The sequence below is a fragment of the Mesorhizobium sp. URHB0026 genome (assembly GCF_054059755.1).
Map to the genome: position 1 here is coordinate 5,055,369 of NZ_JBSSCN010000001.1, position 753,961 is coordinate 5,809,329.

The following is a 753,961-nucleotide window of genomic DNA, read 5'->3' on the forward strand; positions in this document are numbered from 1 at the left end:
CTCGCGACTCTGGTGGAAATCGAGCGCTTTCAGGAACGGAATGGCCTTGGGGCCGAACCCTTTGAACGCTTCGCCCGTCACGACTTGCCTACCCGCTGCAGCCAGGTGTCCTCGTCGATGACCTCGACGCCGAGTTCGCTGGCAAGCTTGAGCTTGGAGCCCGCACCCGGTCCCGCGACCAGCAGATCGGTCTTGGCCGAAACCGAGCCGGCCACCTTGGCGCCGAGACGTTCGGCCATCGCCTTGGCTTCGGAACGGGTCATCTTTTCCAGCGAACCGGTGAAGACGATCGTCTTGCCGGCGACCTCGCTGTCGTCCGAAACGGTGACGATATAGGGCTTCGGCTTGACCTGCTCCAGCAACTTCTCGAGCACCTCGTCATTGCGCTCATTGCCGAAGAAATCGCGCAGCGCATCGATCACCGTATCGCCAATGCCATTGATCGATGGGAAGACGGCATGCGGATCCTCCGCCGCGGCCGTCTCCTTGCCGACTCGGATCAGCTCCTCGATGGTCGAGAATGTTCGCGCAAGCATGGCTGCCGTCGTCTCGCCTATATGGCGGATGCCGAGCGCGAAGATGAAGCGGTCGAGCTCCGGCTCGCGGCGCGAATCGATGGCCCCGAACAATTTGTCGAGGCCTTCGTAATTGCGGTCCTCGACGCTGCGCACATTCTTGCGGGTCTTGCCGGATGCGGCCTCGCGCTGCCTAGCCTGCTCCTCGCGCCGCTCGGCCAGCGCCTTGGTCACGGCCGGGCGGCGCTCCCTGAGCGTGAAGATGTCGGCGGCTGTCTTGATCAAACCCGCATTGAAAAACAGGTCGATGTTCTCCGCGCCCAGGCCTTCGATATCCAGGGCCCCGCGCGACACGAAGTGGCGCAGCCCCTCCACGGCCTGCGCCGGGCAGATCAGTTCGCCGGTGCAGCGGCGGCGCGAATCCTCCTTGCCGGTCTTCTCGTTGATCTCGCGCGTCGCCGGCGAACCGCAGATCGGGCAAGAGTGCGGGAATTCGTACGGCACGGCATCGGGCGGACGCTTGTCGATAACGACGCTGACGATCTGCGGGATGACATCGCCTGCCCGCTGGATCACCACCGTGTCGCCGATGCGCACGTCGATGCCGTCGCGGATCGGTTGCCCTGTACTGTCCAGGCCCTTGATATAATCTTCATTGTGCAGCGTGACGTTCTCCACCACCACGCCGCCGACCGTCACCGGGGCGAGCCGCGCGACCGGCGCCAGCGTGCCCGTCCGGCCGACCTGGATGTCGATCCTGTGCACGGTCGTCATCGCCTGTTCGGCCGGGAATTTGTGGGCAATGGCCCAGCGTGGTTCACCGGTGACGAAACCCCAGCGGCGCTGCAGCTCCAACTGGTCGACCTTGTAGACGACGCCGTCTATGTCATAGCCGAGCGACGAGCGCTGCTCCTCGATCAGGTGATAATGCGCGACCAATTCCTCGACCGATTTCGCCCGCACCAGCAGCGGACTGATCTTGAAGCCCCAATCGGCGAATTTCTGCACTGATTCGTACTGCGTTGGTGCCGGATCCGCTGTCGTGTAACCCCAGGCATAGGCAAAGAATTTGAGGTTGCGGCTGGCGGTTACGGATGGATCCTTCTGGCGCAGCGACCCGGCCGCCGTGTTGCGCGGATTGACGTAATCCTGGCCGCCGACAGCCGCCGAGCGCGCCTTGAGCGCCTCGAATTCGGCATAGGTCATATAGACCTCGCCACGGATCTCGATGGTCTCGGGCCAGCCTGAGCCCTTCAGCTTAGCGGGAATGTCGGCGATGGTCCTGAGGTTGGCGGTGATGTCCTCGCCGACAGCGCCGTCGCCGCGCGTCGCGCCTTGCACGAACACGCCCTTTTCATAACGCAGCGAAGCCGACAGCCCGTCGATCTTCGGCTCGGCGGTGAAGGCAATGTCGAGGTCTTTGTCGCGGTCGAAGAAGCGCCGGCCGCGCTCGATGAAATCGGTGACGTCGGCGTCGGTATAGGCCTTGGCGAGGCTGAGCATCGGCACGGCATGGCGCACCTTGGTGAAGCCTTCCGCCGGGGCGGCACCCACCCTGAGCGAGGGCGAATCCTCGCGCACCAGCCCGGGAAAGCGCTCCTCGATAGCAAGATTGCGCCGCCGCAGCGCGTCATACTCCGCGTCCGTGATCGTGGGCGCGTCCTCGGCATGGTAGCGCCGGTCATGACCGGCGATCTCCTCGGCAAGGCGCTGGAGTTCCGCTTCAGCCTCGCTTTCGCTGAGCGAATCGACAGGTTTTTCAGCCATGCTTTTTGTCCCTGAACGGTGGCGCGTCACAATAGAGCATGATCTTGAAAGGTGGGAGCCGGTTTTCGGAAAAGATCATTCCTGAACAGCAGGATAGAGCCATATCCTGACTCGCCCCATGACACCTGATCGTCTCATGACACCTGATCGTCTCATGACGCCTGATCGTCTCATGACGCCGGATCGTCTCACGCCGCGTTTGTATTCTCGCGCAACAACCGCTCGGCGGCGGCGCGCGCCTCGTCGGTGATCGTGGCGCCGGCCAGCATGCGGGCGATCTCCTCCTGCCGCGCAGTCCTGTCCATCTCGGCAATTCCGGTCGCGACACGGTCGGTGCTGCCCGATTTGGAGATCAGGAAATGTGTTGCCGCGCGCGCCGCCACTTGCGGCGCATGGGTGACGGAAAGCACCTGGACGCGCTTCGACAGCCGCGCCAGCCGCTGGCCGATGGCGTCGGCCACGGCGCCGCCCACCCCGGTGTCGATTTCGTCGAAAACCAGTGTCGGCGCCGAACCACGGTCGGCCAGCGCAACCTTTAACGCCAGGAGAAAGCGCGAAAGCTCGCCGCCGGAGGCAACCTTCATCATCGGCCCGGGCCGCGTGCCAGGATTGGTGCGCACCCAGAACTCGATCTGGTCGATGCCCTCTTCCATGCGCGCCTCGGCCTCGCTCTTCATCTCGACGATGAAGGCCGCGCGTTCGAGCTTCAGCGCCGGCAGTTCGGCCATGACCGCCTTGGTCAGACCGACCGCCGCGGCATGGCGAAGCGAGGATAGCTGTGCGGCGGCGATATCATAGGCTTCGCGCGCGGCGGCTGCCTGCTTTTGCAAGCCGTGCAGGCGTTCTTCGCCGGCATCGAGATCGGCGAGATCGGCAACCATCGTGTCGCGCAGCTGCGCCAGGTCGTCGACGGCGACGCTGTGCTTGCGTGACGCCGCCCGCAGTGAAAACAGTCGTTCCTCGGCTTTCTCCAGCCGCTGTGGATCATACTCCGTGGCACGAAGCGCGGCCTCGACGCCCGACTGCGCCGCGTCGAGCGACAGCATGGCTTCGTCCAGCGACTTCACCACGTCCTCGAGCAGGCCGGGCGCTTCCGACGCCTTGCGCTGCAGCCGTCTCAGCAGGCTGGCCAGTTGCGGCAAGGGCGAGGACGGGCCGGATAGCACATCCTGGGCGTCGTGAATTTCGGAAGCGATCTTCTCGGCGCGCATCATGTGGGCACGCAGCTCGGCAAGTTCGGTTTCCTCGCCCGGCTGCGGATCGAGCTTGGTCAGTTCGGCAACCGCGGCGCGCAGATAGTCCGCCTCGCGCGCGGCGGCTTCCACCTTGGCGCGATGGCGCGTCAGCTCCTGCTGGGCGGCGCGCCAGTGCCGCCATGCCTCGCCGGTCGAGCGGACGGCGCCGAGATGGCCGCCGAAAGCATCGAGCACATCGCGATGCGCCCCGGGATCGACCAAGGCGCGTTCGTCATGCTGGCCGTGGATCTCGACCAGCGCGCGGCCCACATCGCGCATCAACGTCACGCTGGACGGCTGGTCGTTGACGAACACACGGGTCCGGCCGTCCGCCGTTTGCACGCGCCGCAGGATGACGTCGCCATCGTCCTCGATCGCGTTTTCGGCAAGCAGCGCGCGCACCGGATGGTTGCGCGGAACATCGAACACGGCAATGACCTGGCCCTGGGACGCGCCGTGACGCACCAGCGAGGCATCGCCACGCGCGCCGAGCGCCAGCGACAGGGCATCGAGCAGGATGGACTTGCCGGCGCCGGTTTCGCCGGTCAGCACGGAAAGACCCGGCTGGAAGTCGATGTCCAGCTTTTCGATCAGGACGATATCGCGGATCGACAGTCTGGAAAGCATGAGAAACCGGACCTATTGCATGCCGCCCAAAAGTGGACCCGCTCCGGGATAACGACAGGCACGAAAACAAAAAGATAAAGGCGGCACCCGACAGTTGGAGTCGCAGCGCCGCACTATCTTTTTGTTTGAGCTTCGGATCAATCCGAAAAAGCGCGCTGTGCGCGCTTCGCTCGGAGGCTCTGCGGTCAGGCGCCGGTGATCAGCTTCCCGGCCTTGGATATCCACGACCCGGCATTTTCGCGCGGCGCCAGCCCGTTGCTCTGCAGCAGCTTGTAGGAATCCTTGTACCACGAACTGTCGGGATAGTTGGTACCGAGCACCGCGGCCGCCGTCTGGGCCTCCGAGGTCAAGCCCAACGCGTAATAGCTTTCGGTGAGGCGCGCGAGCGCTTCCTCTACGTGGCGGGTGTTGGAATAGCTTTCGACCACGGTGCGGAAGCGTTTGACGGCGGCGATGTACTCGCGGCGCTCCAGATAATAGCGGCCGATCTGCATTTCCTTGCCGGCGAGCTGGTCGTTGGCGAAGCGGATCTTTTCCTTGGCATCGTCGACATATTCCGACGTCGGCCAGCGTGTCACCAGGTCCTGCATCGTCTGCAGGGTCTGGCGTGCTTCCTTCTGGTCCTGCGTCACATCCTTGATCTGGCGATAGTAGCTGAGACCAATGATGTACTGGGCATAGGCCGCGTCATCCGTTGACGGATAGAGAGCCAAGTACCGCTTCGCCGACTGGATCGCGTCGTCGTAGCTGCCCTTTCGATAGTCGGCGAACGCGCCCATCACCATCGATTTGCGGGCCCATTCCGAATAGGGGTGCTGGCGGTCGACCGCGTCGAATTTCTTGCTTGCCTCGTCCAGGCGGCCGGCATTCAGATTGGCCAGGCCCTGATTGTAGAGAACGTCGGCCGGTTCGGTCTGATCGACATAGGTCGACAGATCGATGTCTTTTTCCGACGACATGCAAGCCGCCAGAAAGAGCGATGGAACAACCACCGAAAGCGCCAGGAAGACAGACCGCTGCGGCGCTTTCGATTGACCGAATCGCTTGAAGAACATGATTGGATTGCGCCCTTTCGGCGTTATTTTAATGCTCGTTGCATGCAGTTGTCCCAAAACTGGTCCCCACTTTTGAGCGACATGCACTAATCAACGGCAGCAGCCATAAACCATAACCGCCTTGCCCGGCAACGCTATGTCCAGCCAATCGCGCATTTTTGTGGCGGCGGACCGCGGCTTGAAAATCTACGCAATTTCGCCGGTGGATGATGCATTCATGCAACACCCACATCCATAAAATCCAAAAAAATTAAGAAAATCAGATCATCCAGGGCGCATAGAGAGGCGCATTGACGGCGTTCATCTCGGCGGCCCGGCCACGCTCGCGGCGTGTCGTCTCGACGATCTCGAAGGCGGTGCGGTCCGACAGCAGGCGCCGCAGCGCCGCGGCGTTCAGCCGATGGCCGCCGCGATAGGAGCGGAAACATCCGATGAATCGCGCGCCGGCCAGCGCCAGGTCGCCCATCGCGTCGAGCGTCTTGTGGCGCACGAATTCGTTGGGATAGCGCAGGCCGCCCATGTTGATGACGCGGTTGTCGTCACCGATCACCAGGGAATTTTCCAGCGAGGATCCCAGAGCATAGCCGGCGGCCCACAGCCGCTCGACGTCCTTCATGAAGCCGAAGGTGCGGGCCCGCGCGATGTCGCGGCGGAAAATATCGGCATTGATATCGGATGCGAAGAACTGACGGCCGATCGCCGGGCTTTCGAAATCGATTTCGACCTCGAAACGGGTACCGTCATAGGGCCTGAACTCGGCCCAGGAGGCGCCGTTCTCGATGCGGACCGGCTTGACCACCCTGATATAGCGCCGCTTGACGGCCAGCGTCTCGATGCCGGCCTGGTCGATGGCTTCGACGAACGCCATGGCGCTGCCGTCGAGGATTGGGACCTCGTGGCCGTCGATCTCGATGATGACGTTGTCTATGCCGAGTCCTAACAGGGCGGCCATGATGTGCTCGACCGTGGCGATATGCTCGCCCGAAGGATCGCCAAGCATGGTGCAAAGGTCGGTGGCGCCGATCTCGGAAAAGAGGGCGCGGAACTCACGGCCCCGCCCTTCTCCTTTCAGGAGCTGGAACGCGATGCCGGTATCGGCATCCGCGGGCAGGAAACTGATGGAAACTTCTTTGCCGCTGTGGACGCCGGTGCCTGTAAGCGACGCGCGCGTCTTCACTGTCGTCTGATGGTCGTGCAAGACAATCCCCATGAGCCCGTAACGCCTAGGTCCGCTTCTCCAGCCCGAGGGCGCGGCTCTTGTTAAATCGGCAAGCAGGGCGACTTCCCCGAAATCCTGGCAAACCGACTATGGTAGGCAGCGAAGATAATGTCCCGGCAGGGAGACTCCAAATCACGGTTTCTTACTCTTTGTAACCGCGAACTGGAACACGTACGACGTCATAACCCATTGATTATACGCTATTTCTAAACGTTAACAGGCACGCAATTGCTTGCTTGCCTGTTAACGATTGTTACAGTCCGTTAACCGCTCAGTTGGCCTGGCGGCGCAGGAACGCTGGAATCTCGAGCTGGTCGTCGTCCTGAGTCGCCCTGGTCTGCGGCGTCAGGCGGCCCTGATCGTCCAGCTGGCCGCGCCGCGGCGCGTAAAGCTGGGCGTCCTGGCTGGCGAGGCGGCGCACTTCCGGTGCGGCTTGGCGCAGCTTGGGCTCGCGCGGCTGCGCCGGCTGCAGCCGTGCAGGCTCCTCCTCGCGGCGGGTCAGGCCATTGGTCAGGCGCTTCAGGAGGCCCATCGGGCCGCTGTTTTCGTGGTCGGCCGGACGGCTCTTGGCGTCGACCTCGGCCTTGACGACCGGCGGAAAGTCCTCGACGCGCGGCATGCGCTGCGGTGCCATCGCCACCGGCTGCTGGACCTCACGCAGCATTTCGCGCGGCTGCGGAGCCGGCTGCATCATCTGTTGGACGACCGGCTGCACCATCGGCTGCGGCTGTGCGGGCGGTGCCTGGAAGATCTTGCTCTGCGGGCGGAAATCGTCCGCATGGGCGACCGGAGCCGGACGAGCCTGAGCCATGGCCGCGGCATTGGCTTCGGCCAACTGGATGGCTTCGGCAACCGGATCGGCGGCGCGTGGCTCATACACCGTCTGCTGGACCGGCGCCGGGCGGCTTTCCACCGGGGCGACGGCCGGCCGGGCAGCCTGCTTCGGCGGCGCGGTACGGATCGAGATCGGCGCGGCGGCTATTTCGGCCGCCGACTTGTCGATGCCGGTGGCGACCACCGAGACCCGGATGACGCCTTCGAGCTCCTCGTCGAAAGTGGCGCCCAGGATGATGTTGGCGTCCTGGTCGACTTCCTCGCGGATGCGGGTCGCCGCTTCGTCGACTTCGAACAGGGTCAGGTCGCGGCCGCCGGTGATCGAGATCAGCAGGCCCTTGGCGCCCTTCATCGAGGTCTCATCGAGCAGCGGGTTGGCGATCGCGGCTTCCGCCGCCGCCATCGCGCGGCCCTCGCCCGAAGCCTCGCCGGTGCCCATCATCGCCTTGCCCATTTCGCGCATCACCGAACGCACGTCGGCGAAGTCGAGGTTGATCAGGCCTTCCTTGACCATCAGGTCGGTGATGCAGGCCACACCGGAGTAGAGCACCTGGTCGGCCATCGCGAAGGCGTCGGCGAAGGTGGTCTTGTCATTGGCCAGCCGGAACAGGTTCTGGTTGGGGATGACGATCAAGGTGTCGACGCATTTCTGCAGCTCCTCGATGCCGAAATCGGCCGTCTTCATGCGGCGCTGGCCTTCGAAGTGGAACGGCTTGGTGACGACGCCGACGGTGAGAATGCCCTTCTCGCGCGCTGCACGGGCAACAACCGGAGCAGCACCCGTGCCGGTGCCGCCGCCCATGCCGGCGGTGACGAAGCACATATGGGTGTTGGTGAGATGGTCGAGGATCTCGTCGATGCACTCTTCCGCCGCCGCGCGGCCGACTTCCGGCTGCGATCCGGCACCGAGCCCCTCGGTGACATGCGCGCCAAGCTGGATCAGCCGAGAGGCCTTCGACATGGTCAGCGCCTGCGCGTCGGTGTTGGCCACGACGAACTCGACACCGCGCAGTCCGGCGGTGATCATGTTGTTCACGGCATTGCCGCCGCCGCCGCCCACACCGAACACGGTGATGCGCGGCTTAAGCTCGGTGATGTCCGGCTTCTGCAGATTGATGGTCATTGTCTCCGTCCTTTGCCTTTCACGCCGCTTCGCCGCCGCGGCCGCCTATGGGGCTGTCCCCGTCAATTAGAAACTGTCTCTCAACCACTGACTCATGCGATGCAGTTTTCCACCCGTTCCGGTCATTCTGAGACCGGAAATGCCTTTCGCCGGATGGCTCTCGAAGCTCGCCATCTGCGGATAGATCAGAAGCCCGACCGCGGCCGAGAAAGCAGGGCCTTTCGCCGCTTCGGGCAGGCCCGCCACGCCGAGCGGGCGACCGATGCGTACATTGCGCCCCAGGATGCGGCGCGCCGCTTCCGGCAGGCCGGCCAGCTGGCTGGCGCCGCCGGTGAGCACGACGCGCTTGCCGACCGCATTGCCATAACCGGACTTGTTCAACCGGTCGCGCAGGAGTTCGAGCGTCTCGTCGATCCGGGCGCGCACGATGCGCGTCATCACCGAACGCGGGATCTGCAGCGGCACGTCACCATCGTCGCCGATCGGCTGGATCGAGACCAGGTCGCGGTCGTCGGCGCTGCCTGGCAAGGCCGAGCCGTGCATCACCTTCAGCCGCTCGGCGGCATCGAGCGAGGTCGAAAGTCCCTTGGCCATGTCGAGCGTGACATGGTTGCCGCCGATTGCGATGGCGTCGCCATGGACGAACTTGCCTTCCGAAAACACCGAGATCGTCGTCGTGCCGCCGCCCATGTCGATGCAGGCGGCTCCGAGTTCCAGCTCGTCGTCGACCAGTGCCGCCAGCCCGCTGGCATAGGGCGTCGCCACCATGCGCTCGACCGACAAATGCGAGCGGTTGATGGAGAGCTCCAGATTGCGCATCGGCGCCGCATCGCCCGTCAGCACATGCATGTCGACGCCAAGCGTGTCGCCCACCATGCCACGCGGATCGCGTACGCCACGCTCGGCATCGAGCGAGAAGCCGACGGGCAGCGAATGGACCACCTCGCGCTCGGCCTTGAGCGCCTGCTTGGCACCGGCGCCGAGCACACGCTTGATGTCGGCTTCGTCGGCCTCGTGGCCGCCAAGATTGATGGTCGCCGAGAAGCTTTCGCTCTTCAGCCGGCCGGCGGTCATGTTGACGATCAGCGAATCGACCGTCAGCCCGGCCATCCGTTCGGCGGCGTCGACGGAGAGGCGAATGGCATGCTCGGCACGGTCGAGATCGACGATGACGCCGGACTTCACGCCTTGCGATTTCTGGTGGCCGATGCCGATGACCTGGATGCGGTGCGAGCGGCCGCGCAGGAGCTTGCCGTCATCGTTCGGCTTGAGCTTGGCCACCATGCAGCAGACCTTGTTCGAGCCGACGTCCAGCACCGTCAGGGTGCCCGACCGGCGCGACGAGGCATCGCCAGAACCGCCAAGCCAGCTCATATCTTCGTCTCCGGCTTGTGCTTGAGGGTTTTCGGCTTCTCGTTGAGCGCGGCTTCGCGCTGCGTCGCCGCCTGCGGCGTCAGCTCCACGACCAGCCGGTCTGTCAGGCGCATGTCGACGGCGGCGATGTCGCGCGACAACAGCCCCTTGTCATGGTCCATCTTGACGAGTTCGGCGAGCGCCTGATACTCGTCATCCTCGGGCAACTTGATCGTGATGCCGTTATCCAGCTTCAGGTCCCAGCGCCGTTCGCCAACGCGGACATAGCCTTTGATGCGGGCGGCGAGGTCGGGATAGTGTTCGATCCTGGCCAGGAAATCAGGCGCCTTGGCGGGCGCACCGGTGCCGATCAACAGCGGCAGGAGCACCTGCCTGCCGCCTGAGAACGGCACGATGACGGCGCCATCCTTCTCGATGACGGAGAGGTCGTTGCCCTGCTGCCAGAGCGCGAAAGCCGCACGCTCCTCGACCCGCACCTCCAGCGTGTGCGGATAGACCTTGCGCACCGCGGCAACCTGGATCCACGGCAGGGTCGCGATACGCTCCCGCGCGGCCTCGGCATCGAAGCCGATAAGCGACGTCCAGCCATCGAGTTCCAGCCTATCGAGAATGTCGATCTCCGAAGTCTGGCGGTTGCCGACCACCTTGACCTGGTCGACCGCGAAGCCGGTGCGGGCGGTGATGCTTTGAATGATGCCGTCGGCATGACCGCCGAGGTAGGCGCCATAGGCGCCACTCGAGGCCAGCAGCACCGATGACATGATCGCGGCGGAGAAGCGCGGCGCCTGGAATTCACCATCGCCCAGGCGCGTCAGGATGCGTACCGGGCGGCGAAGCACGCGAGGCAGAACGAAATGGTCCAACGACAATGGCAGGCCGAACAGCGACGGCCCGGCCGCGCCCCTCACCTTACCCTGTCCCCATTTCAACGCAGACACGAAGCGTCCTCCACCATCCAACTCAACAATTCACCAAACGAATGCCCGGCATGGGCGGCAATCTCAGGCACCAGAGACGTCGGCGTCATGCCCGGCTGAGTGTTGACCTCGAGCCATACAACCTCGCCATTTTCGGAGTGACGATCGTCATAACGGAAGTCCGACCGGGAAACGCCCCGACAGCCGACAGCTTGGTGAGCCTTGAGCGCCAGTGTCTGTATTTTTTGGTAAATATTCGGTGAAACTTTTGCGGGGCATTCGTGTTTTGATCCGCCCGCGACATATTTTGAATCATAGTCGTAGAAGGAATGGCCCGTCGGGATGATCTCGCAGACGCCAAGCGCCACATCGCCCATGACGGCGCAGGTCAGCTCGCGCCCATGGATGTAGCGCTCGACCATGACGGTATCGCCATATTTCCAGTCGGACGACCCGATCACCTGCGGCGGGTGCGATTGCCCCTCCGACACGATGACGACGCCAAAGCTCGACCCCTCGCTGACCGGCTTGACCACATAGGGCGGCTTCATCGGATGCTTGTTCTGGATGGAGAACCGGTTGGCGACCTTCGATTCGGCAACGGGGACGCCGACCGACTTGACGATCTTCTTCGCCTGTTCCTTGTTCATGGCAAGCGCCGAGGCCAGCACGCCGGAATGGCTGTAGGGAATGCCGAGATATTCGAGGATGCCCTGGATGGTACCGTCCTCGCCAAAAGGCCCGTGCAACGCATTGAAGGCGACGTCAGGCTTGAGCTCGGCAAGCACCGAGCCGACATCGCGCCCGACATCGACGCGGGTGACCTGGTAACCCTCCTGCTCCAGCGCATCGGCACAGGCCTTTCCGGAAGAAAGGGACACGGGCCGCTCGGACGAGAAACCTCCCAGCAATACGGCCACATGCTTGCTTTTCATTCCCCGTCATCCCCTCTCACCGCGGACCAAAAACCCGAGATTTTTTCCGCAACATTGAGTCCGAGTCTCCCGGCAGGTTGCCCCCCCCAGACGGAAAACGCTGAAAACGCGTCGAACGACTCAAATCAGGAAACGCTTTAGGGCAGAGAATCAGAGAGTTGATTCACTGGCAAGCACTTATGATTCCGAGAGATTCACTTTCTGAGAAAATGGATCCGAAAGCCGTGTCGCTGAGTCTTTGCAGCAACTATTTCACGGCATTTCGATCCGGTTGAAGTTCACGCATCACGTGAACTTCAAGAGGCGCTAGAGAAGCTGGCCGAGGAACTCCTGGACTGCGTATCCGGAACGGAAATTGCCGATGCGCTTGATCTCCCACTGCAACCGGATGCCGGAATGCTCGAGCACCCGCGCACGCACCGTCTCGCCGAGGTATTCGAGGTCGTAGCCGGTCGCGGTTCCGGTGTTGATCATGAAGTTGCAATGCATCGGCGACATCTGCGCACCTCCGATCATCAGCCCGCGGCAACCCGCCTTGTCGATCTCCTTCCAGGCCGAAGTGCCTTCCGGATTCTTGAAGGTCGAGCCGCCCGTCTTCTCGCGGATCGGCTGCACGGTCTCGCGATGGTTCTGCACCGCTTCCATCGCCGCCTTGATCACCGCCCTGTCCTCGGCAAAGCCTTCGAAAACGGCCGAAGTGAAGATCAGCCCGGCGGGCGCCGCCGAATGACGGTAGGCATAGCCCATCTCAGCATTGCTCAGCGTTTGGGCGTTGCCCGCGCGGTCGAGCGCCCGGACCTCGACGACGCGCTCGCGCGTCTCGACCCCGTTGGCGCCGGCATTCATCCTGAGCGCGCCGCCGATAGCGCCTGGAATGCCGTGATAGAAATGAAAGCCGCCAATGCCGGCCTCGAGCGCCACCGCCGCCATGCGCTTGTCTGGCGTGGCGGCACCTGCTTTGATCCTGATCGGGGAAACGATCTCGGCCTCGCCAAAGCCCTTGGCCGAAAGCCTGATGACGAAACCCAAAATGCCGCCGTCGCGGACCAGAAGGTTCGAGCCTACACCAACGATGGTCAAGGGTATCTCTTCTGGAACGGCTCTGAGGAAGGCCGACAGATCCTCCTCGTCCGCCGGCTGGAACAGCGCCTCGGCAAGGCCGCCAGCCCGGAACCAGGTGATCTTGTCCATCTCGGCATTCGGCGTGATGCGGCCGCGCAGGCCGGCCAGGCGGTCGCCAAGTCTGTCGATCAGGGCCTGGCCGTTCATCATGGGGCGGCAAGCTCCTTCGGCAGCGCATAGGCCCACTGAGTGATATTGCCGGCGCCGAGAAAGACGACGAAGTCGCCGGGCTTGGCGATGTCGCGGATGACGGGCGCGATGTCGGCCGGCCCCTCGATGTAGCGGGCGTCGCGATGGCCGCCGGCGCGGATACGTGACACCAGCGCGTCCGATGTCACGCCGTCCATCGGCTCTTCGCCGGCGGCGTAGACCGGGGCGACCATCACCGTGTCGGCATCGTTGAAGCAGGCGGAGAACTCGTTGAACAGATCATGCAACCGGGTGAAGCGGTGCGGTTGGGCAATGGCGATGACACGCCCGTTGGTGGCGCTGCGCGCCGCCTTCAGCACCGCCGAGATTTCGACCGGGTGGTGGCCGTAATCGTCGAACACGTCGACACCGTTCCAAGAACCGGTGTGGGTGAAGCGGCGCTTGACGCCGGCGAAGGACGACAGGCCCTTCTTGATCGCCTCGGCCGACAGGCCGAGTTCGTGCGCGACCGCGATCGCGGCGGTCGCGTTGGAGACATTGTGGCGGCCGGGCATCGGCAAGCGCAGGCCCGATATCGCCGTCTGGCCGCGCCCCTTGCGGTCGCGGATGATCACGTCGAACTCCGAGGTCGCCCCCGCCATGCGATGGTTGGTGAAGCGCACATCGGCCTGCGCGTTCTCGCCATAGGTGATGACGCGCCGGTCCTCGATGCGCCCGACCAGCGCCTGCACTTCCGGATGATCGGTGCACATCACTCCGAAGCCATAGAAAGGCACGTTCTCGACGAACTGGCGGAACGCTTCGCGCACATTGTCGAAATTGCCATAATGATCGAGATGCTCGGGATCGATGTTGGTGACGACGGCGATGTCGGCCGGCAGCTTGAGGAAGGTGCCGTCGCTCTCGTCGGCTTCGACCACCATCCACTCGCCATCGCCCATGCGGGCGTTGGTGCCGTAGGCATTGATGATGCCGCCATTGATGACGGTCGGGTCGAGCCCGCCGGCCTCGAGCAGCGTCGCCACCATCGAGGTCGTCGTCGTCTTGCCGTGCGTGCCGCCGATCGCCACCGCCTGGCGGAAACGCATCAGTTCGGCCAGCATCTCCGCGCGGCGCACGATCGCCAACAGCTTTTCACGCGCCGCCTTCAGCTCCGGATTCGACTTCTTGATCGCCGTCGAGACGACGATGACCTCGGCTTCACCGAGATTCTCCGCCTTGTGGCCGACGAAGCATTCGATGCCCTTGTCGCGCAGCCGCTGTACATTGGCGCTTTCGGCCTGGTCGGACCCTTGCACCTTGTAGCCGAGATTGTGCAGTACCTCGGCGATGCCGCTCATGCCGATGCCGCCAATGCCGATGAAATGCACGAGGCCGATGGTCTGCGGCATCTTCATGGGTGCGTCCCCTTCCTGAAATCCGATACTGTTTTGCGGGACGCAATAGCCTCTGTGAGGTCGGCGAGCAACCGCGCCGCGTCGGGCCTGCCCACCGACTTGGCCGCGGCAGCCATCGTCGCCAGCCGCTCCGGTTGGTCTATCAGGGCGCCGAGCAGTGCCGCGATGCGCTCGGGCGAAAGCGAGGATTGCACATGCACTTCGCCACCGCCAGCGGCCGCAAGCGCGGCTGCATTGGCCGCCTGGTCGTGGTCGAGCGCGAAGGGGTAGGGCACCAGCAACGCCGGCCGGCCGATGACGGCGATTTCCGACACGGTCGAGGCGCCGGAACGCGAGATTACAAGATGCGCGGCCGCTATGCGCGCCGCCATGTCGGTGAAGAACGGCGAGACCTCGACGGCGACACCGAGCGCGGCATAGGCCGCCTTCACCCGAGCCACGTCGTCCGCGCGAGCTTGTTGGGTCATGACAAGGCGCTTGCGCTGTGCATCGGAAAGCAGCGCGATTGCCCCCGGCATGGCATCGGAAAAGAATTGTGCGCCCTGGCTGCCGCCGAACACCAGCAGGCGGAAGGGCTCATCCCCGGTTGAAGCAGCGTAAGGCGTCCTGGCCGCTTCGAGCACAGCCGGGCGGACCGGATTGCCGGTCGTCACCGTCTTGGCGCCGGCCGCGCTTTCATCCTGCGGCAGGAAGCCGCCGGCGATCGCGTCGACACGGCCGGCCAGCGCGCGGTTGGCGCGCCCCATCACCGCGTTCTGCTCGTGGATCAGCGTCGGCACCTTGCGCCGCGTCGCCGCGTAGAGCGGCGGCAAGGTCGGATAGCCGCCAAAGCCGACCACGGCCTCCGGCTTGATCCTGCCGATGACGGCGGAGGCCTGACGCACGCCGCTCCAGATTTTCCAGAAGGCGCCGAGCAGGGCAAAGGGATTTTTCGAGCCTAACGTCGCCGACTGGATCGGATGGACGGCGGCCGCCGGAAAATGGGCGGCAAACCGTTCGGCCCGGGTGTCGGTCGCCAGATGCACCGCCCAGCCGCGCTCGAGGAGTTCATGCGCCAGGGCTTCGGCTGGAAACAGATGTCCGCCGGTTCCGCCCGCGGCGAGAAGGATAACGCCTCTGGCCATGTCACTCCGCCGGCATCGCGCGCTGCGGCAGGGTAAAGCCCATCTGCTTGCGCTTTTCCGGCCGCTTGCGCGTCAGCGCCAGCACCATCCCCATTGAGATGGCGATGGCGATCTGCGAGGAGCCGCCATAGGAGATGAAGGGCAGCGTCATGCCCTTTGCCGGCACCAGTTGCAGGTTGACGCACATGTTGATCACGGCCTGCAGGCCGAACACCGTGACCAGACCGCCGACCGCATAACGGGTGAAGTCGTCATGCTCCTTGAGCGCCGTGTTGAGACCGCGCAGCACGATGAAGGCGAAGATCGACATGATGAAGAAGCACATGATCAGCCCGAACTCCTCGCCCGCGACCGAGAAGACGAAGTCGGCATGGCTGTCGGGGATGACACGCTTGACCGTGCCCTCGCCCGGCCCGACACCGAACCAGCCGCCATTGATCAGCGCATCGCGGCCCATGTCGACCTGGAACGTGTCGCCCTCGCCGGTGAGAAACTTGTCGATGCGCAGCGCGACGTGCGGAAACACCGTGTAGGCGGCGAAGACACCGCCGACGCCGGCGGCGCCCAGCACGATGATCCAAAGCCATGGCAGCCCCGCCATGAAGAACATGATGCCCCAGGTGCCGGTGGTCAGCATGGTCTGTCCGAGGTCCGGCTGCGCCACCAGCAGCGACACGACCAGCACTAGGAGCAGCATGGCGAACAGATTGCCCGGAATGTCGGGCTGGCGCTTGTGTTCGGCGAACAGCCACGCGCACATGATGACGAAGGCCGGCTTCAGGAACTCGGACGGCTGGATGGACAGGCCGGCGAGCGACACCCAGCGGCGCGCGCCCTTCACCTCGACGCCAACATAGAGCACCGCCACCATGAGCACCAGCATCAGACACAGCATGATCAGCGACATGCGCCGGATCTGCCTGGAATCGAGGAAGGAGACCGCCAGCATCACGCCGAGCGCAGGCACGGTGAAGATGATCTGCCGGGTGGCGAAATGGAAACTGTCGAGGCCGATGCGTTCGGCCACAGCGGGACTTGCCGCGAAGGACAACACGATGCCGAGCCCCATCAGCGACAGAAACGCCGCCAGGAACCAGCGATCTATGGTCCACCACCAGGTTGCGACCGGACTTTTGTCGAGACGGCTCTGCATTATCGTGCCCCTCCGATGGGTTTGACGCCATCCATAGCGCTCGCAGCTTGCCTGAAGGCTTCGCCACGGACCTCGAAATTCTTGAACTGGTCGAAACTGGCGCAGGCCGGCGACAACAGCACCACCGCCTCGCCACTGTCGTCCTTGGCCGCGTCATGCGCGGCATGCTCGACCGCCGCCGCCAGCGTGCCCGAGATCTCGTAGGGCACGGCCTCGCCGAGCGTCGCCGAAAAGGCGGGCGCCGCCTCGCCGATCAGATAGGCCTTGGCGATGCGCGGGAAGAAACCGCGTAGCGGCTCGATGCCGCCTTCCTTGGGCAGGCCGCCGGCGATCCAATAAATGCGATTGAAGCTGGACAGCGCGGGTGCCGCGGCATCGGCATTGGTCGCCTTGGAATCGTTGACGAACAGCACATGGTCCTTGCGGCCAACCTGCTCCATGCGGTGCGCCAGACCCGGGAAGCTTTCCAACCCAGACTGGATCTCGCCAAGGTTGAGCCCGACCTTGAGGCAAGCCGCGACGGCGGCCAGCGCATTTTGCGCATTGTGCTGACCACGCAGCGAGCCAATGCCTTCGAGGAAGGCTACCCGGCTGTAGCGGCCGTGCACGGCTTCCATCAGATTGGTGCCGTCGGCGAAATAGCCGTCGGTCAGCGGCAGGCGCTTGGAAATGCGGACGACCTGCCGCCCTGCCCGCTCCAGCCGATCGGCGATCTGCGCGCACCAGGAATCGTCGATGCCGATGATCGCCGTCTCGCTGCCCGCCACCAGCCGCTCCTTGATGGAAGCGTAGTGCTGCATGGTGCCGTGGCGGTCGAGATGGTCGGGCGTCAGATTGAGCAGGATGCCCGCCGTCGGATCGATCGAGGGCGCAAGGTCGATCTGGTAGGACGAGCATTCGACTACATACTGCCGGCCGGGCTTCGGCGGATCGAGCGTCATCACGGCACGACCGATATTGCCACCCATCTGCGTGTCGCGCCCGGAGGCTTGAAGGATATGCGCCGTCAGCGCCGTCGTCGTCGACTTGCCGTTGGTGCCGGTGATGGCGATGAAGGGAGCATCCGGCGCACGCTGCATCCGTTCCCTGCAGAACAGCTCGATATCGCCGATGATCTCAACGCCGGCCCCGCGCGCCAATTCCACGCTCCAGTGCGGCTTGGGATGGGTCAGCGGCACGCCGGGCGACAGCACGAAGGCGGAAAAACCGGCCCAGTCGGCGCCACGCAGGTCGCCGGTGGCGATGCCGGTCGCGGCTGCCTTGGCGACGCTGCCGGGATTGTCGTCCCAGGCCAGCACCTCGGCTCCGCCCTCGATCAGCGCGCGCGCCGTGGCGATCCCCGAGCCGCCGAGCCCGAAGAGCGATACACGCTTGCCTGCGAAGGATGCTGCGGGGATCAAGTAGCGGCCTATCTGAGCTTGAGAGTGGAAAGGCCGACCAGCGCCAGGATGACGGCGATGATCCAGAAGCGGATCACCACCTGGCTTTCGGTCCAGCCGAGCTTTTCGAAATGATGGTGGATCGGCGCCATCAGGAACACGCGCTTGCCGGTCATCTTGAAGTAGCCGACCTGGATGATGACCGAGAGAATCTCGACCACGAACAGGCCGCCGACGATGACGAGCACGATCTCGTGCTTGGTGGCGACGGCGACCGTGCCGATCAGGCCGCCCATGGCCAGCGATCCGGTGTCACCCATGAAGATCGCCGCGGGCGGCGCGTTGAACCAGAGGAAGCCGAGGCCGGCGCCGATGACCGCGCCAAGCACGACCGCCAGTTCACCTGTGCCGGGCACGAAATGGATCTGCAGATATTCGGCGAAAACCGCGTTGCCCGAGAGATAGGCGATAACGCCGAAGGACGCCGCCGCGATCATGATCGGCACGATCGCCAGGCCGTCGAGGCCATCTGTCAGGTTCACCGCATTGCCGGCGCCGACGATGACGAAGCAGGAGAACGGAACGAAGAACCAGCCTAGGTTGATGATGAATTCCTTGGCGAAGGGGAATGTCAGCGACGACGAGAACGGCGCCTGGCCATTGTGCATGATCGCCCAGGCGGCGATGCCGGCGATAGCGAATTCCAACGCAAGCCGCGCCTTGCCGGAGAAGCCGAGATGCGACTGCTTCGTCACTTTCAGATAGTCGTCATAAAAGCCGATCGAGCCGAAGCCGAGCGTCACCAAAAGCACCACCCAGACATAGATGCTGGACAGGTTCGCCCACAAAAGCGACGAGCCGATGATGCCGGACAGGATCATCAGTCCACCCATGGTCGGCGTGCCTGCCTTCTTGAAATGGGTCTGCGGCCCGTCGGCCCGGATCGGTTGGCCCTTGCCTTGCCTGAGCCGCAGCGAATTGATGATGGTCGGCCCGAAGATGAAGACGATCAGCGCGGAGGTGATCAGCGCCCCGCCGGTGCGGAACGTGATGTAGCGGAAGACATTGAAGACAGAGACCTTGTCCGCGAAATCGACCAGCAGTGTGAACATGCGCTTTCGTCCCCCGACTAGGTCTGGTTGCTTGTTGTCGTTTCAGCCGGGAATTTGCCCAGCAGCGCATCGACCAGTTTTGCAAAACCGATGCCCTTCGACGATTTGATCATCACCACGTCGCCCGGCTTCAGCGCGGCGAGCAGCACCGGCTTCAACTCCTCGACGCCTGCGCGGTATTCCGTCCTGATATCGTCCGGCAGCGCTTCCGCCAGCGACCGCATTTCCGGGCCACCGAGAAAGACCGTCCGGGTGCCCGTGCCGACGATGAGATCGGCAAGAGCGGCATGCAGCTTGGCCGAGTGATCGCCGAGTTCGAGCATGTCGCCAAGCACGGCGATGCGCCTGCCCTCGCCCGTCACGGGAGTCGCGTTGAGCAGCGCCATCGCGGCCGCCATCGAGGCCGGATTGGCGTTGTAGCTCTCGTCGATCAGCGTGATCGAGCCACCTGCCTGGCCCGAAATCGGGCTCCCGGGATGCCTTAGCACGTGGCGCTTGCCGCGCCCGCGCTCGGCCGAAAGATCGGCCAGCGCCAATGCAACCTTGTCGAGATCGGCGCCAACCAGATGCGCGGCGCCGAGCACCGCCAGCACGTTCTGCACCATGTGCCGGCCGGGCGCGCCGATACGGGCGATCATATCGTGGCCGCTGATCCTGGCGGCGATGTCGGAATGGTCGGCATGCAACTCACACTTGACCAGCTTGAAGGTCGAGCGCGCATTCTCGCCGAAGCCATGGATATGCTCGACGCCGGCAGCCCGTGCCATCTTGTCCAGCAGCTTGAAACGCGCATCGTCGCGGTTGAGGACGGCAGCACCATCGGGCTCAAGGCCCTCGAAAATCTCGGCCTTGGCCTGGGCGATCTCGTCCAGGTTGCGGAAGAAGCCAAGATGCGCGGCCGCGATCATGGTGACGATGGCGACATGCGGCCGCACCATCTTCACCAGCGGCCGGATCTCGTTGGGGTGGTTCATGCCGATCTCGAACACGGCATAATCGCAATCGGCGGGCATGCGCGCCAAGGTCAGCGGGACACCCCAATGATTGTTGAAGGACTGCGCCGAGGCATGCACCTTGCCGACGGCCGAAAGCACGTGGCGCAGCGCCTCCTTGGTCGTGGTCTTGCCCGCCGAGCCGGTCACCGCGACGATCTTGGCTTGCGAGCGGGCGCGTGCCGCGACACCTAGCTTTTCCAGCGCGACCAGGACGTCGTCGACGACAATGATTGGCGCGGTCAACCGACCAAGTGAGGGCAGCTTGCCTTCTGCCACCACCAGCACGCCGGCGCCGGCCTTGATTGCCGCGGTGACGAAGTCATGGCCGTCCATCGCCTCGCCCTTGATGGCAAAGAAAGCGTCGCCCGGCTGCAGGCTGCGGCTATCGATCGAAATGCCCGATATACCTTCGGGCATGGGGCCGAGCGGCCGCCCGTCCGTGGCGGCAACCAGCGCTTCCGACGTCCACAGCAAGCTCATGCGGCATGCTCCCGGAGCGCGGTGCGCACTTCCTCGTGGTCGGAGAAATGCAGGGTTTCCGAGCCGATCGTCTGGCCTTCCTCATGGCCCTTGCCGGCCACGATCAGTGTGTCGCCGGCATGCAGCATGGCGACAGCCTCGTGGATAGCCTTGCGCCGGTCGCCGATCTCCATGGCGCCGGGCGCGGCCTCAAGAATGGCGGCGCGGATGGTTTCGGGCACTTCCGAGCGCGGATTGTCGTCGGTGACGATGACGACATCGGCAAGCCGTGTCGCGATCTCGCCCATGATAGGTCGTTTGCCACGATCGCGGTCGCCGCCGCAGCCGAAGACCACCATGACACGGCCGGTGGTGAACGGACGCACCGAGGCCAGCACGTTTTCGAGCGCGTCGGGCTTGTGCGCGTAATCGACATAGACCGGCGCGCCGCTCGCCGTGGTGCCGACGAGATCGAGCCGGCCCGGCGCGCCTTTCAATTTCTGCAATGCCGCCAAGGCTTTGGTGACAGGCATTCCAGTGGAAATGGCAAGCCCCGCCGAAACCAGCGCATTCGCAATCTGGAAATCGCCAGCGAGCGGCAGGTCGATCTCGTGGATCACACCGTCGGCCTCGACCTCGGCACGCTGGCGATGACGCTCATGCTCGACCCGCTTCAGCCTGAGGAAATCGCCATGGCGGCCGACCGTCAGCACGTCGAGCCTGGCGGCCCGCGCTGCCCTTATCGTCGGTTCGGACCACGGATCGTCGGCGAAGACGATGGCGGGGGCGCGCTTCGGCAGCAGCGTATCGAACAGGCGCAATTTGGCGCGATGATAATCCTCGATCGTCGGATGGTAATCCATGTGGTCGCGGCCGAGATTGGTGAAGCCCCCGGCCGAGAGCTTCACCCCATCGAGGCGGCGCTGGTCGAGACCGTGGCTGGAGGCCTCCATCGAGGCGTGGGTAACGCCGGCATCGGCCAATTCCCTGAGCAACCGGTGCAGGGCGACCGGATCGGGTGTCGTCAGCGAACCATATTCGTTGCGGCCGGGCGCGACCACGCCAGTGGTCCCGATCGAGGCGGCGGCGTATCCCGCCTGTTCCCAAATCTGCCTGGTGAAGGCGGCGACCGAGGTTTTGCCGCTGGTGCCTGTAACCGCGACCATGGTTTGCGGCTGTTTGCCGAAGTAGCGGGCGGCACTCAACGCCAGCGCTAGGCGCGGATCCTCGACCGCCAGCACCGGAACCGGCAAATCGGCAAGGGCGCTGCCTTTACCCACGACGATAATGGCGGCGCCACGCCGGGCCGCGTCGGCGGCGTAGCTCGCGCCATCGGCCTTGGTTCCGGCAAGCGCGAAAAAGACGACGCCCGGTTTTACCTGGCGGGAATCGGACGAGATGCCGGTAACCTCCAGATCGGCGGAAGCTGTTCCTTCGACTGGCAGGATACCGGCTAGATCTTTGAGCTTCATCGAGTCCCGTTCACCGCAACAAAATAGCGCGCAGTTGCCGGCGCGCCCTAAGAATCACTGATAGGAAACCAGCGTTGCACCATTTTCATGGCTGAAATCTGGCTTCACGCCAAGCATGGCCGCTGAACGCCTGATGATATTGCCGGCCATAACCCCGGCATTGTTGGCGGCGACGTCGGTCATCCCAGGCTTTTCCGGATGCGGGGCGTCGGCGATCGTGAACACCAGATATTGCGGATCGTCCATCGGAAAGGCGGCGACAAAGGTGTTGAAATTCAACTCCTTCGAGTAACGGCCGTTGATGACCTTCTCGGCCGTGCCGGTCTTGCCGCCGACGCGGTAGCCGGGAACGCGGGCGTTTCTGGCCGAACCCTTCTCGGCGTTGAGCGAATAGAGGTAGCGCATGCCCTCGACAGTCTTTTCGGTAACCACTTTCTTGGCCGCCGCCATCGCGTCCTCTTGGCTGCGGACCAGGAATGTCGGCTGCATAAGGAAGCCGCCATTGACCAGCGCCGCGCAGCCGACAGCCGCTTGCAGCGGCGTCGTCGACACGCCATGGCCAAAGGCGATGGTGAACGAATTGACCTGTTTCCAGACTTTCGGTTCGGTCGGGCGGGCGACTTCAGGCAGTTCGGTCTGCATCTTCTCCAGGATGCCGAGGCGATGCAGGAATTCGCGGTGCGCCTCGATGCCGACCAGCTCTGCTTCCCTGGCCGATCCGATGTTGGACGAATAGAGGAACACCTCCGGCAACGACAGCACACGGTTCTTGCCGTGGAAATCGTGGATGGCCTGGTGGCCGACGCGGATTGGATGCGAAGCGTCGAAGCGGCTCGACATCGTCGCCTTGCCGGAATCGAGCGCCATGGCCGAGGTGAAGCTCTTGAACGTCGAGCCCATTTCATAGAGCCCCGCCGACATCCGGTTGAGCCGGTCCTTGTCCTGCGCATTGTAGGGGTTGTTCGGATCGAAATCCGGCACCGAGGCCATGGCCACCACTTCGCCGGTCTTGACGTTGAGCACGACAGCGCCCGCGCCCATGGCGCGATAGCGTTCCAGGCCGGCGGCGATCTCGTCGCGCACCACATGCTGGATGCGCAGGTCGATCGAAAGCTTCACCGGCCTGAGATCCTTCGCCACCGCCAGGCCCGACGCCTGCAGGTCGCTCAGGCCCTGCTCATCGATATATTTCTCCATGCCGGAGATGCCCTGGTTGTCGATGTTGGTCAGGCCGACAACGTAGGACGAGGTTTCGCCGCTTGGATAGAAACGGCGCTTTTCGGTGCGGAAGCCAAAACCGGGAATGCCGAGCTGCATGATGTCGGCCTGCTGCTTAGGCGTCAGCTGCCGCTGCAGCCAGACGAAGCCGGCGCCGCTCTTCAGCTTGTGATAGGTCTGCTCGTAGTCGATTTCGGGCAGCACCGTCGACAGCTTCTCGATCGCCTCGTCGGCATCGACGATGCGGCGCGGCTCGGCGAACAGCGACGCCGTCTTGATGTCGGTGGCCAGCACTTCGCCGTTGCGGTCGACAATGTCAGGCCGCGAGGCGGTCACCCGGCTCTGCGGGCCGCCCGACAGGTCGGGTGTCTGGAAACCGAGATAGACCAGCCGCCCCGATATGGTCGAGAAGATGCCGAAGAACACCGCCATCGTCATCACGATGCGCGCCTTGCCCTTGCCGCCAGTCGCCTTGCGGGCGCCTTCGACCACGATCGATCTTTCCTCGCCCGTCCTGGCGCGGCTTACCGACGCGAAGCGCTTCAGCAGTTTGCCGATCATTGGGCAATATCTCCGGTCACGACGGGATCCTTGTCGCCTGAAGGCGCCTTGTCGGAATTGTCGGCCATGGCGCCCTGGCGCCCGTTCAGGATGTCCTGGATATCGAGGGCCTTGGCCGGCAGGTCGCCCAGGCCCACGATCTGGCGGGCACTGACCGGCTCCAGCGCGAGCTGCGCTTTATAGAGTTCGGCCAGCTTCTGCAGGCGCGACGGCTGGGTGAGCAGGCTCCAGTCGGCTTTGAGCAGGTCGATCGTGTCCTCCTCGTAACGTATCTCAGCGTGGATCTTCTGCACGGCCGCCAACTGGTCCTCGGCCTCGCGCTTGGCCTTGTAGGTCAGGGCGGCCGCCGAAACCATGACGGCGATCAGGACTATGTCGCTGGTACGAAACACGTGCTTACCTCTCCCCCGGCCGGTCGATGCCGGGAAGCTTTGGAAGGCCGAAAATCGAAAAATCGTCGCCCCGCGCCGGAGCCTCGGTGCGGATCGCGGCACGCAGCCTGGCCGAGCGGGCGCGTGGGTTGGCCGCAACCTCGGCGTCGCCTGCGGTCACCCCGCCACCAGCCTTGCGGAATGTCGCGGTGCGCGCCTGCGCCTCCGGCATGTGGCGCGAGCCGGTCATGGTGTCGGCGCGGTCGGCGATGAAGCGCTTGACGATACGGTCTTCCAGTGAATGGAACGTCACCACGGCGAGTCGTCCACCAGGCTTCAGCACGCGTTCGGCCGCGAACAGCGCCCTGGTCAGTTCGCCGAGCTCGTCATTGACGAAGATGCGTAGCGCCTGGAAGACGCGGGTCGCCGGATGAATCTTGTCCTTCGGCGCGCGTCCGATATGGGTTTCGATCGCATCGGCGAGTTCCAGCGTGCGCTCGAATGGCCGTTTTTCCCGGCGCGCCTCGATCATGCGGGCGATGCGGCCGGCGTGACGCTCTTCGCCGAGGAAGCCGAAGATGCGGGCAAGGTCGCCCGGCTTGAAACTGTTGACGACATCGGCAGCACTCAGGCCCGCCTGCGCCATGCGCATGTCGAGCGGTCCGTCGCTGCGGAAGGAAAAGCCACGCTCGGCCTGGTCGAGTTGCATGGAGGAAACGCCGATGTCGAGCACGACGCCATCGGCGCTTTCGACCTTGTCGTCGAGCGTCGAGAATGGCGCCTGCACCAGCTTCAGCCGGCCGCCGGATTGCGCCTCGAGGTCGCGCCCGGCCGCGATCGCATCTGGATCGCGGTCTATGGCAATCACGGACGCGCCCGTCGCCAGGATGGCCTTGGTGTAGCCGCCGGCGCCGAACGTGCCGTCGATGACGATGTCGCCCTCCGCCGGCGCCAGCGCTTCCAGCACTTCGCCAAGCAGGACCGGAATGTGGCGGACCGATCCGCCAACGGCGTTGACATCATCGCCGTGGTCCACCGTCATTCCGGTCGCTCCCCAGCCTTGGCCTCGTGAGCCTTCGTCCCCTGCCGAAGCTGCAAAAGCCTGGCACGCGCCTGCGCCCCATAGGTCGCTAGCCGTCCCGGCTCCCAGATCTGAAAGAAATTGCCGCGCCCGACAAAGGCCACCTCTGCGGAGATGCCGGTATGTTCGCGAATGAAATCGGTCATGGTGATGCGGCCGTCCTGGTCGAGTTTCAGGAACGCTCCGTCGCCATGGCAGAAGAACGACATGTCGTCCGCGGTCCGCAGGAACGGGTCTTCCTGCGCGATGCGTTGCTCGTAGCGGTCGAGCAGATCGAGCCCGCCGACATCCATCGCAGGCAGGTCCAGGCAACGCAACGCGTAGAGTTCCGAATAGCCGCGCTTCTGCACCACGGCACGGAAATGCGCCGGCACGGACACCCGCCCCTTCGCATCGATCCTGCTCACCGTGTTCGACAGAAACCGGTCCATCACACGTTGCGGCCGCCTGCGCGGCCGCACCCCTCTTCATCGTGTCGTACGCGCCACCGCAGCGCTGCGTCTGCCCCGCACCAACCCCGTCCACACGGGCGAAAATCCGCAAACGCGCAGCCGCCGCGGCTGCCCGATTGGCGTACGCTTTACCCTGACGCGGAACGAAGGCTTTGATGTCGAAATGGGATACCATGGGGCACTATGGGCGTCAACGGGAATAGGGCTTCGCAACCATGCGCATCACACCGATGAGAAAGGCTGTGACGGCACGATTCGTCTTTATGGTCTATTAAGCCTAACGAACCGTTTAGAGCCTCGCTGGTCCAACTGGAGATGCCTTGCCGCGAGCCGCGGCCGGGCATAGCGTCTCCCCCATCTCACCGATCGCCAAGGGATTTGAAACTCGATGTCTGAAACTGCCAAATCGCGCGCCGCGGCCCTTCCCCATTTGCGTCGCAGCGGGTTTGCCATGGGCGATTCCATTCCCCTGCCACTGACCATGGCCGCCATCTTTCATGCACCGGGCGATGCCACCGGCTTCAATCAGTACGGCCGTTTCAGCAACCCGACATGGGATGCCGTCGAACACATGTTGTCCCATTTGGAAGACGCGCCCTGCGTCGGTTTTCCCTCGGGAATGGCAGCGATCTCGGCGGCATTCTTTGCCGTGCTCAAGGCCGGCGACCATGTCCTGCTGCCTTCGGACGGCTATCACACCACCAGGGCGCTGGCTGATCGCTTCCTGAAACCGCTCGGCGTCTCCTACGATGTGCGGCCGACATCGACTTTCCTCGACGGCGGTTTTGCGGGCTACCGCCTGGCCTTCGTCGAAACGCCGGCCAATCCGGGGCTGGACATCTGCGATATCGCCGCTGTCGCCGATGCCGTCCACAAGGCCGGCGCGCTGCTGGTGGTCGACAACACGACGATGACGCCCTTCGGCCAGCGTCCTCTCGATCACGGTGCCGATATCGTTGTCGCCGCCGACACCAAGGCACCCAATGGCCATTCCGACGTGCTGTTCGGACATGTTGCCAGCCGCAATGCGGATATCATCGCAGCCGTGACCGGCTGGCGCGAGGTCTCGGGCAGCATCCCCGGGCCGTTCGAAGCCTGGCTGGTGCATCGCGGCCTGGAAACATTGGATGTGCGCTTCGACCGCATGTGTTCGTCGGCGGAAGTGATCGCGCGGCGCCTGCAAGGCCATCGGGCGATCAACGGCTTGCGCTATCCCGGCCTGGAAGGCGATCCCTCGCACAATCTTGCCCGCGCCCAGATGGAGCGCTTCGGCTTCCTCATCTCCTTCGAACTTGCTTCGGAGCAGAAAGCCGAGGACTTCATCAACAATTGCGACCTGATGCAGGCCGCAACCTCCTTCGGCGGCGTCCACAGCTCGGCCGAACGGCGCTTGAAGCGAGGTGACGCGGTTCCGGCTGGGTTCGTTCGCCTGTCGGTCGGTTGTGAGCCGGTGGAAGAACTCTGGAAAGCGATCGAGGCCTCGCTGGACAGAATCAGCGACTGAACGGGCTGATCACGGCCCGAGGTCGTCGGCCTCGATGTTGCGATGGCCGTGCAGCACGCGAAGTATTCGATCACATCACCGCCGACCCGGTACAAGGTGAGATATTCGCCGACAATCAGATGGCGTATTCCCGGCGCTATGGCGCAACCTTCCGGTACCAAAGGGTTAATCCCAGGTGTCGTGGAGAGAAACTGCCAGCTGGCCTGTAAGCCGGGTTTTGTATGGCCCTCGCCCCTTGCGACGCGAGAACGTGGCGGCCATTCATCTTGGGCGCATGTTGCCATGCGCCTCACGCAACCTACCCGGACGGTGGGCCGGAAACAGCCCTCGAGGGTTTCCCCTCGCACCGCCCCTATTCGGTCTTGCTCCCGGTGGGGTTTACCGTGCCGCTCCTGTTGCCAGTCGCGCGGTGGGCTCTTACCCCACCCTTTCACCCTTACCCCGACAAAGTCGTGGCGGTTTGCTTTCTGTGGCACTTTCCCTGGGGTCGCCCCCGCCGGCCATTAACCGGCACCGTGTTTCCATGGAGCCCGGACTTTCCTCACCCGCGGCCTTTCGGCGTTTGCGGGTGCGGCCGCCCGGCCAGCTGGCAGGGCGTATAAAGGGGTTAACACCGCAAAACGCAACCGAAAAAGCCAGCCGTGGTCGGTTCTTATCAAGCCGGTGCCCCGACAGCCGCCAACTGAACCTTGACCTTACTGCAATAGGCCGCCGAAACCGGGTTCATGCGGGTGGCGCCATGGCCGGCATTGTATTTCAGGATGGTGCCGCAGGTCGTGCCGCCGCCGAGGTCGCGCGCCATGGCGAGATACTTCATGCCGTATTTGATGTTGGTGTCGGGATCGAACAGGCCCTTGGCCGACCCGCTGTAACCCATCATGCGCGCGGTTGCCGGCTTGATCTGCATCAGTCCGATCTCGCCGGCGCCGCCGACCATGTTCGGCCGGTAGTTGCTCTCGATCTTGATCACGGCCTGGGCCAGCGACGCCGGAACCCCGTAGGTCGCCGCGTATCGGCCGACAATCGCGGAATACTGGCCGCCGCTCGTCACCGCCTCGGTCGCCGCAGCGACGTTGCCGAGACCGATCGATGCCGTCGTCGTCATGTCCACGGTTTTGCGGCCGCGCTTTGCCTGCCTCTGGACGGAGGATTTCCCTGCTTTGGTCCAACTAGCCTTGGTCCCACTTGCCTTGGCCCAGCTTGCCTTTTCCACTTTCGCGGAAGCCTGCTTCGTCGTCGCCTTCGCACTCTTGCTGCTTTTGGCCGAAATGGCCTTGCCTTTGGCGGATGCCGCGACGAGACCCTGGTCGGCCCGTGGACTTAACGGCGCGGCGTCTGCCGCACTGAAGGCAAAACTCATTACCCCGGCAGCAAGAGCTGCCGTTAAACCAGTCAATTTCTGCATGTGATCCTGTTCTGTTGGGGCCACGCGAAGATGTTCGCGTGGCATCGCTTGATCAATATCGGAACACCCGGGGGATGGATGTCCGACAAACTGTACGAAACGCCCTTTGAAGCCCGATTTGGCGTCAATGAAGGCGAGGCAAGTCACTTTCAGTGACAGTTTGTAACTTTATGACTGGGAAGGATTACTTGGACCGGCTCTTGACCTGAGGTCAATTCCTCACGGAAGCAAGCAGTTTCTGCAGCGTGCGCATCGTCGAGCCGTCGGCGATTCCATCGATCCGGCGCGGTCGAAAATGCCGTTGAAAGGCCTCGACGACAATTCGTGTCCGGTCGTCGAAAACGCCCGATATCTCGACGCCATAGCCATAAAGCGACAGCATCGACTGCAGCGTCTCCACATCGGCACCGCGGTCACCGGGCTTCAGCGCGGCTCCGCGCCTGACGGGAGCGGCCGGCACCAGATGGCCGACGCCAGCCTCGAACAGTGCCGCCCAGGGGAACTTCTCGCCGGGATCGATCTTGCGCCCCGGCGCCACGTCGGAGTGCGCCAGCACCCGCTCGGCGGCGATCGCGTGCCGCGCGGCAATCCCCTTGCACAGCTCGATGACCACCGCGATCTGACGTTTCGGAAAGCCGGGATAGCCGAGTGAATGGCCGGGATTGACGATTTCGATGCCGACCGAGCAGGAATTGATGTCGGTGCGTCCGAACCAGGAACTCTGGCCGGCGTGCCACGCGCGATCGCTTTCCCGGACCATCTGCACGATGTGACCATTCTCGTGGACGAGATAATGCGACGAGACTTCACTCGCCGGGTCGCACAGCCAGGCTTCGGCCCCAGCGCCGGTTGCCATGCCCGTGTAGTGCAGCACAATCATGTCGGGCTTCTGCGCATCGCGCCTTGGCCCGAAATTCGGCGATACCCTGACCTCGGCGCTCGGCTCGTCGGGCAGGAAGCCACTCATGCGTGCCGCAGTCCCCGCTCGATCATCTCGTAGGCGGCGTTGATCGCCGCGACCCTGGTCGTCGCGATCTTGATGAATTCCTGCGGCAGCCCGCGCGCGATCAGCCTATCCGGGTGGTTGTCCGACACCAGCTTGCGATAGCGTTTCCTGACCTCCTCTAACGGCTTCCCCCGCTCGATGCCGAGGACGACATAGGGGTCGCCGGCACCAAGATTGACGTGCCGCGCCATGATCGATTCGTAGTGCGTCTCGTCGATACGGAAGATCTCGGCGATACGGTGCAGGAAGATGCCTTCGCGCTCATGCACCAGCCCATCGGCCTTGGCGATGTGGAACAGGCCGTCGAGTATGTCTTCCAGCATCACGCAATTGGAGTGCCCGGAGCCGCAGAGCTGCGCCATGCGCTCGGCATAGGTTTCGAAACCGGCGACGTCCCGCTGGGCCAGATCGAACAGCCGCGCGACGTTGCGCGTCTCCTTCGGCGGCACTTCGAAGATTTCCTGGAAGGCGCGCACCTCATCCTGGGTGACGATGCCATCTGCCTTGGCCATCTTGGCCGACAGCGCGATCATCGCCACAGAGAAGGCAATGCGGCGGCGCAGGTCTGCATCGCCGGAGAAAACCGTGCGCACAGCTTCGACCACGTCGGCGACGCCTGATGTGGTTGACGACGAAACCCGCGTGATGAAGTCGCCGAGGCGATCCCAAATCGACATGGCCAGCTTCATAGAGCCAACCGGTCCCCGCTATCAAGCCATTAACGGCCTCTCTTTTTCGGGCCCCTGACCAGAGACGATCGACGGTCCCGAGCGCGGTCTCCACGAGAAAAGGCCGGCATGAAGCCGGCCTTCCTCCCAAGACACTTACTGCTTACAAACTACTGCGCGGGCGCAGGAGCGGGCGTTGCCGGAGCCGGCTCGGCAGGCTTGGTCGAATTATCGGCCGGGGCCGCAGGCTTCATCGGCTGCTCGGCAACCGGCGGATTGGTGCTCTGCGTTGTGGTGTTGTCAGTGCCTTTGCCGCTGTCGCTGCAGGCCGCGACGCCCAGCAGGGCAAGGGCGGACACCGAAGCAAGAATGAGCTTTTTCATTACGTCTCTCCTTCAACACACGTTCACGTTGCGGTGAACGGTCGAAGGAGAAATGCTCTGGACGGCCACGGGTTTCATAACGTTGCGTTTCCGCCTGTAACATCAATGGCATGCAGGCGACATTGCTGCCGGCGCTTCGGCGCTTTAACAACGACTCCGGAAACGAAATACCGGAGACAGCCGCATGACCGCGAAATGGGATTTCTGGATCGATCGCGGCGGCACCTTCACCGATATTATCGGTCGCGACCCGCAAGGCGGGCTGCATCCGCGCAAGTTGTTATCGGAGAATCCTGAAGCCTATGCCGATGCGGCCATTCAGGGCATCCGCGACCTGCTCGACCTTGAAGCGGCCGCCGCGATCCCGTCCCGCCTGATCGGCGACATCAAGATGGGCACGACGGTGGCCACCAACGCCCTCCTGGAGCGCAAGGGCGACCGCGTGTTGTTGCTCATCACCAAGGGGTTTCGCGACGCGCTAGGGATTGCGTACCAGGCGCGACCGGACATTTTCGCCAAGGAGATCATCCTTCCCGAACAGCTTTATGAGCGCGTCATCGAGGTCGACGAGCGCGTGCTCGCCGACGGCTGCGTCGAACGGCTGCTCGACATATCAGCCTGCCGGCCGGCCATGGAACAAGCGAAAGCCGATGGCATCGACGCGGTGGCGATCGTCTTCATGCATGCCTGGAAATACCCCGATCACGAGAAGGCGGTGGCCAAGGTCTGCCGCAAGCTTGGTTTCGGCCAGGTCTCGGTCAGCCACGAGGTCTCGCCGTTGATCAAGCTGGTCGGCCGCGGCGACACCGCGGTGGTCGACGCCTATCTGTCACCAATCCTCTCCCGCTATGTGCAAAGGGTGGCGGGAGAGCTGGGTGCGGCGAGAGAAAACAACGGATTCCCCCGCCTGATGTTCATGATGTCTTCTGGCGGGCTCACCGCCGCCGACATGTTCCAGGGCAAGGACGCACTGCTGTCGGGCCCGGCCGGCGGCGTGGTCGGCATGGTCGAGACGGCGAAGCTCGCCGGTTTCGACAAGGTCATCGGCTTCGACATGGGCGGCACGTCCACCGACGTCGCCCACTATGACGGCGGGTATGAACGGGCCTTCGACACCGAAGTGGCTGGTGTGCGCGTCCGCGCGCCGATGATGCGCATCCACACGGTCGCCGCCGGCGGCGGCTCGATCCTGCACTACGAGGCCGGCCGTTTCCGCGTCGGACCGGACTCCGCGGGCGCCAATCCCGGCCCCGCCGCCTACCGGCGAGGCGGCCCGCTGGCGGTGACCGATGCCAATGTGATGCTCGGCAAGCTGCAGCCTGATTTCTTCCCGTCGATCTTCGGTTCCCGCCAGGACGCACCGCTCGACGCGGAAACCGTGCGTGCGAAATTCGCGGCACTTGCCACCGAGATCGGCGATGGCCGGCCGCCCGAATCGGTCGCCGAGGGCTTCGTCACCATCGCGGTCGAGAACATGGCCAATGCGATCAAGAAGATTTCCGTGCAGCGCGGCTACGACATCACCGAATATCTCCTGAACTGCTTCGGCGGCGCCGGCGGACAGCATGCGTGCCTGGTCGCGGACGCGCTTGGCATGGAGGCCGTGCTGATCCATCCCTTCTCCGGCCTGCTTTCGGCCTATGGCATCGGGCTGGCCTCGGTGTTCGCCTCGCGCCAGCAGGCGCTGCTCAAGCCGCTCGCCGAAGAGTCCATAACGGAGATTGGCGACCTCATCGCCACCTTGAAAAAGGCCGTTATCGCGGAGCTGGCGGCGCAAGGCATCGCCGAGGCCACGGTTGCCACCAGGCCGGTGCTGCACATTCGCTATGACGGCACCGACACGACCCTCCCGGTGAATTTTGAGAACGATTCGATTTTCCAGGCAAAGCGCGATTTCGAAATCGCCCACAAAGCGCAATTCGGTTTCGTCTATGACGCCAAACCGATGATGGTCGAGACCGTCGGCGTCGAGGGCACCGAAACCGGCCAGACCAGCGCCGAGGCCCATGCGCCTGCCGGACCGGCAACGATCCATCCAGCCGCTTCCGAAACCCGGCGTATCTACACGGAGGGCCAGTGGCATGAAGCTGGCGTCTACCGTCGCGAGACCCTGGGACCGTCCAATCTGGTCGCCGGCCCCGCTTTGATCATCGAGCCGAACCAGACCATCGTCGTCGAGCCGGGCTGGCGGGCCGAAATCACCGACCTCAATCACGTCGTCATACGCCGCACGAAAAAGAAAACGCGCGCCGCTGCCCTGGGCACGCAAGCCGATCCGGTGATGCTCGAAGTCTTCAACAATCTCTTCATGTCGATCGCCGAGCAGATGGGCGTGACGCTGCAGAACACCGCCTATTCCGTCAACATCAAGGAAAGGCTGGATTTTTCCTGCGCCGTCTTCGACCACACCGGGGCGCTGGTCGCCAACGCGCCGCACATGCCGGTGCATCTCGGCTCCATGGATCGTTCGGTCGAAACCATCATCCGGCTGAACTCCAGCGACATCCATCCCGGGGACGTCTTTGCCTTGAATGCCCCCTATAATGGCGGCACGCATCTACCCGACATCACCGTGGTGACACCGGTGTTCGACGACATCAGGAAAAACATCCTCTTCTGGGCGGCCTCGCGCGGCCACCATGCCGACATTGGCGGCACCGCCCCGGGCTCGATGACGCCGCTCGCCACCACGGTCGACGAGGAAGGCGTTCTGTTCGACAACTTCCGTATCGTCGACCGTAGAAAATTCCGCGAGACGGAGTTGCATACGCTGCTCACCGATCATCGCTACCCCGCCCGCAACCCGCACCAGAACATCGCCGACCTCAAGGCACAGATTGCCGCCAACGAGAAGGGCGTCGCCGAACTGCGCAAGATGGTCTCCCATTTCGGACTCGACGTCGTCGAGGCCTATATGGGCCATGTCCAGGACAATGCCGCCGAGAGCGTGCGCCGCGTGCTGGAGCGGCTGCCGGACACGTCGGAATATGAATATCCGACCGATACCGGCCAGGTCATCAAGGTGAAGATCACGGTCGACCGGCAAAAGCGCGAGGCGACCGTCGACTTCACCGGCACGTCGCCTGTCATGAAGAACAATTTCAACGCGCCCGAACCGGTCGCTCGGGCCGCCGTGCTCTACGCCTTCCGCGTCATGGTCGAGGACATGATCCCGATGAACGCCGGCTGCCTCAGGCCGATCAACATCGTCATTCCCGACGGCTGTATGCTGAAGCCGGCCTACCCTGCCGCCGTCGTCGCCGGCAATGTCGAGACCTCGCAGCACGTAACCAATGCGCTGTTCGGCGCCATGGGGGCGATGGCCAATGCGCAAGGCACGATGAACAACCTGACTTTCGGCAACAAGAAATACCAATATTACGAGACCATCTGTTCGGGCTCGCCGGCCGGCCATATGAACTCCGGCCGCGGCTTTGGCGGCACCTCCGGCGTGCACACCCATATGACCAATTCGCGCCTAACCGATCCGGAGGTGCTTGAACTGCGCTTCCCCGTGGTGCTGGAGGATTTTCACATTCGCCAGGGATCCGGCGGCAAGGGCAAATGGAACGCCGGCGACGGCACCAGACGCACCATCCGCTTCCTGGAGAAAATGGAATGCGCCATCCTCTCCTCGCACCGCAACCGGCCGCCGCAAGGGCTGGATGGGGGCGGCGACGGCGAGGTCGGCTCGACCAAGGTCCGCCGCAACGACGGCACGGTCGACGTGCTGAAAGCCTGCGACCAGACCGTGCTCGACGCTGGCGAGGCCGTCATCGTGACGACGCCGACGCCGGGCGGGTTTGGCAAGCTGTAAGGGCGACGTCAACTTGTAACGCGTAAGATCAGATGGCATTGGCGGGGTCGGGCCACGAAAAGGTGGGGACCGCCGGGAAACTGTGCGAGAAGCCCGGAAAACAAGAGGTTGACCGTATCGGCTGAGCTAGATAGCCAGAAAGCCAGAAGACGGCGGCGCAACTTCAGTTGGCACCAAAAAACCGGGCGGCGGCGCGACTCGCGCAAGATCGTTTGGGGGCGTTTGGCTTTCAGCACGACCCCCGATGGATCTGGCACCATCATCGAGCGTCTACGAATTGATAGGACTGGAGCGCTCATCATCGCGGCAACGCTCAAGTCATATTTGATGCCAACTCGCATCTGAACCAGCGATCTTACACGGTCTCGACCGTTCCTAGCGCATCTGCCGCTGGGCAGGTGATCTATGTTTCTAACGGCGCAGGGAACAAGCGCTTGCCATTAGCGATGGCACTAATTGACGCTGGCCTGACGGCGCTTCTGTTTCATAGAGAAGAATGGCTATGCCTAGTAAGGACGATTTTTTATATTGAGGAATTTCTCTGTCGAATCCGTCGAAAGGACGATGACCTACAGGGTGGCATGTCATCATTGGCGTCGAAGGCTTCCACCCAGTCGATCGCCCATACCCACCGATGGCAATCATGTCGTCGACACAAGCTGTCAAGCAGGGCTGGGACATTCCCGATATCCTCGCCGAGATCAACGCAGAAGTCATGCATGAACTTGAAAGCGAATGGGCCAGGTCGACAGCGCTTCAAATAAGCTGGACGGCGTCCAGGCAGAATTGCGAGATGCTCGCGATTACATCGATGCGTTAAATGCGCACCAGCAGATGCGCTGAAGCCGAGCACCGATTGACTGGTTCGACCGGGCGTGTGATCTCGATACCCATGCATTCAGCCAGAAAGCCATCGCGGATTGAGTGGATCGACTATGCTCGATTCTTCGCTGCCCTTATCGTCATGGGATATCACTATGGGGTCAACGGCATCCGAAACGGTAAACTGACCGGCCTTGAACCTTTCGATCGAGCCGCAGCAGTGCTTCAATACGGTTATCTCGGTGTGCCGCTATTTTTTATGATCAGCGGCTTCGTGATCATGTCATCTGCCAGCTCGGGTTCACCCCTCAAATTCGCGATCTCGCGCGTCTTCAGGCTCTGGCCGGCGTTCATCGTCAGCCTAACAGCGACATCAATCGTGCTCGCCATCTGGCCATCGCCTTTGATGCCCATATCTGTCGGGCAGTATCTGGTGAACCTTACGATGATCCCCACGACCTTCGGAGTACCCGTTGTTGACGGTGTTTACTGGACCTTGAAAACGGAGCTGATGTTCTATGCCGCAGTGCTTGTCGTCCTGTCGCTTCGGCTCATCGACTATGCCCAAGTGCTTGTTGAGGTCTGGATAATTTGGTTGCTAGTTTCGTTTGCGATGGGAAGCGGCCACGGGTTCCTGCAAAGCTATGATGCCTTCTTCGCCGCCGGGTGCACGTTTTTTTTCGTCTACCGAGACGGCCTCTCACCCAGGGCGGCGGTTGCAGCAGTGGCTTGTGTCGTTGTTGGGGTTCAGGTTGCCGAACTTCCGACTACTGATTTCATAAATGGGACCTATGGTCCGACCCTTTCGCACCAAGTCGTCATTGGCATTGTGGTAGCGTTTTTTGTGACATTCCTGGCAATGTGCGCATCCACGATCGGACTGAAAACACTGCCGTACGCGAGGCAGATCGGGGCATTGACCTATCCGATGTACTTGCTGCATGCCCACATCGGTTACACCCTCATGTCGAAGTTTGGGTCAGGCGGTCACCCCGTCGTTACGCTGATCACCATGGCAGCGGTCGTCTTGGTTACCAGCTGGCTCATTGCGCGCTTCGTCGAGCGCCCTGCTCAGCAATTCAGGCCGCTCGTCGAAAGGCTCCTTCTAAGACCACGAATTGCTACGGCGATGCCTGCCGCGCAAGCTCTAGATGAGGAACAGGTGCTCGGGTTAGTTCCCGAGAAGCGGGCCTAGATTGGCGTCCCGACCCGCCCGACAGCAGAAAGGGTTAACCGCCGCACCTGGCCCTTTCGGGCGCCGGACGGTGACTGATTCTCAAAAGCCTTCAAATGACCCTTCAACAGCCCTTAGAAAGCATCCTGCCAACCCGACCGGTGGCCAGCTATGTCCGCGCAAGCCGCCTGGCGGAGCGCCTAGGGCGCGTATCGCGGCGGTGCCGCACGAGATCTACGCCGAAGCCTTCGTCGGCATGGGCGGCGTGTTCTTTCGCCGCCGATCGCGGCCACGATTTTAAAGAGCGCTCGTCCGACAGCCTGGTGGGGGCGTTCCGACTGGCGAACCTTACAGGGAATCGGGCAGGACCGTGGCGATCGCCTGGTGTGAGCGCTTTCGGAAAGAACTCGCCTACCGGTTCGTAAAGGCTGGCCGATCTATGAGCGTGCGGGCGGAGGCGGCCGCATACTCTTCTACATGATACATGTCTCGGATCATCGAGAGGCCCCGGCGCCCATGGGACGAGCATACCGAAACATCGTTCAACCGCTAGAGTCAGAGAAGCAGTTGCGATGGAATTTGGAGCTGAAACTGGTGCCAAGTGAAGTTGCGCGGAGGTGCCAAATGATTTTGCGCGCTACACAACTGTAAGGGCGACGTCAACAGGCTGTCACCGGCCTGTCATGACCCTGGGTTACCCGCTTGCGGCAAAGCAAATGGGGAATCACTTTGCCATGACGGACGTCTCCTCGGATCTGGTTTTTCGCCGTGGCAAGGAAGTTGGAAAAGCGGTCTACCAGAACCGCGCGCTTTCGAAAGCCGGCATCTCGGAGCGGCTGTTCGCCTTCCTGTTTTCCGGCCTCGTTTATCCACAGATCTGGGAAGACCCTGACGTCGACATGGACGCAATGCAGCTTGGCCAAGGTCATCGCGTCGTCACCATCGCTTCCGGCGGCTGCAACATCCTGGCCTACCTTACCCGCTCGCCGGCACGGATCGACGCCGTCGACCTCAACGCCGCCCACATCGCGCTGAACCGGATGAAGCTGGAGGCGGTCCGCCATCTGCCTTCGCAGGGCGACCTCTTTCGTTTCTTCGGCGCCGCCGACACAAGCCACAATTCCGAGGCCTACGACCGCTTCATCGCGCCGCATCTCGATCCGGTCAGCCGCCACTATTGGGAACATCGCAACTGGCGCGGCCACCGGCGCATTGGCGTTTTCGACCGCAATTTCTACCAGACCGGCCTGCTTGGCCTGTTCATCGCCATGGGCCATCGCACGGCGAAGTTCTTCGGCGTCAACCCGGCCCGAATGATGGAAGCCAGAAATATCGGCGAACAGCGCCGCTTCTTCAACGAGGAACTGGCGCCAGTCTTCGAGAGGAAGCTGCTGAAATGGGCAACGTCGCGCAAGGCTTCGCTGTTCGGCCTCGGCATTCCGCCGGCGCAGTATGATTCGCTGATCACCTCCGGCGACGGCACCATGGCCAGCGTGCTGAAGGCCCGGCTGGAAAAGCTTGCCTGCGACTTCCCCTTGGAAAACAACTATTTCGCCTGGCAGGCCTTTGCTCGCCGCTACCCGGAACCAGGCGAGGCCGCCCTGCCCGCCTATCTGGAAAAGCACAACTACGACACCATCCGCGGCAATATCGACCGCGTCGCCATCCATCACGCCAACCTGATCGAATTCCTCGCTGGCAAGGATGCCGGCGCCGTCGACCGCTTCATCCTGCTCGACGCGCAGGACTGGATGACCGATGACCAGCTCAATGCACTGTGGTCGGAGATCACCCGCACCGCTTCGGCCGGCGCCCGTGTCATCTTCCGCACCGCCGCCGAGCCCAGCCTGCTGCCGGGCCGTGTCTCGACCTCTTTGCTCGACCAGTGGACCTATGAGAGTGATGCCTCGCGCGAATTCTCGGCCCGCGACCGCTCCGCCATCTATGGCGGCTTCCACCTCTATGTGAAGTGCGCGGCATGAGCACGACCGAGCTGCCGGCCAGCCCCGAATTCCAGGCCAACCATGCCGAACTGATGGACGGCGTCTATCGCTGGCAGCGCCACATCTACGACCTGACCCGCAAATACTATCTGCTTGGCCGCGACCGATTGATCGAGGGGCTGGACGTGCCACCCGGCGGCACCGTGCTGGAGCTCGGCTGCGGCACCGGCCGCAATATCATCCTCGCCGCCCGCGCCTATCCAGAAGGTCGCTTCTTCGGCCTCGATATTTCGGCCGAAATGCTGGAGACGGCAGGCGCCGCGGTTGCCCGCGATGGCCTGTCCGATCGCGTAGCGCTGGCAAGAGGTGATGCCACGGATTTCAACGCCAAAGCGCTGTTTGGCCAAGGCAGCTTCGACCGCATCTTCGTATCCTATTCGCTGTCGATGATCCCGGGCTGGGAGAAGACCGTATCGGCAGCACTTGCCGCGCTGGCCCCCATGGGCTCGCTGCACCTCGTCGATTTCGGCCAGCAGGAAGGTCTGCCAGGCTGGTTCCGCACCTTGCTGCGCGGCTGGCTGAAAAAATTCCACGTCGCGCCGCGCTCAACCCTGCGCGAAGTTCTTGAATCAGAATCGCGGCGAACCGGCGCAACCTTCCGTTTTCGTACGCTTTATCGCGGCTATGCCTGGCTGGCCGTGATCAAACCTGGCCTTTGACGGCCAGACACTCAGGAAAGCTGCTCAGCGGTTTTCCCGCCGCAATTTTACCGGTCAGGGCCAATCGACGCAACGGATGAAAGCCGGTATATTAGCGGTCTCTATTTTCTCTCAAGGAGGAGAGCATGAGTGCGCGGGGAATGCTTTCATTGGTTGCTTGCACGGTCTTCTTGAGCTCGTCCGCAATGAGCAATGCAAGCCTGGATATGCCAATCAGGTTTAGCGTTCCGCACCCTGGCAATACTGAAAGACAAAGCCAGCCGGCGAACCGATACCTTCAGACCGCGCAGCAGGATGTCTGCTGCCCGGGTGGTTATCCCTGGTATCGCAATTCAACAAATACCTGTTACGGGAACTACGAAGACTGCCACGATACCGATGGCGGAGGCTGGTCTTGCAGGCAGGTCAACGCCTGCTAGGGTCATAAGCGATTGGGCTAATGCAGCGCCTTCACCAGCGCACCCACCATCGTCTGCGGACGGTAGCCGAACTTGGCCGGCGTTAGCCCGAGCCGCACCACCACCAATTGCTCAGACGGAATAACGGCGACGGTCTGTCCGTCATGGCCCTCCATCCAATAAGTGTCCTTCGGCAGCCCGGCCGCGACGCCGGCGCCGGGATTTTCCTCGTCGCCCGGCGCTTCGATCCATAACTGGCCCTTGCCGTAGACTTTCGAGGAGGATGCCGGCTCGCGCATCCAGTCGACGAAGCCCACCGGCAGGATTTGGTTGCCGTTCCATATACCGCCCTGCAGCAGGAACTGGCCGAAGCGGGCCCAGTCATGCGCCGTGGCGTAGAGATAGGACGAGCCGACGAAAGTGCCCTGCTCGTCGGTCTCGAGCACCGCGCTATGCATGCCGAGTGGATCGAACAGCGCCATGCGCGGCCACATCAATGCCTTGGCCCTGTCGCCGATCGCGTCCTGCCAGAGGCGCGACAGCATCACCGCCGTGCCACTTGAATAGGAAAACGTCTTGCCGACCTCGCCGGTGAGGGGTTTGGTTGCGGCAAAGCCCGCCATGTCCGGTTCGAGATAGAGCATGCGCGTCACATCGGCGACGTCACCATAGTCTTCGTTGAACTCCAGCCCGCTCGACATCGCCATCATGTCGGCAAGGCTGATCGCGGCGCGGCCGTCGGCCTTCCATGGCGTGAACAGGCCCTTGTTGTCGACCGCCATCTTGCCGTCCTTGACCAGCGTGCCGACGATGGCGGCGTTGACGGTCTTGGTCATCGACCAGCCGAGCAGCGGCGTCTTTTCGGAGAAGCCGTCGCCATAGCGCTCAGCGACGACCCGTCCGTTCTTGACCACCACGACCGCGCGCACGCCGGTGCCGGTCATCGCGGCGTCCCCGACAATCTTCGAGACCTCGGGATTCTGCGAGGCATCGACCCGCTCGCCCTCGGGCCACAGCGCGTCCTGACTGGTCGGCGATGGCGGGGCATGGATTGCCGTGCGCCGCGCCTTGCCGACATCGCCGTCGGGAACCGAGGCGCAGCCCAGCCCGTCGCGGGCAACCGCCTCGCTCTTGCCGAGGAAGCCGAGCAGGCCGGCCGAAACCGTCCCCCGGTTCTTGTCGACCGAGACCCGCATCAAGCGCAGCAGCGGGTGGCCCGGCGCCTGCACATCGAGGGCCAGCACCTTGTTGGCGTCGCGGCCGGCGATGAAGACGTTGGAGCAGACGATCTTGGCCGAATAGCCCGAGCCGACGCGGATCAGTTCCGGCGGCGCGATATAGAGCCAGGCAAACAGCGCGGCGATTGCAAGCACGATCAAGCCAAGAAGCCATTTGACGACCTTGACGACGAACCGCATCCATTGCCTCCCAGGCATTCGCCTGACGTTTATGTCATCGAATTGCCGCCATTGCTTCCGCAAAATCTCGCCTCTTGTCGAGCGCCATAAACCAGATATCAACCATGATCGGCGATCACAGGGATGCATGTCGTCCAAAAGTGCGCAGCGGTTTTGGGACACGACATGCATGAAGAACGATATGCCAGGCGATGCGTGGGGCGATCGACTGGAGGGGGCCAGACCAACTTCGGCCATCAGTGCACAGACCCATCAGCGACCGGCTGATTCCGGCTTGGAAGTTGCGATGCGCCGTCTTGCGGCCCTTTTCATGCTGACGCTGCTCGGCGCCTGCTCGACCGTGGACGATCTCTCGCCGCTGTCGCCGTCCGCGTCGAGAAGTCCGACGGTGGCCGTACGCGCGCCGCGCTTTGCCGATTCAAAGCCGCATGAGTGGGACAGCGGTGCGCCATGGAACTATGCCGTCCATGGTACCGACGTTTCCAAATACCAGACCTCGGTCGATTGGCCGACGGCCAAGGCCAGCGGCATCTCCTTCGCCTTCATCAAGGCAACGGAAGGCGGCGACCGTTTCGATGAGTATTTCAGCGAGCACTGGGCGCGCACGAAAGCCAACGGGATTCCACGCGCGGCCTATCATTTCTTCTATTTCTGCACTCCGGCGGCCGTCCAGGCGCGCTGGTTCATCCAGAATGTCCCCGTCGACCACTCCGCCATGCCTCCGGTCCTCGACATGGAATGGAACCCGAACTCGCCGACCTGCCGGCTGCGCCCCGACGCCGCCACGGTGCGCGCGGAGATGACGACCTTCCTCGAAATCGTCGAGCGGCATTACGGCAAGAAGCCGATCATCTACACCTCGGTCGACTTCTTCGACGACAATGAACTGTCGACCTTCCGCGGCTATCCCTACTGGCTGCGTTCCGTCGCCGGGCACCCGCGCGAGAAATATGGCAGCCACCCCTTCACCTTCTGGCAGTACACCGGAACCGGCATCGTTCCCGGCATGACCGGCAAGTCCGACATCAACGTCTTCAACGGCTCGGAATCCGCCTGGAACAAGTGGCTGCGGCAGAACGCGCATTGACGCAGTGGCAACGGCAGCGAAGCCGCGGGAATCGTGGTTGCCGCAGATCACCCGTTGACACAGTGACAACGGCAGCGAAGCCGCGGGAATCGTGGTTGCGGCAGATCACCCGTTGACACCGTGACAACGGCAGCGAAGCCGCACGAATGGTGGTTGCGGCAGATCACCCGTTGACACCGTGACGACGGCAGCGAAGCCGCACGAATGGTGGTTGCGGCAGATCACCCGTTGACACCGTGACAACGGCAGCGAAGCCGCACGAATGGTGGTTGCGGCAGATCACCCGTTGACACCGTGACAACGGCAGCGAAGCCGCACGAATGGTGGTTGCGGCAGATCACCCGTTGACACCGTGACAACGGCAGCGAAGCCGCACGAATGGTGGTTGCGGCAGATCACCCGTTGACACCGTGACAACGGCAGCGAAGCCACACGAATGGTGGTTGCGGCAGATCACCCGTTGACACCGTGACAACGGCAGCGAAGCCACACGAATGGTGGTTGCGGCAGATCACCCGTTGACACCGGGCCTGCCGCCTGCTTTCGACACAGCCAGCGCTAAAGAGTGCAACCGCTGGTAATTCAGGGCGTTGCGCTTTCAGCCAGGCATGACAATGCCCTCTCGTTTCGAAAGGAAGCTGATGCGACTGCGTTCCCAAGCCCTCGCGGCGCTGTTCTTGTGCGCCACGGCCTTGCCGGCGATGGCGCAGGAATGCGGCGGCGATTTCGAAAGCTGGAAGCAGGGTGTGGCGACGGAAGCCAAGGCTGCCGGTGTCGGCGCGGTCGGTCTTGATGCGCTGGAGGACGCCCGGATCGACGAGAGGGCTCTGGCGCGCGACCGTGCGCAGGGCGTCTTCACGCAAACATTCGTCCAGTTTTCCAACCGCATGATCTCGGCTTACCGGCTGAAGCAAGGTGCGGCGAACATGAAGAAATACGCCGACATCTTCGCCCGCGCCGACCAGCAGTTCGGCGTCCAGGCCCCGGTTATCACCGCCTTCTGGGCGCTTGAAACGGATTTCGGCGCCGTGCAGGGCGATTTCCACACGCTGAGCGCATTGGTGACGATGTCGCATGACTGCCGCCGCCCGCAGCTTTTCCGCCAGCAATTGGTGCCGCTCCTGGAACTGATCGATCGCGGCGTGCTGCCGGCCGACGTCACCGGCGCCTGGGCCGGCGAGATCGGCCAGACGCAGATCCTGCCATCCGACTATCTTGCGCGCGGCATCGATGGCGACGGCGACGGCAAGATCGATCTGCGCGGCTCCGTGCCCGACGTGATCATGACCACGGGCAACAAGGTGCTGTCGCGCGGCTGGAAACGGGACGAACCCTGGATCCAGGAAGTGCGCGTGCCCGAAGAGATGCCGTGGGACCAGACCGGGCGCACCAACAAGCTGCCGCTGACGCAGTGGGCGCAATGGGGCGTCACCAACCCCGACGGCTCGCCGCTGGCCGACAAGGGGCTGAAAGCCGGCCTGGCGCTGCCCATGGGCCGCAAGGGCCCGGCCTTCCTCACCTACGAGAATTTCGACGTCTATCTCGAATGGAACCAGTCCTTCACCTACGCGCTGACCGCGGCCAATCTCGCCGCGCGCCTGGCGGGCGCGCCGCCGCTCGATCCGCGCAATCCCGAGCCCGGCCTCAACAATGAGCAAATGAAAGAACTGCAGACCAAGCTCGAGGCCAGGGGCTACGACGTCGGCACGGTCGACGGCATCTTGGGCACCAACACCCGTGAAGCGATCCGCAAGGAACAGATGCGGCTTGGCCTGCCGGTGGATGGTTGGCCGACGCCGGAGCTGTTGGGAAAATTGTGAGCGAACAGTGAAGGCCGCGAGAGCCTCGTACTGCTACTCGCCACTCCGCCTCTCCCGCACAAAATCAATGAACGCCCTCAGGGCTGGCGGCACATGCCGCACGCTCGGATGGTATAGATAGAAGCCGGGGAAGCTGGGTGACCAAGCTTCCAGAAACCGGACCAGCCGGCCGTTTTCGATCCAGGGCTGAACCTGATAGTCGATCATGTAGGCGATACCGGCACCGCCCAGCACCGCGTTCAGCAGCAAGTCGGTGTCGTTAACGGTCAGCTTGCCTTCGACCGCGATTTCCAGCGCCCGTTTGCCCCGCGCGAACTCCCATCGGTAGATGTTGCCGCCGCCTGGCCATTGGAAATTGATGCAGCGATGCTGGTGCAGATCGCCGGGATGACGCGGCGTGTGGCGTCCCGCGAGATACGCGGGAGCGGCCACCGCGGCCATTTGCAGATCCCCGCTCAGCTTCACCGCCACCATGTCTTTTTCCAGCCGCTCGCCGAGCCGAATTCCGGCGTCAAAACGCCCTTCGACAATGTCCGTCAGCATGTCGTCGATGATCACTGTCAGGCCGATATCGGGATAGGCGCGCTGGAAATCGCCCAGGATCGGCGCGATGAACCGCATGGCGGCCACGCGCGGCACGTTGACGCGCAGCGAACCGGCCGGCTGGTCGCGCGCAGCATGAATATCGGCGACCGCGCCTTCCAGTTCCCTGAAAACAGGACCAAGCCGCGTGAACAGCGTGTCGCCAGCCGCGGTCGGCGATACGCTGCGTGTCGTGCGATTGAGCAGGCGGACACCGAGACGTGCCTCCAGCTGCCGGATTGTCTGGCTGAGAGCCGGCGGCGAAATCCTGAGCTTGGCGGAAGCCCGGATGAAGCTGCCCTCCTCCACGATCGTCGCGAAAGCCTTGAGTTCAGAAAATTCGGACCCGCGCATTGTGTATCCCAGGATTAACAGGCAAGTCAGATAATAGCCCATTATATGATCAATAGCTTCGGCCTATTTTCGACCAAGCCGCGTCGCGCGGTCAACGAACGGCCGAAAGGAATTGATCATGTCTCATTCGCTTCAGGGCAAAACCGCGATCGTCACCGGCAGCTCGCGCGGCATCGGCCGCGCCATTGCCGAAGGGCTCGCGGCCGACGGCGCCGCGGTCGTCGTCAACTATGTCGGCAATGCCAAGGCCGCTGACGACGTTGTGGCGGCCATCGTGAGCAAGGGTGGCAAGGCGATCGCCATCCGGGCGGACATTTCAAATGTTTCCGACATCCGCCGTTTGTTCGACGAAGCAGAAAGCCAGTTTGGCGACCTCAACATCGTCGTCGCCAATGTCGGCGTCGCTGTGATCAAACCGCTGGTCGAGGCCAGCGAAGCCGATTTCGACCTTGTCTTCGGCACCAACGCCAGAGGCACTTTCTTTACGCTTCAGGAGGCCGCTCGCCGCGTGCGTGACGGCGGCCGCATCATCGCGGTCTCCACTGGCGGAACGAAGATGTTTTTCACGCAGACCGCGCTCTATCTCGGCAGCAAGGGCGCGGTGGAACAATTCGTGCGCGTTCTGTCGCGCGAGCTCGGGCCACGCGGCGTCACCGTCAACGCGCTGTCGCCAGGCTTCACCGACACCGACCTTCTGCCGGAGCGCGACCGCGCCGTGGCGGCCGGCATGTCGCCCTTCGGCAGGATCGGTGCGCCGCGCGATGTCGCCGACGTTGCCGTTTTCCTGGCCAGCGACGAGGCCCGTTGGCTGACCGGCGAGAACATCCAGGCCGGCGGTGGCGTTGCCTAATCCGCCATCGTCTCCAGGCTGGCGAATCCCACCGGCGCGTCGCCCTCATCGAAAGGCGTCGTCACCTCGACGAAGGTGTCGGGATAGAAGCCGTTGAAGCGGGTTCTCAGCGACAGTGAATAAGCGCCTATATGGCCGATTTCGATCCAGTCGCCGGTGTCGACGGTTTCCGGCAGCCAGAACGGCCGCGACAGGATGTCGACGGAATCGCAGGTCGCCCCGCACACCTTGAACGGTACGATCTTGTTCTCGTCGCCGTTGCGCGTGCGGATTGCCGGATCGGGGATAAACCGCGCCGGCAGCGTGATCTTGCCGGTCCACGAATCCGACAGAGACGCCCAGATACCGTCATTGATGTAGAGCCGCTTGCCCTTGCGCAACAGCACGCGCACGATCAGCGACAGGCAGCGCGCCACGATCACCCGGCCCGGCTCGGCCACCAGCGGCATCTGGTCGAACTGATATTCCTTCAAGTCGCCGGAGAGCCGCGACATGATCTGGCCGAGCGACGGCATCTCGATCTGCTTGCGGTTGGGATCATGTCCGTATTCGGCCGGAAAGCCGCCGCCGACATCGAGCCCGGCAATGTCGAAGGTCAGCCGGTTGCGCACCCAGTCGGCCGAGGCAAGCGCCCGCTCATAGGTGTCGGGATCCTCGATCTGGCTGCCGACATGGAAACACAGGCCGACCTTATAGCCGGTGCGGTTCAGTCGCTCGGCGAGTTCGACCGCATAGGCAGGCCCAGCGCCGAATTTTTTGGACAGCTCGTAGGCGGCATGGCCCTTTGTCTGCACACGCACGAAGACGCTGACCGCGCCCGGGTCGATATCGAGCGCCCGCACCACACGGGTCAGCTTGGTGATCTCGTCCTCATGGTCGAGCGAGATGACGCGAATGCCGTATTTCTCCAAAGCCAGCTTGATGTCCGACTGCGCCTTGACCGGATGCATGTAGAGCATCTCCGCATCGGGCGAAACGGCGCGCACGGCGGCGAACTCGCCTGGTGAAGCGACGTCGAAGGCGGTGACGCCGGCCTCGACCAGCGTCTTCAGCACGATCTGCTCGCCATTGGTCTTGACCGCGTAGGCGGTCTTGCCGGGGAACATGCCCATGAACTGCTTCGCATCCGCCTTCAAGACCTGCGGGCGGAAGCAGTAGACCGGGTCATCCGGACGAAGCGCCAGTGCCGCCTCGCTTGCGTTCTCGAATCGCTGCATGGACGAATCCTCGACTTCAGCTCGCACAATTAATCCACGCTAGCGGCTAGCGCATGACCCCGAAAGTTAATTTCGACTTGCGGAAGGATCATGCGCCAGGAATGAACCTCGCAGCGTCCTTTGCGCGTCTCTGGAGACGCGCGGCGCTGCAAGGAAACAATTCTGCGTCTCGTGCTCCTGACTGCACGGCACCTGGCCTTTGCCGAAAGGCTTGGCAGCCGGTCGGGTTTCGGGTGGCCCTTGCCGCCGGACCCGATATGGCTTCTGCCTGACAGCTTGCATTCGGGCCGTCTGGGGGAGGATTCATATGGCAGGGAGCGCTGCATCTGCATCACGCGGACCGATGACGATCAGGGACTGGGGGCAGTTGCTGCTGCTCGGCGCCATCTGGGGCGGCTCGTTCTTCTTCGCCCGCATCGCGGTGGCGGAGCTTCAACCGCTGGTGCTGGTGCTGTTTCGCGTCGCCATCGCAGCGGTCGCGCTGCAGCTCTATCTCGGCTTGCGCGGACCGTCCTTTCGTCTCGCTCTGCCGCATGCCGGGCTGTTCTTCCTGCTGGCCTTCACCAACAATGTCGTCCCCTTCTCGTTGATCTTTGCCGGTCAAACCCAATTGGGCGCCGGTGTCGCTTCCGTCCTCAACGCCACGACGCCTTTCTGGACGCTGATTTTGGCCAACGCGCTGACATCAGATGAAAAGCTGTCCTGGAACAAGCTCGCCGGCGTCGGGCTCGGTGTCGCCGGCACGGCCGTGATGATCGGTCCCGGCCTGCTGGCGGGGCTCGGCGGCCCTGTCTGGGCCAAATTCGCGCTGATCGGCGCCTCGCTGTCCTATGGTATCGCGCTGATGGTCGCGCGCCGTTTCAAGGGCGTGCCCTCGTCGGTCGTCGCCACCGGGCAATTGACGGCTTCGACCATCATCATGATCCCGATCGTGCTCTTCGCCCATGGCCCGGCCGGCCTGTTCTCCGCCTCGCCGCCGGTGTGGGCGGCAGTGCTGGCGCTGGCGCTTCTGTCGACGGCCTTCGCTTACATCCTCTACTTCAACCTCGTCGCCTCGGCCGGGGCCACCAACGCCTCGCTGGTCACGGTGATCGTGCCGGCCAGTGCCATGCTGCTCGGCTTTCTTTTCCTGGGCGAGCGGCTGGAATTGTTCGAGATCGGCGGTGTGGTGCTGATCGGACTTGGTCTTCTGACAATCGACGGGCGAGTGTTCGGACGGCGTTAAAATTCGGCATGTGCAATCGCGAAAGTCGAACACGACTTTCGCGGGGGTAGCGCTGCCATGACACAGCATCGACACGCCACCGCCATAATTTATTCACAGGCATGAAGCGGGTTTTTGCCAAGGAGTTTCAACGGCTAACGGCGAAACCGAAGTTGCAAAATCCACAATCACGTCGCAATGCAGCACATTTTCCGCTTGCCTGTGGCACAAATGAACCTAGACTCCAGGACATAGCTCTTTAAGAGGAGGCTATGTCATGGGACTTACGAGGCCAATCAACGCATTGATGATTTGTGCTGCGTTTGCTTTCATCGGCGCCCTCATTATGGGCGTCCTTCCCTGAACCCGCCAAGACGGGGAAGACCAGCACCAAATAGTCCAACCGATTCGAAAGGCCGGGTTTTTACCCGGCCTTTTGCTTACCTGACTGGCCCTCAGGCAGCAGCGGAGCCCGCCACCTCATGCGAGCGGATGCCGATCATATGACAGACGGCGAACACCAGATCGGCCCGGTTCATTGTGTAGAAGTGGAAATCGCCCACGCCGCGCTCGACCAGGTCCAGAACCTGCTCGGCGGCCACGGCGGATGCCACAAGGGCGTGCGTTTGAGGATCGTTCTGCAGGCCGTCGAAACGCTCGGCCAGCCATGCCGGCACCAGCGCGCCGCAGCGGGCCGAGAAATTGGCGACCTGGGTAAAATTATGCACCGGCAAGATGCCGGGAACGATCGGGATGTAGATGCCAGCGCGGCGCGCGCGCTCGACGTAACGCTCGTAGAGATCGTTGTCGAAAAAGAACTGGGTGATTGCCCGCGTCGCACCATTGTCGACCTTGCGCTTCAGCATGTCGATATCGGTGGCGAAGTCAGGGCTTTCCGGATGCTTTTCCGGATAGGCCGAAACCGAAATGTCGAAATCGCCGGCGTCCTTCAGCGCCCCGACCAGCTCGGCGCCGTTGGCGTAGCCGTCCGGATGCGGCCGGTAGGCAGCGCCGACGCCTTCCGCCGGATCGCCGCGCAAGGCGACGAAGCGCTTCACGCCCATGTCGGTGAATTCCTGGATGACGGCGTCGACCTGATGGCGAGCCGCATCGACGCAAGTCATGTGCGCGGCCGGCGTCAGGCTGGTTTCCTTCAGGATGCGGCCGATGGTGCGCGCCGTGCGCTCACGCGTCGAACCGCCGGCGCCATAGGTCACCGAGACGAATTTCGGGTGCAGCGGCTCGAGCCTTGTGACCGTATCCCACAGTCTTGCCTCCATCTCGTCGTTCTTCGGCGGGAAGAACTCGAACGAAACCCTGACCTTGTCGCCGATATCGGGCCGGCGGGAAAAACGAAACTGGTTCATCAGGCGATTTCCCCTATCGAGCTCACTCTGGTCTGCTGGCTGGCATTGGCGGGATCGGCGATCAGCAGGCGCCGGTCGCGGCCAAGCCAGAGCTTGACGGTGAGCCTGGCCTCGTTGCCGCCGCGCGGTTCGAACTCCTGGGCATCCTCGAGATCGAGGCCGGCTTCGGAGAACCACTCTCCGATCTGCCGGTCGGAAAAGCCCAGCCGCATATGCGCATGCTCATCGCGCAGGAATTCCAGTGTGTGCGGCGCGAAATCGACGATGACGAGACGGCCGGCCGGGCGAAGCAGCCGCGCCGCCTCATGGATGGCGCGGGCCGGATCGTCGAGATAGTGCAGCACCTGGTGGATGGTGACAAGATCGAAGGCATCGCGCTCGACCGGCGGCGAGAAGATATCGCCCTGCCGCACCTGCGCATTCGAAACGCCGGCCTTGTCGAGATTGGCCCGCGCCACGGTCAGCATCTCTCGCGACATGTCGATGCCGATCCCCCGCCTGTAGAGCGGCGAGAAGATTTCGAGCAGCCGCCCGGTGCCGGTGCCAAGATCGAGCATGGATTGGAACGGCCGCTTGCCGACCAGCTTCAGCATCGCGGCCTCTACGGCACGGTCGGGCACATGCAGCGAGCGGATATGATCCCAACTTGCGGCGTTCTGCGAAAAATACGCGGTGGCGCGGTCCTGGCGCTTGCGCTTGACGGATGTCAGTCGCTCCAGATCGCGCTCGACCTGCGGGTCGGCGCCGCGAATGCCGGCAACCAGCCTCATCACGAAGTCTCGCGCCGAGTCGGCGTCCGACAGGCGGAAGAACGCCCACGATCCTTCCTGGTAGCGGCCGATCAGCCCCGCCTCGAGCAGCAGCTTCAGGTGGCGCGAGACACGCGGCTGCGACTGGCCGAGAATTTCGGTAAGGTCGGAAACGGTGAGGTCGCCACGCGACAACAGTGCCAATATGCGCAGGCGGCTGGATTCGGCCGCCGCTTTCAATGTATCCACCATGGTGTCGAGCGAGACATGCATCAGCGTATTCTCTTCGAAAAAGATATAAACATATGTTTATGTCGAATTTGGCGACCTTGCAAGCGCTATGTCGCTTCCGGACCAGAAAATGCCGCATGCGTGATTTCCCGGTCCGGGTCAGCCCGGAACGTCTAGCGGTTTGAGACAATGGCATGCACCAGCACAGAGACAGGCAATGACCGGACCGCGTGAGATGTTCGAGGTACGCGAAGGCGAGCAGAGACTGGACCACGATCCGGCCTTGATGCCGCCGGACGCCGGCATCGTCTTCATCGGCCGTATTGCCTCGCCGTGGACCACCCGGGATAGTTGCCCGAAGAACATGCGCGCGGCGCGCGAGGCGGGACAGCCCGCGGTGCTGACCATCGATGCGCCCTATCGTGCGGGCCTGCGCGGGCTGGAGCGCGCCAGCCACGTCGTGATCCTGTCCTGGCTGCATCATGCGCTGCGGAATCTGATCGTGCAAAAACCCCGCCATGCTACTGAATCGAAAGGCGTATTCGGCCTGCGCTCCCCTGCCCGGCCGAACCCGGTCGGCCTGCACGTGACCAAACTCGTCGGATTGGACATTGGCATCGGGCGCATCGACCTCGACGCCATCGACGTGCTCGACGGCACGCCGGTCATCGACATCAAGCCGTATTTCGCCTCGACCGATGCCATTGCCGAGGCAACCGTTGAAGGGCGTGACGGGCGATGACGGCACCAACCGGCCGTCGCCGCGCTATCGCCAAGGCTTTGACAGCACTTCTGCCGCTGGCCCCTTATGCCGACATGGAGAAGATCCGCACCGATGCCGGCTCGGTCCACATGAAAACCTTGCCGCCGACGATCGCCGTCTGGCTGGCGACGATCGCCCACATCCGCCACATGCACACCGATTACGAAAAGCTGCTGGCCGAGGGCTATGACCGCGACTCCGCCCGGTTCTTCGTCATCGAGCAAACCAACATCATGCTCACGCGCTGGCGCGCCACGCGCCTGCTCGACGCCGATGACGAGGAGGAATGAGGCCACTGCCGGGCAGATGGCGCTCTGCTGCCGGATCTTCACCTCGAGGACGACTGAAGTCGGAGCACTGGCCCTATGCGCTCCGCCCGTTGCCGATAGCTTATGACTTCATGGCGAGGAGCTGCCGATGAGCCAAGCCGCACACGATACACCGCCGCTGCCTGCAGTGAGCGATCGCCATATTGACCCACATTCCTATCCCGAAGGCATTGCCTTCCTCGACGGCCAATATTTGCCGATGTCGCAAGCCAAGGTCTCGGTGCTGGATTGGGGATTCCTGCACTCGGATGCCACCTACGATACGGTGCATGTCTGGAACGGCCGATTCTTCCGCCTCGATCTGCATGTCGACCGTTTCTTCCTCGGCTTGCAAAAGCTGCGCATGACTATCCCGTTCGATCGCGATGGCGTGGCCGAGGTCCTGCACAATTGCGTCGCGCTGTCGGGTCATCGCGCCGCCTATGTCGAGATGCTGTGCACGCGCGGCGCCTCGCCGACCTTCAGCCGCGACCCGCGCGAGGCGATCAATCGCTTCATGGCGTTCGCCGTGCCGTTCGGCTCGGTCGCCAATGCCGAGCAGTTGCGGCGCGGCCTGCGTGTCGCCATCAGCGACAAGGTGCGCATTCCGCCGGCTTCGATCGACCCGGCGATCAAGAACTACCACTGGCTCGACTTAGTGGGCGGCCTATATGATGCCTACGACCGTGGCGCCGAGACGGCCCTCATTCTCGATTTCAACGGCAACGTCGCCGAAGGCCCGGGCTTCAACGTCTTCTGCGTCAAGGACGACAGACTGTCGACGCCAGCCATCGGCGTGCTGCCGGGCATCACCCGCCGCACGGTCTTTGATCTCTGCGCCGAGGCAGGTCTCGCCGCATCGACCGCCGACGTCAGCGTCTCCGCGCTGCGTGGGGCCGACGAAGTCTTCATCACCTCGACCGCCGGCGGCATCATGCCGGTGACGGAGGTTGACGGCGCTGACATCGCCGACGGAAAGGTCGGGCCGATCACCAGCCGGCTGATGGCGCTCTATTGGCAAAAGCATGACGACCCGGCCTGGTCGTCTCAGGTGAACTACCCCTGATCAACACGATTTCTTGTTCCACGGGGAAGAGTCTTGTTCAAAAAGATTCCCCCTCGCCTCTGGAAAATCACGGGACAGGCCGTATATGCCCGAAAGCGGAGAAGCCTCCGCTTCCATCCAGAAATTGCGCCCGCAGGGGCAAGTATTCCACATCATGACATCTAAGGTTTGGTTCATCACCGGATCGTCGAAAGGCTTTGGCCGCGTCTGGGCCGAGGCCGCACTGGCGCGTGGCGACCGCGTTGCGGCGACCGCACGTGACACAGCCACGCTCGCCGATCTCGTCAATAGATATGGCGACAACATCGCCGCCATAAAGCTCGACGTAACCGACAAGAAAGCCGTCGATGCCGCTGTCGCCGAGGCGCACAAGCGCTTTGGCCGGCTCGACGTCGTCATCAACAATGCCGGCTACGGCCATTTCGGCGCCATAGAGGAAGTCAGCGAGCAGGAAGCGCGCGACCAGATCGAGACCAATGTGTTCGGCGCGCTGTGGGTCACCCAGGCCGCCCTGCCGATCATGCGGGCGCAGCGCTCCGGCCACATCATCCAGATCTCGTCGATCGGCGGCGTCAATGCCTTTGCCTCGCTCGGGCTCTACCACGCCTCGAAATGGGCGCTGGAAGCCTTCAGCCAGTCGCTCAGCATCGAGGTCGCGGAATTTGGCATTCATGTCACGCTGGTCGAGCCGGGCGGTTTCTCCACCGACTGGTCGGGAGCATCGGCCAAGGTCTCCAAGCCGATCGAGGCCTATGCGCCCGCCCGCGCCAAGATGGCCGAGCGCCGCGCCAACTCGGTTGCTGGCGATCCCGAGGCGACCGGGCCGGCGATGCTGGCCATCGTCGATGCGGCAGAGCCGCCGCTGAGGGTGTTCTTCGGCGATGGCGGCCTGCCGATGATACGCCAGGAATACGCCAACCGCCTCGCCACCTGGGACAAGTGGGACCACGTCTCCGTCATGGCGCAAGGCGTCCACAAGAACCGCAAGGGCTGACGCCCAAAATAATAGCTACGCCGCCTACTGGGCGGAGTAGCTATGCCTTGTAAATCCATTGCTCCGGCACCCGCACCGAAATCTCTTCGCCGACCCTGACCACGCCGGGTTTTTCAACCCATGCGACAAGGCCACGCAGCCGCTTCGCCGTCTGCGGGAAGAGCAGCGCGGCTGCATCGCGATCCGATGCATGGACATGGGTGGCGATGGATTGCCCGGCGACCCGGCACGGCTTGTTCTGCGCGTCGATTTTGATCGTCACGCCCCCTTCGAAGAACATCAGTGAGCCGGCCGGCAGCATCGACAGATGCGGCACGCTCCCGATCAGCATATTGGCTCCGATCCATTCCGGCTTGATCTCCTTCAGACCCATGCGCTCGGCGAGGATCGAAAGCTCGTCCGTGGCGACCAGCGACAATTGCCGCTCGTTGCGCATCTCCGTGCCGCGCGGATACCAAGGCTCGCGCCCGCCGGAACGCCGCGTCATTCCGGCATGGAAGTCATGCGCGATTCCGTCGAAGCCAAGATGCAAATCCTCGACGGCTTTCGTCTCGAAATGATCGGAGGGAGCGGCATAGAGCGCCACTGCCTTTGCCGTCAGCTTACGGCCCGGGACGATATCGATCGTGGGCTCGGCAGTTGGAAAAAGCTCTAGGTTTGTTTCCTGCATGCTGCTGGTCTAGAGACCTCGGACAATGCGGTCCAGTCGAAAGCGCTGATGATCCGATCACTGCGTTTGATGCCGATCACGACGTTATTACCGGAAATGCCATCCCCTTGCAGCGGGCGCGTCCCATTGCCGCCGCGCCACCGATATATATTCGGCGCCAACTCGGGAGGAGGTTCGGCATGGAGGTTGGACAAGCCATCGCAGCGCTCTGGCTGTTCTGGGTGGTATCCTGGATCGTCGCTGCATTCTGGCTGATCCCGTCCAAAAGCGCGCCACCATCGTGGCGGAGGCCCGCTATCGCGTCTTCTGGCTGGCCGGCACCGTCCTGCTGTTCGTTCCAGCGCACGGCTATCAAGGCAGGCTGAGATTGTGGACGCCGACCCTTGCCGAAGCCTGGGTCTGCGTTGCCGTGATTGCGGTCGGCATCGGCTTCGCGTGGTGGGCGCGCATCCATCTCGGGCGGTTGTGGTCCGCCACGGTCACAGCCAAGGCAGGTCATCGCGTGGTCGATACCGGCCCTTATCGCCTGGTGCGGCATCCGATCTATACCGGGCTGTTGCTGGCTGTACTTGCCACCATGGCGGCAAAGGGCACGGTCTGGGGGATTGCAGGTACGGCCCTGCTCATCATCGGCGTCGTCATAAAGGCGAGGCTGGAGGAGCGTTTCCTGCGCGACGAACTCGGACCCGCCTATGACGATTACGCCAAGCGGGTGCCGATGCTGGTTCCCTTCACGCCGGCCTAGCGCGGCATCACTTCAGAGCATTCTCAGCAGCGCGCCACCGATCGAGTATCCCGCGCCGAAGGCGCAGATCAGGCCGTGGTCGCCCGGTTTCATGTCGGCATGGTTCTCCGATAGTGCGATGATGGCTCCCGCGCCCGCCGTGTTGCCGAGCCGCTCCAGCACCATCGGCGCGCGGTCATGGCCGACATCGTGGCCGAACGCCAGTTTCAGGATCATCGCATTCATGCGCGCATTGGCCTGGTGCAGCCAGAAGCGCCGCACCGCCTGCGGCGTCAGCCCGTGTTCGGCGAGGAATTCGACGATGAATTTGTGCCCGGCCACGGTGACTTCCTTGAACACCTTGTTGCCGACCTGCTTGATGAGGTTGCCCTCCAGGTCGATCATGTAGGGATCGTCCTGGGCGGTGCGGGTGTGATAGCCGAGATTGGTGCGGATGTTGTTCGACATCTGCGTCCAGATGCGTGTGTCCAGCACCTCGAAGCGGCCCGGCCGCTTCTCGCCCTGGGCCAGCCCCTCCACCACCATCGACACCGAAGCGTCCCCGAAGATGAAATGCGTCTGCCGGTCGCGGAAATTGAGATGGCCCGTGATGATTTCCGGCGTGGTCACCAGGATGCGCTTGTGCGCGCCCGAGCGCACCAGATTGACCGCCATGTGCAGCGCAGCCGCAGCCGACGAACAGCCAAGCCCCATGTCGAAGCCCGCGCCCCTCGTGCCCAGCGCCTCCTGCATTTCGATGGCGATCGCCGGATACGGCCTCTGTTGATGCGAGGACGAGCAGATCACCAGATCGATGTCCGACGCATCGGCGCCTGCGTGGTCGATCGCCTTCCTGGCCGACGCGATGGCGAATTCCGCCTGCAGCGAGAGCGCGTCGTCTGGACGCGCCGGAATGCGCGGCGCCATGCGGGTCGGGTCGAGAATGCCTTCACGCTCGACCACGTGGCGGGACTTCACACCTGAAGCATGAACGATGAAGTCGGCATCCGATTTCTGCAGCAGCGTCTCGCCGGTATCCTGGCGCCGCGCGTTCTCGGTGTCGACCCAGGCATTGAAGCTGGCGACCAGTTCCTCATTCGTGATTACAGGCTTGGGAATTTCAGCGCCGATGCCGCTGATGATGACGCGATGCATGTTTCAGTCCGTCCCCATCCGCGGGCGTTGCGGTTTGATGTGGGCGCCGAGACGTCTCGGCGCAACACTTTTCTCACTCGGCCGGTTTACGCCGGCTTAAACCAAGGTTTTCGCCAGCCTATCCCGCCTGCTTGGCGATAATGAAAATGCGGGGGAAACGCAGCAGCACCTTGCCATCGGCGGCCTTCGGATAGGCCTTGGCGATCTTGGCCGTGTAGCTGTCGAGGAACAGCTTGCGTTCGTCCGCGTCCAGTTGATCGAGGAAGGGCTTCAGCCCTGTCGACTTCACCCACTCGACGATCGCCTCGGCATCGGCCAGCGGATGGTTGTAGATGGTGTGCCAGATGTCGAGCCGGGCGGAGAGCGGCGACAGCAGGTCGTAGTAGAACGACACCGGCGGTAGCGGCGCACGGGCCGCATCCCTGATCTTTGCCGCGAAAGGCGCTTCGGCGGCGGTCTCCCGCATCAGGCGATGCGAATCCTCGGCCATATTGTCGGGCATCTGGACGGCCAGCGCGCCGCCGGGCGCGAGAAAACCCATCAGACGCTGGAACACCGCCGGATGCTCCGGCAGCCACTGGAAGACCGCGTTGGCGAAGATCACGTTGACCGGCTCGTCCGGCTGCCATGTCGAGGCATCGGCGAGGTCGAAGCTGACATTGGGTAGGCGCGCCCTCGCCTTCTCGATCATGTCGGGAGACGTGTCGAAGCCGCTCACTTGCGCATCCGGCCAGCGCTCGACCAGAAGTTCGGTCGAATTGCCCGGCCCGCAGCCGATATCGACAACCCGACGCGGACAGTCGACCGGAACCTGTGCCACCAAGTCGCGCGCGGGCCGCGTGCGCTCGTCCTCGAATTTCAGATACTGGGCGGCGGACCAATCAGCCATCCGAGCTCCTCGTCTCTTGAGAATTCGCCGCCCGGGTGCCCTCTTACCGCGTCAGCCTCTTGTAGGTCATGCGGTGCGGGTTGACGGCTTCGGGCCCGAGCCGGCGGATCTTGTCCTGCTCGTAATCCTCGAAATTGCCCTCGAACCATTCGACGTGGCTATCGCCTTCGAAGGCGAGGATGTGCGTCGCCAGACGGTCGAGGAACATGCGATCGTGCGAGATGATGACCGCGCAGCCGCCGAAATTTTCCAGCGCGTCTTCGAGTGCCGCCAGCGTTTCCGTATCGAGATCGTTGGTAGGTTCGTCGAGCAGCAGAACATTGCCGCCGGTCTTCAGCATCTTGGCCAGGTGCACGCGGTTGCGCTGACCGCCGGAGAGGTTGCCGACCTTCTGCTGCTGGTCGCCGCCGCGGAAATTGAAGGACGCACAATAAGCGCGGGTGTTGGCCTCGAACTTGCCGAGCTTGACCACTTCGGCGCCGCCCGAGATTTCTTCCCACACGGTCTTTGACGGATCGAGCGCGTCGCGGCTTTGGTCGACATAGCCGAGCTTGACCGTCTCGCCGACGCGGACAGAACCGGCATCGGGCTTCTCCTGGCCGGTGATCATGCGGAACAATGTCGTCTTGCCCGCGCCATTCGGGCCGATGACACCGACAATGCCACCCGGCGGCAGCTTGAATTCGAGGCCTTCGATCAACAGCGTGTCGCCGAAGCCTTTCGACAGGCCCTCGACGTCGATGACCACGTTGCCGAGCCGCTCGCCATGCGGAATGACGATCTGCGTATCCGTCGGCCGCCGCTTGTCGGCCGCATCGAGCAGATCCTGGAACGCCTGGATACGCGCCTTGGACTTGGTCTGGCGAGCCTTCGGGCTCGACTGGATCCACTCGCGCTCGCGGCCGATGGCGCGCTGGCGGGCGTCGTCCTCGCGGCCTTCCTGCTTGAGGCGCTTGGCCTTGGCTTCGAGGTACTTGGTGTAATTCCCCTCATAAGGAATGCCGCGTCCGCGATCGAGTTCGAGAATCCAGCCGGTGACATTGTCGAGGAAGTAGCGGTCGTGGGTGATGATCATCACGGCGCCCGGATAGGCGCGCAGATGCTTTTCCAGCCACGCCGTCGTCTCGGCATCGAGATGGTTGGTCGGTTCGTCGAGCAGCAGAAGATCAGGCTGGCGCAGCAGCAGCTGGCAGAGCGCGACACGGCGGCGCTCGCCACCCGATAGCTTGGTGACGTTGGCATCCTTTGGCGGGCAGCCCAGCGCTTCCATTGCCATCTCGACCTGCTGTTCGAGATCCCACAGGTTCAGCCGGTCCATTTCGTCCTGGAGCTTGGCCGACTCGTCGGCCGTCTCGTCGGAATAGTTCATCATCAATTCGTTGTAACGCTCGATGATGGCGGTCTTGGCCGCGACACCTTCCATGATGTTTTCGAACACGGTCTTGTCCGGGTCGAGCGCCGGCTCCTGCGCCAGGTAGCCGACAGTAGCGCCTTCGGCGAGCCACGCCTCACCGCTCCAGTCCTTGTCGATGCCGGCCATGATTTTGAGGATCGTCGACTTGCCGGCGCCGTTTGGGCCCAGGATGCCGATCTTGGCGTCGGGGTAGAAGGACAGATGAACGTTCTCGAGCACCTTCTTGGTGCCATAGGCCTTGTTGAGGCCGGCCATGTGATAGATGAACTGGCGTGCCACGCGCGCTTTCCCTGAAAAAATGACTGGATTTGTCGAATTGAATGGAGGTTGGCCGCTATGTAGGCGATGCGGCGCCGAACGGCAATCGCTTTTGCCATATCAAGCCAACCACACGGACAAGTGTGCACCGACAGCCAGGTTTTCAATCCGTCGATGGCGCGCGGAAATCTCCGGTTAACCCTTCCACGTCAAAACAGGATCGGAGTGGAATCGCTGGCTGGCCGCGATTTCGAACAGAGAGCGGATCGACGGCATTGCTGAACAGTTTCCTGCTCCTTGCCGAAGCGATCGTCTACTTCAGCGTCATGGTGACACTTTTCCGCTTCCGCAAGCGCATCGGCCTGGGCGTTTTCATCTGCGCACTCGGCGTCATGCATTTCCTGGAAACCTATCTCGCCAGCGTCTTCTACGTCGCGCTGCCGTTCGGCATGGTCTCGCCGGGCTCGGCGGTGCTGTTTTCCGGCAAGTTGGTGATGCTCCTTCTGCTCTACATGAAGGAGGATGCCGCCACCGTGCGCCAGCCGATCTATGGCCTGCTGCTCGGCAATGCGGTGATGATCGGTCTGGTTCTGCTCCTGCGCCTGCACGCCATCGCTCCGCTACCCGATGGCCGGCTCCCGGACATCGGCTTCATCGACGAGATGGGCTGGCTGATGGTTTGGGGCACGACGCTGCTGTTCGTCGACGCCATCCTGATCATCCTGCTCTATGAGAAACTTGGCCGCGTCCTGCGCAAGGCGCGGTTCGCACGCATCCTGATTTGCGTCGCCTGTGTGCTGACGTTCGATCAGGCGGGGTTCTTCACCGCGCTCCATTTTGTTGCCGGCGCGCCGATCGCGGTCTTCTTCGGCGGCTGGTTCGCCAAGATGGCGGCGGCACTGACCTTCAGCGCCATGCTGGTCGCCTATCTCAAATGGTTCGAGGTCCGGGATGTGCAGATGCCGCGTGGGCTGACCGACATCTTCGAGACCTTGACCTATCGCGAACGCTACGAGGCGCTGGTCGAACATGTCGGCCGCGATGGCCTGACCGGCCTGCTGCACAGGGGACGCTTCGATGCAGATGGCGAGGCAGCCGTCCAGTCCAGCCTGCGCACGGCGAGGCCGCTCAGCCTGCTCATCGTCGACGTCGACCACTTCAAGTCGATCAACGATCGTTTCGGCCATGCCGAAGGCGACAAGGTGCTGAAGGCGGTCGCAACCGTACTTTGCGAGGCGGCAGGCGCTGAGGACCAGGTTTTCCGGATCGGCGGCGAGGAATTCGCGATCCTGAGTTCGCGTCCGCATTCCGTCGCCAGGCTCTTCGGCGAAAGCGTCCGCACCGCGCTCAAGGCATCGGTCGCCACCAGCCGATTCGAATTGACCGTCAGCGCCGGTGTTTCCACGGTCAGCGAGACGACGCAGTGCCTGGCCGACCTGTTCGCGCTCGCCGACCAGCGCCTTTACAAGGCGAAATCGACCGGACGCGACCGCGTCGTCGGCGAACCCGGCGGGCATGAGGCGGACGCCGATATCGCCTGGACCAGGTCCGCCCAGATCTAGCCAAGTCAATCCAGGTCTAACCTTGTCGCTACGATTTCCTGTGCCGCGCAATGCCTGTCATGGTCGAGACGGCCATCAGCACGATCGCCAGCCATTTAAGCGCCGTGATGATCGGCCCGGCCTGGATGTCGTAGGCGATGAAAAGCAGGATGCCCGGCACCAGCAGGCCGCACATGATCAGCATGATGCGGTTGATCTGCCAGGAGACTTTCGATGCCAGCACATCGTCTCCGGCCGCCGGAACCAGCGTCTCACGCATCCTCTTGCCACCGACGAGCATGGCCGACAGACGCATCGAGATCGGCAGGCCGAGGCCGATGATGAGGAAGGCGCAGGCGGCCAGGAGTAGCGAGAACTTCAGCGCGCTGGTCTCCGCCGGCACCGGAAACAGCACCGTGGCCAGCGGCAGGAAGACGCCGAAAATGCCGAGCGCGGCGATTGCGATGAAGATCACCGCGTTGATGATCGTAAAGAGATGATAGGTGCCGGCGCCGATCGGTGCGGACAGTGCGCGCATGCGCGCCCACTCGGGCTGGCTATAGGAAAACCCCGGCCATTCCATGCGAGCATCGTTGATCGAAACCATGCCCTTGGCCCAGAAAGCCAGCCGCGCCAGCGCGCTGCTCGTTATGCCACTCATTGCACCCCCCGCTGAATGAACCGCCCTGCGAACCTAGCTGCCTAAATACGTGCCCGTGCGTTACTGGAACCCGATCGCGTCGACCGTGCCGGTCGGGCAACCGGCCTTGTTCGTCGGCACTGAGGCCAGCAGCAGATCCTTGAGCGAACTATTCGGACCGATCGGGCCGGCAAGGCCAAGCGTCAGTTCGCCGATCAGCCGCCGGCCGCTCGACGGATCGATAAGGCAGGACACACGCACCCGGTCCCCTGCTCCCGCGCCGAAGGCCTGGTCGAAGGCGCTGCGGATCTGGTCCGCGGTCAGCTTGCCGCTGATATTTTTGGCGAAAAGGTCGCGGACAGGCGAGCTGTTGACCTCACGCATCAGATGAAGGGCGTCGGAAAAATACTCCTGCTGGCTTTTGCCGTAGCAGGTGCCGTGCTTGATCCATTCATGCCGTTCCAGCTTCGAGGCGGTGCCCGGCATCACCTTGTCGAGCTCGGCGCGGGTCTCGGCATCGAGGTTGACTGGTGGCAGGTCCTGCCAGTGAGCCGGATTGTCATTGGCCTTGTCGCTGGCCGAAGCCTGGCAATAGAAATTGCCGTTCGGCTGCGGCCACAGACCGTGCAGCGTGAAATTGGTGGCATCGAATTCACCAGGGTTTTGCGCCTTGCATTCGGTCTTGTTCGACTTGGTCTCGCAGAAGGCCGGCTGCCAGCTCAGCGCGAAGACATATTCGGGTTTTCCCGAGGCCGCCGGCTTGCCTTGCCCGCCGGATGCCGCCGGCGCGGTTACCGCACTGCTGCCCGAGAGATGGCCGCAGCTGACCTTCACCCAACGGCGCTCGGGATCGGCGACCGGCACCAGGATGAGGTAGTGGGTCGGAGCATCCTTGTTGCCGGCCAGCAATTGATAGGTCTTGCCCGCATCGGTCGAGACATTGCCGGGATTCTTGCCGTTCTTGATCGCCTGCGTCGCGGGACAGGCAGCGTCGGCCACGAAGGTGCCGCTCATCTTGACGTCGGCATGCGCCGCGCCTGCCAGCGAGCCCGCCAGCAAGGCCAATCCGAAAACAACAGCAATGCGCATGGAGAATCCCCTGCTGGAAAGTGGGCGACAGACTGAAGCTGTCTCCATGTCAGAATTGCGATATTTTGCGGGCCCGTGGCAAGAAAGATCGTCGCGGAAAAGCCGGCAGGCCCGATTGACGCAAATCTGGCGCCGGCGCACACGTTGGACATTGCAAGGGCGGAACCAGGGGGAGGCCAGCCGGCATGCCATTCAGCCAGCAGCGCGTGGTCCGCTCGCCGACCGGGGCCGATCTCAATCTGTTGATCCGGCAGGCCGACAGCTCTCCGCGTGCGGTGGTCCAGATCAATCATGGCCTGGCCGAACATGCCGCGCGCTACGACCGCTTCGCCGGTTTCCTGGCCACCCGGGGCTTCCATGTCTATGTCCATGACCACCGTGGCCATGGGGCGACCAGGGCGCCCGACGCGCCGCTCGGCAGATTCGCCGACAAGGACGGACCGGCCAAGGTGATCGCCGATGTCGATGCCGTGCACGATCTTATCGCCCGCGAGCAGCCTGACCTGCCGGTGATCCTTTTCGGCCACTCGATGGGCGCGTCCGTGGCGCTGAACTACTTGTTACGGCACTCGAATCGGATCCATGCCGCCGCCATCTGGAACGGCAATTTCTCGCAAGGCCCGCTCGGCCAGGTGGCGCTCGGCATCCTGGCCTGGGAGCGAATGCGGCTGGGCTCCGATGTCCCGTCGCGCCTGCTGCCGAAACTCACCTTCCAAGCCTGGGGCAAGGCGGTCCCCGACCATCGCACCTTGTTCGACTGGCTTTCGCGCGACGAGGCGGAGGTCGCGAAGTACATTGCCGATCCGCTCTGCGGCTGGAATCCCTCCATATCGATGTGGCGCGATGTGGTCGCCATGGCGCTGAACGGCGGCAAGGATGCAGGCTTTGCCGGCATCCGGCGCGGCCTTCCCGTCGCCATCATTGGCGGCGAGAAAGACCCTGCCTCGGACTACGGCAAGGGCATCACCCATCTCGCGAACCGCATGCGCGGGATGGGCTTTTCGAATCTGGTTTCGAAGGTCTACGCCGGCACCCGCCACGAGAGCCTGAACGAGGTGAACCGGGATACCGTCATGGACGATTTCGCCAACTGGGCGGACGCTGTCCTGAAAGCCTGAAGGTTTGGCCCATAGCAAGAACCGTGACAGCCGCTGCCGGGCTTGATAGAGGCTCTGCTTTCGCAGCGATCGGGATGATTGCAGCAACCACGGTGATTTATGGCCGAACCCCCGCTGAAAGGCGTCCGCGTCGTCGAACTCGCCCGCATTCTTGCCGGACCCTGGGCCGGGCAGTTGCTTGCCGATCTCGGCGCCGATGTCATCAAGGTCGAGAGCCCCGACGGCGGCGACGACACCCGCAAATGGGGTCCGCCCTTCGTCATGAGCCATGACGGCGAGAACCTGTCGGCCGCCTATTACCATTCCTGCAATCGCGGCAAGCGCTCCATCGCCATCGACTTCTCGACGCCGGAAGGCGCCGAGACGGTGCGCCGGCTGGTCGCGACGGCGGATGTGCTGATCGAGAACTTCAAACTCGGCGGCCTGAAGAAATACGGGCTCGACCATGGCAGTCTGAAGGAAATCAACCCTCGCCTCGTCTACTGCTCGATCACCGGTTTCGGTCAGGATGGGCCTTATGCGCCTCGCGCGGGCTACGATTTCATCATCCAGGCCATGGCCGGCATGATGTCGATCACCGGCGAGCCCGGACGCGAGCCGCAGAAAGCCGGCGTCGCCATCTCGGATATCTTCACCGGCCTCTATTCGGTCATCGCCATCCAGGCAGCACTTCGCCATGCCGAACAGACCGGCGAAGGCCAGCACATCGACATGGCGCTGTTCGACACGCAGATCTCGGCGCTCGGCAACCAGAACCTCAATTATCTCGTCTCCGGCAAGTCGCCGGTGCAGATGGGCAATGCCCATATGAACATCGCCCCTTACGAAGTGCTCCCAGTCAGGGACGGCCACATCATCCTGGCCGTCGGCAATGACGGCCAGTTCGCCAAATTCTGCGCCGCGGTCGGGCTGGGCGATTTGCCGGCCAATCCCGATTTCACCACCAATCCGGCCCGCGTCGCCAATCGCGTGGAACTTCGCGCACGCATCATCGAGGCGCTGAAGATTTTTGATCGCGATCCGCTGCTGGCGAAGCTCGAAGCCGCCAGCGTGCCGGCGAGCCCGATCAAGACGATCGGCCAGATGTTCGACGACCCGCAGACCATTGCCCGTGGCATGCGGCTCGACCTCGACGACGGCCATGGCAACCGCCTGCCGTCGGTGCGCGCCCCGATGGTGATGTCGGGGACGCCGCTTACTTATGAACGCCCCTCGCCGCGCCTTGGCGAGCACACTGACGAAATCCTTGCCGAACTGGAGAAGTCTGGGAAATGAAGACCGGTGGACAATTGATCGTCGACGCCCTCGAAGCCAATGGCACCGACCGAATGTTCTGCGTGCCGGGCGAATCCTACCTTGCGGTGCTTGACGCGCTGCATGATTCCTCGATCCGCACCATCGTCTGCCGCCAGGAAGGCGGCGCCGCCATGATGGCCGACTGCCAGGGGCGGCTGACCGGCAAGCCCGGCATCTGCTTCGTCACCCGCGGACCCGGCGCCACCAACGCTTCGGCCGGCATCCACATCGCCATGCAGGATTCGGTTCCCCTCATCCTGTTCATCGGCCAGGTCGCCAGCCACGCCAAGGAGCGCGAGGCGTTCCAGGAAGTGGACTACGTCAGGTTCTTCGGCGACATCGCCAAATGGGTGGTCGAGATCGACGACGCCTCGCGCATCCCCGAATTCGTCACGCGCGCCTTTGCCGTGGCGACGTCGGGCCGCCCCGGCCCGGTCGTCATATCGCTGCCCGAGGATATGCTGACCAGCGTCGTCGACGCGCCGGAAGCACTTCCGCACACGCCGGTAGAAACCTATCCCGGCGAAGCCGAACTCGACGCACTGGAAATGCTGCTTGCCGGCGCGAAGCGTCCCTTCGTCATCCTTGGCGGCACGCGCTGGAACGCGGACGCGGTCGCGCGGATGCATAAGATTGCCGAGGCCTGGTCGCTTCCTGTCGGCTGTTCCTTCCGCCGCCAGATGCTGTTCGACCATCTTCATTCAAACTATGCCGGCGATGTCGGCATCGGCATCAATCCGAAGCTGGCAACGGCTATCAAGCAGGCGGACGTCGTTCTCTTGATCGGCGGGCGCATGGGCGAGATGCCCTCTTCCGACTACACGCTGCTGAAGAGCCCCTATCCCGACCAGGCCCTGGTGCACGTCCATGCCGATGCCGGCGAACTCGGCCGGGTCTACCGTCCGACCCTGGCCATCAATGCGTCGCCAGCGGCTTTCGTCGAGGCTTTCACCAAGCGCATGCCGGCCGGAACGCCATCATGGGCGGCCGAGACGCCCAGGCACCATGCGTCATATCTCGAATGGTCGACGCCGCCACAGACCGGCCCCGGCGCGGTGCGGATGGGTCCAATCATGGATTATCTGGAAAAGGTGCTGCCCGACGACGCAATCCTGACCAATGGCGCCGGAAATTACGCAACCTGGGTACACCGCTTCCATCGCTTCCGCCGCTTCGCCACGCAAGGAGCGCCGACGTCGGGCTCGATGGGCTACGGTACGCCGGCGGCGGTGGCCGCCAAAGCGCTGTATCCGGAGCGCACAGTGGTCGCCTTCGCCGGCGACGGCTGCTTCCTGATGAACGGCCAGGAATTCGCCACCGCTGTGCAGTACGACCTGCCGATCGTCGTCATCGTCGTCAACAACGGTATTTACGGCACCATCCGCATGCACCAGGAACGCGACTATCCCGGCCGCGTCGTCGGCACCGATCTGAAGAACCCTGATTTTGCAGCACTTGCCCGCGCCTATGGCGGCCATGGCGAGACGGTGGAGAAGACAGCTGATTTCGCGCCTGCCTTCGAGCGCGCGCGAACCAGCGGCAAGCCGGCGATCGTCGAGATCAGGCTCGATCCCGAGGCGATCACCCCGACCCGGACGATGACGCAGATACGCGACAAGGCTTAAGGACCGGCAGGACAGAGGGGGGCGCTGTCCCGCAGGCCGTCAGATGTTAGCCGCGCTTCGGGCTCTACATCGCCTTTTCGATCTGGCCGCGAATCTCGCCGTCCTTATTGGCCGCCGTGTGCACATTGACGTAATACTTGCCGGCCTCCAGGTCCGCGGCCTGCGCATCCGTCAGCGTCGCCGACCCCTTGATCGGGCTCTTGAGCTTGCCTTTGAACGGGATCACCGGAGGCGCGTTCTCGCCCGCCGCCGCCGGGCCGTGAATATGCGCCGCTGTCGCCGGGCCGCTGAGGCCGGAATACTTCACGTTCCAGCTGAGCTTCTTCTTGGTGGTGTCGAAGGTGAGAGTGGCCGTCCCCTTGCCCTTGGTGGTAACGGCTGGGCTCTGCTGGCCGCCATCGAGGGTCGCCTTGTATTTTACCATCTCGGCCATGGCTGGTGATGCGAACAGGAAAGCGGTGGAAATGGCGAGCGCCGATAGCGCCGGCAGGAAGGAGTAAGCGCGCATGAAGAACCTCCAATTGGATAGAGCGTGCGTCGCGGCTCCCCGACGCGCGCATGCTTCAATGCAACGGCTGGACGGCGCAATGTATCCCCGCACACGGTTTTGTGATTGGAGCGCATGAAAAAGGGGCGGTCGCCCGCCCCTTTTTGATCGTCAGACCCGGTCTCACGCGCTGTTGATCGCGCCTGCGAGGACTACTTGACCGCCTTGTCGGTGATGGCGGTGGTATAGGCGCCTTTCGGCTCCTTGGTGATGATCTTCTGGTCGAGCAGCGCCTTGGCGGTTCGTTCGTAGGTCGCCGGGTCGAGCTTGCCGTCGGCATTGTCGATCAGCTTGGCGACTTCGCTCATCATCCGCTTTTGGTGGTTCTCGTCCTGGCCGCCGCCGTCCATCACGATGCTTGCGGCTTCGTCATTGTTGTCGATCGCGTATTTCCAGCCCTTCATCGAGGCGCGCACGAAACGCACCATCTTGTCCTCGAAGGCCGGATCCTTGAGCTTGTCTTCCGAGGCATAGAGGCCGTCCTCGAGCAGGTCGTTGCCCATGGCCGAGTAGTTGAAAACGGTCAGCTGTTCGGGTTTGTAGCCGGCGTCGATCAGCTGCCAGTACTCATTGTAGGTCATCACCGAGATGCAATCTGCCTGCTTCTGGATCAGCGGCTGCACGTCAAAGCTCTGCTTCAGCACGGTGACGCCATCGGGACCGCCCTCCGTCTTGAGGCCAAGCTTGTTCATCCACGCGTAGAATGGATATTCGTTGCCGAAGAACCAGACGCCGAGTGTATGACCCTTGAAGTCGGCTTCGGTCTTGATCGGGCCATCCTTTGGGCAGACCAGCTCCATGCCGGCCTTCTTGAACGGCTGGGCGATGTTGACCAGCGGCACGCCCTTTTCGCGCGCGGCGAGCGCGCCGCCCATCCAGTCGACGATGACGTCGGCACCGCCGCCGGCGATCACCTGCTCGGGGGCGATGTCGGGACCGCCCGGCTTGATGTCGACGTCTAGGCCTTCGGCTTCATAGAAACCCTTGGCCTTGGCGACATAGTAGCCGGCAAACTGCGCCTGCGTGACCCATTTCAGCTGCAAGGTCACCTTATCGGCGGCCATTGCCTGGAACGCGGCCAGCGACATCGCGCCGGCCAGAACTGGAATAATAAGTCTTTTCATTTTTTTACCCTCTGGAGTTAGTGCCCTGAACCCACCGCCCCTATCCACCACGGACAGAGGGATGCCAAAACGTGACGGCCCTTTCGACAAGGGCGACCACGCCATAAAAGACCGAACCTGCAAGTGCTGCAACTGCGATTTCGGCCCAGACCATGTCGATGTTCATCCGCCCGACCTCGGTAGAAATGCGGAATCCCATGCCGACGACCGGCGTGCCGAAGAACTCGGCGACGATGGCGCCGATCAGCGCCAGCGTCGAATTGATCTTCAGCGCGTTGAAGATGAAGGGGGCGGCGGCCGGCAGCCTGAGCTTGACGAGCGTCGGCCAGTAGCCCGACGCATAGGTGCGCATCAGGTCGCGCTCCATATGGCCGGACGCAGCGAGCCCGGCGACCGTATTCACCAGCATCGGGAAGAAGGTCATGATGATCACCACCGCCGCCTTGGACTGCCAGTCGAAGCCGAACCACATGACCATGATCGGCGCCACGCCGATGATCGGCAGCGCCGAGACCATATTGCCGATCGGCAGAAGTCCACGCCGCAGAAACGGTACACGGTCGGCGAGAACAGCGGTGATGAAGCCAGCGCCGCTGCCCACCACATAGCCGAAGAGCACCGCCTTGAAGATGGTTTGCCGGACATCGGCGCCGAGCACCGGCAGCGAACTGACGATGCGCGCGCCGATGGCGCTCGGCGGCGGCAGCAGGATGAAAGGAATGCCGGCGCCGCGTGTGACGGCTTCCCAGATGATCAGGATCCAGGCGCCGAAGATAGCCGGGATGACCAGACGCAGTGCGGTCCGGACCCATCCTGCCTTCGGCCGCAATCCCGAAAGCACCGCCACACAACGCCAGCCAAGCAGCCAGGCAGCCGTGAGCAGAAGGAAATACGGCGTCAGCGCCGTCCCTTCGAAACCCGCAATGCCCGATATCAGCAGCCAGGCGACCAGATGGGCGCCCATGAAGAGCACCACGGCCTCCGCCAGGGGCGCAATCCTGACCATGGAGATCAGCGCCGCCAGCACGGCCACGCCAACCATCAAGCCCTTCATTCCGAGATAGGGGTAGCCGATACTGGCCGTCGGATCGGCAAGCGCTGCCGCTTCCGGCTTCGACATGGCGCCGAGCGCAATCGCGATCAGGCACAGCACGATTGCCAGTACGGCCTGCCAGGAAGGTTTCAGCCAATTCATGCTGGCCTCCCGCCCATGGCGCGGTCGACGATGCGGCCGGCGATGCCGACCACCATCACCAGCAGTGCCGCCACGATGGAGCCGGCGACCAGCGCCGACCAGATGTCGATGGACTGGCTGTAATAGGCGCCGGCCAACAGCTTGGCGCCTATGCCGGCGACCGCACCCGTCGGCAGTTCGCCAACGATAGCGCCGACGAGGCTTGCCGCTACAGCCACTTTCATCGAGGTGAACAGGAACGGCACCGAGGCAGGCACACGCACTTTCCAGAAGGTCTGCGCGTTGCTGGCGTTGTAGGTGTGCATCAGGTCGAGATGCATGATCTCGGGCGAGCGCAGGCCCTTCACCATGCCGACCGTCACCGGGAAGAAAGACAGATAGGTCGAAATCATCGCCTTCGGGATCAGTCCGGTAATGCCGATCGCCGCCAGAACGACGATGATCATCGGCGCCACCGCCAGGATGGGAATCGTCTGCGAGGCGATAATCCACGGCATCAGGCTGCGGTCGAGCGTCGCCACATGGACGATGCCGACGGCGATGACGATGCCGAGCGCGGTGCCGAAGGCGAAGCCGAGCAGCGTCGAGGACAGCGTCACCCAGGCGTTGTAGACGAGACTGCGGTTCGAGTTGATGGGCCGCAGAAAAGTGTTCTCGAAGAAATTCACCGCCACCTGATGCGGCGCCGGCAGCGTCGGCTTGGGCTGCGACAGCGTCTTGCCTATGAGTTCGCCGAACGTGGAGGTTTCGTTGGCACGCCGGTCGAGATCGCGCTGGAACGGCGCGTTGAGGATAACGGCGAAGATGTACCAGAGCACGACCACGCCCAGAAGGATGGAGGTTACGGGGATGATCTTGGAGCGGAAGCTATCCATGGGCGAAGTCTCGCGGAGCACACGCCTTCGTCACATGCGCCTTCGTGATCCTAGGGCGGAGCAAGGAGCGAAGCGACGCGGCGCGGACCCTCGGCTCCATGCCGTTACATTTCTGCTCCGCAGCGGTGCGGAATACGGCTCCTTGCACTCCACTCTGTTGGGCGGGTATTCTCAGCTGCTTACGCCTCTCGGCCAATGTCGCGGCATGGATCCTAGGGTCTGCGCAGGCTGCTACGCGCCTGCTCCGCCCTAGGATGACGAAGGCGCGGTACGCCGCTCGCTTGTCACCCGCCTCAATCATCATAGCTATGCCCTGCCCTCAACCCATCCCGAACCCGCGCGGCGATCGCCAGAAACTCCGGCGTCTCGCGGATGTCGAGCGGCCGCTCTCTCGGCAGCGTCGATTCGATGATATCGCTGACCCGGCCCGGGCGCGGCGACATGACGACGATGCGCGTCGACAGGTAGACGGCTTCCGGAATGGAGTGGGTAACGAAGCAGATGGTCTTGTTCGTCCGTCCCCACAGTTGCAGCAATTGCTCGTTGAGGTGGTCGCGCACGATCTCGTCCAGCGCGCCGAACGGCTCGTCCATCAGCAACAGGTCGGCATCGAAGGCCAGCGCACGCGCGATCGAGGCGCGCTGCTGCATGCCGCCGGAAAGCTGCCAAGGGTATTTCTTCTCGAAGCCGCTGAGGTTCACGAGGTCGAGCGTGCGCTTGATCCGCTCCGCCTGCTCGGTCTTGGACAGGCCCATGATTTCCAGCGGCAGCCCGACATTGCGCTCGATGGTGCGCCAGGGAAACAGGGCGGCGGCCTGGAAGACATAGCCGTAGGCACGTCGCTCGCGAGCCTGTTCCGGCGTCATGCCATTGACCGAGATCGTCCCGGAAGTGGGCTTTTCCAGATCGGCGATGACGCGCAGCAAAGTAGTCTTGCCGCAACCTGAAGGCCCGATGAAGGAGACGAACTCACCCTTGCCAATGGTCAGGTCGACATTGGACAGCGCCTGTACCGGCCCGTCATTGGTCTGGAAGGTGAGGTCCAGTTTGCTTGCCGAAAAGACGGCTGGCGAAGGTCCCGTCATCGGTTGCTGCCTGCCTTCCGCCGCACGAAAGCGATTGCTTTTATCGTGATGTTGTTTTCCACTCGACCCGTCCCATTGGCCCCAGTCCTGCTGAGTTTGTCCCACTCGATCGACGCCCGGAGTTTCCCCGATGTCGCCTAAACCCACTTGTCATCTTATCCGCCCTGAAAGCACTTATGAAGGTAAGCAGGGCCTGACCTATTTCGCCGGCATCGCCACCGAATCGGTCGGCTCCTCCGGCATCTGCATGCACGTGCTCACGATGCCGCCCGGTGCCCGCGCCAAGGCGCATCTGCACGAGAACCATGAAACGGCGATCTACGTGCTCTCCGGCGAGGTCCATACCTGGTATGGCGACCGGCTGGAGCATCACATCGTCGTCAAGGCCGGCGACCTCTTCTACATTCCCGCAGGCGTGCCGCATTTGCCGGCCAATCTGAGCAATGCCCCGTCCTCGGCCGTCATCGCCCGCACCGATCCCAACGAACAGGAAAGCGTCGTCCTGCTGCCGGAGTTGGACGCGCTCGTCGCCTAAGGCTGACGGAAAGCCTTCCGCCCTCATCGGCACCGGGCAACTTCGCCCATGACGCTGCCGTCCTCGTCGGCGATCACCAATTTCTTGGCATTCTTGGCGCTGTGCTTGATCGTGAAGGTGGCGGGCGACTTTCCCTCCTCGCCTTCCGCTTCGCACTCTGCCTTGACCGTCAGCGAACCATCGGCCTCACCGTGTTTGCCCGTGAAAGTGCAGGCACTGGTCGCGGTAATAAAATCGGTGTCGGTCAGCAGCAGCATGTCTTCGGCATAGACCTGCTGGCCGTTCTTGTTGATGCAGCCGGACTTGTTGCCATAGGGCTTGGACAGGTCGATGCCGGCCGCCACGGCGGAGCCGGCTGCCAGAACAACAACGGCGGTGAGATAGAGCCCCGCGCACCTCACCGTCACACCCCCGTCGCCGGAATGCCTGACCGCTCCACCTTGCGCGGCGCGGTGATTTCCTTCCAGGTCGACAGCGCCCGGTTGACGGCCGCGTTCGGTTCGCGGCCGACGAACTCACCATGGCCAGGCTTCGCCTTGACCTCTGCCTCCTCGACCGACAACTCGCCGCGCGAGAACACGAAGCGCGGCAGGCCGGTCACTTCGACCCCTTCGAAGACGTTGTAGTCGATGACGGACTGCTGCTTCTTGGCGGAAATCTTCTTCTTGCGTTGGGGGTCCCAGACGATGATGTCGGCATCCGCGCCTTCGACGATCGCGCCCTTCTTCGGATACATGTTGAGGATCTTGGCGATGTTGGTCGAGGTCACGGCGACAAACTCGTTCATCGTCAGCCGGCCGGTATTGACGCCCCTGGTCCACAGCACCGGCAACCGGTCCTCGAGGCCACCCGTGCCGTTGGGGATCTTGGTGAAATTGCCGACGCCGAAGCGCTTCTGGTCGGTGGTGAAGGCGCAATGGTCGGTCGCCACCACCTGCAGCGAACCGGCCTGCAGGCCGGCCCACAACGAATCTTGATGCAGCTTGTTGCGGAACGGCGGGCTCATCACGCGGCGCGCCGCATGGTCCCAGTCCTTGTCGAAATACTCGCTCTCGTCCAGCGTCAGGTGTTGGATCAGCGGCTCGCCGAACACCCGCATGCCTTTTTGGCGTGCCCGGCGGATCGCCTCGTGGCTCTGTTCGCAGGAGACATGCACGACATAGAGCGGCACGCCCGCCATGTCGGCGATCATGATGGCGCGGTTGGTCGCCTCGCCTTCCACTTCCGGCGGACGCGAATAGGCATGTCCTTCGGGACCGTTATTGCCGGCGGCAAGCAGCTTCTGCGACAGGGCCGCGACCACGTCGCCATTCTCGGCATGCACCAGCGGCAGCGCGCCGAGGTCGGCGCAGCGCTGGAACGACGCGTACATCTCGTCGTCGTCGACCATCAGCGCGCCCTTGTAGGCCATGAAGTGCTTGAACGAGGTGATGCCCTTGTCGACCACGGTGGCCATCTCGTCGAACACCTGCTTGCCCCACCAGGTGATCGCCATGTGGAACGAATAATCGCAGGACGCCCTCGAGGTCTTGTTGTCCCACATCCGCAATGCTTCGAGCAGCGATTGCTGCGGCGCCGGCAGGCAGAAATCGACCACCATGGTGGTGCCGCCGGCTAAGGCCGCACGAGTGCCGGATTCGAAATCATCGGCCGAATAGGTGCCCATGAACGGCATTTCGAGATGGGTATGCGGGTCGATGCCGCCCGGCATGACAAAGCAGCCGGTGGCGTCATACTCATGGTCGCCATGCAGGTCCGAGCCGATGGCGACGATCTTGCCGTGCTGCATCAGCACGTCCGCCTTCCAGGTTCGGTCGGCGGTGACGACGGTGCCGTTCTTGATGACTTTGGTCATTTTGCTGTTCCCTTGTTCTTCTCTTCCCGCTTCTTGGTGAGCGGCGTTTGAACGTAAATCTCTAAGTTCACTCCACGATGACGGCCGTTTCCACCACGGCATGAAACAGAACGTCGGCGCCGGCCGCGGCCCATTCCTTGGTGATTTCCTCGGCCTCATTGTGGCTCAACCCATCCACGCATGGGCACATCACCATGGCGGTCGGCGCGACGCGGTTGATCCAGCAGGCGTCGTGCCCGGCACCCGAGACGATGTTGCGGTGCGTGTAGCCGAGCCGCTCGGCCGCATCGCGGATTGCCTTGACACAGCCCTTGTCGAAGGTGACCGGATCGAAAGCGCCTACCTGCTCGATCTTGTACTGGATGTCGAGCGCATCGCAGATCGTGTCGATGCCTTCGCGGATGCGGCCATCCATGGCGTCGAGCACTTCCTTTTCCGGCGAGCGTATGTCGATGGTAAAAACGGTGCGGCCGGCGATGATGTTGCGCGAGTTCGGGTAGACTTCCATGTGGCCGACCGCGCCGACAGCGTCGGGCTGGTAGTCCATGGCGATCTCGTGGACCAATTCGATCACTCGGGCCATGCCGAGCCCGGCATTGCGGCGCTTGGGCATCGGCGTCGAGCCGGTATGCGCCTCCTTGCCGGTCAGCGTCACCTGCAGCCATTTCAGGCCCTGGCCGTGGGTGACGACACCGATGTCGATCTCTTCGTCCTCGAGGATCGGGCCCTGCTCGATATGCAGTTCGAAGAAGGCGTGGATCTTGCGATCACCGACCTTCTCGGTGCCCTTCCAGCCGATGCGCTCCAGTTCCTCGCCGAATTTCTTGCCGTTCTTGTCCGTGTGCTCGTAGACATCGGCCTGGTCTAACACGCCGGCGAACACACCGGATGCCATCATCGCCGGCGCGAAGCGCGCGCCCTCCTCGTTGGTCCAGTTGGTGACGACGATCGGATGTTTCGTCTTGATGTCGAGGTCGTTGAGCGAGCGCACGATCTCCAGGCCGCCGAGAACCCCGAGAACGCCGTCATATTTGCCGCCGGTCGGCTGCGTATCGAGATGGCTGCCGACATAGACCGGAGGCAGGCTGGGGTCGGTGCCTTCGCGGCGGGCAAACATGGTGCCCATCTCGTCGACGCCCGTTTCGAGCCCCGCGGCATCGCACCAGCGCTTGAACAGATGCCGGCCCTCGCCGTCCTCGTCGGTCACGGTCTGGCGATTGTTGCCGCCGGCAATGCCGGGGCCGATCTTCGCCATCTCCATCAGCGAATCCCACAAACGGTCTGAATTGATTCGCAGATTCTCGCCGGGTGCGGCCATCTTGAGTTCCCATCTACACCAGGAGTCTTGTCGCCCCTTGAGTGAATTGCAGCCTGACCGTATGGTCAGCTTTTAAACTACACAACCTGACCAACCGGTCAACTAGAATCTTGGGGAAGACATGGCTGAACCCACCCGCCCCATGCGGCGACAGGACATCCGCCGGGAGAATGAAAAAACCATTCTCGTCGCCGCCGAAAAGGTTTTCGCGGAGGCAGGGTTTGGCGGCGCCACGATGCAGTTGATCGCCGATCTGGCGGGTCTGCCAAAGGCAAATCTCCACTATTATTTCGCCACCAAGGAAGAACTCTACCGATCCGTAGTCCAGAACATTTTTGAAATCTGGCTACAGGCGGCCAATTGCTTCGACGCGGCGCGCGGCCCGATCGACGGCATCAGTGCCTATATCGACGCCAAGATGGAAATATCGCGCCGCCATCCGGACGGCTCCAAGGTCTGGGCTTCCGAAGTGATGCACGGTGCGCCTGTGCTTCAGGACTATATGGAATCAACGCTGCGCGAATGGACCGACGGCCGCGTCGAAATCATCAGGCGCTGGATCGAGGAAGGCAAGATGGACCCGGTGGATCCACGCCACCTGCTCTACATGCTTTGGGCCGCGACACAGCATTATGCCGATTTCGGACACCAGATCGAAACACTCAACGGCGGCAAGCCTCTGTCCGACCGGCAATGGCGGGAAGCCAAGGACAATATCAAGCGGGTGATCCTGACCGGGATCGGCGCGCGGCCCGCCTGACTCCGACCGTTTGCGGCAAAAATCAGGCCGGCGCGGTGCCGCGCCGACCAGCCGCTTCGCGGCCACTCTCCTGTGTGGGAGCGTGGCCGCATCAGGCCTCAGTCGATCGACCGCAGCACCTCACGCACATGGTCGATCAGTTCGTTGATCTGGCCCTTGGTGATGATCAGCGGCGGCGACAGTGCGATGATGTCACCGGTGGTGCGGATCAGCGCGCCGCGCTCGAACGCCTTGACGAAGGCCGAGAAGGCCCGCTTTGTCGGACTGCCGGCGATCGGCGCCAGCTCGATCGCACCGATCAGGCCGATGTTCCTGATGTCGATGACATGCGGCTCGCCCTTCAGCGAATGCAGTGCCTCTTCCCAGTAAGGCGCCAGTTCCTCGCCGCGCGTCAGCAGGCCCTCTTCCTTGTAGGTGTCGAGCGTGCCGAGTGCAGCCGCACAGGCGATCGGGTTGCCCGAATAGGTGTAGCCGTGGAAGAATTCGATCATGTGCTCGGGGCCGGTCATGAAGGCGTCGTGGATTTCCTTCTTCACGAACACCGCGCCCATCGGGATGACGCCGTTGGAGACGCCCTTGGCGGTGGTCATGATGTCGGGCGTGACGCCGAAATAGTCGGCCGCGAACGGCGCACCGAGACGGCCGAAACCGGTGATGACCTCGTCGAAGATCAGCAGGATGCCGTGCTTGGTGCAGATTTCGCGCAGCTTCTCGAGATAGCCCTTCGGCGGCAGGATGACGCCCGTGGAACCCGCGACCGGCTCGACGATGACGGCGGCGATGGTCGAGGCGTCATGCAGGGCGACGATACGCTCCAGCTCGTTGGCGAGTTCCGCGCCATATTCCGGCACGCCTTTGGAGAAGGCGTTCTTCTCCGGCAGATGCGTGTGCGGCATGTGGTCGACGCCGCCCAGCAGCGTGCCGAACATCTTGCGGTTGGTGACGATGCCGCCGACCGAGATGCCGCCGAAATTGACGCCGTGATAACCGCGCTCGCGGCCGATGAGGCGGGTGCGCGAGCCTTCCCCCTTCACGCGATGATAGGCGATCGCCATCTTCAGCGCCGTTTCGACCGATTCCGAACCGGAATTGGTGAAGAAGACATGGTCCATGCCCTTGGGCGCAAGGTCGACCAGGCGGTTCGCCAGTTCGAACACGATCGGATGGCCCATCTGGAAGGCGGGTGCATAGTCTAGTTCGGCGGCCTGGTGCTGGATCGCCTCGGTGATCTTCGGGCGGCAATGGCCGGCGTTGACACACCACAGGCCGGCGGTGCCGTCCAATACCTTGCGGCCATCGCTGGTCGTGTAATGCATGTCCTTGGCGGACACGAACATGCGCGGCGCCTGCTTGAACTGCCGGTTTGCCGTGAACGGCATCCAGAATGCGCTGAGATCGTTCGGCGTGACTTTCAGCCGGTTGGACATGACCAAGACTTCCCCTTGTAACCTGTTTCGCTGCGTCCAACGCTTGGTCTTTGCCGCGCTTTCATGCTACGCAAATTTTGACCGATTGGACAAACGTTAGCACCGCCATGTCGGCGGTCAATGGATTACTAGCGGAAATGCGGCTCCTGAAGTGCGTTCCACAGCCTAGGGAAAAACTGGTCCAGAGAATTGGTCCAGATGACCTTGAATGCGAGATTTGGCAAGGCGAGGGCCCGCAACGGTGACCACGAGCACGCAAGCCCCTCGCCGCACCCGCATCCAGCAGGAAAAACGCGAACTGATCCTTGAGGCCGCGCTCGAAGTGTTTTCCACCAGCGGCTTCCGCGGTTCGACCATCGACCAGATAGCCGAAGCCGCCGGCATGTCGAAGCCGAACCTGCTCTACTATTTCCGCCGCAAGGAAGACATCCACGAGACATTGATGGAACGGCTGCTCGAAACCTGGCTGGCGCCGCTGCGGGAACTCGACGACATCGGCGATCCGATGACCGAACTCAGGAGCTATATCAGGCGCAAGCTGGAAATGGCGCGCGACTTTCCGCGCGAGAGCCGCCTCTTCGCCAACGAGATCCTGCAAGGCGCGCCGCGTATCATGCCGCTGCTGGCGGGCGAGTTGAAGACGCTGGTCGACGAGAAAGCCGCCGTCATCAAGGGCTGGATGCGCGCCGGCAAGATCGCCCGGACAGATCCCTGGCACCTGATCTTCTCGATCTGGGCGACGACGCAGCATTACGCCGATTTCGATGTCCAGGTCCGCGCCGTGCTGGGGCCGAACCGTGGCGGCGACGGCCGCTTCGAGGACGCTGCCCGCTTCCTCGAGCAATTGTTCCTCGATGGGCTGAAGCCGAAGGCTTGATCATACGACGGCTCACGCGCTGCGCCGTTCGGCCGGCATCGCCTCGAGCAATTGTTGAAGTTTGGCGATCGAGTTCTGCTCGGCGAGCGGTGTGTAGACGATCAGCCGCATGTCCGAGCCGTCGTCGATTGACAGGCTCATATGCTCGAAGGCCAGCAAGCCCACCGTGGGATGCCGGACATGCTTCACGCCGGTCAGCCTGCGCGCCACGTCGCGCCGGGGCCACCAGTCACGGAACTCGGGACTTGAACTCATCATCAGCGCGATCAGCCGTTCGAAATCCGGATCGCCGACATATTTGGCGCTTTCGGCACGAAACGAAGCAAGCACCACGCGGGCGAGTTCTTCCCAGTCGACCAGCAGGCGGCGATGGTGCGGGTTGGTGAACACCATGTGGACGATGTTTCTGCTATCGCCCTCGAGCAGGCCGTAGTCGCCGAACACCGCCACGGCCGCGTCGTTCCAGGCAAGAACGTCCCAACGACGGCCAACGACATAGGCGGGCTGCAGCACCAGGCTTTGCAGCATGTGCAACAGCGTAGCGTCGACCTTTTCAGGCGCCGCCACACGACGCTCCGGCTGCTGGCGGCCGGCCAGGATGAACAGATGCCGCTTCTCGACGGCGTCGAGGCGCAAAGCCTCGCAGAGCGCCGCCAGCACTTCCACCGAGGGCCGCACGTCCCTGCCCTGCTCGAGCCAGGTGTACCAGGTGGTGCCGACACCGGCGATCATCGCCACTTCCTCGCGTCGCAGACCCGGTGTGCGCCGTCTCGGCCCCGTCGCGATGCCCGTAGCCGATGGCGCCAGTCTTTCCCGGCGCGACCGCAGGAAGGCGCCGAGTTCGCGCCGGCGGCTCTCCTCGGCTGATCGGGTGAAGGCAACGGGAGCGTTCATGCCGGTCATTATAGCAGTATTGATACCAGGATAAAGTTTGAACTGTTTGACATGGGCGAAGCGCTCCATCTTGCGTTCAGAGCAACAACAGGAGGCTCTGAACATGAAAGTGAAAGACAAGACCGTCCTCATCACAGGCTCGACCGATGGCGTCGGCCGCGTGGTAGCGCAAAGGCTGGGTGCCGCCGGCGCACGGGTGCTGGTGCATGGCCGCGATGCCACACGCGGAGACGCCGTCATCGCCGAGATCGAAGCCGCCGGCGGCAAGGCAGAATTCTGTGCCGCCGACCTTGCCTCGCTGGCCGAAGTCCGCCGGCTCGCCGCGACCGTTCGCGCACGCACCGATCGGCTCGACATCCTCATCAACAATGTCGGCGTCGGCACCGCCGGGGACGAACGACAGACAAGCGCCGATGGCTACGAGTTGCGCTTTGCCGTCAATTATCTCGCCGGCTTCCTGCTGACCTCGGAGCTTCTGCCGCTGCTGAAGGCGAGCGCGCCGGCGCGCATCGTCAATGTCGCCTCGGCCGGCCAGCAGGCGATCGATTTCGGCGATGTCATGCTGACCCGCGGCTACAGCGGCGTGCGCGCCTATTGCCAGAGCAAGCTGGCCCAGATCCTGTTCACCGTCGATCTGGCCGGGCAGTTGAAAGGCAGCGGCGTCACCGTCAACGCGCTGCATCCGGCGAGTTACATGAACACCACCATGGTCCGCCAGGCGGGCGTCACGCCATGGAGTTCGGTCGAAACCGGCGCCGAAGCTATCTTGAACCTCGCCACCTCGCCCGCGCTGGAAGGGCGCAGCGGCCTCTATTTCGACGGCCTGCAGGAATCCCGCGCCGACGCCCAGGCCCATGACGTCAAGGCAAGACAACAATTGCGAAGCCTGAGCCTAGACCTCGTCGGGATGGCTCCGCCAGAATCGAAGGAAGAACAGCCATGACCAACAGAACCGAACACACAGTCATCATCGGCGGCTCATCCGGGATCGGCCTGGCGACGGCGCGCAAACTGCTCGGCCCGGGCATGAAGGTCACGATCACCGGGCGCAACCAGGACAAGCTCGTCGGCGCCTGGAAAAGTCTTGGCGGCGCCGCCGGCAAGGCTGCCTTCGACGCTTCGAAGCCGGATGAGGCGCGCCAGTTCTTCGAGCGCCTCGGTCCGTTCGACCACCTCGTTCTGGCGGCGAGCGGCGGCAAGGGCCTTGGCCCGTTCGAGACCCTCGACCTTGCCGACATCGGCGGCGGCGTCGAGGAGAAGGTACGGCCGCAACTCTCCTGCCTGCAGGCGGCCTTGCCGACGCTGAACAAATCGGGGTCGGTCACCTTCATCTCGGCGGTGTCGGCGCAGGTCGCCATGCCGGGCGTCGCGGGCATCGGCGCCATCAACGGCATGCTCTTGACCGTCGCGCCGATCCTGGCCGTCGAACTGAAGCCGCTGCGCGTCAACGTCGTGGCGCCGGGTGTCATCGACACGCCATGGTGGGACTTTCTGCCCGCAGAGCAGCGGCAGGCGGTCTTTGCAGAATATGCGGGGAAAACGCCGGTCGGCCGCATCGGCCGCGCCGAGGACGTCGCCTCGGCGATAGCCTTCCTCGTCTCCAACGGCTTCATGACCGGCCAGGTGTTGACCTGCGACGGCGGCCTGCGGTTCGCGGCGTAAACGTTGGAGAGTTAAAGCGTCTGCGCAATCAGCGTCAAAAACCCTCCGCTCAGCGCGACATCCTTTGAAACAGCAGGGGCGCCGCCTTTCCCCGCGGCGCCCCAAAGATGTCCGGACTGTCAGGCCGCCTTGGAGGCCGGCATTGGATGGATGGCGTGAAACGGAATGCAAAGCCGGTTCCAGGTGTTGATCATGCCGACCGCGACGGAGAGCTTGACCAACTCCTCTTGCGAGAAATGCTCCAGCGTGCGGGCGTAGAGTTCGTCCGACACGCCGTTGCTGGCGATCAGGGTCACCGCTTCGGTCCAGGCGAAGGCGGCGCGTTCGCGCTCGGAGAACAGCGGCGATTCCTTCCAGGCGGCGACGAGATAGAGCCGCTGCTCGGTCTCACCGTCGCGCCTGGCTTCGCGGCTGTGCATCTCCACGCAGAAGGAACAGCCATTGATCTGCGAGGCCCTGAGCTTGACCAGGTGCAGCAGGCTCACCTCCAGTCCACATTCGTCGACCGCCTTGTTGAGCGCCGACACAGCCTTCATGATCTCGGGCGCCTTGGCAAAAAACTGCAGCCTCTGTTTCATCGTCTTTCCTTTCGCATCCTTGGGAGGTAACTTAGGCTTGGTTGGTTGAACTGGGTTTTTGCCGCCGTTGATGGCGCTCGACAAAGGCGCAGCTCGCGGCAAACGATCTGGGGTCGCCTTCCGCGGCGTAGTCCGCCACGATGTCGGACAACTTCACCTCGGCGAGGGCTGCCCGATAGGCGCGCTCCGCCTTCAGCATCGCCGCATTGATGCCGCAAGGTTTGACATAGGCAGAGGCATCGATCTTGACCGGACCGTTACGGCGGATCTCGCCGCAGCGAAAAGCCGGCTCGCGCCCTTCGATGGCGAGCACGATGTCGAGCAGCGTAATGCGTTCGGCAGCCCGTGCCAGCCGGTAGCCGCCGGCGGGACCCGGCACTGATTCCAGAATGCCGGACGCTGTCAGCATATTGAGGTGTTTCAGGAGATAGCTCGGCGACAGGCCAAAGGATTCCGCCAGCGCCGCGCCCGGCATCGTACTGTTGCCGTCGACGCTCGCCAGTGTCGCCGCGCAGTGGATGGCCGCCTCAACGCCCTCGCCCAGCTTCATAGTGCCAGTCTCCAATTCACCGATAAGACATATCCTGGATAAAAATTATCTGCAATAGCAAAATGGAAAAAGCGACGTCCGGAGACGCCGCTTTTGAAGGTTGCCCCTACTCCGCCGCCACCTTGGCCATCGGATTGTTCGGGTGCGTGGTCCAGTTTGCATAGACCGGCGACACCGGTCTGCCGGTGCGCTGGTCCAACGCGCCGGCCGCTAGCGGCTCCATGGTGATGCAATTGTCAACCGGGCAGACATTGACGCAGAGATTGCAGCCGACACATTCAGCTTCGATCACCTCGAAATGCCTGACCCCGTTGACCACGTTGGTGATCGCCTGGTGCGAGGTGTCCTCGCAGGCGATGTGGCAGCGGCCGCATTTGATGCAGGCGTCCTGATCGATATGCGCCTTGGCGACATAGTTGAGGTTGAGATACTGCCAGTCGGTGACGTTGGGCGTGGCGCGGCCGATGATGTCGTCGAGCGACCGGTGGCCCTTCTCGTCCATCCAGTTTTCGAGGCCGGCGATCATCTCCTGCACGATCTTGAAGCCGTAGGTCATCGCCGCCGTGCAGACCTGCACATTGCCAGCGCCCAGCGCCATGAATTCGGCGGCGTCCCGCCACGTGGTGATGCCCCCGATGCCTGAGATCGGCAGGCCGCGGGTTTCGGGATCGCGGGCGATCTCGGCCACCATGTTCATGGCGATCGGCTTCACCGCCGGGCCGCAATAGCCGCCATGCGAACCCTTGCCATCGATGGTCGGCATCGGCGCGAAACTGTCGAGGTCGACGCCGGTGATCGAATTGATGGTGTTGATCAGCGACACAGCGTCGGTGCCGCCGGCATGCGCTGCCCGCGCCGGCTTGCGGATATCGGCGATGTTGGGCGTCAGCTTGGTGATGACGGGCATGCGCGTATATTGCTTGCACCAGCGCACCACCATTTCGATATATTCCGGCACCTGGCCGACGGCCGCACCCATGCCGCGTTCCGACATGCCGTGCGGGCAACCGAAATTGAGCTCGATGCCGTCGGCGCCGGTCTCCTCGACCAGCGGCAGGATCGATTTCCAGCTTTCCTCGACGCATGGCACCATGATCGACGCGATGAGCGCGCGGTCGGGCCAGTCCATCTTGACCTGCTTCATCTCGCGAAGATTGGTCTGCAAATCGCGGTCGGTGATCAATTCGATGTTGTTGAGGCCGAGCAGGCGCCGGTCGGCACCCCAGATCGCGCCGTAGCGCGGGCCGTTGACGTTGACCACCGGCGGCCCCTCTTCGCCAAGCGTCTTCCAGACGACGCCGCCCCAACCCGCCTTGAAAGCGCGGATGACATTGTAGGCCTTGTCGGTCGGCGGCGCCGACGCCAGCCAGAACGGATTGGGCGATTTGATGCCGACGAAATTGTTTCTGATGTCAGCCATGACAGGTCCCTTTCAACGGAGACGAAGGAGCATTTCCACGGGTGCAAGACTGCCGCCCTCAAGCGCGGCGGTGAGATTGGCGATCTTGGTGCGGGCATCCTCGCCCATGACGAGGCCGACGCTTGGCGGCGGCTTTTTTCCCTCGGCCTGCGCGGCGGCCATGCGGGCACGCATGGTGGCGAAGAACTCGATGGCGAAAGCGCCGCGCGGGCGCTCGGCGGTTACCGAAAAGCCCCAGGCGGTCGCGGCCGCTCGATAATCAGCAGGCGTGGCGACTAACGACATGGTCGCGTCGGATGCCCATGGCAGCGGATAGGTCAGTGCCCCATCCTTGAGCCGCATCACGTCATAGACGGCAAAGACGCCGCCGGGCTTCAGCACGCGAGCGGCCTCGCTCATCAGCTTGGCCTTGTCAGGCAGGTTCATGCCGACATGCAGGATCATTGCCGCATCGAAGCTGGCCTTGGCGAACGGCATGTCCAGCGCGCTGCCTTGCACGAAGCGCGTCTTGCCGGCCATTCCCACCCGCTTCGACAGGCTGGTCGCGATATCGACATAGCTTTGCGTCAGGTCGATGCCGGTGACATCGGCGCCGGCATTGGTCGCGGCAAAACGGGCCGGACCGCCGATGCCTGAACCGATGTCGAGAAGCCGGGCTCCAGGCTTCAGCCCCATCTGGTCGATGAGTTCCCGGGTGGCGGCGATGCCGCCAATGTGGAATTCGTCGACCGCTGCGAGATCGTCGGCGCTCAGATGGGCAATTTCCACGCCGGTGTCGGCAAGCGCGGCAAGAATCCGCTCCTCCAGGCCTGAAATCTCATAGTGACGGGCAATGCCCGGTTCCACCGTGCCCATGATCCTTATCCCTGGGTCAGGTTCCTGTGGATGCTTTCCGCCGCGTCGCGCCCTTGCGCCACGGCCGAAACGGTCAGGTCGTCGCCACCGAATATGCAGTCGCCACCGGCCCAGACCTTGGCCAGCGACGTGCGCCCTTGCGCGTCGACCTTGATGCGGCCGGCTTCAAGATCGATCGACGCCCCGCTGCCGTTGAGTGCAACCGGCACGAAACTCTGGCCGATGGCCTTGAACACCTGGTCGGCAACCAGCGTCAGCGTCTCGCCGGTGCCGGCAAGCCGCTCGCCGTCGAGCGCCGTGTATTCGAGTTCGATGGCACTGACCTTGCCGCTTTCGGTAATCACCCGCTTCGGCTGCAGCCAGTGACGGATGGTGACGCCATTGGCGGCGGCCAGGTCCTGCTCGAATTCGGAGGCGTTCATATGCTCCTGGCCGCGCCGGTAGCAGATCGTCACCTCCTCGGCGCCAAGCAGCTTCGACTGCACGGCGGCGTCGATCGCCGTCATGCCGCCGCCGATGACGACGACGCGGCGGCCGACCGGCAAGCCGGAGAGGTCGCTGGCCTGGCGCAATTCGGCGATGAATTCGACCGCATTGGTGACGCCGGCGGCATCCTCGCCATCGGCGCGCAGCGCGTTGACGCCGCCAAGCCCCATGCCGAGGAAGACGGCGTCGTAATTGCGGATCAGGTCGGAGAGCTGGTAGTCGCGGCCGAGCGTCTTGCCGTTCTGGATGTCGATGCCGCCGATCGCGGTGACATAGTCGACCTCGGCCTGGGCGAAGTTGTCGACGCTCTTGTAGGCGGCAATGCCATATTCGTTGAGGCCGCCCGCCTTCGGGCGCGCCTCCAGGATGGTCACGTCATGGCCATGGCGGGCGAGCCGGTGCGCGGCGGCAAGACCGGCCGGGCCGGCGCCGACGACGGCTACGGTCTTTCCTGTCGGCTCGGCACGCGGATAAAACTGCCTGCTCTCGCTCATCGCGACATCGGTGGCGTAGCGCTGAAGACGACCGATCTGGACCGGCTTGCCTTCCGCAACCTCGCGCACGCAAACCTCCTCGCACAGCGTCTCGGTGGGACAGACGCGGGCGCACATGCCGCCCAAAATATTCTGGTCGAAGATGGTCTTGGCCGACCCGATCGGGTTGCCGGTCGAGATCTGGCGGATGAACAGCGGAATGTCGATCGAGGTCGGGCATGCGTTCATGCACGGCGCGTCGTAGCAGAAATAGCAGCGGTCGGATTCGACCAGCGCCTCGTGGTGATCGAGCGGGGGATGCAGGTCGGAAAAATTGTCCGCGTATTGGTCGGGCAGAAGCCGGCCGCCGACAATACCCTCTTTGAACTGGCCTTCTGGCATTCTCAGTTCCCCATGTTTTCGTTTTGGGGAAGGCTAGCACGTTTTGTTTTTTTATCAATTGGTCAATTTTTGGGGTAAGCCGTTGAAAAGACTGCAAGAAAATATGACAATTGTATTCATGTTATGATGACGGTGACGCTGGGATGGGGCCGCCACCCCTGCCATTGCCGTGGATCGACCTGATCTCGTCGGCGACCAATTGCTGCAACGTCCAAAGATTGCGGTCGCGGATGCCGAATTCCTCGAGGTGGCTCACAGTGTTGTAAAGATATTCCGCCCCGGAGCCGACATGGCCGCAGGCGCGCGCCAGCACCCGTGCCACTGTCTCCAGCGGCTGCCCGAGCGAAGTGCCCCTGCCCGTCACCCCGACCCAGAAACCCAGCGCCCGCAGATGCCCTTGCGCCGTACGCACCGGGACCCACCTGACCGAAGCGACGCTCTCGTGATCGTCGATCTCGCGCCGCAACAGCCTTTCGATCCGAGCAGCCTTCTCCCCTTCCGGCAAACGATAGATCACACCATCGCACCGCCCACCGCGTTCCAGCGCCATCATCAGTCCAGGCTGCGCGACGCTGCCGCGCCAGCGAACCATGTCGATGCAGAACGAGCGGTGCCAGCCATGGGCGGTGGCCCGCTTGCGTTCGACGGACTCGAAAGCCGGCTTCCAGATCAGCGAGCCATAGGCGAACACCCATAGCGGCCCCGCATCTGCTTCATCGGCGAGCCGCTCGGAGAGGACCCGGAAATCCTCGTCGCTCAGTTGCGTCCAGCTGCCGCTGGGCCCGGGATCGGCCTCCTCGCGATGGCACAGTGCGACAAGCTCGGCTGTGAGTGACATCTGCCGCATGGAACGACGACCCCTCCTCGGGGCCAAGCAACGCGAAAATCGCAAGACACGCACGATCGCCAAGAGGGTGCGCCTTGCCGTTCCCGATTTCCAGCCCAGATGTCGGATTTCCGTCGTCAAGATCGTCCTGGGATGGATCGAACGACGATCGGTGCACAACGGTGAGGAGACCGACCATGCCACAATCCCCGATGCCCTTCTTCTGGTACGAACTGATGACATCAGACCTCGACGCCGCCGAGGCTTTTTACCCCGCCGTGGTGGGCTGGAAGGCCGAGCCCTTCGACAAGGCCCCAGGCATGCCGCGCTATGTCGTCATGAATGTCGGCGAGCGTGGCGTCGCCGGCCTGATGACGATGCCGCAGGATGCCGCCAAGATGGGCATGCCGCCGGCCTGGCTGGGCTACATCCACGCCAGGGATGTCGACGCGGCAACAGCGTCGCTGGAAAAGGCAGGTGGCGCCGTTCACCGCCAGCCCGACGACATTCCAGGCGTCGGCCGCTTTGCCGTCGTGGCCGATCCGCAAGGCGCGACCTTCATGTTCCTGCAGCCGAATGGTCCGGACCAGCCCGTCGTGCCAGCCAATACGCCTGGCCATATCGGCTGGCATGAGCTTTATACGAGCGACTGGAAGGCCGCGTTTGATTTCTATTCCGACCAGTTCGGCTGGGCCAGTGCCGGCGAATTCGACATAGGGCCGATGGGCATCTACCAAACCTTTACCGCCGGCCCCGAATGCGGCGGAGGCATCATGAACAAGCCCGAGCAGATTCCGGTGCCGGTGTGGCAGTTCTATTTTAACGTCACCGGCATCGACGCGGCCGCAAAACGCGTCACCGACAATGGCGGCAAGATCCTGATGGGACCGATGGAGGTCCCCGGAGGCAGCTGGGTCGTGCAATGCCAGGATCCACAAGGCGCGCACATCGCTTTGATGGCGCCGGTGCGATAAGCGCCCGCGTCGACCGCTGATATCATGCTTGCTGGCGTCGGCTCATTCCGGTGCCAGCACCGCGACCTTGAGGGTCTCTTTCTTGGCACCGCTGAACTGGACGGTGGCTTGGCCGGCCGCGAGCTTGAAGCGCACGCTTTTGCGGATGCCGGGGCAGGTCTTGACGCCGCTATAGCCGGACGATTTCACGGGTTTGCCGTCCTGGATGACATCGACCCAGGCCTCTCCCGACAGGCTGATCTGGATGGTCCCTTCCGGCGGCACCGCCACATTGGCGACAGCGCCGAACGTGCCCTGCGCGGGCGCGCGTTCGGGCGGCACCGGAAAGCCGGCCTTCTCGGCCGGTACCAGCGCCAGATCCGCGGCCTGCCCCACTGCCAGTGTCGCTCCGGACGGCGTTGAGGGCGCCGTTGCAAACAGCGCCTGTTCGCGCGTCACAGGCCATTTGAAGGCCTCGCAGCCGGCGTCCTCGGCCATGGCTAAGCTGGTACTCACAAGGATCGCGAACAGGCTGATGGCGGCTTTTTTCATGGCAAGAGGACCCACATGTCAAGAGCGTTCAAATCGGCGACTACAACCAATACAACCATACAGAAAAGAATGCAACCTAAACGAGAGCATAATGAAAGGTCAGGCCGGGGAACAGTTCCAATCACTAATTGTTGATGGCCGGCCCTGGGAAGTGAATGGTCCACCGCCGGGCAATAACCTATGGCCGATCCGAGAAGCTAAACGGAGTTTTGGATGAAGCTTTTCGATGGCCTTGCCAGATATCAGCCGCAGGCGCTCGGCGTTCTGCGCATCATGACCGCGCTGCAGTTCATCGAGCACGGCACGCAGAAACTGTTCAATTTCCCTTCCAGCGACCACGCAGCCACCGCGTTGAGCGGATTGCCGTTAGCAGCCGGCATCCTCGAATTCGCCGGCGGCATTCTGCTGGCGCTGGGCCTTTTCACGCGCCCGGTCGCATTCCTTCTGGCCGGCGAAATGGCGATCGCCTATTTCATGGCGCACATGCCGCGTGACTTTTTTCCGGTTAACAACAGCGGCGATTCGGCGATCTCGTTCTGCTTCATCTTCCTCTATCTGGTCTTTGCCGGCGCCGGCGCCTTCGCGCTCGACAACCGCCGGAGCGCGTGATCCCCGTGCGGGGGTGGTTCACCCCCGCATCCGTTCGAAATTCGCATCGAACAGCGGCGCCGCCTGCATGCGCGCCGCATGCCGCTTGCCGAGCAACTCGATTTCGAAGCCGTCGCTCTCGTCCGCGATCTCCTTCGGCACATAGCCGACAGCGACCGACTTCTTCGAATGATGGGCATAGCCGCCCGACGTCACCCAGCCGCGCACCGCGCCACCGAACCAGATCGGTTCGTCGCCAATGACATCGGCATCGTCGGCATCGACGATGAAGGCGCGCAGCCGCAACTTGCCGCCCTGTTTGCGCTCGGCCAGAGCCGCCGCCTTGCCGATGAAATCCGCGTCCTTGCCGTAGGCGACGAAACGATCGAGGCCGGCTTCCAGCGGCCCGTAGATCGGCCGGTATTCGCGCCCCCATGAACCGTAGTTCTTCTCCAGCCGCAGCGCGTTGAGCGCGCGCGAGCCGAACAGGCCGATACCGAATTCCACCCCCGCCGCCATCAGCGCCTGATACGCGGCACGTTGATATTCCGGCGCCACCCAGATCTCGTAGCCGAGATCGCCGGTGTAGCTGACGCGGCCGACCAGGCACGGCGCCATGCCGACATCCATCTTGCCGACTGCCATGAAGGGAAATGCCTCGTTAGATGTGCCGGAGCGCGTGGCTTTTGCCAGCACGTCCCTGGCCTTGGGGCCGGCAATCGACAGGCCGGTAAGCTTTTGTCCCAGCGCTTCGATATGAACCGAGCCATCATCAGGCAGATGCTGCTCGAACCAGCGCATGTGATATTGCTCGGCAATGCCGGAGCCGGCCAGGAACCAGCCCCCTTCTTCCCGATCTTGGGGGCTGAGATTGGCCAACGTGAAGTCGCCGATCAGCCTGCCGTCTTCCTTCAGCATGGGGGCGAGCGTCATGCGACCGGGTTTCGGCAGCTTGCAGGCGAGCATCCGGTCGAGCCAGGCCGCTGCCCCCTCGCCCGTCACCTTGTATTTGGCGAAGCTCGATATCTCCGATAAGCCGACGCCTGCGCGAACCGTGGCGACTTCGGCGGCGACATGGCTGAAGTCGCTCGAGCGCCGCCATGAGAACTCGTCCTTGACGCCTTCCGGCGCATACCAGAGCGGCACTTCCAGCCCGTAGGCGACGCCCCACTGCGCCCCCTTGGCCGACAACAGGTCATAGACGGGCGTAGTCTTCAGCGGCCGCCCGGCCGGCAATTCCTCGTTCGGGAAGCGGATCGAAAAACGCCGGGAATAGTTTTCGCGCACCTTGGCGTTGGTGTAGGCCATACCAGCCCAGTCGCCGTAACGCGCCACGTCCATCGCCCAGATGTCGACGCCGGGATCGCCCTCGATCATCCAGTTGGATAGCGCCAGACCAACGCCACCGCCCTGGCTGAAGCCGGCCATGACGCCACAGGCGACCCAGAAGCCCGGCAGGCCGCGCACCGGCCCGACCAGCGGGTTGCCGTCGGGCGCGAAAGTGAAAGGCCCGTTGATGATCTGCTTGATGCCGGTGTTCTGGAAGGCCGGGAAATGCCGGAAGCCGACCTCGAGCGACGGCGCGATGCGGTCGATATCCGGCGCCAGCAATTCATGGCCGAAATTCCACGGCGTCTGGTATTCTGACCATGGTTTGTTGGCCTTCTCATAAGTGCCCATCAGCATGCCGCCGCGCTCCTGGCGCAGATAGAGCTCGCCGTCGAAATCGACCGCATGGATGATTTCGGTGCCGGTTTTCTGGTTCCAGGCGGCAACCTCCGGCATGTCCTCGGTGATCAGGTACATGTGCTCCATCGCCAGCACCGGCAGTTCGAGCCCGACCATGCGGCCGACCTCGCGCGCCCACAGGCCGCCGGCATTGACGACATGCTCGGCCACCACCTCGCCCTTGTTGGTGATGACGCGCCACAGCCCGTCGGGACGGCGCACGATATCCTCGACCTTGGTGAAGCGCTCCACCTCGGCGCCGAGTTTTCGCGCCGCCTTGGCATAGGCGTGGGTGACACCGGAGGGATCAAGGTGTCCGTCCTCCTTGTTGCGGACGGCGCCGACGAACTGCTTGGGATCGAGCAGCGGCATCAGTTCGGCCGCCTCCTTCGGCGAGATTTCCTCCAGCTCGATGCCGAGATAACGGCCCTTGGCGACGACGCCGCGCAGCCAGTCGAGCCGCGCCTCGGTGGCCGCCAGAAGCACGCCGCCGGTCAGGTGGACGCCGGTCGCTTGTCCCGACAGCTCCTCGATCTCCTTGTAGAGGTTGATGGTGTATTTCTGCAGCTTGGCGACGTTGGGATCGCCATTGATCGTGTGCATGCCGCCGGCCGCGTGCCAGGTCGAGCCTGAAGTCAGCTCGTCGCGCTCCAGCAGCACGACGTCGGTCCAGCCATGACGGGCGAGATGGAACAGCACCGAACATCCGACGACGCCACCGCCGATGACCACGACCTTTGCATGCGATTTCATCGATTTTTCCCTGATATCAGTGAGTTGGGGAGATAAAGTGATTCGAAAGGGCAGCGCCCGGCTCCCCTGCCGCGCGCCAACACCGCGAAATTCACGGCTCGCCCTGCCCGATCGCTTCCTTGCGCTTGGCCACGTAGGCCTCGAGCGCTTCGCGCACGGCGATGTCCATCACCGGCTCGACATAATCGTCCAGCGCCTTCTTCCACAGCCGCGTCGCGCGCGCGGTCGCGTCGAGGCCGCCGGCCTCCTGCCAGGCTTCGTAATTTTGCCAGTTGGAGAGCATCGGCTGATAGAAGGCGGTGGCGTAGCGCTCCAGCGTGTGCGGCTCGCCGAAGAAATGGCCGCCGGTCGGCACAGCCCCCAGCGCCTCCACGGCAAGCTCCGCCTCATCGACCACGATCGGGCGCAGAAACTCCATCATGTGCTGGATCATCTCAACGTCGATGATGAATTTCTCGAACGACGCCGTCAGCCCGCCCTCCTGCCAGCCGGCGGCGTGGTAGACGAGATTGCCATGGCCAAGCACCGCGCCCCACAACGCCATCAGCGTCTCATAGGCGCCTTGCGCGTCGGCGGCATTGGAAGCCGAGCCGGGCGTCGTCCGGTATGGCAGGCCATAACGGCGCGCCAATTGTCCCGAAGCAATGTTGGCCTTGGTGTTTTCAGGCGTGCCGAAGGCCGGCGCGCCCGACTTCATGTCGACATTGGAGGTGAAGGCGCCGTACATCACAGGCGCGCCTGGCCGCACCAGTTGCGTCAGCACCACGCCGAACAGCGCCTCGGCATTCTGCTGCGCCAGCGCCCCGGCCAGCGTCACCGGGCTCATCGCTCCCATCAACGTGAACGGTGTCACCGCAACCGACTGGCCGTACTCGGCCATGGTCATCAGCCCCTCGGCCATCATCTCGTCGAGGCGACGCGGCGAGTTGACCGAGATGATGGTGGCAATGCCGGGATCAGCAGCCATCTGGGCCAGCGTCATCCCACGCGCGATCGCCATCATCTCGATGCCGTCCAGCGCCCTGCCGCGGCCGATCGCCGAGACATGAAAACTCTTGTCGGTCAGCGTCAGATTGGTGAAGTATGTATCGAGATGGCGTGAGTTGGCCGGCAGTTCGACCGGCGCGCAGACCTGGTTGCCAAGCATGTGGACGCAGTTGAAATGCTGCGCCAGCCTGGTCAGATCCGCATAGTCGCGCAGATTGCCGGCACGGCGGCCCCGCTCCATGTCATGCACATTGGGAGGACCGGCAACCAGCGTGAAATTAATGGTGTTGCCGCCGAGATGGATTGTGTTGGCCGCATTGCGTGGGGTCAGCGTATAGCCGGACCGCGTCGTCTTCAGCGCCTCGTCGATCATGCCGCGATCGACGCGCACATTCGCCGAGGCGTGATCAACCTTCGCGCCGGCCTTCTCGAACAGCGACAGCGCACGCGGACTCATCACCTCGATGCCGAAATTCTCCAATATGTGCATCGACGCCTGATGGATCGCCTCGATCTGGTCTGGTGACAACAACGCCATCGGCGGATAGGGATTGATCACCCGCCTGGGCGGCAGTTGCGTGATGGGCGCTGGCCCCCGGTTGCTGGTGCGCTCGGCGCCGCGCTTTCGTCTAGGTTCGCTCATGCGGGCATCAAAGCTTCGGCAGGGCGGTCAAGCTGTCGGAAATACGCCATTTGTCGACGCGATTTTAGCCAAGGCGCCATATATGCGATGTCCCTTTAGAAAAGGCGACAAATAGCGTCGGAATACCTATATGGCATTTTCTTGCCCGCTCGTGCCGACAAGGCGTTAACGGCGACAGCAAGATTCCCTTTATGATTTCGGCCTATTGCTCATCCAATGCGTAGGTCGAGTTTTAGTAAAATTGTAGCGGTTGGCGTGCTGCTGGCACTTTCGGCCTGCGCGACGGCACCCAGTCACATCAACAATGTCTGCGCCGTCTTCGATCAGAACGATGGCTGGTTCGACAATTGGCAGTCGGCTGCAGAGCGCGCCTCACGGAAATACGGTGTGCCGGTGCCGGTGCTGATGGCGACCGTGCGCAAGGAATCCGGTTTCAAGAGCAACGCCCGCCCGCCACGCACCAAACTCCTCGGCTTCATTCCGTGGAAACATGTCTCCTCGGCCACCGGCTTCTCGCAGGCGCTGGACGGCACCTGGTCGCAATATCAGCGCGAAACCGGCAACTGGGCGGCGCGGCGCACGAGATTCGCCGACGCCGTCGACTTCGTCGGCTGGTACCATTCCAAGACATCGGACAGCTACGGCGTCGCCCGCAACGACACCTACAACCTCTACCTCGCCTATTATCTCGGCTGGACCGCCTATGGCCGCGGCAATCGCGGCGATGCCGGCGTCCAGGGCTACGCACGGGCCACCGACAAGATGGCCCGCGACTATGACGTGCAGCTAAGGCAGTGCAACAACTGATCCGCCGGACAGGTCAGCGAAATCACTCGGCATCTTTGTTGCTATGTCAGAGCCGGGCCTGAGTCCGGATTTCACTCGCTCGGTATGAGGTGGAGAACCGACTTTCCTCCCTTTACCGCCGCCGTCGACAATTTTCGATCAAAGGTCGCCAACTTGCCGTCACGCGCACTGGCTAGCGCCAGTAGGTAACTATCCGTGACTTGCGCCGAGGTCAGGATCTTGCCGGTATCGATATCGGCAGAACCGACCAGACTGATGTCGTCCGGCCAGAATTGATGTCCTGGAAGTGCGTGCATTTTACCAACAATCCGCGCAACGACCGCGGGCGAGCCGGGAGAATTGGGGTATTTGGAATTGCCCACGATCCTCATGACACCATTCTCGGTGATAGGGCTTGTAGCCCATGAGGAGCGTCCGACGGATTCGAACCATCGATGGGCATCGTCATGCGCGACATGGCTGGGATCGATCAGCGCGATCAAGACATTCACGTCGAGCAGGAAGGTCACGGCAGTTCGTCGCGGAGCCTGTTGACCGTCTCGAGATCAACCATCGTGCTGCCAGGCTGGGACGACAGCAAGGGAATGCCATTGCGCTCATCGCCCGCCTGAGGCCGATGCAGCGAGCGGCGAACAAGATCGGAAATCACCTCCCCAACGCTGCGATCCTGCTGCCGCGCCATGGCTTTGGCGGCAAGGAGGACATCATCGTCGATGGCAAGTGTCGTTCTCACAACTTATCTCCTTGCGCGCATCAAGCATCACGCATCACATAGGACATCAAGGAGAAATACTCAAGGCGATGGGGGGAACACGGTCCGCCCCCCAACGCATCTAAGATATCCCGGCCGCTTCGAGAGGCAATGCGCCGCCCTGACGACCCGGCTTTAATGCCTATCAAATCGGCTTCTTGCCATGTGGCCGCTTCGGCGGTTCGCCGGCAAAGCCCGGACCTTCGCCATGCGGCGCGTCGTCAGGCACGCCTTCATGGGCAGCATGTTCCCTGTCGAACTTGATCACCGGCTCCATGGTCTTGAGCACGTCGTCGGAGAGCCAGCACAGGCTCATATGGCCATCGCCGAGGTTCTTGACCGGCGGCACCTTGGTCTCGCACAGATTGTCAGGCACCAGCTTCTTGTAGCCGCAGCGTGTCTGGAACGGACAGCCGGACGGCGGGTTCATCGCCGAGGGGATGTCACCTTCCAGCACGATGTGCTTCTTGACCACGCTGGTATCGGCAATCGGGATCGCCGAGAGCAACGCCTCGGTATAGGGATGATAGGGTGGCGCGAAGATCTGGTCGGTCGTGCCTTGCTCGACGATATAGCCGAGATACATGACGACGACGCGGTCGGCTATGTAGCGCACGACGGAGAGATCGTGGCTGATGAACAGCATCGTCGTCTTGTTCTTGCGCTGGATATCCATCAGCAGTTCCGTCACCGCCGCCTGCACCGAGACGTCGAGCGCCGAAACCGGCTCGTCGGCCACCACCACCTTGGCGTCGCCGGCGAAGGCTCGCGCCACGCCGATACGCTGCTTCTGGCCGCCGGAAAGCTGACGCGGCTTGCGGGTTTCGAACGCCCGCGGCAGTTTCACCAGGTCGAGCAGTTCCAGCATGCGCTTGCGCCGGTCGGCGACGGTCCTGCCGACGTTGAATTTTTCCAGCGTCCGGATGATCTGCGACCCGACCGAATGGCTGGGGTTGAGTGTGTCGAACGGGTTCTGGAACACCATCTGGATCGACGACACGGTGTCGACGCTGCGCTTCTCGATGCCGGTCGACTGGATTTCCTTGTTGCCGAGCGTGACGCTGCCGGAGCTGGCGGTTTCCAGTCCGAGCAGCACCTTGGCCAGCGTCGACTTCCCGCAGCCGGATTCGCCGACGATGGCGACTGTCTCGGATTCGCGTGCCATGAACGAGATCGTCTCGTTGGCCTTGACGACGCGGCCTTCGCTCGAGCCGAACACCTCGCTGCCGCCGACCTTGTAGTATTTCCGCAGGTCCTCGATCTTGAGTACTGGCGCGCCCGGCACGACGCGCTCATTCACCTTCTTGGCGCCCGGCGGCAATGCCTCCCAATCGATCTCGTTGAAGCGCACGCAGCGCGAGAAATGACCCTCGTGTCCGGCGACTTCTATCATCGGGATTTCGGCGGCGTTGCAGACGCCCTCGACGAAATGGTGGCAGCGCGGGCCGAAATTGCAGCCTTTTGGCCGTTCATGCGGCAGTGGCAATTGCCCCGGGATCGAGATCAGCGGCCGCGAGTTCTTGTCCGCGCCAGGCAGCGGGATCGAACGGAACAGCCCCTGCGTATAGGGGTGGCGCATCCGGTCGAAGACGTCCTTGATCTTGCCGGTCTCGACCGCCTCGCCCGAATACATCACAGTGATGCGGTCGCAGGTTTCCAGGATGAGGCCGAGGTTGTGCGAGACGAAGATCATCGAGGTGCCGAACTTCTCGCCCAACCCCTTGACCAGATCGACAATGCCCGCTTCCACGGTCACATCGAGCGCCGTCGTCGGCTCGTCGAGCAGAAGCAGCGCCGGCTTCGACAGCAGCGCCATCGCGATAACGATGCGCTGCTGCTGGCCGCCGGAAAGCTGGTGCGGATAAGAGCGCATCATGCGCTCGGGATCGGGAAGCTTGACCGAGCGCACCATTTCGAGCGCCCTGGAGTAGGCCTCTTTCGTCGACACCTTGTCGTGGATCAACGGCACTTCCATCAGCTGCTGGCCGATCTTCATCGCCGGATTGAGGCTGGCCATCGGCTCCTGGTAGATCATTGCGATCTTGTTGCCGCGGATGCCGCGCAGCTCCTCGTCGGAGAGCTCGCCCATGTCCTTGCCCTGGAACTTGATCTTGCCGCCGACGATCTTTCCGATATTGGAGAGGTCGCGCATGATGCCGAGCGACACGGTCGACTTGCCGCAACCGGATTCGCCGACGATGCCCATTGCCTCGCCCGGCATCACCGTGCAGGAAAAGTCCATGACGGCCGGTATCTCGCCCTTGCGGGTGAAGAAGGAGATCGAAAGGTTTTCGATCTCGATGATCGGCTGTGCCGGATTTCGAACTGCCTCGTTCATGGGTCGCTCCAATCCTAATTCTTGGCCAAGTGGGATCTGGGACCCCGCCATCAATCCTTCATCGATTGCTCACGCAGTGAGTCGGCGAGCAGGTTGAGACCCAGAACGAACGACATCAACGCGATCGTCGGCGGCAGCGCCGGGTGAATGAAGGAACGCAGCAATCGGCTGGCATCCTTGATCGCCGTACCCCAGTCCGGGCTCTCGGGCGCAAGGCCCAGGCCGAAGTAACCCAGCGTGCCAAGCAATATGGTTGTGTAGCCGATGCGCAGGCAGGCATCGACGATCAGCGGCCCGCGCGCATTGGGCAGGATCTCCCACAGCATGATGTACCAAGGCGATTCACCGCGCGTCTGCGCCGCCGCCACATAGTCGCGCGTCTTGATGTCCATCACCAGGCCACGCACGATGCGGAACACGCCCGGGCTGGAGGCGAACACCACCGCCACGAAGATGTTGAGCTGGTTGGGATCGATGTGGACGATGTGCAGCGGGTCCCTGTCGAAGACAAGGCCGAGGTAGATCCAGCCGCCTATGATCAGTGTCAGGCCAAGCAGGATATAGATCCGGTCGGGCCGGTTCTTGTAGCGCGTCCAGAACAGCACGCTGAAGAAAATGATCGGAAACAGGAAGAAGACGCCGGCCAGCGCATAGGGGATCGGCGTGTCCATGATGCCGGGCGTTACCAGCAGGTAGAACAAGAGGATCACCGGGAAGGCCAGTACGAGGTTCGCCAGGAACGACAGGATGGAATCGATCTTGCCGCCGTAGTAGCCGGCCGGCAGGCCAAGCGTGATGCCGACCATCAGCGCGAAACCGGTCGCGGCGGGTGCGATGATCAGCACGATCTGGCTGCCATAGACCATGCGCGAGAACACATCGCGCGCCAGCTTGTCGCCGCCGAACAGATAGGCGAGCCCCGATTGCGGTTCGATGGCGCCCGGCAGCGTGTCCTTCATCATCGGGATCTGGCCGAGCGGATCGAAAGGCGAGATGGTCGAGGCGAAGATCGCCGTGAACAGCCAGAACAGGCAGATAAAGACGCCCGCTACGCCGACGCCGCTATCGAACAACTGGCCGTAGAGCGCCAGCTTCTTCTTGTAGAGAAAGCTCGCACCCATGACGATGGCGAGGGCGACCCAGACCGGCCAGAAGCGCCAGAGCACTTCGAGGATGATGGTGGAGGCGCCGATATATTGAGCTTGCATGCGCCTTCTCCCTACTGAACGCGGATGCGCGGATTGAGGAATGCGTAGCCGACGTCGGAAATGAGCTGGGTGATCAGCACGATGAACACCGAGACCAGCGAACAGCCGAGCAGAAGATCGATGTCGTTGTTGCCGGCGGCCTCGACCAGCGTGTAGCCGAAGCCCTGGTAGCGGAACATCACCTCGACGATGACGACGCCGGTGAGCAGCCAAGGGAACTGCAGCATGATGACCGTGAAGGGTGCGATCAAGGCGTTGCGCAGCGCGTGCTTGACCACGACGCTTTTAAAGGAAAGCCCCTTCAGGCGTGCCGTGCGGATATATTGCTGCGTCATCACCTCGACCATGGAGGCGCGTGTCATGCGTGCGATATAGCCGATGCCGTAGATCGCCAGCGTGATCACCGGCAGGGTGAAATTGTAGAATGTGATGCCCTGGCTCGCGGAAGCGGCCGACCCGTTCAGCCAGCCGAGCCAGGAGGCGAAGACGACGGTGAAGATGACGCCCGACACATATTCAGGTGTCGCCGTCGAGGCGATCGAGGCGATCGACAGAACGCGATCGGTGCGCGACCCCTCCCGCATGCCGGCAAGGATGCCAACCAGCAGCGACACCGGCACCATTACGCCCAGCACGCAGAGCATCAGAATGCCGGTAGCGCCCAGCGCAGGGAATAGCTTGGCCGCGACCGTGGTCTTGAACTTGGTCGAACAGCCGAAATCACCCTCGATCACGCCGGAGAATGTCGGCACGGCCGGGTCATTGCAGAAGGAGAAGCGCTGCGTGGTCTTTCCGGTCGCCGAATCCGTGATCGGCTGCTTGGGCACGACGCCGAGCCACTGGCCATAGCGAACGAAGAAATTCTGGCGATAACCGTGATTGACCAGCCAGCTTTCAAGCTGCTCGGCCGATGTGTGCATTTCGGTCTGGCTAATCGCCAGCTTCTTCAGATTGGGTTCGAGATTGACGAGGAAGAAGACGACCAGCGTCAGGCACAGCATCGTGAGCAGTATCGTGCCGATGCGTCTGATGATGAATGAGAACATTGTGCCCCCCTGCCGGCCGGGTTGGGGTCAGATATGGTCAACCCTGTGACGAAAACCTTGTGACGTCACGCCGCCGCTGCATCCAATGCAACGGCGACGATCCTGAGAATATGAGGGACACGCGCCCCTCATATTCATCAAGCAGCGGTCACGCCTTGTCGAGCCAGACCTTGCCGAAATCGTGCTCGTAGGTGGGGTGCATCGAGTGGTTCTTCACCTCGGGCTTGATGTTGATGTAGAGCTTGCGCCAGTAAGGCTGGATGATGATGCCGGAATCCTGCAGCATCTGCTCGATATCCTTCATCACCACCTTGCGCTTCTCCGCATCAGCGACGCCGAGCGCCTCGTTGACTTTCTTGTCGAAGTCCGGATTGGCATAGGCCGTCTCGTTCCAGGCTTCGCCCGAGCGGTAGGCGATGGCGATGACCTGGATGCCAAGCGGACGCATGTTCCAGTTGGTCTCCGAGAATGGATACTTCGTCCAGTCGTTCCAGAAGGTCGAGCTCGGCAGCACGGTGCGCTTCACCTTGATGCCGGCTTCGCGCAACTGGGCCGCGATCGCGTCCGTGGTGTTCTTGTGGTAGTCCTCGTCGTTGCTGATCAGCTCGTGTTCGAAATCGATCACGCCGGCTTCCGTCAGCATCTGCTTGGCCTTGGCGACGTCGCGCTTGATCTTCGGCAGTTCGACATATTCCGGATGGATCGGCGCGACATGGTGGTTTTCGGCCGGCGTGCCGGCATTGCCGTAGCCGAGTTGCAGGACCACCGAATTGTCGACGGCCAGGCACATCGCCTGACGCACCTTCTGGTCGCCGTAAGGCTTGGCGTTTACGTTGAAGCGCGACACCACGGTAGCCGCGGTCACCACTTCCGAAGGCGGCGCGCCGACGTCCGCGATGATCTTTACGTAGTCGGCGGTCGTTTCGTGGTTGGTCTGCACTTCGCCCGATTCGAAGGCCGAAACGGTCGCGGCCGGATCGGTGCCGTAGTCGATGAACTCGACGCCGTCGAGGAAGGCTTCGCCCTGCCACCACTTGCCGGTCGTGCGGCGCTTGTAGACCACCTTCTGGCCGACATCATAGGAGACGAGCTCGAACGGACCAGTGCCGATCGGGCAGTTCTTGAAGTTGGCGCCCTTCTCGTCGAAGCTCTTGTGGACGACGAGGCCGGGATAGTCGCACAGGTTCGGGATGATGGCGATGTCGGGCTTCGACAGCTTCAGTTTCACGGTCATGTCGTCGACCTTGACGATCGACCCTTCGCGCAACTTCTTGGTCTTTTCGTCGACGAGGCTGCCGAGACGTCCCGGCATCGAGTTGCCTTCGGCTGATTTGTCGGCCCAGCGGGTGAAATTGTAGATCACGTCATCGGCCGTGAACTTGTCGCCATTGTTCCATTCGACGCCAGGCCGCACATGCAGCGTGTACTCGGTGGCGTCGTCGTTGATGTCCCAGCTTGCCAGCAGATATGGAGCGAATGTGTACTCCTTGGTGTATTTCACCAGCGGTTCGAGCGCCTGGCGCTGGGCGTTGGAAATCTCGGACCAGTCGGCGGTACGCGGATCCTTGGGATCCTTGACCGACATCGCCACTTTCAGCACGCCGCCCTTCTTGCCCTGGACGTCCTCGGCCTTGGCCGGGGTCGGAGCGGCAAGGCCGAGCAGGCCGTAGGCCATGGCGGTCGAGGCACCGAAGACGCTGGCGAGCGCGAGGAATTCGCGGCGATCGACTTTGCCCGACTTGGCTTCTTCGGCCATCGCCAGGATGTGATCCGGAACGCTGTCGCCGTTGCTCTTATAGATTGTCATGACTAACTCCCATTGTTGGCTTTCCGCCGATTAACATTCCGCATCCGGGCCATGATGTCAAAGACGGCATGGATTGGGAACATGTTAGCGAATGTGCAACTTTGGAAGGGGGGCAGTTCGCGTGATAGCGACAGTCTTGGCGCAAAATTGCTAGTGCGCCCAGATTTCGCCAAAATCTCTTCGAGCAATTAAATTGAGACATTCGCACTGGTTACGACAGCGCCAGCTGCGGCCAGGATGAAGGCCAGGGCCTCAATATTCCTTCTCGTAGAAGATGCCGCCCTTGGCTTCACCGGCGTCCGTCGCCTCGCCGCGCAATTTGACGCCGCGCCCGACATTGAGGTCGATGGTCGCCTTGCCGGAACCCGGCTTGTCCCCCTTCTGGATGGTCACATAGGTGCGGTCGTTCAGGTACTTGCCGGCCGAGACCGCCGTGCCGCCCTTGTCGTCGGTGGTCACGTCGAGGTCGTCGACGCCGATGGCGCTGCGCAGGTTTTCCAGAAGAGACGTCGAACCGCCGACGCCGGCCAATTGTCCGGCGGCCTCGGCCAGCTGCGCGATCTGCAGCGGCGACAGGTTCGACATCGACCGCCCGAAGATGAGTTGCGCCAGCACCTCGTCCTCCGGCAGCGCCGGCACCGAACTGAAGTTGAATTTGGGATTGGTCGCCTCGCCCGACACGACGATGGTGACGGTCGCGCCGGTTGTCGTCGTTGTCGCCGTCAGGTTGAGATAAGGCACCAACGAACCTGAGAACCCGACCGTGCCTTCGGTGAAGGTCAGCCGCTTGCCAAGGATCGACAGCCGGCCGCGCTGCAAGGTGAAGGTGCCGACGGCTTGCGGCGACGAGGCCGGGCCGGTCAGCTTGAGCGAGCCGCCGAGTTCGGCGTCGACACCCCTGCCCTGGATGAAGATCTGGTTCGGCGCGTTGACCGTGACGTCGAGCGCAAGACCGCTGCCACCGCTCTTGCCGCTGGTCGTGGCCGGGCGCAGCGCCTTGTCCTGCGCCCTGACCGGTCCCGGCGCATTCTTGTGCTTGACGTCGAGCGCCGAGAGCGAGCCCGGCAACTTGTCCGGGACCGTGATGACGGTCTTGGCCAGGTTGACGGTGCCGGCAATCACCGGTGCCGAAGTCAGCGGTCCCTTGATCGTCAGGTCGCCGCCAAGGTTGGCGGTCACCACGCGACCGTCCGTATAACGACCGTCCGTGAGCTTGATCGACAGGTCGGCCGGGAACCCTTGCGCCGGATTGATACCGACCGTGCCACTGGCCGACAGGCTGCCGCGCGTCGACAGTGTACCGGTCAGCCGGTTGATCCTGGCGACGCCGTTGCCGATCGAGACATCGAGGGCGATGTCGTTGACCGCGAGGCCCGAATTGGCATCGACCAAGCGTGCGCCGGACGCCCTCACCGTACCGCCGATGACGGGCGATTTCGCCGGGCCGCGCACCTGCACATTGACATTGGCGTTGCCGCTCAGCGACAGGCCCTGCGCGGCAAGCTTCTCGCTGAGGAGACCGAACGGCACCGCACCGTTGAAGTCGAGCGACAGCGCCGGCGTCCCTGATGTCGTCACCGTGCCGCCGCCCTTGAGGCCAAGGCCGGCCCCGTCGCTGATATTAGCGTTGAAGGCCAGCTTGTTGCCGGCAAAGGTGCCGGTCGAGGAAACGCTCACCGCACCTACCCCCGCGCCACGGGTCTGCGATGTCTGCACGCCCGCCGCGTCTATGTTGAAGGCAACAGCGGGGTTCGCCGGTGCGCCCGTCACCTTCACCGTGCCGGAGATGGAGCCCGCGGCATCGAGCCCGGGCGAAAAACTGTTGGCGAGCGACATCGGCACGCGCGCCAGCACCGCATTGATGTCGAGCGCCTGCCCGACCTTGCCGGTTAGCGTCGCGGTGCCGCCGCCAACGTTGAGCACCAGCCTGTCCAGCGTCGTCGTGCCATTGGCGATGCTGACGGTCGAGGCCTGGCCGATGGCCGCCTTGATGCCCTGGACGGTTGCCTGCCCCGAAGCGAGCTCGATCGTGGTGGTGCCGCCGGCCATCTTCACGCGGCCGGCTGCCCTGGCCGGAATGCCCTTGACCGTGGCGCCGCCGGAGAAGCCGGTCCAGTCGCCATCGCGCCTGAGGTCCACGTCGATGCCGCTGATCACGGTGCCGCCCGATATAACCGTGTCGGCGCGGATCTTGCCGGAGACGACTGGCGCCGCAAGATAGTTTGCGATCAACGCATCGATGGAAACTGCCTTTGCCTGGAGATCGCCACGCGTGATCGAGGTGGTAGCCGCCTTGATGGCGACCTGGGGTGCCGCGCCATTCCTGGAGAAGGCGATCGTGCCGCGAACGTCGCCTTCCGCCTTTTCCAGCGCCAGCGCGGCAAGTGGCCCGATGTCGGGGAGGTCGAGCGAAATTGTGCCTTCAGGCACGAACTTGTCGTCCAGCTCCAGATCGCCTGAGACGCGGTTCTTGCCCAGCGACAGCAGCAGTCCGTTGATGGCGCTCTTGCCGTTCGTCGTTGCCAGCACGGCACTCCCCTGCAGCGCCTGCCCGGCGACATTGCCGGTGAGTTGGACATTGGCCGCCGGATTGGCGGCATCGGCCTTGCCGGTAGCCGTGAGCTTTAACCCGGTGATCTCGCGCGATGCCACCGACAGCCCGTCGCTGTTGACGGTAAGCGACAGGTCGGGCGCCATGGCCGGCCCTTGCGCGCTCAGCGCGAAGGCGATGGCGCCCTTGGCATCCCTAGACAATGGCGAGATGTCGCTCAGCGTCCCCCTGATGTCGGCGGTCACCTTATTGTCGGCAAGGCTTGCCTGTCCGTCGGCGCTCAGCGCGCCGGAAGCCAGCTTCAATCCACCGATATGGAGATTGCCGTTGGGTTCGCGCTTCAGCGTGGCGCTTATCTGGGCGCGGTCGCCAAGCATGCCGCGTGCCGCCGTCGGCAAGGCCGACGATGGCGCATCCGCCTTCAGGTTGAGATCGATGGCACCGTCACGCAGCGATACCTGGCCGGCCACCTGGCTGCTCAGCGTATCGCTTTTCAGCGAGCCGCTGTCGATGGCCACGGTGTCGGCGCTCAGCCGGGCGCTGAGCGCGGCCGTGACCTTGCCGGCGATGAGCGGCGCAATCGTTGGATTGTCGAGCCCAACCTTGTCCACCGATACCGTTCCGGAAACCGGCCCGGCGCGATTCCGGAGATCGAATGCGTCCGAGTGCAGTGCCAGGGTCAGTCCGTCCACCTTCGCCGGGCTGGTGACGACCGAGGGCAGGATCACGGAAAGGTCCACTCGGGCATGCGTGCTTTCGCCCGCGATTTTGGCCGATACTGATCGGACCTCCATCTTGACGGGGCTCTCGGCGCTGCCGACCGTCAGCGGCAGGCTGGGGCCCGACGAGGTCAGATCGATCGCAAAATCGCTCGCGCCATTCGGATTGATGGTGCCTGTCGCCTGCCCGGAAACCTTGTCGCCGGACAGGGTTGCATGGTCGAGGGCGACGCCGCCGGCGATTGTGTAGCTGCCGGCCGCATCGACGGCGAGCGGTCCGAGCCCTGCCTGGCGGGTCTGGCTAGTCTCGGCACCGGCCAGTTTCGCGTTGAAACGGATGTCGGGAGTTGCCGGCGCTCCGCTCACTTCAGCGATACCGTCAAGCGTTCCCGTGGCATCCAGGCCAGGCGAAAACGCATTGGCAAGGGCCGCGGGCAAGGCGGATACCTGCGCCGCCAGATCGAGCGTCTCGCCAGCGCTGCCCCACAGCGCCACCCTGCCGCCGCCAATATCGAGCGCAAGCTTCTCGATCTTGGCCGTACCGTCGGCGATGGTCAGAGCCGACGGTTCGGCGATCGCCGCCTTGATGCCGCGAACGGTGGCCTCACCCGAGGCGATCTCGACGCTGGTGGTGCCCGCGGCGATCTTCACCCGGCCGGCAGCGGTCGCGGGAATGCCCGCTATGGTCGCGCCACCAGTGAAATCGGTCCAGTCGCCGTCGCGCTTGAGGTCGACGCCGATGCCGCTGATTTCCGTGCTTCCCGAAGTGACCGCATCGGCCTTGATGGTGCCCGAGATCGCCGGCGCTTGGAGATAATTGGCGACCAGCGCATTGATGGCGATCGCTTTGGCGGTAACCTCGCCACGCGCGACCGACGTGCTCCTGGCATCGATGGCAATGGACGGTGCATCGCCGTCCTTGCTGAACAAGATGGTGCCGTTGATGTCGCCGGTCACCGCCTGGCCGGCGAGCGCGGCCAACTGGTCGATGGCAGGTGCGGCGAGCGTCAGCCTGCCCAAGGGCATGAACTTTTCGTCGAGCGCCAGGTCGCCCGAGACCTTGTTGTCGCCCAGCGACACCAGGAATCCATTGATCGAACGCTTGCCCTCGCTGGTCACCAGGGCCGCCTTGATGTCGAGCGGCTGGTCGTTGACGGCGCCGGTCAGCGAGACGTTGGCGGAAGGGTTCGTTATGTCGGCCTTGCCGCTCGCGGTCAGCTTGATGGCCTTTACCGTACGGCCCGAAGCGGTCAGGCTGTCGCTGTTGGCGCTAACGTTGAAATCCGGCGCGGTCATCGCGCCGCTTGCCGACAGCGCGAAATCGACCCCGCCGGCAACCGGCACGCCGACCGTCGGCGACAACACCGAAACGTCGCCCAATTTGCCCTTGATGTCGGCCTGGATGTCAGTGCCTTGCATGCTGGCCGTACCGCTGGCGCTGAGCGATCCTGAAGTGAGTTCGATGGAGTTCGCGGCGAAAGATCCCTGCGGATCGCGCGATGCCGTGGCCGAGAACTTCACCCGGCCGCCGAGTACCGAGGCTATCTGCTGGGGAAACGCGGTGGCCACGGCATCGGCATTCATTTTGAGCTGCATCGACATGTCGGCGAGCGCCACCGTCGCCGTCAGCGAGGCATTGACCGCATCGGAGCGCAGCGTACCCTGATCGATGGCAATGGCGTCCTTGCTGATTGAACCGGCCAGATCGACATTGACCTTGCCGGTGATCAGCGGCGCCAACGTCGCGACGTCGGTTTTCAGGCCGCCCGCCTCCAGCTTGACGGCAACCGGGCCGGCGCGGTTCTGAATATCGAACCCGTCGGAATGGATTTGCGCTGCCAGATCGTCCAGCCGCGTGCCGCCGGCGACGATCGAAACGAAGGAGGCGCCGATGTCGACGATCGGCGCCTTTCCGTCGCCGAAGGCGCGCGCGGTGGCGTTCTTGATCGCGAGCGTGATCGGCTGCGCCTTGCTGCCGACACTGATCACCACGGGCGGGCCCTTGGCGGCGAGTTCGACCGACAGGTCGCTGGCGCCGGCAGGATCGGCAATGCCGGACGCGGTGCCGTGCACCGCATCGCTCTCGATGCTGGCCCGGTCGATGCTGATGCCGCCCACCGACGTGGCGGTGCCCGCGACATCGAAACTGGTCTTGCCGGCAAACAGCGGCTTCAGGTTTTCCGGCAGGAAACGCGCAAAATCGCCGTCGCCCTTTGCTTCGAGATGATTGCCCTTGTCGGTGAGCTGGTGACGGCCGGTGAGTTGGGTGACGATCCGATGGTCGACGAGGAAGGTGCCGACACCGCTCCAGTTGGCAAGCGGCCCGCTGCCCGAAACCACGATATCGACCGGTGGCGCATCCGGCAGCTTGAGCAGGTTGGCAATGATGCCGCCGGCCGGCTCCGACGCCTTGAGGTCGAGGTCCAGCTTGTTATCGGCGGGTGCGAAGTGGATCTTGGCGTCGACATTGCCCTGTTTGCCGTCGTGACGGGTGACGTTGAGCACCGTCTGGACCGCCAGTGGCGCGGCATCGGCCTTGAGCATTCCCTTGGCCGCCAGCTCGGCGATGCCGCTGCCGGCCAGTTGCTGGCCAAGCGCGATTTCCGGAAGCTCGATCTGCTTGATGTCGATGGAGACCGGCAGCGTCGTCGTGCCGCTCCGTGCGGGCGGCTGCGTACCGGCCACCGGCAGGCGTGCGAGTTCGACGCGATCGGCGGCGATGCGATCGGCGCTGAAGCTTTTGGACAAAAGGGCGGTCGGCGACCAGTCGACGGCCACCTTGCGCGCCACCAGCCAGGCGCCCTCACGGTCCTCGAGCACGACATGGTCGACGCTGAGATTACCCGACCAGATGCCGTCGATGCCGCTGACGGTGACCTTGCGGTCGTCGCTCGAAGCCAGCCGCGAAATGATGCCGGCGAGGTTGTCGCGCCCGCGCTCGGTCTTGGTCAGCACAACCAGCGCGCCGATCGCACCCGCGACCACGATCAGCAGCGTGTAAAGGACAATGCGAAGGATGCGCCAGACCGTCTTCATCGTCAGAACGCCTGTCCGATGCCGGCATAGATGCCGAAATGCGGATCACCTGGATCGCGGTTGAGCGGCACGGCCGCGTCGATACGCAGCGGCCCGAACGGCGTGACGTAGCGCAGGCCGACACCGGCGCCGACCTTGACGTCGGAGAAGTTGGGAACCGGCTTGGTCGACACAGTGCCGGCATCGACGAACGGCACGATACCGATCGTGTCGGTGACGGCGATGCGCATCTCGACTGAAGTCTCGAAGAAGGACAGGCCGCCGATCGGCTGGCCCGTGAAGTCCTTCGGGCCGATGCCCTGATAGGCATAGCCGCGCACCGAACCGCCGCCGCCGGAATAAAAACGTCGGTCGGCCGGGACGTTCTGCAGCCCGGTACCGACGATCGAGCCTACGGCGACACGTTCGGCCAGCACGAATTTCGAGGCCGTGTCCAGCGACTGATAGGCCGACTCTTCGCCCTTCAACTTGAGGAAGGCCGCACCGCTCAAAATATCGTAGCTCGGCTCGGCATAGGCCAGCAAACGGAAGCCGGTGGTCGGATTGAGCCGGTTGTCTCTGTTGTCATAGACATACTGCAGCGGAATGCTGGCGATCAGGTATTTGTGCTTGCCGAAGGCGTCGTGAATGCGCGAATAATCGAGCGCGACCTCGGCTGACACGGTCTGCTTCTTGTCGAGTTCATAGGACAGGCCGGTGCTGCCCTTGACCGAGAAATGGTCGTAGGCGTCGGGATGTTCCAGCACCGTCTTGACGCTGGCGAAGAACTTCGACGCCGGCCCGATGACGCCGGGTTTCTCGAACATGATGCCGGCATTGTAGTTCAGTTCGGAGAGATTGTTGCTGCCGATGCCGCTGATGGCACCGTCGATGCGCAACTTTTCGGCACGGCCAAACAGGTTGCGATGGCCCCAGTAGCCCTCCAGGCCAAGCCCCTCGGTATTCGAGAATGTGCCGCCCAGCCCAAAATAACGCGGCTTGCGCTCGCTGACCTGGACGCCGATCGGGATGTTGCCGTCCGCGTCGAGCTTGTCGGCTTCCCGGAAGGTGACACTGTTGAATACCTCGAGCGCCAGCAGCCTGTCGCGCGCGTCACTGATCTCCTGCGGCGAGTATTGCTTGCCGCGCTTCAACCCGGTCATGTATTCGGTGAAGTCGCGGTCGACCTTCTCGGTGCCTTCCACCGTGGTCGCGCCATAGCCGGCTACCGGGCCGGCCGCGACCGTCAGCGTCACGTCGAGCGTCGATGTGGCATGGTCGGCGACGATCTGCCGGTCGGTCACCCTGGCCAGCGGCCTGCCCTGCTCCTTCAGCGTCCGCACGATCAGCGCCTCGGCCTTGAGCACCGCGCCCGATCCGGCGTCGCCGCCTGATATCAGCCCATAATCGGCGCTCATCAGCCCCGCCGCGTCGCCTTCCAGCCTGATGTTGCCGAGCGTGAATTTGGGGCCGGCTGAGATGGTGATCACTACCGGGATGGGCTGCGGCCCCTTGAATTCGGCGTCCGGCGGCAATTCGTCGAGCGGCTTGCCGTCGATGGTGACGGTGACAACGCCTTCATAACGGGCATCGGCATAAAGGGCTGCGACCAGCTGTTCACGGTCGCTGCGTGCCTTGGCCATCAGCCCGAGCGAGCCCGAAACCGGTCGGTCCTCGTCGCTTTTCAGCGCCGAGGCGTTTTCGAGCTTCTTGACGAGGTCCTTGTCGGCATCGGGCGCGGAGATGGTCACCGCATAGCGCAGGGGATCGACAATGTCGGCGTCCTCGTCGCTGGACGATCCCCACAGCTTGATGCCGAAAAGCTCGAACGCGGCCGCGGACCCCGATTCGCAAAGCAGCGCCATCGAGCACATCATGGCCAAAGCCAGGGCGCGCGGAAGCACGCGCCCTGGCGCGATCCCTCCTGACATCTGCTCTTCATGCGCCGGCATTAAGACAACCTAGTTCGTAAAACTAAAATTGGAATGAAGTTCTGAAGCGCTCGTAAAGGGGCCACAATCCAATTGTCTGAAATAGGACGGGCTTGGAATTCACACCTTCTGCGTTTCCGCAAGAAAGCGTGATCCCCTTTGCCATGGAGGTTACTGTTCGCATACCGGTCCTTGGCCGGAAAATAAACCGTTGGCAGGCGGCACCTGCCGCGTTCGCGCGTTGACAAGCCCGACTGAAGCTTGATCATGCCCGGACGTCTGCAATTGTCTGGAGGGTGTAATGGCAATGCGCGCGGCTCGTGGTCTGTCGATTCTCGTCCTTTTTTTTCTTGCCTGGGGTAGCGTCGCGCAAGCGGCCGAGGCCCGGCGAATCGCGACGACGGACAATTCCGATTATTTCGGCTTCGATCTCCGGTCCGACCAGAACGTCACGCTCGACCAGTGCAAGACGACATGCCTCGGCGATCCGGCCTGCCGCGCCTTCACCTACAACACCAAGGCAAAATGGTGCTTTCTCAAATCCGACTATAACCAGTTGAAATCCTTCACCGGCGCGATCGCCGGCAAGGTCGTCAACATAGACGGCGATCCCGACATCGGCGCGCCGCCGGAACTCGCCTTCTTCCCCAACTGGATGGCCGACCAGGCCCAGCAATACCGCAACAAGCTGCTCGGCCCGGCCTTCGACAAGCCGACAGAGGGCATGGCGGCACTGACCAATGCCGCCGAACAGGCCGTGTTGACCGGCGACCATCGCTCCGCCATGCAGAAATACGAGGCCGCGGTCTCGGTCATGCCTGACGATGGCCAGCTCTGGCTCAAGCTGGCGCGCGAAACGCTGGCCGTGCAGCCTGCCGCCAACACCTCCGAAGCCTCGACTTTGCCGGCAAACGGCACGTCGGCCGCGTTCAACGCCTATAAGCTGCTGCGCACCACCAAGACTCGCGCCGAAGTGCTGGCGCTGCTCGGCGACGGTCTCGACAAGCGCGATCTCTACCGGCCGGCGCTGCAGGCCTATGAGGCCAGCCTTGCGCTGGAAAGCTCGCCCGCGGTCCAGGCCGACTATGCCGATCTGAAAGCCCGCAAAGGATTCCGCGTTGTTGATCACAGCATCGATGCCGACACCAGCGCGCCGCGCATCTGCGCGCAATTCTCCGAGGATCTAGTCAAGACCGGCGTCGACTACGCGCAGTTCGTCACCGTCGACAACGCGCCGCCAAAAGGCGTCGAGGCCAAGGACAAGCAGATCTGCGTCGAAGGCCTGGAGCATGGCCAGCACTACGACGTCACCTTCCGCGCCGGCCTGCCGGCCGCGATCGGCGAAGTGACCGCCGCCCCCGTGGTGCTGTCGATCTATGTGCAGGACCGCGCGCCGTCCGCCCGCTTCACCGGCGACAGCTTCGTGCTGCCCGCCGGCGCGCGCCGCGGCATCCCGGTCGTCACCGTCAACATGAACGCCGCCGAAATGAAGCTCTACCGCATCGGCGACCGTTCGCTGGCGCAGCTTCTGTCGGGCTATCAGTTCCTGCACCAGCTCGACGGCTATGACATCTCCAACATCTCCGAGCAGATGGGCGCGCCGGTCTGGCAGGGCCAGCTCGACATCGGCAACGACCTCAACAAGGAAGTCACCACCTCCTTCCCGGTCGACGAAGCGCTGCCGCAGCGCAAGCCCGGCGTCTATGTGCTGACCGCGCAGCCCGTCAACGACAAGAGCGACGATTACGGTTCGCTGGCCACGCAGTGGTTCGTCGTCTCCGACATCGGCTTGTCGACCTATACCGGCCAGGACGGGCTCAATGTCTTTGCCCGTTCGCTAGGCAGCGCCAAGCCGATTGCCGGCGCCGAATTGACGCTCGTTGCCAGGAACAACGAGGTTCTCGGCACCGCGACGTCGGATGCCGACGGCCATGCCGTCTTCAACCCTGGCCTGACGCGCGGTGACGGCGGGATGGTGCCGGCCGTGCTGATGGCCAAGCAGGGCGACAATGATTTCGTCTTCCTCGACATGGCCAAGGCCGGCTTCGACCTGTCCGACCGCGGCGTCACCGGACGCGCGGCACCAGGCGCGCTCGACGTCTATGCCTGGACCGAGCGCGGCATCTACCGCGCCGGCGAGGACGTCCATGTCGCCGCCCTTGCCCGCGATGGTGCGGCCAAGGCGGTCGAGAACCTGCCGCTGACCTTCATCTTCTCGCGCCCCGATGGCGTCGAGGACCGCCGCATCGTCAGTGACGGCGCATCGGCCGGCGGCCATGCCGTCGACCTGCCCCTCGAACCCAACGCCATGCGCGGCACCTGGTCGGTGTCGATCCATACCGACCCCAAGCAGCCGGCGGTTGCCAGCCAGATGTTCCTGGTCGAGGACTTCGTGCCGGATCGCATCGAATTCGACATGAAGGCCGACAAGCAGGAGATTGCGCGGGGCGAAACCGCCAACATCAACATTGACGGCCGCTTCCTCTATGGCGCGCCGGCGGCGGGCCTTGCGCTGGAAGGCGAGCTGACGCTGTCGACCTCTCGTGACTGGGACCGCTTCCCCGACTTTTCCTTCGGCCTCGCCGACGAGCAGTCGTCGGAGCCGACGGTCACGCCGCTCACCGACCTGCCGGTGGTAGGCGATGACGGCAAGGCGACCTTCCCTGTTACCGTCGACCAGTTGCCCTCGACCACCAAGTTGGTCGACGGCAAGGTGACGGTGCGCATGCGCGAAACCGGCGGCCGCGCCATCGAGCGCTCGCTCAACATCGGCATCCGCCCGCAAGGCCACATGATCGGCATCCGTCCGGATTTCGCCGATGGTGAGGTGCCGCAGGGCGGCACCGCCAAGTTCAGCCTGATCGCCGTCGATCCCGACGGCAAGCGCGAGGCGCTGAAAGCCGCGCAGTGGACACTGGTCAAGGTCGAACGGAACTACCAGTGGTATCGCTCCAACAATTCCTGGAACTACGAGCCGGTCTCCTTCACCAAGTCGATTGCCAATGGCCAGGTCGACCTCGGCGCCGACGGCGACGCAACCGTCTCCGTACCGGTCGATTGGGGCCAGTACCGGCTCGAGGTCGAGACATCCGATCCCGAGGGGCCGGCGACCAGCTATGAGTTCGACGCCGGCTGGTATGTCGCCTCGACGACCACCGAAACGCCCGACGGCCTGGAGATCGCCCTCGACAAGGACAATTACGCCGCGGGCGAAGTGGCCAAGCTGAAAATCTCGCCGCATTTTGCCGGCGAACTTCTCGTCAACATCGGTTCCGACAAGCTGTTGAAGACCATCACGGCGACCGTGCCGGCCGGCGGCAGCACCGTCGACATTCCGGTCGGCGACGATTGGGGCGCCGGCGCCTATGTCACGGCCACCCTGTTCCGGCCGGGCGATACGCAGGAAACGCGCATGCCGGCCCGCGCCATCGGCGTGAAATGGCTGACGGTCGATCCGGGCGCCAAGAAGCTCGCCATCACCCTGACGCCGCCCGACAAGACCGTGCCGCGCCAGCAACTGTCGGTCCCGGTTTCCGTGGCCGGCGTGCAGCCGGGCACGAACGCCTATGTCACGGTTGCCGCCGTCGACGTCGGCATCCTCAACCTGACCAACTACAAGGCGCCAGACCCGGAGAACTGGTTCTTCGGCCAGCGCATGCTGGGCATGGAGATCCGTGACATCTACGGCCGCCTGATCGATGGCTCGCTGGGCACCACCGGCAAGCTCCGGACCGGCGGCGACGGCGCCAATATGCAGGCGCAGGGCAGCCCGCCCACCGAAAAGCTGGTCGCCTTCTTCTCCGGCATCGTCCAGCTCGACGCCGACGGCAAGGCGCGGATCGACTTCGATATCCCGCAGTTCAACGGCACCGTGCGGGTCATGGCCGTCGCCTGGACCAAGGAAGCGGTCGGCCATGCCCAGGCGGACGTGATCGTGCGCGATCCCATAGTGATTACCGCCGGCCTGCCGCGCTTTCTGGCGCCTGGCGACAACGCCGTCATGCGCCTCGACGTGGCCGACACCGACGGCCCGGCCGGCGACTATGCGCTGTCGATCGATACGACGGGCGACCTGTCGACCGGCGACAAGCCCCTGCCCCAGAAGCTGACGCTCGCACACGGCAAGCGCCAGACGCTTACCGTGCCGCTGATCGCCAGGACGGCGGGCAATGCCTCGCTCACCATCAAGCTGGCGCACGCCGACGGCACCAAGGTCGAGCAGACGCTCTATGTGCCGGTGCGCCCGGCGCAATTGCCGGTCACCACGCGCCTTGTGGTCGACCTCAAGGGCAATGGCGGCGCGCTGCGCGTCGACAAGGAACTCTTGGCGGCCAGCCTGCTCGACGGCGCTTCGGTCAGTGTCGGCGTTTCGCAGGCGGCGGCCTTCGACGTGCCCTCGCTGCTGATGACGCTCGATCGCTACCCCTATGGCTGCGCCGAGCAGACCACCAGCCGCGCCATGCCGCTTCTCTACGTCAACGAGATGGCATCCGGCGTCGGCATGGAAAGTGATCCGGACCTGCACGGCCGCATTCAGGATGCGATCTACAAAGTCCTGAGCTACCAATCCTCGAGCGGCAGCTTCGGCCTGTGGGGTCCGGGCTCCGGCGACCCGTGGCTCGACGCCTATGTCAGCGAATTCCTGACCAGGGCGCGGGAGCAGAAATACGACGTGCCGGCTCTCGCGATGAACCAGGCGCTCAAAAACCTGCAGAACTCGCTCGGCTACGACCAGAGCGTACAGGACCGCGGCAGCGAGATCGCCTACGCGCTCTATGTGCTCGCCCGCAACAAGAAGGCCTCGATCGGCGATCTGCGCTATTACGCAGACACGCAGCTCGAAGCTTTCTCGAGCCCGATGGCCGTTGCCCAGCTGGCGGCCAGCCTGGCGCTCTATGGCGACGCGCAGCGTTCGGAGGCGACGTTCAAGACCGCGCTGCAGCTCGCCAAATCGAGCACGGACTACGATTGGTACCGCTCCGACTACGGTTCGGCGTTGCGTGACGGCGCGGCCATGCTGTCGCTGGCGGCGGAATCAAAGCCCGTATCGACCATCGTGCCCGAGCTGATCAAACTGGTGACCAGGGAACGCGCCGAAGCGCACTGGACCAGCACCCAGGATGATTCCTGGATGCTGCTGGCGGCGCGCGCGCTGAAGGAAGGCAACGACTCCATCGCGCTGACCGTCAATGGCGCGCCGCATTCGGGTGGTTATTCCAACCAAGTCAACGGCTCTGAACTGGTCGACAGCCCGCTGGAAGTCGCCAACACCGGCAAGACCCCGCTGCAGGCCGTCGTCACCACCGTGGCGTCGCCGATCCAGCCCTTGCCGGCCGGCGGTGACGGCTTCACCATCAGCCGCACCTACTACAAGCTAGACGGCACCGAAGCCAATGTGACCGAGGCTACCCAGAACGAACGCTATGTCGTCGTGCTCAAGGTCACCGAGCAGAACAGCTGGCCGTCGCGCCTGCTGGTCACCGACCTGTTGCCGGCCGGTTTCGAGATCGACAATCCAGGCCTCGTCTCCAGCGCCCAGTTGACGAACTTCTCCTGGCTGGCACAGACCGACGCCGCGCATCTGGAATTCCGCGACGACCGGTTCGTCGCGGCATTCAACCCGGCCGATGGCGACCATGACCACAATCTGACGCTTGCCTATGTCGTGCGCGCCGTGACGCCGGGTACCTACGCCCATCCGGCGGCAACGGTTGAGGACATGTACCGTCCGCAATATTCAGCCCGCACCGCCACCGGCATGATGGAGATCAAGGCACCGTAAGGCGATGCTGGCGAATATGAACAGGACGACGGCGCTGCCCCTCATCCGCCTGCCGGCACCTTCTCCCCGTATAGTGACGGGGAGAAGGGAGCTATCTCGAACTTCGCCGCTTTTTCTGCAACGCTGGCGATTGGCGAAACCATCAGCAACAGCCTCTTTCTCCCCGTTTCTCTACGGGGAGAAATGTCCGGCAGGACAATGAGCGGCGGCGCCATGTTCTCCAGAAAATTCCTGCGCCGCGCCGCCATAACCGCGGCTTCTTGCGGCGGCTTTCTCGCCCTCTCCACCGCCACCCTCTGGCAACTCGACCGTGCCTTCCCGCCCCCGCTTCCTGAAAGGCTCACGGTCTCCACCGAAGTCCAGGATCGCGACGGCCAGCTGTTGCGCGCCTTCGCCACGCCGGACGGCTACTGGCGGCTGGAAACCCGGCTCGACCAGGTCGACAAGCAGTTCGTCGACATGCTGGTCACCTATGAGGACAAGCGCTTCTGGGACCATGAGGGGGTCGACGTGCTGGCACTGGCGCGCGCCGCCGGCCAGTTCGCAACCAGCGGCCACATCGTCTCCGGTGGCTCGACCCTGTCGATGCAGCTTGCCCGCCTGATCGAGCCGCGCGAGAGCCGCAGCCTCGGATCCAAGATCAAGCAGATGCTGCGCGCCGTCCAGATCGAACGGCGGTTGTCGAAGCGCGAGATCCTCGAACGCTATCTCACACTGGCGCCATATGGCGGGAATTTGGAGGGCGTACGTGCCGCTTCGCTGGCCTATTTCGGCAAGGAGCCAAAGCGGCTCACCGTTTCCGAAGCCGCGCTTCTGGTGGCCCTCCCCCAATTGCCGGAAAAGCGCCGCCCTGACCGCAACCTCCAGATCGCCCACGCAGCTCGCGACCGTGTGCTCACCCGCATGGTCTCTTCAGGCCTGATCGGCGAACGCGAGGCGGCACGCGCGGCGCTTGAGGATGTGTTGAGCCTGCGCCGGCGCTTGCCGGCGCTCGCCGCGCATGCCTCTTACGCGATGCTGCCCAAGGCCGTCCCCGGCCAGCCGCTCAAACTGACGATCCGCAAAAGCGTCCAGCAAGGACTGGAACAGGTGGCCCGCGACGCCGCCACCAGGCTCGGGCCGCGTCTGTCGGTCGCCATGGTGCTGGCCGATGCCCGCACCGGCGACATTCTGGGCGAAGTCGGCTCGGCCAATTTCTTCGATTCCAGTCGTTCCGGCTGGATCGACATGACCAAGGTCGTGCGCTCGCCCGGCTCGACACTGAAGCCGTTCATCTATGGCCTCGCCTTCGAACAGGGACTGGTGGCGCAGGAGACGCTCATCGAGGACAGCCCGGTCGATTTCAGCGGCTACAGGCCGAAAAATTTCGACATGGGCTATCAGGGCGATGTCTCGATCCGCCAGGCGCTGCAATTGTCGCTCAACGTGCCGGCGATTCGGCTGCTCGACGCGGTCGGTCCGGCGCGGCTGACGGCGCGGTTCCGCCAGGCGGGCGTCAACCCGATCCTGCCGGTCAATGAGGCGCCGGGGCTGGCGATCGGCCTTGGTGGTGTCGGCGTCACGCTGCGAGACCTCGTCCAACTCTATACGGGGCTCGCCAATGGCGGCAAGACGCACTCGCTGCGCGACGGCACCGAGCCGGCCAATGCCGTGAGTTCGACCACCACCATCCTCAACGACCAGGCCAATTGGCAGATCATCGACATCCTCTCCGGAGTAAAACCGCCCGAAGGCGCCTTGCAGCGTGGCATTGCCTACAAGACCGGAACCTCCTACGGCTATCGCGATGCCTGGTCGGTGGGCTTCGATGGCCGCTATGTGCTGGGCGTCTGGGTCGGCCGGCCCGATGCCGGCGCAGTGCCGGGCCTCTCCGGCTATGTCTCGGCCGCTCCCATCCTGTTCGAAGGTTTTGTCCGCTCCGGCCTCGCCACCGTGCCGCTGCCGGGCAAACCGCCCGGTGCCTTCGCACCCAAGCGCGAGGACTTGCCTGTGACGCTTGCCCGCTTCGGCGCTGGCGCGGATGGCTTGGTGCAGGCGACGCCGACCGAACCGGCGCCGACCATCATCTTCCCGCCTGACGGCGCCCGCGTCGATCTCGCCACCAACTCGGCCGACGCGTCGCCGCTGGTGCTGAAATTGCAAGGCGGCCGCGCCCCGTTCCGCTGGCTGGCCAACGGCAAGCCCCTCATCGGCCTCGACCGCCGCCGCACCGCGACCTGGCTGCCCGACGGCGCGGGTTATTCCACGCTCACCGTGATAGATGCGGCCGGACGAGCGGCGAGTGTGAAAGTGTTCGTCCAGTGAAAGCGATCCTTGAATAGTATGCGCCAACCGATTCAGCGCATTGGCTTTTGTGCGCTGATGATTGCCGGCTTCGCCCTGCCGGCGCGTGCCGATCTCCTCCCCGCGGGTTTCGTTCGCCTCGCCGATGTCGCGCCATCTATCCGCCAGGACAACCGCTACGCCGCAACCGACAACTTTCTGCACCGCAAGGTGAATGGCTATGACGCGCCGGTCTGCATTTGACGCTGGTCGTCTTCGACTGCTACCGCCCTGCCCGCGCCGTGGCCGATATGGGCCACTGGACGGCCGCCGGTGGACCGCCGGACCCGCAATGGTATCCGACGGTCAAGCGTGGCGATCTCATCGCCAAGGGCTATGTCGGTGAACGGTCCAGCCATTCGCGCGGCTCGACCGTCGATGTTGCCATCGGGCCTGTCGACAGTACCCCCGTGCCGAAACCGGCCTGCGGCGCGATCAATGCCGACACCGTCGATTTCGGCACCGGCTTCGATTGTTTCGACCCGATGAGCGAGACCGCGCATCGCCCGCTCGGCGCCGAAGCGGCGGCAAACGAAAGCTGCTCGTCGATGCCATGCGTGCTGGCGGGTTCAAGAACCACACGCGCGAATGGTGGCACTTTGCGCTGCCCCGCGGGCCATTTCAAAAGCAGCGTTTCGATTTCCCGGTGACCGCCGAGTAACCTGCCCAACCAGCCTTGCCCGGCAACCGCGCATCCCTAGATAGGCCGGATGGCGGGCCGACTCCGGCGCGGAGCGACCCCGAGCAAAATAGTTCTCACAACAACGACATATCGCCGAAGATTTTCTTCACGAGGGCAAAAAAGGCAACATTCAATGCATCTTATTTCTACCAATTCGCTAGATTTGGCGCGGGTTCAAAGGAGGCAGAAATGACCAAACCTCATTTCCGGAAATTGCTCGGCGCACTGATGGCCGCATCTGTCCAGTTCGGCACGCTCGGTTTCGCGTTCGCCGATACCACCATTCTCAACGTGTCCTATGATCCGACGCGCGAGCTCTACAAGGCCTATGACGAGGCCTTTGCCGCGCATTGGAAAACGGAGACCGGCGAGACGGTGACCATCCAGCAGTCGCATGGCGGATCGGGTGCCCAGGCCCGCGCGGTGATCGACGGCCTCGACGCCGATGTGGTGACGCTGGCGCTCGAAGGCGACATCAACGCCATCGTCTCCAAGTCAAAGAAGATCAATCCCGACTGGCGCACCAAATTCGAAAACAATTCAGCGCCCTATACCTCGACGATCATCTTCCTTGTCCGCAAGGGCAATCCCAAGGGCATTCACGACTGGAACGACCTCGTCAAGGACGGCGTCCAGGTGATCACGCCTAACCCCAAAACCTCGGGCGGCGCACGCTGGAACTATCTCGCGGCCTGGGCCTATGCCAATGCCAACGATGGCGGCGATGAAGCCAAGACGAAGGAATTCGTCGGCAAGCTCTACGCCAATGCTCCGGTGCTCGACACCGGCGCGCGCGGCTCGACGGTGACCTTCGCGCAAAAAGGCCTGGGTGACGTGCTGATCGCCTGGGAGAACGACGCCTATCTGGCGCTCGACGAGTTTGGCGCCGACAATTTCGACATCGTTTATCCGCCGACCTCCATCCTGGCCGAGCCACCGGTGGCCGTGGTCGACGCCAATGTCGACGCCAGGGGCACGCGCAAGGTGGCCCAGGCCTATCTGAGCTATCTCTATTCCAAGGAAGGCCAGACCATCATCGCCAAGAACCATTATAGGCCGTCCAAGCCCGAATTGGTTCCCCCCGAGGATCTCGCCAAGCTGCCGCCAGTCAAGCTGATCACCATCGACGATCCGCTTTTCGGCGGCTGGAAGAAAGCGCAGCCTTATCATTTCGGCGACGGTGGTATATTCGACCAGATCTACAAGCCGGCCCAGTGAGCTAAACCTAGATCAGGACGACATGACCACAGCACCCGCGCAGGCGGGGTGGCGGTTCAGACAGCCGAGCGTCATTCCGGGTTTCGGATTGACGCTCGGCTTCTCGCTTGCCTACCTCACCCTCATCATCCTCATCCCGCTATCCGGGCTGATCTGGCGTTCGGCCGCTCTCGGCTGGGTCGATTTCTGGGCCATCGCCACCGACCGCCGCACGATCAACGCCCTTCGAATCAGCTTCGGTACGGCGTTCATCGCGGCTGTCGTCAATGTCGTCTTCGGCACGCTCGTCGCCTGGGTGCTGGTGCGCTACCGTTTTCCCGGCCGCCGCATCGTCGACGCCATGGTCGACCTGCCCTTCGCCCTGCCGACGGCTGTGGCCGGCATCGCGCTGACCACGCTCTACGCGCCGAATGGCTGGATCGGCAAATTGCTGATGCCGCTCGGCATCAAGGTCGCCTACACGCCGCTGGGCATCGTCATTGCGCTGATCTTCATCGGCCTGCCCTTCGTCGTGCGCACCGTGCAGCCGATCATGGAAGAAATCGACAAGGAAGTGGAGGAAGCCGCAGCCACGCTTGGCGCCAGCCGCTTCCAGATCATCACCCGCGTGCTCTTTCCCGGCCTGGCGCCGGCCATCATCACCGGCTTCTCGCTGGCCTTCGCGCGCGGAGTCGGAGAATACGGCTCGGTCATCTTCATTGCCGGCAACCTGCCCTACAAATCCGAGATCGCGCCGCTTTTGATCGTCATCCGGCTCGAGGAATACAATTACCCGGCGGCGACCGCGATCGCGGCGATCATGCTGGCGCTGTCGTTCCTCATGCTGTTGATCGTCAATCTGGTGCAGACATGGAGCCGCAAGCGCTATGGCTGATCCCGAGATCAAATCCTACGAACCGTTTCATGAAAGCCGCTCGGCGGCGGTGACCGAGAGCCGGCCGGCGCAGTCCGTGCTGATGGCCATCGTCTTCGTCTTTCTCGCCGTATTCCTGTTGCTGCCGCTGATCATTGTTTTCAAGGAAGCTTTCGCCAAAGGCGTTGGCACTTACTTGCAATCGCTAAGCGATGCCGACACGCGTTCGGCGATCCGCCTGACCTTGCTGGTGGCCGCGATCTCGGTCCCGCTCAACATCGTCTTCGGCATCTCGGCCGCATGGGCGATCGCCAAGTTCGAGTTCAAGGGCAAGGCCTTCCTGACCACGCTGATCGACCTGCCCTTCTCGGTCTCGCCGGTCATTTCGGGTCTGGTCTACGTGCTTCTGTTCGGTGCTCAGGGGTTGCTCGGCGAGTGGCTGAAGGCACATGGCATCCAGATCCTGTTCGCAGTACCGGGCATTGTGCTGGCCACCGTCTTCGTCACCTTCCCCTTCGTCGCGCGCGAGTTGATCCCGCTGATGCAGGAACAGGGTAATGGCGACGAGGAGGCCGCCCTTTCGCTTGGCGCCAATGGCTGGCAGGCCTTCTGGTACGTGACCTTGCCCAACGTCAAATGGGGCCTGCTCTACGGCGTGCTCCTGTGCAACGCGCGCGCCATGGGGGAGTTCGGCGCGGTTTCGGTGGTGTCGGGTCACATACGCGGCCTGACCAACACCATGCCGCTGCATGTCGAAATCCTCTACAACGAGTACAACGCCGTCGGCGCCTTCGCCGTCGCTTCCTTGCTTGCCGGGCTGGCGCTCGTCACACTGGTCTTGAAAACACTGCTCGAGATGCGCTACGGCGCCGAACTCGCCGCGACGCGCGGACATTAGAAGGTTCATTGCATGGAAGTTCGCGTTGCCAATGTGCGCAAGGAGTTCGAGCGGTTTCCGGCGCTCCACGATGTCTCGCTCGACATCAAATCGGGCGAACTGATCGCGCTGCTCGGACCGTCCGGCTCCGGCAAGACGACGCTGCTCAGGCTGATCGCCGGGCTGGAGCGCCCGACGCGTGGAAAAATCTTTTTTGGTGACGACGACGCTTCGCAGAAATCGATCCAGGAGCGCAATGTCGGCTTCGTCTTCCAGCACTACGCCCTGTTCCGCCACATGACGGTGGCCGACAATATCGGCTTCGGCCTCAAGGTGCGGCACGGGCCGACGCGGCCGCCGGCCGCCGAAATACGCCGCCGCGCCTCCGAGCTTCTCGATCTCGTCCAGCTTTCAGGGCTGGAGAAGCGCTATCCCGCGCAGCTTTCGGGCGGCCAGCGCCAGCGCGTGGCGCTCGCCCGCGCCATGGCGATCGAACCCAAGGTGCTGCTGCTCGACGAGCCGTTCGGCGCGCTCGATGCGCAGGTGCGCCGGGAACTGCGCCGCTGGCTGCGCGAAATCCATGACCGCACCGGCCACACCACCGTCTTTGTGACCCACGACCAGGAAGAGGCTTTGGAGCTTGCCGACCGCGTCGTGGTGATGAGCCAGGGCCGCATCGAGCAGGTCGGCACAGCCGATGATATCTACGACACGCCGAACTCGCCTTTCGTCTACGGCTTCATCGGTGAATCCAGCTCCCTTCCCGTCAAGGTCGAGAATGGCGAGATCTGGCTGGCCGACCGTCCGATCGGATTGTCGGCGCCGCATGCGCCCGAGGGCGACGCGATGCTCTACTTCCGGCCGCATGACGTCGAACTGCTGGACGGTTGCAGCGGCTGCATCGCCGGCACCGTGGCCGCCAGCCGCCGCGTCGCCGGCACAAGGCGCGTCGAGCTTGAAATTGGCGGCGAACGCCAGCGGGTCGAGATCGAACTGCCGGTCGATCATCCGGCGGCGCAGAAGAGCCGCGTGGCGTTCCGGCCGGGGCGCTGGAAGCTGTTCCCGGCTGCATAAAAACACGACCAATATGAATTTTGTCGCCACCCGGACCGACGGCGGTCGCCTACCGTTTCACCAGGCCTTTCAAGGACAATACCAGGATCATCGGATGAAGGGACTGGCAAGGACAGGGTTCACAGGATGACCCTATTTGAAAGAAAAAACTACGATCCGCATGCTCGGGAAACGGTTTTCTAGCAACAAGTGCCAAGCCCTGAATCTATGCCTCGCCGCCCGTCTTGGCCCCGGCTATGGTCCGGCAATAGAGCGTTGCATCCGGAGCCCTTCATGAAGCGATTTTTCCTCGGCGTTGCCGTCGCAGCCGGCCTCATCCTCGCATCCTCCCAAGCCTGGTCGGCCGACAAGCTGCTTAACGCCTCCTATGACGTCGGCCGGGAACTCTTCGCGCAGGTCAACAAGGCCTTTATCGCGAAGCATCCGGCCGTCAGCATCGACCAGTCCCATGCCGGCACTTCGGCGCAGGCGCGTGCCATCGCCGAGGGCCTTGGCGCCGATGTCGTCACCTTCAACCAGGTCACCGACGTCGACTTCGTGGTGAAGAAGGGGCTGGTCTCGGCCGACTGGCAGAAGGATTTTCCAGACAACGCCTCGCCCTTCTATTCGCTGCCTTCGTTTCTCGTCCGCGCGGGTAATCCCAAGCACATCAAGGACTGGAACGACCTCGTGCGCGACGACGTGCAGGTGATTTTCCCCAATCCGAAGACATCGGGCAATGCGCGCTACACCTATTTGGCGGCCACCGCCTACGCCAAGGAAGCCTTCAACGGCGACGACGCCAAGGTGAAGGAGTTCATCACCAAGCTGTTCAACAACGTGCCGATCTTCGACACTGGCGGGCGCGCCGCGACCACCACCTTCGTGCAGCGCGAGATCGGCGACGTGCTGATCACTTTCGAATCCGAGACGCGCGGCATCCGCAAGGAATATGGCGACGACAAATTCGAGCAGGTCACCCCTTCGGTCAGCCTTCTGGCGGAATTCCCGGTGGCGATCGTCGACAAGGTCGCCGACGAACACGGCACGCGCGACCTAGCCAAGAGCTATCTCGACTTCCTCTACACCCCCGAGGGCCAGGGCATCGCCGCCGAGAATGGGCTGCGCGCACGCGACGCAGCTGTCGCGGCCAAATACAAGGCCGATTTTCCGGATGTGCGCCTGCTGACGGTGGAAGACGTCTTCGGCGGTTGGGACAAGGTCCAAAAAGAGCATTTCGCCGCCGGCGGCCTGCTCGACCAAGCTTATGGGAGCCGGTAAGTCTCCACGCCCAACAATAAGATCAACGAAAGCCGGCCCGGGGCCGGCTTTCCTCGTTTAGGCGATAAGGCAAATCCGGGGCGCATCGTGCAAAAACTTACAAACAATCAACGCGTTTGTGTCAAACATGCCTTTCCAATGGCTTGTTTTCGCGAAACGGCAGCGTGTGAAAGCAATGCCGTCATCATTTGCACACAAACAGCCGCCAGATGCGGGGTGGTTGGGGCTTAAACGGGTTATCAGGGCATGCTGACGAAAAAAGGCAAATACGGCCTCAAGGCTCTCGTGCATCTTTCCAATCTTCCGGTCGGCCAATTGGCCTTCGTCAACGACATCGCCGTCGCCAACAACATCCCGAAGAAATTCCTCGATGCCATACTGGGCGAATTGCGCAACGCCGGCTTCGTCCAGAGCCGCAAGGGCAAGGAAGGCGGCTATCGCCTCGCCCGTCCCGCTTCCGAGATCAAGATCGGCCATGTCGTGCGCGTGCTCGACGGTCCGCTGGCGCCGATACCTTGCGCCAGCCGCACGCAGTACCAGCGCTGCGAGGATTGCGACGAAGCGACCTGCCAGGTCCGGCACATGATGCTGGAAGTGCGCCAGGCGATCGCCGAGGTGCTGGACAACCGCAGCCTCGCCGCCATGCGCGATGCCGACAACGACGATTTTCCGGTCGAGTTGACATCCCAGATCTAGAGCCGGGCGAATGAGGCTGTCGAGGTTCACGAAATCCCGAAAAGTCCCCCGTAAGCCATCGGCAGCCAGCTTTCGCACCGAGATCATCGCCGACGTCTTTGTCCCCGAATATGCCGAGGACGTGCGCTTCTTCAGCCGCAAGCAGCTTAACGCCGGCAAGCTCCGCCGCTTCTCCACCACGGATCTTCGCGAAAGCCTGGCCGCCCTCTTCTACCTCGCGGTCGCGGCGGTGCTGCCGGTGCGCTGGTGGTCGCCGATTTGCGATTGGGCGTCGAGGTTTCGCCTGAAGCGCCATATGCGCAAGGATTTCCCCGGATATGCCGCTGCAACCCGCGCGGTGCTCGGCAGCGACATCGATGCGCGCAAGCTGTTCGAGGCATTGCTCGCGGCGCGCCATCGCCGCCGCATGCAACTTGCCGCGCATCTGGTCGCCCGTCGCTGGAGGCCGGCGATCCGGCTGCAAGGGCTCGAGGACTTGCAGGCCGCTTTGCAACGCGGCCATGGCGCGATCCTCTGGTGCGATCAGTTCACCGCCCAGACAATGATTGGCAAGCGCGCCATGCACGATGCCGGCATCGAAGCGCATCAGGTCAGCGTCAACACGCATGGCGTATCCGAGACGGCATTCGGCCAGCGCTTTCTCAATCCGCCAATGGTCCATGTCGAGAACCGGTTCCTGAAAAGCCGGATCGTCTTCGACCGTGAAGACGCCTATCAGGTCACCATCCGCATTCAGAAGATGCTGAGGCAGAACGGCGTCGTGATGATGACCAACACCACCCACGCCGGCTCGACCTTCGCCGAAACCTCGCTTGGCGAAAGCGGCTGGACGCACCTTGCCTCGGCACCGGCGAATTTCGCCGCCCGCGGCAAGACCGCCCTGTTTGCGATGTCGACCTTCGAGGTCGTTCCCTTCCGGGAATATCGCGCCGTCTTGAGCCCCGAACTGGTGCCGGCGGCGCCGGCACTCCAGGCAGCGGACACAATCAGGGACGGAGCCAAGAACATGGCCCTGCAGGCATGCTACATGCTGCTCAAACGCGACCGCCTGCTGCAGGCGCTGAAAGAGTATCCCGAGCAGATGATGTCCTGGTCGCGCCACGAGCGGTTGACGGAAGCCCAGGGCGGCATCGGCATCAGCGCTGAAGAAGGCTCATGACCGGCGTACCAAGCGCATTGCCTGGCCAACGAGTTCGTCGACCGGCCGCGTCGCGTCAAGCGTCAATGCCCGCTCATCTTGCCCCGGCGGCTCGAGGATGGCGAACTGGCTGTCGACCAGGCTTGCCGGCATGAAATGGCCCTTGCGGTTGCCAACGCGCCGCCGCGCGGTGGCGGGATCGATCTCCAGATAGAGGAAGACGATATCAGGGCAAAAACCGCGCAGGCGCTCGCGATAACCGCGCTTCAGCGCCGAGCAGGCGGCGACCACACCATGCCCCTTGGCGATCGTGGCCCGGATCTGCTCGCCGATCGCATCGAGCCAGCCTTCGCGCAGTTGATCGGTGAGCGGCTCGCCGCGTGCCATACGGGCGACGTTTTCGGGCGGATGCAGCCTGTCGCCCTCGATGAAGACGGCATCCAGCGCGGTGGCCAGCGCGATGCCGACGGCTGACTTGCCGCAGCCGGCGACCCCCATCACCACGATGGCCGGAGGCGCCAAACCTGAAGCGCCTGTCGACGCCTGCGCTGCGTTTTCGTCCACCGTCAGCGGCTCGCCGGCGCTCGGCCATAAAGAAGGAGCATGGTGACGATGACGACGCCATAGATGATCTGCCGTCCCGCCTCCGGCATCTGCATGACCGACAGGATGGATTGCAGCAGCGTGATCAGGATGACGCCGGCAACGGTGCCGAGATAGGAGCCGCGCCCGCCCAGGATCGAGGTGCCGCCCAGCACCACGGCCGCGATCGACGGCAGCAGATAGGCATCGCCCATCGACTGCGCCGCCTTGGAGGCATAGCCGGCCAGCAGCACGCCGCCGAAGGCGGAGAGCCCTCCGGAGACGGCGAAGGCGATCATCACCACGCGTCTCGTGTCGATGCCCGAGAGATAGGCGGCGCGCTCGCGGTTGCCGATACCATAGACCGCGCGGCCGAAGCCGGTGCGCGTCAGCACGAACACCATCGCAATCCCTATAAGCGCCCAGATGATGACGGCGTTGGGAACGCCCGGAATGGTGAAGCCGGTGGCCAGGTAGCGCATGGCGCCGGTCGCCGAGTCCTGTGGCGAGAAGCCGCCGGTGTAGACCACCATCAGCCCTTGCGCGACGGCATTGGTGGCGAGCGTGATGATCATCGAGGGAATGCGCAAATAGGCCACGCCGATGCCGTTGACGACGCCGATCAGCACGCCGCAGAAGATGCCGAAAGGGATCGCCAGCACCACCCCGGCCGGACCGTAGGCGGCCGCCGCGCAGGCCATCATCGCGCCCGCCGCCACCGACCACGGCACCGACAGGTCGATCTGGCCGAGCAGGATGACCAGCATCATGCCGGTGGCGATGACGCCGAGGAACGAGGCCACCTTGAGCTGCTGCAGGAGATATTCAGGCGACAGGAAGCTGCGTGAATAGAGACTGCCGACCAACAGCAGCACCACGATGCAGGCAAAGGCGGTCAGCACCGCCGGATCGGCGCGGCGGATGAATTTCGGCATGCGGCCGGCAATGCCACCCAAGGTCGTCTCGCTCACAGGAACCACTCCAGCCGGTTGCGGACCCGAAACAGGGCGAAGGCGCCGAGGCTGACGGCGACCAGCAGGATAACGCCCTGGAACAACGGCTGCCAGAGCGGATCGAAGTCGAACACGAACAACAGGTCGCCGATGGTGCGGAAGGCAAGGGCGCCGAAGATGGCGCCGATGGCGCTGCCCTTGCCACCAAACAGCGACACACCGCCCAGCACGACAGCCGCGATCGAGAACAACGTGTATGCATTGCCGCTGGCATAGGCGGCCTCCCCGGTATAGGTGAAAAATGTCAGGAACAGCCCGCCGATCGCGGCCAGCAACCCCGCCAGCGTGTAAGCGCAGAACTTGCCGCGCCTTATCGGCACGCCCGACATGTAGGCCGCTGTTTCCGACGAGCCGGCCGCGTAGGCGGCACGGCCGAGTACCGAGCGGCTGAACGGCACCCAGATCAACAGCACGACCGCCAGCAGCACGATCAGGCTTGCGGGCACCAGATCGAACAAACGTCCTGTCATAGCATCGGCCAGATCCTCGTTGACCGAGCCGCCCGGAAAGGGCCGCAGCAAAAGGCCGATGCCGTAGTAGACCGCGCCGGTAGCGATGGTCGCGACGATCGGCTGCAGCCTTCCATAAATGACGATGGCGCCGTTGACGGCGCCGCACAGAAGGCCCGCCACAAGCACGGCGATGACGCCGAGCGTGGTCTGCATCGGCGTGCCCACCACCAGCCAGGAGGCCAGGCAGTTGGTGAGCAGGAAGATCATGCCCACGGACAGGTCGATGCCGGAGGTGATGACGACCAGCGTCTGCGCCATGGCGACGAAGGCAAGCAGCACGCCCTTGTTCGCCGCCGTCTGCACGACATTGGCGGTAAAGCCTGCCGGATGGTTCGAGGTATAGATGACGAACATAACGATGAAGATGCCGAGCGCCAGCAACGTTCCGCGCTGCTCGGCCAGCCAGTAGCGCCAATCTTTCACACGCTTGCTCCCAGGCCCACCGGGCTCTCCTCGCCATGGATGTTGAGCGCGCTCGCTATCAGCGCCCGCTCGGTGATCTCGCCGCCGACCAGCTCTCGCTTGACGGCGCCGTCATAGAGCACCAGGACCCGGTCGCAGCAGCCGATCAGCTCGTCATAGTCGGTCGAATAGAACAGGATCGCCGCGCCCGCATCCGCCAGCTTGCGCATCAGCTGATAGATCTCCTGCTTGGTGCCGACGTCGATGCCGCGCGTCGGGTCGTTGAGCAGGATGATGCGCGGCTGGCGCATCAGCCATTTGGCGATCACCACCTTCTGCTGGTTGCCGCCCGACAGCGCGCCGACCGGAATGTCGAGGCCCGCGGTCTTGATCGCCAGCAGGCCGACCATGTCGTCGATCAGCCGCTGTTCGGCGGCACGGTCGATGATGCTGCCTTTCGACAGCCGGTCGAGCGCGGCGAAGGACAGGTTCTCGCGCACCGTCATCGGCAGCATCAGTCCTTCGGTCTTGCGGTCCTCCGGGATGAGGGCCATGCCGATGCCATCCTCGCGGGCCGCTGCCGGGCTGGTGATCGTCACCGGCCTGCCGTCGATCAGCACCTCGCCGGAGAGGCCGCGGAGCACACCGAAGAACGCGAGCAGCAATTCGCGCTGGCCCTGGCCGTCCAGCCCGCCGAGGCCGACCACCTCGCCTGCCCTGACTGTCAGCGAGATATCGTGCAGCCGGTCGGCCCAGGACAGCTTGCGCGCCTCGAGCCGGGGGGCGGCACCGGCGGGTGCCGCTGCTGGCTTGGGCGGAAAAATATGGCTGTATTCACGGCCGATCATCAGCTCGACCACCTCGTTGTCGCTCTTCGAGCCGGCCTCGTAGCTGGCGACATTGCGGCCATTGCGGAACACGGTGCAATGGTCGGCCAGTTCGGCGATCTCATTCATGCGGTGCGAGATGTAGAGCAGCGCCAGCCCTTCCGAGCGCAGTCGTTTCAAGACGCCGAAGATCTTCGCGACATCCGCCGCCGTCAGCGCCGAAGTCGCTTCGTCGAGGATGAGGATGCGCGGTTTCCTGGCCAGCGCCTTGGCGATCTCCACCATCTGGCGCCGTGACAGGGGCAGATCCTTGACCAGTGCCAGCGGATGGATGTCGGCGGCGCCCGCGCGCGCCAGCGCGTCCTCGGCGATGCGCCGCTGCGCCTTGCGGTCGATCATGCCGAAGCGTTTGGGCGGATCGGAGATGACGATGTTGTCCGCGACGCTGAGTTCGGGGATCAGCGACAGTTCCTGGAAGATGCAGACGATCCCGGCCTTGTTCGCCGCACCCGGTGACGCGAAGGTCACCTCGCGTCCGTCCAGCGTCATGTGGCCCTCGTCGGGCGCCACGACACCGGCCATGACCTTGATCAGGGTCGATTTGCCAGCCCCGTTTTCACCGAGAATGGCGTGGATGCTGCCGGCCCCGACCGTCAGTTCGGCCTTTTCCAGCGCCCGCACGCCGCCATAGCGCTTGGAAATGCCTTCCATGCGAAAGAGTGGAGCCGCACCGTCCATCAACCCTCCCGAGGCGATTGTGGGATTGCAGTCTGGCGCCGCCTGATCAGCCGCGGCGCCAGACGATAGCCAGCGACTACTGGTTTTCCTTGGTCTGCCCCATGATTTCCTGGGCGCTGAAATTGATGCCGCAGGTCGGGAAGGAATTGCCGACGAAGAAATTGTCGGACTGGTCGGGGAAGAAATCCTGGCCTGCCTTGAAGTTCGGATCCTCGACAATGGCCAGCGGCAGCTTCACCGATTGCGGCACGACATTGCCTTCGAGGGCCGCGATTGCCGTCTTGATTGCCACGGCCACCTGGGCGGGGCCGGTGCCGGCGGAAGAGCACTTCAAGCCGTCGCCGGCATGCGCGGCGCAGAACTTGCGAAAGCCGTTCTCCGTCTCGCCGCCGAACGGAACGAATGGATGCTTGGCATCCATCATCGCCTGCACGATGCCGGTGTCGCCGCCTTGCCCGGTGATACCGTCGAAGGGTCCGTTGGTGGCAATCGCGTCCGCCGTAGCTTTCTGGGCGACGCCATCGTCCCATTTGCCGACCACCTCGGTGACTTCCCATTTCTTGCCCGAGCCGTCGAGAACCTCGTGGATGCCGGCATGGCGGTCCGTATCGACGGAGGTGCCGGCGACGCCGCGCACTTCGAGCACCTTTCCGCCGTTCGGAACATGTGAGACCAACCACTTGCCCCACAATGCGCCAAGGCCCTTCTGGTCCACATTGACGTTGATGGCATCCTTGGTGTCGAGGATGTTGTCGAAGGCGACCAGCACGACCCCCGCTTCCCTGGCGCGCTTGATGACCGGCCCGAAGGCGGTCGGATTCTGCGCGTTGACGACAATGGCGTCAAAGCCGGAATCAATGAAATTGTTGATCGCGGAGATCTGCGCCGGGACGTCCTCGCCGGTCGACACAACCTTGAATTCCTTCAGTTTCTTGGCGACATCCGGCTGTGCCGCGTACGCCTTGGCGGTCTGCACCATCTGGATACGCCAAGTGTTGGCGATATAGCCGTTGGCGAGCGCAACGCGATATGGGCCGGCCTTTTTGGGGAACTTGAAGAATTGCGTATCGGCTGCCCATGGGGCGAAGCAGTCCGGCTCGGCTGCTGGTCCCTTGACGACTTCTGGGCCTGCGGCCATCGCCGCTGAGCTCAACATGACGAATGCAGTGGCGGCAACGATGCCACCCACGAGTGACTTGATCATCGATATTCCTCCCAGTTGCAGTTCTGACTTTCTTTGTTTAGCTGCGGTACAATGACGTGTTGACCCAAGCACCTCCCGCCGTAGTCCCACGCACGTCACGTGGCCAGCGCCAACCTGCTCCTCCTTTTCGCTTCCTTAAGCGGGAGCAAAAGTATCATATTATCAATAATAAACAAGGAAATTCTGTCGCTTATGTATAATAAACAACGCGCTGACGCCACGCGGTTTCGAATGGTAGCGCTACCAAGAATGCCTGTAAAGGCTGATTCAGCAGGTTCTAAAATGTTTCAGCGCGCCGTGCTCTCGCGGCGCTTCAGCTCGAAGCCAAGGTCGACGACGCGCTGCCGCGGCCTGTCACCTGATATCGCCGCAAGCGCCATGGCCACCGCACGCCTGCCGATTTCGTAGCGATGCGTGCGGATGCTGGTGATCGAAGGAAACGCCACTTGCATCATGTCGAGATCGTTGAAGCCGACAATGCCAATGGTCTTGGGCACGTCGATGGAAGCGCGATGGCATTCGAACAGCACGCCGAGCGCGATGTCGTCATTGTTGCAGAACACGCCGTCGAGCGTTGGCATCTTGGCAAGGGCATCGCGGAACAGTTCTCGACCAAGCGGCACGCTGGACAGCACCGGCGTTGTGGTGATCAGGCGCGGGTCCGAGAGGCCGGCGTTCTCCATCGCCACCCGGTAACCAGCCAGGCGCCGCTGCGAGCGGGGGTCCATGCGTGCACCGATGAAGCCGATCCGGCGATACCCCGCCTCGATCAGGTGCTCGGTCGCCGTCCGACCGCCATCGAGATGCGAGAAACCGACCATCATGTCCACCGGATCAGGCCCGGTCTCCATCACCTGCACCACCGGGCAACCGGCATTCTCCAGGAGTTTTCGCGAAGCGGTCGTCTGGTCGATGCCGGCAACGATGAGCGCGGCCGGGCGTTGCGAACCGAACAACTGCAGCAGCCGCTCTTCCTCCAGTCCGGAATAGTGCGTATTGCCGAGCTGGATGCGGAACGGGCTGTCCGACAGGCTGTCATAAATGCCGCGCACCACCTCGGCGAAGACGTTATTGGTCAGCGAAGGCACCAGCACACCGAACACTTCGGCGCGCGCCGAGGCCAGTGCGCGCGCATTGGGGTCCGGCACATAGCCGAGTTCGTCGACGGCGGCCTGGATCTGGCGGCGCAGCTCCTCGGAAACGCGCGCCGGGTCGCGCAGCGCGCGTGAAACGGTGATGGCGCCGACGCCGGCCTTGCGTGCCACATCCGACAGGGTTGGGCGGCCACCGCCCCGGCGCGAACGCGGCTTGATCACGATCTTGGCCCATGCGCATGGCCATCGAAGCGCGCCCGCAATGCGATCTTTCCAGCTGTCGCCATCTCACCGGCCTGTTGCCGCACCCTCCGCCTTGGAGTCGCGCAGTGACTGCCCGTTGTCAAGCCGGGCCACCGAATGGCCGTGCTTGGCTTTCCTCAGGCGGCTACGGCAGCCCTGTCCCTTGCCTTCCACATGAACAGTCCGATCGCGAGTATGTTCAAGAGGTTCCAGGCAATCCCGTTCAGGAACGCGGCGGCATAGGAGCCGGTCAGGTCGTAGATCCAGCCCGACATCCAGCCGCCGATCGCCATGCCGAAAATCGTCGCCATCATGACGATGCCGATGCGCTGACCGGCTTCCTTGGCGGGCAGGTATTCGCGCACGATGATCGCATAGCAAGGGACGATGCCGCCTTGCGACAGGCCGAAGACCAGCGACACGGCATAGAGCGAGGCGAGCCCGTCGAACGGGATGTAGAACAGCAGTGACAGGCATTGCAGCACGGAGCCGATAAGCAAGGTTTTGACACCGCCGATGCGGTCGGCGACAAAGCCCGAAGCGAGCCGGCTGACGACGCCCGCGGCCATCATGATCGACAGCATGTCGGCGCCATGCGCCATGCCGTAGCCAAGATCCATGCAATAGGCGACGATATGCACTTGCGGCATCGACATCGCCACGCAGCAGCCCAGTCCCGCGACGACCAGCAGCATCTGCATCGCGGCTGGAGACATTGGCATAGGCTGCACAGACCGGCTTCCGGCCGAGCCGGCGGCTGCCGCTTCCGGAGCGCCGCGGCGCAGCAAAAGCACCAGCGGCACCATGGTGACCAGGCAGAAGACCCCGATGGCGGCATAGGTGAAGCGCCAGCCTTCCGCTTTGATCAGCGTCGGCATGAAGGTCGGCCAGATCGCTCCGGCGAGGTAATTGCCGGCCGCGGCCGCGGTGACGGCGACGCCGCGCCGGCGATTGAACCAATGCGATATATCGGCGATCAGCGGCCCGAAGATCACCGATGTACCGAGACCGATCAGCACGCCCTGGGCAAGGGTGAATTGCAGGATCGAGGTCGACAGAGCCGCGAGCAGAAGGCCGGCGGAGAGCGCGATCGAGGAAAACAGCGCCGGAATCCAGTAACCCATGCGGTCGATGGCGCGGCCGACCATCACATTGCCGGCGGCGAAGCCCACCATGGTCGCGGTGTAAGGCATGGATGCCGCGGCGCGTTCGACGCCGAACTCGGCCTGTACCGCCGGCAGCACCACGACAACGGCCCACATGCCGACCGCGCCGATCGTCGCCAGCAGCATCGAGATAGCAAGGCGCATCCAGGCGTAGGAACTGTCGATACCGGGGCTCGGCCGGCTCAAGTCGGCTCGTGACAAAGGCGTTTCCTGTCGGCGGCCTCAACCGCTGCTGTTTTGGCCACTATCGACGCATTCTCGGCGCACAGCAGCACCACAGAGGGCAAATCCGTGGTTCCAGGGAGGTACGAGTGCGGGAACCGACGCCAGCATCTGGAGTTTCCGATCAGCAACCCCGCAAAGGAGTCCAGCCATGACCGCCACCAAGCAGAAATGGTCGGCCGAGGTGACCGAGCACAGCGATGCCATGGATCTCGAGGACCACGTGTTCGAATCCGACGATGCCAAGAAGATCGCCGCCTCGCTCAAGCGTTCGGCCGAACACAGCCACCGCCGCAAGGCCGAGCCCTTCCAGTCCGCGATGTCGATGCTGAATTTTTACATCAACAGGGCCGGAAAAAACCTGCCCGCGGCACGCAAGAAGATCCTCGAGGACGCCAAGGACGAATTGCGCGCGGCATTCGGGCGGCCAAAAGAGGATTAGGCCCTCGCCGCCAATGGCTCCTGTTCCTCACCATCGAAAACGAGGTGAGGAACCCGTTTCTTACCGCTACCCAGACGGTCGGCGCCCTATTGTCTGATCTCGGGTTCGACAAGCTTGGCCAGGTTGCGCAGCGACTCTTGCCAGCCGAGATAGCAGGCTTCGGCGGGAATGGCGTCTGGAATGCCGGCTTGTGTGATGTTCACTTCGGTGCCTACGGACACTTTCTTCAACGTCACGGTCACCTGGATCTCGCCGGGCAGGTTGGGATCGTCGAACCTGTCGGTGTAGCGCAGGAGTTCGCCCGCGACGAGCTCGACATACTCACCGCCAAACGAATGGCTGTCGCCAGTGGTGAAGTTGCGGAACGACATCTTGAAGGTACCGCCGACCTTGCCTTCGAAGTGATGAACCGTGCAGGTGAAGCCGTTCGGCGGAAGCCATTTGGCAAGAGCGTCGGCCTCGAGGAACGCGCGGTAGACCTTCTCCGGGCTGGTGGTCAGAACGCGATGCAAACGTGCGGTGCTGGGCATGTCGATACTCCTTCGTGGTCTCTGTTCGATGCCCCAAGGACGGACACAACACAGCCGGTCCGACATAGGCTTTAGAATTTTTTGCGGTGCTCCCCGAATTGCTTCGAGCTCGAAGGCGCAAACACCCCCGCCGAACGGCCGTGTCGCGGAAATCTATCGCGAACGGATGACGTTGTCGGTATTGGCCAGCAGCTTGCGCACGGCATTGCGCGCCGCGTCCGGCCGCTGGAGGCGGATATTTTTTTCGATTGCCTCGTGCATCTTCTGGGCGAGCTGCAAATCGTCGAGTTCACGGGTCGTGTAGGCAAACAGGTGGTCGAAGGCGGATTCGATCAGCACGCCGAGCGGCACCAGCAGATCATTGCCCGAGGCACGCAGGATGGCGAGGTGAAAGCGGGTGTCGGCGCGGGTCCGCTCCTGCAAGCTTTTCGCCTCGCCCATCTCACGGCAGGCCTGGCTGATCTCGGCCATCTGCTCGTCGGTCCGCCGCATGGCGGCGAAGGCGGTCGCTTCCGGCTCGATGATGTGGCGGAATTCCTGCACCGTCTTCAGGAACACCTCGCGGTCGGGCGACGTCGCGTACCAGGCGAGCACGTCGCGGTCGAGCAGGTTCCAGCGCTCCTTCGGCTCGACCCAGCTGCCGATCTTGGGGCGCGATGCGAGCAGGCTCTTGGCCATCAGCATCTTGATCGCCTCGCGCACCGCCGAGCGGCTGACGCTGAAGGTCTCCGACCATTTGGCCTCATTGGGCAGGATGGTGCCGGGCGGATAGTCGCCGCGCACGATCCTGAGGCCAATCTCGCCGGCCAGTGATGTGTGCACGCTGGAGCCCGGAATACGTGCCGCGTCGGCTCGCCGAACACCGGCCGGACGATCGGCGGCTACAGCCTTTTTCGGCGATTTTTCCTTGTTCGGCTTCGCGTCCCGCATGGGTTCCAGAAAGGCCGGTTTAGGGGAGCTGTCAAGCGCGGTGCGGGCGTGGGGCCCCGAAGCCGGCCCTCTATGCACAACCCAGCCGTGATTCGAGCTCGCTCAGGCGGTCTTGACGTATTTGCGCCAGCTGTGCTCCGGGCGGAAGCCGAGCATGTCGCGCGCCTTGCGGTTCGACAGCAGCGTCTCATACTCACCGAGTTCGCCGTTGACCGGCACGTCGGGATAGAACCGCTTCAGGAGTTCGGCGGTCGGCAGATCGGACGAGGTGTCGTCATTGGCGGCATTGAACACCTGGTAGCCCAGCCCATCCTTCTCGACGGCGCGCAGCGTGATCTGGCCAAGGTCGCGCGCGTCGATGTAACTCCAGGCGATGCGCTTGCGAAAACCAGGATCGGCGAACCATTTCGGAAACAGCGAATACTCATGCGGCTCGATGACGTTGCCGATGCGCAAGGCATAGATATCCGTGCCGTTGCGCTGCGCGAAAGCGCGCGCGGTCTTCTCGTTGACGATCTTTGAGAGCGCATAGCTATCCATCGCGTCGACGTCATAGTCCTCGTCGAGCGGGAAATGCGTGGGGTCGCGCGGCTCGTTGGCGAATACCAGGCCGTAGGTCGTCTCGCTGGAAGCGATGATCACCTTGCGAATACCGAGCTTCACCGCCGCCTCGATGACGTTGTAGGTGCCCATTGCATTGATGCGGAACACCTCGTTGTCCGGCGTGATCATGATGCGTGGGATGGCAGCGAAATGCACCACGGCGTCCACTGGCTGCGGGCGTAGCGAGGGGTCGAATTCGTGCAGCCCCATATAGCTCGACAGCGCGTTGAACACCTGGCCGCTGTCGGTGATGTCGGTGATCAGCGTGCGCACCTTGGGATTGTCGAGCGGCTTGGTGTCGATGTTGAGCACCTGGCAACCCTGCTCCAACAGATATTGCACGACGTGGCGTCCAGCCTTGCCGCTGCCGCCGGTGAACATGATCCGCTTCGTCATTTCTGGTCTCCACGAAAGTCCTGGGATTTACGTGTATTGTCAGACAATATTGCTTTCTGCAACCGTCTATGGCTAAAACAGCGGCGACATTATCGATAATCACGGAACAGGACAGACAGCATGAGCACGAGCGCTACCGGTGAGAAGATCGGCTTTGTCGGCCTTGGCCTGATGGGGCACGGCATCGCCAAGAACATTGTCGACAAGGGATATTCCCTGACCTTCCTCGGCCGCAAGAACCGCAAACCGGCGGAGGATCTTCTCGGCCGAGGGGCTCGCGAGGCATCGACTTCCCGCGATGTGGCGGCGGCATCCGATATCGTCTTCATCTGCGTCACCGGCTCGCGCGAGGTGGAGGCTATCATTCGCGGTCCCGATGGCCTCAAGGAGGGCTTGAAGAAGGGGGCGGTCGTCGTCGACTGCTCGACATCGGATCCGGTCTCGACCGTGGCACTTGCCGCGGAACTCAAGGCGCTCGGCGTCGACTATGTCGACGCGCCGCTCAGCCGCACGCCGAAGGAAGCCTGGGAAGGCACGCTCGACGCCATGGTTGGCGCGCCCGACGCCGTCTTTGCCAGGGTCAAGCCGGTGATCGACACCTGGGCCGGCCGCATCGTGCATATCGGCGATACCGGAGACGGCCACCGCATGAAGCTGCTCAACAATTTCATCTCGCTTGGCTACGCCGCACTCTATTCCGAGGCCTTGGCACTGGCGGAGAAGGTCGGCATCTCGCCGCCGCGTTTCGACAGCGTCATTCGCAACGGCCGCATGGATTGCGGCTTCTACCAGACCTTCATGCGCTGGACGCTGGAAGGCGACCGCGACGCCCACAAATTCACCATAGCCAATGCCTTCAAGGATTTGACCTATCTGGAATCGATGGCGGGCGCGGCGGGCATCGCCAATCCGCTCGGCAACGCCACCAAGAATTCCTTCGCCGGCGCTCACGCAACCGGCCCGGCCGAGCAGTTCGTGCCGATGCTGGCCACGCACATCGCCAAGGTCAATGGCATCGACCTGATGCCGACGAAGGATGGAAAGAAGCAGACGATCTGAGACCCGGACGGCGGCTGGCCTCAGCGCCGGCCCCTTCCGATCCCCTCATCCGTGTCGGCAAGCAGCTTGTGCACGGCGTTGCGCGCCGCGGCTGGCCGCTGCAGGCGGATGCTTTTCTCGATCGCCTCGTGCAGTTTCTGTGCCCGCCGCTGATCGCCGACCTGGCGCGTGGTGAAGACGAAGAGATGGTCGAGCGCCGATTCGATCAACACGCCGAGCGGCACCAGAAGGTCGTTGCCCGACGCCCGCAGGATGGCGAGGTGGAAGCGCGTGTCGGCACGGATGCGCTCGGGCAGGTTGGCCGCCTCGCCCATCTCGCGGCAGGCCAGGCTGATCTCGGCCATCTGCTCGTCGCTGCGCCGCATGGCGGCAAAGGCGGATGCTTCCGGTTCGATGATGTGGCGGAACTCCTGCACGGTGCGAAGGAACGCTTCGCGATCCGGCGCGGTCGCGTACCAGGCCAGCACGTCGCGGTCGAGCAGGTTCCAGCGCTCCTTCGGCTCGACCCAACTGCCGATCTTTGGCCGCGAAGCCAAAAGGCTCTTGGCCATCAGCATCTTGATCGCCTCGCGCACCGCCGAACGGCTGACATTGAAGGTTTCGGCCCATTTGGCCTCATTGGGCAGGATGCTGCCAGGCGGATAGTCGCCGCGCACGATCCTGAGGCCAATCTCGCTGGCGAGCGAGGCATGGACGCTGGACCCCGGGAAAGTGCGCCGCATCCGCCCTACGCATGGCTGCTGGGTCATGGCTGGCTTGCGCCTTGGCCCGGCCGGCTTTTTTCTTTGCCTTCTCGTCCGGCATTCACGTTCCAATAGGTCGGCCGCCAGTCACCCGGATTGATCCGAACCCGCGTGGCGCACCGATCCCGTTGCCGAAAATCCAAACCACTGACGCGTCAAAGCCGGAGCCCGATGCCCCAACCAAGGCGTCCTGTTGAAGAGTGGAGGAAACGGGACGCTCGTTGGCGAGCGCCCCGAAATCGCGGCCTACTTCTGGATGCAGGTGTCGACGGTGTCCTTGGTGCATTCGTCGAGACCGGTAAAGACCGGATCGTCAACCTTCTTGCCTTCGACCAGGTCGATCATCACCGATGGTGCCTTGTAGCCCATTTCGAAGGGCCGCTGGCCGACCAGCGCGGTGACAAGGCCGTCCCTGGCGATCGCCACCTCGTCGCCGATCGTGTCGGCGGCGCCGATGACGAAGTCGTTCTTGGCCAGCCGGTCCTTGAGCGGGCCGATCAGGTCGCGGTAGGGCTGCGGCGCGCCGAACAGCGGCCACCCGCCCATGATGCCGAACGCGTCGAGCTTGGGGTTGGCGGCGAGGATGTCGGTCATCGCCTGAACGCCCTTGGCTCCGTCGTCATTGGTGAACACCGGGCAGCCGGCGACTTCCGTCCAGCCGCCTTCGCCGGCAAGTGCCGTGAGGCCTTCCTTGCCGGTCAGCGCGTCGCGCATGCCTTGCGCGCGGCGCAGGATGTTGTCGGCCGCCGGATTGCCCTCGATGGTGCAGATCGTGCCACCATTCGGCTTGGCCTTCTTGATGTACTCGCCGATCTTCTTGCCCATCAGGTAGTTGTCGGTGCCAAGATAGGTCTTGCGCAGTGCCGCGTCTCCCTTGGCGAGGTCGGCGTCGACGGTCATGATCGGGATCGACGGATTGGCGCTCTTGATCGTCTGTGCGATCAGCGGCGCGTTGGACGGCGAGATCGCCATCGCAACCGTGTCGGCCTTGCTAAGCATATCCTGCACGATCTGCGCCTCGCCGGCCTCGTCGGAAGTCGATGCCGGGCCGGTGTAGAAGCATTCATATTCCGAGCTGGCGTTTTCCTTGTTCCATTTCTCGCAGCCCTGGTGGATGGCTTCGAAGAATGGATTGTCGAGACCTTTCACCACGATGACGAGCTGCTTCTTGGCCAAAGCCGGCCCGGCGCCCAACGCCATGGCGGCGACGGCGGCGAGCAATACTGTTTTCCTCATGTCAGTCCTCCCTTTGCAACCAGACGGACACGGCGTGCCCGCCACACAAACCAGCCAGGATGCGAGATGACTGAGACGCGTGCGCCCATTCAATCCGGCCAGGCCGATAAGCATTTTCAGATGCGACCCTCCCAGCGACGACGCTGCACGATCGCCAAAACCTTCTTGCCGTTGGCGCCGCCGATGGCGTCGTCAAAGCCGGCATGTCTTCCTCCGACGCTCAACTAATAACGGCTTGCCGCCAACGTCAATGCTATTTGTCCTACAAAACGGATTTTTCAAAATCTGCACGGCACTATTCGTCTGACAATTGCCTGTTCGACAATTGACGCCCGCGATACCATTCGCGTAAATGACCGCATCGCTGCCCCCGGGAGGAGCTGGGGAAAGCCAATGGAAGCTGTCGCCTGTCCGCGTGAGGATGGGTCAGGCATGGGAGGCAAAGACTGGTGGCGGTTCTCGAACTCACCAACATCTCGAAGCATTTCGGCGCCATCCAGGCGGTCAACGACGTGTCGCTGTCGATCGAGCCCGGAGAGGTCGTCGGCCTGATGGGCGACAACGGCGCCGGCAAGTCGACGCTGGTCAAGATGATCGCCGGCAATTTCCGCCCGAGCCATGGCACCATGCGCATGGACGACAAGGAACTCATCCTGCACAAGCCGGTCGAGGCGCGCCAGCACGGCATCGAGATCGTCCACCAGGACCTGGCGCTCTGCAACAATCTGACGGCGGCGGCCAATGTCTATCTCGGCCGTGAACTGCGTCGTGGCGTCGGCCCGTTCCGTATCCTCGACTATGCGGCGATGTACAAGCGCGCCGGCCATATCTTCGCCGAGCTGAAATCCGAGACGCGCCCGCGCGATCTCGTCAAGCAGATGTCGGGCGGACAGCGCCAGGCCGTGGCGATCGCCCGCACCATGCTGTCGCAGGCCAAGATCGTGCTGATGGACGAGCCGACGGCGGCGATCTCGGTGCGGCAGGTCGCCGAAGTGCTCAACCTCATCCGCAACTTGCGTAAACAGGGCATCGCCGTGGTGCTGATCAGCCACCGCATGCCCGACGTCTTCGACGTCGCGGACCGCGTCATCGTGATGCGGCGCGGCAGGAAGGTCGCCGACAAGGCGATCGCGTCGAGCTCGCCCGAGGAAGTCACCGGGTTGATCACCGGCGCCATCGAGCAGGCGGCGTGAGAGCGATAAAACCGGTTTTCATTGCGCTGGCGCGTTTCGCTGCCGGCAGGAAAGGTCGATAATGGCAGTCACCCTTGACCAGACGATCGCGCAGAAGCAGCACACTCTCCTGTCGCGCCTGTTCTCCAGCCAGACTTTCTGGGTGGTGGTCGCCGTCGTCCTGGCCTGCATCTTCTTGTCCTTCGCCACCGATGCCTTCGCCACCTCGAAGAACCTCTACAACATCACGCGCAACATCACCTTCGTCGCCATCGTGGCGCTCGGCATGACCTTCGTCATCATCACCGGTGGCATCGACCTGTCGGTAGGCTCGGTGCTGTGCCTGTGCTCGATGGTGCTGGCCGTCACCATGCATGCAGGCTATTCGATCGAGATCGGCATTCTGGCCTCGATCGCCACCGCGCTCGTCATCGGCGCGTTCAACGGCATTTTTATCGCCTATCTGGGCTTTCCGCCCTTCGTGGTGACGCTCGGCATGCTGTCGATCGCCCGCAGCCTCGCCATGGTCGCCTCCAACAACACCGTCGTCTTCCAGTTCGGCCCGGACCACGACAAGCTTCTGGCGCTCGGCGGCGGCGCCTGGGCGTTCGGCATCGCCAATCCGGTACTCTACACGATCCTTTTGGCCCTGATCACCGGCTTCGTCCTGCGCTGGACGAAGTTCGGCCGCCACATCTTTGCCATTGGCGGCAACGAGCACGCCGCGACGCTGACCGGCGTGCCGGTTCGCCAGATCAAGGTCGCCGTCTACATGATCTCGGCGCTGTCGGCCGGCATTGCGGGCATCATCGAAACCGGCTGGCTCGGCGCTGTCACCACCAATCTCGGCAACGGCATGGAACTGCAAGTGATCGCCGCCACCGTCATCGGTGGCGCCAATTTGGCCGGCGGCGTCGGCACCGCCTTTGGCGCCATCGTCGGTGCTGCCCTCATCGAGGTGATCCGCAACAGCCTTGGCTTGCTCGGCATCAATGCCTTCTGGCAAGGGACTTTCATCGGCGGCGCCATCCTGCTCGCGGTTTTGTTCGACCGCATCCGCAATTTCAGGCGCAGCGATTGAGGGCTCTTCGCCGTCGAAGCGCTAGTCGTTCTGATCCTATCGCTCAGTCTGAAAATCGGCCGAAGCCGACGGCCTTTGATGCCGGCCAACAGCCGATGCCTTGACGGATGCCGAAAACCGGCCGCACAATCCCCCTGCAGGCGAAGGGAGGCCAGTCGCTTGCGGGAGGATATGCCATGACGGAAGCGATCAGGCTCTACTGGGGCCGGTTCGGACATGTTTCTGTCCTGAATGTCGCGAGCGACTTCGTCACCCATGCCCATGTCGAGGCTCATCTGATCATCTGGCTCGAAGGCACCGCCGGCGAGATGACCATCGGCCGCGAGACGGTCAGCCTCGGCCCCTGCACCGCCGCCGGCATCAATTCCTTCCAGCCCCACAGCCATGTCCTGTCGCAAAACGGGACGCCCGGTCTGTTTCTCGCCTTCTACATCGATCCCGACTGGGCCCGCCGCCGGCGCGACCTGCCATCCAACGCGCCGCTGTTTTCGCGGGCGGCGATCGCGCTCGAGCCTTGGCTGCACCAGGCGGCCGCCAGCCTGCTCGACCATCTCACCGACAATGAGAGCGTCGACGATGTCGCCAATTACGAGATCGAGCGCTTCGTCGACTCGGTGCTCGATGCCGCCGATGCCTCGGCGCCGCAGGACGCGCGCGGCCGCATAAACACGGTGCAGGATTTCCGCGTCCGCAAGGCGATTCAGCTGATGAAGGCCAATATCTGCGAACGCATCTCCTTCGACGACGTTGCCCGCGCCGTTGGCCTTTCGCGGCCGCATTTCTTCGCCTTGTTCAAGGAACAGACCAACCTGACGCCCAATGTCTACTGGAACACGCTGCGCATGGAGGAAGCGGTGCGGCAGTTGCAGTGGTCGCGGGAGCCGCTGATCTCGGTCGCCTGCAATCTCGGCTTCACCACGCAAGGCAATTTCTCGCGCTTCTTCCGCGACCATGTCGGCGTGCCGCCGACGCTCTACCGCGAGGCCGCGCGGGCAACGGCCTGAGCAACAGCTATCTGTTTTTTCAGACTGGTTGATAGACGCTCAAGACGCATTGATAAGCGCTGCCCGCTGTAGCGCCCTACCCTTGCCGCAACGAAATTCGCAAGGGAACATCTTATGCCCAAAGTCACCATCTCCAGCGTCATCGACGCACCGGTCGAACAGGTTTGGGCGCGCATACGCGATTTCAACGGGTTGCCGGATTGGCATCCACGCATGGTCGAAAGCCATATCGAGGACGGCAAGGATGCCAGCACGATCGGCTGCGTGCGCAACTTCCAGCTGGCCAGCGGCGCGCGGCTGCGCGAAAAACTGGTCCACTTTTCCGATGACGATTTCCTCGTCAGCTATTCTATCCTGGAGACGCCGCAGCCGCTCACCAACCACAAGGCGACGCTGCAATTGCGGCGCATCACCGACGGTGACCGCACCTATGCCGAATGGACCGCCAGCTTCGACGCAGCACCCGAAGAAGCCGACAAGCTGGCCGAGGGCATGGGCGCCAATGTCTTCCAGGGCGGCTTCAACGCCTTGAAGAGCCATTTTGCCGGCCAGGGTTGAGGAGCGGGCCATGGCGCTGGCATTGCAGAGTTTTGCAACGGTGAAGGACGCCAGCGCGGCGCTGGAAGTCTCCGGCACGCGCTATCTCGGCGGCGGCACGCTCGTCGTACGCGCCGCCAATGAAGGCGATGTTTCGGTCTCCGGCCTTGTCAAGTCGACCGACCCGGCCCTGTCGGCAATCACGGTCTCCGGTGGCACGGTGCGCATCGGCGCTTCCGTGACCATGGCGGCGATCGGCCGCCATCCCGAGTTCGACCAGCTTGCCAAGGCCGCGCGTGCCGTTGGCGGTCCGGCGATCCGCAACATGGCGACCATCGGCGGCAATCTGTTCGCGCCGGCGCCCTATGGCGATTTCACCGTGGCCCTCCTGGCGCTCGACGCAACGGTCGCTACGAATGACGGCGAAAGACCCATCGAGACCTTCCTGGCCGCACGGGACGACAGCCGCGCCATCGTCACGTCGGTCGGTTTCACGCTTCCGAAGCCCGACAGCTTCCGCTTCCTCAAAGTGTCGCGGGTCAAGCCCAAGGGGGTCTCGGTGCTGAGCATCGCCGTCGTTCTGGAACAGGCTGGAGACGGAACCGTGTCCTCGGCACGGGTCGCGCTGGGCTGCATGGCCGATCGGCCGATGCGTGCCAAGGCAGCGGAAAAAGCGCTGCTCGGCAGGACGCTCGACCCGGACGGCATCGCACCGGCGCTGGCCGCCGCGGCTGAAGGCATCTCGCCCATCACCGACCCGATCGCCAGCGCCTGGTATCGCGCCGAGGTTCTGCCGGTGCATCTCGGCCGGCTGCTGCTCGGCTAATCACAATCGGGGGCGCGCGCTTGCCCCGCGGGGCAGGTGCGCAAGGAGGAAGAATGGCAAAGGTCCCGGTTCAATTCACGCTCAATGGCTCCGAAAAAGCCGAATTCATAGAAAGCGGCACGACGCTGCTCAATGCCTTGCGCGACAAGATCGGCGACACCTCGCCAAAGGGCGGCTGCCACCAAGGCACCTGCGGCGCCTGCTCCGTCATCATCGACGGCGAGTTGAAGCTCTCCTGCCTGACGCTGGCCGAGACCTGCAACGGTGCAATGATCACGACCACGTCGGGCCTCGCCGAAGGCGGCGTGCTGCACCCGCTGCAGCGCGCCTTCCTCGACACATTCGCCACCCAATGCGGTTTTTGCACGCCGGGCATGATCATGGCCGCCAAGGTTCTGCTCGACAACACGCCCAATCCCAGCCGCGAGGATGTCGTCGAGGCGCTGTCCGGGAACGTCTGCCGCTGCACCGGCTACGAGCCAATCATCCAGGCGGTGCTCACCGCCGCCCGCGCCAATTCGCAGAACGCGGCCTGAGGGACCAAGGAAATGGAATTGCGCAAGAGCTACTTCGCCGATGTCCGCAAGGACGATCTGCATGAGATCGGGCCAGGCCCGGCCGCGCTCGGATTCGCCAGGCCACGTCACCGGCAAGACCGCCTATTTCGCCGACCGCAACTTTCCCGGCATGCTGCATTTGAAGATGGTGCGCAGCCCTCATCACCATGCCCGCATCCGCTCGATCGACACGTCGGAGGCCGAAAAACATCCGGGCGTGGTGAAGGTGCTGACGGCCAGGGACGTGCCGCACAATGTCTACACGATCCTGATCCTGATCCAGGTCGGACCGGAGGACGAGACGGTCCTGGCCGACGGCAAGGTGCGCTGGAAGGGCGAGGCCGTGGTGGCGGTGCTGGCCGAAACCGAGCGTGCCGCCCAGGAGGCCGCCGCCAAGGTCAAGGTCGATTATGAAGTGCTGCCCGCCGTGTTCGACATGGAGGAAGCGCTGAAGCCCGGCGCGCCCATCGTCAACGAGTATCACGGCCAGAACTATTACCTCTATGACAGCGGCGCGTGCCGCAAGGTGCGCTTCGGCGATGTCGAGGCGGGCTTTGCCGAAGCCGATCACGTGCTGGAGCAAAGCTATCAGTCCTCGCCCATCGAGCACGCGCCGACCGAGACCACCGGTTGCGTGGTGGCGCCTGAGGGCAATGACCGCTTCACCTGCTACACCAACACGCAGGCCATGTTCTTCACCCTCGACAACACCTCGATCATCCTGCAGATGCCGGGCAGTAAGCTGCATTTTGTCGGCGGCACGGTCGGCGGCGGTTTCGGCGGCAAGGTCGATGTCATCGTCGAACCGATCGCCATCCTCGGCGCGAAACTAACCGGGCGACCAGTCTGTTTTATCTACAGCCGCGAGGAGGAGATGCAGATCTCCTCGCCCCGCGCGGCCGAAAAAGTCGTCATCAAGGACGGCGTCATGAAGGACGGCCGCATCGTCGCACGGAAGGTCACCGGCTACACGGATGCCGGTGCCTACTCCCGCCACTCGCCCTATGGCGCGCAGAAGGGCGCTGGGCACTATCCCGGTCCCTACACCATCCCCAATGTCTTGATCGACACCTACTGCGTCTACACCAATCGCACGCCGTCGTCGGCCATGCGCGGCTTCGGCGTCACCATCGGCGATTTCGCGCTGGAGGTGCAGATGGACAAGCTGGCGCGGCTGATCGGCATGGATCCACTCGAATTCCGCTTCATCAACGCCTATCGCGACGGCGACATGAAGGCGCATCGCCAGCCGACCGAGGGCGCGGCACTCATCGAATGCATGCAGGAAGCCTCGCGCGCCGCCAACTGGCCGGTGGCGGAGAAATACATGGCGATGTCCTCCTACAAGAACGGAGCTTGAGATGGCGATCAGGCGTGGACGCGGCGTCGCCGCGATCAACTATCCCACCGGCATGAACCTTGGCGGCGACCCGACCCAGGCGCTGGTGCATTCGACACCGACCGGCAATTTCATGGTCACGCTTTCCAGCGTCGATCTCGGCCAGGGGATGAAGCAGATCATGGCTCAGATCTGCGCCGAGACGATCGGCGTGCCGACCGACCGCGTCGTCGTCGACACCGCCGACACCGACACCGGCCCGCACTGCATGGGCACCTTCGCCTCGCGCGGCACACACCGCGCCGGAAACGCGGTCATCCAGGCCGCCAGGGAAGCCCGTCAGGTGATGCTTGAAGTGGCGGCCGAGGAACTGGAAGTGAATGCCTCTGACCTCGAAACCGACGGCCAGGGCAACATACTGGTCAAGGGCGCGCCGCAAAAGTCGATCTCGATCTTCGACGTCGCCCTGTCGGCGCATTTCAAGCGCGGCCGCTCGATCTCTGGCCGCGGCATGTTTTTGATCCCGCGCTCCTATCCGGAGAAGGAGACCGGCGCGATGAAGCCGTCGACCTGTTATGCGCATGCCTGCACGGTGGCCGAGGTGGAAGTCGACGACGAGACCGGCGAGGTCACGGTGCTGACGGTGAAGAACGTCTTCGAGATCGGCCGCGCGTTGAACCCCAAAATGGTCGAGCAGCAGCTGGTCGGCGGCTCCTGGATGGGCATCAGCCACGCGCTCTATGAGACGACCGAGCCCTACTACCCCAACCGCGACCATGGCGGCACCGACTTCAACCAGTATCTGATGCCCGGCCCCGGCGACCTCGCCGAAACCGAGATTATTGTGCTGGAGCGCCCTTCCGCCGACGGGCCGTATGGCGCCAAGGGGCCAGGTGAAATGTGCGCCAACCCGCAAATACCGGCGGTCGCCAACGCCGTCTTCGATGCCGTCGGTGTGCGCATCGACACGCTGCCGATCACGCCCGAACGCATTTTGCGCGCGCTCAAGGCGCAAGCGGCGAACTGAGGACCGACATGCCCGAGGTAAACGCCGAAACGGTCGCGACCTCGCCGGAGGCGGTGGCCGAGCGCCTCGCCGCCTCGCGCTATCTGGCCGACGACAGCCTCGCCACCGCCATATTCCTGGCGATCCGGCTCGGCAAGCCGCTGCTGCTCGAAGGCGCGCCGGGCGTCGGCAAGACGGAAGCCGCCAAGGCGATCGCAGAGCTGCTCGGCCGCGATCTGGTGCGCCTGCAATGTTACGAAGGCATCGACGCCGCGCACGCGCTTTATGAGTGGAACTACCAGCGCCAGTTGCTCGCCATCCGCCATGCGGGCGAGCAGGAGATCGACATCTATAACGACCGTTTCCTGATTGCCCGGCCGCTGCTGCAAGTGCTGAAGGCGCCACAGCAGCGCGTGCTGCTGGTCGACGAGATCGACCGTTCCGACCATGAGTTCGAGGCGCTGCTCCTGGAATTCCTGTCCGATTTCCAGATCAGCATTCCCGAGCGCGGCACCATCCGCGCCGCCGCACAGCCGATCGTCATCCTGACCTCGAACCGCACTCGGGAGCTTGCCGAGGCGCTGCGCCGCCGCTGCGTCTATCACTGGATCGGCTACCCCGACGCCGAACGCGAAGCCGCCATCATCATGCTGCGTGCTGGCGATGTCGCGGAGGCTACCGCGCGCGCGGTGGCGGCCGCCGTGCAGACCATCCGCGCGCGTCCGCTCGCCAAGCCACCCGGCATCGCCGAAGCTGTCGAATGGGCCAATGCCGCGACGATCCTGGAAAAGGGCGGCAGCCCGTGGCCGGAAGCCTTCCGCCGCGCCATCGGCGTGTTGATCAAGGACGAGGAAGACCTCTCCTACATCGCGCCCGAGCTAGGCCGCATCGTCGAGGAGGCGCTGGCGTGAGCCGGGAGCTCGACAATCCCTTCGCTCCGTTCACGGGGAGAAGGTGCCCCGAAGGGGCGGATGAGGGGCGGCGCCATGAGGGGAAGAAGGTGGCGCCGCCCCTCACCTGCCTGCCGGCATCCTCTCCCCGTAAACGGGGCGAGGTGAGCGTACCTCCCGCCGCCGCGCCCTTGCTCGGCTTCGGCCGACTGCTGCGCCACTACGGCTTTATAATCGCCCCGGAGCAAATCTCCGGCTTCATGCAGGCGGTGACCTTGCTTGGCCCCCGCTCGATGGCCGATATCCGCGAGGCAGCGCTCGCCACCCTGGCGCCGCCACCTGACCGCCGCGACGAATTCGAGGCGCATTTCCAAAGCTATTTTTACGGCAACACATCAGCCGTGGCGGAAGGCGACAGCGACGAGGAAACCCGCGTCAAGGATGATGGGGGCGCCGACGACGAGCGGATCGAAGCCGAGCAGCGACAGGAAGGCGGCGAGCTATCCTCGACGATCGACCAGTTGAGCACCCGCGACTTCCAACGCGACGACGACAGGCTGACCGTCTTTCGTCGTCAGCTGTCGAGCGCCTTGCCCGCGCGCCGCTCCTTCCGCACGGTGCGCACCCATTCGCGCGGCAAGCTCGACCTGCGCCGATCGCTCCGGGAAATCGTCAGCGCCGATGGCGATGTCCCCTCGCCCTTGTTGCGCCGCCGTCAGGCTGTGCCGCGCAAACTGCTGATCCTGATCGACGTGTCCGGCTCGATGAAGCTCCACACGTCGGATTATTTGAAGCTCGCGCATGCCGCCGTGCAAGGCGCTGACCGGGCAGAAATCTTCACCTTCGGGACGCGTCTGACCCGCATCACGTCAGCGCTACGCATCCGCGACCGCGAGCAGGCGCTGGCGCGCGCGGCCGCCCAGGTTGACGACTGGGACGGCGGCACCCGCATGGGGCCAACACTGCTTGCCTTCCTCTCCGTGCCGCGTTTTTCCGCCTTCGCACGTGGTGCGGCAGTGATCATCCTGTCCGACGCGCTGGAGCGCGGCGACCATGCCGAACTGGAGACGGCGATGCGCCGGCTGAGCGCACGCGCTTTCCGGCTGTCGCTGGCGACACCTTTGGCCGGCGACCCGCGCTTCCAGCCGGCAACGGCGGCCCTTCGCGCCATTTTGCCTGACCTCGACGATCTCATCGACGGCTCGTCTGTGAACAGCCTCACCGATTTCATCCTGTCGCTCGCCCGCCCTGCCCCGCGGGCGGCGACAATCTGGAAAAGGGTACCGTGATGCAGAAAACCATCGACGCGCATTTCCACATCTGGCGCCAGCAGGACCAGCCCTGGCTGGTCGGGCCGATGGTGCCGCGCATCTTCGGCCCCTACGAGCCGATACGCCGCGACTACCCGATCGAGGAGTTTCTCGCCGACCAGCAGGGTTCCGGCGTCGAGAAAGCGGTCTACGTTCAGACCAACTGGGCGAAGGAGGATTTCGAGAAGGAAGTCGCCTTCCTGCAGAAAACGGCAGATGAAACCGGCTGGCCGCACGCCATCGTCGGCTACACCGACATGACGGTGGACGATATCAGACCCCAGATCGACCGCTTGAAAAAATATCCGCTGCTGCGCGGCGTCCGCATGCAGTTGCATTGGCACGAGACCCCGGCCTTCCGCTTCGCCACTGGCCCCGATCAGGTGATCGACCCCAGGGTACGGGCCAATGTGGCGCGGCTGAAGGATTATGGCCTGTCCTTCGACCTGCAGCTCTTTCCCGCCCAGATGACGGACGGGCTGACCCTGGTCGGCGAGAACCCCGAAACCAATTTCATCCTCACCCATGCCGGCATGCTGACCGGCATGGATCAGGAAACCACCGAAGCCTGGAAGGCCGGGCTGCGCACGCTGTCAGCGGCGCCGAACGGATACGCCAAGCTGTCTGGCCTTGGCACTTTCGTCCACCGCAACGACCCCGCGCTGATCGCCTACATCGTCGACAGCGCGATCGAGATATTGGGCGCGGATCACCTGATGTTCGGTTCCAACTTCCCCATCGAGAAGTTGTGGACGAGCCACGCCGAACTGATAAAGGCCCACCGCGCGGCTGTAGCGAAGCACGGTCCGGCGGCCGAGGCTGATATCTTCTGGAACACGGCGGAGCGAATCTACCGGCCGGCTTGACCGCAGGGAGTTCGCCGCGCCGTTGGCGCGGCGATGCCCTGGCAAGTCCTTACTGCGTCGGCAGCATGCCTTCGACGTCGCTTGCGGCGTCGCTGAGCGCTTCCTTGGGCGTGGCCGACTGGTCGACGATGCGCGACAGATTGTCGACGATCGACTGCGTCACCTTGACCCCATTGGTGCCCGGGAAGGCATACCACGGAACCATCAGCGGCATCTGGCTGAGCCCGGCCTGGAACAGCGGGTTCTTCTTGTAGAAGTCGCCGAGATAGTCGGAAGACTTTGCCGCGAGTTCATTGTTGGGAACATAGCCGGTGCCGGGCACGACGACCGATGCGCCATAAGGGCCGGCGGCGAATTTCCAGGCAGCGTCCTGCTTGGCGGCATCCTTGGTCAGGATGACCACGGCATTGCCGCCGGTTGGCAGATGGCCGTTGGCCGGATCGATCAGCGGGATCTTGGCCGTCCGCAGCGTGAACTTGTCGCCGACGTTCTTGATGGTGTTGACCAGCGCGCCGGTGGTCTGGAACTCGAAGCCAACCTTGCCGGCCGCGAAAGCCTGCTCGCCGGCCGGCTTGGTGAAGACCGGCATGCCGCCCTCCTTCACCATCCGCTGCAGGATCTCGACTGCCTTCCCGCCTTCCGGCCCGTTGAAAGCGACCTTGCTTTCGTCCTCGTCCAGCATCTTGCCGCCGGCGCCGAACAGCAGCGCCGAAAACATCCAGTCGTCACCCTGCCAGCGGAAGTCGATGCCGTCGACGCCATTGCCGAGCGCCTTGATCTTGCCGCCGAGCGCGATAACCTCGTCCCAGGTCTTGGGCGGATTGTCCGGATCACCGCCGGCGGCCTTCACCAGGTCGGCGTTGTAATACATGATCGGATTCGAGGTGGCGAAGGCGAGGCCGACCTGCTTGCCGTTGACCTGCGCCAGCTTCAGGATCGTGTCGGAGAAGCCGAGCTCAGCCATGTTGCCTTCCTTCTTGACCAGCGGGCCAAGATCGACGGCAACGTCGCGTTCGTTGAGCATGCGCAGACGGTTCAGCCCGATGAAGGTGATGTCGGGCATTTCGTCGGTGCCGGCCTGGCGAAGGATGGTCTGGATGCCTTCCTCATAGGTGGCGGACGGGCTGGCGAACTGGATCTTGATGTCGGGATTTTCTTCCATGAACTTCTTCGAGATCGTGTCCATCACGTTCTTGAAGAAGCCCGGCATCGGATAATGAACCGTCAGCGTCGTGTCGGCATAGGCCGGAAGGGCTGTCGTCAGCGAGATCGCCGCCGCTGCAAGAATCCTGGGAAGTTGCTTCATGTGCTCGTGCTCCTGGTTCGACCCGGTCAGCCTTTGAGACCGGTCATGGTGATGCCTTCGACGAAGCGCTTCTGTGCGAACAGGACGGCAACGACGAGTGGAAGGGTGATGATCAACGTTGCGGCCATCAGCGCGCCGTAGTCGTCGCCCGCCTCGGCGGCGCGGAAATACATCAGGCCGAGCGGCGGCGTGGCGTAGGCCTGCTTGCTGACGACGATCAGCGGCCAGTAAAGATCGTCCAGTGGGCGACCACCGAGAAGATCGCGAAGGCAGTAACCGCCGGCCAGGCGTTGGGGACGATGACGCGCGCGACGATCCCGAGCTCGGACATGCCGTCGAGCCTTGCTGCGTGGATGAGGTCGTCGGGCATGGCGCGGAAGAACTGCAGGAACATGAAGATCGCGAACACCGAGATGGTGAACGGCGCAACCAGCGAGGTGTAGCTGTTGATGAGCGACATCCGGTCGAAGGCGACATAGAGCGGCAGCGCCGTGGCATGGATCGGTACCAGCAGGCCGAGCATCACCAGCACCATCATCAGCCGCGCGGCACGGAACTTCAGCTTGGCCATGGCGTAGGCGCAGGGAATCGCGACCAGCACCTGGAAGAAGAAGATCAGGCCGCACACGACGACGCCGTTCCACAGCAGTGTTGCCATCGGCACCTTGCTCAGCGCCTTGGCGAAATTCTCGGCGAAATAGAAATGCTGGGGGATGAGCGACAGCGACGAGGTGAAGATGTCGCTCTGCGTCTTGCCCGCGGTCGAGATCATGAAAACGTAGGGCGCGAGGATCATCAGCGCGCCGAGCGAAAGCAGCGCGAAACGGATGATGCGGCCGGCGGGCAGGCTGGTCATGTGTAATGCACCCGCCGGTCGAGTACGCGGTATTGGAGAAGCATCAGCACGACCAGGATCGCAAGGAAGACCACGGTCATTGCCGAGGCATAGCCGACGCGCAGGTAGACGAAGCCTTCCTGGTAGATGGTGAACAGCAGCACTTCGGAGGCCTTGTTGGGCCCGCCATCGGTGAGCATCTTCACGGTTTCGAAGACCTTCACCGCATTGGTGATGCTGATGGTGACGACGAACAGCGTCGTCGGCCCGAGCATCGGCCAGGTGACCAGGAAAAACCGGTCGAGCGCCGATTTCGCGCCATCGACGTGAGCAGCGGCGTAGAGCTCGCGCGGGATCGCCGTCAGACCCGCCAGGAACAGCACCATGTTGAAGCCGACCGACTGCCAGACGCCGACGATCGACAGGCTGTAGAGCACGGTATTCGAGGCGCCGAGCCAGTTTGGGCCAGGAATGCCGACCAGCGCAAGCAGCGCGTTGAGTGGCCCGATGGTCGGGTGGAAGAGATATTGCCAGACTGTCGCCATGGCGACGATCAGCGACGCGACCGGCAGGAAATAGACGGTGCGGAAGAAACCGCGCGCACGAGGTTCGCCTTCGATCAGCAAGGCGACGCCAAGGCCAAGCACGATCGAGACCGGTGCGACGATCGCCGTATAGACCGACGTGTTCCACAATGATTTGCGGAAGGTGCGGTCGGTCAGGAGATGTGCGTAGTTCTCTAAGCCGACCAGGCGAAATTTACCATAGCCGAGCTCGAAATCGGTGAAGCCGAGAAAGATGACGGCGACCACCGGCAGCAGCACGAACAGCAGCAACAGCACGATCGCCGGGGCAGCCAGCAGCCAGGCGGTGCGGTCCTCGCTGCGCCTGTGGAGGGCCGCGGCGCTCGCGACATTGCCCGCCAGCGCGACGCTAGACATAGGCCGGCTCCTGGCGTGCGGGCGCGGCGCTCGCCATGCGCAGCCGCTTTCCCTCCGGCCCGAAGACCATGGCCTGCTCGGGTGGAAGGAGGATACCCACCGGCATTCCCGCGATCAGGTCCCTCGCCTCGTGCGGCGCCAGCTTGGCGATGACGGTGTCGCCGGTCGCGTCGAGCCGGCAACGGGCAACGACTTCCGAGCCGAGGAATTCCAGACGCTCGATCCGCCCGGCAAAGCCGCTCCGCCCGCTGGGAGACAGTTTGACGCATTCGGGCCGGATGCCGAGGCTCACCGGACCGTTCGCCACTTTCTCCAGCAGCGCCAGCCGGATGCCCAGGAAATCGACGCGGCCGCTTTCGGCGAGCGCCGGGAGGATGTTTATCCTCGGCTGGCCGACGAAACGGGCGACCTCGATATGGGCCGGATCGTTGTAGATCGCCTCGGGGGCCGCAAGCTGCAGCAGGCTGCCGCCGATCATCACGGCCACGCGGTCGGCCATCGAAAGCGCCTCGGCCTGGTCATGCGTCACATAGAGCGTCGGCACGCCGGCGCGGCGGTGCAGTTCGACGATCTCGCCACGGGCGTGCACCCGCAGATTGGCGTCGAGGTTGGAAAGCGGCTCGTCCATAAGGAAGATCGAGGGGCGTCGCACCATGGCGCGCGCCAGGGCGACACGCTGCCGCTGGCCGCCCGACATCTGACCAAGCTTGCGGTCGAGCAGATGATCGATCTTGAGTACCGTCGCCATCTCGCGGACATCGCGCGAAATGCCAGCGCGGATTTCTTTCTGGCAGTGCGGAGCCGACCAGCGGCAGCCGCTGCGTCCGGCTCAGCCGCTTCATGGCAAGCGGAACCGCAATGTTCTGGCCGGCCGTCAGATGCGGGTAGAGCGCGTAGGACTGGAACACCATGGCGATGTTGCGATCGGCTGCGGCGACCGCCGACATGTCCTTGCCAGCAACGAAGATCTCGCCGCTGTCGGCATGATCAAGCCCGGCAAGAATGCGCAGCAAGGTGCTCTTGCCGCAGCCCGAGGGGCCGACCAGGGCGATGAACTCGCCCGCTTCGACATCGAGGCTGACGCCGTTCAGAACGGCATTGCCGCCAAAGGATTTGTTCAAGCCGCGAAGCGAGAGCGCGCTCATGACGCGACCTTCCCGCGGACCTTGTGCGCCTCGTGCGGGTAGACTTCCTCGACCACGTCATCGAGGACATGGACGGTCATGCGGGGGATCGCGACGATCTCGCTGGTGACTGTATCGTCGAATTCATGCACGACCGCGCCGAGCAGCCGCTCGCCCGGCATGTCGCGCTCCATGTCGCCGACGACGAAGGCGGCTGACGGACCCCAGACCAGCGCGGTGTTTTCGTATTTGCCTTGCCACGCCCGGTGCAGGTGACCGCTGGCGAAAAGCGCCACATCATGGGCACCGATCAGATCGTAGAGACGCTGCCGCTGTGCCGGTCGGACGCTCCAGTAGCCGGTGTCACCTTCGCCGGGCTTGTCGATGAACAGCGGCTTGTGGGCGAAGACCGCGACGCGCCGGCCGCCACGGCTTTCCAGCGCCGCACGCAGCCATTCGAACTGGGCCTTTTCCTCGGCATCATCAAAACCCATCAGCAGGCTGTCGAGGCCGATAAATCGCCAGTTTCCGGCGTTCTCCATCCAATAATCGGGGCCAACCAGCCGGCGCCAGCGCTCGAGGCGTTCCGCGTTAACCGGCTGCAAGGAGCCGGGCAGATGACCGACATCGTGATTGCCGGGCACCAGCAGCATCGGGACCGAGATTTCCCGCATCAGCTCCATGCAGAAGCCGATGTCGGCATCCTTGTCGGCGCCGTCTACGCTGAGGTCACCGGTGTGAATGACAAGGTCGGCGCCGCTCTGTTCGATCCAGGCGGCGAGCGGCTGCCAATTGCCGTTGAAGTGCGGCTTTGTCGGGCTGAAATGGGTATCGGTGATCTGGACGATTTTCATGCCGGCTCCACTGCGAGAGCCGGCTGCCGGAAACCCACCGGCGCGACTTCGCGTGGGTCTCCTTAGTGCCGTTACATGTCACTTCCTTAACAGGTTGGGGACAAATGTTCCCTCCCCTGCCGATAGGCTGGCTGACGGCTAGCTTTTCACCTCGAATTGCGGATCGACCGGGATCTGCATGGCCGTGACCAGATGATTGGTCTGCCCGGCGAGCCCGATGATCGACACGAGTTCGCCATGCTGCGCGTCTGTCATGCCCTTGGCCCGCGCCGCCGCCGTGTGCGAATGGACGCAGTAGGAACAGCCATTGGCGGTCGACACCGCGATGTAGATCATCTCCTTGGTGAGCGGATCGATGGCGCTGTCGGCGACCATCACCACCTTCAACTGTTCCCAGATCCGCTTCAGCGCCGGCGGATCATTGGCCAGCCCGCGCCAGAAATTATTGACGAAATCCGATTTGCGCGTGGCCCTGATGTCGTCGAACACGGCCTTCGCCTTCGGGATTTTTTCCACCTCGGCATCGCTGAGGAGTTTTGTGGTGGCCATGGCGTTTTTCCTTCATTGGATCGTCGGGTGAATTGAATCAGGCGTTGAGCAAAGGGAAATAATCGGTTTGTCCGATTCATTTTTTTGGCGCGAGAAAACCGAGGAGTTGGCCGAAGCACCTCTCCTTCGTCATCCTAGGGCGAAGCAGGAGCGAAGCTCCGTCGCGGAGACCCTGGGATCCATTCCGTGACCTTGGCCATAGAGTGCAGCGCAGCAGAATTCTGCGCCGTGGCGGCGCTTCCGAGTCCCTGCATGGATCCTCGGGTCCGCCCCGCGTCGCTGCGCTCCTTGCTCCGCCCGTGGATGACGAAGGACTGAGGCTTTCGCCAATTGCCAACGCATGTGCGCCGAGCACCAGCCAACCCCCTAATGCACCGCCGCGTACATGATCTTCTCCTCCGTGGCCTCCGCCGGAGAAAACTCCTCGACGATGCGGCCTTGCCGGCAGACCAGTATCCGATCCGACAGGTTCGTGATCTCCGGCAAATAGGACGAGATCACCACCACGGCCAATCCCTCGTCGGCCAGCCTGTTGATGATCTGGTGGATCTCCGCGATGGCGCCGACATCGACGCCGCGCGTCGGTTCGTCGAAAATGACGATGCGTGGCTGCTGCACCAGCCCCTTGCCGATCACCACCTTCTGTTGGTTGCCACCTGAGAGTTCGACCACGCGAGCATTGTCGTTGATCGCCTTGATGTTGAGCGTCTTCGTCCACTCGGCCGATAGCGCGTACATCTCCTGCTGGTTGATCACCCAGGCCTTTTCACGGCCGGCCGCCAGCAGGCCACCAAACAGGTTCTCGGCGATGCTCATCGTCTCGAAGATGCCTTCGCTCTTGCGGTCCTCGGTGACATAGACGATGCCGTCCGCCACCGCCTCGCTCGGCACGAGATAGCGCACCGGCCTGTCGTCGAGTTCGATTGTACCGCCGCGCAAAAAATCGCGCTTGTAGATGCCCGACACGATCTTGAAGGTCTCGGTGCGGCCGGAGCCGATCAGGCCGAACACGCCGGTGATCTGGCCCTCGAAGATCGAAAAGGAGTTGTTGCGCACGACATTGCTCATCGAGATGTCCTGCACCGACAGCACCTTCTTGCCCGCCTTGCGCAGTTTGGCTTCGTCGCGCTGGCGGTAGATCTGGCCCGACAGCGTACGCCCGACCATGGCGGCGACAATTCTGTCGCGATCGAAGGCAGCCGTGTGGTCGGTGATGACCAGTTCGCCATCGCGCAGGATGGTGATGCGGTCGGCAATCATCAATGCCTCTTCCAGCGCGTGGCTGATAAAGACGATCGAGACACCCCTCGCCTTCAGCCGCCGGATCAGCGCGAAGAAGTGGCGCTTTTCTTCCGGCGTCAGCGTCGCCGTCGGTTCGTCGAAGATGATGATCTCGGCATTGTGGTGCACGGCGCGCGCGATCTCGACCATCTGCCGCTTGGCCGCGCCCAGCGTCGCCACCATGGCGTTCGGATCGACGGGAAAATTCAGCGACTGCAGGAACTGCTGTGCTGAAATATACGTGCCGCGCAGCCGGTTGAGGAATTTTTCAGTACCGAGATAAAGGTTCTGCGCCACCGTCATCGACGGCACCAGGCTGGTCTCCTGGAACACCATGGCAATGCCGGCCTCGAGTGCGGCATGCGGCGAGGCGTAGGCGATCTCCCGGCCCTTGTGGGACATCTTGCCGGATGTGGCATCGACTACACCGGCGATGATCTTGGTCAGTGTCGATTTACCCGCGCCGTTCTCGCCGAGCAGCGCGTGGATTTCGCCTTTGCGCAGTTCGAAGCTGACGTTCTTGACTGCCGGAACGCCGCGATAATTCTTGGTGACGTTTTCGAGACGAATAATCGGTTCCATCAGAAACCTCCCGAGGCGAGGTCGACGGCCAGCACGCAATCGCCACCCCTGGAAGCAATGAACAGCTGGCCATCCTTTTCCACCACGCTGCAAATGCCGTGGCGTGTGCCGTTGGCGCGGCTGTGCAGGCTGAATTGCGGCTGCATGTTTTGATCGAGCTTGACCACCAGCCCGTAGGAACGGGTCGGCGACCACGGCTTGTGGATCCCCATGGTTCTGATGCCGCCACATTGCAGCGGTTCGAGGAAGCTGCGGCTGGAGGCCAGCGCCGGCGCGATCCAGTAAGCCGGCGGCACCTGATCGATCATGTCCTGCCGGTAATGCGTCTCCTGCAGCACGAATTCGATCAATCGGTTGCGCGGCGCGAACAGGCTCAACCATGCCCCGCCATCACCGGAAGGCGACAGCCGAGCGGGATAGCCGGGCAGATGCGTCATCACGGTCGAGCGATTGCCGGTCGCGCCATCGAAGCGCACGAGCTGATGGCGCCAGCTCTCGCTGACCTGCACATCCCTGCCGACGGGGTGGAGCCCGTAGGGAAAGGCGATCCCGCCGGCCACCTTGCGGAACTCGCCACCCGCCGCATCCCGTTTCCAAAGCGAACCGGACGCGCCCTTCTTCATCAGATCGGCGGCCCATTGCGACGGCGTATGCTCGGCCGACCCGTTGGCCAGCCACAGCGCACCGTCCTCGGCGTAGGCAAGAGCGGTGATGCAGCTGACACCGGCCGGCAGCGAAACATTCCTGCCGCCCACCAGCAGCTTGCCGCTTTCCAATCCGACCGTCAGTTCGCCCAATGGCGAGAGCGCCAGCGCGGTAATTGGGGACGCAAAGTTCTCGACCACCTTGGGTGCGGTTCCGGCGGCAAGCGAATAGATGGCGTTGCCGCTGGAGGCCAGCAGCCCGCCATCGGCAACCAGCAGATTGTCCGCTTCGGTCAATCCGACAAAAGCCGGCGCATCGTCGAGCAGCGTGTTGGGACGGAAGGCGCCGTCGAGCGGCGGGATGGTCACCGCTTTGCCGCGAAACATATCCAGGATTGGGTCGAGGATCATGGCTGCGCTCCCCAATACGAGGCGGGGCTGGTCCAGTTCGGGTCGGCGCCGGAAACCTTGTAGCGGCCGATCCGATTGTTGAGGATGCCGCCGACGAACAGATATCCCTTGTGCTCGCGCATCGAGGTGACCATCGGGTGCGCACCGCCCGTCAAATCGCCCATCGCCTCGACGATGCCGCCCTTCTCGTCGAATTTCACCACGCCGCCGGTGTTGATGTTGGGGAACAGCCATTCGTCCTGCGGCAGCCGGCGCGTCATGCGCTTGCGCATGTCGGGGTGGCGCAGCGACAGGTCGAAGCTCGGCGTGCGCATGCCCAGCCACGCCATCCAGTAATTGCCGTCCGACGCCCGGTTGATGTTGTCGGGATAGCCCGGCATGTCGCGAATGACGCATTCGGCGGTGCCCGCCTTCGGCCCTTCGAGCCAATAGCGATGCACCCGGCAGGCCCAGCTTTCGGCGAAGAACAGCGACTTGCCGTCATGCGCCATGCAGACACCATTGGTGTAGCGGTAGCCGTCGAGCAGCGTCTTTGTCGACCCATCCCTGGGATCGTAGACCAGCAGACGGCCGGTGGCGCGGTTCTCGATCGAGTCCAGCGCCCAGTCATGCGCGTCATAGCGCTTGGTCGAGTCCGTAAAATAGATGCGGCCGTCCGGCGCGATATCGCAATCATTGGGATCGCGCAGCCGCGCGTCGTCGACGATAGAGGTCCAGGAGCGCGACGTCTCCGCCGACAGCCTTTTGACCGCGCGATCCGGAGAGACGGAATAGAGTCCCATCGCGCCGACGCAGCTGATCAGATTGCCCCCTTTGTCAAAGGCCAGGCCCAGCGGAAAGCCGCCAATATGGGCAAACACCTCCGACCTGACATAATCCGGCGCGAAGAAGCGGACGATCTCGCCATGGCGCGTGCCGCAATAGAGATTGTCGTCGCGGTCGAGGATGACGTCTTCCGGCCCTTCCAGTTCGCCGAGCCCGATATGGTCGGCCGCCGACAGCCGGTTGTCGAGCGCGTAAGGCGTGCCCGAACCCGGCACCGCGGACTGGGTTTCGCCCATCCTGAGATAGACCGGCGCGACATAGACCTCGTTCAGCACCTTGTGGCGGTTCTTGAGCCAGCGAATGTCGATGGTCACCGCCACCGCTAGCATGATGCCAAGCACCATCTGGTTGGTACCGGTGCCATAGCCCAGCCGGATCAGCCCGTTGGTCATGGTCAGCACGATGATGGCGCCCATTAGACCCTTGATCACCGAGCCGCGCCCGCCGCCGAGGCTGACGCCGCCGACCACCGCCGCCGTCAGCGCCATGATCTCGAGATTGAGGCCGGTGCCCGGCCCTGCCCCGCTCAGCCGGCAGGCGATGAGAAACCCGCCGATCGAGGCGCAGAAGCCGGAAAAGACATAGGTCATGAACACGGTACGGCGCACCCGGATGCCGGCATTGTGCGCCGAGCGCCGGGAGCCGCCGACCGCCAGCACGTGCCAGCCGGGCCGCGAGCGCGTCAACGCGATATGGGTCACGATGGCGAGGATGATCGCCAGCCACACCGAGACGGACAGGCCCCAGAAAGTGCTGTCGCCGATGAAGTCGAGCACATCGGACGTAGCGGTCGAAAGCTGCACATCGGCGGCATAGGTGGTGACCAAGATGTCGAACAGCGCCCGCCCGAAGATGAAGGTCACCAGCGTGGTGAGGAACGCACGCAGCCTGAGATAGCCGACGAGGTAGCCGTTGATCGCGCCGAACACGAGGCCGGTGGCGAGCGAGGCGGCCAGCGCCAGCCAGATTGACTGTTCGAGGATGAAGAAGACATAGACGGCGGAAAAGCAGGACAGCGCGAAGATCGAACCGACGGAGAGATCGATGCCGCCGCCCAGCATCACCACCGTCATGCCGGTGACGACCATCGAAAACTCGCCGAGCTGGCGCGTCGATTCCTGCAGGGAAGAGAGCTTGAAGAAGCCCGGAATGATCGAGCCGAAGGTCGCCAATGTCACCACCAGCGCCAGGAAGGGAATGGCGTTGTCGGTCCAACGCTTGGTCAGTATCTCGCCGACGAGATGGTCGGGCACGAGATTGTAGCGCCAGGACTGGAGGCGTTCGCGAAAGCTCATCAGGTCACTGCTGCCAGGTCTGGGGCCACAAGAGAAAGAGGTGGTCGGACAATCCGGCCACCTCGTCGATATCGGTTGCGGACGATCAGCTTACTTCGCCGCCGCTTCGGCCTGCAGCGCCTTCAGGTCCCAGCAGCTGTCGGGCTTGAGGTCGGCCTTGGTCGTCGCCTTCTCCAGCGTGTAAATGTAGGTGTGGGAGGTGCCGGCCGGCTGGCCGCTCTGCAGCAAGAATTTGATGATGGCGTTCATGTCGCCCGACTGGCGGGCAAGATCGGTCATCACCACGGCGCCATAGGTGCCATCGTTCAGCTTGTCGCAATCGGCCGCCTTTTCGCCGCCGCCGGTGGTGACCAAAAACACCTTGCCGTCGAGCTTGGCGTCGCGGATCGCAGCCGACGCGCCGGTGGCATCGCCATCCCAGAAATCAATGATCGAGCAGACGTCCGGGTTCTGCTGCAGCATGGTCGTGGTCACGTTGCGCGAAGTCGTCGCATCCCAGTTGGAATCGGGCTTGGCCACGACCTTGTAGTCGGGATGTTTATCCAGCACCTTCATGATGCCGGCATATTGGTAAAGGCTGGAGGAGTTGGCCTGGTCGCCCTGCACCAGCCCGATCTTCTTGGACGAGTTCTCGCCGCAGCCCTTGATCGCGGCTTCCGCCTCGAGCTGGCCGAGCCGGTCCCAGTCGCTGCCGACGAAAGCATCGGCGGGAAAATTCGCCGGATTGTCGACCAGGATCACATAGGTGCCGGCGGCCTGCGCCTTCTTCATAAGCTTGGAATAGGAGTTGAGGTCCGGCGCATGGATGATCAGCACATCAGGTCTGGTGTCGGACGAGATCGCGTCCGTGATCGCCTGCGCGCCGGCATCGACGACCCAGTTGGGATCGCGCGTTTCGAACGTGCCGCCCCAGGCTTCGACTTCCTTCTTCAGATAATGCGACCAGCCCTGCGCCAGGTCGAAGCCCATCGCCAGCGGCACCAGCATGACGCGCTTGCCTTTCAGCGCTTGTGCATAGGCAGCGGGGCCTGGATCGTCGGCGGCGAAGGTCGGCGCCACGAAGGCGGTGACGGCCAGCGCCGTGGCCGCCGCCATGAGTGTTCTGATCAGTTTCATGTCTCATCCTCTGGTTCGGTTTTCATTGCCGGCCGATCGTCGCGATCGCCCCGGGTACCCCTGAGCAAAATGGGCTAGCCCATCTGCTCTAAATGTCACCTTGTTGCGCGGTCTGTTCGTCGCGCGCGTTGATGATGCCGTCGACGATGATGGCGCCGAGCAGGATCGCCGCCTTGATCAGGTTCTGGTAGAGCAGCGGAATATCGATGATGGTCATGGCGTTGAGCAGGATGCCGATCAGCGCGGCGCCGACCAGCACGTTGCGCACCCCGCCCCGCCCGCCCGACAGCCCGATGCCGCCGATCACCGCCACCAGCACAATGTCGTAAAGCAGCGTCGAATTGACGACACGCGTGTTGATCGAATGCAGGCTGGCTGCGGTCAAAAGGCCGGCGATCAGGGCGACGAATGCCGAGAGCACGTAACGCAGGACCAGCATCGGCCGCACCGGAATGCCGATATTGCGCGCCGCGACCGGATTGTCGCCAGCGAAATAGATGTAGCGGCCCCATTTGGTGTAGCGCAGGAACAGGAAGAACAGGAACGCGAGCCCCGCAAAGACGAACACCTCGATCGGGACGTCGAGAAAGCGTAGACCGCCGAGCAGTTCCACCCAATGGCCCTGCGGCACTGGCACCGCGTCCTGCGTGATCAATTGCGAACGGACATAGCCGAAGACGAAGGAGCCGGTCGCCAACGTGACGAAGATCGCCGGCACATCGGCATAGGCGACGAGAAAGCCGTTGAGCAGGCCGATGGCGAACACGCCGGCCAGCACATAGGCGAAGGCGAGCCCGTCCGGCGTTCCGCTGTTGAGCAGTTGCAGGTACCAAGCGACCGACATGGCCATGATCGCAACCGCCGACAGGTCGATGCCGCGGCCGATGATGACGACAGCCATGCCCAGCGCCAGTATACCCAGCACCGAGACCGAGCGGATAATGGCAACCAGATTGTTCGCATCGATAAAACCTGGCAGACCGATTGCGGCCGCGACGAACAGCACCACTGCTATGGCAAAGACAATGCCTTCCTGATTCAGGCTTCCGAAGTTCAGCCAGCCGGCCATGTTCATTTCTGCTTTCACCCCGGTGGCAGCGCTGCCACCCCTGGAGAGAAAGCTAATCGGCTCAATGCCGCCTCGTCAAATGAATCCGCGTTCAAAACGTGGGCTGGCGATGAGATTCGCAAAGTGGACGCATTGGTGGCCGAATCTGGCGCAATCCCCGGAAACTCCTGCACTTTTGGCAATTGCTTGCACCGTCTCGGCGCTTGGCGAAAGCACAACACCTAGGCGAAAGGCGAAGACGGAATTTAACCCTGCGATCTGGCGGAAAATTCGATTTCAATTTCCGGCCGTGTGGCCGGAAACCTCGGCGCCGGCGGTCCTCGGCAACACCAGGAAGCGGAACGACGCCACCAGCCCGATGATGCCGATCAGCAGGAAGGCTGCTCGAAAATCGGCGAGGTCGAGCACCGACCCGTTCCTGGCGATCTGCGACAGGTTGAGGATCGCCGCCGCCACCGCGACGCCGAACAGCATCGCCACTTGCTGCAGCATCGAGGACAAGGTCGCCGCGGAGCTACGCTGCGCCGCGGCGATATCGGCGAAGGCCAGCGTGTTGAGAGCGGTGAACTGCATCGAGCGCGACAGGCCGGCGATCAGCATCAGCGCCACCACCAGCGACTGCGGGGTCTGCGGCGAGATCGCCGCGCAGGCCATGATCGACACCGAGGCGACGATGCCGTTGACGACCATCACCGAGCGGAAGCCAAAGCGACGCAGCGTCGGCGTGGTCACCGTCTTCATGCCGAGATTGCCGAGGAAATAGGCCAGGATCATCATGCCGGCATCGACGGGCGAGAGGCCGAAGCCGACCTGGAACAGCAGCGGCAATAGGAACGGCGTGGCGTTGATCGCCACGCGGAAGATCGTGCCAGCGGCAAGCGTCGAGATGGCGAAGGTCTGCACCTCGAACGAGGAGAGGTCGAGTAGCGGATGCGGCGCGCGGCGCAGATGGCGCACCGCTAGCCAGCCGACGACGATCCCCGCCGCGATCAGCAGCACCGTCGGCAAGGCCCCATCCTCCGGATGCGCGATGCGCTCGAGTCCATAGAGCAGGCAGGCGAGCCCCAGCGACGTCAGGAAGAAACCCGGCCAGTCGAGCGGCTTGGGATCGGCTTCACGGTCGCCCGGAATGAAGCGGGCGACCAACACCAGCCCGATCGCGCCGAGCGGGATGTTGATGAAGAAATTCCAGTGCCAGGACAGATAGGTGGTGATGAAACCGCCAAGCACCGGGCCGACCACGGGCGCAAAGAGCGCCGGCCAGGTGATCAGCGCCGTGGCGTTGAGCAATTCGGATTTCGACGCGTTGCGGAGGACCAGGATGCGGCCGACCGGCGTCATCAAGGCGCTGCCCAGGCCCTGCACGGCCCGGGCAATGACGAATTCGGTCAGATTCCCAGAGAAGCCGCAGGCGAGCGACGCCAGTGTGAACAGCGCGATGGCCGCGAGGAAAATGTTACGCGCGCCGAACCGGTCGGCGAGCCAGCCCGACAGCGGGACGAACACGGCCATGGTCAGCATGTAGACCGTGATGCCGATGCTCATCGCCACCGCCGGCACACCGAAGGAAGCGCCCATCTGCGGCAGCGACGTCGAGATGATCGTCGAATCCAGCAGTTGCATGAAGAAGGCGATGGCGACGATCAGCGCCACGCGCCGCGAATTCGTCGCTGTCTCGGGTAAGGTTTCACTTTCGGGAATGGCCGTCATGTCGGGTCGGTTTCAACAACATTTAGCCAACCGCGTCCAGCGATGGACCAACAAACTTTCGTGTCGCATCGCCGCCTGTTATGGAATGAATGGGGCTCGGTCTTAAACGACAGGAACCGTGGACGCATGAAGCCTATCTATATCGACTACCTCAACGCCCTCGACATCGAAGCGCTTGCCATGGCCGATGGCGAGATCATCGGCGCCGTCGAGGCCGGGCTCGTTGCGCAAGGCAAGGGCCAGACGGTGATCGAGCCGCGTGTCCACCTCGAACCTGACCCGTCCTTCCACGGCCACTTCAATGTCTTGCGCGGCTACGTCGCGCCGCTCGATACGGCGGGCGTGAAAATCGTCGGCGACTATGTCGACAACTATCTTCACGGCCTGCCCTCGGAATTCGGCATCCTCAATTTGTTCGATCCACGCACCGGCACGCCGCGCGCCATTCTCGACGCCACGGTCATCACCGACATGCGCACCGGCGCCGTCACCGCCATCGGCGCCAAGCACCTGGCGCGCACGAACTCGAAGGTGCTCGCCCATATCGGCGCGCGCGGCACGGCGTACTGGAATGTGCGCCTGCTCGACCATCTCTTCGATTTCGACGAGATCCGCGTCCATTCGCGCCGCCCCGAAAGCCGCGGCGGCTTTGCCGCAAAACTCTCCGCCGACCTCGGCAAGCCCGTCACCGCGGTCGCCGACTGGGAGAGCTGCGTCAAGGGCGCCGACATCATCGTCGAAGCCTCGCGCCTGCCCGAGCCGCAGCCGCTGCTGAAGACAGAATGGATCAAGCCGGGCGCGCTTGTCGTTCCCTATGGCACGATGAGCGCGGTGGAGCTGTCGCTGACCGACATCATGCAGAAGATGGTCGTCGACGACTGGGGTCAGTGCAAGGGTGGCAAGTTCGGCTCGCTGCGTGCGCATGTCGAGGCCGGGCGGCTGAGCGAAAAGACGCTGCATGCCGAACTCGGCCAGATCGCCGCCGGCCTCAGGCCGGGACGGCAGAGTGACGACGAAACCATCCTCTTCTGGCATCGCGGCCTGTCGCTGTCCGACATTGCCCTCGGCAAGGCGATGCTTGCCAAGGCGCAGGCGCAAGGCATCGGCCAAAGGCTGCGCTTCGCATGAGCGCGCTCGTCCTCACCGGGGCCGGCATCAGTGTCGCCGATGTCGCCGCTGTTGCCCGCGAGGCGCGCAAGGTGGAGATCGGAGCCAATGTCATCGGCAGGCTGGAGAAGGCGCGAAAGGTGCTCGACCAGGCGGCGGCCTCCGGCCAGCAGATCTACGGCCTGAACACCGGGCTCGGCGCCAATCTTCGCACATCGGTCGAGGGTGACGCCAGCGCCTTCCAGCGCCAGTTGCTCGAGGGCCGCAGCGGCGCGGTCGGCGAAGCGCTGCCCATCGAGGCCGTGCGCGCCACCATGCTTGCCCGTCTGACAATGTTGTCGGCCGGTGGCTCCGGCCTGTCGCCCGCCGTGTTCGTTGCCTTGGTCGAAGTCCTCAACGCGGGCGTCCATCCAGTGATGCCGTCGCTCGGCTCGATCGGCGCTGGCGACCTGGTGCTGATGACCGCGATCGCCCGCCTGCTGATCGGCGAAGGTGAAGCTGATTATCAGGGAAGGCGCATGCCAGCTGTCAAGGCACTGATGATGGCCCGCCTCGGCCCCATCGGCCTGGCGCCCAAGGATGGGCTGTCGCTGATCAACGCTTCCGCCGTCTCCGCCGGCGGCGGCGCGCTTGCGGTCACGGACGCGCTGTCGGCTCTTGCCCAGCAGCAGCAGGCTGGCGCGCTGACCATGGAAGGTTTCGGCGCCAACCGCACCATCCTCGATCCCCGCCTGCACATGGCGCGGCCCGCCGCCGGCCAGCAGGAAGCCGCCAAGGCGCTGCACGATCTTCTCGCCCGCGACGAAGCGCCGGCCCCCACCACCATACAGGACCCGCTCTCGATCCGCTGCATGCCCTCGATCCATGGCGCGCTGATCGAGGCGATCGGCCAGGCAAGACGCGCCGTCGAGACCGAACTCAATGCCGCCGCCGACAACCCGCTGGTTCTGAGCGACGACGAGCTGGTGCTGTCGACGGGCAACTTTCACACCGCTTCGCTGGCGCTCGCCTTCGAGGCGCTAAGCCTGGCAATCGCTCAATGTGCCGCCGCCAGTGCCGCCCGCTTTATCCAGCTCACCGGTTCGGGTCGGAACGGCCTGCCGAAATACCTGTCGCCGGTCGGTGGCGCCTCGGCCGGTTTCGTGCCGTTGCAGAAGACGGTGACATCGATCCTGGCTGCCATCCACCACAAGGCCAATCCGGTGATGCTTGACTTCCTGCCGGTTTCGGAAGGCGTGGAGGATCACGCCACGCAGACGCCGCTGGTGGTTTCGAAATGCGCCGACATGATCACGCTGTGGCGGCGGCTGATCGCCTTCGAGTTAATGGCGGCGGCGCAAGCCGTCGACCTGCGTGAGGGATTGGCGCTGGCGCCACGCACATCAGCCGTCCACACGGCGACACGCGCGCTCGTCCCCGCGCTCAAGCATGACCGGCCGCTCGGCGTCGATGCGGAAGCACTCCACGCAGCGCTCGCCGGCGGCAAATGGCAAACGGTCCTAGCCCCGGCCGACCTTGTCGAGGAACAGGCGTAGCTCGTCCGGGTCCATGTGCACGATGTGCCGGTCCTCGGGATAGGCGCCGCTGTTGACGTCGGCGACATATTCGGAAAATGCCGCCACCCGCTCCGCCTGCAGCCGATCGTATTCGGCGGCGAAATTGCGGTAGATCTTCGAGTGGCGCGGCATGTGGCCACGGTTCTGGCCAAGAATGTCGTCGGCGAACAGATATTGCGCGTCGCAGCCGGTGCCCGCGCCCATCGACAGCATGATCAGCGAGGTGCGCTCCGAGATAGCCTTCGCCACCTCGACTGGTACAACTTCTATTTCGGCGCCGATCGCGCCGGCAGCCTCCAGTTGCTTGACGGCTTCGAACACCTGCATCGCCGTATCGGCGGACTTGCCGACCGCCTTGAAGCCGCCGGTCCAGGTCGCGCGGGAAGGAATGAGGCCGACATGGCCGATGACGGGAATCGCATCGTCGGCCATTCGCTTGATGGTGGCGTAGCCCGCGCTGCAATAGACCGCGTCGGCGCCGGCCTTGTAGAGCCGGAAGGCCCAGCGCACGAAATCATCCGCGGTGCCGATCTCGAAGAAATTGTCGCCCGGCATGGTGAACAGGCTGGGCGCGGCATCGCGGTACCGCGGGTTCAGCACCAGTTCGGGCGGCACCGAGACGATGTCGACCCCTGCCCGTTCGGCGGCTTCCGCCTCGTCCAGGGTGAGCACGCGCAGCATGGTCAGCTGACGCTTGCCCTTCATGGCGCGCAAATCGGCGACGGTCGGTCTCTTTCGGCTCATTAAAGCGTCCCTCTACTGCTTGCCGTCGCGATGCCGGATCGGTTGATCATGCAGCGCTTCAGATCTGGATCATCACCTTTCCAGCTTCGATCTTCACCGGATAGGTCGCGAGATTGACGCAGACCGGCGCACCCTTGGCCTGGCCGGTCTTGTAGTTGAAGCGGCCATTGTGCTTGGGACACTCGATGATGTCGTCCATGACAAGCCCGTCGGCCAGATGCGCCTTCTCATGCGTGCAAAAGCCATCGGTGGCGAAGAACTCGTCATCCGGCGAGCGATAGATCGCGAAGGTCCGCCCACCATGGTCGAAGCGGATGACATCCTCTTCCTCGACCTCGTCCACCGCGCACGCTTCAACCCAATCGGCCATCTCTATCTCCTGCGGACATTCGCGATCTCTACTCGGCCGCCGCCGACATATCGACCTCATGGAACTCACCGCGATAGGGCCTGGCCGTGGGCGGCAGTTCGCGCTTGAGGTAATGATCCTCGTATTTCAGCTGCCTGAGCAGGACCGGCCAGACCTCGCGGTAGGCATGCCACATCGACGGATTGGGCTTCGGCAGATCGTGCTTGATCAGTTCATGCAGCCTGGGCAACGCGTGATAGGGCACCATCGGGAACATGTGGTGCTCCACATGGTAATTCATGTTCCAGTAGATGAACCGGCTGATCGGGTTCATGTAGACGGTGCGCGTGTTCAGCCGATGGTCGACGACATTGTCGGCGAGCCCTACGTGCTGCAGCAGGCCGGTCGTGACCATGTGCCAGGTGCCGTAGAGGCGCGGCAGGCCGATCAGCACCAGCGGTATCCATGACCTCAGCGCGATCGCGAGGGCGATCGTCGCGACATAGATCGCGACATGCCAGCGGGCCGCGACCACGGCCTTATGCTGTTCCATCTCGGGGATATAGCTCTTCTCTTCGTCGGATAGTGTGCCGAATGCCTGCCGCACCAGCGTCGGCAGCGAATAGCGAAAGTCGAGAATGCCGGTAAAGGCGAGCGCCGCCTTCAACAGGTCCGGCGGACGCATGACGGCGATCTCGGCGTCGCGGCCGACAATGATGGTGTCGGTGTGGTGGCGGGCATGGCTCCAACGCCATTGCACGGGATTGCGCATCAGCATGAACGAAGCGATGTGGTAGACGACATCATTCATCCAGCGCGTGCGAAAAGCCGTGCCATGGCCGCATTCATGCCAGCGCGAGTCGCTCGACGAGCCGTAGAGCACGCCATAGACGAACAGGAACGGCACCACCCACCACGAACCCCAGAACCAGACGATACCCGCGGCCGAGCCCAGGATCGCGACAATCCAGATGACGGTGTCGCGGATCGCTGGCCCGTCGGAACGCTGCATCAGTTCCTTCATCGCCTTGCGCGGCACGTCGGTGTGGTACCATTCGGCCGAGGCAAGCCCGGTCTCGATCGCCGTTCTGGTGCTTTCGCCGACCAGGCTGTAGTCGCGCTTTTTCGCCATCGTCGTCAAATTGGCCTCCAACCTTCGCGCAGCGCTGGCAATCCGGTCCGCCGGCCGGCGGGCTTGCTTTGAATAGATGTCGCGCTCATGTCCTGCCGGCCAGTCTTGGAAAATTTTGAGAAGGCTGAGGATAATCCTGCTCGGGCTGTCGGGCGATAGCCGCGATCCTGGCTTCGGCGCCAGCGATTTGCTCCTTGCCGTCGAGGACGCGGAACACCGCTTCATAGGCCCGGCTTTCGCCATGCTCCAGCCAGATCATCTCACCGCGCTCGCGGGCAGCGAGATCGCCGAGCACATGGTGGGTCGATGGCTCTATGCCAAGCGCATACTGCCCGGCCTGGAAATTCTGCCATTGATAGGCGCAAGGCAGTTGGTCCTTGCGCGTCACCACTTCGAAGCCGAGGCCGAGCCGGTCGTTGACCACCGCCACCGGCACCTCGCCCTTCCCGTCGGCGCCCATTTCGTGCTGCCAGACCTGCTCGCTGAATTGCATTTGCGGTTCCGGCACGGTGCGATAGCCGACCTTCTGCGTCTCATAGCGCTCGCCCGCATGGCCGGCCCACACCACGTCCCGGATCGGCGCCAGATAGCGCGAGCCCTGATCGAGCAAGGGATGGCTGATATTAATGTGGTAGAAATACATATGCGGCGTGCGGTTGAAGCCGTGGTTGACGACATGGTCCGAAAGCCGGATCTCGTTACCGCCGACATCGGCTTCGATGCGGCGAGTGAGATGCAGATCCTCGCCAAACACCGCCGATTGCTGGACAACGCCTTCGGCCCACAGCACGCAGCGGTCGCCTTCCCAGCGCTCGCCATAGCCGGTCAGCCGCGCCGGGATGGTACCGACACGACCATGCAGCGAATGAAGCACCGTCTTCTTGCCCGGATAGTTGTAGCTCTCGGCCGGCACTTCTTCCCGCCCCAGAATATGGTCGAGCCCGCAGGTGACCAGCAGACCCGAGAAGGACCGCGCCCAGGCGAGCCCCCCTTCCCCCTCATAATCGTGCAGGCCAGGATGGCGAAAGCCGCTCGGCGAATGCCAGCCGATCGCCTGGCCCTTGAAGTCGCAATCGGCAATGTCGAGCGCCCGGTCGACCAGCGCGGTGAAGCGCAGGCCCGAGCCGGTCCGGAACTCCAGCATGCGGATGCCACGCTCGACGCCGTCGCCAAGCGTCATCAGCCGCACGCCGGCGAATTGCGACAGCTGGCCTGACCGCTCGGCCACTTGCCGACGCGACAGCGTCTTGCCGTAAAGCTCTACCATGCGACGCCCTTCACTTTGCCCTCGCCTCCTTGAGCAAGGCCGACATGTCGGCGCCGGTGATGATGCTTTCCACGGTCAGGAGGTCGGTGTCGGCGACCGTCTGTTCGGCGACGATCTCACCGCGCCGCATGACGACGATGCGGTCGGCGACCTGGAACACGTGGTGGATGTTGTGGGTGATGAGCAGCACCGAATGACCGGCGTCGCGCACCTCCTTGACGAAGCGCAGCACACCGTGGGTTTCCTCGACGCCGAGATTGTTGGTCGGCTCGTCGAGGATGATCACCTTGGCGGCGAACTGCATGGCGCGTGAAATGGCGATCGACTGGCGTTCGCCGCCCGACAGCGTCGAGACCAGCGCATCGGCGTCGAGCTTCTTCGAGATGCCGACACGCTTGAGCAGTTCGGAAGCGGCTTTGCGCAGTTTGGCAAGGTCGAGCGGCGCGAACACGCCGAGCCAGCCGAAATTGACCGGCTCGCGGCCGAGGAAAAGATTGCGCGCGATGCTGAGATCGGGCGCCAGTGAGGTATCCTGATGGATGGTCTCGATGCCGAGGTCCATCGCATCCCGGGTCGAGCGGATCGAAACCTTTTCGCCGCGTACAAAGATGTCGCCACGATCGACCGGGAAAACACCCGAGATCGCCTTGATCAGCGTCGATTTTCCGGCGCCATTGTCGCCCAGCAGCGCCACCACCTCGCCTTCCCGCAGTGTCAGCGAGGCGTTCTTCAGCGCGCGCACGCTGCCGAAGGACTTTTGCAGGTTTTGCAGCCGAAGTACTTCTTGCATCATTGTCAGCCTCTTGCGGCGTTCTTCTGCAGCAAAGCGTGCAGGATGAGCATGGCGAGGATGATGAGGCCGACAAAGATGTTGTAGGCGAGCCCCGGCACGCCGATCAGTACGATGCCGTTGCGGATGGCGCGCAGCATCAGCGCGCCGACGATGGTGCCGAGGATGGTGCCGCGTCCGCCGGTCAGCGCCGTGCCGCCAACCACCACCATGGCGATCACTTCCAGCTCGTAGCCGGTGCCGGCCACCGGTGAGGCGGCCGAGATGCGGAAGGCACTGATCATGCCAGCAAGGCCAGCCAGCACCGAAGTCGCGATGAACAGCCAGATCTTGACCGTATCGGCCGGCACGCCGCGCGCCACCGCCGCGTTGCGATTGGAGCCGATGGCACTGATCCAGTTGCCGAGCTTGGCGTAACGCAGGATGTAGATGGCAAACAGCGAGAGGCCGATGAACCACCACAGCGAGGTGTAGAAGCGGAACGAGCCGATGTTGAAGCTGCCGGCGAGCAGCGTCACGAAGAAGCCCGGCTGGTCCCAGGATTTCAGCGGAAAGCCTTGCGTGATGTAGAGCGCTGCCCCGCGCACGACGAGCAACATCGACAGCGTCACCAAGAAGGAGGAGATGCCGATCTTGGTGACGATCAGCCCGTTGATCGCGCCGATCACGATGCACAGCAGCAGCCCGGCCAGAAGCGCGACACCTATATCCACCCCGCCATTTTGCACCAGCAGCATCACCACCACTGGCGCCAGCCCAAACACCGCGCCGACGGAAAGATCGAATTCGCCTGCCGTCAAAAGCAGCGTCATGCCGAGCGCGATGATGCCGAGCTCGGGCAGGAAGGCCATCATGTTGGAGATGTTGAGCGGCGACAGGAAATTGGCGTCGGCGACGGCGAATACCGCGAGCAAAATGAGGAGGATGACGAAGGAGGAGAATTGCGGCGAGCGCAGCAGGCGCGATCTGCCTTTCACCCCCGGCGCTTCGTCTTCTGCGGCAATTGTCATGACTGCTTGAACCATGCTTGAAAAGACGCCCGCCGCTTTTCCGGCGGGCGCTGTTTTTCTCATTTCTTGTCGTAGAGCTTCAGGATCGGGTCGACGCTGGAGGCGTCGTAGAGACCGAAAGTGTGGATGTCGTAGCCGATCGGCTCGCCCGACGCGGCAAGCCCGAGCAGCGCCACCGGCATGAAGCCTTGCGCGGAGGGATATTGCCAGGCGGCGGCATTGACGAAGCCGTCCTTGACAGCTTGCGCCGTCTCCTTGGAATTGCCCCAGCCGACGACCGGGACCTTGCCCGCCGGCACGCCGGCGCCGTCGAAGACGCGCTTGACGCTGGCGGCCACGGAATCGCCGAGCGCGATGATCGCCGGCGGATTGTTGGCGACCATGTAGTCGGTCATCTTGGCGATGATGCCCGCCGGATCGGTGCCGCAATCGACCACGTCATATTTGATCCCCAACGGATCGAAAACGCTGGCGATGCCCTCGGTCTCGAGCTGCTGGTAACTGGCGCCAGGAACCTCGACCGGCAGGAAAACCTTGTCGCCCTGCTTCACAATCTTGTGGTCGACCAGATATTTGGCCCAGATGACACCCGCTTCTTTCAGGTCCGCGCCGACATAGGCCTGCCGCCCTGTCGCCGGATCGTCGGTGTTGAAGAACACGATCGGGATGCCAGCCGCCTTGGCTGCTTTCACCTCCTCCGTCCACAGGCCCGGCTGTGCCGACGTGGTGGCGATACCGTCGGGCTTTGCGGCAAGCGCCGAGTTGAAGGCCTCCTTCTGCGCCGCCATGTCGCCGCCGCTGAAGGAAATCTTGCACGTTACCTTGAGCTGGTCGCAGGCCTTGGTCGCGCCGGCGTTCCAGTCGATCCAGAACGCATCCGACGGACCGCCATGCGACAAAAGATAGAAGGTCTTCTGGCCGTCCTGCGCCTGCGCCGCCGTGCCAAGGGCGACGCCGGCGAGCACTGTCGCGGCGGCCGCCAATTTCGATACGAATTTCAACATTTCTTTCCTCCCTTGTTTGAAGCCGCGCTGCCGTGCACCGGTGGCGCGGCTAGCCGTCACAGGCCGTTGGCGCGGAATTTCCCGTCGAGGAATGTCTTGGCGCGCGGCACGTCGTCTTCCGACAGATGCTCGATGATCACCGGGATATTCGGATGCTTTTCGGCCAGCCGCTGGAGATAGAGGTCGTAGTTCAGCGAACCGAGGCCCGGCGCCGGCAGTTCGATTTCGCCAACCCCGCGGAACGTATGGCTTTCCATCGCGTCGGCATCGCCGATGTCGGCGTGCTTCTCCGACTTGTCCTCGCCCGAGCGCTTGACGTCCTTGGCATGCGCTATCCTGATCTTATCGGTCAGCGTGTCGAACACCTGGTTCAGGATCTGATCCATCCGGTCGATGTTGTGCGTCTCGAAATAATTGGTCGGGTCCATCAGCAGGCCCAGGCCTGGATGGTCGACCTGCGCGAACATCCTCACCGTTTCCTCGACCGAGCCGACGACGTTGTTGACATAGGTTTCGAGCAGAAAGACCGCGCCATGGTCGTAGGCCGTCTGGGCAAGATCGGCGATGACCTTGCGGCATTCCTCAAAACCTTCCTCGGTCTTGTTCTTGGGGTGATGCACCCAGTCGGATTCGGTGTTGTAAGTGCCGGTCTCCGAGATCACGTAAGGGCTGCCGAAATCGCGCGCGTTGCGGATGATCTCCTTGAGATAACCGACGCGCTTGTCGCGCTCGGCCTTGTCGGGATGGATGATGTTGGTGTAGCCCGACACGCAGCAGACCGGCAGGTTGTGGTCGCGGAAGACGTCGCGCACCTTCCTGGCCTTGTCCTTGGTGATCTGGCCGGCCGAGAGATCAACGTCCCTGAAATGCAGGTCCAGCTGCACCGTGTTGAAACCAAGGCCGCGGATCTTCTTCGCCGTCTCTTCGAGGCCGTATGGGAAATAGCCCGTGAAAATACCTGCCTGCATCATGATCTTGAATTCCTCCCTGTAAGCGATTCAATTGTCCGCGATTTTCAGTTAGTTGCGTTTGTGGAGATTTCAGAAAGCTTGACCGTGCGGCCCGATGCCATCGAACGGTAGCCCGCTTCGACCAGCGCCATGGTCTTGACGTTATCGGCGACGGTGAGCGCCGGCGGCGTACCGGTCTTCACGGCATGCTGCAGCTGCTCCATGACGCCGATGAAGGCATGCGGGAACCACATCGTCTCCCAGCTTGGAGTTACCCACTCGCCGCCGGTCGTTTCGGCCGAAGCATAAGTCAGCGTCGAAGCAGCACCGGTCGGCCAGCCGATCGTGCCCTTGGCGACGCCCTTGGTGCCGTCGACGCGCCAGTTGATGTGCTGATCGTCCTTGTAGCCGTCCTGGCGCGGACCGGACCACACATCCTCCAGCGAAACGGCAAGCACACCCGTGGGGAAACGCAGGGTCGAGACAGTGATGCCGTCGGAATGGTCGAATGTCGTGCGCGGATCCTTGCGCGTCAGCGTCGTGATCTCATCGGGATCGCCAAACAGGAAGCGCAGCACGTCAAGGTGATGCACGCTCATATTGGCGAGCGTCAGCCGGTCGTAGCCCTGAAGGAAGGTCTGCCAGTGCGGAATGGCGTGCATGTCGATCTGCGCGAAGACGATGTCGCCGAGCGCGCCGCTGTCGATGATCTGCTTCAACACGCGCATCGACTGGTCGTAGCGCATGTTCTGGTTGACCGAGAGGATCTTGCCGGCCTTCGCCGCTTCGTCGCGCAACTTGACGGCTTCCTCGACCGACAGCGCCAAGGGCTTTTGCGCCAGGATCCCCTTGATGTGGTTCTGCTTCAGCGCATGGCGGATCAGCGCCGGCTGCTGGTCCGGCGGAAACGCGAGGTCGATGATCTCGACATTTGCATCCTCGATCAGCTGTTCCGGGGTGTCGTGGACAGTCGGGATGCCCCAACGGTCGGCGACCTTTTGCGCATTCGCCTTGGTCCGCGAGGCGATCGCCACGACTGGAAAGCCGACCTCCTTGTAGGCGGCCAGATGGCACTCGGCCATGATCATGCCGGCGCCGACGCAGCCGATCCGATATTCCTTCGTGCGGACCTTCACATCCGACTCGAAGCCCTTGCCTGTCATGCCTTCCTCCCGAAATCCTGTCCTTGCGGCCGCATTCATCTTGCCAACGCGCCTCCGCCCTGTCCGAAATAATGCACGCGCGTCGGCTCGCAGGATATCGCCACCATCGCGTCGGGCCTGATGTCAGGCTGGCCGCGCAGCAAAGCCTTCAGCCGCGCTTGCCCGGCGGCGAGCGTCACCACGGTATAGCCGCCAAGCGGCTCGACCTCGAACACCCGCACCGGGCGGGGGCTCGTCTTCTCGGTGTCGCTCCAGGGTCTGACCTTGATGTCCTCCGGCCTCAGCCCGATCTCGACAGCATCGGCCGGAGCCGTCCGATCGGCGATGCTGATCGCGCCTTCGGCGGCTTCGATGCCGCTCTCGCCTTGAACGGATTTGAGGATGTTCATGACAGGCGAACCCAGCAGCCGCGCCACGTAGGTGCTGGCCGGGCGATCATAGATCTCGGCCGGCGCGCCGATCTGCCGGATCTTTCCGCTTTCCAGGATGGCGATGCGATCGGCGATGGACATCGCCTCTTCCTGGTCGTGCGTGACATAGATCAGCGTCTTGCCGAGCTCGCGCTGGATGCGCTTCAGCTCGACCCGCGTTTCCTCGCGCAACCGCGCATCGAGTGCCGAGATCGGATCGTCCATCAGATAGGCATTGGGGTCGCGCACCAGCGCACGCGCGATCGCCACGCGCTGCCGCTCGCCGCCTGAAAGCTGTGCCGGTGGCTTGTGCAGTATATGGCCGATATGCAGCTTGGCCGCGACATCGGCGACCCGCTTTTTGATCTGGAGCTCGGCGACCCCGCGTTCGACCAGGGGGAAGCGCACATTGTCGAGCGCGCTCATATGCGGGAACAGTGCCAGGTTCTGGAACACCATGGCGACGTTGCGCTCGGCCGGCGACACCGTATTGACCGGCTTGCCGCCGATGAGGATTTCGCCGGCATCCGGCGCCTCCAGCCCGAGCACCAGGCGCAGGATCGTCGACTTGCCCGACAGCGGCGGCCCGAAGAAGCAGAAGAACTCGTTGTCGTTGACGGCGAAGGAGGCGTCGTCGACGGCAAGCGTCGTGCCGTAGCGTTTCGTGACATTGCGGAAGACGATGTCGGCCATGGCTCAACCCTCCCTCATCGCAAGGCCGCTAACGGCGTCGAAGACCCGCACTGACGACGCTGCGGGTGCGACGACCGCGGTTTGCCCTATCGACAGTCCGACATCATTGTCGAACACCGCTTTCACGGCGCCGTCGCCCTTGCCGAGGTGAACGATGGTGCGCGCGCCGATGCGCTCGACGAAAGTGACCGGCACGGCCAGCCCGCGTCCATTCTCCGCCAGGGCCACCTGTTCCGGCCGAAAGCCGTAGAGCACCTCGCCGCGAGTACCGCGCACGCTGGCGGCCAGCTCATCCGGCAATGGCGGCGTAATGCCAAGCGCCCCGAGATCGACGACCAGACCCCGGTCACTCTCCGCAGGTCGGCCCTTGAGCAGGTTCATGCCCGGCGCGCCGATAAAGCGGGCAACGAAGACATTGGCCGGATTGTTGTATACCTCGAGCGGCGTGCCCACTTGCTGCAGCACGCCGTGATCCATGACGGCGATACGGTCGGACATGGTCATGGCTTCGAGCTGGTCGTGCGTGACGTAGACCATGGTCTGCTTGAATTGGCGCTGCAGCTGTTTCAGCTCGGTGCGCATCACCGCGCGGAAGGCCGCGTCGACATTGGATAGCGGCTCGTCGAGGAGGAAGATCGCCGGCTCCATGATTGCCGAGCGGCCGATCGCCACGCGCTGCAGGATGTTGACCGACAGCCGGTCGGCCTTGCGGTCGAGCAGCGGCGTCAGTTGCAGCAGCTCGGCGATCGTGCCGACGCGACGATCGATCTCGGCCGTGGCGGCGCCACGCATCCTTGGCCCGTAGGCTAGGTTCTGGCGCACCGTCATATGGGTGAAGATCGCGTAGTTCTGGAACACGAAGCCAACGCCACGCCGGCCCATCGGCACACCGGCCATGTCGCGCTCGCCAAACAGGATCTTGCCGCTGGTCGGCTCTTCCATTCCGGCAATCATGTTCATCGTCGTCGACTTGCCGCAGCCTGAAGGCCCGAGCAAAGCCATGAACTCGCCATCGGCGATATCGAGGTCCATGGTCTTCAGCGCCGTGAAGTCGCCGAATGTCTTGGTGAGGTGCTTGAGCTGGATCGTGCTCATTCCGCCACCTGCCTTGCCCGTGCCATACGCTTCATGGCGAACACGGCGACGATGGAGAGCACGACCAGAATGGCCAGCGCGATAGCCGCCACATAGCCCCAGATCAGATCCTGCGTGGTGACCTTGTAGATATAGACGGAGATCGTCTCGGTGGCGACGCCGGGGCCGCCGCCGGTCATGATGTACAGCGTGTCGAAGATCTTGAAGTTTTCGATCACCCTTATCGCCAGCGCGATGATGATGATCGTCTTCATCTTCGGCAGCACGATGGTGGTAAAGCGCTGCCAGGGATTGGCGCCGAGCAGCGTTGCCGCCTTGATCTGATCCTCCGGCACACCGACCAGGCCGGCGAGCAGGATCAGGAACATCAACGGCGTCCATTGCCAGATGTCGGCGATCATCACCGCGATCAGCGCCAGCGTCGGGTCCGAAAGCCAGGCAATGGTGACTTGCGTGCCCGTGATTGCCGACAGAATGTCGTTCACCGGGCCGCCCGACTGGAACAGCATGAAGAACATGTAGCCGGCCACCGCCGGCACCACCATCATAGGCATCAGCAGGACCGAATAGAAGATGCGCTTGCCGGGAAAGTCGTCGGCGAACAGCGTCGCCAGCGCCAAGCCTAACAAGAATTCGGCCGGCACGCAGACGACCATGACGATAACCGTGCGCTTCAGCGCACTCCAGAAGCGCGCGTCGGCGGCAAGGTCGGTGTAGTTGGCGAAACTGTTCCACATCTCCCAGGCATTCCACCAGCCGAGGCCCGAGAGTGGCGACCAGTCGGTGACGCTTATGTAGAGCTGCATCAAGAGCGGAAAGGCCGAGATGAACAGCACCAGGATTTGCGCCGGCAAGGTCAGGCGAAAGCCAAGCCGCGTGCCTTCGTCGCGCAGCGCCGGCTTTGCGCGGGCCGCGTCCATCTCACCCTCCGAAGTCGTCGCAACCACAGCGCTCATTGCTTGAGCGCCCCAAAGGTGAGCCCGCGCACCAGATGGCGCTGGATGGCGATGCCCATGATGACCGGCGGCACGGCGGCAATGAGCCCGAGCGCTGCCTTGGCGCCATAGAGCTGCCCGGTCATCGAGGACGACAGCGAGGCCATGTAGACGGGGATCGTCACCCATTCGCGTGTCGTGAGCAGCAGCGCGATCAGATAGTCCGACCAGTTGAGGATGAAGACGAAGAGGGCAGCACTTGCCAGCGGCGCGCGCATCATAGGCAAGGTGATGCGGGTGAAGACGCGCAGCCGCGAGCAACCCTCGACCAAGGCGGCTTCCTCGATCTCGCGCGGCATGTCGTCGAAGAAGGTCTTCATCAGCCAGAAGGCAAACGGCAGCGTGACGATGCCGTAGATCAGCGCCAGCCCCCACCAGCTGTCGGTGAAGTTGAGGAAGGCCCACATGATCATCACAGGGATCATGACCGCCATCGGCGGAAACAGCCTGAGCTGGATCAGCGCCAGCGGCAGGTTCTGGCCGGAGCCGAAGCGCGACAGGCCATAGGCGGCGGCTGTGCCGGCCGACATGGCGATCGCGGTGCCGAACACCGCCGACAGAAGCGACGACAGGATCGGCTTCAGCGCGGTGCGGTCGAGCGCCACGATCAGGCTGTTGGTGGATTCGCCGAACACGAAGCGGAAGTTGCTGAGCGTCGGGTTCTTCGGCCACCATGTCAGGTCCGCACCCGTCGCCGACCATTCGGCGATCGGCTTGAAGGCCATCGACACCATCCACAGGATCGGCACCAGCGTAATAGCCATCGCCGCGAGGATCGCGGCGTAGCGGAATATCTCGAAGGGGACGGAACGCTTCATCTGGCTGCTTTTGCTGGTGGCGTCGGTTACGGAGGGGAAGAGCAGATGATCCTCCCCTCCGGCTTTGATCCAGGGAGATGGATCAGCTGATCGGATCAAGAACCGTCGGCCATGCCTCCTTGTTGGTCCTGATGGCTTCGAGAAATTTGTCCTCGCCAATGCGCCGGGCGATCTTCTTCCACTCGGCTTCCGTGTCGGCCATCGCCTGCTCCGATGTCTTGGCCTTGGTCAGCGAGGCCATCAGGTTTTCGTCCAGCGCGTTGTGGAAGGCGGTGGCGCCGGGATAGTTGATGGTCGGCACCGTGCGGGCGACCGTCTCGCGCACCACGTCCATGTGGTAGGCGTGATAGGTCTGGCGCACCAGCGGATCGGAAAAATCCGAAAGCCGGAACGGATCGAGATAGCCGCCGGGGTTGGCGCTCATCCAGGCGTAGATACGAGCCGAGCCTAGCCACTGCAGCAGGAGATAGGCGACCTCCTGGTTTTTCGACTGCGACGAGACCATGCCGGTCAGTGAGAACCACAACACCGAGCGGCTGATCAGTTTGCCGTCGATCTCGCGGCCGGGCGGCAGCATCGTGCCGATCTTGCCGGTGACCTTGGAATCCTTGTTGCCGGCATTGTCGAGGAATTTCGGCAGGTTGGAGAACGCACAGGTCATCGCCGCGCCGCCCTTGGCGAAATTGCCGTACTGCTCCGGCCAGCCCCACGAGATCGCGTCCGGCGAATGATGGACCAGCGATCCGACATATTCGTTTGTGGCGGCAATGCCGTGCTCGGAATTGATCAGCGGCTTGCCGTCGTCGCCGAACAGGAACTGGTTGGGCGAGGCCATCGATACATAGCGCTGATACCAGTTGGTGTAGCCCCAGCCCTGGTTGCGCAGGTCGGTGGAGCCGAACAGGCCCTTGTCCGGACGCTGGAAGAAGGCGGCGATATCGCCGTGTTGCTTCCAGGTTTTCGGGGGCGCCAAATCGTAGCCGTATTTGTCCTTGAACGCCTTCTTCTCGGCTTCGTCACCGAACAGGTCGGTACGGTAGACCCAGGTCTGGAAGTCGCCGTCCAACGACACGCCATAGTTAGAGCCGCGATATTTGTTGAGCAGCGATACGCCCTTGGCGCCGTCGACATAGCCCGTCTTGGGATCGTCCCATTCGGGTTTGTACTGGGCGACGAAGTCGTCGAGCTTGGCGATACCGCCGGTCTCGGCGAGATCGCCAAGGCGATTCCACTCGGTCGAATAGATGTCGTAGGCCCCACCCTTGGTGGAGATGTCCTGCATGGTTTTGGTGAATTCCTGGCCGTTCGGCAGACCGACGATCTCGATCGGGATCCCTGTTTCCTTTTCCCACAGCTCCTTGATCGACGGCGCGCCGGCCGGAAAAGGCTGGGTGAGCTGGCCGATCGAGCCGTCCGATAGGCCAAGCACGATCTTGGCCGGCGCCTTGCCGGCGCCCTTCAAAGCCTTGGCGCCCTCGACCGCGCGGCCCTCCGGTGTGTCGGGACCGTATTGATAACGTTCGGCTCCATCGAAGCCCGTCGGGCCGCCGATCATGCCAGGCGCGAGCGCATCGGCCGCGAAGGCGCGGCCGGGACGAATGAATTGCGGAGCGATACCTGCAGCGGCCACGAACACCGCCGCCTTTCCTCCGGACGCCAGCAACCGGCGTCGCGAGATGCGGATCAGATCAGACATTGGAATTCCTCCCTCAGGCTCAATGTTTCCTCCACGAGCCCCATGAGGGATATTGACGGCAGGATAGGAACGCTGTCAACATCATTAATAATCAAAACACATCACAACAACGCATAGAGGCGAGGAAATGCGTCGTGCCAAGGTTCATAGACCGCTTCACATGCGCCGATTTGACGGGAAATGTGATCTCCCTTTCCGACACGATCGCGCCGGACAAGTTGATTTAGCCTCGCGGCTTGCGCATCGGCCAAGGCCGGATACATCATTTCCCATCAGAATCGCGGATAGCGGGGCGTTGGCGCCAGCAGGTCGCCAGCCGGCACTGCGTCATCCCTGATGCATTGAGGAGATGAGACGGTGCGTTCCACCCTGACCGACATAGCCCGGGAAGCCGGCGTCTCCGCGGCTACAGTCGACCGCGTGCTCAACAATCGCCCCGGCGTGCGGGCGCGCACGCGCGAGATCGTGCTCGACATGGCGCAGCGGCTCGGCTACATCGCCGAAGGTCCGAACGGTGCGCGGCCCAGGCCCGTGCCCGGCGAGGTCATCCGGCTCGACTTCGCGCTGCCGGCCGGCACCAATTCCTTTATCAAGATGTTGCACCGCCACATCGAGGCACAAGCCCTGGCGCGCCCCGATCTCGACGTCCATATCGCCACCATAGAGGGCTTCAATCCCGACCGGCTCGCCCGCCTGCTGCAGGATTTGCGCGGCCAGACGCAAGGCGTTGGTGTCATCGCGCTCGACCATCCGACGGTGCGCGAGGCGATCCGCTCGCTATCGGCCAACGACGTCAAGGTGGTGACCATCGCCTCCGACATCCTGCATGTGCCAAGGGTTGCCTATATCGGCATCGACAACCGCGCCGCTGGGCGGCTGGCCGGGTATCTGCTCAACCGTTTCATGGGCTCAGGCAGCCCCGGCAAGGTGGCGCTGTTTGCAGGCTCGCTGTCCTATCGCGGCCACGAGGAACGCGAGATGGGCTTCCGGCACATATTGACCGAGGAATCGCCCAATCTGGAGATCGTCGAGATGCGCGAAATGCTCGACGACCGCGAAAAGGCCTATTCGGAGGCGTCAGCCCTTCTGGAACGCCACCCCGACCTTGCCGCGATCTACAATGTCGGCGCCGGTAACACCGGCATCGCGCGCGCGCTGAAGGAACGCGGCCGTGCGCAATCCATGGTTTTCCTCGGCCACGAGGCGACGGACGGCACCAAGGAACTGCTGCTCGACGGCACGCTCGACGCCGTCATCGACCAGAACCCGCGCGTCGAAGCCCGCGAGGCGCTCAACATCCTGACCCACGCCGTCCGGGGCCTCCCCTATGAATTGCACCAGCCGAGGCTGCAGGTGATCTTCAAGGAGAACATCCCGGAGATTTGAGGCGCGCGCAGCACTTGGCTCGGCACGCACAAAAACAAGGATTTAGGCGTGTCCGTTGAATCATCTGGTAATGACACGCCTGATCGGCCGGTAGGTTGGCGCGTCCTCGAGGCGCGCTCACCTATCAGCGCGTGCTCATTTCTTAACCTTGCGGACAATCGCCCCGACGGCACCACCAACATCGATCGCAATCCGCTCGCCGGAAGCAATGCGCCCAATCTCGCAGACCACCAGGGGCATGCTGATCCCGTAGAGGAACTCGGCGACGATGGCGCCAACGGCAAGGATCGGGTCCGGCCGTTCCAGAAGAATGGCGGTGGGCGCGGTGCCCCTGCGGATTGCCTCGGCCAAGACAGAGGAAGAAGACGAGGACCCTCGCCCGCTCGGCATGATGAGTATCTTGCCGGCGACATTCTTACCGAGGCCAGGATGTGAGTGATCGATGATATCTCCCGTCTCGGAATCGATGCCGCCCCAGAAACTGAGCGATTGCGAAAACACCAGCGCCTCTCCCTCGGCGGCACCGGCCAATTGGAATGTGCCGGATCGAGCGATGATTTCTGTCTCCACCGCTTCGCTCATGCTGCGCCCCGCACGACATGCCCGACCGCCGCTGAACGGATGCAATCGCGCATCTCGGCGAAGGCCACCGTCACGCCAATATTGCCCGGAGCATAGTGCGCCCATTTGCCGGAATTGGTCATCACCACGCCGTCGAGCCGCTCCAGAATGGTAGTGACATAGGTACAGGTGTCGGCGACGGGGATCAGGCCGAACGCCTGCGTGCCATCAAGCGCGCCCTCCTCCTGCAATCGCGTCAGCGTCGCGCGACCCGTATTGACATAGATCGGGATGCCCCTGCCCGGCGCGACCGCGCGCAGCAACGGCAGCAGGCGCATCCATTCCGCATGCGAGAAATGCGGAGTGCCCAGCGACACCGCCGCCAGCGGCGTCCCGTCAGGCACGCGCGACAGCCTGGCCAGCGCTTGATCGACATCGGCACGGCTGATGCGGATCGTCTCTTCCGGCGCTTGACCACGGAACGCCTCGTCGAGCGTTCCCGCCTCCGGCGTGATGCCAACCGCGTGGAACAGCGCCACCGCGCCCGTCGTCGCTGCTGCCGCGCCAAGCGCCTTCAGCTGGTCCTCGTCGCGTGGCTGCGGCAGGCCCGATATGACCGGAACGAGATCGCCGCTCGCTTGCCCGATGATCAGCCCGACGCCGACGAACAGGCTGTCGCTCGGCTCCCCGTCGGCAACATCCAGCTCGAACAGGATGCGGCCGCGCCGGTTCTCGCTGAGATGCAGGCCCCAGGCCGGTGCGCGCCCGGTCATGGCACAGCACAGATCGATGAAATCGCCGTAGCGGTTGGTGCGCGCACCGATCACCGAATTGGCGAAAACGATGGCATTGGATTCGCCCCAGGCGATCTGCTGGCCGAATTCAGGCCGAAACCGCGTCTGATAGGGTGCACAGGTGAAGGTCGCCTGGCAGCCAAGCTCCAGATGCGCCTTCATCAACCGCCGCGCCGGCATTTCTTCAGCCGCGGGCATCTTGACCATGCCGGGATGGATGAGGTCGAACGAGCCGACATTGAGCGTCGTCGGCACCCGGACACGTCCGCTTCCCTCGACCAGCCGTTCGACGAAATCGAGCCCTGCCTTGCCGTGATAGAGGCAGCCGTCGATATGGGCGCCGGTGACATCAAGCAGGCCACCGGCGCCAATCGCGTTGGAAAAGGCTAGCAGTATCTTCATAGCGGCGGCAGCGGACGGCCCCTCCTCGCCGTCGAGCATGGATCGGTCGCGGGCCGTCAGGTCAAAGGTCATCAAGATGCTCCGGGCTTACCTTGCGCCCGGCTATGCGTTCCTCATTGTCAGCGGTCTGGCAAGAGCCGAAACGAGGATCAGCCCGCCGCCGCAATCAGCACTGTGCTCTCCGGCGACCAGCGCAGCTCGACATCCTGACCTTCCACCAGCCTGTCGGCGCCAGTATTCTGGACGATGACCTTCAGCGTCTGACCGGCGCGCTCGACAAAATACGTGCTGTTGTTGCCGGCGAAGATGCGCTTGGAAACCTGACCCTTGAGCGTGTTCGCATCGCCGTCCGCGGCTCCGGCATCGGTGGCAATCCGGATGCGTTCCGGCCGCACGGCGCAGCTCGCCTTGGCGCCGGCGGCAAGCCTGTCGCCGACGCCGGCGGCAATCGCCGTGCCGTCCGGCAGGCGGATGCCGCTGCCGGTGGCATCGCCGCGAAAGATGTTAGCGTCGCCAAGAAAGGTGGCGGCGAATTCGCTCTTCGGCCGGTCGTAGATCTCTTCCGGCGGGCCTTCCTGCACCAGCCTGCCATCACGCAATATGCCGATGCGGTCGCTCATCGTCAGCGCTTCTTCCTGGTCGTGGGTGACGAAGATGGTGGTGATGCCGATCTCGCGCTGGATGCGCTTCAATTCGATCTGCATGTCGACGCGCAGTGCCTTGTCGAGCGCGCCGAGCGGCTCGTCCAGCAAAAGCACGCGCGGCTTGGTGACGATTGCGCGGGCGAGCGCGACGCGCTGGCGCTGGCCGCCGGAGAGCTGGTGCGGACGGCGAGCGCCGAGCTTACCAAGTTGCACGAGGTCCAGCGCGCGCTGCACTTCCGTGGCGATCACCACCTTCGCCTCGCCGCGCACCGACAGGCCGAAGGCGACATTGTCGGCAACGCTCATATTTGGAAACAGCGCGTAGTTCTGGAACACCATACCGATGCGCCGTTTTTCGACCGGCACCCGCTCGACGCTCTCGCCGCCGATGGCGATGCTGCCCGAATCGGGAAAGTCGAAGCCGGCGATCTGCCTCAGCAGCGTGGTCTTGCCGCTGCCCGATGGACCGAGCAGCGCGTAAAAACCGCCATCGGCGAAATCGATGGACACGTCGTCCAGCGCCTTGTGGGCGCGCCGAAGCTGCGCGAGACGTTCGATACCTTGACGCCGGCCATTATTTCTCTCCGCCGAATTTGAAGAAACGCGCCGTGAGCAGCATCAGCGCCATCGACACGACAATGATGATCGTCGAGACCGCGTTGATTTCGGGCGTAAAGCCCTTGCGGATCGCGGCGTAGATTTCGACCGGCAGCGTCGTCTGGCCCGGCGTCGCCAGGAAATAAGACACGACAAACTGATCGAACGAGACGGCGAAAGCGAAGAGCCCGCCGGCAATGACACCCGGCATGATCCAGGGCAGCGTGACGCGCATCGTTACTTGCCACTGGTTGGCGCCGAGCGAGCGCGCCGCCTCTTCCAGCTCCGGCGCGAAGGTCTGCAGCCGCGCCGAGACAACGACGATGACGTAGGGCAGCGCCAGCGCGACATGACCTAGCAGGATGGCGAACAGGCCGCGCCCGATGCCGACGCCGAAGAAGAAGATCAGCATCGCCGTACCGGTGATGAGCCACGGAATGGCGATCGGCGGGAACAGCAGCGCCTGCAGCAGTTTCTTGCCGCGGAATTCATAACGGTAAAGCGCCAGTGAAGCCGCCGAGCCGAGCACCAAGCTGATGATGGTGGTGATGACGGCGATCTCGAGACTGTTCCAGGTGGCCGCGATCAATTGGTCGTTCTGCCACAGCGACGCGTACCACTCGGTCGTCCACTCGAACGGCAGCTGGTAGAAGGGCGAGACGTTGAACGACATCAGCGCCATGATGATGATCGGCAGATAGAGGAAGGCGAGCAGCAACCCGATGTAAATCCGGCCGAGCCATTCGAGAATGCGCGTCGTCATCATCACGCGGCCCTCCGCAGCACCGGTGCCGCCAGCGCCAGGATGACCAGCACGACGGCCAGCAGGATGAAAGACAGTGCCGCGCCTAGCGGCCAGTTGAAGACAGCGACGAACTGGTCCTCGATGACAGTGCCATAAAACGTGCCGGTGCGCCCGCCGAGAATGCGTGGCTCCATGAACGAACCGACCACCGGCACGAAGATGAGCGCCGCGCCCGCCACCAAACCCGGCAGCGACAGCGGGATGATGACCCGCTTCAATACCTGCAGCCGCGAGGCGCCGAGCGAGCGCCCGGCTTCGATCAGCGAGTCGTCGATGGCCTGCAGCGTGAGGTAGCAGGTCAGCACCATATAGGGCACGTAGGAGTGCACCAGCCCGATGATGACAGCCGGATAGGAGTACATCAGATCGATGTTGATCTTGAACGGCAGCACGGCGTTGAGGGCCGTGTCGAGAATGCCGCCCTCGCGCAGCACCATCGCCCAGGAGAAGATGCGCACCAGCCCGTTCGACCAGAACGGCAGGATAACCAGCAGGAAGATCGCCTCGCGGCTGCGGCCCTTCAGCACCTTGGCCAACACGTAGGCGGCAGGATAGCCGATGACGACGCACCACAACGTCACTTCGAGGCCGAGGCGGAGCGAAGCCAGCAGCAGCGTCAGATAGAGGCTCTGGGAGAAGAAGGCGGCGTAATTGCCCAGCGTGAACGCCCACGGCTTTGCCGTCAGCGGCAGGTCGGTCATGAAGGAGAAAAAGACCATGGCCGAGAGCGGCAGGAAGATCGCCACCGTCAGCCAGAGATAGGCCGGCGCCAAAAGCGGCAAAGCCGATCTCAGCCCGCCGCGCGCCGCGACCGCGCCCTGTGCCGCCATGCTACCCCACCTCCCCAGGATTGAGGACCAGCCGGCGCGAACCGCCGGCTGGTCTTGACGCGTGTCTCTACTTCACATCGACCTTGAGCTGTTGCCAAAGTGCCAGATAGGCTTCGCGCTGCGCGTCGGTGATCGGCGCCTGGAACTGGATACGCTTGGCCACCGCGGGATCGCCCATGACCTTGCGGTTGAAGGCATCCTCGGGAAGCGCTTCCACCGCCTTGATGTTGGCTGAGACCGGCGCGCCGACCTTGGTGACCCACTCGACATAGAATTTCGGATCGATCATGTAGTTGATGAAGGCCTCGGCACCGGCAACATTCTTCGAGCCGGCCGGAATGGAGAAGGCGTCGAGCCAGGCGACGGCGCCCTCCTGCGGAATGACCAGCGAAACCGGCAGCTTGAAATGCGTCTTGGCGCGGTCGGCCGAGCCGCTCCAATAGGTGCCTATGTCGATCTGGTTGGAGGCGACCATCTGGTTCCAGTCGTTCTCCGAGCTCCAGAAGGTCTTGATCTGCGGCATTAGCGAGGTGAGCTTCGTCTTGACCGCATCCATATCCTTGATGTCGTTGATGTTCTGGCCGGTGGCGATGGCGCCGAATTGCACCGCCTCGACGGCGTCGTCGCGGATGACGACACGGCCCTTGTGCGCGGGGTCCCACATTTCGGCGATCGATGTCGGCGGCTTGTCGAAGGATTTTTCGTTGATGGCGAGCGCCGTCAAGCCCCACACCCACGGCACGCCATAGACCTTGCCGTCATGGTCGAGCATCGGCGATCCCGCCTTGTCCTTGCTGATGTCGGCATAGTTCGGCAGCTTGGAGGTATCGATTGGCTGGATCAGCTTCTCGGCCATTGCCTGATCGTTGAAGGCGGCATTGATCATGACGACGTCATAGAGGCCGGGATTGGTCCGGATCTTGGTCAGCATTTCCTGTTCGGAATTGAAGAAGTCGTTGACGACCTTGTTGCCGGTCGCCTTCTCGAAAGCGGCAATGGCCCACGGCTCGTCAGCGCCATAGCCTTTCCAGTTGAGCACATGCACCTCGTCGGCCTTGGCGGCAAAAGCGAGTGCGGAGGTGAAGACGGCGGTCGCCGTCAAGAGAGCAGTCAAGTCAGGCATGCGCATGGTTCGTTCCTCTCTGTGTTTGCCCGCTTCCCGGGCTTGTCAGGCTGTCTGATGGGCCTTCTGTGTCTGGCCTGGCACGCCGGTAGAAACGGCCTGGCTCAGGAAAGTCTGGATTTCCGCGTCGGTCGGTGCCGATGAGCCGCCGTGGCGAGTCACCGAAATGGCGGCCGCCGCGTTGGCATAGGCCGCCGCCTCGAAGGGAGGCACGCCACGCGCCAACGCGCTGACGAAGGCGCCGATGTGCGTGTCCCCAGCGCCATTGGTATCGATCGCGGCAACCTTGAAACCGGCGATGGTTTGCGCCGAACCGTCGGCCAGCCCGACATGGCAGCCCTTGGCGGCGGAGCGGATGACGACACCGGCAGCCTGCGGGCAATGCTCGGCAAGAAGTCGCGCCGCGAGCGCCTCGACATCGCCCTGGCCGGCAATCTCGGCCGCCTCTGTCGTGTTGCAGCTCAGCCAAGTCGTGCGGGCAAGCACACGGTCGAGAATGGCACGTGGAATGTCCGCTACGACCGGCGTCGGATCGAAGACGAAGGGAATGTCCGCCGGCAGCGCCTCGATCCAACCGGTCAGCGCATCGTGGCTGCCAGGATAACTGAGCGTGTAGCCTGACGTGAACACCCAGTCATGCGGCCCGATCACCACCGGCGCCATCAGGTTGAGGCTGAGAACGCTCTCCGCTCCTGGCCACGAGACGAAGGTGCGTTCGGCGTCGCTCGATATCATGGCGACGCAATTGCCGCTGTCCATCAGAGGCGAAGGCAGCGTCAGCGTCTGGATGCCCTCGGCGGCGAAGGCGGCGCGCAGGAAGTCGCCATTCGGACCGCTGCCGAGCTGGCCGCCAAACACCACCTTCATACCAGTACGGGTCGCGGCAACCATCATGTTGAAGCCGCCGCCAGCGACCTGCGCATAGTCCGACGCCGTCTTCTCGGTGCCGGGCGCTGGCAGGACATCGATGCGGTAGACATAGTCGACCACCGCGCTGCCGACATGGACGAGACGCGCGCTCATGCCGCATCCTTGCCGGAACCGGCCTTGCCGACGCGACCGCCCGACATTCGCGCCGCGACAAGATCGGCGGCCAGCGCCTGTACTTGCGCCATGTCGATGCCCGTGAGGCTCGTGACACGATGCTGCGGCAGGCGCGAAAAGCCGGCACAGGCGCCAGCCATGCCGGCGGCGATGGCGCCGATCGTGTCGGTGTCGCCGCCAAGATTGGCGCTTATGACAGCCGCTTGCCATGGGTCGCCGCCGGCGACTTCCAGCACGGCAAACGCGGCTGGAACCGATTCCTGACTGGCGACGCCGGTGCCGACCAGATCGGTAATCAGCCGGATCGCGTCCCTCTTCGCCTTGCCGCGTACCAGCGCCTGCGCCCAGACGATGCGCGCGGCGATGTCTCCGCCGGTGACCCAATTTCCAAGTGTTGCCCCTCGCTGCGCCGCCGCGACCGCGCTGTCGGACGCCGCGTACCAATCACCACCGGCAACGCCACGGCTGACGGCGGCTGCGACCGCCGCGGCGGAGGCGATCGCGATCGACGTGTTGTGCGTTGCCTTGCAGGTCTCGGCCACCTTGGAGACGAACGCGTCCAGCGGCTCCGGCGGCATCATGATGCCGACGGGCGCGATACGCATGGCGGCGCCGTTGGTGTCGCCGCTACGCCCTGCCTCTTCCGCCGGCACGCCGTTGTTGATGGCGTCGATCGCGCGCTTGGTCGACGGCCCCAGGAGGTCGTAGCTGCCACGCGCCTTGACCTCACGCTCCCAGTCGAGCAGCGCGTTCACCCAGCGCGCATGGTCGAAGCGCTCGCCCGATTCCACGAGAATGCGGCCAAGCAGCAATGCCTGTTCGGTATCGTCGGTGACGGTGCCGGCCAGCAGCCCCTTCGATACCGGATGACCGGCGAAGGGGGCGATGAAATCCTCGACACGGCCGTAGAGTTCGGCGATGCGGGCCGGTGACAGAAGCTGCGTCGGCATGCCGAGCGCGTCGCCCAGCGCTCCGCCGACAAGCGCGCCCATGGCGCGATCCATCTCAAACTCGTAGTCCGGCATCGCTCAGAACCTCATATGCAGCGCGAAATGCGCGGGATTGAGGAGACTGGTGACATATTCGATCGGCCGCTCGTCGGCCGCGCGCGTCAGCCGACGCCCGCGCAGGAAGGGCGTGCCTTGCGGGCAGCCGAGGATGGCAGCGTCATCTGCGTTCAGCATCTCGATGTCGACCCACTCCTCGCCATGGTCTGGTATCAGCCCCGCCCCGCGTAGCGTCTGGTGCAGCGAACCCTCGCGCAGGCCGCGCAGTGGCACGTCCTCCAGTTCGGGTGACAGCGGCAGGCGGCTGCGTTCGACCGAGATCGCATGACCGTCGCTGGCATTGGTGCGCACCCGGTCGACGGCGATGAAGAACGGGCTTTCAACATCCAGCAAGATCGCCAGTTCGGCATCCTCTATGACCTCCAGCCGCAACGTCCGGGTCTCTGCATTGGCACCCGCATTGGCCAGCGCCCGCGACCAGCCGACGGCATCATCGACCGGCATGCCATCAAAGGTGACGAAAGAGCCGATGCCAACCTTAGTGGTGATCAGGCCGCGGCTGGAGAGTTCCTCGAGACCTTTGCGGATGGTGTTGCGGCTGACGGAGAAGCGCTGGACGAGCTCGTTTTCGCTTTGCAGCCTGTCACCGAAACCAAGAACGCCGGAACGAATCTCACGCTCCAGAACGGTCGCGATCTGCTCGGGCTTTGCCGTGCCGGGAGACAATTGAACCGCGCGCCGCTTCATATGCGTACCTGTTCAGTGAACCTGTATAATCCTGTTCAATATATTCGTGCGTGAGCTCTGTCAACGACCAATGGTGACGGGTGCTTCGCTGCAAGCCGCCGGCACCGGCGGAGCACTTCGAGGCAATCTCTTTGCAGAAGAACGAAAGCCCGCTCCGGGAACCGGGGCGGGCCTTGGAGGAGGATGAAGGGGTGGGACCCTCTCCTCTTGTTTCCACGGGGGGTGTGGACCGTGAAACTATACGGCCGTCCTGCGGGGCGCATGATCACAAGCCGGCCTGCTTCCCTCACATTCCAGTGCACGCCGCCGCGGGTTCGCTCACGGGACCGCGACGCCGGCGACACAAGAGGAGCCGGCTAGATGCGTCCCAGGACGACAAGGATGATGACGATGATCAACACAAGTCCGAGACCGCCACCGCCATAATAACCGGTTCCGTAGAACGGGCCACCGCCGAGACCGCTGAAGCCGCCGAGCAGCGCGAGGATTAGAATAATGATAAGTATCGTTCCGAGACCCATGGCCTTCCCTGCTCCTGAAATGCGCGCTTTCGCGCTGGTTCAACATCGCGCCATTTCGGATGTTGCAAGGTATGAACGTTTTAGAGGGGCTGGCGTTCCGCTGGACTATCGCGGCTCCGGAACTCACAGCCCGCAACGCAGAAAGCCCGCCTGGACGACGGGCTTCCCCACCGGCCGGAGGCCAGGAGAGTGCGGCCAGGCCTACGGCTGGGTCCGCAACCTCCCTCAGCCTCAGCGGCGTGCGATCAGCAGGCAGAGTTGCCGCAAGTCGCGGTCATAGGTCCCTTCGCTGCTGAGGACATCGTCGCAGCGCTTCTTCATGCGCGTCACCTGCGAGCTTGACATCTGGGCCACGATACCCGGGACGTTGGGGTGATTGGGATTGGATGGGTTGCTCGGGTTCGACGGATTGCTGGGATTGGTTCCGTTGCCAATGCCCACCCCGACACCAATGCCGCCGGCGCCGCCAACACTGCCGGCAAGCCCCGCATTGATGCCACCGGTTCCGCCAACATTGGCACCGAGCCCGGCGTTGATGCCGCCCGAACCACCGATATTGGCGCCGGCTCCTGCGTTGACGCCATTGCTGCCGCCGACCGACGCGCCGAGCCTAGCTGCTGGACGGCCGATGATTTGCTGCCAGGCTGCTTGCTACCTGACAGCCAAAATACAGCACCTCACCTGCGGAGCAGTTCCGGACCACTGGACGCTAAGGATCCTTGTTGGCTAACCCTGGATCAAACAGGACTGGCCACTCTCGCGTGACAGTCTGGCCTTCAGAATATCCCGTAAAACAGTCTATAGCGCACGCGCTCCATATAAGAGCGGTACTCCGGCTCCGCGGCAAGCAAGGCCTCCTCGCGCAGAATGCGGTACACCTGCAGATAGGTGACAACCGCATAGACGGCGAGATTGTAGAAGGAAAAGGCCGACAGCAGGTAGAGGATATGGCCGGTAAGGTAACCGGCATAGATCGGATGCCGCACCAGGCGATAGGCACCGCCGGTCATCACGCCGCGATTGGCGGGCAGGATGGCAAAGGAACGACCCAGCGACAGCTTTCCCCAGATGACGAACCAAAGCGCCATGAATTGAAGCGGCGCGGCGACATAGATGGGGATGATGGGGATGCCTCGTTCCATGGTGATGAAGGCGACACCAAAACTGGCGGTCACCGAAGCGACTACCGCAAGCGGGCTCCAGTCACGCGTCACCGGCCGCCGCGACAGCAGCAGCCAGGTGAAGCTGAGCGTCTCGGAAACCGCCACCAAAGCGATATTGAGCCGGGTGGGGTCCTGCACGAAGTGGTACACGCCCCGGTACACAAACAGCCCCGCGCATGCGAGCGCACAAATGCGAAAGAAGCCTTCCCGCAAGTCGGCCAGGATCTCGCGCTTGCGCGCTTCGGACATCATCCCGCCCTGGTTGGCGCGCTGAAGCGTTTCGCTTTTTGGTGTAAGCAAGGCAAGAACCCCAATGATCCCTCGGGGGGACCTTTGCACGCAACCATTGCTGGGTGGTTAACCGACAAGATCTATCGGCATCAGAACGGCAACTGCGCCGCCGAAAGGCATGCGAGACGCAAAGCACGGCCGTGCGGATTGTCTCCGCTTCGAGGATCGCCAGGAAGGGGTTCCGCCCGAGTCGATCCTCTCCTTAGGGATTGGCCAGCTACCCCAGAAATGTGTTGCTGAAATACCCAGTGAAATCCGAGATCTGGGGCAGAACCTTACCGTCGGCGTCGCGCAGAATGCCGGCGGCGAAGAGGTAGTTGCCGATCGCTTCCATCTTGGCAGTGTCCAACGTCCCGATGGCACCGCTTTGCCCGCGCAGATAATAGCCCTCGATCAGTGCCTTCAACGAGGCGTGGATCAAGGCCGGATTGGTCAGGGCATCCTTGTTGGCGGCTATCAGCAGCGTGGCGGCCTCCCCTGGATGATCGACGGCGAATTGGTAGCCGCGCCGCGTTGCCTTGATGAAGGACGACGCCAGTTCGGGGTTCGCCTGGAGATACGCTTCGCTCGAAGAGATAAGCGTCGTGTGCTCGTCGGGGACGCCATGGTCGGCATAGACGAAACTGCGCTGCTTGACGCCCCTGAGTTCGGCTTCGACGCCCTCCCAGGTCGACACTTCGAGCGTGAAGTCGACCGAACCGTTGGCCAGCGCCTCGTAGGCGGAAGTGCCCAGCGTCACCGTCTCAAAATCGCCCTTGCCGCCGTCGTGACGGATGATGGTCGAGATCAGCGCCGTCTCCCAGGCGCTGCCGAAACCGCCATAGGTCAGGCCATCTAGATCTTTCGGGCTTTTGATCTCGCTGCGCACGGCATTGAACACCAGCCGGCCTGTCTCGGACTGCACGACGGCATAGACGCCCTTTAAATCGGCCCCTGCGGTCTTCTGGGTGAACAGGCTGATGGTGCCGTTGATCCCGAAATCGGCGACATGGTTGGCGACAAGCGCGCCGGCACCGGTATTGCTGTAGGGCAGGATGTCGACCTCGAGGCCGGCTTCCCGATAAAATCCCTTATCGCGGGCGACGAACAGGCCGATGTGGTTGGTGTTGACCGTCCAGTCGAGGGCGACTGTGACCGTCCGCGTTGCCGCGAAGGAGCGGCTCGATCCGGTGATCAGCGGTACGCTGCCGGCAAGGGTGAGCAGCAGGGCTTGCCTGCGCGTCAAGTCAGTCATGGTCATGTCCTTTGGATGGCTGGGGGTTGAGCAAAATGTCGAGAATCTCGACCTCGAGTGCCTCGGCCTGCCGCGTGGCCGCGCTGGCGGGATCGCGCGGGCGCGGCAGCGGCACCTTGATCTCGCGCACGACCCGGGCAGGCCGCGCGGACAGCACATAGATGCGGTCGGACAGGAACAGGGCTTCGCGCACGTCATGGGTGATCAGCAACGCCGTCCAGTGGTGGTGCCGCCACATCTGTTCGAGCCAGCGCTGCATGGCCGCGCGGGTCAGGGCGTCGAGCGCGCCGAACGGCTCGTCGAGCAGCAACATATCGCGTTCCTGCACTACGGTGCGTAAAAGCGCCGTGCGCTGGCGCATGCCGCCCGAGAGCTGCGCTGGAAAGTGCCACTCGAAGCCGGCAAGCCCGAACTCCGCAAACAGCGGAGCCACACGCGTCCGTGCCGCCTTGCGGCTGACGCCTTGCACCTCGAGCCCGAGCGTGGTGTTGTCGAGAATGCGCCGCCACGGCATCAGCGCGTCGCGCTGCGGCATGAAGGCAAAATGCCTGCCATGATCGTCGAGCGGCACGCCGTTGAAGAACATCTCACCCTCGCCATGCTCGGCGCCGGTCAGAAGCTGAAACAGCGTCGACTTGCCGGCTCCCGAAGGTCCAAGGATCGAGACGAATTCGCCGGCATCGACACGAAGCGAAATGTCGGCGAGCACATCGAGCCCGCCAAACACCTTGCGAACATGCCGCAGTTCGAGCCGGCTCATGCTTCTGGACCTTTTCCAGCGCCTTGCCTGCCAACGGCTCCTTCCCAGGGCACGGCAAGACGCTGCAGCAGCATCGTCAGCCCGAACAGGATAAGGGTGAGCGCTGCGCTGACGCAGACGGCGGCTAGCACCAGGTCGGGACGGAAATTGTTCTTGGCGTTGAGCATGTAGATGCCCAGCCCTTTGGCCGCGCCCGCATATTCGGCGAAGATGGCGCCGACGACGGCATAGGTAATGGAGATCCTGAGGCCAGCGAAGAAATAAGGCAGCGCCGAAGGCAATCGTGCCAGCATGAAAACACGCCAACGCCCTGCTCCCATGGCACGCAGCATCTGACCGATCTCCACCTCGGTAGCCTCGTAGCCTTGTACCAGCGCGACCAGCATCGGGAAGAAGGTGACCAGCGCCACCAGCACGATCTTGGGCGTCAGCCCGAAGCCGAACCACAGCACCACCAATGGCGCGATGGCGACCAGCGGCAAGGTCTGGCTGACTATGAAGATGGGAAACAGCGCGCGCCGCAAAGGCTGGAAGAAGTCGACCAGCATCGACAGCGCGAAGGCGGCGCTGAGCGAACAGGCAAAACCGATCAGCGTGGCGCGGACCGTGGGAACGGCGTTGTCGACCAATGCTTCACGATTGAGCATCGCCTGTTCGAAGACGCGCGAGGGCGCCGGCAGAACCGTCGGCTTGATGCCGGAAATGTTTGCGTACAGTTCCCAGGCCACTAGCACCAAACTGATCGATATCACGGCCGGCGCTGTTTTGGCGAAGAAGCCCGCGACGTTACGCGGGTTGAATGACGATGAGACCACGAGCGTTCAGACGGCAGTGGGACTGTTGGCCGAGACCGTGACATCGAGGGTTACATGGCCGGCGCCGGGCCCGAAGCGGCAGAAGGCTTCATCGAGGGCCGAGAAGATCGCGCCGGCATCGCCGCGCAGCTTGGTGCAGAAATTCTTGGAGCGATCGTAGACGCCGGACTGCTTCAGGAAATCTATGCAGCCATAGATTTCGTCCATGTGGTCGTCAGTACCCATCACATAGAGCGAGAACTGCGCCGCCGCCGGCTGGCCAGTGGCCGGCGCGCCGCGCACCGCGGTGATGGCGGCTTGCTTGCGCGGGCCGAGTGGCCCGGCAGGTCCGCCGAACGTGTCGGAGCGGCAGATCGGATCGTCCGGCTCGCCTGGGCAGCCACGCGAAATGGTGGCCGACAGCACGCAATGCCTGCCGCTGCCAGACGCGGCCACGAAAAGGTCGCGCAGCGCAGGGAATAACACCTCGGGGGGCCCGACCAGCAAGGTCGAGATGTCGTCGGTCTCGATCCTGAGCTTGTCGCGGTACGGATCGAGCGCGCCGAGCGCGCCCAGAATGACGCCGACGAAATCGTCGGCCATTGGATATAGGGAAACCTGTGCGCCTGAAAACATCGCCCGCCTCGCTCCGCTGGTATTACCCAGATCAGCTTGTAGGGTCTGTGGGCTTGCCGCCCCCGTCTCAGCCCCGACCGTACGGAGCACCCCTGTGGATAGGCGCGTTAGAGCATCATTCGGCCGGTTGGGGAAGCTGTTTCTTGGCAAGCCGCGCCAAAGCATTGCTCGAGCGTCAGGGCAATTGGACATCGCCGGCGCGGAAATTTGTCTGGAACCTTCGCCATTTCGAGGGGTTGTCCCACCAGTCGCTGGACGCGATTCCAGGATCAATTTTCCGTTCGGGATTGTGTCAGAACAAGAGATAGAGCGGTTCATGATTTCCGCGAAACCGTGCACCGCTCCCGGCGACGAGTTCACAGAAATGGAGACAAATCATGTTCATGAAAATCCTCGCGGCTTCGGCCTTCACCATTGCCCTTGCAACATCCGCCATGGCGCAAAGCAATAGCGCAGCCGGCGCGGATGGGTCCGGCGGCAGCGGCGAGTCCGTCACTGTGGACCCAAGCACCCCGGCTTCGCCCAGTACGATCGATCCGGGCTCGACCAACAGCACGACCACCACGCCGGGCGACATGAATTCCAATGCGGACAAGAATTGCCCCACCAACCCGCAGGGTGCACAGACGGACGCCAACGGCAACGCCACCGCGCCGACCGTGAACGACAACAACTGCGGAAAGTAGTTTGCCATCGCGATAATGGGAACCGCGGAAGCAGTTTCCGCGGTTCCCATTATTGGGATTCAGTGTCCGCGACTACCCGCTGCCGGCTCTGGTGCCGCTTCACTACCCACCCGGCCAAAGACCCTTAATTCAGCGTACGGTTTGCCGGCCCGCGGGCGTGCGAACGAGGCATATATTTCCATCAGCCGTTTGAGCAGGCGCCCGTAGGTGAGGTGCCGAACCCGGCCATTGGCAAGATCGAACTCCACCGTCCCCCATCGCCTTACCGGACCCTTTCCGGTTGGCGGACCCAGTCGCCTGACCTGGAAGGCCAGCCTGATCTGGCGGTCGGCGACATCCAGATAGATACCGGGTTTAGCGCCCAATACGTGCCACATCCGGGCAACGTGCCCGATCGACATGTCAGACGAAATCGCCATGTGGGCCCGCCCAAGTCGAGCCCAGACGAAATCACCGGTTGGCTGCCGCATCCCCGACACCGAATTCTTGCAATAGGCTGGCGCCACCTCACGCACCAACCGGCGCATCGCGCTCGCCACGCTGTCCTCCAAATCCCGCCGCGATGCCCAGTCTGCTTCCGTGAACGGCACTTGTCCGAGGATGTCGCCGTCGTCGAAATTGGCCGACATCTTATGCAGTGTCACGCCGCCATGGACGGCATGCTGGCCATCCGCGACAAGACGATGGAGAGGATGCGGCCCCCGATAGTTGGGCAGCAGTGCCGGATGAAAATTAAGCCCGCCCTTGGGAAAGAGGTCGAGCAACTGCTGTGGGATCAAGGCCGGGAAAGCGAAGCAGATCAGCACATCCGCGGCGATGTCAGGCAGTTGCCGGCCAAGCTCGTTCCAGTCGTAAGGCCGGCGGAATTCGATCAGCTTTACCGGCGTGTTGCCGAGATAGCGTCTGAGCAAAAGCCGGCGCCTCAGCCTGCGCCGAAAATTGCCAATGCTGAAGCCTCTGGACGGGCTTTGAAAACCAGGCACGATGATCGCACCAACACGGTTTCCCGCCTCGATCCATCCGGAAAGCAGCGGCCCGGTATAAGCAGAAACATCCAGGATGAAAATTGCATTGAGTTGCCCGGCGAGTGCCGCAGGTTCGGAAGAAATCATCTTCTCAAGCCCAGCGGGGCAAGACATAGCGTCCCCGCGCCAGCAATTCGATCACCGTTACAACTCGGCCAGCCAGGCCCGAAAGCCAGCCAGGCCGGTCAGGCTGCCTTGGAAGAAAGCGGTCCCGCCGCAACACTTGAGAGTCTTTCCCGCTTCACCAACACCGGCTTTTCGTAAATCTTCCTCATGCTAATCCCCAATGATCAATCAACCTACACAGTTGGCCAGCAACGCAGCCAACTGTCAACCGCCGGACGGCGGCCAACAGCCTCTTTATGCGTATGATCCCTGGCAATCGACGAGCGTTTACACCCCACCTGCGGCCAAAACGGCTGGTGAACCTTATGAAACCGCCTTTTCACGAACCGGCAGCTTCCAGCCTGGTCTGACGAAATGGCACGTGTAGCCGTTGGGGTATTTCTCAAGATAGTCCTGGTGCTCGGGTTCGGCCTCCCAGAACGCTCCGGCCGGCGCGAGTTCGGTGACGACCCTGCCGGGCCACAGGCCGGAGGCGTCGACATCGGCGATAGTGTCCTCCGCCACACGCTTCTGCTCCTCATCGGTGTAGTAGATTGCGGAGCGATAGCTCATGCCGACATCGTTGCCCTGGCGATTGCGCGTCGTCGGATCATGGATCTGGAAGAAGAATTCCAGAAGCTGACGAAAGCTGATTTTCGCCGGGTCGAAGGTGATCTCGATGGCTTCGGCATGCGTGCCATGATTGCGATAGGTAGCGTTCGGCACGTCGCCGCCGCTGTAGCCGACCCGCGTGGCAAGGACTCCCGGGAAGCGCCGGATCAAATCCTGCATGCCCCAGAAGCAACCGCCGGCAAGCACTGCACGTTCGCTCGAAGTCGCCATGTCACGTCTCCTTGAAAGGCAATTCCGGAAGTGTAGCGGCTCTCCGTCGGGAATTGCGCGGCAACAAACTTGGATAGCGCCATAAATGGGCACTGTTGCCTGGTTCGTCCAGTCAGACGAGCGGTCGTCCGGTTGTATTATAGGGAATAGGATCGCACGAAGCCGTTCGCCCTAGCTGCGCGGATGCCGGGTCCGGCTGCTGGCGGCAGCCGGCAGATGTCGCGTGCCTGGCGGAACCACGGCAAAACTGATCGCCACCGGCGGTGCCTCGCGCGACCAGTTGAAAAGAACGGTCTTGACCGGGATATTGTCCACCCATGCCAGCAGCCTTGACGGCACGTGACGACCCGACCAGACCATCAGCATGCCGTGATCGCGCAACCGCTGCCTCGTGATCCAGGGTGCGAACCGCATATCGAGATCGGTGAAGATCGACGGCTTGTCATAGGCGTTGAGGCCAGCCAGCATGGCAAGATTGGTGTCGCCACCGACGATGTCGAGCCGGCCCGGCGCCGCCGCGTGCCAGATTGCCTCGGCCTCCTCCGAGATCGGCCGCGCCGGCCAGCAGACTGCGTCCATGCGCCCGCGCACATTGCAGTCCGTCCATCGGATCGCCCCATAGGCGCCCGACATGGCCACGATGCAGATGAAGGCGCAGATCGCCAGCCTTCTCATCTCGGCGGCACCGAGCCGGTGGCCGAGAAAGGCGAGCGCGACGACGCCGACAAGATTGTACATCGGTGCGCCCCAGGCTTCGCCGGTGCCGGTGAACAACGAGACGACCATGATCAGCACCGCCGGTCCAAGCCCCATCCAGCAGAGATAGACGAGCGTGTGGCGCTCGACCGGCACTTGCGGGGCTGGTGAGCGCCGCAACAGCCCTGATAGGGCCAACACCAGGAGAAAGCCGGAAAGGCCGGCCACCTGGACGCCGATATAATAGAGCCGCGCCCGGTGCTCGCTCACCCATGCATCGCGGCCGGCGAAATAGGTCAAAGGCAGGAAATCGATGCGGTAGAGCGCGATGGCAAGCGGCGCGACGACGGCGAGAAACACAGCCAGGCCAAGCCATGACCAGGGTGTCGCCAGCCGGCTGCGCGCGCGTGGGTCGCACAGCAGCCAGAGGCCGCCGAAGGCAAGCAGCAAGCAGGTGGAGAACTTGGCGTAGAGCCCGATGCCGGATACCAGTCCAAGCGCCAGCCACCATCCCGCCCCGCCGCCACGGCCGGCGCGCCACAAAAGCCAGCAGATCGCCGCCCAGAACGGCATCTGCGCATAATCGTGATTGAATTGCGGCGTCGGCCAGCCGAAGAAATAGATCGACGGCATCAAAAGCACGGCGGCCAGCGCTTTGTCGCGCCCGAGCGTGTCGCGAGCCAGCAGGTAGACCAGGATGAAAGTGGCCGAGATCGTCAGCTGGGCCACCAAATATTGCGGCCAGCGGAACGATCCGGTCAGGAGATGGCTGGTCTCGAGCAGCCAGCCGGGGAGTTGCGGATGCTTGTAGGTCAAAAGCACCCATTCGCGGCCCCACATGAAGCCTTCCACGACATCGCCGGGCGGTGCGGGATCGATGAGTGTTGGCACCATGGTCCAGCACAGGATCTGCACCAGGCACAAAAGTGACAGCAAACCCCAAGGGTGCCGAAGCAGGGCGGACCAAACCAAGGACGAGTCCAGGCCCACGGCAGGCAGTGCTGCCGGCACCCAACGATCCATGGAGTCGTCAATTCCCGCCATGCCGCGCTTAAATCACATCGCCCGGTTTGCCGAATAGCCCCAAGGTCAAAGCTTACAAAAAAGTATACTTGCGTGCCATTGCAACACCAAGATTGAGCGGGAATCTCGGAGTTCTATTGCCCTCCCCCGGGCAGAACGGGCCGCACACCCGATCCCACTTCAGCATTCCCGGACATTCGATGCGTCACCAGCATGCCGTCATCCACCACCGCGCGCTCGACTTCTGGCTGGCGCGCGCGGCGGTCCTTGTCATCATCTGCCTGCAGCTTCTGGTCATCAACGATCTTTCGTTCGGCCCTCGCTGGCTGGCGCCGGCGCTGGAGGCCGCCCTGCTCGTGCCCCTGTCCGTGGCCACCGCCTGGACGCAGGTCGCCAGCCAGAAAGCGGTCGAGGAAGAGCACTGGTATCTCGTCGGCCGTTTTCGCGTCATGATCCGCAGGACGGCCCTGGTAATGACCGGCGTAGTCAGCGTCATGAACTGCGGTTCGCTGGTGCTGCTGGTGCGCGTATTGCTGGCGGGACATGCCGGCAGCAGCGGCCAGACACTGCTGGTCGATGCGCTCAATATCTGGCTCACCAACATCATCGTCTTCGCCTTGTGGTTCTGGAGCACCGACCGCGGCGGGCCGCCGACCTGCGGACTGGTCAAACGCGCCCATGCCGATTTCCTGTTTCCGCAAATGACCCTGGACGATCGCGAGATCCGCGACTGGCTGCCTGGCTTCGTTGATTATTTCTTCCTCGCCTTTACCAATGCGACGGCGTTTTCACCAACCGACACCTTGCCGCTTTCCCAGCGCGCCAAGCTTTTGATGATGGCGGAGGCGATGATTTCGCTGCTCACGATCGCGCTGGTCGCGGCCCGCGCCGTCAACATCCTGGCCTGATCCACGGTTTTGCGACCTTGCGCCGAAGAGGAGCAGGGCCCCGTTTCCGTGAAACGATGAGCGGCCTGAAAACGCAAAAAAGCCCGCCCCGGCGTGAGCCAAGGCGGGCTTTTGGTTCGATCGAGCCCTCAGGTGCCGGTCCCAAAGCAAGGCAAGGCCGGCCGTCAGTCCTCCGGGGCTGGCCCGAACTTCCCCACGATCACCTCGAACAGAATATCCGAGATCCACATGGCGCAGACGCCGATGAGGAAGGCAGCCGCCAGCGTCGTCGTGTCGTCACCGGCCAGCGGCAGCCCGGTGGCGCGGGCATACTGGACCACGGGCAGCGTCAAATAGGCGGCGGCAAGCGCGCCGCAGATTGGCGACGCGACCATTTCTCGCAGCTGTAGCGATGACGCGACAAAGCCCGCAGGACGCCGCCGGCGAGACCGGCGGCGACGACCGGCCCCTTGATGCCGAGCAGGCCGAAGAGATCGTGCATCATTTGACCGTCCTCGCGACCATCATCATGGTTTCCATCGGCACAGTCTTTCGCCCTTGCGGTTGTGCGCCAGCAACGCCTTGACCTCGCCATCCGACAGCGCATCGACTGCGGCCGCCGACAGGCGCAGCGGGCTCGACACCACGCAAAATCCGCCCTTGGCAGTGGCGCAGCCTGATATCACGGCCACGACCGAGGCGAGCATCAATCCCTTGCCCATGATTTGAGCTCCTTTCGGGCGGCCGCGGACGGCAGCGCACCGATATCGTTCTGGACCTGGTCGGCAATCGCGCGCGCCTCGGCCTCGGTGGCAGCCTGTCGCGCGCGCTCCGCGCGTTCGCCGGCCAGCCGCTGGCGAACACCCCAGCCGAATGCCGCAAGGATAGCGGCGCCAACCCCCAGAATGGTCGGATTGGTGAGCAGGAAAGACATTAGCGCGCTCATCGGTTTGGCTCATCCTTGACAAGATAGCCGACGGCAAAGATCGCTATCGGCAGAAGCGATGCCCATGTCTCGGCGTCGTACCAGGATGGCCAGAAGTTGCGTACGATGACGCCCGCAACGGAGGCGGCTGCGGCGGCGATCGTGGCGGCCGTCAGCTTGTTGGTTGGACGGGTGGTCGGCTGGGTAACTGTGGCCATTGTCAGAACATCCCTTCAAGGGCGACGGCGAAATGGTGCCAGGCGGCGAGGATGACGAGCACGCAGGCGGCGATGATACCGCCAGTCTTCGCGGCCATCGGCATTCCGGAATTGTCAGGCGCTGGCGACGCCGGCTCGGCCGCCAGCACGGTGCCGACGGGCGTTTCGGCCTTTGGCGAAGCTGCTTGCGGCGACGGTTTTGCAGGCCGCGCGGATACAGCCGCCGGCGCCGACATCAGCAATGCCTGCGCCCGCACCAACTTGACCCGATCCGACCAGCCGCGCCCGAATGTCGCCCATGTCGGCAAGCGTTGCAGGAACGCCAGGCGCGCATCGCAGAGCCCGTCGATCACGACGCCGGCCGGTTTTGCCCTGGCCGCTGCGAGCGTGGCCGGCCCGATGCGCCCGTCCTGGGCAGCTCCCACCACCGCTTGCAGATACTTCGCTGCCCTGCCCGGTCCGCTGTTCACCGCGAAATCGAACGCGGCGCAGTCGACGCCATCTGGCAACTCGGCACCCAGCACGGCATCCCAATAGAACCGGCGAAAAACCGTTGCCACCTGGTCATCCCCGATCTTGCGCAGATCGGCCTTGCTGGCGTCGGCCTTCACGTAGCGGCGGAAGTTCGCCAGCGTGACACCCTTCATCGTGGCGCCGCCCGGATCGGCCGGATTGTCCGACCAGCCACCTTCGGATCTCAGAACAAGCGCAAGCGCCCGCGCGAAATTGCGGTCCATGGGTGTTTCTCCTTCGCGTTGTGATGGTTTTGGTCGACGCAGGAAGTCGGCCATGCCGTCTCCCGGGATGCCAATCCCTACGACAAGCGGACCAGCCCTCGGTAACTGTGCGTTGTCTGGCATGCCGCCTTGCACGCAGGCCGACACGTGATAGAAAAATGCAACTCCAGGACGAACGGGTTTCGGATGAGAAACTATATTGGCGCCGCGCAACGCCTGGTCTTCAACAGTCTGGCGGCCGCCATCGATCGTCGGCACAATATCGATCCGTTGGGTGCGGCACCGCGTGCGCCGAAGGCGGACTACCTGCAGTTGTTCGAAGCGGCGCGACAGGTGCGGTTTCCGGAGATCGACAGGCTGGAGGCGGAAACCGGATGCGCCATTGACCGCGACTGGCTCGACGAACTGGCCCTGCACACCCAGATCACCATCAAGACGAGCGCGCTCGCCTATCCGCACGGGCGCGTGCTTTACAGCTTGCTTCGCCGCCGATTGGCGGACAAACCCGAGCCGTTCACGACCGTCGTCGAGACCGGCACGGCGCGAGGTTTTTCAACGATCTGCATGGCCAAGGCGATGGCCGACGCCGGAGCCGCCGGCCATGTGATCACGGTCGACGTTCTCCCCCATCAACGCCGCATCTACTGGAACTGCATTGACGATCACGAAGGCAGGAAGACACGTGCCGAGCTGCTTCAGCCCTGGCAGGGGCTTGCCGACCGGATCGTCTTCCTGCAAGGCGATTCGTTGTTTCAGCTACCGAAGGTCGGCGTGAACCGCATCACTTCGCCTTCATCGACGCGCAGCACACAAAGAAGAACGTCCTGCTCGGATACCAGGCGGTTGCCGCCCTTCAGCAGCCCGGTGACATGATCGTCTTCGACGACGTCACGCCAGGCCAATTTGAGGGTGTGGTCGAAGCGGTCGAGCAGATCAAACGGCAAGGGTTGTACGAAATTCGCCGACTCGTGGCGTCGGACTCAAGAGCCTATGCCTGGGGGGGCAGACGCTAATGAGCCAGCTATACTCGTCATCGCCCGGAATACAGCACACACATGGTGGACGAGCCGAGTTGTTTATAAGGCTCGCAATCGGAACAATGTTCGCGCTTGCTGTTTGGACGGTGGACTGGGTGGCAATTCGAGGCGTGCCTTTCCCAGATCTGCAAAACTACATCATGAATTTCGACAATGGCGCCTACTACGTGTCTGCAGACGCGGCCTCTGTCGTCGAGTGGTATGCCCAGGAATATTTGTGGCGAAAAAGCATCTACGCGCTCAAGGAAAGCTTCGAGCTGCGCAGCATTTTTCCGCGTTGGCACTCGTTGCACTTCTGATTTTTAGCACATACGTAGCGGTCAAGGCTTCCGCTCCTGCCTATCTTCTTTTGTTAGTTCACCCCCAGCTGGTCGACCTAGCTTTTTCACAAGTGCGATCCGCCACGGCAATGGCTGCGATGTATCTTGCACTTCTATTGCCATGGCGCCTTCTCAAGTATGGTTTCGTTGCGGTGGCCACGTTCATTCATTCGGCCGTACTGGTCTTTGTTGGAGCGTTTGCGGTCGGTCAATTGATCACCCGTTTCAATGTGGCTCGACGGCATCATATCCTGATCTCGGCCGGTTACATCGGCGCCGTTGTCGTCGCTGCAACCCTCCTCAAAAGTTACTTACTCGGCTCTATCGGTGACAGGCGCGCGACGATCGAGGTTAACACAAGCGGATTCCTACTGACGATTATGGTCACGGCTTATGCTGTGCCGTTTATTTTCTTCAATCAGATGTTCAGTCTGCGGCCTTCATAGTCCTACTTGCATCGTCGCTCTGCTTTGCGATGTATCTCTACAATCAGAACGGCATTCGGTTCGTCGCCCTTTCCCTACCTGCCTTGGCGGTGGCAATCTCCGGTATCCCCGATGTTCAATGGCGGCGACTCACACTCACGGCAGCCGTGGCCTCCCAGGTGATTTTCTTCGGTTACTGGGCCAAAGGCATTTTTCGATGAAATCGATCCGTTGGATGGCCGAGAAAATATCTTGCAGAGATCGACAGTTGGCGGGTCGCTTTCGTAAAGGTCTTCGGTTCAATCTGGAGCAACGTCTTCTTCCAAGCGTTCTTCTGGCTGATGGTGGTCGGCAACATCGTAGCGATGTGCTTTGGCGACACTCTATTACAATGATCAACCGCCGAACTGCCACTTACGAACGACAATCGTCATCACGCCGCTACCGGGATCCTTGGTAACTCCTGTGTCGTTGGCGATGATGATGTCCACGCTATCGGCCATGACGACGCGAGCATCTCGGATCGTACAGCCCAGGAGATCGGCCGTGAAGCCCAACCAACACCTGTAACTATGTCACCACGCGCCGCCCCTGGTACTGCGACCTGAATCGTTAACGTCGTGCCGGTTGGGATGCTGGGCGTTGGGTTGACAAATATCTGCCCAACGGTGCGCAACTCACTTTCAGTGATGCCGCTGAAGGCGGTCAGGATCGCGCCGCCACTGACGTTCATGGCGTTCCCAACGAGCCAGTTCTTCCCACCATCGGTGACGTTTGTGAAGCGGACGCCATTGGTGAATGTCACTCCTGTCGTGGCGTCGAAAACATTGTTGACTAAACGGCAGCCGACGAGCTTTGCATTCTGGACAAGAATTCCGTCATCGACCGTGCAGCCCGAGCTTGGCGCGAGGAAGCCGCCAAACACGTTGTTCTCGACCATTAAACCGCCAAAAAGCCTATTGCCCGATGGCGCGCCGATCCGAATGAACGACGAAATCCCCATGCCAGGAGAAAATCGAAACTGGTTGCCGCTTACCGAGCCACTGACCGGGTCGTTGGCCTGATCATTGGTGATCTGAATACCCTGGTTCTTCTGGGTCGCCAAGTACGGCGACTGCGACATGTCAAACATGTTGTCATCCACCGCGAAGCCGGTGCTACGATGGACAATAATGCCGTTGTGGGACACGTCCGCGACCATGTAGACTTGGAGCCAGCATTTCCGGATTTTCACGCCGGCTCCATCACGAACATAAATCTGGCAATTGCCGCCCGCGCCCTTGGTCTTCATACCCTCAATGACTGTTCCATTGCCGAAGTACGAGACTATATTGCCCGTAGGGATCGCCGCTGGGACTGTCAGGTCCGTTCCATCTCCACAGCAATCCTGAACGTCACCATTGATGATGCGCAACGAGGCAGAGCGATAATCGAGAATGCCAAACCGATCGATTTGCGATAACAGTGGATTGTCGATCAAGCAGTTTTGAGTGTTGCCCATATAGATACCGCCGCCGCAGCGTAGGATCTCGACATCGCGGAAGACGCAGCCTAAACCGCCTTTGTTGTTAACGCCGCATGCTGGTATCGATCCGAGGCTGTCCAGTGGCCCGCCCTCTGGGCCAGTGCCGCGAAAGCCGTCGATGACAACTCGCTCCATGATCACCGATTGCGGAAGCGCAGAGCCAGCGCCGACGCCATCAGTGTCCCAAAGCGCAAATGCGTGGCCGTTGCCGGCGGCGCCGGTCAGTTGATTGCCAACCGCCTTGAAATCATGAAAGCCAAGCCGCAGGGTATGGCCGACAAGCCGGAAGAGCGGCGTTCCATTGACCATCGCGCTGGTAACGGTCGATATGTTGCGGCCGAAGCCTTCAATATTGAACTGCCCGAACATGATGTCGATCGTCTGGTTGACTGTGATGGCAGTAGGCGGCAGCCGAATGTTGCCGCAGTTCTTTCCGTCGACGATGTGGACAGCAGCAATGATCGCCGCCGTATCAGCGTTGGCGTTTCCCAGCCCAGCGCCGAGCATACAAAGATCGAGGATGCTCTCCCTCAGCACCCAATATCCGCCGCCCACCGCATCCACGGTTCCATCCGGCATGAAGCGATCGGTGGAGCGGAAATATGCCAGCGCCGGGTATCCGCCGGCGGTGATTGCCGCCAGCGACATGCGGGCGTAGTTGGCGCCGCCGACAAGGGTTGCCGGCGTGTTGAAGACCGGAGCGTAGAACTGCGTGCGGATGGCTTTGACGCCAGCGGCGATGGTGGCGCCGGCAGCTGCGGCCACCGACACGTAGATCGGCACGTTGACGCCCGACACCATGGCGGCGTCGGCGGCATATTGCTGGGCGAGATCGCGGGCGCGCTCCGCCTCGGCGATGACGCCGGCCAGCTCGTCCCTCACCGCCGCCGTCGCGTCGCCGACAAGATCGTCGGAGCTGAAGAAGGCAAGCGTGATGTCGTCGCGCCCGACGGCAGGCGCCAGCGTCTGGAAGGCATAGACGAAACCGGCCGACACCGCGCCTTCCTGTACATGCACCGTCGTGCCCTTCTGCATGGTGCGGCTGGTGCGGGCGTCGGCTGCGCGATACCAGAAACCTTGCGAGGCGGTGTAGATGCCGTTCAGCCTGGCGTCGTCCTGGTCCTTGACCAGAACGCGGTCGCCGACCGCCGTCTGGACCCCATCCATGGCCTTGAGCCCCTCGATCCACGCGACGCCGTCGACGATGACAGTTTCGAGGTTCGCAGTGGTCGCCAGGCGCACGGGTTCGCGTTGGTGACATAGACGACATCGGCCTCCGTATCCCAGGCGAGCTCGACGGCGGCCGAAGGATGGTCCCAGCCGAAGTCGAGCGCCCCGAGGCGCGGCCAGTAGCGCGGCAGGCGAAACGGCTCGCAGGCAATCAGCGCCTCGGCCACCGGGAAGATGCGGCCCGAGCCCAGCACCGGAATGCCGCGGGCGCGGGCATCGCGCTCATGTTCGGGATAGGCGGCGACGATCGCCGCGCGTTCCCCGGGCGAATAGTGCGGCGCATCGTCGATGGTCATGAGGGTGACGTGACGGCTCATTGCGCTGTCCTTGAATCATCTTGCGAGGCGCCGATCGTATGGTGTTGTTCGCACTTGGTTCTGGCGGCCGTCGCCGGCGGCCACTTCCCCCATGGCGAGTAACCCCGCGCGGGGATCGGGTCAGCCCCTCAGGACTTGTACCCTTCGTTCAGGCAGTCGTTCCGCCAGGCCCAGTCGAAGTCGGCCCGCGACATGGACTGGCCCATGCCCGGCTCGACAAACGGACCGGCGGTGTTGTCGATATAGACGATGAAGCGCGCCTCCTTGGTGAAGGCGCCAACCTTGGCGGTGATGACGCCGCAGGTCTGGCCGGTCGAACTGTCGCCGGTAAGCTGGACATGCGAGAAGGTGGCCGAAGCATCGCTTATCAGGCCACGCATCTTGCCTTCGGCGCCGGCGATCGCGTCGGCGCGCCAATCGCCGCTGCCGCTGCAGGCTGAAAGCAGTGCAGGCAGGAAGAACAATTTTATGAGGTGGCGCATGTCGGCTCCCGAACGTCGCGCCACAAGCTACTCGACCTTCAGTTGCCGCCAAGCGGTGTTGCAAATCATGGTTTCGGAGCGGTTTCACCCATCCGCTCCACTTCCCCCGCCGACAGGAACAACATTACCACGTCGCTCATTCCCAGCAGCGGCTTGAAGGTGACGATGGTGATGCCGCCGGTGGCGTTGGTGCGCGTCAGGCCTTCGGAATAGATGTCGAGCGGCGGCTCCTCGTCGAACCAGACGCCATGCAGCGTCTCGCCCTGCCATTTCTCTCGACCCTTTTCGTAGCTCTTGAACGACAGCACGCTCTCGCCGGCCTGCACATCGCCGCCGCCGCCATGGCGCACCACGACGCTGTCGAGCGCACCGGGCGCGCCGCGCCCCATGATGGTGTCCAAAATGGCGTCTGCCGGTATCATGCCGGTGCCCCATGCCGCCTGCTGCTGCGGCGGGCCGATCAGCACGCGCTGCGGGTTGTCGCGCGTGCCCTCGCCGGTGACGCCGGCGGCCCACAGCCGTACCGGCGTGTCGAACACCTTGCCTTGCCACCACGCGGGGTAGCGGCCGGTGAGGTGCATCGCCCACTCGGCGCCGCCTGCTTTTGTCTTGCCGAGCTGGTTGCCGGCCATGAACAGCCGCTCCCGATAGGCGGCTCCAGCCGCGTGAAATTCGGCCTGGCGCTGATAGGGCATGTAAGCCGCCAGCAGATTTGAGCGACGCCGGCGGTCAAGCTCCGCCAGCAGCGTCAGATAGTCGGTTCGGGCCGAGATCAGACGGCTCCTCGAGGAACGGTTTGACGACGTTTTCAAGGGCGCGGATGCGGCTGCGGATCTCGTCATCGCTCAGGGCGTCCAGTTGGTTGACGGCGACATCGAAATCCTTGGGCAGCACCGACAGCACGATCTTCAGATACTGATCCGGCTTGTCGGCGCGCACCTCGGCGAGGACACCGGCGCCATGCGCCCGAAAATCGGCTCGTACGGCGGCGAGGAAATCATCGCCCAGTGTTTTCTTGGTCCGCTTCGGCCGGGGCGTCTTCGCGGCTACCGGACTGGCAGCAGGCTTGCGCCTTGCCGCCCTGGCCTTGCGGCGCGCCGGCCCGGGATTGGTTTCCTCAGCCATCGGCCTCCCCCAAGGTATCGCCCGCCGCCGCCTTCGGCGCCGCCGCTCTGGTTCGCCGGACCGCCTTTTTCGACCGAACGGGCTTCTTCCCGGCCCGTTTGGCACGCTTCGGCCTTCCGACGGGTTTTGCCGCACCGGCCCGCGCCTTGAGCTTCGCCATGGCGAGGCCGACAGCGCGGCAGTCGATACCGGCCTGCGGAAAGCAGAAGCCACCGCCCGCCTCCCGTACCATGCCGATCAGCACGCCGGCGGGAACCTCCTCGACCTGGCCGAGGCGCGCCACCGGGCCGGCGCCCTCGAATTCACCGATGGCGCTGACGATCTCGCGGCCGTCATCGCCGGTGATGATGCTGGCATAGCGGGGCATGGGATTTCTCGCATCTCGCGGAAGCAGCGCTCTACGGCGCCACCGCACCCGTAGGCAACCCGACCAGGGGTCAGAAACACAAAACCCGCCTCGGCGGCGGGTCGGTGGCGCAAATCAGCACCATGGATGGATTTATAGCATCGCTGCCCTCACCGGTCAATGCCAAATAGGAAAAAATTCACATCTTCAGGGAAGGCATGATCCCGACCGCTGACATTTATCCGGCTATCCATGAACCGGCTCCTGTGAAATCATCAGCGACAGCTCATGGAATGATTCCCGTCGCACGGCCTTGTAGGAGAGGACGATGGACAGACCGGCCATGGCATCCGTCTTCAGGATGCGGCACGCCCCGGCCACGGTCTCCGGTGTGCGCAGCACCGGCCAAGGCCAGGCGGATCCAGCCATCCGGGTGCACTCGCTTGGCGAAGCGATCCGCTTCGTCGCCAACGCTTACCCCAACTACGACATCGGCACTGTCGCCATAGACTGCGGCGACCCTTCGATCCCGCGCCTCGGCAGCCTGGAAGTCAGGGCGCTTTGGCGCGAGTATGGCGAGCGCTTGACGCAGGAGTAGCGCCTTACCGCTGACGATCGGCGCGCTGGTTCCTGCACGCCGGCCGGATCGGAAACGCTACTGATGCGTTCCACTGCGATCAACGGAGGGAGAAATTCATGAACGTCGCCAACCTGCAACTCGAGGGCCTGCTGATGGCCGTCGCCTCGATCAACCACGTCCTGGTCAAAAAGGGAGTACTGACGTCGGAGGAGATCGATATCGCGCTCCGCAAGGCCGAGGCGTCGGAAACCGGCGAGGAGCGATCCGACGGCATGTCGGCGTCGAACCGCGACGCCGTCAATTTTCCGATCCGGCTGCTGGAACTCGCCAATCAGTGCCAGCCGGAGGCCGACATGCCGTCTTTCTCGAAGCTGGCCCGCATGGTCGGCCAGATGAAGGAGCCCTACAACGATCAGATGTGAGGCTTCCGCCCCAAGGACGAGCTCTCTATGCCCTGTCCCGGGCGGGCCTCTTCGCCTGTCCCGGGCGGGCCTCTTCGCCTGTCCCGGGCGGGCCTCTTCGCCTGCCCCGGGCGGGCTTCCTACGCCCTGCCCCGGGCGGGCTTCTTACGCCCTGCCCGGCCATCCCAGGCTCAGCGCCAGAATTCTTCCCGGTCCATGGACCGCCGCGAACAGCAGTCCGGCCAGGAACGAAAAATGGTCGACGAAGAAGCCGAACTCGGCCTGGTTGCCGGCCCAGTGGCCGGGTCCGTGGAAGGCAAAGGCCAGGAACAGCACATAGGCCGCGGCAACCAGGGCGGCTTGGGTAAAGAAGGCGCCGCTGAGGAAACACAGCACCAGGGCCACCTCCAGGATTGCCGCGCACCATGCCAGGAAGAGCGGGAACGGAAAGCCCGCGGCCGCGATATAGCCCGCCGTGGCCTCCATGCCCATGAACTTGAAGGTGACCGCCATCAGGAAGACGGCGGCGAAGATCAGGCGGGCGACGAGAAGGGCCGCGGTCTGCCACGGCGATTGTGCGATTTGAGTCGACATGGTTGTTCTCCAGCTTCATCAGCCCCAAGGACGCACCGGCACGCGTCATTCCTACACGTCAGACGAGATTTTTCGCCGCTGCCGCTTCTCCGGCTGATGGGGAAGCACACGGCGCGCCCGACCGGCTGAGGTTTAGAATTCTTAATCGTCCTGAAACTTGTCTGTAACCTTGATCGTGATATTATTAGCCGGGGCTAATGCACGGCTGTGTCTGGTGCAGATAGGGGTGGGCAGGTTTTGGGCGCAAGCATCAGGCTGGGGACGAAGTCCTATCTGGTCCGGACACCGGTTCTGGGGTGTGAGGGCTGCGGCGGCACCGGCCAGGTTTTCCAATGCCCGCGCTGGACGAGTTCCAACGGCCTTTGCTGCCCCGCCGGCACGCATCGCCGCGGCTGTCCCGGCGCTAGCGCGCGCTGCGCCCAATGCAGCGACACCGACAGCGCCGACCCGACGTCTTCATTGGCCTAGGCTGCACTGGCATTGCCCGGCGATGGAACCAGCATCGCCGATCCGTGTTATGTGTGACCGCGACATATAGGCGTCCGCGCGACCATGCGGCTTACAGAAAGTGAGACCCGACATGCCCGACGACAAATCCAAGACCAAACAGGACCGCAAGCTGGTCTCGAGCGAGGAAACTTACGAGGTCGCGGCCTTCGCGCGCAAATACGGCATTCCGCAGAGCGAGGCCCAGACCATCATCAAGCGCTACGGACCTTCCCGCAAGAAGCTCGACAACCACATGGCCGCGCGCGGATAAAAAAGTAGCGGCCGCAAGGCGGCAACCAATTCGCCGGCATGGCGTTGAAGAATGCTGCGGGCCGCGTCAACCGGGCTCGGCGGTACGGTGAACAGGATGTCTTTTTCCCGGTTTCTCATCCTGGCCAACGAAATGGCAGACGAGCATCTGTCCCGCCCGGCCCGCGGCATGCCAAACTGACGGAGCCTGCCAGGGCTGGAGCAGCCGTATGGCAGGCAAAGCCAGGCCGGCGAAACGAAGGGCGCAACCATGTCCGATACAACACGCAGGACCGGCAGTTGCCTTTGCGGCGGCGTGCATTTCGTCGTGACCGGCCAGCCGTCGCGGGTTGGCCTTTGCCATTGCAAGGATTGCCGCAAGGCGGGTGGTTCGGCCTATTCGGCCTTTGCCATCTGGCCGCGCGATGCGTTCGAGACATCGGGCGAGGTCGCCAGCTACGGCACACGCAGCTTTTGCCCGACCTGCGGCAGCCGCGTCGCCTGGGTCGACGACAACGAGGCCGAGGTTATGCTCGGCAGCCTCGACGTCGCACCGACGGATTTGGCACCGCAATATGAATTGTGGACCGGCCGGCGCGAAACCTGGCTGCATGCCTTGCCCGACGCCGAGCAGTTCGAGCATGACCGGCCGCAAGCACAGGATGTCGACCTGGCGGCGCCCAGGGCCTTGTCGGACGCCGTCGCGCGCGACTGAGCATGGTTAAAAATTGATCCTCCGGGCCTGGAACCCTCCCCTGTCGTCGACGTTATCCGGCGCTTCCTCGGTGCATGTCGGCCGATGTGCGTGATTCATGGAGACGACCGTTGAACGACAAGATGTTTCCCCGACCGATCCGCCTGAAATTCGCCCCCGAGCGGGAGCGCGTGGTGCGCAGCGCCTGGGAGGGGCTGGAATGCCTTGGTGACTGGCCGGCCGGCCAAGGCCGCCGATACCGCGCGGCGCTGCGCAGCTGCCGCGATGCGCTGGACGGCTGGACGCCGGCGGAAAAGGCCATGCGGGCGATGATCGACGCCGCGCGCGAGGCGCGCATCCTCCAATGAGGACCCAGTAGCGGGAGAAACCAATGGCCGGTTTGATGCTGTCGACACCGCTGCGGGTCAGGCCCCATGGCTCGGCCACGATCCGCGAGGTGGCCACGCTTCAGGACGCCAGTGAAATCCTGATCGACTGGCCACAAGCCAGGCGCGGCTCCTTCTATCAGACCGCGCGCGAAAAAATCGAGTCGGCGCTGGCTAACAATGAGGGCGCGGCACAGGCGCAGGAAGCCTTCACCGCGCTCTGCGATCATGCCGGCCTTCTGGTCAGGTAAGTAAAGGCACCGTAGGAACGAAAAAGCAGGCGAACTCGCCTGCTTTTTTGTTGCGGAACCGCTTTCGGTCATTCTACTGGCAGATCGCCGTCCACGATCGGGTGGGAAGCCTCGAAGCCGAAGCTCTTCGGCGCCATCAGCATCAGGACGATGACAATGGCAATAGAGGCAAGCAACGCGGCGGTACTGGCAACATCTCTCACGGATCCATCCTTTCCAGGTCCGGTTTTGTCACAGAAACGTTTCCTGGTCTGCAAAGTTCCTACGCCGCCATGACAATGCTGCCGAATGATCTCTACTGTTTCGGCGGCTGGGGCGGCACTTCGCCCGGCTTGATGATCGGCGTCTTGCCTTCGTCGGGCGCCGGCGCGGCCATGCCCTGGTCGCCAGTGGGCGGCGGTTTCAGCACGCCCCCGCAATCGCTGAGCTTCTCGCTCAGATCGCCGTTGCCGGGCTGTTGCTTGCCGCCCTGATCCGTTTGTGCCCGGCATTTGTCGGCCTGCTGGTTCGGCGACTGCTGAGCCGTCTGTGCCGCTGCCGGCAGTGCCAGGGCCAGCATCGCGGCGCATGACGCAATGGCGAGGGATTTCATCTCGGCCTCCTTCGTTGAAGCCGCCCCACGGCGGCATTCCCTTCACCGGGGACAACGCCCGCCGGCGCAAAAGGTTGGCCCAATGGATTGGGAACAAGGCTTATTCGCTGGACCGGTCCGTTGCGCCCGGAGTGGCTTTCCTGTCGCCCTCCCGCGCAGGGCAGGCCTTGGGCTCGAGCCGGTGAAGAAGCCCCGCGACGATCAGCACGATCAGCGTGGCGAACCCGGCCACCTGCCACAGGCCAAGACCGCAGGCGACGCCGATCGCGCCCGCCAGCCACATCCCGGCGCCGGTCGTCAGCCCGTGGACCTCGCCGCGCGAAAACAGGATCGAGCCGGCGGCGAGAAAGGCAACGCCTGCCGTAACCGCTTCCACGACGCGGATCGGATCGACCTTGACCGACCCTTGCGCAAACATCGGTGCGTGAATGATCTCGATCGTCAGAATGCCGAAAGTGGCCGCGGCCACACAGACGAGGATGTGCGTGCGAAGCCCGGCGGGGCGATTGCGCCATTCGCGCTCGAAGCCGATGATCGCCCCGTAAAGCGTCGCCAGCAACAGCCGCGCCGCGATGACCGGAAACGAGGTGTAAGTGGGATGGCCGAATTCCTCGACGAGCTGTTCCATGATGTCCCTGTGGCGATGAGACTTTCCAACGTGGGCGGCGGACCGTGGTTCCCCCGGGATCGCCGTGGTCGGCGCAAAGGCCGGCGCTTGCGAAGGCCCCGCAACCAATCCCGTTCTCCAGCCGTTGCCTGTGCCGGAGGCCAGCCATGTTGGAGCATTTCCAATCTATCGACGTCGATATCGAGGGCGCCGGCATCTTCGTGCGCCGCGCCGGAGCCGGACCGGCGGTGCTTTTGCTGCACGGCTTTCCGCAAACCCATCTGATGTGGCGCGATATTGCGCCCCTGCTTGCCGACCGTTTCACCGTCATCTGCGCCGACCTGCGTGGCTATGGGCGCAGCGCTTGCCCGGCCTCGAGCGCCGATCATGCTCCCTATGCCAAGCGGGCCATGGCATCGGAGATGGTGGCGATGATGGCCAAGCTCGGTTTTACCAGCTTCATGGTCGCCGGCCATGATCGCGGCGGGCGTGTAGCCTACCGCATGGCGCTCGACCATCCCGACCGTATTGAAAAACTCGCCGTGCTCGACATCGTCCCCACGGCCGACGCCTGGGACCGGGCCGACGCCCGGCTGGCCCTCGGCTTCTGGCCGTGGTCCTTGCTGGCACAGCCCGAACCCTTGCCGGAAAACATCCTGGCGGGCGCCGCCGACGCCATCGTCGACAATGCGTTGGGTGGCTGGGGATCGTCGCCCGATGTCTTTCCAGCCGGCATCCGCGAGGCCTATGTCGAAGCTTTGCGCGACCCCGCCCACATCCACGCGATCTGCGAGGAATACCGGGCCGCGGCAACGCTCGACCGAGACCACGACCGGGCGGACAAAGCCGCCGGCCGGCGCATCGCCTGCCCGGTGCTGGCCTTGTGGAGCGGGCAAGGCGCGCTCGCCGAATGGTATGCCGGCGAAGGTGGGCCGTTGGCGCTCTGGCGGAACTGGGCTGACGACGTGCGAGGCCGAGCGATGTCGGGCGGACATTTCTTCCCGGAGGAGGCGCCCGCGCAAACGGCAGGTGCGCTGATCGATTTCTTCGGCGGGCTCAAGTCGGGTACCGGTTAGCCACCTCCACCGGGCACCTCGGATCAACCGGCTGGTTCCTTCGCTATATCCTCGCCCTCGGGCTCGCCGGGCCGGAAAGGATCGGGCATTCGCGGACATTCCTCGAACCGATGGTCGCGGCCGCCGCAGAAGGAACAGCACATCGCCTCACGGCCCTCGTTTCCGGGCCGCCATTGCGGTATTTCGTAAGGTTTCCTGCCGTCCATGCCCAGCAATGCGCGACGCACGATTTAGTTGCGCGGCGCGCCACCGCGCGCCCGGCAAAGCCCGTCGCGGAACCAACGGACACGATAGGCGGTTATGTGCGACAATGCATGCGGCCCATTCCCGGCGAATCCGGACCAGCCGCGTTCGCAATTCTGTCAAACCGAAGAGAAACCATCATGTCCGCTCGCGTTCCGACCCTGTTGACGGCTATGGGCGTCGTGCTCGCAGCGACCGGTCTGGCCGACGCCCGGCCCGACAGCCGCTCCATGGTATGCGCTCAGATCCGGGCCATGATCCAGAACCACCGCGCCGTGGTGCTGACCACCGGCCCCAACACCTACGATCGCTATGTCAGGCAGTTCGGCAACGAGTGCGACTGGCCTGAAGTGCCGATGTCAGCCTATGTCCCGTCCCGCGACGGGGACTGTCCGGTCTATCGCTGCGAAGAGCCGGTCAACAATTTCCCGAATTGACCGCAAGCTGACTGCGCGCCATAACGGACCGGCTTTCCCGCTTCGTCTAATGGTAGGACAGCGCCCTTTGAAGGCGTGAATCGTGGTTCGAGCCCATGAGCGGGAACCAGGCAATTGCAAAGCCAACGATGTAAACGGAACCAGCTCGGGTAGCGCCCGATCCTCTCCGATCAATCATGCCGTGATCCGGGACAGGTAGAGAACCGCCCGATGATCCTGCCGGGCAGGAGGAAGGTGGCTTCCGCCTTGAACCTCGGTCGCGATTGACGGCCAGGTGACGTTACGTTAACTTTAATTCAGGTTAAGCTAAAATAGGGGAATTTAATGAAGTTGACATTCATTTGCCTGGCGCTTGTCCTCGCCGGTTCAAATGTCGCTGCGGCGCACCAAAAGAAGGCGACCGTCACCACCGCGAACGCGTGTGCTGGTCTGTCGATCAAGGCGGCGGTGGCAGCAAAATTGGACTGCACAGCAACCGGAACAGCTACATCGACCCCGACCGACGCAGCGAATGCCAAGCCGCGCCTTGGGTACCAAAACCCTTGGACCATGTCCTCGTTTGGCCTTTGATGTTCCCGAAATTTTGGCTGCCCAGAAGCGCCGAGACCGAAGCCGCCGGGCCTTCTGTCAGGCGTGAGCGCTGTCAGATCTCGTCCCTGGCCTGTTCCCGCAGGTCCTGAGCTTCTCGACAATCAGACCATCTGATTGGGGTCGCTTCCTGCGTCAGCATGAAACCTTGCGGCCTGTCGGACGTTCAATGACGTCCAACAGGAGAGTTTCATGGATCCGGCAACCGCGGCGGTGATGATCATGCTGTCGTGCAACGCATCGCTCTGTCGGCCCATGGAGTCGCGCCCGGTCGTCTATTCATCGATGGCGGAGTGCCAAGCGGCGCTTGAAATCAGATTGGCACCGTGGCCGAGCGGCGAAATGGTCGGCCGGTGCAAGCAGATTGACCGCATGGCGACCGGCTCGATTGCCCCGGAAGGCTATGCCTCCGTTCAAGTCACGCGTGGAATCGGCGGCAATGCGGTCACCACCAACTATTTCGTTCCGAGAGCCGACGACTGAATCAGAGGCTGCACACCGGGGCTACCGGGCGCTTGAAGACTTCGCCCGGGACATCGGTAGATGTTGAACCGAACCTCCTGAAACCATTTCATGGACCCCGCGTTGACGACCGGGGCACCGCCAGACACTGGAGAGAGTCCATGACCGTCAATTGCCGCATATCCATCGACAACAGGCCTGACGCCACCAATGTTACTTTCCAGGCGGTGCCGCGCATTGGCGAGAGCGTGTCCCTGTCGGTCGACGGAAACCCACAGGATCTGCGGGTCTCGCGCGTCGTGCACGTTCCCAACGGTGGACTGGAAGGCGCCGCGATCATCGTCGAAGTCACGACCAACATCCTCTAGGGATTGGTTCGCGCGGAGATGCCCGGAAAGCCCCATGCTACAGTGATCGGCGGCGATGAAACCTCATGCCGCTCAACGCGTTCCACGGGCTAAAACATCGTCTAGGCCAATGCAAACTGCATGGTTCTCCAGGCCTGTCGTCGTTTCGGTAGGCGTTGCCGGAGCCATCCGCAACCTCTCCAACACACAACAGGCGATCGGACTCCTGGCGACACATTGGCGCGATGCCGAGAGCCGGAAACAGCGGTCCGCACTGCGCGCCTGCCGCAGGGCAACGAGCGGCGACTTGCCCCCCGAAACCGCCAGGGAGGCCTATTTGGAAGCCACGCGCGAGGCGCATATCGCAGCCCGACAGGGAACGGGGGACAGCGTCCGGACCGGCCGATCGCCCTAGATGCCGAAACCCGGCGAAACGCTATCGGCCTCGCTGCCGGCCTGCGCCACGATGATTGATGCCAGGGGCGCGCTCAAGTGCCATTTGAGATGGCCGGGCGACCGTTCCAGAATGGCGGAGCCATCCAGCGACTGCGGCGCCACACGCTGCAGCACGACAGTGCCGAACCCCTTGCGCGTGGTCTGATCGCGCCGGTCGCCGGGACGCGGTTCGCAGTTTTCCTCCCAGGTCAGCTGGAATTCCCGTTCGCCCGCGGAGCCGGGAGCATGGGCTCCGGAGCCGATGGTCCAGGTAATCTCGACCCTGCCGCCTTCGCTGCCCAGCGCGCCATACTTGGAGGAGTTGGTGCCCAGTTCGTGAAAGGCCATACCGAGGTTCTGCACCGCGTTCGACTGCAGCGTCAGGACCGGGCCGGAGAGCAGTATCTGCTCCTCGAGGCCGAAGGGCTTGAGATGTTCCTGGATAAGGTCGAACAGGCTCGCCCCCGCCCACTCCGATGTGACGAGCAGATCGTGCGACCGCGACAGTGCCATGATGCGGGCGCGGATCAATTCCTCGAACTCGCCTGGACCGTTCGAGCGCTTGCTGGTCTCCCTGACCATCGACAGGATGACCGCGAACTGGTTCTTGACCCGATGGTTGACCTCCCGCATCAGCAGCCTGATCCGGCGCTCGCTCTCCTTGGCGGCGGAAATATCGCGGGCGATTTTCGAGGCGCCGATGATGTCGCCATTGCCGTTCTTGATCGGCGAAATCGTCAGTGAGACCGAAATCAGCGCTCCGTCCTTGCGCTTGCGCGTTGTCTCATAGCTCGCGACGCGGTCGCCGCTGCGAATCTTGCTGATGATCTCGGTCTCCTCGTTCTTGAGGTGATCGGGAATGAGCATGAGGACGGATTGGCCGACCGCCTCCTGGGCGGTATAGCCGAACATCCGTTCCGCCGCATGGTTCCAGCTTTGGATGACGCTGTTCAGGTCCTTGCTGATGATGGCATCGAAGGAGGAATCGACAATTGCCGCGAGCCGGGCGTCGGCGGTCGCCCCCTGTCTGTCGCTGCCGTCGATATCGTTCATCGCCACCCGCAATTGCATCTTTCCCGATCAAATAAGGCGCAAACGGATCAAGGCAATCGCCGGCGCGAGAATGGAAGACTTACCGCGAAATTTTCACTCCGCCTGTTCCGGCGGGGTCTTGCCGTCGCCATGGGGCAGGATCACGCCGAACTCCTGCGACTTGGCGCCGACCTCGGCCGTCAGGAAGCCATCGGAGGCAAGGCCACGGCGCAGCAATTCGCGTACCGCCGCCGAGCGGCTGGGCATGCGTTTGTCGAAACGCCAGTTTTCCAGCGCGGCCAGCTCATCCTGGGTCAACATGATCTGGAGTCGTTCCGGGCGTTCCAGGTCAGCCATGCGCGCCTCCTAGCGCCAAAGATCAGGCGAGTTAGTAACCGCCTCATTCTACTTACAGTTAGGAATTTCCGCATCCTGCGTCAAGCGCGGTCAGTGGGTGAATGCAGCGCCGTACCAATGATGATCATCGAACGAAGGTTGCGCGTTCGTGTCATTATGCTAACCGACTGATTTAATTTGTATTTTTTTCGTTTTTCACTTGCCATGAGCCGACATGAGGCGCATCGTGCCAACTTGAGGAAACCAACTCGCTTCGGGAGGTTTCGATGCGATACGACTATTCCACACGGCTGCGTGAAGATGTCTATGCGAGCGTCCGCGCAGCGTTGAAGACCGCGGGCATCATCAACGTGTCGTTGGTGGCGGAAAGGATCAGGGTCAGGAACCTGGCCGAGAACGTCGCCCTCGAGGACATTGAACATCTGGTCCTGCAGGCTGCCCAACTGGTTGGCGCTGCGATCGAATTCGACGCCTTGGGCAACGGATTGGCCCCGCCTGGAACCGGACTCGTCGAGAACCGTGATGAGAGCTCGATGATCCCTCTCGGTCTGCATCGATCAGGCTCGATGCAATAGCCAAAGCGCCAGGGTGCGACGGCTCCATGCGCCATGGAACCAGTCCGGCCTACGGAGATTACCGCATCGTCCAGCAGAGGAGGATGTCGTGAAGGCCCTGCGCAGTCTGCTTGCCGAACTGTCGTCCAGCTGGCTCCAGCGCCGCAAGGCGCAAAAGCCATTCGCTGGAAATCCAGTCAAACCCGTGCCCCGCGTTGCCCACCAGGCCGCGAGGATCCGGCCGGCGCACAAGCCAAGGCCGCCCTCCTCCCGCGATGTCGCTTCCAATATGTGAACGCCCGAAATTGACCGGATCAACCGGGACCTAGGTCGCGGCCGCCGGGGCCTTTCGGGAGGTGGCCCGCTGTCGCCGCATCCGGCGTTTGGCGACGAGCTTGAGGGCGATTGGCGGCTCGTTCGACAGCGCGCCCACCACCGCGTCCACCATGCCATGCGCCACAAAATCCGCGTTGATGTCACGGGCGAGCTTCGCGGCCGCTTCCTTGTCCTCATTGGCGGCCTGCGACCAGAACACGATTCCCACCCGCAAAGCCGCTTTCGCCCGCTTCAGCCGGCGAACCAGAAACCGGGCGTGCTTGATGGAATCCCGGTTCAGGAAGCCGACCACCACGGTATCGATGGTTTCGAGTTCGAGACGGCGGATGTTCGCGGGTTCCATATCGGCAAAGCCGGCCTTCGAGACCGTCGTGCCTTGGACTTCCAGCACCTGTGCCAGCATCGCGGCGGCGGCATCGTCCAGTTCACCGCGCCCGCCTGTGCAAAGCACCGACAAATCCGTGCCGTCGGGCAGTTCGGTCTCGTCTTCGCCGGAAGGATCCTTGTCATCCGTCTCCTCTTCGGCCGCCGGCGGGACATCCTCTTCCTCCGCTTCCTCATGCGCGCTGTCGTCGAGGTTTGCCACCATCACCAGGGCGCTCTCGGCCACCTGACGCCTTTGCTGGTCGCCCATGACACCGCGCGCACGGTCCTGCTCGCCCAGCAGGAGGGCGGGAATGGCGACCTTGTCGTAGAACTCGACCAGATATTTCTCATCCAGCATCTCCTCGGCGTGGTCCGTGGCTTCGTCAGGGTCACCGGCCAGCAGACGCTGGTAGAGGCGCGCATGGGGTTCCAGCACGGGCTCGTTGCCAAACAGGACATCGAGGAACTCAAATTGTGGCACATGCCTGCCCAGCACCACCAGGCAAACGGTGAGCGGTGTTGACAAAACCAGCCCGAGCGGGCCCCAGAGCCACGTCCAGAAGATGGCCGCAACGATGATCGCCAGGGATGACAGCCCGGTTCGGGAGCCATAAAGCCAAGGTTCCACGACATTGCCGGTGATCAGTTCCATCCCCACGAACAGGGCGGCTGTCCACAGCACGAGCGACCAGCCCGGCGCCACGGCCAGCGCCAGGAACAGCGGCAGCAGCATGCCGATCGCAGGGCCGATATAGGGAACGAAGCGCAGGCCGAGTGCCAGCAGCCCCCACAGCAAGGCATTCGGGATGCCCAGGATCCACAGGCCGACCGCAATTGGTACGGCGTACACGATGTTGACGACCAATTGCATCAGCAGGTACCGGCCGACACGCTTGCCGGCATCCTGAAGCGCCTCGGTGGTACGGTGAAGGTCGCCATACCCGACAAGGCGGATGAAGCGATCGCGCAAATCCTCCCGCTCCAGCAGCATGAAGATGACGACGACGATGATCAACCCGGCCGATCCGAGCGGGCTGATCAGCGGCCCGACTATGTTCTGCAGAACCTCCAAGGGCCTTTCGCGCGAGACGATCTCGACCGGCACCGGGTCACGCGGCGGCTTTTCCGGGGTGGCGGCCGGCGGCGGCGTCTCTTGCCTGTCGATCTCCTGGCCGACACGTTCGATCACCTTGCTCAACCTGGCAATGATCCCTCCCCCAACGCCAGTCTCCTTGAGCGAGCGGACCTTGGTCAGGATGTTGGTCTGGTAGACCGGGATGTTTTGCGCCAGTTCGCTGACCTGCGTGGCGACAATGAAGCTGAACAGGGCAAGGGCGGCGAAGGCCCCCAATACGCTAACGATGACGGCGGCAATCCGGGGAATACCGGCCCGTTTGAGCGCGGACACAAGGGGGGCGAGCGCGAAAGTCAGCAACAGCGCGATCGCTATCGGCAGGAAGACCTCACGGCCGAAATACAGCGCCGCCACCGTGGTGACGATGGTGGCTATATTGGGCAACGATGTTCGTGGGTGCGGGGCGGCGGGCGAAAGAATATCCTCCAAGCCACGCGCCGGCGACGCCATCCCATTTCGACGATTGGCCGCCATTCCATGCCTCCCCCTGCCAGTCCCAGGATCGGGCATATAGAGCCGGGGAGCAACATTAGCCAGAGGTGAAGGATACGCTGTCCAAAGGACGGGTTATCCGGTGCGGCGACCGCTGACTCGGATCAGCGCGCGCCGTGCCGCGCCAGCGCATGCTCGATCAAGATATCGATGACCTCGCTATAGCCGATGCCGATCGCGGCCAGCGCCTTGGCGTACATCGAGATGTCGGTGAAACCGGGCAGCGTGTTGACCTCGTTGACAACGAGGGAGCCGTCGGCGCGCAGGAAGAAGTCTACGCGCGCCAGCGCCTCGCAGCCGAGCGCCTTGCAGGCTTGCCCAGCCATTTCCCTCGCCCGGTTGATCACCACTGCCGGCACATCGGCGGGCACTTTGACCACCGCGCCGTCGGCGTCGAGATATTTGGCCTCATAGGTGTAGAAGCCGTGCTTGCCGGCCGGGATGATCTCGCCGGGCAGCGTCACCGTGAGCGAGCCGTCGGCCCGTTGCAGCACCGAGCACTCGATCTCGCGGCCTTCGACGAACTCCTCGATCAACGCCTTGCCGTCATAGCGGAAAGCCGTCTCGACGGCCTGATCGAAACCATCCCTGTCGTTCACCTTGCTCACTCCGAACGACGAACCCTGGCGCGCCGGCTTGGCGAAGAATGGCAGCCCCAGCGCCCCGGCGATCTCCTGAAAGGAACCGACGTCGTTACGGTGGACGGTGACCGAGCGGGCGACGGCAAGCCCGGCCCCGTGCATGAGCCGCTTGGCGACATCCTTGTCCATGGCGGCGGCCGAGGCCAGGATGCCGCAGCCGACATAGGCGACGTCGGCAACCTCCGCATAGCCCTGCACCGAGCCGTCCTCCCCGAAAGGACCGTGCAGCACGGGGAAGACGACATCGACCGGCGCTAGGTCAGCCCGCGTTCCCTTATGCGACGTTGAGACCAGCCGGCCCTTGCCTCCGGGCACCAAGGCCACCTCCACACCATCCTCCGACACCGGAGCTCCCGCCCCCTCTCCCACCGCCTCGGACGTCGGCTGCAGCAGCCATCTGCCCTCCCTGGAAATGGCGATCGGCACCACCTCGTAGCGCGTCCGGTCGATGGCCTTCAGCACGTTGGCGGCCGAAAGCCGCGACACGTCATGCTCGGCCGAGCGCCCGCCATAGAGGAGCGCAACCCTGATCTTTCCGGTCATCGAAATCCCTCGACTGTCGAAATCAAATAGCGACGGCAATGCCGCGATTGGCAAAGAAGCGATCGAAAGCGGCTGGCGCCAACACCGCGTTGGCCTGTGTGGCACTGGTATGGCCGGATGGGTTGTGAAAGCGGAACCCTTCATCCGAGGCGGCGGTGACCAGAACCAAATGTCCGCCCTTCGAAGGCGGCTTGCGCTCGGGCCAGCGGATCGAACTGCTGACCGAAGCGATGAAGAACCGCGACCGGCCGAGGATCGACGGAATGTCAGCCGTCGCGACATTGGTCATTACCTCGGCATCGAGGCCAAATTCCGCCTTCACGAAGGTGACGAAGGGCGCATAGATCAACCCCTTGATCGAGCCTTCATCGACGACATAGCCGCCATATGGAGTGCATCGCCTGGCCAGTTCAATCGTCGGCACGATCTCGCCGCGCGCCGCCAGGATCATCTTGAGACACGCCATGCCGCAGACATTGGCGGCCCAGATCGCGTATTCGTCGAGCGTGGCAGCGCCTGATCCCTGCCACAGCGGATCCCGCCGCAACGCGGCTTCGGCGCCGTCGGCGAGCACCGCCAGCGTCATGTCAGGCGTCTCCCATTGACTGAAAAACGGCACGGTTTCAGGCAATGGACTCATGCGGACTCCTCGGGAGTCAATCTCGTATACAAGTTACGAGATTGAAGGAAAGCCGCTCGGACCTGTCGAGGCGCGCGGCGTCTACTCGACCTTCGTCCAGCCAAAAACCAGCCAGATGCGACGTTCTTTTTCAACGAGCAACCGGCCTTTCCCGCGCACGCGTCTTCCCTGAAGCCGCACCGTATGGGACCAATTTGCCTCTTGTCCAGAGACGGCGCCATCCATGCCTCGCAGGACAATTGCAGTGCCGCCCAGGTCAAGAATCCGATCGGATTCGCGGGTCTGGCGTCCGAGTCTCCAGAATAGCCCGGAATGCGGCACCGGAATCACCTCGCCTCGACGCGGTCGATCGATTGCTCCTAGAACGTGATCTTCACCGACGCGGCGCTGCGGTTGGCCGGGCCGTGATGGACGGCCTCGATGTTGTTGCCATCCGGGTCGAGCAGGAAGGCGGCATAGTAGCCGGGATGATAGGACCGCTCGCCAGGCGCGCCATTGTCCGTGCCGCCGGCTTCGAGCCCGGCCTTGTAGAAGGCATCGACCATGGCGTGATCCCTGGCCTGGAAGGCCAGATGATGGCGGCCGGTCAGCTTTCCCAGCGCGGCTCGGCTGTCGGCGCTGGAAATGAACAATTCGTCGGCCCAGAAATAATCCTCGCCGGTGCCGCCGATCGGGACACCAAGGACTTGGAAAACCGCCTCGTAGAATCGCCGGCTGGCGGGGAGATCCCGCACGACGAGTTGGAGGTGGTCGATGAGCCGGCCGCGATGCAATTCCCGGGTTTCCATGAAAGCTCCTCCTCGCAAGACCTCGAATTTAGGCGAGGTCGGCAGGGCGTCAACGCGGGGCGTGAGCCTCTGCTGACAACCAGCGACAATTTTTCGGGCCCGATGGAACTTTTGGGCCGATGGCAAGTTTGCAGGCGCGGCGGGAGAATTTCGGTTGGATTGTTTTCAGAAGCTTGAAGCGCTGGTCGACGGCGCCAATGCCGAAGCCATCGAGGAAGCGAACGCATTGCTGCGCCGGTTCAGCGACAGGCCCGAACAGACGACGCGGGCCATCGACGAGTTCATGCTTGACTTCAAGACATTGGTCTTCGTCGTCGAAGCCGGCGAAGAGGGTTTCCAAAAGCCGGTCCGCAAGCTCGCCCGTGCCAGACTTGCGAAGCTCAAGCAGCTGGTGAGCGTGCCGGCTTAGGCGATGCCCGCTCTTGCTATTACTCAATATCTGGGGAAAGCGCTGCGCGCTTTCCCGGGAAACCATTTCAAGCTTTCCCTGGAATGCCCTAACCCTTGAGCAGCGCCGCCAGCCGCGGAATGCCCTCGCTCACCGCGCGGCGGGTGGCCAGCGTGAACGATAGCCGCAGCGTGTTGCGCCCGGTGCCGTCGGCGTAAAAGGCGTTGCCGGGCACGAAGGCGACCCGCGCCTCCTTCACCGACCGTGCCAGGAGTTCCGTGGCGTCGGTGCCTTCCGGCAGCGTCACCCAGACGAACATGCCGCCTTCCGGACGGCTCCAAGTCACCCCCTCCGGCATGTTGGCTTCAAGCGCGCCGAGCAGGCCGTCGCGGCGCTCGCGATAGGCGTCGATGAGTTTTTCCACCTGGTCGTCGAACACGGCTTCGGCGACGCGGTGCATCACCATCTGGTTGACCGACGGGCTGTGCAGGTCGGACGCCTGCTTCATCAGCACCAGTTTGTCCACCACGTGACGCGGCGCGCAGACCCAGCCGACACGCATGCCCGGCGACAGGATTTTCGAGAACGAGCCGCAATAGAGCGTGCGCGCCTTGTCGATGCCGCCGGACCTGATGCAGTCGAGCGCCAGGATCGGCGGCACACCCTCGCCGTCATAGCGCAGCGCCCGGTAGGCGGCATCCTCGATGACGGCGATGTCGAGCTCGCTGGCAAGGTCGAGCACGGCCTCGCGCTGCTTTCGGTCTAGCGTGTTGCCGGTCGGATTGGCGAAATCGGGCACCAGATAGGCGAATTTCACCTTGCCGCCATTAGCGGCGGCAGCAGTGTGGTAGGCATCGGGCGTCATGTTGCCGCCCTCGGGCCGCAGCCGGTCATATCGGGGCTCGTAGGCGTTGAAGGCCTGCAGTGCGCCGAGATAGGTCGGCCACGTCACTAGCGCGGTATCGCTTGGCGAGAGGAACAGCTTGCCGAGGTAATCCAGCGCCTGCTGCGAGCCGGAGGTGATGAAGATGTTGGCCTCGTCGCAGGCCACGCCGAGCTTGCCCATTTGCCCGGCGAGCCAGCGCCGCAGCGGCAGATAGCCTTCCGAAACCTGGTATTGCAGTGCTGCCGCGGCTTCCGGCCCGCCGAGCACGTCGGCATAGGCATCGCGGATGGCGTCTGCCGGAAACAGCGACGGATCGGGAATGCCGCCGGCGAAGGAGATGATGTCGGGCTGGTCGAGCAGCTTCAACAGCTCGCGGATTTCGGAGGCCTTCATGCGCGATGAGCGCGAGGCCAGGAGGTTCAAAAGGGTCACGGCACGCCTCCCCGGACGTTTTTACAATAGGTCAACCTAACTGACCTATATCCGCTTTGCCAGGCGATTTGAATAGGGCCTGAAGGGCTTCCGCTATACTCCAGTCACCGACAGGCCGGACGGGCAACGGCGCGGTTTCCGCTAAAGGCCCTTCTTGTAACCGATATGGCTGGCACTGAAGCCGAGCCCTTCATAGAAGCGGTGCGCATCTGCTCGCCCCTTGTCGGTGGTGAGCTGCACAAGGCCGCAGCCCCGCGCCCGGCACTCTTCGATCGCCCATTCGAACATCTTCTTGCCGACGCCGTCGGAGCGCCTGCCGCTGACGACGCGAACCGCCTCGATCTGTCCACGCCAGCCGCCCTTGCGCGAAATGCCGGCAAGGAAGCTGATCTGCAAGGTGCCGATTACCTCCGCGCCATCCACGGCCACGGCAAGCAGCTGATTGGGATCGGCATCGATGGCGTCGAAGGCATCGAAATAGCCCCGCGCCAACGGCAGCGAGGCATCTTCGCGGGCCGCACCCAGCGGATCGTCCGCGAGCATGGCGACGATGGCTGGCAGATCAGAGGCTTGCGCCTTGCGGAATTGGATGTCGGGCATGAGGCGTGAAATACGGCTGGCCGCCGCCGGCGGCAAGCCGCTAATGGAACGGATCAGTGGGCGGCGCAACCTTTCGAGGTTCAATCCCCGTCCCCTGCCGGCTTGGCCTTGCCGCACTGCGCCAGCACTTTGCCGATGGCCGCGCTCGAGCCCTTCAGCGGAAAACTGTTCGCGCCATATTTAGCCCCGCTGACCGACACGTCGCCTTTGCCGCGCAGCAGGTCCAGCAACGGATCGGCTTTCGCCAGGTCGACCACGAAATAATTGTACATGGCCTCCAGCTGCAGCGTCTTGGTCACCGTCTTGCCGTCGGCCTTGAAGTCGAACGCGCCGCTGATGCCCGGTTCCAGCTGCTGGCCCGCATTGCCGAGGTCGTAGCTCAGCACCGGATTGTCGAAACAGGTCAGCGTCAGATGCGCATCGCCTTTCGGCCCGCCGCAGACGGAAGCCGTCAGCACGCTGCCGCCCTCGTCTTCTTCCATCTTGGCGCTCCAGCCGCAGGACGCGGCAAAAGCCGGTTGCGCACCGAGCAATGCCGCCAAGGCACCGGCAACGAGACATCTTCTCATGACTTTCCCCCTCCGACCATTTGCAGCACCCGCCGGCAGCATATAGGAAAAGCCGTTGAATGGCATTGCACGTGCCGCGCGCCTTGGAGAGACCGGTGTTGAGGGCCTTTGGTCGCCTGTGTTTTCTGACAGCCGCCCTGGTGGCCTTGCCGCTCGCCGCGCATGCCGAATGGAAGCCGGTCGAGAAGGTGGAGACCTACGCCATTTCAGGCCAATCCGGACCGGAGCTCTACCGGTCGATCGGCGAGAACGGGCCTAATGTCGGTGTTGCCCGCGCCATCGCCCACACCAACTTCAAGCTGACCTGGACCAGGGATTATCAGCCGCGCGCCGGAGCCTGCGTGCTGGTATCGGCCAAGCCCAAGCTCATCATCACCTACACCTTGCCCAGCCCCTCCTCGCCGCTGCCGTCCGCCATCCAGAAGAACTGGGAGGTTTTCCTCGCCGGCGTCAGCGCCCACGAAAAGGTGCATGGCGCGACCATTGTCGACATGGCGCGCAGGATCGAGGCGGCGACAGTCGGCCTCACCGTTCCCGACGATCCCAAATGCAGCAAGATCCGGGTCGAGATGACCAAACGCCTGTCCGCCCTTTCGCAGGCGCAGCGGCAGGCAAGCCGCGATTTCGACCGCGTCGAACTCGGCCAGGGCGGCAATCTGCAAAAACTCATTCTTGCCCTGGTCAATGGCGGCTGAGCCACCGCGCCTCGCGGCGCGGTGGCATATCCGCGGTTCGCTCCGGTCTACCGGCTAAGATCCAGCGCCGCGCTCAGATCCCCCATCGGCGGCTCGCCATTGGCGGCCAGCGCCTTGTCGCGGGCGACGATGCCCGTCAGCACCGGCAGATCGTAGCGCGCGGTGATGAAGCGCAGGATCGACGTCGTGTCGTATTGCGTGTGGTCGACCGTCCCCATCCTGGCGTAGGGCGAGATGACGAAGGCCGGGATGCGGTTGCCCGGCCCCCAGCGGTCGGCCTTCGGCGGCGCGACGTGATCCCAGAAGCCGCCATTCTCGTCATAGGTGATGACGACCAGCATGTGGCTCCATTGCGGGCTCTTCTCCAGATGCGCGACGAGGTCGGCCAGATGCTGGTCGCCCGATGTCACGTCGGCATAGCCTGAGTGCTCGTTGAGGTTGCCCTGCGGCTTGTAGAAGGCGACCTGCGGCAGCTTGCCGTCGTCGATCTCCTTGATGAATTCGGCGCCATTCAGGCCGCCATCCCTGAGATGCTCGGTGCGCGCGGCGGTGCTGGGCGCGTAGGCGGCGAAATAGTTGAACGGCTGGTGGTGGAACTGGAAGTTCGGCACCGGCGTGGCGTTCTTACCGTCGAGGGTCGCCTGCCAGGCGCCGGCGTACCAGGCCCAATCGATGCCCTTCAGCGACAGGAGATCGCCGATGGTGATGTCGTGCTGCGGCGGCAGCGTGGTGGGCGCGGCCGGATCGGCCAGCGCCTTGTCGCCGCCCTCCGCCGGCTTGTTGGCGCTCGGCTGATAGGGCGGCTGCATGGTGTTGACGGCGTAAAAATCGGGCGTGATGGCGCCGTCATTGGCGAATTTCGGCACGCCGCCCAGCGCCGACGGCGGCGAATTGTCGGCCACCTTCAAGGTCGTGCCGTCGGCCTCGACCACGGCGATCTGGCCCTTGATCGGACTGGTGTCGGCATGCGGATAGACCGGCGTACAGGCGCAGGCGAGTTGGAAATGGTTGAGGAAGGAACCGCCGAAGGCGCCCTGGAAGAAATTGTCCGCCAGCACGTACTTCTTGGCTATCCGCCACATCGGCAGGATCGAGCCGTCATAATGGCCCATGACCAGGCCGCCGGAATCGGCCCAGGCGACGAATTTGTCGTTCTTGCCGCCGTCGATCTGCATCTGCTCCTGATAGAAACGGTGCCACAAATCGTGGGTGATGACATTGGTTCCTTCGTTGAAGCCCTTGGGATCGTCGATGGCGAAGGCGGCGTTGGCGAGATGCGCGGTCTGCGCCTCCGTCACCACGGGCGTGACGCCTTTTCCGGTCAGCCCACCCCAGGCCGGCGGCAGTTCGGTGAGCGGCTTGCCATCGCGGTCGAGCTGGCGCGCCTGGTCGGCCGAGACATTGGCCAGCCCATTGGCGCCGGGGAAGCCGCCATAAAGATTATCGAAGCTGCGGTTCTCTGCATAGATGACGACGACGGTGTCGATCTTGTCGAAGCCGGGAGGGGCGGCATCGGCGGCCGCAAGGGGAAACCAGGCCGAACCGGCCAGACAGAAGGAAGTTAGGAACTTGAGCCTCGTCATGGAAAGACCTCGTGGCTTGACTGTGGCTAATGGGGCTATGGGGCTATGGCGCGGCAACCATAGGCAGCTAACGTGGCTGCCTTGTCACCTTTGTGACATCGGCCGCCTCGGCGAACACGGTTTCGTGAGCACTGGGACCGGTCATCAATCCGTTGCACTGCGTTCTTATTTCCGGGCCAAAGCGGACCGTGGCCCATGATGATGAGACGATGGAAAAGCCTGATTATCGCGAGCGCCGCGATCTCGGCATTTGGCTTTGCCGCGCCCGCGAATACGGCGGGGCCGGACGGCGTCCATCCCGGTCCGCTGTCGCGTGGGCAAGCCTTCGCACGCGCCGAGGCGCTGACTGCCTTGGGGCGAAAAATGTTCTTCGACCCGGCGCTCTCGGCTTCGGGAAAACAGGCCTGTTCCTCCTGCCACGATCCGCGCCACGCCTTCGGTCCGGCCTCCGCATCTCCCGTCGAGAGGGGCGGCCCGAACCTCGACCTGCCTGGCGTGCGCGCGGTGCCGTCGCTGCGCTACCTCGAGGCGGCGCCCGCCTTCACCGAGCATTTCCACGATTCCCGAGGACGAGGGCGACGAGAGCGTCGACAATGGCCCGACCGGCGGCCTGACCTGGGACGGTCGCGTCGACCATGGCGAGGACCAGGCGAAAATCCCCCTGCTCTCGCCCTTCGAGATGGGCAACAAGGATGCCCTGGCGGTCACTGCTGTCTTGCGCAAGTCAGCCTATGCCGACGAGTTCAAGGCGACCTTCGGCAACGATGTCTTCGACCGCCCGGGCGATGCCTTCGACGCCGCCGCCGAGGCGCTTGGCACGTTCGAGCAGAGCGCGGTCGACTTCTACCCCTATTCCAGCCGCTACGACGCCTTCCTCGCCGGCAAGGCAACGCTGTCGGCGCAGGAACTGCATGGCCGCGAACTGTTCGAGGACGAGGCGAAAGGCAATTGCGCCTCCTGTCACCTCAGCGAACCGGCCAGTGACGGCGAGCCGCCGCAATTCACCGATTTCGGCCTCATCGCCATCGCAGTGCCGCGCAACCCGGCGATCCCAGCCAACGCCGACCCGGCCTATGTCGATCTCGGCCTGTGCGGGCCGCTGCGGACCGACTTCAAGGGCCGGACGGAGTATTGCGGCCTGTTCAAGACACCGACCCTGCGCAACGTCGCGCTGCGCAAGAGTTTCTTCCACAACGGATAGTTCCACACGCTCCGCGACGTGGTCGCCTTCTACGCCAGCCGCGACACCGACCCTGGCCGCTGGTACCCCAGCAATGCCGACGGCACGATCAGGCAATATGACGATCTGCCAAGGGCTTACTGGCCGAACTTGAATCAGGATCCACCCTTCAACGGCAAGAAGCCCGGCGACAAACCGGCGCTCAACGACGCCGAGATCGACGACATCGTCGCGTTTCTCGCCACGCTCAACGACGCCGACCACCAGGCAGTGCCGGCGAACTGAACCCTGACGCGCCCTGCCCAGTCCCGGGCCTTCCCACCCGCGAAGAACGGGGGCTCCATCCCTGCAGGATTTAATACGTGGCAACGCCCTGAAGCCGTAACGAATGACATGTCCCATTAGCGCTTCCTAAACCGCTCTGTCGTATCCCTTGCCAATCGATGGCGGAACGCTGATGAACGCATTCAGGCGAGCAGTCGGATTTATCATGATCCTTGTGACCGGCGCGGCGATGCTGGCAGCGCTGCACATCGACGCCCAGCGGAACTTCGCGCTGGCAAGACAACGGTATGTCGAAAACTCCCAGGCCGCGGCCCGGGCAACGGCCAAGACCGTCGAAGACGCCCTGCGGGCCGTCTACGAAAATGTGCGGACTCTGAGCTACCTGCCAAGCGTGAGAAACCTCGATCGGCATGGCACGAACCTTGGCGACGAGGGTCGCGCGACAATCCAGCAGATCTACAACAACCTCGCCAACAACGTCTCCATTTCCGAGGTCTACTTTCTGCCGCTGGATTTCGACCCGGACGGCTTCGATGCCCTGACCGGAAAGCTCGAGGAACCGATCCTCCAGTTCGACCAGCTGATCGTGAATGCAAAGGCGAGGTCCGATGCCGCTGGCGGCGCAAAGCGGGTAAAACTGGACGCCAGTGCGCTGACCCGCCCGCCGGAAGAAGTCGAGACCTATGAATACCACGAACTGGCAAAGCAGCTTGCCTGGCTGAAGGCGAACTATCCAAATTCGAGCGCCATTGACGGGCTGGATGTGCCGATCATCGGCACGAAGGAGCTCATCACTTGCGATAACACCGATTTCATCCATACCGGCAATGACGCCGATCGCTCCGGCTTTATCCTGTCGGTCCCGGTCTACGCCGGGGACGGCAGCCTGCGCGGCTCCGTCTCGGCGATCATGCTCACCTCGGCGCTGCGCAAACTGTTGCCGAGCAGCGACTATGTCATCGTCAATTCAGGCTACGGTTTCGAATCCGACCAGCACAAGATGGCGACGGCCCTGGCCGCGGATTCCCGAGCCTTCACAGCGGCGGACCCCAATCTGATCTACTCCGAAGTCCTCCCGCTCTCACTCAACGATCCTAGAAGCGCCTGGCGCCTCTGGGCCGGTTTTCCCAACAGCAGGTTCGACAGCGATACGGACACCCGGTCCGTGCGGCAATTCGAGTTGGCCGGTTATGCCGCGGTCGCGGTGGGCACCCTGCTGGCGCTGGCCTGCTGGTATGCGATCGGGCGGGCCATGACGATGCAGGTCAATGCCGCCGAGACTTTGGAGCGACGGGTCGAGGAGCGCACCGCTCAGATCCAGCACCTCGCCACGCACGACATTCTCACCGGCCTGCCCAACCGGGGCCTGCTGGCCGACACGATGGACGAGGCGCTTAGAAGCCTCAGGGAGGATGAGAAGCTGGCCGTCCACTGCATCGACCTCGACCGGTTCAAGCCGGTCAACGACACGTTGGGACATCCGGTCGGCGACGAGCTTCTCGGGGCAGTGGCGAAGCGCCTGAAACAGCAGGCCGGCGAAACCGCCATGGTAGCAAGAGTGGGCGGCGACGAGTTCGTCATCCTCCAGCTCCTGCTCGACGGCAACGACGAGGCCGGCGTGCTGGCAAGCCGTGTCATTCATGCCTTGTCCGACGAATTCTCGATCCAGGGCCACAAGGTCAACATCGGCAGCAGTATTGGCATCGCCGTCTTCCCCGACGACGGGCAAAGCTCGGAAGCGCTGATCCGCAATGCCGACCTTGCCTTGTACAAAGCCAAAATGGAGGGTCGTGGCACCGCCCGGTCGTTCGAGCCGGGAATGGATGCAAAACTGCAGGAGCGGCGCCAGCTGGAATCCGAACTTGCCCTCGGCGTGACCAACGACGAATTCGTCCTGTACTATCAACCGCTGCACGACGCAAAGACCTCGACACTCACCGGCTTCGAAGCATTGGTGCGATGGAACCATCCACGCCTCGGCCTGCTGCCGCCATCGGAGTTCATCCAGATGGCCGAGGAGACCGGCGCCATCGACGCGCTTGGCGAGTGGATCATGCAGCGTGCCTGCAGCGATGCCGCGAAATGGCCGCTGCCCGTCAAGATCGCGGTTAATCTCTCGCCGGCCCAGTTCAAGCAACCGGGTTTGTCGCTCCAGATTGCCTCGGCGCTCGCGGCTTCGGGCCTGCTGCCGTCACGACTCGAGCTGGAGATCACCGAGTCGGTGCTGCTGGCGAACAATGAAAACACCGTCAGAACGCTACACAGCCTGCGCGACCTTGGCATCAGCATCGCCATGGACGATTTCGGCACCGGCTATTCCTCGCTGAGCTATCTCAGGTCGTTCCCGTTCAACCGCATCAAGATCGACCGCAGCTTCGTCAGCCTGATGTGCGAGAGCAGCGAAAGCCGGGCGATCGTCAAGGCCGTCGCCGACCTTGGCACCACGCTCGGCATGACGACGACCGCCGAAGGCGTCGAGACCGAGGCCCAGTATCGCCTGGTCAGGGAGAATGGCTGCACGGACGTCCAGGGCTGGTTCTTTGGCCGCCCGATGCCGGTTTCCGAACTCCATGCGCTTTTCGAACAGCCGGAAGTCTTGACCGCGTAGCGCTGCGGCCCGCCTCAAATCGCCCGGATAATCCCGCCATCGACGCGTATATTCTGGCCGGTGATGTAGCCGGCCCCTTCCGACGCCAAAAACGCAATCGTCGCGGCGATCTCTTCCGACGTCCCATACCGCTGCATCGGCACGGAGTCGCGGCGCTCTTCGGTCGCCGGCAGGCTGTCGATCCAGCCGGGCAGCACATTATTCATGCGCACATTGTCGGCCGCGTAGGTGTTGGCGAAAATCTTGGTGTAGGCGGCAAGGCCGGCGCGGAACACGGCCGATGTCGGGAACATCGCGTTCGGTTCTGCCACCCAGGCCGTCGAGATGTTGATGATGGCGCCGGCCTTCTGCTTGACCATCTGCGGGGCCACGATGCGCACCGGCCGGATGACGTTCATCAGGTAGACGTCCATGCCGGTGTGCCACTGCTCGTCGGTGATCTCCAGGATCGGCGCGCGCGGCCCGTGGCCGCCGCTGTTGACCAGCACGTCGATGCGGCCATAGCGCTCCAGAGTCAGGTCCGCGAGCCGCCGCAGATCCTCGTTAGATTGGTTGGAGCCGGTGACGCCGATGCCGCCCAGCTCCTTGGCCAGCGCCTCGCCCTTGCCGGACGAGGATAGGATCGCGACCTTGAAGCCATCCGCCGCCAGCCGCTTGGCCGCCGCCGCCCCCATGCCGCTGCCGCCGGCCACGATGACAGCTGTCTTTTCTACACTCATCGGATTTCCTCTTCAGATTGGCGGGAGCTACGGTTTCAGCGGTCCTATAGCCGGTTTCGCCGCGCAGTTCGAACGAGAAAGCCTGAATTGGGCTGCAGAAAACTTGCGCGTTGAGCTGCGCCCTATCCTTCCACCGTCTCCAACTCACTCAGCAGCGTGCCTTCCATGTCCGGTTCGTCGCCGGAACAGACGCACAGCATCTCGGCGTCGCCCTCGCCCACCGACAGATAGGCGTGGCCCATGGTGGAATCGATGTAGACGCTCTCGCCCGCTTTCAGCCGCACCGGCGCGTACTGGTCGGTGTGCAGTTCGATCTCGCCCTTGAGCACGATCAGGAATTCCTCGCCGGCATGCTTGGTCAGCGGGCCGAACTCTTGCGGCGTGCGGGCGCGCGCATAGGCGTGGATCGGCACCATGCGCTTGCGCACCAAGTCGGTGGCGAGATACCGGTAGTCGTAGTTTCGGGTCAGCTGGCGCAGCGTGTTGGACTGCGAGGTCACCGAGCGGCGGGTGCGCGTCGCCGGCTGCTTGCGGTCGCCGCTGAGCAGTTCCGTCACATGGATGCCGAGCCCCTCGCAGATCTGCAAGAGCTTGTCGTAGCTCAGCGACATCTGGTCGTTCTCGACCTTGGACAGCGTCGACACCGCCACGCCAGTGAGCGCGCTGACCTCCTGCAACGTCCAGCCATGCGTCTTTCTCAAAGAGCGCAGACAGTCACCGAGGTTCGGTTGCTCCGACATCGCCAGCTCCAAGGCGCGGGATCGCGCCGCTCCGCCCTAGGTAGTCGAACTCCCCCCTGCCATCAACAACATCAACAATTTTCTTATACGCTAAATATTGACTGGATACGAAATTATTTTTACGACTGATGAATGCAGTCGAGCTCCCTCAGAAAGATCATCGTCATCGGCGGAGGCATTGCCGGCCTCTCGCTTGCCGCTGAGGTGGCGGCCTGGGCCGAAGTCACCGTCATCGAGCGCGAACCGCATCTCGGCTACCACGCCAGCGGACGCTCCGCCGCTCTGTTCACCGAGACTTACGGCAACCGCCTCGTGCGCGGGCTGACGCTGGCCAGCCGGCAGGCGATCGTCGAGGGCGGTTTCGTCGCCCACCGGCGTGGCGCGCTGCATGTCGGATGGACCGGTGACGATGCCGCCATCGACAAGCTGGCTCGTGATTTGCAGGCGCTGGTGCCATCGGTGCGCCGCCTCTCGGCGGCCGAGCTCCACGCGCTGGTTCCGGTCGTTGCCCGGCAAGCCACCTGCGGCGGCGTCTATGAGCCGGACGCGGTGGATGTCGACACGGACAAGATGCTGGCGACCTGCGCGTCCAAGCTCAAAGCCAGCGGCGGTACCATCCGCACCGGCGAGGAGGTCCGCGCCATCTCACGCGACGGCAGCGCTTTTCGGGTTGAAACAAGCGCCGGCGTCTACTCGGCTGACATCGTCGTCAACGCCGCCGGCGCCTGGGTGGATGTTGTCGCCGGCATGGCGGGGCTCGCGGGCCTCGGCTTCCAGCCGAAACGGCGCACCGCCTTCCTGTTCGATCCGCCCGTCGGGTTGGACATCGCGGGCTGGCCGCTGGTGGTCGACCTGCACGAGCAGTTCTACTTCAAGCCCGATGCCGGCAGATTGATCGGTTCGCTCGCCGACGAGACAGACTCCGAGCCCTGCGATGCGTATCCCGAGGATATCGACGTCGCCATCGCCGTCGACCGCATCGAACAGGCAACGTCGATGCGCATCGGCCGCCCGTCGACGCCATGGGCGGGCCTGCGCACCTTCGCGCCCGACCGCACGCCGGTCACCGGCTTCGACCCGCGCCTGTCCGGTTTCTTCTGGCTCGGCGGCCAGGGTGGCTACGGTTTTCAGGTGTCGCTGACGCTGGCCAGGCTGAGCGCGGCGCTGATGCGGGGCGAGCCGCTGCCCGAAGATGTAATCGCGCTCGGCATCACCGCTGGGGCGCTGGCGCCCGATCGCTTCCTTACCTCGGCGGCGACGCCATGAAGTTCCTTCCCTCAACCCCGAATGCGTCATCAGGAGCGTTTGCGATGAAATCTATGCGCGCGGTGCTTGTCACGTCCCTTCTTGCCACGTCCCTTCTGGCCTCATCCGTCCTTCTCGGCGGGCAGGCCTACGCCAAGACGCTGGTCTATTGCTCGGAAGCCAATCCCGAGACCTTCAACCCGGCGATCGGCATCGCCGATTCCACCATGGACGCCGCCGCAAAGACGATCTTCAACCGGCTGGTCGAGTTCAAGCCGGGCACGACCGAGGTCGGACCGGCGCTGGCCGAAAGCTGGGACGTCTCGTCGGATGGCAAGACCTACACTTTCCATCTCAGGCACGACGTGAAGTTTCAGTCGAACGAGCATTTTTCGCCCACGCGCAACTTCGATGCCGACGACGTGCTCTACACCTTCAACCGCCAGCGCGACGCCAACAATCCCTATCACAAGCTTGGCGGCGGCTCTTACGAGTACTTCAACGCGTTGGGCATGGGCACGCTGATCGGGAAAATAGACAAGGTCGACGATTACACCGTGCGCTTCACCCTGACGGCTCCCAACGTCACCTTCCTGGCCGGGCTGGCACTCGACTATCTCTCCATCCTGTCGCTGGAACAGACCGAAAAGATGGTCGCGGCCGGCACGCCGGAATTGATCGATAGCATGCCGGTCGGCACCGGCCCGTTCGTGCTTGAGGCCTATGTGCCCGACAGCCAGGTCCGCTACGCCGCCAACAAGGATTACTGGCGCGGCGCGCCGAAGATCGACACGCTGGTCTTCGCCGTCACGCCCGAGCCGACGACCCGTGTCGAGCGCATCAAGGCCAATGAATGCCAGGTCGCCGCCCCGCCGCCGCCAAGTGCTGTCGCCGACCTGCGCAGCGATCCCGACATCACGGTCCTCGACCTCAAGGGCCAGAACATCGGCATCCTCGGCTTCAATGTCGAGCATCCGCCACTGGGCGACGTGCGCGTGCGCACGGCACTGGCCAAGGCCATCGACCGCAAGGCGATCGTCGATGCGGTCTACGCCGGCGCCGGCACGGTGGCCGGCAGCGTCGTGCCGCCGGCGCAGCTTGGCGCCGTCACCGATGCCGGCATCGACTACGATCCCGATGGCGCCAAGAAACTGCTCAAGGAATCGGGCCACGAAAGCGGCTTCAAGATCAGCCTGTGGGCGATGCCGGTGTCGCGCCCCTACAACCCCAACGCCAAGCGCATGGCCGAGATGATCCAGGCCGACTGGGCGAAGGTCGGCGTGCACACGGAGATCGTCAGCTTCGAATGGGGCGAATACCTCAAGCGCACCGCTGCGGGCGAACAGGACGCCTTCCTGCTCGGCGGCAGCAGCGACAATGGCGATCCCGACAACATGCTGAGCTATCTGCTCTCCTGCGACGGCGTGAAGGGCGGCTCCAACCGCTCGCGCTGGTGCGACAAGGGTTTCGAGAAGCTGCTCGATGAGGGCCGCGTTGCCGCCGACCCGAAAGAGCGCGCCGCGATCTATGGAAAGGCGCAGGCCATCCTGAAGGCCGAGGTGCCGGTGGCGCCGATCGCCCATTCGATGGTGGCGATCCCGATCCGCAAGAGCGTCCTAAACTACGTGCTCGACCCCTTCGGCCGGCAGAATTTCGCCGCCGTCGACATGGCGGAGTGAGGCTTGTCACGCCGGGTGCCCCCTCATCAAAGGCAAAACGCCAGCCGATTTGCGAAGATCCCGCGATCCAAAAAAAAGCGAGACCACCGTGCCAAAAGACCTGAACGCTCTCCTCGATGCCTACCTCGGCGATGGCGCGGTGGGTGCGTCGCTCGCCTATGCCAGGGGTGACACCACACCGACCGCCCTCACCGCGGGACTCGCCGATCGCGCGCAGGGCACGCCCGTCACGTCGGACCATCTGTTCAAGATCGGCAGCTGCACCAAGACCTTCGTCGCAGCGGCCCTCGTCAAGCTCGCCGAGACCGGCGAGCTCGACCTCGGCGCGCCGATCGCCTCCTGGTTCCCGGACCTGCCTGGCGCCAAAACCATTTCGGTACGCCAGCTGATCAACCATCGCAGCGGCCTGCCGGAATTCGAATATTACATCCCGATGGACCCGAGCCGGCAATGGACGCCGCAACAGCTGGTCGACATCGCGTTCGCCTCCGACAAGCAGAAGGCGCCGGGCGGACCTGCCGTTTACAACAACACCGGCTATGTGCTGGCCGGCCTTCTGATCGAGGCGGTCGCGAAAGACTCTCTGGGCGGTTATGTCAGGACCGCGATACTGCAGCCGCTCGGCCTGAAAAATACCTGGTCGCCGGCGACCGAAACCTTTCCGGAAAAATCGATGGTGCGCGGCTATTACCATCGGCCACCGCCGGCGCCGAACGCGCCCACCGATATAGCCTCGGGCGGCGAGATGTGGCGCATGGACGGCGTGCTGCCCTACTGCAATGAACTGCAGGATTCGTCCGACTCCTTCCCGTTCGCCGCCGCCTATGGCTGCGGCGACATGGTGTCGACCCCGTCAGACATGGTCGGCTTCATGCGTGGCCTGTTCTCCGGCAAGCTGCTGTCGCCCTCCTTCTTCGCCGAGATGTTCGAACACCGCGTACCGGCGAGTTTTCCAGGCACACGCATGCGGGAGACGGGCGCGGGCATGTTCCGGAGCGCCTATGCCGGCCGCGCCTTCTACGGCCACCAGGGCAGCATTCCGGGCTACGTCGCCGTCATGCTGCACGACCCCGAGACGGACCTCACCATCGCCATGACCAGTAATGTCGGCTCCGGCAATCGCCTCTCCTTCCAGGCCAGTGGCCTGCACGGGGTCGTCGATCAGGCGATCCGTATCATTCTCGACTGACCACGTTCAGCCGCCCCGGCGCGACGACGGATCGGGCAGGCCCGGCAGCATCTGGCTCAGCACCCGGTCGCGAAGGAAGAAATGGTGGAAGATGGCGGCGGCCGCGTGCAGGCCGGCGAGCCACATCATGACGTCGCCGAGCGTGCCGTGAATCTCCGCCAGCGGCGCGCCCCAGCTGCCCGAAAATGGACCGATCGCTCCCAATCCATAGACAGTAACCGGGTGGCCGCCGAACAAGGCGCCGACCATGGCTGTCGCCGGAACCGCGAACAGCAGCGCATAGAGCGCCCAATGCGTTGCCTTCGAGGCGACCCCCATCCAGGACGGCATGGCCGGGGCATCGGGAACACGATCGAACCGGCGCCAGATCAGGCGAACGACCAGCAAGCAGAAAACGGTGAAGCCGAGCGACTCGTGCAGCAGCAGCGTCGACGCCCTGGCCGCCGAATAGACCCGCTCCGGCGGACCGCCCGCCGAGACCAGGAAGGCAATGAGCACCAGCAGTGCCGTCAGCCAATGAAATGCCTGGGCGAGGCGCCCATAGCGGGTTGTCGTGCCGGACAGCGACATGCGAGAGCTCCGAAACGGTTGGACATCTCCCCTCGCTCGTGAATGTGGCCTTATTTCAGCTGTTCCTCAATCGCCTTGCTGCGCGAATGGCATCGCCGAGTTCGCTGGCGGCGCAGCCCGACAAGGTCCGACAAGGTTCAGCTTAACTCGTGGAGCGGAAGATTGTGGCGGCGCCAGCCACCATCTCGGCATTGTCCCTAGCCACCGTTCCATCGGCGAGCGTCTTGCCGTCCTCCAGCCCGACTCGTGTCGACCAGCGCTTTTGCCGCGCAAGATGCACGAACGGCCAGACCGTGCCGTCGACGCCGTGCAGCAGGATCTGCCGCCGCACGCCTGCGCGGTCGAGCACGGCGGCGATGTCATGCGCCTCGTCGAGGGCTCCAGGCAGGTCCGGTATGTCGATCTCGATCAGGATGCGCAGTACGCGGCCGTGATCGGCGAGCGCCACGAAGCGCTCGGCATCTTCCGTCGTGGCCAGCCCCGCCTCGATGCCGACGCCCTGCTTGCGCAACAGCTCCATCACGGCGGGCGCGTCGGCTTCCGAAAGATTGACCGAGGCATAATCGGGCAGTTCCCGCCAGGCGGCGATCGCCGCGCGGGTGCGCGCCACATCGTTCTCGATCCAGTCGCCGGTCGAGACGCCGATCAATGTGCCCGGGCAGGCTTGGCGCACGGCAAGGACCGTCGCATCCACCGCCGCCAGGCTTTCGCGCCCGTCGGCGCCGCGCGGATGGATGTGCAGTTCGGCGGCACCCGCGGCGACGCAGGAAGCGGCATCGCCGGCCATAGCCTGTGCCGTCAGCGGCAGCGTGGGATGGAAATCGCGCGGACGCGCGCCGTTGATGCAGGCTTGAACGATCATCGATTTCACCTCGGACTAAAGAGCGCACTCCAGCTCTGTGCCTTTTACGCAATTCCGGACGGAAACCGGTTACACACTTTCCTGGGATTGCTTGTCTTATGACTCTAGCCGCGCCGCCAAACCGTGCAAAGCCATGGCGCCCTGACACGGCGGCGCCGCCGCCAGGGCGCCTCTCACGGCATTCGCCGGCATTTGAATAAAAGGCGCCTGGGGATATTTACGCCACTTTGCGCCAGGCCGGCCAATATCCATCAGGGCGGGATCATGGAGGGACCATTGACCAGCGATTTTTCAGCCGCCCGTCTCCATCTCGAACGCGCCTACCACTATCTGCGCGGCAATGACGAGACGAGCTGCGCCACATGCGAGGCCCTCGACCTGTTGATCGAGATGGTGGCGGAAGCACAACACAGGAAGCCGGAACCCGGAGTGCTGGAATTTCCGCGAGCGTCGGCGCGCCGACTCGGCTGAACAGCACGCGTGGAATTGGTTCAGCCTGCGCATCAAGTCTGCGTCTTCACGCTTGGCGCTCCAGGCCGTTTTTGGAGCGACGTGCATCTGATCCGTCAGGACGCCCTGCGTCTCGATGCGGCGCCGGCCATTCGAGCCGCTTGCGCCACGACCCGCTCCAGCGGTTCGGGCCGGTGCAGCAGAAAACCCTGACCGAACTCGACGCCCATATCGCCCAGCATGGCCACCGTGTCCTGCCGCTCGATCTTTTCGCCCACCACGGTGCAACCGAGGCTGCGGGCAATGCTGGTGATGGCCAGCACGATCTCGCGATCGAAGCGGCTTTCGGTGACGTGTTCGATGAAGGAGCCATCGATCTTGATCGCGTCGACCGGAAAGCGCCTGAGATATTCGAACGAACTCATGCCGGCGCCGAAATCGTCGAGGCTGACCCGGCAGCTCCGCTCGCGCGCCTTGCGCACGAACGCCTCGGCCGCATCGAAATTGGTGACGGCGGCGGTTTCGGTGATCTCGAAGCCGATACCGAAATGCGGCGTCCCGGTTTCCTCGATGACCCGGTCGACAAAATCCCATAGTCCCGGGTCGCTCAGCGTCTGCGCCGACAGGTTGAAGCCGAGCGTGATCGCGCCGGACTTCATCGCCGCGCCGTGCCGAGACAGCGCGGTGCGGATGATCCAGCGGTCGAGCCGCGCGGCAACGCCGAAGCGCTCCGCCGCCGGAATGAACTCGCCAGGCGGGATCAGCCGGCCACCCTGTCCGGCAAGCCGCGCCAGCACCTCGACATGGCGGCTCTCTTCCCAGGGCCTGCCCAGCAGGTGGATCTGCTGGCCGAACAATTTCAGCCTGCCGTCATCCATGGCGTCGACCGTGTCGGCTGCGAGCCGAGCCGCGTTGAGGCCGACCGAACCGGAGACGGCATCGGTCGAAAACAGCGCGAAGCGATCGCGCCCGGCGGCCTTGGCCGCGTAGCAGGCATCGTCGGCGCAGGCCAGCGCGTCGGCAACCGTGGTGGCACGGTCGCGGACGATGGTGATGCCGATGCTGGCCGCCAGCCGGCGCGACGTCGCGGCAAGGCCAAGATCGGCGTCGCGCACGGCCGCCAGGATGGCGGCGGCCAGACCTTCTGCTTGAACGGCGTCGCAATCGGGCACCATCAGGGCAAACTCGTCGCCGCCGAGCCGCGCCGCATGCGCCGATGGCGGCAGGCAGCGGCCGATACCCGCCGCGACGCTCTTCAGCGCCAGATCGCCCGCGGCATGGCCGGCGAAATCGTTGAGGGCCTTGAAGTAGTCGAGGTCGACATAGAACACCGCCAGCGGCACGGCAGTGGTGATGTGGTGGGCGAGCAGCCGGTCGAAGGCGGCGCGGTTCCAAAGGCCGGTCAGTGCGTCGTGTCGGGCGGCGAAGGCAAGCTCCTGTTCGCGCAACTTGTCCTCGGTGATGTCGCGCACGGTGCCCAGGACCTGGCCCGCGGCACCGGCGGCGGCGATGAAGCGCAGCAGCGAATCGACATGGCGGATCTGGCCGTCGCGCTTGATAATGCGGTACTGCGCGGCGATGACGCCGTCGCTTTCCAACGGCACCCTGTGGGCGCGTTCGGCGGCGTCCTTGTCGTCGGGATGCAGGTAGCTGTGCCAGAGATCGGCCGTCACCTCGTCGGTCACTGCGACGAGGCCGAATATCTCTCTTGTGCGCGCGTCCCAATAGCTCTTGTTGGTAGCGATGTCGTAGTGCCAGATACCGGTGCCGCTGGCGGCGAGCGCCAGGCGAAAGCGGATATTGACCTGTTCGAGCGCGGCTTCGGCCGCCTTCTGCTTGGAGATGTCGGTCTGCACGCCCATCAGCCTGAGCGGCTTCCCGTCGGCGTCGCTCTCGACGATGCCGCCTCGGTCGAGCACCCAAACCCAATGGCCCTGCTTGTGCTTGAGCCTGAGTTCGGTCTCGATGGCGTCGGTCAGCCCGGCAATGTGGCGGTCGCCACTGGCCTGCGCCCGTTCCCGATCGTCGGGATGGGTAAGCTGCAGCCACAGGTCACTGGTATTGGCGAGTTCGCCCTCCTCGTAACCCAGCATTCGCGCCCAGGTCGCCGAATAGAAGCAGTCGCCGGTGCTGAGATCCCAGTCCCAGACGCCAAGATGGGCCCGCTCCAGGGCCTTGGCCCAAAACGCTCCGCTGCGACTTTTCTTACCCTGACCCGCCATCGTCCGTTCCGCCACCCCCGCCCCTGGGCAATCTGCGGCAAAACCAGAGAAGAAACCGTTACCGGGCCGCGGAAGGGCGGAATGTCCACCCTCCCGGCGACGATCTTGGCATCAGCCTTTTGATTGGCGGGCAAGAACCGGAGTTTGGCGCGCCTCGATTGATCATAGGAATGGCCGTGTTCACCAGCCAGTCCGGTGATCGCGAAGCAAGACAAAAAGGACCTCCCAATGACCAAGCAGGAAGACAACAAGGCCGTCGTAATCAGATGGTTCACCGACTTCTGGGGTGAAACCTGCGACCTCTCCGCCGTCGATGCCGTCGCCGCCCCCGATATGCTGCTCAAATACTCGCTGCACGAGCCGCGCCGCGGCGCGCCGACATCAAGGCATTCATGACCGATTTTCGTGCAGCCTTCCCGGATCTCAACTTCTGGGCCACCGCCGATCTCATCGCCGAGGGCGACTACGTCGTCGGCCAGTGGGAAGGGGGCGGCACGCATACCGGCCCGGCCTTCGGCGATTTTCTCATCGGTTCGCTGCCCGCCGCGACGGGCCGCACGATGCGCTTCACCGGCACCACGGTGCTCAAGGTGATCGACGGCAGGATCGTCGAGGAAATCGGCCTCGACGACGGCGTCGCCGCCCTCACCCAGCTCGGGCTGATCAAGACCGCCTGAGAAACTTCACCCAGAATCGAGACTTCGGCCAGGCGGCATTGGCGCCGCCTGGCTATGCCGCTTACTGGCTCGGCGCCATCGCGTGTTCGCACGACACTTTCGGGTTCATGTCGGCGAACGTGCCGGTCGGGTTGCCTTTCCAGGCCCAGACATGCAGTTCGTAGAACTCACCCAGGCCATAGCGATTGGGCGCGCTGTTGAAGTTGAACAGCTGTCCCTCGAGCGACGCCGGCCCCTTCGAGGTGATGTATTCGACCGCCACCAGCTTCAGCGTGCCGTCGGCCATCGGCTCGTACATCACCGCTTCGGGACGGGCGATGTCGATCTTGTCGTCCTTCAGGTACCCGCCATTGACATAGTGGATGCCCATGGCGCCGCCGGTGATACCGCTGGCGCAGGGAATGGGCGCATAGCCTTCCGCCGTCGCGGCGTTGAAGTCGAGAAACCGGCTGTTGGCGGCCCGCACCTTTTCGGCCAGCGGATTGGCACCGGACGCGGTTTCGGCCGCCTCCTGATGCGCCTGGGCAAAGGTGGTGCAGACGGCCAGAATGGCCCCTGCCACGAAAAGCCCGTTGCGAAAATCGCGTATCATGTTTGTTCCATTCTTCTTGAAAAAGCACAGCGGGCCGGCCGCCGAAAATACGGAGGCCCGGCAGGCAAGCGCTGTGACTGTTGTTGCCTGGTGACCCGGGATACGGTGCAAGGAATGCCGGGAGAGATCATCCCTTCGGCAGATACGGGATCGTTCCTGCCAGATCGGTGTCGTCGATCAGCTGGAAACGGCTGTCGCTGCCGCCCTGGCGGGCCGAAACGAAAGGCGCGTAGGCCGGATCGTCGGTGAAGGCGCGCGCCGCCGCTTCCGACGGGAACGCCATCAGGGCGATCAGCGTGGTGTCGAGCGGCTTGCCTTCGAGCGTCTTCACATTGCCGCTGCGCGACAGATATTTGCCGCCATGCTTGTGGACGAGGTCGTGCACCGAGGCGGCATAGGCCGGCACCCATTTCGGGTCCTTCATCTTGATATCGGCGATAACGTAAGCAGTCATTGTCGTCTCCTGGTTGCGGCGCACAGGGATATCCCGTGCAACCGTCCAATGGGTTCGCATGGCGGGGCCCGAGCCGACCAGTCCGCGATCTGTACTGGGCCGGTACAGTTTCTGTACTCGCCGCTTCAATCACGAAGGACTAATGTTCTCCCAAGGTTCGAGGGAGAGGCACGGTCATGACCCAGCACGGATACAAACAGTTCTGCCCGCTATCGATGGCCGCCGAGGTGCTGTGCACCCGCTGGACGATGGTGCTGATGCGAGAGCTTGTGGCCGGTTCGACCCGTTTCAATGACTTGCGCCGCGGCGTGCCCAAAATGTCGCCGACCCTTCTGTCGCAACGGCTTAAGGAGCTTGAGCTGGCAGGAATCGTCGAGCGCAAGGAGGTCCTGGGAGAAAAAGGAATCTTCGACTATCGGCTGACGGAAGCCGGCCGCGATTTGCGCCCGGTGGTCGAGGCGATGGGCTTCTGGGGCCAGAAATGGGTCGAATCCAGGCTGTCGCTCAAAAACCTCGATCCGTCGCTGCTGATGTGGGACATGCGGCGCAATTTGAACCCCTCGCCGCTGCCCGAGGGACGCACGGTGATACAATTTCTGTATCAAGAACTCCCCGCCTCCAAACGCTCCTGGTGGCTGATCGTCGAAAAGCACGGCGAAGTCGACCTGTGCTGGTACGATCCGGGCTTCGACGTCGACCTCTATGTCTCGACCGACCTGCACACGATGACGGCGATCTGGATGGGAGTGCTCACCGTCGAGAAGGCCGGTGCGAAGGTCACCCTGACCGGCGACCAGGCCATCGGCAGGAAAATGCAGGCCTGGCTGGGGCTGAGCCCGTTCGCGGTGGAACCCAAACGCGCGGCGTAGGCACGCGCGGGCCCTGTCAGGAAACGGGTGGCGAGGCCGGCTTTTGGCGGCTTCAATGCCGGCCATGTTCATCGCCCTGGCCAAACATCTGCAACCCGCGCCGCTGCCGGTCGCCCACGATCCGCGCTGGGCCCGCATCGTCGCGCGCGACAAGTCGGCCGATGGCGCGTTCTGGTATTCGGTGGCGACAACCGGCGTCTATTGCCGGCCCTCCTGTCCGTCGCGGCGCGCCAACCCCGCCAATGTCCAGTTGCACGACACTTTGCAGGCGGCGAAGGCGACAGGCTTTCGCCCATGCCGGCGCTGCAATCCGGACGGCCCTTCGCTCGAGGCCGCCAACGCCGCCATGGTCGCCGATGCCTGCCGCAGGATCGAAGAGAGCGAGGACGAACCGCTACTTGCCGAACTGGCTGCCGCCGCCGGCCGCAGCCCCGGCTATTTCCACCGCGTCTTCAAGGCGATCACCGGGCTGACACCGAAGGACTATGCCGCGGCACGGCGGGCCGCCCGCGTCCGCCAGGGTCTCGAGGACGGCGCCAGCGTGACGGCGGCAATCTATGACGCCGGCTTCAATTCGAGCGGGCGTTTCTATGAAAAGTCCACCGGCATGCTCGGCATGACGCCGACGCGCTACCGTTCCGGCGGCACCAACGAGGACATCCGCTTCGCCGTCGGCGAATCCTCGCTCGGTGCCATCCTGGTCGCGTCGAGCCGAAAAGGCGTCGCTTCGATTCTGCTCGGCGACGATCCCGACGCGCTGGTGCGCGACCTACAGGACCGCTTCCCCAAGGCCCGGCTGATCGGTGGCGACCGCGACTACGAGGCGCTGGTCTCCCGCGTCGTCGGTTTAGTCGAGGCGCCGGCGCTCGGTCTCGACCTGCCGCTCGACGTGCGCGGCACCGCGTTCCAGCAGCGCGTCTGGCAGGCCTTGCGGGACATCCCGGCTGGCCGCACGGTTTCCTATGCCGAGATCGCCGGCCGTGTCGGTGCTCCCAAGGCGACCCGCGCCGTCGCCGCCGCCTGTGCCGCCAATGCCCACGCGGTCGTCATCCCTTGCCATCGTGTGATCCGGAAGGATGGCGCCCTGTCGGGCTATGCCTGGGGCGCCGAGCGCAAACGCGCGCTGCTCGACCGCGAGGCCGGCGAGGCTGCTGACAATGCCCACCGGTCCTCGCGGGCCTGACCGCAATGCGCGCGATGGCCAGGTCTTCCACCGCCGGTGCGAACGGTCAGGTCGCCAACGGCGCTGCCGTCAGCCTGGAGGACGCGAAGGCGCTGGTGTTGGCTGCCATTGGCGAGCTTGTCGAGGATGGCAAGGCCGAGTGGCGCCGCATGGCGACCGGCGAGTTCGAGCTGCGGCTGATATCAGGCGAAGTTTTTTTGCTGGGCGAGATCGGCGTCACCCGTGTCGCATGAGGGTGGTCAAAAACCGCACTCGACGGCACCTGCTTTCGCCGTTCAGCCCCCAGGGATTTGAATTTGAAAGCAAGCACCGGAGTGAGGAACATCAGGCACATGGCTAGGGTTCAGGCACACAGAAGGAGTGAAGGCAATGAACCACATGCAACCCGATCTCAAGGCGACAGCCGCCAGCGTCGTCCTCGACACCATCACCTATGCCATCGGCCAGTCGGCGCTTGGGAACATCCTGGCGGCGCGCGGCCCCATCGGCGTCTGCGCCATCCTCATCGGCTCCGACGCCGGCACGTTGCGGCAGGACCTCGCCAACCGCTTCCCCGGCAGGGTGCTGCTCGAAGACGCGGCCTGCCTGCGCGATGATCTCGCGGCGATAGCGCGCTTCATCGAAACGCCCGGCGCGGGTCTCGACCTGCCGCTCGACATGCGTCACGGCACGCCCTTCCAGCAGCGCGTGTGGGAGGCGCTGCGCGCCATCCGGTGCGGTGCCACGGTCACCTACACCGCCCTTGCCCGGCGCCTCGGCATGCCGGAGGGCGCCCGCGCCGTGGCGACTGCCTGTGCCGCCAATGCCATCGCGCTCGGCATTCCCTGCCACCGCGTGTTGCGCGCCGACGGTTCGCTGTCCGGCTACCGCTGGGGCATAGAACGCAAGCGCGTATTGCTGGAAAGGGAGGCCGCGATATGAACGCCGACGCCAAGGTCGCGCCATCGCTGATCGAAGCCGCCGAGACACGCATCGCCGCCTATGATTGGCCGGCGCTCGCCACCGAGCTCGACGGCTTCGGCTGCGCGGTGATGGAAAAGCTGCTCTCCGCCGATGAGTGCCGGCAACTCGCCGGCCTCTATCCACAGGAGCAGCATTTCCGCAGCCACATCCTTATGGCCAGGCATGGTTTCGGCAAGGGCGAATACCGCTATTTCCGCTATCCCTTGCCCGATCTGGTCGGCGGCCTGCGCGGCGCGCTGTACCCCAGGCTGGCCGAGGTCGCCAACCGGTGGAACGAGCGCATGGGCGTCGCCACGCGCTACCCCGCCACGCATGCCGCGTTTCTCGACCAATGCCATGCCGCCGGCCAGGTCAGGCCGACGCCGCTTTTGCTGCAATATGTGCCCGGCGACTTCAACTGCCTGCACCAGGACCTCTATGGCGACCTCGCCTTCCCGCTGCAGGTGGCGATCCTGCTTTCCGAGCCGGGCGAGGATTTCACCGGCGGCGAATTCGCTTTGACCGAACAGCGGCCGCGCATGCAGAGCCGGGTCGAAGTGGTGCCCTTGCGCCAGGGCGATGCGGTGGCCTTCGCGGTCCACAACCGGCCGGTGCAGGGCACGAAAGGCAATTACCGCGTCAACCTGCGCCACGGCGTCAGCCGCCTGCGCTCAGGCATGCGCCACACGATCGGCATCATTTTTCACGATGCGAAATGAGCGCCGGCTCGAGCCTCCCAATAGGGCGGATCGCCAAAGGCATCGCGCAGCCATGCGGTCAGCGCGCGCAGTTTGGCGGAACCGCGCCTGTCCTCGGGACAGGCTATATAGATGGCGGCTCCTTCAGGCTCGGCGCCGACATCGATGACCGTCAATCGCCTGTCGGCGATCTCGGTCCGGATGAAATAGGCGGGGAGCAGTGTCAGGCCGAGGCCGGCAAGGGCTGCGTCGCGCATCAAAATCCCATTGTTGACGCGCAGCGCGGTTTGCGGGCGGATCGTCACCAGCCGCCGCGAAATCTTGAACCGCCAGTCGGCTGCACCCCGGATGGAAAAGATGATGCCCTTGTGGCGTTTCAGCTCGTCGGTGGTCGCCGGCCGTCCGAATCGCTCGACATAGTCCGGTGAGGCGACCAAGAAGCGACGGCTGGAAGCCAGCTTCCTGACGATGACGGCTCCGTCATCGACGATCGGCCCGTGACGCACGATGGCATCGTAGCCATCGGCCACTATGCTGACGAAACGATCGTCGAGATCGAGCGTCAGCTCAACCCCCGGGTACCTGGCGAGGAAGCCATACAGCGCCGGGCCGAGATGGAGAATGCCGAAACTTGTCGGCGCCGATATCCTGAGCGGTCCGGCGAGTTCGCCGCGCTGTTCGGCGATTTCGGCTTTGGCCTCGACCACCTCCTGCATGATGCGCTTGGCGCGCTCGTAAAAGCCTCGCCCCGCTTCGGTGATCGAGAGTTTGCGGGTGGTGCGGTCCAGCAGCTTTGTGCCGAGGCCGCGTTCAAGCTCCGACAGCCGTTCGCTGATGACGGATTTGGACAGGTTCATGCGCCTGGCCGCCTCGGTGATCGAACCGGATTCCGCGACGGCGACGAAGGCGGCGGCGGATTCGAGCTTCAGCATTGTTCGGCTTTCCCGAATTCACAATCAGGCGACCGACGCCTAACGAAATCAAGGACATGGTGTCATAGTTCACAAAACCGCGATACCGCGGTGATAGAGCAATTCCAGGAAAAGTGCGTAGCGGTTTTCCGTCCGGAAATTGCGCAGAACAAAGATTCCAAAACAAAATCTCCAGGAGTGATTTCATGTTTCGTCCTTTGGTCATCGTGCTCGGGTTGTTGGCAATGAGTGTCCCGGCTTCGGCCCGCGTGGTCGCTTTTCCTGCCAGTTTCAAGACGCAGACGATCAAGACCAACGGCACCAGCCTGCACGTCCGCGTCGGCGGAAAAGGTCCGGCGGTTGTACTCCTGCATGGCTTCGGCGATACCGGCGACATGTGGGCTCCGGCCGCGATAGCCCTGATGAAGGATCACACGGTGATCGTGCCGGACCTGCGCGGCATGGGCCTTTCGGCGCACCCGGACAGCGGCTACACCAAGAAGAACCAGGCGGTCGACATCGCCGGCGTGATGGACGCGCTGAGGGTCGACAAGGCCGATCTGGTGACACACGACATCGGCAACATGGTCGGCTATGCGCTAGCCGCGCAGTATGCGAAGCGCATCACCAAATGGGTTGTCATTGACGCGCCGCTGCCGGGCATCGGCGATTGGGACAAGATCAAGCAAAGCCCGCTTCTGTGGCACTTCAACTTCCGCGGCCCCGATATGGAGCGGCTGGTCGCAGGCCGCGAGCGCATCTACCTCGACCGCTTCTACAATGAACTGTCGGCCGATCCGAAGAAGATCGACGAGGCGACGCGCGTCCACTACGCAAAACTCTATGCGCGGCCGCATGCCATGCATGACGCCTTCGAGCAGTTCAAGGCATTCGACGAGGACGCCATCGACAACCAGGCGATGCTTTCCAACGACGGCAAACTGCCCATGCCGGTGCTGGCGGCCGGCGCGGAGAAATCGGCAGGCACGACACAGGCCGACGTCCTGCGGTTCGTTGCGTCGGACGTGACGGGCGCCATCGTGCCAGCGTCCGGCCATTGGATCATGGAGGAAAACCCGGATGCCACCGTCAGGCTGATTACAGATTTCCTCGCCAAGTAACAGCACGGCTTCAGCGACCACTGCGCCCAGCAAGGGTGCGGCCCTTCGCGACGATGGGAGACGTTCTATTCCGCTAACGCATTTTCCTGGCTCGCTCTGGGAACCGCGTTCTCCTGACGGCGACAGCACCGGCGTCAGCCGCCGATGTTCCAAAAGAAAACGGTCGTCCTGGTGCATGGCGCCTTCGCCGACGGCTCGAGCTGGAGCAAGGTCATTCCCTTGCTGGAGGCCAAGGGGCTCAATGTGGTGGCGGTGCAAAATCCGCTGAGCTCGCTTGCCGCCGATGTCGGCGCAACCAAGCGCGTCATCGATGCCCAGCAGGGGCCGGTCATTCTGGTCGGCCATTCCTGGGGCGGTGTCGTCATCAGTCAGGCGGGCGTGGACGACAAGGTCAAGGCGGTGGTCTACGTCGCCGCCTTCGCGCCGCCAAAGGGCCTGTCGGTGAACGATCTTGGCGAGGGCCAGCCGGCACCTGATCGCCGCCACGCAAGGTCCGCCCTTTGCCGGCATTTTTGACGAGAAGCTCACTGCCGCCGCCTACGAGACCAAGCCGAGCTTCTACATCGTCACCAGTCATCATGGCATGATACCGCCGGCTGCCGAAGCGGCGATGGCCAAGGCGATCGGCGCTGAGGTGACCGAGCTTGCGACCAGCCACGTCGCCATGCTCGCTAAGCCCCGCGAAGTCGCTGGGTGAAGTAGGCAGAGAAACGATACCGGCGAGGAGACAGGATAAATCCATTACCCCTCCGCGTTTGCCATCTCCAGCATCCATGGACACGCGTAGTAATCGGCAATGCTGTCGATCACCCCGCCCGTGGCGCCGATCCGGACCAGATACGCCTGCCGCCAGACCTCGCCATATTGCCTGTCGACGACCAGCACCATCTCCCCTTCGAACGTGCCTGGCCGCATGCGCCAGGGCAGTTCGCTGCGCTGATATTCGACGAAGTAGGGCGAAGCCGAGAGCAACCCGCTGTAGCAATCCGACACTTGCAGGCGTGCATCGGCGCTGGTCAGTGCGCGCACGCCGTCCCAGTCCCTGGCGTTGAAGAGCGCGACATAGCGATCAAGCAGCCGCTCCAGTTCGGGATCGTGTGGCGGTGCCGCTGCCGGTTGCGCGGGTAGAGCGGCGAGTTTGGCGCGGCCGCGGCTGAGCGCCGACTTGACGCCGCCCGATGTCGAGCCGACCAGCTCGGCGATCTCCTCCAGCGAGTGGTCGAAGACATCCTTGAGCAGCACGCAGGCACGCTCCTTCGGTGGCAGATGCACCACCAACCGCTCGATGGCGCGGCCGGCGCCCGGACCGGCCGGCTCGACCGGCTGCACCATGTCGTCGCCGCCGTAGAAGGCTTCGGCCGCGTGCCGCGTGCGGCGATTGCGGATGAAATCGATGCACCTGTTATGCGCGATGCGGAAAAGCCACGGCCGGAGCGCCCGCGCATCGTCGAGCAGCTCGATCTTGCGATAGGCCTCGAACAGCGCCTCCTGCATGATGTCCTCGCCATCCAGCGCCGAGCCGGTCATGCGCGCGCAATAGCCATGCAGCCTGGCGCGTAGATGCGAAACCGTCTCCAGGAACGCGGCGTAGCGCAGGTCGAACACGCGGTCGGACCCGGGCCAGGCCCGCATACCTTGCGCCGTGTCGGGGGATTTGCGGATCTGCTGGTTCATCGCGGCACATAGGTCAGCGTCACCACGCCATTGGCAAAACGGTGCGTGTCGACCAGTTCGAGATCGATCGGCCCGACGTCGTCGAAGGCGCGCTTGCCGTGCCCGACACATGTCGGCACGATCGACAGATGATACTCATCCACCAACCCAGCGGAAAGCAAGGTGCGGTCGAGTTGCGACACGCCATATTTCAGGATGTCGCCGCCCGGCTGGCGTTTCAGCGCCGCGAGCGCCTCGGCGACGTCGCCCGTGATCAGCTCGGCATTCCACGACACCGTCTTCAGCGTCGTCGAGGCAACCAGCTTCTTCAGGCCGTTGATGCGGTCCATGTACGGACCCTTGACCTCAGGCCAGCGCGCGAAGAACATCTCGTAGGTGGCGCGGCCAAGCAGGAAGAACTCGACGTTCGAAAGCGCCTGCAAGGCGTGCTCCACATTGTCTCCGACGAAGAATGGCGAGGCCCACGTCATCGGCGCCTCGATGACGCCATCCAGGGAGACGAAACTCGATACGATCAGCCGCCGCATGCTCACGCAGCCTTTTCGCTGGTCTTCTCACCGGCGGCCGGCAGCCCCAGTCTCGGCCGTACCCACGCGGCGAAGCGGGCAATGGCGTCGTCGGCCTCCGGCGCCCGCCCTGCCATCATCTGGAAAGAGTGGAGCATGCCGTCAAAGACGTCGAGCCGCGTCTCGACCCCCGCCTGCCTCGCCCGCTCGGCGAACATCCGGCTTTCGTCGGCCAGCGTCTCGTCGGCGCCGGCCTGCAGGAAGACGGGCGGAAAGCCTGAGAGGTCGGCGTAGAGCGGGCTGACTTCGGGATCGCGCCGATCGGCATCGCCGATGAAATTGGCCGCTAGCCAGTCGACGGCTTCCCTGGCGAAGGCCGGATCTCTGTCGCGGTTGGTGTCGTAGCTGGCGCCCGTCAACGCCATGTCGAACCAGCCGGAGATGATCAGCGTGGCGACGGGCAGTGGCCGCCTTTGCGCGCGCAGCCGCTGCAGGACGCCATAGGTCAGCACCGCGCCGCAGGAGTCGCCGGCGATCACGATCCGCTTGGGGTCGAAGCCTTGGTCGACGAGCCAGTCCCAGGCCGATGTCGCGGCTTCGAGCTGGGCCGGATGCTTGGCTTGGTGCGCCAGCGGATAATCGTAGAGCAGCGCCCGGCAGCCGATAGCCTTGGCGAGATTGCCGACCAGCTTGCGGTGGGTGTAGATCGAGCCGCCGATGAAGCCGCCACCATGCGCATAAAACAGCACCCGCTGCTCGTCGGCGCCCTTCGGCACGACCCACATCGCCGGCACGCCGCCGGCATCGACCTCGATGTAATCGACGCCGCCCGGCTCGCCGGTCAGCGCCGTCCAGTGCATATCGTCGTGGTCGATGATGGCCCGCGGGCTGGTCAACTTGCCTGCATTCGCCGCGAGCGCGGCGTAGTGGTTCCTGTTTGCCTGACTTTGCATGCTCGCCATGACTGTTTCTCCGTTGCTGCCGATCGCGGTCCGGCGCGACCTTCAGGCAAGAGACGGACGGGCAGGTAAAAAGGATACGTGCCGACCTGCTTTTTTTCGGCGGCCTACGCCCCGCCCCGCAACATCGCCGCGTGGCGTTGGGCGAATTCGACGAACGGCGTTGCGCGCACGCCGAACATCTCGTGAGTGGCAAGATGCACCCGCGATTTCGGCCGCCGCAGCCGCTCGGCCAACTGCTCGTCCAGTGCATCGGCGAAGTCGGCGGGAACGCCGGCGGCCAGCAGGTTGCGTCGGCGGTCCTGCGGGCTGATGTCGACATAGCGGACCGGCTTGCCTATCGCCTGCGAAATCCGCGCCGCGATATCGCTCATCGTCAGCGCCTCGGGTCCGGTCATGTCGAGGCTCTCGCCTTCATGGCCGCCATCGCGCAGCAGACGGGCGGCGACCTTGGCGATATCCTCGACATCGACCGGCGACAGTTCGGTGCCGCCAAGCGCCAGATAGAAAGCGCCTTCGGCGGCGATGGTCGGCGCGTCGCGCAGATAGACCTGCATGAACTGGCTGGGGCGCAGATGCGTCCACGCCATGCCGGCTCCTTCGAGATAGCGCTCGACCTCTTCATGCATGCGTGTGAAGCGGAACTTCGTCGCGTCATAGCCGATGTTGGATTCGGCACCGGAAAACTTCACCACATGCGCGACGCCGGCCTGCTTGCAGGCGTCGATAAAACGGCACTGCGTCTCGACCATGTCTTGCGCGGCGGTCGAAATCATCAGCACGCGATCGACACCATCGAGGGCCGCGCCAAGCGCCTCCGCCCGCCGCATATCGCCCTCGGCCAGCTCGACGCCGGCAAGTCCGCCGAGCCCTGCCGCGGATGCCCGGTCAAGATCGCGAACCAGCGCCCTCACTTGATGCCTCTGCCGCGCGAACTCGCGCACGATTGCCATGCCGTTCAGGCCGGTGGCGCCTGTCACCAGGATCATCTGTCTCTCCATTCAGAATTGATGCGGCCGCCCTTCCGGCGACCCACCTAGAAGACGAAGAGAAGCGGGCAAAGGATTCCGGCCAAATGTCTTTTACCGGCGTGCGGCCCGCACGCCCGCGATCAACCTGCCGGCGCGTAGCGGCTGACCACCATGCCGCAGGCATAAGCCTTCGAACCAAGCAGAAGCAGGTTTTGGAACCCGCCTTGGTCGAAAATGCGGCGGCCGGCGCCCAGCACGGCCGGATTGACGAACAGCTGGAACTCGTCGATCAATCCGGCCGCGATCAGCGCCGACGCAAAGCCAGCCCCGCCGAAGACGGCCATGTCGCCGCCCTCACCCGCCTTCAATGCGTTGACCTCGCGCGGCAGGTCGCCGCTCACCACCGTCGTGCGCTCCCATCGCGAGGTCTCGAGCCTGTCGCTCGGCACCACCTTGCGCGCGTCGACGATGCGCTGGGCGAAGGCATAAAACGAATCGGCCGGATATTTGCTCGCCGCATGGCCCCAATGGGCGAGATAACCTTCCTCAGCCATCTTGCGGCTGAGCAGCACGGTGTCGATGCCGGCAAACACGGCGTTGAAATCACGCTTCAGCTCCTCGTCCCACCCGATGTCGTCGCCCCATCCCCAGAGTTGCCAGGGATGGTCGGCATCGCCGCCGACGAAACCGTCGACCGACATCTGCATCTGAAGGATCAGCTTTTTCATGGGGTTCTCCTCGTTTCCGGATTCCAGTCAGGAAGGATCACGCCGCGTTTTGCGAACGGGCAAAGGCTTGTGCCCAGCTTTCGAAAGTGGTCGGCGTGGCGTTGCGGATTGACGGTGCCTCAAGCGCCCAGCGTTCACCCTTGTTGAAACTCGCCGCCGTTTCGCCGAGCGCATCGGCAAAGCTCGGTGACAGGCCGCTGGCGATCATCCCGGCGCGCGCCTCAGTGAATGGGGCCGCCTTGTAAGCGACCTGCCTCCCCATCGCGCTGCCAAGGATCGCGGTGGCCTGCTCCAAGGCATAGTAGCCGCCGCCATGCAATTCGATGATCCGCTCGCTTGGAAAACGCGTGGCGTCCAGCAGGGCGGCGGCGCGCTGGCCGACATCGCTGGCAGCAATCAAAGGCATCGGCGGATCGCCCCGGAACGGCGTCATGAAGATGCCGGAAGCGGCCTGCTGGACAAAGCCCATGCCCTTGGCGAAGTTCTCCATGAAGAATGAGGCGCGCAAAAACACCAGTTCGTGGAGGCCGAGCGCCGCCAGCCGTTCTCCATCAAGGCGGCGCCGAGCGAAGTTCCCATCCTGAGATGGGCGTTGAGGCCGCTGAGCAGCACGACGCGGCGCACGCCTGACTTCGCGATCGCCGCCGCCAGCCGCGCACCGACTTCATCCTCGAAGCGATGAAGATCCGGCGCCGTGATGTCGAACGGAATCATTACATAGGCGCTGTCGGCACCGGAAAAGGCGGTGGCGAGCGCGTCGCTATCGTCAAGCGCCACACCCAGGCTGCGCGCCACGCCGCGCACAATATGCCCCCGCCCGGTCAGGACCTGGGCGACCGCCTTGCCAACCTCGTTGGTAGCCCCGACGACCACGACGGTTCTTGGTGTGCTGATTTTCCCGATGGCCTGGCTCATGACGTCCTCCTGCTGGCCAAGTTGCGATCTAACGATTTACTTTTGGAAGCATTTGACTGATGGAAAGAATGATGTCAATAGTAAAGTGATTTAACAATGGAACCATAGAGATGTCAACGCGTGAAAGATCCGGCTGCCCCATCAACCTGTCGCTGGAACTGCTCGGCGATCGCTGGACGTTGCTCATCATCCGCGACCTGGTCTTCGCCGGCAAAAAGCATTTTCGCGAGTTCCTGCAATCCGATGAAGGCATCTCCTCGCGCACATTGGCCGAGCGGCTGCAGACGCTGCAAGACGAAGGCATCCTCACCCGCAGCGACGACCCCAGCCACGGGCTGAAGGCGATCTATCGGCTGACCGAAGCCGGCATCGATCTCCTGCCGGTGCTGGCGACGCTTGGCGCCTGGGGCAGCAAGCACCGCAAGTCCGACGACAAGCTCGCCCGTATCGCAGACGAACTGTCGGCCGGCGGCGGGCCGGCGCTGGAACGGATGAAGGCGGCACTGCGGGCGGAGCATGTTGTCTAGGAAGTGCGCTGCCTCCCTCTTCCTGTGGAGAAGCAGGAGCTTTGCGCGCCTCGGTTACTCCTAAAGAGCACCGATGCGCCAAAGATCAATTGACAATGATCTCTATTTGTTCACTATATGTTCCTATCTATCAGCAATCGCGGATGAGCGGAACAGGATGGAAACGACGGCCACCATCCTGCATGCCGATCTCGACGCCTTCTATGCCTCGGTCGAGCAACTGCTCGATCCGACGCTGCGCGGCAAGCCGATCGCGGTCGGCGGCGGCGTGGTGCTCGCCGCCTCTTACGAAGCGCGCGCCTTTGGCGTCCGCGGCGGCATGCCGGGGCGCAAGGCGCGCGAGCTTTGCCCGCAATTGATCTTCGTCGGCGGAAATTTCAGCCACTACCAGCGGCTGGGCGACGCGGCGATCAAGGTGCTCGACGATTTCACGCCGGTGGTCGAACGCATCTCCATCGACGAGGCCTTCGCCGATGTCGCCGGCTGCACGCATCTGTTCGGCTCCCCGCGGGAAATCGCGACCACGATCCGCGGCCGTGTGCGGGCCGAACTCGGCCTGCCGATCTCGATCGGCGTGGCGCGCACCAAGCATCTGGCCAAGATCGCCTCGCAAGTCGCCAAGCCCGACGGGCTGGTGGTGGTCGAGCCCGGCACCGAGCTTGCCTTCCTGCATGATTTGCCGGTCTCGCTGATGTGGGGCGTCGGCCCGGCCACCAGGGCGCGCTTGGCCGAGATCGGCGTCGAGACCATCGGCGAGTTGGCCCGGACCCACAGCGGCGCCCTGGCCCGGCTGCTTGGCCCCGCCGCCGGCGAAAAGCTCGCGGCCCTGTCATGGAACCGCGATCCGCGCAAACTGGAGACGAAGCGCCGGGCGCACTCGGCCGGCGCGCAATCGGCCCTCGGGCAAAAGCCGGCCGTGGCCCGGGTGATCGTGCCGACACTGCTGCATCTGGCCGACCGCGTCGCCAGCCGGTTGCGCGCCAAGAACCGCCCCGGCCGCACGGTAACGGTGCGCGTGCGCTTTGCCGATCTCAGCGCCGTCACGCGCTCGATCACGCTGGAACAGCCGATCTCGGCGACCGCCATGCTGGCCGAGATCGCTGGGGATTTGGTGCGCGGCGTGCTCGCCGAGCATCCCCGGGAGAAAACGATCTCTCTGCTGGCGATCTCGGTCTCGCACCTGGAGGAGAGCGCTGAACTGCAGCTCGACCTGCCACTCGGCCTCGCCGACGAGAAGCGCCGCCCGGGCAGCCAAAAAGGCCTCGCGCGCTTCGGCGCCGACCGCGCCATCGACAAGATCCGCCAGCGTTTCGGCAACAGGCGGTCGGCTACGGTACGGTGGCCCTGGAAGCGGCCCGCTCGGTGCCCGACGCATTCAGGGAACTGGCGGAAAAGGAGCTTTGACCGGAAAAAGGGACTGTCCCCGGCGGCGCGTCAACCGACACGATGCCGCGCTTCGCCGCTGTCAGGCCGACGCTGCACCGACCCCATAGAGTTGCCCGCCTCCCGGCACGGCGCCTGTTTCGGTCCCGCCGCGCTCTGTAAACACAAGGCCGGAGCCCGGCACGAGGTCGCGGATTGTGCGCGACGTAATGATCTCGCCTGGCAAGGCTTGGCCGAGCATCAGCACTGCTTGGTCGATGGCGGTGCCGGTTAAATCACCGTTTTCCCTTTCGCACTCGCCAATATGCACCGCGGCACGGACGGCGAGGCCAGAAGGCTTCAAACTGTCGCGGATCGCCATGGCGCATTGGATCGCCCGCGTCGGACGCTGGAAGGCAGCGAGCAGGCCATTCGCGTCGCGCCGGATCTCCCTGCCCTGCGCCAGTTGCACTTGATCGCAGATCGCGTCCACATATCTCCGCCTCAAATCCCGGCCATCGGCGGAGGCAGATGGCGAGGTGATGTCCACGCAGAGAATGGTGACCAGCACACGCTCGCCGGGTGCCGCCGGCAAGGTGCCGCTGACGAAGGACTGGATCTCATCGATCAGGCGATCCGAGCCCTCACCCCAGATGACATGGTCGTTGCCCGCGAGCTCGATGTAGCTCGCGCCCGGGATGTGTTTCGCCAGGTAGCGTCCCTCCTCGGCCTTGACCCAGCGATCGCCCGTTCTCTGAACGATCAGCGTTGGAACGTGGATGGCTCCCAGTATCTCCCGAACGTCGATCTCGACGCTCCAGCACCACAGCGAGATCGCATCGGCGGGCGAAGCTGAATTGCGCAGGAAGGCCGCGAACCATTCGCGCTCGAATGCATCGTTCATCAGGCTGGGCGCGGCATTGCTGAGGTCGGCCGGCTCTCCCCATTCGCGCTCGATGGATATGAGTTCTCTTTCCACCTGCGCCTTGGTTTTCGCCCAGGGGTAGTCCGGCGCCCATACGCCTCTGGCATAGGTCCCGTTCAAGACGAGGGCCGCCGTGCGTTCGGGATAGGTCGCGGCAAACAGCATGCACATGCTGCCGCCCTCGGAGCTGCCGAACAGGACGGTACGGTTCGAACCGACCGCGTCCAGGACCGCGCGCACGTCTTCCATACGCTCTTCGAGCGTCGGTAGGCCGACATTGCGATCCGACAGTCCGGTGCCGCGCTTGTCCATGCGGATCAGCCGGCAAAAGGAGCCGAGACGGTGCAGGACATGCGCCAGCCTGGGCGATGCCCAGGCAAGGTCCAGATTGGAAACCCAGCCTGGCACATAGATGAGGTCCACTGGGCCGTTGCCCGTTACCTGATACGCGATGTTGCTGCCGGCCGATTTGACATAGTGGGTCGGCGGCGACGTAGGCCGTGCGCCGGGCGCAACCGGCCCGGCGGGTGCTGGAGCAGCCGACGCCGTGCGGCGGGCGCGAAGCTGTTCATAGAGCTGCCTCGTTTCCGGTTCCGGCTGAACACGTAGCTGGCGCTGCAAGGCATCGCGGCAGAGCTCATATTGTTTCAGCGCCAAATTGACGCGACCTTGGGCTGCACAGGCCCGCATCAAGGCACGGTGGATATCTTCACGCAGCGGCTCCCAGGCTAGCAAGCGTGTCGCCGCCAGCACGCAGGACGCCAGATTGTTCTGCGCGAAGTAATGCGCGACGAGCTTTTCCAGCACCAAGACGGCCGTGGCCCGCAGCCGTGCGCGTTCGACCCGCAGCCAGTCCTCGAAGGGTTCTTCCTTCAGGCTGAAGCCATCGAGGAGATCGCCTCGATAGAGGCTGATGGCCCGCTCAAGCTGCTCGGGTGCCGCCTCGGCGGCCAGCACCTCGAACCGGGCGACGTCGAAATCGAGATCATCCAGCTCCAGCATGATGCTGTCGCCATCGATCAGGAAGCGCCCGCCATTGGCCGAGGGCATAGCCTTCCTCACGACAGAAAGGGCCTGCCGAAGGTTCATACGTGCCTGCGGCTCGCCGGTGTCGCCCCACAGCAGGGCGGCAAGCTTTTCGCGCGAGAGGGAATGCCCCGAATGGATCGCAAGATAGGCGACCATGGCGCGCGCCTTGCGGGTGAAGGACGGGGCCACGGCACCGCCAGCGAAATCGAACCCACCCAACAGTGAGAGGCGCGCCATCGGATCCACCACAGCTTCAGCGGCAATCCTTTACCGGTGCCGATACCAATTCAACCGGCATTCTGCGTCTCGCGACGCTTTTCACGATTTCGTCACGCTGACACCAACGCGATTCCGACGGCTGTGACGCACGGTGCTGCTGACAACTGTCATGGAGAATACGATGCTGCTCCCGCACCCAACAGACTGGCCGCCGCTGTTCTACGGCGATCCCTGGCTGACGTCGCGGTCTCGGGACCGGGTCACGCCGCAGCGCTACGACCTGGCGCTGGCAGGGTACCTGGAAAAACAGGCGGCCAACCGGGAGGCGGATCGCCGGCCAGGCCTCGTCCGCCTTATCGACAAGATCCGTCAGCGTTTCGGCAAACAGGCGGTCGGCTACGGTACGGTGGCCCTGGAAGCGGCCCGCTCGGTGCCCGACGCATTCAGGGAACTGGCGGAAAAGGAGCTTTGAGTGAGTAGTCCCCCCGTCACTCACGCTTTCCGGATCGACGTCCCGAACCAGGTGGCGCGGTGGTCGTCACCGGCACCCGGCTTTCAATAGGTCTTCTTCACGCACGCCCCTCGGGTGGCGGGTCAGTTTGCAGATCGTCGACATCGCTGCAATGATCCAGGCGAAGGAGCGGAGAGGCCGATGTTCGGGGCCTTCTAAGGAGAGTTGCCGGGTGACTGTCCTCGACAAGGCAAAGCAATGGGCGAGAGCCATCAAGCGCGATGTCATGGCCCTGTGGCTGGCCGCCCGCGATCCTCGCGTTCCCTGGTACGCCAAAGTTGCCGCCTGCATGGTCGCCGCCTACGCGCTCAGTCCTATCGATCTGATACCCGATTTCATTCCCGTACTCGGGTATTTGGACGATCTGATCATCGTACCGCTTGGCATCCTGCTTGCGGTGAAGTTGATCCCCGCCGATCTGATGGCGGAGTTTCGCGCGGAAGCCATTCGCCGATCGAGGCCGACCAGCCGCGGCGGTCTCGCATTCATCGTCGGAATTTGGGTTCTGATGGCCGCCGCGCTCATCTGGTTATTCTGGCCAGATCGTTTCGCCTAGATTTCGGCCTCGGCGTTTCTCGTCACTCGACCGCCCGTCAGACCACAATCGGTGGCCCGCCGACAGACCCATCCCCTGTCAAAGCCTAGCGGTGCCGAAAATCCGGTCCCAGAATATCGAGGTCACGCCGAAATTGGCGTTGTCGTCGATATGGTGGTGCACCGCGTGGCGGCGCTTGAGCGTGTAGAGATAGCTCGGATGGGCCGGATGCCAGTGGTGGATCATGTGGTGGACGCTGATGTACCAGAGATAGCCCAGCATCAAACCGCAACTCACCGCGCTGGCGGTCGCGAAGTCGGAGACCACCCAGACGGGCAGGAACGCCACCAGCGCATGCACGCCCAGACTTAGCCAGGTGGGGGTGCCCACCGGACTGCGCTCCTCGACGTGGTGACGGTCGTGCAAGTCCCGGATCCAGGGGACGTGGTGCAGCACGAAGCGGTGCAGCACATATTCGATCAGCGTCCACAGGCCAAGGCAGATCATCATCGTGCCGACCCAGTCCGGAGCGCCTTCTTCTCCGGCCTCGATCAGTCCGGCCACCCCCAATATGGCGATCACCAGGGGATAGACCACGAAGTCGCTGTAGTAGCCGATCAGACCCAGCTGCATTCGGACGCCTCACCTGATTTTCGACGCCGCCCCAAAAACGATGCTATCAGTTTGCCGGACTCGCGCATGAGGTGCAATGCGGATGCATCTGACATAGCGTCGCAATTTCCAGGTGCAAGATCGGCAGCCATGATCGCTCGGAATCGGCCGGTTTCGCACCGGTGCCGCAAACGGACATGCAAACATGGCAAAACGCAGCGCGGGTCTGCTGATCTATCGCCGGAGCAATGACGATATCAGCGTCCTTCTGGTTCATCCCGGCGGCCCGTTCTGGGCAAAGAAGGACGATGGCGCCTGGTCGATCCCGAAGGGCCTCGTCGAGGAGGATGAGGACGAATTGGCGGCGGCACGACGCGAGACCGAGGAAGAGCTCGGCATCGCCATCGAAGGCTCCTTCGTCCGCCTCGGCGACTACAAGCAGCCGGGCGGTAAGATCGTCATGGCCTGGTCCGTCGAGGCCGACATCGATGTGGCCGCCATCAAGAGCAACACCTTCACCATGGAATGGCCGCCGCGGTCCGGATCGATGAAGGAATTCCCGGAGGTCGACAGAGCCGGCTGGTTCACCTTGGCCGAAGCCGGAGTGAAGATTCTGCAGGGTCAGCGCCCGATGCTGTCGGATTTGGCGGAACGGTTGGGTATCGCATGATCGCCAACGGCAAAAGCTGCCGATCTCCCTCTCGCAGGGAGATCTGCAGCTCATCCCGCAAACCTTGCCGCCGTCCACGCCCCGCCAGCCGCGTTCGACTCCACCGCCGCGGCAACAAACTTCACCCCGCGCGCGCCGTCGGTCACGTCGGGCACCTGCGCAGCGCGGGCCGGATCGACCGCGCCACCCGAACGGTGGGCGCGGATGATGTCGGCGGCGTCGCGGTAGAAATTGGCGAAGGCCTCGATATAGCCTTCGGGATGCGCCGCCGGCATGCGCGACACGCGGCGGGATTCAGCGGTCGAGCCGTGGCCGCCGCGCACCAGCGTGCGGGTTTCCTCGCCATAGACGGAAAAGCGTAGTTCTTCCGGCCGCCCGCCTGACCATTCGAGCCCCGCTCTGTCGCCATAAATGCGCACGGAGAGATCGTTGTAGTGGCCGGGAGAGGTCTGGCTGGCCAGGATCGTGCCTCGTGCGCCCTCGGTCCAGCGCACCAGTACATGGGCGTTGTCGTCGAGCCGGCGCCCCGGCACGGCGGTGAACAGGTCGGCCGACACCGCCTCCGCCTCGCGGCCGGAAATGAAGCCTGCAAGGTTGAATGCATGCACGCCGATATCGGCCAGCACCGCCGACTGCCCCGCCCTCGCCGGATCGGTGCGCCATTCGGCCTGCTTCTGGCCCTCGGCGTCGATCGGCTTGGTCAGCCAGTCCTGGATGTAGGCGCCGTGCACCGACACGATCCGCCCAAGCTCGCCCGCTATCACCATCTCGCGCGCCTGGCGCACCATCGCGTAGCCGGTGTTGTTGAGCGTGACGACGAAGCGGCGGTTTTTCGCCTTCGCGAGTGCAACCAGTGCCTCGGCGTCGGCCAGCGTCGTCGACAGCGGCTTGTCGCAGATCACGTCGATGCCGGCCTCGAGGAAGGCGGTGGCGATCGGCGCGTGCAGATGATTGGGCGTGACGATGACGACCGCCTCGATACCGTCAGGCCGGGCGGCCTCCGCTTTGGCCATGGCGCGGTAATCGGCATAGCTGCGCTCCGGCGCGATGCCGATCTCGGCGGCCGAGGCGGCGGCATTGTCGGGATCGGACGAGAGCGCGCCGGCGACCAGCGCGATCTGGTCGTCGAGGCGCATGGCCAGCCGGTGCACGGCGCCGATGAAGGCATTACGGCCGCCGCCGACCATGCCGACGCGCAGACGCTGGCGCGCCGATCCATCCGATGTTGCGTAGACCATGTTTTCTCCTCGGAGCTGATCACTAGCAGGGTCGTCATCCTGGGGCGTAGCAAGGAGCGAAGCGACGCGGCGCAGACCCCAGGATCCATGCCGGGGACTCCGGTGCGTTGCCACGGTGAAGAATTCTGCTCCGTTGCACTCTACAACCAAAGTCGCGGCATGGATCCCAGGGTCTCCGGACGCCGCTGCGCGGCTGCTTCGCCCTGGGATGACGAAATCGCCGAGCCCTCGCCACTATCCCCATCGAACACCATTTCCAATTTCCATATTGTAAAACGATCGTATCGCGCTAGCCTGAATTCATGAGCGGGGCGAGAAAACCATCCGGACGATCCAGTGCCGACGAGGCGGCGACGCGCAAACGCGGCCGTTCGCTCGCGGCACTCGGCTATATACAGCCGCGAACCTATGAGGAGCTGCGCGCGGTGCTGTCGTCAGGCACCGTGCATTTTCCCAAGCGCCTGCGCCAGGTGGCGATCTTCCTGTGGCAGCACCCGAGCGAGGTGGCGCTCGGCACGATCGCCCAGGTGGCGGCACAGGCCGGCGTGCAGCCCTCGACCCTGGTTCGCTTCGCCCAGATCTTCGGCTATTCCGGCTTTTCCGACTTCCAGGGCCTGTTCAAGGACCACATCAAGGGATCTTGGCCGGAAGGCCGCGGCGAGCAGCGCGCCGAGGCAGAGCCCAATGCCGCCACGCATTTCCTGCGCGGCATGGTCGGCGCCTCGCAGGCCTCGCTCGGCCGCATCGAAAGCGGCTTCGATATCCAGAGCTTCGAGAAGATGGTGGCGACGCTGGCCAAGGCGGACCTGATCTACGTCATCGGCTCCAAGCGCGCCTTCCCCGTCACCACCTATCTGTCGCTCACGCTTTCGCAGCAAGGCGTGCGCAATGTGCTGGTAGACAATGTCGGCTCGACCGCGCTCGACCAGATCGGCTGCATCGGCCGGCAGGATGCGGTGCTGGCGGTGTCCTTCAGCCCCTACAATTCGATCACGCCGGACTTGGTGGCCGTGGCGCATGAGCGCAAGGCGCGCATCGTCACCATTACCGATAGCACCTTCTCGCCGCTGATCCGGCTGTCGGACAGCTGGCTGGAAGTGGTGGAATCCGACTTCGCGGGCTTCCGCTCGCTGGCGGCGTCGCTGGCGGTGGGCATGGCGCTGGTCCAAGGCGTCGCGGCGCGCCGCGGCACATGAGGCGCCGCTGGTACAATTGACTATCGGGAATTAGCATTCCATATTTCAAAAATAGAAACTTTGTTCCGGGAGGAGGAATGGAGATCAGGCTCGAAGGCAAGGTGGCGCTGGTCACCGGGTCGACGCAAGGTATCGGCCGTGCCATCGCCGAGACGCTGGCGCGCTCAGGCGCTGCCGGCCTGCTGATCACCGGGCGCGACCGCACGCGCGGCGAGGCCGTGGCTGCGGAACTGTCGGCCCTGGGTACGCCGACGCTCTTCGTCGCCGCCGACCTCGGAGACCCGGAAACGCCCGCCCTTTTGGCGCAGGCTTGCATCGACCACTTCGGCCGCATCGACGGCCTGGTCAACGCCGCCGGTCTGACCGACCGTGCCTCCTTCCTAGACGCGACCCTCGATGACTGGTCGGCGCTGTTCGCCGTCAACGCCCGTGCGCCGTTCTTCCTGATGCAGGCCGCGATCGCCGACATGAAGAAGCGTGGCCAGGGCGGCGCGATCGTCAACATCCTGTCGATCAACGCCCATTGCGGCTCGCCGGAACTCGCCGTCTATTCGGCCACCAAGGGCGCGCTGGCAACGCTGACCAAGAACGCCGCGAACGCCCACCGCTTCGACCGCATCCGCGTCAACGGCATCAATGTCGGCTGGACCGACACGCCGGCCGAACGCATCATGCAGGCGCGGACGCTGGGCAATGGCCCGGGATGGCTCGACGCCGCCAATGCCGCGCAGCCCTTCGGTCGGCTGCTCAAGCCGGACGATATCGCCAATCTCGCCGTGTTCCTGCTTTCCGACGCGGCCGGGCCGATGACCGGCGCGGTGATCGACCAGGAACAGTCGGCGGTCGGGGCGAACCGGTGAACGCTATCGAAAGGCTCGGGCCCGGACTGCTGGAGCGGCTCCCCGCAGCCGTGCAAAAGCCGTCATACGACCGCGCGGCGCTCTCACCAGGCATGGCGCATCTGGGCGTGGGCGCCTTCCATCGCTGTCACCAGGCCGAATACACCGACGACCTGCTTTCGCGCCGGTTCGACCGCTGGGGCATCGTCGGCATCAACATTCGCCCGCCCGCCCTGGCCGAGACGCTTGGCCGGCAAGACGGCCTCTACACAAGGCTGATCCGCGAGAACGATCATGTCGAGGCACGCGTCATCGGCAGCATTGTGAAGGTGGTCGACAGCCAGGACAGCGCCGGACCGGCGATCGAGGTGCTCGTCTCCGCCGACATCGAGCTGGTGACGATGACGGTGACCGAAAAAGGCTACTGCCACGTCCCCTCGACTGGCACGCTCGACTTCGATCATCCCGACATCGTCCATGACCTGGCCAACCCGGAAGCGCCGCGCAGCGTGCCCGGCATCCTCACGCGGGCGCTGGAGCAACGTAGGGCCACGCATGCCCGGAAGCTGACGCTGCTCTCCTGCGACAATATTCCGACCAACGGCAGCATCCTGGAAAATGTCGTGCGGAGCTTTGCCGAACGGCGCGGCAATGGCCTGGCCGACTGGATCGCGGCCAATGCCGCCTTCCCCTCGGCCATGGTCGATCGCATTGCGCCGGCGGTGACCCGGCAAGACCTCGACAGCGTCGAACAGCGCTATGGCTATCGTGATGGCGCGGTCGCCGTCGGCGAACCCTTCCGGCAATGGGTGATCGAGAAAAAATTCGCCGGCCGCATGCCAGGCTGGGACCTGGCCGGCGCTACCTTCGTCGATGACGTCACCCCGTTCGAGCACCTCAAGATGCGAGTGCTGAACGGCGCCCAGACGACACTCGCCACGCTCGGCGTACTGGCCGGCCTCGAACACACGTCGGATGCCATCGCCGACCCGCTGCTTTCGCTCTTCGTCAGGCGCATGCTGGTCGAGCAAACCCTGCCGACACTGATGCCGGTGGCTGGAATGAACCCATCGGCTTATGTCGAGCAGAGCCTTGGCCGGTTGAAGAACACCGCGATCCGCCATCGCAACCACCAGATCGCCACCGACGGCTCGCAAAAAATCGTGCAGCGCCTGCTCAACCCGATCCGCGACCGCCTGAATCTGGGGGCCGGCATCGGCCTGCTGTCGGTGCCGGTCGCCGGCTGGATGGCTTATCTGATCCTGGCCTCGGCAGGCTTCGGCAAGCGCTGGCCAGTGTCGGATCCCTATGCCGGCATGGTCGCCGCGATTGCGGACGAAACCGGCCACGATGCGCGGGGGCTGGCTTCCGCCATCCTGGCCATCGACACGATATTCGACCCGGGCCTTGCCGCGAACGAGAGGTTCCGGCAGGCCGTCACATTGGCGCTTGGCGAACTGCTTTCGGGCGATCCGATGGCGGCAGTCCGTCATAGTCTCGAACAAGACGAGGTCGCGAGGTTGAAGCGATCCAAACAATCGGCATTATAGGTATCGATCGCGGGTTCGCGGTCAGGGAGGCATGATGAAACTTGGACTGCTCACCGCACCGTTCGCGGACACGCCGCTTGGCGAGGTCGCCGGCTGGGCAAGCTCTGTCGGCTTCGAGGCACTGGAAATCGCCTGCTGGCCGAAAACCTCCGGCGCGACCCGCCGCTATGCCGGCACCAGCCATATCGATGCTGATGGCACTTCGGCCTCGCGGGCGAAAGAAATCGTTGCCTCGCTGGCGGAAAAGAACATCACGGTTTCCGGCCTCGGTTATTACCCCAACCCGCTGCACCCGGATGCCGCCCATCGCGAGGCGGTCATCGGCCACCTGAAGAAGGTCATCGTCCTGGCCGCCAACATGGGCATTCCCGTGGTCAACACCTTCTGCGGCGGCGATGCCTCCAAGACAGTCGACGTCAACTGGCAGGACGCGCTGAAAGTCTGGCCGGAAATCGTCGCCCACGCACGCGACCACGGGGTAAAACTCGCCTTCGAAAACTGCCCGATGATCTTCAGCCATGACGAATGGCCGGGCGGGCACAACATCGCCTATTCGCCGCAGATCTGGCGCCGCATCCTGGAAGCCTGGGGCGGCGAGGTCGGCATGAATTTCGACCCCTCGCATCTGGTCTGGCAGATGATCGACCAGGCCCGCTTCATCCGGGAATTCGGCCCCTATATGCTGCATGTCCACGCCAAGGACCTGATGATTGATCATGATGGTTTGTACGAGCGCGGAACCCTTTCGGCGGGGATAGGCTGGCAGGTGCCTCGCATGCCGGGGCTGGGGGATGTCGACTGGAGCGGCTTCTTCTCGGGTCTTTACCGCGCTGGTTATGACGGATCGGTCATCATCGAACACGAGGACAGGCGCTTTGAAGGCAGCGACGAGCAAGTGAAGCGGGGCTTTCTGCTCGCCCGCGACGTGCTGCGCCCCTTCGTCAAGTGACGGCAAAGCGGGCCACTTGACTCTGATTGTGAGTGGCGCGGCTTAACGGGTTGAAACTGAACTGAAAAACAATGTGGAGGAAGACTGAAATGAAGAAATATCTGACCATGGTCCCGCTGCTTGCCAGCGCGGCGCTGCTGGCCTCGGTGGGCGCGTCGTCCGCTGCCGGCAAATACACGATCGGCATTTCCAACACCGTGCAGGGCAATGGCTGGCGCGAGGAAATGGTTTGCGCCATGAAGGCGCAGGCGCTCGCCTCCGGCGAAGTGACCAAGCTCAACATCGCCCACCGCAACACCGATGCCGCCGGCCAGTTGGAAGACATCCGCAACCTGATCAGCGCCAAGGTCGACGCCATCGTCGTCAACCCCGCCGACCCGGCCGGCATCAAGGCCGGCCTGGAAGAAGCCACCAAGGCCGGCATCGTCGTCGTCGCCGTCGACCAGGCGGTCACCGAGCCGTCGGCCTACATCATTTCCAACAACCAGGAGCAGTATGCGTATCTCGGTGCCAAATGGCTGTTCCAGCAGATGGGCGGCAAGGGCGAGGTGTTTTATATGCGCGGCGCGGCGGGCGCTTCGGCCGATAGCGATCGCGACAAAGGCTTCAAGAAGGCACTGGCCGAATTCCCCGACGTGAAGGTGGCGCAGGAGGTCTTCACCGGCTGGCAGCAGGATCAGGCCAAGCAGCAGATGCTGTCGTTCCTGGCCACCGGCACGCCGTTCAACGGCGTGTGGACGTCGGGCATCGATAACGTCATCGTCGACGCGCTGGTCGAATCGCAGGCGCCGCTGGTGCCCGTGGTCGGCGCCGACAATGCCGGCTTCGTCGGCCAGCTGAGCTCGGTCAAGGGCCTCTTGGGTGCCGCCGTCACCAACCCCGGCTCGATCGGCGGTGCCGGCGTGACGCTGGCGCTGCAGATCCTCGACGGCAAGAAGCCGGCGCAGCAGACCGTGCTGGTCGACCCGCAGCTGTGGGAGAATGCCACCGAGGAAGGCAAGGCCAAGCTGAAAGCCGCCGCCGACCCGTCGCTGAGCCCCGAATGGCCGGTCTCGATCATGATCCCGGAGTGGACGACCTACACCAAGGAGCAGATCGTCGCCTGCAAGGGCCCGGGCGAGTAAGGCTGGCTTCGCCAGCGGACCCTCCGTTGGCGCCGTCCCTCACCTGCCTGCACGGCGCCGCAACAGCTTCTCTCTCCCCGTCATACGGGGAGAGATGTCCAGCAAGACAGTGAGGGGCGGCGCCGACGTTCGCCAGGATTTCACCACAGAAACCGAGAACCATCCGATTTGACCACCGCCCCCCTCCTCGACGCGTCAGGCGTCGCCAAGAACTACGGCGCGGTCGCGGCTCTCCGCGACGCGTCGCTCTCGGTGCTGCCGGGCGAGGTGCATGCGCTGATGGGTGCCAATGGGGCCGGCAAGTCGACGCTGGTGAAGATTCTGACCGGCGCGATATCAGCCAATGCCGGACGCATCCTGATCCGTGGCGAGGCGCGCGACATACGCTCGCCGGCCGCCGCGCGCCGGGCCGGGCTGCTTCCCGTCTATCAGGAGCCGTCGCTGATCCCCGATCTCGACGTGCTGTCCAATCTGCGGCTGACCGGCACGCCGGTCGAGCCGTTCCGCGCCTGGGTGCGCGAGCTCGGCATACCGGACCTCGACCTGCGCGACACCGCGCGCGACATCCCGCTCGCCATCCTGCGCGTGCTCGACCTGGCGCGGGCGCTGGCCGTCGAGCCCGACGTGCTGCTGCTCGACGAGATGACGGCGGCACTGCCCGCCAACCTCGCCGAAAAAGTGCTGGAAGTGATACGTCGCCAGGGCGACGCCGGCCGCGCCGTGATCTTCATCTCCCACCGCTTCGTCGAAATCTCGGCCCTTTGCGACCGCGCCACGGTGCTGCGCGACGGCGCGACCGTCGGCGTCGTCGACATCGTGCCGGGCGTTGAGGAAAAGATCGTCGAGCTGATGCTCGGCACTCGCATCGTCAAGACCCATGTCGCCGCCCGGAGCGCCAGCGAAAAGGCCCGCGCCCCTGCCCGCCCGCGCATCGCCGTGAGAAACCTGCGCGTCGGGACCAAGCTCAGCGATGTCTCCTTCGATCTCCGCGATGGCGAGGTGGCCGGCGTCGTGGCGCTGGAAGGCCAGGGCCAGGACGAACTGTTCGCCGCCCTTGCCGGCTCGATCAAACCATCGGGCGGCACGATCGAGGTCGACGGCAGCCCGGTGAAATTCGCCCACCCGATCGACGCCATCCGATCGGGGATCGCCTATGTGCCGGGCGACCGTTCGGAGGCGCTCGCCATGCAGCGCTCGGTGCGCGAGAATATTGCGCTCCCCTTCAGCGCCGCCTTGCGCAACTGGGGGCCTATTCGTATGCGCAAGGAGCGCGCCACCGTGGCGAGCGCCATCCAGCGCCTGCAGATCGACACCCGCGCGCAAGGCGAGGTGCAGCGCCTGTCCGGCGGCAACCAGCAAAAGGTCACCATCGCCCGCTGGATCGCGGCCGACGCGCGCACAATCTTGTGTTTCGACCCGACGCGCGGCATCGATGTCGGCACCAAGCAGGAGATCTATGGTCTGCTGCGCGAGCTCGCCGGCAACGGCAAGTCGGTTCTGTTCTACACCTCCGAACTGGAAGAAGTGCAGCGTGTCTGCGACCGCGTCATCGTCATCTTCGGCGGCCGCCTGGTCGATATTTTCCCCGTCGAGGAGGCCGACGAGCCGACGCTGATGCGCGCCGCCTACGGCCTGCCGCGCGGCGTCAAGGCGGATATCGGTATTTTGGCCGCACCCACGGCGAATGCTTCCGAGGCGCCGGAGGCAACGCCATGAGCCATTTCCTGCGCCGGCAGGGCTGGGTAACAGGCCTGTTCGCCCTTCTCGTCATCCTGTTCATCGCCACCAAAATCATCCAGCCGGCCTATGGCAGTGGCGATTTCGGCTCGCTGGCGCGGGCCGTGCTGCCCTACGCCTTTGCCGTCGCCGCGCAGACGGTCGTCGTCATCGCCGGCGGCATCGACCTCTCGGTCGCCGCCATGATGGCGTTGACCAGCGTCACCGCCGCCTCGATGATGGCGGGCGCGAGCGAGGAATACGCGCTGTTCGTGGTGCCTTTCGTGCTCGCCATGGGGTTCGTGCTCGGCGCGCTCAACGGCCTGCTCATCGTCGTCACCCGCGTGCCGGACATCGTCGTCACGCTGGCCATGCTGTTCGTGCTGCAAGGTGCGGCCCTTCTGGTGCTCGGCGCCCCGGGCGGCGCGGCGGCCGAATGGCTGAAGGCGCTGATCTCGGGCACCGCGCCGATTCCAGGCCTGCCCGACGCCGTCGACGCGTGGCTGCCCAAGGCGCTGCTGGTGCTGATCGTCTGCCTCTGCATCGTCTGGATACCGCTTCGGCGGTCGCGCCTCGGCCTTTCCATCTACGCCATCGGCTCCAGCGAACTGGCGGCGTTCCGCAGCGGCGTGCCTGTCGCCCGCACCAGGGTCATCGCCTACGCGCTGTCAGGCCTGTTCGCGGCCATGGGCGGGTTGGCGCTGACCATGAGCACAGGCATCGGCGCGCCGATCCCCGGCCCCTACCTGCTGGCCAGCGTCGCCGCGGTCGTGCTGGGCGGCGTGGCGCTCGGCGGCGGCAAGGGCGGCCTGCTCGGCCCCATCGTCGCCGTCTTCGTGCTGCGGCTGGTGCGCACGGATCTCACCTTGCTCGCCATCGACCCCAACGTCACCGCCATCATCGAAGGCCTGATCATGGTCGCCGTGGTGATGTTCGGCGCCTTCATCACGATGCGAGGTCGCCAATCATGAAACTCCCCCGCAGCGCTCTACGGCGCCGTAGAGCACCATCCTTCCAGAACACCTCCTCGCGAGCAGGAGCCACCCCATGAGCACCACCGCGATCACGCCCGCGCCGGTCCCCTTCGGCCGCCGCGTAAAACGCTTCATGGCCGATCGGCCTCTCATCCCGCTGATCATCCTGCTGGTCATCCTGGTGATGATCCTGCAGATCCTGCGCCCCGGCATCGTCAACGAGCGCTGGATCGCCAACACCATCAAATTCGCCATTCCGCTGGCGATCCTCGCCGGCTGCCAGACCATGACCATGTTGACCGGCGGCATCGACCTTTCGGTCGGCACGGTGGCGACGATGAGCGCCTTCATCATGGCAACCCAGATCGTCAGCCAGGACCCGGCGGTGGCCTTCCTCCTGGCGATGATGCCGGCGGTGCTGATCGGCCTCGTCAACGGCATCGGCGTCGGCGTCTTCCGTGTCCATCCGCTGATCATGACGCTGGGCACCAGCCTGATCGGCACCGGCTGCCTGCAGGTCTACCAGCGCACGGTGATCGCGTCGGGCGCAAAAATTCCCGATTTCCTCGCCTGGCTCGGCACCGGTGTGACCCCCATGCTCGGCTTTGCCTTGCCCAACGCCTTGCTGCTCTTCTTGCCGCTGGCGGCCCTCATCGTCTTCACGCTCGCCCGCACCGGCTTCGGCCGCCTGCTCTACGCCGTCGGCGACAATGAGCGCGCGACGCGCCTGTCGGGCGTGCGATACTGGCAGGTCATGACGGCGCTTTACGTCACCTCCAGCGTGCTCGCCGGCATCACCGGCTTGCTCTATATCGGCCTGATCAAGGCGCCATCGCTGTCGCTCGCCGAACCGCTGGTGCTGCCCTCGGTCGCCGCCGCCGTCATCGGCGGCACCTCTATCTTCGGCGGCCGCGGCGGCTATACCGGCACCGTCATCGGCGCGCTGATCTTGACGGTGCTGACGACGCTGCTGACGATTTTGCAAATGCCGGAGGGAGCGAGAAGGATCCTGTTCGGGTTGATCGTCCTGTTCGTGACGGCGGCATATCTGCGCATTGTCGAGGACAAGTAGGCGCGGCCGACTATTGGCGCGGGGCAGCCACAGGCTCCGCCGACAAGGGAGATGAAATCATGGAAAAGATCATCCTGGACTGTGATCCTGGGCACGACGACGCCATTGCCATCCTGCTTGCGGCGGGAAACCCGATTATCGACCTTCTCGGCATCACGACGGTTTCGGGAAACCACAATGTCGAGAACACCACGCGCAATGCTCTGGCCGTCTGCACTGCCTATGGAATCAAGGTGCCGGTGGCGAAGGGCTCACCCGGCCCGCTCATCGGCGACCAGGTGCTGGCCGTCGAAATCCATGGCGATACCGGGCTCGACGGCCCCGTCCTGCCGCCTGCCTCGTTCGAACTCGATAAGCGGCATGCCGTCGACTTCATCATCGACACCGTCATGGCACACGAGCCGAAAACCATCACGCTGGTGCCGGTCGGTCCCTACACCAACATCGCGCTCGCCATTCGCAAGGAACCACGCATCATCGGGCGGGTGAAGGGCGTCGTCGCGATGGGTGGAGCGTACACGCGCGGCAACATCACGCCAGCGGCGGAGTTCAACGTCTATGGCGACCCGGAGGCGGCGGACGTCGTGTTCCGCGCTGATTGGAACGTCACCATGGTCGGCCTCGACCTCACGCACCAGGCGCTGGCCACTCCGGACCTGCAAAACAGGGTACGCGCCGTTGGCGGCCCGATAGCCAAGTTCGTCCTCGATATCTGGGAATTTATAGCGACCACGCATGGCGGCCTCCTGCAGATCGAGTATCCTGCCGTCCACGACGCCTGCTGCGTCGCGGCCATGATCGACCCGACCGTCTTCACCACCGAGAAGGCCGATATCCGCGTCGAAATCGCCGGGCGGTGGACCAAGGGGATGACGGTCTGCAATTTCGAGCAGATGGGCGGGATGCACCATTTTGGCGGCACCGCGAGCGAGCAGGTCGATTTCCGCCATACTGTGGCGATGAGACTAGACCATCCAAAATTCTGCGACCTGATCGTCGATGCGCTTGAGCGACTGACCCGCGGCAAGGCATGACGCCGCCCGTTTATCCGCACGACCGGCGGGTGTTGGGCAAGGGTCCTGTTGAAGATCGCACGGCCGTGTGAACGGTTTCGACGGTGTTCACAGGCATTAAAGTGGCTCCGTTTAGAAAGCCCGCCGCGCCATTCGCGGCACGGCGGGCCGCCCCCGTTGACCAGGGGCCACCTACCAGCATCACTCGATGATCTGCACGACCCTGCGTGTATCGGGGTCCACCAGGACCGCATGGTCCCCGACAACGGTGTATTTGTATCTGACGTCGGGAACGTCGATTGTATGGAGCTCGACAGTGTCAGGGAGAGCGGAGCCGACGTTGAGTTCGACGCCGAGCAGGCTGACTGATGCGAGTTTTTGCTTGTGGATGTATTCGCGGACAACCGTCTGCTGCTCAGGCTTCAGAATCACGACGTCTCCCGCGAAGGAAGCACCAATTCCAGCCGCAAGCGCGAGGGCCGCGACAGCGCCGACAAGAGATCTTTTCATGACAAGTCCTTTTGTGAACTGAGAAACATTCTCAGAGGCCAGAACAATTCTGGCCTCTGCCGCAGCCAATCAGCCGCCATTGGCAGGTGCGGCGGGCTTCGCGGGCGCTGAAGTGGCCGGAGCTTCCACCTTTGGCGCCTCAACCTTCACGTTGATGTCCTTCCCGCCGCCGCCACCGATGTTGATGACGCCGGTAAATATCAGCAAGACAACGATGGCGATTATCGCAAGAACAATAGCGACCGCAGTGCCGCCGCCACCTCCAGAATTAACAACAGTTGGACCGTCAGCCATGACTTTCTCCTCTCCTATTCTTTGAGTTGTCACCGGTCAGCAACGGCTCCCGCTGCATTGCGTTCCCGGGCAAGGCTTAGGTCTTATAGGCGGCAAGACCGAGGTCTTACGCGGCAACCCAAATCTTGCCGATACGTTAGGTCTCGCGCGGGAGCACGCGGCCAATCATCCATCATCGCCGAATCCAGCTCGACCGCCGGATATTCTGAGAGCGAGGCAAGCAGTGACATCAGCCCACAGACCGAGCCTCCGCGACGACAATCGCCCTGCAAATGACAATGATGTTCAGGCACCGGAAATCCCCTCGGCCCTGCCCGTCTGTTTGAGTGAGGACGCCAACATTGTCGATCTTGTTAGGCGAACCGAGCGCTTGGCCATCGCGGTTGTCGTGGGAATGGCGATCTGCCTGACGCTTATCCCGGCGATCTATGTTGCCCTGACCTACGGAATGTAGACGGTATGGCAGTCGTCTGTCCGCCTGCGAGGCAGGCGCGATCTCTTCACCACCGGCTCTCTCCAGGTTTTGCTCCCAACATCGCGCCTGGCATGCCGGATCCCGCGCGCATCAATCCCGAGAAGCTCAGACAAAAAAGAACCCGCCCTGGCGTCAACCGAAGACGGGCTCTCTCCGTTTTCCAGTCCGTTGATAAAGCACTCGACGGCTACCAACCTCCAATGCCCGAGAGCGTTCCACCGGAATGATGGACCATGCTGGGATCCGCCGGTGGATCGTTGCGAGGCAGGGCTTGCGTCGGCAAGCTTTGCTCTCTTTGGCTTTCGGCGCACTCAATCTTTCTTCCACGCCGCCAACAGCGGGCCCTTGCTTCCATAGACGGGGTCCTTGCGCGGACGGCCGACCTTGGGGATCGTCACCACCGCCTTGACGTGGTCGGCGGTGGTCGTGCATTCGTCATAGGTGCCGGACGGCGGATAGGCGCCAACGACGAGAAAGTCGTCGGAGGCGGAGATGCGCTGGTGCCCGGTGCCGGCCGGAAGGACCGCGACATCGCCGGCCTTCAGCGCCAGCGTTCGGCCCTTCTTGCCGCCAAACCGGACTTTCGCCGTGCCACGGGCCACGCCGAGCACTTCGTGGATGCGCGAATGGTAGTGGACATAGTCGTAGATGCCGTTGCGCCAGCTGTTCCCCCAGCCATTGGCCGAGAAAAGCTCCTCTATCACGGCCGCGGGATCGAAGTCTTCCGGCAATCTAACCGCGCCGCGATAGACGACCAGCGGCCACGACGGGTGATTGGGCACCAGGCCATCGTCGCCAAACCTGAACTCGTTCGCTTTTCGCGGCCTGACAAGGTCGGCCGCCTGTCGACTGTCCGGTCTTGCGGCACCGGTCACCTGTTCGGCCACTTTCTTGATGCTTTGCAGGATGCTCATGACGTCGCCTCGCTTGGGGAGCCCAGGGCTGATTCAACCCGATGGCCATCGCTTGGTTCCCGCGGGCTCGGCGCCCGTCGCGGCCGCGAGGCGGATCACCAAAGATCAGACGGACCTGCCGCCTCCCCCCGCCTGCAGCGCATTGTCCATCGCAGAGGCCGGCGAAACCATGTCCGGCAGCAATATGTCGTTGCGGCGTGCGAAGGTGACCAGCGTCGCGCGCACCGTCTCCGGGTCGATCTCACCGGCGATGCCCGCCTTGCAGGCGTTGAGGGCGACGGAATGAGCGCTGTTGCGGCTGGCGGCCGGCCATTCCTGCAACACCACGTAGGCTTCCATCACGCTTTCGATCTTCCTCGGAAAGCCCATTCCGACCAGAATGGTCACCGGTTCTTCAAACTGCCAGCGATTCATGGCTTGTGCCTCCTCTCGATTGTGCGAGCCAAACACCGGAAGGGCGAGGCCCGCCGCGTAAGGGTTAATGGGACTGGATGTCGGCGCTCAGCCGCCGGCCGATGCCTCGGACGCCTCCGACACCTGTTGCGCGGCCAAGAACATCAGCGTCGCGGCAACGGTCCGCCGCTTCCAGCCGGCGGCTTCGGCTCTGTCGAGCAGTTCCGCCAGCAGCGGCTTCAGCGCCGCGCGGCATTCGCTTTCATAGGCCAGGAACTCCTTTGCCTGAAGTGTCGGCGCGGGCACGGCCCCAAGGTCAGCAAGTGCATCCATATCTCTCTCCCTTCAACCGATGCCCGCCCCCTGTCCGGGAGCGGGCGGACTGGTCGGACCTCAGAAGTCCATGCCGGCGCCGGCGGGCATTGCCGGGCTGGCGGCTTCCTTCTTCGGCTTCTCGGCCACCATTGCCTCGGTGGTCACCAGCAGGCCGGCGACCGATGCCGCATCCTGCAGCGCGGTGCGCACCACCTTGGCCGGGTCGATCACGCCCTGGCCATAGAGATCGCCGAACTCGTTGGTCTGAGCGTTCCAGCCCCAGCCGAATTCGCTGGTCTCGCGCAGCTTGCCGACGATGATCGAGCCTTCCGCGCCGGCATTTTCCGCGATCTGGCGGACCGGCGTCTCGATGGCGCGGCGCACGATCTCGACACCGGTCTTCTGGTCGGCATTGGCCGTCTGGACCGCATCGAGCGCCTTGGCGGCGCGAAGCAGCGCGACGCCGCCGCCGGGCAGCACGCCTTCCTCGACGGCCGCGCGGGTGGCGTGCAAGGCATCGTCGACGCGGTCCTTGCGTTCCTTGACCTCGACCTCGGTCGAGCCGCCGACGCGGATCACCGCGACACCGCCGGCGAGCTTGGCCAGCCGCTCCTGCAGTTTCTCGCGGTCATAGTCGGAGGTGGTCTCCTCGATCTGGGCCTTGATCTGCGCGACACGGCCCTGGATTTCCTCCTTGCGCCCGACGCCGTCGACAATTGTGGTGTTTTCCTTTTCGATCACCACCTTCTTGGCGCGGCCCAGCATCTCCAGCGTCACGTTCTCGAGCTTGATGCCGAGATCCTCGGAGATCGCGGTGCCGCCGGTGAGGATGGCGATGTCTTCCAGCATGGCCTTGCGGCGGTCGCCGAAGCCCGGCGCCTTGACGGCCGCGACCTTGAGGCCGCCGCGCAGCTTGTTGACGACCAGCGTCGCCAGCGCCTCGCCCTCGACATCCTCGGCGATGATCAGCAGCGGCTTGCCCGACTGGACCACCGCTTCCAGCACCGGAAGCAGTGCCTGCAGGTTGGCTAGCTTCTTTTCATGGAGACGCGCATCTTGTCCTGGTTGGTGACGAAATAGGGCGAGAGGTAGCCGCGATCGAACTGCATGCCTTCGACGACTTCCAACTCGGTCTCGGCGGTCTTGGCTTCCTCCACCGTGATGACGCCTTCATTGCCGACCTTCTCCATCGCTTCGGCGAGGAAGCGGCCGATCTCGGCGTCGCCATTGGCGGAGATGGTGCCGACCTGCGCGATCTCGTCGTTGCGGGTCACCTTGCGGGCGTTGGCCTTCAGCTCGGCGACGACAGCGTCCACCGCCTTGTCGATGCCGCGCTTCAGGTCCATCGGGTTCATGCCCGAGGCAACGGCCTTGGCACCCTCCTTGACGATCGCCTGGGCCAGGACGGTCGCGGTGGTGGTGCCGTCGCCGGCAAGGTCATTGGTCTTGGAAGCGACTTCGCGCACCATCTGCGCGCCCATGTTCTCGAACTTGTCCTCGAGCTCGATTTCCTTGGCCACGGTGACGCCATCCTTGGTGATGCGCGGCGCGCCGAACGACTTTTCGATGACGACATTGCGCCCCTTGGGGCCGAGCGTCACCTTCACCGCATTTGCCAGGATATCGACGCCGCGCAGCATCTTCTCGCGCGCTTCGGTATGGAATTTTACCTCTTTTGCAGCCATTGGATCACTCCTCTATCTCTAGGCAGCATTCGTTGACTGGTGGTTTTTCGAAGAAGCCGTCAGGCGGCCTTCTTCACTTGCGCTGTCTGCTCGATCACGCCCATCACGTCGCTTTCCTTCATGATGAGCAGATCCTCGCCCTTGAGCTTGATCTCCGTGCCGGACCATTTGCCGAAAAGGATACGGTCACCCACCCTGACATCCAGTTCGGCCAGTTTGCCGCTGTCGTCGCGCGCGCCTGGACCGACGGCGATGACTTCGCCTTCCTGCGGTTTTTCCTTGGCGGTATCGGGAATGATGATGCCGCCGGAGGTCTTTTCCTCGGCCTCGATGCGGCGGACCAGGATACGGTCATGCAATGGACGGAACGCCATGTCGTTCTCCTCTTGGGACAAACAGGTTTTCAGCTTCCTCCACACCGGACCGGCAATTCGGGCCGCTGCGGAATGCGGCGACCCTTTGGCAGGCATCGCGCGCGCATATCGAGCTAGTTTTCCCTTTTTTCGGTTTCAAGAGGCCGGCCAGAAAATTTTAGCACTCACGCTGGTGGAGTTCCAACCTGCTGTTATTGCGGTCTTATTCGCTCTGCGTTGAGAGCTGACGGTTGAATTCCCGCCTCGATCCGGCAAAAATATCCGCGGCCAGTACCATCGCGGGCGCCGGAACCGCTCACCCTCTGAAGGAGTTGTTTGCCGACGGCGCACATCGATGGGCCGAAAGATTTTTTCGCCATTACGGCCACCGCTGCCGCCGAAAGGAGACATGAATGATCGCAAACGTCAGCAAGGAGTTCCGCCTCCAGATGGAGGGCTATGGCCTGACCACCGCACAAATTCATTACCATCTGCCTGACCATCGGAGCCTGCTGCAGCTTTATGTCTGGCAGGACTACGACCTGGCGCCGGAATTCCCCGAACTCAAGGGATTTCTCTCCTATTGGGAGCGCGAATTGGAAGGGCCGCTTCACTCCGTTCACATCGCGCATCACCGGCTCATCACCCCATCGGAATGGCGGGCGGTCGACGGTGTCATCACGGTCCAGTAAGGGCGGCGGCGTCGTGCGGTGCTGACCTCATCAGAAGCCGACCAGCGACCTCATCGGCATCGCCTTCGCACCGCCGCCTGCAAGCAAGCTTCAGATACGATGATCGACCAGCGCCACGCCGAGCCCGGCAAGGATCGAGCCGCGGGTTCCCTGCACCGGCAACCCGGCGCCGCTTGCCGGGGACCGCGCAAGCGCCAGCGAGGCGATGCCGACCGCCGCTAGGTCCGCCATCGAGAACCAGCGGATCAGCGTTCGCCGATGAGGTCGCACTGCAGCCACGGCCGCGTTGGATGCCCTCACAATGCCAGGCTTCCCTGCTCCGCCCCCTCGGCATTGGGATCGCCGGGCGCCGTTGCCCAGGCGAGTTCGACCAGCGTCACGGTGCGCTTTCCCGTGCCGTCGAGCTGGCAGACGATGAGGCCCTGCTCCTCGATATAGGTGAGCAGCCGCCGGGCGCGGCGCATGGAGTGCGAGCCGTAGGCACGGGCGATCGCGCCATCGCTCGGGCATGGCCAGCCCTCCTTCGCCGCGCGCGCGATCATCATGAACACGCCTTGCATGTCCTCCGGCAGCAGCGAAGCGCGCACCGAGACGTCGCGCCACACATCGTCCTCGCTGGTTTCGGCCCCCAGCCCGGCACGGGCGCGCGTCAACATGCGGCGGAAGGCGGGCAGATCAGGCACGACCGAGGCGAGGCCCTCGATGCGGCAGCGCACGACAAACTCCTGGTAGAGCACCCCGATCACGCGGAAGCCCGCGTCAGGTTGTGCAAGAATGGCGCGCAGCACGCGGTCCACCCGCTCGCGCCGCTCCGCCAGGTCCTCGGCGCTGACTTGCGGCTCCGCAGGTTCGGGGCGGATTTCCAGCGCAGCCGACTTCGCCGCCATCAACTGGTCGAGCAGGTCCGGCGACGCCACCCGGCCGCGGCGCGCGCATCGTGTCGGGCGGCGGGGCGGCCAGGATGATGGCGCGGGCATCCTCGAGCGCCGCCTCGGGCAGCGGCATCAGCCTGGGCGTGCCGTTGCGCGGGCTGGTGTCGGTGGGGCCGATGCGCAGGCCGAGCGGCCGGCGCGACAGTGCCGGCCCCAATGCCATGAATTGGCCACGCTCCAGATCGCGGAACGCCTCCGCCTGCCGCCGCTCCATGCCCAGGAGATCGGCCGCGCGCGCCATGTCGATATCGAGGAAGGTGCGGCCCATCAGGAAATTGGAGGCTTCCGCCGCCACGTTCTTGGCGAGCTTGGCCAACCGCTGCGTGGCGATGATGCCGGCAAGCCCGCGCTTGCGGCCCCGGCACATCAGGTTGGTCATGGCGCCGAGCGAAAGCTTGCGCGCCTCGTCCGACACCTCGCCGGCCACCGCCGGCGCGAAAAGCTGAGCTTCGTCGACCACCACCAGCATCGGGTACCAGTGGTCGCGCGCGACCTCGAACAGCCCGCCGAGAAAAGCGGCGGCGCGCCGCATCTGGTTCTCGGCATCGAGGCCTTCGAGGTTGAGCACGGTCGAGACACGGTGGATGCGCGCCCGCTCGCCGGCCGCCTGCAGGCCGCGCTCGGTATGCTCCTCGGCATCGATCACCAGATGGCCGTAGCGTTCGCCCAGAGACACGAAGTCGCCTTCCGGATCAATGATGGTCTGCTGCACCCACGGCGCGCTCTGTTCCAGGAGACGCCGCAAGAGGTGCGACTTGCCGGAGCCCGAATTGCCCTGCACCAGGAGGCGGGTCGCCAGCAACTCCTCGAGATCGAGTTTCGCCGGCGCACCCGCTGTCGTGTGTCCCATCTCGATCGCAACGGTCATGCCAGACTCATCAGCTCCTTCGCAGACGGGCTTAGCAATCCGATCGCGGCCCGTCGAGCGTGGCATGGCCGGCGATTCGCGTTGCGCACAGCCGAGACAATGACGACCTGGCCGCGATGGACGGCCGCAATCCGGCGGGCCGCCTGCCGTTACAGCCCCGACCTGTGGATAGTAACCACCTGTTCACCATGGGCCGGCGTTCCGCTTGCGGCGGCCGGCCATCCGCTTAGCCTGGTCTTTGCATCGCCCCCAAAGTGATGCACCCCAACGCCCCAAATGGCGGCCGGCGTTTTCAAGTTTCTCTCCAAACGTATACGCCGGTCGCCACCCGTTTCGACTACAGCCTCGGCGCCGCCTCATGCGGCTCGACCCGTCCTGGGACTGGCGGCAATCGCGGCGCGTCCAGACCCTCGAAGGGATCACGCCAGGCGTCGATCGCTTCAAGCCGCCGATACCAGCGATCGACCAGTCGATAGTCGCCGAGCGACAGGCCCGCGACATCGTTGAAAGGCAGGAAGGTCGCCATGCGGAAGTCGGCATAAGAGACTTCGTCCCCCACCAGCCATTGCCGGCCCGCAAGCGCGGTCTCCAGGATCGCCGCCGTCGTGTGGAACAGTTTCAGCCCCTCCTTGACCACTTGGTGATCGATCGGCCCGATGTGATAGCGCTGCTTGGTGCCGCGCTCGAAATGCACCATGTCGCAGGCCCGCATGAAATTCTCCTTGCCCCAACTCAGCCAGCGGATCATCTCGGGCTCATCGTCGTTCGTGCGCCAGAAATCGGAACCCATGTCTCGCGACAACCGGCAGGCTATGGCGTCGGCCTCCCACAAGCTTCCGCCGGGCCAGACCAGTATGGGCAGGGAAAGGTTGGGATTGAGGGGCCGGAATCGCTCCGCTTGCCCCGGAGCGAACGGCGACGCGAATTCGAAGGTCAGCCTCGCCCCGAGATGACGCGCCACCGCCACCCCCAGGCGCGGATTGGGGTTGCGGCTGAAGTACAGTTTTGTTTCCACGTCAGCCGGCATCGGCTCGACTCCGTCACTCATGAATGCCTCTCCTTGTCCCGGCGACCGTCGCCAGATCAAGGACGCCAGATCAAGGACGGGCGCGGCTGGTGCAATCCGACAAATCATCCACTCCCCGCGCGCCAGGCGGAACGAGCAGCCCATCGAAACAGGATGGGTTGCGCAAAAGTTTGGGTTGACCGTCTCCGACGACGAGGCGACACTTCATCCCACAGCAAGGCAGGAGGAAATTAGGATGGACGAGCCCGACCGCTGGCGCCACATGTCGAGCGCGCCAAAAGACGGCAGCCGGATCCTCGTTACGGTGCGCCCGTCCGAGCAGGGGCCGGCGGAAGTCGACCTCGCCTACTGGTCACGCGCCGATCAGTTCGGCGACGAGGGCTGGCGCGCCTCCGATTCCTCGCCCGGCCGCGTCGTCGAATATGCCGAGCCGGAGCTGAAATGCTGGATGCCGATGCCCTCGGCCAATCTCAGCCGGGGCGCCTCGATGCCGGCGCCGTGGGAAGGCGACGACGCGCAACAGCTGGACGGCTCGGGGATTTAGCGCGCCGACCGCTTCGTCCTCTCAGAACAGAAACGCCGCCGTCACCGGATTCGGACCGTTACGGCCGTCAGCCGAATCCATGCCGGCGATCGTCTCCAGGTCCTGCGCGTCCAGTTCGAAATCGAAGACATCGAAATTGGCCGCGATGCGGTCCTGGCGCACCGACTTCGGGATGACGATCAGCCCTTGCTGGAGATGCCAGCGGATCATTGTCTGCGCGGTGGACTTGCCGTGTTTGCGGGCAATGCTTGATATGGTCGGGTCGCTCAGCAACCGGCCGCTGCCCAGCGGACTCCAGCTTTCCGTATGGATGTCGTGCCGGGCGTGAAATTCCCTGAGATCGCGCTGCTGGAAGCGCGGGTGCAGCTCGATCTGGTTGACGACGGGCGTCACGCCCGTCTCGCCGATGATGCGCTCCAGATGATCCCTATTGAAATTCGAAACGCCGATCGACTTGACGCGGCCGGCCTGCTTCAGCTCGACGAGCGTCTTCCAGGCCTCGACATATTTGTCCTGGCTGGGCACCGGCCAATGGATCAGGAACAGGTCGAGTTGCTCGACGCCGAGCTTCTTCATCGTGTCGTCGAAGGCCCGAAGCGCCGCATCGCGCTGGTGGGCGCCGTTGCGCAGCTTCGAGGTGATGAACAGCTCTGCCGCCGGCACGCCGGCGGCGCGGATCGCCTCACCGACCCCTTCCTCGTTCCGGTAACCCTCGGCGGTGTCGATCAGACGGTAACCGGCCTGGATCGCCCAGCCCACCACCCGCGCCGTGATGTCGTGATCGACCTGCCAGACGCCAAGGCCAAGCTGGGGAATGGCGGTGCCGTCGTTCAACGTAATCTGTTCGGGCATGGGAGAATCCTTTGTGGGGGATGGTCCAGCCTATCTAGGTTTGGCGTCCCACAACGGCCAGTCGATTTGGGAAAATTCGCGGACCCTCATTTCGGCCGGCGCACCGCCCTCACCACGCCGGCGTTTCCGCTGCCGCAGAACAGTCGGTCGGCGCCATCGGATTCGAGCCCCGAGACGCCCATGCCGGCAGGCATGTCGAGCTTCTCCAGAACCTTGCCCGTCCGAGGATCAACGCGCCGAAGATCGCTTTCGTCGCCCTCCCAGGTGGCGTGCCACAATTCGCCGTCGACCCAGGTCACCCCAGTGACGAACCGGTTGGATTCGATGGTGCGCAGGATCGCGCCGGTCTCCGGGTCGATCTGGTGGATCTTGCGCTCCCGGTGCTGGCCGACCCATAGCGTGCCTTCGGCCCAGGTCAGCCCGGAATCGCCGCCATTGCCGGGGGCTGGAATGGTGGAAAGCACCTCGCCCGTGTCGGGATCGATCTTCTGGATGCGGTCCTTGGCAAGCTGGAAGAAATGCCGGCCGTCATAGGCGGTGCCGGCATGTGCCGCGACATCGATCGAGCGCAAGGCCTGCCCGCTCTCGGGATCGAAAGCGTTCAGCCTGTCGCCTGAGGCGAACCAGACATTCTTGCCGTCAAAGCTTACCCCGGCCACCGTATTGGCACCGGGAAAGGGCCCGTATTCCCTCAAGATTTCGGCCGCCGAATGTTTCATGTGCTTGTCCCTCGATGCTGGTCGTCGTCACTTTCTAGCCATTGGGAAGCGGCGCGGGGAGTAACAAGGTGGTCGTGAAACCCGCCACCGGCGGCGTCATCCAGCGGCGCGCCCGGCCATGGCCGAAGGACTGTACCTTGCCGGCCTCGGCAAGCGGCTCAAGCGCCCGCTGCACACTGCGCTGGCCGGTTCCAAGTGCCAGCGCCAGGGCCGAGCTCGACCAGGCCTCGCCGTCGGCCAGCAAGGCAAGCACGGCCGCGTGCCGTTCCTCGATCGGCCGCGCCAGCACCATCACCGCATGGGCCTGGCGCGGCGCCAGCGTGAAGCCATGCCTGGTGGCGCTGATGCCGGCCAACGCGCGAAGCTCGGCACGCAGCCGCCCGATCTCGACGCGCAGGCGCGCGCGATGCGATTCATCGGCATGCTTGCCGCCGAAGGCCCGTGCCACGAGTTCCCCTCGCGACACGTCGCCGGGCCAGGCTTCGGCGAGCGTCCGCGCCAAGGCGAACAGCACAGGCCGGCTCGCCAGCGAAATCGTGGTCCGCCCGACCCGCACGGCGTAGCGGAAGGCATCGACGACCAGCGCCGGCGACCCCTGCAATGCCTCCACCTCTTCGAGCAGCAGCGGCTGCTCCCTGCCCTGCGCGATCAGCCGCGCTGCGGGTGTCTCCAAGGCCAGCCACGCGCTGTCGACCTCCGCGATGAGGCCGGGAATGCCCGCCTTGCGAGCGGCATGGCGCGCCCACTCCAGCGCCGCGCGCGCCGGCCTGGTCCGCAGGCGCCGCATCGCGATGCCGGCGACGGCGAGTTCGTGGGCGGCCCTTGCCGCCGGCGGCAGCGGCGCCGGGTCGAGCCCGGCCAGCACATGCTCGGCCTCGTCGAGGCGGCCGATCAAGAGCAGGCGCCGCACCTTGAGATGGCCGGCATGCGCCGCGTTCAACCGGTCGCCATGCTTTTCCAGCGCCGTGCGGGCCGCGTCGAGCGCCTTGGCCGGCCAGCCCAAATCACGCGAAACCAGCGCGATCTCGGCCTCGGCGACGACGCATCTGGCGCGCGCCACCGCCTCCTTCGGACTGAAGGCACGCGCGGCCCGCCGCAACAAGAGCTTGGCGCGATCGAAGTCGCCGAGCTGCGCCATGGCAATGCCGCGCAGCGCCAGCGCCGGCGCATCCTCGCGCAGGGCGACGCGGTCGAGCGCGCCGAGCGGATCGCCGGCCGCAAGCGCCAGCGCTGCCGCGGTGATCAGCGAGTCCATTCAAATCCCGTCACACTTGTAACTCCCACCTCGGCGTCGCGCGGCCCTAACTTACGTCAGTACCGTCAACCAGCAAGACGTGCCGGCAATGACGGCAGCAAGGGAGAATCAGAAAATGCCTGCCTCCACCGACCTCGACCTCGACGCGGCCAATGATACGGCCAAGCACGCCGCACGCCACCCCTGCTGCGCCGGGCCGGATCTCTCGGATTTCGCCGCGCCTGCGGCTCCCCGACATGCCCAGGCAACACCACACCGCAAAGACGCCACGACTGGCAAAGGAGAAGACCAATGACCATGAAGACTCCCCCGATCGTTTCACAGCAGGATTGGAACGCCGCGCACGAAAAGATGCTGGTGAAGGAGAAGGCGACGATGCGCGCCAGGGACGCACTGTCGGCCGAACGCCGGCGCATGCCGTGGACGGAAGTGGATAAGGCCTATGTCTTTGAGGGCCCCGACGGCAAGGTGAGCCTTCTGGACCTGTTCGAAGGCCGCCGCCAGCTCATCGTCTACCGCGCCTTCTTCGAGCCCGGCGTCTATGGCTGGCCCGATCACGCCTGCCGCGGCTGCTCGCTCGGCGCCGACCAGGTCGGCCACCTCGCCCATCTCAACGCCCGCGACACCACGCTCGCCTACGCCTCTCGCGCCCCGCAGGAAGACATTGCGCGGCTGAAGCAGCGGATGGGATGGGAGATGCCCTGGTACACCATCACCGACAGCTTCGACAAAGACTTCGGCGTTGACGAATGGCACGGCCACAACGTGTTCATCCATGACGGGAACCGTATCTTCCGCACCTATTTCATCAACAACCGCGGCGACGAGGCGTTGGGCACCGTCTGGAGCTATCTCGACGTCACGCCGCTCGGCCGCCAGGAGGTGTGGGAAGACTCGCCCGAAGGTTATCCGCAGACGCCACTCTACAGCTGGTGGAACTGGCACGACAATTACGATGCCGGGGCCGACAAGAAATGGGCCGAAGTGTCAGCTGCCGGCGAGGCCGCGTTCCGCGACAAGGGCAACCAGTAAGCTGGCGCAAACCTGTCCAGCCTGGGTTCCTCTCCCGCCTCCGGCAGGGCCGAGGACCCCAGGCCCTGACGGGCGGCAACCAAGAAGGGAATAAGATCATGAGCGATATCCATTCCGGCATCGGCATGGTGACCCCCGAAAATGTCGCCCCCCGTGGCATCGCCGACTGGCTATGCCTCGCCGCGGCGCCGACCTTTGCGGCGATGGCGCTGCTTTCCCGTCTTCAGGGCGGCGACGGGACCATGCTGTGCATGGGCGACTCGCCGCTGACCGGCTCGATCCTGACCGGCATGCCGGCCATGTATCTGCTGATGAGCGCTTTCCACCTGGCGCCCTGGCTAAGGGTGATCTCCCGCCGCTAGGCGGCACCAGTGTAGTCCAGGATATCATCTCGTTGGTTTGCGCACCCGCATGCTGGCGGGCTTCGCGCTTCGCCGCCGCATGGCTGCCGGCGGCGGTCTCCAGTTCGGCCACGCCGGGGATGTCTTATCCCACCGTCTCGTAGCGGGCGCGGCTCAGGCTGACCAGGCAGGCGATGGCCGCGCAGATGCCGGCCAGGACCAGCGCGAGGCTGGGTGCGCCTGTCACCGGTAGGGTCGCGAAAATGATCGACATCGAAATGGCGCCAAACGTTTGTCCCAGCAGCCGTGCCGTGCCCTGCATGGCTCCCGCCGCACCGCTGCGCGCCTTGGGTGCGGAGAGAAGCAGGATGCGGTTGTTCGGCGTCTGGAAGAGACCAAAACCCGTGCCCGCGACGACGGTTCCGACCAGGAAGGCAATCGCCCTTGGACCGGGCGGTGTCAGGCCCGCGATCAAAAGGCCGATCGCCAGCAACCCGCCGCCGGCGGCGCACAGCCACGCCGTCTTGAAACGATCGGCCAGCCGCCCCGAAATCGGCGCTATGATGATTGTCGCGATGGGCCATGGCATCATGTAGAGACCCGCCTGGACCGGGCTCATATGCAAGGTGTGCTGCAGGTAGAATGGCAGCGCGACGTAGCTGAGCATCTGCCCGGTGAAGCACGAGATCGAAGCGATGACGGCCACCCGGAAGGCTGGATCGGCCAGGAGGTCGGTCGGCACGATCGGTGCGGCACTCTTGCGTTCGAGAGACAACAAGATGACGAGGCACAGGACGGAACAGCCGATCAGGATCGACCCGCTGACCGGCGCACCGGCGATGCGATCGGCCCCCGTGAAGAACAGGATGAACATCAGCGTGTTGGCCAGCAATGCCGCAACGTTGAGGTGACGCTTCACGCCATCCAGATGCGCAAGCAAGCCGCCGGACAACAGGACGATGATGCCGATCGGGATGTTGACGGCGAACAGCCACGGCCAGCTGGATACGGAGAGGATCGCGCCGGCGACGCCAGGGCCGGCGGCCGCGGAAATCGCAATCGTCATCGCGTTGAAGCCGATGACGGTTCCAAGCAGCCGCTGGGGCACCGAAACGCGCAGGTTCATCGGCCCGGTCGCCATGATGGCGCCCGCCCCCAGCCCCTGGATGGACCGGGCAGCCACAAGAACAGGCAGGCTGCCGGCGAAGGCACAGCACGCCGAAGCCACCGTGAACAGCGCGACACCCAGAAGAAAGACACGCCGGGGGCCGTGGATCTCGCCCAGCGCGCCGCAAGGCAAAAGGGCCACAAGCACCGCAAGCTGGTAACTCGACACCACCCATACGGTGCTGCTGGCACTGGCATTGAGCGACGCCGCGATGGATGGCAGCGCGACATTGGCGATAGCGCCGTCCAGCACAACGAGGACCAGCGTCATCAGCAGGACGCCAATGGCCAGGTAGCGGCGTGGCGACGGCAGGCCGTCATGGGCGGGATTGATCGTTGCGGCTATGGACATCGGAGGCTCCGCTTCGTTGGTTGTCGCCGCATCGATACCGCTCACCCGATAATTGCACCAGACGCAACGGAGTAAACTGACCGTTGCGTCAAACGCCTCACCCCGCTAAGCTCTCTCATGCTCAATCTCGACCTGAACCTTCTGGTGGCGCTTGACGCCTTGCTTCGGGAGCGCAGCGTCTCGGGCGCCGCCAAGAAGCTTGGCCTCAGCACGTCCGCGATGAGCCGCACACTGTCGAGGTTGCGGCTGGCGCTAGGTGATCCCATCCTGGTTTCGGCGGGACGCGCCATGGTGGCGACGCCTCATGGCGAAGCGATCGCCGAACAGGTGCACACGCTGACGTCGGCGGTCCGGTCCGTCCTCAGCCCCTCGCCGGAGATCGATATCAGCCAGGTGCGGCGCGATTTTACCATCCGGGCCAATGAAGCCTTCGTGCTGCTCTACGCCGCGCGTCTCCATGCCCTTGTCACCAGTGCCGCGCCCGGCATAAGGCTGCGCTTCGCGCCCCGGCCGGACAAGCGCATCGAACTGCTGAGAGAAGCCACGATCGACCTCGATATTGGCGTGCTTTCGGGTGATAGCGCCGAATTGCGCGGTCAGGCGTTGTTCAATGACCGTTTTGTCGGCGTCGCAAGAGCGGGGCATCCGCTTCTGGAGACCGAAATAACGGCTGAACGTTACGCCGCGTGCCGGCACGTGGTCTCATCCCGGCGAGGCCATTTCATTGAACCGGTCGATGAAGCGCTCGCCGAACTCGGCCTTTCGCGAAAGGTCGATCTGGTGGTGCCTAGCTATCCGGCGGTTGTCGCAGTCGCGGCCGCATCCGATCTTGTCGGACTGGTGCCGCGTTCGTACCATCTGGGTGCGACAGGCCGTACCCAGATGTTTGATCCGCCGGTGGCAATCCCAGGCTTCACCATCACCCAGGCATGGCACCCCCGCATGGATGCCGATCCCGTGCATCGCTGGCTGCGATCGTTGATCTTCAAGGAGTTTCCAGACGCGGTTCGTCGATTCGAGCAGCCGGCGACGGCAGGGAGTCTGGCGGCGGATCGACGGCGGACCGACTGATCTTATCGTTTGTCATCACTCGCCTCATGCCGGAGGGCAAGCGGCGTTCGCCCTCTCATCCAGCCTTCGTCGCCCCGAACCGCAACCCGTCCATCAGGAGCTTGACCAGGCGGCGCGAACGGTCGCGCCACTCGGGCGTATCTGGTGCCGAGTAGATGCCGCCGAGTGCATGCAGCACGTCGGAGGCATCGACATCGCCGCGGATGGTGCCGTCGGCCACCGCCGCCTCGACCAGTTGCCGCAGCGCTTGCGACACCCGTCCCGACGTATCCGAAAACAGCGTCGAATTGGTGGTGAACAGGATGCGCAGGCTGGTCGCAAGGCCGCGCTTGGTAGCGATGTAGTCGACGAAGCGGCGCATCCATTCTTCCAGCGCCACATCGGAGGGATGTCTTGCCGCGAGCTCGCCGGCCGCCGCGCACAACCCCTCGGCTTCGCGGCGGTAGACCACCTCGACCAGATGCTCGCGTGTCGGAAAATGCCGGTAGAGCGTGCCGATGCCGACACCGGCGCGCCGCGCGATCTCCTCCAGCGAGGCGTCGATGCCGCGCTCGGCAAAGACCGCAGCCGCCACCTCGACCAGCCGGTCGCGATTGCGCCGTGCATCCGCACGCAGCGACTTGGCGGCGGCGGGTTTTTGGTCAGCAGTTGTGACGGGCTCAAAAGCCAATTTTTTTCTCCACCAAGGATATGGGGGCTTGAACCACGCCTGGCTAGCCCCCAAGTAGATAAACGGAGGCGCCTCCGCTTTAGTGGAGCACGTTTATCATATAATCAGGGGAACCGGTATGTCACGCCTTTCGAAGCCGCAACCCGCCACTTTTCCAACCCGCGGGAGATTGGCCGCAGCCTGACCTTGCCCTGCCCCGCCCCCTACCCCAATTCTTCCCCTCAGCGTCAAGCAACTGGAGCCAGACGCCCATGACCAGCCTTCCCATCTCGCTTACCGTCAACGGACATCGACACGAACTGGAGGTCGACCCACGCGTAACCTTGCTTGACTTGCTGCGCGAGCGGCTTGAACTCACCGGCACAAAGAAGGGCTGCGACCGCGGCCAGTGTGGCGCCTGCACGGTATTGGTCGACGGCAAGCGCATAAACTCCTGCCTGGCGTTGGCGGTCAGCCATGACGGCGCCGAGGTGCTGACCATCGAAGGCATCGCTCACGGTGAAGAACTGCACCCTGTGCAGGCCGCCTTCATCGCCCATGACGGCTTCCAATGCGGTTTCTGCACGCCCGGCCAGATCATGAGCACGCTCGGCTTGATCGCCGAAGGACAGGCTGGCGACGATCCCGAGCGCATCCGCGAGGGGCTGAGCGGCAACATCTGCCGCTGCGCGGCCTATGGCGGCATCGTCGAGGCGGTCCTGGAAGCCCAGAAAAACATGGCCGACACCGCCACGACCGAGGCACGCAGGAGGACCGCGGCATGAGAGACTTCGATTTCATCAGGCCCGCCACCGTCTCCGACGCCATAGCGGCGGCGGCCGAACCGGGTTCGGCTTATCTCGCCGGCGGCACCAATCTGCTCGATCTGATGAAGGGCGGCATCGCCAGCCCCGAACGGATCGTCGACATCACCCGCCTGCCGGAACTCAATCGCATCGAAATGCTGGATGATGGCGGCCTGCGCATCGGCGCGCTGGTCCGCAATGCCGATCTCGCACATGATCCGGCCTTCGCCAAGGCCTATCCGGCGGTGGCCGAAGCGCTGCTTTCGGGCGCCTCGGCGCAGCTTCGCAATGCCGCCACCGTCGGCGGCAATCTGCTGCAGCGTACGCGGTGCAGTTACTTCTACGACACCGCCAGCGCCTGCAACAGGCGCGAACCCGGTTCCGGCTGCTCGGCACTTGGCGGCGAGAACCGCCTGCATGCGGTGCTTGGCTGGAGCGATGCCTGCATCGCCACCCATCCCTCCGATTTCTGCGTGCCGCTGGTGGCGTTGGACGCCGTCGTCGAGATCGAGGGCAAGGGAGGCCGGCGCCACGTCACCTTGGAGGAATTCCACCGGCTTCCGGGCGACACGCCGCAGCGCGAAACCGTGCTGCAGCCGGGCGACCTGGTCGTTGCGGTGCGCCTGCCGGCGGAAGCAGCGTCCTTCGCCGCCCACGCCCGCTACCTGAAACTGCGCGAACGCACCTCCTATGCCTTCGCTGTCGTTTCGGCTGCCGCTGCCCTGACGGTCGCCGACGGCAAGATCCGCGCCGCGAGGCTGGCGCTCGGCGGTGTCGCGGCCAAGCCATGGCGGGCGCGCTCGGCGGAAGCGGTGCTGCTCGGCGCCGATGCCGACGAAGCGAGCTTCGTTCGGGCCGCGGATGCGGCTCTGGCCGACGCCAGCCCCTCCGGCGACAATGCGTTCAAGATCGAGCTTGCCCGCCGCATTGTCGTCAGGGCGCTGATGTCCGCGCAGGCAGGCACGCCCGCTCTGATGCCCGCTTTGCCTGCTTCCCCTTTTTCCTCCCTTCCCGGAGTGCGTCATGACGCTTGAACTCGGCCTCAACCAACAGCCTGCCCATACGCGCCAAGGCTCCAGCATCGGCCAGCCGCTGACCCGTCGCGACGGATTTTTAAAAGTCACCGGGACCGCGCGCTTTGCCGCCGACAACAATCCGCCCGGCATGCTCTATGCCGTGCTTGCCGTCTCCAGCATCGCGCGCGGCCGGGTTGTCTCGCTGGATGTCGAGGCGGCCAAGGCGCATGCGGGCGTGGTCGAGGTGATGACGCCTCTGAACCGGCCGGCGCTCGCCGTCGATCCGGATGCCAAGGACCATCCCTTCATGTTTCGGCTCGACCTGCTGCAGAATGATGGGGTTCGCTACCCCAACCAGAGCATTGCCGTGGTGATAGCGCAGACGCTGGAAGCGGCGACCGAAGGCGCGGCGCTGTTGTCGCCGCGCTATGAGGAGTTGCCGGCGCGCGTTGGTCTGGACGGCGCCAAAAGCTTCGTGCCGCGCGGCGTTGGCGTCGGCAACCCGGCGGTGCAGGAGAAGGGCGATGTCGAGGCCGGCCTCAAATCGGCAAGGACGCGGATCGAGGCGACCTACGAGACGCCGGCCCAGTACCACAACGCCATGGAGCCCCACGCGATCGTCGCTGCCTGGGATGGCGACCGGCTGTCGATCGACACGCCGAGCCAAGGCCTGGCCATGGCGCAGGGCCGCATCGCCGGCCTGTTCGGCATTGCGCCGCAAAACGTCCATATCCGCAGCCCCTTCCTGGGCGGCGGCTTCGGCTCCAAGGGCATGATTTCCGGACCGCAAGTGCTCGGCATCCTGGCGGCGCGTCTCGTCGGCCGCCCGGTCAAGCTGGTGCTCCGGCGCGAGCAGATGTACGGCCCGGTCGGTCACCGCGCCCCGACCCGCCAGACATTGCGCATGGGCATGGATGGCGAAGGGCTGCTGACCGCGATCTCCCATCACGCCAGGACCACGTCGAGCACGTTCGACGATTTCTTCGAACCGGCGGCGGACGCCTCGCATACGCTCTATGCCAGTCCGGCCATCGCCACCTCGCACGACGCCGTGCGGCTCGATACCGGCACGCCGCTGTTCATGCGGGCCCCGGGCGAGGCCACCGGATCGATCGCGCTTGAGAGCGCCATCGACGAGGCGGCCCATGCCTGCGGCATGGACCCGCTGGAATTCCGGCTCAGGAACTATGCCGAGGTCGAACCGATGACCGGCAAGCCGTTCTCCTCCAAGGCGCTGCGCGAATGTTACGAACAGGCCGCCGAGGCGTTCGGCTGGGCGAGCCGCCCGCTGCAGCCACGGCGGATGCGCGACGCCGACGGTTTCCTCACCGGCTGGGGCATGGGCACGGCGACGTTCCCGGCACTCATGTTCCAGGCCGAGGCACGCGCGGTGCTGAGGGCCGACGGCAGCGGCTTGATGGAGACCGGCGCTCAGGACATGGGCCAAGGCGCCTGGACGGCTTTTGCCCAGATTGCAGCAGACGGACTGGGGCTCGACATCGACCAGGTCGATTTCAGGGCCGGCAGTTCCGACCTGCCCAATGCGGGTATCGCCGGCGGTTCGGGTCACACGGCGACGGCCGGCATGGCCATCCACAATGCGGGTGCGGCCGTCATCGCCAACCTTGCCGATCTCGCCACCGGCGACGAAGCCTCGCCGCTGTTCGGCGCCGGCAATGAAGGCGTTGTTGCACGCGGCGGACGCCTTTACCGGCGCGACGACGAAAGCCGCAACGAAAGCTATGCCGAGATCCTCGTCCGCGCGGGCCTGACCGAAATCGAGGGCCGGGGCAAAGGCGCTCCGGATCCGGCCTCCCAGGAGACTTACGCCATGCACGCGCATGGAGCCGTCTTCGCCGAGGTGAAGGTCGACCCGGATCTCGGCCAGATCCGCGTCACCCGGCTGGTCGGCGCATTCGCCGCCGGACGCGTCATCAATCCGCGGCTGGTGCGCAGCCAGTACTATGGCGGGATGATCTGGGGCGTTTCCTTCGCGCTGCACGAGGAAGCCGTCACCGACCGGCGTTTCGGCCGCATCCAGAATGCCAACCTGGCGGACTATCATGTCCCGGTGAATGCCGACGTGCCCTCGGTCGAGGCGCTGCTGGTTCACGAGGACGACCCTTATGTGAACGCCCTCGGCATCAAGGGCGTTGGCGAAATCGGCATAACCGGGACTGCCGGCGCCGTCGCCAATGCGGTCTGGCACGCGACCGGCGTGCGCGCACGGCGCTTTCCGATCCGAATCGAGGACCTGCTGGGGTGACGAGCGGTCCGCCCGAAACGACAGGCCCGCGCCAGGGCAGGCAAGCGGTCGGTCGGACCGCCCTGCCCCAGTCGAGTTCATTCCACAGCGTCAAGCAACTGGAGCCAGACGCCCATGACGAGCAAGACCACAATTCCCGTCCATCTCGATATCAACGGCCAGCATCACACGCTGGAACTCGAGCCGCGTGTCACGCTGCTCGACGCCTTGCGTGACAGGCTCGGCCTGACCGGCACCAAGAAGGGCTGCGACCACGGCCAGTGCGGCGCCTGCACCGTCCATGTCGACGGCGAGCGCGTGCTGGCCTGCCTGACGCTGGCCGCGCAAGCCGAGGGCCGCGCCATCGCCACCATAGAGGGGCTTGCACGGGAGGGCGAACTGCATCCCGTGCAGGCTGCCTTCCTCGAGCAGGACGCCTTCCAGTGCGGCTATTGCACGCCAGGCCAGATCATGTCGGCGGTGGCCTGCATCCGCGAGGGCCACGCCGGGTCGGACGAGGAAATCCGCGAATACATGGCCGGCAATCTCTGCCGCTGCGGCGCCTATCCGCACATTGTCGCCGCCGTGCGCCAGGCAGCGCTGGAGGCCGCGTCATGAGGGATTTTTCCTATTTTCGCGCCACCTCGGCTGACGCCGCCCGCCAGGCGGCCGCGCTCCCCGGCGCCATGCTTCTGGCAGGCGGCACCACGCTGATCGACCTCGCCAAATGCGGCGTCGCCGAGCCTGACACGCTGGTCGATATCACCCATCTCAAGGGGTTCGACCAGATCGAGGTCGACGAGCGCGGCGTCGTCATCGGCGCGCTCGCCAGGATGGGCCATGTCGCCGACCACGCGGACATCAAGAGCCGCTTCCCCGCCATCTCCGAAGCGCTCTGGCAGGCAGCCTCGGCGCAGATCCGCAACATGGCGACGATCGGCGGCAATCTGATGCAGCGCACGCGCTGCCCCTATTTCCGCGATCCCGCGAACTTTGCCGCCTGCAACAAGCGCGAACCAGGCAGCGGCTGTTCGGCGATCGGCGGCGTCACCAGGGGCCATGCCGTGCTTGGCACCAGCGAGGCTTGCATCGCCATGTATCCCGGAGACCTCGCCACCGCGCTCGGCGCCTTCGACGCAACGGTCCATCTCGGCGAACGGCGCGTGCCGGTGGAGGCCTTTTTCCTGCTGCCAGGCACGACGCCCGACAGGGAACACGCGATCGAGCCGGGCGAGATGATCACCGCCATCGAAATCCCTTCTTCCGCCGTCGCCCGCCTTTCGACCTATCTGAAGATCCGCGACCGGCAGTCATATGAGTTCGCCGCGGCCAGTGCCGCCGTCGGGCTCGAACTGGAGGCCGACGGGCGCACCATCCGCGACCTGCGCGTGGCGCTCGGTGGCGTCGCCACCAAACCCTGGCGGGCGCGAGCCGTGGAAGCCGCGCTGAAAGGCAAGGTGCTGGCGCCGGAAGCCGTTCGCACGGCCAGCCTGCTCGCCGTCGAAGGCGCGGTCGACCATGGCGCCAACCGTTACAAGGTCGAACTCGCGCCGCGCGTCGTCGCACGCGCCATCCTCAAATTGGGAGAAGCGGCATGACCGTTCACATCGCAAGCACTGTTTACGTCGGAAGACATGGCGACGCGTCCGACGGCGCGCAGGTGGAGGCCGTCGGCGGCCGGCTGTCGCGCGTCGACGGCCCGGCCAAGATCACGGGTGCGGCGAGATACGCGGTCGAGCAGCAGCTCGAAGGGCTCGCCTATGCCGTGCTGGTCGAAAGCACCATCGCATCCGGCAAGGTGCGCGCCATCGAGACGGCGGAGGCCGAGAATGCGCCGGGCGTCCTCAAGGTGTTGACACCAGACACCATCATCAGCCTGAAAACCGCCTCGGACTGGTTCGGCACGCCGCCGCCGGACAATCCCTATTGCCCGCTGGCGCGCGACGTCACCTTCTCGGGCCAGCACGTCGCCGCCGTGGTCGCCGAGACCTTCGAGCAGGCCGTGGCCGCCGCGGCGATGGTCAAGGTCAGCTATGATGAGACGCCGGCCATCGTCGACCTCAGCGACGGCAAGGCCGGCGACGGCATCCCGGTCGATGCCATGACCAAGGAATGGGGCGACGCGGCCGCCGCCTTCGCCTCCGCTCCGGTGCGCGTCTGCGCCGCCTACAACACACCGCGCGAATACCAGGCGCCGATGGAACCGCATGGCCTGATCGCCCGCTGGGAGGGCGACCATCTCACCGTATGGGAGCCGAGCCAATGGCTGGACGGCATGGCGCGCACCTATGCCGAATGGTTCGGCGTGCCGTTCGAGAATGTGCGGCTGGTGTCGCCCTATATCGGTGGCGGCTTCGGCTCCAAGGCGCTGGCGCTGAGCCATGGCGCGATTGCCGCAAGTGCCGCGAAAATGCTCGGCCGGCCGGTGCGGCTGGTAATGACGCGGCCGCAGACCTTCACCGGCTATGGCGGCCGCGCCGCGACGCGGCAGACGGTGACGATCGGCGCCGACCACGACGGAAAAATCCAGTCGATCGTGCATCGCGGCGTCAACGAAACCTCCATCGACGGCATGTGGGTCGAGCCGCTGGGCTCGGTCACCTCGATCATGTACGCGACGCCAAACTTCTCCTCGAAACAGAACGTCGTGCGAGTGAATTCGGTGGTGCCGGGCGCTATGCGCGCCCCGGGCGAAAACCCGTCGGCCTTCGGCATCGAAAGCGCCATCGACGAGCTCGCCTACGAGGTCGGCATCGATCCGCTGGAAATCCGGCTGCGCAACTACGCCGAACAGGATCCGCACGCGAAAAAAGCCTGGTCGACCCGGCAGTTGCGCGAGGCTTTCGCGGCGGGTGCCGAACGCTTCGGCTGGGCCAGGCGCACGCCTGAGCCACGCTCGATGCGCGACGGCAACCATCTGGTCGGCTGGGGCGTGGCCGCCGGGACTTATCCGGTGCGGCGCGCCTATGGCGAGGCCATCGTGCGCATCTTGGCCGACGGTTCGGTCGAGGTCGAAAGCTCCTCGATCGACATGGGCCAGGGCACCTACACGATCCTGGCGCAGACCGCCGCCGAAACGGTCGGCGTTGCGGCCGACGACGTGGTGGTGAAGCTTGGCGATTCGCACTTCCCCCGCGCCGGCGTCGCCGGCGGCTCGCGGCTGGCCGGCGTGATGACGGGCGCCGTCCACAAGGCCGCGACCTCGGCGCTCGACCAACTGGTCGGCCTGGCGATCAGCGATCCGCGCTCGCCCTTCAACGCGCTGCAGGCCAACACTTTGGTCGTCGCCAAAGGCCGCATCGCCACGCCGCGCGGCGACGGCCCCGACGTCTCGATCGCCGAATTGCTGAAAAGCGTCGGCCGCGACCGCATCGAAGCGACGGGCGACACCATGCCGGCCAATTCGACAGCGGATGATCGCTATAGGAACTACACCACCATCGCCATGGCGCTGCCGCACACCGAGGGCGACTATTCCCGCCACTCCTGGTGCGCCCATTTCGTCGAGGTGCGCGTCGACGAGGATTTCGGCACGGTGCGTGTGTCGCGGGTCGTGTCGGCGCTGGATTCAGGCCGCCTCTACAATCCGAAGCTGGCCGAGAGCCAGTGGAAGGGCGGCATCATCATGGGCATCGGCCAGGCGTTGCTCGAAGAAGGCATCGTCGACCGCCGCCACGGCCGCATCGTCAACAACAACCTCGCCGACTATCTCGTCCCGACCAACGCCGACGTCCCCGACATCGAGGTGATCTCGGTGGGGATTCCCGACCCGCACTCCTCGGTGCTCGGCGGCAAGGGCGTCGGCGAACTGGCGATCGTCGGCATGGCGCCGGCCATCGCCAACGCGGTGTTCCATGCGACGGGAAAGCGGATACGCGACCTGCCGATCACGCTGGAGAAGCTAATTTAACGGTGAGGCTGCCAATCTCCCCTTCGAGGGGGAGATTGCACGTGGCGACGGTTTCGCGAATTTCAGCGTTGAAGAAATGGCGCCTGCGCCGATCACCACTCCAGCCCGAACACCAGCTTGCCGAAATGCAGGCCGCCGGCGGCCATGTGAGCGTAGGCTTCAGTGGCTTCATGAGGTGAAAACACCTTGTCGACCACTGGCTCGATCCGGGCTGCGCCGACGGCGCGCGCGGCGTCGAGAAGATCGGACACGGATCCGGTGTTGTTGCCGACCACCTTCAGCGCCTTGATGATGATCGGCAGCAGATTGATCGTGGCTTCGGCACCGGTGACGAAGCCGATGGTGAACAGCGTGCCGCCGGGCGCGGTGGCGTTGACGGCGCGGGCGAAGGTGGCGCTGCCCGCGGTCTCGACGACAAGGTCGGCGCCGAGGCCGCCGGTCAGCTCCAGCACCTTGCCGTCCCAGTCGGGCGTCGCGCGGTAGTTGATGAGATGATCGGCGCCAAGCGCCTTCGCTCGCTCCAGCTTTTCGTCCGACGACGAGGTGATGATGACGGTCGCGCCGAGGGCTTTGGCAAGCTGCAGGGTGAAGATCGAGACGCCGCCGGTGCCAAGCAGCACGACAACCGAGCCCGGCCCGACATCGGCGGCGCGGATGGCGTTCCAGGCGGTGGTGCCGCAGATGGGCAGAGTCGACGCCGCCTCGAAGGAAAGATGCGCCGGCACCGGCACAAGCGAATTGGCCGGCAACGCGACATATTCGGCCAGTGACCCCGGCAGCGAAATGCCGCGCATCTGCCTCATCTCGTAAGGCCGCGGCGGCCCACCGATCCAGCGCGGCTTGGCATGCGCGACGACGCGATCGCCGATAGCGAATTTCGCAACGTCCTCGCCCAGCGCCACGATCTCGCCGGCGCCGTCGGCGACAGGGATGAGCGGAAAGCTCGGTCCAGGATAATTGCCGTTTGCCACCGCCACATCGACGAAATTGAGGCTCGCCGCCCGCTGGCGGATCAGCACCTCTCCGCGCTGCGGTTCGGGGGTTGCAACGGTGGCGGCGCGGAAGGCGTCCAGCCTGGGCTGGCTGAGTTCGATGGCTTTCATGATTTCACTCCGTTGGGACGATTGATGGATTGAGTGAACCTATTTGTTGCGCTATCTCTGGATAATCCTTGCTTTGAGCAATTGAGAACTGTGAATTATGCAGCAATCTCACGAACCCGCTGCCCTTGCCGAGATGGCTGCCTTCGCGGCCATCGCCGAGGCGCGGTCCTTCACCAAAGCGGCGGCGCGGGTCGGGCGCGACGCGACCATCCTGTCGCGGCGCCTGCAATCGCTGGAGACGCGGCTCGGGGTGAGACTGCTCTCGCGCACGACGCGCAGCGTCTCGCTGACCGAAGCGGGCGCCGAATTCCTGGTGCGCGTGCGCGCCATCCTTGCATCCGTCGACGAGGCCGAGGCCGTCGCGTCCGCGCATGCCGGAGGCCGCCCCCGCGGCGTTCTCAGGTTGGCGCTGCCCGGCACGTTCGGGCGCATGTGGATCGGGCCGCTGCTGCCTCAATTCCTCGCCGAATTTCCCGATGTCCGCATCGAGGCCGAATTCTCCAACCGCTTCACCGATCTGGTCGCCGAGAATTTCGACGTCGCCGTGCGGCTGGGCAGCCTGGAGGATTCGCGCCTGGTGGCACGCAAGGTGGCGACGCGACGCAGGCTGCTCTGCGCGGCTCCCTCCTATCTCGCCCGCAGCGGCACGCCGGAGACGCCGCGGGCGCTGCTCGACCATTCCTGCCTGGGCTTCTCGGGCTTCCAGACCTTTCCGGCTTGGGAGATGACCGACCGCGAGGGCCGGCGCGCGCGCGTCGAGGTTTCCGGGCCGTTGGTCAGCGACGATGCCGAGGTGCTGGTCGAGGCCGCTGTGCAGGGGCTCGGCCTGATGGTGAGCACCGACTGGCTGGTCGGGCGCGAGCTTGCCGACGGACGGCTGGTGCCTGTGCTGGAGGAGTGGACCTTGGCGGATGAAGGCGCCGTCTATGTCGTCACGCCCTCGGCCAAGGGAAAAGCCGCCAAGACCCGCGCCTTCACCGACTGGATCGGCAAGCGCTTCGCGCCGGAACCGCCCTGGCGGTAAAGCCGCTGACCCGCTGGCGGTGGAGACGGCGCGCTCCGCCTTCAGCGCCAATGAGTCGCTAGGGCATGCCGATGTCCGACACGAGTTGACGAGGCCGGCTCGACGGTAGTGGAAGCCGGCATCGACATGAAAGTGTCGCCCAATGCCACGCTCGGCCTGTCCTATTCCGGGCAGTTGGGCGGTGGCGCGTCGACAACGGCGCCAAGGCAAACCTCAGCGTCAAGTTCTGACGACAACAGGCAGCCGGCTCGCGCCAAATTGACGTCGCCGGGCGGTCCTGGCGTCCACCCCTACTCCGGCGACGGCACCGGCGGCTTCGAGGTTAGCGCGGTGCCGGCGGCGGCCACGATCACGGCGGCGATGCCGGCCAGTTGCGGCGTGGTAAGGCTTTCCCGCAGGAACAGGAACCCGGCCAGCGCGCCAAGCCCCGGCTCGAGGCAGGTCAGCGTGCCATAGATGCGCGCCGGCATGCGGGTCAGCGCCACCATCTCCAGGAAGAACGGCAGCGCACTGGAGAACAGGCCGACGAGCAGCGCGCTGACCAGGATCGACGGCGCGAGCAGGCCGCTTCCCGCCTCGGCGATGCCAAAGGGCAGCACCAGCACGGCGGCGATCGCCATGCCATAGGCGGTGGTGCGGGTGCCGAGTTCCGCGCCCGCCTTCTGCGCCAGAACGATGTAGAGCGCCCAGAACCCGCCGGCCGCCAGCGCCAGCGTCACGCCGATCGGATCGAGCGGCTTTAGCGAGTGGATGAAGGGCGACAACAGCACGATGCCGGCGACGGCAAGCGCGATCCAGGCGAAGTCGCTGGCCCGCCGAGAGGTCAGTGTCGCCACCAGCAGCGGACCGGAAAACTCCAGCGCCACCGCGACGCCGAGCGGGATCCTGGCAAGTGCCGCGTAGAACAGAAGGTTGAGCGCACACAGCGTCACCCCATAGGCGACGAGCCACGGCATGGTGGCGCGCGAGGGCCATGCCTGCCAGGGCCGCAGCACCGCGATCAGCATCAGCGCGCCGATGACCAGCCTGAGCGTCGTCGTGCCTTGCGCGCCGATCACCGGAAACAGCGTCTTGGCGAAGGTGGCGCCGATCTGGATCGACACCATGGCCCCCATCAGCGCGGCGACCGGCAGGGGTGCGGCTTCGCGGCTGGCAACCGGCATTGATGTCACTTGTGCTTCATCCTCCATGCGCAGAGGCGAAAACCTGCCCGGCGGCACTGCAATAGGATGAACCAGCCTGCCTGTCGTGAGACAGGGCGGATACCTCGATGGGGGCACGGCCAGAGACGGCCGCCGTCCTCGGTTCAGGGATTTCCACCGCAACGGCGGTACCGGGCGGGACAACCACTACACACTTTTTCTGGGATTGCTCTAGGCCGCGGCGGCGGAGCGCTTGAACACGATCGTGACCCGGGTGCCTTCGTCGGCGCTGGAAGTCACGTCGAACTCAGCTTTGGCGTTCTCTGTCAGCGATTGTGCGATGAGCGCGCCGAGCTTGCCTTGTTTGGGCCAGCTCTCGCCTTCCGGCAACCCAATCCCGTCATCGGCGACGACGACCCGGCAGCCATCCCCGTTCACGACGCTATGCAGCGTGATCGTCCCGCTGTCGCGCCCGCGAAATGCATGCTTGAGCGCGTTGGTCAGCAGTTCGTTGACCACCAGGCCGGTGGGCATGGCAACGTTGATCGAGACCGGGTAGGTGTCCACCTTCATGTCGAGGCGGATGCCCTCGACAGCATGCGAACTCATCACGGCGGACGCGATCTGGCTCAGATAGACGCCGAGATCGACCTCCTCCTTGTGCTCCTCGCCCGATAGCGTTTGGTAAAGGATGGCCAAGGCGTCGACGCGGCCGGCCAGTCTTTCGAAGCGTTTCCGGTCCGGCTCGGTCGCATTGCGCGTTTCGAGGCGGATCAGGGCGGTGATCATCTGCAGATTGTTCTTCACCCGGTGCTGCAATTCCCGCAACAGCGTGTCTTTCTCGCGGACGCGCTCCTCGATCGAGCCCGCATCTTCGGTCTCGCCATGGACCGAGACGTCGACCAATGCCACCAGCCGGAAGCAGGCCTTGCCGTTGTCGTCCTCGATGACGTTGGAATAGACGTCTACGATTGCATGCTTGTCCTCGGCTCGCTCGAGCCGGAACGTGCCGACGAAATCGGTCCCGTCGACCACCGCATCGGACAGCGCGCGGTCCTTCTGCTGGTGCAGGCCAATGCCCGAAAGTGCCGCCCAATGCCTCTGAGCGAGGCTCGCCGCCTTCAGGCCCGACAGTTTCTCGAACTCCGGATTGGCGTAGACGACACGTTCCTGCCCGCTGAGGTCCGAAACGGCGATGGCAATCGGCACCTGGTCGAGGAACTTCTTGAACTGTTCGCTTTCCAGCGCGCTAGCAAGGTCCGGCGTCTCCAGCAACTGCTCGACCGTTTCCGCCTTATCTGAATTCGATGTCATCTGTTGCATCCAGGAATTCTCTGGACGCACCAATATCAGCGAAGCGATGCGCGAGCTATCGCCAAAAATGCCACGTTCACCGGCATTAGGAGCAGGCCCGCGCCAGCCTGGTCCCGCGCAACGGCGACGCCATGGTGAAATCCAGGCCATCACCAAGACGCTCGGCCGAGGTCAAGGCCACGGCGCACGCGCTGAACCAGCTCTCGTCCAGGCTGAAGACCGCCACGGAAAGCCGCATACGGCTGGTGGCCGCCGCCGGCCATGACCTGCGCACGCCGATCACGCGCATGCGGCTGCGCGCCGAATTCCTCGACGAGGAGATCATCGAGCGCTACGCGGCACCGTGAGGCTGAAGAACCGCCAGGGCGGCGGGCTGGCGCGGACGGTGGTGTTCGCGGCGGTGTGATTGGGTCAGGCCCGTCCACATCGCGAAAGGCAGCCCAATGCTGGGACTGCCAAGCAACGAGGCCCGCGAAGCGCGCTACGACGTGGCGCGCAGATTCCTGCGGATGGGACGCCTGCCCGTTGCACGGGCCTTCTCGGCCACCACGGCGGCGATCTCCACCACCTCGCCCTCGCGCGATTTGCCGTTGGTGGCCTTGTGGAGCCGCTCGTAGGGCAGCAATTCCTTGATCCGGGCATTGAGCGACGCGATTTCGGCCCTCAAATCCTCGCATTCCTGCCGCTGGACATCCCTTTGTATGTCCTCCGATGCCTGTTGCAGCGCAAGTTGCGAAAGATTGGCGTTCGCTTTCGAAAGGCTCAGCTTGTCCGCTTCGTTCTCGTCGGTGAGCGCGGACAATCTTTCATCGGCGATTTTCTTTTCGGCCACTGCATCGTCCAGCTCGGTCTTGAGCCTGGCGATTTCGGCGGCGGCCGCACTGTTCTCGTTCGAGGCCCGCTCCAGCCGCGATTCCAGGTCTTGTATCCCGGACCGCAATCCGCGCATTTCCGTCTGGCCGCGCGCCCGTTCGGCTTCCCAGTCGCCTTGCATCAGGCTGGTCGTTTCGGTCTTTTCCGCCAGCTTGGCCTGTGTGGCCTCGAGCGCCTTCTGCAGCCGGATCTCCTCTTTCTCGCTCTTGCCGAGCGCCGCCATCAGTTCGGCAAGGCGCGCCGCTTCGCTGGCGTGGATAGCCGAAAGCTCGTCCAGCCTGTGGCGCGCCTGGCTCTCCCGCTTCAGCACCTTGTCGAGTTCGACCGACAGGCTGACATGTTTTTCCCGCAGCATCTTGCTCTCGCGCAAGCGCCTGTTGGCCTCGACCGTCCTTGCCGTCAGCCGGTTGGCGATGTCGCCGAATTCCGCGTCGCGTTTGACGCTGGCATTGCCCATCTCGGCGAGCTCGAGCCTTGCCGCCGCCAGCGTTGCGCGAAGCGCATCCCGGTCCTGGACCAGGTCTGTCTCGCGCTGCTGCAGCACTTCGCACGTGCTGTCACGCTCGCGCAGCTTCGCCGCCGTGTCGTGCAGCTTTTCCGACAGCGCTCTTTGCTCGGCGATCAGGCCGGCGTTTGCGAGTTCCAGCTCATTGGCGCGAAGAATGTCGGTGTGGAGGATGTTGAGGAATTCGCGCGTCAGATGGTGCGAGGTCGAGATTTCCGACAATTTGCCGTTGATCTCATCCAGATAATCCCTGGCGTCGTGGAACATTCCTTCGAAGGCGTTCAACGCCGCGAGCCGGGTCTGGGCATGGGGCGTCAGTCGTGGCGTGGTTTCGGCGGTGTCGGCGTTGCCCGCATCGTCGGGATTGTCCGCGCCCTCCGCTTGCGCCGCATCGGCTTGGGGTGGCGAGACGGGTGACGGGTCAGCGGGGCCATCGTCGCCCTGTGGCGGTGCCTCGAATTCGCTGTCAAGGCTGGCATCCAGCGCGTCCGCCAGATCGTCCTGCAACTCCTGGAGTGCATCGTCTACGTCTTCAGCACGCTTGATCAGGCTCTTGAAGTTCATACGGAACTCCCTCTTACGCAATCAAAACCAGATATTTAACAAACTGCTAATTTGTATCCTTACATCCGCTGGTTCCGCTGGGGAAGCCCCCCTAGGGAAATGTAAATTTCAGACATTTGGGGATTGCACCGCCGCGACAGCCAGTGCCGAGTACCGGGCTGGCGCAGACCGTAGCGTTCGCGGCGGTGTCAACGCTTCTCGTGCATATTCCGTGTACAGCCTGATATGCTGCCAGCAAACGCTTGCAAGTCGAACGGGAGGGGGTGGAGATGTCGATCAAGGTGATCGGAACCGGCTTTGGCCGAACTGGCACGGATTCGATGCGCGAGGCGTTGGCCATTCTCGGCTACGGCCCCTGTCATCACATGCATGAAGTGATCGGCAACGAGGAGCAGAAACGGATGTGGCGTGCGCTGGCCCAAGGTGCCGCGCCTGATTGGAACCAGCTGCTGTCGGGCTATGTCTCCTGTCTGGACTGGCCTTCGGCGTACTACTGGCGCGAACTGATCGAATTCTATCCAACTGCCAGGGTGATCCTGACCTACCGCTCGGCCGAAAGCTGGTGGGAGAGTTTTGAAAAAACGATCGCGAGGGGACTTGAGCAAAGCGTCGACCAAGAATCGCTGGGCCTTGCCCTGATCGCCAGGCAGGTGTTCGGCGGCCGGCCGGGCGATCGAGCGCATGCCATTGCCTGCTACGAGGCCAATGTCCGTGCGGTGTACGCCGAAGTGCCACCGGAGCGGCTGCTGGTCCACGCTCTTGGCGATGGCTGGGAACCGCTGTGCACCCATCTGAGCGTTGCGATACCGGATCAAGACTATCCCAATCGCAACAGCGCCGCGGGCTTCAGGTCGAGATTTTCGCTGAACTGATCTGGACCAAAACCGGCGGTGTCGGCCCGGCAATCCGGACACCTCGCCCCACATGGAGTGGGGCGAGGAAAAGGCGCACGGTTCTACCCCGCCATGGCCAGCGGCACGGCGCTCTTGTTGGGGATCTGGATGTCGATTTCCAGCGTCGACATGGTCTCGCCGCGATCCATTGAGACCTGGAGATAGTCCTGGTCGATCTGCACATGCTTGGCGATCACAGCCATGATCTCCTCGCGCAGAATGGAGACGAGGTCGGGCTGGCCACGGCTGCGGCGCTCATAGGCGAGCAGCACCTGCAGCCGCTCGCGCGCCACCGGCGCGCTGGTGCGCCGCTTGAAGAGGTCGAGGATGCTCATGCGGCCCTCCTTCCGAGCAGACGGTCGAGGAAACCCTTGCGTTCGAAGGGCACCACCACCGGCAAATCTTCGCCTTCGAGCCGCCGTGCCGCTTCGAGATAGGCGCGTGCCGCGTTGTTGAGCGGTTCCGAGAGCGTCACCGGCGAACCGAGATTGGAGGCGCGCAGCACATCCTGGCTTTCCGGGATGATGCCGAGCAGCGGCACCGACAGGATTTCCAGCACGTCGTCGATCGAGAGCATTTCTCCCCGCGCGGCGCGCGCCGCGTCATAGCGCGTGACCAGCACATGCTTGGCGATCTGCTCACCCTGTTCTGCGCGCATGGTACGGGCGTCGAGCAGGCCGATGATGCGGTCGGAATCGCGCACCGACGACACTTCCGGATTGGTGACGATGACGGCCTCGTCGGCAAAGCGCATGGCGAGCTGCGCGCCGCGCTCGATGCCGGCCGGGCTGTCACAGAAGACATAGTCGAAAACCGAACGCAGCTTGTCGATCACCTCGCCGACGCCGTCCTCGGTCAGCGCGTCCTTGTCGCGCGTCTGCGACGCCGGCAGCAGGAACAGCGTGTCGACGCGCTTGTCGCGGATCAGCGCCTGCGACAGCTTGGCCTGACCCTGGATGACGTTGACGAGGTCGAAAACGACGCGCCGCTCGGCGCCCATGATCAGGTCGAGATTGCGCAGGCCGACGTCGAAATCGACCAGCGCCACCTTCTTGCCGGTCTTGGCGACCGCGGCACCCAGCGCGGCCGTCGAGGTGGTCTTGCCGACGCCCCCCTTGCCCGATGTGACGACCACTACCTTGCCCATGGAAAAAGCCTCCGTTGCCTGTTGTCGTTCGTTGTGCCGTGCGCCGCACGGCTGTTGTCAGAGCCTGCCATCATGCCATCCCAAACCGGTCCGAGGCTTGCGCGCGGCGATGCCTCGGCGCTTGTCCAGGCCGGAACCGTGAAGCCGGGCGTCAGCACCGCGCCGGCCTAGTTCAGCGGCACGACGGCGAGCATGTCGCCTTCGAGGAAGGCCTGCACGGCCTTGCCGCGCGAGACGCCTTCCATCTCTTCGGCGGTGGTGTACCAGCCGTCGACCGAAATCAGCTCCGCCTCGTTCTTGCGGCAGAAGATGCGTGCCGAGCGATTGCCCTGCGAGCCAGCGATGGCGCGGCCGCGTAAAGTGCCATACACATGGATAGAGCCCGCCGCGATGATTTCGGAGCCGGACGCGACCGAGCCCAAAACGATGACATCGCCATGCGGATGAAAGATCGACTGGCCCGAGCGGATCGGCGACTTGACCATCAGCGTGCCGGCCTGGACCGTTTCGATGGCGCCGGCTTCCGCCTTGGCCGCCTTGCCCTTGCCGGCCTCGGCCCTGCCTTCGTCGACCTTGCCCTCGCCTGCCTTGACTTCCCCGGCTTTGACTTCGCCTGCCTTGACTTCGCCGGCTTTGACTTCGCCGGCCTTGCCGGCATCCCTGCCGCGATCCGAAAACACGGTTTCCAGCTTGCCGGCTTCATCGGCCGCCTCCGCCTTGCCCTTGCGGCCGGGCTGAGACAGCAGGCCATCCGTAGTGGCCTCCTTGGCGGCGCTAAGCAGCGGCGGCAGGTCAAGCCCGAGGGAGGCCCCTTCAAGCTCGATCGCGTAGACCCGGATGCCCCGCGCACCAAGCGAAGCAACCAGCAGCGCGATGTCGGCGACGTCGGGCTTCAGTACGTTCAAATCGAGCACCACCGGCCGCCCCGCAAAATACCCTGGCGAATTGCCGATCCAGTGATCCAGCCCCTCCAGCCAGGCGGAAATCGGCGCCTCCGGCGTGAGCGTAAAGGCCACGAACGAACGGGCGCGAAAACGAATGGATTTTGTTTCGACGGGGGCGGCAAAGGTCACGGCCAGCGAATCCTTACTGAGAGGTAAACGCTAGGGGGTTAATGGTTAACGAATGGTTAACGGCAAAGGGCAACTCGGCAGCTAGCGCGAGAAATCCGGAGGTCTGCTAAGCGCCCCGCGGAGACCGGCGACAGGTGCGGGCTCCTCCCGAAGCAGGCGCATCAGCGGCGGCGCGAAGCTGATCGAATGGCTGCTACCAGGTGGGCATCTTCGAAGGGCTTGCTGATCAATGCCACGTCGTCAGGGCGGTCCGAGATTTTCTCGGCATCGGCGTAGCCCGTGACGATGAGTGCCGGCCAATCCGCGCGCAAGCTTCGGGCGAAGCGGATGACGTCGATGCCGGAGATGAGCGGCATGGCGAAGTCGGTTACGATTACGTCGAAACGGTCCGGCTCCTTTTCGATGGCGGCAAGGGCCTGGGCGCCGCCCGAAAACGCCGTCACGTCGAAGCCCGATTGCCGCAGCGACATCGCCGTCAACTCCCGCAGGGACTGACTGTCGTCGACGAGCAGAACAGTCGGCAACTCATCCTCGGCCGCCGTCGGGAGGTCCGTGCCGGCATTGTTGGCGGCACTGGCTTCGAAAACAAGCTCATCTTTAGCGGTGACGTCTTGCGCCTCGCGTGAACGGGGCAACCAGAGCTCCATGGTTGTGCCGTGGCCAAGCTCGCTGTCAATCCTGAGCGTGCCACCCGACTGCTTGGCGAAACCATAGACAGTGCTGAGGCCCAGACCCGTGCCCTTCCCGATCGGCTTTGTCGTGAAGAACGGCTCGATCACCTTGCTGATGACATCCGCGGCGATACCTGTCCCGGTGTCCTCGACCGCAAGCCTGACATAGTCGCCCGCGGCAAGCCCCTGGCCGGTGGGGCCGACGCTGCGATTGTGGGCCTTGACGCGGATTGTCCCGCCGGAAGGCATCGCGTCCCGGGCGTTGAAGACCAGGTTCATCAACGCAAGCTCAAGCTGCGCCGGGTCCGCATGCACCGGCCATATATCTTCACCGACATGCCAGTCGAAGCGCACCAAGCCGCCCAGGATCGGCGCCACCAGGCCGGTCATCGTGTCTCCCAGGGTCGACATACGCACGGCAACCGGCTTCAGATCCTGGCGCCTTGAAAAGGCGAGCATCCGCTGGATGAGGTCCTTGCCCTGGGAAGCGGAGCGGCGCGTCATGTCGAGAACCTGGGCCGCCTTGCCGTCGAGGCTCACTTGCCTTTCGAGCAGGCTCAGCCCGGAGAGGATCGCCGCAAGCAGATTGTTGAAGTCGTGGGCAAGTCCGCCGGTCAGCTTGCCGACCGCGTCGAGCCGTTGCGATTGCAGCAATTGGCTTTCCAGATGGCGCTGCTCGGTGATGTCCTGCATGGTGCCCAGCAGCTCGAGCCCGGCGCCATCCCTGGCAACCACTCCCTGGTCGAGGAATATCCGGTATTCCTCATTGGCGCGTCGCCAGCGGAACTCGCACGCATAAGAGCCGGTCTCGTGGGCGGCCGAAAGCGATCTTGTCACTTCCTCCCGATCAGCCGGATGGACCCGGCTGATGCCGAAATCTGGATCCGCCATGAACCGGTCCGAAGAAAATCCCGTCAACCGCTCGACCCCCTTGGAAACATAGGTTGCGGCGAATGGCGCCTCGGCCGTGCGGGCGTGAAAACAAATCGGCAGCGAAGCGAGGATCGTCTCCTGCCGGGCCTCGGAATGCCGCAGCGCCCGCTCGGCGTCGAGCTTGTCGGACGTCGCCTTCAGCGCTCGCTCAAGCAGCAGCTGCTCCCTGGCCGCGTTCCGTTCGATTTCCCTCGTCTTTTCATAGAGATCGACGAAGACCATGACCTTGGACCGTAGCATCGACGGGTCGAATGGCTTGAACAGATAATCCACCGCGCCGGCGTCATAGCCGCGCAACATATGTGCTTCTTCCTTGTTGATGGCGGTCAGGAAGATGATCGGTGTGGCGTTCGAACGTTCGCGCCTCCGGATCAGCGAAGCGGTTTCGTAGCCGTCGAGACCGGGCATCAGCACATCCAGCAGAATGACGGCGAAGTCGTCCTTGAGCAGAAAGCGCAGCGCCTCGTCGCCCGACTGAGCGCAAATCACCTGCCCGACCCCGTCAAGTGCCTCCTCTATGGCAAGGAGATTTCGCGCGTCGTCGTCGACAGCGAGGACGCGAACCGGCCCTAGCTTTTCGAACGGTTCGCTGCTTTCTGCTTCCATCGCGGCCATAGGCTAGATCCGCCGGGGCGCGATCAGATTGCGGTCGTCGCCGTCTGCCCGCGATGTCCCCGCCCGCGAGCGCGAGCGACCGACCCAAACACGCAGCAGGGCGAGGAGCAGGTCGAGGTCGACGGGCTTGGCGATGTAGTCGGACGCGCCGGCGTCCAGACATTTCTGGCGATCTCCTTTCATCGCCTTGGCCGTGACGGAAATCAGCGGAATGTGCGCGATTTCCGGCTGGGAGCGTATCCGGCGCATGGTCTCGTACCCGTCCATCTCGGGCATCATGATATCGATCAGGGCGACATCGACGTTCGGCGCCTCTTCAAGCATGGCTATGCCATCCCGTCCCCGCTCGGCATGCCGCACCTCGATACCGTAGGTCTCCAGCACGCTGGTCAGCGAATAGATGTTGCGAATGTCATCATCGACGATCAGAACCTTGGCTCCGGCCAGATCGGCGTTGTCGAGTTGTTCGGAAGCAAGGATTTCCTTGTCGGGCCGGTCGCCTGGAAGGGCCGCGGACATCAACAAGCCAAGCTGGGAAAAATTGTCGGCACGCGGAACATCGCTGAGCGGCGGATGCAAGGCGATCTGCTGTTGAAAGGCGTCCGGATGGGGCGTGAAGAAGAGCAGGCGCGGGACAAAATCGCCGAACTGCGACATGATCTCATCGAGCATCTGGGCGTTGTCCTTGGCCGAACGGCCAAAACCGAACGCGACGGCGTCATATCCGGCAATACCATCCCCGTCGGCATTAGCCGCGACGCGGCCTATGGCGGTGACCGACGTGACGCCGTCGCGAATGGCTTCCACCAGCGCCAGACGACGCTCGGGATCCGGATCCGCGACCAGCACATTGCGTTGTGTCCTGAGTGTCCTCGACTGAATGTCCTCGAAGACACGCGAGAGTTCGCCGGCGGACACCGGCTTGCTGGAAACGCTTGCGGCGCCTCGGCGTGTGAGAAGCTCGATGTCTTCAGCGCCGGAGATAACGTGGATGGGTATGTTCCTGGTCTTCGGATCGTGCCGCAAAAGGTCGAAAAGGACCCAGCCGTCAATGTCCGAAAGGCCCAGATCCAACGTGATCGCATCGGGCATGAGCTTGCGTGTAAGCGCCAGCGTTCCCGAGCCGGCGGTGGAGAGCACCCCTTTCAATCCGGCCGATCGCGCGAGACCAAGCAGCAGCCCGCCGAAAGTGGGGTCGTCCTCCACGATCAGCACCACCCTGTCCGACGGGTCGATCGCATCACGGTCATCGGCGAGTTCCGGCGTTCCTGTCGTGCTGCTGGCCGCAACGGAAACGGCAGCCGGCGAAAGCTCGATCTGCGGTGCAAGACTGCTGCTGCGCGGGCCATCGAAGGGAATGACAAGCGTGAAGGTCGATCCCGTCCCTGGCTGGCTTTCGACGCGCAACTCGCCGCCGAGCAGGCGGGCGATTTCCCGGCTGATCGAGAGGCCGAGGCCAGTGCCGCCATATTTGCGGCTGGTCGTGCCGTCGGCTTGTTGGAACGCCTCGAAGATCAGCTTTTGCTTGTCCTCCGGAATGCCGATGCCTGTGTCGGTGACGGCGATTGCCAGCGCCTGGGGCAGTGTTGCCGCGCCGTTTCCGCGGCCGGTCCGCTCGGCATGGATGCTGAGCGTCACGTCGCCTTGGGACGTAAACTTGAAGGCGTTGGACAAAAGGTTGAGGACGATCTGCTGCAGCCGTTTTTCGTCCGTACGGATCGTCTCGGGCAGGATTTGATCGATCTCGATCGTAAACCCAAGCCCCTTATCGGCCGCAAGCTGGCGGAAGGTTCGCTCCATATGCTGGCGCAGATGTGCGAGCGGCATGTCGTTGAGCTCGATCGAAACCGTGCCGGATTCGATTTTCGAAAGATCCAGTATGTCGTTGATGAGGCTGAGCAGATCCGTGCCCGCCGAGTTGATCGTGCGAGCGAACTCGATCTGCTTGTCGTTCAGGTTGCCCTGCTGGTTGGTCGCGAGCAAGTTGGACAGGATCAGCAGCGAGTTCAGCGGCGTCCTCAGCTCGTGGCTCATATTGGCCAGGAATTCGGACTTGTACTTGGACGTCAGCGCCAGCTGTTCCGCCTTCTCCTCGAGCGCCCGTCTGGCCATTTCGATCTCGAGATTCTTGTTCTCGACCTGTTTTTTCTCGTTCTCGAGAAGCTGGGCTTTCTCCTGCAATTCCTCGTTGGTGGCGTGAAGTTCTTCCTGTTTTTTGGTGAGCTCGGTCTGGCGCGACTGCAGTTCGGACGTCAGAAGCTGTGACTGCTTGAGAAGCCCTTCCGTGCGCATGGTCGCGGCGATCGTGTTGAGCACGATGCCGACCGATTCCATCAATTGCTCGAGGAACAGGCGATGCGTGTCGCTGAAGCGGCTGAACGAAGCGAGTTCGATGACCGCCTTGACCTCTTCCTCGAACAATGCAGGCAGAACGATAGCGCTGGCCGGCGGTGCTTCGCCGAGGCCCGAGCTGATGCGCAGGAAGCTCGACGGAACCTCGTCGAGCATGATCGCCCGTTTGTCGGCCGCGCTTTGACCGATCAGGCCTTCCCGGAAGTCCACACGCTGGCGAATCTTGGCTTTGCCCTCGGCGGCGTAGGACGCGGCCAGTTCCAGATAGGATTCTTCCTCGTCGCGATTGGTCACGTAGAAAACGCCGTACTGTGCGTTCACCAGCGGCGCCAGCTCCGAGATGATCATGCGCGACACCGTGGCCAGATCGCGCTCGCCCTGCAGCATGCGCGAGAACCGAGCGAGGTTGGTTTTCAGCCAATCCTGCTCGGCATTCTTGAGCGTTTGATCCTTCAGGTTGCGGATCATCTCGTTGATGTTGTCCTTGAGCGCCGCGACCTCCCCGGAAGCCTGGACGCTGATGGAACGGGTAAGATCGCCCTTGGTGACCGCGGTCGACACCTCTGCGATGGCCCGCACCTGTGTGGTCAGGTTCGCCGCCAGCTGATTGACGTTGTCGGTCAGGTCGCGCCACAGGCCGGCGGCGCCAGGCACCCTCGCCTGGCCGCCGAGCTTGCCCTCGATGCCGACCTCGCGGGCGACGTTGGTCACCTGATCGGCGAAGGTCGCCAGCGTTTCTATCATGCCGTTGATGGTGTCAGCCAGGGACGCGATCTCGCCCTTGGCATCGACGGCGAGTTTGCGCTTGAGATTGCCCTGCGCCACTGCGGTGACGACATCGGCGATGCCGCGCACCTGGTTGGTCAGGTTGGTCGCCATGAGGTTGACGTTGTCGGTCAGGTCCTTCCATGTGCCCGCCACGCCCTCGACCTGTGCCTGGCCGCCGAGCTTGCCCTCGGTGCCGACCTCGCGCGCCACACGCGTCACCTCGCCGGCAAAGGAGTTGAGCTGGTCGACCATGGTGTTGATGGTGGACTTCAGCTCCAGGATCTCGCCCTTGACGTCGACGGTGATCTTCTTCGACAGGTCGCCGCGCGCCACCGCGGTCGTCACATCGGCGATGTTGCGCACCTGGCCGGTCAGATTCTCGGCCATCGAATTGACGTTGTCGGTCAGGTCCTTCCATGTGCCGGCGACGCCGCGCACCTGTGCCTGGCCGCCAAGCTTCCCCTCGGTGCCGACTTCGCGCGCGACACGCGTCACTTCCGAGGCGAAAGAGTTGAGCTGATCCACCATCGTGTTGATGGTGTCCTTGAGTTCGAGAATTTCGCCGCGAACGTCGACCGTGATCTTTTTCGACAGGTCGCCCAGCGCAACGGCGGTCGTCACTTCCGCGATGTTGCGGACCTGGCCCGTCAGATTCGCGGCCATGGCGTTGACGTTATCCGTCAGGTCCTTCCACGTGCCGGCGACACCGCGGACCTGTGCCTGGCCGCCAAGCTTGCCGTCCGACCCCACTTCGCGGGCCACGCGCGTCACCTCGGATGCGAAGGAGTTCAGCTGGTCCACCATCGTGTTGATGACGTCCTTGATCTGCAGAATCTCTCCCAGCGCATCGACGGTGATTTTTTGGGTGAGATCGCCGGTCGCGATCGCGGTCGCGACCTTGGAGACATCGCGCAACTGCACGGTCAGGTTGCCGGCCATGGCGTTGACGTTATCGGTCAGGTCCTTCCAGGTGCCGCCGACCCCCTCGACATGGGCCTGGCCGCCGAGTTTTCCCTCCGAGCCCACTTCGCGGGCAACGCGGGTGACTTCGGAGGCGAATGAGTTGAGCTGGTCCACCATCGTGTTGACGGTGTTCTTGAGCTCGAGGATTTCGCCCTTCACGTCGACCGTGATCTTCTTTGAGAGATCACCCCGCGCAACAGCCGTCGTCACATCGGCGATGTTGCGTACCTGGCCAGTGAGATTGGCGGCCATCAGATTGACGTTGTCGGTCAGGTCTTTCCAGGTGCCTCCGACGCCACGGACTTCCGCCTGGCCGCCGAGCTTTCCCTCGGTGCCGACCTCGCGCGCGACGCGCGTCACTTCCGAGGCGAAGGAATTTAGCTGATCCACCATCGTGTTGATGGTATTCTTGAGCTCCAGGATCTCGCCCTTCACGTCGACCGTGATCTTCTTCGACAGATCGCCAAGAGCCACGGCGGTGGTCACTTCGGCGATGTTGCGCACTTGGCCGGTCAGGTTGGCCGCCATTGAATTGACGTTGTCGGTCAAATCCTTCCAGGTTCCGGCGACACCCCGCACCTGCGCCTGGCCGCCAAGCTTTCCCTCCGTGCCGACCTCGCGCGCGACGCGCGTCACCTCGCCGGCAAAGGAGTTGAGCTGGTCGACCATCGTATTGATGGTGGACTTCAGCTCCAAAATCTCTCCCTTCACGTCGACGGTGATCTTCTTCGACAGGTCGCCGAGCGCCACCGCGGTCGTCACATCGGCGATATTGCGGACCTGGCCGGTCAAGTTGGCGGCCATCAGGTTCACGCTGTCCGTCAAATCCTTCCAGGTGCCACCCACGCCCTCGACGCGGGCTTGGCCGCCGAGCTTTCCCTCGGTGCCGACTTCGCGCGCGACGCGCGTCACCTCGCCGGCAAACGAGTTGAGCTGGTCGACCATGGTGTTGATGGTCGACTTCAGCTCCAGGATTTCGCCCTTCACGTCGACGGTGATTTTCTTCGACAAATCGCCCGAAGCGACGGCGGTGGTCACCTCCGCGATGTTGCGCACCTGGCTCGTCAGGTTGGTCGCCATCGCGTTCACATTGTCGGTCAAGTCCTTCCAGGTGCCCGCCACCCCCTTGACCCGGGCCTGGCCGCCGAGCTTGCCCTCGGTGCCGACCTCGCGCGCCACGCGCGTCACCTCCGAAGTGAACGAGGCGAGTTGCTCGACCATCGTGTTGACGATCTTGCCGATCCGCAGGAATTCGCCGCGCAGCGGCCTGCCGTCGATCTCCACCATCATGGTCTGGGACAGATCGCCCTTGGCGACGGCGCCAATGACCCGGGCCACTTCGGCGGTCGGTTGCACCATGTCCTCGATCAGGTCGTTGACCGATCTGACACTTGATTCCCAGCTACCTTTGGCGTTCCTGACATGGCCGCGCTCGCTGATGCGCCCGTCTTTGCCGACCACCCGGCTGAGCCGCGCGAATTCCCGCGTCACCTGGTCATTGAGTTCGACGATTTGGTTGAACGTGTCTGCAATCTCGCCACTCAGCCCATCATAGACGTTTTCGATACGGACGGAGAAATCGCCGTTTCGAAAGGCTTTGAGAGCGCTGAGAATTTGTCGAGAGTCCAGTTGTTCTTTTGGTAACCGAGATACGCCCAAAAACCCCTCCACGCGGACCCCACGGCCGGATCAGGCCGAAGCTCCTAACGCGTGGCCGCATATTTTGTTCCATATGATTTGCCAGCGCTGCTGAAAGGCCTCGCAGCGCTTTGCTGGCCCCCGGGAGGACGAAGGAGGCGGGTTGGCCTACAGCGGTCTCGGCCTCTGTCTACCGCTATGCACGGCGATCGCCTCAATGCCGCTTGAAATACTGCACTTGCCTTTCGTGCTTCTCCGCCGCTTCGCGGCTGTCGAACGTCCCCAGATTCCGCCGCTTGCCCGTCTTCTCGTCCTTCTTCCTTGAATAAAGCCGGTATTTCCCGTCTTTCAGCTTCCTGCTCATCAGTCGCTCCCCAGGAAAGGAGGAAGGGCCCGGCGATCGCCGGGCCCTACCTATTGTCAGTCGCGGTGTTCGGGCATGGCTTTCAGCTGGTCCTTGGTCCAACTGGTCACGGCATGGACGTCGCCGTCCTCGTCACGCATGAAATCGAGTTCGTTGGCGGCGACGGCGACAGGCTTGGCGCCGATGCCGAGGAAACCGCCGACGTCGATGACGACCTGGCTGCTGCCATGCATATGGTCGACGGAGCCGATCTTCTCGTCGTTGGGACCGTAGATGGTCGCGCCTTCAAGCGTGTCCGGGGTCAGTTCGGCGCGGCTAAGCCTTACGTGGTTGGCGTGGTCCATGAGTGCATCTCCTTTGGGGTGGGGACAGGGTGAACCTCCGAGGCGGCCAAGGGTTCCGACATTGTCGGAGATGACCAGGGATAGCGCTCCAAGAGAGCGCCGGCTTCGCGACAGTCATGGCTTTGCGCTGGGTGGCTCGATGAATCATCTTGTCATCGAGTTGCGCCAACCCGTTGTTTCGAAAGGCTCGCGCGTTCAGCGCCCGCGCTTTGGCTTGAGGCTGCGTGCGGCTTGCTCGATCGCGGCGCGGTCGGTACCGAGGCGGTCGATCAGCTCCTGCGCCTCCTCGCCCGTTATGCCCGCGCGGATCGCCAGTTCCTCCACCGTCAGAACGTCGGAACTGGCGATCTCGCCGGTTTGCGGCAGCGCGTCATCCGCCGTCAGCGGCAGGGCGGCTTCCCTGTCGATCTCCATCTCGGCCCGGCGCCAGTGCCGCTCATGGTCGCCATGCGCCCCGCCTTCGCGTTGCCAAATCTCGTAGGCGCGGTTCCTGATCTTGTCGTCGCGGTCGTCGCTCATGTCATTCCTCCACTCATGTGAGGCATGAACGCGGCGCCGATGCTAACGATCCAAAAAATTTGCGTGATCGTCGCGATGACCAGATGCACCCTTCAGCCACGCCTGCCCGGCACCGGCGGCTATTCGCACTGGCGCCTGGGTCCGCCGGAATATGGCTGGTAGCTGTTGTCGTCGGGCCGGTAGGAGCGGTAGCGGCTGAAGCAGGAATCGACATGGTCGGCGGAAAGCGCCGTCGTGGCGACTGCCGGGGCGACACCGCCCTCGACATAGCTGATGGCTGCCGATGGCTGCGCGCCCTGGTCGGCGCCGGCATCGAGATAGGGTGAGACGCAGGGGCGCTGCTGCCCGCTGTAGGACATGTAGCTGTTGTCGTCGGGATGGTAAGAGCGGTAACGGCTGGCGCACCACCGGACATGGGACGCCGGCAGCGCGTCGGCTCCAGCCGCCGGCGCGATCGATCCGGTCGCGGTGGGATCGGGTGCCTGCGCCTTGACGGCGACCTCGGGCGGAGCGGGCTGGTCGGCCGGCAAGCGTTGCAGATTTTGCGCCGCCTTGTTCACCGGCCGCGCGTCCCTGGTCCACAGTTCCGCCACGCTGAGGGTCGGCCTTGCCTCATGCGCGGGCTTGGCGGCGAGCAGCCAGGCGGCAAAGCCAAGCCCGCTGCCGAAGACCGCAAGGGTCAAGACAAAGCCGCCGACCAGTGCCAATATCGCTTTCACGTCGCCCTCCTTGAGTCCCTGCTTATAGAATGCGGAGCATCAAGGCTGGTTCCAGCAAAGTGCGTGTGGCGGGCGTATGAACGGGTCGCGGCCTCAGCTTCTCCTCAAACCGGCAGCCTCACCTCTGGGGTTCTCGACCGCCAGCAGCAATGCCACCGTTTCCCTATCGCGCTGGCGCTGCCGCAGGGTGCGGGCCAGCAGCCAATCCAGCGAGAGCCGGCCGGCGCCGGCGACGGCCAGCACGAACATGCCGCCGGCGATCGCCAGATCCTTTTCGAAATTCAGCAGCTCGCTCTGGCTGGCGAAGTTGGTGTGGAACAGTGTAGCCGTTGCCAGGCAGAAGAGGCCGAGGCCGATCGCCCCCAGCCTCGTCAGCACGCCCGTTGCCACCGAGAGCCCTGCCCCCAGTTGCAGCGCGATGGTGGCGACGAACAGCGGTAGCCCGACGCCTTGCGCGGCCATCGCCTTGGCGGCGCCGTCGAAATGAGTGGCCAGCGTCACCCCCTCATGCAGGAAGATGAAGGACATGAGCAGGCGGCCGGCAAGCAGGGTCAGATCCCTGACATAGAGTCTGGTGGCGAGGGCGTGCAGCTTCGCGGCGCGTTCGTTCAGGGTCATGGTCAGCCTCCGATATTTTGACACCGTGGAGGCGCCACGCGGGAACGGCGCCTGCCGAATGTGCTGACTAAAAGGGCCGGAGCCGGCTCGAGGGAGAGGCGCCGGCTCCGGCAGTGGGCGCCAGCCACGAGCGCCCGAACTTTGCGATCCATCGGGGTTGGCGCAAGGCGCCTCATCCGTCGCTTCGCGTCCAGCTTCTCCCCGAGGGGATTGCCCGAATTGCCATTCGCAATCCGGGGGGAGAACTTACTTCGTCACCTTGGTGTCGATGGCTTTCCGCAGGTCCGAAAGCTCGTCGCAGCCGGCGGGGCAGAGTTTCTGCAGGGAGGCCAATTGCTCATCGGCCTTGGCCATGTCGCCGCTCTCGACATAGAGCTCGCCCAGATATTCGCGGGCGGCCTTGTGGTCGGGTTTCAGCTCCAGGGCCTTGTTGTAGTAGGTCAGCGCGGTGGTGAAGTCGCCGGTCTTGCGCAGCGTGAAGCCGAGCAGATTGTAGACGTCGGCCTGCTGGTTGTCCTGTGCGAGGTCGCGCAGATCCGCCAGCGCGCCCTTGTAATCCTTGGCGTCGATCTTGGCCTTGACGGCGGTGAGGTCGGGCGCGTCGGCACCCTCGATATCATCGACCGCATAGGCCGGGATGATGGTTGCGACGGGAACCACGGTCAGCACGGCAATGGCGCCGAGCAGGCCAAACAGGGCGTGCTTGCCCAGATAGCATTGTTTCATTGTCTGTCTCGCTAGGATTGAGTTACCCGTTCAAATTTGAACGGGAGAGAAGCCGTAGGCATTGCCGTCCTTGACGAAGACGCCGGTGCCCGGGAACGGGAAGTGCGAACCGGAAATGCGGATGTTGTCCGCGATCACCCGGTCGATAATCTGGTGGCGCGTGGCGATCGCCGTCGGCCCGTCCTGGTCATAGGCACCCTGCCATTCCGGATGCGGCGCGAGAAGCGCCGGCACATACATGGTGTCGGCCGAGATCATCAGTTGTTCCTTGCCGGAATTGGCGAGGTACACCGAATGTCCCGGCGTGTGGCCGGGGGCTGCGATGATCTGGATGCCGGGCGCGACCTCGGCGCCGTCCTCGACCAGCTTCCAGTTCTTCCATTTCGGGAAGTTTTCGGCGATGCGCTTGCCCGCCGGCTTGCGGCCCTCGGGCAGCTTGGCCAGCCTGCTGGGGTCGGTCCACCACTTGTATTCGGTGGCGTTGACGATCAGCTCGGCATTGGGGAACACCGGCGTGTTGGTGCCCTTCTCCATCAGGCCCCAGACATGGTCGGGGTGGAAATGCGAGATCATGATGGTGTCGACCGCCTTGTAGTCGATGCCGGCGGCGGCCATGTTGGCCGGCAGATGCGTGGCATTGGCCTGCCACTGGCCGACGCCCGAGCCGGCATCCATCATGATCAGCTTGCCGCCCATCTTGAGCACGGCGACGGTGAGCGGAATGGGCATGAAGTCGGTCGTCAACCCCGCCTTGGCGAGCGCTGCCTTGGTATCATCGACCGAAACATCCTTGATGAAGGCCGGGTCGTGCGGCTTCTTCCAGATGCCGTCATAGATGGCGGTCACCTCGATATCGCCGACCGTGTATTTGTAGAAGCCGACGGTGGGTTCCACCGGCGTCTGCGCGAAAGCGGGCCGGGTGAATTCCAGCTTGCCGGCAAGGCCGAAGGCGGCAGCGGCGGCGCCGGATTGAAGCACTGTGCGGCGTGACATGCTGAACATGGTGATCTCCTCTGTTGAGTGGTGACTATGGCGCGAAAGGTCGAAGGGAATGACGGAGCGCCAAGCCCCTGGCCCTCCGTCGCTGGTCGCGGGATCGGATCGGCGCCGTCGGGATCCGGTGCCGAGTCGTGAACTCAGTTGCCCCAGATGCCCTGGCCGGGTTCCTTCGCATCGGATTTGGTCGCCGGCCGGCTCGGCCCGGTCGTCACCTTGGTATCGACGCCATGACGACGTGCCGTGTAGGGGATCGAGGCGGTGGCATTGGTGTCGACAGCGGCGCCAGGCTGGTTGACGTTATCGGCGCCGAAATGGTCGCTGCCGGCAAAGGCAGAAGTCGAGGCAAGCAACATCGCAGCCACGCTGAGAGCGAGCTTGGTCATTTCGGTAAATCCTTGTTTCGTTTTCTTAGGGTCGCGGACCGCAAGATTGCTCCGCTTGCAGAGAAGACCCGCAAGGGCCGCGCTTTATTCCCGGGCGGTATGAGATTTTTCTGGAAGGGCTGAAATTGAGGGAAGCGGTCCTACGGAAGACTGCCCAGACACAATTCAGAAACAAGATTCAACAGTTCGGAAAAACTGGCGAAAAGATCGGCTGGCATAAGCATCCCTCAACGGCCGGAAATCTGGCCGCCGCACCAGCACGGACACAGGCGCACGGACACAGGCGCACGGAATTGGGTACGGCAATGCAAAGAGGTTCGAACGGATCGACGGGTGCCCTGCCCTGCATGTCGCTCGCCGCCGGTAGCGCCCAGGCAACGCGCGCGCTTGCGCGATGCGCCGATGCTCCCGAAACTGTGAAGACGGAGCGGTCGATTCCGTGATAACCGCCCGGCCAAAGAGGGTACGGCCGGCGATCGCCGGCCTGAATTCCCGAATCTTCCGTTCTGGAAGCTTCGGTCATTCCCCCTCCATGAACAACGATGAAATTGCAGCGACGGCACAGTCGGCAATGCCCGCCGGCGCGGCGGCGTGACCGAGATGTGCCTGTAACGGCTTGCCAGGACGAGAAAGTTTGGAAATGGACCACGGTATCGATATCGCCGAACTGGACAGGGAAGCGGCAAGAGCGGGCACAGGGCCCGAGACCAGCCCCGACAGCATCGATGCACTTGCGGCAGTTGCAGCCGGAGCGCACGGCCAAGTTCTGGCGGGCGCCGATTTTGCCCGAGCGGGTCAGCCGGACGAGCGGCTCGACAAGGTCTTCGAGCAACTCGCCGAAACATTCGCCACGCTGCCGGCGGTGATCTCCGAGGGCCGCACCTGGACCTATAGGGAACTGGACAAGCGCGCCAACCAGTTCGCTCGCCTGCTGGTCAAGCGCGGCGTGCGGCCTGGTCACCGTGTCGGGCTCATCCTCGACCGGTCCGCCGAAACCTATGTGGCCCTGCTCGCCGTGGTGAAGGCAGGCGCCGCCTTCGTGCCGCTGGCCACCGCCTTTCCGCAAGAGCGCATCGCGCTCATCATCGAAGACGCCAGCGTCAGCCTGGTCGTCACCATCGCCACCTACGCGTCGCGGGCTGACCAGCTGCCGGTTCCGCACCTGTTGATCGACAGCGCCGCCGCCGAAATATCAGCCCAGTCCGACGCGCCGCTGAAGCCGCACAAGGCGCCGGCCCCCGCTGAGGTCGAAGACATCTGCTATATCCTCTATACATCGGGCACCACCGGCAGGCCCAAGGGCGTCGCCATCCGCCATCAAAGCTTCGTCAACTTCATCCGCGTCGCCGCCGCATCCTATGGCTACCGGCCGGGCGATCGCGTCTACCAGGGCATGACCATCGCGTTCGACTTTTCCTCCGAGGAGATATGGGTGCCGTTCGTCGCCGGCGCGACGGTCGTGCCGGCACCAGGCCAGATGCCGCTCGTGGGCGAAGAGCTCGCCGATTTCCTGCGCCATCACGACATCACCTGCATGGCCTGCAGCCCGACGCTTCTGTCGTCCATGACATCGGACGTGCCCAGCCTTCGCACGCTGCTGGTCGGCGGCGAGGCCTGCCCGCACAATCTGGTGGTGCGCTGGTCGAAGCCCGGGCGGCAGATCCTCAACACCTATGGCCCCACCGAGGCGACCGTCACGGCAACCATGGGTGCACTGACGCCGAACCGGCCGGTGACGATCGGCGCGCCGCTGCCCACCTATTCGATCGTCATTCTCGACCCTTCGCTGCCTCAGCTTGCCGAACCTGGCGAACTGGGCGAGATCGGCATTGCCGGCATCGGGCTGGCGGTCGGCTATCTCAACAGGCCGGACCTGACCGAACAGAAGTTCATCACCGATTTCCTCGGCCTGCCGAACAACCCGTCGAAGCGCATCTACCGCACCGGCGACCTTGGCCGGATCAGCGACGCCGGCGAGATCGAGTATGCCGGGCGCATCGATACCCAGGTGAAGATCCGCGGCTATCGCATTGAACTCGGCGAGATCGAGGCCGTGCTGCTCGACCAGCCCGAGATCGCGCAGGCCGCCGTCACCACCTGGGAGATCGAGCCCGGCCGCGTCGAACTCGTTGCCTATTACGCGCCCAAGGCCGGCCAGCCGCCGCTCTCGCGCGCCGACATCGCCCAGACGATGAAGCGGCGGCTGCCGGATTACATGGTGCCCTCCTATCTTGAGGAACTGCCGGCGATCCCGATGACGGTCTCCAACAAGGTCGACCTTCGCCAGTTGCCCAAACCGACCAGCGTCCGGCTCTCGGCCGACCGCGCCATGGTGCCGCCCGGCAACGACGACGAGCGTTTCCTGGCCGACGCGCTATGCGCCGTGCTGAAATTCGACCACGTGTCCGTCGAGGACAATTTCTTCGACGATCTCGGCGCCAACTCGCTGCTCATGGCGCATTTTTGCGCGCGCGTGCGCACGCGAAAGGAATGGGCGACGACGTCGATGCGCGACATCTATCTCTACCCAACGGTGGCGCGCCTGGCCAAGCACCTGAGCGTGGCGGAAGAGATGACGACGGCCACCAACGAGCCCGTTCTCACCCGCCAAGCGTCCAATTTCGTCTACTGGACCTGCGGCGCGGCGCAGTTGCTGTTTTACGCAGCCTACAGCTACGTGGCCTTGTGGGCGATCAATGACGGCCTCAACTGGGTCTATGACACGCTCGACGACCCGCTGCAGCTTTATTTCAGGTGCGTGGTGCTCTCGGCCGGTGTGTTCTTCGGCATGTCGGGCTTTGCCGTTGCCGCCAAATGGGTGCTGGTGGGCCGCTGGAAAGCGGAAGCGTTCCAGATCTGGGGCCTGCGCTATTATCGCTTCTGGGTGGTCAAAACCTTGATCCGTACGGCACCCGTCGTGCTGTTCCGCGGAAGCCCGCTCTACAGCCTCTATTTGCAGCTTCTGGGAACCAGGATCGGCAAGAACGTGGTCATCGAATCCCGCGCCGTTCCGGTGTGCACGGACCTGATTTCAATCGGCGACCGAACGATCCTGCGCAAGGAATCGCTGATCCTGGGCTATCGCGCCCAGGCCGGCTATATCCATACCGGGCCGCTGACCATCGGCCGCGATGCCTTCGTCGGCGTCGGCTGCACGCTCGACATCGACACCGCGATAGGCGATGGCGGCCAGCTCGGTCATTCCTCCTCGCTGCAGCGCGGGCAAAGCATCCCCGACGGCGAACACTGGCATGGATCGCCCGCGGTGCCGACCACGGCGGACTATTGCAAGGTGCGCAATGTCAATCCTCCCCGCATCCGGCGCTTCCTCTACGAGGCCGTGCAGCTGATAGGACTGTTTGCCATCGTCACCCCGTTGCCGCTTTTGTTCCACAGCTATTGGGAGAATGTCGGCGACGACTATCAGGAGACGATCGGCATTGTGGCGATCGGCACCACGGTCACGCTGTTCGGCTACATCGTCGCGGCTTTTTTCGCCGCCACGGTAGTGCCGCGCCTGTTCAGCCTGATCCTGAAACCCGGCCGTACCTACACGCTTTATGGCTTCCGCTACTGGCTGCAAACGGTTGCCGAGTTCTCGAGCAACTCGCGCGTGCTCGGCCTGCTGTTCGGTGACAGCTCGGCTATCGTCCATTACATGAGCGCCATCGGCTGGAACCTCAACAAGGTGGTGCAGACAGGCTCCAATTTCGGCTCCAACCAGCAACACGAAAACCCGCTGCTATGCGAGATCGGCACCCAGACCATGGTGTCAGACGGGCTTTTCATGATCAACATGCACAAGTCCGCTTCCGCGTTCCGGCTCGAGCCGACCCGGATCGGCGAACGCAACTATCTCGGCAACAACATCTACTATCCGCCGGATGGACGCACGGGCGACAACGTCCTGCTCGGCACCAAGGTGATGGTCCCCATCGACGGGCCATTGCGCGAGAATGTCGGCCTTCTGGGCTCGCCGCCCTTTGAAATCCCACGCATGGTGAACCGCGACAAGGAACTCATCGCCGGCATCGACGAGCAAGACCGGCGCCAGCGCATCCCGCTCAAGAACCGTCACAATCTGGTGACGATCCTCCTGTTCGTGGCGACGCAATGGGTCATGCTGTTCGCCACGCTGGCGATCTGGGACCGCGCACTGAACTACTACACCGAATGGGCTGAGATCGCCCTCTTCGTGGCGGTGCTTTTGACCTCGGCGATCACCATTCCGTTCTACATCTTCGTTGAGCGGGCAAGCCTCGGTTTTCGCAAGCTGAAGCCGCGGATAACGACGATCTACGACGTCACCTTCTGGCGTCACGAGCGCCACTGGAAGCTCGCGGATTCGCCTGTTGTGCGCCTGTTCGCCGGCACGCCGTTCCGGCCGATGATCCTGCGCATGCTCGGGGTCCAGGTGGGTAAGCGCGTCTATGACGGCGGCGCCAACCTGACCGAGCGTTCCCTCGTGGTGATCGGCGACGACGTCACGCTCAATGAAGGCTGCGTCATCCAGGCCCACTCGCTGGAAGAAGGTGCGTTCAAGTCCGACTTCATCCGTATCGGCGATGGCTGCACGCTCGGACCGTCCGCCTTTGTCCATTACGGCGTGGTGATGGGCAAGGGATCGATGGTCGATGCCGATTCCTTCGTGATGAAGGGCGAGGAGTTGGAGCCCAACTCGATCTGGCGCGGCAACCCGGCCAAGCTGCACCGGTTCGTCGAGCCGGTCATGGAAGACGGCTCCAGGGCGTCGTCCTGACCCTCGATCCCGATCGTCGGAGGCCACGTGGCAGAGCGATCCGGAAGCACCGTGGACATCCGGATCGGCCCGGTCACCCCAGCCAATCGCGCTTTGGTTACCGCATTGCGGCTGGCGCCGGAGCAGATGGACTTCGTCGCCAGCAACGCAGCCTCCCTGCGTGAGGCCAAATCCGATCGCGGCGCGCGGCCACGCGCGGTCATGGCAGGCGAACAGATCGTGGGGTTCGTGATGTACGAGGCGCCGCGGGACGATGACGAGGCGCGCATCTACCGCTTGATGATCGACCGCGCCTGGCAGGGCCGGGGCTACGGCAAGGCCGCATTGCGTGAAGTGCTGAAGGAAATCGGTGGGCTCGGCCACATCAGGCACGTGTCGATCTGCTACGAACCGGAGAATGAAGCGGCACGGCGGCTCTATCGCAGCGCCGGTTTCGTCGAACAGGGGCTCGACGAGGACGGCGAAATGATCGCGGATCTCATTCTGCCCACCGGCCACCGATGACGCCGCCCGCCGAGCCGTCCGAGGAAATCGCCCTGGCGCGCGCCATGGCCGCCATGGCTCCGGCCGGGGTCCGTACCGGTTGCCGGATCATCCGCGAAGGCGACGAGACCCATCTGTTGCCGGCGGAAGCACGCTCCATCCCCGCTCGCCAGCTGTCCATGCGGCGGGCCAGCGGCGGGGCGCGATTGATCGCGCACCGGCTGCTGACGGATGCCGGCTTCGACGGTTTCGCCCTCTTGCGCGGGCCGTCCGGTGCACCCGCCTGGCCGGAGGGGATAACGGGCTCGCTCGCGCATGACGACGACATGGCCGTGGCGGCGGTCGCGGCTGTTGCCGGCATCGGCTCGCTCGGCATCGACGTCGAGCCGGCGCTGGCCCTGCCCGATGAGATTTTCTCGCTCGTGGCAATTCCCGAGGACCGGATCGACGCCGCCGACCGGCAGCTCGCCGGCCGCATCCTTTTCGCCGCCAAGGAAGCGGTCTACAAGGCCGCCTATCCGCTGGATCGCGAGGTGCTGGGCTATGAGGATATCGGCGTGGACCTCAAGGCCGGCCGCGCGACGACAACGACAGGCCGCAGCGTCAGCCTGGTCTATTGTACTGCCCCGCGTGTCGTGGTGTTGGCGTTTGTCGAGGGTGATAGGGTTTAGCGAGGGCGGACGCGGTTATCCCGCTGCGCAGCGATCTCCGGCGTTGGCGCTGCCCCTCACTGTCCTGCCGGACATCTCTCCCCGTATAGTGACGGGGAGAGAGGACCAGCTGCAACGCCGTTGGTCTTCCCGCAACGCACGAGATTGGCGAAATCGGCGGCGGCAGCGCCCCTCTCCCGTCACTATACGGGGAGAGGATGCCGGCAGGCAGGTGAGGGGCAGCGCAAACACTGGCCACTATGAATAGTCGCTATGACGCATGGCGTTATTTATCCAGTGGAAAGCATCATGGCGTCACGAACCGGCATTCGGTTTGCACGAAGACCCTTCGCCGACAATCTCGGTGTACTCTTTCACCTGCCCATCCAGCCCACGTATGCGCCAGCTCTGCCCGTCCTGTTCCTCGACATGGCAAGGTCCGAGCGGCACCTTGCCGCCCCCGTCGGGCAGGTCGAGCACATAGACAGGGTTGCAGATCCCCGACAGGCGCGCGCGCAGCGCTTCCACCAACGCCTGGCCCTGTGCGATCGTGGTGCGCCTGTGCGCCATGCCGCGTGCGAGATCGCCATGATGGAGGTAGTAGGGTTTTATCCCCAGCCGGTACATCAGCTCGCGGCAGAGCTCTTCCAGCGCGTCGACCGTATCGTTGACGCCCTTCAGCAGAACGCTCTGGTTGAGCATCACGAAGCCGGCCTGTCGCAAGGCGCGGCAGGCCACTTCAGTGGCGTCGGTGATCTCGCGCGCGTGGTTGAAATGGGTGACCACCGTCACCATCAGCCGGCCCTGCAGCGCCGCGACCAGCCCTGGCGTGATGCGCGACGGCAGCGCCACCGGCACGCGCGTGTGGAGGCGCAGCAACCTCACATGGGCGATGTCCTCGATGCGCGCCCGGATGTCGGCCACTGCCTTGTCGGGCAGCGACAGCGGATCGCCGCCGGTCAGGATCACTTCGCGGATTTCGGGATGGCCCGATATATAGGCCAGCGCCGGCTCCAGCGCCTCGCGCGTATAGCCACGGCCGATCGACGTCAGCGATTCCTTGCGGAAGCAGAACCGGCAATAGACCGCGCACTGATAGGTCGGGAACAACAGCACCCTATCCGCATGGCGATGCGTCAGGCGCGGCACCGGGCTGAATTCGTGATCGGCGATCGGGTCGCCAAGCTCGCCCTCCGCCTCGTCCAATTCCTCAGGCGACGGGATCACCTGCGCCCGGATCGGGTCGGCGGGATCGTTCCAGTCGATCAAGTCGAGATAGGCCTTTGGCGCGCGCACCTTGTGAAGCGCCGCGGCGGCTTGCGCGGCTTCGCGCTCGGCCGGCGAGAGCGGCAGGGAAGCGAGGTCGCGCACATGGCGCACGCCGGCGCGGACATCGTCTTGCCAGGAGATGTCGGCGGCGCGGGTCGCAGCTTTGAGGTCGGTCATCGGTGTCTCGGCTGTTTTGGGCGGACCTATCGACCGGATGGACAGCGCGGTCAACCGCAGTCGCAACGCCAACCATGTCCCCCGCCTTCACAACCTAGGCCCACCCGCGCCAGCCAGCGCCACAAAAGCGCTTTCGATCGTCTCGAACCTCAGCTCCGGATAAAGCGTCCCGGCTTCCGGGGTGGCCGTCTCAAGCGCGGTTTCGCCGCGGATCCAGAATGCGCGCAGCAATCCAAGGCCGGGAACCGCCGCGATCAGCGCCTCCAGCTCCTCGGCGCTCATCTGCTTGACACGCGGCGAGCGGCCGCTCACTTGCCGCCACAGCTCGATCATCGCGCTCTGCGTAATCTTGTTCTGCGCTATCCGTATCTCGCTGCGAACAGCATTGGGATCCTCCAGCGCGCGCATGGTGACCGCGGCGATATCCTTCTCGCTGACGAAGGTCGCCGGCACGTTGCCCTCGCCATAGAGCGTCACCTCGTCGGGCGGCAGCGGCGACGATCCGAAGCGCGTCAGGTCGCCCAGCGTCGCCACCCAGGTCGAGAAGAAGCCGTTGGTGTAGATCACCGTATAGGGCAGGTCTGCCTCCCGGACCGCGTCGAAGACGGCCCGCTTGATGTCGAGCGGTTCGATCGAGCCGGGCGCGGCGGCGGCAAAGTCGAGGCCGAAGCCGGCGGAGGGCACATAGCGGGAGACGCCGGCATCCCTGATCGCGCGCACCAGCGTCATCTCGCTGGCCGAGCCGACATGCACCGAACTGATGACGCGGTCGACCTTGCCGACGGCGCGCAGAAGACTGTCATAGTCGTCGAGATCGCCGACATGCACGGTGGCGCCGAGCTCCTTCAGCGGGCGCATCCGCGCTTCATTGGCCGAAGTTGCCTGCCGGGCCAGGACATGGAGGCTGTCGCCATTGCGCGCGCTGGCCTTGGCCATCTCGCTGCCGAGCAGTCCGGTGGCGCCGATAATCAGGGTGCTGGTCATATCGCCCTCCCATTGGCCAGAATTTCGTTAGCAAGGATGGAACCATCCCAGTCGCGTTCAAGGCCGATGTCATGCAAACGGCGATCGGGAAGCCGGGAGATCCGGCGCAATGTGCGGCGGCGCTCGAACGCTGCCGCGCTTCGCATGGCAAGGCCGCTCATCGCGGCGCCGATGGGTCGAAGGGTCAAGGTCATGTTCGTCTCCTGTGTTTCACTGGGCGCAAGCCCGCCGATGTCGCCCGGGTGGGGCGAGCATGACGATTGCTCACACTTGTCTGGTCAATTCAGCGCATCGATGAACCGGAAGGCCGGTGTGGATGCTTGGTACGCCTGAATATTGGGGCGTTGAGGGCTGGACGACAAACGACTCTTTGTGCAGGATTTGTGAGCAACACTCACAGGTCGATCCGATGCCGCGCAGACTGCCGCCCCTCACCGCTTTGCCCGCCTTCGACGCGGCCGCCAGGCATTTGAGTTTCTCCAAGGCCGCCGGAGAGCTCAACCTCACCCATGGCGCGGTCAGCCGCGCCATCCGCAACATCGAGGACAGGCTGGGCGTCCAGCTCTTCGATCGCGGCACACGCTCCGTGCGCCTGACCGCTGTCGGCGCGGCCTATGCGGCGGAAGTCGGCAAGGCGCTCGACCAAATCGCCGCCGCCACCATCGCCGCCACGCCCGACCGCTCGACGCGCATCCTCAATGTCAGCACGTCCGACGGTTTCGCCGGCCGCTGGCTGGTGCCGAGGCTGCATCGTTTCCATCGCGCCAATCCCGACATCGACGTGCGGCTGGCGACTTCGGGCGTGCTGGCCGATTTCGTCAGCGACGGCATCGACATATCCATCCGCTACGGCCGCGGCGGCTATAGCGGGGTGACCGCGGAATTCCTCGCCGACGAGGAGGTCTTCCCCGTCTGCAGCCCGGAATTGCTGCAAGGCGAGCATCCGCTGCGGCAGCCGGACGACTTGAGGCACCACAAACTGATCCACGACGCCTTTCGGATCGACTGGGCGACATGGCTTGAGCAGGCCGGTGTCGAAGGCATCGACCCCACACGCGGCGTACGCTTCGATTCCGCCACCTTCGCCGTGGAGGCCGCCGTGCACGGCGAAGGCGTGCTGCTCGGCCGCAGCGCGCTGGTCTCGGCCGACCTCGCGGCAGGCCGGCTGGTCCGGCCCTTCGATCTCGCGCTTAAATCGGCGGCCAGCTACTACGTCGTCTATCCTGAAGGCGCGCTGCGCCAGAAAAAGATCAGGGCGTTCCGCGACTGGCTGTTCGCGGAAGTGGCCGCCGACTGGATTGATGCGAACAAGAGCGGCTGATCCGACGAACGCCCACCTGAATTCCCTCTCTTGCCGGCCAGATATCGCCGTTCGCTCCGGAGTTGCGCATCCAGTCAGTCCGACGGGCCGTCAGGCAGCTTGGGCATGACGATCCGTATGGGACGGCTGCCGATCGGCGCTCCGGTCCCGCGATCGATGCTGACTGGGTCGATCTCGGTTCCTGTCTCGGCGTCGAAGAACCGGGTGAAATTGCCACCGCCCCGGTGCTTGCTGCCCCAAGCGGCGAGCGAGAACAGCACCGGAAGCAAATCCCGACCGGCCTCGGTCAACAGATATTCATCCCGTGGCGGCCGCTCCGAATATCGCCGTTTCTCCAGCAGCCCTTCCTGCGTCAAGGTCGCCAACCGGCTCGTCAGCATCGTCGGAGCGATGCCGAGATTCTTGCGAAATTCGTCGAAACGGCTGAGCCCCGCATGGGCATCGCGCATGATCAACATGCTCCACGCGTCGCCCACCGTGGCGAGGCTGCGGGCGATCAAACAGGGCTGGCTGGAAAGATCCTTCACATCGATACCATTTTGATAGTGACTTACTACTAATTTGATAGTATCTTATCTCGCGAGGCCGTTCCATCGAAAAATGATGGTGACGGCCGCACACGGCGCCGCTGGAGTCCCAAATGAAGTTCTATCTGCAAGTACATCCCGCCCCGTGCCGACTTTCGTGCATCCATGACCGGCGACGAGCGGGAATGGATGAGGCAGCATGGCGCCTTCTTGGACGAGTTGCTCGACCGCGGACTGATCGTCGCCCATGGTCCGGTGATGGATCCAAGTGGCGGCTATGGCTTGTCGCTATTCCGGATCGGCGACGACCAGGACATCAAGGCGATAACCTCCCAAGACCCCATCGTGAGAAATGGCGCCGGCCATTACGAACATCACCCCATGCTTCATTTGAGCGTACACGGCTGACAAGTCCGACAGCACAAAGCGTCATGATCATGCATCTCGAAGGATATTGAAATGAGCAACAAAAATCGCGGCGTCGCCGTCGTCACCGGTGCAGCGGGCGGTATCGGCCTTGCGACAGCCAAAGCCCTTCTGTCGGCCGGCTACCGCGTCTTCGGCACGAGCCGGAAAGCCGCAACCGGGTCACCGCCGGGGATCACGATGCTGAGCTGCGACGTGACCGACGCGGACTCCGTCGCAAGCATGGTGTCGGAGGTCATAAGCCAGGCCGGGCGCATCGACCTGCTTGTCAACAATGCCGGCAATGCCCTGATCGCGGGTGCGGAAGAATCGTCCATCGAACAGGCAAAGACCCTTTTCGACGTCAACGTCTTCGGTCTCATCCGCGTCACAAACGAGGTGCTGCCGATCATGCGACGTCAGGGCGGCGGCCGGATCATCAACATCAGCTCGGTTGTCGGCTTTGTCCCCAGCCCGTTCAGCGCGCTCTACACATCCACGAAACATGCCGTCGAGGGCTACTCCGAGTCGCTGGACCATGAGGTCCGCCCCTTCGGCATTCGCGTCCTGCTGGTCGAACCGGCCTTCACCCGTACGGCTCTCGATCACAATGCGACGAAGCCGGACAGGATGATGAGTGTCTATGACCAGGCGCGGGCAACGGCGACGGCGGTCTGGAACGGCGCGATCGAAAACGGCGATGCTCCCGAGGTCGTCGGACAGGCGGTCCTCACCGCGGCCACCGCGACATCGCCGAAGTTGCGCTATCCCGCCAGCAAGCAGGCGCGGCGCCTGTACCTGCTGCGACGGTTCGTTCCCGCGCATGCTTTCGACAAAAGCCTCCGAAAACAGATGAACCTGCCGTCGTGACAAAGGCGCGTAGCCGCTGTTCGGCGGGCCAGTTTTGAGACGCCAGACATCCGCTGCCGCGGCCGGACGATTTGAGGCACCACAACCCGATCCACGACGGTTCCGAGAGGGGGGTCGGCGGAGTGGCGCCAAACCGCCTTGGGCATCCCTGCCCGCGTTTCAGGTGGCGCTCGACACTTTCGCGATCGCCGCCAGCACCAGCAAAGCCAGACAGCCAACAAGCGCCATCAGGCCCAGCGACCAGGAAATGCCGATATGGGCCATGGCGAATGCCAGGGCGAACGGCGCGACCGCCGAGACGATCAGGCGGGCGGACATGGCGCGTCCCTGCAGCCGGCCGTAGCCTTCGCTGCCGAACAGCGTCAGCGGCAGTGCCCCGGTGACGATGCTGAACAGCCCGTTGCCCATTCCGAAGATGACTGCGAACGCCATTGCGCCGGCGACCGAAGGCGCGGTGCCAAGCAGAATGACCACGCCCGCCGTCATCAGCACGGCTGAGATGATGGCGAGCCGCAGCGGCGGCAGGTTGATCCCGAAGACCATATTGACGAAACGGCTGAGCACCTGTGACGGCCCGAACAGCGTCCCAACGATGGCGGCGGCGGTACCCAGACCGAGCCCGGACAGCAGCGGCACCATGTGGACCAGCACGGCGGCGCTGACCAGGTTCTGGAGCGAGAAAGCGACAACCATCAAGGCAAAGCCGAGCGGCCGCGCCGGGGCCGGCAGCGATCCCGCGACGTGCCGGGGCGGCTCGATCGCCGCGCGCCTGCTCCTGGCCAGCCCCTGCGATAGCCAGGCGTGCAGCGGCAGGCAGACCAGCAGGTTCAGCCCGGCGAAGACGAGGTAGACTTCTCGCCAAGGCAAATGCGCATGCATGGCCGATGTGATCGGCCAGAAGACGGTCGATGCGAAACCGGCGATGAGGGTGAGATAGCTTATGCTGAGCTGCGCGGCACGCGGCCGGATCTGGACCAGCAGCGCGAAGGCCGCGCCGTATTGGACAAGGTTCGATGCGGCCTGCAGCGCAACCAGCGCGGCGACGAAGGCTGGACCGTTGGGCGCATAGGCACAGGCGGCAAGCGAAGCGGCAGCAAGTGCCGAGCCGGCGGTCATGATCCGTCCCCCGCCAAAACGGTCGATCCAGCCGCCGAGCCAGGGTGCGGTCAGCCCGCCGGCCAGCAGCGCGGCCGACAGCGCGCCGAACATCCATTCGGTCGGCCAGCCCATATCCTTCGCCATGTCGCCGGCAAGGATGCTGAAACTGTAATAAAGCGTGCCGTAGCCGATAATCTGGGTGACTCCGAGCGCGGCGACAGCCGCTATCGGCGCACGCTCCGCGGTTTCGGCTTTTGCAAGGCTTCCGTCATTGCCCACCGCGGTCATGGCTCACCACCTCGCCGTCTTCCTTGGTGAACTGGCTCACCGGGTGGTCGAGCAGATCCAGCACAAGCTCGGACGGACGGCACAGCCGTGTCCCTCTCGGCGTTTCGACGATCGGCCGGTTGATCAGGATCGGATGTTCGAGCATGGCATCGAGCAGTTGGCCGTCCGACCATTTTGGGTCGGCCAGGCCCAGTTCGGCATAGGGGGTGCCCTTTTCACGCAGCAAGGCGCGCACGGGAATTTCCAGCGTCGCTATCAATTGCTCCAGCCGCGCACGTGGCGGCGGATGTTTCAGATATTCGACGATGGTCGGCTCCTCGCCGCTCGCCCTGATCATGGCAAGCGTGTTGCGCGAGGTCCCGCAGTCCGGATTATGGTAGATGGTGGTCGTCATGGCCTGGCCTCGACGGTGAGCGGTTGAACGTGCGGCTGCAGCAGCCATGTCGTCAGCGCCAGGGCAATGCCCGCGCCGGCCAGTTCGGCGGCGATGAAGCCCGGCAGGCTTGCCGGACTGATTCCGGAAAAACTGTCCGTCAGTGACCGTGCGGCAGCGACCGCCGGGTTGGCGAACGATGTCGATGCGGTAAACCAGTAGGCGGCAGTGATATAGAGGCCGACCAGCCAGGGGATGGCCGAGCGCTCGAAGCGCAGGCCGGCGAGAATGACCGCCAGCAACCCGAAGGTCGCGATCCCTTCCGAAAGCCAGAGCGCGGGTCCCGTTCGGTCATGCGTCGACAAGGCCAGCGGCGCAAGCCCGAACATCAGGTGCGCGCCGACCGTGCCGGCGACGCCGCCGGAGAATTGGGCGAGCGCGTACCAGGCGCAGTCGCTCGCCGGCAGCCGGCGCGACAGCGCCATGGCCATCGAAACGGCCGGATTGAAATGGGCGCCCGAGACCGGCCCCAGTATCGTGATGAGAACCACGAGGATCGCGCCCGTCGGCAAGGTGTTGCAAAGCAGCGCCAGCGCACGATCGGGCGTCAGCGACCGCGCCATGATGCCGGAGCCGACCACCGTGGCCACCAGCAGGCTCGTGCCGAGAGCTTCCGCCGCGAGCCGGCGCGGCAAATCAAAGCCGGCCATGTCCCGGATGGAGGACGCGCCAGGCACAGGGTGGTCGCAAGTCATCGGGCAGGCTCCCGCGTGTCGGCCGCACAGCAGCCCGGCAACACCGCCGGCGCGCAGATTTCCGGCCGGCCTGAGCAACAATTCTCCATCAGGAAGCGGATAAGACCACTCAGCATGTCGTACTCGGCGCTGTAGACCATGGAGCGGGAAGCGCGGCGCACGCTCACCAGCCCCGCGCGTTCAAGCTCCTTGAGGTGGAAGCTGACATTGGACGCCGAAACCTCGACCTTTTCGGCTATCGCACCGGCGGCGATGCCGTCGGGACCGGCAATCACCAGATGCCGCAACACGCGCAGCCGCGTTTCCTGCGACAGCGCCGCGAAGGCCGACAGGGCTTGACGTTCATTCATATTTCAACAATCCTATAAATATTGAAGCAAGGATTATCGCACATGCTCGCCTCTGACAATCGGGAATTTGGCCCCGTGATCACAGCCGACCCGCGGGACATCACCATGGCCGCCTTGCTGGGCTTTCTGACGGATCACAAGGACAGGCCGCTGGTGTTTTTCTACGAGGGCAGGCCGGTGCTGCCGGGCTACCATGTCACCGAGGTCAAGGCCGGCCGCTTCGACGCGCTCGACTGCGGCGGGAATCCGGAATCCTGGTGGGAGATCTTCGTGCAGCTATGGGACGTCAACGAGGACCGCACCCATATGCCGGCTGGAAAATTCGCGGCGATCATACGGAAAGTGACCGAGCATGTCGGTCTCGACCAAGCGGCCAAGCTGACCTTCGAGGTCAGCGACGGCGTGCGCCCGATGCAACTCTACCGGGCCGCCCTGCCCCGGCTGACCGACGGCGCCGTGCATGTCGAGCTTGCGCCACGGCCAGCGAGTTGCAAGCCGCGCGACCGCTGGCTCGAGGAGGAAAAGAGGGCCAAGGCCTGCTGCGGGCCCTCCGCCGGGCCACGGCCATGCTGCGGCTAGCGAAGGGTCCTTTTGAGTATGCGAGCACCGGAGGCGCAGGCGCGAGCCGTTTCCAGGTCGGCCGAATACCGCCGATCTTAGTCCTTGGCGCGAAAAGCGTCCGGCACCACGAACACCTCGTCGGCGCGGCCATAGCCGCCATCGGCGACTTCCTCCACCAGCACCATCGTGTAGGGCCGCACGCCCTCGCCGAAAAAATCGACGAACATGGCTGTCGTGCGATGGATGAGGTCTTCCTTCTGCGCCTTGGAGAGCGCCGCCCGCGGCATCTTGATGTTGGCGAATGGCATGATCTTTTCCTTGTCTTCTCAATTGTTTGGGGTGGGTTTCAAAATGGGACGGGAGACAGGCCGCCACAGCAGCAGCGGCCAGCCTCCTTCAGATCACGCCGCCATTGGCGCGGATGATTTGCCCGTTGACCCAGGCACTGTCCGGCCCGGCTAGGAACGAGACCACGCCGGCAATGTCGTCGGGCTGGCCGAGCCTGCCGAGCGGGATCATTTTGGCCGTGGCCTCGATCTGCGCCGCGCTCTTGCCATCGGTGAACAGCGCCGTCTCGACTGGTCCGGGCGCCACCGCGTTGACGGTGATGCCGCGCGCGCCAAGCTCCTTGGCCAGGATGTGCGTCATCGCCTCGACCGCCGCCTTGGTGGCGGCATAGACGCCGTAACCCGGCTGATAGAGGCCGACCACGCTGCTCGAAAAATTGACGATGCGGCCACCATCGCGAAGGCGTTTTGCGCCTTCGCGCATGCCACGGAACACGCCGCCGAGATTGATCGCGACCTGGGTGTCGAAGAAGGCGTCATCGGCCTGCGCGATCGGCGAAAGCTTCATGATGCCGGCATTGTTGACCAGGATGTCGATGCCGCCGAACGCCTTCTCGCCCGCATCGAAAAGCTTGGCGATGCCGGCCGGATCCGCGATATCGGCCCGCACGGCGATCGCCTTGCCGCCATCGGCTTCGATGGCGCGCACCAGCGCCTCGGCCTCGGCCTGTCCCCGAGCATAATTGACAACGACGGCGATACCGTCACGGGCGAGGCGCCGCGCGATCGCCGCACCGATGCCTTTGGAGGCGCCGGTCACGATCGCCGCTTTGGTTTGGTCCGTGCTCGTTTGGCCTGAAGTCATGGAAGTCTCTCCTTCTTGTTGGTGAGGTTGATATAGGTGGAGCCAGCTTCCGGGATAATCAGCCCTGTCTTGACATCACTATTCGGAAACTGCGAACAAAGAGCATGGATCGTCTGGACACGATGCGGCTCTTCGTTCGCGTGCTGGAACGGCGTAGCTTCACCGCTGCCGCCGCCGATCTCGGCCTGCCGCGCTCGACCGCAACGGAAGCGATCCGGCGGCTGGAAGAACATCTCGGCGCAAGGCTGCTGGAGCGCACCACACGCCAGGTAAACGCCACGCAGGACGGCGAGGCCTATTACCGGCGCTGCCTGTCCATCCTGGCCGAGATCGAGGATGCAGAGGCCGCCTTCCACAATGCGGAACCCTTCGGCCTGCTGCGCATCGACGCCAGCACGCTGCTCACCCGCACCTTCCTGTTGCCGCGCCTGCCGCAATTCCTCGCCCGCTTTCCGCGCGTCGACCTGCAGATCGGCCAGAGCGACCGGCTGGTCGACCTCGTGCGCGAGGGTGTCGACTGCGTCATCCGCGTCGGCGAACCGCCCGACAGCGGCATGATCATGCGCCGCCTTGGCATGATCCGCGAGATGACCTGCGCCAGCCCCGCCTATCTCTCTCGCCACGGCACGCCCGCCTCCCCCGATGCGCTCGACGGCCACCAGGCTGTCGGCTTCGTCTCGTCGCGAACCGGCGAGGTGCTGCCCTTCGAATTCACCGTTGGCGGCAAGACCCACGAGGTCCGGCTGCCCGGCCGCGTCGCCGCCAACAATTCCGACACCGCCGCCGACCTCGCCCGGCTTGGCCTCGGCCTCATCCAGGCACCGCGCTACCGCTTCGAGAAGGATTTGGCGGAGGGAACACTGGTCGAGGTGCTGGCCGAGTATCCGCCCTCGCCGACACCGCTGTCGGCGCTCTATCCGCAAAACCGGCAGCTTTCGCCGCGCCTGCGCGTCTTTCTCGACTGGGCGGCACGCATCTTCGCCGAGGCGAACTTGTAAGAGCAATTCCAGTGTGTAGCGGTTTTCTGTCCGGTATTGCGTCAACACAAAGGAACAGGCACTCGCCGTTGCCCATCGGCGCCATCTGATGTCAATGTCGCCGCGACAGCGCGCCATGGGGAGATGGCGCGCCGCCAGGGAGGATTTTCATGACCAAGACGCAAGCCGGCTTGCCGCGCTATGACGATGCCGTTGCAAGCTTTCGTATCGAGGACGAGATTGCCAGACTGCAGGGCGACCCCGCGACCGGCATCAACGCATATGTCGAATGCTGCGGCCGGCATACCGGACGAAACCGCCTGGCGCTGCGCGCCATCTCGGCCGACGGCGAACTCACCGAATTCAGCTTCGAGGATCTCGCCGACATGTCGGGCCGGGTCGGCACTCTGCTGAAGGAGTTGGGCGTCGGCCCGGGCGATGTCGTGGCCGGAATGCTGCCGCGCATCCCCGAACTGCTGGCGCTTATCCTCGGCGCCTGGCGCATCGGCGCGGTCTACCAGCCGCTGTTCACCGCCTTCGGCCCGAAGGCGATCGAACACCGGCTCGGCTACAGCGGCGCAAAGCTGGTGGCGACCAATGCGGCCAATCGCGGCAAGCTCGACGAGGTCGCGAACCCTCCGCGAATAGCCACTATCCTCGGGGCGGGCGACGCCCTGCCTCCGGGCGACATCGATTTCCGCGTCGCCCTTGCCGCCGCTTCACCCAACTGCGCCCCGGTGATGTGCAAGGGCGAAGACCTGTTCATGATGATGTCGACCTCGGGCACCACCGGCCTGCCCAAGGGCGTGCCGGTACCGCTCAACGCGCTGCTCGCCTTCGGCGCCTATATGCGCGACGCGATCAGCCTGCGCCCAAACGACATCTTCTGGAACATCGCCGATCCCGGCTGGGCCTATGGCCTCTACTACGCCATCACGGGACCCCTGCTGCTCGGCATCGCCACGACCTTCAACGAGGGCGCCTTCACCGCCAAAAACACCTATGATGTCATCGAGCGGCTCGGCGTCACCAGTCTCGCCGGCTCCCCCACGGCCTTCCGCCTGCTGCTCGCCGAAGGTCCCGACGCCGCCGCGCGTGCAAAAGGCCGGCTGCGCGTGGTGAGCAGCGCCGGCGAGCCGCTCAACCCGGAAGTGATCCGCTGGTTTGACGCCCACCTCGCCGCGCCGATCCACGACCATTATGGCCAGACCGAGAACGGCATGATGGTCAACAATCACCATGGCCTGGCGCACCCCGTCCGCGCCGGCTCGGCTGGCTTTGCCATGCCGGGCTACCGCATGGTGGTGTTGGACGAGGCCGGCAACGAGCTCGGCCCCAACCAGCCCGGCATCCTTGCCGTCGACATCGCCAACTCGCCGCTGCGCTGGTTCGACGGCTACCACCAGGCCGAAACGCCGGCCATATCGGGCGGCTACTACCGAACGGGCGACACGGTGGAATACGAGCCGGACGGCTCGGTCTCCTTCATCGGCCGCGCCGACGACGTCATAACCTCGTCCGGCTACCGCATCGGCCCCTTCGACGTCGAAAGCGCGCTGATCGAACATCCCGCCGTCAACGAGGCGGCGGTGGTCGGCGTGCCCGACCCCCAGCGCACCGAGATCGTCAAGGCCTTCGTCATCCTGGCGCCCGCCTACGAAGGCAGCACGGAACTCGCCGAAGAACTGGCGCGACATGTCCGCAAACGCCTCTCGGCCCATGCCTATCCGCGCGAGATCGACTTCGTCGGGGAATTGCCGAAGACCCCGAGCGGCAAGATCCAACGGTTTTTGTTGCGCATGGCTGAGGTGGAGAAGAGGAAGGGTTGAAGGGCGGCGGGAAGATTGGAGTCGGTCCTGCGCCAATTGCTGAGACTTGCAGAGGAGGGGGTGGAAAAGCGACCTTTAAGAAAGGCATGACCTGCGCTGACGCGCATAAATTTCCGCGGCAATCAATTTTTGAATTTGCCACGGGTTGCGATCGCGAATGCCATGTTATTCCAACTTGCTGATGGTGTTGGACGCATGCTGCGCAGCTGATCCCCAATGGCCTGCCGCTCGGGAGAGTACGCTGGCAACTTTGGAGAGAGGTCTCTTGCCAGGGTGCGCGCCACCACCGCGCAAAGCTGTAAAAAGCGAAAACCTGCAGACGCCCGTCTGCCGTTCAACTGCGATCGTCGATACGGATCATCCCTATTGATGAAGGTGATAGAGCTTGCTGACGATCTTCCACTCTCCGGAGATCTTGAGCAGGGAAAGATAATCGGTGAACTTCATGCTCCCGAACTCGTTCTCGATCTTGACGATGCCTGCGTCGTTGGTGACGTCGATTAAGCTGATCGTCCAGCTTGGGCCGTGATTCGGCGGCAGGCCCGCACCCAGTACCTCGCCTACATAGGCATCCACGGATAGCCATTCGACCGCGTTTTGATAATTGCCGATCACGGATGCAGAGGGATGGAAGATAGATCGCAGCCCTTCCTCGTCAGCAACTGACATGGCTAGGATATAGCGTTCAACGGCAGCGCTTATCAGCCCTTCATCGGTCTGTGACATCAAGGCAGCTCCAATCCTTACCCAACGGCATACTGCAATTGAAAGCCATAAGCCACCTCATGGCGTCGCTTCACGTCCCCATCGCCTCGCACCTGTCGAAGTTATAACTGCCGCCAGGCGTAAGCGGGCGTGGTTCAAATGAGGAGTTTGGATTGGCTGAGCATTGATGAGTTTCAATGAGAGATGCGTCCCGAAAATCAAGTGTGAACCTGGCTTCGTTTGCGCCATCATCGATGCCCCGCATGGCAGACTTTGGAGGCGGAAGCTGCCGAACTTCTTTTGGTGCAAAAGTTGCCATGTCCGCGCGCTCCCTGTGGCTCCATATTGCTTAGTGGCTGGCTGGACAGGCGCATTAAAGGCAAAGTTGGGTTCGGGCGATAGGCGCCACCGGTAAGGGCACGTCATGACGGAGCATCGAATCTATTCCACAAGCTTTGCTAGCGTCTATCCGCACTATGTCGCCAAGGCGCAAAGGAAAGGACGCACCAGAGCCGAGGTCGATGAGATCATCCGCTGGCTGACGGGCTACACCGAGAAGGAACTCGACGCCGAACTGGAGAAGAAAACCAGCTTCGAGGATTTCTTCGGTCAGGCCCCTCGACTGAATCCTTTGCGGAATTTGATTACAGGGGTGGTCTGCGGCGTCCGCGTGGAAGATATTGAGGATCCACTGATGAAGGAAATTCGCTACCTCGACAAGCTGATCGACGAGCTTGCGAAGGGGAAAGCGATGGAGAAGATACTCCGAAAATGAGGCGAGAGGCTCGAGCGCGGGATATCATCGACCGAGCGCATGGGCGCAAGCGCTAATCACGTCTCCTCACACCGCGATCTGCAGCGTCCCGTGGCGCCTCACCTCAGCCTCTATCTCCCGCACCAGCGTCTCCAGCGCGGGATTGCGGACGTTGCGGGCGCGGCGAATGACGTAGGCGAGGTCCGGAGGCTTGGGGAACGACTTGTCGACGATCTCCATGCCGGGCCGCAGGTGGCGCTGGCTGAGCAGCGCGACGCCGAGGCCGGAGGTCACGCCGGCGATAATGCCGGCGGCGCTCGAACATTCGAACACGATCTCGAACACCGTTCCCTCGTCCTGGCCGAGATCGAGGCCCCAACGGCGATAGAAACAGTTCTCGTCGAAGGACAGGAACGGCACCGGGTCGCCTTTCGCCAGGGTCAGTTCGGGCGACTTCACCCAATGCAGGGTCTCGCGGAACAGCAGGACATCGGTGGGGCGGACGTCGTGCTGGAACACCTGGATGATGGCGGCGTCGAGCGCGCCCTCGCCCAACAGCTTCTGCAGGGCAAGGCTCATGCGCACTTGCGTGCGGACGCTCACCTCGGGGTACAGCCGGCGAAACCGGCCAAGGATGCGCGAAAGGTCCGTGCAGGTCGTGTCCTCGGTCATCCCCAATGCGATCTTGCCTTGCAGCGTGCTTTTCGACAGGCTCAGGATCGCCTCGTCGTGGATGCCCAGGATACGCCTGGCATAGCCCAGCAGATCCTGCCCTGAACTGGTGAACATCGGCGCATTCGCCTTGCGGCTGAGGATTTCGCAGTCGAGGCTCGCTTCAAGCCGCCTGATCTTGTGGCTGACGGCCGATTGCGACAGGCCCAGCATCTCGGCCGCCCGGGTAACGCCGCCATGTTTCTCGATCGCCACCAACGCGCGCAAGGCATCGACATCCAGGCGGCGGCTCATCACTCCAGCCATGACAATCCTCGTTTGAAACGCAAGCTGTGCTCCAAGGTCTCGGCGGAGAACGGGCTTTGCGGTCAATCAGATATGCCGCATCTCGCTCCAATTTCATGGTTACATCGAAATTTGTCATGTGCAAAGGCGCTTGCGCGTCGCCATAAATCCCGCATCCGAGATCGGCCCTGATCCGCTGGCAAACCCGCTTCGACGAAGAGACCGCATGACGCTCCCGAAACCTCGGTCCCGTCGCCTGGCCTGGCTGCTTCTGGCGGCAGCGCTGGTCGTAAGCTGGAGTTCGGGCTTTGTCGGCATCCGTTACGCCAGCGAGAGCGCCGACGTCATGCTGGTGCTGTTCTGGCGAACCTTGATGTCAGGGCTGGTCCTTCTGCCCTTCGCGCTCTTGGTCGGGCCGCGCATCGGCGTCCGGGCGCTGATCCAGCAGATGGCGTTCGGCGTGGCGATGATGTTCCTCTATCTCGGCGGCTTCGCGCTTGCCATCGGCCAGCGCGTTCCGACCGGCCTTGTCGCGCTGATTTCGGACCTCGTTCCCCTCGCCATCGCGGCACTGTCGCAGCCCGTTCTCGGCCACCGGCTGACATCGAGGCAATGGACCGGAACGGCGCTCGGCGTGTTTGGCGTGCTGATCGTCTCGCTGAACAGCCTCAGTCTCGGCACCGCGCCGGCCTGGGCGTACATGGTGACGATCGCTTCCATGATGGTCTTCGCGCTGGCGACCGTGCTGCAGAAGCGGATGGGGACGATCAACATGCCCATCCACCAGAGCCTGTGCATCCAATGCCTGACGGCGGCGCTGCTTTTTGCCGCTTGCGCCGAATGGAAGAGCGGGCTGATGCCGCCCCTTGATGGCCGGTTCGAGTTCGGCATCGCCTGGCTGGTGCTGTTTTCGACCTTCTTCTGCTACGGCGTCTATTATGCGAGCCTGCGCCTCCATAGCGCCGCGCAGGTCAGCAGCGTGATCTATCTCAGCCCGCCGGTGACGATGCTCTGGGCCTGGCTGCTCTTCGGCGAGCCGCTTTCGGCGGCGATGGTGCTCGGCTTCGCGGTGACGCTGTTCGGCGTCTGGCTGACATCCTCGCGCGGCACCGCATCGAAGGGCGAGGCAGGTCTGCGCCCGCCGGGCAGCCGGCCGATTGCTCGCCGATCCACGCAACGTCAGGCAATTATCCACCTCAAGGGAGTGAACCATGAAGCTGACTGATTTCAAGGCCTTGACCTTCGACTGCTACGGCACGCTGATCGATTGGGAATCCGGCATGATCGACGCCCTGAAGCCGCTGACCGGGCGGGTTGGCAGCGGCCTTAGCCGCGACGAGATCCTGCAGGCGCATGCCAGGCACGAGTCCAGCCAGCAGAACTGGACGCCGCAAAAACGCTACAGCGACCTTCTGGCTGTCGTCTACAAGCGGCTCGCCGAGGAATGGGGCGTCGTGACCACGCCGGAGGAATGCATCGCCTATGGCCAAAGCGTCAAGGACTGGCCGGCCTTTGCCGATACCGCCGCCGCCCTGCAATACCTCAAGCAGCACTACAAGCTCGTCATCCTCTCCAACGTCGACAATACGAGCTTCTCCTTCAGCAACAGGAAACTCGGCGTCGATTTCGATGCGATCTACACGGCGGAGGACATCGGGTCCTACAAGCCGTCGCCTCGGAATTTCGACTATATGCTGGAAAAACTGGCGACGCTCGGGATTGGCGACAGGCAAGTCCTTCACACTGCCGAAAGCCTGTTCCATGATCATGCCGTGACCAACCGCCTGGGCCTTAAATCGTGCTGGATCCACCGCCGGCACGCCGATCAGGGTTTCGGCGCCACGATGCATCCCGGCGAGATGCCGAAGGTGGACTTCCGCTTCGACAGCATGGCCGACCTCGCCAAGGCGCATCGAGAGGAATTGCACGGCTGATGGAAGACCATCCCTCGAGCCGAAATCAGAACTCGCCTGAGCGCCATCAACTCTTTTTACGGGTGGTGCCGCGCTTTTCGGCGGAAGTGCCGGAACCCCACAAGGCGCGGCCGAGCAAGCCCCTGCGTTTGCGCGGGGCGAGGTCGATATCGCTGACCAGCTTGGCGCCGCCCTTGCGCCGCTCGAGCGTGATCTTGCGGCTGTGGAAGGCCTCCAGCTCGGCGCGGTGCGCCACGCTCAAGATGGTCACATTAGGCAATTCGTGGATGATGGTCTCCATCATCCTGTCCTGGCTCTTCTCGTCGAGTGCCGCCGTCGCCTCGTCCAGCACGATGATATCGGGCGCGTGCAGGAGCAGCCGTGCAAAGGCCAGCCGCTGCTTCTCGCCGCCCGACAGGGTCTGGTCCCACGGCGCGTCTTCGTCAATCCGGTCGCCGAGATGACCGAGCCCCACCTTGTCGAGGGCAGCCCTGATCTGCGGGATCGCCCAATCCTCGGCGGCGCCTGGATAGGCAGCGGCCCGGCGCAGCGTGCCCGAGGGGATGTAGGGGCGCTGCGGCAGCATGAACATGCGCTTGCCCGGGTGGAAATCGACGCTGCCGCCGCCCCACGGCCACAGGCCCGCTATCGCCCGCACCAGCGTACTCTTGCCCGAACCGGATTCGCCGGCCACCAGCAGCCGCTCGCCCGGCTGGATCACCACTTCGGTTTCCTTGACCACGGCGGTGCCGTCATCGAGCGACACCGACAGATTGTTGAGGCTGAGCATCGTGTCGTCCTTGGTCTCGCCGCGATTGATGCGTCCGAGCGCGTCGCTCTCTTCCGCGCGCTCGAGCCCGTCCAGCGACATCATCAGCGAGGCGATGCGCCGTGCCGAGGCGTTCCAGTCGGCCAGGCGCGGGTAGTTGTCGACCAGCCATCCGAACGCGCCCTGCACGATGGCAAAGGCGGATGCCGCCTGCATGACCTGCCCAAGCGACATCGAGCCGTCGAGGAATTTTGGCGCGCATAAAAGCACCGGCACCACGGGCGCGAACAGGCTTGATCCCTGCGATACCAGCGCCGTGCGCATGTGCTGGCCCGCAAGCATCGCCCACTTCCCCAGCACGCCGGCGAAGGTCCTGTCGATGCCGCTGCGCTCCTCCTCCTCACCGCCGAGCAAGGCGATGCTCTCGCCGTTTTCGCGCACGCGCGTCAGCGTGTAGCGAAATTCCGCTTCCGCCTGGTTCTTCTGCTCGGAGAGTTCGACGAAATGCCGGCCGATGACCACCATCGAGGTGGAGGTGATGCCGGCATAGATGACCGCGGTGATGACGAGGAAGCCTGGAATGGTGACCGTCGAACCGGCGATCGGCAGTGTGAGCGCGCCACCGATGGTCCACAAGACGACGATGAAGGTCGAGGCCGCCAGGAAGGCGTTGAGAACGCCGGAGACGAAATCGACAGGTGATTCGGTAGCGATCCGCAAATCGTCGGCGATGCGGGCTTCCGGGTTCTGGTGATCGCCGCTGACGAGATTGAGCTGGTAGTAGCGGCCGTTGGTGAGCCAGCGGCCGATGACGGATGTGGTGAGCCAGGAGCGCCAGCGGCGCTGGATCGTCATGCGCAGATAGACCTGCGCAACGACGAGGCTGGCGCTTCCAAGCACCAGCGGCACGAACACGGCGCTCAGGAAATAGACGGACGGCGCATTGCGCTGTTCGATGGCGTCGAAGATCGAGCGGTTCCAGACATTGATGCCGTACTGGAAGCCGACATTGACGCAGATCAGGATCAGGAGCGCGATCGTGCACGGCCAGGCTAGCTTGTCGCCGCGCCGGCTCCAATAGCCGCGCGCGCTGATCCAGAAGCGCTTCAGCAGGTATTTCTTGCGCGCCTGTTCGGCCTGTTCGGGGCTCAGCTGCGGATCGGGTTCCACCGCCGCAGGCGGCGGCGCCGCCTCGCCGACGACCTCGGATGCGGCCTCGACATCGGGTACCTTCTCCCGGCGGGGCTTCCTGGCACCGTTTGGCTTGGCGCCGCCGGCCGGCCTCTGTTTGGGTTTGATGTCTGCCACAACGGCCATAACGGCCTGGGTATCGGAAGGTTTCATGCCTGGGTATCGGAAGGTTTTATTATCAGGGCTTGCGACCGTGCCAGGGCTGTCCTTGTGCCCCGATATCCGCGACGCCTCGCCATGACTTGACCGCCGCACAATCGCCACCAAGCCACGCGAAGAGCTTGTAAAACGGAGGTTTTCACGATGCGTCTGGTCTGGACTTTGGTGTTCGCGCTGGCGAGCGGTGCGGTGCATGCGGCTTCGCCGGAGGACGACTACATCGCCGCGCGCGACAAGGCGATCGCGGCCATCGCCGCGATGGAAAGCGCGAACGCTCCCGTGGAAACGCTCGATGCGGCCAATGAGAAGGCCCGCGCCGATCTCGAACAGCGCCTTTCGACGCTTCTTGGACCTTTCACGGTCAAGGGTTTTCCGGCGGCCGGCAGGATCAATATCGAAAGCCTCAGTTCCTCCGATGTCGGCTTCGGCATGCTGGACGGGCTGCGTCACGGCACCGAGGATGGTCCCAGCATCGTGGCGTCGACACGCGGGCTGGTCGAGCGCTGGCTGCAATCGCGCGCGGCCGAGACGGACGCCGATCTCAAATTGCCCACCAGCTTCGACGCGGCGCTGAAGCTCGATGCGTTCTACACCCAGGCCATCGGCAGCGACGCCGCTTTCACCGGCACGCTCGACTTCACGCTGAAGACGCCCGATGGCACCGACATGGCGATCGCCCGCCTCGGCGGCTGGGCACAGGATGTGGGACCCAACTACGACCAGGAAATCGTCGTCACGCTGGTCAAGGGCAACAGTGTCATGGTCGCCGAGGCGCCCGCGACACCGCCCGTCCCAAGGATCGCGACCTGCGACGCGGTCTGGACCGCAGCCGACGCCGCCGCGCAGAAACTGGTCAAGCAGGCAACCGACGACAGCGACGAAAGTACATCCGATGCCGCCGACGCCGCCTGGGCAAAAGGCGACAGCGACTTCCGCGCCTGCATGGGGGCACAATTGGCTAAAGACGCCGCCTACCCGGCGCTGCTTGCCCAGGCGCAAGCGCTGGCGGATAAGATGGCGGGGAAGTAAGAAATCAAGATGGAACGTCGGCGCCGCCCCCTGCCGCCCCTCTCCCCGTATAGTGACGGGGAGAGGGGCGCGCTTCGCCACTTTCGCCAATCGCCAATGTTGCCTAGAAAGGCGTCGGCCATGCGGCCAGCCCCTTCTCCCCGTTACTATACGTCGAGAAGTGCCCGGCAGGGCGATGAGGGGCGGCGCCGAGGTCCGTGATTGGCCCCCCTCTTGTCGCCTTCGCACCCGCCACCATATCGTCATCACGCTGGCCTTGCTGAACACAGTTGCCAGCGCCATTAAAAATTGTTGAAAGGATAATCCCCGCACGCACCCCGGCGCGGCGGGCGGATGAACAGCGTGGGAACTTGAGATGACGACGGATACGAAAGCAACGGAAACCAAGGCATTCGAGGCGGATGTTTCGCGGCTGCTGCACATGATGGTGCATTCGGTCTATTCCGATAGGGACGTCTTCCTGCGCGAACTGATTTCCAACGCCGCCGACGCCTGTGAGAAGCTGCGCTTCGAGGCCGTCAGCCGCCCCGAATTGCTGGGCGATGACCCCAAGCCCCGCATCTTGATTTCAGCCGATGCCGACGGCAAGCTGATCACCGTCGAGGACAACGGCATCGGCATGAGCCGCGACGACATGACGGAGGCGCTGGGCACGATCGCGCGCTCGGGCACGCGCGCTTTCATCGAGCGCGTCGGCGCTGGCAATTCGAGCGAGGACACGCAGCTCATCGGCCAGTTCGGCGTCGGCTTCTACTCCGCCTTCATGGTCGCGACCCACGTCGACGTCATCAGCCGCCTGGCGGGAAGCGAAGAAGCCTGGCGCTGGTCGTCCGACGGCAAGGGTTCCTACGAGATCGCGCCCGCCCCGCTCGAAGCAGCACCCAAACGCGGCACCCGCGTCGTGCTGCATCTGATGGACGACGCCGCGTCCTACACCGGATCCTATCGGCTTGAGCAACTGGCCAAGTCGCGGTCGGGCCATGTGCCGGTGCCAATCACGCTCATCGAGAAGCCCGGTGCCGAGGCGCGCGACATTGCCGATGGCACGGCTCTTTGGGTTAGGCCGAAAAGCGAGATCAAGCCCGAGGAATACACCGATTTTTACCGCGGCGTCTCCGGTCAGTATGACGAGCCGGCCGCCACCATCCATTTCCGAGCCGAAGGCCGGCAGGAATATAGCGTGCTGGCCTTCGTGCCCGGCTCGCGTCCGTTCGATCTGTTCGACCAGGACCGCAAGGGCCGCATGAAGCTCTATGTGCGCCGCGTCTTCATCACCGACGATGCCGATTTGTTGCCGCGCTACCTGCGCTTCATGCGCGGGCTGGTCGATTCCGCCGACCTGCCGCTCAACGTCTCGCGCGAGATGATCCAGGAAAGCCCGCTGCTTGCCGCGATCCGCAAGGGCCTGACCAACCGCGTACTTGGCGATCTCGCCAAGCTGGCGGAGAACGAGACCGAGTCCTATGCGAAAATCTGGGAAAACTTCGGCGTCGTCCTCAAGGAAGGGCTCTACGAGGACCATGAGCGGCGCGATCAGCTCTTGAAGCTCGCCCGCTTCCGCTCAACCGCCTCCGGCGAAGGCTGGCGCGGCCTTGCCGACTACGTCTCGGCGATGAAGGAAGGCCAGAAGGCGATCTTCTTCATGGCCGGCGACGACCGTGCACGGCTCGAAGCCTCGCCGCAGCTCGAAGGTTTCAAGGCACGCGGCATCGAGGTCTTGCTGCTCACCGACCCCGTCGACAGTTTCTGGACGTCGATGGCGCCCGAATTCGACGGCAAGCCGTTCAAGTCGGTGACGCAGGGCGTGGCCGAACTTTCCGAGATCCCGCTGCTCGACGAGGCGAACAAGCCGGATGCGGCGGCGACGCCCGAGGTCGATGGCTTCCTGGCCTTCGTCAAGGCGGCGCTTGGCGATGCCGTGTCGGATGTGAAGCCTTCCGACCGCCTGACCGAAAGCGCGGTCTGCCTGGTGGCGCCCGAACACGGTCCCGACCGCCAGTTCGAGCGGCTGCTCAACGCCGCCGGCCGCCTCGACAAGACGGCCAAACCGATCCTCGAGATCAACCCCCGCCACGAGCGCGTCCTGGCGCTCGCCAGTCTCGGCGACGATGAACAGGCCTTCAAGGATGATGCCGCCCATCTCCTCTATGATGAAGCGCGCGTCCTCGACGGGGACAAGCCGGCCGACGCCAGGGCGTTTTCCGAGCGCCTGGCCCGGCTGATCGCGCGCGGTATTTCGAAAGGCTGAGTCTACGCCGGCCAGCCGTCCTCGACGTGTGGTCGAGCGGGGTTGCGTGGCGATCCCGTCCGCCGACAAATTCGGCATCTCTCGCAGCCGGCGAGGCGCTGAACTCCGCTGGCTCAATCGCCGACTGTGGACATCGCGCCTCCGATCCCTCAATCTTGGCCCGGGAACAAAACAGACGCTTCAAAGAAGGCGTGGACGTCCGGGTGCTCATGAAACGACGATGGACATTGTATGATCCACGGCTGGCCTGGATGCTCGTCGCGCCGGTGCTCTTGCTGCTGATCTTTTTCCTGGTGCTGCCGATCGCGGTGATGGCCGGTTATACCTTCTTCACCTTTGTCACCGCCGGCGTGGAAACGAGCGCGTTGACGACCGCGAACTGGCACGAATTCTTCACCGACAGCTACTATCACGGCTTCCTTCTGAAGACCTTGAGGGTCGGAGCCATGACGGCGCTTCTGTGCGGCGTCCTCGGCTACTTCCCCGCCTATTTCATCTGGGCGACGACCTTCAAGCACAAATGGCTGCTGCTGCTTTTGCTGATCGTGCCGTTCTGGATCAGCTTCACCATCCGCACCTTCTCATGGATCAATATCCTGGGCGAACAAGGCGTCATCAACGTCGCGCTGCTCAAGATGGGCATCATCCATGAGCCGCTGCAGATGCTCTACAATGAAGGCGCGGTCATCCTCGGCATGCTGCACTTCCTGCTGCCCTACATGATCCTCAACGTCTATGTCAGCCTGGAGAGCATTGATCGCACGCTGATTTCGGCGGCCCGCTCGATGGGCTGCACAAGCGCGCAGGCGTTCCGCGAGGTCACGCTGCCGCTGTCGCTGCCCGGCCTGGCGGCGGGCCTGCTGCTCTGTTTCGTGCTGGCCGCCGGCAGCTATGTCACGCCGCAGCTTCTCGGTTCGGGTCGTGACGCGCTGTTTGGCAACCTGATCTACGACACCATCATGGGCGAGCTGAACTGGCCTATGGGCGCCACGCTTTCGATCGTGCTGTTCATCGTGCTCGGCTTCTTCGCCGCCGTCTACACACGCTACATGGGCATGTCGCAGATCGTCAAAGGGCTTGGTGGATGACGGGGTTTGGAGGATGAGAGGAACACGGCGCAGGCAGGAAGGCAGATGGGCCTGGCGGCTGACCGGCTTCGTCACGGTCTGCGTCTACATCTTCATGTTCGCGCCAATCGTGGCGACAGTGGTCCTGTCGTTCAACGCCTCGATGTTCGGCGGCTTCCCGATGACCGGCTTCAGCCTGCAATGGTACGGCAAGCTGATGGCCAACGAGGCGGTGCTGGCTGCCTTTCGAACATCCTTGTGGATCGCATTGGTCACCGCGATCGTCACCACCGCCATCGGCGTCACCACGGCGTTTGCCCTGGTCCGCTTCGAATTTCGCGGCAAGCAGGCGCTGAGCACGCTGGTGATCCTGCCGGCATTGGTGCCTGAAACCATCCTCGGCGTCGGCCTGCTGGTGCTGATCAAGGCCGTCGACCAGCCTAGGACCATGCTGCTCCTGGTGCTCGGCCACATCCTGCTTGCCGTGCCCTATGTGGTGCTGATCGCCCAGGCGCGCATGATCGGGATCCGGCGCGTCTACGAGGAGGCGGCATTGTCGCTGGGCGCCTCGCGCTTCTCGTCCTTCCGCGAGATCACGCTGCCGCTGCTCATCCCGGCCGTGGTCGGCGGTGCCCTGCTCGCCTTCACCATCTCGTTCGACAACACCTCGGCCAGCCTGTTCTGGCGGCCGGCCGGCGTCGAGACCATGCCGACCCAGATCCTTTCCATGCTCAAGATTTCGATCAGTCCGGAGATCAACGCGCTCGGCACCGTGATGATCCTGGTGACCGTCGGCATCCCGCTGATCGGCGGCCTGGTCCTGCAAAGCCTGACAAAACTGAGAAGACGTGGCGAACCAAAGGAGGAACTACAATGAAACTCACCACCACCAAGCGGCTGGAACGGCTGCACGATCGATACGCCAATGGCGACCTGAGCCGCCGCGCGTTCCTGACGCTGACCGCCGCCGCGGCAGCATCGGCGGGCCTTTCCATGCCCTGGATGGGCCGGGCGCTCGCCGCGGTGCAGGAGGTTCGCTTCGACGGTTGGGGCGGCACGGTGCAGGACGCGATCGACAAGTTCGCCTTCCAGCCCTACACGACCAAGACCAAGATCAAGGTGGTCCAGGGCACGTTCGGCGACGAGGACGAGATCATCACCAAGATCAAGACCGCCAAGCCCGGCGACTATCAGGTCATCCATTCCTCCGGCGTCAACTACTACATCAAATATGTGAACGCCGGCCTGACCTCGGAAATCAACGAGGCCAACATTCCCAACATGGCGAACGTGCTGCAGCCGATGATCGAGCCGTTCCGCAAGCTGACGCCGAAGCTATCGGCCGTGCCCTACGATTACGGCACGACGGGCATCGCCTACAACACCAAGGTGATCTCGCCGGAGGAAGCCAAGGAAAAGGGCGCCGGGCTCCTGCTCGACAAGAAATATGCCGGCAAGGTCGGCGGCTATTCCGACATGACGACGCGCGTCTGGTACGCGGCGCTCGCCACCGGGCAGGACCCCAACAACCTGAAGGACATGGACGCCATCTGGGCCAAGGTGCGCGAAACGCGTGACCTCGCCAAGAAGTTCTGGAGTTCCGGCGCGGAGCTGATGGACCTGCTTTCCAAGGGTGAGATCGTGGTGACCGATGCCTGGTCGGGCCGCGTCGCGGCGCTGCAGGACCAGGGCCATCCGATCGGCTATCTCGACCCGGCTGGCTCCTATGCCTGGATGGAGGACATGCTGATCCTCAAGGGCTCGCCCATGGCCGAGTGCGAGGAACTCATCAACTTCATGCTCGACCCGGCGACCTCGATCGCGGTGGCCGAGGGCCAGAGCTATCCGCCGTCGCTCGATCCGAACAAGGTCAAGCTGACCGAGAAAATCGAGAAGCTGCCGGCGTTCGACAAGACGGGCACGATGAAGTCGCTGACCTTTGCCGATCCAACCTACTGGGCGACCAACGAGGACGCCTGGACCAAGCAGTGGAACAGGATCTCGAAGGGTGCCTGACAGCCAGGACACGACACTCCATCCCCGGCCTGTCCAGGCCGGGGCAGCCGGCGCGAGCGCCTCCGCCGGGGCGAACAGCCCGGCGGTCGAGTTCCGCGACATCGACATCGCCTACGGCAAGTTCGTCGCGGTGCGCGATTTCTCGCTTTCGATCCGCAAGGGCAGCTTCGTCACCCTGCTCGGGCCCTCGGGTTGCGGCAAGACCACGATCCTGCGCTCCATCGCCGGCCTGGTCGACATTTCGGGCGGCCAGATCATGATCGATGGGCGGCGCGTCGACGACGTGCCGATCTACAAGCGCAACATCGGCCTGGTCTTTCAAAGCTACGCGCTGTTCCCGCACAAGAACGTGTTCGACAACGTCGCCTTCGGCCTGAAGTACCGCAACGTGCCGAAGCCCGAGATCGTGCGCAAGGTCGGCAAGGCGCTCGATATGGTGCGGCTGCCGGGCAGCGAGAAGAAGCTGCCGTCGCAACTGTCCGGCGGGCAGCAGCAGCGCATCGCGCTTGCCCGCGCCATCGTCTTCGAGCCGCAGGTGCTGCTGCTGGATGAGCCGTTGTCGGCGCTGGACGCCAACATGCGCGAGGAGATGCGCGTCGAGATCAAGAAGATCCAGAAGGAAACCGGCATCACCGCCATCTTCGTCACGCACGACCAGGAAGAAGCCCTTTCCATGTCGGATCGCATCGTGGTGATGAACGCGGGCGCGGTGGAGCAGATCGGCACTCCGGAGGAGGTCTATGAGACGCCGGCGACAGCCTTCGTCGCCGACTTCCTCGGCAAGGCCAACATGCTTGCAGGAGCCGTGAGCAGGTCCGGCCAAGGAACTGCAATGGTGGTGCTTGGCACCGGCCAGACGGTCAGCGTGGCCTGTCCAAGGCCGCTTGCCGACGGCAGCAAGGTCACCGTCGTGGCGCGGCCGCAGAAATTTTCGGTCGGTGCTGGAACGAGCGCCAACCGGCTGTCCGGCCGCGTGATCTCGGCCTCCTATCTGGGCGGCAGCGCAATCTACGAGATTGACATCGGCGGCAAGACCCTCCGCGCCAATACACCGATCAGTGGCCGTGTGCTTGGCGAAGGCGAGACGATCGAACTGGGTTTCGCCCCGGACGACTGCGTCCTGCTGGACGCGGCCGGCAAGCGGATTTCCTGAAGGTCGCGGCCGCCTGGTGCGGTTCAGCCACCATTTGACGCGCCCGTGCCGTCTCGCGCGCCAGCCCAGATCCCAGCCGCCTGAAGGCGTGGGGTCTGCGGATCCCCATCGGGGGCTCTAGAGCAGAATCTGATCACTCAGGCTCGTATCCTGCGGCGCAGAGGTAGTTTGAGCACTCCTCGGCGGTGAAGCGTGGCAAGGCGTCGCGGATTGCGTCCCAAAGCTCGGGGATGTTGCGTTTGGCGGCTTTCCTGAGGATCGACTTCAGCTTGGAGAAGGCATTCTCGATTGACCGAGAAAATCGAGAAGCTGCCGGCGTTCGACAAGACGGGCACGATGAAGTCGCTGACCTTTGCCGATCCAACCTACTGGGCGACCAACGAGGACGCCTGGACCAAGCAGTGGAACAGGATCTCGAAGGGTGCCTGACAGCCAGGACACGACACTCCATCCCCGGCCTGTCCAGGCCGGGGCAGCCGGCGCGAGCGCCTCCGCCGGGGCGAACAGCCCGGCGGTCGAGTTCCGCGACATCGACATCGCCTACGGCAAGTTCGTCGCGGTGCGCGATTTCTCGCTTTCGATCCGCAAGGGCAGCTTCGTCACCCTGCTCGGGCCCTCGGGTTGCGGCAAGACCACGATCCTGCGCTCCATCGCCGGCCTGGTCGACATTTCGGGCGGCCAGATCATGATCGATGGGCGGCGCGTCGACGACGTGCCGATCTACAAGCGCAACATCGGCCTGGTCTTTCAAAGCTACGCGCTGTTCCCGCACAAGAACGTGTTCGACAACGTCGCCTTCGGCCTGAAGTACCGCAACGTGCCGAAGCCCGAGATCGTGCGCAAGGTCGGCAAGGCGCTCGATATGGTGCGGCTGCCGGGCAGCGAGAAGAAGCTGCCGTCGCAACTGTCCGGCGGGCAGCAGCAGCGCATCGCGCTTGCCCGCGCCATCGTCTTCGAGCCGCAGGTGCTGCTGCTGGATGAGCCGTTGTCGGCGCTGGACGCCAACATGCGCGAGGAGATGCGCGTCGAGATCAAGAAGATCCAGAAGGAAACCGGCATCACCGCCATCTTCGTCACGCACGACCAGGAAGAAGCCCTTTCCATGTCGGATCGCATCGTGGTGATGAACGCGGGCGCGGTGGAGCAGATCGGCACTCCGGAGGAGGTCTATGAGACGCCGGCGACAGCCTTCGTCGCCGACTTCCTCGGCAAGGCCAACATGCTTGCAGGAGCCGTGAGCAGGTCCGGCCAAGGAACTGCAATGGTGGTGCTTGGCACCGGCCAGACGGTCAGCGTGGCCTGTCCAAGGCCGCTTGCCGACGGCAGCAAGGTCACCGTCGTGGCGCGGCCGCAGAAATTTTCGGTCGGTGCTGGAACGAGCGCCAACCGGCTGTCCGGCCGCGTGATCTCGGCCTCCTATCTGGGCGGCAGCGCAATCTACGAGATTGACATCGGCGGCAAGACCCTCCGCGCCAATACACCGATCAGTGGCCGTGTGCTTGGCGAAGGCGAGACGATCGAACTGGGTTTCGCCCCGGACGACTGCGTCCTGCTGGACGCGGCCGGCAAGCGGATTTCCTGAAGGTCGCGGCCGCCTGGTGCGGTTCAGCCACCATTTGACGCGCCCGTGCCGTCTCGCGCGCCAGCCCAGATCCCAGCCGCCTGAAGGCGTGGGGTCTGCGGATCCCCATCGGGGGCTCTAGAGCAGAATCTGATCACTCAGGCTCGTATCCTGCGGCGCAGAGGTAGTTTGAGCACTCCTCGGCGGTGAAGCGTGGCAAGGCGTCGCGGATTGCGTCCCAAAGCTCGGGGATGTTGCGTTTGGCGGCTTTCCTGAGGATCGACTTCAGCTTGGAGAAGGCATTCTCGATTGACCGAGAAAATCGAGAAGCTGCCGGCGTTCGACAAGACGGGCACGATGAAGTCGCTGACCTTTGCCGATCCAACCTACTGGGCGACCAACGAGGACGCCTGGACCAAGCAGTGGAACAGGATCTCGAAGGGTGCCTGACAGCCAGGACACGACACTCCATCCCCGGCCTGTCCAGGCCGGGGCAGCCGGCGCGAGCGCCTCCGCCGGGGCGAACAGCCCGGCGGTCGAGTTCCGCGACATCGACATCGCCTACGGCAAGTTCGTCGCGGTGCGCGATTTCTCGCTTTCGATCCGCAAGGGCAGCTTCGTCACCCTGCTCGGGCCCTCGGGTTGCGGCAAGACCACGATCCTGCGCTCCATCGCCGGCCTGGTCGACATTTCGGGCGGCCAGATCATGATCGATGGGCGGCGCGTCGACGACGTGCCGATCTACAAGCGCAACATCGGCCTGGTCTTTCAAAGCTACGCGCTGTTCCCGCACAAGAACGTGTTCGACAACGTCGCCTTCGGCCTGAAGTACCGCAACGTGCCGAAGCCCGAGATCGTGCGCAAGGTCGGCAAGGCGCTCGATATGGTGCGGCTGCCGGGCAGCGAGAAGAAGCTGCCGTCGCAACTGTCCGGCGGGCAGCAGCAGCGCATCGCGCTTGCCCGCGCCATCGTCTTCGAGCCGCAGGTGCTGCTGCTGGATGAGCCGTTGTCGGCGCTGGACGCCAACATGCGCGAGGAGATGCGCGTCGAGATCAAGAAGATCCAGAAGGAAACCGGCATCACCGCCATCTTCGTCACGCACGACCAGGAAGAAGCCCTTTCCATGTCGGATCGCATCGTGGTGATGAACGCGGGCGCGGTGGAGCAGATCGGCACTCCGGAGGAGGTCTATGAGACGCCGGCGACAGCCTTCGTCGCCGACTTCCTCGGCAAGGCCAACATGCTTGCAGGAGCCGTGAGCAGGTCCGGCCAAGGAACTGCAATGGTGGTGCTTGGCACCGGCCAGACGGTCAGCGTGGCCTGTCCAAGGCCGCTTGCCGACGGCAGCAAGGTCACCGTCGTGGCGCGGCCGCAGAAATTTTCGGTCGGTGCTGGAACGAGCGCCAACCGGCTGTCCGGCCGCGTGATCTCGGCCTCCTATCTGGGCGGCAGCGCAATCTACGAGATTGACATCGGCGGCAAGACCCTCCGCGCCAATACACCGATCAGTGGCCGTGTGCTTGGCGAAGGCGAGACGATCGAACTGGGTTTCGCCCCGGACGACTGCGTCCTGCTGGACGCGGCCGGCAAGCGGATTTCCTGAAGGTCGCGGCCGCCTGGTGCGGTTCAGCCACCATTTGACGCGCCCGTGCCGTCTCGCGCGCCAGCCCAGATCCCAGCCGCCTGAAGGCGTGGGGTCTGCGGATCCCCATCGGGGGCTCTAGAGCAGAATCTGATCACTCAGGCTCGTATCCTGCGGCGCAGAGGTAGTTTGAGCACTCCTCGGCGGTGAAGCGTGGCAAGGCGTCGCGGATTGCGTCCCAAAGCTCGGGGATGTTGCGTTTGGCGGCTTTCCTGAGGATCGACTTCAGCTTGGAGAAGGCATTCTCGATTGATGGTGTGGATGGCTCCTGCTCCCGGCGTCGCATTGCGCCATAGTTGGGATGTTGTCGTCCCGAGCAAAGGAGCCATCCATGTCAGAACTTGCCACAGTTGGCATCGACCTCGCAAAGAGTGTCTTCCAGATCCATGGTGTCGATGGGAACGGTCGGGTTCTCGTACGCCGTCAGCTTCGCCGCAGCCAGTTGCTGGTGTTTTTCCAGAAGCGTCCACGATGCCTGATCGGCATGGAGGCTTGCGCAGGTTCTCACGATTGGGGGCGCAGGCTTCTGGAGATGGGGCACGACGTCCGGCTGATGCCGCCCTCCTATGTGAAGCCTTACGTGAAGCGCGGGAAGACGGATGCTGCGGATGCGGCCGCCATCTGTGAAGCCGTGACACGCCCCTCCATGCGGTTTGTCGCCATCAAGAGCGAAGCCTGCTCGTCGGTTCTGGTTCTTCACCGCACGCGAGACTTTCTGGTTCGCCAGCGCACGCAGATCGGCAACGCGATCCGGGCCCACATGACGGAGTTCGGCGTCATCGCGGCGAAGGGCGCGCAGAACGTCAATCGACTGAAGGATCAACTGGATCAACTGCCGGAAGTAGCTCGAATGCCTGTGAGTTTGCTCTTCGATCAGTTGGCCGAGACGGACAAGCGGATCGAGCGGCTGACCGACGAGCTCGAAGAGACCTACGCGCAAAGCGAGACAAGCCAGCGTCTAGCCACAATCCCAGGTGTGGGGATGCTGTCGGCGACGATCATCGCGGCGACGACGCCGGATGTCGACAATTTCGGCAGCGCAAGGGACTATGCCGCCTGGCTCGGCCTCACTCCCAAGCCGCACTCCACCGGAGGCAAGCAGAGGGTGGGCCGGATCTCGAAGATGGGCAATCGTTATATCCGACGCTTGCTGTATCTGGGCGCCATGGCGCAGATCATGCTCAGATGCAGACTCAAGCGCGAGCCGAGCTCGGACTGGCTATCGGGCATGCTGATGCGAAAGAAGACGAAGATCGTCGCCGTCGCTTTGGCGCATCGCATGGCACGAACAATATTCGCCGTCCTGAGGGACGGATCGCGTTACGAGCCGCAGTCAGCCTGACAGGCTCTCGGAATGGTCAGGGCAAAGTGAGGTGATGGCGAACAAACGGAGACGAAGAACCAGGACACCCCGATTAATCCGAAGCGCCTCGAGCGCGCTCGATTGAGTGGGACCTGTTCTCCAAGCGGATATTCATCAGGGCGCGCAGCGATCCCGTTGCACATTCAGACGCCGTATACATGGCCGCAACCGACCTGTTCACCAAACCCGATCCGATACCCTTGACCCGCAGGAGCCATCCATACACGGGTTAAAGTCGGGGCTGTAAGGCGGTAGGAAGAGCATTCGCGCGCCGGCCGCTTCGATCGCTTGGCGGGCGGCGGCGACTTTGTGAGCGGGCAGGTTGTCGAGGATGACGATGTCACCAACTCGAAGCGTAGGCGCCAATACATGCTCGGCATAAGCGGCGAACCATTCACCCGTCATCGGTCCGTCGAGGACCATCGGCGCAGTCATGCCCGTCAGGCGCAATGCGCCTGTAAAAGTAGTCTTTTTCCAGTGCCCGTGCGGGATCGGAGATCGGCACCGCATGCCCCGCTTTGCCCGTCCACGCAGGCGAGCCATCTTCGTCGATGCGCCGGTCTCGTCGATAAAGACCAACCGTTCGGGATCGAGATCAGGCTGGGCCTTGAACCAGGCGCGTCGCCGCGCGAGCACGTCGGGCCGATCCTGCTCGCTGGCGTGCGCTGTTTTTTTTGAAGGTCATCGAGTGACGGTCGAGAAAGCGCCAGATCGTGCTCGGCGCGAACACGACCGCATGCTCCGCCCTCAGAAATTCAGCCAACTCGACCAGTGTGATGTCGTCCTGACCTTCGATCACCGCTAGGATCGTATCCCGGTAGGCTTCGATCCGCTGGGAGCGCTTGTCTCCGCCTTGGGGCTTTGCCCGCGTCGCGCCGCTCTCTCGCCATTCGCGGACCCAGCGGACCGCGCTTGCCGCGGCAACACCGAAACGATCCGCCGCAGCCCGCCGCGACAGGCCACTCTCAACCGCTGCGATCACTCGCGAACGCAAATCCTCCGATATGGCTCTAACCATGCCTGCTGGCCTCCATACCCAGCCGACATGATGAATCAGATATTCTCCCCGATGGGAATCCCTCGCGATTCCATCAGGTCAGATTATGCTCTAGATGCTTGTTGTGCGCAATTCCGGCAGCGCCCGGTCTGGCTTCAACTCGCACCGGTCAGTGATCGACTTTGCGGATGTTGCGCCCGGCCGTGGGTGCAAGGCTCTCGGCGCCGGGCACTGAAGCCGGCGCGCCTTGAAGAACCCAGTCCGCCGCGACCTGCCCGATCACCGGCGCCAGCTGGATGCCATAGCCGCCGGCGCCGGCGGCGGTGACCAATGCCGGTTCCGACGCATCGATCGGTCCGACAAGCGGTCGATGATCGGCCGTGACAGGATAAAGGCCGGCCCAGCCACGGCCAAGCCGCGCGCCCGGCAGATCGGGCACCCGTTCCAGCAGCAGTTCGGCCAGCTGGACCTTCGATTGCTCCTCGCACTGATCGTTGTAATTGTCCGGATCCTCGGGAGCGACGGACGTCACCTTGTGGATCTCGGCAATCAACTCGCCTGGCTTGTCGTGGCGGAAGTTAAGGCCGCTGCCCTCGCCGTCCACGAGGTCCATGACCATCGGCATCGTATAGTCGAGCGGCCTGTCCAGATAGATGACGACCGCCTCATGTCGCTCAGGCCATATGTGCAGGCGCTGGCCGAAGAGTTCGGCGACCCCCGGCGCCCAGGCGCCGCCTGCGTTGACCACGGCATCGCATTCGAGCGGATCGCCATTGGTCTCCAGCCTGTAGCCGCCCGGCCGCCTTCCCACCCCAAGCACCTTGCGGTACTGGCGGATGTCGCCGCCCTTTTCACGCACGATCCGCGCCACGAAATTGCACATGTCATATGGATCGAGAAAGCCGTTGTCGGGTCCGAACAAACCCCCTTCCAGCCCGTCGGGACTGAGATGGGGAACAAGGTCCCTGAGTTCATTCGCATGGATCAGGCGCGACTTCAGGCCGGCCCCGCCCTGAATCTCGACTGATTTCGCGAACAGCTCCATCTGCGCGGGCGTGCGCGCGAGCCGAAGATAGCCGATGTGGTTGAATTGAAGCCCCTGCCCCTCCCATTGGCGAAACCGGCGGAACGAATGAACGCGAAGCATGATCTCGAACGGATCGGTAAATTGCGACCCGACAACCCCGACCGACCTGCCGCTCGAGCCCGAAGCGATCGACTGCGCTTCCAGCACCGTCACGCGCGCGCCCTGTTCGAGGAGGTTGAGCGCCGTGCATAGGCCGAGCGTGCCCGCACCGATCACCGCGACATGAGGGGAAGCTGTCATATAGGGTCACCTGCTTTCAGGCATGATCCGAGAAGTGGGAACCGGTTTTCTCGGACTAACGGTTTCCGTTTGTCCAGAGATCATGCTTCGACAAAGGGATAGGGAGGTGAATCGACGGCACGTCATCCTGATCCTCGATGCGCGGCGATCTCGCCCAGGGTCTCGTCGATTGCATGCAGAATGCTGCGCGCGTCCGCTAGTGTCATTGGCGTCGAGAGCGCGAACAGGCCGTAGCTGGCGGACAGGACCCCGCGGCCGAGCAAGCCCTTGTGGAACGTATCGAACCTCCTGTGCTCGGCCTGCCCCGGATAGACGGATCTATAGTCCGTAACCGGATGCGAGGTGAAATGAACCTTGAACAGCGAACCGAGGCCCACGCATTGGCCGGCAAGGCCATGCCTGTCGAACGAGGCGGAGATCCCTTCGCGCAGGAATGCGCCCAGCGTATCGAGATGGGCAAAGCTCTCCTTCGTCAGCGCCCGCATCGAGGCGAGCCCGGCCCGCATGGTCACCGGATTGGCGGTGAACGTGCCGCCATGGGGAAGGGCGGGCTTGCCCCTGGTCGGATCGAACACCGCCATTACATCGGCGCGCCCGCCAACCGCGCCCACAGGGAAGCCGCCGCCGATGATCTTTCCGAGCGCGGTCAGGTCGGGCTGGATGCCCCACAACCCCTGCGCGCCCGACCAGCCGAGGCGAAACGAGATGACTTCGTCGAAGATGACCAGGGTCCCGGCCGCGCGGGCGATCTCGACCATTGCGCGCAGATAGTCCTGGCGTGCAGGGATCAGGCCGGCACGATTGGGCATCGGATCGATCAGCACGCCTGCTATGCTGTCGCTCTGAGCGGCGAAGACGGCGAGTAGCGCCTCGATATCGTTGAAGGGCACGGCAATCACATCGTCCAGCACCCCGCGCGGCGTTCCCTTTGCGTAAGGCGTCGATCTTGGCATGTCGCCCCAATTGGCCGGGGAACTGTCCAGGCTCACCTCGGCGAAATCATAAGACCCGTGGTAGGCGCCTTCGATCTTGACGATCTTCGGCCGCCCGGTGAAGGCGCGCGCGGCCTTGATGGCCATCATCACCGCCTCCGTGCCGGAGTTGGTGAAGCGGATCCGGTCGACCGAGGGCAGCCGGTGGACGAGAAGCTCGGCAAGCTCGATCTCGCTGAGCGTCGGGGCGCCGAAGGCCGTGCCGAACGGCAGTTGCTCGACCACGGCGGCAGCGACATCGGGATGCGTGTAGCCATGGATCATCGCGGTGAAATTGTTGATGCAGTCATAGTAGACGTTGCCGTCGACATCCCAGACCCTGCACCCCTCGCCTCGCGCGGCATAAATCGGAAACGGATCGAGAAAGACAGTGGTGCGCGTATTGCCGCCCGGCATCACTTTCTTGGCGCGCTCGAAGAGGCTCTTTGATCCAGGCATGGCGTCGGGATAATGCGGCATGGCTCTCGCTGGCGAATTTGACCGTCAAGGCAGCGGCGGCACCACCGCTCGTCGCAATGCTATGGCCAGCTTCCGCACCGACGCAATCGGCCAGGCGGGGTATGCGACACGACCAAGGCCGTCGCCTACCATTATCCTCCCGCCGCCACTGCCCGGTTCGGATGCCTGAGGTGGGTTGGCGTGATGCCGGTCTGCTGGCGGAACACACGGCTGAAATGGCCGGCATTGGTGAAGCCGCAGCGGTAGGCGATATCGCCGATCTGCAAGTCGCTGCCTTCCAGCAGCGACTTCGCATGATGCACCCTGAGCGCCAGATATGCCGCCATCGGGCCGATGCCCAGTTCCAACCCGAAGAGCCGTTCGAGCTGGCGCCGCGAGCAGTTCAGGCGGCTTGCGATCTCGGCCACCGACAGCGTCTCCTGCAGGTTGCTCTCCATCAACAGCAAGGCCCGCTTCACCGCCCGGCTCGACGCCGCCGGAAACAGGTCGCCGACGGGCTGCACGTCGCGGCTGCTCCTGATCCGGTCGAGCACCAGGATCTTGGCGGCCTTCTCCGCCGCCTTCTGGCCGATGAACTGGGACACGAAATGGCCCGCGAGGTCGGCGGCACCCGTGCCGCCCGCGCATGTCGCGCGGCCCCGTTCGACGGTAAAAAGGCTGTCGGCATGGGCGTTGACCTCCGGGAACCGGCTGCGGAAATCCTTGATGTGGAACCAGCTGACGGCGGCGCTGTAGCCATCGAGCAATCCATAGCGCGCCAGCACGAAGCTTCCCGTGCAGAGCGCCGTCAGCGGCACGCCCTTGCCGGCGGCACGCAAAAGGAACGCCTCCTTCTCGGAACTCAGGCTGCGGTTTGTGTCGAGCAGGCCGCCGACCACGACCACGTTGTCGAAATCCTCGGGGTTGCCGATCCCCCCGGTCGGCAGCAATTCGACGCCGCAACTTGCCCGGATCGGCAGGCCGCGTTCGCCGACGATCTCCCAGTCGAACTCTATCCTGCGGCTGCGGTCGCCCTCATCGCCCGCCAGCCGCAGCGTGTCGATGAACAGCGACAGCGGCGACAGCGTGAAGTCGCGAACGAGGAGAAACGCAAAACGCCTGGCCATTATTGTTCAAAACCGTACTCGTGCACTCTGTTGCGCATCAGTCGCCACCCCCTTATACAGCCCGTGTCGGAAAAGGCAGAGTTGGTTTGGTAAGCCCAACTCCTTTCGCCAGCGAATTCCTTTCGCCGGGAAAGTTCTGGTCTTTGGCTTCGTGCACGAGATCCCCGCGACGAACATCGGACGCTGCTCAAGCGCCCAATCGTTCGTCCGTGTGGGTCTCAACGCGAGGAACGCTCCGGTCGAACATCGACCAAGGAGTAGTTCATGCACAACCCCAATTCATATGATGTCGTGATTGCCGGTGCCGGCCCCGTCGGCCTGTTTCTCGCCTGTGAGCTGCGCTTGGCGGGCCTCGCCGTGCTGGTGCTGGAGCAGGCCGAGCATCCCAGCTCGCCTCTCAAGCGGCTGCCCTTCGGCATGCGCGGTCTTTCAGCGCCTACCATCGAAGCTTTTCACCGTCGCGGCCTGCTCGGCGACATCGCCGCGCCGCAACAGGCGGGCAGCGGCGTTGCGGATGCCGCGCACTGGATGCAGCAGGCGCGCCGGCCCGGCGGCCATTTCGCCGGCATCCAGTTCTACCTCGACACCGTCGATAGCTCGAAATGGCCTTATCGGCTGCCGGACGCGGCCGGCACCCACATGGCGTCCGACATGGAGGCCATCGAAACCCTTCTGGCCGCGCGGGCTAGCGCGATCGGCGCCGAGATCAGGCGCGGCCTCCGCGTCGAGGACGTCAAGCAGTCGGATGACCACGTGACCATCCGCGCCGGCGGCGAGACGTTTCGCGCGCGCTGGCTCGTCGCCTGCGATGGCGGCCGCAGCGCGGTTCGCAAGGCCGGCGGCTTCGAATTCGCCGGCACCGATCCCGAATTCACCGGCTATTCCGTCGAGGTCGAGTTGGCCGATCCCGACAAACTTCAAGTGGGCCGCCGCTACACGGCGACGGGCATGTATACTTACGCGCGGCCGGGCACGATCGCGATGGTCGAGTTCGACGGCGGCGCTTTCCATCGCACCCGGCCGGTCACACCAGAGCACGTGCAGGCGGTGTTGCGCCGCGTTTCAGGCACGGATGTCACCCTGACGGAACTCCGGCTTGCCACCACCTGGACGGACCGCGCCCACCAGGCGACGGCCTACCGCAGGGGCCGCGTGCTGCTCGCCGGTGATGCCGCGCACATCCATTCCCCGCTCGGCGGCCAGGGGCTCAACCTTGGACTTGGCGACGCGATGAACCTTGGCTGGAAGCTTGCCGCGACCATCCGCGGCGACGCGCCGGCGGGCCTGCTCGACAGCTATTTCGACGAGCGGCACCCCGTCGGCGCGCAGGTTCTCGACTGGTCGCGCGCCCAGGTCGCGTTGATGCGGCCGAGCCGCGGTTCGCGCGCACTCGAAGCCATCATTCGCGACCTCATCGGCACGCGCGACGGCGCGACATACTTCGCCGGGCGCGTCTGGGGCGTGTCCCTGCGCTACGAACTCGGCAGCGCCCATCCCCTGGTCGGCCGTAGCGCGCCCGACTTCGAACTGGCCGACGGGACAAGGCTCGGCGAGCTTCTGAGGTCCGGGCGCGGCTTCCTTCTGGACTTCGACGGCCATGCCCCGCTTCAGGCGCTTGCCAGCCGCTGGAAGAACCGGATTAGCTATGTCGTCGGCAATGCCGGGGAGCGGCTGGGCTTGACTGCCCTGCTCGTGCGCCCCGATGGCTTCGTCGCCTGGGCCACCGACGTTGATCCAGACCTCGAGGGAGTTGCCAAGGCCGCGGCGCGGTGGTTTGGCGAACCCGAATGAAGCGTGTCCATCGGGCAGCGAATCAAAGTGCCCCGCCTATGAAACCGAACACCCGCCAGGTCCCCTGCTAGGGGGAACTGATCGAGCCTGATTTCGGTTGTCTGTTGTGCGAACGATCGTTGCACGGCAGGCACCTGACGAGCGAAGATGAGACATGAAACCTGCAGCCAAGCAGCGCGGTTCCCTGCGGAAGTTCCTAGGTGGCATCGCAGCGGCGATCGCGACCACCCCTGATCGGACGGCCGAGCAAGGCGCGAGCGCCGCGTCAATGGTTGCCGAATGGCCGCTGCCGCCATCGGCGACGCTTGGCTCCTCCTTGCGCCTGAAAGGGATCGAACGCGAAGTACGAGCCAGGCTGCCCTGGACAGCGAGGAAATTTGCCAAGGCCGAGACCGGCCGCATCGTCTTGCGCATGCCGCAAGCCGACGCGGATGCGTTCCGGGCCGCCTCGGCGACCATCTCCAGGACGCTGGAAGGGATCGAAGCGCTGGCCGTGCTTCCGCGAGAAGCGGAGGACATTCTTACCATCTCGCCGCGCGAGCGGCACAAGTGGCTCAGGGATGGTCGCCTGAAAAGCATCGGCACGCGCACCGTGAAGATGCGCGGGCGATCCAAGGCCGTGACCTTCCATGTCTTCGATCCACGCCACATCGAGGACGCTCTTGATCGTGACTTGGCGACCGCCTGGCGGGAAGAGGACGCGCGGGAAACATCCGAAAACAGGCGGCGCGGAGCCGGCAAGGCCGCACTGACGCGAGCAGGCAAGCGGACGGGCAACGCCCGCAGGACCAGGAATTCGAGAAAAGACGATTCGCCAACGCTCGAGGGCTGGGACACGTTCGAGGCGGAGGGATTGCTGCGGTAAAAAGCAACAACTCCAGCAAAACGTGTAAAGATTTTCCGGCGAGGGATCGCGCTCGCGCCGCATTCCCGTCTATGGATACCTCGCCTTACCGGGGCCAGCAGCGCCGAGATCGCCCTGCAATTCCTTGGGCAGGGGAAGGCTCGAACATTGCAGATGGACGTCGCGGGCGAGCAGCTTTCGCTGCTTCTGCTCGTGCTCCTTGGTGGCCGCTATGATCCCCAAGCCATACGGGCCAAGTGCGACGAATTCCCAACCCGGATGCGTTTTTTCGCGGACCGCGTAGTCCGAGGCCGCCGCTCGAGCTTGCTGGCATTGCGGCGTTGCCCATTTCTGGTCCTGCTGCGAAAGCGAGGCTCCGTAGTCGACCGGAGAGGTCGCGCATCCGGTCATCGTCGCCGCCAATGCGGACATTGCAAGCCCCACGGCAATTTTCATCCAGAATCCCCTTGCCAACCACCGTGGAGACTACACGGACGCCGTCATCTCACAAGACGACCGTTGCGACCAGAGCCGGCCTCGTTTCGGGGCGGCCCGCCCATCGCCAGCATTTGGACCGCGGCTTGGAACCAATGATGGGCGAGACTGTTCAGTTGTAACTTGATACGACGCCGACATTCTTGCCGGCGGGCAAGGCGGCCATCTTCAGGAGTTCCCATCATGACCATTTCGTCCGGATTTCGTTCAATCGCCATTGCCGCGATCGCCGCTGCGGGCGTCAGCCTGGCCAGCGCCGCGCATGCCGACAGCGGTAAAATCCGCTTCTCCGTCTACAAGGCGGCCTTCTTTGTCGGCGGCTCAGGTGGCGAGGGCACGCTGACTTTCCATGGTCGCAAATACCCGATCTCGATCGGCGGCGTCTCGGGCGGCCTCGCCTTCGGGGTCTCCAAGACCTATTTCCAGGGCACCGTGCGCCACATCAAGCGCGTCCGGGACGTGACTGGCGTATACGGCGCCGCCGGCGGCGGCGGCACGCTCGGCAAAGGCGCCCAGGTGATCGTGATGACCAACGACAAGGGCGCCCAGCTTGAACTCACGGGCCGACAGGTGGGCCTGCAGGTCAACGCCGATCTGAGCGGGCTCGCCATCTCGCTGAGATAAGCCTCGTGGCATGAAGCGCGTCGCCATGACCGTGCGACGCGCTCCGGCACACATGTTGAACTGGAAATCAGCTCCTCAGCCCGGGTGCTTCCTGTCCAGTGCGCTCGACATATTCCGTATAGCCGCCACCATAGGTGTGGATGCCTTCCGGCGTCAGTTCGAGCACGCGGTTCGACAGCGCGGCCAGGAAATGCCGGTCGTGCGAGACGAACAGCATCGTGCCCTCATACTGCGACAACGCCTCGATCAGCATCTGCTTGGTTGTGATGTCCAGATGGTTGGTCGGTTCGTCCAGCACCAGAAGGTTGGGCGGATCGAACAGCATCAGCGCCATCACCAGCCTTGCCTTCTCGCCGCCTGACAGCACCCGGCATTTCTTCTCGATCTCGTCGCCGGAAAAGCCGAAACAGCCGGCAAGTGCCCGAAGCGGCGCCTGGCCGGCCTGCGGAAAATTATCCTCCAGCGTCTGGAACACGGTGCGCTCGCCTTCGAGCAACTCCATGGCGTGCTGGGCGAAATAGCCCATTTTCACACTCGGTCCCCGCGCCACCGTGCCGGTATCGGGATCGGAAGCGCCGGCCACCAGCTTCAGCAGCGTCGATTTCCCCGCGCCATTGACGCCCATGATGCACCAGCGCTCGCGGCGGCGGACCTGGAAGTCGAGCCCTTCGTAGATGGTGCGGCTTCCGTAGGCCTTGTGCACGTTCTTCAAGGTGACGACGTCCTCGCCGCAGCGCGGCGCCGGCTGGAACTCGAAATTCACCACCTGGCGGCGCTTTGGCGGCTCGACGCGGTCGATTTTGTCTAGCTTCTTCACCCGGCTCTGCACCTGCGCGGCATGCGAGGCACGCGCCTTGAAGCGCTCGATGAAGGCGATCTCCTTGGCCAGCATCGCCTGCTGACGCTCGAACTGCGCCTGCTGCTGCTTGTCGGCGATCGCCCGCTGCTGCTGGTAGAATTCGTAATTGCCGGAATAGGCGGTGAGCGATCCCGCATCGATCTCGACGATCTTGTTGACGATGCGGTTCATGAACTCGCGGTCGTGCGAGGTCATCAGCAGCGCGCCGTCATAGCCTTTCAGGAACTGCTCAAGCCAGATCAGGCTCTCAAGGTCGAGATGGTTCGACGGTTCGTCGAGCAGCATGGCGTCTGGCCGCATCAGCAGGATGCGGGCCAGCGCCACGCGCATCTTCCAGCCGCCCGAGAGCTTGCCGACATCGCCGTCCATCATCTCCTGGCTGAAGCCCAGACCATCAAGCACTTCGCGCGCGCGGCCGTCCAGCGCATAGCCGTCGAGTTCCTCGAAGCGATGCTGCGCCTCGCCATACTTTTCGATGATCTCATCCATCCGGTCGGCCTGGTCGGGGTCGGCCATCGCAGCCTCGAGTTGCGCCATTTCGGCCGCCACGTCGCTCACCGGCCCAGCACCGTTCATCACTTCCGCGACCGCGCTGTGGCCCGCCATGTCGCCGACATCCTGGCTGAAATAGCCGATGGTGACGCCACGATCGACCTGCACCTGGCCCTCGTCAGGCTGCTCCTGGCCCGTGATCATGCGAAACAAGGTCGTCTTGCCGGCGCCGTTCGGCCCGACGAGGCCGATCTTCTCGCCCTTCTGCAGCGTGGCCGACGCCTCGATGAAGACAAGCTGACGGCCGTTCTGCTTGCCGATGTTTTCAAGTCTGATCATGGTGGTCCGGGGGAGGCTCGAAGGAGATTGGAGGATTTGCCCGCGCCCTTACGCGAATGAAGATGCCAGGGGAAGAGGCAGAAGCGCCGCGGATGCCTTGGCGGAGCACGAGGCGCCGATCTCCTCGGCCGGGGGGATCGGCTGTTTGCATGGCTGCTCCTGCCTGCCGGCGCACGTAAAAATCGACGGCCGTCGAAATCCGCGATTGTCGAACGACTTCGGTTTGGCGGCCTTTACAGGCTGACCATCGACATCAACAGGACAGGACCATGGCAATGGCCAAGATGCTCGTGATCTACAAAACCCCGGCCGATCCGGCCGCGTTCGACCGGCACTATTTCGACGTTCATATACCGCTTGCCAAGAAGCTTCCCGGGCTGCGGCGCTACGATGTCAGCAGGCGACCCATCGTCAAGCTGTCGGCGGGCGAGATGCCTTATCTGGTGGGAACATTGTATTTCGACAGCCTCGACGACATCCGCACCGCCTTCGCCTCGGTAGTCGGCGTCGCCTGCGCCGCCGACCGGCGGATACTGGCTCCGGGCGACGACGATCTGACGATGCTGTTGTTCGACGCCGACGAGGTGTGATCCCGACCGCCAGAAACACTCCAGAAACAAGATTCAACATCCGGGAAAAACTGAGGAAAACATCGTCGGGCATAACATGCTCGTGGCAACCGGACAGCGGTCGCCACCAATGCAAGGGATGCTGCCCGCGATGCAACGACATTCGACCGGATGGATGAGTGCGCTCGCAGGCATTTCGCTGGCCATGCTCGCGGTCGCACAGTCGGGTGCGGAGGCGGCGGTCACCCGAAGCGAATATTGCAGCCGGCTCGGTCTTCAACTCGACGGCGCCATCCGGACCAAGGCCGAACCCGGTGCCAGTGCGAGCCAGATCGCGCAGGCAACGGCACTGCAGGACAAGGCGAACCGGTTCTGTGCCGAGAGCAAGCAGGCGCAAGGCATCCGGACCTACGCCAACGCCCTGAAGCTCCTCGGTGTGACACCGGTCGACCTCAACCAGTGACGAGCAATCATCCCCCTTGAAGACCTGTCACGAAAAAGGGCGGCTTTTTCCTGCGGGCAATTGCGCGAGCGGTCCGCCCCTCGCCCGCTCTCGTGCCGATAGCTTACTTCTCGCCCGGATGCTGGAAGCCCCCCTGCTTCCATCGGCCGCTTTCCATGGTCTGCAGCCGGGCCACGTGCTGGCGCGCTGCGTATGGAAGAGATGATGCACGGTTAGCCGGCGAGATTGATGGAAAAAACAACCAGTTGGCAGAACTTCCCGATTCAGATGCTGAACGCCGTTAGGCAATGCCAAGCGCCGCCGGAATTCCAATCCTCATCTTCGCCTCCTCTTCAACGACCGCCATCACCATGGCAGTCCCGCCGTCACCACGGCAATCTCTTGCCATCGCGAAAAAAGCCACCGGTCGGGCCGTCGTCCGGCAAGGTCGCGGCCCAGACGATGCCGGCCGCTCCTTGCGCGACCGGGCGTCCGCCCGGTCCGCCCATGTCGGTGGCGACCCAGCCAGGGCAGACGGCATTGACCAGTACGCCGGAGCCGCGCAGCTCCGCCGCCAGCACGCGCGTCAATGCGTTGAGCGTCGCCTTCGAGGTCGAATAGGCCGGCGCCCCCGGCCCCATCGAGGCCAGCGAACCGCCTTCGGACGACACATTGACCAGTCGGCCGTGGCCGCCCGCCCCGAGCAGCGGCGCGAAGGCGGCGGCCGCCCGCCAGGCGCCGAAGACGTTGGTCTCGAACGCCTCGCGGATGACGGTCCAGTCGGGCCGCGAGGCGCGCGAGCCGGTGTCGTAATGGACGGCGGCATTGTTGATCAGCACGTCGAGCCGGCCGAACCGCCGCTGGACCCCTTCGGCTGCCGTCCGAGCCGCGTCAGGCGCGGCGACATCGAGCGCGATGACCTCGACATGGCCATCGAGCGCCTTGGCCGCCGCCTCGCCTTTGGCGACATCGCGCACGCCGAGCAGTACGGTAAAGCCGAGCTTGGCTAATTGACGGCCGGTTTCCTGACCGATGCCGCGATTGGCGCCTGTGACGAGGGCGACTTTGCCGGAATGGATGCTCATCTGTCATGCCTTTGTGGATGTCGACCATCGAAGCGAAGATGGCACGGACGGAATTGATTTATTAGGCGGCGGAGACCACAGTCATTGTGCGATCGGTTGCATGAGTTGCGTGGGCAGGAATCGGGTGTCGGCAGGCGCCGCGCCATGCGATCGGTGATCCATCACGACGACCGGTCATGCTCACGCTTCACGATTATCCGCCATCGCGGAACGGCTGGAAAGTCCGGGTCCTGCTCGGATTGCTTGAGATTCCCCACGACAGCCACCCCGTCTCGATTTTCGAGGGCGAGAGCCATACGGACGCCTTCCAGGCGGGCTCAACCCGGCAGGCGCTGTTCCCGTACTTCAACTCCAAGACGGCAGCGCAATTGCCGAATCCAATGCGATCCTCACCTACCTCGCCGAAGGCACGCCCTTCCTGCCGCCGGACCGCTATCGGCGTGCCAAGGTCATGCAATGGCTGTTCTTCGAACAACACAATGTCGAGCCCATCATCGGCTCGCTGCGCTTCTGGACCTCGACCGGACGGCTTGAGCGCAACCAGGCCATGGTTGCCGGAAAACGCGAAGCCGGAGCCCGCACGCTCGCCACCCTGGACCGCAGCCTTGGCGAGACGCCGTTGATCGCCGGCAGCGACTTCACCATCGCCGACGTCGCCGTCTATGCCTACAGCCACCGCGCCGGCGATTGCGGCTTTTCGCTGCCTGACTATCCGGCGTTCGCCGCATGGACGGACCGCGTGCGCGATGCCATCGGACCCGGCTACCCCGTCCATCCCTACGGTATCGATCCGCATTCCGGAGCCTGAGCGCATGCGCCGACAGGCCCGGGCTACAGCGGATCATGGCTCCCCGCCAGAATCCGTCTCTGTTTACACCGCGGTGGAATAGGGATACTTTTTATCCTTAATAGGTCGGTCGGTACCGACCCCGGAACCCGTGGATGATCCTGAAAAGCCAAGTCGAATGGGCACTGCACTGCTGCGCCATTCTCGCCGGTCTGCCCGAGGGACGGTATCTCTCGACAAAAGCGCTTGCCGAGTTCCACGGCCTTCCCAAGGAATATCTCTCCAAGGCACTGCAAAGCCTGTCGCAGGCGGGACTGGTGCACACCACGCTGGGGCCGTCGGGTGGATACCGGTTGGCGCGGACGCCGGCAGAGCTGACCTTCCTCGACATCGTGGAGGCGGTTGAGGGCAAGGCGCGGACGTTTGTTTGCAACAATATCCGCGAGAACAATCCGTGTCGTCCCCAAGGCTATTGCGAAAGCAACCCTTGCCCGGTGGCGCGCATCATGTGGGAGGCCGATGAGGCCTGGCGCGCAAAATTGCGCGCCGTCAGGCTTTCCGACCTCACCGAAGCGTTGGCGCTCGACATCCCCGCAGAGCTTTGGAAAAACAGCTTCGAATGGGTGCTAGAGCGCGCCGGATGAACGTGGCCGCATGACCGTCGCGGGCGGCTGGTCTCCCGTCGCCGGCAATAGGACGGCGTAGCTCTGAGGCGACATCGCAAGGCGCAGACCATTCGTCTCGCAATGGCGGTGGATGAGGTCGATCACCTCATTCCTCGCCAGCAACCGGTCCCCTGGACCGGCCATGCAAAAGAGCAGGTCCATGCCGATCGCCACCGCGTCGATCTCCTTGAGCGCGACGAGCGGTGGCGGCTCCTTGACGATCCGTTTGCAGCTCTGGAGGACCGCGAACATCGCCTCTTGGATGACGTGCGGCGCGTGCGTGGCCGCGATCCGAATGGTCAGGGTCATCTGCTGCGTCGCGTCGGGACGGCTGAGATTGGTCAGGCTGAGCTTCGCCAAGACGCTGTTGGGAAGGACGACGATATTATGCGCACCGGTAAGCAGATGCGTGGAGCGCCAGGTTGTTTCAACGACACGTCCTTCCGTGCCGTCGCTCAGCATGATCCAGTCGCCGAGCGTGTAGGGTCGGCCCAGCGTCAGCGCGATGCCGGAGAAGACGTCACCAAGCGTGTTCTGCAGCGCAAGTCCGACCATGATCGCGACCACGCCTGACGTTGCCGCCAGCGTTCCGATGGGAGCACCGAAGACGAAGCCCGTTATCGACAGCGCCACGCCGAGATAGATCGCGGCGACCACCAGGTCCTGGAGCAGGCGCGCTTCTCGCGGCCTGTGCTCCAGAACGACGTAGAGGCGCACGAAGCCGACGAGCGTCCAGGCAAGATGCGTCCACCAGAGGATCCGCGCGGACTTCGCCAGATACGCGCCCGTTCCCTGGAGGTCCGCCTGGTCGACCCAATGCGGCAGGATGCCGCCGAAGCCGAGCACGGCCGTCATGACGGCGAAGAACAGGATCTGGACGATCAGGCGTGCCATGGGACGCCCACGGCCCTGGAAATACCAGACGACGATGCCGGCAAGCCCGAGAAGGTTGATCAAGACCAGAGCCAGGAAATGATGATCGCCGAACATGGGCTCACCGACAGTATTGGCTGGCGGCAGGGCCGGACGCGAGGAAGGGCGACCGGCCTTGCGCCCCTATTTCTTGGCCGGATAGGTTAATTCCTTCTGGGCGCTATCGACCACGAACACCGCCAGCAGCTTCGCGGGCTTCGTCTCGCTGCCGTTTTCGCTCACGCTGTGGCGATCACCCGGCATCTCCGAAAAGCTCTCACCGGCTTTGTAGACCTTGACCGGGTCGTCGTTGACCTGGCTGCGGATGGAGCCTTCCAGAACGGTGGCATAGATGAAGGCGGAGCTTGGATGCGTATGCGCCTCCGAGTAGCCGCCGGGGCCATATTCGACGAGGATGCCCTTGATGCTTTTGCCCGGGGCATTCGGCAGTTCATGCTCATAGACGAGGGTGACCTTGGCGGCCTTCTCGCCGGCGTGATGGGCCTCCTTGGCTCCAACCTGGCCGGCCAGTGCCGCTGTCAGGGCGAGCGCGATGGCGATTGACTTGATCATTCGAAAACTCCTTTGTGTGTTGAGCTACGGCGCATCCCCTGGCGGTCATTTCCGCGCCGCGGTGGCGAACCATTGTTCGAAGGTGATGCGGCCAAGGCGCGGATTGTTGTCGGAGACGAGCGAAGTGTCGTTCAGCCTCGCGCCGAAGTAGAGCGCCTCCGGATCAGCCACGACCTCGCGGGGATCGCCGACAGCCTTGAGGTAGCGGGCGACGAGTTCGCTCATCCGCGCACGCTCCGGACCGGAAATCTCGATCATGCCGTTGATCGGCGCGCCGAGCGCGATCTCGGCCATCACATCGGCGACGTCGTCCGATGCGATGGGCTGCACATAGGCCGGGGACAGGTGCACGGCCTCGCCGACCGTGCCGGACTTGGCGATGCTGGCCAGGAATTCCATGAACTGCGTCGAATGAACGATGGTGTAGGGGATGCCGGAGGCCTTGATAAGCTCTTCCTGGACGAGCTTGGCACGAAAATAGCCGCAGTCCTGCAGGCGTTCGGTTCCGACAACCGAGAGTGCGATGTGGTGCCTGACCCCGGCAATTTTGCCCGCGGCGAGCAGGTTGCGGCCTGAAGTGGTGAAGAAATCCATGGCGGGCTGGTCCTCGAACGAAGGTGAATTGGCGAGGTCGATGACGACCTCGGCGCCAGCGAGCGCCGCCTCCAGGCCTTCGCCCGTGATGGTGTTGACGCCGGTATTCGGGGCGGCGGCAACCACCTCACAGCCCTGCTTGCGCAGCCGTTCGACCGTCTTGGAGCCGATAAGCCCGGTGCCCCCGATGATGACGATTTTCATGATAGTCTCCGTTCGCGGTCGCGCCGCGTCGTTGATGGTTTCGTTGAGGGAGAGGTCAGTTCAGGCCGGCCTTGTCGAGGCCGTAGAGCTTGTCCGCGGAGCCGGGCACGGCCTTGAAGGCGACGCTGACACGGTTCCAGGCGTTGATGGCCATGATCGAGAAGGTGAGGTCGGAGATTTCCTTCTCCGAAAGCTGCCCGCGCACGCGTTCATAGAGCTCGTCCGGGATACCGCCTTCGGGGAGTTTGGTGACGGCTTCGGTCCAGGCAAGGGCGGCACGTTCGCGGGGAATGAAAAGGATCGATTCGCGCCAGACGGGGAGATGGTACAGCCGCAACTCGCTCTCACCGTGGATCTTTGCTTCCTTGACGTGCATGTCGAGGCAGAAGGCGCAGCCATTGATCTGGGATGCCCTGACGTGGACCAGATCGCGGAGCTTCTCTTCGATCGCGCCATGTGTCTCGGCCATGCTGAAATCGAGGAGCTTCTTGAAGAGTTCAGGCGATTGCTGGGCGGCGTTCAGGCGCTGCGTCATGGCTTTTCCTTTATGGATATCTAACGTCATTAAGGACATTTAATATCCATAATGACTGGACAGTAAAGCGCCACCCGCTTAGGATGCGGACATAAGGCTTATGTCGAAAAGTATGAGGGCGAGGATGGACGTCGTATCAGCGTTGCGAACGTTCCTGCGGGTGGCGCAGACAAAATCCTTCTCAGCGGCCGCCATCGACCTCAATCTGACGCAGCCGGCTGTATCCCGCCAGGTCTCCGCGCTGGAATCGCATCTCAAGACGCGCCTCCTGCACCGCACGACGAGCGCGCTCGCTTTGACGGCGGAGGGTGAACGGATGCTGCCGATGGCGCTGCGCGTCATCGAAGCGGTCGAAGCGCTCGGCGAGGCCACCGGCGCCGAAGCGGCAGCCATATCCGGAAAGGTGAGGCTCAGCCTGCCGACGCCCCTCGGCGTCTTCCTCAGCGACCGTATGGGAGAGCTGTTGGAGCGCCATCCGGCACTTCAGGTCGAGTTGCTCCTTCGGGATGAACCGTCGGACGTGGTCGCGAATGCGATCGATCTCGAGGTACGCCTCGGGCCGGTCTGTGACAGCAGCCTGATCTGCCGCCGGATCGGCTGGACAACTGCCTTTCTCGTGGCCTCCCCAGCCTATCTCGAGGGACGCAGCACACCGCGGACGCCGCAAGACATCAAGGATCACTCCTGCATTTGCTACAGCCGTGGCGGCGACGGCCGGTCATGGTCGTTCTCCAGTGGAGCAGAGGAAGTCGTTCTGCGGATTGAGCCCCGCCTCGTCGCCAACAATTCGATGGCCGTCCATCGCGCGACCCTGGCGGGAGCCGGGCTTGCGGTGCTTTCCCACATCCTCGCCGGATCGGACATCGAAGCGGGGAGTCTGGTCAAGCTGATGCCGGATTTTCCGCCGACGCGCCTGCCGATCAATGTCGTCTACCCGTCCCGCCGGAATATCCCGCTGCGTGTGACAACGGTCCTCGACTTTCTTGTCCAGGCCGTCCGCGGCGATGTCTTGATGGCTTCGTCGGCGCCCGCGCGTACAATTCCCGAACCCTTGACCCACATTCCCGCGTCTTAAGGCTCCTATTTCTTTCCCTGCGGATAGATCGTCTCGCCGCGCTTCAGCATCGCCACGAAGGTTTCGATCTTCTTCTTGCGCCCGGCTTCGGTCTTCATGTTGTGGGTGCGGAAGGCGAGCGAGAAGCGGTTCTGCGCGCTGAGCTTTTCCAGCATCGCCTTGGCAGCCGGCTCGGCATCGATCGCCGCTTGCAGATCATCGGGGATTTTCATTTCCTTGCCGCTGCCATAGGCACGTGCCCAGCGCCCGTCGGCCTTGGCCGCCTCGACCTGTTTCAACCCGTGCTCGGTCATGCGGCCCTCCTCGATGAGCCGCGCGACATTGTCGATGTTGATCTTGCTCCAGATGCTTTTTTTGCCGCGCGGCGTGTAGCGCTGCAGGAAACTGTTCTCGTCCAGTCCCTTGCGCACGGCGTCGATCCAGCCGAAGCACAGCGCGACGTCGATGGCTTCCTTCGGTGTGATCGACTTCAGTCCCGACCCCACCTTGTGGACCTTGATCCACACTTCGGTTTCCGTGGCGTGGTGCTGGCCGAGCCAGGCGTAGAAGCTCGCCGCATCGGGGAATTCCCGGACCTTGTCGGGGTCGACCTTGACCGGCGCCATCAGCCGGCATGTCCGTTCAGGATTGTCGTCATCGGTATTACCTTCATCATCGTGCGATTGCCGCCATCATGGCATGACCCATTGTCAGTTTTCGTCAGCAATGGAGCACGCGGTCAGGAAGCACCGGAACGTGCCATCCAGCACCGCGTTGCGGCAAGAGCGCACCGTTCGATGGAGGTTTCCTGATGGCAATCGAAACCATTTTCGCCCATGTCAGTTGCTCCGACCTCGAGGCCAGCATCGGCTGGTACGGAAAACTCTTCGGCAAGCCGCCGCTGCGCCGGCCGATGCCGAGGCTGGCCGAATGGCAATTCACCGACAGTGCCGAAGTGCAGCTGTTCGAGGACAAGGAGAAAGCCGGCACCTCGACACTGACGCTCGGCGTGCTGCCGCTGGCGCCCGAGAGACAGCGGCTTGCCGATGCCGGTCTCGAACCCGGCCCGATCGAGGAGGCCGACCATTTCTGGATCATGCGCATGCGCGATCCCGACGGGAACCTGGTGGTGTTCGCGAGCGCGGAACGCGAATAGGAGCGCCGAACTGCCCGCGCAGGACGGCATTTCCCTCCTGCGCCCCAGGACGGGGAGATAGGCCGCCTAGGCCGGCGGCGGGACTGCCGGCGTCAGCCCATGGCGGCGCATGATCTCCATCATCCCGGCTTTGTCGGGCGGACCGCCGGCGGCGGCGTGGAACATGGCGAAAATCTCGCGAAAATAGTCCGGGCCGATCGCCGCCGGGGTGACAACGCACAACACCTTCGCCCCTTGGCTGCCATTGTTGTCGAACCGGTGGACGGCACCGCGCGGAATACACAGCGCGTCTCCCGGTCCGACCTCGATCGGCTTGCCGTCGACGGTCCAGGTCAGCACCCCGTCAACACCATAGATCGTCTCCTCGTAGTGATCATGGCTGTGCGCCGGCGCCAGCAGGCGCAGTCCGCTGGCTACCTTCAACTCGAAGGCGGCGACGCTGCCATTCGAACCGTCGCCCGTCACCAGGAAGCGAATCGCTAGCCCCTTGTCACCATCGCCAATCGTTTCGTCGGCTGGATTGACCTGAAGCTGCATGGCTGACATTGCGCAAATCCTCCCGGTAAATTACATTTACTAGCTATCAGTAAACTCAATTTACCGGATCGTCAATGGCCACCTCCAACGAAGTTCTGCGGACCAAGACCGAGGACCTTTTGATCGGCGCCCTGCTGCGCGTGCCAGCCCAGGCCATCCAGCGCCGGCTGATCAGGGAGCTCAACGCCGCCGGCTTCGACGAACTGCGTCTGCCGCATATGGCCGTGCTGCAGTTTCCCGGCCCGGACGGCGCGCGGCCCGGAACGATCGCCGAGCGTGCCGGCATGAGCAAGCAGGCCATCAACCAGTTGCTCACCAGTCTGGAAGGGTACGGTTATCTCGTCCGCTCCGACGGCGAAGGCGGCGCGCGCGTAGTGCGGTCCACCGAGCGCGGCCACGCCGCTTTCTGGAAAATGGTCGACATATTGCGCGACATCGAGGAGGACTGGCGCACCGAACTTGGGCCGAAGCGCTTCGCCGAACTTAAGGTGCTCTTGTTCGCGGTCTGGGATAGCCCGCTCGCCCGTTGAGCAAGCTCCGGCTATCGAGGCAATCGGGTTTCCAAACCGCACCGCGCCGGGACCAATCGGCATCTCCGATAGCACCATCGGTTTCTTCCGTTTCCCCTCACCGCATCGAGCTGTCAATTCCCTGCCCTTGTCCAACCAAACGAAGGCAGAGCGGAAATGAGCATTTCGAACCAGAAAATCCTGATCGTCGGCGGCGGGTCCGGCATGGGCCTCGCGCTTGCAAGGCGCTGCCTCGCAGCCGGGGCCGAAGTTATCATCGCCGGGCGCGGCGAGGACAGGCTGCGGCAAGCGCGTGAGGCGCTGGGTAATCCCCCAGGGCTGGGGCTGGCCACTGTCGACATCACCCGGGAAGACCAGGTCGGGGCGTTGTTCGCCGGGATCGGCGGCCTCGACCATATCGTCAGCACCGCCGCCGACATCGAAGGCGCCTACCGGCTGCTGCCGGAGCTCGATCTCGAGGCGGCGCAACGCGTGGTCGACAGCAAGCTCTTCGGCCCGCTGCTGCTTGCCAAGCATGGTGCGCCACGGCTGGCAGTGGCTGGCTCGATGACCTTCGTCTCCGGCATCGCCGCCTACCGGCCGGCCGCGCGCGGCTCGGTCGTCGCCGCCGTCAATGCCGCGCTCGAAGGGCTGGTGCGGGCGTTGGCGATAGAACTCGCGCCGCTCCGCGTCAACGCGGTGTCGCCCGGCTGGGTCGATACCGAGATTTGGGCGCAGGTTGCCGGCAAGAGGAAGGCAGAGACGCTTGCGGCCATGGCCGAGCGGCTGCCCGTCGGCAGGATCGGCCAGCCCGAGGACATCGCCGACGCGATTGCCTTCCTCATCGGCAATGGCTTTACCACCGGCACGACGCTCCACGTCGAGGGCGGACATCGTCTCGTCTAAAACAGACGGCTCTGCGAAATGCTTTCAAAGCAAGACCTTGGAGCGGCTTGAGGATTCAGCGTCTGAACTGGCTTTCGAGGATGCCGGCGCCTGCATGTCGCGCGCGGCGGTGAGCAGTCGGCGCAATGCCGGCGGCTGGACGCGCCGGCGCCGCCAGATCATCATCAGCGGCGCCGCCTGTTTCGGGCCGGGCCAAGGCAGTTCGATCAGCTCACGACGCTTGAGCGCGTCGCTGACGGCCAGACGTGGAACGAGCCCCAGCCCCGCGCCGGCCGCCACCAGCCGGGCAATGGCACCGATGCTGCCGACTTCCGCGGCAAGTTCAGGCGCACCAGTGCCCGCCTCGGCAAAGGCGGTGTCGAACATGTGCCGGTAGATGCACCCAGGCTCCGTCGTCACAAAGCGCAGCGCCGCAAGGGCGGCCAGGTCGCACGGAGCCAGCTTCTGCCCCGGCGCGGTGACCAGCACCAACGGTTCGGCCAAAATCGTGCGCCTGGCGAAGCGCTGATCAGCGCCGCCGTCGGATATGTCGCGGCGCTCGAAACAGAAGGCGACATCGATGTCGCCCTCCTCCAGCAGGCGCAGCAGCGTGCCGCTATCAGTGACTTTAATCCGCACGGCGATATCAGGATAACTGGCCTGGAACCCCGGCAGCCAGGGCGCCAGCCGGGCCGAGGCGATCGTCTCAAGGGCGCCGATGGTCAGCGCTCCGCTGGTCCGTCCCGCCACCGCGAGCACCGCCGCCCGCGCTTCGGCATCGAGCCGCAGCAGTTCCTCGGCGATGGGCTTCAACGCCAGTCCCGCCGGGGTCAGTTCCAGGCCCGACTTCGCGCGCGTGAACAAGACAGCGCCAAGCTCGGCCTCCAGCGTCTGGATCTGGTCGCTCACACTCGACTGGGCGAGATGAACCGTCTCGGCGGCGCGCGTGACGGTGCGGCAGCGCGCCACCGCGAGGAAGGTCTTGAGCAGTCTTGGATGCATCACCTGGCCGAAATCGCCCGGCCTACTGCAGTTGTGGCTTTTTCAGGAAACTGCCGCGGTCGGCGGATTTCACGCGCAGCCACGTTTCGCGGCCGTCGCGCACCACCCGCATCGGGATCTCGGCACCGGCCGAACCGCTTTCCCACAGCTTGCGATAGAAGTCGGCGAGCCCGTCGACCGCGCCGTCGCGAACCTCGGAGATGACATCGCCTTCGCGCAGGCCGGCCTTGGCGGCCGGGCCGCCCTCGGTCACGCTCATCACCACCACCTTGCCGTCGCTTTCGGCCGACAGCGCCCCGAGCCACGGGCGCGGCGGCTTGGCCACCTGGCCACGCGTCAGCAAATCGTCGAGGATCGGCGGCAACAGGTCGATCGGCACCACCATGTTGATATCGGCCACCTCGCCGGCGCGGCTCATCTGCAGGCGCAGCGAACCGATGCCGAGCAGTGCGCCCTCGGCGCTGAACAAGGGCGCGCCGCCCCAGGACGGATGCGCCGGCGCGATGAAAATCGCCTCGTCGAGCAGATACTCCCAATAGCCGGCGAATTCCTGCTTGGTGACGATCTTGGCCTCGACTGCCCGGCCGATACCGTCGGCAAGCACCACCGCGTCGCCGATCCTGGCCTTGCCGGCATCGCCCAGCGCCACGGCCGGCAGGCCGGTCGGCGCCAGCGCCTGGACGAGGCCAAAGCCCGATTCCTGGTCGTAGGCCAGCGCATGCGCGGGAATGACACGGCCGTCATGCGAGGTCAGCCAGACCTCTTCCGCCTCGGTGATGAGATAGCCGATGGTCAGCACCAGCCCGTCATCGCGGATGACGACGCCGCTGCCCTCCCTGAGCGTGCCGAGGGCCCCGGCCGTGAAGGCATCCTCCGGAACGGTCGCCCGCACGGCAACCACGGAGCGCGGATTGGGATTGATGGTCATGATTTTGTCCTGCGATGCGAATGCCTGGCGGCTTGCTGTATAGGTATGCCACGCGGGAGAAGGCGCAAGGGGTGTGAACGGTGGCCATGGACCACGAAGCCAATCACTTGGCCTTTCGAGGTTCGAACGCCCGGCAGGACAATGCGGCGGCCCAAGATTAACATAGTTCAACACAAGTTGAACTTCCCCCTCCACGGCCCTACCTATAAGCGCCTATCCATCCTTCCCACGACAAGAGGCCGTGCAATGACCGAATATACCCCGCCGAAAGTATGGACCTGGAACAAGGCCAATGGCGGCAGCTTTGCCAACATCAACCGGCCGATCGCCGGTTCGACGCATGACAAGGACCTGCCTGTCGGCAAGCACCCGCTGCAGCTTTATTCGCTGGCGACGCCGAACGGCGTCAAGGTGACGGTGATGCTGGAGGAGCTTCTGGCGCTTGGCCACAAGGGCGCCGAATACGACGCCTGGCTGATCCGGATCAACGATGGCGACCAGTTCGGCAGCGGCTTTGTCGAGGTCAATCCCAATTCCAAGATCCCCGCCCTGATGGATCGCAGCGGCAAGACCCCGCTGCGCGTCTTCGAATCCGGCTCGATCCTGGTCTATCTTGCCGAAAAATTCGGTGAATTCCTGCCCACCGAACAGCCGGCCCGGGCGGAAGTGCTGTCCTGGCTGTTCTGGCAGATGGGTTCTGCGCCCTATCTCGGCGGCGGGTTTGGCCATTTCTACGCCTATGCGCCGGAGAAGTTCGAATACGCCATCGACCGCTTCTCGATGGAGGTGAAGCGGCAGATGGACGTACTCGACCGCCGGCTAGCCGAGGTCGAGTATCTCGGTGGCAAGGATTATTCGGTCGCCGACATGGCGGTCTGGCCCTGGTATGGCGGGCTGGCGCTCGGCCGGATGTACAATGATTCCGCCGAATTCCTGTCGGTTCAGGATTACAAGCACGTTCAGCGCTGGGCAAAGGCGATCGACGAACGGCCCGCTGTCCAGCGTGGCCGCATGGTCAACCGCGCCTTTGGCGAGCCGTCCATGCAGTTGCACGAACGCCATGACGCAAGCGACTTCGACACCAGGACGCAGGACAAGCTGGCCGCCGAGTAAATTCTCTAGAACTGGCGGGCGGCAAAATAAAAGCCCATCACCGGATCAAATCGGTGATGGGCTTTTTGCTTGATGCACGAGACGGATCAGTGAAGAACTTCCACGATCTGACGGGTGTCCGGGTCGACCAGCACTGTCTGATCGTTGATCACCGCAACGCGATACTTGACATTGGGGACTTCGCGCAGTTCGACCTTGTCCGGCACTGACGAGCCGAGCTTGAGCTCGACGCCCAGAAGGTTCACCGACGCCAGCGGCTCCTTCTTGACGTATTCGCGAACCACCGTCTCCTGTTCCGGCTGGACCACGATCGTGTCCGCCAGGGCCGCTCCGACTCCGCCCAGCAGGACGACGGCAGCCGCGACGCTCGTAAGATAATGTTTCATAATAACCTCCATGATTGGATATGTTCGCTCCGCCTCAGGGAAAACTCTCACGTAACTGGGAGGTTCCGTCCCTGCTTGTGAAATAAATGTGGCGCGCATCCAGAAACATGCCACATTTCGTTTTGCGTACTGGTAAGGATAAGCACTGGTATGCTTTGCTTTTCGGAAGAAACTTCTTCTAATTTGCGGGAATAGCAAAGCATCGCGCTTTGCAGCGCAAGCAATGTCGCGTCTTTCTCGGATTACCCGCTCCTTAGCAACAACTAACGTATAGCGAGGAGTGTCGTTCCAAATGCTCTCCCGGCATCCAAAAAAGGCCCGCCCTGCCGGGAGCAGAACGGGCCTTCAACGGACCGGTGGAGGTGGCGCCTCGCCGATCGCGACAGGAAAAACGCACGCATCGCAGCTTCGTTCCACCATGCGCCGTCGCGATTTGGCGGAAGGTCCGCAACGCTCGATAGGCTGGCAGGAGCGGGAGCTCTTCGTTAGAATCGGACGCCGTCCCGATGGAGCGGCGGCACCGGGTTGACTGCATCCGGGCTCATCGCGGCGTCTTGGGCGCGCCTGTGGATCAGCCCCAGGACGAGCACGAAGTAGCCGACCTGCAGGACGATCAGGACCACCGCTGTCCAGGCAAGTGCCACCCAGAACGAACCGGTAGCAATATAGGTCCACACCGCGACAAGGATCGTGGTCGCCGACATCCCGACGAGAAATTGCCCAAAATACATCGACCTTCAAGATCGCCGGACCGGTTCCGGTCTCGGCGACTCCTGCCCCTCTTCACACCCGCGTGCAGGCTTTCATTATTTTAGCGACTACGCAAGTATGGCGCCCGCCTGGGCATCCATGTAGAAGTTTGTTGCGCGGCGGCCCCAGCAGGAGCAGTTTGATGCTCACGGACCGCGATATTCGGGAAAAGACGTCCGGGGGGATTGGAAATGACGCTCAAGCTTATCGGCGCCGGTTTCGGCCGCACCGGCACGTGGTCGACCTTTGCAGCGCTGAACAGGCTCGGCCTGCCCTGCTATCACATGCAGGAAGTGATTATAAACAAGGCCAATAAGGGCCATCTTGATTTCTGGCGCGCGGTGGCCAACAGCCCGCCCGGCACCCAGCACGACTGGAACCGCGTGTTCGCAAACTATACGGCCACCGTCGACAATCCAGGCTGCTGCGTCTGGAAGGAATTGATGGCTGCCTACCCCGAGGCCAAGGTGCTGTTGACGCTACACCCACGCGGCGCCGAGGCCTGGTATGAAAGCACCATCGATACGATCTACTTCACCGAGAACTTGTGGCAGTTCAAGATCCTGGAATGGCTCACACCGTTCGGCCGCAAGTTCGGCGACATGTCGCGCAAGCTCATCTGGGGCCGCACATTGGCCGGCGTCATGGGTGACCGCGACAAGGCGGTTGCCCGCTACGTGAGCTATGTCGACGAAGTGAAAGCAGCCGTGCCGCCGGAAAAGCTGCTGGTGTTCAACGTCAGTGAAGGCTGGGGGCCGCTCTGCCATTTCCTCGACGTCGCCCAGCCAAACGAAACCTTCCCCAACCTGAACGACCGCGAAACGATCAAGAAGATCATCCGCGACATCATCAAAGGCTCCTACATCATGCTGGGGCTGACGATGGCCGCCATCGCGGCGGTGATGGCGGCATTGTGGTGGTGGCTGGGGTAACGGCAAGCCCAGGGAGCTCGATCCCTTGCCTGCATGGAGCGGTCAAGTTTTTCGCTCCGAACAGACGACCTCAAAAGCTACCCGCTTTCATGCGGGCAAGCTGGCTGGCAGCGGCTTTCGCCGGACTTTTGCGCTTGTCTTCCCCTGCCGGGCGGCCACCAGCCCATGCCTGTCCGAGCAGGCTACCGTTCTTGAACCTCGCGGCGACGCCGTGTGACCATATCTCAATTGGATAAAATAGCGGAACGTCCAATGGACATAGCCTGAACCGAACGGGGCCTCTCGGACCTTCGGGCGCACGAAGCAAGACCTTGGTCCTACAAGGAAAACCGATCAGTTCGATCCGCAGGCGCGCAGCCTATCGAGTCAGATAGCAACGCAACGCCCCCGGTCAATCCCTGGACCAGCACTTTGCCATACTGCGTCACCGCCTCGCCAAGCCGTCTGGCGGTTGGTCGAACATGCCGGCTAGAATGCCGGGTCTTGCAGCCCCTGCCTATTCCGCTTTCGCGTAAGTTTCCCACGTATGGGCGATGTGCGATGGTGTTGTTGCGGCGGTACGAGCCGCCCTGGTTGGCGCGGGCGCCGAGCACACCCCAACAATGCGCCCCCCCGTCCGCGTCGACCATGGCAAGCGCCCGGTTACTTGACTAGCGTCCATGCCCCAGCCCAGCCTCTCCAGGCATTCACCCCGGCGCCCCTGCGAACAGCACGACGCCGTCACCACCGGCCGCCGGCCAATCCCTGATGGTGCGGTCGGAGCCGCCGGTCAGCACCGTGCCGTCGGCGGCGAAGGCGACGGCGTAGATCGGTCCGCTCTGGCTGTCGAACATTGCGATCTGATTGCCGCTCGCCATGTCCCACAGCCTTGCGGTGCCGTCGAGCGATCCCGACAGCAGGCGTTTGCCGTCGGCCGACAGCACCAGAGCATAGACCGTGCCCTCGTGGCCCTCGAAGCGCTTCACCTCGCGGCCGCTGTCGACGTCCCAGACCTTGATCGTCAGGTCGCCGCTGCCGGTGATCAGATGATGCCCGTCAGCGGTGAACACGGCGCCATAGGTGCCTTGCTCATGGCCGTGCCAGCTGCGCAACTGCTTGCCGCTTTCGACGTCCCAGAGCTTCAGCGTCCCGTCAATGCTGCCTGAAAGGGCCTGCTTGCCATCGGGCGAGACCGCGACCGCGCTGATCGACCAGTCGTGGCCGGTCAGCACATGCAGCACGGCCCCCTTGACGAGGTCCCAGATGATGACGTTGCCGGTGTCGTGCCCGCTGACGGCGCGTCTGCCGTCCGGACTGATCGCCAGCTTGTTGACGCCACCGTTCTGGCCGGATTGGAAGACGTGCAGCACCGCGCCGTCGGAGAGTTTTCGCTGCACGATCTCACCGTCGTCACCGGCCGTCAGCGCACTGATGCCGTCGGGCATGTAGAGCGCGGTGCGCGCCATGTCCTTGTGAACGCCGAGATTGCGCATCAGGTGCTTGCCGCTGATGTCCCAGAGCTTGATCGTATGGTCGGTGCTGGCGCTCATGATGGAACGCCCATCCGGCGCCACCGCCAACCAGACGACCGCATCGCGATGGCCGTCGGGCTGCGTTGGTGCCGCCGGCGGCGACGGTGGCAACGGCGCCACCGTCGGCGGCGGAATGACCGCGACCTCCGGTGGGATCGGGGCGGCTGGCGTCGGCGGAACAGCAGGCGCGGCCACCGGCGGAGCTGGTTGCACCGGCAAGGCCGGCGGGTTTGCAGCGGCTGGCGGCGTGGCCGCCTGCTCGGGCGGCGGGGCCGGCGGCAAAGGCGGTGTCGGAGCAACTGGCGACGGCTCCGGCGGTTCCGGCTTTGGCGCGGATTCCATGGGCGGCGCGCTGGCGATTTGCTCGCCACCCTCATGCGGCCGCCACGAGCCGAACCCGTCGCCAAGCAACGCCAGCAAGACAACCACTGGCAGCACCAGGAAAGTCCGGCGCAGGCGTGGGCGGCCCGCCGGCTCCAATTCGGCGTCCCTGCCGAACAGCGGCACCCCGGCCGCGTGCTCGGGCCGGCCGGGCAATTGGCCCGCCAGGAACAGCAACGCGCCGATCAAACAGGTAAGTGCCGCCGCCGAATATGCCGCCGGCCGCGGCGTGACGGCATCGAGCCCGGCAAGGCCACGCCCGGCTAGGATTTCGATCAGCGGAAAGACCTGGGCCAGACAGGCAGCCGCGAGCACGGCCAGGACAAGCGCCAGCACCCTGTCAGCCAACCTGTTCATCGCGCATCCCCTCGCCGGGCCTTCGGGTCAGACTATCAGCGTCATGAGCGTATCGCAAAATGCCGCCAGCCTCGCGTGAGACGGAACGCGGACAGCCGCGGTATAAGAAGATGTGCGACCACCCTGCTCAAGAAAATCCAGCTTAAGGTCGATTGCGCCGCCTCCATCGTGGCCACGATCTCCGGTTCGACCAGACGACGCCGATAAAGGCTAGTGTCCAATTTATCACGGTCGATGCCGATATGAATTGAGCCGTCCCCGGCGAAATATTGACAGTGGGCGGCATTATGACACACTCCGCCCGGGATATAGTGGAGAGCTTGCGTCATGAAGAAGATCTATAGGCGGCCCGTTTTGATCAGGAAGGGCAATCTGAAATTGATCACTGCCGCGACCAACGGCACTTCGGTGACCTCATTGCCGACGTAATCAGCCCGCCAGCATCAGGTCGTCCAAGACCATTTGCCAATGGTGTTTCGTCGAAAGGCGGACACGGGTGATCTCCCTGAGCATCGGGGCGTAGTGGAGCGGCGTGAGCGCCGACAGCACCATTTCATCGCTGGCGACCAACCGGTCGCCCGACCAGCTTTCGATCAGCGCCGTTTCGCCTTCCGCCTTCAGCCAGGCAGCGCTGAGCAGCACCGAGTGGAAGGCAAATGGCATCTCGCGGCTGAACTCGGCCGGATATCCGCTGCTGGTGTATGCCACGTGGTCGCCTGAAACATTGCCGTTGACATAGCCCTCGCTGTGCTTGGTGTGGTCATTCGCCATGGCGTTCAGGTTGCGCCAGTCAAGCCCCGCATGGCCGCATGGGATCTTGCGGAAGCCGCGCCCGGTGACGTCGTCGAAGCCGATCGTGCGCGCCGCCGCCTCATCCGCCGGCGCCCGGGGCGAAAGCAACCCGAGATCGGTGGGGTAAGGGGACAGCACCAGCCGGCGGTCGAGCCCGCCGCCGGTGATCACCACAGTGTCGGCGTCGTCGGCAAGCTCGAACCGGAAGGCGCAAGCCGGCGCCAGCGTCAGGCTCTCCATCACCTGCCCCTGAGCCATCACCGACAGGGTCGCGGTGCCACCTGCCGCCAGCCTGCCAGCCAGGCTGCGCACCGGCGCCAGCCCGACCGGCCGCGGCAGGTCCGGCGACACCAGCCCCGTGGGCGAGCCGGGCGCCAGGCGGAACTCCGTGGACTGCGTGTCGTTGGCGCTTGGCGAGCGCCAGCCCGGCGGCACCGAGACCGAGAACCGGTAGGCAGCCGGCACGCGGATCGCAGCTGTCAGCGCCGATGTCGACATGGCGAAATTGGCATAACCGCCATTGTTCGTCCTTGAGGACGCGACAAAGCCACCCTGCCCGTCGAACAGCCGCACCATGATGCCGGCCATCGGCCGGTCGGCCACGCCGTAGCTCCCGTCGCGGTCGACGTCGAAATAGACGAAGGACGAGTAGTTGACGGTGCCGGTGCTGCGGCTCCAGTCTGTGCGCACGGCGTAGTCCTTGGCCGGGTCGGCCCGGCGCAGCGCGCGGCGGCGCAGGCGCGCCTTGCGCAACAGCCGAATGGCGGCAACCGCGGCGGCAATGATCGCAAGCACCGCCACAAGCAGGCCGACAAGAGCGAGGTCACTCATGGCAGACCGGCTTCGGTGATAGCCGTTCGCCATTGTCACAAATGCAATGCATCAACCATCCCTTGCCGATCCTGTCCAGCTTAGCGCGAGAGACAACCCCCGGAAAAGGGTGCGTGCGCGGCTGACGGACGTGAAATCCCTCACCCCAATTCCACCCAGACCGGGGCATGGTCGCTAGCGCCATCTTGACCGCGCATGTCACGATCGATGCCGGCTCCTTTCAGCCGGCGGGTGAGCGTCTTCGACAGCAGGATGTGGTCGAGCCGCAGGCCCGCGTCGCGTGGCCAGCGGTTCCGGCGGTAATCCCAAAAGGTGTAGAGCGTCTCCTTCGGGTATTTCTTGCGCAGCGCATCGGTCCAGCCTTGTTCGAGCAGCGCGGCGAAGGCGGCGCGGCTTTCCGGCTGCACCAGCGCGTTGTCGTCATAGGAGCGTGTGGCGTAGATGTCGCGCGGCTCGGGCACGATATTGTAGTCGCCGGCCAGAACCACCGGCAGGCCGGTGTCGATGAGCTGTTGGGCATGCGCCTCCAGCCGCGCGTGCCAGGCGAGCTTGTAGGTGAATTTCGGTCCCGGCCGCGGGTTGCCGTTCGGTGCATAAAGGCAGGCGATGACGATGCCGTTCACCGCGGCCTCGATGTAGCGGCTCTGCCGGTCGGCATCGTCGCCGGGCAACACATCGCGGGTCAGCACCGGCTCGGAACCGCGCGCGAGTATGGCGACGCCGTTCCAGGTCGGCTCGCCTTTCCACACCGCGCCATAGCCGGCATCGGCAAGCGCGGTGCGCGGAAACTGCGTGTCGCGCGCCTTCAGTTCCTGCAGGCAGACAACATCGGGTTTCGCGGCGCCGAGCCACGCCAGCAGGTTGTCCAGCCGGCTGTTGACGTTGTTGATGTTGAAGCTGGCGATCTTCATTGGGGATTAGGGGGTGATCCTGCCCATCCAAGCCTTCACCGTCTCCGCTAGTATCGTCAGATGATCCGCAGTCGAGAAGCCCGAAATGCTCTTGCGCGGCTTCAAATCATGATTGCCGTCCTCCAGCCAGATCACCTCGATGGCGTCGGAAAGGTTGTAGGCCGCGACCTCGTCCTTCGTGCCGAACTCGTCGCGCGTGCCTTGGAAAATCAGCGTCGGCGTCTTCAGCCCCTTGAGATGTTTTGTCCGCAATTGCTCGGGCTTACCAGGCGGATGGAAGGGATAGCCGAGGCAGACCAGTCCTAGGATCTCGCCCTTGGAAAACATCTCGTCGGCGATCATTGAGGCGACCCGCCCGCCCATCGACTTGCCGCCGATGATGAGCTTGCCCGCTACACCCTTCGCCCGGAGGTCGGCGATCGCCTTGATGTATTCCGGGTTCACTGTCTCGGCGCGCGGCGGCGGCTTGCGCTGACCGTAGCGGCGCGCCGCCATATAGTGGAACTCGAAGCGCGCGACCTGGAAGCCCGCGGCGGCGAGCGCCTTCGCGGTGGCTGTCATGGAGGGAGAGTCCATTGAAGCGCCGGCGCCATGGGCCAGCAGGATGGTGACGGGAGCGGTGTCGTGGCCATCGAAGAGGAAGCTGGTCATGTTGTGACACCCCGCGCGACGGCGAAACTGCCAACCTCACCCCACGGGGGTGGAGATGGGCTGTTATCGCGGCCTCCGCCAACCATCGTCACCCCGCCGCCTTCGCCAGCTGGATGTCCACGAACTGCACACCCCTGGCCGCCACCCCTGCCCATTCCGACTCCGCGTCGAGCTCCAGGTACCGCATCCACAGCCGCCGCGCCTCGAGCAGATTGCCCGCGTCAAACTCCAGCCGCGCCAGATTGAACACCGGATCGGCATAAGTCTTGTCGAGCGCGATCGCCTTCTGCAAATGCCTTCGCGCCGAAGCGTCGCGGCCCTGCTCGCTCATCAGCCCGGCGAGGTTGAACCAGGCTTCGACGAAGGCCGGATCGAGCTTTATCGCCCTGGCATAATCGTGCGCGGCTTCCGCCACGCGACCAGACCCGCGCAAACAGTTGGCGCGGTTGAAGGCGGCGATGGCGTCGGTGGGATCGATGGCGAGGCAGCGCTGGTAGAGTGCGGTGGCCCCGTCATGGTCGCCGCCCTCCTCCGCGGCCTCCGCCTCGGCGAACAAATCTTCCAGCGTCTCGTCGCCTTGTGCCGCGGCACCGAGATCGAACAGCAGCTGCCCGTCGAGCTCGCTCTGGCCGCCTTCGAGGTAGATCGCGTCGGGGCGGCCGTGCTGCGAGCCGACATTGAGCGACTTGGCGGTGAGCGAGGCCACCGGGCCGGAGCGGTGGACGGAGCGCGCGATCGCGCCCCATGTCGCGCCCCCGGCGATCAGCCCGGCATATTTGCGCGCCAGGATCAGGTCGCGGAAGGAGTAGGGCTCGCCATCATGCTCGAAGGCATCGAACAGGCTGAGCCGGTCGAGATCGGGGCCGGACAGCCTTGACTGATCGATCAGCGATTGGCGCGACAGTGAAGACGCCTCGGGCGCCTTCATCAGCCCGAGCAGCCGCAGGAAACCGTTCTCGCTCATCAGAATGCGCCCGGCCGCGCGCTCGGTGCCGAGGCGGCGTTCGATCTCGCTATCGTTATTTTTGGTAAGTCCGGCCTTGGTCAGCCCCGCCTTGACCAACAACGCGCGTCCGAACACGACATGCGTGGTGCGCCGGGTGACGCCGCGCCTGAGCTGGCCGTGCTGGCGCTCCACCTCGCGGGCGGCGAGCCTGAGTGGAAACGCCGCCAGAGCGCCGATCGTGCCGAAGACAGCGCCCGGAACGGCCGGTGCCGTCATTTCTTGCTCTTGCCGACCGCCTTGAGCAGGTTGGCCTTGAGCGGATTTTCAGGCGCGCCACCCGCAGCCGCCTTCTTCGTGGCCGGCTTGTCGGCTTCGTCGGCCTTGCTCTTCGACTTGGCCGGCGGCTTCGACTGAGACAAGCTGGCCTTCAGCGCATCCATCAGGTTGATGACGTTGCCGCGCTCCGGTGCCGCCGCGATGATCGGCTTATGGCCCTTCAGCTTCTCGCGGATCATCGTCATCAGCGCCACCTCGTAGCGGTCCTCGTAATTCTTAGGATCGAAGGTGGTTTCCTTCTGCTTGATCAGCGCTTCGGCAAGCTGCAGCATTTCCGGATCAGGCTTGCCGGCCGGAATGTTGCCGAAATATTCAGCAGTGCCGCGCACTTCGTTCGGGTTCCTCAACGTGCACACGAACATCCCGTTCTCGCGCGCGCCGATCGTCACCACGCGCTCGCGGCTGGACAGCACCAGCCGGGCGATGGCGAGCTTGCCGGATTTGCGCATCGCTTCGCGCAGCACGGCGAAAGTCTCTTCCGCCATCGCCCCGTCCGGCGCCATGTAATAGGGCGCGTCCTGGTAGATGACGTCGACCTCGTCCTCATCGACGAAGGCCTCGATGTTCATTGTGTGGTTGGATTCGATGCGCACCGCGTCGAGGTCGGCATCGTCGATGATGATGTACTGCTTGTCCTCGTACTCATAGCCCTTGACCAGATCCGCCCGCTCGACGAGCCCGAGTTCAGGGTCGACCGGCTTCATGTTGATGCGGTTGTGGGTCTTCTTGTGCAGCTGGTTGAACGAGATGCGCTCGCTGGCGCTGGTGGCGGGGTATAGCCGCACCGGACAGCTGACGAGACTGAGTTTGAGGTAACCCTTCCAACTTGCCCTGGGCGCCATGATGAACTCCTACGCGGCCATGCACTGACTGTTACTTCGCAGCGCTTCGTCCGAAGGACGAACAAGGCTGCGCGAATCCTACACCGACCCCGCACAATACCGGCAAATCCCTGACGAAGTCTTCCCGCCGGCTTTGGAGGCCACGGGAGGAGAATAATTCAAATTGTCGGAAGCGTCGATGGAGTTTGAGCCGACACGCCGGCGACCGCAGCGAACGCTCTTATGCTTCGTCATCCCAAAGCGAAGCAAGGAGCGAAGGGACGCGCACGGACCCTAGGATGACGAGTTTGAGGAGCCCTGGTCGTCGAAGGGCGCCTCGAAGCCCGTTTACCTCTACGAGACCACAGGCAAATCCCTGGCAAACCCGTCAATCTCGGCCCACGGATCGCCCGACGTCTCCAGCAACCCCGGCAGCGACGAATAATTCAAATCCTGCGGTGCATCGATCGCCTCCAGATCGGCCCAGCTCACCGGTGTCGAAGCCGGCAGGTTGGTGCGGGCGCGCAAGGAATAGGGCGCCGCCGAGGTGTGGCCGCGCGCGTTGCGGTGATAGTCGATGAAGATGCGCCGCTTGCGGTTTTCCTTGCCCATCGTGGTGGTGAAGGTGTCCGGCGCGGTGGCCGCTAGATGCGTTGACATGGCGCTGGTTGCCTGATGCAGCTTTTTCCAGTTCTGCTTTTGCGTCACCGGCACGGTGATGTGGATCCCGCTGCCGCCGGAGGTCTTGGCGAACGGCACCAGACCAAGCTCTTCCAGCTCGCCCTTGATGTGGATGGCGGCCTCCACCACCTCGCGCCAGGAAATCCCCTCGCCCGGGTCGAGGTCGAGGACGATCTGGTCGGGCTTGTCGAGGCTCGAGCGATGCGTGCCCCAAGTGTGGAACTCGACGACGCCGAACTGCGCCAGCGCCAGATAGCCCTTCGCGCCCTCGACCGAGAGATAGGACTTGGTCTCGCCCTCTGAATTGGTCCCCTGGAATGTCACCACCGAAGGCGGCATGCCTGTGAACGCGTGACGCTGGAAGAAGCAGTCCTTGGGCAGGCCGGTCGGACAGCGCACCAGCGACACCGGGCGGCCAAGGATGTGCGGCAGCATGAAATCGCCGACCAGCGCGTAATAAACGGCGATGTCTAGCTTGGTCGGGCCGGTCTTGCCGAACAGCCTCCGCGTCGGGTTTGTCACCCAGATGGTGGCGAGATCGGCTTCGGCGATCAGGCGCTTGCGGGTCGAGGAGACCGGCGTCGACAGGCCGACATCCCTGAGGCCCCGGAACACACCGTGGCGCAACGAATTGTCCGCGGTTCGGTTGGCAAAATGGATGCGCGCCGAAAACAGCGGCTTGACCCAGTGCATCTCGCGCATGATTTCGCGCGGCACGCCTTCCGGCGGCGTCGCGCCTGATGTGAGCGGCTCAAGCCGGGCCAGCAGGTCGGCCGCGGTCCCGGCATCGAAGCCGGTACCGACCTTGCCGCGATAGTGCAGTTCGCCGTCCACCCACTCGGCCATGCCGAGCGCGGCCAGCCCCTCGGCCGCGTCCGAAGTGGTGTAGCCGGCGATGACGAAATCGTCCTTCTCGAGCGCCTTGGTCTTGGTCCAGTTCTTGGTGCGGCCGCTCTGATAAATCGAGGTGGCGCGCTTGGAGACCACGCCCTCCAGGCCGAGTTCCGTCACCTGGTCGTAAAGCGCTTGCCCCGAACCTTCGACATGGTCGGAGAACTGGATCGCGGAGTTGGCGCCAAGCCCGCCAAGCAGTTCGGCCAACAGTGCCTTGCGCCGGATGAGCGGCACCTTCATCAGGTCCCAGCCGTCGAGATGCAACAGGTCGAAGGCGTAAAAATGCAGCTTGCTGCCGGCGCCCGCTGCCAGCGCGTCCTGCAACAGCGCAAAGCGGGAAATGCCCTTGGCGTCGAGCACGACGATCTCGCCGTCGACGGTCGCCTCGCGGCACGGCAGCTTGGCGAACGCATGTGGCAAGTCGCCATAGCGTCTCGTCCAGTCGATGCCACCGCGCGTGATCAGCCGCACCTCCCCATCGGAAACATGCGCCATCGTGCGGTAGCCGTCGAATTTGATCTCATGCAGCCAGAGCTCGTTCGTATTCTCGGCAAGGCTTTCGCCGCCCGGCGGCTTCGGCACCTGGCTCGCCAGTTGCGGCTCGATGCGGCTCAGCGCCGGCGCCTTGGCCGCACCCGGCAGGTCGCCCGGCTTCAGCGAACCGGGCTTTGGCGCGGACTTCGCGGCCGGGCTAGGCGGCGCCACCAGCTCCTCGATGCGCAGGCCGGATTTCACGCTTTCCGGTCGCGCTTCGAGGATATTCAGCCCCGTGTCGGCGGCGAGGTCGCGCTCCTTGAACAGCAGCCAGTTCTTCTTGTCCTCGTCTTCGCCGGGCTTTGGCTTCAGCCGGGTCAACATCCAGCCGCCATTGAGCTTTTCGCCGGCCAGCCGGAACTTGAAGGCGCCGGTGCGCAGGCTTTTGTCGACATCGTCCATCGGCGCCCAGCTGCCGCTGTCCCAGACGATCATCGGTCCGCCGCCATATTCGCCTTCGGGAATGACGCCCTCGAAATCGATGTATTCGAGCGGATGGTCCTCGGTCTCCACCGCCAGCCTTTTGTCGGCTGGGTTGAGCGAGGGCCCCCGCGGCACCGCCCAGCTTTTCAAGACATCGCCGACCTGCAGGCGCAGATCATAGTGGTCCGCGGTGGCGTGATGCTTATGGATGACGAAGCGGTTGCCGCCCCCGGTCATCAGCCCGCCGGCAGGCTCCGGCGTCTTCGAGAATTCGCGTTTGGCGCGATAGGATGTGAGCTTGGCGGGCGGCATGTCAAAAGCCGAGTCTGGCGGAAACCAACAACCGCCTCGTTCCTTCGCGCCGTAGGGCGCTACGTTGGCACCGCTCGCGATTTTTCACGTGGTCTCAGTCGTCGGTCGCCGGCGTCAGCTCCAGCTCGGCCGGCGACAAACCCTGCTGCAACTGGCTCAGCCGGAACTCATCCACCCAGTAGGCCTCGCCGTCGACCAGCACGCGCGCACTGTAGGTGCCGCCTGAGAAACGCTGAGCGGTGACGTAGACCTTGTGGCGGTCAAGTGCCTTGCGCACCGCGGCGCGCTTGGAGTTCTGGCCGTTCACGGCAGTCGACATGCGCTTCACCCTCGGTCGCCTGACACGGAACTCGGCCGCTCTTGGCGGCCCGGCGACTGGCCCCAAGGATGGCGGAGACGCGCGCGCCTGTCAATTTCGCGGGCGGCATCCTTCAGTTCTTCAACCGCCGCAAACGGTGCATCACGCCCTGCACGGCCTTGTAAAGCCGCGGCTTGGAGCGCACGAACAGCTCGGTCTTGCTGCGCAGCCTGATATAGGCGGCCGAGCCCCTGCCCTTCAGCGACATCGCCTCGCACAGTTCGGCCAGCACCGAGTTCGAGGCGCCGATCTGCTGTTTGTATCCCTGTCCGCCGACCGAGAGGTCGAAATAGCCGAGCCCTTGCGCCCGTCCCCACACCATCAGCTTGCCGATCATCGTCAGGCCCGGCGCGACGTTGGGCACCGCCTCCTGGTCGATCCCTAGCAGCAGGGCGTGCAAGGTGCCCTTCATGACGAGCACATACATGACAGCGAGATAGGCCTGGCCGACTCGCAGCCCGAACAGCCGCACCGAGCCGTCGGAAAGCCCCTGCAAGGCGGCGTTGCGGTAGAACTCCACGATAGGCGCCTGCGTCAGCAGGTCGAAGCGCCCGAGTTCGCGAAAGCGGTTAAGCCTGAGATCCAGCAGCCTGCCGAACTGCTCATCGATCATCTCAGGCGTCTCGGCTTCGACCAATGCGAGGCCGCCGAGCTGTTCGAAGCGGCGGCAGTGCTTGTTGAAATTCTTGGTGAAGGACGATTTGCAGATACGTTTGACCAGCGTCTCCGGCTCGCCGTCCATGACCAGGCCGGAGGCGATCTGGATGGAGTCGCGCGCCGCCGAAAGCAGCGCCAGCGGATTGGGCACGCCGTGGATTTCTCGCGGAATCCCCGCAATATGGATGCGGTCGGCCGGCGGCAGCACGGCGCGGACCGCGGCCCAGGCGGCGTCGGCGCTTTGCCTGGTCCAAGGCCTGGCATCGGCCAGCAGCGGCGCCGAATAATCGCACACGCCGTGGCTCAGCCATTCGATCACGGAGTGGCCGAGCGCCCGGCGCCGCGTCAGCGGCAGCAGCATGACATGCGCGCCCGTGGCGGCATCATTGACCTCGACGACGAGCAGCTCGGCGCCTTTGGGCATCAGCCGCCCGGCAATGCCTTCCACCCAGGCAAGGCCCTGGTGGCCGGTGCACAAACCGGTCTCCTCAAGACGCTGCCAGAGCTGCCTTACGGTGTCGAAGCTGGTGTGCAGCCGCGCCGTATAGCGCGCGGTGGCGCCCATGCCTGCTCTAGCCGGAGAAATTGGTTGAACCGGTGCATCCGCCGTCGCGACCAACCGCACTGCCTGGCTTGCCACATGCCTCTCCCATTCGTTCTGGGGCGCATGGGCATCATCCACGCAGGCGCCGAAAACCCCGCATCGTTCCCTTGACCGCGTTGAGCAGCCTTGGGCTGGAGCGTACGAAAGCCTCGGCCCGCCTGCGGAACTCGATGGCCGTGGAGGCCACACTGCCCCGCATCGTGTACCCATGGCAGAGTTCGACCAATACCGAACCCTTGGCGCCCATATGTTCCTTGTAGCTCTGGTTGCCGACCGACAGGTCGAAATATCCAAAGCCTCGTTCGCGCGCCCAGCCGATCAACCTGCCCATGATTGCAAGCCCCGGCGAGACATTGGGCACGACGCCCTGGTCCATTGCTATCAGCAGAGCATGAACAGTCCCTTGATGCACGAGCAGATATTGAACCGCGATCAGAGCCTCGCCGACGAGCAGCCCGAAAAGCCGCACCGAACCGTCCAACAGGCCCTGAATAGCCGCGTTCCGGTAGAACTCGACGATGTTCTCCTGGGTCAGCAGATCGAAGCGACCAAGCTCGCGGAAGCGGTCGAGCCGCATCCGCACCAGTTCGCCGAAGATACGGTCAACCTCGGCCGGCGCCCCGGCCTCGACCAGTTCCACGCCGCCAACCCGTTCGAGGCGGCGCCAGTCCTTGCCGAATTCCTTGACGAAGGATGGCCTGCAGAGACGCTTGAGCACTGTTTCAGGGTCGCCATCGATGGCGAGGCCGAAAGTGGTCTGGATGGAATCGCGTGTGGCCGACAGCAAGGCCAGCGGATTGGCGACGCCCTGGATCTGTCGCGGAATCCCCACGATGTGGACGCGGTCCGCCGGCGGCAGCGCTGAGCGCACCGCCGCCCACGCAGCCTGCGCGGATTGTCGCGTCCACGGGCTGGCATCGGCCAGCAGCGGTGCCGAATAGTCGCAGACACCGCAGCTCAACCATTCGACCACCCAATGATGGAAAGCCCTGCGCCGCATCAGCGGCACCAGCATCCTGGGTTCGCCAGTCGTGGCGTCGCCCACCTCGACGATGAGGAGTTCGGCGCTTTCCGGCAGCAGCCGCGTGGCGATCCCTTCCGCCCAGGCGTAATTCTGGTGGCCGGTGCACACACCGCTTTCCTGAAAGCGCAGCCAGAGTGGCCTGACCGCCTTGAGGCTGGTGTGCAGTTTTGCCGTATAGGCGTCGTTCGCCGCGATGGAGGTGGGATGCGAGACCTGCCCGCCAGGCAAGTCGGTCATCGCGGCAATTTGCACTGCGTGGCCTGTCACATCCTTCTCCTATCGCTTTACCGCGGCGAACGAAACCGCCCGCCGCCAGGAGCCCAGGCGGCTGTCGCGCTGCTGGTCCGGGTGTTCGATGTTCCACATGCGGTGATGCACGAAATACCATGATGCCACGAGCACGAAGATCTCGGACACCGCCGAACCCAGCAGCGCCCATGGCGGGGAGGCGATCGACAGCACGATGGCGATCAACGCCAGCCCGACGATGGCGCCGCCCAGGGTGATGAACGCGACGATGCGGAAGTCACCCATTATCTCGAGCACGATGCGGGGCATGATGTAGAGCATGATCGGGACGAAATTCGCGATCACGAAAAGCCCGATGAATCCCACCGACGCGTCCTGGAGAGCCTGGGACTTTATCATCGGCAGTACGACCAGGATGGCGCATCCATAGACGACCGCGCCAAGCCCCATGACAACGGCCCACAGCTTTGCCTGCGCCCAGACCCGGCGCGTCTCGTTGTTGCGCATCAGCTTGGCGAGTTCGGGCTGCGTCATGTTCACGAAGGCAAGACTGCTGATCCGCAGCGGCGCGAACAACACCAGCACCGCCGCCAGCGGCGCATAGGCGGCCGGCCCGGCAATGCCCGCGACCAGCAGCGCCAGGCATTGTCCCTGGATGTTGGTGGTGGTGGCGCTGAATGCCGACCAGCAGAGCTGGGACCACAGCCTTGCATAGCGCCGCCGCGTCGGCATGCGGAAGCTGATGCGCATCGTGCGGCGCGCCAGCCTGACCAGGACGAAGATGCCAAACACATTGGCCGCCGCAAGCGCATAGAACACGGTCTGCAGCGCATCCTTGGCCAGCCAGATCGCCAGGCCGGCCATGACCGTGCCGGCGATGGTGAAGGCGGCATCGCTGAGGGAGACGATCACCTGCTGGCGGCGCGCGAAGAAGGCCGTGCGCATGTGGCTGCGCAGCGACCATGCGCCAACGAAACAGCCCGCGGCAATTCCGCTGGGGTCGCCCAAGAGACGCATCACGATCGCCGTGCCGACGGCCATCAGCAAGGCAACGACCAGCGCCGCCGTCCCGAAGGCGACGTCATAGGCATCGACGCCGGCGCTATTGGTGCTCTTGCCCATCCATATCGAGGCCGGAACGGCGGTGAGCGACCTGATGTAGGACAGGCCGACGCCGCCCATCACCATGCCGATGGCAAAGAGGCCGTAGCCTTGCGCCGAAAGCATGTGCAGCAGCGCGATGTTGAGGGCGAAGTGGAAGCCGCTCTGCATCGCCTCGCCGCCGATCATCAGCACGAGACGCCGCACCAGATGGCCAGGGAGTTTCACGGCCGTGTCTCCGCCTGGCGGGCGGTTGCCGTCCGCCCCGGCCTGGCGACGGCTGTCTTCAGCTTGTCCCCGGCTATCGCCGCGATCGCCGCCGCCGCGACCGGCTCGCTGAAGACCGCCTCGTAGCGCGCCCGCCCGGCGGCGACAAAGGAGCGCCAGGCCTGGGGCCGCAGGATGATTTCCTCCAATTTGGCTGCAAGGGCGGCGGCATCGCCGGGCGGAACATGCCAACCGGTCTCACCGTCGCTGACCACCTCGACCAACCCGCCGATCGCCGACACCAGCGGCGGCCGGCCATAGGCCATCGCCTCGATGGCGACGCGGCCGAGGGATTCGGGACGCCGCGAGGGAACCGTGACGATATCGGCCCAGCGATAATGCTCGGAGGGATCGGGGATGAAGGGCAGCACGCTGACGCGTCCGCCGAGCCCCATGCTGCTGACCAGTTCGGCGAGCGCGCGTTCGCGCTCGGTACTTTCGAAGGCGCCGCCGACCAGCCGCACCTCGATCCTCGACTTCAGTTCCGCCGGTAACGAGGCGATCGCCTCCAAAAGCACTTCCTGGCCCTTGATCCTGTTGATGCGGCCAAGCAGCAGCACCTTGAGCGGCCGCTTGCCATCATAGGTCGTCGCTTCGGCCGCGGCCGGGCCCGCAACGCCGTTATAGACCACATAGGAGCGCGCGGACCTAGGCTCCCCGAACGCGGCGCGGGTGGCGCGCGAGTTGAAGATGAGATCGGCATGGCTCCAGTGCATCAGGCCGACAAGGATCCTGCGCATGGTGCCTTCGGGAATTTCGTGGATGTGCAGCACGGCCTTGTGCGGTAGCAGGCGCGCGGCCAGCGCATAATCGGCCACGATCGAGGTGTTGACATAGGTGAGATCGCAATCCCGAAGCCGCCGCCAGGCCCTCAGCACCGCGACCGGCAGCCGCGCCATCTCGACGGTGGCAAGGCGCGCAATCGCCTGTCGCCTCAGCACCCAGAGCGGCTCGAAGACGATCCGGGTCGCATGCGGTTCGAGGATCCGCACGATCGGTCCGCTGCGCGGCAGGACGACCTCAATGTCGGCTGACGGAAACGCGGCGCGCAACGCAGCGACGCTCTCCGCGAAGCTGCGATCGGAACCATAGAGTTCATAGCCCTGATGGACGCATGCAATCCGCATATTCCCATGCATCTTTCTGCCAGGGGTAGTTTGACGATCCCGCCGCCTGACGGAACAGGCGACTGGAGACTTCAAGCCCAACACCCCTTTGGACTTCACTTGTTGCCGTCATGGTGACGAGCGGATGGAGAACCCGGATCACCATACCAAATGCCGCACGTCCTCCGCCGATGTGGCGCACAGAAGTCCATGAGCAAGGATCATGCCGGCCCTGATTTCTCCGTCCGCGGGTCGCACGGTCGCGGCATTGCCTTGTTTCGATACACATACGCTGGGATAGTTGACCGATAGTGAAACAACTCCGGCCGCTGGAAGAAATATTTTACACCCCAGTGCCATGATAGCTGGAACTGAGTCTGGCACGGATATCGCTGGGCTGGGTTTTCAGAGGGGACGGCCCGCGCATTGCGGAATCGAGCGGATTTGAAAGCGCCAGCAGCCATGAGACCTGAAATGCCCACCATCCTGATTCTCGGGACGCGCGGCATTCCAGCGGCCCATGGTGGCTTTGAAACCTTCGCCGAGAAGCTCGCGCTGTTTCTGGCCGGGCGCGGCTGGAAGGTCGGCGTCTATTGCCAGGAGGAGGTCGAGCGGGTCGACCAAAGGGTACGTGTCGACACCTGGAACGGCATCGATCTCATCCATATCCAGGTCGCCTCGAAAGGCCCTCGCGCGACGCTGGAATTCGACTGGCAATGCGTGCTCGACGCCGCACGGCGGCCAGGCATCTGCCTGGTGCTCGGCTATAATGGCGCGATCTTCCTGACCTGGCTGAGGCTGATGCGGCGCAAGATCATCACCAACATGGACGGCATCGAGTGGCGCCGGCCCAAATGGGGTGTGGCTGCGCGCGCGTGGTTCTGGCTAAACGAATGGATAGGCGCCTGGGCCTCGCACCGCCTGGTCGCCGACCATCCGGTGATCGCGGATCACCTGGCGACCCGCCGGCCGCGCAGCGCCATCGCCACCATCACCTACGGCGCCGACCCGGTTACATCGGCACCGGAGACGTCGGTGCGCGCGCTCGGCCTGGAGCCTGGCGAGTACCTGATCTCGATCGCGCGTATCGAGCCCGACAACAACATCCTGCCGATGGTCGAGGCCTTCTGCAGCCGGAAGCGCGACATGAAGCTGGTGGTGCTGGGCACGCTTTCCCCCGATATCCCTTACCATGTCGCCGTCCGCAAGGCGGCGAACGCCTCGGTGGTGCTGCCCGGCGCGATCTACGACCAGGCGACAGTGAAGGCGCTGCGTTTCCACGCGCGCGCCTATCTGCATGGCCACACCGTCGGCGGCACCAACCCGTCGCTGGTCGAGGCGCTGGCCGCCGGCAACATGGTCATCGCCCATGACAACCCCTACAACAGATGGACCGCCGGCGCGGCCGCCATCTTCTTCACCGACCGGCAGAGTTGCGCCGAGCGGATGCGGCAGGCGATGGAAGATGACGCGCTGGTCAGGACCTGCGGCGCGGCCGCGAGGGCCCGCGCCAACGAAGCTTTCCGCTGGGACGATGTCCTGCTTGCCTATGAAACCGAAGCCTACCGCCTTCTGGGGGTGAGCGCCGCCGCTGCCCAGCCAGTCGACCGTCCCTCGCCCGGAGCCGTATGACGGGCTGGTCGCGACGGCGGCTGCTGAGGACCGCGCTGTCGACGGCGCTGGTGCCCGCAACGGCGGCACTCTCGGCCGCATCGCCCGCGCCGGCCGCCACCGGCGAATGGCGTTTTCGCCGCGGCGTCAACGCCTGGCCCTGGTTCGCGCTCACACGCGAGTTTCCCGCGCCGCGCACCGACTATGACTGGCCGCCCTTCCAATCGCAGCGGCCGGTGCCGACACCGGACGACCTTCGCCGGCTGCGCCGGACCGGGCTCGACTTCGTCCGCCTGCCGGTCGATCCCGGCCCGTTCATGGCCGCCGATGCCGCCACGCGCACAAAATTGCTGGCGATGCTGGACGATGCCGTCGCGGCAGTCATCGATGCGGATCTCGGCATCATCGTCAACGTGCAGGCCAACGGCGCCACCCATTACTGGAATCCCGACCGCATGGTTTCCAGCACCGCCGCGCCCGAATTCAAAGCCTATCGCGCGCTGGTGGGCACGCTTGCCGGCAGGCTGCAGCGGTTCCCGTCGGGCATGGTGGCGCTGGAACCGGTCAATGAGCCGCCGCAATCCTGCTCCTCAAACGTCTGGTCTCTGGTCCAGGCGGCGCTTTTGACGGCAGCCAGGGCATCGTCGTCGACCTTGCCGCTTGTCGTCACCGGCGGCTGCGGCTCGATGGTGAGCGGGCTTGCCGCGCTCGATCCGGAACCGCTGGCGGCCTTCGAGCCGATCCTGTTCACCTTTCATTTCTACGAACCCTATCTGTTCAGCCATCAGGGCGCACCCTGGATGCGCGAGCCCGTCTACCGCGCGCTCAACAACGTGCCATGGCCGGCCTCCGCCGGCTCGCTCGAGCGGACGCTGGCCTCGGTCAGGGCCCGCATGGCCGGGGACACCGAAACCTCGGAAGCCGACAAGCAGGCCGCCTATGCCGAAACCGAACGCGTGCTGACGGTCTATTTCGACGCCAGGCCCGATCGCTGGTTCGTCGACAAATATATCGGCCAGGCGCGCGGCTGGGCCGACAGCCATGGCATCGCGCCGACGCGCGTCATCATGGGCGAATTCGGCGCGCTCCGCACCGACGCCCGCTACGTCGCCGCCCCCAACCCGGACCGCGCCCGCTACATCGCCGATGTAAGGCAGAGCGCCGAGGCATCCGGCTTCCCGTGGGCCTTCTGGGACCTGTTCGACGGCATGGGCATGATGGACGACAAAACCCGCTCGCTCGACCCGGCGATGGTGGATGCATTGGGGTTGAGTATGCCGGAATAAGCGCCTTCCAGATGCGGCCGAGTTCCTTGTCCCCCGTCCGCCAGGACAGGGGGAGCGCGCCGTAGAGCGCTACCTCGGCACCCCTTGCGCGCCCGGACGCCCCGCCACCTTCACCGGCCTGTAAAGCGCCAGCGCTATCACCACGAACTTGGTCATCAACGTCGTCTTTGACGCCAGGCTTTCGGAGGTGTTGAGCAGGATCAGCCAGCCCAGCATAGTCAGCCAGATGCCGGGATGGCAGCGGCGCGCCACTTCGTGCATGAACAGCACGAAGCCGAAAAACAACAGCAGGGTGAAGAAGGCGCCCTGATACAGGAGCAGGCGGATGATCGGGTTCTCGATGCCCTGTTCGAGGCCGTTGATGCGGCGCAGGCTTTCGATGAGATCGATGTCGGGCCCCACGATCAAGTCGCGCGGTTCGAAATGCTTGAACAACTCGAACATTTCGACGCGGGCATTGGCGCTGCCGCTGTCCGACACGAAGCGCTCCAGCAGCGCGTCGAAGAAGCCGTAGGAGAACAGCATGACGACCAAGACGGGCAACAGCGAGGCGAGCATGACGGCAAGGGCGGCACCCGGCAGGCTGATGCGTCCTCGCCGCAGATAAGCCACGCCGCTGAAAAGCAGATAGATGCCGCCGAGCGCGATCGTCGTCACCATCGCCGAGCGCCCGCCAAATACGACCAGCGCCGCGCATTGCAGGCCGATCAGCCCGAGCCGCAGCGGCATGGACAGGGATTTCGAACCGGAGAGCAGCGCCAGCACATAGATCGAGGTGATCGTGGCATTGGACAGAGGATGGCCCTGGAGCGCCGTCGAGCGCAGGTCGTTCATGAACACCTCGCCGTCGAGCCGGTAGGGAAAGACCAGCGTCTTGGTGGCGAACTCGAACAGCGCCAGCAGCGCGTTCACCGTCATCACCGCGTGCACCACGGTTTGCATGCGGGCGAACGTCTTTTCGTCGGCCTCGGCCAGCATCATAACCAGCAGCGCCGCCGCCACGAACGTGTCGATCATGCCGGCCATGCCGGGGCGTTGCCTGATGATCACGACGACCAGCAGCATGATCGACATGACGGCCAGCAGCGCGCTGGCCGGCCGCCTGTCGGCGATGGTCAGCGTATAGCCGACCGGGTTGCCGAACGTGCAGGCGCGCCAGGCGAACATCAGCACGAGCAGATAGGTGGAAGGATGGATCTTGGTCGCCGGATTGCCGGTCAGACCGTCGTAATTGTAGCCCACCAGCCACAGCATGCCACCCGAAATGCTGAACAGCAGCGCCACCACCGCGACCAGGCCGTAGCCGGTCACCCAGTCAACGGAATTGCCGGTGCGGGGCGCGGTCGGGGCTTGACCCTGGCCGGCCCAGCCCGCCGCCGGGGTGGCGGACCGGGCGGCACCCCGGATGGCAGCCATGTCAGGCCGCCTCGTCGACCAGCAAGGCGCCGGTCGGCAACCGCCCCATGACGGAAATGGCTTGCGAGGCCGCCGTGACATCGCGCATCGGCGTCGCGTTCAGCGTGGCGACGAGCACGATCTCGTCGACCATGGCGACCAGCGGTGAGGCGTTGAGATTGTCGGCCAGCGCGCCGCCGTCGACGACGACGAGTTCGAAATTGCGGCTCGCCTGGGCCAGCATATGCTGTGTGAAATAGACGCCCTGCGCCTCGGAAAAGGCAGCCTTCGGCCGACCCTTCCCCAGAAGCGCGACGTTGCTGCCGGGCGTGTATTGGCTGAGCGCTTCGAACGCGTATTCGCCGCGCAGCACGTCGAGGAGACCTGGCTGCGGCTCTTTCTGGCTGCCGCCGGCATTGTTGGTGTCGATGAACAGGACACGGCTGCCCCTGGCAGCCGCCGCATTGGCCAGCAGGCGCGCCACCCGGCCCCGCTGCGCGGAGTCTTCTGGCGCCGACGTCACCAGGATGGACGGTACCAGCGGCCAGTTCGGCGGACGCCGGCTGGACGAGAACAGGCGTCTCAACGCCAGGCCGGCAACCGCGTCCATCTTCTGTCCGGCCGGCGCGGCGGCGCCGCCGAAAGGCCACCAGCGACGGCGCGCTGATTTTGCCGGCAGCACGCCCACCACGGGCGCGTCGATGGCGGATTGCATCTGCGCGCTGGAAAGCACCGTCGGCGACGAATATTCCGCGATCAGCGCCATGCCGGTGCCGAGCCCCAGCCCGCCGAAGAACGCGCCGAATACCAACAGCAACAGCGGCGGCCAGCTCTTCTTCAGGGCCGGCATGGCGTCGGAGATGATGCGCGCATTGGTGCTGTCGACATTGACCTGCTCGCGCGTTTCCTGCGCCCGTTGCAGATAGGTGGCATAGACGGAGCGCACCGCCTCGAGATCGCGTTGCAGTTCGCGCAGCTTGACCGAGGCCTGGTCGGTGTCGAGCGACTTGCTCTTCATGCCCGCGACCTTCGCTTCCAGCGCCTGCTGGTTAGCCAGCGCCCGCTCGTAGTCGGTTTCGGCGGCGGCGCCGATACGACCGAGTTCCCGCGCGATGAGCGCGCGCGTATCGCGCAATTGCTGCTGGGCCGCCATCATCGAAGGATGGCGCGGCCCGAGCTCCGTGCCGAGCTGCGAAACCTGGTCGACAAGTGTCGCCTCCTGCGCCCGCAGGCTCGAAATCACCGCCGAGCGCATCGCTTCCGAGGTCGCGTCGGGCGCGCCGCCGGACCGGCGCAACTGGTCGACCTGCGCCTTCAGCGTCGCGGTGCGGCTCTGTGCGGCGGCGAGCTGCGTGTTGATCTCGGTCAGTTCCTGGTCGCTGACCAGATTGCCGGCGGCCATCACCATGTTGTTGGCCGACTTGTAGGCCTCGACCGCATTCTCGGCCCGCTGGACGCGCTTGCGCTGTTCGTCCAGCCGCGCCGTGATCGAGTCGGAAGCATCCGTGGCCATCTTCGCGCGCGCGCTCGCCTGATCGGCCAGGTAGGCCTGCGCGATGGCATTGGCGAGCTTCGCCGCCTTGTCGGCGCTCTTGGCGGTGACGATCACGTCGAGGACCAGCACCTTGTCGGCCCGCTTGACCGCAAGCCGCCGGCGCAACGCATCGAGCGTCTTTCCCGTCTTGTCGGTTTCGGCCGACCCCGAGCCCAGCACGCCGCCGAGCAAGCGGCTCAACAATCCGTCCTGCCCGTTGAATTCCGGGTCGTCGGTCAGGTTGGTCGCCGCGATTGCCCTGAGCAGCACGCCGCTCGACTGGACGACGGCAACCTGGCTTTCCACCATGGTGATGCCGCCATCGGGTGGAACGCGGCTCGGATTGACGTCGTTGGTGACCACCTGCAGGTCCTGCGGATCGACGATGATCTCCGCCGCCGAGCTGTAAAGCGCCGGGGTGAACAGTCCATAGAGCAGCGCCGCGAGGGTCAGCAGCGCGGCGGTGGCGAGGATCAGGAAACGGCGGCGCACCAGAATGCGCTTCAGGTCACCCAGCTCGACGGTCGAGGACGGATAGGACGCGGCCGGCGGTGGCTCCGGCGCATGTTGCATCACCTCGGGAGCGTGTTGTTGCGGCAACGAGAGCAGGGATGATTGCAAAGGTCGCTCCGACAACACTCCATGTGCCCCAAAAGCTAATTGCGGCTTCAGCCTAGCTATTACTCCAACTGTTAAAACACTGTTAATTATGTTGGGAGCTCTTTTGGTTTTTGGCACGGAGTTTGCGTAGCAGAGGCATGGGCCATGTTGACAGGGCGCAAGCGAGCGGGAAACGAATGCCAGTCCGACCGTCGCCCCACCAGATCGGGCCTAAGAACCGAACACCGGCCAATACCGAACATCAGAATTCTTGGGGTGCGACATGCGGGTGAGCCTGCGCCTGGACAGCGACTGCCTCCGTGCTTTTCACCTGCTGCTGCTGCAGCGCCTTGCCGCGCTCGCCGAGATCGCGGTCAGCGTCGACGCACGCCCAGCCGGGAGCTGCATTCCGGGCAGCGTCGCGGCACTGTTCCAGCTTGAAACGGTCATCCATGGCTTGCCCGCGGACGGACTGGCCAAGCGCCTGCCCTTGTCGGCGTTGGCACCCTACCGCACGCACCCCGCCGCCGCGCCCGACCTCGTGGTCGACCTCTGCGGCGATGTGCCAATAGAGGGAACACGCGTATGGCATGTGACCTATGACGGCGCCGGCGGCGAAGCGGCCCTGCTGGCGTCGATCCTCGATGGCCGGACCCCGCGGGCCCGCATAGAGGAGAACGGAGGCGTCGTCGCCGAAGGACGCCTGGGCACCGAATATGGCGGCATCGCGCTCGCCTCGTTCCAGGACATGCTGGCGCGCACGGCAAGCCTGATCCTGGCGGCGGTGACAGGCGCGGCGCGGGGCGCCCTACCCGTCCTGCCCGAGCCGGTGGACGGCAGGGGGCCGCCTTCGCTGCCCTCGGCCGGCAAGCTCGGCGTCAGGGCGGGCAAGGTATTGGCGCGGCGCATCGTCCAGAAGATCTACCATCTCTGCTACAACGCCCCGCACTGGAAGGTCGGCTGGCGCGAAACCGGCGGGCGGGATCTGTTCGACCTGCGCGCGCATCCGGCCTCGGGCTGGCATGAGCTGCCCGACGACGGCAGCCGCTTCTACGCCGATCCGTTCCCTATCCTTCATCAAGGACAGGTAACCCTGTTCGTCGAGGACTATATCCACCGCCTGGGCCGAGCCATCATTTCCGCCGTGCCGTTTGGTCCGTCGGGGCCGATCGGCCGTCCGGAGCCGGTGCTCGATCTGCCCTACCACCTCTCCTACCCCTTCGTCTTCGAGCGTGACGACGAGGTCTGGATGGTGCCCGAAAGCTGCGCCAACCGGACGGTGGATCTCTACCGCGCCACCGCCTTCCCGGGCGGATGGGTCAAGGAAGCGACGCTGCTGTCCGACATCGTCGCCAGCGACGCCACCTTGGTCGAGCATGGCGGCTCGTGGTGGCTGTTCGCCACCGTTCGGGACGGTGAAGGCAGCGCCCGGCACGGCGGCGGCGCCTTCTCCGACGCGCTGCATCTGTGGTCGGCGCCGGACTTTCGCGGCCCCTGGACGCCGCATCCAAGGAACCCGGTGCTGATCGACATCGCCTCGGCGCGGCCGGCCGGACGCATGGTCGAACGCGACGGCCAGCTGCTGCGTCCGGTACAGGACTGCCGCGGGAGCTACGGCGGCGCCCTTGGCATCGCACGCGTCACTCACCTTGATTTGAACGGCATGGAGCAGCATGTCGAGACGATCTTAACCCCGGGCGCGCTATGGAGTGGGCGTAAGCTGCACACGCTCAACGAGGCGGGCGGCCTGGAGTTCATCGACGGCTCGGCGATCGCGCCGCGCTGGAAAAGAGGTGGCCGTGGTTAACCTAAACGTTTGTTACTACCGGCCACCCGCGCTGGTTGCCTGAGGTTGATTATGGTCCGGAAGATATTTTCCACCACGGATTGTGGAGACAGAAGATGACCAGCATGAAGGGCAGCGAGATGACAACCGTCGACGCTGTCCCGGCCGAAGTCGACGTGGCGATCGTTGGCGCTGGAATGGCCGGCACCACGCTGGCAACCGTGTTGGCAAAAGCCGGCCGCAAGGTGGCACTGATCGATCCGCACCGCGTTCATCACGAAGAGTTCCGGGCCGAGAAAATCGGTAGCGATCAGATACGGCTGTTCGAGAAGCTCGGCCTCGACGAAACGATCATGCGGCTCGTCACGCCGTTTGACGACATTCATGTTTTCCGCCTTGGCCAATTGTTCGCGCGTGAGCGCAGGCCCGAATACGCATTTTCCTATGCCGCGTTGATTAACGGGCTGCGCGATGCCCTTCCTCCGCAAGTGCCGATAACTGTCGGCAAGGTCGCCGAGGTCTCGACCGGGCCGGACCGGCAGCGCCTTGTGCTGAACGACGGCAGGGTCATCACGGCTCGCCTGCTGGTGGTCGCCACCGGTCACAGCGAAGCGGTGCGGCGCGCCATCGGCGTCGAGCGGGTCGAGCAATCGAAAGCTCATTCGCTGTCGATGGGTTTCGACCTCGCCATTCCGCCGCGCGAATGCGTCTACCAGGCCGTCACCTGCTACGGCAGGCGGGCCAGCGACCGCGTCGCCTACATCACCGTCTTTCCCCTCGGCGACAAGATGCGGGCCAACATGTTCGTCTATCGCACCGTGGCCGAACAATGGACGAGGGATTTTCGGGCCGATCCGCGGAAGATGCTTTGCGAATTGATGCCTGAAATATCGGCCCAATGCGGCAACTTCGCTGTCTCAAGTCCCGTCGAGGTCCGGCAGATCAACCTTACCACGACGCAAGGCCATCGCCGCGACGGGGTCGTCTTCATCGGTGACGCGTTCTGGACGACATGCCCGACGCCGGGCGTCGGCATAGGGCGGGTTATGATCGACGTCGATCAGCTCCATTCCGTGCACATTCCACGCTGGCTGGAGACGCCAGGCATGGCGGCGGACAAGATCGCCGCCTTCTATGACGATCCGGTCAAGCGGGCCTCCGATGAGGCCGGCATGCGTGTGAGCATCTACGCCAGGCGGATCACCACCGAAACCGGGCTGGAATGGCGCGCGCGGCGCCTGCGCAACAACACGGCACGCAGGCTGATGATCATCGGCCGCAAGGTGCGCCATTTGGGAATGCGGCGGCAGCCGGGCATGGCGTGAGGGGTTTCCCACCCCTTATCGTCATAAAGGCACTTCCGTGGTTCTGCCCTCGAGGCAGCACCTCTACCCGCCTACCGGAGAAGGAAACCGCCGGAGCGCTTCATCGGGAAACGGCGCTCAAAAAGCAGATCGAGTGCCGTTCGGTGGGAACAAGCGGCTTGCCGACAGGTTATTCCCGCAGGAGATCCTGTCATGGTCAAGAATATCGACCGCGCGTTGCAGGATGCTATTCTGGCAATGCGCATTCTTCGCAAATCCATCATTGATCATGGGCATATGGAAGCCATGGCCGAATTTGACGGCTTGATGAGCGTGACCATATCAGAGGCCGAGCGCCAACTCACCAGTTGGCAGACCGGTCATCGCGCCGAGCTATCGGACCACGCAGAACCCTGACGCGATCTCAAGGATCGCACATGAGGGAACCTTGCCGAACGGCATTGGTTTCATGGAATGCTATACGCCGCCGGAGGACAAAGTGGCCCGATTGGTCGACAAGCATAAGCTTGAGAGAGCCGATCGCGAGTCGCGGCTCATCCTTGACGCCGAACGGCAGGCCCGCGACGCGAAGACGGCGCGGCTTCGCAAGCAGCGGCTGTCCGCCGAGCCAAGCGGCGAGCGACAGAAGCCCGCCGCGCCGAAGCGACGTGGATGACGGCCTGCTGTTCCGCAAAAGCAAAAGGCGCGATCGGTCGATCGCGCCTTTGTTTCAGCAGGCGAATGCACTTTCCCATTCAGAGCTTGGCCGGTAACCCTGAAGGTCCAGCGAGAGCAGTGACGGCCGAAAGCCGTTCGCGCTTGTGCCAGGTTGGCTTCTCGTATTTCTTCACCAGCTATCTCCCCTTGGTGGATACCGCAGAGAAGACCGGCTTCGGCGCCAATGTCAATCGTACCAGGACGACCAATGGTGTTCGAAACGCCTGCGCCGGGTGAATCGGTCTACCGTGCTTTCAAATCCGCCGGTACGGGATAGATTTAGGATCGAGAAAGCGCCACAAGCCGCCTGGGAGGACCTTGCCAATGTCAGACACCGCCTTGCCGCTGGTGATCAGCGCGCCCGAGCCGCGTACGCTCGAACTGATCTTCACGCCGCCGAAGCTGGCGCGCCTCAAAGCACATTATCGCATCGTCGAGACGACGCCCGACGGCGTGGCGCGGCTGCCGCCCGAGCTGCTGGCCGAGGCCCGCTACATCGTCGGCCAGCCGCCGATCTCGCCGCGGACGCTTGAGGCGATGAAAACGCTGCGCTGCGTCTTCAATGTCGAGAGCAACCTCCTCGACAACATGCCCTACGAAACACTGTTCGCACGGGGCATCCATGTCGTCACGACGGGCCTGGTCTTCGCCGAGCCGGTAGCCGAGCTCGGCCTGGCCATGGCGCTCAACCTTGCCCGTGGCATCGTCGATGCCGACCTTGCTTTCCGCAAAGGCGAGGAATTGTGGGGCGGCGACGGCAACCAGGCGGCGCGGCTGCTTTCGGGAGCCGATGTCGGCATCATCGGCTTCGGCGATCTCGGCCGCGCCCTCAACCGCCTGCTGTCGGGCTTCCGCACCCACACGAAGGTGTTCGACCCCTGGCTGCCGCCGTCGATCCTGAGGGAAAACGGCGTCGAGCCGGCCTCGCTAGACGAGGTGCTGTCTTCAAGCGACTTCGTCTTCGTCGTCGCTTCGGTAACCTCCGAGAACCAGGGGTTTCTCGGCGCCGACGCTTTTGGCAGGATGCGCAAGGGAGCCGCCTTCATCCTGCTCAGCCGTGCCGGCGTGGTCGATTTCCCCGCCTTGATGGCGGCGGTAAGAAGCGGTCACATCCTTGCCGCCAGCGACGTCTTTCCCGAGGAGCCGCTGGCGGGCGACCATCCCGTGCGCGCGCTGCCCGGCTTCCTGCGCTCCGCCCACCGAGCCGGCGCCCTCGACATCGCCTTCAAACGCATGGGCGACATGGTGCTGGAGGACATGGACCTGATCGATCGCGGCCTGCCGCCACTGCGCTCCAAACGCGCCGAGCGCGAGACGGTGTCGAGGATGCGCTCGAAGCCGTCGGACAGGAATTAAGCAACCGCGCCGGTGTGAGCATTGCTCAACCCCATCGGCAAGGTTTTGTACCAAACCGTACGTTGAATCCCCTTTGAGATGCACCTTCGGAGGAGTAAAAAACAACCTCTGGGAGGTAGCGATGGTTGGAAGCCATATAGACATGGCGCGGGCAGCTATCGAAGCCAGCCTCCTGCTACGACATCGTTCCATTGCTGGAAACGTCGCCTTTCGCCACGAAATCGACCATTCCAGGCACGTGATCGCGCAATCGCGCGAGCTTCTGAAACGGCTTCGCCAACGCCAGCGCGATGATAACGGTCCGGCCTGGGAAGATACAGACCCGGTTCCCATCTCAGCGTTCGATGCCGATATTCTGCGCGCTGTGTTTCGAGATCTGGTCTCGGAAGCGAACGTGCCCGAGTGTCAATGGCGCGACTTGGCCAAAAGCCTGGTTCACGAGTTTACCGGCTGCGAGCTGGTCGAGACCGGCTTGATAGAATGGCTCATTCACAAATAGTGATCCGCCAAGGCCCGTGAGCCCGTCCCCCAAGGGATGCCCGCGCTTCCTGATGGAACGATCGTGCCGCCGGCTGGTTTTGCGAATGGTCGGGCGGTGGGAAGCCCGGCGTACTCAGAAGGCCCGTCACGAGTCGCGTCGGTGGCGGGCCTTTCCATGTCCAGCAGCGATATTGGCCGAAGGTCCCATTCGCGCATGGGCAATGTTGTGGCCATATCAGCCATAGCTTGATTAATGGTCCGGACGTCTTTGGGGGACGGCATCGTGCCAATTCGCAGGAATCTTGCCGCCAATCCGAGACGGCTGGTCAGCGGCCACGCGTCGGTGAGCGCCGTTTGCCGCGGACTGGGCATGAACCGCTCGCAGTTCGAGCGTTACCTGCGAGGCAAGAGCGTGCCCAACCGGGCCACGGCGCGACTGATCCGCGACTACTTCCGGATCGACGAGGATGAACTATACCGGGCGCCGGACGCCGCACCGGAACGCGCCCTTCTGTCGCCGATGCACGAAACGCTTTACGGCAACATGGTGCGCGGTCCCTGCCCCGCCATCGCCGGCGGCACCTACTTCACCTACTTTGCGGTCCCCGACCGCCCAGACCTGTTGATGCGGTCGGTCACCTTCGTGCGGCGCCAGGCCGAGCTGGTGACGTTCCGGCGCGTGACCCGGTGGGCGGAGGGCAATCGCCAGGGCGGGGCACGCGCGCCCGGCTGGCACTATGGCGTCGCGATCTCGCGCCTGAACTGGATTTATTCGCCGCCATCAACCGCCGCCAGACCGGCGAGCCATCGATCGTGGCCGTGCAATGGGCGCCCTTCTCCGAACCGGTCCTGGTCGGCCAGGCCTTCGTGCTGACCGGAGCGGGGCCGGCCTGCCTGCCGGTCATCATGCGCCAGCAAGTCGGCAGGATCAGCCTGCGGCAGGCGATGCGGATGTGCGGCGTCGTCAGCCTCGACGATACGCGCCTCGACCAGCTTGTGGCCAGCCTAGCGCGCGAACGCTAGAGTGGTCGAGGCCAATGACGATTTGGCCGGGCCAGCAAGAGGATCGCGATGCTCAACACGGTCGACTATGGTGGCAAGGAAGCCGATATTGTCCATGCGCTGGAGGAAGACATCATCTTTGGCCGGCTGGCGCCCGGCACGCGCCTGGTCGAGGACGTGCTGCTGGCCCGCTTCCCGGTCTCGCGCCACACCATCCGCCAGGCCCTCTATCAACTGGAAAGGCTTGGCGTCGCCACGCGCGAGCGCAACAAGGGTGCCACGGTGCGCCGGCTCGCCCCCGAGGAAGTCCGCCAGATCTACGAGGTGCGCGAGATGCTGCAGCGCCAGGCCGCGCTGATGATCCGGCTGCCGGCGAGCGAGGCGCTGATCGCCGAGTTGGCTGAGATCCACCGCGTCTACAGCGCCCATGTCGACGCCGGCTACCTCAGAGGCATCCATGAGGCCAACGACCGCTTCCACCTCACCATGTTCTCGGCCTGCGGCAACGCCTATCTGGTGTCCTCGATCGAGCACTACATGCGCCTCAGCCTGCCGGTACGGGCGAATTCGCTGGCCGACCGGGACAAGCTCGAAATCTCGCGCCAGCATCATCTGATGATGATCGAGGCGCTGAAGCGCAGCGACAATTGGGTGCTGGCGCAGCTCTGCGTCGATCACCTGCAGCCAAGCAAGGCGTTTTATCTCAGGGAGGTCGAGGTGGGCCCGGTGGGCCGCGACGCCGGCTGAGACGCGCAACCCGCCGCTCCCCTGAAGCGGCGAAGAGATTCGGGCTCGGCCCGGCGATACTATCTGACCTTCACGACCACCTTGCCCTTGGCGCGCCCCGTCTCGACATAAGCCAGCGCCTCGTTGGTTTTCTCGAACGGGAAAACCTGATCCACGACGGGGCGTATGACACCGGATTGGATGAGCGATGCGATCCTGCTCAGTTGCTCGCCCTGCGCCCACATGAACAGGAACGAATATTCGACACCGGCGCGTCTGGCCTTGCGGCGTATGCCGCGGCTCAGCAGGCGCAGCACCAGCTTCAGGACGATGTTGAGACCTTTGTCCCTGGCAAATTCGGGATCCGGCGGACCGGAGATGGAGATGAGTTTACCGCCCGGCTTCAGCACATGCAGGGATTTTTCCAGCGTCTTGGCGTCCTGGCTGTTCAGGACGAGGTCGTAGCCGTGCAGGATCTTTTCGAAATCGTCCTTCTTGTAGTCGATGACGATATCGGCGCCGAGGCCTCTCAACAGATCGGCGCTCGCGGCGCCGGCCGTCGTTGCGACGGTGGCGCCGAGATGCTTTGCCAATTGGATGGCGGCGGTCCCGACGCCGCCGGAACCGGCCTGGATGAACACCTTCTGGCCCTTCGTCAGCCCTGCCCTTTCGACAAGCACCTGCCAGGCGGTAAGAACGACCAGCGGAATGGAAGCGGCCTCCTCCATGCTGAGATTGTCCGGCTTCAACGCCACGTCGGCTTCGTCCACGGCGATGAACTCGGCGAATGTCCCGATGCGGCCGTCGCGCGGCCGCGAAAAGACCTCGTCACCAGCCTTGAATTTGCGGACCTTGGATCCGACCCGCATGACGACCCCTGCCACGTCATGGCCCAGGATGAAGGGCGGGCGATAGGGCAATATCAGCTTGAACTCCCCGTCCCGTAGCTTGGAATCAAAAAGGTTCACTCCGGAGGCGTGGACCTCGATCAGGACATCGTTGTCCCCCACATCAGGCTGCGGCATCTCGGCGAGCCGCAACGCTCCCTTCTTTTGATATTTGTCGACGACGAAGGCTTTCATCATGTTCGCTTTCTGAAAATCGTTTGTTTAGGCAGGCAAGCGGAACTGCTTGCGCAACGTCTTGTCGAACATCCCGGCGGGCGCGAAGCGACGCAGCAGGTTGACCAGCCGCGCCGTCTTGCCGGCGGTGTAGCGCCGGCGCTGATGTTTGTTGGTCGCCGCCTTGAGAACCACATTTGCCACCACTTCCGGCGGGTCTGCCTTGGGCATCACGTCGCGAAGCAATGCGTCGACCCCGGCTCGCGCCTGATCATATTCCTTCATGACCGAATCGGGCTCGAACCCATTCTGGTCGAAAACGGTGCGCACGAATGCCGGCGCGATGACCGAGACGCGAATATTGAAGGCACGGATCTCATGATCGAGCGATTCCGAATAACCTTCGAGCGCGTGCTTGACCGCGGAGTAATGCGCCGAATATGGCGCGGGTACCACTCCCAGGATCGAGCCGATATTTATGATGCGTCCTACGCCCTGCCGCCGCATCGACGGCAACACCGCATTGGTCACGCGCATGACGCCGAACAGGTTGACGTCGAACAGCGCCTGCACCTGGGAAACCGAGGATTCTTCGGCTCCTCCAAGCATGCCGACGCCGGCATTGTTGACCAGCGGATCGATGCGGCCGGTCTGCGCGTGGATGGTTGAAACGAGTGCATCGATGGCCATATCGTCGGTCACATCGCAAACCAGCATGGTCACTCCTTTCGGGCTGTCGCCGAGCTTGCGGCGGCTTGTGCCGAACACGGTAAATCCCGCTCGCGCCAACACTTCCGCGCTGGCGCGGCCGATACCCGAGGAGACTCCCGTGACGAGCGCCGTCTTTCCCGAATTCCTGTTCATTTGGGGCTCCAAAATCATGAGGGCTAGCTTTTTCGCTCCATTAGAATTATGATCGTACTATCATATTACATCCATAATGCAATAGAAGAAAGGAACCGCGGCCATGCGCTATGAAAAAGGCCGGAAGGACGCCTCGCGCGGCCGGATCATTGAGGTGGCCGCCAACCGTTTTCGCGGTGACGGTATCGCTGCGTCGGGGCTGGCAACCATCATGAAAGACGCCGGCTTGACCAACGGGGCCTTCTACCCGCACTTTCAATCCAAGGCGGCGCTTGTCCGTGAAACCGTGGCAGCGGCCCTGGAGGATCAGTCGGACCAGATCCGCGAAGCTTTGGCTGCCGGCGGCCTGGATGTGGCCATCGACGCCTATCTGTCGACGGCACACCGGGACAATCCGGGACAGGGCTGCGCGTCTGCCGCATTGTTGCCGGAGATCGCACGCGAGCCTTCCGAAACACGCCAACTCTATACCGAGCGCTTGCTGACCCTGGTGCGCCAGGTAGCGGCGGAACTGCCGCCGCGGACCCGGAACCCGGAAAGCGTTGCGCTGGGCATCTTTGCGACCCTTATCGGCACTCTTCAGATGGCCCGCGCCGTGGACGGATCGGACCTCTCGGGACGCATCCTGGCGGCAGGGGCAAGCGCGGCACGCACGCTGATCCAGGGGGATAACGAGGCTTCCTCGCTCGGGCACTGAAACTTTCCGCAAGCGGGCCTCGTTGCTGCGCAATCGCCTCCCGAGGCGATGACAAGACCCTCCAATCAATGCCTCGCTGGCTGCGCCCGCGAGGCCTTTTTTGTGCGGCGACGAGACCCGTCCTGCGGGAACCGGCACCATCCGCGAACCGCGAAGTTGTCCAGAGGGCCAGGCGCCTGGCCGTCCAGCGGTACCGGCGATGCGCCGCGACGGAGAAGGCTGCCAAAAACCAAGCAACCGCCTGTACGCCGTGGCTACCGCTCAATATCGCAAAGGTTTCAAGGTTCTCAGGAACATATTTGGGCGAAGTTTGGAATTTTGGTCTGATAAACCGGAACTTTCGGGCAAACCGTTTCGTTTAAATCTTGATCGTTGCTTCGACGGTCACAAAGCAACAGGGAAGGACCCAGTCATGAACATCAAGATGATTTGCCTTGGCGCCATGGCGCTTTCGATGGCCACCGGTTCGGCTCTCGCGGGATCCAACACGGGAACATCCGCTCTCGACGATCCTGCCAAGATGAAGCCGTTCTACACGGACTCCGGCATGAAGACGATGGTCGGCAATGATGACTTCGTGAAAGCCTGGAAGGCCCTCACGCCTGAAGACCAGACCGCCATGAAGACCGCTTGCGCCGACGAGTCCAAGAACGCCAACCCAACCAACACGCATCCGGAATTCTGCAGTAGCGTGAAATTGAACGGCGGCAGTTGATAAGGCGTTGGCGCCGTAGGCATGGAACAGCCCCGTTCGCGGGGCTGTTTTCGTGACTGCCGTGCTTTGCCTTGCCGTCACCGCCGCTTTGGCCCCGACACAACTGCTCATTCTGCCTCGACTCCAAGCGCCTGCCGCCAGTCCTTATCGTCGACCGACACATTTCCCGCAGCTTCATGAAGAGGAAAAAACAGCGTCCTTGCTCTGGCCATGTTGCACTGCGGAATATATGCTGCATTGCAATATCGGCTACCCGGCGGACGATGACGGCTGGGCGCAAACGAAGGAGGTGTCGTGGCGGCATCGTTTCGGCCTGACATACAGGGCTTGCGCGCGCTGGCGGTTGGCGGCGTCGTCGCCTACCATTTTGGCGTCACGGCACTGCCCGGCGGCTTTGCCGGGGTCGACATCTTCTTTGTCATCTCCGGCTGGCTGATCACCACGCATCTGATGCAGGAGATCACCGAGACCGGCCGGCTCGACCTCTGGCGCTTCTATGCCAGGCGAGCACGGCGCCTTCTGCCGGCCGCCATCTTCGTCATCCTGGCCACGCTCGCCGTCGGCACCTTCATCATGGCGCCGCGGGAACAGGCGCTCTATTCGCGCGGCGCCATGTATGCCGCGGCCTACACCATCAATCTGTGGCTGCTGCGCTGGTCGTTCGACTATTTCGCCGCCGATTCCTTGAGCAATCCCTTCATCCACTTCTGGTCGCTGTCGGTGGAGGAGCAGTTCTATCTCGTCTGGCCGGCACTGCTTGTCTTCGCCGCCTGGCTGCATCGGGGCCGGCGCATGACGGTGGTCGTGATCGGCGCCGTCGGCCTCGCCTCCTTCGCCGCTTGTCTGTGGTTCACCAGCCTCTCGCCGGCCTGGGCCTTCTACTTCTCGCCGCTGCGGGCCTGGGAATTCGCCGCCGGCGGCCTGGCGACCTTTGCCACGCCAATCTTGTGGCGGCATCAGTTCTGGCTGCGGGCGGCACAGGGGTGGCTGGGCCTGGCGCTGATCGCCGTCGCCTATCTCTGTTTGAGCGAAAACCTGCCTTTCCCCGGCTGGTACGCGCTGATGCCGGTTGCCGGCTCCGTGCTGGTGCTGTTGAGCGGCGCCGGCGAGCAGGGCGATGCCCCGGCCAAGACTCGCTGGCAGGCCTTGGCGCCCGCCGCCATGCTCTCGCTGGCGCCCTTGCAGTGGGTCGGCACGCTCTCCTATTCGCTCTATCTCTGGCATTGGCCCGTCATCGTCTATGCCGCCATGCTGCACCCCGACCTCGGCGTGGCGCAGCGTATCGGCTGCGCCGTGCTGGCGCTGGCGCTGTCGGCGGCCACCTACCGGCTGATCGAAAACCCCGCGCGGCGCGGCGACTGGCTGGCGGCGACAGCCAGGGCCTTTCGCTTCGACGCCAGCCCGGCCGCAAGACCGCTTCGGCTATTACCGGGGCTTGCCCTCGCCCCGGCCCTCGTGCTGACCGCCGCCGGCGTGGCTGCGGCCTACGCCAACGCGCATCTGGCCACCCGCAACATCGACCCGACCCAGCGCGGCATCGAAGAGGCCGCCGAACAGCCGTCCATCGCGCGCGCCGTCGACAAGGACTGCCTGCTCGATTTTCACACTGTGGAGCCGAAACCTTGCACCTTCGGGCCGGCCGACGCCGCCCACACCATCGTGCTGTTCGGCGATTCGCATGCCGACCACTGGTCGACGCCGCTGGTCGAGGCGGCAAAACGCAACGACACCAAAGTGGTCACCTACCTCAAATCCTCGTGCCGCGCTTCGCGGCTGTCGACCTTCAATGCCGTGCTCAAACGCGACTACACCGAATGCGACGCCTGGCGCGAACAGGCGATTTCAGAGATTATCCGCGGAAAGCCGCGCCTGGTGGTGATCTCGGAATTCTCGATCGGCAATCTGACGCGCGACATGTCCGCCGCCAGCCGCGACGCCGAGATAGCTCGCTGGCAGGCCGGCCTGCGCTCTACCTTGGAGGCCTTCAGCCAGGCCGGCGTCGAGACCGCCGTGATCCGCGACACGCCGATCGGCGACAGCTTCGCGGACGCCTGCGTCGCCCGCGCGCTGTGGTGGCGCGAGGCGCCGTCGCTGTGCGACACACCGAGGGCCGAGGCCGCCAATGACGACGTGGCCGCCGCCGAGCGCGCGGTGGTGAAAAGCATCCCAGACACGCTCTATATCGACCTCACCGACCGCTTCTGCGGCCCGACCGAATGCCACGTCTTCATCGACGGCAAACTCGCCTTCCGCGACAGGCATCATCTGGCGACGGCCTTTGCCGAGACACTGGCAGGACCGCTGGAAAAGGCGCTGTTTAGAGGGAGTTAGACTTTCCTTGCCCTTGTGGGAGAAGGAAGAAACGCTCGCTTACCCTGCCCCCGCCAGTGCCGCCATATACCGCTCCAACGTCACCTTCCCACGCTCCGGCCTGGTCGGCGGATCATAGGTGTCATCAACCGTCACCTCCGTCATGCGCGCGTAGGATTGTGCCGCTTTCGGCGAAAACCCCATGCTCTCGAACGTCTCAGCCCAATGTTCGCGAGGCACCGAGACCACGCGCACCTCCTTGCCGAGCGCCCCGCCAAAAGCGGCGGCGACATCCCTGGCCGTGTAGCGCGACGGCCCTTCGACGTGATGCAGGCCGTTCTTTTCCGGCGGCTCCGTAAGCAAGCGAGCCGCCGCTTCGCCGAGGTCGCGTGGCGCCACCATCGGCAGTTCGAAATCCGCCGGGAAGAGCGTGTTGACGATGCCCTCACGCCTGGCGGTCTCCAGGGAGGCATCCCAATTGCTCATGTAATAGGCCGCGCGGATGATGCTGGCCGGAATGGCCTGGCTATGCAGTTTTTCTTCCAGCCCATGCAGTGCGGTGAGGTCGCCGGCCCGTTCGCCCGCATGCGCGCCATAGGCCGATTCCGCCACGACCTTCTCCAGTCCCGAACTGTCCAGCGCCGCAATGATGGCGTCCACAGTCCTGCGCTCCTCGGCATCCGTGTCGGTCGAAGGATCGGCCGGCGGATTGAGCAGGAACGCCCGTGTGCCACGCCTGAACACCCCGCGCAGCGCCTCGACATCGAGCACATCAGCCACCGCCACCTCCGCGCCCTGCGCGGCCAGAGGCGCCGCCTTGGCCTTGTCGCGCGTCACCACCGTGACCGGCTCGCCTTGCCGCAGGAGCGCTACCGTCGCTGCCGAGCCGACATGCCCGGTGCCGCCAAGAATGATGTGCATGGTCCAATCTCCCTTGCTGGTTGCATCCAGGGGAAATGGACGGCGGCGACCAAGGTTCAAAACGCCCCTCGCCATGCTGACAGGTATGGCCAGGGCGGCATCGCCCGGCAGGTCCTTTGGCGCCACGGCAACCAGCTCGAACGATCGATTCATCGATTTATGGGAACAGGGCCGTGGCTGCAGCGTTTATTAGACACACCTTAAGAAGGAGGTTGTCATGAAAAAGCTCTTGATTGCATCCGTGATCGCGATCGCTTCGGCGGTGGCGGTGATCGCTCCGGCAAGTGCCGCCAGTATTACGCTCGGCATCGGGAACGGCTATGATGACGACTACTACGTTCCCAGACATCGCGACTATTACCGTCACTACTCCGACGATGGCGCCTATTACGGTGGCTACTCCGACGATGGCGCCTATTACCGCCGTCACCACTATCGTTATGGCGTCTACGACGACGGCTACCGGCCGCGCTACTACGGCATGTACCATCGCCGCTGCCACACCCAGTTGGTGAAGCATTGGCGTCACCACCACCGTGTCATCGAGACAGTGCGCGTCTGCGGCTATTGACCTTGGGATATATCCCGGCCGGCGTAAGCCGGCCGGTGGCTTGCTAACGGACGGATAAAAGAGCGTGCTTCAAGATCAGTGCACGCCGCGAACCGCTTTCCGTGGTGAGCCTAGAACGCCGGATGTGGCATCAATCGCCGCGCAACAACGCCTCCGCGTAGCGGCCATTGGTGATGAAAGGCCCGGCGCCTGAAATTCGAGATAGTCGGCCGCGTAGGCATAATGGTGTCAGACCGTTCAGGATCCGGTACGACATGGTCACACGCGCTTAGGCAATATAGGCTCGGCCGCCATTGCGTTGCGGCTCACGTAAAGAGCACCCAATCGCCGACAACGTTTCGGGCCGCTTGCCAGGCTCAACGTCGAAACGGCTTTCACGATTCCCAGGCACTGCTTGGTATTGGGCTTAGCGAGCTTTCAAGCTTCGGGCGAGATGACTCCCTCCATCAATGCTTGCGCCTCTGGCCCTTCACTTTCGCGGCAAAACGCAACACCATCTTCCCGAATCATGAGACGATGAAAAGTGGACACCCTCTCTACCACCGAACGAAGCGAACGGATGGCGCGTATCCATGGCAGGGATACGAAGCCGGAGATGGTCGTGCGCCGGCTGCTCCACGGGATGGGCTATCGTTACCGGCTCCACCGTGGCGACCTGCCTGGAAAGCCGGACATTGTTTTTGGAAAACGCAAAAAAGCGATTTTCATTCATGGCTGCTTTTGGCATCGTCACGACGATCCGGCGTGCACGCTCGCCCGTCTTCCAAAGTCCCGGTTGGACTTCTGGGGACCAAAATTGTCGGCAAACGCGAAGCGCGACGCGCTCAAACAGGATGCACTGAAGCGGCTCGGCTGGAACGTACTGGTTGTCTGGGAATGCGAATTGCGGCAGGGTGAACAATTAGAGAACAAGCTGCGCCAATTCGTGGGGGAATAGCATGAAGTCGATCGAGCTGTTCGCAGGCGCCGGCGGGCTTGGCATGGGTGTGAGCCGTGCCGGCTTCACGCCGGAAGCCGTAATTGAGTGGGACCGATGGTGCTGCGATACCATTCGAGAAAACCGGACTGATGGCCTCGGCCTGGTCGGCGACTGGCCGGAGCCCATCGAGGGCGATGTCCGCAGGGTCGATTTTCGGGCGCACGAGGGCAAGATCGATCTGGTGACAGGCGGCCCGCCCTGCCAGCCATTCTCGCTGGGCGGCAAGCATCGCGCCCATCTGGATTCGCGTGATATGTGGCCGGAAGCAGTCCGCGCGGTCCGCGAAACCAAGCCACGCGCCTTCATCTTCGAGAATGTAAAAGGGCTGACCCGCGAAACCTTCGCGACGTATTTTTCGCACATCGTACTGCAAATGACGTACCCCGAGTTGGTCGCCGAATCCGACGAGGGTTGGGAAAGCCACCTGCGGCGGCTCGAGAAGCATCATACTGGCCGTCGCGGACCAAGAGGCCTCGAATATCGGGTCGTTCCACGTTCGTTGAACGCGGCGAATTACGGGATTCCGCAGCGTCGGGAGCGCGTGATTTTCGTGGGCTTTCGAGCCGACCTCGACATCAAATGGGCTTTTCCATTGGAAACGCACTCTCTGGAGGCCTTGCTGTGGGATCAGGAAAACGGGGACTACTGGGACCGACATAAAGTCCGCAATGCTGATCGCAAGGTTGGGGACAGGCATTCCGAGCGCGCGGCGCGGCTCGACGTAAAACCAAAAACCGCACCATGGCGGACAACGCGAGATGCGATTGGCGATCTGCCCGATCCCGAGCACGAGTCGCGAAAAGCCGCGAACCATAACAATCACCGGTTCCAACCTGGGGCGCGATCCTACCCCGGACATACTGGGAGCCCGCTCGACGAACCGGCCAAGACCTTGAAAGCAGGTGTCCATGGCGTTCCGGGCGGCGAGAACATGCTGCTGCGGCCGGATGGTAGCGTGCGATACTTTACCGTGCGCGAAAGCGCTCGCTTGCAGACATTCCCGGATAATTTCCGCTTCCACGGCGCATGGTCCGAAACCATGCGTCAGCTCGGCAATGCCGTCCCGGTGGAACTGGCGAACATCATCGCGCGCAGCGTGAAACGCCATCTTACGTTGGGGGGATCGGACTTCCTGAAATGAAGGCTTATGTGTTGGGGGCAGCGTGACTGAAGATGTTTATAATCCGCTGGATAAACTGAACCTTGCCCGTAGCATCGAATTTGAACTGCTAACGCGCGAGCCTGGACCGCTGTCTTCGGTCGATCATATTCCTGGTGCGGGTGTGTACGTCATCTATTATTCCGGCAGCTTGCCCATTTATGCCCCGATTGCCGAAGGCAATAAAGGCGGCACCTTTAGCCGGCCGATCTATGTAGGCAAGGCTATTCCCAAAGGCGGAAGAAAAGGTGGCCTTCGGAAAGACCCCTCGCCAACTGGCAACGCACTCGCAAGTCGTCTCCGTCAGCATGCAGCGTCGATCGACGAAGCGATCAATCTCAACCTCGCCGATTTTTCCCTCCGTCATCTTGTGGTGGACGACATTTGGATTCCTTTAGGCGAAAACATGCTCATTGAGACGTTTCAGCCGACCTGGAATCGTGCAATCGATGGTTTCGGGAACAAGGACCCGGGCCGTAGACGAGCCAACCAATACAAGTCTCCTTGGGATGTGCTTCATCCCGGGCGACGCTTCGCCGACAAATTAGGTGATGGCGGAATGACAACAGAATTCCTGGAGCAACGCGTAGCGGACTACCTAGCGGGCCGCCCACTGGCTAGATTGCCAAAGGTGATCGCCGACCAGCAGGACGAAGAAACGAAAGAAACCGAGGAGAGCGCGGACGAAGCGTAGATCAGTGCTATCGACCCGCTCGGCGGAAGACAGAGACGACGGGCTGTACCGTAGCTCTTCCCCGGTGATTTGCCGTTTAGAATGGAGCTGCCCTAGCGCCCCATCATCATCCCATAATGCACGGCCAGCAGATCGAGCCCTACCTTCAACAGCTTCGTCACCACGTCGCGCCCTTCGCCATCCTGTTCGGCCACGGTCTTCACCGGCTGTTCCAGGCACACGACATTCCGCACGATTGCCGCCACGTCCCAATGCCCGAGCGCCCGTGTCGCGGCGGCGTGCGCGCGGCCGGCGTTGAGCACGCTGTCGGCGATGCCGCCGCCGAGGCGCCCGCCGTCGACGCGCTCCGTCCAGCGCATCGGCTTGATATCGGCCTGCTGGCTGCACCGGAAGTGCTCGCGGTAGCGCATGCCGGCCTCGCGCTGCTGGCGGGTCAGCGAGGTGATGCCCAGCAGCGGGTCGACATTGCGCACCCGCACGATGCCGCCGGTGGAAGTGTGGCCGTCATTCGACACCTCGTAGACGCGCCGTGCCTCGGCCGTTCCCGGTGTCAGCCGCTTGCGGCCGAAGGCATCGTCCTTCAGCGCGAAATCATGGCCGACCTCGCGGCGGATGCGCACCTGCTCGGCCTCGCCTCTCGGCAGTTTCGGCGCTTGCGGCCTGGCGGCCTTGGTTTTCTTGGGCATGGGTGGCTCCTTGGTTGTGTTCGAGTGGTGGCCTTGCAGAACCTGGGTTCCTCGCCTGGCAAAGCGTGGGAGAGGTGGCCGCGAAGCGGACCGAGCGGGGCAGCGCCGACAGTCGAAAGTTGCCTCTTCAGGGGTGCGCATTGCGATGCTCATTCTCAGTCGGCTCTGGCGTGGCCTCCTCTCCGTCCCGGCTTCGCCGGGCCACCTCTCCCCCGCTTCGCGGAGGCGAGGAAACCAGGCCGGCGCCCCTCCGCGCCAGCAACTCCCGCATCACCCGCCGCTCGCGCACTTCTATGCAGAGCTGCGCGCTCGAAGGGCAGAACTGCGCGTTGCCGCTCCTCACCTCGCCGCGCACGAAGCGCTGGATGGCGGCCTGCAGGTCGCCCAGCTCGGCATCCCTGATCGCGCCGAGGTAGCCGCGCAGTTGCATCTCGACGTCAGTCAGGGCGGATTGCGGGAAGCAGGAGAACATTGCCGCCAGCGCCTTCGTTGCCTGCTGCAGTTCGGCCGTGGTCATATCCGCGGATCTCCTCGATGATGGCGTTGGCGGCGTCTCCGTGGGTTTTCGGCCTGGTCCAGCCCGGCGGCTTTTTGAGCCGGCCCTGGCCCTGCGATCCCGAAGCCGCCTCGCGGCCCCCAATCGAAATCCCCGGTCTTTCGCGCCCCTCGCGCGCTGAAAAAGCGGAAGCTTTTTCCATCTGGTTTCTGGACTCTGGAGAATGCCGCGTCAAAACATCGGCATTTGCTTGGACACGCGCCTTTGTTTTCAAGGCGGTGGCGGCTCCGCCGCGCGCGCCGGCGGCCGCTCTCGCCTCGCACTTGAGCCGCGCCTTGCACAGCTCCTTCGTCAGTCTCTTGTGTCCGATCTCGTCGCCCTCGCGCTCGAAGAAGGCGAGCAGCTCGGCGCTGATCGCCCGCCATCGCTTCAACGGCAGGCGGGCCACGCGCGCCAGCCTGGCGTCGTCCTCGGGCAGGCTTCCCCCGGCGTTCCACATCGCCATCAGCAGCAGCATGTAGGCGCCGATCTGCTCGGTCGAGAGTTGCAGCGTGTCGCCGACGAAATCGGAGACGTAGAGCTGCATGAAGGGCCGTTCGCTCATGCCGCGCACCACCTCGTTCTTACAGCCGCGCTAATGGAACCCGCCGCCGGTCCGGACGTTGTGACGCGTCCATGCCCAAGGGAGGATTGCCCATGACGGCTTTCATGCCGGTGACCCTGCGTTTCTGCGACAACAAGACCATGCTGGTCGGCTCGGTGGCCGAGGCGGCGACGGCGCTTCGTCACCAATGGCCCGACAAAACCGCGCCGGGCTACCTCGAGGCGGCACGGCTCGTCCGGCTCGCGGTCGAGGGTACTTGCTGTCCGCGCCCCGCCTTCGAGGCCTTCCGCGAGGCGGCCAGGCAACAAGGCATATTGGTGGCCAAGCCAAGAAGCCGCGCGCATGAGTGGCTCGACGCGGCGGCGAGCCCCTGAGACGGCCGCGATGCAACCGGCGGCAGGCCTTGTGCGTTTATGAGCGTCGGCTTGAAAGCCGGGCTTGGACCGAAGGTGAATGCCGTGGGTACGATGAAGACCGGAGTGCCGCTCAAAGTCTCCCTGGACGGCCATGTCGAGGAGATCGAGACTGTCAGCGAGGCCGCCGATTTCCTGCAGCGCTGGCCGATCGAGCGGCGGGGCCACGTCTATCGCAGCGCCCTCAACGCCTGCAGCGCCGCCATCGCGGCGCAGATCTCGCAATCCGATGCGATGAAAGTGTTCACCGGCTTTGCCCGCGTTGCCGGCATTCTGGTTGCGGGCGGCGGCCCGGCGACGATGCTGGAGCAACGGGCGGCGCAGCAGCCTAAACAAGGGCGCCAGATGCCGAAATAGCGGTGCGGCGCGATGGGCGTTCACAGTGATTCTCCCGAATTGGCGGCGATCGAAACTGGTGACGGCGGCGTTAGAAGCGCCTTTCTCTCCATTCAACGGGGAGAAGGGACCGAGCTTCACCCGGCTTCGCAAACAGGCCGGTGGAAGCGTGCCTGATGGTAGCTGCAGTAGCTTTTCATCGCCGTGGTGCGCATGCCGCAGCACAGCATGTCCTGGCCGGGCCGTCCCGCGGGCGCAACATTTTTGGCATCTTCCTCCAGCGCCAGGTCGAGCGGCGCGCGGCAGCGGGTGAACAGGCAGTCGATGAAGCGCATGGCCACGCCATGCGGCTGCCGGCCGATAGGACCGCGCGGCGACGCCGGCACCTTGAAGCGGTAGGTTGCCCATCAGCAGTGAGCACGCCAGCCTCGCGCTGGAAAAGCCGTGGCCGCACGGCCGGTGTGCTCCCCGGCTGCGGGATGGCGCCGGCACGGCTCGTTGGGGGTTCCGCCTTGGCGGCTCGGCTCGCCGCCTTGGCGGCCCATCGCCGTGCCGGCTGCCGACAAGCCCCTGCCATTGGCGAAGCCGATCGCGCCCAGCATGGCGTTGCGATGCACGACGCCGATAATGGCGTTGCGCGATACTGGGCTGCCGCGCTGTGCGCTGAACGCCGCCGCGATCCTGGAGGCCGAAAGCCCATCCCCGGGCCAGGCGGCAATCGCCTGCAATTCGCTGTCACTGTAGCTTGCCATGTCCGTCTCCATTGCGCGGCCAGCGGCCGCCGTGGACGGCGCCGTCAGGCAAGCGTCTGGTTTGCCCCGCGGCCCCATGGGCGCTGTCGGGCTGGTCTGGCCTGTCGGCCGCTGGGATTGCTTCGGAACCGGCCGCTCAGCCCCGCCGGCCGACCGACGCGGCGGCGAAGCGCGCAAGCCGCGCCCGCCACGTCGCTATCGGGGGGCCGAACCCGCCCTGCCGGTCATCGGCTCGTACAGCATTTACGGTGCCGTCCTGCGTGCGACAGGCAACACCCTCGGCCTGGTCGAATGGGGGGCCGGAGCCGCGGGGAGCGGCTCCGGCCGTTCCGGCCGCCGGGAACGGGCGGACCGGACGCAAGGCCGATGCACCAGGGCAATCGGCTTCGCGCTTCGCCCCGGCCGGGGAGGAGGCGGCCGGGGCGGAAGGGAAAGGGCAGTCGGGCATGCCGGCCTGGAGGCGCTGTCGACTCTGAGAGGGTTGAGCTTTTGCATGAGTTGATATAAGCATAACTCAAAAATCGATGCAAGCCATTCTTTCATGGACGAAAGCAGGACTTGCCGGTCACATGAGGCCATGGTGAAAACGCAACTGTCGATCAGGGTCGGGGCCGCGATCCGCCAGGCACGCAAGCAGCGTGGCCTGGTCATGCGCCACATCGCAGAACACAACGAGACCGATGTGGCCGCCGTAGGCAACTGGGAAACCGGGCGCAACCTGCCTAAGACCGAGAACTTGCTGAAGACCGCCGCCTTCCTGCGCGTCGACCCCGTGGCGCTGGGCCAAGGACAGGTCGTCTTCCTCGACGATGTCGGCCCGGTGGCGGACGCCGAGATCGTCACCGACGCCGGCCCGCTGTCGGCCGGAGCGATGGACATTCCGGTGCTGGGCGCCGCCGTCGGCGGCGACGACGGCGACTTCACCTTGAACGGCGAGCCGGGAGGATACGTGCAGCGTCCGCCAGGGGTCCGCAACCTGCCGAGAGTATTTGCGCTCCATGTCCTCTCGGATTCCATGGTGCCGCGCTACGAACCCGGCGACATGATCTATTGCGGCGGCCGCGACGCGGTGCCGGGCGACCATGTGGTGATCGAGACCTTTCCGGACGAGAACGAGAAGAACGGCAAGGCCTTCATCAAGAAGCTGGTCCGGCGCACCGCGGGCGAGCTGGTGGTCGAGCAGTACAATCCGCCCAAGACGCTGACCTTCAACCGCTACGCCATCAAGCACGTCTGGCGGGTGATTCCGCTGAAGGAACTGCTGGGATACTAGACCGGGCCTGCGTGCCGTGGGCTATCGCCGGCGAGCCACGATAGCATTCAGCCTCAAGGACAACACCGTGACGATCTTGCAAGTCTTTCGCGGAGGGCGAGACGTTGCCCTCTCCGACGAAGACAACGTCTGCTGACGACTTCGCCAGCCGCCGCCCCTCAAGCTCGCCTCGACCCCTCCAGCGGCACGTCGCGGCCGCTCAGCATGCGGGCTTCCGAGCGCACGCGCTGGCGCTCGTCGATGAAAGCGGCCTGGATCGAGATCGCCGTGCCAGGCAGCCCGTCGGCCCGGCAGGCCGAGCAGACGATGCGGCCCGACAGCGCGGCCAGCGGCGTGCTCCCGTTCACCCCGAAGCGCTTCAACTGATCGGGCCGCCACCACCTGTTGCGGCCGCAATCGGCGCACTCGACCGACAGCGAGGCAACCTGCGCGATCACTGCTTCCCTGCCTGGCAACGCCATCACTTTTCCGTCCTTTTGTTCCTGATTTGTTCATATCTTCCCGTGTTTCGAAGCAGGAGTCGAGTCGCGGTTTCCAAACTCTTCCAAAAGTCTCCCTTCTATGTCTGTCAGAGTTATGCTTACATATCACTTGCAAACATGAGTCGGCGCCGGATCACCTCGCGCCAGATCCGGGAGCAAGGATGGATGCCGCCAATTTCGCCCGCGCCTGCGGTTACACCGGCGACAGCCCCGCCTTGCTCTTAGCCTTCGAGGCGATCCGACGCATCGGCATCGCGCAGGCCCGCCTGGATCATTTCAGGCGCAAGGCCGTCATCGACGAGTTGAAGCAGGCGGAGCCGCTGTTCCTGGCCATGATCGGCCCGGCGCTGTCGGCGCACGAAGCCGTCGAGGATGCAGCCCGTTTCATCGCCGGCTGGCGCAACATGCCGCGCTGGCGCCAGGAACGACGGCTGGCCGATCTCGCCAGGGCGAAGCAGCAGCGGCTCGTGGCGCGCTTCTTCCGCCGTTTCGGCCATCGTCTTTGGGCACTTGAGGCAGCCTGAGGCCAGAGCACGGCTGGACCGAGCCATTCGCGGGTTCCAATCCCCGATTTTGGTTTCTAGATTGCGCCTGGGGTGGCTGTTCGTTCGACGCGCCTAATTTGGAATGTTCAAGACTGCCCGCTCAAGAGTCCAGACCTGGATAACGGCCGGGGCGGGAACCATTGCCGCCTTGTCCGTCGCTGGCCTGATCGGGGCATTCGGCGCCCTGCCCGCCCATGGTCCACCACAATTGCCGCCCAGACGGCAGCGCCGGCCGAACCGCTCGACGCGGCTGATGACGCGCAGATTGCTGCTCAGGCCGGAACCGGCCCGGCCGAGCGAGGCGCGCGAATATTGGCGCACGATATCGCGTTTCTTGCAAGAAATGGGACAGCTTTCCTGGCACATGGCCGGGTGAGATGCCCCCTCTGTCCAGCCCGACAGAGGCGGGTGAGCGCAGAACCCCTCGCTCCTATCGCCTCACCCGCGACTTCAGCCAGCGGTCGAACGCCACCGCCAGGATCAGGATCAGCCCAATGACGATGCTTTGCGTGTAGGACGAGACGTTGTTGAACTGCAGGCCGTTCTGCAGCACGCCGATCAGGGCCGCGCCCACCACCGTGCCGCCGACCGAGCCGATGCCGCCGAACAGCGAGGTGCCGCCGATGACGACGGCGGAGATCACCGTCAATTCGTAGCCGATGCCGGCGACCGCTTCGGAAGAATTCAGCCTGGCCGACAGCACGAAGGCGGCGAGCCCGGCGAAGAAGCCGACGATGACATAGACCGAGACCAGTATGCGGTCGACGCGCAGGCCCGACAGCCGCGCGGCCTCGGCATTGCCGCCGACGGCATAGACGGCGCGGCCATAGCGGGTGTAGCGCAGCACGATGTGGCACAGGATGGCGGCGATGGCGAAGATGATCGCCGGCACCGGCACCGGACCGATCAGCCCCGTGCCGAACCAGCGCATCGAGGCGTCGAAACCGGAGATCGGGCCGCCATTGGAAATGGTCAGCGTCAGCCCGCGGAACACCGTCAGCCCACCCAGCGTGACGACGAAGGGCGGCACTTTCAGCCTTGTGATGGCGAACCCCTGCACGCCGCCGGCGAGCGCACCGACCACGACAGCGGCGAGCAACGCCGCGAACCAGCCAAAACCCTGCGTGCCTGACGTCGACAGCGACAGCGTGTTGGCGGTGCCGCCCTTGGCGACCACGGCCGCGACCATGCCACAGAAGGCGAGCAGTGAGCCGACCGAAAGGTCGATGCCGGCGGTGAGGATGACGAAGGTCATGCCGAGCGCGATTAGCCCGGTGATCGAGATCTGCCTGGTGATGTTGAACAGGTTGATCGGATCGATGAAGCTCGGCTTCAGCACGGTGAAGACGACGACCAGCGCCGCCAGGAAGAGCAGCGGCCCAAAGCTCATCAAAAGCCGCGCGATCGTCACGCCGCCGCGCTGGCTCTGTTCCTCGGCGATGCTCATCGTGCCTGCCCCTCCGCATCCTGTGCCGGCATATCCTGCCTGTCGAGCGCCATCAGTTCCATCAATCTTTCCTCGTTTGCCTCGACGCCCGGCATTTCACCGGTGATGCGTCCCTTGCGCATGGTGACTATGCGGTCCGACACCGCCAGCACCTCGGGCAGTTCGGACGAGATCATCATCACCGCGATGCCGCGCGCCGCGAGTTGCACCAGGATCTGATGCACCTCTGCCTTGGCGCCGACATCGACGCCGCGCGTCGGCTCGTCGACGATCAGCACTTTCGGGTCGCGCGCCAGCCAGCGCGCCAGGATAACCTTCTGCTGGTTGCCGCCCGACAGCCCCTCGATCGCCTGCTCGGCCGAAGCCATGCGGATCGACAGCATCTTCCTGAACCCCGACAGCGCGTCGCGCTCGCGCCGCTCGGCCATGAAGCCGAAGCCATTGCTGAAACGCCCAAGCGAGGCGACGGAAAAATTCGGCAGGATACCAAGTGCTGCAAAGATCGCCTGGTGCTTGCGGTCTTCCGGCACCAACCCAATGCCGAGCGCGATGGCGTCGGCCGGCGATGCGGGCGCGATCTGTTTGCCGTCGAGCGTGATCGTTCCCGCCGCGATGCGGTCGGCGCCGAAAACGGCGCGCGCCAGCTCCGTGCGGCCGGAGCCGACGAGACCGGCGACGCCGAGGATCTCGCCCGCCTTGAGGTCGATATCGACACCGTCGAGCACGATGGCGTGCGGCGCTTCGGGATCGCGCACGGTGCGCAAGCCCCGAACCGACAGCACCACATCGCCGGCCGCCGCGCGTTGCGCCGGACGGGCGTAAAGTTCGGAAGCGGCGCGGCCGACCATCTTTTCAATGATAGCGGGCAATTTGATCGGTCCCCCCTGACGCTCGAGATGCCCCGCCAGCCTGCCGTCGCGCAGCACCGTCATGCGGTCGCAGATGGCGGATGCCTCTTCCAGCCGGTGGGTGACGAACATGATCGCGACATGATCCTTGCGCAGCCGGTCCATGATTGACAGCAGCCTCCGCACCTCGGTCTCGGTCAGCGCCGAGGTCGGCTCGTCCATGATGATCAGCCGGCTTTTCAAGGACAACGCACGGGCGATCTCGACCAGCTGCTGCTCGGCCACCGACAGCGCCGAAACCGGCGTCATAGGGTCGATGGTAAGGCCGACGCGGGCAATGATGGCGCGGGAATCCTGTTCCATCTTGCGCCAGCTCACCAGCCCAAGCCGGCCGATCGGCGCGCGGCCGATAAAGATGTTCTCCGCCACCGTCAGCGTCGGGATCAGGCTGAGCTCCTGGTAGATGGTGACGATGCCCAGCCGCTTGGCCTCCTGCGGGCTCGCCGGCTGGTAGTCGGCGCCGTCGAAGGTGATGCGGCCGCCGGAAGGCGGCATGACGCCCGACAGGATTTTCAGAAGCGTCGATTTTCCCGCGCCGTTTTCGCCAAGCAGGCCAAGGATTTCGCCGGCGCGGACATCGAGCGAGACATCGCTCAGCGCGGTCACCCCGGCAAAATGCTTGGTCAGGCCTTCGACGGAAAGCAGGGCGGGTGCGGCTTCAGCTGGCGGCAAGCAGTCCTCCTCGATGCTGTTCGGATGCTGTGCGCCAAGCCGCGCTTGAACACCCCCTCTGTCCTGCCGGACAGTTGGCGGGACAGAGGGGGATGCTGTCCCGCCGGCGTCATTCAATCAGCCTACTTCGTCTCGTTCAATCTCTCCGCCTTGTCGAGATTGTCCTTACCGATGACGATCGGCGTCAGCAGCACCAGCTTCTCCTTCGGCTCGGTCTTGTCCTTGGCGTAGGCGACCGCGATCTGCACGGCGGTGCGCGACTGCTTGCCGGGGAACTGTTCGACCGTGCCGGCGAGCTTGCCGTCGCGCACCGCGACCAGCGCTTCCGGCAATGCATCGAAGCCGTAGATCTTGACGTCGCTGAAATTGCGCGCGGCACACGCTTCGAGCGCGCCCAGCGCCATGTCGTCATTGGCGCAGATGATGGCGTCCGGCTTGCCGTTGGCGGCAAGGCCGGCTTCCGTCACCGTCAGCGCCTCGGCGCGGGCGAAGTTGGCTGTCTGCTCGTAGACGATCTGGTACTTGTCCTTCAGCGGATCGAGCACATTGTGCACGCCCTTGTTGCGGTCGATCGCGGGACCCGCCCCCGGCTGGCCCTGCAGGTGGAACAGCTTGGCGCCATTGGGGAATGCGGCCACCATGGCCTGGGCTTCCGCCTCGCCGCCCTTGACATTGTCGGCGCCGACATGGGCCAGAATGCCCTGGACACCGTCGACGCGGCGGTCGATCGTCACCACGGGAACGCCGGCCTTGACCGCTTCCTCGATGGCTGGCGCCAGCGCGTTGACGTCGAGCGGCGAGATGACGATGGCGTTGACCTTCTGCACCAGCGCCGCCTCGATGTCGGCGGTCTGCTTGGTGGCCGAGTTCTGGCCGTCGCTCTCGGTCAGGTTGACGCCTTGCGCCTGCGCTTCGGCCTTGATCTCGTTCAGCATGTGCACGAAGAACGGAAAGCCGAGACTTGGCACCGAGCCGAGAATGGTGAGTTTGTCCTCGGCGAAAGCCGAGCGTGCGGCCAGCATCATGGCGCCCGCGGCCACGGACGTCATCAGGAATTCGCGTCTGTTCATGGGTTCCTCCTCCACAGAAGCGCACGGCCCCTAAAAACCGGGACCGGTTTCAGGAAGGATCATGCGCCGGTTAAAGTGTTGGAGCATCCTCCTTGCGCCAAGAACGCATGCCGCTCCAGCTGACAGCCGCCTAAATTCCTCCGATCGGCGTCAACAAGAGGATGCTAACCCAGGGTCAACCATTTGTGCAACATCGATATAACAGCCAGGACAGCAACTTGTCGGAATCCTCTGAATTTGGACTCTTCGGTCCGAAGGCCTTCTACGTCAGGAACGCCAAGGAGCGGCTCCAGAGCTGCGCGGCCGCCGTTGCATTGTAGTCGGGCAATGCCGGATCGGAAAAATAATGTCCCGTGTTTGGATAGCGGAAAACCTGCACATCCGCTTTTGCTGCCTCCGCGCTTTCCTGCCAGGCGCTGACGTCGGGCTCGGGGAACAGTGGATCGGTGTCCGCGACATGCAGTCGGACGGGCAAGCCGGGTCGTGTGTTGGCAGGCACGGTCGCCAAACCATGCAACAGCGGAACACCCGCTGCCAGCGGCCGCGACGCCCAGAATTCCGCCACCACGCCGGCGCCTATCGAGATCCCCGCCGGCACCGCATCGCCCGGCATCGGGGCCAGAGCCTCTCGCGCCTTCAGGCAGATGGCACCCCAGCCGATCCGCGCCTTGATCGCGAACCCTTCATCGAGATCATCCGTCGCTGCACCCTGATAAAGGTCTGGCAGTGCGACCGCATGGCCGCGGGCCCGAAGGCGTTCCGCAAGATGACGCTCGATCGGGCGAAGGCCAAGAACCGAGTGAAACAGGATGATGTCCGCCATGCACCAGCCCCTAGGTCGCAGAGATAGTCATTTTACCCGCCGGGACTTGCAGCCTCAAGGCACACCGCATCGGCTTCCATTTTCCGGGTGCGGCACTACCTTCGGGGCGGCCAAGCCGACGAAATGGAGACACCATATGAAGCCGCGCATCATCTGCCATATGCTTGCCTCGCTCGACGGCAGCCTTCATCCCAGCCGCTATACCGAAAGCCCCGACGGCAGCCGGGCCGAGTGGTCGGGCCTCTATGAGCAGATCCACAACGACCTCCAAGGCGACGCCTGGATCGTCGGCCGCGTCACCATGGCCGAGATGAGCAAGGCCGCCGCGCATCCGCCCGCGTATGGCGGCAAGGTCGAGCGGCCGCATTATTTCGCGCAGCGCAATGCGGGCAGCTTTGCCGTGGCGCTCGATGCCTCGGGCAAGCTGCACTTTGCAAAACCCGACATCGGCGGGGACCATGTCGTGGTGCTGCTCGGACATGATGTAGCCGACAGCCATCTGGCGAGCTCGCCGCCGACGGCGTGTCATATATCGTGTCGCAAACGCCCGGCGTCGATCTCGCCGCCATGCTGGACGTGCTTGCCCGTGAGCTCGGCATCCGCCGCCTGCTGCTCGAGGGCGGCGCCGGCATCAACGGCTCCTTCCTGGCGGCGGGGCTGGTCGATGAACTCAGCCTTCTCATTGCCCCCGCGCTCGATGCGCGGGAGGCAAACCAGGGCTTTGTCGAGTTTGGGAAAAGCGGCCTTGCCGACAAGGTGCGGTTGTCGCTCACGGATTGCAAAGCCCTCGCGCATGGGCTCGTCCATTTGCGCTACGCCGTCACCCCAGGCTAAGGCCGCCTCTTACGCGCCTCAATACCGCATCGCGTCCAGATCGGCGATCAGCGTCGGGCCGGTCGGACGCCAGCCGAGCCGTACCTGGGTCAGCGCGCTGGAGGCGGGCAGGTCCATGGGGGCGAACATCGCCATCCAGCCGAAATGCTCCGCCGCCTTCTCCGGCGCGATCGAAACGACCGGCAGGTTCAGGCCACGGCCAAGCGCCTCGGCGATCGCGCGCAGCTCTACCCCTTCTTCGCCGACGGCGTGATAGCGCGCGCCGGGCTGCCGCTTCTCCACCGCGAGCCGGTAAAGGCGCGCGGCGTCCGAGACATGGCCGGCCGAATAGCGGTTGCGGCCGTCGCCGACATAGGCCGAGACGCCCTTCTGGCGCGCGATCTCGATGAGCGGCGAAATGAGGCCTTGCTTGAGCGTGTTGTGGACCTGCGGCAGGCGCAGCACCGACAGGTTGATGCCGGCCTCCAGCAACGCATTCCCGGCGAGTTCCGAGGCGATGCGCGGATTAGGGTGATCGGGGTTGAAGACATCCTCGACGGCCAATTGGCCATGTCCGGGACTGCCCATGCCGACGCCCGAGGTGATCACCAGCGGCCGGTCGGAGCCGGCGAGTGCCTGACCGAGCGCGGCGATGACACGGCTGTCCTTTTCGCAATTCTCGGCGAACCGCGAAAAATCATGGTCGAACGCGGTGTGGATCACGGCTTCCGCCTCGGCCGCGCCGTCGCGCAGGCCTTGGGGATCCTCGAGGGTTCCCCGATACACCTCGGCACCGGCGGCAGCCAACGCCTCGGCACCCGCGTCGGAGCGGGTGACGCCGACGACCTGATTTCCGGCCTGAAGAAGTTCGGAAACGATGGCCGAACCGATGAAACCGGTCGCGCCGGTTAAAAAGATACGCATGCAAAATCTCCTGCACAGTTGCCTGCGTACTATCGCTGCTCTATTATTCCATTAAAGTAGTGATCTTATCATGGTATAATGGCTAACAGGATGCCCAACACCTCCGCCGGTTCGCTCGCGGCATTCCTGAAAGACAGACGCACCCGGCTCGACCCCTCATCGTTCGGCTTTTCCGGGCGCAGGCGCACGCCCGGACTGCGCCGGGAAGAGGTCGCGCAGCGCGCCAACATCAGCCCGACCTGGTACACATGGCTGGAACAGGGACGCGGCGGCGCGCCTTCGGCCGACGTGCTGAACCGGATGCCAAGGGTCTGCTGCTGACCGAGGCAGAGCGCGAACATCTTTTCATGCTGGGGCTCGGGCGCCCGCCCGAAGTCCGCTACATCGGCGCGGACGGCGTCAGCCCCAGGCTGCAACGCCTTATCGACACGCTGGAGGCAAGCCCGGCCCTAATCAAGACGGCGACCTGGGATGTCGTCGCATGGAACCGCGCCGCGCAAGTCGTGATGACCGATTACAGCACCTTGCCCGCTGGCCAGCGCAACATCCTGCGGTTTATGTTCCTGAGCCCCACCATCCGCGCCAAGCAGCACGATTGGGAGAACCTCGCGCGTTTCGTGGTCGGCGCGTTCCGGGCTGATGCGGCGCGCGCCGGCGCGGTGTCCGAGGTCGCCCAACTGGTGGAGGAGCTCTGCAGCGCCAGCTCGGAATTCGACGCGCTGTGGCGGGAAAACGACGTGCTCAGCCATGGCGACGGGACAAAGCGCCTGAAGCATCCCGAACTCGGCGACATCGAGCTGGAATATTCGGCCTTCGCGGTGGATGGCCGGCCGGATCTGAGCCTGACCGTCTACAATCCGGTGGATAGCAAGGTCGCCGACCGCATTCGCGGGCTTGCCCGGCGGCACAAGGAGCGAGGGGCGGACCCGTCGCGTTGACGCAGGACCCCATTCAAGGGGCGTTCGCGAACCCGTTCAGCTTGCGCAAGGTCGGCATCACGCAAATTCTTATTGTCAACGCAACGCGTCTGCATGGTTGGCCCGCCGCCAGCCGGCAGCGGGCCAAGCGCCGCTACTGGATGATCTTGATGATCTTGCGGGTGCTTGGATCCACGATCACGGTCCGGTTGTCGACGACGGTGTAACGATACTTGACGTTGGGGACTTCGTGAAGCTCGACGGTATCGGGCAAGGCCGTGCCGACGTTAAGTTCCACGCCGGGAACCTTGACCGAAGCCAGCGGCTGCTTATGCACATACTCCTTGATCACCGTTTCCTGCTCGGGCTGGATGATGACGTCCTCGGCGGCGGCTGCGCCGACACCTGCGAGCAACAGAACCGCGGCTACGGCGGCAAGATCTTTTTTCATGAGTACCTCCATTTGAAACCTGCACAGCACAACATTGTCGCCGCGCTGCGGGATCGAACTTCAGGCATGGTTGAATGTTCCAGGCTTGGGCTTCGGTCCGGCCAGCACCGGACTTAGGTCCCATAAAAAAACGCAATGGTCCTGCCGGCGCCACTGCCGGGAACGGCCGTCTTTCGCGCTCGTTGTTTCGCTGCAAGTTCATCGCGGATATCCGACCGATGTCGGGTGGCACTGCGGGGGTGTTTTTGAATTGGCGCAGCTACGTCCCTTCCTGCGCCAATAGGGTTCGCTCACTGCTTCGGGCGGTGGGCGAACCCTAAATCCCGGCGCTCAGCCGACAAGTGAGGAGGTTTAATGTTCAGCGACAAGGAAACCCGCCTTATGGAGGCGGCGCTGGTGATGGCGGTCCCGTTGTCGGCCTTGATCGCCGTCCTGCTCGTCAGCCTTACTTTGAACTGGTAGCAGCCTTGCTGCCTTCACCGCTAATCGTGAGGTCGAGTTGAGGCTATGGGACAACAGATCCGTCCACACAATCCCAATCTGACCATGCTGGCTGGCCGCCAAAGGGAGGAGAATCGCGCCTTTGTGGCCGTGGAGCAAGGCGGACGGCACCGGCGCGCTTTCCGCCACCCCGCGGATCGGGCCTTGCCGTCGCTGCGCAACCAGCGCTCACCGCTGCCCGTGGAAATCGCGGTCCGTTTGTGACGCTTTCGAGAAAGGAGCCCGGCCTGCTTTGGCGGAGGGCTCGGCACGTTGCGAGCAGGCCGGGCTATGCCCCGGCTGCCACACTTGGCGGAGGCTCGGCCGGTGCAAAGGCAGGTTGTGCGTTTATCGCTCGACCCGCAACTCGGACTGAAGTCCTGCGAACCATGCGCATTGGTCCCAAACGTTGAACATAGTTTGCTGGCGCTCGTTGCCGGGAGGGACGCGTGAATTGGAGAAGAGCAATGCAGCTTGGTGAGATCATCGCCAACACCTTGGCCATCCTCTTGCTGGTCTGTTTTCTCGCCAGCACATTCTTCCTTTTCGGAAAGCCATTGTGGCCAGAGCAGCATGCCCGCATGATCATCATCGTGCCGGTAGACGCCATGGCGACAGCCTCGACGAGCCGCGGTGGCTCACCCGTGTTGCCAGGCACCTTCCAGACCGGCCTTGCCCATCCAAGGCCGTCCTGATGGGCATCGGCGATGGGGAGCCGACCCTAGCCAGTGCTATCGAGCGCTGCTCGCGGCAAGTTTAGTCGAGCTTCTGGATGCGCCCTTTGTCGAGACGGAAAACGCCATCGTTGCCGCCTTGTTGCTCGAAGTCGGTCTGCAGTTCATCCCAGATACCAAGATATCTGCCGCACTCGGCGCAACTGATCCGCGTCGATGGTGTCGCATCGGCCGGGATTTGCAGGCGGATGGTGCCGCAAAAGGGGCACTCCAATCGGTGATCGAGATATTCGCCAGGGCGCGTCTGTAATAGCCTGCGCACAGCTTCCTCCTGGATTTGGGTGGAAGCAGGATGATCGCTCCCAAGCGCCCGCTATGTTCGCATCGCTGACGGCCGTGGACAAGCTACGCCAGCCATTGGCGGGGTCAATAAACAAAGACATGACTGCCACTTACCGGCCCAATCCTGGAAGCGTGGGCGGCTGCGGCATCTCCAGGCCCTGACTTCGGCAGCAGATGCAGCTTCGCGAACGACCCGGAACCAAACCACCCGGCAGCGGTTTCCCAATGGAAGGGACCGCAAACCACGGAAGCGGCAGCAATGGAACTTTTGACCTTGGAACTTGCCAGGGCGAGGCAGCGACTTCACCGAGCGGAACTCGCCCTTGAACGCGCAAACGCGATGCTGGACGAAGACTGTGGCGTCGGTATCAATCTGCGGCTTTGTGACAGGATAAGATCCGCGCAACAACGCGTCGGCGAAGCGAAGGCTCGTCTTGTGAAGCTCGATCGCGCCAGCACGGATTCAGTTCACTCCGGCTGAAGCTTACGCTTCACCGCCCGGACCCTCGTTCAGGCGATAACCAGCTCAGCTGATCCAAATCCAGCGGCAGCCCGGCCCTGGCCTTGCAAGCCTCATAATCTTGCGCCGGGAACCGGTCGAGCGTTGGTCGCTGAGATGCGGGCGCCAGCCATGCACCCGGTCCCGCCCGGCGGCCTTGGCGCCGTAAAGCGCATCGTCGGCCCGTCTCAGAAGATCGGCAATCTCCATCGTGGCGCCGTCCGCGTCTAGGGTGCTGACCCCAATGCTGACGGTGACGATGCTCTTTTCGCTGCCGGCATGCGCCATGGCAAGGTCGCGCACCTTGCTCCTGAGGGTCTCGGCAATGACAAAGGCGCCCCGGGCATCGGTCTCGGGCAGGACGAGCGCGAATTCCTCGCCGCCGTAGCGGGCCGCGGCGTCGGCCGGACGGCGAGCAGTCGCCTGGATGCAGCGGCTCACGGCGCGCAGGCATTCATCGCCCGCCGGATGGCCGTAATGGTCATTGAACCGCTTAAACCAGTCGACATCGATGATCACCAGGCTGAGCGGAGCCGCATTGCGCCTGGCGCGCGAGAATTCGCGCGCCAGCGCTTCGTCGAAGGCGCGGCGCGTCCACAGTTCGGTCAGCCCGTCGCGATGTGCCAGAAGGTTCAGCTTCTCGTTGAGCGCCAGCAGTTCGGTCTCGACCTGCTTGGCCTCGGTGATGTCGGAGAATACGCTTAGGCTGCCGCCGTCGCCTGTCGGACGGGTGCGCACGTCGAGCCAGCGGCCGTCGGCAAGCCGGACCTGGCGCTGGCTTACAAGCTTCTGCGAGGCCATGATGCCGGCGATCCAGCCCTCGACCTCGTCCGGCGGTGTGATCGCCTCACCTCGCTGCGCCGAGGCGCGCAGGATGTCACGGTAGTCGGCGCCTGGCACCCTCATGTCCGCCGTCTTCGGAAACATGGCGCGGTACTGGGCGTTGCACAGCACCAGCCTGCCGTCGCGGGTCGAACATCACCAGACCGTCGGCCATGTGCGTCAAGGCGTCTCCGAGCCGGACCCGGCTTTCCGCCAGCTCGGCCTCGAGCTGCTTGCGCGCCGTGATGTCGCGATTGTGCGTGATCAGGCCGACGACGGCCCCGCTCCTGTCGCGAAAGGGCGCCTTCAAGGTCGCCAGCCAGCCTTCGGTTCCATCCTCGTGATGAAGGCGCTGTTCGATGGTGGACGAGACGCCCGAGGCCAGCACGGCAAGCTCGTCCTCGCGGAAACCTTTCGCCGTTTCGCGCGGATAGAAGTCGAAATCCGTCTTGCCGATCAGAGCCTTGGCGTCGGCCGCCTGCATCAGTTCGGCCGTTGCCGGATTGGCCGCGATGAACCGCCCGTCGAGGTCCTTGACGTTCAGGCAATCCGGCAGTGTCTCCACCACGGCCTTGTAGATGCGCCGGGACTGCAGCGCCTCGAGGCGTCGCCGCTCCTGGTAAAGCGTGAGCCCCGACAGCACCACCGAGACGAAGATGAGCAGGGAGGAAGGCAGCGCCACATCAGGCAGGACCATCTGCAGGACATCTCGTGGCAGGACGCTGAGGCCGAGCAGCGATGCGGCAGCGGCGGCCGCGCCAAGGATCATGATGTCGACCATGGTGGGCCGCCGGCCCTTCAGGGCAAGGTTCCCGGCGACACCGACCAGCATGGCGGCCGCGATCCCCACCGCACCGGCGAAGGCGCCGATGCCGCCCTCGAAAGTCCGGAACGCACCAGCCATGACCCCGGCGACGATGCCGGCGACGGGACCGCCGAAGAAGCCGGCAACGGCAATCATCGTTGCCCTGAGATCGGCGAGCACGCCGGGCTGCAACTGCATGGGTGTGAGCATCAGGACGATGGCGCCGGCGCCCATCAGCAAGCCGAAAGCGGCGGCCTTCGCGGCGCGCGGCCAACGGTCCAGCCACACATGCGTGTGGATCCAGACCGAAACGAACAACGCCACGACCGCGAGATTGGCCAGCAATTCGGACCAGGGCGAACCCATTGCGCGCCTTCCCTTTACCGGGCTTTCGCCGTACCGCCACTCCGATAGGCCCTCAATGACAACAAAGTGTTACATCAAGGATTTGCGCTTGGTCCAAAGGAGCCGGGGCGACGGGCCGATCGGCGCAACACGCAGCACGATTTCCGTCCGGGATCAGTCCCACCGCATCCCGCCGACAAAATCGATGAAGGCGCGCAGCGGTGCCGGCGTCAGGCGGCGGCCGGGATAATAGAGGAACGGGCCTGAAAACTCCTGCCACCAGGGCTCCAGCACCGGCTCCAGCCTGCCGTCGTCGAAGTACGGGCGCAGCCAGTCCTCGAACAGCGAGACGATGCCGCCGCCGGCGACCGCCACATCGAGCGCAAGCGCCATGGCGGTGCCGGTGCTGACAAGCAGCGGGCCCGTCGGCTCGACGCTCACCACCTCACCGTCGCGTTCGAACTCCCAGGGCGGCATGAAGCCGCTGGCGAAGCGGCCGCGCAGGCAAGCGTGGTGGAGCAGGTCGCGCGGATGGTCGGGCCGGCCGCGGCGGTCGAGATAGGCCGGTGCGGCGGCGGTGGCGAAGCGCTGCCGGCGCGGCCCGATCGGCACGGCGATCATGTCCTGCTCCAACCGCTCGTCATAGCGGATGCCGGCGTCGCAACCGCTCGCCAATATGTCGACGAAACTGTCCTCGGCGGTCACTTCCAGGCGAATGTCGGGATAGGCCGCGAGGAAGGGCGGCAAGAGGCGCGGCAGCACCAGCTTCGCCGCCACCACCGGCACGTTGAGCCGTAGCGTGCCCGCCGGGCGGCCGCGAAACCCGTTGACCACATCGAGCGCCGCCTCGACTTCGCCGAGTGCCGGGCCAAGTCGGTCGAGCAGCCGCGCGCCGGCTTCGGTGGGTGCGACGCTGCGCGTGGTGCGGTTGAGGAGCCGCACGCCGAGCCCGCTCTCCAGCCGCCGCACCGTCTCGGAAAGGCTGGAGGCGCTGACGCCGCCGACCCGGGCGGCCTCGCGAAAGCCGCCGGCCCGCGCCACCGCCATGAAAGCCTGCAGGTCACCCAGATCCGTCGCCATTGTTCGCCTTTCCGCACAGCCTGTGCCGATTGCGCCATATTATCGCGCGGGCGAGGACTGTCTATATCGTGCCGATCCAAAGGAGATCGAGACCCATGACCGACATAAGCAAGGCCGGAACTTTCAAGCTCGGCGACCGCACCGTGAAGCGCCTCGGTTATGGCGCCATGCAACTGGCCGGACCCGGCGTCTTCGGCCCGCCGAAGGACCGCGACGCGGCGATTGCCGTGCTGCGCGAGGCCACTGCCAGCGGCGTCGACCATATCGACACATCGGATTTCTACGGTCCGCACGTCACCAACCAGATCATCCGCGAGGCGCTGCACCCCTATCCCGCCAACCTCACCATCGTCACCAAGATCAGTGCGCGGCGCGGCGCGGATGCCTCGTGGATCCCGGCAATGTCACCGCGGGAGCTGACGCAGGCCGTGCACGACAACCTGCGCAATCTCGGGCTGGACGTAATCGAGGTCGTGAACCTGCGCTCCATGCATGGCATCCACGGGCCCGCCGAAGGCTCGATCGAGCCGCAGCTCGACACGCTCGCCGAACTGCAACGCCGGGGACTTGTGCGCCATATCGGCCTGAGCAACGTCACCCGCAAACAGATCGCGCAGGGACGCGGCATGGTCGACATCGTCTGCGTGCAGAACCAATACAACATCGCGCATCGCCAGGACGACGCGCTGATCGACGAGCTTGCCGCCGACGGCATCGCCTATGTGCCGTTCTTCCCGCTCGGCGGCTTCACGCCGCTGCAGTCGAGCACGCTTGCCGACGTCGCGCAAAAGCTCGGCGCGACACCCATGCAGGTGGCGCTCGCCTGGCTGTTGCAGCGCGCGCCCAACATCCTGCTCATCCCCGGCACCTCCTCGGTCGGGCATCTCAGGGAGAACCTCGCGGCGGCCGAGCTTAAGCTGCCGGCGGATGCCGTCCAGGTCTTGAACGGCATAGCAGGCGAGAAGGCAGCGGCCTGAGACTTTCACCCAACGTTTGCCGGGATGAACCTCTTCCCTGCGAGCGCGCCAGCTCTCGCAGTTTCCGGAAGATTGTTGACGAGGGAAGCCAAGGGCTCTATAGAACCAATTAGTTCCAGAACTGATTGGTTCCATAATGGCTGTTGAATTTTCCCTTGACCACACATTCGCCGCGCTCGCCGATCCGACGCGGCGCGCGATCCTTGCCCGGCTGCTCGATGGCGAAGCCTCGGTCGCCGAACTCGCGCAACCCTTCGAGCTCACCGTGCGGGCCGTCTCCAAACATGTCGGCGTGCTGGAGCAGGCTGGTCTTATAACCCGCAGCCGGGCGGCGCAGAAACATCTGAGCCGCATTGAGCCCAAGCCGCTGCGCGACATCGACCGCTGGCTCGACGATTATCGAAAACTTTGGGAAGGCCGCTTCGACCGCATGGAGGATCTGCTGCGGCGCGACGCGGACAAGGCGCCATGAGCGACCGCGCCCAAGATGCCACCGGGCGCGGCTTTGCCATCGAACGGGTGTTCGAGGCTCCGGTGGCACGCGTCTTTCAACTGTGGACCGAGCCCAGGCTCGTGGCGCAGTGGTGGGGCATCAGGGACTGCACCATTCCTCACTGCGTGCTCGACGTGCGCGTCGGTGGCCGCTGGCGCATCGATATGCTGACTGCCAGCGGCGCGCTCTACCGCAACCAGGGCAGCTATCTCGAAGTCGTCGAGAACGTCAGGTTGAGCTACCGCGACGAACCGGATCCGGAAATCCGAGAATGGGCCGGCAATCCGCCGGGCCAGAGCCGCCATACCGTGACCTTTACGCCCGATGGCATGCGGACCCATGTCCATTTCGAGGTGACGCTGGCGAGCGCCGCCGACCGCGAGCGCCTGCTGGCGCTGGGCATGCGCGGCGGCTGGGCACGGAGCTTCGACCGGCTGGGGCAGTTGATAGACCGGGAAGCCAACCATGCAGGATGAGAACGCGAAACCGTCCACGCAAGCCGTACTGTCACGGGATGGAACGCTGATCACCTGCGAGCGTCAGGGCCACGGTCACCCGCTCGTCCTCGTCGACGGCGCGCTATGCTCGCGCACGATGGGACCGAGCGGTCCGCTGGCCAAGGCCCTCGCGGACAACTTCACCGTGTTCCGCTACGACCGCCGTGGCCGTGGCGACAGCGGCAACACCGCGCCCTACGCGATCGAGCGCGAGGTCGACGACATCGAGGCCGTACTGCGGGCGGCCGGCGGCGAGGCCTATGTCTGGGGCATGTCGTCGGGCGCGATGCTGGCGCTGATGGCGGCTACCCGCCTCCCCGGCGTCAAGAAACTCGCCCTCTACGAAGCGCCGCTGATCGTCGACGACAGCCGCGCGACCACGCAGGCCGACTGGGCGATGATCGGAACAGCCCTCGCCGAAGGCCGGCGCGGCGACGCTATAACCGCCTTCCTCAAATCGGTGGGCATGCCTCGCCTGCTAATCGTCTTCATGAAGCTCACGCCGATCTGGCGACGGCTCAAGGCCGTGGCGCACACGCTGCCGCATGACGGCGCCATCGTCGCTGGCGATCAGCTTGGCAAGCCCCTGGACCCCGTCCGCTGGGCGTCGCTCCGCGTGCCGGTGCTGGTAACCGACGGGGGCAAGAGCCCGGCATGGCTGCGGCATGGCAACAGGGCTCTGGCCAAAGCACTGCCCAATGCCCGCCACCAAACGCTGCCCGGCCAGAACCACATATTGAAGCCCGCCGCACACGCCCCAGTGCTGACAGCGTTCTTCAACGCGCAAGATTAGGCGCGGCAGGTAGATCCCAACTAGCAAAGGGAATCCGGGCATGCAGGGCTCATATGGGCGGCCGGTTGAGGACATCCCAGCGCCGCCGTGAATGGATCGCCGCTTGCGATGCCGGTGCGGCCCATGGCATCTGTCCGATACCACGGATCGACCCCAAGCAGCATGGCTCCACGAACACCATCACGCGGCAGGCCGCCCGCTAAAATACCGCCCGCCGGGCCTTCAGGCGTCAGCCTGAACCGCGCCCTGTCCAAACTCGGCTTGTGCTCGCGCACGCAGGGCGAGGCGCTGATCGCGCAGGGCCGCGTGCGCGTCGGCGGCAAGGTGGTGCGCGATGCCGCGCTGCGCGTCGACATGAACCGAGACAGGATCGTCGTCGATGGCGTCGAGGTGGTTGCCGAGCGCAAGGTCTATGTCATGCTCAACAAGCCGCGCGGGCTGGTCACCACCCGCGACGACCCGCTCGAGCGCGACACCGTCTATGCCTGTCTCGAAGGGCTCGACCTGCCCTTCGTTTCGCCGGTCGGCCGGCTGGACAAGGCCAGCGAAGGCCTGCTTCTGATGACAAACGACACCCGCTTCGCCAACCGGCTGATGGACCCGGCCTCGCACCTGCCCAAGACCTATCACGTGCAGGTCGCCGCGGTGCCGGATGAAACGATGCTGGACATGTTCCGCGCGGGCGCGGCCGTCGACGGCGAGACCCTGGCCGTCAAGTCGATCGAACTGCTGCGCAGCGGCGGTCGCACCGCCTGGCTGGAGATCGTGCTCGACGAGGGAAAGAACCGCCACATCCGCCGCCTGCTCGCCGCTCACGGCGTCGAGGTCAAGCGCCTGATCCGCGTCGCCATCGGCCGCCTGCCCCTCGGCGACCTCGCCAAGGGCATGGCGCGGCATCTCACGCCGGAGGAACTGGCGCTGCTGGCGGGCTGAGCGAAGCCGGCAGCGTTTTCTTGCGTCTGGCTTTCGCGGACACATGTCTCGAAAAAAAGTTTCGTCACCACCGATGATTTTCCCCTACCTCGGCTGTCCTGATCCTTAGGCGCCGGAATGGTCCGCCGCCGGAAGAGCGAGGTGATCCATGGGATCGTTGCAGGGTCAAAATGTCGTCGTGGTCGGGGGCAGCCGGGGTGTCGGCCGCTCGATCGTGGAAGCCGCGCTCCGCGAGGGCGCGACCGTGCTTGCCGCCGCCCGCGGCGCGGCCGCCTTGAAGGAGCTCTCCTGGGAGGCCTCCGGCGTCAGGACGCTTGCCGTCGACGCCAAGCAGGAGGCAGCGCCCGATACGGTCTTCGCGGCTCTCGAACCGGATGTGCTGGTGATCTGCGCCGGCGCCTTCGCCCCGTCGGCGCCCCTCCAGGATCAGAGCTGGGATCAGTTCTCGGCCAATTGGGAAATGGACGTCAAGGCATCCTTCCTGTTCTGCCAGGCGGCGCTGCGTGGCCGCATGAAGTCCGGCGGCCGCGTGGTGCTGATCTCCAGCGGCGCGGCCTTCAGCGGCGGCCCGCCGAACTCCGGTGGCTATTCCGGCGCCAAGCGCATGCAGATGGTGCTTGCCGCCCACGGCCAGAAGGAAGCGGACCGGCTTGGCCTCGGCCTGCGCTTCATGGCGCTGGCGCCCATGCGCATCATGGCCGGCACCGGCGTCGGCCAGCGCGGCATCGAAGGCGTTTCGACCTATCTCGGCATCAGCCCGGCCGATTTCCTGGCCAGCATGACCGACATGCAGACACCCGCCGATGTCGCCAATGCCGTGGTCGCGCTCGCCGGCGGCAAGTTGCAGGGCACCGCCTTCACGGTGAGCGGCAGCGGGCTTGCGGCGGCGGCGTGAGGGGCGCAGCATATCAGGGCAATCGCGCTTGGCAGGCTCGACATGACAGATGCTTCCGGCCCACTTGAGCCGCTGGGTCCGGAAGGCGGGCCGATCCTCGATCGGCGGGCTTTCGAGCGCCTCACGATGGCCCACCGCCGCGAACTCAAGCTCCACTGCTATCGCATGATGGGATCGCTGCACGAGGCCGACGACCTCGTCCAGGAGACATTCCTGAAGGCATGGCGCGGCCGCTCGCGCTTCGACGGGCGCGGCTCGCCGCGCGGCTGGCTCTATGCCATCGCCACCAACAGCTGTCTCAATGCGATCAAGGCGAGGTCGTCGGCGCATCGCATTCTCCGAGAGCCCGCACGGCCGCCGAGCGAGGGGCGCGCCGCCGCCGGCGCCGCAGCTGAACTCGCCTGGCTGGAGCCCTACCCCGACGCCGAGCTGCCGGACCTCGCCGATGACCAGCCCGGCCCAGACGCCCGCTACGAGACCCGCGAGGCGGTGCGGCTCGCCTTCGTCGCCGCCATCCAGCTTCTGCCGCCCCGCCAGCGCGCCACGCTTCTGCTGTGCGACGTGCTGGGCTGGTCCGCGGCGGAGGCCGCGCAATTGCTGGGCGGCTCCATCGCGTCGATCAACAGTGCCCTCCAGCGGGCGCGCGCGACGCTCGGCTCGTGCTATCCGCAAGGCCGGCCCTTGCGGCGGTCGGAACCCAGCCAGCGAGAGAGCCTGTTGCTGGAACGTTATGTCAGCGCCTGGCAGGCGACCGATCTCGACGGCTTCGTCGAGCTGCTGCGCAAGGATGCCACCTACCATATGCCGCCATGGCACGACTGGTACCAGGGGCGCCAGGCGATCCACGGCTTCTTCAGGACCGTGTGGGGCAATTTCGCCAGCTATCGCGCTGTGCCGACACGAGCCAACGGCCAGCCCGCGGTCGCGATCTATGCGCGGCGCCATCAGGATGCTGAATGGCGCGCGCAGTCGCTGCATGTCATCGAGCCGGCCGGCGGCGCGATCGCCACTCTGACCGTCTATGTCGGCCGGCTCGGGCCCGATCTGTTCGCCGCCTTCGGCCTGCCGCCGGTCTGGTCCGAATCGAACGCATCACCGTCGCAACCCGTCTCCTGACAGAAAGCTGGCAGGAGCCCTGGTCTATTGATCGGCTGGGAGCCCGCTTGCGGCTTCAGCGATCAAGGAGCCAATGCCATGAATTTCGTCTCAGTCCGCATCATCACATCAGATGTCCAGCGCCTCGTGCGCTTCTATGGTGAAATCACCGGAATGCCGGTGACGGTATACACGGAAGACTTCGCCGAACTGGAGACGCCGGCCTGCACGCTGGCGATCGGCAGCACGCGCACTTTGATGCTGTTCGGCGGCGACATCGCCCGCCCCGCCGACAACCACACGGCCATCCTCGAATTCCGCGTCGGCGATGTCGATGCCGAATTTGCCCGGCTATCGAACCTCATCAAGAGCACGACCGTGCAGCAGCCGACCACCATGCCCTGGGGAAACCGCTCGCTGCTGTTTCGCGACCCCGATGGCAATCTGGTGAATTTCTTCCAGCCCATCACCGCCGAGGCGATCCGGAAGTTTGACAAATAAAACAGCCCAGTATTCGGAATTAGCCCAGGCCTCCCCGGGTTCGGCATAACAGGGCGAAGCGCGTCGCGGAGACCCGAGGATGACGAAGCGATTGACGTCGGCGCTAAGCCTGCCACCCCTATTTCAGGTTCCACCTGCGCACGACCGGCTCGCCGAAATCATGCTCGTAGCCGAGCACGCTGATGCTGGCCGTGTCGAGCACGAACAGGGCCCCGTCTTCCGGCTGCAGGCCGAGCCAGCGGGCGGCGAGCACGCGCAGGAAGTGCGCACTGGAAAAGATCAGTATGTCGGCATTGGCCTTGCGCAGGCGCTCGATGATCCTGTCGGCGCGGGTGCCGACATCGGCCGCCACCTCGCCTTGCGGAGAGCCGTCGCGAAAGACGTTCCAGCCTGGCCGCTCGGCCAGGATCTGTTTGGTCGTCAGCCCCTCATAGGCGCCGTAGTCCCACTCCTGCAGATCGTCCATCTTGACGCTTGTCGCGCCAAAGCCGGCAAGCACGCTGGTATCGTAGGCGCGCTGCGAGGGGCTCGACCAGACGGCTGAGAACGATAGGCCTTTCAACCGCTCCGCAACACCCCGCGCGGCCGCCTCGCCGGCCGGCGTTAGCGGCATGTCGGTTCGCCCGGTATGCTGCCCCGAAAGGCTCCATGCCGTCTCGCCATGCCGGACCAGATGGATCTGCGGAAACGCGTTGCTCATGGGATGCCTTTCGATGTCGGCGGCACCTTAGAGGACGATGCGGGAAAGGGGAATCCGGGTAATGACGAAACCTCGCCTGGCCCTGATTCCCCCCGCAATGGCACAATGATTGAGCTTGCGGCATAACTATCTCTCTGTTGGATAGTCATCAGGCACGACAGGCAACACCATCATGTACAAACATCTGCTCATCGCCACCGACGGTTCTGACCTGGCCGACAAGGGTGTCGCCCAGGGCCTCACACTGGCCAAGGGCATCGGCGCCGCCGTCACCTTCATTATCGTCTCGGAACAATTCCCGATCTTCGCGTGGGGCGACGCCATGGCCGGCTACGCCACCGGCGACGAGCTGGTCATCTATCAGGAGGAGGAAGCGCCGCTATGGCAAGGAAGTGCTCGACAAATGCAAGGCATCCGCCGACGCCGCCGGCGTGTCCGCCACGCTGGTCCATGTCGAGGACAAAAGGGCCGGCCGAAGCGATCCTGGAACTGTCGCGGGCGCAAGGCCGCGACCTGATCGTCATGGCCTCGCACGGCCGCCGTGGCCTCGGCAGGCTGCTTCTGGGCAGCCAGACGGCGGAAGTGCTGTCCTACACCGAGATCCCGGTGCTGGTGGTGCGGTAGCGGCCGCAACCCGATATCTTCAAGCTGGCGCCATCGGTCAGCGCGGCTTCGCCGGTGCGGCTTCATTCGCCAGGGCATATTCAACCCGTGGCGGATGCCCGAAGAGCTGTTTGTAGGCGCGGCTGAAGGCGGCTTCGGACTCGTAGCCGATGCGCAAGCCGATCTCACCCACGCGTGCGTCTCGCCTAGCCAGCAGATCGCGGGCCAGGCCCAGCCGCCATTCATTCTGGTAGCGCAGCGGCGAGCGCCCGACGAGAGCGGCGAAGCGCTCGCAGAAGCTGGAACGGGACATGCCGGCCTTGTCGGCCAGTTCATTGATGCTCCACCGCTGCAACGGCCTTTCGTGAATGGCTTGCAGGGAACGGGCGATGCGTGCATCCGAAAGGCCGCCGAGCCAGCCCGTGGCGCGTCCTTCATGGACCCAACTACGCAAGGTGCGGATGACCATGAGGTCGATGATGCGGGAAATCATCAAAGCCGCGCCGGGCTGGGCGTCGCTGGTTTCGACCATCAGGAAAGGCAGCATTCCATCGACCCACCCTGCCCCCTGGGCACGCTCGATATGGATGCATCGCGGCAAGGCGAAGATCATTCCCCGCAGGCTGTCCGGATCGAACCAGAAGCGGCACGCGACGACCGCCACCCGAGGATGCGACGCCACCAGCCGCAACGCGCCGGGACCGCGAGGCAGGAGCACGAGGTCGCCGGCCTCTATGACGACAGGGGCCTGATCCCCACTCTCCATGCGCAGCGCGCCGACGGTCACCACGACGATATGGGCTTGGCCCTCGTCGAGATCGAGTTGCTCCGCCTGTGCCAGCGTGCGTGAAAAAACCTCGTCGCCGGTAAGCCTGATCTGCGCCAGCACATGCGAGAGAAGGTCCCCGGAGACACCGGCACGCGGCCCCCCATCCGGAAGAATGGTCAAATTTTCAGGCGATTCCATCATGGATGCGACCGGCCGGCTCCCCTACATTCCTTACGACGATAGCGCGTTTCGTGCTGATTATGCGCCGTTTTTTCCTTGGATCAAAACCATTCCCGCAGCCAAGGCAGCGAGAACGGGCTGTTCCAATCATCCAACCGGCGGACGTGATACCAAATCGATCAAGCGGGTAAAGCGCCGTCCAACCAACGAGACAGGGAATTCCAATGAGCACTCAAACCAGCCAGGCGCCTGGCGCCGCATCGCAGTGGCTGAAGTCCTATTATTTCCTCCGGGCCGGCTTTTCAGTCGCCTGGGTAGCGGCCGCCTTCACCCTTGGCAAAAGCGCGCCGCCGGTCTCGGCGCTCCTCCTGGTCGCCTATCCCTTGTGGGACGCTATCGCCAATATTCTGGACGCGCTGCGCAGCGGCGGCTTGAAAGCCAATCCCAGCCAGGCGCTCAACGCGGCGGTCAGCACGATCACGGCCATTGCCGTCGTCATCGCACTTGAACAGGGCCCGCACGCGGTTCTGGGGGTGTTCGGCGCGTGGGCGGTTCTCTCCGGCCTGTTCCAGCTTGCGACCGGCGTGCGCCGTTGGCGGGCAGGCGCGCAATGGGCGATGGTGCTGAGCGGTGCGCAGTCAGCGCTTGCCGGTGGCTTCTTCATCAAACAGGCCATCGGCACCGCGACGCCTGGCATCACCGACATCGCGCCCTATGCCGCGTTCGGTGCCTTCTATTTCCTCGTTTCGGCCGTATGGCTGGCCGTCACGCAGACACGCAAGCCTACGACTTGATCCTGCCGTGCGGCGGGCCTGGCCTCGGTGTTTACAGCGCATCGTCCAGCGCGAGATAGAGCCCGAGCGCCAGCAGCCCGGCGAAGAACACCGTGCGAAAGGTCTCGACGCTCATCCGCTGGCGCAGCGCCTGGCCGATGAACATGCCGGCCAGCGCCGGCGCCAGGGCAAGGATCGATCCCGTCAGATGCGCCGTCGGCGAGATAAGCGCGCCGGCCCTGAACAGCCCCAGGCCAAGAGCCAAGGTCGATACAGTGAAGGACAGGCCGAGCGCCTGGACGAGATCCTCTTTGTGCAGCCGCAGCGATTGCAGGTAAGTCACCGCCGGAATGACGAACACGCCGGTGGCGCCCGTGACCAGTCCGGTCGCCACGCCTACCAGCGGCGATATCCAGGCCTCATGGCGCGCCGGCGTGGTGAAGCCGGCCTTCGCCAGGCCGAGAAGGGCATAGAGCACCAGTGCAGCGCCAAGCGCGGCAACCATCGTGTGCGCGCCGGTCAGCAGGCCCGCGCCGGCGACGGTGCCGATGACGACGCCGGCCATCATCGTCCAAAGGCGCCTGAAGAGCCCGCCGAAGGACGGACCGGTGAACAATTGCCAGAGATTGGTGACCAGCGACGGGATCAACAGCAGGGCGGCTGCCTGCGCCGGCGGCATGGTCACCGCCAGCAGGCCCATCGCCACGGTGGGCAGCCCCATGCCGACCACGCCCTTGACGAGACCGGCAGCGAGGAAGACGGCGCCGATGAAGGCGATGGCCCCGATGCTTAGCATGGATGGAAGCTCGGCATGGATGGACCTTGGGGCACGCCGGTTCCCTCAGTCATGCAGCAGCATGTCCGTCGCCTCGGCATCCGGATTGGCTTGTGCCGGCCCGGCGTCGCGGCTGACGGAAGCCGCCGCCACGGCGCATCCCCGCGGGCCAGGCCGCGCCTGCGCCACGGCAAGCGAGGCCACCGCGAGCGCCAGCACGAGCGCCGCGCCTTCAAGAAGGCCGAGCCTCTGCGGACCTGATGTTTCTTCACGCATCGGAGATCTCCATCGCAATTGATTTGACCGACTTGTCGGTTGCCCACAATGTGGAAGTTGTGCTGCCAGCCTTCGGCCTGAACGAAGGCTGATCAGGCATCGACACGATTTTCAGGAGCGGAAAATGCGCTTCGACCTCACCGACCTCCGGCTGTTCCTGCTGGTCGCCGAACGCGGCAGCATCACGCATGGGGCCGAACTCGCCGGCCTGGCGCTGGCCTCGGCCAGCGCGCGCATCAAGGGCATGGAGGAAAGCCTCGGCGCGCCCCTCCTGGAGCGGCGCCGGCGCGGCGTGGTGCCGACGGCGGCCGGACAGGCGCTGCTTCACCATGCGCGCGCGGTGCAGAACCAGATCGAGGCCATGGCCGGCGACCTCGGCGCCTATGCCACGGGCCTGCGCGCCCGCGTGCGGCTGATGGCCAATACGGCGGCGACCAGCGAGCTGCTGCGCGGCACACTTCCGGCCTTCCTGGCCGCGCATCCCGGCATCGACATCGACCTCGACGAACGCCCCAGCCATGAGATCGCCGAGGCGGTGGCGAACGGTGCGGCCGATCTCGGCATCGCCGCCACATGGGCCGGCCTTTCGCATCTCGAGCAGAAGCCGTTCTTCGTCGACCGGCTCGTGGTGATCGCCGCGCGGACCCAGCCCGGCCTCGAAGGAAATACCGTCAGCCTCGCCGACATTCTGGGCGAAGCCTTTGTCGGCTTGAGCGCCGGCCACCCCCTGCAGGAGCATATATCCCGCCAGGCCGCCAGGCTCGGCGGCCACCTGCACTTCCGCATCCGCGTGCCCGGCCTCGACAATGTCTGCCGGCTGGTCTCGCAAGGGGCCGGCATCGCCATCGTACCAGAAAGTGCCGCGCGCCGTTCCGCCCGCGCGCTGCGCGGCCTGCGGCTCGGCGACGACTGGGCCACGCGCCAGCTCAATTTGTGCGCCCGAAACTTCGAGGCGCTGACGCCGCAGGCGAAATTGCTGGCGGCGGCGCTGGTGTGAACCTGTCGATCAGGTAAAGGCTTGGGACTGGTCGCCGCAGCGGCCTTCGCTCACACGACTTCCAGCACCTTGCCCGTGTCGTGCAGGCGCACGAAATCGACGCGGCCGCCGTCCCAGTGGTAACTGTAGTGGCGGCCTTGAACAGGGACACCGATGACGTCGGGCCAGAAGATGCCGATGCACTCCCCATCGGGCATGCGCACGCTGTTCCACACCAACCCGTCGCTGCCGGCGGCCCTGAGCGCCCGCCCTTCCGCCTGCGACGCCGTGTAGTCGTCGGGATCGCGCACGCCAGGCACGGCGTTGACGTCGTCGAGGTCGCGATCGACGCTGCCGATCAGCACGCGGAAATCGGCCGTCCAGCCGGGCGCCTCGTTGGTGGCGCGCATGAATTTCTGGTGATGGTGGATGGTTTCGGCCAGCGCCACGTCCTCGCTGTCGCCGGCATAGTAGATGCCGTAGCTGCCGTCCGAAAAACGGCCGGGCCGAAGTAGGGAACAATGCACGAAAGGCGCCATGACGAAACTGGCGCCGGGACCGGAAACCCGCCTTGCGGCCGGCACCTTGCCGAGATCGCCAAGCTCCAGCCGGATGCGGGGGTTGGTCTTCTCCTCGACGGCGGCGAGCGCGTCCCAGTCGCGCGGATCGGCGATGTCTTCGAAGAGATCGATCGGCGGATGGATGGAGCGGATGATGCGATAGGTCTGGGGCCAGTGGACGCGGCGCCGGACCGCGAGCCCACTCACCATGCACCACGCTCCGCGTCGAGCCATTCGCGCATCGCCGCCAGATCGGAAAGGTCGCCGCGCAGCATCAGGTCGAGCGCCGACTGCCCGCCGAAGGTGGCATTGGGCTTGCGGATCCAGGCATAGCCGCGCGCCGGCTCGGTGAAGAGGTAGCGAAGCCCCTTGTGGATGCCCATCAGATGCGCCATGCGGGTGCGCAGGTCGCGGTCGATCCGGCCGATGCCGCCCTCCTTCCACCGCGCCCAGGTGCGCGCCGAAATGCCGCCGAGCAGGACGCAGGCCTCGAAGTCGGTGAGATTCCAGGCCTTGAACAGATTGACCGTGGTACGCGCCAAGGCGCCTGCCTCTTCATCCGAAATGGCTGAGCCGACCGTGGCCGGTGTGGCGGTGATGGCTTGAAGCTGCATGTCTAGACCTCGCTAATGGCAGATATATAGCACGTATATGCCAATTGGCAAGGCGAGGCGCCGTTGCTGGTGAAGACCGCACTGATGGCGGATTAGTGGTCCGAACAATATAAGTACAGTCGAATCTCCCCGGTGGTTGGATTTCCAACTAAGGTCGGGCGTGCCCCTAGACGGTCCTTGGCCCGGTTCCGCGACCCGTGACAAACCGCAAGATCGGTCGAGCGCGTCATGTCCGCGTACGCTTTAGCTGGTGCTGCCACGGAGGACGGAAGATGAAGGCGGCGCTTCAAAACTACCATGCCCGGATGCAGAGAGTGTTGGATCATATCGACCAGCATTTGAACGGCAATCTGGACCTGGACGCTTTGAGCGGCATCGCGGCATTCTCCAAATACCATTTCCACCGGCAGTTCACGGCAACCTTCGGGCTGTCCGTGCATCGTTATGTCCAGCTTGCCCGCATGAAGCGCGCTTCATACCGGCTGGCCTTCAGGGATGCCGAAAGCGTCACGGATATAGCAATGGATGCCGGTTACGATGCACCGGACGCCTTCGCCCGCGCCTTTCGGCAACGGTTCGGGCAGTCTCCTTCATCGTTCCGGAAGTCGCCCGACTGGGCACCGTGGCTTGCGGCCTTCGGGCCTATGGACAATGCGAGGAGCAAGCTCATGCACATTACCTATGACCACGACGACGTGACGATCCGCGATGTGCCCCCGACGCCGGTAGCGATCATGGAACATCGAGGCGACCGGGCCACACTCGGCGACACCATCCAGCGGTTCATCGCCTGGCGCAAGGCCGCCGGCCTGTCACCGGAGACGAGCCCGACCTTCAACGTTTTCCGTTCCGAGAGGATTCCCGCCAACCCAGCCGATTACAGCATGGACCTGTGTGTCGGGACTGACCTGTCGATCGACGCCGATGACGAGCAGATGAAGGCTGGTGTGATCCCCGGCGGACGTTGCGCCGTTTTGCGCGTCGTCCACAATACCAACAATCTGGAGCCGGCCGCGCTCTACCTTTATCGCGACTGGCTTCCCGCCAGCGGCCAGGAAGCGCGTGACTTCCCGATCTATTGCCAACGGCACTTTTCGATGTTCCCGAGCGTGCCGGTGCCTGATGTGGTCTGCGAGTTGTTTCTGCCGCTGAAATAGCGCTGTATGGCGGGGACCCGCCCCTTCTGACCGGGCCGGCGTTGCGCTGGCCCGAAGTCCTGCACTACTCCGCCGCCTCATAGCCCGCGATGCCCTTGATCTCGAGGAAGTCCTCGAGCCCGTATTCGGCGTATTCGCGGCCGTTGCCCGACTGCTTGTAGCCGCCGAAGGGCAGGCCGGCGTCCCATTGGGGATAGTTGATGTAGACATTGCCTGAGCGCATGCGCGCCGCGACCTCGCGCGCTTTCTGCAGGTCCTTGGCCTGGATATAGGAGGCAAGGCCGTAGACGGTGTCGTTGGCCTGCTCGACAGCCTGCTCGACCGTGTCGTAGGGCAGGATCGCCAGCACGGGCCCGAAAACCTCCTCGCGCGCGATGCGCATGTCGTGGGTGACGTCGGCGAACACGGTCGGCCTGACATAGTAGCCGCGATTGAGTTCGGCCGGGCGGCCAGGGCCGCCGGCGACCAGCGTGGCACCCTCGTCGATGCCGCTCTGGATCAGGTCCTGGATCTTGTCGTACTGGACCTGGCTGACGACGGGGCCGAGCTTGGTGTTGGCGCTGTCGGCCGGACCGACCGTGAATTTTTCCGCCGCCGTCCTGGCATATCCCGCGGCCTCGTCGTGGCGGTCGCGCGGCACGAACATGCGCGTCGGCGCGTTGCAGGACTGGCCGCTGTTGCTGAAGCAGCCGGCGACGCCCTTGCTGACGGCGGTGGCGAGGTCGACATCCGGGAACAGGATGTTTGCCGACTTGCCGCCAAGCTCCTGATGCACGCGCTTGACGGTGTCGGCGGCCGCCTTGGCCACCAATATGCCTGCCCGGGTCGAACCGGTGAACGACATCATGTCGATGTCGGGATGGCTGGACAGCGCCTGGCCGACGCCAGGGCCATCGCCGTTGACCAGGTTGAACACGCCCTTCGGCACGCCGGCCTCGTCGATGATCTCGGCGAAGATGATGGCGTCGAGCGGCGCGATCTCCGACGGCTTCAGGACCATGGTGCAGCCGGCGGCGAGTGCCGGACCGACCTTGCAGGTGATCTGGTTCAGCGGCCAGTTCCACGGCGTGATCAGGCCGACGACGCCGATCGGCTCCTTGACCACGAGATGGTTGCCCTTGACATGGCGAAACTGGAAATTCTTCAGCGTCTCGGCCATCTTGGCCAGATGCGCCAAGCCTATGCCGACCTGGCTGTCGAGCGCCATCTGGCGCGGCGCGCCCATCTCGCGCGACACGGCGATCGCCAGGTCCTTGCTGCGCTTCTTGTAGACCTCGATGACGCGGTTGAGTATGTCGAGGCGCTCCTCGACCGCGGTGAAGCCATATGTGTTGAAGGCCCGCTTGGCGGCGGCCACCGCCTTGTCGACATCGGCCCTGGAGCCGAGCGAAATCCGCGCGAAAGCGTCCTCGTTCGATGGATCGATGACGTCGAGCGTGCTGGGCACGACAGGGTCGACCCACGCGCCATCGATGTAGAACTGCAGATCGTGTGACATGGTCTCTCCTTGGGGTGCCGCATGGCCGGTCAGGCCGTGATATCTGGCTAGAAATAACGATGCACAAACGGCGCTGTCAAACGCAACCCCCGAGGTGGTTGAGCCAGCGCGCCAGTGGTTGAGGCAGCGCGCCACTCGTTGAGCAAAAGGACTGGACCAGCGATGAGCGGACTATAGCAGCGTATGCCCGGCTTCGCCCAGCAAGCCTCTTGCCGCGGGTTCGTCTGACGCTTTCACCAGCAGGTGGTCGCCATCGAAGGTCGATACCAGGAAGATGCCCAGCCCGTTTTCCGACAGCGGCCTGATGACGGACAGCACGATGCCGGTTTCGTCGAACGCAAACGGCCCCTGCAATTTGAAGGCGACCCAATCGCGGTCATGCTTGACGGCATCCGGCACGCGGTCCTGAAGGCAGGTGATCGAGAGTTCGTCGTCGGTCCTGGTGATGCTAACGAAACCTGGTCCGTCCGCCCAGCCGGGGATGCCGTCAGCGGCTTGGAGCCGCGAAATCGCATAGAGCCCGGACAGTTGCTTCAGCGTTATCCTGGCAGCCATCGTCGCGCTCCGATCGTCATGCCAACCTCTTGCTCATATAGACCGTCACGCCATTCATGAACGGCTCTTCCCGGTCGATTGTATAGCCGTGCCGCTTGTAGAGCGACACGTTGGCTTCGAAGGCGCCATTGGTCAACAGGCGAAGCTCCGGGCGGCCTGCCTCGCGCGCTTTGGTTTCCGCACGCTCCAGCAGCAGCTGGCCGATGCCCCTGCCCTGCGCCTCCGGCGCGACGCAGACATTCTCGATCCACAGGTGATCGTCGGCCAGCGTGGTCTCGATCATGCCGACAATGCGGCCGTCCTCGACAGCGAGTTCGAATGGATGCTCGGCGACGGCCTTGTCGTAATCGGCACGCATCGGCAGCGGCTCGCGCCCGATCACCGGCACCCATTTGGCATAGGCGGCACGCACGATGTTGCGGATAGTGGCGGCATCGGCGGTTTCGGCCGGCCGAAACCGGATGGTGGACTTGATGGCCATGACAGTGCTCCAGGCATGGAAAAACCCCGCCGGCTGTTGTCGCGGGCGGGGCTGAAAACGAACGAACCGGATTTATCTTGCCGGCCTTTGTCGTCGCGCAATCAGCGTGCCGCTTCGTGCTGGGCGGGAGCGGCGTCGCTTGGTGACGAGGGGCGCGGGAACGAACATGGCGGCAAGCTGGAGCAGCAACGGTCCCGCGTCAAGACACCGAAGGCATCGGTCGCCGGGCTGCCGGACCTGATTCAGCGACCCTCAGCGATCGATCCTCGCCGCCTGTTGCGGGGAGTATCGTTCTCCCTGAACGGCAATCGCCGAGACCGCGTTCTCGATATTGCGAAGATCCTCAGCGGTCAGTGCAACAGCAAGAGATCCGATGTTTTCCTCAAGGCGGTTTAGCTTGGTCGTGCCTGGGATCGGAACGATCCAGGGCTTCCGCGCCAGCAGCCAGGCAAGAGCGACCTGTGCAGATGTCGCGTTCTTGTCGGCCGCGATCGCGACGATGGCGTCGACCAGTGCCTGGTTTGCCTGGCGGGCTTCCTCCGTGAACCGCGGAACGCTGTTACGGAAATCGTTGGCATCGAACGTCGTCCTGGCGTTGATCGCGCCGGTAAGGAAACCTTTGCCCAGCGGGCTGAAAGGCACGAAGCCGATTCCCAGTTCCTCGAGGACCGGCAGGATCGCCTCCTCCGGTTCACGCCACCAGAGCGAATATTCGCTTTGAAGCGCGGCGACCGGCTGCACCGCATGAGCGCGGCGGATGGTGCGCGCGCCCGCTTCGGAGAGGCCGAAATGCTTCACCTTGCCTTGGCTGATCAAGTCCTTCACCACGCCAGCCACCTCTTCGATCGGCACGACCGGATCGACCCGATGCTGGTAGAGAAGATCGATGTAGTCCGTCCTCAGCCGTTTGAGAGAGGCCTCGACGACGTCGCGAATATGCTGCGGCCGGCTGTCCATGCCCTGGTGCCCGGCCGCACCGGCGATGTCGATGCCGAATTTGGTGGAGATCACCACCTGGTCGCGGATTGGCCGCAACGCCTCGCCGACGACCTCTTCGTTCCTGAACGGTCCGTAGACCTCCGCCGTGTCGAAGAAGGTGACACCGCGCTCGAATGCCGCCCGGATCAGACGGACTGCATCCGGTGTCGCCATCGGCTGCCCATATGACTGGCTCATGCCCATGCAGCCCAGCCCGATGGCCGAGACTTCGAGGCCGCTGTTTCCAAGTGTGCGCTTTTGCATCGTCAGTGTCCCTTCTTCTCGGCGTCGGCCTGTTCGAAGACCTTGCGGGCGATGCCGATCGCAGTGCTTGCCGGCGGCCATCCAGCATGGAACGCAAGATGCGTGATGGCCTCGATGAGCTCATCCGGGGTGACGCCATTCTCGAGCGCCCGCTTCATGTGGAACGGCATCTCGTTGATCCGGTGTCCCGAGACCAGGCTGGCGACGGTGACGAGGCCGCGGTCGCGCGGCGAGAGGCCGAAGCGTTTCCAGACGTCGCCGAAAAGCACCTCGTCGGTATAGGTGCCGAGTGCTGGAGCGATGTCGGAGAAAGGGCTTTTGGGAAGCGCTGGGGCATGGGTAATCAGGGTCTCCTTCTTTGTCATCGGTGAGGACGGGGCCTGGTCGGTCAAATCCCGTATTGTTCGTCGGTGACATGCTCCATCCAGTCGACGACCTTGCCGTCGAGCGCTTCGGCAATGGCGATATGGCTCATCGCCGTTGTCGGCGACGCCCCATGCCAATGCTTTTCTCCGGGCGCGAACCAGATGATGTCGCCGGGACGGATCTGTTGGATCGGCCCGCCTTCGCATTGCACCAGACCGGCGCCAGACAGAACGATAAGCGTCTGGCCGAGCGGGTGCGTGTGCCAGGCCGTGCGCGAGCCGGGCTCGAAGGTCACGGTGGCCCCGCCGACGCGGGCCGGGTCGCTGCCCTTGAAGGGTGCATCGATGCGTACCGCACCGGTGAAATATTCGGCGGGCCCCTTCGCCGAGTGCTGCGAGCCGCTTCGTGTGATCTCCACGTTTCCGTCCTTTCGTGATGCCGCGACATGGCCGCCAGGCCAGGAGCGCCGGCGTGTTCGGCCGATGGCGATCTATTTAGGGGCTGCGATAGTCAGGAGTAGCTGCTATATCCGGCATGTACTTATGAGATAAATTCATCAATGCCACGCGACAATCTGAATGAGTTGACCGCCTTCCTCGCCGTCGCGCGCGAGAAAAGCTTCACCAGGGCGGCGGCCAAGCTTGGCGTATCCCAATCGGCGCTCAGCCATGCCTTGCGGAGCTTGGAAGAGCGGCTGGGCGTGCGGCTATTGACCCGCACGACGCGCAGTGTCTCGCCGACCGAAGCCGGCGAACGCCTGGCCCGCACCGTCGGACCGAGGCTTGATGAGATCGAGAGTGAGCTCGCCGCCTTGAGCGCATTGCGAGAAAAGCCCGCCGGGACCATCCGCATCAACGCCGGCGAACATTCGGCCGACACGGTCCTGTGGCCGGCCGTCGCCCGGCTGTTGCCGCAATATCCCGACATCCGGGTCGAGATCGTCGTCGACTACGGCCTGACCGACATCGTGGCCGGGCGTTACGACGCCGGCGTACGGCTGGGCGAACAGGTGGCGCGCGACATGATCGCGGTGCGGATCGGTCCCGACATGCGCATGGCGGTGGTCGGCTCGCCGGCCTACTTCGCCAGACGGCCGAAGCCGCGCACGCCGCAGGACCTGACCGATCACAATTGCATCAATCTGCGCCTGCCGACCCATGGCGGGCTCTACGCCTGGGAATTCGAGAAGGCCGGACGCGAACTGAAGGTGCGCGTCGACGGCCAGTTGATCTTCAACACGGCGGGGCTGCGCATGAATGCCGTGTTGGCCGGCGTCGGCCTCGCCTATCTTCCGGAGGACCAAGTGACGGCGCATCTCGCCGATGGCCGATTGTTGCGGCTAATGGCCGACTGGTGCCCGCCGTTTCCCGGCTACCACCTCTACTATCCCAGCCGCCGCCAGGCGACGCCCGCCTTTACGCTTCTGCTCGATGCGCTGCGCTATCGCGGCTAGCCCACAGGTCCAGCGGAACCGTTTCAACCCGACGACGTTCACGGTGGTTAAATGGAACCTTGCGCATGACGGACCTGTCGAACAGCTCGACGCTCGATCTATCCCATCAAATCCTCGATAATCTGCCCGTCGCCATCTACACGACCGATAGCGATGGCAGGATCACCTATTTCAACCGGGCCGCGGCTGATTTTGCCGGGCGCGAGCCCGAGCTCGGAAAAGACCAGTGGTGCGTGACGCACAAGCTGTTCACGACCGACGGGCAGGTGTTGCCGCACGACCAATGCCCGATGGCCGTTGCGTTGCGGGAGAACCGGCCGATCAGAAACCAGTCGGCCATCTCGCAGCGTCCCGACGGCACGCGCGTGCCCTTCCTTCCCTATCCCACCCCGCTCCATGACGATCAGGGCAAGCTGGTCGGCGCCGTCAACATGCTGTTCGACCTCACCGACCGGCATCTTGCCGACGAGGCCAGGCATCATCTGTCGGCCATCGTGGAATCCTCCTTCGATGCAATCGTCAGCAAGGATTTGAACGGCGTCATCAAGAGCTGGAACTCAGGCGCCCAACGCCTGTTCGGCTACACCACCGACGAAGCGGTCGGCAGATCCGTGACGATGCTGATACCCGATGACCATCTGGACGAGGAGCCGCGCATACTGGAGCGCATCCGCAAAGGCGAGCGGGTCGAGACCTACGAGACCATCCGCCGTCGCAAGGACGGCAGCCTCGTGCCCGTATCCCTGACGATCTCGCCCGTACGCAATGCTGTCGGCCAGATCATCGGCGCCTCCAAGATCGCCCGCGACATCTCGACAGCCAAGGAGAGCGAATATCGCATCCGCATGCTGATGCGCGAGGTCAACCATCGGGTCAAGAACCAGTATTCCGTCATCATCTCTATGATCCGCGAGACCAGCAAGAGGTCCTCGACACCGGCGGAGTTCGAACGCCAGGTGCGCGAGCGCATCATGGCGCTGTCGCTCTCGCACGACCTGCTGGTGTCCGGCGACTGGCGAGGCGCGACGATTTTCGAGCTGCTCCTTGCACAAGCCAAACCGTTCGGCAACGAGGAACGGATTTCCATGGCTGGCCCTTCCCTCACGCTGAGCCCCAATGCCGTTCAGTATCTCGGCATCGCGTTTCATGAACTGGCGACCAATTCCGCCAAATATGGCGTACTTTCGGCCGCCGAGGGAACGATATCGGTGCAATGGAAGGTGAGCAAGGCAGGCGACCTGAAACGGTTCCAGCTGATCTGGAAAGAGCGCGATGGTCCTCAGGTGCAGAACATCGGCCATGGCGGTTTCGGCACCGTTGTGCTCCAGCGCGTCGCTCCAGCAGCGGTAAGCGGCACCGGCGTTCTCGAATATGACAGCCACGGCGTCACCTGGATCCTTGAAGCACCCTTGTCGCAGCTCGAAGCCTCGGTCGACAGCGAGCACGTCGACCCACGAGCGATCGACGAGGTGATCGGCGGACCGGAATTCGAAGTCCTTCCCTGATGCCGCCGCACTCGCATTCCGGCATCGCCGCTCTATGTCTTCCCCGAACAAGCATTTCTCGCCGTCCGGAACAGTCGTGGAAGACATGCGGTTGGCCAAAGCACGGAGAGCCTGCGATGACCGATGAAGATCTTGCCAAGAACTATCGTGGCTACATCGCCTGCCTCAACGCCCAGGACTGGCGGAGCCTGGACCGCTTCGTACACCAGGAGGTGCACTATAATGGCGACCGGGTCGGCCTGGCGGGTTACCGAGACATGCTGGAGGGGGATTTTCGCGAAATTCCCGATCTCTATTTCGACATCCAGCTGCTGATCGCCGATGCGCCGTTCATAGCCAGCCGCCTTCAATTCAACTGCACGCCGAAGGAAACTTTCCTCGGCCTGCCCGTCAACGGCAGGAAAGTGTCCTTCAGTGAGAACGTCTTCTACGAGTTTCTCGACGACAGGATCAGGCACGTCTGGTCGGTGATCGACAAGGCGGCGATCGAAGCGCAGCTGTAGGCCGGCCCTTTTGTCAGTTTTTCGAAGCGTGCCTAAGACCGTTCGTAAAAATCGATCGTTCTAACGAAAATAATTCGTTGGAAAGATTAGTCTTGGAATGACATTTCTCCGTGGTGCTCGCACGGAGAATTGCATTGTCTTCCCAGACCTACATCGCGAACGGAATTCCGAAAGGCCCGATTTCCGCGGATCTGGCCGAGCGCCGCAAGCGCCTCGATTCCCTGGGGAACGGCGTCATTCCCGGCATCGTGCTGGTGGCGATAATCACGGCCGTTGCCTTCTCGGCCCGCAATGTGTCCGGTTTCGCCTTGTTCAGCCCGATGATCCTGGCCGTCGTCGCCGGCATGATCTATTCCAACGTGCTCGGCACACCGGTGCACGCCAAGGCCGGCATAGGCTTTTCGCAAAAGCGCCTGCTGCGCTTCGCCATCGTGCTGCTCGGTTTCCAGCTGACGCTTGGCCAGGTGGTCTCGATCGGCGCCGGCGGCGTCGGCATCGTCGCGCTGACCCTCGGCGCCACCTTCGTCTTCACCATCACGCTCGGCAGGCTGATCGGCGTCGACGCCAAGCTGACGCAGTTGATCGCCGCCGGCACCTCGATCTGCGGTGCCTCGGCGATCGTCGCCACCAACATCGTCACCAATGCGCGCGACGAGGACGTCACCTATGCCGTCGCCTCGATCACCTTGTTCGGCACCGTCGCCATGCTCGGCTTCCCGGTGCTGGCGCCACTGCTCGGCCTCGACCAGCACGCCTTCGGACTGTGGGCCGGCGCCTCCATCCATGAGGTGGCGCAGGTCATCGGCGCCGGTTTCCAGAACGGCCCCCAGTCAGGCGAGATCGCCACCGTCGCCAAGCTGACCCGTGTCGCCATGCTGGCGCCGATGGTCGTCGCGCTCGGCCTGATGGCTCGCCGCGGGAGCAGCGACCAGGCAGCTGCACGCCCGCCCATGCCATGGTTCGTCGCCGCCTTTGTCGCCGTCGTGGCGTTGAACAGCCTGGTTACGATACCAGCCGAAGTGAAGCAGGCGGTGGTGCTGGCCACCACCATCATGCTCACCATGGGGCTGGCCGCCATGGGACTGCAGGCAGACATTTCGCAACTGCGCTTGCGCGGCCTGCGCCCGCTGGCGCTCGCCTTCTGCGCCTTCCTGTTCATCGGCGGCTTCAGCCTGATGCTGGTGAAGGTCTCGGGCTAACTAGTCCTGGAACGAGCTCGCCGCGACATAGATCGCCGCCAGCGCCTCGATGCCGGCCTGGTCGGCACTGTCGAAGCGGCCGGGCAGCGGGCTGTCGAGATCGAGCACGCCGAAAACGCCCTCCTCGTCCTCGAGCAGCACGACCAGCTCGGAGCGCGAGGCGGCGTCGCAGGCGATGTGGCCGGGGAAATCATGCACGTCCTTGATCAGCATCGAGGTGCCGAGCTCGACCGCCGTGCCACATACGCCCTGGCCGACGGCGATGCGCACGCAGGCCGGCTTGCCCTGGAAGGGGCCCAGCACCAACTCCTCGTCCGATGCCAGGAAATAGAAGCCGGCCCAGTTGAGGTCGGGCACCATCTGGAAGATAAGCGCCGCGGTGTTGGCGGCGTTGGCGATCGAATCGCGCTCGCCCTCGAGCAGCGCCTTCAATTGCTTGACAAGGCCGCGGTAGAACGCGGCCTTGTCTGAGATATCAATGGCCTGGGCCGCGAACATGACTTGTCTCCAAATTGGGAATCGCGGTTCCGTCGATGAGTTAGCTCCGCACCAACGGCCCACCGAAACAGTCTGCCGTGAATCCCAACCACAGCGAAAGCCACAAGATCAGGATAGCCGCCGGATGCTTGCACGCAAGGCAGCGCTCCATTGCGCCAACCTCGCGAGACCTGGCTGCCCTTCCAGCTGCCGCCCTAGTAACCGCCCATGCCGCCACCACCACCCGCCGGCGCCGCATCCTTCGGCGGGATGTCGGTGATCATCGCTTCGGCGGTGATCAGCAAGGCCGCGATCGAGCCGGCATCCTGCAATGCGGTGCGCACCACCTTCGCCGGGTCGACGATGCCGGCCTTGATCATGTCGACATAGGTCTCGTTCTGAGCGTCGAAGCCCTGATTGTGGTCCTTGCTGTCGGCGAGCTTGCCGACGACCACTGAGCCCTCCACGCCGGAATTCTCGGCGATCTGGCGGATCGGCGCCTCAAGCGCGCGAAGCACGATGGAGATGCCGGCGGTGACATCCGCATTGGCGCCGTTCAGGCCCGATAGCGCCGACCGGGCACGAAGCAGGGCCACTCCGCCGCCTGGCACGATGCCTTCCTCGACCGCAGCGCGCGTCGCGTTCAGCGCGTCGTCGATGCGGTCCTTCTTTTCCTTCACTTCCGACTCAGTGACGCCGCCGACGCGGATGACGGCAACGCCGCCCGACAGCTTGGCCAGCCGCTCCTGCAGCTTTTCCTTGTCGTAGTCCGAGGTGGTCTCCTCGATCTGGCCCTTGATCTGGGCGACGCGCGCCTGGATCGTCGCCTTGGTGCCGGCGCCGTCGATGATCGTGGTGGTGTCCTTCTCGATCAGCACGCGCTTGGCGCGGCCGAGCATCTCGATGGTGACGTTTTCGAGCTTGATGCCGAGATCCTCGGAAATCATCTGGCCCGATGTGAGCACCGCGATGTCTTCCAGCATCGCCTTGCGGCGATCGCCGAAGCCCGGCGCCTTGACGGCCGCGACCTTGAGGCCGCCGCGCAGCTTGTTCACGACCAGCGTGGCCAGCGCCTCGCCTTCGACGTCCTCTGAAATGATCAGCAGCGGCCTGCCGCCCTGCACCACCGCTTCGAGGATCGGCAGCATCGCCTGGAGATTGCCGAGTTTTTTCTCGTGGATGAGGATATAGGGGTCCTCGAGCTCGGCGCGCATCTTGTCTGCATTGGTGACGAAGTAGGGCGAGAGATAGCCGCGGTCGAACTGCATGCCTTCGACGACGTCGAGTTCGGTCTCGGCGGTCTTGGCTTCCTCAACCGTGATGACGCCGTCATTGCCGACCTTGTTCATTGCCTTGGCGATCATTTCGCCGACGCTGGCGTCGCCATTCGCGGCGATGGTGCCGACCTGCGCGATCTCGGCCGACGACTTGACCTTCTTGGCCTTCGCCTTGATTTCCCCGACGACGGCGGCAACGGCCTGGTCGATGCCGCGCTTCAGGTCCATCGGGTTCATGCCGGCGGCGACCAGCTTGGCGCCTTCGCGCAGGATCGAAGCGGCCAGCACCGTGGCTGTCGTGGTGCCGTCACCGGCAAGGTCGTTGGTCTTCGAGGCCACTTCGCGCACCATCTGCGCGCCCATGTTCTCGAACTTGTCGGCAAGCTCGATTTCCTTGGCGACGGTGACGCCATCCTTGGTGATGCGAGGAGCGCCGTAAGCCTTGTCGATGATGACGTTGCGGCCCTTGGGACCCAGCGTCACCTTCACCGCATTGGTGAGGATTTCGACGCCGCGCAGCATGCGGTCACGCGCATCGGTGGAGAATTTGATTTCCTTGGCAGACATGATTTTTTAATCCAATCGAGTTTGAGGGGGGCCAGCCGCCGCGCCGAACGCGCGGCGCTCCAGTCAGGCGGCCTTCTTGGCTTCGACAGCCCTTTCGATGACGCCCATAATGTCGGCTTCCTTCATGATCAGCAGGTCTTCGCCGTCGATCTTGACCTCGGTGCCCGACCATTTGCCGAATAAGATCAAATCGCCGGCCTTGACGTCGAGCGGAACGAGCGCGCCCGTTTTCGTCGCGTGCCCCTGGGCCGACGGCAATGACTTCGCCTTCCGCAGGCTTTTCCTTGGCATTGTCGGGAATGATGATGCCGCCCTTGGATTTGGTGTCGCCTTCGGCGCGCCGGACGACGACGCGGTCGTGGAGTGGACGGAACTTCATGGGAACTTCTTTCTGCGGCCGGCATAGGCGGCCGCGCCCTCTCTATAGGCGGTTTGGCACTCGATAGATAGGAGTGCCAAAATTTATCGGGGGACGGAATTAAATGTTGGAAGTATTAGTTTCGCACCCGGTTTCCTGATATCCGAAGTCAGCCAAATATTTTCAAAAATTGAATTTTTCCGGTCAAGCGCCTATTTATCGGACAAGTTCGCTTTCACGATTTCATGCGCAAGGGAGATTTCTTCAATGGCCGACGGCAATCAGACGATCATGCAAAAAGCTGAAGCCCGCTTTGTCGACAAGCAGAAGAAAACCGCGGAACGCAACAAGGCAACCGCCGAATACATGTCCGAGGCGAGGGCCAGGGAGATCAAGACGGCAAGGCTAAGGGAATTGCGGTTGGCCAAGGAAGAAGCCGATCGCGTGACGGAAGCACTGAACCCGACGCCGAAAAAGAAGCGGGTGGTCAAGAAGGCTGCGGCAACGGGGGTCAAGACATGAGCCTGACATTCCCCAACCGCAGCCGCAGCTATGACGTGGCCGGCAAACGCATTCGTTTCGTCGGCCATGACGGCATGCTCCAGATTTCCTTCTCCGTGGCCGCCGACGCAATGGCCAGGATGCAGCCGGACACCGCCGCCGACGAGGCCGGCTATCTTGCCGCCTTCGACCGGTCGAGTTCCACTATCCACGACGTCGCCGCCAAGGCCTACGGCCGCACCCGCAAGAGCCTGTATGTGCTGACATCGGATGATTTCGGCTGAGACGCAGCCGCAACTCCAGATAAAGCGCGAAGCGATCTTCAGGCCATGAATGCGTCAAGGCGATGAGACGGGGCAGGACTTACACTCAGCCCTCTCCCGGCGCTTGACGTCGCGGACACTCATCTGATCGACCACATATTGGCATTTTGCGGGCTCGTGCCGACCATCACCCTTTGCCTGACCACTGCAGGCTGACCGGTCAAGACATTGATGATAGCCCAGCCTTGGGGCAAGTCCCTGCGCGGTGCATGATTGGCCATGCGGTGTGGCTCAGCCTCGCACCACGAAGAAGACCATGCCCAGGACCGCTACCGTCCAGGCGACAACCGAAAGCTTCAGCGCCATGCCGCCATGCGCGGTCAGCATCTCCCGCAGGCGTGCCGCGCTACGTGCCGACACGGCCGGTGCGGCCACCAGGGCGGCGGGTGCCTTGGCGCCAAGTTTTCCAAAGACGGGCAGCGGCGACGGTTCACGCACGAAGTTGACCTCGAATGTCGGGAGTTGGCTCGGCGAACTTGCCCAGCCCCTCCATAGCACCCTTTCGCGAACTCGCTGCATGCCAAATCGGCGCCCGTTGCGGTTCGGCCCGGGAGATACCGGAGTTTCAACTGGCGCACGGCCACTTGTGAACCGGCTCCGATTGGCCGCGGCTCGCTCACAAATCCGATCTCGCCAGCAGTAGTAACTTTTCTCTTGAACCGGCCATTGATGTGGCCTAGCCTCGACTTGAGAAAAGGTTTTTCCAGACATTCCCGATCGGGTTCGGCCGTTGGCCGGCTCTATTCCGGGCGGTAAGAGAAAACCTTTTCCCAACCAAGGATTTTTGCCGCGATGGCGTCGGACGATCAGCCAGTTTCGGTCTTTCCCAAACCCGTCACTTTGCGTGACGTGGCCGCACAGGCCGGCGTCAGCGTTGCCACCGCATCCAAGGCGCTCAACGATCAAGGGCGCATGACCGCCGAGACCCGCGAACGCATTCGAGAGACGGCGCGCAGCCTGGGCTTCCGGCCCAACAGCCTGGCGCAGAGCCTGCTGAGGCGCCGCTCCTTTACTGTCGGCCTGCTCACCAACGACACCTATGGCCGTTTCTCGCTGCCGCTGATGTCGGGCATTTCGGATGCGCTGGTCGATGCCGGTGTCTCGGTATTCCTGTGCAATGTCGAGGAGGATCCCCGCCTCGGCCAGCTCCATGTCGAGGCCATGCTCGACAAGCGCGTCGACGGCATCATCGCCACCGGCAAGCGCATCGACCGTCATCTGCCGATCGATCTCGCCAATTTGCGCATCCCGGTCATCTACGCCTTCACCCAGCCCGATCCCGACGCCGTCGCCTTCGTTTCCGACGATGCCGGCGGGGCGCGGCTGGCCGTCGAGCATTTCTGCCGGCTCGGCCGCAAGCGCATCGCGCATGTCACCGGCCCGGCCAGCTTTGCCGTGGTGCATGAACGGGCGCAGGCCTATCGCGCCGCGCTGATCGAAAACGGCCTGCCGATGAGCGAGCCGTTGCTTGGCGCTTGGTCGGAAGCCTGGGGGCATGAGGCGGTGACGATCCTTTTCGATGACGGGGGAGAAAAGCCGGACGCCGTCTTCTGCGGCAACGACCAGATCGCGCGCGGCATCATCGATGCTCTGCGCGAGCGTGGCTTGAGCGTTCCCGGCGATGTCGGCGTCATCGGCTTCGACAATTGGGAGATCGTGGCCGAGGCGACCCGGCCGCCGCTGACCTCGGTCGACATGAACCTGACAGCACTCGGCCGCGAGGCCGGGCTGACCCTGCTTTCCCTGGTCGGCGGCAAGTCCGCCGCGCCGGGCATCAGAAAACTGCCGTGCCGGCTGGTGGTGCGGCAGTCCTGCGGCCGCCTGCCCGATGGCTGAAAAGACGGCTGAGAAACGAAGCGCCGCAATCGGCGGCAAGCCGCGCATCGCGGCCAAATGAGGAGGAGGAGAACATGAGGACTTTGATTGCCAAACTGACCCTGACCAGACTGACGCTGACCAGACTGACGCTGACCAGACTGGCCCTGACCAAATTGACGTTGACGGCTGCCGTTCTGGGTTGCGGCCTGCAATTTGCCGCCGCCGAAACCGCCAACATCTGGGTACGCGCCGACGGCTCGAACTTCATGCCGAGGATCGTCGACGCCTTCAACAAGGCGAACAAGGACCAGGTCAAGCTCGACATCATCCCCAATGCCGAGATCATCCCGAAATATGGCGCGGCCGCAGCCGGCGGCACGGCGCCCGACGCGCTGTCGCTCGACCTGATCTACACGCCCTCCTTCGCCGCCGCCGGCCAGTTGGAGGACATCACCGACTGGGCAAAGTCGCTCCCCTATTTCGCCAGCCTGTCGCCCGCTCATGTGAAGACCGGCACCTACAAGGACCGCATTTACGGCCTGCCCTTCTCGGCCGACGCCTCGGTGCTGATCTGGAACAAGAAGCTGTTCAAGCAGGCAGGCCTCGACCCTGAAAAAGGCCCGGCCAACTGGGCCGAGATCGAAGCCGACGCCGAGAAGGTCAACGCGCTTGGCGGCAACATCAAGGGCTTCTACTTCTCCGGCAATTGCGGCGGCTGCAACATCTTCACATTCACGCCGCTGATCTGGGCCTCGGGCGGCGATATCCTGTCGGAGGACGGCTCAAAGGCGACGCTGGACAGCCCGCAACTGCGCGGCGCCATCGATCTCTACCGCTCGATGGTCAAGAAGGATTTGGTTCCGGCGGGCGCGCAGACCGACACCGGCGCCAATTTCTTCGCCGCCTTCGCCGCCGGCAATATCGGCATCTCGCCCTCCGGCGCCTTCGCCATCGGCGCGCTCAATACGCAATATCCTGATGTCGATTACGGCGTCACCTTCCTGCCAGGCAAGGATGGCAACTGGTCGTCCTTTGCCGGCGGCGACAATTTCGTTGTCACCAAGGGCACCAAGAAGCTCGCCGTGGTGAAGGAGTTCCTGGACTTCGCCTATTCGCTCGAGGGCCAGACGATTCTCGCCAAATACGGCAGCCTGCCGGTGCGCGGCGACATCGCCAAGGACGCGCTGAAGGAGCTCGACCCGCGCTACCAGATTGCCGCCGAGGCGATGGCCAAGGGCAAGACGCCGTATTCGGTGGTGTTCAACGACCTGATCAACTCCGCCAACGGCCCGTGGACGCAGATGATCAACGAGGTGTTCTTCGGCGACGACGTCGATGGCGCGATAGCAAACGCCCAAGAGACCATGCAGTCGATCATCGATCAGGCGCCGCGGAAGTAGGCTGGCCGCCTGCCGGCCGCCCGCCTGTCTCCCTGGGCGGGCGGCCGGAAATTCGCATCACTAACGTCAGGGCCATCGCTTTGAGACAAGACCTCCTCATCCGGCCGCTACGCGGCCACCTTCTCCCCGCTGTTGAGAAGAGGCTGCCGCTATGGCTAGCTATCTCCTCTCCCCTCGGGGAGAGGTCGGATTGCCCCGAATTGCCCTTTGCAATTCGGTTGGCAATTCCAGTGAGGGGGTACTTGGCCAATGCCCTAACAGCATCGGGCGGCCAGCCATGACCACCATTACCGCAACCACTGCCCGCGTCCGCAAACGCGTCGGCGCCGGGCGCCGGCAATGGATTGGCCTGCTCTATGTCGCGCCGGCCGTGGCGCTGGTCATGCTGTTCTTCGTCATCCCGCTCGGCATGACGGCCTGGATGTCGCTGCACAACTGGCCGCTAATGGGCGAGCACTCCTTCATCGGCCTAGGCAATTACTGGGCAATCCTGCGCGACACCAGGTTCTGGAACGCGCTGAGATTCACCGGGTACTACACGCTGATCGTAACCATCGCGATCTTCGCCGTCGCCTTTCCGCTGGCGATCTTCATCGAGCGGCCGCGCCCGTTCACCAACCTCTACCGCACCATGTTCTTCATGCCGGCGGTGGTCGGCTTTGCCTCGGCGAGCCTTTTGTGGTCGTGGCTGCTCAACGTCGATTCCGGCCTGTTCAGCCCCGCCGCCTACGATCTCGGCCTGATCGACAAGAAGTACAACCTGCTCGCCACCTTCCAACCGGCCTTCTGGTCGATCATCGCCATGGTGGTGTGGAAGGTCGCCGCCTTCACCATGATCATCCTGATGACCGGCCTGCAGTCGATTCCGCAGGACCTGCAAGAGGCCGCCGTCATCGATGGCGCCGGGCCGTTCGCGCGGTTCCGGGCGATCACCTTGCCGCTGATGCGCCGCACCCTGGCGCTGGCGCTGATCCTGTCGGTCGCGGGCTCCATCCTTGCCTTCGACCAATTCTACATCATCCTGCGCGGCGGCCCGCGCAACCAGACGCTGACGGCGGTGTACTGGATCTTCAACCAGTCCTTCGTGTCGTTCAAGCTCGGCTATGGCGCGGCACTCTCGATGGTGCTGCTGGTCATCCTGGTGGCGCTCAGCCTCGTCCAGCTCTGGCTGCTGCGCAAACCCGAGGGGCTCGACTGATGGCGCAGGCGATATCGGGCACAGGCAAGCTTGTCGCGCGCTTGGGCAGGCATTCCACCGGCATCGTCGCCTCGGTGCTGTTCGTGGCGCCGATCGTGTGGACGGTGCTGTCGGCCTTCAAGCCGGCGCAGGAGGCGCGCCTGCCGCCGCTGCCGCCCTGGCCGACGACGGGCTTCTCGCTGGAGAACTATCAAACGCTGAACAGTTTCGGCGACGGCCTGTGGGCCTCGGCGCAGAACAGCATCTACGTCTCGGTGATGACGGTCATACTGTCGGTCATCGTCAGCGTACTCGCCGGCTACGGTTTTTCGCGGTTTCGGTTCCCGTTCAAGGACTTGTTCTTCGTCCTCATCCTGTCGACGATCATGATCCCGTTCCAGTCGATCCTGACGCCGATTTTCCTGGTGCTGACCAAGCTTGGCCTGCACAACACGCTGACCGGCCTGGTCGGCGTCTATGTGACGCTGCAGCTGCCGTTCTCGATCTTCATGATGCGCAACGCCTTCGACGCGGTGCCGCGCGAGATCGAGGAGGCCGCGCGCATGGACGGGGCCGGCAACGCCACAATGCTCGTCAAGGTGATGTTGCCGCTGGTCTGGCCTGGTGTCGTCACCATCGCGCTGTTTGCCTTCCTCGGCGCCTGGAACGAATTCCTCGCCGCCCTGGTGCTGATGACCGACCAGTCCAAGTTCACGCTGCCGGTGATGATGACCGCACTTCAGTCCGGCCGCTTCGGCGCCATCGACTGGGGCGCGGTGCAGGCGGGCGTCACCGTGATGATGGTGCCGTGTCTGATCCTGTTCCTGGCTTTGCAGCGCTTCTACATCCGCGGCCTGATGGCCGGGGCCGTCAAGTAATCGACCGAATGGAGTAAGTTCATGACTGCATCGCCATCCGCCAGGCCTGCCAAAGCGTTCCAGCCCAAACTCGCCTTCCGCCCGCTGCCGGTGCCGCAGGTCGACGTGCGCGGCTTCTGGGGCGACCGCGCCGAGGCGGTTGCCACACGCACCGCCGACATCCTTTACGAACGCTGCGTGGCGGCGCGCATGCTGGAGCAGATCGATCCGGACCGGCCCTCGCCGGGCGTCGTCATTCCGTTCCACTCGCCCTCGCCCGACGAGGCGGCCTCCGCCGGCTTCACCGGCTCGACGGTGACCACGCAGATGTTTTGGGATTCCGACCTCGGCAAGACGATCGAGACCGCGGCCTATTCGCTCTACCGGCGCAAGAATCCCGAACTGGAGAAGAAGATCGACGCCGTCATCGACATGTATGGCAGGCTGCAGCAGGAGGACGGCTATCTCTCCAGCTGGTACCAGCGCATCCAGCCGGGCAAGCGCTGGACCAATCTGCGCGACTGCCACGAGCTTTATTGCGCCGGCCACCTCATTGAGGGCGCGGTCGCCTACTACCAGGCGACGGGTAAGCGCAAGCTGCTCGACATCATGTGCCGCTACGCCGATCACATCGCTTCGGTGCTGGGGCCCGAGCCCGGCAAGAAAAAGGGCTATTGCGGCCATGAGGAGATCGAGCTGGCGTTGGTCAAGCTGGCGCGAGTGACGGGCGAACAAAAGTACATGGAACTGGCCAAATACTTCATCGACCAGCGCGGCCAGCAGCCGCACTATTTCGACGAGGAGGCACGCGCCCGTGGCGCCGACCCGAGGGCCTATCATTTCAAGACCTACGAATACAGCCAGTCGCACGTCCCGGTGCGCGAGCAGGACAAGGTCGTCGGCCACGCGGTGCGGGCCATGTATCTTTATTCAGGGATGGCCGACATCGCGACCGAATATGGCGACGACACGCTGCGGGTGGCGCTCGACCGGCTGTGGGACGACCTCACCACCAAAAACCTCTACATCACCGGCGGGCTCGGGCCGTCGGCACACAATGAGGGCTTCACCAGCGACTACGACCTGCCCAACGAAACCGCCTATGCCGAGACCTGTGCATCTGTCGGGCTGGTGTTCTGGGCGAGCCGCATGCTCGGCATGGGTCCGAACGCCCGCTACGCCGACATGATGGAGCGCGCGCTCTACAACGGCTCGATCTCGGGCCTGTCGCTCGACGGTTCGCTGTTCTTCTACGAGAACCCGCTGGAAAGCCGGGGCAAGCACAACCGCTGGAAATGGCACCGCTGCCCTTGCTGCCCGCCGAATATCGGCCGCATGGTCGCCTCCATCGGCAGTTATTTCTACAGCCTGGCGGACGACGCGCTGGCGGTTCATCTCTATGGCGATTCCACCGCCCGCTTCGACATAGCGGGCACACCGGTGACGCTGGTGCAGGCGAGCCGCTATCCCTGGGACGGCGCCGTCGAGATCAGGGTCGAGCCGCAGGCGCCGGTAGAGTTCACGCTGCACCTGCGTGTGCCGGCTTGGAGCTCCAAGGCCAAGCTCGAGATCAATGGCGAGACGGTCGACCTCCAGGATTTGACCAGTGACGGCTACGCCGCGATCCGGCGCCAATGGAACAAGGGCGACCGTGTCAGGCTCGATCTCGAAATGCCGATCGAACGGCTCTATGCCAATCCCGCGGTCCGGCAGGATGCCGGCCGCGTCGCGCTGTCGCGCGGACCGCTGATCTACTGCGTCGAGGCGACCGACAATGACAATCGCCTGCATCGCCTGACCCTGCCGCGCACGGCCGGCATCGAGGCGCATGACGAACCGGACTTGCTGGGCGGCGTGGTGACGCTTTCAGCCACGGCGCAAGCCGATGCCGGGGATGGCTGGCAGGACGGCCTTTATCGCTCCGAGCCACCGGCCAAGGTCGAGACCCGCCTGACCGCCATCCCCTATTTCGCCTGGGACAACCGCGAGCCCGGCGAGATGCTGGTCTGGCTGCGCGACGGTTGATGCCTGCGGCAACGCCGTGGGGCGGCCGGTTATGTCCGGCTTTACTGGGCGGCGGCGGTCAGCGGCTTTTTCGGCGCCGCTTTCGCGGCGCTGCCGTCGATATGCGCCCAGGCCGGCCGCTCGAACAAGAACATGCCGAAGCCGACGCGCTGGACAATGAAGTAAAGCACGACGGGGCTGACGATCGAAACCAGCAGCACCGCCAGGCTGAGCATGCCCGTGTCGGTCAGCAGGCCGCTTGCCAGCGCCGCGCCGCGAAAAAGCGACATCGGGATGGTGAAGGCGACATAGACGACCAGCGAATGTTCACCCAGCCAGCGCAGCCATTCCATGGCGGGAAATTTCGACAGGACACCGCCAAGCACGCAAAGCGCCACGGCACCGGCGACGGCCAGGACGAGATGCAGCGGCGGCCATGCCGCCAGCCCCATCTGCATGCCGACCGGCTGCATGGCATAGCCCGGCGAATAGACCAGCAGGCCATTGACGACAGCCCAAAGGACGAGCCCGGCGACAGCCACCGCCGGGCGGGGTTGCGTCCATTCGACGAGCCGAAATACCAGCGGCGCCATGACGAAGCCGACGTAGAAATAGACGAAATAGGCCGCGAATTGTTCGACCGCGTAGCTGTCGGGATGCGGCGCCCACATCTGCAGGCCGGCCGCGATCGGGATGACGATCCAGGCGGGCACGGCAAACTGCCGCAGCAGTTTCGCCACGAGGCCGAACACCGCCAGCATGTAGATGAACCACAGGACGCCATAGGGCTGGACGACGGCCATTGCGAGGTCGTGCAGCATGCCGGCGGGATCCCGGCTGAAGATGCCGATCTTCAGCCCGATCGAGATGATCGCCCACAGCACGTAGAAATAGAGGTAGTGAACGACGCGCCGGTCGATATAGCGCCGCCACGGCCGGTCGATCACCTGCGACAAGAACAGCCCCGAGATCAGGAAGAATTCCGGCATCCGGAACGGCGTCGCGAAGCCGATGGCATAGTGGAGAAAGCCGACGCCACCCGTATACTCGCCGGTGTTGTAGGCCGAGTACATCATGACCACGAGGATGATCGAGAGGCCTTTGGCCGTGTCCACCCACGGCATGCGCATCGGGCTGCTGTTCATGGCGGCGAATCCAAACCGGCCGGCCCGGCTGGCCAGCCATCGTCCCGCGATCTAGCACCATCAAGCTTCCCAGATCGTAAACGGGGCTGTTTTTGCGGTGAGGCTGGCAGCGTCCGCGGGCCGCCGCGTTGAAGTCGTTGCAATCATCTGCCGTCAGCGCCGCCCCTCACCTGCCTGCCGGCTTCCTCTCCCCGTAAACGGGGCGAGGGACGCCGTTGTCGCCGATTTCGCCAATCGCCGGCGTTGCGGAAACAGCATCGGCCTCGCGGTAGCCCTCTCGCCCCGTTCACGGGCAGAGATGTCCGGCAGGACAGTGAGGGGCAGCGCCGACCGTGACCTCTATGCGCAATGAACGATTACTTTCGGGACTTGGATTTGTTCAAAGCCACCGCCGCGCGTACCAGCGCCTTGAAGGCCTCCTCGTCGACCTCCTCGCCTTTCTGGAAATCGATGGCGCGCCGTGTGTTGCCTTCGAGGCTGGAATTGAACAGGCGCGAGGGATCGGGCAGCGCGGCGCCCTTGGCGAAGGTCAGCTTGACGACGGCCTTGTAGGTCTCGCCGGTGCAGATCATGCCGGCATCCTCCCACACCGGCACGCCGCGCCATTTCCACGTCTCGACCACGTCGGGATCGGCTTGATGAATCAGCGCGCGCAGCCGGGCAAGCATCTCGCCTCGCCAGTCGCCCAATTCCTTGATCCTGCCGTCGATCAGCTCGGAGGGAGATTTGCTGTCCTCGGTGGTCGTCATTGTGGTTCTCCTTCGAACTGAAAAATAGAGCGCTTACATGCGTTCGCCAGGCAAGTGGCTGGCCTGCTTCACCCAGGCGCTGAACCGCGCCTCGTCGAACGCGTCGTCCTCATGAATGTTGAGGTAGCGCGTGTCCTGGCTCCTGGATTGGCCTGGCGGCACCGGATCGAGCGACATGCCGCGAAAGAAGGCCACCTTGATGTATCTGGTGAAGCAATGGAAGCTGAGGAACCAGCCTTTCCCCTCGACGCCGTAGAAAGGCGAGTTCCATTTCACCGTTTTGTTCACGCCGGGTACGGCGCGCTCGATGAGCGCGTCGAGCCGCCCGCCCATCTCGCGCTTCCTGCCTGGCATCGCCGCGATATAGGCCTGCACCGGGGCGTCGCCATAACCCTTGGCGATCCGCGGATTGCCGCCGGAAAGCAGCTTCGGCTCAGCCTTGGCCGGGGTCGACTTGGCCATGCGCTTTCCTCCTATCCATTGGCCCGCTGCACGCTGCGTCCCCTGGAAACATAGGGCAGCACGAACATATAGAGGCCGCTGAACAGCATAAGGAAGAGCGGCGGCAGTGGCGAATAAACCACCCAGGCCGGCGGCTGTCCAAACGCCATGGTGACGAAATTGGCGACGACGGTCGCTGTGAAGATGATCGACAGCCAGCGATGCGCTTGCCTGATCCATTTGCTCCAGTTCAATGTTACCTCCCTTGAAAAATGCATGAAACCAGCTGGGCGCTACCAGCGCGCCAGCTGCGTGATCTGGATGAGATTGCCGCAGCCATCGTTGAGCTTGGCGATGGTCGAGCCGGTCACGTCGGTAGGCGCCATGGCAAAGGCACCGCCATTCGCCTTGATGCGCTCATGGTCGCCCTTGATGTCGTCGGTGAAGAGCATCAGCGCCGGCTGGCCCTGCTTGAAGATCGCCTGCTGGTAGGCCTTGGCCGCCGGGTTGTCATTCAGTGCCAGCTGCAATTCGGTCCCTTCGGGCTCTTCGGCCGAGACGACCGTCAGCCAACGGAACGGCCCATTGCTGAAATCGGCTTTTTTGGTGAAGCCCAGCACGCCGGTGTAGAAGGCAAGCGCCTTTTCCTGATCGTCGACATAGATGCTGGTCAGTTTGATCTTCATCGCTTTTTCTCCATGGTTTTGCCGGCGGAGAACCCGCCCTTTGCTATTTCTGCATGGCTTTCAGTTCGAGGCCTCAGTCCGTCCGCGCCAGAAGCTCTTCCAGCTTTTCCAGGAATTGCGGCCAACCCACCTTGGCGCCGCCATAGGCGCGCTTCTGGTCGGGCCGGAAACCGGCCTGCTCCATGCGCAGATGGGTTCCCGTTGGCGTTGGGGTGAGCGTGAAAGTCACCACGCTCCTGAGATCGAACGCTGGATCCTGATGAGCGAGGTTCCAGCTGTAGGACAACCTCTTGTGCGGCTCGACGGCAAGCACCTCGCAGTCCAGCACGCCGCCCCAGTCGGCGCTGATGTTGAAGCGATGGCCGACGGCGGGTTTGAAATCGTTCTTCATCAGCCACTCCTCGATCAGATGCGGTTGCGTCAACGCGCGCCAGAGTTTTTCGGGAGGATGGAAGATTTCCCGCTCGACGACGACAGTGCGGGTCTCCTGGGCACTATCGTTCACTGGTCCATCCTTCTGAGCAAATCCTCGAGGTCGTCGAACCGGCTTTCCCAGAACCCGGCCATGTGGCGTGTCCAGTCCATCAGCGGCGCCAGCGCGGCAAGCTGGGCGCTGTAATGCGTCTGGCGGCCTTCATGGCGGTCGCGCACCAGCCCGGCCTGCTTCAGCACGCCGAGATGCTTCGACACCGCCGGTTGCGAGACACCGGACTGACTGGTCAGCGCCCCCACCGTCTGCTCTCCCTGGCGGCACAGCCGCTCGAAGATCGCTCGCCGTGTCGGGTCCGCGAGCGTCCTGAAGAGCATGTCATGAGCGTCTGGCATCGCTAATCGATAACCCGTTGGCTATTGGTTAACGTATAACCACAGGGATATATGTTCGTCAAGTGGAAGATTTGGAGCGTCCTGATACGGTGGTGGCTAGATGGGGACGTGGCTACGCCCGATCTCCCGCGCCACCAGTTCCTGCAATTGCCACAGATTGCGATCGCGGATGCCGCAGGCGTCGAGATGGCGGATGGTCTCGAACAGATACTGCGCGCCCGAGCCCCAATGGCCGACGGCGGTCGCCAGCGTCGCGGCGACCGAGAGCTTATCCAGTTTGCCGGCATAGCGCGGGTTGGCGGGATCGACGACGAAGCCGAGCGCCAGGCACGGCCCGCTTTCGGTGCTGACCCGCAGCCAGCGGGGCACGTTGACGGCGGGCAGGATGGTCATTTCGCGGCGCAGCAGCGCTTCCAGATTGGCGGCTACCGGTTCGGCGATCTCGAACACCATGCCCTGGCACTGACCGCCACGGTCGAGCGCCATCATCAGGCCGGGCTGATCGAGCGTGCCGCGAAAGCGCTGCACCGTGAAGCAGAACGACCGGTGCCAGCCCCGCGCCACCGCCCGTTCACCGCCCCTCACCTCGCCCGCTGGCTTCCACAACAGCGAGCCATAGGCGAACAGCTTCAGCGCCCCGGGCGGCGCCGAGGCCAGGATCTCGTCGCGAAACCGCGCATAGTCGTCATCGGTCATCGGGATCATGCCCGGCACCGGCCCGGCATCCTCCACTGCGCGCAAGGTGCTCGCCACCAGCGCCTCGGTCAGCGCCATCGGCGCCTTTTGTGGCGCTGATTTGCGCGGTGCGGCGGAAATCGGCTTGCTCATTGTCGTGCCTTGGCCATGGCAGCCATGTTGCCGAAGGCGCGGGGATTCTCAAGAGCCAGAGCCGTTCGAGACCTGGAATCCGCATCTGAGCCATCCCGCGCGGCAGCTCTTACGCCTATGACACCAGCGGCATCGGCACCTTGAGCCCGTCGATCAGCGCGTCGCGGAACACCGCGATGGGGTCTACGCTGGCGCGAAGCGGCCGTAAGCAAGCGCTTCGGAACGACATTGCCTCATAAGCGTTGTCGGCCGGGAGGAAGTCATGAACGATGCGCCGGCAACGCCCGTCGGCAGGCCGCTTTCGCCAGGCGAGCTGGTCACCGTGATGTCCCATTTCCATCGCGCCGAGATCGCCCGCATGGCGGGCTGGCGCGACCGCCTCGACCGCACCAGCAATTGGGCGATCACCGTTGTCGCGGCGATGCTGTCGGTGTCGCTGTCGACGGCCAGCGCCCATCACGGCGTGCTGCTGTTCGCCATGCTGCTGGTGCTGCTCTTGTTGTGGATCGAGGCGCGTCGCTACCGCTTCTTCGATGTCTACCGCGCCCGCGTGCGCCAGTTCGAGCGCCATTATTTCGCGCAGATCTTCTCGCCGCAGCCCGACTTTGCCTCCGACTGGCTGCTGATCCTCGGTGAGAGCCTGCGCACGCCAAAATTCCTGGTCTCGCAGCGCGTGGCGCTGGCGCGCCGTTTGCGCCGCAACTACCTGCACATGATGCTGATCCTGCTGCTCGCCTGGATCCTTAAACTGTCGACCCCGAGCCTGATCGACCAAGGCGTGCCGGTCGGCTTTGTCGGCACGATGCGCGAGGCTATCGGCGCCGCGGCGCTCGGCCCCATTTCGGGCGTTGTCATCGTCACCGCGGTTGCCCTCCTCTATGCCGGACTGCTGGCAGCCGCCTTCCTGACAGCGGGCGACGACGGCGAACTCTCCTTCGGCGACGTTCACGTCTGAGCTCGATATTCTGAACTCGATGCCGAGCCAACACCTCGTGACGGATGGCTGCAACGCAAACCCCAGCCGCGCGTTGTGATGGTCAGTCCGCGGCGGCGTCTTGAAGGGACCCATGATCCACCCACTGGCAACAAGGTCGCACGGCCCCGCGGCCGCCCTTTCGATGGCCGCCGCCCTTTCGCTGGCAATTGTCGCCCTTGCACCGGCAAGCCAGGCGCTGGCCGCGCAGCCTGCCGGCCACGCCTCGGGCATGGGCGGCTCGGCGGAAGGGCTGTTCGTCGCCGAGATCGTGCTCCTGCTTCTGGTCGGCCGTGGCCTTGGCGAGATCTTCCAGCGCTTCGGGCAGCCGGCGATCATGGGCCAGCTGATCGGCGGCATCCTGCTCGGGCCGTCGCTGTTCGGCTGGCTCTGGCCAAGCGCCCAGCATCTGATCTTTTCCACCGATCCGGCGCAGAAAGGCATGATCGATGCCGTCTCGCAGCTTGGCATTCTGCTGCTCCTGCTGCTCACCGGCATGGAGACGGATTTGCGCCTCGTGCGGCGGGTGGGCGCGGCCTGTTTTTCGATCTCGATCACCGGCGTCGTCCTGCCTTTTGCCTGCGGTTTCGCGCTGGCGCGGGTCTTGCCGGATTCGCTTCTGCCCGAGCCGAGCGAGCGCATCGTCGCCGGGCTGTTCCTCGGCACGGCGCTGTCGATCTCCTCGGTGAAAATCGTCGCCATGGTGGTGCGCGAAATGAATTTCATGCGCCGCAATCTCGGCCAGGTCATCGTCTCCTCGGCAATCATCGAGGACACGATCGGCTGGCTGATCATCGCCATCACTTTCGGCATCGCCACCAATGGCAGCCTGCAGGTGCTGCCGCTCATCACCACGGTGGCCGAAGTGGCGCTGTTCATGGTGTTCTCCTTCACCATCGGCCGCCGTCTGGTCTTCACCCTGATCCGCTGGAGCAACGACTCCTTCCGCAGCGAATACGCCGTCATATCGGTCATTCTCATCATCATGGGCGTGATGGCGCTGATCACCAATCTGATCGGCGTCCACACCGTGCTCGGCGCCTTCGTCGCCGGCATATTGGTCGGGGAATCGCCGATCCTGTCAGATCACATCGAGGGCCAGTTGCGCGGCGTCATCACGGCGCTGTTCATGCCGGTGTTCTTCGGCATGGCCGGCCTGTCCGCGGACCTTACCGTGCTTACCGACCCGACGCTGGCTCTGCTGACGTTGGCGTTGGTGCTGATCGCCAGCATCGGCAAGTTCTCGGGCGCCTTTCTCGGCGGCCGGCTGGTCGGCATGTCTCTGAAGGAGTCTACCGCCGTCGGCAGCGCCATGAACGCGCGCGGCTCGACCGAGGTTATTGTCGCTTCGATCGGCCTGTCGATGAACATCCTCTCCCACAATCTGTTCACCATGATCGTCACCATGGCCGTCATCACCACGCTGGCCATGCCGCCTATGCTGCGCTGGGCGCTCGGCCGACTGCCGGTCGGCGACACCGAAAAGCAGCGCGTCGACCGCGAACTGCTCGACGAGCGCGGCTTCGTCTCCAAGCTGGAGCGGTTGCTGCTGCTCGTCGACGACAGCCCGGTCGGCAAATTCACCGCCTATCTCGCCGGTCTCGTCGGCGGCGGCAGCGGCATGCCGACCACGCTGCTCCACCTCAAGGATGGCAAACTGCCCGGCCCTGCCCGCGACAAAGGTCCCGAGCGGGCCTCCAAGCAGGTCAAGAGGGGGGCGGCCAGAAGCGCCAGGGCTGTCAGGAAGGCCGAGGATACACCCGTCGACAAGGTCCACCTCACGGCTCGCACCGAGCTTGAAGCCACCACCGAGACGATCGCGGCGGAAGCCCGCAAGGGCTACGGCCTGCTGCTGGTCGGGCTGGACAACGCGCTGGCCGAAGGCACCTTCAGCGGCACGCTGAACGCCATCACTAGCGGCTTCGACGGCCCGCTCTGCCTGGTGCTGAATGGCGCCAACGCTGATGGCAAGATGCCGATGCTGCGCGCCGGCGCGACCATTCTTGTTCCCGTCAACGGCACAGAGGTGGCTCGGCGCGCGGCCGATTTCGCGCTCGCCTTGGCGCGGCCGCACCGGGCGCGCGTAAAAGTCCTTTATGTCTCGCAGGCCCGCAAGGGCAGCCGGCCAAGCTCGGTATCGCACCGCCGCGAGGAGGCCGTGCTCAAGGATGTCGCCGATCTCGCCGACCGCTATGGCGTCGCCGTCGAAACCGCGATCAGGACGCGCGCCACGCCAGACAAGGCGATCGCCAGGGAGGCAGCCAAGGGCGCCGCCATGGTGGTGATGGGCGTCACGCAACGGCCGGGCGACGAGCTGTTCTTCGGCGACACGGCGAGCGCGGTGCTGGCCGCCGCCGCCTGCCCGGTCGTGCTTCTGGCCAGCGACCGCGTCCGGCGAACCGAAGCCGCCGCCGAGGAGGCGGCAGCCGAGACTGGGGCTTGATGCCTGTCGGCCTTACGGGAATACGCAACTCCCCAGGGGAAAGCGCTGCGCACTTTTCCTGGAATTGCGCCTACAGGCCGAGGAACTGCCGCCCGATCATGTAGCCCAGCGCCGCCGCGACGAGCGGAAACAGCGCCGGCGCGACCTTGCCGAAGAAGGAGACGCTTGTGTCCTTGGGCGGCACATAGCGTCCATTGCCAAGATTCTTGGTCATTGCGTACCCCACGCCATCAGCTAATTAGCAGATGCTTATTGACGCATGGCCGCATTAACGGGTTGCAAAGAAATTCGATCGAAAGCCGGCCATTTGAGTGGATGACTGGCGAATGCGGCTTGGCTTGGTCTGGATCTCGGAAGCGAGTTTGCCCGCGGCATCGCGCAGCCGCCGGGGCATCGGTCGTCGCGGCTGAGCGTTAAGTCCGGCAGACCGCCATGACGAAGAACTCGCGGTAGCAGAAATCGGGATCGTCGAGCAAGCGATCCGGCCGCTGCTTCAGCTCCCGCCAATAGGCCCGGTCGGCGTCAGGCAGGGCATAACCCGGCGCGACGCTGGCGAAACAGGCCAGCAGGTCGCGAACATAGTCGCGCGTGAAGCGAGGCGCCCAGCGCACGACCAGCCATCCCTTGCGGCTGACGACCTCCAGGCCCGCCTGCCGCAGGCGCGCCGGAAGGGTCGAACCGCAATCGGTGCCGAGCACGCCCCGGTAGCGAAACCCCTGCCGCAACAGGATAGAAGCGCACCCAACGGCACCACGCAATGCCCCGCGGGAACCGACGCCGGTCTATGGCGGCAGGGACGGATCGGTGTTGGGTTCCAGCGCCTCTTCCGCCTCATGGTCGTCTGGAAGCACGTCGCCATGCACCGCCAGCGGCCGGCCGATCCAGATGGGATCGACCAGATGGTCGCGCTTGGGATTGCTCGTGTTCGGGTGGATGAGGATGCTCAGGCCGCCATGGTTCAGCATCAGCCATGGAACCAGCGCGCCGAAGATCCCGGTCGCGAAGGAGATCTGGTACATGGCCTTGTCGTGCGGCCCGATCTGTCTGTCGTGCCAATTGCCCAGGCGCACGCGGAATCGTTCCGCGATGCGCAGCCGCAGCCATTCGGCCCGCTGCCGCTCGGTCTGCCCGTCGAAATAGACATGCGCGTGATAGCTGGCGATCTCGGCAAGTGGCCTTGGACTGTCTTGGCTCATCTCGATGCCCTCCTCGCGGCATGTCCCACCATTCAGCCCAAGAACGCGGTTTTAGGCAAGGTCACCGACTGCCCGCTCGAGCCGCCGGGAAGATCGGCACCGGCCGGACGCGGTTCTCGCCGACCAGGCATGCGGTGACGCCGCTGGCGCCGCGAGGCTTTCGGCCCCGCGCACTTCGTGTAGTCTGTTCGTCCCCTTGGAAAATGACAAGATGAACACCGCCGAAACCCTGCCCTATCTGTCTTCCCGGCTGCTCGACCGCCTGTCGATCTCGACAGTCGACATGGTCGGCGAGATCGAACGCCAGATATCAGGCCAGCGGCGCGGCGAGGTCTGGTGCGCGCCGAAGGCGGTCGTGCTGCCGGGCGACGACCGCTACATCATGGCGACGCTGGGCGTCGCCTCCACGCCGCCCGTGCTGGCGACGAAGTCCCTGGTCGTCAACCCCCGCAACGCCGCGCGCGGATTGCCCACGCTCAATTCGCTGATCACGCTGCTCGACGCCGAGACAGGCCTGCCGCTTGCCCTGGTCGACGGCAATTGGGTGACGGAGAAACGCACGGCCGCCTTGAGCGCCGTCGCCGCCAAGCGCATGGCGCGCGGCGATGCGTCTTCGGTCGCCTTCATCGGCTGCGGGGTGCAAGCGCGTGGACATTTAGAGACATTCGCCGACCTCTTCCCCTTGCGCGAAATCCGCGCCTTCGGCCGCGGCGCCGCCAACCGCGACGCGCTGTGCCAAATGGCGCAATCGCGGGGACTGGAAGCAATCCCATGCGACACGGCAAGGGCCGCCATCGAAGGCGCCGACATGGTGGTGACGACGGTAACCCTGGTCCCCAAACCCGCTCCCTTCCTCAACGCCAACTGGCTGAAGCCAGGCAGCTTCGCCGCTATGACCGACCAGGCCCTGCCCTGGCTGCCCCAGACAATGCCCCGCTTCGACCGCATCATCGTCGACGATTTGGAGCAGGAGAGAAATATGGCCACGCCAATGGTCGACCCCACGCTGGTTGCCGGAGATTTGACGGGGCTGGTTTGTGGGGACTTTGCGGGGCGGGAGGGCGCGGGCGAGACGACGGCGTTTGTGTTCCGGGGGCTGGCAGTGGGGGATTTGGCGGTGGCTGCGCTGGCGTATGGCCGCGCCCAAATGGCTGGGGCGGTTGGGGCGTAGGCGGTGCAGGAGAGCGTCCCGTGTGGCTGGATGGGGCGAGCAGTAAGTCCGCTTTTGGTGAGGGGAAAAACGAAAGCGGACCCTTTAACCTCAAACATCGGATCTCGTTGGGGGCCCCCGGGCATCGTTCTGCGGCATCCATTTTGGCTATGAGCTGCCCCCACCCGGGCAATTGCCACGAAACCGACGGATTGCATTGCCCCCTGCCCCAAGGGGCCAAGCATGCTCGCAATCAAAGTAGTACTAGAGTACGTTCTCAAGCCAAGCTTTTGCCCTTGGAGGTGGGACACCAGCGTATGGAGCGACGGCTCACTGCAATCCTTGCTGCCGACGTGGTCGGATATAGCACGCTCATGGGCGAGGATGAGGTCGGTACGCTTGAACGGCTGAAAAGCTGCCGCCGCGAGTTGATCGACCCTTCGATCAAGGAATTCCGCGGTCGCATGGTCAAACTCATGGGCGACGGGGCACTGGTCGAATTCGCGAGTGTCGTCGATGCAGTCCAGTGCGCCGCAGCGATTCAGCGCCGGATGGCTGCCCGAGACCAGGGCCCCTCCGGCCCACGGCACATCAGGTTTCGTATCGGGGTCAATCTCGGCGACGTCATCGTCGAGGAAAATGACCTATACGGCGATGGCGTAAACATCGCCGCTCGCCTTGAGGCGATGGCCGAGCCAGGCGGAGTCTGCATCTCCGGAACAGCGTTCGATCATGCCGTCCACAAGGTGGACGTCGGCTTTGCCAGTCTTGGCGAGCAGCGCCTCAAGAACATCGCCGATCCGATTCGCGCGTATCGGCTGCTGCTCGATCCCGCTGCCGCGGGCAAGGTCGTGGCCGCGCCACACTGGCCGCGCTCGCGCATCCTGATCCTGGCGAGCGTCGCGGCCCTGGTAGTTGCCGTGCTTGCCGGCATGTTCGCCTGGCAGAAGTTGTCGTTGCCGTCGCGGCCATCGGTCGCCGTGCTGCCGTTTGCGAACCTAGACGGCGATCAAGGCCAGGACTATTTCGTTAACGGCATAACCGAAGACTTGATCACGGATCTCACCAAGCTTTCCGGTCTGGACGTCATCGCACGCAACTCGGTTTTCGCCTACAAGGACAAGCCTGCGGCGGTGGCAGACGTCGCGCGCGACCTTGGGGTCCGCTTTGTCGTCACAGGGAGCGTCCGCCGCACCGGCGATCAGATCCGGCTCAATGCCCAGCTTATCGATGCGGCAACGGGCGATAATCTATGGGCCAACCGGTTCGACCGTGGCATGGCCGGCGTGTTTGCCATCCAGGACGAGATGAGCGGGGAGATCGCCAAGGCCCTTGGCATCCGGGCTTCGGCTGCGGAGAGCGAACGAATGGCGCGTCCGCCGACCGAAAACCTTGAAGCATACGACTTCTATCTTCGTGCAGAGCAGACAGCACGGACCGGTCGGCGCAACGGACTGCCGGAGGCGCTCACGCTCTACGACAAGGCGGAGCAACTCGACCCAGCCTTTGCCGAAGCCTTCGCGGCTGATGCAAGCATGACAGTCTATATCTGGCGCGAATCGTTCAACGACATCATGCAGAGCGCACCGGCCCGCAAGCGTGCCTATGAGAAGGCAAGCCGTGCGCTGCAACTCGACCCAGATCTTTCGTCGCCTTACGCGATTCTTGGTATCATGCAGGTCGTGGATCGCCGCTACGAGGAAGCCATCGCTTCGGTTGAGCGAGCCGTAGCACTTGGCCCCGGCGATGCCGAGACGCAAATAGCCCTGGGATACGTGCAGCTGTTCGCTGGCAATCATGCCGAGGCTGCGGAAGCGGTCGAGACAGCTCTCAGGCTCGATCCCAACCTTTCAACCCATCAACCGACAAATTGCCGGTCTGGTCTTTCTCATTCAAGGAAGCAACGACAAGGCGATCGAGGCGCTCGAACGCACCCGCAACGATGCGCCATCAGTCGGAGATTTCACGATCACGCTTGGTGCCGCCTACGCTCGCGCCGGCCGCCTTCAGGATGCCAGGGCGGCGGTCTCCGAGGGAATGGGTGCCATGTCGACACCGGGGTTCGATTCATTGTCCGCATACCGGCTCAACGGTGCCCAGTACCGTAGTCCGCAGGATTTGGCTCTCATCATCGACGCGTTACAGCAGGCGGGCTTGCCCGAATGGCCGTTTGCCTTTACCGGCGACGAGCAGAATCGATTGAAGGGCAAAGAGATCGCCTCGTTGGTGCTGGGCCATACGCTGCAAGGCAAGCTTGAGCCCGGTCTCCAACCAGCCTTCCTGCAGATAGGCAGCGACGGCAAGGCAGCCTTCCGCTCTACGACGCGGCTAGTCACCGAGACTGTTCGTCTGGATGGCGACCTGTTGTGCGAGCTAAGCGAGAATATGTTCGGGCGCCCCGACTGCGGACCTGTCTACAAACGCCGCGACGATGCCGTCAACGGCTATTCCTTTGTCAATTCAAGCAAGGTGTTTCACTTCACTGTAGTCCAGTAGGCGGACTTGGTATCAGTGATACTTATCGAGCTTCAGGTTGGCGACGACCTTCGGCCAGTTAGCGTCGGCTTTCGGTATTTCTTCATCCGCGCGCGCAGCGAAACTGTCCGCATTGCCGACGTCGTAGACCAGGTAGAGCTTACCGTCGATAATCTTGAACGCTTCCGGATCGACATTAATCGTGACCCCTCCCCCTACGACTTCGCCAGCACAGTAGCCGCCATATTGAGGAGCGTACTTGACCGGCTCGCTCATGAACATTTCCTGGTGTTTCTTGCTGGCGAAATGCCAAGGTGTTCCCAGCCATTCATAAGTGAATTCTTCGGAGCCCTTTACGGCCTTGCCATCAGTGAAGTAAGCAACCGTATCGTAGCCCATGATCGCCACCCCGCCGAAATAGCCAGTGTTTACCGATCCGTCAGCCCAGGCCGATCCCGCGCCGGCGACCGCAGCTGCCGCGACCAGGGCAGCCGCCCCCAAATTCCGAACCAGCCGCGACTTGATCATCGTGCTCATCTGCATCCTCCGTTAATCGTGGATCTCCGCGCACTTCGCCGCACTAGCCTCGCCAAGGATCTTGGCCTGGCAGGTAGCACCATGGCGCTTGAACAGTCGTAATATATCGGTGTTGCCCTTCCAGAATGCGCGCGTTGTCGGCATGTAGCCATGCCCCTCGGGATGGTTCACATCGGCACCTTTCCCAATAAGGAATTCGGCCAATTCCAGGTGGTTTTCCTCGCCAGCCACCAACAACGGCGTTGCGCCCGCCTTATTGACGGCATCGTCGAGCACCGCGCCTTTTTCCAGCAGCAGCTTGGCGATCGGCAGGCTGCCCGAGAAGGCCGCCGCATGAAGGGGGGTAAAGCCGCCCGAGTTACGCGCCATCACGTCGGCGCCCTTGCCCAGCAGGAATTCGGCGATTTCGGGCTGGTTGTCGAGCGCGGCAGCGATGAGGAGGGTTGCCTGGTCGCGCGCCCGGCTGTCGACCTCGGCACCGTTTGCCAGGGCTTGCTCCACGGCGCCCTGGTCGCCTGCGGCGACAGACTCGAACAATTGCTCACCTGCGGCTGCTGTTGTAGCCGCCAATACCAGCATACCCAGTGCCAGCAGTCCGCGCATAACGCCGTGGTAGCATATTAGCTTGGAGTCATACAAGCGCCTTTGGGCTCACCAGGAGGGTGCCGACGTGCGATCCAGCCGGGCATAGCGAACGCGGCCCAAGTGGAAGAGGCGCAGGGCTTTGGCTTCGACTAGGGCCACAGTTTTGGTTTGGCTTGAAAATCCGACTACCGGTCGTGGGCGGCCCCATGCAAACTTGTCTAGTTCCGCGATTGGACGGCCGGCAACCGCAAACGTAGCCGTTCACTGGGATTCCGCTTTCCGGATGCGACTATGGTCTGCTCAACGACTGACATTGGGCGCGAAGGTGACATCTATACCTCGCATCCTCTCCCTCACCCACCAGCCAGTCTCGGCAGCAAAAAAATCTCCGCCCCCGGCGGCAGCTTCTTCGCCCACGTGTCCCTGTAAATCACCCCGTCGATCGCCACCGCGATCCCCTTCTCGATCAGCGGCTCCAGGGCGGGATACTGTTCCGCCAGTTTGCGGAACAGCTCCCTGATATCCCTAGCCTCGACCTCGACCTTGGTCTTGCCTCCCGCGAGCTGGCTGAGCGCGCCCCAAAGCGTGACTTCGACCATCGCGCGCCGGAGCCCTACCCTTCCCGTTCCGCCTCGATCGCCGCCAGGATGCGTGGCGGCGACATCGGGATGTGGGTCATGCGCACGCCGGCCGCGTTCGACACCGCGTTGGCGATCGCCGCCAGCGGCGGCACGATCGAGGTTTCGCCGACGCCGCGCACGCCATAGGGGTGGTTGGGGTTGGGGATTTCCAGGATCTGCGTGTCGATCATCGGCAGGTCGGAGCACACCGGGATGCGGTAGTCGAGGAAGCCGGCGTTCTGCAGCCGGCCGTCCTTGCCGTAAATATACTCCTCGTTGAGCGCCCAGCCGATGCCTTGCGCGGCCCCGCCCTGGTACTGGCCCTCGACATAGGTCGGGTGCACCGCCTTGCCGGCATCCTGCACCACCGTGTAGCGGATCACCTTGGTCGAACCCGTCTCGGGGTCGACCTCGACATCGCATATATGGGTGGCGAAGGAGACGCCGGCGCCGTCGGCGACGAGCTCGCTATGGCCGGCGATCGGCCCACCCGTGGTGCCCGATTTGGCGGCGATCTCCTTCAGCGACAGCTTGCCGAGATTGCCGTGCTTCTCGCCCTTGGCGACCGCGTGGCCCTGCTCCCAGATCACGTCGTCGACCGAGATGTCCCACATCTGCGCGGCGCGCTCGCGCAGAATCTTGATCGCGTTGCGGGCGGCCGAGATCGTCGCCATCGAGGACGAGAAGGTGCCGCGGCTGCCGTCGGTCATGTCGTTGTAACCGAGGGAAGAGGTGTCGGCGACCACCGCCTTGAGCTGGGAATAGTCGATGCCGAGCTCCTCCGCCGCGACCAGCGACAGCGACGCGCGGGAACCGCCGACGTCGACCGTACCCACGGCCAGCGACACCGAGCCGTCCATGCCGATGTTCAAGTCCACGCAGGTCTGGCCGCCGAAATTGAACCAGAAGCCGCAGGCCATGCCCCTGCCCTGGTTCTCCTTCAGCGGCGCCTTCATGTGCGCATGGCTCTTCACCGCTTCCAGCGTCGGGCCGATGCCGATCGGGCCGTAGACCGGGCCGTAGGAGGAGCGCGTACCTTCCTGCGCGGCGTTTCTGATGCGGAACTCTACCGGATCCATGCCGAGCTCCTTGGCGAGCTCATCGACGGCACTTTCCACCGCGAAGGCCGCCATCGGCGCCGAGGGGGCGCGATAGGCGGCGGTCTTCGGCCGGTTGACCAGCACTTCGTAGCCCACCGTCTTGACGTTATCGAGACGATAGCAGGCGAACGCCGTCATGGCGCCGATCTCGGCCCAGGAGCCGGCATAGGGGCCGGCGCTGTAGCGCAGCGTCGCTTCGGCCGCCGTGATGGTGCCGTCCTTGCGCGCGCCGATCTTGACGTCGATCGAGGTGGCGCTCGTCGGGCCCGAGGCGCGGAACACCTCGTCGCGGGTCATCACCAGCTTTACCGGGCGTCCGGCCTTGCGCGACAGAGCGAGCGCCACCGGCTCGGCCCAGACATGGGTCTTGCCACCGAAACCGCCGCCGATCTCGGACGAGGTGACGCGCAGCTTCGAGGCTTCCATGCCGAGCAACTGCGCGCAGTGCTGGCGGTAGACGAAATGGCCCTGCGTGCAGACCCAGAGATCGGCGGTGCCGTCGGAGCTGACATTGGCCACGCAGGCGTGCGGCTCGATATAGCCCTGGTGCGTCTGCTCGGTCTTGAACGAGCGCTCGACGATGAAATCGGCTGCCCCAAAACCCTGATGGACGTCGCCATGGCCGAATTGCGAGCGCTTGGTGACGTTGGACGGCTTGACCGGCTTTTCCTCAAGCCCTTCGGTGAAGATCGTGTCGTTGATCAGCGGCGCGTGGTGCGCCATCGCCTCGTCGACGTCGGTGACATGCGGCAGCACCTCGTAGTCGACCTCGATCAGCTTCAGCGCCTGCCTTGCCGTGCGGGCATCGATCGCCGCCACCGCGGCCACCGCATGGCCGTCATAGAGCGCCTTGGTGCGAGCCATGCAATTGTCGAGGATGTCGTACATGGCGGCATCGCCGTCGGTGAGGTCGGGCAGGTCGGCGGCGGTGATCACCGCCTTGACGCCCGCAAGCGCTTCCGCCTTCGAAGTGTCGATCTTGCGGATCTTGGCATGCGCGTGCGGGCTGCGCAGCACGCGGCCGACCAGCTGGCCGGCCATGTTGAAGTCGGCGCCGTAGCGGGCGCGGCCGGTCACCTTGTCGACACCGTCGGGACGGATCGGGCGCGTGCCGACGGATGCGAATTTACGCCCCGAAAAACGCGGATCGAAATTCATCTCAGGCTCCCTTCATAACGATGGCCGCGTCCTGGACGGCGCGCACGATCTTGTCGTAGCCGGTGCAGCGGCAGAGATTGCCGGCCAGCCCGAAGCGGATTTCCTCCTCGGTCGGGTCGGGGTTCTTGGCCAAGAGATCCTTGGCCGCGATCAAGAAGCCGGGCGTGCAGATGCCGCATTGCAGCGCCGCATGTTCCAGGAACTTCTGTTGCAGCGGGTGCAGCCGGTCGCCATGCGCCATGCCCTCGACGGTCTCGATGCGGCGGCCCTCGGCTTCAGCGCCCAGCACCAGGCACGAACAGACCAGTCGGTCGTCGACGATGACGCTGCAGGCGCCGCAGTCGCCCGTGCCGCACCCTTCCTTGGCGCCGGTCAGCCCGAGCCGGTCACGCAGCACGTCGAGCAGCGTCTCGTCGGGCTGGCAGAGATATTCGACATTGTCGCCGTTGATCGTGGTTGAAACCGCTACGCCAGCCATCATTTGCCTCCTGCACGTGCATAGGCGGTCATTGCGGCCCGCCTGGCCAGCACGCCCGCAACCTTGCGCCTGAATTCGATTGTGCCTCTCTTGTCGTCGATCGGGCGGCAGGCCCCGGCGCAGACCTTGGCCAGCCGCTCCAGCGCTGCCTCGTCGAGCTTGCGGCCGATCAGGGCCTCGGCCCCTTCTTCCACCAGCAACACGGTCGGCGCCGCGGCGCCGATCGCCACCCGGGCCGCCGTCACGACGCCTGCCTCGTCCAGCGTCAGGTTGACGCCGGCGCTGACCACGGCGATGTCCATCTCGGTGCGCGGAATGAACCTGAGATACGCATCGGCCGAACGCGGCGCGGGCTTGCCGAGCAGGATCGCCTCGATGATCTCGCCCTTGGCGAGCGAGGTCCGGCCCGGCGCGGTCGGCACCGTCTCGACGGCAATGGTGCGCTTGCCCGACGGGCCGACGACCACGGCCTTGGCGCCTGCCGCCACCAGCGCCGGAACGCTGTCGGCCGCCGGCGAGGCGTTGCACAGATTTCCGACAATGGTGCAGCGTCCCTGCACCTGCTTCGAACCGATCAGCTTGGCAGCTTCGACCACGCCGGGCCAAGCCTTCTTCAAGCCGGCGTTCTCGCCCAGCACGGCGCAAGGCACGGCGGCGCCGATGCTGAAGCCGTCGGCGGTTTCCCTGATGTCGCGCAAGCCGGCGATCGACTTGATGTCGATGATCAGTTCGGGTTCGACAAAGCCGCCCTTCATCCTCACCAGGAGGTCACTGCCACCGGCAAGGATGGCGGCGGGGCCGGCCGATCCGGCCAATTGGCCGACGGCGTCTTCGATTGAAAGCGGACGTATGTAGCGCATCGTCTCCCCTTGGTATCGCGATTTCAGCGACCGTTATAAACAATCGTCTCATAATGACCATCCGTTTCCCGAGCCGAGGCGATTGGGCCAGGTGCGGCAAAATGCGGTCCACTTGACCTGGAACATGGCCGGGAGGCGTCAGTCAGTGGGGCTTGACCGAGCGATGCCGTGCGTCGATCCTTGCCGGCCAAGGGAGGAGTTTCGATGCGACGTCTGTTGGCTGTGCTTTGCGCCGTGATGCTGGCCGCTCCCGCCGGCGCCGCGACGCTCTATTACGGCGCCCGGGTTGGAATGGAGCTTGCCATCGTCAAAAAGTCGGGCATCGGCTCCACCCACGCCAGCATCCTGGCCAGACACGACAGGCGGAAGGCCCGCCTCTACTGCCGCGAATATGGCCATGATTTCACCGAGGAGTGCATTGATGAGGAAATGAAGGCGCCGCTGCATTTCGAAATCACCGCCAACTGCAAGACCGGCGAGTTCACCACCTTCTACGGCGCCGCCATGCTGTTCCAGGGCCGCAACAAGGGCACCGATGTGGCGACCGACTACCGGATCACCGCCGTCGACGAGAAGGTGGTGCTGGATGGCTCGGGCGCCTCGGGCTACGACTATACGCTGGATCAGTTCAAGGCGCTCTGCCCCAACCGCGTGAAATAGACCGGGCGCGAAGCCTGGCCCGCCGAAGCCCCGGACCTTGGACCGTGGCCGGCACGGCCGTTTATCGCTAGCACAGGACCGCAGTGGAGGCGAAAGACCATGACCCTGACCAATCGCGACATTGTCGAACTGACCGAGTGGCGGCGCAAGCTGCACCGGCAGCCGGAAATCTCGAACGAAGAGGAGAAGACGGCGAAAGAGGTCACCGGCCCGGACAAGGTGCTGACAGGCCTCGGTGGGCACGGCGTCGCGGCCATCTACGAGAGCGGCAAAAACGGACCAACCGTCCTGTTTCGGTCCGAACTCGATGCGCTGCCGATCAAGGAACTGTCCGGCGTGCCGCATGCTTCGCAAGTTCCTGATAAGTCGCATATGTGCGGCCATGACGGACACACCGCTATCCTGGCCGCCCTTGGCCGCCAGTTCGGGCGCGAACGGCCCGCCAGCGGCCGCGTCGTACTTATGTTCCAGCCGGCCGAGGAAACCGGCAATGGCGCCGCCGGCGTCGTCGCCGATCCGCGCTTTGGCGAGATCGCGCCGGATTTCGCCTTCTCGCTGCACAATCTGCCCGGCGTGCCGTTCGGCGAAGTCAGGCTCAAGTCCGGCGTGGTCAATTGCGCCTCCCGCGGCATGCGCATCGTGCTGGAAGGCAAGACCGCGCATTCCTCCATGCCCGAGACCGGAACCTCGCCCATGCTGGCTATCTCCGAGTTGATGCCTGCACTGCCCGCGCTCGGCCGCGCGACTTTCGCCGATGATGATTTCTCCATGGTCACCGTCACCCATGCGCGGATGGGCGAAGCCGTGTTCGGCATCGCGCCCGCCCACGCCGAGGTCTGGGCGACGCTGCGCACCCGCCGCGACGAGCGCATGGCGGACCTCTGCGCCGCCGCCGAAACCCTGGTCGAGGAGATCGCCGGCCGCCACGGCCTCTCCGCCAGCTGGGATTATCACGAAATCTTCGTCGCCAGCGTCAACGCGCCGGATGCGGTGGAGCACCTGCGGCGCGCCCTCGATGAAGAGAGCGTCGCGCATGGCGAGGAAGCCTTGCCGATGCGCGCCTCGGAGGATTTCGGCGTGTTCGGCCACAGCGCCAAGTCGGCGATGTTCTTCCTGGGCGCGGGCGAGCGGCACCCTGCCCTGCACAATCCCGATTATGACTTTCCCGACGACCTGATCCCGATCGGCTCGAAGATCTTCATGAGGACGGCGCGCAACCTCCTCGGCTGATCTCAGCGGCACCGGCCAGCTCTGCCGCGAAGCGCCGTCCCCAATCAACTGGCCAACTGGACTCCTCGAACTGGATATTTCCAACGGGCCGGATTGTGTGGCATCTGTCAGGGCAACGCGAGGAGTTCGAAAATGTACACGCCGCCCGCCTTCCGCGATGACGACAAGGACAGCCTCTTGGCGACGATCCGCGCCGCCCGGCTGGCCAATCTCGTCACCGCCACGGCGGACGGACCGCTCGCCACCCCCCTGCCGCTTTTTCTCGACGAGACCGAGGGCGAGCACGGTGTCATCCACGGCCACCTGGCCAGGGCCAACCCGCAGTGGCGCGTTCCCGCGATCGGCGACGGGCTGGCCATCTTCATGGGCCCCGACGCCTATGTGACGCCGGCCTGGTACGCCACCAAGCAGGAAACCGGCAAGGTCGTGCCGACCTGGAACTACGCCGCTGTCCACGCCTACGGTCCGGTCGAGTTCTTCGAGGATGCGGACAGGCTGCTGGAGGTCGTCACCCGGCTGACCAACCTGCACGAAGGCGCCCGCGCCGCGCCCTGGGCCGTGTCGGACGCGCCAGCGGACTTCATCCAGTCGCAGCTTCGCGGCATTGTCGGCCTGCGCATGCCGGTCGTCAGGCTCGAAGGCAAGCGCAAGATGAGCCAGAACCGCAACGCTTCCGACCGCGCCGGCGTGGCCTCCGGGCTGGCCGCGAGCGAGCGTCCGTCCGACCGCGAGGTCTCCGCCCTCATCCCGTGAGGGCACGACGCCTCACCTTGCCAGCACCAGGTCCGCGTCGTCGAGAACGTAGCGGACATAACGGTAGTCGCGAATGAAGCTGATCCGGCCGTCGCGCCATTCCAGCCACATGAAATGGCTGGGTTTCGCGTCGGCCGGGTCTTCGAACACCACGATCACCTCGCGGCCCTCGACCCATGCCGGCCTGAGCCACAAGCCGTCGCTCTTGGCGTAGATCGTGAAGAACATGCCGACGTCGGCGGCCCCCGCGCGCGGCTTGTGCGTGGACTGATGGAGCCTCACATCGTCGGCCAGCAGCGCGCGCAAGCCGTCCCAGTCGCGTCGGTTGAACAGATTGACGTAGCGCACGATGGCCGCCGAAGCGACGCGCGCATCGGGGAGCGGATTGGCCTCGGCGTTGATCCGCCGAAGCCGGGCGCGGCCGCGCGCCAGATGCGCCTTCACCGCATCGACCGTGATGCCGAGCAGGGCGGCGATGTCGGCCAGCGGCTCGTCAAGCACATCCCTAAGGATGACCACGCCGCGTTGCGTCACCGGAAGCCCGGCGAAGCGCGACACGGCGGTTTGCACGGCTTGCCTGCGCATCAGCACCTCCACCGGGTCGGCTTCGTCGGCTATCTCGAGCGCCGTCTCGATGGGCTCGGCAACGCGGATCGCGCGGCTGCGCAGCAGGTCAAGCGCGCGGTTGTGGGCGATCCGGAACAGCCAGGGCCTGAGCTGAGGCACCTCACACAACTCCTCCAGGGCAACGACGGCGCGCGCGAACGTGTCCTGCACGACATCCTCGCCGTCGATGACCGAGCCCATCAGGCGCGAACAGTAGCGGTGCAGCTCCGGCCGCAAGGCGGTGGCAAGGGCAAGCAGCCCTTCCTGCCGGTCGCGCTCCACCGCTGGCTTTCCGTCGCTCAAGGACCCGCGCCCTCCATGATCGTCACCCCCGCGTCGCCGCTGAGGCCAAAGACGACGCCCTCGGCATATTGCGGCTCTTCCAGCAGCGAGACCACCCTGTCGCCGAACGCCCGGGGCGGCATCGGCGCGCCGAAGCGGGTGACGAATTGTTGCGGCGTGATGCCCATCGAGCCGGCATAAGCGCCAGCGGCCGCATCGCCGATCCCGGTGTCGAGGATCATCTGCCGCGGCACGATCGCCTGGAACCGGATGCCGAGGCCTTTCTCCTGCGCCACGCCATTGGCGTATTTGGCCATGAACCAGAGCATCCGCTTGGCGCCGCCATAACCGCCCGACATCTGCGACCCGGTGACGGCCGCACCGCTCGACCCGACCAGCACCCGGCTGCCCGGCCCGAGCGGCAGGTTCAGCGCCGCCTGCAGCCAGTAGAGCCCGGCCTTGACGTCGGTTTCCCAGGCGATGGAGAAATCCTCCCACTTCAACTGGTCCAGCCGCCCCATCCGGGGCGTGGCGCCGGCGTTGAGCACCAGTATGTCAGGGCGGACCTCGCCAAGAATGCGATAGGCGGCGTCCTCGTCCGTGACATCGGCGGCGATGGTGGCGACCCCAAGCCGGGCACCGACCGCCTGCAGCGCCTCGGCGCCACGTGCGACCACGGTCACGCTGGCACCTTGCTCGACCAGCGTTTCGACCAATCCGAGGCCAAGCCCACGGCTGCCGCCCGTGACCACGATTTTCTTATGCCTGAGGCTCATTTGACCCTGCTCCAGTGTTTCACTGTAGCTAAGACGTTTGAGGGTTGGGAAAGAGCCAGCGGTTTGCGAGATTTGATGATGTCGTCAGCCAGAAACCAGGTCGACAGTCCGCGCCGCTTCTCGCTATGGATCTTGACGAAAATTCGTGCGCCGGTTTGGACATTGGGGCGCGACATGTGCTCCATGGGCAGGTGACGAAGCGGCGGGGAAGAAGTGAAGCGCGTTTTTCGACTGTTTGCCACGGCGGTCATGGCATCCGCACTGAGCGGCTGCACCAGCGTTTCCTACTACGCGCAATCGCTGGAGGGTCATGTCCGGATCATGGCCGCGCGCCAAGACGTCGGAAAACTGATCCAGGCCCCTTCGACATCCAAGGCATTGCGCGCCAAGTTGACATCGGCAAGCGCCATAAGGCGGTTCGCCACGGATGAGCTGGCACTGCCCGAAAACAACAGCTACCGCAGCTATGTCGACATCCACCGGGACGCCGTGACCTGGGCCGTTTTTGCCGCCCCGCAATTCTCGCTCACGCCCAAGACATGGTGCTTTCCGGTTTTCGGCTGCGTTCCGTACCGGGGTTACTTCGATCGGAAATCCGCGGCCGAAAGCGCCGTCGAACTTCATCGACAGGGGCTCGACGTCTATGTCACCGGCATCACCGCCTATTCCACGCTGGGCTGGTCCAGTGACCCGCTGCTCAGCACCATGCTGCGTCAGGACGACACCTATCTCGCAAGCCTTGTCTTTCATGAACTGGCGCATCAGCGCCTCTATGTGAACGGCGATTCCGCATTCAATGAGGCTTTCGCGGTCGCTGTCGAAACCACCGGCACGAGAAAATGGCTCCGCGCCGCCGGCGACCGCGCCGGATTGCGCCGCTACGAGACCGATCGCAAGCGCAGCGCCGATTTTCTCGCATTGGTGTCGAGAACCCGCGACGAGCTGCGGCAGGTCTATGAAAGCTCCCGCACCCCCGATGAGATGGCAGCGGCCAAGGCAGCCACGCTCGACAGGTTGCGGACGCGCTACCGGCAAATGCGCGACATAAGCTGGGCCGGATACCGGGGATACGACGCCTGGTTCAATGCGCCGATCAACAACGCAAAGCTCGCCGCGACGTCTGTTTACGGCGAACAGGTTCCGGCGTTTATTCGCTTGTTCGATTTATGCTCCGGCGATTATCCAAGGTTCTACGCATCAGTTCGACGGATCGCCGATCTGCACGAACCGGCCCGTGGCGAAGCGCTCAGGGCCGCGACCACCTGCGATTGACTTGAACGGCACGGGTTGCTGCGATGTCGGATTAGGCCCGCGAGCTGACGGCCAGCTTCTAAGGTGAAGTCACCGGGCAAGCCAACGATCCGGCGTCCGCGTCGAGCACGAAACGCCCGCAACGCTCGCCGTCGGACCCATCGATGAAGCTCTCGACATGTGTGAAGCCGAGCTTCGCCAGGATCCGCAACGACGCGACATTGCGCACCGCCGCTTCGGCCGTCACCTGATCGAGCGCCAGGGCCTCGAAGGGCGTAGCGAACCACTTCGCGTGCCGCTTCGGACCCCAGCCCCTGCCCCCAATGCGTACGCCCCAGCACAAATCCTAACGCGGCTGTCTTGGCCTCGTTCGCGCCGAAGGACAGGGTTATCGTCCCGATCGCGTCCGACACGCCTGCCTGGTCTATCGACCATTTGATCGCCCGGCCGTCGACCAACCGCTGACGCGCAAGGGCGAGCCATCGCGCGCCCGCGCTCAAGTCGTCGGCAACGGGATCGCCGGCAAGGAAGGCGGATTCGACATCGCTCGCCCGCGCGAACCAGGCCGGAATATCCCGCTCGCCCGGCGCCCGAAGCACGAGCCTTGGTGTGGTGAGCCTGGGAACTGTTTTCATCGAAGGCATTTTCGCCCTGGGGCAGCGCCAATGCAACGGCGCTGAGCCGCGGCGGCTGACCGCCAGGACAGAATTCGACCCCAGGGTACGCCCAACCGTCTTCAGCCTCAGCGCCGGGCGCTTCGATCGGCACTTCAATCACTCCGGGCCACCGGCTGCCGCCGATCTGCGAGTGGCGTGAGATTTGGTGATGCCGCCAGCCCACCACAGGGCGGACCATGGCAACGCGTCGGCGATTCGCGATGAACGGACGGCTCTCCGTTGGCAAGGGATTCTTTGAGCGTTGCCGTTGCTGGTTGGTGCGGCCATGTATCCGACCTGTAGGTGCGGCCTATCATGTGCCGCTGGCCATAATGCCATTCGCGCGTCTCAGGTCCCGATCGTAAGCTCGCACTCGAGGTGCACGGCCCCAGTGGGTTTTCCTGATCCGGCGGTATCAACCGGCTTTGTGCATTAGCTCCTGTCCGCCCTTTCCAACCTCGTCAGCGATCGCTCGCCTTATCTTGTTCTATGCGATGACCGGCTCCCTGTAGCGCTCGCCGTTCGTCATCAGTGCCCAGACCATCCGGGCGGTCTTGTTGGCCAACGCAACCGCCGCAACCTTGGCTGTTCGCCGCGCCATCAACTGCACGAGCCATGGCCTCCTGGTACCGTTGCGCTCGGCATAGCGGATGACCGCCATCGCACCCACCACGAGCAACTGCCGCAAGTAGCGATTGCCGGCCTTGGAGATACTGCCGAGCCTCTCCTTCCCCCCGCTCGAGTGCTGCTTCGGCACGAGTCCGATCCATGCCGATAGACAGCGCCCCGACTTGAACGCATGCGCATCGGCGACCGTAGCCACGAATGCACTTGCCAGCAGCGGGCCGACGCCTGGGATTTCCATCAACCTGCGACCAAGCTCGGTCTCACGCGCATTCGCCCGAACCCTACGATCGTTTTCGAGGATCTGTTTCTTCACGACCCTGAGCTGCGCCTCAAGCATGCGAAGGCATAGCCGCGCGTCAGCTGGTATCCTGGTCTCGTTCTCGTCGTTGACGACCACGAGCAGTTGCTCAATCCCATTCCGCCCGATCGGCGCTACGATCCCGAACTCGGATAGGTGTGCCCGCAACGCGTTCGATATCTGCGTGCGCTGGCGGTTGAGCATCAACCGGACCCGGTGCAGCATCATCACACTTTGCTGCTCGGGTGATTTCACAGGCACGAAGCGCATGGTCGGCCGAGTGACCGCCTCCCAGATCGCCTCTGCATCTGCGGCATCATTCTTCCGCCGCTTCAGATAAGGCTTCACATACTGTGCCGGCAGCAGCCGGACATCATGGCCACGTGCAGTCAGTTCTCTCGCCCAATAATGCGACGAGCTGCAGGCTTCGATACCGACCAGGCAACGTGGCAGGCTCTCGAAGAATGCCATCACGCGCCCACGCGTCAGCTTCCTGCGAACGACAACCTCACTCGCCGCATCCACCCCGTGGATTTGAAACACTGACTTCGCAATATCCAGACCAATCGTCGTAACGTTGCCCATCATAGATCTCCTCCAGCTTCTGGCCCCACGATCATACGGCAGGGCGGGAGGAGAGCCGTCCACCGCATCAGAAGCGGAACGTCGGCCTTCGGGATGACGAGGCTAGAAAGCGGAAGAGCTGTTGCTGACACGCCGGGAACAACGACGCCTGGCAGCATCGCCTCCGCGAGAGTGTTTTCAAAGCCGACGATGTGTTGAGTTGGCGGGGTCCAGCCGGACCAAGCGCCTGACCCGAGATCGTTTGATAGATCCAGCCGTCAGATGTGTCCCGTCCCTGTTGACGACGCCTGACAGCTGGTTTGAATCCGGTGACGCCTCTTTCGGCAAAGTCCGCCGTACTGGACCGCTATCTGCGCAAAAGCCTGGATCGCATGGTTGTTGGTAGCATCTGGTGAGGCGGGAGGCTGCCGGACCCTGGCCGCCAATGCAGGGCACCTGAGCCTCGCGCTGCTCAAGGTCAGGTCGGCGGCTGGACGAGCAACGGCAGGACTTCGGTTCAGGCTGAGTCTCCGCGCCCTTTGCGTCCAAACTGCATTCCCGGAATAGAATTCCATCTTTCGACGCAGGCGGGCAACCTTTCCTGCACGATGACGTTTCGAGGGATGATCGTTGCATACGATCGACGTAAATCGTGAGGAGATGAAAGTGACCTTCAAAATGCTCACTATGGGCGCGATGGCGCTCGCAATGATGACTGGCTCGGCGCTGGCTGCATCTGGTGGCGGCACCTCCGCTCTCGACGATCCGGCAAAGATGTCGCCGTTCTTCACCGATGCCGGCATGAAAACACTCAGGTCGGAAGCGGATTTCAAGACCGCATGGATGTCCATGAAGCCAGATGAACAGAAGGCGGTGTTGAAAGACTGCGGCGACACCACGATCAACAAGTCGCATGCGGATTTCTGCGCGATGGCCAAGAAGATGGGTGGCTGAATTTGCGGGAAAGGCGGCCGTTTCGCGCCGCCTTTGGCCACAGACGCCGTTTGAAGGTACCGGTAAGAGCGCCTATGGTGCCTCGAATGGAGGCGGCGAGTGGCGTTCACCGTTATTTGGTATGGAAGACAGGGCATCATCGACAAGGTGATCTTTGACGCCGAAAAGGTGGCAAAAGATCACGCAATCTCCATGTTTCAGACCCGAAGGGGTGACGAGGGGATCATTTGCGTTGAAGTTCGCAAGGACAATGGCACTGTCGTCTTCAGCCATGCTGAAAATTAGGATGGCTACTTACCAAATACCCTCAGACTCATCGAAGCCAACATGTCCTGTCACATCGTCAACAATGTGACAGGAGCGATTGTGATGGTATCGCCCTGGATCCAACTCCACTGCCAACGCGAATAATTGGCCGAGCTCGAAGACCACCCCGATGCCGTCGTAATAGTTGACCGTCCGCTCTAAGGAATTCGCAGATGTCGTCTGAACGGCCGGGATGCGGCGCATACCAGACATTCAGTAGCTGACCGACCGCGCCTCGGTCGCCTCATCCCCTGCACATCGTGGAGCGGAGAACGGTCCGCATATGTCTGGCAGGTCGAGCTCGCCGCGCGCCTCGATCGCCAAAAGACACAGAGCCTTGGCCAGGCGGTCCGATTCCCCAGGGGAACCGCAGAGGGGTGAGCAGCGCACTCTGCTCCTCCCAGCCGGCTCTGTCGGACTCATGCAGGTCTTCGCCCAACGCAGCATAAGCTATCCTGTGCGCCTCGGTCGGCGCTTGCTGACTATCGGACGGTCCTCGGTCTCGCCCCGGCAGCTCAGTACCGAGCGCCATTGCGGCAACTGTCGTGGCGCTATACATGAGTTTCGAGTCGGACTCTTAGGGCCAGGCCGGGCAAAAAGATCATCCCTGGTAATATTTCCGAGTTTTAGCACTTCTCTCGTGAGAGTTTCCGCGAGTTCAGGATTCGTCCCCAGTAGGTGGTCGTGGAGCTGTTGGAACAGGCGCATTTTGACGGCAACGGCACCGTTGCCCGTGGGAATGCCGAACATGTCCTCGGGGGTCCACTGGTAGATGTGCTCGCGCCAGCACTGCACCATTTTATCGAGGTAGGGCAGCGACCATTCAGGACGCAGCAACGCACGCTCGACCGCAGGTTGCATAAAAAATCGATTTTTTCGGGGACGCGCGAAAGAGTTCCAATTGGCTCTTGCCGAAGCCGGCGGCCTCGCTCATCCATGCCGTACAGACACTGGGGCCAATGATGACCGAGACCAGCCTTCACCTCGTCGAAGCGTCGATCGACCAATTGCGCCAAGCGCTCGACAACGGCGCCGTCACCAGCGTCGAACTGGTCGCGGCCTATGTCAGGCGGATCGCGTATTTCGACCGGCACGGCATTGCGCTGAACGCCGTACCCGTACTCAACCCTGAAATGTTCGAGGATGCCGCCGCTTCCGACGAGCGGCGGCGGCAAGGAAAGACGCTCGGCCCGCTCGACGGCATTCCCTACACCGCCAAGGACAGCTACAAGGTCAAGGGCCTGACGGTGGCCGCCGGCTCGCCCGCCTTCGAGCATCTCGTCGCCAATGAGGACGCCTTCACAATCGCCCGGCTGCGCGCCGGCGGCGCGGTGCTGATCGGCCTCACCAACATGCCGCCCATGGCCAATGGCGGCATGCAGCGCGGTGTCTATGGCCGAGCCGAAAGCCCCTACAATGGCGACTATCTGACCGCCGCCTTCGCGTCGGGCTCCTCCAACGGCTCCGGCACCGCGACGGCGGCGAGCTTCTGCGCCTTCGGGCTCGGCGAGGAAACCTGGTCGTCTGGCCGTGCGCCGGCCACCAACAACGCGCTGGTCGCCTACACGCCCTCGCGCGGCGTCATTTCCGTGCGCGGCAACTGGCCCTTGGTGCCGACCATGGATGTAGTGGTACCGCACACGCGCAGCGTGCCCGACATGCTGGAACTGCTCGACGTCATCGTCGCCGACGATCCGGAAACGCGAGGCGATTTCTGGCGCGCCCAGCCTTGGGTGGCGCTGCCGAAAAGCTCCGGGATGCGGCCACGACGTTATACTGACCTGACGCTTGCGGGGTCGCTGAAAGGCAAGCGGCTCGGCGTACCCAGAATGTATATCGGCCGCGACGCAGAAATAGATCGCCCGATCGAAACCCGCGCCTCGGTACTTGCCCTCTGGAAACAGGCGGCCGCGGATCTGCGGCGGCTCGGCGCCGAAGTGGTCGAGGTCGACTTCCCCATCGTCTCCAACTATGAGCGCGACCGCCCAGGGGCGCGGACCATGGTCGAGCGCGGCCTGGTGCCGCAGGACTTCGCCGACCGCGAAATCTGGGATCTCTGCATCTGGGGCTGGGACGATTTCCTGCGCGCCAACGCCGACCCTGCTCTGCCCGATCTCGCCTCGGTCGACGGCCCAAAAATCTTTCCGCAGCCGCCGCGCACGCTGCCCGACCGCTATGAAGGCGGCTTCGATCTGGCGGAGTATGTCGAGCGGGCAAAGCTCGGCGTCGCGCCCTTGGCCGACATCCCGACGATCGCAGACGGAATCAAGGGACTTGAAGCAACAAGGCGCATCGACTTCGAGGACTGGCTGGACGCACAAGGCCTCGATGCCGTGGTGCTGCCGGCCGCCGCCGATGTCGGCCCGGCCGACGCCGACGTCAACGAGGCGTCAGCCGATCTGGCCTGGCGTAACGGCACCTGGGTCGCCAACGGCAATCTGGTGTGGCGCCATTTCGGCATCCCGACAGTCACCGTGCCCATGGGCACAATGGCCGACATCGGCATGCCGGTCGGCCTCACCTTCGCCGGCAAGGCCCATGACGATGAAAGGCTGCTGCGCATGGCCGGCGATTTCGAGTGCGCCACGCAGCGCCGCGCCCGGCCGCCGCGCACGCCTGAATTGCCCGATGATGTCTTTCCGGATCGTCCCAGCCAAGCCGGCAACGGCAAGACGCCGGCGCCAACCATCAAGCTTGCGGCCGAGACGCGCGATGAAGGCGACCAGCATGAGATCGCCATCACGATCGAAATGGTTGGCGAGATAACTGAAACGGCCAGCATCAAGGTCCATGTCAACGGGGAGCCCGTTGAGATGCGGCGAAGCGGCACGCGGTTCACTGGGCGCGCGCTCGTCCCTGCCGCCGAGCATCGGCGCCTGCACAGCGTCTGGCGCGGCCCGTATGGTTCTATCGTGACTGCTGTCTTGCGGCTTCAGGATGGGCGCACCGCCGGCGCCTATGCGGTTGCCGGTGGGATTGGATGATCATGCGCTGTACGGGCCGCCTCACCATGCGCGCCCAGCGACAAACGCAACCGACCAGACCACGGAATCCAGCCATGATCAAAGTCAAGCAACTCGCCCATGTCTGCATCTTCGCCAACGACCTGGAAGAAACACGGCGCTTCTACCGCGATGTCCTTGGCATGGACATCCAGTTCAATTTCCTGCGCGATAGCGCGATTTTCGGTTTCTACCTCAATTGCGGCGGCCGCAGCCATGTCGAGGTCTTCCAGAAGGATGGAGCCCGGTTCAGCGAGACGGACCAGATCAACCATTTCTGCCTCGAGGTCGAGAACATCGACGCCGCGATCGCGCACATCACGTCCATGGGCGTGGGTATCACCGCCAAAAAACACGCCTGCGACGACACCTATCAGGCCTGGCTGCGCGACCCCAACGGGGTGAAGATCGAACTATTCCAATATACCGGCAAAAGCGCGCAATTCACCGGCGGCGATCGCGTCGCGGACTGGTAGGCTAGTCGCGCGCGGCCCACAGCAAACCGCGCTCCATGATTAGGGCCATTTCCGGCACCGCGAACTCATCCGCCGTATGACCAAGGGAACTGTAAAAAACCTTGCCCGCGCCATAGCGGCGCTTCCAGACGACCGGCATGACAACGCCGTCGATCCCGGGAAAATGCGCGTCAGTGAAGGTGGTGGTCGCCAGCACCTCGTTGCCTGGGTCGACATGCATGTAATATTGCTCCGACCGGTAGGCGAAATCGCTGATGCCTTTCGTGACCGGATCGTCCGGCCGGGTGATGACGACATGGTAGTCGATGATGTTGCCGGGATGCGCGACCCACTGGCCGCCGGTCATGAACTGGTAGTCGGGCTCCGCCCGAAAACTGTCGCCCATCGTGCCGTGAAAGCCGCCGAGCCCGCTACCCAGGCGAACCGCCTGCGTCAGGTTGTTCAGCTCGGCCTTTTCGATGGTCGACATGGTGATGACAGGCACGATGAGATCGAATGAAGCAAGGTTCGGATCGGCGAACATCACTGTCCCCTCGCCGAGCGTGACCGCGAAGCCGTTGCGCTTCAGCATGTCGCGGATGACGTTAGCACTGCGCTCTGGCGTGTGGCCTTCCCAGCCTCCCCAGGCAATCAGGGCTTTCCTGGACATGCGGCAACCTCCCTCGATCCACTAGACCGACGACCGCTCGCCGCACGGGTCAGCGCCAGCCGAGCGCCGGCGCGACATGGGTGAGGATCGCCTCGATGACATGGGCGTTGTAGTCGACGCCGAGCTGGTTGGGAACCGTGAGCAAAAGCGTGTCGGCCTCGGCGATCGCCTCGTCCTGCGCCAATTCCTTGATCAGCACGTCCGGCTCGGCGGCGTAGCTGCGGCCGAAGATCGCCCTGGTATTTTCCTCGATGAAGCCGATATGGTCGCGGCTCTCATTGCCGCGCCCGAAATAAGCGCGGTCGCGGTCGTCGACCAGCGCGAAGATGCTGCGGCTGACGGACACGCGCGGCTCGCGCTTGTGCCCGGCCGCCTTCCAGGCTTCGCGATAGATGCGGATCTGCTCGGCCTGCTGGACATGGAACGGCTTGCCGCTCTCGTCGAATTTCAACGTCGAGCTCTGCAGATTCATGCCGAGCTTCGCCGCCCATTCAGAGGTGGCGTTGGTCGCCGCCCCCCACCAGATGCGCTCGCGCAAGCCCTCCGAATGCGGCTCGAGCCTGAGCAAGCCGGGTGGGTTGGGGAACATCGGCCGTGGATTGGGCTGGGCGAAGCCTTCGCCGCGCAACGTATCGAGGAACACCTCGGCGTGATGCCGCGCCATGTCGGCATCGCTTTTGCCTTCCTGCGGCACATAGCCGAAATAGCGCCAGCCATCGATCACCTGCTCGGGCGAGCCGCGGCTGATGCCGAGCTGCAGCCGGCCGCCAGCGATGATGTCGGCCGCACCCGCATCCTCGGCCATGTAGAGCGGATTCTCGTAGCGCATGTCGATGACGGCCGTGCCGATCTCGATGCGGCTGGTCTTGGCGCCGACGGCCGCCAGCAACGGGAATGGCGAGGCGAGCTGGCGGGCGAAGTGATGCACGCGGAAATAGGCCCCGTCCGCGCCGAGCTGCTCGGCGGCGACGGCGAGATCGATCGATTGCAGCAGCGCGTCGGATGCCGAACGCACCTGCGATTGCGAAGAGGGCGACCAGTGCCCGAATGACAGGAAACCAATTTTTTTCATGGTCCTGAAGTATATGCGGGCGGCACATGCTTCAATGGCGAAAGGACAGGGTTACACACCGTCGCCCTCTCGATGCCAAGTTCGCAACATCAAAGCACCAGAGGGTCGACCGCCGTGGAGGATGGGATGCTCAGGGGAACCCGCATCGTCGAGATCGAGGCGCTGGGACCGGCGCCCTTCGCTGGCATGCTTTTCGCCGATCTCGGCGCCGATGTCATTGTCGTCCACCGCATGCAGGCGGCCGTCCCGGGCGCGCCCCAGCGCTCGCTGCTCGATCGCGGCAAGCGCTCGATCGCGCTCGACCTGAAGAATGCAGACGACGTGGCCGTGCTGATGCGCGTCGTCGCCACCGCCGACGGGTTGATCGAGGGGTTTCGGCCCGGCGTCATGGAGCGTCTCGGGCTCGGCCCGGAGGCCTGCCTCGCGGCCAACCCGCGCCTGGTCTACGGCCGCATGACCGGCTGGGGCCAGCACGGACCGCTGGCCGGTGCCGCTGGCCACGACATGAATTATATCGGCCTGTCCGGCGCGCTCTGGTACGCCTCAGTGCCGGGGGAGCCGCCCATGGCGCCACCGACGCTGGTCGGCGACATAGGCGGCGGCGCGCTCTATCTGGTGATCGGCATGCTGGCCGGCATCATGAACGCGCGCGCAAGCGGTGAAGGCAGCGTGGTCGACGCGGCGATAGTCGACGGCTCCGCCCATATGATGAACCTGCTGATGTCGCTCGCACAATCCGGCGCACTGGCCGCCGAACGCGGCCAAAGCCTTCTCGACGGACCGCATTGGTGCCGCGTCTACCGGACATCGGATGGCGGCTCTATCAGCGTCCAGTGCGTCGAGCCTAAATTCTACGCACTCTTCCTAGACAGGCTCGGCTTGACCGCCGATCCGCTATTCGCCAGGCAATTCGATCGCGATCTCTGGCAGAAGCTCAGTAATCGGCTAGCGACGATCTTTGCCGCAAAACCGCGCGACGAATGGGCGACGCTGTTCGAAGGCTCCGACGCCTGCGTCTCCCCGGTGCTCAGTCCGCAAGAAGCGGCACTGCATCCGCACATGGCCGCGCGCAGGTCGTGGCTGACGGTGGACGGCGTCCTGCAGGCGGCGGCCGCGCCGCGCTTTTCCGGATGGGAACAAAAGACACCGGCCAAAAGCCCGATGCGCGGCGAACATGATGCCGAAATCCGTGCAGGCTTGCCGAGTTGAGACGAGGTCCATGGCGGTTCGGTCGATCGTAAAATTCCCCAATCCCCTCCTTCGCGCCGTGGCCGAACCCGTGGAGCTGTTCGACGGCGATCTGCAGGCGTTGGCCAGCGACCTTGTCGACACCATGCGCGCGGCTCCCGGAATCGGTATCACCGCCCCGCATATCGGCATCTTGAAACGCCTGGTCGTCATCCAGCTCCCTTCCGCGGCTAAACCGGGAATCTATGTAACTCCGTCCGTTATCCAGGCCTCGACCGAAATGATTCGTCATGAGGAAGGCAGCGTTTCGATGCCCGGTGTCACCGAGGACATCGAGCGACACGCCCGTATCCGCGTTCGCTATCAGGATCTGGACGGCAATGAGCGGTTCGAGGACGCCGAGGGCCTGCTGGCGGTTTGCCATCAGCATGAGATCGATCAACTCGAGGGGCTGTTCTGGACACACAGGCTGACCCGCCTCAAGCGCGACCGGCTGATCAAGCGCTATAGTAAGCTGATGCGAACCTCGTAGACACCACGCAAGCGTGGACGAACGGCATTGGACTCGCAACGGTCTTGGGCGGATTGCGACGTTGCGCCGGGCGCGTGGCCGCGCCGGCGGACCGTGTCACGTTCGCAACGTGCTGACCTGATCGCGGACGAAACGTCTGCCGGTCATTTTCCGCAGTGGTGATCGTTGATCTTGTTTATCGCAAAACCGTCCGGACCAGTCCGGTGGTAGGAGCAGGCTCCGGCGGCCGTTGTGAACAACTGCTGGTCGTAGTAGCGCGGGCCGCCGAAGAGGAAGTCGATGAGATCGTCATTGGCGGGAACGTAGCGCTCCTGTTCTTCCTGGTGACGACGGTGCTTGGCCCCCGCGAATGCCGAGGAGGACATGCCGAAGCCTATCGCGAAAGCAAGAGCGCAGATCTCCAACCGTTTCGTCGTCATCGCAAACACCCTTCTGTTCGGGATTCGATCTTACATCGAAAATCGCCAGATGACGAAAAGTTCCTGAACAAGGGCCTTGCTCCGGCCGATGCGCCGGCGACGATCTCGGACCGCAGGCGCCCTCACCTGAATATCGCCACGCCCTCAGTCCGTCTGGATCCAGACGGATTTGGTCTCCAGATACTCGTGCAGATGCTCGATGCCGCCCTCGCGACCATGGCCGGACATCTTCATCCCGCCGAAAGGCACGGCCGGATCGATGGCATGGTACATGTTGACCCAGACCGAGCCGGCCTTGATGCGGCGGGCTAGCTTGTGCGCGGTGCCGAGGTGGGTGGTGAAGACGCCGGCCGCAAGTCCGTAAGGCGTCGCGTTGGCGCGCGCCACGGCCTCGTCCAGCGTGTCGAACGGCATCGCCGAAATAACGGGTCCGAAAATCTCCTCCCGCGCGATGGTCATGGTGTCCGACACAGCGCCGAAAACGGTCGGCGCGATGAAGTTGCCGCCATCATAGAGTTCGCCTGTCAGCCGCGCGCCTCCGGCGACCAGTTGGGCGCCTTCGTCGCTGCCGGCCTTGATGTAGCCTTCCACCTTGCCGGCCTGCCTGGCATTGATGAGCGGCCCGATTTCGGTCTCCGCCTCGATGCCGTGGCCGATGCGCAGTTTTCCGGCGAACTCCGCCAACCGGCGCACGAATTCGTTATGGATCTCACGCGCCACAAACAGGCGCGAGCCGGCGATGCAGATTTGGCCCGAATGCACGAACACCGCCATCGCCGCGATTGGGACGGCCTTGTCGATGTCGGCGTCGCGGCAGACAATGACCGGTGACTTGCCGCCGAGCTCAAGCGAGACGCGCTTGAGGTTGGTGACGGCAGCCCGCGCAATCGCCTGACCTGTCAGCGTCGAGCCGGTGAAGACGATCTTGTTGACGTCCCGATGTTCGGCGAGCCGCGCGCCCGCTTCGGCCCCGGTTCCAGTGACGATGTTGACGACGCCGTCGGGCACGCCGGCTTCCTGCATCAGCCCGGCGATCAGCAGTGGCGTCAGCGATGCCTCCTCGGACGGTTTCAGCACGATGGTGCAGCCCGTGGCGAGCGCCGGCGCGATCTTCCAGATCGAAGCCGCGGTCGGCGCATTCCAGGGAATGATCGCGCCAACGACGCCAACCGGTTCGCGCCTTGTGAAGGTGACGATCTCGCCGGGGATCGAATTGTCGATCGCCTCGCCATGCAGCGCCGTCGCCATGCCGGCATAGAAGCGCAGCATGCCGATGACGCGGCGCCGATTGGCCAGCGTACGCGTGATCGGCAGTCCCATGTCGAGCGTGTCGGAAACGCTGAGCTCTTCCCAATGTGTCTCGAACAGGTCGGCGATCCTGAGCAGCACGCATTGCCGCTCATAGGGCGAGAATTTCGACCAGGGCCCTTCGAAAGCCGTGCGCGCTGCCGCGATCGCTGCATCGACATCGGCGGCTCCGCCACGCGGCACCGTCGCCAGCACCTCGCCGGTCGCCGGGTTCAGCGCCTGCATCACCTCGCCGGACCGCGCGGCGACCCACTTGCCGCCAATGAACATCGGCCGGAATTCGCCATGGTAGAGCGATGCGGCCTTCGCCCTCGGGTCGAAATTCACCGCCATCCCTTCCTCCTCGCGAATCCCCGTGACTATTACTCCCGGCGCGGGCGACCTCAACAAGGAAAGCTGAAGGGCGTTCGGATAATCGGACTGCTAGCGTCGGCGCCCGTGTTCACCAGAAAGGCGCAACAACAGGTCCGCGTCCGCTGACACAGCAAACCGTACGGGTTCAAAGATGCCTAGCCCCCGCCGCCCGGCGTGCGTTCCGACAGGAATCGCGTCAGCGCGCCGGGCCTCCCGTTGCGGATCTCGGCGTCGTTCCGGCGCGCGATCGCGGCGCGCACGAGCTTGGCGCCGAGATAGCGGAACGGTTCCGGCGGCATCGTCTTGCGCCGATCGAGCCCCACCAGTCCACTGCCGCTCCAACGATCCTTCCGTTCCAGAACAAGGCTGGCGAGGACGCGGCCGCCGATTGGGGTCTGTGCAATGCCGGTCCCGTTATAGCCCATTCCAAAGACAATGTTGGGATGCCCCTTCAAGTGATCGAAGACGGGGACATGCTCAGGCACGCAGTCGATCGGGCCCGCCCAGTCATAGTCGATCGGCACCCCTCGCAGTTCGGGGTAGACGCGGCCGAGTTCGCGGATATTGTCCCGTCCGTGTTCGGGGCTGCGGTTGAAGCTTTGGCCGAAATTGCCCGCATAGGCGATGTTGCCGCTGCCGCGGCCGAAGACCACCCGGCCTTTCGGGGTGCGCTGGTAATAGAGGACCTGGCGCTGCGAGTCGCAGATGGAGGCTCCGTCGCGCCAGCCGATCCGGTCGAGCAAGTCAGGGATTTCCGCGGTCGCGACCACCTGGCTCGCGACCACATAGAGATGTCGTCGCAGTTCTGGCAGCGCCGACAGCCAGGCATTGGCCGCCAGCACGACCTTTTCGGCCCGCACCTCGCCCTGCGCGGTCCGGACCAGGCAGGTCCTGCCGGGCACGATTTCGGTGACGGGACTGCGCTCATGGACGGCCACGCCGCGAGCGATCGCCAGATCGCGCAGGCCTGTGGCCAGCTTGGCTGGATGCACGGTTCCGGCATTCTGCTCGACAACGCCGGCATAGGATGCGGAAGACCCGGTGCGCTGCTTGATCTCCTCGCCGGTCAGCTGCCGAAAGCGGTTGGCCCCGGCTGCCTCGGTCATCGCGACAGCGCGGTTCCAGGCTCCCTCCTGGGCAGTGGAACTGGCCGTCCATAGCCAGCCGTCGAGACGAAGATCCATATCGATCGTGCCGTCGCGCTGAAGTTTCTCCAACTCTGCGATGGCATCGACGCTATCGGCGCAAAGTGCCCGCCCCTCCTCCTCGCCGACGACGGCGCTGATCTGATCGAGCTCGGCGAACCAGGAATGCACCTGTCCACCATTGCGCCCCGAAGCGCCGGAGCCGCACTGATCGGCCTCGAGCACCGTGACCCGGGTTTCGGGAGCCAGATCGCGGATCCGCAACGCCGTCCACAGCCCGGTATAGCCGCCGCCGACGATCACCACGTCGACCTGCTCGCCGCCGACCAAGGGTTGCGTCGCCGGAGAAGCGGCGATGTCCTGCAGCCAGAACGACCGATCGCCTGTCGCCGCGACCGCCGGCTGTCTCATCCGTAATGTGGCCATGTCAGACCCTCGTCTCGCGATTGATCACGTCGGCGTATTTCAGCGGCAGCCAGTCCGGGATAGGGCGCGGTTCCTGCGGGAAGCCGCCGAGATGCGTGCAGGTTCTGCTGGCATCGAGGGAGGCTTTTCGCATGGCATCGTCGGCGTCGAGACCCGCGAAGCAGAACGCGGTGATGAAGGTGGCGATAAAGCTGTCTCCCGCACCACACGTGTCCACGACGGAGGTCGGCGACGCCTCGGCATGGCGAACGCCTTGGCTGTCGCGGAAATAGGCGCCGCGGCTGCCGCAGGTGAGCACGACCTGGCGCGCCCCGGCCGACCGCAGCGCGGCCATCAGGGGCTCGACCGGCACGCTCGGCTCGTCTGGACCGGACGCGAAGACCAGAGGCACGCCCTCCAGCGGCAAGGCCAGATGCGCGGTCGAGACGTCGAGACTGAAAGGCACGCGCTCGCCAACCAGGCGGCGCACGAGATCCTTGTTGGCGTTGGTGCCCAGATGCACCCAGTCGGCTTTCGATATGACCTGCCAGTCGCGCGGCGCGGGCATGTAGTTCTCGCCGACGCCGAAGGATTCGAACAGGAAAGTACGGTCGCCCGACTGGTCGCGCAGCAAGGTCACCGCCGTATCGCCGGAGATCATCTCGACATCGTTGCGGGACAGCCCGGCGGTCTCGATCTCGCGGAGCGTTATCTCGCCTTCAGGATCATCGCCAACGGCGCCGAAATAGCGTGCGCTCCAGCCATCGCGGCGCCATTGAACGGCAACGTTGAGGGCGTTCCCGCCCACGGTCAGGAGGTCCTTGTTGAGATAGACGTCGAGGCAGTTGTCACCGACGGCGACCAGATTGGGCGATGCTCTTCCGGTCATGCAGCTGTCGGCGCCCGCGTCAGGTGGGGCTCGATGGCCTTCAGATTGCGTGTCCACGCCGCGACCGGGTCGAGCGCATAGGAGCCGTTTCCGAACGGCTCGAAGGTCAGTTTCCCCCGATAGCCCGACGCGGCGAGGTGGTCGAGATATTGGCCGATCGGAAGCTTGCCGTCGCCCCAGACAAGATGCCCCGCGGGCAGCCCGTCGACGATCTGGACATGCGCGAGGCGCGGCCCGAACAGCCTGACATAGTCGGCCACCGTATCGCCGGCCGTGGCCATGCCGACCGTGTCCAGGACCACGTCCATGGTGTCGGCGCCGATCTGGTCGAGCATTTCGCGCAGGCCCGCCGCGTTGGTGACAACGTTGGTTTCGACGCGTTGCAGCGGCTCGAGCAGGCAGCGCACGCCGAGCGAGGACGCATGGGCGGCGATCTCCGCAAGCGACTGGGCCGACCGTGCCCACGCCTCTCGCGGCGGGTCGTGTTCATATCCACGCCCGGACGTCAGGAACAAATATCGGGCGCCCAGTTCGGCGCATATGTCCGCCGCGCGGCAGAACCGCTTGACGCTGTCGCGGCGGTATTCGCCGTCGCCCGACGCGATGTTGATCGGATAGATCACCTGCTCGGGCGTGAAGCACCAGACCGTCAGGCCGTTCTGCGCAAGTATCTCGCGAACCGATCGGACATGCTCGTCGGTCGCATGAAACAGGTCGAGATGCGGCGCGATGCCCCAAAGCTCGATCTCCTTGAAGCCGAAGCCGCGAAGGATCTCCGCAACGCGCTCGAACGCGTAATGCTGGAAGGCGAAGTTGGCCCCAATCAGCTGGTCGACCTTGAATTGCGGCATTGATGTCCTTCCCGGTGATTTATTTGCCGATGCCTTCGGAGAGGCCGCGGATGAAGTACCGCTGTGCGGCGAAGAAAAGCAGGACGATCGGCAGGGCCGAGATCGTCATCGCGGCGAAGACGACGCCGTAATTGGTGCCGTTCTTGGACATCAGCGAGGTCAGGCCGACGGGCAGCGTCTGCACTGCCGATCCGTTGGTGAAGACCATCGCGAACAGATACTCGTTCCAGGCAAACAGAACGTGGAGAATGATGCAGGAGATGATGATCGGCTGGCACAGCGGCAGGATGATGCGCCAGAAGATCTGCCCCTCGCTGGCGCCGTCGATGCGGGCCGCCTCGTCGAGATCCTTCGGCAGCCCAAGCATGTAGGCGCGGATCAGGAAGGTGCTGAACGGAATCCGGAACGCCGTGTAGAGGATGATCAGCGCCCAGTAGGTGTTGTAGAGGCCGATCGCCTGCAGCATCCGCACCAGCGGAATCAGCGCCACTGTCGGACTGAGCATGAGGCCGCCAAGGACCAGGCCGACGACAAGCGGCTTGCCGGGCATTGGCGTTCGCGTCAGCCCGTAGGCGGTCCAGGCGCTGATCAGCACCGTGCAGATCGCTGAAGCGACGGTCACCAGCAGGCTCGAGACCAGATAGTCGCGGACGCCCCGGTTCCAGGCCTGCACATAATTGCCCCAGGTCCACCGCGACGGCAGCGCGAACGGGTCGCCGAAGATCTGCCCATTGTCCTTGAAGCCGTTGAGCGCCATCCAGACCAGCGGATAAAGCACGACGATGCCGAGACAGATCAGGAACGAGTACAGAAAGGCTTTCGCAAGAGCGCTCCCGAAGGTCGGGCGCGCGGTCCGCCCGCTGGCCGCCATCACCGTCACAGCTCGACCCTCCGGCGCCTGGTGTACCAAAGCTGGGCCGCTCCGGTGATCATGGTCACGGCGAAGATCACGGCGGCGATCGCGGCGCCGTAGCCGAAATTGTTCTGGATGAAGCCCTGCTGGTAAAGCCACGTGCCAAGCACCTGGCTGCGGTTGTTGGGCCCGCCGGCGGTCATGACCATGACCTCGTTGAACACCTGGAACGCGCCGGTGATGGTGACGATGATCATCAGGCCGGTCATCTCGCGGGTCAGCGGCAGCGTCACGCTCCACAGCCTGCGTAGCGGCCCGGCTCCGTCAATTACGGCGGCATCATAGAGATCGCGCGGAATCTTCTGGATCGCGATCGCGAACAGGAGCGTCGAATAGCCGAAGCCCTGCCACTGGCTCATCGCGATGATCGCGTAGATCGCCGTGTGCTCGCCGCCGAGCCAGGGTTGGATGAGTTGTTCCAGACCAATGCGCCTGAGCCCGGCGTTCAAGAGCCCGATATCGGGCTGGTAGATGAAATAGAACAGCAGGCCGGTCACGGTGATCGAGATCGCGGAAGGAATAAAATAAAGCGCCCGCCAGAAACGCCTTTGCCGCTCGCTGCCCAGCCCCTCGATCAGCGCCGCCAGCACGAAGGCGCCGCCGACCTGGAAGATGATGGAGATCAACGCGTAGAGCGTGTTGTTCCACAACGCCACCCAGACGACCGGGTCGTGCAACAGCCGCTCATAATTGGCGAGGCCGATATTCGTGGTCTCGCCTGTAAAAATATCCTCGTCGGTGGTGCTGACGATAAAGTTGTCGACGATCGGGTAATACACGAACCAGCCGACCAGGATCACGGCGACGGCGACCCAGCGGAGCGAGCCCCAGTGGCGGAGCCGGCGGCCGGTTTTCGCCGCCGGCTCGCCTCTGGCGTTGCTCAAGGCAGCGCCTTCCATTCTGGCCAGACCGGGATTCGCCATTGGCCTATTTCGATGCCGCGGCCGCCTGCTTGACCTGCTCCATGACCTGTTCCGGCGTCATCGAGCCGCCGGTGAGGGCCTGGAGGCTGGACAGCCAGGCTGAAGCCACGCGCGGCGGGTTCACCGTGTCCAGCCACGGCATCAGGTAGGAGGCGGAGGCGATATCCTTGAGGCCGGCCACGACGGAAGGGTTCATGTTGGCTTCCGACGCCCCGCCGATGGTCGCGCTAGGCTGCCCGTAGGGCGGAGCCGAGAGCACTTGGCCATTCTGCTTGGACGTAACGAATTTCATGAAGTCGATCGCCAGCGGGATGTTGCTGGAAGCGGAACTGATCATGTAGCCTTCCGGCGCGCCTTCGATCGCTTTCGCGTCGCCCTTTGCGCCGTTCGGCACAGGCAGGGTGAAGAAGCCCAGATCGGACACTTTCAAAGCGGAATCCGCCGACGCGCTCTGATCGAACTCGATGATCTCCTGGTAGTACATGGCCGATTTCGTGTTGCTGAAGGTCTGAATGGCCGACGAATATGAGGTGCCGTTCACCGAGGCGCCGCCATCCGTGCAACTGTCGATGAGCTGCTTGTATTGGGTGAGCGCGGCGACATAGCCCGGGTCGCTATACTCCGCCGTGCCCGGGTCGAAATCCTTCTCGAGTACCGCCTGCGGGACGTCGTAGGCGAGCAGCTGCCCCACATAGTGGATTGCCGGCCAGGCTTCCTTGTTGCCGAAAGAGATCGGCGTCATGCCCGATTTCCGGATCGTCTCGCAGGACGACAGGAGCTCCTCGAAGGTCTTGGGCGCGCTCAGGCCGAGCTTGGAGAAAGCCTGCTTGTTGTAGCCCATGAATTTTGCGTCGAGATAGAGCGGAATGCCGTAGTATTCGCCGTTGTACATGAAGGCCTGAACGGCCGCCGGTGTCAGTGTCTTGCCCCACTCGGTATCGGGTCCGATGACCGGGGTTAGGTCGACGGCGCGATGGCCGCGCACGAAGTTTCCGCCCCAGCTGCCGGTCCAGGAAAAGTAGATGTCCGGGAGCGAGTTCGACGCGACAAGCGTTTTGGTCTTGTCCTTGACGCTGTCGTCGCTTTCCTGGATGAGTTCGACTTTCACGCCGGGATGAAGCTTCTCATAATCCTGGGCGACGCCGACGAAGTAGGGCGCCAGCTGCTGCGCGCCGAATTTCGTCAGGACCGACAGCGTTCCCTGGTAATCGACCTTCGCGTTCGGATCGGCCTGGACCGCCTCGGCGCCGACACCTGGTCCCATTGTCAGGCCCAGTGCCGATGCCGCGGCCAGCGCGGCGATTGCCGCCTGTGTTGAATATTTCATGATCAGTTCCCTTCTTCGTTTTCGTGAGGTGAGGTGATCAGTATTCGACGCGCTTGTAGTAGCGGCGCGTCGTCAGCGGGTGATTGCGCAACACTTCCAGATGCGCGCTTACCCGTTCCAGCAACGTCGCAAGCACGATCGGCGAGATGAGCTTGCGGACAGCAGGCGAGATACCGGGCAGTTCGACCGACGCGGCATCGAGAACGTGCACCTTGTCGGTGTATCGCTTGATGAAATTTTCGACGCGATCACCCAGCGGACGGCTGGCATCTTCCCCCTTGAAGAGGAATACGCTCACACCCGGTTCGACCAGCTCCAGCGTGCCGTGGAAGAAGTCGGCGGCATGGACCGGTCTGGTCCTGATCCACTGCATCTCTTCCAGAATGCACATGCCGTAATAATAGGCTTGCGGCCAGACGGAGCCGGCGCCGGTGAAGATGTGATAGGTTTCGTTCTTGATCGTGTCGGCGAGTTTTGCCGCGCTGTCTTCGTAGGCCGCCTTTGCCCCAACCAGCAGTTCAGGCAGTCTCTTGAGCTCGGCCACCGTGGCGTCGAAGTCCTCGTACTCGCCGCGCTCGGCCAGCAGTGCCAGCACAATCAGCAGCGACTGCAGATAAAAGGATTCCGAAGAGGTGTCGTCCTCCGCGAAGTTCGTGAAGGTGAAATCGGCTTCCCTGGCAAGTGGCGTGTCGGAATGGCCGGTGAGCGAGAGCGTGCGCACGCCTTTCTGCTTCAGGAAGGAAAGCAGCTGCACGCTTTCCCTGGTCGTGCCCGACAGCGAGGGAATGACCACGAGCGACTTCCGGTCCAGCCCGGCCGGCGGATCAAGCACGACCTGCGCCGGATATTCTCCCCGCACCGGAAAGTTCGTACGGCGCTCGGCCAGCTCGATCGCCGGAAGGGTCAGAAGCTGCACGCCGCCGGTCCCCATGAAATAGAGCCGCTCGACGCCCTCGCCGAGCAGCCGGTGCAGGAGCGCCCTCGCCTCCTCGGCGAAGGAGACGGCTCCGCTCTGGATCTTGATGAAGCGGTCTTTGTCAAAGTTGAGCATGCAGGTCTTCCTCGTATTTTCGCTGCGGCAGGGCGTCCATTCGTTGCAGGTGCGCCGCCGGTAGGTCGCCACGGCCATCATCGATCCGGCTGATTGTGAGATCGATCTCACATATTTAACGCACGCATTGCAGGGGTTGGCAAGCCCCCTCGCCGGACGAATTCGCGGAAGAGCCTTTTTGGATCGGGCGATCAGCGCCCGTGCAGCCGCGAGACCGAGCCGCGAACGATGAGACGGGTCGGGAAGCGCGTGTGGCGCGGGGCCAGCTTCTTGCCGGCCAGGCGGTCGAGCAGCATTTTGGCGGCAAGCGGCCCTATTTCGGCTGTCGGCTGCGCAATGACGGTGATCTGGGGATCGGTGAAGGTGGCGAGGTTGAAATCGTCGAAGCCGACCAGCGAAACATCATGCGGGATTGACAATCCCATCGAGCGCAGGCCGAGCAACGCGCCTTGGGTCATAAGGCTGTCCACGGTGAACAAGGCGGTTGGGCGATCGCGGCGGCTGAACAGTCGAATGGTGGCGTCGACAGCATGTTCCACGGTCGAGCGTGACACGCTGACCAGCGACGGGTCGAGGGCAATGCCATGCGCCGCAAGCGAATTCTGGTAACCGGCAAGGCGTTCCTGCGCGGTGAAGATGCGCGATTCGTCCCGCAACAGGCCGATGCGCTCGTGGCCATTGGCAACCAGGTAGTCCACGGCCTCGCGCGCACCGCCTTCATTGTCGACGACGACGCTGTCGCAGTGCACTTCCTTGACGACACGGTCGATCAGCACGACCGGCGTGCCCTCACGGGCGAGTTGCACGATATGCTCGCTGTCCGTCGCCGAGGTCGGCGCAAGAATGAAGCCACGGATGCTGAGCGCACGCAGGCTTTCGAGCAGTTCCTTTTCCTGGTCGACATTCTCTTCGCTGCTGGCGATCAGAAGATTGTGGCGGTGCCTGCGCAGTTCCGCCTCGATATCATGGGCAATGCGCGCGAAGAACGGGTTCTGGATGTCGCCGGGAATGAAGCCGACGATCGGCAGCTGCCCGCTGCGCAGGGCCTGCGCCACGAGGTTGGCGCGATAGCCCAGTCGCTCGGCGGCTTCCAGCACGCGCAGCGCCGTCCCGTCGCCAACGTAACCATAACTGTTGAGCGCCCGCGCCGCCGTGGCGCGCGAAACGTTGGCCGCGGCGGCCACGTCTTTCAGGGTGATCCCTTTCTGCGTCACGATCATTGTGCTCCCGGACGGTAATATCCCGCTTGGCGAACCCGCGGGCAACTTGCCCGTACGCTATTGGTAAATAACAATAATGGTGGGCCGGAGGGTGTGCGATTGAACCCGAAAACAACGAACGAGAGTGATTGCTGACTCGAAATACCAATTTAGCCTGAGCTGGCCAAGGACTCTCTTTGCGAAAAAATGGAGCGGTTTGCGGACTGTCCGTTTTGGCGATGACGAGACTTGAAAGCGGACCGATGCGTCCAGCGTATCGCGAACTGCTTTGCGCCAACAGAGTTGATAGTCGCCTGTCAGCGACTTCAGGTCTTGCGGGGATAGCGCGTCTTGATTTGCCGGTCGCTCGCGTGGGGTGTGGCTGGTACAACCACCATCGGCCCGGTTGATGGCGAGGGCATTATCTAGGCGCCCCCGCCACTCGGAAGAACAGTGACCGACGCCGCCAGTTACCTCACGTTGCTTAGTTGGGTTCGTCGCTTAGCGCGCGCTCGTTGGGATCGATCGGACCCAAATTCTCTACGATTCGGAAGCGACCGCTTTGTGCCTGTGCGATATACATGTTCATGCGGACGTGGTGCTGGCCAGGGACCATTTCGGCCGGGCCACCCGGCCCCTCGCTGAGCTTGGCGTGATCGAGCGCCCGGATAACCGCGTCGCGCTCGACCGTGCCGGCTTCGTTCACCGCAGCTTCCCACATCTTGATCGCCCGGTAGTGGCCGGTGCATCCGCTGCCTGCCGTCAACATCGCGCTGCCGGGGAATCGGTCCCGGTAGCGACGCAGGAGCGCTCGGCCAAATGGGTCGTCGAGCTCCTGATAATAGTCGAGGCAGCTGTAGAGGCCCTCGATCTGCTCCGACGGCACCAGGTTGAAGAAGTTCTCGTCGAAGTAGGTGCAGATGATCTTGCCGCCGCGCTTGCCGAAACCGGCCTTGTGCAATTTGTCTAGGAACGGCGTCAGGCCCGGCGGAACGATGGTGTTGAAAACCACCTCGGCGCCACTCGCCATGATGTGCTGCACTGTTCGCTGGAAATCGACGGTGTCGAGCGGAAAATACTCCTCACCGACGATCTCGCCGCCATTGGCTCGCACTACCCGGCTCGCGGCCTTGTTCAGCAAATGCGGCCAGATGTAGTCCGCGGACGGCAGGTAGAATTTCTTCGCCCCGGTGCTCTTCATCAGCCATGGGATCAATGGCTCGACCTGCTGCGCCGGGACGGGGCCGGTGCAGAAGATCAGGGGATCGTTTTCCTGCCCCTCATATTGCTCGGTATAGATATAGAGCGTCCTGCCGCGCGAGACCGCTTCGCTCTTGATGGCCAGGCGGGTCGAGCTGTAGATGCCGCCGACGACCAAATCGACTTTGTCGATGTCTATCAGTTTCGCGGTCCTTGCCTTGGCGACACTTTCGCTGGTCTCGCCGTCCTCGACGACGAGCTTCACCGGCCGGCCCAGCAGGCCGCCTTTGGCATTGATGTCGTCGACGAGCATGGTCGTCAGGTTTGCGTTGGCGATGCCCATGAAGGACAACGGGCCGGTAAGTTCGGCGATGAGGCCGATCTTGATGGGTTTCAAATCCATTTCATTTCTCCGATCTTGGGGGGTCGTGGGGCGCGCCGCGGCAGGCAGCAGTCGGCGCGCAGCGCATGTCAGGCCTCATAGTGACCGAGCAGCAGTGCCGCCTGCGGCTTGCCGACGTGGCCGGCTTCCTGCAGGATCCCTGGCACTTCGGGATCCGACACGAAATTCCTCCAGCCCTCGGCGTCCCAGTCGAAGATCGCCCAGACGCGGTCCGGCTCGCTGGGGTCACGAAACACGGTTGCGCCGTTCGAACCGTGCAACCGGCGCTTGTCGGCGCCCTTGGTCGAAAAGATACGGATGAAGCGGTCGACGTCCGCCACCTTGGTCGTTGCGAGAAGCATTTGGTTTTCCTCCTGTCGGTCGCGGCCACCATTGGTCCGTCGACAGGATCACGATGCGCGCCTCTGAGCAGGCGCACATGGGGTGTATTCCCTATGCCTGCATTTCCCCCGGTCGGATAAGGCCGTGCTCGACCGCATAGAGCGTGGCTCCGGCGCGGGTGGTCACGCCGATCTTGGAATAGACGCTCTGGATATGGTGATCCGCGGTCTTGGGCGAGATATCGAGCTTGCGTGCCGCCTCCTTCGCCGTGAGTCCGGCAGCGATCAAACGCAGCACCTCGATCTCACGCGGCGTCATTCCGGCCAGCGACCGGGGCGACGCCCGGCGCGACGGCTGGCCCGCGAAGGACAGCACGGCCTCGGCGGCGGCGGCGCAGATACAGCCCTCTCGAACAGCGGCGTTCAGCTGCGTTGCCGCCGCCTCGCTGGACAACGCCTTGCGGTGCGGACGTTCCTCTCGCGAGGTCTGGAAGGCTTCGGCAGCAGCCAGGATCCGTGCCGCCGGGGACAGGTCGGAGCCGCCAACCTTGCGGTGATAGCCCGAGCCATCCAGGCGTTCGTGATGGCGGAGCACGAGCGCGGCCATAACATCGCCCTCGCGGCCGAACGAGGCCAGCGCGCGTTCGCCGTAATAGGCGTGCAACTGCGCCGCGTCGCGCTCGCGGACCGACAGCGGACCGTTGCGCATCCAAGTCGCCACCGGCACCACGAGTTCGCCAATGTCATGGATGCAACCGCACCAGCGGAGCGCACGGACGTCAGGGGCGGGCAAGCCGATACGTCTCCCTGCACCCTCCGCCAGTTCCGACACCATCCTCGAATGGCCTTGCGTAAAGGGCATGCGCATATCGATCATGTCGGCAATGGCCAGGAACGCCTCGTCGCAGGCTGCCTCGTCCAGCATCACCGGCGGATCGGGCTCTAGCGCCAAAATGGTCTCGCGGTCGACCGTCGCCCTGATGCCCTCCATCAGCGCCGGCGCGTTGTCCGAGACGAGTCGGGCCAGATCCGCTTCGTATGGGCCGTCAGCGCGGCTGGCGATGGCCTCGGCCATCCCTTCGATACCGACCGCATCGCAGAGTGCGATAGCATCCTGCGCCAATGTGATGAGGCGCACGGCTGGCAGTACATCCTCGCCGCTCAGCCCACGCGGTAGGCCCTTGCCGTCCCAACGTTCGTAAATTTGACCGAGATTGCGCCGGATCTCGTCCGACAGGCCGAGCCGCTCGCCTATCCGCTGCGCGACCTCGCAATGAGCTGTGAGCACCGGGCGCGCCACCGCGAGCGCCTGCGACATCGCGGTCTCGATCGCCCTCGCCTGCGCGTCCGGTTCGAGGTCGTAGTAGAACCGCTTGAAGGCCTGCACGAAGACCCTTCCCAGTTCCGCACGATTGCCCATGTCTAGACCGACAAGATCCTGGCGGAGCGCGATTTCGTCGCCGAAGGTGGCCGACAGAAGGTCGGTGTCCGCATTGCAGCCGACATAGCGCAGCATCGACTGGTGGTAGGCATTGCGCCGATCCTGCTCGGAAACTCCCGCAAGATCGGCGATCCGCATTGCAAGTACGCAGGACTTGAGCGCGAAGTCGCGAGAATGGCCGGTGGCAAGGTCCGACGCATAGGCGAGGACCATCATGAAGTCCGCCCGGCGGATCGAGACGTTTGTCATCCCCCACCTCCCAGTGAGCCCATGCTAGCCCCGTGTGCCGTCAAGACCTAGGGGAAAATCTCAGGCGGGCTTAGATCCTGCAAGAAACAGAGCGTCCTGTTTGGGGCCATGTATGGACGGCTCTCCGTTGGCAACGGATTTGTGAGCTTTTGCAGTTGCTGGTTGGTGCGGCCATGTATCCGACCTGTAGGTGCGGCCTTTCATGTGCCGCTGGCCATAATGCCATTCGCGCGTTTCAGGTCCCGATCGAAAGCTCGCACTCATAGTGCACGGCCCCAGTGGGTTTTCCTGATCCGGCGGGTTGACCGGCTTTGTGCATTAGCTCCTGTCCGCCCTTTCCAACCTCGTTGGCGATCCCGCGCCTTGTTTCGTTCTATGCGATGACCGGCTCCCTGTAGCGCTCGCCGCCGGTCATCAATGCCCAGACCATGCGGGCTGTCTTGTTAGCCAGCGCAACCGCCGCCCCAAGCTTCTTCACTATTTTCACGACCATTGCCTCCGAGACACCGGCACCGTCGGGTGCTGGCGGGCAGCGCTGCGCTGAAACAGGCGCGGCCACTCGGCCACGGTGCGCGTGCCGGGATATTCTTAGTTCCTAATGGAACAAAGAGTGCCACGTCAGATTTGAAAAGGTCCGCTGGCTTTGGAGCCGCAGATGGCTGGCTCTCCGCCAGGGCCGGCCGGCTGGGCTGCGCCCGGCATGGCGCAGGGCCGAACGAGACAGGATTACACCCATGAAACGTCTGCCGCATATTCTGCTCAGCTTGGGCGCCACGATGATCTCCACTTCCCTGCTGGGTGCTGAACAATGGGAGGGGTTTGGGATCAAGCATCTGGGATTCGTATTCGACGTTCCGCCGGGGTTCGTGCTTGCCCAGCGCTCCGATCAAGGAGCAGCCTTTGAGGGCAAAAACAAAGCATTTCTTGCGATCTGGGGGGCGCAACTCGGCAAGGCAAGCTTTCGCACCGAGATCGAGCATCGCATTGCCGTGAACGAGAACGACGGCTGGAAGGTGACCTACAAGCGAGTGACCCCGCAATGGGCCAGCTATTCGGGACTGAAGGACGGTCAGATCCTGTATGTCCGGGCTATCAAGATCTGCGGGGACAGAGCGGCATTGTTTACGGTCAACTATGCTCGCAATGAGAAGGTCCCTTATGATCCGCTTATCGTTCGCATGGTCAAATCACTGAAGGTCCAGGGCTGCTAGGCAGCCGGTGGCCGGCGCCGGCTTCCAGCCACCGCGGGTGCCAGCTTCTGTGGCTCGCCCCCGCGGGGCTCCTAGGCAGAGGCGCGCGCTGATACGCCCCCGAGAAGCCCTTGAAGCTCTCCCTTGGGCAGTGGCCTCGACAGCAGAAAGCCTTGGAGCTGGTCACAGCCGAGCTTGCGCAGGTAATCGCACTGGCTTTCGGTCTCCACCCCTTCGGCAGTGGTGCTAAGTCCGGTCGCGCGGGCCAGGTTGATAATCGCCTGAAGGATGGCCTCGTCACCGTTGGAGCGACCAAAGCCCTGCACGAAGCTTCGGTCGATCTTGATCCTGTCGACTTGCAGCGTCTGCAGTCTTCCCAAGGAGGAGAATCCGGTGCCGAAATCGTCGAGTGCAAAGCGTACTCCGATGCTGCGCAGAGCCTCGATGTTGTTTCGGCATTCGCTCCGTCGCTCCGACAGAGCGCTTTCGGTAACTTCGATTTCGAGCCGCCGCGGATCCATGTGCGTCTCCAACAAGATACTGGTCACTCGCATGGCGAAACTGGGGTTGTTCAGCTGCAAGGCCGACACATTCACAGCCAAGGTCTCGATGGGCCAATCCACCACGTCAAGGCACGCCTGCCTGAGCACCAGTTCGCCAAGCTTTTCGATCAACCCTGCTTCCTCGGACAGCGGTATGAACAAGTCCGGTGCAACCCAGCCCCGCTCCGGATCAGACCAGCGGGCCAGCGCTTCGACACCCGTCATCCTGTTTGTGTCGGCGGCGTATAGCGGCTGATAGTGGACCTGGATCTGGCCGCTCGCATCGAGCGCGTTGCGCAGGTCCTGTTCCATGCCCTTGCGGCTGGCCAGCGTCAGATCCATCTCGTGCCCAAAGAAGGCGTAGCTGCTGCGGCCCCCCGCTTTGGCATGATAGAGCGCCACGTCGGCTTTCCGCACCAACTCGACCGTGTCCAACCCGTCCTTGGGTGCAACCGCTACGCCGACACTTACGCCGACAAAGACTTGTACCCCGGCGACCTCGAACGGCCGACGGGCAGACTCGATCAAATGCTCGCATAGTGTCTTGACGTCATTCTCGCCGCCAACCGAACGTCGGATGATGATGAATTCATCGCCACCAAGACGCGCCACCGTGTCCGCATCAGTCGTCAGCCGTCTTAGCCGGTCCGCGAACTCCCTGAGCAGCTCGTCACCCGCCGGATGGCCAAAACTGTCATTAACCTGCTTGAAGCGGTCGAGGTCGAGGTAAAGTATCGCGAGCTGCTCGTCCGTCGACGGCAGGCGCGCCAGTGCATCTGCCAGACGCTCGTTGAACTGACCGCGATTGGGCAGCGCTGTAAGCAGATCGTTGTGAGCGAGGTGGTAGATCCGGTCCTCCGTCTCGATCAGCCTCAACGTCCGCTTGCGAAACCCTATCAGGGCCGTGATGACACCGGCCAGTACCAGACCAAACACGGCGACGAGAACGGGCACGAGTTGAAAGAGGACAAATGCTCCTGGCCGATATGGCCGCCAAACGAAGAAGCCGATAGGTCCAGATCGGTCGACAACGGGATAGGAAGCCTCTCCGGAAGCGAGCTTATCGTGCCAGGAGAATCGCGCGCCATCGAGAAGATAGTCTTGGCGCAGGGCGGTAAGGAAACTGCCGTCGAGGTAGCGAACGGCCACATGCAGGAATTCCTGGCCTGGCACCTGCGCGATGTGGCCACTGTCGGAAACCACGGGCTTGATGCTGACGACCGCGGGATGGCCGGCGATAACGGCCATTTCGGAAGCGCCTATTGTGAGCACCTGTTCCGTAACACCTTCGGTATCCCCTCGCTTCAACCTTGCTCTCAAAGTCTGGACCAGAGGCGCAGTGGTCGCGTGTATGGCGCGGTAGCTCCCGGGGTCAGCGGTCGCCCCATCGGTGAATGCGTAGACCGGCGCATCATTGGCATCGAGAATATAAACCTGGTCATGACCGAAATACGTGTGCATCCAGCTGCCGAGATTGGTATCGAGCCATTTCGCATCGCCGCCGCGCAGCGCGTTGACCGCGTCGTCCCAAACCGTCACGCTCTCCTGGTCGTGCGCTACTGCGCTCTCCAGCTTGGACATGATCAGTCCAACCAGACTTGTCTGCCGCGCCGCGGCAACGCTGTCAGTCTGGATCGTGGACCAAAGCAATAAACCTGTCGCGGCTGCTGCAATGAGCAGTGTCACCCCAATGACGGGCAAAGCCGTTCTCATCAGGAAGAGACGACGGGTCGGTTCGGCAAAATGTCGCAGCAGTTTCATCAGATCGCTTTAAGCGATGAAGACTTCTGGACCGTTAAAAGGCCCTGCGCGACAGCGCCGGTGCGTGCCCTGCCCGGCAGCCTCGTGTTCGGGGTCGCTGCCTCGCGCGGAGCCGACGCCCCAGGCCGGCGACGAATAGGATGAAAACCAGCGAGAGCCGGACGGTGCGGCGGCAGCCAAGTGGGTGGGCATCTGGGGCCGCAACGTCAGCAGCCTTTCAGATCAACAGGTCCGCTTCTCGATTCGTCTATCGGGAGGTATCGCGCGGTACAAAGCGGGTGGGGTGAAACTGCGAGGCTAGGGTGGTTAGACGCGCGATGGGTCTGTCGGCGGGCACGTCGCCATCGCGTATATATACAATTTTGCTAAAATTATCGGAACTCATTGCCCTCCCACGTTTTGACTCCCGATTCCAGGAGTTCGTGTGCGCATGAGTAAGACCGAAGACCGGCTGTCATTCATCGAGTTCCAGTCGCCAATGTTGGTCGAGAAAGCTCCTGACGGCGGCAGCTGGCTTCACGAGATCAAGTATGACGGCTACCGGACCCAGCTCATTGTGGAGGGTGCAAGGGCGCGAGCCTTCACGCGCCGGGGTCACGATTGGTCACATCGGTACAAGAGAATCGTTAAGACGGCGGCGAGCCTGCCGGCAAAGTCCGCGATCATCGATGGTGAGGCTGTCGTTCTGGGCGAGACCGGCCTCCCGGACTACCAAGCCTTGGAACGGGAGCTAGGCAATCCGGGCTCGCCGAGGCTCATCTTCTATGCGTTCGATCTGCTTCATCTCAACGGCAGCGATCTTCGGCAGCGGCCGCTTTTGGAACGCAAGGCGGCCTTGGAGAAGCTGCTCAAAAGTTCAGCGCCGACGCTGACCTATGCCGAACATCTCGAGGTGAGCGGCACGGATATGTTCGCGCATGCCTGCCGTATGGGCTTGGAAGGCATAGTGTCAAAGCTTGCCGATTCCCCTTATCGCTCCGGCGTCCAGACAAGCTGGGTCAAGATAAAATGCATCAAGAGCGACACCTTTCCTATCGTGGCTTTCGTAGAGAAGCTTGGCGCTCAACCGCGCCGGATCGCCTCGCTCTACATCGGCAGGCGTGAAGACGACCGGCTGCTTTATGCCGGCAAAGCCCAGAGCGGCTACAGCTTGAGTATCGCGCGACAGGTCCGCGAGCGTCTCGACCCGCTGATTATTGACAAGGCGCCATTGTCGGAGCCGATCGACAAGCCCAAGGCCACATGGGTCAGGCCGGACGTTTTGGCCGAGGTGCAGTTCAGCGGCGTCACCGACCGCGGCATCTTGCGCGAAGCAGTATTCAAAGGCCTCCGTGAAGATCTCATCACGGTCCCGGCAAAGCCGCCCGCCTCATCGAAGCGGCGGAATAGGGCCGAGGGACACGCAGTGCCCCGTGAGAACGTTCTTCAGCTGCTGCCGGACGCGGTCTCGCCTTCCAAGGAAGCCCTTGTGCGCTACTGGGAACAGGTTGCCGAGCAAGCGCTGGTCCATCTCGGCCACAGACCACTAAAGCTGGTCCGCCACGCGAGCGGGACCACTTTCTATCACAAAGGTCCCTTGCCCGATATTCCGGGCGCCGTGCATCAGTTGCGCATCCAGAAGCGCGAGGGTGGGCAGGGTGTCCGCGTGTGGGTGGACGATCTCGCCGGTTTGCTCGGGCTGGTCGAGATGGATGCGGTCGAGCTTCATCCGTGGAACGCCACCATGGATGACATCGAGCGGGCCGACCGCGTCGTGCTGGACCTCGACCCCGGCGAGGGCGTCGAGTGGGAGCAGGTGATCGAAGCGGCGCTGGCGCTTCGCGACACCCTGGAGGCTTCAGGTCTGAAGAGTTGGCCCAAGGTCACCGGTGGCAAGGGCATCCATTTGATGGCCCCTCTTGAGACAAGGATGACCCACGACAACGCCCGGCAATTCGGCAAATCGCTTGCCCGGCGCCTCGCTGACGCCCATCCCGACCGCTACCTCCTGTCTGCTGCACCGGCGGCAAGAACGGGACGTATCTTTATCGATTACCTCCGCAACGGGAGAGGCAACACGGCCGTGGGCGCGTTCTCTCCACGAGCACGCCCCGGATTTCCAATCGCCCACCCTGTGACATGGGGCCAGGTTGAGCGGGCGGTGCGGCCAGACGCCTTCACCATGGATCAACCTTTCAAGGCAGTCATCAGGAAAGCAGCCTGATTGGACGATGTGAAGCCAGTGCGGCTGTGCTGTGGCAGTGCTGTCAAATTTTGCCGCCACTGCCGCCTTGATCGACAAGCCGGCAGATGCGTCGTGGCGGCGGCAGGACCGGCGCCAGCCTTGTAACCAAACGTCATGTCCACGGAGGGCGAGAGCACCTCGTCGCAACCTGCGCGCCGCCAAGGTCCGGTCGGTCAGCCCGTGCTGAAACCCAGCCCCCCGTCAAGAACTGCAGTCCGGCTCCACGAGAAGAGTGCTATATTTCGCCCAAAGTTGCTCGCAGTGCTGCGCTCTCAAACTTGGTACTCCCGCGTTCCCATAGAAGATCATCGCAGAGCGAACATCGTAGCCCAAAACCGACGCGTTCGCGATAAAGTGAACCGCATCGCCCAGACGGCGAAGTTCAATGGCAGCTTCTTTCTTGTTCGCCGCGTCAAACACGCCGAGAACCCGCACTTCGTCATCGCGCGAGGCCAGTACGGCAGCCATGGCCTCGTCAGTCATCGTCCCCACGACTGGACACGCCATTGCCGCAGAACCGACCCGAGGGTGTCCCCTGCGTTGACATCCGATTCGCACCAGCAACGGTTTCTTCTTTCGTCCTCATTGCCTCTCGCAGCGAGCCAAATAGCGGCAGGCTTCGTAAGACCAATGAGGCACTGACCTGCAAACTCGGCCGGTTCGTCGGTGCTCGTGTCGAATACCGCCCACATTTCGCTTGGTTCCTGAACTGGCAAGAATTTCAAATTAGTCTCCGCTAATTTTCTACCCGAACATAAGCGGAGGCACATTGTTCCGGCGGCGACCCGCCGTTGGTCAACAGCAGTACGATCACGGTTCTTGAAGCCAGACATGCCTAAATTGCCATCCAGCACTGGAAGCGGAAGGGGTCTGCCGAATAGGTGGACGGGTTACCAGCCCGGTAAAGTCGTGCCGCTTCGGTTACGCATGAGGTCGCAGGTATGCCGAATACCTGCCGAGCGGCTCAACGCGGCACTTGTCGTTGATCCGATCCGCACGCCTGCAAGCCTGGTGGCGGATCGCAAGCTCACAATCGAGGTTTAGATGGCGCGCGCGATGCTCTTACAGCCCACCTTCGGCAAGTCGCCGATCAAGAAAGGTTAATTGCGACGTTGCGCAACAGCGCAACGGATTTTCGCATACCTTCCATCGGCGTCAGCATCATGTCCTCGTGCTCGATGGACAAGACATCGTCGTAGCCAACCTGCTTGAGCGCGGTACAGAACTGCCGCCACCAGGTCTCACCGTGACCGTAACCGAGTGTGATGTAATTCCAGGCTCGTTCGGCATAGAGGTTTGGTGGGCGCGGATCGAGCGTGCCGTCGATGGCTGCGGCGATGGGCTCGATCCGGGTATCCTTGGCGTGCACATAATAGATGGCCGAGCCGAGCGTGCGAATGCCGGCAATCGGATCCGCCCCCATCCACAGCGGGTGACTGGGATCATAGTTGGCGCCGACCGTCTCTCCGACAGCGTCACGCAGCTTGAACAATGTCTGGACATTGTACACGGCTTGATGGCCATGCAGTTCCAGGCATAGTTTGTAAATGCCGAGATTGTTTGAAAACGCCACGAGGTCGCGCCAGTAGGGAATGATCCGCTCCTCCCACTGATAGCGCTGGATCTTGAGGCATTCCGGCGGCCAATCGGTGATGATCCAGTTCGGGTTGGCGTCACCCGGTCCGCCCGGCAGGCCTGACATCATGACGACACGGTCGATCTCCATCAGGCCGGCCAGGCGAATGGTGTCCTGTGTCACACCATGGTGGACCTGCCCCTGCGGGCCCGGGTGCAGCGGATTGCCCGAGCAATTGAGCGCTGCAATCGTCAGCCCGTGATCCCGGATCTTGGCGACGAACTCCTTGCGCGTGGCAGCGCTCGCGAGCATGGCCTGCAGGTCGATGTGGGGCGCCGACGACCAGTTGCCGCACGCGAATTCCAATGTCTGAAGCCCAAGCTCGGCCGAGGCGGCTAACATCTCGTCGAATGGGAGGTCGCCGAGGCTGTCTGTAATCATCCCGATCTTCATCTGGAAGCTCCTCGTTTCGATTGCACTAAAATCTGACCGTCTCGAACCTGCCCGACTTGGCGGAGGCAAGCGCTGCCTCGCACAGGATCATCGCCTTGCGGCCGTCGCTTGCCGTGACCTCGGGCCGTCGCCCCGTTTCGACGCAGGTAATGAAATGATCGATCTCGGCCGCGTAGGACTCGGCATAGCGCTCAACGAAGAAGTAATAGGGCTTGTCGCGCGATATCGCCTTTGCGCCTGACATTTCAACCGATGTCGGCATCCTGTTGCCGGCCCGCAGCATCCCGTCCGCACCATGCACCTCGATGCGCTGGTCGTAGCCGTAGGCGGCCCTCACGCTGTTGTTGATGTGACATTGCCGGCCCGACGACGTGCGCAGCACGAACATCGCGGTATCATAGTCCCCCAGCTTGGCATAGTGCGGCGCGACAAGCGACGACCCGGTCGCGAAGAGCTCGACCGGCTCCTCTCCCAACAGGTTCCGTGCCATGTCGAAGTCGTGAATGGTCATCTCCCGGAAGACCCCCCCTCCTCCCGCCAGCGCTTCCTCGGTTTCCGGTTCCGGATCCCGGCTGGTGATGATGACCTGTTCAACGGCACCGATCTCGCCTTGCGCAAGGCGCGCCTTCAGCGCCCGAAAGCTCGGGTCGAACCGACGGTTGAATCCGATCTGAAAGGGTACAGCTGCCTTCTCGACAGCCGCCAGACATTGATCGGTGCGCTTGAGATCGAGGTCGATCGGCTTTTCACAGAAGATCGCCTTGCCACTGGCGGCCGCGGCCATGGCCAGGTCGGCATGCGTTCTCGTTGCCGAAGCGATGAACACCATGCGGATCGATCGGTCATTCATCACGGTCTGGGTGTCGGCGATCTCGGCCCCTGTCAGGGCCGAGACCTTCGATGCAGCCTCGCGATTCGGATCGACGATATAGCGCAGGCGCACCCGGGGGTGGCGCGCCAGGTTGGCCGCATGCACCTGGCCGATAAGGCCCGCTCCGAACAGACAGACATCGAGCATATCTTTCGTTCCCTAAAAGGCGGCATGGTGTCGGCCATGAGCGTGGCCGCGACGGCGACTTGATTGACGTGAGTGACTGCCCAGCCGGGTCGTCATTTGACGGCTCCCATGGTCAGTCCGCGAACCAGATGGCGCTGCACCAACAGCGCGAAGACGACGATCGGCAACGCGCCGATAACGCCAGCGGCCGACATCGAGGCCCAGTCGGTGTCGATGCGGCCGATCAGCGTGGCGGTGCCGCGTGGCATCGTCATCGCGCGGGGCGTGGCCGTTAGCGCCAGAGCGAACAGGAATTCGTTGAAAGTGACAAGCACGGCAAAGATGGCGGTCGCCGCGAGGCCGGGAGCTGCCAGCGGCAGGGTGATGCGCCGGAACGCACCGAAGCGGGAATCGCCATCGACCATGGCGGCTTCCTCGAGATCCACGGGGATTTCCCGAAAGAAGCTCTCCATCATCCAGACGCAGAAGGTGATGTTGAAGGCGGTGTAGGTGGCGATCAAACCCAACCAGCTGTCGAGCAGGCCGAGCTTGAGCATCAGCAGATAGACCGGGATCAGGATCACGACCGGCGGCACGATGCGCAGCGTCAGCAGGAACAGACCGACCTTGCGCTCCATCATGAAAGGCATGCGAAAGCGGGCGATCGCATAGGCGCCCAGGGCGCCGCAGAACAAGGCGATCGTCACCGAGAAGAACGTCACCACCAGCGAGTTGGTCAGATAGGCGCCGAACTGCTTTTCCGTGAACAACCTGATATAATTGTCCAGCGTAGGACCATGTGGATAGAGCGTGCCTTCCTGGGTGATCTCGCGATTGGACTTAAGCGATGTCGAGACAAGCCAGTAGACGGGCAAGAGCACGATGGCCAATACGGCGCTCATCAGCCCGATCCGCGCCAGACGATTGTTCATGATGCATCGACCCTGCGCAGAAGCCGCACGGCGCTAAGGGCCAGCGCAAGCACGACCAGCCCGATCGTGACGAACAGCGCCGCCGCATAGCCCGTCTGCTGGAATTTAAAGGCGGTGTCGTAGCCATAGATCGAGACCAGCCGCGTCGCCTCGCCCGGTCCGCCCCGGGTGAGCACGAACACCTGGTCGAACGTGCCGAAGGCGTCGATCGTTCGCAGCACGATGGCGATCGCCAGCACGGGCCGCATCATAGGAAAGGTAAGATCGGCAAACACCCGCCAGGTGCCGGCGCCATCGACGCGAGCGGCCTCGAAGGGTTCTTGCGGCAGCGACTGCAGGCCGGCCAGAAGGATCAGGAACATCAGCGGCGTCCATTCCCAGACGTCGAGCACGACAAGGCCGATGAAGGCCTTGATGGGATTTCCGAGAATTTGCACCTGGCCCCCGCCCATCCACTCGGAGACTGCCGTCAGCATGCCCGCGTCGCTGGCATAGATCAGCCGGAAGACGATGGCGACCACGACCGGTGTTATCACCATCGGAATAATCAGGATGGTCCTCAGCAGGCGGATGCCGCGAAATTCGCGCAAGCAAAACAGCGCCAGGGCAAAGCCCAGAATTGCCTCGAAGGTGACCGACAGGGCGACGAATTTGACCGTCACCAACAGCGAATTCAAAAACTGTGGATCGCTCCACAGTTTGATGTAGTTGCCCATGCCGACATCGGCGACTACCGAGCCATAACGATAGACCTTGGTGCTGGCGCGCAGGCCGTCCCACAAGGGATAGACGAGCACGCCCAGCACGATCAGCAAGCCTGGCGCCAGCATGAGATAAGGGAGGGCGAGGTCGAGCCCCGCCCCCTGCAGACGGTATTTGCGGCTCTGCGTCCCGCCATTTGGCTTCAATAATAGCCGACAGAAGACAGGTACTCCTTGACCTGCTTGGCGGCCGTGTCCAACGCGGCCCCGCCACCCGAGCCAGCCTGCAGCGCCTTGTTGAGCTCGATGCCGAGCAGTTCCTCGACCTTGGCCCAATCTGGCGTGCGCGGCCTCGGCAGCGCGCCAGCGTCGAGCTGCTGCAAGGCGACGGGGATCAGCCGGTTGCCGGGCTTGGCGACGCCGAAGGCGCTCCGCTTGACCGGGATGGAACCCGCTTCCGACAGCTTGGCCTGGACGTCGGTGCTGACATACCATTTCAGGAACTCGACCGAGTTGGCCTTGTTGGGCGCCGATTTCGGAATGCCGGCAATGAAGATGCCCATCTGGGCGGTCGCCGCTGTCTGTTTCGGCACGACGCCGAAATCGAGCTTGCCAGCCACCTTTGTCTGCGTCGGATCGTCTGCCTTCAGCGCATTACCGGAATATTGGATGATAGCACCTGCTTCGCCGCCGAGGATCGCCGCGCCTTCCTGGTCCGAGTCGAACTCGACGACGCCGCTCGGCGCGTTTTGCTTCATGGTGCCGACGAAGAATTCGGCCGAGGCTTTGCCTGCGGCGGAATTGAAGACCGGGTTCCACTTGTCGTCGAAGAAGGAGCCACCAAACGACAGGAAGACCGGGTACCAGCTGGTCACGATCGGATTGCCGGAAACGCCCCGGAAGACGACCGGATATTTGATCTTGCCCGCCGCCACGCCTTCCTTGCCCTTGGCGATGACCTCGTCCCAGGTTTTCGGCGCGCCGCTTGTGTAGACATCGTTGCGGTAAGTCAGCGTCTGCAGATCGCCGACGAACGGCACGCAGATGAGCGCTGGCGCGGCAGTTTCAAAACCCTTCACGCGCGGGCCTTTCTGGGGCGGCCAGTAGCCCATGTCGATCATCGAGCCGATCCAGTCCTTGTCGCCGCCATCGATGCCGGCCGCTCCAAGATCCTCCAGCACATTGGCGGCGCCGAACTGCGGCACCCAAGGATCGTCGAGAAGATAGAGGTCGTATTGGCCGGCGCTGTTCTTGGCGTCGGCGAACCACTTCTCCAGGGTTACGCCATATTCATCCTCGAGGAACTCGATGTCGAACCCGGCATCCTTGGCCAGAGGGATGATCTTCTGTTTGAACGGGGTCAGGCCGCCGTCGGCGAAGGCGCCGATGATCACCTTCTTGCCAGCGGTGCTCGCCGCGACAGGCAGGCCCAATGCCGTAAGGGCCGTCGAGGCAAGTGCGAGGCCAATTCCCCCCTTGAGCACGGAACGGCGAGTAAGTCTGCTAATGCTGGACTGCGTCATTTCACTCTCCATCACTGTTGACCCTATGGACGGCCGTCAGGCCGGCGGAATCGAAGAAGCATGCATTCGACACATCGAAAGTGAGCCCGATGTTGGCGCCCACCGTGCCCCTGAAGTCGCGGCCTGCACGGACCGAAACATTGCCGCTGCCGATGCGGACATTGACCAAGGTCTCGTTGCCCATCGGTTCGACGACATAGATCTCGCCGGGCAGCGCGGCCCGGGTGCCGGGTGCCGCAACACTCATGTCTTCCGGCCGCAGTCCGATCTCGACCGCCCCGGCAGCGCGGCATGCTGCCAGCCGCGGCGCCTCTATCGGAACCAATGCTCCGCCGACCTCGATGCATTGTTCGGCAAGCGCGACCGGCAGAATGTTCATCGGCGGGTTGCCGACGAAGGTGGCGACGAAACGGTTGGCTGGGCGGTCGTAGATATCGCCCGGCGGCGCCATCTGCTGCAGTTCACCGGCGTGCATGACCGCTACGAAGTCGGCCATGGTCAAGGCCTCTACCTGATCGTGCGTGACATAGAGGGTGGTTGCGCCAAGCCGCTGGCAAAGCCGTTTGATCTCCCCGCGCATGGTCAGGCGCAGGCGTGCGTCAAGGTTCGACAGCGGCTCGTCCATCAGGAAAGCGGCCGGATCGCGAACAATGGCGCGCGCAAGCGCCACGCGCTGCCTCTGCCCGCCCGAGAGCTGGCGCGGCCGGCGATCGAGGAGGTGGCCGATCTCGAGGACCGCGGCGACCTCGTCGATCTTGGCTCGGCGCGAGGCATCCGGCATGCCGCGAATCCATAAGGGATAGCCGATATTCTCACCGACAGTCATCTGCGGATAGAGCGCATAGCTCTGGAAGACCATGGCGATGTCGCGGTCGCGCGGCTGCAGCCGGGTCACCTCACGCTCGCCGATGAAGAGCTTGCCCGCGCTCGGCATGTCGAGACCGGCAAGGATGCGCAACGCCGTCGTCTTGCCGCAACCCGAAGGACCGAGCAGGGCCAGGAACATGTGGTCGGGAACGGCAAGGTCAAGCGAGCGCAAGACGTTCAGCGCGCCGTAGTTCTTGACCACATTTTGGTACAGGACAGAACTCATTGCCGCTCCCCAGCGCGCCCCAAGCGTATCAATTCTCCCGTTCGTCGACCTCGAAACCGGCTCCGAGGGCCAGGTCGCGCAGGTTGCGATAGCCCATCTTCGCATAGGTAAGGGGATGGGCCTTACTCGGATCCTGTTCGGCCTCGACCACCAGCCAGCCGCTATAGCCATTGTCGGCAAGCATGCCCAAAAGCGTCGAATAGTCGATGGACCCATCGCCGGGCACTGTGAAGATGCCTTCCATCACCGCGCCCATGAAGCTCATATCCAGGGCGCGAGCGCGCTTCAGCACATCGGGCCGCACATCCTTGCAATGCACGTGAACGACGCGGCCGAGGTGATGCCGCAGCAACGTCTCGGGATCGCCGCCGGAGAACACGCAATGGCCGGTGTCATAGAGCAGGCCGACGGCTTGCCCCGAACCGGCCATCAGCCTGCCGATCTCGTGATCCGTCTCGACGATGGTCCCCATGTGGTGGTGAAAGGCCATGCTAACGCCAAAATCGGCGAACCGTTCAGCCAGTCGCGTTATCTTTTTGCCGTAAGACTCCCACTCGTCTTCAGCAAGCTTGGGACGCTGCGAGATTGGATCGTGAATGGCGCCATGGCGGCCGCGCGACGTATCGGCGTAGACGACGTGCTTGGCGCCGAGGTCGCGCAGCAGCGTCAGATGCGGCAGGATGGCGTCGAATTCCTCCTCGACCTCCTTTTCGCAGATCCGGCCATCGTACCAGCCCGAGACCAGCTTAAGGCCGTAGGTCGCGAGAACCGCGTCCAGGTCCTTGCTGGCACGCGGGAACTTGCCGCCGAGTTCCGTTCCCGCGTAGCCGGCTTCGGCCGTTTCGGAAAGGCACACCTCGAGTGGCGTATCCCCGCCCAGCGCGGGCACATCGTCATTGCTCCATGTGATCGGATTTATGCCTATGCGGACAGCCATCATCGTTCCTCATCGGACAGGCCGGGGCCATTTGCTGGCGGTGCCTCGTCGAAACCAATCAGGTCGGTGCGGCATCTTGCGGTCTGTCTGGGCCCGTCGTTCCCTCTTCTTTTCATTTAAGCGCCGATCTGTCTCCATCGCGAGAGCCAGTTTGGTGAGAAGTGAAGGTGCCAGTTTCACTCGCCGCGGCGCTCGTTTAAGCTCGATCCGCTCTCATACCGCGAGGCTTTTCCGATGCAGATATCGAGGCGCAAGCGCCAAGGCTTTCCGATGGACGCGCTGATCATCGATCGGGCAATTGATGAACCGATCCATCGCCAGCTCTATCGTCAGATTGGCGCGATGATCCGTGAGCGTCGTCTGGCGCCCGGATCGGAATTGCCCTCGTCGCGCGCGCTGGCTGAGGATCTGGGTCTCGCCCGTAACACCATCGTCGCCGCGTATGACCAACTCGCTACGGAAGGTTATCTTGCGAGCCGGCAGGGCGCTCGACCGGTGGTCATCGACCTGCCCGTGAACTCGACCGATCAAGGCGGCAAACCCACGGCCATGGCAATCCACCGTCCGCTTTCGAGGCGCGGCGAGAGCCTCATGCGGCAACCCTTCCATCATGGAGCGCCGGGGCGCTTTGCCTTTCATCCGGGCATGCCGGACCCGCAAAACTTTCCGTTTGGCGTCTGGGGCAGGCTGCTTGCACGCCGGGCAACGTTTGGCGCCGACATGTTGTTCGGCACCTATCATGTGACCGGCCTGCCGGCGCTCAAGGAGGCGATTGCCGGCTACCTGATCTCGGCCAGGGGGGTGCGGTGTTCTCCCGAACAGATCGTCATAACGACGGGGGCGCAGGCGGCGTTCGATTTGCTGGCGCGTCTGCTCCTCGATCCCGGCGACACGGTCTGGGCGGAGGAACCGGGCTACTACGCGGCCAAGGCGACCTTCACCGTCGCTGGCGCCAATATTGTGCCGCTTGTGGTCGACCGCGACGGCTGGCAGATGAACCAGCCCGAGGTTTCACCGCGCCTGATCTATGTGACGCCCGCCTGCCAGCATCCCTTGGGGATCACGATGCGCATGGACCAGCGGCTGCGGCTGTTCGAGATCGCCGAGCGCAACAATTCGTGGATCATCGAAGATGATTTCGACGGTGAGTACAGATTTCAGGGAAGGCCGGTCCCCGCCATACAGAGCATGGATTACGCCGACCGGGTCATCTATGTCGGCACCTTTGCCAAGCTGCTGTTTCCGGCGCTCAGGCTGGGCTTCATGGTCTTGCCCGCCGCCTTGTGCGAGGGCATTCCGCATGCGCTGAGCACCACTGGGCAGTTCGCACCACTCCTGCTGCAGGCGGCGCTGGCCGATTTCATCGATGAAGGGCACATGACCCGCCACCTCAAGCGCATGCGCCGCATCTACGCCGAGCGCCGCAAGCTTTTCTACGAATTGTGCCAGACCGAATTGGCCGATCACATGACCCTTTCGGCGGCGGAAGCCGGAATCCAGGTCGTTGCTTGGCTTCACGAAAGTTGCGACGATCGGGCGGTCGTGCAATGCGCCGACAAACTCGGTGTCAACGCATCGCCGCTTTCGAAATATTACTGGTCATCCTCCGGAAATGGCCTAGTGCTTGGCTATGCCGCCTGCAACAAGGCCGATAGCGAAGCGGGAATCCGACGTCTGCGCCAAGCCATCGAGCAAGTGCGCACTTTGTCATGAGCCCGTCTGCCTGTCATGCAGCGGGAGCAAGCATCACCTCGAAATCCTAGCCATGGCTTTGCCGAACGATGGGCTGCGCAACTCACCCTGCGGACCTGGCCGCTGAACGGTCTCGGGCCGGCAGCTCCACCCCGACCCTTGCGCAAATCGCAAGATTGGCCGTGTGAACCCGAAGGCGGCGCCATGATCGCTACGATAAGCCAATTCCAGCCGTTGCTTCGAATTGACTTCGGCGACACCCCACGATGAGAGGCGCTGGCAATCTCGCCTGGGACCTCAGGTTTTGCCAATTCGAAATTGGCATTGGGAATGGCAGGCAAACCACGAAAGCGGACGGGCGTGCGGTAATCTGCTGCCAGACTTAAGTCTGGGGTGTGCAAGCCAGTAGGCCGGTAACATCGCCGCAACGGTCCTGCACGCGCCTTTCCGCGGCTCGAGCGGGAATATCTGCGCCCCCTCCGCGTTCCCTCTATGTACAAGAGGAGGAGATCTATCATGCAGAAATTGACCTTCACCGGCATAGCGCCGCTGGCTCTGCGGGCGTCAGCCGCATTGGTTCTGGTTGTTGCGCCCTATCAGGTCAGCTTTGTCGGCTCGGGGAAGCTGCGGCCAGCCGCCGCCTATGCCGAGAGCGAAGGCGGCAGCGGCGGAGGTGGTGAGGGCCATGGCGGCAACTCCGGTTCTGGCGGCGATGGAGACCACGGCGGCAACTCAGGGTCTGGCGGCGGCTCCGCGTCCGGTGGCCACGATGGTGGCGCAGGGGACGACGACGGCGGTCACGACAAGGGTCATCATGGGCAGGAGCATGTCGACGCCGCCGGCGACAAGGTTGAAGTCTCGGATGACAAAACTGAAGTCACTCATCCCGACGGCACCAAGGAAGAGATCGAAAATGGCCGTCTCGAAGTGAAGGACGCGGCAGGGCGCACGAGGGCTGCAACAGCTCAGGATATCGCGCGGCTGCAATCTCTGTAAGAATACGGCCCAGCCTGAAGCAAGCACGCATCAAGCCACCTTCGCCGGACGGCGGAGGTGGCTTTCGCAGCATCGCACTTGTGCTGAATCTCTCTCCACGCTTTACCTCGGGAGGGCGCGGACGAGCGTTCGACAAGGCTATTGCGCAAATAACTTTTGGCGCCGCTGTCGATCATGCAGAAGTGACCGCCGTGCGGACCTGTGCAATATCGGCCTGATCTGCAATCGCATTCGTTCGTGTCGAGGGCCGGCGCCATCTCGGCGCCTTAGCCGCCCAAGACGCGGACGCCGCTTTGGGCGACTACGGTCAGCACTCAAACCCTTTCGTCATCGGCGATGTCCCAGACCGGGATAGGCGCTCCCATGGCACGAGCTTTGAGCCGCACTGTTTCCACCGAGAGAGACCGGCCGAATAAAGCAGCGATTGCATTTGGAATAGCCGGCCTTCCGGGTGGAGTTTGAACACCGGCCGCCTTTGATCGGGATGGCAGGAACCCGTACCATCAAACGTCGCCGGCGCTGGCGTATGATTGGAGCCGGGTCGTTGACGAGAATGTTGTCTGCCGGCGGCAGACGTTCGGCCAAACTGAACTGGAACCTAAACGCACAGGGCTGGTTTGATGACGAGAAAGGAGGACCTCCATGATACGCTTACTCGTTCAATTCGGCGCCCTTTGCCTGGCGTACAAATTTGGCAAACAAATAGGCCGTGAGCAGGGCCGTCTCTCGCCAACAGGCCAACCCCGACGCCGCTCCTTTCCGGAGGCGGGTACCGCACAAACTGGTGAGCCCAACGAACAAAGTTAGCGCTTGCGGACTGTGGCCACCTGCGAACCGCCGCAGGCCTCTGACGAGGCCATGCGACATCCCGCAAGCTTCGCGTGAGTGTCAGCGCGACGCGGGCCGACGGTGCCTTTTCAACCTGGTAATCGCAGAGTGTCCGACAGTGATTATGCCCCCGCAGTCAATCCGCACTGTCAATTTGTCGGCTTGGCGATCGATGCGGATGATATCCCCGACGAGAACCACCTCATCTCCAGCGCGCGTTTTGGGTGGCGGGTCAACCGAATAGGGTTGACCATACGACGAAATGCTTACTTGGGCGCGTCCACTCGGCAGTATCGAGGTAACGGTGCCCGTCAACGCGACCTCGTCACCGATCTCAAATTCGCGGGGCACGCTACAATGTAGCATGGGCGTCCTCCGGCGCTTCCAGGTATCAATGCCGACAAACTGACTTGGTTGCGTGAAATCGTAAGTCTCCCCCTCGCCCGCCTGGTGAGGTCATTCATGTGATCCTCTCTGAAAAGCGAAGTGCGCCGCAAATCCTCCTCACCGCGAAAGGGCTTCGCCCTGCCGATGATCCCGGCTCGATTGGGCTGGCGACCGCTGTATGCCTTTCGGTGGCGGCCCGGCGTGCGTGTTCCTGAGCACGAGCAGGCCTCGAAGCTGCAATTGGTTGACGAAATCGGTGGAAAGTCGTCGAGCAGAGGTGTTCTGGCGGAGACTGTTGTTTTAGCCTGGTCCCGCCGACTGAAACCCGCGCGGGTGTGTCAGGCTCGAACGGTTCAACCCATGTCAGTGTCTGCCTTTCCCGTAAGCCGAGAGCTTTCCTCAGTTAGGATCGTCGCCGACGCAATAGCTCGGCTTCCGAATGACGAAGCGGCCGTGCTTTGGGACGAAACGGCTAAGCATCTGTTGTCAGTCGCGATTGAACGCGGCCATGACACAGACCGGGCGCGCACTGAGGTCGTCCGGTTCTTCGATGCGGTTCAACGCATGCGAACGACGGTTTCATCAAAATAGATGGAGACGATTGTCGCAGGCTATGAAAAGCCTACGACAATGAGGAGTTCCGTTTTGCACATAGTTGGCCTTTACCGGTGCCCGGGCGTTCCCGCCTTTGTCTGCGTGAGAGAGGGAACTCGGTGCAGTTACCTATCGCAGGACGACTACAGAGCGTCCGGATATCAGCCTGACTTCGAGGTGCTGCCTTGGGAATCGGAATACAGGGCCACCAGAAATCCTTACCAGTGTTAGCAGACGGTGATACGAAGCGGCAACGTGCCGGACAATGCCGCCGCGGCATGAGCTTCCATCAGACGATCGACCTTCTCCTTGGCCAAGCACCTAGGCTGAATTGTTCCCGAGCAAAACAAATTGAGTCCTTTTAACAAATCTAAGTGCGGGCGAGCCTCACTCCTGTAAATTCCCCAGGAACGGAGGCAGCGATGAGCCAGAAGCGCCGCGATCTCGACTATCTTGTTCAGCACTATATTGAGTGCAGGAGAGGCAAACCTTGGCCGCTGTCAGTATCGGCTGCCGTGGTGGCGATACGCACGGTTTTCCGGGAATGCCTCGCTTCTGATCGTGAATTGGCAACGCTCATCGCCAGAGCTGCGATCGATCGAGGACAGATTGTCGAGTTCGACCTCGATGAGCCTGCGCAGGCGGCATAGTGCCAATAGACGCAGGTACTCGATCAATTCTCACGGCCTGACACAAGTCCCCAACAATGTGGAATTGGGGTCTTCGGATGAGTGCGGATAGCTCTTCAAGAAGACCTCGGACCGCGCGTCACGCGACCTGGCTGATTCCGACATAAGATCGCAAACTCGGTCAGTCGCGCAGCTGGCGCTCTGCAACTCAAGGCCGGCGGATGAAGTCAAAGGCAGTGGCACGACCTGATCAGCAACAACACGCCGATTGCGTAAGGGATGAACAAAAACACCATAGCCAACCAGTAGCCAGGTTGCGCCATCGCCGCCAAATCTGATCCAAGCTGTTCCATTGGCTGTCCAACGCAGGACGGTCCAGCTTTGTTCCCGGGTTGCGACCTCGGAACCCCCGGTGGGGTTCCAGGTCTTACGCTCGGTGGAGCTGCAGCCCCGGGATTAGCCTACACCAGCTCTGATTTTGCTTTCTCACCTTCACCCTCGTGCGCCGTACAAACGTGCAAACGATCCATCGATCCTAGGCCATTTCGAATTGCCGCGAATGAGTTCCTCGGCAAGGATTTCCGTCACTCGACGCGCCTGTGGTCTGAACAACCAGGACGCTGTGCGCTTTCCTTTCTCGCAAGCGGCGCAAAGGGTCGCGCCCAGCGTCAATAGTCAAGGTGGCCGGAAGCTGGCTCGACCCTAACGAGGAGGGGCAGCAAAAAATGGAAGCTTCGCTCACACACAGCGCCCTTGTTCTGACGGCTCTGTCCGCGCAGTGCCAACAGGTTCGCCAACACCAGATGCACGACCGCGCCATTATCAGGGTCGCGGCCCAGCGATCGCCGGCAAGAGTTTTTCACGCAGGATTAACAGACAAGATCGTTGCCGGCCCTCAAGAGTTGACAGTCGACTAGCATATTCGACGCTTCCTCAACCGAACCGGGTTGGGCGGAATTTGGCCAACAAGGGATGTTCGTTTCCCGTGGCCATCTCGCCTGCAAGCAGTTCGCCAGCGATCAGTCCGAGCGTCGCGCCGCTGTGACTGAAGGCAACGTAATATCCCTCAGTGCCCTTCAGCCGACCAAATACCGGCTCGCCATCGCCCGGGATCGGCTTGGGACCGACGCCGTAGCTCTCCAACTCCAGCTCCGGATTGCCCTCAAGCACCTTCGAGGCTTCGTCGAGAAGCCCCTGGAGGGTCGAAGCCTTCACGCCATACGTGCCGTCGGGATTGACGATTACCTCTTCTTCGGACCATGCGGAATCGAGTACGAGAGCTCCGTCCGGCGTCGGGCGAACAGCGACCCGCGGCGTGTTGAGCACCGCCCGAAGTGGAAGGGCGACAGGCTTGGTCCTGACCAGTAATGCGATCGGCGTACCGTCCGGGATATGCTGCCCGGTTTGCGCCACCGTGCGCGGGACGTCGCTGCCCGTTGCCAAGAGGACCGCATCGGCAGCAAACGTGGCGCCCCTCTCCGTCGCGACGCCAGTGGTGCGCCCCGTGGCAAGTGTCACCGTTGCGCGCCCCGCGTCAGTGACGAGCTGACCGCCCCGCTCCACGAATTCCGCAACCAGCAATTTGATCAACGACGGAAGATCGACCCAGCCTTCACCCGGATTGAAGATCGCGCCCTGGCGCGTGACCGCGCTTGTCGCGATGCCCGGCGTAGCCGAAGGAATGTCGCCTGCGAGCAAATGGCGTGCGTCATATCCGAGGCTCTTTTCATATGCCAAGGCTTCCATGATCTCATTCGAGGCGTCGTCCGCATCCCAGGTCAAACCACCGTCGAAACGCAGCCAGGCGGCATCCGGGTATTTTGCCGACAAGGTGCGGTACCGGTCGATGCCGATCATGCGCAGCTGATGATATTCAGCCGATCGCATGCGTGCGGAGTTGAGCCACGCGAGCGACCGGCCGGACGCTCCACTGGCCAGCGGTCCATCATTGATGAGGATGGTTTCGATGCCGAGCCGCGACAGATGAACGGCGGACGAGACACCAAAAATACCGCCCCCGACAACGACGACTTTTGAGACCGGGTGTGTAGGCATGGAATGTTCTTTCGCTGTGGAGAATGAATCGTGCGAGTGGACCGTGTCGTCCTGGTTCTTCGGCTTCGGATCAAAGCACTTCGGCCAGGAAGTGCTTTAGGCGTGTGCTCTTGGGTGTGTCGAAAATCGCTGCGGGTGTGCCGGCCTCAATGACGCGGCCTTCGTCCATGAAAACGACCTGGTCCGCAACCTTGCGGGCAAAGCCCATTTCATGGGTCACGACGACCATCGTCATGCCGCGCTGGCCAAGGTCCGCCATCAGATTGAGGACCCCCTTGACCAGTTCTGGATCAAGCGCGCTGGTCACTTCGTCAAACAGGATAACCTCCGGATCCATGGCGAGCGCGCGGGCGATTGCCACACGCTGCTGCTGACCACCCGAAAGACTGCCGGGGCGATGGTGTTTGCGTGCGGCAAGGCCGACATCGGCAAGACGTGCCTCGGCGATGCGCGAAGCTTCATGCTCCGGGATGCCCTTGACCTTGGTCAAAGACAGCATGACGTTTTCAAGGGCGGTATGATCCGGAAAGAGATTGAAGTGCTGAAATACCATCCCGACCCGCCGTCGCAGCTTCTCGGGTTTCATCGCCAGGATGCTCGCTCCGTCGAGCAACACGTCGCCGCCCTTGGGTTCGACCAGACGATTGAGGCAACGCAATAGCGTCGACTTACCCGAACCCGAGGGACCGATGATGCAAGTGACCGTACCTGCCTTGACCGTCAGGCTGACGCTCTTGAGGACGTCGAGCTCGCCATAAGCCATATCCAGCCTGCTGACGGCGAGACTGCCGCCCTTGAACAGGGGACGCTCCGACGAGGATCCGAAACCTGCCTCCGACGATGCGCTGCTGGTGGCGCCTTCCAGTTCACTCACCTCGGCCAGGCCGCTTGTGACCATGCCAGCTTTTTGCTTTCCAGTCCGCAGCCGGTTGTCGATGTGATTGACCACATGGGTCAAGGGTACGGTGATGACGAGATAGAAAACGCCAGCCAGGAGCAATGGCGACAGATTTCCCGTGACCACCGCCTGATCCTGGCCGACACGGAAAATCTCGCGCTCCGATGCGAGCAGGCCGAGGAAATAGACCAGGCTCGAATCCTTGACATTGCCTATGAACTGGTTGACCAGGGCCGGCAGGACGCGGCGGATGCCTTGCGGAACCACGATCAGGCGCATGCCTTGGCCGTAACTCATGCTGAGCGCCCTGCAGGCCTCCATCTGGCCGCGTTCGACGCTCTGTATGCCCGAGCGAAAGATCTCTCCGATATAGGCGCCGGCGATCAGGCTCAGTGCAAGGATGCCGAGCGGATAAGGCGAAGGGCCGAAGATTTCACGGCCCATGCGGGCGAAGCCCTGGCCGATCAGCAGGATCGTGACGATCGCCGGAAGTCCGCGGAAGACATCCGTATAGATCCGGGCGGGAATGCGCAGCCAACGTGATTGCGAAATGCCCATGATTGCCAGGACCATGCCTATTGCGACCCCGAGCACCGTCGAAGCGGCCGCAAGGACCAAGGTGTTTTTCAGTCCGATGGTGATCATGCTGGGTAGCACGTCGGCCATGGCTTGCCAGTCGAGAAAACTGCGACGCAGGTTTTCAAGCCAGTTCATTCGGGCCCCTTCTCATGGCGCGGGTGCGAACTCATCATGCGGTCAGAGAGGTTTCCAGCCGCCGACCCTGGCCGACGGCTGCGGTGGTCACTTCTTGGGAAGGTATTGATCGGGCATCGGCGAACCGGGGAACCACTTTTCATAAAGCGTCTTCCACGTGCCGTCCTGCATGGCTGCATGCAGGGCGGTGTTCAGCGCAGTACGCAGCTTGTCGTTGCCCTTGCGAATGACGAAGCCCGCTGGCGCGTCGAACGATGGGATATTGACTGCAATCTTCAGCTCCGGGTAGCGCTGGCCATAGTCCTTGGCCGCCTCGTAATCGAGAAAATGAGCATCGACGGTGCCGTTGTTGAGCGCCGAGACGGCCGAGTTGTTGTCGGGGAATTTGACCAGATCGGTTCCCGCGAAATTTTTTGCGGCATAGATTTCCTGCAGCGTGCCCTGCACGACCCCAAGACGCTTGCCCTTGAGTCCGTCAGCCGAGGTGATCGTCTTGTCGGCGGTGAGAACGGATAGGTAGCCGGCGAGATAGCCGTCCGAAAAATCGACCGTCTTCTTGCGCGCTTCGGTCGTGCCGATCGCAGCGACCGCGATGTCGAAACGCCCATTGGCGACCGAAGGCATCAGGGCCGAAAACTCCTGACCGGTGAAGATCACCTGATCGGGCTTGAAGCCTAGCCGGCTGGCGACATTCCGGAACAGTTCGATGTCGAAACCCGTGAAAGTACCATCGGCCTGGGTGAAGGCGTAGGGCTTAGCGTCGCCCATCGTGCCGACGCTGATGACCTTGGCATCGATAAGCCCATAGGGATTGTCTTGCCCCGCGGTGGCCTGCGAAACAAAAGCAGCCCCGACACACGCAATTGCAAGCGCCACTCGGCCAGCCCGCGCCGGCGCCGTCAACCATCTAAGAATTCCAAACTTGTTCACGTCTTCTCTCCACTCTGAAGGTCTGTTTTCTTGGCATTCGCTCGCGGCCGCCCTCCAGCCGCCTTCAACAGGCGGGTCTTAGCGGCTCATCGCCCTACAAAAGAGACCGGTTTCTACAGAATGAGACCGGTCTCATCAGTCAGGCTACCGCCCGATTGACCTCCCGTCAACATTTCTTGTAGTCGTTCTACGATGACGAAAGTCCCATTCAGAGCCCGCCCCAAAACGGTCGCTGACGTTGCGCGAGCGGCAAACGTCTCGAAAGCTACCGCCGCGCGCGTGCTGGGCGGGTATGGTGTGGTCAGCGACCCGGTCCGTGCGAGCGTCACGGCAGCCGCCAAGGCCCTCGATTATCGGCCGAACGAACTCGCCCGCAGCATGACGACCGGAAGATCGGGCATCATTGGGGTGGTCGTCGGCGACATCGAGAATCCGTTCTTCAGTCTGGCCGTGCGAGGCATCAGCGATGCGGCGAAAGGGGCCGGCTTCAACGTCATTCTGGCGAATTCCGGCGAGAAGATCGAAGCCGAAAAGGCAGCTGTACGGCTATTGATCGGCAAGCGTGTCGACGGGCTCATCGTGACACCCTCGGAGTCACGCGACATCAGCCATCTGCGCGACATCCATCGTTCCGGTCGGCCGCTTGCCCTGCTTGACCGAGCCCTGCCCGACCTGGATGTCGATACTGTCACGGTTGACGACCGTGAGGCCGCCATGCAGGCGACGCGAGTGCTCATAGACGCCGGTCATCGCAATATCGCCTATGTCACCGCGGTGGAAGCCAAGGGCGACGAATACTTTGACCTCCGGCAAATCTACACGTCGTCGGTCCGCGAGCGCATCGATGGCTTTCTCACCACGTGCGGGGGCGCCGGAGTCGATCGACCCGAGCGCCACGTCCGGCTCGGCGCTACAAGCGCCGAGGCGACACGCAGGATCACTGACCAACTGCTGTCCCAGCCAGACCGACCCACCGCGATCCTTGCCTCTGACAGCGTCATTGCACTGGAAATCCTGCGGACCATTCGCCAACGCGGTATGAGGATTCCCGACGAAATTTCGCTGATCACCTTTCACGATGCGGACTGGACCGGTGTCACAACTCCGCCGATCACCGTTGTCGACCAGCCCGTCTATGCACTTGGCCATAGCGTCGCGGACTTGCTCATCCGCCGGCTGAAAGGCGATATCCAACCAGCGGAAAGGCTGGTCCTGCGGACCGCGATCATCACCCGAGGCTCGGTGGGTGCACCACATCCGTGAGCCACCACAGTTGAGACAGCAACATCTCTTCACCTCGAATTCGAACCAAGGAGATGAGGCCGGGCGTGGAGACCTGCCCGTGTGGCCGCCTTTGGACCGGAGACGGCCTGCTTCCGCCGCTTCGGAACAAAGGCAAGCGTTCATCATTCCTTGGTGGAGGGATGACGTTTCGGCAGACAGGAATATCTACATGAAAGCTTTGATCCTGGGAACCTTGGCGCTTTGTCTGGCAGTCCCGACCATCTCTTCGGCCGCCGAGGCTGACGTGGTGATCTCCACCCATCACCGGCATCACGAGAACGCCGTCTTGTACAATGATGAAGGAGGCAGTCTTCATCACCGACATCATCGCCAAATAGCGGTCTACGACAACGGTGATCATGCCTGGCGCCACCACCACCACCGCCCCGACACCGTTATCCTGACAAGTTCCGACCACCGGCGCCACCACACCGTCATATACAATGATGAGGGTGGTCGTCTTCATCACCGGCATCACGGCCAAATGGCGTTCTACGACAACGGCGATCATGCCTGGCGCCACCGCCATAACCGCCGCGACACCGTCACCGTGACGAGTTCCGTCCAACGTCATCACCAAAACCGTCCCGTGCTCATTCAGCAGGACGGCGGCGACAACGACTAACCGCCTGCCGACCCGGCTCCTGCCGTCAAGGAAGGAGCCGGGCCAACATGCAAGTGCATAGTGGAGGCGGATTACTGGAGCGGTGTTTTGGGGGTGCCAGAGGTGGCAGTTCTAGTCCTCATCAACGATGGAGCTGGTGCGGTCGCCGCACTCGACGACATTGCCACGACGGTACATGGCGGCTTGCTGAAGCGGGGAATCGAAGCAGAGGTGAGACTGGTCGCGGGCAACGAGATCAGCGAAGCCGCCTCGCAATTCGTCGGCCAAAAGACAACGTCGGGTGAAAACATTCTGGTCGTCGGCGGCGGGGATGGCACGCTTAGCTCTGCCGCGGCCGTTCTCGCCGGGACTGAGGTGGCCCTGGGTGTTCTTCCGCTTGGCACCCTCAATCACTTTGCGAAGGACCTCTGCGTGCCACTGGAACTTGACGCGGCGATGGATGTAATCGCGGCGAGACGTCCGGTGCTCGTCGACGTCGCGGAGGTGAACGGTCGCGTTTTCTTGAACAACTCGTCGATCGGTCTCTATCCCTTCTTTGTCGCGGAACGCTCTGCGGAACAGAAGCGACGAGGAGCGGGGAAACTAGCAGCAATCGGTCCCGCTCTTGTTCGGACATTGAGGGCGGTATCTTGGCAGTTTGTGCGTATCACCGCCGACAAGGGTGAGGACCAGGTGCTGACACCGTGCGTGTTCGTCGGCAACAATTTCTACGACGTCGGCGATTTTGGGCACCGCGAAAGCCTGTCTTCACGAGAACTGTGCGTCTATGTCGTCAGGCGGCGAACGTGGTTTGGGCTGGCATTGCTGCCGTTCAAGATCGCGCTTGGCCTGGTCGATCCCCATCGCGACTTGGAACTGCTTCGGCCGTCAAGACTCGAGATCATCTCGAACAGAAGAGAGACCCTTGTTTCGGTGGACGGCGAGGCCACAACGATGAAGATGCCGCTGCACTTTCAAATTCGACCAGCGGCACTAAAGGTCCTCTCGGTCCCGGAGCCGGATACGAAGTAACCCGAAGGCGGAGATTTTCTTGCAAACACTTGTGCACCTGTCCGACCTCCATTTTGGCACGACGGACACTCGCATAGTTGATGCGATCGGCGCCGAGGTCCGGGCATGCAAACCAGATTTGGTGGTTATATCGGGCGATCTGACCCAACGAGCTCGCCGGGCAGAATTCTGCCAAGCACGAGAATTCCTAGATGCGCTTCCGACCCCACAAATTGTGGTGCCCGGCAATCACGACGTGCCGCTCTTCAACATCTTCGCGCGAACGCTCACGCCTCTTGCTCGCTACAAGCACTTTATCCAGGCAGACACGGACCCGTTTTATGCCAATGACGAACTCGCAGTGGTCGGTATCAACACTGCGCGGTCCTTTACAATCAAGGACGGAAGGATCAATGCCGGCCAGCTTGCTGCCATGACTGCTCGATTTGCGGGCCTGGCTGACGAAACCACCAAGATAGTCGTCACCCATCACCCGTTCGAAGGGCGAACATTCGGCCATGCGACCGGAGTCGTCGGACGAGCCAAAATGGCTATGGAGGCGTTCTCGCAAAGCCGCGTCGACATCATCTTGTCGGGGCATCATCACCTCCAGCAAGCCAATCTCAGTACAGTTCGTTACGCGAAAGCGCGATATGCAGCGTTGCTCATTCAGGCAGGCACGGCGGTCTCAACGCGCCGTCGCGACGCAGCGAACTCGTTCAACATAATCCGCGTCGAACGTCCACGGATACGCCTTGAATGTCGTGCTTGGCAGCCGCAGGCGAGACAATTCTCCACTTCGGCGAAGTATTCGTTCGGTTTGGGTCCAGATGGCTGGGTGCTGGACGAGGCGTGACCCAGGGCCGCCTGAAAACCTGGCACGACGATAAGCGAGCGCGGCAGAGATTTTCTAGACATCCCCGTCATCATGGATGGTGGCGAGCCCCTCCTGTCGGCCAAACTTGGCCACTATAACGAGGAACCCGGATTCGTTTTTTAGATAGCTTCTAAAGAAGCGGTCGAAGCGCCGGCGTACTTTTCTTCAGCCACTCCCGCACCGACGCAAAGAGAGCGCCACCAATCTCACAGGAGCGGCCCCTCCTTGCCTCGCCATTTTCGATCGAGCGCTTTTGAGGGTCCAGTACGGAAGACACTCTCCGTTGCCTAGGGAACAAGTCGGTGTAATCGGCAGCAACATCGACATCCCCCCAATTTCCCGATTGCAGGCCACGCGGATCGGTTGGAGTGTTGCGGCGTGAGAACCACATTAGGGAACCTAGAAAAACTATTGGTCGAAGGTGGTCGTCGAGCGGTCGCTTCACCCTTTCGATAATATCGAACGCGACTTGATGGCGCTTCAGCAGCGTTCGGCGGAAGAAATGATTGACGAGACTTAGCCGCCCCCTAGCTTGAATGGATGGAATTCAACCCGCCCTCTTCGTCAAACGGCCTTCTGCGAGCCTTTCGCAGCGATTCTATATGGCTGATCGCTTCATTGCTTGTGGCTGGCGGCCTTGTCCTCGGATTCAGCCTCCTGGCCGAGGAAGTTACCGAGGGTGACACGAGCGGATTCGACCGGACCGTGCTCATGGCGTTTCGGAGCGCCGATGATCCAACGAATCTGATCGGGCCGCCGTGGCTGGAGGAAATGGGCCGCGACGTCACGGCCTTGGGCAGCGTTGCATTCCTGGGTTTTGTATCGCTGGCGGCCATAGGTTACCTGCTGATAACGCGCAAGCGGAGATACGCTTGGTTGGTCACCGCCGCGGTGGCTGGTGGAGAGGCCCTGAGCACAGTTTTGAAGGTCGCCTTTGATCGGCAGAGACCCGACGTTTTCCACACCACCAGGGTCTTTACCGCCAGCTTTCCGAGCGGCCACGCGATGTTGTCCGCTGTCACTTTCCTTACGCTTGGAGCTTTGCTGGCCAAGGCAAGTCCTGATCGCCGGGTGAAAGGGTATTTCGTTGCCCTGGCGGTGTTCCTGACCATCATGGTCGGAACGAGCCGGATTTATCTCGGCGTTCACTACCCCACGGATGTACTTGCAGGATGGTGCGTCGGATCAGCTTGGGCAATCCTTTGCTGGTCGGCGGCCCATTGTATTGAGCAGCGGCGCGGGTCCTGATCCGCCTCCCTTTCGGAACAATCTTGCTCCGACAGGCTGCGATATGCCGGTCTCCAGAGACGCCGTCGGCCGGCCAGCGTTCGCCATCGCTCCGGTCTTCTTCGACTAGCCGAACAGCTGACAATCCAACGGACTTGAGGTCCAGATGACTAGGGCGGATAGCCGAGGAAGCCGCACAACCTTCCATTCTTGCAAGATCAACGCCAAGCCAACTCGGTGAGAGCCAGACGGCTATCCCGTGGCCGGCCATTTGCGAGATTGGGCGAAGCGTTCCAAGGCCTTGGCGTCCATCGGTCTCCCGAGCGCGTAGCCCTGCAGCAGGTCGCAGCCGAGCTCCTTCAAGATGCGCGCATGCTCCATCGTCTCGACGCCCTCGGCCACCACTTCGATGCCGAGCGATTTCCCGATCTCGATGATGGATGACACCAAACGCCGTTGCGGCAGCGAGCTGGTGACGGGTGTGATCAGCTGGCGATCAATCTTCAGTCGGCGCGGCTGGAGCTTGAGCAGACTGACGATCGAGGCGTAGCCGGTGCCAAAATCGTCAATCTCAATGTCGATACCGAGGTCCTTGATGTGCTCGATGTTCCAGGCGACGAGGTCGTCATTCTCATCGAGGAAGATGGACTCGACAAGTTCGAACGAGACCGTGCCTTCGCGGATGTTGAGCTTGCGCAGGCCATCGATGAGGTCCTTGTCCTCAAGCCGGCGTGCCGAGACGTTGACGGAAACGTGTGGAATATCGAGGTGCTGAAGCTGCCAGCGCTCAAAGTCGACCAACGTCCTTTTGAGGACCGTTCGGTCGATCAGCGCGACGACGTTCAGTTCCTCCGCAACCCTGAGAAAGACGTCGGGGCCCAGGATTCCGCGCGTCGGGTGCCGCCAGCGTGCCAGGGCCTCCACGCCGACAATCTCCAAGGTTCCGGCGTCAAACTGCGGCTGGTAAAAAACGATGAATTCGTTGCGCTCGAGACCGCCAAGGATCTCGTCGGCGGTCCGCTTGGTCTGCACGATTTCACTTTGCAGCTCGTCGTTGAAGAACTCGTAGCGGTTTCGGCCCCGGCTCTTCGCCCGATAAAGGGCGAGATCAGCGTTGACCAGGAGTTGCCGTGCGTCGAGCCCCTCACCCGTATTCGCCGCAATTCCAATGCTAACGCCGAACCGGCACTGGTGGCCACGGAAATCGACGGGTTGCCGCATCTCATCGATGATGCGGTCGGCCAGTGCGGCGAGTTCGGCGTCGTCGCGCCCGGCACAAATGACCACGAACTCGTCGCCACCAATGCGCGCGACGAAGTCGGCTCGTCCCGCATTGGCCGTGATCACCTTCGAGGCATGCATCAACATGGCGTCGCCAGCCGCGTGCCCGAGCGTGTCGTTGATCTGCTTGAAGCGGTCGAGATCCATATGCAGGAGTGCGGTTCGTTCACCCTGACAGGCGGTCTTCGCCAGCATTTCGTCGAGATAGCGGCGGTTCGGCAGGCCGGTGAGCGAATCGTGCAGCGCCACATGTTCGATGCGCCCCTTGGCCACTTCAAGCTCGGCGTTCCGCAGTTCCGATAACTGCCTTTCTCGCACAAGATTTTCGTTGAGCACGACATCGCTTGTCACGTCCCATTCGGCGCCGATCATCCTGGGCGTGTTGTTGCGCTCCTGGAAATAGGTCGCGCGCGTGCGCACATGCCGGATCTCGCCATCCGGATGGACGATCCGGTATTGCGACGAATAAGGGCCCTTTACCGCCGCAGCCGCATCGAAATCCCGCTGCGCCCGTTCGATGTCCTGCGGATGAATCGCTGACGCCCAGTCATCATAGCCGCGCGGCTTCCCGTCAGCCGGCCTGCCGTAGATTTCGTTGACACGGTCGTCCCACACCAGCTCGTTGGTGGCAATATTGTGCTCCCAGACACCGATCCCCGATGCATCCAGCGCGAGTTCCAGGCGACCGGACAATCGCCTGAGCTCGGCGAAGTTTTTTTGCCTCTCGCCGAACAGTCTCCCCGCAACGAGAATGGGCAGTACCACAAGCGCACCGGCCAATGCCATGATGGCCCGCAGGGCCCAGGCATTCTTCGCCGATGCGGCCCAGCCACCTCTGGGGATCGCGGCGATCTGCCAGGAACCGGACGGCAGATGCACCGTCTCGGTCACCGGGTTGGCACGCGTGACACTCGCGCCACCGAAGAAGCGATCACCCGTCCCGCCAAGGCCGTCCTTGCCGGTCAGCGCGATCTCGATGTCGAGATTGCCGTCGAAAAGACCGCTTGCCTTATAGAGGCGCTCGACGTCAACGACGACCGAGACGATGCCCCAGAAGCGATCGCCGCCGCCCGCCGTCTTCACGAAGACCGGAAAGCGGCCGATGAAACCTTGGCCGCCCTGCGCCAGGTCGACCGGACCGGCCAGCACGGGCGCCCGCAGGTCGCGCGCCCTGAGGGCGGCGGTGCGTTGGGCATCGTTCTTGCGATAATCGAGGCCGATGGCCTTTTCGTTGCCGGGCATTGGATACATTAGCGAGATAACGAGGTCCGGCGCGCCGGCGATGTTGCGCAGTTGAGATTCCTGCTCAAACAGGTTGCTGGCCAGGGCCGCAAACCTCTGTTGCCCCATATAGGGCTCGGTCACGATCGCCGAAACGAGGCCGCGCGTAAGCTGGAGATTGCCGTTGATGTTGCCTTCCAGCTTGGCCCTAATGATGTTCACCTTGGCCAAGACGTCGGCGCGCGCCAGTTGGTCCGAAACGATCCTGTTTTCACGGTCCGCCAAAACGGCGCAGATCACAAGCACCGCAAAAGCGATCGCCGCCGGCAGGTTCGCTGAAGACAAAACCGAGCGTCTCAACTGACTGAGACTGGATGCGATGCTGGCCAATTGACCCAAATACCTTTCCCGGGACAAACCCTCGGCCGACCCTAGTAGAAAGTACTTAAATTTGCTTTTCCATCATGCCGAGCAATTTCAGCATTGGATGGCGCGCTCGCAAGGAGGTCATGAAGCCGGCATCGGGGTCTGAAGAGCGGCACTCTTGGAAGGAACACCGCGACGAGCGTCCCCCAACTGCCTGGGCGAGCAAGACGTGGCGCCTTCTGAGTGCATTGAGGGCGGAAGGGCTGTTTGACGTGCCTGCAGGTTGGGAGCGGGTCGGCGGCCCCGGAGCTCTCACTTCCGATGTCGCGCCATAATTGCGCTGAGCCAGCTGAACAGGCTGATTTCCTCAGGTCGCCCCGCTACTTCCTCAATGGCGGTGCGCGGCGTGAGCTCCACCAGATCATCTGCAGCCTCTGTGGTCGTCGTGTCGACGGATCTGGCGCACAGCCTCGTGCGAGCCTGCGCAAGTCCTACCCCATTGATCCAAGCGAGGATCAGCGGAGCATGGGACGGCGAGGAGCCAAACACCGCGCTCCACCCATCTCCTGTGGCCTCTAGATTCGGACAGACAACCCGTCGGCTCTAACGTCGGTCCTGGTCTCCTCCGGGTCGGAGAAACGATTGGAGTTCCTGCATGTCGACGCTTTCATCGCCGTCCTCGTCGACAGCGTTAAAGATCCGCCCGATGAAATCCTGAACCTCCGTCCGCGACAGCGTACCATCACCGTCCGTGTCCATGATAGCGAACATGATTCTCATTTTGGCACTCTGCATCATATCGGCCCCCGCCCTGCGGCCATGCCTCATATGTCCCGGGCCACGATCGCCCATTTCTTCGTCCTGAAGCTTCGGGCCCCTCTGTCGCCAATCCGCCTCTGGGTCTCGGTCCTTTGCTGTTCTCTCCTGCAGCATCTCATCCATCATCTCGCGCATCATTTGACGCATTGCTTGCTGGTTCTGTCCGGCTTCACCCGCGGGCCGATCCTGGGCTGGTGAGACAGGCTTGGGAGCATCCGCGGATTGAGCAAACGCTGACGCGGCGAGCATAGCGAACGCGGCAGCCAATACTGCAGTTGTGACAGAACGTGTCATTGGGTTCCTCCTTTGATGATTGCCAAGCCGACCAGCCGGCGTGCTGTCCCAACCAGCAGCTCGGTTCATGGTTCCTGGGCATCGGACGTAAAAGCGGCATAGCTCCGATCATCCCAGCAAAGCCCCGGCTGTCTTTGTCGCAATCCGGCCTTACCAGTCACTGATCGCCGCGCGGATTTGCCCGGTGCGCAACAAAGGTCGATCTTCATCCATTGGCCGAAAGCACCCATTCCCAACGAGCTGGCGCAGACCCCCGCTGCAAGTTCCGAGAGTTCGGCTGGATGAATGCATTTCAAGTCGGCGGCAATGGCACCGTATCCGGCCCACATGCCCAGGACAGGCACTGGGCCCACCAGGGCATCCATTCCAAACCGGATGGCGTTCTCAGGATGCGCCAGCGCGAATCCAGCAGCTCTGACAAGATGTCCCTTCGCAGTCTGGCGATCTGCAGAAGGTCTTTCGGTTGTTCATACCTTCCTGGCTGGCCTTGCTCGCTCGATCCAATCTCCTTGGTTTCGCACTAACCGTTTGCAGTCCGCTTGCGTCATCCGGAACTAGCGTTGCGTCGGCCGGGAAGGCACGTCGTCGAGCAGGTTGCGCTGGTCTGGGGCGGCATTTGTTGGCTGGTCTGCTGGGAGGGTGCCATCCGGAGTCATCTGGTTAACAGCATCCGGCAGATCCCTGGTTATCCTTGCAATCAGCTCCTCGCGCGAGAGGCCGGTCTGGCGAGAAAGTGCCTCCAGCGTCTGCGCGTCGATCGCCGTTTCCACCTCGTGCGGCTCTATCGGCTGGTTCGCCCCAGTGCCAACCCAGGAGTCCACCTTCGAGCCGGCACCTGCAGTTCTAAAGCGGTCGAGGATTTCGCCCAGCGCGGTGCCGGAAACGCCCTTCGACACCTGGTCCAGTATCCCACCCTGGGGGTTGCGGGGATCGCGCTCTCCCGCTCCACGGATTACCTCCGCGATCTTGTCGCGGTTTTGATAAGCCAGAACCCCCAGCATAGCGATCGCAAGTTTTCCTAGATTGGCCACTCGTTCCTCCTATGGTTTCGGATATGCAGAAGGTCTCGGCCTGCCAAAAGTTCCGGGATTGGGCAGTAATATCTGGAAGGGCTTGGCAACCGCGACGGCTCCCATCCCAGCCGGATCACGAGGCCTGCACGCGAGGACAGAAGTGGGCGGGCAGAAGACAGACCGCTCGGGCTGGTGCTTAGAGTTTTTTCGTCGACGACAGCCGCTCCAAACCGGGCGCTGGTGCTCGATGGACGGTTGCGGCAACCGCGCCAAGGCGGCCCGCTTCCGCCTGGCGCATCGGAAGTAGCGCATACTGGAAAGGCTCGGCCGACAGCCAGTCCGCGCAAGACCGCCGCATCGGACATCTAGGGGGACTGTGTCGGTAGTCGCGATGATACAGATTGTTGGAGGTAGGTCCGACTGTCTCTATCGGTCTCGCCATATCCGCTGTAGCTGGGCATGCGGCGAGCTTTGCGTAACCAGGAGATATTGAATGGAATCGACTGGATCGGGCTCCGAAGAAGCGACCAAAATCGGGGCACTCGTCCCTTTGACCCGCCCCGGCTGGGTTGAGGCAGGCAGACATTTGCTCGCGGGCCTTCAGCTTGCTGTAAGCGAAATCAACGGCGCTGGTGGGGTCGGCGGCAAAGCGCTTGAGCTGCTCGTCCGAGACACTGCAGCCGATCCGCAGAAGGCCGTCGCGGCCGTGGATGACCTGGCTCGCTTGGGCGTAGTGGCGATAGCGGGGGAGTATCACAGTGTCGTTGCTCGCGCGGCGGCCATCAGGGCCGACGAGCTCGGCCTGCCGTTTCTCTGCTCGTCGGCCGTACTCGACAGGCTAACGGAACAACCAACGAAATGGGTCGCCCGCCTTGCACCGCCGCAGTCCCGCGGCTGGCAAATATATGCCGACTTTCTCTCGCGCGCTGGCCACGATCGGATCGCGGTTGCATCGCAGCAGAGTATCTACTGGGCATCTGGCGTTCACATTCTGCGAGATCGCCTTAAAGCAAACGGCGCGACCTTATCGGACATCAGCATGAGCTCGCTGGACCCGTCAATGTTGTGCGACCAACTCATCGACCGTCGCGCAACAGTCCTTCTTCTTCTCGTAGGCCAGCCAGAGCCAGCAATCTCAATCGTCAAGTCGGTTCGCAATGACGGCCGCCTGTCCACGCTCAAGATCGGCGCTCCAGCTGGGCAACCAGAATTCGCTGAATGGGCCACATTGCTAGGCGAAGATAGCGCTGCGATCCCCTTCCTGCGCTACCGACCCGGACACCTCAACCCGTTAGGCTCACGTGTCGAAAGGGCCCTGTGGGAGAAGTTGGGCGAGGCGCCCTCCTTCGTCGCTTTGGAAGGGTACGACACGATCGTCGTACTTGCTCAGGCAATACGGTCCTTCGGCACTGATCGGAACAGCATCGCAGAGTCATGGCCGCACATAGAAGTTGCCGGTACCCGTGGCCACATCCAGTTCTTTCGCACACCAGCCACGACCGCTTGGCAGTGGACTGATGCGCCGATCCAAATCGCCGAAAGAACCCCGGGCAACCCGGCGCAATTCAGGCATGTTCTCGATTCAGGATGAGGCGGAGTTCGATGGCCGAAGTTCGCGGCGGCGGCAGCGCCGTCGCTTTTGGCGATCCAATGACTTGGAGCATTCTCCACGCTGTGGCCGACGGCGTCTCAGTTCTTGACGGGGTCCAGCCGTGAGCGGCGACTACTGCCTCGACACCAGGCCGATTGCAACACGTCCATAAAGTTCTAGCGCGGCGTCAATTCCGTCCCGCTTTCCAAGCAAGCGGATAGCGCACACTTCATCTGAGGTGTGAACGCGCTGGTCGATCTCTTGCCTGGTGCGCAGCCTGCTGCTCTCTTTTGGCAAAGGGTTTCTTTCCAATGAGCCCTGAAAACAGCTTTGGTGTTTCCGAATGGAGGGAACATCAGCGCCTAATTGACGTTCGGGAGCCGATTGGGATCATGGATCCCGAAAGGATGTCAGATGACCAACGATCTCTCACGCAATCAGGAACGGCGAGGTACAGCTCGGATCGCGAGCTGGGCGGTGGTCGTGATCGCGCTCGTTTTTCTAGGCCTTCTCGCCTTTTTTATATTTGCGCCCTTATCAAACGCGTCGCGGCAAGCAACGCCGCTTAAGGTTGCCCCCGAGCAGAACCAAGGCGGCAACGCACCCGCGCCCACTTCGCCTCCGGCAGGCTGATATGAATCGGCCGCCGCACCGCCAGACCGGCAACTGAAGCTGCAAGCTGGGCGGCGATCACTTCCACACTTCTTCCAGTGCCCGCATCGGCTTCGGCGGCGGGATCTTTCTCGCGTCTCAGGGCACACGCGGCCGAACCGATCAAACGGTGCGCATGAACGGGTGTCAGCATCGGAGGGATGATCTTACGAATATGGGAGCATCGCAAGCTTCTCTCTAGTGAGAGAACCGCACCTTTGATTGCAGCGTTTGCAGCTGGACGTCGTGACGACCTTGGCCCAGGAGCCCTTCCGAGACAGTGGCGTTGCAGTGCGCGCACTGAAAGGTCAGATCCTTGTCGACAACCCAATTGGTTCCTCGCGAAAGGACATGGTCCCAGCAAATCGGATCTCAGGCAGAAACCGTCTCGGCCTCTTAGTGCATTCGAATGCTTCACGAGTGCCTAAGAGAGTGCATAACCTCTTAGCCGGCGAGAGGACGCGGCCCCCTGCCGATCTCGCTGGCTAGGCTCGGCGTCTTCAGGCAACTCTCCTCTGGGCGCCGAGCCGACGAAACTCTGCTGCCAGCCCCGCAGCCAATCGGCCATCGGTCGCCCTCCTCTCTGGGACATTCTAGCCGACGGGCCAACGATAGCTGGCGGTGTAGGGCCCACCATAGGAAACAGAAATCATCCGCATGCGACGCCTCGAATGTGGAGAGCGGCCGATCTAGGACCACCTGTTGGGTCCCGCGCTCACCGGTGCGGGCGATCCTCCGCGATAACGTTGTAGAGAACACAGCACGCCAACAACGAGACGACACCGCCCAGGAGATCACTCCCCGTCAGACCAGAAAAGTAGACGAATTCAAAGGCTGACACGATCGTTCTCTCAATTAGAAAAGCCACCAACGTAGAACCGTTAGCAAGCTCTCATGTTCCGCTCCCGCGTGGCACTTTCTGGACGTCGTCGACGCCGAGACGGCATGCTCCGTGTCAACCCTTTTCGACTTGCTTCGGCCGAAGCCGGAATCATTGCCGGCGCGGCGAAACCGTGTTGGTGACCGTCGGACGGCGAGCCTTTCTCGGCGCAACGCCTAACCCGAGGATGGCCCGTTGAGGCAAGTTGTCCGGAATTGTGGAAGGCCTAACGCCGCACGGCTTGAGAAAGGCGTTGGGCGTTTATTCGCAGAGGCAGAGGCCCTCCACCAGGCAGCTTCTGACGTGCTGAGGCAGGACAATACTGACGGCGCGGAACTAATTGTGGCGAGGCGTCGCGGGGCGGCCAGTCCGTTTTCCACGCATTGCTGCTCGATCGGAGGGCTCTCCGCACAGGCGATCCAAAGCAAACCCCATGCGGATCGATTTGTTGCAGGCAATTTATGCTGCACTGCAGCAACCAACCTGAAAATACGGCGTTCCGCTTGTTGGCCCCGCTCTGGATCGACGCGAAAGGATACCGACACGAGAAGTCTCGCCGATACCGTTGCACGCTTGGCTGCTCGGCGAAAGCAGATCGACGGCGTCTTGGATGGTCACGACCAAAACGAGCGCTTTTCCCGAACTTCAGGCGTTCGGGTCAAATCCCGGAAAGTTGCGAGGCTGGACATACCGGCCCAAGGATCTTGCACCCCATGCCCCTCTGGTCGTTGTCCTCCATGGCTGTACGCAGTCGGCGGCATCCTATGACCGCGGCGCCGGCTGGTCGAGGACGGCGGATCGCATGGGCTTTGCCGTCCTGTTTACAGAACAGCAGCGGAGCAACAATGCCAATCTTTGTTTCAACTGGTTCGTCCCGGTCGACACCCGACGGGGCTCCGGTGAGGCGCTTTCCATCCGCCAAATGATAGAGGCCGTGGTCACCGCTCACGACATCGACCGCACCAGGATTTTTATCACCGGACTTTCCGCCGGCGGGGCAATGGCCGCCGCCATGCTCGCGATTTATCCGGAAGTCTTCGCCGGCGGGGCCATAATAGCTGGTCTACCCTATGGCAGCGCCAATAGCCTGCCACAGGCTTTCGACCGCATGCGAGGGCACGGCGGCCCCACCGGGAGGCGATTGGCGACGACCGTCCAGCAAGCTTCCGGTCACTGCGGACCATGGCCGAAACTCTCCGTCTGGCATGGAAGCGCCGACACAACAGTCAGTCCGGTCAACTCCGATCAGCTCGTCGGGCAGTGGCTCACATTGTTCGGGCAAAGTAGAGTGCAATGCGAGACACAGGTGCATCAGGGCTACCGCCGCGACGTCTGGAAGAACGCTGCGAATGAGGAAGTCATCGAGCAGTACCTGATCCCGGGCATGGCGCACGGGACACCCGTGGACTCCGCGGACGGCTTGAGTCAGGGCGGATCCTTTGTGATCGACACCGGCATATCGTCCACCTCGCTTATCTCCAGATTCTGGGGGCTTGAAGATGCGGGCTCTGCGGGCCCATCGCCAGATGCGTGTTTACCGGCAACATCGGTCGGACACTCCCCTTTGGTGGTCGCGCACCCGCCCGTCGGACCGAGCAGCGGTCCGACCGCTGGGCCTGGTCAGGTTATCGAAAGCGCCCTTCGCGCTGCCGGCTTGATGAATTAGTTCGGGGCTAGACTTGCTGAAAAATGTTCGTCTATGGGGGCCGGCCTGCCGTGTCGCTATGCGAAATGGGACTGAGAACAACGAGCGTCTCAGGCGCCCTTGGCTGTCGAAAGGGCAGCCGTGCCCGGGATGCTTATGTTGATTTTCAAACCGTCCGATGTCCAATCCCGCAGGATCTCACCCTGAAGCTGCTTCTGGACAATTGCATTGACCATGGTCGTTCCGAAGCCGGGCGCCCCTGGCGGAGATCCAGCTTTACGTCTGCCGCTTTCTTCCCACCGCAGGTTAAAGCCGCCATGATGGCCAGTCGCCTGCCAGCTGACCTGCAACCGCCCCGTATCCTGGGCGAGAGCTCCATGGGTGGCGGCGTTAACGATCAATTCATGGGCGACGAGAGCCAGTGGTTGAACGACCACCGCTGGGATCAGAACTTCAGGACCGGTCATTGCTGTCCTCCCAGACGCGAAATGGGCGACCTGCCTGGAGACGATTTCGTCCAGCGGCACATCGCGCCAGCCGCGCTCGGCCAACAGGGCGTGTGCGACCGCCAAAGCCTGGACCCGGCGTTGAACGGCCGCGGCATAGAGCGGTGCACTGTCTGTCTTGCTCAGCCGAACAATACCATCGACAACCGCCAGAACGTTCTTTGCGCGATGATCGACCTCCATCAGGAGGCGGTGCTCCGCCGCTTCCAGGGTCTGGATCATGCGATGTTTGGTAACGTCGATCTGCGACGCGAAGTAGTAGAGGAGCCCGCCTTCATCGTCCTTGATGGGGCTCAGATGGAGCTGGTTCCAGAACGGCGATCCGTCCTTGCGGAAGTTCAGTATCTCTACATTCGTCTCGCGTTCACGCTCTATCGCCGCTCGAATTTCCGCAACGGCCGCGGGCGATGTTCCCTCCCCTTGTAGGAAGCGGCAATTTCGACCCAGGACTTCATCGGATGTATAGCCGGTCAGATCCAGAAAGGCCTTGTTGGCGAGCACGATGGGATTGTCAGGCTGCCGAGCATCCGTGATGACGATGGGCATGCGCGTGCGCTCGAACGCCGCCGATGCCAACTCCTTGCGATCCGCCCATGCGGTGGTGGCTGCTGCCGCCGGCGCGTCGCCATGCAGGGCTGACGTTGGTTTGAAGTTGTCAGGCACTCTTTGCTCACTTGACAGAGATCAGCGATAACGCCCGACTTCCTACAAGGTTTCCAATGTGATGTTTCGAACCTGACTGGTTGCTGGAGTAAAGCCGCGCGATCGGTTCTTGGGAATGTTTACTCGAGGCGAGGCACAATTGGCCATGACGCAGCTAACATGTGCAACCTACCGGGCAGACCAAGCATCGTCGGCGTGGTCAGTTATGGTCGACACCTTGACCACCATCAAAGGTGAGTCTCGTCGATCTCGGGCTTTTCATGCGACGAACCATAAGCCCCCCGGCGGGTGTCACCTCCGGTTCGCGGAGCGCGCCGTTCGAACGTGGCCAACCAGTTCTCATTCTATCGCCGTGACCCTGCCCGCCCTGTCCAGTCGACAATCGACCTCGGCCTGCCGAACCTCGACGCCCCCTTGCCTCCTATAGTCTATTTGCACCTTGATTGGTGCTGTGAGTGTACCCCCACGCCGATGCAACAACCCTGCGCTCAACGCCCGGACGCGGACAGCGCCAAGCGGTGTGGCGGCGGATGTGATCGCGGAGCGGCAGGCTTGCACAACAGCAGCCGGTATACCGGGCTTCGCTCTCAGGGGTCTCTGAAGCTTGAAAGGATAGCCGTCGGTGAAGCCGCCGTCACCAGATATGGAAGGCTTGAGAATCGGTGGCAAGGCGATCGATTGATTGCCGCCCCTCGCGGACGCAGCGGCCGTAGGCCCAGCCGTTCCTTTGGGTGTGGTGGCTGGACTGCCGCTAGCGGTAGGCGACCCGTCGTCGGCCGCCGGATCATCGCCCGTACCAATACTGGTCGAAACGCCTCCGCTTGCGTTGCCGACATTGCCGCTGGCACCAACGCCAACGCCAACTGATCCCTTGCCCGTGCCAACCGAAGCTCCGACATGTGATCGCCCTGCATCGCCGACGCTCGCTCCCACCCCGACCGATGCGCCTTGCGAACCCGCGTTTACTCCGGCGCCGACTCCGATTCCGCCGACGCTGGCACCTACCCCTTTGTCGAGAGCGCAGGCAGGTCCGACTCCAATCCCGATCATCAGGGCGGCTGCGACGTACTGTTTCATTGCTAGGTTGACCTTCGGCATGGATTCGGGCTCCACGGTCTGTTCACTGGCGCGGGTCGAGCCCTTTCGGTGGTCGGGTCGGCAGCAACGCGAGGGGAAGAGAGATCGGGGCCAAGACAGCAGCCTGTTTCTGTTTTTCTCGCGAGCCCGGTTTGCGCCTCGGTTCAACACCTGATCTGGGTGGTGCACTTGCAACCACACCTGCCGGCTTATGGATCATTCGCGAACGCGCTGCAGCCGCAACCCGGTTCCTGGTTGCGACGTCGTCGATTGCCTCGCGCGCGGCACTCAGGCTCAGGGCCAGACCGGTCGCCCGTTCACGTTCTTCTTCCAGCGCCGCGCTTAACCCGACCGAGGTCCGGTTTGAAGCGTCGCGCTCCTTGCGAACGAGGTCGAGGTCACGGGCAGCTGAATCAGCTCGTTTGCGTTCCAGTTTGAGCGCTTCTCCGGCTTGCCGTAGAACTGCTTCGGCCGCCTCACGGTTCTTATTGGCGTTGGCCAGCTCGACGGCGACCGCATTTGAGGCTGTCTTGAGAGCCTCGATGGTTCGGTGAGCCGTTGTGAGCTCTTGGGACAAGAGCTCAACCTTGTGCCGTTCGTCGTTAAGAGCTTGCGTCACAGCAGTCTCGGGGACGTCCTTGGAGGGCTGGGTTGCTGCGGCGGCGGGCTTCTCACCGCCCCAGAGAGTGGCTTCGGCCCTGAAGCTTTCGATGGCGCGCTGCGCCGTCTGCAGATCGAGCGAAAGGGCTTCGTCCTTTCGCTGCTGCTCTTTCAGAGCTTGTGCTTGCTTGGCTATCTCCGCTCGTGCGGCATCCAATTCGCGTCGCAACATCTCCTGATTTTCGCCAGGCGGCGTTTGCGCCTCTGCGTCGAGTGCCTGTGCTTCGCTTGGCACCAGCTCTCTAGGTGCGGGGGATCCGAATGCCCTTGTCGGTGCCTTGTCGGGCTCTTTGCCGACATCGACGTGCTCTGCAAATGCATCCGACGTGCTGTCGCTAGCTGGGAGAGCCGCTGACTCGTCAGGCGCCCGCTGACAGTGAGCCGGAGATGCGAACAGCAAAACAAGGCATAACGGAAAGAGGGCGAAAATCGCCCCGGCCCTTCCTCCGCGTGTCTCGTGCGGCAAAATCGAAGTCCATCGTCCAATCGAGCTGAACGCAGCGAGGCAAAAATTTGCCCTGGTGCTCTGCACATGACCCATCGCTGAACCTCAAGACCGCGGCCCTCACCGCATTGCATCTCCACCTGTCGAACATCTGGTGCAGCCGAGCAAAAGCGCGAAGCAGCGAAACACCACCGCGCGCGCCAAAGCATCAGTTGGAACCTAACTGCTGGTTCCTCGGTTGCCATCATTCGAACGAACGGGAGATTCGTTCTATAAATGCCTGCCTCGCTTGGCATTCGCCCTTGGCGCCCGTCCATCCAGGCGGAAAATCAACGATCGCCAATCCCACATCGTCTGGCGATTTCGTCGCGTTGATATGTGACGCAATCACCTTCGGCGGCAATCGCTTCACTCGGGCTCGAACGGCAGGAACTGAACACGCAGGCGCCGCATGATACAGCTGGCGAGACCCGCCGCGCCATCCGGTACCGTAGTCGCGTATCGCCAAAAGTCGTGCTGACCTGCCGGCCCGGAACTGCGTTGCAAGCTGGACGGAAATTGCTGCAGCTTGGCTGCTCAGGACCTTTGATGTTCAATTTCGTCTTTGCCACCGGAACGAGCAACTGAACACCGACACCGCATCCACTGAGCACGCCTCCGGGAGTATGGCCATTGTGAGCGCTGCCTGGCGCGGAACGGTCGTTTCTTGTGTCGGATTGCGGTGGCCTTGAACTGAAGAGACCTTCCGTGGGACACAGGAAGTAGTTCGGATGCGATCGCGCGACCGACTACGAGGTGCCCGCCCGGGCCATCAACAGCGGGACTGACTCATCATGGACAGGTTCATTCGAAGCAGCTCTTGCCGGTGACGAACCGCATGATCCTGATTGTCGAGCCACACCTGGATGACGAGTCCGGTCATCCTTTTCGGTATGTACGCGCGGTGATCGCCACTTGCGCTGGTTTGGGGTGGGGGAGCCTCGTCCTTGCGCATCGCGCCTATTCCGGCCCGAAGACGATCAACGGCGCCGAAATCCGGCCGACCTTCCCGCGGAGTTACTATGAACGAAAAGACCGCCGGACCGGCTTATCGCGCGCGCTTGAGCGAGGGTTGCGACCCGTTCTGAAGGCTTTGAAGCGGCTGGTTAACGATCCCGTCAATGGCCCGGACCGGTTTGTCCTGATGGCTGGTAGGGCCGCATTGGCGATCATGGCCGTGCCCGCAATTCTCGTCCTTCTGCTTCCTTATGCATTATGGCGGACGACGAGCGCGGCCCTGGGCCGGTCATCCACGCGCGACACCTGTTCGCCTTTCGTGCGCAGCGTAGCCCGCCAGATCGACAACACATCGGGCGAATTGAGCTTGCTGGTACCGACGGCGACCCCGGCCATGCTGGCCGAGCTACTTGCCTTGCCTGTGCTGTTGGCGCGACCGCTGCCCAAAATGGCGTGCGTCTTTCATGAAGATCCGCGCCTTTATGCAAATTGGTATCGTCCTCTGGACCTCGATTGCCTGGCACACCGCCTCCGTGGCTCCGGCTGGAAAGCCGGTATACGCTTTTACGCAACCAACCCGCTGCTCGCTATGGAGATGTCCAAGCTGCTGGACGCGCCGGTGTGCGATTTTGGAGATGTCTTCGACGAAGACGAAGTGGCATCTCTGGGCATGATCGCGGCGGGACAGCATGTGGAGGCGGACGAGCTGTCTGCCAAAGAGGCTCTACTCTTCACAGAACTGTCGCAGCGCAAAAAGTCCGGCAGGCGCCTGGCCGTTTGCCTAGGGGCGTTGCGTCCGGACAAGGGCGGCACTCAGCTTCGCTCTATAGTTTGCGCACTTGACGGCTCATCGAGCGATTTCGATCTCGTCATCCAGGCAGCTCGCTGGCCGAACAGCTTGCGTTCAGAATGTCTGGCGCTGAAGAGCCGGAAGGATGTGATCGTCATCGAGAGACCACTCTCGGCCTCTGCCTATCTCCAGCTCGTATACCTGTCGGACGTCGTTCTGCTTCCATATGATGCCGAGGCGTATCGCTGCCGCGTCAGCCGTGTATTCATCGAGGCTGCTCTTGCAGGGCGGCCGGTGCTGGCCTCTCAAGGAATCGCGGCGGAAACCGATCCGGCGCCGTCGTCGTCTCGATTCATTTCGAACTGGTGTGCCTGGCCAGACGAGGCCGTCAAGCTGCTCGATTCCTCTTCTCCCGATACTCTGGCCCACCGGGCGCGCGAGCGGATCTCAGGGGGCACCTGGAACCGCTGGTCCGAGGCTGCGACCTGGCTTTGCACCCCATCACAGCCGATCGTTTTGCCTAAGCCAGTCTTGTATGTGCGACCGTCCTGGTTCGCGACTGGCAGCGCCACGGTGTTCGATCAGCATCTGCGCTACCTGGCCGACAGGGGACTGCCGGTCATAGAGGTAATCGTCGTTTCCGATCGCGATCGCAAGGCGCAACGCATGTCCTGGCGGGCCGCCCTGACCGACCGCGACTCCAGCTCGGCTGTGCTCACTTGTGTGTCCGCTCGGCGATCAGGCGTGGTCGGGTCATTGCAACGCAGGCTTTTGCATATTGACACGGAACGGCGAAGCCAAGCCGTTTATCTGGCGGAGCAGTCAAGGCTCTCGCCCCTCCCGTCCATTGTGAGAGAGATCGGCCTTGATCGAGGCTTCTCCTTCATTCTGGTGAATCACTATTTCCATCTGCCATTCATCAAACCCCTCAAGCATCGCTCTCCTGTGTGGCTGGAGACGCATGATTTGCAGGCTCGACAGATAATCCTGAGACGGGAAATCAATCGCTCGACCGGTATCGAAGACGCATTCGAAGACCTCGTCGCTGACGAGATGTCGTATCTACGCCGCGCCGATGTCATCGGTGCCATCAACGTTGATGAAGAGGCCTTTTTCCGCGCTCACCTCGGCTCGGAAGGATCAAGAGTATTGCTTTGCCAACCCTCGATCTTCCTGCATCCGTGTGACGAGGTCGCTCCTGAGTGTGACGTGCTCATCGTCGCGAGCGACAACCAGTCAAATGTGAGCAGCCTCTCGTGGTTTGTGCATCATGTATTGCCCAAACTGGATCCGACGCGATCGGTCAAAGTGGTCGGGAGCATACAAAAAGTGGCGCAGCAGGAGCGCCTGCTGCACGACCAGGTCCAATACCTTGGCGTCGTAAAGAACCTAGCGCCTCATTATAAGTCGGCGCGTCTTGTCGCCATGCCAATCATTGCCGGCGCGGGAATTGCAATCAAGGCGCTGGAAGCTCTCGCCGCCGGTCGTCCAATTGTCGCGTCGCCACTTGCCTTTCGTGGGCTTCCTCCGGATTTCCAGCCCCCTGCGCCGACGCCGACATCCGATGCTTTTGAATTCGCCGCGGCCATCGATCGGCTGCTCAACGATGAGCAAGCGCGTGGCGAGGCGCTTCAGTCCACGCGGAACGCTAACCTGGCTCTCGGAATGAGAGAGCGCTTCGAATCCCAGATGGCGCAAGCTGTCGAGCGCCTCGCGAATCGCGCCATCAGCTAAGGCCCTATCCACGCCTCGCAATCAAGCATCGCCCGGGCAAAAGGCATTTAAAACGGCCATTCCAACGGTACGAAGGATTGGCAACATGCCTTCTGCGAACGCCTGGGAATTCGCTTCCGTGGACCTCACGTCCAAGACGGACCAATGATCTGGCTGGCTCTACCTCCTCTTCCAAAAATTCTCCATGGAGAGGTAGGTGAACGAGGCGGTCCAGCTCAACAGCACCAGGCCGGTGAGCGCCTCCGACGAAGCAATCAGTCGGAGCGGACCCTCGGCTCTGATGTCGCCCACTCCCAGCGTGGTGTAATTGGTGACGGAGAAATACAGGAAGTCGATCCAGCCGCCGGAAATTTCTCCGACGATTTCGCCTAAGAGCCCGTAGCTATGGAGGCCCCAGAAGACGAAACCGTAAAACGTAATCTCCACGGTATGCGCGGCAAGTGCTCCGAAGATTACGATCAACAGTCGTCCTCGGCTCGGGAACCCGCCGACCTCGGCTGAACGGGCAGAGCTTGCGACCATTTTGAAGGCCTCATAGTGGACTAGAACACACGCGATCGCCAGAATGAGCGATACGAGACTGACTGCGATGACGTTCATGACGATGCACCGTTCAAGGAAGCTTCGTGTTGATCGCGCGATTCAGTGCCTGTGTGAAGGTCTGTTTTTCTGGAACGCTTTAGGAACGAGTCTACGCGAGCGACTTAGCTCGGGCAGACCGGGATCGAAGTGCACGATCCACTAGAGGATGTCCGATACAGGCTGTCGACCTCTTCATCGACTTCCTCACGTTTGATCCCGAGCGCTTTAGCGTCCGAAAATACCTTGTGTGAGTTCGTGGATCGAAACGACGTCAGCTCCGACGTTTCCGGGACGTTGTTGAAAGTCCGACCGCGGAGGAAGTTATCCCCCGCGTACTTCATGTCGCGATAAGCTCAAGCCCAGGTTTCGCCACTTGACGCTCGCGCCGGCCGCACCAGAGTCCAATGCATGGCTAGCGGCCTCAACATCGGGGATGAGGTGGCGATCGACGCCACCATAATTCGACGCGTCACCGACGACAGGATCAGCGTGTCGATACCGACCTACGGATTTCCGCATTCCGTTCGGGATAGCACCACGAAGGTCGTCAAAGGCCAGACCATGGAACTGATCGGCAGCGTCACACGGGTCGAGAAGGACGCCGTGACCGTCAGCCTGGGTGGCCCGGTGGTGACGGTCGCGCTTGATGTTGTGCGGCGAGTGACGCCCAGGGCGCGTTAGTCAGCCAAGGACCATCCCGGCGAATACCACAGTGAGGAGCAGTGATACCGGCACGGCTAGCAGACAGCACAGCTCGATGGTTTTTGTATCTTGCCGCTTGTCCATCTCACCGCCTCCACTCGCATTGTTCGCTGTCCTTTTGACGCTAACGGGGTGGCCGATGGAAGCGGTTCCGCGCGGGATGCGGTTAGAGATGCTGTCGAGTGGTGTATATTAGCAACACCTTGACCGACCCCGGGAAGGCGTGACGCAAGAGTAGCCCGCGGCAGGTAACCGGCGGCGATAGCACGATATGGCGTGCGCCACCGCGTACTGAGTTTACGCCACACCGGCCGCGAACGGGACGGCTGTGGCTGGAACCACGCAGCGCTACGCCGTGCCACACCACGTGATGCTTGCACCAGTTGCGCGGTTCCGGGACGGCCAGCCCAACGGCACTACATTCACTTGAACTAATGCTTGCTGTTCCTGGTCCGCTGATTATGGTTGAGTGTTCCTGCGCCGGCACTGGATACGGACTTGCCTCGTCGATCAGTTCGATCGCACCTGCTTGCTTTGACTGCCGCCTCGGTTATCCCGGTGTGGCTCTTTGCCGGCTATCTGCTAGGCCAATATGCACTGCATGAACGATATCGTTTTGAGCAGGACGCCGTGCAAACGGCTCGACAAGTGTCGCTCGTCGTAGAGGGCGAGCTGGCAAATCTCCACACCATCCTCGACGGCCTTTCCAAATCCGCCGCGCTCGCCAACGGCGATCTGCAAGCCTTCCACCGCGAGGCGCTCGATCTTGTCCATGGGACGAACCGGATGATCGTCCTGCGCGATCTTGGCCGCAATCAGTTGATGAACACCGAAATCGGCTACGGTGCCGCCTTGCCGCCGGTCACCGCGATAGAAGCTGTCGACGTCGAGACACTCAACCGTTCCGGTGTTTTCGTCAGCGGTGTCTTCACCGGCAAGGACTCAGGCGAATACCGCGTGGCTGTTGCCATTCGGGTGCCCGCCCCGAAGGGGGAAGACCTGCTTCTTTCGCTTTCTGTACCGACTGCCCGGATCCGCGATGTTTTGATGCCGGCCGTCCCGGAAGGATGGACTGTGGGCGTGGGAGATCGCGACGGAAATTACGTAGCCCGATCCAAGTTGCACGAAGAATGGACGGGAAAGCGCGGATTGCCCGAATACGTGGAAAAGATAGTCGGGCGCTCGGGCTCATTCACGTCCCGGAACTTCGAAGGAGAGACGTTGCTGGCAGGCTATTACAGGTCTCCGCGATCTGATTGGTTCTACACCGCGAACGTGCCGCTTTCAGCAGTGCAGGCGCCGCTTTGGCGCTCGCTTGCCGCGATTTGCGGGATAGGTCTCCTGTCGCTTCTTGTTTCCGTTGCCCTGGGATATTTCGTCGGCAAGAGATTTACGCAGGCCACCTCTGAACTGGCGAGACGGGCCGAAGCGCTGGGTCATGGCCGCAGCGTCGAACCCCTGTCGACTTCGGTTAGGGAGTTCGCTGCCATCGCCCAGGCAATGGTGGATGCAGAGCGGGCGATCGCCCAACGGCGCTACGAGTTGGAGGCGGTGTTGGAGACAGCGCCGGCGGCAGTCTGGTTTACCTATGATCCGAAGGCTCTTCAGGTTATCCGCAACCGCTTCGCGGCCGAACTTATGGGCCTGCCGACGGACGCGCACAAATCGTTCGGCAGGCCCGAACTCGTCATCGACACCGTCGCCGTCCAGGACGGGCACATAGTAAGCCGCGAAGACCGCCCTCTGAGCCGCGCCATGCGCGGGCAGCTGACGGATCATGAAGAGTTCGCCTACACGCTGCCGTCGGGTGTCGAGCGCTTCCTACTTTCCAGCGCACGCCCAATTCGCAACCCAGGCGGCGGCATTATCGGCGCCGTGCAAATCAGTCTCGACATCACGGAACGCAAACGCGGCGAGGAGCAGCTAAAATTGCTGACCAATGAGCTGAACCACCGCGTGAAGAACATCCTTGCCGTGGTTCAGTCCATTGCCTCCCAAACACTGCGCAACGCCACAAGCCTGCCTGAAGCAGGACGCACGCTCTCCAGCCGTCTCGTCTCGCTGGCCAAGGCCAACGACCTGCTTATCCAGCAGAACTGGAGTGGCGCCGACGTCAAGGATCTGATTGCCACATCGGTCAGCTCACACGCACCGATCGACCGCTTCAAGATTAGCGGCGAGTCGGTCTGGCTACCACCGAACGTCGCTCTTTCGGCCGCCATGGCTTTTCATGAGCTTACGACGAACGCGCTAAAATATGGAGCACTGTCGAACGAAACCGGCACGGTGTCCATTCGGTGCAAGCTTGCCGGTCAAAAACAGCATCGCTGGCTCGATCTGGAATGGCGCGAACGGGGAGGTCCGCCTGTTGAACCGGTCGAGCGAAAGGGCTTCGGCACGCAGCTCCTCGAGCGCGTGTTTTCGTCCGGCACCTCAGGACGCGTCACTCTGAAGTTCTACAAATCGGGACTGGTCTGCACCATGCGAGTGAATTCTGCGTCTCCGCTCAATCCCGCGATGGACAACGACGATACTCCCGGACGCGAAATGTAGAGATCTTCCCAGCGAAGCTTTCCCTGCGGCGCAGGTGCAGAACTTGGCGCACACAACCCTAGGATGCGCTTTTGAGGCACCGTTTCTGCTGCGAATTCCTTGCGACACGCCGACCCTCAAGCCAAGGGATCACTTCAGCTCTGACGACCAAGGAAAATTCACATACTCGTTGCGGCTGTCGTAACAGGTATTTCCGTACATCTTCAGGTAGTCGTTACGGCGTGCCGGATCGGCATAAACCGAAGCTGGATCCAGCAAGTCGGCATCGTACTGCTCAAGGTTGGCGCTTGTCAGTGCAATAGGCAGGATATCCATTGCCTGCGGGATGCTTTTGCCGTCGAGCCAATCGGCCGCAAACTGCCCCATGGCATACCCGAAGACCGGCGACGATAAGGCGATGCTCGCCTTGTATTGAGAGCATTGCCCTGGTCGCGTGTCTTGCGAAGTTCTCTTGTATAACGAGCGGCTGCATAGGCAGCCCCGGCAACGACGGCGACGATGACGAGCCCTCCGACCGCAGAAACAAGCCGCAGCCATCGGCTGTTGGCACGCTGCTCGGCGACACCGGATGTAAGTCGGTCATCCGCCCGCCCGATAACGCCCGAGAAGAACACATTGGCTTCGTCCGTCAGAGCCTTACCTCTGTTAGTTCGGAACAAAGCCTCGACCTCTGCATCCCGCTGGTCGCGCTTGAGCGCTATCGTCTGATCGAATTCCCCGAACTTGGCGACGATGATTGCAGTGAGCCGTTGCAGTGTCGATTGGGAATCGGGATAGGAAGTCAGCAAGGTCTGCAGCGCTTGCAGGTGGCGCTGCGCTTGGGCTTCGGCTGTTTGATACGGCCCAAATAGATCTCGTTGCCGGTGATCACGAAGCCGCGTTCTGACGCCTCAGCCGTCTGCATCGCATTTCTCAATTCGACCGCCGCGACCCGGGTGTCGCGCGCCGCGATTGCATCATCGAAGTAGGATTGCGCCCTCTGGCCAAGCCAGAAGTTTGTGACCACGATAGCCATCAGCGCCGTAAACCCTATCAGCAGGGAGGCGGACGTTAGTCGGACAAGGTTACGGCTGGGAACTGACATCAGCGCATTCCTGCCCGATTTCGCCTCTGTGCGCCGTCGTGTAGTAACGGCCAACGAGCCCTCGGCGAGAAAGCGATACCCTCCCGGGCGATCTACCCGATCGCATTGGAGGCCGTGCAGCGCCTGGATGCACTATGGAGCGCGAGATCGACGGATTGAGCGCTGAAGCGCGTGCTTGCGCCCGGCCAGGAGCGTAGCGCTCCACTGCTGGGAGGACCTTCACGCCAGGAAGCGCTCCTTCGGATCTCAATAGGACATCGAAATGTTTTGAATCATCCGCGCCATCAGGCCGGGAACAGGAATGCGGTAGCGGGATCGAAAAAGATACGTTGACCCGGCGCGATGGCGCTGATCGCGCCCTCTGCATCGGAGGTCGGCCTAACATCGATTTCATGCCCGCTGGCGATGCGGGCCACGACGCGCCGGCGGTCGCCGAAGAAGGCGGTATCGACGATCTCTACGGCAAGTGCCACGCTCGCCGGCCCAGGCGTGAGGCGGAAGGCCTCCGGGCGCACCATCAGCCGGACCTTCTGGCCATGGCCGAAGAGCGTTGTCGTCTTGACGCCGGTGACGATCGAGCCGTCGGCGAGGCGGATCGTTGACGCACCTCCCGTGCTTTCCAAATGCTCTGCCGGCAGGAAATTCGAGTTGCCGATGAAGCCGGCGACGAACTCGCTCGCCGGCCGGAGGTAAAGATCCTCGCCGGTGCCGATCTGTTCGATGCGGCCTTCCCTGAACAGGGCGATGCGATCCGAAAGATGCAGCGCCTCTTCCTGGTCGTGCGTGACATAGAGGATGGTGACGCCGGTCTCGCGATGGATGCGGCGGATCTCGGCCTGGATCTCCTGGCGGAGTTTCTTGTCGAGGGCCGACAGCGGTTCGTCCATCAACAGGATCGGCGGGTCGTAGGCGAGCGCGCGGGCAAGCGCCACGCGTTGCTGCTGGCCTCCAGACAGCGCGCCCGGATGGCGGTCGGCGAAGTTTTCGAGGCGCACCAGCGCCAGCATGTCGGCGACCTTGCGCCTGATCTCGCCGTCGGGCCGGCGGCGCACGCGCAGCGGAAAGGAGACATTCTCGGCGACGCTCAGATGCGGAAACAGCGTGTAGCGCTGGAAGACCATGCCGATGTTGCGCTTGTGCGACGGCACCGAAAGCAGCGACCTGTCCTCCAGCAGCACATCGCCCGAGCTCGGATCCTGGAAACCGGCGATGGCGTAGAGCGTGGTCGACTTGCCGGAGCCCGACGGGCCGAGGAACGTCAGGAACTCCCCCTTGGGTACATCGATGGTGACGTCATGGACGGCGACGAAGGCGCCGAACGTCTTTCTCACCGCGCGTATCGACAGGAAGGGTCGGGTCATCTGGACAATTTTCTGCGAAGGAGTGCGGTCACGATCATCAGGCAGAGAGTCAGGCCGACGAGCAGGCTGGAGGCGGCGGCGACGACCGGGCTGAGGTCGGCGCGCAGGCTGCCCCAGATCTTCACCGGCAAGGTCTGCAAGGTCGGGCTTGCCATGAAGATCGCCACCACGACCTCGTCCCATGAGGCCAGGAAAGAGAAGATCGCCGCCGAGAAGATGCCGATCCTAATCGACGGCAAGGTGATCCTCAGCCGCGCCTGCAACGGGCTGGCGCCGCAGACGACGGCCGCGTCCTCGATGGATTTGTCAAAACCCTCAAGCGCCGTGGTGATCGGGATGAGGGCGAAAGGCAGCGCCAGGACGGTGTGGGCGATGACGAAGCCGACCGTGGTGCCGGCAAGGCCGATGCGCAGGAAGAAGGCGTAGATGGCGATGGCGAAAACGACGACTGGCAGCACCATCGGCGTTAACAGCAATCCGCGCAGGACCTGGCGTCCGCGAAACTCACTCCTGACCAGGCTGAAGGAGGCGAACAGGCCGATGATGACGGCGAGGATGGCGGCCATTGCGGCAATCCGGGCGCTCGTCAGCGCGGCATCGATCCAGGTCGGGTCGGCCAGCAATTGCTGGTACCATTTCAGCGTCCAGCCGGGTGGCGGGAAGGCCAGCCAGCGCGATGCGCCGAACGACAGGAGCACGATGAAGACCACCGGCAGCAACAGGAAAGCCGCGACTGCCGCGGTGAAGCCGACAAGCGCCACGCGCAGCCATCCGAGCCGGTCATAGTCGAGCAGCATACTCAGATCCCTCCGCCGGCGCGCTTGGCCCCGACCAGGCGAAGCTGGATCGCGTAGAGCGCCATGGTGACGACAAGCAGGACGAAGGCGGCCGCACTTCCGAGACCCCAGTTGAGCAGCGACTGCACCGTCTGGGCGATCATTTCGGCCAGCATCATGTTGGATGTGCCGCCGAGCAAGGCCGGCGTGACGAAATAGCCGAGCGACATGACGAAGACCATCAGGCCGCCAGCGGCGACGCCGGGAAGCGACAGCGGCAAGAGGATGCGGCGGAAGGCCTCGAACGGGCTTGCGCCGCAAAGGGCCGCGGCGCGCAGCGTCATCGGGTCTATCGCCCTCAGTGTGCCAACCAGTGGCAGGATCATGAAGGGCAGCATGATGTAGACCATTCCGATGGTGACGCCGGCCAGATTGTTGATGAGCGGCAGCGGCTCATGGATGATGCCCAAACCCATCAGTGCCCTGTTGATGACGCCGGTGCGCTGCAACAGCACCATCCACGCATAGGTGCGGGTGAGAAGGTTCGTCCACATCGACAGGATGATGATGCCGAAGACGATCGAGCCCTTGGCCGGCGGCATGATCGCCAGCATCCAGGCAACGGGGAAAGCCACCAGGATGGTGACGGCGGTGACGACCGATGCGACCAGGAAGGTATTGAGGAACACTCGCACATAGGTGCCGCTGCCGAACAGCTCCGCGTAGTTCTGTAAGCCCGGTTCGGGATCGGTGACGCTGCGCAGCAGCAGGGCAACCACCGGCACGATGAAGAACAGGCCAACCAGAAGCAGGGCCGGCAAGGCGCTGCCGCTGCCAGCTGGCAGGCCGGCAACCGAGCTACGTCCGAAAGAACTTCCCTGCATCGAGCGGCCCTGTCTCGAAACGGGGCGCGCAAGCCGCGCCCCGTCGGTCTGCAACGGTGTTACTTGGTCTGCCAGGCATACCAGCGCGTGGCGATCTCGTCGCGATGCTCGGCCCAGTAGTTCATGTCGAGGTTGATCTGGCCATCGATATGGGCATCGGGCAGGGCCTTGACCGCGTCGGCGGGCATCTCCGCCTTGGCCTTGGTGTTGATGGGCGCATACCCGCTGGCCTCGGCGAATTTCGCCTGGCCGGCCGGGCTGGTGGCGGCGGCGAGGAACTTCATCGCGCTGTCCTTGTTCTTGGCGCCCTTCGGCACGACGAGCACGTCGGCGGCGGTGAGGTTCTGCTTCCAGGCGACGCCGACATCGGTGCCATCCTGCTGGAGGGCGAAGACACGCCCGTTCCACAACTGACCGAACGAAACCTCGCCGGAAGCAATCAGCTGCTGTGATTCAGCGCCGCCGCTCCACCAGACGATATCGGATTTGATGGTATCGAGTTTCTTGAAGGCACGGTCGAGATCAAGCGGATAAAGCTTGTCCGCCGGCACGCCGTCGGCCAGCAAAGCGATTTCGATGACGCCCGGCGCCGACCATTTGTAGAAGGTCCGCTTGCCGGGAAACTTCTTGGTGTCGAACATGTCCGCCCAGCCGGTCGGTTCGCCCGTGACTGTGCCCTTGTTCCAGGCGAGCACGAAGGAATAATAGAAGCTGCCAACGGCATGCTCATTGCTGAAGCGCGGGTCGAGATCGGCCTTGGGCACGACCGCATAGTCGATCGGCTCCAAAAGCCCATCCTTGGCAGCCTTGATGGCGAAATCCATCTCCACGTCGACGACATCCCAGGTGACATTGCCGGCGTCGACCATGGCCTTGAGCTTGCCGTAGTCGGTCGGCCCATCTTGCAACACCTTGATGGCGGAGCTGGCTTCGAAGGGTGCCGCCCAGGATTTGGTCTGCGCTTCCTGCGTGGTGCCGCCCCAGCTGGTGAACGCCATTTCATCGGCCTTGGCGACGGTTGTCGTGAGCAGCCCGGCCAGCAGGCCGGTCAGGATCAGTTTCATGTCATTCTCCTCTGGTTGGTTTGTTCTGTTTTTTGTTCTTCACAGTGCTCCGTCGCCGTACGGTTCTCAGCGCATGACGAAGGGATCGGGGATCGGCTCGTCCGAGGTGTTGATCCAGACGGATTTCGAGCGTGTGTAATCTCTGATGGCCTCGAGCCCGCCTTCGCGGCCGAGGCCTGACTGGCCGTAGCCGCCGAAGGGAACGAGCGGCGATACGGCGCGATAGGTGTTAACCCAGACTACGCCGGCATGAATGTCGCGCGCCATGCGGTGGGCCTTGCCGAGATTGCTGGTGAACACGCCGGAAGCCAGGCCGAAGGGCGTGTCGTTGGCGAGTGCTAGCGCCTGCGCCTCGGTGTCAAAGGCAAGCACGCTGAGCACCGGCCCGAACAATTCCTCGCGCACACAGGGCAGGTCGCTGCCGCCGGCATCGATGATGGTCGGTGCGTAATAGAAGCCGCTGCCGGCTGGCCGTGTTCCACCAGTGATGAGCGTGCCGTCACTGGCGAGGCTTTCCGCGACAACCTTCTCGATCCAGTCGCGTTGGCGCAGCGTGGCGAGCGGACCCATTTCGGTCGTCGGATCCTGCGGATCGCCGATGCGGATGGCTTCGGCCTTGCGCTTGAGGCGGGCGAGGAATTCATCCTTCACCGAACGTTCAACCAGTAGCCGCGAGCCAGCGACGCAGCTCTGTCCGGTCGCGGCGAAAATGCCGGCGACCACCGCGTTGGCAGCGCTGTCGAGATCGGCGTCGGCAAAGACGACAACCGGGCTTTTGCCGCCGAGTTCGAGCGTGGTGTAGGCGAGGTTCTCTGCTGTGTTCCTGACGATGGCGCGCGCCGTCGACGGACCGCCGGTGAAGGCGACGCGCGAAACCAGCGGATGGCTGGTCAGGCGCCGGCCGCAATCATGGCCAAAGCCGGTGAGGATGTTGACGACGCCTGGGGGGAAGCCGGCCTCCTGGACAAGTTCGGCAAAGGCGAGCAGCGGCGCCGGGCCGTCCTCGGAGGCCTTGAGCACGATGGTGCAGCCGGCGGCAAGCGCCGGACCGAGCTTGACGGCCGAAAGGAAGAGCTGCGAGTTCCACGGCACCACCGCGGCGACGACGCCGATCGGCTCGCGGCGGATGGTGACGTCGAGATCCGACTTGTCAACAGGCACATGTGCGCCTTCGTGCTTGTCGGCGAGCCCGGCATAGTAGCGATAGTAGTCGCCGACATAGGCAATCTGGGCGCGGGTCTCGCGGATGATCTTGCCGGTGTCGCGCGTCTCGAGTTCGGCCAACCGTCCGGCGTTGGCGGCGACGAGGTCACCGAGCTTGAACAGCAGTTTTCCACGCGCTGTCGCCGTCATCGTCCGCCACGGGCCCGAGCGCAGCGCGCGGTGCGCCGCTTCGATGGCGCGGTCGACATCCGCTTCGCTCGCCGCCGGCATCCTGGCCCAGGCCGCGCCAGTCGACGGGTCAACGCTGTCGAAAGTGGCGAACGGCTCGTCGAATCGGCCATCGATGAAGTTCCTGAAAACAGCGTCGGTCATGGGCTCACGATCGGAGGAAGGCCGGCATCACCCGGTCGATGAACAGTTGCAGTGATTGCATTTTGCGCTGGTGCGAAAGGCCGCTGTCGATCCAGATCGAGTACTGGTCGTAGCCGAGCGCCTCATAGGTCTTCAGCCTGGCGATGACCTCATCGGCTTCGCCGATGACCAGGTTCCGCCTGATCTTGTCCGGCGCATACTGCGGCATGGCCGCGATCTCGTCCGCCGTCAGCGGCTCCAACATGCCTTGGTGCACCGGCTTCTTGTTCTGGAACCAGGCGCCGAACTGGCAGTAAAAGGTTGACAGGTCCTGGGTGAGACGATCGGCGTCGGCCGCGTCCACGGCGACGAAAGTGTGCATCAAAAGCATGATTTCTGGTCGTTCGATCTCGGGATGCGCGGCGCAGGCGGCGTTGAAGCGCTGCATCAGGCTCGTCACCTCGTCATCGCCGGAAGCCAGCGGCGTCACTTGGACCTTGCATCCGTTGGCGACTGCGAAATCGTACGAGTTCGGGTCGCGAGCCGCCACCCAGATCGGCGGGTAGGGTTTCTGCAGTGGCTTGGGCGAGGAGGTGGTGGCGGGGAATTGCCAGAACTCACCGGAGAGTTCGAAGTCGCCGTCCCAGAGGCGGCGGATCGCCGGTATGATCTCGCGCATGCGCTGGCCGGCGCCCCATGCGTCAAGGCCGGGAAAGATGCGCTGATATTCATAGCTGTAGGCGCCGCGCGCGATGCCGATGTCGAGCCGTCCGCCGCTGATGACGTCGGCCATCGCCGCTTCGCCGGCAAGCTTGATCGGGTGCCAGAAGGGCGCGATCACGGTACCGGTGCCGAGGCGGATGCGGCTGGTTTTGGCGGCGAGATAGGCAATGTTGATGAAAGGGTTCGGCGAGATGGTGAATTCCATGCCGTGATGCTCGCCGATCCAGGCGGTCTCGAAGCCAGCCTGTTCGGCCAGCAGGACCAGCTCCTCGAGCTCGGTCACAAGCTCGGAATGCGGCTTGGTCAGGTCCGAGCGTTCCATGTGCACGAAGAGCGAGAATTTCATCCGTGGTCACCTGTATTGACGGTGGAAGCGCTGGGTCTGGCGAGCGGCCGGACCTCGCCTTCGACATTGTTGCCGACATAGACACCGAATGCATCCACCGAGCATTCCCTGACATAGCGCGAGAGCATCGAGCGGATCGCCGGATCGGCGATCTTCAACCGTTCGATCGCGTCGATCTCGATCAGCCGGATGCCGCGATCGCTGGAAGCGGGCACGTCGAACGTGCCGCGATAGTAGACATGCGTGCGCGAAACAGGTCCGGCGTCGTCCCAGACGGCGAACAGGAAGCCGAGCTGGGCCTCGATGGCCTTCGCCGCAAGCAGCCCTCGGAGGCTTTTGTCATCGCCAGCCGAGCCCAATCCTCGGCCGCGCGGCAGTTCGAAACCATCCGCCGTCTCCAGGAACAGGATCCTGCCACCATTTTCGAGGATGGCACCGACATCGGTGCCGGGCTGGGTGGCGGCCAGCGCGTCCTGGCTGAGGCCGGGGGCGACATAGGCGCCGCGGCAATAACCGAGCGGCTGCGCGGAATTGTGCTCGAAATCGCGGACGCGGCCGATGAGGATCGAATGATCGCCTGCCTCGACCAGCCGTTCCATGTCGCAGTCGAAGGATGCGACCGAGCCGTCGAGCACCGGGCTGCCGGTCCGGCCGGGCTGCCAGCCGACGGAGGCGAATTTGTCCGACGCCTTCGAGGCGAAGATGCCGGAGGCGGCCTTCTGATCCTCGTTGAGCACGTTGATGGCAAAGCTCTTGGCGGTGGCGAAGACGGGATGGCCAAGCGCCTTGTGGGCGATGCAGACCAGCACCAGCGGCGGATCGAGCGAGACGGAAGTGAAGGAGTTCGCGGTGAAGCCGCGCGGCTCGCCTTCCGGGCCGATCGTGGTGACGATGGTGACGCCGGTCAAGAAGGAACCCAGTGCCCGGCGGAACTCGCCGTTGTCGAAAGCGGCGCCCATTTCCGCAGCACTTCTTTGCTCGATCGCTTCGTCCTCTCCGAGGAAATCGACGATATGCCGCGCTGTCAGATCGGGTGCCGCGACCGCCATCATGTGCTTCTCGTCCGGCAGCACCGTGCAGCGGCCAAGCGGCGCCAGGCGCGCCATCGCCGCCGACATTGCCGGCGAAGAATTCCTGTCCTCGGAACCGGTCATGAACAGGGCCGGTACGGCAAGCGTCGGCAGGCGATCAGCGTGGTCGCCGTCGGCACGAGCGAACAGGCGGTAGGTGCGGGCATAGCCTTCGGGGTCGACCGCGCCCAGTGCGGATGCCGTCTTCTGCGCTGCAGCCTTCAGCTCAGCTGGCACCGGATCTCCGAACCAGCGGGCAATGGTCAGTGCCGTGCCGGCCGCGTCACTATGGCCGGTGAGCGCCACCGCGCGTTGACGAACGGCTTCGGCCAGTTCAGGTGGCCGCCGGAACACGGCATTCAGCGAGACGATGCGGCGGACGCGCTCCGGTGCGTTGAGCGCGAGTTCCTGGGCAACCAGCGCACCCATCGAGTGGCCGACGACGGACACCCGATCGAGGCCGAGATGATCGAGCAGGCGAATGGCCTGATCCGCGTAGTCGGCGAGTTCCGGGTTCGGCGGCGGCAGCGGGGACCGGCCATGGCCGAGCATGTCGATGGCGATGACGTCGAAGCTCTCGGCCATGCGGTCGATCTGCGGCTGCCAGATCGCTGCGTTCATGCCGACGCCGTGGATTAACAGCACCGGTGCGCCCGCGCCGGCACGGATGAAGCCAGTGCCGTCGGGCGCCGTGCCCTGTCGAGCCCACGCGGAAGCGTCAGCCATGCACGTCCCCGAGTTCCTTGAGGTCCTGGTAGCGGTCACCTATGCGATGATGCGGGCGGCCGCCGATCGAAGCACCAAGCGCCACCACCAGCTCGTCCGGCGCCGGCGCATCGCCAATCTGGAAATGCACGGTCAGGTAGTGCGAGCGCCGTCCTTCGTCATTCTTATCCATCAGCGGGATCATGATCGGCGTGTTCGGCCCGCCGCGCAGATTGGTGAAGGCAAGATAGGTCTTGGCGCCGACGGCGCGACGGTAATGATTGCCGAAATGCAGTGTATGGATCAGCGCCGAGGCATGCTCGATCTCGCCTGACGTGCCGCAAATGGCCGCCTTGCCATAGCCCTCGATCGCCTCGCCGGAACCGGCGATGGCAATGATCTCCCGGGTCAGGATCTCTCCCAGCATCGGCGCGCACGCGCGGATTTCGGGTGACAGATCCTCGGTGAAGCCGCGACCGGCCCAGGGATTGGCCAGCACCGCGGCGACGCCGATCAGGCGTAGCGGCCGGGGCGCGGCCTTGCCGCCTTCGATCAACGTGTTCTCGGTATAGGTCACGATCTTGCGAATGGCAGGCTGCATTGCAATCCTCGGGTCCGTGATGCCATGGGGGACGCATCGATCCCTGTACCATCTTATGGTATACCATGCTATGGAGCGCCAAGTCCCTTGTCAACCGGGCATGGAATCTGTTTTCATGCCGGCGCAGGAGGCAACACATGCCAGACGACACGCTCCGCATCGACCGCAGCGCCAAGACGTTGAGGACGCTGGCGCTGGAGCGCATGCGCGAAGCGATTATGGATTTCCATTTCCAGCCCGGCGAAAGGCTGGTCGAGCGGCCGCTTTGCGACCAGCTTGGCGTCAGCCGTTCCGTCGTGCGCGAGGTTCTGCGTCAGCTCGAGGCGGAGGGGCTCGTGCAGATGATCCCTGGGCATGGGCCGGCGGTGGCGAGGCCGGATCTTGGCCGCACCGACGAGATTTACGAGCTCAGGGCGCTGCTTGAAGGCATCGCGGCGCGCGCCTGCGCCCTGTCGGCGACCAGCGAGCAGCTGGCTACGCTCGAACGCGCGCTGGCGGATCTGTTCGATGCGTGGGCATCGGGGACACCGCCGGCAGTGATGCGGGCAACGACGAAATTCTACGAAGCGCTATTCGAGGCTGCCGACAAGCGCGTCGCTTGGGAAATCGTCAGCGGCCTGAATGTCCGCATCAATCAGCTCCGTTCGATGACCATTCTTTCGGAGAACCGCCGCGAGCCAGCCATCACCGAAATGACTGAGATCATGGATGCGATAAGGGCGCGCAAGCCCCAGGAGGCGGAAGCGGCGGCACGGCGCCATGTCGAATCGGCTTGGAAGATCGCTCGAGATAAACTTAGCCTGGTCTAGAACCGCGTGAGTCCAGCTACCCTTCCAAGCGCTTTGCTGAAATGTCTGCTTGCAGGCAACCGAAAAACGGAACTCCACGACTGAAATAGGCGCTTTTCAGACAGGCAGCCTTGGGGCCTCACTCGCCGCATCCACCCCGTGGATTTGAAACACTGACTTCGCAATATCCAGACCAATCGTCGTAACGTTGCCCATCATAGATCTCCTCCAGCTTCTGGCCCAACGATCATACCGCAGGGCGGGAGGAGAGCCGTCCACCGCATCAGAAGCGGACAGGCCGCTCCCCTACTCTGTAGCGAGGATTTCAGAGGTTAAAAATGCCGGCTTGGAACTTGCCGCACCAACAAAGCGGCGCCAACCGCCATATGCAGAGATATCTTTAGCCGCCGACAGCCCCGCGGTCTCTGCCAGAAAACCCTTTGCCGTTGTGCCGTCGGCGAGCTCGATGGTGCCAATGCCGAGCGGCGGCGGGGTGGCGGCAACGAAACGGCCGAAGGCGTCGGCAGAAAGCCGCCAGACCTCGACTTCGATGGCCGCGCCGCCGCTACCGACCCGCAGCAACCCCGGCTTAGGCGGGATTTGGTCAGCAAGTTCATAGAGCCTGTAGTCAGGCGACGTCATCGTGGCTCTTGAGAAAGATGCACCGGCCAATTTGAGCTGGCCATTGAGCGGCATCCCCGAGAGGTGCGCACCGACCACCACCAGTTCGATCGTGCCATCTTCAGTCGGTCCAGCTTTGGGCTGGGCATTCGGTTGCTGCCAGCCGGTCGCGCCGAGGGTGAGACCACTTGCGACATGAAGATCGCGCGCCAGCGCAGCCGTCAGCGCGTCCTTCCCGGCCGCCGAGAGCAACGTGACGCTCATCGGTAGGCTATCGCCGCGCGTGCCGGTCGGCACGGCAATGCCGCACATGTCGAGCAGATTGACGAAGTTGGTGTAGGTGCCGAGCCGGCTGTTGGTGACGATTGGATCGGCCAGCACGGCATCGACGCTGTAGTGCGTCGGCGCCGTCGGCACGCAGAACAGATCGACGGAGGCGATGACCGGGGCGAGCTTGGCCTTCAAGGCCTGCAAGGCATAGAGGCCGTTGAAGGCGTCTGACGCCGAAAGCCGGCGCGCGCCGGCGATGATCTGCCGCGTCACCGGATGCATCGCCGCTTCGTCGGTGTCCATGAAGCCGCGGATCGCCGCGTAGCGCTCCGCCACCCAGGCGCCTTCATAGAGCAGGTTGGCGGTGGCGTAGAAATCGCCGAAGGGGATTTCGACCAGCTTGCAGCCAAGCTCTTTCAACATAGATAGTGCAGCGGCGAAACCGGCTTGCATGGCATCGTCGCCAAAGAATTCGAGGTCGCTCTCAGCGGGAACGCCGACGGTCAGCACAGGCGGACGGGCGGCGGGCGGCGGCGCGGCAATGGTGCGCGAGTAGGCATCGGCCTCGTCCTTCGCGGCAGCCACCTTGAACACCGCGTAGGCGTCGTCGACGGTCAGCGCGAAGACCGAGATGCAATCGAGTGTGCGGCAGGCCGGCACCACGCCGGCGGCCGACAGTGCGCCGACCGTCGGCTTCAGGCCGATGATGCTGTTGAGGCCGGCCGGTATGCGCCCGGAGCCGGCCGTGTCGGTGCCGAGCGCGAAGGAGACAATGCCGCGCGCCGTGGCCACCGCCGAACCGGACGATGAGCCGCCAGGCACCAGTTCTCGGGTCAATGGCGTTCTTCGGAATAGGATAGGGCGAGCGCACGCCGACGAGACCCGTGGCGAACTGGTCGAGATTGGTCTTGCCAATCACCAATGCTCCGGCCGCCTTCAGCCGGGCAACCACCGTGGCGTCCTTTTGCGGCGTATAGGCATATTCGGCGCAGGCCGCCGTGGTCGGCATGCCGGCAACGTCGATATTGTCCTTGACCGCGAAAGGTATGCCCCACAGCGGTTTCGCCGCGGGATCAAAGGGTCCAAGAGCCTCTGCTTGCGCAAGCAACTCGGCCTTGTCGGCAAGGTGGATGAAGATGCCGGGGTCAGCGGCTGCGGCAATGCGCTCGAATACCGTCTCGACCATGGCCGACGCCGGCAGACTCGCTGCATAGGCGGCGTGGAGATTGCCGAAATCAAAGCGAATGTCGCTCATTTTTCTTCCCCCAGAATGATCACCGGCAGATCCCATTGGATCAGCACGACGCAGCCTTTTTCCGTCCAGACAGAATGCTCGGTACCGACCGGGTTCAGTATGACGCTGCCGGCGGCATACTCGCCATTCTCGTCGCTCTGTATGCCCTCGATGACGACGATAGTCTCCAGCCCGACATGGCGGTGGCGCGGCACCCCGGCGCCGGGCTGGTAGTTCAGGATTGCGACGGAGGGCTCGACCGGCCCCCCTCTCAGCAGCCAGTGCACCGTGATGCCGTCGCGAAAATGCTCGAACGCCAGCTGGCGCCAGCCCCCGTCGAGGAGGCCGGCAAAACTAAGATTGGGCATTGGCAATTCCCTCGAGCACCTGGTCGGTTGTCGCCGTCCAGCCGACAATGGCTCCTTGCGCCCGGATCATCGCAAGCGCCGCCGTCTTGAATTCGGCGAAGTAGCTTTCGGTCGCATCCTCGGCCAGCAGGCATTCATAGCCCCTGTCGTTGGCTTCACGCATGGTCGTCTGCACGCAGACCTCGGTGGTGACGCCGGCGAAGACCAACTGTTCCACGCCGAGCCGCTTGAGATCCTCGCCAAAGCTGGTCGCATGGAATGCGCCCTTGCCGGGCTTCTCGATGACGATCTCGCCGGGAAGCGGGGCCAGTTCATCAAGGATCGCGGTACCCGGCTCGCCGGAGATAAGCACCCGCCCCATCGGGCCTATGTCGCCGATACGGATCGACGGATTGCCGCGATTGCGCTTGGCCGGTGGCAGGTCCGAGAGATCGGACCTGTGGCACTCCATCGTGTGGATCACCGGCAGGCGGGCGGCGCGGAACCCCTCGATCAGTTTCTTCACCGTCGGCACGATTGCCGTGATCCGGCTGACATCGTTGCCGAGGCTGGCACCGAAGCCGCCAGGTTCGGCGAAATCGCGCTGCATGTCGATGACCACGAGCGCCATGGTCCCAGGCTTGAAAGCGAAGGCGAAGGGAAGCGCGTCGATTTCCGCCATCAGTGATGTCCCGCCATATGCTCGCCGATCGTCTGGACACTGGCTTGCGCGATCGGGGTTTCGTAGACCAGCGCGCCGTCCGACATGACGAAGATGCGGTCGGAGAGTTCGAGCAGTTCGTCGAGGTCCTCCGACATCAGCAACACCGCGGCGCCGGAATTGCGCGCGCGCATGATGCGGGCGCGGATTTCGGCCACGGCGGAAAAGTCGAGGCCGAAGCAAGGGTTGGAGACGATGAGCAGGTCGACCTCGCCGGTCAGTTCGCGGGCCAGCACCGCGCGTTGCACATTGCCGCCGGACAGCGACGAGATCGGTGAAGCCAGCGACGCCGTCTTGACCTTGAATTGCTCGACCAGATTTGCTGCGAAGCTCTTGATGCCGCTGGTGTTGATCCAGTTCACCAGCTTGCCGTTGCCGTCGATGTCGAAGCTGCGAAAGGCGATGTTCTCGGCCACCGTCATCTTCGGCGCGCAGGCGTTCTTCAACGGCTCCTCCGGAATGAGCCGCACGTTCAGCGTTCGCGCCTCGGTGCGGCTCGATGCATAGGGCGAGCCCTTGACCAGTACCGCGCCGCCGTCGCGTGCCCGCTGACCGGCGAGCACTTCGAGGAACTCCTTCTGACCATTGCCGGAGATGCCGGCGATGCCGACGATCTCGCCGGAACGGACGCCGAGATCGTCGATGCGGATCGACTTCAGTCCGGTGCGGTCCGGCGCCTTCAGCGACGTCACCTTGAGCACGATGTCCGCGTCCGGTTTTGTCATCGCGCGGCTGTCGAGCGCGGTGATCGGCTGATCGCCGATCATCATCGCCGCCATCGCCTTGTGGTCGAGATCGGCGACCCGGCCGGTGCCAGTCAGCTTGCCCTTGCGAAGCACGCTGACATCGTCGGCGAACGCTGTCACCTCGTGGAATTTGTGCGAGATCATCAGCACGGTCAGGTCGCCGGCCTTGGCCATGCCGCGCAGCAGGCCAAGCACTTCCTGTGCTTCGCCCGGCGTCAGCACCGAAGTCGGCTCGTCCAGCACTAGGAAACTGCGTCCGAGATAGAGCTGTTTGATGATTTCCAGCTTCTGCTTCTCGCCGGCGGCAAGCTCGGCCACTTTCACGTCGAGCGGCAGCTTGAACGGCATGCGCTGCATGAAATCGGCAAGGTCGGCACGCTCCTGCCGCCAGTCGATAATCCCTGGCACTTTCTCGCGCGAGATGACCAGGTTTTCCGCGCCGGTCAGCGAAGGCACCAGCGTGAAATGCTGGTAGACCATGCCGAGGCCGAGCGCCGATGCGTCGCGCGGGCTGGCGATGCTGACCTCACGCCCGTCGACAAGGATGTCGCCTGACGTCGGGTGATAAAAACCCATCATGCATTTGACCAGAGTCGACTTGCCGGCGCCATTCTCGCCGAGCAGCGCATGGAACGACCCCGCCGGCACCTTGATCGACACGGTGTCGAGTGCAGTGAAGCCGCCGAAGCGCATGGTCATGCCGACGGTCTCGACGCCGACCGCTTTCTTGTCGCTCTCACTCATGGCCGAGCTCCATCATGGCAGTTGCGCGACGAAGGCTTTCGAATTCGACACCGCGCCGAACACGCCGCCCTGCATCTTGATCATCTTGATCGCGGCCAGATGGTTGCCGTGGTCGGTGGCGCCGCAGCAATCCTCCAGCATGACGCATTCGAAGCCACGGTCATTGGCTTCGCGCATCGTCGTGTGCACGCAGACATCGGTGGTGATGCCGGTGAGCACGATGTTTTCGATGCCGCGCTGGTTGAGGATCAGTTCCAGGTCGGTGGCGCAGAACGAGCCCTTCCCCGGCTTGTCGATGATCGGCTCGCCTTCGATGGGATAAAGGTCGGGAATGATGTCCCAGCCGGGCTCGCCGCGCACCAGGATACGCCCGCACGGACCGGGGTCGCCGATGCCGGCATTGATGCGGCGCGAGCGCCAGCGTTTGTTGGCCGGCAGGTCGGCGAGATCGGGGCGGTGGCCTTCGCGCGTGTGGATGATGGCGTAGCCCTTGGCTCGCATCGCCAACAGCACCGACTTGATCGGCTCGATCGGTGCTCGCACCAGCGACAGGTCGTAGCCCATATGGTCGACATAGCCGCCAGGCCCGCAGAAATCCGTCTGCATATCGATGATGATCAGCGCCGTGTTGTCTGGGCGAAGGTCGCCATTGTACGGCCACGGATAGGGATCGGCGTCGATGTAGTGCTGGGTGAATTCGGCTCTGGCATTCATGCGGAAACTCCAGTCATTTGCTGCCAAGTCTCATTTGGTGCCAGCCTCATTTGGTGCCAGCCTCATTTGGTGCCAGCCTCATTTGGTGATCGACAGTTCGCCGGGCGCGCCGGCCAGCGAGCGGTCGGGCGAGGAGGTGGCGATCATGATGACAAGGGTGAGGATGTAGGGGGCGGCGTAGAACAGATAGTAGCCTTGCGTGACGCCGACCGACTGCAGGGCCGGCCCGAGCGCGCCGGCGCCGCCGAACAGCAATGCGGCGGCAAAGCAGCCGAGCGGGTTCCAGCGCGCGAAGATGACCAGCGCCACCGCCATCAGGCCTTGTCCGGACGAGATGCCCTCGGTCCAACTGCCGGGATAGTAAAGGGAGAGGTAAGCGCCGCCGACGCCCGCGAACGCGCCGCCGACGCCGGTGGCGAGCAGCCGCACGGTGTTCGGGTTGAGACCCATGGCACGCGCCGCGTCGGAGCTGTCGCCGACCACCCGCACGATCAAACCGGCGCGCGTGTTCTTGAAGGCCCACCAAAGGAATACCGCCAGCACCGCCCCGATCAGAAACAAAACATTGACGTCAAGTGCGGCCTGCACCTGCGGAATATCCGACCAGCCACCGAAGGGGATCGCCGGCAAATTGGGCGCTTTGGGCTGGATGAAAGGCTTGCCAAAGAAAAAGGCGAGGCCCGAGCCGAACAGCATCAGGGCGATGCCGATGGCGATGTCGTTGACCTTGGGAAATTTGCAGATCCAGCCGTGGAACAGGCCGAAGCAGGTACCGGCAACGGCCGCGGCAATCAGGCCGAGCCATGGCGATCCTGATATCACGGCGACCGCATAGGCGGTCATGGCGCCGAATACCAGCGTTCCCTCGAGGCCGAGGTTGATCCGACCCGAGCGCTCGGTGATGGCTTCACCCAGCGAAACGAAGATGAAGGGCGTCGAAACGCGGATGGCGCCGCCGAGGATGGCGAGCGGCACGCCCCAGAGGCCGATGTCGGTCGGGTCCATCAGGCCACTCGCTTCCAGAGATCGGGATTGAAGGCCTTGAAGCGGCCGTACAAGGTCTCGCTGAACAGGATGACGATAAACAGCATGCCTTGCAGCACCAGCACTGTGGCGTCGGGCAGGTCCATGCGCCGCTGGATCAGGCCGCCGGAGGCATCGATGCCGCCGAGCAGGAAAGCGACCGGGATGATGGCGAGCGGATTGTGGCGGGCGAGGAAGGCCACGAGAATGCCGGTATAGCCGTAACCGGCGGCCAGCGAGGCGTTGGCGCTGCCCTGTACGGCCGCGACTTCAAGCATGCCGGCGAGCCCGGCGAAGCCGCCGGCAAGTGCCGTGAAGCCGACGATCAGCGGCCCGACGGCAAGTCCCTGCACCTGCGCTGCCTTGACGTTGCCGCCGGCTATACGGGCGGCGAACCCCCAACGAGTTTTCTCGATCAGCACCCAGGACAGCACGCAGGCGACGATGCCGATGACGAGGCCCCAATGCACCTCCATGCCCGAAATGTTGCCGATGCGGTAGGCCTCGGCCAGTGGCTTCGTCGACGGCTTGTTGAGTGAGGCCGGGTCGCGCAACGGTCCCTCGACCAGCTGGTTCATCAGCGCGATGGCGATATAGGCCATCAGCAGGCTGGAGATGGTCTCGTTGACGGCGCGGTAATGGCGGAGCGCGCCGACGGTACCGATCCAGATGCCGCCGGCGGCCATGCCCGCCACGCCCATGACGAGAATGACGATAAAGGACGGCGCGCCATTGAGCGCCGCGCCGGCTGCCGCGGCAGCTAGGCCACCGAGCACGATCGCCCCCTCGCCGCCGATGACGACGAGGCCGAGCCGCGCCGGCAGCGCCACGCAGAGCGCGGTGAGCAGCAAGGGGGCGGCGCGCGACAGCGAGTTCTGGATCGAAAACCAGGAGCCGAAGCCGCCGCGCCACATCATTTCATAGAGCTGCACCGGCGACTTGCCGACGGCCAGGATGAACAGGCTGAAGATCGCCATGCCAACGATGAGTGCCGCGACCGGAATGACGAAGGCCTCGGCGCGGCGGGCGACCCATTCGAGCGCCGCCGGATAATCCTTGACGCCGAACATCGGCACGTCCGCATTGCTGACCGTCTCTGCCATGGCCCCGTCTCCGTCCTCCCGGCTCAAGCGGTCGAGCCGACGACCCCGTCGACCAGATAATCCATGCTTTCGAGTTCGATGGCCGTCTCTGGGAAGGCCTGGCCTTCGGTGGCAACGACCGTGCCCTTGTTGCTCTTCAGCGGTCCCTTGATGACGGCGAAGCCACCCTTCATCATTTCGGCCAGCGTGGCATCGAACTGCTTGCGCGCCGGCTCGCCGACCGCGGGGCCGAGCGGGCTCATCTTGACAAAGCCGTCGGCGAGGCCACCGCGTGTGAAGTTGGGCAGCGGCTTGCCGGCGACGAGATCGTCGACGAACGTCTTGTAGACCTTGGCCCAGTTCCACTCGGCGCCGGTGAGGTATTTTTCCGGGGCCAGCGGGCTCTGGTTGGCGTGGTAGCCGCAGACAAAGGCGCCACGGCCAGCGGCCGTCTCGACCACTACTTTCGGGCTATCGACATGGCAGGTCACGACGTCGATACCCTGGTCGACCAGCGCATTGGTGGCCTCCGCCTCCTTCACCGCCAGCGACCATTCGCCGGTGAAGATGACCTGGCAGGTGATGGTGGGGTCGACCGAGCGGGCGCCGAGCAGGAAGGAGTTGATGTTGAGCAGCACCTGGGGGATCGGCTTGGCGGCGACGAAGCCGAGCTTCTTCGACTTGGTGGTGTGGCCGGCGACAACGCCGTTGAGATATTGGCCCATGCCGATATAGCCGAAATACGAACCGGCATTCATCGGGTGTTTGGCCTTGTCCCACATGCCGCCGCAGTGGCGGAACTGGACATCGGGGAATTTCGCGCACATGGCCAGCATGTGAGGGTCGAAATAGCCGAACGAGGTCGGGAAGATCAGCGAGGCACCGTCGAGATTGATCATCGATTCCATCGTCTTCTGGACGTCGACCGTCTCGGGGACGTTCTCTTCCTCAACGACTGTGATGCCCTCGATGCCCTTCAGCGCCGCCGCCCCTTCGGCATGCGCCTGGTTGTATCCGTAATCGTCCTTCGGTCCGACATAGATGAAGCCGACCGTGGCCGCGGCGGCAAAGGCCCGGCTCATCGGCAATGCGTTGGAGAGACCAAGGGCTGCCACACCCGTGGTGGTGGTCTTGAGCAAGTCGCGGCGCGTCAGCATGAATCTGTCGGTCATCTGAATGTTCCCTCTCATGAGGCCCCTAAGGGAGCCGATTTACACCTCGCTAAGAAAGTGTATGCAATCTCCATGCCAGCTTGAAAATGCCAGATTGTCTAATAGATTCAGTGAAATGCAGTTTCGTGCGCTGCACAAAGACTTGGCAATTGCATACAGTTCTTGCCTAAATAGTAGTCTATTTGACAGGCGGATTAAAATATAGGCATAAAAGGAATAATCAGTGAGTCGAATTGGCCGCTGGGCCTACGGACCCTGGGGTTCGGCCAGGCAAAAAGAACTGTGTGGGAGAGAGCGTGTCGGGAAAGCGCAGCTTGATCAGGTCGGGAACGACCGTCGATCAGATGGTGAGGGCGATCGGCGACCGCATCGTCACGGGCGTGCTGCGCCCCGGCGAGAAGCTGGACGAGGCATCGCTCGCCGCCCGCTTCGAGGTCTCACGCACGCCGGTGCGCGAGGCGCTAGGCCATCTCAGTGCGATGGGGTTGGTTGAAAGGCGGCCGAACCGCGGCGCCATCGTCGCCGTGGTCACGCAGGACCACCTGGCGTCGATGTTCGAAAGCATGGCCGAACTGGAAGGGATCTGCGCCCGCTTTTCCGCCGAGCGCATGACCGCCGGCGAACGACGCGCGCTTGAGGCAGAGCATCAGGCGTCGGCGCGACTGGTACGCTTGAGTGCCGAAGAAGACTACGAGCACTTCAACACCGAATTCCATTCGCGGCTCTACCGCGGCGCCCACAGTACGCACATCCACGAACTCACGGTAACCACGCGCGGCCGGCTGGCGCCGTTCCGGCGCGCGCAGTTCAGGCTGGCCGGACGGCTGACGAAGTCCTGGCAAGAGCATGATGAGATTGTCACGGCGATTCTGCGCGGTGATGGCGCCGCGGCCGGTAAGGCTGCCAGGGATCATGTTTCAATCGTCAGCGAAGCCAGTTCGGTGTTCGCTGCGGCTGATTGCAAGCCGCTTGGGCGCAACGTAGCCTAAGAGTCTTCAATGGCATGAAACGCGACATCAAACTTCCAGCGCCGCATTTCCGCGCCGCGGCAACAGCACTAATTCGGCCGCTTCCTCGGCGTCTTTCAGAAGCGTCTTGCGCGGCATGCCCATCTGCGCACGCATGGTCAGACCGCGCGACAGGTCGAGGACCTGGCTCGCGCGCGCGGATACCGGAAAGTCAGACGGGACCTCTCCCGCGCTGATCGCATCGTAGAATCGCCGTTCTAGTAGCGCCATGCCGCCAGCTCCAGCGTCCTGGAGGAACTGCCGGACCTCAGCATCGTCCACGAGCGGCGCAACGCACAGCAAAAGGCACCCCGGGGCTGATCCTTCATCGGTCGCACTTTCCACGGCGTGCCTCATGAAGCCGACGAGCGAATCACTGCATCTGCGATTAGGCATCCTTGTTCGCGGATTCGAACCGTGTCTCGCACCAAAGCGAACACCAGAGGGAGAACGTGGCTCAGTGACATGCCGGCCAGAACAAAAAACAGCAGCGACATCGACGTTCCACCTGAGGCAGTTAAACCAGCAACACTCAACAAGGACATTGTCAGCGCAATTGCCATGTGTTTTCCGGGCTCCCGATGCGGGCACGGGCTGGACGAAAGCCAACGGCACCCATGACATGCCCTAACACATAAATGGCTGTCCCTTGCCCGCTGCCGATCGGGAACCCCAGCAGGCGCATACTGACGTGAGACAGTTCAAAATAGAGGAGAATACGGACAGCCATATGGCCTGCAACGATGGCCAACAGAGGAATCGCCCGAAGGCCACGCTTGGCTTCTGTCAAAATTTGGACTTTGGCTGACGGCGTGGCCTTTTGCTTGGCGCCCTTGCGCACCAGCATGAAGAAAGGGAGGATGACAGCCGGCACGCCAAAAAGCGCGTAGACAGCATTCGCGTTGGTGGTTGCTATCCTGGCGGCCAAGGCCGCCATGATCAGGCCGTAGGAGCTGGTTGCCATATTCAGGTAAGAGAGCAACCAGTTCGACGTCGGCTTGTCGTAGTCTTTGATCGCCAAAGCGTTGAAACCCGTCATGATGAGGGCAACTGACAGGCCCAGCCCAGCCCTCGCGAGGAGTGCCTGTGCCCCATGCGAGGCAAGCCCGTCGCATAGTCCACTGAGGGAAAACCCCAGGACCCCAAGGCGCAACAAAGCCTGGCAAGACAGACAAGAGCAAGGTGCGCAAGGAAGCGATTGTCGTCGAACTGCCTCTGCTCCCGGAACTCGAGGATGGGCTTTCCTTCGCCCCGGCCGGCAACCTGACATTTCTCGTCACCGAGTATGGTCGGCCTTTCTCGGAAAACGGCCTTGTTAGCAAGATGCGCCAACGGTGCGACGAAGCGGGGCTCCCGGGCTGCAGCGCCCACGGGGTCCGCAAGGCAGGCGCCACCGTTGCCGCCGAAAACGGTGCCACGCATGAACAGCTGAAGGCGATTTACGGCTGGACCACGTAGCAGCAGCCCGATCACTACATCCGCAAGGCACGCCGCCGGATAGTGGCGCAGTCTGCCCGGACGCTTCTGGTATTCGATCGAAACGAGAACGAAATGTCCCACTTTTGGAGGGTGGAAGAGAGTGGGACAAAAAAGTACAAAAAACCCAATTAAAGCAACGGCAGCGAAAGCCAATGGTGGGCCCGGAGGGTCGGCGTTTTCAACAGAAAATCAATGCATTAGCGGATGGTTCGCCAAGCCGTTTCCTTCGTACTCTCTCGTATGGTCTGGCGAACCTAAGGACGATGAACGCAACTAATTACGGGCTTCGAGATATCGCCGATGTAGCCGCAGGTCGTCAGGAACTCCCTGGTAGTGAATGACCGAAACTGGGCCGGAAGCGGGCCGGCAACTTCTGGCATCCGAAAAAGGATAGCAGACATTAAATCCAGTGGATTTGGCTAGCACAGGAGAATTGCGATCTCGCTACCGCTCTGCTCACTCGCGATCGATGGGCTGACTATACTGCTGCGGATCAGAGCTGACTATGCGTCCTTCCGGGGTTAACCGTAATCCACCTCCGGCTTACTCTGACCCACTTCGATGATATAGCCGTCTGGATCGCGAATGTAGCACCGCGTCTCGCCGTACTTTTCCATCGGCTCGGTGATGAATTTAGCGCCCCGCGCTCGCCACTGTTCATAGCAGCCGTGGATGTCGGCAACGCGGATATTCATGAAGCTACTGAGTGAATCGGGATCCGGTGGCACGCCGAGTGTTACCGACGGTTTGTCAGGTGTGGGACCGCCTCCGATGTTGACGATGAGCCACGTGTTGGCCAACTGAATGTATCCCGGCGCGCCACTGCTGTCGCCAAGGCTCAGGATGCGACCGCCGAAGACCATCTCATAGAATCGCGCCGAGCGTTCTATGTTGGCGACCGTCAGAAAGTGCGCGACGATAAACCCGTGCCGCGGGGGCATTGCGTAGATTTCATCCTCAACTTGTACTTGGACCACCCGCGACTCCTATCGAGACAGGTTTTTGAAATCTTCGCGCACCGCCTTGGCACGCGCTGACAAGTTCAATATGGCCCGCGCCGACACGGGCTTTAAGCTGGCCTTTGGTATCGATCCATCTAGCGGTCGGCGAAGGTTACGCCCGCCGCGCCGAGAACCTGCCTTTCGACGGGGTTCCCGCACCGCGCATGGGACTAGATGGGGAAGTTGTGCCAGGGGCCTTGGCTTTTCACGGGGCCCCTTTAATCGTCACCAAGGCATCGTCGACACTATCGTCCTATGGCATCAGGACCGGATTTCCCGATCAAATGAGCTGGACGTATCTGGACGCCCTGGGGCGGGCGTGATGCCCACCACCAGAGCTAAGGCGGACTCGGAGAGGCGCTACCTCGGTTGCTCCAATCGGAGACCCGAAATGAACGAACTCCTTGCGATGATCATCGATAATCCACCCAATCTTTGGTCCATCAGCCAAATGGAGAACCGGCAATGACCAATAGGCAACATCCCCTTCCTTCGGGCTTCAATTATATGACCACTGCTCTTGAGGTGGTCGACGGTATGGATCTCTCGGGCAAGCAGGCAATCGTCACGGGCGGCGCATCCGGGCTCGGTCTTGAAGCTACCCGTGCGCTCGCAAACGCCGGCGCGGCGGTGGTTGTCGCCGTCCGCGATGTCGATCGTGCAACACCAGCGATCGACAGCCTGTTGAACGTTGAAGCAGCGATGCTGGACTTGGCTGAGCCGAAATCGATCGATGCATTTGCGACGCAGTTTCTTTCGACCGGCCGACCTGTGCATATCCTCATCAACAACGCGGGAGTGATGGCGAATCCGCTTTCCCGCGATAATCGCGGTTATGAATCGCAGTTCGCAATCAATCACCTCGGTCATTTCCAGTTGACGGCAAGAGTGTGGCCCGCACTCCAACGTGCGCAGGGTGCCCGCGTCGTCGCGGTCTCCTCACGCGGACACCGTTTCAGTCCAATGAACTTCGAAGACGTTAACTTTGTGAACCGCCCATACGATCGATGGGTCGCCTACGGCCAATCCAAAACGGCCAATGCGCTTTTCGCAGTCGGTGTCGACGCGCGCGGCAAGGCTGATCGGATCAGGGCGTTCTCGCTGCACCCCGGACGGATCATCGACACGGGTCTCGCACGTCACATGTCGGCGGCCGAGGTCAAGGCCATCCCGGTCGCCGACGCGCAGGGCCGCGCGTTCACCGATCCCGCCGATTTCATCAAGACCCCTGAGCAGGGCGCCGCAACCGAAGTCTGGTGCGCCACCAGCCAGCAGCTAGAAGGATTGGGAGGCCTATATTGCGAGGACTGCGACGTCGGTTCCCTCGTGCCGCCGGAGTCCCAAGGGCTTGGGGTACGCCCTTACGCGGTCGATCCCGGATTGGCCGAACGCCTTATGCAGCTCAGCGAAGAGCTCACTGGAGCGTCCATTCCAGGTCGCGAAAGCTGAACGCACCGCATCCGCCAATCTTCCAGGGCAGGTTTCAAGCCACCAAGATGTTTCCAGCCATACGCGCCGAGAACCTACCCCTCGACCGAGGTCCCGCGCCCGATCGGTGTGAGGAGCCCAAGGTTAATGCCTGACCTTCCCATCGGTTCTTCGGGTCGCCTCTTTGATCGTTACGAAGGTATCGGCGACACCATCGTCCTATGGCCTAAGGACCGGACTTCCCGATTAAGTAAGCTCGTCCATCTGGACGTCTTGCAGAGGGCATGATGCCAATCGCCAGAGCCAAGGCGGGCTTGGAAGGGCGTTAGTCTGGTCACTCCAAGCGGAGATCCGAAATGAACGAGTTGCTCGCGATGATCCTCGATGCTCACGGCGGACCCGAGCGTTGGCGCGCGCATGAAAAGGTTCAGGCTATGATTGTCACGGGCGGCGGTTTCTTCGCGCTTAAGGGCCTTATCCAGGACCCATGACGGTCTGGCTTCATGAAGAACGCTCTTCCGTCCAGCCATATGGAGCGTCGGATCAGAGAACCATGTTTACCCCTGACCGCATCGCGATCGAGAAGCTGGACGGCGCACTCGTCGCTGAGCGCCGCGCGCCGCTGGACTCCTTCGCCGGTCACCAGATGAACACGCCCTGGGACGCGCTGCATCGGGCATACTTTAATGGAGAGGCCCTCTGGACCTATCTGACAACCCCATTCGTGCTCGCCATGGACGGCGTCCGCCTCCACGAAACCGAGTCCTGGCAGGAGGGCGGCGAGACGTGGCGTGTCTTGCGTGCAGAGTTCCCGAGCACTGTAGCTACGCACAGTGCCGTCCAAGATTTCTTCTTCGGCGAGGACCTGATGCTGCGGCGGCACGACTACCAGGTGAATATCGCCGGCGGCTTCGCGGCGGCGCAGCTGATTTCGGATTATTCCGAAGCCAACGGGTTGCGCTTGCCGAGCCGCCGGCTGGCCTACACGCGCGGGCCTGACAGGCGACCGATCCTGGACATGCTCATGGTCTCGATCGACATCAGCGAGACCAGCTTCATCTGAGAAAGTCGAAATCGGCGGGGAGCAGCCGTCAGGCCCAAAGCGCCATGCCGGCCAGTGCTTTAACCTGGCGCCACCTACCGAGCCACGGTGCTGCGTATAGGTTGATGCGATCAGCGGCGGGTCCTTATAGCGGTCATAGCGCCGGGGCCCTTCTCAAGCGCGGTCTTGTCATGTCCCCTGTTCGAACTGACGATCCAGAAAGTCGCGGACCAATCTCACGATGTCGTCGAGTTTTTCATCGAGTGCAAAATGTCCGGCGTCGAGAATGTGGATCTCTGCGCCTGGCACATCGCGGGCATAGGCATAAGCGCCGGCGACGGTGAAGGACGGATCGTAGCGTCCCCACGCCACCAGCATTGGCGGCTGGTGCACACGCAGCCAGGCCTGCCAGACCGGATAGGCGGCGACGTTGCTTTTGTAATCGTAGAACAGATCGGACTGGACGGCGCCCTGCCCCGGGCGCGAGAGCATCGCGGCCTCGTCGGTCCAGCTGTCCGGATTGTATCGCTCTGGTCTGGGGCTGCGGCCGACATGGCGCTGTCGTGCGGCCTCGATCGAGGTGAAAGTGGACATCACTTTTTCCTCGTGTGCGGCGCGGTCCAACCAGAAGGCCTTGCGCGCCTCCCACAACGGTCCGAGGCCTTCTTTATGCGACACGGCATTCTGGATGATGATCGCCCGCACGCGCTCAGGGTGGCGCATCGCCAGCCGCATCCCGATGGGGCCACCATAATCCTGCTGGAGGAGGACGTAACAGTTCAGCCCAAGCGCCTCGACGAATCCCTCTATCACCTCGGCCAGATGCTCGAAGGTGTAAGCGAAACTGTCCGGCGGCGGCGCGTCGCTATGGCCAAAGCCAGGATAGTCGGGCGCAATGAGATGATAGCGGTCGGCGAGCAGCGGCAGCAGCGTATCGTACATGCGCGATGACGACGGAAAACCATGCAACAGCAGGATGGTCGGCGCATCGCGCGGGCCTGCTTCACGGTAGAATAGTACCAACCCGCCGACCTCGACCGTGCGGTACGCCAGAGTTGCCGATGTCGAAGACGAAGCCATGTCAGTCGAAGCTCCAGTATTGCGTTCCGGAGACGCGATGGGGCTCAAACGCCCCTTGCAGCCAACAGCCTGCGGTATTCGCCGACGGGCATCCCGCCCCAACCCCAATTCTCCATCTCGACTTCCTCGAACACGACCCAGGTCCAGTCCAGCGGCTTGCCAAGGACGTCGAGCAGTACTTGGCTCATGCCCTTGTAGATGGCTGCTTTCTGCTCCGCTGTTACATGGTCCACACCGGGCTCGGTGCCTTCGCGCGTGAGTTGAACGGTAACGATAGGCATGAAGGTCTCCATTGACCGGTTGAGTCAGTGGCCAGCGCTCTGACCGCCATCGACATGAAGCGTTTCCCCCGTCACGAACGGGGCGTCCTCCAGGTAGAGAACCGCGCCGACAATGTCGGAAATCTCGCCGAGGCGGCCCATCGGATGCAGGCTCGCCAGCGTCTCGTACGTCTCTGGGGCGTGCATCGGGGTCCTGATCACGCCAGGCGACACCGCATTCACCCGGATTCCACTGCGGGCATACTCGATCGCCAGACTTCGGGTCGCGGCGTCGACACCGCCCTTTGTCAACGAGGCGAGCACCGATGGAACCTTCGAGTTAGCCTGCTTCACCAAGGTGGTGGTGACGTTGACGACATGGCCGCTGCCCTGGCGTTCCATCACGGCGATCACAGCTTGGGTGATGAAGAAAAAACCGGTCAGGTTTGTCGCCACGACACGGGCGTAATCCTCCTCCGAGTAATTCGTGAAACGGCCGGCAAGGAAGATGCCGGCATTGTTTATAAGCGTGTCTATGCGTCCGAAGCGCTGGAGTGTTTCCTCGACCACTTTCGGCCCCGTGGCGGGGTCGCCGATATCACCCGTGATCGCAAGCACGTCCGATCTCTCGGAAGGTTCGACAGAGCGCGAGGTGGCAACGACGCGGTAATTGCGGTCGAGATAGGCCTCTACCAGCGCCGCGCCAATGCCTTGCGATCCCCCGGTGATGACGACCACTTTCTGTTGAGTTTCCATAACAACCTCGATGATACGCAGCTACCAATCTGACCTGCGCCAGGCCCGCCGGTGGTGCAGATTTGCGGTCAATCGGGGCCCTCAACCATTGTCCAATGGTGTCGCGTACACTTTTGTATCGGTGGCTATACAGTGGCCCGTCACACGATATTTATAATCATCGGAGGCCCCAAAGCGACGATCAATATTTGGAGGCGGGTGTTGATCATTGTTCGGCAAGGGCGCACCCGCCCATTCCTCGATACGGCGTTCCTCCCTCTTAAGTATTGCCGACACCTTGGTGCAATGGAACGTTCTGCTGGGGTCTGCTGTTGTCGTCTGGTAACGTCGCGAACGGCATCCCGCGGCGGACGGCGTTACCGGAGGATCTGGCCATGCCGACTGGATTTGCGAATCCATCACTTGCATCGTGCCGACCGGTGGCTTTGCATCTGGCTGAAGAGATCAGCCACCGGGTGATCGACGAATATACTGAAGCGATAGCGATCTTGTCGTCCGCCGCATCGCCAGGGAATGTGGCAGCCGAGCCGGCGTTGAGGCGTGCGGTGGACCGTTTGCAGGCGATGGCGGAGGCGCATCGATGCCTTCTCGTACCGATCGCCGAGGAATTCATCGACCTCGGTCATCATGTCGGGAAGCTGTGTTCCAGCCTGTCGCGGGCGTCCCTCGTTGAACGGGGCATTCGGCTGACCGTTGCGACGGATGAAATCGTGCTCGACGCCGCGCGATGCTGGCGTGTCGGTCTGATCATCTCCGAACTGGTCCGGAACGCGGCGCGCCATGGCCTGAAGGATCAACAGGGTTCCATCCACGTCACACTGAGCAAGGGTGTTAGCAGCGTCTCGTGCGTTGTTCGCGATGACGGATGCGCGGGCTCTGGCCTCCCCGCGGGAGCTGGACGACGGTTGATACGCGCGCTGACCGCAGAACTTGGCGGCACGCTGGAATGGAGATCTACCCCGCGCGGATCGGTTGCGGGTGTGTGCTTCCCCCTGGTCGCCACTTCGCTTGCGCACTCTGGAACTGGCTAGCAACGCGGTCCGAGTCGTTGGTTCGATCCTTCATCCGACCCGATGAGTTGGGTCCGATGCCGAGTTTGACAGTCGACGTGGATTGATGCACCCGGCCGTCGCGTCAGCGTGCCGGTCTAATGCGAGCGCGTTGCGGTTCAGTTGGAGGGGGCGCATCAACACCGAAGGCGCGATTCTCGCCCGTGCTTGTCACAGGGGCGTACGGCCTCTCGTCGGCCGCCTGCCACGCTTTTCCGCTCAGACGCGGCAAATCTCGTAGAGAAACCAACTGCGCCGTTCGCTTTCGTCAATCCACACTTCGACGAGGCTCGCAGTGCCAATATCCGAATAGCTATCGCACAGCTCATGGACGCGACGCAGTTCGGCAACCAACTGCTTATTGTCGCCGTGAAGCTCGGCGAGCATGTCCTGCGGGTCAACATAGTCGGCATTGTTGTCAAGGATGCGCTGGCGTCCCGCAATATCGGAGATCGAACGGATCGTGGTGCCGCCGATCTTGCGCGCGCGCTCGGCGATCGTGTCGGTCATCGCGAAAATCTGATCGGCATGCTCGTCGAGCAGGAGGTGATAGTCCCGGAAATTTGGGCCACTCATGTGCCAATGAAAATTCTTGGTCTTAAGATACAGGGCGAAGACGTCGGCGAGCAGGCCGGCGAGGCCGGCAGCAATGTCACGGGTAGCGTCGGAACCCAGATCTGTCGGAGTGCGGAGGAAGCGATCCGAACCGATTGTCTTGCTCAATTGCTGCGTCATGATCCACATCTCTCTACAGGCCACGCGTTGGCGTTTCTTTCGACATGTCACAATACGAATTGCCGGTTCCGATCCAATCAGACGAAGGTATAGGCGCGCTCGCATGGTTAGATCGCACCTTAATCAGTCCTCACAAGCGAATTGACGCAAAGCCGGATTTGATCGCGATCACATTGGGAAGACGGCGCTCAACTTGTCACCGACACCAAGGTTCTATGGACCGTGTTGGGCAGAAGGGGCATCGTGCACGCATCGCTGAAGCGGCCGGTTCGGTGACTGTGGGCGATCTTTTCCAACGTTATCGCCTTGGAGGCGCAGAAACGCCTCCACGAGGGCATGCCGGTGGGTGCAGCGCCTTTCGCGCGACTTCGTGCCGATGCTGTTACCGCGTGGTGCGATGCGGCTCGGGCGCCGAGCCAGCGGCGGAGGCGCAGCGACATCGTCTCGCCAGGTGAGACCTGGGTGATCAAGCTGAAAACCTGCCTCGCCTGGAATTCGCCCGACGTGTCCATCGTACTGGGATAGCGGACTGGTCAGAGAACGGTTGCCGTCAAGTCTCCTCAACCAGTTCAGCATCGCACGTGAACGCAAGGATCCCTGTATGGCTGACCAATTGGACAATCCGGCCGCCGCTCAGCCGGTCACCGTGGTGGTCGAAGCCAGCAGCCTGCGCGATCAGGTGGCGACGATCAGGCGAGCGCTGGTGGGATCGCCGGTTCGCAAGTGGTTGCTATGGACATCGGTTGGTATCATGGCCGTCATCATCACGACGTCGATCGGCCAGGTCCGGCTCAACAGCTGGAACCAGCCCTTCTACGATGCACTGGCGCGCCGCGACATGGCGGCCTTCCTGCATCAGCTTCTCGTCTTTGCGATGATCGCCGGCGGGCTGCTGGTGCTCAATATCGGCCAGACCTGGCTCAACCAGATGATCCGGCTGAAGCTGCGCCAGGCGCTGACGTTGGACCTGATCGACCAGTGGCTGCGCCCGGCGCGCGCCTTCCGGCTGGCCAATGCCGGCGCCATCGGCGTCAATCCTGATCAGCGCATGCAGCAGGACGCCGCGCATCTGTCCGACCTGTCGACCGACCTTGGCGTCGGGTTGCTGCAGTCTTGCATCCTGCTAGCGTCCTTCGTCGGTGTGTTGTGGCAACTATCTTCGGGCTTCGTGTTTCACATCGGCGGTACTTTCCTGGCCATACCTGGCTACATGGTCTGGGCCGCCATCCTTTATGCCGGCATCGCCTCATGGCTGAGCTGGCTGGTCGGTCGACCGCTGATCAGCCTCAACAGCGACCGCTATACGCGCGAAGCGGAGCTGCGCTCCTCGATGGTGCGCGTCAACGAGAATGTCGATGCCATTGCGCTGTATCATGGCGAGGCCGACGCAAGGCGTCGGCTCGAGCTCGATCTCGGCACGCTGCTGGGCGCCCTGCGGCGCATATACACCGCGCAGATCAACCTGTCCTGGGTAACCGACACCTATGGCTGGATCACCGTCGTAGTGCCGATCCTGGTCGCCTCACCGGTCTATTTCTCAGGCGATATCTCATTTGGCGGGCTGATGATGGCGGTCGGCGCCTTCAACCAGGTCCACTCTTCGTTGCGCTGGTTCATCGACAACATCGGCAGCATCGCCGACTGGCGCGCCACGTTGATGCGCGTTGCCGATTTCCGCATTGCACTCGATGAAACAGATGTGCTGCACGACAAGGAAAGGCGCATCGAGTTCGGCGACAACGCCAATGGCAGCCTGACTTTCGAGAAGCTGGAAGTGGCCTCGCCGGAGGGCTGCACAAAACTCTCCGACCGGCATGTCGAAATCCGCCCCGGCGAACGTGTCATGATCACCGGCGAGCCGGGCGCCAGCAAGACGCTGTTTTTCCGCGCGATTTCCGGGCTTTGGCCCTGGGGCAGCGGAAAGATCGGCCTGCCGGAGGGCGAAACCCTCATCTTCGTGCCGCGCGTGCCGTATTTGCCAGCCGGCACGTTGCGCGACGTGCTCAATCACGCGAACAGGCATGCTCCCGCGAGTGACGCCGACATTGTGTCGGTGCTCGCCGAGGTCGGTCTTGAACGGCTGTCGTCGTCGCTCGACCGCGTCGGGCGGTGGGACCATAAATTGGGCGATGACGAACAGCGCTTGCTAGGCGTGGCCAGGCTCGCCTTGCGACAGCCGAAATGGGTGATAATCGACGAGGCCATGGACACTTTCGACGGCCCCGCGCTGCGCCGCGTGCTGGCGATGCTGGAAAAGCATCTGAAGGGAGCCGCGATCATCAATATCGGGCGCGGCGAGCACAACACCCAGTTCTTCCCGCGCGGCCTGACGATCGTGAAGGATCCGGGCGCGCCGGCGCTGAAACCAGCCCGTGTCAGGGCCGGCGCCATCGATCCGCCGCCGGCTGCCGCGCTTAGCAACCGATATTCATAATAGTGCCGGGCGGCGCCAGCGCTTGCTCGAGGCAGCGCGCTTATCCCGGGCTAAGGCCTGTTACAGCAGAACTTCGCAAAGCGATTAGGGGCGGCACGGCCGCTGCTTGGGACGGGTCAGTAGCCCGTTTGAATCACCATCGGCCCTGCCCTGCCAGACCGACACTATGGTCCTGGCGATACGTTGGTCCAATCGCAGGCCAGAAGGCAATGCCTCATCTTCGAGGCACTGAGCATGTAACATCGAAGGAGGGTCCAGTGGACGCCAAGACAATCACTTCGCAAATTCGCCTGACACGCCGGACGCCTGCCTATTGGCGAGTCACCTTCGACAACGCGCCTCTCAATGTCATGGGTCCACAGATGGTCCAAGAATTCACACATCTGATCGACGCCATCGAAGATGACGACGACGTTCGGGTCGTAGTGTTCGACAGCAGCGTCGACGGCTACTTCCTCAACCACTCAGACTTCAAGGCGCGGATCGAGGATATGCTCGCGCTGCCGCCCGGGCGGACGGGCCTGCCGCCCTGGCCGGATTTTCTTGTACGGCTGACGCGCGCGCCGGTCGCCTCGATCGCCCTTATCCGGGGTCGCGCTACGGGCAACGGGAGCGAGATCACCCTGTCCTGCGACATGGCTTTCGCTAGCAAGGAAAAGGCCATCATTTCCCAGTGGGAAGTTGGCGTGGGTATGGTTGCCGGCGGTGGACCGATGGCCCGCCTGCCCCACCTCATCGGCCGCAATCGAGCCATGGAGGTTTTGTTGAGCTCTGAGGACATCCGTGGCGAACAGGCCGAGGCGTATGGATACGTGAACAAGGCCCTGCCCGACGCAGAGCTCGACGCGTATGTCGACGCGCTCGCCACGCGGATCTCCAGGTTCGACAAATGGGCGATCGCGCAGACCAAGCGCTTGGTCAACACCAGCCTGACGCCGGACGTCGAGCTGGGCGCCGGTTGGGAAGCCTGCATAGCTTCGCTGAGCCGGCCCGCCGCCCAGGAGGGGATCAAAGCGCTGACCGCCAAGGGCTTCCAAGCGCCGGGAGATGTCGAGAACCGGCTGGCTTTCCACCTGGGCGAGTTGCCACCGCGATAGACCGCTGTCGATGGCGACGGCGTCTCCTCAAAGAGAAGGAACAACCCAATGGATCTGCTCACGAAAGCGAAGTCGCTGGCCGAACGTGTGGAGGCAGAGGCGACAAAGGCCGATGTCCCCGTTGCAGTATGCATCATCGACGTTCACGGCAATCTGGTGCTCCAGCATCGAATGAGCGGGCGCGCCTGTGTTCGCGCTCGAGATTTCCGAGCGCAAGGCGTATACCTCGGCCCTTGTGCGCCTGCGGACGGCTGACATCCTGCCGCTCGTACAGCCGGGCCAACCTTTGTATGCACTGCCCACGGTGGGTGGCGGGCGTTTTTGCCCCATGGGTGGAGGCATTCCTCTGGTCGACGAAGAAGGCAAGGTCTATGCGGGTGTCGGCGTCAGCGGCGGCACTGCCGATGAGGATGTCGCCATCGCCGAAGCTGCTGTCCGCTAACCACGACGCGGGCAAATTTCGCGGGAGGCCTTCGGCACTGCCGAGATCGAGGTAGACGTAAAGCGACGCCCCTGGCGCAATAGCAACTATGTGAGGGACCGAGCCTTGACACATAATAGGTTGCCGTTTAGTGATACGTATCAGTAATACGTATCACTAAGCAATCGATGGCAATGTTGGCAAACGGCAGAGCGACCCAGAAGGATGTGGCAAGGGCGGCGGGGGTCTCGCAGGCCACCGTTTCAATGGTGCTGGGTGGCGGTAGCGCTCCTTCGATCCCGGCAGAGACGTGGGCCCGCATCGCCAAGGCCGCCAAGGATCTTGGCTACGTTCCCAACCGCTTTGCGCAGGCGTTGAAGACCAGCCGTTCGATGACCATTGCCTGCATCGTGCCCGACATCACCAATCCTTTCTATCCATCGCTGATCCGCGGCATCCAATCGGTGACCGATGGCCTGAGTTACGACGTCATCGCGGTCAACACCGATGGCACGCCGGAACGCGAGCGGCACTTCCTCGATTGGGCCCGTCAGGGTCGCGTCGATGGCGTGATCGGCGTCTTCTTCACCTTGCGTGCCAGCGATTTCAGCCCCCTGGTCGAAGCAGGGGTGCCGGTGGTGCGGATCGAGTCTTCCAAGAAGCGCGGCGGCGAAATCGTCGTCGACGACATCTATGTCGACAGCTTTGCCGCGGCGCTTGCGGTCACGGACCACCTGATCGGCCAGGGGCACAAGCGCATTGCCATGGTAGCCGGCCGCGGTGGCCCCCAGGCCACTCGCATTGATGGCTATCGCTCGGCCCTCGCCAGGGCAGGATATCCGGAACATGTTATCATCGACGAGGAATTCTCGGAGATCGGCGGCACGCGCGCCGCCGAAGCGATACTCGCAAGCACGTTTCAGCCGACAGCGATATTCGCGGCGAATGACCTGATGGCCGTCGGTGTCATGCAGGCGCTGCGCGAGCACGCCATCGAGATACCCAAAGAGATCGCTGTCGTCGGCTTCGATGACATTCCCGCAGCGAAGCTGGTCACGCCGCCGCTGACCACCGTCGCACAGTTTCAATGGCAAATGGGCGCGCGCGCGGCACAGACACTGATGGAGCGGCTTCGCGGCACCAAGACCGGTGCGGGAACCGCGCTGGAAATGCCCTTTGAACTTATCCAACGAGGCTCGACACGAGCCATCTAGATGCTGGCCGTCTTACAAAACTGGGAGGAAGAAACCATGCAACGCCGTACAATTCTGAAAGCCGGACTTGGTCTGGCAAGCCTGCCGCTCCTGCCGCGCCTCGCCTATTCGGCCGACCAGAAGCCCGTGGCCTTCTGGTATGAATCGGCATCGCCGGAAAACCAGGACAATCTCGAGACTCTGCTTGTGGACCCGTTCAACGCGGCCCATCCGGAAGAGCTCCTGAGCATCGACTTCCGCGGCTCGGACCTCGATAAGCAACTTCGTGTCGCCATGCTCTCGGGCACCGGACCCGACGTCGTCTTCACCGCAGGCCCGAGTTATGTCGCCGCCATGGCGCAGGCCGGACAACTCCTGTCACTCGACGATTATGCCAAGAAATACGGTTGGAACGAACGGCTGCTGCCTCTGTTCCTCGATCTCGGCCGCTACCAGGGCAAGCTCTACGCGCTTGCCAAGACCTATGAGACGCTGGGGCTTTTCTACAACAAGACGCTGTTCGCCAAGAACAACTGGAAAGCACCTACGACGATTGCTGAACTTGAAGCACTCGCCGATGAAATGAAGGGCAAGGGCCTTGTACCGTTCGGCGCCGGCAATGCCGATTGGCGTCCGGCAAACGAGTGGCATGTCTCGATTGCCATGAATTCGATCGCTGGTCCGGAGACCGTCCACAAAGCATTGACCGGAGCGATCCAATGGACCGATCCGGCCTTCGTCGCGGCAATCGACAAGCTGGCCGAGTGGTGGGACAAGGGCTATTATGGCGACAACTACTTCTCGCTGACCTCCGAGCAGGCCTTCGCTCAGATTGCCACCGGTCAAGCGGGCATGGCGCCCACGGGCACCTGGAGCTTCACCAACGTCAAACCGTATTTCCCTGACAACAATGCCGAGCCGGGTTTCGTCGGCTTTCCCAGCGCGTCCGGCGATCCGATCTTTCCGCTCGGCATCGGCTCGACGCTTTCGGTCAATGCCAAGTCGGAAAATCCCGATGGTGCGGCCGCTGTGCTCGACTACATGTTCCAGGACGACTTCTACACCAAGATGAACTCGGCCTGGCAAGGCGAATGGAACCTGCCGCTGGCGGATCTCTCCAAGGTGCAGCTGTCGGACAAGGTGCTGCCGCTCTATACGGAAGCCATGAAGGAGCTGTCCGCCGCCGTCGGCGCGGGCAAGTATGGCTATACGACGTGGACTTTCCTGCCACCGGCGACCGACACCTATCTGGTCAGCGGCATGGAAGAGGTTTGGCTCAAGAAAACCAGCTCCGCCGACTTTCTCAAGAAACTCGACGATACCTTCAAGCAGGAAAAGGACGCGGGCAAGGTGCCTGCAATTCCGGCCCGCGCCTGACACACCGCTGAGGGCGGCACGGTATGCGTCGCCCTCACCTGGAGGAATTCCATGCATCGGCTCTACATTGTCCCGACGATGATCATCAACGTCGTCATCGTGCTGGTTCCGGCACTTTTGACAGTCGTTCTCGCCTTCTGCAATTGGGATGGCATCTCGGCGCCGACTTTTGCAGGCCTCGACAATTTCCGGGCGTTGGCCGCGGATCGCGTCTTCTGGTCATCCCTCGGCAACAACTTCGTCTGGACGTTCGTCTTCCTGACCGTGCCGATCATCATGGGCCTTGCCGCCGCGTCGATGCTGCTGATCGTGCGCCGCGGCAGCAACTTCTTCCAGATCGTCTATTTCCTCCCCGTGGTCATTGCCACCGCCATTACCGCGCGCGTCTGGCAAGGCATGATCTACAGCCCCGTCACCGGGGTCTTCGGCGTCCTCAAGAGATACGGCATGCCAGTCCCCAATCCGCTGACACAACCGCCGCTGGCGCTGTTCGGCGTCGCGACGGTCGATCTGTGGCACTGGTGGGGCTTTCTTTGTGTCATCTTCTTCGCCGCGCTCCGCCAGGTGCCGCAGGAGCAGATTGAGGCCGCACGGCTCGAGGGCGCCACCTATTTCCAGATGATGCGTTACGTGCTGCTGCCCGGCATCCGGCCGACGATAACGCTCATGATGATCATGACAGTGATCTGGTCATTCCTCGCCTTCGACTTCGTCTACATCATGACCCAGGGCGGCCCGGCATTTTCGAGCGAGCTGCTGTCAACCCTCGCCTACCGCAAGGCCTTTTACGACCTGAATGTCGGGCAGGCCGCCGCGGCGGCGCTGGTCATCAGCCTGTTCGGGCTGGTGGGCACGTTCTTCTATGTCCGCATCCAGACGCGGGAGGGAGAGCAGTGAGACTTGTCGAAAGCCGCCTGACGCTCACGGTTTCCTATGCGTTTCTCGCCCTGTTCGCCTTCATCGCTCTGTTTCCGATCGCGCTTCTGGTGCTCAATTCCCTGAAGCCGGCTGCTCAGATCGTTCAGAACCCGCTCGGCCTGCCGGACCCGATCCGTTGGCAGAATTTCGGCAATGCCTGGAACCATGCGAAGTTTTCGAAGACCTTCGTGAACTCCCTTGTCGTCAGCGGCACGACGATCGTGCTGGTCTGCTCGACCTCGTCGCTGACCGCCTATGTGTTGGCTCGCAGGAAGATCGAGGCGTGGAAGATCGTCACCTTCTACCTGCTCGCGACGACGACGGCGCCGATTCAGCTCTACATCTTCCCGCTCTATTTCGGCTTCGCCAAGCTTGGGCTGATCAACAATATTTTCGGCGTCGCGCTGATCTACACGGCACTCTACAGCCCCTTCGCGGTGATGCTGCTCAGGACCTACTTCATCGCCGTTCCGAAGGAACTGGAGGAGGCCGCGATCGTCGATGGCGCCACCTCCTGGCAGGTCTTCTGGCGGGTGATGCTGCCGATCGTTTCGCCTGGCATCCTCACGGTGGCGCTCATCATCGGCCTCAATTCGTGGAACGAGTTCCTGATAGCGACGACCTTCCTGCAGAAGCAGGAAAACGTCACCGCCGTGATCGCCTTCTATCTGCTCTCCGGCCAGTACAGTTCCGACTGGGGCGAGATCATGGCCGCTGCCCTCATCATCGTCGTACCCGTCGTCCTGCTGTTCGTCTTCATGCAGAAGCGTTTCATCGAGGGCATGGCCGGCGGCTCGGTGAAGGGCTGATACCTTTTTGAATGTGGAGTGACCGATGCAGTTTCCCAACAACTATCTCGAACGCGTCTATGCCGGCGTCCTCGGCAAGCTGGTGGGGGTCTATCTCGGCCGCCCTTTCGAGGGCTGGACGCACCAGAAGATCATGGCTGAGCTAGGCCCGATTGAATACTACGTGCATGAGCGCCTGAACCAGCCGCTCGTAGTCACCGACGACGATGTCGCCGGCACCTTCACATTCATTCGCGCGCTGGAAGACTATGGCATCAAGGCAAACCTCTCAGCCGAAGAAATCGGCAAGGCCTGGCTCAACTACATCGTCGAGGAACGCGCGATCCTGTGGTGGGGCGGCAACGGCAATTCCACCGAACATACCGCCTGGCTGAACCTCAGGAAGGGCGTGCCCGCCCCGCATTCCGGCTCGATCGAAAGCAACGGTCAGGCGATCGCCGAACAGATCGGCGCGCAGATTTTCATCGACGGCTGGGCGATGGTCGCGCCGCGCCAGCCGGAACTTGCCGCAAGGCTTGCCGAACAGGCCGGCAAAGTCAGCCATGATGGCGAATCCGTTTACGCCGCAATGCTGTGGGCTGCGATGGAGGCCGAGGCGTTCGGCTCCTCGGACATCGACCATCTGATCGATACCGGCCTGAGCCAGATACCCCAGGACTGCCTGATCGCCAGGCTGATCGCGGATATAAGGGACTGGCACAAGGCGCATCCGGATTGGCGCGACACCCGTCAGAAGATCGAGCAGCACTACGGCTATGACAAATATCCCGGCAACTGCCACGTCGTGCCGAACCATGCGCTAATGATCATGGCCGTGCTCTACGCGCCGCAGGATTTCCAGAAGGCGCAGATGATCGTCAACACGTCGGGCTGGGATACGGATTGCAACGCCGGCAATGTCGGCTGCCTGCTCGGCATTATGAACGGCCTCGAAGGGCTGGAGGAAGGCCCGGACTGGCGCGGACCGATCGCCGATCGCATGCTGATTTCGTCCGCCGATGGCGGCAACTCGATCAACGACGCCGTTCGCCAGGCCTATTTCCTCACCAATCTCGGCCTGCAATTGGCCGGCAGGCAAAAGCTCGATGCTCCCAAGAATGGCGCGCAGTTCCATTTCTCGTTGCCGGGCAGCCAGCAAGGTTTCAGGCCGCAGGCCGGCCTTGATGTCAGCCGCGCGGTGCGCATCGGCAATGCCGAGTTCGAGAGCAGTCGCGCTCTGGCAATCGACTATGAGGCGTTGGGGCCCAAGCAGGTCGCGGTTGTGACCAGTCCAACTTTCTCGCCGCGCGAAATGCTTAGCATGCGTACCTACGACCTGATGGCGACGCCCCTTGTCTATCCCGGTCAGGTCGTGCGCGCTCGCGTCGTCGCCGATCAAAAGAATCGCGGTGCCGTTGATTTAAGATTGCGGGCACGCATTTACGACGAGCGTGACGAATTGCTCGATATCGACAGCTCTCCGGTGATCACCGAGCCGGGCAAGGAGACCGTCCTGGAATGGACTTTGCCGGATGCCGGCGGCCAGCCGATCGCCGAGCTTGGCCTGGCGATTTCCAGCACCGGCAAGCGCGCCGATGGCCGTTTGCTTGTCGACTATGTCAGGTGGGATGGAACGCCTGAGCTGACGCTGAAGCGCCCGGCTGGCGATGGCGATTTCTGGCGACTGTCCTGGGTCAACGGCGCGGATTTCTTCTCCAAGCGCTATCCGGCGGCATTCCGGATCTCGCAGAACAGCGGCGAAGGCATCATCATCCATGGCACGCGCCAATGGACCGATTACCAGGCGTCCGGCGATGTGATGATGCATCTCGGCAATTATGGCGGTCTCGCCATCCGAGCGCAGGGCCTGCGCCGCTATTATGGCGCGCGCGTCACCCGCGACGGCAAGATGCAGATCGTTCGCGTCCGCGACGAGAACACCGAGGTGCTCGCCGAGACCGCCTTCAACACCGAATTCGAGAAATCGATATCGATGAAAGTGGCGGCCAAGGGCGACCGGATCACCTTCGAGGCCGACGGCATTTCGCTTTTCGCGCAAGACAGCAGCCCCGAGGCCTTCCACGACGGCGGCGTCGGCCTGCTGGTGCATGAAGGCGCCCTGTCGTCCAACGAAATCCGGGTCGGAGCGGTCTGATGGCCAACGTCACGATCGACAAGGCCCGCAAGGCATATGGTTCGGTCGAGGTGCTTCATGGCGTCTCCGTCGATATTCGTGACGGCGAGTTCGTGGTGCTCGTCGGCCCGTCCGGTTGCGGAAAATCGACGCTGCTGCGGATGATCGCGGGGCTGGAAGACATCACTGGCGGGACGATCGGCATCGGTGGCCGGGTCGTCAACGACCTGGCTCCCAAGCAGCGCGACATCTCGATGGTGTTCCAGAACTACGCGCTCTATCCGCACATGACAGTGGCCGAGAACATGGCGTTCTCAATGACCCTGGCCGGCGCGCCAAAAGCCGAGAAGCAGAAGCGCGTCGCGGAGGCCGCTGAGATACTGGGGCTGACGCCGCTTCTCGAGCGCTATCCGCGCCAGCTGTCGGGCGGCCAACGCCAGCGCGTGGCCATGGGGCGATCGATCGTGCGCAAACCACAGGTCTTCCTGTTTGACGAGCCCTTGTCCAATCTGGATGCCAAGCTGCGTGTCGCCATGCGCGCCGAGATCAAGAGACTGCACCGTCGTCTGGCCACGACCACGATCTATGTCACGCATGACCAGGTCGAGGCCATGACGATGGCTGACCGGATTGTGGTGATGAATGGCGGCCATGTCGAGCAGGTCGGCCGGCCGCTCGACCTCTATGACGACCCACAAAGCATGTTCGTTGCCGAATTCATCGGCTCGCCGTCAATGAACCTGCTGAAAGGCAGCTTCGACAACGCCGACGGCCGGCCTGTCTTCAAGACCAGTGACGGCATCATGCTGCCGCTGCCCGGGAGCGTTTCAAGGCCATCCGGTATCGAAGCGATTTATGGCATCAGGCCGGAATATTTCTCCCTCGCCCCGACAGGCTCGGGCATCCCGGCCGGGATCGTGGTCGTCGAACCGCTCGGCCCCGAAACGCAGGTGACCGCTATCGTCGGGGGACAGACCGTGGTGACGATGTTTCACGAGCGGATCAACGTGCAACCTGACGAAACGATCTGGCTGGAGTTGCAGGCCAATCGCGTCTGCTTGTTCGACCCGGCAGGAAGACGGTTGACTTAGACCCCTATCGACACCGTCAAGAAAATTTAGGCCCTGTCGAGCGAACTCTTTATGCATCCAAGAGGTGGCTCTACGGCATCGATGTTCGTCACATGCATGCAGGCTGTTATTACGTATCTTGCCCGTCCAGAGGAGCCGGCAATAACGAGCCGGTCATGGCCAGAATGATTGTTCTAACGGCCAGCCACAAAATGAGCAGGTTTGCGGCCGCAAAGATTGGAAGAGCCAGGACACCAGCGAGGCCCGTATCGCCTCGGATGGCCAGCTTTTCAATCGTTGTCGCCAACGCCGTGGCGCCGAAGCTGACGCTCCACAGACCGGCGGAAAAACGACGAACGATCCTTGGAAGCACGCCGCCCAGCACAACTGCCTGCAGAAGTGCGTAACCGATGAGACAGTGAACAAAAACGTCTCCGGAGGTGCCCGACGCGTTAACATAGGCAAGCGAGCAGACCGCCGGAGGCGCGAGCTGGACCCCAAGGGTCGATCGCACCTGGTTTTTAAGCGGTTCGCCAAAATAGAGCCGGTAGAACAACACAGAATCGATAGTGAGCCACGAGAAGAGGCCGGCGCCCAGCGCCAATTGCGCCCATTCAGTGTGCCCGAATGTCGACAATCCAATGCTGAGGACAAACGATCCGGCGGCAACAGGCAAGTACAAGGCCGGCGTCGCGTCCGACAGAGCGATTGCCGTTTTCCAGATCAATTGCGAATGCCAAAGCCCAAATCCGACCGCGACCACCCCGCCAATGCAAAGGAGTACCGTGGCTAGTGTGGCGCTGAACTGCAACACGCTCACCGCGGTTAGCATCATCCCGATTCCCGCTAGACCGGGAAAGCAATTCTGAACGGGATCTGCGAGTTCGGCTCGCACCGCCGCCGGCGCGAACCATAACTTCAAGGCGTAAAGCGTCAAAAGGGCTGCCCATAGGCACATTGCCAATATGACGACCGCTACAGCAATTCCGTTGGGGGTTGCCCAGAGTTGGTGGGCAACTTGCCACATGACGGCAAAGGAACTCGTACCAAGGCCGACGGCAAAAAATGAGGCCGGAAACCGTGCTATTGGGGATCGCGCTGCCGGCGCAGAGACCACGGCCCGACGCTCCGATGCCGCCGCTGCATGGGAGCGCGCGTCACTCAGTTCGGCCACGCCGTCGGATTTGTGCCGCTCTCTCATAATTGCACCTCACGCGCCAGCGATGAAATCATCGTGCCTTGCAACGAGCGCCCAACTGAAATTGCCCCTGATCGTCATGCGTGGTGCCGTCGTCGGGCCCTAGCGGGTCGCGGGCAATCGCAATGTCACAGTTGTGCCTGACCCAAGCGAGCTCTCAACGTCGACAGTCCCCCCTGATTCCTCGACAAAACGTTTCACCATCGGCAAACCAACGCCGCCCAAACCCTCGCCTTTCGTCGTGAAGAAGAGGTCAAACGCGCGCACCATGGTCTCGCTGGTCATTCCAACTCCGTGATCTTCGACGCAAACATCCACCTGGTTGGAATTCTCCGACACCGAGGCATCCACCGAGATCAAGCCACCACCAGGCATTGCATCGCGTGCATTGAACAGAAGGTTGAGAACTGCATTTTGCAACCCGGCCCGATCGCACCGCACCAAAGGTAGGTCTGGGGGGACCCGAACCTCGAGATGGATGTTCTCATCCCACGCACTTCGAACGATGGATTCAATGTCCGCCAAACAAATACCCACGTTCGCATGCGCTATCTCCCCCCGGTTCTCTCCGGCCGTTCTGATGGTCTGCCTGACCAGGCAGCCAGCCCGTTCCAGAGCGGCTTTGGCGCCAGCAAGTACAAATCCCGCTCCCGGAGCCGTTGCTATATTCGGGTCTCGCCCCAGATGGTTCAACGCAGATGAGGCGACCTGAATAAGATTCCCCAGGTCATGTACGATGCCGGCGGTTGAAATCTGCAGGGCGAGACGACCTTGTGGAATGTCCGCTCGGCCGGCAAATATGTTCTCGTCTATCTCTGGACCTGACATTCCATTCCTCCGTTTGCTCGGTCGACGGTTCTCGCGTACGAAGCGCACATACCATCGCGACCCGTTACGGTTGAGGGCAGTCTAACTGGATGCCAGAAGCACTCTTCTCGGGAATAAGGTTCAAAGGGCTCCGGCACACAATCCGGCACCGACTGCAACGCAGATCACCCCAGCAATACGATTGACAGGACCTGGCGTCACGCGTTGCAAAGTGAGCCCGAAACCGATGCCGACCGCATGCAACATCGCGGTGGCCAGTGCAAACCCCGCGACGTATTCCAGCCCATTCGCGCTAGGGGCCACCTCGGCTCCGTGAGCGTATCCATGCAGCAGCGCAAAAAAACCGATGATCGCGGCCCCGGCCCATACCGGCGGATCGACCGCCAATGCCACCATAAGCCCTAGCACGACGACCGAAGCCAGAATGCCGGGCTCTACAAAGGGCAAGGCAATCCGTGCCAAGCCGAGCACGCCGCCGACCAACATGACTGTCACGAAAGTCAACGGCCACACCCAGAGAGCGCGCCTCCCTTTGACCGCAGCCCACAGGCCGACCGCCACCATGGCAGTAATGTGGTCGAGGCCACTTAGCGGGTGAGCGACGCCCGCTGCAAAGGAAACCGCCGAACCGATGCTTGGATGCGCCGAAGCCGGCACGATGAAGGTTAAGGTTAGAGCTATCCAGGTCGCGATCAATCTCATCGTAGTCTCCTCTGTTCAACAGTGTTGGGGAAATGCGGCTGCTCGCAGAAAGCGGCGATCGGCCGTCACGCGATATGGCTGCCCTCATTCGGGAGCATCATGCGGCGGCCCTAAATAGGGGAACTCAGCAAGCAGATCGCTATGTGCCCCAACCCCGTCTCCGGCCAACTTGCCGTTCGTAAGGATGGCCATAAAGGCATCTGCGGCATCGTCCGTCAGCGTCCTTCCATTCTCCGGAAAGGAGGCAGGCCGTCTCGGGTCATAAGGCATGATATCTGGCAGCAATGTCCTTGCCACACGCTCGGCCTCATCCGGTTGATATCCACCCGTGTGCTCAAGCGCGTGTGCGAACGTTGCGACAAACCGAGCGTCATCTGCAGGTTCGCCGGCGAGATAAGCCTCTTTCTGCTCACCGGGAAGGAAGACCGCCTGCTGCGGGCGCGCACCCCGTTCGACCTGCACCCAACCCTTGCCTTGCTTGTCCAGCGTCCGTGCCCACAGGCCAACCGGCTTAGGCCCCAACGTCGAGTTGGGCACTTCCAGCACGATGCTGCAGACGTTTTTGTCCGAGAAGAAATCAGCGCCGGTGAAATGCAGATCATCTATGGCACCCAAGGTGTCAAAGAAAAATGCTTCGCTGCGCCACCCCGCGAAAAAGCGATAGTCGCCGACCTCGGCTACCTGCGCATCCCGACCTATCGACACTGGAGCCCCCAGAAAGACAACCTCTCCACCGTCGTCTGTCTCAGCGGCCAGTGCGCCCTCAACGCGCCGTACCGTGGCGATCTGCATCGCTCCTGGTAAGGACGAAAAGCGTACTCGATACGCGATATCGGCGACCGCATCGCCATTGGTGTCAATCTTGATCTCGTAAAGGCCGTCAGGCGAGAACGGTTCACTAATGGTAAGCTCCGGATCGATCACCGTAGAGGACGGATGGACATTCATGATCAGGATCGACTTCTTCACGTCCCCTGGTTTCGGAAAGGCATAAAGATCGGTGAGATCCAGGCGCGCGTCTGCCCTAGGGAACCCGAAGTTGGGGCCTGAATAATGATGTGACATCGTCATATGCTCCTTAGAGGTAAACCAACCGACCCGCCCCAAAACCCGGCGTGCTGAGCACTAACTGATCCAAGACAAGTACCCGCACCAATTCCGACCGGCAGCGTTCAACTGTTCAAGTACTGACAGCGGCCATGGCCGAAATATATTGAACGATGGTATTTCCGATACTTTGGTGCCGATCGCATCGATGCCTCCGCGATGCTAGTTTCCGTTGGCCAGCGCTGAAACCCCTGAGCATCCATCAGTGAGGGTCGCTGAGTGAAGCAGCTGGCAGTGGCTGGCGGAAAGGACGGAGTGATGGCTCGCTTACTGTCGGTCAATGTGGGCTTGCCGCGTGGCATTCCATGGCAAGGGAAGACTGTCGACACCGCAGTCTGGAAAACATCAGTTCAAGGCCCACGCCAGGTACGCCGGCTCAACATCGATGGCGATAGGCAAGGAGACGCGGCGGGACACGGCGGCGAGCAGCGGGCGGTTTTAGTCTATCAATCGGAAGCCTATAACTTTTGGCAAAGCGAGCTAGGCCGCAAAGACTTTACCTACGGACAGTTTGGGGAAAACTTCACGGTCGATGGACTACCGGATGATGAGGTCTGTATCGGCGATCGTTACCGGATCGGAAGCGCCTTGTTCGAAGTGACGCAACCGCGCGTCACTTGCTACCGAGTCGGTATTCGCATGAACGAGCCGCAAATGGCAGCGCTGCTGGTTGCGCGCGGGAGGCCTGGCTTCTATCTGCGCGTCCTGGAAGAAGGCCAGGTCGAGGCTGGAGATGAGATAGTCCAGGTTGGGATAGGCCCCGAGCACATGACAGTGTCAGAGGTCAACGCACTGCTATACTTGCCGGGTCATCCTCGCGGCCAGCTGGAACGGGCGCTGCGAATTCCGGCTCTGAGCCCTGGCTGGCGGGGATCCTTCCAGGCGCTGCTCTCGCAGAACGAAAGTGGCGGCGAGACAACTGGAAATGCCGGGCTTGATCCCGCGTCCGGACCGCCTGCTGCGTGGGCGGGATTTCGGCCGCTGCGTGTGGTGCACAAGATCCGCGAGAGCAGCAGTGTGACGTCGCTGGTGTTAGAGCCGTTTGAGGAGTCTCGCCTTACCGCGGCTCGTCCAGGACAGTTCGTCGTGCTGCGCCTACGGGTGATGCCCGATGCTCCGGCGCTGATGCGCAGCTATTCTTTGTCGAGTGAGCCTGGTGAACGCCACTACCGAATAAGCGTAAAGCGGGAACCGCATGGTTTGGCGAGTGGCTACATTAACGACCGGGTCGAGATCGGCGACGTGCTGGACGTTAGCGCACCGCGCGGTAACTTCGTTCTTCGACCCAACGATGCGCCAGTCGTCCTGCTGAGTGCCGGCGTGGGCGCGACTCCGGTCATCGCAATGCTCCACGCATTGGCGGCCAAAGCGGCGACACGGGAAGTCTGGTGGCTTCACGGAGCCCGTTGTGGCCGTGAGCACCCTTTTGCCCAAGAGACTCGGAACCTGCTCGAAACCCTGGTCCACGGTCACAGCCATATAAGCTACAGCTCGCCGGATCGCGAGGACAGGTTAGGTGTCGATTACGATGCTGATGGACATTTGGACATAGAGGTGCTGCGAGGGCTGCACGTGCCACGCAATGCTGACTTCTATATCTGCGGGCCATCGGCCTTTATGGGCGACTTGAGCGCAGGGCTTGCGGCCTGGGGTGTCGTCGCGGACCGAATCCACACGGAACTGTTCGGCCCAGGTCCATCGAACACCCCTGGCATTGCTGCCACTCCGAGCCGCCAGCCGCATTTACCTGCCGAACCTTCCAGTGCGGGTCCAGTCGTTTCGTTCGCAAGAAGCGGCTTGACCGTCCATTGGGGCCCGGCGTTCCAGAGCCTGCTTGAACTTGCTGAGGCGTGCGACGTCCCGACGCGATGGTCGTGCCGCACTGGTGTCTGTCACAGTTGCGAAACAGGGCTTGTGGCTGGAACTGTCACATACCAACCCGAACCAATCGATCCACCCGCGAGGGGCACTATATTGATCTGCTGCTGCCAGCCCAAGGCCGACGTCGTTCTAGATCTCTGATCTGGCAAGATCTGGCACCTTGACGGTGCATGCAGCATTCGATTTCAACACTCGGCAGTTACGTAGCCGCAGCGACGTCAATCACTGCTTCCGCGAAAGCCTGCGGCGCTTCCTGAGGTAGATTGTGACCTATGCCGCCGGTGATCAGACGATGAGAGTATCTCCCCGCGAACATCTTCGCATACGCGCCCGCTTCCAAATGAGGGGCACCATTGGCGTCACCTTCCAGCGTGATCGTGGGGACGGTGATGACCGGCGCCTGCGCGAGCCGCTTCTCCAGGTCCTCATACCGAGGCTCGCCTTCGGCCAGACCGAGACGCCAGCGGTAGTTATGGATCACGACCGCCACGTGATCAGGATTGTCAAAGGCGGCCGCGCTACGCTCAAAAGTGGCATCGTCGAAGTTCCAGCGGGGCGAAGCGAGACGCCAGATCAGCTTCGCGAAGTCACGCGTGTACTTCTCATAGCCCGCGCGACCACGATCGGTTGCAAAATAGTACTGGTACCACCATTGCAATTCCGCGCTTGGCGGCAATGGCTGCTTGCCTGCCTGCTGATTGCCAATCAGGTAACCGCTCACTGAAACCATGGCCTTGCAACGCTGAGGCCAGAGTGCAGCGACTATGTTGGCTGTTCGGGCGCCCCAGTCGCAGCCAGCGATCGTGGCCCGTTCGATCCTTAGAGCATCCATCAGTGCGATGACGTCCGCGGCGACCGCCGACTGCTGCCCGTTGCGCATCGTCTTGCCGGCGAGGAAGCGAGTCGTGCCGTAGCCGCGCAGATACGGCACGATCACGCGGTAGCCCTTCGAGGCCAGGAGGGGCGCGACGTCGCCGTAAGTATGTATGTCGTAAGGCCAGCCATGCAGCAGCACCACGACCTCGCCGGTGGCGGGGCCGGTCTCGGCGTATCCGATACTGAGCAATCCGGCGTCAATCTGCTTCAGCGAACCGGATGGCTGGCGACCCGCTTTGCCGACAACGTTTCTTCCCTGAGTGTTCACGGACGGACCCGCCTGCGCCGGCTTGTCTGTTCCCAACTCAAAGGCGGAGATAGCCACCAGCGCGGTGCCGAGTAAGCGGCGGCGATCGTGATCAATCTGTTGTGACGCACAGTCCATTTTCGGTCTCCTCGACTGGGAAGTGATCCATTGGTTCTTTGCTCGATTTCAAAGGTGCCGCGCGGAAACCCAAATGCGCGGCCGGGTGGAGGGGCGACCCGGCCGCGCTACTGGGCGGAGGCGATGGGGGAGAATCGCCTCGCTCGCCTCAGATTGAACGGCGCAGCGGCCTAAACGCTTCTCTGAGTTCAGCACAAAAGATTTGAGGCTCCTCCCAAGCCGCGAAATGGCCACCCCTATCCACTTCATTCCAGTGAATGAGATTACCGAAGCTTTTCTCGGCCCAACTCCGCGGTGCGCGGTAAATCTCAGCCGGGTACACTGTGACCGCAACGGGAACTTTCGGGATGTGGAAGGCATCGAAGGGCCCACCGCCAGCTTGCGCACCCTCCCAGTACGACCGCGACGAAGATGTCCCGGTATTGGTGAACCAGTAGAAAGAGATGGCATCGAGCATCTCGTCATATGTAAAGACTGTCTCGGGTCTTCCGTCGCTATCGGTCCACTCCGCGAACTTGTCGTAGAAATACGCGGCCATGGCGACCGGTGAATCGGAGAGAGCATAACCGATGGTCTGCGGACTCTGATTCATCATCGCCGCATAACCAAAACCGTCGCGGTAGAAGTGCAGTAGCCGATCGTATGCAGCCTTCTCGCTGTCCGAAAGTTCCACAGGGGCTGGGTCGAAATTGCGGAGGTGCCGAAGAACGTTGGGCGGTACAGTCCCGGGCATATTGATATGGATGCCAAGAAGGCCTTTCGGAGCTTGAACCGCGAGCAGTTCCGAGATGATCGCGCCCCAGTCGCCTCCCTGAGAGACGTATTGCGGGTATTCCAACCGGATCATCAGCTCATGGAACGCACTGGCCATATGGGCAGGGCTCCAACCGGTCGTCGTCGGCTTGCCAGAAAAGCCATAGCCGGGCATCGTTGGAAGCACGAGGTGGAAGGCATCGTCCGCCCGCCCCCCATGCGCCGTCGGATTGGTGAGCGGGCCTATCACCTTCAAAAGTTCGATAATGGACCCTGGCCAGCCATGTGTCATAAGCAGGGGCATCGCACCTTCGTGCGGCGAACGGATATGCGCAAATTGGATATCCAGTCCGTCCACGCTGGTGATGAACTGCGGCAACTTGTTGAGCTTCGTCTCCACCTTGCGCCAATTGTACCGGGTGCCCCAGTACTCAACCAGCGGCTGGAGCTTCGCGAGCTGAACCCCCTGAGAGCGGTCATCGACGGTCTCCCGGTCAGGCCAGCGCGTTGCCTTGATGCGAGCGCGAAGATCTGCAAACGCCCACGTCTGAACATGGATGTTAAAGGGCCGGATGGATTGGTCTCCGACCGCCGCGCGTAGAGCCCCAGGTAACAGGCTAGCGGCCCCAACCGCCGCCCCCGCGACAACCATATCGCGCCGCGTAGGCAAAAGCGATAATGCCGACATTACTTCCTCCTCGGTCAATCCGATCCATGCGGACACGAGTTTGAGGATCTATATCCGCACCCCTTGAATCCATTGCACGATGGTATCGGCAATACTTTCTGGTTAGTGAGAAGCAGGCAGCCGAGGCTCATGTTCCTTATCGGCTTGCACAGCGCTTCGCGCGATGCACAGGCAAGGACGGTATCCTGGATCCTCGGAGAGGCTCTGCCGACCGCCGCGGTGTTGACGTGAATCGCGGTGGGGAAGCGATTTCAGACCGGAGCGAGAGCGGCCAATCGCGACGAATCCTCTCCCCGGCATCCGCCAAGCGCACCTTGGATCAGAATTTCCGTGCCGACTTATTCCAAAGTATCGACGATACCATCGAACAATAGATCCAATCTTATCCTCGAATAGATAAATGGACGACCGGTTATGCCCCGGCGGTTTTTAAATCCCGGTGGTTTGAAGCCGTAAATATATGGTCATGGCGGTCGTCATTGTGGCGATTGCCTCATCGAGGAGAAGGAACTCGCTATGAACACTAAAGCCAAATGTCTCGCCACAGCATTTGCACTCTCGGCACTCGGGGGAAGCGCATTTGCCGGCGCGCTTGATATCATCGACCCGATCAACCAGCAGTCGTCTCTTTATACCAGCTCCATCAAGGTTCCGACCCACACGGATCCCATTATGAGAAGCAGGTTCAGGGCAGCCCTTGAAACCCTTCCGATGGGGAAGCGCAAGGCAATGATAAGAGAATGCCAGGACGCGGGCATGACCAAGCCTTACGCGGAATTCTGTGCGGATCTGAATGCTCTTGGTCACGGGCACTGAATCCTGCCCGAGCAGAACAGTGGCGGGCTAGGGGCCTGCCACTTCTTGCTCCAGATTCAGTTAAATGGGTTTGTCGCCGTTGGGTTGGATTGACTGCCTGGCGGCGGGGTGTGCTTGCTCAGGATCATGACGAGGGGTACGGGATATTTTCGGCACCAAAGTATTCGCGATACATAAGGACAATAAGCGAGTTATGAATTTAACGGCAGGTCATTCTTGCGAAACATTATTCCAAATAGGAGATTTGTTATGCTTCTCTTCCGCTCCGGTCTTTCGAGGGCAGCGGTGAACGCCGGTTCCCTCCTGGTTACAGTTGGGCTCGGCTTGGCACCAATGGGAGGCGCCCGCGCCGAGACCTTGCCAGGACAGCCTGGCGCCCCTTACCAGAGTATGCCGTCGTTGGCGCCGATTGGCACGCGCGTCGACCACTACCTTCCGATTCCCAAGGAGGACGTAACCCCGGCCATCGACCCGAGGAAGGGATACCGGAACCAAAAGCTGGGCCGTGGGCTCTATATGGTCACCGACAACGGCTACCAGTCGATGTTCCTGGTGTACGAAACAGGTGTCGTTGTGATCGACGCTCCCCCGGGATACTCGGCTCACATACGCCAAGCTATCGCAGAGGTGACGGATCAGCCAATCACCCATGTCGTCTACAGCCATGCGCACGTAGATCATATTGGCGGCGTGAACGACCTCGGCGGGCATCCAATTGTCATCGCCCAGGAAGAGACCCTGCGACTGCTCGAACGAGCGAAGGATCCCAGGCGCACCCTGCCGACCGTCACCTTCAAGGATCACTATACCTTGAAGGTCGGTAGTCAGATTCTTGAGCTGAGCTATCCCGGCAGCAGCCCTCATGAACCGGGAAATATCTTCATCTATGCTCCAGAACAGAAGGTGCTGATGGTGGTCGACGTGATCTTCCCCGGTTGGATGCCTTGGCGCCGGTTCGCACTTGCCAAGGACATTCCCGGCTATTTCGACCAGGTGGCGTACATCGACACCTTGCCGTTCGAAACGCTCGTTGGCGGTCATGTCAATCGCGTGGGCACTCATTCCGATGTTCGTACCCAGCTCGAATTCATGAACGACCTGAAGGCAGCTGCCGCTGCTGCCCTCAAGTCAACGCCGCCCGGCGAAGAGATGGAAGCCGAGGACAAGGCCAACCTCTGGGCCGTCTATGACAACTATATCGATCGCGTCGTTGTGAAATGCGTCAACGCCGTCACGCCCAAATGGCAGTCCCGACTTGCCGGTTACGACGTGTTCATCTGGGACCAGTGCTACGCGATGGAGCAGAGCCTTCGCATCGACTGAAGACTTGGCAGTCCGAGGGCTCGCACGGGTCGTCGTCGTGTGACGGCCCCGCCGAGAGGTAGCGCGAGTTGTGGTCCAAGCGATTTGCCGCAGTAGCAGACCAACACCGCGACGGTCGGCAATACTCGGACATGACCAAACCAATTCGCAAGATTGACCAGCCCCGCATGCTGGAGATTGGATCGTTGAGATGCTCCGAGTTGAAAGCCTTGAAGAACCCACGCAACCGGCGTTGAGGAGTGGTGACGAATCACAACCGGCGGCGTCTCCCGCATTCGGCCCCGTAGCTTCGCCTGGATCAACGCGGGCGCCGATAAGCCGGGCCCGGAGGGTCGCTATTCTAGTGGTGGCGACTGTGACGATATCGCTGTCGGTAGCCTGGGCCTGGCAATGGTATTCTCAGGGCCGTTCCGAAGAAACAACCGACAACGCTTATGTGCGTGGTGATATAACGAGCATCGCGCCAAAGCTCTCCGGCTATGTGGTGGAAGTCGCGGTTAGAGACAACGCTGACGTTCGCAAAGGGAGCTTGCTGTTTCGCATCGACGACAGTGACTACCGGGCGAAACTCGACGAAGCCATTGCCACACTGTCCACGCGACAGGCCGAGATCGCAAACATTGCAGCAACGCAGAAACTGCAAGATGCCTTGATCGAACAGGCGGCGGCACAGGAGCGCTCGGTCTCAGCGGATTTGCTGTTGGCCAGAGCCAATCTTGACCGCTACACCGCTCTGCGAAAGAGCGGGACGGCCAGCGAACAAAAACTCCAGGATGCGCAGACCGGGTTCGCAAAAGCCGAGGCGGCGGACAAAGGCGCGGCGGCCAATACTCTGGCGCAGAGGCTGAAGCTTGGCGTGCTCGACGCCCAGCTCGCCGGCGCCCAAGCAGCGATGGCTCAGGCGAAAGCGTTTGTCAGCCTGGCCAGGATGGATCTCGCCAACACCCTCGTCCAGTCGCCAATCGACGGTGTCATCGGCAATCGGCAAGTTCGCGTCGGGCGGTACGTCACTCCCGGCACCCCGGCGATGGACATCGTTCCGGTACAGGATGTGTGGGTTGTCGCTAATTTCAAAGAGACCCAGCTTGATCGAATGGAGATCGGACAGGCCGTCCACGTGGCCATCGACGAATACCCTGATGTTCAGATTGATGGTGTCGTCGACAGCTTCGCCCCGGGTAGCGGGGCTGCCTTCAGCGTGCTGCCGCCGGACAATGCGACCGGTAACTTCATCCGCGTCGTCCAGCGCGTTCCGGTCAAGATAAGACTTACACACAATCCGTTGCCTGGTCGGCTGGTTCCTGGACTTTCAGCCCGCATTGCCGTCCGGGTGGGTAGCCAAACCGATCCCGTGACCAGCACTTCGAACCCGACTGGTGATCTTGCGGAAAATCGGCCCGGTACGGCACAATGAGCCCTCAGATCGAACCGCGACCGGTACCGACCAAGCCCGAGGTGCTCGGAACCGCGTTGGTCTTGACCGGAATTGTACTGACTGCCGTCATGGATTCCATCGCCAGCACGGCGCTCTCAATTGGACGCCTGGATATGCTGGGCGACATACATGCCACCACCGACGAATTCGCGACCTTCGATATCGCATTTCTCGCGGCCAAGCTGACTGGCTTTTTGGTCGCGCCGCTGTTTGTTGCGGCGCTGAAGCCTACGCCCTGTTTACGCGCCGGCACGGTCGCGCTTCTCTTGGCGTCGGCCGCAATGATCTCTTCCGCCGATATAGCCTGGATTGACTTCTGCCGCATCGTTCAGGGTTTTGCCGGCGCGACCGTGCTCGTGGCGGGCCAGACGCTGCTCTTCTTGCGCTTCCCGAGCCGTCAGCAACCGATTTTGCAAGCTCTTTTGGCCCTTGGCTCGGTAATGGCCCCGACGACAGTGACGCCAGCGCTGCAAGGTTGGCTTGTCGACCACCTGTCGTGGGACTGGATATTCCTGAGCAACGTGCCGGTGGGCATTGTCGCCCTGGTCATGCTGGCGGCGGATCGCGGACAAGCGTTCCGCGACAAAATCCGGATCCCCTACATCCAGATCGCGCTGGTTGGGATCGCCGCGGCATCCTTGACCTACGTGTCGCAGCAAGGCAGCAGGTTTGATTGGTTTGACGACGGGCACGTCACCCTTCTCACCCTGAGCGGCCTGCTGGCGATCATCCTCCTGCTACTATGGGAACTCGGATTTGCACCGGATCGTCTGATACCCACGTCACCTTTGGGTGATCCCGACTTTCGCTTCGCCCTTGTCGTCAGTCTGGTGGCTGGATTTGCCTTGTCCGGCAGCGCCTTTCTCATCCCGGCCTTTGCGTTGAACGTTCTCGCCTTCACGGCTACGGATGCTGGAACACTGCTGCTGCCAAGTGGAGTCATTTTGGGCTGCACACTGCTGGTTGCGGGAGTCGGCATACAAAAAAGCGGAATCAATCCGCTTGCCCTGGCTCCTGCCGGTGTCGTGTTTTTCGCCACGGCAATGTGGTTCCTGTCGGGTTCGACAACCGACAGCGGCGTTGCGGATCTGGAGTTTCCACTGCTCTTGCGTGGCTTTGGACTGGGGCTCTTGTTTGTAAGCCTGACGCTGTTTGCCTTCATGCGGCTTCCCGCCAAGGCGCTGCCATTCGGCATCGGGCTTTTCGATCTTGGCAAGCAGGTTGGTGGGCTGGCCGGTACCGGTCTCCTGCAAACTTATCTCGATCGACAACTTGCCTATAACAGGACAATCCTGGCATCGCATCTGGCCACTGGCGATGTTGCCCTCGAACAGCGTCTGAAGGCAGTGGCGGACCAACTTGGGGCCAGGGGCCTCGACGGTGTTGTCACTGGTAAAGCCGCGCTGTCGGTTCTGCGGCAGGCTGTCGACAGACAAGCCATCACCATTTCCTTCGATGAAGCCTTCCTGGCAATCGTGCTATTGTTCTTGGTCGCAGCGCCTTGCTTGATCCTATCCAGGAGGCTGCTTGGCCGTCGATCCGCTGTCCATGTAAGTACATCGGGGGTTTAGGCCGCTGACAAATGTCGGTGAAACAAAGCTCTTGAGCATGGCTGAGTTTTCGCACCGGTAGCAGCCGGAAAGGTGCAATCTTTGCCATTCTCGCCGCACTCCCGGCTGGCGGCCGATCCGGCCAAAACGACGAAAGCGAATTCAAATGCCGGGTTTCATGGTTGGAGTAACCCCGATTGGGTCCACCGGAACGACCGAACGGCCGGGCGCCTCGAGGGCAGAGAGTTCCGTTGTTGCTGGTTATGCTCCGCTCGAGAGCGTGTTCTGCGGACTACAGCACCCAGTCAGCAAAGGAGTTAAACCTCTCAGCCAAGAAATCGACGGACTCCGATCGGCTCAAAGACCATTACGAGAGTTTGAAACAAGCTGGGAGATCTATCCTCGACAGATGGCGAAAGTTCAGTCCACTGAACTCAGGACTCGTCCTGCGGCGTTCCCATTGCCGCCTGAGCTTCCTGAGCCTTGGCCGGGCCGCGGAGAACCTTCGCTACCAGTACGGCAACAATCGTGCCGCCGACTGGACCCACGACATAGACCCACCACGTGGACAGATCGCCACGCGCCAGGTCGGGTCCGAAAGCACGGGCCGGGTTCATCGCCGCTCCTTCGTAAGGCCCTCCCAGGGTCCCAAGCGACATCACGTAAGCACCCACGGCAACGGGGACAAACTGGCCATTAAGCTTCGGGCCGTTTGCCATCGAAATCACCATCAAAACCATGCCGAATGTAAGGATCGCCTCGAAGAACACCGCCTGGATGAATTGTTCAGGTTGCGGGACCGTGGCTGCGAGATTGCCTTCGATGCCGAAGAATGAGCGTGCAAGAAATGATCCAGCCCCGGCGGCAAGTAGCTGCACAACGACGTAGGCGGCGCACATCGGCCAACCTATATCGCCGCGCAAGGCAAACGCAAATGTCATGGCAGGATTAAAGTGCGAACTGATATCGCCGAGAAAATAGATCGCCACGACCAGCCAGAGTGCAGAAATCGCCGACAGGATGAAGGCGGCGATGATGGGCTCAACCTGTATTCCGCCATACAGCACGAGAATGGCGCCGCCGGCCGACAATACGAAAGTCAATCCTGCCGTACCGATAAATTCAGACAGCAGGCGTCGGAACCGATGCTTGGGACTTTTCCAGTTAGCGTTGAACCGAGGCTGGCCAATCTGCAGCGCGAGTGCCGCCTCGCCAGATACCACAGGGGGGATACTCATGGGGACTCCTGGAAATCCTAGATTAAAGCTGATGACTCCCTTGCCGAGGCCGGCAACAAGCGCTGACGGCTCGCGCATGGCGAACTGACGCGATCCCTAGACACGGGTCGCGACGTAAGGTTTGACCATTTTCTCTGGGTCGACCACGTGGTCGAACACTGCTTCGGAAACTAAGCCAAGCTTCAGCGCAGCCGCCTTGAGCGTGACATCGTTGTCCATCGAGTAATGTGCAATCTTCGAAGCCTGATCGTAACCGATAACAGGGGAGAGCGCGGTCACCAGCATCAGGGACTCGCTCACATACTGGGCGATCTTCTTCTTATTGGGCTGCGTACCCTCGACCAAGAACGTACGGAAATTCGTGCAACTGTCCGCCATAATTGTGATCGAATGGGCGATGTTATGGATGATCAGGGGCTTGTAGACGTTCATCTCAAGATAACCGCTGGCCCCTCCGAACCCGACCGCGACGTCATTGGCCATCACCTGCACGGCCACCATGGTGAGTGCTTCGGCCTGGGTGGGGTTCACCTTGCCGGGCATGATGGAGGAGCCCGGCTCGTTCGCGGGTATTATGAGTTCGGCGAAGCCAGCTCGTGGTCCGCACGACATCAGACGGACGTCGTTGCCGATCTTGTACAAAGAGGTTGCCAGCGTGCGCATCGTGCCAGAAAACTGCACGAGCGCATCGTGCGCGCCCTGAATGGCGAACTTGTTGGGCGCGGTTACAAACGGAAGCTCGGTTAGCTTCGCGATTTCAGCCGCCGCGGCTTCTGCGAAACCTGGTGCGGAATTGATTCCCGTGCCTACCGCCGTCCCGCCAAGGGCAAGGCGATAGACCCCGCCCAGCGAAGCCTCGAGCCGATCAAGGTCGTCGGCCAGCATCCCGGCATATCCCGACCATTCCTGACCGAGAGTCAGCGGTGTCGCATCCTGCATGTGGGTACGGCCGATCTTGACGATATCCTTCCATTCCTCCGACTTGGAAAGAATGGCTTCGTGAAGACGGTCGACCGCCGGGATCAGACGCTGCTTTGCATTGGTCGCCGTTGCGATGTACATCGCGGAGGGAAATGAATCATTCGACGACTGCGCCATATTGACATGGTCATTCGGATGGACTGGCGTCTTGCTCCCAAGGGCTGTCCCGACGAGCTGGCAGCACCGGTTGGAAATCACTTCATTGACGTTCATATTGAACTGGGTGCCGCTGCCCGTCATCCAGACATGAAGCGGGAACATGTCTTGATGCTGTCCGTCAAGAATCTCCTCACAGGCCTGCACGATCAGTCGATGGATCTGATCATTGAGCCGCCCGCCCGTATGGTTTGCATTGGCAGCACCTTTCTTCAACACGGCATAGGCCGCGATCATTTCGCGTGGGATCAAATCCTTCCCTATGGAAAAATGATCGAGAGACCTTTGCGTCTGGGCTCCCCAGAGTTTGTCGGCTGGAACATCTACCTCGCCCAGACTGTCGGTCTCTTTGCGCATTTGGGTCATGGCCGCTCCTCCTCATAACGCATGAGGTTGTTCCATCGAATTCCGGCTTCGAACACTATTCCCTATACCTGGCTGTGTACTGCTCCAGGTTCTTCTCGAGGTCGCCGGGCTGCTGCAAACCTTCATCAACAAGCACCTTCACACGCGCCTGCGCTGCAGGTCGTTGCACGGAAGTGATAAATGCGTCCCAGCCCGGCTGCATTTCCGAATCCGGAGGCAAACTAGCCTGATTGATAAGCCTCTTGGTGTCAGCGATCGCCTGCCCATCGAACGAAGCGATGCGCTTCGCCAAGGCGTCGACAAATCCGTCCAATTCTGAATCGGGCAGCGCCCGGTTCACATAGCCGTAGCGCTCGGCAAGTTCGCCATCAAAACCCTCGGCACCTATCAACATCTCCATAGCGCGGCCGCGACCTATCAAACGAGGCAACCGAGCCATCGGACCGCCGCCTGGGACGAAGCCGGCGCCGACTTCAAATTGCGACAGAACCGCCTTCTCCCGACTTGCAAAACGCATGTCCGCCGCCAGCGCAAGCTCACTACCGATACCACTCGCCCGTCCACGAATTGAAACAATCGTCACTGCCCTCAGGCGGCTGAGGCGCACCATGATGTCGGGCACAGGATGCATGCCCGTTGGCCCCGGTTTCATGCCACTGGAATCCTTAAGGGGACTCAAAAGGTCGTAATGAGCGATGAAATAGTCTGGAACCGCGCTGTCAAACACCACAACCTTGACCCTCTCATCCGCTTCGATCTGGCCAACAATTTTTGCAAGCTCGCGCACTTCGGAGGGACCAACGATATTAAGCGGCGGATTGTTGAAAGTGACTTCCCAGTAGGCCTCACTCTTGCGTGTCAGGCGGATCTTCTCCGTCGTTGTGCTCAATGTCGCTGCAAGCGGTGCGCTAGCAGTACTGGGCACCTTTGATTCCTGTCCGAAGACGTGCGCAGACCCTTGCAGGACTGCGACAACAGAAAACAGCAACGCCGACTTTTGGAGTTTATAATGTTTCATAGCCACCTTGACCTCGTTAAACGCTTAAATCCGCACCATTCCTCATAGTCAAACCCCAGCGAAAAACCGCCGATCATGGCGCTTTCCCACTTTAATCCCATACATTCTTCTAAATATACTTGTAGTTCGCTTCGCGCACCCCAATAAGTGCACGAGGATTGCCAGCAAGGCGATAGTACGATGGTGTCGTCAATACCTTGGGATTGTTGGGGCTTCCCACCGCGCGTTGGCGTTTGAATTGATACGCCGGGCGCGGAGAAAAGCCTCTACTAGGCGATGCCGAGCCGGGCCGCCATGTTCACCAGTTCAGCCAGCGATCGGGCTTGCATCTTGCGCATAGCCTGACCACGATGCGCCTTGACCGTGATTTCGCTGATACCAAGCTCAAAGCCGACCTGTTTGTTCAACAGACCCGAGACGACCAGCGCCATAACCTCTTGCTCGCGACGGCTGAGCGACGCGTGGCGATCCCTGAGGGCCTGCAACTCAGAATCCAATGCGAGTGCGGTCTTGCTTCTTTCGAGTCCCAGCTTGATGGCATCCAATAGTTCTTCGTCGTTGAATGGTTTGGTCAGAAACTCGACGGCTCCAGCCTTCATCGCCTTAACCGTCATAGGTACGTCGCCGTAGCCGGTTATGAAAATAATGGGCATATCGGCACGCTCATTGGCCACGAGCCCCTGCAGGTCGAGCCCACTCAGATCGGGAAGATTGACATCCAGGATCAGACAACTCGGAATCAGTGCCCGGGGGCGATTGAGGAATTCCTTTGCTGAACCGAACGCCTCCGAGCGCCACCCCGAGGAGCCGATGAGCAACTCCAGCGATTCGCGTACCGAAACGTCGTCGTCCACAATGAACACGACGGATGTGTCGCCCGACATCGCTCCACTGCCCAGATCAGCCGTTAAATCCGTATACATGGCAAATTATCCTCCTAGACCGGCATTAACAATCCACCACTTTCAAACCTTGCAGAGCGCCAGATGAAGAGCCTCCTGAAGGGCCCGATCACTGAATGGCTTGGACAAGCACTCAACCGCACCCTGTTCGATGAGACGACGCCGCATCGTGCTGCTCCTCTGCGCGGTTATGTAGACGATCGGTATCTCCTGCCCGCGACGCGTTAGTTCCACTTGAAGTTCTGGGCCTGTCATGACGGGCATGGTCACATCGAGAACCAGGCACTTGGTCTCCTGGATGTCATCAGACGCCAGAAACTCCGTTGCCGAAGCAAATGTGTCCACGCTGAAGCCCAGCTCCTTGAGCAAACCTGGTAGGGACTCGCGCACCGATTTGTCATCGTCAACCAATGAGACCAGTGCACCCGCGGGCTTCATCTCGCTCCCACTGATTTTCGAACATCGCCGACCGCAGACGCCGTACTCACACTTACATTTTGCGCTGACGATCGCTCGCTGGAGTATCCGGGCACGGAAAACGTGAACGTCACCCCCGGACCATCATTCGCTGCTGCCCATAGGCGCCCGCAGTGGCTCTCGATAATCGAACGGCTAACGGACAAACCCATCCCCATGCCGTCATTCTTGGTGGTGTAGAAAGGCTCAAAGAGCCGCTCTGGACTGTCTGGGCCGAAACCTGTGCCGGTATCCTGTACAGATAAGCGCACATGATCATCTGCATCCGGCTCGGTCTTGATTATCAACTGCCTGGGGCGATCCTCGACCCCGTTCATGGCGTCCGCCGCGTTGCGCAGCAGGTTCATGATCACCTGCTGAAGCTGGACACGATCGCCTGCAACGAGCGGCAGCCCCTCGGCAAGTTCGGGCTGAAGAACCACGCGACTGCTCTGGAGGTCACCCGACGACAAGGCGATCACCTCTCTTGCCGCCTCGTTCAAATCCACCGGCTGAACGGTAGGAGCTCGCTTGCTGAAAAGGGCGCGCAATCGCGTTATCACATCTGCGGCTAGATTGCCGTCGCGTATGGTGCGGCGGGCGGTTTCGCGCGCCCCGTCGATATTTGGAGGATCGGCCGCCAACATGCGGAGGCAGGTGCTGGCGTTGGTAATGATCCCCGACAACGGCTGACTGACCTCATGGGCTATCGAGGCTGTCAATGCTCCGAGGCTCGAGACCCTGGTTACATGGGCGAGTTCAGACCGCGCCTTACCAAGCGCTTCTTCCGCCTGCCGCCGCTCCGTCACGTCCTGAACCGCAGTGAGGCATTCCATCCGGTCATCCTGATGACGAATGACCCGGCCAAAGGTGCGTAGATATTTGACCCTGTTATCTGGCATTCGTAACCGGATCTCATAGCCCAGATAGCTTTGGCCGGCGCGAACCCGAGCCATCTGGGCAGACAGTGACTGGAGGTCGTCCGCATGGATTCGCTCACGAATCAGCTCAAGCGTTACCGGGGATTTCGGATTGAGTTCGAAGATATGATAGAGTTCCTCGGAAAAGGCGATTTCGTCGGTGTCCACGCGCCATGAGAACGCGCCGGTGGAACTTAAGCGTTGGCCTTCCGAGAGCAACGTTTCGCTCCGGCTGAGCGCGGCTTCTGTGAGAGAACGTTCGATTGCGATGCTGGCGATCTGTGTGGCGTGCGCAATGAGATCCTGATGGTGCTGCGAAGGGCTCGCGGGCTTCCGTCTTATGATGCAAAAAGTGGCGAGCACCCGCCCTTCTCTGGAACAAATCGGCGTGCTCCACACCGACCTGTACCCGTGCTTCAGCACATGTAACCGCACCGGCGAGCTGTGCCAGCGCGGATCAGATTCCATGTCCACCGCGACCACCTGCGTTTTTTGATACGCCGCTATACCACAAGGCAACAGATCACCATCGACGGGCATGCCGGCAATCGGGGCGCTGTAGTCGGACGGCAAAGAAGGAGCCACGGCATATTCGAATGTCGAGCTGCTCCAATTGATCAGGTGGACATCACAGAAGCAGTCGGGGGCAGCGTTTTCGACAAAAATGCACAACGCGCTTAGAACGTCCCGAAGCAAACTGCCCGACGCGATCATCTCTAGCAGATGCTTTTCACTGGCGAGAAAAGCTTCCGCCTGCTTCCGATCCTCAATATCGTGACTGATACCGTACCAGCGGATCACCTTCCCCGCTTTGTCATGGACCGGCACGCGACGGGCAATGTGCCAGCGATATGTCCCATCAACAGCACGCACACGGTACTCATGCTCGAACGGCTCCCCGGTCGCGACACATGCACGCCATTTGCTCTCTTCAAGTTCGATGTCATCTGGGTGGATTGTACTTCTCCAGCCACCACCCGCCAAATCGTCCGTTGAGAGACCTGTAAATTCACGTCCACGCTCGTTGATAAAAATACGCGTACCGTCGGCTGCGAAAGCACCTGCCAGCGCCGGAATGCCGTCGATCGTTCGTTGAAGTTCACGTTCGGCTTCAACTGCTTTTTCCTCGGCGCGCTTGCGTTCATCGATGTCGACGTTCACCCCGTACCATTTCGCCACATCGCCGTGTTCATCTCGCGTCGGATTGGCGCGGAGCAGAAACCACCGATAACTTCCGTCAGATCGACGTAACCGAGCTTCAGCCTCTCCTCCTTCACCAGAAGTCAAAAACGTCTTCCACGCAGTGAGCAGCCCAGTCACGTCGTCAGGGTGGATCGCAGCCGTCCAGCCCCAACCTTGCCCCTGCTCCGCCGAAAGACCAGCGTAGTCGAGATAGTGCTGGCTCAGAAACTCGGTATAGCCGTCCGGGCGAGTCGACCAAGCCAGGGCTGGAATCGTATCGATAATCAGCTTCAGATCGTGCTGGCTTGCCGCGAGGGCTTCCTCGCTTCTGCGCAGTGCTTCTTCCGTCCGGCGCCGGTCCTCGACTTCCTGCGTCAACGTTTGATTGGCCGCGACGAGATCACCTGTTCGTTCCGTCACGCGCCCGTCAAGTTCCTTCGCCAGTCGCTTCTGTTCGCCCAGTTGATAAGCCCCCTGGAGCGCAACGACCGCCTGGTTTGCAGCAACTTTTAAGAGAAGCCCATCTGTCTGGTTCGGAAAGTCTGACCTCTGCGCCCCTGTGACCACGACTCCGACTTCGCCTTGCAGGCCTAGTAGCGCCAACCCGGCGAAGAATTCGACGCCTTCGATGCGGATTTGCCCGCTCGGCGGCCATTTCGATATGGCTTCGCCAAACATCTGATAAAGGGCTCGCCCAATTTCCTGAGGCTTCACTTGCACCATCGAATGAGCGAACCGCGCGATCTCGATCGGCCATTCGGCGTTCGGGTCAAACAGACGTACATAAATGAAATCAACCGGCAACATGGCAACCAGCACGTCAAGCAAGGTGCCGGCGATCTGGGGGGGATTTGCACCGGACCAAATCGCGGGAAGAGCAAGCAGGCTCACCAAATCATTCATGGAGCGCTTGAGCCGTTGAATCTCCTCGCCGAGGGGCTCTATCGCCGATTCCATGCTAGATCGTCGTCCCGTCAGGCGTCATCTGCCCGACCCGCCGTTGACGGACCTCGCGAAGGAAGTCCTCCGGCGGCATAAAGAATGGATTCTGTTGCAAAATGCCGCCAATGACGATCATCGGATGTGTCCGCATCATGTCGACGACCGTATCCCCGCCAAACTTTGCCAAGTCGTACACGCAGATAACCGCGTCATCGTGACGGAACCATACGTCGTTTACTCGCGCTTCAAACTCGACCAGGTCGTCAATATGCGACCTCACCTCAGCGGCCCAATCCATGTGGCAGACAATGCGACTGAGCGGAAATCCACTCCCGGCGTTGCCGCTAGCCAGCATTTCAAACACCTCCAGCATCCGGTCTTGATCGAACCGGCCGTCCCGCAGGTAGGCTTCGGTGTTGGTGCGAAACTCAAGCTGGCCGTTTTGCTCCGCGGCCGCCGTGTCGATGCCTGCCGTTCTTAATCGGTGCAAATGCCTGCAACGCTCGCCTGGATTTACAATGTGAATGATTTTGTCGCCGCATGCGAAACCATCCTCCATGAAGGGAAGCAACACACGAAAGGCTTCATCATCGCCGTTGAAAAATGCACAGGCACGGCGCGTTTCCCCAAGTTGGGATCCCGCAAAAGAAATGGGGGCCGCAGTCTTCTTCATGAGCGTCGTCGCCTAGCCGAATGTGCCTGCCTCGCAGTCATAGATGCACGCGGCCGATACGAACGTCTATTATGCGTTGGTGTCGATTTTGACTGAGAGATCGAGACGCTCGAGGTGAAAAGGGCTTGCCTTATGACGCCTACCGAGGTTCGGGCGCTAGCGCGGAGTGAGGAACGGGCACTGCTGCAGGGCGGGCTGTCGGAAGACCATCCGTAGCCAGGACGCGATGACCGCGAGCCGGGCTAAATCGGACACAGAACCAGAAACAGCATTGGTCGCGAGGCGGACCGGCTCATGAGTGACGTCAGCTTCGGGCGGTCAGCGCATGACTGCATTGATCGCATCGAGCAGCGCAGTATCCGTAAATGGCTTCAGCAGGCATTCGATTGTCCCGCTTTGGCGCAGACGACGACAAAATTGCTCGTCGCCATGGGCCGTAATAAAAACGATTGGTATCTGCCGGCCTTGTTGCGTCAGCTCGCGTTGGAGCTCAATTCCGGACATGCCCGGCATTGCGATGTCGAGGACCAGGCACTTGGTTCGATCGATTAGTTTCGAAGCAAGGAATTCTTCCGCAGAGGAAAATGCCTCCGCTCCGTGACCAAACATGCCAATCAGGTCGGGCAGCGCCTCACGCACGGATTCATCATCGTCGACAACAGCGATAATTGCGCGTTCTATCATTATGCACTTCCGATATTATCCGCCAAACTCGGCGGCACGTCCCTAAACCTGTTCGCCGAAATTCTCATCCTCCGCGAAATAAACGCAAGCCAGGATGAAGAGGCAGAGTGCGTCAGGCCAAAACGCTCCGGCATCCGCACGTCGATGCTGATGCCGGCCGCCGCGCCAGCTTGATAACCCAGTCGTGCCCGCGATCGCCCCAGTGTAATATGCGTAAAATCGAGACCGCATCTGGCAATAATCTTGTTTAGCAATTGGCCGGCAACTCGATCAAGGTCGGCAGGTAGGACGCACAGGATAGCAAGATTGCCTATATCTGTGAGGCGGCGGAGCTGACGCTCTCTGTTCTCAGCCAGGAGAGCGCCGGATGTCATCATTACCTTGCAGTTTGCTTCGAGAGCTCATTGATAAGCCGTATCGCCTGTACTGACGTCCTCACGAAAATCCCCGGAACGAACGGACTCCACCCCCCGCCACAGGCCAAAGTGCCCCCACTCGTTCCGAAAATCCATAGCACCTTGGTATCGACCGGGACTTTTCCATACTCTTGGATTGGTGAGTCGACACCAAGGCATAATGGACCACCGCAGCGAGTGGGTGCACACTTGCGGGCGCGCGTGCACGCCAGCATCTTGGGAGGGGGAGCACATGAATACGACAGGGCACGAACACGATACGTCGCCGGCAGGGGGTCTTTCGGAGATCACGGTCTAATATGGGACGTCAACGCGAGGGTGTTAGCGCGGAAACTGAGCGTCTGAACCGGTGCATGAATAACCTGGCCAGGTTGGTTGAGGTTCCGACTTTGCTGAGCGGCAACATTGTTTCCGAAGTCGTTTGCAAATTGCTCGATACGCTCATGGATATGCTTCGGCTCGATTTTGCTTACGTCCGACTGAACCAACCGGCGCACGAGGCGCCCGTCGAAGTGGCCCGTGCGGGCCAGGAGTTTTCCGTCTCGCCCCAAGCGATCATCAGCCAGTTTCAAGGGCTCACCGATGTTGACCTGGCTAACTGGCCATCGCCGAAAAGCTTTCAAGGAGACGCTCATATATCGATCGTGGCCTTGCGGCTGGGGATGCTGGCCAACATCGGAGTTTTGTTTGCAGGGTCACGAAGAGCCGATTTTCCACTGCGGACCGACAGCCTCGTTCTCAACGTAGCCGCAAACCAAGCAGGCGTAAGGTTACAGGAGTTGCAACTGTCGAGTGACCGGAAACGTCTGGCCAAGAAAGCCAATGAGATCGCGGAAGGGGAGCCATCAGAAGTGGCCGTCCGCGAAAGCGAAGACAGTGCCAAACTGATAGCGGACAGCATTCCGGCTGGGATCGCGGTTCTGACACCGACCGGCGAGATCGAAGCCGTAAACAGCTATATCGCTGGATACTTCGGCAAACCTCAAGATGAGCTAAAGCGATGGGAGACCGCGGAAACGGTTCATCCTGCGGATCTTCAGCGTGTCGTCGACTCTTTCAAACATTCGATAAAGGCCGGGAAGCCATATGAACTCGAGACGCGACTTCTCGGCGCCGATGGCAAATATCGCTGGTTTCAGATTAGGGGGCTTCCACTCCGGGATCGAAATGGGCGCATCATGCGCTGGTACGCTCTGCACATCGATATCGACGAGAGGAAGCGGGCCGAAGAAGCACTGCGGGAGAGCGAGGTCAATCTCCGTAAGATCATCAATACGATCCCCACATCCGCATGGTCTACCCTGCCGGACGGGTATTGCGACTTCCTCAACGACCGCTGGCTCGATTATGCGGGGTTCACAGCGGAACAGGCGGAGGGATGGGCTTGGGCGGCTGCCATTCATCCCGACGATGTGAGTGGGCTGGCCGAATATTGGAAATCGTGCCTCGCATCCGGCACACCGGTCTATGTGGAAGCGCGCATTCGTCGTTTCGACGGAGAATACCGCTGGTTCCTGTTCCTCGCCAACCCGTTGCGCGATGAATCGGGTACCATCATCAGATGGTACGGAACAAATGTCGACATAGAAGATCGCAAACGGGCAGACCAAGCGCTGCGGGATAGCGAAGTCAATCTCCGCAAGATCATCAACACGATTCCGACGTCGGCATGGTCGACCCTGCCGGACGGGTATTGCGATTTCCTCAATGATCGCTGGCTCGACTACGCGGGTTTTACCGCCGAACAGGCGGAGGGCTGGGCCTGGGCGGCCGCGATTCATCCAGATGATGCCAGTGGTCTGGCTGAGTATTGGAAGTCATGCCTCGCATCCGGCACACCGGTCTACACGGAAGCCCGTATTCGGCGCTTCGACGGAGAGTATCGCTGGTTTCTATTTCTGGCCAACCCGTTGCGCGATGAATCCGGTGCCATCATCAGATGGTACGGGACGAATGTCGACATAGAGGACCGCAAACGAGCGGACCAGGCACTGCGCGAGAGTGAGCGCAACCTGAGACAGATCATCAACACGATTCCGACGGCTATATGGTCTACCCGTCCGGACGGGTACTGCGACTTCCTTCACGATCGCTGGCTTGACTTCACCGGTCTGTCGATGGAGCAGGCGGAGGGCTGGGGTTGGCGAGTTGCAATCCATCCAGATGACTATGACGCGCTTGAGCGATTTTGGACGGCATCTCTCACATCAGGCACTTCGGGTGAAACCGAAGCGCGTATGCGACGTTTCGATGGCGAGTACCGTTGGTTCCTGTTTCTCGGCGACACGTTGCGCGACGAAGCCGGAAACATCATCAGGTGGTATGGAACGAACGTTGAGATCGACGATCGAAAACGCGCCGAGCAGGCGCTGGCCGAGAGTGAGCGCCAATCACGGCTTATCGTGAACACAATTCCGGGTCTGGTGGCTATTTTCAATGCAGACGGAGAACCGGAAAGTCTCAACAAGCAGTTCCTCGAATACCTTGGCCAGACACTAGAAGAATTTGCAAACTGGGCAGCCAACGGCACGGTCCATCCAGATGATCTGAAGCGCCACATCGACGCTCTCACGCGAGCGCTCGAGACTAGTCGAGAGATCGACTTTGAAACCCGGCTCCGACGGTTCGATGGCGTCTATCGCTGGTTCCAGCTCCGAGGCCAACCACTTCGAGCCAGCGATGGATGCATTGTCCGATGGTATGTCCTGATGACCGACATCGACGATCGCAAACGCGCCGAAGAAGAGCTCCGGCGCAGCGAGGCGTTTCTAGCCGAGGGCCAGAACCTCGCCCGAATCGGGAGTTTTTCCTGGGATGTTTCGAAAGCGGAGATAGTGTGGTCGGAGCAGCTCTATCGAATCTTTGATCTGCAGCCGGGCCTGCATGTGACGCTCCAACTGATCGGAAGCCGCTTCCATCCCGAGGACATGCCAATGCTGGGGGATATGATTGAACGGGCGGGACGCGGAGAGGACGACCTGGAATACCGGCACCGGATCATCACGTCCGACCGATCCATGAAACACCTGCACCTGATTGCGCATGGCATGCGAAACTCGAATGGTGGGATGGAGTACATTGGCGCGATCCTCGACGTCACACAACGCTGGCTCTCTGAGGAAGCGCTAGAGAAGGTGCGAACAGAGCTTGGACTGGCTATGCGGATCATGAGCCTAGGCGCCCTGACCGCTTCTATCGCGCACGAGGTCAACCAGCCAATCGCGGGGATCATCACCAACGCCGGGACATGTTTGCGAATGCTGGCCGACGACCCACCAAATATAGATGGCGCTCGCGAAACGGCGCGCCGGACCATCCGCGACGGCAATCGTGCAGCCGACGTGATAAAGCGACTGCGTGCGCTCTTTAGCAAGCAAGCGGCCGTCGTGGAGCCCGTGGATCTGAATGAGGCGATCCGCGAAGTGATTGCACTATCTTCGGGAGAGCTTGAGCGGAGCAGCGTGTCACTTCGTACTAAACTTGCCATCGGACTCCCAATGGCGGCTGGCGACCGTGTCCAGCTTCAACAGGTCATTATGAACCTGCTGCGCAATGCAGTGGACGCCCTAATGACCGTCAATGATCGCCCAAGGCGGGTGGTCATCGCGACCGAGCTTGGCGAAGACGGCAATATCCAACTTTCCGTGCAAGATACCGGTATTGGCTTCGGCGCTCAGGACATGGAGCAGATTTTTGAAGCTTTTTACACCACTAAAGCCGAGGGCATGGGGATAGGGCTTTCGGTTAGTCGCTCAATCGTTGAGAACCATCACGGCCGTATTTGGGCAGAGGCGAATGGCGGGCCAGGCGCAACTTTTTACTTTTCAGTTCCCGAATTCCTGGAGAACCGGACATCTCAGAATGCCGGACTCGTGCCAACGCCATGCGGCGGCGGCACCGGCACGCAGCGGGGCTTTTAACCACTAGGTACGGCCGTGGTCTTGCATGGATCGACTGAGATGCGACCGATGTCCGCGAGGATACTTAAAGTGCCGCTTCAAGGATCGCCATATTCTCTTCCACGGTGCCGCCACTTACCCCAACGCCGCCAATCGCCTCACCCTCGCTGATAAGCGGTGCCCCGCCTGCAATCGCACAAAACTTCCCTTGGGGATTCCATAGTGGCGGTCGCCATATCATCCAATGGTATTGGCAACACTATCGTATAAATGGATTTTATCTCCCTCCTGCATTTGTAATCTCTTTGCCCATTCGCCTGGTGGTTTGAATTTTGACTGACAATCAGCGAGGATGAATATGCGGTCCGATGTCATTCCCGGGTCTGTTTTTCCGAACTACGAGCTTTCGGATCACACCGCTGCAAGGCGAACGCTTTCCGAGTTACAGGGAGGCGACCCCCTGGTCCTCGTTCTCGGCAGGGGTGGCTATTGTCCCAGGGACCGCCGGCAGGCTGAAGGGCTGGTCCAGCTCCATCGTGAAATGGAAGTGGGTTACTGCCGGCTTGTCACCATCACCACGGACAATCTTCTGGAGACGAACGAATATCGCTCTGGGGTTGGCGCCCATTGGCCTTTTCTCTCGGACCCGCGGCGCGTTGTACAGCAGGACCTCGATATTGCCGAGTACACGGATCCCGCTCACAACCCCATGATCCCTCACGTTATCGTCATGGAGCCGGGGCTTGTCGTCTACAAGATCTACAATGGGTATTGGTTCTTCGGGAGACCCACCGTGGAAGAACTCAGACAGGACATGCGAACGGTGACCATGAAGTGCCGGCCGGATTGGGACATCACCACGCCGGACCTTCGGGACGCGTGGCAGGCGGGTCGTAAGGAACTGTTCTACCCCTACGGAAAGACTCGCGCTCAAACGCTTCGCGAACAGGAATGATTTTGAAGATTGTCCGCGCGTATGGGGGTCGGACGCTCTGTCCGCCGCTCAATCGCTGGTCACCACTCCAGTCGCCCTGACCGCTTTCCAGCCGGCCACCACATGCTCGATAACGTGGATCGGCTGGCCGCAACTGAGCCTCCACGACGCGTACGCCAAGGGCGCCGCGAGCAAATTAATTGCCAATGAAGTGGCTCAATTCAGAAAGCACAAGCTACCCCATCGCTCGCCGCTTGACGCTCACTTGATCAGAGATTGGACCGAGAACCGGCCGCAACGACCAGTATACACCCATCTGGAAAAACAAGCGCCCGCCCCACCTGTGGCGGGGGCGGGCCGCAGCGCCGACCTCCCCTGAAGTCAGGGGAGCGGACAAGTCTCCACGGGCAGGGTCAGGCGCTACGCAACGACCCAAACGCGGCCCGAAGTTCGTTGGCGAAAACCTGCGGCTGTTCCCAGGCCGCGAAATGACCTCCCTTTGGGAGACGGTTGTAGTAGATCAGCTTGGGATACGCCTTCTCGGTCCAGCTCCGCGGCGCCGTGTAGATCTCGTCCGGGAACGCACTCACGGCGGTGGGTAGCGGCACGCCTTTCGGCGCGAAGAAGGCCAGCTTGCTTTCCCAGTAGAGGCGCGCCGACGAGACTGCGGTGTTGGTCAGCCAATAGAGCGCGATGTTGTCGACGACGTCTTCCTTGGACAGACCCTCGGACTTCCCGTCGAAGACGCGGGCGATCAGGTCGTAGCTACGTGCATCGTGGTCGAGCATCCAGGCTGCCAGCCCGATCGGCGAGTCGGCCAGTGCGTACAGCGTCTGTGGCCGGTTCGCCATCTCTTGAGCGTAGGCCAACCCATGCTTCCAAAAGAAGTCGAGCTGATCCCAGGCGTAGCGTTCGTCGGTCGACAAACCGGACGGCGCAGGCCCGCCCGCCGCGAGCGCACTCGACACTTCATCCGGCAAGGTGGCCGGCATGTTCGTGTGGATGCCGACGAGACCCGGCGGCGTCTGCAGGGCCATCTGCTCGGTGACAGCATTTCCCCAATCGCCGCCTTGCGCCACATACCGCGTGTACCCGAGGCGGACCATCAGCTCGCCCCATGCCCGCGCGATCCGGATCGGATCCCAGCCGGGTGCCGTCGGCTTCCCCGAAAAGCCGTGCCCCGGCAGCGAGGGGATCACCAGGTCGAAGGCGTCAGCAGCGCTGCCTCCGTGGGCAGTCGGATCGGTCAGGGGGCCGATGATCTTCAACTGCTCGATGATCGAACCCGGCCACCCATGGGTGACAATCGCCGGCAGCGCGTTGGCATGCTTGGAGCGGACGTGGATGAAGTGGATGTCCAGCCCGTCGATTTCGGTAACAAACTGCGGCAGGCCGTTGAGGTAGGCCTCGCATTTACGCCAGTCGTATTCAGTCTCCCAGTAGTGTGCCAGTGCCTGCATTGTCGCGAGCCGAACGCCTTGGGTGGTGTCGTTCACCGTCTCGCGCTCGGGCCAGCGCACGGCTTTCAGACGCTGCTTGAGGTCGACCAGGTCCGCGTCCGCAACGTGGATCTGGAACGGGCGGATGGCGGCAGATGTACCGCTCGTTGAAACGCTCTCGGCGAACCCCGCCGAGGTAATCATTGCAATAGCCCCCGCGGCGGATGCCGCGAGGACTTCCCGACGGGTGGACATCGAAGACATTGGTGACATCTGTACCTCCTCATGACTTGGCCAAAGCTGCTCGCATCGAGACAACACCAATCCATCAGGCCAGTAAGTTCCTGTCGGCTCTATTGAACGTTGGTATCGCCGATACCTAGGTATGCTTCCGCGTCAAACGCATCTCACCGCAACGCCCAGGCTCTGACACGTGACCTCGAGGTTGATGCGTGAGGAGCTTGCGGCGGACGGCGCCAAGGGTGGGCGCACCCCCGCTCTCCGTCGGTACAATGGTATCGGCGATACCTGGGTCCAATGGAGCCGGACTTCAGAGCCAAGCATGATGCAAAGCATTAAGAAATGGATTTTTCTCCGCTGGGGGGTGCTGTCCGCGATGGCTTGTTGGCTGGCCTGAAAGACACGGCTGCGGCAGGACTGCCCGCCGCTGCTTAGGGTTGGAATGCCCGAAAGCAAAACCTTCCCACCCTCTCAATCAAGCAAAGGTAGTAAGACGATGAGCACCATCACGGCCAAGGACGGTACCGAGATCTACTACAAGGACTGGGGTAAGGGCCCGGTTGTGACATTCTCGCACGGCTGGCCGTTGAATTCCGACGCCTGGGACGGCCAAATGCTCTTCCTCGCGCAGAACGGTTTCCGCGTGGTCGCGCACGACCGACGCGGCCATGGCAGGTCCAGCCAAGCCTCCACCGGCAACAACATGGACGGTTATGCCGACGATCTCGCCACCGTGATCGACACGCTGGACCTTCAGGACGCCACATTGGTCGGACATTCGACAGGAGGGGGTGAGGTCGCTCGCTATATCGGACGGCACGGGACAAAGCGCGTCGCCAAGGCAGTTCTTATCGCCGCCGTTCCGCCGATCATGCTCAAGACAGAGGCCAATCCAGAAGGACTGCCGATCGACGTGTTCGACGGCATTCGCGCTGGCCTCGTCAAGGACCGGTCGCAATACTACAAGGATCTGGCCGTCGCATTCTACGGCGCCAATCGGGAGGGCACGAACGTCTCGCAGGGCATGCTCGCCCAGTTCTGGCTCTGGAGCATGCAGGCCGGCCTGCTCAACGCCTACGAGAGCGTCAAGGCCTTCTCCGAGACCGACTTCTCCGAAGATCTGAAGAAATTCGATATCCCGACCCTGGTTCTGCACGGGGAAGACGATCAGATCGTCCCGGTAAAGGATTCGGCGCGGAAGTCGGCGAAGCTGATCAACGGCGCCAAGGACATCTACTACCCGGGGGCGCCTCACGGCATCACAGCCACGCATCAGGATCAAATTAACGCCGACCTGCTTGAGTTCATCTCGAATCATGATCGCGCGTCGTCGGCAATTCCGTGGAGGAGCCAATGACCATCTTTGGCAACCTTTCGCGGACCTTGAACCGCGTGTCGGGCGGCGCGCGAGGCCAGACGTTGTGCGCTCGCATAGCCGAGCGGTCGCCTGCATGCTGGTTCTGTCGGCTTATGTCACGGATTGTAGAGCCGAACCATCGCGCTATCGAGTTGGCGCGCTGGCATAGGCGCGGAACACGGGCCTCGGTACGGTTGCCGTACGAATAGCCACGGCTGCTAACGACAACGGAGCCTTTGCCGATGATTGGCGGGCTGGGTTCAGGCATCGATCGTCATCGAGGCAGGGAACCCGTCATCCTTTGAGGAAAGGGCATTTCTGGAATTCCTGGAGGCCTCTGGCCGCATTATGAGCGTTACGGCTGACACATTCGGTTGAGGTCTCCGAGGCCCCAGGATTGAAGTGAAATTTGAACCGTTAGTTCGCATGGCAGGTCTTCGGTGTGCCGAAGTTTGGCCTGCGGAAATTCGCAAATTAACTGTGGCGGTACTGTCAATCTAGCGGAGCACTCAGCCTTGAGCGGTCCTACGAACACTAGTCCCGATCCGGTCTCAACCCTTTCAGGACGCAGTGGCCACTTAGGAAAGTGGGCTTTCCTTGACGGAGAGCCTATGTCCTGAGTCCCCCACTGGCGCGAATTTCAGACTAGGACCTCATTATTTCCGTAGTTTCGACGGCCCCATTCAAAATGGCCCAGCCAGTCGGGTTCGCCTTTTTAGCGGGCCTGGGCCTCAGATGGGATCTCAAGCGGTTTTTCCCCGATTGGCAGCATCACGGAAAACACGGCGCCATGAGGTTTGTTCGGCGTTGCCCAGAGCCTGCCACCATGCGCGTCCACGATCGAGCGACAGATCGGCAATCCCATCCCCAAACCGTTGGACTTGGTCGTGTAAAACGCCTCAAAGATGCTCTCTGGGTTAGCCTGAGACAGACCCGGGCCCGTATCACTTACCGAGAGAAGGACGCCGCCTGACTCAGCCTTGCTGGTCCTGATCGTCAATTCGCGCAATCCCTGCTCAATCTCGCTCATGGCTTCAATGGCGTTCATGATCAAGTTCAGGATCACCTGTTGCAACTGGACTCTGTCCCCAAAAATGAGCGGCAGGCCCTCTGCCAGTTGCATCTTCTGAAAGACCCCTTTCTCTGACATCGGAATACGGGCTAGAGCCGCAATTTCCAAAATTGCTTCGTTGATTTCCAAGTCTTCCTTTCGAGCCGGCGCATTCTTGGAGAAGTCACGAATCCGGCTCACAATGTCACCGGTTCGCTTACCATCCCTGATAATCCGGTCGATCGCGTGCTTGACCCCTTCCAAATTTGGCGGCTGACGGCCGAGCAAGCGCATCGCGGTTCCAGCATTCATAAGCGTGGCAGCGATAGGTTGATTGACTTCGTGGACAATGGACGCGGCGAGTTGGCCCATCGTCGCCACGCGGTTGGCGTGCACCACCTCTGCCTCGGCGCGTTTTCGCTCCGTCAGGTCCAAGACGAAGGCCACGCCCTGATGTCGGAGTTCGTCGAAGGTGGCCCCACCCACAAGCACGGGCACCAGCTTGTTGTCACTCCGAAGAAGGTCCTTTTCGTAAGGTCTGCAGGTTCCAGTAGAAGCCATATCCGCCAAGGCGCGTTCGTCGGCTCCCCTCCATTCGGCCGGAGTCAAGGAGGTCCAGCGCAGGCTGCCGGAAATAACATCTTCACGGCTATACCCCACGATATGGAGAAAGGCCTCGTTAGCCTCCAGGATGGGACCGTCAAGATCAAAGATACATATTCCGATGATATTGGAGTCGACAAGGCGTCGAACCTTCGCCTCTCGTTCTTGGAGATCGCTATAGAGACGTGTGTTCTCAAGCGAGATCGCTGCTTGCGCGGCCAGCAGTTCCAGCACAGTAATTCGGGACGGTGTGAACGCGTGTGAAGTCAGCGCATTTTCAAGGAGGAGAATTCCGGTCAACTCCCCTTGTTTGATGAGCGGCACGCAGAGGATCGACTTCGATTGTCGGTGGCGCAGATAGTCATCAACGGAGAACAGGTTAGGTTTGGAGGCATCATCGAGAATCACGCTTTCCCGTGTACGGATGACGTAGCGGACGAGGGATTCTGGACAGGTAATCGGGGTGATCGGTTCTTGACGCATGATGACGTCGATCTGATCTGCGGTCGCTCGCGCCTCCGCTTGGATGAAATATTCATTCCCTGAGGGCAGGATCAAAAGGCCGCGATCCGCGCCTGCGTTCTCGATCAAGGTCTTCATCAGCCGCTCGATCAATCTAGGCAACTCGATCTCACTGGACAAAGCCTGACAGGCTACTACGACACTCGCAGCATCCAGATGTTGAACCGGTGAGCCAACGGCATCACGTTGCCCTTCCGGAGCTGCCAGGTGCGGATAAAGCCGATCGAGCTGCGCCGCCTTGCCGTGTGCGCCCCAGCGGAGATAGCAGCGCTGGGCCTTGCGCAGATGGGCATTGGCGGATGTCTCGGAGCCGCGCGCGTTGTAAAATCTGGCCGCCAACTCACAGGCCAAGCCCTCGTTCTGCACGAAACCTTGGTCGCGAGCCGAGCAAATAGCCTGCTCATAAAGCTGCATGGCCGCGGCGTCCCGTCCTTCAACACGGGCGATCTCCGCAGCCAGCAGGGCATGCTTGTCATCGAAAGTCGGTGGATAATTTTCTGTCCACTCGCTCAGTTGCTCCAGATGCAGCGCCAAGACATTATGCCATCCTCGCTTCTCGCCGGCGGAGGCGTTCTCATAGAGTGCGGACATCGTCAGCGCGGTGTAGTAGAAATAGTCGAGACGCTGGAAATGAACGGGTGCTGCCCAAAGCAGTTCTTTCGCCTTCTCGGCTGACGTGAGCGCCTCGACGTAGTCGCCCGACAAGAACCGGGCTTGTAACTTGAGGATCCAGTATAGGCACGCCGCCGTGGCCGTGCCATCAGCAGTGATTTGCGCTTCGAAGTTCGCTCCGTCAAACTGCGCATCACTGAACGTGGAGAAGGTTAAGGTACGGCCTTGCATGGTCGCAATGAAGTGTTGCTGAGCCACGATTACGTTAGCGACGTCATGGAACCGAGCTTTCCGGACAAAGTCCAGGCCCATTTCCGCCTCGCGCCAGACCGCGTCGAGCGGATCGCTCCGCATCAGAGAGTTGGTGATCGACTTGTCCATGCAGTAGCAGGCGACGGTCAGATCACCGGTATCGCTTGCTATGCGAAAGGCCGTTCGCAGAAGATCTGTCGAGGTTGCGATCGGTTGTGTCCAGACGGCGACTACTCCTTTCGCATGGTAGGCCTTCCCGCGGTACGCGACGAAGCTGTGCTTATCGACAAGTTCGCAGGCGAGCTCGGTGAATCGATAACCTTCGCTGTAACGGCGAAATACTGGTCCGAGGATTTGGCCAAGATCGGCATAGCCATGGGCGGATGCGCCGCTTGTTCCGTGCTCCATGGTCACCTTCCCCATCCGGCACGCGAGCAAACACCACAAATGGAAGTCAGTATGATAAGCTGGGGAGAGGAGCACTGACAGCACGTCCATCGCGGCCAGCATTTCTGGATCTGTCATCATTGGCAGGTCAATCAAGCTTTCGATCGGGCGCCCGCCGAGGGTCTGCCAGACCATCTTGTATTCGGCCTGGACCTGCGCCAGTGTTGGATGCGCCGCGACGTCAATGCCGAACAGTCGCAGGCAGGAGAGTGCGCTGTCGACTGCTTGGGCGTTTTCCGATTTCAGAGTATAGAGCAGGACTTTCAGACGGTAGGTGATTGCAAGATCGACTTTGGACGCCGCGCGTTGCGACAAATCCACCAACAATTGCTCGGTTTCTTCGAAATCGCCGATCAAAAAATTGCACTCTGCACGTTCGAACCAGAGGCTGAACGTTAGCTCGTACTGGCTGTCCCAGCTTTTTTCGTCGAGCATGGCCAGTCCGGCCGCTAGATACACGCCAGCAGACGCATAGGCAGCCGACGCTTTGGCCTTTCTCCCGGCCCGCAGGTTGAGCGTCGCCAGCTGGGCTTTCTCCAGCGGGTCGGTCAGCAGTCCAGCGCCTCGATTGAGCTGACCGACGACATTGAAGAGATGCTCGGCAACCTGATCACCCGACATGTTCGCCAGCAGCGTGCGGCCGATGAGTAGGTGGGTGTCAACGCGGAGCTCGTCGGGAATGAGCGAATAAACCGCCTGTTGAATTCGATCATGCAGGAACCTGTATGCGCCGTCCAGCTGATCGATGAGACCAGTGTAGACGGCTTCCCGGAGCGTCGCGTGCATTGCTTCCTCTGGTCCATTTTGTACCAGAGTTAGGGTGGCTATGTGGGCGACGTGGCCTATACAGGCGAGTTGTTTCAGCACTTCCAGGGTGGGCGGAGAAAGCCGCTTCAGCTTTTCCACCATGAGATCCACCACATTGTCGGTATAGCCCTTCGCATGGATACGATCGAGTTCCCAACGCCAGACTTGCGCAACGGGGTCAAACACCAGCAAACCCTCGTCGGCCAACTCCATCAAGAATTGGATTGCAAAGAATGGATTTCCGCCAGTTTTTTCCTGAACGAGCTGCGACAAAGGCCACGCGCGCTCGATGTCACACTGCATCGCACTCGCGGTAAGCTGACCGACATCGTTGAGACCGAGGGAAGCCAACATTATCTCACCCACCCTCGCATTTGCCTTTTTGATTGCATCCAGCGTTCGAAAAAGCAGGTGAGCGGGACCGACCTCGTCATCCCGATAGGCGCCAACCAGTAGAAGGTGCCGCACTTCCGGGTGCGTGATTAAATGCTCGATGAGGTCGAGCGTGGCCGTATCCAGCCACTGCAGATCATCGAGGAACAAGACGAGCGGATGATCCGGCTTGGCGAACGCACCAAGGAAGCGGCGGAACACCAACTTAAATAGATTCTGCGCTTCTTGGGGTGGCAGGTCGGAAACGGCCGGCTGTTTCCCGATGATGAACTCGACTTCGGGAACGAGGTTGACGATCAGCTGTCCGTGCGATCCAACCGCCTCAGTCAAGACACGCCGCCATTGGTCCACCTCCGCTTCGCTCTTGACGAGAATCTGCCGGACCAGAGTTTGGAAGGCCTGTGCGAGGGTTGAGTATGGGATATCCCGCTTGTATTGATCGAACTTGCCTGCTGCGAAAAGTCCGCGCGACGGGACAAGGACCTTATGCAATTCGCTTACCACGGAGGATTTGCCGACGCCGGAATAGCCGGATATCAGCACGAGTTCCGAGATGCCTTCGGCCAAGACGCGATCAAAGGACGCAAGCAGAGAGTCGATCTCACGTTCCCGCCCATAGAGCTGTTCCGGGATCATCAACTGGCCCGATGTGTCATGCGCCGCCAGCGGGAAGGGTTCAATGCGACCATGCAGCTGCCATTCCATCAGACAGCGGCGCAGGTCAGCCTCGACGCCCCCGGCGGTCTGATAGCGTTCCTCCGCGGTCTTCAGGAGAAGCTTCATCACGATTGACGACAGCACCTGCGGAATTTGGCTTACCCTCTCGCTGGGCGAGTCGGCGAGCCTCGCAATATGGCAGTGAACCCACTCCATCGGATCTGAAGCGGTGAACGGCAGCCGGCCGGTCAAGATTTCGTACAGCGTGATACCCAGAGAATAGAGATCACTCCGAGAGTCGATAGAACGGTTCATCCGTCCGGTCTGTTCGGGAGCCATGTACGGGAGTGATCCGGCGATAAATTCGGGCGCTTCAGGCGACTGACGCTGGCGGGGGAGCCGGGATGCGACCCCAAAGCCGGTAAGCCACACGTGACCGAAGTCGTCGACAAGCGCGTTCGCCGGGTTGATGTCCTTGTGGATGAGGCCTTGCCGGTGGACTTGGCCAAGCGCCGCTGTCATACCGATGGCTATGCGCAGGAAGCGGGGCAGATCGATCGGGTGTCCCTTGTGCTGCTCTATTGCCCGATCCAAGGGTTCACCGCCTGGATCCTGAAGAATGAGAAGCATTCGCCCTTGGTGACGAGTCATCGCGAGGGGCCGAGCCGCCCACGCTGGATCAAGCTCGCTCGCCAACGAGTATTCGTGCTCGAGCCGCCGGAGACTGTGAAGCGACGGCTGCTCAGCAGCGACCGCCACCGCTAAGATCGGTACCTGGTTGCCGCGCTCTATGCCGCGGTAGAGCGTGAACTCCGCCCCTTCGCGAAGCGGCTCCAATGCGTACTCCGAATCCTCAGCCATTGAGATTCTTGTTGCTCGGAGATTGAGCTCTTGCTCGGAAAGAGAAATTGGCCCGCGAAAATCCGCAAATCAAGTGGAACTCTGCTGTCAACCTAGCGGCTCAACCTTGAATGGCTTCCTTCAAGCACGAGCCGCGATCCGGTCTTGACCCTTTCAGCACGCGATGACCTCCTTGGAAGTGGGCTTTCCCTCGATCGAAGAACCTGATGTCTGCGATCCCCGCGAAGTTAGCGTGGCCAGGCACACTAATCTAATCACGCAGATGTGAAGAGCTGTCCAAAGGTATTGGAGACACCTAGGTACAATCGATCGACCGTGGCGCCGCTCTCATAATGACACCGCGCGCCCAAAGGCATGCGGTCGTCGACCAGATAGGAGAACCGCAATGAGGAACATATCCAAATTGCTTGGCCCAGCAAACCCTATCGGTCACCCTCAGCACTTTCGCAGCTTGCGCCCAGCCATATGAAGCGTGCGATCAAACGACGATGTTTACGCCGGACCGCTGGTCCGGGTTTCCGCGAGGAGAACCAAATGGCTGAAGGTCATACGAAATTAAACGGGCCGGATCTGGCCCAGGGCGTTGCATCTTCCGACCTTCCCGATGGCGGAAAGTTGGTTGGTCATTGCAGGGGTGAACAGGTGCTTCTGGTGCGACGTGAAGCCGAGGTCTTCGCCATCGGGACGACCTGCACACATTACGGCGGGCCGCTCGTCGACGGTCTGGTGGTGGAAGATACCGTTCGGTGTCCCTGGCATCACGCGTGCTTCGATTTGCACACAGGCGAGGCCTTGCGCGCCCCCGCTTTCAATCCACTCGTTTGCTGGTCTGTGGAACAGCGTGATGATCGGATATTCGTGGGAGAGAAGCGAAAGCGCGCCGTACTGAAGCAACGCGACGAAGGCTCCGGTCAGGTCCCAGAGAAAATCGTCATAGTCGGCGGCGGCGCGGCCGGTTTCGCAGCCGTCGAAAAACTGAGGCATGAACACTATCAACGCAGCATCGTCATGCTCAGCAATGACGAAGCGCCGCCGGTTGATCGGCCTAGTCTTTCCAAGGACTACCTCGCCGGCAAAGCGCCTGAGGGTTCAATTCCGCTTCGCGGCGAAAACTTTTATTCCAACAACGATATCGACCTGCGTCTCAATGTGAACGTTGCGAGCATCGATGCACTTTCCGGCGAGGTCGTACTCGCGGACGGCGCGCGGATCCCCTACGACAGGCTGCTCCTTGCAACCGGATCCGAACCAGTGCGCCTCACCATTCCCGGTGCCGACCAACCACACGTTCACAGTCTGCGCTCGTTCGCAGATTGCAAGGCGATCATCGAGCGCGCCGCGACTGGGCGCCGCGCCGTCGTCCTCGGTGCCAGTTTCATTGGACTGGAAGTTGCCGCGGCCCTGCGCTCGCGCGATATCGAAGTCCATGTCGTGGCGCCGGATAAACGGCCCATGGAGCGGGTCCTGGGTCCGCAAATGGGCGACTTCATACGCGCACTCCATGAGGAGAATGGCGTTGTATTTCATCTTGAGGACACCGCGAGCAGCATTGATAACAGCGAGGTGAAGCTCAGCAGTGGCAATACGTTGACGGCGGACTTCGTCGTGGCCGGCATCGGTGTGCGACCGCGGATCAGGCTTGCCGAAAAGGCAGGGCTCATCGTTGACCGCGGTGTCGTCGTAAACGCCTTTCTGGAGACGAGCGCACCAGACATATTCGCGGCCGGCGACATAGCGCGATGGCCAGATCCTCACAGTGGCGAGAAAATTCGGGTCGAGCATTGGGTTGTCGCAGAGATGCAGGGGCAAACAGCGGCGCTGAATATGCTCGGCCGTCGCGAGAAATTCGTGGCTGTGCCGTTCTTTTGGAGCCAGCATTACGATGTTCCCATCAATTATGTCGGCCATGCCGAGCAATGGGACGAGATCGCGGTGGATGGAGACATTGGTGCCAAGGACTGCCTGGTGCGCTTTAAGCGCGCGGGGCGCACGTTAGCTGTCGCTTCGATTTTCCGCGACATCGAGAGCCTGAAGGCCGAGGTGGAAATGGAGCATCAGTTGACTGCTGTGAAATCGTAAGGGGCTTGTGAAGGTATGACCGTGAACGAAAGCGGGTTTGTCGCCCTACCCACCGCCCTCCAGTGCCGCAGCTCATTTCGCTGATCTGGCGACTATATCTGGCGATGACTTCTTCGGGCGCTGGGCAGGTTGGGTCACAAAGCATCTCCTCAAGACCGCTGGTCATTCATGCAGTGGGTTGTTGCACAATTTAGTGCCATCCCGGTCTACGCCCTTCGATATCGGGATGACCACGCGGTACAGGGATGGTGGCTCGCTCCCGATCGTGAATCGCGCAGTTCAAGCCGACCCACTTAGACACCAAGGTATCGACGACACCTTCGTTCAATAGATTTGGCGTCACTGCGCGGGCTCTGATGATGGGGCATTTTTTGGAAAGGTTAGGCCATGCGCATGATCATCAAGACCGCCGCGATCGTCGGGGCATTTAACCTGGCTGCCGCCACTGCCGCCCTCGGCAGCGACGTGAAGCCGACCATCGTCTTGGTCCACGGAGCCTTTGCAGAGTCCGCCAGCTGGAACGGCGTGGTCGCGGATCTGACCCGGGACGGGTTCTCAGTGATCGCGGCGGCCAATCCCTTGCGAAGCGTCGGTGGCGACGCGGCCCATGTCGCAAGCGTCGTTAGTTCGGTGAAGGGGCCGGTTGTTCTCGTCGGCCATTCATATGCTGGGGCGGTGATCTCCGCCATGGCGGACCAGGAGGCCAATGTGAAGGCGCTCGTCTATGTCGCAGCCTTTGAGCCCGACGTGGGCGAGAGCAGCCTCGAACTGACCGGCAAATTTCCGGGAAGTACGCTCGGCCCCGCTCTTGCGGCCCCAGTCAATCTGCCAAACGGCGAGCAGGACCTGTACATTCAGCAGGACAAGTTTCCCGCTCAGTTCGCTGCGGACGTCCCAGAGGCCGACGCGCGACTGATGGCTGCGGCGCAGCGCCCTGTGAACCAGGCCGCCCTGGCCGACCGGGCGGTTCGGGCGGCTTGGAAAACCATTCCGTCCTGGTCAATTTACGGCGCCGCAGACCGCAACATCCCGCCGGCTGCGATGGCCTTTATGGCCGACCGCGCCCATGCGCGGAAGACCGTGGTCGTCCCAGGGGCTTCGCATTTGGTAATGGTCTCCCACCCGCAGGAGGTGGCCGCGCTGATCGAGGACGCGGCGAACGCAAAATAGCGATGCGCCGCGAGGCGCGGCGCAAGCGGGATCGAAGGTTCTATTCTGCTGGATTTCAACACTGACTGGCAGCGCCAACGGTGGCTGTGCTGACGGCGACGGTGCTTGAGTGGGTCCGGGGCGGGGTGCCTTCGATCTCGTATGGTCTGGCGAATCTGTGAATGAAAAGACGGATGCCGCACGAAGTAGTTGACCGCCTCGAACTCTCCACCACTGCGACTACGCCGGTTCACAAAACGGCGAATTGCAGGCCGTCGCAGGCGTAGAAAACGGCATCTCGCTCCCAAACGGGGGTACAACATCCAGGGTCTATGTTCAGTTCACCTTAGCGAACGATCTTCGGACTGCTCTTGTTTGACCCCTACTATGCCGCTGCACTAGGCCGTAGACTCATAAGCACGCAGCCACAGGCGCGTTGAGGCGAGCTGGACCATAGCGAGGAAGTTGGCGGCGAGCTTGTCGTAGCGGTGGCGATGCGGCGGAAGTGTTTCAGCTTGGAGAAGAAGCGCTCGATCAGATTACGCTCGCGGTAGAGCCGTTTGCTGAAGCACGGCTTCCAGCGCCGATTGCTTTTAGGTGGGATGTTGGGCGTTGCACCCTGCTCCTCGATCAAGGAGCGGATGCGATCCGCATCGTAGGCCTTGTCGCCCAGCACGATGGTGCGGGGGCTGAGGTGGTTGAGCAGTTGATCTGCGATCTGACTGTCATGCGCCTGTCCGGCGGTCAGGCCGAGCCGGATGGGAAGCCCTTGCGCATCGACAACGACGTGGATTTTCGTCGTGAGCCCGCCGCGCGATCGACCGAGACAGTGATCTGGCCCCCCTTTTTTGCCGTCGCGGCCTGCTGGTGGGCGCGAACGGAGGTGCTGTCGATCATCTGGATGTCACCGTCGTGCGCGGAGGTGATGGCGCCCATCAGCCGGTCCCACACGCCCGCCTTCCGCCATCGCACGAAGCGGTTATAGCAGGTGGTTCGTGGGCCGTAGCGCTCGGGCAGATCGCGCCACGGCGCACCGGAGCGCAGAACCCAGAAGATGCCATTCATTACACGTCGGTCGTCTACACGCGGCACACCACGCGGTTTGTTGGGGAGAAGCGGCTTGATCACGCGCCATTCGAAGTCGCTAAGGTCATATCGGCTCATGATGATTCTGAATCAGAACCTGGCGTGATATGAAAGCGTCAAGTTGAAAGAATGATCCATTGCCGAGGAAGGCATAGCTATAAGGCCGGTAGATGAGTTCCGTTGAAGCCGACGAGTGGGACGCCGTTCACACTGTTCATGACTTCTATGGTCGACCCTTGAAGGGGACCGCCGACTATAAAGGGTTCCCGCATGCCTATATGCGCGAATGGGATTTAGATCAGGATGACTGGGCGGATACGCTCCTATTAAGCCCGATCAGTGACGAACAAATGTCTGCCGTCAAAGAGCAATGGCATCTCTGGTTGCGGTGGCGATCGGCGCAGGACGATGGCACTCTGCAGCCAGAAGACCATCACCCGACTCTCGCAAAGGACAGGAAGCGCTACGAACAGCTAGCCACAGTCGTCGAGGCCGCCCTGAAGGTTGACGACGCGAAATCGATCAGGGTGAAGGCGGACTTCCGTGGCGACATCCTGTCTATGGGGAAAACGGCCGTTCGATGGACTGAGCCCGACGATAGCGGCACTCCACCCATCTCGGCCATTCCGCATTTATGAGTTCACGACCTAGTGCCGAGCACTCTGTCCCCCCTCAACGGGCACAACGAAATGGAAGATGGCTCCTCGAGTTAGGTCCGTCGTTGCCCACAGTTTGCCACCATGTGCCTCAATAATTGAGCGGCAGATCGAGAGACCCATGCCCAGTCCCTCAGCCTTGGTAGTGTAGAGCGCTCCAAAGATGCGTTCGATGTCTACTGGATCGATCCCCGGTCCGGAATCCTGCACGGATACATGGACTTCGCCGGAATCCAACATGGCTGAACTCACTTGAATTTCCCCTGACCTGTCGTTGCTGCCTTTGATCGCGTCAAGAGCGTTAACAATGAGGTTGAGAACGACCTGCTGCAACTGAACGCGATCGCCTTGAATTTGGGGGAGATCCACGCTGAGTTGCGTTTGTAGCGACACGCCGCTTTTAATAGCTTCGCCGTGAGTCAGGCCGATAGTCTCGAGGATGACTTCGTTTATGGCCAACCCGGACTTTCGTGGAGGGGTTTTTTTGATCAGTGTCCGGATTCGGCCAAAGACTTGCCCAGCGCGGGTGCCGTCCCGAACAACACGAGCGATCGCCTTTTGGGCTTCAGGTATGTTCGGCCCCTGGCTCAGCCACAACATCGCTGTTTCAGCGCTAACAACCACGCCGGAAAGAGGCTGGCTCAGTTCGTGGGCGATCGACGCCGCCAGATGTCCCATTGTCGTCACGCGGTTTGCGTGTGCCAGCGCCAACTCAGTTTCGTGATATCGACGCTCGCTTTCGCGAGCCAGTTCCTCGGCTCGTTGTCGGTCCGTAAGATCTACGACGAATGCAACGCCCTCCGTTGGCCGCCCGTCAAAGATCGCCGCACCGATCAGAACAGGAACGCGGCTGCCGTCTTTTTTGACGTACTCTCCCTCGAATGGTGTCGCGACGCCAGTCGCGCGAATTTCGTTCATGATACGATCGTCTTCCGGATCCCACTCATCGGGCATCATGTTCTTCCAGCGCAGAGCGCCGGACACAAGGTCCTCTCTCTGGTATCCAACAATCCGCAGAAACGCATCATTCGCGTCCGCGATCCGGCCATCCAGATACCAAGTGAATATCCCAATGATATTGGCATTGAATAGGCGCTGAACACGTGCCTCGCGTTCTTGAAGATCGCTATAAAGACGCGTGTTCTCCAATGAAATCGCCGCCTGCGTCCCCAGAAGCTCCAGGAGCGTTGCACGATCGGGTGTGAAGACGTGAGACGCCAGGGTATTCTCCAAGTAAAGCAATCCGCCTAAAATCCCCTGACGAACCAGCGGCAGACAAAGGACCGATCGCGGTCTCCGAAGATTCATATATGGATCATCGGAAAAGAGGTGTTGCTTGGGACCGTCATCAAGGATCACTGTTTCCTGCGTTCTCATGACGTAGCGGATGATGGTTTCGGGAGCCACCGGTCCCGTGGAATGACCATAGTGCAGGACGATGCCGTCGCCGTCTGTTCGAGCTTCGGCTTCGATGCTGTAGTCATTCTGACGGGGCAGGATCAGCAATCCTCGATCGGCGCCCGCGCTCTGCAAGGCGATCGTCATCAGCCGCTCGACCAAGCGTGGCAACAGAATTTCGCTCGACAGAGCCTGAGATGCCTTCAGGACGGCGGCGACATCGAGGTGTTGAGCCGGTGTCGGTTCCTCTCTCGTACTGAGATGTGGATCGGCGATAGCCAATGTCGGATAGTCCGCCTCCAACTGCCTCACCTTGCCCAATGCGCCCCAGCGCAAATAGCCGTCGCGTGCTCTTGCAAGATATATTTCGGAGAAGTCCTCGAAGCCGCGGGCGGCATAGAAGCGCGCGGCCGTTTCATAGGCGAGCGCTTCATTGTGGATAAAGCCGTTTGCACGGGCAGAGCGAATAGCCTGTTCGTACAAACGCTCTGCCTCGAGATCGCGGCCTTCCAGCCGTGCAAGCTCCGCACCGACTAGCGCTGCCCGGTTCTCGAAATTCTCCGGACAATTCTCCGCCCATACCTCGAGCTGTTTCAGATGCGCCGCCAACGTGTCCAAACTCTCCTTCTCTAGGGCAGCCGCTTTTGCGAAAGCCTTGGTGGAGAATGCGGAGGAGCGGGACTTGGGATCGGCAGATTTTGCAACGATGAAATCGCGAAAAGCGGCAAGAGAAAGCGCAGCATAGAAATGATATTCTGCAATTTCAAACATAGCGGCGGACGTCCAAAGTAATTTGTGCGCTCTTGCCCCGGCGTCTAACGCTGAAGAATATTCTCCTGCAAAAAAACGCGTCTGAAGTTTTCGTATCCAGTACCAACATTCGGGTTGCTTTGTTGCTGGGTTGGCCGCGTAGCCCTGTTCTAGCTCAATCTCGCTCACCTTCCCGTCGTCGAAACAGCCAAATTTGTACGTCAGCCCCCGCAAACTTCGGATAACACCGAGCTGCGTCTTCATGATATCAATTATGTGGCTGTATCGCGCGCGTTCGGCGAGCTCCAGCCCGTGCTCAGCTTGGCGCTCGGCCTCTTCAAGCGGATCGCCTGCCGCTAAGAAATTCGTATTGAGGTTGTCGAAGCTATACACGGTAAAGGTCAGATCGCCGACCTTTGTCGCCGTTTCGAATGCTCGCCAAATAAGCGCTCGACTGGCGCGCACATGTTCGGTCCACGTCAATGAAAATTGCGCAAACCAGAGATAGGTCCGAGCTCGGAATCGCTCGAGGCCACGCGTGTCTACCAATTCATAGCCGAGCTGACCGAAACGAAATCCTGCTTTGTAGTCGTTGAACTGCGGCCCCGCTATTTTGCTGAAAAAGACATAAGCGACACATGAGCCGTCGCCGTGTCCTCGCTCCAGACTCAGATTAATCGCGCGGCAGATAGCCAGCGACAGAAGATTTGCATCCGTGAAAAGCGCCGACGGGAAGATTCTGGTGAGCACGTCCAGAGTGGCGAGAGACACAGCGTCATTCATTAAAGGCAGATCGACGAGATCCTCTATCGACCGATCGCCGATTTTCTTCCAGATCTTCTCGTATTCGCGCTTCACTTGGGCTTGTGTTGGATGCGGCGACCAGTTCACTCCCAAGTGACGCAAATACCCGATACAGATGCCAACCGCTTTGTCGCATTGATCAAGGATCGTGTACAAATCAATGTGCAAGCACGCGACAGTCGCCCGCTCGAGAGTATTTGCTGCTCGGGAAGAAAGCATATTCAAACGTTCGTCGGCGGCTCCCCTCTCACCGACGAGGAACTCGCATTCAGCCTGATAGAACTCGAGGGCAAACGCGAGTTCATGGCGACCCACCCAAGCGTCGGCTGCCAAAAGTGATGTGCCAGCCGTGAAATACTTGAGTGCGGGAAGATAGGCCGTCGACGCCAGGGCCCGCTTGCCTGCCATCAGATTGAACTCGGCCAGTCGTTCCCGCTCTTCCTCTGAGAAAATCAATGCTGTGCCGCGGTTGAGCTGATTGACGATGTCGAAGATCGTCTCCTCTCGCTGCGTGGACGGCGTATGCAAGACTAACAGTCTACCGATGTGAAGGTGCGTCTCAGCCCGTCGTTCCTGCGGAATCAGCGAATAGGCAGCTTCCTGCACCCGGTCGTGAATGAATCTATATGAGTCGTCGCTCCGCTCGATGAACTCGCGTCGCGCAGCCTCCCAGAGGGCCGTGTGGACATGGTTCTCCGGGATTGCGAGCACCCTCGAAAGCATCGCGGTGGTGGCAGTGGTCCCGAGACAGGCGAGTTGCTGCAGTGCGGCTTGCGTATCTGTTGGCAACTGCCCGAGCTTGCCGACCATCAGTTCGACCACGTTCTCAGTGTATTCCTTGCTACGAATGCGGTCGGGGTCCCAGGACCACCTGCCTCTGGTTCGATCGAATGTGACGAAGCCTTCATCGGCAAGCGCGGATAGGAACTGCTTGACGAAGAAGGGATTACCAGCGGTTTTTTCATGAAGAATCCGAGCTAGAGGGACGGCGCGCGCCCGCACGCAACGCAACGCATCCACGACAAACTCTTCAAGATATTTTCGGCTAAGCGGCGTCAGCCTGATCTCTTCGATCTTCACGCCCGCGCCTCGAATTGCCTCCAACTTGCGTACGAGCGGGTGCGTCGGGTCAATTTCGGCGTCTCGAAAGGCGCCGATCACGAGCAGGTGGCGCAGCTCGGAGCGGGTCATCAGATCTTCGAGGAGGTCGAGCGACGCCGCATCGACCCAATGCAGGTCATCGAGGAACAGTGTCAGCGGATGTTCTGCCGTGGCGAATACGCCGACGAAACGCCGAAGGGCGATCTGAAATGCCTGCTGGGCCTGCTCCAGCGGGAGATCAGGAGCGGGTTGTTGCTCGCCAATAATCAGCTTCAGCTCGGGCATGAGCTCGACTAGAAGCTGTCCCTGCGCCCCTACGGCCTCGCGCAATGCATTGCGCCAGCCTTCCAGTTCGGCGTCGCTCTCCCTTAAGAACCTGCGGATCAGCCGCTGGAATGCCTGTGCGACGGTTGCGTACGGAATATCGCGCTTTTCCTGTTCGAATTTGCCCGAAGCAAAAAGACCGCGAGACGGCACTAGGGACTTATGCATCTCGTTCACGACCGAGGATTTTCCAATTCCGGAATAACCGCAGATCATAATCAACTCGGGCGTGCCAGTCGTCGCGACACGACTATAGGCGTCCAGTAAGGACGCGATTTCTGGCCCTCTCCCGTAAAGCTTCTCTGGCATCAATAGTCGATCAGGCGTGTCGAGGTCGCCCGTGGGAAACGGTGCGATCCATCCCTCGCCTTGCCACTGCATCAGGCAGCGTCGGAGATCATGCTCAACGCCAGTGGCGGTCTGATAGCGCTCGTCGGCTGTCTTGGCGAGCAGCTTTGTGACTATATGGGAGATGGGGCCCGGGATGCTCGCTACTCGTTCGCTTGGCGGCACTGGAGTCCTAGCAATGTGGCAATGAATTAGTTCCATGGGGTCGGATGTGGTGAATGGCAACACGCCTGTCAGCATTTGGTAGAAGACGACTCCGAGCGCATAAAGATCACTACGCGAGTCGATCGAACGGTTCATTCGCCCGGTCTGCTCGGGCGCCATATAAGCGAGCGTCCCAGCGATGACCTCTGGTGGACCCAGTGCCTGACGCTCGCGCGGCAGTCGGGAAGCGAGGCCAAATCCAGTCAGACGCACTCGTCCGCTTGTCCCATCCACCAGAATGTGGGTCGGCTTCAGATCCTTATGGACGACCCCACGGTGATGGGCTTGGCTCAGAGCCGCGGCAGTGCCTATAGCCACCTGAAGGAACTGAGGTATGGACATCGGTGCGCCGATTTGCCGGTCGAGCGTTTCACCGCCGGGGTCCTCTAAAATCAGCATTGTTCGATCGCGGTCGCGAACGAGTTCTAGCGGCCGGGCTGCCCACGCACTCTCGAGGTGGTCCCTGAGTTCGAATTCATGCGAGAGTTGAGCGACGCTCGCCGGCCGTGGGAGCGCCGCTGTCAAACGTAGAGCAAGCACATTGCGTGGCGGCTCATTGTTGTAAGTCAGTAGTCCACGATATAGCGCGCGCTCGCCATCCTCCCATAGAACTTGACGACCGCCTTCGCGCGCGCCAAGCGAGATCTGCGGATCCATCCATCACGCTCCACAGTGTTTGCAAATTGGATCTTGCAGGGCCGTTTCACAAAGGAACTGTACTGACCGGCGCCGCTCCGCGCGGTGCCGGTATTCGCGCACGGCCAACCGGAGTTCAGATGAAAAAACTAGCCCTGTCCAAACGGCGGGTCAATTCTGAAACGAAAACGTTGACCGACATCAACTTCACGATCAGATGACCAACGTCGGTCGTATATTCCCGCATTCAGTGCGCTCGCGCAAAGAAATATGCTCTTTTTGTTTTTGTTGAGAGTGGCACGAGGAGGTGTTTCTCGTCCGGGTGGCATACAATCTAAAGTTGATTTTTAGATCTGGACAGGGGCTGTGATTTCCATCGGAGGCATTCGGTTTGGATGTTGGTTTGGAAATGATCGCAAAGATACGCCGGCTCTCGCTGGTTCAGGGCAACAGGCACCAGCCGCTGCCACAGTTGGCTGCATGGCGAGGGAGCTTGAGCGACTTCTGGCGACCAATGTAGCCAAGCCGTCGCGCGAGCGGCTCGCGCTGATCCGGATTTTTAAGCCTCGTGATCTTGGATAAGTGTCCGCATTCTGAGATCGTTGACAGCAGCCAAACCATGCCCGCCTCAGTTGCTAAAAAATGGGGTTTGGTCCAATCATTACTGTAGGCGGAAAATGCCCGGGTCCGCAGCGAGGAGCGGAGTTGGTGCTCAAAAAAAAGGGCAGCGGATCCAGCAGAGGGAAAGATGATGATCAAGAAGCTCGCGTTTGTAACCATCTTACTCGCGCTCGTTTTCGGCTTCGAAGGTGGCGCCTTCGCCAAGCCAACTTTCATAATGGTCACCCATTCGCCTGCCTCAGATACATATTGGGCGAGCGTTATCAAAGGTCTAGAGCAAGCAGGCGTCGACCTGGGCGTGAAGGTCCAGTATCGCGGCATCGAGAATAATCTGAACGATCCCAACCAGCAGCGCCGAAATCTTGAAGCTGCGATCGCCGCCAAACCTGACGGTGTTATTGTGTCCGATCCAACGCCCGCGTCGCTAAACGCGACGATCAAGAAGGCGGCGGACGCCGGAATTCCGGTGATTATCGTCAATCAAGGCGGCGATCAGGTTGCCAATGTCGGCGCCCTTGCGTTCGTTGGCGATGACCCTGGCAAACAGGGCGCGATGGGCGCTGCCCAATTCAATGCTCTCGGCTCGAAACACGCGCTGATCATCACTGCCCCCATCGGCGCACTGTCCTTTCTTGATGCGCGCACAAACGGGTTCAAGAAGGCGTTCGCGGGAACGTCAGCTTTGGCGGAGATTCCCATGACCGATTTCAACAATTCAAACCGGATCAAGACAATCACGGAGTCTCAACTGCAAAAGGACCCGTCGATAGACGCCGTCTTCTCCATCGGCGGCTGTTGCATTGCGGCAATGACCCAAGTCCGCGCCGACCTGGGGGACCGCGGCAAAGAGATGCACTGGGGCACGATCGATGTAACAGCCGCCGCCACGACGTCCCTCAAAGCGCGCGAACTTGATTTCGCCCTTGATGCCCAACAGTATGCCCAGGGTTACTATCCAGTGGTAATGCTGGCATTGTACGTTCGCCAAGCCATCCAACCAGCGGAGCCGGTGCTCATTACCGGGCCCATTGTCATCACTCCGAACAACGTCAACAGATTTGCGGCTTCCAGTCGCTAAGTAGCGAACAGGATCTGGTTGGAGGCGCTGCATGTCAATGCATTCCAAAGTGGCATCAGGGGTAACATGAGTGCCAAAGGGGTCGTGTCGGTGCTTGCGCGCCCGGAATTGACCGCCGTCGTCGGGACGATCATCGTCTTTGTCTTCTTCGCTGTTTTCACGGGCCAGGCAGGGTTCCTCACCCTGCCGATGACGCGCAACTATCTTGAAGTCGGAGCGGAGATTGGCATTATCGCCGCGCCAGTCACACTATTGATGGTCGCGGGCGAGTTCGACCTTTCTGTTGGGTCGATGGTGGCGGCAAGCGAAGCGATCATGGGCTATCTGGCGGTTGACAGCGGTTGGCCGCTTCCAGCCGCACTAGCCGCCGCCCTCGTCGTGGCAACAGTCGTTGGAACCATCAACGGCTTCCTCGTCGTGAAGACCAAATTGCCCTCCTTTATCATAACTCTCGCAATGCTGTTCATCCTGCGCGGCGCTGCCCAAGGCGGCCTGCGCATGTTGGTCGGCACCAGCACCGTGGATGGCATCCGCGATGCCACGGTCGGGGATCCGTTGGCGGTTTTGTTTGCATCCTCAATCGGCCCCTTCTCGATTTCTCTCGTCTGGTGGATCCTTGTTACGATGCTGGCGGCATGGCTGCTCGAAAAGACCGCTTTCGGCAATTGGATTTACGCGACAGGTGGAGATCAGCGGGCCGCTGTCCGGTTAGGGATCCCGGTCAAAAAGGTCAAAATTCTGCTCTACATAGCTGTTGCGGTATCGACAACCTTGGTGGCCGCGCTGGACATGTATGCCATAAACCAGAGCGACGCCAACGCAGCGGTGGGACGCGAATTCGAGGTGGTAACGGCCGCGGTCATCGGGGGTGCGCTCCTGACCGGCGGTTATGGGTCGCCCATCGGTTCCCTCTTCGGGGCTCTTCTCTTCGGCATGGTCGACCAGGGCTTCTTCTTCACTCCGCTGCCTGACGTCTGGTTCATGACGTTTCTTGGTCTTATGCTTCTGGCAGCGGTGCTCATCAATAACTACGCGCGATTGCAGGCGATGAAACCAGGAGGGGGCGGCTCATAAACAATGAAGCGTACCTTGAGGCGGTCTGCGTCTCAAAATTTTACCAGAATGTTTCGGCGTTGGAGGACGTGAGTCTTTCCGTCAGGCCTGGCGAGGTGGTCTGCCTGCTCGGTGACAACGGAGCCGGCAAGTCCACGTTGATCCAGATTTTAAGTGGCGTGGAGAAGCCCGACAAGGGGATCGTGCGCGTTTCCGGGATCGATATGCGTTTAGGTTCGCCTACGGACGCACTAGACAGAGGCATCGCAACGGTTTTTCAGGACCTCGCCGTGGTGCCTATCATGCCCGTGTATCGCAATTTTTTTCTCGGCCGAGAGCCAAGAATTGGCTGGGGTCCGTTCCAGCGATTTGATTCCCGCAGAGCGATCGCGGCAACCGAGGACGCTCTGCGTGGTCTGGGCGTCAGTTCCGTCGCTGTGCGTAGACCGATCAACACGCTCTCCGGCGGTCAACGTCAATGCGTCGCGATAGCACGAGCCGTGCATTTTGGCGCTCGCATCCTCATTCTCGATGAACCTACTTCGGCCCTTGGCGTGAAGCAGACCGAAATTGTGCTCGGCTATGTACAGCGGGCGAAAGAAGCAGGGATCGGCGTGATCCTGGTCACGCACAACGCCCAGCATGCGTATTCGATCGGAGATACGTTCGTGGTGCTGTTTCTCGGGCGGCAGCTCGGAACATTCAAGAGGTCGAGCCTGACGGAAACCCAACTGATGAGGTTAATGGCCGGTAAGATTGATGAAGCGAACGGAGCTGTGGGACGAGGCGCAGGATGACCGCCCCGGCCTAGTCGCAATTGTCAGGCAAACTTGGCGAACCCTCGAGTGCGCCGGGGGGCATGTCGCGTCACTTTACGCCATTGAAGCTTTCCAGCGGGGGCATCATCCGGTGGCGATCGCCGATCGGATGCACCCTACCAGTGCTTCAATGTTGAAGGGCTTGCAAAGGTAACAAATAATGCCCTCGGCCGAGGCTCGAGCCTGAACTTCGTCATCTGGGTAGGCCGAAATCAGTATGGTCGGAATGTTATGGCCAAGGTCCTGTAAACGACGGTGCAATTCGAACCCAGTCATCTGCGGCATTTGCACGTCCGACACGATGCATGCACTATCGGTGAAATCAGGGGACGACAAAAACTCAGGGCCGGATGCGAATGTCGCGACCCTGAAACCCATCCAAAGCACAAGGCCCGCGACGGACTCGCGAATTGACTCGTCATCATCAATGATCGAGATCAAGATTTGTTTTTCGCCCGTATGCTGACCTCGTTCCGTCCCATATGAGGTAATCATTTATCTATGCCATAGATATAGCGATCCCCTAGTGCAGCGCCTGCCGCCCTATTCTCGCATAAGTCCCTACTACGGGCGATTGCACTTGGCTTGGCCGCTAAGAGAGATTCTTGGCTCAATGGCTTGACGAGGAGTTCGACAGCTACTGCTCTCATTACATTGACCGTCATCGGGTCGTCGCCATTGCCCCTAATGAAGATGATTAGCATATCGATTCGATCGCTCGCAATGCGCTCCTGCGGGCCCAGTCCGTTCAAGTCCTGAAGATTGATAACGAGGAGAAGGCAACTCCCTCGAGGTGCCGGCGGGTGGGGGATAGAAATTCCCGTGCCGTCGCAAAAGTCTCACTTTGTCAGCCTGCATATTGACGAGCGCTTCACACACGGAACCGCCGTCGTCAACGATGAAGGTGATGGGCAGATTAGGCGACATGCGCGATCATCACTATGATCTCCATAGGCCCTCTAGGCGCAAAAACCTTGGCTCGGACATTGCCCAAAAGAGCCGCACAGGTCGATTATACTATGGTGTCTATGTGAGGCGGCGGGCGGTCGATTTTCTCGACCTAAGACCGCGACGGCAACTGAGATCGAGCCCATGCGTCATCTAATTTGTTGACGGCTAAGTGAGCGTAGCTGTTCGTCGCTTGAAGATATCGGCTCGCGGGCCTGCTGTCTGGCCTGCGATTTGCAGGAGGTCGTCGTTCGAGTCCAGCCCCTCCCATAAATCAATGGACAGCTAGCCACATCCTCAATGTGGCTAAAAGTCCGTGAGCCACATCGTAGGCGGATATGCCTCCACACCACCGTTCCAAGACGCCGCAGGATATACGCAAACTTCCAGCTTGTCCCTGTCTGCCACTCAGGGATCGAATAAGAGAATGACTGCTTCTTTTTGCCACTCCGTAGCTGTCACCTTCGCTAGTGCGGCCTCCTTCAGCGCGAGATGAGCATAGAGGTAGGTCTGTGTTGCCGCCTATATGCACGCCATTGCCGCCGATTATCCCATGAATCGTGGCAAGGTCTTTCGAAGCAGGAATTCTTGAGGCTATGTGTGACGGGTGCCATCAACGAGACGGAGAAAATTGACGAACAGGCCCAAAACCAATTTTGCCGAGAAGCCATTAGGTTTACCTGATAGTACCTGATAGCGCTCGATTCAAACTCAAGGAATTAAGCATAAGCTATTGATATGTAACAAGTTGGCAGGCCCGGAGGTCACCATTTTCTACAGAAAATCAATACGTTAGCGGATGGTTCGCCAAGCCGTTTCATTCGTATTGTCTCGTATGGTCTAGCGAACTTAAGGACGATGAACGCGATTAATTATAGGCTTCGAGATATCGCCGAGCCGCAGGTCGCCAGGAACTCCCTGGTAGTGAATGACTGAAATGGGCCGAGAGTTCCTCGTCGTCCATGCCGGATACGACGCGCTGGAGGCCAGCAATGCGGAGGAGGCAATTCGGCTGCTGGAGGCACGAACGGACATCGTTCTGGTGTTCACGGACGTCGGCATGCCCGGCACGATGGACGGCATCAAATTGGCCCATCACATCCGAAACCGATGGCCGCCGGTCAAGCTGATCGTCGCTTCCGGCAGGTCGATCATCGAACAGAGCCGGCTGCCCCAGGGAAGTCACTTTATCCCCAAACCCTACAACGACAGCACGATAGTCGAACAGATACACCGAATGCTGGCGCCGATCGAAACGCGCCCCAAGCCCTGAGCGCGAAACGTCTAGCGCATTCTTTGAAGCTCAAGTCCCGGCCCAGGCCATGGCGGCTTTCGACGCCGAGCCGGGCAAGTTCAGGGGCCTCGTCACCGACATACGCCTGGGGGCGGGCAAATCCGGTTGGGAAGTTGCACGGCATCTGCGCCAAGCCAACCCAACGATACCCGTGATCTACATGAGTGGCGACAGCGCCATCCATTGGGGCGCCGAGGGTGTGCCGGAAAGCGTCATGATCACCAAGCCCTTCTTTATGCCGCAGATTATCACGGCCTTGTCGACGTTGCTGAATCAGCAGCATTCGGACCACACCTGAGATTCCTGACTGTGCTTTATCACACTGCGCTCTACCCCGTCGCGGAGCGGCCTCGACCCTGGCGCAGGGCGAACTCCAAGGAGGACGCCTTAGATGTCTGCTTCTGAGCGACACAAAATTGGCCACGACGTCCGAGATGAGGCGCATTGCTGCCAGAGGGCGAAGGATAAATGCGGTCAGCGAGTAGCTGGATCGACTTCTTGAATCAATTTGGGCGAACCGCTTCGTAACCCATTGACAAATAACGATTATGTTAGTCGCTGAGGGTCAGCGTTTTATCCACAAAATCAATACGTTAGCGGATGGTTCGCCAAACCGTTTCCTTCGTATAATCTCGTATGGTCTGGCGAACCTAAGGACGATGAACTCACCTAATTACAGGCTTCGAGATATCGCCGATGTTAGCCGCAGGTCGTCAGGAACTCCGGTAGTGAATGACCGAAATGGGGCCGTTGACGGCCTGGCAGCTTTCAGGATGACTGGCAAGAAAGCCGACCGTTGCGTCCAGCGTAGTGCGGACCGCTTTGCGCCAGAAGCCGTCATTGATGTTGGTTCCGCGCCAAAGGGGACGAGTTCGTAACCGATTGAAGCGACCGGAGTCAGTTATTTGCACGAGTATGCGCAGTGACTCCGGAGGGCTTGGGCGCCCGCCATGGATTGCCGTAATCATCGAACGGGCTACCGCGGTAGCTTTCACTGCGGAGCGACAACTGACGTTCGGCGTCATCAGAAAAAGGCGGACTCTGGCACGGTTCTGGTCTATGCCGACGCTCGTTGCCGGTCCGCCGGCCTTTGCAACTGGTCCATGAATGAAGCGCCAACCCACGACGTCGAGCCTGTTACGCCGACTCAATCGTTCGGCCGTGGTGGATTTGATCCGCACCGAAGGAGTGGCATCACCTTCGAGCCTCGCCGGGCGGCTGAACATCAGCCTGCCGACGGTGATGCGGGTGATCGAGGATCTGATTGCCGAGGATTTGGTGGCGTATGACGGGTTTGACGAGTCCAATGTCCGGGGCCGTCCCCGGGCACGCATCAAGTTCCGCGGCGCGGCGCATGCGATCATCGGCATTGAGGCCGGCAAGGGCGAATTCTATGGCGCCGTGGCCAATCTCGAGGGCGTCGTGCAGACCGAAATGCACGAGACCGCCGACGATGATGGCGAGCGCAATTTCGAAAAGCTGGTCGGCCTGATCCACCGGCTGATGGCGGCTCCCCGCCCGCGCGGCCAGACCATTCGCGGCATCGGCATTGGCCTGCCCTCGATCGTCTGGCAGCCGGAGGGCGAAGTGGTGCTGACGCTCGGGCTCGGCTGGCGCGACATGCCGTTGCGGGCGCGGCTCAGCGAACATTTTCAGATGCCCATCGTCGTCGAAAACGGGCGCAACCTCGCCGCCGTGGGCGAATGGGGATTCGGGGCCGGGCGTGGCGCCGACAGCGTCGTGAGCCTCTCGATCGGGCCCGGTGCCGGCGCGGGCGTCGTCATCGACGGCAAGCTCTATGGCGGGCACTCGCATGCGGCGGGCGAGCTCGGCTGGTATCTCGATGACCCCCTCCTCACCGGGCGGCCGTTCGAACATCTGGGCGACAAGCAATCGCTGCGCTTTTTCGGCATCCCCGAACAGGCGACCAAGATGCTCGAACAGGCCAACACCCAGTATGCGGCGGGAAAGCTCACCCTGGCTGCCGTCACCGACCGGCAGGCGGGCAAAATCGCGCCGATTGTCACCGAGTTGCTCGACTATGCGACGATGGCGGTGGGCAGTGTTGCTGCCTTCATGAACCCCGAAATCATCGTACTGGCGGGCCGGGTCGTCGGCGGCGGTGATCTGGTGCTGGATGTGCTGCGGCATCGCCTCAAGGGCAATGTGTACGACCCGCCGCGCCTCGTGATAGGCGCGCTGGGGCACCGCGACATCGTGCTTGGAGCGGTGCGCCTGGTGCTCGATGCGACGACCCTCAACCCTGCCGACAGCCTCGTGATGGCCGACTGAAGATCAATCGATCGCAATTGACAGCGACTGTATGTCGGCATTAAGTTTCTAACTGAAAGAAAAACCGCGCCCTGCGTCGTGTGGGAGCGTATCTTTCGTGGGAGGACTTCAATGACGAAGATTTTCAATCCGCTTGGGCGGATGATGCAGCGTCGTGACTTCTTGAAAGTTGCGGGCGCGAGCGTTGCGGTAGCGGGTCTGCCTGCGGCAGTTCGCGGTGCCGAGCCCGTCAAGGTGCTTGTGTGGTCGTGGGTGCCGAATCTCCAGCTTGAGGTAGACATGTTCAACGCCGCGCATCCGGGCATCCAGATCGAACTCGTGAATCCCGGCCAGGGGGACCCGTTGTATAACGCGCTCCGCGCGGGCCTGCAGGCGGGCAGCGGCCTGCCGGACGTCGCCCAGATCGAATACCAGCACCTCGAGAGCTTCCGCCAGGTCGACGCCCTCGCAGACATCGGCCAGTACGCCAATGCGCATAAGGGCGAGTTCCCCGAAGGCCTATGGGCGCAGGTCGCCATGGGCGATGTGGTCAACGCCACGCCGCAGGATTACGGTCCGATGGCGATGCTCTATCGCAAGGACATCTTCGACAAGCATGGGATCACGCCGCCCACCACCTGGGCCGAGTTTGCCGATGCGGGCAAGAAGATCCATGCGGCCGATCCGAATGTGTTCATGACCGACGCGCCGTTCGGAGCCAACGCCGACTGGGTCTTGGGTCTGTTGTGGCCGATGGGCTGGAAGCCGGTCAGCCGCGATGGCGACAAGCTCGTGATCAGGATCAACGACAAGATTTCCAAGGACTTCGCCGCCTATTGGCAGGACCTTATCACCGCGGGTGTTATCGAGACCAAGCCGGGCTTCAACAATGAGTGGTACACCGGCCTCGACTCGGGTCGCTATGCCACCTGGCTCGCTGCGGGCTGGGGTCCGCTGTTCCTGACCTCGGTCGCCAAGACCAGCGTGGGCAAGTGGCGTGCCGCCGATCTGCCGCAGTGGGACGCAAGCAAGTTCGTGACTGGCGCTTGGGGTGGCTCAGCGCTGGCCGTGATGAAAGCGACCCAGCATCTGCCTGAGGCCGCCGAAGTCGCGATCTGGCTGAACACGAATCCCGAAGCCACAAAGCTCTACACCACCAAGCAAAACTTCTTCCCCTGCACGAACGCGCTGCTGTCGAGCCCGGAATGGGCGAGCGCCAAGCCGGAATTCTTCGGCGGCCAGGAGGTGAACAAAGTGTTTGCCAAATCGGCGAGTGCCGTGGCGCCGTTTGAGTGGAGCCCGTTCCAGGGCTTCCTCTACCAGTCGATGTCCGATGAATTCGGCGCCTCGATCAGCGGCAACGGCACGCTGTCGGATGCGTTCGACCGTGTCCAGGACGCCGTGGTCACCTACGCGAAGGACCAAGGCTTCACCGTGGCCTAACTCCTCCCGGGCACCGGCCGGGCGCGCCTTGATCGGCGCGCCCGATCTCTTCATCTTGCCGGACGGGGACCCGTGGCAATGTCGAATTCGCCAACCGCAGCGACGCGCCCAGCGCGATTGGGCGGTTTTACGTCACGAAAGCTCGCGCCCTATCTGTTCCTGGCGCCCTTCGTGCTGCTGTTTATCGCCTTCATCGTCGCGCCGCTGGTCTATGCGTTCTACATGAGCCTCTACCGCGACACGCTGGTGGGCGGACGGCAGTTCGCGGGTACAGCCAGCTACATCAAGGTCGCGGACGACGCCAAATTCTGGGGCGGCGTGTGGAACCTCGTTTTGTTCGGCATCGTGCAGGTGCCGATCATGCTGGCCCTGGCGTTGTTGTTCGCCATCGTGCTCGATCGTGGCCAGGTCTATGCCAAGGGCGTCTTCCGGCTCGGCTTCTTCCTCCCCTACGCTGTGCCGAGCGTGATCGCGACGATCATCTGGGGTTATCTCTACGGCCCCACCTTCGGCCCGTTCACGCAGATGGCCAAGGCGTTCAACCTGCCGCCGCCGGACTTCCTGTCGCCGGGCGCGATGATCTTCTCATTGGCCAATATCGTGACGTGGGAGTATGTCGGCTACAATATGGTGATCTACTACGCCGCGCTGAAGGCGATCCCGTCGGACCTCGCCGAGGCCGCGCGGATGGACGGCGCCTCGCCCTGGCAATTTGCCCGGCTGATCCAGCTGCCGCTGCTGTGGCCGGCGATCCTGCTCACCATCATCTTTTCGATCAACGGCACACTGCAGCTGTTCAATGAGCCGTATTTGATGCGCGCGCTCGCCAGTAACACCATCAATTCGAGCTACACGCCGAACCTCTATGCCTATTCGCTGGCGACTAAGAACCAGCAGTATGGCTATGCGGCCGCCGTTTCGTTCGTGCTTGGCATCGTGATCGCCGGTGCCTCCTACATCTTCACCCTGATCGCCAACCGCCGCCGGTCGGAGCAATGATGACTGCGACCACCGACATCGCCACTTTCGAGGCTGCCAAGCGCCGGCCCGGCGAAAGGCGGCGCTCGCGGATCATGCTCACGCTGCTGCTGTCACTGTTCCTCCTCTACAGCTTCATGCCGCTGGTCTATCTGGTCCTGTCGGCAACGAAGACGAATGGCGACCTGTTCACCACGTTCGGCTTCGGCTTCGGCACCGAGTTCAACCTCTGGCAGAATCTGAGCGATCTTCTGGCGCGCGACAACGGCGTCTTCATGCGCTGGATGTTCAACAGCCTGCTCTATTCGAGCGTCGCCGGGCTCGGTGCCGCGATCTTGGCTACCGCGGCAGGCTATGCGTTAGCCAAATTCAAATTCGTCGGCCGCAATCTGCTGTTTGCGCTGGTCTTGGGCGCTGTGATGATCCCGCAGACGGCCCTCGTCGTGCCGACCTTCCTGCTGCTCGCGCTTTCGGGTCTGAGCGACAATCCGCTGGGCGTGATCCTGCCCTCGATGATTTCGCCGATCGGCGTCTATCTGATGCGCGTCTATATCGAGCAGGGCGTCGACGACGAACTGCTCGACGCAGCGCGTCTCGATGGCGCCGGCGAGTTCGTGATCTTCCGCGCCATCGTGCTGCGGCTGGTGGCGCCGGGCATGGTGACCGTGGCGCTGCTCTCGTTCGTCGGGACCTGGAACAATTACTTCCTGCCGCTCATCGTACTGCGCTCGCCAGAATATCAGCCGATCACGGTGGGCCTTGCGACCTGGTATCAGCTCGCGCAGCAGGGCGGTGGCGGAGGACAGGTGCTGTTCTCGATCATCATCACCGGCGCTCTGGTCAGCATCATCCCGGTCATCGTGGTGTTCCTGCTGCTGCAGCGGTTCTGGCAGGGCGGCCTCACCGCCGGCGCCATCAAATAGACTATCGCCTGGAGTTTTCCGATCATGACGACTGCCTCGAAATCCGCGCCTCTCTCTGTCTGGCGGCCGATCGCGACCGACACTTTCATCGTCGGTACCCCGCATTACCCGGAGCATGTCGATGAGAGCTATTGGCAGCGCGACGCTGACCGCATGGCAGCCGCGGGCTTCAACACGGTGCGACTTGCGGAATTCGCCTGGCATATTATCGAGCCGCATGAGGGGACGTTCGACTTCGATTTGTTCGACCGCGCCATAGATGTGCTGGGCAAGGCTGGCATCAAGACCATCATGTGCACGCCGACGGCGACGCCGCCGCGCTGGCTGACGGCGCGTTATCCCGAAGTGTTGCGCGTCGATGCCAATGGCCGCGCCATGAGCCATGGCTCACGCCAGCACGCCAATCTTGCGAGCGGAGTGTTCCGTGAGCATTCGAAGCGCATCACTAAAGCGATGGCCGAGCATTATCGCGGCAATTCGCACATCATCGGCTGGCAGACGGACAATGAGTTCAATACCTCTGGATCGCTGTCCTACGGTCCGGTGACACTGGCCGAGTTCCAGGCCTTCCTCAAGGACAAGTACAAGACCATCGGCGCGCTCAACGATGCGTGGGGCGGGCATTTCTGGGCGACCGCCTACGACGATTTCGATCAAGTGGTGCTGCCCCTCGACTACGCTCCAGCCCCGGTCGGGCCGACCCATGTGGTCGACTATCACCGCTTCCTCGCCTTCGTGACCGCGCGGTTCCAGCACGACCAGGTGCTGATTCTGCGCGCCACCAATCCAGACTGGTTCGTCTTCCACAATCTGGGGCGGATCGACGACATCGACTTCCGCGGTGAATTCTCGACCGATCTCGATTTTCTCGGCTTCGACATCTACCCGCATCTCGATGATGAGATGCAGCGGGTCGGCAGCGTCGGGGAGGCGCAGGCGCTGCGTCTCGACATCTGCCGCGGCTTCACCGGCAACTTCATCGTGCCCGAGCAGCAATCGGGCTTCGGTGCTCAGCCGAACTTCTCGACGCTGACGCCCGAACCTGGCGAGATGCGCCGCATGGCCTATACGTCAGTGGCGCGCGGCGCCGATGGGGTGATGTTCTTCCGCTGGCGGCCGGCGCATTTCGGCGCCGAGATCTATTGGATGGGCATCATTGATCACGACGACATCCCGCGGCGGCGCTATGATGAGGCCAAGCAGTTTGCGGGTGAGGTCACGGCGCTCAAGGACAAGATCCTCGGCACGCATGTGCGCATGGATTTGGGCATCGCCGGATCAGATTTCGACAATCAGGAGATGCACCGCTCCTGCCCCATCGGCATGCCGAGCCCGCAGGACGATGCGACGCTGCTGCACCGCTATTGCTACCGCCACAACATCGCCTGCGGCTTCATCCATCCCGAGGATGATCTCAGCAAGCTCAAGGCGCTCTACGTGCCGCATTGGCTGAAATGGACCGATGCGTGGACGGGGCGGATCGAGGCCTTCGCTAAGGCGGGTGGAACGGTAATCCTGGGCGGCCGCACCGGATCACGCGACGTTAACAACCACGTCATCCGCGACACCTCGCCGGGCACGAGGCTCTCGGCGCTGGCCGGGATCACGGTCGAGGAGTTCGGGTTGCTGACGCCGATCGGCGGCGACGGGATGTTCGAGCATGGCGGCCGCTTCGGCGCCAACACGGTGCGCAAGAAGCTGCCGGCGACGTCGGCGAGCCGCCAATACGAGCTCAAGATCGGGAATGCGCAGGTGACGGCGGCGCATCTTTATGAGCTGCTTAACGTCGCGCTCGGCACGGAGGTTATCGGCAGCTGGGCCAGCCGCTTCGCCGAGGGCCAAGCCGCGATGACTTCGCGCAAAGTCGACAAGGGCAATGTGATCTACCTCGGCACGTACCTCAGCGATGCTCTGGTCGAAGTGCTGGCCGATCAGGTCCTGGCGCCCGCCGGTATCGTGCCGCTCATCGCCGACATGCCGGCCGGCGTCGAAGCGACCATTCGCGAGAGCAAGCACCGCCGCCTGCTATTCATCCTCAACACGCTGGGCGAGCTGGCAAGCATCGGCAATGTCCCCGCAGGCAAGCATTTGCTCGGCGATGGCAAAGTACGCGGCGGTAAGCTGTCTCTCCCGGCCTATGGCTGCAGCATCATCGAACTCGACTAGGGATGGCGGCGCATCCACACCCGCTATGACCGCTGTGCGCACACCTTCATGTCTGCCATCTGCATCGCTGCCTCGCACTGGTTTCCGCAGATGCACTCAAATCGTAACGGCAACACAGACGCGGTGGCGAAACTTAGCAGGCTGCAAAAGTATTCAGCGGCACGGCAGATTTCGGTCCGGGCGGTGAACGGTCTGAGGTGAGACAGATGGCGCCAACATAGGCATGGATGAGTTCGCTGTTGTCGGAGCGCCGTCCGGATGGCCAGCAAGGCTGCCGTTCTCGACAGGGCGAGAAACTTTTTTCAGGCAGGACTCGCCTGGCCGCGGTGCCGGCACGAGCGCCTGCACCATCGATCTGGCATTCGATCGTACGAACGTGATTGTGCTGTCCTGGTCTCCTGGAATCGCAGAATATCGTTATCGGTCATCCGATTCTGCTGTGGCTACAATGGATAGTCAATGAAGCATGTTCTACGATCAGATTCCAGTCGACCAGAGGACGGCGCCAAGGCGGCCAAAGGAGTGCTCAATACCAGATCGGCTTTGTCAGGCCTGTCGCTGAAAGACATAATTGGAATAATATTTTCGCTTTGCGCGTTAGCTGTGTCGCTGACGTCACTTTATCTGGGCACTCTGCGCCGGACAGACGATCTTAGAGTGATAGTGACTTCTGGGCCGTTAGTGGATATTGATCGACATCAGGACAACGGTGCCACAAACGAGCTATCTGACTTCATGTCGGTGACCGGAAAAACCACGTTTGTACTGGTTAATTCGGGCAATCGCAGCATAGCGATCACAGCCGTCGCTCTGGTGATAATCCAGCCATATTCCAGCGACCCCTCCGATCGGCCGAGAGAATGCAATGATGGCGGCGGAGCCGGCGAAACAGTATTGAGATACGACATAGCGCCCTTCGCTATCAAGGGCCCCGACGTTGCCGCTCAGGCGAGCGAATTCAGCGTGGACAGAACCACAAGTGACTTCGAATCCGATGATGTAAAATTTTCCGCGGACAGGACCGCACACGTGCATATTTCACTTCAGAACCAGTCCCGGAAAGAATACAGCGCTCGATTCTGCATGCTGTTTCAAATAGCCAGCCCGAACTCGGACGAAGGCTTCAAAACTGCAGCTGTAGAGCTGTTTGACGTCAATTTTATGAACAAGGATGGCGCCTGGGGCACTGTTTCCGATTACAAGATGTTTCAGAAATCCTATTTACTGTTTCACCATAGCGGAAGTATCCTGTTTCCCTGAAGCCACACGATGGATCCTGCCATGAGGGAATCCCGCTGTTTCTAATATATGTGCAAGCGATGTGCTGAGCAGGGGAGACCAGATGAAAGACCGTAGCTACCCGCCCCCCGCGTTGAGACATCTGCAGGTGTATGCCTTCGATCCTCAGGCGTCGACACGGCTTGAGAGTGCCTCCTTCAATGTTGCTGTAATCTCACTGCCATGGGAGCAGGAAGAACTCGACGAACTGTTGGCGCCTGGGCCCGTCAACTCGTATCTGGAGGTGATCGATATCGATCCAGTGAGTGACCAGTTCTACGACCCGATTGATCTGAACGACCCATTTCTGCTGGCACAGGACGGCTTGCGGCCATCCGAAGGCGACCCGCGGTTCCACCAGCAAATGGTATTTGCAGTCGCGATGAAGACCATTCGTGCCTTCGAGCGGGCGCTCGGCCGGGTGGTGCTTTGGTCACCTACGTGGAACCAGACAACGGCATCCTATGAGCCGGTAGAGCGTTTGCGCATCTATCCACACGCCCTGCGCGAGCCCAATGCTTACTACAGTCCTGATAAGAAGGCCCTGCTTTTTGGCTATTTCAGAAGTTCTGCCCGGGATACCGGCGCCAACTGGGTGTTCACCGCGCTCTCACACGACGTCGTGGCGCATGAAACCACGCACGCAATTCTCGACGGCCTGCATCGGCGCTACACCGAGGCGACCAGCGTCGACAGCCTGGCGTTTCATGAGGCGTTCGCCGACATCGTTGCGCTGCTTTCACATTTTACGCTGAGCGAGGCGGTCTATAACGAGATTTCAGTCAATGGCGGCAGCCTCGATGAGCGCACGCTGATGAGCGGGCTTGCAAAACAGTTTGGCGCCGCCGTCGGTCGCGCAGGGGCGCTGCGCGAAGCCATCGACGACAAGATTGACGGGTTGCCGGATCCTACATTGCTGCAGTCGTTGGTGGAACCCCATGATCGCGGCGCGGTGCTGGTGGCCGCGATCTTCGACGCGTTCCTCACCATTTATAGTCGAAGGACAGCTGACCTGCTGCGAATTGCGAACGTGACTTTGGAAAAGGGTGTGCGCCACGACCTGCACCCTGATCTTGCAGCACGGCTGACACGGGAGGCCGTGAAGAGCGCGGACCATGTCCTGCGAATGTGCATTCGGTCACTGGACTACCTGCCGCCGGTCGATGTTCGGTTCGGGGAGTTCCTTCGCGCCCTGATTACGGCAGATTTTGATCTGGTCCCTGATGATCCCTATGGCTACAGGCTTGCCGTGATCGAAGCCTTCCGCCGCCGCGGGATCGTGCCAAGCGGCTGTCTGTCATTGGCCGTCGATAGCCTTGTCTGGGAAAGACCGGACGACGATTTGAGTGTCGACGACATAAAAGGCCTTGATCTTGAAGCTAGATTCAAGCGTAGCGAAGCGACGGCCCTGGCCGAAAGCAATCGCAAGATCTTCGCATCGTGGTTCTACGGAACGGACCCCAACGATGAGAAATGGCAGCAGGCCTGTGGGGTCATATTCAACGAGAAGCTGCGCGAATGCGGTCCCCTGCCAACAGTTTCACGGTGGCCGGACAGAAATGATGGAAGAACCAGAAAATATCCGGCTGTCGATGTCCACTCGGTGCGCACGACACGGCGGGCAGGTCCGGACGGGCAGGACATTCGCCAGCTCATCGTTGAAGTCTCCCAACGCAGACGCGGTTTCTTCAAGGTCGTGGACCAGGAAAGTCAGGACGCCGACACAGGTGGTGAAATCAGGGCCCAGGACTTTGTCTTCAGAGGCGGTGCCACCCTGATTTTTGACCTGCGAAATCGCAAACTCCGTTATGCGATCCGGAAAAGGATCGATGACGGTGACCGGCTTGCCGAGCAGCGCGAATTTCTCGACCAGCATCGAAACCTCGGCGCATTGGGCGCAGCTTATGGCGACAACGCATGGGCGGCCAAAGAGCCGTTCGCCATGGTTCATCGAGGCGCGTAGGCCATGCCAGATCCCGGATTCAACTCGGTTTCTGTTCGCATGTATCGCGGTCTGCTGGGAGACTGCTTCCTGCTCACGCTCAACATGGGTGGCGATAGGAAGTTCGCCCTCATCGACTGCGGTGTCCTTCAAAATGTGCCGTCCGGCGAGGACCTTGTCGCAAAGTTACCGAAGTCGGTAACAGACAAGATCGGTGAACCCAGGCTAAGGGAAGTGCAGGCCGGACCGGATCTGATCAGGCGCGTTGCCGAGAATGTTCTTGAGACAACTGGCGGACATATACATCTCCTGATCCTCACACACGAGCATTTCGATCACTTGTCCGGTTTTGGCTTTGCCAGCGAGGCTTTCCAGAATCCAGATGTAAAGATCGACACACTCTGGATGGCATGGACCGAGGACCCGAACGACGAACAGGCCCGTAGTCTGCAGGCCCGCCTTGGCAAAGGCCGCCAGGCGCTGGCGATGGCGGTGCAGTTGCGGACAAGCCTCGGTGCCCGGGCGGGTGAACGGCTGCAGGCGACGGCCGATCTTGCTGCGTTTATGGGTCTGCATGCCGAGTCGCAGTTGCCAGCCGCTGCGCCAAAATCGACGCGGGCAATGATCGATTCAATGCGGGAGAAGGCGGATGCAACGCGATATCTTGCACCAGGACAGGTTCTGGCCGGCGCGGAGGGAATCGGCCTCAAAACCTATGTGCTGGGGCCACCTCGCGACGAAGAGAAACTGCGAAAGGATATGCCGTCTGGTGGCTCTGCGAAAGAAGTCTATCTGACGGGTCTGGACGAGGCGGCGGCGGTGCTAAGCGTCGCTTCGGCGTTCGCCGCCAGGGAGGCCTTGGAGAAAAGCCCCGTCCAGACGGCCCGCTCCACGTTTTCCATCGAGCCGGACCCTGCTCCATTCGCGCGACCGCATCTGAGGGGTCGCAAGCTCCGGGGTGAGAACGATCCGCGCTCAGATCTCGCTGCTCTTTATGACAGCGATGATCAGCGGCAGATAGAAGACGAGTGGACGGCCGCCGCAGAGACACTGGCCCTGAAGCTTGACTCCGACACCAACAACACAAGTCTGGCCTTGGCGATGGAACTGCCGGATGGACAGATCCTGCTGTTCCCTGGCGATGCCCAGGTCGGCAACTGGCTTTCATGGCGCGACCAGACCTACCCCCCCAACTCCGAAGAGGGACGGGCAGTTGCAACGATCGACGACCTGCTGCGGCGCGTGGTCTTCTACAAGGTAGGTCACCACGGCAGTCACAATGCTACCCTGAAGGCGCTAGGGCTTGAGAAGATGACCAGCGCCCGCCTGACGGCCGCGATCCCGGTTGTCAGGGCCGTTGCCGCCGTGCAGGGAAAAGGTCGGACAATGCCCGGACAAGGCTGGGAGATGCCTTATGGTGCGCTCTACGACGACCTCAGAGCGCGTACGAAGGGTCGAATCGTCTGTGGAGATGGCGACCCAGAAGAGGAAAAGGTAGCGTTCAAAGCGCTACCGGCGGATGCCGGACAGGCAGTTGCCGTGACTTATGAAGACAGCGGTTTATGGGTAGAATTGACAATTCCCATCAGTGCCAAATAACGGTCCGAAATGGCAATCGTCAAATGGAGAGTACAACCCCAGCGGGCAATCGATAAGCCCGGTTATCAAAGTAACAGATAGCGATCAGTCGGGGAGAGATTGGGTTCCGGGAATACAGACTAATCCTGCTCGTCTCCGCATGACCGCAAAGCAACAGGTGGCGACAGTTATGGCCGAAAAAGTCGGCAGGCTTACGCGAACGGACCGAAGACTAGATAGACTTGTGCCTGTCGGGGGTGGTTACGTGCAATGCTGTTTCGTGCAGGTGCTGTCTTTCGTCCTGAACGAACTCGGTGTTCTAGGCAAACTCGACCGGATCTCCGTGTTTCGGGTGGATCGATGACTACGGCCGCGTTGGCCCTCGCCTGTCGTCGTTTTGATTCGATGGAAGGCCGTGTAACCAATCTGGGGGACACATTCCTCAACCAGCCCGAAGATTCGATAAATGTCAGCGCCGGAGTCGCGGGGCTCAATCCTTTCTCTTCAGCGGCAGCAGAGGCCGAGTAAAGTTACAATTCCAATCTGACGAACGGCGAGCTCCCGGATTTGCCAACGCGACCGGTGTTCGTGTTCAATGCCAGAATTCTCATGACCGGTGCTGCCGTCCGCTCTCGCTCTGATTACGTGGCGAGCCGGATGTACAGGATATTCAGCTTACAAACAGTTCCCGATCCTTGAAGTGCAAGTCGTTCGGGTCGAAATATTTGTGGACCCAGCTATCGTCGGTGCCTAGGAACCAACCCGCTGAAATGGCGGCTTGTGTCTTATCCGCATCCGGCTGAGGTGGCACTTTTGCCTTCGGGCCCTTGGCAACACTGTCGAGAAAGTTGAAATGGTCTACAAGAGCCACCGCTTCGATGGCAAAGGCAGTGGCGACATCAGAATCATGGATCGCTAGAAGATTGTCACCGTTGGCTTTTTCGCCGCCGAGCGCCAAGTTCGACGATCCGCAGTAGACCACAGGGTCAGCACCGTTGAATCCGCACACCACAAATTTGTGGTGAATCTGGTGACCGACACCACCGATGTTCGGCACCTGGCTGAAGGGTTTGGGCAGCTGCGTATTGACCGGCTTTCCGGTCACCAGAACGCCAGTGGCGCTTCCGATTGGATACAGAAAAATGCCGCTCGGGTTATCGGAAATCCCATAGCTGAAGACAGACTGGCTTTCGTGCAGCGCGGTCAAGGCGTCGTACACCGGGTTATCTGGGCCACCATCGAGTTCCATCACCGCGAACAGGACGCTGCCCTTGCCATCCACGGCGTCGGCTTCCTGCTGTACGCGCGTTACGATGCCCCCAAGAACCTGGCGTGCGAAAGCCTCGTCATGCGGCGAAAATGCGATGTCGGTGTTGGAAAGGTTGGCGTTCGCAAAACTGAAGACCTGCTGCGACAGGGGTGAGGCAAGAAAGGCCGGAGCATGGACATTGCCTTGCCAGGCCTGATTGAAGACATCGCTGTATTGCTGTGAAACCGCGCCGTCATCAAACACGAGCACGTGGTTGGAGTTCACATACATTCCGGTCACCGAGAAATTGGTCGAGCCGGTCAGAACCTTCGTTGGCTTACCTGCTTGCGAAACAATGATTACCTTATCATGCGAATATCGCCCGAAATGGCCACGCTTGATCCGGCTGGCGCCAGCCTGTTGCGAAAACAACACTTCAAACTGGTCCTCAGGTGTCGGCTTTTGAACGTTGTGATGCAGGGCCGCGTTGTCGAGAATTATGCGCGCGCGGCCATCTTTGCCTATCTTGAGGAGCAGTCCGATCAGATCGGGCTCCTTCAGATCGTAACAGAAGACATCGATTGACAGCTGTGCATTGGCCTGAACGTCCTCAAGGACATTGAAGATGCAGTCGCGGGCGGTGAAACCCAGCCACCCGTACTGCTGCCTAAATGTGAAGCTTTCGCCCTCGGCATTTGTCCCGGAGATGGCTGAGGTGTCGAACTGGAGCGGCGCATCCATCGGCTGGATCAGGGCCTTGGCCCCGAAATGGCGGACGAAGGCCTGCGACTGGACGAAACCGCGCGTGAAGCCAAGCGAAAGGTTGCCTTTCACAAATGGTGCTACGTCGATTTGTACTGTCGTGCTCAGCGACGGGTCTAGCGGTCTCATTGATCTCCGGTCATCGAAATAGCGCGGCGTGACCGTATATGCGTATTGGCCGAAGGCCGGTTTCAGCCCCTGATGCACAACGCCCGGAACGTGCACCCAACGGAACTTGTGGATCGGAGCGTTGATTGACGATTGCGGCGGCTCGGTCGGGACCTGTGCGTGGTTCCCAGGTGTCTCAAACTGCAGGTCGTTAAAGAGATAGTAGGGCTGTAGCCCCGGCGGCTTAATCTGCACCGTGAACCCAGCTAGGTTATGTCGAGACGCCTCAGTTGCGAGATCGAAAGCGAGAAGGGTCTTGGCGTCTCCCCGATAGGCAACGATGGAAACTGCGCCGTTCTGAGCATTTTGCCTGGACATTCTGCCTTCCTCCTCTGGCGATGGAAATTAATGTGTGAACTATGAAGTCTGACAAGATGGATGCTACTCAGCAACTCCACGATCCGTGCTTCGAACACAGAACGTGCGACCAGCTGATGACAATTGAGTAAAATCCAGCAAGTGTTCGCACCAACGACCTGTTTTCTTCTGTCGGAAACCACAAAGTCTGCTTGTCACCGCACCGTCGACGCAGCGCTGCCCTCGTCGCCGCGGATTGGCGCCGTGGCTCCGCAGCCAGTTCGGACGGTGCGTTGAAAAGAAACGAAGTTGAGCTCGTCATACACGCCGCACGGATGGATAGCATAGAAATCAGACAGAGCATTCTCGTGGAAATACCCCGATCGTCTCATCATCGATATTCCTTGACAACTCTTCATCAACTGGAACGCGGCATCCTGCAGTCAATATCTGGCCACCCGATAACTCAGCAGTGAATTCTATAGTTAAATTTCCACGAGGTATTTTACCTATAAGTTCGCGAAGTTGCGAAAAATCCAGCAGATTTGCACGATCTACCGAATAGTCACTTTTGATTATTCTTCTGCCGAAAAATTCTACTTCCTTGACGAAAGGGCGATCGAACGCCACCTCAAATGCTCCGACTGGTGTTCTCTTGTTAGTTGAAATGGTTATCTCGGAGATGTACTGCCATTTTAGCGCAACATCTTTTACTTTATTGCTCATCGAATCTACGAAACTCAGTTCAACCGAAATAGACACCACGTTAAAAGCGTGATCACCGCGGGCCTTATTAAGCACAACGATCGGATTCGCTCGAAGGAAGAACCTGCTGGAAGCAAGGCATTTTTCATCGAACTCACAAACGAGCTCAATCGTATCCGGCTTGAAAAGTTCTGGTTGAGGTTGGGCGATCAACTTGTCGTACCCGGTCCAAAGGACACCGAACAAGGATATTATAAGCGCAAGCAGGCTTCCCCAGCCACCAATCTCGATTCCCAAAAAAGAAAACTTTCCTGCCTCGGAAGCATGGGGGTTGTTTTTTACGACCTTTAGTCGAGAGCTTTCATCCTTTGGCATGGTTAGGAACCTTTATTGAGGGCACGCGCCGGATTTAGGACAATCACATTTTGGCGTGTCGGTGATTGCTTGCGGGCAAGCACCACTCTTAGGACATTGCGGGCAACCGTCTTTTGCAACTTCGTAGACCCCAAACTCAGATAGGGTGACGTCGCCTTTCGCGTCATAGCCGATGTCGCCGATCGCGGTCTTCCAGGGGCCATCCGCCTTGATGGCTTCCGCAACTTTCTGCGCGTCATCGGCCGAGCCGACCTTGGCGGCGGCGGCGGCGACGATCTGCAGCGCTGCGTAGGAGTAGAGCGTATAGGCCTCCGGCTCGAAACCGGCGGCGCGGAACTTCTCGACAAGCTCCTTGGCGCCTGGGATAGAGCGGGGATCAGGAATGTAAGTCGTAAGTATAGCTTGTACGTCAGGGCCTATTTTTTGTGCAAATACCTCTGAGTCGTTGGGATCACCGTCAAAATAAACAACGGATACACCAGCATTCGTCATTTTCGAGGCAAGTGTTGAAAAATCTCCGCCAGCGACATCGATGTCTTCATACATGGCATCGGCTATGCCGGCGGCGTGTATCGCGTTCTTGGTTTGGTCGGCCAGGTTCTGGCCATAAGATCTTTTGTCGTGCACGATGGCGATCTTGGCCCCTTTATAATTGGCAGCGATATAGGCGCCAGCAACCATGCCCCTCTGGTCGTCGCGTGGACAGGTGCGGAACGTGTTCCACATGCCACGCTCGGTCAGGCTGGGGTTAGTCGCAGAAGGCGTGATCACGAGAATACCATTCTCGGCATAGACGTCCGAGGCTGGGATCGTCACGCCCGAGTTGAAGTGGCCGATGACGTACTTGACGCCGTCACCGATGAACTTGTTGGCGACCGAGATGCCCTGTTTTGGATCCGACACATCGTCACCGACTTCGAGCTTGATCAGCTGGCCGTTGATGCCGCCCGCCGCGTTGATGTCGGCGGCCGCCTGCTCAGCGCCCTTCTGCAGCTGTGCACCGAAGGCGGCGTTTGGGCCGGTGATCGGACCGGCGACGCCGATCAGGATGTCGGCCCCCGCGCTGCCGCTGAACGCAATGAGCGCAGCCAGTCCGATTGCGGAAAAGAGTAACTTTTCGACAGTACTCATCTTGGTCCTCCTCACCAGAGAAAATATTAACTTGGCGTGCCGATGGCACAGCGCAAATTCAAACCAGTTGTAAGGCCAACCAACAATCAAACCATCTGATGTGAAAAGCTGTCCTGTTTAGAGTGGCGATCAATTCGTCGCGAAAGACTTTGACATTCATGCCCATCGCTCTTGACTAGCGTCCCGGGTCGGGGGTCACCGCCGTATCAAGGTCGACCTTGAGTGTCTGAGGCGATTTGACGTCGATCACCGCGTTTTGCGCGATTTGCCAAATGAATGAGCCGGTAAACCCTGATCCCGATGGATGTGAATCCGGAAAGTTGCTGCCCGGGACTAGGTGTATAGCTGCCGTTATAATCTTAAAGGCCCAAATACGTGCAGCTGGACGTAGTGCATGCACTTCCAGGGCAAACCCGTGCGAACAATAGATGCCTGGGCCGAAGCCGTTCGCTGCCACGGTGTCAACCCAGGATCCCACATAGTCGCGCTGCACGGACGCGAGCGGCGGGCCATTTTCAAGATCAAGATAGACAAACGTTCCTGCGGCAAACCCGGCCGACTTCATAAGCGAAACTGCCTGCAGGCCATCAGCCCTGCCTTGCGGGCCAGATGATAGCTTTCTGCCCTTTCCTACCACCTGCTGGCCGACATACAGGGGCGCAATACCCCACCCCTGTTGCACCAACGCGGCGCGGTGGAGCATCCAGTCGCCACCGAGATGGCTCGGTGCGGGGCCAAGGTAGAAACCGCACCAGCGCAGGTTCGTGTTTGTCTTCAGCCAGCTCGTAGTCGCGAGTCCGGGAAATCCTGAGGCATCGAAACCAGCAAAACCCGACATCCATACCCTCCTATATTCATATTTACTGCCGGTCTCCGGCTATGGCTTCAAGGCACCTTCAATTGCCCATTTGTGAATAGTGTCATCGGCTACTTCGAAATGCATGGTGTCGGAAAAGCCAATACCCGAATACCAACCAGCGCGATTGAAGAACGGCAGCAGAACGGCGACAAATCGGGGCACCATGCCATGCGTGTTCCCGGGGGGATCGTGTCCGACTAACCTGAAGTCGATCGCCGTCCCCCAGGAATGGTTGCTTATTTTTGTGGATGGATGCCCATTGGTTGGCCTGCGGTAGCGGACGACAAGCATACCGTCATCGTCTAGCACAGCTTCGAGATTATGACCGGACCCAGCTTCCTGAGCGAAAGCATCTTTCAGGATGCCGCCAAGGCTTGATATTGCGGGTCTGATGCCCGTCGGTTTTATATTGGCTGAGATGCGGGTGGTCACTTCAAGCGCCTTGACAAGCGAGCTTGCTCTGTCAGGCTGATCCTGGGTTGTCAGGGGTAATTCGGGTGACCCGAGCAAGGAGATCATCGTCTCTTCCTGTGCAGACCTTAGTCCTGCATTAATGGGAAGCAGATCTTGCAAGGGCACCATCGTGAGGTAATAAGTCAACTCGCTCGGCGCGGCTGATGGTTTCTTGGCCATGCTGTATCCCCTCGTTGTTGGCGGCCAGGGCGGTGAACTCACTCGCTGTTAGAGTGCAGGCAACACCAGAAGGCCCATGCTTGCACTCGACAGTGCCTTATTGATTGCGCTCCAAAGCACGCTCACGGCGGCGTTCCATACTTTTTCGATCGTCAAAATGGTCAGTGCCGCTACATCGCTGGCTAGATTCCTCACAGAGTCTGCCAGCTGATCAGCAAACAGGTGCTGCAGAACGGGGTCACTCTTAAGCGCACCGATGATGCTGCTTTCCGCGATCCAGGCAGCCTGCTGCGCCATCATCTTGGCCTGCTGAGTGACCATCGTAGATATTGTGCTCCAGCCCTGTTTTGCCTGCTTCTGAATTGCAGCAATCAGGGCATGAACGGTGCCATTGACATCGAAGGTGGTAGCCAAAGGAATCTCCTATCGCTGCAGGGCGGTCTCAAACACGAGAATGCGGCTCATCTCTATTTCGTATTGGCCCTTGAAGCCGCCTTGGCCGTTTAGGCCGCTGACCAACTCGCTCAAGAGCTTTCCTTGCTGATGGGTGTCACGCATCGCGGTCAACAGCGCGATCACCTTCTCCAGGTGGTGGGGCGTTGGGTTGACGCAATTCGTGGGATCATCTCCGCAGACCCCTTTCAAATGGGAGATCCCCAGAAGCCGCTGGCTGGGAGCTGGAACTTCACGCGATGCCGCAGTTACGCGCGCAGCAGAAAATCCTCCAATAAGTTGGTCATAAGTTGGCTTGTACTTCGGGAAATCACCTTCGGTTCCGCCACGGGAGAGTGAAGAAAAAAGTGTTTCAGTCTTCACATTAAGGTCAGAAAGGCTAGCGTACATCGCTTGGTCGTAGGCCGGCGAAAGCTGGATCGAGCACCCACCGATGGTACAGATAAGCGAAAGCAGGACGAGTAGCAGGCGTGCGCTACTCGCCTCGAGAAACCTGGAGACAGGATTCGATGCGCGAACAGCGAAAGCGCGGGTTCTCCGTCGAGAGAAAGGCCCTCCGAGTTCGTTCTCGTACGGGTGTCTCTTGAGCGCAGTGACGACATTGGCGGCAATCATCGCGCAATCCCCCAACCGTTACCTGAGGAATAGTTGCAGGCGAGCTAAGATACGTCACCTGTCCGATCGGACAGTTGACGCTCTTGTGGGCTGTGTCCGAAGAAGATCTTGTCGAAAGATCCCGCCCCGCACATAGGCCTGCCTCGGACCGCGCCACCGAAGAAGCCACCTGCACAGGCGACCACCGCTAATGCAAAAATTGCGATCAGTATCGCCAGTCGCCATCGCGACAATCTCGTCTTATTGGAGACATAGGCCATCAACCCGGTATGAAGGTGATCCGTGCGGACTCCGCCACGCCTACGACGGGATCTCGGCTGCGATGTGGCAATGCGGCCCGAGCGGCAGGAACAAGTTGCTTAATGTCTGCATCACCTGGGTCGACTACAATTTTTGTGCCGTCGTGATAGCTCGCCACACCCTGGTCATAGATGTCCATACCGCCAAGATAGAGGGACGGGAATGCTGCCTCTGAAGCGGAGAGCTTCTAGACAGGCTCCAACGACTGCGAAACGTCCCCACGCTAGATCTGTCGAAATACGCGCCCGAACCGGCTACCTCCAGACCCTTGGAAAAATCCCTTCTGGCGATTTCCGTTACCTCGATCGGGTTACCTCCCAACGGGGCGACCGGACTGGTGCTGCGGTGGTCGCAGTTGTCGACAGAAGAAATGCTACCGCCAGTTGCCGTGCCTTGTTATCATGGCCAGCTTTGTGTTCTTCCCTCGAACGCGCGGCTCATGAAGCCTGCGACCTTCGTCCATTTGCCGTCTGGGTCGGGAAATGGGAGGTTTGGATCGCCTGGCGGCAGGTAGTCGCTATGGCCAAATTCAGATCTGTCAGCGATTTGCCACGGCGGCACGGTTGCGCCGATTGATTCAGGCGGACCGCCATAGCCCAGAGCAGACTGAAATGGCTTATGGTCGAGATGCAGGACATCGGCGACTGGATCGCCGATCGGGAAGGCCAGTTTCAGCACCAGATCGCGGTGCGAAGCCAGCACAGAAACAACTGTACTATTAGCAAAGGCACCTGCATATTCCGACGTCAGGCAGTCATCGTTGATCGCGGCGGCGGTAAGACAGACAGAACGAACCTTCCGCTCCAGCTTCCTCGTGGCCTCTAGCGCGAGCCTGGCACCGAGACTGTGGGAGACAAAGGATACGCTCGCCGCTCCGGTGAGCGTTCGATTGCAGAAGCTGGCCAGGCGACGGCCACAGTCGATCGAGGTTGATCCTTCGAAAGGGTAGTTCATCACGGGTAGCCACGAATCCCCCGGCCAAAGAACTGCGATGAACTGACAACTTGCAGGCAGGTCCAAGGCCGCTTCTAGTCGGCCGAGTGCGCACGCGCCTTGCTTGAACGATACATTGAAGCCATGCACGGCAAAAAGCACGTCATGATTGCTGGCCATTCCAACGAGCCGTTGCTCGGAAAGATCGCGCAAACCCAGGGCGGATGTAGTGCCGTCGCCTTCCAGGAAGGTCGGACTCTTGACGCCGCCGCCCACTGTTTTCTGGCGAAAGGTCATGTATATCGTCATTAGCTGTTTAGCCCTTCGTGGCTTTCATTGCCGAGACTGCCGTGCCGAGTGCGCTCGCCAGATCCTTGGCAATTGGAGCGACTGGAGTAGACACAAGCCCCACAAGCAAAGCCGTCATATAATCGCGCGGGGTGGTTCCGCCCAATACTGCCTCACCGAGCATTGCAAGCGTTATTGCAAATCCTGCCGCCAGAACTTTAGCGGCGTTGCGGTATTTTTGATCTGCACGCTCAAAACCTGCATCCATTTGCGCATCAACAATGGCGTCGAAGCGGCCGAGCACGTTGATGTCGTCCTCTGTCAACGTCTGTCCGCCGTCAATTTTCAGCGACGCTGCCTTGAGGGCTCCTGCGTCGATACCTGGGGCTGCTGCTGCCAATGCAGCAACGCTCGCTGCCGTCAGCCCTAGCCGGATGAGCGACTTCACTGCGGCTTTCTGGTCCGACTTGGCGACGCCGTTCAGCCAGTTAGCTCGAACCGTCGCCAACGGATCGTCCGCATTTACCAGAGCCAAAGCGGATTTATAGGGTGTCACGACATCGCTGATGAACCCGAACCCGATATTGGACACGCCACCGCGATACACTTTGGTCGCATCAACCAGACCAAACGCAGCCGTCCCCAAGGCCCCTATGGACGATACCATGCCGCCAAGATCGCCAAGATCGAAAGACATGTTCGCGCTCCACTCTATTCACAGATGCCGCTACTTTGGCGCTTATAATTCACACGGATTTGCTTATATTCATGTACTCTGCGATCATTTCTCCATAATACTTTCCACTATTCTTGTCCTTGTAGCCCTGTTTCAATCCCTTGGATGGATTGAACGAACCGGTGTTGTAAGCAATTGCGACGTGCGCCTGCTCAAGATCGGAAAGCGATGCTCTCCCGCCAAGCCCTGCCCGAGCTTGCGCCTGACCCAACTCTGACAAAGCCTTTGCAAGGCTCTGGTCGAATTGAAACCATTTCTTTTTGAGAAAGAAATCGGGGTCGACGCCATGTCGGGAGAATTGAATGTCGTATTGAAAAATCCCAAATCCGTGGCAGAACTTGTTTGGGTTCGCCATCGCGACCTTGTGATAGGTCGCATTGTGTTCTCCCATCGCTTCAAGCGCGCCACGAGCGATCGCAAATAATTGCTGACCATTGGGGTCCGTTAGCAGATTCTGCTTTGTTGTCGGGAATGCCGTTCGAGCAGGCGCATCAATGGTGTCGCCGACGCAAACCTCCAGGATCTCTGCCACAGGCATCGTCTTGAACAGGTTCCCCCAGATTTCAAAGGTCTCCTGTGTTCCTAGCGCGGTCATCAGATCGAGGCTGAATGGCGTTTGTTCTATTGCGGCATCGATTTGAGCCGAGAAGGAAGTCTTGAACCATCGCATGCCGTCCGAGAGTTTTGACACAGCCACATCCTCACCAAATTGCTAGTTGGACTCAAGCCGAAGCCACGCCGGCTGCATATTCTTTAACTGGTACGAACGGCATCTGGGGACCGCGCCGGACGAGCAACGAATGGCCGATACCAAGGACCTTGTGAACGCTGGCTAGCGCAGCCTCATTCACCTCAATGTATGCGACGATGTACCACTCGCCGTTCTGTTCCCTGGCCATGCCCATCGGCTCCGCCCGCCACTTGAGCGCTCCGTGATGCGGCATGAAATAGGTTTCCTGGACGCCACCCACCGCGGCGAGACCCTCGTCGAGCGCATATTCCATCACCGCACAGCACAGCTGCGTCAGCGTGCCCCGCAACCCGGTCGAACGCTTGTCAGGAACTACGAATGTGCGTGTCCATTCGGCCCAATCGGGACGTCTAGGCACGCCCGATTTTTCGCACATGTGGGAAAAAACCTCCGAGACCATGTGAGGCTCGCTCGTCGGGATCAGTCGAGCCGAGGTCACCACGCGACCATCTTCGATACCGAGCAGGTACGTCGCCGCATCGGTATCGAACTGGTCCAGTTCGCGACCGTCTGGACTTGGAGGGCGCCAGCGTTTTTGATGAACGAAGAAGTCGTGCCGCCGCCGCAGAAACTCGTCGAATTCATTTTCGTAGAGATGCTTGTTATACGCGCTGACGACATGAGCAGTGATCATTGCGCCATCCCCCGGCGGTTCTCGGAGGAATAGTTGCAGTCGTCCTAAAGTACGTCACCTGTCCGATCGGACAGTTGACGCAACTAAGGGTGGATCAGACGCCTGCGAACGGCTTCGACAACGGCCTGGGTGGTGGTCGCGACACCAAAGGCCTCGCGGGCCCGCGTCGAGTGCCATTTGACCGTGCGCTCGGTCAGACCAAGGATTTGGGAGGTTTCTGACGAAGTCTTGCCTGCCGCCGCCCACAAAAGGACTTCCTTCTCCCGATCGGTCAACAGGCCTTCATCGCCGTCACCATCACTCGGGAGGGCCTGGATCGACATGCCGGCATAGACCGCCATGGTGACCAGTTGCACCTGCTGGCGTGGCGACAGGCTGCAACTCTTCTGCGAGGAGGCGAAAGACAAGACGGACTGCCAATGGTGAACGCTAAGCATCGGCACCGCAAAACCACTCAAGATACCGAACTCTGTCGCTTCGCCTGCAACGCGCCGGGAGCCTTCAGTATCGGACCATTTTGCCGGGACATCGGCCCAGAGGAACGGCTTGAGTGTCTTCGCCGAGTAGATGCAGACGCCGTCGACAGCAGCATGCTCGGCTTCGACATATCGTTCAAACCAGCCTGCGGGCCAGCCGTTCAGTTCAACCATCGGCGCCAGTTTCTGGCCACCGAGCGGCACACCACTGAGGATAAGATGCTCAAACCCGAGGTTTCTCACGGTTTCAAGAAGGTCGTCCAGTAGCGGCCCAGTCGCCTTGTGCTTTCTGCAGCGCTCGACAAAGTCGAACACGTCTGAATCGATCATGCCAGAGATCCCCGCCTCTCGGCTGCAATACGAGTGTCAGGTAAATTAGCAGCTCATAATATCATAGTAGAACGGCCCTGTTTTGCCAATGTTCAAGAGTGAAGCATTGGACGTTTCTTGGTGAAATTGTTGGACGCACCGTGCAATCCGTCCCATGTGGAGCTTGGTCTGCTTCTTCCCCGGCATGACCCTGAAGACCGTCGGAGCAGACGACATCTATCCCATCGAGTCGCTCTAGCTATTCCAAGATCGACGCGGCCAGCATCAGCCGGTCGGCGACGTGTTGTGCTATGGCGGCAAGGCGCCCCAGAGCCCACTTGGGCGGCTGCCGTGGGCCTGTCAGGCATATGCGTGCCGACTGCTCAAGCGGTAGACGTCCGCACCTCCCGTATCCATGAGATTATTGACGCAGCAACACCTGTGAGCCAGGCCAAGTCTGCGATGCAGCCGATGGCAGCTCTTGATATCGAATGCTGTGCCTCAAATCAGGCCGGCTCGCTTCAATTGTTGCTTGCGTCGTGCCCCATCCAAACGTATCGCTGTGCATTCTGTATACCCTGGATGCCCGTTCGACCATTCTTCTCAGCTCTTAAGTCCGTATTCGAATATCAAGGCCCGAAGATCCGGGTCCGCCTCCCCGAAGGAGTCGAGAAACAGCGTTTCGAACACCCGGTTCAGACTGTAGTCGTAGGCCACGAGTGCCGAGCTGTTTGGAACCAGGTGCACGGATGAGGTAAACGTGCTCTTTGACAGATCAATCTTCGCCTGGAAGCCTTCGGGGGGATCGTCGAACCTGTCGCGGAACTTCCAAAAGTCCTGATCCTCGGCAAAGCGAAATTGCCCGATGTGAAGGGGAGTTTCTTGATGTTGAAGAGGACGGCGATGTGCAAGACAGCTGGGAGCTTCGCGGTCGGCACGATGAATTGATTTTGCCGGCCAAGCGACTTGGCGAAGGTCAACGGATCCAGCCGCCATGTTACCGCCGCGCTGGTTGTCTCCATGTCCAAGCTCGGCCAGTTCAAAAGGTCGGAATTTCCAAGTTCACCATGATCTCCAACCTCGACACTCGGTGGATTCGCAGGCTTCAGTGAATCGCCCGAGCCGGCTCCGCCCCCTGGTCCCTCATTGCTAAGGAAGCCGAAAGGCAAGACTGCGTTCTGGTCATCATCGAGCGCGAGCAGGACCACGACATCTGATTCCCCGCCCTTCGTTGTGTCCTTGCAAAAGCGTCGCGAAAGCGCCACCAGAAACGGATAGAGTTGGTCCTGCCGAAAGACGGCACCATTCTGTTGCCCGTCCCGCTCACCTTGCTGATCTTCGATAAAAGCCATCGCATCGTTGTGGCCCTTCTTCAATGTCTTGACGACGTCCTCGTCTAGACCCCGAAATTCCCATGTCAGGTTCAGGCTGGTCAGCGGCTGCCCAGCAATGATGATGTCATTGGTTCGTTTGGCTTTAGCGGCAATCTGGGCTGCCTGTACGGTCGCAGCGCGCCGCCTTTGCAGACACAATGCTGATCACCAGGCCCAAAATCGTCAGCACAATCGAAACGACGCCGGCGGCCGTGAGCTGCTTGCGGTTATCCGGGCCTGTGGTGGTCAGCACATTGATCGTCGCCCAGATCGACGATCCCGTAGCAAGGCTAAGGCCCATATATTTAAGCACTATCAGCCAGATTGAAATATTGGCAAAGAGGTGCTTCAGTGCAGGCAGCATACAAATCCTCCACTCTGCGATTCCTGCCAATCACCCGCGTTGCCGCTAGCTGAGGCTATTCCTGTCGGAGGCACCGCACTTTCAGTGGCCGGAACACCAGGCGGCATAGTCCACTTCAACGCTGTCGCGAGCAGCTTTGACGGCGTCGCGAAGTCGGCCGTCGGACAACGAATCCAGATTGGCGCGAACGGCATTTCTCTGCGCCTCGCCCGCCGCATGGATCGAGCCCAATTCGAAGCCCATTGCTTCGATAGCCATCAGGTCAAGTTTCGCCCCGGCATTGTCGCCAAGGTCCAGTTTTCGAGAATCCACCGCAATTCGACGGACGATGAACTTCTCACCAATTCGCAGACAGGGATCGGCCGAACTAAATTCGCCGCATGACAGATCGTGGGCGGCCGATGTGTCAGCCGTCACACCGTGGGCCCAATACCAGGCAGATGGCACCGCGGCTTTCGCTTCCCGAACGACCTGGCCCCCTTGCCAGTTCGAGACGGCGACGAAGCGAGCCCTGCCCAACCCGCCACCACCCTTTCGGCGCGATGCAAACCGCTGAACCACGGCGGTGGGAGGCACGCTCGATTGAAGAGCTCTCCTGGCTTCGGCCGGCGGCTCGGCGATCGGATACGATTGAATCTCTTCCCAGAATTTCGCGCAATCCGAATCGGTGCACACCACAAACCGCCGCATCCACACCGCGTTCTCGTCGACCAGCGTTGGTCGCGGTCCTCGAAGACCGTTGCGATATCCGGCCATGATTGCGTCCGACGTATCGTGGCCGTTGAGTTCGATCCCCGGAGCAAGCTGGACGCTCGTGGCCAGTCTCACAAGATCGAACGGATATGGGATGATCGCCGCTTCATCAAAGTCGTTCACGCCCCAGACCAGACGCGCATCAGCATCTCGCCAGGTTCCGAAGTTTTCAGTGTGGATATCGCCCACGCTGAGGACAGATGGCGCCTTGGCCAGTTCAGGACAGATCCGCTCGATCTCCCCGGCCCAGCGGAAAAACGTCGCCCGCAGGAACGTAAAAGGATCCTTCCTCATCCGCTCGCGCTTGTATTCAAGATCGGCCTCGATGACGTCACATTGGGTGCGAAGCCATGTTTCGTATGCGCTGTTGCAATCCTGAAAGCTGTTCAAAGACCTTACGCCCATGGCTGGCAGTATTTCCTGCCCGCCAGGTTTGCGGGCGGCACTGCCTATGTTGATCGATACCTGTACCCGATCGGGTTCACCCTACCTGCACATCCGGTGCCCCGCCTGACGCATCTGCATCCGCGTCAGCTGATCGGGCCTCCGTCCGCTTTTGCCACCGTGCGGCAGCAGCGAACATCGCCTGCCGCCTGCGCTCTGCCGTCAAATCCAATCCGACCATGCGTCACCCACATTCCAGATTTATTTACAAGGCAAGGAACCAGCTCCCCAGACGAAATCTGGCCTGCCGAATCGCTCAGTCACGTCAATTACACTACAAATAGAGACGTTGCCCTCTCTACTCGCTCGTCTTGCCAAGAGCCTCATTCAGTATCACCGCGAGCTGCAGGCCGCCGACAGCCAGCTGCCTGTCCAGCAGCGGCTGCGCCGCAATCTGGTAGGTCGAATCCAGAACAATCGGCGCTCCGGCCGCGACCTTTGCCTGCCATCCGGCAGGAAGAAGCTTGTAAGCGGTCTTTCCGGCTTCATGGCATGCATCGGCCCACGTACCGATGTAGTCAATGTCCGAATCGGCCGACACCGTCGGCGCCGTCGTCGCGTCGAGCTCTTCGAGATAGGCACCCCAGCTGAATGCATGCGCGTTGATCAAGCCATCGTCCCAAAGACTATGGAGACTGCTGGAAACCTTGACTTCCTTGCCGTCGAGACCTCTTCCCGTGAAATCGATCTTTATGCTGTTTCCGCCGCCATCATCCCCATAGTTCGCGCAGTGAAATGGCTGCGTCAGATCGCCCGCCAGATGGACGACAAACCGGAGCGCAATTTGTCTCGCAATTAAGGGATTGCCAGGATTGGAGAGCACCTTGATCTCCCGCTCAAGGGCCAGCGGCAAGCAGTCACCCTCGGCCTGCAGCTCACAACCTGATCGCCATGAATGCCCGTCTCCGGAAACGTCGGCGTCAACATAGTGCCAGCGCTTTGTCTTGGTGCCCGCTGGCGTAAATTTGAAATCGTCTGCCCAGCTAGCGATTGAGGCCAGCGATGCCCGGCCTATCAGGATCTCAAGGTTGGCCTCGGCCGTTGGCGTAAGTCGCCTCTGCGCCAACTCTGCAACGATGGAATGCCCGGACGCTCCCCAGGCAAACGCCGACTGGGTAAAGAACAGCGCTATTATGAATGAGATGGTCGCTCTCGACACAGCCGCCCCCAGCCACTGGTACCGGGCGTATTGTGCCCCTTTTTTATACTCTTCCAGCCTGCAGGGGATGATACTAGAGTGCGAGCGTTGCGTAAATATCACGAAATCAAAGTTAAGAAAAAACTTCCTTGATACTGCTGGAAGCATTGGCACAGCCTTACAATGCGCACTTTGATATGACCGCCGATTTGATCCTCAACAACACAGGGCGTGGTGCCCTGGTTACGCAGATGAGGCAATCAGCCGTCTTCGCACACGTGAAGCGACCCCATTCTCGTCCGCATGTTTGGCCCGGAGCCCGCAGGGTTCATCCGACTGGATGCAAACAGCCGCGAGAGGTCGGACTGGGTATCGGGATGATCTTTGAGCCTGACACGACATCAAGCGAAGGAAAGATCCTTGGGCGACCGAGGGCCGAAATAACCGGATGCGACGCGACATAAGCCTAGGTGTCAAACTCGACCACGAGGCTCATCGGAAAGATACTATCCAGTTTGAGCCGGCCAGCGTCGCCGGCAGCGCGGCGAAGTCCGGGACGCTTCAGAACAGCCTTGCAGATCGCCGGCACCATGACCCGATTCATGTAGAGGCCAAAGCATTCGTGCATGCCAGCGCCAAAATGCATGTAACTGTAGTCCGGCCGATCCAACCTGAATGATAGCGGATCTGGCACGCGGCGGCCGTCAAACATCGCCGAACGGGTGGCGGCCAGCACCTGTGTCCCGGCCGGAATCGTCCGTGAGCGCCAGGTCCCCCCGGCCAGCCGATAGTCTTCGGTAGTTTTTCGAAACAGCCCGGGCGTCAGTGGATAATACCGAGAGGCCTCGAACACATAGCGCGCGACTGCGGCATCGTCGTCTGCGCGGGCCGCCGCCTGCGCCGCCGCAAGTTCCTCCGGCCGGTCGAGCAGTACGTCGAACAGTTGCGGGATAAGCATAGGTGCCTGCGGCATTGCGCCGACGATCAGGCCGATCAGGTTGTTGCGGATCCCTCTGTCGTCCATTCCGGGCAGGCCCAGGTCCTGGAACTGCAGGCAACGCTCGAGAATGTCGTCGTGGCTGCCACGTGCCTGTTTTCTCTCGGCGATGGCGCTTTCGATGTAGCCGCGCAGTGTTGCTGCAGCCGGCCGCACACGCGCATCGAGTACCGGATCGTCACCCATATCGGCGAACATGTACTGAAAAAGAAGTCGCGCCTGATTCGACAAGGTTTTGACATCGGGTCCAGGGGTGCCGAAGTAGTTGCCAAAAAAGCGCGTAGTTACATCCTGGGTCAATTCCATGGCCAGGTCGACGCGTCCGTTTGGAATCGCCTTGGCCATAACCCCCTCGCTCAACGCCGTCACTTCAGGCTTCACCCGTGAGATAGCCTCGGCTCGGGGCGCGGTCATGCGCATCGTTGTCTTGTCGCGTGTCGCTTGCTCGACGTCGCTCATGCCGAGAAAGATGTTGTCGCCATCCATGATCACGCGAATCTTGGGCGCGTAGATCACATCGAAAACATTGGGCCGAGCCAGGACCTCGGCCACATCGTCAAAGCGGGTGACCAGCGCGAAGCGCTTGCCCTTGTAGTTGACGAGGAGGATCGGCACCGTGTTCCGCGCAATTCGGAACATCAGCTCGGTATGCGCCGCGAGCCACCCCCCGACAGACGTCATGACCCGGTCGGCGAAGCTCTTGACCCGCATATTCAATTTTCTCTCTGATCAGGTAGGATCAACTGTCCCCATGGCGATCATGCGGATCGCATTGAGGCTGGGCAGGAAGAAGTAGTCGCCGCCACGGGTGGCCACGAACTCAGGAAGCCCGGCCGCGATGAACGTGGTTTCGTTGGCCGGCCCACCCGGGATCACATGCTTGTCGGACTGCGCGCGGTTGCCGGTCAGGGGACAGCTGTCGTTGCCGGCCTCGAAATCCAGGCCATAGCTCATCCACTGCTGCTGGATGAACTCGAACTGCCGGAACACGCTCGCGCAGATCGCCATCATGATCACGCCCACCTCGCCGTCGGGATCGGCATAGGGTAGCCCGCGCCGCAGGATGCGGCGACGGTTGGTCAGCGTGGTCGCTCCCTGCTCCACGCTCAGTTCGGGGTCGAGCATGTCACGTGGGTTGGCGCGGCGAATATGCGCTCCGAAAGGGCATTTCGAACCGTCGAGGTCATCGCCGTAGCGGAAACCCGTCAAAATCCTGGCCAGATCGACACCGCTTGGCATATTCTTCGACAACCGTTCATGATCAGCCCAGCTTGGTGCGGCCAACAGAGGAATGCCCGACCGCCAGCGGCCTACCAGTTTGGCGCAGACGGTCTCATACGCCTCCCTGTCACACGTGATGCCGGTGACCTTCTTCCAGAGGTCCGCCTGCCGTAGCATCTCAGCATCGAATGCCTTCGTATCCTGACGCAGCTTGCGCCAGACCATGAAGGTGCCGTTGCGCGCAAAACCGGGCGGCTGGGTGGCGACAGGAAATTCCTGACCTTCGTCGACCTGCCCGAGAATGAACTCGCCTGCCTCCAGGGCCGACCAGCTTGTTGCAGGGTCATATGGGCCCTCGGCGATCTTCCCCCCGCCGACTGCAGCCAACGCCTCAGCCTTCTCGTCCAGTTGGCCACGGAAGACAGGGTCGCCGATGCCGTCGGTGAAGCCGAAGGGTTCCTTCGGAAGGGGGACCTTTGCCCCTTCCGGACCGCCCATCCGCGCCGCCGAATCCTGCCAGCGGCCCGATCCGTCCTTGCCATGACCGGAAAGCAGTGTCACGCCGGCCGCCGGCGGTGCTGCGAGGCCTTCCAGCCACCTGGTCCATTCGGCAAGTACGGGCAGCGGCGAGCCGTCCGGACTGGCGCCGACGTTCAGCGAAACCCAGACGTGGACCGGCAGTGCGCCATCGTCGAGATGCGCGCGCCAGACCGGATCCCACTGGTCAGGCGCGCTACCCTGAACATCGCCCAGTATGTCGGAACGACAACCCATGCCGTCAATAAACTCGTCGGGTAACAGGCGCAGTGTGCGGGTCGGCAGATCGAGCGCGCGCAGTCCGGGATAGGTAAACCCGATATTCAGTGTGATCGGCGGTTTGCGCCGCAGCAGAGTGCCATCCGGCCCTCTTTCGTCCCATGATTCAGCGGTCGTCACCCGCGGCCGAATGCCCTGGACGAAGCGGCGGCCGGCGGCCGGATCGGCAATGTGGAAAAACAGGTGACGGCTGTAGGGGAATCCGAACCGGCCATAAGGTCGATGGATGTTGCCCTGGATATCGGCAAGGTCGAGCCGGATCATTCGCCCACTCCGCTACTGCGCCCGTATTTCGCCGGGCTGTTGCATCGGCGTCTGTTCGCCTGGTTCAATCATACTGAGGAAATCGCCGAAGCGGGCGTACAACACGTCTGGGTCGAGTCCCTGCGCTCCGATTGCAAAACGAGTGAAATGCTGCTGGACGGCCAGCGCCTTGAGAACCGAGGGCAAGTCGGAATCGGGCGCGGTCGCAAACGGCTTCATGGCCCGGCGCCGGATCGAACAATACGTGGCATAGACCGCAAGCGCAAGCAGCGCGACTGCGATCAGCAGCGGCACCACGATCGCGCCCCATGCGGCTGCGGCCGCCACCCAGCTCGCGAAACCGTGCACCGCCCCGAACATCGCGAACAAGCCATTGAGAAGCAGAGCGGCAAGCCACAGTACAATCGCGCCTCCGGCGACGACGGCTGTGGACTTCACAGCGCCGACCGGCAGATTTCCGTCGCCGACATCGAGCTTGCCCGCCCAATAGTCATTGAACGGCATGGACGTCTCGATCTGGCACCGACGGATATAGGCATGGAACTTGTCCGCGGTATCGACGCCATCGAATCCGTCGCAGTTACCGAATATGTCCTTCAGATCCTTCTCCATCGTAGCCCACAGCACGAGGGTGTAGGCGCGAAGCGCGGCATCGCCGTCTTTGCCCGGCGCGTCGATGTCGGCGGCAAACAGCAGATAGGGCCCGCTAAGGTGATCGACCGGCTGCGGCGCGAGCGGATTTATCCCACGTACAATGCCAACCAGGGAATCGCCGGAAACCCGCCCGTTGAATGCGGGCCCATCGATGATGACGAAGCGCGCGAAATGATTAAGCGTATTGAACGAGAATGGCGATCGCCACCCGTCCATGGGCGATTCCGCCGTCTGGCGCCCGGTCGGGATCAGTGCCAGCTTCTGGGCCAGGCGCTGGCGGTACGCATACGACCTTCCAACGACCGGACCATCCATCGTCTCGACCCGGATTGGCGCAAGCACGGTCAGGAAGTAGTGGCCTCCGTCATGGTTTGGCATCAGCAGCCTCATGCCTCGCGATCAGGGCGTTGATGAACTGCTGCCGTGCCGCATCGGCTTTACGCGTCGCGACCGAGGCGATTGGGGCGAAGCCCGGAGATGCAAGCGAGTTGGCCAGCTTCGTGAGAGCGCACCTGTAAGCGTGCGCAAAAGCCCTCGCGTCACCGCTGGAATGAATGTTGGCCAGCGCCAGTATCTCGCTGCGGACCCGCAATGCCGCCTTGATGTCGCGCTGCGCTGCACCTGGGGTGGCGTTGTAATAATAGTTCGTATGGATCTGATTCGCGCCTATGTAGTCCTTGAAGGTCGAGATCGGGATCGAATGGGGGTATTTGGTGCTGGCGTACCAGAACATGTCCAATCCGCTGGGGATGCCGTCGGCAAAGGCGTCGATATACTGATCCCACGTGCCGTTGAAGTTGGACAGGAACAGCATGTAGTCGTTGTCAAAACGCTGCTTGCCCCCACCGGCAGGATCAGGCCACTGATCGCGCCGGATGATAACCCAGCGCGCGAAATGGATGAGCTTCAAGCCAAGCAGCCCCGAGAGTTGCGACGGGGCGGCCCGCGCAATCATGAAAATCGCGTTCTGTATCCATGTTCGCCACGGCCGCATGGGCGTGAGAACGTTTATTGCATATGCTTTGCCAGCAATATTCGACATGCCCCCTCAATTCTTTAGACAGCTCCGCCCCGCACCCGGCAAGAGGTGCCGCACTGGCCCGAATGTTATATTGCCATGGATTTAGACACGCGGTCACATGAATTTGCAATGCAAATCAATTTGGATACAAAGAAAGTTATCTTTGAGCTTTTTAGAGTTGATAGGAAGAGCGATCGACGCCGCGACACCCTCGCGTTGGCGGTCCGCGGCCGCGCTCGCGGGCTGAGACGCTACCCAATCCCAGTTTCTGACAGGTGGCGAGGCGGCCGTGGGCCAGCCCGAGCCGGGTCTGTTCGAGGACATGGTCAAGCATTTCGAATAACAGCCCGGCGAAGCGCGCGTGCTGGCGCTCGACCTTTCGTCGCCGAACACTGAGGCAAAGGCGGCCGGAACGGAGCATCAGCCGCCTTGACATCATAGCGCGACTTCATCCCAAGAAACCGCGCCACCGCAAAACTGCCACTTGTTGCCTTTCGCGCTGCTGGCGCAGGGTTGCAAGAGCGCGTTACGGGAATATCTGCGTGGTACGAACGCTGACGTGCGCGATGGTTCAGCATGGATGTCTTTGAGGCCGCACTAACCAGTTGCCAACATAGATCGAGTCGACGTCAGCCATCTGATCAGCGCTGCTACAGTGAGGCACGTTTCGATCGTCGCGTTCACGAGGCCGTCGGAGCATGTACGGAGAGATCGAAAGTCATGGACGGACAAGTCAGGGTCCAGACATGGAAGGGGGGAGGCTGATACCGCCGGCAAGGTGGCCCTGGTTAATCTGCGCATTCCGCGACCGCGTGATCTTGATCGCGAGATCAGAGAGAACGTCCGAAGGACCTCTTTTCGGCCAATAGGCCGCAGTCACCGCGCCTTCAAACCAAATCGCGAGCGGTATCAATATGAAACGATCAAATACTATATACAAAACACCCATCAAAAAAAGAAGCATCGCGACGAACATGGAAAGCCGCATCGCGCCACCTCCAGAGATATCAATACTAACAAAGCAGGCAGCGAAAATTGAGGCCTGCAATAAAAGATAGACAAGCGCATATTTTACCTGCCGACAAAGAACACTTTTGACGAACGCCACGTCTTCACCGGCCGATTCCGCGAAAACGCTAGCAGACCACAGAAAATAGGCAGAGCCGGCATGCCAAGATCGATCGCGAAGCACCATAGCCATGTTGAAGTAGGCCTCCAAGAATGCTCTTTTGTTGCTCGGTTGATTATTCCCTAGGCTAGATAAATTCCCGTTGAACTCGCGGAATGCCTGCTTGTATTCTCCTCTATCTCTGTGAATCAAACCAATCTCGTTGCGTACGATAATATTTTGTTGATGAGCGGCGCCTAACCGATCTTCGCACAGCCGCAAGGCTTCCCTTGTTATTGTCTCGGCTATGGAGAACTGCTCATGATCTACTTTCTTGACAGCAAACTCCACCCTGTGAAACTGGAGCGTACAAGGAAGAGCCACTCTGCTTTCAGCTGCGTAGCGCAACTGCAGGTATTGTCCATACAGGCGACGCAACATAGCCAACGTAGTCATCGCCTCAATCAACTCAAGAGGACTCGTGGAATTGTCGCGCTTTAAGAAGGTCGTATACCCATCCAGAAACTCAAATATAGTTTCTATACCATCAACGTTATCGACAATTGATGTCTTGCCGCGAAACTCATCTACGTAGCATACAACTAAGCCATAGATTGATCTGTACTCATCTAGAGCAGCGTTGTTTCTGACGTTTATACTCTTGTCACGACTAAGTATTAGCTCCGCGATTTCCTGAGCCGAGGCGCCGTTAACGGTGACACCGGATATATTTATGTTTTGAGCATTGACATTGTTGAATACAATTCCAGCGACATTGTATGACATTAAACCGACCTTGCGGTTCAGGATTTATCTGCCTTTCGCGGACGATTCTGAGAGACCCCGGCACGAACATTCTTTATTTCGATGTCGCCGGAGAGCGTCCCGCGATTGACCTTAATACCCGTCCCCGAGGCCGCGATATTCTCCAGGCGCAGGTTAGCAGCCGATATGTCTGCGAGGTCCACGCCAACCGCTGCTGCAGCGTCCGGCGCGTGTTGTTGGATCATTTCGATGAGTTTTCGCGCGGCAGCTACCAATTCGACATCGTCGTCGGCTTTCGCTGCGGTCAAATCCTCCTCAACGCTGGCGCGCCGAGCATTTGACTCCGGAGCTTTCTCGAGGTGGTCCACCGAAACGCTCGGATAGCGAGAGGTAAGGAGGCCTTTCAGTGCCGTATACGCATCTTTGACAAGACCATTGACCACTTCTTTTCCGGCAATCGTGGCTGCGCCCAGCGCCAAACTCAATGCGATTCCCGTAATTGGTTCCACCGGTCTGCTCCCCTTGGTGCATAAACATAGCCTCGGCCAAGCGGAGACGAAGGATCCAACTTGCGGAAAATGAAGAGTTGCAGTTCTCCAGTATAAGTCAAGTGCTAGAAATTGATGGGTGCGTTGGGACTGACTCTGTTTTGACCATCAAGACGCTTCCACATCGCGAAACCAGCAGCGTCCTTGCATAGCTTTCCTCAAGGACGCGTCGCACCGACACGGTGTCGTTGCTTCGCCAACCGACGGAAGCCCAGCGCTATAGCCTCCAGCCATAAGCAAACGCCGTACACCGAGCTCAAGGACAATGACTTTCGCGACCTCCGATAGCAGGCGTTCGGCTTTTGCCGCGGTTTCGGCCCGTCCGGCGGCGGCCTGCGTCTGCGCGGTGCCGATCGCAAACGGCATCGCCGTTGCGATTGCGTTGCGCTCGAAATCGACCGCTTCGACGACGACATTGTCACCTGCAAAGGCGTCATCGATGTCCAGCACCGGATGCTTTCCACCTCAGGGTAAGGGGCCTGGAAGGCCACCAACGTTGCGAGCGTGCGCGACCTCCTCGCGGCTGGTAAGCTGTCAAGGGTCCTGCCCGCATGGTTTTCCCCGCTCGAGGCGCTTTACCTCTACTTCCCAAGTCGTCGCCACCATCCAGAACGCGTTGCCGCAGGGATGCTCCGCCCATTGCAAGCAGACGTTTTTCAACAACAAAATGCCGCCAGGCCGACTGTTCCGCTACGATTCGTTGATCGCCGAAAATCTGAAAAGCCCAACCGTCGAACACGAAATCACAGACCATTTGATGTCGATCCGAGGTTCATTGCCTCAACGAGAAGTCGACACACTCGGTGAACGATCGCCAAAGAATATCAGCGAACCGCTCGTAACTGGGCGTGTGGCAGACAATGTCGATGTCGCTGCTAGCCAACGCTATGCCAAGCGGCGGAGTACCAACGACGCGCCAATCGAAGACGTTCGGCTACGCGGGCACCTATCACGGCATCCACGTAGTTTGGCCGAGATCCATCGGAGGGTTCCGGAACGACACTCATCCTAAGACCGCCTGGCGACGCAAATACTGAGCGCCCTAAACCTCTACGCGGCTCAGGAACATTTCGCGGAAACGTTCGCGGTCGACGTCACGAAGGACGTTTGTCAGAGGCGTTTCGGTCCACTGTCGATCTCCTCCATTGGCCCCATTCGTCCGACGGTCAGCAACGGTCATCCCGCGGGTAAACGAACCCCTGAGCTCGACTTGAACCGGAAGCTTTTCCACGGCCGTGATGATGGTTGGGTCGGCAACGACGGCTACGGTCAAAGCCGAGTGAGCAGCGCATGCATAGCGACCAAGCTTTTTTGAATAGAAGTCCATATAGAACGGCATCATCGCCGCCAAGTAGCGGCCCTGCACGCTGCCAGCCTTCAGTCTTTCGAGATCGTTTTCCTCGAGCAGCGTGTCGTCCGTCACGTCGAGGCCAACCATTTCGACCTGCCATCCGGATTGCTGCAGCACCATCTGAGCGCTTTCAGGATCATGCCACGCGTCTGCTTCTGCCACCGGCGTGACGTTGCCGGGCACATACACCGCTCCTCCCATCCAGACGACTTTCTTGATGTAGGTCGGAAGTTCAGGATCGATCGCCAGCGCCAGGGCAAGATTGGTAAGCGGCCCGAGAGCGATGTAGGTGATCTCGCCTGGATTGGCGCGTGCAAGTTCAACCGTCAGTTCCGCCGCGGACGCTTTGACAGGCTTGACCTTCCTAGCCTTTTCGAAGCCCGCATTCCCAACGCCATCGTCGCCATGAACGAACGGCGAGTAGTTTGGGCTGCCGACCAGCCCGCGGCCAGCGCCTTTGGCAAGCGGAATGTCTGTCCGATCGAAAACCTCCATTAAGTAAGCAGTGTTCTCAGTAGTCAGCTCAACGCTGACGTTTCCGAAGATAGACGTGAAGGCCACAACGTCCAGCTCGGGCGATCTGAGCGCGAGCGCGCACCCCATCGCGTCATCCACGCCCGTGTCGGTATCGACAATTACTTTCGTCTTCATAGTATTTCCTTTTTACGCATTCATGAGATTCCACGAAAACCGTGTCCGGCAGACCTGTGGCGGCCATGTTCGATCAGCGTTCGCCTTTGACGTAGGGCCTTCCAGCCGCTGCGGGCCCTTCCGCCCGGCCGACAACGCCGGCGAGCAAGAGGATCGTCAGCAAATAGGGCAGCGCCTGGATCAATTGCGTCGGGACTTCGAACCCAGCGAGGACGGAACCTTGAAGCCGCCCCTGGATTGCGTCGGCGAAAGCAAACAGAAGGCACGCGGCAAGCACCCTGCCCGGACGCCAGTTGCCGAAGATCAATGCCGCGAGCGCCATGAACCCCTGCCCGGCGGTCATGTCCCGATAGAAGGCGCCGCCCTGGACGATCGCAAGATAAGCACCAGCCGCACCACAAAGCGCGCCGTTGATGATCAGCGCCGAGTAACGAAGGCCGATGACCGAAACGCCCGCCGTGTCGACGGCTTCCGGTTTGTCTCCACAAGCTCGCAACCGCAGCCCGTAGCTGCTGCGATACAGGATGAACCACGTCGCAAGCACCGTCGCGAAGGCGATGTAGCCGAGGATCGTGTGGCCACTCAGCACAACATTGTACAGAGGCCCCAGCACCGGAACGTGAGCCATGCTCTCGGCAAAGGGGAATTTCAGGGCAGGAAACCTAGCGGCATCCTCAAGCGGCGGCGTCTGGCCTCCCCTCTGGTACCAGGCGATCCCGAGGAACACGGTCAGACCGCTCGCTATGATGTTGATGGCCAATCCAATCACGAGCTGATTGCCGCGCAGCGTTATGGAGGCGAAGCCTTGCGCCATGGCAATGACGATTGCCACGGCCATCGCGCCAACCAATCCAATCCACGGATCTCCGGACAACGAGGCGAATGAACCCGCGGCAAAGGCCCCCACCAGCATTTTGCCTTCCATCCCGATATCGATCAGCCCGGATGTTTCGGCGTACAGGCCGGCAATGGCGGCAAGCACAACTGGGACGGCAAGCCGAAGCGCGGAGGCGGTGATCAGCAGCACGGCGAGGTAGTCCATCAAACGCGCTCCCCGGCGATGCCCATCCGGGCCATCACGGCCTCGACCATGTTTGTGGCGAGCGGACGCAGCACATGCACGAGCCCGCCGGCAAACAGGATCACCAGACCCTGGAGGACAATCACGACGTCCCTTGAGACCGATGGAAAGAGGAATGAAAGCGAGGCGCCTCCCTGATAGAGCGCGCCAAACAGGATCGAAGCCGGAATGATGCCTGCTGGATGGTTGGCGCCGATTAGGGCGACCGCGATGCCGGTGAATCCGTAGCCAAAGGCAAAGTCGAGCAACAGGCGATGCTGTGCCCCCATGATCTCGTTGACGCCGATCAGTCCGGCAAGCCCGCCAGAGATGCATATCGCCTGGATGATCACGCGATTGACCGGAATTCCCGCGAACGCCGCAGCTTCGGAATTCGCCCCGACCGCTCGCAATTCGTACCCCCACCGCGTGTGCCAGACCAGATAGGTCACGAGAACGCAGCAAACCAGCGCCACAAGAATGGTGACGTTGAGAGGAGACTCAGGGACCTGAACTCCCACCACAGCAAGGATCTGATCGAAGCGAAGCAGTTCGAGGGAAGGCGAGATTGCAGCACTCGCGGGTATCATGGAACCGGCCTCGCGGAATTGATTGACGATCAGGCAGATCATCAACAGGGACGCCAGGAAGTTGAACATGATCGTCGTGATGACGAGATGGCTGCCGCGCCGCGCGACCATATAGGCGGGAACAGCGACCCAGATGGCGCCAAAAGCCATCGCCGCGATGATCGCGAAGGGCAAGGCGACATACCAGGGAAAGCCTGGCATCGCGAAGCACAGCAGCGTTACGCCGAGCCCGCCGAGATAGGCCTGTCCCTCGCCGCCGATATTGAACTGATTGGCTTGCGCCGCGATTGCTACAGCCAAGCCGGCGAAGATGAAGTTCGTGGCATAGTGCAAAGTATAGCTTAGTCCGTCCAGGCTCCCGAAGGCGCCCTGAAGCACGACATCCAGCGCAGCAATCGGATCTTCGCCTACGGCCAGAATCAGGATGCCGCCAAGCGCGACCGCGATGAAGATGTTTATGAAAGCGGCCAGGACGCCGCCGACGACCGTTGACATGCGACGCATCAGCCTTTTCCTCCGCCTATCTGCTCGATAGCGCTGTCGCGCTGCGAGCCGGCCATCATGAGGCCGATCACTCGTTCATCGAATTCATCGCGCAGCAGTTCACCCATCGAGCGGCCTTCGAACATGACCAAGATGCGATCCGAAAGATCCATCACCTCTTCGAGTTCGACGGAAACAAGTAGAATGGCCTTGCCGGCCTGCCGCTCTGCCAGAAGCTTGCGGTGGATGCTCTCGATGGCACCGATGTCCACGCCACGCGTCGGCTGGCCGACCAGAATGATCTCGGGATCGAGCGCCAGTTCCCTGCCGATCACCAGCTTCTGCTGATTGCCGCCGGAAAAGACACGGATCGGCCGATGCGGATCGGGAGGCCGGACATCGTGTGCGATCATCAACTCGCGACACCATTCGGCGACCTTTGATCGCACGATCCAGTTACCCAGCCCGGCGACCTTTCCGGACCGCTGCAGTCCAAGGACGCTGTTTTCCAGTGCGCTCCATTTCGGCACGAGGCCGTGGCGCAATCGATCCTCTGGCACATGGGCGATACCACTGGCCCGCACTTTGATCGGAGACGCCGGTTGGTCTCGCGTAACTACAAGAGGGCCGAGTTGGATACTGCCGTCCGATGGGCTCACGAGCCCTGCAAGCATCGAAAGCAATTCGGTCTGGCCGTTTCCGGAAACACCCGCAATTCCAAGGATCTCTCCACCATGAACGTCGAACGAGAGGCCGGAGACCCTCGCCGTTCCTGACGGATCACGGAACGCCAAATCCCGAACGTTGATCTTTACCTCGCCGGTCGCGGGCGCCCTGGCATCCGAAATGCGCCCGACTTTTCTCCCAACCATCATCTCCGCGAGGGACGCGCGGGTAACCGAATTTGTCGGTGTGGTGACAATACAGCGCCCCTGCCTGAGCACCGTCACATTGTCCGTCACCTCCAGGACTTCCTGGAGTTTGTGGGTGATCAGGATGATTGTCTTGCCCTCAGCGGCGAGGCTGCGAAAGACGTGGAACAGCCCTTTGGCTTCGTCGGGCGTTAGCACACTGGTGGGCTCATCGAGGATCAGGATTTCGGCGCCCCTATACAGCGATTTAACGATCTCGACACGTTGCTGGACGCCGACAGGGAGGGATCGGATCGTCGCGTCGAGCGGGAACGCGAGGCCATACCGTTGCTGGATGGCAGTCACCTTCTCACGGCAGGCGCTAATCTTCGCGCCAAGCCAGAACCGGCCCTCGGAGCCGACGATCACGTTTTGCAGCGCCGTGAGGCGGTCTACGAGCATGAAATGCTGATGAACCATGCCAACGCCGCGTGCGATCGCAGCCGAAGGACTTTTGATCGAGACCTGCTTTCCGTTGAGCCTGATCTCGCCGGCGTCCGGTTTGTACAGACCGAAGAGCGCGCTCATGAGCGTCGATTTTCCGGCTCCATTCTCACCAACGATGCCGTGGATCGTTCCCCCGCGAATCGCGAAACTGACGTTGTCGTTGGCGAGAAGCGCCCCGAACTTCTTGGTCAGCCCGATGAACTCGATGGCGGGCGGCACTTCCTGCACGATTGCCTCTGGCTTTGTGATCAGCATGCCGCCCACCCTTCGGCCGAAACCGTTCCACGTCTGAACGCTGCATCGGCTAGCAGGTCGCGCAAGGCGGCCTCGGTCACCGATGCAACTTGCATTTCGTCATTTGGATCGAGAAGACCGTTCGTCCAGCGGATGGAGCCGACGGAAAAAATCTGGCCGCCGCCGGCATGCCGAAAAAGCACTATGTCTCCCCTGACCATGGCATGCAGTGTGGCGCCTGGATCAACGATCAGGACATCGAGGCCGGCAAGCTCCTCGACGGTTGGCACATAGCCGGGGGGCATGCTTTCGGCACGCGCGAGAATGGTCGCGTCGGCAGGCGAGCCGAGTTCCGGAGCGTATCGGTCGAGTTCCAGACCAGCGACGCCGAACGCGCCATCTCCGATCTTCCGAAATGCTGCCGCCAGATGTCGCGGCAGATTTTCGGGCCTCAGTGACGTTTCCGCCTTGTAGGTCCCGTCGCCTGAAAAACCGTGTGCGCAGTAGCCGATGCCGAAGAGCCTGTTTGGCGCGCGGCCCAGTCCTCGCCAGATACCACCCTCACGACCATCAAGCTGCTGACGTCGTTCGCCTTGACCTGCCGACCAGGTTCGCCCGCCTTCGGCCCTGCGCACCTCGATCAGTTCGGGCACGTCTGCATTCAGCCCAATCGACCAGTAAAAGCCGTTGCCGCCCAGATACATGATAGACCCACCCGCCCCGGCGAAATCCTCGTAGGCATCAAGCAGCGATGCGCTGGCGTATTCGGGATGGGAACCTGTCAAAATCACATCGTACGGAGCGAGAACGGAATGTCCGCCGGCATGCAACATCTCATCGGTGAGAATGTCGAAGTCGATCTCCAGGTCGTGAAGCCATCCAACGATCGCAAGGTCGGCGGAGAATTGATGCGGGAAACCTTGCAATTGGGAATCGAAGTCGGCCTTGGTGGTGACCTGTGGCCGTTTCAGTGACGCCAGGCACACACCAGATCCGTCGCTGTGCAGGCTGTAGAGTGATTTCAGCCCGTGATCGATCGCATAGTCGTACAGCGGCTTCGAACCCGTCGTCTTCTTCCGCTGAAACACCTTTGGATCGGCCTCTTCCGCATAGGTGTTGTTGGTGTAGGCTCGATACGAGAACGTTGGTAGAACCAGCGCGACGCGCGAACTCGATGCCGATGGCGGCCGCACAAACAGAGGCACCGCGTCAAAGCTGGCGCGATCCGTCCAGTCGACGTCCTCGGAAGCAGAGAGGACGATCGAGCAGGCGCCCGCAGCACCTGCTGGGACACTCAGTTCGAAATCAACTGGCCATCCAGCATCGCCAAGGTCGTCACGGTGAAACCGGACGGCATCGTATTGCGAGCCGTATTCGCGGAAGTCATTGTTTCTCCCATTCCAGGAAGATGACGTGACCGCGCGGGTCGGGCCATTGAGAAGGTGCCCAGGTTGACAATTGCCCCATTCGTCCGGCGTTCGGAATGGTCCCTGTTCGAACGATCCGAAATTCCAGCGCGCGATGCGCTCCGAAGTTTCTGGAGAATTCAAGACATGCGCAAGTGGGCGCACCGTGCGGAACAATGAAGGGGATGCGATCTTGCCGTCAAAGTCGCCGCGTATCCCGTCCGCTGTATCCCGGCCGGCGAGTGCAAACCCTGTCAGCGCCGTGCTGTGAGGAGCGCCGCCTAGTCGAACGGTCTCGGACTGCGTTGACGAGCCGTCAATGAAGACATCAAGCACTCCATCGGACGGACCCAACCGGACAGCTATTCTCTGCCATCGTAGGAGATGAAGTTTGAGGCCATCAAATCTCGTGATCTCCTGGGTGTCCGGATTTCCGGCGGCTACGAAAAGCGCGCCCGATGGATCATGACGCACACTCAGGTGCCACTTCTCGAAGCCGATCGTAACGACGGTTCCGCCATCCATGCCGAAGCAAGTCGGGAAAACATCGAATACCAGAACCAACGCGGCTTCGTTCAACTGATGATTGACTTCGCTCGTGAAGGAAGAACCGAGTTTCAGCGACCGCTCGACAGCCGGATATGGCCCACTTCGCGCCTCGGCGATTTCCAATGTTTTTGACGACCAGTGAAGGGGTGTTTCAATCGCTCCGAGGTGGCGGACAAGCCGCGCGTAAAACGATCGATGGCGCGACGAGACCCTGACACAAACCTTCTCCCCGGGTGAAACCACCCATTGATCCGTATATCCCGTGATCTGCAGCATCTGCCTTATCAACCCGTCATCGCTCTTTGGGGCAGGAGTTAGTCTCGATGTACTCGGGCACCTTGATTTTGCCGCTTGCGATGTCGGCCTCGATTGCCTTGACCTTGGCGATGTCATCATCAGTCAAAAGTGGGCGATTGTTTTCATCGAGATACCAGCCAACGCCGCCTTCCTTGACGCCGAGCCGCAGCACTCCCGCCTTCCAATTTCCGTCCGATGCATCAGAGAGAGTACGGTAAACGGCAACGTCGATTCCAGCCGTTGCCGAGGTCAGGACATGGCCCGGATGCACGCCGTTTTGGTTCGTTCCCACGCCGATCGCCAATTTGTCGGCGTCGGCGGCGGCCTGGAGAACTCCCATCGTGGTGCCCCCAGCAGCCGCAAAGACGACATCCGCGCCTCGATCATATTGACCTAGAGCTAGTTCGCGACCGCGGGCGGGATCCGTCCAAGCTGACGGCGTCGTCCCAGTCATGTTCTGAATGACCTTGACGTCGGGACGGGTGTGCCGGGCACCAGTCTCGTACCCACATTCGAAGCTACGGATGATCGGGATATCCATTCCGCCGACAAAGCCGATCGACCCTGTTTTGGTCTTGAGCCCAGCGAGCGCTCCAACGATGAAAGCACCTTCGTTGTAGGCAAATTCGATCGATTGCACGTTTGGGAGATTCACCTTGCTGTCGATGAGCACAAATCTCGTCTTTGGATACTGGGGGGCGATCTTTTCCAAGGTGAGCGCCCACGCGAAGCCGACGGTTACAATGGGATCGGCGCCCCGTTGCGCGAACGTCCTTAATGCCTGTTCGCGCTGAGCATCATTGTTCGGCTCGAATTCCAGAAAGGATACCCCCCTCTCCTTCTTGAATTTTTCAGCGCCGTTAAAGGCGTTCTCGTTGAAGGAGCGGTCGAACTTGCCGCCGAGATCGTAGAGCAGCGCAGGCTTGATGTCGGAAGCAACGGCAGAGGTCGTCAACCCCAGTGCCAGGACAGCGGCGCCGAAAAATGAAGAAAACCGGCAGGACATTTCGATTCTCCTATCGAAGGTGGCCGCTCGAGAACCCCCTGGTGACGAGCGATTTCACGAATGCAGGTTCGGTTCCCGACGGGTGGAGAGCGGCGGCGATCAGGTGCTCAGGCCTGGAGATGACCAGGGCCACGAAACCCGCGGCACGGCGCCATTTTCCGGCACGCCAATTGTGTCAGCCGGCAGGACACGAGTTGGTCTCGGCGTATTCAGGCACCTTGACCTTTCCGCTGACGATGTCAGCTTTGACAGCGTCGACCTTTGCGATGTCTTCATCGGTCAGAAGCGGGCGATTGTTATCGTCGATAACCCAGTTAACACCGCCCTCCTTGACGCCAAGACTTGTGGCCCCAGCCTTCCAGGTTCCATCGGCGGCATCAGAGAACGCCGTGTAAACAGCAACGTCCGTCGCCGACATCGCAGATGTCAGCACGTGGCCGGGATGGATGCCGTTTTGATTGGCGTCGACTCCGATCGCGAGCTTGTTGGCGTCGGCGGCCGCCTGCAGAATGCCCATCGTGGTACCGCCCGCTGCCCCGAAAATGATGTCGGCGCCTCGATCGAACTGCCCCAGCGCCAACTCGCGGCCGCGCGCCGGATCGGTCCATGCCGCGGGGGTGGTGCCCGTCATGTTCTGCAGGACAGTAACTTTTGGATTGGTGTGACGGGCACCGATCTCGTAGCCGCACTCGTAGTCACGAATAAGTGGGATATCCATGCCGCCAACGAAGCCGACAGTACCGGTCTTGGTTTTGATGCCGGCCAACGCTCCGACCAGGTACGCGAGTTCGTTGTAACGGAATTCGATGGATTTCACGTTCGGTAGGTCGACGGTGTTGTCGATGGTGACGAAACGGGTCTTTGGATATTGAGGAGCGATCTTCTCCAGGGCCAGCGCCCAGGTGAAGCCGACCGTAACGATGGGATCAGCCCCTCGTTGGGCAAACGTCCGCAAGGCTTGCTCGCGCTGGGCGTCGTTGCTCGGTTCGAATTCCGAGAAGGAAATGCCCTTCTCCTTCTTGAATTTCTCCGCGCCGTTGAACGCGCTTTCGTTGAAAGAGTGATCGTACTTGCCTCCAAGGTCGTAAAGGAGGGCCGGCTTGATGTCGGCTGCGAAGGTCATGGTCGATCCGAGCGCCGTCGCAGCAGCACACGTCAGTGCATAAAGCTTGCTTCTCATAATCTGTTCCCCGGTCTCTTTGTTGGCCGTTTTTTGCTGCGATCGTCATCGCTGCGTTTGTCATAATGTATACTTTCTAACAAATCAAGAGGGTAGATCGTAATTGGCGCTCATGCATGCGCTACAGGTCGATCAGAAAAATACGCTGGATGTGGCTGTGATCATGAGCTGCCGATGATCGGCGCGCCAAATGCCAGATTTGCTGCAGGCTCGGGCGCAACCGCCGCAATTCGCGGCCCAACTCGTGATTGGCTAAGGTAATCGTCACGGATGACCGGGCGCCGCGTACGCCAGGACATAGCCGCTGTGATCGGTCTCGCCCAGGCCCTGTGCAACCAAAGCCTCGAACACGTCGAGGGCCTTGTTTGCATGCCACAAATGACAGAACGTCTCGGAGGACCTGCCCTTGGCCAAACGAAGATCCTTCAGATGGAGTCGCATCGTCCCGCCTGCCGAGAAATCGCGCGCAGCCATACGCGGACCGTGCAGACGCAACACTGCGCTGTCGGCAAAACCTCCCTTGAGCGCCGCGAGCAAACTGGCGGCGTCGAGGCCGTGCGTTTCGGCGAACGTCAATCCTTCGGCCAGTGCCGCGATCGTAACCGCCACGATGATCTGGTTGGCCAGTTTTGCAGTTTGCCCGGCACCTACCGGACCAAGGCGATGCGGCGTTCCCATTGCTTCCAGGATCGACTTCACCCGTTCGAAGTCTTGGGCCTCGCCTCCAGCAAAGATGGTGAGAGTGGCGTTCAGGGCCCCGGCAACGCCGCCAGAAACCGGAGCGTCCAGATAAGCGCAGCCACGCATCGCAAACCTTTGGCGATGCTCGCTGGCCAGTTCGGGTCCGGAAGTCCCCATATCAACGATGATCGTCCCCGGCCGCAGCCTGTCGGCGACGCCCACACCGAAAAGCACGTCATTCGTGGCAGCGCCATCAGCAAGCATTGCAACAACGGCGGTGGCACCCTCGACCGCTGCGAGCGGCGAAGCAAGGAATTCCACAGCTGCTGCGAGGGCGCCCGGTCTTCGATTGGATCTTGTCCATGCGCAAACGCGAAACCCTGCCTTCGCGATCGCATTGGCCATCGGAACGCCCATCTTGCCCAAGCCGAGAAAGGCGACATGCGCGGGCGGTCTTAGAGTGTCGCTGGCCATCGCCTACGCCGCCTTGGCTAGGGGACTGTCGGGGTGCAAGAGGCCGAGAGACATCAATTCTTGCCAGAAATCCTGCGGGATGCTGACGTCCAGCAAGCGCGCGTTCTCTGTTGCCTGGGTCGGCGTTCCGGCCCCCGACACGACGCTGGCAACAATTGGATGGCGGAGCGGGAACTGGAATGCGGCTGCTTTGAGTGGAACGTCGTGTCGGAGGCAGACCGCCTCTATCCGCTTTGTTTTTTCAAGAATAGCCGGGGTTGCGGGCAGGTAGTTGTAATAGGGATTGGTGGTCGTCGTGCCCGTAGCTAGGATTCCGGACGCGTAAGGAGAGCCTACGATGATCCCAACACCTCGCTCTCGGCAAAGTGGAAATTCTTCGTTGAGCACATTCTGATCGAGGAGCGTGTAAGGCATCGCCACCAGGAAAAAGTTGAGGTCGAAGCGTCGGAGAAATTCCGGGATTGTGCCAAGGATGTTGACGCCAGCCCCAATGGCCGAAATCTCGCCCGAACGGCGAAGTGCTTCCAGGGCGCGCCATCCGGATCGCTCCAAATCCCTGAAGTGATGTTTCACGAGGTCTTCGGATCCGATTTCGGCGACGTCAAGATCATGGATAAGCAGAAGATCGATCGTGTTCAGCCCCAGCCGCATCAGGCTCTGGTCATAAGAACGCATGATCCCTTCATAGGTGTAGTCGAACCGGTGCTCGAAAGGCAGACCGCCAGCCCAGAATTCGCCCTTGAAAGATGCCGGATCGCTCGGCCGGTGAAACGTGCGACCAACTTTCGTCGACAGCACGAATTCGCCGCGCGGCTTTTGCCGCAGCAGGGTGCCGAAGCGCAGTTCGCTCAATCCGCGCCCATACCAGGGCGACGTGTCGTAGTAGCGGATGCCTGCGTCCCATGCCGCCGACATCGTCTCCTGCGCAACAGTCTCGTCTACATGGGCATAGATTTCGCCAAGTGGAACCCCACCCAAACCAACGGGCGATAGCAAGACGCCGCTGCGTCCCAGCTTTCTCGACGAAGCGGTCATTGGGCCTTCGCCGCCTTCTGCGCTTCCGACTGCACTTCACGATGCTGTTTTAGATATCCCATGATGTGGCGCTCGATCTCCTGATCAAGGGCGCCTCGCTTCCGGTCGCGGATCATCTCGACAAGCAGTTCGTGGTCGCGGATCGATGCTTCGTAGTCGAAGGCGACATTCCTCTCTTGCATGAGAAAAACCAGGACACCACGAGCGAGCGAATCCCAGATCGGCTTGAGTACCGGGCTTTGCGAAAGCTCTACCATCCGGCTGTGGAATCCCAGGTCAGCGCGGCAGTATGCAAGCTGGTCGGACAGCTTGGCCGCCCGACGCATTTCGTCGATCGAATCCTGCAGCTCGCTGATGACTTCAGGCCGGGCAGCAACCTGTTTCAGCAAGCGCCGAAGTGCGATCCGCTCGACGCTTAGGCGCACCTCAAGCATCTCCGATGTCTCATCCGATCCGAACTCAGTGATGAAGGTCCCACGATTGGGTTCCGTCGTGACGACGCCCTGCGTCTGGAGAATTCGAAGGGCCTCGCGAACCGGGATTCGACTGACGCCCAGGAGCTGACAAATATCTTTCTCGAACAACCGCTGTCCGGGTTGCAAATCGCCATTCGCCAGCAAAACAACGATATGTTCCGCTACCTGATCGGGAAGATTGCGATGCTTGAATTGCGGTTCGAATGTCATGGCCCACCCAGAATTGGTGCTGTGGAAATCAAATTGTCGCGTCAATCAGCGGCTTTCGCCGCTGCAGGAATCCGGCCACCGCTGTGACTATCGTATCGTGGTCTTGCTGCGTCATTGGCAAGCTGAGATTGATTTGCCCCCTGCGTGCCGCGTAAACACCCGCATCGAGGAGATCGAAGTGAAACAGCTTCATGAGATCCTTCGATTCGTGTGCAACGTCCTCGGGGCAGCTGATGTCGCCGCGGACGAAATGGATGTTCATCACGGAGCCACAGCCAGTGAATTGAACCGCAGGCGATATAGCCTTGGCGGTTTTGTTTAGCCGGTCTCGCAATTTTTCCCCTTCATCAAAAAGCCTCTGGGATTGCTCCGTCGTAAATACGTCCTTCAAGCCTACCGCACCGACCGACATCGAGTACACGTTATTGTTGAACGTACCGGCATGAGGAAGTGCGTCGGACCGCATGGGATTCATCAGATCCATTATTTGAGCACGGCCACCAAAAGCGCCGAAGGAAAAACCGGCGCCAAGGTACTTTCCCAGAGTTGTAATATCGGGGAGGACCCCGTGAAACTGCTGCAGTCCACCTGGGCCCATTCTGGACGTCACCACCTCGTCGAAAATCAGCAGCGCTCCAACGGCAGTGCATCGCTCGCGGAGCATCCGCAGGAACTCAGCCCTTGCCGCTATGCAGCCGCCATTGCTCATCATCGGCTCAATGATTATTGCCGCCAAATCCGACCCCAACCTATTGATCGTTTCTGTGACCCCTTTATCGTCATTGTAACGGCACACGGTCCAGTCGAACGGGACATTCATTGTGCTACCGCCACCGCCGAAGACAAAGACGCCGCCATGATAGGCGCCCGAAAAACACAGCAGCTTCCGACGGCCAGTTGCGATTCTTGCTAGGGTTAGCGCGTATAGATTTGCCTCTGTTCCGGAATTGCAGAACCGAACAGTTTCTATCCCGGGAAACCGGGCACAGACTAGTTCTGCGAGCTCGATCTCCGCCGCGCCTGGAGCACCATTGGATACGCCGCGTTCCGAGGCTGAAATCACAGCCCTCTGAATGCGGTCATCTGCATGACCGTAAATTCCGGCGGTGAATTCCCCGAGAACATCGAGGTATCGGTGACCATCGATGTCGCGAATGTACGCACCGGCGCTATCGCTGACATAAAGGGGGAATGGATCGAAATGCAGCGCGCTCCGGGTGTTCCCACCCGGCATCGATTTTTGTGCACGCTCGAAAAGTTTCCTGCTGCCTTGGTTCTTTGATGCGTACAACTGCATCGCCCGCTCGACCGCCTCGACGAGGACGCTGTTTCTGTGTTCGTGCCGACCTGCCGACTGTTTCAAGGATCCCACCAGGCCTTCGACCGCTACATTCATGTTGGCTTCCTGAGTCATAATGTATTAAAGTATACATTCTTTGATCGCGTTGTCGAGGTGCCGTTTAGCGTTTCGAGCAACGAAAAAGGCCGGATCGCTATGATTTTGACTTCGCTTCGAGGACAGCAAGGAAGGGGTCTCTGTAAGGCCTGTCGGGCTGCCGGTCCTGGACATGACGGATGATCTAAGCAGGAATGAGCAAGACACCTTCGTCTTTCCGGGCACGTCGAGGGTAAGCCGCTGGTTGGCTTCCCTAAATATTTGAAGAAGGTTCTCAAGGGGACCACACTCGAGGGCATAACGCCCCACGTGCTCCGCCATAGCTTCGCCAGCATCGCCAACGACCTCGGTTTCACAGAAGCTACCGTTGCGGCTCTGCTCGGTCATTCGCGTGGCACAGTGACGAGCCGATACATCCATGCCGTTGATACCGCGCTGATCATGGCGGCTGACACGACTACGGGGTACATCGATGGACTTCTGGAGGGAACGCGCTTTACGCGAACATCGTACGCCCTCGATCGCCCGGCAAGAGGGGCCGCTCTTTCGCGTCTGTTTCCTGAGGTCGCGGCTGACGAGGATGTCGACGTCGAAACGCTTGCAGCATAGCCAAGTGCTGTGTTCGCCAAATCGTCTGGGGTGCCTGCGCGGCTACATTCCGTCTCTGACCGGTGTGCCTCTCATCAAGCCTTCGCCGGCCGTGGCGCAGGTTCGAACCGCGGAGGCGCAGCTACCGATACCGATAGCGGACTGGTCCCGCTTGGCCCCGATGTCCTCCAAGAAAATTGTGGGCTCGAAGGCCGTAGGAGCTTAGAAAAACAATGGGTTAGCGGCTATCCAACGCTCAGGCACACGTATTTGATATCTAAGTAGTCATCCACTCCGTACTTAGAACCCTCCCGACCAAGGCCAGACTGTTTGATTCCGCCAAATGGCGCCATCTCGCTTGAGATCTGGCCGGTGTTAATGCCTACCATTCCCGTTTCCAGCTCCTCTGCGACGCGGAATATCCGGCCGAGATCACGCGAATAGAAATATCCTGCGAGACCGAACTCGGTATCGTTCGCCATCGCAATAACCTCTTCTTCCGTGTCGAATGAGAAGAGCGGCGCAAGCGGACCAAATGTCTCCTCCCGAGCGATTGTCATTTCCGAAGTGACGTTGACCAGGACAGTCGGCAGGAAAAACTGGTCGGATGCCCTGTTGGGCTCGCCCCCTACTGTAACGCGTGCGCCTAGGGAAAGCGCGTTTTCCAGATGTGCGTTGACCTTCTTCACTGCGTTCGCATCAATCAGCGGACCAAGTTCGGACCCTTCCGCAAAACCGTTGCCGACCCTCAGGCGGCTGACGCGCAGGGAGAATTTTTCCGCGAACGTATCGTATATTCCGGATTGAACGTATATGCGGTTCGCGCTGACACACGTCTGTCCGGCGTTGCGGAACTTGGCCGCAACCGCTCCTTCAACCGCGGCCTCGAGATCGGCGTCGTCGAACACGATGAATGGGGCGTTGCCGCCAAGCTCAAGGCTGAGCTTTTTGATCTGATCAGCTCCCTGTCGCATCAAGATTCGGCCGACATTTGTTGAACCGGTGAAAGAAATCTTCTTGACCAGTTCGCTGGCGCACAGCGTCGATCCAACCATTGCAGCGTCTGTGGAGGTGACGATATTGAACACACCAGGGGGCAGGCCAGCGCGTTCGGCGAGCACACCGAGTGCAAGTGCCGACAGCGGCGTCTGCGCAGCAGGTTTCGCAACGAGCGAGCAGCCAACGGCCAGCGCCGGCGCGAGCTTGCGCGCGAGCATGGCGCTCGGGAAATTCCATGGCGTAATGGCGCCAACTACACCGACCGGCCTCTTCACGACGAAGATACGCTTGTCGAGCTGATAGCTTGGGATTACGTCGCCATCGATGCGCTTGGCTTGCTCGGCAAACCATTCGACGTAGGCTGCCCCGTACAGCACCTCGGTTTTAGCCTCCTGCAGAGGCTTGCCCATCTCCGCGGTAAGGATGATCGCCAAATCGTCTGCGTTTGCCACGATCAGGTCATAGAACGTGCGCAGGCTCGATGCGCGATCTTTCGCGGTGAACTTCGCCCAGGGCTTCTGCGCCCGGTAAGCGGCGGCTATCGCCAGTATAACATCATCCGCCGCAAGATCCGGGACTGCTGCAATCTTTTGCCCGGTGGCTGGGTCAATAACGTCGAACGTGGCTCCGCTTCGAGCTGTTGTCCATTGGCCGGCGACAAAAGCCTTTTCCATGAACAGAGTGGAATCTTTCAACTTCGATGCCAATGCGACCAAGGTTTCCTACCTCCTCAACGAGAGTGGCGAGACCGCCGGAACAACGTGGCGTGCGGTGCCGATGTTATTTTGTGGAGCCACGCGTCTTTGAAAAATCCCGCAAGCATCCTCAGTCACAAATCGAAGTGCCAGACCTTCGAAACGATTTGCCACTTGCCGTCGAGCTGCACGAAGGTGAGATCGTCGACAAACCTTTTGGGCATGTAGACGTCTTTGACCCGAACATGTGCTGTCGTCGGACTACCCACGGACACTGAAAGGATTTCATCTTGGCGGTGATCGCCCTTCTCTTGAGGGGACGGGCGGCTGGCGACTATGTCCATGTATGCATCGACAGTCAGGTTGGTGAGTTTTCCATCAGTGGCAGAGTAAAGCTGTGCCTGAGGATGGAAGACGGAGCGAAATCCTTGGACGTCTCCGAAGAACAGCGCGTCCAGATACATCTGTGCGGCCTTGCGGACCGCTTTCGTGGCTGCGTTTGTCGTGTCCATATCCTGTCCTCGTTTAGGCGACGCCACGCTCGAACTCGGCATCGGCGAGCTCTAGGCCATGATCGAGAGCGGAGATGAGCGTATCCAGTTCGTCGTCGGAAATGATGAACGAAGGCGCAAGAAAGAGCGAAGTCTGTTCGCCACTGGTGCCTATGACGGCACCGGCCTCGATGGCCCGGGCAGCAACACGCGATGCAATCGGCGCCTCGATCGTGTCTGCATACCAGTGGCGCCAGTCGGGACCATGCAACTCGATGGTCCAATGCAGACCAAAGCCGTCGACGCGAGCAACGCTCGGGTGCTTGCGAGCGATCTCGACGAGCCGTTGCTGCATCCGAGTCTCAAGCTCTTTGACGCGGCGGATGATTTGTCCATCCGCCATCACGGAAAGGTAAGCCCTAATGGCCGAGACCGCGCTTGGGTGCGCGCGGAAGGTGCTATAGGTCTGCCAGCTCTTGTCCTTCATCTGGTCTACAACGTCCTTCGACATCACGACGGCTCCTGCTGGTGCCGATCCACCAGCCAGGCACTTCCCGAGCGTCACGATGTCTGGACGGGTTTCGCCGCCTTGGAACGCGAACCAGCGACCACTACGACCTAGGCCCGTCACGACCTCATCGGCGATCCACAACGACCCTGCCTTGCGGGCGGCATTGGCAACATAATCCTGATATCCGGAATCGTAATAGATGCCGCCTTGCGTGTAATCTATGATCGTTGCCGCGACCGAAGACAGTATCTCTTCCGTACCCGCCATTCGCTCGGCGAGGGGCCGATTGTCGGAAACGCCGCCATACTTTGCATTGACAGGGGCTGGGAGGATCCGGACCGAAGCTTGCGATGGAACTGGCTTGCTGCCACCACCTTGAAGGGCAAGGCCGCCATGCCAGTGCGGCTGCACTGTCATCTGGCGAGCGAGACCAGCCATACCGTGATAGGCGCGTTCGCGTGTGGCCAGTTCTCTGCGCCCGGTTAGAGCCTGGCAGAATGTCAGCGCCAGGTCGTTGGCCTCGCTGCCACTGAGGAAAAAACGGACGGCCCCAACCCAACTTTTCTCTTCGCCGAAGGCGATATCGATCAGGTCCTCGGCAGCGGCCTCACGTTCAGCCCAGAACCAACCTTCGTTGATGACGGGGTTCGAAGCCGCCTTCTTCATTGCCTCCACCATAACGGGATGCTTGTGGCCGAGCGGACCGCCTGTATTGCTTCCATCAATCAGCCGGCGACCGTCCGCAAGAACGAAGTAGACACCTTCCCCGTCGATCACTTTGATGAGCGGATCCTTGCCCGCATTGAGTCCAGTCTGCAGAAGTCTGCTCATGCGAGCCTCCTTAGATCTAAGCGTTTGATGGCTTTTGCGGTATGTGGGCGCGATGCGCGACTAGTGGATGTGTTCGTACACTTGCCGAAGGAATTCCTTCGTACGTGGATGCTTCGGCCTAGCAAAGAATGACGCCGGCGCGTCTTCTTCCACGATCACCCCGCCATCCATGAAGATCACTCGATCAGCCACTGTCCTTGCAAACCCCATCTCGTGAGTGACGACGATCATCGTCATGCCTTCCCGAGCCAGATCGGTCATGACGTCGAGGACTTCCTTGACCATCTCGGGGTCCAGGGCGGAGGTAGGCTCGTCAAACAGCATCACCTTCGGTTGCATACAAAGGGCACGCGCGATTGCGACACGCTGCTGCTGTCCGCCTGACAACTGTCCCGGATACGCATCGGCCTTGTCTGCGATCTTCACGCGCTCCAAGAGGCGCAAGGCCCGAGCCCGTGTCTCCTCACGAGACAGTTTCCTCACAATTCTCGGCGCCAGCATCAGGTTCTGCAGAACCGTCAGGTGTGGAAACAGATTAAATTGTTGGAAGACCATTCCGACCTCTCCGTTGAGATCGGCAATGTTTTCACAGTTGGGGTGCAACTCGTGGCCATTTACCAGAATCTGCCCGCTGGTCCGCGTTTCCAAACCGTTGATACACCTGATCAGAGTGCTTTTTCCCGATCCCGAGGGGCCGCATAGCACCACCCGCTCGCCAGCAGTAACGGCGAGGCTTATGCTCTTGAGCACCTGCAGCGACCCATAGGATTTATGGATCCTGTCAAGGCTGATCATTGGTGAGCCTGAGGTCATTTTCTATCTCGGTCAGGTAGTTCAGGTTGCGCGCTGCAAGCGGAGTTCGCCGGCACCGTCGAGTGCCAGAACGTCCACGACACGAGGGCTGACAGGCGCGATGAACCGGCCTGTCGAAAATCCTCCCAGAGGAAACGGAAACGCTGTTCGCCGACGGAGGCGCGGGGCAGCGACCGCCGGCGCGAGATGGATATTGATCACAACGGTTCGCATCGCAGCTCCCATCTTCGCCACAGCGGCGCATAGACGGGAGCAGCTAGCGGTCGTGAGACGCTTTAGTCTATTCGATCTTTCAGCACCTTACATCGAAAAATCGAATATAAGCGCTAGCGCCTTTTTCGGCCGATACCGCCTTCAAGGGGCTGTATCGACTGCGAATGCTGCGCTGATTTCCGAATTTTAAATTCTCGAACTCTGTTGACGAAATTTCTGACGAGAAGGTTTTCTTCGGCGTTGGTTTTGTGAAGAAGGTAGAAAGGCGAATAATAGTCGGTGCCGTCTGTAGTTCTCACCCTCGTAAGCGAAGGCAGGATGTCAGCGTAGTGCACGGGCAGATAGCCGATGAAGCGGCCTGATTGTATCAGAAGCGCTTGCGACTCTATCTCCTCTACGACTGCACCGGGGTTGAGGTGCCCAACTCGCTCGAGATCGTATCGGTGCAGATAGCGGCGCGCGACAAAAGCATAGCGTTTCAACTCGGCGGTCTCAACGAGTTCCTGGCTTGCCAGTGGATGGTCGTTTGCGCAGAAGATCGCGTGCTGCTCATTGAAGAGAGGTATATAGACGACGCCGACGGTTTTTCGGGTAAAGGCGCCGGCGATCGTAACGTCTCGCGCCCCTTCGATGACTAACCGCTCCATATTGCCAGGCGAGTCCATGAAGATCTCGATCACGGTCTTCTTGGCGCGGTCGTTGAACTCACCGAGAATTGCCGACAAGTCCCAAGCCCGGTTGGTAATCATCGCGTCCGCTATGCCTAGCCGCAATACACCCTTGAGTTCACCCGAGATCGAGGCAGCGGTATTCTGAAACCGGTCGGCGGCTGAGAACAGGTCCCCACACGCGTCGTAGGTCTGCTGCCCGGCCTTTGTGAGCGCAAATCCTGATCGACCTCGGTAGCACACGCGAAACCCAAGCCTTTTCTCAAGATCCGCCAGTTGCGTGGAAAGCGTCGATTGAGACACGTTCAAAGTGAGCTGCGCCCCGACGAGGCCGCCCGCCTCGACGATCGCGCGAAATGTACGAAGCAACTTGAGATCAATGTCGTGAACGCGTCGCATAACATTCCCTCCTCATCGGCAAATTCAAAATGTTACATCGGCAGGCCCGATACAACACGGGTTAATCGCTATTTTTCTGACGCAAGAAATTCGCCATGGATCGCCCGTTGATGGGCGACCCGATTTTGAGAGCTCTCGTTTTGCCCACCGCGCATATGCCGGCTGAAAAAGAGAATTCGGAGAAGCAACTATGACCACATTCAATCAACCGCTTGGCGGCAATGACATGCCACGCTTCGCAGGTATTACGACGATGATGAGGTTACCTCACGCGCCGGACGCGAAGGGACTGGACGCCTGTTTTGTCGGCGTACCCATGGATATTGGCACGTCGAACCGGAGTGGTGCACGGTTTGGTCCGCGTCAGGTTCGCGCTGAATCGGTGATGATCCGCCCCTACAATATGGGAACTGGAGCCGCCCCGTTCGACAGCCTCCAGGTCGCGGACATTGGAGATGTCCCGACGAACCCTTATGATTTGAAGAAGTCGGTGCGCATAATCTCGCAATTCTTCGACGGCATCTTGAAGTTCGACTGCAAGCCGCTCGCAATCGGGGGAGACCACACCCTCACATATCCGATCCTGCAAGCGATGGCGCGCAAGCACGGTCCAGTCGGGCTCATCCATATCGATGCACACGCCGACATCAATGAGCATCAGTTTGGCGAAGCCATTGCGCATGGAACACCGTTCCGGCGCGCTGTCGAGGAAGGTCTTCTGGACTGCAAGCGTGTGGTTCAGATAGGGCTAAGAGGGTCCGGTTACGCCGCAGAAGATTTCGACTGGCCGCGTGGGCAGGGATTCCGCGTCGTCACGGCGGAAGACTGCTGGCATAAGTCGCTTACTCCGCTGATGGCCGAAGTCCGACAGCAGATGGGCGACGGCCCTGTCTACGTGAGTTACGATATCGACAGCCTCGATCCCGGAATCGCCCCTGGCACGGGGACGCCGGAGATCGGTGGGCTCACAACCATCCAGGCCCTGGAAATCATTCGGGGGTGCAAAGGGTTGAATATTGTCGGCGCCGATCTGGTCGAAGTGTCGCCACCTTACGACACTACGGGAACAACAGCGATCACCGCTGCAAACCTACTTTTTGAACTGCTTTGTGTCATGCCTGGCGTGATCAGCAGATAGGGGGTTGGGCTGGTGCGTGCGACGCGCCAGCCTTTCCGACGTTCCATACTCAAGCGCTCGCAAAAGAATCTTCCCGAGGCTGGCCCTGTCGCAAGGAACTTTGGCGCGGAACCTGTTCGACGGCTGCTCTTGCAATCGCTGATCCGCTAAAGGGCCAGAAATCGGTCAAGAACATTCCTGGTGATCTGCGCAACGATCTGGTCATCACGCACAAGCCCCATTATCCAATCGGAACTTCCTGCATGAAAGACTTGCCCCTTTCCGCGTTCGAAGTGAACGATTGCGCCACATCCCCTTTTCGTCTTCTCGATGCTTGCCTCATCGGCCGACCCGGTTAGAACCATGGCGACATACTCTGCATCTTCCCGTCCTAGAAACGTCTGGCCTGTCTTTATCGAATCCCCCTCCTCCATGGTCGACGACAGGCCTAGAGCCAGTATTTCCATACCAGCAGGTGCTACCATTCCGGGAGCAACGAATGGCAGGCCCCCGCGGATTTCGTAGCCAATCCCATCAACCTCGTAGCCGAATACGCCGCTCTGGCCGCCAATGATGTCCCCGTAATACAGTCCAGTTTGCGCGAATGCCCAATGATCCGGACGGTAGAGAGGAAATCCCTTTGCCCCACGGGGTGAACATCCGGACCAGCTCGCATACATGCCTTGGGTAGCGTTGAGGCCGAACGTCGAGGCACCGGGTCGCCCTATTTCGCCCGCCTCCCAGGACTCGGTCACGAGATGCCTTGGCCCCTTTGTCATCAATGGATCTCGATCACGAGCTGTATACTTGTAGCAAACTTGCGTACTCCCACCGTCCTCCAGCCGGATCTGCCACATGAAATTTCCGGCAAACCTTGCGATACAGCCGCCGCGTTCGACATAAGCATCGATCGCGTCGCGCATTTCCCACGACCAATATTCGTCATGGCCGATGGTCGCCACACATCGGTAACCGGACAGAATGGCTGGGTCGTTGTGCAGATCGGTCTGAGATATGACGTCGACCTGATAGCCCTCTTTCTCGGCCCAAATCACGAATCTTCGTTCGAAACTTGCCCACCCAGCCGAGACATATTTTTTGCTGTATCCGTTGCGATAGGCCCACTCCATATGCGGGTATTTCGGTTCTTCCAAGATGCCGGGCTGATCCAGCAGCACGGCACGCGGAGCCTCATCGGGAATGCTGACGAACCCCCGGGCGTAAGGTCGCTGAACGCTCAGACGCGGCGAAAAGTCATTTCCCTTAGGCCCGGACAGGCCCTGATAATGATTGGAGCCGCCCCAGTCATTATAGGCTGTCCATGTGGCCGTCGCCGCTATCAGAAGCAGCCTTTCATTGGTCGCGGTCGTCCGCTTTTGACGATCCGGCCCGATGATGACGACGTGCTCGCTCTCGGCGAGAATGCCATCACGGTCGGATGCAGCGAAAGCTCTGATGACAAAGCCGCCCGAATGCCAGCTTTCTGTGTCGGATACGACTGCCGAAACCGGCCAGTCGCAGCCCAGCTCCGAACAATTGACGTCTGTGGCGGACCAAGTGCCTGGGATACCATCACGGCGAAACACCAGCTGACGATGGGCGCCGTCCCGGTATATTTCGAGCGAATAGCGTTGCGCGTTGGTGTTGACGGAGATTCGAATCGGGTCGCCTGGTCCGTACGAAATGCGATCTGAATATAACCATATCCGGATCGGCCCCCCTGGATCGGAGGGGGGCCTTTCGGCGAAGTTTCCCTGCACAGCCTCGCGCCGCCAATCAACGTCAGAGGATTGGGCTTGAGATTGGCCGCTCATGGCGCGAGGATCTTGGTCACTTGTCGTTTCCGATGCGGAAAGGAAAGTATTTCGCCCAAAGCGTGTCAAATTCTCCGTCTGACCACATCAGATCGACGGCCCTCTGGACCTCCGAATGCAATGGCTCATTGCCTTTCTTGATGACGATCCCGGCGCCGTCTCCAATGGATGGATCCGTAATCTTGGCTTCCGAGACCTTGCAGCAATCCTTCCCCTCGCCTTGCACCCACGTGTAGAGAGTCGGCGTATCCCCCATGACGGCATCGATCCGACCGGCGCTGAGATCGGCATAGGCCTCGATTTGGGAAGGATAGAATTTCAGGGTCGCTCCTGAAAAGTTTTTCTCAAGATAGGAAGCATGGACCGTCCCGGTTTGGGCGCCTACGGCTTTTCCCGCGAATTTGGCGGGAGACAGGTCGGAGCCGTCGGTATCCTTTCGAACCACGAAGCTCGCGGAGTTGTTGTAATACTTGATCATGTCCACGACTTTCTTTCGTTCAGCCGTGATCGAGTGCGAGGCGATAACCATGTCGTAGCGGCCGTTCTGGACGGCGGGTATCAAGCCTTCGAAGTCTTGCGCCGTCCATTCGCACTTTGCGTTCAGCTTGGCGCAAATCGCATCGCCGATTTCAATGTCGAGACCGGTTATCTTGCCTGAGTTGTCAACGACGCTGAAAGGAGGATAGAGGCCATCGGTGCCAATTTTTAACGTGCGCTGCTCAGCCATTGCCGACGAGACACTGAGTGACAGCGAGGCCACCACGAATAGTCGCTTGTAGTGATTTGTTGATTTCATTTGCTTGCTCTCCCTTGTTAAACACTTGTTATTTCTCTTAGCGTCTGACGCAGCCCACTCCTTGCCGCACACTCTTGAATCGACCGCTGCCGTTCCCCCCGGGATCTGTTGCCGGGCCATCGCAAAACATCACCATCGAAAAAATGATCGCTCCAACAGCGCAAAGCCGAGCCTGATCGCAGAGACAATGACGATATATATCGCAGCGGCCCAGATATATATGGTTATATCAAATGTTCTCGAATATATTACTTTTATAACTCCAAGTAACTCGTACAGGGTAACAGCCATTGTTATGGAGCTTGCCTTGGTCAGGAGAACGATCTCATTCCCGTAGCCAGGCAAGGCTACTCGGATAGCTTGGGGCAAAATGACTTTTCGCAGCGTAGCGAACCAGCCAAGCCCAAGAGCAGCAGCAGCTTCCCATTGCCCTTCGGGTAGCGCATCGATCGCTCCCTTCACCAAAACTGCGGTGTAGGCCGCTGAATTAAGGGCAAATGCCAGAACGCTGCAGAAGAACGCGTCGCGGAAAAGCCACCAGACGCCGAGATACTCCAACAGCGGTCGAAATTGGCCACTCCCATAGTAGATCAGGAAAAGCTGAGCCAGGAGCGGAGACCCGCGAAAGAAGGTGACATACGCACCGGAAACAGCGCGCGGCGCCCATGCATTCGAGCGCAATCCCAACACCAATGGGACGGTCACGATTGCGGCGCAGGCGGCAGACAATCCCACCAATGCAAGCGTTAGCTTGAACCCTTCGTAGAGACGTCCGGCGTTGTCGACGACCAGCGACGTATCCATGATCATGCCGCCCGCACAAGGTGGCGACTTGCTCTCAGATTCAATCGTTCGAGAACAAATTCCGATATCTTTGTCAGAACGATGTAACCCAGACAGGCGAATAGATAGAGAATGAAGTATCTATGTGTTGCCGCAACCGCCAAGTTTACTGCTCTTATGAACTCGGAGACAGATATTAGCGATACAAGCGCGGTATCTTTCAGGAGGATGATCCAGAGATTACCGAGCCCAGGAAGAGCGAGCCGGAATGCCTGAGGCAGTACGACAATTCTCAAGGAGACGATGCCCGAAAGTCCGAGAGACATTGCTGCTTCGTATTGGCCCCGCCCGATGCCCGCCAGAGCACCCAACCAGATCTCGCTTGAATACGCAGCGAACACGAGACTGAGAGCAAACGACCCAGCCGCAACACCCGGAACGGTCCACGACGTCTGGATATCGAGGCCCGACATCAAAAGCTGAATGAGATGGGAGCAGCCATGGTAGATAGCAAAGATAGTCAACAATTCTGGGATCGCCTGGAATGCATTCGCGTAGCCAATTGATGCAATCCTGAGAAGGCGCGATTTGCTTCGCCTCCCCAATGCAATCAAGAGGCCGAAAAACAGACCCAGCGGCAGGGCAAGGATTGCCACTTCCACGGTGACGACCAGACCACTTAGGAACGACCAGCCCCAGCCACCGGCACTGAAACCCACTAGCTCCATGCGCCATATCCCCTTGCCGCCCAACCAATCGAATGGATTAATGAGTGCAATCTTTAGAATGTTAAATCCGCAATATGTTGCGCATACATCGTGAATGCAGATGTATCGACCCGCTCCAAGGCGGCCGCTTCGGCAAGCGATCATACGTAACCAGCTGGGAGCCGATGGAATATAAGAACATACGCGACCACCAAACGTCGGCGTTGCATCGATAACGGGCCGCAACGCCGAATTGAGGAGGCGCAGCTGTTTTGTACCCACGACACAAACGACGCTGACCTTGCTCAAGAGCATATTTTGAGACGAACTGAACGCAGCCGTGGACATAGCTCAGCGGGACGGTTTGCGGATGAGGCTCCTATCTGAAGGACTGAGGGTATTGAAGGGCAATCGGAGAACAGCAGCAATGAAATCGCCGGAATGAGCCCACTTCCCCGTCATGACGGAGGACATGAATATCCGCAGTCTATAGCCGGGCACGCGTCGAACCCATGTAAGTGTCAACGCGCGGGCCAGAGAAGAGCGACACTGCACGAGAACCGTATCGTGATACATCGACCAATTCGATGCAATATTACCCGCGTCGCTATTTGTCTGTCTTTCAAGAGCGATAAGGTTGCCCGAACCAGGGGTTTGGGAGGTTTGGCGTGCTTAAGAAATTCATTCCGGTCCTGCTTGCGGCATCGCTGCCGAGCGGCATGGCGGCATCCAGGGAACGCGCCCGCGACCTGGGCGTAGATTTCGACGGGACGCCGGGCAAGCTCAACGCGATTACCGACGTTGCCGGCGTCGAGGTAGGCCATGTCACCTTGATCGAAGGGGACGGTCGGATCAATGTGGGGCAAGGTCCGGTCCGGACCGGCGTGACGGTCGTTCTGCCGAGAGGCCACGCCAGTTCGAAGCCGGTGAACGGCGGCTTCTTCAACCTGAATGGCTATGGGGAAATGACCGGCCAGTCCTACCTGCAGGACCTCGGCCTCGTTTATGGCCCCATTGGCATTTCCAACACCAACGCCATCGGGCAGGTCTATGCCGGCATACAGCGGTGGTCCGCGCAGAAATTCGGCGAGGCGGTGACGCCGGTCGTGGCGGAGACGTGGGACGGCGGGATGAATGACATTCAGGGCTTCCACGTCAAGCCGGAGCACGCGATGGAGGCGATCGACCGCGCCAATGGAGGCCCGGTCGCCGAGGGCAATGTCGGCGGAGGCACCGGCATGCGGTGCTTCGGCTTCAAGGGCGGCATCGGCACGGCATCGCGAGCGATCTCCATCGACAAAAAACCCTACACCGTGGGGGTGCTCGTTCAATGCAACACGGGCGCGCGGCAGGTCCTTCGCATTTCGGGCGTTCCGGTCGGACGAGAACTGGCGGCAAAATGGCTGCCGTGCTACGCGCCGGGCCAATCCATCGAGAAAAAGAACCCCGAGTGCCAGGCCGACGGCAGCGGCGGAAAGCCGGTTCCCGACGACGGGTCGATCATCGTCGTCGTGGCGACCGACGTTCCGTTGAATTCCATCCAGCTGAACCGCGTGGCAAGGCGCGCTTCGCTGGGTCTCGGCCGGCTCGGTTCTTTTTCGGGCAACGGGTCCGGCGACCTGATCGTCTCCTTCTCCACGACCTCCGCCGCGAACGACGTGCCCGACGAAAAGATAAATGAAGGCCCGATGCTGGCCACGGGGCAGCTTGACCCCGTGTTCCAGGCGACGGTGGAGGCTACGGAGGAGGCGATCGTCAACGCCCTGGTGGCTGCCGACACGATGACGGGCGGGGACGGCTACACCCTGTTCGGTCTGCCTCACGACAAGCTGAAACAGCTTCTCGGGCTGTACGGCAGGGAGCAGGCGAAGTGAGGTTGAACCAATTCCGGAAAAGTGCGGCACGGTTTTCCGTCAGGAACCGCGTAAAAACAAATGGACAACGCTGTTTCGCGACGAACTTCAACACCGCCGTTGAGACATGGGAAAGACCGGTGCTGTGTGTCACCCCAAGAGATGGCAAACCATTCGTTGTTCTCAATAATTGCTGCATAGGCTTGCCTCCAAGGCGGAAGCGTGCTCCGCAGTCGAAGCCAGATGGCAAGGATTGCGGAGCACTTTTCAACTCGCTGTCGCTGGCCGTCGCCAGTAATAAACCGAGCTCGCATCTTCTCGGCGGACGAGCTCCAAACTGTTGGACACGAAATCCCGAGACGCCGAGTGAAACGATTTCAGATACACCGAGGACTTTAGGTGGTTAGAAACAGTGCGGGGAAAGACTTATAGTTGGCGCCGCCAGCTTGAAGAGACCGGCCGATATATTTCAGACATCCAGGAAAGCCGGACGTTGCAGGATGTCTGCGACTGTCTGCTCGCATTCGCGGGATGTTTAGGCGCGACAAATCTTCTCGCTGGTGCTATCCCACCACCATCTGCATCGCGTCGCGAACAGCTGTCACATGTCCTTCTCGATGCGTGGCCGGAAGAGTGGTCAAACCGATATTTTTCGAGCGGATACCTCTATCGCGACCCGACTATTCGTCTTGTGAGACAGTGCTGTCTCCCATTTACTTGGAACGAAGTAGGAGCGCTCTGCAACGTCTCCGCGGTCGGTCGTCGAATCATGAATGAAGCGACAGAGTTCGACCTGTCTGATGGATTTACGGTGGCATTTTCGACTATTGAACGCCTGCCGGTAGGTGTTTCAATTGCGGGAAAAAAGCTCGAGGCGGATCCAATCCAGCGCATGGCTTTCCAACTCGTTGCCGCCTGTGCTTTTGGATCCGCTTCCGTTCTAGTCAGGGGTGAGCGGCCGCGGAAGCATATTCACCTGTCGCGACGTCAGCTTGACGTGCTCCATTGGGCCGCGGAGGGGCTAACTGTCGACCAGATTGCTGGGCGCCTGACCATCAGCAGTAACACTGCAGACACCCATTTGCGTATCGTACGCAATAGGCTGGGCGTGACGAGCACCATTCACGCCGTCGCCGAGGCATTCAGACTCGGTCTTATTTCCTGAACAAGCTCACGGGATCACGTGATATCCGAGTGCAGATGAACGTCGCAGTGTCAGTCGAACTTCAGCACCGGAGGACGACAGATGCTCCACATTGTGACTGCCGAAAACTTCAGTTCCTACCGCCAGGAAATGGACGAGGCATTTCGACTTCGCCACAAAGTCTTTGTAGATGAGAAGAGGTGGATTGAGCTTGCGCAGGAGAACGGGCTCGAAACGGACCGCTTCGATGACGAACACGCCGTTCACATGCTTTTTATCGCGGACGGTCACGTCATCGGTTATCAACGGATGCTTCCTTCCATCAGGCCGCACCTTCTCACCGAAGTCCTTTCGGATCTCTGCGAAGGCTTACCACCCGCCGGTCCGAACATCTGGGAGTGGACCCGCTATTGCGTCGAAGCCGGTCATCGCGAGCGCGGCAGGATCCTCAGTCCTGTGGCGAACGCGCTCCTTTCCGGTATCGTCGAATGGGGACTAGGCCGAGGAGTCGACACAATCATCATCGAGATGAATCCACTCTGGCTGCTGCGGCTCGTTCAACTCCATTTTCGGGTCACACCGCTTGGCCTACCGCAGGTCATCGGCGGCGAGGAAACGATGGCTGTAACTGCCAGTTTCGACGAGCGGACGCTCGCCAGATTGAACGAGATGCGTAAACCGAGCCCGCGAGCCGGCACCGTAGACAATTGAGCACGACGAAGTGCTATGCGGCGACGCGTCCAGCTCATTACACTCGATTGCGCAGTTGTCGTCGCCGAGGAAGGCAGTTTCCTCGGCGCCTCTCGACACATGGGAATCCACCATTCCGCCCTCAGCCGGCGCATCCGTGACCTAGAGGACTCGCTTGGAACGGTCCTGTTTGAACGTCACACGGGCGGTGTCCGGCCTACCTTGGACGGCGCGGAATTTCTGCGCAATCTGCGCCGCGTTCTGATCGACCTCGATGAAGCACTCGCCATGGTCAACACACATCGAGGCCTAGAAGCTGGCGCCATGTCGATCGGCTTCGATGCGTCCGTGCACGCAATCGCGTTCCTTGATGCCGTTGCGGATTTCGTCCGGCGCAGGCCTGATATCGCCCTGCGCTTCGTGGAGGACAAACGTGCCGCGACTCGCTCACTCTGACTTAGGTTCGCGCCGGGCTCGGCTGAAGGCACGGTCCGTCGCCATGAATCGTGTCAGCATCGGCGTGACCAACTTTGCAGGAGCGACTGTCTGGCCTGTCTCACGGCTTAGCACCTCCGCGTAGGCAACAAGATCTCGGTGAACTGCGGCAGGCAAATCGATCGTTATCTTGACCTGTCGATCATCAGGAATGGTGGCGAGCTTGAGCTTAGTCATGAATGCGGCCTCTCATCACCGTATGGCGCAAGCACCAGATCCCGGTTGACGATCACGCGAACCGGAAATCCAGGGCGTACTGTCAGGGTCGGCTGGACATCGAGTTGGCGGCCCACGATCTGCTGGCCAACAGTGCTCGTCGAGTTTTGAGCGCTTTCTCTGATCGCCTTGGCGATATCGCTCTCGTTGTCGCTGGAACCGATGCTGGAGGCGGCGCCCAACAATGTCGAAAGCGCCGCCGCCTTGAACAGCTGCCCCCAGTGATGGTCGACCTCGTCCTCAAGTCCGGACAACCCTTGGGCGTCCGAACCCTGCTGACGCTCGAGTACAATCGAATTTCCGTCGGGCAACATCAGCCGGTTCCAGACCAACAGCACGCGTGACTGGCCGAAAGCGACCTGACTGTCGTACTGGCCGATCAGCCTCGCGCCCTGCGGGATCAGGAGATAGGATCCTGTCGGACTGTCATAGACGTTCTCGGTAACCTGGGCGGTGATCTGGCCCGGCAAGTCGGATCGGATGCCGGTGATCAAGGCGGCCGGAATGACAGACCCGGCCTGCACAACATATGGCGAGGCTTTCCCGGCGAGACGGTCAGGACTCACGGTGCGGCGATCCGGATTCGCATTGACGAAGGCGAGCTTGCGGTCCTGGATGTCTGGAGTGGCGCCGGTGTCGAGCGGGCGCTGTTCTGTAGGGAGCGTCAGACCGGACATGGACCCGGCCATGGCTTCTCCTTCGACAGCACCCTGCCGCCCTGGATTTGTCCGCGTGTTGGTATCGGTAAAGAGCTTTGCAATGCGCGCGGCCTCGATCTCGGCGAGGCGGCGCTGTTCTTCCGGATCGACGCGGGGCGAGGTTATGCCGGGCGCAATGACCGGCCTGCCCTGCTCCTGTGCACGCAGGATCGGCCGGCCGAGATCGCCTGGCAGCGCTGGCCCGAGTTTCGGAACGCCGGCATAGTCCTTCGGCAATGTCTGCAATCCATCGGCGGTCGAGCGGTTTTCAGTAGTGAAGAGTTCGGAAGGCTCATCGTTGCCGCGCCGCCTGGTGTCGAGCGCCCAGATCAGTGTGCCAAGGATCGCAACGCTGGCCACTCCACCAAGACCGATCAGCACCTTGCGCGAAAGGCGCGTGACGCTGGCGGGCTCGGGCCTCAGACGCAGGTCGGCTCTGATGTCCACGTTCGGGGAATCTGCAACGTCGCTCATCGGAACAGCCCCGCGCTGCGCGGCGGTCTTTTCCCGTCAGTGCGCACGATTCTGACACGCTTCTCGCTCGTCTTGTCGCCGAGCCTCAGTTCAGCTGCGGCGAACAGCCGGTCAACGACATAGTAGTTTTGCCGAGCGCGGTAGTTGACCAGTTCCGAGCCGCCCGATGGGCCGATGACGAAGAGCGGCGGCATCTCACCCTGAGCGATGCCGGGCGGGAATTCGATATAGACTTTTGTGCCGTCATCGAACACACGCAGCGGCTTCCACGGCGCCGTGTCGCCCTCGATGCGGTAGCGGAAGTTGAGTTTCTGGATGTCGACGCCGGCAGCGACCGGCTGCGCGGCGGAAACCTGTGCGTTCTGGCGCCGGAGTGCGATCAGCTGATCTTGCGGATACTGCCATGAAACCGATGCCATGTAGGTGCTTTCGGTCGATCGCAGCTCGAGATGATAGGTACGACGATCGCTGTTGATGACGAGGTTGGTCTGGAGATCGGGCCTCGTCGGCTTGACGAGGATGTGGACCTGAAGCCGATCCCCTGCCCCGCTCTGCGTGTCGCCGATGATCCAGCGCACAGTGTCGCCGGCAGCGACAGGACCGGAGCCAACAAGCTGCTCGCCCGGCTGCAGCGCGATGTCGGTGACCTGGCCGGGCGCGGCATAGATCTGGTACAGCGCGCCTTCACTCCAGGGATACAGCTGGATCGCGTTGATAAAACCATCGCGGACAGGCTGCATTCGCGCGGCCTCATTGGCCTGGCTGATCCTCTGTTTGGGATCGGCCGGCTCCGCCTTAGCCTTACTGGTCTCTATCGGCTTCAACTGGCCGGGCAGCGGAAGCGGTTTCGGCAGCTCCACCACCTTCACCGCACCAGGCGGATCGGCCTTCTGCACGGCAGGCACAGCATCGTCGTATTGGATCTCCGGCGGAATGTATTTTTTCGAGGCGCAGCCGGCGAGTGCTGTCGCCGACAGCAGTGCCAGGACAAGCACACGCGCCTTCGTCATGTTGCGGGTTGAATGTCCCCTTGCTCTTCCTGCTTGTATCGCGCGCTTCATGAAAGCTCTTTCGACCAGTTGATGGCGTTGACGTAGACACCGAGCGGATTGGCCTTCAGCCGGTCGGCATCGCGGGGTTGTTGAATGACGATGGTGAGGATGGCGGTCCAACGTTCGGTGCTGGCCAGGCTACCGTTCTCGTAGCGGCGCTCGATCCAGGCGACACGAAACGAGTCCGGCGAGGCGCGGATAACGCTGGAGACCTCGACCGCAATCTGGATTTTCCCGACCTTGGCAAAAGGGTCGTTCAGGCGGGCGTAGTCGTTCAGCGAGACGGCGCCGCGGTCGGTCGTGTAGTCATAGGCGCGCAGCCAATTCTGGCGGACAATGACGGGATCGTCCGGGATGCTTCTGACCTGTTCGATGAAGCGGGCGAGATGCCATGCAATCTGCAGATCGGTCGGCCGATAGTCGGCGACAGCTGAAGCGACCACTTGCGCCTCGCCGAGCTTGTCGACCTGCACGACCCAGGGCACGATCGTGCCACGCGTCGACTGCCAGATCAGCGCGGTGGCGAAACCGCTTGCCAGAACCAGCGCGCCGAAGGCCATCAGCCGCCAGTTTTTTGCTTGCACGCGAGCCGCGCCGATGCGCTCATCCCAGACTTGCGCAGCACGTTGGTACGGCGTCTCCGGTTGAGGCGTCGTTCCGTAACGAACGGAAGGTCGTTTGAAGAGGTTCATCGGCGGTCGTCCTGATTGAGGGAAACATTCATCGAGCCGCCGCCATGATCGCCGGACCGGACGGAATGCGCGGCCATGCCCGCGCCATGGCTCATGGCCTGGCCGCGCTTCATGCGGTTGGCCCATGCGGGCGGCGATCCGGCGCCGGATTCAGTTGTCGACGCACGCCCTGAAGCAGCAGCTGCTGCTGGCTGCTCTCCACCCGTTGCGGTCCATGCAGCCGAGCGGCCAGCCTGCTGGCTGGAAGACAGGGCTGAAGCCGCGCGCGACATTGCCTGCTTCACCGGCTGAACGGCAGCGCCGGCACCAGCCTTGGCGACCCCGGCAATGCCGGCGGCGATCGAGCAAGCACCGCTCTGTCCGGATGTTGCGGCGGCGAGGCCGTAAGCTGTCGAGGTGCTGCCGGCCAAATGCGCGCCACCACGTGCGGCGGCCGCTGACATGCGTCCACCTGCACTGAGCGCACTTGCGCCGCCGCTCAATCCGGCGCGGGCGCCCATGGCACCAGCAGCACCAAGGCCGACGACGGCAAGGCTGGTGCCGACGGCAGCACCCGCGCCGAGTTGCGGGGCGCCGGAAACAAGACCTGTAGCGATGCCGGGACCGAAGATCGAAAGCCCCATCAGCGATAGGGCGCCAAGAACGAGCGACAGCGCATCCGTGATCGTCGGCTGTTCGGCGCCAAAACCTTGAGTGAACTCGCCGAAAAGACCCGAGCCAATACCGACGATGACGGCGAGCACAAGGATCTTCACGCCCGAAGCAACAATGTTGCCGAGCACTTTTTCCGCAAGGAAAGCGGTCCGGTTGAAGAGTGCGAAGGGTATCAGCACGAAACCGGCAAGCGTCGTCAGCTTGAACTCGATTAGCGTGACGAAGATCTGCACGGCCAGAATGAAAAAGGCGATGAGCACGATCGCCCATGCGATCATCAGCACCGCGATCTGGACAAAATTCTCGAAGAAGGAAACGTAGCCCATCAGCTGGCTTGCTGCCTCAAGGATCGGATTGCCGGCGTCAATGCCGACCTGTGCGACGCGTCCCGGTTGAAGCAGCGCGGAGCCCGAAAGTGCGGATCCTCCGGCCTTCAGGCCGAGCCCGGAAAAACTCTCGAAGACGATGCCGGCGAGACGATTGAAGTTGCCGATGATGAAGGCGAAGAAGCCGATATAGAGCGTCTTCTTCACCAGCCGGTGCAGCACGTCCTCGTCCGCGCCCCAGGCCCAGAACAGGCCGGCGAGCGTGATGTCGATGACGATCAGGGTGGACGTGAGAAAGGCGACCTCGCCGCCGAGCAGGCCAAACCCTGAATCGATGTAACGAGTGAAGGTTTCCAGGAAGCGGTCGATGACGCCGGTGTCATTCATGGCGTTACCGTGTTCGAGCGGCGTTGATCTTGCTCACCCTGGAGCATCGAGGGCTGAAGGGGCAGGAGCCGGCTCTGGTCCTTCTCGACTGACGGAACTGCGTAAGGTGCCGCGGGCTGTGCCGGCCGAAGGAATCGCCGGCGGTTTTCCGCCCAGGCCTTCCTGCAGGCTTCGTCGGCGATCGCGGCCATGCCGATGTTCCGGCATCGCGCAAGTTCGACTCCTGCCGGCTCGCCGCCCGGATGTGCGGAGCGCGGGGAGGACGCGTCCTGCGAGCCGTCGCCACGCAATGCCATGAAGGCGGCGGTCATGGCGGCGACAAGGGCGAGAACGGCTGTCATCCGGGCGGCGATCTTGAGATCCATGGCGACAGGCCTCAATCGTGGAACATCTTTACGGATGACGGGCTGTAACCGCTGCCCGTCATGAAGCGGCTGAACTGTTCTCGTGCTTGCTCCTGCGCGGCAGCCTTCCTCGCCTGTTCCAGCGCGTTGGCGCGCCCCTGCGCTGCCATCATCGCGGTAAGGTCGGCGACCTGCTTGGCCTGCACGGCGAGAAGCTGGTTGCCGGCTTGCGTCGCCTGGAGCACGCCGACGGCCGACTGGCTGGCGCCGACCAGCGCGCTCGTCTGTTCCTGTGTCCCCTCGATGTTGTCCACGGCGACGGCACCCGCCTTCAGCGAGTGCTCGAAGGCCGAAATCGATGTCTGCCAGCGTTCACGCGCGCCATCGACAAGCTGCTGGCTGGAGAGGTCCGAACCAAAACTCTCGTATGTCGAGGTGAACTGGCTCTCGATGTCCTGGACGCTGTAGGCGAGCCTGTCGGCCTCGCCGAGCAGGGTCTTCATTTGAGAGAAATTGCCTTCTATCTGGCCAAGCAGCGAGGTCGGCAGCGAGGTGAGGTTCTTTGCCTGGTTGATCAGCATCTGCGCCTCATTCTGAAGCGAGGTGATCTGGTTCTGGATCTGCTCCAGGGCGCGAGCGGCCTGGAGAAGGTTCTGGCTGTAGTTGGTGGGATCAAAGACGATGAACGCCGACGCCGGGGCCGATGACAGCGCGATCGCGACGGTGATGACACTGGCTGCCGTCATGTGTCGAAAACGAAGATTGTTGCGAACGGAATTCATGACGGAATCTCCTTTGCGGATTGGTCGATGACATTGGTGAGATCGGGAACCAGGTCGGCGGCCCAGCCGAGACCGCGATCGGTAAGCCAGGCCTCGAGGAAATGTGCTCGGTCGCCCTCGATGATGATCCGGTTGATTGCCGCCTGGTCGGACTTGGACGATGCGGCGCACAGCGCTAGCCCGATCGGACCAAGGCCCAGTTCGAATAGCCGGTTGCCGCGACGCGACTGGCAGTAATAGTCACGCTTCGGCGTCGCTCGGGCGACGATCTCGATCTGGCGATCGTTGAGACCAAAGCGGCGATAGATGGCCGTGACCTGCGGTTCAATCGCGCGTTCGTTCGGTAGGAACAGCCGCGTCGGACAGCTCTCGACGATCGCCGGCGCTATTCTGCTGCCGTCGATGTCGGAGAGCGATTGCGTAGCAAAGATGACGGAAGCATTCTTCTTGCGAAGGGTTTTTAGCCATTCGCGGAGCTGATCGGCGAAGCCATCGTCGAGCGCCAGCCAACCTTCATCGATGATCAGCAGCGTCGGCCGCCCATCCATACGCCGCTCGATGCGGTGGAAGAGATAGGCAAGCACGGCGGGCGCCGCACCCGTGCCGATCAGGCCTTCGGTCTCGAATGCCTGGACGGAAGCTTCACCCAGCCGCTCGTGCTCGGCGTCGAGCAGCCGGCCATAGGGACCGCCGATACAGTAAGGCCGGAGTGCCTGCTTCAGAGGCGAAGATTGCAGCAGCACGGACAGGCCGGTCAGTGTCCGTTCCTGAACCGGCGCGCTGGCCAGCGAGGTCAGCGCCGACCAGAGATATTCCTTGGCCTCCGGCGTGACGGGGACACCCTCGCGCTGAAGAATGTCGACGAGCCAGTCGGCCGCCCAGGCCCGCTCCGACGTGTGGTGGATACGGCCAAGCGGCTGCAGCGAAACGGCGTCGACGTCATCCGACAGGTCCGCCAAGGTGAGCAGAGCGAGCGGATCGTCCGGCCCCTGTCCACTCGACGCATTGCCGCCAAGATTGTGCCAGTCGCCATCCATGGCCAGCATGGCCGCGCGGATCGAGCCGCCGAAGTCGAATGCAAAAATCTGGTTGTTCTCGTAGCGCCGGAACTGCAGCGCCATCATCGCCAACAGGACTGACTTGCCGGCGCCGGTGGGGCCAATGACGAGGGTGTGGCCGACATCGCCCACATGCAGGCTGAACCGGAATGGCGTAGCACCCTCCGTCCTGGCAAAGAACAGTGGCGGGGCGCCAAAATGCTCGTCCTCGACAGGTCCCGCCCAGACCGCCGAGAGCGGGATCATGTGGGCGAGGTTCAGTGTCGACAGTGGCGGCTGGCGGACGTTTGCATAGACGTGGCCTGGGATGCTTCCGAGCCATGCTTCGACGGCGTTGACGCCCTCGACGATTGCTGTGAAGTCCCTGCCCTGGATGATTTTTTCCACCAGCCGAAGCTTCTCGTCGACGATTGACGGATCTGCATCCCATACCGTCACCGTTGCGGTGACATAGGCCTGGCCGATCTGGTCGGAGCCGAGGTCCTGAAGGGCGGCGTCAGCATCGGCTGCCTTGTTGGCGGCGTCGGTGTCCAAAAGAACGGATGCCTCGTTGGTCATTACCTCCTTGAGGATGGCTGCGACCGACTTCCGCTTGGCGAACCATTGACGGCGAATGCGCGTCAGCAGGCGCGTGGCGTCTGTCTTGTCGAGCATGATCGCCCGCGTCGACCAGCGATAGACGAAGGCAAGCCGATTGAGGTCGTCGAGGATCCCCGGAAAAGTCGCGGTGGGGAAGCCGATTATGGTGAGCGTGCGCAGATGGGCATCGCCGAGCCTCGGTTCCAATCCACCCGCAAGCGGCTGATCGACCAGCAGCGCATCGAGATGCATCGGCGTCTCAGGCACGCGGATCCGATGCCGCTTCGTGGAAATACAGGAATGCAGGTAGGTCAGAGTCTCGGCGTCATCGAGCCATGCGGCTTCCGGGACAAAACCTTCGACCAGGTTCAGCACTCGGTCGGTGCGGTCTACAAAACCCTTGAGGAGTTCCCACGGATCGACGCCGCTCTTCTCCCGACCTTCGTACAGCAAACTCTCGATGCGAGAAGCGTCCTCGGCCGGCGGCATCCAAACGAAGGTGAGAAAGTAGCTGCTCTCGAACAGCTTTCCGTTCGGCCGGCGACCGCCCCACTGGGACGATTCCTGATCGATCTCACCCTCGAACTGTTCACGACGTTCGAGATCGACCAACGCCGAGGCGTTGTCGGGGAAGAGACCTTCGGGATAGTGCTGCGCGGCAAGCCGAACGGCTTCGACGAAGATCGCCCAGCCGGAGCCGAGACGGCGCAACGCGCTGTTCAGCCGCGCCGTCGTGCCGACCAGTTCCGCCGGCGTCGCACTGTCGAGATCGGGACCGCGAAAACGGGCGGTTCTCTGGAACGAACCATCCTTGTTGAGCACCACGCCCGGCGCGACCAGTGCAGCCCAGGGCAGATAGTCGGCGAGGTTGGATGAGCGTTTGCGGTATTCGGCCAGGTTCATCATGGGCAAACCTCTCAGCAGCCAAAATGTGCGGGATAGCGCAGGTGGCGACGAACCACGTCGATGAACTGCGCATCGCGCTTGGCTGCCCAGACAGCCGCGAAATGGCCAATCGCCCAGATGACGAGACCTGCGATCCAGAGGCGGAGGCCAAGCCCAACCGCGCCGGCCAGCGTGCCGTTGGCGATGGCGACCGCGCGTGGCGCACCGCCGAGCAGGATCGGTTCAATGAGCGCCCGGTGCACCGGCGCGAAAAAGCCACGGACTTCTTCGTCTTCCAGCAGGGAGCCCGCCATCAGATCAGCGCCCCGCCGCCGAACGAGAAGAACGACAGGAAAAACGAGCTGGCGGCGAAGGCGATCGACAGTCCGAACACGATCTGGATCAGCCGGCGGAATCCGCCCGAGGTGTCACCGAAGGCAAGCGATAACCCGGTGACGATGATGATGATCACCGCCACGATCTTGGCGACCGGTCCCTCGACAGATTCGAGGATTTGTTGAAGCGGCTGCTCCCACGGCATGGAAGAACCGGCCGCGTGAGCGGGCGCGATCATCATGGCCGCGACCGCGGCAGTCGCCGTGGCCAGCGGCAGCACCGCACCGAGCTTACGGATAGATGACGAAGTGAAGCGGATCGGATTCATTCTGAGGCTCCATGAGAGATTGGGGATTCGAGGTCGGTGTTGTCTCGAGCTTCGCCTCGAGCGTGCGGTAGTCGCCGGTGGCGGGATCGAGCCCATCGACGAGCGCAATCTCAATGAGCCGGCGGGACGAGCCTCGGCCGGCGAGCACGGCAACGATGTCGATCGTCTCGGCAATGAGCGCACGGGGGACCGTGACGACAGCCTCCTGCACGAGCTGCTCAAGTCGACGCAGTGCGCCAAGGGCGGAACTGGCGTGGATGGTGCCGATGCCGCCGGGGTGGCCGGTGCCCCAGGCCTTCAACAGGTCAAGTGCTTCCGCACCGCGTACTTCGCCGATCGGGATGCGGTCGGGACGCAGACGCAGCGACGACTTCACCAGATCGGAAAGCGAGGCGACGCCATCCTTGGTGCGCAGCGCCACGAGGTTCGGGGCGGCGCATTGCAGCTCGCGCGTGTCCTCGATCAGCACGACGCGATCGGCGGTTTTAGCCACCTCTGCCAAAAGTGCGTTGACCAGCGTGGTTTTGCCGGTCGACGTGCCGCCGGCGACGAGCACGTTCTTCCGCCTTTCGACCGCAAGCCGCAGCACGTCGGCTTGGGCTTCGGTCACGACGCCGGCCGCGACATAATCTTCGAGCGTAAACACAGCGACGGCCGGCTTGCGGATGGCAAAGGTCGGCGCCGCGACAACAGGCGGCAACAAGCCCTCGAAACGCTCCCCGGTCTCCGGCAGTTCGGCAGATACACGCGGGCTGCCGGAATGCACTTCTGCGCCGACATGGTGCGCGACCAGGCGGACAATCCGTTCGCCATCAGCTGGAATTAGGACTTCGTCGGTAGCGACAAGCCCTTCCTTCAACCGGTCGACCCAGAGCCGCCCGTCCGGGTTGAGCATCACCTCGACGATATCTGGATCTTCAAGGAAGCCGGCGATAGCTGGACCAAGCGCCGTGCGCAGCATGCGCGCGCCGCGGAATACCGCTTCCCTGCCAGGGTGATGATTGGTTGCCACGATGCTCCCCATTCCCCGCGGCGAGCTGGTTGGTGCCGCGGTCGGGGATGATTAGAAGAGGCAGGACTATCGGCCTTGCAACAGGCAAAACCGGCGATCGTGATGCGACGTGCAGAGACTTGCGAAATGCGGTGCGGCGGAAATGGTGAGCTCGGCTCAGGCCTAACCCGCAGGCAAATCATCCGCGTCGGCCGGTGGTACCGCGGGCACGTCCTCGGCGATTTCCTGCCGGAGCTTTGGTCCTTTGCTCAGCCTGCGACCGAGCGCGTCGACAAAACCATCGTAGCGCTGCAGGCCCTTCGCGCGAGCTTCGGCCTGGGCGGATTCCGGCAAAGCCGGAGTTGAGGTGAGCCAGAAGCGGACGAATAGCGCCAGCGTCTCGATGGCGATGCCGACGTCGCGCTCGACGCGCTGCACGCGCCGGTCGATCTGGTCGAGGCGGCGGGTGATTGCCGCTTCCTTTCGCTCGTCGGCGTCCGGCGAAAGCAAGGAGGCGATTGCAGCCTCGGCGATCAGCGACAGTGAGACGTCGCGCCGCGCGGCGTAGTCGGCGAGCGCGTTCATCACGTCCGGATCGAGATAGGCCGAGAGACGTTTTTTCTTGGCGTTCTTCACGGCTCAAAGCTCAATGCCGTCGTTGGGATCAAGGGCGGCCTGCCGTGCGGCGCGCCGCATGACCTGGTCGACCGAGCGCCGACGGACAGCGTCGTCGTCAGGTTCGTCCCGGTCAAGGTCGAACTCATCGTCGCGCTGTGTTGTTCGCTCCGGCGCGATGTCCTCATGTTCGGGAATCTCGGGCTGGCGGCGTATGCCGCCATTTGCCGGATCCTCGTCCTGTAGACCCATGGAGGGCTTCGATTGCAGAGAAATGCCTTCCGATGCCGAGGGCACTGTTGCGCGAGTCCAATCGTCGGGTCGAGACGTTTTCTTGCTCTCTCCAGGCTTGGGCGGCGGCAGGACACGCTCGGCAAGGCGCGGATCGGCGAAGTACCGCGCCTTCTTCGCCCGGATCGGGAACAGGCCTGACACCAAGACGATGGCGTCAGTCGGCGGAAGTTGCATGATCTCGCCTGGCGTCATGAGCGCGCGCGCCGTCTCCTGCCGCGACACCATCAGATGTCCAAGCCAGGGCGACAACCTGTGCCCGGCATAGTTCTTCATGGCTCGCATCTCGGTTCCTGTTCCCAGCGAGTCCGACACGCGCTTGGCCGTTCGTTCGTCATTGGTGGCAAAGCTCACCCGCACATGACAATTATCGAGGATGGAATTGTTCGGCCCATAGGCCTTTTCAATCTGGTTGAGCGACTGCGCGATCAGGAAAGACTTGATGCCGTAGCCGGCCATGAAGGCCAGCGCGCTTTCGAAGAAATCAAGTCGCCCGAGCGCCGGGAACTCGTCGAGCATCATCAACAGACGCTGCCGTCGATCCTTCGCATGGAGATCCTCCGTCAATCTGCGGCCGATCTGGTTAAGCACGAGGCGGATGAGCGGTTTTGTGCGACTGATGTCTGACGGCGGCACGACCAGATAGAGTGTCGTCGGCCGTACGCCCTCGACAAGGTCAGCGATCCGCCAATCGCAACGAGACGTCACCTTGGCCACAACCGGATCGCGGTAGAGACCCAGGAAACTCATGGCAGTGGACAGCACGCCAGAGCGCTCGTTCTCCGACTTGTTAAGCAGTTCTCGCGCCGCCGATGCCACGACCGAATGCGGGCCGCCCTCACCCATGTGCCGCGTCAGCATCATGGTGCGCAATGTCGTTTCGATCGCCCGTTGCGGATCGGAGAGGAAGTTCGCAACGCCGGCGAGTGTCTTGTCCTTCTCTGCATAGAGAACATGCAGGATGGCGCCGACCAGCAGCGCGTGGCTGGTCTTTTCCCAATGGTTCCGGCGTTCCAACGACCCCTCGGGATCAACGAGCACGTCGGCCACGTTCTGCACATCTCGCACTTCCCATTCGCCTCGCCGGACTTCCAGCAGGGGATTGTAGGCAGCCGATGCGGGATTGGTCGGATCGAACAGCAGCACGCGGCCAAAGCGCGACCGCCATCCGGCCGTCAGTTCCCAGTTCTCACCCTTGATGTCGTGGACGATCGCCGAGCCCGGCCAGGTCAGCAGGGACGGAACGACGAGGCCGACACCCTTGCCGCTTCGGGTCGGCGCGAAGCACAGAACGTGTTCAGGACCGTCGTGACGGAGATAGTCGAGGTCGAGTTTTCCAAGCACAACGCCATCCGGACCGACCATGCCCTCGGATTGGATCTCCCTGCGCGTCGCCCAGCGTGCCGAACCATAGGTGGCTGCGTTCTTCGCCTCCCGTGCCCGCCACACCGACATCCCGATGGCCACAGCGATCGCAATGAAGCTGCCACTCACCGCGACCAGCGCACCCTCCAGGAAAATCTCTGGCGCATAGGCGTCGTAGAAAAACCACCACCAGAAAAATGCGGGAGGCGGATAGACGGACTGGCCGGCAAGTTCGAACCATGGCGAGCCGAGTTGCGATTGGAAGCCGAGCCGCCATGCCGTCCACTGCGTCGCGCACCAAGTGGTGGCGAGCACGATCAGAAGGACGGTGAGGACTTGACCCCACAATATCTTGGTTGCCGGCATGTTTTCGTCTCCGGGGCTGAACGGTCAGGAGCGGATAGAGAATGTTGGGACCTCGCGCACGCAAGAAGAGATGGGCGATCAAGGCAACTGGTCGAGTGCTGACGTACAAAGACTTGCCTAAGGTATGCCGTTCAGAGTGGGTTCCAAATCTCTACCAAACCTCCACTCGGGATCGCTCAAAGCCCGATTCCTCGCCTCCTTCCGAAATTCCAATCGACGCCATCCTTGAAACGGGCAACACCCGTGACAAGGCTGCCTAGTTGCTTGTCGAGCGATGGCGCCCATGGCACGAGCTTGAAACCGAGCCCATCGTCGATCATCGCGAAGCGGCCGGAGGCGAGCGAGAAACGTTGTCGGTAGATGCCAGCTATTTGGTCGCCTTCCGAAGCCTTCGTGAACGGCAGGCGGATCTTGGCAGCGAGCTGAGCGCCGAAGGCGTCCACCTCACGGTCGCGTAGCGTGTCGATCAGATTGCGACCGAAGACGATGCGTTGATCTTCGCGCCGTGCGAGGCCCTGCTCAATAAGGTGATCGGCGCGATCCGTTAGCGCCTGCTTCACTTCCCTGCCGAAGCCGCCCTCCCCAACTTCGAAGGGAGCACGGGCGACAAGCTGACGGTCGAGCCAGGTCGCGCCATGGCCATGGATTTGTTCTTCAATCGAAGGGTCGGAGCGGACGGCGAGTGCAACGCGGCCGCGGCCCTTCGCATCCTCGTAGCGACGAAGCTCGACGATCGAGCCCTGGGCGGAATCGCCGGTAGCGTCTAGATCTTGAAACCGGATGTGATGGGCACGACCGTCTATACCGTCCACGATGGCATAAGCCGAGCCCTGTAGCTCATCGTCGAGCCCCCGCTCCAACAGCCGACCGATGATAGGTTTGTCGATCTGCTCAGCTGCAAGGACATAATCGGCTGTGCCTTTGTGGATGCCATGGCCGGTTAGGCTGCGATGCATGCGCTTGATGATGTCGCCGCGCTCACCAATCGCGCGCAAGGTGGGTTCGGCTTCATCCGCCATGATCCATTGGCCCGGGCCGACCTCGCTGCCGAGGCCGAGGCTTTCAAGCCTGCGGAGCCGCCCTACCTTGAGCGTCATAAATTCGTCCGGCTGGCTATCAGGGTGAAGTGCGAGATCGATGATGCCATGGCGATCTGCGTCGCGAACGAGCTGACGGTCGAGTTGCGTCCAGCGCTCGGTGTCGATCTGCTGCTCGATGGTCCGACGGATGTCGTGGTCGGTGCGTAGCCCGAGTGTCTGGGTGAGGATGTCACTTGCGCGGTCGCGCATGCCTTGGCGGATGTAGTCGCGTGAGATGACAAGGTTCTCGCCATCGTCGGAAACGCCGCGCACAAGAATATGAACGTGCGGATGTTCGGTGTTCCAATGGTCAACGCCGATCCAATCGAGCTTCGTGCCGAGATCGCGCTCCATGTCTATCATCAGGTCTCGGGCAAAGCCTTTGAGGTCGCCCAACTCGTGGGCGTCGTCGGGCGATACGATGAAACGGAAATGGTGCCGGTCCTCCTTGCACCGATCTGCAAAGACGTCGTGAGGGGCCTCGTCCGTGTCAGGACCAAACATCGTCGCCTTCTCGCCGTCGCGTGTCACGCCTTCGCGACGAAGGTATTTGAGATGAGCAGCGAACGGCGCCGAGCTTCTGAATTGACGAACGACGCGTGCCTTTACGACGGCACTGCGTGAGCGGCCGGTGATGAGGCGATTTGCGCGGATACTTGCCGATCTGCCGCGACCGAACGTCGAGGCGCTTGGGGAGGTGATCCGGCCTTTTCGCGAGATATGACCGCCCGCTCGCTGTGCCGCTGCGAGCGCCTGGAATATGAACGGGCGAGCGCGCTGGCCGGCGCGGGAGCGGATACGGCCAGGGCGCACACGAAAACTATCGTCACGATTCATAGGCGCTGAGCCCGCGAGGTGCGATTTCCATTGTAAATCTTGAGAAAGCAGCGAGCGTGCACATCGCAAATTGCGCGAGCACATCGCAAAGCGAGACAAAAACCATAAGAAAAACAACCAACCGACCTAGCCGCACATCGCGGCCCTTTATCCTGCCATCCCTCTTCGTCCTCTCTCACGACCAACCCTCCCGCCGCAATTTCCGCGACGGAACAGGTCGGAATGCGATTGACCAGGAATGCTGAGATCATTGTGGAGTCGCGGCGGAGGTCTGCACAAACGGACTACGAATAGCGGGATTCGGAACTGATGCGCCTTCACTGCGCGAGCCGTCCGGTTGCGGTACGAGCGCCGTAAGATCGGTGACCGCTTTGTCCACCGGTGTTCGCACGCTGGGTGTACGGATCGCCGTGAAGACGGTCTCTACGGGAACATTCGTCCCGCGCTCACCCTGCGGAGCCGAGCTATTCCGTGTGTTCACGAAGTGCGCGAAAATTGGCGCTTCGAGTGCGCTCGACCTGCGCGCTCCTTGACGTGCGCTCATCGGAATGGGAACCGAACCATTGATCAGAGGCGCCAGTTTCCTGACGTAGTCGATAGTCTCGCGCGGCAGCGGCCGGCCGGTAACAAGAAGCTCTTCGTATCGCCCAGGACCGGCATTGTAAGCAGCGAGGAAGCCGTTGCGACCGAAGCGGTCGAGCATCTCGCGCAGATACGCTGCACCTGCAAAGATGTTGTCGCGCGGCTGATAAGGATCGTCACCGAGGCGGTACCTGGTGCGCAGTTCCTTCCATGTCGCCGGCATGATCTGCATCAAGCCCATCGCGCCCTTGCTCGACACCGCATGAATGTCACCAACACTCTCGACATGCATGACGGCGCGCAGCAACCGCTCGGGAATGGCAAAGCGTTCGGCAGCGTCCCGGAAGTCCGCCGACCAAGGATCAGAAGACGACATGGCGCTGCTGACGTGCGTCGGCCGCTCACGATGCGCGGAAGGCTCCGCACAGACAGTAGACGCTGGGAAAGCGATCATGACGCTTGCAGACAGTGCTGCAATGCCTCGGCAGATAAAATCACATGCACCCCGATCCCGACGCGCCTGCGGCCTGCCACCGTGCTCGTTCCCGTCAAGGGCAAGGCTTCGCCGGCCAAACCTGCTTGCCGCAACCTGCGGCGCCATGAAAGTCCTGAAAGTCGGGCAAGCGTCCGGCCGCCCTTGACCTTCGCTGCGCGCGTTGGCCGCCTGACAGGCGATCGGGTCGAAGGGTTTGAACGGCGCCCGATCGATCAGAGGGTTTGGCGCAGAAGGCGCGCTGAAACGCAATCGGATCATCCGATCAGCCTCGCTCGGCGCGCTTAGACTGCCGGTTCCAGTGCAGGTGCCAGACGTTCTTCTCGGCATCGGACTGGAACAGATTGGTACGGATCGGCTGCGAGAACGACGGATCATCGATAGAGACCGAGAGATAGTTGCCGGCTTTCTCGCCGGTGCGATCCCATGCCGCGCCGATCTCCATGCCTTCGCAGAAGACGCGATGGTCGGGAGCATTCTCCGCATCCGATTTCTCGACAGGCAGGATGGTGAGTTTCGCGTCGAGCGTCAGCGTCGAGATGTTGCCGAAGAAGCCGTCATCGTTGCGGGTGAAGATGCCGATCTGGGCCATTGCGGTGCTCCTTTCATGAGCGTTGATGAGGGTTGGTACGAGGTGTCACGGCTCGTCAGGGACCGGTTTGTCGGCATCCGGCGCCGGAAAAGTGCGGTCGTAGGTCCAGATCGGGACTGCGCGGCCGATGATTGAATTGAACGGGAGTGGGCCGAAATACCGGCTGTCAAAGCTGTCAGCTGCATCCCAGTTCATGAGGAAGACTTCGTCGCGGGCGATGACGCGGCAGCCCTGCCAGACAGGCAATGTTCGGCCGCGACTGTCACGCTCACGCGTAAGTCCAATGGTCACGCCGTAGGCGATGATGGCTATGCCTTGCCTACAGACCGTCCCCTCGCCAAGCGCCAGCACGCGCTTCAGAAGCGGCACGTTGTTCGGCAGATATCCGCGTTCAGCAAGGAAGTCCGCCAGCGGTTCGGGCGGCATGACGACGGCGATATCCGAAACGCCGATCCGGTCGACCGGCTCAACGTGGTAGAGCCCGACGGGGACGCTCGCTGACGCATTCCAGATGAGCTGCGGTCGATGGTCGATCCATGCCGGCGCGGCGGCGAGGACCGCGCCGCCGAGCATCGCGACCACGATCGTTGCGCGCCTGCTCATGGATCAACTCGGCGGCGGAGGAGCCATGCCTCGTGGCGCTGGCGAGTATAGGGCCTGGGCGCTTCGCGCGCGGCGAGCCGGCTGTGGGCATGCCGCCAGTAGTCCGGCGACACATCAATGGGATCGATGCCGATCGCTTCGATGGCCTCGATGATCTTCAGCACCTTCTCGACATTCGGCCATCCGATAGCGGTGAGCAGTATGTCGGCGCCGGGACGCACATAGGCGACAGTCGAGCGGCGCTCGCCGCTTGCAGCAGCGCGTAGGATATCGATGCGGGAAGCGATCGTGCCGAAGTCGTTCGCGGTCCAGCGAATGAAGGCGAAGATGCTGCCTGGCGTGAAGGAGACGACACGACGGCTACGGTCGATGTTCCTGTTGGAAGCAACCTTGCCGAACCGGATGTAGTTCTCGATCCGCTTCTTGAGCCACACCAGTTCGACGTGCGTGAGATTGCTCATGCTGGCCCCGGTGACCGGAGGTCAACAGTCAGCGTGGCGAAACCGGAGGCGGTGAAATCAGCCGTGCTCCACGAAGAACGACGGACATCGATTATTCTCGGCCTGGCCGAAAGATCATGGTTCCGCTGTCGTGCACAGCCTGGTGGATGAACGCCTTCCGTTAGAAAGAATCCGAAGGATTCACAGTTAGAAACGTTAGAACGGCCGGTTCGGCAATCGCGGCAATGACTTGAGCCTGATTCCGGTTCCTGATAGCACGGGAATCCGGTTCCCGATGGCACGGGAGTTGCGGTTCCTGATAGCACGGGCCTGTCCACAGTCATTTCACAGCCTTGATTGTGCGACCGCGCGTTGCGAGTTCACTCCTGAAGCAACCGATTGGACTGGGTTGGAAGGTCAGCCGCGAGCGCCCATCGGGATCGATGCTCAGCGCCAGGCGGTAGCCGGGCAGCGGCTGGCGACGGACGATCTCGCGCAGGTCGAAGGTGAAACGCTTGAACGGTGACAGGCTTCCCGACTTCACATGGAGATGGCGAAGATCGAAACTCCAACCATAGGTCTGGCGGCCACCGTGCTTTCGCACGATGCGATAGAGCCAGCGTTCCAAGCCACCCGTCAGGCCGAAATATTGCCGGTCGATGGTGAGAATCAGGGCATCGTCGATAACGCCGGCATAGAACCAGTCCGGCAGGATAAGTTCGATTCCAAGTGGGCGTCCATTGGTGTCAATCCGTTCCTTCCATTCGTTGATCCAGGAGAACCGATGTCGCCGCCGCTCGGATGACTGGCGGATGGAAGTGGCAACCGTCGTCGATTGCAGGCGGTCCAGCGCGGCCTTCAGTCTGTCGTAGCTATTGGCGGAATCGCCCCGCTCGATGAAGGCAAGGATCTCGTAGGGGGTGGCGGCCATCAGACGCGACGTGCGAAGGCCTTTGTCACGTGCATCGACGATCTGACTGGCTGCCCAGATCAGGATGTCGGCGTCCCAGATCGTCGCCATGCCATGTTCGACTGTCGCCTCGACGCGTATCGAAACCTCGCCCATGCGAAAGTCGATCGGTGTCACACGGCGGGATTTGGCCAGTGAGAAGAACGGCCAAGACATGAGATCCTGCGCATCGCGCGGCGTGACGACACTGGCGCGTGCGTGAAACAGATCAAGCTGGCCATGATCGGTCGAGCGGAGCTGCATTTTCTTTGCCCCCCAGTATCAGGAGACGCGATGGCGCCGGCCGGCATAGGCCGGCGCGCGGGCGGCATGCGGCTTGGCAGGCGGAACAAAGGTCGCGTTGGCATCGCTGGTGGACGTGCGCGCACCAAGCTCGATCCAGGCGTGCAGATCGTCGATGTCATAGAGGACGCGACCACCGATTTTTCGGTATTTTGGTCCGGTGCCATACGTCCGGTGCTTTTCCAGCGTGCGAGCGCAAAGGCCGACGATTGGTGCGGCCTCCTTCGTTCGCAAGTATTTTTGGGGCGCGTCCGCGGGACCCTTCGACATCGCTCGATCTCCGTTCGGTTTTGCTGTCATCCTGGCCTGCCGGGACGCGCGAAACGGACGATGGTCGAAATGAGAAAAAGCGAGGGAGGGCAAAGATCGGAGGGTGCGTTTTTGCTACCCCGAAGATGGGATTCAGCGATCGGATTTTCGACTGCGGCTGTGTGGGTAGAAGAGAAGGCCGCGGTAGCCACCGGCTACAAGACGATCGGCCCTTCGCAGGATCGCCCGAACTTGGTGCCGGAGATGATGATCGCGCCAGTCTCGAGGCGCGATCGGCTCGCGTGACAACAATACCTCAGCGATCTCACGATAGGCGGCGCCCGCGCGACGGGCGTCATGAGCGCGCAGATTGAGAGTGTGCCTCGCCTTGGTTTGCTTCGGTAGCGCGCCATAGAACGGACCAAATGGCCGGCTGTTGAGTGCGCGCCAGAACCGGCGCGCCGCGTCGAGCCGTGTCTCGAATGCCGCATCGAGTGGCAGGACGATGGCGTTGACTGCACCGCTTCGGATGTCAGTGACGAGATTTTCTGTTCCGGTCGATGCCGGCCAAAGAATATGCAGCTCGTCGGCTTTCCAAACTGCGGCGCTGCTGAGTCGGGAAAGTTGAACAGTCTGGTGCGAAGGGCTGACTGACGAGCGGATTTGCGTGGCCCTCAGCACGCGCGGCGAGGCCTGTTCCGTCCAGACGACGTTCTCAGCTAACGGACGTTCGTCACCGGTGACTGCGAAATCGCGCGCCCCAACGAGCGATGAAGTCGGGCGGACCAAAAGGTTCCGCGGAACCTGCGAGATGTGACGAAAGCTGGCCGCACTCAGCAACAAAGTCGTCGTTCCGTATCAGATACTCGGCAGCGAACTCCGCAGCTTCGTAGTCGCGCATGTACGCGTAGGCTTCCGGGTCGGTCCAATCGCCTTGCAATGCGCCAACTCCTCTCCCAATGCCCGCATCGGGCCGTAGGCGTTGCAATCAGCATCCAGGCCGATACAGACGTTGGGTAGTTGGAGAGTCGGCAAACCGCTGTGCTGATTCAGCAAAGCGTGGCGAATCGCGAGCAGCACTTAGTGCGGGGCACCGCCCGCCAGGAGATATCGATAGCCGTTCGTCGTCATCCACCGGGCGCGGGCAAGATGCGTCTCCCACGACCTGAATGCGCGTTCCGGTTCTTGCTGAGGATCAATATGTAGAACGATCTTGGCGACCTCACGCCAATCCGCATCTTCGGCCGCGGCGTCGAGCAGGCGGATATAGGTGAGCAATCGCTCCTCGTCATAGCCTGTCAGGACTGGCGCATCCGGCGCGACGTCGGCGACATCGGGATCAAGGAGTGGTTTAAGCACGGCCCACCAAAAGTCGTCGAAGCACAAGTGGCTGCATTC

Annotated in this window: 701 protein-coding genes, 1 tRNA gene, 1 other RNA gene, 30 pseudogenes and 1 riboswitch (1 of these 734 running past the window's edge); of the genes and pseudogenes, 284 read left to right on the top strand and 449 right to left on the bottom strand. The window is 62.6% G+C overall.

Annotated features, from left to right (window positions below):
- The 21 genes from ACVWWD_RS24915 to mraZ form a co-directional block, all read right to left on the bottom strand.
- Positions 1-81 carry the beginning of a DUF2461 domain-containing protein gene (locus ACVWWD_RS24915; RefSeq protein WP_352548598.1) on the bottom strand. The gene continues 615 nt to the left of window position 1, outside the view, so only the first 81 of its 696 coding nucleotides appear in the window; its start codon is at positions 79-81; its stop codon lies off the left edge, out of view.
- The gene (ligA, locus tag ACVWWD_RS24920; RefSeq protein WP_352548596.1) at positions 78-2,282 is read right to left on the bottom strand and encodes an NAD-dependent DNA ligase LigA; all 2,205 of its coding nucleotides are present in this window, start codon (positions 2,280-2,282) and stop codon (positions 78-80) included. The genes ACVWWD_RS24915 and ligA overlap by 4 nt, the downstream gene beginning before the upstream one ends.
- 188 nt (positions 2,283-2,470) lie before the next feature.
- Positions 2,471-4,144, bottom strand: a complete 1,674-nt coding sequence (gene recN, locus ACVWWD_RS24925) for a DNA repair protein RecN (protein WP_352548595.1) — start codon at positions 4,142-4,144, stop codon at positions 2,471-2,473.
- Between the two features lie 185 nt (positions 4,145-4,329).
- Positions 4,330-5,199 (bottom strand): outer membrane protein assembly factor BamD, encoded by an 870-nt coding sequence (locus ACVWWD_RS24930; protein WP_023769671.1) that lies wholly within the window; start codon positions 5,197-5,199, stop codon positions 4,330-4,332.
- A 259-nt stretch (positions 5,200-5,458) separates the two neighbouring features.
- Positions 5,459-6,409 carry a UDP-3-O-acyl-N-acetylglucosamine deacetylase gene (gene lpxC, locus ACVWWD_RS24935; RefSeq protein WP_023769670.1) on the bottom strand — a complete coding sequence of 317 codons (951 nt, stop codon included), beginning with the start codon at positions 6,407-6,409 and terminating at the stop codon, positions 5,459-5,461.
- 280 nt (positions 6,410-6,689) lie between these two features.
- Positions 6,690-8,375, bottom strand: coding sequence for a cell division protein FtsZ (ftsZ, locus tag ACVWWD_RS24940; RefSeq protein WP_015317216.1), 1,686 nt, complete (start codon positions 8,373-8,375; stop codon positions 6,690-6,692).
- Between the two features lie 66 nt (positions 8,376-8,441).
- Entirely contained in the window at positions 8,442-9,749 is a 1,308-nt protein-coding gene (ftsA, locus tag ACVWWD_RS24945; RefSeq protein WP_015317215.1) for a cell division protein FtsA, read from the bottom strand.
- The gene (locus ACVWWD_RS24950; RefSeq protein WP_352548590.1) at positions 9,746-10,687 is read right to left on the bottom strand and encodes a cell division protein FtsQ/DivIB; all 942 of its coding nucleotides are present in this window, start codon (positions 10,685-10,687) and stop codon (positions 9,746-9,748) included. The genes ftsA and ACVWWD_RS24950 overlap by 4 nt, the downstream gene beginning before the upstream one ends.
- Positions 10,675-11,601: a D-alanine--D-alanine ligase gene (locus tag ACVWWD_RS24955; RefSeq protein WP_023769667.1), complete on the bottom strand. Its 927-nt coding sequence runs from the start codon at positions 11,599-11,601 to the stop codon at positions 10,675-10,677. The genes ACVWWD_RS24950 and ACVWWD_RS24955 overlap by 13 nt, the downstream gene beginning before the upstream one ends.
- Positions 11,602-11,907: 306 nt before the next feature.
- Positions 11,908-12,873: a UDP-N-acetylmuramate dehydrogenase gene (gene murB / locus ACVWWD_RS24960; RefSeq protein WP_031240726.1), complete on the bottom strand. Its 966-nt coding sequence runs from the start codon at positions 12,871-12,873 to the stop codon at positions 11,908-11,910.
- Positions 12,870-14,270, bottom strand: coding sequence for a UDP-N-acetylmuramate--L-alanine ligase (murC, locus tag ACVWWD_RS24965; RefSeq protein ID WP_352548587.1), 1,401 nt, complete (start codon positions 14,268-14,270; stop codon positions 12,870-12,872). The genes murB and murC overlap by 4 nt, the downstream gene beginning before the upstream one ends.
- Positions 14,267-15,394: an undecaprenyldiphospho-muramoylpentapeptide beta-N-acetylglucosaminyltransferase gene (gene murG / locus ACVWWD_RS24970; protein ID WP_352548585.1), complete on the bottom strand. Its 1,128-nt coding sequence runs from the start codon at positions 15,392-15,394 to the stop codon at positions 14,267-14,269. Before murG ends, murC begins: the two co-directional genes overlap by 4 nt.
- Position 15,395: 1 nt before the next feature.
- Positions 15,396-16,547 carry a putative lipid II flippase FtsW gene (gene ftsW / locus ACVWWD_RS24975; RefSeq protein ID WP_015317209.1) on the bottom strand — a complete coding sequence of 384 codons (1,152 nt, stop codon included), beginning with the start codon at positions 16,545-16,547 and terminating at the stop codon, positions 15,396-15,398.
- Positions 16,547-17,947 (bottom strand): UDP-N-acetylmuramoyl-L-alanine--D-glutamate ligase, encoded by a 1,401-nt coding sequence (murD, locus tag ACVWWD_RS24980; protein ID WP_352548583.1) that lies wholly within the window; start codon positions 17,945-17,947, stop codon positions 16,547-16,549. The genes ftsW and murD overlap by 1 nt, the downstream gene beginning before the upstream one ends.
- A gap of 8 nt (positions 17,948-17,955) precedes the next feature.
- The gene (gene mraY, locus ACVWWD_RS24985) at positions 17,956-19,038 is read right to left on the bottom strand and encodes a phospho-N-acetylmuramoyl-pentapeptide-transferase (protein ID WP_023769662.1); all 1,083 of its coding nucleotides are present in this window, start codon (positions 19,036-19,038) and stop codon (positions 17,956-17,958) included.
- Positions 19,039-19,055: 17 nt separating this feature from the next.
- A complete protein-coding gene (locus ACVWWD_RS24990; protein ID WP_352548580.1) occupies positions 19,056-20,513 on the bottom strand; it encodes a UDP-N-acetylmuramoylalanyl-D-glutamyl-2,6-diaminopimelate--D-alanyl-D-alanine ligase in 1,458 nt (485 codons plus the stop codon).
- Positions 20,510-21,964 carry a UDP-N-acetylmuramoyl-L-alanyl-D-glutamate--2,6-diaminopimelate ligase gene (locus ACVWWD_RS24995; RefSeq protein WP_457103473.1) on the bottom strand — a complete coding sequence of 485 codons (1,455 nt, stop codon included), beginning with the start codon at positions 21,962-21,964 and terminating at the stop codon, positions 20,510-20,512. The genes ACVWWD_RS24990 and ACVWWD_RS24995 overlap by 4 nt, the downstream gene beginning before the upstream one ends.
- Positions 21,965-22,018: 54 nt before the next feature.
- Entirely contained in the window at positions 22,019-23,743 is a 1,725-nt protein-coding gene (locus ACVWWD_RS25000) for a peptidoglycan D,D-transpeptidase FtsI family protein (RefSeq protein WP_352575683.1), read from the bottom strand.
- Complete coding sequence (gene ftsL, locus ACVWWD_RS25005) at positions 23,740-24,135, bottom strand: cell division protein FtsL (RefSeq protein ID WP_023769658.1); 396 nt, start codon at positions 24,133-24,135, stop codon at positions 23,740-23,742. Before ftsL ends, ACVWWD_RS25000 begins: the two co-directional genes overlap by 4 nt.
- Positions 24,136-24,139: 4 nt before the next feature.
- Positions 24,140-25,156 carry a 16S rRNA (cytosine(1402)-N(4))-methyltransferase RsmH gene (gene rsmH / locus ACVWWD_RS25010; RefSeq protein WP_352575685.1) on the bottom strand — a complete coding sequence of 339 codons (1,017 nt, stop codon included), beginning with the start codon at positions 25,154-25,156 and terminating at the stop codon, positions 24,140-24,142.
- Positions 25,153-25,626 (bottom strand): division/cell wall cluster transcriptional repressor MraZ, encoded by a 474-nt coding sequence (mraZ, locus tag ACVWWD_RS25015; protein WP_352548570.1) that lies wholly within the window; start codon positions 25,624-25,626, stop codon positions 25,153-25,155. The genes rsmH and mraZ overlap by 4 nt, the downstream gene beginning before the upstream one ends.
- Before the next feature lie 409 nt (positions 25,627-26,035).
- Between mraZ and ACVWWD_RS25020 the strand changes: the two genes are divergently transcribed.
- On the top strand, positions 26,036-27,151 hold the full coding sequence (locus ACVWWD_RS25020; RefSeq protein WP_023769655.1) for a cystathionine gamma-lyase: 1,116 nt from the start codon (positions 26,036-26,038) through the stop codon (positions 27,149-27,151).
- A gap of 190 nt (positions 27,152-27,341) precedes the next feature.
- Here the strand turns inward: ACVWWD_RS25020 and rnpB are convergent.
- The 5 genes from rnpB to ACVWWD_RS25045 all read right to left on the bottom strand — a co-directional run bounded on the left by rnpB (position 27,342) and on the right by ACVWWD_RS25045 (position 30,613).
- Positions 27,342-27,741: RNase P RNA component class A (gene rnpB, locus ACVWWD_RS25025), an RNA gene on the bottom strand.
- Between the two features lie 65 nt (positions 27,742-27,806).
- On the bottom strand, positions 27,807-28,556 hold the full coding sequence (locus tag ACVWWD_RS25030) for a lytic transglycosylase domain-containing protein (RefSeq protein WP_352553238.1): 750 nt from the start codon (positions 28,554-28,556) through the stop codon (positions 27,807-27,809).
- 211 nt (positions 28,557-28,767) lie between these two features.
- A complete protein-coding gene (locus ACVWWD_RS25035; protein WP_352553240.1) occupies positions 28,768-29,523 on the bottom strand; it encodes a peptidoglycan recognition protein family protein in 756 nt (251 codons plus the stop codon).
- A complete protein-coding gene (locus ACVWWD_RS25040; protein WP_457103474.1) occupies positions 29,520-30,239 on the bottom strand; it encodes a TerB family tellurite resistance protein in 720 nt (239 codons plus the stop codon). Before ACVWWD_RS25040 ends, ACVWWD_RS25035 begins: the two co-directional genes overlap by 4 nt.
- A gap of 161 nt (positions 30,240-30,400) precedes the next feature.
- Entirely contained in the window at positions 30,401-30,613 is a 213-nt protein-coding gene (locus tag ACVWWD_RS25045; protein ID WP_023769649.1) for a hypothetical protein, read from the bottom strand.
- A 184-nt stretch (positions 30,614-30,797) separates the two neighbouring features.
- Between ACVWWD_RS25045 and ACVWWD_RS25050 the strand changes: the two genes are divergently transcribed.
- The 4 genes from ACVWWD_RS25050 (at position 30,798) to ACVWWD_RS25065 (ending at position 39,088) form a co-directional block, all read left to right on the top strand.
- Positions 30,798-34,430 carry a hydantoinase B/oxoprolinase family protein gene (locus tag ACVWWD_RS25050; RefSeq protein WP_352553243.1) on the top strand — a complete coding sequence of 1,211 codons (3,633 nt, stop codon included), beginning with the start codon at positions 30,798-30,800 and terminating at the stop codon, positions 34,428-34,430.
- An 820-nt stretch (positions 34,431-35,250) separates the two neighbouring features.
- A complete protein-coding gene (locus tag ACVWWD_RS25055) occupies positions 35,251-36,447 on the top strand; it encodes an acyltransferase family protein (RefSeq protein WP_352553245.1) in 1,197 nt (398 codons plus the stop codon).
- Between the two features lie 662 nt (positions 36,448-37,109).
- Positions 37,110-38,408 carry a DUF3419 family protein gene (locus ACVWWD_RS25060; protein WP_352553247.1) on the top strand — a complete coding sequence of 433 codons (1,299 nt, stop codon included), beginning with the start codon at positions 37,110-37,112 and terminating at the stop codon, positions 38,406-38,408.
- Positions 38,405-39,088 (top strand): class I SAM-dependent methyltransferase, encoded by a 684-nt coding sequence (locus ACVWWD_RS25065; RefSeq protein ID WP_023782717.1) that lies wholly within the window; start codon positions 38,405-38,407, stop codon positions 39,086-39,088. Before ACVWWD_RS25060 ends, ACVWWD_RS25065 begins: the two co-directional genes overlap by 4 nt.
- A gap of 436 nt (positions 39,089-39,524) precedes the next feature.
- On the opposite strand, the gene ACVWWD_RS25070 is transcribed toward ACVWWD_RS25065, so the two are convergent.
- Entirely contained in the window at positions 39,525-40,904 is a 1,380-nt protein-coding gene (locus tag ACVWWD_RS25070; protein WP_352553249.1) for a serine hydrolase domain-containing protein, read from the bottom strand.
- A gap of 286 nt (positions 40,905-41,190) precedes the next feature.
- On the opposite strand from ACVWWD_RS25070, the gene ACVWWD_RS25075 reads away from it, so the two are divergent.
- Positions 41,191-41,991, top strand: coding sequence for a glycoside hydrolase family 25 protein (locus ACVWWD_RS25075; protein WP_352553251.1), 801 nt, complete (start codon positions 41,191-41,193; stop codon positions 41,989-41,991).
- Positions 41,992-42,632: 641 nt separating this feature from the next.
- Complete coding sequence (locus ACVWWD_RS25080) at positions 42,633-43,811, top strand: lytic murein transglycosylase (protein WP_023769643.1); 1,179 nt, start codon at positions 42,633-42,635, stop codon at positions 43,809-43,811.
- A gap of 33 nt (positions 43,812-43,844) precedes the next feature.
- Here ACVWWD_RS25080 and ACVWWD_RS25085 read toward each other — a convergent pair whose 3' ends face one another.
- Positions 43,845-44,747, bottom strand: coding sequence for a LysR family transcriptional regulator (locus tag ACVWWD_RS25085; RefSeq protein ID WP_352547850.1), 903 nt, complete (start codon positions 44,745-44,747; stop codon positions 43,845-43,847).
- A 118-nt stretch (positions 44,748-44,865) separates the two neighbouring features.
- Here ACVWWD_RS25085 and ACVWWD_RS25090 point away from each other — a divergent pair, with 118 nt between their 5' ends.
- Entirely contained in the window at positions 44,866-45,597 is a 732-nt protein-coding gene (locus ACVWWD_RS25090; RefSeq protein WP_023792219.1) for an SDR family oxidoreductase, read from the top strand.
- On the opposite strand, the gene ACVWWD_RS25095 is transcribed toward ACVWWD_RS25090, so the two are convergent.
- On the bottom strand, positions 45,594-46,814 hold the full coding sequence (locus ACVWWD_RS25095) for an alanine racemase (RefSeq protein WP_023769640.1): 1,221 nt from the start codon (positions 46,812-46,814) through the stop codon (positions 45,594-45,596). The genes ACVWWD_RS25090 and ACVWWD_RS25095 overlap by 4 nt on opposite strands.
- 307 nt (positions 46,815-47,121) lie before the next feature.
- Here ACVWWD_RS25095 and ACVWWD_RS25100 point away from each other — a divergent pair, with 307 nt between their 5' ends.
- Positions 47,122-48,039 carry a DMT family transporter gene (locus tag ACVWWD_RS25100; RefSeq protein WP_352547853.1) on the top strand — a complete coding sequence of 306 codons (918 nt, stop codon included), beginning with the start codon at positions 47,122-47,124 and terminating at the stop codon, positions 48,037-48,039.
- Positions 48,040-48,473: 434 nt separating this feature from the next.
- On the opposite strand, the gene metF is transcribed toward ACVWWD_RS25100, so the two are convergent.
- Positions 48,474-49,385 carry a methylenetetrahydrofolate reductase [NAD(P)H] gene (gene metF / locus ACVWWD_RS25105; protein WP_352547855.1) on the bottom strand — a complete coding sequence of 304 codons (912 nt, stop codon included), beginning with the start codon at positions 49,383-49,385 and terminating at the stop codon, positions 48,474-48,476.
- Positions 49,385-50,407 carry an ArsR/SmtB family transcription factor gene (locus ACVWWD_RS25110; RefSeq protein WP_015317182.1) on the bottom strand — a complete coding sequence of 341 codons (1,023 nt, stop codon included), beginning with the start codon at positions 50,405-50,407 and terminating at the stop codon, positions 49,385-49,387. The genes metF and ACVWWD_RS25110 overlap by 1 nt, the downstream gene beginning before the upstream one ends.
- A 175-nt stretch (positions 50,408-50,582) precedes the next feature.
- Here ACVWWD_RS25110 and tsaA point away from each other — a divergent pair, with 175 nt between their 5' ends.
- The 4 genes from tsaA (at position 50,583) to ACVWWD_RS25130 (ending at position 53,496) form a co-directional block, all read left to right on the top strand.
- On the top strand, positions 50,583-51,107 hold the full coding sequence (gene tsaA, locus ACVWWD_RS25115) for a tRNA (N6-threonylcarbamoyladenosine(37)-N6)-methyltransferase TrmO (protein WP_352547858.1): 525 nt from the start codon (positions 50,583-50,585) through the stop codon (positions 51,105-51,107).
- Entirely contained in the window at positions 51,104-51,418 is a 315-nt protein-coding gene (locus ACVWWD_RS25120) for a DUF2293 domain-containing protein (RefSeq protein ID WP_015317180.1), read from the top strand. Before tsaA ends, ACVWWD_RS25120 begins: the two co-directional genes overlap by 4 nt.
- 127 nt (positions 51,419-51,545) lie before the next feature.
- On the top strand, positions 51,546-52,502 hold the full coding sequence (locus ACVWWD_RS25125; RefSeq protein WP_352547862.1) for a D-amino acid aminotransferase: 957 nt from the start codon (positions 51,546-51,548) through the stop codon (positions 52,500-52,502).
- A 154-nt stretch (positions 52,503-52,656) separates the two neighbouring features.
- A complete protein-coding gene (locus ACVWWD_RS25130) occupies positions 52,657-53,496 on the top strand; it encodes an SDR family oxidoreductase (RefSeq protein WP_023769635.1) in 840 nt (279 codons plus the stop codon).
- A 40-nt stretch (positions 53,497-53,536) separates the two neighbouring features.
- Here the strand turns inward: ACVWWD_RS25130 and ACVWWD_RS25135 are convergent, their stop codons facing one another.
- Positions 53,537-54,166 carry an MOSC domain-containing protein gene (locus tag ACVWWD_RS25135; RefSeq protein WP_352547864.1) on the bottom strand — a complete coding sequence of 210 codons (630 nt, stop codon included), beginning with the start codon at positions 54,164-54,166 and terminating at the stop codon, positions 53,537-53,539.
- A gap of 280 nt (positions 54,167-54,446) precedes the next feature.
- Here ACVWWD_RS25135 and ACVWWD_RS25140 point away from each other — a divergent pair, with 280 nt between their 5' ends.
- Positions 54,447-54,911, top strand: a complete 465-nt coding sequence (locus ACVWWD_RS25140) for a methyltransferase family protein (protein WP_352547866.1) — start codon at positions 54,447-54,449, stop codon at positions 54,909-54,911.
- Positions 54,912-54,923: 12 nt separating this feature from the next.
- Here the strand turns inward: ACVWWD_RS25140 and ACVWWD_RS25145 are convergent, their stop codons facing one another.
- The 3 genes from ACVWWD_RS25145 to ettA form a co-directional block, all read right to left on the bottom strand.
- Positions 54,924-56,045, bottom strand: a complete 1,122-nt coding sequence (locus ACVWWD_RS25145; protein WP_352547868.1) for a beta-ketoacyl-ACP synthase III — start codon at positions 56,043-56,045, stop codon at positions 54,924-54,926.
- A gap of 118 nt (positions 56,046-56,163) precedes the next feature.
- Positions 56,164-56,934, bottom strand: coding sequence for a trans-aconitate 2-methyltransferase (tam, locus tag ACVWWD_RS25150; protein WP_352547870.1), 771 nt, complete (start codon positions 56,932-56,934; stop codon positions 56,164-56,166).
- Positions 56,935-56,977: 43 nt separating this feature from the next.
- Positions 56,978-58,627, bottom strand: coding sequence for an energy-dependent translational throttle protein EttA (ettA, locus tag ACVWWD_RS25155; RefSeq protein WP_352547872.1), 1,650 nt, complete (start codon positions 58,625-58,627; stop codon positions 56,978-56,980).
- Between the two features lie 254 nt (positions 58,628-58,881).
- Here ettA and ACVWWD_RS25160 point away from each other — a divergent pair, with 254 nt between their 5' ends.
- Positions 58,882-60,168 (top strand): GGDEF domain-containing protein, encoded by a 1,287-nt coding sequence (locus tag ACVWWD_RS25160; RefSeq protein WP_352547874.1) that lies wholly within the window; start codon positions 58,882-58,884, stop codon positions 60,166-60,168.
- Positions 60,169-60,196: 28 nt separating this feature from the next.
- Here the strand turns inward: ACVWWD_RS25160 and ACVWWD_RS25165 are convergent, their stop codons facing one another.
- Together ACVWWD_RS25165 and ACVWWD_RS25170 are read right to left on the bottom strand one after the other, a co-directional pair.
- On the bottom strand, positions 60,197-60,808 hold the full coding sequence (locus ACVWWD_RS25165; protein WP_352547876.1) for a hypothetical protein: 612 nt from the start codon (positions 60,806-60,808) through the stop codon (positions 60,197-60,199).
- A gap of 60 nt (positions 60,809-60,868) precedes the next feature.
- Complete coding sequence (locus tag ACVWWD_RS25170; RefSeq protein WP_352547878.1) at positions 60,869-61,876, bottom strand: ribonuclease T2 family protein; 1,008 nt, start codon at positions 61,874-61,876, stop codon at positions 60,869-60,871.
- A 185-nt stretch (positions 61,877-62,061) separates the two neighbouring features.
- Between ACVWWD_RS25170 and ACVWWD_RS25175 the strand changes: the two genes are divergently transcribed.
- The 3 genes from ACVWWD_RS25175 to ACVWWD_RS25185 all read left to right on the top strand — a co-directional run bounded on the left by ACVWWD_RS25175 (position 62,062) and on the right by ACVWWD_RS25185 (position 65,915).
- Positions 62,062-62,994 (top strand): alpha/beta hydrolase, encoded by a 933-nt coding sequence (locus ACVWWD_RS25175; RefSeq protein ID WP_352547880.1) that lies wholly within the window; start codon positions 62,062-62,064, stop codon positions 62,992-62,994.
- Positions 62,995-63,093: 99 nt separating this feature from the next.
- On the top strand, positions 63,094-64,269 hold the full coding sequence (locus ACVWWD_RS25180; RefSeq protein WP_457103475.1) for a CaiB/BaiF CoA transferase family protein: 1,176 nt from the start codon (positions 63,094-63,096) through the stop codon (positions 64,267-64,269).
- Entirely contained in the window at positions 64,266-65,915 is a 1,650-nt protein-coding gene (locus ACVWWD_RS25185; protein ID WP_352547882.1) for a thiamine pyrophosphate-binding protein, read from the top strand. The genes ACVWWD_RS25180 and ACVWWD_RS25185 overlap by 4 nt, the downstream gene beginning before the upstream one ends.
- Before the next feature lie 64 nt (positions 65,916-65,979).
- Here the strand turns inward: ACVWWD_RS25185 and ACVWWD_RS25190 are convergent, their stop codons facing one another.
- From ACVWWD_RS25190 to ACVWWD_RS25210, 5 genes are all read right to left on the bottom strand, one after another.
- Positions 65,980-66,423 (bottom strand): CHRD domain-containing protein, encoded by a 444-nt coding sequence (locus tag ACVWWD_RS25190; protein ID WP_023769623.1) that lies wholly within the window; start codon positions 66,421-66,423, stop codon positions 65,980-65,982.
- A 191-nt stretch (positions 66,424-66,614) separates the two neighbouring features.
- Positions 66,615-67,586: an ABC transporter substrate-binding protein gene (locus ACVWWD_RS25195; protein WP_023769622.1), complete on the bottom strand. Its 972-nt coding sequence runs from the start codon at positions 67,584-67,586 to the stop codon at positions 66,615-66,617.
- 40 nt (positions 67,587-67,626) lie between these two features.
- Positions 67,627-68,781 (bottom strand): ABC transporter permease, encoded by a 1,155-nt coding sequence (locus ACVWWD_RS25200; RefSeq protein WP_352547884.1) that lies wholly within the window; start codon positions 68,779-68,781, stop codon positions 67,627-67,629.
- Entirely contained in the window at positions 68,778-69,656 is an 879-nt protein-coding gene (locus tag ACVWWD_RS25205; RefSeq protein WP_023769620.1) for an ABC transporter permease, read from the bottom strand. The genes ACVWWD_RS25200 and ACVWWD_RS25205 overlap by 4 nt, the downstream gene beginning before the upstream one ends.
- A 293-nt stretch (positions 69,657-69,949) precedes the next feature.
- The gene (locus tag ACVWWD_RS25210; RefSeq protein ID WP_352547887.1) at positions 69,950-70,741 is read right to left on the bottom strand and encodes an ABC transporter ATP-binding protein; all 792 of its coding nucleotides are present in this window, start codon (positions 70,739-70,741) and stop codon (positions 69,950-69,952) included.
- 130 nt (positions 70,742-70,871) lie between these two features.
- On the opposite strand from ACVWWD_RS25210, the gene ACVWWD_RS25215 reads away from it, so the two are divergent.
- Positions 70,872-71,276, top strand: coding sequence for a cupin domain-containing protein (locus ACVWWD_RS25215; protein ID WP_015317160.1), 405 nt, complete (start codon positions 70,872-70,874; stop codon positions 71,274-71,276).
- A 23-nt stretch (positions 71,277-71,299) separates the two neighbouring features.
- On the opposite strand, the gene ACVWWD_RS25220 is transcribed toward ACVWWD_RS25215, so the two are convergent.
- From ACVWWD_RS25220 to ACVWWD_RS25230, 3 genes are all read right to left on the bottom strand, one after another.
- Complete coding sequence (locus ACVWWD_RS25220) at positions 71,300-71,683, bottom strand: hypothetical protein (protein ID WP_245273770.1); 384 nt, start codon at positions 71,681-71,683, stop codon at positions 71,300-71,302.
- Complete coding sequence (gene hydA / locus ACVWWD_RS25225) at positions 71,680-73,131, bottom strand: dihydropyrimidinase (RefSeq protein WP_023769616.1); 1,452 nt, start codon at positions 73,129-73,131, stop codon at positions 71,680-71,682. Before hydA ends, ACVWWD_RS25220 begins: the two co-directional genes overlap by 4 nt.
- A 67-nt stretch (positions 73,132-73,198) precedes the next feature.
- Positions 73,199-74,449, bottom strand: a complete 1,251-nt coding sequence (locus tag ACVWWD_RS25230) for a Zn-dependent hydrolase (RefSeq protein ID WP_023792266.1) — start codon at positions 74,447-74,449, stop codon at positions 73,199-73,201.
- A gap of 121 nt (positions 74,450-74,570) precedes the next feature.
- On the opposite strand from ACVWWD_RS25230, the gene ACVWWD_RS25235 reads away from it, so the two are divergent.
- A complete protein-coding gene (locus ACVWWD_RS25235; RefSeq protein WP_023769614.1) occupies positions 74,571-75,209 on the top strand; it encodes a TetR/AcrR family transcriptional regulator in 639 nt (212 codons plus the stop codon).
- Positions 75,210-75,307: 98 nt separating this feature from the next.
- On the opposite strand, the gene ACVWWD_RS25240 is transcribed toward ACVWWD_RS25235, so the two are convergent.
- A complete protein-coding gene (locus tag ACVWWD_RS25240) occupies positions 75,308-76,636 on the bottom strand; it encodes an aspartate aminotransferase family protein (protein ID WP_023769613.1) in 1,329 nt (442 codons plus the stop codon).
- A gap of 241 nt (positions 76,637-76,877) precedes the next feature.
- Between ACVWWD_RS25240 and ACVWWD_RS25245 the strand changes: the two genes are divergently transcribed.
- On the top strand, positions 76,878-77,513 hold the full coding sequence (locus tag ACVWWD_RS25245) for a TetR family transcriptional regulator C-terminal domain-containing protein (RefSeq protein WP_023769612.1): 636 nt from the start codon (positions 76,878-76,880) through the stop codon (positions 77,511-77,513).
- Positions 77,514-77,525: 12 nt separating this feature from the next.
- Here ACVWWD_RS25245 and ACVWWD_RS25250 read toward each other — a convergent pair whose 3' ends face one another.
- Positions 77,526-78,407: a helix-turn-helix transcriptional regulator gene (locus ACVWWD_RS25250; RefSeq protein WP_352547894.1), complete on the bottom strand. Its 882-nt coding sequence runs from the start codon at positions 78,405-78,407 to the stop codon at positions 77,526-77,528.
- A 103-nt stretch (positions 78,408-78,510) separates the two neighbouring features.
- Here ACVWWD_RS25250 and ACVWWD_RS25255 point away from each other — a divergent pair, with 103 nt between their 5' ends.
- Both ACVWWD_RS25255 and ACVWWD_RS25260 read left to right on the top strand, forming a co-directional pair.
- Positions 78,511-79,350 carry an SDR family NAD(P)-dependent oxidoreductase gene (locus tag ACVWWD_RS25255; protein ID WP_352547896.1) on the top strand — a complete coding sequence of 280 codons (840 nt, stop codon included), beginning with the start codon at positions 78,511-78,513 and terminating at the stop codon, positions 79,348-79,350.
- Complete coding sequence (locus ACVWWD_RS25260) at positions 79,347-80,069, top strand: SDR family oxidoreductase (RefSeq protein ID WP_457103476.1); 723 nt, start codon at positions 79,347-79,349, stop codon at positions 80,067-80,069. Before ACVWWD_RS25255 ends, ACVWWD_RS25260 begins: the two co-directional genes overlap by 4 nt.
- A gap of 119 nt (positions 80,070-80,188) precedes the next feature.
- On the opposite strand, the gene ACVWWD_RS25265 is transcribed toward ACVWWD_RS25260, so the two are convergent.
- From ACVWWD_RS25265 to ACVWWD_RS25290, 6 genes are all read right to left on the bottom strand, one after another.
- On the bottom strand, positions 80,189-80,647 hold the full coding sequence (locus ACVWWD_RS25265) for a carboxymuconolactone decarboxylase family protein (RefSeq protein ID WP_023769608.1): 459 nt from the start codon (positions 80,645-80,647) through the stop codon (positions 80,189-80,191).
- A gap of 31 nt (positions 80,648-80,678) precedes the next feature.
- A complete protein-coding gene (locus ACVWWD_RS25270) occupies positions 80,679-81,197 on the bottom strand; it encodes an RrF2 family transcriptional regulator (protein ID WP_015317148.1) in 519 nt (172 codons plus the stop codon).
- 106 nt (positions 81,198-81,303) lie between these two features.
- A complete protein-coding gene (preA, locus tag ACVWWD_RS25275; RefSeq protein ID WP_023769606.1) occupies positions 81,304-82,617 on the bottom strand; it encodes an NAD-dependent dihydropyrimidine dehydrogenase subunit PreA in 1,314 nt (437 codons plus the stop codon).
- A gap of 12 nt (positions 82,618-82,629) precedes the next feature.
- A complete protein-coding gene (locus ACVWWD_RS25280; RefSeq protein WP_352547901.1) occupies positions 82,630-83,472 on the bottom strand; it encodes a class I SAM-dependent methyltransferase in 843 nt (280 codons plus the stop codon).
- A gap of 5 nt (positions 83,473-83,477) precedes the next feature.
- Positions 83,478-84,833: an NAD(P)-dependent oxidoreductase gene (locus ACVWWD_RS25285; RefSeq protein ID WP_352547903.1), complete on the bottom strand. Its 1,356-nt coding sequence runs from the start codon at positions 84,831-84,833 to the stop codon at positions 83,478-83,480.
- A gap of 121 nt (positions 84,834-84,954) precedes the next feature.
- Positions 84,955-85,680 carry a gamma-glutamylcyclotransferase gene (locus ACVWWD_RS25290; RefSeq protein WP_023769603.1) on the bottom strand — a complete coding sequence of 242 codons (726 nt, stop codon included), beginning with the start codon at positions 85,678-85,680 and terminating at the stop codon, positions 84,955-84,957.
- Positions 85,681-85,856: 176 nt separating this feature from the next.
- Between ACVWWD_RS25290 and ACVWWD_RS25295 the strand changes: the two genes are divergently transcribed.
- The gene (locus tag ACVWWD_RS25295; RefSeq protein WP_457103477.1) at positions 85,857-86,633 is read left to right on the top strand and encodes a VOC family protein; all 777 of its coding nucleotides are present in this window, start codon (positions 85,857-85,859) and stop codon (positions 86,631-86,633) included.
- Between the two features lie 42 nt (positions 86,634-86,675).
- Here the strand turns inward: ACVWWD_RS25295 and ACVWWD_RS25300 are convergent, their stop codons facing one another.
- On the bottom strand, positions 86,676-87,164 hold the full coding sequence (locus ACVWWD_RS25300) for a hypothetical protein (RefSeq protein ID WP_023769601.1): 489 nt from the start codon (positions 87,162-87,164) through the stop codon (positions 86,676-86,678).
- Positions 87,165-87,377: 213 nt separating this feature from the next.
- Between ACVWWD_RS25300 and ACVWWD_RS25305 the strand changes: the two genes are divergently transcribed.
- A complete protein-coding gene (locus tag ACVWWD_RS25305; RefSeq protein WP_352547910.1) occupies positions 87,378-87,773 on the top strand; it encodes a DoxX family protein in 396 nt (131 codons plus the stop codon).
- 18 nt (positions 87,774-87,791) lie between these two features.
- Here ACVWWD_RS25305 and ACVWWD_RS25310 read toward each other — a convergent pair whose 3' ends face one another.
- Together ACVWWD_RS25310 and ACVWWD_RS25315 are read right to left on the bottom strand one after the other, a co-directional pair.
- Positions 87,792-90,233: a GcvT family protein gene (locus tag ACVWWD_RS25310; RefSeq protein WP_352547914.1), complete on the bottom strand. Its 2,442-nt coding sequence runs from the start codon at positions 90,231-90,233 to the stop codon at positions 87,792-87,794.
- A gap of 91 nt (positions 90,234-90,324) precedes the next feature.
- Entirely contained in the window at positions 90,325-91,863 is a 1,539-nt protein-coding gene (locus ACVWWD_RS25315; RefSeq protein ID WP_457103478.1) for a trimethylamine methyltransferase family protein, read from the bottom strand.
- A 216-nt stretch (positions 91,864-92,079) separates the two neighbouring features.
- Between ACVWWD_RS25315 and ACVWWD_RS25320 the strand changes: the two genes are divergently transcribed.
- A complete protein-coding gene (locus ACVWWD_RS25320; protein WP_352547918.1) occupies positions 92,080-92,670 on the top strand; it encodes a transglycosylase SLT domain-containing protein in 591 nt (196 codons plus the stop codon).
- Positions 92,671-92,741: 71 nt separating this feature from the next.
- Here the strand turns inward: ACVWWD_RS25320 and ACVWWD_RS25325 are convergent, their stop codons facing one another.
- The 8 genes from ACVWWD_RS25325 to ACVWWD_RS25360 all read right to left on the bottom strand — a co-directional run bounded on the left by ACVWWD_RS25325 (position 92,742) and on the right by ACVWWD_RS25360 (position 108,057).
- A complete protein-coding gene (locus ACVWWD_RS25325) occupies positions 92,742-93,179 on the bottom strand; it encodes a TA system VapC family ribonuclease toxin (protein WP_352547919.1) in 438 nt (145 codons plus the stop codon).
- Positions 93,176-93,403 (bottom strand): hypothetical protein, encoded by a 228-nt coding sequence (locus ACVWWD_RS25330; protein ID WP_023769596.1) that lies wholly within the window; start codon positions 93,401-93,403, stop codon positions 93,176-93,178. Before ACVWWD_RS25330 ends, ACVWWD_RS25325 begins: the two co-directional genes overlap by 4 nt.
- A 163-nt stretch (positions 93,404-93,566) precedes the next feature.
- Positions 93,567-95,759 carry an ABC transporter ATP-binding protein gene (locus tag ACVWWD_RS25335; protein WP_352547921.1) on the bottom strand — a complete coding sequence of 731 codons (2,193 nt, stop codon included), beginning with the start codon at positions 95,757-95,759 and terminating at the stop codon, positions 93,567-93,569.
- A gap of 50 nt (positions 95,760-95,809) precedes the next feature.
- Positions 95,810-96,967 (bottom strand): ABC transporter permease, encoded by a 1,158-nt coding sequence (locus ACVWWD_RS25340; protein WP_023769594.1) that lies wholly within the window; start codon positions 96,965-96,967, stop codon positions 95,810-95,812.
- An 11-nt stretch (positions 96,968-96,978) separates the two neighbouring features.
- Positions 96,979-98,013, bottom strand: coding sequence for an ABC transporter permease (locus ACVWWD_RS25345; RefSeq protein ID WP_023769593.1), 1,035 nt, complete (start codon positions 98,011-98,013; stop codon positions 96,979-96,981).
- A gap of 148 nt (positions 98,014-98,161) precedes the next feature.
- Positions 98,162-99,820: an ABC transporter substrate-binding protein gene (locus ACVWWD_RS25350; RefSeq protein ID WP_023769592.1), complete on the bottom strand. Its 1,659-nt coding sequence runs from the start codon at positions 99,818-99,820 to the stop codon at positions 98,162-98,164.
- Between the two features lie 252 nt (positions 99,821-100,072).
- Positions 100,073-106,126 (bottom strand): translocation/assembly module TamB domain-containing protein, encoded by a 6,054-nt coding sequence (locus ACVWWD_RS25355; protein WP_457103479.1) that lies wholly within the window; start codon positions 106,124-106,126, stop codon positions 100,073-100,075.
- A gap of 2 nt (positions 106,127-106,128) precedes the next feature.
- Positions 106,129-108,057, bottom strand: a complete 1,929-nt coding sequence (locus ACVWWD_RS25360; RefSeq protein ID WP_457103480.1) for an autotransporter assembly complex protein TamA — start codon at positions 108,055-108,057, stop codon at positions 106,129-106,131.
- A gap of 280 nt (positions 108,058-108,337) precedes the next feature.
- Between ACVWWD_RS25360 and ACVWWD_RS25365 the strand changes: the two genes are divergently transcribed.
- The 11 genes and pseudogenes from ACVWWD_RS25365 to ACVWWD_RS25415 all read left to right on the top strand — a co-directional run bounded on the left by ACVWWD_RS25365 (position 108,338) and on the right by ACVWWD_RS25415 (position 123,959).
- The gene (locus ACVWWD_RS25365) at positions 108,338-113,818 is read left to right on the top strand and encodes an alpha-2-macroglobulin family protein (protein WP_457103481.1); all 5,481 of its coding nucleotides are present in this window, start codon (positions 108,338-108,340) and stop codon (positions 113,816-113,818) included.
- Positions 113,819-114,031: 213 nt separating this feature from the next.
- Entirely contained in the window at positions 114,032-116,122 is a 2,091-nt protein-coding gene (pbpC, locus tag ACVWWD_RS25370; RefSeq protein WP_457103644.1) for a penicillin-binding protein 1C, read from the top strand.
- Between the two features lie 18 nt (positions 116,123-116,140).
- Positions 116,141-116,344 (top strand): hypothetical protein, encoded by a 204-nt coding sequence (locus ACVWWD_RS25375; protein WP_457103482.1) that lies wholly within the window; start codon positions 116,141-116,143, stop codon positions 116,342-116,344.
- Positions 116,345-116,391: 47 nt separating this feature from the next.
- Positions 116,392-116,801 (top strand): annotated as a pseudogene (locus ACVWWD_RS25380) (M15 family metallopeptidase).
- Between the two features lie 210 nt (positions 116,802-117,011).
- A complete protein-coding gene (locus ACVWWD_RS25385; protein ID WP_023769585.1) occupies positions 117,012-118,040 on the top strand; it encodes a sulfate ABC transporter substrate-binding protein in 1,029 nt (342 codons plus the stop codon).
- Positions 118,041-118,062: 22 nt separating this feature from the next.
- On the top strand, positions 118,063-118,914 hold the full coding sequence (gene cysT / locus ACVWWD_RS25390) for a sulfate ABC transporter permease subunit CysT (protein WP_023769584.1): 852 nt from the start codon (positions 118,063-118,065) through the stop codon (positions 118,912-118,914).
- Positions 118,907-119,791, top strand: coding sequence for a sulfate ABC transporter permease subunit CysW (cysW, locus tag ACVWWD_RS25395; protein WP_023769583.1), 885 nt, complete (start codon positions 118,907-118,909; stop codon positions 119,789-119,791). The genes cysT and cysW overlap by 8 nt, the downstream gene beginning before the upstream one ends.
- A gap of 12 nt (positions 119,792-119,803) precedes the next feature.
- Positions 119,804-120,844, top strand: coding sequence for a sulfate/molybdate ABC transporter ATP-binding protein (locus tag ACVWWD_RS25400; protein ID WP_023769582.1), 1,041 nt, complete (start codon positions 119,804-119,806; stop codon positions 120,842-120,844).
- A gap of 273 nt (positions 120,845-121,117) precedes the next feature.
- The gene (locus tag ACVWWD_RS25405) at positions 121,118-122,104 is read left to right on the top strand and encodes a sulfate ABC transporter substrate-binding protein (RefSeq protein WP_352547934.1); all 987 of its coding nucleotides are present in this window, start codon (positions 121,118-121,120) and stop codon (positions 122,102-122,104) included.
- Between the two features lie 246 nt (positions 122,105-122,350).
- Positions 122,351-122,800 carry an RrF2 family transcriptional regulator gene (locus tag ACVWWD_RS25410; RefSeq protein WP_023769580.1) on the top strand — a complete coding sequence of 150 codons (450 nt, stop codon included), beginning with the start codon at positions 122,351-122,353 and terminating at the stop codon, positions 122,798-122,800.
- Positions 122,801-122,810: 10 nt separating this feature from the next.
- A complete protein-coding gene (locus ACVWWD_RS25415; RefSeq protein WP_352547937.1) occupies positions 122,811-123,959 on the top strand; it encodes a hypothetical protein in 1,149 nt (382 codons plus the stop codon).
- Here the strand turns inward: ACVWWD_RS25415 and ACVWWD_RS25420 are convergent.
- The 7 genes from ACVWWD_RS25420 to ACVWWD_RS25450 all read right to left on the bottom strand — a co-directional run bounded on the left by ACVWWD_RS25420 (position 123,954) and on the right by ACVWWD_RS25450 (position 131,920).
- Positions 123,954-124,502, bottom strand: a complete 549-nt coding sequence (locus tag ACVWWD_RS25420) for a gluconokinase (RefSeq protein ID WP_352547939.1) — start codon at positions 124,500-124,502, stop codon at positions 123,954-123,956. The genes ACVWWD_RS25415 and ACVWWD_RS25420 overlap by 6 nt on opposite strands.
- 2 nt (positions 124,503-124,504) lie before the next feature.
- A complete protein-coding gene (locus tag ACVWWD_RS25425) occupies positions 124,505-125,491 on the bottom strand; it encodes an ABC transporter permease (protein WP_023769577.1) in 987 nt (328 codons plus the stop codon).
- Positions 125,488-126,468, bottom strand: coding sequence for an ABC transporter permease (locus tag ACVWWD_RS25430; RefSeq protein ID WP_023769576.1), 981 nt, complete (start codon positions 126,466-126,468; stop codon positions 125,488-125,490). The genes ACVWWD_RS25425 and ACVWWD_RS25430 overlap by 4 nt, the downstream gene beginning before the upstream one ends.
- Positions 126,465-128,012 carry a sugar ABC transporter ATP-binding protein gene (locus tag ACVWWD_RS25435; protein ID WP_352547942.1) on the bottom strand — a complete coding sequence of 516 codons (1,548 nt, stop codon included), beginning with the start codon at positions 128,010-128,012 and terminating at the stop codon, positions 126,465-126,467. The genes ACVWWD_RS25430 and ACVWWD_RS25435 overlap by 4 nt, the downstream gene beginning before the upstream one ends.
- Before the next feature lie 76 nt (positions 128,013-128,088).
- Positions 128,089-129,216: a sugar ABC transporter substrate-binding protein gene (locus tag ACVWWD_RS25440; RefSeq protein WP_023769574.1), complete on the bottom strand. Its 1,128-nt coding sequence runs from the start codon at positions 129,214-129,216 to the stop codon at positions 128,089-128,091.
- A gap of 287 nt (positions 129,217-129,503) precedes the next feature.
- Positions 129,504-130,532, bottom strand: coding sequence for an HTH-type transcriptional regulator GntR (gene gntR, locus ACVWWD_RS25445; RefSeq protein WP_352547945.1), 1,029 nt, complete (start codon positions 130,530-130,532; stop codon positions 129,504-129,506).
- 158 nt (positions 130,533-130,690) lie between these two features.
- The gene (locus ACVWWD_RS25450) at positions 130,691-131,920 is read right to left on the bottom strand and encodes an MFS transporter (RefSeq protein ID WP_352547947.1); all 1,230 of its coding nucleotides are present in this window, start codon (positions 131,918-131,920) and stop codon (positions 130,691-130,693) included.
- 172 nt (positions 131,921-132,092) lie between these two features.
- Between ACVWWD_RS25450 and ACVWWD_RS25455 the strand changes: the two genes are divergently transcribed.
- Positions 132,093-132,383 (top strand): DUF3175 domain-containing protein, encoded by a 291-nt coding sequence (locus tag ACVWWD_RS25455; protein WP_015317112.1) that lies wholly within the window; start codon positions 132,093-132,095, stop codon positions 132,381-132,383.
- 86 nt (positions 132,384-132,469) lie between these two features.
- Here the strand turns inward: ACVWWD_RS25455 and ACVWWD_RS25460 are convergent, their stop codons facing one another.
- From ACVWWD_RS25460 to ACVWWD_RS25470, 3 genes are all read right to left on the bottom strand, one after another.
- Positions 132,470-132,913 (bottom strand): SRPBCC family protein, encoded by a 444-nt coding sequence (locus ACVWWD_RS25460; protein WP_352547950.1) that lies wholly within the window; start codon positions 132,911-132,913, stop codon positions 132,470-132,472.
- A gap of 153 nt (positions 132,914-133,066) precedes the next feature.
- Positions 133,067-133,843, bottom strand: coding sequence for a FadR/GntR family transcriptional regulator (locus tag ACVWWD_RS25465; RefSeq protein ID WP_023782757.1), 777 nt, complete (start codon positions 133,841-133,843; stop codon positions 133,067-133,069).
- A 102-nt stretch (positions 133,844-133,945) separates the two neighbouring features.
- Positions 133,946-134,842 carry an NAD-dependent epimerase/dehydratase family protein gene (locus tag ACVWWD_RS25470; RefSeq protein WP_352547953.1) on the bottom strand — a complete coding sequence of 299 codons (897 nt, stop codon included), beginning with the start codon at positions 134,840-134,842 and terminating at the stop codon, positions 133,946-133,948.
- A 120-nt stretch (positions 134,843-134,962) separates the two neighbouring features.
- Between ACVWWD_RS25470 and ACVWWD_RS25475 the strand changes: the two genes are divergently transcribed.
- Complete coding sequence (locus tag ACVWWD_RS25475) at positions 134,963-135,901, top strand: NAD(P)-dependent oxidoreductase (RefSeq protein ID WP_023782759.1); 939 nt, start codon at positions 134,963-134,965, stop codon at positions 135,899-135,901.
- 20 nt (positions 135,902-135,921) lie between these two features.
- Here the strand turns inward: ACVWWD_RS25475 and ACVWWD_RS25480 are convergent.
- Together ACVWWD_RS25480 and ACVWWD_RS25485 are read right to left on the bottom strand one after the other, a co-directional pair.
- Positions 135,922-136,705 (bottom strand): annotated as a pseudogene (locus ACVWWD_RS25480) (FadR/GntR family transcriptional regulator).
- A 185-nt stretch (positions 136,706-136,890) separates the two neighbouring features.
- The gene (locus ACVWWD_RS25485) at positions 136,891-137,880 is read right to left on the bottom strand and encodes a sugar-binding protein (RefSeq protein ID WP_023769566.1); all 990 of its coding nucleotides are present in this window, start codon (positions 137,878-137,880) and stop codon (positions 136,891-136,893) included.
- 449 nt (positions 137,881-138,329) lie between these two features.
- Here ACVWWD_RS25485 and ACVWWD_RS25490 point away from each other — a divergent pair, with 449 nt between their 5' ends.
- The 11 genes and pseudogenes from ACVWWD_RS25490 (at position 138,330) to ACVWWD_RS25540 (ending at position 148,468) form a co-directional block, all read left to right on the top strand.
- Entirely contained in the window at positions 138,330-139,073 is a 744-nt protein-coding gene (locus ACVWWD_RS25490) for an ATP-binding cassette domain-containing protein (RefSeq protein WP_023782761.1), read from the top strand.
- A gap of 61 nt (positions 139,074-139,134) precedes the next feature.
- Positions 139,135-140,133, top strand: a complete 999-nt coding sequence (locus tag ACVWWD_RS25495; protein WP_352547957.1) for an ABC transporter permease — start codon at positions 139,135-139,137, stop codon at positions 140,131-140,133.
- Positions 140,134-140,309: 176 nt separating this feature from the next.
- Complete coding sequence (locus ACVWWD_RS25500) at positions 140,310-141,137, top strand: helix-turn-helix domain-containing protein (protein WP_023792374.1); 828 nt, start codon at positions 140,310-140,312, stop codon at positions 141,135-141,137.
- A gap of 114 nt (positions 141,138-141,251) precedes the next feature.
- Positions 141,252-141,695 carry an SRPBCC family protein gene (locus ACVWWD_RS25505; RefSeq protein WP_023769561.1) on the top strand — a complete coding sequence of 148 codons (444 nt, stop codon included), beginning with the start codon at positions 141,252-141,254 and terminating at the stop codon, positions 141,693-141,695.
- A gap of 10 nt (positions 141,696-141,705) precedes the next feature.
- The gene (locus ACVWWD_RS25510) at positions 141,706-142,500 is read left to right on the top strand and encodes an FAD binding domain-containing protein (RefSeq protein ID WP_352547960.1); all 795 of its coding nucleotides are present in this window, start codon (positions 141,706-141,708) and stop codon (positions 142,498-142,500) included.
- A gap of 53 nt (positions 142,501-142,553) precedes the next feature.
- Entirely contained in the window at positions 142,554-143,036 is a 483-nt protein-coding gene (locus ACVWWD_RS25515; protein ID WP_457103483.1) for a (2Fe-2S)-binding protein, read from the top strand.
- Between the two features lie 12 nt (positions 143,037-143,048).
- Positions 143,049-144,417: pseudogene (locus ACVWWD_RS25520) on the top strand (xanthine dehydrogenase family protein molybdopterin-binding subunit).
- 1 nt (position 144,418) lies between these two features.
- The gene (locus ACVWWD_RS25525) at positions 144,419-145,423 is read left to right on the top strand and encodes a xanthine dehydrogenase family protein molybdopterin-binding subunit (RefSeq protein WP_023756899.1); all 1,005 of its coding nucleotides are present in this window, start codon (positions 144,419-144,421) and stop codon (positions 145,421-145,423) included.
- Positions 145,424-145,431: 8 nt separating this feature from the next.
- Positions 145,432-146,313 (top strand): AAA family ATPase, encoded by an 882-nt coding sequence (locus tag ACVWWD_RS25530; protein ID WP_352547965.1) that lies wholly within the window; start codon positions 145,432-145,434, stop codon positions 146,311-146,313.
- 191 nt (positions 146,314-146,504) lie between these two features.
- On the top strand, positions 146,505-147,581 hold the full coding sequence (locus ACVWWD_RS25535) for a VWA domain-containing protein (RefSeq protein WP_435053595.1): 1,077 nt from the start codon (positions 146,505-146,507) through the stop codon (positions 147,579-147,581).
- A complete protein-coding gene (locus ACVWWD_RS25540) occupies positions 147,581-148,468 on the top strand; it encodes an amidohydrolase family protein (RefSeq protein WP_023769556.1) in 888 nt (295 codons plus the stop codon). Before ACVWWD_RS25535 ends, ACVWWD_RS25540 begins: the two co-directional genes overlap by 1 nt.
- A gap of 49 nt (positions 148,469-148,517) precedes the next feature.
- Here ACVWWD_RS25540 and ACVWWD_RS25545 read toward each other — a convergent pair whose 3' ends face one another.
- From ACVWWD_RS25545 to ACVWWD_RS25600, 12 genes and pseudogenes are all read right to left on the bottom strand, one after another.
- Positions 148,518-149,774, bottom strand: coding sequence for an ABC transporter substrate-binding protein (locus tag ACVWWD_RS25545; RefSeq protein ID WP_457103484.1), 1,257 nt, complete (start codon positions 149,772-149,774; stop codon positions 148,518-148,520).
- 26 nt (positions 149,775-149,800) lie between these two features.
- Positions 149,801-150,630, bottom strand: a pseudogene (locus tag ACVWWD_RS25550) (carbohydrate ABC transporter permease).
- On the bottom strand, positions 150,627-151,550 hold the full coding sequence (locus tag ACVWWD_RS25555) for a carbohydrate ABC transporter permease (RefSeq protein WP_352550409.1): 924 nt from the start codon (positions 151,548-151,550) through the stop codon (positions 150,627-150,629). The pseudogene ACVWWD_RS25550 and the gene ACVWWD_RS25555 overlap by 4 nt, the downstream one beginning before the upstream one ends.
- A pseudogene (locus ACVWWD_RS25560) lies at positions 151,543-152,695 on the bottom strand (ABC transporter ATP-binding protein). Before ACVWWD_RS25560 ends, ACVWWD_RS25555 begins: the two are co-directional and overlap by 8 nt.
- A complete protein-coding gene (locus ACVWWD_RS25565; protein ID WP_352550410.1) occupies positions 152,692-153,528 on the bottom strand; it encodes a metallophosphoesterase family protein in 837 nt (278 codons plus the stop codon). The pseudogene ACVWWD_RS25560 and the gene ACVWWD_RS25565 overlap by 4 nt, the downstream one beginning before the upstream one ends.
- A 138-nt stretch (positions 153,529-153,666) precedes the next feature.
- Positions 153,667-154,077, bottom strand: a complete 411-nt coding sequence (locus tag ACVWWD_RS25570) for a carboxymuconolactone decarboxylase family protein (RefSeq protein ID WP_023769550.1) — start codon at positions 154,075-154,077, stop codon at positions 153,667-153,669.
- A 366-nt stretch (positions 154,078-154,443) separates the two neighbouring features.
- Positions 154,444-155,940 (bottom strand): sugar ABC transporter ATP-binding protein, encoded by a 1,497-nt coding sequence (locus tag ACVWWD_RS25575; protein ID WP_352550411.1) that lies wholly within the window; start codon positions 155,938-155,940, stop codon positions 154,444-154,446.
- On the bottom strand, positions 155,940-156,995 hold the full coding sequence (locus ACVWWD_RS25580) for an SMP-30/gluconolactonase/LRE family protein (protein WP_352550412.1): 1,056 nt from the start codon (positions 156,993-156,995) through the stop codon (positions 155,940-155,942). The genes ACVWWD_RS25575 and ACVWWD_RS25580 overlap by 1 nt, the downstream gene beginning before the upstream one ends.
- Complete coding sequence (locus ACVWWD_RS25585) at positions 156,992-159,115, bottom strand: ABC transporter permease (protein ID WP_352550413.1); 2,124 nt, start codon at positions 159,113-159,115, stop codon at positions 156,992-156,994. The genes ACVWWD_RS25580 and ACVWWD_RS25585 overlap by 4 nt, the downstream gene beginning before the upstream one ends.
- Before the next feature lie 90 nt (positions 159,116-159,205).
- Positions 159,206-160,231 (bottom strand): sugar ABC transporter substrate-binding protein, encoded by a 1,026-nt coding sequence (locus ACVWWD_RS25590; protein WP_352550414.1) that lies wholly within the window; start codon positions 160,229-160,231, stop codon positions 159,206-159,208.
- Between the two features lie 88 nt (positions 160,232-160,319).
- The gene (locus ACVWWD_RS25595) at positions 160,320-161,306 is read right to left on the bottom strand and encodes an ABC transporter permease (RefSeq protein ID WP_352550415.1); all 987 of its coding nucleotides are present in this window, start codon (positions 161,304-161,306) and stop codon (positions 160,320-160,322) included.
- Positions 161,307-161,576: 270 nt separating this feature from the next.
- Positions 161,577-163,010, bottom strand: coding sequence for a DHA2 family efflux MFS transporter permease subunit (locus ACVWWD_RS25600; protein ID WP_023792405.1), 1,434 nt, complete (start codon positions 163,008-163,010; stop codon positions 161,577-161,579).
- Between the two features lie 126 nt (positions 163,011-163,136).
- Between ACVWWD_RS25600 and ACVWWD_RS25605 the strand changes: the two genes are divergently transcribed.
- A complete protein-coding gene (locus ACVWWD_RS25605; RefSeq protein WP_352550416.1) occupies positions 163,137-164,138 on the top strand; it encodes an ornithine cyclodeaminase family protein in 1,002 nt (333 codons plus the stop codon).
- Positions 164,135-165,652, top strand: a complete 1,518-nt coding sequence (locus tag ACVWWD_RS25610; protein ID WP_352550417.1) for an HAL/PAL/TAL family ammonia-lyase — start codon at positions 164,135-164,137, stop codon at positions 165,650-165,652. Before ACVWWD_RS25605 ends, ACVWWD_RS25610 begins: the two co-directional genes overlap by 4 nt.
- Here ACVWWD_RS25610 and ACVWWD_RS25615 read toward each other — a convergent pair.
- The 14 genes from ACVWWD_RS25615 to ACVWWD_RS25680 all read right to left on the bottom strand — a co-directional run bounded on the left by ACVWWD_RS25615 (position 165,617) and on the right by ACVWWD_RS25680 (position 179,789).
- Positions 165,617-166,417, bottom strand: a complete 801-nt coding sequence (locus ACVWWD_RS25615; protein ID WP_352563817.1) for a 3-methyl-2-oxobutanoate hydroxymethyltransferase — start codon at positions 166,415-166,417, stop codon at positions 165,617-165,619. The genes ACVWWD_RS25610 and ACVWWD_RS25615 overlap by 36 nt on opposite strands.
- A gap of 58 nt (positions 166,418-166,475) precedes the next feature.
- Complete coding sequence (locus tag ACVWWD_RS25620; protein WP_352550419.1) at positions 166,476-166,787, bottom strand: MocE family 2Fe-2S type ferredoxin; 312 nt, start codon at positions 166,785-166,787, stop codon at positions 166,476-166,478.
- A gap of 28 nt (positions 166,788-166,815) precedes the next feature.
- Positions 166,816-167,898, bottom strand: coding sequence for a fatty acid desaturase family protein (locus ACVWWD_RS25625; RefSeq protein WP_352550439.1), 1,083 nt, complete (start codon positions 167,896-167,898; stop codon positions 166,816-166,818).
- Between the two features lie 85 nt (positions 167,899-167,983).
- Positions 167,984-169,165, bottom strand: coding sequence for an aldose 1-epimerase family protein (locus ACVWWD_RS25630; protein WP_023782782.1), 1,182 nt, complete (start codon positions 169,163-169,165; stop codon positions 167,984-167,986).
- Positions 169,166-169,175: 10 nt separating this feature from the next.
- Positions 169,176-169,958 carry an ATP-binding cassette domain-containing protein gene (locus ACVWWD_RS25635; RefSeq protein ID WP_352550420.1) on the bottom strand — a complete coding sequence of 261 codons (783 nt, stop codon included), beginning with the start codon at positions 169,956-169,958 and terminating at the stop codon, positions 169,176-169,178.
- Between the two features lie 2 nt (positions 169,959-169,960).
- On the bottom strand, positions 169,961-170,980 hold the full coding sequence (locus ACVWWD_RS25640; protein WP_352550421.1) for an ABC transporter permease: 1,020 nt from the start codon (positions 170,978-170,980) through the stop codon (positions 169,961-169,963).
- Between the two features lie 44 nt (positions 170,981-171,024).
- Complete coding sequence (locus tag ACVWWD_RS25645) at positions 171,025-171,969, bottom strand: sugar ABC transporter substrate-binding protein (protein ID WP_457103485.1); 945 nt, start codon at positions 171,967-171,969, stop codon at positions 171,025-171,027.
- 56 nt (positions 171,970-172,025) lie between these two features.
- Positions 172,026-172,940 (bottom strand): sugar phosphate isomerase/epimerase family protein, encoded by a 915-nt coding sequence (locus tag ACVWWD_RS25650; RefSeq protein ID WP_023792423.1) that lies wholly within the window; start codon positions 172,938-172,940, stop codon positions 172,026-172,028.
- 44 nt (positions 172,941-172,984) lie between these two features.
- Positions 172,985-174,082, bottom strand: a complete 1,098-nt coding sequence (locus tag ACVWWD_RS25655; protein WP_352550423.1) for a Gfo/Idh/MocA family protein — start codon at positions 174,080-174,082, stop codon at positions 172,985-172,987.
- Between the two features lie 35 nt (positions 174,083-174,117).
- Complete coding sequence (locus ACVWWD_RS25660) at positions 174,118-175,185, bottom strand: ABC transporter ATP-binding protein (protein WP_352550424.1); 1,068 nt, start codon at positions 175,183-175,185, stop codon at positions 174,118-174,120.
- Between the two features lie 3 nt (positions 175,186-175,188).
- A complete protein-coding gene (locus tag ACVWWD_RS25665) occupies positions 175,189-176,280 on the bottom strand; it encodes an ABC transporter ATP-binding protein (RefSeq protein WP_457103486.1) in 1,092 nt (363 codons plus the stop codon).
- A complete protein-coding gene (locus tag ACVWWD_RS25670; protein WP_352550426.1) occupies positions 176,277-177,236 on the bottom strand; it encodes a carbohydrate ABC transporter permease in 960 nt (319 codons plus the stop codon). The genes ACVWWD_RS25665 and ACVWWD_RS25670 overlap by 4 nt, the downstream gene beginning before the upstream one ends.
- On the bottom strand, positions 177,233-178,093 hold the full coding sequence (locus ACVWWD_RS25675) for a carbohydrate ABC transporter permease (protein ID WP_352550427.1): 861 nt from the start codon (positions 178,091-178,093) through the stop codon (positions 177,233-177,235). The genes ACVWWD_RS25670 and ACVWWD_RS25675 overlap by 4 nt, the downstream gene beginning before the upstream one ends.
- Before the next feature lie 82 nt (positions 178,094-178,175).
- Positions 178,176-179,789 carry an extracellular solute-binding protein gene (locus ACVWWD_RS25680; protein WP_352563809.1) on the bottom strand — a complete coding sequence of 538 codons (1,614 nt, stop codon included), beginning with the start codon at positions 179,787-179,789 and terminating at the stop codon, positions 178,176-178,178.
- Between the two features lie 357 nt (positions 179,790-180,146).
- On the opposite strand from ACVWWD_RS25680, the gene ACVWWD_RS25685 reads away from it, so the two are divergent.
- The gene (locus ACVWWD_RS25685) at positions 180,147-181,175 is read left to right on the top strand and encodes a LacI family DNA-binding transcriptional regulator (RefSeq protein WP_023769528.1); all 1,029 of its coding nucleotides are present in this window, start codon (positions 180,147-180,149) and stop codon (positions 181,173-181,175) included.
- Positions 181,176-181,310: 135 nt separating this feature from the next.
- Here the strand turns inward: ACVWWD_RS25685 and ACVWWD_RS25690 are convergent, their stop codons facing one another.
- From ACVWWD_RS25690 to ACVWWD_RS25760, 15 genes and pseudogenes are all read right to left on the bottom strand, one after another.
- Positions 181,311-181,757 (bottom strand): aconitase X swivel domain-containing protein, encoded by a 447-nt coding sequence (locus ACVWWD_RS25690; protein ID WP_023769527.1) that lies wholly within the window; start codon positions 181,755-181,757, stop codon positions 181,311-181,313.
- Positions 181,754-183,004, bottom strand: a complete 1,251-nt coding sequence (locus tag ACVWWD_RS25695; protein ID WP_352550429.1) for an aconitase X — start codon at positions 183,002-183,004, stop codon at positions 181,754-181,756. Before ACVWWD_RS25695 ends, ACVWWD_RS25690 begins: the two co-directional genes overlap by 4 nt.
- 77 nt (positions 183,005-183,081) lie before the next feature.
- Positions 183,082-184,151: pseudogene (locus ACVWWD_RS25700) on the bottom strand (ABC transporter ATP-binding protein).
- Positions 184,151-184,939: an ABC transporter permease gene (locus ACVWWD_RS25705; protein ID WP_352550440.1), complete on the bottom strand. Its 789-nt coding sequence runs from the start codon at positions 184,937-184,939 to the stop codon at positions 184,151-184,153. Before ACVWWD_RS25705 ends, ACVWWD_RS25700 begins: the two are co-directional and overlap by 1 nt.
- The gene (locus ACVWWD_RS25710) at positions 184,939-185,808 is read right to left on the bottom strand and encodes an ABC transporter permease (RefSeq protein WP_023769523.1); all 870 of its coding nucleotides are present in this window, start codon (positions 185,806-185,808) and stop codon (positions 184,939-184,941) included. The genes ACVWWD_RS25705 and ACVWWD_RS25710 overlap by 1 nt, the downstream gene beginning before the upstream one ends.
- Before the next feature lie 67 nt (positions 185,809-185,875).
- Entirely contained in the window at positions 185,876-186,937 is a 1,062-nt protein-coding gene (locus ACVWWD_RS25715; protein ID WP_023782796.1) for an ABC transporter substrate-binding protein, read from the bottom strand.
- A gap of 39 nt (positions 186,938-186,976) precedes the next feature.
- Complete coding sequence (locus tag ACVWWD_RS25720; RefSeq protein ID WP_352550431.1) at positions 186,977-187,954, bottom strand: PfkB family carbohydrate kinase; 978 nt, start codon at positions 187,952-187,954, stop codon at positions 186,977-186,979.
- Positions 187,951-189,000 (bottom strand): ADP-ribosylglycohydrolase family protein, encoded by a 1,050-nt coding sequence (locus ACVWWD_RS25725; protein WP_023782798.1) that lies wholly within the window; start codon positions 188,998-189,000, stop codon positions 187,951-187,953. The genes ACVWWD_RS25720 and ACVWWD_RS25725 overlap by 4 nt, the downstream gene beginning before the upstream one ends.
- A gap of 3 nt (positions 189,001-189,003) precedes the next feature.
- A complete protein-coding gene (locus ACVWWD_RS25730) occupies positions 189,004-189,729 on the bottom strand; it encodes a GntR family transcriptional regulator (protein WP_457103487.1) in 726 nt (241 codons plus the stop codon).
- A 356-nt stretch (positions 189,730-190,085) separates the two neighbouring features.
- Positions 190,086-190,250 carry a DUF3309 family protein gene (locus ACVWWD_RS25735; RefSeq protein WP_023769518.1) on the bottom strand — a complete coding sequence of 55 codons (165 nt, stop codon included), beginning with the start codon at positions 190,248-190,250 and terminating at the stop codon, positions 190,086-190,088.
- Positions 190,251-191,026: 776 nt separating this feature from the next.
- Positions 191,027-191,713, bottom strand: coding sequence for a methyltransferase family protein (locus tag ACVWWD_RS25740; protein WP_352550432.1), 687 nt, complete (start codon positions 191,711-191,713; stop codon positions 191,027-191,029).
- A gap of 208 nt (positions 191,714-191,921) precedes the next feature.
- Complete coding sequence (locus tag ACVWWD_RS25745) at positions 191,922-192,938, bottom strand: ABC transporter substrate-binding protein (RefSeq protein WP_352550433.1); 1,017 nt, start codon at positions 192,936-192,938, stop codon at positions 191,922-191,924.
- On the bottom strand, positions 192,931-193,698 hold the full coding sequence (locus ACVWWD_RS25750) for an ABC transporter ATP-binding protein (protein ID WP_352550434.1): 768 nt from the start codon (positions 193,696-193,698) through the stop codon (positions 192,931-192,933). Before ACVWWD_RS25750 ends, ACVWWD_RS25745 begins: the two co-directional genes overlap by 8 nt.
- On the bottom strand, positions 193,695-194,450 hold the full coding sequence (locus ACVWWD_RS25755; RefSeq protein ID WP_435053091.1) for an ABC transporter permease subunit: 756 nt from the start codon (positions 194,448-194,450) through the stop codon (positions 193,695-193,697). Before ACVWWD_RS25755 ends, ACVWWD_RS25750 begins: the two co-directional genes overlap by 4 nt.
- Positions 194,451-194,519: 69 nt before the next feature.
- The gene (locus ACVWWD_RS25760; RefSeq protein WP_352550436.1) at positions 194,520-195,128 is read right to left on the bottom strand and encodes a YkoF family thiamine/hydroxymethylpyrimidine-binding protein; all 609 of its coding nucleotides are present in this window, start codon (positions 195,126-195,128) and stop codon (positions 194,520-194,522) included.
- A riboswitch (TPP riboswitch) is annotated at positions 195,119-195,232 on the bottom strand. It overlaps the preceding gene by 10 nt.
- Positions 195,233-195,505: 273 nt before the next feature.
- Between ACVWWD_RS25760 and ACVWWD_RS25765 the strand changes: the two genes are divergently transcribed.
- Positions 195,506-195,814: a hypothetical protein gene (locus tag ACVWWD_RS25765; RefSeq protein WP_023769511.1), complete on the top strand. Its 309-nt coding sequence runs from the start codon at positions 195,506-195,508 to the stop codon at positions 195,812-195,814.
- A 59-nt stretch (positions 195,815-195,873) separates the two neighbouring features.
- Here the strand turns inward: ACVWWD_RS25765 and ACVWWD_RS25770 are convergent, their stop codons facing one another.
- The 3 genes from ACVWWD_RS25770 to ACVWWD_RS25780 all read right to left on the bottom strand — a co-directional run bounded on the left by ACVWWD_RS25770 (position 195,874) and on the right by ACVWWD_RS25780 (position 199,419).
- Positions 195,874-196,725 carry a formyltransferase family protein gene (locus ACVWWD_RS25770; protein ID WP_457103488.1) on the bottom strand — a complete coding sequence of 284 codons (852 nt, stop codon included), beginning with the start codon at positions 196,723-196,725 and terminating at the stop codon, positions 195,874-195,876.
- Between the two features lie 543 nt (positions 196,726-197,268).
- The gene (gene msrA / locus ACVWWD_RS25775; RefSeq protein WP_023769509.1) at positions 197,269-197,787 is read right to left on the bottom strand and encodes a peptide-methionine (S)-S-oxide reductase MsrA; all 519 of its coding nucleotides are present in this window, start codon (positions 197,785-197,787) and stop codon (positions 197,269-197,271) included.
- Between the two features lie 171 nt (positions 197,788-197,958).
- The gene (locus ACVWWD_RS25780) at positions 197,959-199,419 is read right to left on the bottom strand and encodes a glycosyltransferase family 39 protein (protein WP_352550438.1); all 1,461 of its coding nucleotides are present in this window, start codon (positions 199,417-199,419) and stop codon (positions 197,959-197,961) included.
- A gap of 287 nt (positions 199,420-199,706) precedes the next feature.
- Between ACVWWD_RS25780 and ACVWWD_RS25785 the strand changes: the two genes are divergently transcribed.
- Entirely contained in the window at positions 199,707-200,414 is a 708-nt protein-coding gene (locus tag ACVWWD_RS25785; protein WP_023769507.1) for a hypothetical protein, read from the top strand.
- A 164-nt stretch (positions 200,415-200,578) separates the two neighbouring features.
- Here ACVWWD_RS25785 and ACVWWD_RS25790 read toward each other — a convergent pair.
- The 5 genes and pseudogenes from ACVWWD_RS25790 to ACVWWD_RS25810 form a co-directional block, all read right to left on the bottom strand.
- Positions 200,579-200,895, bottom strand: a pseudogene (locus ACVWWD_RS25790) (hypothetical protein).
- A gap of 25 nt (positions 200,896-200,920) precedes the next feature.
- On the bottom strand, positions 200,921-201,115 hold the full coding sequence (locus ACVWWD_RS25795; RefSeq protein WP_023769505.1) for a hypothetical protein: 195 nt from the start codon (positions 201,113-201,115) through the stop codon (positions 200,921-200,923).
- A complete protein-coding gene (locus ACVWWD_RS25800; protein ID WP_023769504.1) occupies positions 201,100-201,339 on the bottom strand; it encodes a hypothetical protein in 240 nt (79 codons plus the stop codon). The genes ACVWWD_RS25795 and ACVWWD_RS25800 overlap by 16 nt, the downstream gene beginning before the upstream one ends.
- Positions 201,336-201,536, bottom strand: coding sequence for a hypothetical protein (locus ACVWWD_RS25805; RefSeq protein WP_023769503.1), 201 nt, complete (start codon positions 201,534-201,536; stop codon positions 201,336-201,338). The genes ACVWWD_RS25800 and ACVWWD_RS25805 overlap by 4 nt, the downstream gene beginning before the upstream one ends.
- Positions 201,537-201,538: 2 nt before the next feature.
- Complete coding sequence (locus tag ACVWWD_RS25810) at positions 201,539-202,273, bottom strand: glycoside hydrolase family 108 protein (RefSeq protein ID WP_352547430.1); 735 nt, start codon at positions 202,271-202,273, stop codon at positions 201,539-201,541.
- 186 nt (positions 202,274-202,459) lie between these two features.
- Here ACVWWD_RS25810 and ACVWWD_RS25815 point away from each other — a divergent pair, with 186 nt between their 5' ends.
- From ACVWWD_RS25815 to ACVWWD_RS25825, 3 genes are all read left to right on the top strand, one after another.
- Positions 202,460-203,146 carry a class I SAM-dependent methyltransferase gene (locus ACVWWD_RS25815; RefSeq protein ID WP_352547432.1) on the top strand — a complete coding sequence of 229 codons (687 nt, stop codon included), beginning with the start codon at positions 202,460-202,462 and terminating at the stop codon, positions 203,144-203,146.
- 226 nt (positions 203,147-203,372) lie between these two features.
- Complete coding sequence (locus ACVWWD_RS25820; protein ID WP_457103489.1) at positions 203,373-203,609, top strand: hypothetical protein; 237 nt, start codon at positions 203,373-203,375, stop codon at positions 203,607-203,609.
- On the top strand, positions 203,588-204,076 hold the full coding sequence (locus ACVWWD_RS25825; RefSeq protein WP_457103490.1) for a hypothetical protein: 489 nt from the start codon (positions 203,588-203,590) through the stop codon (positions 204,074-204,076). The genes ACVWWD_RS25820 and ACVWWD_RS25825 overlap by 22 nt, the downstream gene beginning before the upstream one ends.
- Positions 204,077-204,488: 412 nt before the next feature.
- On the opposite strand, the gene ACVWWD_RS25830 is transcribed toward ACVWWD_RS25825, so the two are convergent.
- From ACVWWD_RS25830 to ACVWWD_RS25855, 6 genes are all read right to left on the bottom strand, one after another.
- Positions 204,489-206,747 carry a hypothetical protein gene (locus ACVWWD_RS25830; RefSeq protein ID WP_457103491.1) on the bottom strand — a complete coding sequence of 753 codons (2,259 nt, stop codon included), beginning with the start codon at positions 206,745-206,747 and terminating at the stop codon, positions 204,489-204,491.
- Positions 206,681-207,127 carry a terminase large subunit domain-containing protein gene (locus ACVWWD_RS25835; RefSeq protein WP_457103492.1) on the bottom strand — a complete coding sequence of 149 codons (447 nt, stop codon included), beginning with the start codon at positions 207,125-207,127 and terminating at the stop codon, positions 206,681-206,683. Before ACVWWD_RS25835 ends, ACVWWD_RS25830 begins: the two co-directional genes overlap by 67 nt.
- 128 nt (positions 207,128-207,255) lie before the next feature.
- Positions 207,256-207,609, bottom strand: a complete 354-nt coding sequence (locus tag ACVWWD_RS25840) for a hypothetical protein (protein WP_023774082.1) — start codon at positions 207,607-207,609, stop codon at positions 207,256-207,258.
- Positions 207,610-207,674: 65 nt separating this feature from the next.
- The gene (locus tag ACVWWD_RS25845) at positions 207,675-208,304 is read right to left on the bottom strand and encodes a terminase large subunit domain-containing protein (RefSeq protein WP_457103493.1); all 630 of its coding nucleotides are present in this window, start codon (positions 208,302-208,304) and stop codon (positions 207,675-207,677) included.
- A gap of 34 nt (positions 208,305-208,338) precedes the next feature.
- On the bottom strand, positions 208,339-208,734 hold the full coding sequence (locus ACVWWD_RS25850) for a hypothetical protein (RefSeq protein ID WP_352547438.1): 396 nt from the start codon (positions 208,732-208,734) through the stop codon (positions 208,339-208,341).
- A complete protein-coding gene (locus ACVWWD_RS25855) occupies positions 208,727-209,101 on the bottom strand; it encodes a hypothetical protein (protein WP_352547440.1) in 375 nt (124 codons plus the stop codon). The genes ACVWWD_RS25850 and ACVWWD_RS25855 overlap by 8 nt, the downstream gene beginning before the upstream one ends.
- A 307-nt stretch (positions 209,102-209,408) precedes the next feature.
- On the opposite strand from ACVWWD_RS25855, the gene ACVWWD_RS25860 reads away from it, so the two are divergent.
- Both ACVWWD_RS25860 and ACVWWD_RS25865 read left to right on the top strand, forming a co-directional pair.
- Positions 209,409-209,678 carry a hypothetical protein gene (locus ACVWWD_RS25860; protein WP_023782815.1) on the top strand — a complete coding sequence of 90 codons (270 nt, stop codon included), beginning with the start codon at positions 209,409-209,411 and terminating at the stop codon, positions 209,676-209,678.
- Between the two features lie 98 nt (positions 209,679-209,776).
- Entirely contained in the window at positions 209,777-210,082 is a 306-nt protein-coding gene (locus ACVWWD_RS25865; protein ID WP_015317041.1) for a hypothetical protein, read from the top strand.
- Between the two features lie 144 nt (positions 210,083-210,226).
- Here ACVWWD_RS25865 and ACVWWD_RS25870 read toward each other — a convergent pair whose 3' ends face one another.
- Complete coding sequence (locus ACVWWD_RS25870) at positions 210,227-210,655, bottom strand: DoxX family protein (protein ID WP_352547443.1); 429 nt, start codon at positions 210,653-210,655, stop codon at positions 210,227-210,229.
- 580 nt (positions 210,656-211,235) lie between these two features.
- Between ACVWWD_RS25870 and ACVWWD_RS25875 the strand changes: the two genes are divergently transcribed.
- The 4 genes from ACVWWD_RS25875 (at position 211,236) to ACVWWD_RS25890 (ending at position 212,724) form a co-directional block, all read left to right on the top strand.
- Entirely contained in the window at positions 211,236-211,415 is a 180-nt protein-coding gene (locus tag ACVWWD_RS25875) for a DUF3606 domain-containing protein (RefSeq protein ID WP_015317039.1), read from the top strand.
- 249 nt (positions 211,416-211,664) lie between these two features.
- Positions 211,665-212,108, top strand: a complete 444-nt coding sequence (locus ACVWWD_RS25880) for a GFA family protein (protein ID WP_352547445.1) — start codon at positions 211,665-211,667, stop codon at positions 212,106-212,108.
- A gap of 110 nt (positions 212,109-212,218) precedes the next feature.
- Positions 212,219-212,455 carry a DUF982 domain-containing protein gene (locus ACVWWD_RS25885; protein ID WP_023782817.1) on the top strand — a complete coding sequence of 79 codons (237 nt, stop codon included), beginning with the start codon at positions 212,219-212,221 and terminating at the stop codon, positions 212,453-212,455.
- Positions 212,456-212,478: 23 nt separating this feature from the next.
- A complete protein-coding gene (locus tag ACVWWD_RS25890) occupies positions 212,479-212,724 on the top strand; it encodes a DUF982 domain-containing protein (RefSeq protein WP_023782818.1) in 246 nt (81 codons plus the stop codon).
- A 68-nt stretch (positions 212,725-212,792) separates the two neighbouring features.
- Here ACVWWD_RS25890 and ACVWWD_RS25895 read toward each other — a convergent pair whose 3' ends face one another.
- The 3 genes from ACVWWD_RS25895 to ACVWWD_RS25905 all read right to left on the bottom strand — a co-directional run bounded on the left by ACVWWD_RS25895 (position 212,793) and on the right by ACVWWD_RS25905 (position 213,944).
- Positions 212,793-212,927 (bottom strand): hypothetical protein, encoded by a 135-nt coding sequence (locus ACVWWD_RS25895; protein ID WP_023774071.1) that lies wholly within the window; start codon positions 212,925-212,927, stop codon positions 212,793-212,795.
- Positions 212,928-213,019: 92 nt separating this feature from the next.
- Positions 213,020-213,316, bottom strand: coding sequence for a hypothetical protein (locus ACVWWD_RS25900; RefSeq protein WP_023774070.1), 297 nt, complete (start codon positions 213,314-213,316; stop codon positions 213,020-213,022).
- A 100-nt stretch (positions 213,317-213,416) separates the two neighbouring features.
- Positions 213,417-213,944, bottom strand: coding sequence for an MgtC/SapB family protein (locus ACVWWD_RS25905; protein ID WP_352547449.1), 528 nt, complete (start codon positions 213,942-213,944; stop codon positions 213,417-213,419).
- 146 nt (positions 213,945-214,090) lie between these two features.
- On the opposite strand from ACVWWD_RS25905, the gene ACVWWD_RS25910 reads away from it, so the two are divergent.
- The 7 genes from ACVWWD_RS25910 to ACVWWD_RS25940 all read left to right on the top strand — a co-directional run bounded on the left by ACVWWD_RS25910 (position 214,091) and on the right by ACVWWD_RS25940 (position 217,491).
- Positions 214,091-214,999: an alpha/beta fold hydrolase gene (locus tag ACVWWD_RS25910; RefSeq protein ID WP_352547451.1), complete on the top strand. Its 909-nt coding sequence runs from the start codon at positions 214,091-214,093 to the stop codon at positions 214,997-214,999.
- 383 nt (positions 215,000-215,382) lie between these two features.
- Positions 215,383-215,679, top strand: a complete 297-nt coding sequence (locus ACVWWD_RS25915) for a hypothetical protein (protein WP_023774067.1) — start codon at positions 215,383-215,385, stop codon at positions 215,677-215,679.
- A gap of 35 nt (positions 215,680-215,714) precedes the next feature.
- Positions 215,715-215,788, top strand: a tRNA-Gln gene (locus ACVWWD_RS25920).
- Positions 215,789-216,003: 215 nt separating this feature from the next.
- Positions 216,004-216,249: a hypothetical protein gene (locus ACVWWD_RS25925; protein WP_156939423.1), complete on the top strand. Its 246-nt coding sequence runs from the start codon at positions 216,004-216,006 to the stop codon at positions 216,247-216,249.
- A 210-nt stretch (positions 216,250-216,459) separates the two neighbouring features.
- On the top strand, positions 216,460-216,750 hold the full coding sequence (locus ACVWWD_RS25930) for a hypothetical protein (RefSeq protein ID WP_023782821.1): 291 nt from the start codon (positions 216,460-216,462) through the stop codon (positions 216,748-216,750).
- 140 nt (positions 216,751-216,890) lie between these two features.
- Positions 216,891-217,097 carry a hypothetical protein gene (locus tag ACVWWD_RS25935; protein WP_023774064.1) on the top strand — a complete coding sequence of 69 codons (207 nt, stop codon included), beginning with the start codon at positions 216,891-216,893 and terminating at the stop codon, positions 217,095-217,097.
- Between the two features lie 109 nt (positions 217,098-217,206).
- Positions 217,207-217,491, top strand: a complete 285-nt coding sequence (locus ACVWWD_RS25940; RefSeq protein ID WP_352547456.1) for a DUF982 domain-containing protein — start codon at positions 217,207-217,209, stop codon at positions 217,489-217,491.
- Here ACVWWD_RS25940 and ACVWWD_RS25945 read toward each other — a convergent pair.
- Together ACVWWD_RS25945 and ACVWWD_RS25950 are read right to left on the bottom strand one after the other, a co-directional pair.
- On the bottom strand, positions 217,488-218,564 hold the full coding sequence (locus ACVWWD_RS25945) for a sensor histidine kinase (protein WP_023782822.1): 1,077 nt from the start codon (positions 218,562-218,564) through the stop codon (positions 217,488-217,490). The two genes, ACVWWD_RS25940 and ACVWWD_RS25945, sit on opposite strands and share 4 nt — an antisense overlap.
- Positions 218,565-218,657: 93 nt before the next feature.
- Complete coding sequence (locus ACVWWD_RS25950) at positions 218,658-218,900, bottom strand: hypothetical protein (protein ID WP_023774061.1); 243 nt, start codon at positions 218,898-218,900, stop codon at positions 218,658-218,660.
- 266 nt (positions 218,901-219,166) lie between these two features.
- Here ACVWWD_RS25950 and ACVWWD_RS25955 point away from each other — a divergent pair, with 266 nt between their 5' ends.
- Positions 219,167-219,475, top strand: coding sequence for a hypothetical protein (locus tag ACVWWD_RS25955; RefSeq protein ID WP_023782823.1), 309 nt, complete (start codon positions 219,167-219,169; stop codon positions 219,473-219,475).
- Positions 219,476-219,779: 304 nt separating this feature from the next.
- Here the strand turns inward: ACVWWD_RS25955 and ACVWWD_RS25960 are convergent, their stop codons facing one another.
- The 4 genes from ACVWWD_RS25960 to ACVWWD_RS25975 all read right to left on the bottom strand — a co-directional run bounded on the left by ACVWWD_RS25960 (position 219,780) and on the right by ACVWWD_RS25975 (position 224,395).
- Positions 219,780-221,765, bottom strand: coding sequence for an AI-2E family transporter (locus ACVWWD_RS25960; protein WP_352547459.1), 1,986 nt, complete (start codon positions 221,763-221,765; stop codon positions 219,780-219,782).
- Positions 221,766-221,887: 122 nt separating this feature from the next.
- Positions 221,888-222,967, bottom strand: coding sequence for a D-alanine--D-alanine ligase family protein (locus tag ACVWWD_RS25965; RefSeq protein WP_457103494.1), 1,080 nt, complete (start codon positions 222,965-222,967; stop codon positions 221,888-221,890).
- A gap of 22 nt (positions 222,968-222,989) precedes the next feature.
- Positions 222,990-223,607, bottom strand: coding sequence for a C39 family peptidase (locus ACVWWD_RS25970; protein WP_352547463.1), 618 nt, complete (start codon positions 223,605-223,607; stop codon positions 222,990-222,992).
- A gap of 359 nt (positions 223,608-223,966) precedes the next feature.
- A complete protein-coding gene (locus ACVWWD_RS25975) occupies positions 223,967-224,395 on the bottom strand; it encodes a VOC family protein (RefSeq protein ID WP_023774055.1) in 429 nt (142 codons plus the stop codon).
- 154 nt (positions 224,396-224,549) lie between these two features.
- On the opposite strand from ACVWWD_RS25975, the gene ACVWWD_RS25980 reads away from it, so the two are divergent.
- Positions 224,550-224,804: a hypothetical protein gene (locus ACVWWD_RS25980; protein ID WP_352547467.1), complete on the top strand. Its 255-nt coding sequence runs from the start codon at positions 224,550-224,552 to the stop codon at positions 224,802-224,804.
- Between the two features lie 88 nt (positions 224,805-224,892).
- Here ACVWWD_RS25980 and ACVWWD_RS25985 read toward each other — a convergent pair whose 3' ends face one another.
- The 3 genes from ACVWWD_RS25985 to ACVWWD_RS25995 all read right to left on the bottom strand — a co-directional run bounded on the left by ACVWWD_RS25985 (position 224,893) and on the right by ACVWWD_RS25995 (position 227,270).
- Complete coding sequence (locus tag ACVWWD_RS25985; RefSeq protein ID WP_352547573.1) at positions 224,893-226,062, bottom strand: aminotransferase-like domain-containing protein; 1,170 nt, start codon at positions 226,060-226,062, stop codon at positions 224,893-224,895.
- A gap of 180 nt (positions 226,063-226,242) precedes the next feature.
- Complete coding sequence (locus ACVWWD_RS25990) at positions 226,243-226,701, bottom strand: GNAT family N-acetyltransferase (RefSeq protein WP_352547575.1); 459 nt, start codon at positions 226,699-226,701, stop codon at positions 226,243-226,245.
- An 80-nt stretch (positions 226,702-226,781) separates the two neighbouring features.
- Positions 226,782-227,270, bottom strand: coding sequence for a hypothetical protein (locus ACVWWD_RS25995; RefSeq protein WP_031252335.1), 489 nt, complete (start codon positions 227,268-227,270; stop codon positions 226,782-226,784).
- Between the two features lie 59 nt (positions 227,271-227,329).
- On the opposite strand from ACVWWD_RS25995, the gene ACVWWD_RS26000 reads away from it, so the two are divergent.
- The gene (locus ACVWWD_RS26000) at positions 227,330-227,965 is read left to right on the top strand and encodes a DUF922 domain-containing Zn-dependent protease (protein ID WP_352547469.1); all 636 of its coding nucleotides are present in this window, start codon (positions 227,330-227,332) and stop codon (positions 227,963-227,965) included.
- A 47-nt stretch (positions 227,966-228,012) separates the two neighbouring features.
- Here ACVWWD_RS26000 and ACVWWD_RS26005 read toward each other — a convergent pair whose 3' ends face one another.
- Positions 228,013-229,548, bottom strand: a complete 1,536-nt coding sequence (locus ACVWWD_RS26005; RefSeq protein ID WP_352547471.1) for an acid phosphatase — start codon at positions 229,546-229,548, stop codon at positions 228,013-228,015.
- 195 nt (positions 229,549-229,743) lie between these two features.
- On the opposite strand from ACVWWD_RS26005, the pseudogene ACVWWD_RS26010 reads away from it, so the two are divergent.
- Together ACVWWD_RS26010 and ACVWWD_RS26015 are read left to right on the top strand one after the other, a co-directional pair.
- Positions 229,744-231,013, top strand: a pseudogene (locus ACVWWD_RS26010) (cytochrome-c peroxidase).
- Between the two features lie 205 nt (positions 231,014-231,218).
- Positions 231,219-233,621, top strand: a complete 2,403-nt coding sequence (locus ACVWWD_RS26015; protein ID WP_352547473.1) for a putative bifunctional diguanylate cyclase/phosphodiesterase — start codon at positions 231,219-231,221, stop codon at positions 233,619-233,621.
- 14 nt (positions 233,622-233,635) lie between these two features.
- On the opposite strand, the gene ACVWWD_RS26020 is transcribed toward ACVWWD_RS26015, so the two are convergent.
- Entirely contained in the window at positions 233,636-234,340 is a 705-nt protein-coding gene (locus ACVWWD_RS26020; RefSeq protein WP_023774046.1) for an SDR family oxidoreductase, read from the bottom strand.
- A 122-nt stretch (positions 234,341-234,462) separates the two neighbouring features.
- Positions 234,463-235,080: a helix-turn-helix domain-containing protein gene (locus tag ACVWWD_RS26025; protein WP_457103495.1), complete on the bottom strand. Its 618-nt coding sequence runs from the start codon at positions 235,078-235,080 to the stop codon at positions 234,463-234,465.
- Between the two features lie 132 nt (positions 235,081-235,212).
- On the opposite strand from ACVWWD_RS26025, the gene ACVWWD_RS26030 reads away from it, so the two are divergent.
- The 3 genes from ACVWWD_RS26030 (at position 235,213) to ACVWWD_RS26040 (ending at position 239,193) form a co-directional block, all read left to right on the top strand.
- Positions 235,213-236,346: an NAD(P)/FAD-dependent oxidoreductase gene (locus tag ACVWWD_RS26030; protein WP_023774044.1), complete on the top strand. Its 1,134-nt coding sequence runs from the start codon at positions 235,213-235,215 to the stop codon at positions 236,344-236,346.
- A 44-nt stretch (positions 236,347-236,390) separates the two neighbouring features.
- On the top strand, positions 236,391-238,004 hold the full coding sequence (locus tag ACVWWD_RS26035) for an ABC transporter substrate-binding protein (protein ID WP_023774043.1): 1,614 nt from the start codon (positions 236,391-236,393) through the stop codon (positions 238,002-238,004).
- A gap of 88 nt (positions 238,005-238,092) precedes the next feature.
- A complete protein-coding gene (locus ACVWWD_RS26040; RefSeq protein WP_023782835.1) occupies positions 238,093-239,193 on the top strand; it encodes a serine hydrolase domain-containing protein in 1,101 nt (366 codons plus the stop codon).
- 6 nt (positions 239,194-239,199) lie between these two features.
- Here ACVWWD_RS26040 and ACVWWD_RS26045 read toward each other — a convergent pair whose 3' ends face one another.
- Positions 239,200-239,763, bottom strand: coding sequence for a cytochrome b (locus tag ACVWWD_RS26045; protein ID WP_352547479.1), 564 nt, complete (start codon positions 239,761-239,763; stop codon positions 239,200-239,202).
- 142 nt (positions 239,764-239,905) lie between these two features.
- A complete protein-coding gene (locus ACVWWD_RS26050; protein ID WP_352547481.1) occupies positions 239,906-240,625 on the bottom strand; it encodes a 3-keto-5-aminohexanoate cleavage protein in 720 nt (239 codons plus the stop codon).
- A gap of 276 nt (positions 240,626-240,901) precedes the next feature.
- Between ACVWWD_RS26050 and ACVWWD_RS26055 the strand changes: the two genes are divergently transcribed.
- Positions 240,902-241,096 (top strand): hypothetical protein, encoded by a 195-nt coding sequence (locus tag ACVWWD_RS26055; protein ID WP_352547483.1) that lies wholly within the window; start codon positions 240,902-240,904, stop codon positions 241,094-241,096.
- A gap of 95 nt (positions 241,097-241,191) precedes the next feature.
- Here ACVWWD_RS26055 and ACVWWD_RS26060 read toward each other — a convergent pair whose 3' ends face one another.
- A complete protein-coding gene (locus ACVWWD_RS26060; protein ID WP_352547485.1) occupies positions 241,192-243,297 on the bottom strand; it encodes an EAL domain-containing protein in 2,106 nt (701 codons plus the stop codon).
- A 228-nt stretch (positions 243,298-243,525) separates the two neighbouring features.
- On the opposite strand from ACVWWD_RS26060, the pseudogene ACVWWD_RS26065 reads away from it, so the two are divergent.
- Positions 243,526-243,974, top strand: a pseudogene (locus ACVWWD_RS26065) (ester cyclase).
- 61 nt (positions 243,975-244,035) lie between these two features.
- Here the strand turns inward: ACVWWD_RS26065 and ACVWWD_RS26070 are convergent.
- Together ACVWWD_RS26070 and ACVWWD_RS26075 are read right to left on the bottom strand one after the other, a co-directional pair.
- The gene (locus tag ACVWWD_RS26070) at positions 244,036-244,566 is read right to left on the bottom strand and encodes a hypothetical protein (protein WP_352547487.1); all 531 of its coding nucleotides are present in this window, start codon (positions 244,564-244,566) and stop codon (positions 244,036-244,038) included.
- A gap of 127 nt (positions 244,567-244,693) precedes the next feature.
- A complete protein-coding gene (locus ACVWWD_RS26075) occupies positions 244,694-245,020 on the bottom strand; it encodes a DUF1330 domain-containing protein (RefSeq protein ID WP_023774036.1) in 327 nt (108 codons plus the stop codon).
- A gap of 176 nt (positions 245,021-245,196) precedes the next feature.
- Between ACVWWD_RS26075 and ACVWWD_RS26080 the strand changes: the two genes are divergently transcribed.
- From ACVWWD_RS26080 to ACVWWD_RS26100, 5 genes are all read left to right on the top strand, one after another.
- Positions 245,197-245,889 carry a winged helix-turn-helix transcriptional regulator gene (locus ACVWWD_RS26080; RefSeq protein WP_023774035.1) on the top strand — a complete coding sequence of 231 codons (693 nt, stop codon included), beginning with the start codon at positions 245,197-245,199 and terminating at the stop codon, positions 245,887-245,889.
- A 64-nt stretch (positions 245,890-245,953) separates the two neighbouring features.
- Positions 245,954-247,072, top strand: a complete 1,119-nt coding sequence (gene ada / locus ACVWWD_RS26085; RefSeq protein WP_457103645.1) for a bifunctional DNA-binding transcriptional regulator/O6-methylguanine-DNA methyltransferase Ada — start codon at positions 245,954-245,956, stop codon at positions 247,070-247,072.
- Between the two features lie 14 nt (positions 247,073-247,086).
- Entirely contained in the window at positions 247,087-247,305 is a 219-nt protein-coding gene (locus tag ACVWWD_RS26090) for a hypothetical protein (protein WP_245273940.1), read from the top strand.
- A 136-nt stretch (positions 247,306-247,441) separates the two neighbouring features.
- Positions 247,442-247,993 (top strand): methylated-DNA--[protein]-cysteine S-methyltransferase, encoded by a 552-nt coding sequence (locus tag ACVWWD_RS26095; RefSeq protein WP_352547490.1) that lies wholly within the window; start codon positions 247,442-247,444, stop codon positions 247,991-247,993.
- Entirely contained in the window at positions 247,990-248,733 is a 744-nt protein-coding gene (locus tag ACVWWD_RS26100) for a 2OG-Fe(II) oxygenase (RefSeq protein ID WP_352547492.1), read from the top strand. Before ACVWWD_RS26095 ends, ACVWWD_RS26100 begins: the two co-directional genes overlap by 4 nt.
- Here ACVWWD_RS26100 and ACVWWD_RS26105 read toward each other — a convergent pair.
- Positions 248,718-249,644, bottom strand: a complete 927-nt coding sequence (locus tag ACVWWD_RS26105) for a LysR family transcriptional regulator (RefSeq protein WP_352547494.1) — start codon at positions 249,642-249,644, stop codon at positions 248,718-248,720. The genes ACVWWD_RS26100 and ACVWWD_RS26105 overlap by 16 nt on opposite strands.
- 185 nt (positions 249,645-249,829) lie before the next feature.
- On the opposite strand from ACVWWD_RS26105, the gene ACVWWD_RS26110 reads away from it, so the two are divergent.
- From ACVWWD_RS26110 to ACVWWD_RS26120, 3 genes are all read left to right on the top strand, one after another.
- Complete coding sequence (locus ACVWWD_RS26110; protein WP_023795763.1) at positions 249,830-250,744, top strand: alpha/beta fold hydrolase; 915 nt, start codon at positions 249,830-249,832, stop codon at positions 250,742-250,744.
- Between the two features lie 144 nt (positions 250,745-250,888).
- Positions 250,889-251,260, top strand: a complete 372-nt coding sequence (locus tag ACVWWD_RS26115) for an alpha/beta fold hydrolase (RefSeq protein WP_352547496.1) — start codon at positions 250,889-250,891, stop codon at positions 251,258-251,260.
- A complete protein-coding gene (locus ACVWWD_RS26120) occupies positions 251,196-251,441 on the top strand; it encodes a hypothetical protein (RefSeq protein WP_352547498.1) in 246 nt (81 codons plus the stop codon). The genes ACVWWD_RS26115 and ACVWWD_RS26120 overlap by 65 nt, the downstream gene beginning before the upstream one ends.
- A gap of 44 nt (positions 251,442-251,485) precedes the next feature.
- Here the strand turns inward: ACVWWD_RS26120 and ACVWWD_RS26125 are convergent, their stop codons facing one another.
- The 7 genes from ACVWWD_RS26125 to ACVWWD_RS26155 form a co-directional block, all read right to left on the bottom strand.
- Positions 251,486-252,418 (bottom strand): sigma-70 family RNA polymerase sigma factor, encoded by a 933-nt coding sequence (locus ACVWWD_RS26125; RefSeq protein WP_352547500.1) that lies wholly within the window; start codon positions 252,416-252,418, stop codon positions 251,486-251,488.
- Positions 252,415-252,945 (bottom strand): dihydrofolate reductase family protein, encoded by a 531-nt coding sequence (locus ACVWWD_RS26130; RefSeq protein ID WP_352547502.1) that lies wholly within the window; start codon positions 252,943-252,945, stop codon positions 252,415-252,417. Before ACVWWD_RS26130 ends, ACVWWD_RS26125 begins: the two co-directional genes overlap by 4 nt.
- Positions 252,946-252,947: 2 nt before the next feature.
- Entirely contained in the window at positions 252,948-253,886 is a 939-nt protein-coding gene (locus ACVWWD_RS26135; RefSeq protein ID WP_457103496.1) for an alpha/beta hydrolase, read from the bottom strand.
- A 104-nt stretch (positions 253,887-253,990) separates the two neighbouring features.
- Positions 253,991-254,872: an SDR family oxidoreductase gene (locus ACVWWD_RS26140; RefSeq protein ID WP_352547506.1), complete on the bottom strand. Its 882-nt coding sequence runs from the start codon at positions 254,870-254,872 to the stop codon at positions 253,991-253,993.
- A gap of 122 nt (positions 254,873-254,994) precedes the next feature.
- Positions 254,995-255,582: a dihydrofolate reductase family protein gene (locus tag ACVWWD_RS26145; RefSeq protein WP_023774024.1), complete on the bottom strand. Its 588-nt coding sequence runs from the start codon at positions 255,580-255,582 to the stop codon at positions 254,995-254,997.
- A gap of 37 nt (positions 255,583-255,619) precedes the next feature.
- On the bottom strand, positions 255,620-256,051 hold the full coding sequence (locus tag ACVWWD_RS26150; RefSeq protein ID WP_352547508.1) for a Rossmann-fold NAD(P)-binding domain-containing protein: 432 nt from the start codon (positions 256,049-256,051) through the stop codon (positions 255,620-255,622).
- Positions 256,012-256,497, bottom strand: coding sequence for an SDR family oxidoreductase (locus tag ACVWWD_RS26155; RefSeq protein ID WP_352547510.1), 486 nt, complete (start codon positions 256,495-256,497; stop codon positions 256,012-256,014). Before ACVWWD_RS26155 ends, ACVWWD_RS26150 begins: the two co-directional genes overlap by 40 nt.
- A gap of 110 nt (positions 256,498-256,607) precedes the next feature.
- On the opposite strand from ACVWWD_RS26155, the gene ACVWWD_RS26160 reads away from it, so the two are divergent.
- Together ACVWWD_RS26160 and dinB are read left to right on the top strand one after the other, a co-directional pair.
- Positions 256,608-257,024, top strand: a complete 417-nt coding sequence (locus tag ACVWWD_RS26160; protein ID WP_023774022.1) for a winged helix-turn-helix transcriptional regulator — start codon at positions 256,608-256,610, stop codon at positions 257,022-257,024.
- Positions 257,025-257,181: 157 nt separating this feature from the next.
- Positions 257,182-258,428, top strand: a pseudogene (dinB, locus tag ACVWWD_RS26165) (DNA polymerase IV).
- A gap of 61 nt (positions 258,429-258,489) precedes the next feature.
- Here dinB and ACVWWD_RS26170 read toward each other — a convergent pair.
- On the bottom strand, positions 258,490-260,577 hold the full coding sequence (locus ACVWWD_RS26170) for an alpha/beta fold hydrolase (protein WP_457103497.1): 2,088 nt from the start codon (positions 260,575-260,577) through the stop codon (positions 258,490-258,492).
- Between the two features lie 322 nt (positions 260,578-260,899).
- Between ACVWWD_RS26170 and ACVWWD_RS26175 the strand changes: the two are divergent.
- Positions 260,900-261,031: pseudogene (locus ACVWWD_RS26175) on the top strand (DNA polymerase IV); the annotation flags it as partial.
- Positions 261,032-261,242: 211 nt separating this feature from the next.
- A complete protein-coding gene (locus tag ACVWWD_RS26180) occupies positions 261,243-261,626 on the top strand; it encodes a YkvA family protein (protein WP_352547579.1) in 384 nt (127 codons plus the stop codon).
- 78 nt (positions 261,627-261,704) lie between these two features.
- Here the strand turns inward: ACVWWD_RS26180 and ACVWWD_RS26185 are convergent, their stop codons facing one another.
- On the bottom strand, positions 261,705-262,238 hold the full coding sequence (locus ACVWWD_RS26185) for a sterol desaturase family protein (RefSeq protein WP_023795749.1): 534 nt from the start codon (positions 262,236-262,238) through the stop codon (positions 261,705-261,707).
- A 184-nt stretch (positions 262,239-262,422) separates the two neighbouring features.
- Between ACVWWD_RS26185 and ACVWWD_RS26190 the strand changes: the two genes are divergently transcribed.
- Positions 262,423-262,887, top strand: coding sequence for an NUDIX domain-containing protein (locus ACVWWD_RS26190; protein WP_023782855.1), 465 nt, complete (start codon positions 262,423-262,425; stop codon positions 262,885-262,887).
- 50 nt (positions 262,888-262,937) lie between these two features.
- On the opposite strand, the gene ACVWWD_RS26195 is transcribed toward ACVWWD_RS26190, so the two are convergent.
- Positions 262,938-264,125 (bottom strand): Gfo/Idh/MocA family protein, encoded by a 1,188-nt coding sequence (locus ACVWWD_RS26195; protein WP_352547519.1) that lies wholly within the window; start codon positions 264,123-264,125, stop codon positions 262,938-262,940.
- A gap of 302 nt (positions 264,126-264,427) precedes the next feature.
- Between ACVWWD_RS26195 and ACVWWD_RS26200 the strand changes: the two genes are divergently transcribed.
- The 9 genes from ACVWWD_RS26200 (at position 264,428) to ACVWWD_RS26240 (ending at position 274,579) form a co-directional block, all read left to right on the top strand.
- Positions 264,428-265,321 (top strand): MurR/RpiR family transcriptional regulator, encoded by an 894-nt coding sequence (locus ACVWWD_RS26200; protein ID WP_023774013.1) that lies wholly within the window; start codon positions 264,428-264,430, stop codon positions 265,319-265,321.
- A gap of 77 nt (positions 265,322-265,398) precedes the next feature.
- Positions 265,399-266,181 carry an SDR family oxidoreductase gene (locus ACVWWD_RS26205; RefSeq protein WP_352547521.1) on the top strand — a complete coding sequence of 261 codons (783 nt, stop codon included), beginning with the start codon at positions 265,399-265,401 and terminating at the stop codon, positions 266,179-266,181.
- Positions 266,178-267,710: a mannitol dehydrogenase family protein gene (locus ACVWWD_RS26210; RefSeq protein ID WP_352547523.1), complete on the top strand. Its 1,533-nt coding sequence runs from the start codon at positions 266,178-266,180 to the stop codon at positions 267,708-267,710. The genes ACVWWD_RS26205 and ACVWWD_RS26210 overlap by 4 nt, the downstream gene beginning before the upstream one ends.
- Before the next feature lie 31 nt (positions 267,711-267,741).
- Positions 267,742-268,659 carry a sugar phosphate isomerase/epimerase family protein gene (locus ACVWWD_RS26215; protein ID WP_352547525.1) on the top strand — a complete coding sequence of 306 codons (918 nt, stop codon included), beginning with the start codon at positions 267,742-267,744 and terminating at the stop codon, positions 268,657-268,659.
- A gap of 89 nt (positions 268,660-268,748) precedes the next feature.
- Entirely contained in the window at positions 268,749-269,783 is a 1,035-nt protein-coding gene (locus ACVWWD_RS26220; protein ID WP_023774009.1) for an ABC transporter substrate-binding protein, read from the top strand.
- Between the two features lie 168 nt (positions 269,784-269,951).
- Entirely contained in the window at positions 269,952-271,499 is a 1,548-nt protein-coding gene (locus tag ACVWWD_RS26225; protein WP_457103498.1) for a sugar ABC transporter ATP-binding protein, read from the top strand.
- Entirely contained in the window at positions 271,496-272,470 is a 975-nt protein-coding gene (locus ACVWWD_RS26230) for an ABC transporter permease (protein WP_023782861.1), read from the top strand. The genes ACVWWD_RS26225 and ACVWWD_RS26230 overlap by 4 nt, the downstream gene beginning before the upstream one ends.
- Before the next feature lie 76 nt (positions 272,471-272,546).
- A complete protein-coding gene (locus tag ACVWWD_RS26235) occupies positions 272,547-273,545 on the top strand; it encodes an ABC transporter permease (protein WP_023774006.1) in 999 nt (332 codons plus the stop codon).
- 59 nt (positions 273,546-273,604) lie between these two features.
- Positions 273,605-274,579, top strand: a complete 975-nt coding sequence (locus tag ACVWWD_RS26240; RefSeq protein WP_023782862.1) for a nucleoside hydrolase — start codon at positions 273,605-273,607, stop codon at positions 274,577-274,579.
- A 180-nt stretch (positions 274,580-274,759) separates the two neighbouring features.
- Here ACVWWD_RS26240 and ACVWWD_RS26245 read toward each other — a convergent pair whose 3' ends face one another.
- The 7 genes and pseudogenes from ACVWWD_RS26245 to ACVWWD_RS26275 all read right to left on the bottom strand — a co-directional run bounded on the left by ACVWWD_RS26245 (position 274,760) and on the right by ACVWWD_RS26275 (position 279,518).
- Positions 274,760-275,068: a DUF1236 domain-containing protein gene (locus tag ACVWWD_RS26245; RefSeq protein WP_023782863.1), complete on the bottom strand. Its 309-nt coding sequence runs from the start codon at positions 275,066-275,068 to the stop codon at positions 274,760-274,762.
- Between the two features lie 69 nt (positions 275,069-275,137).
- A complete protein-coding gene (locus ACVWWD_RS26250) occupies positions 275,138-275,362 on the bottom strand; it encodes a hypothetical protein (RefSeq protein ID WP_023782864.1) in 225 nt (74 codons plus the stop codon).
- 786 nt (positions 275,363-276,148) lie between these two features.
- Complete coding sequence (locus ACVWWD_RS26255) at positions 276,149-276,751, bottom strand: cupin domain-containing protein (RefSeq protein ID WP_023774001.1); 603 nt, start codon at positions 276,749-276,751, stop codon at positions 276,149-276,151.
- Between the two features lie 105 nt (positions 276,752-276,856).
- Positions 276,857-277,165 (bottom strand): DUF982 domain-containing protein, encoded by a 309-nt coding sequence (locus ACVWWD_RS26260; RefSeq protein WP_023782866.1) that lies wholly within the window; start codon positions 277,163-277,165, stop codon positions 276,857-276,859.
- An 87-nt stretch (positions 277,166-277,252) separates the two neighbouring features.
- Positions 277,253-277,477 (bottom strand): hypothetical protein, encoded by a 225-nt coding sequence (locus tag ACVWWD_RS26265; protein WP_023773999.1) that lies wholly within the window; start codon positions 277,475-277,477, stop codon positions 277,253-277,255.
- Positions 277,478-277,537: 60 nt separating this feature from the next.
- Positions 277,538-279,144 (bottom strand): annotated as a pseudogene (gene groL / locus ACVWWD_RS26270) (chaperonin GroEL).
- A gap of 59 nt (positions 279,145-279,203) precedes the next feature.
- Complete coding sequence (locus tag ACVWWD_RS26275) at positions 279,204-279,518, bottom strand: co-chaperone GroES (protein ID WP_023773997.1); 315 nt, start codon at positions 279,516-279,518, stop codon at positions 279,204-279,206.
- Here ACVWWD_RS26275 and ACVWWD_RS26280 point away from each other — a divergent pair.
- Entirely contained in the window at positions 279,517-279,738 is a 222-nt protein-coding gene (locus tag ACVWWD_RS26280) for a hypothetical protein (RefSeq protein ID WP_023795738.1), read from the top strand. The two genes, ACVWWD_RS26275 and ACVWWD_RS26280, sit on opposite strands and share 2 nt — an antisense overlap.
- A 172-nt stretch (positions 279,739-279,910) precedes the next feature.
- Positions 279,911-280,189, top strand: coding sequence for an usg protein (locus tag ACVWWD_RS26285; protein ID WP_023773995.1), 279 nt, complete (start codon positions 279,911-279,913; stop codon positions 280,187-280,189).
- A 90-nt stretch (positions 280,190-280,279) separates the two neighbouring features.
- Here ACVWWD_RS26285 and ACVWWD_RS26290 read toward each other — a convergent pair whose 3' ends face one another.
- The 3 genes and pseudogenes from ACVWWD_RS26290 to ACVWWD_RS26300 all read right to left on the bottom strand — a co-directional run bounded on the left by ACVWWD_RS26290 (position 280,280) and on the right by ACVWWD_RS26300 (position 283,037).
- Complete coding sequence (locus ACVWWD_RS26290; RefSeq protein WP_023795737.1) at positions 280,280-280,420, bottom strand: hypothetical protein; 141 nt, start codon at positions 280,418-280,420, stop codon at positions 280,280-280,282.
- A gap of 65 nt (positions 280,421-280,485) precedes the next feature.
- Positions 280,486-281,989, bottom strand: a pseudogene (locus ACVWWD_RS26295) (helicase HerA domain-containing protein).
- A gap of 337 nt (positions 281,990-282,326) precedes the next feature.
- Positions 282,327-283,037, bottom strand: coding sequence for a glutathione S-transferase family protein (locus ACVWWD_RS26300; protein WP_352547535.1), 711 nt, complete (start codon positions 283,035-283,037; stop codon positions 282,327-282,329).
- Between the two features lie 214 nt (positions 283,038-283,251).
- Between ACVWWD_RS26300 and ACVWWD_RS26305 the strand changes: the two genes are divergently transcribed.
- Entirely contained in the window at positions 283,252-283,560 is a 309-nt protein-coding gene (locus ACVWWD_RS26305) for a hypothetical protein (RefSeq protein ID WP_015316958.1), read from the top strand.
- 21 nt (positions 283,561-283,581) lie between these two features.
- Here ACVWWD_RS26305 and ACVWWD_RS26310 read toward each other — a convergent pair whose 3' ends face one another.
- The 3 genes from ACVWWD_RS26310 to ACVWWD_RS26320 form a co-directional block, all read right to left on the bottom strand.
- Positions 283,582-284,412: an aldo/keto reductase gene (locus ACVWWD_RS26310; protein WP_352547537.1), complete on the bottom strand. Its 831-nt coding sequence runs from the start codon at positions 284,410-284,412 to the stop codon at positions 283,582-283,584.
- 86 nt (positions 284,413-284,498) lie between these two features.
- Positions 284,499-285,131 carry a Vgb family protein gene (locus ACVWWD_RS26315; protein WP_023775517.1) on the bottom strand — a complete coding sequence of 211 codons (633 nt, stop codon included), beginning with the start codon at positions 285,129-285,131 and terminating at the stop codon, positions 284,499-284,501.
- A 34-nt stretch (positions 285,132-285,165) separates the two neighbouring features.
- Positions 285,166-286,386, bottom strand: coding sequence for a helix-turn-helix domain-containing protein (locus tag ACVWWD_RS26320; RefSeq protein ID WP_457103499.1), 1,221 nt, complete (start codon positions 286,384-286,386; stop codon positions 285,166-285,168).
- Between the two features lie 291 nt (positions 286,387-286,677).
- Between ACVWWD_RS26320 and ACVWWD_RS26325 the strand changes: the two genes are divergently transcribed.
- Both ACVWWD_RS26325 and ACVWWD_RS26330 read left to right on the top strand, forming a co-directional pair.
- Positions 286,678-287,418 (top strand): DUF899 domain-containing protein, encoded by a 741-nt coding sequence (locus ACVWWD_RS26325; protein WP_023774862.1) that lies wholly within the window; start codon positions 286,678-286,680, stop codon positions 287,416-287,418.
- A gap of 98 nt (positions 287,419-287,516) precedes the next feature.
- Positions 287,517-287,780 (top strand): hypothetical protein, encoded by a 264-nt coding sequence (locus tag ACVWWD_RS26330; RefSeq protein ID WP_023774861.1) that lies wholly within the window; start codon positions 287,517-287,519, stop codon positions 287,778-287,780.
- Positions 287,781-287,904: 124 nt separating this feature from the next.
- On the opposite strand, the gene ACVWWD_RS26335 is transcribed toward ACVWWD_RS26330, so the two are convergent.
- Entirely contained in the window at positions 287,905-289,197 is a 1,293-nt protein-coding gene (locus ACVWWD_RS26335) for an MFS transporter (RefSeq protein WP_457103646.1), read from the bottom strand.
- 198 nt (positions 289,198-289,395) lie between these two features.
- Here ACVWWD_RS26335 and ACVWWD_RS26340 point away from each other — a divergent pair, with 198 nt between their 5' ends.
- On the top strand, positions 289,396-290,349 hold the full coding sequence (locus ACVWWD_RS26340; RefSeq protein ID WP_457103500.1) for a LysR family transcriptional regulator: 954 nt from the start codon (positions 289,396-289,398) through the stop codon (positions 290,347-290,349).
- Between the two features lie 55 nt (positions 290,350-290,404).
- Here the strand turns inward: ACVWWD_RS26340 and ACVWWD_RS26345 are convergent, their stop codons facing one another.
- On the bottom strand, positions 290,405-291,019 hold the full coding sequence (locus ACVWWD_RS26345) for a TetR/AcrR family transcriptional regulator (protein ID WP_023774858.1): 615 nt from the start codon (positions 291,017-291,019) through the stop codon (positions 290,405-290,407).
- A gap of 251 nt (positions 291,020-291,270) precedes the next feature.
- Between ACVWWD_RS26345 and ACVWWD_RS26350 the strand changes: the two genes are divergently transcribed.
- The 6 genes from ACVWWD_RS26350 to ACVWWD_RS26375 all read left to right on the top strand — a co-directional run bounded on the left by ACVWWD_RS26350 (position 291,271) and on the right by ACVWWD_RS26375 (position 298,975).
- Positions 291,271-291,783 carry a (2Fe-2S)-binding protein gene (locus tag ACVWWD_RS26350; RefSeq protein ID WP_023774856.1) on the top strand — a complete coding sequence of 171 codons (513 nt, stop codon included), beginning with the start codon at positions 291,271-291,273 and terminating at the stop codon, positions 291,781-291,783.
- Positions 291,780-292,838 (top strand): FAD binding domain-containing protein, encoded by a 1,059-nt coding sequence (locus tag ACVWWD_RS26355; protein ID WP_023784435.1) that lies wholly within the window; start codon positions 291,780-291,782, stop codon positions 292,836-292,838. Before ACVWWD_RS26350 ends, ACVWWD_RS26355 begins: the two co-directional genes overlap by 4 nt.
- Entirely contained in the window at positions 292,828-295,086 is a 2,259-nt protein-coding gene (locus ACVWWD_RS26360) for a xanthine dehydrogenase family protein molybdopterin-binding subunit (RefSeq protein WP_352547549.1), read from the top strand. Before ACVWWD_RS26355 ends, ACVWWD_RS26360 begins: the two co-directional genes overlap by 11 nt.
- A 114-nt stretch (positions 295,087-295,200) precedes the next feature.
- The gene (locus ACVWWD_RS26365) at positions 295,201-295,683 is read left to right on the top strand and encodes a (2Fe-2S)-binding protein (RefSeq protein WP_023795643.1); all 483 of its coding nucleotides are present in this window, start codon (positions 295,201-295,203) and stop codon (positions 295,681-295,683) included.
- Positions 295,680-296,663: an FAD binding domain-containing protein gene (locus ACVWWD_RS26370; protein ID WP_352547552.1), complete on the top strand. Its 984-nt coding sequence runs from the start codon at positions 295,680-295,682 to the stop codon at positions 296,661-296,663. Before ACVWWD_RS26365 ends, ACVWWD_RS26370 begins: the two co-directional genes overlap by 4 nt.
- Complete coding sequence (locus tag ACVWWD_RS26375; RefSeq protein WP_023774850.1) at positions 296,660-298,975, top strand: xanthine dehydrogenase family protein molybdopterin-binding subunit; 2,316 nt, start codon at positions 296,660-296,662, stop codon at positions 298,973-298,975. The genes ACVWWD_RS26370 and ACVWWD_RS26375 overlap by 4 nt, the downstream gene beginning before the upstream one ends.
- Positions 298,976-299,067: 92 nt before the next feature.
- Here the strand turns inward: ACVWWD_RS26375 and ACVWWD_RS26380 are convergent, their stop codons facing one another.
- Positions 299,068-300,078 (bottom strand): zinc-dependent alcohol dehydrogenase family protein, encoded by a 1,011-nt coding sequence (locus ACVWWD_RS26380; protein WP_352547554.1) that lies wholly within the window; start codon positions 300,076-300,078, stop codon positions 299,068-299,070.
- Positions 300,079-300,175: 97 nt separating this feature from the next.
- Here ACVWWD_RS26380 and ACVWWD_RS26385 point away from each other — a divergent pair, with 97 nt between their 5' ends.
- Entirely contained in the window at positions 300,176-301,102 is a 927-nt protein-coding gene (locus ACVWWD_RS26385) for a LysR family transcriptional regulator (protein ID WP_352547556.1), read from the top strand.
- Positions 301,103-301,392: 290 nt separating this feature from the next.
- Here the strand turns inward: ACVWWD_RS26385 and ACVWWD_RS26390 are convergent, their stop codons facing one another.
- Both ACVWWD_RS26390 and ACVWWD_RS26395 read right to left on the bottom strand, forming a co-directional pair.
- Positions 301,393-302,274 carry an EamA family transporter gene (locus tag ACVWWD_RS26390; RefSeq protein WP_032922590.1) on the bottom strand — a complete coding sequence of 294 codons (882 nt, stop codon included), beginning with the start codon at positions 302,272-302,274 and terminating at the stop codon, positions 301,393-301,395.
- A gap of 201 nt (positions 302,275-302,475) precedes the next feature.
- The gene (locus tag ACVWWD_RS26395; RefSeq protein WP_023795636.1) at positions 302,476-303,558 is read right to left on the bottom strand and encodes a sensor histidine kinase; all 1,083 of its coding nucleotides are present in this window, start codon (positions 303,556-303,558) and stop codon (positions 302,476-302,478) included.
- A 161-nt stretch (positions 303,559-303,719) separates the two neighbouring features.
- Between ACVWWD_RS26395 and ACVWWD_RS26400 the strand changes: the two are divergent.
- A pseudogene (locus ACVWWD_RS26400) lies at positions 303,720-303,878 on the top strand (two-component sensor histidine kinase); the annotation flags it as partial.
- 161 nt (positions 303,879-304,039) lie between these two features.
- Here ACVWWD_RS26400 and ACVWWD_RS26405 read toward each other — a convergent pair.
- The gene (locus tag ACVWWD_RS26405) at positions 304,040-305,500 is read right to left on the bottom strand and encodes a coiled-coil domain-containing protein (protein WP_352547560.1); all 1,461 of its coding nucleotides are present in this window, start codon (positions 305,498-305,500) and stop codon (positions 304,040-304,042) included.
- A 269-nt stretch (positions 305,501-305,769) separates the two neighbouring features.
- On the opposite strand from ACVWWD_RS26405, the gene ACVWWD_RS26410 reads away from it, so the two are divergent.
- Entirely contained in the window at positions 305,770-306,372 is a 603-nt protein-coding gene (locus ACVWWD_RS26410; protein WP_023784426.1) for a sulfotransferase family protein, read from the top strand.
- 83 nt (positions 306,373-306,455) lie between these two features.
- Here the strand turns inward: ACVWWD_RS26410 and minE are convergent, their stop codons facing one another.
- The 13 genes from minE to ACVWWD_RS26475 all read right to left on the bottom strand — a co-directional run bounded on the left by minE (position 306,456) and on the right by ACVWWD_RS26475 (position 321,225).
- The gene (gene minE, locus ACVWWD_RS26415; RefSeq protein ID WP_023774842.1) at positions 306,456-306,728 is read right to left on the bottom strand and encodes a cell division topological specificity factor MinE; all 273 of its coding nucleotides are present in this window, start codon (positions 306,726-306,728) and stop codon (positions 306,456-306,458) included.
- Positions 306,725-307,540, bottom strand: a complete 816-nt coding sequence (gene minD / locus ACVWWD_RS26420; RefSeq protein ID WP_023774841.1) for a septum site-determining protein MinD — start codon at positions 307,538-307,540, stop codon at positions 306,725-306,727. The genes minE and minD overlap by 4 nt, the downstream gene beginning before the upstream one ends.
- 167 nt (positions 307,541-307,707) lie before the next feature.
- On the bottom strand, positions 307,708-308,613 hold the full coding sequence (gene minC, locus ACVWWD_RS26425; protein WP_023774839.1) for a septum site-determining protein MinC: 906 nt from the start codon (positions 308,611-308,613) through the stop codon (positions 307,708-307,710).
- 161 nt (positions 308,614-308,774) lie between these two features.
- Entirely contained in the window at positions 308,775-310,832 is a 2,058-nt protein-coding gene (locus ACVWWD_RS26430) for a response regulator (RefSeq protein WP_352547566.1), read from the bottom strand.
- Between the two features lie 3 nt (positions 310,833-310,835).
- The gene (locus ACVWWD_RS26435) at positions 310,836-316,574 is read right to left on the bottom strand and encodes a HAMP domain-containing protein (protein ID WP_457103501.1); all 5,739 of its coding nucleotides are present in this window, start codon (positions 316,572-316,574) and stop codon (positions 310,836-310,838) included.
- Between the two features lie 193 nt (positions 316,575-316,767).
- Positions 316,768-316,917, bottom strand: coding sequence for a hypothetical protein (locus tag ACVWWD_RS26440; RefSeq protein ID WP_352563602.1), 150 nt, complete (start codon positions 316,915-316,917; stop codon positions 316,768-316,770).
- A gap of 56 nt (positions 316,918-316,973) precedes the next feature.
- Positions 316,974-317,261 (bottom strand): hypothetical protein, encoded by a 288-nt coding sequence (locus ACVWWD_RS26445; protein WP_015316916.1) that lies wholly within the window; start codon positions 317,259-317,261, stop codon positions 316,974-316,976.
- Between the two features lie 195 nt (positions 317,262-317,456).
- Positions 317,457-317,780 (bottom strand): DUF2934 domain-containing protein, encoded by a 324-nt coding sequence (locus ACVWWD_RS26450; protein ID WP_023774834.1) that lies wholly within the window; start codon positions 317,778-317,780, stop codon positions 317,457-317,459.
- Positions 317,781-317,899: 119 nt separating this feature from the next.
- Positions 317,900-318,499: a BA14K family protein gene (locus tag ACVWWD_RS26455; RefSeq protein WP_352547571.1), complete on the bottom strand. Its 600-nt coding sequence runs from the start codon at positions 318,497-318,499 to the stop codon at positions 317,900-317,902.
- Between the two features lie 93 nt (positions 318,500-318,592).
- Entirely contained in the window at positions 318,593-319,117 is a 525-nt protein-coding gene (locus ACVWWD_RS26460; RefSeq protein WP_457103502.1) for a DoxX family protein, read from the bottom strand.
- A 246-nt stretch (positions 319,118-319,363) separates the two neighbouring features.
- Positions 319,364-319,843 (bottom strand): tetratricopeptide repeat protein, encoded by a 480-nt coding sequence (locus ACVWWD_RS26465; protein WP_023784418.1) that lies wholly within the window; start codon positions 319,841-319,843, stop codon positions 319,364-319,366.
- A 30-nt stretch (positions 319,844-319,873) separates the two neighbouring features.
- On the bottom strand, positions 319,874-320,845 hold the full coding sequence (locus ACVWWD_RS26470; protein ID WP_352552019.1) for an MBL fold metallo-hydrolase: 972 nt from the start codon (positions 320,843-320,845) through the stop codon (positions 319,874-319,876).
- Between the two features lie 134 nt (positions 320,846-320,979).
- A complete protein-coding gene (locus ACVWWD_RS26475; protein WP_352552021.1) occupies positions 320,980-321,225 on the bottom strand; it encodes a DUF680 domain-containing protein in 246 nt (81 codons plus the stop codon).
- A gap of 640 nt (positions 321,226-321,865) precedes the next feature.
- Here ACVWWD_RS26475 and ACVWWD_RS26480 point away from each other — a divergent pair.
- From ACVWWD_RS26480 to ACVWWD_RS26490, 3 genes are read left to right on the top strand one after another with little or no spacing between them, the layout of a single operon-like run.
- Positions 321,866-325,984 carry a Pls/PosA family non-ribosomal peptide synthetase gene (locus tag ACVWWD_RS26480; RefSeq protein WP_352552023.1) on the top strand — a complete coding sequence of 1,373 codons (4,119 nt, stop codon included), beginning with the start codon at positions 321,866-321,868 and terminating at the stop codon, positions 325,982-325,984.
- A gap of 57 nt (positions 325,985-326,041) precedes the next feature.
- Positions 326,042-326,488, top strand: coding sequence for a GNAT family N-acetyltransferase (locus tag ACVWWD_RS26485; protein WP_352552065.1), 447 nt, complete (start codon positions 326,042-326,044; stop codon positions 326,486-326,488).
- A complete protein-coding gene (locus ACVWWD_RS26490; RefSeq protein WP_352552025.1) occupies positions 326,485-327,138 on the top strand; it encodes a 4'-phosphopantetheinyl transferase family protein in 654 nt (217 codons plus the stop codon). Before ACVWWD_RS26485 ends, ACVWWD_RS26490 begins: the two co-directional genes overlap by 4 nt.
- Positions 327,139-327,432: 294 nt before the next feature.
- Here ACVWWD_RS26490 and ACVWWD_RS26495 read toward each other — a convergent pair whose 3' ends face one another.
- From ACVWWD_RS26495 to ACVWWD_RS26505, 3 genes are all read right to left on the bottom strand, one after another.
- On the bottom strand, positions 327,433-328,563 hold the full coding sequence (locus tag ACVWWD_RS26495) for a KamA family radical SAM protein (protein ID WP_352552027.1): 1,131 nt from the start codon (positions 328,561-328,563) through the stop codon (positions 327,433-327,435).
- Positions 328,564-328,650: 87 nt separating this feature from the next.
- Complete coding sequence (locus tag ACVWWD_RS26500; protein ID WP_352552029.1) at positions 328,651-329,547, bottom strand: NmrA family NAD(P)-binding protein; 897 nt, start codon at positions 329,545-329,547, stop codon at positions 328,651-328,653.
- The gene (locus ACVWWD_RS26505; RefSeq protein WP_023774823.1) at positions 329,544-329,741 is read right to left on the bottom strand and encodes a DUF1127 domain-containing protein; all 198 of its coding nucleotides are present in this window, start codon (positions 329,739-329,741) and stop codon (positions 329,544-329,546) included. Before ACVWWD_RS26505 ends, ACVWWD_RS26500 begins: the two co-directional genes overlap by 4 nt.
- 215 nt (positions 329,742-329,956) lie before the next feature.
- Here ACVWWD_RS26505 and ACVWWD_RS26510 point away from each other — a divergent pair, with 215 nt between their 5' ends.
- Positions 329,957-330,868 (top strand): transcriptional regulator GcvA, encoded by a 912-nt coding sequence (locus ACVWWD_RS26510; RefSeq protein WP_352552032.1) that lies wholly within the window; start codon positions 329,957-329,959, stop codon positions 330,866-330,868.
- 74 nt (positions 330,869-330,942) lie between these two features.
- On the opposite strand, the gene ACVWWD_RS26515 is transcribed toward ACVWWD_RS26510, so the two are convergent.
- Positions 330,943-331,395: a winged helix-turn-helix transcriptional regulator gene (locus ACVWWD_RS26515; RefSeq protein WP_457103503.1), complete on the bottom strand. Its 453-nt coding sequence runs from the start codon at positions 331,393-331,395 to the stop codon at positions 330,943-330,945.
- Between the two features lie 165 nt (positions 331,396-331,560).
- On the opposite strand from ACVWWD_RS26515, the gene ACVWWD_RS26520 reads away from it, so the two are divergent.
- Both ACVWWD_RS26520 and ACVWWD_RS26525 read left to right on the top strand, forming a co-directional pair.
- Positions 331,561-331,803, top strand: coding sequence for a YciI family protein (locus tag ACVWWD_RS26520; RefSeq protein WP_352552034.1), 243 nt, complete (start codon positions 331,561-331,563; stop codon positions 331,801-331,803).
- Between the two features lie 51 nt (positions 331,804-331,854).
- On the top strand, positions 331,855-332,670 hold the full coding sequence (locus ACVWWD_RS26525) for an oxidoreductase (RefSeq protein WP_023784410.1): 816 nt from the start codon (positions 331,855-331,857) through the stop codon (positions 332,668-332,670).
- 159 nt (positions 332,671-332,829) lie between these two features.
- On the opposite strand, the gene arsK is transcribed toward ACVWWD_RS26525, so the two are convergent.
- From arsK to ACVWWD_RS26545, 4 genes are read right to left on the bottom strand one after another with little or no spacing between them, the layout of a single operon-like run.
- Positions 332,830-334,056, bottom strand: coding sequence for an arsenite efflux MFS transporter ArsK (arsK, locus tag ACVWWD_RS26530; RefSeq protein WP_352552037.1), 1,227 nt, complete (start codon positions 334,054-334,056; stop codon positions 332,830-332,832).
- Positions 334,037-334,450: an arsenate reductase (glutaredoxin) gene (arsC, locus tag ACVWWD_RS26535; protein ID WP_352552039.1), complete on the bottom strand. Its 414-nt coding sequence runs from the start codon at positions 334,448-334,450 to the stop codon at positions 334,037-334,039. Before arsC ends, arsK begins: the two co-directional genes overlap by 20 nt.
- Entirely contained in the window at positions 334,447-335,139 is a 693-nt protein-coding gene (locus ACVWWD_RS26540; protein WP_352552067.1) for an MIP/aquaporin family protein, read from the bottom strand. The genes arsC and ACVWWD_RS26540 overlap by 4 nt, the downstream gene beginning before the upstream one ends.
- A 41-nt stretch (positions 335,140-335,180) precedes the next feature.
- Positions 335,181-335,534 carry an ArsR/SmtB family transcription factor gene (locus ACVWWD_RS26545; protein ID WP_352552041.1) on the bottom strand — a complete coding sequence of 118 codons (354 nt, stop codon included), beginning with the start codon at positions 335,532-335,534 and terminating at the stop codon, positions 335,181-335,183.
- 42 nt (positions 335,535-335,576) lie between these two features.
- Here ACVWWD_RS26545 and ACVWWD_RS26550 point away from each other — a divergent pair, with 42 nt between their 5' ends.
- Positions 335,577-336,113: a DUF6428 family protein gene (locus ACVWWD_RS26550; protein WP_435054034.1), complete on the top strand. Its 537-nt coding sequence runs from the start codon at positions 335,577-335,579 to the stop codon at positions 336,111-336,113.
- A gap of 77 nt (positions 336,114-336,190) precedes the next feature.
- Here ACVWWD_RS26550 and ACVWWD_RS26555 read toward each other — a convergent pair whose 3' ends face one another.
- Together ACVWWD_RS26555 and ACVWWD_RS26560 are read right to left on the bottom strand one after the other, a co-directional pair.
- Complete coding sequence (locus ACVWWD_RS26555) at positions 336,191-336,403, bottom strand: tautomerase family protein (protein ID WP_023774813.1); 213 nt, start codon at positions 336,401-336,403, stop codon at positions 336,191-336,193.
- 88 nt (positions 336,404-336,491) lie between these two features.
- The gene (locus tag ACVWWD_RS26560) at positions 336,492-337,247 is read right to left on the bottom strand and encodes an SDR family oxidoreductase (protein WP_352552044.1); all 756 of its coding nucleotides are present in this window, start codon (positions 337,245-337,247) and stop codon (positions 336,492-336,494) included.
- Positions 337,248-337,351: 104 nt separating this feature from the next.
- Here ACVWWD_RS26560 and ACVWWD_RS26565 point away from each other — a divergent pair, with 104 nt between their 5' ends.
- Both ACVWWD_RS26565 and ACVWWD_RS26570 read left to right on the top strand, forming a co-directional pair.
- Positions 337,352-338,245, top strand: a complete 894-nt coding sequence (locus tag ACVWWD_RS26565) for a LysR family transcriptional regulator (RefSeq protein WP_352552046.1) — start codon at positions 337,352-337,354, stop codon at positions 338,243-338,245.
- A gap of 149 nt (positions 338,246-338,394) precedes the next feature.
- Entirely contained in the window at positions 338,395-340,053 is a 1,659-nt protein-coding gene (locus ACVWWD_RS26570; protein WP_352552048.1) for an acyl-CoA synthetase, read from the top strand.
- Between the two features lie 363 nt (positions 340,054-340,416).
- On the opposite strand, the gene ACVWWD_RS26575 is transcribed toward ACVWWD_RS26570, so the two are convergent.
- The gene (locus ACVWWD_RS26575) at positions 340,417-340,779 is read right to left on the bottom strand and encodes a nuclear transport factor 2 family protein (RefSeq protein WP_023775101.1); all 363 of its coding nucleotides are present in this window, start codon (positions 340,777-340,779) and stop codon (positions 340,417-340,419) included.
- 403 nt (positions 340,780-341,182) lie between these two features.
- Here ACVWWD_RS26575 and ACVWWD_RS26580 point away from each other — a divergent pair, with 403 nt between their 5' ends.
- Positions 341,183-341,533 carry a DUF2200 domain-containing protein gene (locus tag ACVWWD_RS26580; RefSeq protein ID WP_023784400.1) on the top strand — a complete coding sequence of 117 codons (351 nt, stop codon included), beginning with the start codon at positions 341,183-341,185 and terminating at the stop codon, positions 341,531-341,533.
- Positions 341,534-341,599: 66 nt separating this feature from the next.
- Here the strand turns inward: ACVWWD_RS26580 and ACVWWD_RS26585 are convergent, their stop codons facing one another.
- On the bottom strand, positions 341,600-342,490 hold the full coding sequence (locus ACVWWD_RS26585) for a LysR family transcriptional regulator (RefSeq protein ID WP_031241435.1): 891 nt from the start codon (positions 342,488-342,490) through the stop codon (positions 341,600-341,602).
- A 205-nt stretch (positions 342,491-342,695) separates the two neighbouring features.
- Here ACVWWD_RS26585 and ACVWWD_RS26590 point away from each other — a divergent pair, with 205 nt between their 5' ends.
- Positions 342,696-343,694, top strand: a complete 999-nt coding sequence (locus tag ACVWWD_RS26590) for a DMT family transporter (protein WP_352552051.1) — start codon at positions 342,696-342,698, stop codon at positions 343,692-343,694.
- Positions 343,681-344,403 (top strand): haloacid dehalogenase type II, encoded by a 723-nt coding sequence (locus ACVWWD_RS26595; RefSeq protein ID WP_352552053.1) that lies wholly within the window; start codon positions 343,681-343,683, stop codon positions 344,401-344,403. The genes ACVWWD_RS26590 and ACVWWD_RS26595 overlap by 14 nt, the downstream gene beginning before the upstream one ends.
- Positions 344,404-344,449: 46 nt before the next feature.
- Here the strand turns inward: ACVWWD_RS26595 and ACVWWD_RS26600 are convergent, their stop codons facing one another.
- Positions 344,450-346,495: an ATP-binding cassette domain-containing protein gene (locus ACVWWD_RS26600; RefSeq protein ID WP_435053017.1), complete on the bottom strand. Its 2,046-nt coding sequence runs from the start codon at positions 346,493-346,495 to the stop codon at positions 344,450-344,452.
- 150 nt (positions 346,496-346,645) lie between these two features.
- On the opposite strand from ACVWWD_RS26600, the gene ACVWWD_RS26605 reads away from it, so the two are divergent.
- From ACVWWD_RS26605 to ACVWWD_RS26630, 6 genes are all read left to right on the top strand, one after another.
- Entirely contained in the window at positions 346,646-347,530 is an 885-nt protein-coding gene (locus tag ACVWWD_RS26605; protein WP_352552055.1) for a hypothetical protein, read from the top strand.
- Positions 347,531-347,885: 355 nt separating this feature from the next.
- Entirely contained in the window at positions 347,886-349,778 is a 1,893-nt protein-coding gene (gene htpG, locus ACVWWD_RS26610) for a molecular chaperone HtpG (RefSeq protein WP_352552057.1), read from the top strand.
- A 209-nt stretch (positions 349,779-349,987) separates the two neighbouring features.
- Positions 349,988-350,866: an ABC transporter permease gene (locus ACVWWD_RS26615; RefSeq protein ID WP_031241430.1), complete on the top strand. Its 879-nt coding sequence runs from the start codon at positions 349,988-349,990 to the stop codon at positions 350,864-350,866.
- 13 nt (positions 350,867-350,879) lie between these two features.
- The gene (locus tag ACVWWD_RS26620; protein ID WP_023775092.1) at positions 350,880-351,722 is read left to right on the top strand and encodes an ABC transporter permease; all 843 of its coding nucleotides are present in this window, start codon (positions 350,880-350,882) and stop codon (positions 351,720-351,722) included.
- Positions 351,719-352,861: an ABC transporter substrate-binding protein gene (locus ACVWWD_RS26625; RefSeq protein ID WP_023784393.1), complete on the top strand. Its 1,143-nt coding sequence runs from the start codon at positions 351,719-351,721 to the stop codon at positions 352,859-352,861. Before ACVWWD_RS26620 ends, ACVWWD_RS26625 begins: the two co-directional genes overlap by 4 nt.
- Positions 352,854-354,014 (top strand): ABC transporter ATP-binding protein, encoded by a 1,161-nt coding sequence (locus ACVWWD_RS26630; protein WP_352552063.1) that lies wholly within the window; start codon positions 352,854-352,856, stop codon positions 354,012-354,014. Before ACVWWD_RS26625 ends, ACVWWD_RS26630 begins: the two co-directional genes overlap by 8 nt.
- 133 nt (positions 354,015-354,147) lie before the next feature.
- On the opposite strand, the pseudogene ACVWWD_RS26635 reads toward ACVWWD_RS26630, so the two are convergent.
- Positions 354,148-354,303, bottom strand: a pseudogene (locus tag ACVWWD_RS26635) (IS630 family transposase); the annotation flags it as partial.
- On the opposite strand from ACVWWD_RS26635, the gene ACVWWD_RS26640 reads away from it, so the two are divergent.
- Positions 354,303-354,443, top strand: a complete 141-nt coding sequence (locus ACVWWD_RS26640; protein ID WP_457103659.1) for a hypothetical protein — start codon at positions 354,303-354,305, stop codon at positions 354,441-354,443. The pseudogene ACVWWD_RS26635 and the gene ACVWWD_RS26640 overlap by 1 nt on opposite strands.
- Entirely contained in the window at positions 354,436-355,596 is a 1,161-nt protein-coding gene (locus ACVWWD_RS26645) for an ABC transporter ATP-binding protein (RefSeq protein WP_352552063.1), read from the top strand. The genes ACVWWD_RS26640 and ACVWWD_RS26645 overlap by 8 nt, the downstream gene beginning before the upstream one ends.
- 133 nt (positions 355,597-355,729) lie before the next feature.
- On the opposite strand, the pseudogene ACVWWD_RS26650 reads toward ACVWWD_RS26645, so the two are convergent.
- Positions 355,730-355,885: pseudogene (locus tag ACVWWD_RS26650) on the bottom strand (IS630 family transposase); the annotation flags it as partial.
- Here ACVWWD_RS26650 and ACVWWD_RS26655 point away from each other — a divergent pair.
- The 3 genes from ACVWWD_RS26655 (at position 355,885) to ACVWWD_RS26665 (ending at position 358,559) form a co-directional block, all read left to right on the top strand.
- On the top strand, positions 355,885-356,025 hold the full coding sequence (locus ACVWWD_RS26655; RefSeq protein WP_457103659.1) for a hypothetical protein: 141 nt from the start codon (positions 355,885-355,887) through the stop codon (positions 356,023-356,025). The pseudogene ACVWWD_RS26650 and the gene ACVWWD_RS26655 sit on opposite strands and share 1 nt — an antisense overlap.
- Complete coding sequence (locus tag ACVWWD_RS26660; RefSeq protein ID WP_352552063.1) at positions 356,018-357,178, top strand: ABC transporter ATP-binding protein; 1,161 nt, start codon at positions 356,018-356,020, stop codon at positions 357,176-357,178. Before ACVWWD_RS26655 ends, ACVWWD_RS26660 begins: the two co-directional genes overlap by 8 nt.
- A gap of 370 nt (positions 357,179-357,548) precedes the next feature.
- Positions 357,549-358,559, top strand: a complete 1,011-nt coding sequence (locus tag ACVWWD_RS26665; RefSeq protein ID WP_023832783.1) for an IS110 family RNA-guided transposase — start codon at positions 357,549-357,551, stop codon at positions 358,557-358,559.
- A gap of 246 nt (positions 358,560-358,805) precedes the next feature.
- Here the strand turns inward: ACVWWD_RS26665 and ACVWWD_RS26670 are convergent.
- From ACVWWD_RS26670 to ACVWWD_RS26690, 5 genes and pseudogenes are all read right to left on the bottom strand, one after another.
- Positions 358,806-359,262 (bottom strand): annotated as a pseudogene (locus tag ACVWWD_RS26670) (IS630 family transposase); the annotation flags it as partial.
- 87 nt (positions 359,263-359,349) lie between these two features.
- Positions 359,350-359,598, bottom strand: a pseudogene (locus ACVWWD_RS26675) (helix-turn-helix domain-containing protein); the annotation flags it as partial.
- A gap of 148 nt (positions 359,599-359,746) precedes the next feature.
- The gene (locus ACVWWD_RS26680) at positions 359,747-360,904 is read right to left on the bottom strand and encodes an NAD(P)/FAD-dependent oxidoreductase (RefSeq protein ID WP_352549943.1); all 1,158 of its coding nucleotides are present in this window, start codon (positions 360,902-360,904) and stop codon (positions 359,747-359,749) included.
- A 122-nt stretch (positions 360,905-361,026) separates the two neighbouring features.
- A complete protein-coding gene (locus ACVWWD_RS26685) occupies positions 361,027-362,355 on the bottom strand; it encodes an aspartate aminotransferase family protein (protein WP_352549944.1) in 1,329 nt (442 codons plus the stop codon).
- A 131-nt stretch (positions 362,356-362,486) separates the two neighbouring features.
- Positions 362,487-363,461: a GlxA family transcriptional regulator gene (locus ACVWWD_RS26690; RefSeq protein ID WP_352549945.1), complete on the bottom strand. Its 975-nt coding sequence runs from the start codon at positions 363,459-363,461 to the stop codon at positions 362,487-362,489.
- Between the two features lie 264 nt (positions 363,462-363,725).
- On the opposite strand from ACVWWD_RS26690, the gene ACVWWD_RS26695 reads away from it, so the two are divergent.
- Both ACVWWD_RS26695 and ACVWWD_RS26700 read left to right on the top strand, forming a co-directional pair.
- Positions 363,726-365,252 (top strand): FAD-dependent monooxygenase, encoded by a 1,527-nt coding sequence (locus ACVWWD_RS26695; protein WP_457103504.1) that lies wholly within the window; start codon positions 363,726-363,728, stop codon positions 365,250-365,252.
- Positions 365,253-365,406: 154 nt separating this feature from the next.
- Positions 365,407-366,117, top strand: a complete 711-nt coding sequence (locus ACVWWD_RS26700; RefSeq protein ID WP_352549946.1) for a hypothetical protein — start codon at positions 365,407-365,409, stop codon at positions 366,115-366,117.
- Positions 366,118-366,186: 69 nt separating this feature from the next.
- On the opposite strand, the gene ACVWWD_RS26705 is transcribed toward ACVWWD_RS26700, so the two are convergent.
- Positions 366,187-366,552 carry a hypothetical protein gene (locus tag ACVWWD_RS26705; RefSeq protein WP_031248614.1) on the bottom strand — a complete coding sequence of 122 codons (366 nt, stop codon included), beginning with the start codon at positions 366,550-366,552 and terminating at the stop codon, positions 366,187-366,189.
- Between the two features lie 222 nt (positions 366,553-366,774).
- Here ACVWWD_RS26705 and ACVWWD_RS26710 point away from each other — a divergent pair, with 222 nt between their 5' ends.
- Entirely contained in the window at positions 366,775-367,215 is a 441-nt protein-coding gene (locus ACVWWD_RS26710; RefSeq protein ID WP_140663452.1) for a lipid-binding SYLF domain-containing protein, read from the top strand.
- A 67-nt stretch (positions 367,216-367,282) separates the two neighbouring features.
- Here the strand turns inward: ACVWWD_RS26710 and ACVWWD_RS26715 are convergent, their stop codons facing one another.
- Positions 367,283-368,905 carry an ABC-F family ATP-binding cassette domain-containing protein gene (locus ACVWWD_RS26715; RefSeq protein WP_352549948.1) on the bottom strand — a complete coding sequence of 541 codons (1,623 nt, stop codon included), beginning with the start codon at positions 368,903-368,905 and terminating at the stop codon, positions 367,283-367,285.
- A 275-nt stretch (positions 368,906-369,180) separates the two neighbouring features.
- Between ACVWWD_RS26715 and ACVWWD_RS26720 the strand changes: the two genes are divergently transcribed.
- Both ACVWWD_RS26720 and ACVWWD_RS26725 read left to right on the top strand, forming a co-directional pair.
- Complete coding sequence (locus tag ACVWWD_RS26720; RefSeq protein ID WP_031252287.1) at positions 369,181-369,495, top strand: EthD family reductase; 315 nt, start codon at positions 369,181-369,183, stop codon at positions 369,493-369,495.
- A 154-nt stretch (positions 369,496-369,649) separates the two neighbouring features.
- Entirely contained in the window at positions 369,650-369,937 is a 288-nt protein-coding gene (locus ACVWWD_RS26725) for a hypothetical protein (protein ID WP_023775079.1), read from the top strand.
- A gap of 365 nt (positions 369,938-370,302) precedes the next feature.
- On the opposite strand, the gene ACVWWD_RS26730 is transcribed toward ACVWWD_RS26725, so the two are convergent.
- Positions 370,303-371,001 (bottom strand): SDR family NAD(P)-dependent oxidoreductase, encoded by a 699-nt coding sequence (locus ACVWWD_RS26730; protein ID WP_023795606.1) that lies wholly within the window; start codon positions 370,999-371,001, stop codon positions 370,303-370,305.
- Positions 371,002-371,177: 176 nt separating this feature from the next.
- On the opposite strand from ACVWWD_RS26730, the pseudogene ACVWWD_RS26735 reads away from it, so the two are divergent.
- Together ACVWWD_RS26735 and ACVWWD_RS26740 are read left to right on the top strand one after the other, a co-directional pair.
- Positions 371,178-371,809: pseudogene (locus tag ACVWWD_RS26735) on the top strand (glutathione S-transferase family protein).
- 134 nt (positions 371,810-371,943) lie between these two features.
- On the top strand, positions 371,944-372,432 hold the full coding sequence (locus tag ACVWWD_RS26740; protein WP_015316869.1) for an RrF2 family transcriptional regulator: 489 nt from the start codon (positions 371,944-371,946) through the stop codon (positions 372,430-372,432).
- On the opposite strand, the gene ACVWWD_RS26745 is transcribed toward ACVWWD_RS26740, so the two are convergent.
- The 4 genes from ACVWWD_RS26745 to ACVWWD_RS26760 form a co-directional block, all read right to left on the bottom strand.
- Positions 372,415-373,443 carry a mechanosensitive ion channel family protein gene (locus tag ACVWWD_RS26745; protein WP_352549949.1) on the bottom strand — a complete coding sequence of 343 codons (1,029 nt, stop codon included), beginning with the start codon at positions 373,441-373,443 and terminating at the stop codon, positions 372,415-372,417. The genes ACVWWD_RS26740 and ACVWWD_RS26745 overlap by 18 nt on opposite strands.
- Before the next feature lie 66 nt (positions 373,444-373,509).
- Entirely contained in the window at positions 373,510-373,938 is a 429-nt protein-coding gene (locus tag ACVWWD_RS26750) for a cupin domain-containing protein (protein WP_352549950.1), read from the bottom strand.
- A 45-nt stretch (positions 373,939-373,983) separates the two neighbouring features.
- The gene (locus ACVWWD_RS26755; protein ID WP_352549951.1) at positions 373,984-374,736 is read right to left on the bottom strand and encodes an SDR family oxidoreductase; all 753 of its coding nucleotides are present in this window, start codon (positions 374,734-374,736) and stop codon (positions 373,984-373,986) included.
- Between the two features lie 55 nt (positions 374,737-374,791).
- Positions 374,792-375,271, bottom strand: coding sequence for a carboxymuconolactone decarboxylase family protein (locus ACVWWD_RS26760; protein ID WP_023775072.1), 480 nt, complete (start codon positions 375,269-375,271; stop codon positions 374,792-374,794).
- Between the two features lie 124 nt (positions 375,272-375,395).
- On the opposite strand from ACVWWD_RS26760, the gene ACVWWD_RS26765 reads away from it, so the two are divergent.
- Positions 375,396-376,346: a LysR family transcriptional regulator gene (locus tag ACVWWD_RS26765; RefSeq protein WP_352549952.1), complete on the top strand. Its 951-nt coding sequence runs from the start codon at positions 375,396-375,398 to the stop codon at positions 376,344-376,346.
- Positions 376,347-376,351: 5 nt separating this feature from the next.
- Here ACVWWD_RS26765 and ACVWWD_RS26770 read toward each other — a convergent pair whose 3' ends face one another.
- Positions 376,352-376,951, bottom strand: coding sequence for a YdeI/OmpD-associated family protein (locus tag ACVWWD_RS26770; protein ID WP_352549953.1), 600 nt, complete (start codon positions 376,949-376,951; stop codon positions 376,352-376,354).
- A gap of 185 nt (positions 376,952-377,136) precedes the next feature.
- Between ACVWWD_RS26770 and ACVWWD_RS26775 the strand changes: the two genes are divergently transcribed.
- Positions 377,137-377,481: a VOC family protein gene (locus tag ACVWWD_RS26775; RefSeq protein ID WP_023784375.1), complete on the top strand. Its 345-nt coding sequence runs from the start codon at positions 377,137-377,139 to the stop codon at positions 377,479-377,481.
- A gap of 66 nt (positions 377,482-377,547) precedes the next feature.
- Here the strand turns inward: ACVWWD_RS26775 and ACVWWD_RS26780 are convergent, their stop codons facing one another.
- Positions 377,548-378,027, bottom strand: coding sequence for a cupin domain-containing protein (locus ACVWWD_RS26780; RefSeq protein WP_023784374.1), 480 nt, complete (start codon positions 378,025-378,027; stop codon positions 377,548-377,550).
- Positions 378,028-378,092: 65 nt separating this feature from the next.
- On the opposite strand from ACVWWD_RS26780, the gene ACVWWD_RS26785 reads away from it, so the two are divergent.
- Positions 378,093-378,548 (top strand): MarR family winged helix-turn-helix transcriptional regulator, encoded by a 456-nt coding sequence (locus tag ACVWWD_RS26785; protein WP_352549954.1) that lies wholly within the window; start codon positions 378,093-378,095, stop codon positions 378,546-378,548.
- A gap of 156 nt (positions 378,549-378,704) precedes the next feature.
- Positions 378,705-379,433 (top strand): SDR family oxidoreductase, encoded by a 729-nt coding sequence (locus ACVWWD_RS26790; RefSeq protein ID WP_352549955.1) that lies wholly within the window; start codon positions 378,705-378,707, stop codon positions 379,431-379,433.
- Between the two features lie 24 nt (positions 379,434-379,457).
- Here the strand turns inward: ACVWWD_RS26790 and ACVWWD_RS26795 are convergent, their stop codons facing one another.
- Complete coding sequence (locus ACVWWD_RS26795; protein WP_023775065.1) at positions 379,458-380,414, bottom strand: LysR family transcriptional regulator; 957 nt, start codon at positions 380,412-380,414, stop codon at positions 379,458-379,460.
- Positions 380,415-380,436: 22 nt separating this feature from the next.
- Positions 380,437-381,342 carry a S1C family serine protease gene (locus tag ACVWWD_RS26800; protein WP_023775064.1) on the bottom strand — a complete coding sequence of 302 codons (906 nt, stop codon included), beginning with the start codon at positions 381,340-381,342 and terminating at the stop codon, positions 380,437-380,439.
- A gap of 246 nt (positions 381,343-381,588) precedes the next feature.
- On the opposite strand from ACVWWD_RS26800, the gene yghU reads away from it, so the two are divergent.
- A complete protein-coding gene (gene yghU / locus ACVWWD_RS26805; RefSeq protein WP_023784370.1) occupies positions 381,589-382,455 on the top strand; it encodes a glutathione-dependent disulfide-bond oxidoreductase in 867 nt (288 codons plus the stop codon).
- 86 nt (positions 382,456-382,541) lie between these two features.
- Here the strand turns inward: yghU and ACVWWD_RS26810 are convergent, their stop codons facing one another.
- A complete protein-coding gene (locus tag ACVWWD_RS26810) occupies positions 382,542-382,841 on the bottom strand; it encodes a DUF1236 domain-containing protein (RefSeq protein WP_352549957.1) in 300 nt (99 codons plus the stop codon).
- A gap of 485 nt (positions 382,842-383,326) precedes the next feature.
- Positions 383,327-383,572, bottom strand: coding sequence for an exopolysaccharide production repressor protein (locus ACVWWD_RS26815; RefSeq protein ID WP_023784368.1), 246 nt, complete (start codon positions 383,570-383,572; stop codon positions 383,327-383,329).
- Between the two features lie 210 nt (positions 383,573-383,782).
- Here ACVWWD_RS26815 and ACVWWD_RS26820 point away from each other — a divergent pair, with 210 nt between their 5' ends.
- A complete protein-coding gene (locus ACVWWD_RS26820) occupies positions 383,783-384,523 on the top strand; it encodes a sulfotransferase family protein (RefSeq protein ID WP_352549958.1) in 741 nt (246 codons plus the stop codon).
- Positions 384,524-385,209: 686 nt separating this feature from the next.
- On the opposite strand, the gene ACVWWD_RS26825 is transcribed toward ACVWWD_RS26820, so the two are convergent.
- Positions 385,210-386,772, bottom strand: coding sequence for a WD40 repeat domain-containing protein (locus ACVWWD_RS26825; protein ID WP_352549959.1), 1,563 nt, complete (start codon positions 386,770-386,772; stop codon positions 385,210-385,212).
- Positions 386,773-387,099: 327 nt separating this feature from the next.
- Between ACVWWD_RS26825 and ACVWWD_RS26830 the strand changes: the two genes are divergently transcribed.
- Positions 387,100-387,201 (top strand): hypothetical protein, encoded by a 102-nt coding sequence (locus ACVWWD_RS26830; protein WP_023774653.1) that lies wholly within the window; start codon positions 387,100-387,102, stop codon positions 387,199-387,201.
- Here ACVWWD_RS26830 and ACVWWD_RS26835 read toward each other — a convergent pair whose 3' ends face one another.
- From ACVWWD_RS26835 to ACVWWD_RS26885, 11 genes are all read right to left on the bottom strand, one after another.
- Positions 387,202-388,395 carry a hypothetical protein gene (locus ACVWWD_RS26835; protein ID WP_352549960.1) on the bottom strand — a complete coding sequence of 398 codons (1,194 nt, stop codon included), beginning with the start codon at positions 388,393-388,395 and terminating at the stop codon, positions 387,202-387,204.
- 140 nt (positions 388,396-388,535) lie between these two features.
- Entirely contained in the window at positions 388,536-389,306 is a 771-nt protein-coding gene (locus tag ACVWWD_RS26840; RefSeq protein ID WP_023774651.1) for an exodeoxyribonuclease III, read from the bottom strand.
- Positions 389,307-389,312: 6 nt separating this feature from the next.
- Positions 389,313-389,957, bottom strand: coding sequence for an alpha/beta hydrolase family protein (locus tag ACVWWD_RS26845; protein WP_352549961.1), 645 nt, complete (start codon positions 389,955-389,957; stop codon positions 389,313-389,315).
- 88 nt (positions 389,958-390,045) lie between these two features.
- Entirely contained in the window at positions 390,046-391,179 is a 1,134-nt protein-coding gene (locus ACVWWD_RS26850) for a tetratricopeptide repeat protein (RefSeq protein WP_352549962.1), read from the bottom strand.
- On the bottom strand, positions 391,176-392,081 hold the full coding sequence (gene ku / locus ACVWWD_RS26855; RefSeq protein WP_352549963.1) for a non-homologous end joining protein Ku: 906 nt from the start codon (positions 392,079-392,081) through the stop codon (positions 391,176-391,178). Before ku ends, ACVWWD_RS26850 begins: the two co-directional genes overlap by 4 nt.
- A 333-nt stretch (positions 392,082-392,414) precedes the next feature.
- Positions 392,415-394,904 carry a DNA ligase D gene (ligD, locus tag ACVWWD_RS26860; RefSeq protein WP_457103505.1) on the bottom strand — a complete coding sequence of 830 codons (2,490 nt, stop codon included), beginning with the start codon at positions 394,902-394,904 and terminating at the stop codon, positions 392,415-392,417.
- Positions 394,905-394,998: 94 nt separating this feature from the next.
- Positions 394,999-395,223 (bottom strand): hypothetical protein, encoded by a 225-nt coding sequence (locus ACVWWD_RS26865; RefSeq protein ID WP_015316844.1) that lies wholly within the window; start codon positions 395,221-395,223, stop codon positions 394,999-395,001.
- Between the two features lie 112 nt (positions 395,224-395,335).
- Complete coding sequence (locus ACVWWD_RS26870; RefSeq protein ID WP_435054007.1) at positions 395,336-396,559, bottom strand: GNAT family N-acetyltransferase; 1,224 nt, start codon at positions 396,557-396,559, stop codon at positions 395,336-395,338.
- Between the two features lie 34 nt (positions 396,560-396,593).
- Positions 396,594-397,814, bottom strand: coding sequence for a GNAT family N-acetyltransferase (locus tag ACVWWD_RS26875; protein WP_352549966.1), 1,221 nt, complete (start codon positions 397,812-397,814; stop codon positions 396,594-396,596).
- A 9-nt stretch (positions 397,815-397,823) separates the two neighbouring features.
- Positions 397,824-399,125, bottom strand: a complete 1,302-nt coding sequence (locus tag ACVWWD_RS26880; RefSeq protein ID WP_023784783.1) for an MATE family efflux transporter — start codon at positions 399,123-399,125, stop codon at positions 397,824-397,826.
- Positions 399,122-400,291, bottom strand: coding sequence for a glycosyltransferase (locus tag ACVWWD_RS26885; protein WP_084567591.1), 1,170 nt, complete (start codon positions 400,289-400,291; stop codon positions 399,122-399,124). Before ACVWWD_RS26885 ends, ACVWWD_RS26880 begins: the two co-directional genes overlap by 4 nt.
- A gap of 441 nt (positions 400,292-400,732) precedes the next feature.
- Here ACVWWD_RS26885 and ACVWWD_RS26890 point away from each other — a divergent pair, with 441 nt between their 5' ends.
- Positions 400,733-401,902 carry a DUF1972 domain-containing protein gene (locus tag ACVWWD_RS26890; RefSeq protein WP_031241692.1) on the top strand — a complete coding sequence of 390 codons (1,170 nt, stop codon included), beginning with the start codon at positions 400,733-400,735 and terminating at the stop codon, positions 401,900-401,902.
- Positions 401,899-403,167: a glycoside hydrolase family 5 protein gene (locus ACVWWD_RS26895; protein WP_352549967.1), complete on the top strand. Its 1,269-nt coding sequence runs from the start codon at positions 401,899-401,901 to the stop codon at positions 403,165-403,167. The genes ACVWWD_RS26890 and ACVWWD_RS26895 overlap by 4 nt, the downstream gene beginning before the upstream one ends.
- 69 nt (positions 403,168-403,236) lie before the next feature.
- On the opposite strand, the gene ACVWWD_RS26900 is transcribed toward ACVWWD_RS26895, so the two are convergent.
- Positions 403,237-404,583 carry a VpsF family polysaccharide biosynthesis protein gene (locus ACVWWD_RS26900; RefSeq protein ID WP_457103506.1) on the bottom strand — a complete coding sequence of 449 codons (1,347 nt, stop codon included), beginning with the start codon at positions 404,581-404,583 and terminating at the stop codon, positions 403,237-403,239.
- Position 404,584: 1 nt separating this feature from the next.
- The gene (locus tag ACVWWD_RS26905; protein WP_352549969.1) at positions 404,585-406,717 is read right to left on the bottom strand and encodes a GumC family protein; all 2,133 of its coding nucleotides are present in this window, start codon (positions 406,715-406,717) and stop codon (positions 404,585-404,587) included.
- Positions 406,718-406,979: 262 nt separating this feature from the next.
- On the opposite strand from ACVWWD_RS26905, the gene ACVWWD_RS26910 reads away from it, so the two are divergent.
- The 8 genes and pseudogenes from ACVWWD_RS26910 to ACVWWD_RS26945 all read left to right on the top strand — a co-directional run bounded on the left by ACVWWD_RS26910 (position 406,980) and on the right by ACVWWD_RS26945 (position 414,088).
- Positions 406,980-408,503 carry a glucosamine inositolphosphorylceramide transferase family protein gene (locus ACVWWD_RS26910; RefSeq protein WP_352549970.1) on the top strand — a complete coding sequence of 508 codons (1,524 nt, stop codon included), beginning with the start codon at positions 406,980-406,982 and terminating at the stop codon, positions 408,501-408,503.
- A 95-nt stretch (positions 408,504-408,598) separates the two neighbouring features.
- A complete protein-coding gene (locus tag ACVWWD_RS26915) occupies positions 408,599-409,807 on the top strand; it encodes an FAD-dependent oxidoreductase (protein ID WP_023774637.1) in 1,209 nt (402 codons plus the stop codon).
- Between the two features lie 192 nt (positions 409,808-409,999).
- Positions 410,000-410,203: a hypothetical protein gene (locus ACVWWD_RS26920; protein ID WP_023774636.1), complete on the top strand. Its 204-nt coding sequence runs from the start codon at positions 410,000-410,002 to the stop codon at positions 410,201-410,203.
- A 31-nt stretch (positions 410,204-410,234) separates the two neighbouring features.
- The gene (locus tag ACVWWD_RS26925; RefSeq protein WP_023774635.1) at positions 410,235-410,462 is read left to right on the top strand and encodes a hypothetical protein; all 228 of its coding nucleotides are present in this window, start codon (positions 410,235-410,237) and stop codon (positions 410,460-410,462) included.
- 365 nt (positions 410,463-410,827) lie between these two features.
- A complete protein-coding gene (locus tag ACVWWD_RS26930) occupies positions 410,828-411,859 on the top strand; it encodes a hydroxyacid dehydrogenase (protein ID WP_352549971.1) in 1,032 nt (343 codons plus the stop codon).
- Positions 411,860-411,980: 121 nt separating this feature from the next.
- Positions 411,981-412,358: a hypothetical protein gene (locus ACVWWD_RS26935; RefSeq protein WP_352549972.1), complete on the top strand. Its 378-nt coding sequence runs from the start codon at positions 411,981-411,983 to the stop codon at positions 412,356-412,358.
- 264 nt (positions 412,359-412,622) lie between these two features.
- A pseudogene (locus ACVWWD_RS26940) lies at positions 412,623-413,362 on the top strand (helix-turn-helix domain-containing protein).
- Between the two features lie 48 nt (positions 413,363-413,410).
- Positions 413,411-414,088, top strand: coding sequence for a GntR family transcriptional regulator (locus ACVWWD_RS26945; protein WP_023774631.1), 678 nt, complete (start codon positions 413,411-413,413; stop codon positions 414,086-414,088).
- 59 nt (positions 414,089-414,147) lie between these two features.
- Here ACVWWD_RS26945 and ACVWWD_RS26950 read toward each other — a convergent pair whose 3' ends face one another.
- Together ACVWWD_RS26950 and ACVWWD_RS26955 are read right to left on the bottom strand one after the other, a co-directional pair.
- Positions 414,148-415,149 (bottom strand): NADP-dependent oxidoreductase, encoded by a 1,002-nt coding sequence (locus ACVWWD_RS26950; RefSeq protein ID WP_352549982.1) that lies wholly within the window; start codon positions 415,147-415,149, stop codon positions 414,148-414,150.
- A 27-nt stretch (positions 415,150-415,176) separates the two neighbouring features.
- Positions 415,177-415,992: an oxidoreductase gene (locus ACVWWD_RS26955; protein WP_457103507.1), complete on the bottom strand. Its 816-nt coding sequence runs from the start codon at positions 415,990-415,992 to the stop codon at positions 415,177-415,179.
- A 103-nt stretch (positions 415,993-416,095) separates the two neighbouring features.
- On the opposite strand from ACVWWD_RS26955, the gene ACVWWD_RS26960 reads away from it, so the two are divergent.
- From ACVWWD_RS26960 to ACVWWD_RS26970, 3 genes are all read left to right on the top strand, one after another.
- On the top strand, positions 416,096-416,689 hold the full coding sequence (locus tag ACVWWD_RS26960; protein WP_352549974.1) for a TetR/AcrR family transcriptional regulator: 594 nt from the start codon (positions 416,096-416,098) through the stop codon (positions 416,687-416,689).
- Positions 416,690-417,101: 412 nt separating this feature from the next.
- Positions 417,102-417,404, top strand: coding sequence for a hypothetical protein (locus ACVWWD_RS26965; RefSeq protein ID WP_023774627.1), 303 nt, complete (start codon positions 417,102-417,104; stop codon positions 417,402-417,404).
- Positions 417,405-417,698: 294 nt separating this feature from the next.
- On the top strand, positions 417,699-419,735 hold the full coding sequence (locus tag ACVWWD_RS26970; RefSeq protein WP_352549975.1) for an acyltransferase family protein: 2,037 nt from the start codon (positions 417,699-417,701) through the stop codon (positions 419,733-419,735).
- Between the two features lie 39 nt (positions 419,736-419,774).
- Here ACVWWD_RS26970 and ACVWWD_RS26975 read toward each other — a convergent pair whose 3' ends face one another.
- Positions 419,775-420,635: an NmrA family NAD(P)-binding protein gene (locus tag ACVWWD_RS26975; RefSeq protein ID WP_457103508.1), complete on the bottom strand. Its 861-nt coding sequence runs from the start codon at positions 420,633-420,635 to the stop codon at positions 419,775-419,777.
- A gap of 217 nt (positions 420,636-420,852) precedes the next feature.
- Between ACVWWD_RS26975 and ACVWWD_RS26980 the strand changes: the two genes are divergently transcribed.
- The 4 genes from ACVWWD_RS26980 (at position 420,853) to ACVWWD_RS26995 (ending at position 424,038) form a co-directional block, all read left to right on the top strand.
- Positions 420,853-421,206 carry a hypothetical protein gene (locus ACVWWD_RS26980; protein WP_352549977.1) on the top strand — a complete coding sequence of 118 codons (354 nt, stop codon included), beginning with the start codon at positions 420,853-420,855 and terminating at the stop codon, positions 421,204-421,206.
- Between the two features lie 523 nt (positions 421,207-421,729).
- A complete protein-coding gene (locus ACVWWD_RS26985; protein WP_023794537.1) occupies positions 421,730-422,143 on the top strand; it encodes a very short patch repair endonuclease in 414 nt (137 codons plus the stop codon).
- Between the two features lies 1 nt (position 422,144).
- Positions 422,145-423,326 (top strand): DNA cytosine methyltransferase, encoded by a 1,182-nt coding sequence (locus ACVWWD_RS26990; RefSeq protein ID WP_023784835.1) that lies wholly within the window; start codon positions 422,145-422,147, stop codon positions 423,324-423,326.
- Positions 423,327-423,348: 22 nt separating this feature from the next.
- Entirely contained in the window at positions 423,349-424,038 is a 690-nt protein-coding gene (locus ACVWWD_RS26995) for an Eco29kI family restriction endonuclease (protein ID WP_352549978.1), read from the top strand.
- Between the two features lie 92 nt (positions 424,039-424,130).
- Here the strand turns inward: ACVWWD_RS26995 and ACVWWD_RS27000 are convergent, their stop codons facing one another.
- The 3 genes from ACVWWD_RS27000 to ACVWWD_RS27010 form a co-directional block, all read right to left on the bottom strand.
- Positions 424,131-424,724 carry a DUF6456 domain-containing protein gene (locus ACVWWD_RS27000; RefSeq protein ID WP_023774619.1) on the bottom strand — a complete coding sequence of 198 codons (594 nt, stop codon included), beginning with the start codon at positions 424,722-424,724 and terminating at the stop codon, positions 424,131-424,133.
- 127 nt (positions 424,725-424,851) lie between these two features.
- Positions 424,852-425,241 (bottom strand): hypothetical protein, encoded by a 390-nt coding sequence (locus tag ACVWWD_RS27005; protein WP_156939443.1) that lies wholly within the window; start codon positions 425,239-425,241, stop codon positions 424,852-424,854.
- Positions 425,162-425,824: a YdaU family protein gene (locus ACVWWD_RS27010; RefSeq protein ID WP_352573528.1), complete on the bottom strand. Its 663-nt coding sequence runs from the start codon at positions 425,822-425,824 to the stop codon at positions 425,162-425,164. The genes ACVWWD_RS27005 and ACVWWD_RS27010 overlap by 80 nt, the downstream gene beginning before the upstream one ends.
- Before the next feature lie 92 nt (positions 425,825-425,916).
- Between ACVWWD_RS27010 and ACVWWD_RS27015 the strand changes: the two genes are divergently transcribed.
- Both ACVWWD_RS27015 and ACVWWD_RS27020 read left to right on the top strand, forming a co-directional pair.
- On the top strand, positions 425,917-426,198 hold the full coding sequence (locus ACVWWD_RS27015) for a DUF982 domain-containing protein (protein WP_023774616.1): 282 nt from the start codon (positions 425,917-425,919) through the stop codon (positions 426,196-426,198).
- A 93-nt stretch (positions 426,199-426,291) separates the two neighbouring features.
- On the top strand, positions 426,292-426,594 hold the full coding sequence (locus tag ACVWWD_RS27020; protein ID WP_032922656.1) for a DUF982 domain-containing protein: 303 nt from the start codon (positions 426,292-426,294) through the stop codon (positions 426,592-426,594).
- A 116-nt stretch (positions 426,595-426,710) separates the two neighbouring features.
- Here ACVWWD_RS27020 and ACVWWD_RS27025 read toward each other — a convergent pair whose 3' ends face one another.
- Both ACVWWD_RS27025 and ACVWWD_RS27030 read right to left on the bottom strand, forming a co-directional pair.
- The gene (locus ACVWWD_RS27025) at positions 426,711-426,908 is read right to left on the bottom strand and encodes a hypothetical protein (RefSeq protein WP_457103509.1); all 198 of its coding nucleotides are present in this window, start codon (positions 426,906-426,908) and stop codon (positions 426,711-426,713) included.
- Between the two features lie 72 nt (positions 426,909-426,980).
- Positions 426,981-427,325 (bottom strand): hypothetical protein, encoded by a 345-nt coding sequence (locus ACVWWD_RS27030; protein WP_457103510.1) that lies wholly within the window; start codon positions 427,323-427,325, stop codon positions 426,981-426,983.
- Between the two features lie 577 nt (positions 427,326-427,902).
- On the opposite strand from ACVWWD_RS27030, the gene ACVWWD_RS27035 reads away from it, so the two are divergent.
- Positions 427,903-428,598, top strand: coding sequence for an XRE family transcriptional regulator (locus tag ACVWWD_RS27035; protein WP_457103511.1), 696 nt, complete (start codon positions 427,903-427,905; stop codon positions 428,596-428,598).
- A 158-nt stretch (positions 428,599-428,756) separates the two neighbouring features.
- Here ACVWWD_RS27035 and ACVWWD_RS27040 read toward each other — a convergent pair whose 3' ends face one another.
- Positions 428,757-429,059 carry a hypothetical protein gene (locus ACVWWD_RS27040; protein WP_015316815.1) on the bottom strand — a complete coding sequence of 101 codons (303 nt, stop codon included), beginning with the start codon at positions 429,057-429,059 and terminating at the stop codon, positions 428,757-428,759.
- Positions 429,060-429,241: 182 nt separating this feature from the next.
- Between ACVWWD_RS27040 and ACVWWD_RS27045 the strand changes: the two genes are divergently transcribed.
- Entirely contained in the window at positions 429,242-429,604 is a 363-nt protein-coding gene (locus ACVWWD_RS27045; protein ID WP_352549430.1) for a hypothetical protein, read from the top strand.
- A gap of 451 nt (positions 429,605-430,055) precedes the next feature.
- Here ACVWWD_RS27045 and ACVWWD_RS27050 read toward each other — a convergent pair whose 3' ends face one another.
- The 4 genes from ACVWWD_RS27050 to ACVWWD_RS27065 all read right to left on the bottom strand — a co-directional run bounded on the left by ACVWWD_RS27050 (position 430,056) and on the right by ACVWWD_RS27065 (position 434,545).
- On the bottom strand, positions 430,056-431,072 hold the full coding sequence (locus ACVWWD_RS27050) for an ABC transporter permease (protein WP_023774610.1): 1,017 nt from the start codon (positions 431,070-431,072) through the stop codon (positions 430,056-430,058).
- The gene (locus ACVWWD_RS27055) at positions 431,069-432,652 is read right to left on the bottom strand and encodes a sugar ABC transporter ATP-binding protein (RefSeq protein WP_023784842.1); all 1,584 of its coding nucleotides are present in this window, start codon (positions 432,650-432,652) and stop codon (positions 431,069-431,071) included. The genes ACVWWD_RS27050 and ACVWWD_RS27055 overlap by 4 nt, the downstream gene beginning before the upstream one ends.
- Before the next feature lie 122 nt (positions 432,653-432,774).
- The gene (locus ACVWWD_RS27060) at positions 432,775-433,722 is read right to left on the bottom strand and encodes a substrate-binding domain-containing protein (RefSeq protein WP_023784843.1); all 948 of its coding nucleotides are present in this window, start codon (positions 433,720-433,722) and stop codon (positions 432,775-432,777) included.
- A gap of 262 nt (positions 433,723-433,984) precedes the next feature.
- Positions 433,985-434,545, bottom strand: coding sequence for a dienelactone hydrolase family protein (locus tag ACVWWD_RS27065; protein ID WP_352549435.1), 561 nt, complete (start codon positions 434,543-434,545; stop codon positions 433,985-433,987).
- Positions 434,546-434,681: 136 nt separating this feature from the next.
- Between ACVWWD_RS27065 and ACVWWD_RS27070 the strand changes: the two are divergent.
- Positions 434,682-435,379: pseudogene (locus ACVWWD_RS27070) on the top strand (RibD family protein).
- Between the two features lie 18 nt (positions 435,380-435,397).
- Here the strand turns inward: ACVWWD_RS27070 and ACVWWD_RS27075 are convergent.
- On the bottom strand, positions 435,398-436,282 hold the full coding sequence (locus ACVWWD_RS27075; protein ID WP_352549439.1) for an SDR family oxidoreductase: 885 nt from the start codon (positions 436,280-436,282) through the stop codon (positions 435,398-435,400).
- 90 nt (positions 436,283-436,372) lie between these two features.
- Between ACVWWD_RS27075 and ACVWWD_RS27080 the strand changes: the two are divergent.
- Positions 436,373-437,220, top strand: a pseudogene (locus ACVWWD_RS27080) (helix-turn-helix transcriptional regulator).
- Between the two features lie 133 nt (positions 437,221-437,353).
- On the opposite strand, the gene ACVWWD_RS27085 reads toward ACVWWD_RS27080, so the two are convergent.
- Entirely contained in the window at positions 437,354-437,650 is a 297-nt protein-coding gene (locus ACVWWD_RS27085) for a DUF1236 domain-containing protein (protein WP_023784848.1), read from the bottom strand.
- A 947-nt stretch (positions 437,651-438,597) separates the two neighbouring features.
- Between ACVWWD_RS27085 and ACVWWD_RS27090 the strand changes: the two genes are divergently transcribed.
- A complete protein-coding gene (locus ACVWWD_RS27090; RefSeq protein ID WP_023774598.1) occupies positions 438,598-438,825 on the top strand; it encodes a hypothetical protein in 228 nt (75 codons plus the stop codon).
- A 61-nt stretch (positions 438,826-438,886) separates the two neighbouring features.
- Here ACVWWD_RS27090 and ACVWWD_RS27095 read toward each other — a convergent pair whose 3' ends face one another.
- A complete protein-coding gene (locus ACVWWD_RS27095) occupies positions 438,887-439,126 on the bottom strand; it encodes a hypothetical protein (RefSeq protein ID WP_015316799.1) in 240 nt (79 codons plus the stop codon).
- A gap of 279 nt (positions 439,127-439,405) precedes the next feature.
- Here ACVWWD_RS27095 and ACVWWD_RS27100 point away from each other — a divergent pair, with 279 nt between their 5' ends.
- Positions 439,406-439,627, top strand: coding sequence for a hypothetical protein (locus ACVWWD_RS27100; protein WP_023794509.1), 222 nt, complete (start codon positions 439,406-439,408; stop codon positions 439,625-439,627).
- Positions 439,628-439,672: 45 nt separating this feature from the next.
- Here ACVWWD_RS27100 and ACVWWD_RS27105 read toward each other — a convergent pair whose 3' ends face one another.
- The 3 genes from ACVWWD_RS27105 to ACVWWD_RS27115 all read right to left on the bottom strand — a co-directional run bounded on the left by ACVWWD_RS27105 (position 439,673) and on the right by ACVWWD_RS27115 (position 442,697).
- Entirely contained in the window at positions 439,673-440,572 is a 900-nt protein-coding gene (locus ACVWWD_RS27105; RefSeq protein WP_457103512.1) for a diguanylate cyclase, read from the bottom strand.
- Complete coding sequence (locus ACVWWD_RS27110) at positions 440,523-441,638, bottom strand: PAS domain-containing protein (protein ID WP_457103513.1); 1,116 nt, start codon at positions 441,636-441,638, stop codon at positions 440,523-440,525. Before ACVWWD_RS27110 ends, ACVWWD_RS27105 begins: the two co-directional genes overlap by 50 nt.
- A 153-nt stretch (positions 441,639-441,791) precedes the next feature.
- Positions 441,792-442,697: a LysR family transcriptional regulator gene (locus ACVWWD_RS27115; RefSeq protein WP_023774593.1), complete on the bottom strand. Its 906-nt coding sequence runs from the start codon at positions 442,695-442,697 to the stop codon at positions 441,792-441,794.
- A gap of 95 nt (positions 442,698-442,792) precedes the next feature.
- On the opposite strand from ACVWWD_RS27115, the gene ACVWWD_RS27120 reads away from it, so the two are divergent.
- The 8 genes from ACVWWD_RS27120 (at position 442,793) to ACVWWD_RS27155 (ending at position 448,881) form a co-directional block, all read left to right on the top strand.
- On the top strand, positions 442,793-443,674 hold the full coding sequence (locus tag ACVWWD_RS27120; protein WP_352549445.1) for an aldo/keto reductase family oxidoreductase: 882 nt from the start codon (positions 442,793-442,795) through the stop codon (positions 443,672-443,674).
- 136 nt (positions 443,675-443,810) lie between these two features.
- Entirely contained in the window at positions 443,811-444,146 is a 336-nt protein-coding gene (locus ACVWWD_RS27125; RefSeq protein ID WP_023784853.1) for an ArsR/SmtB family transcription factor, read from the top strand.
- A complete protein-coding gene (locus tag ACVWWD_RS27130) occupies positions 444,143-444,643 on the top strand; it encodes an SRPBCC family protein (protein ID WP_352549447.1) in 501 nt (166 codons plus the stop codon). The genes ACVWWD_RS27125 and ACVWWD_RS27130 overlap by 4 nt, the downstream gene beginning before the upstream one ends.
- Positions 444,633-445,457 (top strand): alpha/beta fold hydrolase, encoded by an 825-nt coding sequence (locus ACVWWD_RS27135; RefSeq protein WP_352549449.1) that lies wholly within the window; start codon positions 444,633-444,635, stop codon positions 445,455-445,457. Before ACVWWD_RS27130 ends, ACVWWD_RS27135 begins: the two co-directional genes overlap by 11 nt.
- A gap of 162 nt (positions 445,458-445,619) precedes the next feature.
- Complete coding sequence (locus ACVWWD_RS27140) at positions 445,620-446,390, top strand: pseudouridine synthase (RefSeq protein ID WP_023794501.1); 771 nt, start codon at positions 445,620-445,622, stop codon at positions 446,388-446,390.
- Between the two features lie 148 nt (positions 446,391-446,538).
- Entirely contained in the window at positions 446,539-447,285 is a 747-nt protein-coding gene (locus tag ACVWWD_RS27145; protein WP_023774587.1) for an SDR family NAD(P)-dependent oxidoreductase, read from the top strand.
- Between the two features lie 42 nt (positions 447,286-447,327).
- Positions 447,328-448,401, top strand: coding sequence for an RNA polymerase subunit sigma-70 (locus ACVWWD_RS27150; RefSeq protein WP_457103514.1), 1,074 nt, complete (start codon positions 447,328-447,330; stop codon positions 448,399-448,401).
- A 78-nt stretch (positions 448,402-448,479) separates the two neighbouring features.
- Positions 448,480-448,881 carry a VOC family protein gene (locus ACVWWD_RS27155; protein WP_352549456.1) on the top strand — a complete coding sequence of 134 codons (402 nt, stop codon included), beginning with the start codon at positions 448,480-448,482 and terminating at the stop codon, positions 448,879-448,881.
- A gap of 118 nt (positions 448,882-448,999) precedes the next feature.
- Here ACVWWD_RS27155 and ACVWWD_RS27160 read toward each other — a convergent pair whose 3' ends face one another.
- Positions 449,000-449,581, bottom strand: coding sequence for a histidine phosphatase family protein (locus tag ACVWWD_RS27160; RefSeq protein WP_352549458.1), 582 nt, complete (start codon positions 449,579-449,581; stop codon positions 449,000-449,002).
- Between the two features lie 172 nt (positions 449,582-449,753).
- Here ACVWWD_RS27160 and ACVWWD_RS27165 point away from each other — a divergent pair.
- A pseudogene (locus ACVWWD_RS27165) lies at positions 449,754-450,205 on the top strand (universal stress protein).
- A gap of 37 nt (positions 450,206-450,242) precedes the next feature.
- On the opposite strand, the gene ACVWWD_RS27170 reads toward ACVWWD_RS27165, so the two are convergent.
- Entirely contained in the window at positions 450,243-451,154 is a 912-nt protein-coding gene (locus tag ACVWWD_RS27170; protein ID WP_352549460.1) for an AraC family transcriptional regulator, read from the bottom strand.
- A 203-nt stretch (positions 451,155-451,357) separates the two neighbouring features.
- Between ACVWWD_RS27170 and ACVWWD_RS27175 the strand changes: the two genes are divergently transcribed.
- The gene (locus ACVWWD_RS27175; protein WP_352549462.1) at positions 451,358-451,927 is read left to right on the top strand and encodes a DUF308 domain-containing protein; all 570 of its coding nucleotides are present in this window, start codon (positions 451,358-451,360) and stop codon (positions 451,925-451,927) included.
- Positions 451,928-451,958: 31 nt separating this feature from the next.
- Here ACVWWD_RS27175 and ACVWWD_RS27180 read toward each other — a convergent pair whose 3' ends face one another.
- Positions 451,959-452,702, bottom strand: coding sequence for a sulfite exporter TauE/SafE family protein (locus tag ACVWWD_RS27180; protein ID WP_352549464.1), 744 nt, complete (start codon positions 452,700-452,702; stop codon positions 451,959-451,961).
- A gap of 45 nt (positions 452,703-452,747) precedes the next feature.
- Positions 452,748-452,957: a hypothetical protein gene (locus tag ACVWWD_RS27185; RefSeq protein ID WP_352549466.1), complete on the bottom strand. Its 210-nt coding sequence runs from the start codon at positions 452,955-452,957 to the stop codon at positions 452,748-452,750.
- A 124-nt stretch (positions 452,958-453,081) separates the two neighbouring features.
- On the opposite strand from ACVWWD_RS27185, the gene ACVWWD_RS27190 reads away from it, so the two are divergent.
- Positions 453,082-453,954 (top strand): LysR substrate-binding domain-containing protein, encoded by an 873-nt coding sequence (locus ACVWWD_RS27190; protein WP_023784862.1) that lies wholly within the window; start codon positions 453,082-453,084, stop codon positions 453,952-453,954.
- Positions 453,955-454,004: 50 nt separating this feature from the next.
- Here the strand turns inward: ACVWWD_RS27190 and ACVWWD_RS27195 are convergent, their stop codons facing one another.
- Positions 454,005-454,703: an RES family NAD+ phosphorylase gene (locus ACVWWD_RS27195; protein ID WP_352549468.1), complete on the bottom strand. Its 699-nt coding sequence runs from the start codon at positions 454,701-454,703 to the stop codon at positions 454,005-454,007.
- Positions 454,697-455,107, bottom strand: a complete 411-nt coding sequence (locus tag ACVWWD_RS27200) for an MbcA/ParS/Xre antitoxin family protein (protein WP_023775375.1) — start codon at positions 455,105-455,107, stop codon at positions 454,697-454,699. Before ACVWWD_RS27200 ends, ACVWWD_RS27195 begins: the two co-directional genes overlap by 7 nt.
- A gap of 272 nt (positions 455,108-455,379) precedes the next feature.
- On the opposite strand from ACVWWD_RS27200, the gene ACVWWD_RS27205 reads away from it, so the two are divergent.
- On the top strand, positions 455,380-456,264 hold the full coding sequence (locus ACVWWD_RS27205; protein WP_352549470.1) for an AraC family transcriptional regulator: 885 nt from the start codon (positions 455,380-455,382) through the stop codon (positions 456,262-456,264).
- 64 nt (positions 456,265-456,328) lie between these two features.
- Here ACVWWD_RS27205 and ACVWWD_RS27210 read toward each other — a convergent pair whose 3' ends face one another.
- The 6 genes from ACVWWD_RS27210 to ACVWWD_RS27235 form a co-directional block, all read right to left on the bottom strand.
- The gene (locus ACVWWD_RS27210; RefSeq protein ID WP_023775373.1) at positions 456,329-457,762 is read right to left on the bottom strand and encodes an aldehyde dehydrogenase family protein; all 1,434 of its coding nucleotides are present in this window, start codon (positions 457,760-457,762) and stop codon (positions 456,329-456,331) included.
- Positions 457,763-457,933: 171 nt separating this feature from the next.
- Positions 457,934-458,317 carry an ACT domain-containing protein gene (locus ACVWWD_RS27215; RefSeq protein ID WP_023775372.1) on the bottom strand — a complete coding sequence of 128 codons (384 nt, stop codon included), beginning with the start codon at positions 458,315-458,317 and terminating at the stop codon, positions 457,934-457,936.
- 16 nt (positions 458,318-458,333) lie between these two features.
- Positions 458,334-458,798: a GNAT family N-acetyltransferase gene (locus ACVWWD_RS27220; RefSeq protein ID WP_457103515.1), complete on the bottom strand. Its 465-nt coding sequence runs from the start codon at positions 458,796-458,798 to the stop codon at positions 458,334-458,336.
- 252 nt (positions 458,799-459,050) lie between these two features.
- Positions 459,051-460,040: an aldo/keto reductase gene (locus ACVWWD_RS27225; RefSeq protein ID WP_352549475.1), complete on the bottom strand. Its 990-nt coding sequence runs from the start codon at positions 460,038-460,040 to the stop codon at positions 459,051-459,053.
- 2 nt (positions 460,041-460,042) lie between these two features.
- The gene (locus ACVWWD_RS27230; RefSeq protein ID WP_457103516.1) at positions 460,043-460,405 is read right to left on the bottom strand and encodes a carboxymuconolactone decarboxylase family protein; all 363 of its coding nucleotides are present in this window, start codon (positions 460,403-460,405) and stop codon (positions 460,043-460,045) included.
- Between the two features lie 23 nt (positions 460,406-460,428).
- On the bottom strand, positions 460,429-460,824 hold the full coding sequence (locus tag ACVWWD_RS27235; protein WP_023775368.1) for a (R)-mandelonitrile lyase: 396 nt from the start codon (positions 460,822-460,824) through the stop codon (positions 460,429-460,431).
- A gap of 141 nt (positions 460,825-460,965) precedes the next feature.
- Here ACVWWD_RS27235 and ACVWWD_RS27240 point away from each other — a divergent pair, with 141 nt between their 5' ends.
- From ACVWWD_RS27240 to ACVWWD_RS27255, 4 genes are all read left to right on the top strand, one after another.
- On the top strand, positions 460,966-461,859 hold the full coding sequence (locus tag ACVWWD_RS27240; RefSeq protein WP_352549480.1) for a LysR family transcriptional regulator: 894 nt from the start codon (positions 460,966-460,968) through the stop codon (positions 461,857-461,859).
- Positions 461,860-461,924: 65 nt separating this feature from the next.
- Positions 461,925-463,364, top strand: coding sequence for a PAS domain S-box protein (locus tag ACVWWD_RS27245; protein ID WP_352549482.1), 1,440 nt, complete (start codon positions 461,925-461,927; stop codon positions 463,362-463,364).
- 116 nt (positions 463,365-463,480) lie between these two features.
- The gene (locus tag ACVWWD_RS27250; RefSeq protein WP_352549484.1) at positions 463,481-463,867 is read left to right on the top strand and encodes an ester cyclase; all 387 of its coding nucleotides are present in this window, start codon (positions 463,481-463,483) and stop codon (positions 463,865-463,867) included.
- Positions 463,868-464,001: 134 nt separating this feature from the next.
- Positions 464,002-465,066: a YeiH family protein gene (locus ACVWWD_RS27255; RefSeq protein ID WP_352549485.1), complete on the top strand. Its 1,065-nt coding sequence runs from the start codon at positions 464,002-464,004 to the stop codon at positions 465,064-465,066.
- Here ACVWWD_RS27255 and ACVWWD_RS27260 read toward each other — a convergent pair whose 3' ends face one another.
- The 3 genes and pseudogenes from ACVWWD_RS27260 to ACVWWD_RS27270 form a co-directional block, all read right to left on the bottom strand.
- The gene (locus ACVWWD_RS27260) at positions 465,067-465,564 is read right to left on the bottom strand and encodes a GAF domain-containing protein (RefSeq protein ID WP_352549486.1); all 498 of its coding nucleotides are present in this window, start codon (positions 465,562-465,564) and stop codon (positions 465,067-465,069) included.
- A gap of 194 nt (positions 465,565-465,758) precedes the next feature.
- Positions 465,759-467,387 (bottom strand): chaperonin GroEL, encoded by a 1,629-nt coding sequence (gene groL, locus ACVWWD_RS27265; protein ID WP_023775362.1) that lies wholly within the window; start codon positions 467,385-467,387, stop codon positions 465,759-465,761.
- Positions 467,388-467,450: 63 nt separating this feature from the next.
- Positions 467,451-467,766, bottom strand: a pseudogene (locus tag ACVWWD_RS27270) (co-chaperone GroES).
- Positions 467,767-468,012: 246 nt separating this feature from the next.
- On the opposite strand from ACVWWD_RS27270, the gene ACVWWD_RS27275 reads away from it, so the two are divergent.
- Positions 468,013-468,267, top strand: coding sequence for a hypothetical protein (locus tag ACVWWD_RS27275; protein ID WP_023773627.1), 255 nt, complete (start codon positions 468,013-468,015; stop codon positions 468,265-468,267).
- Positions 468,264-468,530 (top strand): DUF1488 family protein, encoded by a 267-nt coding sequence (locus tag ACVWWD_RS27280; protein WP_023773626.1) that lies wholly within the window; start codon positions 468,264-468,266, stop codon positions 468,528-468,530. The genes ACVWWD_RS27275 and ACVWWD_RS27280 overlap by 4 nt, the downstream gene beginning before the upstream one ends.
- A 270-nt stretch (positions 468,531-468,800) precedes the next feature.
- Here the strand turns inward: ACVWWD_RS27280 and ACVWWD_RS27285 are convergent, their stop codons facing one another.
- A complete protein-coding gene (locus ACVWWD_RS27285) occupies positions 468,801-469,007 on the bottom strand; it encodes a hypothetical protein (protein ID WP_352549490.1) in 207 nt (68 codons plus the stop codon).
- A 354-nt stretch (positions 469,008-469,361) separates the two neighbouring features.
- Between ACVWWD_RS27285 and ACVWWD_RS27290 the strand changes: the two genes are divergently transcribed.
- The 5 genes from ACVWWD_RS27290 (at position 469,362) to ACVWWD_RS27310 (ending at position 475,846) form a co-directional block, all read left to right on the top strand.
- Entirely contained in the window at positions 469,362-470,405 is a 1,044-nt protein-coding gene (locus ACVWWD_RS27290) for a LacI family DNA-binding transcriptional regulator (protein WP_352549492.1), read from the top strand.
- 74 nt (positions 470,406-470,479) lie between these two features.
- Entirely contained in the window at positions 470,480-471,787 is a 1,308-nt protein-coding gene (locus tag ACVWWD_RS27295; RefSeq protein WP_245273822.1) for an ABC transporter substrate-binding protein, read from the top strand.
- Positions 471,788-472,064: 277 nt separating this feature from the next.
- Positions 472,065-472,985: a carbohydrate ABC transporter permease gene (locus tag ACVWWD_RS27300; RefSeq protein WP_352549495.1), complete on the top strand. Its 921-nt coding sequence runs from the start codon at positions 472,065-472,067 to the stop codon at positions 472,983-472,985.
- Positions 472,985-473,842 (top strand): carbohydrate ABC transporter permease, encoded by an 858-nt coding sequence (locus tag ACVWWD_RS27305; RefSeq protein WP_023773621.1) that lies wholly within the window; start codon positions 472,985-472,987, stop codon positions 473,840-473,842. The genes ACVWWD_RS27300 and ACVWWD_RS27305 overlap by 1 nt, the downstream gene beginning before the upstream one ends.
- 21 nt (positions 473,843-473,863) lie before the next feature.
- On the top strand, positions 473,864-475,846 hold the full coding sequence (locus tag ACVWWD_RS27310) for a glycoside hydrolase family 127 protein (protein WP_457103517.1): 1,983 nt from the start codon (positions 473,864-473,866) through the stop codon (positions 475,844-475,846).
- A gap of 41 nt (positions 475,847-475,887) precedes the next feature.
- Here ACVWWD_RS27310 and ACVWWD_RS27315 read toward each other — a convergent pair whose 3' ends face one another.
- The 8 genes from ACVWWD_RS27315 to ACVWWD_RS27350 form a co-directional block, all read right to left on the bottom strand.
- Positions 475,888-476,970 carry an acyltransferase family protein gene (locus ACVWWD_RS27315; protein WP_457103518.1) on the bottom strand — a complete coding sequence of 361 codons (1,083 nt, stop codon included), beginning with the start codon at positions 476,968-476,970 and terminating at the stop codon, positions 475,888-475,890.
- 356 nt (positions 476,971-477,326) lie between these two features.
- Positions 477,327-477,719: a DUF1801 domain-containing protein gene (locus ACVWWD_RS27320; protein ID WP_023773616.1), complete on the bottom strand. Its 393-nt coding sequence runs from the start codon at positions 477,717-477,719 to the stop codon at positions 477,327-477,329.
- 33 nt (positions 477,720-477,752) lie between these two features.
- The gene (locus ACVWWD_RS27325) at positions 477,753-478,181 is read right to left on the bottom strand and encodes a DUF1801 domain-containing protein (protein WP_352549498.1); all 429 of its coding nucleotides are present in this window, start codon (positions 478,179-478,181) and stop codon (positions 477,753-477,755) included.
- An 11-nt stretch (positions 478,182-478,192) separates the two neighbouring features.
- Positions 478,193-478,414, bottom strand: coding sequence for a hypothetical protein (locus ACVWWD_RS27330; protein ID WP_023773614.1), 222 nt, complete (start codon positions 478,412-478,414; stop codon positions 478,193-478,195).
- A 39-nt stretch (positions 478,415-478,453) separates the two neighbouring features.
- The gene (locus tag ACVWWD_RS27335; RefSeq protein ID WP_023794455.1) at positions 478,454-478,846 is read right to left on the bottom strand and encodes a VOC family protein; all 393 of its coding nucleotides are present in this window, start codon (positions 478,844-478,846) and stop codon (positions 478,454-478,456) included.
- Positions 478,847-478,919: 73 nt separating this feature from the next.
- Positions 478,920-479,351 carry an SRPBCC family protein gene (locus ACVWWD_RS27340; RefSeq protein WP_023773612.1) on the bottom strand — a complete coding sequence of 144 codons (432 nt, stop codon included), beginning with the start codon at positions 479,349-479,351 and terminating at the stop codon, positions 478,920-478,922.
- Positions 479,348-479,671, bottom strand: coding sequence for an ArsR/SmtB family transcription factor (locus tag ACVWWD_RS27345; protein ID WP_023794451.1), 324 nt, complete (start codon positions 479,669-479,671; stop codon positions 479,348-479,350). The genes ACVWWD_RS27340 and ACVWWD_RS27345 overlap by 4 nt, the downstream gene beginning before the upstream one ends.
- 96 nt (positions 479,672-479,767) lie before the next feature.
- Positions 479,768-480,499 (bottom strand): gamma-glutamylcyclotransferase, encoded by a 732-nt coding sequence (locus ACVWWD_RS27350; protein WP_352549500.1) that lies wholly within the window; start codon positions 480,497-480,499, stop codon positions 479,768-479,770.
- 262 nt (positions 480,500-480,761) lie between these two features.
- On the opposite strand from ACVWWD_RS27350, the gene ACVWWD_RS27355 reads away from it, so the two are divergent.
- Together ACVWWD_RS27355 and ACVWWD_RS27360 are read left to right on the top strand one after the other, a co-directional pair.
- A complete protein-coding gene (locus ACVWWD_RS27355) occupies positions 480,762-481,454 on the top strand; it encodes a DUF2270 domain-containing protein (protein WP_457103519.1) in 693 nt (230 codons plus the stop codon).
- A 250-nt stretch (positions 481,455-481,704) separates the two neighbouring features.
- Complete coding sequence (locus ACVWWD_RS27360) at positions 481,705-483,915, top strand: cation:proton antiporter domain-containing protein (RefSeq protein WP_457103647.1); 2,211 nt, start codon at positions 481,705-481,707, stop codon at positions 483,913-483,915.
- Between the two features lie 70 nt (positions 483,916-483,985).
- Here ACVWWD_RS27360 and ACVWWD_RS27365 read toward each other — a convergent pair whose 3' ends face one another.
- The 3 genes from ACVWWD_RS27365 to ACVWWD_RS27375 all read right to left on the bottom strand — a co-directional run bounded on the left by ACVWWD_RS27365 (position 483,986) and on the right by ACVWWD_RS27375 (position 485,111).
- Positions 483,986-484,129, bottom strand: coding sequence for a hypothetical protein (locus ACVWWD_RS27365; RefSeq protein ID WP_023773607.1), 144 nt, complete (start codon positions 484,127-484,129; stop codon positions 483,986-483,988).
- 199 nt (positions 484,130-484,328) lie between these two features.
- Positions 484,329-484,640, bottom strand: a complete 312-nt coding sequence (locus tag ACVWWD_RS27370; RefSeq protein WP_457103520.1) for a hypothetical protein — start codon at positions 484,638-484,640, stop codon at positions 484,329-484,331.
- 57 nt (positions 484,641-484,697) lie between these two features.
- The gene (locus tag ACVWWD_RS27375) at positions 484,698-485,111 is read right to left on the bottom strand and encodes a DOPA 4,5-dioxygenase family protein (RefSeq protein WP_457103521.1); all 414 of its coding nucleotides are present in this window, start codon (positions 485,109-485,111) and stop codon (positions 484,698-484,700) included.
- 211 nt (positions 485,112-485,322) lie between these two features.
- On the opposite strand from ACVWWD_RS27375, the gene ACVWWD_RS27380 reads away from it, so the two are divergent.
- Positions 485,323-486,282, top strand: a complete 960-nt coding sequence (locus tag ACVWWD_RS27380; RefSeq protein WP_352549504.1) for an ornithine cyclodeaminase family protein — start codon at positions 485,323-485,325, stop codon at positions 486,280-486,282.
- A gap of 296 nt (positions 486,283-486,578) precedes the next feature.
- Positions 486,579-488,757: pseudogene (locus ACVWWD_RS27385) on the top strand (tetratricopeptide repeat protein).
- A gap of 12 nt (positions 488,758-488,769) precedes the next feature.
- Here the strand turns inward: ACVWWD_RS27385 and ACVWWD_RS27390 are convergent.
- From ACVWWD_RS27390 to ACVWWD_RS27415, 6 genes are all read right to left on the bottom strand, one after another.
- Positions 488,770-489,279 carry a YHS domain-containing (seleno)protein gene (locus tag ACVWWD_RS27390; RefSeq protein WP_023773602.1) on the bottom strand — a complete coding sequence of 170 codons (510 nt, stop codon included), beginning with the start codon at positions 489,277-489,279 and terminating at the stop codon, positions 488,770-488,772.
- 6 nt (positions 489,280-489,285) lie between these two features.
- Entirely contained in the window at positions 489,286-489,876 is a 591-nt protein-coding gene (locus tag ACVWWD_RS27395) for an ankyrin repeat domain-containing protein (RefSeq protein ID WP_352549523.1), read from the bottom strand.
- Between the two features lie 335 nt (positions 489,877-490,211).
- Positions 490,212-490,457 carry a MoaD/ThiS family protein gene (locus ACVWWD_RS27400; protein WP_352549506.1) on the bottom strand — a complete coding sequence of 82 codons (246 nt, stop codon included), beginning with the start codon at positions 490,455-490,457 and terminating at the stop codon, positions 490,212-490,214.
- Between the two features lie 14 nt (positions 490,458-490,471).
- On the bottom strand, positions 490,472-492,736 hold the full coding sequence (locus tag ACVWWD_RS27405; protein WP_023794438.1) for a xanthine dehydrogenase family protein molybdopterin-binding subunit: 2,265 nt from the start codon (positions 492,734-492,736) through the stop codon (positions 490,472-490,474).
- Between the two features lies 1 nt (position 492,737).
- Complete coding sequence (locus ACVWWD_RS27410) at positions 492,738-493,214, bottom strand: (2Fe-2S)-binding protein (protein WP_015316741.1); 477 nt, start codon at positions 493,212-493,214, stop codon at positions 492,738-492,740.
- Positions 493,214-494,074 (bottom strand): FAD binding domain-containing protein, encoded by an 861-nt coding sequence (locus tag ACVWWD_RS27415; protein ID WP_015316740.1) that lies wholly within the window; start codon positions 494,072-494,074, stop codon positions 493,214-493,216. Before ACVWWD_RS27415 ends, ACVWWD_RS27410 begins: the two co-directional genes overlap by 1 nt.
- A gap of 204 nt (positions 494,075-494,278) precedes the next feature.
- Here ACVWWD_RS27415 and ACVWWD_RS27420 point away from each other — a divergent pair, with 204 nt between their 5' ends.
- The 3 genes from ACVWWD_RS27420 (at position 494,279) to ACVWWD_RS27430 (ending at position 496,717) form a co-directional block, all read left to right on the top strand.
- The gene (locus tag ACVWWD_RS27420; protein WP_352549508.1) at positions 494,279-494,734 is read left to right on the top strand and encodes a hypothetical protein; all 456 of its coding nucleotides are present in this window, start codon (positions 494,279-494,281) and stop codon (positions 494,732-494,734) included.
- A gap of 99 nt (positions 494,735-494,833) precedes the next feature.
- A complete protein-coding gene (locus tag ACVWWD_RS27425; RefSeq protein ID WP_457103522.1) occupies positions 494,834-495,964 on the top strand; it encodes an amidohydrolase in 1,131 nt (376 codons plus the stop codon).
- A gap of 132 nt (positions 495,965-496,096) precedes the next feature.
- Complete coding sequence (locus ACVWWD_RS27430) at positions 496,097-496,717, top strand: FMN-binding negative transcriptional regulator (RefSeq protein WP_023773595.1); 621 nt, start codon at positions 496,097-496,099, stop codon at positions 496,715-496,717.
- Between the two features lie 12 nt (positions 496,718-496,729).
- On the opposite strand, the gene ACVWWD_RS27435 is transcribed toward ACVWWD_RS27430, so the two are convergent.
- The 3 genes from ACVWWD_RS27435 to ACVWWD_RS27445 are packed head-to-tail and all read right to left on the bottom strand — an operon-like array spanning position 496,730 to position 498,656.
- A complete protein-coding gene (locus ACVWWD_RS27435; RefSeq protein ID WP_352549513.1) occupies positions 496,730-497,626 on the bottom strand; it encodes a sigma-70 family RNA polymerase sigma factor in 897 nt (298 codons plus the stop codon).
- Positions 497,623-498,381 carry an SDR family NAD(P)-dependent oxidoreductase gene (locus ACVWWD_RS27440; RefSeq protein ID WP_457103523.1) on the bottom strand — a complete coding sequence of 253 codons (759 nt, stop codon included), beginning with the start codon at positions 498,379-498,381 and terminating at the stop codon, positions 497,623-497,625. The genes ACVWWD_RS27435 and ACVWWD_RS27440 overlap by 4 nt, the downstream gene beginning before the upstream one ends.
- On the bottom strand, positions 498,378-498,656 hold the full coding sequence (locus tag ACVWWD_RS27445) for a hypothetical protein (RefSeq protein ID WP_457103524.1): 279 nt from the start codon (positions 498,654-498,656) through the stop codon (positions 498,378-498,380). Before ACVWWD_RS27445 ends, ACVWWD_RS27440 begins: the two co-directional genes overlap by 4 nt.
- A gap of 46 nt (positions 498,657-498,702) precedes the next feature.
- On the opposite strand from ACVWWD_RS27445, the gene ACVWWD_RS27450 reads away from it, so the two are divergent.
- Positions 498,703-499,653: an aminopeptidase gene (locus tag ACVWWD_RS27450; RefSeq protein WP_457103648.1), complete on the top strand. Its 951-nt coding sequence runs from the start codon at positions 498,703-498,705 to the stop codon at positions 499,651-499,653.
- Between the two features lie 58 nt (positions 499,654-499,711).
- On the opposite strand, the gene ACVWWD_RS27455 is transcribed toward ACVWWD_RS27450, so the two are convergent.
- The 3 genes and pseudogenes from ACVWWD_RS27455 to ACVWWD_RS27465 all read right to left on the bottom strand — a co-directional run bounded on the left by ACVWWD_RS27455 (position 499,712) and on the right by ACVWWD_RS27465 (position 501,798).
- Positions 499,712-499,879, bottom strand: coding sequence for a hypothetical protein (locus ACVWWD_RS27455; protein ID WP_352549525.1), 168 nt, complete (start codon positions 499,877-499,879; stop codon positions 499,712-499,714).
- Between the two features lie 67 nt (positions 499,880-499,946).
- A pseudogene (locus ACVWWD_RS27460) lies at positions 499,947-500,276 on the bottom strand (GNAT family N-acetyltransferase); the annotation flags it as partial.
- 499 nt (positions 500,277-500,775) lie between these two features.
- Positions 500,776-501,798 carry an IS110 family RNA-guided transposase gene (locus ACVWWD_RS27465; RefSeq protein WP_457103649.1) on the bottom strand — a complete coding sequence of 341 codons (1,023 nt, stop codon included), beginning with the start codon at positions 501,796-501,798 and terminating at the stop codon, positions 500,776-500,778.
- Positions 501,799-502,443: 645 nt separating this feature from the next.
- Here ACVWWD_RS27465 and ACVWWD_RS27470 point away from each other — a divergent pair.
- From ACVWWD_RS27470 to ACVWWD_RS27485, 4 genes are all read left to right on the top strand, one after another.
- Positions 502,444-502,731 carry a hypothetical protein gene (locus ACVWWD_RS27470; protein WP_023781605.1) on the top strand — a complete coding sequence of 96 codons (288 nt, stop codon included), beginning with the start codon at positions 502,444-502,446 and terminating at the stop codon, positions 502,729-502,731.
- 99 nt (positions 502,732-502,830) lie between these two features.
- Positions 502,831-503,016 carry a hypothetical protein gene (locus ACVWWD_RS27475; RefSeq protein ID WP_023781604.1) on the top strand — a complete coding sequence of 62 codons (186 nt, stop codon included), beginning with the start codon at positions 502,831-502,833 and terminating at the stop codon, positions 503,014-503,016.
- Positions 503,017-503,999: 983 nt separating this feature from the next.
- Positions 504,000-506,021 (top strand): amidase, encoded by a 2,022-nt coding sequence (locus ACVWWD_RS27480; RefSeq protein WP_352548079.1) that lies wholly within the window; start codon positions 504,000-504,002, stop codon positions 506,019-506,021.
- Positions 506,022-506,095: 74 nt separating this feature from the next.
- Positions 506,096-506,515 carry a VOC family protein gene (locus ACVWWD_RS27485; protein WP_352547975.1) on the top strand — a complete coding sequence of 140 codons (420 nt, stop codon included), beginning with the start codon at positions 506,096-506,098 and terminating at the stop codon, positions 506,513-506,515.
- Position 506,516: 1 nt separating this feature from the next.
- Here ACVWWD_RS27485 and ACVWWD_RS27490 read toward each other — a convergent pair whose 3' ends face one another.
- Together ACVWWD_RS27490 and ACVWWD_RS27495 are read right to left on the bottom strand one after the other, a co-directional pair.
- Positions 506,517-507,164 (bottom strand): ThuA domain-containing protein, encoded by a 648-nt coding sequence (locus ACVWWD_RS27490; RefSeq protein WP_023781602.1) that lies wholly within the window; start codon positions 507,162-507,164, stop codon positions 506,517-506,519.
- A gap of 49 nt (positions 507,165-507,213) precedes the next feature.
- Positions 507,214-508,236 (bottom strand): LLM class flavin-dependent oxidoreductase, encoded by a 1,023-nt coding sequence (locus tag ACVWWD_RS27495; protein ID WP_352547978.1) that lies wholly within the window; start codon positions 508,234-508,236, stop codon positions 507,214-507,216.
- A 126-nt stretch (positions 508,237-508,362) separates the two neighbouring features.
- On the opposite strand from ACVWWD_RS27495, the gene ACVWWD_RS27500 reads away from it, so the two are divergent.
- Together ACVWWD_RS27500 and ACVWWD_RS27505 are read left to right on the top strand one after the other, a co-directional pair.
- On the top strand, positions 508,363-509,445 hold the full coding sequence (locus ACVWWD_RS27500) for a CaiB/BaiF CoA transferase family protein (protein WP_352547980.1): 1,083 nt from the start codon (positions 508,363-508,365) through the stop codon (positions 509,443-509,445).
- 10 nt (positions 509,446-509,455) lie between these two features.
- Positions 509,456-509,956, top strand: a complete 501-nt coding sequence (locus ACVWWD_RS27505) for a peptide deformylase (RefSeq protein ID WP_457103525.1) — start codon at positions 509,456-509,458, stop codon at positions 509,954-509,956.
- Positions 509,957-510,099: 143 nt separating this feature from the next.
- On the opposite strand, the gene ACVWWD_RS27510 is transcribed toward ACVWWD_RS27505, so the two are convergent.
- The 13 genes from ACVWWD_RS27510 to ACVWWD_RS27570 form a co-directional block, all read right to left on the bottom strand.
- Positions 510,100-510,375: a hypothetical protein gene (locus ACVWWD_RS27510; protein ID WP_352547982.1), complete on the bottom strand. Its 276-nt coding sequence runs from the start codon at positions 510,373-510,375 to the stop codon at positions 510,100-510,102.
- Between the two features lie 144 nt (positions 510,376-510,519).
- Entirely contained in the window at positions 510,520-512,016 is a 1,497-nt protein-coding gene (locus ACVWWD_RS27515) for an aldehyde dehydrogenase family protein (RefSeq protein ID WP_457103526.1), read from the bottom strand.
- A gap of 176 nt (positions 512,017-512,192) precedes the next feature.
- On the bottom strand, positions 512,193-513,608 hold the full coding sequence (locus ACVWWD_RS27520) for an NAD(P)/FAD-dependent oxidoreductase (protein WP_352547986.1): 1,416 nt from the start codon (positions 513,606-513,608) through the stop codon (positions 512,193-512,195).
- 1 nt (position 513,609) lies between these two features.
- The gene (locus tag ACVWWD_RS27525) at positions 513,610-514,476 is read right to left on the bottom strand and encodes a PfkB family carbohydrate kinase (protein ID WP_352547988.1); all 867 of its coding nucleotides are present in this window, start codon (positions 514,474-514,476) and stop codon (positions 513,610-513,612) included.
- On the bottom strand, positions 514,473-515,327 hold the full coding sequence (locus ACVWWD_RS27530; RefSeq protein WP_352547990.1) for a sugar phosphate isomerase/epimerase family protein: 855 nt from the start codon (positions 515,325-515,327) through the stop codon (positions 514,473-514,475). The genes ACVWWD_RS27525 and ACVWWD_RS27530 overlap by 4 nt, the downstream gene beginning before the upstream one ends.
- Positions 515,328-515,346: 19 nt before the next feature.
- Positions 515,347-516,198 carry a carbohydrate ABC transporter permease gene (locus tag ACVWWD_RS27535; RefSeq protein WP_352548081.1) on the bottom strand — a complete coding sequence of 284 codons (852 nt, stop codon included), beginning with the start codon at positions 516,196-516,198 and terminating at the stop codon, positions 515,347-515,349.
- A gap of 5 nt (positions 516,199-516,203) precedes the next feature.
- Positions 516,204-517,124, bottom strand: a complete 921-nt coding sequence (locus ACVWWD_RS27540; RefSeq protein WP_352547992.1) for a carbohydrate ABC transporter permease — start codon at positions 517,122-517,124, stop codon at positions 516,204-516,206.
- Positions 517,125-517,167: 43 nt separating this feature from the next.
- Positions 517,168-518,490, bottom strand: a complete 1,323-nt coding sequence (locus tag ACVWWD_RS27545) for an ABC transporter substrate-binding protein (protein WP_023794390.1) — start codon at positions 518,488-518,490, stop codon at positions 517,168-517,170.
- Positions 518,491-518,527: 37 nt separating this feature from the next.
- Positions 518,528-519,541, bottom strand: a complete 1,014-nt coding sequence (locus ACVWWD_RS27550; RefSeq protein ID WP_352547994.1) for an SIS domain-containing protein — start codon at positions 519,539-519,541, stop codon at positions 518,528-518,530.
- A gap of 191 nt (positions 519,542-519,732) precedes the next feature.
- Positions 519,733-520,761, bottom strand: coding sequence for a LacI family DNA-binding transcriptional regulator (locus ACVWWD_RS27555; RefSeq protein ID WP_352547996.1), 1,029 nt, complete (start codon positions 520,759-520,761; stop codon positions 519,733-519,735).
- A gap of 463 nt (positions 520,762-521,224) precedes the next feature.
- Entirely contained in the window at positions 521,225-522,343 is a 1,119-nt protein-coding gene (locus tag ACVWWD_RS27560) for a substrate-binding protein (protein ID WP_352547998.1), read from the bottom strand.
- A 68-nt stretch (positions 522,344-522,411) separates the two neighbouring features.
- Complete coding sequence (locus tag ACVWWD_RS27565) at positions 522,412-522,684, bottom strand: hypothetical protein (protein ID WP_352548000.1); 273 nt, start codon at positions 522,682-522,684, stop codon at positions 522,412-522,414.
- Between the two features lie 91 nt (positions 522,685-522,775).
- Positions 522,776-524,353: an HD domain-containing phosphohydrolase gene (locus ACVWWD_RS27570; protein ID WP_352548002.1), complete on the bottom strand. Its 1,578-nt coding sequence runs from the start codon at positions 524,351-524,353 to the stop codon at positions 522,776-522,778.
- 734 nt (positions 524,354-525,087) lie between these two features.
- Between ACVWWD_RS27570 and ACVWWD_RS27575 the strand changes: the two genes are divergently transcribed.
- On the top strand, positions 525,088-525,564 hold the full coding sequence (locus tag ACVWWD_RS27575; protein WP_023794378.1) for a hypothetical protein: 477 nt from the start codon (positions 525,088-525,090) through the stop codon (positions 525,562-525,564).
- Positions 525,565-525,635: 71 nt separating this feature from the next.
- Here the strand turns inward: ACVWWD_RS27575 and ACVWWD_RS27580 are convergent, their stop codons facing one another.
- On the bottom strand, positions 525,636-527,846 hold the full coding sequence (locus tag ACVWWD_RS27580; protein WP_352548004.1) for a putative bifunctional diguanylate cyclase/phosphodiesterase: 2,211 nt from the start codon (positions 527,844-527,846) through the stop codon (positions 525,636-525,638).
- A gap of 430 nt (positions 527,847-528,276) precedes the next feature.
- On the opposite strand from ACVWWD_RS27580, the gene ligD (ACVWWD_RS27585) reads away from it, so the two are divergent.
- Positions 528,277-530,049 (top strand): DNA ligase D, encoded by a 1,773-nt coding sequence (ligD, locus tag ACVWWD_RS27585; protein ID WP_352548006.1) that lies wholly within the window; start codon positions 528,277-528,279, stop codon positions 530,047-530,049.
- A gap of 222 nt (positions 530,050-530,271) precedes the next feature.
- On the opposite strand, the gene ACVWWD_RS27590 is transcribed toward ligD (ACVWWD_RS27585), so the two are convergent.
- The 8 genes from ACVWWD_RS27590 to iolE all read right to left on the bottom strand — a co-directional run bounded on the left by ACVWWD_RS27590 (position 530,272) and on the right by iolE (position 538,282).
- Positions 530,272-530,553 carry a hypothetical protein gene (locus ACVWWD_RS27590; protein ID WP_023773559.1) on the bottom strand — a complete coding sequence of 94 codons (282 nt, stop codon included), beginning with the start codon at positions 530,551-530,553 and terminating at the stop codon, positions 530,272-530,274.
- 607 nt (positions 530,554-531,160) lie between these two features.
- The gene (locus ACVWWD_RS27595) at positions 531,161-532,099 is read right to left on the bottom strand and encodes a sugar phosphate isomerase/epimerase family protein (protein ID WP_023794372.1); all 939 of its coding nucleotides are present in this window, start codon (positions 532,097-532,099) and stop codon (positions 531,161-531,163) included.
- Positions 532,100-532,124: 25 nt separating this feature from the next.
- Positions 532,125-533,117, bottom strand: a complete 993-nt coding sequence (gene iolG, locus ACVWWD_RS27600; RefSeq protein ID WP_023773557.1) for an inositol 2-dehydrogenase — start codon at positions 533,115-533,117, stop codon at positions 532,125-532,127.
- 92 nt (positions 533,118-533,209) lie between these two features.
- On the bottom strand, positions 533,210-534,028 hold the full coding sequence (locus tag ACVWWD_RS27605) for a carbohydrate ABC transporter permease (protein ID WP_352548008.1): 819 nt from the start codon (positions 534,026-534,028) through the stop codon (positions 533,210-533,212).
- Positions 534,025-534,936: a carbohydrate ABC transporter permease gene (locus tag ACVWWD_RS27610; RefSeq protein WP_352548010.1), complete on the bottom strand. Its 912-nt coding sequence runs from the start codon at positions 534,934-534,936 to the stop codon at positions 534,025-534,027. Before ACVWWD_RS27610 ends, ACVWWD_RS27605 begins: the two co-directional genes overlap by 4 nt.
- Positions 534,933-536,252, bottom strand: a complete 1,320-nt coding sequence (locus ACVWWD_RS27615; RefSeq protein WP_352548012.1) for an extracellular solute-binding protein — start codon at positions 536,250-536,252, stop codon at positions 534,933-534,935. Before ACVWWD_RS27615 ends, ACVWWD_RS27610 begins: the two co-directional genes overlap by 4 nt.
- 1 nt (position 536,253) lies before the next feature.
- Positions 536,254-537,345 carry an ABC transporter ATP-binding protein gene (locus ACVWWD_RS27620; protein WP_352548014.1) on the bottom strand — a complete coding sequence of 364 codons (1,092 nt, stop codon included), beginning with the start codon at positions 537,343-537,345 and terminating at the stop codon, positions 536,254-536,256.
- A 28-nt stretch (positions 537,346-537,373) separates the two neighbouring features.
- Complete coding sequence (gene iolE / locus ACVWWD_RS27625) at positions 537,374-538,282, bottom strand: myo-inosose-2 dehydratase (protein ID WP_023781579.1); 909 nt, start codon at positions 538,280-538,282, stop codon at positions 537,374-537,376.
- A gap of 234 nt (positions 538,283-538,516) precedes the next feature.
- Between iolE and mocR the strand changes: the two genes are divergently transcribed.
- The 4 genes from mocR (at position 538,517) to ACVWWD_RS27645 (ending at position 543,429) form a co-directional block, all read left to right on the top strand.
- Complete coding sequence (mocR, locus tag ACVWWD_RS27630; protein ID WP_352548016.1) at positions 538,517-539,995, top strand: rhizopine catabolism transcriptional regulator MocR; 1,479 nt, start codon at positions 538,517-538,519, stop codon at positions 539,993-539,995.
- 495 nt (positions 539,996-540,490) lie between these two features.
- Positions 540,491-540,970: a hypothetical protein gene (locus ACVWWD_RS27635; RefSeq protein ID WP_457103527.1), complete on the top strand. Its 480-nt coding sequence runs from the start codon at positions 540,491-540,493 to the stop codon at positions 540,968-540,970.
- Positions 540,971-542,545: 1,575 nt separating this feature from the next.
- Complete coding sequence (locus ACVWWD_RS27640) at positions 542,546-542,776, top strand: DUF6074 family protein (RefSeq protein ID WP_084056228.1); 231 nt, start codon at positions 542,546-542,548, stop codon at positions 542,774-542,776.
- A 425-nt stretch (positions 542,777-543,201) separates the two neighbouring features.
- Positions 543,202-543,429 carry a hypothetical protein gene (locus tag ACVWWD_RS27645; RefSeq protein WP_023773548.1) on the top strand — a complete coding sequence of 76 codons (228 nt, stop codon included), beginning with the start codon at positions 543,202-543,204 and terminating at the stop codon, positions 543,427-543,429.
- 912 nt (positions 543,430-544,341) lie between these two features.
- On the opposite strand, the gene ACVWWD_RS27650 is transcribed toward ACVWWD_RS27645, so the two are convergent.
- From ACVWWD_RS27650 to ACVWWD_RS27660, 3 genes are all read right to left on the bottom strand, one after another.
- Positions 544,342-545,463 carry an NAD(P)/FAD-dependent oxidoreductase gene (locus ACVWWD_RS27650; RefSeq protein ID WP_352548019.1) on the bottom strand — a complete coding sequence of 374 codons (1,122 nt, stop codon included), beginning with the start codon at positions 545,461-545,463 and terminating at the stop codon, positions 544,342-544,344.
- A 70-nt stretch (positions 545,464-545,533) separates the two neighbouring features.
- Positions 545,534-547,075 (bottom strand): amino acid ABC transporter permease/ATP-binding protein, encoded by a 1,542-nt coding sequence (locus tag ACVWWD_RS27655; protein ID WP_352548021.1) that lies wholly within the window; start codon positions 547,073-547,075, stop codon positions 545,534-545,536.
- Between the two features lie 87 nt (positions 547,076-547,162).
- Positions 547,163-548,005, bottom strand: a complete 843-nt coding sequence (locus ACVWWD_RS27660) for an ABC transporter substrate-binding protein (RefSeq protein WP_051407661.1) — start codon at positions 548,003-548,005, stop codon at positions 547,163-547,165.
- A gap of 192 nt (positions 548,006-548,197) precedes the next feature.
- Between ACVWWD_RS27660 and ACVWWD_RS27665 the strand changes: the two genes are divergently transcribed.
- From ACVWWD_RS27665 to ACVWWD_RS27685, 5 genes are all read left to right on the top strand, one after another.
- On the top strand, positions 548,198-549,268 hold the full coding sequence (locus ACVWWD_RS27665) for a LacI family DNA-binding transcriptional regulator (protein WP_023781571.1): 1,071 nt from the start codon (positions 548,198-548,200) through the stop codon (positions 549,266-549,268).
- A 190-nt stretch (positions 549,269-549,458) separates the two neighbouring features.
- Positions 549,459-549,914 (top strand): hypothetical protein, encoded by a 456-nt coding sequence (locus ACVWWD_RS27670; protein ID WP_352548025.1) that lies wholly within the window; start codon positions 549,459-549,461, stop codon positions 549,912-549,914.
- 102 nt (positions 549,915-550,016) lie between these two features.
- Complete coding sequence (locus ACVWWD_RS27675) at positions 550,017-550,925, top strand: diacylglycerol/lipid kinase family protein (protein ID WP_352564684.1); 909 nt, start codon at positions 550,017-550,019, stop codon at positions 550,923-550,925.
- A 19-nt stretch (positions 550,926-550,944) separates the two neighbouring features.
- Positions 550,945-551,760, top strand: coding sequence for a metallophosphoesterase family protein (locus ACVWWD_RS27680; RefSeq protein WP_023781568.1), 816 nt, complete (start codon positions 550,945-550,947; stop codon positions 551,758-551,760).
- A gap of 561 nt (positions 551,761-552,321) precedes the next feature.
- Positions 552,322-553,029, top strand: a complete 708-nt coding sequence (locus ACVWWD_RS27685; protein ID WP_352548029.1) for a phosphatase PAP2 family protein — start codon at positions 552,322-552,324, stop codon at positions 553,027-553,029.
- A gap of 231 nt (positions 553,030-553,260) precedes the next feature.
- Here the strand turns inward: ACVWWD_RS27685 and ACVWWD_RS27690 are convergent, their stop codons facing one another.
- From ACVWWD_RS27690 to ACVWWD_RS27700, 3 genes are all read right to left on the bottom strand, one after another.
- Complete coding sequence (locus ACVWWD_RS27690; protein WP_198019226.1) at positions 553,261-555,870, bottom strand: bifunctional diguanylate cyclase/phosphodiesterase; 2,610 nt, start codon at positions 555,868-555,870, stop codon at positions 553,261-553,263.
- A 609-nt stretch (positions 555,871-556,479) separates the two neighbouring features.
- Positions 556,480-556,989: an EF-hand domain-containing protein gene (locus tag ACVWWD_RS27695; protein WP_352548031.1), complete on the bottom strand. Its 510-nt coding sequence runs from the start codon at positions 556,987-556,989 to the stop codon at positions 556,480-556,482.
- Between the two features lie 554 nt (positions 556,990-557,543).
- Entirely contained in the window at positions 557,544-558,020 is a 477-nt protein-coding gene (locus ACVWWD_RS27700) for a YidB family protein (protein ID WP_023781563.1), read from the bottom strand.
- 142 nt (positions 558,021-558,162) lie between these two features.
- Between ACVWWD_RS27700 and ACVWWD_RS27705 the strand changes: the two genes are divergently transcribed.
- From ACVWWD_RS27705 to ACVWWD_RS27720, 4 genes are all read left to right on the top strand, one after another.
- Positions 558,163-558,309 carry a CGNR zinc finger domain-containing protein gene (locus tag ACVWWD_RS27705; RefSeq protein ID WP_352548034.1) on the top strand — a complete coding sequence of 49 codons (147 nt, stop codon included), beginning with the start codon at positions 558,163-558,165 and terminating at the stop codon, positions 558,307-558,309.
- 186 nt (positions 558,310-558,495) lie between these two features.
- Positions 558,496-559,593 carry an ABC transporter substrate-binding protein gene (locus ACVWWD_RS27710; protein WP_023794333.1) on the top strand — a complete coding sequence of 366 codons (1,098 nt, stop codon included), beginning with the start codon at positions 558,496-558,498 and terminating at the stop codon, positions 559,591-559,593.
- A 414-nt stretch (positions 559,594-560,007) separates the two neighbouring features.
- Positions 560,008-560,226 (top strand): hypothetical protein, encoded by a 219-nt coding sequence (locus ACVWWD_RS27715; protein WP_084056180.1) that lies wholly within the window; start codon positions 560,008-560,010, stop codon positions 560,224-560,226.
- 1,508 nt (positions 560,227-561,734) lie between these two features.
- Entirely contained in the window at positions 561,735-562,790 is a 1,056-nt protein-coding gene (locus ACVWWD_RS27720) for an extracellular catalytic domain type 1 short-chain-length polyhydroxyalkanoate depolymerase (protein WP_457103528.1), read from the top strand.
- Positions 562,791-562,879: 89 nt separating this feature from the next.
- Here ACVWWD_RS27720 and lov read toward each other — a convergent pair whose 3' ends face one another.
- From lov to ACVWWD_RS27735, 3 genes are all read right to left on the bottom strand, one after another.
- On the bottom strand, positions 562,880-563,938 hold the full coding sequence (gene lov / locus ACVWWD_RS27725) for a blue-light-activated histidine kinase (protein ID WP_352548038.1): 1,059 nt from the start codon (positions 563,936-563,938) through the stop codon (positions 562,880-562,882).
- Positions 563,939-564,277: 339 nt separating this feature from the next.
- Positions 564,278-565,015 carry a hypothetical protein gene (locus tag ACVWWD_RS27730; protein ID WP_352548088.1) on the bottom strand — a complete coding sequence of 246 codons (738 nt, stop codon included), beginning with the start codon at positions 565,013-565,015 and terminating at the stop codon, positions 564,278-564,280.
- Positions 565,016-565,058: 43 nt separating this feature from the next.
- On the bottom strand, positions 565,059-565,910 hold the full coding sequence (locus tag ACVWWD_RS27735) for a coiled-coil domain-containing protein (RefSeq protein ID WP_352548040.1): 852 nt from the start codon (positions 565,908-565,910) through the stop codon (positions 565,059-565,061).
- A 1,087-nt stretch (positions 565,911-566,997) separates the two neighbouring features.
- Between ACVWWD_RS27735 and ACVWWD_RS27740 the strand changes: the two genes are divergently transcribed.
- Positions 566,998-569,640: a glycosyltransferase gene (locus tag ACVWWD_RS27740; RefSeq protein WP_352548042.1), complete on the top strand. Its 2,643-nt coding sequence runs from the start codon at positions 566,998-567,000 to the stop codon at positions 569,638-569,640.
- Between the two features lie 159 nt (positions 569,641-569,799).
- Here ACVWWD_RS27740 and ACVWWD_RS27745 read toward each other — a convergent pair whose 3' ends face one another.
- Positions 569,800-570,240, bottom strand: coding sequence for an ion channel (locus ACVWWD_RS27745; RefSeq protein ID WP_023773526.1), 441 nt, complete (start codon positions 570,238-570,240; stop codon positions 569,800-569,802).
- 390 nt (positions 570,241-570,630) lie between these two features.
- On the opposite strand from ACVWWD_RS27745, the gene ACVWWD_RS27750 reads away from it, so the two are divergent.
- Together ACVWWD_RS27750 and ACVWWD_RS27755 are read left to right on the top strand one after the other, a co-directional pair.
- A complete protein-coding gene (locus tag ACVWWD_RS27750) occupies positions 570,631-570,903 on the top strand; it encodes a hypothetical protein (protein ID WP_023781553.1) in 273 nt (90 codons plus the stop codon).
- 519 nt (positions 570,904-571,422) lie between these two features.
- The gene (locus ACVWWD_RS27755; protein WP_352548045.1) at positions 571,423-573,477 is read left to right on the top strand and encodes a sensor histidine kinase; all 2,055 of its coding nucleotides are present in this window, start codon (positions 571,423-571,425) and stop codon (positions 573,475-573,477) included.
- 129 nt (positions 573,478-573,606) lie between these two features.
- On the opposite strand, the gene ACVWWD_RS27760 is transcribed toward ACVWWD_RS27755, so the two are convergent.
- The 11 genes from ACVWWD_RS27760 to ACVWWD_RS27810 form a co-directional block, all read right to left on the bottom strand.
- Positions 573,607-573,843, bottom strand: coding sequence for a hypothetical protein (locus ACVWWD_RS27760; RefSeq protein ID WP_023773522.1), 237 nt, complete (start codon positions 573,841-573,843; stop codon positions 573,607-573,609).
- Positions 573,768-574,283 (bottom strand): CHASE3 domain-containing protein, encoded by a 516-nt coding sequence (locus ACVWWD_RS27765; protein ID WP_352548090.1) that lies wholly within the window; start codon positions 574,281-574,283, stop codon positions 573,768-573,770. The genes ACVWWD_RS27760 and ACVWWD_RS27765 overlap by 76 nt, the downstream gene beginning before the upstream one ends.
- Entirely contained in the window at positions 574,259-574,561 is a 303-nt protein-coding gene (locus ACVWWD_RS27770) for a CHASE3 domain-containing protein (protein ID WP_352548047.1), read from the bottom strand. The genes ACVWWD_RS27765 and ACVWWD_RS27770 overlap by 25 nt, the downstream gene beginning before the upstream one ends.
- A gap of 284 nt (positions 574,562-574,845) precedes the next feature.
- On the bottom strand, positions 574,846-575,922 hold the full coding sequence (locus tag ACVWWD_RS27775) for an ABC transporter ATP-binding protein (protein WP_023773521.1): 1,077 nt from the start codon (positions 575,920-575,922) through the stop codon (positions 574,846-574,848).
- Entirely contained in the window at positions 575,919-576,719 is an 801-nt protein-coding gene (locus ACVWWD_RS27780; protein WP_352548050.1) for an ABC transporter permease, read from the bottom strand. Before ACVWWD_RS27780 ends, ACVWWD_RS27775 begins: the two co-directional genes overlap by 4 nt.
- 2 nt (positions 576,720-576,721) lie before the next feature.
- A complete protein-coding gene (locus tag ACVWWD_RS27785) occupies positions 576,722-577,582 on the bottom strand; it encodes an ABC transporter permease (protein WP_023773519.1) in 861 nt (286 codons plus the stop codon).
- 59 nt (positions 577,583-577,641) lie between these two features.
- A complete protein-coding gene (locus ACVWWD_RS27790) occupies positions 577,642-578,646 on the bottom strand; it encodes an ABC transporter substrate-binding protein (RefSeq protein ID WP_023781549.1) in 1,005 nt (334 codons plus the stop codon).
- Positions 578,647-578,712: 66 nt separating this feature from the next.
- Positions 578,713-580,182, bottom strand: a complete 1,470-nt coding sequence (locus ACVWWD_RS27795; RefSeq protein WP_352548053.1) for an aldehyde dehydrogenase — start codon at positions 580,180-580,182, stop codon at positions 578,713-578,715.
- Between the two features lie 4 nt (positions 580,183-580,186).
- A complete protein-coding gene (locus tag ACVWWD_RS27800) occupies positions 580,187-581,230 on the bottom strand; it encodes an LLM class flavin-dependent oxidoreductase (RefSeq protein ID WP_352548055.1) in 1,044 nt (347 codons plus the stop codon).
- Positions 581,227-583,026: an alpha/beta fold hydrolase gene (locus ACVWWD_RS27805; RefSeq protein ID WP_352548057.1), complete on the bottom strand. Its 1,800-nt coding sequence runs from the start codon at positions 583,024-583,026 to the stop codon at positions 581,227-581,229. The genes ACVWWD_RS27800 and ACVWWD_RS27805 overlap by 4 nt, the downstream gene beginning before the upstream one ends.
- Entirely contained in the window at positions 583,019-583,606 is a 588-nt protein-coding gene (locus tag ACVWWD_RS27810; RefSeq protein ID WP_023781545.1) for an amino acid synthesis family protein, read from the bottom strand. The genes ACVWWD_RS27805 and ACVWWD_RS27810 overlap by 8 nt, the downstream gene beginning before the upstream one ends.
- A gap of 137 nt (positions 583,607-583,743) precedes the next feature.
- Here ACVWWD_RS27810 and ACVWWD_RS27815 point away from each other — a divergent pair, with 137 nt between their 5' ends.
- Entirely contained in the window at positions 583,744-584,415 is a 672-nt protein-coding gene (locus ACVWWD_RS27815) for a GntR family transcriptional regulator (protein ID WP_352548059.1), read from the top strand.
- A gap of 285 nt (positions 584,416-584,700) precedes the next feature.
- On the opposite strand, the pseudogene atzF reads toward ACVWWD_RS27815, so the two are convergent.
- From atzF to ACVWWD_RS27855, 8 genes and pseudogenes are all read right to left on the bottom strand, one after another.
- Positions 584,701-586,540 (bottom strand): annotated as a pseudogene (gene atzF, locus ACVWWD_RS27820) (allophanate hydrolase).
- Complete coding sequence (locus ACVWWD_RS27825; RefSeq protein WP_023773511.1) at positions 586,537-586,887, bottom strand: cupin domain-containing protein; 351 nt, start codon at positions 586,885-586,887, stop codon at positions 586,537-586,539. Before ACVWWD_RS27825 ends, atzF begins: the two are co-directional and overlap by 4 nt.
- A complete protein-coding gene (locus ACVWWD_RS27830) occupies positions 586,874-587,548 on the bottom strand; it encodes a cysteine hydrolase family protein (protein WP_023781542.1) in 675 nt (224 codons plus the stop codon). Before ACVWWD_RS27830 ends, ACVWWD_RS27825 begins: the two co-directional genes overlap by 14 nt.
- A complete protein-coding gene (locus tag ACVWWD_RS27835) occupies positions 587,548-589,077 on the bottom strand; it encodes an ABC transporter ATP-binding protein (protein ID WP_023781541.1) in 1,530 nt (509 codons plus the stop codon). The genes ACVWWD_RS27830 and ACVWWD_RS27835 overlap by 1 nt, the downstream gene beginning before the upstream one ends.
- 12 nt (positions 589,078-589,089) lie before the next feature.
- Positions 589,090-589,791: a biuret amidohydrolase gene (gene biuH / locus ACVWWD_RS27840; protein WP_023794301.1), complete on the bottom strand. Its 702-nt coding sequence runs from the start codon at positions 589,789-589,791 to the stop codon at positions 589,090-589,092.
- Between the two features lie 78 nt (positions 589,792-589,869).
- Positions 589,870-590,796 carry an ABC transporter permease gene (locus ACVWWD_RS27845; protein ID WP_023781539.1) on the bottom strand — a complete coding sequence of 309 codons (927 nt, stop codon included), beginning with the start codon at positions 590,794-590,796 and terminating at the stop codon, positions 589,870-589,872.
- Positions 590,796-591,884, bottom strand: coding sequence for an ABC transporter permease (locus tag ACVWWD_RS27850; protein WP_245273828.1), 1,089 nt, complete (start codon positions 591,882-591,884; stop codon positions 590,796-590,798). The genes ACVWWD_RS27845 and ACVWWD_RS27850 overlap by 1 nt, the downstream gene beginning before the upstream one ends.
- A gap of 56 nt (positions 591,885-591,940) precedes the next feature.
- Positions 591,941-593,068, bottom strand: a complete 1,128-nt coding sequence (locus ACVWWD_RS27855) for a BMP family ABC transporter substrate-binding protein (protein WP_023781537.1) — start codon at positions 593,066-593,068, stop codon at positions 591,941-591,943.
- Positions 593,069-593,412: 344 nt separating this feature from the next.
- On the opposite strand from ACVWWD_RS27855, the gene ACVWWD_RS27860 reads away from it, so the two are divergent.
- Positions 593,413-594,057: a GntR family transcriptional regulator gene (locus ACVWWD_RS27860; protein WP_084056221.1), complete on the top strand. Its 645-nt coding sequence runs from the start codon at positions 593,413-593,415 to the stop codon at positions 594,055-594,057.
- Positions 594,058-594,084: 27 nt separating this feature from the next.
- On the opposite strand, the gene ACVWWD_RS27865 is transcribed toward ACVWWD_RS27860, so the two are convergent.
- The 3 genes from ACVWWD_RS27865 to ACVWWD_RS27875 all read right to left on the bottom strand — a co-directional run bounded on the left by ACVWWD_RS27865 (position 594,085) and on the right by ACVWWD_RS27875 (position 595,114).
- Positions 594,085-594,306 (bottom strand): hypothetical protein, encoded by a 222-nt coding sequence (locus ACVWWD_RS27865; protein ID WP_457103529.1) that lies wholly within the window; start codon positions 594,304-594,306, stop codon positions 594,085-594,087.
- A gap of 122 nt (positions 594,307-594,428) precedes the next feature.
- Positions 594,429-594,638: a hypothetical protein gene (locus ACVWWD_RS27870; protein ID WP_352548067.1), complete on the bottom strand. Its 210-nt coding sequence runs from the start codon at positions 594,636-594,638 to the stop codon at positions 594,429-594,431.
- Positions 594,623-595,114 (bottom strand): hypothetical protein, encoded by a 492-nt coding sequence (locus tag ACVWWD_RS27875; protein WP_352548069.1) that lies wholly within the window; start codon positions 595,112-595,114, stop codon positions 594,623-594,625. Before ACVWWD_RS27875 ends, ACVWWD_RS27870 begins: the two co-directional genes overlap by 16 nt.
- Positions 595,115-595,257: 143 nt before the next feature.
- Between ACVWWD_RS27875 and ACVWWD_RS27880 the strand changes: the two genes are divergently transcribed.
- Complete coding sequence (locus ACVWWD_RS27880) at positions 595,258-595,533, top strand: hypothetical protein (RefSeq protein WP_352548071.1); 276 nt, start codon at positions 595,258-595,260, stop codon at positions 595,531-595,533.
- Positions 595,534-596,075: 542 nt separating this feature from the next.
- On the opposite strand, the gene ACVWWD_RS27885 is transcribed toward ACVWWD_RS27880, so the two are convergent.
- Complete coding sequence (locus ACVWWD_RS27885; RefSeq protein WP_352565802.1) at positions 596,076-596,531, bottom strand: VOC family protein; 456 nt, start codon at positions 596,529-596,531, stop codon at positions 596,076-596,078.
- A gap of 489 nt (positions 596,532-597,020) precedes the next feature.
- Here ACVWWD_RS27885 and ACVWWD_RS27890 point away from each other — a divergent pair, with 489 nt between their 5' ends.
- The 3 genes from ACVWWD_RS27890 to ACVWWD_RS27900 all read left to right on the top strand — a co-directional run bounded on the left by ACVWWD_RS27890 (position 597,021) and on the right by ACVWWD_RS27900 (position 599,046).
- Entirely contained in the window at positions 597,021-598,004 is a 984-nt protein-coding gene (locus tag ACVWWD_RS27890; protein ID WP_352565804.1) for an oxidoreductase, read from the top strand.
- Positions 598,005-598,339: 335 nt separating this feature from the next.
- Entirely contained in the window at positions 598,340-598,474 is a 135-nt protein-coding gene (locus ACVWWD_RS27895; protein WP_023774371.1) for a hypothetical protein, read from the top strand.
- Between the two features lie 62 nt (positions 598,475-598,536).
- Positions 598,537-599,046 (top strand): hypothetical protein, encoded by a 510-nt coding sequence (locus tag ACVWWD_RS27900; RefSeq protein WP_352565806.1) that lies wholly within the window; start codon positions 598,537-598,539, stop codon positions 599,044-599,046.
- A 168-nt stretch (positions 599,047-599,214) separates the two neighbouring features.
- On the opposite strand, the gene ACVWWD_RS27905 is transcribed toward ACVWWD_RS27900, so the two are convergent.
- The 3 genes from ACVWWD_RS27905 to ACVWWD_RS27915 are packed head-to-tail and all read right to left on the bottom strand — an operon-like array spanning position 599,215 to position 601,121.
- Positions 599,215-600,105, bottom strand: a complete 891-nt coding sequence (locus ACVWWD_RS27905; protein WP_352565808.1) for an alpha/beta fold hydrolase — start codon at positions 600,103-600,105, stop codon at positions 599,215-599,217.
- A gap of 44 nt (positions 600,106-600,149) precedes the next feature.
- On the bottom strand, positions 600,150-600,386 hold the full coding sequence (locus ACVWWD_RS27910; protein ID WP_457103530.1) for a tautomerase family protein: 237 nt from the start codon (positions 600,384-600,386) through the stop codon (positions 600,150-600,152).
- A gap of 24 nt (positions 600,387-600,410) precedes the next feature.
- Complete coding sequence (locus ACVWWD_RS27915; RefSeq protein WP_023774375.1) at positions 600,411-601,121, bottom strand: SDR family NAD(P)-dependent oxidoreductase; 711 nt, start codon at positions 601,119-601,121, stop codon at positions 600,411-600,413.
- Between the two features lie 374 nt (positions 601,122-601,495).
- On the opposite strand from ACVWWD_RS27915, the gene ACVWWD_RS27920 reads away from it, so the two are divergent.
- A complete protein-coding gene (locus tag ACVWWD_RS27920; protein ID WP_457103531.1) occupies positions 601,496-602,152 on the top strand; it encodes a sensor histidine kinase in 657 nt (218 codons plus the stop codon).
- Between the two features lie 237 nt (positions 602,153-602,389).
- Here ACVWWD_RS27920 and ACVWWD_RS27925 read toward each other — a convergent pair whose 3' ends face one another.
- Complete coding sequence (locus ACVWWD_RS27925) at positions 602,390-602,905, bottom strand: Dps family protein (protein ID WP_031248339.1); 516 nt, start codon at positions 602,903-602,905, stop codon at positions 602,390-602,392.
- A gap of 601 nt (positions 602,906-603,506) precedes the next feature.
- On the opposite strand from ACVWWD_RS27925, the gene ACVWWD_RS27930 reads away from it, so the two are divergent.
- The 10 genes from ACVWWD_RS27930 (at position 603,507) to ACVWWD_RS27975 (ending at position 614,358) form a co-directional block, all read left to right on the top strand.
- Positions 603,507-605,339, top strand: a complete 1,833-nt coding sequence (locus ACVWWD_RS27930; protein ID WP_352565813.1) for an ABC transporter ATP-binding protein/permease — start codon at positions 603,507-603,509, stop codon at positions 605,337-605,339.
- A 257-nt stretch (positions 605,340-605,596) separates the two neighbouring features.
- Positions 605,597-606,436 carry an enoyl-CoA hydratase/isomerase family protein gene (locus ACVWWD_RS27935; RefSeq protein WP_023774379.1) on the top strand — a complete coding sequence of 280 codons (840 nt, stop codon included), beginning with the start codon at positions 605,597-605,599 and terminating at the stop codon, positions 606,434-606,436.
- 48 nt (positions 606,437-606,484) lie between these two features.
- Entirely contained in the window at positions 606,485-606,691 is a 207-nt protein-coding gene (locus tag ACVWWD_RS27940) for a heme-binding protein (RefSeq protein WP_457103532.1), read from the top strand.
- Positions 606,624-606,878 (top strand): GlcG/HbpS family heme-binding protein, encoded by a 255-nt coding sequence (locus tag ACVWWD_RS27945; RefSeq protein ID WP_457103533.1) that lies wholly within the window; start codon positions 606,624-606,626, stop codon positions 606,876-606,878. Before ACVWWD_RS27940 ends, ACVWWD_RS27945 begins: the two co-directional genes overlap by 68 nt.
- 167 nt (positions 606,879-607,045) lie before the next feature.
- Positions 607,046-608,071, top strand: a complete 1,026-nt coding sequence (locus tag ACVWWD_RS27950) for a LacI family DNA-binding transcriptional regulator (protein WP_352565816.1) — start codon at positions 607,046-607,048, stop codon at positions 608,069-608,071.
- 36 nt (positions 608,072-608,107) lie between these two features.
- A complete protein-coding gene (locus ACVWWD_RS27955; protein WP_031248340.1) occupies positions 608,108-609,427 on the top strand; it encodes an ABC transporter substrate-binding protein in 1,320 nt (439 codons plus the stop codon).
- A 51-nt stretch (positions 609,428-609,478) separates the two neighbouring features.
- Positions 609,479-610,324 carry a carbohydrate ABC transporter permease gene (locus tag ACVWWD_RS27960; RefSeq protein ID WP_023774383.1) on the top strand — a complete coding sequence of 282 codons (846 nt, stop codon included), beginning with the start codon at positions 609,479-609,481 and terminating at the stop codon, positions 610,322-610,324.
- Positions 610,321-611,154: a carbohydrate ABC transporter permease gene (locus tag ACVWWD_RS27965; RefSeq protein ID WP_023774384.1), complete on the top strand. Its 834-nt coding sequence runs from the start codon at positions 610,321-610,323 to the stop codon at positions 611,152-611,154. The genes ACVWWD_RS27960 and ACVWWD_RS27965 overlap by 4 nt, the downstream gene beginning before the upstream one ends.
- A 25-nt stretch (positions 611,155-611,179) precedes the next feature.
- A complete protein-coding gene (locus ACVWWD_RS27970; protein WP_023774385.1) occupies positions 611,180-613,288 on the top strand; it encodes an ADP-ribosylglycohydrolase family protein in 2,109 nt (702 codons plus the stop codon).
- Positions 613,288-614,358: an ABC transporter ATP-binding protein gene (locus ACVWWD_RS27975; protein WP_023774386.1), complete on the top strand. Its 1,071-nt coding sequence runs from the start codon at positions 613,288-613,290 to the stop codon at positions 614,356-614,358. Before ACVWWD_RS27970 ends, ACVWWD_RS27975 begins: the two co-directional genes overlap by 1 nt.
- A 109-nt stretch (positions 614,359-614,467) precedes the next feature.
- Here the strand turns inward: ACVWWD_RS27975 and ACVWWD_RS27980 are convergent, their stop codons facing one another.
- From ACVWWD_RS27980 to ACVWWD_RS27995, 4 genes are all read right to left on the bottom strand, one after another.
- Complete coding sequence (locus ACVWWD_RS27980) at positions 614,468-615,538, bottom strand: SLAC1 family transporter (RefSeq protein WP_023774387.1); 1,071 nt, start codon at positions 615,536-615,538, stop codon at positions 614,468-614,470.
- Between the two features lie 99 nt (positions 615,539-615,637).
- Entirely contained in the window at positions 615,638-616,363 is a 726-nt protein-coding gene (locus ACVWWD_RS27985; RefSeq protein ID WP_023774388.1) for a sensor histidine kinase, read from the bottom strand.
- A 120-nt stretch (positions 616,364-616,483) separates the two neighbouring features.
- On the bottom strand, positions 616,484-617,065 hold the full coding sequence (locus ACVWWD_RS27990; protein ID WP_023774389.1) for a HupE/UreJ family protein: 582 nt from the start codon (positions 617,063-617,065) through the stop codon (positions 616,484-616,486).
- Between the two features lie 84 nt (positions 617,066-617,149).
- On the bottom strand, positions 617,150-618,130 hold the full coding sequence (locus tag ACVWWD_RS27995; protein WP_352565822.1) for a DUF4331 family protein: 981 nt from the start codon (positions 618,128-618,130) through the stop codon (positions 617,150-617,152).
- 300 nt (positions 618,131-618,430) lie between these two features.
- Here ACVWWD_RS27995 and ACVWWD_RS28000 point away from each other — a divergent pair, with 300 nt between their 5' ends.
- On the top strand, positions 618,431-620,194 hold the full coding sequence (locus ACVWWD_RS28000) for an MOSC domain-containing protein (RefSeq protein ID WP_457103650.1): 1,764 nt from the start codon (positions 618,431-618,433) through the stop codon (positions 620,192-620,194).
- 58 nt (positions 620,195-620,252) lie between these two features.
- Here ACVWWD_RS28000 and ACVWWD_RS28005 read toward each other — a convergent pair whose 3' ends face one another.
- Together ACVWWD_RS28005 and ACVWWD_RS28010 are read right to left on the bottom strand one after the other, a co-directional pair.
- Positions 620,253-621,314, bottom strand: a complete 1,062-nt coding sequence (locus ACVWWD_RS28005) for an alpha/beta fold hydrolase (protein WP_023774392.1) — start codon at positions 621,312-621,314, stop codon at positions 620,253-620,255.
- 148 nt (positions 621,315-621,462) lie between these two features.
- On the bottom strand, positions 621,463-622,755 hold the full coding sequence (locus tag ACVWWD_RS28010) for an epoxide hydrolase family protein (RefSeq protein ID WP_352565824.1): 1,293 nt from the start codon (positions 622,753-622,755) through the stop codon (positions 621,463-621,465).
- Positions 622,756-623,271: 516 nt separating this feature from the next.
- Between ACVWWD_RS28010 and ACVWWD_RS28015 the strand changes: the two genes are divergently transcribed.
- From ACVWWD_RS28015 to ACVWWD_RS28030, 4 genes are all read left to right on the top strand, one after another.
- Positions 623,272-623,571, top strand: coding sequence for a hypothetical protein (locus tag ACVWWD_RS28015; protein ID WP_023774394.1), 300 nt, complete (start codon positions 623,272-623,274; stop codon positions 623,569-623,571).
- 249 nt (positions 623,572-623,820) lie between these two features.
- The gene (locus ACVWWD_RS28020) at positions 623,821-624,894 is read left to right on the top strand and encodes an MBL fold metallo-hydrolase (RefSeq protein ID WP_031248346.1); all 1,074 of its coding nucleotides are present in this window, start codon (positions 623,821-623,823) and stop codon (positions 624,892-624,894) included.
- Between the two features lie 313 nt (positions 624,895-625,207).
- On the top strand, positions 625,208-626,308 hold the full coding sequence (locus ACVWWD_RS28025; RefSeq protein ID WP_435053058.1) for an efflux RND transporter periplasmic adaptor subunit: 1,101 nt from the start codon (positions 625,208-625,210) through the stop codon (positions 626,306-626,308).
- Positions 626,305-627,900 (top strand): MFS transporter, encoded by a 1,596-nt coding sequence (locus ACVWWD_RS28030; protein WP_023774397.1) that lies wholly within the window; start codon positions 626,305-626,307, stop codon positions 627,898-627,900. The genes ACVWWD_RS28025 and ACVWWD_RS28030 overlap by 4 nt, the downstream gene beginning before the upstream one ends.
- A 413-nt stretch (positions 627,901-628,313) precedes the next feature.
- Here the strand turns inward: ACVWWD_RS28030 and ACVWWD_RS28035 are convergent, their stop codons facing one another.
- The 8 genes from ACVWWD_RS28035 to ACVWWD_RS28070 form a co-directional block, all read right to left on the bottom strand.
- On the bottom strand, positions 628,314-629,117 hold the full coding sequence (locus ACVWWD_RS28035; RefSeq protein WP_198019245.1) for an MIP/aquaporin family protein: 804 nt from the start codon (positions 629,115-629,117) through the stop codon (positions 628,314-628,316).
- A gap of 96 nt (positions 629,118-629,213) precedes the next feature.
- Positions 629,214-630,620 (bottom strand): class II fumarate hydratase, encoded by a 1,407-nt coding sequence (gene fumC, locus ACVWWD_RS28040; RefSeq protein WP_031248352.1) that lies wholly within the window; start codon positions 630,618-630,620, stop codon positions 629,214-629,216.
- A gap of 55 nt (positions 630,621-630,675) precedes the next feature.
- On the bottom strand, positions 630,676-631,638 hold the full coding sequence (locus tag ACVWWD_RS28045; protein ID WP_352565830.1) for an enoyl-CoA hydratase/isomerase family protein: 963 nt from the start codon (positions 631,636-631,638) through the stop codon (positions 630,676-630,678).
- 269 nt (positions 631,639-631,907) lie between these two features.
- Positions 631,908-632,561: a response regulator transcription factor gene (locus ACVWWD_RS28050; RefSeq protein WP_352565832.1), complete on the bottom strand. Its 654-nt coding sequence runs from the start codon at positions 632,559-632,561 to the stop codon at positions 631,908-631,910.
- 42 nt (positions 632,562-632,603) lie between these two features.
- Positions 632,604-632,978 carry a response regulator gene (locus ACVWWD_RS28055; protein ID WP_023774402.1) on the bottom strand — a complete coding sequence of 125 codons (375 nt, stop codon included), beginning with the start codon at positions 632,976-632,978 and terminating at the stop codon, positions 632,604-632,606.
- A complete protein-coding gene (locus ACVWWD_RS28060; protein ID WP_352565835.1) occupies positions 632,975-636,055 on the bottom strand; it encodes a PAS domain-containing protein in 3,081 nt (1,026 codons plus the stop codon). The genes ACVWWD_RS28055 and ACVWWD_RS28060 overlap by 4 nt, the downstream gene beginning before the upstream one ends.
- A 1-nt stretch (position 636,056) precedes the next feature.
- Entirely contained in the window at positions 636,057-636,713 is a 657-nt protein-coding gene (locus tag ACVWWD_RS28065; RefSeq protein ID WP_457103534.1) for an MEDS domain-containing protein, read from the bottom strand.
- A 318-nt stretch (positions 636,714-637,031) separates the two neighbouring features.
- Entirely contained in the window at positions 637,032-637,397 is a 366-nt protein-coding gene (locus ACVWWD_RS28070) for a response regulator transcription factor (protein ID WP_031248355.1), read from the bottom strand.
- Between ACVWWD_RS28070 and ACVWWD_RS28075 the strand changes: the two genes are divergently transcribed.
- Together ACVWWD_RS28075 and ACVWWD_RS28080 are read left to right on the top strand one after the other, a co-directional pair.
- Positions 637,311-637,571 (top strand): hypothetical protein, encoded by a 261-nt coding sequence (locus ACVWWD_RS28075; protein ID WP_023774406.1) that lies wholly within the window; start codon positions 637,311-637,313, stop codon positions 637,569-637,571. The two genes, ACVWWD_RS28070 and ACVWWD_RS28075, sit on opposite strands and share 87 nt — an antisense overlap.
- A gap of 595 nt (positions 637,572-638,166) precedes the next feature.
- Positions 638,167-641,733: a PAS domain-containing protein gene (locus ACVWWD_RS28080; protein WP_051407698.1), complete on the top strand. Its 3,567-nt coding sequence runs from the start codon at positions 638,167-638,169 to the stop codon at positions 641,731-641,733.
- A gap of 64 nt (positions 641,734-641,797) precedes the next feature.
- Here the strand turns inward: ACVWWD_RS28080 and ACVWWD_RS28085 are convergent, their stop codons facing one another.
- Positions 641,798-641,953, bottom strand: a complete 156-nt coding sequence (locus ACVWWD_RS28085) for a heme-binding protein (protein ID WP_084569641.1) — start codon at positions 641,951-641,953, stop codon at positions 641,798-641,800.
- Between the two features lie 117 nt (positions 641,954-642,070).
- Here ACVWWD_RS28085 and ACVWWD_RS28090 point away from each other — a divergent pair, with 117 nt between their 5' ends.
- Positions 642,071-642,667 (top strand): redoxin domain-containing protein, encoded by a 597-nt coding sequence (locus ACVWWD_RS28090; RefSeq protein ID WP_031248359.1) that lies wholly within the window; start codon positions 642,071-642,073, stop codon positions 642,665-642,667.
- 392 nt (positions 642,668-643,059) lie between these two features.
- Here ACVWWD_RS28090 and ACVWWD_RS28095 read toward each other — a convergent pair whose 3' ends face one another.
- Positions 643,060-644,358 (bottom strand): epoxide hydrolase family protein, encoded by a 1,299-nt coding sequence (locus ACVWWD_RS28095; protein WP_352565841.1) that lies wholly within the window; start codon positions 644,356-644,358, stop codon positions 643,060-643,062.
- Between the two features lie 463 nt (positions 644,359-644,821).
- Here ACVWWD_RS28095 and ACVWWD_RS28100 point away from each other — a divergent pair, with 463 nt between their 5' ends.
- The gene (locus ACVWWD_RS28100; protein ID WP_023774410.1) at positions 644,822-645,682 is read left to right on the top strand and encodes an alpha/beta fold hydrolase; all 861 of its coding nucleotides are present in this window, start codon (positions 644,822-644,824) and stop codon (positions 645,680-645,682) included.
- Between the two features lie 715 nt (positions 645,683-646,397).
- Here the strand turns inward: ACVWWD_RS28100 and ACVWWD_RS28105 are convergent.
- Positions 646,398-651,887 (bottom strand): AAA family ATPase, encoded by a 5,490-nt coding sequence (locus ACVWWD_RS28105; RefSeq protein ID WP_352565843.1) that lies wholly within the window; start codon positions 651,885-651,887, stop codon positions 646,398-646,400.
- A gap of 534 nt (positions 651,888-652,421) precedes the next feature.
- Here ACVWWD_RS28105 and ACVWWD_RS28110 point away from each other — a divergent pair.
- Together ACVWWD_RS28110 and ACVWWD_RS28115 are read left to right on the top strand one after the other, a co-directional pair.
- Positions 652,422-653,966, top strand: coding sequence for an FAD-dependent oxidoreductase (locus ACVWWD_RS28110; protein WP_457103535.1), 1,545 nt, complete (start codon positions 652,422-652,424; stop codon positions 653,964-653,966).
- A 396-nt stretch (positions 653,967-654,362) separates the two neighbouring features.
- Positions 654,363-655,136, top strand: a complete 774-nt coding sequence (locus tag ACVWWD_RS28115; RefSeq protein ID WP_435053059.1) for an alpha/beta fold hydrolase — start codon at positions 654,363-654,365, stop codon at positions 655,134-655,136.
- A gap of 377 nt (positions 655,137-655,513) precedes the next feature.
- On the opposite strand, the pseudogene ACVWWD_RS28120 reads toward ACVWWD_RS28115, so the two are convergent.
- A pseudogene (locus tag ACVWWD_RS28120) lies at positions 655,514-656,279 on the bottom strand (IS5 family transposase).
- A 92-nt stretch (positions 656,280-656,371) separates the two neighbouring features.
- Between ACVWWD_RS28120 and ACVWWD_RS28125 the strand changes: the two are divergent.
- Positions 656,372-656,839: a hypothetical protein gene (locus ACVWWD_RS28125; protein WP_457103536.1), complete on the top strand. Its 468-nt coding sequence runs from the start codon at positions 656,372-656,374 to the stop codon at positions 656,837-656,839.
- Between the two features lie 9 nt (positions 656,840-656,848).
- Here the strand turns inward: ACVWWD_RS28125 and ACVWWD_RS28130 are convergent, their stop codons facing one another.
- Both ACVWWD_RS28130 and ACVWWD_RS28135 read right to left on the bottom strand, forming a co-directional pair.
- A complete protein-coding gene (locus ACVWWD_RS28130) occupies positions 656,849-662,443 on the bottom strand; it encodes a trifunctional serine/threonine-protein kinase/ATP-binding protein/sensor histidine kinase (protein WP_352565849.1) in 5,595 nt (1,864 codons plus the stop codon).
- 420 nt (positions 662,444-662,863) lie between these two features.
- Positions 662,864-663,181, bottom strand: a complete 318-nt coding sequence (locus tag ACVWWD_RS28135) for a hypothetical protein (RefSeq protein WP_156939437.1) — start codon at positions 663,179-663,181, stop codon at positions 662,864-662,866.
- Here ACVWWD_RS28135 and ACVWWD_RS28140 point away from each other — a divergent pair.
- Genes ACVWWD_RS28140 through ACVWWD_RS28150 form a run of 3 tightly spaced genes read left to right on the top strand, consistent with a single transcriptional unit; the run spans position 663,171 to position 665,971 of the window.
- On the top strand, positions 663,171-664,121 hold the full coding sequence (locus ACVWWD_RS28140; RefSeq protein WP_023774419.1) for a substrate-binding domain-containing protein: 951 nt from the start codon (positions 663,171-663,173) through the stop codon (positions 664,119-664,121). The genes ACVWWD_RS28135 and ACVWWD_RS28140 overlap by 11 nt on opposite strands.
- Before the next feature lie 18 nt (positions 664,122-664,139).
- Complete coding sequence (locus tag ACVWWD_RS28145; RefSeq protein ID WP_198019247.1) at positions 664,140-665,195, top strand: ABC transporter permease; 1,056 nt, start codon at positions 664,140-664,142, stop codon at positions 665,193-665,195.
- Positions 665,192-665,971 carry an ATP-binding cassette domain-containing protein gene (locus ACVWWD_RS28150; protein ID WP_031248371.1) on the top strand — a complete coding sequence of 260 codons (780 nt, stop codon included), beginning with the start codon at positions 665,192-665,194 and terminating at the stop codon, positions 665,969-665,971. Before ACVWWD_RS28145 ends, ACVWWD_RS28150 begins: the two co-directional genes overlap by 4 nt.
- A gap of 105 nt (positions 665,972-666,076) precedes the next feature.
- Here the strand turns inward: ACVWWD_RS28150 and ACVWWD_RS28155 are convergent, their stop codons facing one another.
- On the bottom strand, positions 666,077-666,433 hold the full coding sequence (locus ACVWWD_RS28155; RefSeq protein WP_245275614.1) for a response regulator transcription factor: 357 nt from the start codon (positions 666,431-666,433) through the stop codon (positions 666,077-666,079).
- Positions 666,434-667,868: 1,435 nt separating this feature from the next.
- Between ACVWWD_RS28155 and ACVWWD_RS28160 the strand changes: the two genes are divergently transcribed.
- The 11 genes and pseudogenes from ACVWWD_RS28160 (at position 667,869) to ACVWWD_RS28210 (ending at position 680,834) form a co-directional block, all read left to right on the top strand.
- Positions 667,869-668,213 carry a response regulator gene (locus ACVWWD_RS28160; protein WP_051407702.1) on the top strand — a complete coding sequence of 115 codons (345 nt, stop codon included), beginning with the start codon at positions 667,869-667,871 and terminating at the stop codon, positions 668,211-668,213.
- Between the two features lie 49 nt (positions 668,214-668,262).
- Positions 668,263-668,532, top strand: coding sequence for a response regulator (locus ACVWWD_RS28165; protein ID WP_023774425.1), 270 nt, complete (start codon positions 668,263-668,265; stop codon positions 668,530-668,532).
- Between the two features lie 809 nt (positions 668,533-669,341).
- Positions 669,342-670,526 carry an ROK family protein gene (locus ACVWWD_RS28170; protein WP_457103537.1) on the top strand — a complete coding sequence of 395 codons (1,185 nt, stop codon included), beginning with the start codon at positions 669,342-669,344 and terminating at the stop codon, positions 670,524-670,526.
- Positions 670,527-670,637: 111 nt separating this feature from the next.
- Positions 670,638-671,948 (top strand): ABC transporter substrate-binding protein, encoded by a 1,311-nt coding sequence (locus ACVWWD_RS28175; RefSeq protein ID WP_457103538.1) that lies wholly within the window; start codon positions 670,638-670,640, stop codon positions 671,946-671,948.
- A gap of 78 nt (positions 671,949-672,026) precedes the next feature.
- Positions 672,027-672,947, top strand: coding sequence for a carbohydrate ABC transporter permease (locus tag ACVWWD_RS28180; RefSeq protein ID WP_457103539.1), 921 nt, complete (start codon positions 672,027-672,029; stop codon positions 672,945-672,947).
- On the top strand, positions 672,944-673,849 hold the full coding sequence (locus tag ACVWWD_RS28185; RefSeq protein ID WP_457103540.1) for a carbohydrate ABC transporter permease: 906 nt from the start codon (positions 672,944-672,946) through the stop codon (positions 673,847-673,849). Before ACVWWD_RS28180 ends, ACVWWD_RS28185 begins: the two co-directional genes overlap by 4 nt.
- Before the next feature lie 24 nt (positions 673,850-673,873).
- Positions 673,874-676,015: a beta-galactosidase gene (locus ACVWWD_RS28190; protein WP_457103541.1), complete on the top strand. Its 2,142-nt coding sequence runs from the start codon at positions 673,874-673,876 to the stop codon at positions 676,013-676,015.
- A gap of 3 nt (positions 676,016-676,018) precedes the next feature.
- Positions 676,019-676,105 (top strand): annotated as a pseudogene (locus ACVWWD_RS28195) (IS5/IS1182 family transposase); the annotation flags it as partial.
- A 369-nt stretch (positions 676,106-676,474) separates the two neighbouring features.
- On the top strand, positions 676,475-677,275 hold the full coding sequence (locus ACVWWD_RS28200; RefSeq protein ID WP_457103542.1) for a hypothetical protein: 801 nt from the start codon (positions 676,475-676,477) through the stop codon (positions 677,273-677,275).
- Between the two features lie 82 nt (positions 677,276-677,357).
- The gene (locus ACVWWD_RS28205) at positions 677,358-679,256 is read left to right on the top strand and encodes a hypothetical protein (RefSeq protein ID WP_457103543.1); all 1,899 of its coding nucleotides are present in this window, start codon (positions 677,358-677,360) and stop codon (positions 679,254-679,256) included.
- Between the two features lie 3 nt (positions 679,257-679,259).
- Positions 679,260-680,834 (top strand): MBL fold metallo-hydrolase, encoded by a 1,575-nt coding sequence (locus tag ACVWWD_RS28210; RefSeq protein ID WP_457103544.1) that lies wholly within the window; start codon positions 679,260-679,262, stop codon positions 680,832-680,834.
- 649 nt (positions 680,835-681,483) lie between these two features.
- Here the strand turns inward: ACVWWD_RS28210 and ACVWWD_RS28215 are convergent.
- From ACVWWD_RS28215 to ACVWWD_RS28385, 35 genes and pseudogenes are all read right to left on the bottom strand, one after another.
- Entirely contained in the window at positions 681,484-683,310 is a 1,827-nt protein-coding gene (locus tag ACVWWD_RS28215; RefSeq protein WP_457103545.1) for a phospholipase D-like domain-containing protein, read from the bottom strand.
- A 330-nt stretch (positions 683,311-683,640) separates the two neighbouring features.
- Positions 683,641-684,369 (bottom strand): hypothetical protein, encoded by a 729-nt coding sequence (locus tag ACVWWD_RS28220; protein WP_457103546.1) that lies wholly within the window; start codon positions 684,367-684,369, stop codon positions 683,641-683,643.
- A 12-nt stretch (positions 684,370-684,381) separates the two neighbouring features.
- Entirely contained in the window at positions 684,382-685,500 is a 1,119-nt protein-coding gene (locus tag ACVWWD_RS28225) for a branched-chain amino acid ABC transporter substrate-binding protein (RefSeq protein WP_457103547.1), read from the bottom strand.
- A 175-nt stretch (positions 685,501-685,675) separates the two neighbouring features.
- A complete protein-coding gene (locus ACVWWD_RS28230) occupies positions 685,676-686,338 on the bottom strand; it encodes a glycoside hydrolase domain-containing protein (protein ID WP_457103548.1) in 663 nt (220 codons plus the stop codon).
- Between the two features lie 39 nt (positions 686,339-686,377).
- Positions 686,378-686,992: a M15 family metallopeptidase gene (locus tag ACVWWD_RS28235; protein ID WP_457103549.1), complete on the bottom strand. Its 615-nt coding sequence runs from the start codon at positions 686,990-686,992 to the stop codon at positions 686,378-686,380.
- Positions 686,993-687,040: 48 nt separating this feature from the next.
- The gene (locus ACVWWD_RS28240; RefSeq protein ID WP_457103550.1) at positions 687,041-687,406 is read right to left on the bottom strand and encodes a hypothetical protein; all 366 of its coding nucleotides are present in this window, start codon (positions 687,404-687,406) and stop codon (positions 687,041-687,043) included.
- Positions 687,407-687,415: 9 nt separating this feature from the next.
- Positions 687,416-688,060 (bottom strand): hypothetical protein, encoded by a 645-nt coding sequence (locus ACVWWD_RS28245; RefSeq protein WP_457103551.1) that lies wholly within the window; start codon positions 688,058-688,060, stop codon positions 687,416-687,418.
- 699 nt (positions 688,061-688,759) lie between these two features.
- Entirely contained in the window at positions 688,760-689,590 is an 831-nt protein-coding gene (locus tag ACVWWD_RS28250; RefSeq protein ID WP_457103552.1) for an alpha/beta hydrolase, read from the bottom strand.
- A gap of 19 nt (positions 689,591-689,609) precedes the next feature.
- A complete protein-coding gene (locus tag ACVWWD_RS28255) occupies positions 689,610-690,278 on the bottom strand; it encodes a hypothetical protein (protein ID WP_457103553.1) in 669 nt (222 codons plus the stop codon).
- A 49-nt stretch (positions 690,279-690,327) separates the two neighbouring features.
- A complete protein-coding gene (locus ACVWWD_RS28260) occupies positions 690,328-691,008 on the bottom strand; it encodes a hypothetical protein (protein ID WP_457103554.1) in 681 nt (226 codons plus the stop codon).
- Between the two features lie 31 nt (positions 691,009-691,039).
- On the bottom strand, positions 691,040-691,702 hold the full coding sequence (locus ACVWWD_RS28265) for an acyl-homoserine-lactone synthase (protein ID WP_457103555.1): 663 nt from the start codon (positions 691,700-691,702) through the stop codon (positions 691,040-691,042).
- An 83-nt stretch (positions 691,703-691,785) separates the two neighbouring features.
- Positions 691,786-692,508: a helix-turn-helix transcriptional regulator gene (locus ACVWWD_RS28270; protein ID WP_457103556.1), complete on the bottom strand. Its 723-nt coding sequence runs from the start codon at positions 692,506-692,508 to the stop codon at positions 691,786-691,788.
- Between the two features lie 674 nt (positions 692,509-693,182).
- On the bottom strand, positions 693,183-694,019 hold the full coding sequence (locus ACVWWD_RS28275) for a hypothetical protein (protein ID WP_457103557.1): 837 nt from the start codon (positions 694,017-694,019) through the stop codon (positions 693,183-693,185).
- Entirely contained in the window at positions 693,964-694,224 is a 261-nt protein-coding gene (locus ACVWWD_RS28280; RefSeq protein ID WP_457103558.1) for a hypothetical protein, read from the bottom strand. The genes ACVWWD_RS28275 and ACVWWD_RS28280 overlap by 56 nt, the downstream gene beginning before the upstream one ends.
- A gap of 81 nt (positions 694,225-694,305) precedes the next feature.
- Positions 694,306-695,367: a DUF2252 family protein gene (locus ACVWWD_RS28285; RefSeq protein ID WP_457103559.1), complete on the bottom strand. Its 1,062-nt coding sequence runs from the start codon at positions 695,365-695,367 to the stop codon at positions 694,306-694,308.
- Positions 695,368-695,719: 352 nt separating this feature from the next.
- Positions 695,720-696,727, bottom strand: a complete 1,008-nt coding sequence (locus tag ACVWWD_RS28290; RefSeq protein WP_457103560.1) for a S1/P1 nuclease — start codon at positions 696,725-696,727, stop codon at positions 695,720-695,722.
- Between the two features lie 298 nt (positions 696,728-697,025).
- On the bottom strand, positions 697,026-698,267 hold the full coding sequence (locus ACVWWD_RS28295; RefSeq protein WP_457103561.1) for a cytochrome P450: 1,242 nt from the start codon (positions 698,265-698,267) through the stop codon (positions 697,026-697,028).
- 18 nt (positions 698,268-698,285) lie between these two features.
- Positions 698,286-699,857: a Dyp-type peroxidase gene (locus ACVWWD_RS28300; protein WP_457103562.1), complete on the bottom strand. Its 1,572-nt coding sequence runs from the start codon at positions 699,855-699,857 to the stop codon at positions 698,286-698,288.
- A 12-nt stretch (positions 699,858-699,869) separates the two neighbouring features.
- The gene (locus tag ACVWWD_RS28305; protein ID WP_457103563.1) at positions 699,870-700,889 is read right to left on the bottom strand and encodes a hypothetical protein; all 1,020 of its coding nucleotides are present in this window, start codon (positions 700,887-700,889) and stop codon (positions 699,870-699,872) included.
- The gene (locus ACVWWD_RS28310; protein WP_457103564.1) at positions 700,876-701,553 is read right to left on the bottom strand and encodes a hypothetical protein; all 678 of its coding nucleotides are present in this window, start codon (positions 701,551-701,553) and stop codon (positions 700,876-700,878) included. Before ACVWWD_RS28310 ends, ACVWWD_RS28305 begins: the two co-directional genes overlap by 14 nt.
- A gap of 712 nt (positions 701,554-702,265) precedes the next feature.
- Positions 702,266-703,426: a hypothetical protein gene (locus ACVWWD_RS28315; protein ID WP_457103565.1), complete on the bottom strand. Its 1,161-nt coding sequence runs from the start codon at positions 703,424-703,426 to the stop codon at positions 702,266-702,268.
- 17 nt (positions 703,427-703,443) lie between these two features.
- On the bottom strand, positions 703,444-703,914 hold the full coding sequence (locus ACVWWD_RS28320) for a hypothetical protein (protein ID WP_457103566.1): 471 nt from the start codon (positions 703,912-703,914) through the stop codon (positions 703,444-703,446).
- Between the two features lie 147 nt (positions 703,915-704,061).
- The gene (locus tag ACVWWD_RS28325; protein WP_457103567.1) at positions 704,062-704,403 is read right to left on the bottom strand and encodes a hypothetical protein; all 342 of its coding nucleotides are present in this window, start codon (positions 704,401-704,403) and stop codon (positions 704,062-704,064) included.
- Positions 704,387-704,866, bottom strand: a pseudogene (locus tag ACVWWD_RS28330) (DUF4269 domain-containing protein); the annotation flags it as partial. The pseudogene ACVWWD_RS28330 and the gene ACVWWD_RS28325, both read right to left, overlap by 17 nt.
- A gap of 129 nt (positions 704,867-704,995) precedes the next feature.
- The gene (locus ACVWWD_RS28335) at positions 704,996-705,955 is read right to left on the bottom strand and encodes a nucleoside hydrolase (RefSeq protein WP_457103568.1); all 960 of its coding nucleotides are present in this window, start codon (positions 705,953-705,955) and stop codon (positions 704,996-704,998) included.
- A 73-nt stretch (positions 705,956-706,028) separates the two neighbouring features.
- Positions 706,029-706,997 (bottom strand): ABC transporter permease, encoded by a 969-nt coding sequence (locus ACVWWD_RS28340; RefSeq protein WP_457103569.1) that lies wholly within the window; start codon positions 706,995-706,997, stop codon positions 706,029-706,031.
- On the bottom strand, positions 706,997-708,109 hold the full coding sequence (locus ACVWWD_RS28345; protein ID WP_457103570.1) for an ABC transporter permease: 1,113 nt from the start codon (positions 708,107-708,109) through the stop codon (positions 706,997-706,999). The genes ACVWWD_RS28340 and ACVWWD_RS28345 overlap by 1 nt, the downstream gene beginning before the upstream one ends.
- Positions 708,109-709,701, bottom strand: coding sequence for an ABC transporter ATP-binding protein (locus ACVWWD_RS28350; RefSeq protein WP_457103571.1), 1,593 nt, complete (start codon positions 709,699-709,701; stop codon positions 708,109-708,111). Before ACVWWD_RS28350 ends, ACVWWD_RS28345 begins: the two co-directional genes overlap by 1 nt.
- Entirely contained in the window at positions 709,695-711,911 is a 2,217-nt protein-coding gene (locus ACVWWD_RS28355; protein WP_457103572.1) for a N,N-dimethylformamidase beta subunit family domain-containing protein, read from the bottom strand. Before ACVWWD_RS28355 ends, ACVWWD_RS28350 begins: the two co-directional genes overlap by 7 nt.
- A 16-nt stretch (positions 711,912-711,927) precedes the next feature.
- Positions 711,928-712,938, bottom strand: coding sequence for a BMP family lipoprotein (locus ACVWWD_RS28360; protein ID WP_457103573.1), 1,011 nt, complete (start codon positions 712,936-712,938; stop codon positions 711,928-711,930).
- A 175-nt stretch (positions 712,939-713,113) separates the two neighbouring features.
- Positions 713,114-714,118, bottom strand: coding sequence for a BMP family lipoprotein (locus ACVWWD_RS28365; RefSeq protein WP_457103574.1), 1,005 nt, complete (start codon positions 714,116-714,118; stop codon positions 713,114-713,116).
- 264 nt (positions 714,119-714,382) lie between these two features.
- Positions 714,383-715,273: an NAD(P)-dependent oxidoreductase gene (locus tag ACVWWD_RS28370; RefSeq protein ID WP_457103575.1), complete on the bottom strand. Its 891-nt coding sequence runs from the start codon at positions 715,271-715,273 to the stop codon at positions 714,383-714,385.
- A 3-nt stretch (positions 715,274-715,276) separates the two neighbouring features.
- Entirely contained in the window at positions 715,277-716,308 is a 1,032-nt protein-coding gene (locus tag ACVWWD_RS28375) for an aldo/keto reductase (protein WP_457103576.1), read from the bottom strand.
- A complete protein-coding gene (locus ACVWWD_RS28380; protein ID WP_457103577.1) occupies positions 716,305-716,994 on the bottom strand; it encodes a GntR family transcriptional regulator in 690 nt (229 codons plus the stop codon). Before ACVWWD_RS28380 ends, ACVWWD_RS28375 begins: the two co-directional genes overlap by 4 nt.
- Positions 716,995-717,022: 28 nt before the next feature.
- A complete protein-coding gene (locus ACVWWD_RS28385; protein WP_457103578.1) occupies positions 717,023-718,390 on the bottom strand; it encodes an aspartate aminotransferase family protein in 1,368 nt (455 codons plus the stop codon).
- Positions 718,391-718,699: 309 nt separating this feature from the next.
- On the opposite strand from ACVWWD_RS28385, the gene ACVWWD_RS28390 reads away from it, so the two are divergent.
- On the top strand, positions 718,700-718,999 hold the full coding sequence (locus tag ACVWWD_RS28390) for a hypothetical protein (protein WP_457103651.1): 300 nt from the start codon (positions 718,700-718,702) through the stop codon (positions 718,997-718,999).
- A 224-nt stretch (positions 719,000-719,223) separates the two neighbouring features.
- On the opposite strand, the gene ACVWWD_RS28395 is transcribed toward ACVWWD_RS28390, so the two are convergent.
- The 5 genes from ACVWWD_RS28395 to ACVWWD_RS28415 form a co-directional block, all read right to left on the bottom strand.
- Positions 719,224-720,651 carry an NAD-dependent succinate-semialdehyde dehydrogenase gene (locus tag ACVWWD_RS28395; protein WP_457103652.1) on the bottom strand — a complete coding sequence of 476 codons (1,428 nt, stop codon included), beginning with the start codon at positions 720,649-720,651 and terminating at the stop codon, positions 719,224-719,226.
- A 155-nt stretch (positions 720,652-720,806) separates the two neighbouring features.
- The gene (locus ACVWWD_RS28400) at positions 720,807-721,184 is read right to left on the bottom strand and encodes a nuclear transport factor 2 family protein (protein WP_457103579.1); all 378 of its coding nucleotides are present in this window, start codon (positions 721,182-721,184) and stop codon (positions 720,807-720,809) included.
- A 13-nt stretch (positions 721,185-721,197) separates the two neighbouring features.
- Positions 721,198-722,505, bottom strand: a complete 1,308-nt coding sequence (locus ACVWWD_RS28405; protein WP_457103580.1) for an aminotransferase class III-fold pyridoxal phosphate-dependent enzyme — start codon at positions 722,503-722,505, stop codon at positions 721,198-721,200.
- Between the two features lie 60 nt (positions 722,506-722,565).
- Positions 722,566-723,318, bottom strand: coding sequence for an amino acid ABC transporter ATP-binding protein (locus ACVWWD_RS28410; protein WP_281288539.1), 753 nt, complete (start codon positions 723,316-723,318; stop codon positions 722,566-722,568).
- Positions 723,319-723,644: 326 nt separating this feature from the next.
- Positions 723,645-724,598, bottom strand: a complete 954-nt coding sequence (locus tag ACVWWD_RS28415) for a LysR family transcriptional regulator (RefSeq protein ID WP_136616888.1) — start codon at positions 724,596-724,598, stop codon at positions 723,645-723,647.
- Between the two features lie 190 nt (positions 724,599-724,788).
- Between ACVWWD_RS28415 and speB the strand changes: the two genes are divergently transcribed.
- Complete coding sequence (speB, locus tag ACVWWD_RS28420; RefSeq protein ID WP_136616889.1) at positions 724,789-725,736, top strand: agmatinase; 948 nt, start codon at positions 724,789-724,791, stop codon at positions 725,734-725,736.
- A 146-nt stretch (positions 725,737-725,882) separates the two neighbouring features.
- Here the strand turns inward: speB and ACVWWD_RS28425 are convergent, their stop codons facing one another.
- The 4 genes from ACVWWD_RS28425 to ACVWWD_RS28440 form a co-directional block, all read right to left on the bottom strand.
- Entirely contained in the window at positions 725,883-727,529 is a 1,647-nt protein-coding gene (locus ACVWWD_RS28425; RefSeq protein ID WP_457103581.1) for a N,N-dimethylformamidase beta subunit family domain-containing protein, read from the bottom strand.
- 16 nt (positions 727,530-727,545) lie between these two features.
- A complete protein-coding gene (locus tag ACVWWD_RS28430; RefSeq protein WP_457103582.1) occupies positions 727,546-728,325 on the bottom strand; it encodes a transporter substrate-binding domain-containing protein in 780 nt (259 codons plus the stop codon).
- 129 nt (positions 728,326-728,454) lie between these two features.
- On the bottom strand, positions 728,455-729,129 hold the full coding sequence (locus tag ACVWWD_RS28435) for an ABC transporter permease (protein WP_168991781.1): 675 nt from the start codon (positions 729,127-729,129) through the stop codon (positions 728,455-728,457).
- A 2-nt stretch (positions 729,130-729,131) separates the two neighbouring features.
- Positions 729,132-730,124, bottom strand: a complete 993-nt coding sequence (locus ACVWWD_RS28440) for an ABC transporter permease (RefSeq protein WP_457103583.1) — start codon at positions 730,122-730,124, stop codon at positions 729,132-729,134.
- 359 nt (positions 730,125-730,483) lie between these two features.
- On the opposite strand from ACVWWD_RS28440, the gene ACVWWD_RS28445 reads away from it, so the two are divergent.
- The 4 genes from ACVWWD_RS28445 to ACVWWD_RS28460 all read left to right on the top strand — a co-directional run bounded on the left by ACVWWD_RS28445 (position 730,484) and on the right by ACVWWD_RS28460 (position 733,958).
- A complete protein-coding gene (locus ACVWWD_RS28445) occupies positions 730,484-731,689 on the top strand; it encodes a DmpA family aminopeptidase (RefSeq protein WP_457103584.1) in 1,206 nt (401 codons plus the stop codon).
- A 391-nt stretch (positions 731,690-732,080) separates the two neighbouring features.
- Positions 732,081-732,833 (top strand): helix-turn-helix transcriptional regulator, encoded by a 753-nt coding sequence (locus tag ACVWWD_RS28450; RefSeq protein ID WP_143974152.1) that lies wholly within the window; start codon positions 732,081-732,083, stop codon positions 732,831-732,833.
- A gap of 81 nt (positions 732,834-732,914) precedes the next feature.
- Positions 732,915-733,523 (top strand): acyl-homoserine-lactone synthase, encoded by a 609-nt coding sequence (locus ACVWWD_RS28455; RefSeq protein WP_457103585.1) that lies wholly within the window; start codon positions 732,915-732,917, stop codon positions 733,521-733,523.
- Positions 733,524-733,538: 15 nt separating this feature from the next.
- Positions 733,539-733,958: a LysR family transcriptional regulator gene (locus ACVWWD_RS28460; RefSeq protein WP_457103586.1), complete on the top strand. Its 420-nt coding sequence runs from the start codon at positions 733,539-733,541 to the stop codon at positions 733,956-733,958.
- Here ACVWWD_RS28460 and ACVWWD_RS28465 read toward each other — a convergent pair.
- The 23 genes from ACVWWD_RS28465 to ACVWWD_RS28575 all read right to left on the bottom strand — a co-directional run bounded on the left by ACVWWD_RS28465 (position 733,950) and on the right by ACVWWD_RS28575 (position 753,922).
- A complete protein-coding gene (locus tag ACVWWD_RS28465; RefSeq protein WP_457103587.1) occupies positions 733,950-734,174 on the bottom strand; it encodes a DUF2274 domain-containing protein in 225 nt (74 codons plus the stop codon). The two genes, ACVWWD_RS28460 and ACVWWD_RS28465, sit on opposite strands and share 9 nt — an antisense overlap.
- Positions 734,171-735,385 carry a TrbI/VirB10 family protein gene (locus ACVWWD_RS28470; protein ID WP_457103588.1) on the bottom strand — a complete coding sequence of 405 codons (1,215 nt, stop codon included), beginning with the start codon at positions 735,383-735,385 and terminating at the stop codon, positions 734,171-734,173. Before ACVWWD_RS28470 ends, ACVWWD_RS28465 begins: the two co-directional genes overlap by 4 nt.
- The gene (trbG, locus tag ACVWWD_RS28475) at positions 735,382-736,395 is read right to left on the bottom strand and encodes a P-type conjugative transfer protein TrbG (RefSeq protein ID WP_457103589.1); all 1,014 of its coding nucleotides are present in this window, start codon (positions 736,393-736,395) and stop codon (positions 735,382-735,384) included. The genes ACVWWD_RS28470 and trbG overlap by 4 nt, the downstream gene beginning before the upstream one ends.
- Before the next feature lie 47 nt (positions 736,396-736,442).
- On the bottom strand, positions 736,443-737,129 hold the full coding sequence (trbF, locus tag ACVWWD_RS28480; RefSeq protein WP_457103590.1) for a conjugal transfer protein TrbF: 687 nt from the start codon (positions 737,127-737,129) through the stop codon (positions 736,443-736,445).
- Complete coding sequence (gene trbL / locus ACVWWD_RS28485; protein ID WP_457103591.1) at positions 737,126-738,496, bottom strand: P-type conjugative transfer protein TrbL; 1,371 nt, start codon at positions 738,494-738,496, stop codon at positions 737,126-737,128. Before trbL ends, trbF begins: the two co-directional genes overlap by 4 nt.
- Complete coding sequence (gene trbK-alt / locus ACVWWD_RS28490; protein ID WP_457103592.1) at positions 738,493-738,861, bottom strand: putative entry exclusion protein TrbK-alt; 369 nt, start codon at positions 738,859-738,861, stop codon at positions 738,493-738,495. The genes trbL and trbK-alt overlap by 4 nt, the downstream gene beginning before the upstream one ends.
- Positions 738,862-738,872: 11 nt before the next feature.
- Positions 738,873-739,586, bottom strand: coding sequence for a P-type conjugative transfer protein TrbJ (gene trbJ, locus ACVWWD_RS28495; RefSeq protein ID WP_457103653.1), 714 nt, complete (start codon positions 739,584-739,586; stop codon positions 738,873-738,875).
- Positions 739,587-739,618: 32 nt separating this feature from the next.
- Positions 739,619-742,165, bottom strand: a complete 2,547-nt coding sequence (gene trbE, locus ACVWWD_RS28500; RefSeq protein WP_457103593.1) for a conjugal transfer protein TrbE — start codon at positions 742,163-742,165, stop codon at positions 739,619-739,621.
- A gap of 11 nt (positions 742,166-742,176) precedes the next feature.
- Positions 742,177-742,458: a VirB3 family type IV secretion system protein gene (locus ACVWWD_RS28505; protein ID WP_457103594.1), complete on the bottom strand. Its 282-nt coding sequence runs from the start codon at positions 742,456-742,458 to the stop codon at positions 742,177-742,179.
- The gene (locus ACVWWD_RS28510) at positions 742,458-742,721 is read right to left on the bottom strand and encodes a TrbC/VirB2 family protein (RefSeq protein WP_245276638.1); all 264 of its coding nucleotides are present in this window, start codon (positions 742,719-742,721) and stop codon (positions 742,458-742,460) included. Before ACVWWD_RS28510 ends, ACVWWD_RS28505 begins: the two co-directional genes overlap by 1 nt.
- A 49-nt stretch (positions 742,722-742,770) precedes the next feature.
- Complete coding sequence (gene trbB, locus ACVWWD_RS28515) at positions 742,771-743,769, bottom strand: P-type conjugative transfer ATPase TrbB (protein ID WP_457103654.1); 999 nt, start codon at positions 743,767-743,769, stop codon at positions 742,771-742,773.
- A gap of 213 nt (positions 743,770-743,982) precedes the next feature.
- Positions 743,983-744,384, bottom strand: coding sequence for a CopG family transcriptional regulator (locus tag ACVWWD_RS28520; RefSeq protein WP_457103595.1), 402 nt, complete (start codon positions 744,382-744,384; stop codon positions 743,983-743,985).
- A 54-nt stretch (positions 744,385-744,438) separates the two neighbouring features.
- Positions 744,439-746,436: a conjugal transfer protein TraG gene (locus ACVWWD_RS28525; RefSeq protein WP_457103596.1), complete on the bottom strand. Its 1,998-nt coding sequence runs from the start codon at positions 746,434-746,436 to the stop codon at positions 744,439-744,441.
- Between the two features lie 176 nt (positions 746,437-746,612).
- A complete protein-coding gene (locus ACVWWD_RS28530; protein ID WP_457103655.1) occupies positions 746,613-748,352 on the bottom strand; it encodes a relaxase/mobilization nuclease domain-containing protein in 1,740 nt (579 codons plus the stop codon).
- A gap of 247 nt (positions 748,353-748,599) precedes the next feature.
- Positions 748,600-749,688, bottom strand: coding sequence for a lytic transglycosylase domain-containing protein (locus ACVWWD_RS28535; protein WP_457103597.1), 1,089 nt, complete (start codon positions 749,686-749,688; stop codon positions 748,600-748,602).
- A 4-nt stretch (positions 749,689-749,692) separates the two neighbouring features.
- Positions 749,693-750,019 carry a DUF736 domain-containing protein gene (locus ACVWWD_RS28540; RefSeq protein ID WP_457103598.1) on the bottom strand — a complete coding sequence of 109 codons (327 nt, stop codon included), beginning with the start codon at positions 750,017-750,019 and terminating at the stop codon, positions 749,693-749,695.
- 45 nt (positions 750,020-750,064) lie between these two features.
- Positions 750,065-750,622 (bottom strand): S26 family signal peptidase, encoded by a 558-nt coding sequence (locus ACVWWD_RS28545; RefSeq protein ID WP_457103599.1) that lies wholly within the window; start codon positions 750,620-750,622, stop codon positions 750,065-750,067.
- Positions 750,619-751,083 (bottom strand): DUF2840 domain-containing protein, encoded by a 465-nt coding sequence (locus tag ACVWWD_RS28550; RefSeq protein ID WP_457103600.1) that lies wholly within the window; start codon positions 751,081-751,083, stop codon positions 750,619-750,621. Before ACVWWD_RS28550 ends, ACVWWD_RS28545 begins: the two co-directional genes overlap by 4 nt.
- Positions 751,084-751,402: 319 nt before the next feature.
- Positions 751,403-752,275 (bottom strand): replication initiator protein A, encoded by an 873-nt coding sequence (locus ACVWWD_RS28555; protein ID WP_457103601.1) that lies wholly within the window; start codon positions 752,273-752,275, stop codon positions 751,403-751,405.
- 18 nt (positions 752,276-752,293) lie between these two features.
- A complete protein-coding gene (locus ACVWWD_RS28560) occupies positions 752,294-752,584 on the bottom strand; it encodes a helix-turn-helix transcriptional regulator (RefSeq protein ID WP_457103602.1) in 291 nt (96 codons plus the stop codon).
- Between the two features lie 132 nt (positions 752,585-752,716).
- Complete coding sequence (locus ACVWWD_RS28565) at positions 752,717-753,244, bottom strand: DUF2285 domain-containing protein (protein WP_457103656.1); 528 nt, start codon at positions 753,242-753,244, stop codon at positions 752,717-752,719.
- Between the two features lie 52 nt (positions 753,245-753,296).
- On the bottom strand, positions 753,297-753,464 hold the full coding sequence (locus ACVWWD_RS28570) for a transcriptional regulator domain-containing protein (RefSeq protein ID WP_457103603.1): 168 nt from the start codon (positions 753,462-753,464) through the stop codon (positions 753,297-753,299).
- Positions 753,465-753,643: 179 nt separating this feature from the next.
- Positions 753,644-753,922: a DNA -binding domain-containing protein gene (locus tag ACVWWD_RS28575; RefSeq protein WP_457103657.1), complete on the bottom strand. Its 279-nt coding sequence runs from the start codon at positions 753,920-753,922 to the stop codon at positions 753,644-753,646.
- Positions 753,923-753,961: the final 39 nt, after the last annotated feature.

What these genes read in the sequence shown, in the direction of transcription:
- ligA (WP_352548596.1), bottom strand. Translation starts at nt 2,282, where the DNA reads ATGGCTGAAAAACCTGTCGATTCGCTCAGCGAAAGCGAGGCTGAAGCG.
- recN (WP_352548595.1), bottom strand. Translation starts at nt 4,144, where the DNA reads ATGCTTTCCAGACTGTCGATCCGCGATATCGTCCTGATCGAAAAGCTG.
- ACVWWD_RS24930 (WP_023769671.1), bottom strand. Translation starts at nt 5,199, where the DNA reads ATGTTCTTCAAGCGATTCGGTCAATCGAAAGCGCCGCAGCGGTCTGTC.
- lpxC (WP_023769670.1), bottom strand. Translation starts at nt 6,409, where the DNA reads ATGGGGATTGTCTTGCACGACCATCAGACGACAGTGAAGACGCGCGCG.
- ftsZ (WP_015317216.1), bottom strand. Translation starts at nt 8,375, where the DNA reads ATGACCATCAATCTGCAGAAGCCGGACATCACCGAGCTTAAGCCGCGC.
- ftsA (WP_015317215.1), bottom strand. Translation starts at nt 9,749, where the DNA reads ATGAGCTGGCTTGGCGGTTCTGGCGATGCCTCGTCGCGCCGGTCGGGC.
- ACVWWD_RS24955 (WP_023769667.1), bottom strand. Translation starts at nt 11,601, where the DNA reads ATGAAAAGCAAGCATGTGGCCGTATTGCTGGGAGGTTTCTCGTCCGAG.
- murB (WP_031240726.1), bottom strand. Translation starts at nt 12,873, where the DNA reads ATGATGAACGGCCAGGCCCTGATCGACAGACTTGGCGACCGCCTGGCC.
- murC (WP_352548587.1), bottom strand. Translation starts at nt 14,270, where the DNA reads ATGAAGATGCCGCAGACCATCGGCCTCGTGCATTTCATCGGCATTGGC.
- murG (WP_352548585.1), bottom strand. Translation starts at nt 15,394, where the DNA reads ATGGCCAGAGGCGTTATCCTTCTCGCCGCGGGCGGAACCGGCGGACAT.
- ftsW (WP_015317209.1), bottom strand. Translation starts at nt 16,547, where the DNA reads ATGCAGAGCCGTCTCGACAAAAGTCCGGTCGCAACCTGGTGGTGGACC.
- mraY (WP_023769662.1), bottom strand. Translation starts at nt 19,038, where the DNA reads ATGTTCACACTGCTGGTCGATTTCGCGGACAAGGTCTCTGTCTTCAAT.
- ACVWWD_RS24990 (WP_352548580.1), bottom strand. Translation starts at nt 20,513, where the DNA reads ATGAGCTTGCTGTGGACGTCGGAAGCGCTGGTTGCCGCCACGGACGGG.
- ACVWWD_RS24995 (WP_457103473.1), bottom strand. Translation starts at nt 21,964, where the DNA reads ATGAAGCTCAAAGATCTAGCCGGTATCCTGCCAGTCGAAGGAACAGCT.
- ACVWWD_RS25000 (WP_352575683.1), bottom strand. Translation starts at nt 23,743, where the DNA reads ATGATCGGCAAACTGCTGAAGCGCTTCGCGTCGGTAAGCCGCGCCAGG.
- rsmH (WP_352575685.1), bottom strand. Translation starts at nt 25,156, where the DNA reads ATGACGGTGGACCACGGCGATGATGTCAACGCCGTTGGCGGATCGGTC.
- mraZ (WP_352548570.1), bottom strand. Translation starts at nt 25,626, where the DNA reads ATGGACCGGTTTCTGTCGAACACGGTGAGCAGGATCGATGCGAAGGGG.
- ACVWWD_RS25020 (WP_023769655.1), top strand. Translation starts at nt 26,036, where the DNA reads ATGTCTGAAACTGCCAAATCGCGCGCCGCGGCCCTTCCCCATTTGCGT.
- ACVWWD_RS25030 (WP_352553238.1), bottom strand. Translation starts at nt 28,556, where the DNA reads ATGCAGAAATTGACTGGTTTAACGGCAGCTCTTGCTGCCGGGGTAATG.
- ACVWWD_RS25035 (WP_352553240.1), bottom strand. Translation starts at nt 29,523, where the DNA reads ATGAGTGGCTTCCTGCCCGACGAGCCGAGCGCCGAGGTCAGGGTATCG.
- ACVWWD_RS25040 (WP_457103474.1), bottom strand. Translation starts at nt 30,239, where the DNA reads ATGTCGATTTGGGATCGCCTCGGCGACTTCATCACGCGGGTTTCGTCG.
- ACVWWD_RS25045 (WP_023769649.1), bottom strand. Translation starts at nt 30,613, where the DNA reads ATGAAAAAGCTCATTCTTGCTTCGGTGTCCGCCCTTGCCCTGCTGGGC.
- ACVWWD_RS25050 (WP_352553243.1), top strand. Translation starts at nt 30,798, where the DNA reads ATGACCGCGAAATGGGATTTCTGGATCGATCGCGGCGGCACCTTCACC.
- ACVWWD_RS25055 (WP_352553245.1), top strand. Translation starts at nt 35,251, where the DNA reads ATGCGCACCAGCAGATGCGCTGAAGCCGAGCACCGATTGACTGGTTCG.
- ACVWWD_RS25060 (WP_352553247.1), top strand. Translation starts at nt 37,110, where the DNA reads ATGACCCTGGGTTACCCGCTTGCGGCAAAGCAAATGGGGAATCACTTT.
- ACVWWD_RS25065 (WP_023782717.1), top strand. Translation starts at nt 38,405, where the DNA reads ATGAGCACGACCGAGCTGCCGGCCAGCCCCGAATTCCAGGCCAACCAT.
- ACVWWD_RS25070 (WP_352553249.1), bottom strand. Translation starts at nt 40,904, where the DNA reads ATGCGGTTCGTCGTCAAGGTCGTCAAATGGCTTCTTGGCTTGATCGTG.
- ACVWWD_RS25075 (WP_352553251.1), top strand. Translation starts at nt 41,191, where the DNA reads ATGCGCCGTCTTGCGGCCCTTTTCATGCTGACGCTGCTCGGCGCCTGC.
- ACVWWD_RS25080 (WP_023769643.1), top strand. Translation starts at nt 42,633, where the DNA reads ATGCGACTGCGTTCCCAAGCCCTCGCGGCGCTGTTCTTGTGCGCCACG.
- ACVWWD_RS25085 (WP_352547850.1), bottom strand. Translation starts at nt 44,747, where the DNA reads ATGCGCGGGTCCGAATTTTCTGAACTCAAGGCTTTCGCGACGATCGTG.
- ACVWWD_RS25090 (WP_023792219.1), top strand. Translation starts at nt 44,866, where the DNA reads ATGTCTCATTCGCTTCAGGGCAAAACCGCGATCGTCACCGGCAGCTCG.
- ACVWWD_RS25095 (WP_023769640.1), bottom strand. Translation starts at nt 46,814, where the DNA reads ATGCAGCGATTCGAGAACGCAAGCGAGGCGGCACTGGCGCTTCGTCCG.
- ACVWWD_RS25100 (WP_352547853.1), top strand. Translation starts at nt 47,122, where the DNA reads ATGGCAGGGAGCGCTGCATCTGCATCACGCGGACCGATGACGATCAGG.
- metF (WP_352547855.1), bottom strand. Translation starts at nt 49,385, where the DNA reads ATGAACCAGTTTCGTTTTTCCCGCCGGCCCGATATCGGCGACAAGGTC.
- ACVWWD_RS25110 (WP_015317182.1), bottom strand. Translation starts at nt 50,407, where the DNA reads ATGCATGTCTCGCTCGACACCATGGTGGATACATTGAAAGCGGCGGCC.
- tsaA (WP_352547858.1), top strand. Translation starts at nt 50,583, where the DNA reads ATGACCGGACCGCGTGAGATGTTCGAGGTACGCGAAGGCGAGCAGAGA.
- ACVWWD_RS25120 (WP_015317180.1), top strand. Translation starts at nt 51,104, where the DNA reads ATGACGGCACCAACCGGCCGTCGCCGCGCTATCGCCAAGGCTTTGACA.
- ACVWWD_RS25125 (WP_352547862.1), top strand. Translation starts at nt 51,546, where the DNA reads ATGAGCCAAGCCGCACACGATACACCGCCGCTGCCTGCAGTGAGCGAT.
- ACVWWD_RS25130 (WP_023769635.1), top strand. Translation starts at nt 52,657, where the DNA reads ATGACATCTAAGGTTTGGTTCATCACCGGATCGTCGAAAGGCTTTGGC.
- ACVWWD_RS25135 (WP_352547864.1), bottom strand. Translation starts at nt 54,166, where the DNA reads ATGCAGGAAACAAACCTAGAGCTTTTTCCAACTGCCGAGCCCACGATC.
- ACVWWD_RS25145 (WP_352547868.1), bottom strand. Translation starts at nt 56,045, where the DNA reads ATGCATCGCGTCATCATCAGCGGCATCGGCGCTGAAATTCCCAAGCCT.
- tam (WP_352547870.1), bottom strand. Translation starts at nt 56,934, where the DNA reads ATGGCTGATTGGTCCGCCGCCCAGTATCTGAAATTCGAGGACGAGCGC.
- ACVWWD_RS25165 (WP_352547876.1), bottom strand. Translation starts at nt 60,808, where the DNA reads ATGAGTGGCATAACGAGCAGCGCGCTGGCGCGGCTGGCTTTCTGGGCC.
- ACVWWD_RS25170 (WP_352547878.1), bottom strand. Translation starts at nt 61,876, where the DNA reads ATGCGCATTGCTGTTGTTTTCGGATTGGCCTTGCTGGCGGGCTCGCTG.
- ACVWWD_RS25175 (WP_352547880.1), top strand. Translation starts at nt 62,062, where the DNA reads ATGCCATTCAGCCAGCAGCGCGTGGTCCGCTCGCCGACCGGGGCCGAT.
- ACVWWD_RS25180 (WP_457103475.1), top strand. Translation starts at nt 63,094, where the DNA reads ATGGCCGAACCCCCGCTGAAAGGCGTCCGCGTCGTCGAACTCGCCCGC.
- ACVWWD_RS25185 (WP_352547882.1), top strand. Translation starts at nt 64,266, where the DNA reads ATGAAGACCGGTGGACAATTGATCGTCGACGCCCTCGAAGCCAATGGC.
- ACVWWD_RS25190 (WP_023769623.1), bottom strand. Translation starts at nt 66,423, where the DNA reads ATGCGCGCTTACTCCTTCCTGCCGGCGCTATCGGCGCTCGCCATTTCC.
- ACVWWD_RS25195 (WP_023769622.1), bottom strand. Translation starts at nt 67,586, where the DNA reads ATGAAAAGACTTATTATTCCAGTTCTGGCCGGCGCGATGTCGCTGGCC.
- ACVWWD_RS25200 (WP_352547884.1), bottom strand. Translation starts at nt 68,781, where the DNA reads ATGAATTGGCTGAAACCTTCCTGGCAGGCCGTACTGGCAATCGTGCTG.
- ACVWWD_RS25205 (WP_023769620.1), bottom strand. Translation starts at nt 69,656, where the DNA reads ATGGATAGCTTCCGCTCCAAGATCATCCCCGTAACCTCCATCCTTCTG.
- ACVWWD_RS25210 (WP_352547887.1), bottom strand. Translation starts at nt 70,741, where the DNA reads ATGACGGGACCTTCGCCAGCCGTCTTTTCGGCAAGCAAACTGGACCTC.
- ACVWWD_RS25215 (WP_015317160.1), top strand. Translation starts at nt 70,872, where the DNA reads ATGTCGCCTAAACCCACTTGTCATCTTATCCGCCCTGAAAGCACTTAT.
- hydA (WP_023769616.1), bottom strand. Translation starts at nt 73,131, where the DNA reads ATGACCAAAGTCATCAAGAACGGCACCGTCGTCACCGCCGACCGAACC.
- ACVWWD_RS25230 (WP_023792266.1), bottom strand. Translation starts at nt 74,449, where the DNA reads ATGGCCGCACCCGGCGAGAATCTGCGAATCAATTCAGACCGTTTGTGG.
- ACVWWD_RS25235 (WP_023769614.1), top strand. Translation starts at nt 74,571, where the DNA reads ATGGCTGAACCCACCCGCCCCATGCGGCGACAGGACATCCGCCGGGAG.
- ACVWWD_RS25240 (WP_023769613.1), bottom strand. Translation starts at nt 76,636, where the DNA reads ATGTCCAACCGGCTGAAAGTCACGCCGAACGATCTCAGCGCATTCTGG.
- ACVWWD_RS25250 (WP_352547894.1), bottom strand. Translation starts at nt 78,407, where the DNA reads ATGAACGCTCCCGTTGCCTTCACCCGATCAGCCGAGGAGAGCCGCCGG.
- ACVWWD_RS25255 (WP_352547896.1), top strand. Translation starts at nt 78,511, where the DNA reads ATGAAAGTGAAAGACAAGACCGTCCTCATCACAGGCTCGACCGATGGC.
- ACVWWD_RS25260 (WP_457103476.1), top strand. Translation starts at nt 79,347, where the DNA reads ATGACCAACAGAACCGAACACACAGTCATCATCGGCGGCTCATCCGGG.
- ACVWWD_RS25265 (WP_023769608.1), bottom strand. Translation starts at nt 80,647, where the DNA reads ATGAAACAGAGGCTGCAGTTTTTTGCCAAGGCGCCCGAGATCATGAAG.
- ACVWWD_RS25270 (WP_015317148.1), bottom strand. Translation starts at nt 81,197, where the DNA reads ATGAAGCTGGGCGAGGGCGTTGAGGCGGCCATCCACTGCGCGGCGACA.
- preA (WP_023769606.1), bottom strand. Translation starts at nt 82,617, where the DNA reads ATGGCTGACATCAGAAACAATTTCGTCGGCATCAAATCGCCCAATCCG.
- ACVWWD_RS25280 (WP_352547901.1), bottom strand. Translation starts at nt 83,472, where the DNA reads ATGGGCACGGTGGAACCGGGCATTGCCCGTCACTATGAGATTTCAGGC.
- ACVWWD_RS25285 (WP_352547903.1), bottom strand. Translation starts at nt 84,833, where the DNA reads ATGCCAGAAGGCCAGTTCAAAGAGGGTATTGTCGGCGGCCGGCTTCTG.
- ACVWWD_RS25290 (WP_023769603.1), bottom strand. Translation starts at nt 85,680, where the DNA reads ATGCGGCAGATGTCACTCACAGCCGAGCTTGTCGCACTGTGCCATCGC.
- ACVWWD_RS25295 (WP_457103477.1), top strand. Translation starts at nt 85,857, where the DNA reads ATGCCACAATCCCCGATGCCCTTCTTCTGGTACGAACTGATGACATCA.
- ACVWWD_RS25300 (WP_023769601.1), bottom strand. Translation starts at nt 87,164, where the DNA reads ATGAAAAAAGCCGCCATCAGCCTGTTCGCGATCCTTGTGAGTACCAGC.
- ACVWWD_RS25305 (WP_352547910.1), top strand. Translation starts at nt 87,378, where the DNA reads ATGAAGCTTTTCGATGGCCTTGCCAGATATCAGCCGCAGGCGCTCGGC.
- ACVWWD_RS25310 (WP_352547914.1), bottom strand. Translation starts at nt 90,233, where the DNA reads ATGAAATCGCATGCAAAGGTCGTGGTCATCGGCGGTGGCGTCGTCGGA.
- ACVWWD_RS25315 (WP_457103478.1), bottom strand. Translation starts at nt 91,863, where the DNA reads ATGAGCGAACCTAGACGAAAGCGCGGCGCCGAGCGCACCAGCAACCGG.
- ACVWWD_RS25320 (WP_352547918.1), top strand. Translation starts at nt 92,080, where the DNA reads ATGCGTAGGTCGAGTTTTAGTAAAATTGTAGCGGTTGGCGTGCTGCTG.
- ACVWWD_RS25335 (WP_352547921.1), bottom strand. Translation starts at nt 95,759, where the DNA reads ATGAACGAGGCAGTTCGAAATCCGGCACAGCCGATCATCGAGATCGAA.
- ACVWWD_RS25340 (WP_023769594.1), bottom strand. Translation starts at nt 96,967, where the DNA reads ATGCAAGCTCAATATATCGGCGCCTCCACCATCATCCTCGAAGTGCTC.
- ACVWWD_RS25345 (WP_023769593.1), bottom strand. Translation starts at nt 98,013, where the DNA reads ATGTTCTCATTCATCATCAGACGCATCGGCACGATACTGCTCACGATG.
- ACVWWD_RS25350 (WP_023769592.1), bottom strand. Translation starts at nt 99,820, where the DNA reads ATGACAATCTATAAGAGCAACGGCGACAGCGTTCCGGATCACATCCTG.
- ACVWWD_RS25355 (WP_457103479.1), bottom strand. Translation starts at nt 106,126, where the DNA reads ATGAAGACGGTCTGGCGCATCCTTCGCATTGTCCTTTACACGCTGCTG.
- ACVWWD_RS25360 (WP_457103480.1), bottom strand. Translation starts at nt 108,057, where the DNA reads ATGCCGGCGCATGAAGAGCAGATGTCAGGAGGGATCGCGCCAGGGCGC.
- ACVWWD_RS25365 (WP_457103481.1), top strand. Translation starts at nt 108,338, where the DNA reads ATGGCAATGCGCGCGGCTCGTGGTCTGTCGATTCTCGTCCTTTTTTTT.
- pbpC (WP_457103644.1), top strand. Translation starts at nt 114,032, where the DNA reads ATGTTCTCCAGAAAATTCCTGCGCCGCGCCGCCATAACCGCGGCTTCT.
- ACVWWD_RS25375 (WP_457103482.1), top strand. Translation starts at nt 116,141, where the DNA reads ATGCGCCAACCGATTCAGCGCATTGGCTTTTGTGCGCTGATGATTGCC.
- ACVWWD_RS25385 (WP_023769585.1), top strand. Translation starts at nt 117,012, where the DNA reads ATGACCAAACCTCATTTCCGGAAATTGCTCGGCGCACTGATGGCCGCA.
- cysT (WP_023769584.1), top strand. Translation starts at nt 118,063, where the DNA reads ATGACCACAGCACCCGCGCAGGCGGGGTGGCGGTTCAGACAGCCGAGC.
- cysW (WP_023769583.1), top strand. Translation starts at nt 118,907, where the DNA reads ATGGCTGATCCCGAGATCAAATCCTACGAACCGTTTCATGAAAGCCGC.
- ACVWWD_RS25400 (WP_023769582.1), top strand. Translation starts at nt 119,804, where the DNA reads ATGGAAGTTCGCGTTGCCAATGTGCGCAAGGAGTTCGAGCGGTTTCCG.
- ACVWWD_RS25405 (WP_352547934.1), top strand. Translation starts at nt 121,118, where the DNA reads ATGAAGCGATTTTTCCTCGGCGTTGCCGTCGCAGCCGGCCTCATCCTC.
- ACVWWD_RS25410 (WP_023769580.1), top strand. Translation starts at nt 122,351, where the DNA reads ATGCTGACGAAAAAAGGCAAATACGGCCTCAAGGCTCTCGTGCATCTT.
- ACVWWD_RS25415 (WP_352547937.1), top strand. Translation starts at nt 122,811, where the DNA reads ATGAGGCTGTCGAGGTTCACGAAATCCCGAAAAGTCCCCCGTAAGCCA.
- ACVWWD_RS25435 (WP_352547942.1), bottom strand. Translation starts at nt 128,012, where the DNA reads ATGGACGGTGCGGCTCCACTCTTTCGCATGGAAGGCATTTCCAAGCGC.
- ACVWWD_RS25440 (WP_023769574.1), bottom strand. Translation starts at nt 129,216, where the DNA reads ATGATCAAGTCACTCGTGGGTGGCATCGTTGCCGCCACTGCATTCGTC.
- ACVWWD_RS25455 (WP_015317112.1), top strand. Translation starts at nt 132,093, where the DNA reads ATGACCGCCACCAAGCAGAAATGGTCGGCCGAGGTGACCGAGCACAGC.
- ACVWWD_RS25460 (WP_352547950.1), bottom strand. Translation starts at nt 132,913, where the DNA reads ATGCCCAGCACCGCACGTTTGCATCGCGTTCTGACCACCAGCCCGGAG.
- ACVWWD_RS25465 (WP_023782757.1), bottom strand. Translation starts at nt 133,843, where the DNA reads ATGCGGGACGCGAAGCCGAACAAGGAAAAATCGCCGAAAAAGGCTGTA.
- ACVWWD_RS25470 (WP_352547953.1), bottom strand. Translation starts at nt 134,842, where the DNA reads ATGACGAAGCGGATCATGTTCACCGGCGGCAGCGGCAAGGCTGGACGC.
- ACVWWD_RS25475 (WP_023782759.1), top strand. Translation starts at nt 134,963, where the DNA reads ATGAGCACGAGCGCTACCGGTGAGAAGATCGGCTTTGTCGGCCTTGGC.
- ACVWWD_RS25485 (WP_023769566.1), bottom strand. Translation starts at nt 137,880, where the DNA reads ATGAGGAAAACAGTATTGCTCGCCGCCGTCGCCGCCATGGCGTTGGGC.
- ACVWWD_RS25495 (WP_352547957.1), top strand. Translation starts at nt 139,135, where the DNA reads ATGGCAGTCACCCTTGACCAGACGATCGCGCAGAAGCAGCACACTCTC.
- ACVWWD_RS25500 (WP_023792374.1), top strand. Translation starts at nt 140,310, where the DNA reads ATGACGGAAGCGATCAGGCTCTACTGGGGCCGGTTCGGACATGTTTCT.
- ACVWWD_RS25505 (WP_023769561.1), top strand. Translation starts at nt 141,252, where the DNA reads ATGCCCAAAGTCACCATCTCCAGCGTCATCGACGCACCGGTCGAACAG.
- ACVWWD_RS25510 (WP_352547960.1), top strand. Translation starts at nt 141,706, where the DNA reads ATGGCGCTGGCATTGCAGAGTTTTGCAACGGTGAAGGACGCCAGCGCG.
- ACVWWD_RS25515 (WP_457103483.1), top strand. Translation starts at nt 142,554, where the DNA reads ATGGCAAAGGTCCCGGTTCAATTCACGCTCAATGGCTCCGAAAAAGCC.
- ACVWWD_RS25525 (WP_023756899.1), top strand. Translation starts at nt 144,419, where the DNA reads ATGGCGATCAGGCGTGGACGCGGCGTCGCCGCGATCAACTATCCCACC.
- ACVWWD_RS25530 (WP_352547965.1), top strand. Translation starts at nt 145,432, where the DNA reads ATGCCCGAGGTAAACGCCGAAACGGTCGCGACCTCGCCGGAGGCGGTG.
- ACVWWD_RS25540 (WP_023769556.1), top strand. Translation starts at nt 147,581, where the DNA reads ATGCAGAAAACCATCGACGCGCATTTCCACATCTGGCGCCAGCAGGAC.
- ACVWWD_RS25545 (WP_457103484.1), bottom strand. Translation starts at nt 149,774, where the DNA reads ATGAAGCAACTTCCCAGGATTCTTGCAGCGGCGGCGATCTCGCTGACG.
- ACVWWD_RS25555 (WP_352550409.1), bottom strand. Translation starts at nt 151,550, where the DNA reads ATGTCTAGCGTCGCGCTGGCGGGCAATGTCGCGAGCGCCGCGGCCCTC.
- ACVWWD_RS25565 (WP_352550410.1), bottom strand. Translation starts at nt 153,528, where the DNA reads ATGAAAATCGTCCAGATCACCGATACCCATTTCAGCCCGACAAAGCCG.
- ACVWWD_RS25570 (WP_023769550.1), bottom strand. Translation starts at nt 154,077, where the DNA reads ATGGCCACCACAAAACTCCTCAGCGATGCCGAGGTGGAAAAAATCCCG.
- ACVWWD_RS25575 (WP_352550411.1), bottom strand. Translation starts at nt 155,940, where the DNA reads ATGGAACCGATTATTCGTCTCGAAAACGTCACCAAGAATTATCGCGGC.
- ACVWWD_RS25580 (WP_352550412.1), bottom strand. Translation starts at nt 156,995, where the DNA reads ATGATCCTCGACCCAATCCTGGATATGTTTCGCGGCAAAGCGGTGACC.
- ACVWWD_RS25585 (WP_352550413.1), bottom strand. Translation starts at nt 159,115, where the DNA reads ATGAGCTTTCGCGAACGCCTCCAGTCCTGGCGCTACAATCTCGTGCCC.
- ACVWWD_RS25590 (WP_352550414.1), bottom strand. Translation starts at nt 160,231, where the DNA reads ATGAAACTGATCAGAACACTCATGGCGGCGGCCACGGCGCTGGCCGTC.
- ACVWWD_RS25595 (WP_352550415.1), bottom strand. Translation starts at nt 161,306, where the DNA reads ATGAACATGGCCGGCTGGCTGAACTTCGGAAGCCTGAATCAGGAAGGC.
- ACVWWD_RS25600 (WP_023792405.1), bottom strand. Translation starts at nt 163,010, where the DNA reads ATGACGGCCATTCCCGAAAGTGAAACCTTACCCGAGACAGCGACGAAT.
- ACVWWD_RS25605 (WP_352550416.1), top strand. Translation starts at nt 163,137, where the DNA reads ATGAAGCCTATCTATATCGACTACCTCAACGCCCTCGACATCGAAGCG.
- ACVWWD_RS25610 (WP_352550417.1), top strand. Translation starts at nt 164,135, where the DNA reads ATGAGCGCGCTCGTCCTCACCGGGGCCGGCATCAGTGTCGCCGATGTC.
- ACVWWD_RS25615 (WP_352563817.1), bottom strand. Translation starts at nt 166,417, where the DNA reads ATGAGCCGAAAGAGACCGACCGTCGCCGATTTGCGCGCCATGAAGGGC.
- ACVWWD_RS25620 (WP_352550419.1), bottom strand. Translation starts at nt 166,787, where the DNA reads ATGGCCGATTGGGTTGAAGCGTGCGCGGTGGACGAGGTCGAGGAAGAG.
- ACVWWD_RS25625 (WP_352550439.1), bottom strand. Translation starts at nt 167,898, where the DNA reads ATGGCGAAAAAGCGCGACTACAGCCTGGTCGGCGAAAGCACCAGAACG.
- ACVWWD_RS25630 (WP_023782782.1), bottom strand. Translation starts at nt 169,165, where the DNA reads ATGGTAGAGCTTTACGGCAAGACGCTGTCGCGTCGGCAAGTGGCCGAG.
- ACVWWD_RS25635 (WP_352550420.1), bottom strand. Translation starts at nt 169,958, where the DNA reads ATGATGCAAGAAGTACTTCGGCTGCAAAACCTGCAAAAGTCCTTCGGC.
- ACVWWD_RS25640 (WP_352550421.1), bottom strand. Translation starts at nt 170,980, where the DNA reads ATGGTTCAAGCAGTCATGACAATTGCCGCAGAAGACGAAGCGCCGGGG.
- ACVWWD_RS25645 (WP_457103485.1), bottom strand. Translation starts at nt 171,969, where the DNA reads ATGTTGAAATTCGTATCGAAATTGGCGGCCGCCGCGACAGTGCTCGCC.
- ACVWWD_RS25650 (WP_023792423.1), bottom strand. Translation starts at nt 172,940, where the DNA reads ATGATGCAGGCAGGTATTTTCACGGGCTATTTCCCATACGGCCTCGAA.
- ACVWWD_RS25655 (WP_352550423.1), bottom strand. Translation starts at nt 174,082, where the DNA reads ATGACAGGCAAGGGCTTCGAGTCGGATGTGAAGGTCCGCACGAAGGAA.
- ACVWWD_RS25660 (WP_352550424.1), bottom strand. Translation starts at nt 175,185, where the DNA reads ATGGCCGACATCGTCTTCCGCAATGTCACGAAACGCTACGGCACGACG.
- ACVWWD_RS25665 (WP_457103486.1), bottom strand. Translation starts at nt 176,280, where the DNA reads ATGAGCACGATCCAGCTCAAGCACCTCACCAAGACATTCGGCGACTTC.
- ACVWWD_RS25670 (WP_352550426.1), bottom strand. Translation starts at nt 177,236, where the DNA reads ATGAGCGCTGTGGTTGCGACGACTTCGGAGGGTGAGATGGACGCGGCC.
- ACVWWD_RS25675 (WP_352550427.1), bottom strand. Translation starts at nt 178,093, where the DNA reads ATGAAGCGTTCCGTCCCCTTCGAGATATTCCGCTACGCCGCGATCCTC.
- ACVWWD_RS25680 (WP_352563809.1), bottom strand. Translation starts at nt 179,789, where the DNA reads ATGTCTGATCTGATCCGCATCTCGCGACGCCGGTTGCTGGCGTCCGGA.
- ACVWWD_RS25690 (WP_023769527.1), bottom strand. Translation starts at nt 181,757, where the DNA reads ATGAGCGAAGCGGTGGAGACAGAAATCATCGCTCGATCCGGCACATTC.
- ACVWWD_RS25695 (WP_352550429.1), bottom strand. Translation starts at nt 183,004, where the DNA reads ATGACCTTTGACCTGACGGCCCGCGACCGATCCATGCTCGACGGCGAG.
- ACVWWD_RS25705 (WP_352550440.1), bottom strand. Translation starts at nt 184,939, where the DNA reads ATGATGACGACGCGCATTCTCGAATGGCTCGGCCGGATTTACATCGGG.
- ACVWWD_RS25710 (WP_023769523.1), bottom strand. Translation starts at nt 185,808, where the DNA reads ATGGCGGCACAGGGCGCGGTCGCGGCGCGCGGCGGGCTGAGATCGGCT.
- ACVWWD_RS25715 (WP_023782796.1), bottom strand. Translation starts at nt 186,937, where the DNA reads ATGCGCATGCCTGACTTGACTGCTCTCTTGACGGCGACCGCCGTCTTC.
- ACVWWD_RS25720 (WP_352550431.1), bottom strand. Translation starts at nt 187,954, where the DNA reads ATGAGCGCGCGTCTCGTCCATGTCGGCAGCGCGGTGGTCGACTATGTC.
- ACVWWD_RS25725 (WP_023782798.1), bottom strand. Translation starts at nt 189,000, where the DNA reads ATGCCGGACTACGAGTTTGAGATGGATCGCGCCATGGGCGCGCTTGTC.
- ACVWWD_RS25730 (WP_457103487.1), bottom strand. Translation starts at nt 189,729, where the DNA reads ATGAAGCGGCGCGCGGTTCAATTGTCTCCCGGCACGGCAAAGCCCGAG.
- ACVWWD_RS25735 (WP_023769518.1), bottom strand. Translation starts at nt 190,250, where the DNA reads ATGGGTCTCGGAACGATACTTATCATTATTCTAATCCTCGCGCTGCTC.
- ACVWWD_RS25745 (WP_352550433.1), bottom strand. Translation starts at nt 192,938, where the DNA reads ATGACTGACTTGACGCGCAGGCAAGCCCTGCTGCTCACCCTTGCCGGC.
- ACVWWD_RS25750 (WP_352550434.1), bottom strand. Translation starts at nt 193,698, where the DNA reads ATGAGCCGGCTCGAACTGCGGCATGTTCGCAAGGTGTTTGGCGGGCTC.
- ACVWWD_RS25760 (WP_352550436.1), bottom strand. Translation starts at nt 195,128, where the DNA reads ATGTTTTCAGGCGCACAGGTTTCCCTATATCCAATGGCCGACGATTTC.
- ACVWWD_RS25765 (WP_023769511.1), top strand. Translation starts at nt 195,506, where the DNA reads ATGTTCATGAAAATCCTCGCGGCTTCGGCCTTCACCATTGCCCTTGCA.
- msrA (WP_023769509.1), bottom strand. Translation starts at nt 197,787, where the DNA reads ATGGCGACTTCGAGCGAACGTGCAGTGCTTGCCGGCGGTTGCTTCTGG.
- ACVWWD_RS25785 (WP_023769507.1), top strand. Translation starts at nt 199,707, where the DNA reads ATGCGTCACCAGCATGCCGTCATCCACCACCGCGCGCTCGACTTCTGG.
- ACVWWD_RS25795 (WP_023769505.1), bottom strand. Translation starts at nt 201,115, where the DNA reads ATGGGCAAGGGATTGATGCTCGCCTCGGTCGTGGCCGTGATATCAGGC.
- ACVWWD_RS25800 (WP_023769504.1), bottom strand. Translation starts at nt 201,339, where the DNA reads ATGAGCGCGCTAATGTCTTTCCTGCTCACCAATCCGACCATTCTGGGG.
- ACVWWD_RS25805 (WP_023769503.1), bottom strand. Translation starts at nt 201,536, where the DNA reads ATGGCCACAGTTACCCAGCCGACCACCCGTCCAACCAACAAGCTGACG.
- ACVWWD_RS25810 (WP_352547430.1), bottom strand. Translation starts at nt 202,273, where the DNA reads ATGGACCGCAATTTCGCGCGGGCGCTTGCGCTTGTTCTGAGATCCGAA.
- ACVWWD_RS25815 (WP_352547432.1), top strand. Translation starts at nt 202,460, where the DNA reads ATGAGAAACTATATTGGCGCCGCGCAACGCCTGGTCTTCAACAGTCTG.
- ACVWWD_RS25820 (WP_457103489.1), top strand. Translation starts at nt 203,373, where the DNA reads ATGTTCGCGCTTGCTGTTTGGACGGTGGACTGGGTGGCAATTCGAGGC.
- ACVWWD_RS25830 (WP_457103491.1), bottom strand. Translation starts at nt 206,747, where the DNA reads ATGGATGGGGTCCAGACGGCGGTCGGCGACCGCGTTCTGGTCAAGGAC.
- ACVWWD_RS25835 (WP_457103492.1), bottom strand. Translation starts at nt 207,127, where the DNA reads ATGAGCCGTCACGTCACCCTCATGACCATCGACGATGCGCCGCACTAT.
- ACVWWD_RS25840 (WP_023774082.1), bottom strand. Translation starts at nt 207,609, where the DNA reads ATGCGCCACCTCATAAAATTGTTCTTCCTGCCTGCACTGCTTTCAGCC.
- ACVWWD_RS25845 (WP_457103493.1), bottom strand. Translation starts at nt 208,304, where the DNA reads ATGCCCTATCAGCGCCAGGCCGAATTTCACGCGGCTGGAGCCGCCTAT.
- ACVWWD_RS25850 (WP_352547438.1), bottom strand. Translation starts at nt 208,734, where the DNA reads ATGGCTGAGGAAACCAATCCCGGGCCGGCGCGCCGCAAGGCCAGGGCG.
- ACVWWD_RS25855 (WP_352547440.1), bottom strand. Translation starts at nt 209,101, where the DNA reads ATGCCCCGCTATGCCAGCATCATCACCGGCGATGACGGCCGCGAGATC.
- ACVWWD_RS25860 (WP_023782815.1), top strand. Translation starts at nt 209,409, where the DNA reads ATGGACAGACCGGCCATGGCATCCGTCTTCAGGATGCGGCACGCCCCG.
- ACVWWD_RS25865 (WP_015317041.1), top strand. Translation starts at nt 209,777, where the DNA reads ATGAACGTCGCCAACCTGCAACTCGAGGGCCTGCTGATGGCCGTCGCC.
- ACVWWD_RS25870 (WP_352547443.1), bottom strand. Translation starts at nt 210,655, where the DNA reads ATGTCGACTCAAATCGCACAATCGCCGTGGCAGACCGCGGCCCTTCTC.
- ACVWWD_RS25875 (WP_015317039.1), top strand. Translation starts at nt 211,236, where the DNA reads ATGCCCGACGACAAATCCAAGACCAAACAGGACCGCAAGCTGGTCTCG.
- ACVWWD_RS25880 (WP_352547445.1), top strand. Translation starts at nt 211,665, where the DNA reads ATGTCCGATACAACACGCAGGACCGGCAGTTGCCTTTGCGGCGGCGTG.
- ACVWWD_RS25890 (WP_023782818.1), top strand. Translation starts at nt 212,479, where the DNA reads ATGGCCGGTTTGATGCTGTCGACACCGCTGCGGGTCAGGCCCCATGGC.
- ACVWWD_RS25900 (WP_023774070.1), bottom strand. Translation starts at nt 213,316, where the DNA reads ATGAAATCCCTCGCCATTGCGTCATGCGCCGCGATGCTGGCCCTGGCA.
- ACVWWD_RS25905 (WP_352547449.1), bottom strand. Translation starts at nt 213,944, where the DNA reads ATGGAACAGCTCGTCGAGGAATTCGGCCATCCCACTTACACCTCGTTT.
- ACVWWD_RS25910 (WP_352547451.1), top strand. Translation starts at nt 214,091, where the DNA reads ATGTTGGAGCATTTCCAATCTATCGACGTCGATATCGAGGGCGCCGGC.
- ACVWWD_RS25915 (WP_023774067.1), top strand. Translation starts at nt 215,383, where the DNA reads ATGTCCGCTCGCGTTCCGACCCTGTTGACGGCTATGGGCGTCGTGCTC.
- ACVWWD_RS25925 (WP_156939423.1), top strand. Translation starts at nt 216,004, where the DNA reads ATGAAGTTGACATTCATTTGCCTGGCGCTTGTCCTCGCCGGTTCAAAT.
- ACVWWD_RS25930 (WP_023782821.1), top strand. Translation starts at nt 216,460, where the DNA reads ATGGATCCGGCAACCGCGGCGGTGATGATCATGCTGTCGTGCAACGCA.
- ACVWWD_RS25935 (WP_023774064.1), top strand. Translation starts at nt 216,891, where the DNA reads ATGACCGTCAATTGCCGCATATCCATCGACAACAGGCCTGACGCCACC.
- ACVWWD_RS25940 (WP_352547456.1), top strand. Translation starts at nt 217,207, where the DNA reads ATGCAAACTGCATGGTTCTCCAGGCCTGTCGTCGTTTCGGTAGGCGTT.
- ACVWWD_RS25945 (WP_023782822.1), bottom strand. Translation starts at nt 218,564, where the DNA reads ATGAACGATATCGACGGCAGCGACAGACAGGGGGCGACCGCCGACGCC.
- ACVWWD_RS25950 (WP_023774061.1), bottom strand. Translation starts at nt 218,900, where the DNA reads ATGGCTGACCTGGAACGCCCGGAACGACTCCAGATCATGTTGACCCAG.
- ACVWWD_RS25955 (WP_023782823.1), top strand. Translation starts at nt 219,167, where the DNA reads ATGCGATACGACTATTCCACACGGCTGCGTGAAGATGTCTATGCGAGC.
- ACVWWD_RS25960 (WP_352547459.1), bottom strand. Translation starts at nt 221,765, where the DNA reads ATGGCGGCCAATCGTCGAAATGGGATGGCGTCGCCGGCGCGTGGCTTG.
- ACVWWD_RS25965 (WP_457103494.1), bottom strand. Translation starts at nt 222,967, where the DNA reads ATGACCGGAAAGATCAGGGTTGCGCTCCTCTATGGCGGGCGCTCGGCC.
- ACVWWD_RS25970 (WP_352547463.1), bottom strand. Translation starts at nt 223,607, where the DNA reads ATGAGTCCATTGCCTGAAACCGTGCCGTTTTTCAGTCAATGGGAGACG.
- ACVWWD_RS25975 (WP_023774055.1), bottom strand. Translation starts at nt 224,395, where the DNA reads ATGGAAACCCGGGAATTGCATCGCGGCCGGCTCATCGACCACCTCCAA.
- ACVWWD_RS25985 (WP_352547573.1), bottom strand. Translation starts at nt 226,062, where the DNA reads ATGAAGGCCTCCGAAATCCGCGAGCTGTTGAAGCTGCTCGACCAGCCC.
- ACVWWD_RS25990 (WP_352547575.1), bottom strand. Translation starts at nt 226,701, where the DNA reads ATGCCCGACATCCAATTCCGCAAGGCGCAAGCCTCTGATCTGCCAGCC.
- ACVWWD_RS25995 (WP_031252335.1), bottom strand. Translation starts at nt 227,270, where the DNA reads ATGAGAAGATGTCTCGTTGCCGGTGCCTTGGCGGCATTGCTCGGTGCG.
- ACVWWD_RS26000 (WP_352547469.1), top strand. Translation starts at nt 227,330, where the DNA reads ATGGCATTGCACGTGCCGCGCGCCTTGGAGAGACCGGTGTTGAGGGCC.
- ACVWWD_RS26005 (WP_352547471.1), bottom strand. Translation starts at nt 229,548, where the DNA reads ATGACGAGGCTCAAGTTCCTAACTTCCTTCTGTCTGGCCGGTTCGGCC.
- ACVWWD_RS26015 (WP_352547473.1), top strand. Translation starts at nt 231,219, where the DNA reads ATGATCCTTGTGACCGGCGCGGCGATGCTGGCAGCGCTGCACATCGAC.
- ACVWWD_RS26020 (WP_023774046.1), bottom strand. Translation starts at nt 234,340, where the DNA reads ATGAGTGTAGAAAAGACAGCTGTCATCGTGGCCGGCGGCAGCGGCATG.
- ACVWWD_RS26025 (WP_457103495.1), bottom strand. Translation starts at nt 235,080, where the DNA reads ATGTCGGAGCAACCGAACCTCGGTGACTGTCTGCGCTCTTTGAGAAAG.
- ACVWWD_RS26030 (WP_023774044.1), top strand. Translation starts at nt 235,213, where the DNA reads ATGCAGTCGAGCTCCCTCAGAAAGATCATCGTCATCGGCGGAGGCATT.
- ACVWWD_RS26035 (WP_023774043.1), top strand. Translation starts at nt 236,391, where the DNA reads ATGAAATCTATGCGCGCGGTGCTTGTCACGTCCCTTCTTGCCACGTCC.
- ACVWWD_RS26045 (WP_352547479.1), bottom strand. Translation starts at nt 239,763, where the DNA reads ATGTCGCTGTCCGGCACGACAACCCGCTATGGGCGCCTCGCCCAGGCA.
- ACVWWD_RS26050 (WP_352547481.1), bottom strand. Translation starts at nt 240,625, where the DNA reads ATGATCGTTCAAGCCTGCATCAACGGCGCGCGTCCGCGCGATTTCCAT.
- ACVWWD_RS26060 (WP_352547485.1), bottom strand. Translation starts at nt 243,297, where the DNA reads ATGGCGGGTCAGGGTAAGAAAAGTCGCAGCGGAGCGTTTTGGGCCAAG.
- ACVWWD_RS26070 (WP_352547487.1), bottom strand. Translation starts at nt 244,566, where the DNA reads ATGATACGCGATTTTCGCAACGGGCTTTTCGTGGCAGGGGCCATTCTG.
- ACVWWD_RS26075 (WP_023774036.1), bottom strand. Translation starts at nt 245,020, where the DNA reads ATGACTGCTTACGTTATCGCCGATATCAAGATGAAGGACCCGAAATGG.
- ACVWWD_RS26080 (WP_023774035.1), top strand. Translation starts at nt 245,197, where the DNA reads ATGACCCAGCACGGATACAAACAGTTCTGCCCGCTATCGATGGCCGCC.
- ada (WP_457103645.1), top strand. Translation starts at nt 245,954, where the DNA reads ATGTTCATCGCCCTGGCCAAACATCTGCAACCCGCGCCGCTGCCGGTC.
- ACVWWD_RS26090 (WP_245273940.1), top strand. Translation starts at nt 247,087, where the DNA reads ATGGCCAGGTCTTCCACCGCCGGTGCGAACGGTCAGGTCGCCAACGGC.
- ACVWWD_RS26095 (WP_352547490.1), top strand. Translation starts at nt 247,442, where the DNA reads ATGAACCACATGCAACCCGATCTCAAGGCGACAGCCGCCAGCGTCGTC.
- ACVWWD_RS26100 (WP_352547492.1), top strand. Translation starts at nt 247,990, where the DNA reads ATGAACGCCGACGCCAAGGTCGCGCCATCGCTGATCGAAGCCGCCGAG.
- ACVWWD_RS26105 (WP_352547494.1), bottom strand. Translation starts at nt 249,644, where the DNA reads ATGCTGAAGCTCGAATCCGCCGCCGCCTTCGTCGCCGTCGCGGAATCC.
- ACVWWD_RS26110 (WP_023795763.1), top strand. Translation starts at nt 249,830, where the DNA reads ATGTTTCGTCCTTTGGTCATCGTGCTCGGGTTGTTGGCAATGAGTGTC.
- ACVWWD_RS26115 (WP_352547496.1), top strand. Translation starts at nt 250,889, where the DNA reads ATGTTCCAAAAGAAAACGGTCGTCCTGGTGCATGGCGCCTTCGCCGAC.
- ACVWWD_RS26125 (WP_352547500.1), bottom strand. Translation starts at nt 252,418, where the DNA reads ATGAACCAGCAGATCCGCAAATCCCCCGACACGGCGCAAGGTATGCGG.
- ACVWWD_RS26130 (WP_352547502.1), bottom strand. Translation starts at nt 252,945, where the DNA reads ATGCGGCGGCTGATCGTATCGAGTTTCGTCTCCCTGGATGGCGTCATC.
- ACVWWD_RS26135 (WP_457103496.1), bottom strand. Translation starts at nt 253,886, where the DNA reads ATGGCGAGCATGCAAAGTCAGGCAAACAGGAACCACTACGCCGCGCTC.
- ACVWWD_RS26140 (WP_352547506.1), bottom strand. Translation starts at nt 254,872, where the DNA reads ATGATCCTGGTGACAGGCGCCACCGGCCTGAACGGCATGGCAATCGTG.
- ACVWWD_RS26145 (WP_023774024.1), bottom strand. Translation starts at nt 255,582, where the DNA reads ATGAAAAAGCTGATCCTTCAGATGCAGATGTCGGTCGACGGTTTCGTC.
- ACVWWD_RS26150 (WP_352547508.1), bottom strand. Translation starts at nt 256,051, where the DNA reads ATGGGCTTTGTCCAGCAGGCCGCTTCCGGCATCTTCATGACGCCGTTC.
- ACVWWD_RS26155 (WP_352547510.1), bottom strand. Translation starts at nt 256,497, where the DNA reads ATGAGCCAGGCCATCGGGAAAATCAGCACACCAAGAACCGTCGTGGTC.
- ACVWWD_RS26160 (WP_023774022.1), top strand. Translation starts at nt 256,608, where the DNA reads ATGTCAACGCGTGAAAGATCCGGCTGCCCCATCAACCTGTCGCTGGAA.
- ACVWWD_RS26170 (WP_457103497.1), bottom strand. Translation starts at nt 260,577, where the DNA reads ATGGCGCGCCTCTCACTGTTGGGTGGGTTCGATTTCGCTGGCGGTGCC.
- ACVWWD_RS26185 (WP_023795749.1), bottom strand. Translation starts at nt 262,238, where the DNA reads ATGCAGCTGGGTCTGATCGGCTACTACAGCGACTTCGTGGTCTATCCC.
- ACVWWD_RS26190 (WP_023782855.1), top strand. Translation starts at nt 262,423, where the DNA reads ATGGCAAAACGCAGCGCGGGTCTGCTGATCTATCGCCGGAGCAATGAC.
- ACVWWD_RS26195 (WP_352547519.1), bottom strand. Translation starts at nt 264,125, where the DNA reads ATGGTCTACGCAACATCGGATGGATCGGCGCGCCAGCGTCTGCGCGTC.
- ACVWWD_RS26200 (WP_023774013.1), top strand. Translation starts at nt 264,428, where the DNA reads ATGAGCGGGGCGAGAAAACCATCCGGACGATCCAGTGCCGACGAGGCG.
- ACVWWD_RS26205 (WP_352547521.1), top strand. Translation starts at nt 265,399, where the DNA reads ATGGAGATCAGGCTCGAAGGCAAGGTGGCGCTGGTCACCGGGTCGACG.
- ACVWWD_RS26215 (WP_352547525.1), top strand. Translation starts at nt 267,742, where the DNA reads ATGATGAAACTTGGACTGCTCACCGCACCGTTCGCGGACACGCCGCTT.
- ACVWWD_RS26220 (WP_023774009.1), top strand. Translation starts at nt 268,749, where the DNA reads ATGAAGAAATATCTGACCATGGTCCCGCTGCTTGCCAGCGCGGCGCTG.
- ACVWWD_RS26230 (WP_023782861.1), top strand. Translation starts at nt 271,496, where the DNA reads ATGAGCCATTTCCTGCGCCGGCAGGGCTGGGTAACAGGCCTGTTCGCC.
- ACVWWD_RS26235 (WP_023774006.1), top strand. Translation starts at nt 272,547, where the DNA reads ATGAGCACCACCGCGATCACGCCCGCGCCGGTCCCCTTCGGCCGCCGC.
- ACVWWD_RS26240 (WP_023782862.1), top strand. Translation starts at nt 273,605, where the DNA reads ATGGAAAAGATCATCCTGGACTGTGATCCTGGGCACGACGACGCCATT.
- ACVWWD_RS26245 (WP_023782863.1), bottom strand. Translation starts at nt 275,068, where the DNA reads ATGAAAAGATCTCTTGTCGGCGCTGTCGCGGCCCTCGCGCTTGCGGCT.
- ACVWWD_RS26250 (WP_023782864.1), bottom strand. Translation starts at nt 275,362, where the DNA reads ATGGCTGACGGTCCAACTGTTGTTAATTCTGGAGGTGGCGGCGGCACT.
- ACVWWD_RS26255 (WP_023774001.1), bottom strand. Translation starts at nt 276,751, where the DNA reads ATGAGCATCCTGCAAAGCATCAAGAAAGTGGCCGAACAGGTGACCGGT.
- ACVWWD_RS26260 (WP_023782866.1), bottom strand. Translation starts at nt 277,165, where the DNA reads ATGAATCGCTGGCAGTTTGAAGAACCGGTGACCATTCTGGTCGGAATG.
- ACVWWD_RS26265 (WP_023773999.1), bottom strand. Translation starts at nt 277,477, where the DNA reads ATGGATGCACTTGCTGACCTTGGGGCCGTGCCCGCGCCGACACTTCAG.
- ACVWWD_RS26280 (WP_023795738.1), top strand. Translation starts at nt 279,517, where the DNA reads ATGTCGTTCTCCTCTTGGGACAAACAGGTTTTCAGCTTCCTCCACACC.
- ACVWWD_RS26275 (WP_023773997.1), bottom strand. Translation starts at nt 279,518, where the DNA reads ATGGCGTTCCGTCCATTGCATGACCGTATCCTGGTCCGCCGCATCGAG.
- ACVWWD_RS26285 (WP_023773995.1), top strand. Translation starts at nt 279,911, where the DNA reads ATGATCGCAAACGTCAGCAAGGAGTTCCGCCTCCAGATGGAGGGCTAT.
- ACVWWD_RS26290 (WP_023795737.1), bottom strand. Translation starts at nt 280,420, where the DNA reads ATGGCGGACCTAGCGGCGGTCGGCATCGCCTCGCTGGCGCTTGCGCGG.
- ACVWWD_RS26300 (WP_352547535.1), bottom strand. Translation starts at nt 283,037, where the DNA reads ATGAGTGACGGAGTCGAGCCGATGCCGGCTGACGTGGAAACAAAACTG.
- ACVWWD_RS26305 (WP_015316958.1), top strand. Translation starts at nt 283,252, where the DNA reads ATGGACGAGCCCGACCGCTGGCGCCACATGTCGAGCGCGCCAAAAGAC.
- ACVWWD_RS26310 (WP_352547537.1), bottom strand. Translation starts at nt 284,412, where the DNA reads ATGCCCGAACAGATTACGTTGAACGACGGCACCGCCATTCCCCAGCTT.
- ACVWWD_RS26315 (WP_023775517.1), bottom strand. Translation starts at nt 285,131, where the DNA reads ATGAAACATTCGGCGGCCGAAATCTTGAGGGAATACGGGCCCTTTCCC.
- ACVWWD_RS26320 (WP_457103499.1), bottom strand. Translation starts at nt 286,386, where the DNA reads ATGGACTCGCTGATCACCGCGGCAGCGCTGGCGCTTGCGGCCGGCGAT.
- ACVWWD_RS26325 (WP_023774862.1), top strand. Translation starts at nt 286,678, where the DNA reads ATGACCATGAAGACTCCCCCGATCGTTTCACAGCAGGATTGGAACGCC.
- ACVWWD_RS26330 (WP_023774861.1), top strand. Translation starts at nt 287,517, where the DNA reads ATGAGCGATATCCATTCCGGCATCGGCATGGTGACCCCCGAAAATGTC.
- ACVWWD_RS26335 (WP_457103646.1), bottom strand. Translation starts at nt 289,197, where the DNA reads ATGACGCTGGTCCTCGTTGTGCTGGACGGCGCTATCGCCAATGTCGCG.
- ACVWWD_RS26340 (WP_457103500.1), top strand. Translation starts at nt 289,396, where the DNA reads ATGCTCAATCTCGACCTGAACCTTCTGGTGGCGCTTGACGCCTTGCTT.
- ACVWWD_RS26350 (WP_023774856.1), top strand. Translation starts at nt 291,271, where the DNA reads ATGACCAGCCTTCCCATCTCGCTTACCGTCAACGGACATCGACACGAA.
- ACVWWD_RS26355 (WP_023784435.1), top strand. Translation starts at nt 291,780, where the DNA reads ATGAGAGACTTCGATTTCATCAGGCCCGCCACCGTCTCCGACGCCATA.
- ACVWWD_RS26360 (WP_352547549.1), top strand. Translation starts at nt 292,828, where the DNA reads ATGACGCTTGAACTCGGCCTCAACCAACAGCCTGCCCATACGCGCCAA.
- ACVWWD_RS26365 (WP_023795643.1), top strand. Translation starts at nt 295,201, where the DNA reads ATGACGAGCAAGACCACAATTCCCGTCCATCTCGATATCAACGGCCAG.
- ACVWWD_RS26370 (WP_352547552.1), top strand. Translation starts at nt 295,680, where the DNA reads ATGAGGGATTTTTCCTATTTTCGCGCCACCTCGGCTGACGCCGCCCGC.
- ACVWWD_RS26375 (WP_023774850.1), top strand. Translation starts at nt 296,660, where the DNA reads ATGACCGTTCACATCGCAAGCACTGTTTACGTCGGAAGACATGGCGAC.
- ACVWWD_RS26380 (WP_352547554.1), bottom strand. Translation starts at nt 300,078, where the DNA reads ATGAAAGCCATCGAACTCAGCCAGCCCAGGCTGGACGCCTTCCGCGCC.
- ACVWWD_RS26385 (WP_352547556.1), top strand. Translation starts at nt 300,176, where the DNA reads ATGCAGCAATCTCACGAACCCGCTGCCCTTGCCGAGATGGCTGCCTTC.
- ACVWWD_RS26395 (WP_023795636.1), bottom strand. Translation starts at nt 303,558, where the DNA reads ATGACATCGAATTCAGATAAGGCGGAAACGGTCGAGCAGTTGCTGGAG.
- ACVWWD_RS26405 (WP_352547560.1), bottom strand. Translation starts at nt 305,500, where the DNA reads ATGAACTTCAAGAGCCTGATCAAGCGTGCTGAAGACGTAGACGATGCA.
- ACVWWD_RS26410 (WP_023784426.1), top strand. Translation starts at nt 305,770, where the DNA reads ATGTCGATCAAGGTGATCGGAACCGGCTTTGGCCGAACTGGCACGGAT.
- minE (WP_023774842.1), bottom strand. Translation starts at nt 306,728, where the DNA reads ATGAGCATCCTCGACCTCTTCAAGCGGCGCACCAGCGCGCCGGTGGCG.
- minD (WP_023774841.1), bottom strand. Translation starts at nt 307,540, where the DNA reads ATGGGCAAGGTAGTGGTCGTCACATCGGGCAAGGGGGGCGTCGGCAAG.
- ACVWWD_RS26430 (WP_352547566.1), bottom strand. Translation starts at nt 310,832, where the DNA reads ATGGCCGCGATGGAAGCAGAAAGCAGCGAACCGTTCGAAAAGCTAGGG.
- ACVWWD_RS26440 (WP_352563602.1), bottom strand. Translation starts at nt 316,917, where the DNA reads ATGAGCAGGAAGCTGAAAGACGGGAAATACCGGCTTTATTCAAGGAAG.
- ACVWWD_RS26445 (WP_015316916.1), bottom strand. Translation starts at nt 317,261, where the DNA reads ATGGACCACGCCAACCACGTAAGGCTTAGCCGCGCCGAACTGACCCCG.
- ACVWWD_RS26450 (WP_023774834.1), bottom strand. Translation starts at nt 317,780, where the DNA reads ATGAGCGACGACCGCGACGACAAGATCAGGAACCGCGCCTACGAGATT.
- ACVWWD_RS26460 (WP_457103502.1), bottom strand. Translation starts at nt 319,117, where the DNA reads ATGACCCTGAACGAACGCGCCGCGAAGCTGCACGCCCTCGCCACCAGA.
- ACVWWD_RS26465 (WP_023784418.1), bottom strand. Translation starts at nt 319,843, where the DNA reads ATGAAACAATGCTATCTGGGCAAGCACGCCCTGTTTGGCCTGCTCGGC.
- ACVWWD_RS26470 (WP_352552019.1), bottom strand. Translation starts at nt 320,845, where the DNA reads ATGTTCAGCATGTCACGCCGCACAGTGCTTCAATCCGGCGCCGCCGCT.
- ACVWWD_RS26475 (WP_352552021.1), bottom strand. Translation starts at nt 321,225, where the DNA reads ATGACCAAGCTCGCTCTCAGCGTGGCTGCGATGTTGCTTGCCTCGACT.
- ACVWWD_RS26480 (WP_352552023.1), top strand. Translation starts at nt 321,866, where the DNA reads ATGGACCACGGTATCGATATCGCCGAACTGGACAGGGAAGCGGCAAGA.
- ACVWWD_RS26490 (WP_352552025.1), top strand. Translation starts at nt 326,485, where the DNA reads ATGACGCCGCCCGCCGAGCCGTCCGAGGAAATCGCCCTGGCGCGCGCC.
- ACVWWD_RS26495 (WP_352552027.1), bottom strand. Translation starts at nt 328,563, where the DNA reads ATGACCGACCTCAAAGCTGCGACCCGCGCCGCCGACATCTCCTGGCAA.
- ACVWWD_RS26500 (WP_352552029.1), bottom strand. Translation starts at nt 329,547, where the DNA reads ATGACCAGCACCCTGATTATCGGCGCCACCGGACTGCTCGGCAGCGAG.
- ACVWWD_RS26505 (WP_023774823.1), bottom strand. Translation starts at nt 329,741, where the DNA reads ATGACCTTGACCCTTCGACCCATCGGCGCCGCGATGAGCGGCCTTGCC.
- ACVWWD_RS26510 (WP_352552032.1), top strand. Translation starts at nt 329,957, where the DNA reads ATGCCGCGCAGACTGCCGCCCCTCACCGCTTTGCCCGCCTTCGACGCG.
- ACVWWD_RS26520 (WP_352552034.1), top strand. Translation starts at nt 331,561, where the DNA reads ATGACCGGCGACGAGCGGGAATGGATGAGGCAGCATGGCGCCTTCTTG.
- ACVWWD_RS26525 (WP_023784410.1), top strand. Translation starts at nt 331,855, where the DNA reads ATGAGCAACAAAAATCGCGGCGTCGCCGTCGTCACCGGTGCAGCGGGC.
- arsK (WP_352552037.1), bottom strand. Translation starts at nt 334,056, where the DNA reads ATGACCGCGGTGGGCAATGACGGAAGCCTTGCAAAAGCCGAAACCGCG.
- arsC (WP_352552039.1), bottom strand. Translation starts at nt 334,450, where the DNA reads ATGACGACCACCATCTACCATAATCCGGACTGCGGGACCTCGCGCAAC.
- ACVWWD_RS26540 (WP_352552067.1), bottom strand. Translation starts at nt 335,139, where the DNA reads ATGGCCGGCTTTGATTTGCCGCGCCGGCTCGCGGCGGAAGCTCTCGGC.
- ACVWWD_RS26545 (WP_352552041.1), bottom strand. Translation starts at nt 335,534, where the DNA reads ATGAATGAACGTCAAGCCCTGTCGGCCTTCGCGGCGCTGTCGCAGGAA.
- ACVWWD_RS26550 (WP_435054034.1), top strand. Translation starts at nt 335,577, where the DNA reads ATGCTCGCCTCTGACAATCGGGAATTTGGCCCCGTGATCACAGCCGAC.
- ACVWWD_RS26555 (WP_023774813.1), bottom strand. Translation starts at nt 336,403, where the DNA reads ATGCCATTCGCCAACATCAAGATGCCGCGGGCGGCGCTCTCCAAGGCG.
- ACVWWD_RS26560 (WP_352552044.1), bottom strand. Translation starts at nt 337,247, where the DNA reads ATGACTTCAGGCCAAACGAGCACGGACCAAACCAAAGCGGCGATCGTG.
- ACVWWD_RS26565 (WP_352552046.1), top strand. Translation starts at nt 337,352, where the DNA reads ATGGATCGTCTGGACACGATGCGGCTCTTCGTTCGCGTGCTGGAACGG.
- ACVWWD_RS26570 (WP_352552048.1), top strand. Translation starts at nt 338,395, where the DNA reads ATGACCAAGACGCAAGCCGGCTTGCCGCGCTATGACGATGCCGTTGCA.
- ACVWWD_RS26575 (WP_023775101.1), bottom strand. Translation starts at nt 340,779, where the DNA reads ATGTCACAGACCGATGAAGGGCTGATAAGCGCTGCCGTTGAACGCTAT.
- ACVWWD_RS26580 (WP_023784400.1), top strand. Translation starts at nt 341,183, where the DNA reads ATGACGGAGCATCGAATCTATTCCACAAGCTTTGCTAGCGTCTATCCG.
- ACVWWD_RS26585 (WP_031241435.1), bottom strand. Translation starts at nt 342,490, where the DNA reads ATGGCTGGAGTGATGAGCCGCCGCCTGGATGTCGATGCCTTGCGCGCG.
- ACVWWD_RS26590 (WP_352552051.1), top strand. Translation starts at nt 342,696, where the DNA reads ATGACGCTCCCGAAACCTCGGTCCCGTCGCCTGGCCTGGCTGCTTCTG.
- ACVWWD_RS26595 (WP_352552053.1), top strand. Translation starts at nt 343,681, where the DNA reads ATGAAGCTGACTGATTTCAAGGCCTTGACCTTCGACTGCTACGGCACG.
- ACVWWD_RS26600 (WP_435053017.1), bottom strand. Translation starts at nt 346,495, where the DNA reads ATGAAACCTTCCGATACCCAGGCCGTTATGGCCGTTGTGGCAGACATC.
- ACVWWD_RS26605 (WP_352552055.1), top strand. Translation starts at nt 346,646, where the DNA reads ATGCGTCTGGTCTGGACTTTGGTGTTCGCGCTGGCGAGCGGTGCGGTG.
- htpG (WP_352552057.1), top strand. Translation starts at nt 347,886, where the DNA reads ATGACGACGGATACGAAAGCAACGGAAACCAAGGCATTCGAGGCGGAT.
- ACVWWD_RS26615 (WP_031241430.1), top strand. Translation starts at nt 349,988, where the DNA reads ATGAAACGACGATGGACATTGTATGATCCACGGCTGGCCTGGATGCTC.
- ACVWWD_RS26620 (WP_023775092.1), top strand. Translation starts at nt 350,880, where the DNA reads ATGAGAGGAACACGGCGCAGGCAGGAAGGCAGATGGGCCTGGCGGCTG.
- ACVWWD_RS26625 (WP_023784393.1), top strand. Translation starts at nt 351,719, where the DNA reads ATGAAACTCACCACCACCAAGCGGCTGGAACGGCTGCACGATCGATAC.
- ACVWWD_RS26665 (WP_023832783.1), top strand. Translation starts at nt 357,549, where the DNA reads ATGTCAGAACTTGCCACAGTTGGCATCGACCTCGCAAAGAGTGTCTTC.
- ACVWWD_RS26680 (WP_352549943.1), bottom strand. Translation starts at nt 360,904, where the DNA reads ATGACAGCTTCCCCTCATGTCGCGGTGATCGGTGCGGGCACGCTCGGC.
- ACVWWD_RS26685 (WP_352549944.1), bottom strand. Translation starts at nt 362,355, where the DNA reads ATGCCGCATTATCCCGACGCCATGCCTGGATCAAAGAGCCTCTTCGAG.
- ACVWWD_RS26690 (WP_352549945.1), bottom strand. Translation starts at nt 363,461, where the DNA reads ATGGCCAGGCGTTTTGCGTTTCTCCTCGTTCGCGACTTCACGCTGTCG.
- ACVWWD_RS26695 (WP_457103504.1), top strand. Translation starts at nt 363,726, where the DNA reads ATGCACAACCCCAATTCATATGATGTCGTGATTGCCGGTGCCGGCCCC.
- ACVWWD_RS26700 (WP_352549946.1), top strand. Translation starts at nt 365,407, where the DNA reads ATGAAACCTGCAGCCAAGCAGCGCGGTTCCCTGCGGAAGTTCCTAGGT.
- ACVWWD_RS26705 (WP_031248614.1), bottom strand. Translation starts at nt 366,552, where the DNA reads ATGAAAATTGCCGTGGGGCTTGCAATGTCCGCATTGGCGGCGACGATG.
- ACVWWD_RS26710 (WP_140663452.1), top strand. Translation starts at nt 366,775, where the DNA reads ATGACCATTTCGTCCGGATTTCGTTCAATCGCCATTGCCGCGATCGCC.
- ACVWWD_RS26715 (WP_352549948.1), bottom strand. Translation starts at nt 368,905, where the DNA reads ATGATCAGACTTGAAAACATCGGCAAGCAGAACGGCCGTCAGCTTGTC.
- ACVWWD_RS26720 (WP_031252287.1), top strand. Translation starts at nt 369,181, where the DNA reads ATGGCCAAGATGCTCGTGATCTACAAAACCCCGGCCGATCCGGCCGCG.
- ACVWWD_RS26725 (WP_023775079.1), top strand. Translation starts at nt 369,650, where the DNA reads ATGAGTGCGCTCGCAGGCATTTCGCTGGCCATGCTCGCGGTCGCACAG.
- ACVWWD_RS26730 (WP_023795606.1), bottom strand. Translation starts at nt 371,001, where the DNA reads ATGAGCATCCATTCCGGCAAAGTCGCCCTCGTCACAGGCGCCAATCGC.
- ACVWWD_RS26740 (WP_015316869.1), top strand. Translation starts at nt 371,944, where the DNA reads ATGATCCTGAAAAGCCAAGTCGAATGGGCACTGCACTGCTGCGCCATT.
- ACVWWD_RS26745 (WP_352549949.1), bottom strand. Translation starts at nt 373,443, where the DNA reads ATGTTCGGCGATCATCATTTCCTGGCTCTGGTCTTGATCAACCTTCTC.
- ACVWWD_RS26750 (WP_352549950.1), bottom strand. Translation starts at nt 373,938, where the DNA reads ATGATCAAGTCAATCGCCATCGCGCTCGCCCTGACAGCGGCACTGGCC.
- ACVWWD_RS26755 (WP_352549951.1), bottom strand. Translation starts at nt 374,736, where the DNA reads ATGAAAATCGTCATCATCGGGGGCACCGGGCTTATCGGCTCCAAGACG.
- ACVWWD_RS26760 (WP_023775072.1), bottom strand. Translation starts at nt 375,271, where the DNA reads ATGACGCAGCGCCTGAACGCCGCCCAGCAATCGCCTGAACTCTTCAAG.
- ACVWWD_RS26765 (WP_352549952.1), top strand. Translation starts at nt 375,396, where the DNA reads ATGGACGTCGTATCAGCGTTGCGAACGTTCCTGCGGGTGGCGCAGACA.
- ACVWWD_RS26770 (WP_352549953.1), bottom strand. Translation starts at nt 376,951, where the DNA reads ATGGCGCCGGTCAAGGTCGACCCCGACAAGGTCCGGGAATTCCCCGAT.
- ACVWWD_RS26775 (WP_023784375.1), top strand. Translation starts at nt 377,137, where the DNA reads ATGGCAATCGAAACCATTTTCGCCCATGTCAGTTGCTCCGACCTCGAG.
- ACVWWD_RS26780 (WP_023784374.1), bottom strand. Translation starts at nt 378,027, where the DNA reads ATGTCAGCCATGCAGCTTCAGGTCAATCCAGCCGACGAAACGATTGGC.
- ACVWWD_RS26785 (WP_352549954.1), top strand. Translation starts at nt 378,093, where the DNA reads ATGGCCACCTCCAACGAAGTTCTGCGGACCAAGACCGAGGACCTTTTG.
- ACVWWD_RS26790 (WP_352549955.1), top strand. Translation starts at nt 378,705, where the DNA reads ATGAGCATTTCGAACCAGAAAATCCTGATCGTCGGCGGCGGGTCCGGC.
- ACVWWD_RS26795 (WP_023775065.1), bottom strand. Translation starts at nt 380,414, where the DNA reads ATGCATCCAAGACTGCTCAAGACCTTCCTCGCGGTGGCGCGCTGCCGC.
- ACVWWD_RS26800 (WP_023775064.1), bottom strand. Translation starts at nt 381,342, where the DNA reads ATGACCATCAATCCCAATCCGCGCTCCGTGGTTGCCGTGCGGGCGACC.
- yghU (WP_023784370.1), top strand. Translation starts at nt 381,589, where the DNA reads ATGACCGAATATACCCCGCCGAAAGTATGGACCTGGAACAAGGCCAAT.
- ACVWWD_RS26810 (WP_352549957.1), bottom strand. Translation starts at nt 382,841, where the DNA reads ATGAAACATTATCTTACGAGCGTCGCGGCTGCCGTCGTCCTGCTGGGC.
- ACVWWD_RS26815 (WP_023784368.1), bottom strand. Translation starts at nt 383,572, where the DNA reads ATGTATTTTGGGCAATTTCTCGTCGGGATGTCGGCGACCACGATCCTT.
- ACVWWD_RS26820 (WP_352549958.1), top strand. Translation starts at nt 383,783, where the DNA reads ATGACGCTCAAGCTTATCGGCGCCGGTTTCGGCCGCACCGGCACGTGG.
- ACVWWD_RS26825 (WP_352549959.1), bottom strand. Translation starts at nt 386,772, where the DNA reads ATGAACAGGTTGGCTGACAGGGTGCTGGCGCTTGTCCTGGCCGTGCTC.
- ACVWWD_RS26830 (WP_023774653.1), top strand. Translation starts at nt 387,100, where the DNA reads ATGAAGAAGATCTATAGGCGGCCCGTTTTGATCAGGAAGGGCAATCTG.
- ACVWWD_RS26835 (WP_352549960.1), bottom strand. Translation starts at nt 388,395, where the DNA reads ATGAGTGACCTCGCTCTTGTCGGCCTGCTTGTGGCGGTGCTTGCGATC.
- ACVWWD_RS26840 (WP_023774651.1), bottom strand. Translation starts at nt 389,306, where the DNA reads ATGAAGATCGCCAGCTTCAACATCAACAACGTCAACAGCCGGCTGGAC.
- ACVWWD_RS26845 (WP_352549961.1), bottom strand. Translation starts at nt 389,957, where the DNA reads ATGACCAGCTTCCTCTTCGATGGCCACGACACCGCTCCCGTCACCATC.
- ACVWWD_RS26850 (WP_352549962.1), bottom strand. Translation starts at nt 391,179, where the DNA reads ATGACGGCACCGGCCGTTCCGGGCGCTGTCTTCGGCACGATCGGCGCT.
- ku (WP_352549963.1), bottom strand. Translation starts at nt 392,081, where the DNA reads ATGGCGCCCAGGGCAAGTTGGAAGGGTTACCTCAAACTCAGTCTCGTC.
- ligD (WP_457103505.1), bottom strand. Translation starts at nt 394,904, where the DNA reads ATGCCGCCCGCCAAGCTCACATCCTATCGCGCCAAACGCGAATTCTCG.
- ACVWWD_RS26865 (WP_015316844.1), bottom strand. Translation starts at nt 395,223, where the DNA reads ATGTCGACTGCCGTGAACGGCCAGAACTCCAAGCGCGCCGCGGTGCGC.
- ACVWWD_RS26885 (WP_084567591.1), bottom strand. Translation starts at nt 400,291, where the DNA reads ATGCGGATTGCATGCGTCCATCAGGGCTATGAACTCTATGGTTCCGAT.
- ACVWWD_RS26890 (WP_031241692.1), top strand. Translation starts at nt 400,733, where the DNA reads ATGAGACCTGAAATGCCCACCATCCTGATTCTCGGGACGCGCGGCATT.
- ACVWWD_RS26895 (WP_352549967.1), top strand. Translation starts at nt 401,899, where the DNA reads ATGACGGGCTGGTCGCGACGGCGGCTGCTGAGGACCGCGCTGTCGACG.
- ACVWWD_RS26900 (WP_457103506.1), bottom strand. Translation starts at nt 404,583, where the DNA reads ATGGCTGCCATCCGGGGTGCCGCCCGGTCCGCCACCCCGGCGGCGGGC.
- ACVWWD_RS26910 (WP_352549970.1), top strand. Translation starts at nt 406,980, where the DNA reads ATGCGGGTGAGCCTGCGCCTGGACAGCGACTGCCTCCGTGCTTTTCAC.
- ACVWWD_RS26915 (WP_023774637.1), top strand. Translation starts at nt 408,599, where the DNA reads ATGACCAGCATGAAGGGCAGCGAGATGACAACCGTCGACGCTGTCCCG.
- ACVWWD_RS26920 (WP_023774636.1), top strand. Translation starts at nt 410,000, where the DNA reads ATGGTCAAGAATATCGACCGCGCGTTGCAGGATGCTATTCTGGCAATG.
- ACVWWD_RS26930 (WP_352549971.1), top strand. Translation starts at nt 410,828, where the DNA reads ATGTCAGACACCGCCTTGCCGCTGGTGATCAGCGCGCCCGAGCCGCGT.
- ACVWWD_RS26935 (WP_352549972.1), top strand. Translation starts at nt 411,981, where the DNA reads ATGGTTGGAAGCCATATAGACATGGCGCGGGCAGCTATCGAAGCCAGC.
- ACVWWD_RS26945 (WP_023774631.1), top strand. Translation starts at nt 413,411, where the DNA reads ATGCTCAACACGGTCGACTATGGTGGCAAGGAAGCCGATATTGTCCAT.
- ACVWWD_RS26950 (WP_352549982.1), bottom strand. Translation starts at nt 415,149, where the DNA reads ATGAAAGCCTTCGTCGTCGACAAATATCAAAAGAAGGGAGCGTTGCGG.
- ACVWWD_RS26955 (WP_457103507.1), bottom strand. Translation starts at nt 415,992, where the DNA reads ATGAACAGGAATTCGGGAAAGACGGCGCTCGTCACGGGAGTCTCCTCG.
- ACVWWD_RS26960 (WP_352549974.1), top strand. Translation starts at nt 416,096, where the DNA reads ATGCGCTATGAAAAAGGCCGGAAGGACGCCTCGCGCGGCCGGATCATT.
- ACVWWD_RS26965 (WP_023774627.1), top strand. Translation starts at nt 417,102, where the DNA reads ATGAACATCAAGATGATTTGCCTTGGCGCCATGGCGCTTTCGATGGCC.
- ACVWWD_RS26975 (WP_457103508.1), bottom strand. Translation starts at nt 420,635, where the DNA reads ATGCACATCATTCTTGGCGGCACCGGGCATGTCGGCTCGGCAGCGACG.
- ACVWWD_RS26980 (WP_352549977.1), top strand. Translation starts at nt 420,853, where the DNA reads ATGAAAAAGCTCTTGATTGCATCCGTGATCGCGATCGCTTCGGCGGTG.
- ACVWWD_RS26990 (WP_023784835.1), top strand. Translation starts at nt 422,145, where the DNA reads ATGAAGTCGATCGAGCTGTTCGCAGGCGCCGGCGGGCTTGGCATGGGT.
- ACVWWD_RS27000 (WP_023774619.1), bottom strand. Translation starts at nt 424,724, where the DNA reads ATGCCCAAGAAAACCAAGGCCGCCAGGCCGCAAGCGCCGAAACTGCCG.
- ACVWWD_RS27005 (WP_156939443.1), bottom strand. Translation starts at nt 425,241, where the DNA reads ATGACCACGGCCGAACTGCAGCAGGCAACGAAGGCGCTGGCGGCAATG.
- ACVWWD_RS27010 (WP_352573528.1), bottom strand. Translation starts at nt 425,824, where the DNA reads ATGAGCGAACGGCCCTTCATGCAGCTCTACGTCTCCGATTTCGTCGGC.
- ACVWWD_RS27015 (WP_023774616.1), top strand. Translation starts at nt 425,917, where the DNA reads ATGACGGCTTTCATGCCGGTGACCCTGCGTTTCTGCGACAACAAGACC.
- ACVWWD_RS27020 (WP_032922656.1), top strand. Translation starts at nt 426,292, where the DNA reads ATGAAGACCGGAGTGCCGCTCAAAGTCTCCCTGGACGGCCATGTCGAG.
- ACVWWD_RS27025 (WP_457103509.1), bottom strand. Translation starts at nt 426,908, where the DNA reads ATGCGCTTCATCGACTGCCTGTTCACCCGCTGCCGCGCGCCGCTCGAC.
- ACVWWD_RS27030 (WP_457103510.1), bottom strand. Translation starts at nt 427,325, where the DNA reads ATGGCAAGCTACAGTGACAGCGAATTGCAGGCGATTGCCGCCTGGCCC.
- ACVWWD_RS27035 (WP_457103511.1), top strand. Translation starts at nt 427,903, where the DNA reads ATGGTGAAAACGCAACTGTCGATCAGGGTCGGGGCCGCGATCCGCCAG.
- ACVWWD_RS27040 (WP_015316815.1), bottom strand. Translation starts at nt 429,059, where the DNA reads ATGGCGTTGCCAGGCAGGGAAGCAGTGATCGCGCAGGTTGCCTCGCTG.
- ACVWWD_RS27045 (WP_352549430.1), top strand. Translation starts at nt 429,242, where the DNA reads ATGGATGCCGCCAATTTCGCCCGCGCCTGCGGTTACACCGGCGACAGC.
- ACVWWD_RS27050 (WP_023774610.1), bottom strand. Translation starts at nt 431,072, where the DNA reads ATGAGCATCGCCGAGGAACAGAGCCAGCGCGGCGGCGTGACGATCGCG.
- ACVWWD_RS27060 (WP_023784843.1), bottom strand. Translation starts at nt 433,722, where the DNA reads ATGAACAGACGCGAATTCCTGATGACGTCCGTGGCCGCGGGCGCCATG.
- ACVWWD_RS27065 (WP_352549435.1), bottom strand. Translation starts at nt 434,545, where the DNA reads ATGGCGGACATCATCCTGTTTCACTCGGTTCTTGGCCTTCGCCCGATC.
- ACVWWD_RS27075 (WP_352549439.1), bottom strand. Translation starts at nt 436,282, where the DNA reads ATGCGTATCTTTTTAACCGGCGCGACCGGTTTCATCGGTTCGGCCATC.
- ACVWWD_RS27085 (WP_023784848.1), bottom strand. Translation starts at nt 437,650, where the DNA reads ATGAAAAAAGATCTTGCCGCCGTAGCCGCGGTTCTGTTGCTCGCAGGT.
- ACVWWD_RS27090 (WP_023774598.1), top strand. Translation starts at nt 438,598, where the DNA reads ATGCAGCTTGGTGAGATCATCGCCAACACCTTGGCCATCCTCTTGCTG.
- ACVWWD_RS27100 (WP_023794509.1), top strand. Translation starts at nt 439,406, where the DNA reads ATGGAACTTTTGACCTTGGAACTTGCCAGGGCGAGGCAGCGACTTCAC.
- ACVWWD_RS27105 (WP_457103512.1), bottom strand. Translation starts at nt 440,572, where the DNA reads ATGTTTCCGAAGACGGCGGACATGAGGGTGCCAGGCGCCGACTACCGT.
- ACVWWD_RS27110 (WP_457103513.1), bottom strand. Translation starts at nt 441,638, where the DNA reads ATGGGTTCGCCCTGGTCCGAATTGCTGGCCAATCTCGCGGTCGTGGCG.
- ACVWWD_RS27115 (WP_023774593.1), bottom strand. Translation starts at nt 442,697, where the DNA reads ATGGCGACGGATCTGGGTGACCTGCAGGCTTTCATGGCGGTGGCGCGG.
- ACVWWD_RS27120 (WP_352549445.1), top strand. Translation starts at nt 442,793, where the DNA reads ATGACCGACATAAGCAAGGCCGGAACTTTCAAGCTCGGCGACCGCACC.
- ACVWWD_RS27125 (WP_023784853.1), top strand. Translation starts at nt 443,811, where the DNA reads ATGGCTGTTGAATTTTCCCTTGACCACACATTCGCCGCGCTCGCCGAT.
- ACVWWD_RS27130 (WP_352549447.1), top strand. Translation starts at nt 444,143, where the DNA reads ATGAGCGACCGCGCCCAAGATGCCACCGGGCGCGGCTTTGCCATCGAA.
- ACVWWD_RS27135 (WP_352549449.1), top strand. Translation starts at nt 444,633, where the DNA reads ATGCAGGATGAGAACGCGAAACCGTCCACGCAAGCCGTACTGTCACGG.
- ACVWWD_RS27140 (WP_023794501.1), top strand. Translation starts at nt 445,620, where the DNA reads ATGGCTCCACGAACACCATCACGCGGCAGGCCGCCCGCTAAAATACCG.
- ACVWWD_RS27145 (WP_023774587.1), top strand. Translation starts at nt 446,539, where the DNA reads ATGGGATCGTTGCAGGGTCAAAATGTCGTCGTGGTCGGGGGCAGCCGG.
- ACVWWD_RS27150 (WP_457103514.1), top strand. Translation starts at nt 447,328, where the DNA reads ATGACAGATGCTTCCGGCCCACTTGAGCCGCTGGGTCCGGAAGGCGGG.
- ACVWWD_RS27155 (WP_352549456.1), top strand. Translation starts at nt 448,480, where the DNA reads ATGAATTTCGTCTCAGTCCGCATCATCACATCAGATGTCCAGCGCCTC.
- ACVWWD_RS27160 (WP_352549458.1), bottom strand. Translation starts at nt 449,581, where the DNA reads ATGAGCAACGCGTTTCCGCAGATCCATCTGGTCCGGCATGGCGAGACG.
- ACVWWD_RS27170 (WP_352549460.1), bottom strand. Translation starts at nt 451,154, where the DNA reads ATGATGGAATCGCCTGAAAATTTGACCATTCTTCCGGATGGGGGGCCG.
- ACVWWD_RS27175 (WP_352549462.1), top strand. Translation starts at nt 451,358, where the DNA reads ATGAGCACTCAAACCAGCCAGGCGCCTGGCGCCGCATCGCAGTGGCTG.
- ACVWWD_RS27180 (WP_352549464.1), bottom strand. Translation starts at nt 452,702, where the DNA reads ATGCTAAGCATCGGGGCCATCGCCTTCATCGGCGCCGTCTTCCTCGCT.
- ACVWWD_RS27185 (WP_352549466.1), bottom strand. Translation starts at nt 452,957, where the DNA reads ATGCGTGAAGAAACATCAGGTCCGCAGAGGCTCGGCCTTCTTGAAGGC.
- ACVWWD_RS27190 (WP_023784862.1), top strand. Translation starts at nt 453,082, where the DNA reads ATGCGCTTCGACCTCACCGACCTCCGGCTGTTCCTGCTGGTCGCCGAA.
- ACVWWD_RS27195 (WP_352549468.1), bottom strand. Translation starts at nt 454,703, where the DNA reads ATGGTGAGTGGGCTCGCGGTCCGGCGCCGCGTCCACTGGCCCCAGACC.
- ACVWWD_RS27200 (WP_023775375.1), bottom strand. Translation starts at nt 455,107, where the DNA reads ATGCAGCTTCAAGCCATCACCGCCACACCGGCCACGGTCGGCTCAGCC.
- ACVWWD_RS27205 (WP_352549470.1), top strand. Translation starts at nt 455,380, where the DNA reads ATGAAGGCGGCGCTTCAAAACTACCATGCCCGGATGCAGAGAGTGTTG.
- ACVWWD_RS27210 (WP_023775373.1), bottom strand. Translation starts at nt 457,762, where the DNA reads ATGTCACACGATCTGCAGTTCTACATCGATGGCGCGTGGGTCGACCCT.
- ACVWWD_RS27215 (WP_023775372.1), bottom strand. Translation starts at nt 458,317, where the DNA reads ATGGCTGCCAGGATAACGCTGAAGCAACTGTCCGGGCTCTATGCGATT.
- ACVWWD_RS27220 (WP_457103515.1), bottom strand. Translation starts at nt 458,798, where the DNA reads ATGGCCATCAAGTCCACCATCCGGTTTCGGCCGGCCGAAACCGCCGAT.
- ACVWWD_RS27225 (WP_352549475.1), bottom strand. Translation starts at nt 460,040, where the DNA reads ATGCAAAAGCGCACACTTGGAAACAGCGGCCTCGAAGTCTCGGCCATC.
- ACVWWD_RS27230 (WP_457103516.1), bottom strand. Translation starts at nt 460,405, where the DNA reads ATGACAAAGAAGGAGACCCTGATTACCCATGCCCCAGCGCTTCCCAAA.
- ACVWWD_RS27240 (WP_352549480.1), top strand. Translation starts at nt 460,966, where the DNA reads ATGCCACGCGACAATCTGAATGAGTTGACCGCCTTCCTCGCCGTCGCG.
- ACVWWD_RS27245 (WP_352549482.1), top strand. Translation starts at nt 461,925, where the DNA reads ATGACGGACCTGTCGAACAGCTCGACGCTCGATCTATCCCATCAAATC.
- ACVWWD_RS27250 (WP_352549484.1), top strand. Translation starts at nt 463,481, where the DNA reads ATGACCGATGAAGATCTTGCCAAGAACTATCGTGGCTACATCGCCTGC.
- ACVWWD_RS27260 (WP_352549486.1), bottom strand. Translation starts at nt 465,564, where the DNA reads ATGTTCGCGGCCCAGGCCATTGATATCTCAGACAAGGCCGCGTTCTAC.
- groL (WP_023775362.1), bottom strand. Translation starts at nt 467,387, where the DNA reads ATGTCTGCCAAGGAAATCAAATTCTCCACCGATGCGCGTGACCGCATG.
- ACVWWD_RS27275 (WP_023773627.1), top strand. Translation starts at nt 468,013, where the DNA reads ATGGCCGACGGCAATCAGACGATCATGCAAAAAGCTGAAGCCCGCTTT.
- ACVWWD_RS27280 (WP_023773626.1), top strand. Translation starts at nt 468,264, where the DNA reads ATGAGCCTGACATTCCCCAACCGCAGCCGCAGCTATGACGTGGCCGGC.
- ACVWWD_RS27290 (WP_352549492.1), top strand. Translation starts at nt 469,362, where the DNA reads ATGGCGTCGGACGATCAGCCAGTTTCGGTCTTTCCCAAACCCGTCACT.
- ACVWWD_RS27295 (WP_245273822.1), top strand. Translation starts at nt 470,480, where the DNA reads ATGAGGACTTTGATTGCCAAACTGACCCTGACCAGACTGACGCTGACC.
- ACVWWD_RS27300 (WP_352549495.1), top strand. Translation starts at nt 472,065, where the DNA reads ATGACCACCATTACCGCAACCACTGCCCGCGTCCGCAAACGCGTCGGC.
- ACVWWD_RS27305 (WP_023773621.1), top strand. Translation starts at nt 472,985, where the DNA reads ATGGCGCAGGCGATATCGGGCACAGGCAAGCTTGTCGCGCGCTTGGGC.
- ACVWWD_RS27310 (WP_457103517.1), top strand. Translation starts at nt 473,864, where the DNA reads ATGACTGCATCGCCATCCGCCAGGCCTGCCAAAGCGTTCCAGCCCAAA.
- ACVWWD_RS27315 (WP_457103518.1), bottom strand. Translation starts at nt 476,970, where the DNA reads ATGAACAGCAGCCCGATGCGCATGCCGTGGGTGGACACGGCCAAAGGC.
- ACVWWD_RS27320 (WP_023773616.1), bottom strand. Translation starts at nt 477,719, where the DNA reads ATGACGACCACCGAGGACAGCAAATCTCCCTCCGAGCTGATCGACGGC.
- ACVWWD_RS27325 (WP_352549498.1), bottom strand. Translation starts at nt 478,181, where the DNA reads ATGGCCAAGTCGACCCCGGCCAAGGCTGAGCCGAAGCTGCTTTCCGGC.
- ACVWWD_RS27335 (WP_023794455.1), bottom strand. Translation starts at nt 478,846, where the DNA reads ATGAAGATCAAACTGACCAGCATCTATGTCGACGATCAGGAAAAGGCG.
- ACVWWD_RS27345 (WP_023794451.1), bottom strand. Translation starts at nt 479,671, where the DNA reads ATGCCAGACGCTCATGACATGCTCTTCAGGACGCTCGCGGACCCGACA.
- ACVWWD_RS27350 (WP_352549500.1), bottom strand. Translation starts at nt 480,499, where the DNA reads ATGAGCAAGCCGATTTCCGCCGCACCGCGCAAATCAGCGCCACAAAAG.
- ACVWWD_RS27355 (WP_457103519.1), top strand. Translation starts at nt 480,762, where the DNA reads ATGAACGATGCGCCGGCAACGCCCGTCGGCAGGCCGCTTTCGCCAGGC.
- ACVWWD_RS27360 (WP_457103647.1), top strand. Translation starts at nt 481,705, where the DNA reads ATGGGCGGCTCGGCGGAAGGGCTGTTCGTCGCCGAGATCGTGCTCCTG.
- ACVWWD_RS27365 (WP_023773607.1), bottom strand. Translation starts at nt 484,129, where the DNA reads ATGACCAAGAATCTTGGCAATGGACGCTATGTGCCGCCCAAGGACACA.
- ACVWWD_RS27375 (WP_457103521.1), bottom strand. Translation starts at nt 485,111, where the DNA reads ATGAGCCAAGACAGTCCAAGGCCACTTGCCGAGATCGCCAGCTATCAC.
- ACVWWD_RS27380 (WP_352549504.1), top strand. Translation starts at nt 485,323, where the DNA reads ATGAACACCGCCGAAACCCTGCCCTATCTGTCTTCCCGGCTGCTCGAC.
- ACVWWD_RS27390 (WP_023773602.1), bottom strand. Translation starts at nt 489,279, where the DNA reads ATGCAGATGAGCACGATGATCAAGTCGCGGCTGGTTCGGAATTTGGGG.
- ACVWWD_RS27395 (WP_352549523.1), bottom strand. Translation starts at nt 489,876, where the DNA reads ATGCGCGGACTGCTGGCACTGGGTATGCTGGTATTGGCGGCTACAACA.
- ACVWWD_RS27400 (WP_352549506.1), bottom strand. Translation starts at nt 490,457, where the DNA reads ATGGTCGAAGTCACGCTTTGGGGCGCGCTCAGCCAGCTCGCGGGAGGC.
- ACVWWD_RS27405 (WP_023794438.1), bottom strand. Translation starts at nt 492,736, where the DNA reads ATGAATTTCGATCCGCGTTTTTCGGGGCGTAAATTCGCATCCGTCGGC.
- ACVWWD_RS27410 (WP_015316741.1), bottom strand. Translation starts at nt 493,214, where the DNA reads ATGGCTGGCGTAGCGGTTTCAACCACGATCAACGGCGACAATGTCGAA.
- ACVWWD_RS27415 (WP_015316740.1), bottom strand. Translation starts at nt 494,074, where the DNA reads ATGCGCTACATACGTCCGCTTTCAATCGAAGACGCCGTCGGCCAATTG.
- ACVWWD_RS27420 (WP_352549508.1), top strand. Translation starts at nt 494,279, where the DNA reads ATGCGACGTCTGTTGGCTGTGCTTTGCGCCGTGATGCTGGCCGCTCCC.
- ACVWWD_RS27425 (WP_457103522.1), top strand. Translation starts at nt 494,834, where the DNA reads ATGACCCTGACCAATCGCGACATTGTCGAACTGACCGAGTGGCGGCGC.
- ACVWWD_RS27430 (WP_023773595.1), top strand. Translation starts at nt 496,097, where the DNA reads ATGTACACGCCGCCCGCCTTCCGCGATGACGACAAGGACAGCCTCTTG.
- ACVWWD_RS27440 (WP_457103523.1), bottom strand. Translation starts at nt 498,381, where the DNA reads ATGAGCCTCAGGCATAAGAAAATCGTGGTCACGGGCGGCAGCCGTGGG.
- ACVWWD_RS27450 (WP_457103648.1), top strand. Translation starts at nt 498,703, where the DNA reads ATGGCCGCGCGCCAAGACGTCGGAAAACTGATCCAGGCCCCTTCGACA.
- ACVWWD_RS27465 (WP_457103649.1), bottom strand. Translation starts at nt 501,798, where the DNA reads ATGGGCAACGTTACGACGATTGGTCTGGATATTGCGAAGTCAGTGTTT.
- ACVWWD_RS27480 (WP_352548079.1), top strand. Translation starts at nt 504,000, where the DNA reads ATGACCGAGACCAGCCTTCACCTCGTCGAAGCGTCGATCGACCAATTG.
- ACVWWD_RS27485 (WP_352547975.1), top strand. Translation starts at nt 506,096, where the DNA reads ATGATCAAAGTCAAGCAACTCGCCCATGTCTGCATCTTCGCCAACGAC.
- ACVWWD_RS27490 (WP_023781602.1), bottom strand. Translation starts at nt 507,164, where the DNA reads ATGTCCAGGAAAGCCCTGATTGCCTGGGGAGGCTGGGAAGGCCACACG.
- ACVWWD_RS27495 (WP_352547978.1), bottom strand. Translation starts at nt 508,236, where the DNA reads ATGAAAAAAATTGGTTTCCTGTCATTCGGGCACTGGTCGCCCTCTTCG.
- ACVWWD_RS27500 (WP_352547980.1), top strand. Translation starts at nt 508,363, where the DNA reads ATGCTCAGGGGAACCCGCATCGTCGAGATCGAGGCGCTGGGACCGGCG.
- ACVWWD_RS27505 (WP_457103525.1), top strand. Translation starts at nt 509,456, where the DNA reads ATGGCGGTTCGGTCGATCGTAAAATTCCCCAATCCCCTCCTTCGCGCC.
- ACVWWD_RS27510 (WP_352547982.1), bottom strand. Translation starts at nt 510,375, where the DNA reads ATGACGACGAAACGGTTGGAGATCTGCGCTCTTGCTTTCGCGATAGGC.
- ACVWWD_RS27515 (WP_457103526.1), bottom strand. Translation starts at nt 512,016, where the DNA reads ATGGCGGTGAATTTCGACCCGAGGGCGAAGGCCGCATCGCTCTACCAT.
- ACVWWD_RS27520 (WP_352547986.1), bottom strand. Translation starts at nt 513,608, where the DNA reads ATGGCCACATTACGGATGAGACAGCCGGCGGTCGCGGCGACAGGCGAT.
- ACVWWD_RS27525 (WP_352547988.1), bottom strand. Translation starts at nt 514,476, where the DNA reads ATGACCGGAAGAGCATCGCCCAATCTGGTCGCCGTCGGTGACAACTGC.
- ACVWWD_RS27530 (WP_352547990.1), bottom strand. Translation starts at nt 515,327, where the DNA reads ATGCCGCAATTCAAGGTCGACCAGCTGATTGGGGCCAACTTCGCCTTC.
- ACVWWD_RS27535 (WP_352548081.1), bottom strand. Translation starts at nt 516,198, where the DNA reads ATGGCGGCCAGCGGGCGGACCGCGCGCCCGACCTTCGGGAGCGCTCTT.
- ACVWWD_RS27545 (WP_023794390.1), bottom strand. Translation starts at nt 518,490, where the DNA reads ATGAAATATTCAACACAGGCGGCAATCGCCGCGCTGGCCGCGGCATCG.
- ACVWWD_RS27550 (WP_352547994.1), bottom strand. Translation starts at nt 519,541, where the DNA reads ATGCTCAACTTTGACAAAGACCGCTTCATCAAGATCCAGAGCGGAGCC.
- ACVWWD_RS27555 (WP_352547996.1), bottom strand. Translation starts at nt 520,761, where the DNA reads ATGATCGTGACGCAGAAAGGGATCACCCTGAAAGACGTGGCCGCCGCG.
- ACVWWD_RS27560 (WP_352547998.1), bottom strand. Translation starts at nt 522,343, where the DNA reads ATGGATTTGAAACCCATCAAGATCGGCCTCATCGCCGAACTTACCGGC.
- ACVWWD_RS27565 (WP_352548000.1), bottom strand. Translation starts at nt 522,684, where the DNA reads ATGCTTCTCGCAACGACCAAGGTGGCGGACGTCGACCGCTTCATCCGT.
- ACVWWD_RS27570 (WP_352548002.1), bottom strand. Translation starts at nt 524,353, where the DNA reads ATGACAAACGTCTCGATCCGCCGGGCGGACTTCATGATGGTCCTCGCC.
- ACVWWD_RS27575 (WP_023794378.1), top strand. Translation starts at nt 525,088, where the DNA reads ATGAAACGTCTGCCGCATATTCTGCTCAGCTTGGGCGCCACGATGATC.
- ACVWWD_RS27580 (WP_352548004.1), bottom strand. Translation starts at nt 527,846, where the DNA reads ATGAAACTGCTGCGACATTTTGCCGAACCGACCCGTCGTCTCTTCCTG.
- ligD (WP_352548006.1), top strand. Translation starts at nt 528,277, where the DNA reads ATGAGTAAGACCGAAGACCGGCTGTCATTCATCGAGTTCCAGTCGCCA.
- ACVWWD_RS27590 (WP_023773559.1), bottom strand. Translation starts at nt 530,553, where the DNA reads ATGACTGACGAGGCCATGGCTGCCGTACTGGCCTCGCGCGATGACGAA.
- ACVWWD_RS27595 (WP_023794372.1), bottom strand. Translation starts at nt 532,099, where the DNA reads ATGAAGATCGGGATGATTACAGACAGCCTCGGCGACCTCCCATTCGAC.
- iolG (WP_023773557.1), bottom strand. Translation starts at nt 533,117, where the DNA reads ATGCTCGATGTCTGTCTGTTCGGAGCGGGCCTTATCGGCCAGGTGCAT.
- ACVWWD_RS27605 (WP_352548008.1), bottom strand. Translation starts at nt 534,028, where the DNA reads ATGAACAATCGTCTGGCGCGGATCGGGCTGATGAGCGCCGTATTGGCC.
- ACVWWD_RS27615 (WP_352548012.1), bottom strand. Translation starts at nt 536,252, where the DNA reads ATGACGCAGTCCAGCATTAGCAGACTTACTCGCCGTTCCGTGCTCAAG.
- ACVWWD_RS27620 (WP_352548014.1), bottom strand. Translation starts at nt 537,345, where the DNA reads ATGAGTTCTGTCCTGTACCAAAATGTGGTCAAGAACTACGGCGCGCTG.
- iolE (WP_023781579.1), bottom strand. Translation starts at nt 538,282, where the DNA reads ATGGCTGTCCGCATAGGCATAAATCCGATCACATGGAGCAATGACGAT.
- mocR (WP_352548016.1), top strand. Translation starts at nt 538,517, where the DNA reads ATGCAGATATCGAGGCGCAAGCGCCAAGGCTTTCCGATGGACGCGCTG.
- ACVWWD_RS27635 (WP_457103527.1), top strand. Translation starts at nt 540,491, where the DNA reads ATGCAGAAATTGACCTTCACCGGCATAGCGCCGCTGGCTCTGCGGGCG.
- ACVWWD_RS27640 (WP_084056228.1), top strand. Translation starts at nt 542,546, where the DNA reads ATGTCAGTGTCTGCCTTTCCCGTAAGCCGAGAGCTTTCCTCAGTTAGG.
- ACVWWD_RS27645 (WP_023773548.1), top strand. Translation starts at nt 543,202, where the DNA reads ATGAGCCAGAAGCGCCGCGATCTCGACTATCTTGTTCAGCACTATATT.
- ACVWWD_RS27650 (WP_352548019.1), bottom strand. Translation starts at nt 545,463, where the DNA reads ATGCCTACACACCCGGTCTCAAAAGTCGTCGTTGTCGGGGGCGGTATT.
- ACVWWD_RS27655 (WP_352548021.1), bottom strand. Translation starts at nt 547,075, where the DNA reads ATGAACTGGCTTGAAAACCTGCGTCGCAGTTTTCTCGACTGGCAAGCC.
- ACVWWD_RS27665 (WP_023781571.1), top strand. Translation starts at nt 548,198, where the DNA reads ATGACGAAAGTCCCATTCAGAGCCCGCCCCAAAACGGTCGCTGACGTT.
- ACVWWD_RS27670 (WP_352548025.1), top strand. Translation starts at nt 549,459, where the DNA reads ATGAAAGCTTTGATCCTGGGAACCTTGGCGCTTTGTCTGGCAGTCCCG.
- ACVWWD_RS27685 (WP_352548029.1), top strand. Translation starts at nt 552,322, where the DNA reads ATGGAATTCAACCCGCCCTCTTCGTCAAACGGCCTTCTGCGAGCCTTT.
- ACVWWD_RS27695 (WP_352548031.1), bottom strand. Translation starts at nt 556,989, where the DNA reads ATGACACGTTCTGTCACAACTGCAGTATTGGCTGCCGCGTTCGCTATG.
- ACVWWD_RS27710 (WP_023794333.1), top strand. Translation starts at nt 558,496, where the DNA reads ATGGAATCGACTGGATCGGGCTCCGAAGAAGCGACCAAAATCGGGGCA.
- ACVWWD_RS27715 (WP_084056180.1), top strand. Translation starts at nt 560,008, where the DNA reads ATGACCAACGATCTCTCACGCAATCAGGAACGGCGAGGTACAGCTCGG.
- ACVWWD_RS27720 (WP_457103528.1), top strand. Translation starts at nt 561,735, where the DNA reads ATGGTCACGACCAAAACGAGCGCTTTTCCCGAACTTCAGGCGTTCGGG.
- ACVWWD_RS27730 (WP_352548088.1), bottom strand. Translation starts at nt 565,015, where the DNA reads ATGAAACAGTACGTCGCAGCCGCCCTGATGATCGGGATTGGAGTCGGA.
- ACVWWD_RS27740 (WP_352548042.1), top strand. Translation starts at nt 566,998, where the DNA reads ATGATCCTGATTGTCGAGCCACACCTGGATGACGAGTCCGGTCATCCT.
- ACVWWD_RS27745 (WP_023773526.1), bottom strand. Translation starts at nt 570,240, where the DNA reads ATGAACGTCATCGCAGTCAGTCTCGTATCGCTCATTCTGGCGATCGCG.
- ACVWWD_RS27750 (WP_023781553.1), top strand. Translation starts at nt 570,631, where the DNA reads ATGGCTAGCGGCCTCAACATCGGGGATGAGGTGGCGATCGACGCCACC.
- ACVWWD_RS27760 (WP_023773522.1), bottom strand. Translation starts at nt 573,843, where the DNA reads ATGGGGCAGTTTGCGGCCGATTGGCTCGACGGCAAAAGCATCCCGCAG.
- ACVWWD_RS27770 (WP_352548047.1), bottom strand. Translation starts at nt 574,561, where the DNA reads ATGTCAGTTCCCAGCCGTAACCTTGTCCGACTAACGTCCGCCTCCCTG.
- ACVWWD_RS27775 (WP_023773521.1), bottom strand. Translation starts at nt 575,922, where the DNA reads ATGACCCGACCCTTCCTGTCGATACGCGCGGTGAGAAAGACGTTCGGC.
- ACVWWD_RS27780 (WP_352548050.1), bottom strand. Translation starts at nt 576,719, where the DNA reads ATGCTGCTCGACTATGACCGGCTCGGATGGCTGCGCGTGGCGCTTGTC.
- ACVWWD_RS27785 (WP_023773519.1), bottom strand. Translation starts at nt 577,582, where the DNA reads ATGCAGGGAAGTTCTTTCGGACGTAGCTCGGTTGCCGGCCTGCCAGCT.
- ACVWWD_RS27790 (WP_023781549.1), bottom strand. Translation starts at nt 578,646, where the DNA reads ATGAAACTGATCCTGACCGGCCTGCTGGCCGGGCTGCTCACGACAACC.
- ACVWWD_RS27795 (WP_352548053.1), bottom strand. Translation starts at nt 580,182, where the DNA reads ATGACCGACGCTGTTTTCAGGAACTTCATCGATGGCCGATTCGACGAG.
- ACVWWD_RS27800 (WP_352548055.1), bottom strand. Translation starts at nt 581,230, where the DNA reads ATGAAATTCTCGCTCTTCGTGCACATGGAACGCTCGGACCTGACCAAG.
- ACVWWD_RS27805 (WP_352548057.1), bottom strand. Translation starts at nt 583,026, where the DNA reads ATGGCTGACGCTTCCGCGTGGGCTCGACAGGGCACGGCGCCCGACGGC.
- ACVWWD_RS27810 (WP_023781545.1), bottom strand. Translation starts at nt 583,606, where the DNA reads ATGCAGCCTGCCATTCGCAAGATCGTGACCTATACCGAGAACACGTTG.
- ACVWWD_RS27815 (WP_352548059.1), top strand. Translation starts at nt 583,744, where the DNA reads ATGCCAGACGACACGCTCCGCATCGACCGCAGCGCCAAGACGTTGAGG.
- ACVWWD_RS27825 (WP_023773511.1), bottom strand. Translation starts at nt 586,887, where the DNA reads ATGCCCAATCTTAGTTTTGCCGGCCTCCTCGACGGGGGCTGGCGCCAG.
- ACVWWD_RS27830 (WP_023781542.1), bottom strand. Translation starts at nt 587,548, where the DNA reads ATGGCGGAAATCGACGCGCTTCCCTTCGCCTTCGCTTTCAAGCCTGGG.
- ACVWWD_RS27835 (WP_023781541.1), bottom strand. Translation starts at nt 589,077, where the DNA reads ATGAGTGAGAGCGACAAGAAAGCGGTCGGCGTCGAGACCGTCGGCATG.
- biuH (WP_023794301.1), bottom strand. Translation starts at nt 589,791, where the DNA reads ATGAATGCCAGAGCCGAATTCACCCAGCACTACATCGACGCCGATCCC.
- ACVWWD_RS27845 (WP_023781539.1), bottom strand. Translation starts at nt 590,796, where the DNA reads ATGGACCCGACCGACATCGGCCTCTGGGGCGTGCCGCTCGCCATCCTC.
- ACVWWD_RS27850 (WP_245273828.1), bottom strand. Translation starts at nt 591,884, where the DNA reads ATGTTCGGCGTCAAGGATTATCCGGCGGCGCTCGAATGGGTCGCCCGC.
- ACVWWD_RS27855 (WP_023781537.1), bottom strand. Translation starts at nt 593,068, where the DNA reads ATGACCGACAGATTCATGCTGACGCGCCGCGACTTGCTCAAGACCACC.
- ACVWWD_RS27860 (WP_084056221.1), top strand. Translation starts at nt 593,413, where the DNA reads ATGGTGAGGGCGATCGGCGACCGCATCGTCACGGGCGTGCTGCGCCCC.
- ACVWWD_RS27865 (WP_457103529.1), bottom strand. Translation starts at nt 594,306, where the DNA reads ATGGCGCTACTAGAACGGCGATTCTACGATGCGATCAGCGCGGGAGAG.
- ACVWWD_RS27870 (WP_352548067.1), bottom strand. Translation starts at nt 594,638, where the DNA reads ATGGCAATTGCGCTGACAATGTCCTTGTTGAGTGTTGCTGGTTTAACT.
- ACVWWD_RS27875 (WP_352548069.1), bottom strand. Translation starts at nt 595,114, where the DNA reads ATGACGGGTTTCAACGCTTTGGCGATCAAAGACTACGACAAGCCGACG.
- ACVWWD_RS27890 (WP_352565804.1), top strand. Translation starts at nt 597,021, where the DNA reads ATGACCAATAGGCAACATCCCCTTCCTTCGGGCTTCAATTATATGACC.
- ACVWWD_RS27895 (WP_023774371.1), top strand. Translation starts at nt 598,340, where the DNA reads ATGAACGAGTTGCTCGCGATGATCCTCGATGCTCACGGCGGACCCGAG.
- ACVWWD_RS27900 (WP_352565806.1), top strand. Translation starts at nt 598,537, where the DNA reads ATGTTTACCCCTGACCGCATCGCGATCGAGAAGCTGGACGGCGCACTC.
- ACVWWD_RS27905 (WP_352565808.1), bottom strand. Translation starts at nt 600,105, where the DNA reads ATGGCTTCGTCTTCGACATCGGCAACTCTGGCGTACCGCACGGTCGAG.
- ACVWWD_RS27910 (WP_457103530.1), bottom strand. Translation starts at nt 600,386, where the DNA reads ATGCCTATCGTTACCGTTCAACTCACGCGCGAAGGCACCGAGCCCGGT.
- ACVWWD_RS27915 (WP_023774375.1), bottom strand. Translation starts at nt 601,121, where the DNA reads ATGGAAACTCAACAGAAAGTGGTCGTCATCACCGGGGGATCGCAAGGC.
- ACVWWD_RS27920 (WP_457103531.1), top strand. Translation starts at nt 601,496, where the DNA reads ATGCCGACTGGATTTGCGAATCCATCACTTGCATCGTGCCGACCGGTG.
- ACVWWD_RS27925 (WP_031248339.1), bottom strand. Translation starts at nt 602,905, where the DNA reads ATGACGCAGCAATTGAGCAAGACAATCGGTTCGGATCGCTTCCTCCGC.
- ACVWWD_RS27930 (WP_352565813.1), top strand. Translation starts at nt 603,507, where the DNA reads ATGGCTGACCAATTGGACAATCCGGCCGCCGCTCAGCCGGTCACCGTG.
- ACVWWD_RS27940 (WP_457103532.1), top strand. Translation starts at nt 606,485, where the DNA reads ATGGATCTGCTCACGAAAGCGAAGTCGCTGGCCGAACGTGTGGAGGCA.
- ACVWWD_RS27950 (WP_352565816.1), top strand. Translation starts at nt 607,046, where the DNA reads ATGGCAATGTTGGCAAACGGCAGAGCGACCCAGAAGGATGTGGCAAGG.
- ACVWWD_RS27955 (WP_031248340.1), top strand. Translation starts at nt 608,108, where the DNA reads ATGCAACGCCGTACAATTCTGAAAGCCGGACTTGGTCTGGCAAGCCTG.
- ACVWWD_RS27960 (WP_023774383.1), top strand. Translation starts at nt 609,479, where the DNA reads ATGCATCGGCTCTACATTGTCCCGACGATGATCATCAACGTCGTCATC.
- ACVWWD_RS27970 (WP_023774385.1), top strand. Translation starts at nt 611,180, where the DNA reads ATGCAGTTTCCCAACAACTATCTCGAACGCGTCTATGCCGGCGTCCTC.
- ACVWWD_RS27975 (WP_023774386.1), top strand. Translation starts at nt 613,288, where the DNA reads ATGGCCAACGTCACGATCGACAAGGCCCGCAAGGCATATGGTTCGGTC.
- ACVWWD_RS27980 (WP_023774387.1), bottom strand. Translation starts at nt 615,538, where the DNA reads ATGAGAGAGCGGCACAAATCCGACGGCGTGGCCGAACTGAGTGACGCG.
- ACVWWD_RS27985 (WP_023774388.1), bottom strand. Translation starts at nt 616,363, where the DNA reads ATGTCAGGTCCAGAGATAGACGAGAACATATTTGCCGGCCGAGCGGAC.
- ACVWWD_RS27990 (WP_023774389.1), bottom strand. Translation starts at nt 617,065, where the DNA reads ATGAGATTGATCGCGACCTGGATAGCTCTAACCTTAACCTTCATCGTG.
- ACVWWD_RS27995 (WP_352565822.1), bottom strand. Translation starts at nt 618,130, where the DNA reads ATGTCACATCATTATTCAGGCCCCAACTTCGGGTTCCCTAGGGCAGAC.
- ACVWWD_RS28000 (WP_457103650.1), top strand. Translation starts at nt 618,431, where the DNA reads ATGGCTCGCTTACTGTCGGTCAATGTGGGCTTGCCGCGTGGCATTCCA.
- ACVWWD_RS28005 (WP_023774392.1), bottom strand. Translation starts at nt 621,314, where the DNA reads ATGGACTGTGCGTCACAACAGATTGATCACGATCGCCGCCGCTTACTC.
- ACVWWD_RS28010 (WP_352565824.1), bottom strand. Translation starts at nt 622,755, where the DNA reads ATGTCGGCATTATCGCTTTTGCCTACGCGGCGCGATATGGTTGTCGCG.
- ACVWWD_RS28015 (WP_023774394.1), top strand. Translation starts at nt 623,272, where the DNA reads ATGAACACTAAAGCCAAATGTCTCGCCACAGCATTTGCACTCTCGGCA.
- ACVWWD_RS28020 (WP_031248346.1), top strand. Translation starts at nt 623,821, where the DNA reads ATGCTTCTCTTCCGCTCCGGTCTTTCGAGGGCAGCGGTGAACGCCGGT.
- ACVWWD_RS28030 (WP_023774397.1), top strand. Translation starts at nt 626,305, where the DNA reads ATGAGCCCTCAGATCGAACCGCGACCGGTACCGACCAAGCCCGAGGTG.
- ACVWWD_RS28035 (WP_198019245.1), bottom strand. Translation starts at nt 629,117, where the DNA reads ATGAGTATCCCCCCTGTGGTATCTGGCGAGGCGGCACTCGCGCTGCAG.
- fumC (WP_031248352.1), bottom strand. Translation starts at nt 630,620, where the DNA reads ATGACCCAAATGCGCAAAGAGACCGACAGTCTGGGCGAGGTAGATGTT.
- ACVWWD_RS28045 (WP_352565830.1), bottom strand. Translation starts at nt 631,638, where the DNA reads ATGAAACATTATAAACTCCAAAAGTCGGCGTTGCTGTTTTCTGTTGTC.
- ACVWWD_RS28050 (WP_352565832.1), bottom strand. Translation starts at nt 632,561, where the DNA reads ATGTATACGGATTTAACGGCTGATCTGGGCAGTGGAGCGATGTCGGGC.
- ACVWWD_RS28055 (WP_023774402.1), bottom strand. Translation starts at nt 632,978, where the DNA reads ATGAAGCCCGCGGGTGCACTGGTCTCATTGGTTGACGATGACAAATCG.
- ACVWWD_RS28060 (WP_352565835.1), bottom strand. Translation starts at nt 636,055, where the DNA reads ATGGAATCGGCGATAGAGCCCCTCGGCGAGGAGATTCAACGGCTCAAG.
- ACVWWD_RS28065 (WP_457103534.1), bottom strand. Translation starts at nt 636,713, where the DNA reads ATGAAGAAGACTGCGGCCCCCATTTCTTTTGCGGGATCCCAACTTGGG.
- ACVWWD_RS28070 (WP_031248355.1), bottom strand. Translation starts at nt 637,397, where the DNA reads ATGATAGAACGCGCAATTATCGCTGTTGTCGACGATGATGAATCCGTG.
- ACVWWD_RS28080 (WP_051407698.1), top strand. Translation starts at nt 638,167, where the DNA reads ATGAATAACCTGGCCAGGTTGGTTGAGGTTCCGACTTTGCTGAGCGGC.
- ACVWWD_RS28085 (WP_084569641.1), bottom strand. Translation starts at nt 641,953, where the DNA reads ATGATATGGCGACCGCCACTATGGAATCCCCAAGGGAAGTTTTGTGCG.
- ACVWWD_RS28090 (WP_031248359.1), top strand. Translation starts at nt 642,071, where the DNA reads ATGCGGTCCGATGTCATTCCCGGGTCTGTTTTTCCGAACTACGAGCTT.
- ACVWWD_RS28095 (WP_352565841.1), bottom strand. Translation starts at nt 644,358, where the DNA reads ATGTCACCAATGTCTTCGATGTCCACCCGTCGGGAAGTCCTCGCGGCA.
- ACVWWD_RS28100 (WP_023774410.1), top strand. Translation starts at nt 644,822, where the DNA reads ATGAGCACCATCACGGCCAAGGACGGTACCGAGATCTACTACAAGGAC.
- ACVWWD_RS28105 (WP_352565843.1), bottom strand. Translation starts at nt 651,887, where the DNA reads ATGGCTGAGGATTCGGAGTACGCATTGGAGCCGCTTCGCGAAGGGGCG.
- ACVWWD_RS28110 (WP_457103535.1), top strand. Translation starts at nt 652,422, where the DNA reads ATGGCTGAAGGTCATACGAAATTAAACGGGCCGGATCTGGCCCAGGGC.
- ACVWWD_RS28125 (WP_457103536.1), top strand. Translation starts at nt 656,372, where the DNA reads ATGAGTTCCGTTGAAGCCGACGAGTGGGACGCCGTTCACACTGTTCAT.
- ACVWWD_RS28130 (WP_352565849.1), bottom strand. Translation starts at nt 662,443, where the DNA reads ATGGATCCGCAGATCTCGCTTGGCGCGCGCGAAGGCGGTCGTCAAGTT.
- ACVWWD_RS28140 (WP_023774419.1), top strand. Translation starts at nt 663,171, where the DNA reads ATGATGATCAAGAAGCTCGCGTTTGTAACCATCTTACTCGCGCTCGTT.
- ACVWWD_RS28160 (WP_051407702.1), top strand. Translation starts at nt 667,869, where the DNA reads ATGACTGAAATGGGCCGAGAGTTCCTCGTCGTCCATGCCGGATACGAC.
- ACVWWD_RS28165 (WP_023774425.1), top strand. Translation starts at nt 668,263, where the DNA reads ATGGCGGCTTTCGACGCCGAGCCGGGCAAGTTCAGGGGCCTCGTCACC.
- ACVWWD_RS28170 (WP_457103537.1), top strand. Translation starts at nt 669,342, where the DNA reads ATGAAGCGCCAACCCACGACGTCGAGCCTGTTACGCCGACTCAATCGT.
- ACVWWD_RS28175 (WP_457103538.1), top strand. Translation starts at nt 670,638, where the DNA reads ATGACGAAGATTTTCAATCCGCTTGGGCGGATGATGCAGCGTCGTGAC.
- ACVWWD_RS28180 (WP_457103539.1), top strand. Translation starts at nt 672,027, where the DNA reads ATGTCGAATTCGCCAACCGCAGCGACGCGCCCAGCGCGATTGGGCGGT.
- ACVWWD_RS28185 (WP_457103540.1), top strand. Translation starts at nt 672,944, where the DNA reads ATGATGACTGCGACCACCGACATCGCCACTTTCGAGGCTGCCAAGCGC.
- ACVWWD_RS28190 (WP_457103541.1), top strand. Translation starts at nt 673,874, where the DNA reads ATGACGACTGCCTCGAAATCCGCGCCTCTCTCTGTCTGGCGGCCGATC.
- ACVWWD_RS28200 (WP_457103542.1), top strand. Translation starts at nt 676,475, where the DNA reads ATGAAGCATGTTCTACGATCAGATTCCAGTCGACCAGAGGACGGCGCC.
- ACVWWD_RS28205 (WP_457103543.1), top strand. Translation starts at nt 677,358, where the DNA reads ATGAAAGACCGTAGCTACCCGCCCCCCGCGTTGAGACATCTGCAGGTG.
- ACVWWD_RS28210 (WP_457103544.1), top strand. Translation starts at nt 679,260, where the DNA reads ATGCCAGATCCCGGATTCAACTCGGTTTCTGTTCGCATGTATCGCGGT.
- ACVWWD_RS28215 (WP_457103545.1), bottom strand. Translation starts at nt 683,310, where the DNA reads ATGTCCAGGCAAAATGCTCAGAACGGCGCAGTTTCCATCGTTGCCTAT.
- ACVWWD_RS28220 (WP_457103546.1), bottom strand. Translation starts at nt 684,369, where the DNA reads ATGCCAAAGGATGAAAGCTCTCGACTAAAGGTCGTAAAAAACAACCCC.
- ACVWWD_RS28225 (WP_457103547.1), bottom strand. Translation starts at nt 685,500, where the DNA reads ATGAGTACTGTCGAAAAGTTACTCTTTTCCGCAATCGGACTGGCTGCG.
- ACVWWD_RS28230 (WP_457103548.1), bottom strand. Translation starts at nt 686,338, where the DNA reads ATGTCGGGTTTTGCTGGTTTCGATGCCTCAGGATTTCCCGGACTCGCG.
- ACVWWD_RS28235 (WP_457103549.1), bottom strand. Translation starts at nt 686,992, where the DNA reads ATGGCCAAGAAACCATCAGCCGCGCCGAGCGAGTTGACTTATTACCTC.
- ACVWWD_RS28245 (WP_457103551.1), bottom strand. Translation starts at nt 688,060, where the DNA reads ATGATTGCCGCCAATGTCGTCACTGCGCTCAAGAGACACCCGTACGAG.
- ACVWWD_RS28250 (WP_457103552.1), bottom strand. Translation starts at nt 689,590, where the DNA reads ATGACCTTTCGCCAGAAAACAGTGGGCGGCGGCGTCAAGAGTCCGACC.
- ACVWWD_RS28255 (WP_457103553.1), bottom strand. Translation starts at nt 690,278, where the DNA reads ATGTCTTTCGATCTTGGCGATCTTGGCGGCATGGTATCGTCCATAGGG.
- ACVWWD_RS28265 (WP_457103555.1), bottom strand. Translation starts at nt 691,702, where the DNA reads ATGATCACTGCTCATGTCGTCAGCGCGTATAACAAGCATCTCTACGAA.
- ACVWWD_RS28270 (WP_457103556.1), bottom strand. Translation starts at nt 692,508, where the DNA reads ATGATCGATTCAGACGTGTTCGACTTTGTCGAGCGCTGCAGAAAGCAC.
- ACVWWD_RS28280 (WP_457103558.1), bottom strand. Translation starts at nt 694,224, where the DNA reads ATGCTGCCTGCACTGAAGCACCTCTTTGCCAATATTTCAATCTGGCTG.
- ACVWWD_RS28290 (WP_457103560.1), bottom strand. Translation starts at nt 696,727, where the DNA reads ATGCTTCCAGCAGTATCAAGGAAGTTTTTTCTTAACTTTGATTTCGTG.
- ACVWWD_RS28295 (WP_457103561.1), bottom strand. Translation starts at nt 698,267, where the DNA reads ATGCGGGTCAAGAGCTTCGCCGACCGGGTCATGACGTCTGTCGGGGGG.
- ACVWWD_RS28300 (WP_457103562.1), bottom strand. Translation starts at nt 699,857, where the DNA reads ATGATCCGGCTCGACCTTGCCGATATCCAGGGCAACATCCATCGACCT.
- ACVWWD_RS28305 (WP_457103563.1), bottom strand. Translation starts at nt 700,889, where the DNA reads ATGCCAAACCATGACGGAGGCCACTACTTCCTGACCGTGCTTGCGCCA.
- ACVWWD_RS28310 (WP_457103564.1), bottom strand. Translation starts at nt 701,553, where the DNA reads ATGTCGAATATTGCTGGCAAAGCATATGCAATAAACGTTCTCACGCCC.
- ACVWWD_RS28315 (WP_457103565.1), bottom strand. Translation starts at nt 703,426, where the DNA reads ATGTCATACAATGTCGCTGGAATTGTATTCAACAATGTCAATGCTCAA.
- ACVWWD_RS28335 (WP_457103568.1), bottom strand. Translation starts at nt 705,955, where the DNA reads ATGAAGACGAAAGTAATTGTCGATACCGACACGGGCGTGGATGACGCG.
- ACVWWD_RS28340 (WP_457103569.1), bottom strand. Translation starts at nt 706,997, where the DNA reads ATGGACTACCTCGCCGTGCTGCTGATCACCGCCTCCGCGCTTCGGCTT.
- ACVWWD_RS28345 (WP_457103570.1), bottom strand. Translation starts at nt 708,109, where the DNA reads ATGCGTCGCATGTCAACGGTCGTCGGCGGCGTCCTGGCCGCTTTCATA.
- ACVWWD_RS28350 (WP_457103571.1), bottom strand. Translation starts at nt 709,701, where the DNA reads ATGCTGATCACAAAGCCAGAGGCAATCGTGCAGGAAGTGCCGCCCGCC.
- ACVWWD_RS28355 (WP_457103572.1), bottom strand. Translation starts at nt 711,911, where the DNA reads ATGCTGCAGATCACGGGATATACGGATCAATGGGTGGTTTCACCCGGG.
- ACVWWD_RS28360 (WP_457103573.1), bottom strand. Translation starts at nt 712,938, where the DNA reads ATGTCCTGCCGGTTTTCTTCATTTTTCGGCGCCGCTGTCCTGGCACTG.
- ACVWWD_RS28365 (WP_457103574.1), bottom strand. Translation starts at nt 714,118, where the DNA reads ATGAGAAGCAAGCTTTATGCACTGACGTGTGCTGCTGCGACGGCGCTC.
- ACVWWD_RS28370 (WP_457103575.1), bottom strand. Translation starts at nt 715,273, where the DNA reads ATGGCCAGCGACACTCTAAGACCGCCCGCGCATGTCGCCTTTCTCGGC.
- ACVWWD_RS28375 (WP_457103576.1), bottom strand. Translation starts at nt 716,308, where the DNA reads ATGACCGCTTCGTCGAGAAAGCTGGGACGCAGCGGCGTCTTGCTATCG.
- ACVWWD_RS28380 (WP_457103577.1), bottom strand. Translation starts at nt 716,994, where the DNA reads ATGACATTCGAACCGCAATTCAAGCATCGCAATCTTCCCGATCAGGTA.
- ACVWWD_RS28385 (WP_457103578.1), bottom strand. Translation starts at nt 718,390, where the DNA reads ATGAATGTAGCGGTCGAAGGCCTGGTGGGATCCTTGAAACAGTCGGCA.
- ACVWWD_RS28395 (WP_457103652.1), bottom strand. Translation starts at nt 720,651, where the DNA reads ATGGAAAAGGCTTTTGTCGCCGGCCAATGGACAACAGCTCGAAGCGGA.
- ACVWWD_RS28400 (WP_457103579.1), bottom strand. Translation starts at nt 721,184, where the DNA reads ATGGACACGACAAACGCAGCCACGAAAGCGGTCCGCAAGGCCGCACAG.
- ACVWWD_RS28405 (WP_457103580.1), bottom strand. Translation starts at nt 722,505, where the DNA reads ATGAGCAGACTTCTGCAGACTGGACTCAATGCGGGCAAGGATCCGCTC.
- ACVWWD_RS28410 (WP_281288539.1), bottom strand. Translation starts at nt 723,318, where the DNA reads ATGACCTCAGGCTCACCAATGATCAGCCTTGACAGGATCCATAAATCC.
- ACVWWD_RS28415 (WP_136616888.1), bottom strand. Translation starts at nt 724,598, where the DNA reads ATGCGACGCGTTCACGACATTGATCTCAAGTTGCTTCGTACATTTCGC.
- speB (WP_136616889.1), top strand. Translation starts at nt 724,789, where the DNA reads ATGACCACATTCAATCAACCGCTTGGCGGCAATGACATGCCACGCTTC.
- ACVWWD_RS28425 (WP_457103581.1), bottom strand. Translation starts at nt 727,529, where the DNA reads ATGAGCGGCCAATCTCAAGCCCAATCCTCTGACGTTGATTGGCGGCGC.
- ACVWWD_RS28430 (WP_457103582.1), bottom strand. Translation starts at nt 728,325, where the DNA reads ATGAAATCAACAAATCACTACAAGCGACTATTCGTGGTGGCCTCGCTG.
- ACVWWD_RS28435 (WP_168991781.1), bottom strand. Translation starts at nt 729,129, where the DNA reads ATGGATACGTCGCTGGTCGTCGACAACGCCGGACGTCTCTACGAAGGG.
- ACVWWD_RS28455 (WP_457103585.1), top strand. Translation starts at nt 732,915, where the DNA reads ATGCTCCACATTGTGACTGCCGAAAACTTCAGTTCCTACCGCCAGGAA.
- ACVWWD_RS28460 (WP_457103586.1), top strand. Translation starts at nt 733,539, where the DNA reads ATGCGGCGACGCGTCCAGCTCATTACACTCGATTGCGCAGTTGTCGTC.
- ACVWWD_RS28465 (WP_457103587.1), bottom strand. Translation starts at nt 734,174, where the DNA reads ATGACTAAGCTCAAGCTCGCCACCATTCCTGATGATCGACAGGTCAAG.
- ACVWWD_RS28470 (WP_457103588.1), bottom strand. Translation starts at nt 735,385, where the DNA reads ATGAGCGACGTTGCAGATTCCCCGAACGTGGACATCAGAGCCGACCTG.
- trbG (WP_457103589.1), bottom strand. Translation starts at nt 736,395, where the DNA reads ATGACGAAGGCGCGTGTGCTTGTCCTGGCACTGCTGTCGGCGACAGCA.
- trbF (WP_457103590.1), bottom strand. Translation starts at nt 737,129, where the DNA reads ATGAACCTCTTCAAACGACCTTCCGTTCGTTACGGAACGACGCCTCAA.
- trbL (WP_457103591.1), bottom strand. Translation starts at nt 738,496, where the DNA reads ATGAATGACACCGGCGTCATCGACCGCTTCCTGGAAACCTTCACTCGT.
- trbK-alt (WP_457103592.1), bottom strand. Translation starts at nt 738,861, where the DNA reads ATGGATCTCAAGATCGCCGCCCGGATGACAGCCGTTCTCGCCCTTGTC.
- trbJ (WP_457103653.1), bottom strand. Translation starts at nt 739,586, where the DNA reads ATGACGGCAGCCAGTGTCATCACCGTCGCGATCGCGCTGTCATCGGCC.
- trbE (WP_457103593.1), bottom strand. Translation starts at nt 742,165, where the DNA reads ATGATGAACCTGGCCGAATACCGCAAACGCTCATCCAACCTCGCCGAC.
- ACVWWD_RS28505 (WP_457103594.1), bottom strand. Translation starts at nt 742,458, where the DNA reads ATGGCGGGCTCCCTGCTGGAAGACGAAGAAGTCCGTGGCTTTTTCGCG.
- ACVWWD_RS28510 (WP_245276638.1), bottom strand. Translation starts at nt 742,721, where the DNA reads ATGATGATCGCGCCCGCTCACGCGGCCGGTTCTTCCATGCCGTGGGAG.
- trbB (WP_457103654.1), bottom strand. Translation starts at nt 743,769, where the DNA reads ATGCTGCGCACGGCGCTTGGTCCAGCTATCGCCGGCTTCCTTGAAGAT.
- ACVWWD_RS28520 (WP_457103595.1), bottom strand. Translation starts at nt 744,384, where the DNA reads ATGAACGCGCTCGCCGACTACGCCGCGCGGCGCGACGTCTCACTGTCG.
- ACVWWD_RS28525 (WP_457103596.1), bottom strand. Translation starts at nt 746,436, where the DNA reads ATGCCGGCAACCAAGATATTGTGGGGTCAAGTCCTCACCGTCCTTCTG.
- ACVWWD_RS28530 (WP_457103655.1), bottom strand. Translation starts at nt 748,352, where the DNA reads ATGAATCGTGACGATAGTTTTCGTGTGCGCCCTGGCCGTATCCGCTCC.
- ACVWWD_RS28535 (WP_457103597.1), bottom strand. Translation starts at nt 749,688, where the DNA reads ATGATCCGATTGCGTTTCAGCGCGCCTTCTGCGCCAAACCCTCTGATC.
- ACVWWD_RS28540 (WP_457103598.1), bottom strand. Translation starts at nt 750,019, where the DNA reads ATGGCCCAGATCGGCATCTTCACCCGCAACGATGACGGCTTCTTCGGC.
- ACVWWD_RS28545 (WP_457103599.1), bottom strand. Translation starts at nt 750,622, where the DNA reads ATGAGCAGGCGCGCAACGATCGTGGTCGCGATGCTCGGCGGCGCGGTC.
- ACVWWD_RS28550 (WP_457103600.1), bottom strand. Translation starts at nt 751,083, where the DNA reads ATGAGCAATCTCACGCACGTCGAACTGGTGTGGCTCAAGAAGCGGATC.
- ACVWWD_RS28555 (WP_457103601.1), bottom strand. Translation starts at nt 752,275, where the DNA reads ATGCAGCTCCGCTCGACCGATCATGGCCAGCTTGATCTGTTTCACGCA.
- ACVWWD_RS28560 (WP_457103602.1), bottom strand. Translation starts at nt 752,584, where the DNA reads ATGTCGAAGGGTCCCGCGGACGCGCCCCAAAAATACTTGCGAACGAAG.
- ACVWWD_RS28570 (WP_457103603.1), bottom strand. Translation starts at nt 753,464, where the DNA reads ATGCGCGACTACGAAGCTGCGGAGTTCGCTGCCGAGTATCTGATACGG.